The following is a 922,746-nucleotide window of genomic DNA, read 5'->3' as shown; positions in this document are numbered from 1 at the left end:
TACGGGTGTTGATGCGGATGCACTTGAGCGTGAGCGCACTGTTCTCATCGAGCAGGCTCGTGAGTCCGGTAAGCCAGAAGCCATTATCGAAAAGATGGTCGAAGGCCGTATTCGCAAGTTCTATGAAGAAGTCGTTCTTCTGGAGCAGGTCTGGGTTCATGATGGTGAAACCCGCGTGAGCAAGATCGTTGAAAAGGCTGGTGCCAAGCTTGTTGCTTTCGAGCGTTTTCACCTTGGTGAAGGCATCGAAAAGGAAGAAAGCGATTTCGCTGCAGAAGTGGCCAAGGCTGCTGGCGGCTGAATGTCTCTTTCAGAAAGTGCCTGAAGGTGCTTTTGGCAAGTCGTTCTGGAAAACCCCTGTCCGCATTCGTGGGCAGGGGTTTTCTGTTTCGGCGATCTGACTGCTCTGGAATTCCCCGTTGAAGGCGAGATGTTCATATGGAATGGGAAGCAGCTGTAATTGTTCTGTCAGTCCGTCCATATGGCGAGACCAGCGTGCTGGTGCATCTTTTTAGCGAAGAGCATGGTGTGTGCCACGGGGTTGTGCGTGGTGGTGCTTCCCGACGACAGGCTTCTTTGTGGCAGACGGGAAACCTTGTCATGGCTCACTGGCGTGCGAGACTGGCAGATCAGCTGGGTACAGTGAGTGCAGAACTGGTGCAGAGCCCCGCGGCGCGTGTATTGGATTTGCCAATCCCGCTTGGGATGATCAGTAGTGCATGTGCACTTACAGATGGTGCTCTGCCTGAGCGCGAATCACATCCTGAACTTTTCATGGAGTTGATCAGGCTGTTGACGCTGGTGGGTGTTGCCCCAGAACCACCACCTATGGCGCCGTATCTTCGGTGGGAATGTCTTATGCTGGAAGTTCTGGGCTATGGACTGGATCTTGAGCGCTGCGCTGTGACAGGCATGAAGGACAATCTTTGCTATGTTTCCCCTCGCACGGGGTGCTCGGTGAGTGATGAGGGAGCTGGCACCTGGAAGAATCGTCTTCTTCCGTTGCCACGGCTTTTCATTGACTCGGACGACGACGGCGACGCGCAGGGATGGAAGGACGGAATGCTGCTTACAGGCCACTTTTTGGCGCGGTCCGTTTTTGGCGTGCGTAATCTGCCGCTTCCCTCCGCACGGGAGCGGTTATATGAGCGCATAGTGCGCTTATGTCTGCCGATTGCGGAAGAGAGTGCCTTAGTAGACGGGCTGGAAGGAGCTGGGTCGGATGCCGCTGACGACATCGGGGTCGGCACTGTTATTCCAGACTGACCAGTCCCAACCGGGATGCTGATTGATCTCAGCGGTCATGTGGCGCTCATCCAGCAGATTGATCTTATGTGAGCCCATATAGGCGCGGTATGCAGCAGGTGACCCCATATATACACATCCGCAGGCGGTTGGATCTGCGTAGAGCATGACGGCCTGATTCTCTTTCATGCGGTATGTGAGGGTATTGGCAGGAAGAAGATTCATCATCTGCCATCTGGCGGTCGTATCTGCGGGATGGGCCTTGAAGCCAGCGAGCGCAAAATCATTTTCTGCACGCTGGATGGGCCTGTAGGGCGAGCATGCGACAACCATTGTGAGGAGGACGCTGGACAGAAGGGGTCGCCAGTGTCTAATCGGATGCAGGAAAAGGGGAGTTTCATGGGCGCGGATTTGGCTGGTCATATCGAAGATACCAAGCTCGCGGAGGCACTGAGCGAGCGATATATTGCGTATGCGATGTCGACCATCATGGCCCGGTCCCTGCCGGACGTCCGTGACGGCCTCAAGCCGGTACATCGGCGCCTCCTTTACGCGATGCAACAGCTACGCCTTGATCCCACATCAGGGTTTAAAAAGTGTGCACGTGTTGTGGGTGATGTGATTGGTAAGTTCCATCCTCATGGCGATTCATCAGTTTATGAAGCGCTCGTGCGTTTGGCACAGGATTTTGCGGTTCGTTACCCGCTGGTCGAGGGGCAGGGAAATTTTGGCTCCATCGACGGCGATGGTGCGGCCGCGATGCGGTACACGGAAAGTCGACTGACGGAAGTTGCAAAGGCGCTTCTGGAGGGCATCGAGGATGATGCGGTCGATTTTCGTGCAACATACGATAATGAAGATCAAGAGCCGATTGTGCTCCCCGGAGCATTTCCGAACCTGCTCGCCAATGGTGCTGCCGGTATCGCGGTCGGTATGGCGACGAGTATTCCGCCGCACAACGCTGGCGAGATATGTCTGGCAGCCAAGCTGCTGATTGAGAAGCCCGACGTCAGCGTTGCCGAGCTGGTTGAGTTGATGCCTGGCCCTGATTTCCCCACGGGTGGGATTCTGGTCGAGGAACGCGATGCGATCGTACGTGCTTATGAGACCGGTCGTGGAAGTTTCCGCACGCGTGCGAAATGGGAAGTGGAGCAGGGGCGCTTCGGCACCTGGGTCATTGTCGTCACTGAAATTCCCTATCAGGTACAGAAGTCACGCCTGATCGAGCAGATTGCGGAGCTGATGGATCAGCGCAAGCTGCCGCTTCTCGGGGATGTTCGTGATGAGAGCACGATGGATATGCGTCTCGTGCTCGAACCCAAGACCAAAGGCTGTGAGCCTGAAGTCCTGATGGAAACGTTGTATCGCAATACCGCTCTGGAAAATCGCTTCAGCCTGAACATGAATGTCCTTGGTGGAGATCGTGTTCCGGGTGTTCTGTCGTTGAAGCAGGTTCTCAGGGCTTGGCTTGATCATGTTCATGAGGTCTTGGTCCGGCGTTCGAACCACCGCCTCGCCGCAGTCATGCGTCGTTTAGAAATTCTTGATGGGTTTCTGGCGGTTTACCTCAATCTGGATGAGGTCATTCGCATTATCCGAGAGGAAGATGAGCCCAAGGCAAGTCTGATGCGGACTTTTGAATTGACGGATATTCAGGCCGAAGCCGTGCTGAATATGCGCCTGCGTTCATTGCGTCGCCTTGAGGAAATGGAGATCCGTAAGGAGCGCAATAAGCTGGAGGACGAGCGCAAGTCTCTGGAATTGCTGCTTGGCTCTGAAAAGAGGCGCTGGACGCGTATTGGCAAGGATCTGGATGCAACCATCAAGCGTTTCGGCAGTGGTGCGCTGGGTGATCGTCGTACTTTGATATCGGAGCCTCCCAAGCCCATCGACATTACGGCGGCCCTTGAAGTTGATCGTGAAGCGCTGACCATTCTGCTTTCCCGCGAAGGTTGGATACGGGCGATGAAGGGTCATGGGCTGGATCCACAGAGTCATCGTTTCAAAGAGGGAGACGAGGGCTGGCTTGCTGTTGAATGTCAGAGCACGGACCGGCTGTGTCTGTTAGCGAGTGGCGGTAAGGCATTTACGCTGCGGGCAGCCGACATGCCGCGTGGCCGTGGATTTGGACAGCCCGTCCGTACGCTTGCCGAAGTGTCTCAGGAAGAGCGGGTGGTCACGCTGTTCAATCTTGTTGAAGGTGGAAAGCGTCTGATTTCGTCCGAAAGTGGGCGCGGAATGATTGTTCTGGACGGCAATATCGCAGCCGAGAAGCGCACAGGAAAACAGATTTTCAACGTTAAGGACGGCGAGAGTGTGTTCGAGTGCATTCCGGCCGATGGCACGCATGTACTGACGCTTGGGCATAACAAGCGCGCACTCGTTTTCCCGATTGATCAGGTGCCTGAAATGGCTCGTGGCAGCGGCGTGGCACTGCAGAAGCTTGGAGACAGCACGCTGAGAAGTCTTCGTGTTTTCACGATGGCAGAAGGCCTTGTCTGGCAGGAAGGACAGCGCCCCCGGTCTGCTGCCGATATGACAGCGCTGGAATCCCGGCGCGGGGCGGTGGGTAAGCCGGCGCCACAATGGATGCTACGCAAGTAACGCTTTTGGTTGGTTAAGGCGCTTTCGAGAACGGGTACCAGTGCCCGTCATGGAGCGTTTCGGCTGGTTGATAGAGGGCTTTGTAGTCCATTTTTCTGCTGCCGGGCACGTAGTAGCCCATGTAGAGAAACCCTAGCCCCTGCCGTGCTGTTTCCTGGATAAGCCATAGGATCGAGCAGCTACCCCATGAAGCCGCGGGGTCGGCAGGGTCATAGAACGTATAAACAGCGGATAATCCGTCTCCGAGGCGGTCTACGAGGCTGACGCAGACCAGCGAGCCGTCTTCCGTGCGGAATTCGATGACGGATGTCTGTACAGGCGTGTTAGAGATCAATGCGTCATAATCGGCGCGTTTCATCAGTGCCATGTCGCCATTTGCGTGGCGTACGTGCTGGTAACGTTCGAAGAGCGCGAACTGCTCGTCGGTGGTTACTGGCGCAAGGATCTGGATATGAAGCTTTTGCAACCGCTTCTGGGCCTTGCGCTGTGTCCGTGTGGGCAGGAATGTGGCTACGGGAATGCGTAAAGGCACGCATGCACGGCATCCAACGCATACAGGCGCATAGGCCATGAAGTGGCTGCGTCTGAATCCGGCCTGTGACAGGCGGTCATGCAGTGCTGAAGCATTTTCACCGCTAAGATCCGTGAGGACCTTGCGCTCCAGGCGATTAGGCAGATAAGGGCAGGGAGCGGGCTCAGTCGTGTAGAAGAGCTGTGGACGGTGTTGCATCGGGTCGCTCCTCTCCTAGTTGAACCAATTACCATTTTGCAGCGTAGCCAATCCAGTGTCAGTACGCATCCAAGATGTTCTGATATGGAGTTTGGGAAGCTCTTTTCTGGATATCTATGACCTACACGACGCTTCTTGGAATTTTTCTGACGATTCTACGTTGGGGATTTCCTGTCCTGGTGACGGTTCACGCTCTTCTGAACAAGCGCAACACGGCGGCGTGTGCGGGCTGGATTGGCGTATGCTGGGTTATGCCGCTGCTTGGTACGGCGCTTTATCTGATGTTCGGGATCAACCGGGTGCATCGCCGGGCCAAAAAGATGATGAACCGGCATGTCTGGGAGGGAGGTGACCCGCTGGCGCAACTACGTCATGTCATGGACGGCAATCTGGGCCCGCTTGCCAGAATGCTGGGACGGCTGACGGAGCGGCCTTTGTTGCAGGGGAACGCCGTGACCTGCCTGCATGACGGGGACAATGCCTATCCGGTCATGCTTGAAGCGATCAATGCTGCAAGTCATTCCATCATGTTGTGCTCCTATATTTTTCGGGCAGATCAGGTTGGCAACGATTTTGCAGATGCGCTTGGAGCCGCGAAGAAACGCGGTGTGGAAGTCCGTGTTCTCGTGGATGGAATCGGGAGCGGCTATTTTTTCTGTGGAATTAAACGCAGGCTGGCACGCGACGGAATTCATTGTGCGCAGTTCATGCACTCCATATGGCCTTGGCGCATGCCGTTCATCAACCTGCGTAATCACCGCAAGATTCTGGTGGTGGATGGTCGGGTAGGCTTCATGGGGGGGCTCAATATTGGGGAGGAAAACCTTCTTCGTCTGAGAACCAAGCTGCCCGTTGCCGATACGCATTTCCGTCTGGAAGGCCCCGTCGTGCATCAGTTGGCTGAAGCATTCGCATGGGACTGGGCATTCACGACAGGTGAAGAGCTTGAAGGGCATCGCTATCTGCCCTCACCGGTACCGGTGGGTGATATCCCGATGCGCATCGTGACGTCTGGCCCGGATGCAGATCTTGAAAAGATAGAATTCGGGATGCTTCAGGCCATCACTCTGGCCAAGCGTCATGTCCGGTTCATGACGCCATACTTCATTCCTGATGATCGCTTTTCAACCGAACTGAATTTGGCGGCGCTGCGGGGCGTTACGATCGACGTGGTTGTTCCGCGCAGCAGCAATCATCCTCAGATCGATTATGCCCGTGATGCCAATTTGCGGCAGTTTCTTGATGCAGGGTGCAGAATCTGGATGGCCAAACCTCCGTTCAACCATTCCAAGCTTATGGTGGTTGATGAAGAGTGGAGCTTTGTGGGAAGCACCAATCTGGATGTTCGTTCGCTCAGACTGAATTTTGAGATCAATCTTGAAATCTACGATACCAAGGTCGCCGGTGATTTGGCTGCGTTCATGGACAAGCACCGCGGAACGCGACTCACGCATCACGATATCGATCGTAAATCCTTATTGGTGCAGCTTCGAAATTCTGCAGTCAGGCTTTTTCTCCCGTACCTCTGAGGATCAGTTTCCAAGGCGGAGCGTAATTGATATCGGGCGATGATCTGAGCCAAAGCGCGGTAGTGCATGGGTGTCCACACGTGTTAGGCCGCGCACCAGACAACGATCCAGACGCAGGGGCAGCTTGTCGAGCATCCGATGTGTTTTTTCGCGGGGACCAACGTCGTGAAAGCCACGGAGCATAACGGGGCCGACAAGGTTGAAGTCACCCACGATGACGGCGCGGTGGCGCATCAGGCCGCTAATTCTCAGAAGCTGGCGGCGGTTGAGGATCTGGCCGTGTGAAAGATGAACATTGGCAAGGGAAAACGACCCAAAGTCGATCATCTGTGCCGTCCGCCTGACCACGAGCCCACTTGGAAGCGTGCAGGATGCCGGTGGCTTCACAAACGGGATGCGGCTCCAGCAGGCTGTGCCATGCGGCCGGCCAGGGAGTGGAATACGCGCATAGTAGCCGCCAAGAACCTCAGGCAGCATATCAACGGGTTCCTGGGCCTCCTGCATCAAAACGATGTCTGCGTCTTCGGACCGGATAACGGTGAGGACGTCTTCAACGGATGCGCCATCCCAGCGCAGAAGGTTCCAGCTCAGAACCTTGAATGGTGCGCCCGACGACAGTAGGGGGGTCAATGCATGGACTCCGGAAGGGAAAGTGGGTGTTTGGGCTCAGGGCGATGTGGCCCGGCCGCGAATTCGCTTGTGAGCGTGTACCCGACTGCCAGCAATACGGGACCAAGGAAAATCCCGAGGCCACCAAACGCCACCACACCGCCCAGAACGCCCAGGACGGTCAGGAGATATGGCAGTTGTGCGCCTCGAGAGATGAACGCCGGGCGGATGAGGTGGTCTGCGCCTGATATGATGAGCACACCATAAGTGGCCAGGAAGAGGCCATAGCCCAGATGGTGCGTCATCGCGAGCCAGATGGCAGCAGGGATCCAGATCAATGGTGCGCCGATGGGGAAAACAGCAACGAATGCCGTGACGCCAGCCAGGAGGACCGGCGAGGGAACACCGGCAATCATGAGGCCAATGCCCGTCAGGACACCCTGGACGATCGCAGTTCCGAGAATACCATATACCGTACCGCGGATTGTCCGCCCGATCACGTTGATGAGTCTCGGAGCGGCGCGTGGGCCTGCGATTCTGCTGATCAGGGATGTGATCGTGTAGCCAAGGGAATCGCCGTTCAGCCACAGGAAGAATGCAATGAACAGAGCCATCGCAAGTTCGGCAATACCGCTGGCCAGTCGCACGAGAATGCTCAGCATGATGTGGGCAATCTGTCCCGCATAAGGGCGGATGACTTCTGTGAGCGCGCCGACATCGTGACTGAAATTATGCCAGATACTTATCAGATACGGTCCTGCCAGAGGTACGTGGTCCATCCAGTCCGGTGGCGTGCTGGCGGTGGTCGTGCGCAGCAGGAGTGCATCCATTTCGGAGATCAGTGCCGGGATGTCACTGATGCCAGCCGAAGTTAGAACGGCGAGTGGGACGATGATCGTCACGGCGCTCAGGATCATCATGGCGATGGCGGCCAGCACCGAACTGATACGCCGTCTCAGGCGACGGTATATCGGCCACGTGGCGAATGTGAGGATTGCAGCCCAGACAATTGCCGAAAGGAATGGCCAGAGAATAATGCCACATCCATAGGCGATTCCGACTAGCAGAAGTCCGAGGAGGATCCGTTCGGTCGTCATTGGGCGATGCTGCCTTGGAAATTCATTACGGGGCGGCAGACGAGGTGTTCATGATATGACACTCTTGCACGCTCTGGCGCCCTACGCACCCCTCGACCTATGTTGATCGAATGATATCTCCTCTTCTTGACGCTCAGGCGATCCTTTCGGAAGGCCTCCGCTACGTTCCCCTTGATGCCAGTGTGCTTTTGCCTGGTCAGAAAGGCGACCCGGACAAGGCTTTTGCTGAGGCACGCATGGTGGGTGCGCGCCGGTTTGATATTGATGTCTTCTCCGACCCTGAGAGCGCATATCCGCACACTGTGCCGGGGGTGGCGCGTTTCTGCGCACTCATGGGCGCACTGGGCCTTACTGAAGATACACCGATTCTTTTTTATGATCAGCGCGGTAGCGCGGGAGCATGCCGTGGCTGGTGGCTGGCCCGACTTTTTGGCCACCGCGACGTTCGTATTCTTGACGGTGGCCTGAAAGCATGGCGCGAAGTCGGTGGCGCTGTTGAAAGCGGCCCGGTTCATGAGCCTGTGCCAGCGCTTTATCGGGCACGTCTGGAGTATGGATTGCTTGCAGGTGCGGGAGATGTGCTGGCTGCTTTGAGTGATGATCATCGTATTGTCCTCGACGCGCGAAGTGCTCCGCGGTTTGCTGCGGAAGTTCCAGAACCGCGTCCGGGTGTACGGGGAGGGCATATGCCGGGGGCTCTCAATCTTGACTGGACGGGTCTTCTGGATGCCGAAGGCTTTTTTCTAAAGCCGGATGTTTTACGCACACGCTTCGCCCCGGTAGCGGGCCGAAAGGTCATTGCAAGCTGTGGCTCAGGGTTGACCGCTGCGACACTTCTGGCTGGACTGGAAATTGCAGGTTTGCCCTCAGGGGCAATGTTTGATGGGTCCTGGGCCGAATGGGGCAGTGACCCGCAGGCACCGATTGTGACAGGAAAAGTATGAGCACCAATTCTGACGGGACGCTGGATGATGTGAGCCAGGGCTGGGCGCGTCTGGCATCAACGCTTGTTCAGGGTGGGCGTTCCAAGCGTATCCCTGAGAGTGGCGAGTTCGTGAACCTGCCTGTTGCGCGCGGCTCGACCGTACTGTTTCCGACGCTTGAGGCGATGGCTGCGAATGGCCGCAACAGCCATGATCATGCGTTGGTTTATGGCGCCATGGGATCGCCTGTACAGCACGAGCTTGAGAAGCTGCTGTCCGATATCGAAGGTGGCACGCACACGCAGGTCGTTAATTCGGGGCTGAGTGCCTGTACAACGCCGTTGCTGGCGTTTCTGGGGAGTGGAGATCACCTGCTCCTGCCGGATTCAGTTTATGGCCCAACACGCCGTTTCGCGAACACGATGCTTGCCCGAATGGGTATCGCCACAACGTATTACGCGCCTCTTGCGACGCAGGACGAAATACGCGCGCTGATTCGCCCTGAAACAAAACTCCTCTTTGCCGAAAGTCCGGGTAGCCACACTTTTGAAGTGCAGGATATCCCGATGCTCTCCCGGACGGCACATGAAGCGGGTGCGCTTCTGGTGTTGGACAACACGTGGGGTATCGGCGTCTTCCAGCCGTTCGAGCATGGGGTGGATGTATCTGTTCAGGCGCTGACGAAATATCCGGTCGGTCACTCGGATGTCATTATCGGATCGATTACGGTTGCGGATGAGGGGCTATGGAAGAAGCTTCGTGATGCTGCGATCCAGTTGGGGCAATGCGCCGGGCCGGATGACTGTTGGCTTACGCTGAGGGGGCTGCGCACGATGGCTGTGCGCCTGGCACATCAGTCGCGTTCGGCTCTTGAGCTTGCGCAATGGCTCAAGGCGCGCTCTGAAGTATCACGGGTACTGCATCCGGCTCTGGAAGATTGTCCCGGACATGAAAACTGGAAGCGCGATTTTCGTGGTGCGAGTGGTTTGTTCGGTGTGCAGCTTCGTGCGGATATTTCCGTGGCTGCCATGGAGCGGATGGTGGATAGCCTGAAGATGTTTGGCATCGGTGCTTCGTGGGGGGGGTATGAGAGCCTTATTCTCCCCACAACGGGCCGAATCAACCGTACTGCGCAGGATGCACCCTCCGAGATTGCAGCGTTCAGGCTACAGATCGGTCTGGAAGCTGTTGATGATCTTAAGGCCGATCTTGCCAATGGTCTTGAAGGGCTTGAAATCGCTGTTTAGCGCTGCCTGAAACCCAGCGCCTCCGCAATATGGTGGCGCTGAATATCTTCGCTCTCATCAAGGTCTGCGATCGTGCGGGCAACGCGGAGCAAGCGCGTCAGGCCACGATTGGAGAGGCGCAGTTTTTCGGATGCCTGCTCTGCCATATCGCGTGCGTTTTCTTCCATGACAAAGGGTTCTGGAGACGTTCGGGCATTGCACTCTCCCTGTCTGGCAAGCTGTTTTGCACGGGCAATTTCTACCCGCTTTCTGACTGTCGCGCTGTCTTCGCCCTTGGGTGCGCGGCTGATTTCAATCGGCGATAGCGGTACGATTTCAACCCGAAGATCCATGCGATCCAGCATAGGACCGGATATTTTTGCGCTGTAATCTTCTCCACATCGGGGTGCCTTGCGGCAGGATCTTTCAAGATCTCCGAGATATCCGCAGCGACAGGGGTTCATGGCGGCTACGAACTGAAAACGCGCAGGAAATGTGATGTGTTGTGCTGCACGGGCGATGGAGATTGATCCTGTCTCGATTGGCTGACGCAGGGACTCGAGGCATGAGCGTGAAAATTCTGGCAGCTCGTCCAGGAAAAGCACGCCGTTATTGGCCAGGCTCACTTCTCCTGGTCGGATTTTCGTGCCACCGCCCACCATTGCAGGTAGGCTCGCACTGTGATGTGGCGCACGATATGGCGGTCTGGAGACCAGTCTTCCATCTTTCAGCATGCCAGAAACGCTATGGATCCTACTTGTTTCGAGCATTTCTTCTCGGGTTAGGTCTGGCAAAATTCCTGCTAGACGACTGGCGAGCATGGACTTTCCAGCGCCGGGCGGTCCGCTCATGAGAAGTGAATGTCCACCTGCGGCAGCTATTTCCAACGCACGGCGACCGATTGCCATGCCTTTGACGTCCGAAAGATCTGGTCCGTAATCAGGGGCATTAGCTTCGGCATCGGGAACTGGCGTCAAAACCTGATCACCACGAAAATGAGCAACAAGTTCTGCCAGAGTAGCCGGAGCCAAAATATCAGCCTCAGGTGCGCCCCACCGGGCCTCACGCCCCTGGGAGGCAGGGCATACTAGGCCAAGGTCAAGTTCTACGGAGCCCAGAGCAGCGGAGAGAACACCAGCCACCGGATTGATACGGCCATCAAGGGAAAGTTCACCAACAGCAGCATAGGCGCACGCAGACTCAAATGGAATAATTCCCATTGCGACCAGCAACGCAATAGCGATGGGCAGGTCGAAATGGGCACCTTCCTTGAGAAGGTCTGCCGGAACGAGATTTATGAGGATGCGCTTTGGCGGGAGAGCAAGGCCCATAGCGGTTAAAGCAGCGCGTACGCGCTCCCGGGCTTCGCCAACTGATTTGTCCGCAAGGCCGACCACCAGAAACGCCGGCAGGCCACTGGAAAGCTGAACTTCCACGGTCACGGGAACGGCTTCAATTCCGGAGAATGCAAAGCTCTGGATACGGGCAAGGCTTGGTGAAGTCTGGCTAGGGCTCGTCATGAAACGAACCCTAGCCATAAAATATTTCCAATTGGTTAAGATTGCACAATCAGGAGCGTTGATAAATCAGGCGGGCCCGAAGCGTTCCGTCCAGAGCGCGGAGACCTTCAAGAAGCTTCGTATCCAGTTCCGGATTGGATTCTGCTTCTACGACTACATATCCGAGCTCACCGTCCGTTTGCAGGAACTGAGCTGTAACGTTGCAGTTTTCAGCAGAAAACAGCTCGTTGATCTGGCGCATGATTCCGGGGCGGTTGGCGTGGACATGCATGAAGCGTGTGCCACGTGGGCGCTCTGGAAGCTGAACGCTCGGGAAATTCACGGCGCCAATCGTGGAACCAACGTCGGAATAATCCGCAAGTTTACGGGCTACTTCCACGCCAATCCGCTCCTGGGCTTCCATGGTGGAGCCACCGATATGCGGCGTGAGAAGGACGTTGTCGAGACCCTGAAGGGGCGTTGAGAAACGCTCTTGGGCGTTCTTTGGCTCAACGGGGAATACATCAATTGCGGCGCCCATGAGGTGGCCGTCTTTGAGTGCGGCCGCAAGTGCGTCCAGATCGACAACATTTCCACGGGCGTTGTTGAGGAGGATCGAATTGGGCTTCATTGCCCGGATTTCCGCTTCTCCGATCAGGTTATCGGTTTCCGGAGTCTGTGGCACGTGAAGTGTCACCACGTCAGACTGGCTTAGAAGTTCCTGCAGGGTGGCGACGGGTTCTGCGTTGCCGTGTGGAAGACGGGTCATGACGTCGTAATACAGGACGCGCATTCCGAAGGCTTCGGCCAGAACCGAGAGTTGCGATCCGATCGAACCGTAACCTACGATACCGATCGTCTTGCCTCGAACTTCCCAGGCATTGTTAGCGGACTTGTCCCACCCGCCATTATGGCATGCGACCGAGCGGGAAGGGATGCGGCGCATGAGCATGACAACTTCGCCCATGACCAGTTCTGCCACGGAGCGTGTGTTGCTGAAGGGGGCATTGAACACAGGGATCCCCGCCATGCGAGCCGCTTCGAGATCGACCTGGTTTGTGCCGATGCAGAAGCAGCCGATGGCCATAAGTCGATCTGCGGCTTCGATCATTTCGTGGCTGAGTTGGGTCCGGCTGCGAATGCCGACCATGTGCACGCCATGCAGGGCTTCTTTCAGGGCCTCTCCTTCGAGAGCGCCCTTGAGGCGCGTGACTTCATGATAGCCCTGTGCAGCGAGATGGGCGACTGCGCTTTCATGGATACCTTCAAGAAGAAGGATGCGAATCTTATTTTTGGGAAGTGAGAAATGCGTTTCCATGTTTCCGTCCCGGGTCTTGAACCGGAACGTTCCGGTTACATTTCAACCAGTTTCCGGCCCATCCCGACCGGGGCACCTGCCTAGCCGATCAGGGCCTTTCAGGAAAGGTGTCGCACGACCTCAGCGAGGAGGTTGCCATCTCCACACGCCAGGACGGTCCCGTCACTGTCGAGAGACAGCGGCGCACCATGCCAGTCAGTGATGCTGCCGCCTGCTCCTTCGATCACTGGCACCAGCGCTCCCCAGTCCCACGGATTCATTGTGCATTCGGCAATGATATCGATCTGCCCAAGGGCAAGCAGGCCATATGCATAGCAGTCTCCACCCCATGAGGTCCGGCGGGTCTGTTTCTGCAGGGCTGCGAAGCGGGGGGTATGTGCCGGTGTCATGATCTCGGGGGACGTGCAGGAAAGTTCGGCTTCTGAGAGCGTCAGGCCACTACGGGTTCCAATGACGCCGGGCATCAGCTCGGATGTATATGTGCTAGGGTGTCCCTTGATACCCGTCCACCGCTCCCGGGTTACGGGCTGATCGATCAGCCCGAGAACAGGTTTTCCTTTGTGAAAAAGCGAAATCAGCGTGCCGAAGGTTGGTCGGCCCGTGAGAAACGCCCTTGTTCCGTCGATGGGGTCCAGCACCCAGAGCCAGTCTCCCTGAGTACCACTCATTCCTGCTTCCTCACCAAGGATGGCATGGTGTGGAAGGCGCTTTTCTAGAATAGCGCGCATGGCCTTCTCGGCGGCCTTGTCTGCAATTGTGACTGGGCTGTCGTCTGATTTTGCGTCGGCACGGATGGACGTCCGAAAATAGGGCAGGACAGTTTCGCGGGCGATATCTGCACAGGCCTGCGCGACGTCCAGAGCCTCAAGCAGAAGGGAGTCGTCCATATTCTTTTCCTGATCCTCGCCATGAAAGCACTGCATGAGATTGACGCTGGACGGTCGCAGCGGCATCAACACCACCATGCGTCCGATCATCGTCATTCCCACCAGACTTGCCTCGACCCGCCTGCCGCGCAAGGCCCTTGCTGATATCGGCGGTGTTCCCATGATTTTGCGCGTGGTTCATCGAGCCCTTCAAAGTGGGCTGGGAACGGTTGTCGTCGCGGCTGGAGATCAGGAAATTCTGGATGCTGTTTCTGGAATTGAAAATGTGCGCGGTGTTCTAACCGAATCGGCCTTGGCAAGCGGCTCGGACAGGGTGCATGCGGCGCTTGAACAGATTGATCCACAGCGTGACCATGATGTGGTCATCAACCTGCAGGGCGACCTGCCGCTGATCGACCCGACGACACTCCATAATGTTCTGGAGCCGCTGAAACTGCCTGGCTTCGATATTGGGACGCTTGCCGCCCCGGTAATGAACATTGAAGAGCGGGATGCTGCTTCAGTTGTGAAGATTGCCTGCTCTTTTGAAAATTCCCATGTAGCGAGAGCTTTGTATTTTTCCCGGCAGGTGCTGCCGTGGGGAGAGGGAGAGCACTGGCATCATGTTGGCGTGTATGCGTGGCGGCGGGAAGCGTTGGCGCGTTTTGTCTCGCTACCACCATCGGCCCTCGAACGTCGCGAGAGCCTTGAACAGTTGCGGGCGCTGGAAGCCGGAATGACTATTGGATGCGCGCGGATTTCCCATGCGCCTCTGGGTGTGGACACGCCTTTTGATCTTGAACGCATAAGAGGACTGGTCTGATGCCGATCATTGCATTTCAGGGCCGTCCCGGGGCCTATTCGGACCTTCTGTGTCGCATGGTCAAGCCAGGATGGACGACACTCCCGTGCCGCACATTCGCCGAAGCTATTGAAGCTGTCCATGTAGGAAGTGCGGATGAGGCGATGCTGGCGTGTGAGAATACGCTCGCCGGGCGTGTTCCTGATATTCATTCGCTCCTCCCAGATGCCGATCTTTATATCGTGGGCGAGCATTTCCAGCGGGTTGAGCATTGCCTGCTTGCTGTCAAAGGTACCCGCATTTCGGATATTCGCAGGATTCATACGCATCCGGTCGCGCTGGGGCAGATCCGTAGTCTGATTTCTGAACTCGGCGCAGAGGCAGTGCCGGAGTTTGATACTGCAGGCGCGGCTGAACTGGTTGCGAAGTGGAACAACCCGGAAGATGCAGCGATTGCGTCCTCGCTTGCCGGCGAACTGAATGGTCTGGACCTCTTGCGCTGCAATGTTGAGGATGCCACGCACAACACCACGCGCTTTTATCGCGTGGCCAAAGAGCCCTGTCGGCCAGATCCTTCCCGGCATGATACGTTGACGACGCTGCTGATGCGCGTGAGGAACCGCTCGGGCGCGCTCTATGCAGCACTCGGCGGGTTTTCCAGGCACGGCATCAACATGACCCGTATCGAGAGTTACATGCTCAATGGTTCCTTCACGGCCACCCAGTTCCTCATGGACGTTGAGGGGCATCCTGAGCAGCCTGCGCTTTCAATGGCATTGAGCGAACTGGGAGAGGTCAGTGACAACTTGAGAATTCTGGGTGTCTACCCACGAAGTCTTTCCCGAGATGGTGCTTGACGCACTGACAGGGGAGCGTAAGGAAATGCCGCAAACGCAAGCAGGGGCAGAGACAATGGCGGACATGACAAGGTTTCGGGGATCGCTGACTGCTCTGGTCACGCCGATGAGTGCTGATGGCCAGATAGATTATGATGTCGCGGCGAAACTGATTGAGCGTCAGATCAATGGCGGTACGACCGGACTGATTCCAGCAGGGACAACAGGTGAAAGCCCGACCCTGACGCATCAGGAACATGGACGCGTTATCGAACATTGTGTGGAAGTTTCTGCCGGGCGTGTGCCTGTGATGGCGGGAGCAGGTTCCAACAGCACGGTTGAGGCTGTTGGTATGGCAAAGCATGCCCATACTGTTGGTGCTGATGCCCTGCTTGTCGTCGTCCCTTATTACAACAAACCGACGCAGGAAGGTCTGTACCGTCATTTTATGACGATTGCAGACGCGACTCCCCTGCCGATATGGCTCTATTGTATTCCGGGTCGGTCGGTAGTGGACGTGGCTCCTGCGACGATGCAACGCCTTGCCGCACATGCCAATATTGTCGGCACGAAAGACGCAACGGCGGATCTCGCGCGGCCAATCGTCATGCGTCGCGTTACAGGAAAGCCTTTCAATCAGCTTTCTGGTGATGACAACACTGTATTGTCCTTTCTCGGTGCAGGCGGAGACGGGTGCATCGGTGTTACGTCAAATGTTGCACCCCATTTTTGCGCCCAGATGCATACTGCCTGGCAGGAAGGTCGCTTGCAGGACGCAATCGCTATTCAGGACCGTTTAAGTCCGTTGCACGATGCTATGTTCCGGGAAAGCAACCCGGGACCTGTGAAATACGCTTTGTCCAGACTGGGGTTGTGCACACCAACGCTGCGCCTTCCTTTGGCAGAGCCTCTTGAGGCGACAAAGCAGATGGTTGATGCAGCCTTACGCTCCCTTGAACTTCTGGATTGATACGGGGATATGGCCGGAAAGAAGACAAAAAGCGGAATGATTTCACACGGAATCGCCGCGCAGAATCGGAAAGGCCGATTCAACTACACGATCCTTGAAACGACAGAGGCAGGCATTGTCCTGAAAGGGCCGGAGGTGAAAAGCCTGAGGCTCGGTCGTGCCACTATTACTGAAGCTTATGCAGCAGAACGGGATGGAGAGCTCTGGCTTTTTAACTCATACATTCCCGAGTATCAGGGAGGCGTGCTTTCCCGGTTTGATACGCGCGCCGCGCGCAAGCTTTTGCTTCATCGTAAGCAGATTGATCATTTTCTGGGCGCAGTCAGCCGATCAGGATCTTCGATTGTCCCTTTGGACATACACTTCAACGACCGTGGTGTAGCCAAGGTTACTTTAGGGTTGGGGCAGGGACGGAAGAAAGAAGACAAGCGCCACGCGATCGCAGAACGTGACTGGCAGCGCGACAAGGCGCGTCTGGTTCGGAGTAAAGGTAAGGATTACTAGCCAACCCTTCTGCTTTCGAAGAGGGGGCCTTTAAAGGTTAGCAGACTGCCTGAAGTTGTTTGATATTCATGCATAAAAAAGGGCCGCTGCAAAAGTGCAGCGGCCCTTTCTCAGGAGTAGATCCTAGGATCAGTCGACGCTGATTGCAGCGGCTTCTGGACCCTTCTGGCCCTGAACAACCTTCACGTTGGTCGCCTGACCTTCATTGAGGGAAGCAATGCCAGAACGCTCAAGAGCGGAAGCATGGATGAAAATGTCCTTGCCGCCGGATTCTGGCGTGATGAAGCCAAAGCCCTTCGTGGAGTTGTACCACTTAACGATGCCGCGAATTTCTTCAGACTGGGACATGTCAGGAGCCGGACGGCCCGGACGTGCTGCACCACCACCGAAACGGGGACCTGCGCCGCCACCGGCGAACGGTGCGCGGGGGCGGGGAGCTTCTGCAGTGCTTTCGTCAACGGAAATAACTTCCGCAACCTGACGACCCTTCGGGCCCTGACCAATGCGAACCGAGAGTGTTGCACCTGGGTTCACAGTGCTGAAGCCAGCTGTGGAAAGAGCGTTGGCGTGCAGGAAAACGTCGCCAGAACCGTCTGCCAGTTCAACGAAGCCGAAGCCCTTTTCGCCGTTGAACCACTTTACGGTTGCATTGATTTCCGGGCCTGATGCGAGGACGGAAGGGCCACCACGACGCGGAGCGCCGCCACCATAGCTGCTGCCACCGCCGCCGTAGCTGCTGCCACCGCCACCATAGCTGCCGCCGCCGTAGCTGTTACCGCGGTCGCCATAAGATGGCTGGGACATGAAGTCGTCGTCAAACCCGCCGCGGCGCGGTGAGTGTGAGCTGCGGTCGGTTCTGTTGTTTCTCAACGGTCTAATCCCGAGATCCTTGGGGCGCAGCGAAAGGTAATCCCCTCCCGCCACGTATTGAATAATTTCGAGGTGGCTGTTTAGCCTTTGCCTCAATGCAATCCCTAGCATGGTTCTTTTGCGACCTGCCAGATGAAACAGTCCTAAAAACGTAATCTCATGAGGAATTTAAAATGATCTCATGAAGGTGAAGTCATTTTTTGCTTTTGATCTGAGGAAATGACATAGAGATCATGTCGATGCCGGGGCGTGATTCCGGGTTAAAGAAGAGGCGTGCATGCAAACCAGAATTATACTTTCCTGTGGACTGCTGGCTCTGGCTGCAACGGCTCTCCCCGCTCAGGCAACACCCCTTCAGGATCCTTATGGTACCTGGACCATTCAGGGGGAAAATGACGCAGTTTCAACGCTTAAGGGTACTTCTGATCAGTACTACACGTCTGGTCTTCGCATTAACTGGACTTCGGGAACCGACAATCTTCCGGCTCCGATCGCAAACCTTAACCATTTTCTGATGGGCTCTGGTGTCCAGAGAATCAGTATTGGTTTGCAGCAGCTGATCTACACACCGCGTGCGACTCAGGATGCCAATCCACCTTCCAGCGACCGCCCTTATTCAGGTCTGCTGCTGGGAACAGTGAACCTGATTAATGATACGGATTTCTCCCGGACTGTCATGGGAATCCAGTTTGGCGCAATGGGGCCTGCAGGACTCGGACGTCAGGTTCAGAACGGATTTCATAATCTGATCAGTGATACGCCCAACAAGGGTTGGTCCCATCAGTTGGCAAACCAGCCAATTATGCAGATTCAGGCTGGCAGGATCTGGCGCTTCCCGGTCGCATCGCTTTATGGCGTTCACATGGATGTTCTGCCTGCTGCTTCAGGTGCTGCCGGCGATTATCGTACTTATGCTGATGTTGCGACAAATGTTCGCATTGGTCAGGGGCTGGATAGTGATTTCGGTAATGCGACCATTGGCCCGGGGCTTGATGGTACGGACGCATTCCGCGCAACCCGTCCGCTGGCTTGGTATTTCTACGGGGGTGTAGAAGGACAGGCTGTCGGTTACGACGCAACTCTTGAGGGCAGTACTTTTCGCCCCAATGCACCTCATGTTGGCAAAACGTGGGATGTGGGTGAGATCCATGCAGGTCTCGCTGTGATGTGGCATGGTATGCGCCTGTCCTACAGCCAGAACTGGCAGACTGCTCAGTTCAAGACGCAGAAGGCTGGCCTGTTTAATTACGGATCCGTCAAGCTTTCTGTAAAGTTCTGATGCCTGTGCAGCGCCAGTATTGGGTGGCGCTGCTTTCCCCTCAGTCAATCTGAGGGGGGATTTCCCGATCTCTTACCGGGGCGCCCAGCAGGTATCCCTGTACTTCTTCGCAACCATAAGTATCAAGAAAAGCCATCTGATATTCGGTTTCGATGCCTTTGGCGCAGCATGTGATATTCAGTGATCGTGTAAGTCGCAGGACGGCGCGCATAATATCGTCCACGCGCATATTTTCCCCCAGTCCCTGCATGAACGATCGGTCCAGCTTGATCTGGTCGAGTGGAAAATTACTCAGCCTTTCAAGCGAAGCATAGCCACGTCCGAAATCATCCAGTGCGATCCGTACGCCCATAGCACGTACACGAGCCATTTCTTTATGGGCAATGGCCGGTGGTCCGAAAGGGCTGCACTCTGAAAGTTCGATCTGGAGGCGCTCGGGCGCAAGGCCTGTTTCTTTCAGGACTTCCGCGACTAGGGAGGAAAGGCGCTCGTTGACCAGCCAGACGGGTGAAACATTCACGCAGACCCGGAGATCGTTTCTCCATCGCGTTGCTTCTTTACAGGCGGTTCTCAGGCTCCAGCCATCAAGCTGCTCAATGATGCCAGCTTCTTCTGCGCATTGGATAAAGAGCTCTGGGGCGACTTCGCCAAAGCCAGGCCTGTTCCACCTCAAGAGGGCTTCATGCCCGATAATATGCTGAGATGCAGTTTCTACGATAGGCATCCAAGTCAAGAACAGCGCATCATGTTTCACTGCGCGTGACAGATCTTGTTCCAGGCTGGAGAAGGTCTGAAAGCGCGTCGTGATTTCCTTCGTGGCACGATAGTCATGACCGCCGCCAAAGCGGTTTGATTCTGCCAACGCTGCACGTGCTTCCAGAAGAAGTTCTTCGGCATTCTGATTGTCAGCCGGAAACATTGCCCAGCCCACTGACAGCGTGAAAGGAAGCTGTCCTGCACCGATGGAAATGGGAGTGACTGTGAGCCTCAGAATGGAATTGACCAAGGACTTGGTATTGATGGCGCTATAGCCCAGTGGCGTCATGATCATGAAATGACTACCACCCAGATAACCGAGAAAGCTCTCATCGGGCAGCAGTTGCTTCAGTCTCTGCACAACTTCATCAAGAATAATGTCCGCATTTTCCCAGCCATGGCGCTCATTTATGAGGGTAAGATTGGAAAGGTTAAGTTTGATAAGTCCGAAATTTACTGGCTTTTCATTTTTCTTTGCTTGTGCGGTCATCGTTTCGAGCGCGCTATAGCTTTCGGTTCTTCCCGGGAGCGCTGCGCGATTAACTATATTGCTCACCAAAGAATTCGTCGGAGGCAGAATTTCTTGTGCACAAAGGACGATATCGTTGATGACTTCAGGTGTGCACGCGCTAACCGTGTTTCCCAGCGCACTGAAAGCGATAACAAAGCCATACGGAAGTTTGTCTTCGTCGCTTGAAAATGCGGCGCTCGTCAGAGGGAGGGCGAGTGAGGACCAGTCACTGCCAATCTGCGTTGTTTTGGGAGATGTGAGGTCTGTCAGCGCTTTCAGAAAACTGTCGGTAATGAGTTCCGGAGGAATTTTTCCTGTTCGCGACGTTTCCAGAAAATGACCCTCAGGGTTTTTCCTTAAAATAAAAGCAGCAGAATGGCCTGTGGTCTGAATGACAATTCTGAGGAAGGATTTTTCGATATTTTTCTGTTGTTCGGAGGTCAATGAATTGGTTTCCGCTAAAGAATTTTTCGCAGGAAAACTCATGTTAAATTACCCACAAAAATGCGGCCCATGAGCCTTTTGTTTATTAAGAAAAGTAGTATCAATTTCTTAGCACAATTCCTCTATCTATCCGGAAATGAGAAGTCTGTCTGGGTTTGAGCGATCAAACAGATCGAGAAGAATTTTAAGAGCTGATCCGCGTTCGCCTTTGAGATCAGGATCATTTGATAGTTCTCGTCGACTATCCTGACTCATCGCCGTTATTAAAAGGTTAAGCCTTGGCCCGGTAGCAAGGCGAAATCCTGGAAGGCCGGACTGTCTGCTGCCTGCCAGATCACCTCCTCCCCGAATACGGAAATCTTCGTCAGCGATCACGAAGCCATCTTCAGTATCACGTAGAAGTGACAGGCGGCGTATAGCGGTTGCGGTGCTCTCACTGTCGTGGAGGAGAAGGCAGAAAGACTGGATTGCGCCACGTCCAACGCGCCCCCGAAGCTGATGAAGCTGGGCCAGCCCGAAGCGTTCTGCGTGTTCGATCACCATTACGGAGGCGTTTGGGATATCGACGCCAACTTCAATGACTGTTGTGGCAACCAGTATGCGCGTCTCGCCAGAGCGGAAGGCTTCGAGGCTGGCCTGCCGAACGCTAATATCCTGCTTGCCATGTGCAAGCCCGATGATCGGACCGAAGCGCTTTGTAAGCTCTGCCCATCGGTCCTCCGCTGCGGCTGCTGCCTGTGTCTCACTGTTTTCAATCAGGGGGCAGACCCAGAAGATCTGGACGTTTTTTGAAAGTGCACGAGCGATTCCCCCCAGGACATCATCAAGAGCTGCCATGTCGTGGAGGGTGGTCTTGATGGGTTGGCGTCCTGCGGGCTTGGCATCCAGTCGGCTCACACTCATTTCGCCCCATTCGGTGAGCTGTACCGTCCGCGGGATGGGTGTTGCGGTCATGACGAGAATATCTGTCATGGTCCCTTTGGAGCCGAGTTTCATACGTTGCTCGACGCCAAAGCGATGCTGTTCGTCAATGACAGCAAGCCCAAGATCAGCGAATGCGACGCCCTCCTGAAACAGGGCATGTGTGCCAATGGCGATGCGCGCCGTGCCGTCCTCAATCTGGCGAAGGGCCTCGCGGCGTGCCACTCCTTTGACGTTGCCGCTCAGATAGATGCAGTTGGTTGGACATAACCTCGATAGCGTTTCGAAATGCTGTCGTGCCAGGATTTCTGTGGGCGCCATGAGTGCGGCCTGATATCCTGCCTCTACGGCCTGTAGCATCGAGACCATAGCCACCAGCGTTTTTCCGGCTCCCACATCGCCTTGAAGAAGGCGCATCATGGGCTCCGTAGATACAAGATCTTTCGAAATTTCGGTGATGGTTCGGGATTGTGCGGCCGTGGGCTTGTGACCAAAGCGCTCTAGTAATTCACGACGAAGGGACCCGTCTCCTTTGAGGCTTCGGCCAGGACGTTGGCGGGCTTTGAGGCGGGCTAGCCCTAGGCAGAGCTGGTCCGCGAGAAGTTCATCTGCTGCTAGACGCGTCTTGGCCCGCTCACAGATTGATTCCCACGCAGCCTCAACAGGAATGATTTCTGGCGAGTGGAGAAGCTTAAGCGCCTCTGAAAAGCCCGGCCAGCGGCGCTTTTTTACAAGCGGTTCGTCCTGCCATTCGGGGAAATCGGGTAGCAGGGCCAGAGCCGCCTTCATGGCTTTGCGGACGGTGTAGGGAAACAGGCCTGCAGTGAGTGGCCATACGGGCTCAAGGAATGGAAAATTCCCGCGCTTGCTCCATTCCATTACGTGGTCAGGCTGAGGCATCGTCATGGCCCCCTGAAACCAGCCGGTTTTACCGGAGACGATCAGTTCCGCGCCTTTGACTGGTGCGGGCATGTTGCGTGTCTGGAAGAAAACCAGGTCGAGAGTTCCAGTATCGTCTTCCGTACGGATGATGCTGGGCTGCCCCGGTCGCGTTGCACGCCTGATGGACAGGACACGCACGCGCGCCGTAAGAATTTCTCCAGGAGCAATTTTCTCCGCCTGCGAGATTGAACGCAGCGGTCTGCGGTCCACGATCCGCTCCGGGAGCGTGAACAGCAGATCCAGAACCCGCCGCCCACCGGAGATCTTCTCCAGAAGGGTTGCATGCCGCGGGCCGACACCCGGAAGGGACGTCAGAGGGGCAAGTAGTGGGGCGAGTTCGTGAGACGTAAGGCTGGACGACATTGCTCTTAAGGTGTTCCCCAAGGATCCTTCGGGCTGACAGGGCGTGGATCGGACGGTATAGGGTATCAGCACAATGGAACAAAACGAAACCACATCGCTCGCTGGCAATCAGACCTCCACCATGGATGCCCCTGATCGCCCGGTTCTTGGTCCTACTGTTTGGGGTGTTCCGGAGGGCAGTGTGGCGCTCCTCCTGCGGCAGCGTCTGGCTGAGCACGAGGGGATTTTGCTGCATGTCGCGCGTGACGACGCGGCTGTCGCCTCTGTCGCGGACATGCTGGCGTATCTTGCGCCGGAGGTTGATGTTCTGCGTCTGCCGGCCTGGGACTGCCTGCCCTATGATCGTGTTTCGCCCAATACAGCTCTCGTAGCCGAGAGAGTCGGTACGCTCACAAGGCTGCTGGAGCCAACGAAGGCACGGCGGATCGTACTCACCACTGTTCATAGCCTTGTGCAGCGCGTCCCGCCGCGAGCTGCTTTTCGTGGACAATCAATCAGTGTCTGCGTCGGAGAGGCGCTGGATCAGTCCATGCTGATCGAGATGCTTGTGGCCAATGGTTATAATCGCGTCGATACCGTGATGGAGGCAGGCGAATTCGCGACACGGGGTGGAATTTTCGATCTTTTCCCAGCCGGAGAAAGCGATCCGATCCGTCTGGATCTGTTCGGTGATGAAGTCGAAAATATCCGCGCATTTGATGTCACGACCCAGCGTTCGACTGAAAAACTGGCACGCTTTGAACTGCGGCCGGTATCCGAATTTGCGCTAGGTCCGCAGAGCATCAGTCGCTTTCGGACCGGGTGGCGTGACACCTTTGGACCGGCCGCAGCGTCAGACACGATTTACGAAAATGTATCGGATGGGCGGCGTTATCCGGGGCTCGAGCATTACCTTCCACTGTTTCATGACGGCGACGGCATGCAGATGGAAACGCTGCTGGACTACCTGCCAAACGCTGCAATCAGCTTTGACGCGCAGGTGCCCGATATCCTGAAGGCCCGCCTGGAGATGATCGCTGATCATTATCAGGCCCGGCGTGCACCCACCCGCGACGGCGAAATGCCCTACCGTGCGCTACCACCGCATCGGCTGTATCTGGATCGTCATAGCTGGGACGCCATGCTGGCCGATGTGCCATCTGTTGTGCTGAACACATTTGCCAAACCCGATACGTCAATCGGGATTGATGCGGGCAATAGGCCCGGGCCCTTGTTTGCCAGGGCGCGGGATGGCTCACGTGAAGGGATGTTCGAAGCCTTCGGCGTGCAGGTCAAGAACTGGGCACAGTCTGGGCGTCGTACGTATGTAACGGCGTGGAGTCGTGGGTCGCGTGAGCGCATTTCACATCTGCTGCAGGAACACGGTATCGCCGTCGAACTCTATGACGACTGGCCCTCTGCTGCAGGCATGGAACGGGGCGTTGTCGGGCTCCTTGTTCTGGGTCTTGAGCGGGGATTCGTCGCTGAGCGGCTGTCATTCGTGTCTGAGCAGGATCTGCTGGGGGAGCGCATTTCCAGGCCGCCCCGCCGCCGCAAGAAAGCCGAACACTTCATTTCTCAGGTGGGCGAAATTGCTGATGGCGATCTCGTTGTGCATGAGGATTATGGCATCGGGCGCTATGTGGGCCTTGAAACGGTTACAGAAGGCCGGGTCGTGCATGATTATCTCGCCATCCTCTACGATGGTGAACAGCGACTCCTTCTGCCAGTCGAAAACATTGAACTGCTCAGCCGCTTTGGCTCCGAGCAATCTGGTGTAGCACTCGACAAGCTTGGTGGAACGGCCTGGCAGGCGCGCAAAGCCAAGATGAAGTCTCGGATCCGCGTTATGGCGGGTGAATTGATCCGGACGGCTGCCGCACGTGCCATGAAAGAAGCGCCGTCTCTGGCTCCGGCTGAGGGGCTGTGGGACGAGTTTTGCGCACGTTTCCCGTTTGTGGAGACGGAAGATCAGTCCCGCGCGATTGCGGATGTGCTTGAAGACATGAGTGCCGGACGCCCAATGGACCGGCTGGTATGTGGTGATGTCGGTTTCGGAAAAACAGAAGTCGCGCTGAGGGCCGCTTTCGTTGCGGCTCTTTCTGGAACCCAGGTGGCTGTTGTTGTGCCCACGACATTGCTCGCGCGTCAGCATTTCCGTGGGTTTACGGCACGATTTGAGGGGCTGCCGGTCAAGGTGGCGCAGCTTTCACGCATGGTGACGCCGAAAGAGGCTACCAAAGTTCGTGAAGGGCTCGCTGATGGTACCATTGATATTATCGTTGGCACACATGCCCTGTTGGCGAAGACGATCGCCTTCGACAATCTGGGTCTTCTGATTATCGATGAAGAGCAGCATTTCGGCGTCGGGCATAAGGAAAAGCTGAAGGCACTGCGCGAGGATGTGCACGTTCTGACGCTTTCTGCCACGCCGTTGCCGCGCACGTTGCAGCTCTCGCTCTCTGGCGTGCGGGAGATGAGCCTTATTGCGACACCGCCGACGGATCGTCTGGCAGTGCGTACCTTCATCACTCCGTTTGACAGCGTGATGATTCGCGAGGCCATTCAGCGTGAGCGTTTCCGTGGAGGGCAGATTTTCTGTGTTGTGCCGCGTCTGGCGGATATGGATCGCATGGCCGAACGTCTGCGCGAGATTGTTCCAGACGCCAAGACGGTTCAGGCCCATGGCCGCCTGACACCAACTGAGCTGGAACGCGTGATGACGGAATTTGCGGACGGCAAATATGATGTGCTGCTGTCCACGAATATTGTGGAAAGTGGGCTGGATATGCCGAGTGTGAACACGCTCATTATCCATCGTGCGGATATGTTCGGTCTGGGGCAGCTTTACCAGCTTCGCGGGCGCGTGGGGCGTGGAAAGCAGCGCGGATACGCTTATCTGACCTGGCCGCAGACGCGTACGCTTTCCACAGCATCGGAAAAGCGCCTGGAAATCATGCAGACGCTTGATTCTCTGGGGGCTGGGTTCACGCTAGCTTCCCATGATCTGGATCTGCGCGGAGCAGGCAATCTGCTGGGCGATGAGCAGTCCGGTCATATCAAAGAAGTTGGTATCGAGCTTTACCAGCAGATGCTGGAAGATGCCGTGATTGAAATGCGCCGTGAACGTGGACGCAAAGCGGAAGAAGAAGATAGCTGGACACCCAACATTATTCTTGGTCTGCCTGTTCTCATTCCGGAAAAATATGTTCCTGATCTTCCAGTAAGGCTGGGTCTGTACCGCCGGATCGCAGGTCTCAACGGTGAGGCGGAAGTTGATGCCATGCGCGTTGAACTTGTGGATCGGTTCGGTGCAGTTCCGGGTGAAGTGGAAAATCTTCTTGATGTCGTGATTATCAAGCGGCTCTGCCGTGAAGCCGGAGTGGAGCGTCTGGAAGCTGGGCCGAAGGGGATGGTGATTCAGTTCCGCAAGAACCGCTTCGCCAATCCGGCTGGCCTAATTGACTGGACCACGCGGCACAAGGATTCAGGCGTCAAGATCCGTCCGGATCATAAGGTGGCGATCATCCGGGAAATGACGAACGCCACGCGTATCACGTTTGCGAAAAAAGCGGTTTCCGCGATGTGCAAGCTGGTTCGTAAGGTGAGCGAGCCTTCATGAGAAGTGACCTCCCGGAGTTATTCCGGGAGGGTTTTCAGTGGACGGGAATCGGGAGTGGTACGCGATTTACCGTCACTACGCCGCCCTGAAGCTGTACATCCCAGGTCGTTGAATTGCCGTTGTTATGTCCCATCAGACGGGCAATCGTCAGGGCTGTTGTCACCTTTGCGGGGGCAGTCTGCTGAACATTCTGGATCAGGCCGGCGATGTCGGTGATCGAGATATGGACGTCTGCTGTAGATGTTGCGGCGGATGTACCGGGCTGGATGATGCCGTGGCCATCAATCGTGCTCGTATCGACGACTGCATGCAGTGAATTAATCGAAATCTGCTGAGCCGCGCTCTCGCTCCCCTGAACTGTCAGGTCCGTTGTAAAGGTGCTCGGTGCGAGAGGCTGCTTTGATGCGTGGATACCCGTGCCAACAAGGCGTACGCGCAGATCGGGGTCTGTTTCGACAGTCTCGATATGCGCGCTGCGGATTGTGAGGTCATGGCCGTCCGCTTTCTGGAGGCGGACCGAGCTCCATGTTCCTTCAGGAGAGCTGCCCTGAATATCCGATGTTCCGACAATCGTGCTCTGGCCGTGGCAGGCCGGTGTCAGCCCCCCATGAAACGCCGTGAGTGCAGCAAACGCCGCAGCCGCGTTGAAGCGTTCCAGCGTGCCGGCATCGATCTTTGACTTGTTGTCGTTGAGAGACACGCTCTGCACGTCGAGAGAAACTTCTGTTCCCGGCAGTGTCGCATGCAGCTTCGTACCCGTGAGCCCATGTGCTGAGGGGTGACTGCTCCCAAAGCTGTAGGAAAAGCAGGAGGCAGGAAGGGGCGAGAGAGTAGACGCTCGCCCTGCCGAGACAGAGGGGAGCGCTACGGCCAACGAGACGAGGAGGAGGTTTTTGAGTGACATCATGCCTTCACACATGGCGCGCCGGGCTTTTCCCGACAATGGGGACAATTAAGGAGATGTCATGTCAAAGAGGCCAGAATGTGGTGGCAATCTCATCCTGAATGTTCGCAATTTCTTCGCGCATGCCACTGAGGAATTCGTGCAGTCCGCGCAGGATGATTGTCTCGATGTTCTGGCCTGAAATGATGTTCTGCATCTGCTCGACGTCTTCGACAATGATCGAGGCACCTCGCAGACCGTAATCCGCGCGCAGAAGCGAAAGTGCGTGGTGTGTATGGCGCAGACATGTTGTCAGTGATCGTGGGAAGCCATTGTTTTTCAAGAGAAAACCAACAACTGCAGCCGGTGAAATGGCGTTTGGCATCAAGCGTCTGTAAGCGTGATAACCTGCTGCGGATCTTAAGACGGCCGTCCATTGGCTTTCATCAATTTCGGAGCCTACATCCTTAAGGCCCGGCATGAGAGCATGGTACTTGATGTCGATCAGTCGAGTGGTCTGATCTGCGCGTTCCAGTTGCCTGCCAAGCTGGTTGAACAGCCATGCCTGATCGCGGAAAAGTGTGCCTTCCGTGATGCCAATATGGGTCTGGCAATCCTGCTTGATGCGTTTGCACAGCGCCGAAAGACGCGAGATGACGATATCGCGTGCAGAGAGACCTTTGATGAAATTGGTGAAGACATTGAGCTGTATCCACATTTCGGTGGAAATAAGTGGCCGCAATGTCCGGGCGTTCTCGCGCGCAGCGAGCGCCATGGACACGATCGAATTCGGATTGCGCGGATCGATGATATAAAACGCGATGACCTGTTCGTTCGTCACTTCACCATACGTATCGGCATAAAAATCACTATCGTCATTCATCTCGAGGATGGCTTCCCAGCCATTCGTGACGGTACGCAGGCGCATGAACGTCTCGTTGACGTCGATCAGACGTGCAAGATTTTCGATACGCTCCATGTAGCGTGCGAGCCAGAGCATGCTCTCGGCGTAGCGTGCCAGCAGGGGAAGCGGATCACGCAGGAATTCGCTGGAAGCAGTGCTGGTCCGGACGGTGTCTATGTGGGCCTGGAACTGGCTTTGGCTCATGATGCGAGCACCCATGTATCTTTGGAGCCGCCGCCCTGTGAGGAATTGACGACCAGTGAGCCTTTGCGAAGGGCTACACGGGAGAGCGCCCCCGGCAGCACCCATGTTTGTGCGCCGCTCAGGGTGAATGGACGCAGGTCTACGTGACGCGCCTCAATTTTTCCGTCGCATAGGGTCGGGGATGCAGAAAGGCTGATGACCGGTTGGCTGATGTAGTTTGCGGGATCGGCCTGAAGCTTTTCGCGAAACGCCGCACATTCCTCGGGCGTGGCGTGTGGACCGATGATCATGCCATATCCTCCTGACTCGCCCACAGGCTTCACGACCAGCTTTTCCAGGTTGTCGAGTGTGTACTGCAAGCCTTCCGGTTTGCCGCACAGATGGGTTTGCACGTTGTCGAGCAGGGGTTTTTCACCAAGATAATATTCGATCATCTGTGGCACGTAGATATACACGGCCTTGTCGTCTGCTACCCCGGTACCGATAGCATTTGCGAGCGTGACCGTTCCGGCCTTGTAGGCCCGCATGAGGCCCGGAACACCGAGCATGCTCTCAGGATTGAAAGCCTCCGGGTCCAGAAAAGCATCGTCGATGCGTCGATAGATGGAGTGGACACGTTTGAGGCCTGCAATCGTTTTCATGTAAACGCAATTGTCTTCCCGCACGACGAGGTCGCGCCCTTCGACAAGCGGCACACCCATTTCACGGGCCAGAAAGACGTGTTCAAAATACGCGGAATTGTATGTTCCAGGAGACAGGAGGACGACCTGAGGGTTCTCGATGCCCTCAGGGGCGACGTCACATAAAGTCTGGCGTAATCTGGAGCCATATTCGTCTACGGGGCGCAGATCGAGATTGGCTAGCAGATCGGGCATGCAACGGCGCATCATATGTCTGTTCTCGATGACATAGCTCACGCCTGATGGCGTGCGTGCATTGTCTTCAAGTACAATGAACCGTCCGCTTGGATCGCGGATGATGTCAGTGCCGCAGACGTGGATATAGACGCGGCCCGGTGGATCAAACCCTACCATTTCTGGCCTGTAACCAGGATTTTCCAGAATGAGGGCTGCTGGGATAATCCCTTCTTTCAGGATGTTCTGATCATGATAGATGTCCCAAAGAAAATGGTTGAGGGCTCTGACGCGCTGGATGATGCCAGCCTCTAGGAATTTCCATTCTGATTTTGTAATAATGCGAGGTATGAGGTCAAACGGCAGGATGCGGTCTATGGCCGTGCGTTCAGTATAGACGGTGAACGTAATGCCAAGGTTATAGAGCTCGACTTCTGCTGAGTCCGAGCGCTCCTGCAGAAGCGTGGGCGTCATGCTTGAGAGACGCTGCTTGAGGAGTTCGATGGATGCGTCCTGGCCGTCCCGGCGATTGGTGAGTTCGCAGAAGAAACCATTTGGATCATAGCCAGCAAACAGTCGGATATCTGGAGTGTCTGTTCCGCTCATGCGCGCTAATCCATTTACAAATCCCAACGAAACTGTGGGTCTCGAAGAGAGAGGCGTCAATGACAAAAAACGGCTTTGAAGCGCTTAACGTTGCATTAACGTTCGGGGGGTAAAAACAAAAAATATCAGGCTTCTGAGGAATCAGCGCATGTCATCAAGTATTTCCGCCATGCCAGCGATCCCCCAATATCTGACTGCCGTCAAAAACGAGACCAAAGCCGTCAGTAACTGGGAGAAAACCAGCACTGCAAGCCAGCAGGCTCTCAAGGCATTCAATAGCGAAGCGTCTTCCATCACAACGCCGGAGCAACTGTTGAAGAACTATAAAGTTCTTACAGTCGTTCTCGGCTCCTTCGGGATGTCCTCCGCGATCAATCAGACAGCTGTGTTGAAATCGCTCATGACAGAGGACCCTACATCATCGAAATCGTTGGCCCAGCGTTCAGGTAATACCGCGTGGAAAGCCTTCGCGACCGCGTTTTCGGACTGGTCAACGTCTCCGCTATCATCGCAGACAAAGCTGCAATCTATTTCGGATAACTATCTTACCAACTCTTACGAAACCGCGGTTCAGACAGAAACGCCGGGCTTGGGAGATGCGCTGTATTTTACGCGGACCGTGAAAGCCGGGGCCACGTTGGAAAGCATCATGGCTGATCCGAAGCTGCTGAAAGTCGCCGAAACTGTTTCGGGATTTGATCCCACGCAGTTTGGTGCTCTTGATTATGATCAACAGGTTCGCCTTCTTGAGCCGCGTCTGAAGCTCTCTAATTTCTCCACGACGGCAGGTGTGCAGCGTTATGCGGAGCAGTATCTTGCAATGTTGCAGATCAATCCGCAGACCACCACAACACCTGCCAGCACGCTAACCCTGTATGGTGCGGATTCGTCCAGTGATGGAATTCTTTCGCTCTTTACGGGTAGCTCCTCGTCCAGCTCGTCCTCGCTGTTTTCGGCTCTTTTATAGACGTGACATTCATGGAGTGCCTCTATATCGGCTGATGCCCGGAAGCGGCACAACTGAGGAGACAGATCATGGCGGGGCTCGATCCTGAAAACTGGACGAACATTCGCGCAGCAGGGCATCGGATGCTCGATGATCTGTTCGATGGAATGGAGGCGGTAGGCCAAGGACCTGTCTGGCAGCCCATGCCAGATGATATCCGTCAGTCTTTTAAGGAGGGGTTGCCCGATACAGGGACGTCTCTTGAGGATTTATACGCCCGTTTCAGGCGTACTATCGTCCCATATGGAAATGGAAACACTCATCCGGGCTTCATGGGGTGGGTACATGGAGCGGGCACGCCTGTGGGAATGCTCGCCGAGATGCTGGCAGGCGGTTTGAACGCAAACTGTGGCGGTCGTGATCATGCGGCAGTCGAAGTTGAGCGGGAGGTCATTCGCTGGGCACTTGAGATGGTCGGTATGCCGGTTGATGGTTCTGGCTGTCTGGTCACTGGTTCTTCCATGGCAAATTTCATCAGTGTCATTACCGCCAGCCGGGCGAAAATGCCGGAACTGCGCAATCGAGGTGTTTCCGGCCCCCGGATGGTGGGATATGCCGCGACAACGGCCCATGGCTGTCTTCCGCGTGCTTTCGATCTTGCGGGATTCGGGAGCGACTCACTGCGTCGCGTGCCTGTTACGGCAGAGCATCAGATGGATATCCGCGCTCTTCGGGAAATGATTGTCGCTGACATGGCGGCGGGGCATACGCCCTTCATGATCGCAGGCACCGCCGGGACGGTGGATTGTGGTGCTGTGGATGATCTGGAGGCTGTTTACGCTGTCGCGAGGGAGTTTGATCTCTGGTTTCATGTCGATGCAGCTTTTGGAGCATTGGCCTGCCTTTCGCCCACCTACGCCCCACTTCTTGCGGGGATAGGCAAGGCAGACAGTCTCGCCTTTGACTTCCACAAATGGGCTCAGGTTCCATACGACGCTGGCTGTGTTCTGGTTCGGGACCGAACATTGCATGCCGCAGCATTTACCCAGTCTTTGGATTACCTGAAACGCGAAGAGCGTGGTCTTGCCGGGAATGCGCCTTGGTTCTGTGATTTTGGCCCTGATCTTTCCAGGGGGTTCCGCGCGCTCAAGGTCTGGATGACGCTCGGTCATTACGGTGCCCATCGCATGGGGCAGATGGTAGATGACTGCTGTGCTGTTGCTCGGCACCTGCGTGACAGGATTGAGGCGACTGAAGGGTTGACGCTCCTCGCGCCCGTAACTCTGAATATTGTGTGTTTTGGGGTGGACGCATTATCGGATGCAGAGGTGTCGGAGCTGGTACAGGACCTGCATGAAAGCGGCATTGCGGCACCTTCCACAACCCGTATTCATGGCCGCCTTGCGATACGTGCGGCGATTGTTAATCACCGCACGACCAGCAGGGACGTCGACAGGATGCTGGATGGGGTTATTGCGCTTTGCGGCCAGCGCGTGGGCTGAACAGTTCGCTCAGCTGGGCCATCATTGTTCCACCCAGATCTTCTGCTGAACTGATCGTCACGCTGTTGCGGTAATACCGGGTGACGTCGTGGCCAATTCCAATAGCGACCAGTTCGGTGTTCCGGTCGCTCTCGATGCGTCCAATGACCTTGCGAAGGTGATCCTCGAGATAGCTCGGAGGATTTGCCGAGAACGTACTGTCGTCCACAGGTGCGCCGTCTGAAATCACCATAAGGATATGGCGATGCTCGGAGCGCCTGCTCAGCCGTTTCCAGGCCCAAAGCAGGGATTCGCCGTCGATATTTTCTTTCAGAACCCCATCACGCAGCATCAGGCCAAGGTTGCGCCGGGCACGTCTCCAGGGGGTGTCGGCGTCCTTGTAGACGATATGGCGTAGATCGTTCAGGCGGCCGGGATTTGCGGGGCGTTCCTGGCGGATCCACTGTTCGCGGCTTTGGCCGCCTTTCCATGCCCGCGTGGTAAAACCGAGCACCTCCACTTTTACGCCGCAGCGCTCAAGTGTGCGCGACAGGATATCACCACAGATCGCCGCAGTGCCGATCGGACGTCCGCGCATGGAACCCGAATTATCGATCAGCAGCGTGACGATTGTATCTCTGAACTCTGTTTCACGCTCGTGCTTGTACGAAAGAGAGAGGGTAGGGTTTGTGACAACGCGGGAGAGGCGCCCGGCGTCCAAAATACCTTCTTCCTGCTCGAAGTCCCATCGGCGCTGCTGCTGTGCCATCAGGCGGCGCTGAAGGCGATGCGCAAGGCGCGACACGATGCCCTGAAGATGAACGAGCTGCTGGTCAAGCTGCTGTCTCAGGCGATCAAGCTCTTCGGGGTCACAGAGATCGGTCGCGCTGATCTCTTCATCAAATTCTGTCGTGAAAGCTTTATATGGGGTTACGGCTCCGGGAATGTCGTCTCCGTCCGGAGACTGATCTGAGGGGCCTGCCGCTTCCTCTGATCCGGTTTCAGGTTCATCAAGAGAATCGGAGGCATCACTGTCGCCCGCATTTCCAGGCTCGCCACTTTCGGGTTGATACCCGTCTTGTTGATCATCACCGGCGGAGGGTGTCTCATCGTCTTCCTGTGGGGTGGGGACGTCTTCTTCCGTTTCCTCGTCGTCGCCGCTTTCCTGTGAAGGGGCCTGCTGTTCGACTTCCTCAGGCAGTTCTGTCAGCTGGCATGCACTGAGCAGATTCGTGCATGCACGGGCAAAGTCCTGTTGGCTGGACTGTGTACGAGCCATCTCCTCGAGTGCGGCTGTAGCCGATGGAGAGAGCGATTTGCGCCATTCCTCCAGCGCTGGGCCAGCCTGCGAAGGTGCGTGCTCACCCGACATTGCTTCGCGTGCCAGAAGTCCCAGCGCCATGGAAGCGGGCATGTCTTCTTTTGAAGCCATCTTGTTGCAGCCGGCATCTGCGCATTTCTGTACCAGTCGCTGGTCCAGATTGGCGCGGACGCCAGCCATGTGTCGCGATCCATAAACTTCGCAACGGGCCTGCTCGATCGCTTCGAAAGTTTGCCGGGCTACGGCTTCGGGCGGTGCTCGATGTTTCGTACCGTCGTGGTGCCGCAGGCGCAGGGCAGCGGCATCTGCTGCGCCGCGTATATTCTGTATTTCGCGGGTGGAGAGGCCCCGCGAAATATGAGGAAGCTGAACTGTATCCGCCGTTGATGGCTTTTTGGCGATGTTGCCACCCAGTACGGCGTCCTGAAAGGAGACGTCCTGTTCGGGACGGCCTCCCACGGCGCGAAGCGTGGCAATTGTTGCACGGCGGAAAATTTCCTGACGGTCTTCGTCAGAGGCAGGAAGCGGTGAAGAAGCCAAGACTGCTTACTCCAGCGGAGAAATATTGAAACAGCGCTGGTAGTATTCAGCGACGATGCTGCGTTCGGCTTCATCGCATTTGTTCAGGAATGTAAGGCGGAACGCGAAGGCGACGTCGTTGAAGATGCGGTTGTTTTCTGCCCAGGCGATTACAGAACGCGGAGACATCACAGTAGAGATATCGCCCGCCATGAAGCCCGCGCGTGTTAGATTGGCCAGTGCAACCATACGTTCGACCAGCTTGGTTTCTTCCGCGTTGTCTGTAGCGATCTTGAGCTTGGATGTGACGATTGAAACTTCCTGCTCAAGCGGGAGGTAATTCAGTGTGGCGACGATGTTCCAGCGGTCCATCTGCCCCTGATTGATCTGCTGGGTCCCGTGATACAGGCCTGTCGTGTCTCCCAGGCCCACGGTGTTGGCGGTAGCAAACAGGCGAAATGCCGGATTCGGGCGAATGACCCGGTTTTGATCAAGTAGGGTTAGATGGCCCTCGACTTCCAGAACGCGCTGGATGACGAACATCACATCCGGCCGTCCGGCGTCGTATTCATCAAAGATCAGCGCGCATGGGTGCTGAAGGCACCATGGCAGCAGGCCTTCGCGGAATTCAGTGACCTGCTTCCCGTCGCGTAAGACGATTGCGTCCTTCCCAATCAGATCGATACGCGAGATGTGGCTGTCGAGATTGATTCGCACGCAGGGCCAGTTCAGGCGTGCTGCGATCTGTTCAATATGGGAAGATTTTCCCGTTCCATGGAAGCCCTGAACCATGACCCGGCGGTTGTAAGCGAAGCCTGCAAGGATCGCGCGGGTCGTGTCTTCGTCGAATTTATAGGACGGATCAATTTCCGGCACGTGCTCGCTTCTGCGGGAGTAAGCCGGAACCTGCATTTCGGTTCGAATGCCAAAGACCTCTCGCGAAGAAACCACAAGGTCGGGCGCGCCGAGCATGCTGGTGGGCAGAGCCGCGTTTTCTGCGGTTTCCACTGCTTCCGGGGCGTCATCGATGGTCGCGAATTCACTCATGGTTCTGGCAGGCTCTTTTCGGATCTTGGACAGGTCGTTGCGGAAGATACAGGGATTTATCCCTATCTCTTCCAGTATTAAAAATCAGCAGACCAGATCATCCTGGCGTGTGAAATGTGTTCTCAGCACAGCATAGGCCGTACTGATGGTCTTGAAACGCTCTTCGGCACCCTGATCACCAATGTTGGTGTCTGGATGATGACGGCGGGCAAGGTTTCGATAGCGCGTCTTTACGTCATCGAACGACACTGGCCACGTAAGATCAAGTGTCGCGAGAGGCTGGCGAAGTGGCTCTGGCACCGTTCTGGCACGCTCGGCCTCTGCAGAAGCCTTGCGGTCACGGGCATTCCGGGCCTGCTGGGCTCTGCTGCGACGGGTCGCACCAAGGATATCCAGGGGGTCGAGAATGTCATCTTCGTTAAACTCTGCCTTACCGCCAGCGCTTGCCGTGCCCAGTTTCCATGATGGCCGTTGCCAGGATACGTCTGCACGAAGATGCGCTTCAATCTGTCCTGGCGTCATGCCGCGATAATAGTCCCAGCGGGAGTTGTATTCGCGGACGTGGTCCAGGCAGAACCAGAAGTAGTTGTTCAGTGAGTCGCGGCCTTTGGGCGCGCGATATCCTGCCGGTTCGCTGCAACCGGGGTGGTCACAGCATCTGTCGGGTGCATCAGGATCGGGGTCGAAGGCCCTATGTCTGGTGGATTTACGCTGCATGGTGTCTGATATGGGCAACGAGCCGCATGTGATGCAAGTATACTCTCTTCAGAGCGGAAGATTTTGACATGAACAACAACTCCACCCGCGCCGACCGTATCCGCGAGATTTTGGAGCGTGAACTCGCTCCGACGCATCTCGAAATTCACGATGACAGTGCGCGGCACGCCCATCACGCTTCAGCAAAAGCGCTGGGGCAGGGAGGCGAGACACATTTCAATGTTGCGGTAACAAGTGCTCGTTTCGATGGCCTTGGGCGCATTGCACGTCATCGACTGGTCAACACGCTGCTTGCTCCGGAGTTTGAAAGCGGACTTCATGCTCTTTCGCTGGTTTTGGAAGCTGAGGAGAGCGTATGAAGCGGACGCTGCTTGCTCTGCTGCTGCTTTCCGGCTGCGCGACAAGCGGTTATGGGAATCTTTCCCAGCCGCAGCAGGGCGATGTCCGTCGTGTTCAGGCTTATCTGAATACACTCAAGGGGCTGAAAGCTACCTTCGTGCAGAATGGTCCGGACGATGGGCAAAGTGCTGGGCATTTCGCTTACATCCCGGGTCACCTCCGGCTGGATTATGTCTCTCCGCATCCGATGCAGCTTGTTGCGGGGGAAGGGCACCTGGTGCTGACGGATCAAGGGAGCGGAGCTGTTACCCAGCTTTCACTGAAGCGAAACCCGCTGGGACTGCTATTGCGGTATCCTGTTCGCTTCGATGAAGGGGTGCAGGTGACGGATGTTCGCCATGGGCCGGATTCGGTGCAGGTTTCGGTAGCGCAGGCTGACAATCCCTCACAGGGGCTCCTGACATTACAGTTCTCTGATATCGAGGGGCGGCTGGAGTTGGTTGGGTTGCAGGGCGTTGATGCCCGCCAACACCACTTTGGAGTGAGCCTTTCCGAGATCAGCGAAAATTCTTCCACCGATCCGGATATTTTCAAATTTCCTTCGGAGTAGATCCGAAAAATTGTGACCAGCATTGAAGTAATGCCGAATCGAGGTCCTGCATTGTCAGGCTTGGGTTGAAGCGGCTGATGCTGGTCACACCGAACTCTCTGATGCCGCAGGGCACGATTCCATCGAAATCATCAAGGGCCGGGTCCACGTTTATGGATACGCCATGCCAGCTAACCCAGCGGCTAACGCGAATACCCAGAGCCCCTATCTTCGCTTCAAGGCCACTTTGGGGATCTACTGTCCAGACACCAATGCGGCCTTCTCGTGTGAAAGCCGTGATGCCGAGCTGGGCCAGAGAGGCGATGACCCAGTTTTCAAGAGATTTTACGAAAGCGCGGAGATCTCTTGGTGGGGTTGGGCCATTGGGGTGTGCGAGATCGAGCATGACATATGCGAGGCGCTGCCCTGGACCGTGATAGGTCCACTGTCCGCCACGGCCAGCGTCATATGTAGGATAGCCGTGTGGATTATAGAGATCGTCTGCTTTGGCGGAGGTTCCGGCTGTGAAAACAGGAGGGTGTTCAACCAGCCAGACGATCGGACTGGCGGAGCCTTCCCTGATTTTTCGTGATTTTTCGGCCATGAATTCAAGGGCATCGGGGTAGGGTGTCGGTCTTTCATTTGTTTTCCACAGAATTTCTTCACAAAAATCGCTCACAGCGATTGCCCTCGTTTCAACCATCAGCTATAGCCCCTCCCACCGGACGGTCATGCACTAAGCAGGGTCGTTTGTCACGGGGCGGCCGTGGCGGAATGGTAGACGCGCAAGCTTGAGGTGCTTGTGGGGGCAACCCCGTGGAAGTTCGAGTCTTCTCGGCCGCACCATCCCTCTTCAGAGGTGATGACAAAATCATAAAGAAAATACAGAAACACCCCTCTGGGGAAACATCCAAAAGATGATCTGTTTTTCTTATTTTGCCATTTTATTGCCAGATAGTGGCTTCATGGGTATCTCCTTTGTGTCATCGTTCTTCTGAGCGGACATCTGTCCGTGTCATCCGAGCGACACTCTGGTTGATATGTGAGGTTTCGTGATCAAGCCCCTGAAGAAAGCAGTTCTTCCAGTTGCTGGCCTGGGAACAAGGTTCCTGCCTGCTACCAAGGCTATGCCGAAGGAAATGCTTCCTGTCGTCGATAGACCTCTGATCCAGTATGCTATTGATGAGGCCCGTGAAGCTGGTATCGAAGAGTTCTGCCTCGTTACAGGGCGAGGCAAGGACAGCCTCATTGATTATTTCGATATTGCCTTCGAGCTCGAGACGACGCTGCGTGAGCGCGGAAAGGCGTCTGCACTGGAAGCTCTTCAGCAGAGCAGCATTCAGGCGGGTTCAATGGTTGCAGTCCGTCAGCAGGAACCGCTGGGTCTGGGGCATGCCATATGGTGCGCACGCTCATTCATCGGAAACGATCCTTTCGCAATTCTGCTTCCGGACGATATCGTAAAGAGCGGGCGGAGCTGCATCGCTCAGCTGGTCGATGCCTATAATACGACCGGTGGTAACGTCGTCGCTGTTACGGAAGTACCGCCTGAGCACACCAATCGCTATGGTATTCTGGATGTCGGCAAGGATGATGGAAAGATGGTCGAAGTGAAGGGGTTGGTTGAAAAGCCTGATCCCAAGGATGCTCCATCCAATCTCTCAATTATTGGCCGATACGTCCTCACTGCAGATGTCATGGAGCATCTTGCCAAGCTTGAGCGCGGCGCGGGCAACGAAGTCCAACTGACTGATGCGATGGCCAAGACGATTGGCACCGTTCCCTTCCATGGCCTTCGCTATGAAGGCACGCGTTTCGATTGTGGCGACAAGGCCGGCTTCCTTGAGGCGCAGATTGCTTTCTCCATCGACCGGCCCGATCTAGGGTCTGCTGTAAAAGCGTTCCTCAAGAAATATAACTGATTGGTTTTTATGTCTTTCGAGCATGGCTTTGAGCCAACAAGCCTTCGCGAGTATGATATTCGTGGAGTTGTCGGAAAAACCCTGAGCTCGAAAGACGCTTTTGCGATTGGCCGCACCTTCGCAAGTCTTGTGCTTCGGAGTGGTGGTCGACGCGTTGTGGTGGGCTACGACGGGCGACTGTCTTCTCCAGAACTTGAAGCGGCGCTTGTCAGTGGTGCTGTGCAATCCGGTGCGGAAGTTGTTCGTATTGGCTGTGGTCCAACGCCTATGCTGTACTTCGCGTCTATTGTGACCGCAGCAGATGGTGCGATCATGGTGACGGGTAGCCATAATCCTCCCGAATATAATGGCTTCAAAATGATGCTCGGTGGGAAGCCATTCTATGGCGACCAGATCCGGGAATTAGGCCGTCTTGCCGCTATCGGGGATGTTGTCCCCGAAGCAGTGGGCTCATCTGAGTTAATCGATATTTCAGGTGATTATGTTGATCGTCTGCTGCAGGATTATGATGGTAGCAGGCCTCTGCGCGTAGTGTGGGATAATGGGAATTCTGCAGCAGGGGATGTTTTGTCGCGTCTGGTTTGCAAATTGCCGGGGGAACATACCGTCCTCTTCGGTGAGGTAGATGGTAGTTTTCCGAATCATCATCCTGATCCGACGGTTCCTACAAATCTTGAGGCCCTTATTGCTGAAGTGAAAACCCAAGGGGCTGATCTTGGAATCGCTTTTGATGGCGATGCGGATCGTATCGGGATTGTAGATGACAAGGGACAGATTTTTTGGGGTGACCAGATTCTAATCCTGCTCGCACGGGATGTTCTAAAGTCGCGCCCTGGTGCAACGATTATTGCCGATGTCAAAACCAGCCAAATGGTCTTTGATGAGATCGGACGCGCCGGTGGTATGCCGCTTATGTGGCGTACGGGCCATTCGTTGATCAAAAGCAAAATGGTCGAGACGGGCGCGCCTTTGGCTGGAGAGATGTCAGGTCATATTTTTTTCGCGGACAAATGGTTCGGTTTTGACGATGCGCTTTATGCGGCGATCCGGGTTCTGGGGATTGTGAGCCGCTTGTCGGGCTCGTTATCACAGATGCGAGACGCGTTGCCGCAGATGGTCAATACGCCCGAACTTCGCTTCGATTGTGCAGATACACGCAAATTCGAAGTTATAGAGGAAGTGGCAGGTCGTCTGGAAAAGGTCCGGGCAGATGTTTCAAAGATTGACGGTGTGCGCGTGAACACAGTTGATGGCTGGTGGCTTCTCCGGGCGTCCAACACTCAGGCCGTACTGGTTGCGCGCGCAGAATCCCGGACAGAAGAGGGGCTTGAGCGTCTGAAGTTTGCGCTGGCGAGCCAGCTTCAGGAATCCGGCCTTGCAACGCCTGATTTCTCAGGGGAGAATGCAGGACACTGAACACTCCTCATGGGCGGATACTGGAATGCGTGGATCTTTCTGTTCGTTTCTTGAGCCGGGTCAGTTTGTCGTACATCCCGTTCATCCAGAATGGGGAACGGGGCAGGTCCAGTCCGCCATTGGTGTGCGGGTAACAGTCAATTTCGAGCATCAGGGCAAGGTGATGATTGATGCTTCTCGGGTTGAGCTTCAGATTTTCTCTGGCTGACGAGTGTATCTCCCGCGCCTCAGGCGTTTCTGTGGAAAAATCCTTGATATCGTCCTTCCTCCTGCCTGCGTGGCATGTGGGGCGGAAGTTGCCAGTAACGGAGCTTTCTGTTCCGCCTGCTTTGTAATGGCTCGGCCTGCATCCGGGCCGTCATGTCTTAAGTGCGCAGCAGTTTTTTCATCGGCGTCGATAGGTGGCGCGAATATGGTCTGTGTATCGTGTGAGGCGCGCCCCCCGGTATGGTCTCAGGCACGGGCCGCGTTTGAATATGACGAATGGTCTCGAAAGCTTATTTTGCCGTTGAAATATGCTGACCGTACTGAGAATGCTCGTGTTCTTGCAAAATTCATGATTACTGCGGGGCACGACATTCTTCAGGACGCTGATATCATTGTGCCTGTTCCGCTCCATCGGCGAAAACTATGGTCGCGGCGCTATAATCAGGCTGCGCTTCTTGGGCGCTTGATCGCGAAAAAAAGCGGGAAAGCTTTCGTTCCGGATGCTTTGCAAAGGACGCGCTCTACTCAGCCTTTGGCGCGCCTCTCTCCGAAGGAGCGTCTGGAGCAGGTTGAAGGTGTATTCTGTGTGCGCTCAAGATCTGCCCCGCATATGCGGGGGCGGAATATTGTTCTTGTGGACGATGTGCTGACTACTGGCGTTACAGCTACATACTGTGCAAAGGCTCTCCTTGAAATAGGGGCTTCATCGGTAAATATTCTTGTTGCTGCGAGGGCTGGTAATGCTGATGAAGACGACCATTCTTTCCTGAAGGAGTAAGGGAAACATGAAGAAAATTGAAATCTATACACAGCCCGGTTGCCCTTATTGTGTGCATGCTGTTGCCCTACTGCGTTCTAAAAACATCTCTTTCGAAGAGATCAACGCACCCCATGGGACGCCTGAAAGAACGACTTCCATTGAACGTTCAGGTAGCCGCACTGTCCCTCAGGTGTTCGTGGATGGCGTAGGGCTTGGTGGATGTGATGATATCGTTGCGCTGAACCGCGCCGGCAAGCTTGATGCGTTGCTGGGTGTGGTCTGAATGCGTGCGCGAAGTCTCTTACCTGGGTTGTTTCTGATATTCGTCGGGTTGTTCATGCATGCACCCGCATGGAGCGAGACACCGATGCAGGCATCGGCAGTCAACCCGGAGGAGGGGCTCTGGCTCACCGAAGACAAGGATGGGATTTTTCTGATCCAGCCTTGCGGCAATATGCTGTGTGGGCAGCTTGTTGGAATGAGCTATGATGGAGCCGTACCTGTGGATGTCTGGGGGCGCTCGCAGTGCCGCCTTCAGATGCTTACGGATTTCACGCCTGCGGAAGATCAAAAGTGGCACGGCCACATCCTTGATCCGCGCTCCGGCCGTGTTTATCAGGCGCGTATATGGTCACCGGAACCCGAAGTGTTGAAGCTCCGCGGTTTTGTTCTCGGGATGCCTCTGTTTGGGGAAACCCAGACCTGGCGCCGATACCACGGTGCACCGATAGGTGCGAACTGCAAGATGCCGCCTTCGCTGTGATGTGACCAGACGGGCAGCAAAGGTCCGTTGCCCGACGGGCTGTGCGTCTCTAAACATTGTCACAGCCTTGCGCTGTTCAAGAACCGAAAGAAAAGCAGAATTACCATGTCCCAGCCCGTCACTCGCCGAGATTTCACTTTCGGTCTCGCCGCAGGTGCAGCCATTGCAGGTGCGGGCAGCATCTCTGTTTCAGCCGCGTATGCTGATGATGTTTCCGTGCCGACACCTCCGCCACTGCCACAGCCTGTTTCCAAAACCATCTGTTTCGTGGGTGGCTATACGAAGCATGCGCCTCCGGGTGGTGCAGGAAACGGGCAAGGGATTTCTGTATTCGAAATGGAGCGTGATACCGGTACCCTGACGCCGATCACCACATTTACGGACATTGCCAGCCCCTCCTTTATCACGCTTTCAAAAGATCATCGTTTTCTATACGCCCTGAGCGAGATTGATGATTTCAACAAGGACGGTGATGGATCGGTTACGGCATTTGCGGTGGACCCAAAGACAGGTTCATTGCGCAAACTGAATGTCGTGAGTTCCGGCGGTGCGGTGCCAGCGCATCTGAGCGTCCATCATTCAGGGCGCTATGTTCTGGTGGCGAATTATATGGGTGGCTGCGTTGCCGTTCTTCCAATCCATGCGGATGGGTCGCTGGGAGAGGCAACAGACGTTGTCCATAATACGGGGCCTCGTCAGCCGGAGCGTGCGGCTGATAATCCCCAAGGTAATTTTGCCGTATCCGATCACTCCGGCTCTCACCCGCATATGATTCATTCGGACCCAAGTGGGCGGTATGTGCTGGCCGATGATGCAGGTCTGGATAGGGTCTATGTGTGGACGCTCAACCTGCAGACAGGGAAGCTGGTTCCTGCCAAAACGCCATATTACGATATGGAGCCGGGTTGTGCCCCGCGGCATTTTCAGTTCAATCACTCTGGTCGCATCTTGTATAATCTGTGCGAGCAGAACTCAAAGATTGTCGTATCGAACTTTGACCCGGACACGGGCGCGATCAATAATATTCAGACAGTCAGTACGGTTACTTCTCATTTCCGAGGCTCCACACTTGCTGCCGAAATCCTGATTTCCGCGAGTGGGAAGTTTGTCTACGCGTCCAATCGTCTTGGTGATTCTCTGGCCGTGTTCGCAATTGGATCGGATGGAACTCTGACACTTCAGGATGAAGTATGGATGCACGCTGATTACGGACGTGCCATGATGTTTGATCCTTCGGGCACCTTCCTGTTCTGTGCCAATCAACGTTCAGATGCCGTGACGTCCTTCAAGGTCAATAAATCTGACGGGCAGCTTGCTTTTACAAGCAATTTTACCCCTGTGGGGAGCCCTACGACTTTTGCGTTTATGAATACGGAAGTCTGATTTCAAATAAAAAAGGCGCTTCCTGAGGGGCGCCTTTTTTCATGTGTCTTAGTTAGTCCTTAATCGCGGGTGAAGATCGCGATATAGTTGATGCCGGTGTCGCGTGTTTCGCGCCATTTCGGCGGAATGAAGCTCATTCCTGCGATGTCCGTCATGCGCAGCCCAGCGTTTCTGCCCATCTGGGCGAGTTCGGCTGGCTTGATGAATTTTTTCCAGTCATGTGTGCCGACGGGAAGCATTCTCAAGATGTATTCCGCACCTAGCTTGGCCATGACGAAGGAGCGGGGTGTCCGGTTCATTGTAGAAACGGCGACCATTCCGCCGGGCCTTGTCAGTTCGGCCAGCATCTTCAGAAATGCCTGTGGGTCGTTAACGTGTTCAATCACTTCCAATGCATTGACGACGTCATAACGGGCGCCCTCATTGACCAGATCTTCCGCGCTGCCAGCGCGATAAGAAAGTGTGGCAGCCCCGACGGGTAGCGGGTGCTGCTCAAGATGAGCTTTTGCGGCCCTAATGGCTTCTACGCTCGCATCGATACCCTGCGTTTCAAATCCGAGCTTTGCATATGCCTCGCTCGCGAGACCCGCACCGCAACCAATATCGAGGAGGGAGAGTGGGCCCGGGTTGGCCTGGGCGAGAGGGAGAGTGTGGCGTTGTACCCATTCAGTCCGGAGCGGGTTCATGGCATGCAGCGGGCGCATGGCTCCCTTCGGATTCCACCAGTCTTTGGCCAGAGCACTGAAATGGGCGATCTCTGTTGCAGAGACCGATGAGTGGCCTTCAGAGGTGGTGGATGCGCTTTCCGGGGACATGGACACTTTCCTTAGCTTTGCATCCGCGCACTGCGCCTTGGCTGGACGCGAACGGACGAGACGAGTATGTGGACCGGGCAGGGACTGTTCCCATCATCCCTGACCTGGTCTGTATTCCGTGTCATGCCGGATGCCAGACCTGAGCGATTAACGCCAGACACGTACCGGAGCCCCGCCCGAGATGTCCATGCCTGATACACCCGGTCACGACCAGATCAGAGGTCATGAGAGCCTTTCCGCAGCCATAATGGCAGGAAAAACGGGCGGCAAAACCATTGTCATGAAATTTGGTGGAACGTCTGTAGGCGATCTGGAACGTATCCGCGCGGTTGCTAAGCGTGTGAAGGTTGAACATGATCGCGGGCGAAGAGTTGCCGTGGTCGTATCTGCAATGGCGGGTGTTACCAACAGAATGGTCGGTTACTGCCGTGACCTTGATCCTCTGGCGGATCCCCGTGAATACGATGCTGTTGTTGCTGCTGGTGAGCAGGTCACGAGTGGACTGGTGGCCATTGCGCTTCAGGCTCTGGGTGTGAAGGCACGCTCCTGGCAGGGATGGCAGATCCCGCTCGTAACTGATGATGCTCACGGCAAGGCAGCGATCGAGGGTATCGATGGCAGTACGCTGCTCGCGTGTCTGGACGAGGGTGTTATTCCTGTTATTGCCGGGTTTCAGGGTGTCGGCCCTGATGGTCGGATTGCAACGCTGGGGCGGGGTGGATCCGATACGTCTGCGGTGGCGATTGCTGCTTCGATCAACGCGGATCAGTGCGATATCTATACCGATGTCGATGGAATTTATACGACGGACCCGCGTATCGTAAAACGTGCCCGGCGGCTGGATCGCATTACCTATGAGGAAATGCTCGAACTGGCCTCTGTTGGTGCCAAGGTTTTGCAGACGCGAAGCGTCGGCCTTGCGATGCGTGAAAATGTACGGGTTCGTGTGTTGTCGTCGTTCTCCGATACCAATGACGAGAGCGGCACGATTGTAGTGGATGAGGACGAGATCGTGGAGAAGGAACTGGTTGCGGGTATCGCCAACTCGCATGACGAAGCGAAGATATCCGTACGTGCGATTCCAGACCGCCCGGGTATTGCTGCGGCGATCTTTGGTCCGCTTGCTGTGGCGAACATCAACGTGGACATGATTGTGCAGAGCACTGGCGCAGATCAGATGACGAACATGACGTTTACGGTTAGCAAGGGCGATGAGGCTGCGGCATGTGCTGTGCTGGAGAAAGCACGGGCGGACGTACAGTATGGCGAGCTCCAGACGTCGCATAATGTTGTCAAAATAAGTGTTGTTGGCATCGGTATGCGTTCGAACTCAGGATTGGCGGCCACCATGTTCCGCACACTTGCGGAGCGCGGTATCAACGTTCAGGTCATTTCCACGAGCGAAATCAAGATTTCCGTGCTTATTGATGCGGAATATACAGAACTGGCCATGCGCGCCCTGCACACGGCCTATAATCTCGATATCCAAGAGGAACAGCGCTCGTGAGCGATACGATGGACGCACGTGCAACGCTTGACCGGTTGTGGAAGCCTGGCTGCGATTTTCTGGGCAGCAAGGTTGCGATCCTTGGCGGTGCAATGTCGTGGGTCAGCGAGCGCAATCTCGTTTCTGCGATTTCCAATGCTGGCGGATTTGGTGTCATCGCGTGTGGTGCGATGTCCCCGGAGCGGCTGGAAGAGGAGATTGTAGCCACACAGGCACTGACCCAGTGCCCATTTGGCGTCAATCTCATCACGATGCACCCTCAGCTCGATGCGCTGGTGGATGTTTGTCTGGCGCATAATGTCACGCACATCGTGCTGGCAGGTGGCGTCCCGACGGGCGCCACGATCCGTAAAATCCGGGACGGCGGTGCGCGCGTTATCGGTTTTGCGCCTGCACTGGCGCTGGGTAAGCGTCTGGTGAAAATGGGCATTGAAGCGCTTGTCATCGAAGGTTCAGAAGCAGGTGGTCATGTCGGACCAGTGTCGCTGAATGTACTCGCGCAGGAAATCCTGCCTTTCATCCGTGATGTTCCCGTTTTTGTGGCGGGTGGTCTCGGGCGCGGGGATGCGATCCTGTCCTATCTTGAGCAGGGTGCAGCCGGTGCCCAGCTTGGGACGCTCTTTGCGGCCTCCACGGAGAGCATTGCTCACGAAAACTTCAAAAAGGCGTTCATGCGCGCCAATGCACGTGATGCTGTGACATCCGTGCAGCTTGACGAGCAGTTTCCCGTCATTCCGGTCCGTGGTCTGTCAAATGAGGGAAGCCGTCGCTTCCTCAAGCATCAGGCTGCAACATTGCAGAAGTTCCAGAACGGTGATCTTGACAAGGAGGCAGCCCAGCTCGAGATCGAACATTTCTGGGCTGGTGCGCTGCGCCGTGCAGTCATTGAAGGCAATGTCGATGATGGCTCTGTCATGGCGGGCCAGTCTGTAGGTATGGTCAAGGAAATCCGCCCTGTGGCGGAGATTATTTCCACTCTCGTCGATCAGGCTGTTGAGGCTCTTGAACGACGTGAAGCCCGCATCCACACTCCGGCCTGACAACGGATTGTTCATATGTCGCCAGTTTCCTCCGACCGCACGAAAGCCTACCGCCCGGATCAGCCCACTGTAGGGCAGACCCTTCGTGCGCGCCGTGAGGAACTGGGATGGCAGATCGATGCCGTCGCGGAGTGGCTTCGGATACGCCCGAGGCTACTGATCGCGCTGGAGGCTGATGACGTCAAAGCGCTTCCAGGGGTTGCTTACGCCGTGGGGTTTCTGCGGACATATGCACACTCCATGCAGCTTGATGCAGAGGAACTCGTTGCGCGTTTCAACCGGGAGACGCGTGGTGGGACAACCCGCAAGACCGATCTCGTATTTCCTCAGCCGGAAGATGATCGCAGCATCCCCGTAGGACTGCTGGTCGGTGCTGGTCTGATTGTGGTCGTGGCGGCGTATGCAGGCTGGTATCGGTTTGCAGCACATGATGTGCCGGCTGAACGCAAAGTACCTGCGGTATCGGAGTTGATGTCCGGAGCTGCGTCTCTCACGACTACCTCTCCGCAGGTGGCCTCAGTGATGCCTGGGCGGGCACCTGCTCCCCAGCACGATGTGGCTCCGGTACAAAACCCGGCTGCAGATACCCCGCCGGTTTCTTCAAACACTGCCGTGCCTGTGCAGGCTCAGGCTGGCACCACCGTTGTTCAGCCTGAAGTGCCGCAATCCCAGGCACTGCCTCACGCCGACGTTCCCGCCGTGGCCGATACGGATCATCCTAGCACGCCAAGCGAGTTGCCTGCTCCGGCTTCCGGTGTTCCGCCTTCTATCCCCGATGGTGCCGTGGTTGTCCGCGCTTTGTCCTCCGTCTGGACGCAGATCAAAGACCATGATGGCCACGTTCTCGTCGGGCGGACGCTCAATCCTGGCGAAAGCTGGCAGGGAGATGCGTCTGGTGCACCTTATGTCATGTCATTCGGGAATGCGGGCGGCGTCGTTCTGAGTGCGGGCGGCATCACAAGTGAGCCCTTGGGCAAGCAGGGTGCTGTTCGCCGGAATGTCACGGTTACGGCAGACGCTATCCGTAGTGGCGCATTTGGAACGGGCGTTCCGCTGCCTGTGCAGCCACAGCCTCAGCTTGCGTCAGACCCGGCATCTGGTCCGGCGCCGGATGGTTCGCCGCCTTCAGAGCAGGCGGTCACAGTGCCGTCGTTCCATCGAAGGCCTTCTGTAAAGCCGCCAGTTTTGCCAAAGCCAGAAGTGTCGGCAGACGATCTGAATGCACGGCAACTGGATCAATCGTCTCCTTCGCATTAAACAGGGGCCCATCAGCCCGTCACCCCCATGTCCCGCTTTCAACGGGCACGAAGAGGTACATCATGAGCAGCTACCGTCCCTATCAGCACATCGAGCGCCGTAAGTCGCGCCAGATCCATGTCGGCAAGGTCGCGGTCGGTGGCGATGCGCCGATTTCGGTGCAGACGATGACCAACACGCTCACGTCTGACGCACAGGCAACGATCGAGCAGATCCGTCGTGCCGAACTGGCTGGCGTAGACATCGTGCGCGTGTCCTGCCCTGATGAAGCCAGTACTGCAGCACTCGCAGAGATCGTACATGAAGTGAATGTGCCCATCGTGGCCGATATTCATTTTCACTATAAGCGCGCGATCGAAGCCGCCAAGGCTGGTGCAGCATGTCTGCGTATCAATCCTGGCAATATCGGTAGCCCGGAGCGCGTGCGTGAAGTTGTGAACGCTGCACGTGATTATGGATGTTCAATTCGTATCGGCGTGAATGCGGGCTCCCTTGAGCGTCATCTTCTTGAAAAATACGGCGAACCTAACCCGGAAGCGCTGGTCGAGAGTGCGCTCGAACATGCCAAGATTCTTCAGGATCATGATTTCCACGAATTCAAGATCAGTGTGAAGGCTTCTGACGTTTTCATGGCCGTTGCGGCTTACCAGCAGCTTGCAGATTGCTGTGACCACCCGCTCCATATCGGTATCACGGAAGCTGGCTCCAAGCGTGCGGGTACGGTGAAGTCTTCGATTGGTTTGGGTAATCTGCTTTGGGCGGGTGTGGGCGATACCATGCGGGTTTCGCTTTCGGCTGTTCCGGAAGAAGAAGTGCTTGTGGGGTGGGATATCCTCAAGTCACTGGGGCTACGTCATCGCGGTGTGAAGATCATTTCCTGCCCGTCTTGTGCTCGTCAGGGCTTCAACGTTGTTGAAACGGTCCAGACTCTTGAGGATCGTCTGCAGCACATCAAGACGCCGCTGACACTCTCAATCATTGGCTGCGTGGTGAATGGACCAGGCGAAGCGCTGATGACTGATCTCGGCGTAACCGGCGGTGGGCAGGGACGTCACATGGTTTATTCTGCGGGCAAGCAGGACCATACAATGCCAGATCGTGACATGATCGAGCACATTGTTGAATTGGTGGAAAACAAGGTTGCCGCCATTCAGGCAGGCGAGGTCGAGGCGACCACGGCTAAGCAGATGGACCCTGCAAGCTGATGGCAGGACTTCAACCCCCGCGTGGTACTCATGATCTGATTGCTGATACCATGCGCCGTCATCGCCATGTGGTGGAGACGGCTGCACGGGTGACCGGCACCTACGGATTCGAGGAATGGGCCACGCCCATTTTTGAGGACACGCGCGTTTTCTCCCGGACACTGGGAGAAACTTCTGATGTTGTGTCCAAAGAAATGTACACATTCGAGGACCGTGGCGGTGAAAGCATCACCCTGCGCCCTGAGGGTACTGCCGCGATCTGCCGTGCGCTTGTAACCAACGGCCTGACACAGACACTGCCCCAGAAGGTTTTTTATCAGGGGCCGATGTTCCGTTATGAGCGCCCGCAAAAAGGGCGTTTTCGTCAGTTCCATCAGATTGGTGCAGAGCTGATTGGTGCAGAAGGCCCGCTGCGGGATGCGGAAATCATTGCGATGGCACAGAATGTGCTTGAGGCTCTGGGTCTTGGCGATGATGTGGTCCTTGAACTGAACACGCTTGGCGATCTTGCGAGCCGTGCGGCATGGCGCGAGGCATTGGTTGCGTATTTCCGTGACCATGCGGAAGCTCTATCGGAAGAAAGTCGTGCGCGTCTGGAGAGCAATCCTTTGCGGATTCTGGATAGCAAGTCCGAACAGGATCGTAGACTGCTCGATGCTGCTCCAGAGTTCGGTAATTTTCTGAACGAAGATTCACGTCGTTTTTGGGATGAACTCCGCCATTACCTGACGGCATTTGGTGTAAAATTCGTAGAAAATCCACGGATCGTTCGCGGGTTGGACTATTATAGCCACACTGCTTTTGAGTTCGTTACAACGAAGCTTGGCGCGCAGGGTACTGTGCTCGCCGGGGGGCGTTATGAAGGTCTGATCGAGCAGATGGGTGGGCCTGCTATTCCAGCCATAGGGTGGGCTGGTGGCATTGAGCGTCTTGCTCTTCTGCTTGATGCTCCTCCAGAGCTACCTCCGGGGATTGCTGTTGTTCCGATGGGAGATAGTGCACTGCTTCAGGCAGCTCCGATTGTGCAGAGTCTGCGCGCTGCAGGTTTTCGAGCCGAGATCGAGACGCGTGGGAATGTCAAAAAGCGGATGGAGCGTGTAGTTAAATCAGGCGCGTCCCACGCCGTCGTTCTGGGCGATGACGAGCTTGCGCGGGGCGTTGTGCAGTTGCGTGATCTTTCTGCACGAGAGCAGCGTGAAGTAGCAATTCCGGAGCTTGTTCAGGCTTTGGGCGAGCGCTGATCTTTATGAAGTTTGATGACCGGCTCGAACGGATCGTTGCCCGTTCCGATGAGTTACAGGCGCTCATGTCTTCCGGAGAGGCTGCCGGGGACGAGTTCGTGCGTTTTTCGCGTGAGTATTCCGAACTGGAGCCAGTGGTTGCTTCCATCCGTGCGTGGAAGGAAGTTGCTGTCCAGAAAGAGGGCGCTCAGGCGCTCCTTCTGGACCCAGAAATGCGTGAACTTGCGCAACTTGAACTTCAGGAGATAAGCGAGCGCCTGCCTGTTCTGGAGCATGAACTTCGTTTGGCGTTGCTTCCCAAGGATGCAGCAGACGAGCGAAGCGCAATTCTTGAAATTCGTCCCGCGGCGGGTGGAGATGAGGCTGGCCTTTTCGCGGCCGAACTCTTTGACGCATACAGGCGCTTTTCGGAACAGAACGGATGGCGTTTCGAAATCATGGAATATGCCGAAAGTGAAGTTGCGGGCCTGAAGGACGGCATGGCAACAATTTCCGGTCGTTCTGTTTTCGCCCGGATGAAGTATGAATCCGGTGTCCATCGTGTCCAGCGCGTGCCCGCAACTGAAAGTCAGGGGCGAATTCACACCTCCACGGTTACTGTTGCGGTTCTGCCGGAAGCGCAGGAAGTTGACGTCACGATCAATGAAGACGACCTGCGGATCGACGTTTATCGTGCCTCTGGCGCAGGTGGGCAGCACGTCAACAAGACCGAGAGTGCGGTGCGTATCACGCATCTACCAACTGGTGTTGTTGTTGCCATGCAGGAGGAGCGGAGTCAGCACAAGAACCGTGCCAAGGCCATGACCATCCTGCGCGCGCGTCTTTATGAAGCGCAACGAATGGAAGCGCATAATTCGCGTGCGGCAGACCGGAAGTCTCAGGTGGGGACGGGTGATCGCTCAGAGCGTATCCGGACTTACAATTTCCCGCAGGGGCGTGTGACGGATCATCGGATCAATCTTACGCTTCACAAGATCGAGCGTGTTATGGGGGGTGAATTCGATGAAATCATCGACGCGCTGACCCGTGAAGAACAGACAGAGCTTCTGGCAGCCGAGGGTTTCTAGGCCCCCAAAAGCCGGTTGTTATGTGCTGGGTGCAGCACAGACGGCTGCACGGCCGTGACGGTGCGTTGCCACGGTTTCGTCGTTATAATCAACGAGGAAAAAATCCGTGAAGTTGTTGCTGCCGACAGCATCCAGAGCGTGTCCTTCGGGATGGTGAAGCTGACCTTCACTGCTCACCCGGTGTGTTTCCTGATGCCCGTCGTGAACGATCGTGATTTCTCCGCACAGGGCATAATCAACATCGAAACGGCCCGCGGGAAGCGGTACTGTTGTGGTCTCGTGGGATTTGCTTAATCCGAGATGAAAAGTCGCCACAAGATTTCCGTCAATGTAGAGGCGTGAAATCTCGGAAATTTCTTCTGGGGCGCGTTCGTCTGTCACAGTGAACGTGCCGGGTGCCTCGGTCTGGGCAAGTGCCGGCTGAAGGGCACAGCTGAAGAGCAGACTTGAGAAAAGGAGCGCGCGTTTGGACTTCATGACCCCAACCATAGCAGGTTTCGAAAGAAGATGATCCGCAAAGATGTTCTTCTGCGCAATGCAGCACAGGCACTGAATACAGCAGGTATCGAAGATCCACGCCGTGAGGCAAGACTTCTTCTGGGTTGGGCGAGCCGTCGGGACTTTTCTCAACTTCTTGGAATGGATGTTGTGGATGATGAAGCTGAAGCCCGTTTCGAAATAGCCCTCGCGCGCCGGGTCGCGCGGGAGCCAATGGCTTTCATTACAGGCGAAGCAGGATTCTGGACGCTCGATCTGGAAGTATCTGCGGACACATTAATTCCGCGTGGAGATAGCGAAGCCCTGATCGAGGCTTTGTTGGAGGTGAAACCAGATCGCAACAGTGTGACGTCAGTGCTGGATCTCGGGACGGGGACGGGGTGTCTGCTTCTTGCGGCTCTTTCCGAATATAAGGCGGCTTTTGGTCTCGGGGTTGATCTTGAGCCGGGAGCGGCAGCTCTGGCGGCCCGCAATGCTCACCGCAATGGCTTTGCAGGCCGGAGCAGTTTTTTTGCGGGCTCCTGGAACAGCGCGTTGAACGGTCGTTTCGATGTTGTGCTGTCCAATCCTCCGTATATCGAAACGGCGGATGTCGCGGCTTTGATGCCCGAAGTTGCAGTTTATGAGCCTGCGCGTGCGCTTGATGGCGGTCCTGATGGGTTGAACGCTTATCGTGTGATCTGTGCGGCTCTGCCAAATCTTCTTACGAAGGAGGGATGTGCCGTTCTGGAAATGGGCATTGGTCAGATCGATGATGTCGCGGCTATCGGGTTGGAGTTCGGCCTCGTGGAGGTGTTGCGACACAGGGATCTGGGTGGGATTCCGAGGGCACTTGTGCTGCGTAGTGCCCAAGGGGGCGGAAAATAGATTGGCTTGATGGAAAAGAGTTGATAGTGTCGCAGAAGTCGTAGCCGGGAATGTCTGCGCTCCTAGGAGTTTTTCATTTCCCCTGACGATCTTCCTCCCTTTGCCTGTGTCCATACAGACCGGTGACGGCAGGAACGACCGGGAAAACGTCTGGTCACACCGAGATAGACAAGACGTCTTTTCGATAACGACGGTTGGGTCCCTTCGTATGGGCGAAGTGGAAGACCGTCCTCAGGAAAATGCATCACGGGTCGATGAATATGAAGCGTATGAGAAGCCGGCATCATCGTGCGGGAAACGGTGGTGGATCGTCGCGTGGCAGCTCTGGCAGCAATAGCGGTGGCCAGACTCCTTTAAACCGCAACCATGTATTTGATAGCAACGGTCCCGATCTCCGCATCCGTGGTACGGCGCAGCAGCTTTTCGAAAAATATCTTCAGCTCGGGCGGGATGCAACGGGCACGGGTGATCGTATTCTTGCTGAAGCCTATTTTCAGCATGCCGAGCATTATTTTCGCATTCTGAATGCCATGAATCAGGCTGCTCAGCAGAGCCAGCAGGAGCGGATGGAGCGTCAGCAGCAACGTCAGCGTTCTTATGAGCAGCACCGCGAAGATCGTGAGTCGCGTGAGGGGGATCAGCCTCGTGAGGGGGGGGACGATAGTTACGACGCCCACTCCCAGCAGGACAGCGAGCCAGCAGGCGCAGAATAAGCCTACAGGTTATAAAAAAGCCCTCTCGAGAAATCGGCAGAGGGCTTTTTTATAAGCGCCCTATAAAGCGTTCCGGGAGATGGTAGAGTTCATCTCCGTTTATGTGAATATCCAGACGGTAGCGTTCATTTACGCGCTCTGAAACACTGTTCTGAACGCTTCTTCTGTACGCGCAGAAACGAGTGTCGCTTTCGTTCAACTCTCCTTCCGTCACCGAAAGGCCGGACATGCTGGAAAGCATGTCGCTCCAGTCGGTATCAGCAAGGCGCTGGTGCTGGCCCACCGTGTCGGAACACCAGGGCTGCACTCTGGTACGTGTAAGGCGTTGCAGGCCGCTGTCCAGATCCGCATAGCGCAGGTGGAAGAGGAAAAGATTGGGGCAGGGGTCTGGCAGGATCTCAGTGCAGCAGTGGAATCCTGGAGCCCATGTTACTGGCTGTCGGATCAGGACTGTTTTGCACATTGCGCTGGAGAAGCGGATATGGCGTCTCTGGAGTGAGATAAGCTGTGAGTAATCAAGCGCCATTTCTGTTCCAAGGCGATGGATGACATCAAACCCGGTTGCTGTGACGGCTGGCAGAAAAGAAGACTGGGCGAAGGAAATCAGGGAAGGAAAGCGTTCTGGGTCTGCGACGAGCAGTTCATCAACATCGACGTAAATGACGCTATCATACCATTCCAGCAGGCTTGCACAGAACTGACCTATGGCGCGAGCACGTCTTTCGTCGTCCTGCGGAGAGCGGGGTATTCGGACCCGATTAATATCGCCAAGATTTTCGGTGGAGCCATCTGTTGAGCCATGGTCAAGAACATAGCAGGCTTGTTCACCAACCTGACTTCCATAATGTCTTTTCCAAACCGTCAGGTGTTGTGGCTCATTATAAACCATCGTGACGATGGCCAAAGGCTTCTTGATCATGCCCCGCACTCTAGGGCGTGGTTAAACCAAGGCACAGAGGCTGATAAAATTTTTTAGAAAAAGGGTGGATGGTAGCGGCGGACGGATTTGAACCGCCGACCAAGGGATTATGATTCCCCTGCTCTACCACTGAGCTACGCCGCCATCCCGCCAGTATGTCCCGGCGTTGGAACGGGGATTTAAGGGAGGTCGGCGCGTCTGTCAACACGTTGTGTGACAGAACATACGATCTTTTCGTGTCACATTTTGTCTGGGGAGAGCATCTGTTATGTCACGTTCTGTTCTTTTTTCCCTGCACGCCATCTGGAGCTCTGCCCTGTGACGCAGCATTTTGTCAGCACGCTGTTTGCCATCCGCTCGTACTTTACCTGGTTGCCGGCGCCAGTCGTGTCCGTTCTCATGCTCGCGGTCGTAGGGTTTCTTGGGTTTTATTGCGGTAACGTCGTAACGTCTCTTGCCCTTCGAATGCCGGGTACGCGCAGTGCTGCATTGATTCGCACGATAGTTGCGGCGCTAAGACGCCCTACGCGGGCGATGGTCATGCTGATCGCAATGCGTGCCGCGCTTCCCGCAGCGACAGGTTTTTCGTTTGAGAGCGAAGAGAACATCAAGCTGTTTCTGATGTTCGTGTTGATCCTGACATTCGGATTTTCCGCAATTATTGTCTTCAGGATCATGACGGAGGCTTATCTCAACAAGCTTTCCACGCGCGAACAGTCTGATGACATCATGATCCGCACGCATCAGACCCAGATCCGTGTTCTTCGGCGCCTGATCGAAATTCTTGTGGGCATTGTCACAGTTGCGTCTGCGCTGATGCTGTTTCCCTCAGTGAAGCAATACGGAATTTCGTTGTTTGCGTCCGCAGGTGCGGCTTCGCTGGTGGTCGGTCTGTCCGCTAGAGGGCTTCTGACGAACCTGATTGCCGGTGTGCAGATCGCCATTACCCAGCCGATCCGGATGGAAGATCTCATCATCATCAATGGCGACTGGTGCTGGGTTGAGGAAATCAACGCGACCTATGTTGTGCTGCGTGTATGGGACTGGCGTCGTTATATCGTGCCCATCTCATATTTTCTGGAGAACAAGTTCGAGAACTGGACACACAACTCTGCTGCGATCATCGGTGTGGTGTTTCTATGGCTGGATTACGAAGCACCCATGGACAAAATCCGCGAAATGTTGGGTGAAATCATCAAGACCTGCCCGTTATGGGACGGAAAAGTTTTTGATGCGCAGGTTGCGGACTGTAATGGGCAGGTCATGTCCATTCGTATCATCGCGAGTGCGCGCAATGCTCTGCAAAGCTGGGATCTGCGTTGTGATATCCGTGAGAAAATTATTGCCCGTATGCGTGAGGAATGCCCTGAGGCTCTGCCGCGAACCCGCTTTGCAATGGTTCCGCCTGCTCCCGGGATGGACGCGTGGCCAAGTGCGGACATGATTTCACCGCCGATCCAGCGTCCTCCTCCAGGCAGTTACATGGGGCCGGGTTCACCAACGCCCCCATCGGCTGGTCCTTCGCTATGAGGGCACGTTATGTGGCTTTGGGTGCGGTGGTGATGCTCCTTAGTGGCTGTGTACGCTCGGAGAACCACACGGTGATGGTCGATCATGGGTTTCATGAGACGATCCGTCAGATCGTCGTTTATGGAAGCCCGGATCAGTCTCATATGCGCTGGATCAGGGGAGGCTATGATCAGGCGATGCGACAGGATTTCGCGCAATGTGGAATTTCGCTCACGCTCATGCGGCATGAAGATGGGGACGAGATTGATCGCCTCCAGCAAACAATTGAGATTGTACGTCCCGATGTGTTGCTCATGATGGCGCCCGTGAATGCCCCTCGGGACAATACGATGTTTGATGTTCATGGGGAGTACAAACTCACCCTGTTTTCCGTAAAAGAGCATCGGTTTGTCTGGCGAGGACGGCAGAAACTATCTGCCATCTATGAGCCCGGCGCGGATCTTGGTGCGCGATTTGCACGGACACTTTTCAACCGCCTTGCAGGGGATGGCCTGCTTGGAGCAGGGTGCCACCCATCCCCCTGAAAATCAGACGTCCTCGGACTGAGCCATAAGGGAGTGTCTGCGCCCGTATAATACGTATGTCAGGATGCCAAGGGACACGTAAACCACCAGCAGAACAAGCGGCACGGGGTTTCCTCCAGCAACCGAGTGTACCATGTCGATGACGAGCGGGAGCGTCATCAGCAGGCAGAACAAGATGCCGAGCACCGGTGCGATCCCGATCCATATGCCCTTGATCCGGAAGCCTCCCATGGGGACGCTGAACGGGCGGGCCATGTCAGGGCGGGTATTACGCTGCCAGATCACTGTGAAGCACACGATTCCAAAAGCTGCGGCTGTACCGATCGAAACGAGATCGCTGATGATGTCGATGGGGAGTGTGGCTGTGATGAGGGCCACGATGATGCCAAGCACGATTGTGCCGATCCAGGGCGTCTGCATCCGAGGGTGAACACGGCCGAAAAATTTCGGGATCAGGCCGTCGCGACTGATGGTTAGCAATACGCGGGATTGGGCATACATCAGGCCCATGAGAACGGAGCATAGGCCGATTGTTGCGCCGATATTGACCAGCAGAGAGAGCCACGGAGTGCCGATGATCTTGACCGCTATGGCGAGTGGGTCCGGAACGTCCAGCTTCTGGTAAGGTACGACGCCCAGAAGAACCGATGCCACCGCCATATAGACGATCGTACAGATAAGCAGGCTGCCAATGATCCCGATTGGAATATCACGTGTGGGATTGCGTGCTTCTGAAGACGCAGTCGAAACGGCCTCGAAGCCTACATAGGCAAAGAAGATAACGGAAGCGGCTCGGAAGACGCCTTTGACACCATAATGGAAGCCGCCCTGGCTTGGAGGAATGAATGGGTGCCAGTTGGCGGGACTGATCGCATGGAAGCCCATGGCGATGAAGACGAACAAGACGCCCACTTTCAGGAAGACGATCACAGTATTCACACGTGCTGATTCTTCCACTCCACGCACCAGCAGAGCCGTGACGACCATGACAGCAACGAATCCGATGAGGTCGACCCGGAATCCTCCACTGATTGCTGTCCCGCCCGATCCTGCAACCGGCTGCAGTGTGGCATGTGCGAGCGCCGATGGGACATGAATGCCGAACACACTCATCAAGGAGCTTGCGTACCCTGATAATCCGGCTGCAACCGCAGAACACGAAATGCCATATTCGAGAAGCAGCAGCCATCCCACGGTCCAGGCCGCTTTCTCGCCCATGGAAATATATGCGTAGGAATATGCGGAGCCTGAAACAGGGAGAGTCGAAGCCAGTTCGCCATACGAGAAGGCGGTAAACAGACAGGCAAGTGCTGCAATCACGAATGAGATCAGCACGGAAGGGCCTGCATATTCGGCCGCGGCCGTGCCGGTCATGACGTAAATGCCAGCCCCGATCGTGGCGCCAACCCCTAGAAGGATGAGCTGTGTGGCCGTTAGAGTCCGCTTGAGTCCGCTTTTTGCATTCTCGGCGGTGACCTGTTCCAGCGTTTTGCGACGTGGGGTTCGGGAAGCGGGCGGAGCGCTGGATTGTATCGGTTCTGGCATGATCCGTAATGTGCCGGGAAAGTGGCCGTCTGTGAAGTTTTTCAGAAAATGATTCCGACGCCCGCCAGCAACCCGGCCAGAAGGCAGTAAAGCCCGAAGGGCGTAAGTGCCCAGCCATCATGGTTGCGGAAGAAACGTAGCATCACGAGAGAACAGATCAGGGCAGTAACTCCTGCCACGGCTGCTCCGGCGACAGACTGCACCATGACCTCATGGGAAATGGTCATGTGTCTCATTTCCCAGGCCTCTTTCACCGTTGCTGCAAGAACGATCGGCTGCGCCATGAGGAGTGAGAAACGGGCTGCAGTTCCGTGGTCCAGCCCGCGGAGAAGACCACCATTCATTGTGGCGCCTGAGCGTGAAAGGCCCGGCAGAAGTGCGAGGCACTGCCAGATCCCGATGATGAAGGCGTCTTTGAGCTGAAGGGCGGCGATCGGCTTGTGCTGGTATCTTCCGCGTTGGCGGCGGAGCCATTCCGTTGCGATCAGCAGAAGGCCGTTGAGCATCAGGAAGCCCGCGACGGCGAAGGGATTTCCAAATACCGAGCGCAGGGCGTGCTCGAAAAGGGCTCCCATGATGACGGCCGGGATAGTGGCCACGACAAGCAGGAGGAATACACGTACCGATTCGAGCTGTCGGTGTCTGCCGTAGCGCCCCAAAATTCCTGAAAAGATGGCCAGCCAGTCCTGCCAGAAGACTGCCGTCAGGGCGAGGAGCGTCCCCACGTGCAGCATGGTGAGGAATGGCAGGAAGAGCGGCGAATGCTCATCCAGGTTCCAGTGCAGTACGGCTGGAATGAGGACGGCGTGGCCGAGGCTGCTGATGGGGAAGGGTTCGGTAATACCCTGCACGATAGCGAGTATGATGGCCTGAAAGAGCGTCATGGTGCCTGCGAACATGGGCTGAAAGGAACAGTCCTTGCCCCAAGCCGCCTTGGGGCGCAACCTTGACCCGGTTGTGAAGGGCAGACTAACTCGCACGTTCTTTCAGAAATTTCGGCAGAATTTGAGGCGCGCAATGCAGGCAGGAATGAGTGGTCGCGGTGGAGCGATCCTGGCAAGCGGCCTTGTTCTGGCCGTGGCGGGCGGTTTTCTTTTATACGGAGGTGTTCTGGAGCGTGGCCCGTTGACCCATGGCGTGACGATGCACGCGCATTTCAACTCCGCCAACGGACTGAGTGCAGGGGCGGATGTTGATCTCGGCGGTGTTCAGGTGGGGCGGGTGCAGTCCATCACACTTAATCCACAAACACAGATGGCTGATGTCGCCTTTACCGTGGATCAGAACCTGCATCTCCCCGAAGACACTGCTGTGGGCATCGGGGCGCCCAGCATGACCTCGGACAATGCATTGCAGATTGTTCCGGGCCATGGATCGAAAATTCTTTCGCCGGGCGGACTGATTACCGATACGCGTGATCAGCTTTCGCTTGAGCAGCAGGTTAGCAATTATATCTTTGGTGGCGGTCAGCTCGGGCAGTAAAGCGTTTGGTTCTGCTCAGTCATTGAGCGGATAGGACGCGAGCAGGCGGCGCTGTTTGCGCCATGCCCAGAGCATCGTGAAGGCGCCAGACGGTTTCCAGCCACGCGCGCGGTTTGCTGCACCGATCAGGAAAGTTTGGCGGTAATGCGAGAACTGTGCGCGGTAGGCTTCCCACAGGGTGGTACGGCGATCCCAGATATGTGTGGCTTCTGAACCGACCCCATTGATCTCAATGATCTGGAAGTCTTCGCCGCGTTTCAGGGCGTCGATGGAACTGACCTTCATGTCTACGCGCCCGAAATGGAAATCGGGGACGTCTTTCATGATGGCATCAAGGCGCTTCACGAGTTCAGGCGTGGCGTCAGCGCGGCCGTCGCGGAAGATGGAGCCTTTGCAGTGATTGCCTGCAAATACCAAAGGCATTTGCTCACCAGCCGCGAGGACGATGTTTTCCTTCCCGGCCAACCGCGGGAGATAGATTTGCGGAACCTGGCCCATGCGTGGATCGCGCATGACGAGTTCCTTGATCGTGGAAGCGCCATCGCCCAGAAGGACGGGGGCTTCCTTGTAGGTGATCGATGTGATGCGACCGCATTTCTCATCGGGGTGGCGAATATAAAACACACCAGCTTCCACAGGATATTCGATCAGCTTCTGGACCAGCAGCGCCACGTCATTTGGGAACTGGGGTAGTATTTCTTCGAGATGCGCCCGGTCACGGACGAGTTTTACGCCGGTGCCGTTGCAGCCGATGTCAGGCTTGACCACAACGGGAAACGAAAGTCCCCGCCGTTCCATGGCCTCGAGCGCGCGTTGGAAAGCGCCGGGCCCACTGCGAAAAACTGAATAGGGCGCAATGGCCTGTTCAGCCACTGGGCCCGCCATGTCGAGAATGGAGGATTTGCTCTCGCCGCACAGACCACCTGTTTCGATGCGGGGGTTCGCGGCGGTGGGGATACTGAAATCGCGGTATTTCAGGCCCATAACGATCCAGTAGAGGACGATGGGCGTGTAGAAAATTGAGTTCGGCCAGAATTCGAAAAGTGAAAGAGGGTTCTGGTCGGAGGTGGGCGCGTGCTCTGACATGCGGCTTACTGACTCACGGTCTGAATGCGGGCGATAAGACGGCCCATGAGAACGATGCAAAGGACGAACCCGGCCAGTCCTGCCCAGCGCCAGCCACCCTGATGGGCCAGAAGCCAGCCGCCAATACGCATGGCGAGCAGGAAAAGCATTGTTGTCCAGACAAGCGTAGCGAGAACGGCTGTGACGGCAAAGCGCGGGAAGGGAGCGCGGAAAAAGCCACATGCCGTATAAAGGGGAAGGCGCGCACCGGGAACAAAACGTGAAATTGCAACGATGCGGATCGTGTTTCTGGTGAACCAGTCCTGCGTTCGTTCCCGTTTTGGAAGCGTCAGGAAACGCCGGAGGTATGGCCACCGTGCCCCGGCTGCACCGAGCCAGTAGAGACCCATATCGCCAACAGCTACGCCGAAATAAAGCGCTCCAAGCGCCAGGAACATGTCTACCTGGCCGGCGCGTGCCGCAACGCCGGAAAGAACGGTCGCAACATCTTCGAGGATAAAGGTGCCAAGAACGATGCTGGCGGCCTTGAGCCACGTTGGCTGGGTGGCCAGGGCAGGGCCTATGGCGATCACGACGGGAAGTTTTCTGAGGGCATGGAGCGTCGGTTTCGCATGTCAGCGCGCTCACGACAATCTTGTCGGATTTTTCTTTGCATTCCGGAGCGTATTGATCGGGCTCCATGGCTGGTGGCGGATGGTAGAGATTGCTAGCGTGAGAATGTCATTCAACTGCGTCGGGACCAATCATAACGTGCTTCACAGACGTCACCTGCTTGCTTCCCTGTCATCTGCCGCTGCTCTGGCTGCATATGGCGTTCGTCCCGCGCAGGCGCAGGACTATTCGGAGTTTCTGGCCAATGTTCGCGCGCAGGCGCTGGCACAGGGTTTTTCGTCCAGCATCGTGTCCCGCGCACTCGCCCTGACCTCCCGTCCGAACGAAAAGGTTCTGAAGCTCGATCGCCACCAGCCGGAATTTACGCTGACCTGGGCGCAGTACCGGGATCGTGTGCTGCCGGAGTCGCGCTTCCAGAAAGGTCGCGCGGCATATGGCGAACAGAAGGCCCTGATGAGCCCTATCACAAGCCGGTTCGGCTGCGATGATCGTGGGGTCATGGGAATATGGGGGCTCGAATCGGGGTTTGGTGCTCACACAGGAACATTCTCGATTATCGACGCACTTGCGACACTGGGTTTTGATGGCCGTCGCTCGACTTATTTCCGCGGCGAACTGCTCAAGGCACTTCAGATCCTCAATGATGGTGATATCGCGCCGGAAGCCATGCTGGGCAGTTATGCGGGAGCGATGGGTCAGGCACAGTTCATGCCCAGCGCTTATCTTCGGTTCGCAGCAGACGGGGACGGAGACGGCAAACGCAATATCTGGACATCTGACGCCGATGTCTTTGCATCCATTGCCAACTACCTCGGGCGCTCAGGCTGGCGCCGCAATGAACCTTGGGGACAGGAAATCTCCCTGACCAAACCCATCGCCCAAACTGAAGTCGGACGCACCAAAACGCATACGTTGGGTGAATGGATGGAGATGGGCGTGCGGCGCACGGATGGAGGGCGCTTCTCGCGGACCGATGTGAAGGGGGCCATTGTGAGGCCTGATGGCGAGGGCACGCAGGCATTTATGACGTACCATAATTTCAACGTGATCCGTCGCTACAATCCGTCGGATTACTACGCGCTTGGCGTGGGCCTACTGGGGACTGGCATTGTTTCTGCGTAATTCCGGCTGTCTGCTTCTGACTGTATCGCTTCTTGCGGCGTGCCACAGAGACGAAACTCCGTCGTCCGCAACTGCGCATCCACACTACCAGCTCGGAAATGCGTGGCATGGAGCGCGCGGATGGTTCTATCCGCACGAACAGTTCACCTATCGCGCGACGGGCATCGCCACGCGCGAAGTGCGTATGACAGACCGGCTGACAGCGGACGGAGAAGCATGGTCAGCTAACAGCATGACAGGCGCTCATCAGACCCTTCAGCTGCCTGCCATCGTGACTGTTCGTAATCTGCAGAACGGGCGTATCGTAACGATCAGGCTCAATGCCCGCGGTCCGGATAGTCCGGGGCGGATCATTGCGATTTCTCCAAAGGCCGCTGACCTTCTGGGAATGACGTCAGACACACCTGTTGAGATTGTCGAGGACGAGGCTGCAAGCCACCAGCTTGCGGAGTCCCTCAATGGTGCGCCCGCAGGGGACGTACAGAAGGCACCCGTTGGCGAGGTTCAGGCAGAGTCGCTCAGTGATGGCTCGAAGCAGATTTTCGGAAATTCTCCGCTCCCTGCTCAGACAGTAACAGCTTCGCTCGCAGCTTTGCCTGTCACATGGCAGCAGAGCATGAGTGGTCCGTCGGGGCTCTACGTTCTTCTAGGGCTTTTCTCGGGTCATGCGGCTGCCCAGCAGGTGGCGCTTCGTTGTGGTGGACAGGTTGTAAGGGCTTATGATGGCGCCGGGCTGGACTGGAAAGTTCGGAGTGGCCCCTATGGCGACGTGGCTCAGGCCGATGCGGCACTGGACCAGACCCGTGCGTGCGGGGTAGATGGCGCGCGGATCATTGTTGAATGACGGCTTCCAAAATGCAGGCCAAACGACTGGGGACCAACGTGCGGACTAGACGCTCTCTTTTCGGTGGTGTGGCCGGGCTCGCTGCCTGTGCATCTCTCGGCAGGCCGCTTGCGGCCCTGGCGAAGCCCCACCACCATGCAGCCCATAGTAAGGCCGCCACTGCGACTGCTGCGGCAACAGACGCCTTGGCGCCTGTTGGTGGGCCGGCAAACACGCCGCTTGGTCCGTTTGATACGGTGGCCCGCTGGGCATATGTCGTTGATTACGACACAGGCGCCGTTCTGCTGGACAAGGCATCTGACGTACGTATGGCGCCTTCGTCGCTGACGAAGATGATGACTGCTTATATCGTGTTCGGCATGCTCGCTACCGGCCGCATCCATCTGGAGCAGGCACTGCCGGTGAGCGAAAAGGCCTGGCGTACTCAGGGCTCCAAGATGTTCGTGCCGCTGGGCGAGAGCGTTCTGGTTTCAGACCTTGTGCAGGGAATGCTCATTCAATCAGGTAACGATGCCTGCATCGTGCTGGCGGAAGGTATTGCCGGTTCGGAAGAGCGGTTTGTGGCCATGATGAACGAGGAAGCCCCTAAGATCGGGCTTGAGAACTCACATTTTATGAACGTGACCGGCCTGCCTGCGGAAGGTCACTACATGACTGCCCGCGACGTTGCGACTGTTGCGTCCCATCTGATCCGCGATTTCCCGCAGTATTACCATTATTTCGGTGAACTCGATTTTACCTACAACAAGATCCATCAGGGTAACCGTAACGTTCTGGTGGACAAGGGGCTCGCTGACGGCCTGAAGACCGGTCATACGGACGCTGGTGGTTATGGTCTGTGCGCCAGCTCCAAGCGTAACGGTAACCGCGTCATCGTCGTCATCAACGGGACTTCTTCAAGTAACGAGCGTGCGCATGAAGGCGAACGCCTGATGTCTTGGGCTTTTGCGAATTTTGATAATGCGACCCTCTTCCGCAAGGGGCAGGTTATCGATCACGCTCCGGTCTGGATGGGCGAGTCGAAAGAAGTTCCGTTGGTTGCAGGTGCAGATATCGTCATGACGCTCCCGGCAGGGTGGCAGCAGCGCTCTCATATCTCGGTCGATTATGCATCACCCGTGATTGCGCCTGTGCGTCTCGGGCAGGAATGTGGTGCGTTGGTTATCTCTGCGCCTAACATGGCTGATATCCGCGTTCCGCTTCAGGCGGGTGCATCTGTTGCAAAGCTTGGAGTTGTGGCCCGTGCCATGACGCGTCTTGGCCATGGCCCTGCACGTTAAAGGTGGCCTTTTCCTGACGCTGGAAGGTGGCGAGGGGGCTGGTAAGTCCACTCAGGCCCGTCTGCTGGCGGACGCACTGCGCGAGGAAGGGTATGAGGTTGTACTGACCCGCGAGCCTGGTGGCACGCCGGGCGCGGAAGAGATAAGGCACCTGCTTCTTTTCGGTGAGGCAGACCTTTCATGGCGCTCGGAAATCATGGCGCACATGTCTGCCCGCTGCGATCATCTGGACAATCTGATCGTTCCTGCGCTGGCTGCGGGGAAAATAGTGGTCTGTGATCGTTTCCACGATTCAACGCTGGCCTATCAGGGCTATGGCATCGGTATGGGGGACGCGGAGCGATTGGCATTTATCGCCGGGCTTCGGTCGCTCGTCGCCTGTGAGCCTGCGCTCACGCTTCTGCTTGATCTCCCGCGGGATCAGGCACTCGATCGTCTTCATGCGCGTGGTGGACGGACTGATCGCTATGAGGGACAGGCCGAAGCATTCCACCGTAGGGTTTTGGATGGATTTGACACGATCGCGGAAAAAAATCCTGATCGTGTCATGCGCCTTAATGCAGCCCGGACGCCCGATGCTTTAAGCCGCTCCATTCTTGAAATCGTGCAGAACCGTATTGCACAGGTATCGGATCAAGGAGACGCGTGAAGGACCCCAGGCAAAATTTTAATCTTCGTGGCCATGAGCAGGCAGAGCGCGTTTTTGGTGAAGCGCTTTCGTCTGGACGCCTGCATCATGCCTGGTTGATTGCAGGGCCGGCCGGTATCGGTAAAGCAACTTTGGCGTTTCATCTCGCCCGTGTGTTGCTTGGAGCGGAGACGCCGGATTCTCCTGCTGCGCGTCGGGTTACTGCCGGTACACATGGCGATCTACTCGAAATTGCCCGCGCCGTTGACGAAAAACGCGGGCGCCTTCGTAGTGAAATCACAGCAGCCGATGTGAGGCCGGTGCAGGCGTTTATGCGTCACACGGCGACTGAGGGTGGTTGGCGCGTTGTAATTGTCGATGGTGCGGAATTTCTGAATCGCTTTGCTGCCAATGCTCTCCTGAAAATTCTGGAAGAGCCACCTCCACGATCAATTATTTTTCTGACGACATCTTCTCCAGGCGCGCTTTTGCCAACAATTCGCAGCAGATGCCGACCATTGGTATTATCGCCACTATCTGATGCTGAGATGCGGTTTGTTCTGCCGGATGTCAGGGATGATGTTCTTGCCCGTGCGCATGGCTCACCGGGACGGGCAATGTTTCTTGCTCAGGACAAAGACGGGGCAATTGCGTCATTTGTGACGGAAATCCTGCGTGGAAAGCGCTTGGATGCTGATATGATGGCGTTGGTGGATCGTGTGGCACGAGAGACGGAAGGTTTCGCATTGCTGTGCGATTTGCTAGGCGAGGGACTGGCAGAACGTGCGCGCTCGGATGTCGGGCATGGCGATCTGTCTCATGCAGCCCTGGCGGCGCAGCAGCGTTCCGATCTGGAAACGCTGAGGCGCCAGACCGAGGGTTTTAATCTGGACAAGGCTCAGGCCATCCGACAGGCAGTGGAACTCGCTGCCCACGCGTGATGGCCTTCACTTCGGCGAAGACGAATGGACGATATGACGCGGCGTTTCACCATCACGACCCCGATTTTCTATGTGAACGGCGCACCGCATATCGGACACGCCTACACCTCGATCGCAGCGGATGTGCTGGCACGGTTTCATCGTCTTAACGGTGAGAATGTCCTCTTCATCAGCGGAACCGACGAACATGGTCAGAAGGTCGAGCAGACTGCTGCGGCCCAAGGTATCGAAACACAGGCCTATGCAGATAAAATCTCTGAAGATTTTCGGCAGATGCAGCGCGATATGGCCATTTCGACCGATGACTTCATTCGCACAACCGACGAACGCCACAAAAAGGCCGCCACGGCGCTTTGGAATAAGGTGACTGAAAACGGCCACATCTATCTTGGCGCCTATGAGGGCTGGTATTCGACGCGTGATGAAGCGTTTATCGGCGAAGACGAACTGGTTACGAAGCCCGACGGTACAAAGGTGGCACCTTCCGGCGCCCCGGTTGAGCGCGTTAAGGAGCCTTCATATTTCTTCCGGCTTTCTGATTTTCAGGACCGTCTGCTGAAGCTGTATGAAGAAAATCCGGACTTTATCGGCCCAGCAGGCCCTCGTCGTGAGATCGAGAGTTTTGTGAAGTCTGGTCTGCGAGACCTCTCGGTCAGCCGCACGAGCTTCAAATGGGGTATTCCGGTTCCCAATGACCCCGATCATGTCATGTATGTCTGGTTCGATGCGCTTACGAACTATCTGACCGCGGTTGGCTATCCCGATCTGAGCGATCCACGGGCGAAATTCTGGCCTGCAGATCTGCATATCGTCGGTAAGGAAATCGCACGCTTCCATTGTGTGTATTGGCCAGCATTCCTCATGGCGGCTGGTATTGAATTGCCCAAATGCGTTTTTGCTCATGGCTGGTGGACGGTCGAGGGCGAGAAAATGAGCAAATCCCTTGGGAATGCGCTGGATCCCAAGGCCCTTGCAGACGAATTCAGCCTCGATGCTCTGCGCTTTTTCCTGATGCGCGAAGTCCCGTTCGGCGGTGACTCCAATTTCAGCCGTCGCTCGATGATCACGCGTATGAACGTGGAGCTGGCAAATGATCTGGGTAATCTGGCACAGCGTTCCCTGAGTCAGATTGCCAAAAATCTTGGTGGTGTTCTGCCAGAGCGCGGTGTTCTTACGGAAGATGACCAGTCCATCCTGGCACTTGCCCAGATCCTGCCATCCATCATGGCCGAACAGATCGAGCGCAAGGCAATCACGGAAGCTCTTGAAGAAGCCTGGAAGCTTGTGCGCGCAGCTAATTCCTACATTGACCGTCAGGCACCCTGGGCGCTGAAAAAGACAAACATGGACCGTATGGCGGATGTCCTGCGTGTTTTGGTGGACCTGATTCGGACAATCGCCACAATGCTTCAGCCCTATATGCCCATTACCATGGACAAGATGCTCACACAGCTTGGTGTTGAGGAAGGGGAGCGCAGCTTCGCGGCGCTGGAAGTTCCGTTGCCGGGCGGCCGCGTTCTACCCAAGCCTGAGGGTCTGTTCCCGCGTTTTGTCGAGGAAACCGAATGACTGGACTGATCGACAGCCACTGCCACCTGGATCGTCTGGACGATCTCCCAGCGGCATTTCAGACAGCCCGCGAGCGTGGGCTGAGCGGAATGATCACGATTGGAACGCGCTGGTCAGAGGCTTCGACACAGATCAGCCTTACGCAGCATGACACGCCTGAGCTTCGGATATGGTGTGCTATTGGCACGCATCCGGATCATGCTCATGAAGAGCGCCTCCCGGACGTGGCGGAGATTGTTGCCCGGGCGGAAGCGCCTTGCGTGGTGGGGATTGGTGAGTCAGGTCTTGATTACTTCCATGGTACGGAAGACGTGAAGGCCGCGCAGCAGGCATCATTCCGCACGCATATTTCTGCTGCGCGTGAAACAGGACTTCCGCTGGTCATTCATGCCCGCCAGGCGGATGAAGACGTTATTGCCATTCTCCGGGATGAGCACGGGAAGGGCGCGTTTCCCTTCCTTTTGCATTGCTTTGCATCGGGCCCTGAACTCGCAGAGACCGCTATCGAACTCGGTGGCTATATCAGCTTTTCAGGGCTTCTGACGTTTCCGAAATGTGAGGAAATCAGAGCCGTTGCCCGTGTAGTACCCGAAGACAGGATACTGGTGGAGACGGACAGCCCATTTCTGGCGCCTGTACCAAAGCGTGGACGCCCTAACACTCCTAGTTATGTTGCTCACACCGCAGCGCGCCTTGCGCAGGAACGCGGTGTTACTCCAGAGCGTATCGCGGAACTGACGACAGCAAACGTTCATCGGCTTTTCACAAGGACGCGCCCGTGAAAGTTACGGTTCTTGGGTGCGGAGGCTCAGCTGGTGTTCCGATGATCGGAGGCGAGGAGGGGACGTATACCGGGATCTGGGGGGCGTGTGACCCAAAAGAGCCGCGCAACCGCCGTACACGCTCGTCCATTGTCATCGAAGGCGAGGACGGCTTTCGGTTGCTGGTGGATTCAGGGCCCGATTTCCGGACCCAGATGCTGGATTGTGGTGTCGGACGTGTGGATGCAGTTCTCTACACGCACCCGCATTCAGACCATATTGGCGGGCTGGACGAACTGAGGGCGATCAATCGCGTAATTGGCCGACCGTTACCGCTCCTTGCAACTCAGGATGTTCTCGAAGAACTGCGCCTCCGATACGCATATGCGTTTGCGCCCTGGCGGGGGCCGGAGTTCTATAGACCTGTATTTGACGAGCATCTTGTTGAATCAGGGCAACTCATTGAGTTCGGTGCGCTGTCCGGCCAGGTCTTTGATCAGCATCATGGTCGTATCATGTCTCTTGGGATGCGCTTTGGCAGCTTTGCGTATTGCACGGATGTCGACACGATGCCCGAAGAAGCCATAGAAATTCTCCAGGGTGTCGATACATGGCTGGTGGACTGCTTCCAGTACGATCCGCATCCAGCGCACGCATGGCTTGATCGTGTTCTGGAGTGGCGCAGCCTGATTGGTGCGCGCCGTACAATTCTGACTCATATGGGGGCAGAAATGGATTACGGAACGCTATGTCGGATGCTTCCGAGCGACGTTGAGCCGGCTTATGACGGAATGACTTTAGATCTGGCTTAAAGTAAAAAACCGGGCAGGGGACCTACCCGGTTTTTTTGTGTATTCAGAACGTCATCATGGCGCCAGCGGAAATCGTGCTGTCGTCTTCCTTGTTCGGGCCATGAGAATCGGATTTTGTGTGGGCGTATTCGCCAACAATCGTCATCCAGTCGGTTAGGTTGTAATATAATGCGCCGACTTCTGATTCATTACGACGAACCATCAGTGGATCATAAACTTCACCCGCTGCGGAATAGAGGTTGCTGACACCATAGCTGCCAACAATCTTCAGGCGCGGCAAAATTTTATAGGCACCTTGAACGTAATAACCTTCAGAATTACGCTTGCGGCCGTTTGTGGCTACACCATCGAAAAACAGCCCCGTGGTACCCAGGCCGCTGCCATAGTAATAATAGGCAACGCCCTCAAACGGACCTTTCGTCAGCTTCATACCGACGTCGCCAGCTTCAACCATCGCAGAGTGTTTGCTGTTGTCTGAAAGTGCGTTGCTCGTCAGGCTTTGTTGGTGCTGAATGAGAAAGCTGCTCCAAAATCTGGCCGTGAAGCCCTCAATGGTCGCATCATATGTGACTTTGCCTTGAACCATGGGGGAGCTGTGCTGGCTCGAAACAGCAGATCGGCCGCCGCCAGCGTAATTGAATTCGTCCAGCGGCGTCATCACGCCGATAGAACCCTGTAGGCCATGCCATTTTGGCGAGATATATGTGATTTGTGGTAGCCAGTCGGTATAGACATAGCCAACACCAATGCGCCCGAGTGATGTATTGGCAGGGTTGGCGTTGCTGCCTGTGCTGCCAACGCTCAGCAAGGTAGCGTCGTTCAGGATTGCGTCCGCTGCAAAAAGTGCGATATCGCGGCCGATCTTGATCGTGCCGAGATCTTTCGTTCCTGCAGTCATGTAAACCTGACGAAAATCGAGACCAGCAGTACCAAGTCCGACAGGGCTGCCGCCAGAATTGGCGTTGAACGTGCCGACGTCAGCATTGTTGATGCCAGGATACATGCCAAAGACAGCACCAAGGTCGATGCCGTCCTGCGTCGTGTTGAGTTTCAGAATGAGACCGCCAGGCAGAAGTCCGTTGCGGACTGCTGAAGAGTCAAACCCCGTGCTGCCAGTGGACACGCCGCCTGCGACAGGGGAGCCACCACCTGCGCCGTTAAAAGTGTAATAGCCGTTGATGAAACCGGAGAGATTGATGTCAATCTGGCCCGCCTGAATAGTGACGCCTTTGCCCGCGACATAGGGTTTTACGCGTACGATGCTCGCAGGATCGTAGTCATGCTGGGCACGAAAGAGCGTGGACTGAGCGGAGCGGGCGCTGGCTTCGGCATCTGCGGCAGCACGACGGGCAGCGCTTGCCGCAGCGATGGTCGTGACGTCAGGGGCATCAAGTGAACTATCGCCATAGTTTGCGTTACGTGATGAACGGCTGCGACCTGAAGGAGACTTCCGATAGGAACTTTGCTGCACATCAGGCGCTGTGTGCGTGCGATGAAGGTGATGGGCGAGCAGGCCGTTATATTCACCGCGTGTCAGGCTACCTTTGGCGCGAAGGATATCAAGGAGCTCGGTATAATCATCGGCCTGAGCCGATTGAGCCACGCCGACGGTCCCAAGGCATACAATGCTGCCTAAAAGACCCAGCCGGTGGCGTAACTTGAGAGACATGCGACAGCTGTTTCCAGTATGGAAAGCCGATCACGACAGCAACTGGGCGACCGGAAATTGAGACTTGTCCATCCTTAGCGGCAGAGCGGAAATCTTACGCAACAAAAGGTTGTGTCATCACGATAATGTCAGATTCTGGTACATTTTCATATATTAGTTGGCATAATATATCTTATACGACATTTATGTGTTGCTATTCCTACTTCGGACAATTCCCAGATTTGCGCCATTTTCCCAAAAATTCCGACCTAGCTCACCATGCGCGCATCGAGCTGAAAAAAATTATCACGTAGCCTGAATCTTGCGGACCTATTGGGAATCTCAGACTGTTTCAGCTCCAAAAATAGCAAAAATATGGCATTAAGCCATTGCGCCACAGCTTGTTGATTTGTGGCAAAATGCCATTTCCAATTACGGAATGGCGAAATGCCAAATGTTCGTGGCTTAATGGCATTATGCCATGGTTTTGTTTGCTCTTGCCCACTCTCCTCCTCTTGCGCTGATATGCAGTCTGCCTGGTCTGTTAGAGAGTGTCCCTTGACTGAAATTATTCCCAATGCCCCCCCGAGTGATGGTCATTTTCCGACCTCATCTCAGATGTTCGGACACCCAAAAGCGCTCTGGGTTATCGTGCTTACAGAAGCCTGGGTCGCATTTTCGCTTTATGGAATGCAGTCTCTTCTGGTCCTCTACATGAAGGACAGCCTGCTGCAGCCTGGGCATGTCGAAAACATCTGGGGCTTTGGTACGCTGCATAGCGCGATCGCATGGCTTTATTCGCCTGTGGGTATACCTGCTCTGGCGGGCGCGATCATGGGTCTCTTTCTGGCCTTGATCTACGCCACCCCTCTCCTTGGTGGTTTTATCGCAGACAGAATGCTCGGCCGGACGAGAACCATCCTTCTGGGCGCCGTTCTCATGACGGCTGGTCATGTCATGATGGCTTTCGAAAGCAGCTTTGTTCTGGCTTTTGTGTGTCTCGTTTTTGGTACCGGATGTGCTGGCAGCCTTCGCGCGCAGGTCGGTGCGCTTTATGCGCTCAACGACCGTAAACGATCCGATGCCTATCAGTTCTACACACTTGGAGTTCAGGTTGCAGTCATCGTATCGCCAGCACTCTGTGCGAGCCTTGGGCAGATAGCCTGGCATTGGGGTTTTCTAACCGCCGGCATCGGAATGGCGCTCGGTTTGGCGTGTTATCTGGCTGGGCGACATCTTCTTCCGGAGGAGCCTCCACGTGTCGAGCGTTCAAAGCGCCTTCCCCTCACCACGCGCGAGCGCAAGGCTGTAATACTGCTTCTATGCCTGATTGTTGTTCTCGCAGTTGGTGCTTTGCCCAACGAGGAAATTTTTGACGGATATCTTCTCTGGGGACAGCAGCATTATCGGCTTTCACTGTTCGGATATCCCTTCCCGGTTGGCGATCTTTTATCGTTCGATGGCCTGATCAGTTCCGTAACAGCGATTGGAGTGCTGACGTTCTGGCAGTTTTATGCCAAGAAAAGAGCTGACCTTAGCGAAATCACAAAGGTCGCGATCGGGATCGGAATCTCTGCATTCGCGCCACTCTGTCTTGCCGCAGGTTCGTGGATCAGCCCCGGCGCGCATCAGGTAAGTCTGCTATGGGGCGTTGCCTTTCACACGGTGAACGATATCGGGTTTGCGATGAGCTACTCTATCGGAATGGCCCTGTTTTCGCGGGCGGCCCCTGTCAGCCTTAACACCATCATGGTGGCTTGTTTCTCGCTGCACCTGTTTTTATCCAACCTTATGGTTGGCAAACTCGCGACGCTGATTTCCCATATGTCGAGTGTGTCGTTCTGGGTGATGCATTCTGTCGTGGCAGGCTGTGCCGCGATTGTTCTGGGAATTTTTGCTTGGAAATTCCGGGACCTTTTGGCCCCGGAAAAAGCCCCTCAGCCTCAGGAAGCCTGAGAAGACGAAAGCACGCTGGACGCATCATGGGCAGCGGAAGAGACCGTTGACCCATCGTCGGCGCGAACGGAAACGGCTGTCAGAAGACCGTCTTCCCGCTGGCGGGAGCGATCGATAATGCGACGCTCCACAATCGGATAATCCTTTAGCAGACGCTCAAAAACCGGGCGCGGTATGGCCAGCATATGGCTGAACTGAAGCGATCTGACGGTTCCGGACGTGTTCTGCTTGCGAATGACCGACGCTGCGCCAATCAGATCTCCCGAACCAAAAAGCAGGTCGCGTTCAGGCATGTGTATTTCTGCAAGACCTGCCACCTGTGCGTAAACAGTACGAATTTTGCGGCCCCTCCGGAAAATGACTTCCCCTGGAGATACAAAATGCATGGATACCTTGCGAGACAGTTCATGCAGAACGTTGTCCGGAACGCCATTGAACGCAGGAAAAGCACGCAGGCGCTGCTCTATGCCGCTTTTGAGGTTGAACCTCAGCGGAGTGTCCAGCCTTGCGCGATGGCGCTCGATATCACGGTGAAGCTCGCGATGAAGCTCTTCCGAAATCAGGTTATCGGATTGCAGGGCATCGTATTCCTCATCTTCAAGTCGCAGTGCGATCTGGCGCAGGATGCGGCTTTCGAGGGCCTCGGAATAACCCGAATAATGCAGGCGCAAAGTCTCAAGGGCATCGTCCAGAAGCTTGCGCTGCCTGCCAAGCACTTCAGACACGATTTCAGTGATCCGAGGCCCTAACGTGGGTTCCATCCGTTGACGGACGAAGCGCATCAGCGAGAGTGAAACGAGATGCGCGATGATGAGCATCTCGAAGCGCTCCATCATGCAATACATCAATGGCTCGTCGATATGCAGGCGGCTGTGCAATTCCTGCGCAATACGAAAGCGCCATGTCGGCTGGAGGCGCTTTTTGAGCGCACGGACGTAACCGTAGCGCCCTTCAAGGCGGGCCCCGTCTGCCATGGCTTCCGCTGTCCGCAGGAGTGTTTCCATCACGCGGCGCGACAGACCCTGAATGCGGAACAGGTCCAGCAGGAGTGAGCGTTCCTGGTTGGCAATCGTGATCAGGGCGATGGTGACGCGGTTTCTGTCACCAAGGGCGGCCTCGAAATCATTAGCCTCCCTCTCCTTCTCTGCGCGCTTTTCGAGACGATTGATCACGCCTGCTCGGGTCTGTTCGCTAAAGCCCAGTTCGTTGGAAAGCTCACGGGTACGCTCGGCCACTTCCGTCAGGCCAATGGCAAGAACCTGATGGCGCATGGCTTCGTCGATCGGGGACAGGCGGTCCAGCTTCAGGAATAGCACCAAAGACCGTAATGTCGTGCCATTGACGAGCAGGGTAATCAGGACGAAGCCTGTCGCGATGATTCCGATAAAATGAGCAACCGGGCTCGACACTCGTTGGTTTTCGGTGACGGCGAGAGCCAGCGCCAGCGTGATGGCGCCGCGCAGTCCACCCCAGACCATGGTCGCCTTGAAAGGGTTCGGTACAGGTGGCGAAAGCTTCGTGAACGCCAGAATTGGCAACAACCCGAACACCACTGCCCCGCGAGCGATAAGTCCGGCGGCTGTAGCAATCAGGATCAGGACGCAGTCCCAGCGTGTCATTCCGATCAGCAGCCTTGGCACGAGCATGGCTGCGAGGATAAACACGAGCGAACCAGCCCAGAAAACAAGCTGTTCCCACATTTCATTGACTGAGCGCCAGACCTGGGGCCGGAAAGTGGACGGTCCGTAAGCAGAAACTGTCAGACCCGCAGCCGCTGTCGCAACAACGCCTGAGAAGCCCAGCATTTCATCGCACAGAATGTAGACCGCATAGGGCAGTGCGAGGGTCAGGCTCATTTCGGCAGCAGGCGCTCCGCCTAGTCCTGCAATCATGAGCAAAGTCAGGCGTCCAAGAGCCACACCGACCACAATTGCGCCCCCGAAAGCGGTCGCAAAGTCGATGACAGCATCACCGAGATGGATCTGGTGATGGGATGTGACAGCCGCGAGCAGGATGGAGAAGATCGCAATAGCAGCGGCGTCGTTAAGTAGCGCCTCACCTTCAACAAGGCGCGTCAGTCGGGAAGCTGCGCCAATTTCGCGGAAGATTCCAGCCACGGCGGAAGGATCAGTCGTGGCCACAATGGAGCCAAGAAGAAGGCACGCAACCATGCTTTGTTGCGCAAATGGATATAGTGCCAGCCCGATGGTTGCAGTCGATACCACAACGGCGACGACGGCGAGCAGCAGCACGGTGGCCGTCTCGTGAGCCAGACGACGTACGTCGATCGCCATGGCGCCTTGAAAAACCAGGATAGGCAGGAAGATTAACAGGAAGCCTTCACTGTTAATCGGAAAATAGATGAGAGCTTCCGCCGCACCATCTAGAAGATCTGTGGCGGAAGACCGCACGATCAGAGACGCTGCGCCACCCAGAACGATGCCAACGATCGCAATCAGGACCGTCTCGGAAATTTCCAGGCGTTTCGCGAGTGGCTGTATGAGGCTGACGAGCGTGAGCAGGAACGCCAGCGCGAGAATAACGGCTGCAAGCCCTGTCACCATCATCGTTTTCCGTACCCTGTCAGTCCAGGAAGTATCCTAGAGTCGATGCGGCGTTCCGGCTAGGGAGTATTAACCGAAAGCCTGTTTCCCAATAACTTAAGTCTCAGCACAGGCCAGCCAGCGGCGTACCTGTCCCTCCGGGTCGTCATGCCGGATGAAATCCCCCACAGCTGAGACGCTGTCTGCGCCTGCCTTCAGGCACGAAGGCAGGCGTTCGAGTGTGATGCCGCCAATTGCGACGACAGGGATGTCTCCGCACAGCTCACGCCATTCGGTAATCCGTTCCACGCCCTGTGGTCCAAACGCCATCTTCTTGAGTTTGGTTTCCCAGATGGGGCCGATTGCAATATAATCGGGCTTTATGAGCAGGGCGCGATCGAGTTCTTCGTGGCAATGCGTTGAGACACCCAGGCGTATTCCTGTGCTGCGGATCAGTTCGAGATCTGCTGTATCAAGATCTTCCTGTCCCAGATGCAACCACTCGATACCAAGTTCGACGGCAAGTTCCCAGTAATCGTTCAGGACCAGTGATACGTTGAAGCGTGCTGCGAGTTCCTGTGCGGTTGTGATTTGTGCGCGCAGTTCTTCTACAGGAAGATCCTTGATACGGAGCTGGATAAAGCGCGCACCTGCCGCGCCCAGCCGTTCGACCCAGCGTGGGTGATCGACGACAGGATAGATTTTTGAAGGCAGGCGCGACATCAGATCATTTCTCCACCAAGGCCACGTGCCAGCCCCAGTGTAGGCGTTGAGGGCACAGCCATGTCTCGTTCTTCCATAGGGTCGGCGTCCCTGCCCGCCAGGCCGGCTTCACAGGCAAGCCGGAATGCTTTTGCCATCAGCACAGGATCGCCCGCTTTTGCTACGGCTGTGTTGATGAGGACGGCGTCAAAACCAAGTTCGAAAGCTGCTGATGCATGGGAGGGCCGCCCTATTCCTGCGTCTATGACCATCGGAATATCGGGGTAATGTGCCCTTAATGCGCGCAGCCCGAAAATATTGTTCAGGCCTCGGCCAGAGCCTATGGGTGCCCCCCAGGGCATAAGCACTTCAGCGCCCGCTCGCAGCAGGCGTTCGGCAACAACGAGGTCTTCGGTCGTATAGGGAAAGACCTTGAATCCGTCGTCGGTCAGGATGCGGGTTGCTTCAACAAGTCCGAACACGTCCGGTTGGAGGAGGTCTCCCTGCCCGATGACTTCGAGTTTGATCCAGTCTGTCCCGAATACCTCCCGCGCCATCTGCGCCGTTGTGACGGCTTCACGCACGCCATGACAACCCGCAGTGTTTGGCAGTACGGGAACCCCCAGATCGCGGATTAGAGACCAGAAGGCCTGTCCGGCCTGCGCGCCCGCTGCTTCGCGGCGCAGCGAAACCGTGACCACGCCAGCATTGGCTGCCCTGACTGCATCAGCGAGAATGGCTGGGCTGTCATATTGCGCGGTGCCCAGCATCAGGCGGGACGAAAGTTCGGTACCATAAAAACGCATGTTTCAGCCGCCCTGCATTGGTGCGAGGATTTCCAGCTCGGCGCCTTCGCGAAGGTTTTGGCTGGAGCGCAGGCCTGCTGGGACAAAATTACCATTCAGAGCGGTCGCAACGCGCGCGCCCCCATAACCCAGCTCTTCCAGCACAGCCGCGAGCGTCTGGGCACGGACTTCGTGCGGCTCACCATTGACGTTGATATTCATGGGGTCTCCCTCTCAGGAAACAGAATGGGTGCAAACGCTCCGGGTTTCAAATCTCATTCCCGGGAAAAATGATTGAGGCAACTTCTTGTGCCCTTTTGGGCGACAGAAGAAAGCCGTGGCGGTACATCCCGTTGAGATAAATTGTTTTTCCATCCTGATGAACCCGCGGGATATTATCTGGAAATGCGGGTCTGAGGCCTGCATTGGCTTCGAGAATTTCTGCTTCTGCGAAAGCTGGATGCAGCGTGTAGGCTGCATTCAGAAGCTCCATTGTGGCGCGTACCGTGATGGCGCGAGTATCATCGCTTTCAACCATGGTCGCCCCCACCATGAACACATTGTCCGTACGAGGCACAATATAAACCGGGATGCGTGGGTGCAGCATGCGAACCGGTCTGTGAAGTTTTACGTCCGAGCAGCGCAGAAGTAGCATTTCACCACGCATACCGCGCAGATCAGCAAGCTGTTCTCGGGCAGCGATTCCGGTGCAATCAACAACCCAGTCAAAATCCTCTGCGTTGAGAGGAGCGCCGGAAAAGACTGTTTCACCGGCAAGGTTTTTCAGGCGGCGTTCGAGAGCAAGGAGCGCCTTGCGCGGATCAACGTGCCCTTCTTCGGCGAAGAACAATGCTTTTTCAAAGCGACCTTCAAGATCCGGTTCCAGAGATGTAATCTGGTGAGCGTTCAGAGTTTCAAAATGGCTTGTACGCCGCCCGAACCTTGCCAGCTCGGGTGTGTCTCGTGCAGGGGCCACAACCAGGCTACCAGCCTCGATCACATCTGAAACATGCGACTTCCACCATCGTAGAGACGTCAGACTATCCTGCGTCACTTCGTCAGGAGCAGACTCTGCCTCACACCATGGAGCAAGCATCCCGCCTGCAAACCAGGAAGCACCAGAACCAATCCTGCCGCCTGTGTCCTGAACTGTTACGGCTGCTCCATTTTCAGCAAGCGTGACAGCACTTGTCATGCCTGCGACGCCAGCGCCGCGGACAAGTATTCTGGGTCCGGTCATTGAGGGGCCTCCCTCTCTCAGTGAGGCCCGCTCTGTATCATATTGTGAAGCTGTGGTCAGGCCCGCGCAGGACGATCAATAGCTTGTGCAAGGATTTCGACAGGGTGAGAGGGACGATATCCTGCCATGCGCTCTGTCTGGCATCGGCATGAAAAACCGGTTGCGAGGATGGGTTTCTCGGCCTTTTCCGCCCAGTTCTGGTGGAAAATTTGCTTTGAAAGGTCTGCCTGCTCGCGTTGATGTCCAAACATGCCAGCCATGCCACAGCATCCAGCCTTGCCTGCTGAAACATTCAGGCCGAAACTCTTCAGGATGAAGGCCCAGTCGCCAGCGCTCTCGGGTCTTACTGCCTGCTCGGTGCAATGTGAAAGGATCGTGGCTGCGTCCCCTCCCGTCGCAACACTCCGTGGCGCTATATGCCCATTTTCGATTTCGGAGCGCAGAAAGCGTTCCAGTGCCCACACGGCTGGAGGCTTCCTTTGTCCAAGTTCGCAATATTCCTGCTCAAACATGAGGCCAGTTGCGGCGTCCAGCGCTATAACTGGGATGTTGTGCCGCTCAATGGCACGGACCTTGCGCAAAATATGGCGCCCTGCCTTCGCAAAGCCATTGTAGAATCCTAACACATATCTTGCTTTGCCATTGCTCCATGCTGGCGTGACGCGGACGTCATAACCAAGCCCTGACAGGAGAGCATGTGTGCGAATTATAAGGGCTCCATCAAAGCTGCCCGTGAAGCTGTCCTGAAGCAGAACGATTTTTTTTTCATGGCGCGATGTCAGCCAGCGGCGGGTTAGTTTTTGACGTGAAGAAAGTGCTGCAGGAATAAACGTTGGGAGATCTACGAGCCCGATAGAACTCAAGAGGTATCGCGATAGTGGATTATGCATCAGCAGGTTGGAAATGGCCGGGACTGCACGGCCCGCTGCAAGAAGAGGTTCCAGCCAAAAGACAAGGTAATCTCTGAGCGGCCGTTTTTGCTCCTCAAAATATTCGCTCAGAAATCTTGAGCGCATTGAGGGGATATCGACCTTGATCGGGCATTGGGTCGCACAGGCCTTGCACGAGAGACAGCTATCGAGCGCGTCCTTCAGTTCGTAGCTTAACTGCGGGAGGTTCTGGCGTTCTGTATTCTCTTGTGGAAGCGAGCGCAGGCGGAGCCAGCTTCTGATCAGCGTTGCACGCCCTTTAGGAGACTGACGCCTGTCTTTGGTGGCCTTATAAGACGGGCACATGGCCATCTCGGGTTCACGATTAAAGCATGCGCCATTGCCATTACAGGTGACAGACAGGGCATATTCTTCGCGAAGGGGCGCCGCGATCTGGGCATCATAAATGCCTTTGAATGGCACCGTGTCGATCCTGTCCACAGCGTACTTGCCTACGGGGGCGAGCTTTCCGCGATTGAAAATATCTTTAGGATCAAATGCTTCTTTGATTTTGCAAAGTTCAAGGAAGAGCTTTTCACCAAAAAACAGGGGGGAAAATTCTCCTCTAAACCCCCGACCATGTTCGCCCCACAGGAGGCCCCCATGCCTTTTGGTCAATTGAGCTACAGCATCGGAGATCGCGCGGATGAGGCTCTGATCCTCACTTTGCAGCATATCCAGAAACGGGCGGACATGAAGGCAGCCAACATCCGCGTGGCCAAACATGCCGTATGTGAGGCCATGTCCGTCGAGGATATCGCGAAATTCCTGTACGTATTCTGGCAGGCTCTCAGGCGGTACGGCAGTATCTTCTACAAAAGCGACGCCCTGCTTATTGCCTTGCGGGCGTCCTAGGAGGCCAACGGATTTTTCTCTGAGAGTCCATAGTTGGGAAATTATTTCATCATCTAAAATTGCTTTATAATCAATAAGATGATTTGAAGATTGATCGAGAATTTCGCTGGCAGAAGATATGTGTTCGTGAAGGGTATCCAGGTCATCTCCCACAAACTCTACAAAGCTTAGCCCCAGGACTGGAAAATTCGAGCCACTCCCAAGGACTCTTTCAAGCGCCGTCCAGGTTACGTCCTGCTTTGCAACCGCGAGAACCCTGTCATCAAGCACTTCGACAGCTGACGGTTGTGCTGACAACAACTCCTGTACATCGCGCAATGCACCATCAAAGCTTGCATAACGAGCAACCAACAGGCGCCTGTGTTGAGGAATCTTTTTAAGGCGTAATACGATTTTTCCCGTCAGTGCCAGTGTGCCTTCAGAACCCGCAAGAAGGCGTGTCATGTCGAAGCTGCCATCTTCGGAATGAACATTCTGAAGATTGTAGCCCGTCAGGCCCCGGTTCATTTGTGGGAAAACGCGCGTTATTTCATCTGCATATTCCGTGACTGCGCGGTGAACCTCCCGGTATACGGCGCCGCCCAGGTCATCTTTCGCCATCTGGGCTTCAAGTTCAGTTGCTGTCAGTTTCCTGACTGTCAGATCCGAGCCGTCCGAGAGTACGACGTCCAACTGTTCAATATAATCTGACGTCTTCCCGTAGATGCGTGAGCCTTTCCCGGACGCATCCGTCGCGATCATTCCGCCAATTGTAGCGCGGGTAGCGGTAGAGACTGTAGGTGGAAAAAAGAGGCCATGGGGCCGAAGAAAAGCATTCAGACGCGCCAGGATAACGCCGGGCTCGACGGTAACATTCTGGGATTGTGCATCAAAATGCAGGATGCGATCCATATGTCGCGAAACGTCCACGACAATTCCAGGCGTAAGGGACTGTCCGTTTGTTCCGGTACCGCCTCCACGTACTGCCAGCGTCAGTCTGCCATTGGCTGCGGCTCGAACTGCACGATTGAGATCGAGAGTGGTGCGTGGGAAAATGACAGCAAGTGGAACGCGCTGATAGATGCTGTTATCGGTTGAAAAAACGAGGCGGGAAGAAAGTTCCGCCTCGATGTCTCCTTCAAAACCGTCATCCCTCAAACGCTGGAGGAAAATTTCCCGGGCACTGATATCCATCGGGTTCGGCGTTAACTCGGAAAAGTCATTGTGCCGATCCATGATGATATCGCCGCCCATGAGTTCATACCCCGCCTGAATTTATCCGCCGTATCTTTAGCGAAATGATCAGCCAGATCAAAGTGGCGGTTGAATGAGTGACCTCATTCAACCGTTACAGATTTGGCGAGATTGCGTGGCTGATCCACATCCGTGCCCTTTAAAAGAGCCACTTCATAAGCAAGCATCTGCACAGGGATGGCGTAAAGGATTGGTACAACGAAAGCATCAACATCCGGCAGAACGACCACATGCTCAGCCACGCCCTTCAGGCGCTCGGCACCAGCAGCATCTGTGAATGCAAGGACCCGCCCACCACGAGCTTTTGCCTCCTGAAGATTGGAAAGCGTCTTCTCAAACAGGATGTTGGACGGCACGATGGCAACAACGGGCACTGTTCTGTCGATAAGGCTGATTGGCCCGTGCTTCAGTTCACCCGCAGCGTAAGCTTCTGCGTGTATGTAGCTGATTTCTTTTAATTTTAGAGCGCCTTCATAAGCAATTGGCGTACAAATTCCGCGCCCCAGATACAGAACATCTCGTGCCTCTGCGACCACGGCTGCCATGGCCTGAATTGCAGGAGTGCATGCGAAAACTTCTGCGGCTCTGGAGGGTAGATCGAGCAGGCTGGATGTTAGCGCTTCTTCTTTCGCCTGATCGATCTTGCCTCGTGCGCGAGCGAAATCGATGGAAAATGCTGCAAGAACAGAGAGTTGAGCGGTGAAAGCTTTCGTGGATGCGACAGAAATTTCTGGTCCCGCAACCATGCCCAGCACGAGATCACTTTCGCGGCCCATTGTGGAGTGCTCAACATTCAGCACAGACACAATGCTCTGACCTGCTTTTTTGAGGCTACGTAGGACGCCCAGAGTGTCGGCTGTTTCGCCTGATTGCGAAATCAGGAGGGCTACACCGCGATCCGGTTGCGGTGGGTCGCGGTAACGAAGCTCGGAAGCAACATCAATTTCGACAGGGATACGGGCCAGCGATTCAAGCCAGTATCTGCCAACCATGCCTGCATAAAATGCCGATCCGCAGGCAGTAATGGTGATCCGCGGTACTTTTGCGATATCAAAGGGCATGTCCGGCAACGCAATGCGCTTGGACGCAGGGTCGGTGATACGCTGCAGAGTCTGTCCGATGGCGACAGGATGTTCGTGCAGTTCCTTTTCCATGTAATGCCGGTAACCGTCTTTGCCGACCTGCCCGGCCATAAATGCAATGGTCTGGATCTGGCGCTGAACGGTATCGCCTTTTGCGTTGAAGATTGTTGCACCCTCACGGGTCAGCTCGCACCAGTCTCCATCTTCCAAGTAGGAAATACGATTGGCCAATGGCGCCAGCGCGAGGCTATCGGATCCGAGGAACATTTCCCCTTCGCCATATCCCACGGCTAGCGGTGCGCCATGACGTGCACCGATCAGCAGGCCATCATGGTTCTGGAAAATCATGGCAATGGCATAAGCACCTTCAAGGCGGCCTATGGTCGCGAAAGCAGCCTCGCGGGGAGCCATGCCCTGCTCGATATAATTATCGAGCAGATGGGCGACGGTCTCGGAATCCGTTTCCGTGACAAAGCGACGTCCCTTCGCCTCCAGCTCGGCCTTGAGCGCAGCAAAGTTTTCGATAATGCCGTTATGGACGATCGCAACCTGGCCTGCCGCATGTGGGTGGGCATTGGTTTCAGTTGGTGCGCCGTGTGTGGCCCAACGGGTATGTCCGATGCCGGTTGAGCCGCTGAGCGGAGACTGCTTCAGGACGGTCTCAAGATTGTCTAGCTTACCCGCCGCACGACGGCGATCAATGACGCCATTCTCGGAGAGGGTCGCAATGCCTGCTGAATCATAGCCACGATATTCGAGGCGACGTAGGGCTTCAAAAATGATTGGCGTGGCAGGACGGTGTCCAACGACACCACAAATTCCACACATCAGCCCTGTTCCTTCTTTGCTTTAAGCGCATGTTTGATGGCGAGCCCTCTACCGGGCTTTTCGCACTGGCGGGCGCGTCCGAGAGCGAGTGCTGTCGCCGAGACGTTTTCTGTGATGACACTTCCGGCTGCGACCAAAGCATCGTCACCGATTTCCACTGGCGCAACGAGAATAGAGTTGGAGCCAATGAAAGTTCGTTCTCCAATGACGGTGCGATGCTTGAACACGCCGTCGTAATTGCAGGTGATCGTACCTGCGCCAACATTGGTACCCGCGCCGATTGATGCATCTCCGAGATACGTAAGATGGTTGGCCTTTGCGCCCGTTCCCAGTTCCACGTTCTTGAGTTCTACAAAATTGCCGACATGGGAATTTGTAGCGCAGTGGGTACCGGGGCGGAGGCGAGCGTAAGGGCCGATCATTGCGCCCTCACCTACGGTGCAACCTTCTAGATGCGAAAAGGCTCGGATTACGCTTCCGGATGCAATCTTCACGCCCGGTCCAAAAAAGACGTTTGGTTCTATAACGACATCTTGCGAAATTTGTGTATCAGCGCTGAAGAAGACGGTCTCTGGTGCAACGAGAGTAACACCTCCATCCATCGCAGCCTGCCGCATCCGTTGCTGCAAGGTAGCCTCGGCGCGGGCAAGTTCTGCACGAGAATTGACGCCTGCGAGTTCTTCCTCTGGTGCTTCAACGCATAACACCTGCCCGGAGCGTGCTGCCATTTCGACGACATCCGTAAGGTAGTATTCGCCCTGGGCGTTGTTGTTTCCGAGTTCGCTCAGCCAGCGACGGAAATCATTTGCATCCGCACACATGACGCCTGCGTTGCAAAGGCCGATCTTACGCTCAGCTTCTGTAGCATCCTTATATTCTACAATCCGCAGCACATGGCCGTTTTCTTCGATAAGACGACCGTATTTTCCGGGATCGCTAGGGCGCATGCCGAGCAACGAGAGCGACGCACCTGATCTGCGAGCGTCCAGCAATCTGTGCATGGTCTGAGCGGTAATGAGGGGGTTGTCGGCATAAAGAATGGCGACGTCCCCATCCCCGAATAGGGATTCAGCCATCTTTGCCGCATGCCCCGTCCCCAGACGCTCAGACTGAACAACCGTGCGGTACGGCTGTGTTGCTCTTTCGAGTTCGGGCATATCTGGCCCCACAACCACCACGACGTCATCAAAAATCTGCTTTGCAGTCTCGATGAGGTGGGTAATCATCGGGCGATTGCCCAGACGATGCATCGCTTTTGGAAGACTTGATTTCATGCGCGTGCCGAGGCCCGCAGCAAGGATAACAGCAGTCGTATGAAGTTTTGCTTTAGTCATGGTAAGTCCGAGGTATCCAAAGCGCACGGGCACGTCAAATGATGTGCTGAGTCTGGACCATCACTTCCGATTGCCGATTGTTGCGATTGGCATGAAATAAGCTATTTTTAGTGTCTTGGTGCCTGTTGCATCACGACGGTTACATGCCCAAGCTTGGGATGTTCTATCTCGATCCGCACCGGAACGAGGCCGAAACCATCCACCTGTTTGAACCATACCGCGCCCGGCTTGGGCTGGCTCATTTTGTTTCGGTTCGGTGAATCTTTTACAAAACCGGCGACCTGCTGCCCGATGAAGTCACAACGCAAAGCTGGGCCGGAGTAAAGTTCTCCATGGTCCTGAGGAATAGCGTCGGTCACTGGGCCATGGATGGTCATATGTGTCAGACGAAGGCCGTCAAATACCATCTCTGTACCGTTGCACTTCCCTGTGGTTGTCAGGGTATGGAGCAGATGTGCCACGCCACTAAGAGTATCGACCGTGTGCGCCAACTGGTCCGAGGGAACCTGTTCACGGTCATTTTCGCGTGGCTCCAGAATATCTACCGAGGGGGTTCCGTCGTGATACACAAGCTTCACATGGCGTACGGTCCCTCGTGAAAAACCGCTGCTTTCATACGAAATGGGAGATATCCCATTTTCAGTGAAATGCCCTTGAGCCTGCGTTGTTATGCGCATTTTCAGAAACCAGCTTGCAAAGCCTGCGCTCTCAAGATGTGTTGTTGCCCCGTAACCCCACGGCTGAAGCTGATAGGATGCCGATACGTTCAGGACATGAAGCCCATGGACGTATACGGCATAATCAGATCCAGTAGGACCTTCCGAAGCTACAGTCGACGCATTGGCTTCCTGCCCGGAAGCCGGAAGGCTTCCAAGGCAGAGTGCCGCCGCGGAGAAGGCACCCAGAAGACGTTTAGACGTCAAGGTTAGCGACCTTCAGAGCATTGCCCACGATGAAATCGCGGCGCGGCTCAACAACATCGCCCATCAGCGTGGAGAACACCTGCCCTGCCTCCTCGACGTCCCCTACGCGTACCTGCAGCAATGTGCGTGTGGCGGGATCGAGAGTGGTGTGCCAAAGCTGCTCATCATTCATCTCGCCAAGGCCTTTGAAGCGATTGATGGTCAGGCCGCGACGACCTTGCGCAAGGATGCGGTCCATCACTGCTGCGGGGCCAAAAAGTTCGATCTCGTTCTGATCAAGCCGCAGGATGGCGGCGCTGTCGAAGTCGCGGGCAATCTGCTCGCCGTGTGTTGCAAGCCACCGTGCTTCAGCAGAACGCAGTGTGGCCGGGTCAAGGCGATAGATTTCACCTACACCGCGAACCGAACGGGCAAACTCCAGACCTGTGTCCGAAACGGAAACTTTCCATCCACGTTCGTTTTCAGCTGACGCTGCATCCAGACGACGTTGGAATTCCGGCGCACGTTCGCGGCCGAGCGCTGGATCTGTTTCCAGAACACGCGCAATCGCGGCTTGCTCAAGGATCCAGACTGGAATCTTGGAGGCAATACGCTGCAGGTTCTGGGCCGCGGCTGCAAGTATGTTGATTTCTGCCGACAAGGCGTCACCACTGAGCTCACGACCGTCGCAGTAACGCAGAGAAGCGTTGTTGAGCGCTTTGTCCAGCAGATACTGCTCAAGAGCTGCATCGTCTTTGAGGTAACGTTCTTCCTGACCACGTTTCGCACGATAGAGCGGCGGCTGGGCAATGTAGAGATATCCCTGCTCGATCAGTTCCGGCATCTGACGGAAGAAAAAAGTGAGCAGCAGGGTACGGATGTGGGAGCCGTCCACGTCAGCGTCAGTCATGATGACGATCTTGTGGTAGCGGAGTTTTTGAGCTGAGAAGCCGCCCTGATCCACTTCGCCCCGGCCAATGCCGGTACCAAGAGCTGTGATCAGTGTGCCGATTTCCGCTGATCCAAGCATACGGTCGAAGCGCGCGCGCTCAACATTGAGGATCTTGCCGCGAAGGGGAAGGATGGCCTGGAAGCGGCGATCACGACCCTGCTTGGCAGTGCCGCCTGCAGAGTCACCCTCAACAATAAAAATCTCAGCCTTGGAAGCGTCGCGTTCCTGACAATCCGCCAGTTTTCCTGGTAGCGAGGAAACATCCAGAACACCTTTGCGGCGTGTCAGATCACGAGCGCGACGTGCAGCCTCACGAGCGCTGGCTGCGTCAATGACCTTGGCAACAATGGCTTTGGCTTCTTTGGGGTGGGTCTCGAACCAGTGCGAAATCGCGTCTGCGGCTGTCGCGTGAACGACAGGCTGGACTTCGGAGGAGACGAGCTTGTCTTTGGTCTGGGACGAAAATTTTGGGTCCGGAACCTTGACGGACAGAACAGCCGTCATGCCTTCGCGCATGTCTTCGCCGGTCAGTGAACCAGCTTCTTTCTTCGCGACGCTTTCGGCATAGCGGCCGACAACGCGCGTCAGTGCCTGACGGAAACCGGCAAGATGAGCACCGCCGTCGCGCTGTGGAATGTTGTTGGTGAAGCACAGCATCGTTTCATGGAAACTGTCATTCCATGTCAGTGCGAACTCAACACGGATGCCACTCTCTGCGTGGTCAATCTCGCCCGTGATGGGAGGGTTGACGATCGATGTCTTCGATGAGTCCAGCCATTGTGCAAAGGCGCTTAAACCACCTTCATAATGGAAGCGGATTTCTTTGGGCTCAGCATGGCGCTCATCCCGGAGGATGATTTCCAAGCCAGAATTCAGAAACGCCAGTTCACGAACGCGACGCTCAAGAATCGTGAACTCGAAGTCGACTTTTGTGAAGGTACTTTTGCTTGGCTTGAACGTCACCAAAGTGCCGCGTGGCTCATCGGAAGCGCCGATAATCCTGAGCGCTTCGTCGCGCTCGCCATGCTGGAAGCGGATGAAATGCTCCACCCCGTTACGCCAGATGCGAACTTCCATCCACTCGGATAAGGCATTCACAACCGCAGCGCCCACGCCGTGCAATCCGCCGGAGACTTTGTAAGAATTCTGGTTGAACTTACCACCCGCATGAAGCTTGGTCAGAACCACTTCAGCCGCGCTGACGCCTTCTTCCTCATGCATGTCTGTGGGGATACCACGACCATCATCGCGAACAGATACGGAGCCGTCTCCGTTCAGTGTCAGAATACAATGTGTGGCGTGGCCCGCCTGCGCTTCATCCACTGCGTTGTCGATGATTTCGAAGACCATGTGATGAAGGCCTGATCCATCATCCGTGTCGCCGATATACATGCCAGGACGTTTGCGGACTGCATCCAGTCCCTTCAGTACCGAGATGGACGAGGCGCCGTATTCTTCACCGTCTGCGCCAGGAATCGCCGGCTGGTTCTGGGTCTCTGACATTCGGGCGGAAAACTCCATGGAACTCTGAAAATCTTTCATTCGAGTATAGCGTGTGCAGAGCCCGGAGGCCAGCGACTGCACGGATCAGTGTGGCTTCAGGGTGCCGCTTGCAACAGAAACGAACCCTGCATGGCCTCTCAGGCGCTCGAAGGGTTGCGGATCAGTTCCCGTTAGCAGGACGGGGCTTTCAACATGTGCAATGCTTTCCAGCAGCGCATCTCTCCGGCGTTCATCAAGGTGTACCAAGGGTTCATCCAGAAGAATGGCGGGCGCTGAACCCCGAGCTTCTTTTATGAGATGGGCATGAGAGAGGACCGTTCCAAGCAGCATCGCCTTTTGCTGGCCGCTGCTGGAAATTTCTGCACTCCGACCTGTTTCTGCATCCGATAGTGAAAAATCTGCCCGGTGTGCCCCTGCTGAAGTGCTCCCTTTCTGACGGTCCTGATCGCGGCTTCTCGCCAACTCGCCGCGGAGCCAGTCCTCTACGCTGAGTGCTGGGCTGTTCTGAAGCCGTGCGGCGATTGGGCAGTTTAAATGAATGAGTGTCCGAGGAAATTCTTTATTTTCAGATGGATGTCCGTTCATGCGCTCAATTAAGGTGAAGCGCGCGGCCGTTGCGGCCACAGAATGACGCGCTATTGAGTCTTCAAGAGACGCAATCCATCCACTTTCATTGGGTCGTTCGGACAACAGGCGATTGCGGCTGGAAACAGAACGGTCATGCGCTGCTATCTGCCTTGCGTGGTCTGGAGTAAGTGCCATGACCAGACGATCCAGAAACCGCCTTCTCCCGGATGCACCTTCCAGAAAAAGCCTATCCATCTGGGGAGTAAGCCAGACACAGGAAAAGATATTTCCTATTTCTGCCTGAGAGCGGATTTTTTCGCCGTCCAGCATGAAAACCCGCCGTGCATTGCCGGCAGGGTCAGACCCTGTACCAATACGATATTCGTCCAGCGCCTCAGAGAGTGTGGCAGCAATGCCCCAGCGTTCTGCGCCTTGACGCAGCAACATCTGGATTGAAACGCCACGTAGTCCCCGCCCTGGAGCCAAAAGTGAAACGGCCTCCAGAAGATTGGTTTTTCCAGATCCGTTTTCGCCAGTGAGGACGGTGATTGAAGCCGATGGTTCCCACACGCAGTGCCGGTAGTTTCGGAAATCCGTGAGGGCCAGCCTTTTAAGATGCAATGGGAGCCGATCAGACCCGCATCGGCATCAGGACGTATAGTGCAGAAGGTGATCCTGTGTCTCGGACCAGTGTTGGCGCTGAGCTGTCTGAAAACGCGAATTCAACTTCTACGTCGATCTGGTCGGTGATGTCGGTCAGGTAACGTGCCTGAAACCCGATCTCGATCGGCGGTGCATCATACGTGACGGTATTCTCGTCCAACTCTTCATGCGCAACGCCCTGATCGGGGCTGATAGCGGAAAGAGTCAGGAGATTCTGTGTTGCCGAAAGCTTTACCGGACGCGAACGCTCCTGGCTGATCGCTGCGACGCGGCCAACGGCTGCCGCGAAGTCGCGTTTTCCGACGCGAAGGATGCGGTCATTACCCTTGGGAATTACGCGCTCATATTCCGGGAAAGTTCCGTCAATAAGCTTGGACGTCAGCAGGACCGGGCCTGCCTGGAACTGGATGCGCGTGTCGGAAAGGGAAATTTCCAGATCAGCAGCGCCTTCATCTAGCAGCTTGCGCAGTTCAGCGACCGTTTTGCGGGGAATAATGACTCCGGGCATGCCCAGTGCACCTTCGGGGAGTTCTGTTTCAACGCGTGCAAGGCGATGACCATCCGTAGCCACAGCCCGCAGCATGGGACCCGCAGGGCCTTCTGAGACGTGCAGATATATGCCGTTCAGGTAGTACCGTGTTTCTTCAGTGGAGATTGCAAATTTGGTGCGGTCAATCAGACCCTTCAGCGTCCCGGCTGGCAGGTTGAAGCGGTGCGGCAGATCTCCTGCGACCATGGCAGGAAAATCGTCGACAGGAAGAACATTGAGGCTCGTCGCGTATCGGCCGGCTTTCAGCGCAAGCGGGGCATCGCTCTGCGGATGGTCGAATTCGATATGAACGCCATCTGGCAGCTTGCGTACGATTTCAAACAGTACGGCGGCGGGTACTGTCGTTGCGCCTGAGCGCTCTCCGGTCGCGGCGATTTCTTCAACAACCGCGATTTCCATGTCGGTCGCTGTCAGGCGCAGTGTGTCGCCTTCATAAGAAATCAGGACGTTGGCCAGAATGGGAATGGTATTCCGCTTTTCTGCCACGCCGTGAATGTGTGCGAGTGCCCGTTGCAGCAGGGTGCGGTCGGCCTTGAATTTCATCGTCTTATCCCATGCATAACGGTCTGAATTTCAAGCGCAGTTTCTTAGCAGAGCAAAGCGCGGCACGAAAGACGTACCGCGCTCAGAATGTGGCAATTGCTCAGCCTTCGAGCATTCGCCGCATCAGTTCCACGTCTTCTGCGAAGGACGGATCCTGTTCCATCAGTTCGGCAACGCGAGAGACAGCGTGCATGACCGTAGTGTGGTCACGATTGCCAAACTTGCGACCGATCTCGGGCAGGCTGCGGCTGGTAAGCTGCTTAGCAAGGAACATGGCTACCTGACGTGGCCGGGCCACTGCGCGAGCACGGCGTGCTGAGGACATATCTGTCAGGCGGATATTCCAGTGCTCGGCAACCTTGCGCTGGATCTCCTCAATCGTGACGCGGCGATCATGCGCCTTGAGCATGTCCTTGAGGACATCTTGCGTCGTATCGAGTGTCACCGGACGGCCAACGAGATCAGCATGTGCCACAAGGCGGTTCAGAGCGCCTTCGAGCTCACGAACGTTGGTCGTGATCTTGTGTGCCAGATACTCCAGCACCTTGGCTGGAACGACTGTGCCCGATGCCTTGGCTTTTGCCTCCAGGATCGAAATGCGCAGCTCGAACGTGGTTGCGTGGATATCAGCAACCATGCCGCAGCCCAGACGGGTCCGCAGACGATCTTCGAGGCCAGAGAGGTCGGACGGGCTTTTATCTGCGCTGACAACGATCTGACGGCCGGCATCAACAAGGGCATTGAACGTATGGAAGAATTCTTCCTGCGTATTGTCCTTGCCAATGAGGAACTGAAGATCGTCGATCATCAGGACATCTACCGAACGCAGCTGTTCCTTGAATTCCATCGTGGATTGCGAGCGGATGGCCGCGATGAAACGATACATGAACTTTTCGGCAGACATGTAGGCTACCGAGACGTTACCCGTCTTTGTCAGTTCGGAGCCGATGGCATGCATCAGATGCGTTTTGCCAAGGCCTACGCCACCATAAAGGAACAGCGGGTTGAAGCCTGGGCTGGAAGGCTTTTCTGCTACGCGGCGTGCGCAGGCGTAGGCAAATTCGTTTGGCTTGCCTACGACGAAGGAATCAAAGGAGAACCGCGGATCGAGCGGTACAGCAAGATCACTGCGAATTTCAGGTGCTGCCGGTGTGGCTGGTATTTCTTCGGTAAATTCAGTGGCTTCTTCCGGCGTCGGTGCTGATGGCGTGAGGCCACGCTTCACCTGCAGCTCAACACGCTGGACGACGTCATTTTCCGTGCGCCATAATGTCTGCAGACGTTCACCGTACTGACTGCGAACCCAGTCCCGCAGAAAGCGCGTCGGAAGGTAAAGGACGATTTCGTCTTCTTCGATCGGGCCGAGAACGATCTGCCGCAGCCATGTGCGGTACTCGACTTCGCCAACTTCGCTTTTCAGCTTGTCGCGAACCCGAAGCCACGCGGCTTCCAGTGGGTTCGCTGTGCCGGGGGCGGAGGCGCTGGCGTCCAGATACTGAGCGTTTTCCACCTTGATACCCCCTTTCAGTCTTACCCCTCAGGGGGCGTAGTTTATTTGCCTTGGCTTAGAAAAAGCCAGGAACATGCCGGAGACAGAAAACCCTTCCGCGCCTTTAACGGCACAGAAGGCTTAGCAGTTTGCGGGAAAAAGTGTCCGGCACATTGAGTGCATCCAGACACGATAAGCTTCCGCCTCTGCCGAAGCAAGCTGGAAGAAAGGTCAGGGCCTATTCTCCCGCGCTCGTGCTTTCTGGACCCTTGGCAAAAAAGAACGCGCTCCTTTTGGGAGCGCGTTCTTTTAGTCCAGACTCTGCAGTCGGGATCAGGCGGTTGCCAGACCCTTGATGCGAGCGGATAGACGGGACAGCTTGCGGCTGATCGTGTTCTTTGCGACCACGCCCTTGCCTGCAGCGCGCTGCATTTCAGGCTGTGCTGCCTTGAAAGCTTCGGAAGCTGCGGCTTTGTCACCGGACAGGATAGCCTGTTCGACCTTCTTTACGAAGGTGCGCATGCGGGACATGCGGGCAACGTTGCGCTCACGGCGACGTTCGTTCTGACGGATACGCTTACGGGCAGAAGCAGTGTTTGCCATGGATCTTTCGGTTCAGTCTTGTTGTGTGGTCGCGGAAATGATTGGCGCCGTCTACTCCGGTATCACGGGGGGCGTCAAGCGTTTTGCACATTTTATACACATCAGACGCAAAGAGTTTTACCCAGCCGGGGCTTTTTGGCAGCGCGCACAATAGAATGTTGATCGCCCTGACTGCGTGATCCTGAGGATATTCTCCGTGCGACCAGAGGAAGCGCAGGTCGGGCATGGCTCGCCTTCCCGCCCATACACTCTATGCAGCTCCTGGAAGCCACCTTTGCTGCCGTCTGTCTGCACGTAATCCCGCAACGATGATCCTCCGGACGCAATGGCTTCATTCAGTACATCGGGAATGATCCGGGCGATATCGCGCAGTTCTGCGTCTTTTATCGAACCTGTAGTTCGTTCTGGATGGATGCCTGCCCGGAACAGGATTTCACAAACGTAGATGTTACCAAGTCCCACGACGAGCTTCTGATCCAGGAGAGCCGTTTTAATGGGGGTTCGTCGTCCTGAGAACATGGCTTTCAGGGAGGTATGGGACAGAGCGTCAGATAATGGCTCGATGCCCAAAGCGGATAGGAGGCGATGATCGTCTTCGGCGTTGGTTGGGAAAAGATCCACGATTCCAAAGCGGCGCGGATCAACGAGCCCTGCCCTGAAGCCATTTGCCGTTTGTAGCACCATATGCTCGTGCAGGGGTGGAGTCGCGTTCGGGTTTGCGGGGCCGATGTTCATCCGACCTGACATGCCGAGATGGATGAGAAGTGTCTGGCCACCTTCAATGCGCATCAGAATGTATTTGGCGCGCCTGCGGAAAGACAGGACTTTCCGCCCTTCAAGGCGCTGCGGCAGATTGGCTGGAAATGGCCATCTGAGGTCCGCTCTGCGGACAATGACGTGGCTCAGGCTCTGGCCCTGAAAGGCCGCCTGCAGGCCACGCATAACGGTTTCGACTTCTGGTAGCTCTGGCATGTCTGGTCATGACGATATAACGATTGCGCCATGACCGATAGCGCTGATCCCATCAATCCGCCCTTCCCGTCTTCCCAGAGCCCGGAAGACACCACCGATTTCGGCTTTCGTCACGTTCCGCGTGATGAGAAGAAGCCAATGGTGCGCGCCGTATTCGAGAGCGTAGCCAGTAAATATGACGTCATGAACGATGTCATGTCGCTTGGTATCCATCGCGTCTGGAAGCGGATTTTTGTGGGGATGCTCGGTGCTCGCCCCAATATGAGGTTGCTTGATCTTGCTGGTGGTACGGGAGACATCACGTTTGGCTGGCTGCGTGCCGGTGGTGGTCCTGCGATCCTGTCAGACATCAACGCTGCGATGCTTTCAGTAGGGCGTGATCGCGCAATCAAGGCAGGCCTGATCGGGCAGATCGAAGTCTGCGTGGTGGATGCCGAGGCTATTCCGCTTCCTGACTGCTCAGTCGACCGCGTGACGATTGCATTTGGCCTACGCAACTGCACGGACAAGGATGCGGTCCTGCGAGAGGCGCGCCGTGTGCTCAAGCCCGGTGGCCGCTTCTTTTGTCTTGAATTTTCACGCGTCGAAATCGCGGCTCTGGCGCCGGTTTATGATGTCTGGTCGTTTCAGGTGCTTCCGAAAATGGGGCAGATCATCGCCAAGGATTCCGAGAGCTACAAATATCTCGCAGAAAGCATTCGCATGTTCCCCGATCAGGAGACGCTGGCGCAGATGATGCGCGATGCAGGCTTCGAGCGTGTGCAGTATCGCAACCTTTCGGGTGGTATTGCTGCCATTCACTCCGGTTGGCGTCTGTAACCTATGAGCCGCGTCCTGTTGATCGTTGGTGGTGGTATCGCGGCTTACAGGACGCTTGAACTCGTACGGCTTCTTCGTGCTGAAAACATTGCAGTTACGCCTGTAATGACGGCTTCTGCCCGGGAATTCATTACACCACTCAGTCTGGAAGCTCTTGCAGGCGAGCGTGTTCACGACACCTTGTTCTCCCCCACGCAGGAGAGCGAAATTGGCCATATCGCACTGGCCAGAAGCGCTGATCTGGTGGTGGTGTGTCCTGCTACGGCCAATCTGATGGCGCGTATGGCTCAGGGCATGGCTGATGATCTCGCCACGACTTTGCTGCTCGCTACGACCACGCCCATTCTGCTGGCACCGTCCATGAATGTACGGATGTGGGAACATCCCGCGACACAGGCTAATCTGAAATTGCTCCGGCAGCGTGGCGTCGGTTTTATTGGGCCTGATGAGGGCAGCATGGCTTGTGGCGAATTTGGCCCTGGGCGTCTTAGCCAGCCGGGGGCAATTCGTGATGCCGTTCTGGGGCAGCTTGCACGAGGCGGGTCGCTTGCGGGGCGGCGATTTCTGGTGACGGCGGGCCCAACCGTTGAGCCGCTTGATCCAGTCAGGTTTCTTTCCAATCATTCTTCAGGAAAACAAGGCTACGCGATTGCAGAAGCTCTTGCCTTTCGTGGGGCGGATGTTGCGCTGGTCAGTGGTCCGACGGCGTTAGCGGCTCCATCGGGTGTGAGGCGGATTCAGGTTTCGACGGCACGTGAAATGCTTGCAGCCTGCGAAGCGGAACTCCCTGTTGATGTCGCTGTCTGCACAGCTGCGGTCAGTGATTGGCGGGCGAAAGTTCAGGCTACGGGCAAGATCAAGAAGACCTCTGAGGGGCCACCAACTCTGGAGTTGATCGAGAATCCCGACATTTTAGCCGCTTTGTGTCGGCACGCGCAGAGGCCAAAGCTTGTTGTCGGGTTTGCGGCTGAAACGGATGATGTCCTTGTGAACGCAAAAGCCAAGCGGATACGCAAAGGATGCGACTGGCTTGTGGCCAATGACGTCCGGCAGGGTGTGTTTGGAGCGGACCGCAACACCGTTACCCTGATTGATGGAACAGAGGCTGTGAACTGGCCTGAAATGGATAAACGCAGTGTTGCAAACTTGCTTGTGGACAGGATTGAGGAATTTCTCATCGCGCACTGACTTCATCTGAAGCACGATCCGCGATATGACCCTGCGGATGAATACCACACCTGTTGATGTTCGCATTATTCGCCTTCCCCATTCCGAAGGTCTTCCACTCCCTGCATATACTACGGCGGGCGCTGCAGGATTTGATTTCCTGGCGGCGAATTCTGAAGCCATTACGCTTCCTCCCGGTGCGCGGGCTCTTGTTCCCACGGGGCTGTGTGTCGCCCTTCCCGCAGGATATGAGCTTCAGGTGCGCCCACGGTCCGGACTGGCGCTGAAACACGGCATTACGCTTCCAAACACGCCAGGCACGATCGACGAAGATTATCGTGGTGAGATTGGGATCATCGTAATGAATGCAGGGGTTGAGGCTTTCGTCATCGAACGTGGCATGCGCATCGCGCAGGGCGTTTTGGCGCCTGTCTCGCGCCTTAACTGGCAGGAAGTCGATACGCTGGACGAAACCGACCGTGGTGCTGGTGGTTTTGGTAGCACTGGGCACTGATTGTCGGAGCTGGTCTGCAGAACCGTGAAGAATTCCCTTGAGCCTCCCCCGGAGCCGCCTTTACTGTTGAACGGACAGTCTTCGTTGGGAGGAAACAAAACGCCATGACGGGCAGCCCTCTGGCCATGCCCATGCGGATCATGCATCGCTGGAAACAGCGCATGAACGGTTCGGAAATAGCGATTCTGTTTTTCGCGGCGGCAATGGCGCTCGTGTGGTCACGAACATGGCGGCCGGTTATCCCTTTATCGGCCTTTCCAGCAGTTCCAGGGTTTTCCTTCTGGGAAAATCTGACAATCACGTTCCTGGACATGCTGATGGTGCTTCTGGCCGTCGCTGTATGTTCGCTTTTCCTGATGGGCCTCGCCCGCCTTTCCAAAACATTTCGTGCCTTTCTGGTGCCGGCCCTCTCAGTCGGGCGTGCGACGCCTGGACTTGGCCTGATTGGGCTCTTGACTGGCCTGTTGCCCCCACTCGTTGCAATTATTCTTGTTGCGGCTTCGGGAATGGTCTGGCGTGTGGTTACGGCTGCGCTGGATGCCGAAGAAACTGTCCCTGCCGATCTGGAACGCGTCGCACACAGCTTACACCTGACGGAATGGCAGCGTTTCTGGCGCCTTCAGATGCCTCTCTCGCTCCCGATGATCGTGCATCGCTCTGCAAGCGCCATGTCTGGTGTCTGGTTCCGGCTTTTATGCGCGCAGGCGATCGTCGAACTGATGACGCATCATGATCATGGTGGTGCGGGCACACTTGCTTTGCTTGGAATGATGCAGCATCAGCCACTGTGGTTATTCGAAGCCATTGGCATCACATTTCTGCTGATCGTAATGGTGGATCAGTGCTTGACCAGGCCCCTGCTTGGATGGTCGCAGCGTTATCGCCTTGATGGTCCGCCAACCGGCCATGCGCGCAATGGTTCATGGATTTTGAAGATCTGGCGACATTCTTCTTTTCTAAGCCGTGCCAGCCTGCTCATGCGTAGTACTATCGGGGGTGTTGGGAACTGGCGCATCGGGCGTATCTGCACTCCGGATGTGTCGCATCTTCAGTCAGAGAGGCGTTCACCGCCCGCCATTCTGCCTGTTTTGGCAATCATGAGTTTCGTGGCCGCTCTCTGGTGGGGGCGTATCCTGAACGTGCTGCTCTATGATGTCCTAATCGGACTGCTGACGCTGTCCCATGTCTGTGGAGCGTTGATACTCTCGGTTGTTCTTTGGGTTCCTGTTGGGTTGCTGATGGGGAATGCGAGCAGCGCTTTGCGGCGCAGGGTCAGAACGCTGTCCGTTCTTTGTGCGCTGTTTCCGGCAGTTCTGCTCTATCCGGTCTTTCGTATTTTTGGTGGCCTGCCGCCTGCCGTCCTGTTGTTCCTCGGGACGCACTGGCTTGTGGGTGTCGCGGTTCTGGATGCAGCGCAGGGTGTTCCGCCTGAACTCAGGCAGGTCGTACAGGGGCTTCGCCTGCAAGGGCCGCTCCTGTGGCGACGTGTCCTGCTGCCTCTGATGGCGCCCAATCTGTGCGGAGGACTGCTGATCGCGGCTATGCCTTTGTGGAACACAGTAATGATTGCGGAAGCGTTTGCTCATTCAGGATCGGGTCTGGGCGAACAGCTTCTTTCTGATACGCTCCGGCAGGTTGTCAGTGCGCAGATCCCGGCCCTGACCTTGCTGGTCCTCCTTTCAATGCTTCTGGATCGTCTGGTGCTACAGCCCCTGGCCGTTCATGCCGCTCAGAAATATACACTCACATGAATGCTCTTCTCAGCCTGCATGACTGCCGTCAGACATATCTCAAGGAAAGCAGTGTTGATCTGGTCGTGCTCGATCAGGTCAGCTTTGATGTTCAGGAGGGTGAGATCCTTGGTCTTCTCGGGCGCTCCGGATCGGGAAAGTCGTCCTTGCTGCGGATTATGTCCGGGCTGACGCAACCTGTGTCCGGTTCGGTGCTGTGGGAAGGACAGAAAACATCGGGTGCCCTTGATGATGTCGCCACGGTGTTTCAGTCGGGTGCGCTGTTCCCCTGGCTGACACTTCGCCAGAATGTTGCACTGGGGCTGGAGGCGCGCCGTGTGCCTAGGGCTCAACGCGAGGAGATGGTTGATGATGCCATCGAGATCGTGGGGCTTGGAGGGTATGAAAACGCCTATCCCAAAGAGCTTTCTGAAGCTTTGGAGCAGCGCGTGGCTTTTGCCCGTGCACTTGCACTCCAGCCTTCATTGCTACTGATGGACGAGCCTTTTTCTGCACTGGATCTTCTTAGTGCGGAAAATCTCCGTACCGATTTGATTGAGCTTTGGGCAGAGCGACGGCTCACACTCAAGGCTATGGTTCTGGCGACACACGGGATCGAAGAAGCGGTTCTCATGTGCGACAGAATTCTTATTTTTTCGTCCAGCCCTGGGCGTGTTACTCACGAAATCTCGGTTCCCTTCCAGCATCCCCGTAATCGGGAGGATGCGGATTTTCGGCGGTTTGTTGATCAGATATACGCTCTGATGACCCGCCGTGCGCCGATTGTTTCCGAGGCGGAGCTTGGACCGAGTGTTGCGGCCCTAAATGGTAACGCTCCATTATCCGTCGTTCTGCCCGATCTGCCTGTTGAGGTTCTGGTAGGCCTGATGGAGGTTCTGGGGAGCGAGCCACTCTCAGGGCGCGCTGATCTGCCGGAGCTCGCGCAACGCCTTCAGATGACGCTGGATAATCTCCTGCCGCTGGGCGAATCCCTTGAGTTGTTGCAGTTCGCTGAACTGGAGGACGGAGATATTCTGCTTACGGCAGATGGCATGGAGTTTGTTGCGGGTGATGCGGATGCGCGCCGAGACATCATGCGGACAGCGCTGCTGCATTACATACCGCTTCTGCGCTCCATTCGTGGCGTTCTTGATGAGCGCTCCAGCCATCTGGTGGATGCATCGCGGTTCCGGCGTGAACTGGAAGAAAGTATGTCTCCCGATTACGCGCGCCAGACACTCACGACGGCCATTGGCTGGGCAAGATATGCAGAACTCTTTGATTACGATGAAGAGTCGGACCGCTTCAGCCTCGATGATGAGGAATAGGCGGCCCGAAGACGGGTAGCTTAGTCGGGCTGCTTGAGACGGTCGCGATAGAGTTTTCGTGCTTTCGCAACCTTGGGGGCTACAACGGCAGCACAATAGGCTGTTTCGGGATTGCGGGCGAAGTAATCGAGGTGTTTTTCCTCGGCCCGCCAGAAATGTGCTGGTCCTTCGATGGAAGTTACGATCGGAGCGGACCAGATCCCTTCTGAAGTGATCTCGGACACGACTTCGCGTGCGATCTGCTGTTGTGCATCGTCTCCAAAAATGACGGACCGGTATTGCGTGCCCACATCGTTTCCCTGACGGTTGAGCTGTGTGGGATCGTGGGTCGTGAAAAAGACGCGCAGAACGTCATGAAGAGATATTTCGGTCGCGTCAAAAACGACTTTCACCACCTCAGCATGTCCTGTCTTGCCGGTGCAGACTGCTTCATAGCTTGGATTATCGATGTGGCCGCCCGCGTAGCCCGGATCGGCTGAAATGATGCCGCGCAGGCCGGTGAAGACGGCTTCGACGCACCAGAAGCAGCCGCCGCCCAGCAGGATAGAAGAGTGTGTGCTCATGGAAAATGGGCTCCTGAAAGAGAGCCTCTCCATATGGGGAGGCACCTTCCTTATTTCACTACCGGCAGCCACACGGCACTGGCGTTGTTTCCACCGCGATAGATTGTCTGGGTTGCGATATGGAAATCCGAAGCCTTTGCGTTGAAGATATTGGGCACAAAGGTCTGCGGGTTGCGGTCATAGAGTGGGAACCAGGTGGACTGGATCTGCACCATGATGCGGTGGCCCTTCTGGAAGACATGGTTCATCGCCGGAAGCGTGAATTTGTATTCCTGTACCTGACCAGCTGGGATGGCTGATGGATGCGCAAAGTCAGAGCGGTAACGGCCACGGAAAATATCCATGGACATTGGAAGTTCATACCCACCCATTTCCGGGCGGTCAGCCGTTACCCCGGGCATTACATCAATGATCTTGACGACCCAGTCCGCATCCGTGCCGGTGGTAGAGGCAAACAGATCTGCGGTTGGCACGCCTGAAACGCGCACAGGCTGATCAAGGACAGGTGTTTCGTAGGTGAGCACGTCCGGACGGCTTTCGGCAAAGCGTTGATCCGCAACAAGCCATGGCTTCCAGCGCGCGCTGTCGCTCATGGAATATGGGCGCGGGAGGAACGGCACGGGATGCGCCGGATCGGAAACATAGCTGTCAGACCCTGGCAGTGTTCGCTTGAACGAAAGGCTGTTTCCCGGTTGCAGGTACAGGCGCTCGCCCGTCATGGCGCAGGTATCACCACATCCCTCAAGCCAGTTGCGGAAATGATCCCAGTGATTTTCGCCAGTATTATAAATGATGGCTTCATCGAAATGCGGGTCGGGTGCGTCCTTGAGGTAATGATCGAAGAATGGCCGCATCACGTTTGCCCGATACCACAGAGCGGTATCACCGTCGAAGTGCAGCGGTCCGAGCGTCGAACCGTCGTAATTCACGCCGCTATGCCGCCAGGGGCCCATGACCAGAATATTGGGTACCTGAGGATGGCGGTTACGCAGGGCCTGCCATGAATGAATGGCGCCCCACATGTCTTCCTGATCCCAAAGCCCCTGCTCCCAAATTGTCGGGACCTTCAGGGGGTGTTTGGTGATAAGGTGGTCGAGGGCCTGATCTTGCCAGAATGCGTCATATGCAGGGTGTGCCTTCATGCGGCGCCACCAGGGAAACTGGTCCAGCCCGGACTTTGTGGCGAAGTTCCCCGCCGATACGTCCTGAAGGAACGTGGTATAATCGTCTGCCTGATCACGCGGGATGCCATCACCTGAACCGGCTCCGCTCATCTGCGCCGTGAAATAGTCGAAACTGGTCTGGCGATATGCGCCGTAATGGAACCAGTCGTCTCCCATCCAGCCATCAACCATCGGGCTCTCAGGGGCGGCTACCTTAAGCGCGGGGTGCGGATCAAGGAGGGCCATGACGACCGTCCAGCCTTCATAGGATGATCCCGTCATGCCAACGCGGCCATTGCTTTCCGGAACGTTTTTCACGAGCCAGTCGATGGTGTCCCAGGCGTCGGTCGTGTCATCTGTCTTGCTTGTGTTCAGCGGGCCTATCGGAGGCCGCGTCATCACGTAATTGCCTTCAGAGCCGTATTTTCCACGAACGTCCTGAAAGACGCGGATATAGCCTTCCTCGATGAACACTCCGTCACCTTGGGGGCTGATCGAGCGGATTGAGGGCGCGTTTGGAATGCGGTTGAGGCGTTCGCTTGCGTGGTAAGGCGTACGCGTCAGAAGGATAGGAGCCTGATGGGCATTTTTCGGAATGGCGATGACCGTGTGAAGTTTGACACCATCACGCATGGGTATCATGACGTCGCGTTTGATATAGTCACGTGCATCCGTCGGCATGCTAACATGTGCAGGGATATCGCTGCCTGTCTGCAGGGTATCGGGGCCTGTGGACTGGGCATTTGCGGCATTCATACAGAATGCGGCTATGGCGGTGCTGAAACTGAGAAGAATACGGTTCACAACGGGCTCCTGAACTTTGAATGGAGTTTGGCCTTTCCTGACTGCCAGCGACAAGTCCTGACGTGTTTTCTTTTCATATCTTGCACAGACTGGCCTTTTGGAGAATTTTTCGCTATCTAACCTCCCCTCTGATTTTTATGAAAGTTTCTCTCATGCCTGCCTACCGTTCCCGCACCACTACTCATGGCCGTAATATGGCAGGTGCACGCGCCCTGTGGCGTGCGACCGGTATGCAGGACGGTGATTTCGGCAAGCCCATTATTGCAGTCGCCAATTCGTTCACTCAGTTCGTCCCAGGCCATGTCCACCTGAAGGACATGGGAGCGCTTGTGGCCTCTGCGATTGAGGAAGCAGGCGGTGTTGCCAAGGAATTCAATACGATCGCAGTCGATGATGGCATCGCTATGGGTCATGGTGGAATGCTTTATTCGCTGCCGTCCCGGGAGCTGATTGCAGATTCCATTGAATATATGGTGAATGCGCATTGTGCAGACGCGATCGTCTGCATTAGCAACTGCGACAAGATCACGCCGGGTATGCTCATGGCGTCCCTGCGTCTCAACATTCCCGTGGTGTTTGTTTCAGGTGGCCCGATGGAAGCGGGTAAGCTCAATGGGCCCGGAGTTGAGCGTAAGCTCGATCTGGTGGATTCTATGGTGGCTGCAGCAAATCCGAAGGTGACGGATGATGAATCTGAACAGATCGAGCGTTCTGCCTGCCCGACCTGTGGTTCCTGCTCGGGTATGTTCACAGCAAATTCCATGAACTGCCTGACCGAGGCACTAGGACTGGCGTTGCCAGGCAACGGGTCCCTTCTGGCAACGCACGCGGATCGTCGTGAACTGTTTCTTGAGGCTGGTCGTCGCTCCGTGGCGTTGGCGCGTCGCTGGTACGAGCAGGATGATGCCTCTGTTCTTCCTCGCAGCATCGCATCGCGTGCGGCGTTTGAAAATGCAATGACTCTCGACATCGCCATGGGCGGATCCACCAACACCGTGCTCCATCTGCTGGCTGCTGCGCGTGAGGGTGAAGTGGATTTCCATATGGGGGACATTGATCGGCTGTCACGTAAGGTTCCAAACCTCTGCAAGGTTGCGCCTGCAAAGGCGAATGTTCACATGGAAGACGTCCATCGTGCTGGCGGTATTCCTGCGATCATGGGTGAGCTGGACCGCGCAGGCCTGATCACCACGTCATTGCCAACGGTGCATGCGCCGACCATTGCCGATGCTCTTGCAAAATGGGACATCGTCAACGGAGACGCTGAGGCCTGTGAGCGCTTTCGTGCGGCGCCTGGTGGTGTTCGGACGGTGCATGCGTTCTCCCAATCGAGCCGTTATCATGAGCTGGATCTGGATCGTGCAGCTGGCGTTCTGCGTGACCGCGCTCATGCCTTTTCTCAGGATGGCGGTTTGGCTGTTCTGTACGGGAACCTTGCGGAAGACGGCGCTATCGTGAAGACGGCTGGCGTATCGGACAAGGTTCTGACGTTCACGGGGATCGCTCGCGTTTTTGAAAGTCAGGATGATGCAGTTTCTGGCATTCTGGGCGGCCGCATCACGGATGGAGACGTTGTGGTGATCCGCTATGAGGGGCCCAAGGGTGGTCCCGGTATGCAGGAGATGCTGTATCCAACCAGCTACCTCAAATCCAAGGGGCTCGCTGAGTCGTGTGCGCTGATCACTGACGGTCGCTTTTCTGGAGGAAGTTCGGGACTGTCCATCGGGCATATCTCACCTGAGGCTGCCGAAGGTGGCCTGATCGGGCTTGTCGAAGACGGGGATAGCATCGTTATCGATATTCCGAACCGCAGTATGCATCTTGATGTGACGGACGCAGAACTTGCCAACCGCCGCGAGCGTATGAACGCCCGTGGGGACAAGGCATGGCAGCCTGATCGTCATCGTGTTGTATCGCAGGCACTGAAAGCCTACGCGGCCATGACGACAAGCGCAGCGAATGGTGCAGTCCGCGATCTGTCGCAGATCATCGTGAAGAAGCGTGGGTAATGATTGTGTTGATGGTCTCTCTAAGTTGAGAAGAGGCCATCATTTTCCGGCCATTATGGCCGGTATCGGGCACTATTTGCAGGGACCAACCTAACGGAATATGCAGCAGAGAGGCTGTTTTCTGGCCTAGCTGAAATGTTCTCTGGCCGCGCTCCAGCCTGTTAGCGCCCTGCTGCATTGCCTCAGGTGTTTGCACCAGATGATGGGAAGTGTCGTCATCATCTGCGCCCAGCAAAAAATTGAGCTTTGTCTGTAGATACGGGCTTAGACATTTCTTTGCGTCTTCCACGCAGAAGTTCCGAAACCCGTAAGGCGCTGCGGTTTTCATGTCTGGAAGTACGTAGGTTGACGGGTTCATGATGACGATCGCTGATGTGTCCGTCTGGGTGTAAGCTGCCACTCTTCCCAGAAACTGGGCTCCTGCTGAATGACCAATGAGGATGATGGGAGCAGTGGTGTTGCCGGTCTCATGTCGTGCCCAGTTGATCAATGGCTCGACTAGCGAGATTGCTGCGGGCTCTCCCGGCCTCTGCGGAATACCGCCCCGTTGATATTGCCAGTTAGGGAAGCGATCGCGGTCGAAATGCGGTGCTATGACGATGCTACAGGTGGTCCGGGCCAGCGGAATGCTATCGTCTCTGTAGGTATCGCTATTGCGAGATTTTCCTGCAAAAACCAGCAGAATTGATCGTTCAGTGCAGTGCGTAGGACGAAAAATATCAACGCTTAAAGAAAGTGTTGGCAGCAGCGCATTCTGCTGACTTTTTCCAAGGGGAAAAGGTTCTGCGATTGCTGTTCTGGGCAGAAAGGCCAGAACAGCAATCAACAGGATCTTTGTATCAGGCCAGACGGGCAAGAGCAGCTTTGAAGCGACCGAGATCACGCTGGAACGTCTCCAGACGCGTGCGATTTTCTTCAACTACTTCTGGTTTTGCACGTGCGACGAAATCGGCATTTCCAAGCTTGCGCTCAACCTTGACGATTTCGCTTTCGTTCTTGTCAATTTCCTTCTGCAGGCGCATGCGCTCTGCATCCAGATCAATCAAACCTTCCAGAGGAATGAAAATCGTTGCCTCGTCGAGCACGATCTGCGCTGCATTGCGCGGTGCATCAGCCGTGAGGACCTCGACATCCGACACACGTGCCATGCGGCCAATTGCCTCAGCCCATGTTCTGGCGCGATCAAGATTCTTCGGGTCCGCGTCACGCAGGAGCAAAGGGGCTTTTTGGGACGGCGGTATGTTCATTTCCGAACGCACCGTGCGGATCTCGCCGATGAGGCGAATGACCCAGTCCAGCTCTGCTTCTGCTTCCCCAGCTTCTGATACAACCATGGCTTCCGGCCAGCGGACCGTTTCGAAAGAGCCTGCATAGCCAAGCTCTTTCCACAATGTAGCCGTCACGAAGGGCGTCACAGGCTGCATAAGGCGCAGGATCAGACCAAGGACATGAGCGCTGACAGCGCGGATCTCGATTGTCTCGTCATTTTCGGCAGCAAAGACCGGCTTTGCAAATTCCACGAACCAGTCGCAGAAGCGGCTCCACACAAAACGGTAGCAGCAATTTGCGTATTCGTCGAAGCGATATGCTGTCAGTGCGCGCTCAGCTTCTGCAATCGCATTATTGGTTTCCGAAAGAATCCAGCGTCCCAAACCGCTTTTAACCTTTGAGGGGTCAAAATCCTCGACTGGGTGCGCGCCATTCATCTCAAGGAAACGCGCAGCATTCCAGAGCTTCGTGACGAATGCGCGATGCTCCTCCACGCGTGTACGGCCGAGCTTGATATCGCGTCCGGGACCCGTGCCTGAGCAGATGGCAAGTCGGGTTGCGTCCGCACCAAATTCCGCGACGAGGTCCATCGGGTCCAGTCCATTCCCCTTGGACTTGGACATTTTCTGGCCCTTCTCATCACGGACAAGACCATGAATCAGAACGGTCTGGAACGGCACTTCATCCATGAAGTGCAATCCCATCATCATCATCCGGGCAACCCAGAAGAAAATGATGTCAAAGCCCGTGACCAGCACGCTCGTTGGATAATACTTTGCGAGCTCAGGTGTTTTGTCGGGCCAGCCAAGTGTGCTGAACGGCCATAGACCAGAGCTGAACCACGTATCGAGAACGTCTTCGTCCTGTGTCAGCTCCACGCCTGCTCCGGCTTGAGCTTTCGCATCTTCTTCATTTTCCGCGACGAACACGCTGCCATCAGGCGCATACCACGCAGGAATACGGTGTCCCCACCACAACTGCCGACTGATGCACCATGGCTGGATATCGCGCATCCATGCAAAGAACGTGTTTTGCCACTGGCGCGGTTCAAACACGACTTTTCCAGTTTCCACCGCTTCTACTGCGGGACCGGAAAGCTTTTTCGCGTCGCAATACCACTGGATGGTGAGACGTGGTTCGACAATCGCGCCGCCGCGTTCGGCGTATGGCACCTGAAGCTTGTGCGGTTCGATTTTTTCAAGCCAGCCGGTACGCTCAAGCTCTTCAACAACACGCTTGCGGCTATCTTCACGGCTTGCGCCTGCAAGGGCACGCACGAATTCAATCGATGCGAGCCCTTCTATGTCACGCAGTTCGTCCTCGACTTCTCCGATCCAGATTCTGGCGGTTTCATCCAGAACAGTCGGGGCTGGCAGGCTATGGCGCTTGCCCACTTCAAAGTCATTGAAATCGTGTGCAGGCGTGATCTTAACTGCACCGGTTCCCTTTTCAGGATCCGAGTAGCTGTCGCCAATGATAGGAATGCGGCGCCCGGTCAAAGGCAATGTGACGAACTGGCCGATCATATCGGTGTAGCGTTCATCTTCTGGATTCACGGCAACTGCAACGTCACCCAGCATCGTTTCCGGGCGTGTTGTTCCCACGGTGATCGTGCGACCATCCTCAAGCGGATAGCGCAGATACCACATTGAACCCTTGGTTTCGCGGTTCTCAACTTCGAGATCCGAGATTGCTGAACGGAACGCCGGGTCCCAGTTCACCAACCTGCGGTCGCGGTAGATGATGCCTTCCTGATGAAGCTGCACGAAGACCTTGCGGACCGCGCGTGACAGACCATCATCCATTGTGAAGCGCTCGCGCTCCCAGTCTGCCGAAGCTCCCAGCTTGCGCAGCTGCTGGACGATCGTTCCGCCGGATTCCTTTTTCCAGTCCCAGACGCGATCCAGAAATCCCTCGCGGCCAAGCGCGGTTCGGCTCTTCCCTTCTTTATCCAGGGCACGTTCGACAACCATCTGCGTGGCAATGCCTGCGTGATCTGTGCCGGGCTGCCACAGGACATTATAACCTGCCTGACGCTTCCAGCGGATCAGGATATCCTGCAGAACGAAATTCAGTGCATGCCCGAGATGGAGTGTTCCCGTGACGTTTGGCGGCGGAAACATGATGGAAAATGCTTCACCGGGCGCTTCGGGGTTCGCCGCAAACGATCCGCTGTTTTCCCACTGTGCATATAGTGTGGCTTCGTGATCGGCGGGAACAAAACTTTTTTCGAGCATGACAATCCAGAGAGAGAATAACAGGCGGTAAAACGGAAAACTTGTCTTGGAAGATTTAGTCCCGTGGGCGGAGTTTGGCTATTTCTGAGCGCACAAGAATTTCTACCATCGAGGGGAGATGAGCATCCAGCCACGTGCGTACCATCTCGCGCACTTCGGCTCGGACCATGTTTTCAATGGTCATGCCCCCTGCACTGCTGACAACAGTATCGCTGGAAATCTGCATCCCGTTACGTGCACGGCGTTCATTGAAAGCAGCATGGAGTGCGTCCAGAGAGCGTTCGGCAGCAGCCATTGTGCCTGCCCCCATCAGTTCATCCTGATGCGCTGTCTCCGGGTCCTTCTGAGGGCTTGGGGTAGCTGAAGTTGGTGGTGAGACCATCATCGAAGAGTCCAACGTCAGTTCCTCGTCATCATTTTTGTCGGCTGGTTTTTGAGAGGGATCTTCGTGCAGGATACGTCGTATCGAACTCAGGACGTCCTGGATTGTCTCATCGTTTTCATTGGTCGGATTCTGATTGAGACTGGGAGAAGTCATGACAGGTCGATTTTCCGTATCTGAGAGCGCCGGGCCTTAGCGGCCAGGCTGATTGCGGGCGTAATCACTGATGCCCCAAAGGCGGTTCTTGACCGCATTGTAATAGGCTTTCTCGTCATAAAGGGGGACACCGAGCTTCAGATCCGCGGCTGTAAGACGACCAATTGCGGCGGCAACGTTGTAGGAAGTGATCACAAGGCTGCCAAGGTTCTGAACAAGAGCCTGCTGAGCCTGTAGCAGTGTCTGCTGCTGCTGCAGCACAGCAAGGGTGGTACTTGTCCCTACGAGAGCCTGACGTTCCACACCATCAAGAGCAATAACGTTTGCTGAAATTGCTTCACGGTTACTGGCAATAGACTGTTTGTAGGAAACCATTTGCTGCCAGTTGGCTGCGGCAAGCTGAAGTGCAGTCCTGCGCTGGACGTCCACTTCGTGATGGGCGCTCTGGGATTCCTGCCTTGCTTCGCGCACGGCAGCGTATTCGGAACCACCCTGATAAATAGGAAGGTTGAACGAGACCATTCCATACTTGTTATCCATCGACGAGTGGCCATAGCCTTGGTTGATGGAGTGCTGATAATTCAATGAGGCAGAGACTTTCGGCATGATGGCCGAAATTTGCACCGATACATTGTCTTTGCTCTGTGCTTCCGTGAACAGGGCATTCACAACGCTTGGGTTATTCTCGACAGCTAGGGCAACGGCTTCCTGCTCGCTTTTAACTGGCAGGTTCAGGGGCTGTGGTGCAATCAGATTGGAAGGCGCTGCGATGCCCACGACTTGCAGGTAGGTTGCCTGTGCAGTCTGAAGCGTTCCTTCAGACTGCTGCCGCTGTGCCGTTGCGCTTGCGAGCGCGGCCTGTGCCTGAGCCACATCCGTGCGGGTAATTTCACCGACGTGAAAACGCTCCTCTGTCGCCTGTAGCTGCTGCTGCAAAACGCGCTCATTATTAATATTGAGCTGAAGCATCTGCTCGTCTTCGATAACGCCTACATATGCGCTTACGACGTTGGTGAACACTTCCTGTTCAGTAGAGATAAGGCGCGCGCGTTCTGCCATCACCTGGTTCATCGCGGCATGAATGCCAGCAACGGTTTTTCCGCCCTGATACAGTGGCTGCGTAATCTGTAGGCCCCCTGAATAACCAGGCGTCTGGTATGTGCGCGCACTTCCAAGATAACCGCCCGTAGCAGCGTAATCGGTGCTGCCGTTATAGTAGGTCAGGTTCATGCTGCCCTGAATCGTCGGGCGCCATCCTGCCTGTGCTGTAGGGACCTGCTCGTCGATCGCACGCAGCTTTGCGCGCTCCTCTCGGAGTTGAGGGTTGGTCAGGTACGCGGCTGAAAAAGCTTCCTGAATTGTGTGCGGAACAAAGGTGGGAGACCCGCTGCCATCGTATTTCTGTGCGAGAGCCGTGCCGCTAAGGAGAATCGACAGCAACCCGAAGCTGAAAGGCCGGGTAAGGTTCATCACACTGATACGTCCTGCGGTCATGAGATATCCTGCCACCTGCGTATTGTATCGCAGCATTCGTGAGTCAGAACTTAATAGCCTGACTGGCGGCATAAGAAAAATCCATTCTGCTCACGAATATTGCTCTTGACCAATCCGGCACGAAAGAGGATATAGCCCCTGCCCCCGAGGTCCGGTGGCAGAGTGGTGATGTAGCGGACTGCAAATCCGCGAATGTGGGTTCGATTCCCGCCCGGACCTCCACAGATAATTTTAACCCGCAGAAAATAGCCAATTTCTAGCCGGTTTTACAATTCTACGCATTTGGTTTTACAGCCTCTAGCAGTGCCATTGCCTGCTTTGCCAGTCTCCTCTGATCGACTGAGCGCGTGTATCTCTCCACTTCCGATAGTGTTTTATGGCCGGTAATCGCTGCGATCTGATGCGTGGTGCATCCCGCTTCGGCCAGCCTTTGAGCCGCAGTTTTTCGCAGGCCGTGTGCTGAAAGATCGGGCGGTAAGCCTGCCGCCAGCGTCCAATCCTTCATGAGATTGCCTAGCGAATCGGAAGATGGCTTTCGTCCGGGTGTGACCTCCAAATAGTAAGCTTTCACATCTGACGTTGCAGCCAAGGCTAATGCGAGATCTTTGAGAATGGGAACCATCAAGCTCGTCCCCGTTTTCTGCTGCGTGACCGCAATCATGCCTTCCTTGATGCAGGCTGGACCGATTTTCACCACGTCCGAACGCCTCTGTCCTGTGTAAAGCAGGAGTGCGAAGGCTGTCCGCGCTCGGGACCCAAGGGGCCAGTGGGCCTGAAACTGAGCTACCTCTACCTCAGTCCACGCCCTTGCCCCTTCTGCTTTCTCTTTGAGGCGCCGGACATCACGGGCGGGATCTGTCTGAATCAGATCCTGCTCTATCGCCAAGCGGAACAGAATGCTGAAGATCCTCAGCCAACGATTTCCGGAGGCAGGCCGGTCCGAGAACCGGTTGATGATAGCCCTGACATGCTTGGGCTCGAAGTCCGAAACATGGAATGTGGCAAAGTTCTTCCGCATCATCCGCAAGACGATGTTGCGATGCCCCACCTGCGTGGATGACTTGAGCGAGATGAAGGCGTTGCTCTTGAGCTAGTCCTCACATAATCGCGCGAACGTCCCGATGCCACGAATGGCTTTCGGTTCGACTTTCGGAATTTGGGCCATCGCGGCGTGATAGGCAGGCCAGAACGCTGGGTCATCAAAATCCGGTAATGCTTGGCGCGGAAGTTGCGGATGCCTGAAATACACACGGATCTTCCTGTCCCTGCCCCGATGACGTTGCAGGTACTTTACTCGTACAGAGACCATCAGGTGTTCAGCAACTCGTCCAGGGCGGTGCGGGGCTTTGCAATAAAAGCTGTTTCCTCGATACCCGATTGCCTATCCAGCCATCGATCTAGCATTTTTCTATCCCAAAGACGTCTGCTTCCGATCGAAAACGAGGCAATTTCCGGTGCCACGCGTTCACGAAATAGGCTCTCTTTGATCCCTAAATATTCCGCAGCGGCCCGGATGGGCAGGCAGCGCGGGGTCATTGCTTCACTCATCCTTGTTACCCCTGAGGCCAGAACTGATGGCGCTGTTCGTTCTTGGTCATCACCGGCTATCTCCTATCCCTGATCTCAGTGGACATCGCGCCCTCCCGGAAGCAGGTCTGTGCAGAAGCGTAGGAAGCTCGTGAGGCGAAGGCCGCGCCCTTGAGGTGCTGAGTGTTCGAGCAAGTCGTTCAGCGTCTGTGGGGCGGATGCGACAGGTGGTTCGGGAAATGGGACCGGATCGGCTGGCCGTGTTGCGTGCAGCAGAGCGACCAGTTCATTCTCTACTTCGTTCGCGGTCTGGGCATAAGCCTTTGCGATACCGCCGTTTGGCGCATCTTTTGCCCGTTCCCGCGCATAGATCAGGCAGACGCGTTTCTCACGCGCCTTGCTTTGAACGGCGACAGAGCGGCCAGACAGATATTTTGCGAACGTGCGATCCGTATGCCCTCGCAGCAGAGGGTGAAGCGGGCGCAGTAAGGGAACGGAAGCGACAGCACTGAGGCTGATGGTTGCGTGAGACGGGCGCGGCTCACCTGCGGGCAATGACATAATGATCTCCATCGCGTCGATACGATGGAGATAAATGTGAGTTAAGCGAACATATCAGTCAATAAAAAAGTGAGATTTGCTCACATGAAATAATTTCTTACTGATCTAATCTATCCTTGTTTGCGTGCTGCAGCATGAGTTTCAGGTGTGTCTCAGCCTCGTCAGGCGGTAAAGAGCGGAAGGCCATCAACAAGAGTGCCTCTTGCTCATTGACAGCTCTCGCTGGGACGGCATCTTCGGTACCAGATGTAAGCCAATCCAGCGAAACATTGAATTCTTGTGACATTCTGATGAGCAAATCCCTTCCTGGTTGCTCTTCACCTGTCTCAAGTTTCGATAAATATGACCTCGAAATATTCAGGCCGGCGACAAAATCAGCCTGCTTTAGCTTCAGCTTCTTTCGAAGGCTTTTAATTCTATCGCTAATTCTGGCCGTCTTTTCCATGTGAAAACTTTGCACAGCTTAGCGGCTCAATGTGTGCGCTTTACTCACGCACAAACTTGACATGTATATGTGAGTCATGCTCACATTAAGCTATGGATATTGAAGATGTGATACGGGCCGCAGGAGGTCCTAAGAAGGTGGGGGCGGCCATACAGCGATCTCATTCTGCTGTTTGTAAGTGGCGTCGAGTGCCACCAATTCACGTCATCACGGTCGCGCGGCTCGCTAATCTCGACCCGCACATAATCCGTCCAGATATATTCCCTCAGGCACGTCATAACTTGGGAACAGCGGCAGCATGAGCATCCTTCATATGCCCGAAGGTAAACAGCACTCATACAGCCGTCAGCAAGATGATGTCTTGCAGTCTTGCCCGTTCTCAACGGGACTTAGTGGACCTCGCCTGCGGGCTTTTGCAGAAGAATTTCCACGGCATCGAGCAGATCTCGTCCCAGTTCAGCAGCTGTTTGCGGGGACAGAGAAAACTGTTCGAGCTTATCGCCTTCCGGGAAGTGTTCTGCGGCGGTTGCAGCCTTTAGCTGCAACACAACGGCACCGTCCTGGATCACCACCGTGCGGAAGCCTGTCAGGCTCGAAATATCGAGGTTGCCGTCTTCTTTCAGTTTCCATTCATCAGCCATGTGCCGTCACTCCGTTCGCTATTGATGCGCGCAAGATGGCTGATCGTCGTGCGTGGGTGAAGCCATGAATCACGTCCCTGCCCTCAAAACGGCCACGCAAATGGCGGTTCGTGCGATTGGTGGCATTGATGCCGCGGCAGCCGTTACCCGCGTCGGTCGGGCCCGGATTTCGGAATATCAAAACCGGAACTCCACAACGACAGCGCCGGTGGATATCGCCATCGTGCTGGACGAATTTGCCCAAGAGCCTTTCATTCTCCAGACCATGGCGCACGAGCTTGGCTACAACCTGACGCCGATCCAGTTGGGTCATGGCGATGTGGCCGAGATCATGGAAGACGTTGCTGACAAGGCCAACGACACCATGAAGATGACGATCCGCGTTCTGGCGGATGGCATCGTGACGGTCGAGGAAGCCCACAGCCTTGGGCATGAGCTGACCAAGCTTCGCCGTGTTGTCGATCATGCCCTCAAGATCGTGCGCGGGATAGAAAAGACAGGGGCCTCGGCATGATGCTCCAGATCCCTGCCACGTTCGATCGGGCCAATGTTCCTGCGATGGCCTTCCTGAAGGTTCTCCCGGCAGAACAACGCGGTGTATTTCACTCTCTGATGGACGCTCTGAAATCCGCCCGTGACGTGGTGTTCCGCGTTGGTGGTCGCGCGTTGGATGACGCTCAGGTGGCGCAGATGGCGTGTGAGCATGTCGAGGTGTTGCGCCGTGTCCTGCCAGAACTTGAGTTCACGCGGTTCATCCTTCGGGACGAAGACGGGGCGCTCTACAGCCCCCACCTTGTGGAACGCCAGATCCGTCGTGAGGAGCGTGCTGCCGCCCGTGCAGAGCAGCAGCGCAGGCTGGAAGAGTTCAAGGTGCGTCAAGAAGCTGGAGAGTTCGCACCAGAAGCGGGCGTTAAGGCTAGGACCTCCCGGGCGAATGCCTCCAAGGGTGGGCGCCCGCGTAAAGGAGAGAAAGCGGAAGACGCTTATGTGCATCGGGAGCGCGAAGCCGTCGAACAACGTGAAATGCGCTTGCTGTCGTCTATCGACGGTGGGGCGATTTCGGAAACCGAAAACCAAAACCAGTTTTCAAAAGCGGTTTTGGTTTCCGGGGTTTCGGTTTCAAAACCGGTTTCAGGGTTTTCCGTAGATCTAGAATTAGAGAAAGATATATCCCCTTCTGATTCTACGAAACCGGCAGAAACCGACAAACCGGCCTTGGAGATTTCAGAAGCCCTGATCTCCCAGACTGTCGCCCGCGTCCTCAAGGTTGGATGTCTGCCAGACGGTCAGGCCGGGTTCGCCAAGAGCATCTGCGGGCGTTTTCTGCGGGACGGCGTTCCAGCCGATGTGCTGGTCGAGGCTGTAAAGCAGCACACCGAGAAAATGGACGTGTCGTGCAAGCTTGCCGGTGCTACGGCCTGGACGGATCTGACGGCATCCTCGGGGATCCGCAATGGCAACAATGTGCTGTTTGACCTCAACATTAAAGGAGTGGGAAGCGCCAGCGGCGCAGTACAGTTTTATATCAATGAAGCTCTGGTCTCCACCGCCGATGTAGACCTCTCGGGGTTCGGGGGGGGGCTGACCACGGTAGGGTTTGGGGTGGTCGACGATCTCTACGGTGAAAACTGCAGCCTGAATTACGGGATTGTGGCGGATTATCCGACGATCGGTGCATCCATCACGCGACTGTGGCCCAGTAAGGCGGGTGCGCATGCGGATTGGACGGGTGCTGGTGTTTCGGGGCTTGCGGCCAGCCCACCCTCGGGAAATGGATATTCCAGTACGCAGGCCGGACAGGCCATGAGTTTTACCAGCAATGGAATAACCCTCGACGAAAGTACCCATGAAATCGCGGGCCTGCGCCTGACGGCCTATGGCAGCGCCATGGAAAATGCGCCGCAGCATCTCACGGGGAAAATCACGTCTGCCAGCACGGACCAGCTGGGCGCGCAAAAGGCCATGTCCATCGTCAATACCGGCCTGGTCTGGGCATTCGATACCGATCCGGCCACGGGCAAGCCTTGGTCTGCGGCCGCATTGTCCGCGCTGGAATTTGGCCTGATCTCGGGGAGCTGATCCATGAGTGACCCAACCCTGACCACGACCCGCCTCTCTTTGCTGGCTGTTACGCGTCCGCAGGACGACGCCATTGGTGTGAAGCGCCTTTCAGTGCTGGCGGTTGTCCGGCCTGCGGACATCAAGGCCAACGTCTACCGCACATCCCTTCTGGCAGTGGTGCGCGCCAAACCCATCGTGACCACCGGGCGCCGGCATGGCTGGTTCGCCTGACACGCGCCCTTCTGTCCCTCCGCCGCCTCCGCGCGGCCCATTCTCTGGATATATGATGCCTGACACACAGCCTAAAGCTGATGCCAACCCCGACCAGGTGGAGCGGATCCGCTATCTCGAGGACCGGGTGCTGAAGCTCGAAACAATCGCAGCCGGACTGGGCGATGGCCAGTCCGACCTGCGGGCGGAAATGCGCACGGAAATCGCCTCCCTGCGCACCCAGATCACGGACCTCAAAGACGAGCTGGGCAGCGAGATCAAGACCGTAGGTTCCAAGGTCGACCGCGTCATGGGCGGCAAGGCCGTCGTCACCGCCCTGATCACCCTGGCAACCTCCATCCTCGGATCCGGCGCCGTCCATATCGCCCTGTCCGTTGGGCGGTAGAGTGGAAGAGTTTAAAGCTGGAATCCTTTCCCGGCCATGCAGGCTCTCCACGCGGCACCTTTATTCGAGCCATCTGCTGGAATAGACGCGGACGGTAACATGATCGTTTCCCATGTTCTGTCCGAAAGGTTACTGGATTTCGCTATGTGTTCTTTGATATTATAGGGCGTCTCAAACAAATTTGTTTGTCCAACTTGGGTGTGTCCAATAGCAAAGATTTGCTTAGCACACTGGTTAGCAGTGCTTTGAATGGGGAGTAACTGTGTATCTTTAGGTTTGGATTGCTCCTGCGAGCCACAAGCCGCAACCACTAACATTATAAATGATGGTAGGGCGAATTGGCGAATATTTGATGCGAATTTCATATTTGCTCCTGATCCTCCGCAATGGATTAGGCGAATCGATCATTCAGAGAATTAATTTATTTTTTTTGTAATGACTATGATTCTTCAAAATTTGTATTCATTGAGTTCTTATTTTTCGATTAAATTAAATTCGATTTTATGGGATTTAAAAAAGCGAAAATATATTGTATATACTCTTAAGAATTGAATGAAATTCCCTAACCTGCCCTTAAGGCAGTTCCAATCACCAGCCGCCCTTTGAGGCGGCTTTTTTTATGGAAAAACCGAATGAAAACGAACACTCTGGTTCTGGCGGCTGCACTTCTGCGCCGTCCGGACTTCGAGGGGTGCGGACTTGCGCCCTATCGCTGCCCTGCGGGTTACTGGACCATCGGGATTGGCAGTCGCTTTCTGGCCAGCGGCACGCCGGTTACAGCGACCACAAAGCCGATCACTCTGGCCGAGGCAGAAAGCCTGGTCATGCAGCGTCTTCAGACGCTCAATACAGATCTGCAGAATATGCTACGCGTTCCTGTAACGGACGCACAACGCGCGGCTTTGCTGTCCTGGCAATACAATGTTGGCACAGCCGCCGTCACGGGTCCACGCTGCTCCGCTTCCTCAATGTGGGATCCTTTGACCTTGCTGCCGACCAGTTCAGGCTATGGAATCATGCCACGGTGGACGGCCGCCTGGTCGTACTCGCGGGACTGACACGCAGACGCGCGATCGAGCGGGACGTGTTTCTCGGCCGCCTGTCTGCTCTTGCTGAAGCGGAGGTCTGAGCATGGACCTTAGTGGCTTCCTCAACGAAATCCCCGCCCGGTATGAGCTGTGGGTCGCCCTCTTCATCATCGCCTGCAAGCTGATCACGGTCTTTGTGCGTCCACCCAAAGACAGCTCATGCCTGGCAGCTGCTTTCCAGTTCGTCTCGCTGATCGGGCTGAATGTTGGATGGGCCGCCAACAGACTCGAAGCCGGTCGAACCAGAAGCGTGCCACCCGGGAAGATCCCGGCTCCGGTTTCCAGCCCAAAACCAAAAGCCTGACTGAGCTCGCCCCTGCTCGGGCCGGGATCAATCCTGCACATCATCGCCGAAGGAGGCAGCAATCCTGCTGTCAGACCGACGATCACACTGCCGCCCATCAAGGCGGCTTTTTTTATGGAAAATGACCTTATGTCGCTGTCTTCTGTTCCAGCACTCGAGGCCCTTGTGAACCAGTCCCTGGGTAAAGCCGATACGGCTGCCATCCAGCAGGGTGTGGCTGTCAGTGGCATGATCCTCCAGGGCGTCCTGGGGGCAATGGTCACGCGCCTGGCAGACCATGTGGACGTCAACGCGATTGATGCGGCGGCCGCGAAAATGCTTGAAGGTGCGCTCGATCTGGAAAAGGCGTTTCAGACAACACCTGCAGCCGCGCAGACGGCGCAGTGAATACTGCCAGCCTGGCAATTCTCGGCGTCATGCTCCTTGTGGGTGTGGCGTCGAGCGTTGGCCTCTATCGTGCTGGAGGGCGATCCCAAAAAGCGCAGACAGCTGATCAGGATGTCAGTGCTGTCCAGGACGAGCTGGCAGCAGAACAGGCAAGAGCGCAGCGTGCAGCGGAGGCGCCACAGACCACGGATGAGCTTCTGGCTGCATTGGATAAAGGGGAAGCATGATGCGCGCGATTGCATTGTGTCTGTGCCTGGCCGGCTGCGCTGGCACGCGGGTCAAAGTTATATGTCCTGCCCTGCATCCTTGGTCTGCCGAATTCCAGAAGGAAATGGCGATCGAGATCCGCGCACATCGGCAGGAATGTCCAGCGCTTGTGGAAAGCGCTGTGCAGATGTCGCAGATTCATAGCGAATGTTTGGTCAGGTGATTACAATGACGGCGATAACGGACTGTCAGGTTCGGATTGATATCACTCCAATACGGGGAATTTCCCCATAAATGTTTCTAAAAACGAAACCAGAATCAAAAATTTCCTTCACAAAGCGTATGGATATAATTTTTATCGTTATTTACTAAAAACTTATTCTATATTTTTTCTTGTTAATTTTTTCTATGTCTTTTTTTACTGAAATAAAGAAATCTGGATATTCTTTATTAATTTTATTTACTTCATCAATGCATTTATCTTTTGGGGGTTGATAATTGTTTCCAGTTGCTCTTTTCGTAAATGCAACCTCTTCTGGATTTTCGATTTCTTGAGCCTGAATTACCGTTGAGATTTGGTCTGCCGTACTTTGCAAGGTGCAACTGCGCAGTAATTTTTCCCATTGGTTCTGAGGTATAAGATTTGTGTTTATATTTTCCATTATTGCATGTGAAATATTATTTTCTGATTTTAATTTATCAATATCAAATGCGGGAGCATGAAGGAGCCACGAGCCTACTGCAAAAAACAGCGCAAAAATCCCTCCTAATTCCGTTGCAATAGGTAAGGATTCCCGACCAGGGGATATGCCTAACGCGAGAGCTGTGGACCCAAGAAAAACGGCTAAGGATGCAAAAATACCAGAATAGGAAATAAAGTCAGAAATAGCCCAACATGTTCCAACGATAAAAATCGTAGCGGCTATAAATGGACGTAATTTTTCCATAACCAACCTCTCAAAAGAATTTGTTTCTATGTGCGTGGATAATAACAAATTCCATCTGGTCAACGTTATCCTCATGTGGAAATGAGGCGAAAATGGTCATTACCAACTTCGGGCAATTGCAATTTCCTCTAGCCTTGTCGTGTAGCGCGGAGAGAGAATCGCCTGGCGCGGGCTCCATGTTCTTTCCTGCCCTGTCGACGCTGTTCGCAATGTCCCTGATCCGAACCTCGCATTAATTACGTCTAAGGCAAGCATCGCTGTCGCGGACTTCTCTGGCGGTCGGCCGCTAAACATGAGCCCCTGGGTTCCTGCGGGGCGGAGATCCGTCAGGATTACGCCTGCCTTAAAATACCGGTATCCTGAAAGCCAGATAGCTCGGCCCAGCTTCGTTGCGTGCTGGACCAGGTCACGGGTGTCTGACGTCGGCTCGATCGTAATTGCAATATTGCGAGCGTACCAGGGGTCACCATTGTGCGGGTTTGTCTGTATCAGGACGGACAGATGCGCAGCTTCGAGATTATCCTCTCGTAATTTCTCTGCAGCGCGACTTGCGTAGTGCGCTATCGCTTCACGGATTTCATGCCACTCCGTCAGCAGTCTGCCAAACGTGCGGGTAGAGGCGATCGACTTTCGCTGACCTGAGACATCCAATAGCGGAAGGCATGACTGCCCACGAAGCTCTGCCTGCACCCGGCCACCAACGACTGTCAGCATTTGTCGTACGCTCTTCGCATCCAGTGTAACAAAATCGGCAACTGCCCGGATGCCCATCTCCTGAAGTTTCTGGGTGGTCTGTCGTCCGATGCCCCATACCTCATCTATGCTTGTTCGAGCGTACCAGTGTTGACGAACGGCATTATCCGTGAGGTCGCATAGCCCGTTCAGCTCTGGATGAGCCTTGGCGAGCCCATTCGTCAGCTTTGCAATTGTCTTGGTTGGCCCCCATCCGACGCAGGTCGGGATTTTGGCATGCTTGAGAACGTCCTGACGCAGTCGCGAGCAGCGCTGATAAAGATCGCCAGGAGGATTGCTCAGGTCGAGGAACATCTCGCCAATGAAATAAGGCTCAACAGCCGGTACACGCTCACTGAGCACCTGATACATACGTCGAGACATATCGGCATAGAGCGCATAATTTGATGAGTACCAAGCGACATGAGCGCTTTCGGGCCTCTTCCGAGCAAGGTGCCAGGGGTCGCCCATCCTGATACCTGCAGCCTTCGCCTCATGAGTCCGGGCAATGGCACAGCCGTCATTATTACTCAGAACCACGACAGGTGCATGTTTCAGGCGCGGCTCAAATGCGCGCTGGCAGGAGCAATAGAAGGAATTGCCGTCGATAAGTCCAAAGACGTGCATCAGACGTCGGTTCGGACTAAGCCAGTGGCTACGGCCCAGATTGAGACGTCAGTGTCTTCCTGAACCTGTATTGCGGTGACATCGGCGCCAGAGGGCTTCAGCCATCACTCTCCTCGCGCTGGGTCAGTTTGCAAACGCGCATTTCAGACCCTACGGTAGCCACCACTACGATACCCGTATGTGGCGCTACAGCAGAGTCCACTACCAAGATGTCCCCGTGTTTGATCCCTCTCCCCATCAAGGCTTCACCCTCAACGCGAATCGGATAACGGCTTGGTTGGCGCAGATCCAGGGCAGCCGCCATCAAGTCGATAGGGTCCTCGATGTTATCTGCGGCTGGTGATGCAAAACCCGTCGTCCGGTCGCCACGATATGCCATGTTCGCCTCCTGTCTATTGGAACAAAAAGAGAACATGAAGGGCCGCGTCAAATGAATTTTGGAACGAAGATTTGTTTGCGAGGAATTTCAGGGGGTTAGTCAGATTGCTCACAGGAGGTAGGCAAATCGTTTTACAAAATGCGCAAAAAATGACAGTTTTGCGTAGGGCAATTACGCAGTTTTACATATCTAAGTTATTGATATTGCTAATCATGTCGTTCTCGCTCGGACCTCCAGAAGGCTTTCCTTCCGAAAATCAGAGCAAGATTTTTCCTTTTCAGGAATGTGCTTCAGCATATGCTGCTGCGGCGCCGTAAAGTCCGGGCTGTGGATGCATGATGATTTTGACTGGCATCTCGCTCATCATGTTCTCAAAGCGTCCTTTGGCCACGAAGCGTTCTGCAAAGCCGGAATGTGCAAGGCTATTGGCCAGGCGCAGACCGAGACCTCCGCCGATGACTACGCCGCGTGCGCCGTGAGCCAGTGCCAGATCGCCCGAAACTGCGCCGAGACTCAGGCAGAATCGTTCGAGAGCGGCAGATGCCATCGTATCAGAGCCCTCAAGTGCCTTCGTCCATAGCGCGCGATTGTCTGTCAGAGTAACGGGCAACCCCTGGATCTCTGCGATCACTTCGTAAAGATTGGTGAGTCCAGGACCGGAGACAATGCGTTCTGCTGACACGCGACGAAAACGGCGGCGCAGAACATGGAGAATACGGTCCTCGAGTTCGTCCAGCGGCGGAAAATCGAGGTGTCCGCCTTCGGTTTCCATAACAAAATACTTGTTACTTCTACGTAGCAGACAAGCCGCGCCGAGACCGGTTCCCGGCCCTACGATCGTGATCGCACCTTCAGTGGGAAGATCGATCTCGGGGCCACAAAGATGCTGCATCTGTGAGGCATCAAGTTGAGCCACGGCATGAGCGACCGCACCGAAGTCATTGACGAGATTGAAGTTGTCCAACCCCAGTCTGGAGGAAAGCTGCGTTGGTTGGATGATCCAGGGATTGTTGGTCATCTTGAGGATATCGCCGGTCACAGGACATGCAACCGCGATACCGGCTTCTCGTGGGAGTGCCCGTCCGATCTGGCGACTGAATGCCTCCCAGGCCAGTGCAAGACTGGCATGCTCGGAGCATTTCAACGTCGTTGCTTCGCCGAGTTCGATAACTCGGCCTTCATCAACCGTGGCGATCGCAAAACGTGCGTGTGTTCCACCTATGTCGACCGCGACGATTTCTCTCATGACAGGCAATCCTCTGGTATTCTAACGGTCCAACCTGACCGAATCCGCACCAAGTTGCCTACCCCGGGCGTGCCGTCAAGTTTCGTGACGTTTGGGTAATCCTTATAGTTGTGGACGCTGGACAACCTTGGCTGATCTTACAATCCGATGGACCAGTGCCCGAGGCATGATTGCTTCAAGCAAGCGTACCAGCTGGAATGGCCATGGAAAGAGCAGATGGGCGCGTCCCTTCTCCATTGCATTTGCGATCAGTCGGGCTGCTTTTTCTGCAGAAACAAGAAATGGTCTGGCGCCTTCCAGTCGTTGGCTCATGGCGGTGTCCACGTATCCGGGAGATATGAGCGTCACCTTCACATCATGAGGTGTCATGGCGGCGTGTAGAGCCGTGCTGAAGCGTGCGAGACCTGCTTTTGAGCCACTATATGCCGTGGCCACCGGAAGATCATGAAACGCTGCTACGGAACCGATAAGCCCAATCCAGCCTTTTTTGCGTGCGGCCATGCGCCCTGCAGCTTCGGATGCCAGGGTGACGGGGGTCGTGAAGTTTACGAGCGAAATTGCGAGAACATCCTCTGCTTTTTCCGCTAGAGCCCCTACCGGGCGAATATCTCCGAGTCCTGCCCCAAGGATAAGCATGTCTACTGCTCGGGCATCATCCGCTGCGATGAAAGCGCTTAGCGCTGCTTGCGTGTCACACAGATCAAGTGCGAGGATTGTGACAGCCGCTCCCTTCCTGCGTGCCTCCTGCGCGCATTTTTCGAGCCGTTCGGTGTTCCTTCCCCACAGAGTAAGGTGATTTCCCGGACGGGCATAATAGCGCGCCAACGCTGCTCCGATGCCGCTTGAGGCACCGGTTATGAGAATGTGTCGACCATTTTGTGTGGCAGAAATGCGAGGATCAGACGTCATAGTGTTTATTTCTCATGGCCGGATAATTGTTGAACGGGTATAGCCCTCACATGCAATGTGACGCGACCCCGTGCTTTTCGGGACCCATCTTCCGCTTTCCCGGCTTTGCATGCCGGCCAGAAGTCCAAGGTTCTTTTCTATGACGTCGACGGATAGTCTGCAGATGCCTCCATCGAAGGACACACTGATCATCCGTCCCGTCACGACGCGCCGGCAGCTCAGACAGTTCATTACGCTTCCCAGGCATCTCTACAAGGGTATGCCAGGTTTCGTTGCGCCGCTCGACATGGAGCAGAATGACCTTCTGAACCCGCGCCGTTCGGCAGTTTTTCGCCATGCCAGCATACGATATTTTCTGGCATGGCGCGGCGACCGTCCGGTTGGTCGCATCGCGGCGATCGTGGATCATCGAGCCGTCCAGTACTGGGGGGAGAACGTCGGCAGCTTTGGTGCACTGGATGCGCTTCCTGATGGCGACGTTGTTAGCGCGCTACTGGACGCAGCTTCAGCGTGGCTCCGTCTTCAGGGCATGGAGCGCATTCGTGGCCCGGTCACACTGAGCGGAAATGGTGAATCCGGACAGATGGTGCGTGGGCAGGACGAACCGCCGATGATTGCGATGCCCTGGCATCCGAAAGAACTCGGTGGCTTTATCGAGGCTGCCGGTTTCCCTATTTCCGAAGATCTTTTGAGCTACAGGCTTGAGTTGAACGCCGAAACGGAAGCACGTTTTCGTGTTCCGGGCGATCTCCAGATTGGCGAAGGACGATTGGGATCAATCTCGGTTAACCGGCTCTCCAAGAAGCAGATTGCGTCTCAGGGTGAAGTTCTGCGCCGCCTTTATAACGATGCCTGGAGTGGGAAATATAATTTCGTTCCGCTTCAGGACTACGAAATGCAGAGCATGATCAACCAGCTGAAGCCACTGCTTCGGCCCGAGCATTACGTACAGATCGATCAGGACGGCGAGCCGGTCGCGATGGCCCTGGTTGTCCCAAATCTTTATGATATCGCGGGCGACCTGAACGGTTTTCCGTCCTTATTGGGATGGGTCAAGCTTGGTACGCGCCTTCTGACGCACCGTTTTCATTCTGCCCGCGTCATCCTTCTGGGGGTAACACGGCGTCTTCGCGGAACGATGCTTGGTGCACTTCTGCCCTCTCTTGCAATTTCGGAGCTCATGCGTCGTCGCAGCGCGCTGCCCTATGAATGGGTTGAGCTGGGATGGATCCAGGCTTCTGACACTGGCATGAGAAGTCTGGCCGAATCACTGGTTCCTGAGCCGTATAAGATTCATCGCCTTTATGAAAAGGCTCTGACCGATCCCGCGTGATGGTAGGAGGCTGGCAGATCAAAAATGCTGCCAGCCGATCTTGTCCAAAATTATGTCATGGCCATGAGCGTCAATAACGCGAACCTGTGAGCCCGGGACAACCTCTCCGATTCTGCTGATCATAATGCCATGCAGCCGAAAGGCGTCCACGAGAGCGCTTTCGTTCTGTGGGGGGCATGTCATGAGAAGTTCGTAGTCATCACCACCGCTCATGCATAACGCCTGAACGCTCTCTCCAAGCTGCTGCGCTGCCGTGGAGAGTGGTATATTCGCGGCATTGATGTGAAGGCTCACGCCTGATTCTTGGGCAATATGGCCGCAATCCTGAATCAGGCCGTCGGAGATATCCATTGCCGTACTGACAAGGCCATAGAGTGGCACGTCCGTTCGGGGTTGTGGCAGGTGATACCGGTTTGCAAGGAAACCAGTTTCATCGTGAAGTTTGCCTTGCAGAACCTGAAGGCCAAGGGCGGCATCTCCAATGGTCCCTGTTACCCAGACGCCATCTCCCGGCTTCGCAGAGTTCCGATGGAGTGCTGTTCCGATCTTCAGGCGGCCATAAACGGTGGCGCTCAGTACCAGAGGGCCATCTATTGATGTCGTGTCGCCGCCGAGCAGGAAGATCCTGTATTGATCCTGATCTGCTGCAAGCCCCTGTGAAAATGCGTCAAACCAGCTCTTGGAATATCGGCCGTTACGGGGAATTGTAACGTTCAGCGTATAAGCGTGGGGTTTGGCCCCCATGGCAGCAAGGTCAGAAAGGTTGCAGCGCAAAAGTTTGCGGCCAATCGTGCCGGGTGGGTCATTGGGCAGGAAATGAACGCCTTCAACCATCGTATCGGTCGAGATTGCGAACTCTTCGCCGGGCAATGACGACAGGACAGCACCGTCATTGCGTAGTTCGAAGGCTCCCGGGCCAGCCAGCGGCCGAAAATTACGGGCGATAAAGTCGAATTCGCCCGCCATGTATCAGACCTGTGCGTCGTGGCGGCGAGCAAGAGTGTCCAGGATGCCGTTGACCATCTTGGGTTCGTCGCCAAAGAAGAAGCCGTGTGCGACGTCCATGTATTCATTGATGATGATACGTGAGGCCGTTTCTGTTCCGATCTCGAAGGTTGCCGCACGTAGCAGTGCGCGCAATACCGGGTCAAGGCGGCTGATAGGCCACTGCTCGGGCAGAACGTCGCTTAACGTAGCGTCAATGGTGTCCTGTTTGAACGTGACGCCACGCACCACTTCGGCAAACAGTTTGAGGTCGGCATCAGGAATATGGCCGTCCTCGAAAGAAGCCGACGGCGTGACGCGACGATGCCGTTCGAACTGGTCGATTACGGTTTCAGCCGTATCGCCGGACTGTTCGCACTGAAACAGCCCCTGCACGGCTGCAACGCGAGCGATGGTACGGCTGCGACGCGGCGTGCGGATTGGGGGCGCGCTGGTGGCGGTCATGATGTCTCCTGAGGCCCGGTCTCCCGGGCGGTGGTTGAGCTTTCAAGTGCGGTAAGAGGCTTCATGTCGTCAAGGATCTTGGAGAAGGCCTCAACTTCACGAAAGTCGCGATACACGCTGGCGAACCGGACATAGGCCACCCCATCCACTTCGCGCAATGCGTCCATCGCCAGTTCCCCGATATGATGGGATGCGATTTCCTGCTCACCGGATGCTTCAAGCTGGCGGACAAGCCCGTTTACCAGCCGTTCCTGACGAATTTCTTCAACAGGACGCTTGCGGAGTGCAACACGAATGGAGCGGGCAAGTTTGTCTCTGTCAAAAGGAAGCCGCCGCCCATCTGCCTTGATGACAGTGAGTTCCCTAAGCTGGATGCGCTCGATCGTCGTGAAGCGCTGGGTACACGCCGAACATACACGCCGCCTGCGGATAGCGGTTCCGTCTTCGCTGGAGCGGCTATCCTTGACCTGTGTGTCTTCATTTCCGCAGAAGGGGCAACGCATGCACTGTCCTGAACTATTGCCGTTGGAGCACGGGAGGATGGAAGCAGTTTACCGAATCATGCGTTTGGACCCAAATAGAGCATCCACATGAGCGGGAGACTTTCGTTGAAACGCCTTTTTACCCTTCTTGCTGCTGTTACCTGCATGACAATTCCGCAGGCTTTCGCCCAAACTCAGGTTGCGGCCCCTGATCATGCATCAAATCAGCAGCATATCGTGGTCCTGCATGGCACATTGCGGCAGTCTCTCCATTTCCCAGAGCGTGCCTCAGGATATTTCACGATCCGTAATGATGATGGAGCTGACCATCTGCTTCAGGGCATAACCTCGCCGGTCTGTCATGAAATTGCTGCTCGTCACAGTAATCAGGAAACAACTCAGGCAACCGAAAATCTCTTTTCCCATCTTGCGCTCCCACATGATTCCAAGATGATTTTCCCGCCCTCGGGTTATCATCTTTTGTGCAGTGGGATCACTCAGATGCCAGCAGTTGGCAGCCGGGTGCCGTTTACATTCAGCTTTATGGGTGGAGACAGTGTGACCGTGTCCTTCGAAGTGACTTCTCCTGACGCCCCACCGCGTAGCGAGCCTAACCCTCAGTAACTCCTGAGGTCTCGGTTCAGGCCGTCACAGTACTGGTCAGTTCGCGCAGCGTGGCGAGAACGGAATCGCCATAGCGCTCAAGCTTGGAACCGCCCACGCCGCGTATGCTGCCGAGTTCTGCCTTGCTCGCAGGATGTTCGCGCGCGATATCGCGCAGCACCGAGTCATGGAAAATGACGTAAGGTGGAATTTCCTGCTCACGGGCCTCCGTTAATCGCCAAGACCGCAGAGCATCAAAGACGATGCGTTCCATCGGGTCGAGAGCATCGTTTTCGGCCTGGCTGGCCTTCACTGTGGTTACAAGCGTGCGGGCAGGATCCTGACGCAGTGCAATGCGTTCTTCCCCGCGCAGGATGGGTCTGGCCACTTCAATCTGTAGGCCCAGGCTTCCATGCTCGCCATGCATTCTGATTGCGCCGCGGGCAATAAGCTGGCGGATCACCGCACGCCACCAGGCTTCAGTCTGATCCTTGCCGACACCGAATACCGAAAGATGCTGGTAAGCATGCCTTTCCAGTGTTGGATTGAGCTTGCCTCTCAGCACGGATGTCAGATGAACAGCGCCCAGCCGCTGACCTGTTCTATAGATCGCTGAAAGAACTTTCTGTGCAGCCTCCGTGCCATCGAATGTCGAGACCGGATTGATGCAGTTGTCACAATGGCCACATGGTTCTGGCAATGTCTCTTCGAAACAGGCCAGAAGAGCCTGTGTCCGGCATCCCGTGGTTTCGGTCAGCGCAATCATGCTCTCCAGACGAGACTGCATGACACGTTTTTCGCTGTCAGGCGCATTGGACTGTTCAAGCCAGTGTCGCGCGCGGGCCATGTCTTCGCCGCCATAGAGAAGTAAGGTGTCCGAACGCTCCCCATCGCGGCCAGCTCGGCCGATCTGCTGGTAGTATGCTTCCGGCGAGGAGGGCATGTCCAGATGGACGACGCAGCGCACATCAGGGCGGTCAATGCCCATGCCAAATGCAATTGTGGCGACAATCACCATGTCTTCACCGGAGCGAAAACGCATGAGAGCGGCGCGTTTTTCTATTGGTGAAAGGCCTGCATGGAAGGCAAGCGCGGTTATGCCTTTGCCCCGAAGCATTGTCGCAACCCGCTCTGTCTTGTTGCGGCTTCCACAATAGACGATCGACGCACCCTGACGATGGTTTTCCAGCGTATCGAGAAGCTGTTTGCTTTCGCCACCCTTGGGGCGCGCCTCAACGAAAAGATTGGCGCGATGGAAGCTCGCCATCAGGACCCGTGCATCGGGCATTCCAAGAACCGAGAGGATATCGTTCTGCGTTCTCGGGTCTGCAGTCGCTGTCAGGGCAATGCGTGGAACATTGGGAAATAGCTCAGGCAAAGAGGCCAATGCGCGATATTCGGGACGGAATTCATGCCCCCAGGCCGACACACAGTGAGCCTCGTCGATCGCGATAACCGAAATCTTCTGCCGTGCAAGTGCAGCGCTTGTTGCTGGCTGAAGAAGTCTTTCCGGCGATATGTAGAGAATGTCGATCCGGCCTGACTTGAGGTCATCGCGCAGGGTGCCGCGCTCATCCGGTTCGAGTTCTGAATGAAGAGCAGCAGCGCGGATGCCCAGCTGCCGGAGGCCAGCCACCTGATCGTCCATCAGGGCGATCAGGGGAGAGACAACAAGGCCCATACCGTCCCTGCACAGTGCGGGGACCTGATAGCAGAGGCTCTTTCCCCCGCCAGTCGGCATGAGGACAAGAACATCCTCACCACGCATAACGGTTTCGACGGCCTCAGACTGAAGGCCGCGAAATGCCGGAAAGCCGAATACCCCTGCCAGAACATGTTCTGGAGAGGATCCGGGCTCAATGTTCAGGGAAGCGGGGCTGTCACCTTTCACCGGGCTCAGGAATTACTTGGGGTTGATCGTGATTGAAACACGACGAAGTGCGACGTGAGATGAGTCGATATCAGTGTCGGGAGTGGTTGTCTGAGAGACTTCTGCCCCTTCAATCCCCTCTTCCTGCAGACGCATGGCGACTGCCTTCGCGCGTGCAGTGGCCAGTTCTTTCAGAACATCCGGGTCACCATTAGCACCAGCTGACCCTGCAACCTGAATATGGGTGGCATGTTCTGCACGAGCAGCGACGGCGGCCTTGTGGATAACGGCTTGTGCGATCGGGTTCAGCGTTACGGAGTCACGATCGAAAAAGACAACATAGCTGTCGCGCGATGTGTCTTGTGCACAACCAGCCAGTGCAGCGGACAGGACAAAAACGGGAGCCGCGAGACGAAGTGAAACGGGAAGGCGAAACATGTCTGTCATCCTGTCGTAGTAAGGTTATCTGCGTCTAGGTGCCCTGAGCGGCAGGGCGGGTCAACTGGAACGGGAGACCGCCTGGCCATTATCAAGGCACCACACATGATCCAGCCGCTCTACGCCGGTGAGGCGATGAGCTATCAGCAGAACAGAACGCCCATCCCCCACCTCATTGAGGGTCTGAAGAAAAGCTCGCTCGGTATCCGCATCCAAGCCTGTTGCGGGCTCGTCAAGTATCAGGATAGGGGCCTTGGAGAGCAGCACACGCGCCAGTGCGACCCGTCGTCCCTGCCCGCCCGAAAGTTTCGAGCCGCTTTCACCAATCCAGGTATCCAGGCCTTCCGGCAGTTCTCGGACGACATCTGCGATTCGTGCTTTATCCAGTGCATCCCACAGATCCGCGTCCGTGATGTCCGTGCGTCCAAGCAGCAGGTTGCCACGGATCGTATCGTCGAACAGGTGGCTGGACTGGGACAACCAGGCAACCTGAGATCGCAGCGCATCATCCGAAAGGTGTGAAATATCAGTGCCGCCCAGCAGGATACGGCCCTGCTGTGGCGCGGCGACTTTCAGAATAAGAGCTGCAATGCTCGATTTTCCTGCGCCTGACGGGCCGATGAGAGCTGCACGCTCTCCCTGACGTAGGGTCAGGGAAAGGTTACGCAGGACAGGATCACGCCCTTCGGACCAGCCAAAAGTTACGTTCTCAAGCCTGATTTCACGGGATGTTGGCAGGGGATCAGTCCCTTGTGCCACTGCGGGTATGCGGTCCGCGATATCCACAATTCTTTCGGCTGCATGGGTGACCTGACCCGTCAGCAGTCCAGCACGCGAAAGGCCTGTGACACTGTCCAGAGCCGTGATGGCTACGAAAAGCGCTGTGACGCCAATGATGGGGGGCGTCTGATGAAAGACGATACCCGCCAGGGCGCACAGAACAGCCGCGACCCCGGCCTTCGCTGTCAGGCCTGCAAGTCCTTGCATCAGCGCCATTCTGACAGCCTGACGCTTCTGTGCTTCGAACAACGCTTCCTGACGGGCGGTCACTGCGTTCGCCAGCACATCTTCTGCACCGAATGCCCGCGCCTCACGTAAACCACCTGCAAGGTCCAGGGATGCCACGCGGAGATCAGCCTCGGCACGAAGAATGTCTGGACCAAAGCGCTCGGAGAGTTTCGATCCCAGAAATGTGAAGACGAATGCCAGAACGACGAAAAGCGCGGCGACTGTCAGGCCAACACCGATGCCAGCTTTGAGGCAGATGAAAGTAACGACCGGCAGGGTCAGGATGGCTGCGGCCATGGGAACGATGATCCGCAGATACAGATTGTCCAGTGTCTGGACATCGGAAACCAGCCGCGACAGGAGGTCTCCTGATCGCTGGAAGCCCAAACCCGCGGCCGCCCCGCGTGCCAGCTTGCGGTAAAACCAGACACGCAGGTCCGCGAGCGCACGAAACATCGCATCGTGCGTGTACAGGCGTTCGAAGTAACGCAATACGATCTGGGAGGCACCTGCCACGCGCAAAAGCATGTATCCGGCGCCAACCCCAATGACCGCACCTGTTAGGCGTCCACCCGCCTGCCCCATGAGCGTCAGGCCTGCACATACGGCCAGTTCTGCTATGACGATTCCCGTGATCAGGCGACCGTATTGCGGCTTCCAGACCTGCAGTATCCGGGCAAGAGCTTTGGGTGCATCCGTGCTCGACGGGGAATGCTTAGGAAGAAACGAGCCGCTCATGCTGCTTCTCCTGTAAAGGCAGCAACCTGACCCTGTTTCAGAAGCAGGTGACGGCCATGAAACTGTCTGGCCTGTGCGGAGTGACTGCACAGAATAACGGTCCGACCTTCGGAGAGCGCATGCAGGCTGGAGAGAATTTCAGCTTCAGTAGCGGGGTCCAGATGCGCGGTTGGTTCGTCCAGAAGGAGCAGAGGGGCATTCTTGAGATAGGCACGCGCAATGGCAATACGCTGCGCCTGCCCACCTGACAGGCCAAAGCCCCCTTCTCCGATGCGTGTGTCCAGGCCATCAGGCAGCGTTGAAAGGAAACCATCAACTGCTGCTGATTTTACTGCTGCCAGGATCTGCTCTTCGGAAGCATCAGGCCGGGCGAACAGGATATTTTCACGGATGGTTCCAGCGAAAATAACAGGTTTTTGGCCAATCCAACTGATGCAGGACGAAACCTGGTGTGGAGTGAGGGTGTTCATATCTGCCTCACCAAGAAGAACTCGCCCGCTTTCAGGGTTTATGAAGCCAAGGAGCATCTCGATCAGTGTGGACTTTCCTGCACCTGACTCGCCTTCGAGGATCAGTGTTTCACCCGCAGACAGCCGGAAATTGATATTCTGGATGGCGGGTCCACGCGTCGGATCCCAAGTATACGACACGTGTTCGGCGCTAAGGGCTACTCCCTTCGCAGTTCTGGTTGGCAGGGTGTGCGCTGAAGGATTTTTTTCGTGTGCGGGCATCGGAGCAAGATCATGCATTGCTTCAGCTGATGCTGTAGCGTGCGCGCGGTCCTGATATGCAGCAGATAATGCGCGAAAGGAGGCGAAAGCTTCTGGCACCATCAGTACTGCAAAGAGTGCCTTGGCTGTCATTGATTCGGACGTGGCAGACAGAAGGTCATGGCTCTGCGTTACGACAATCAAAACCAGCGCGATCACCATCGCAACATCGGTAGTTGCCGAAGCAATAAATGCAATACGAAGCACTTTCATCGTGCGTTTGCGTAAATCATCAGCGCTTGTTGCCAGAGCCTGCGCCTCACGCTCTGTTCCACCGGAAAGGACGATTGTTGCAATACCTTTGACGCGATCCAGAAAACGAGTTTGCAGACGTGTCATTGCCAGAAACTGGCGGCGGGAAGCCACGGCGGTAGCGATACCGAACACAGCTTGAAAAAACGGCAGTGAGGCGCAGCAGATCGCAAGGATAATGCCCGCCTGCCTGTTCTGCCAGAACACGAAAGCAACGACGATCCATTGCGATACCAGCCACAGGCTTGATGCTGGCAGCCATCGCGCGAAATAACCTTCGAGTGCCTCAACGCGATCGACAATTGTTGCCGCAATCGCTGAGCTGTGGCGCCGCCGCAGAAGTGCGGGACCTTCAGCCAGGATGCGCTCGAGAATTTCGTGGCGGAGGCGCCTTCTGGCAGCGACACTTGCAGAGCTCGCGAAGATCTCCTGCAGGACGCCAAGCCCGGTCCGGAGCGCGCAGGCCAGCAGGAATACGCAGATCGCAGGGGCGACGTGGTCTGGATCATGCAACAGGATGGCGGCCAGTGTTCTGGCAAGAGCCCAGCCCTGAAGGATGCCCAGGAATGTGGAGAAAAGCCCCACGACGGTTATGACGGATGTGCGCGAACGGCTTGCCCGTCCCTGTGCTTTCACCCACGCTTTCGCGATTGTCTTGTCCGCTTTCATGGCCTCTGCATATAGGTTGCAAAACGGCGCATAGACAGGGGCTAAGGCAATTCTTGCGCCTTATTTATACAGAATGTGGCTCGTCATGTGTCTTCCCGGTCGCGTATCTGGCTGTTTGTCGCCTGTTTCTGGTGACTGGCAATGGCTTCACGGGCCATGGAAACCGCCGTCCGGCCGGGTGGCGCGGGTACGAATTTCAGTGTGTAGAGCGTTCCGCCGTTGTTTTCGATATCAAGGCTTGCGTCGAGCTGTCGGGCAAAGCCGCGGATGAGCTGAAGGCCGATTCCCTCACGCCTTCCTGCTTCCGCCCGTGCCCTGCTCGCTGCCATGCCGATACCATCGTCCCGCAGTTGCAGCACAACACGTCGCGCCGGTTCGCTCTCGGTGCTCTCTGGTTTTTTAAGGGTGATGCTTATTGTGCCGCTCATCTCGTCTGGAAAAGCAAAGCGAAGCGCATTGCTAACGGCCTCTGTTACCACAAGTGCCAGAGGCACGGCCTGATCAGGGGAAATCATCACGTGATCAATATCGAGCTCAAGGCGGACGCGTGTCTGTGCGCCCATTCCGTTGGCTGAAAAAAGAATACTACACAGCTCTTCGAGAAAGCTTTTTACGTCCAGCGCGGAGAAACCGTTCTCGGAGTAGAGATAGCGATGAAGGGTAGCGAGCGCCCTCACCCGGTCTCGTACCAGGCGGAACTCTTCGCGTGCTTCCGTAGATCGAATACGGCTTGCCTGAAGATTCAAAAGAGATGCGATGACCTGAAGATTATTCTTCACGCGATGATGTATTTCGCGAATCAACATGTCCTGATTGTGCGCGGAACGCTCCAGGTTGCGTTCGTGTCGTGTAAGCCGACGTGTTGCACGCAGGAAGGCGCGTTCAAGATGTCTGATCTCGAAGGGAATGGCGCGATTGATGCGCGTATCGAAGGGAGCCCCTCGCCGCCAGTCAGCGACAGCACTTGCGAGCCTCTCCAGCGGATCAACCAGAAAGAATCTGGCTCCCAGCGCAACGCCCACAAGTTCGAGGGTCAGCAAACCAACGATAAGGGCAACACGTAGTATGAATAGGTGGAGCGCGTATGTTTCTGCAGCTGTTCTCTCTGTCGCCACCACAAGGCTGACAGAGCTGTAAGCGGTTTGAACCGCATATGTGGTATTGTCGCTAATAAAAACATCATGCAACGCACCTATTGTTGCGTCATGCTGAAGCCTGAGCGCGGCTTCCTGCGGTAATGGTGATGGTGCGACCAGATCGGGGAAAAGTGAAAATATGGATCCGTCACTCATCATGAGCATATGGCGGGCATTATCACTTGCGCCCAGAAGGAGGCGTCGGTCTCCACCTTGAAGATGGGTGCGCTGCCAGCCGAGAGTCCGAATAGCAATAACGTATCCCGTGACCGTGTGGCCCTTGAATATGGGTACGACAAAACGAACAAGCGGACCGCGTTCTCCCCGGAGAATGTCAATGCCGGATGTGGCATGTGCTTCCAACGGAGAAATAGCGGTAATAATTGGTTGGTTGCTTGTGCAGATAGCCCGTTCTTGAGTGGATGGAGGGGGCAATGTAACTGAAGGCTTGCCCGCAGCATCTGCAAGGATCAGAGCGCAGAAATGATTTTGTGAGACTGACTGAACCAGCCCGAATTCCTGAAAAGCATTTTCGCTGGAGAGGTTGCCTGTGGCGAGCATTTCCAGAACGGTGTGGGTCCTGTCCATGTCGCGTGAGATTTCGGAGGCAGCTAGGCTGGCGTCTCCTTCTGTGCGAAGCCTGCCATTGCCAACATTTTGTTCATAACTGTGCCACGCTAGGATACCGGCAATCGTGGCCAGCGGGACCGTGGTGGCGACAATCAGCGCCATAACGCGCGAGCCAACAGTGTCCAGAACGCCGAGGCTCCGGAAAATCAGCCTGTTATAAAGCGCACGCGGGGTGCGAATGCGACGGTAAATCTGATTGGGCGACGGGTCTGATGGACCTGGCCCTGGAAAATTCACTTGTTACGATCTTCCTCGATGAGCCGCAGAAGTTCCTCGGGAATAGGCTCGTTTGCGACGTCGTCGAAGAGCTGGTGCAGGCCTCTGCTAAGCCAGATATCAAACGGAGAACTCTGCTCCTCATCAGGTTTTCTGGATGAGCGAGAGGGTTTGTCTGCATGTCCTCCGATCATCTTTCGTCCTTGAACTTGAAAAAACAGAAATGTGCCGCTGGGTTCAGGGCCCGAGAGTAAACGACGTGATGCACCCGAGGTTCCCCGGTAACCGTGATTATGGCCAGAGAGTGGCGAAAACGGTTACGAAAAAACAAGCAACAAAGCAATCAGGTCAGGAAATAATTTCCCAACCCGATTGCTCTAGCAACTAAGCCGCTCTTTTGGCTTTCCTTCTCAGGAGAGAAGCAATTCCGTGTCATTCTGGCCATTACGGCGGTGTGTATCCATGGCGTTACGCAGGGCGCGGACTTTCTGATGGAGCTTGTCGTTGGCAGGTACGTCTCCGGTCATCCATGTTTCAAGCTGGCGACGTGCACGGAATACGCGGCTTTTAGCGGTGCCGACGGCGCAATTTGTTGCTAGAGCCAGATCTTCATAGCTCATGCCCTGAATGACAACCATGACAAGTGCTTCGCGTTGATCTGCAGGCAGACGTGAAAGCGCCATGGAGAGATCTTTCAGCGCAAGGCTGTCTTCATGGGTGGGAGCGCTGGCGAAGGACGATGCAGGCACATCGTCGATATCCGTCGTGTCCCGACGTTTGCGCAGATCGGAAATGAAGCGGTTTCGAAGAATACGGTGCATCCACGCAGAAAAATTTGTGCCGGGAATGAAGCTGTCCTGCGCGGCAAGAGCATTGCAGACGGCATCCTGCACCAGATCTTCTGCCGCCGCGCGGTTGCGTGTCAGGGAAAGAGCCTGGATGCGCAGCTTTGGCAGGATAGTGATGACCTGATCATGGAACGTCATGGATAATACTCCTGGTTTCGTTCGGTTCTTGCATGATCAATGAACGGCCTTTGAAGATCGTTGCATCGTTTCGAAAAAAAAGATGAAATTTTTCGAATATTTTTGAAAAACGTTGGATTTCAGCCAGAATTAATTAAGCTTTTTCCATGCTGGCCTGATGCCCGGCCAACATTGCAAGCTGAGAACGGGCTCTGGAAACCCGGGCTTTCATAGTGCCCGCGGGCACATCACAGACAACGGCTGCATCCTCGTATGACAGTTCCTGAGCTCCCACGAGGATTAACGCTTCACGAAGAAGTTCGGGGAGCTGCCACAGAAGCGCTCCCAGATCCTGGACGGCGTCACGCGCACTCTGCTGGGACGGTGCTTCAATGGATGGTGGTATATCCAATTCAATATCGAGCAGTATTTCCTGCTCCCGGGAATGCCTGCGTTTTTGCTCATAAAACGCGTTTCGCTGAATTGTAAAAAGCCACGCTTTTAGGACAGTTCCTTCTTCGAACTGGCTCTGTGCTGCTAGAGCGCGCACGATGGTATCCTGCACGAGATCATCTGCTGATGCCGGGTCACGCGTGAGAAAGCGCGCAAAACCACGCAGGTCAGGTAGAACCCTCAATAATCCTGCGCGGAACGTTGCGGTCGTGCCGGATTTTTCTGAGGAGGCGTTGTCGTGGCGCTGGTTTGGCAGATTGGCCTCCTTGGATCCGTTTGCAGTATTGCAGAGCCGGATGGATGACATCCGGTGACACTAGGCTAATATTGCTCGCCATGCCATGTTCCCACTCCAAGCGTGAAGGCATCCTTTGCCAGGACAGCTGCGACGCCCAGATTTTGCAAGAGGCCAGCTCTAAATGATTGATCGTGCACATCAGGATCTCGTGCGGGCCCTCCCTTATGCACGCCGTTTTGCACGGGCACTTTCCGGTAATCAGCGGACTGGGGATGGTCTCGTAGCGTCCGCTCTCAAGAAGTTGATGTCAGGGAATGCAGTTGCAGAGGACCTTCCCGCGCGCGCTGCTCTGTATCAGGTGCTCGTCCATGAATTTCAGGGCACAACAACTGATGGCGATGTTGGTATACCCTTGAAGCAAAGGGTTCTGCTGCTTCTGACCTCGCTTGAGGAATTGCCGCTCACTGCTGCAGCGGCTGTCCTCGACATTACGGAGGACGATGCTGCTGTTGCTCTGACCGCCGCACGAGAAGGTTTGAAAAGCATCGCGCAGACGAGTGTTCTCATTATTGAAGATGAGCCCATCATAGCGATGGATATTCAGGATCTGGTGGAGAGATGTGGTCATCGGATTGTAGGTGTAGCTCATACGGAGGCAGATGCGGTCCGGTTGGCAACTGAGACAAAGCCTGGCCTTATTCTGGCAGACATTAATCTTGGTGCAGGTGGGGATGGAATGCAGGCCGTCGTGCGCATTCTACGGCATCATGATGCTCCGGTTATTTTTGTAACGGCCTACCCCGAGCGCCTGCTGACTGGAGAGACTCATGAGCCGTCTTTCGTCATTACGAAACCCTTTGAGCCGATGATGCTTGCGGTAGCGACGTATCAGGCCGTTACTGGTGGCATGCAGAATATCTGATCGCTGACGAATTTCGCTGAGTGCGTCTCTTGCGGCCTTGCGCTGCCTGCGACACATAGGGTGCATGTCTGCACCCATCCTGCTTCTTCAGAATATCACTTATACTCTGGGCGGCCGCCCGCTTCTTGATGGAGCGGAGCTTGGCGTTCGCCCGGGAGAGCGCATTTGCCTCGTCGGGAGAAATGGCTCCGGAAAATCGACGCTTCTTAAAATAGCATCCGGTGACCTTGTGGCCGATGGCGGGACGCGTTTTGTGCAGCCTGGCGTGAAAGTTCATTATCTCGCACAAGAGCCTGATCTTTCATCATATTCCACCACTTTCGATTATGCTTCCGAAGGGCTGGATGAAAGCGAAAGCTATCGTGCCCGCTCGATGCTCGCAGAGCTTGGCATGACGGGTGAGGAATCCTGCAAAAGCCTTTCAGGCGGAGAAGTGCGACGTTGCGCACTTGCTCAGGCCTTGGCAGCGGAGCCGGATCTCCTGTTGCTGGATGAGCCGACGAACCATCTGGATCTTCCAAGTATTTCATGGCTTGAGCGTGAACTGGCGTCCTCGCGATGTGCGGTGATTGTGATCAGCCATGACAGGCGTCTTCTGGAAACACTATCTCGCTCGGTCGTGTGGCTTGAACAAGGCATTACGCGTCGACTGGATCAGGGGTTTGCGCGCTATGAAACATGGCGTGAAGAGGTTCTTGAGCAGGAAGAACGCGACGCACACAAGCTGGATCGTCAGATTGCGCGTGAAGAAGACTGGATGCGTTATGGCGTAACAGGGCGTCGTAAGCGCAATGTCCGGCGCGTTGCAGAACTTGCGGAATTGCGTGCGGAGCGTCGTGAAATTTCATCGCGTGCAACGGGTAGTCTGAAGATGTCTGCGACAGAAGCAGAGGGAACGGGCAAGATCACGATTGCTGCGGAAAACCTTGGCTGGGCTTTCGATGATCGCGAAATCGTCAAGGATCTGGATCTTAGAATTTTGCGCGGTGACCGTCTCGGCGTTGTTGGAGCCAACGGTGCAGGTAAGACCACGCTTCTACGTTTGCTGACGGGCCGCCTTGAGCCTCAAGTCGGAACGGTCCAGATGGGTCCGTCCGTTCAGATGGTAACCCTTGATCAGCAGCGCGAAAGCCTGGATCCGAATAAGACGCTCTCTGAAACTCTCACGGGTGGTAGTGGCGATATGGTGCAGGTTGGTGACGAAAAGCGCCATGTCATTGGGTATATGAAGGACTTTCTGTTCCGCCCGGAGCAAGCTCGCACACAGGTTGGGAAGCTTTCGGGTGGTGAGCGAGGGCGCCTGACACTTGCCTGTGCGCTCGCTCGCCCCTCAAGCCTTATGGTTCTTGATGAACCTACCAATGATCTGGATTTGGAAACGCTTGATCTGCTCCAGGACATGCTCGCTGACTATGCGGGTACGGTCCTGCTTGTCAGTCATGATCGTGATTTTCTTGATAGGGTTGCAGGGTCGGTTTTGGTAGCTGAGGGGGATGGTGCCTGGGTGGAATATGCCGGGGGCTATTCGGACATGCTTGCGCAGCGCGGCGGGAGTGCGCCTGCTGAGCGTCAGGTTTCTTCCGAAAAAATCGAACCTCCAAAAGCTGCAGTAAAATCAGACAGAAAAGCCCAGAAGCTTTCTTACAAGGATCAGAGGGTTCTGGATCTGCTGCCACAGCAGATGGCAAAATTGGAAAAGGCTATTATCGCCTACCGCGAAATATTGTCAGACCCTGGCCTGTATGCTCGTGATGCTGGAAAATTTCAGAAAGTTTCCGATGATTTGGAGAAAGCCGAGGCCGAACTCGTATCATCGGAAGAACAGTGGCTCGAACTTGAGGCCAAGAAGGAAGCGCTCGAAGCTCAATAATTTCTGGTTTAGGGGTGGAGTGTCGGGATTAAACCTGACATTTCCATGATCTCTCTTGAATGATTAATGCTCTCCGTCACACGCAGAGCTGCGTCGAGTGCGCGGATGCCTGCCTGTGCATCAACAAGGATTGTTGCCCCGTGCAGACATGATGCTGCGAAAGCATCATGTTCGGCAGTCAGGTTGTCGTGGTCCTGCCAGCTCACGGCCTCACGTCGGAATCCACCCGTACCCGGCAGAGGTATCCCCCTTTCTTTGCTGATGAAGCTGAGTTTACGCTCCATGAAGTCGGCGGAAAGGTATCCGTCTTGTGAGAAAACTCGCATACGGCGTTCAGTTTTAAGTGAAATTCTGCTTGCGGTTATGGCTGCAACACATCCGTTTTCAAAGCGTACGCGCGCATTTGCGATATCTTCATGCTGACTTGAAACAGCTGCACCCAGAGCGTCTATCGACACAATCGGGCTATCGACGATGGCGAGTACAAGATCCAGATCGTGAATCATAAGATCCAGAATGACCGAAACATCCGTACCCCGTGGCTTGAACGGAGCAATGCGCGTTGCTTCAATATAGAGAGGACGCTTGATCCGTTCAGTGATTGCGTGATGTTCGGCGGAATACCGTAACAGGTGGCCAACTTGCAGCACGCAGCCCGAATCGTATGCAAGTCTTGCTAGCGCGTGTGCTTCTTCCAGCGTGGCGGCGATAGGTTTTTCGACCAGAACGTGGCGTTTGTGTTCGAGTGCCTGACTGGCCAGTCTGAAATGATGCTCCGCCGGTGCTGCGATAATGACAGCATCAACCTGCTCCAGAAGGGCCTCATAGCTCTCCATGAAGGCGCAGCCGGCTTCTTTCGCAACAGTCGCAGCGCGGGCGGGGTCTGGGTCATAGAGACCAATCAGCATCTCGGCCGGGTTGGCCTTCGCCTTGAGAGTATGGAATCGTCCAAAATGGCCGGCACCGACGATGCCGACCCGCAACTGTCGCCGGTCATTCATGGAGTACAGGCTTATCAGGCATGCGTCGCACTGCAAACGGCGCGATCGTACTTCCTGCGAAAGGTTGCATCTGTAAGGTGGAAACGGCATGGTCCCGACCATATTTCCGACCTGTCCCAACCCGCCGAGGACGTCTCGACACGTTATGATGTATTACAGTCGGCTCAGATTGCTGGGCGTCGCAGGCATCTGCCTGATTGGCGTTCTGCTTTGTCTGCCCAATTTCCTGAATGCCCCTTCATCCTCCCTGCCCTGGCGGCAGGTGCATCTGGGGCTCGATCTGCGTGGCGGTTCGTACCTCCTCCTCCAGCTTGATATCCAGTCTCTGGAGCATGATCGTTTGCAGTCCCTGCAGGATCAGGCGCGTCAGGCATTGCTTGATAAGTCTCTGGGATACCGAGACTTTCAGCACGACGATAAGTCTGCGTCCCTGAGCTTCGCAGCCCGCTCCGATGCCGAACTGGCTTCTGATCTTGAGGCAATGAAGGCCCTTCCTGCTGCTGTTCCAGGTGAATTTACGGTTGCCCAAAAGGATGGTCGTATTGTTCTGGCCCTACAACACGATGCCATGCTGGCGCGTGCCAGGGAGGCCGTTGCGCAGTCCATCGAAATCGTTCGCCGCCGTATCGACGCTACGGGTGCCATCGATCCAAGCATCGCCCGGGAAGGTGATGACCGGATCGTTGTGGAACTCCCGGGCGTTAGTGATCCTGAGCGAATCAAGACCCTTCTGGGAACTACAGCCAAGCTGACATTCCGTCTGCTGGCTGCCAATCCGAATGAGGCCGGTCCGGGCGCTACAATGCTCGATGATGAGGAAACGCACGGTAAACTCGCGGTTCAGGATCATGTGGACGTCGATGGTACTGCCCTGACCAATGCGGGTGCGGTCATTGACGAACAGACTGGCGGCTGGGCGGTAACGTTCAAGCTCAACTCTGCGGGTGCCCAGTCCTTTGCAAACGTGACGCGCACCAATGTTGGTAAGCGTTTTGCGATCGTACTGGATAACAAAGTTATCGAAGCTCCGAACATCATCAGCCCGATCACGGCTGGCAGCGGGCAGATTACGGGTGGATTTGATGCGCGCAGCGCCTCGGATCTGGCTCTTCTGCTTCGTGCGGGTGCCTTGCCCGCGCCGCTCTCTGTAATTGAGCAGCGCACGATCGGTCCGAGCCTTGGAGCCGCCTCCATTCATGCTGGTGTTATCAGCCTGGGTGTCGGTTTCCTGCTCGTTGTCGTGTTCATGGTACTGTTTTACGGGCGGTTTGGCCTGTATGCGGATGTCGCGCTTTTCGCAAACCTAATCCTGATGCTTGCGATCCTGTCTCTTTTTCAGGCAACGCTAACGTTGCCAGGTATGGCCGGTATGCTGCTGACGCTGGGTATGGCGGTTGATGCTAATATCCTAATCAACGAGCGCATCCGAGAAGAGGTGAAACGTGGACGTGCACCGCTTCAGGCTCTGCAGGCAGGTTTCGAGCGTGCGACCAGCACCATCATTGACAGTAACGCTACCGCTTTTCTGGCGCACGTAATGCTGTTTGTGTTTGGTACAGGCCCTGTCCGCAATTTTGCCCTGACGATCACCATCGGTATCATTACAACCCTCTTCACGACGCTTGTGCTCTCCCGGGTGCTTGTTGTGCGGTGGTATGCCCTCGCCCGTCCCAAAGAACTTCCGGTCTGAACGCCATGCTGTCCCGTCCCTTGTTCCGTTTCGTCCGTGATGACCGACGCATCAACTTTATGCGTGGCCGTCATATGGGGCTCATCGTTTCGGCGGTTCTCTCCATTGCTTCCGTCATCCTCTTTTTTGAACCTGGCCTGAAGCTTGGGCTGGATTTCCGTGGCGGTGTCGTCGTGGAGGCTCAGACCCCGGCTGTTGCTGATTTCGGTCAGTTACGAACGGCGCTGGAGCATGCTGGTATCCACCCTGACACCGTTCAGGCTTTCGGCTCCCCGCGTGACGTGCGTATTTCCATAAGCGCCCCGCAGGGTGCGGACCGTGAAGCGCAGACCCAGAAGCTTGTAGATGGTGTGAAGAACGCCATCACGCAGGCTGTCCCCGGAACGCAGGTTCTGCGTGCTGATGCTGTTGGTGCGTCCGTCTCGTCTGAACTTTTCCGTGACGGTCTTCTCGCGCTGGGTTTCAGTCTTGCGATGATCCTGATTTACATCTGGTTCCGTTTCGAGCGGGAATTTGCGATCAGTGCTGTGGTCACGCTTATCCTGGATCTAACCAAGACGATCGGCTTTCTGGCCATCACGCGCTTCGAGTTTGATCTGGTGATGGTTGCGGCGCTGCTGACCATTTTGGGATATTCCACCAACGACAAAGTGGTGGTTTATGATCGTATCCGTGAAAACCTTCGTAAATATCGCACAATGCCTCTGCGCGAGTTGCTTGATCTCTCAATCAACGAGACGCTGAACCGTACGCTTGGTACGTCCATGACGGTCTTCCTTGCTGCTCTGCCGCTCGCATTGTTTGGCGGAAGCACCCTGACCGGCTTTGCGACTGTCATGCTGTTTGGCATTGTTGTGGGAACGTCATCATCGATTTTCATCGCTGCGCCCCTTCTGCTTCTAATGGGAGAGAAAAGGTTGCGCCGTGAAGTTCCGATGACTTCTCAGGACTGAATAATCCTGTCTCTCAGTTCATAAAAAAGGGCCCGATGCTTAATGCACGGGCCCTTTTTTGTTATGGATCAGGTAGGATGGTCAGCGCGGCAGGGCATCTAGAAAATCTGTCAGGGCCGTATCGGCCTTGATGTTATCCCGCGATGTCTGTCGTTCTAGAGCCGTAAAAACGGCCTTCTGTGCACTCAGGTCCACCGCTGCAATCTGCTGGATGTTCTGCGGTTTGATCTGGCCGGACATAACCGCACCGCGCGCCATGCCATGAGCAACCAGATAGGCATAAAGCCGCGCATTGGGTGACGGCGGAACGCCGTGGTGAGGCGGAGTTCCGGCGCATGCAGAAAGAAAGCCTCCCATGACGAGTATGAGGCAGATCTTGCGAGCTGCGATTCTCGAATGGGAAGCTTTCAGCAACATCAGGAAGAAGCCTTGCCGGCGAGCAGGTCGCGAATTTCGGTCAGCAGAATTTCTTCCTTTGTTGGTGCAGGAGGGGCTGCAGGAACTGCATCTTCCTTGCGGTGCAGCTTGCTGAGGATGCGTGTCAGCCAGAAAATGAAGAAGGCCACGATCAGGAACTGGAACACGGCATTCAGGAAGACGCCGATATTCAGTGTAACTGCACCAGCCTTCTGTGCTTCAGCCAGAGTATCCTTAACCGGTCCTTTAAGGGTTATGAAGATATTGGAGAAATCAACACCGCCGGTTAGCAGGCCGATGAACGGCGTGAGGATGTCCTTGACTGCACTGCTGACGATGGCACTGAAGGCCGCACCGATGACAACACCGATTGCGAGGTCAAGAACGTTGCCGCGCATAATGAATTTCTGAAAGTCGGAGAGCCATCCGGGTGTGTGGATGGTGCGTTTTGTTTCGCTCATTTTGAACCTTTCTCGAGTTTGCCACTAAGCGCGGCAGCGGGTCGGAAGTTCTTACCCGCATCTTAATAAGGCATACCGGGAGAAAATCAGTCCGAAAAGCCTCCTTTCATCCTGCGTGCGTTTCGGTTATACGCCCCAGATGATTCGCTCCGGTCGGTATCGGAGTTTTCTTTATGGAGTAGAGCCTCATGAAGTCCGGCATTCATCCCGACTACCACGAAATCAACGTCATCATGACCGATGGCACTGAATATAAGACGCGTTCGTGCTACGGCGCACCTGGCGCGACCCTGCGTCTGGACGTTGATCCGAAGTCCCATCCGGCATGGACCGGTGTGCAGCGTATGATGGATACGGGCGGACAGGTTGCCAAGTTCAACAAGCGTTTTGCTGGTATCGGCACCCGCAAGTAAGAACAGGCTCTCCCTTCTCCGGCGCATAGTACCTCTTGCAATGCGCCGTGCAGAGCCCATCTGGAATAGTGTCCACGATGCCTTTCGGGTCGTGGACATTAAACCTATCGCAGTTCGCCGTTCAGGGAGCTGTTGACCAGATGAATCCTGCCTAGGAGGAGGTTTCTATGACATACGACTTTACGCCGCTTTTTCGCAGCGCAATTGGTTTTGACCGTCTTGCCCGTATGGCTGGCAATGCCGCCAATGCACAGGCAATTCCGAGTTATCCCCCTTATAATATCGAAAAAACGGGTGATACAGACTACGCTCTGACCATGGCTCTTGCTGGATTTGGTCCTGAGAATGTCGAAGTTACACTTGAAGACAATACGCTCGTAATCCGTGGCAGCGTACCAGAAAACTGCAAGAATCGTGACTGGCTTCACCGCGGCATCGCGACCCGAGCATTTGAACGTCGTTTTGCACTGGCCGAGCACATCGAAATCGAGCGTGCTGATCTGATGAACGGTATGCTGTCAATTTCGGTGAAGCATCTTGTGCCGGAGGTTGCGAAGCCTCGTCGGATTGCGATTGGTACGGGAACTGTCAGTAGCGGTCAGAATATAACGTCCTCCACAGCAGAGCCTTCTTCACAGGCGGCTTGATGGTATTTTGAAGGGGCGTCGCATGGGCGTCCCTTTTTTATGAATGTGTTTTCGATCTTGACCCGATGGGTCGCCCTGCCCCATACCCGTCCTATTATTGCTGTGCATCCTGCAGGTGCCGCGATCATATCCTGAGCAAGGATTTCCTTCTCTGGGTCAGCCAATCGGTGCCTGCGCGTCTGCCGGCACCTCTGCGCCCCGAAGGAAAGCATTGACATGACCCTGCCGCTGATGCCCAAGGCTACGGCCGTCTGGCTGATTGAAAAAACCGGCCTGACTTTCACGCAGATTGCCGAGTTTTGCGGGATGCATCCGCTTGAGGTTCAGGCTATTGCTGATGGTGAAGTCGCTGGCGGAATCAACGGCTATGATCCTGTAAAAAATCATCAGCTTGCCCAGAGCGAAATTACCCGCTGCGAAGCAAACTCTGATGCACGCCTCAAGATGCTCGCTTCTGCAAGCCCAGTTGCACGTCGTGCGAAGGGCGCGCGTTATACCCCGGTGGCCAAGCGTAATGACCGCCCCGATGCAATAGCGTTCGTTCTTCGCCAGTTTCCCCAACTTTCTGAAATTCAGATCGTCAAGCTGCTGGGTACGACCAAGGACACCATTATCAAGGTCCGTGATCGCCAGCATTGGAACAGTGCGAACATCAAGCCGCGCGACCCGGTTATCCTTGGCTTGTGCACGCAGACCGATCTGAACGCTGCTGTTACTGCTGCAAACGAACGCCTTGCACGTGAGGGCCATGCCCTTCCGGTTGTGGCGGATTTTGATCTGCACGAGAACGACCCGTCCTGAGGTTCATAGTGGCGCAGTAGATAAACTGCTGTGCCACTCTGGCGTTCGGCGCATCGATCATGATACTCCTCACAGTGTAGCCGACCATGCTGCGAGACAGTTTTTGTCCGGATTTCGGGACCGATTGCGATGCTGATCGAGAACAACACAATGTTGAGACGTCTTCACGAGCTCCGCAGTGAACACCGCGATCTTGATACGGTCATCGAACGGCTTGTGAACCACCCTTTCAATCAGCTTCAGCTCCAGCGTCTTAAAAAGCGCAAGTTGCAGCTCAAAGATGAGATATCCTGGATTGAGACCCGTCTCATCCCGGATGACATTGCCTGAATGAGCGACATCCTTTCCGAGACCGATAACCTTCAGGACACATCGCCTCTGCGCGTTGGCGTCATCATGGGAAGCCAGTCTGACTGGGAGACCATGAGACACGCCTGCGATGTCCTGGATGAGCTGGGCATAGCGCATGAACGTCGCATTGTTTCGGCGCACCGCACGCCTGATCGCCTTGTCGAATATTCAAAAACCGCCAAGAAACGTGGTCTTCATGTGATCATCGCTGGTGCTGGTGGTGCGGCCCATCTTCCGGGAATGTGCGCTGCCTGGACGACGCTGCCTGTGCTTGGAGTTCCTGTGGAGAGCCGTGCTCTTAGTGGTCAGGACAGTCTGTTGTCCATCGTTCAGATGCCGGGGGGTGTTCCTGTCGGCACGTTAGCTATCGGTAAAGCTGGCGCAACGAATGCAGGCCTGTTGGCAGCTTCTATCCTTGCGCTTTCCGATTCAAGTCTGGGCGCGCGTCTGGAAGCTTGGCGGGCCACTCGCACGGCCGCCGTTGCGGACGCTCCTTCGGAATGACACAGCAGGTTTTTCTGCCCGGTTGCACGATTGGCATCGTTGGTGGTGGTCAGCTTGGGCGAATGTCTGCCATGGCTGCAGCCAGACTTGGATATCGCGTTCATATTCTCAACCCTGCGGAAACGGGTCCAGCCTCTGAGGTTTCGGCTTCGGTAACCGTGGGGGCTTATGATGACCCGGAAGCGCTGCGGGATTTCGCATCGCGCTGCGATGTCGTGACGTTCGAGTTCGAGAATATCAGCGCAGAAGGGCTGGCGTTGCTGGCTGAGCACCGCCCCGTTCGGCCAGCCGGTAGTATTCTGAGCATCAGTCAGGACCGGATCGTCGAGAAAACCCGTCTTTCGAAGATTGGCATTCGACTTGCGCCGTGGATGGCAGTTTCCGGACCTGATGATCTCACAAGACTAACGGAGATCGGTTTTCCGCTCATCCTGAAAACCACCCGTTTTGGATACGACGGCAAGGGTCAGTTCCGGGTGGCAGATGAGGCTGCTCTGGCAGGCCTGCAGGATCTGCCTTACCCGCTGGTTGCCGAGCGCATGGTCGATTTTGAGCGTGAACTGAGTGTCATGGTTGTGCGTGGCATGGATGGCACTGTGCGTTGCTTTGATACGGTCGAGAACCGTCATCGGGATGGTATTCTTGATATCACTTTAGCGCCTGCCCCGGTGATGCCGGATCTTGCTGTTGAAGCGCAACAGATCGCTAGCAAAATCGCTACGGAACTGGGGCTTGTTGGCATCATGGGCGTCGAGATGTTCCATGCTGCTGATGGCAGTTTGCTTGTGAACGAAATTGCCCCTCGTCCGCATAATTCAGGTCACTGGACGATGGATGCTTGCCTGATCGACCAGTTTGAAATGCATATCCGTGCGGTGGCGGGTCTTCCTCTGCCACATGCACGCCGCCATTCGGACGCTGTCATGCACAATCTGATTGGCCCGCAGGATATGGAACGCGTTCCGGCCATTCTTGCGGCAGATGGTATGGCTTTGCATTTATACGGCAAGAACGAAGCGCGGCCAGGACGAAAGATGGGGCATGTGAATACCCTGTTTCCGCGTGGCGCCTTGCCGGGAGAGCTGGCGCTCGAAAGCCTTCTGCCAGCCTGATTGGTCCAAGGCTGCCTTACAGAAAGCCGTTGCGGCGGAAACTTGTATGGCAGCCGTTTCCGATAATCAGATGATCGATAACTTCTATCCCCACGACTTCAAGCGCAGCCCTCACCTGCTGCGTCATCTGTAAGTCAGCTTCGGATGGTGTTGGATCTCCACTCGGATGATTGTGCACCAGAACCAGGCCGGACGCACCGATCTCCACGGCACGTCTGGCCACTTCGCGTGGATAGACAGGGGTGTGATTGACGGTTCCGCGGGCTTGAGCTTCGTCCGCGATCAGGCTTTTTTTCTCATCGAGGAAAAGAATGCGGAATTGCTCTATGTTCTCGCGTGACAGGCGTGCCGTAAGATAATCCAGCAACTGCCGTTCGCTTCCCAGAATATCTTCAGGCGGGAGGCGCGCATGATTGTAGCGCAATGCGCTCTCCTGAAGAACGCGAAGCATGGGCAGCATATGAGCACCCATATTTTTTATCCCGCCCAGTTCCCTGTCCGTAGCGGTGAGGGTTCCGGCCAGTGAACCAAAGCGGGTGTGCAGCACTCTGGAAAGGTCTTCTGCTTCTTTGATCCGCCCGGTGAAGAGGGCTGTCATAAGGTTCAGGAGGATGGAATCTTCGAGATAACGTCCTCGTCCGGTCAAAAGGGCATTCTGGGGGGAGAGGCTTTGTGTCTCAGAGCTAGCGGGTGTTTCTGGTTGAGGATGGATAATCAGCATCCCGTCCTCAAATCCATCATTTATCTGTTCAGTGCTCACAGGAGATGCTCCTGCCTAAGGCTTACAGGGGGGCCCTCACCTACGATCATGACGTCGTGCAGGGTTACAGAAAGTGGGCGCATGGCAAAATCCAGCAGCCTTGCATCCTGTGAAAATGTTTTTGCTGCTTTTCCCGGGCGCACGTGAAAGCCGATAAGAGCTGTAGCGTGTAGGGCAAGCGCCCTGATGGCGATTTGACGGTTCGTGGAGGTCTGCTCGGTTTGCTCCGGAGCAGCTTCATCTGCCAAAAGACGATTGCGATTATCGAGGTACAGAAGGCGGAACTGGCCATTTATTGCGCCTGTCATCGCCGCATCCAGATATGCCAGAAGCTGTTCCCAGTTTCCCAGAACCGGGCGTGTATGGAACTCGGCTGTGGCGAGGCGCTCGGCTGCAACTCCGGGCAGACGGAGGGCTCTGATCGTATCATCGTTGAGTCCTGCAGCGCGGAGGCTCTGTGTTGGGGCACGAAAAACCTCAATAAGACTTCCAAAATGTGAAATGAGTCCCTTCGCGAGAGGCTTGGTGTCCTTGCGAGGAATTCCCAGAAAAAGAAGCATTTCCAGAAGCTCATAATCTGCGAGGGAATTCGCACCATTTGTCAGAACGCGGTTACGCATTCGGGCACGATGCCCCTGCGGTCCGGTGCCGCGTGAAAGATCAATCTGGGGATACGTGTTGGCCATGAGCGCATCTCACTCTATATCGGGAGTGTGCCGCAAGACCCTCTGATCCCCACTCCCGACTATCTCGTCCGCCTCAACCCGGAACAGAGACGTGCCATCGAAATTACCGAGGGCCCTCTTCTGATTCTTGCCGGAGCCGGAACGGGAAAGACACGCGTCCTGACCACGCGATTTGCCCATCTTCTGCTGACGGGGCGCGCATACCCGAGCCAGATACTGGCGGTGACATTCACCAATAAAGCTGCGCGTGAAATGCGTGAGCGTGTCGGGGCTATTCTGGGGGAGCCTGCGGAAGGTCTGTGGCTTGGCACATTTCATGCCATCTGCGCGCGAATGCTGCGCCGGCATGCCGAATATGTAGGGCTCAATAGCGGATTCACCATTCTCGACACGGATGACCAGCTTCGCCTCCTCAAGCAGGTGATGGAGCCGTGGCGAATTGACACCAAGCGCTGGCCCCCCAATCAGTTGTTGGGTGTCATTCAGCGTTGGAAAGACCGGGGCCTTACGCCAGACCGGGTGACTTCTGCCGAAGACAGCGATTTTGCAAATGGGCACGCCCTTGCAATTTACCGAGCTTATCAGGAACGCCTTACAGCGCTGAATACCTGTGATTTCGGTGATCTGATGCTGCATGTGACCGAAATTTTACGGACACAGCCCAATGTACTCGCTCAGTACCACCGTATTTTTCGCTACATTCTGGTGGACGAATATCAGGATACGAACACCATCCAGTATCTCTGGCTGAGGCTTTTGGCAAAGCGGGAAAGTGGTCCATCCAACATCGCGTGCGTGGGAGACGACGATCAGTCGATTTATTCCTGGCGTGGTGCTGAGGTGGAAAATATTCTTCGCTTTGAGAAAGATTTTCCCGGCGCTCAGGTCGTACGCCTTGAGCGGAATTACCGCTCTACTGTTCAGATCCTCGCCGCTGCCGCAGGACTTATCGCGCATAACGATGGGCGTTTGGGCAAAACCCTTCGTCCCGGCCGCGATGATGCTGAGGGAGAGCGGGTCCAGATCATTGGCGTTCGCGATTCGGATGAGGAAGCTCGCGTTGTTGCCAGTGCGGTCGAACGTCTCCGTGGGAACGGGCATGCCCTTTCTGAAATCGCCATCCTTATGCGCGCCGGATTTCAGACGCGGCCGTTTGAAGAGCGCTTGATGATGATGGGCCTTCCTTACCGGATTGTCGGTGGGCAGAGGTTCTATGAGCGTTCTGAAATACGCGACTGTCTCGCGTATATGCGGGTCCTCGCGCAGGGATCGGATGATCTGGCGTTTGAGCGCATCGTCAATGTACCCAAGCGAGGCGTGGGCGCTGTGGCCGTGCAGAAACTCCATGTGCAGGCACGTTCTCTGAATGGGCCTCTGACAGCGGCTGTACGTTCGCAGCTTTCTGGTGGCGCTTTAAAGGGAAAGTCTCGGGAAGCACTCGCAGGCCTAATGGACGCATTTGACCGTGCTTTTGCGGTTGTGGAAACCGAGGGGCATGTCGTTGCGGTAGAGCAGTTGTTGGAAGACAGCGGCTATCTGCAGATGTGGCGCGATGACCGATCGGTTGAAGCACCGGGTCGTCTGGACAACATCCGTGAACTGCTGCGCGCGATTGGCGAATTTGGCACTTTGCCCGAGTTTCTGGAACATGTGGCACTTGTCATGGACATGGAAGGCGACACGTCCGAAGACAAAGTCAGCCTGATGACACTGCATGGCTCAAAGGGGCTGGAGTTTGACACCGTCTTCCTGCCGGGTTGGGAGGAAGGCGTTTTTCCCTCCCAGCGCTCACTGGACGAAGGAGGAAACCGCGCGCTTGAGGAAGAACGCAGGTTGGCATATGTCGGCCTTACACGCGCCCGTAAGCGCGCGATCGTCCTTCATGCTGCAAGCCGCCGCATCTACGCCAACTGGCAGGCCTCGATGCCGAGTAGGTTCATCGAAGAAATCCCCGCCGAATATGTGGAGGTCAGTGGGCAAACCAGCGAAAATCGCAGGCATGCCTCTGCTGCGCCTTCCATGTTCGCTACGGGGCCGCTGACCAGTAGCCGACCATCCGGTTTCCGCCCGCCTCGCCCAAAGGTCACGGCACTGAAATCCGGTCCTTCGATTGGTGTTGGTGCAACAGTCTTTCATCCGAAATTCGGTGAGGGTGTTGTGACGGGGGCTGAAGGCGATAGGCTTGAAGTCAATTTTGAAAATGGCGGCGTAAAGCGCGTCATGGCGAGTTTTGTGGAGATCAGATCGTGATGGCACCCCGCAGCATTGGCAGGCGCCATGCCAGTGCACTTGAAACCCTTTCCATCACGGTTGAAGAGCCGCTGGTCCCGCTGTTCGAGCAGGTCCTGATGGCTGTCTGTGAGACGGTTGGTATTTTCGAGGCTGATGATGAGCAGAAATACTGGCGTATCGAAGGCGTAAAGGACATCGGGCGTAAGGAAGAAGAGCTGGAGAATGCTCTCACTCTTGCGCGTCTGGTGACCGGTTGTGATGCCGAACTCCACCGTACTCCAACGGAGGCTGAGGGTTGGTTGGCGCGAACTTATGAAGCCTTTCCCCAGCAGGATGTCGGCAAGCGTTTCGCCATTCGTGGCACGCATCTTCATGGAGCGCCGGACAATTCGCGCCTGACCATTACGCTGGATGCAGGCATTGCCTTTGGGTCTGGCGAGCATGGCTCAACCCGTGGATGCCTGCGCGCGCTGGAGATGGTTGCGTACCGCAATCCGCAAAAAATTCTCGATATGGGTTGCGGATCCGGCATTCTGGCTATGGCGGCTGCCAAGCTTCTCCATCGGCCTGTTCTGGCGGTTGATATCGAACCCTGGTCGGTACGGGTGGCGAAATCCAATGCCCGGCTGAATGGTCAGGGCAATATGCTGGATTGTCGTTTTGGAAATGGTTGGAATACCACTACTGTGCGTGCCAAAGCGCCATATGATCTGGTATTTGCCAACATCCTCGCGCGGCCGCTGTGTCGGATGGCGCAGTCTTTGGCACTCAACCTTGCGCAGGATGGCACGGCTATCCTGGCAGGTTTGCTCTATAGTCAGGCACGCATGGTGATGGCGGCCCATCGCCGTCAGGGCCTTGTGCTGGAGCGAATGCTACGCGAAGGCGACTGGGCAACACTTATCATCCGTAAACGCGGCTGACATCATGGTCATTTCGATCCGTGACGCCAATCTGGGAGACCTGCCTTCCATTCTGGCAATCACTAATCACGCGATCGAAAATACCGACGCGATATGGCTCAACAGCCCCTTTACGCTGGAGGCGCGCAGGAACTGGTTTGAAAGTCGTCGGGCCGATGGCTTTCCGGTACTGGTGGCGTGCGATAGTGCCGGGTCCGTCTTGGGGTTTGGCTCTTACGGGCATTTTCGTGCCTATGAGGGCTATTCCAGAACGATCGAACATTCCGTGTACGTTGCGCCCGCGGCCCAAAGGCTCGGCATAGGTCAGAAGCTGCTCTCGGCTCTGATTGCACAGGCGCAATCTGGTGGATTTCAGGTGATGGTTGCGGCCATCACTGCTGGCAATGAGGCCTCGGTTGCCATGCATCGTAAAGCCGGTTTTCTGGATGGCGGCCTGTTGCCACGGGTTGGACGAAAATCCGGCCGCTGGCTTGATCTCAACCTCATGTATCTCCCTCTCGACCCGCAATCTGAAACGGCAAAGGACAATTCATGAAGCTCTCTTCCATTCCGCTGAATGAGCGCCCTGCTCTCGTTCGCAAGGCATGCGTCACACTCGGTGTTGCGGGCTTTATCATCCCGCGCGGCGATGAATATCTTGGTGAATATGTCGCCCCTTGTTCCGAGCGCCTTGCATGGCTTACGGGTTTCACGGGAAGTGCCGGGCTGGCGATCATTCTGCCCGCTGTGGCCTGCGTTTTCTCCGATGGACGTTACACGGTTCAGATGGAAGAACAGGTTCCGGCAGATCTGTGGGAGCGACGGCACGTTGTTCTGGAGCCTGCATCAGACTGGCTCTCCGCGCATGCTCAGGGCCAGAAAGTCGGTTACGATCCCCGCCTTGTCAGTCAGTCCATGCTTAATGCCTGGAAAGCTCCAAATGTTGAGCTTGTTCCCATGGCGATCAATCCGATCGACAGCGCCTGGAGTGATCGTCCTGCCGCCCCTGCGGGACCTGTGCAGGTTCAGCCAGATGATCTGGCTGGAGAGAGCAGCGCGAGCAAACGGGCGCGTCTGGCTTCTGCCTTGAAGCAGGCAGCTCAGGACGCGATGATCATTGCTGATTGCACCTCCCTTGCCTGGCTGCTCAACATCCGTGGCAGTGATGTGCCCATGACGCCACTCGTGCATGGCTACGGTATTTTGCATGCAAGCGGAAAGGCTGAACTTTTCGTAGATCCGGTTCGCGTCCCAGTTCTTGTCTCGGGTGTCCTTGGCGAAGATGTCTCCATCCGGCACCCATCGGAGCTTGAAGCGCGTCTTGCGGCACTCTCCGGAAAATCCGTACGTGTTGACCCGACGACGACACCCGTCTGGTTTTCCACGACGCTTGAAAATGCTGGTGCACAGGTATCCTGTGGTGGCGATCTCTGCACATTGCCAAAAGCCATCAAAAACAGTGTCGAGCAGGACGGAGCCAGACGAGCCCACGCTCTCGATGGTGTTGCGCTTGCCCGCTTCCTGCAATCTGTAGAAAAATCCGGAACGGGACTGCATGAAACCGATCTTGTCAGCAGGCTCGATGGCGTTCGCGCTCTTGCCGCGGAGTATCGAGGGCAGAGTTTCGATGCGATTTCTGCAGTAGGACCGAACGGTGCCTATCCGCATTATCGTGCTGAAATTGGGCGTGACCGTATTCTGGAAGATGGAAGTGTCTATCTGATTGATAGTGGTGGTCAGTATCCATTTGGTACGACTGACATTACGCGGACGCTCTGGGTTGGTAGGAACCCGGCCCCTCAGCACGTCCGTGAGGCTTTTACACGAGTTCTTAAGGGTAACATTGCGCTTTCCCGCGTGCGGTTTCCTGTTGGTACCCCAGGCTACCGTCTGGACGCGCTTGCGCGCTCGGCTCTATGGGAAGCTGGGCTGGATTACGATCATGGTACAGGCCACGGAATTGGCAGTTATCTGTCCGTTCATGAAGGACCGCAGAATATTTCCCCGGCTCCCCGCCCGACGGCGCTTCAGCCCGGAATGATTGTCTCCAATGAGCCTGGGTACTACGAGCTCGGCCAATATGGCATCCGAATTGAAAACCTTCTGCTTGTGAAGGAGAGCACTATACACGGGTCGGCAAAGCCATTTCTTGAATTTGAAGTCCTGAGCTTTACTCCAATCGATAGAAATCTGATTGATGTAGAGCTGTTGGACGAGGTCGAACTCAAATGGCTTAACGACTACCACGCTGAAGTTCAGCGTCGTGTATCACCCCATGTGGATGCAGATGTTCAGAGCTGGCTTGAAAAAGCCTGTGCCCCCCTGAAACATTAAGATGGGTCGCGCATAAACTCTTTCTTTATCTTTCCCGGTCATACATTGCGTCATGACCGGGAAATTCTTCTTGATGATGCTTGTCGGGGCGTCTGTAACTTCTGTGGCAAGCGCTGTAGAGCCGGAAGCGTTATGTGAGCAGGCCGTTGCCCTTGCAGAGCAGCAGCGCGGAATTCCCGGGCGCCTTCTGGTCTCAATCAGTCATGTGGAAAGTGGTCGCAGAGATCCTCTAAGCGGGCATTTTGGTGCGTGGCCCTGGACGATCAATGCACAGGGACAAGGCTATTTTTATAATAGCAAGGAAGAAGCCATTATTGCTGCCCGTGCATTTCAGGCTCAGGGTATCACCTCGATTGATGTGGGGTGTATGCAAATTAACCTCCATCATCATCCAGACGCTTTTGCTTCCTTGGATGAAGCTTTTGATCCGATGAACAATGCCCGTTATGGGGCACAGTTTCTGACAAGCCTTTTCTCGCAGTCTCATGCGTGGCCAGCCGCTGTCGCAGCCTATCATTCTCTCACGCCTGGTCTGGGCGAGGACTATGCACGGCACGTTCTTGCTGTATGGAACGGCACCTCTGCGGCCACACCATACTCCCTGCCTGTTGTTCAGGTCCCGAGTGGGTTTGGCGGAGGGTATGCGAGCCGCCCATTTGCGCCAAACGCAGTCAGCTACGCAGCGCCCGCACGTATCATCAGACATAATTTTAGCAGCGGAAATTCTGGATTGCCCCACGTTATTTCGGGACGTGATCTGAACTCATACCGATCTGCTACCGTCAGGCTTGCATGGCAGAGGTAGAAGTTTTCTATGCTTGGTGTGATGATTGTCTGCTTAACGTTACGTATTTCTTTTTGATTTTCGTGAGAGGCGATTGAGGCGCAGTTGTTCACGGCGAGCTTCCCGTTGCATTGCAGGATCTCCCTTCTGCTGCTGCAAAGAGATTTCACGGGTCATCTTCACCCAGTTATTCCAACGTCGTTCATCGAGCCTGCCGTCCTCACAAGCGGCGCGGACAGCGCATCCAGGCTCCGATTCATGCTGGCAATTCCGGAAGCGACAATCCTGGGCGAGAGCCTCAACTTCAAGAGCAAAATCTCCGAAAGCCGCAGCAAGGCCCTCGCTGGCATTGACCATGCCCAGTTCCCGCATACCCGGCGTGTCAATGAGCAGACCGCCCGATGGAAGGCAGACGAGTTCTCGGTGCGTTGTAGTGTGACGCCCCTGCCCGCCATGAGCTGATACAGCACCGGTGGCAGCATGCTCCGTTTTAAGCAGGGCATTCAGTAAGGTGGACTTACCTGCACCAGAACTTCCCACCATGACACCAGTGCGGTGCCCGTCCAGATAAGAGGCTATTTCCTGAAGGCCAAGTCCTTTTGGAGAAGACACAATTTGCAGATCGATTGACGGAGCACAGTCTCTGACTGCGGACACGATAGGCGTAATATCATCGCACAGATCTGCTTTGGTCAGCACAATGACGGGTTTGGCACGGCTCTCTTTGGTGAGAGCCAGATAACGTTCAAGGCGCGAAAGATTGAAATCGCTTCCCATAGTCATAACAAGATATGCGACGTCTATATTAGCGGCGATAACCTGCAATTGTGTCCTCTTGCCCACTTCCTTTCGGACAAAGCAAGTTGCTCGAGGTAGCACTGCATGAATGGTTGCACGTTGCTCATCCAGACGCGGCAAGCAGACGACCCAGTCTCCTATCGCAGGCCTGTCTAGTGGATTTGACGTGTGGAGCAGTCGACCCGCGCTATCTGCCTGAAGGAGACCTGTCTCCGTGATGACACCCAGCAGGCCGCGTTGTTGCGCTACGACGCGACCGACAAGCATCTCACTCCCGGCATATTCCTGGAAAGCTGACGCTGTCTCTTCGTTCCAGCCATAAGAGGTCAGTAGGGTCAGAAAATTTTCCTTCAAGGCGAAATGATTTTTGTCTGCATGGCCAGAGATCTGACTTGGACCGGATCTCAGGTACATGAAGATATTAGCTTATTTTGTTCTCGTCGTTAATGAAGGGATTGATCTCCCAAAAAAAGAAAATTTCGAAAATGCGTTTTTTCTATGAATGAAAAACAAATATTTATAAATTGATATGCAGGTATATCTGGATTGAAGCTCTGATCCCTCTGGTAAAAGAGGGATCAGAGCTTCAATTAAAGTAATGCGAGAGATAAAGGTCTTAGTTTTTTAATCAGCCCCTTGTCTCATGATGCTCTGGCAGCAGCTTTGGCGGCTAAGATTTCCTCCTCAGTCCAGATTTTGCGCACGCGTACTTTCTGAGGTTTGATCTTTTTAGCTGGGCCGCCCCCCAGAACCGGGGCGCGCATGGTGGAGTTACGAGCGTCTTCGGAGTGCCACTGATGATCTGTGTGAACGGTCAGGCTACGGCCGATCTCTCGCTCGACGTCATGCAGCCATGCACGCTGTTCAGCGTCGCATAGCGTGACAGCAAAGCCACTGCGACCAGCTCGGCCAGTACGGCCAATGCGGTGGACATAACTTTCAGGAAGGCTTGGAAGATCGTGGTTGAAGACATGGGTGACGGTGTCCACGTCAATGCCACGTGCTGCGATATCCGTTGCGACAAGCACCTGAACGGTCCCATCGCGAAACGCATTAAGCGCCCTCTCCCGCTGTCCTTGCGACTTGTTGCCGTGTAGAGCCTCGGCTGTAATGCCTGCTTCAGTAATGAAGGCGCAAACTTTGTTGGCGATATTTTTCTGCAACGTGAAGACCACTGCCTGACCCATGCCCGGTGTTTCCAGCTGCGCCAGAAGTGCTGCTTTCTTATCGGCGGCATTCAGGAACATGACTGACTGTTCGATCCGGTCAACAGTGCTTGAAGGTGGTGCAATTTCGACTTTGGCCGGGTCACGAAGAAGACTGTCGACCAGAGCTGTAATGGATTTCGGCATTGTAGCCGAGAACAGGATTGTGTGGCGGTCTTTCGGGAGTGTCGCAACAATACGCTCGATGGGTTTGGCGAACCCCATATCGAGCATCTGATCGGCCTCATCAAGAACAAGGGCTTCAAGCTGCGATAGATCACAGAGGCCCTGCTCGATCAGGTCGAGAAGTCTTCCGGGTGCTGCAACGAGGATATCCACGCCGTCCTTGAGGGCATTGACCTGATGAAACTGGCTGACGCCTCCGAAGATAGTCGTCACATTGAGGTTAAGGTGACGACCAAAGCTTTGAAAACCATCTGCAATTTGCGAAACCAGCTCACGTGTCGGTGCCAGAACCAGAACGCGGGCTCCTCCCTTGGGCGCAGGGCGCGGAGTGGTAGTGAGGCGGTGTAGCAATGGGAGAGCAAAAGACGCCGTCTTGCCCGTCCCGGTCTGTGCCATTCCCAGAAGATCGCGGCCTTCAAGCAGGAAAGGTATCGATTGAGCCTGAATGGGGGTCGGCTGGACGTAACCCGCTTCAGTGAGTGCCTGTAAAAGCGAGGGTGCCAGAGAAAGATCAGCGAAAGTTGTTGTCATGGTCACAAGGCGCCTCCAGCGCTTACTAAAATTGCGCCTTGAAGGGCTCTGCAAAAATGGAAAGCGGACTTTTATGGAGGATGCCATACTGCGTCAACGCGAAAACGCTCAGCGTTTCAAGGTACGGGCGCTGTTCATGGTGTTCTCTACATTGGTGCTTACATCTTTATCAGGGGCTGAGCGCTCTTCAAGGTCGCTAACACCAATCCAAGCGACCTTGAGTGGACTGAGTGCCTTGTCAGGCCATCAGTGTGATGAAATAAAGACGGTCCTATCGCATGGATAAGGCGCTCTTCTTTGTCCCCTTGAGAATTCGATGGGCGATCTTCCGCGCTTTTCGACGTTCAAGACGCTCTTTCATGGCCATTTTTTCGTAGCGTATGCGCTGGCGGATCCAGTTAAGCAGGCCTGATGCCGTCAAAACTGCGATGCCAATGAAAGTCCATCGATCGATTGGCTGTTTGAACACTAGGTAGCTCAACGCTACGCCCCATGCCATCTGACTATATTGCGGCAATGCTACGCGGTTTGCTGGAGCCCGTGCTGTTGCGAGCATCATGCAGAGCTGGCCAAGAGCGGTCAGAAATCCATATCCAAACAGGAAAATCCAGATTTTTGGATGAGCGGGCCATTTGGCGTGAGCTATCATTAGTAGCCCGTTCCCCACCAGCACACCCATCAGGCTTGAACCGAACAGCGATAATCTCACGGTTTCCTTACTGGCGAGGCGATAGGCAATCACACTACCCGCATTCGCACAGGCCGCCAGAAATGCGCATAGATGGCCAAGATTGAGCGGTCGCATTCCGGGTCTCAAAACAATGAGGACGCCCGCAAAGCCAAGAGCCACAGCTAGCCAGGCCCAGATTGTTACTTTTTCCTTGAGGAGGATGACCGAAAGGATCGTGACGAAGAGCGGCATGAGAAATGTTATCGACAATGCTTCGGGCATCGAGAGCAACATGAATGCTTCAACACTCGCGGCCGTTGCGACAAAGACGCACATGGCCCGCAATAGCCACATTCCACGAAATTTTGGACGAACGATGTCCAAGTAGGATTCATGCCGCTTGCGAATGAAGGGAAGAATGAGGCAACCGAAAACTCCTCCGAAAAATGCTACCTCAAAAGGATCAAGACTTCCGTCGAGCAATTTGGAAAAGGCATCGCTGATCGCGAACGCTGCATAAGCTCCGAAAGCCAAGGCCATTCCGGAGAAGAGGGTTTTTGTGTCCATAAGACGCTGGGACTCTGATGGGAGGAGAGAAGAAGCTTGCTAAAGGATTACCGTTGGAAGCCTCTGGACGAAGAGAAAGTGCATAAATTTGAGTGAGGCATCGGTAATTTCGGTGAGGCTTCTTAAGGGGGCTTCTATAGAAATTCAAACCTATTTCAGGAGATTTGAGATTTTTATTTTAAAAATATCTGATAAAATGAATAATAACATAAAAATTTATCTAATTAACATTAGAATGGTTATATAAAAAAGATTAATACATATATCGTTATTAGAGTGATGTAGAGAATATTTCCATGGTGTCGATTTATTTGATATTTTTTTGGTAAAGTTTGTCGGTCAGGGGCCGACAATTCCCCAAATCTACTCTGACGTCTCAGGTTCGTCGAGTGGTAGTATTTCCGGCTTTATTTTAATATAATTACTTTCCAAATTTGTATTACGCATTGAATAAACTTAACAAATTTCACTCAGTGACTAGAATTGTCATAAGTGTTTGTTTTGCGGGTAAAGGCTGTGGTCTTTAATTATTTATCGAAGTTATCACGCCAGTTTCATAACTGACAAAAGCACGCAGTGCAGCAAAGACATTAACGGCGATGCCGTTGCATCAATAGATTATTTTTAATGCGTGCTGGCGGAGGGGATGGGATTCGAACCCACGATAGGGGTCAACCCCCTATAACGGTTTAGCAAACCGCCGCCTTCAGCCTCTCGGCCACCCCTCCGCATTTTAACGCAGTTTACACGGCGTTTGCAGGAGCGTTCTTAGGGGGGAACCGTGCGTTGGTCAAACCCCCTAAGCGCATTTTTTTAGTCTATCTTACTCAGCAAGCAGCTTTTTGAGCATTTCATTGACGAGCGCCGGATTGCCCTTACCCTTCATGGCCTTCATCGTCTGTCCCACGAAGAAGCCAAAGAGCTTGTCTTTTCCGGATTTGAATTCCGAAACTTTATCCGCGTTGTTCGCAAGGATCTCGCGGATCGCAGTTTCGATGGCTCCAGTGTCTGTAACCTGGCGCAGCCCTTTGCGCTCCACGATTGCCGCTGCCGAATCGCCAGTTTCGACCATATCTTCCAGAACTTCCTTCGCGATCTTTCCGTTGATCGTGGAATCGGAGATCAGTGCCAGAAGCTCACGGAGAGAGGATGCACTTACCGGGCTGTCTTCAATAGAACGACCCGTACGGTTGAGGGCGGCGAAGAAGTCACCCAGCATCCAGTTCGTTGCCAGGCGGGCATCTGCACCCTTGGCAACTGTTTCATAGAAATCCGCAATCGCCTGCTCGGCCACCAGAACGCCAGATTCGTAGCGGGTGACGCCATACTCACGCTCAAGGCGATCACGTTTGTCTTCCGGTAGTTCTGGAAGTGCGGCTTTGAGTTCATCGACCCATGACTGCTCAATGATCAGTGGTAGTAGATCAGGGTCAGGGAAATAGCGGTAGTCATGAGCGTCTTCCTTGCTACGGAGAGAGCGCGTCTCGCTGCGTACGTGATCAAACAGGCGTGTTTCCTGATCGACCTCGCCCCCCTCTTCCCAGATCTGAACCTGACGCTGTGCCTCGACCTCAATGCATTGCATCACGTAGCGGATCGAGTTGACGTTCTTGATTTCGCAGCGTGTACGGAACCCATCTTCTCCCGGTTTGCGGACGGATACGTTGACGTCTGCACGCATGGAACCTTCTTCCATGTTGCCGTCACATGTCCCGAGATAGCGTAGGATTTGGCGCAGCTTGCGCACATAAGCGCCCGCTTCTTCCGGTGATCGAATATCTGGTTCGCTGACGATCTCCATCAGGCAGACACCGGCACGGTTCAGGTCAATGAACGAGCGTGTAGGGTCCTGATCGTGGATCGACTTTCCGGCATCCTGCTCAAGGTGGAGGCGTGTCACTCCGATTTCACGGGTGCTGCCGTCGGCCAGATCAACGATAACCTTGCCAGTGCCGACAATAGGGTGCGCGAACTGGCTGATCTGATAGCCTGTAGGCAGATCAGCATAAAAATAGTTCTTACGATCAAAACGGCTGAACAGGTTGATCTGTGCGTTCAGGCCGAGACCTGTGCGCACTGCCTGTGCCACGCATTCCTGATTTAGAACCGGAAGCATGCCCGGGAAGCCCGCATCAATCGTACTGACATGCGTGTTCGGTTCACCGCCATACTCTGCGGATGCTCCGGAAAACAGCTTAGCCTTGCTGACGACCTGTGCGTGGACTTCAAGCCCAACAACGATTTCCCACTCGCCAGTGTTGCCGGTGATACGATAGCTCATGCCGACACTCCTGCGTGGATCGTAGGTCTATGGTTGAAGGATGCTGCCTGCTCAATCACGTGACCGGCTGCGAGAAGCGTCTCTTCGTCAAAGAACTTGCCGATCAGTTGCAGGCCAAGAGGTACGCCATGTGCGTCCAGCCCTGCCGGAACTGAAAGTGCCGGTACGCCAGCCATGCTTGCGGGAACTGTAAAGATGTCGTTGAGGTACATCTGCACGGGATCTGTAGGCTTTTCGTCCTGAGCAAAAGCACCTGATGGGGCCGTTGGTGTCAGGATAACGTCTACGTTCTCGTAGGCATTCAGGAAATCGCGCTGGATCAATGTGCGGACTTTCTGCGCGCGCAGATAATAGGCGTCATAATATCCGGATGAGAGGACATGCGTGCCAATCAGGATCCGGCGCTTCACTTCGTCGCCAAAGCCTGCAGCGCGTGTGGCTTCGTACAACTCGTCCAGCGATCCACCGTGATTGACGCGTTCGCCAAAGCGTACGCCATCATAACGCGCAAGGTTGGAAGAGGCCTCTGCGAGAGCTGCAATGTAGTAAGTTGGCAGACCATATTTGGTATGTGGCAGGGAAATATCGACAATCTCCGCCCCTGCTGCGCGCAGCCAGTCAATGCCCTGCTGCCAGAGTGCTTCGATTTCTGCAGGCATGCCATCAGCATGATATTCACGCGGAATACCAACCCGAAGGCCCTTCACGCCGCGGCTCAAGGCAGCTTCGTAATTGGGTACGGGTGTATCGACGCTTGTTGAATCACGCGCATCGAATCCTGCCATGGATTCCAGCATGATCGCGCAGTCCCGAAGGTTTCGGGCCATGGGGCCAGCCTGATCAAGGGAGCTTGCGAAAGCAATTGTTCCGAAGCGAGAGCAGCGGCCATAGGTCGGTTTCACGCCAGCAATGCCCGTGAAAGCAGCAGGCTGACGAATGGAGCCGCCAGTGTCCGTACCGGTCGCTCCCAGAACAAGTCCAGCCGCTACTGCCGCCGCAGATCCCCCGGAAGAGCCTCCGGGAACAAGCTTGGCGTCAGAGCCCTTACGCTTCCATGGGTTTTCGACTGGGCCGAAAGCCGATGTCAGGTTGGCCGAACCCATTGCAAATTCATCAAGGTTCAGTTTGCCGAGGAAAACCGCACCATCACGGAGCAGGTTCGAGGTCACCGTGCTTTCATATGGAGGGACGAAATTTCCGATAATCTTGCTGGCAGCCGTTGTACGGACACCCCTGGTGCAGAACAGGTCTTTGATACCGAGTGGAATACCACACAGCTTTCCCCCCTCACCCTTTGCAAGAGCTGCATCAGCAGCTTTGGCAGATTCGCGGGCAAGGTCTGGGGTGCGGGTAATGAAGCTGTTCAGGCGTCCATCAAGGCGTTCGATTGCATCAATATATGCATTCGTCAGCTCGACGGCTGAAATCTTGCGCGCTTTAAGGGCGTCCCGGGCGGAAGCAAGTGTAAAATCGTGAATCCCGGACATTATTCAACCACCTTGGGAACAGTGTAGAACGGACCCTCACGGTCCGGAGCATTGGAGAGGACATCGTCGCGGCGGTTGCCGTCTGTGACGCAGTCTTCCCGCAGGCGAGGCTTTGCCAGTCCGGTGCCAATCATCGGCGGGACATCGGTGACATCGACCTCGTTGAGTTGTTCAACCCAGTCGATGATTGATCCCATATCCTGACGGAGGGCATTAACCTCCTCCGGGGCCAGGCCAATTCTGGCCAGTCTGGCAATGCGCGTGACCGTCTTCGCGTCGAGCGACATGAACATTCCTGAGAAAAGAGCAAATATATGGTGGCCTTTCGGCCCTCAGTGGGATCATAACGCCGGGCTATGCCCCTGTTCAATCCACATGACCTTCGTAATGCTCTCAAGTCCGGTTATCGCGTGCTTGGCATTGACCCCGGCTCAAAGACAATCGGTGTTGCCCTGTCTGATGTTTCCCTCATGCTGGCATCGCCGCTGATCGGGCTTAAGCGTCGGAAACTAGGAGAAAATGTTGCGGATATCGCGCGCATCATGGGGCGTGAGCAGATTGGTGGCCTCGTTGTGGGGTTGCCATTATCGCTGGATGGGTCTTTCGGGCCTGCGGCCAGATCAGCTTCGGACTGGGCGGAAGCGTTGTCTGAACGTCTCGATCTGCCTGCGTGCATGTGGGACGAGCGCCTCTCCTCCAGTGCCGTCAACCGCTTTCTGATTCAGGATGCAGACATGACTCGGGGTCGCCGTGCGGAAGTGGTGGACAAGATGGCCGCCTCTTACATGCTTCAGGGCTGGCTGGACGCAACGAGAAATGAGAGCGCCACGAAGTTCTGATTGAGTGCTTTGGTTACAGAGTGCCTTGAATGTTTACAGTGTTGGTCTGTTTTCTTCGTATGTGAAGGTTCAGGGTGCAGGAGTCTTGAGCTTCAAAGGACCACCGTCATGAACCGTTATTTTATGATTGCGGCGTTCTTTGTTTTTGCAGGCGGATGTTCCCATCAGCCTGCGGATAACAGCCGCTCCGCGCTCCTGCGGCCTGTGAAGGGTGTCGATAATGATCAGTCGTCGTCGCGTCAGTCACCTAATCTTCACAAGATTCATGGCCAGATGTCCATGAGTGCGGGGATGGGTTCGGGTGGAAACCAGCTTGGCGGTATTTCTCCTGGGTTGATGCCTGAGGGCATGTAAAGGCTACGTTCTTTACGGATATTTTGTGCGAGATCACTATAACAATGAATTTTCCCCGCATCTCCATACGGTATTGCACCCAGTGCAACTGGCTTTTGCGTTCCGCCTGGCTGGCTCAGGAACTACTCTCGACTTTTGGTCAGTCTCTTGGAGAGGTTGCACTCGTTCCGGATACAGGTGGATGCTTTGAAATCCACGTTAATGATACTTTGATCTGGGAGCGTAAAGCGGATGGTGGTTTTCCCGGTGCCAAGGAACTGAAGCAGCGTGTTCGGGATATTATCGAACCGGAGCGCGATCTTGGGCACTCGGACCGATAGATCGCGATTGACACGCCCTCCAAATGCGCATCACCTCCGTGCAGAAGGAGTATGACCATGACAGACGAAGAAATCGCAGGCTATCTGATCCGTCGTGAGCTAGAGAATGGCGAAGACGAATTTTGGAATGTGACCGAAGAGTGGGTTGCTGATCCTGGTGACGCAGAACTCTACGAGCACGAAAAAGATGCGCAGGCGACCGCCGAGGGGCTGCGCAGTGATGACACCCTTCTGATCGTCGTTGAAGAAGTTATCTATGATGACGAAGAAGATGAAGATTTCGAAGACGTTGAGGAAGAAGATAAAGAATAATTTGTAATTTATTCTTTTCTCCATGCATCATCGTTTTGATGCATGGATTTTTTTTCGTATCCATTATTAATGATTTTTCATAACAATTCTTCTGACACAGTTCCTCATTAAGTGCGCTTAGATAGGTGGTTGCCTTCATTCAGAGGCCGTACGTGATAAAGCCATGCATAGGGCTCAACGTTATCGAGACATGCATGTGCAGTAGATATGCACCAGTGAGAAAATAACAAATCCGGCCATCCAAAAGATGTTTGCATGGACGTGACCTGCTGCATCCATCGTCGTGGTCATGCAGGCTGTCAGAAAGAAAAGCGTCATCAACGCGCCGGAAAGAACAATCCATATCAGGCGTTTCTTGTTCATCTCATTAACTTTCTAAATTTATGTATCTCCGTAAATGTAAATTTGAACCTAAAAAATGTATGGCGCAAGTCTCAGGCGATTCTTGCGCGGTCGATAAAGTTTCCTGATATTTTTTTTGGAAGCTCTCAGGGTGCGAAAATTCGCCCTGATTCCACCTGTCATATCAGACTGACAACAGCTGCTGCGTCTTCAGTGGAGCCTGTGCTTCCATCGTGTTGCCGCCTGAATAGGCAAGTGCCTTTTCCAGATCGGGGCGGAAGATTTAGAAAACCGCACCCTGAGAAAAGGCTTCGAGTTGGTCGCCAAGCTCTATCGATCAGAAAAGTCGTTTTTTAACATCAACGAAACCTTGCCGCTTCATACCATTCCCTCATTACAAGGTGAGAGATGGAATCACACAGAAGCAACCAAAACCAGTAGGGTTTTGGATCTGGCATGTTCGCCTCTATGGAAGCTCATACAGAGTTTAGGTGAGGCTTAAATTCAGGAGGCTTGAAAAAAGATTTATCCGGGCCACTGAGGCCAGTGCATTAAAGATTGAGCGTGAATTATGAACAATCTTCTGGTTATGAGAAAAAGATCTTTCTTAAAAAGACGTATCTAAAATTTTGATTTTAAGGAATTTTTCTCCGGACCGAATGGTGGGCGCAACAGGGATTGAACCTGTGACCCCTACCATGTCAAAACCGGCTGACCCCAACGAAATCAGAGACTTACAGAGTCAAACACGTTCAAAAACGGCACGCACGATCAAGGAAAAATCGTGCAATGCGTGCGAGCAGCGTACTAGAAACTGACTCTGTTGTCACGGATCTCCGGACCTTTCAGGCAAGTTTTTTTCACAGTGTTCTGGTTTCGAACGGGAGTGCGGAGCGATGAGTCGCCATGCTTCCGTCAAGACGGCTTTCCGCAAGCAGGTTCTGAGCCTCTATTTTGAGCACAAGCTGAAGCCATCCGAAAAGTCAGTGCTCATGACGCTCGCCACCTTCCTGGGGGCGGATGGGCTCTATCCGAGCCACGATGCAATCGCTCGGGCTTGCCGGTATTCCGTGCGAACGGTCATCCGGGCGCTTGAAAGAGGCTATGAACTGGGACTGATCGAGCGAACTCACCGGCGCAAGCGGGTTGAGGGGCGATGGGTAAGAACCAGCAATACCTACAGGCTACTTATCAAGGTCGCTGAGCAGGTTCGCGCAGCAGGAAAACATATGGCCCGCGCCATTTTCCGTGGTGTGAGGGTTCTAAGTGACAGAATGGCGCAGAAGGCGTCTATAGATATACATATTAAAGAGAAACGACTGCTTTCAGGGCCTCGATATCCGGAACCGCACGGTCCAAGCCAGCTTTCACCCAGCGAGTGGGTGGAAATCATCAAAAGTTGGGAAACTACCTGACCCGCAATTCTGTCTGAGCAGCACTGCTAAAGGGCTTTTGGGGCTTGTCACCTTTGACGTAGCCCTGCTCCGTATTACGTAACGTAATACGGAGCTAAGCTCATGGAAACCGTCGTCGTTCGCAAACAGGGTAATTCTGTTGGTGTTACCCTTCCGGCGGAAACACGTATCCGTCTTGGTCTGGAAGTCGGGCAGGAACTCACGCTGGTCGAAATGGACGATGGCATCAAGCTCGTGAAGCGCAATCTCAAACTTGATCGTCAGATGCAGATGGCGCGTGAGATACTGCGTGAGCAGGCAGACGTTTTGCAGGAACTGGCTAAGCGCTGATGGACGATGCGCCTGAGTTTCTGGAGCTTGATGTAGTGCTGTTCATGCATGAGCAGGCTCTGAGGGAATACGGCGGAACCCACGGCCTCTCAAAAGCGAAGATTTGCTGCATAGCGCGTTGGGCCGCGCAGAAAACCGTTGGCACTATGTCGAAGCGCCGAAGCCGGACATCGCGACTCTGGCGGTTGCCTACGCTTGTGGCATTGCGCGTAATCATCCCTTCAATGATGCCAACAAGCAGACAACCTGGAGTTGCTGCGTTCTTTCCCTTCGGCTGAATGGAACGCGTGTGCAGGTCAGCGCCCCGGACGCGGTCGAGGCCATGGTGGCACTTGCCTCTGGCAGAATACAATGCAGGAAGAGGCGTTTGCGATATGGCTCCGGCGGCGTTCCCTGAACGAGTAGATAGAGAGTTCTTACGATTACAGGAGGCCGATTAGGAACTATGAATAGAATTCATCATTCCCACTCCATTATAGACATTGATAAAATTCAATTTTAAATCAATCACTTAAGGTCACAACCATCACAAATACCAAGAAAAATACCAATCTACCCTTCGTATGGAGGATGCAATTTCTGCTTAGCTGAATATATGGTCTCGCCGTCACCTAAGCATAGCTTTGGTTTTTCGTCGCTGAATTCGGATACCTCTAGAGCGTTGATCATAAAGGGAACAAGAGAGCCTAAGTCCCCGGCGCCCCAACAGATCGGGGGAACAAAATTTGAGTTACAGCGTCGGTTCAGGCGACGCTCCTCCAGAACGGTAAGTTGCATCGAATACCATGCCAGCAAGCCAGCGTTTGAAATTTGCGTTGTCGCTGAACTGCTTGAACAGTTCAGTGTGGTCGTCAAGCAATTCCAACACCACGCGATTGAGCGCCTTGTCGTGCTCCAACCGCGCGTTCTGCTTGCCGGAGTTGGCCTGTGCGTTTTGGTAGGCCTTGTCACGTGCCACGCGCACCGGGATTTCCTCGGTGATAACCTGCTTGATCTTGTCGGCGTCGTGCCATTCGATGTTGCCGAACAGATCATTGAACTGCTTCACAATGTTCGAGAGCCTGTCCAGTTCCGGCTCGCCCGTGCCACCGCCATCACTAGGCGGCAGCGGTTCGACAAAGGCATCCGCGTCGTCCATCGACATCTTCATCGCCGCCTGTTCCTGCGCACGGTAGCTGTCCATATCGATGGCGTCCAACACGCCCCTAGAGAGGTCTTCTTCCTTGGGTGCGGGCAGCTTCGGGATCAAGAAGTTCAGAAAAATCGAGAGCTTCTCCCACCCAGGATGGCCGTAAGGTAGAATCGCTGCCAGGAAACTATAGTTGCGTACGAACGCCTTAGCTTTACCCTTGAACTTGACCTGATCGTCTTCGCCGAGCTCGTCATTGTATTCGGCCACGCAGGCATCGAGAATGGGATCGAGCTTGTCGCGGTCTGCTCCACCGAGAAACAGCGCCACCAGATCGTCCACCTGCTGCGAGCTGTAAACCTGCTGCCCGTCCAATTCTGCCTTTAGGTCATGCAGTTTATTGGGGTCGGTTTCGCCTTCCTGAATCGTGGCGCGGTAATACTCCTGAAACGCCACCTTCACGGCTTCGGCGTTGTCGGCGAAGTCAAGCACAAAGGTATCCGCCTTCTGTGGATGTGCCCGGTTCAAACGCGAAAGCGTCTGCACGGCCAACACGCCCGCCAGCGGTTTGTCCACGTACATGGTGTGCAGGAGCGGCTCGTCAAAGCCGGTGACGAACTTGTTCGCAACTATCAGGAAACGATAGGGGTCTTGCTTGAGCTTGTCGGGAATGTCTTTGCTCTGAAAGCCGTTCAGATCGGCCTCCGTCTTCTTCGCGCCGCCGACTTCGGATTCGCCCGAATACGCGATGATGGCCTTGTACGGGCTTTTGATTTCCTTGAGGTAGTCCGACACCTCTCGCCAATAGTCGATGGCTCTCATAATGCCGTTGCAGACGATCATAGCCCTCGCTTTCCCACCGATTTTTTTGGCGCCGATCACCTGCATGGTGAAGTGATCGACCATGATCTCGGCCTTGCGGCGGATGGCCTTGTCGTGGGATTCGACATAGCGCCTGATTTTCTTCAACGCCTTCAGCTTGTCCACCTGCGGATCGTCCTCGATGGTCTTGGCCACGTGGTAAAAGCTGGAAACCGGTGTGTAGTTAGCGATCACATCGAGAATGAAGCCCTCCTGTATCGCCTGCTTGGTGGTATAGGTGAGTTCCTCAGGAGAGCGGTAATGCACCTTGTCGCCCAACGTCTGCCGTTCGCCGAATAATTCCAACGTGCGGGTTTTTGGCGTGGCGGTGAAAGCGTAGTAGCTGGCGTTAGCCAGCATCTTACGCGATTCGATCAGCTTGTTGACCTTGTCCTCAGCAGTTTCTTCTTCATCGTCCGCGTCAGCTGCACCACCGGAAAGCGCCAGGTGCATCTTGGCCGTGGTCTTGCCGCCTTGGCTGGAATGCGCCTCGTCGATCAACAGTGCGAACTTCTTGTCGCCGAGGTCGCCCAGTTCGTCGAGGATGAACGGGAACTTCTGCACCGTGGTGACGATGATCTTCTTGCCTCGGCGCAGGAAGGTCCGCAACTCGTCCGCACTGTCCGAATGGCCGAAGATGTTCGCCACATGATCATAGCCTTTAATGGTGCGCGCGATCTGTGTATCCAGTGCCCGCCGGTCGGTGATGACGACGACTGAATCGAACTGCGCCTGCGTTTCGTCCGCCGCCGTCTTCAGCTCCACCAACTGATGCGCAAGCCAAGCAATAGTGTTGCTCTTACCGCTGCCTGCCGAATGCTGGATGAGGTAGCGTTTGCCCACACCGTCGGCGCGAGAACGCTTCAAGAGGGCACGCACCGTGCGCAATTGGTGGAAGCGCGGGAATACCGGCTTGCGGGTCTTGCGCCTTCTGCCCTTCGCGTCTTCCGTTTCTTCCTCTACTACCTGTGCGTAGTTTTCGATGATGTTAGCCAGCGTGTCCTTCACCAGCACCTGCTTCCACAGGTAGTCGGTTTTTAGGCCATCGGAGTTGAGCGGATTGCCCGCGCCGCTGTTCCAGCCCTGATTGAACGGCAGGAACCACGACGCCTTACCCTTCAACTCGGTGCAGAAGCGCACCTCGGCATCATCCACCGCCATGTGCGCCACACAGCGGCCCGACTGGAATAGTAATTCCTGCGGACTTCGCGTGGTCTGGTACTGGACGATGGCATCCGCTACCGTTTGTTTGGTCAGGGAGTTCTTCAACTCGAAGGTCAACACCGGCAGGCCATTGATGAAAATCACCAAATCCAGCTCGTTGCCGGAATCGTTGCTGTAGCGCAACTGTCGGGTGACGCTGAAGATGTTCTTGTCAAAGGCTTCGGCAGCGGAAGCATTACCCGGCGTCGGCAGCAGCCGGTACAGATCGACATGAACCGGCCCATGGCTTACCCCCTTGCGCAATACGTCCACCACCCCGCGCTTGGTGATCTCGCCTTGCAGCCGGTGCAGGAATTGAGTGCGCTGAATACCATCGGCAGCAAGATTTAGCGTTTCCACTGCCGTAGACTGGGTGGCTTGCAGGAAAGCCAGCAGCTTCGGCACGTCCAGCGCCACATCGCGGTTGTAGTCCTGCGCTTGCCCCTGCACATAACCGCAGGAACGGGCGACGAAGGCAGAATTCTTGGTTTCATGGCTGTATTCAGGTTGGGGAATGCCGGTCAGGCCGCGCACGATGCGCGCCTCGAACCAGCGTTCGCTGGTGTCAGTCTTCGCCATTACCTTCCTCCTCGTCGAATTCGTTGCTGTCATCGTCGCCAAGTGCGGCGAGCATATCGTCGCTGACGGCATCGTCCGGGCCGGGCTGCCAGCCGCGTAGATCAACCTGGCCGGTGACGGCATCCGCGATCAGGCGATCGCGGTATTCGCCGATAAGTTTGATTTCATCTTTGGTGCGGGAGATGGCGTCGTTGACTGGTGCAGTTTCGGTCTCAACATGAGCAACGATCTGCAATTGCTCGGTTTTGCTGGGAATGGGAAAACGAAGTCGCTTCACGACACCGGAGGAAAGATGTTTCACTGTCGTAGATGGCGTGAGTTCATTGATGAACTTAAGCGCTTTCGTGACGACGAGCGCCAAATACTCCGTGGTGATTTTCTTGTGTGGGCGTAGGCAGCATATTCTCTGGTTAAGCAAAGCTCGCCCGCCAAGCCAACGTGCTGCATTAAAATCGCCGTCCATTCCGACGACGAGATCTCCGGTGTTGATTACGGCTTCAAGGACTTCCGGGCCATTGAACTGGACTTCGGTGCGTGTTCGATATAGGTCGCGAATACGCACTAGTGGATGCCCAACAGCAGCATCAAAGAGGCCACTGTCGAACGGATAACCGTTTACGACTTGAACTGCTGAGCCGATGTGTACGACTTCCCAATGCTCCGGCACCTCGCCCAGCCATTGGGTGCCAGAAGGCTTGAGGCTCACACTCGAGTCGAGCCCGCGTGTGACGGCGTGATCGATGATACGCAGCTTCTGTTCGATGAGCAGGTCGATGAGATCACGCTTGGCCTTGATGAAGCGGGCGATGTGCGCATCCTGCGCTCGCAGATAGGAGACGATCTGGTCTTGCTCCGCGCGCGGGGGAACCAGCGACGGCATCTGCTTGAAGGATTCCCAATACAGCCGGTTGCGGTCAGCCACGATGCCTCGCGAGAACTTATTGACCTCGCGCATATATGCAGTAGTGCGGAACAAGTAGCTGAAATAGGCGCTATTGGTTTCGGAGAATGGCTTGACCACGACATAGGCCGGGCTGACCAAACCATCGACCGGCGCGGGACCAAGCGCGCCTTGCCACATGCGCATCATGTTGTAGGCAATGTCGCCTTTGACGGCGCGCTTGTAATTCTCCTTGCGATTCATCACCTGCTTACGTTTCAAGTTCTCCATGTCTCGCACGCGCACACCTGTGCGTAGCGACACTTCCAGAATGGGCAGGTCGGGATAGCCAGTCTCCACACGGTGGCCGAACAGCCGTCCGTTGCGAAGCACCTGCCATCCCTCCGGCACCTTCGCCGCCCATGGTAGACCGGAATCGCGGTAGGCCGGATACTCTACCATCACGCCATCCCCATGACTTTGTCCAGCAAGCCTTCAGTCTGCTGTTCCAGCTTCAGGATGTCGGCGCGGATTTCAGCCAAAGAGCGCAGCGGCGCAGGCTTGTAGAAGTAGCGGGCGAAGGAGATTTCGTAGCCGATCTGGGTCTTCTCGGCATCGATCCAGGCATCGACCGCATGCGGCAACACCTCCCGCTGAAAGAATGCCTCGATGCCGCCCGGTTCCTTAAGCGGCACCTGCTCGGTGTCACGCAGATCGCTGTCGGGTTCGTACTTGACAATGAAGCGATCTTTGCCCGCGGTTTCCAGATACGCGCCATCGAAGCCTAGCTCGAAGTAATCACCCTTCTTCAACTTCGTGCGCTTGGCGATCACCGGCGGCGCGGCCTCGTCGCGCCAGCTCACGGCCTTGAAGAGAGCCTTCTTGTCTGCGGCGGAGAGCTTCTTGTCATGCTCCTTCATCGCTGCGTCGAACTGAGCACGGAAGACGTTATGATCGTCGAACACGACGTCTCCAAGATCCTTCTGCATCAGCAGTGCCATATCGAGCAGCGCCTTGTCGCGCTTCCACGTCGCGGCATCGAGTAGCTTCTTGCGACGTTTTTCCGGCACGGCTTTCTTGGCCGGCGCACTATCCTCGCCACCCTCGTCTCCGCTATCGGCGTCCTCCTTCGCCTCCTCGCTGTCGCCTTTCAGCCATGCTTCAATCTCCGGCTTCAACTTGGCGAAATCAGTGTAGAGCTTACCACCGTACCTAGCCCATAATTCGGTGCGCAGGGCCTCATCGCCCGACACAAAGCGCAGCGTTTCGATGGCGGTGGACTTCAACTGACTTTTTAGGCGCAGCGGGCGTTCGACAGTGATTTTCCAGTAGCCGAAGTCCTCGGTGTCGAACCACTTGGACTGTGCAGTTTCCTGCACTTCGCTCAAGTAGAGGTCGAGAATGCGCTGGATGTCGGCTTCGGCCAGTTCGCAGTTCTTCTTGCCTAGGTTGCGGCGCAGCGGCGCAAACCATTGACTGGCATCAATCAACTGCACCTTACCCTTACGATGCGCAGCCTTGCGATTGGACAACACCCAGATGTAGGTGGCGATGCCGGTGTTGTAGAAGATGTTGAGCGGTAGGGCGATGATGGCTTCGAGCCAGTCATTTTCCAGCACCCAGCGGCGGATGTTACTTTCGCCCTGACCTGCGTCGCCGGTGAAGAGTGCCGAGCCGTTGTGGACAAGGGCAATGCGACTACCCACGCCGTCGGCAGGCACGTTGTGCTTCATCTTGGACAGCTTGTTCACGAGGAACATGAGTTGGCCGTCGCTGGAACGGGTGATGAGTTTCAACTCCGGATTGTCGCCGTGCTGGACGACGAAGCGCGGATCGTTGAAGCCTGCCTTACCGCCCATGCGCTCCAGATCAGTCTTCCAGCTCTTACCGTAGGGCGGGTTGGAGATCATGAAGTCGAATTCGCGCGAGCGGAACTGGTCAGCGGAAAGCGTGGATTTGTCCACGCCGCCAACGATGTATTCGGCTTCGTCGCCTTCGCCTTTCAACAACATATCCGCCTTGCAGATGGCGTAAGTTTCGGGATTGATCTCCTGCCCGAACAGGTGGATCGAGACTTCCTTGCCGTGTTCGTCAGCCAGCTCCTGCAAAGCTTCTTCAGCCACGGTGAGCATGCCGCCGGTGCCGCAGGAACCGTCATACAGCAGATAGGTGCCCGACTTGATGCGCTCGGCTACGGGCAAGAACAGCAGCTTGGCCATAAACTTGACCACATCGCGCGGGGTAAAATGCTCGCCTGCTTCCTCGTTGTTTTCTTCGTTGAAGCGGCGGATCAGTTCTTCGAACACGGTACCCATACCGTGGTTGTCCAGTGGCGGCAGCTTAACGCGCCCGTCGGCATCCTTCACCGGCAGGGGCGAAAGATTGATTTCCGGATCAAGGAAGTCCTCAATCAGATAACCGAGGACATGGGCGTCCACCAGCGTTTGAATCTGGTCGCGGAATTTGAACTTGGCGAGGATTTCCTGCACGTTTGGCGAAAAGCCGTCTAGATAAGCAATGAAGTCTTCGCGCAAGCGTTGTCCCTGGCTGCTGGATTTGAGCTTTGCGAGCGTGAATTCAGAAGTGTTGTAGAACGCCTGCCCCGCCGTCATGCGCAACGCGCCGTCCTGTTCAGCAATACCCTTCGCATCGAGAAACTTCTTGCGCTCCAACACTGCCTGTTTGGTGGGTTCAAGCACAGCATCCAGCCGTCGCAGCACGATAAACGGCAAAATCACGTCGCGGTACTTACCGCGCACGTACACATCACGCAGCCGATCGTCCGCAATGTTCCAGATAAAATCGGATAGCCATTTAATTTGACTTTGATCTTGGTGTCTTTTCATAATTACAATAGCCTACCGTCTTTACTTCTTTTTTGCGCACTCAATCGCACCGTGTGTAGTTGGCAGTGCTAGAGGAACGATTTTCAATATTTGCTGCGGGTTTGTAGCGTTGCTGTTTCCGTTGACGCGCTGAAAGCTTTGCACAGTCATGGATGTCGTGGTTTTACGACGCCAACATGCTTGTACAGCGTTGTCCTGGAAACCCCATAGCGACGCGCCACGTCGGCCACCTGAATTTCTGGGTCACGCAGGAGAGCCCTAATTTCTTTAACCTGCGCCTCCCCCAGCTTGGGTTTGCGCCCACCTCTGCGTCCTCGAGCACGCGCTGCCGCGAGCCCGGCACGGGTTCGTTCGCGGATCAGGTTGCGTTCAAATTCAGCTAGGGCGGCAAAGACGTGGAAAACTAGCTTTCCAGCGGCGCTCCCCGTTTCTATTTTCTCAGCGAGACTTTCAAAACTGATACCGCCGCGTTCAAGATCGGCCACGATCTGCACCAAGTCGGACAAGCTACGGCCGAGCCTATCCAAGCGCCAGACCACCAGAGTGTCACCGCTACGCAGAGCCTTCCGGCATTGCTTCAGCTCCGGCCGCACGGTGCTCTTGCCGCTTGCAGCCTCCTCATAGATGAGACTGCACCCAGCCTGCTGAAGCGCATCCCGCTGGAGGTGCAGATGCTGGTCTTCCGTTGAGACCCGTGCATATCCGATACGCTGATTCATTGACAAAACCGGAACATTGAAAACTTAACGGCAATATTAACTCAGCAAGTAGTGTTCCGCTAGTCGGAAATAGTTGTTGTTGCGGTGTCCGGAAAATGACCGTTTTATGAACAGTGATAATCATAAGGTTCGATAATGCTTGATCTTATGCCGTTTCTAAAGACGCTGCGCTCGCATACTCAAGCCATACCTTTTTCACATGGCTCGGGCTGCAGTCTATCAAACGCGCTGTTTCCAAGATGCTGTTTCCTGCTTCGCGCAAAGTGATAATGCGCTCGTGCACTTCATGGTTTGGTTTTCGCCCGCGATAGCGCCCCGAGGCTTTCGCCTGCTCAATACCCTGTTTTTGACGCGCCCTCATTTCTTCGTAGTTTTCCCGCGCGGTTTGTAGGGCAAGTCGTAGAAGCATCTCTTGTTTGACTTCTAAGTCACCGTATATCACGGCATCAGTTTCGGATGGAACTTCAGATAGATCTACCAATCCGGGAATGACAAGCCGAACTCGATACTGCCGGATAGCCTGAACCAGCCTATCTGCTTCTCCCAATGGAAGGTGACTAAGACGGTTCATTTTTTCTGCGACTACTAGTTCTCCTGCTTGGAGATCAGAGATCATTCTTCCCAATTCAGGTCGATCGGGAGATGGGCCAGATGGCTTTTCTCTGTATATAGCAGCAATATAATATCCTGACATTCTAATATTCTCTATTATTTTATCCTGCCTTATTTGATCATGCTTGTTGTTACTAATTCGAAGATAAAATCGCGCTATATTTGGATAAATATTACTAATTTTATTTTGCTTTATTTTTTCTGGGGTCATCGGGGAAGGTTCAATTTTACTACTCGGAGCTTTTTTAGATTTCAAACGAAAATCTCACTCTAAAAAATATTCTCATCTACAATGCTTTAAGAAGCATAGGGCTATGGAATGCTGCTGTAACTCCTCTCCTCGCTCGTCCACAAAGCACTTACGATCATCGTGTAAATGGTGAGGTTCAGAGAGTTGGAGGCCTCCCTGAACCTCGTCGTGCAACCGTGTAGGAGGCATAAATAGCTTGGAGGAAAAATTGGAAGTTATGCAAGCCAAGCTTGGAGAGGGAGAAGCAAATTAATGCTTCTCCCTCGGACCTGTTGACCGGTCAGCCGTTCCCAACGGGACAGCCGAAGGACTACCTGTGCAACGCCCAGGCCCCAGGAAAGGGGCGTCCTCTTTTACCGCAGGTTTTGCCGGTTACCCGGCGTACAGAACTCGACATCCTCATAAGATTATCTCCTTATTGCTGCATGTGCATTGATTGCTGATTGTTGAAAAACTGCCAGTTTTAAGGGGAATGCGACCAACATTCCCTTTTCCCCCGGTCGATCGTGGTACCACCCACGAGGACCAGGAACATCGTCACCGGGTGCCGCCAGGCACCCTCTGTATTGCTTCTCTGTCGCATGGACCTTTCGAGACTTTGACAGGACGAGGAACCACCCTCGAAATCCCTGCCTCTCCCCAACGCTTCGGATAAACCGCGAAGGGGATTTTCACTCTACTAAGCCCGCTCCCGGTCATAGGCTGTCGCTCAGGAACCACCCCGAGCAGCCCTTAGACCTTCCCGCGTTATTCAGACGGATTTTAACGAGCAGTACGCGAGCATCTCACCATGATTGCTAGGCTCTCGGAGCCTTTCGACCGTGCCGGGGCACGGCCAATTTGGGGGGACCGAACATCCAAAGCGCCTCCCTTACTCACATCATGGTTTCCAATTTTACCCACCGGGACACTATAGGCCCCGGCACTCGCACTTTCTCTCCGCGCAGCGTCCTACTGAACGCCGTTACAGGCTTGAGCTATCCAACGATCCAAGTGGCTTGCGCCCCCTGGTACCGCCTCATCCAGGTTTCCCCTCTGAGGCCCATGACGGTTTCCCGCCATGCCGTCGCCCACCTGCGCGGCACACGTTCGACAATCCCTTGCCGCCCGTAGAACGGACTGGATACCGTTTCTCCCATCTGACAGGCTCACCCCTTGCCGAAACCGGCAGGGGTGGCCGTGTCCGCGTCGCCCATCTTCATCTTGAAATGTCAAAGATCGGATTGGATCGAACGGGGGAGTTTCACCCCCGAGCGTCCGTTGCAACCGGACGAGCCCGATTAAAGGCATCCGGCTACAGCAACAGATCGGGTGGGGCTGGTTAGGCCGCACCCTGCTTGCCGATGGTTAGACGGCAGGCGTGCCCCGACTGGGGCGGCAATACGAAGTGACGTGCTGAGGTGGTGGTTTGTAGCCTGGCCCTCTCCTTTCATGGGGCCGGATTGGTGGGGTGCTGTTGGTGCAGCACCGGAAGGATGGCGAGGGTCGGTCCTGATGCTTGGCGGACATCGAAGATCGACCACGAGGGATACGATTTCGACGACCAGAATCAGGAACCGGAACGCCGGTTCTTTCGGTGTGCCAGCGACCGGCACGCATTACGGCTTTCTATGTGAGGATCGGGTGTCGGCATCCAGCCGCCCCGCGTATGTCAATCAACGCGCATGCAGGACGTGGAGGTCCTGCCAGGGCAGGATGCCTCACCCTGATTCCGCCCATCAAGTAATTTTTTATAGGATGTTCAAGTTATAAAGTATTCGAACGGCTTTCCGTTCGTATTCCGCTTATTTTATATGAAGTATACAACCCACCTCGCGATAGGTGAGTTTCCTTGAAAAATACCATTATAAATCAACAATATATATAAAATTCGAACGTTTTCGACGGTTATCGACGGAATCCGAACGAAATCGACGGTTATCGAACGTATTTGAACGAAAACGAACGTTTCTGAACGCCTGTCACGTCCTGGCCGCGCACTCACGTCGGGGTGTTGCGCGAATTAAGTATAGGATTATTAATGTATCGCGATACATTAATGGTGGGTGTTGAAAAAATGTATCTGTATTTTGACGCTACCTTATTTTTTAATTTCTGTGTTACGGTTCGTGCGCGGTTTTCTCAAAGTTAAAGTGTATTTAAGTGAGTATTTTATTGCCGCTTAAATATGCCGGTTGAACATAGAAAACGCGCCATGAACATGACTGAGGATATGCGCGGGAGTGCAAAAAATATGACCGTAAATATGTTCAAAAGTGCTTTGGCAGTCACGATTTTTGCGCTGTGCAGCATATCCGTTGATGCAAAAGCGCAGGTCATAGTGACCGATCCAAAGACCGAAGTTAGTACCGACCTGGGCTATCTCGAAGCTGCCAAGTCCTACCTGCAACAAGGTCAGCAGTACTACATGCAGGGAGAGCAGTATTACGCGCAGCTAGAGCAGGCGGCGCAAGAAATACAGAATGCTAAAGGTCTGGCTAATATCGCTTCATTGGGGGGTGGATCACTGGATTCTGATATTTCCCGCCTTGAGAGCGTCACGGATGACCTGAGTGATCTTTATTCACTGAACGGGTTTGGTGGGAATTTCTCTCAGGCAGCGAGAGAGGTTCTTTCCAGAACCTACAATCTACCGGGAAGCACCAGCTCCCAGGCAGGTGCGGCCAGCCTGATGGGCCTAGCCCGACAGATGCCGGATACGATCGGGCGGCCCGTGATACCAACCAGTCCATGCGGGAGGCTGCATCTCTGGCGTCAGTGAACGAGTATCGTCAGGCATCGACCCAGGTGATGCAGCGACAGGACGAGGCTCTGGCCGACTTGGGAGATGATGATGTGGGGGCGTCCACGCAGCTCATCGCGGCCGAGCAGTCCACTGCGTTGCATCAGAACGACGCCAGCTTGCAGTTACAGCAGACCACGGCGGACATGGCTTTCCAACAGCATATTCGACAACTGGAAATCGAGAACGACATTGCTGAAAAGAACCTCAAGCATCTGCAAAAGGTGCAGGCTTTTGAAGCATCGAGTGACTGACATGAGACAGGTTCTATTGTTGGCTACAGTGGTGGCCGGGTTGGGTGTGGGCGAGCCCCACACGGCTCATGCACAAATCATAGACCCCGAATGGCGGGCGACGCAGGCCGCCATAAAAGCCGATGAGCAGAAGCAATGCCGGCACATGACGCTAACACGCAAGTTTCAGTGCCAAGAGCAGCTCCAGGAAACCTACACGGCAAAGGGGCTTGTGTCAGGCACGATGCCCTATGTGCGTCGGCGATTTGGTGGAGAGAGCGTTCAGGAGCTTGACCAAGAGATACGATCTATCAACCGGACGTACAGCCAGGCACGCCGTTTGAACGGTTATGAGTATCCTCTGTCTGGTGAACTTACCGCAGACATGCAGCAAGGTAATGTCAGCTATCTGAGCAGGCTGATAGAGGAAAAGGGCGGGATGTCGCCGCTTCTGCCATTCGGGAACAGATAGCGGTAGAAAAGAAGATAATTGTCTATCGCTACCTTTCGCAAGGAAGCGAATTTTTCAAGAAGGTAAGTGTTCGAGGATTGCATAATTGACGGCTGCTTCCGCCCTCAATGTTGCCGTTCTGGTGAGTTTGCGATTTCCCTAAAGTAGACATAGAAGGGTAATCATGACGCTTGATAAGCTTGGACCACGCATTTGCATTATGGGGCCGTCCAACAGCGGGAAGTCCACGTTGGCGGACGCGATATCACGGGCACGCGGCCTAAAAACCGTAAATCTCGATCAATTGAGCCACCTTCCTCACACCGACTGGCTCTCTAGAAGCTCAGAAGAGTTCAAGGCGCTTCATGACGCGGAAATTTTAGGTTCATTTTGGGTTATTGAGGGTAATTATTCTTCTCTGCTCCCACAACGATTGGAACGAGCAACTGGATTTATCCTTCTTGATGTTCCCACTGCTGTCAGTCTTTATCGCTATCTAAGGCGCTGTTGGATTAAGGGGGTTCGGCTAGGTGGGCTAGAGGGTAGCCGCGACAGCGTGAAATGGGGCATGATCCGTCACATTATCGGAGTCACTCGGTCCAATCGTGACCGGAACAAGCGTCTGTTTGGCGGTATCAGTCTGCCAAAGTTAGAACTCACTTCTACCAAAGCATTGGACGATTTTTACCGTGTTAATGGTTTGAAACGCTCACGCCCATACCGTCTTTATTCGGACGTCTGATAGCGCAAACCGAGTACAAACCGGAACATAAGCTGTTCTTCATTTGCTCGCAGTTTGCCTGGCAAATAACCGTGACTGTGCTGCCTGTTCCACTTGCAGTAACAAGTGGAACAGGCAGCTCCCGCCCTCATACCAGATGCTTACAACAAAGTTACCTCATGCAAAACTAGTATAGATCTTTCCTCATTCATCCCGGTAGCCAGCCAGAATCCTCGTGTTTGATGGTACCGTCTGGCCTGATAGTATTGATGCGGCGCATGGTGATAGTCTCCCACCCCTCAGCTTCGCCGGTCCCTTTGCCTCTCGGGCCGCTAATTATCATAGCAATAGCGAACCATCTTTGCAGGCCGTTGTGGGTTCCGTGCGATAATACAGGTCCTCCGGAGCAGCCGGACATATTGTAACCTAATGGTTTTTTCCACGGGGCCCAGGGAGCCTCTTCGTCTCTGGCAGGGTCATAAGTGACTTTCAAATCCATTTCACTTTCCGCATCGACGATCGCAAAGCCGCCGCATGAGAACAAAGTTACGGCTCCGGGCTCGGCCGCCGTACGTTCGGCTTCTGGGAAACCACAAAAGGTCACAGTCCGACCTTCCAACGATCCCAGCGGCGGCCAACCACCTCTGCAATCCAAGACTGTGGCACCAATTTCTTCGACCAGTTCATCGGAAACTCGGAAAGTCGCAATGTCTTGCTTAGAGCAGGAGGCAATAACGAGACTTGCCAAGTCAATTGGTTTTGACGTCCGAATTTGGCAGATAATGTTACAGTTTAGGGCTGTCTCGTGTTGCAGGGATTCGACCACATGGCTGGCGGTCACCCCGATAATGCCGTCTGCAAAGCGCAGAAAAAAGCAAGTGCCACCGTAGATACGTCTAGGCCAACCTGCCTTACTGTCATGCCAGATTATTGGATTGGCGACCTTCAGAGTGAAGCTTGTGAGTTCTTCAGCCAACGCCAGTTCGTTAGGGTCACCCTTCAAATCAGCCTCCTGTTAAAGCTGCCAATCCTCATGGACTTTTGGACAACAGTCAAAATCCCAAGGAGCAATTGGGATCGTCAAGAAGTAATCCCGCTGCCGGAGACTAGCACAGAAGTTGGCAAACAGACATCATTGACTCAAGTATATGGAAACTCTACTTACCTCAATGTCTCCTCCTTGGATTGTGTTGTCAGGTCAATAATGACTGCGTAGGGCGCGTAACTCTCATGAATGACGGGTACGGGAAGGCAGCTCTCCTAATTATCGTCTTCCGAGAGCAGACGTTCTGCTCTCCCCCCTGATCAGCCGCTGGAGCTGAAACCATGGCTGCTGCAGAAAGCCGCTTGCGTTAGCATGCTTTTGGCAAACAAGACGAGTAGCCTTTGCTAAACCTCTTTCCGGCGAATCATGACCCCCGATATCCATAATGGAAGCACGATTAAGTCATCTCCCAGGCAGGATCGCAGCGTATTATCTCCTGACGATGAGGGAAGAAGGGAAGTATTCTTTAAGTAAAGAAATAATATATACTTTACACGATTAAAAACTAACTATAACGTATTATCTCGTTATGCGGATTACATCTTATAAGAAATAGAAACGAGATGTGTGTTCTTAAGAAAAATCCAGATCTACCTATTCCGAAAGGTGCACGTGCTTCCCGATCGCTTCTTGTGCGTCACGCCAATGAATTACGACGCTTGCGTGAAGAAGAATGGTCTTATGAGTCCATCCATGAGGCATTCTTGGAATGCTATGGTGAAGTCTTCTCTATGTCGCTGCAAGTTTTTCGCGAACGAGCAAGGCGCGTTCTTCAAAAAGAGCTGGGCAAAGAAGCAAAGCTTTTAGAGGCGGCGTTACGAGTAAACCTCGAATGATGCCGAGTTATATTTTGTTTACAGAAAGTGAGGCAGCATCTCGTCTAGGCGTCTCTACCATTACTCTGCGACGTGAGAGGCATGAAGGCCGGATCGGCTATCTAAAAATTCGCGCCCGTGTACGTTATTCTGAAGTTCATCTAACGGATTATCTTGCAAGGAATGAAAGATGCCCGAGGCCGATACCGTCTTCCGAATTGGGCAATTCTTTCTCGGAAAACGCCCTAACTCAAAGGCATGGTGTGCCTGCTGGTATGATTCGAAAACCAGACAAACAAAACGAGCATCTCTTGGCACAGATGTTTTTCAAGAAGCGCAGCTAAAGCTTGCAGAATATGTGACAGGAAACGCGAAGAGGAAGAATGAACCAACATCTGAGGTGAGTTTAGCTTCGGTTTTTATGCGTTATTTCAAAAATCATAGTGAGAAAACGCGAAGTGCAGGCCCCAATAGACGGGCATTGGAGCTTATGCTCGACCATGTGGATCCAGGCGCGTCTGTTGCTAGCTATACCGTGGCTGAGCAGCGTAGGATTGCGACATGTTTGCGCAGAAAAGGGTATTCTGCTGGCTACACGCGACGTGTCATGGGTATCGCTGCTGCGGGGGTGAATTGGGCTTGGAAGAATGGCGAAATTGACCGTCAAATTCCGATTGTGTTGCCCCCCGAAGGTAGTGGACGCGAACGAATAATGACGATTGAAGAGATGGCTCGTCTTTGGGAGGTAGATATGCCACCGCATCTCCGCATGTTTCTCGCGCTTCTTATTGGAACTGCGTCTCGTCCGGAGGCTCTCTTACAGCTCACGCGTGAGCAGTGTGATTTGCGTCATGGTGTCATAGACCTCAATCCTACAGGACGTATGCGAACCAAAAAGAGACGCCCGCGCATTCCAATCCCTAATTTTTTGAAGTCATGGATTGAAGATGTGCCGATTGGTCATCTCGTAACATATAAGAGCAAACCGATACTTAAGATTAATGGCGCATGGCGAGCTGCGCGCGAAGCCGCATGCCTTTCACAAGAGATTGTACCTTACACGGTTCGTCATACGATGGCGACCGAGCTTATCACCCGTGGTGTCCCTGAAATTGAGGTTGCTTCCCTAATGGGGCACGCCATGCCGAATCTTAGGACGACGGGTCGTTACGTACACGTACGTCCAGACTTTCTCGCGAATGCCAAACAGGCTATTGACGAGGTCGCAAGCACCATTGACCGGGTGGCAGCCCGATCAATGGTAAAATCTCAATTTGCGTGCTAGTAGCGTGTTAGACTCAACAGCAAAGGATGGCAGTCCAATGCATAAGTCTCAGAAAACCGTTGGTTTTCTGCCGGACCGAGTGGTGGGCGCAACAGGGATTGAACCTGTGACCCCTACCATGTCAAGGTAGTGCTCTACCGCTGAGCTATGCGCCCATCCGGTCCGGTGAGGCGCTGTTTACCGACGTTCGATGGGGCTGACAACCCATAAAAATGAAAAAAATGCATTCAGGTGATGTCTTTTCAATCTTCCAACCCCCCGTATCTACTATCTTTTCCTGAGAAAACGGCTGTTCCTCTTATAGTTTCCTCTCCACATTCGGGGCAGGATTATCCCACAGATTTTCTTCAAGCGGCTCGCTTGTCGATTCACGATCTTCAGAAAGCAGAAGATCGCTTTGTTGATAAGTTGTTCGATGCAGCCCCTGAAATTGGCGCTACGTTTCTGCGTGCCGCTTTTCCCCGGGTCTGGTGTGACGTCAATCGTGACAGGCGAGAACTGGACGCGAGGATGTTTAAGCCGCCCCTGCCCTCAACTGCTCTGCTTCGTACGCCGAAAGTTCGTGCCGGGTTCGGTGTTATCCCGCGATGTGCGTCTCAGGGGCGTGCGATCTATTCGCATTGTCTTGCTCCAGAAGAAGTGGAACGTCGCATTTCTTCATGCTGGCTTCCCTATCACCAAGCCCTGTCAGAATTAATCTTTGATGTGAAAACAAAGTTCGGCTATGCGCTACTTGTTGACGTGCATTCAATGCCGCGTCTGGAACAATACAGAGAGTGTAATGTAGTCTTTGGAGATGCGCACGGACACTCCTGCTCATCCAAAATTATTGGATTTCTTGAAGAAAATTTCCATTCGCGGGGATATAGCACGCAGAGAAACGTACCTTATGCGGGTGGATACATCACACGTAACTATGGACGCCCACTGCAAGGCGTGCATGCCATCCAGATTGAGCTGTGTCGCTCCCTATATATGAACACAGCTACGCTTGAACCGAGCCGCATGTTTATAAAAGTACGAGAAGATCTGACGCACATTATGGGAGATCTTGCATTCGCTTTTTCGGAGAAAATCTGAGAAGTCGAAAAATCTCCTGTCAACATCACGTTAGTCTCCGTAGGGTAATCAGAGACGTTGTTTCAGGGATTTTTTCATGTTGGTGCGGTATCTGTCACTTTCGCTACTCGTTTTGTGTTCTGCTTGTGCGGGGTATCAGACATCCCTACGCCCGGGTGGCGGAGTTTATCGGGTGGTTGACTGTAAAAACACGGATACCATCCATCAATGTGCTGAGAAGGCGCGTAAGTTCTGTCCGGCAGGGTACACCCCGATTGCGATTGATGACGGTAAAAACAGGATGAAACTCACGGTGGATTGTGGGGGAAAGTAAGCTGCTCTGTGGTTCATTTTTTTGTTCGCAGTCAGTGACACGATATTGATTTTGCTTCCGAAAAAGGGAGATGCAAATTGGGGAGGCCTACCTCCGGAGATGATTACAATGTCTGCTCAGATGCCGCTCTTTGACGATGCAGAGGTCTCTCCTCTGGTACTCTCCAGAAGAGCCGCGATTGCTACTGGTTTTGGTTTCGCCTGTCTGATGCGCCGGAATGCTTCTGCGGCTGCAACTGCGACACCGTCTGGCAGTGTTTCGCCAGCGAGTGTCGTGAGTCAGCCCGCGCGACAGTGGGGCGCTGGGGCGCCTCCGGCTTATCTTCCGGACCCGGACGTCATTGTTCTTGATCCGTCATTTCATGATCTAACATATTTTGCGGCGCCAATTCGTCGTTTGTGGGACCAGGGAGGTTGGCTGGAGGGGCCAGCATGGAGCAGTGAAGGCCGTTTTTTGGTTTTGAGCGACGTTATTCAGTCCAAGGCACTTCGCTACATCTGGGAAACAGGGGAAATCACCCAGTTTCGCCCTGAGGGGTATGCAGCCAACGGTAACTGCTTTGATTTTGACGGCCGACTGGTCGTTTGCGAAGATTTTTTCCGGCGGGTTGTACGCTGGGAACACGATGGCAGCGTGAAGGTTCTTGCGGACAGTTTTGATGGGAAAGGTTTGAACTCACCAAACGATATCGTCCCTCACCCGGACGGAAGTCTGTGGTTTACCGACCCAGGATATGGCGACAACATTACCGAGGGCCATGCAGATGCGCCTGGAGGGCCTGCGAACCGTGACGGTCGTCTGCGCTGGAACATAGGGCGTGAACTGATCGGAGAAATCGGGGGAACAAAACGTCAATCTGACCATGTTTTTCGGATTGATCCTGATGGAAGCGTCAAGGCTGTATTGCAGGAGGTGGACCTTCATGATCCGAATGGCCTCTGCTTTTCTCCTGATTACAAAAAACTCTATATTGTCTCGACGCCCAAAGGTCCGGGTCAGAGCATTGGGGGAGATCAGGCGATTCATGTATATGACGTGAATGGTTCGACACTTGGGCCGGGGCAGGTTTTTGCAGATATGCGGCTGAATGGCGTGCAGATGAACCCTGACGGCATTCGTGTGGACGTATTTGGAAATCTTTGGTGCGGCGCGTCAGGTCCGCTCGGCCTGTGTGGTGTGTTTGTCTTTAATCCGGCTGGGAAGCTGATCGGTAGGCTGCGCCTTCCTCAAGGATGCTCAAATCTGACATTTGGCGGTCCAAAGCGGGATCACCTTTTCATGTGCGCTGCGAATTCCCTCTTCGTTCTTCAGGTTGGTACACAAGGGTTTGCTCCGTCCTGATACGCCCATCAAGTGAGGCATCTCCTATGCATTGCGTCTGGCGGCGCCTGGTTTTGTTGGCCCTAAAGGAATCATGGTAATCTTATTGTCTCCAGTCTGGGCCTTATAGTTTGTGATATAGAGGTCAGGTAATCAGTGCAGGTTACCTGACCTTGTTTTTTCGGGAAGCACTATCTTCCGTGGGTGAAAAATACAGAGCAATACAGCCGATGATAGCGGTAAAGGCGACGTAAATCGCTGGTGCGACAGGTGTCTGGGGAGTCAGGGTTGATATTATGGCCGGGGTCAGGCCACCGAATACGGCATATGAGATATTATAAGACAGAGAAACGCCTGAAAAACGTACCATTGCAGGAAAAGCACGGAGCATTCCGATAGGTACCAACCCTACAAACCCACAACACAACCCACTGAAGGCCGCCCAGAATACTAGTGTATGTGGAAATAGCGGTGAAACGCTGTAAAGACCCATTGCGCCAATGGCCAGCCCTACCCCACATATGGCGCTGAGTGTTTTCAGTGACACAGTATCAGTCAAGGCACTGGCAGCCACGACCGAAAGTGTCAGGCACAACGTTGCGGCGAGGCTGGCCAGCATCGTTTCAGAAGACGAAATATTGTGGAGTGTCTGCATCATCGGGGGCATCATTAGAATAAGGACCACGATTGCAGCGGTAAGCGTCCATGTCATCATCATCGAGCACAGAATGCTACGCCGATGATCCCTAATAAGGATTTTGGCCGGCAGGGTAGATGCAGTTTTAGCCTTTTCCTGCATTTCACGAAAAATGGGGGTTTCATCGAGCCAGCGGCGCAGAAACATAGCCGCAAAGCCAAAAATACCTCCCAAAATAAAGGGAATACGCCATCCCCAGGCGGCAACGTCGTCCGGCTTCATAATTGAATGCATTGTCAGAATGACGACGGACCCGAGAAAGATGCCTCCTGTTAGGCCTCCGGTGAGCAGGCCCGTTGCAAGACCTATACGTCCTCGTGGTGCGTGTTCAGAAACAAATACCCATCCTCCCGGAGCTTCCCCCCCGATTGCTGCGCCTTGCATGATGCGCAGGAGAAGCAGGATCAGGGGCGCGCTTACTCCAAGTGTTTGATAGCTTGGAAGCAGGCCCATCATTAGTGTGGGAACTGCCATGAGCAGCACGCTGAGCGTAAAAATTTTTTTTCGGCCGGACGTATCACCAAAATGTGCCATCACGATACCGCCCAGAGGGCGCGCGAGGTATCCAGCGCCAAACAGGCCAAATGCTTCGGCCTGACGGAGCCACTCTGCCTGACTGGCTGGAAAGAAATGAGCAGCAATAAGCTTGGCCAGAAAAGCAAAAATGACAAAATCGTAAAATTCCAGCGCTCCCCCAAGAGAGGCGAGAGCCAGAATGCGAAGTTGCGAAAGGCTCAGGGAAGCACGAGAAACTTCCAGACAGGATGACATGAAAAAAACGATCCCTACGCATAGGTGAAGGGTCCGGTTGATAATCCGGAGCACGGCAACGGGTCTTATAAGGTCATTTATTTCTATTTGTCTATTTATTTGGTAATTATATTTCTAAAATGATGGTTAAAATCAGGAAAAAGATCTCTTTTTGAGAGAGATCACGCTATTGGGTTAACTCTGGAAATTTTGTGAAAGAATATTTTCTGCAAGCGAAAATTCGTCGTTATTACCTTCGATTCAATCTAAATATATAAAGGGGTTGGAGTAATATTCATTGAACCAACCTCTTTATAGAAACTAATTAGCTTCGAAATTTATGGTCTGATAGGTGCTATCAATTGTCTTGTTGTGGGGATTGTTTTCGGGAAGCATTATATGTATGGACTCGCTATATAATTCGTCTGACGCAGTAGTAAGATCTACAATTTCACATATTCCGCCTCCGAAAATAATATTCCCAAATATCCATTCATTAAAATGACGCTCGTCCATCCCAGTTACTGGAGAATAATGCGGTTTTTGACATCTTACTACGAGATTATTATGGCTTTTCCGACTGTAAAAGTGCCCGGTGTGTAGAAATTAGCCATCAACCTACCTGCGCGATGCATATCACAAAGTGCGCCTGCAGGTTCGCTGTTGATCTCGATGGTCTGCTTTGTTCCCTCCAAAATTGTGGCGCAGCCATCCAGTTGAACAAGTGCACAACATAGTAATAGAGTATGAATAATCTTCATAATATGTAACCTTTAGAAAAAACAGGTTTCATATGCGATTCGATTATTAAAAAATAAGTATCGGGAGAATATTCCGAATGATAATTTATTTTTTAATATTAGATCAATAAGGAGTTATTTTACAATATTATCAATTCCACCTCATCAATTTTCAGAAATGATGAGGTGGAATTTTCATTAGAAATTGGCGCTTACTGATCCAAAGAACATACGGGGTGCTCCAATCAGGAATGACTGATACGCTAGAGCGCCCTGCCCTATACTGACCGGATTTCCATTTTCACCCATTGTGGAAATGTAATGAGTGTTTTGAAGATTTGTTACACTAAACGAGAGCGTAATGTCTTTAACGCCTCCGGTGTGTTTTTTCACGTAAGTAAGCTTGCTCAGGTTGTACTGCAAGCCAAGGTTCGCCAACCAGTATGATGGAACCTTTACATCTCCGACGTAACTATAATTACGGTGGCTGTTAAAATTCGCATCTATATAGGCAGTCATGCCTTTCCAAGCATATGAAAGCCGGGTTTTGTACATAAACCGCGGGTAATTGACGATCTGTGCACCCTTTGTGTGATAGACGGTGCCTGCTTCTGTAAGGTTCTGATCGTATGTTGCGTGATCGTAGCTGAAGCTATTGGTAAATGTCAGATTACGGATTGGCATAACGGTCAGAGCCGCATCCACGCCGTTCATAGTGACACCGCCAACGTTTGCGACAGTTGAGATCGGATTGACAGCCGAACCTGATGTGATCTGCTGGAGCCGGTTATTAAAGTTTGTGCGATATCCGTAGACTGAAACGCCTGCGAACTGGCTTGAGTAGCGGTAGCCTGCAGCGTAGGTCCAGTCTGTTTCAGGACGGAAAGAGGAACGTCCCTGATCAAATGCAGTCTGTGTTACGGCAAATGGAGAGGCACAAAGTTTGTACCCGCGCTGGGCATAGGTGTGAACATTCTCCGAAATATCGAAGAACAGTTCGTGCTGTAATCCTGATTGTATATCTTGGCGAAAGGGTTGGTCCAATAGTTCAGGGGGTTCGGTAGAGGTTCTGTCAGCTTCCCATTGACGATGTTAGGCATCTGAAAATCGTATTCGGGAGACTGATAGCTGTTGTTCTCATACCATACACCTGCTCCGAGCTGGTTATGGGCAATGTCATAGTGCACCTGAGACAGGACACCGAAGCGTCGAATACCGGGAGCCTTACGAAGCTCAGAGAGTGGAGAAACATTGGGGGACGGGTAATATGGCGTTGTCCATGTTGACTGGGTGGTTTCGCCATGTCCGTAAGCGCTGGTATCCCATGTCAGGCGATCGCTTAGGACGATATGGGCCTTGAGCCCACCCAGATAATCTGCGAAAAGCGCTGGCAGGCGACGGCGCGCTGTCGTGGAAAAACTACTGAACGCACCGTCATCACTCATGCTGCCTCGAAGGTAGGAAGCGTCAGGGTTTCGGATACTGCATCCGTCAGTAAGCCTGCTGCAATGAGCGCATCTGCGGCCTCGATATCCGGCGTGAACAGTCTGTCCTGCTCGAAAAATGGTACCTTTGCGCGCAGGACTTGTGCAACCTGAGCCAGAGGCTCCGAAGATGCGAGAGGGGCTAGGAAATCCAGCCCCTGAACGGCCGCCAGGTACTCAATCCCGATAATTACCCGAACATTGGCATTGATGTCCCCCACCCGACGTGCCGCAAAGGTGGCCATCGATACATGATCTTCCTGATTTGCCGATGTGGGAAGACTGTCCACGGATGCTGGATGGGCAAGTGTCTTGTTTTCTGAAGCTAGTGCTGCCGCCGTTACCTGAGCTATCATGAAGCCGGAATTGACACCACTGTCATTGACGAGAAATGGAGGAAGCCCACTCATACTCGGGTCCACCAACAGGGCCAGCCGACGCTCTGCAATCGCTCCAACTTCAGAAATTGCGATTGCCATAAGATCCGCAGCGATCGCCACGGGTTCGGCGTGGAAATTGCCACCAGAAATCATTTCGTCGGTATCGGGGAAATGAATTGGATTGTCGGAGACGGCATTTGCTTCAATCAGCAGCACTTTTGCTGCATGTCGAAGGCTGTCGAGTGCGGCGCCCATGACCTGAGGCTGACAGCGCAGGCAGTATGGATCCTGAACGCGTTCATCGTCGATCCGATGAGATGCGCGGATGGCTGAGCCTTCCATCAGCTTGCGATAGACAGCGGCACATTCGATCTGCCCCACCTGTCCACGTAGTGCATGCAGCCGGGGATCGAAGGGGGCGTCTGTTCCACGCGCGGCATCCAGCGTGAGGGAGCCTGTGATGAGGGCTGCCTGAAACAGACGCTCGGCATCAAACAGCGCAACAAGAGCAAGTGCTGTGGAGGCCTGGGTACCATTCAATAAAGCCAGGCCTTCTTTTGGCCCCAGTACTACCGGTGCCAGGCCTGCGGCTTCCAGTGCGGCGGCCCCGGACATGCGTTGACCCTCAAAGAATGCCTCACCCTCTCCGATAACGACCGCAGACATATGGGCGAGTGGCGCAAGATCACCTGAGGCGCCGACAGAGCCCTTTTCTGGAATGACCGGGATCACGCCGCGATCAAGCATATCGATCAGAAGTTGTACTACTCTTGGGTGAACGCCCGAAAATCCTCGGCTAAGGCCATTTGCCTTTAGAAGCAAGATCAGTCGCACGACCCGGTCTGGCATTGGCTGGCCGATCCCCGCTGCATGACTAAGCACGAGGTTTCGCTGAAGATCGCGCAGCCTGTCATCGGGGATGCGTGTCTTGGCCAGCTTTCCAAAGCCCGTATTCACGCCATAGACCGCTGCTCCGCTGGCAACGATGCGATCAACCGATCGGGCAGCGTCAGCAAGCACGTTTTTAGCGTCCTGGCTGAGGCTCACACGGGGGCTGTCAAATACAAAACGACGAAGAGCAGGAAGATCAAGCTTGCCTGGGTCGAGGATGAAATTACCAGACATGTGCATCAGGCCTTTTTAACCATTGGAAGATCTAGACCCTTCTCGTGGGCACAATCTATTGCGATATCGTATCCAGCGTCAGCATGGCGCATCACGCCCGTTGCCGGATCGTTCCACAGAACACGCTTAAGTCTGTTGGTAGCATCCTCGGTGCCATCGGCAACGATCACCATCCCGGAATGCTGGGAGAACCCCATGCCTACGCCGCCGCCATGATGGAGTGACACCCAGGTCGCGCCGGATGCTGTGTTAAGCAATGCATTAAGCAGCGGCCAGTCGGAAACGGCGTCGGAGCCGTCACGCATCGCCTCGGTCTCTCGATTTGGGCTCGCGACCGAGCCACTGTCGAGATGATCGCGCCCGATCACGATGGGTGCTTTCAGTTCTCCGCTGGCAACCATCTCGTTGAACGCAAGCCCCAAGCGGTGCCGGTCGCCCAGGCCAACCCAGCAGATGCGTGAAGGCAGGCCCTGAAAATGGATTTTCTCACGTGCCATATCGAGCCAGTTATGAAGGTGCTTATCGTCAGGCAGCAGTTCCTTGACTTTGGCATCTGTCTTGAAAATATCCTCAGGATCACCTGAAAGCGCAGCCCAACGGAATGGTCCTATTCCCTTGCAGAAAAGTGGGCGGATATAGGCTGGCACGAAGCCTGGAAACGCAAAGGCTTCCTCACAGCCGACTTCCAAGGCCATCTGACGGATGTTGTTGCCGTAATCAAAGGTTGGAATTCCCATGCGATGGAATGCAACCATGGCTTCAACATGCAGCTTCATGGACTCTTTTGCTGCTTTTTCCACTGTGGCCGGGTCTGTGATGCGCATCTTCTCGGCATGATCGAGTGACCAGCCAGCGGGCAGATACCCGTTTAGTGGATCATGTGCAGAAGTCTGGTCGGTTACGCCATCCGGGCGGATACCGCGGCGTACAAGCTCGGGAAAGACTTCTGCCGCATTGCCAAGCAGTCCGACGGAGACAGGTTTGCCGCTTTTACATGCGGCATCAATGATTTCCAAAGCCTCGTCCAGCGTATTTGCGCGGCGATCAAGATAACCCGTTTGCAGGCGTTTCTCGATACGGCCCGGCTCACATTCCACTGCAAGCATCGAGGCGCCCGCCATGACTGCCGCCAAGGGCTGCGCACCACTCATGCCACCTAGACCGCCTGTCAGGATCCAGCGTCCGGTCAGGTCGCCTCCATAATACTGACGCCCCATTTCAACGAACGTCTCATAGGTCCCCTGAACAATTCCCTGGCTACCGATATAGATCCATGATCCAGCCGTCATCTGGCCGTACATCATCAGGCCAGCACGATCGAGTTCATTGAATTTGTCCCAGTTAGCCCAGTGCGGAACAAGGTTGGAATTCGCTATCAGCACACGGGGAGCGTTCTCGTGCGTGCGGAACACACCTACCGGCTTCCCGGACTGCACCAGAAGTGTCTGATCCGATTCAAGATCAAGAAGGCTCTGAACGATCTGGTCGTAGCATTCCCAATTGCGGGCAGCACGACCGATGCCTCCATAAACAACCAGTTCGGATGGCTTTTCAGCGACATCTGGGTCGAGGTTGTTCATCAGCATGCGCATGGCGGCTTCTGCCTGCCAGTTCTTTGCCGTGATTTCTGGACCATGTGCCGCACGGATGATACGGTCATTGGAAAGGCGGGACGAAGTCGGATTGCTCATGACGTCACCTTGACTGTACTTGTATATACATTCATGTGGCGCACCGAAAGCATCTCTGTCAACGTGAAATCGTAATGACCCTCATGGCTATATTCCTATGATGGATTTCAGGGGCGGTAACGACCAACAAAACTGTATCGACTGCCCGAATACGTGAAGACACCTTTCATGACGACTCGCCCATCAACCCATGTGCGGCGCATGAGTTGGAGGCATGCTTCTGGCTCGTCCAGATCGAGAAGCGTGCAGATATCCACGCTCGGAGTTACGGCGAAAACAACGTGTTCGATTTCTTCCGGCCTGGCGATGGAGGAGAGGTGGCGATGGGGGTGTGTCGCCGAAAAATCCTGCTCCATGTAGTCGGGTGCAAAATGAGGAGAGACGAAACGTTCTTCTGACTGAAGGGGTGTATCATCCTCAAAATGAACGATAATAGAATGAAACAGGCGCGCACCCGGGCGTTGCTCAAATGCTGTAGCGAGGTTGCTGTCTGCACGGATCACATCCAGCGAAATAATTTTCGTTGTGTGGATATGGCCATTGGAAACGATGTCATCTGCAATATCGCACAATTCCAGTAGTTCAACACGTTGAGCAGGTTCTGCCACGAATGTTCCCACGCCCTGTGCCCGCGTGACGACACCCTCGCTCGTCAGTTCTCGCAATGCGCGGTGGACGGTCATGCGCGATACGCTGAGAAGTTCTACAAGTTCACTTTCAGATGGCAGGCGATGCCTGATGCCCCACTTTCTATGCACTCGGTGATGTACGCTTTGACCTGCTCTTAACGCGCGGTGGGTTTGTCTTTTCCTAAGACGAGTGACACGTGCTTTCACCTTATCCGGATCTGATTGGTCTATACTGGCATAAGCGAGTATGCCTGTTCCACCTTCGGAAATGCTTTTTAATCCGGATTTCCGCCAAAAATACGGGATGAAGGTTTCACTCCGCCAATCCAATACGACAGCTCATGCGGTCCTTCGATGTCCCAGAGAACCATATCTGCGGCCATCCCAACCTCAAGGCGACCAATAGTTTTCTCGAGCCCGAGTGCTTTGGCTGCGATGTGAGTGTGACCGGCAAGCGCCTCCCCCGGCGTTAGCCTGAACAGCGTACAGGCCATATTCATAACAGCTGTGGGCGAGAGGACTGGCGAAGTTCCAGGGTTACAATCCGTTGCGAGCCCCATGGAAACGCCATGTTTTCGAAACAGTGCTATCGGGGGTAATTTTTCTTCACGTACGAAATAAAATGCACCTGGAAGCAGTATTGCAACGGTTCCTGCGGCTGCCATGGCGCGCACGCTTTGTTCATTGGCATACTCGACATGGTCAGCGGAAAGCGCGTTCCAGTTTGCGGCCAACAGGCTGCCCCCAAGATCTGACATCTGGTCAGCGTGAAGGCGTACTGGCAGCCCGTAGCGGTTGGCTGCATCGAAGATACGTTCAACTTCAGCCGGTTGAAAAGCGATGCCCTCACAAAAGGCATCGACACTATCCGCGAGATTAGCCTCAGCCACGGCCGGAAGCATCTCTTCACAAATATGCCTAACGTACTCCGACTGCTTTCCACGATATTCGGGGGCAAGTGCGTGCGCTCCCAGAAAGGTTGTATGCACGCGCAGCGGGAGCGCATGCCCTACGGCGCGTGCCACACGGAGCTGCTTGAGTTCGTCGTGCAGGGTCAGCCCATAGCCAGATTTTATTTCAACTGTCGTGACGCCATTCTCAACGAGACGTCGGGCACGCTTGAGCGTTATTTCCAGAAGTTCCTCTTCGCTTGCCTCGCGTGTTGCGCGAACGGTAGAAAGAATCCCTCCCCCGCGTTGTGCGATCTCGGCATAGGAAACACCCTGCAGACGCTCTGCAAATTCTGCACTCCGGTCTCCTGCGAAAACAAGATGTGTATGGGGGTCGACAAGCCCGGCTGTCAGCCACTGTCCCCCGCAGGATATGACTTCGTGGGCGAGTTTATGTGGCGCGTCTGGAAGGTCAGCCTGTTTTCCGGTCCAGACAATCAGACCATTTTTAGCTGCGATCGCAGCATTACGTATTTCGCCAAAGGTATCGCCCCTAGGTTGACCCGTGCCGCTTGCGTCCGTTGCCAGATGAACGTCGATCCATAAACGATCCCACATGGGCACTCTCCAAACCTCGGCTTGACCTTAAACATCTATACATGTCTAGTTCACGTATTTTCGTAATACAACGACAATCAGGGTGACGGTTCCATGGGGCTTCCTGTGCATTCCAGTAGCATTTTTGCCAAGCAGGCTCTCCTACCGGATGGCTGGAGGAAAAATGTAAGATTGGAATTTGATGCCAATGGCTGTTTTACGGCCGTCCTGCCAGATAGTGTACCTGTGGCAGGCAGTGAGCATGTTGACGTTCTGATGCCACCACTTCCGAGCCTCCATTCGCATGCTTTTCAGCGGGCCATGGCTGGATTGACGGAAAAGCGTTTGGATCCTGCGGATTCTTTCTGGACGTGGCGCGATCAGATGTACCGGCTGGCAGCTCGTGTCGACCCTGAAGCACTTCAGGCGATTTCAGCGCAATTATATATGGAAATGCTGAAATCCGGTTTCACGCAGGTGGCTGAATTTCATTATCTCCACCATGCCCCCGATGGCACGCAATACGAAAATCCTGCCGAGATGTCCCAAAGCGTCGTGGAAGGAGCGTTGCAGGCAGGGATCGGAATGACGATCCTCCCTACCCTTTATTGCCATGCAGGTTTTGGGCAGAAGCTTGCAGAGGGGCAGAAACGCTTTGGAAGCACACCTGAGTTTATAGCTCAGGTAATTTCGAATATTGGCAGCAAATACAGCGGAAACCTTCTGGTGACTGCGGGTATGGCGATCCATTCCCTGCGGGCGGCCAGCGGCGATGATATCCATAAGATGCTCGCTCTCGTGTCGGACAAAGTGCCCGTCCATATTCATATTGCGGAGCAGGTACGCGAGGTGGAGGATTGCCTGTCTGCACTTGGGCGCAGGCCAGTGCAGTGGCTGCTGGATGAGTTTCCCGTCGACCACCGATGGTGCCTTGTGCACGCTACACATCTGGACGACAGGGAAACGGTCCGATTGGCCCGTTCAGGTGCGGTTGCTGGGCTTTGTCCGATTACCGAGGCAAATCTGGGAGATGGCATTTTCCCACTTTCCAAATACATCGACGAAGGTGGAAAATTCGGTATCGGCACCGACAGCAATGTTCTTTTGAGTGCGATGGAAGAGTTACGAACGCTTGAATACGGGCAACGCCTGTTTTCTCGCAAACGGTGCCGCTCCCTTCCTTCTGAAGCGACAGGCTCTGTGGGAGACTGGCTTTATCAGCAGGCCTTACATGGTGGCTCACAGGCATGCGCGCATGGGGGGGGACGGCTGGCAGTCGGTCAGCGTGCGGACGCATTGAGTATCAGGCGCCAGGACCTCTCTTTCCCTGATCTTGAGATCATGGACATGCTGGATAGTCTGATTTTCGCCTGTCCGTCGTTGCCGGTTCATCATGTGTTGTGTGCAGGAAAATGGGTGATCCGCGATGGGCGCCATATTCATGAAGCTGCAATCAGCCGGGCATATCAAAAAGCAATAACCACCCTGAGATCTTAAGTGATCAGGAGAAACTGATGACGATCCCTATTTTTAGTTTTGCGGCTGGCAACGCCCCTGTTCTGGTAACTATTCCGCATGCTGGCACAGCGCTTGCGCCGGGCATGGTAAGCCGGATGACCGAACTGGGTGTTACACTGCCCGATACCGACTGGTATATGGAGAAGCTCTACAGCAGCTGCGTGGACCTCGATATCGGGATGATCCGCGCGAATTATTCCCGTTATGTCGTCGATCTGAACAGAGGCGCCGATGATGCAACCCTGTATCCAGGCAGACCCAAAACCGGGCTGGTACCAGACCTGACATTCGATGGTAAGGCAATTTACAATGAAGGTCATGCGCCAGATGAAGAAGAAATTGCCGAGCGTCGGCGTCTTTACTGGCAGCCATACCATGACGCTGTTCAGGAAGAACTTGATCGCCTGAAAAAACGATGGGGCTGGGCCATTCTGTGGGATGGGCATTCCATCAAGACCGAGGTTCCGCGGCTTTTTGAAGGAAAGCTCCCGGATCTGAACTTCGGCACCAATGATGGGGTCTCCTGCGCGGGTACTCTAATCAAATCCGTGATGGACGTACCCGAGCTTGGGAACAGTTATTCCACAATCCTGAATGGCCGTTTCAAAGGCGGTTATACAACCCGACATTATGGACAACCTCAGCATGGCATCCACGCAATACAGTTAGAGAAAGCCCAAAGTGTCTATCTTGAGAGTGAGGACGCGCCATGGCCGATAGATGAAAGAAAAACAAAGAAAATCAGGGAGACAATTGGAGCCTTATTACGACAGGCTGTTCTGTGGAGGCCAGAAGGCTGAGTAGCAGGCGCACAGTCGCATGATATAAATCTGGAGTGTGGCGGCGGCGGGCGTATGCTTGCCCTGCTCCGCTCATACTCGCACGCGATTTCGTTCCGGATGATCATCCCACACCTGTTTCGCAGGGACTTACTGGAGTCCATTTTCAGCTCGTGCCAGTCTGTCATATTCAAAGGGCTTTCTGCCTGCTGAATTTTGGACAAGGATCTCGCCTCTGTGCGCCTGATTTTCGTGCTGCCATGCCTGCTGGTCGTTTTGAACTGGCTCTGGCCTTTGCCGCTCTCCCCTGTCACAAAAATTCTGGCCACTGGCTTCCTTTTCATTGGATCGCAGTATCATTACTGGGCACGCCTTTCTTCTGGCTCACCACTCCTTCCGGAGTTTCCACGCCCTCTGATCATTCTGTTTAACTGGGCTTTCAGTGCGATTGCATTCCTCGCTCTGTTCCAACTTGCTCTTGATCTGGGAGTGTTACTGGTCGCAGTTGTGCAGTGGCGGTGGGTGTCTATTCCAGTCATTGCCCGCGTAATAATCGGGGCTTGCTCTACCTTGTTGGCGGCAATCGGGGTTGCCAATGCAATCAAGCTTCCCACGATAAGGGAGGTGACCGTCACCATCTCCAACCTTTCCGCATCGTTTGATGGTTATCGGGTGTTACAATTGACGGATCTGCATCTAACCCGTCTTTTTCCTGAAGCCTGGGCACGATCCGTCGTGACGAGAGCCAATGCGGCTGATGCTGACCTGATCGTCGTTACAGGCGATTTCATTGACGGTTCAGTGGACATGCGGCGCCGAGATATTGCGCCCTTGAAGGAACTGCACGCGCCAGATGGCATCTTCGCTGTACCCGGCAATCATGAATATTATTTCGATTATGAAAGCTGGATCGAGCACCTTGAAAGTCTGGGTATCACGATGCTCCTGAATACCCATAATGTGCTAACGCGTGGGAGCGATCATCTCGTTGTGGCAGGTGTGACAGACCTTTCTGCGGCCCGTCATGGTCAGGTTGGACCTGATCTTGGAGCTGCACTTGCGGGTATTCCCGCTTCCGCACCTGTTATCCTGCTGGATCATCAGCCCCGGAACGCCCGAACAGCTGCGGAGCGCAGCGTTGCTCTTCAGCTTTCGGGCCATACCCATGGTGGCATGATCCTAGGTCTTGATCGCTTGGTTGCCCGAGGTAATGAAGGCTTTGTCTCTGGGCGGTACGACCTGGGCAACATGACCCTCTATGTGAGCAACGGCACGGGACTTTGGCCGGGATTTGCCCTTCGTCTGGGCAAACCATCCGAAATTACGCGCTTTCATCTGCGGGCTGGATGAAGGCTGATTGCGGGTCGATGCATAATGACCCGCTTTCCAGTTCACACTTGTCTTCCGCTCTTTAGGGGAGTGTTTCATCAGGTGATATATCAAGCCGTTTGAGATCTGTGAGCAGCTCTGGCCCAACGGGTTGCCAACCCAGACGTTCGCGTGTGAGCGCGCTGGATGCGGTTAGATCCAGGCCAATGAACATTCCCAGCCATCCAAAATGCTCAGTCGCCTTTTCACGTGGCAACGAAATGACGGGTAAGGAGAGCCTCGCCCCCAAGGTCTCAGCTATTTTGCGAACTGGCACCCCTTCTTCAGCAACAGCATGATAGCATGCTCCAGTTTCTGCTTTGCTTAGTGCAAGGCGATACAGTGCTGCCACATCCAGAACATGTGCAGCTGCAACGCGGTTCATGCCGTCATCGAGATATGCCAATGCGCCTTTCTGCCGAGCAAGCGCGATATAAGGTGTTAAAAGACCCTGACGCATGGTGTCATGTACCTGCGGCAGACGGACGACCGAGACATTGACGCCTTGCTCCAGGAGTTTTCTGCCCGCAAGTTCGGAGGCTACGCGCGGGTTGGGGCTATGTTCGTTAAATACATTCTCTATTGCTTTCTCACCCGGAAGCGCGCTCCCCATCCCTGTGCCCGAGGTGATGATTAATGGCCGGTTAGAGCCACTTAGTTGTGACCCGAGCGCTTCGATTACCCGTCGATCCTTTTCGCAATTTTCGACAAAACGCGAAAAATCATGATCGAAGGCTGTGTGTATTACTGCATCCACTTCTGCTGCGCCCGCACTCAGGCTTTCGGGCTCTTCGAGGGTGCCACGATGGACTTCAGCACCTTTCGCCCTAAGCCATTGCGCGCCTGAGTCCGAGCGCGTCAGGCCCAGCACTTCATGTCCGGAAGACAGAAGTTCGTCCAGGATACGTGCGCCAATAAATCCGGTTGCGCCTGTTAGAAATATCCGCATGGAAATGTCTCTCTGGATTGTCGGAGACGATACCGTGCCCTAAAATCTGTCCTGTTAAAGTAGTGATTTTATCATGGTATAATCTTCAACAGGATCAATATGAGCTCTGATGGTGGCAATGCTCTGGGCGATTTTCTGAGAGAGCGCCGGACACGCCTTGATCCTGTGGTGTTCGGTCTAAAAACAGAACGTAGACGCACACCCGGGCTTCGTCGTGAAGAAGTTGCGCAGCGCTCAAACATATCCCCAACTTGGTATACGTGGCTCGAACAGGGGCGCGGGGGTGCGCCCTCGAAAGATGTGCTCGAGCGCTTGGCGACAGGTCTTATGTTGACTGAGGTCGAGCGTGAACATCTTTTCATTCTTGCGCTTGGGCACCCGCCGGAAACCCGATACAAGGAACATCGTGGCATCACGGCGCGCCTGCAGCATGTTCTGGATGCAATGCCGTTCACGCCCGCTACAGTGAGAACGGCAACATGGGATGTTATCGCCTGGAACAGGGCTGCAACCATATTGCTGACTGACTACGGCAAGCTTCCACCCGAGCAGCGTAATATTCTGCGACTGATTTTCTGTGAAGCACGTGTTCGGTCCGCACAGGAAGACTGGATGGCTGTTGCACGTTATGTGGTGGCGTCGTTTCGTGCAGATGCAATTCGTGCCGGTGCCTCTCGTGAAATCACGCGGTTGGTTGCAGAACTTTCAGCGGAAAGTCCGGAGTTTGAGAAGCTCTGGCGTGATAATGACGTCGTGGGCCAAGGGGATGGGATCAAACGACTTCATCATCCTGCTCTGGGAACTCTGGAGCTGGAATTTTCCCATTTTGGCATTGAAGGTCGCTCAGACCTGACAATGACGACGTATCATCCAGCAACACGCCAGCAAGCCCTCCGGGTACAATCTTTCATCGAAGCCCGCATAACTGCGGAAGAAGTATCTCTTTGATTTTGGAGAGAAGGCCTCATTGCCTCTTTACAGACAAATCCTTTTGGATGCTGTTCAACAGCAGAAAGCTGGAGGCTAAGGCTCAGACGCGCTGCGTTAAACCATGAACAAGACGGTTATTTCTATGATGAAAGCCACAACAGGAAGAGCGACACCCACAAACAGTAATCGCGAGCGATCCTGACAAAGCGCAATGCCTATGAGCGCTCCTGCGATAACGCCAGATCCCATAGGGACAGAAAGCATGATTTCATACCCTGTAGAGCTTCCCCACAGGCTGTTTGGAAAGTCATCTCCCAGCGCCAAGGAGATCCCCATAAGGAACATGCCCCATATAGGATACGTACCAATTACGGCGATAATTGTAACCGCTAACCCGCCCCAGAACCTTAAATCACGCAAGCATCCAACTAACGTTTTGGGAGGTGGCGAAGCTGGCTGTTGCGCGTTCATCGTGCGAGCGTAGAGCAGAAATAGAGCGGCGCTCAAGCGACTATTTTCGTTGTTAAAGACGCCTTCCCTTGTACTGAACTCAGGCTTTATAGCCAGAATATTACGCTTGCAGCGAGGCAGATGGCTGAGAAGAGAACGGTGCCGCCAGTCTGTGGGGCGGGCAAATATGATCTCGATGCGGTTGCGTCTTTTGTATTTTCGCTAGTGGCATTTTACTGTTTTTTTACGAGATCTTTTTTTCGGAATGCAGGGGCTGTCTCTTTTTTTCTTTAGGGCACCCTTGAACCAGTTAGTATCATAACACCCGTCCGCCAGCATTCACTGTGTCTTGCTTGAGGCTGTTTTACTTTCGAATAAACTAAATTAATTGAGCGCATTAGCTTGATAATATTTGATAAAAACTGTGGGAATATGGCAAAAAAAAGCCATTTCAGATGGTGGGCGCGACAGGGATTGAACCTGTGACCCCTGCCGTGTGAAGGCAGTGCTCTACCGCTGAGCTACGCGCCCATCTGATCTTCGGCGGCTTCTATCAGGGGGATTTTGATATGACAAGTCGCTTTTTCGACATGCACAGGCCTTTCTTCAAACTCATTCTGAGGGCAGATCGTAATTTATAACTTTGAGGTCAGTTATAATGCGTAATCCCGGGTTGGACTGTCTGAGAGGATTGGCAATCCTTCTGGTGATTGGGAATCATCTTGGTATCCGTATTGGCCTTGCTGATACTGCTCTGGCCAATGTTCTTCCTCATTAGTTGTTGATGGCGCTGAATTATAATGGTGGTGAAGGCGTCACGATTTTCTTTGTGCTGTCTGGCTTCCTTATTGCAACGCGCGTCATGCAGTGCTGGCGGATCACTGGATAATATTCAGGCAGTACCTTTTATTCTTCATCGTGGCGCACGTATCTTGCCCTGCCTTCTGGGGCTTTTGGCCGTAATCGGTATTTTGGACTGGATGGGTTTCAAGGATTACTCCTTCACCAAGCCCGGACAGAGTTTTCTTGGGGCTGCTACTGCAGCTTTGGGGCTATATTTTAACGTCTGGCAGGCTAATCACGGATGGAGTGTGGCAGGGATAACAGTTCTCTGGTCTCTCTCGATTGAAGAACTGTTTTACTTGGGCTTTCCTTCGCTATGCCGTGTGCCAAAGCGTATTTTAGTTGCCATTCTAGCGTTACTTTCAGTCATTGATCCACTGTATCACTCACAGCTTCATGGCAATGAAATCTGGCGAGAGCAGGCCACACTGACGGGCTTTGGGACCATCGCAATGGGTGTTCTCGCAGCAATCATCGCTCCAACCCTCCAGATCTGTTTCGATCATGATCGGTACTGGAGGTGCATGCCTGATGCTCGCTGAAATATTAGCTCCAGCGGCGTGGTGGCACGCCGTGGGTGATACGATGTTCGCCATGCTGATCATGGGCACAGCTATGCTGGTTATGGCATGTCATTGGCTACCGATGGTTGGCGGTGTCAGATCGTGGTGGCTGCGAAGGATGGGGCAGCTTTCCTATGAAATATACCTGACCCATATGTTTGTTGTTATGGCAGCAGTCCGACTGTTCAGGGCCCATGACTTGCCCTTGGCTCAGGGATGGATGGTTTATCCAATCTGCCTTGTCTTGATCTGGTTACTGGGCGAAGCAATTTTCCGCCTGTTTTCACGCCCTGTGGCAGCATTTTTGGACCAGCATTTCGTTCGTCTTCGTAAATCTGATGCTGGTCCAGTTTCTGTTTAAAAACCAAACATGTGGTCCAGCGAAAATCCTCCATGCCCGTTGTCCAGCCCATGATAACCAAACAGGCGGCAGGTAAGGTCACGGATCAGCACGTATCCACCCTCTCCTGCCCGTTTTAGATGGGCACCATCAAAGAGTTCGTGAGGTCGCACCGTAAACGAACCGGACGGAGCGATATGGATTGTGGTCTCAGCGATCAGGCTGCCATCTGCCCCATGCAGGAGAAGAACTGTTTCGGATTTTGAAGTTCCCTCAATGGAGGCAGGGTGAATCAGGCAGCAGAAGCTGCGTAGTTCTGAATGGCCGAGCTTGAGGAACAGGCGCGTTGTCAGTCCCGGCGGTGGGCCTGAATATGACTGTGGCTCCGAACGCCATGTCATGAGTGTATTGAAGATGTGTGCCCCGAAGCTTGTTTCTGCTGCATGATCACTTTCACGGTTGCGATACCGCATGAGGGCATGCAACCAGCCGTCGCCTTCTCCGCCATCGCGAAAGTCATAAACAAGATCGGCATGGCCCGGACGGTCTGTCAGATCATGAAGAGCAATCGCAGTCGAATGATCTCTCGGAAGGTTTCCCAGAAAGTGTGATGCCGTCTGCATGCCGTTTTCATCGAAGATGTCCAGACGGACTGGAAGTGTCTCCAGAGATTCAGACATGGGGTTAGGCTGTATAAAGCTTTCGAAATGCTTCGGATCCAGGATTGGGAAAGGCAGCAGAAAACCACGGCCTAGAGATGGTGGAAAAGCTTTTATCGCTGGATCTGGACGCAGATTATCCCGCTCAACATTCAGATGCGCGATGCGTGTCCGCCCACGCTGCTCGATTTCATAACGTGGTCGCACAAGGTGGCGTCCTGAGCGCATCTCAAGCTGAGCTGGCCATGTCAGGTCCGGAAACAGGGCGTTAACGTCTACGGCATAGGTTTCAAAGGGGCCTATTTCGCGATCTACCCCGCGATGATCTTCGTGGCCCATTGGGTTGAACGTGATGGCGCCTTTGGGAATTACAGTCGCGTGGCTGTTCTGTATCCACACACGCAGTTTCTCATCCCCTTCAGGAGCGGGGAGCGTTGCGTACCGCACGGATGGCCACGCATTCGCGTCATGCGTGACTGATAGGCTCTGGTCGCCGTTCTTTCCCCAGGTATCCAGAGCATATTTTACCACGTCATGCCCGCGTGCACCGAGGACATGAATGAAAAGCTGTCCCGTGAAAGCTGGGAGGTCGAAGCGGGTACGTACCTCGGAGCTGTCCACAATGATACCAGATGCCGGATCTTCGACTTTCTGTTCCCAGTTCGCGATGATCTGGCCAGTGTGATCGTAGAGCTGCATCCAGTAACGGAGATTTTCAGCTCCATAGCTGGACCAGTAATTGGCCGTCACCAGACGCGTGGCGAAGCGGTCATCATCGCGGAAAAAAGAGAAGTTCGTCGCGAAGTTGAGACGATCAAGGTACGGACGACCTGTAACAATCATACTATCCGGCAGTCGTGCCGGTGCAAGAGTATGAAGCGTTCTGCTTCTCAGTAGCCCGTCAAGACGTGTGCGCATTTTTTCGTCTTCAAACGAAAGCGCAAGCACCAGATCCGCTTCAGTGTGTGGAAGATCCACCAGTGCGCGTTTTGTTCCGCCAAATCCGTCCGGAAGTCCAACCTGCTCGGTATCATGCACGTAGATGCATGCCGGGCGTAGCCCGGGATACAGGGCCGCGAGCGTTCGGGCAGTGTCATCGGGATCATATACCGCGAGAGTTTGCCCCGCGAATGCCTGCTCCATCGCAACCAGCGCGTTTGCCGCAACCGGATGTGCCAGCGCCTTGTAGAGCACATTTCCACCCTGAGGGCCGAAAGTACGGATATCGAGCATGTATGGCCCCCTTCAGAGCTTCAGACGTTGGCGCATTTCTCTCGCCGCAGATGGTGTGTCGTCAAGCGGCTGCGCAGACCAGGGTTCCACATCGGAGCTGAACGGGCGGATACGCCCAGCTTTCTCAAGGGTATCGATGAAGCGTCCGATCCGTGCAGAACGCCCCGGCAAAGGCAGGATCAGCACCGGTGCAGTCGTGGCCGCGGCTTCAGAGATCATGGAAACGCTATCTGTCGTGACGGCGATCATGTCCGCACAGGCCAGCATACCCATGTAAGGATTTTCGGCCCCTGCCCCCGTCAGGATGCGAACTCCCGCAGGTATGAGTTTCCTGTGTAGAACGTCGAGGGCTTCAACCCCGGTGCGCCTTGATGGAGTCAGGACAACCTGATGGTCATGCCGTTGCATAAATTCGAGCAACAATGTTGCGATCTGCTCCGCATCGGCAGGATCAAATGAAAAGCGCCCATTAGCCCCTCCCGTCAGGACACTCAGTAATGGGCGCTGATCGAGCTTGAGGCGCGAATTCCATTCACTGCGCGCTAATGCAAGCTTCTCTGGCGTTACGGGATGAAGGGCATTGCGTGACACCAGCACGTTGGAGCCAGAAATGCCGTCATGCGTATTGGCGACAACGATATCGAAGCGGGAGAGAGAGGCTCTCGGGTTCTGGATCTGCACCACAGGAATGTTATGTTTTCTGCTAAGTGCGGCTCCTATGATGCCTCCTGTCCCGCCAATGCTGATCAACACGTCAGTATCATCGGGGCAATCGATATGATCGATGCGCCTTAACGGAGATGGCCAGAAGCGAGCAGGCATGTGATTCCATGGAGAGTGAATGCGGACTGCCCTGAATTCCCAGTCAAATCCCGCTTTTTCCGCAAGTCCCGCGCCCTGTGCACGCATCCCGGCAAAGTCCTCGGCGATGATGAGTGCTTTCATGACGGAGCTCCGAAAAATGACTGATGAAGGAAGGTATTTCCCGAACTGCCGGAAATTTGGCAAGAAGCGCAAATGACAACGCCCGATATGCCAGCAGACCTGCCTCCCGCGAATCCTGAAAGCTTCGATGCGCTCGGGCTTATTTCGCCCCTGCTCGCCGCGCTTCAGCAAGCCGGCCACAAACGACCCAGCGCCATCCAGCAACAGGCTATCCCGCCTCTGCTTGAAGGACGTGATGTTCTTGTCGCCTCTCAGACAGGAAGCGGAAAGACGGCTGCGTTCGCTTTGCCTATCCTGCAAAAACTCTCCCAGACAAAGCGCGCCCATGGGCCACGTGCATTGATTCTCGAGCCAACCCGTGAGCTTGCCGCACAGACTGCGGCCGTCTGCCGGATGCTGGGGCGTCAGCTTTCACTACGTACCCGAGTGGTCTGTGGTGGAACATCGCGTGAACAGCAGCTTAAATCCCTCGCAGATGGCGTAGATATCGTCGTTGCAACGCACGGGCGTCTGCTGGATCTCGTCATGCAGGGTGATCTGGTTCTCGAATATATCAGCTTCCTTGTGCTGGATGAGGCTGATCGCCTTCTGGATGAAGATTTCTCGGAGAGCATGAACGCGCTCGTCCCCTATCTCCCGGAACACCCGCAGACAGTTTTCTGTTCCGCGACGCTACCTGAGCCTGTTATGGCGCTCGCAAAGCGCGTTACCCGCGATCCTGTGCGTGTTGAGGTTTCGGAAGAGACCTTTACCCCCAAGCGTATCCGTCAGCGCGCTCTGTTCGTGGACAGGACAGACAAGCCCGGTGTGGTGCTGAAGATGCTCAATGCCGTCGAAGGACGCTGTATCGTTTTCGCTCGTACGAAGAATAATGTAGATGCGCTTGGCAAGCTCCTCCGTCAGAGCGACGTGAAATGCGAGACGCTGCATGGCGATCGGTCCCAGGGGGCGCGTAACAAGGCTTTGGACAACTTTCGCCGCGGTCGTGTGCGGGTTCTTGTGACCACTGATATCGCGTCCCGTGGACTTGATATTCAGGATGTCGAACTCATCATCAATCTGGACATGCCAGACACTCCCGAAGCCTACGTGCATCGTATCGGCCGTACTGCGCGTGCTGGAAAAAAGGGGGTGGCGTTCTCTCTGATTGATGCTGACGAGCGTCTGCGCCTGCGCGAAATCGAGCAGCATATCGGCTACCGCGTTCGTATCACGACTGATGACATTCTGGACCGTTGATCTGCGTCGTGGGTTGCTCGCGATGTGAAGACTTTGGCGACATCCCGGAACGTGATTAGAGTGGGGGTATGACAGACCCCCGCTCCATTCCCGCCGATAGTGTGGCGATTCTCTCCGCGCTTGTGTCTTTTGATACGACGAGCCGAAATTCCAATCTACCACTGGTGGAATGGATAGAAGAATATCTTGAGCATCACGGAGTGCGCTTTACGCGTTATCCTGGTGGTGACGATGGAAAGTGGAATCTGCATGCATCTATCGGGCCGGATGAAGCAGGCGGAATTGCCTTCTCAGGCCATCTGGATACCGTCCCTGTAGACGGTCAGGACTGGACGTCCGATCCCTTTATCCTAAGGGAAGAAAATGGCCGTCTGTATGGGCGTGGCGCTGCAGACATGAAGGGTTACGTTGCCTGCATGCTCGCCGCAATACCGGATATTCAGGCGATGGAGCTGTCGCGACCCGTTCACCTGCTCTTCACATGCGATGAAGAAATTACGTGTAATGGCGCACGTGAGCTGATTGCAGATCTGCAAAAGGCTGGTCAGGTCCCGGCCCTGTGTGTCGTTGGCGAACCCAGCCTCATGACCCCGATCATTGCTCATAAAGGCCGTTTTGCCGTCCGTGTGAAATTGACCGGGAAGTCGGGTCATTCGTCGGGTCCACAGCATGGGCGCAATGCCCTTCACGCGATGGGCCGCGCGATTGCTATTTGTGCGGATCAGGCAGAATGGTTCGCAACGCAAGGCCGGCGTGTGGAGGGATTTGACCCGCCATATACGTCAATGCAGGTTGGGCTTGCGGCTGGTGGCGCCATTTTGAACATCATTCCCGAGCATGCATGGTTTGATGTGGAATGGCGTAACGTGCCCGGTGATGAAGGGCCGCAGGCACTGGAGCATTTGCAAAGCGCACTAGCCCCTCTGGATGCCGTTCTGCGCAACGATAATCCTCAAGGCGGCATCACATATGAAATGCTGGTGGATCTTCCTCCGCTGTCCCTCTCTGAGGAGCATCTCCTGACGGACGTGACCCGACAGATCACCGGGAGCAACACAACCGGGTATGTTTCTTACGGAACAGAGGCCGGTATCTATCAGCGTGGCGGTATGGAGAGCATCGTCTGCGGGCCGGGTGATATTGCTCAGGCCCATCGTCCGGACGAGTTCATTGCCATTGAACAGTTGCAACGATGCGACCGCGCCATTCGCACTTTCGCACGACGTATCAGCGCTACGCCATGAGTTGTAAGGCAGGGTTGCGTCACCATCCGATCCGTATCCGTCAGCCGCAGTTGACGGAACAGCTTCCGGGTACAGGGCGTCCTGCCGAAATTTTCAAAATCGATCTGCCGCTTCCGGACCTGTCTGCATGGCAGGGAGGAGCACATGATATTCCGGGCGTGTGTATTTTCGATTCAGGGACCGCTGGTCCGGAGATCGTGGTCTCGGCTCTTGTCCACGGAAATGAGTACGCCGGAGCATGTGCTCTGGAACGATTGCGACAGACCAATCCTGTTCCCAGATCAGGCCGACTGACCCTCATTCTTGCGAATCTTTCTGCCTTCAACGCTTTCGATCGTACACGCCCTCTACATTCCCGATACTGCGATGAAGACCTGAACCGAGTCTGGCATCCGGGCAGATTGTCTGGTCATGAGCATTCGCTGGAGCTTGATCGTGCAAGGCGGATTAGACCCTTCATCCAGCGCGCGGATCTTTTGCTGGATATTCACTCCACGCTCTGGCCATCTGAGCCATTGTTCATTGTCCCGCCCCGTCCGCGGTCAGTGGAACTAGCCTGCGCTTTGGCCTCGGGCAAGGAACTTCCTGCGCTTGTACTGACCGATCTCGGACATAATGGTGGCCCCCGTCTGATCGAGGAAGGACACTTCATGTCCGCAGGCGGAACCGGGAGAAGCTGTCTTCTGGAGGCAGGTCAGCATTGGGAGAAAAACACGGTTACAGTGGCTGAGGCTGCAATCCTGCGCCTTCTTGAGCAGGCCGAAAATATTCACTTAGCCGGAAAATCGTCAGAACTAGATCATCCTGCAGTGACGGCGATCGTCACAGACAACGTTCTGGCGCGCAGTAGTGACTTTACGTTTGTGGAGCCTTGGGTGGGAGGAAAAAATATCCCCCACGCAGGGAGTGTCATTGCGCGTGACGGTGATGATCTGATCTGCACGCCGTATGACAACTGCCTCCTGATCATGCCCAATCATCGCCCCAGACGTGGGCAACTGGCGGTGCGCCTCGCGAGGATATGCACCGCCAGCCAGTCCTGATTACTCAGGCGGAAGCGCGGTCATAAATCGGGAAGCGGCGGCAGAGAGCCTTCACTTCTTCATGCACGCGCTGTGCAACAGCTTCGGCATTTTCGTCTTCGAGCGCTGCAGTCAGAACTTCATCGATCATACGACCGACTTCGCGGAACTCAGCCTCACCAAACCCGCGTGCAGTTGCTGCAGGGCTGCCCAGACGGATGCCAGACGTTACGAAAGGCTTCTCTGGGTCGAACGGAATTGCGTTCTTGTTGGCCGTGATGCCTGCCTTTTCAAGGATGGCTTCGGCAAGCTTGCCTGTGACCTTCTTTGGGCGAAGATCAACAAGGATCAGATGGCTGTCTGTGCCGCCTGTGACGATGTTGAAGCCACGATTCTGAAGTTCATCAGCAAGTGCTGCTGCATTAGCTTTCACTCGCTGCTGATACTCACGGAACTCGTCTTTCAGAGCCTCGCCGAATGCTACGGCCTTGCCTGCGATCACGTGCATCAGCGGGCCGCCCTGCAGTCCAGGGAAAACCGCAGAATTGATCTTCTTGGCAATGTCGGGGTTGTTGGTCAGCACAATACCGCCACGTGGCCCACGGAGTGTCTTGTGGGTTGTGGACGTTGTGATGTCTGCAAATGGCACCGGGCTTGGATAGAGACCTGCTGCAACCAGACCGGCAAAATGCGCCATATCCACCATCAGAGAGGCGCCAACTTCGTCCGCAATCTTCCGAAAGCGTGCGAAATCAATGACACGCGGATAGGCAGAGCCACCAGCAACAATGATGCGCGGCTTATGCTCGCGTGCCAGACGCTCCATCTCTTCGTAGTCGAGAATGCCGTCTTCGCCACGCACACCGTACTGAACAGCGTTAAACCACTTGCCGGAGTAATTCGGTGCAGCGCCGTGGGTCAGGTGTCCACCGGCAGCAAGGCTCATGCCCAGAACGGTATCGCCAGGCTTACCCAACGCCATGAAAGCAGCCTGGTTCGCGTTGGCGCCAGAATGCGGCTGGACATTGGCGAATTCTGCACCAAAGAGCTTCTTGAGGCGCTCGATGGCAAGCGTTTCGACGCGATCCACATCTGCGCAACCGCCATAATAACGCTTGCCCGGAAGGCCCTCGGCATATTTGTTGGTCAGAACAGAGCCCTGAGCTTCCATCACGGCGAAGGAGGCCATGTTTTCGGAAGCAATCAGCTCGATGCCGTCCTGCTGGCGTGTCAGTTCGTCATTGAGAATGGCCGAAACTTCGGAATCGACTTCTGCGAGAGGGGCATGAAAAAAACGCTTCAGTTCGGACTGGCTGGCGTGTTCTGACATCGTGGTCCATTCTCCAAAATGAATTCGGGGTCGTCACTATCGCAGAACGCCCGTATCAGCAAAAACAATCCGCTCTTTTCCAGCCTTAATTTCCCAGCAAGGAACTTTCATGATCACTTCGCTCTGGCGGACCAAACCCGTGTCCCCGGAAGCCGATACCAAGGGTGGGCTCAGGCGTGTGCTTGGGCCGTGGCAACTCATTGCCCTTGGCGTCGGCGTGACCATCGGTGCAGGCCTGTTCTCGCTTACAGGGGTCGCGGCCGGTCAGAACGCAGGACCCGCTGTCGCGATCTCATTCATGGTCGCTGCCATAGCATGTGGTTTTGCTGGCCTCTGCTATTCCGAACTCGCAGGCATGATACCCTCCGGTGGCTCAGCCTATTCCTATGCATATGCCTCAATGGGCGAGCTGGTGGCATGGATCATCGGTTGGGATCTGGTGCTGGAATACACAGTGGGTGCCGCAACTGTTGCGGCAAGCTGGTCGGGGTATGTCGCGTCTCTGCTGGCGGGCTGGGGGATCAATATTGATCCCAGACTTCTTGCAACGCCCATGACCCCCGTGACGCTGCCCGATGGATCAGTGGTCAACGCATGGTTTAATGCCCCGGCCGTTTTCGGAATCTGGATCGTTTCTGCCCTTCTGATGCGGGGTATGAGCGAATCGGCGCGTGTGAATGCTGTGATCGTGGCGATCAAAGTCACCGTCGTGGCGCTCGTGATTGTACTGTGTGCGCCTCATATACGCTTGGAAAGGTATCACCCGTTCCTTCCGGCTAATACGGGTGAGTTCGGCCATTTCGGTGTCAGCGGTGTGATGCGTGCTGCGGGAATGGCGTTTTTTGCCTATTTAGGGTTCGACATCATCTCGACGGCGGCTCAGGACAGCCGGAACCCGCGACGTGACATCCCGTTGGGTATCATCGGCACGCTCATCATCTGTTCGCTGACATACGTGACTTTCTCTCTCGTCCTGACGGGTGTGGTCGATTACCGCTCGATGGCAAACGATCCGAGCCCCGTGGCGACAGCTATCGACGTTGCACATATTTCCTGGCTTAGCAGTTTTGTGAAACTCGGCATTACCGCTGGATACATCTCGGTCCTGTTCGGGTTGCTGCTCGGTCAGGCGCGCGTGTTCATGGCCATGTCACAGGACGGGCTGCTTCCAGGGGCGTTTGCAAAGCTCAACCAACGGACACGAACTCCGTGGACGTCCCATGTCATTTCAGCCTTGACCAGCAGCCTGCTGGCAGCAGTTTTGCCAATTGCCGAGCTTGGGAACATGACCTCCATTGGCACCCTGCTGGCGTTCGTGATCGTTTGTGTGGGCGTCATGTTCCTGCGTCATCGCGCACCCGAACTGCCAAGACGGTTCCGTGTTCCGGGAGGCGCTATAATACCGGTCCTTGGAATACTGTCCTGCGGCGCAGTCATGGTGTCTCTCGACATTCTCACATGGCTCCGGCTCGTAGTATGGCTCGCGGTCGGACTGGTTGTTTATTTCTTCTACGGCATTCGCCACAGCCGTCTGGCCATGTCGAAAAGATAGGAGCATGATCCGGGGAATGACGAACTCTGCATTCCCCCTCTCCCGTCCGCGGCGCAATCGCCACGATGATTTCACCCGCCGTATGGTTACCGAGCATCGCCTGCATGTCGATGATCTGATCTGGCCCATCTTCGTCTGCGAAGGTGAGAAGCAGTGCCAGAAGGTGACCTCCATGCCGGGCGTTGAGCGCGTTAGCCTCGATATGCTGGTTGAGCACGTCCGTCCCGCCGTCGAGCTCGGAATCCCGGCAGTTGCCATTTTTCCCATTACGCCCGTTGAACTACGTGACGCAGAGGGCAACGAGGCGGTTAATCCCGACAACTTGATGTGTCGTGCTGCGAGGGTGCTCAAGGCCGCATTCCCCAAGCTAGGGCTGATTGGTGACGTCGCGCTTGATCCATATACGGATCATGGGCATGACGGCCTCATTCAGGATGGTTATGTCATGAATGATGAGTCAGTTGAGCTCTTGCGTCTTCTGGCTCTGAATCAGGCCAATGCGGGCATCGACATCATCGCCCCCTCAGACATGATGGACGGCCGCGTAAAAGCCATTCGTGAAACGCTTGATGCCAATGGCAAAGTGACAACGCGCATCATGGCCTACACTGCAAAATACGCATCAGCGTTTTATGGGCCCTTCCGTGATGCGCTTGGATCGGGTGGACTGCTGACAGGCGACAAAAAGACCTATCAGATGGATCCTGCGAACACCGATGAAGCTATGCGTGAAGTTGAGCAGGATCTGCGCGAAGGCGCGGACATGATCATGGTGAAACCTGGGATGCCCTATCTGGACATTATCCGTCGTGTTCGGGAACGCTTCGAGGTCCCAACATTCGCGTATCAAGTCTCAGGCGAATACGCGATGATGATGGCCGCCATTCAGAATGGTTGGCTTGAGCGTGATCGCACAATCATGGAAAGCTTGATTGCCTTCAAGCGTGCTGGTTGTAACGGCATTCTGACATATTTTGCACTTGATGCAGCCCGCCTGATACGTGGCTCAAACTGAACACGCGTCAGCTTAGAGGTGTTCAGGCCCATGCCAGTGGTCTGAACGCCGAGACACAGGCTGCAAAGATCTTGGAGGGAGTGGGTCTTAAGGTGCTTGCGCGTCGCCTCAGGACACCCTTCGGCGAAATAGATCTGATCGTCGCAGATGCGGAATGGGTCATCGCTGTTGAAGTCAAGCAGCGGAAGACACTCAAAGAAAGCGCCGAGGCCCTGAGCCAAAAGCAGTCACAACGACTACTGGCGGCTTTCGATTATGTCCTGAGCGTGCGGCCGGAATGGGGCAGACCCAACACGCGATTTGATCTTGTGGTTGTGGACCAGAAAGGCAGAACGCGACGCATACAGGATGCGCTACGAGCGTTCTAGAAGATCAGGTATGATGGCGGGTGTGGTGATGCGCGGCCGTAACGCCAGCATGCGCATGGTAGCGATAGGCAACGGTACGAACGGCTGCAGTATGATGGGTGTTATAGGCTATACGGGAGTGGCTGGTGTGGCTGCTAGCGAAATGTCGCATCGCTGGGTGGTGATAAACCGGTGTTGCGGTCAGAGCATCCAGAGTTAGTTTGCTGGCTTCCCAGTCGGTGATGACGCGTGCCTGTGCCTTACCGCTCATGCAGAGCCCAAGACCCAGAACTCCAAGAAACATTTTTCCGACCAGATTTCGCGCCATCGACTTTGCCCCATTCCCAATGAATGCAGGCATCGTATGCCGTAAAATCATACCTCGACAAGCGCCAATGATCATCAAAATGAAAAAATCAAGGTATTGCCATTTTTGAGATGTTTATGGCGGCAATGTGGCAGGTTGACGGAGATATATCGCACTCCCCGGCCCTCAAAGGACCGGGGATTTGACAGAAATCAGGCGCTTGCTGTTGCGATGCCTTTTTCGGCCATCAGCGTTTCAAGCTCACCGCTCTGATACATGTCGCTCACGATATCGCAGCCACCGACAAATTCACCCTTGATATAGAGCTGTGGAACGGTCGGCCACTGGGAGAAATCCTTGATGCCCTGGCGCAGTTCTGCGCTTTCAAGAATGTTGCAGGTCTCGAAGGGTACGCCCAGATGATTGAGGATCTGCACAACGCGTGCTGAGAAGCCGCACTGCGGAAAGAGCTTGTCGCCCTTCATAAACAGCATGACCGGATTAGCGTCGATCAGAGTCTGGAGGTGCTGGAAGACGGGTTCGGACATCGGAGTTTCCTTTTGTCGCTCCCGGCGAGGGGTATGAAATTGATCTCGCCGGAAGAGCAGGTAGTGCAGAAGGGGATGGATGCCCCAGGTTTCAAGGGGTCAGTGTTTTCAGTGCCATGGCATGAAGCTCGGTTCCCATGCGGGTTCCAAATGCTTCGTAAACCAGCTTGTGCTGGGCAACCCGAGTGCGCCCGCGAAAAACTTCGCTGACAACGGTGCAGGCGTAATGATCACCATCTCCAGCCAGATCTTCAACGGTAATCTGAGCATCGGGGATAGCTGCAAGAATCGTACGTTCGATTTCAGAAGCGGTCATGGGCATGAATTCAGGCTCCCTCACCCATGAATTTAGGAAAAAACGCCTCATTGATTTCGCGCAGTCTGCTTGCAGAAACAGACATGCCATCGGCCATCTTCAGGCTGGTGCCCTTGGAATGACCGAGCTTGCGCGCAGGAACATGAGCTTTTTCGGCTGCTGACAGCATAGCCTTCGCATTCTTGGTCGCGATGACATAGCAGGCCTGATCCTCGCCATACCAGAAAGCGTGTATCGGCAGACCGTGCGGGGGCGCCAGAAGTTCACAGCCCACACCGCTCGCCATCACCATTTCCGCGATGGTGATCATCAGCCCGCCATCGGCAATATCATGACAGGCAGCGACATGCCCTGCTTCAATCTGAGCGCGCACGAAGTCGCCGTTATGGCGTTCCGCAACCAAATCAATGCGCGGCGGCGCACCTTCTTCCTTATGGCAGATTTCACGCAGCCAGAGCGACTGCCCGAGTTCACCACGAATTTCACCAACCAGCACCAGGTCATGGTTATCCGGCATCGCAAGACCGATGGATTTCGAGGCATCGGCAATGACACCCAGAGCTCCGATAGCAGGCGTTGGCAGGATTGCCTGTGCAAGCCCTGTTGGGGAGCGTGTCTCATTGTAAAGCGAGACATTACCGCTCACGACCGGGAAATCGAGTGCCCGGCATGCATCGCCCATGCCCTTAATTGCATCGGCGAACTGCCCCATAATTTCCGGGCGCTCAGGATTTCCGAAGTTCAGATTGTCGGTTACGGCCAGTGGCTTCGCACCGGTGGCCGTTATGTTACGCCATGCTTCGGCAACAGCCTGGGCGCCGCCAGCTTTTGGATCGGCCTGACAATAACGCGGTGTGCAGTCTGTGGTCAGCGCCAGACCCAGCCGTGTGCCATCAACGCGCACGATGGCAGCATCCGCAGCGCCGGGGCGACGCGCGGTGTTACCACCGACCGAGCCATCATACTGATTCCAGATCCATGAACGCGATGCCAGATCAGGGCAACCGATTAGCGTAAGAAGAGCATGCTCAATACCGACGGGATCAGCAGGTGGGCTGATGTGACGTGGAGGCTCAGCATGAACCATCGGGCGATTATAAATCGGGGCTTCGTCAGCCAGCGGAGCAAGCGGAATATTTGCCTCTGTCACTCCGTTATGGATAACCGTGATGTGACCGCTATCCGTCAGCTTTCCGACAATCGCGAAATCCAGCTCCCACTTCTCGAAGATCCGGCGTGCTTCTTCTGTGCGCTCCGGCTTGAGAACCATGAGCATACGCTCCTGGCTTTCGGATAGCATCATTTCGTACGCTGTCATGTTCGGTTCGCGCTGAGGAACAGCATCGAGATTCAGCTCAATGCCCACGCCGCCCTTGCCTGCCATTTCAACGGCAGAAGATGTCAGACCAGCAGCACCCATGTCCTGAATGGCCACGATTGCGTCTGTTGCCATCAGTTCAAGGCATGCCTCGATCAGCAGCTTCTCGATGAACGGATCTCCAACCTGCACAGTCGGGCGCTTTGAGGCTGCCTTGTCGTCAAACTCCGCCGAGGACATTGTGGCGCCGTGAATGCCGTCGCGTCCGGTCTTGGAGCCAACATAGACAACCGGATTGCCGATACCTGCCGCAGCCGACAGGAAGATCTTGTCCTTGCGGGCAATACCGACCGTCATCGCATTCACGAGCGGGTTGCCGTCATATGCCTTGTGGAAATTGACTTCGCCGCCCACGGTCGGAACGCCAACGCAGTTACCGTAACCGCCAATTCCTCGGACGACACCATCAACAACACGGCGGGTGCCAGAGTGTTTCGCGTCACCAAAGCGAAGCGCGTTCAGGTTCGCAACAGGACGTGCCCCCATAGTGAACACATCACGCAGGATACCACCCACACCGGTTGCAGCGCCCTGGTAAGGCTCGATGAATGACGGGTGGTTGTGGCTCTCCATCTTGAAGATGGCAGCCAGCCCCTCGCCAATATCAACAACACCAGCGTTTTCGCCCGGACCATGGATAACCCATGGGGCTTTTGTCGGTAGCGTCTTGAGATGAACGCGGGAGGATTTGTAAGAGCAGTGCTCAGACCACATGACCGAGAAGATACCCAGCTCGGCAAAGCTGGGTGTGCGGCCCATAATCGTGAGAAGCTTGTCGTATTCGCCGCCGGTCAGACCAAAGGACTGGGCGAGCTTGGCGTCAATGGTGACTGTCATGCAACCAGAGCCTCCACAAGCCCTTTGAAGAGAGGCACGCCATCTGTCGCGCCGATTTCAGGATCAACCAGGTTTTCAGGATGTGGCATCAGCCCACAGACGCGGCCGTTCTCGCTGAGAATTCCCGCGATCGACAATGCACTTCCATTTGGATTGGCATGCCGGTCATCGTGTGACACATGCCCGGAAGCAGTGCTGTAGCGGAATGCCACGCGCCCTTCGCCTTCAAGGCGCTGAAGAGTCTCGGGGGACGCTGTATAATTTCCATCACCATGAGCCAGCGGCGCGCGGAAGACATCTCCGCTTTTCCAGCCGCGGGTATAGGGTGTGGTCGCGTTCTCAACCTTCAGATGGCAATCCTGGGACAGGAAGCGCAAACCGGCATTGCGCAAAAGCGCGCCGGGAAGAAGGTGTGATTCTGTCAGAACCTGAAAACCGTTACAAACGCCGAGGATGTGTCCACCCTTTTCGGCAAAGCGACGGATTTCAGCCATGATCGGAGAATGTGCGGCCATGGCGCCACTCCGCAGATAGTCGCCAAAGCTGAAACCGCCTGGAAGAACGACCAGATCGAGATCACCAAGGGACGTCTCGTGATGCCAGATCATGCGTGGAGCATGACCTGTAATCAACTTGAGGGCGTGAGCCATGTCGCGTTCCCGATTGGTCCCGGGAAATACGACGATACCTGCCTTCATTTTTTCTCCTCCACGCTGGCGTGGCAGGCGTAGTTTTCGTGGAGGGCACGATATACGGCCTTTCCGGCAGGCTGCGTCATGGCGTCCGTGTTGGCATGAAGCCATGCGACAATGACACCACGAACCTGCTGTGTGCTCTGGGTTTCAGGAACACAGAAAGCTACAGGCGCAGAGCTGTCCTTGGCGTAAGTGTCATATTCCTTGGACCAGACAGCGCTGTCCATGATGCCTGCAATGTAGGCGTCACAACCGATAACGCCGTTTTTGCTCGAACACATTGCACCCAGTGCCTTGCCACTCAGCTTGGACACGCGTTGTGCATGCGCTGTTCCCGTTAATGCCGGCGTAGCGATCAGAGTTGTAAGCGCGAGTGCGGCGGCGAAGCGGATCATGCCACCACCTCTACGCTGTAATCTTCAATGACTTCGTTGGCGAGCAGTGCGCGTGCCATGGCTTCACCCTTGGCAATCGCTGCCGAGGAGTCGTCCGCAGGTACGTCAAGGTCGACCACACGATTGACACGAACTTCACCAAGACCCTGAAAACCAAGGGAGTTCAGGGCGTGGCCGATAGCCTTGCCCTGTGGGTCAAGAACGCCTTCCTTGAGTGAAACATAAACGCGAATTTTCATTGCACTGCCTCCGGGCCCTTCTGATCGCCGTTGCCGGATTCTGGCAAAATTCCCAGACGCCGCGCGACTTCCTGATATGCTTCCTCAACACGGCCCATGTCCCTGCGGAACCGGTCCTTGTCCATTTTTTCGCTGGTTTTGGAATCCCACAGACGGCAGTTGTCCGGTGAGATCTCATCCGCGAGAATGATGCGCATCTCCTCGCCTTCCCACACGCGACCAAACTCCAGTTTGAAGTCCACCAACGAAATACCCACGCCCATGAAAATACCCATGAGGAAATCGTTCGCCCGCAGTGCAAGCGTGTTCATGTCGTCCAGATCGTGCGGCGTGGCCCAGCCAAATGCCGAAATGTGCTCCTCAGAGACCATCGGATCATTGAGCGCATCGTTTTTGTAATAATACTCGACAATGGTACGCGGCAGTCTGGTTCCTTCGGGGATACCAAGCCGCTTTGCCAGCGAGCCTGCAGCCACATTGCGGACCACAACTTCCAGGGGGATGATTTCCACTTCCCGGATCAGCTGTTCGCGCATGTTGAGGCGGCGGATGAAATGAGTGGGGATGTTGATGTCATGAAGCTTTAGCATCAGGTATTCGCTAATGCGGTTGTTCAGAACACCCTTTCCCGTGATGATGCCGCTCTTCGCGCCGTTTCCAGCGGTGGCATCATCTTTGAAATACTGAACGAGGGTACCGGGTTCGGGTCCTTCGAAGAGAACCTTTGCTTTGCCCTCATAGAGCTGGCGGCGGCGGGCCATGAGCAATCCTTGTCGCGTTGTGCCGGAACACTTTGCCTGGGGGATAGGTGCGGCAGTCCGGCAGCGGAGATCGGCCTTTTATAGCATTCCACTGTCCGAACGGCGAGAGCGGACGGGCAGTAATAATCTGCCCGCCCCTTCTCTCAGCCGAAGATGCGCGTAAAGACGCGGTCAACAGCCTGAAGATGCAGGGAAGCATCGAAGGCGCGATCCAGAAGATCCGCATCAATACGTCCTGAAACTTCTGGGTCTTCCGCAAGATTCTCTCGGAAGCTTTTGCCATCGGGCTTGTTGAGCTTGGTCCATGTTGCCATGGCGTTGCGCTGGACGATGCGATAGGCGTCCTCGCGCGTGATACCGGCGCGGGCCAGTGCCAGAAGCACCTCTCCCGAATGGACCACGCCGCCGAGGCTTTCCATGTTTGCGATCATCTGCTCAGGATAGACGACCAGCTTCTCCATCATTCCTGCAAGACGCATCAGAGCAAAATCCAGCCCGATCGTTGCATCCGGGCAGATATTACGCTCGACAGCCGAATGGCTAATGTCGCGCTCATGCCACAGAGCAACGTTCTCAAGAGCCGGTGTCACATGAGAGCGGATCAGACGTGCAAGGCCCGTAAGGTTTTCCGAGAGAACCGGATTGCGCTTGTGAGGCATCGCGGAGCTGCCCTTCTGCCCCGGATGGAAAAATTCTTCCGCTTCCCGGACTTCGGAGCGCTGGAGGTGACGAACCTCTACAGCCAGACGCTCGATCCCGCTTGCGATGACGCCGAGCGTACAGAAGAACGCGGCGTGGCGATCACGCGGGATGACCTGCGTGGAGACGTCTTCTGCAGCCAGACCTAGTTTGTCTGCGACATATGCCTCAACTTCCGGGTCAATATGCGCATAGGTGCCAACCGCACCCGAAATTGCACAGACCGCAATTTCCTCACGGGCTGTCAGGAGGCGCTTGCGGTTACGCGCGAATTCGGCGTAGTGGCCCGCAATTTTCAGGCCGAAGCTGGTCGGCTCCGCATGAATGGCGTGACTGCGACCAATCGTGACAGTGTTTTTATGCTCGTAAGCCCGCGCCTTGAGCGCTGCCAGAACCTTGTCCAGATCTTCCAGCAGAAGATCACACGCTTGCGTCATCTGAACCGAGAGGCACGTGTCCAGAACGTCCGAAGAGGTCATGCCCAGATGAACAAAACGGCTCTCTGGTCCGATTTTTTCTGCAAGCCATGTAAGGAACGCGATGACATCATGGCGCGTTTCTGCTTCGATCTCATCGATCCGTGCGAGGTCGGCGTCGGAGAACGCGGCCATTGCGGCATCGCCCTTCGTACGGATGATCCGGGCGGCTTCGGCGGGGATTGCACCGCGCTCTGCCATGGCTTCACATGCGAGTGCTTCGATCTCGAACCAGATGCGGTAACGGTTGGCTGAAGACCAAATCGCGGTCATCTGGGGACGGCTATAGCGCGGGACCATAGGAACTCCGGAGCAGGGTGGGTCTTTACGGAGGCTGCTTAGACCAAATACGAAGATATTGCACAGACCTCTTTTGGAAGAACATTGCATTGTCGTCCCATTTTCTACTCCATTCCCTGATTGCGCTGGTTCAGGTCATCCTCATTGACGTAACACTCGCGGGCGACAACGCGATCGTGATCGGAATGGCCGTCCGTTCCCTTCAGGGACGTCAGCGCCGTCTGGCCATCCTGATCGGCACGGCATTTGCAGCGGTTCTCCGCATCGGCCTGGCACTTCTGGCCTCTCGCCTTCTGGGTATCGTGGGCCTGACATTTGCGGGTGGCCTGCTGTTGCTCTGGGTCTGCTGGAAGATGTTCCGTGAACTCCGGCAAGACATGGCCAACGAAGAAAACGTTGAGGCATCCCCTCGTCTCGGACCAGCCGTTCTCAAGATAGTCGTTGCCGATCTGTCCATGAGCCTGGACAATGTTCTCGCAGTTGCGGGCGCCTCAATCGGGCACCCGGGCATTCTCATGGCGGGACTGGCGTTCTCTGTCCTTCTCATGGGGGTTGCCGCCAATTTCATCGCGGATCTCCTCACCCGCCACAAATGGATCGCATGGGTCGGGTTGCTGGTCGTCCTCGGCGTTGCCCTCGAACTTATCATCCGTGGCGGCGGAGAGCTTCTGCAGTATGTTCCGCACGAGTAAGATCCTTTTGATTGCTGCACCCTTCTTGCTGGGGGCAGCGCCTGCTCCATCACCGGTCCATGACCGCCTGATGGAATGGCTTGAGCTGGCGGGACCAGCAGGCGTCAACCTGCCCGCCGAGCGATATCATTCCTTTCTTGTGCAGACGCCCCAATGGCCATCACGGGCCCGAATAATGTGGCGATATCAGAATGCTCTCGCCAAAACGACGGACGACGCGGAGTTATCAGAGCTTTGCCCGTCCCTGCCCCTTTCAAATGTTCAGGCGTTCCTCGTTTGTGCATCTCATCTCAAAGACCCGGGCGAACAGGCACGCAGGATTTGGATTTCCAGTGCAAACAGCCCTGCGGACGAACAAGATCTGCTCTCGCTTTTCGGGCAAAGCTTCACTCCCGCTGACCAATGGACACGCTATGAACGTCAGGAGGCTACAGGCCAGTATGCGGCTGCCCGACGCCAGATCCTGCGCCTTCAGCCAGATCAGCAGCCTGTTGCCAATGCACGTCTGAGTCAGAAAACGTCTTCGCCGGATGCCGATACACTCTTCGATGATCTTTCTACGGAGCAGCAGACAGACGCAAAACTGATACAGTATCGCATCCATGCCCTGCGCCGCGCTGGTCGTTTGGACGATGCGCTTGCTTTGTGGGATGGGGCTGGGCAGCCTTTTCAGGCCAGAACGCCATCACATGCCTGGGCTTTGGAACGAAACGCGCTCGCACGCGCCCTTCTGCTGGCAGGCAGAGGGGCAGACGCATACACAATTGCGGATGACCAGACATCTCCCGCCAGTAGCCCGGACCGTCAGAATGCCGCTTTCCTGAGTGGCTTCATAGCACTGCGCATTCAGAATGATCCTGCCAAAGCACTTCCAGCCTTCCAGCAGCTCACAGACGCCACGTCTCTTACGGTTCGTGCCCGAGGCTTTTATTGGTCCGGGCGTGCGCATGAAGCTCTGGGTCACGGGGAGAATGCCCATATCGCTTATGAGGCAGCTGCAGGGTTTCCCACCACATTCTACGGCCAACTGGCGCTGGCTGCTTTGTCTCAGACGCAGGACCTCTTGACGCGCCACTCCTCAATCCCTGAGTTTACACAGGCGCTGCAGAGAAATTTGAGCACAATGCCTGTCCCCACTGCGGGGAAAATAGCGCGTCAGGATCTCGTGGACGCCGCCATTGAACTCGCAGGTATGGGCGATATCAGAAACGCACGCCTTTTCCTGATGGCGCTTCAAATGGCCTCAGCAATGCCTTCGGAGCAGCGCGCCGTAGCCGATCTATCAGTACAATTGGGTGTTGCAGAACCTGATGTTTTCGCCGCGCGCGCCCTAGCTCGTAAAGGGGTGGCTCTTTATCCTGAGGGCTTCCCGCTCACCTATGTCGGCAACCAGAACCCGAACCTGCCTGAAGGGCTTGTCCTTGCTGTGGTTCGGCAGGAAAGTAGCTTCGATCCTTATGCGCTCAGCCCTGCAAATGCGGTGGGTCTTTTGCAATTGCTGCCAGGAGCTGCGCGGGATGTTGTCCGGCATGCTGGCCTGAAAAAACTTAATGTCACACCATCTGGTCTGGAAAATCCGGAGACGAACATCACTGTCGGGAGCGCCTATCTCTCCCAGCTTCTGACACGTTTTGACGGTGTTCTTCCCTACGCGCTTGCCGCATATAACGCCGGACCACATCGTGTTGATCAGTGGATACTGGCCAACCCACCTGCTTCCCTTGCGCAAGACGATCTTATCGACTGGATAGAGCGTGTCCCTTATCTGGAAACGCGCATCTACATCCAGAATATTCTAGCCAACATGCAAATCTACAGGACACTTGAGCAACATGACCAATCAGGATGATAGCGATCTCGTTCACAGGGTTCTTTCGCATCTTGCTCAGAGCCATGGCCGCCTTGTAACTGTAGAAAGCTGCACGGGCGGTATGATCTGTGCAGCCCTGACGGCCATATCTGGTGCATCAGAAGTGGTTGAGGGCGGCTTTGTCACTTATTCGAACGCTCTTAAAGCCTCAGCCGTTGGTGTGCCTGAGCCGCTCATCGAGGCCTTCGGAGCAGTAAGTATCGAGGTGGCCGAAGCCATGGCACAAGGTGGCCTCATGCGCGCTACGGATGCGACAATAGCCGTTTCCGTGACCGGCATCGCTGGCCCTGGGGGCGGTTCTGAGGAAAAACCTGTAGGGACAGTCTGTTTCGGTATTGCTGCAAATGGCAGGATTTCATCGGAGCGTTTGCACTTCACTGGCGATCGTGATGCCATTCGGCTTGCGACATTGAGGCACGCCCTTGAAATGGTGCTTGCTACCTAAACATTGAGCCGTTTTTCAGTGTGAATTTCTTGTGCGGAAAACCACCAATAGACTTCTGCTCACCCGCAAGGCACTTAGAAAACGATTGGCCATAAAAAAAGCCCTCACCTTGCGGGAGGGCTTTTCCAAGATTAGCGACTTTGCGAGTTTTTAGTTCGGTGTAGGCGCGTTTGCGGGCATCGTGGATTCAGTTGACGGAGCAACTGGCGTGGTCGTGCCAGGTACCGCGGCAGGAGCTGCGGGAACCGGAGTCTGTGCCTGCTGGAGCGAGCGTGCATTCAGATCCGCAGTTTCCGGCGAACCTTCACCCGGAGCAACCTTTTTCGTTTCGCTCGTGTCACCCTTTTTGTGATGGGTGCCATGCTTCCCATGATGGTGCTCTGCCATTGCTGGCGAGGCTGCTGCCACGAGTGTTGCAAGAGCTAGGGTGCCAAAAGTGATTTTCTTCACGGTAAAAACTCCTTGTCGCAAATCGTGCATCGATATCTGACAAACGCGGCGCTTCCAGAAAAGTTCACTTTCAGCCAGTCATTACGCTTTTGTAAGGTCTGGCTGAGCTCTCGGCGTAACGTGCGGGGTCCCGTATGTGTCCCGTGCGCGTTTGATGAAGGCAGACACCATTAGGCGTACTCCTTCATTGAATACAACCCCAATCGCGTTCTGCAGCAGGCGAGAACGGAATTCAAAATCAACGAAGAAATCGACCAGACATCCGCGAGGATCGGGGGTAAATGTCCAGACATTGTTTAAGTATCTAAACGGCCCTTTCTCGTAGCTTACGCGTATGCGGGAAGGACGCTCCAGCGTCACTCTGCTTGTGAATGTCTCCCGGAACGGACCAAAGCCAATCGTCAGATCTGCAACGAGCTCTGTTTCCGTGCGGGATTTAACAATAGCTTTTACACACCAAGGCAGAAACTGCGGATATTTTCCCACATCCGCCACCAGATCGAAAAGCTGCTCCGGTGTGTATGCAATCAGCCGCTGTTCGGCATGGGTCGGCATCAGACACTTTCTTTCAGTCGGCGGGCCCGCGCATCGCGCAGCTCCGCAAAATCACTGTCCGCATGATAGGAAGACCTTGTCAGTGGGCTTGCGCTCACCTGAAGGAACCCTTTTGCGCGGGCTGTTGCAGCATAACCATCAAACTCTTCCGGGGTAATGAAGTTTTTGACAGATGCGTGTTTGACTGTCGGCTGAAGATACTGGCCAAGGGTCAGAAAATCGACATCAGCAACGCGGAAATCATCCATCACCTGCCCGACCTCGGGCTTCTCCTCCCCTAGGCCAAGCATGAGGCCTGACTTGGTGAAAATGGACGGATCAAGTTTCTTCACCCCATCCAGGAGGCGGACAGATTGATAGTAACGCGCTCCGGGTCGGATGGTAGGATACAGGCGTGGCACAGTCTCGATATTGTGATTGAACACATCCGGCCTAGCCGCAACGACGATCTCAAGAGCGCCGTCTTTCCGAAGGAAATCAGGCGTCAGGATCTCGATGGTCGTCCCGGGAGATGCATTCCGCACAGAGGAAATGACCTCCGCGAAGTGACGTGCGCCGCCATCCTCAAGATCATCGCGGTCAACAGATGTGATCACGACGTGACGCAGCCCAAGCTTTGCAACTGCTTCAGCGACACGGCGAGGCTCGTCATTGTCGAGCCGGTTTGGCATCCCAGTGGTCACATTGCAAAAAGAGCAGGCACGTGTGCAGATCTCGCCCATGATCATCATGGTCGCATGACGCTGTGACCAGCACTCACCAATGTTCGGGCAGGCAGCTTCCTCACAGACTGTCGTCAGCCTGTTTTCCCGCATGAGAGCTTTCGTCTCATGATAGATGGGATGATTGGGCGCACGGACCCTGATCCAGTCCGGCTTACGCTGGATCGGGTTGTCAGGGCGATGCGCCTTTTCCGGATGCCTCAGGGCACTGGAAGGGACTGTGCGATGGTCTATCGTGATGCGCTGGGACATGGGCTTCAAATATGGAGCGCGCCGTCGAAAGCCGCCAGTGTCGATTCATGCATCGTCTCCGAAATCGTCGGATGCGGGAACACGGTTTCGATAAGCTCGGCCTCTGTCAGCTCGCTCGTACGTGCAATGACATAACCCTGGATCATCTCGGTGACTTCCGCACCGATCATGTGCGCGCCCAGCAATTCACCAGTTGAGGCATCAAAAACGGTTTTCACCATTCCGTCCGTCTCGCCCATCGCTACAGCTTTGCCATTCGCAATGAAGGGAAAACGACCAACCTTGATCTTGTGACCTGCGGCCAGTGCTTTCTCCTCGCTCATGCCAACAGAAGCAATCTGTGGACGTGAATAGGTGCATCCTGGAATGTTCAGAGGGTGCAACTGATGCGGAGAGCGGCCAGCAATCTTTTCAACACAGATGACAGCCTCATGGCTGGCTTTGTGTGCCAGCCAAGGCGCACCGGCTACGTCACCGATGGCATAAAGGCCGGGCTCTGCTGTGCGGCAGAAACCATCAACCACAATATGCGTACGATCTACTTTGACACTGGTGTTTTCGAGGCCAAGATCCTCGACATTTCCCACAATACCAACCGCGCAGATCACACGGTCCACAGTCAGTTCAATGCTGCCTGCCGCGCTCTCGATTGTCGTGGAAACCTCGTTCTCGCTCTTATTCAGCGGGCCTACTTTTGCGCCGGTGATGATCTTCATCCCCTGCTTTTCAAAAGACTTACGAGCCATGGCGCTGATTTCCGGATCTTCAGCAATCAGAATACGATCCGCCACTTCGGCAATCGTCACTTCACTGCCCATATTCCGGTAGAAAGAGGCAAATTCGATGCCGATAGCGCCTGAACCGATCACCAGAAGACGCTTGGGAAGCTCTGTCGGGGTCATGGCTTCCCGCGCTCCCCAGATGAGCTTGCCGTCTGTTTCCAGTCCTGGAAGCTGACGTCCGCGCGCACCGGTTGCAAGAATGACGTGGGGTGCAAGAATGGTGGCGATCTCCGCTCCATCCTTGGAAATGCTTACCTTGTGTGCTTCGCCTGCACGTCCCGCAAGTTTCGCGCGACCGTCAAAGGTTGTGACTTTGGCTTTTTTGAGCAGATGCGCAATTCCGCCACCCATACGCCTTGCGATGCTGCGAGAGCGACCCACGATCTTGCTCAGATCAAATCCAACATTCTCGGCAGAAAAACCGAAATTGCCTAGTTCGTGGAGCATGTGGTGAATTTCGGATGAACGCAGGAGCGCCTTGGTCGGAATGCAGCCCCAGTTCAGGCACACCCCACCCATATGTGTGCTTTCAACAAGCGCCACATTCATGCCGAGTTGACTTGCGCGCAGTGCGGCAACATAGCCGCCCGGGCCACCACCAACGACGATCAGATCGAAAGTATCGGACATGGTTCAGACCACCAGAGAGTAAGGATTCTGCACGATGTCGCGCAGTGCATTCAGCCATTGCGCGCCAAGAGCGCCATCGACTGCACGATGATCAACAGAAAGTGTCGCTGTCATGACCGTTGCAATCGCAATTTGGCCATCCTTGACGACGGCACGTTTTTCACCAGACGCGATGGCCAGAATGCCAGCCTGCGGCGGGTTGATAATCGCTGCGAAATCACGGACTCCGAACATACCCATGTTCGAGATCGAAAATGTACCGCCCTGAAATTCATCAGGCTTGAGCTTCCCTGCCCGCGCCCGCTTGGCCAGGTCCTTTGCTTCGCGGCTGATCTCACGCAGAGACTTGCTGTCTGCACCGCGAATGATCGGAGTGATAAGGCCATCAGGAATAGACACAGCCATCGAAATATCGATGTTCTCGAAATGAAGCGTTTCAGCATCCGTAAACTGAACATTAAGGCCGGGCAGCTTGCGTAGGGCAAGTGCCACGGCTTTGATCATCATGTCATTGACGGAAATTTTGTAAGCGTTGTCCTGAGATGTCGCGTTGAGTTTTGCGCGCAGTGCAAGCAACTCGTCCAGCTCGATATCCACCGAGACATAAAAATGTGGAACCTGCGTTTTCGACTCTGTCAGGCGACGAGCAATCACCTTGCGCATCGTAGAGTTCGCAACGCGGGTCACGTTATCCACGGAGGCTGTTGTAGCAGCAGGTGTGCTCTTTGGTGCCGGCGCTTCAACAGGCGCAGCCTTTGGACGATTTTCAACATCGCGGCGCAGAATGCGACCGTTCGGTCCAGAGCCCTTGAGCGCTGTCAACGCAATCCCCAGTTCCTTTGCGATCCGCTTGGCCAAAGGAGACACAAAAATTCGTGCTCCTTTCTCCGCTGTTGAGGAAGGCTGTTTCGTGGATGGAGCATGGTCAGGCTGGGGCTGCGATGGCGCAGATGGTGGCTGATTTGCCGGGACCGAAGCTTCCGGAACAGCTTCCCCATCTTCAACAAGCACAGCAATCGGTGTGTTGACCGGAATTCCCTCGTTGCCCTCCGCAATCAGGATGCGCCCGAGGATACCCTCGTCCACAGCTTCCACTTCCATGGTCGCCTTGTCAGTCTCAATTTCGGCGATAACGTCACCAGCAGCAACGGCATCCCCTTCCTTCTTGAGCCAGCGTGCCAGCTTGCCCTCGGTCATGGTCGGCGACAGAGCCGGCATCAAAATATCGGTAGCCATTGTCGGTCAGTCCCGGAACTGCTTGCGGACAGCATCCACTACCCATTCGGGCTTTGGAAGTGCCAGTTTTTCAAGGTTGGCGGCATAAGGAAGCGGAACATCTAGGCCACAGACACGTGCAGGTGGCGCATCGAGCCAGTCAAAGGCGTGCTCCGTTGCAATCATGCATATTTCTGCGCCTATACCAGCGACAGGCCAGCCTTCCTCGACTGAAACAAGTCGGCTGGTCTTTTTGACGCTGTTGACGATCGTTTCGGTGTCTAGCGGCCGGATGCTGCGAAGATTGATGACTTCTGCATCAATACCCTCTTCTGCCAGCTTCTCTGCAGCTTCAAGTGCTACGCCGACCATGATGGAGAATGCGACCAGCGTCACATCCTTGCCTTCACGTTCGATCTTTGCGCGACCGATCGGCAGTATGAAGTCCTCGTCGACCGGGCATGGAAATTTTTGTCCGTAAAGGATCTCGTTTTCCAGCACGATGACTGGGTTAGGATCACGGATCGCAGCGCGCAGCAGTCCCTTTGCATCGGCAGACGACCAGGGCGCCACAACCTTCAGGCCTGGAATATGTGCATACCAGCTTGCAAAGCATTGTGAGTGCTGCGCGCCGACACGCGCAGCCGCGCCGTTAGGGCCACGGAACACGATGGGGCACCCCATCTGTCCGCCAGACATGTAAAGCGTTTTTGCTGCGGAATTAATAATATGATCAACAGCTTGAAGCGCAAAATTCATTGTCATGAATTCAACGATTGGCTTCAGTCCCGTTAGGGCCGCACCAACTGCCATACCCGTGAAACCATGCTCGGTTATCGGAGTATCGATGACACGCTTTTCACCAAACTCGTCCAGAAGGCCTTGGCTTATCTTGTAGGCACCCTGATATTGCGCAACTTCTTCGCCGATCAGGAATACATCCTCATCCCTACGGAGTTCCGCTGCCATTGCGTCACGAAGTGCCTCACGCACAGTGATTTCAGATGTCTCGCCCCAGTCGCGATCTTCCGCAACAGCGATTGAGGGCGGTGCTGTGGCCACAGCACTAGCGTTTGCAACAGGGCTCGTAGCTGGGCTCTCATTTGCAGGAGCGGAAGAGCGCGCGAAATCGCCCGCAGACGCAGCGTCTTCACCCTCGTCAAGCAAAACAGCGATTGGCGTGTTTACAGCGATGTTCTGCGTTCCCTCAGGAACCAGTATCTGGCCGAGAATACCGTCATCAACGGCTTCCACTTCCATGGTCGCCTTGTCGGTCTCGATTTCGGCAATCACGTCACCAGACTGAACCCGCTCACCGACCTTACGCAGCCAACGGGCTATCGTCCCTTCGGTCATGGTGGGCGAAAGAGCTGGCATCAGAATTGGAGAAGCCATGGGTTATGCCTCCACCAAAATGTCGGTCCACAGTTCAGACGGGTCCGGCTCCGGGCTGACCTGAGCGAATTCCACTGCGTCAGCAACCGTTGCTTTCACTTCTGTCTCGATATCTTTGAGTACGTCTTCGGTAATGCCAGCGCGCAGCATTTCAGCTTTTAGATTTTCGATAGGATCGCGTGTCCGGCGCATTTCTTCCACTTCTGTTCGCTGACGATATTTCGCTGGATCAGACATGGAGTGCCCGCGATAGCGATATGTTTCCATTTCCAACAGGAATGGCCCCTTGCCCGCACGGCAATGCTCCATCGCTTCCTGAGCGGCCTGTTCGACAGCAAACACATCCATGCCATCGACTTTCCGGCTCGGAATGCCCCAAGGCTCGCCGTTGCGCGACAGGTCCTTGGAAGCTGTTGCACGCTCGATTGAGGTGCCCATGCCGTAACGATTGTTCTCAATCACGTAGATACAGGGGAGCTTGTGAAGGGCCGCTAGATTGAAACTCTCGTAAACCTGACCCTGTGCAGAAGCACCTTCGCCGAAATAGACGATCGAGACCTCATCTGAGCCACGGTATTTGTTGGCAAAAGCAAGGCCGGTCCCCAGGGAAACCTGTGCGCCAACAATGCCGTGACCTCCGTAGAACTCTTTCTCCCGGGAGAACATGTGCATGGAGCCGCCCTTCCCGCGGGAATAGCCTCCTGCCCGTCCTGTGAGTTCAGCCATCACGCCGCGGGCAGTCATGCCGGCAACCAGCATCTGTCCATGATCGCGATAGGACGTGATAGACTTGTCGCCCTGCTTCATGTGCAGGCCAATGCCTACAACAACCGCTTCCTGGCCGATATAAAGGTGACAGAAACCACCAATCAGACCCATGCCATAAAGCTGGCCGGCTTTTTCTTCGAAACGGCGGATAAGGACCATGTCCTTGTATGCGCGTTTCATTGTTTCCGGCGAAAGGGCCGGACCGTTGCTCCGGTCCGGAACGGAAGGCATCCCGTCCATGGCGGTCTCCTGGTGGAAAGTCTTGATTTTGAAATGCTCCTTACTGGCATGAACGGGAAATGGCCAGTCCATGCACGGGCCCGGAACCGTAAAGTTCCCGTAAAGCTTTATAAGGAGTAGAAAGCTAAGCGGTTGTCCGATCAGAAACCGAGAAGCTTGCGGGCCGCTGCTCCCGGATCGTCCTGCCGGAGCAGGCTTTCACCAACGAGGACTGCACTTGCCCCAATGTCTCCAACTCGCATCAGGTCGCTCTGGGTTCGGATGCCGCTTTCAGAAATAACGAGACGGTCTGGAGGAACCATAGGAGCAAGATCGATAGTCGTTTGAATATCGGTCTTTAACGTCTTGAGATTGCGGTTGTTTATGCCAATCATAAACGTATCGAGCGCGAGGGCGCGTGTAAGTTCATCTTCATCATGCACCTCTACCAGGACATCCATGTCGAGGCCGCGTGCAATGGCGATAAGCTCTGACGCCTGACTCTCTGAGAGCGCTGCCATGATAAGAAGAATGCAATCAGCACCGATCAAGCGGCTTTCATGAACCTGCCACGGATCAAGAATGAAATCCTTTCTCAGGATCGGGAGGCTGCAAGCTTCCCGCACTAGACGGATATCATCAGTCTTTCCATGAAAGCATGACCCTTCCGTCAGAACGGACAGGCACGTCGCTCCCGCAGCCTGATATGCTCTTGCGATACCGACGGGATCATATTCCGGCCGAAGAATTCCAGCAGACGGTGATGCTTTCTTGATTTCCGCAATCAGTCCGACCTGACGATCTGCCGTCAGGTGCTGTAGAGCCTGACCAAAACCGCGTGTCGGGGTGCTGACTTCACGTGCCCTTGTCGTAATCTCTTTAAGGGACATGATCTGTGAGCGCTGTTCCACGTCAACCCGTGTACGTGCACAGATACGAGCCAGAACATCTCCGCGATCAACCTCCGCTTCGGCGGCGGGATCTTCTACTGGAGGTGTTGTGGTCTCCGGAATTTCCGGATCCGGGAACTGACCATCCGCCTCAGAGGACGCATAGGCAATAGCCGGTCGCTGTGGCATGAAGCTCATGATAATCCTGTGTTTTTGCTGGCAGTGTATAGAGTTGGAGACATGCTCGCGTTCTGTAGCGCTCTGAGTGCGTGTCCGTCGTCCAGAGAACGCGCAGCCAAGGCGACGTTCTTCTTCAATGAATTGGGGCAAATCTTCCCCGTTTCAAGAATATTCCCGCGGCCCGCAACATGAAGTGCCGCAGCGGCATTCAATAAAACGGTATCACGGTAACTTCCTTTTTCGCCTTCGAGCAGAGCACGAAGTTTATGCGAATTATGCTCGGCGTCGCCTCCGCGAATAGAGGAAATCGGAGAAACTGGAAAACCTGCCATTTCGGGGCTTACAGTAAAATGAAGGGTTTTCCCATATTCCCACGCAACGACCGTGGCGGAACCGGCAAGTGTCAGCTCGTCACTGCCACCTTCATCTGTCTCTCCATGGACTGCCCATGCACACTCTGCGCCCAGACGGCCCAAAGTTTGTGACACTGGCTCACACCAACTTTGATCAAAAACGCCGACAAGCTGTCGCTTAACCTGAGCTGGATTACACAGAGGGCCGAGCAAATTAAAAATTGTTCGAAAACCCAATGCCTTGCGCACCGGACCTGCATGGCGCATGGCAGGATGATGTAGCGGAGCAGCAAGGAAGGCTAACGCGTTTGATTGCAAACTATTGGCTTGCTTTTGAAGATCTTCGATTGGCAGAATACCGAGCTTTTCCAGCACGTCTGTCGCACCGGATTGCGAAGAAAGAGCACGATTGCCGTGTTTCGCAACGGGTACACCTAGGCCAGCAAGCACAAATGCAACGGCGGTGGACACATTGAGTGTCCCTAGGCCGTCTCCACCTGTTCCGCAGACATCAATGCTTTCAGAAGGGGCTGCAGGGAGGACTGTCATATGGGCCCTAACGGCCCTTACAGCACCTTCAAGCTCATCCGGTGTTTCACCACGCATGTGAAGGGCTGTGAGAAATGCGGCCAGAGGTACAGGCTCGGCGCCACCCTCCATAATGATATTGAAAGCGTTTTCAGCTTCCATGCTGCTCAAGGACTGTCCTGAGGCAGCTTTTTTCAGAATATCGGAAAAAGCAGGCTCCTGGGTAAAGACACTCATCAGGCAGCCTGAACCGTCTTCGTCGTTATGCCTGCAATATCCAGGAAGTTCGAAAGAAGCTCCCGCCCCGCAACGGACGCAATGCTCTCAGGGTGAAACTGCACACCATGGATCGGGTAATCACGATGACGCACACCCATAATAACGCCATCTGCCGAGCGGGCGTTGACCAGAAGCTCAGCAGGAATGGTCTCAGGTGCAAGCGTAAGGCTGTGATATCGTACAACGTCCACAGGCATCGGAAGATTTGTAAAAACGCCTGTCCCATCATGTTCGACCGCACTGATCTTGCCGTGCATGGGAACTGGCGCACGCACCACTTTGGCGCCGAAAACCTGCCCAATAGCCTGATGTCCTAGGCACACACCCAGCACAGGCACCTTCCCCGCTGCGGCGCTGATCAGATCAAGGCAGACGCCTGCATCATCTGGTGCGCAGGGCCCTGGTGAAATCACGATTGCGGAAGGTTTAAGCGCAAGAGCTTCTTCAGCGGTTAAGGCATCATTGCGACGGACTTCACAAGTCACACCCAGCGCACCGAAATGGTGCACCAGGTTGAAGGTGAAGCTGTCATAATTATCGATGAGCAGGATCATGGCAGCAAGATGGCCTGCACATTCGTCTGCGTCAAATACATCCTGAGCTCAACCCCTTGCCGCCGCCGAAACCGCAGCCTCTGCCGCACGGAACAATGCCCGGGCTTTCGCGCGTGTTTCCTGATATTCCGCTTCCGGATTGCTGTCAGCGACGACGCCACATCCAGCCTGAACATACATCGTGCCATCCTTTACGACAGCCATGCGTAAACCGATGCATGTGTCCATCTCGCCATCAGCACCGAAATAGCCGACACAACCCGAATACGGCCCGCGGCGGGTTGGCTCGAGTTCGTCAATGATTTCCATGGCCCGGATCTTCGGGGCGCCAGTAAGGGTTCCTGCCGGGAATGCTGCCACAAGAGCGTCCATGGCCCCGCATTCCGGACGGATTTCTCCGGTAACGGTCGAGGAAATATGCATGACGTGGCTGTAACGCTCGACCATGAACTGTTCCGGAACTTTCACGCTCCCAAGCTTCGCAACGCGCCCTACATCATTGCGGCCGAGGTCGATCAGCATGAGGTGCTCAGCCAGTTCCTTCTGATCAGCCAGAAGTTCCTTCTCAAGCGCAAGATCCTGTGCCACATCCTTCCCTCTGGGGCGCGTGCCAGCCAACGGACGAACGGTCACTTCTCCCTGCCGCAGACGTACAAGAATTTCGGGCGAGGAACCCACGAGTGCGTAGTCCTCCAGCTCCATCAGAAACAGAAACGGTGCCGGATTTATGCGGCGGAGACTGCGATAGAGAGCAAGCGGAGACAGGGGGAATTCGGTTTTAAAGCGCTGGCTGGGAACAATCTGGAATGCATCTCCAGCAGCGATATAGTCCTGCGCAGTTCTGACATTGGCCAGAAACTGCTCATGAGACATGTTTGATTCAGGCAGCGTCAACTCGCTACCCGCAGGTAGTGTCTCCGTCACATTGCCGAGAGGAGCTGCAAGAGCCTCCCTCGCCTGCTTCAGGAGCGTTCGAGCTTCTTCTTCCCCCATTGACCCTCTTACGGGTACAGCGAGCGTCAATTCGTCACGCACGGAATCGAATACGGCAAAAAGGCGTGGCCGGATCATGACACCCTCAGGGAGGGCCAAATCATTGACCGGCCCTACCGGAAGGCGTTCCATCTGGCGGACCATGTCGTATCCCAGGACACCAAAAACACCCCCGATCATGGGGGGCATTCCTTCTGGAAGGTCCATCTGGCTCTCGTCCACGAGAGTCTTCAAAGACTCGAGTGGCTTCCCGGGAACTGCCACGCCGTCTCGGGTTGCCTTGCCATCCCGGCACTTCCAGACAACATCCGGAAGAAGTGCAATGACCGAATAACGCCCCCTTGCGGCGCCTCCTTCCACGCTTTCGAACAGAAGCCGGTATGGATCCGTCGATATTCGAGAAAGGCGGATAAAGGCCGAGACAGGTGTTAGAAGGTCAGCCGCCTCGATTGTGTGGAGGATGGTCACTGCTGCGCTCCGGTTGCCGCCACAACCTGATTGAAGAGGCTCATGTTGATGTGCGTCGGGGGGACTTCTTTCTCAAACGCCGCATTCAACGCCACAGGGATATCGCTTTGCAGAGACTGCAGATACTGGCTCTGCAACTGCGATGTTAGTTGGTGAATATCTTTCGGATCCGGAGCTTTCTCGGAGGTCACGTTTACAAGCCAGTAGCCCTCTGGCGTTTCCAGCATCGCGGTTTTGCCGACAGCATTTCCGAATGCGGCACGCGTCACAGCTTCCGGCAAGCTCTGATCTGGATGGATGCGTGAAAGCGTTACATTACGGCGCATGCCACCTTCCTCAGGCTGGCCTGCAACCGCTTTCGCAAGCGTTGTGGATTTTGCAGCCGTAAAGAGAGTGGTGGTGCGTTCGTTGGCGATCCGACGGTTCTGCTCTGCGGTCCATTTCTGAACGACCTGCGCACGCACGCTCTCGAACGGTTTCAGTGTTCCGGGCTGAACATCATCAACAAAAATTGCGAAAGCACTTCCATCAGGGCCATTCACAACGCTCGGCTGTGCGCCCTTGTTCTGAGAAAATACACGGGCGACCACAGCTTTGCGCAGAGCTTCATTCCCTGGGATGGGCGCTGGCATGCCATCTTTGGTCATACCCTGCGCATCCATTGTGCCCGCAACAGGGGCGGCCCCGAGATCAGCCGGAATGCGATCAAGCGTTGTGGAGCCTGCAACGGCATCCTGAAACTGTTTCATGCGGGCCTGGACGGCCTGCGGTGCTTCCTGCTTCTGCACCTGTGCAGTCATGTCCGCTTTTGCAGCGTCAAAGCTTGTCGTGTGAGGTGCTTTGATCGTGGTAATTTCGAACACGACCCAGCCTACGGATGTCTTTACAGGGCCTGTCACCTGATTAAGCGGAGCAGAAAATGCAGCTTTCGCGAGTTCTGGATTAGGAATGTCGCTCTCACGAGCATCCGGAAGGGAGACACTTGCGGCATCAGAATACTGCTTTTGCAGATCTGTCCACGGAAGGCCCTTACGCCACGTCACAGCAGCACTGTCCGCGCGTGCTTCGTCTGCGAAGGTGATAACCTGAAGGGTCCGGGTTTCGGGAACGTTATATGTGCGTTCCTGTGCTTCATACAGGCGCTTCAGCACGTCATCCGGAACCTCAATAGAGCGTGCCACGGTATCCTGTGTCAGCAGGACCATCTTTGCATGACGATATTCCGGTGTACGGAAATCCCATGGATGGTTGTCATAAAAACGATGAAGCTGTGCGTCTGTAGGCGTTGTTACGAGCGGCGCGGTTGGCAGCGGAATAAAGAGCACGTCCAGAACACGCTGGCGGGCATCGAAGCTCAGAAGACGCTCTGTCAGGCTCGTCGGAATCTGTACGGACTGCCCCATGCCCTGAAGAACAGCACGTGTGATGATATCTTCGCGCATCATGCGGATCAGGTTTGCTTCCGTCATGCCAATACGGGTCAGGCGCTCGTTCAGGATAGAACGGTCAAACTGGCCTGCAGCATTGTGGAAGAACGGAATTGCAAAAATTTCCTGACGGACAACGTCGTCAGGAACGTCCATCCCCGCCCGTGCTGCAGCAGCCTGGACCTCATTCTGGGTGATCAGATTCTGCAGCACCTGGCGCGCAGCCTGTTCACGGGCTGCTTGTGGCAGGTGAGAAGCATCAGCCAGGCCCATCTGTTGCGCGACCTGAGGAAGCTGGGCGTTCAGGCCGCGTGAGAGGTCGTCCGGCGTGATGCTGCGATCCCCCACTTTCATGATGGCGTTGGAACCTGAAGTCCCCATATTGGAATACACGTCTCCAACGCCCCAGCCGATGAAGGCAAGGAAGATCAGAAGCGCAGCAGCGCGCCCGGCCCAGGAGTCAACTAAGAGATGACGCAGTGTTGTTATCATAGTGTCAGGACGTATCCGGATGGCGGGATGGTGCGAGCGCTGAAAGCCCGCTAGAACTGGCGGCACCATAATGTCGCAAGGACGGCTTGACCAGCAATGGCTTGCAGGCTGACAGGGGAAGACGCAAAAAGCGCCGCTTTCCGGGCCTGAGCTACCGCTGGTTCCTCCTGAAAGGAAATCAGTAATGACTGCGCTGCCAAAGCTCGTTGTCGGTAACTGGAAGATGCATGGCCTTCGTGAACACGCATCGCACCTCGCCCGTGCGATCGCGGAAGGTGTGCGTTCGATTGAGGGGAATGTGCAGACAATCATCTGTCCACCCTTCACCCAGCTGGCTGGCGTGCATGACATCATTGATGCCAGCGGCCCTACCGGTCAGTTTTTTCTCGGCGCCCAGGATTGCCATACGACGGCATCCGGCCCGTTCACAGGCGATATCTCAGCGACGATGCTCGCAGATCTCGGCACGAAATACGTCATCCTTGGTCATTCCGAGCGACGTCAGGCTCATGGCGAAACCAGCCAGATCGTGTGCAAAAAGGTTCAGGCCGCAGAAGCTGCCGGGCTTATCCCTATCGTTTGTGTTGGTGAAACACTAGCCGAGCGTCGCGAAGGACGTACTGCAAGCGTTCTGGCAGCTCAGATTGAAAGCTCACTGACAGACCGCTTTACCGGCGTTCTGGCATACGAGCCTGTCTGGGCGATCGGAAGCGGAATCATCCCCCCGCGTGAAGAACTGGAGAGAACGGCAGCGCTTATCGTTGGGCTGTTGCAATCACACCTGAAGGCGGATGACATTCGCGTCCCGATCCTGTATGGCGGCTCAGTTACGGCGTCGCAGGCGCCTTCAATCCTTTCGATCGGGGCGCTGGACGGCGTACTGGTAGGGAGCGCCAGTCTGGAAGCCGAAGGTTTCCTGGACATCATCCGCGTCGCCGCCAGCTTTTCGTCTCCGCCCCTCATACAGACCGGATCCTTTCGTTCATGACCACTTTTCTGCTCGTCATCAACCTGCTTGTCGCTCTCGCGCTGATTGGCACGATTCTGATCCAGCGTAGTGAAGGTGGCGGTCTCGGTATCGGCAGCAGTCAGGGCATGGGTTCGTTCATGACAGGCCGTGGCACGGCAACACTCCTCACCCGTGCAACATCAGTGCTGGCAGGTATTTTCATGCTGCTGTGCCTCGTTCTGGCCGTGATGAACCGTGGTGCATCCTCGGGTATTGGCGGCCATGACATCCTTGCCCAGCCTGCGGCTACAACCCAGTCTGCTTCGGTTCCTGCCGCTCCGGCTCCCGCTGCGCCAGCTCCGAAGACGATTCCTTCTCACTGAACTGATGCGGAGACGCAGTCTCCGCTTCCCCTACCCCGTCCGTTCAGTGTATGAGGACCGCCCATGACGCGGTTCGTATTCATCACCGGCGGTGTGGTATCTTCTCTTGGCAAGGGCATCGCTTCTGCGGCGCTCGCTGCTCTCCTCCAGGCGCGCGGATATAAGGTCCGCATGCGCAAGCTGGACCCTTATCTTAACGTGGATCCGGGCACCATGAGCCCGTATCAGCACGGTGAGGTGTTCATAACCGATGACGGGGCGGAAACAGACCTCGACCTCGGCCATTATGAGCGTTTCACGGGCGTGCACGCCCGTCGTGCTGACAATGCCACAACAGGCCGAATCTATTCGGAGGTCATCGCGCGTGAACGGCGCGGAGATTATCTGGGTGCGACGGTTCAGGTCATTCCTCACATTACGGATGCCATCAAGGAAGCTGTGGTTTCCGGCACGGACGAATACGATTTCGTTCTGGTGGAAATTGGCGGCACAGTCGGCGACATTGAGAGTCTGCCGTTCCTTGAGGCTATTCGTCAGCTTCGCAATGACCTTGGTCATGACCACACCATGTGTGTTCACCTGACGCTCCTGCCCTACATCCCAGCGGCAGGCGAGCTCAAGACCAAGCCAACGCAGCATTCCGTCAAGGAACTTCAGAACGTCGGTATCCAGCCACAGATGCTGCTGTGCCGCTCTGATCGTCCGATCCCTGACAACGAGCGCCGCAAGATTGCGAATTTCTGTAATGTACGCCCGCAGGCTGTCATTGCAGCGCTTGACGTCGATACGATCTACGCCTGCCCCATTTCCTACAACCGCGAGGGGATGGACAGCGAAGTCCTGCGTTATTTCGGCTTGCCACATGACGGCACGCCGGATCTGTCACGCTGGGAAAAGATCGTTCACACGATTCGCGAACCAGAGGGCGAAGTCCGTGTTGCTGTGGTCGGAAAATACACAGCGTTGCTCGATAGCTACAAGTCTCTGGCGGAAGCGTTGCTGCATGGCGGCATTGCAAACAATGTCCGTGTGAAGCTCGAGTGGATCGAATCGGAAGAATTCGAAAAATCAGCTGACCGCCTCGAGCGCCTGCGTGATGTGGATGCCATTCTGGTTCCAGGTGGATTTGGTGAGCGTGGTGCGGAAGGCAAGATTGATGCCGTTCGCTTCGCCCGCGAAAACAACATCCCCTTCCTTGGCATTTGCTTCGGCATGCAAATGGCTGTGATCGAATGCGCGCGTTCCCTCGCAGGGCTGCCAAATGCCTCGTCAACCGAGTTCGGCCCAACAGACGAACCATTGGTTGGCCTGATGACCGAGTGGGCACGTGGCAGCGAGATGCTTCGCCGCCGTGAAGGTGGAGAGTTGGGCGGGACAATGCGTGTCGGTGCATACCCTGCAAAGCTGGCTACTGGCTCGCGTGTTGCAGAGGTTTACGGCAAGACGGATATTCGTGAGCGTCATCGCCATCGCTGGGAAGTGAACGTTCACTATCGTGATGTTCTGGAAAAGACAGGCCTGCGTTTCTCGGGCATGTCACCGGACGGCATTCTTCCTGAGGTCGTGGAATACCCCGATCACCCCTGGTTTATTGGCGTGCAGTATCATCCTGAACTGCTCTCCAAGCCTTTCGATCCGCATCCCCTGTTCTCTGGCTTCATCAAGGCCGCAGTTGAGAAAGCACGCTCCTAATGAGCTTCTCCATTGGAACGCTGGATATCGGTCAGAACCGGCCCTTTACGCTTATTGCAGGGCCGTGCCAGATCGAATCCGAAGGACATGCCGTGGAAATGGCGGATGCTTTGTCCGCCCTTACCCGTGAGCTTGGCATCGGGCTGATTTATAAAAGTAGCTTCGACAAGGCGAATCGCAGCTCCGCTACCGCTGCGCGCGGTATCGGCATGAGCAAGGGACTCGAAATTCTGTCCGGGATCCGGGAGCGCTTTGGTGTTCCTGTCCTGACGGATGTTCACGGTGCCGAGCAATGTGCAATCGCCGCAGAAGCTGTGGATGTTCTTCAGATCCCGGCGTTCCTGTGCCGCCAGACTGATCTTCTTTTGGCAGCAGGTAAAACTGGTCGCGCCATCAACGTGAAGAAGGGTCAGTTTCTTGCGCCTTGGGACATGAAGAATGTTGCCGAAAAAATTGCCTCAACGGGCAATGAGCGAATCATGCTTTGCGATCGCGGCACGAGCTTTGGCTATAACACTCTTGTGAGCGATATGCGCGGTCTGCCGATCATGGCCGAAACCGGCTACCCGGTCGTGTTTGACGCGACTCACTCCGTTCAGCAGCCGGGTGGTCTGGGAACAGCCACGGGTGGCCAGCGCGAATTCGTGGAGCCGCTGGCGCGTGCGGCACTCTCCATTGGTGTTGCTGTGGTGTTTATCGAAACACACCAGGACCCTGATCACGCTCCCAGCGATGGCCCGACGATGGTGCCATTAAAAGAAATGAAAGGCCTTCTGACACGTCTGAAGGCCTTTGACGCACTGGCAAAGTCTTACAGCGCGTAATGATTTTGCGGGGCGAGTGACGCCATCAGCAGACTGATGATCACGACCGCTGTCAGTACGGCGCGAAGAGGCAGATAGCCTGGCGGGAGCGCTCCCTGCCGCCAGGCTGCCCGCTCAATCATGAATGTCGCGGCAAAGCCGATGATTTCTAAAAAGTATCCAGCGCGCATATTTGCCAGAACGCCGATGCACAGGCACAGCCATGCCCAGAGCGATGGACAGACTCCGAGCAGAAGCCGTTGTCTGTCACGCGTCGATGGTCCGCTGATTGTGATGATATCTGGCCTTTCCATGGCCAAACCCCAGTGCACGGCGCCCAGAAACGAGAGTATACAAGCGCCGTAAGCCAGAAGAATCAGTGTCAGATGAGGCAATGGTGTGAAAAGGCCGGCGAGAAAAATCCAGCCTCCGAGTGTGACGAAGGGCAGAAGCCCCGCTAGTCCGAGCAGGACAGCTAGGAAAGGAAGACGGTTCACGTCGATTGACCTCGTGGCATGATTTTGAGACTTGAAAGCACTGTTCCATTTAGAACGGTTCCGAGCCACCCCCGGTTCATGAATATCCAGGAGAGCTTCCTTGAGCGCCATCGTTGATATCACCGCCCGCGAAATCCTGGACAGCCGTGGCAATCCGACTGTTGAAGTCGAAGTCGAGCTGTCTTCCGGTGCGAAAGGCCGTGCTGCTGTTCCATCAGGTGCCTCCACGGGCGCTCATGAGGCCGTTGAACTCCGTGACGGTGATGCATCGCGTTATAACGGCAAGGGTGTCCTGAAGGCCTGTGGCTTCGTTGAAGATGAAATTCTCGACGTTTTGCAGGGTGCGGAGTCCGAAGATCAGATCGCCATCGACAATGCGATGATCGATCTTGATGGTACGCCAAACAAGGCGCGTATCGGTGCGAACGCAATTCTTGGCGTTTCCCTTGCCGTTGCTAAGGCAACAGCAGAAGAGCTTGAGCTTCCGCTCTACCGTTATGTTGGCGGCGTATTTGCCCATACGCTCCCGGTTCCTATGATGAACATCGTCAATGGCGGCCAGCATGCCGATAATCCCATCGACATTCAGGAGTTCATGATCCAGCCAGTCGGCGCACCAACGATCGCTGAAGCCGTTCGTATGGGCTCTGAAATTTTTGCCTGCCTCAAGAAAGGCCTCGCAGCAGCGGGACATAACACCAATGTTGGCGATGAGGGTGGCTTCGCTCCCAATCTGAAGTCTGCTGATGAAGCTCTTGGATTTATTGCAAAATCTGTGGAGTCTGCTGGCTACCGTTTGGGTGAGGATGTTACGTTCGCACTGGATTGCGCAGCAACTGAGTTCTACCGTGACGGCCGCTACAAGCTCGATGGTGAAGGACGCGACCTGGATTCAGAAGGTATGATTTCATATCTCGAAGACCTCGCGAACCGCTATCCAATCGTGTCAATTGAAGACGGGCTGGACGAAGACGACTGGGCTGGCTGGGCAGAGCTGACCAAGCGCGTTGGCCATAAGCTTCAGCTGGTTGGTGACGATCTTTTCGTAACGAACCCTGAGCGTCTGCGTCGCGGCATCAAAGCCGGTACAGCGAATGCCCTTCTGGTGAAGGTCAATCAGATTGGAACCCTGACAGAGACGCTTGAAGCCGTTGAGGCCGCTCACAAGGCAGGTTACTCCTGCGTTATGAGCCATCGTTCGGGTGAGACGGAAGATGCTGTCATTGCAGATCTAGCGGTTGCTACCAATTGCGGTCAGATCAAGACGGGCTCCCTGTCCCGTTCAGACCGTACAGCAAAGTACAACCAGCTTATCCGCATTGAGCAGCAGCTTGGTAGCGCAGCTCGCTATGCTGGTCGCGGTATCCTTAAAAATTCCTGAGTGACTTGTGGGTGGGCCGTTTATCCGGTCCACCTTCTTTTTTAGCTTCGGACAAACCAAAACCTTCACTAAGGTCATTGTTCAGCCATCTTACCGTGCGGTAAGGTTGCTCAGAAACATCGACAGGGAGGCTGAAGTCGACGTGAGACCCGTCCGATTTATCAAGCGTGTATTTCGCGCTGTCGCGCCTCCTGCCCTGTTCATCTCCCTCACAGCATATTTTGGCTGGAACGCTCTGCATGGAGCGCATGGGATACGCGCCTATCAGGAGCAGTTAAAGCTAAAGGATCAGGCCCTTCAGTCTCAGCAGGATTCAAAGGACGAACAGATCGTATGGCGCCGACGTGTGGCGGCACTCAAGGAGCAGGCGCTGGACGCCGATATGCTTGATGAGCGTGCACGTGCCATGCTGAACCTGACGCGCGCAGGCGACATTGTCATTCCCTACGGGCCTCACGACAAACTGTTCTGATCAGGCTGGTGCCAGCAGGTGCAGAGCATCAGACATAAAAAAAGCGGCCCTTAAGGCCGCTTTTTCCTTGGTCGGAAGGAAAATTACTTGATCTTCGCTTCACGGAACGCAACGTGCTTGCGAGCAACCGGGTCGTACTTGCGAACTTCCATCTTGCCAGTTGCGGAACGTGCGTTCTTCTTCGTGACGTAGAAGTAGCCGGTGTCCGCGGACGAGACGAGACGGATCTGGATGACGTTTGACTTGGCCATGGTACCCTCGGGCTTGCGCCTAACTAGATGCCGCTCGCAGGTTCCGAAGCAGCAAGTTGATCTATGTGCGGCGCAACATGCTAATTTGTGGGGCGCAGGTCAAGTGTTTCTCACGGGTTTCCTGCTTTCATCCACAGAAGAATGCCATTCATGCGTCTGTATGTACCTGTTTTACCTGACGGTTTGGCTTGTGATCGAACATAAGAGAACTTATAATGAACAAAGAGAGACACCGCCCCGGCGGCCATCAGCCCATCTTCATCTAAGAGATCCTGTTTCATGCTGACCCGCAAGCAGCACCAGCTTCTGCTCTATATAGACGACCATCTCCGTCGGACGGGATTTTCGCCCTCCTTTGACGAGATGAAGGATGCTCTTGGGCTGCGTTCCAAGTCGGGCATACATCGTCTTATTTCAGCGCTGGAAGAGCGTGAGTTCCTACGCCGCCATCACCACCGTGCCCGTGCCCTGGAGGTTCTGAGGCTGCCTCATATGGGAACCGGTGCGGAGACATCGACAGCCGAATTTTCTCCCGCGGTTCTGTCGGGCAAAGACATGGCATTCGAAGGAAAATTTGCGGAGGCAGAGAATGAAAATGAAGCTGCTCCCCGTAGTATTTCCCTGCCACTATACGGGCGTATCGCCGCAGGCCTCCCGATAGAAGCCCTTCGTGAGCAGGGTTCCCAGATTGACGTTCCTGTTTCATTGCTCACGAACGGTGAGCACTATGCTCTTACCGTCACGGGAGATTCAATGATCGAGGCAGGTATTTTGGACGGAGATACTGCCATCATCAGGCAGGGTGAGTTGGCCGAAAATGGACAGATCGTTGTTGCTTTGATCGATAATCAGGAAGTCACTCTGAAGCGACTGCGGCGCAAAGGAGCAATGGTAGCTCTTGAAGCAGCCAATCCGGAATACGAGACACGTATCCTCCCTGCGGATCGCGTCCGGATTCAGGGGCGTCTCGTGGGGCTTTACAGGCACTATTAAGTTTGTATGAGCCGACACAGTATTTCTGTCGGCTCGACGCTTATCCTGCCCGCTCTTCAATTTATTTGGGCGTGGGAGTGCCTTTGACAACGCGCACGCTGCCGTCCGGAGAGATCAACGTGCTCGTTCCGTCCCCATTGGGGATGACAATAACTTTGTTCCCCGGTTTGCTGAGGTAACGGGACGCATTATCGGAAATACCTGCAGGAAATGATGGGATCGGGACATTTTTCTCGTGCCCAACACCGTTTTTGATATCATTGGTCTCACCGACGGAGATCGACTGTCCCTGTTTCATCTGGGCACCACTAGCGCCAAGTGCGCCGCTGCCCGCAATGCCCCCCATGAATGTCTTGTCGAGGGCTGCACCGCCGAAATACGTCGCGGGATCGCCCAATGCGCGGTTAAAGGTGCTGTTTGGGTTTTCGACGTCTCTTAAAGTGGGAAGTGGTTGAGGGGAGCCTGGCCACATATTGCCATGTTCAGGAAGGATGGGTTCAGCTGTAACCACCTCTCCGCGGGAACGGCGCATATTTTCGCTGTCACCCAGAGGTGAGTTCGGGTTGCTTCCAGGCCAGAAAAGCGTGTCGTGGAAATATTTTCCAATTCCCGAACAGCCGCTCACAGCGAGTGGCAATGCCAGCAGAGCGGCCTTCCGCATTTCTTACTCCCAGACAAGTATGGGTTTGAACACTAGCGTCTGTTTGATTGCAGCACCAGCCAAGGGATTGGCGTAAAATATAGGGGTTGGTCGATATCAGGGAGTTGCTTTGGTGGCCTTGCCTTCATGTCTCGTCATTCTTGCAAAACCCGCAGTCAAATAGCCCCATCCGCTCAGCACGGTTGGGATGACAGAGATCCACAACATGCAGGCTCCGATCTTGGCTGCGGGCAGGAATGGAATATGCAGAAATATAGCCGTGTCGTCGCCTGCGATGAGAAATCCTATCGCGACCATCTGGATGCCTGTCTTCCACTTCGCCAGTCTCGTGGATGGAAGTGTTTCGCGCTGGGAAGCCATATATTCACGCAGCCCGCTCACGAGTATCTCACGGAGCATGATGATGATCGCAGCATATAGCGAATACAGGGGAAGGTGATCAAAGCCCGCCAGAGCAAGTAAAAGAGCGCCAACCAGAAGCTTGTCGGCAATCGGGTCCATCATGCGGCCAAGCTCAGAAAACTGATGCCACCGGCGTGCCAGCGCACCATCGAGGTAGTCTGTAATGCACGCAGCCGCATAAAGGACGCACGCGATCGTATCCGTCAGGGGTGAGTGAAACGCCATGAGTCCGACCAGCACCGGAATGGATCCAATGCGGAGCAAAGTCAGGATGTTGGGCAGATCAGTAAGCATCACAAACAGTCTAAACAGATTCCGTCCCGCACGTATGCGACAATTCCATGATCAGGTGTTGAATTTTTCGGGCCACATCATGGATTTAATGCAGTTCTGGATTCTTCTCGCACCCATTCCGGGTGAAAACGGCCATATATCGAGACAGCAGTCTCTGAACTGATGCCTGCCACGGCTTTAAGTTCCTCAAGACTCGCCTGCTTCACACTTTTGGCAGAGCCAAAATGGTTCAGAAGCGCTTTTTTTCGGGCTGCTCCGATTCCCGGCACATCATCGAGTTCCGATTTTGTAAGTGCTTTGGAGCGACCTGCGCGATGCGTCGTGATTGCAAAGCGATGCGCTTCATCACGCAGCCGTTGCAGATAATACAGAACCGGATCTCTTGGCGGGAGCTGGAATGGCGCGCGGCCTTCCATGAAAAACCATTCGCGCCCAGCATCGCGATCGGGGCCCTTCGCAATGGCGACCATCACAATGTCGGTTACGCCCAATTCATCCAAAATACCTTTGACGGCATTATATTGGCCCAGACCCCCGTCGATCAGGAGCAGATCTGGCCAGTCTTCAGGGCGACTCTCCCCCGTCACGCTTGCGCCCTTCGCAAAACGCCGCCGCATGACTTCACGCATCATGCCAAAATCATCACCCGGCGCGACTGGCCCTTTTATGGAGTATTTTCTGTAAGCGCGTTTGTTGAAGCCTTCGGGCCCACCCACGACCATCACGCCATAAGGCGCCTGCCCCATAATATGTGAGTTGTCGTAGGTTTCGATCCGCTGAGGCGTTTCGGAGAGGCCGAAAACTTTGGCCACACCTTCAAGGAGCTTTCTCTGGCCGGTATTTTCAGCCAGTTTCCGCTCCAGTGCTTCCCGTGCGTTCAGCGTGGCATGCTCAATGACATCTTTTCTCTCCCCCCGCTGCGGACGGTTGATTTCCACTTTTTGGCCGAGTCGTATTGAGAGTGCATCCTGAAGCAGTTTCTGCTCGCTGAGATCACAGTTTACCAGAATGGATGGCGGTGGTGGCTTGTTGTCGTAAAACTGTATCAGGAACGCTGAGAGTACGTCTGCCGGAGTCTCGTCTTCTGCGTGGACCGGGTAGAATGCACGATTGCCATTATTGCGGCTGGCACGGATAAAGAACACCTGAATGCAGGTCTCGCCAGCGGTCTGCCATATGGCCACGACATCAGCATTATCAATCGAAGACGGATTTACCGTTCCAGAGTTCTGCATGTTGGCGAACCCGCGAATACGATCACGGATCGCAGCTGCGCGTTCGTATTCCATGGCCTCTGATGCCCGCTCCATTTCTGTCGCCAGTTGTTGCTGGAGTTCGGTGTTTTTTCCAGACAGGAACTGACGCGCCTGCATAACCAGTTCGCTGTAATCGTCCTTGGAAATACGATCCACGCAGGGGGCCGAGCAGCGCTTGATTTGATAGAGCAGGCAGGGCCGCGTCCGGGAATTGAAGATCGCGTCCGAACACGAGCGTAGCAGAAACGTCCGCTGGACGAGGTTAAGGGTCTGGTTAACAGCCCAGGCATTGGCGAATGGGCCCCAGTAGGTAGCCCCTTTTACGGGCTTTCCGCGCTGTTTCGTAATCTGCGCATAGTCATGGTTTTCCGTGAGCATCAGCCAGGGATAGCTCTTGTCGTCGCGCAGCAGGATGTTGAAGCGAGGCTTCATGCGCTTGATGTAATTGGCCTCAAGCAGCAACGCATCGGCTTCCGTACGCGTGATGACGATCTCCATGGAGACCGTGAGTGAGACCATACGCCGCAAGCGCTCGGGAAGCTGGTTTGTGCGTGTGTATGACGAGACGCGCTTTTTCAGGCTCAGCGCCTTGCCCACATAAAGCACCTCCCCTTTCGCTCCCAGCATACGGTAGACGCCGGGGCTGAAGGGAATGGTTTTCAGTGCTTCACGAATGGCATCCGGTCCGCAAAGTGCCTTTTGTGCCGGAACCGCAACCTCAAAGGCTGCGTCCTGAACGTGTGCTCCAGCATTGAGAAGGTCGGTCATAAAACACCTTGCAGGACGTGTTCAGTCATCCACTGATCCTGTGGAAAAGTCTGTGGGCTGAAGCATGACAGAATCATGAAAGGCAGGGTTTCTCTGTCCTGCTGTCAGATTGCACAATTTTTAAGCACCTTTTGCAACTCATTGAAATCGTTAGATTATGGGTTGCGAAGAGCATTTAGACTGGTGGAGCAACGTGCAAATCTTTGGAAAGAAACAATGTCAATGCCCGATTGCCACCATGGTGGACAATTTTTTGACTCTCTTTCTTCTCTGGGCCTGATTTGTTCCCTTGCGCATCGCTCCCGAGCCTGCAGTTCAACCTCTGCTGGAAGCCTGTTCTGCGTTTTCCAGGAGGCGGAGCATGTTGCCTCCCCAGATGGCCGCTATCTGCTTCTCATCAAATCCTTCAGCGAGGAGGGCACGGGTCACCGCTGGTGTCTCAGACGCGTCCTGCCAGCCTTCGATGCCACCGCCACCGTCGAAATCGGAGGAGACACCAACATGCTCGATGCCAATCCGTTTCGCCACATATGAGACATGGCGCGCAAGATCCGTGAGTGTACCCCCACCGCCCTTCTTCAGGAATGAGCCCATGGCTGTAATCTGAATAAGGCCCCCCGTTGCCTTGAGAAGATCAAGCTGTTCGTCATCAAGGTTGCGAGGATGATCACACAGCGCCCGCGCACATGAATGACTCGCAACAACCGGAGTCGAGGATTGGGCTACGGCCTGCATCATGGTCGCTTTGGATGTGTGTGAGACATCCACAAGAATTCCATGGCGGTTCATCTCACCGATGGCTTCGCGCCCAAGCGCCGAGAGGCCACCATGGAGGGTTGGGTCATCACCAAGGTCTGCGCGAGGAATAGCCGCATCTGCAAGGGCATTGTGCCCGTTATGGGTAAGCGTCATGTAGCGCACACCATAATCACGCGCGAGGAGAGCAATTCTGCTGGGGTCCCCCCCTATGGCGTGCCCATTTTCGACCGCGGGCATAATGGCCAGAGTACCCGGCGTGTTTGCAGCTTTTCGTATGTCACTTGCTGTACGACAAACTTTTGCCGAGAGCGCATCATGTCTTCCGCCAAGGCCATTGATCACCTTCAGCATCGCCTGGACCCGGTCCCACGCTGCATCGTGGCCTTCTGCGTCGCGCGATGTCTGGGGGATGTAAGCTGCAAGGCATACTGCCCGCAGACCACCTTTTGCAGCCTTATGCACATCCACCTGTCGCGGCGAGGAACTCGCCCAGGCGTCGTTCCGATCAGGCCAGGGAATGTCGATATGTGTGTCGAGGGTCAGGAGTGTGTCGTGCAGGTCAGTCATGATGCTTCCAAGATCGGGATCGCGCGCCAGAAACACAAGAGGGACTTGTCATCAGCGCCAATCCGGACAATCCAGAAATCATGCGTCTGATTACCTGGAACATCAATTCACTCCGCCTGCGAATGCCGCTTTTGGCGCGCCTGGTGGAAGAAGAGCAGCCGGACATTGTCTGCCTGCAGGAAACAAAAGTCCCCGATCCTCTCTTTCCGGCGGAAGATGTGGCGGCCCTGGGCCTGCCGTATCACGTCTATAAAGGGATGAAGGGCTATAACGGGGTCGCGATCCTGTCGCGTCATCCCATAGAAACTGTGCAGAACATTCCCGACTGGTGCGGTCGCGATGATTGCCGGCACGTTGCAGCCAGCGTGCAGACCCCCAGTGGACCGGTTCTGCTGCATGATTTCTACGTGCCTGCGGGCGGGGATATCCCCGATCCTGATCTGAACGACAAGTTCGCTCACAAGCTTTCATTCGTGGATGAAGCCACCAATTGGTTCAGGGAAATCCCCCCTGCCCGCAGCATCCTTGTCGGCGACCTGAACATTGCGCCGCTGGAAAATGACGTTTGGAGTCATCGTCAGCTTTTGGGCGTCGTAAGCCATACTCCGCCGGAAACCACCCGAATGAGCGCGTGGATCGCTACAGGCTTTACGGATGCCATGCGACACATCGTTCCGGAGCCCGAAAAACTTTATACATGGTGGTCATATCGTAACCGGGACTGGAGAAAGTCCAATCGCGGTCGCAGGCTGGATCATGTTTGGTTGACGCCTGATCTGATGCCGTCCCTGCGAGACATCCGTGTTCTGAAGGATGTAAGGGATTGGTCCAGCCCGTCTGACCATGTGCCAGTCGTTCTGGACCTCGATCTCTGAAGATCGCGACGTGATTAACGGGGAGGCTCAGGCCGTGTGCTGGCCTGTTGCTTCCCGTGCGCTCCAGCCTTCTGGATCAAGACGGTAGCCACCGCCTTCTGTGATGAGCAGGGATGTCTTGGTTGGATCCGGCTCGATCTTCTGGCGCAGGCGATAGATATGCGTCTCAAGCGTGTGCGTGGTTACGGCAGCATTATAGCCCCATACCTCGTTGAGTAGCACCTGCCTTGCAACCGGTCGCTGACCTGCACGGTAAAGATACTTGAGAATCGCGGCTTCTTTTTCCGTCAAACGGATACGGCGATTCTTTGCATGTTCCACAAGCTGCTTGGCAGAAGGGCGGAATGCATAGGGGCCGATCTCAAAAACGGCATCTTCGCTGTTTTCGAAAATGCGAAGCTGTGCCCGTAGGCGCGCCAGAAGCTCGCCAATGCGAAAAGGTTTAGCGACATAATCATTTGCGCCAGCATCGAGGCCGCGCACAACATCCCCTTCCTCATCAGAGCCGGTCAGCATGATGATGGGAAGGCGCAGGCCCTGCCTACGAAGCTGCGCACAGAAATCGCGCCCGTCACCATCTGGGAGGGTGATATCGAGCAGCATAGCATCGTAGCGAGCGCCTTGGCGGCTTAGAAGTTCTCGAGCAGTTTCAACGGAAGTCGCTTCGACAGCTTCAAGCTCTCCTCCCTGCTGGAGCTGCTCGACGAGAAGTTGGCGGAGTGTGTCATCGTCATCGACAACAAGAATTGGACGTGGACCAGCCATAGTTGTTTTTCTCGTCTCGTCTTCTGCAGGAAGGCCTGCATATCCGTATGTTTCCGCATGTGTTGCCATGCGACCGATACCGCCATTGAAACCTTATGACAGCAAGCTAGTGTCTGAAATATGACAAGTGCATCTCCAAAAGGAAACAGGCTTAATGTGTAAAGCTGTTTTAAGATCGGTTGGACAACAGCGCGTTTTGCTTTTCGAGAACAGGAGTTTCCGCGCATTTATTGGTGAATCAGGGGTCTCATCACATAAAACTGAAGGCGATCATGCAACGCCTGTGGGAACCCTTCCGTTCCGTCGAATTCTCTATCGCGCGGATCGTGTGGCGAGGCCCGTCTCTTCGGCAGGCCTTCCTGTAGAGCCGATTGCCCCGAACGATGGATGGTGTGATGACCCGTCACACCCCGAATACAACAGGGCGGTTACTCTCCCCCATCCCGCCTCGTGTGAGCGCATGTGGCGGGATGATGATGCTTATGATCTTTGCGTCGTTCTCGGCTGGAATGACATGCCACCAGTCCCTTCGGCAGGGTCGGCAATTTTTTTCCATCTTCCACCCAGGCGGGGCGTGACCGAGGGATGCATCGCCGTTGACGAGTCAGATCTGAGATATCTGCTTGAAAACGGCGTGACTGAGATTGTGGTCGAGCACCCCTGATAACATCTCAGGAGGCCGGGCTGTTGTGCTCGGGTGGCGGTGTCATGGAGACTATAATGTCCCCTGGTGAGGGGTGGGTGCGGTCATTGTCCTCCGCCGAGCGGATCAAAATGGCCGTTCCGCGTCGTACGACAAGAATGTCGAGCTTGTTGTCATCCTGCCCGAACTTCGCCGCATCTTCTTCTGTCGCAACAGTTGCGATGAATCGCCATCCCCGGTCAAACAGGGTTTCAAACAGCGTGTAATTCCACGCGGGTTCGCCAAGGACCTTGCCGCGGGCATCACGGGATAGTCCATGGTAGAAATCAAGTCGTGCCACGCCGGGGCTGATTTGGAAGACTCTCTGCCGTCCCATGCTCGGAGCCAGATGACCACAGACCATGCCATTGTAAATACCGTCCGCAGTGGTTGCGATCAGATAATCGGCTGGTCTCTCTTCCAGCGATTCCTGCCCATGTTGGGACAGGAGTTCCGTGCGCAATACGGGAATCGACAGGCGTGCGGCAGGCATGAGCGCGCTTGAACGGTTGTCTACCAGCAGCACAGGGATGCCTTCGCCGTGTAAGCAGGCCGCAAAATCAATCGACCATGGACTCGCACCGAGGATCGCCATCGCGGGCTCATTTGAAAGAGTGAGCTTCAGCCGACGAGCCAGTGGGCTTAACGAAAAGCCATGCAGGATCATGGTCACGGCGATGACTGCAAAGACAGCAGGCATGATCAGGTCTGCGGAGCTGTATCCGGCTTCACTCAACCGGATACCCGCAGCACCCGCTACTGCGGCGGCAACGATACCACGCGGGGCAATCCATCCCACGAAAAGCTTTTCCTGCCAGCTCATTTTAGTACCAAGCGTGGACAGGAAAATACCAGCAGGCCGCACGACAAACAGGACAACGAGCGTTAGCGCAAGGATGGGAATAGAGAGGCGCGCGAGGACCATTCGCTGAAGGTCGGCTGTCAGCATGATGAACAGTACCGACACCACTAGAACGACAAGGGACTCCTTCATCCGTCGCAGTTCACTCAGGCCTGGAATGTGAAGGTTCGTTAGTGCCATGCCGAAGATCGTCACGGCGATCAGACCAGCGCCTTCCATCTCCAGATTACAGACGCAGAAAACGACAAGTGCCAGTGTCAGCAGTACTGGTGTCTTGAGGATCTCCGGCATCATGTCACGCGTGAAAAGGTATCGCATGAGATAGGCTGGCAGAATGCCCGCTGCGATGGACTCTGCCGCAGCCGCCAGAAGATCAGGAAGTGTGTGCGTGAAGAACACACCTGTGTGCACATCCACATGCAGCAGCATGAGCTGTAGCACGACGGCCGCGAGGATCGCTCCGAGTGGATCGTTGACGATGGCTTCCCATCTCAGGAACGCTGCAGGGCGCGCCTGTAGTTTTGCGCTTCTAAGCAATGGCAGAACAACGGTTGGCCCTGTGACGACGATTATCGCCCCGAACAGCAGAGACGTGCCCCATTCCAGATGCGCCACGAACCGTGCTGCCAGAGATCCGAGCACCCAGTTTATGGGCAGAGCCAGCATAGTCAGGCGCGCAACGCCCTCGCCTGCTTCACGGAGCTGGCGGATATCAAGTGCCATGCCTCCTTCGAACACCACGATTGCGACCAGAAGAGACACCAGCGGCCTGAAAGCCCATCCCATCGTCACGGAGGGGTGCAGGATGCCCAGCCATGGCCCGAGGATCAGTCCCAGCGCGAACAAAAGCACGATTGCGGGGAGCCGGAAGCGCCAGGCAACCCACTGAGCCAGCATGCCTGCGCCAAAGGTACAAAGAATTCCTATTAGGATATCGTATTGCATGTTCTAGACGACAGCATCCGTTCTGGTCTCGGGAGCTGAGCATCATACTGTTTCTTTCCCGACTCGCCTAACGACAGTCTTGCCATATATTCAAAGGCTGGAGAGAGTTCGGAATTATGGAAAAATCAGCCCTGCACATTCGCCCAGCGCAGTCTCTCGACCGGGAGGGAATCTGGCGCATCATAGGCCCCGTGATTCGCAAAGGTGAGACCTATGCCCTGCCCCGACAATGGGGGCGCCGTCAGGCTCTGGCTTACTGGATGGACGTCTCTCACCGGGTATACGTTGCCGTCGCTTCTGACGAACAAATTGTCGGAACGTATTATCTGCATTCGAATCAGATGGGCGGCGGCCAGCATATCGCCAATGCGGGATTTGTTGCTGTGTCAGGTCATGGTGCCGGGAGGTCTATGGGAGAGCATGCAATTGAAGAGGCCGGACGCCTTGGCTTCAGGGCCATGCAGTTCAACTGTGTGGTCAGTACTAATCTACGCGCTATCGAACTGTGGAAAGATCTTGGCTTCCGCATTCTGACAGCGCTGCCGGGTGCGTTCGAGCACCCGACGCATGGTTATGTAGACGCTTTGATTATGTGGCAGGATCTGCCTCAGCGATAGGCTCTTCTGCCTTTGGCGCTTCTACTTTTGGTTCGACAATACGCTCCATGACGCAGGCAAAGAAGCCATCAGTTTCGTCACGAAGAGGTGTCAGGGAGAACTGGGCTTTCTCTCTGAGTTCGGCCGGAAGAAGATCGGACATTTCTTCCTTGGGAACGCGCCGAAAATCGGCGCGACGCTTGAGGAATGCATCAATCTGCTGCCCGTTTTCGCAGGCCAGAAGCGAGCAAGTGGCATAAATCATACGTCCGCCGGGCTTCACCAGAGACGCGGCACGATCAAGAATCTCGGACTGCTTCACGACCAGTTCTTCGATATCCTGAGGGGTCAGGCGCATGCGGGCATCGGGATTGCGGCGCCACGTGCCTGTGCCGGAGCAAGGCGCATCAACCAGAACGCGATCGAAGCTGGCGCTATGACGCTTGGCCCATTTGTCACCCGTTACAAGCAGATGGGCTTCCGCATTATGGACCCCTGCACGGCGAAGACGCTTTTCAGCGCCAGCCAATCGCTTGTCGTGCACATCACATGCGGTGATGCGGCCACGGTTGTTCATCGTCATCGCCAGAGCGAGCGTCTTTCCGCCTGCTCCCGCGCAATAATCAACAACTTTGTGCTGGGGTGTCGCGCCAACCGCTGCGACGACCAGCTGGCTGCCTTCATCCTGAATTTCGATAAGGCCATCGCGGAAAGCCTGGGTGGCAGTCACGGGCTGACGACCGTCAAGGCGCAGGCCCCAGGGTGAAAGCTTCGTTGGAACAGCCTTAAGCGATTCGCGGCGCAACGCGTCGAGAGCCTTATCGCGGTCGGCCTTAAGAAGATTGACGCGCAGATCAAGTGTTGGTGTGCCGAGCATGGCCGCCATCTCGTCTTCGAGGCGTGGGCCAAACGTCTCCTTAAGTGTCTTTTCGATCCAGTCCGGATATTCAAGGCGGACGGCGAGAGTCTGCTGACGTGAGGAAAGTTGCTTGCCTTCCAGATCCTTGAGAGCGATGTCTTCACGGGATGTCAGCGGGCTCTGTGCATAGCGCTCACCGCTGAAAAGCTGGCGAACAACGTCCATGTTCATGCCAGAAAGCAATGCAGATGCGGCGCACAGAAGGCGCGGCGAAATTTCACCGTGTGTTTCGCGCAGATGCCAGTGCAGGCGGCGCCAGCCACGCAGCACATCCCACACCATCGCCGAAACCGCCCTGCGGTCTCCGCCGCCGATATACCGCCGGTCACGGAAAAAAGCGTTGGCGGTAGCGTCGGCTGGACGGCGGGGCGCACTCTGGATCGCACAGAGCAGATCGATTGCGGCGGAAAGGCGTGCTGCGGGGGTCATGCGCACCCGTAGCCGTTTTGGCCTCTCAATGCGAGAGGCCATATGCAGGTTAAGGTCAGTCCTGACGGTAATTCGGCGCTTCACGCGTGATCGTCACGTCATGAACGTGGCTTTCGCGCAGGCCCGCATTGGTAATGCGGCGGAACATTGTCTTGACCTGAAGCTGATCGATTGTGGCAGACCCCGTATAGCCCATGCCTGCACGCAGGCCGCCCACGAGCTGATGAACGACGGCAGCCATGGAGCCCTTGTAAGGGACCTGCCCCTCAATGCCCTCAGGTACGAGCTTCAGGGTGTCGCGAACCTCTGCCTGGAAATAACGGTCAGCCGAGCCGCGTGCCATTGCGCCGAGCGAGCCCATTCCACGGTATGCTTTGTAGGAGCGCCCCTGATACAGAAACGTCTCACCCGGGCTTTCCTCACATCCAGCAAGAAGTGAGCCAACCATGACGACATCCGCGCCCGCGCCAATCGCTTTGACGATATCGCCGGATGTGCGGACGCCACCATCTGCAATTGCAGGAATGTTAAGTTCGTGACAGGCTTCAGCCGTTTCCATCACTGCTGAGAACTGCGGAACACCAACGCCTGCGACCACGCGTGTGGTGCAGATCGATCCTGGTCCGATGCCGATCTTTACGCAGTCAGCACCTGCTTCGATAAGCGCACGTGCAGCCTGCGGCGTGGCAACGTTACCGGCAATGATCTGCAAATCCGGGTGGTTGGCTTTCAGGGTCGAGACGGTTGTCAGGACACCGCGTGAGTGACCGTGAGCCGTATCGACAACGACGACATCAACGCCAGCGTCCACAAGAGCTGCCGCACGCTTCAGGCCATCTTCGCCAACACCCACTGCCGCTGCACACCGCAGACGACCCTGACTGTCCTTGATGGCAAGTGGATGGGCAATTGCCTTGTCCATGTCTTTGACGGTGATAAGGCCGGTGCAGCGACCTGCTTCATCAATGACCAGCAGCTTTTCGATACGGTGTTTGTGCAGGAGATTGCGTGCTTCGTCAGGCGCAGCTCCATCACGAACCGTGACAAGGCCCTCACGCGTCATCATGTCGCGGACAAGAACGGTTGGGTCCGTGGTGAAGCGCATGTCGCGGTTTGTCAGGATGCCGACCAGAATGCCCGTACCCTCTTCCACCACTGGAAGGCCGGATACGCCATGGCGCGCCATGATTGCATGTACTTCAGCGAGGGTCTGATCGGGTCCTACAGTGACCGGGTTTACCACCATGCCTGATTCGAAGCGCTTTACGCGACGGACCTGTTCGGCCTGTTCTTCAATGGTGAGGTTTTTGTGGATCACGCCCATGCCGCCCTGCTGGGCCATGGCAATTGCCATCGAGTACTCGGTGACGGTGTCCATTGCGGAAGACATCAGCGGAATGTTGAGTTCGATGGCGCGTGTCAGGCGCGTGCGCGTGGATGTCTGGGCAGGAAGGACGGAAGATTCAGCTGGTTCGACGAGAACGTCATCAAAGGCCAGAGCCTCGCGAATACGCTCGTGTGCGATCGTGCTGTTATAGGAAGATGATGTCATGGCCCGCATGCCCCCGTTAACGCGCCACAAGGGCACGAAATGTCTGAGCCGGAGACCAAGAGGCCGTCCGGCCGTTGGCGGGTCCTCATAAAGCACAAAGCCCCCGGAGGGGAAGTGTGTTTTGCGGTATTTTTTAAAGAAGTTTTTGGCTGGGAGACCTGGATTCGAACCAGGGCTGACCGGGTCAGAGCCGGTAGTTCTACCGCTAAACTATCTCCCAAGCGGTGAGGTGGTATCTACCCAAGACCCTCTGGGGGCGCAAGGGGGGTAAATCACTTTCTTTCAAAAAAAATGACTTTTTTCTTGCGGGGGTTAAGGAGTGGCCGCATGCTGTTTTTCAAGGTCCCCATGAGGGCGGGTCGGGAGCCTAAACAGATGAGGCATGAAGCAGAAGATACTGGAATGACGGGGCGAGAGTCTCTTCGCTCTTCTGCGACCCATGCCCGCGCGGGGACCTTTTTTGGTGCCATCGACCTCGGCACCAATAATTGTCGTCTTATGATTGCCGCCCGTACGACCAATGGCTTCCGAGTTGTAGACAGCTTCAACCGCTCTGTACGACTGGGTGAAGGACTGCGTGCCAGCGGACGTCTTGCTGAAGAATCAATGAAGCGCGCACTTGATGCACTGAGCATTTGTGCCGAGCGCATGCAGCAATGGCCCCTCGCCCATGTCCGTGCGGTTGCAACTGAAGCCTGCAGACGAGCAATCAACGGTCAGGAGTTTCTGGCACGTGTCCGTCGTGAGACGGGGCTTGTCATTGACATCATCACAGCGCGCGAAGAAGCAGAGCTTGCCTTGGAGAGTTGCTCCCCTCTTCTTCAGGCCGGACTGCAACGGCATGTTGAGCCTGAGCGCGGCGTTCTGTTCGATATTGGCGGCGGTTCCACGGAGGTTGCCTGGATACGGGTGGACCGTCGTAACCAGCGCCAGACGCTTATTGGTATGACGAGCATGCCGGTGGGTGTTATCAATCTGCAGGAGATGTTTGGTCAGGGCCATGATGAGGGTGCTTACCCGGAAATGGTCGAGTACGTTCGTTCCCAGCTCATGGATTTTGAAGGCGTGCACCGGATCCGCCGTGAAGTGGGTCAGGGAAATGTGCGACTGATCGGCACTTCAGGCACTGTAACGACGCTTGCAGGCGTTGCGCTCTCCCTTCCCCGTTATAACCGTGCAGCTATTGATGGGCTGACTTTGCCCGGAAACATCATGCTTGATGCGATCGGCACACTTCGGGGCCTGGGCGCGGAAGGTTTGCTTGCGCATCCATGCGTCGGGCATGACAGGGCAAAATTCGTGCTTCCGGGGTGTGCAATTTTCGAAGCCATGCAGTCATTATGGCCTGTTGATGACGTAACGATTGCAGACCGGGGGTTGCGTGATGGCATGCTGCTGCGTATGGCCCGAGATCATAGCCAGCGCCCCAATCGGGGACAGAGCCCTGCAACCCGTCATGTTTCGCCCCGCCAACCAAGGGGCCCTCTTGGGAATTACGCCACGATATGAAGCCGCCCAAATCCCGCTCCGGTTCTGGCAAGAAGGACACGGGAATAAAGCGCGTCCCCGGTAAAGCTCTTAAAAGTGCTGCTGCACCTGGTGCCTCCGATGCTGGTCACGATTCAGCAACATCCCGGACCTCTCGCGATAAATATGTTGCTCTTCGGACTGCAAGAGGCCGGACACCGGCCCAGCAGCGCTGGCTGAACCGCCAACTCAATGATCCTTACGTCGTTGCGGCGCGCAAGCAGGGTTGGCGTTCGCGCGCGGCCTTCAAGCTGATCGAAATCGACGATCGTTTTAAACTGATCCACCCCGGCACCCGCATCATTGATCTGGGTGCCGCACCCGGTGGCTGGACGCAGGTCGCGGTGAAACGTGGTGCAAAGCATGTGGCGGGCGTTGACCTGCTCCCTGTTGATCCGGTCGCAGGTGCGGAAATCGTCGAAGGCGATTTTACGGATCCGGAAATGCCCGATCGTCTCAAGGAAATCCTGGGTGGCCCTGCTGACCTTGTGATGTCCGACATGGCCCCGAACACCACAGGACACGCTGCGACCGACCATATTCGCATTATGGGTCTTGCTGAGGGTGCTCTCGATTTTGCAATGCAGGTGCTTGCTGAGGGCGGCAGCTTCGTCGCGAAGGTTTTTCAAGGGGGCTCTGAAAAGCAGATGCTCATTCCGATGAAAAAGGCCTTCACCAGCGTCAAGCACGTAAAGCCGCCAGCATCTCGTAAGGATTCAAGTGAGCTTTATGTTGTCGCGACAGGCTTTCGCCCTGATCGCCTGAATGGCGGAACCTAGTTCTCTATACGACTGCTTTCCAGATGCCCAATTTATATGGGTATCTGGAATTTATTTTATAATCATTGAGTTACGGTTCTTATCGGTGTTTTTTGAGTTTGTTTACTCTGGGCCTATAGTTATGAAGGTCGCTCTTTAAGCCTTCCCGCTCCTGAAAAACACTCCTAGTCATCTTGACCAGATATCTATTTCGTCCCCACAACGGATAGGTATGATTGCAAGCCTCATTGTTCTTTTTGTGTACCTCGCAGCGTTGCCTACGCTCTCTCTCGTTCTGGCACGGCGACCGCACAAAGACCTGCCACCTTGGGCCATCTGCCTCTCGCTGGTCGCTACCGAGACCTCCACACTCACCGTCGTGAGCGTGCCCGGTGTTGCTTACCATCAGGGATACGTCTTTGTAGGGCTTGCCGTGGGCTATTTGCTCGGTCGCATCGCGGTGGCAATTTGGTTTTTGCCGCTGCACGAACGCGGTGCTTCGTCGATCTATCGTTACCTAGGTCAAAGATTTGGCGCCAGACTTCAAAAAATCGTCTCGGGCACCTTTTTGTTGACCCGTCTTCTGGCGGAGGGCGTCAGGCTTTACGCGGGCATGCTCCCGGTCGCGCTTCTTTGCTCAGCCATTGGGCTGCATCTCTCCCCCCTTGCCTTGCTGTCCCTGATCGTCGTTTTGACGTTGGCTTATACGTTGGCAGGTGGATTAAGGGCTGTCATCTGGTCTGACAGCCTTCAGCTCATGCTCTATCTTGGGGGCAGCGTTGCCTGTGTAGTCGTTTTGTATGGCCGCGCAGGATCTGCGGTGTTTGACGCTGCACCTCTCTTTACGTCAGGTCTGCCGCCTTTCACGAACCCATTTTCCTTGGCAGGCGCTGTTGTCGGCGGAGCCATTCTTTCGCTCGCGTCCCACGGCACCGATCAGCTGATGCTTCAGAGATGCCTGACTGCACGTACCCTGAACGGGGCAAGAGCAGCGCTTGTTTCCAGCGCTTTTGTAATTGCCGGTCTGTTCGCTCTGCTTTCCTGTGTTGGAGTGGGATTGCATGCTTTATTCCCCCATACTTCTGTGGCGCCCGATGCACTGTTTCCACAGTTCATCATGACGTTGCCTCCTATCCTGCGCGGTCTTCTGATTGCAGGAATACTGGCAGCGACAATGGGGTCTCTTTCAAGCGCAATGAACGCCATGGCCGCAGCGACGCGTAGCGATTTTCTGTCAAAAACTGGTATTTCACTGCGGAGCATTACCGCAGTATGGGCGGCTTTGTTGGTGGGAACAGCGCTGGTATTTTCTCACCCAGGCGGTTCAGCCGTCGTGTTCGGGCTGTCCATCGCTTCGTACAGCTATGGCGCGACATTAGGCGTCTTTCTGCTCGCAATGCTCTGGCATTCACGTGACGAAAAAACTGCAATCGCAGGATTTATCACTGCAGTATTGTGTCTGGCCTGTGTTTCGATGGTCCGCATTGGTGGCCACGCTATCGCGTTCCCGTGGCTCGTACCCGTAGGGGTAATCGGGGCGTTTACGGGAGCTACAATTTTCTCAGGCTTGAGGTGGATGCACTTCCAGAAATAGCGATATCGCTTTCTGAGCTTTAGCAGCATCTGCGCCGAGTGTAATCAGCGCGCCAATCTGTCGTGGGTGCCGGACCAGGGAGCGGGTCAATGCAGTGACCTGCACGGACCCGTTGCTGAGCGCGACGCGTGCCGCAGGCGGAAGATCCTTTGCAAAGTCGTCACACACGACACGTAGAACGGCAAATGGTAGGCCTGTGCGGGCAAGCACGCCGCTTTCCATATCGACGGCAACGCAGCGGGTTTCGCGATAGAGCTGCTGTTTTTCTTCAGCTTCCGCGATCATGATGTCGCTGTGAAGAATGCCACCTTGCCGAGCACGATGAGCGCCAAAACGCGCGCTTAGTATCTGATCTGTTGGCACATTTTTGCCATCAACATGGATATGGTCGGCTACGATCACTGTGCCTGGCTGCACGCTGGAAGACAGGCCCCCAGCACATCCGAAGGAAAGAAGTTTTGTGGCTCCAAGCCGGAGCAGTGCTGCGGCGCCACGCGTCGCTCCCTCAGCATTTGCATTGCTTATTGCAATGGGAGCGTCCGGCAGGAAGCGGCGGATGATGCGTGCTTCCTGTTTAAGGCCAACCAAAACACCAAGCATCAGAAACCGTACTCCACGCGACCCGTGTTGCTGGCACTGAGATTGCGATAACGGGACAGCGCCGTGAGCGGAAAGAACTGCTTGTAGCCATGGTAACGCAGATAAAAGACTTTGGGGAACCCTACGGCGTTATAAGGCTCTTCGTGCCACTCGCCTTTCTCGTCTTGCTGGGAAACGAGATATGACATGCCGCGCTTCACTGCGTCACTTTCTCTTTGCCCAACGGCCATGAGTGCGAGGACCGCCCAGGCCGTCTGGGTGGGAAGGCTTTCTTTGTAGACGCCAGGGGCGCCACCTTCATAGCTGGCGCAGTCTTCTCCCCATCCGCCATCCGGACGCTGGACGTCTTCCAGCCACGCCACTGCACGCTTGATCATCGCGTCGTCATGCGAAACCCCAGCAATGTTCAATGCGCACAGCACGGACCAGGTGCCGTAGATATAATTCGTACCCCAGCGACCGAACCAGCAGCCTTCTCGCTCCTGTTCTGCTCGTAGATATTCCAGTGCCTTGTCGATGACAGGCCGATCCTCCGCGTGTCCCAACTGACACAGGAAAGAGACGCAGCGTGCAGAGACGTCAGCCGTTGGAGGGTCCAGCAGTGCGCCGTGATCTGAGAATGGAATGTGGTTTAGCAGTTCCAGATCGTTGTTGATATCAAATGCACCCCAGCCTCCGTTGGTGCTTTGCATACCAATGATCCATTCCCGAGCGCGTTCGATAGCCTCGCGATTTTCTTCGGGATCAAGGCGATGCAGCAGCATGCCGACAACTGCCGTGTCATCAACATCCGGGTAATAATCGTTTTCGTACTGGAAGGCCCATCCGCCAGGGCGGAGATCCGGAGCATTGATGGCCCAGTCTCCTTTGACGTCCAGAATCTGACGATCACGAAGCCATGCAGCGCTCTTTTTGAGAGCGGCAACGGTTTCGTCACGTTTTGTCGCATGGGGACCTGATGCCGCTTCCAGCATGGCCAGCCCGGAAAGTGCTGTATCCCAGACCGGAGAAACGCATGGCTGACAGTAGATTTCGTTGTCTTTTTTGACGAGCAGATCCTGAATGCCCTGCCAGGCAGTTGCAGCTCTGGGGTCTTCGTCTGGCACACCAAGCGCGCGGTACATCATCACGACGTTGGCCATCGCAGGATAGATTGCCCCCAGTCCGCCCAGACTCAGGCGCTCTTCGACGAATGCAATGGCAACCTTGATCGCTTTTTGATGCATCTTGCGCGGCAGCATCGGTACGATAGGGCGCAGTACTGTATCAAGATGCTTGAACACCCGTCCCCAGACAGAGCGGTAAGGGCCGCGGATCCAGTCGCGTACTTCTTCAGGGGGGCGAACAAAGAGTTCCTGGACATGTATTCCGCGAGGGTTGACGGCCAGTGGCTTTAAAGACCCTAGAACCAGCATCGGCGCGATAACCGCACGCGACCAGTAGGCCATGTTCCAGACTGAAAAGAATGCGGTGCGCGGAAGAAGCATCAGCTCAACCGGCATGACGGGAGTGGCACGCCATGGCACTTCACCGAAAAGGGCAAGCTGAATACGGGTGAAAACGTTCGCGCGCGCCGCGCCACCGCGGTCAAGAATTGCCTCTCGCGCCTGCTTCATGTGTGGAGCGTCGATATTGTCGCCAATGGCTTTCAAAGCGAAATAGGCTTTGACGGTGGCCGAGAGATCAAATTTTCCGCCTTCGTAGAGCGGCCAGCCACCGTGATCGCACTGGGTACGTCGGAGGTATACCCCGATGCGATCCTGTTTCTCCTGATCGATCCGGTCTAGGTAATGTTCGAGAAGGACGTATTCTGAAGGTATCGTCGCATCGGCTTCGAGTTCGAAGACCCAGTGCCCGTCATCTTTCTGGCGCCCTCCCAGTGCAGCATGGGCACCGGTAATGGCGTCGTTGATATCACCTGCATCAACAGGCTTGCGGGACAGGGTCTCGCTCACGCGGGCCTCCTTTTCCAATACGTCAGAATAGATCAGCATTTTTTCGAACGATCCGTGCCGGAAAGCCCTCTTTTTTCGGGCGTTGTTAATGACGAAAATATCAATTTCATCATCACGATTTTGTGTTTTCTGTAGCCGACCGAAAACCAAGTGCAGAGACGGCGACCAGTCCGGACTGGATGGCACCTTCGATTGTGGAAGGAAGTCCTGTGTCCGTCCAGTCACCTGCCAGTGTCAAATTGAGCAGATCAGTGCCGGAGGCCTTCGGCCTGCGGCGGTTCTGCTCTGGCGTTGCCGCAAATGTAGCCCGCTTCTCGCGCAGAAGTCTGGCAGGGGGCATCGCAACGGGTAGAGGCTGAGGCAATACCGGGTCGAGCGCATGTCGGATTTCAGACCAGATGGTTGCAAGCATCTCGTTGCTATCGGTCTCCATGTAGCGGTTTGCAGCGCTGACAGTGACCGAAAGCACATCGTTTTTCAGGAAGACCCATTCTGAAATCCCGCCAACGAGCCCGACAAATCCCGCTTGTGCGACCACGCCACGCGCGGATACACGATATGGAAGCCGGAAGTGAGCGTTTGCGATGCTTTCGAATGAATCAGGTACTGTGAGTTCGGGAAGCAGGCCTTTGGCTACGGGCGCCGTCGTCGCGACGATCACATGATCTTCGGCGCCGAGTACGACGTCTCCGTCCGTGGTTTCCAGCCCCACGACACGCCCGCTTTCGCGTTTGATGGCGCCGACACGCACGCCTGTGCGGATACTGGTGTTGTATCGCGCCAGATACTCAAGAGCGGGATCAACCAGTGTTTCTGACAGGCCGATCTCCGGGAACCACGGACAGCAGGCCATTCCCCCCTGTGCAAGGGACTGACGTACGACGTTGCCAAGCAGCTTCGCGCTGCCGGTCTGAAGGTCCGTATTGAGGACCGAGATCGCGAACGGCTCCAGCAGGCGGCGGCTTAGCTGTCCGGGTCGCAGGCAGTCTTGTACGACCGCATTGTCTCCGGCACGTAAAAGTCGTCCAAGCGCGGATAGCTCTGAAATGCGCATTCCCGGTACGCGACGGCCACCGGGGAGCGCCCAGAAAGGTAGTTTTCCCCGGGAAAGTTTGAGTGTCCAGGCCAGATCATCGGCAAGGTCATAATAGGGGAAAATCGGTATACCCGGCCCTGTCAGGGTATGGCGTGATCCAATCAGATCCAGATATCGAAACGTGAGGGCGTTTGCGGACAGGAGCAGATGGTTGCCGTTATCGATGCGTGTATCGAGTGTCCGATCATGGAAGGAGCGCGCTCGTCCTCCGCATGCAGGGCCAGCTTCGTAGAGTGTTACTTGTGCCTGGGCAACAAGCTCGACCGCCGCGGAAAGGCCCGCAAGACCACCACCAATGATGTGAACATGGCTCATGGGGATTACCTCGCGCAGGCTGCTAGAGTCCGAAGACCGCGCCATACTTTGCTAACCTTTGGTTTTACATCCGGATTGCGCCAGCCGCGACGCTCCAAAGCGTTCAGTATGGGCTCGTATGATGCAGCCATCATTCTTGCAGGGCGCATCGCCGAGGACGGACACTTGGCCATTGCCCGGCGTGCCAGACTGAAATGATCCCGGGCACGTTTTGCAAGAATTTTACCCACGCCGTCCAGGCCATGCGCATAGAGGGCCTCTTGCGCGTCGAGAGGGACACTGAAACGCTCGAGAAGTTCTTTGGGCAGGTACAGGCGTCCGCGAGAGGCATCTTCGGATATGTCACGCAGGATATTTGTGAGCTGCAGTGCGCGCCCCAGATGAAAGGCAACCTTTTCGCCATCGGGTGTGGGGGCACCAAAAGCTCTTACAGAAAGGCGGCCCACAGCGGAAGCGACGCGATCACAGTAAAGATCAAGAGTCTTTTCATCGGGCGCGACAATCGGTGCACCGGTATCCATCGCCATTCCATCGATCACGGCGTGAAAATCAGCGGTTTTAAGGTCAAATGCGTTGATGGCGGCAATGAGTACGCGATCAAGAGCATCCCTTGCTTCGCCTGTGAAGATACGATCAACGCGGGTGTGCCAGTCTTCCAGTGCCGCCGCAGGATCTTCAACGACCGTATCACCGTCAGCGATATCATCTACTTCGCGGCAGAACGCGTAGATCGCGAACATGGCCTGTCGGCGTTTTGCCGGGAGGATGCGCATTCCCTTGCTGAAGGATGTGCCTGAGGCCGTAACGATCTGCTCCACATGGTCCAGATCGGCCTGCGCGCAAGCAAGTCCGGAATGAGCGCGCAACCTGCTGAAAGCCATGTCTGTTCCCCGTTTCTTTTCAGAAGAAAAGGGTTCTAACCCTCAAATGCGGAGATGACAAAGATGTGGTGAACGTCTGTCCTTGCCGGGCGTTACGATGATGCTGAAACGCAACACCTTCGTGAAAGATTCTACAATGAAGTTGCCACGTCTTCTTTTGGTCTGCCCCTTGCTGGCCCTCGCCTTCACTGCGCGTGCTGAGCCGACAGTGGCCACAGCACATGCCGATCACCTTCTTGCCGCTACGCAATCTTGGAACGGCAAGCCTTACACTCATTACGCCACCACTCAGCCAATGCTGAGCATGATCAAGCTGACGCTGGCGCCAAACAGCGCGCTGCCATGGCATGTTCATCCGTTTCCCAACGCAGGATATGTATTGAAAGGCAGTCTGACCATTGAGGATAAGGCAACGGGGAAAAAGCAGACCTTCCATGAAGGGCAGGCTTTCGCCGAGTCGGTGGAAGACGCGCATCGTGGTGTCTCTGGAAGCGAAGAGACAGTCATATTGCTAACCTATGCCGGAACCCGCGGAGAGCCCACGTCGGTGCCCCTGCCAGGGCAAAAGGCTGAATATTGATCGAAAAAATCTTCTTTATCGTTTTGACAGCAATATAGTTTCGTTCCTAGGATGGTTTCAGTCCCAGATCCTAGGAGCCTGAACCGTATGACCGACGCTCTTTCGCCGGAAGCCCGTGATGATCTTCTTGCGCGGGGATATTCCCGCCGCAGCTTCGGCCGTATCGCCGCCTTGCTGGGAGGCGGCGCCATTGCAAACTCCATCATCGGTCATGCAAATGCCCGTTCCCTGACGGCAATGCCGAATGTGGATGTGACCAAGCTGGTCCGTATCGGCAGTAACGAATGCTGGACCGGTCCCTTCCCGGCTGCTGCAAAGATCGGGGCTGAGGTCGTTTTTCACGGCAACCGATACGACCCGACAGGTCATATGCACTCCAATCTTCTCTCGACGGTCAGTGCAGTCGAGAATATTCCTGAAGATCACGTCATTGCCTGGGCCGGTTCATCCGATCCGCTCATGCGTAGTGTCGTGACGTTCTGCTCCCCCACACGGGGTCTCGTGACGGCCAATCCGTCCTATGAGGCGGCATGGGGTGTGGCAGACTGGCTTAAGGTGCCCCTGACCCGAATCCCGCTGAAGGCGGAAAACGGATATAAGACAGACGTTCGCGCCATGCTTAAGGCTGACCCGAACGCAGGTGTGTACTATATTTGTACACCCAACAATCCGACCGGCACCGTCACGCCACTCGAAGACATTGCATGGCTCGTCGAGAACAAGCCTAAGGGCTCTATTGTTCTTGTAGATGAGGCATATATCCATTTCTCGAACACAAAGAGCGCACTTTCTCTCGTTGGTCAGGGCAAGGAAGTTATCGTTCTGCGCACTTTCTCCAAAATCTTTGGTATGGCCGGTCTGCGCCTTGGACTAAGCTTCGCCCATCCTGACGTTCATGCTCGCATGATGCGTTATGATGGCGAAAACGAGACGTCCATGCTGCCAATGCCGGCTGTGGCCTGTGGTACCAAGAGCCTGACGATGGCTGCGGATATCGCAGCACGCCGGAGCGAAATGATCGCTGCCCGGACGATGACATTTGATCACCTGACAAAGCGTGGTGTCAGCTTTATCCCGTCTGATGCGAACATGTTTGTTCTGGACTGGAAAAAGCCTGCTGGCCCAATCAAAGACGCATTCCTGCGCCAGAACGTGTTGATTGGACGTTCGTGGGAAATCTGGCCGAACGCTTCGCGCATCACAGTGGGATCGATGGCTGAGATGGAAGCGTTCTGTGCAGCTCTTGACCATGTAATGGCCTGACGCACATTGCGGGTGGAAGTCCTTGTGACTTCCACCACAGGCTTATCGGGCGTTGAAGTGCCTCAAGGCGAGGATCAGGGCCTTAGCACCGTCTGCTTTGGTAAGGGCGACCCGCTCGAACAGGGGATCCTGATGTCGCAGGCGTCGTGCCAGAATGTGACACAGTTCCACAATCACCGCTGACTCCAAACGCATCCGTCGGTCCTTGACGAGCATGGGCAGAGCGCGGGCCTGGGTGTTGAGTGCATCCACACCATCCAGCAATCTGTTTAGAACTCGCCGTATTCCAGGTTTGCTTCTGGCAAGGCGGAGGTCATCAATTTTGACGCCCTCCTCTTCCAGCCATGGCAGGGGAATATAGCAGCGGTTGAGCGTCTTCAGATCGTCGGCAACGTCTTGAAGATGATTGACAACCTGAAGTGCGGAACAAAGTGCATCGGAGGGCGCGATCGTGTCGGCGCTTTCTCCATGTAGAAGCAACAGAAAGCGCCCTACAGGGTTTGCAGAGTAGCGGCAGTAATGCAGCAGCTCCTCCCAGCTCTGATAGCGATTTTTGTCTGCATCCATGCAGAACGCTTCGATCAGATCTGTCGCGGTGTCGAGGGGGACGCCTGTTTTCAGGAGCGTTTCGCGGAGCTTCACCGCTGTCTGTGCATCGGCGCGCTGGGGGGCTTTGATTTCCCCTCGAATAACCGCTGCCATGCCTTTGAGACGCAAAGTTTTCTGAGCATCCGTCAGGCCAGTATTGTCGACCATATCGTCTGCCACGCGGGCAAAATTATAGTAGTCGTATACATAGGGGCGAAGCCTGCCGGAGATCAGAAACGATCCAACCGGAAAATTTTCGTCTGATTTACCTTTTGAGGATGTAACGTCCTCTTTTCCCCAGATATCGTCGGTCACGATGCCTCGTCTGTATATGAGCGGTCTTTCCAGCGCACGCCAACACCGCGGTGATGATCAATTGCCGAACCCACTGTTGCGGCCATGTAGAAACCTGCAATGAGGGGCAGCGGCAAAGCGCGCCATAAAGGAAGCTGGAAACGACGCAGTGTTGGAATGAAGGTGATGCAGGAGACTGCGTATGTCAGAAAGCCGATTTTCCTTGCACGGCCGGTACCAAACAAGGTCAATCCCACTGGTAAAAGCCAGATCAGGCCCATTCCCAGTAGCGTTCCGAGCAGGGCCAGCGGAGAATGATGCAACTGCACATATGCGGTTCGTGCAATCATGCGCCAGATGTCAGAAGCCCCACGATATGGACGCACTGACCATGCCAGCGTGCTGTGGCCGAGATACAGCTTTCCCCCTGATTTTTTGACGTGAGCAGCAAGCGTGCAGTCGTCAATCAGGGCGCCACGAAGGGATTCAATTCCACCGATTTCGATGAGTTTATTGCGGCGCAGGAGTATCGTTCCTCCAGCAGCGCCAGCCACTTTGGAATACTCATCCGCTACCTTACGGAACGGGTAAAGCATTGCGAAAAAATACACAAATGCGGGAACCAGTGAGCGTTCAGCGGAGCTTTCACAGTTCAGGGCAACCATCTCGGACACCATGTCCAGATTGTCTGCCTGAGCCTTGGCAACGAGTGTTGTCAGGTGCGTTGGTGCATGAATGATGTCGCCGTCAGTCAGTAATACGTACCCGTCTGACGCGATGCGTTCGTGAGCTTCCTGTTCACCCTGATGAACAGCCCAGAGCTTGCCGCTCCAGCCTTCCACGCGTTTTTTGCCCGTTAATACGGTCAGACGTCCATGTGGATCAGGAAGTGCGCGCGCGAGATCCCCGGTTCCGTCTTCACTTTCGTCATCCACAAGGATGATGGAGAGCTTACCCTCATAATCCTGTTCAAGTAGCGATGTCAGGCAGGGTTGAATGGCTTCGGCTTCGTCCCGTGCAGGAACGATAATGGCCACATCCGGCCATACGGGAGGCCTTGGGCCGGTCTTCAGGAGTGGGCCGTCACGCCAGAAACTTCCATGGAAGAAAACTAGATAAAGCCAGGTCAGGAGGGAAAGGATAGCGGCCGGAAAGAGCATTTCAGTCGATCCGCCCGTGCATTCGAAACCACGATACTGCATCCGATATCGCATCACGCGCAGGACGCGGAGCGTATCCCAGATGTTCCTGGGCTTTAAGGGAGGAGAAGAACATAAGCTTTTTTGACATTTCCAGCGTTTCCCGGGTTACGCGCGGTTCGATCCCGAAACCACGGGCCAGCCATTCTGAGACAAGTGCCACAGGGTAAAGCCAGGACTGTTTGAGTTTGATCCTCGGCGGTTTGACGCATGCGATTTCGCTCACGAGCGAAAACAGCTCACCGAGCATCATGTTCTCACCACCCAGAATATATTTTTCGCCAATCTTGCCGCGTTCGAACGCCAGCACGTGACCTTCTGCAACATCATCGACATGGACGATATTCAGGCCGGTTTCCACGTAAGCCGGCATGCGTCCGGCTGCGCAATCCAGGATCATCTGCCCGGTTGGCGTGGGTTTGATGTCGCGCGGGCCAACAGGCGTGGATGGATTGACGATGACGGCAGGAAGAGCGTTTTCCTTAATGAGGCGCAGAACTTCCTGTTCAGCCCGGAACTTGGAAAGCTTGTACACCCCCACCACGTCACGCTCCTTGTTGGGAGTGTTTTCGTCAGCAGACGTGCCATCCTTGTGAAGTCCCAGTGCGGCGACTGATGAGCAATACACAATACGCTCAACGCCTGCTTCCTGCGCCGCTAGCATCAGCTCTCGCGTTCCCGCAACATTCGCTTTCATCATGGCTTCTGGATCGGGAACCCATAATCTGTAATCCGCGGCCACATGGAAAAGATACTTTACCCCTTGAAGCGCCTCTTTCAGAGTCGCAGGGTCTGACAAATCCCCTATGGCGAGCTCGGCATCGAGTTCGGCGATGTTCGATCTGTCGGACGTCGGCCGGACGAGAAGACGCAATTTATGGCCTCTTTCCAGAAGCACACGGGCAACGGCCGAGCCAACGAACCCGGTAGCCCCTGTAACGAGTGTAACATCGTTCATGGTGGCGAATTCTCCTTGGTCCGTCTGCAAAAAGCGGCAGCATAGTCTTCCCGGCCTTCGGGGGAAAGCGTTTGTAAATTGGACGTCATGATTGCGATGCTATAGAGCAGTGCCAAACGGCATGTGACGAAAACGTTGAAAAAAACACTCCCCATTCTTCTGTCCCTGCTGGGCGTGGCCCTGTTTACTTTCATTGCGGCCAGAGCCGGCATTCAGCCGGTTGTGGAAGCGCTGGGGAAAGTAGGGATTGGGGGTTTTATCCTCCTGGTCATCTTCCAGCTTATTGTTGATCTTGGTCTCGGCGTTGCCTGGAAAGGCGCTGTGCCGCAGCTTGGCCTTCGCCGGCTGACATCAGCACGCCTTGTGCGTGATGCTGCGGGCGCCTGCCTGCCATTCTCCCAATTGGGGGGAATTGTCATTGGTGTGCGGGCAACGCTGTCGGGGAAAGATCCACGATCTCTCAATGGAGAAGAGCTGCACTGGCCCGAGGGTGTTGCAGCTAATCTCGTCGATATAACCACTGAAGTTCTTGGTCAGATTGCATTTGTTCTTCTGGCGCTGGCATGCCTCGCCGGACATCAGGGTGCTGCACGTTTCATCTGGCCCCTTATGGGCGGGATGGCGGTTCTGGCGATCGGTATCGCTGGTTTTATCTGGACCCAGCATCGTGGTGGTCCGATGGTCAAGAAGGCTGCCCAGTTTTTTGGTCGGCACATCGCGTCGGAATGGCGTGACGCCCTCATTGATAATACCGATGCCTTTCAGGTCAGCCTTGAGGCGCTGTGGAGCAGGCCAGATCGCATCATGCGCGGGGCTTTCAGCCATTTCTGCTGCTGGCTCGCAGGGGGATTTATGACTTGGTGTGCCCTGCATATGCTGGGTGCGAAAGCTGATCTTCTCTCCGCTATTGCAATCGAAGGTGTGGTCTGCGGCATAATGTCCGCTGGTTTCCTGGTTCCTGGTGCGCTTGGCGTGCAAGAGGCGGCTTATGTGGCCTTGGGTATGATATTCGGGATTGATTCCGAAATTTCCCTAAGCCTCTCTCTTCTTCGTCGCGGTCGTGATCTTCTGATCGGTATTCCGGTTCTTCTGTTCTGGCAGATCGTTGAAATGCGTCGCCTGCGTTTGGCAGGTAAGGGCAAGCCGGAGATATCAGTCGGGCCGGTGCCTAAATCTGTCAAAGGCGAGCTGCCCAGAGTGCAACCCAAAGACAAGCCGGTTTTTTCAACCTCTACAAGCCGCGCGTCGTGAAATGACCCTTTTTAAAAGTCTTGCTGTTGTTGGTCCCGGACTGATTGGCTCATCCATACTCCGTCGCGCACGCGAAGACAGAGGCATCGCTCAGACTCTTATCGCGGCCGATAGCAATGCTGCAGTGTTGGACCGTGTCAGAGAACTCGGCCTGGCAGATATCGTGACGGCCGATTTGGCCGAAGCGGCGAAAGCTGATTGTGTGGTTCTCTGTGTGCCGGTTGGTGCTGTGGAGGCAGTTGCTCTCGAAATGCTGCCGTATATGAAACAGGGGGCGATACTTACGGATGTCGCTTCTGTCCGTGGGCAGCTTGGTCCCAGGATATCGACCGCCCTTCCAACTGGTGTTTCATACGTCCCTGCACACCCTATGGCTGGTACGGAGCATTCAGGCCCCGACGCAGGTTTTGCGACGCTGTTCGAGGATCGCTGGTGCCTTCTTATTCCACCTGCAAATACTGATACGAGCGCTATTCACAAGATCGAGCAGCTCTGGAAGCAGTGCGGTGCCCGCACCCGTGTACTCGAAGATGCATATCACGATCAGGTATGCGCGATCGTAAGCCACCTGCCCCACCTTCTGGCCTTCACGATCTGTGATACTGCGGACAACCTCTCAGATGAACTGCGTGCGGATGTGTTGGAATATGCAGCATCTGGTTTCAGGGATTTCACGCGCATCGCAGCTTCCGACCCTGTGATGTGGCGGGACATCTTTCTTGCCAACCGTGAAATATTGCTCGAAACGCTCGACCGTTTCACCGCCGACACCAAGGGCATGGCAGACGCCATCAGAGCGGGTGATGTAGAGTCTATTACTGACAGGATTGCGCGCGGTCGTCAGATCCGTCGGACTCTGATTGCCAATCGTCAAGCCTGAAAAAAGACTGCCCGTAATCAGCAGAAAGTTTGTTCTGTAGTTGTGCTTATGAACGCCTCCCTCAAACAAGGGAGGCGTTTTTTATGAATCAAGCTGTTACGATGCGTAGTGTGTTTGTGCTGCCCGCGTGCCCGTAAGGACGGCCAGCGAGAACCAGAACCCGGTCATTTTTGACGCAAAAGTGTAGTGTTTTCGCCAGCTCTGCTGCAGGAGCGGCCAGCTCTTCGATACCATAAGCTGTGCGCTCGTGTTCCGTCACATGAGGGAAAGTCCCCCAGACAACACACAGCCGACGTGCGACGTTGATATCGGGTGTCAAGGCCAGGATAGGGCAATGTGGACGTTCGCGAGCCATAAGCAGCGCTCCGCGTCCACCCTTGGTGTGAGCAGCAATCGCTTTGGCTTGCAATGTACAGCTCACCTGCCATGCAGCCTGCGCGATTGCGTCCTGAATGGTGTCTTCTGGCGTGAAACGGACTTTGTCCATACGCGCCCGCCATTCGTCATCCTGTTCCACACGTGCCGCAATACGGGCCATGATTTCAACGGATTCAAGCGGGTAGCGGCCAGCCGCACTCTCTGCTGAAAGCATGACAGCATCAGCGCCATCATAAACAGCATTCGATACGTCGGAGACTTCTGCGCGTGTCGGCGTGGGGCTCTCGATCATGCTTTCAAGCATCTGTGTCGCCACGATTACCGGTTTGCACTGACGGCGAGCCTCGGCAATCGCCCGCTTCTGTGCCACTGGAACTTCCTCGGGAGGAAGTTCAACACCAAGATCCCCTCGGGCTACCATGATCGCATCAGACAGACGAACGATGGGCTCAAGAGCCTCCATAGCCTGTGGTTTTTCAAGCTTGGTTACGATCCAGGCACGACCATCAGCGATGTCGCGTGCTTCCTGCACATCCTCGGGGCGCTGAACGAAAGACAGCGCCACAAAATCGACGCCCAGGGAGAGCGCGAAATCAAAATCGCGACGATCTTTCTCGGTCAGTGCGGGAATAGGCAGCGTCACGTCAGGGACGTTGACACCTTTTCTCTCTGATAGCTTGCCACCCACGACCACCTTGGTATCGAGGACACCTTCGCTGACTGCAACGACACGCAGCTTCATCTTGCCGTCGTCGAGAAGCAGGTGGCTGCCGGGCTGCGCGGCTGAAATGATTTCAGGGTGTGGCAGGCACACGCGGGTTTCGTTGCCCGGTGTGCGGTCGAGATCCATGCGGAAGGACTGGCCTTCCTTCAGAAACACCGGACCATTTTCGAAAACGCCAACGCGAAGTTTCGGGCCCTGCAGATCCGCCAGAATGCCCAGTGGGCGCCCGACGCGCGCCTCAGCCTCGCGGATGGCAGCATGGCGGTCTGCATGATCTTCGTGAGAACCGTGGGAAAAGTTCAAGCGAAAGACATTCACGCCTGCTTCAGCAAGCGACAGGATGACTTCACGGGAAGAGGAGGCAGGCCCGAGGGTGGCGACAATCCGGGTGCGGCGATGATGAAGGCTGGATGTCATGAATGTCCTCGGATCAGTTGGGTTGAATGGTCTCGCCTGGAAGCAGGCCCCAGAAGAGACGTCGTGGTAGCCACCCGTCATAGCCCTTCACGACCACATGACACCACTGCGAAGCCTGCGGGCACAACTTGATGTTACCAACCGTACCAGGTTCAAGCACCGCAACAACGCTGCTGTCGTCTTCCGGATGGCTCATCAGAAGGACCATATTTTTTTTTGCGCGCGCTTCGTCCTGTGTCGCCACGGTGCCGAGAACCCGTGCATCTGCACGGCCAATGTGGTCTCCGGCCTGCGCGGAGGCTTCGCCATTCTGGGCGGTAGCTCCCTCTGGTGGGAGGCCCGGAATCACGAATGTGCGACTACCATACAGTGTTGCCTGATGGACCCAGCCTTTCTGGCCATCAGAGTCTTCCACAAGGCGCCAGACATCAAATTCCCGCTCAATTTCTACAGGCAGGCCACGGCGATGATAGACCCAGTCGATCGGATAACGATCTCCCGGTCCGCGCCGCATGTAGACCTTGTCAGCGCGCAGGGCTGCATATCGTGGCAGAGGCAGGCCCGTATTCGTCCCTTTATCGGTGGGAGCCGCTTCAGGGGGTAATGCAGGTGTTGCAGGCACATCCGATGTTGCTGGAGCGGCCGCTGCACCTGCCGCCGCTGCTCCAGCAACAGCCGCGCCTGCAACCGCCGCGTGGCGCCCGCTGACTGCATGATGGTGCGGGGATGCGTGATGTGGTTTAGGGGCCCCGTGTGCGGGCTGTTTCTCTTTTCCATGCGGTGATGGGTGCGTAGCCTTTTTGGCTGCACCGGCAATCGCTGCATCGTGATGGGTGTGCTTGTGATGAGGGGTTGCCTTAGCGGGAGATGCAGCCAGTAGGGAACCGGCTGCTATCGGGAGCACCAGACCGCAACATAGGATACGGGAAAAGGACACAGACGTTTTCATGGCAGCATCCCTGCCAAGTGGCGGAGGTTTCGGCAAGTGATCAAATCGCAAATTCCACTTAATCCTTCTGGGTCGCTTAGATCGCAACGATCTTTTCCTGTCCGACCAACTCGAGAAAAGAGACGATCCCACGGATTTCTACACCATCAATGAGATTGTCTGGGGCAAGTCTCGCCATTTTCATGCCCGCTTCACATGCAAAAAATCTGCACCCAAGCTCCTGTAACGCCCTACGGAGGTCATCGAAACCGGCAATACCACGTTCGGAAAGCTCAATATCGGACGTGATGTCGTTGAGTGCAGACCAATCTTTCGCAAGAGCATGCACACTTCGCCCTCCTGCAAAGAGAACAACGTCCCGGCCCAGCGAAAGTGCCCCTGCCGCAATGACCAGTGCATAATGTGCCCGTTGCCAGGAATCGTCCGCCAGGGTGAGATACATCGGTGCTCCAGACATTTCAGTGACCTTCGGGCAGGTGAGCCGTGCAGGCTGGGTCTCTGGTGACGACAAACGAGCGCGTGGTGCCAGAAAGCGCATCCCAGATCATGAGTTTTGTCTGATCGCGCCCTTCAAGCTCCATGATTTCCCTCATGACTTCCACAGCCATCAAACTCCCAATGACACCTGTTGCAGCACCGAGCACACCTGCATTTCCGCAGGTTGGGGCCTCAGTGGTTTCTGCCTCTGGGAACAGGCACCGATAGCATGGGCCGCCCCTCTGAGGCCTGAAGACAGCGAGTTGGCCAGAGAAGCCCTGTACTGCGCCAGACACCAGGGTTTTGTCGTGCTTCACACTCGCATCGGAAATAAGAACCCGCGTTTGGAAATTGTCTGTGCCGTCACAGATGAGGTCATAGCCGGGGAGAAGGCGATCCAGCAGCGCCTGCCCGGCCCGTTCTGTCCACGCCTCAATATTCAGTAGCGGGTTGAGCCTGCGCAAATGTTCGGCGGCGACATCGGCCTTGTACCGGCCGATATCGACTGTATCGTACAGGACCTGCCTTTGAAGGTTGCTGGCTTCGAGGACATCATGATCGATAATACCGATGCGCCCGATTCCGGAAGCTGCAAGCTGCTGCAGAAGCGGCGCTCCGAGTCCGCCTGCTCCTATTACGAGAACCGAGGCAGATCGCAGCTTTCCCTGCCCTGTCGCCCCCACTTCTGGCAGAAGAATATGCCGCGAATATCGCTCCAGTTCGTGGTCTGTAAAATCTAGCATCATCTGATGAAGATAATTGCTGACTTTGCCCCCGCATAGACGTTAGATTCGCATAATCCACCCCTTCCCCGTGTGGGACCGAGCGGAGCACTCAGGATAATGCAGTACGGGTTTCGAAAAATCAGCCCAAAGGTGCGTAACGGTTTTGGCGTTAGCGTGGGTGCAGCCATCGCGGCTTATGCGGTTTCGCCCTATCTTGCCCTCTGGGATATTGACCGTGCCCTGAATGGCAATAATCCGGGAATGCTCGCACCTCATGTGGACTGGAGCTCTCTGACGCATTCCCTAAAGGAAGAAATTCTTCCGCCGGCCCCTGTGGCTGATGATGATCTTCCAGGATTCGGAAGCTCATTTGCTGGGGCGGCAGTGTCTCATGCGATTGATGTGCAACTGTCTCCGGCGACGCTTCTCTCGACAGCCCGCCAGATGATTCCCCAAGGTGGAGCAACTGGGGCTGTGCTACCGGATCTTGGTAGCATTCATGCTCATTTTGTCAGTCTAGGGAAATTTGAAGCCCAGGTTGATCAGCCTGGCCGGACCCCTTTCGTCCTGCACATGAAGTTCGAGCACTGGAGCTGGAAAATCACGCGCTTTGAAATGCCGGGGTCCGTTCAGCACAGCTGATCAATCAGGCAGCGGGAAGGTCTTCTTCCAGAACCGTGATGTGGACTGCGTAGGAGACTTCGCCTTCGTCTTCATCACGGTGCACCGTGCCAATAAGCTCGCCCGCTACTGCGATTTCAACGCTCATGCCCTTACGGGTCGGAGCGGTGACAGTGAGCTTGGGTGAACCCAGCAGGCGCTGCAGGGTTGTCTGGAGACGCTTGACCTCGGAAGGGGTAATATCGGCCATGGAATGGCACTCCTGTATGAAAATCAGTACCGCCGTGTAACCTATCGCTTACAACTGCGAAACCCGTTTACCCTACCCCAGACGTTCTTTCTCCTGTAGGGAAAGGTAATCCGTTCCACCTTTCCATGCCGTTTCATAACAAGTCAGTTCACTGGCAGCATAGACGGTGCCTCTCTCACAGGAGACATGATGCGTCCCTTTTTTCTGCGTGCTGTTGCAGCAATCTCTGCCTCAGCAGCCCTGAGCGGGTGTGGGTATTTCGAATCCCGGAGCGCCCACAGGGCACAGTTCGAGATGGTCGGAATGACCGGATATGACCTTCAGGCATGTGCCGGTACTCCCGGCTCCACGAAGAAACTCAACGATACGACCGAGATCTGGCAGTATGACGGCAGCATGCCGCTTCCTGCCGTGCCAGACTCAACCCTGATTCCCGTTCAGTCGTTCGTCAGTATCTATCAGTCTGCGATTGGGGGTGGTGGTACTGCCTGCCGCATGATCGTGCGTATGGATCATGATCGCGTTTCTGAAGTGCATTACAGCGGTAATGATGACGAATACGTCGGTGAAGATGGCATTTGCTCCATCATCACACGTGGCTGTGCACGTCAGCGCGAAGCGACGATGCACTCTGCGGGCGGCATATTCGGCCCGGTGTCCGCCTTCCATCCGCCTGCAACCCCTGCCCAGAGTACCAGTGCAACGTATTCTACGCAGTCGGGACAGTATGTTCCTGATTTCAGTGGTGATCCGAAGAAATCAGTCATTCAGCCTGCGGGGAAGTAACAGGGCTGAGCGGAGGGAATTTCCCTCCGCTCATGTTACGCAAACTCTATTTCTGTGAAATCAGACTCTTCATTTTGCTGACTACGGGTCCGAGCCCATCGAAAATGGCCTGACCAATCAGGAAGTGGCCAATATTCAGCTCTGCCAGACCTTGCAGTTTCGCTATGGGGCCAACGTTTTCATAATTCAGGCCATGACCTGCATGAAGTTCCAGTCCGCAATCCGCGGCAACTAGCGCTGCCTTCTGAAGGCGCTCAAGTTCCCCTGCTCCGCCATGCGCGTAAGCTCCAGTGTGCAGTTCGATAACGGGCGCCCCAAGTGAAGCTGCGGTTTCAATCTGTTTGCGGTCGGGGTCGATGAAGAGCGACACCCGAATTCCGGCCGCTTTCAGAAGGCTGATTTTTGCAGCGAGCGTACCCTTCTGCCCTGCTACATCCAAGCCACCCTCTGTTGTCACTTCTTCCCGACGCTCTGGGACCAAACAACAGGCATGAGGTCCAAGCGCACATGCAATGCGGATCATCTCGTCCGTTGCGGCCATCTCGAAATTAAGAGGCGCATCCAGTGCTTTCAGGCGGGGCATATCTGCGTCGCGGATGTGTCGCCTGTCTTCACGCAGATGAGCCGTTATGCCGTCTGCACCTGATGTCAGCGCCAGTCTGGCCGCTGCCACGGGGTCAGGGGCAGAACCACCGCGAGCGTTCCTAAGAGTGGCCACATGGTCAATGTTCACACCAAGGCGGATCATTTTTTTGCTCCCAGTCTATGCTGCGACATTTCGATTGCAATCCGGATTGCGGCGAGGAGGCTGCTTGCACTCGCTCTTCCGGCAGTACTTGTCACCGAGGAAGCAATGTCAAAAGCAGTACCATGATCAGGCGAGGTGCGGACGATCGGAAGACCAAGCGTGATGTTGACGCCCTGCGCCATATCGAGAGTCTTGAGCGGTATCAGAGCCTGGTCATGATACATGCAGATGGCGGCATCATAATGAGGGCGAGCCGTTGCGCTGAACATCGTATCGGGTGGCATGGGGTCTGATACATTCACTCCCAGACTTCGGAGCCGTTCAACGGCAGGCATAATGATTGTCTGTTCTTCCGTGCCCATCATGCCATGCTCTCCAGCATGAGGATTGAGTCCGGCCATTGCCAGTCTCGGACTGGCAATGCCAAAATCGCGTTTCAATGCCGCGTTTGTGAGTCGGGTAACTGTCTCGATCCGTTCGCTTGTCAGGCTGTCCAGTGCGTGTCGCAGGGAAACATGGATCGTGACGGGCACAACCTTGAGTTCGGGTGATGCTAGCATCATGACTTCCCTGCCCGGCACCCTGCAAAGGGCCGCAAGGAACTCTGTGTGCCCTGGATATGGAAAACCCGCCTGAGCCAGAACATGTTTGGCAATAGGGTTGGTGACCACACCCCCCGCTTCACCACTTAATGCAAACTGCACGGCGAGTTCGATACTGGCGACGGTCGTTACGGCATTTAGCGGATCTGGTTTTCCTGGGACGACAGGAGCATGGCATGGCATGTCGATGACGGGCAGCGCATGGGCAAAGACAGAATCTGCTTCTGCTGGTGCGCTGATCCGATTTACAGGGACCCCGCCTTCAATCAGCGATGCCGGGCCAATCCAGAAGAAGATCTGGTTTGTGGAGCGGAGTTCACGCCATGCAGCGGCAGCCAGCTCTGGCCCGATACCAGCAGGATCTCCGAGCGTTAGAGCAATGGGCAGCCGGTTGATCATCTTACTTCACGTCCGCCAGAGCAGCGAGGATGCGCGCCCATGAGCGTGTGCCCTTGTGGAATGAATCCAGACCATACTGTTCGTTAGGAGAGTGGATCCGATCATCTGCCTGAGCAAAACCAACCATAAGAGCATCAAGTCCCAGTGCTTCGCGGACCTCCCCAGCCACGGGAATGGATCCACCGCATCCCATTGTTACGGCTGGTACACCCCACTCATCTCCCAATGCATTGAGTGCTGGAGAAAGATAGGCGCTGCCATTGGAAACTTCGAAGCCCGGTGAGCCACCATGTGGTGTGAAAGTGACAGTGGCATCAGCTGGAAGGAGGGCTCGTACATGGGCGCGGAATGCCTCACGTATGAGGTCAGGATTTTGCCCGGGGACCAGGCGGAACGAGACCTTCGCCATGGCTTTAGCAGGAAGAACGGTCTTGAAGCCTTCGCCTTCATAACCACCCGAAATACCGTTTATTTCACAGCTCGGACGGCACCAGGTCTGTTCTACCGCCGTGAAGCCCTTTTCGCCGGCAGCGATGGAAAGACCAGCTTCCTCAAGCAAAGCGCTATCATCGGGGAAGAGTTCACGCCACTGGGCACGTGTTGCATCGTCTGGGACTTTTACGCCATCATAAAACCCCGGCAGCGTCACGCGACCATCGGAATCACGCAGTGTCGCGAGAACATTGCATAGCACCGCAATGGGATTAGCCGCCGCGTTGCCGTAAACCCCGGAATGCAGATCATGGGATGCGCATTCAATGAGAACCTCATCGGCCATCATCCCTCGCAGGGATGTCGTGATCCCGGGTGTTCTGCGATCTGCCATAGCCGTGTCACAGACAAGAACAACATCGGCTTTCAGTTCTGCCGCATTTTCCTTAAGGAACGGCAGAAGGTTGGAGCCCCCACATTCCTCTTCACCTTCAAGGAGCACACTGACGCGGACTGGAAGGCTGCCATGGACCTCTTTCCATGCACGACAGGCTTCCAGGAAGGTCATTACCTGCCCTTTGTCGTCACTCGCGCCACGTGCAACGATGACTTTGCGTCCCGACGCATCGGTAACAAGCTGAGGCTCAAAAGCCGGAGCCCGCCAGAGGTTTTCCGGATCGGTCGGCTGGACGTCGTAATGACCATAGAACAGGACATGCGTTCCCTCGCCCTCTCCATGCGCTACGACCATTGGATGCCCTGGCGCCGCCCATTTCACTTCACGTGTGGATGAGGAGAAACCGAGGCTTGCAAGGTCTTTGCGGAACCACTCGGCTGCTGCGCGACAATCTGCGGCATGTGCGGGTTGTGTCGAAATGCTTGGAATGCGCAGGAGCTCGAAGAGGCGCCCAACCGCATTCTCACTATCCGCATCAATATGGTTCAGAACAGCATCAAGTGCCGAGGGTGCTGGTGCGGTCATAAAAAATCTCTGTAGCTCAGGTAAAGGAGATACCCAGACGGGGTGAAAACGTTTGTGTGTCCGGGCTTTCGTCTGATTCAGGTATCTCTGTATCAGGCTCCGGACGCTTCTGTGGTTCCAGATTTAGCGGAGCTGGGTTCAGGATGTAAGGGATTTGGGCGGCTTCTTTTTTCGCAAAAACATAGCCCTGCACGGCGTTTTCCTGCATTGCATCTGCCATGATGCTGCAGATCTTTAAACGGAACCCCTCTGCTGAAGCATCAGTCGTAGCCTGAATTCGCGCATGTGCACTGAGGCGCGTCCACAGTTCTTTATCAGCATACAGGCTTGCTACCGACTGCGCGAAACGATCTGCATCGCTCGTGCCACCATTCAGCGCAGATTCGCCTTCAGCCCAGTTCAACTGCTGAAAAATATTATTGCCTAGTACCCCCGGCAGTCCTGCCGATGCAGCGGCCAACACTTCATAGGGTTTGCCACCGGTAACCCGGGTTGGGGCAATGAGAACCCGCCGATCACGATAGGCATCTTTGAGATGTGAGGGGTCTTCAAGAGCCTCAATACGTCTGAAGCGTCCATACGGAGTGAAATCAACCCTTTCCCCTCGATAGCCGGCAATCAACATCGTAGCGTCAGGCGGTAAAAGCCGATCAAGCTTGCGCATGACGTTTTGCATGAACCAGTCGAGCCCATCGTGCACAGCGTCCCCGGAATTCAAAACGGGAAAGGCAAATAGAAGACCTTTCCGCCGATCGAAGTCCGGAATTTCTATAGTGGCTTCTGGCAAAGAGTGACCGAGTACATGTACATGAGTGTAGCCCAGTCTCCGCAGAACATCCGCTTCTTCATCGTTGCTGGCGACGATAGACTGGCATATCCATGCGGCAGAGAGCTCGCCTGCCGTATCGGCCAGCAGTTTGACTTCGTCATTATTGCAGCCGACCAATCTGCGGTGATGCTCTTCGAGCGAATGAAGCTGGTTTGTATCTAGGATGATGCCACGCTCAGGGAGGCATGCGGCGTACTGCTCCAGCAGGGGAGATGAGCGCTGAAGTGTGCGGGTGCCGAGGATCCAGACCGACGAGAAACAGCTGGGTCGATCTTCCAGAAAGCTTCCCAGCGTACCGAGATTAGAGTGCGACATGATTTCAACTGTTGGCGGAAAATCCAACGCGTTGAGTATTCGGTCCCCGTCCCCGCCATTCAAGGGGAATACCGTGACCTGGTAGCCATCAGAGTCCAGTGCCGTGATAAGAGAAAGCGCACGCTGTGCCTGCCCACCACGTTCTAAACGTGGGATATCCTCACAAAGGATCAGGACGGTTGGTCGTCCTGAGACATCCCGGGCTTTCATGAGTGGCGTGTTTGTCAAAGGCTGACGTGAGAGCGACCCAGCGAACATCTGGCGAATAACCGCACGATCCTCACTTTTCTTGAACTCGTCAGATGCCGATTGGACGGGAGATCGCGCTAGAACGGATGGATCGTATACGATGCGCCCTTCATTTCCCGCCATCATCAGACACAGGGCAGCGTACCTCGCATCTGATGTGCGGAATTTATCCGCATTGGGCGCGCATTCTGCCAGTCGGCTCGCATCGCAAAAAATCATTCCAGACGTGAAAGTGCTCACGTCCCTGCGGAATGCAATTTCTGGGGCGCCAGCTTTCATCCCTTGGCCATAACGGGTCAGGTTTCCATTCCTCCACAGAATAGCGCCCGCTTCGGCTACAGATCCATCAAGATTGAGGATCTGCCCCCCAAGAACGGAGATATCTGTATCTTGCAAAGCTAAGCGCGCAGCAGAGATGGCACCTGGGAACGGCTGAACTCCAGCTTCCATCAATAGAATATTTTTTGAAGATGTCTCTTCAAGAGCTAATGCAAGTAATTGGGAATGCTTCATTCTATCTTGAGGGCGTAGTATGACAAGACCGCGTGCAAAGCGCTCAAGATTACGGGTCTGATCTGTAGAGCCCGTATCAATAACAATAACCTGGAGATCGCTGTGAGTGTTGCTTTGCAGAGCGCCTAATGAGGCCATAAGTGCGTGAAAAGCATTCTTTACACAGATAATGATACTCGTTTTTGGACTATGCAAGCATCGGAAATCCATCGGTGCACGGACTGCGCCCGGCAGAAGGCTATCAGCACGCATAAAATCCAAAGCCCGATACTGACCTGGAGTTGCAGTTTCAGTCTCAAGTGCTGTCTCGGTACTTATCTGCCCAGATATCCATAGTGCAAATGCGTCTGCTGCTTTCCCTTCAAGCAGTGCTCTTGTCGTTTCGGGCTTGCGTGAGAAAGCAGCAAGATCAAGGTCTGGGTGTGGAGAGCGCAGTTCTTTCGCGCCGAAAGCAACGAAATGTGCATAGCCATTGCGGAAACCACCATTCGCGACAATTGCCGCCACATCAGCCGATGTGGCGCGATAATGTGCTTCACTGAAACATGGATTGGGATCAAAATCTCCGGGTGAAGTATTAGTTAGGTAGTGATGGAGTGGCCCCGAGAATTGACCGGTTTCAATAGATTTTCTGACTTCAGGATACTTCTCAAGATACCACTGAGGATCAAAGTACCACGAGCAACGAAGAGAGGAACGTTGTTCGTCTTCTAGAAACTGGCCAAATGCGCTTCTGGTAAAATCAAAAACAATATTGGATTTGAAACACTCAGCCTGAAAAACGGCAGGATCAAAAAAAATGTGAGAAATGCGTTTCTCGAGGTCTCCGACCCTTAAATAATGGTCGTAGCCATTGCAATATCCCTGCGAAATCAGTGCATGTGGACTGAGATCCGGGTTTTCACGAAAATAGTTATCTTCCGAAAAGAGCCAGTGTGGTGTTCGGCCACGAAAGCCGCTTTCACAATAATGTAGAAATCCGGCGTCAAAAATCCCGTCGCGTTTTACTCCATTGCGAACATCAATATTCTCACGAAGATACCACCCCTCGTCGAAGAAACGGTTAGGTGAAAAGCCTTCAGCGGCCCCGGTATTGCTCCAGTGCTGCTCAAGCCACAAATCATTTAGTTCTAATATTTCAGGATCGGCCTCTCCTCTCTCATTGATCTCCTGCTGCAGTCGGCGTCCATAATGTTCGCGGTACCATCCGGGATCGAATATCCCCCAAAGAGGGGGATTGGGGCCCGAGAATGCAGGAGACGTGAGGATATAGTCTTTCATCAGAGCAAAACCCCGATCCTGTAAAAATTGCGGGTTTTCAGGCCTGTTGCGCCCGACGTGTATGCCATAGCGCCTCAAAGTCGACGGGCTGAATATTGGACGTCGGAAATCCTGCTTCTCTTATTGTATTCAAGAGCGCCCCACGAAGGGCTGGGAAAATATATGTTGGAGCTTCAACGAGAAGAAGTGGTTCAACCTGATCCTGAGCAGTAATGTCCTTGAGGGCAAAAAGACCAGCATACGAGACATTGAGATCGTAAAGGACGCGTGGGTTGGGTTCTTCTTGTGTCGGAGCTGCCGCGAGACCATGTGCCCGCACGACAACGCACACTTCAAAGCTCATCTGTCCGTCTGCAAGCTGTCTTCCCGTTACGTCGAGTGCCATTGCAAGATGGGGCTGAGATGGGATGTCGCGGAAAACGTCCGGAGTATTTTGCACGTCCATCGAGATGGAACGAAGGTACTGAGAGCCGATGACAAGCGAGGGTGTGCCATTGGCAGGTTTGACAGCATTATTGGAGCTGGAAGCTCCTCCAAGCGTATCAGCGTGATCGTGCTCGTTCATTCTACCCTTCAGACACTGTATGAGTGACCGCCCCTTCTCAGGCCGGACGGACGATATCCTGTGTTGCTTTTCTCACGCTGCCAGCAATTTGGCCAGACATGCTATTTCGTGGCGGGAAATATAATAAAGACCTCAAATTTTTCTCCCATGACGACGTCTAACTTAGCGTTTCATGAATTATTCAGGGCTATAGACGTTCTAGTCAGTGAGAAAAATTTCTTATTATTCAGTAAATGATAAAAAGTTTGGAAAGCATACAATTTTTTTCGCGAATGCTGTGTGAGGCACAAGATAATCGTTTGGATATTGATAACAAAATCCTGCACCAAGAGCCTTTCTCAATTCCTTCATAAGATGGGGAAAGGGCATCTTGGAGCGCCGTCGGCTACAATCGGCCCCTTTGCTTATTTTCAGATTGTTAACCGGCCCTGCAGAAAGGCCTGAAACGACCCTACGCTTTAACTGTTATATTCTGCCAGCGTACTTTGTGTTGATACCTGGCTTGCCAGGCTTCATTTCGTTTCTGCTGACCTACGAATCTTGCCGCGATCCATCTGGCGCTATAGGACAGGACCCATGCTGCGACTTTTGATCATTGTTATATTCCTTGCGGTTCTTATTGTTTTTGCTCTTAGCAATACTGACCTGGAACCAATCTGGCTGATTTCCTTCGGCTGGCACCTCTCAATTGGAACCCTCGCACTCGGCGTGGGCGTTGCCGGGCTCCTTTTCGGAACGGTCACGGGCTGGATTGGAGAACTACGTCAGCGTAGTAGAGCTCGTCGTGCAGAGAGCCATATCCGCACGCTAGAGACCCAGATGGTCGACCTGCATCAGCGTCTGGACCGCCTGCAAAACACCCCTGCCGCCCCAACGGCAAATATCCCCGAAAAACGGATCTGATTGTTCGATGACTAGACGTACCCGCTTGATAGCTGCCCTTGATACTCAGAGCCGTGATCAGGCAGAGGCATGGGTATCAGCTTTTGGATCTGATGTGGATGCTATCAAGCTAGGGCTTGAGTTTACATATTCATGCGGTTTTGACGCGGTTAAAACGGTGTCTGCAGGGCGCACACTTTTCCTCGACCTGAAGCTGCATGACATTCCCAACACTGTTGCTCATGGATTGAAATCCTTGGCACACGTGCAGCCTGCCTTAACCACTATTCATGCTGCAGGCGGTACCGAGATGATTTCCCGGGCCAAGGAAGCTCTCCAGGAGGCTTTTCCAGATGCCCTGCGTCGACCAAAGCTTTTGGCCGTAACAGTTCTGACCAGCATGGATGCTGCGGGCCTTTCTGAAATCGGCGTATCGGCGTCTCCTCAAGAGCAGGTTCTGCGTCTTGGAAAGTTGGCAATTCGGGCTGGTGCAGATGGCCTTGTTTGCTCAGCCAAAGAAATCGCTCCGTTGCGCGATGCATTGGGGGACGCCCCCGAACTCGTTGTCCCAGGCATTCGCCCCGCTGGAAGTGCTTCAGACGATCAGAAGCGTATAATGACGCCCACAGAAGCAGCTCAAGCCGGAGCTGATTGGATTGTCGTGGGGCGGCCCATTACGCGCGCTGCGAACCCTGTCCATGCCGCCAGAGCAATCATGGAAGAACTGGCCACCGCGTGACGGATGTAAAGATCTGTGGGTTGCGCGACGCAGACACCATGCGTTTATGTTCGCGCCTCGGTGTTAAGTGGGTCGGGTTCGTATTCTACCCGCCCTCACCTCGATTTATTACTGCTCTGGAGGCCGCCCGCATTAATGAAGTTGTGCCTTCAGCTGCCTCAGGGGGGCCAGAAAGAGTAGGTTTGTTTGTAAAACCGAATCTGGAGCTTATTGCTAAGACACTGCAAATCGTCCCTCTCGACGCACTTCAGGTGTACTGCAGTGAGGAAGAAGGCCAGCACATAAGCCAGAATTTCGATGTTCCAGTGTGGATAGCTAAGGGAATTCGTTCGCAAAAAGATTTACCCGTGAAAGCAAATGCCAACCGATATGTGATTGAGGCCCCGCATGACAAAGAAGATACGCGTCCCGGTGGTTTGGGTAAGATATTTGACTGGACATTGACGTCAGATTGGACTGCTCCCACCCCCTGGCTTCTGGCTGGAGGGCTGACTCCTAGCAACGTGTTGCAAGCGATTGATATGAGTAATGCTTCTGCAGTGGATGTTTCCTCAGGCGTTGAAGAAGATCGCGGCGTAAAATCACATAGCCTGATCGAAAAATTTGTAGAAAAAGCCTTCCAAAGGGGTTGATTCTCCAAGAAACACTGATATGTTCCGCCTCGCTCGACAGGAGAGATGGCCGAGCGGCTTAAGGCGCACGCTTGGAAAGCGTGTGTACGTTAATAGCGTACCGTGGGTTCGAATCCCACTCTCTCCGCCAGCGATACCCCCACCATTAGTGACTGTTATTGACCAAGAGCAGCCATTTCTGCCCTTTTCGTCCATCTGGTTTGTGTCCATTGATGACGAGAACAAACCATGAACCTCAATGCGAATGGGGGTATCGTTTTTGATCTGGGGGTATCGGTGCTGACAGACGTAGCTGTGCGCAAAGCCGCACCCAAGGAATCGCCGTATAAGCTCAGTGACTCGCAGGGTCTCTACCTGCTGGTGAAGCCGAATGGGACGAAGCTGTGGCGCCTAAAATATCGCTTCGGTGGCAAGGAAAAGGCTCTGTCCTTTGGTGCCTACCCTGAGGTCAGTCTCATCAATGCCAGGCGCGCGCGTGAAAGCGCTCGCGAAGAACTACGTAATGGGCAGGACCCGTCCCTCACCCGCCAACAAAAACGCGCCGAGGCTGTCCGGACAGACAACCAGTTCCGCACAGTGGCGCTTGCGTGGATCGCAGCACACGGCAAACAGTGGACCCCTCAACATCGGTCCGAGGTCCAAAGCACATTGGAACGCTTTGCATTCCCAAAGATCGGAGGTTTGTCCCTCGATGCCATCACGCCTCCTATAGCACTGGACGTGGTCCATTCCATCGAGAAGAGGCAGGCTGGTGAGACCGCACGGCGTGTCCGTCTGATAAACCGGGCCGGGTATGCGGGTCAGCATGTTCCGCATGGGTTCCGGGCTTCATTCTCGTCCATAATGAACGAAAGGCGACCTGAGAACAGGGCGATCATCGATTTGATGTTGGCCCATGTGCCCAAGGACGCGGTTGAGGCTGCATACAACCGGGCGCAGCATATGGAGCGCAGAAAGCAGATCAGTCAGGATTGGGCCGATCTGCTCCTGAAGGACGCTATGCCGTCTCAAGGTCTGCTTCAGACGGTGCGGAGGTCGGCAAGCTATTGAGCCAACGGACCACGTCGCTTTCGCGCCATCGCACGCATCGGACGCTCAGCTGGATCGGGGCCGGGAAACGCCCTGCCTTGATCTTGCGGTAGAGGTTGCTCTGCGTGGTCCGTAGCTTGCCGGCCACCTCTTGCGCTGTAAGAAGTTGATCCAGCGTTTCACTCATCTCAAACACTCCCCGGCTCAGTGCCGGACACAATAATCAGCAGGATTACGAGGCACAGCGCCTCGCAGATTGTTGGAAGGTCAGTCACCGGCGCCACCTCCAGCCATGCCCGCTGATTCCATCGTGGAACCACACGGACAGAGAGCGTAGTGCGTGATTGACCAAGGTTAGGATCGGGTGCGGGGTCACGTCTCACCCCCGATAAAGCGCCCTTGGAGCCGCATCATGCGCACATCGTCAGTCGCGAGCGCCCTACCCCAGCGTTTGTCTCGGTTCTCCCGCGCCAGCTCGCGCAGGGTCTCGGCCATATGCTGCACCCAGATCGCGGCGCTCATGTTCTGGTCCAGGTCGCGGGTCATGCTGGAACCCCTTCAATCTCGACGTTCTGCTCATCGGTACGGCGTGCTTCAGCTTGTTCGTGCAGCACCTGATAGCGGTCCGCGATCAGTTCCATGACAGCGTCCAGCACTTCGTCGCTGATTGGGCGCCCGACGCTTTGCGCTTTCTCGACTGTTTCGCCCCATTTCTTCTGAAGGGCGATCACGCAATCCGTGTCAGAGCAATTTGCGAGACGTGATCGGAACCATTCAGCGTGATTTACCGGGGGTTCTTCTCTGATCTGCGTGGGTTTGGGTGTCACGTCGACGGGTTCGGCAAAAGTCTTGCCTTCCATTTCGTCATTCGTGTTCGTACCGCCGGTGAGTTCTGGAAATGCCATTCGCAGAGCTTGCGCCTCTGCGCATTTCGCAAGCTGCCCAAACGCCCGCTTGGCCCACATGGCATTGGGCGCATCTGTATCTTTTTTGGCTGTCGCGTAATTCTCAAGCCAAAATTCCATTGCTGGAAATTCGCAGAGATGTCCGGAAACAAGACGCTTCACGACAACTTTGCACCACTCAGGAAACCTGACGTCTCTACCGCCCAGCTTCATTGTTCTTACCGGGCCGAACTCGGGCTCACTCTTTCCTAAATATTGATCTGTCCGCGATGCTTCGATGCGATACAGCGCAATCCCTGGCATGACTGTATCGATCATGCCACCGGCCGCTTTATTCCAGATCGGGACGATGTGGACGGGCTTCTTCATGACGTCGAGGCCAGCCGCGCGGCAGTACGCGATAACCATATGCACCGCTGCGTCAGATGCGCCGGGATAGAGGCTGTTCTTCAACGTATCCATGAGGTCGCGTTCGGTAACGGACGCCATCTGCTGGCTCGTTTTTGCTACTGCGTTCATGTTCAGATCCTCCGGATTGCCAGCGTCGGAGCGCCGGTTGTGAGCTCCGCGCCGGGGACGGTCATTCCGGCCTTGAGCATTTTTGTAAGGCAGGCAGCGTCCACCTTGCCGGGCTGTGGCACGAACAGTTCCGGCATTGCGGCCTGAAGCACCTTCGCGTCAGTCACGGCTCCACGCGTGGCTCCAGCGCGAAGTTCGGCCACAACACCATCGCCTTCGACCTGAAATTGACCCGTACTCTGCATTTCGCTGAATAGTGTCGCCCGCATTTTTCCGCTGAAGGCTTTGAGTTGACGCTCAAGTTCTTCAGAAGCGCACAGCAGGTTAAGGCCCGCGCTGTCTGGATCATTTGCAGCGCGGATTGCCGTAAACGCTGCATTGAAGCCAACCATCGCGCCCTTCAGGAACTGGGCATATTCTGCGTTCGCCACGTCCCGCAGGTCACGGGTTTCGCGTGTGAGTGCCTCACTCATGAGAACAACTCCCGCACCCAGCCAGAACGAACAGGAGGGTTCCAGCATCCATGGGCGTAGGTAACGCCCCGGTTGTGGTCCTGCATTTCCAGAATGAGCTGATCCCGGTTCATGCGGGCATCTGAGGCGCGAGCTGCATAAACCTGTGCTGACGTGAACTCTCCGCGCGTCGTCATTTCGTCTGAGAGACGCAGGAATTCCGTCACGAGGTCTGTCAGTTCGTTGATGACAGCCTGCTGTCGTGCATCCGTTCTGGACACACCTCTCCCGTTTGCTGTTTCACGCATTTTCATAATTCCCGTTGTTTATTTGACGGAGATCAGGCCGCTGCCAGGTCTCTCATGTAATCCGCGCGCTCAGCGGTAATGTTAGATGGTCGATATTTGTCAGCCAGTGCTTCGATTTCTTTGACGATTTTTTCGCCCTCTTCCTCGAAGGCCTGAATCAGTCCAAGCACTTCCCCCGAGAGACTTCCCGCGATCCGGCTGTCTTGGCGTAGCTCCTGCAGGCTCTTCGCATTCTTTTCGTAGAACTCGTACAAGCCGTTCAGGGCCTCATACTCACCCACGTCGGATCGGCTCATAACGTCTGCAATCGGATTGATCGCGTCGTCTATGCGTTCGGACTGGCTCGGCATTAGTGCATCTCCATTTCGCGGGAGGCTGATGCCTGCGTTGCAGCACGGATGTTGGCGATAATCTGCGCCAGTCGATTGATGCCCTTGCGCGTAACCTTGAAATCATCGCGCACCTTGGTTTCGCCCGTGATGCCGCATTTGTACGAACTCGCACGCAGACAGACGTAATCGTGCTCAAGGCCATAATGTGCGGGACGAAGCTTTCCACCCTGTTTGCAGGCCCACTTTCGAGCAAGCAGCGTTTCCGTCACCCACGCCTGCCCCAACTTCACTTCGCGCCCGACATCGCGGACGCCAAGCTCTCCCTCTGCCTCACCTATGATCTGGAATGCCTCGGCCTGTGGTCGGAGAGTGGAAATCTCTGCCGTCAGCTCCGCGACCTGTCGGGTGGTAATCTGGAGTGCCTGCGCCACGATTTCGCGTTCAGTCAGGACGACTGGAGCTTGAACCGAATAGGCCCCTGTTTTGCGGATGGCTGGAAGGATTTCTCCAACGACCTTTTCTTCGAATGCTTCGGTTGAAGGTTTCTTGGAGCGAAGAACCAAGCGATAAACGTCCCGTTCTGGGATCATCTTCACGTTGCGAACCTGACCCGTCATTTCGACGGGGTAGGTTTTTGCGGCCTTGCAGTGCTTGCGAACTGCCTGATCGGTGTCGGCATACCCCAGCGCTGCGGCAACCTGCGATGCGGCGAACTGCGGCTCGCCGTCGAGGATCGCAGCCAGCACATCGAAATCTTCAAATCGGAAAAGTGTGATCTCTGTCACGAGCGTTTCTCCCTCGCCGTTCTGGCGTGGGGCTATATGTGCGACACTTTCACACAAATATCAAGCGATAAAATCGCACATGTATGATTTTATCGATTTCATCGCACAAAAAGAAACCCAGCCGAAGCTGGGTCCCAATCTTACATTCCGCTGCCTGGGCCGCCACCGCCACCGCCACCCATGTCGCCCATATTGCCGCCGCCTCCGCCGCCCGGTCCCTCTTGGCTATAGCCGCCACCGGGACCGCCTTGACCTCCTCCACCGGGGCCACCGCCATTTCCAGGACCCCCCATACCATCTGGTCCGGGCCCCCAGCATGCGGAGAGCGCGAGAGCCAAGCCAATGGCCGTACCGATCTTTGCAATCTTGTTCATAGGAACCTCCTGCGCCTCATAACGCAGGGTTTCTTGTGCAAGATCATGGCGAGTATGAAACAAAAAGAAACCCGGCCTGAGCCGGGTGTCGTTAGTTCTTCAAAATGTCGTCGTATTCGCCTAGCGCCACCCCTTCAGGGTCATATGTGAGGCCGGCCCCCTCAATTTTTAGGCGCACGCGATAGTTTTTTAATTCTGCAACAGCGTGATCTATCGCCACGTCTTTCAAGTAGTCTTTGTACCCTTCAAAAACTGGATAATTGTTAAGGGTAAGTAATCGATCTAGCTGATCTCCGAGGCTAGCCATGGACATTTTTTGGCCGCGAAGCGCAGTGCTCTCAGCAAACAACAGGAACTGCTCCGAGAGAAGGTGTAGCTGATATAATTCCTCGGGACGTAGATAATTCTTACCAATCTTCACTTCGCGTGCGGTTGGTACCGAGCCGTCAAAAGAAACCATTCCCATATTCTCGGCCGTATGATCCGCCCGGTCCAAGATTAATTTCGATCCGGTCATCTGCGTGACGGCGTGGTGGAATTTATCTTGGAGGAGAGCGTAGAATCTGCGAACTTCTGGCGCAGACGGCTCGTAATCCGATGCACTAACCTTGAAGCACTCTCTGACTTTCTCATAGACGCTACGCTCCTCTGAGCGTAGGGCTCTTACCCTCGCTGCGAGTGCATTTAGCTTTTCTGGAGATGCCCGAAGAACTGTTTCATTGAGAACATAACCTTGCTGAACGAAGGCTGACAAAGTGCGATTAGCCCACTGACGAAATTTTGTCGCCTTCGCACTACTTACCCGGTAGCCAACACTTAAAATCGCATCCAGATTATAATGTAACGTGTTGTAGTTCTTACCGTCCTTAGCAGTTATTAGATATTTTCTAATAACTGCTTTCTCATCAAGCTCACCCTCTTCAAACACATTTTTCAGATGGTGATTGATAGTGGCGGTGGTGACGTCAAATGCCTCTGCGATTTGTGCCTGGGTGGCCCAGATCGTCTCACCGTCGCCCGAGAGACCAAAATTTATCTCACATTCGGGTGTCTTATACTGAGCTAGCACAAGTTCGTTTTGGAACTTGTCTTCAACGCGCCCTGATTGCTTACTCATTCTACCCTCACTTCCAAGTCCACTTCCCAACGACGCGGCCGTTGATCTCGATATCCGAAAGCAGAACCGTGTCTGTGTCGTATGTCTTATTCACGCTGATGATACGGACGCGCGGCGGTTCACTCATTGCGACGAGTTGAAGCTGCTTGATAACCACACCGTGGCCATTCCAAAGCACATACATACCATCATGGCTCAGGATCTTGTGGTGCGTGTCCACAAGAACCCGGTCACCCGGCATGAAGTCAGGCTCCATCGAATTGCCAATTACGCGCACTACAGCAAGGCCGGAACTATCTGGGACGTAGTTCTCAAGGAATGCCTTCGGCAGCGTCCATGTGGCGAGTGAGACGTGCATATCTCCATCCCCGCCATTCTCGGGAACGAGTGCGCCACCACCAGCCTGTGGCGAGACATCAAATTCATTGATGACTACTTCGCCGTGGTTTGGCTTCTTGGCTCTTTCTGCGCGCTCCGCTCGCTGGATGCTATCCGCAATTCCTTCTGAGCCTGGCGCTACGCCAGCCAAATTCCACACCTCTGATGGCGTAATTGGCGGATCGCCTCGGTCAATGAGTAAGGGGAGCATTCCCTTGACCAGGTCGACAGGCAAGAAGGGCTTTTTATATTTCCCTTCGTAAGAGGCATACGTCGAATAACGCTCTTCATATCCAAGAGCCTGCGCAAACTCTCTGACCGTATATCCGGCTCGCGAGCGTAGGGATTTCAGGCGTTCTCTTACCGGCAAATCTGTCATTCCGTTACTATGTGCGAAAAGCACGCACATGTATGTGCGAAATAGTCGTTGTTTTTTGTGTGAATACGTCGCACATATCGCACATGACCAAAGCGCTCGTCCTCATCGAGGAGCATGGGGGCACACGCCCACTCGCTCGCAAGCTCGGCCTTTCGCCCTCCACTGTTCAATCGTGGAAGCGCAAGGGAAGCATCCCGGCAAGCCGGGTTCCTGCAATCGCAGATGTCACAGGCATCTCTCTTGATGAGCTGCTGAAGGCCTGCCTTCCGCCCCTCCCCACCCGCACCAAGCGGAAGGAGGCGGCTCATGTCTGAGGAAACTCGCCGCTACGCACTATCTACTGCCATGGAGCTTTCTGGCCGGCTGACCGGTTTCACGGCCGCATCTGAAGTCATCTCCATGGCGAAAGAGATTGAAGACTACTTAGTGGGTCGGGGCGCTTCCCCTCTCTTTGAGAGCCAAGACGGACTTGAGAGCATTGATCAGGTTTCTCGCAGCGGTCGGAGTGAGCCGGAGGTGGGCGGCAGCCTTTCCTATGTGCCGAGCAGTATTCCCGTCGGCGGGAAGATATACCGACTGGCCCACAGTCACATTCACAATGCCGTCTGCTCCCTGACCTTGACCTATAACGAGGTCAGCGAAGATGACCGGGGCTTCGCTGGCTCTGATCTCGTCAATGCCTGCAGCGATATCTCTCAGGGCTCTGTCGGGGCTAATTTCGCTCATTCCAGTTCATCCTCTGTAGTGGCAGATGGTGAAAGCGGGGACTCGGTTGCCGCCGACCCCCGCAATGACGATAGCGCCGATACTTCCGTGAAGGGAGGAAGCGGCGATGCCTAACCTCCCCAAAACATGGACAACAATTGCACTGTATTCGGACGCAGAGGGCAAATACGTCCCTGCTCCGGGTGCGAGGATCTCGCTTACACGCGCTGCACTTTCTGATGACTTGCAGACGCGCGAGATGTCCATTTCAGGCCGTAAGGTCATGCAAGTGAGGGCCAAGTGATGGGTGGAGTTCTCTGGACATCCGAACGCCAAGCCAAACTCAAAATGCTTGTCCGTTCCGGCGTTCCCCGCTCAGATCTATCGGTAAAGCTGGGGCTGCCTGCTGATACGGCCCTGACCGTCATTCAGAGCGCAATTGCACGCTACACCCTGAAATCCGACCGGGATCAGGGCGCGCGCATTCGCGGGGCGCAAAACAGTCATACGACCATATCTGCTCGTCAGAAATCTCAACTTTCTGCGGAGGTGAAGCCGGTCGGTCATTCCGTGACGTGGGGCGCATTCATGGGAAGCACCCCGTTCCCGGCGCATCTTCGGTAGTCACCCGATGCTCGCCCCCAGTTCCTCAGCAACGCGAAGCGCGATGTGGTCCCTCACCTCCTGGCACATGCCACGATGCAGAGTTGCCCATATCCGCGCCTGCAGGATCAGGCCGCGGGCCAGTACCGGGTCGTCCAGGTCTTGTTCAAGCTGTGGTGTCTGGGGCGACATATCCTCCATCGCTGTTCTCCGTTCTTCGCTCAGTGACATGACGAAGAATGGAGTCAGCCGTGTCCAAAATTTTTGGAAAGAATTCCGCCAGATTGGAAAAGTGCATGATGCCCTCACCTGAGAGTGTGACGCATAGCGCCCAGTCTATGGCCCGAACCATCTCTGAGACGTTCGGCCAAGGCCTTGGCGTCAAAGAGACAACTCATCGCCTTGCGCGCCTTCTTAAGCTCACTGAACGTCAGGCGAAGAGCCTGTTTTACGGCGAGTGGGAGCGTATTCCGGCCTACGTATATCTGCGGCTGGTCGAGGCATATCGAAGCAATCTGGAGCGCGCAGCGAGACAGGCAGAGCACAAAGCCGCCGTCTATCGCGCCCTAAGCCATGAATGGGATGAATTATGCGCACAGGATACCTGCGCCTGCGCATCCACTGCCTCCGATGGAGAGCAGAATATGCGATCCGTGCCGCCATTGCCCTTAAGCGCCTTGCCGACCGGTTCACAGCCGTCGCGGACCGGCTCGAACGCCGCATAGCGGAAATGGGAGACGGGCGATGAGCGACCTGCCGATTACAGAAGCGAAATCAATCGTTGCAGATGCGGTCGAGATGGCGGGGGGTCAGCATGCCCTCGCCCGTAATCTCCGCATCAACCAGTCTGACATTTCCCAGGCCGTAAATAATGGCCGCACAGATTCACGCAATCGGGTGCTGAATGCCCTCGGATATGCGGTGATTGAAACGATCCGCCCGATGAAGGGACAGAACCGATGACGCGGAAACTCAGTGTCCTGGTTGCCTGTGAATACAGTGGCGTTGTCAGGGATGCATTTCTCGAGCGCGGACATGACGCGATGTCCTGTGACCTGCTCCCTACCGAGAAGCCTGGACCTCATTACAAGGGCGATGTGCGGGACGTTCTGGATTACCCGTGGGATCTGTTGATCGCGCATCCGCCTTGCACCGATCTGTCTGTCAGTGGGGCACGACACTTTGCTGCGAAGCGTCTTGATGGGCGGCAGCAGGCTTCGGTGTCATTCTTCATGATGCTGGCGCGATGCTCCATTCCAAAAAAGGTCATCGAAAATCCGGTGAGCATCATGTCCACTATGTGGCGCAAGCCCGACCAGATCATTCAGCCGTGGATGTTCGGCCACGGCGAGACGAAGGCAACATGCCTCTGGCTGGAAAATGTTGCTCCGCTGGTTCCGACTGACGTCGTGGAAGGGCGTGTAGCGCGGGTGCATCTCCTGCCCCCATCGGAAGACCGCTGGAAACTCAGAAGTACGACGTATCAGGGCATCGCTGATGCTCTCGCTGAACAGATCGGCGGCCGTGTTCATGCCCCTGCAACCTGCATTTCGGAGATGGCGCTATGACCCAAGACATGACAGGCCACAACAGCGCCGCAACGGGCGGCATCGCGGCGGATCGTCTACGTTCCATCATCGAGCGGGTTGAGCGCCTGGAGGAAGAGCGCAAGGCCCTCTCAGGGGACATCAAGGACATTTTCTCAGAAGCAAAATCTGCGGGTTTCGACGTGAAAGTCATCAAGCAGATCATCCACCTTCGCAAGCAGGAAACGCTGCTTGATATCTACCGCCGTGCGTTGGGGATGTGAGATGACCCGGACAATCTCCTTCACCCTTCCCGCGCCGTTCCCGCTCGTGAACCGCACAACCGGCTACAGTCATTTCACGGCAGCTCGTCAGAAGAACCAGATGCAGAGACAGGTGGCTGCAGCAGCGTACCATCTGCGCCCGTCTTTGCCCTTTGAGCGGGCGCATGTCCTGATCGAACGACACTCGGTCGGCACGCCAGACACGGACAATCTGTGGGGTTCTGCCAAGCGTCTGCTGGATTGCCTGACGACGCCCGCACTGCTCAATGTCCGCAAGGAAGGTGCTCGCCAGCGCACGAAGAACAAGCGCGGTCTGGGATTCATCGTGGACGATGCACCCAGGCATCTCACGCTCGAAGTGCGGGGCGTGAAGTGCCGTCTGTGTGAGCAAAAGACGGTCGTGACGATCACTGAAATTATGAGTGCAGAGGTGGCGGCATGAGTGCGCGCAGATGGGCAAAATTTTGGTGGCAGGACTGGCAACGCGATCCGGCGCTGCGGATGTGCTCGCTCGCAGTACGCGGCGCATGGATCGAAATGCTGTGCCTGATGGCAGACGCTGATCCGGTCGGGCACCTGCTGGTGAATGGACGTTCGCCGAACATGCGGCATCTCTCCGCTGTGCTCGGATGCTCTGAACGAGAGGCATCGAAGCTCGTCTCCGAACTCGAAGAAAACGGAGTTTTCAGCCGCTCAGACGATGGTACGATCTATAGTCGCCGCATGGTCAGGGATAAGGCCATCAGCGATGAAGCTGCTGCCAACGGTAAGAAAGGGGGTAATCCCAACATTACCGGAAAGGTAAAGCGCAAGGTTAAGGGTGAAGACGCAGAGGGGTTAACCCCCTCCCTTAACGCAAACGCAACCCCTCCCCTTAAACACCAAGAAACAGAAGCAGAAGCAGATACAGAAAGAACACTCTCACTTCGTTCGAGTGAGCGCGCGCAAAATCCGAAATCGGAAAAATCAAAACGGGCCTGTCGCCTCCCCGCTGACTGGCGACCATCGCCGGAGATGGCTGAGTTTGCCCGGTCCAACGGCGTCGATCCTGAGCGAACGGCGGCAGTTTTCCGGGATTATTGGGTTGGTGTTCCTGACCCTAAGGGCCGCAAAGCTGACTGGAACGCGACCTGGCGGAACTGGGTTCGGCGTGAGGACGGCATGCAGCCAATCCCGCAGCGGACTGCGCATTCTGACCGCCGAATTGCCGTCAACGCCGCATGGGCTGGTGTGCCCGACATCGAGGGAGTTTGAGCCATGAGCATCGCAACCCAACGCCCCTCAGCCGTCGTCATCGCCCCAACTTTCTCGCCAGCTTCCGGGGATCTCAAAGTCCTGATCGAGGCCAAGCGCGAGGGGTATCTCTGGCGGTCCGATCTGACGCCGGATCGTGTTCAGGCCGTTCGCAAGCAGCTCGCCGATGCGGAGCGGGCTTGCCTGCCCCCGAACCTGGTTGTTGTGGCCTCGTGGCTGATGAAACTCACGAAGCTGGTCACGAATGCCCCGGCTGACCTGTCCCGAGAACTCACCGAGGCGATTTTCGAGGTCTGCGGTGACATTCCGGCCGGAGCATGGAACCCGGAGAGCCGTTTGGACACGTCAGTCGGACCGGAATGGCTACCCGGTTGGATCACGTTGGCCAGCGCCGGGAGAGCTGTACACCCACCTGCGTCCCTTTGCCGAGCGGATCAGGGACGAAGTTTCCGCGCTCAAGGCCATGCTCGCGATGATCGAAGCGCCCCCTGAGCAGCGCGAGCGCACCAAGCCGACCGATGCCGAAATCGCCGCTGTTGTTCGCTCTGCACGGATGGCCAGACAGGCGCTGTCGAACGGGGCGGAGGAACTCGGTTGAAGCCCGTGGGAAATTGCTATTTTGGCGATGAACCCATGACCCACTCGCTCTTGAACCCTTGAGCGGACGTGCAGCGGTTGCGGGTTCGAGCGCGCAGCGAAGCGACACCCGCAGAGGAAACACACCGTTGCCATTTCTTACTGGCAATTCAAGAGAGTGCATTTCAAGAGTGAGGCATCATACCTTGGGAAGATGTCTATGAGCCACCGCATTGTAGCTTTAACCATTTTGGCTGTCAGTTTCACGCCTTTGCCACTCTTGGCTCAGAGCACGACCGTTTATAACGGCCAGACTTATACAACCCTTAGTAACGCAAGCCCCGCATACACCGATACAGACAAAAATGAGCGTCGTGGAGGCGACAAGGCCCACCACAGATGCGGGCCGCCTCCAGGTGGATTTGGTCACAAGCCACCACAAGGAATGGGTAATGATCGGGACCGGCCACCGCCGCCGCCTATGGATAGCAATGGTAGACTGCTACCTCCGCCAGATGGATGCCGCCCACCGCCACCGCCGGAAAGCTCTTCAGGAAAATTCGAGGGACCGAGCCAGTATCCAAACTGACGGAGACTACAAAAGCCGCCCTAGGGGGCGGCTCCATAGTCAGGCGGCTTCGACCTGCCGCGTTTTCTTCTTCCGGAGTGCATCGGCCATCTGGTGCAGTCCGCCCGCTAAATTCCGCGCCGGACTCGGCGATACGATCCGCAGACTTTCCACGCCATAATCGGCTTCAAAACCGCCCTTCATCGTTGCTTGAGCGGAGGATAATTCTCCAACACCGGTACGGCTGGCGAAGGGAGTTTTGAGGTATCATGTTACCGGTTTCCGCTTGTACTGATCGGGGTCTGATGATAGGTTGGGCCTATGAAAGAACCCCCTGCCAACAGCGGTAAGCAGCGGAAGAAAATGCCGGTTGGTCGGCCGTTTCAGAAAGGCCAAAGCGGCAATCCTTCAGGCCTTCCAAAAGATATTCGAGAAGTCATAGCCCTCGCCCGCTCGCACACGGTCACAGCTATTACAGCCCTTGCGGAAATTGCTGGCAGTCCGGTCTCTCCTGAAAGCGCTCGCGTTTCCGCAGCGAATGCACTGCTCGATCGTGCATGGGGTAAAGCCAAAGAGACTGTGGAGATCAGCGGACAGGATGGCGCCCCGCTCGGCCTTGTCGTGACCGTGGTTCGTCCGAGTGAGTGAGGTTCAGTTTCCTGAGAGCCTCGCCTTCTTGTTTGAGCCTGCACGCTACAAGGTTGCGTATGGTGGACGAGGATCGGGCAAGTCCTGGGGAATGGCGCTTGCTCTGCTGATACAGGGCGCCGAGAAGCCGATCCGCGTTTTGTGCGCGCGTGAATTTCAGAAGTCCATTTCTGACTCTGTTCACTCACTTCTGGCAGACCATATTGCGCGAAACCCTGCTCTGGCCAGTTTCTACACGGTCCAAAACACGACGATCCTTGGTCGCAACGGGACCGAGTTCATCTTTGCGGGTCTGCGGCACAACATTGCGTCGATCAAATCGATTGAAGGCATAGACCGCTGCTGGATCGAAGAGGCGCAGACGATCACCAAGGGCAGTCTCGACGTGCTCATTCCGACGATCCGTAAGGAAGGGTCGGAGATCTGGCTTGGCTTTAATCCGGAGCTTGCTGAGGATGAGGTCTATCGTCGGTTCGTTTTGAGGCCGCCGCGCAATGCGATTGTTCGAAAGGTGAACTGGGATCAGAACCCGTTCTTTCCTGTTGTCCTGCGCGAGGAAATGGAGCAACTCAAAGCCACGGATTACGACGCGTGGCTGAACGTCTGGCAGGGCAACCCAAAGCAGGTTCTTGAGGGCGCGATCTACGCGAACGAGATACGGCAGGCCACAGACGAGCAGCGCATCTGCCATGTGGAATATGATCCGTCTGCGCCTGTGTTTACGGCTTGGGATCTGGGTTGGTCAGACATGACCAGCATCTGGTTCTGGCAGAAGATCGGCTTCGATATCCGTGTGATCGATTTTTATCAGAACCGCATGGAGGGCCTTGATCATTACGTTGGCCTTCTGGAGCGGCGCGGCTATCGGTACGAGCGCCATTTCCTTCCGCATGATGCCAATCAGGGCCAGTTATCAGCGGGCGGCAAAACGATTGCTGCACAGTTGCGGGCACGGTCGATGCCAATCTCGGTCCTGCCTCAGTTACCCATTGTGGCGGGGATCAGTGCGGCTCGTACCCTGTTTCCTCGGGTGTGGTTTGATGAGCAGGCGACGGCGGACGGCATGAACGCGCTGCGACGGTATCGCTACGATGTGGACCAGCAGACGGGACAGTTCAGCAAGAAGCCGCTGCACGATGATGCCTCACATGGTGCGGATGCTTTCCGGATGCTGGCAGTAGCGATTAATGATCCGAAGTCGAAGGCTGAGAGCGCCAAACGCCCTCGCGTTTCGCTAACAGGCTCAACCTCTGGGTGGATGGGTTTGTAATCGGTCCTGATTGTCGTTTTCGCTTGTACTGACAAGTTTCAGTGTGGTATTTAAATACCTCATGAGCGAGAGTGCTTCCGACACAGCCGATATCATCTCCGAGGTCCAGAAACGCTATGAAGAAGCGTCTGGCCATACGAGCCAGTGGCGCGGTCGCGCACGCGATGATCTGCAGTTTTTCCATGCTGACGCGTACAATCATGCGCAATGGGATGATGCGGTCTATCAGGCACGTGCCGGAACGTTCGGCGGCTCCCCTCGCCCTTGCCTGACGATCAACAAAACTGCGCAGCACGTCTTCCAGGTGGAGAACGAGGCGCGGCAGTCGCAAATGGGCGTAAAGGTCAATGCGACTGGCTTTGGTTCCATGGCTGAGGCTGCGGATGCCATTGAAGGCATTATCCGCCATATCGAGTATCAGTCGAACGCTCAGCAGAACGCCTATGCCTGTGCCATTCAGGGGCAGGTTCGCACCGGTCTGGGCTGGTTCCATGTCGTGACGGATTATGTTCCAGGTGTGGACACGTTCGATCAGGACTTCTTCATCAAGTCCGTTCCAAATGGCCTCTCTGTCTATTTCGATCCAGCGGCCCGTGAGCCCGATCATTCGGATCAGAACTGGGCAATGATCGTTGAGGAAATGGACCGGGTCGAGTTCGACAAGCTCTATCCGGGTCACGCAGACGTATCACGTGACCCGATTTAAGGTCTGCAATCAGACAGTGACTGGGTGAGCGACAGCACGGTTCGCGTGGCGACGTATTATCGCCGCAGCGAAAAGAAAGACACGCTTTGGGCCACGCCTACGGGGTCGATGCGTCAGAGTGAAATGCCTCCCGAGATGGTTGAGGTCTTTCGCACGATGAAAGCCTCGTCGCGGCCGATCACATCGCACATGGTCGATAAGTACGTCATCGCGGGTAATACTGTTGTGGCTCAGGGCGAGACCGTGTTCTCGCTTATTCCGCTGATCCCAATGGTTGGCATTGAGACGCGTGCGACTGACGGCAACGACGCGGATTATGCGGGGCTTGTGCGGGCTCTAATCGATCCGCAGCGCATGTTTAACTACACGGCCAGCGCTTATGTCGAGAGCGTTGCCCTCCAAACTAAAGCGCCCTGGCTCGCCTCAGCTGAGGCGATCGAGGGCTATACGAACGAGTGGTCGCAGGCCAACACCAGCAATGCTGCTGTGCTGCCTTACAATGCCATTAGCGATGATGGGCAGCCAATTCCGATCCCAACCCGTATTGAGCCGCCATCCGGCTCGACTGGCCACATGCAGGGCATGCAGTCCGCCGATCAGTGGATGCAGATGGTCACCGGCCAATATCAGGCTGAGATGGGCGCGCCCGGTAACGAGAAGTCCGGTGTTGCGATCCAGCAGCGTCAGCGCCAGTCAGACACGGCGAACTATCACTACACTGACAATCAGGGCATGGCGCTTCGTTATCTCGGGCGCTTGCTGATTGATGCCATTCCCCGCGTGTACGATACGCAACGCGCCGTGCAGTCGCTTGGGATGGATGGCACACAGACGGGTGTTGTCGTTGATCCGAACATGCAGACGTCGGCACAGGTGGCTTTTCCTCCTGGTCCCGATGGGCAGCCGCAGCAGCCACCGCAAGGGATCTCGCTTGAGAAACAGCGCCAGATCGATGGCGCAATTCTCGCGATCAACCCGACGATTGGCCGCTTCGATGTTGAGGCTGATGTGGGCCCTGCTTTTGCGACGCGGAAACAGGATGCGTTCAACGCGCTGACGCAGGTTATTCAGGCCGCCCCTAATCTCATGGGGCAGATCGGAGATCTCGTATTTCAGAGCGCGGACTTCCCGCTTGCTGACGAGATTGCCGATCGGCTCAAGCCCGCGTCCGATGATCCTCGCCTCGAACAGGCTCAACAGACGATCCAGCAGCTACAGGCGCAGCTTCAGCAGGCTATGCAGCAGCTCAAGGATAAGCAGGCCGAGCAGCAGCACACCGTCGTCAAAGACGCGATGGCTGCGGACACGAACCAGTACAAGGCCGAAACCGACCGCATGGCTGCGATTGGCTCGACCGATCCAGAGGCATTTCGTGTGCTGGTCCACCAGCTTGTTTCCGAGGCGCTGCGGAATGGGTCCCCTCCCTCAAGTGGGGCAACGCCTGCCATGCAGGATGGCCCGCCCGGACCACTTCCGCGTCTTCCTTCTTCTAATCCCCCAGGCGGCAAAATTCATGCTGCCAATCCAGTGACAGGAGCCGTTGAGGCATGAGCGAGACACTCGAAACCCCTATCCTCGACGGCGCGCTGACAACGCCAGACGCTGCGAACACGCCAGCAATCGAGACGCAGACCGAGGGTGCACCAGAGGGCCAGGCACAACCTGATCCGGCCCCGCAGCCCGAGAAGACGCCCGCATGGCTTCAGCGTAAGATCGATAAGCTGACGTTTGAGCGTCGTGAAGCTGAGCGGCGGGAGCAGGCCAATCAGGAAGAGCTGGAGAACATGCGCCGCGCGCTGGCTGCTTCTCGTGGTGAAGAGCAGCAGGAAGAGAGCCTGACGCCAGACCAGATCCGGCAGCAGGAGCGTCAGCGGATTGAGAGCCAGCAGGCAGAGCAGCAGTCGATCCAGAAGTTCTCATCCCAGACCGAAGCTATCGCCAAAGCTGTTGCTGGTACTCATGGGGATGCAGCGGTCAGTCAGGCCACGCAGCTCCTGTCCGAGCGTGCAGGACTGGATTTCTCTAACAAGTCACACCGTGAGTTGATCTCCGACATATCGGAGTTGCCGAACAGTGGCGACGTGTATTATGCTCTCGCTCACGACCCGGATGCAGCAAGCGACATCCTCGACGCCTCACCGCGTCGCCAGTATGCGCTTCTGACACAGTTCGCGGCGAAGGTAGGTCAGAAAGCTCCGGCAGCGCAGGCAGAAACGCCCGCAGCGCCAGCAGTTTCGAAGGCCCCGCCTCCCGTCTCGGCTCCATCCGGTGCGGCACCTGCGGGAAAGAAGTCGATCTACGACCCAAATGTTTCCGCTGTTGAATTTGACCGCCTCTGGAAGGCTGGCGTTCGGTCGTAACCTGTCGCGGAGCAGTCTCTCCGCATAAGCCACGGGGGCTTTAACCCGGCTGTTTTCGGTTCCCTAACCGGCACACGTTCTGCCTTTGGCGAGAGCGGCACGATAGGCGCAGTGGCGCCATGTATTGTGAGCCGAACCCGTGGCTACGAATAATCTGATTAACGACATGATCATCACGAAGCGCGCGCTGCCGCTGTTTCGTGACACTAACGGCTTCATCAAGAACATCGACCGTTCTTATGACAGCTACTTTGGTAAGTCCGGCGCTAAGATCGGCGCTTCCGTGAATGTTCGCCTGCCAAACGACCCGGTTGTTGGTGACGGCCCGGTTGTCAGCCCGCAGTCCATTGCAGAGCGCTCCGTCCCTCTGACGGTGGCTTATCGCAAGCACGTCTCTCTTGGCTTCGATACGCAGGAACGTACCCTGAATGTTGATGACTTCAGCGGTCGTTACATCGAGCCATCCGTCAACAACCTGACCGGTTCTGTTGCCGATATCGCCATGACGCTTGCTCTTGGTGCCGCGAACATGGTGCGCAACGTGGATGGCAACGGCAATACGATCGCCCCAACATCCGAGACATGGCTTCAGGCCAAGGCCAAGTTGACGAAGCAGCACGCCCCGACGGCTGACCGTTTCGCTGTTCTCGATCCGGATACGGATGCCAGCACAGTTTCCGGTCTCATGGGGCTGTTCAATCCCTCCGCACAGATCGGTCAGCAGACCAAGACGGGCGCGATGGAAGCACCTCTCCTTGGTGTCCGCGAGTGGATCAACGACCAGACCTGTCTCGTTACCACGACCGGCTCTTACGATAGCGCTGCCACGGCGACCGGATCAGTCACGACGCTCAGCAATGCGGGCAATGCGATTCCGGGCCAGATTAGTTCCACGGCGTACCCGCAGAACTCGGTCATTGCCACGTCTGCCCTGAATGGTGGCATTAACGCAGGTGATGTCATCACCATCGCAGGCGTCAATCAGGTCAATCGCGTGACCAAGCGGTCCTACGGCACACCGATGCAGTTCGTGGTCACGCAGGCTGTTGCGAGCGGCGCCACGTCCATCGTGGTCTCGCCTGCCCTTGTCGGCCCTGCTGCTGATGGATCGCAGAACCAGTATCAGACCGTCGATGCGCTGCCCGTTGCTGATGCCAAGATCACTCTTGTGGGCAAGCAGGGCGAGACGATCCGCCGCAACCTTCTGTTCAACAAGAAGGCCATGACCCTCGTCACTGTCGATCTGATGGAGGTCAACAAAGGCGTTGTAGATTGCGGCATGGCGAACCTCGACGGCATCTCCATGCGTACCCTCACCTACTACAACGGCACTGACGATACGCTTGGCACGCGTCTCGACGTGTTGTTCGGCATCGGTGTACTTCGCCCTGAATGGCTCTGCATCGTGCCGGATATCGTTGACGCTGGCTGATGCTGGTGAAGGGGTATCCCAAAACGCTGCACCACCCGAATGGCTACGAAACCGTAACCGTTCGGGATGAGGTAGAAGAAGAGCGGGTGCGAGCCCGTATGTCTGGCCGTCCTGAGCCTTCGGGCCGGGACACGCCGCTCAAGCCTGTTATGAGGCGCAAGGGGCGCACCCCAAATGTCCGAAACCAATAACGGCGGCACTCCAAACGTCACGACAGGGTACCTTGTCTCCGATCTCGTCGGCTTGGCGCTCGAGCAGCTTGGCGTCGGTGTCGGTGGTCAGAATACAGATCCGCAAGGCTTGGCCTCGGGCGTCATGCATCTGAACATGATGCTGGCCCAGTGGCAGCGCCGTGAATGGCTCGTTCCGAATCTCACCGATGTATTCTGTATGGCGACTGGGAAGTCGGTCTACTATGTCGGTCCCGGTGGAGATATCGACATTTCTGTGCGTCCTGCTCAGGTAATGGGGGCCTATGCCCGGCTTCTGTTCAACGGAGGGGCAGCGGTCGAGGGAGATTTCTCTGCGAACGATTTCGATCCAAGTGATTTCGTCGATAATGATGACGGGCTTTCTTCCGCCAATCCCATTGATTATCACCTGGCTGAAATTCCCTCCTATCAGGACTATGCCGCTCTTGGCCTCAAGGGACTGAAGACATGGCCCAGCTTCTACTTTTACAATCCCGCCTTCCCTCTGGGTGAGTTCAGGCCATGGCCGATCCCAGCAGGCGGTAACACGTGGCAGTTACATCTGCTCATAGCTCAGCCCCTTCAGGGCAATCTTAAGGCGGATACACCTCTGAACCTGCCCCCGGAATATTGGGATGCTGTGATGTGGTGTCTGGCCGCTCGTCTTGCCCCGTCCTATGGACAGGAAGTCTCAGCAACCGTGGCGACGTTTGCACGTGCGTCCTTGTCTACAATCCGTACAGTCAGTTTCCGCGCACCTACCCTTGCCATGCCCGCCATCCTTACTCCCATCAGCAACCCGTTCTATTGGCCGGGTCTGGAGATCCAGAAGCTATGAAGCGCCTCATCCTCGCCCTTGCGTTCATGTTGCCCGTTATGTCGTGGGCGCAATCCATCCCTCAGATGGATCGGCGTGTCACACTCAGTGGTCCAACCGGGCTGAACTGGGCGCTTTCCACAAAGGCGGATGTAAGCAATGGCAAGCTATCGAATGCGACACTTACCACACCAAATATCTCCGGAGCATCCATAAATGGGGGCTCTGTATCCAATGCGGATTTAACCGGGGTCAGCCTCTCCACTACTTCGTTCACCTGCCAGAACGCAGCGGCATGCGTCGTCTCGTCTTTGATCCAGTACAGCCCCGGATGGGCACAGTCTGTCGAGCGGACGCTTTTGCTGCGCCTTGAGGACACTGTATCTGCCAAAGATTTCGGGGCGGTCAGTGATTACAATTCCGCGTCCGGATCGGGAACGGACAACATCCCTGCGCTTCAGCTTGCAGTAACATCTGTGTGCGCCAACGGCGGGGGAAGCATTTTTGTCCCCGCTGGATCATATGCGATTTCAGCCACAAACAGCGTGTCGATGGCATGTCCGGGTCTGCACCTTTATGGCGCTGGCGTGGAAGGCACAAAGTTCTATCTCACCGGCGCGGGCTCTGCCGCAGTTTTCAATTTTAATGCCGCCCCGACCGATAGCGGGATGTATTTCTACGGTGGCGAAATTGATCACCTGTCAGTCTATGGCGCGAATAACGGCAAGCAGACTGGAGTCGCCTTCCGATTTGCGCATTGCCGTGGATGCAGTGCGCATGATGTGCGGACGTTTTTTGTCTTCCAGGGGGTTCAGAATTACGCTGGCAATAGCAATTCTGTTTATAACTCTCAGTTTCACCAGATGCTTCTGGGTGGCATTGGGCTGGAGACATATGGATCAGACACAGGATGCACGGGGAGCACCAGCGCGCTACAGAACTGCGCAACTCGATCCGATGTTTTTAAAATCATAAATACTGATGTCACAGCGTCTCTCAATTCAAGCATCAACACGCCGCCCGCCATCGGGGTCTATATCCATGACTTCATGGCAACTGTCTGGATGGATGGCGTTGTGCTTGAGCAGGTTAGCACCGGCGTTAAGATCAACTGCCCGAACTCCTCGACGATCGGTACATGTCCCGGATTTATCTATGGGAACCGGGTCGAGGTCGAAAGTAACGCAACCAACCAGAACGGAGTTCCACCTGGCGCGCTGGATGCTGACAATTTCTCCGAGTTGGAATTCGTCAGTCCACAGTTTTATGGATCAGTACCGACAAACAACCTGGTCGTGCTCAACCAGACACGCTTTCAAAGCGGCATGGTCAAGTTCTTCGGTGGAAAGATGCAAGGAGCCAATCAGGCTTGCATAGTCAGCTACATCAGTGATCTGACTTATGTCGGGGGCACCATTGCTGGATGTGGATTGACGGCAGCAGACAGCGCAGATGCAATCCAGCTTCTCAATCCTGGCAATAGCTCTCTGGACGGTAACGGCGCACAGATTTCCAATATGTCATTCTGTACAGTGGGAGCCGGAGATACGGCCGGGAATCCCAACGCTATGACCGGGCTGCGTCTTGATACGAAAACAGATTGGGTGACGCTCAGCGGGAGCAACGGGCGTGGATGCGGGCAGCTTTATTCAATCGCAACCGGCAATACGTCGGCGCATCTAAACCTGTCTGGCGGCAATAATGCGCCGTCATAAGGATTTCACCCATGCGCGTTAATCTCTCGGGAGGCTCATATGATGCCAGGTGTGCTTCTGTTGCCGCTCAACGCGTCCTGAACCTGTACCCTGAGCCGATACCTCAGGAAGAAGGTGAACCGATACAGTTCGCTTATTACCCCACTCCGGGATTGCGCACAGCTTCGCAGCCCGGTGGCAAAGGGCGATGCGCATATCAGACTACACAGGGTGATGCGATCTTTGTCATGGGGAACGCTGTACTCCGCTTGAACAGCGAGGGGGCAGTTACGAAGATAGGAGAGATCAACACTGGCAATGGCCCGGTCCGTATGGCGGATAATGGGACCACGCTATTCATTGTGGATGGGACAGCGGCGGCCGGATGGTATTGTTCCATGCCGTCAAAGGCTGGCCAAGGCTCCTTCGGGGCACTCACCCAAATCGTTGATGACGCTTTCTATGGCAGTCCCACGATTGCGATCCTCGATACTTTTTTTCTTTTCGTGAACCCAGATACGACCAACTGGTACACGTCGCCGGCGCAATTCTCTGACGAAGCCACGATGCCATTCGACAGCCTCTATGTTGCAAGCGACGAAACCAGTCTCGCCACGATCATCGGCATTGAGGTCATTGGCCAGTACATCTGGCTGTTCAGCAGATGGCAGGTTGAGTTCTGGTATGACAGTGGCGCCTCTGATTTTCCATTCCAGCGCGTTCAAGGCGTAACTGTTGAAGCGGGCTGCATCGCGCCCTACACAATCGCTCGCATCCCCACGACCGCGAACACTCCGAATGGTGCCATAATGTGGCTTGGCCAGGACCGGAGCGGGTTGGCTCGTGTCTATCTTGGCCAGCAGACATCTGCGGTGCCTGTATCCACATTCCCGGTGGATGGGGCGCTGCAGGCCATGGGCGATCTCTCCGCTTCCGTTGCCTCAGTGTACCAGCAGGACGGGCATGTCTTCTACGTCCTGACGGTTCCGGGGCAATCTTCATCCTGGGTGTTCGACGTGTCTACTGAACTCTGGCATGAGCGATGCGCTTTGGATGCTGTTGGCAATGAAGCTCAGGTGCGTCCGCTGTTCTGGACGCAGGCTTATGGCAAGACATGGGCGTGTGACCGTGAGAATGGCGCCATCTATCAGGTGACGATGAACGCTCTGGATGACGCAGGGACGCCGATCAAGCGCCAGCGCGCTTTCCCTCACCTGCTAACGGCTGGAACGCGCGGCATCCATCGTAGATTCATGCTGGATATGCAGCAGTCCTCAAGGGTGACCATCAATGTGGACTGGTCTGATGACCGGGGCGCCACTTTTGGCGCGATACGCCCGCTCGCCTTAGGAGAAACGGGCAACTTCTGGCCTACTCTCTGGCGGCTTGGAATGGCCCGCGACCGAGTCTAGCGCCTGACATGGACGGATCCCGGCGCCACGGCGCTCATGGGGGCATTTATCGATATCGATGCGGTGCAGTCATGAGCGTTCCCGGCAATGCCCTGAACGCACCATATTTTTCGGGTCGCTGGTGCGATGCCACGGGCAATCTTACCCCGCTTGCCAGCGCAGTTATTCGTGCCCTCATGAACCGGACTGGATATGCTCCTGGGGTTTCGATATCGGATGTCGCGGACAGCATTGCCGATGTTCGGAAAACTGCCGAAGATGCCCAGATGACAGCCAATGCCGCTGACTCCGAGGTACTGATTGCTCTTCTGGATGGGGCTTCGGAAAACCGTTGCGCTCTTACTATAGCACGGGCAGCTCTTGAGGCGGCAAACATAGCCTTGCTGCAAGCTCGTGCGTGCGAACAGCGAGCGTTAAAAACCTTGGAAACGGCGCAGGAATTGACTATACTTCTCACCACGGCGAGCTGTGAGGCACAGGCGGCACAATCTCGAAATGAGAGCATGACGTTTTCAGTCATGAACCGCCCTTGGCCGTCGTCGCACAATCCCTCGTAAAAGGCATCACACTCACTGGTGACAGCTCTTCCGTTTACACTGCTGGCGCTGGCACGACTGTTGTCAGTGGCGCGGTGATCGCCAATCCGACAAATGCTGCCGTTGCTCTAACCGTCTCAATTCAGCGCGCTGGCGGGACTGCATTTGAAATCATCCCTGCCCACGCAATCGCGGCCGGTGGAACAGATCTGGCCCCTGAGCTTGGACGAGTTCTCACTGCTGGGGATGTGATCATTGCGTCCGGCAATGGCCTGAACCTGATCGTTGATGGATACATGCTGTCGTGATTTTCGCAGCACCATCAATCTCTGGGGCGGCCGTCAACGACATCAACGCCATCAATGCCGTCATCACACATCCGGGTGTCTATGGCGAAGAGGCCCAGATCGTGGATGTGCCAGGTATTGTTGTCGGTTTCCGCGCCGTTCGGGAGCGTGTGCATGAATGCCATCAGGCTGTCATTCCCGAAATGCGCGGCAAACAAGCCATCGCGGCAATGCGCCAAATCCGGGACTGGTGGTGGACGACACAGCCGTCTGACCTGATGATCGCCGCCATTCCAGACGACAAGAAGTCTGCCCGATTCACAATGCATGCCCTCGGCTTTGTCCGTTGGGGCGAAATCGACGCGCCCTGCCCTGATGGGATTGTGCGTCATCACGTCACCTACAAAATGGAGCGTCCAAAGTGAGCGATACGTTTGGCGTTGGACAAGCTACACAGGCTGCTACGACCGCGGCGACGACTGCGGCTCAGATGGCGCTCGAAAAGAGCGCCATGGACAAGGCCGCCAAGACTGGGGCAGGCCAAGCGCAGGCCATTTCTGCATCAGGAACTGCCGCTCAGGACTATCTGAATCCTTACGTATCGGTCGGTAATAAGCTGATCGGCAGCATGTACGACAACAATGCGTACAACTCGACCGATGACAGCTATATCAACAATGCGACCAACGCACTGAACCAGACGACGCTTGAGCAGACGCCCGGCTATGAGTGGAACCTGTCACAGGGAGAGCAGGCCGCGACGAATAGCGCGGCGGCGCGTGGACTGGCGAACAGTGGCGCAGCGCTTAAGGGCGCGTCCACCTATGCCTCTGGTTTGGCTGACAGCACTTATCAGAACCAGTTCAATGACCAGCTCTCTGCGAATAGTGCTGCTCAGAGCAACCTAACCAACACGTTCAACCGCCAGAATGCACTACTTGGTTACGGATCAAACGCCGCTTCGGCCAGCGCCAACAACGCCACGAACACCGCCAGCCTTTCCGCTCAGGCGGCGCTCGCGGGCGTGGGTGCAAATATGGCAGGTACTGCTTCTATGGCGAATAGCCTGACCAACGGATTGACCAATTTGGGAAATCAGGCGTCCAGCTATGGCAGTAACTATCTGACCTACAAAAACCTCCTCAACGGAGGCGCAAGCTAATGGCGGGGTTTGATACAGGCGCCAATGCGTTGCTCGGTATTGGCCAAAATACTATTCGGCCAACAAATCCATCGGATCACCTCGCACAAGCACTAAACATCCGAAATGCGCTGTTGGGAAATAAGATCCAGCAAGCTGAGTATGATGCCCGGATGGCCGGTGGCAACGCTTTGCTTGGCGCCACCGACGATACCGGACGCACTGACTACGCCAAAGCGCGCGCAACAATGGCTCGTGATCCGAAAGCTGCCTATGGGGCAGCGCAGGCCGTGCGCGAACAGAACGCGGCGCGTGCGGATGATCTTGCCAACACGCAAGCTGGGAAAAACGCCGTCGGGGCCATTCTGTCCTACGTGGGATCGAACCCGGATCAGGCGCACCTCTTTGCAGCGAAGCGCATGGCGAAAGCGATTTTCCCCGGCCAGCCCGTTGACGCGATCGTTAATCAGATTGCGCAGCATCCTGACGGCATTGCGGGCGGAGTAGCGCAACTGACGAACTCCATGCAGGCTCCGGGCCAGCAGGAAGCCAACGTGTATGGCACACCGGGCGCGACCGTAAATAACGGGCAGCAGACCATCATTGGAACGCAGCAGAGCGCTATGAATGGCGGGCAGTTTCAGCCGACAACCACGGTTCAGCAGCAGACCTCCCCGGATACCAATTCTACCCCGATGGAGGTCATCAACCCAGACGGTTCCCGTAGCTATGTCAGGCGCGATCAGGTGGTTGGTGGCGCAAAGCCGACCGTTCCGCCCGAGGCGATGGGCTCAGGCCGCTATCCGACGCAGCAGCCCGCCAATCCGGGATATCAGTCGGCTCCCGCAGCATGACAAACAGCAGCTCTGACCGAAACGGCACAAGCTGGAGCGCAGGGGGCGAACGCTCTGATGCAAGCCTCTGCAAACCGCAATGACCGGATGGCAGCACTCGGCAATATGTCTTCCGATCTGGAAGGGTTCACGTCCGGCCCCGGCAGTGAGCGCATCCGACATTTTGCCTCGGTCTTCGACAATTGGACGGGAGGCAATTGGAAAAGCAGCGAAATCGAAAGCGCCCAGTCCTTCAACAAGTGGGCTCAGAACCTCGCCAATGCGCAGTGCCAGGCCCTCGGGACTGGCACTGACAGCAAACTTGCGGCCGCCGTGCATGCGAGCCCGAACAGCGCGCTTCAGGGTTCCACGAACCGCCTGATGATCCATCAGCTCATGGGTAATGAGGACGCCATCAATGCAAAGGCACAGGCCTGGCAGAAGGCCGGATTGCAGCCTGCGCAGTTCCAGCAGTGGAACCAGCAGTTCAGCCAGAGCTTCGACCCGCGCGCCTATCAGCTTCTTCGGATGACGCCAGACGAGCGCAAGACGGTCTTTCAGGGCATGAAGAAGTCAGGCCAGATCGAAGAATTCAAGAAGAACTACAACGCGATGGCTGCTGCCGGGCTGGTGCCAAGTGGCGAGCGTTGATCAGACCTATGAGGATGCCGGGAAATACTGGAACGTAGACCCGAACGTCCTTCGTGCCGTGCATCAGGTGGAAGATCCGAAGAACGATCCGAAGGCCCGGTCGCGGGCTGGCGCCATAGGCCACATGCAGTTCATGCCGGAAACGGCCCGCAGCCTCGGCATCGACCCGACCGATCCAGTCCAGTCGATCTATGGCGCGGCCCGGTTACTGGACGAGAACCTGAAGCGATACGGCAATCTCCCGGACGCGCTCCGGGCCTACAATGGCGGGACTGACCGCACCAAATGGGGAAACTCCGAAACCATGGCATATCCCGGCAAGGTCGCGGCTAGCTATCAGCCACCCCAGAAGCAGCAGAACGCGCCAGATGCCCCGGACGCCTTTGCCTCAACGTTCGAGGGCAGCCTTGGGGACAGCTCTCCCGCACCGGACAAGCCGAGTTCAGGGAATTCCTTCGACGCCATGTTCGGGCATGAGGACGGCGAAAGCACGGCACCAAAAAAACCGGCACTTTCTCGCGCCGAAAAGGCCTGGACCCTCGTCAATGACACAGTGAACTCGGCAGGCCGGGAAATCGACCGGACGTTCGGTGTTGGCGTCCCTCACCTTGTGAGCTGGGCTACCTCTCTCGGACATCACGTAGACAATCCAGTTTCCGAGGCTGCTCAGAAGGCCGGTGATTGGGTCGCCTCGAAAGAAGATGCAGACGAGGCATCGCGTAAGGATGACTATGGCGCGCTCTATACTGACGCAGCGGGAACGATGCTCGGCGCCGGACTGGCAACCGGTCTGGGCGGTCGGATTGTTCGTCCTGCAGCTGCGGCGCTTGATGGGTCGCGGGCCGGTCGCATTGCGGCCAACGTCCTGACCGGTGAAGGGCCGGGCGCGACCCGTTGGGCCAACAACGCGCTGGCGGCAGGAACGCAGACCGGCTTGGCAGGTGGGGATGTCAAGGATGCCGCAGCACTCGCTCTGGGCCTTGGCGCGGCCGGGAAGCTCGGCGGGAAAGTCCTGTCACCAGTAACCGACCGGCTTTCGGCAGGCATGCGACGCGCCGTCGATTATCTGGACCCAGAAGGCGCGACCACGCGGGACGCTTCGGAGGCAGCGCCAGAGGTGCGGGCGCCGGCTGGACCGGCCCCGATCAGTACGTCTGCCCAGAAGGCCAAAGAGAAAGCCCAGATCAAGGCCATCTCGAAAGTCGGTGCGTTTAGTGATCCGGAGAAGGCCGCTCAGTCGATCGTGAAGGCATTTACCAGTAAAGATGGAACGCGCCTGTATGAAGCCCAGACACCAGGCGTTTTCCATACGACCGCTGTCCGGACGCAGGACCCGAAGATGGCCGGACTTGAGAACAACCTGCGGGATCTCTATCCGGATGCCTTCCGCACGCTCGATAGTGCGAATGACCACGCCTACACGCAGCACCTGCGGGAGACGATTGGCACGCCGGAACAGATCTACAATCTTGAGGCAGAGCGCTCCGCGTTCGAAGAGGCGCAGCGGACCAATGCGTTCGAGAATGAGCAGCCTATTTCAACGGAAGAACTTCACCACACTCTAGATCAGCACATTGAGGCCAATTGCGGGAACGCCTCTGTCAAACAGGCGATCCAGAAGGCGAAGGATGCGATCGCAGACGTCACGGACGAAGATGGAACGGCGCTTCCCTCAAACCTCTGGAACGTCCGCAAGGCCATCGGATATGGCCTGAAGCAGGCAGCAGCCAGTGAGAACGGCTATATGCGTGCAGCCAGCGCCCGTCTTACGCCATTCATGGATGATCTCGCCAACCACATCGACCAGGGCGCTCCCGGATTTCACGATTACCTCGGGGGATATTCGCGTCGATCCGGCAATATCGACAGCCTGCGCTTTCTCCAGTCGCGAGGCCTGACCCAGCCGTCCACGAACGCCCCGACAGGCGAGAGCGTGAATTACACGGCGCTGAAAAACCTGATCAAGCAGATCGACAAGAATGAGGTTTCGGTCCCCACCAAGGGGACAGATGCAGTCACACCAGAGCAGGAAGCGCGCCTTCGAACTGTCTACCGCGACATGATGGCAGAACGGACAATGCGCGATGCCGCCCGGTCCAACGGGTCGAATACGTTCAAGAACGCGATGCAGCAGCGTCAGAAGGAAATCCGGGGCGGCCATTTCGGTGGCGTGGCCAGCACTCTCGGCGGCCTACTTGGAGCGCAGGAGGGCGGCTTGATGACGGGCGGTGTCACTGGCGCGGCGCTTCATGCGGGCAATGCGCTGATCGGGCATGCCCTTGCTAATCGACGCCTGACCAAGATGGAGCAGACGGACCAGGCTGTTATCAATCACCTGCTGGGTCAGTCGCGGTAATTGAACCGGACACCATTCAGAAGCCGGTCCACTTTCTCCGCGCGGTATCGGCGGATGGCGTAAGGGGCGAATGATAGGCCAATCAACACAAGGGCCAGTGTGTAATCGTATTCTGGCTGATTGGTGATTGGTCCCGGCTCATTGAGTGAAGAAAGCACCATCACTGCAAAGAAGGCCGGCACCGGAAGCGCCGCCCAAAGCCTCCCCTTCACCCAGAAGAAGCACCAGGCCGCAGCCACGACGAGATAGAGGAGGATCATGGCAGAAATTATCTCAGTTTGCTGCGGTTTGAGCAACGTTTTTTGCTTGTACTGACGCGCGGAACAAAACTAGAATCGGGAGTATGGAAAAAGTTATGAAAAACACTGAAGAACGGCATATTATCCGTCACTGCATCGCGCAGACCCATCATTGGCTAGTCGAACAGATACGGGGCGAAGATATTGAAAGCGCCACGTTCCATGGACCCGATGCTGAGCAACGGGCAAAGGAATACGCCGCGTGGCGATATGACGGCCCCCCAGCCTAATTTTCTTTATTTATCACACGGTATTCAATTGTTTTGACGCAATGCTGAGTATTCCCTTTTGTGGGGGCGTACTGCCATTCGTCATTGGTCTCAATTTTGATATTAGTAATAAGAGCGACTTCAAAGCATTTCCATTGTGGCACTGCCCCTCGAGAGCTGGTTCCTCCGTACTGGTATGCTAGAACCATTTCCCCTCGCGGAGAATTCCCGATTACATGAGGGGACCACTTTCGAAAGTGGTCCCCGTAATCAAAGCTTACGCAGACTTTCTCTTTCGCGGCCTGAAGTAGAATCTGATAAATCACGATACTCTCCGTCATTTGGAGGGTTACTATTCGTTTATTGTATCGATTCGAGTCAAACTCCTCCATCACCTTCCCCGACAGAGAGTATTCGGGTCAATGATTGTTCCTGTAGTCTGGATCAACAAGGCGAAGCTCGCTGTCTAATTTGCTCCGCTCTTGTTCCAACTCGCTCAAGCGGCGAATGATTGTTCCCTTCATCACATCAGAGAGGCCGCTAAGGCCATCTGAAAGAGCAGTCCACTCTTTCATCACGATATCCATACGCTGGTGTAATCGCTTAACACGCTCTGAATGAGGAACAGGAGGCTCGCGCGTCAGTTTGCCATCCTCAATCCAGTACCTTTCACTCCTTTTGGGAAAAGCATCTTGATTGAGACTGATCACTAGACGCGCAGATATCTCTGCATTCATTGAGCGCGAATTTTCGGCGGCAGCTTCCCGCACAGCTTGGAATATCTCGGCATCAAGTCGAATAGTGATGGAGCGTGTTGGTGAATCTGACATTCCTGAAAATTAGCGCGAGTGCGAAAAAAAGTCTTGCACTCATAAATATGCACTCATAAGGTTTATTTGCACTCGTGAGTGCAAAAGGAGTCTTTATGAAACAAACATCATCCCTAACTTTGAGAATAGACAGCGATCTGCTGCGAGCGCTCAAAATTAGAGCGATAATGAATGATCGCTCTGCCAATGGCGAACTTTCGGCAATTTTGAAGGAAGTTCTGAAAACAAAAAAGACGGAAGAGGCCATGCTTGCAGGCCAAACCTCTTCCGTCTCCGAGTGAACCAAGAAGGAACACGAAAGTGACGAATAACACACAAGCCATCACAATTTCCACCGCTCTCTCAAGCGGCGCTCCGACCATGTCTAGCCGTGAGATCGCGGAACTGACTGGAAAGCGTCACGACAATGTCGTTCGTGACAATGTCGTTCGTGACATCGAAAAGATGCTGAAAGACGTTGGAGAGGGTCTCCTCAATTTTGAGGACACCTACCGAAACGAGCAGAATGGTCAGGAATACCGCTGCTACAATCTGACCCAAGACCTGACCTATAATCTCATTCTCGGCTACGACGCTGCGCGCCGCCTCAAGGTCGTCCGCCGCTGGATGGAGCTTGAGAAGGGTATGGTGAAAATCACCACTCCTTCCCGTAAGCGCAAACCGGCCTTCGACGTGGCTTATCGCCGCCTTCTCTCCGTGGCGTCCACTCTTCCCAATGTTGATGAGAACCAGCGTTGCCTGATGGCAGCTCGTGGAACCCATGAACTGACGGGTATCAATCCACTCGAACTACTGGGCGCAACGTCCATCGCGGCACCTGATGCGGAGAACTATCTGACCCCGACGCAAATCGGCGAGCAGATCGGGATGAGTGCCAGGGCAGTGAACGTGACGCTGATCCAGCAGGGCTATCAGGTGAAGGTGCCAAGCTCGGCGGTTGGCAGCGATTACGAGCCGACTGAGAAGGGTAAGGAAGTCAGTCGCTTTTTCGATACGACCCGCCGTCATGGCAAAGGCTCTCAGCAGCAACTCAAATGGTCGCCTCGCATGGTGGCGATCCTGCGCCCTTTCGCCAGGAAGCCGGAATTGGCGTCATGACGTACATCCCGCTGGATACGGCGGAACGCCAGCGCCAGCGGGAGAACACGGGAGAGCGGTTTATCACGTCAGACGAAATTCTGATCAGTGAGATGAACCGTTGGGAGGCGTTGCGCTGGAATGGCGTTCCTGCCGACCAGATTGCGGCAGATCGCTGGTACGAGATCGAGGCCTATGCGCCTCGGTCTTCCATCGGACGAGAGAGAAAAACCCTGTTTATGAGCCTGTTCCCATACGTCGCGCTCAAGTGGAGCGTTATTGCTGCTTGACTATGGAGCCGCCCTTCGGGGTGGCTTCGTCCTTGGTTTTTTCGCTTTCTATATATAAACCTTTACCGACTTTCCTTTTGACCAATAGAAGTAGAAAGTTTTTATCCTCACTACCCTCAGGAACTGCAATAAGACCCGTCAAATACCCTGAAATCATTAATAAAATCATACCAATTATGAGTATAAAAACACCAAATATCAAACTCAGATTAAGCCTTTCATCGTTGGATATAATAAGTACTATTGTTGCTGACAATGCAGTTAGTAGTGGAGCTATAACTTCATCTGGTCCAGGTGTGAATAACATGTAAGCAAGATCAATTCCGGCTGACAGTGCCAGTCCATCGCCAATAATAGATAATGTGTTCTGAGATAAAAACCACTCAACGTTATATTTAAATAGATCAAATGATCCCATTTTTTCATAAAACCTTTCTCTTATTTGACTTGTACTTGGTCCATTATAAAAGCTAAATCTAATGAATACCCTAAGAATTAATGAAATAAATATCATTATCGCTATAAGGTATTGTGAATAGTCTCTGAAATGCTCTGCAATTGATTCGATGTATTTTTTATTTTCTTCAATTTTGAATTTTTTTCTATTGAAACTGCACAATTCTTCTGTCTCTTTTTGATATTCTGTTGTATTTTTCATTTTTCTCTCACTTACTTTCAAGACTCTCCAATTTTATTATTGAGGAGCCGCCGAAACGCTATTAAGGTAAATATATATTTCAAAATTTTAGGGAAACTAAGAGAAAAATTTTACTGAGATTAAGCAAGGTAACGGCGCAATATATCTTATTCTCAAATTGCCGCATTACGGTCTTTTATAGCGTTGATTTCTAGGCTCGTTTTGTCCTAGAATCTCGTCACGGCATGCTTCGCGCTGGCGGCACAATTCGTATCCCGAAATGTTGCCCATGCGCTGCTTATTGCTTGTCGTTCCCCTTCTGATTCCGATTTGCGCCCAAGCGCAGACAACTGCCGCTAATCCGGTTGAGCCATTCTCGTATGGCGTTCGCGTTGGCACGGCTAAGAACCCGCTTGTCGCGGTGCTGTCTTCTGTCGTCCCGTCTGCTCAGGCCGGGCCCACTCAGGCCGCTATGCCGGTTGAGATGTTCAGCTACGGACGCCGTGTCGGTACGCAGTCGAACCCGATTTACGTCAATCTGGGAAATGCCCTGGACGCCTACGTTACCCAGATCAGCCTGACCTCGACGCTCTCCGCTTATCTGACCACCTCTGAGGCACAGAGCGCGTATCTGTCGCGGAGCGGTGGGACAATGTCAGGAGCAATTTCTGCCGGTAACCTCCAGGGCAGCCAAGCGGGGTACTATCTCTCGCCGTATGTCTTTGAGGGTCAGTTCAATGCGCCTGATACAAATCTGGTTCAGGGGTCTGCGATGGCGTGGAATAGCCTTACAGGCGTAGGAGGGTCAGGTTCATTCGGAGAAACGGATTTTTATAATCTTCAAGGTTTGGGAAGCGGAGGGTTTAGCTTCTGCACCGGCACTACGGCTGCTGGATGCAAAAACAACGTACTCATGACGATCAGCGGCGCTGGAGTGTCGTTTTCCAGAGGTGCCAATATCAACGGCGACGTCTCGATATCTGGGGAGGCTATTTTATCTGGCGCAACAGGCAGCGGCAATGCTTTCGCCTGTTTCAATAGCAACGGTCAGGTCTATCGCAGCTCGACGGCTTGCCAGTGATGGGGGATGCGGCGCCCATCCTCGCCCCCGATGCTGGCGAATTCATCACCCGTGGCGAGTTCTCTGATCGCATCGGCGGCGTTCAGCAGGACGTCAAGCTCCTTCAGCGCGAAATGGTAGAAACCCAGACTGTTCTGAGCACTCAGGGCGGACAGCTCACGCAGATCCTCGCCAATCAGGATGCGCAGGACAAGAAGCTTGATAACCTTCAGTCGGTTCGTCAGTGGATCGGTTGGGTTCTGGTGATCGTGACAAGCACTGGCGTTGTGCAAATCACGTCGCATCTTGTTGGTGTGCGATGATCGGCCTCGATACGCGTCAGCTCAAAACGCTGATCGTCACCCCGACGCTCCAGGCGCTCCACCTTGCCAGTCCTGCCGCCATCAATCTGGTGACAGGAACGGCGCTGGCAGAGACGCGTGCTGCCTATGTCCGGCAAATTGGCGGTGGTCCGGCACTTGGCCTCTGGCAGATGGAGCCAGCAACACATGACGACTGCTGGACGAACTTCCTCAACTTCCCGGCGCAATCTCACCTTGCGACAGTATGCACGCGTATGCGCGCTCCTGATCTTGCTGCGACAGCACAGCTGGTCACGAACTTCCGCTACGCCTGTGCAATGGCGCGGATCCGGTTCTACCGCGTGCGTGAGGCTCTTCCGGCCTCCACCGATGCAGCCGGACTGAGCGCCTATCACAAGGTTCATTACAACACAGCACAGGGCGCGGCTGATCCAGCTGCGAATGTCGCCTTCTTTGCGGAGGCTATCGCAGCATGAGCAAGTTCCTCGACTGGGCCCGCGAACCAACGACCTTGCAGGGACTGGGCCTTCTGTCCGGCGCGATGATGGCTGCTTGGCTGGGCGTTAATGGCGGCGTGCCGTCCGTCATGGCCTCAACCGCCATCTTTCTGCTGATCCCCGAAAAATCTCCGCTGCAAAAGGCTGCATCCATCGCAGCCGGAGCAGCGATCACTGAGATCGGAAAGCACCCGCTTCTGGGTACGCCTTCCGCCACTGCATCCACTGACGAGCCTAAAGCGCCGACGTGACTGCGGGACACCCCGAGCAACAAAGGAAACGCTCATATGACCGACTCTGTAATTCAGGAAGCTGGCGCACTCGGCCAGGAACTGCTGCCAGTTCTCGGCGGCTTTATCATTGAGAAGCTGGATCCGAACTGCGACACGGTAGCGGCTAAGGCAGCTCTTGCTGGTTTGGCGGGTAATATCGCTTCCCTCGTCACGGCGCTGGAAACGAAAACGACCACGACTGAAGCGGCTGCGGCTGCTTGAGCCAGTACGTTTACATCGGCGGGGGCGTGATTGCCCTCGCCTTTGTCGCCTGGCTGATCTGGTTCTCGTACCGGGCCGGAAAGAACAACGCATCTGTCACGACGGCTCAAGCCGCGACCGATAGCGCAACAGCAATCACGACCAAAGCCGAAGCGATGGCACAGGCTCAGGCTGATAAGCCCGAGACTGAAAGCGCGGTACTGGCTCGGCTTGATGAGGGTTCGGCGTGAGGTGGCTCGTCCTGGCGCTCGCCCTCACGGGCTGCACCTAGGTACGCTATGTGCCCTGCCCTACTCTGGTGACTTACTCGGCTGCTGATCAGAAAGCTCTGGCCACGGAGATCAGAGCGCGGCCACAATCTCAGACCATACGCTGGCTCGGGGATTACATCGGCCTGCGTGATCAGGTCCGGGCGTGTTCTAAGAAGTAACCAGACCTCGCTTCATAACGCCCATGACTCTGCTCGATGTCTGTGTTGCGGCGTAAAAAATTAGGCGGGCCGTGTTTTCAGGAGAAGAGCTGCGAACCCAACGAAAATTGCTCCTGTAACGCGGTTGAAGATGCGTTTGACGGAAGGGCGGATCAAATAATGGGACAACGAACGACCGCCTGCCGCATAGATCACGTACCAAAAACATTCGACGGCAGCGAAGCTCGCAACAAGAATCACAAACTGAGGGGTCTGTGCAGCGGCGGGACTCACGAATTGAGGGAGAAAAGCAGCAGCAAATAGAATAAGCTTAGGATTACTAATGCCGATTAGAAAGCCACCACGATATAAAGCGCCCGATGAGAGTGAAGCAGAAAGATGGTCTTCACCGACGTCCAAAGGGGCAACTTCACTCCGCCACGCCTTGATGCCGAGATAAAGCAGATAGGCGACGCCGACATATCTTAGAATTTCAAATACACCCGGCAGCGCTGTGAGCACCGCGGTTAATCCTGCCGCAGACGCTGTCAAAACGGTTACAAGTGCCGTGAGGCATCCAGCCATTGCAGCGATGCTTCGCTTCATCCCAAAATCGACGCTACGCGGCAGAATATGCAGCATGTTGGGTCCGGGCGTCCCTGAAAGCAGGAAAACGGCGACTACAAAAAGCCACCACGTATGAAGTGTCATAATAACATTTCTCCCTATTCAAGAATGCCGAGCAAAACCTTCTTGATTATCAGCATATCCATATTCATACCTGAAACACAGTGCACAAAATTCAGTCGTTCTTTTGAAATTTCAGACTGGCGTGGTCAGACGCATGCATGCTCAGAGAAATGACCTTGCTATCTCTGAATTCGCTGGATGAGCGCGGAAACAAACCGAAGCAATTTATTTTGGGGGTACCGTTGGGGGCGCTTTCTCAAGCACGGAGCGAAATATCCGTTTTATAATAGACAGATAGATGGCCAGATCGACCGCCACTCTCCCCGGTGAGAAGGCTGTGCATGGATATGGCCAATCTTACTCTTCGCAACGGCGCGTATTTCGTGCGTTCCTTGTTCCCAAGGACCGCTGACAAGAAGTAGACGCGGCGCTGGGGTGCGACCTATGTCCTATTGCACGGGTGCGGTGTTCCCGATTGAATGAATCCTGAAAAGCTGATTGCAGAAGCATTGGAGCGACATGGGCATTTTGATGCGGATGATGGATGGCCTGTCTGCTACGAAAGTCGAGCCATCCATCATGATTGACGCGCCCCATCTCAAAGCACACCTTACGACTTCAAGTTTACGGTTAAAAAAGGGGGTCCAGGGCGTCTGATTGGTCGCATCAGAGGCGGTATGAACACGCAGCTGCAATACGAACACCAATCAAAATAGACGACCGCTGAGCTTCTTCATGACAGCCGGACGGATCAGTGATTACACCGGGGCCGCTACCCTGCTTGACCGTCTTCCTGCTTCACAATGATTGCTGGGAGATCGTGGGTATGGCGCGGACTGGTTCAGAGGCGGCGCCCCGAAGGAAAAAGGGATCAGGCCCTGCATTCCGGCGAGAAGATCCTGTGGAAAACCAGTCGCGTACGACAAGAGAAAATATAAACGCCGCAACCGTATCGAGATCATGCTTGGTTGCCTCAAGGATTGGCAGTGGGTTGCAGCACGCTATGGTAGATGTCTGAACGTCATCTTCTGGCTACGCAGCCTGAGCCCAGAGGGGATGTGGGTCAATCCAAATGTGCATCATATCAATGACGCAAGTCCATCAATTTTATCGGCCAAAACTGCCACCATATGTTTGATTTCAATGGCGGTTCCTGACTTATCGACCGTAATATTCAACCGCTCAGCGTCATGCTGGAGTTCGGAGACTAATTGACGGATCTCTGATTTAATACCGTCTTCGTCGTAGTTTACACGGTATGACATATTAGCCTCCAAGGGAAACCAAACACTGCGCCCTAATAGGGTTTAATGTCCAGAGCAGTTTTCTTGCCCCTTATGTCGACCACTGCACTTCCACCCACAGATCATGGCGTTTGCCGCGTGCATTTTCCTACGTGGCAGGTTCTGCTGACTCGCTCTTCTTGGCCAAAAGCCTCACGATATGGATCTCTCTTAGTCATAATTGAGCTTCTTTCCTCAATCGTGGTTTGGATAATCATATTTCGAGAGCTCGTGTTGCAGCATCCACCGGGCTTGCAGCGCGCATCATCATTTTCCGCCAATGCTTTCGAGCGTTAAAAGTGAGCGCATCGGCGTAAAGCTCGGCGCCTAACAGAGAAGTCGCCCTACGGGATGGTTTTTTGATAAAAAGTTTTTTCAATATCTTTTCGTAGGCCTGAGCTGACAAAGCATGTGATTATTCTCTGAGGCAAGTGCTGCCATTGTACCTTTATTGGAGGGTCTCAATATGAAAAAAGCTTTTCTAGCATCTCTCATTTGCGTCACCGCTCTGTCTGCTTGTGAAACGCCCCAGCAGATGGTCGCTCAGAAAGAAGATCATCTTGCTGCTGCAGGCTTTCAGCTGAAGCCCGCCTCCACCCCACAGCGGATTGCCATGCTTAAGAAGCTGCCTGCACATCATTTTGTCCGCCGTATCCATGGTGACACAGTGAGCTACATTTACGCTGATCCAACGGTCTGTGGCTGCCTGTATGTTGGCGACCAGACCGCATATGGACGATATCGGGCCTATCAGCAGCAACAGAATATCGCTGACGAACAGCAAATGGCTGCACAGGATTATCAGGACGCTCAGTGGAACTGGGGAGAGTGGGGTCCCTGGGGCGGTGGCTTCGGCCCGGGCTACGGATTTGGTCCAGGTTGGGGCTGGTAAGCCCCTCTCGCGTTATCGCCTTGAGACCGCACATTTTTTTTGAAGTTGCTTCATCGCGTCTGGCGGCATCGGTGCGGTCATCATGGATCTGTAATTCATACAAGCTGCCGTTTCATCCTTTGGTGGCTTGTATGAACCGTTGGCACAGGCACTCAGAATAAAAACGAGTGGAACCATAGCAGCTAGGCGCATAAACACTTCTCAAACCTGATAAAGTTCTAGAGGAAGGTCATCTGGATCTGAGAAAAAAGTGAAGAGTCGGCCTGTATACGGATCTATTCGAACGGGTTCTGATTCTACTCCATAGCCCTTAAGATGCTCTATCGTTGCGGATATGTCCTTAACGCAAAACGCCAAGTGCCGTAGGCCGCAAGCTTCTGGACGTGATACCCGAGGTGGAGCTTCCGGAAAGGAAAAAAGTTCGATTTGCGCCTCCCCGATCTTTAGATCGCACTTCCAAGAGTTACGCTCGGCACGAAAATTTTCAGCGATGACAACAAAACCCAGTACATCAACGTAAAAATGCCGAGAGCGCTGATAATTGGACGCTATTATGGCGACATGGTGGAACCCTAAGATATTGCCTGAAGCCTGATCCATTTGCTCTACCTTTTTCACAATATGATCCGATCAGCGGCAATGCCACTACGACCCAGATAAACCGTTCTGAAATTGACGCAGAATTGCAAGTGCGAGAGGGGGCGGCATCATAAAACAGCACTTACCAATTGGACTTGTCGCGGTTTAGTTCCAGACGTGTGGCAAGGGAATTAACGATTCTGGTGGAACGCTGTGTCAAATTGCTGGTGATTGTCAGCGACAACGGGTTTGCCGAAAGTTTCTACAAGCGTCTCGGGAGCATGGCACCGCGACGCTTGTCATCCCACTAGTATACCAAATCTGTTTTTAATATTATGAATTATAATTCATTAATTTCATAAACATTAATCAAGGCGAATTGATGGTCTGATAAAAGTATCTACCCAATCCGAAAAACAAGACATCAACCCTCTATAAAATCCATACAGTTCCATTTGATGCTGACGATATAGAAGTAAATGCGCGATACGGGCGGAAAGACCATGAGAGAAACCGCCCCCCCAAACTGTTCCTCCAGGCAGAGCTGCCCAGCCATTATATTTTCCCAAGGCTACGATTGCTCCTTTGTTGTGGAAAACACATGGAGGGATTTTTTGGCCCTTTTCAATCCAGGCAGGAAGATAGCGCGCAAGATGACGGGCCTGTTGTTGTGCAACCTGAGCTGTTGCGGGCATGGGATCACCATCAATATAGGAGCAATCACCAAGGGCAAAAATATGCTCATCACCTATCGCTGAAAGATTGGCCTTCACGAGGATTTGCCCCGTGTTGTTGAGAGCCAACCCTCCATAAGTTGTCGTAACCTCTGGCGCTTTCACCCCCGCAGCCCAGACGCGAAGTTTGGCTGAAACGCGAGTGCCGTCTTTTAGCGTAAACCCGGTAGCATTCGCTCCTGCAACTCTGGCAGACGTGCGAACTGTAACGCCAATGCGCTCCAGTTCCGTTTGCGCGGCCGCAGAAACCGACTCAGGAAAAGCTGGCAGTATCCTTGGACCAGACTGAAGCAAGGTAACGCGGAGCTTCGGTGGCGGCTTACCGAATGCATGCAGGTTAAAGGGCCCCACTATTTCAAGAGCTTTATGAAGCTCTGCTGCAAGTTGCGTCCCTGTCGCCCCTCCCCCAACAATCGCGATGTCGAGTTCCGAGTTGTTGGCAAAAGCGCGCAGAAGCTCCATTCGGAATTTTTCGTTAAATGCGTTTGCTTCTACTAGATTATCAATTGAAAGACAGTTCTCTCTAACTCCTGGTGTGCCAAAATCGTTTGCGCAACTTCCAATCGCTATAACAATCGTATCATATTTTATTGTTCGGCTTTCTAAGACTACGGTACCATCAGCAGCACAAAGCGGGCTTAGAACAACTTCTTGTCTCACACGGTCTATTGAAACAACTTCCCCCGGCCAGAACTCAAAATTATGACCGCTTGCCTGTGAAATGAAGTTGATGCGATCATTTTCGTTTTGCATGGTCCCTGATGCAAAACAATGTAGCATCGGTTTCCAAACATGAGAAAAGCTCTTGTCGATAAGTGTGATGCGGGCTTTTCCGTGTTTGCCCATGGATTTTCCAAGACGTGTGGCGAGCGACAACCCAGCCACCCCTCCGCCAACAATAAGTATTTCGGGTTTGGATATCATAGGTCTTTAAGCCCCCCTTTACATGAGTGGGTCAGTCAGGAAATACCCGGGATATCCGAATATTTGTTTAAAACATGACATTGTTGTGATTGAACATCTGAATAAAGTTTAGGAGTGTAGATAAGTATAAGAAAGTAATATTCTGGTGATATGATTATTTAAAATATAATTTGTAAATACATATTTTGTTAAAATAATAAAATAAAAAAATAAATCAAATATGTTGGTTTGTGATTAATTTATTAAATATAGTTATCTATTATTTTTTATTTTTATAATATCTATGAAAAATTAGTTCTTCATGATATTTTCTAATGCAGATTTATCTCCAAATAAATTATGGAATATCGCAAATTGGGATCAAGGAGAGATTTTGATTTCACTGTTATCCGCTTTCCGACATGCATTTTTCATTGAAAGTAAGATGATCATAGACTTTTGCTAACGATAGAGTTTCACTCCCTCCAACGATTAGCGGCCAAACTCCCCTTCAAGTCATCAATATGTGATTTCATCTAAGCGTTTTTTGGAAAAATGAATTTGTAAGGGCCATATAGTTAAGGAATAATGCGGCATCGAAACGAGGCGCACTGTCTCTTAAAAACGCATGCTGGCCATCAACTTCGTGCCATTCCACCCGTGCTCCAGCCTCTTCCAGTGCATCTCGTATCTTTCGACGTCCAGCATAAGGGACGTGTGGGTCTGATCTGCCCCAGACCATCATGAGTTCTCCTTTGAGATCAGATGCTCTCTCCAAAGAGTTATCATTTTTTCCAAATCCTAATGTCGCCGAATGAATGTCTGTGGCGTAGAAACACACAGCAGATTTAACCTTGGAAAACAATGCGGCCCTATAAGATAAGTGCCCTCCGAGACAAACTCCAAAGGAACCAATACTGCCTGAACAGTTTGGATTGTTGTCCAGCCATTCAAGAAGAGATTCCGTATCATCGTCGAAGCTCTGAATTGTTTTTGTATATTTTAATTCGTTGCCTCTATCAGTCCCATCCTTGTCATAAGGCAAAACACGGCCAGCAGGTTCGTATTCGTGATAGATTTCGGGAGTTACCACCATGTATCCCTGCCCTGCAATCATGGCAGCAAGCCTCTGGATCGGTGCAGTCACCTGGTAGATTTCAGAGTAAAGAATAATCGCGGGGTACGTTCCCTCATTTAAAGGGATGGAAACATGAACCCGCATGGGACCAGACGGTGTTTCCAGGTCCACTACCTCATCTGTGCGTATCAACATAATCGATCCAGCCCGTTTAAAAAAACATTCATCAGCTCGGTGTAGGCTGGATCGTTACATGAAGAGCTTAAGTGTCAAGTAGGGAACGTATTCACATGAAAGCGAAGCCGAGTGTTAATGGCGCGATGTTTGGTACAACCAACAACACCCGACGCGGTGGGATACGATTAGGCCCTATAAAAACTGTCAGCCGCCCACATCGAACTTTACGCCTTGGGCGAGTGGTAACGTGCGCCCGTAATTAACTGCATTTGTCTGGCGTCGCATGTAGGCTTTCCACGCGTCTGATCCAGATTCCCGGCCGCCGCCAGTTTCTTTTTCGCCACCAAATGCTCCCCCGATCTCGGCGCCTGATGGCCCCATGTTCACATTGGCAATGCCGCAATCAGAGCCCTGAGCCGAAAGAAACAGCTCTACTTCTCGAATATCTGTTGCAAAAATGGACGACGAAAGTCCCTGCACCACGCTATTTTGAAGTGAAATTGCTTCATCAAGAGTTTCATACTTCATGACGTAGAGAATTGGCGCAAAGGTCTCCTCAAGAACCGGACCAGTCTGTGATGGCATTTCGACGAGTGCCGGACGAACGTAGAATGAAGCATCGCCATTTATGTTGACGCGCTGACCACCATGAACTGTTCCCCCAGCTTCTCTGGCCGCCTTGAGGCTTGACTGCATTGCCTCAAAAGACAGTTGATCAATCAGTGGGCCTACAAGCGCGTCACTTTCAACGGGATTGCCTACTTTGATCGCGTTATAAACGCCTACAAGTTTTGGAATGAGAGTTTCATACACACTGCTATGCACAATAAGGCGACGGAGCGTAGTGCAGCGCTGCCCAGCCGTCCCCATGGCTCCAAAAGCTACCGCGCGTAGCGTGAGATCCAGATCAGCTGATGGTGTTACGATAGATGCATTGTTCCCACCCAACTCAAGAATAGAGCGCCCAAACCTGCGGGCCACGCGTTCACCCACATCACGACCCATCCGGGTGGATCCCGTAGCAGAAACTACTGGTACGCGCTGATCTTCCACTAGCAGTGCTCCGATCTCCCGCCCGCCCACAAGGAGAGTGCTAAGAGCTTTTGGTGCCTCTGCGCCAAAGCGAGCTGCGGCTTTGAGGAACAGAGCCTGTGTCGCTATAGCGGTCAACGGGGTTTTTTCTGATGGCTTCCAGATGACTGTGTTGCCACAAACCAAAGCCAGCGCCGCATTCCATGCCCAGACAGCAACAGGAAAGTTAAATGCCGAGATGATGCCGACGACGCCTGCAGGATGCCATTGTTCGGTCAATCGGTGATCAGGACGCTCTGACTGAATGGTGAGACCATAAAGCTGCCGGGATAGACCTACAGCAAAATCACAGATATCGATCATTTCCTGCACCTCTCCGAGGCCTTCGGAGGGTACCTTGCCCACTTCAAGAGTAACAAGCCGCCCTAGAGCTTCCTTGTTGGCGCGGAGTTCTTCACCCAGCAGCCGAACGAGTTCCCCACGACGTGGAGCGGGAATCTTACGCCATTCATTGAAAGCTTCAGAAGATGAGGAAATTGCCGCAATGGCTTTTTCAGAGGAAATTTCTGGAACCTTGGCAAGGACATCCCCCGTAAGTGGAGAGCGTACAATGAGAGTTCCGCCAGAAAACTCGCTTTCTGCTACGCCCATGCCTTGAAGTAGAGCTTTGATTTCGACGTCGAGGTGAAAAGACATTTTTAATTCCTAACAAGGGTAACAGAAAACGCGGAACAACCCATCCGTATCTTCTTCTAAAACCGACTTCTGGCATTCATCTATGACAATGTTGACGCCAGAAATTTCAACTTTCAACATCGGGCAGCTTTGTTGTGGGGGGTATATCTATCAAACGCCTACCCAATAATTTTTCAATACTTTCAATAGAATTATTCTGTATTTTCTCATAAAGAACCATTTCGTCCAGCACTCCACACCCTAGGGCTTTCTCGAAAGCATCACGAGCCGAGCCAGTTGAGTAAGTTTGTGCAGGCTGATCATTGAGATTAGAATGAAAAATTCCAGCCGCACTAATGGGTAAAAAATCTTCATATGTAATGGGTATTGCTTCCACGGCCCCTGTATCAATTAATTCCTGCAGACTATCAGTGAATTTTTTTATTTTTTTATTATCAATAATTTTATATTGGGAAAAAGATAATCCTTCACGCCTCAAAATTACTTCGTCATCGGGAAATTTTTTGAATAAATCTTTTAGAATTGACGAATATTCGTCTCCCTTCCCACTTTTTGCTTTTTCTATGAGGCTATCATACAAATCTCGTCCTTTGGGTGTTAGTGCTACTCCACGCTGCTCGATTTCTCCAAAGCGGGCGGTGTGAGTTCCTACTGTACCCTCGCCTCCTCCCATGAATGTAATTTCTTCGTTTAAGGCTACGAAACTGGTTTGCCTTAAAAGTATAGGTACCTTTCGTTTTGGCGGCCCTTCAATGATCGCCTTGGGGGTGATCCCGTGCTGTTGCATTACATTTTGAACTCGATCGATATCTAAAGTTCTTGGTGTTAAATGATTTATGTGAGGACCACGGAAACATACAACGTCAGCGATCAGTGGATGCTCTCTATGAAGCTCCTCGTACATATCTCGGCTAACAGGTGTATCTTGATGCCAACGAAAAGCATTAATAGATTCTTCAACGAATAAATCAGCCTCATCGGAGGTTAATTTATTAAATTTTTCGAATGAATCTATCATGTTTATTAATTTTTTACTAAAAATACTTCTTAAATTTAAAATTTTCTCTACCTTTAGCCTTAAAGATGGGTCTTCGATAAGTTCAATGCGCAACAAAGATGTGAATATACGGAAAGGGTTGCGTTCCAATGCCACTGCATTGGTGGGTCGAAAGGCAGTGGAGTGAACTGGAACCCCTGCTACAGACAAATCGTAGTACCCAACGGGCCTCATGCCCATAATGGCGAAAAGGCGCCTACAATTATTCAATTCCGATGGACTTCCCAGCCTTATTGCACCGTGCCTTTCGACATTAAGACGGTTTATACTTCCATCATTTTGTAATTTTTCTTTTATTTCTGTATTGTTATTTAAAATATCGCTATTTACATCTTCTACAATACCGAGTAGCGTGTCGTATTGAGGCACCTCGTGGCGATACATTTTCGACATAGCGGACGAAAAGCGAGACCTGATCTCGTCGGAAGATACGTGGCCACTCACCATAATAACAAAAGACCTCACCCTGAGTGCTGCCGTGCATCACAACTTGCGTTCAAGCAGCCGATCGCTGCCGACTTGAAGATTTTAGCGGGAACATACCAAGCTTCAAACGATAATGGTGTCTGACATCAGTCCATTTTGGAATGACCTATAACGAATGATCAGTCATAAGAGCATCTTCCGTTATAGGTTTAACGAAAGTTTCCATGGCCATCGCGCGACGTTTCCTCCCATCCACCACATTGCTCTGTTCTTTCGAGGCATCTGCTCGTCACAAGAGTTTTACAGCCGCCGCAAATGAGCTTTGCCTAACGCAAAGTGCTGTAAGTCGTCATATTCGTGCTTTGGAAGTACATTTAGGAGCCGAACTATTCGTTAGAGATCGGCAGGCAGTATTTTTAACGAAGGCAGGAGAGGCTTACGCGCGAGAAATTTGCGAAGCGCTGCATCATATTTCAGCGGCGACACTTGCGTTTCGAGCTAATCCAATTGGAGGTACCGTTAATTTAGGGGTCCTGCCAACTCTGAGCACCCAATGGCTTATCCCTAAACTTGGAGGCTTCAAAACACTGCACCCTAATATCACAGTAAACCTTTATACGAGACTGCAACCGTTCGAGTTTTCGGGCGAAAATCTTGATGCAGCCATTCACTTCGGAGAGGCTGAATGGCCTGGTGCAGAAATCTCATTTTTGATGGAAGATCGCGTGATTCCAGTATGTTCACCTTCCCTTTTCGAAAAAATAAAATCATCTAAATGCAATGACCTAGCTACCGTACCGCTACTACATCTTGTTTCAAGGCCGGATGCTTGGGAACGATGGTTTGAAGCTCAGAAAATCTATCGTCCGTCACTTCATGGCCCATTGTTTGATCAGTTCAGCTTTGTTGTAAGCGCGGCTCTTTATGGAGATGGGGTGGCTTTAATACCGCAAATTCTTATAGAGCGTGAATTAAGAAATGGTCAACTATTTGAATTACCTGCGAATCCTCTGGAAAGCGAAGGTAGCTATTATTTAGTTAATCCAACTTCACGAGGATTAACCAACTCTTTTATGATATTTAAAAAATGGCTATTAGCAAATTAGTTCTATTAATTATGAAAGTGATATTTTAAATATATTTCCGAGTATTGAGAGGTATGGAAATTTCGTGCATCATAACGAATAAATATGATTGATCGGATGAAATTTATAATTTCCATTTGTCATATTCTATACCTTTATAAGGATGATCAGTGAATACACCAACCTCTCCTCTTAAGTCACGGCACATTACAATGATCGGGCTAGGGGGCGCTATTGGCGCAGGCCTTTTCGTCGGAAGTAGTTCTTCTATTTCTCAGGCCGGTCCGGCAGTTATTTTTTCTTTTTTGGCAACAAGTATTCTCGTATTTCTTGTTATGCGCATGTTGGGGGAAATGGTTATTGCGAAACCTGGTCGTGGATCTTTTGTTGAATATATCCGCGCTGGGAATGGAGACAAAGCTGCGTTCGTATCGGGGTGGCTCTACTGGTTTTTCTGGGTTTCCGTGGTAGGAAGTGAAGCAATTTCTGGTGCAGTAATTATGGATGCATGGGTTCCAATTCCCATTTGGATTCTTGCGATCTTGATTGTTTCTTTTCTATTTATTATTAATATGGGAGCGGTACATATTTTTGGTGAAGTTGAATTTTGGCTTTCTTCGATAAAAGTGTTATCTATAATTCTTTTTATTATTGTTTGCTCTGGGTATCTTTTGGTAAAATTATTCTATCACTCAACCTCAAATTTAACGGTATCAGCGAATTTTGAAATATTCCCAATGGGATTTTCTGCTGCCATAGCTGCCATACCATCTGCGCTTTTTACCATGCTAGGTGCAGAGCTGGGAACGGTAGCTGCCGGAGAATCCGATGCGCCACAACAAGAAATAGCGCGCGTGACTCGTGGAATTGGGATAAGAATTTCAATTTTCTACCTAGCTTCTCTCTTACTTATTCTTCTCATTGTTCCTTGGCAATCAATAAAGTCGGGATATTCACCGTTTGTCTCTACCTTGGAAATTATTGGAATCCCCGGCACCTCATTCATAATGAACTGCGTTGTGCTTGCAGCGATACTTTCATGTCTGAATTCATCAATGTATATTACTTCACGTGTCCTGCATGAACTGTCATCAAAAGGAGACGCGCCGCAAATTCTTATGGCTCAATCCCGTTATGGAACCCCCACTGCAGCCTTGGTATTTAGTGCAATATTTGGAATAATAATTGCATTCTCTTCAATTATTTCTCCAAATATCATGTTTTCGTTTATTATTAATTGCAGCGGAGGGGTTGTACTCATTGTTTATGGTATGATCGCGATTGCTCATTTTTATCTACGAAACGAACGGAAGAAACCTAAAAATAATTATTTTTTGATAAATTTTGGTGTGGTTATTGCTATATTCTTTGTATTTTTGGTTATGATGTTTAGTGATGAGCAAAGATTAATCGCCATTTCAAGTATTGGAACTGCAATATTATTTCTTTTAATTGCCATGGCGCGCAAAATAATATGGTGTAAAAATTAGTTTTTTAGTCCCGTGGTTTGATGATGTGATATTTTCACGTGAGTAGAAAGAAGTCTTATGGAAAAAAGGCGTCATGGGAGTGCCACCATCACGCAGGCTGCGCTAGCCAGCAATACAACAATCGCAAGCTTCGCTCTCGGGGCTGAGCGATAAGTTCGGGATCAACCCGAAAACAGTGGCTGAAGCGTCAGGCGGTTGAGGATCAGTAAGCTAGCCCTAAAGAGTCACGACCAATGCTCTTTTGCAGAACGAACGAAGCAGTTCGACGCCATACGTTGCTGCCGCTGGGTATTGTCTTGATGCATTGCAGATTGGAATTTCTCATCCGAGATGCTCGGCTCTGTATCGTTGCTTTCAACACAACGAGATCTCACGGCTTCCGGACATGGAGGAAGACAAGCCCAAACAACAGCGTTTCAAACGTTACCCTATTGGGTTCTTTTATCTCGATATCGCGGGGATTCAGACCTCTGAAGGCCAGCCTTACCTCTTCGTTGGCGTCGACCGGACAGGCACATTCGCTGTCATACAATCGGTCGAAAAAGCCGACCTCATACGACCTAGTCGCGTTCCATGCGCTTCAACCAGATCTTCGAATCCCGCGGGATCGAACACTGCCTGACAAAGACCAATCATCCGTGGACGAACGGTCAGGTCGAGCGGATAAACCAGAGGATAAAGCAAGAAACCGCTAAATGCTTCTGAAGCAAATGACAAAGCCAAGTCGCTTGATGTTCGCAGGCTGCAAAAGGTGCACCTCAGTTTGTTATCATGCTACTGAAACAAAACTGCAGCGCTCATTCAAATATCTCGTTCATATGATGAGCAAAGCATCCGAAATGTGATGAAACCCGTCAGCACCTTTCCGAGTGTTCAACCGTTAGTTCGAACTTGAGAACGGCTAAGGATATGATCATCATGTCGAATACGAAAATGGCGCAGCAGATGTCTCAGGCGCCTGGATTTATTGCTGCTCTAGACCAAAGTGGTGGCTCTACCCCAAAAGCTCTGGGCCATTATGGCATCGAACCAGGCGCGTATTCCAGTGAACAGGATATGTTCGCATTAATGCACGAAATGCGCGTTCGTATCATCAAGTCTCCAGCCTTCAGTGATCATAAAGTTATCGCTGCGATCCTTTTTGAAAAGACGATGGATGGGCTTGTAGATACTATGCCAGTTCCCTCTTACCTTTGGGATAAATGTGGAATAGTTCCGTTTCTGAAGATTGATAAAGGTTTGGAGGCGGAGGAACACGGCGTTCAACTCATGAAGCCCATTCCTGATCTGAATTCTCTTTTATCACGAGCAGCAAAACTTGGGATATATGGCACCAAGGAACGTTCCGTTATACGGCTTGCAGATAAAAATGGCATTTCAGAAATTATTCATCAGCAATATCAAGTAGCTGAAACCGTTTTGTCTCATCAGCTTGTTCCAATCATTGAGCCTGAAGTCCTCGTTCAAAGTCCTGAAAAAGCCGAGGCAGAAAATATTCTTTTAGAAGAACTTACGCAGGGACTTCAGAAGCTTCCCGGGCAAGGGAAAGTTATTCTCAAAGTCACCATCCCCGAAAAAGCCGACCTCTACGCCGAATTCGCGAAACATCCAAGAGTTCAACGTGTTGTAGCTCTCTCTGGTGGCTACTCTCTTGATGAAGCCTGCATTAAGCTCAAGAAAAATCATAACATGATTGCAAGTTTTTCCAGAGCTTTGATGGAAGATCTGCGGGCAAGTCAGTCCAATACAGTATTTGATGGCATTTTAAAGAAAGTCGTCAATGAGATTTATGATGCCTCCGTGAATAAAGTAGAATAAAATACGAAATCAAGCGTTTACAAATGTAAATTTGTTGACGCTTGATCTATGAAAACTATTTATAGTTTGAATAATATTCACTCATAAAATCAAAGATATTTCGATGAATATAAATAATTTCAGAATTATTTTCTTTCAACGAATTTAATTTATGAAGAATTATTGCATACGTCAGTTATGCGAGGTTATGTTGAAGCCATGATAGGAGGGTTCCGAACAGAGACTGTGTATCCCATTCCACCGATTGATGTCTTCGATCTTACACCACAAAAGATAAAATTACAGAACAGCTGTAGTCTGCGGTAGAATCCATTTAATTCAATCATTAGATCAAGCCCTTCTGGGTTAATTATCCACCTTAAATAAAAAAGGAAATAGGAATATTCTCACTTATATTTTTTAATACTTTTCAGTACCCCGAATTTCCAAAATCCGGTTCACTTCGAGTGCCGTCTAAACTAATTAGTGCGACTGACCAATGCATGTGAAGATACTGTTGAAAGCTGGATGGGCCTTGAGTGAGTTTGTCGGCATCCATGCTCGTACGGACACGGCAGAACAGGGTGCATATGATATGACGGCCGCAGAGCCTACTTTAAGAGCAAATCAAGCTAAGGATTATGAGGTCTTGCATAAGAGCGTGTTCGAGATGCTACGACCAACTGTCTAGTTAAAGGAAATCCAAGAAAACTCTACGCGAAAGCTTGACCAGTCTAAAAATACGGAGCAGTCCGGGGCGAAATTCTATTTATCCGGACTCTTGTCGATGACTGCCTCGCCGCCTTCCTGTGATTCCGAACAGGGATATTCGCCGTCTCCTACAGTAAGATCGACTCATGCGCTGCGGCGAAAAGACCGCATTTTGCACCTCCGGCGCTCTGCAAAAGTTACCACCTCTCAATGGCGGAAAGCCGTAGTGTACTGGATTGGGGCCGTGCTGATCGGTGTCATTTCTGTAGTATTCGCAAAAATTGGAGACTGGGCGGCGGATTCACGTAGCGAAATTATAGGCTGGAACCCTTGGGTCATGCTTATCGTGACACCGGTGGGGCTGGCATTCATCACTTGGATGACACGTACCATTTTCAAAGGGGCTCAGGGTTCCGGGATCCCGCAAACAATAGCTACTCTACACATAGATAATTATTCGATGGTAGATCGTGTCTTATCATTAAGAATTTCCCTTGGGAAAATTCTTCTTACCTCTCTCGGGTTGATCTGCGGTGCTTCTATCGGTCGTGAGGGCCCGAGTGTACAAATTGGTGCATCAATCATGCACGCCTTTTCAAGATTCTTAGGGCAATCAAACATCGCAGCCAGGCGCAGCATGATTCTGGCTGGTGGGGCTGCCGGTATGGCTGCAGCATTCAATACTCCTTTGGCAGGCATCGTTTTTGCCATTGAGGAGCTTTCGCACTCTTTCGAACAAAAAGCCTCAGGTCGAACACTGACAGTCGTTGTTTTGTCCGGTGTTACTGCAATCGCCCTTTTGGGAAATTACACCTATTTCGGCCATGCAGACGTTACGATACCAATTGGAACCGCCTGGATTGCAGTATTAACCTGCGGAATTCTTGGCGGTCTGGCTGGTGGTGGCTTTTCAGCAATTCTGATACGGATTTCCAAAGGTATCCCAGGTTGGATTGGACGTTTTGGAGCTCAGAGACCGATCGCCTTTGCGGCAGCATGTGGACTCATTCTTGCAATAATTGGTATCGGCTCCAATGGTTCAACATATGGAACAGGCTATGCGCAGGCCCATGCTATTTTCAATGGAACCGAACATTATCCAGCGTCTTTCTTTATTTTGAAGTACCTTGCGATGATTGTCTCGTATTGCTCCGGCATACCGGGCGGCATGTTCGCACCGTCTCTTGCAATCGGGGCTGGGATTGGGGGATGGATTGAGCAGTTTCTTCCACATACTGCACCTGGAGCAGTGGTACTTCTGGGAACAGTCGCTTATTTTTGTGGCGTTGCGCAGTCTCCATTGACGGCAACAATCATCGTCATGGAAATCTGCGACAATCAGCAGGTCACGCTTGCTTTGCTAGCGACTTCCTTTTTGGCTTTTGGTGTCTCCAAGATGGTTTGTCCTCGCCCTCTTTATACAACATTAGCGGATCGCTTTATGGAGGCGACAGAGAGAGCTGCGAAAGCAGCTGCTAATGTTTCTCAAATATCCGATCCTCATAAAAAATGATATATCAATACAACTTTATGACTTCCCCCTGAATTGGAACGATAAAGCGAACATGTTGTATGTTCCCGGATGACAATTCGCGCATGATTCTTGTTTCGGAGGCTTCTGCGGACGTCAATGAGGGTTTGATATGGCTGACAATAACAGGAAGCCCCTTCAGAGATACGCCTGCTTCGTTACGTAGAGCAGTCAACTCCTGAAGTAAAAGCTCCGATTTGAGATGACCGAAAAGAAGATGAATGGGTCGAGAGTTATCGTAAGAACACTCGATAATAATTCCTTTAAGCTTTCTGGCTCGAAGATAAGGCGCCACAGCCTGCCAAAGCTGAAGCAATTTATGACTTTTTTCCACCGCATCTGCTCCCGTATCTCCAAGGTAAAGTATTGCACTTCCCTTACTTTCCAGAAGAAATGCGCTTGATTCCACACCGCCATGACTCAATGGATATGCCGTCACATGAAAACTTGTATTTGGAATGTCCGTCGCTATGTTTGGTTTTAGATCGTGATATTCATAAACGCCAATCCGAGGATTTTTTCCTCTATTGCCCATATTCGGCCAGACTTCGCCATTGAACAAGTCACGTGACATCACGTCATTCACTGATTTCAATGCAAATATCGGTTTATGATTATCATCGGGTGAAATATCAACTAAACCGCCAACATGATCAAGGTGAGAATGACTGATTAGATATGCACGAATAACGTTATGGAGAACATATTCAACATGATTTTCAGTTTTTTTATTGCTTTTGTCCAGGAATTGGAAAGCATTTTTTTGTTCAGATACTTCTAATCCATTTAGGACTGTGCCTGCGTCACATAATACACCCGTATCTTCATTCAAGGGGCGAACAAGATATGCGCTCAGATTACCATCTTCCAGTCCTCCACGAGCGCCAAGAACCGTAACGGAAAAGCCTTGAGAGAAAGCGGGGAGCGGCAACGCCAAAAGCACGAGAGCGAAGAATTTTTGCCACATAAAGGATTTCTTCCAGCTTAAGGGTGTCAGCGTATGAGTTTTACTGAACGAGCGCTTTGACAAGAGCCCTAATAGCTTTCTGCGTCGCCCTTGAACTCCAGGCTTTGAAAAGTTTCTTACCGTTAGGACGTTTGGATAAGGCATAGGGGCTTTCCCTAATTGGAGGCATTCCGACCACATGCTCTTTCAAAGTCGCAGGCAGCCCTGGGAACGGATCAATATTCACGAGCTGGATCAGAAGGGCCACAGTTGTAACCTTACAGGTGGGATGACCTGTATTCAGGCATACATATGCCCCGGTGCCATTTGATGCTGGATCATAAATCGCTTTCCAGGTCACGGTCGGAACAGGAAGTCGGCCCTTTCCCATCGCGACCTGATGCTCCGGATCATATCCTGGCCCCGTTACGACGAAAATTTCTCCCTCCTGTCGGGCCCAGCCACGAACAGCGCTCTCAACACCCTCCCATGGTCCGCGATTGAGTTCTGCGGTCTGGGGGACAATGTTCGATAATAGAAAAGATTGCCGTTGGGATTTCAGTCCAGGCTCATCGCCACTTGGCGTCATGTGCCCGCGATCATATCCTGTGGAGCGGTAATCACTTAAACTTGCCCGCATCGCTGCTGGCAGGCGCATATCGGCGTAAAAACTACTGCGCCTCGGGGTCTTGTCTGCGATTTCCAAGGATTCTTCCGTGAGATCCTCAGCAGACCAAAGTGGCCCTTTGGTTCGTTCCGACACAAGGACGGCGTAGTTGGCATTGCAAAGCTGAACAGTGCCAATCCTGCTTGTTTCAGAAAGAATGGCAGGGGCTTCGTTCTTGGCAAAAATACCTGGGCACTGCGCCGCATAGGCACGTGCGCCAAACATAAGAAACACGATCGAGATATGAGTGAAATTTTTCAAAGACTAGTCATCTGCCGCAGTTCAGAACATCTGGATCTGACAGGTGATGAAAACAGATCAATCTGGTACGGGCAGAGGGACTTGAACCCCCACAGCTTGCGCCACCAGAACCTAAATCTGGCGTGTCTACCAATTCCACCATGCCCGCAGACTGTAGGGCTGATCTAAACGGTTCTGCGCAACAATGCAACTCCCTGAGTTCAAAAGTTTTTCAGGATGAGCCGCGTATACTATATGGCCTCCATGGCTGGAGGCATATTCATGATGGAGTTTAGACACAGATAGGCTTTGTTGCGCTAATACGCGGGAGGGCTTCCCTGTTTGGATTCTGTGTTAGCTGGTTTTCGTGAGCGACCCGCAAACCACGCGCTACCAAACACCGAAGAAGCGTAGATTTCTGACGGTATGGTTTCACCCATCCATATTAGGATGGCCTTCCGGCGGGATGTCGTCGCCTCAGTCGGGTTGCAGCGATGCTGCGATCCATACTTGTCTGACACTAAAGGTTCCGTTCGGTTTTGTTCTGCTACAGACGATGAATTATGTCGATGCTTCTGGGGCAAACTCCCGATGAAAAGACTATCGCCAATGTCACGGCTGATGGCGCGTATGATACAAGGAAATCCCATGAAGTCATTGCCGGACGTAATGCTCGGGCTTTCATACTTCCTCTAAAAAAACGCAAAGCCATGGAGCCCCTATAGCCTTCAGCCTGCGAACAATCTTTTTCATAAGACCTGATTGGTCAAAAAAGCAGATCTGACTTCCACTCTATCTCAGTAGAAGTCAGATAGTCGTCGTTTACCAGCTATACCCTACGCTCGCCTGGGCTGAACGACGCTCACCGTACCAGCACCACTCATCATATGGTGCATAGCCATAACAACTTGCCACATACCTTTTGTTGAAAAGGTTGCGAACGCTGGCCTGAACTTTCCAGCCTTTGTAGATCTGCCCGAGATTGGCAAGATCATAGCTCGCTGAGCCATCGAACAGGGTGTATGCCGGGACACGTACATCACCGTATGAAGCAGTTCCACCAAAGGAACTATCGACGTGACGTAGCCCTCCTCCGAAGCCTAATCCCTTCAGTGGACCAGACTGCATTGTGTAAAATGCGAAAACAGATTCTCCGCCATTCCCGACCTGAACAGGTGGCTTGCCAGTAGAAAGATCCTTGACCCGCTGTGCGCTCACCGCCGCGACAACAGTCAGCCCCTTATATACGCTCACATGTGCTTCGAACTCGAAGCCGTTGGAGCGCACTTTTCCATTTTCAACACTGTAATTGCCGTTCGGAACAGCCGTCAGGACGTTCGTCTGCTCGATATGAAATCCAGTTGCAGTCAGAAGTACAGGCAGGCCGGGGATCTGATATTTCAATCCCCCTTCAAGCTGCTTGCCCTGTGTAGGGTCAGCCTGCCGTGTCGAACGGCCGCCATCATCGGACACGACACCCGACTGGGGTTGAAATGACGTGGAGTAGCTGATGTATGGCGCCAGTCCAAAATTGAAATGATAGAGCCCTGAAGCACGCCATGTAATTTTATCAGGCGTCTGGCGACTACCGTTACCAGAATTAAGAAAATCCTGCTGATTGCCACGATACCAGTCATTTCTCAGGCTGCCTGCAAGATGAAGATTCCCGATATCCACCTGATCCTGCACGTACACACCAATCTGATGTTGTTTGGTCAGATAATTGTTCGAAATAGCGGGTGGTGTGATGGTCTGATTATAGACTGGATGCAGGACGTTCATGCTCGGCGCTGATCCAAACCCCGCCAGTTCAGTGGCGCGGCTCTGTTGATAGTCAAATCCAGCCATGACGGAGTGATTGAGGAAAGCTGTTTTAAAATGGCCCGTAAGCTGACTATCGAATGCAAGATTTTTCAGGTGCTCATTGGCATAGGCAGTTCCACGGCTGAAATTTCCGAGTGCCTCCTGCTGGAAATCACGGATAGAGGTCTCGGGGTCGAGAAAGGTCCCGTAACTATATACGCTTTCATAAATGGACTTTACGTCATCATATCGTCCTCGCGTGGAGAACGCCCAGTCATTATTGAATTTATGATTGAAGATATATGTCGTAGACCAGTGTCGTCTCTTGTATTCTTCGAAATTTCTATCCCCATCATAGAAATTTCGTTTGATCCGGCCGAATGCAGCTGTACGCAATGACCCCTCCAGAGGCACCGAACCATAAGCACCGTTTTTGGGATCATCTTGGTAATTGCCAAACAGGGTGAGCGTAGTGTTGCTGTCTCCGCCTATCGTAATAGCAGGAGTAATGCTGTATCGGCGGCTTTTGGTTTGGCTCAGCTGGCTGTGTGACCCATTGACCGTTCCATAGAGCCGATAGCGTACAAAGCCGTCTTTCGTAAGAAAGCCTCCAACATCACCATCAACGCGATACATATCAAAGCTACCACCCATCGCATTCAGTCCTCCATAGGAGCGAACAGAGGTCGGCAGCTTGCTTGACATCGCTACAAGCCCTCCTGGGCTCGACTGTCCATACAGCGCGGAAGCTGGCCCCTTCAGAATCTCAATTCGATCGAGCCGCGAGGTGTCTATCTGGGCTGTAGCGTACCCGGTAGGGCTATCCTGTAACTTGAGGCCATCAAGAAAATTGGGAACAGTGAAGCCCCGAAGTGCAAACATGTCATAACGTGAAGCCGTTGAGCCGCGTTGATCTGGTGATACGCCAGCAGTGTAGCGCACGGCCTGACTCAGATTCAAAACACCCCGAATATCCATTTCATGACGATCAATAACCGTCACGGATTGAGCTGTTTCAACAAGTGGCTTATCGGATTTCGTTCCCGCAGAGGCCACGGTAGACGTCTTTTTTCCTTTTACGAGAATATTTTCCGCCCTGCCCTTGCTTCCCATTTTTTTTGCATGCTTCTCAAGGTGTTTTGCGCTGTCATCGGCTGCCAATGCAGTACTCAGGCTGAGGATCAAACTGAGCGCTATAGTACCGGCACAACGGCATGACGTTCTGGATTTCATTCAACAGTTCCCTTTTGGAAGCGGGAGAATGTTGAACATAAGAATGATTCGCAATACGTATTTTTAGTTACAAATGATTTGAGAGAAATTTAAAAACAAAATGCAGGGAATCATGACAAATTATGAATAAAGAAAAAGTATTTAATTAATTGAATTTTATTGAAAAACTCTCATTTTTAAGGATCGCTCTAACCGAGCATTTTTCTATGAAAAGAGAAACAGCGCCATATTGCTTTGAGTGAATGTTGCAAAATTATCACATCAAGATGAGTTTATTTTTTGCTCTCCACCCGCAGTTCCAGTTCGGCGAAACTGGATGATGTGTAGATGCTAACGCAGTGGCGTTCCAAAAAAGCCGATGAAAGTCCCTTCGTAGGTGAAGGTGCTCCCACATGGAGGGGTATCATTCGTCATAAAGGCGAACTGGCAATTGTGCTTTTATGCCAGATTTAGCGCAATTTGCGCCCCACTCACCTAAAGCGCTTCAACATCTCCACCTGATTTTTCATAGACTTCACTAAGGCCATCGAGCACTGCTCCGCCACTTTTGCCGTTTGCAATTTCTGCAGGAGGCCCAGGAATGGGAAAGGCTTGCCAAGATTTGAGAGCAGAACGCTATAACCCTGCCTTCATTGTGCCAGCGTTGCAGGCATATGTGGGTCTCTAATTCAGATACTTACAGCCAAGCCGCCGTGTAAATCAGCATCGAGAAACTGTTCGATTTATTCAGCCATCAATACAACTGTCATACATATCACCTTACCGGGATTGAGTAACAACATTTGGTTGTAGCACTTCTTTACGGCTGTGATATCCGGCGAGGCGACGCGGTGCATGTCGCCGACTTCGATCGTCATCACATATAGATTTACAATGTTAATATCCAGTCGTACACGCTCAGCGATGAGCTCATTCAGGCGGTCCTCATCCCTACAACGGACTGAGCTACACTGCTTCACTGCCATCGAGAAGAATTCAAAATGAATCATCAGTTCACCGGAAAATAGGACGTGTATTTCTGCAACCTTCTCCAGTGTATGCTCTGCTGGATACTAGCACTGCACATATTTATATCCGCGATCCTTTTTCGAGACCTGCAAAGTCGTGTGGTTTCAGGTAGACTCATAAAGAGGTCCTGCGTCCGATGGCTCTTCCATCTCGAACGTGTCTACTTTCCAGTAGACAACGTCTCCAGCCACAGGCGCCAGATTGTGAACGAACTCAGCAGCAGACGGTGTAATCATGAGCAGTACGGCTGCTGAAACAACAGGCACCTGATTACCAAATGACAAAAAGCGGGGAGGCAGGGAGGCGGCCGATCATGATTTCGACGCGATTGCGTCTTTTGTATTTTCGGGCGTCGTATTCGACTGGTTTTCTGCGGGATTTTCTACCTGGTATGCGGGGCCTGATCTCTTTTTTCTCCAAGGCATCTCAGAACCAGACAACATCACAACTCCGGTTCGTCAGCATCCCTTGCGCCATGCAAAGGCTGTCCAGCAGAGCAGAGGCTCCGGTGTAATCACTGATATCCATCGGGCTGTCGCAGAGACGCTCTTTGTTCGTTCGTCAGCTAAAACAGACCGCTTATTTTCAGTCTTTTTGTAGAGCCTGAATTAGATTTCCGTAATCGAATCAATGGGTCCTGAGCCCAAGCTTTTTGAAAGCAGGAGTAGTTTTTCGAACAGAAAACCCCCTACCTGAAAAGACGGGGGGTTATTATTTGTTGATAAAGGAAAAGGTTTCGGATCAGAAGGACGTCGAGATCGTTCCGGTCATGCTGAAACGCGGTTCTACATAAAATTGTGCAGAACTGGCGGTCTTCGTCATATTGCCGTTTAATAGTCGAACAGCATAGGCATTGTTACCTACGCCATTTGAACCGGTCCGAACGATCGAGCCCGTGAGGTTCGTGAAGTTCAGACGGATTGTCGGGGACTTGGCGTAGTAAAATGGCTTGAAATGATACCCAAGTGATAGCGTATCGGTGACATAACCAGGAATTCTCTGGTCGCCTGCAAGGGTGACAGACTGCGGCCCAGTGTAATGGACTGTGCCATTCGCGAAGAAGCCCTTGTTGGTATATGTCAGGCCGAAATTCGCCAGAACATGCGGAGACTGCGGTGCCTGAGTGCCCTTTGTCGGCATGTAGGACATGACGCCATAAACATCTTGAGCTGCCAGGTTAGAGTCCATACGAGCATTCAGATATTCGAATGAAACATATGGGCTGAAGCCATAAAGCGGCTGCGCAGAAAGCATGACATCAAAACCACGGGCCGTCTGATTGCCTGCGTTAACAACGCCAGACTGACCGTTTCCGATATACGTCGTGAGAAGACGATTTGTAATATTGTAGTTAAACAGTGCGAGATCAGCGACGATATAGTTGTCGTGATAGCGATAACCCAGTTCTTCCTTGATAGAATACTGGTTCTTGGGAAGGGTTCCCGTGATTGAAGAGTTCGCAATGCCCGACGGAGAGGGCTGCCGGAAGTCACCCTCGGCGTTCACATAAACCTGATGATGATCGTTGATGATGTAGCTTGCCGAGAAATGTGGCAGCGGTGCGGTTAGGTTCTGACCGACCTGGCTGTTTGCCGGGTAACGATCATACCACATATTTGACATGACATACTTGAAGCCAGCATTCAGGATCAGCTTGTTTTTGAGGTACTTCGCTGTTTCCTCAAGAAAGAGCGAATGAATTTCGAAGCCGGTTCTGTTTCCGGAAAAGGAACGTTTGCCTCCGGAATAAATCTGTGATCCGAGCGCGTTTGGGCTCGGATTTGAACCATCCGCATTTGTAATGCTTACGGGGAAATGCTGCAGATAGTTCTGGTTCTGGTACCAGTAGCCCACTTCGAAGTGGTTGTGGCTATCAATGTCGTAACCGAGAATGGCCGTAGCACCGACCTGACGGGCATAGTTTTGAAGGTAATAACCTGTCAGAGGAGTACCGGCAGCAATCGGTGTCCCCAGATAGTTAGTGGTTGTATTACCAACAGCAGCAAACCCGCTAGATGAGCCATCCCATCCTTTACCAATGTTGTAGTAAGGGCGAAGATCAAAGCTCAGTTTTCGTGTCAAAACAAAGTGCATTGGAGCAGTCAGAAAAATCTGGTTCCAATGATCAATGTTATTCTTCCAGTAATCATTCCCCGCAGCATCGAATCCGGCCTTACGGCCATACCCCTGCCCCGTATGCTTGTAATTATAGAATTGGGCAGCAGTTGGAAAACGATCAATTGTAAAGTCTTCACTATTCCATGACATGAAGAGCTTCGCAAAAGAGCCGTTCTGCCAGTCCTTGCGAATTCCGAAATCGAGATGGCGACGCTCATTAATCCCAGCTCCCATCCACGAACGCGCATGCGTGTTCGAGAACGAAATATACGAGCGAAGACCTGTCTTTCCGATATCGCCAGATTCTAGGCGAATGAACTCACGCGACAGGTTATTGGTGCCATAGGAGAAATCCATCATGCCGCCGTGCTTGTGCTGTGCATCATGGGTAGTCTCCTGCATCACCCCAGCAGCAGCGGACGTAGCAGGAAGGTCAATTGGAGAGGATCCCGGAAGAATGCTGACGCTATCAAGGTTTTCGGAGTCAACGTTCTCAGCCATATATGCGGCGCTTGCAGCAGGGGCCCCGTCCATCATCAGCGCCATGTCGGCATCTGTCAGACTTCGGCTCTGAATCGAACCGCCTTGCATACCTGATGTGTCTGGTGTGGAAACGTTTACACTCGGCAGGTTCTTGATGAGGTCAAGAGCTGTGCTCGTGGGGCTACGGGCTTCAATGAACTGCTTGCTGATGGTCTGAATGCCATAAGGAGCAGTCTCGACACGCATCATTCCGCCGCCACGACTATTCGCATGACGCGTCGTGGATACGCTGACCACCTCATCCTTGGAGGATGTTACATCCTTCGGGGACAGACGGCGATGCGGTGCTGCAACCGGCTTCGCGGCAAATGCTGTGCTGGATTTAGGGGCGTGCTTGGCCGTGTGTTTAACGGACGTCCTACCCAAGGCTTTGTCCGGGTAAAGAAGGAGCATTGCTGAGCCCACGCCCGCCAGACACGAGACCAACATCAACGCTTTCTTGGATGATAGCGATCCAGATCGGAATGGGCGCATGGTTAAGGGGCTCTCCTGCAGCGGGAACTTATAGGCAAAGAACAAAGGCATTTAACAAAACGGCAGAATGATTCCGTACCGATACCGTAACAGTCTATGGCATCAATACAAAAGACGAATTATTGCATCATCCCTGTGCCGAAAAGAGCGCACTCATTGCCGCCCTGATCACCTCAATAGAATTCATGCGCCAGATGACTTTGACAGGCGGAACAATCACGTTTCCCACGGATCTCAATATCATCACCGATCAGCGCGAGAAAAAAACTTCAATTGCTGTCTTTTAAAGAAGCTGGTCTCTGGCCGCAGCATATTTCGATCGTGGATAATATTCGCAACACCAACCCGCTCGTTCCGCTCTTTATGGAGCGTCTGGAGGCCCTTCTTCAGGGCTGCGCATAATAATCCGAGAGTAGAATCTCTATGCGTGACTTATGCCACGCGTATTTACAAGAAATACCATGTCCGTGGCGCGGGTGATGGCTACATAGCAGAGCTGCTGTGTCTCTAACGGATTTTCGCTTGCTCGCCTGCCTATATCGGAGAGGTCGATAAACGCATTCGTAAACGTGCTGCCCTGCGATGTGTGTACGGTCATCGCGTAGATTGGCTGTAACTTGAGGAGTGAATTTAAAAAGGAGAACCGCTGATTCCAGCGCTTGTGCTGAGATTTCGCTTCGCGAACGAGACGTCTGTCCGCAGCATCGACATCCCGCTGGTCCTTAGGCATATGCGCGGTTACTTCCTCACCAGATGAGCTCAGAAGAGTAATTTCCCAGGATGGAATGTTTGTGGACCAACCGGGCAAATCGCCACAGGTTTTAAAGGCATAACCAAGCCTGCTTTCACGAATAGCCAGAACCATGACTTCTTCATTCGTAACAATGCATAAACGTGGGCCCTCCTCACTCTGGCGAGAAACGGGAGACCGAGAAACAACACGCTCTCCCGGCATAAAGGGAGTGGGGGTGTCGTCTCCATATCGCCAGCGACGGATCATCTGGTTGACCTGACTGGCACGCTCGTTTGTCCAGCACAGATAACGGCACCAGTCATTATCCGCGTCGAACGCCTCCGAGAGGAACGCTTTACGCAGCCAACTTTCTGTATCTTTTGGCACGAACAGGCCAAGCTGCCCGTGCTTTGCGGCCTTGACCCAACCCCAGTCTGGTGCATTTCCCTGATTTTTACGGATAGCTGTTGCAGCTGCAAGAATGGGATTATCAGCAGCCTGGCGTACGACTGTATCAAGGTGAGATCTGGATGGAACGGAGAAGGACGGGGACGCACCTTCCCCCACAGGTGGAAGCTGAGCAGGGTCGCCTACAAAAAGCACAAAGCAATATTTCAGAAGCTCGCGGATCCAGTTCATCAACTCAGCGGAGAGCATCGAGCACTCGTCCACGATCACCACGCCATCAGCGATAGTTTGAGGGCGCTTGGAGCGGACCAGTGAGGTTTTGGCTCCCTGAGCAGAGGGCTGAAGGCTGAGAATACTCTGGATCGTCCGGCAATCCATCTCCTTATCCACTTTGGAACGAAGAACCGCCGTTGCCTTATGGGTTGGCGCAGTAATGACCACCACAAGGTTCTGGGCTTGGAAGTGACGCGCAACAGCCTGCATCAACGTGGTTTTTCCGCTCCCTGCATACCCCGTCAGTAGATGCGTGGGGCGCGCAGAAGCCTGTGCCGCAATAATTTCCTCAAGTGCCCGCGTCTGGGAGGTCGTAAGTGCCACCATGATCTGTCTTTCGCCCCCTTCCCCAGATATTGCATGCATTAATGCGTCTTCGGGGCTCTTTTGGCAGACTTCAGGCTTTTTTACACCCTCCCAAAAGTCAGTTAGGGGAGGAAACACTCTGGTTTTGATGCGCTTTCTACGATGCCATTCCTCATGCCGTTATCGGGTATGACATATGATGCAGCTGGAGATCAGCTTGAAGCCTTTTACCGGGCCGTGAATTTCGAATTCTTCCGTCATGTCTGCCTGAACTCTCCGGAAACTGGAAGACAGTCCCATCAGCACTTCAACCGCTGGTGTCATGGTGACGCGCGGGAGTGGGTATCCACCGTACTGACCGCCGATGTCGACAAATCATATCTGCGGCTCTTTAGTCCTTCCAAGTTTATCAGAGCGCCTGAAATTCAGGATAAAGTCATGGATTTTGACTTCATCCTGAAAATCATAAGATCAGGAAGCAAAAACTTTCGATATTGCTTCCTGCGCTTCTGCCTGTATCGCCTTCAAATGCTCAGGACTTTTGAAACTCTCAGCATAGATCTTGTAAACATCCTCTGTGCCGGACGGACGCGCAGCAAACCAGCCATTAGCGGTGACAACTTTCAGGCCACCGATTGGTGCGTCATTGCCAGGCGCGCGCGTAAGTTTACTGATGATTTGGTCTCCAGCCAGCACTTCCAGCGGAAACTGTTCAGGTGCCAGTTTGCTGAGTTTTGCTTTCTGCTCAGGGCTCGCGGCGGCATCTATCCGGGCGTAATACGGTGTGCCAAGACGGGCCGTAATTTCATGATAATGCTCGCTTGGGTTCTTCCCGGTTTTTGCAGTAATTTCAGCTGCAAGTAGCCCCAGAATCAGACCGTCTTTATCAGTCGTCCAGACTGTGCCATCACGTCGAAGAAAGGTTGCGCCGGCACTTTCTTCTCCCCCAAAGCCTAAAGACCCGTCAATAAGGCCCGGAACAAACCACTTCAGCCCCACAGGAACTTCCACGAGTTCGCGGCCCATATCTTTCGCAACGCGGTCAATCAGCCCACTGCTGACCAGCGTTTTACCAACCCCAAGATCTGACTTCCATTCCGGCCGGTTCTGAAACAGGTATGCGACGGCGACAGCCAAATAATGATTTGGGTTCATCAGCCCGTCTGGCATAGCCACAATACCATGACGGTCTGCATCCGTATCGTTGGCAAACGCCACATTAAAGCGGCTTCCCATATCGATTAAACGCGCCATAGCGTATGGCGAAGAGCAGTCCATGCGGATTTGCCCATCCCAGTCGGCGGTCATGAAAGAGAAAGTGGGATCAACAACATCGCTCACGATGGTGGCGTTCAAGCCGTAGCGATCAATAATCGGCTGCCAGTAACCCACGGCAGCACCACCAAGCGGGTCAATTCCAATTTTGACACCAGCTTCGCGGATCGCTTCCATGTCGATCACGGAGCCCAGATCTTCTACATACGGGGTTACGAAATCGTAGCCCTCAACGCATGTGGCCTTACGTGCGTCATCGTAGGGCAGCCGTTTCACATCCTTAAGGCCATCTGCCAGAAAACCGTTGGCCATATCCTGGACAGCTTTGGTAACTGCTGTATCCGCAGGGCCGCCATTGGGTGGGTTGTACTTGAAGCCGCCATCCGCAGGAGGGTTGTGGGATGGCGTTATGACCACGCCATCCGCGAGGCCTGTTGTGCGGCCTTTGTTATAGCTCAGAATAGCATGGGAGATGACTGGGGTCGGCGTATAGCCGTCATTGCGATCTATCCGCACAGCAACGCCATGAGCCGCAAAAACCTCCAGCGCAGAACGTTGTGCCGGGCCTGAGAGGGCGTGAGTGTCGATCCCGATGAACAGAGGTCCGTCTATCCCTTCTGCCTTGCGATGGCGGCAGATCGCTTCACAGATCGCAAGGATATGACCTTCGTTGAAACTGGTATGAAGCGATGATCCGCGATGCCCTGACGTCCCAAACGATACGCGCTGGGCTGCGATCGAAACGTCTGGCTTGCGGTCATAATACGCAGCAATCAACGCCGGAATATCTGTTAATTGCGAGCGGTCAAGCGTTTTGCCTGCCAGAGGGCTTAAATTGGCCATCGCTTTAAAATTCCTTGCAGTTCCGTTGACTAACGGCTGTAACGCATCACTGATGCTTTGGCTCAGAAAAACCTTTGTACGCGCGAATGTCCAGAGAGGTACCCTGAATACTTCACCTTTGACCGCAAAAAATTACCAAATATTAAAAATTAAATATTCCATTTAGTGTAAGCCGCAGAGAAGGGCACGATGCAATGACCCCCCTGCCCGAATACCTTCTGCACAAGCGTCCGTGGCATTACGGGAAGTGCCCGTGATATCCCCAACTGCGTACACGCCCGCGACACTCGTCAGATGGAATTCATCAACTTTCACAATAGGCCCACACAGGCCGTCCTCAATTTCGCAACCGAGCATTTCCGCGGCAGTGCTGTTCAGTTTCGTTTGAGGCGATACGTAAAGCGCATCCAGTTCCACTTCGCGCTCATTCATGAAAACAATAGTCGACAACTCCGTCCCCCTGCCTTCCAGTTTTCCAATCATTGAGGGATCAACCTTGACGCCGCGCTGAGCCAGAATATCCAGACAATCCGGGCTGGGTGCGACACCACCATTCAGGAAAAGGGTGACCTGCCCCCATTCAGCAACGATCAGGGCTTTTTGCACAGATGATGGCGATGTCTGAAGGACACCCAACCGCCGATCATAAAACTCACATCCTTGCTGATGTGAATAGTGCAAAACACTTTTACCCCAACGTTCATATAGTCCGGGAAGATTGGGCAAAACATCCGACACTCCAAATGCCAATATCATCTTACGTGAATGCACAACCTGCCCTGTTTTGAGTATGGTTGAGAAATTGCCATCACGCCCTTCTGTATTCACCACGGAATCATCCATGAAAGTGACGTTAGGGTATTCGAGAAGCTGTGCCCGAGCTCGGCCTATGACACCGTGCGGAGTATCCCCATCGAACCCGAAAATACCGTGCAGACGAGATGAAAAGCGGCTTCTGGAAAGGCCCGCATCAATTACGCAGACTGTATGGTTCGCACGCGCAATCTGAAGTGCCGCAGACATGCCGGCAAAGCCTGCTCCCACGATAACTGCATCGAATGACTTCATAAAAAACGCTTTCAGGCTCCAAAACAGGTTCCAGCTCTTGGCACAGCATCAATCCTTGTGTGCCTGACACAATCGCGCATATTCGCTGGGGCTATGACCAGTAAACCTGCGAAATGTGCTGGCAAAGGCCCCCATGCTCTCGTAACCCACATTAAGCGCTACGCTGGTCACACCCAACCCACGGGCGAGCTGCTCCTGCGCATGCACCATTCTTAAACGCTGACGCCATACGGAAAAATTCAGCCCTGTCTCGCTTGCAAAGTGGCGTACGAAAGTCCGGACAGACATTCCCGCAAGAGACGCCCATTCCTCCTGCATCCGGCTATCAGCAGGATCTTCCTCCAACGTGGCGGTCACCCGGATAAGGCCTGGAGATAAAGGGCGAGGCAAGGAAAGGGCTAGAGATGGGAGAGAAAGAAACTCTTCCCAGAATGTGTCGGCAATGCGTGAAAGCGTCGTTGTCCAGTTTCGCTCATTGGTATCGCGGACGATCCTCACGGCAAGCTCTTTCAGTAGTGGCGTGGCTTTGAAAATCACCGGGCCAGACGGTAACGGCTGTGCGTATTTTTCATCGACATAAAGGCTCCACGTCGAGACGGCGCCGTGGGAATGTGCCGTGTGTACCACCCTTGGAGGCAGCCAGAGCACCTGATCAGGCCCAACCAACAGATATTCGCGATCGGTACGCACCGCCATTACGCCCGAGATCACACCGAGGATCTGCCCTCGAGCATGGCTGTGTTTGCCAGTAATCCGCCTTGATTGCTGCGCCGCTCGTCCGCCCACAAGCCAAGGATGCTCTTTCGAGTGATCGTCGAGGCAGAGCGGAGTCATCATCGTTATGGCGTCCATGAGTCGAATTATGACCGATTCACGTAGGCACGCCAAACAGGAGATATCTTATGCTCGCCCAGTCATTCACTCAAGCAATCCATGCGTTATGGATTCAGATGTATCCGTCAGGAGTTGTATCATCATGAAAATTGGGTTTGTTGGTCTGGGCGCCATGGGCCACGCGATGGCCGAACGGCTACTTGATGCTGGACATGAACTCACCGTTCATAACCGCACACCAGCGAAAGCTGATGATCTCGTTGCAAGGGGTGCCGTTTTCGCGCAAACGCCGGCGCAAGTTGCGGCAGGAGCTGATGTTGTTTTTTCCATGCTCTTCGATGACGCCACCACCGAATTCGCGGTATTTGGCCCCGAAGGTATTGCACAGTCTCTCCCTGCGGGTGCCATACACGCCTGTTGCAGCACTATTTCTCTTGATCAGGCAAAACGACTGCGCGATGGGCATGCCAAGCGGGGGCAATCCTACGCCAGCGCCAACGTACTCGGTCGCCCGCCGGCTGCGATTGCGGGGGAACTTTTTGTCATTCTTGGTGGACAAGACGAGACTTTGAGTCGTCTTAAATCTGTCGTGACAGCTTTTGGTCCCAAGATTTTCGTCGCGGGAAATGATCCAGTTCAGGCCAATCTGGCCAAACTCTCCCTGAACTTCATGATCATGTCCACAATCGAACAGATGGCAGAAGTCTTCGCCCTTAACGAAAAAGCAGGCACATTACCCAGCACAATGTTCGAGATCATGACGGGCAGTTTCTATAATGCCCCCGTTCATAAAAACTATGGCAAGCTGATGGTAGAAGGCACCTACGACACGCCTGGCGCACCGGTAACGCTTGGCCTCAAGGACACAGAAATGTTTCTGGATGCAGGGCACACCTATCAAGTTCCGCTGCCATACGCTTCCATAGCGAGGGATCGCTTCCTTGCGGCGATGGCCGCGGGAGATTCAGAGCGGGACTTTGTGGTTCTGCTTGAGCGCGTTCGGCAGGACGCAGGCCTCAGATAACGGAAAGCATAAAAGGGCTTTCTGTTAAAAAGATCCTCATACGCTGCTGATGCAGGCCGTAAAGGCCCCGCATCAGCAGCTGGAAATTACGCCAGAAAATAGAACATTGCTGCTGCGACCGTGATGGTAACAGGCAGCGTAAACAGCCAGGCTAGGCCGATCTTGGCCAATGTCTGCATGTTAATGCCTGAACCGGAGGCAACCATGGTCCCCGCGACACCCGATGTAATGATATGCGTGGTAGAAACTGGCAGACCCGTATAACCCGCTGTCATGATGAGCCCTGCTCCCACGACTTCGGATGCCGCACCCTGCGCGGGGGTCAGGTGCGTTTTACCAATCCCCTCGCCCAGCGTCTGCACGATCCGTCGATAACCGATCATTGTGCCGATGCCCAAGCAAAGTGCGCTGAGCACACGAACCCAGATGGGCGCATATTCAACACTCGGACGAAGCTTGGCCGCAAGAGCTGATGCCTGCTTGTGTTCCTGCTGTGATGCCGCAGGGTTGCTTGCAACAGAGCGCAGGCCTGAGAGAACCTGATAAATGGCGCCGCGAAGCTCAGCCGGAGCCAGATGCGTATCTTCGGCTTTTTCAAGTTCGTTGATCGCTGCGAGCGCGTCACTCTTGAACGAATAGCGATCATACGTTGCAACCAGTGGTCGTGCTGCCTGCACTTCCATCCGCAGTTCAGAAAACTGGGTCGGGGCGGCAGGATTCAGCGCGAACGTCGCAGGCATGAGGCCTATGATCGTCAGCATGATCAGGCCAATGCTCTTCTGGCCATCGTTGTTGCCGTGAGAAAAGCTGACCAATGTGCAGGTCGTGATCAGAAGGCCACGAACAATCGGGTTTGGACGGTGATGTGGCTCCGGTGCTTCGTAAAGAGCCGGCATCCGAACGAACGCACGAATGAGCAGATAAAGGATCAGCGCACCAACAAAGCCCAGAAGCGGGGAGATCGCGAGCGCGCGCAGGACTTTCCAGATCTGCTCCCAGTCAACGCTGTGACCCAGATCACGTGCATGGAGAAAGGAATCTCCGATCGCGATACCGACCAGCGCACCAATAACGCAGTGCGAGGAAGAGTTGGGAATGCCGAACCACCACGTAAAGAGGTTCCAGGCCAGCGCGGTCCCGAAAAGGGAAACCAGCATCGGAACGGCAGGGTTGCCGTTTGGTGGCGAAAGGACGTCAGGAGGCAGCAGTTCCACCAGCGCATAAGCAACGGCAATGCCGCCAGCTAGAACGCCGGTAAGATTCATCAGGCCAGACCAGATGACAGCCACTCTGGGCTTAAGGGAATTCGTATAAATAACCGTTGCTACGGCATTTGCCGTATCATGAAATCCGTTTGCAAACTCGAAGACACAGACGAGTAAAAAACACATTCCAAGTGCCACGATCGACCAGAGCGACGAAGGGGCGAAGTCAAGCATACCTGATGCTACCTCATAGAGAAGGGTGACCTCTCCCCTAGCTGCTTTGGAATGCCGACCAAAGAGAACTTGTCCCTATTTCATAAAATGTTCATGACAACCTGCCGTTAGCGGCAAGTTTTAACTAAAACGACACAATTTTCGGGTGTATTCCTGCGTCAGATAAGAGTGTGATACAGCGATAGATACTCAATGCCTCCCACTGTGGAATGCCTGTCCGTGAATGCACCGCCGCCCAAGGACATCGACCCGGAAGACCCAAGCCCGGTCGTTGGAACAAGTCGGCCTTATCTTTTGCGTGTTCTTGGGCCGGGCCTGATCACAGGCGCATCTGACGATGACCCGAGTGGGATCGCCACCTATTCGCAAATAGGCGCCCAATATGGCTATGCGCTCAGCTGGACGATGCTGTTTTCGTATCCATTAATGGTTGCAATCCAGATCATCAGCGGGCGTATCGGCCGCACGACAGGGCATGGTATCGCGGGAGTTCTGCAGCGCTACTATCCATCATGGCTTCTGACATTCATTGTCCTGACCTTACTTGTGGCCAACATCATCAATCTCGGGGCCGACCTTGGTGCCATGGCGGATGCATTGACCCTTCTGGCTCCCGCGCCGCGCTACCTCTATGTCGTCCTGATGGCTGCGACATGCATCTCGATGCAGCTTTTCCTCGTCTACACGCGCTACGTCGCGGTTCTGAAATGGTTGACCCTCGCCCTTCTCACTTATTTCGGCGTATTTGCCATCGTTCCGATAGACTGGTCAGATCTTCTCAGGCACCTTGTATGGCCTGGATGGCATTGGAACCATGACAGCTTCCTCGCGATCGTCGCCATCTTCGGAACGACAATCAGCCCATATCTGTTTTTCTGGCAGGCCTCGGAAGAAGTTGAAGATCTTCATGCACATCCGACGCGCAAAAATCTCCTGAATGCCCCGACACAGGGAAAGCGTGCCTTTCATCGCATCAATATTGATACATTCGTGGGTATGGGTTTTTCCAATCTGGTGGCACTCGCCATTATCGTAACCACGGCCTCGACGCTGCACGTCCATGGCCTCAAGAATATCGAGACATCTGCGCAGGCCGCAGAAGCATTAAGGCCTTTTGCGGGCCGGTTTGCGGAGATCGTTTTTACAGTGGGGATCATCGGTACGGGCTTGTTGGCCGTGCCAGTTCTCACCGGGTCTGCCGCTTATGCGGTGGGAGAAATGAGACGCTGGCCTATGGGTCTCGACCGACGCCCCAAAGAAGCACAGGCATTTTATGCTGTACTTGTGATTTCGACCCTGATCGGAATGATCATGAACTTCACCCCGATCAATCCAATCCGTGCCCTTTACTGGAGCGCTGTCATCAACGGTATTACAGCCGTGCCGGTCATGGTCGTCATGATGCTGCTGTCTGCGCGCGCTGACATCATGGGGAATTTTGCAATCAAAGGTGTGCTGCGCTTTTTCGGCTGGTTAGCCACAGCAGTCATGGCCGTTGTTGTCTGCGCCACCCTTATTTCGGCATTTTGAAGCACCCGCATCAGGCCAGCGCACCCTCAGCCATCATCTGCTGAAGGTCGAGGTCATGTTCAAGCTGATGCAGCACTGTGTCATGAACCAGCCCCTCACGGTGAAGGCGCAGGAGTTCGGTCCTTCCGGCTGCAATCGTCGTTAGAAGAGCCTGATAATGGGCATTTCTGTCATTCTTAAGCGTCTTCTGCTCACGACTGAAGCGATCTGCCACATCAGCGCGATACGTGTATTGCTCGAGAAGACGTCCATGAATCAGCCGTCCATCCTCTGAATAGGCGACTTTCTCTATCGCCTTCTGCTGGACACGCGCGATAAGGGCTCTGGCCATCGCAATCGAAAGATGAGGATCCTGCTCCTCGCTCTGACGCCCAATGCCACTCAACCGGATAACAGCACCAAGGGTTGTCCCCTGGCCGAGCACCGTCACAAGAATAATAGCGAATGTGGCGATCTGCAGAATGTCGCGCTGTGGCATTTCCTCCGGTATCGCAAGGACGATTGCGAGACTGACAACCCCTCGCATGCCACACCACCCCATGACACTCACAAAGCTGAAAAATGATCCCAACGAAGGTCTGTGGGCACGTGGCGCCCAGAGAACAGCAACGCCCTCCGCACAGAAAATCCATATAAACCGGGAAACAAGAACAGCAAGAATAATGCCACCTACAGGCCTGAGGACAGCGCCATTGATCCACGCAGTTCCTCCATGACGCTGCAGGATCTCATTCAGCGATGCACCAATCAACACGAACACCAATGATTCCAGCACGAACACCAGAACTTCCCACACAGCCGTGCTGCGAAGACGCTCGTCTGCGGTGAAAACCTCATGCTGGCGCCATCCCAGCATAAGCCCGGCCACTACAGTCGTGATAACACCCGACACACCCAGCCGCTCGCCGCCAATATATGCAGCCCAGGGAAGCAGGAGGGTAAGCGTAATGCTCAGAACACGATCACGAACCTTGCGCAGGATTGCAATCCATGCCCACCCAATAACGGCACCAAGCGCCAGTCCTCCAAAAGCCAGCACGCCGAAAGCAACTGTCGCCTGAAAAAGACTGAATGTACCTGTTAGCGCCGCAGCGGCTGCAAAACGATAAAGCACAAGGCTTGAAGCGTCATTAAGCAGGCTTTCGCCCTCGAGCAGGGTTGTGATCCTCTCCGGCAATTGAACGCGCTTGAGAACTGCCTTTGCAGCTACGGCATCCGGCGGTGCAACAATAGCCCCCAATGCGAAGCAGATTGCCCATGGCATCGCTGGCAAAAACCAGTGCGTTGTTACTGCAACAGCAAGTGTCGTGAAGAGCACACCACCCACAGCGAGTTGCAATATACCCGCAAGATTTGCGCGAAATGCCTTCCAGACGGAGAAGTAGGCTCCAGTCAGAAGAAGCGGAGGAAGGAAAATGATCAGAACCAGATCAGGATCAATCCCGATAACCGGCACGCCAGGAAGCAGCGCAATTGCAATACCGCCCAGAACCAGCGCAGCTGCAGGAGGAAGCCGAAGCTTCCGGGCCCCCAGCTCCAGGCCAATAATCAGCACGATCAGGAGAAGTATGAACTCGAACTGGCCTACGTTGGTCATGCACCCTACCACCGACAGTGAGGGAGCATTCTCCCACTCCTGCCTTAACGTTTAAAATGAAAATGCGATCAGTTCGGGCATAAAAAACTGCCCAACAGAAAGCGCTTGGATATTAGTGCAGAATTACTGCGCTCTGGACAGATGCACTACCTACACGCCAGAACAGATGAACGCGGCATGACATAATTTTTCATGATATCCGCAGTAAACTCGGCAAATGCGCGTGCTTTCGCCGTGGTCATCTTGCCTCCGGGGAATAAAGCCCAGAGATCAACAGGCTCCAGTTCCCATTCAGGAAGGCAACGTACCGCCCTGCCATCATCAAGTTCCGGTCCGAACATCCAGTCAGCCGCAACCGTTAGCCCCAGATCAGCAAGAACTGCTGAGCGTATACCTTCGGCAGCACTCAAACATAGACGCGATTTTAGCATTATTGTTTCTGCCTCCTCACCACGCCTCAAAGCAAACCTCGCGCTGCTACTTTGCGAGTAAAATATACCTGTATGATGTGCAAAATCTTCTGGCGCCCGAAGTGCTGGGGCTTTTTCAAGATATCGCGGGGTCGCAATGATGGATCTTCGGCCGGTCGCCAGTTTGCGGGCGATGACTGAGCTGTCCGTCAATGCTCCTACCCGCAGGCAAATATCAATACCCTCAGACACAAGGTCAATCCGCCGGTCATCAAGCTGAATGTCGATATCCAGCCTGGGGTTGTTTTCAAGAAAAGCCCCCAGTCTTGGAATAATCTGAATACGCCCAAAGGTGGTAGGGGCCGCAACTCGTAATCTTCCCTCCAGCCCCCGACCAATCCCACGCGCCTGGCTTTCAGCTTCTTCCGTATCTTCCAGAACCCTGGCAACCCGCTCGTAATAACGCTGACCAGCGTCGGTAGGATTCAGGCCATGAGTAGAACGCGTAAGCAGTGACACTCCAAGATACTGCTCCAGCTGCGCAACCGTCTTTGAAATCGCGGGCTGCCCTACATTCAGCAGCTTTGCAGCTTTCGAGAACGAACCCGCTTGAATAACCTTTGCAAACACATTCATGGCCTGAAGACGGTCCATGTTACTTCCCACTCAGAATAACGGATACGAAAACCCAAGAAATGCCGTTTTTACTCCGCAATGTCCAACGTGCCCCCTCCCCACAGAAACCTGAGAGAGGGGAACAGTTTTGGGGCAGTTATGCCTTCAGAAAAGCATGAAGATCCTGAAACAGTTCTTCCTGATGCGTCACGATAAATCCGTGCGGTGCACCCGGATAAATTTTCAGGGTCGCATTTGAAATCATCTTGGCAGCCAGAGCCCCTGTCGCTTCGAAGGGAACAACCTGATCATCGTCACCATGAATGATCAAAGTCGGAACATTGATCTTGCCCATATCCGGACGGAAATCCGTTTCGGAAAAAGCGGTAACGCAGTCGATGGTGGCTTTCAGAGATGCCTGAAGCGCGATCTGCAGTGTCTGATTCAGAACGCCGTCAGACACTTTTGCACCATGATTGATGCCGTAAAAAGCGGGCCAGAAATCCTTGAAAAACTGAGGGCGATCCTGAACAAGAGCGTTGCGGATGCCCTCGAATACCGCATCATCCGGGCCGATCGGGTGATCTTCTGTTTTTCTGAAAATCGGCGTTACCGCGCCAAGCAAAGCCAACTTCGCCACTCGGTCGTTGCCATGTCGTGCGATATAACGCGAAACATCTCCACCCCCCATTGAGAAGCCTACCAAAGTGACCTCATGCAGATCGAGCTTTTCGATCAGTTCGGCGATATCATCTGCAAAGCGATCATAGTTGTAGCCGTCCCAAGGTTGGTCGGAGCGCCCAAAGCCACGACGATCAAACGCAATGACGCGGTACCCATTCTGCGCGAAAAACAGCATCTGCGCATCCCACATATCCGCACTCAATGGCCATCCATGACTGAACAGGACTGGCTTACCGATACCCCAGTCTTTATAATAGATATCAACGCCGTCAGAAGTTGTGAATGTGGTCATGATAGGTTCTTTCGTTGGACTTTTTAGCCGGTAGCCCCTTTAAGACGCCCCGCCTTGAGACAAAACCTAGAACCGCCGATAAATGAAATATATGGAAACTATAGAAAATTATAGTTTCATTTTTTTATCAATCACTATCTCAGAACACCATAACGCTATCTTCACGAATCTCTGATCTGGTCAGCAACCGCAGCTCACGTAAGATAAACTCGTACTGCTCCTTCGACCGTGACACAGAAAGATGGCTCTGATGATCTTTTCAAAATTCAAATTAACTGCCGCTCTCGCATTCGGCGTCATGGCGCTTCCAGCTATTGCCATCGCCGCAGACATCGCAAACGGCAACCTCATCGGAACGGATGGTTCCACGCGCGGTACAGTACAGGTTACAGATGCACCGGGCGGAGTTTTACTGCGCATTGAGGCACAGGGACTAACTCCAGGCTGGCACGGCATTCATTTTCATGAAAAAGGAAATTGTGGCGTACCTAAATTTACGGACGCTGGAGCACACGTTCACACTGTAAAGCCCGTCTTGCATGGTCTTATGAACGCTGGAGCAAATGACGCAGGCGATCTCCCCAATATTTATGTTGGTGAAAATGGAAAAGCGACCGTCGAGCTGTACTCCACACTCGTATCGTTGAACCCAAAGGGCGGCCGCCCACCCCTTCTGGATGCAGATGGCGCCGCAGTCGTTATTCATACCAAGCCAGATGACTACCGTACCCAGCCAATTGGTGGCTCCGGAGATCGGGTCGCCTGCGCCATACTCCATTAATCGCCAAAGAGCGTTTTCACAACTCTAATGAATAAACCCGAATGCAAATATTACAATGCATTCGGGCTCCATAGCCCCGCCTCAAAGATCCACCCTTGCGCACTTCGTAATTTTTCAGAGATATTAGCGCATGATCATTGCGTTTCAATGATTTATAATAAATTGCGCAGGAAATATAATGTCAAGAAACCGTATAGTCATGATGGGCGCATCAGCATTCCTGATGACTGTATTCCTTCTCGCTGCCAGCATCACAACAACAATGGATGCCAGCGGCAGTATCCACCTGAATTATTTCTGGCTTGTAGCGGCCTTGGTATCGTCTTTGGTATTCATGTACACGTTCGGAAAATCCTGATTTCACGAGCAGCTTCCCGTAACCTCAAAAATTCCTTAGCCTACCCCAGTCCTTGGATCCAGGAGTTCTACCGGTGCCCGTAACCATCCATACCGATGATATCGGCACACACCCACAAGAACCTTCAGACATTTTTGCAAACCCACATTATCCCACCCTGCTCCGCCAAAATTTAATCCTGACCAGCCTGACGCTGCTTTATTTTTTTCTCATGGCCAATACGTTCAATGTTCTGGGCGTGGTCCTGCCGTCCATGGTCACTGCCCTTCATCTCAGCTGGAATGATGCAGGCTTTGGCTTCATGCTGCTCGGCCTTGCCTGCGGCCTGACAAGTCCCATGCCCGCGTGGTCGATCCGACAACTCGGAATTGCGGCAACACTCGCATTTTCAGCCATTATTCTGGCAGGCGGCTTTGCATGTTTCGCACTCGCCGAGAACAGTATCGGATATGATGCCGGAGCTTTTCTTCTTGGCGTCGGCTTTACGATGGGCGGAACAGTCTCAGGGACATATGTTCTGGCCCGTATTTCAGAGCGATCAGACAAACTGATAGCAATTTACTTTACGGGAGGTGGGCTGGGTGCAATTGCCGGACCACTCTTATTCCTGGGCAATCAGCATCTCTTCAGCGGATGGCGCCCGTTCTGGTGGCTCTGTGCAACTATTACGGGGCTTTGCGGACTGTTCGCAGCAGCCACAGTTCACGGCGTTGCGCGTCTGAATGGATCAAAAGACGAAAGCCTCCGTATTCCCGGATGGCCAACCCGCGCCGCACTGCTTCAGCCTGCGTTCTGGGCAATTGTAGCGTCATATACCGGCTGTCTCGCCATTAACACGACCATGCACAGCTTTGCGGTGCAACACCTTACAGAGCATGGATTGTCAGCAACTCATGCTGCGGAAATGATGTCCGCAATAGCCTTTCTTGGTGCAATCGGATCCGCCACGGCAGGCGCAATGGCTGGGAAACTGGGCGCCAGAATTCTAGCATTGGTGGCAACAGTCGCAATGAGCATGGCCGCCTTTTCGCTAGCCCTGCCGCAGAACATCGGGACACTGGCTATCTTCATTCTATCTCTGGGGCTTGGTATCGGCATAATATACGTGGCCAGTGCCATGCTCCTTCTGGAATACTTCGGAAAGCGCCACAACCTCGAGCTTTATGCAACAATGTGCCTCCTTTCCACTGCGGCCGCGCTGGGCCCGTGGCTTGGAGGACACCTGCATGACAGCATGGGCGGCTTCAGAAGCATCTTCCTCATTCTTGGCGCATGCGGGGCAGCTCTGTCTGTCGTTCTCATGGCAATGAAAGCGCCTCAAACTACAGATCTGAAGAACTGACTGCCCTGCCCGCATATCCTCATGACGGATAGCCGTCACTGTGAGATAGTGGACACTCCATGTCGCGCATAACGCACGGCGGAGTATTTCTGTGAGATCAATGAACGACACCCTTTCTGCGTCGCCTACGGGCGCACAACAGGAAATGGCGGCCGTGCCTGCCATTGCCATCAGAGATATCAGAAAAAAATATGCATCAGGCTTCGAGGCCCTTGCAGGCATAGACCTTGATGTCGCCCCCGGTGAGATCTTTGCGCTACTCGGCCCAAACGGTGCCGGAAAAACCACACTGATCAGCATCATCTGCGGCATCGTGACAGCATCAAGCGGCAGTGTTTCTGCCAATGGATACGACACGATCCGTGACTACCGGATGGCTCGAAAGCAGATCGGCCTTGTTCCCCAGGAACTGAACATCGATTCCTTCGAAACCGTCTGGAACACCACCTGCTTCAGCCGCGGCCTATTCGGAAAATCACCCGATCCCGTATACATCGAACAACTCCTTAGGGACCTGTCGCTTTGGGAAAAACGTGACAACAAGCTCATCACGCTGTCAGGCGGTATGAAGCGCCGTGTGATGATTGCAAAAGCACTCTCGCATCAACCTCGCATTCTTTTCCTTGACGAACCAACAGCTGGTGTGGACGTCGAATTGCGGCGCGATATGTGGCGCATGGTCAGGAAACTGCAATCGACAGGCGTTACAATCATTCTGACTACGCACTACATCGAAGAAGCCGAAGAAATGGCCGACAGGATCGGCGTTATCAATAACGGCCGTATTATTTTGGTGGAAGACAAATCCAAGCTCATGCAAAAGCTTGGGAAAACGCAGTTATTATTGAAAATTCAACACCCCCTTTCAATCTTGCCAGCCGAGCTTTCAGCATGGGACCTGACCCTCTCCGACGATGGGACAGAACTGACATACACTTACGACTCTCAGGCAGACGGCACCGGCATTCCAACACTCATTCGTGAGCTGGATTCAATCGGGGTCGAAGTGCGGGGGCTGCAGACAAAACAGAGCTCTCTCGAAGACATCTTTGTGAACTTGGTACGGAGCTCATCATGAATTTTTTCGCGATCCGTGCGATCTATAAGTCAGAAATGAACCGTACATGGCGGACTCTCCTTCAGAGTGTTGTCTCGCCCGTCATTTCGACAGCGCTCTATTTTATCGTGTTCGGTGCGGCAATGGGCTCACATATGGGCCCCGTCAACGGCGTCAGCTATGGAGCGTTTATCGTGCCTGGGCTGATCATGCTCTCGCTTCTAACGCAGAGCATCACCAATGCTTCGTTCGGTATCTATTTTCCCAAGTTTCTGGGTACAATCTATGAAGTCCTTTCGGCCCCGATTTCAGCTTTTGAAACAGTACTGGCCTATGTCGGTGCTGCGGCCACAAAGGCCGTTTTTCTGGGAAGCATTATCCTTATAACGGCTAGATGCTTTGTACCGTTCAGCATCATGCACCCGTTCTGGATGGTGGCGTTTCTGGTACTAACCGCTGTGACATTCAGCCTGTTCGGATTTATCGTGGGCGTCTGGGCAAACAGCTTCGAGAAACTCAATCTCGTTCCAATGTTGATTATCACCCCCCTGACCTTTCTGGGTGGGAGCTTTTACTCCATCAGAATGTTGCCGCCGTTCTGGCAACACATCACACTCTTCAATCCGGTCGTTTATCTCATCAGTGGCTTTCGCTGGAGCTTTTATGGTGAATCAGAAATAGCCGTAAAGACCAGCCTCGCCATGACAACACTCTTTATGGGGCTATGCATGGCGATTATTTTCTGGATATTCCGAACAGGATATCGACTGAAGCGCTAATCACACAAGTGGCAGGGTCCTTCTGAAAGGCCCTGTCAGACCGCTATGATTCTTCGAACAAATGGCATTTTGAGCATCATTCTAATAAAGAAAAAAGGAGGAATTGGAAATTTTTCAATCAATAAAAATAATACTCTCAATTTCAACTTATAAATATAAGATACTGAACGATTTTCTATTACTAATTTCACATATTTCCTAAGTATTTCGATAAGTTCATCTTTGTTATTTTTATTTATACGTGATTTTACGGCATCTACAATGAAGAAACGCCCAAACCTGGGCATTAAACAATCCCTGAAATAAAATCTCGACCTCTCGCGATCGTCTGGGAAAAGCCCAGCAAGTTTTTTAAAATAGAGAAATCTACTTCTTAGCATTCTGATAGAATATGAAGTACTATCTGAGTGTATACACCACACATAAACAGATTTATTTATGAAATAATTTGTATAACCTTTTCGAAAAATCCTCATAAACAAGTCGTCGTCTTCATATCCATTGAATTGCTCGTCAAAGCCCCCTACATCGTCATATGCTTTACGTGATATAATTGAAGCCGATGGCAGAACGAACATATCATTTTTTAACAAATCTGTGATATTTCGTTTTGGATGGGATGCGTGCTCTGTAATCATACTAGAGCGAACTATATTCCCGAAACCATCCGCTTCGACTGCATCTCCGTAAACAAATCCAAGACGCAGATCCTTCTTTGGTATTGCCATAACCAGGTTATAGATATGGTCGTCGAGATAAAAATCATCCTGATCAAGGAAACAGATAAACTCGGACGTCGAATGCGATACACCCGCATTGCGCGCCGAACCCTGTCCCCCATTCTTCTTGTCAATGATAGTAAATGGATACTCCTTGGCAATGAGATCAAGCATGTCCCTTTCTTCATTTTTTGAGCCATCATTTACTACTATTACTTCATTGGCTGCGATTGTTTGCCTATAAATGCTTTCAATCGCACGCTTTATCCATTTTGATCCATTATAGTAGGGGACGACTACACAGACGGAAGGGGCTGATTTCATTTTATTTTCCAAAAAGTTTTAAATATTAATATTAAAAATTACGAAACCTAGTGAAAAATAATGCAATTATATATTTCTAAATAGGAATTCTCACTGAATTATTTCCTTACAAAAGAAAAATACATTCAATTTTGAATTATTTGTGTGTATAAATATTTTATATCAAGTTAATAAGAAACATATCGGAATATTTTTCTTATTCGGTAACAGCCATAGATTCCAATGTAACAAAAAACATTATTCTTCCAATAAAAAGGGAAGAGGCATTTGAAATATAATGTTTCCATTTTTTGTATTTCATAATAATTTCAATCAAATTTATTAAAATAATGTAATTAAATTATATTTCTTATTATTGATCTTGATCAATGAAGAATTCCTAAAATCAAAATAGAAATTCTCAGTGTGACTGATGATTTTTCTTGCGAAAAGGTAGAGATGGCACGCAGGTATATATACCGGTCGAAAGGATGTCTTCCTGTGGCAGGAGGCGTTCTCTTTTGGACTGTCTTTTATCTGGCAATCCCTGGAAATGCTCGTGCTCAAACCACGGATGAACAGGAACTTTTCGCAATCAAGGCGGAGATGCGCAGGCTCGAAGCGCAGGTTGAAGCCATAGAGCGGCGACATAGAAAAAATACTCCACTTCGACGTCAAGCGGCACTCCCAGCCCACAATCCACAAACTGCCTCTGTAGAGCCGGCTGTGGCAAAAGCCTCAACAATTACTGTAAAGACGCCTCGCAGACTGACACCGGATATACTTCCCCTTCTGGCAAGGCCTGATTCACCTGCCCAGTTTTCTTCAGGTGCATCTCGACAGGACACTAGAACTGCGGAAGCACCTTTTCTTCAGTGGACGGGGCACGTGCGCGATGAACCGCATCGGACGGCAATCGATCTCAGTTCTTCCAGTCCTCTTGCAATCACACAGACCGCGGTCGATCAGCTTCCTCCCATTTTCCGCATCGGCAATATTTCCGTTCGGTTGGGCGGATTTGTCGACATGTCAAACATATGGCGCAGTTCAAACCTGACAAGCGGCCCAGCCACAGCATGGAATAATTTTCCCTATGCCAACAGCCCCAATCATGGCCTGCCTGAGGAGCGTCTTTCCGCTCAGTTGACGCGATTTTCCACGTTACTGGAGGCAAATCCAACGCCTTCGGTCAGACTTCAGTCCTATATCGAAGCTGATTTTGGTGGCTCTGCGGCTACGACCAACAGCGTCCAGATCAGCGGCTACACACCGCGCCTCCGGCAAGGGTATTTCACATTCACTCAGAAAAAATGGGGGCTTCATGTATTGATGGGCCAAGCTTGGAGCCTCACCACCAACTACGCCAAAGGCGTCATTCCCCGTCAGGAGCAACTGCCTGCGGTCACGGACAACAACCAGATCCCCGGAATAACTTTCACGCGCGTCCCACAGATCCGCATAGGCAAGGACTGGTCCCAGAAATACTGGCTGGCGCTTTCAATTGAAGACCCACAAGCCACATTTGCGTTTTCAAAGCCTTTCGCCTCAGGTGACTATCTGCCCGCGGCCTACGGGCAAACCGCCGGGGCCCGATCATTTTACGCCAACTCCGGCGGGGTACTTCTTAATCCAAACTCATCCTACACATACAACCCTGCCCCGGATATTGTCCTCAAAGGTGCTGTAGACACTTCTTTCGGGCATTATGAAGTCTTCGGATTAGCACGCTGGTTCCGCGCTCTTGTTGAAGCTCCTGGCGCAACACAGACCCATAAAAGCACGAGTTTCGGCGGTGGCGTAGGCGCTGGCATGACCATGCCACTCGGCACACGGGCTCTGCAATTGACGGGCAATGTTCTGGCTGGTCAGGGTGTAGGTCGCTACGGCCCCTCACTTATCCCCGATACAACGCTCAATGGACAGGGCAGCCTCTCTCCTGTCCCTGAGATGATGGGGTCGCTTGGCCTGATCGGCCATCCTGCCTCATCTGTGCTGCTTTATACTTATGGGGGTGTAGAGGCTGCAGGCCGCAGTCGTTACATCGGCGCAGACGGCCACCAGTATGGCTATGGCGTCACGGACACGAACCTCGCGGGATGCTCGGTCGAGTTCGGTACGTGTGATGCGCAAACGCGCACACTTGCCTCATTCACCGCAGGTGGATGGTGGCATTTCCTTGAGGGCCATTACGGTAGCCTGATGGGTGGCCTTCAATACACATACATCCGAAAGTTTGCCTTTAAAGGTAATGATGGCGCTGGACACGCAGTTGATCCAACAACATTTGGACACACTGTCTACGTGACTTTCAGATACTTCCCCTTCCAGCAATAAAAATTCGATAAGGAGAAAATTATGTCTTATACCGTTGGAACCTATCTTGCAGAACGCTTGGCCCAGATTGGCCTCAAGCATCATTTTGCTGTCGCTGGTGACTATAACCTCGTCCTGCTCGACCAACTATTGACCAATAAAAACTGTGAGCAGGTTTATTGCTGCAATGAGCTGAATTGTGGATTTTCAGCTGAGGGGTATGCGCGCGCCAACGGAGCTGCTGCTGCTGTGGTTACATTCAGTGTGGGCGCAATTTCTGCTTTGAACGGGATCGGTGGGGCTTATGCCGAAAACCTGCCAGTTATTCTGATATCAGGCGCACCAAACTCCAATGATCACGGCAGTGGTCACATCCTTCACCACACCATTGGTACACCAGATTATTCCTATCAGCTTCAGATTGCTGAAAAGCTGACATGTGCGGCTGTTTCCATCATTTCACCCGACGATGCGCCTGAGAAAATCGATCGCGCCATCCGCACGGCATTGCGTGAAAAAAAACCGGCCTATATCGAAATTGCATGCAATGTTTCTGGCATGCCCTGCGCTGCTCCAGGACCGATCAGTGCGGTTATTGATGTACCACCGAGCAATCATGCGGCGCTTCAGGCCGCTATAAAAGCTGTCAGTACTTTCGTTGAAAAGCATGAGAAGCCTATCATTCTCGTGGGCAGCAAGGTCCGCGCCGCCGGTGCAGAACAGGCAATTGTCAGGCTTGCGGATGCGCTTGGATGTGCCGTTGGCACCATGGCGGCCGCAAAGAGCTTCTTTCCTGAAGATCATCCTTCCTATGTCGGCACTTACTGGGGCAGCGCCAGCACGGCTCACGTAAACGAAATTTTTAACTGGGCTGACAGTACGCTGGCTCTGGGATGTGTCTTTAACGACTACTCCACCGAAGGGTGGACTGCATGGCCCAAGGGCGCCAGCGTCGTTAATGCAGATAAGGAAGTCACGAAACTTGATGGTCAAAGCTTCGACAGCATCCATCTGCGCGATCTGATCGACGGCGTTGCAGAACATTTCAAGGGCAAACCCAAAAAAGACGCAACGATGGTTCAGTTCCATCGCATCGCGACCAAACAGCTTGACGAAGCTGGCAGCACATCAGGCACCACGAAGCTCGCACGCGCAGATATCCAGAAAGCTGTTCAGGGCCTGGTCACCCCAGAGACCACCATTTTTGGTGAAACCGGAGATTCCTGGTTCAACGTACTGCGCCTGAATCTGCCTCGTGGCGCGCGCGTCGAGTATGAAATGCAGTGGGGTCACATCGGCTGGTCCGTGCCATCGATGTTTGGCTACGCCGTAGGTACACCGGAGCGCCGCCATATCCTTATGGTCGGTGATGGATCATTCCAGCTCACCGCTCAGGAAGTCGCTCAGATGACGCGCCGCAAGCTGCCGGTCATCATCTTTCTGATCAATAACGCGGGCTACACGATCGAAGTCGAGATCCATGACGGCCCATATAACAATATCAAAAACTGGAACTACGCAGCCCTTATCGAGGCGTTTAATGCCGAAGACGGACACGGTAAAGGCCTGCGCGCAACAACCCCGGATGAACTGAGTGCTGCGATCAAAACTGCCTTGGCCAACCATGATGGCCCAACGCTAATCGAGTGCGTAATTCCAAGAGATGACTGCACAGGAGAGCTGATTTCCTGGGGCCGCCACGTTGCAATGGCCAACGCAAGACCACCTGCAAAGTAAGGGAACCCAGAGGGCATGCCGGAAATATCCGACATGCCCTTTGAGTTTTGGTCTGATTATTGGAGTATTCCATGTCTGAAACGAATACGCAGCCCGCACCAAAGCCGCAAAATATATCCTCGCCACAACCGCAAACCCTTCAACCGCTGTATGTCCTTTCCTGGTTGCTGTGCGCGCTCTTTTATTTCTACCAATATGCCATCCGCTCTGCTCCCGGCATCATGCAGGATGAACTAACCCAGGCCTGGGGCAACAGCCATCTAGGTCTGATGATTGCGTCCTATTACATTGTCTACGCCCTGATGGCGCTGGCTGTTGGCGTCTTGCTGGACCGCTATGGCGCGCATGCCGTGATGCCCGTGTTCATAGCCATAACTGGCGCTGGATGCCTCATTTTCAGTCAGGGCAGTGTTGCTGCAGGTCTGGGTGGATATGTCATTCAGGGAATAGGCGCGATCTGCGCTTTCGTTGGGGCGTCCTATGTCGCAGCACGCTATCTGCCTGCTCGCACGCTCGCCCTTTTTGTTGGGCTGACGCAGTGCCTTGGTATGGCTGGAGCGGCTTTTGGCTCAAAACCCACACGTATTCTGATTGATCCGCATGGCTCGTTCCACCTTCCGTGGCAGACCGTCTGGATGGGCTTTGGTGTCATCGGTATCGTTCTGGCCGTTGCCGTGTGGTTTGTGATGCCTCGCGACAGTGGTGATAGCGACCATCATCATGGTCACGTATCGATGGCCAACCTCATCAAACCTTTCAAGATCATCTTCAGCAATCCCCAAAGCTGGTTCGCGGGCCTGATCGGTGGCCTCCTGTTCGTCCCCACCACAATTGGCGCACTGGGCTGGGGCGCTCTCATGCTGAGCCAAGGTGAACACACAACAATGGCTTTCGCCGCTTCGGACGTATCGATGGTCCCTATCGGCTGGGTGATCGGATGCCCGCTTCTGGGATGGATCTCCGACAAGATAGGCCGCCGCAAACCAGTCCTGATCGGAGGAGCACTTGTTCTGCTGTCTGCAGCACTATGCGCCCTGTTCGTGCCGGTTGGTGTATTGCCTCGTTACTCTGTGGCGCTCGTCATGGGGATTGCTTCCGGTGCGGCGATGCTCCCCTTCTCATCGATGAAGGAAGTTAATCCGCCGGAGGTCAAAGGGACAGCAGCAGGCGTCATGAACTTCCTCGTTTTTGGAACGACAGGCATCATGTCGCCCCTCGTCTCGGCACTGATGGGTAGCGGAGCCACCACGATGGCGCAGTTCCATCGCGCATTCATACCGTTGGTTATCGGCATCGTGATTGCTATCGGTATCTCATTCATGCTGCGTGAAACCGGCTGGAAAACGCGTCAGGCGAAATAACACGCAAATTCCCTACCTTGTGGAATGCCCACAAGGTAGGGATCACATGAATTGAATATGGCTTTTAAATCCAAGAAGTGCTGCATTCCTGAGATTATTCTGTGCATTAGGATGAATGTAGTACTCAAATAAAGGCGTAAAAATCACGCCCGGAATAACCCGGATCGCATAGTTTGCTTCCATTACCATAGTGTTACGCTGAACACCCGTGGCATGATTGGGAAGAGCGCCGCCAGTCAACAGACTGTCCTGCTCCATCATCGTCACACCCTTCGCAATCTTCGTGTACGTGAATGCGAAGCCCATAGTGTCATAGGGGCGAGAAGGAAACAGACCTCGATTGATCAGCGCACCATAAATCAGATATTTCCGAAGTGCTGTATGAGGGTCATTGTAAATGGCGCCAGCAAGAGCAGTCAGGCCGGAATTCTTGTCCCGATAGTGCAAAAGCCGTTGATCAAGCATCATCCATGTGGACCATGAGGCACTATGCTTTTTCGGCGTCAGTCGTGTCAGCGCATATGATCCACCATACAGATCATAAAAATTATCATTCTGAGGCGTACTAAACACCTGGGCCCCAAATTTATAATGCCCTGGCAGCGTTCCCTTTCTGAAAACCGGCTCCCAGGCAGTTTCGAGCGGTGCAGCATACCCTATGATGTTGGCGCCGTTGAACTTAAATCCCGTGCGATGCTGATACACCTGATAGATGCCGTTTTCGATCGGATAAACGCCCGTCTGAACATAGACTGAATTCACGGGGCGTCCTCGAACGCGAAACCCCCACGTTGCCGCTGGGTAACCGGCGTCGAAGTTTGTATCGGTAATGCCTTTAGGTCGACCGCAGAAGCTTCCATTCTGAAAATTACAAAACAGTGGGCTGGCAGCAAAATCGGAAATTTCAGACATGCGTCCAGCAGCAATCGCAAGACGCCCACCATACAGCGTCTCTTCGCCATACATATACACCAAATGCACCACGACATTTCCACCACCACCGTAATCTTCCGAGGCATGGTTCAGCCAGTCACCAAACATACGATTGGCAGTCGTTCCGTATCGACCGACAGTGATCATATGGGTTGCAAATCCACGAACTCCCGCAACCTTTTCCCAATCAATATCAAGCTGCATCGCATATTGTCCTGCGTTGCTCGCACCCTGCTTGTAATTGATGAACCCTGGCGTTGAGCCGCGCGTGGGGGGAGTGATTGCACCTGCAAATTCGTTGGTATTATCAACAAGAAAATTAAAACCCCTTGCCCGCAGCCATTTTGACAGTGGGTTGGAGATAATAGCTTCCGGATGAGAAAAATCCGGAACGCTTGTCTGTGTCGAAGAATTCGAGGCGATGGGTGTCGCCACAAGCACACTCGGAGCCGATCCAATATCCTTGTCCATAACCTGCGCTCTTGCGGGCAACCCATAGACAGCAAATGCCACGCAGATGGCGCCCAGTATCCATGTCGGGCGGGATATTGTTCGGGTAGGCAATTTAAGACCCTCGTTTACTACGTCCTGGGATAATCAATATGCATACAGATGCGATATCAAATCTACAAAATAAAATACTTACCTTCGAACGTAGTGGAGAGGGCAATTACAATCATTACACATGGAAGTGAGTGGCGCAAAAAGTTATTTATCACCACTCAATAGTCATTCAATCAATGCACAAAAATAGATGCAATGAGGCAGAAAACAAGCCCACAGACTGCAATCAATGTCTCAAGAGCAGACCATGTTTTTATAGTCTGCGGGACTGTAAGACCCAGATATTCCTTGATTTGCCAGAATCCTGCGTCGTTCATCGGGCCAAAGGCAACCGACCCTGCCCCCGTGACCAACACCATGAGCTCGGGTGAAACCCCGGTTGAGCTTGCCAGAATTGGCGCCACAATTCCCGATGCCGTCGCCATTGCAACAGTTGCTGAACCGCAGGCAATACGCACAATCGCAGCTAACATCCAAGCCAAAATCAAAAGTGGCATATGCGCGCCAAGGGCCGCGTCCGTTATGGATTTGGAAACACCACTGTCCACCAGAACGCGACCAAAGCCTCCGCCAGCGCCGATCAGCAGCATGATGAGAGCCGTGGGCCCAAGGCACTCATTTGTAAAGCGCAGGATTGTCTCTCGCGAGAAACCCCTTGCCTGCCCCAGCACATAAAACGACAGGATTGTTGCCAGAAGCAGGGCAATATCCGTGTTCCCGATAAAATGCAGAACAGTGCTGGGGCCACTATGAGGCGTGGTGATGCGATCTGCGACAGACCCGATGAGCATAAGCATAACGGGGGAGAGAATGGTAAAAACCGTGATACCGAAACCAGGAAGGCTGGTAGGTGGCTTGCTGCTGACAAACTGCTTTGCAAGCGGATTGACGCCCACAGGAATGACCCGCGCAGAGGCGAAGCGCCCAAAAAGCGGGCCTGCAATGATGGCAATCGGTGTGCCGATCACAATTCCCAGGAGAATGGTACGCCCGATATTCGCGTGATAGGCACTGACAGCCAGCAGCGCTGCAGGATGCGGCGGAATGAGAGCATGTGTAACGGAAAGCGCGGCCCCCATAGGCAATGCCACACGGAGCAGAGGTGTGTCTGTGCGCTCAGCAAGAACGAATGCGAGCGGAATCAGCAGTACAAACCCGACTTCAAAGAAAACCGGCAACCCGATCAGCAATCCGATCAACATCATCGCCCAATCGACCCGACGCCTGCCCGCAACATTCGAAATCGTCAGGGCAATGCGATCCGCGCCCCCAGATTCAGCGAGCATTTTGCCCAGCATCGTTCCCAAAGCGATGACCGTGCCGACATGCCCCAGAACATGGCCTGCTCCGGCCTCAAAGGAACCCACAACCTTGTCGGCGGGCATTCCAGCAATCAAGGCTAGCAGGATAGAGACCGTAAAAAGGACGATAAACGGGTTGAGCCGGAAGCGCGCGATAAGAATCACGACGGCCCCAATCGCGGCCGTCGCAAGAGAGATGGCAAAAATAGAGCTCATCCCGTGTTAACTCCCTTGTTATGACATGTGCTGTATTCCGCCTTTAGGGGGCTCCGACATGTCACAATATAAATGTTATAATATCCCTTAACACATTTTCATTAAGAGACCATGTTCCACGAAGCGCTATTACAAAGAAGCCGTAATACCGCCATCAATCATCAGCATGTGTCCGTTTACAAAACTTGAGGCATCGGAAGAAAGAAAAACAGCAGCGCCAACAAGCTCTTCGACCTGCCCCCATCGTGCGGCCGGTGTGCGCTTGCACAGCCAGTCCGTGAAAGCTTCGTCCGCAACGAGCTTACTGTTCATCTCCGTGGCAAAATACCCAGGTGCCAGACCATTGATCTGCAAGCCGTGCCTTGCCCAGTCGGTAGCCATCCCTTTTGTAAGGTTTTTGACTGCCCCTTTGGTCGCCGTGTAGGGCGCAATCCCCGGGCGGGCCAATTCACTCTGAACGGAACAGATATTAACGATCTTACCCTTCCCGCGTGGGATCATATGTCGGGCAACAGCCTGACCCACAAAAAACACGGCGTTAAGATTGGTAGAGATCAAATCGTCCCAGTCTTTGCGAGCAAACTGGTCCAAAGGCGCCCGCCTTTGGATTCCGGCGTTATTGATCAGAATGTCGATCGGCCCCTGCTGCGCGATTACCTCAACACCAGCAATCACTGCGTCCTGATCGGTCACATCGAACACTGCTATGCTGGCCCGATGGCCAGCCTTTTCCAGCTCTGCCTGAGCCGCCTTCAGGCTATCGGCATCGCGGCCATTGAGAACGACCTCGGCACCATAGCGCGCCAGCCCCTTTGCAAGAGTGAGACCGATTCCTCGAGACGCACCCGTGATAAGGGCTCGGCGTCCAGCGAGCGAAAAAAGATCGGGTTCGGGCATGTCCATCACCTTGGCAGTTAACCTTTCACGCTCTTAACAGCGTTCAGGTTCCTACGCAGGACACGTCCCCGTGTAGACGCAACACGTCCGTAGGATCATACCGCCCCCTACTCAGGACGATATTTTCCCCCTCAGTTGGCTCATAATCTCAAGGGAACGCAGCCGCTTGTCATGGTCATGCAGCGGAACTGCAACCATTAACTCATCAGGCGCATGTTCCTCCACGAACTGTTTAAGGCGTGAAAACACCGACTGAGCGGAGCCAACAAACGTGCAGGACAGCGTATGGTCTAGCATTGCCTGCTCATCGGGGGTCATCAATGCGCTTATATCATCCACCGGCGGCGGAAACGGGATCGGTCGCCCACGCCTTAAGGCAATAAAATACTGATAAAGTGACGTGGAAAGCTGCTGCGCCTCAGCATCCTCAGGTGCGAGGATCGCATTCACCGTAAGCATGATATGGGGCCGCGCGCACCTTTCGGATGGCTCGAAGCGTGCACGATAAAGCTCGATGGCCTGCTTCATCTGCGCAGGAGCAAAATGGGAGGCGAAGGCATAGGGGAGCCCAAGTTGTGCCGCGAGAACTGCGGAAAACAGGGACGATCCCAGTATCCACACAGGCACCCGCAACCCAGCACCGGGAATGGCACGGATCAAATGGGTATCGTGTTCACTGCTTGGTTCGAAATAATGAAGAAGTTCAACTACATCTTCCGGAAAACGGTCGGGCGCCTGCGCATCTCGACGCAAGGCCCGTGCGGTCCGTTGATCTGCCCCGGGAGCACGTCCCAGCCCGAGATCAATACGACCAGGAAAAAGAGTCTCCAAAGTTCCGAACTGCTCCGCCACCACCAAGGGAGAATGATTGGGAAGCATGATACCGCCCGACCCCACACGGATCCGCTGGGTCCCCGCAGCGACATGACCCATCAGAACTGGCGTCGCAGCCGAAGCAATGCCGGGCATTGAATGATGCTCTGCCAACCAGAAACGATTAAAACTCAACTCTTCAGCCTTTTGTGCAAGGGAGAGAGAATTTCGGAATGCCTCTGCTGGGCCAGACCCGCGCTTGATGAGGGAGAGGTCAAGGACGGAAAACGGAATCACTTTTGGCTCCTTTGATGCAGATTACGGTAGGCATCGACAGTCCTGAACTCCATATGGGGTGGATCGCCCATGATTTCACAGTTACGTCCAATTCGAGGGGAAAAAACTGACTAGCGGGTGTGCAATATATAACTTATGGAAATAGTTATTATAACTTATCCCTCATAAAGTCGTTGAATTTTTTCCCAACGCGTATATCAACCTGTCACCTGCCTGATATCTTGCGTTCGAAGGTTGTCTGATGCCTGCTCTATCCTTGTCCCGCCGTGCTGCGTTGGGTGCGTTTGCCGCCGCCATGCTGATAAAAAATGCCAATGCCCAGAGTAATACCACTCTGAGAATTGGCATCATGTCCGGAGAGGACGAAGACATCTGGCGCATCGTCAGCACGAACGCCTCCAAATCAGGTCTCACTCTGAAAATCGTCACTTTCTCGGACTACAGCACACCAAATCAGGCCCTCTCCGAAGGTGACCTGGATGCAAACGCATTCCAGCACGGGCCATTTCTCAAAGCCCAGTCCGAAGCCAACGGCTTCAAGATAACCCCGGTTGGAAACACGTATTTCGCTCCCATGGGCCTTTACTCGCATCGCTGGAAATCACTGCAAGACCTTCCGCCCAACGCCTCGATTGGCGTTCCCAATGACCCGAGTAACGAAGGTCGCGCCCTGCTCCTCCTGCAGACACTTGGCATTTTGAAAATATCGTCTTCCGCGGGCCTGCTGCCAACGGCGCTTGATATTACGGATAATCCCCGGAATATCAGCATCCGTGAGTTGGATGCCGGGGTCGTTGGGCGCGCGCTAACAGACCTTGATGCTGCCGTCGTCAACACGGAATGGGCTCAAAAAGCTGGAATTGATACAATCAAAGAGCGTATTGGCGAAGAAACCCTTCAAAACAACCCATATGTCTGCTTCATTGCGACCAACGCCAAAGACGCGAGCGCTGCCTGGGTCAAGCCATTGGTCAGCGCATACCAACAGCCCAACACCCGTCAGGCGCTTCTGGACGTTTATCACGGCGCAATCGTCCCTGCCTGGACATGACACCACTCCTCGAAATCAGGAATGTAAGCCATCAGTTTGGCGATCATTCAGCACTGACAAATGTCTCTTTCAGCGTCGAACAGGGTGATATCCTAGGGATTATCGGCCGTTCAGGTGCTGGGAAGTCCACGCTTCTGCGGTGCCTATGCGCACTACAGAAGCCTACAGAAGGGGAAATCCTTCTCAATGGAGCAGACCTCGTTTCCCTCCCTGAACGCGCGCTCGTTCTTGAGCGCAGACGCATCGGGCTTGTCTTTCAACATTTCAACCTGCTGAACTCCCGCACAGTCGCTGCCAATATCGCACTTCCCCTTGAAATTTCCGGCATTCCCTCTTCCCGGCGCCGTGCCCGGGTAAAGGAACTGATCGAGATCGTTGGGCTTGAAGGCCACGAGAACAAACGTCCGTCGCAGTTGTCCGGCGGCCAAAAGCAGCGTGTCGGTATCGCACGTGCTTTGGCTACTGAGCCTGTTCTACTGCTTTGTGATGAAGCGACGTCTGCTCTCGATCCGGAAACGACTGCCTCGGTTCTTGATCTGCTGGCCGAAATCAACCGCAGACTTGGCCTCACCATCATTCTTATTACGCATGAAATGGACGTTGTCAGACGCTTTGCACGCAGGGTTGTGGTGCTGGAGCATGGCAAAGTCGTTGAGAACAGCCCCGTCGTAACGCTGCTCAGCGATCCATCACGCAATGAAAATATCGCCCATCTATTCCCTGACACACTTATTCAGATCCCCTCTGATCAGAAAGCTTATCTGCAGACCGATCCCTTTCCAGCATCCGAAGTTCTACTTCGGCTCGGCGACACCGCAGCAAGTCTTCCTTCAGCACTCTTATCCGAGCTTGGTCGAAATTTTGGTGCGGATATTCGTCTCCTGAATGGAGGAATCACACAAGTTGGAGGGCGCAACATCATGGATATGATCATACGCCTGCCAGTTTTTTCGCCAGAAATTCAGATGTTTCTAAAAAATCGCTGCCAGACAGTGGAGGTGCTTGGTTATGTCCCATCTGATCGCTGAGCTGGTTTTCCGCGCAACGCTGGAAACTCTGGAAATGGTCTTCGCGTCCGGTGCTATCGCTGTTCTGGGAGGGCTTCCCCTTGCAGTACTGATGCTCGTCACAAGCCGCCGGGATCTGTTTGATATGGTCTGGCTTTCCCGGCTGCTGGGCACTGTGATCGATGCCCTCCGGGCAGTACCATTCATTATCCTTCTCGTACTACTGATCCCCGTGACGCGCCTGATCGCAGGCACGGCCCTTGGAACGGCCGCCGCGATAGTGCCACTTTCGATAGCCGCGATCCCATATTACGCACGCATCGCCGAGGTCTCACTCAAGGAAGTGGATGCAGGCCTTGTGGACGCAGTACGTGCAATGGGCGGTACGCGGTGGATGGTTATCCGCTATGCACTCATTCCCGAGGCCCTTCCGGGGCTTATCGCAGGTCTAACGGTCACACTTGTAACGCTGGTTGGTGCGTCCGCCATGGCGGGCGCCATCGGAGCTGGCGGCCTTGGAGATCTGGCGATCAGATATGGCTATCAGCGCTTCAACACGACGGTAATGCTGAGTGTTGTAGCAGTTCTGGTGGTCGTTGTTATGAGCATTCAGGCAGCGGGCAACATGGTGGCACGCCGCCTGAGGTAGGCTGTGCCCCCATTCAGGCAATGCTGAACGGGGGCGCTCCCGTTAAGGGGCCGGGTTTGAATGGACCTGATGAATATCGTTGATCTTGGCTTCCAGCTCCGGAGTAATGATCAAATCCGTTGAGCCCAGAACAGTTTCAAGCTGCTCCAAGCTTGTCGCACCAATGATGTTGGACGTGACAAATGGGCGCGATGTGACGAACGCCACTGCGAGCTGTACCGGGTCAAGCCCCTCGTCTTTTGCAAGATCCATGTAAGCCTCGATCGCAACGTCTACACCCGGCTTCTCGTAGCGCTGACCACGATTGAAAAGCGTCGTCCGCGCACCCTCAGGACGCGCGCCATTCAGATACTTTCCGGTGAGGTACCCCTGAGCAAGCGGCGAATAGGCCAGCAATCCAACCTGCTCACGCAGCGCCATTTCAGCCAAACCAATCTCGAACGTACGATTGATCAGGTTATACGCATTCTGAATTGAGACGACCCGGGGGCCGCTCTGCGCGGAGGCGGAAAGAAATTTCGATACACCCCATGCCGTTTCGTTGGATAGACCAACATGGCGGATCTTACCTTCGGCAACGAGTTCTCCAAGTACGGCTAGCGTCTCTTCAATGGGAATTTCGTTATCTGTGGACAGATCGCGGAATGTGGTGCCACCGCTCCCGAAAATACCGATTTTCCGATCCGGCCAATGAAGCTGGTAAAGATCAATGTAGTCCGTTCCAAGTCTGCGTAGGGAGCCCTCAACAGCATAGCGGATCTGCTTTGCGTCCAGTCGAGTTTCCTCGCCTTCCGGACGAAACCAAGGTGAATTACCACGACCGACGACCTTGCTTGCGATAACAAGCTTGTCCCGACCTCCCTTTGCCTTCAGCCAGCTTCCGATGATGGTTTCGGTTGCACCATAGGTTTCCGCACGCGGAGGAATGGAGTACAGCTCGGCAGTATCAATGAAGTTGATACCGTGATCGAGTGCCATATCGAGCTGAGAATGGCCTTCAGCTTCCGTGTTCTGCTGGCCGAACGTCATCGTTCCAAGACAGATTTCACTGACCATGACGCCAGTACGGCCGAGTTCACGCTGCTTCATGTTTAATCGCCTGATGATATGGGTAAAAAACCGAACCCGAAAACAGATGCCTGAAGCCTGCACCCTCGCGAGTTCGAGAGGCGCGATTGTTGCTGCAAGATGCAAGCGACGCAACCCTGCAAAGGACGTGTTTTGCAAGCGCGCCCAATCCCCCTTATCTAGCCGACACACATGCGGCTACAGCAACAGGGACGAGGAAAACTGATGGCAGTCGAAATCGTGCCAGGTGTGATACTGGCGGACAGCGAGCTGGAAGTGACGTATATTCTGGCGTCGGGCCCCGGAGGGCAGAACGTCAACAAGGTTGCAACAGCCGCCCAGCTCAGGTTTGACGCAGCAAACTCCCCCGCCCTACCCGAGCGTATCCGCCGACGCCTCATTGAACTGGCGGGTAGCCGTGCGACACGTGACGGAACGATCGTCATGACCGGGCGTCGGTTCAGAACACAGATCCGTAACCGAGAGGACGTAATCGAAAGACTTGCTGCACTCATCCGGGAAGCATCTGAGCGACGGGCTTTTCGTGTGGCAACACGCCCAGGGAGAGCCGCAAAGCAACGCCGTCTTGACGGCAAGGCGCACCGCTCCACAACGAAACGCAACCGTCGGGTGCGCGCAGACGACTGATCCGACAGAGCGTATACCCCGCCGGATCAGCCAGCTCTTACTTGGCGGCGGTCAAGCCGCGATGTGCAAGCATAGGACCGATGTCCGGGTCCTTGCCATAGAATGCGCGGAACATGGGGCCGTAATCCATCGTGTTACCCTTGGACAGGATCATGTCACGGAACCGCTGACCATTTTCACGCGTGAGTCCACCATGATTCTGAAACCAGGAGAACGCATCCTGATCCAGCATCTCGGTCCACAGATAAGCATAGTATCCGGCCGAATAGCCATTGGACCAGATATGCAGGAAATATGTTGAGCGATAACGAGGCGGAACATCGGCTACGTCCAGCCCCATGCTGTTCAGCGCATCTGCTTCGAATTTGTCTACATCCTGCAGGGGTGCACTGGCAGGCAAGCCATGCCACTTCATGTCCAACTCAGCGGCGGCTACGATTTCACCTAGAGCATAACCCTGGTTGAAGTGAGCAGCTTTCTTGATTTTGGCAACCAGTTCGGCTGGCATCGGAGCGCCGGTTTTGTAGTGACGCGCATAATGGGCGAACACCTTGGGATCCATGGCCCAATTTTCATTGAACTGAGACGGGAACTCAACAAAGTCCCGCGCCACACTCGTGCCCGAGAGCATCGGATATGTCTGGCTCGCGAACAGTCCATGCAGCGCATGGCCAAACTCATGGAACATCGTGGTGACGTCATCAGACGTAATAAGCTGCGGTTGACCCGGCGCGGCTTTCGTGAAGTTCGCTACGTTATAGATAACGGGACGCGTACCCAGCAGAGTGGACTGGCCAACAAAGTTGGACATCCATGCGCCGCCAGATTTGTTGTCGCGCTTGAAGTAATCAAAATACATCAGGCCGAGGGGAGAGCCATCCTTGTCTGAAACTTCATAGACCATAACATCCGGGTTATAAGTCGGGATATCCGAGCGCGGCTTGAAGCTGATGCCGTAGAGCTGTTCCGCAGCAAAGAACACGCCGTCCTGAAGGACTGTTTTGAGTTCGAAATACGGCTTGATATCGTCCTGGTTCAGCGCATATTTCTCGCGACGTACCTGCTCTGAATAGTGCGTCCAATCCCATGGCTGAAGCGTGAATTTCTGACCATCTTTCCTGATGGCTTCCTGAAGTTCCGCGGCCTCACGCTTCTGCTCCGCTGCAGTGGCAGGGACGAGCTGCTGCATGAAATTTTCAGCTGCTTCGGGCGTTTTCGCCATTTGATCATATAAAGTATAGGCCGCGTAGTTCGGGTAGTTGAACAGCGCGGCTTTCTGGGCGCGAAGTTTGGCAAGCGCGGCGATGGTTGCGCGCGTATCGTTGCCGTCTCCCTTCTCCGCCCGGGTCCAGCTATTATCGAACAGAGCCTTGCGTGTGTCGCGGTTCGTGAGTGAGGAAAGTGCAGGTTGCTGCGTCGTATTCTGCAAAGCTAGAACCCACTTGCCTGCGAGTTTCCGCCCCTCTGCATCTTTCTGAGCCGCAGCGATGCTTCCCTCGTCCAGACCTGCCAGTGCTTCGCGGCGATCAACAACCAGTGCACCAGCCTTGGCGCTTGCGATGAGCTTCTGCTCGTAGACCGTTTCAAGCTTGGAAAGCTGTGTGTTGATCGCACGTAACTTCACCTTGTCCGCAGCAGAAAGCTGGGCGCCGGCATGCACAAACTGCTGGTAATAAACATCCAGAAGCTTTGCCTGCTCTGGTGTCAAAGACAACTTCGCACGAGCGTCATAGAGCGTCTTGATACGGCCAAAGAGACGGGCGTTAAGATAGATTGCGTCTTCATGCTGCGAAAGGCGGGGAGCTTCGGCACTCTGTACCTTATCGAGAGCATCGTCCGTGTTTGCCTGATAAACGCCGTAGAATGTCTCCTGAACACGCCCAAGAAGCTGGCCAGCACGCTCCATGGCGACGATTGTATTATCAAATGTCGGCTTGGCGCGGTTATTCGCGATTGCAGTGACTTCACGAAGGTGATCCGCCATTCCGCGCTCAAAAGCGGGCGCGTAATCGCTATCTTTTATCAAGTCGAAACGTGGGGCCTGATAAGGCAGCGTACTTGCACTGAAAAACGGATTTGTTGGCGCGGCCTGCGCAACCCCGGCCAATAATGGCGCGAGAGTGAGTGCAAGGGCGGTTTTCGTCCACAGTCCGGAAGTCATCAAATCATCCTGCTCATTACAATGTTGCGGCTGAGCGTAGGTGATTCAAATCCGAGCGTCAAACCGGCCATCACTCCGAAATATAAAATAATTTGTTTTATATCATATACTTACGTGTTTTTTATTTCCCGTACGAACATAAAATGCGGCGCACATATGTATCGCCATCACCTAACAAACGTCACAAAATATAAAATATCACATAAAAATTGAGACAAATAACATTTTATTTGGTACGAAAAATTCATCATACACGATTCAAGCCTAGACCATCATCATGAAAGGCACTCATAAATTGTCAGCAAATTCGTCAAAAATTGAATTATTCTTCATTCTGGAAGACCATATTTTCGTGAGCGGCACAAACTGACGGACCTGAAAAACGCTTAACGTTAGATATGTGATTTATACCCTTTAAATGTTTATTCGGTGTTTGGTATGGCGCTTATGGATCTGTTTCTCGGAATTGATGTAGGCACAGGGAGTGCACGCGCTGGCCTTTTTACACTTTCGGGTGAGAAAAAGGCTTCTGCGATTGTTCAGACGCAGACATGGCGCCCTCTCCCGGAATATGCCCAGCAATCTTCTACAGACATCTGGGCCGCAATCTGCCTGAGCGTTAAAACCGCCCTCTCTCAGATCAGTGAGCCCTTCCAGGTTTGCGGTATAGGCTTTGATGCGACGTGCTCTCTCGTTGTTCTGGATAAGGATGGCAACAGCCTGTCCGTTGATCCTGCCGGAGCAGCAGAACAGAACATCATCCTCTGGGCCGATCATCGTGCTATCAACGAAGCCCGCGAGATCAACGAAGGCGGCTACGACGTACTGCGTTATGTCGGGGGCAGCATTTCCCCTGAAATGGAGACGCCAAAGCTTCTCTGGTTGAAACGCAATCTTCCCGAAATATTTGCAGACGCTGGATATTTCTTTGATCTTCCGGATTTTCTGACTTGGCGTGCAACGGGCGCGGACTCACGCTCCACCTGCTCCACAGCCTGTAAGTGGACGTATCTTGCCCATGAATCACGGTGGGATGACAGTTACTTCAGCGCAATCGGGCTCGAAGAGCTCACACGGGATGGACACCGTAAAATCGGCAGTGACATCCGCGCACTTGGTGGCAAAGTTGGCAATGGCCTGAGCGCCAGCGCTGCCCGCGAACTTGGCCTGCAGGAAGGCATTCCTGTTGGGGTATCTGCCATAGATGCGCATGCTGGCGGGATCGGGCTACTGGGTATCGCGGGTGATCATACACTCGCAGATGATCTCCTGAACCGCTCGATAGCACTTATCTGCGGAACGTCCAGCTGTCATATGGCCGTATCCAAAGAACCCCGTTTTGTTGCCGGGGTATGGGGTCCCTATTCCGAGGCGATGGTACCCGGAATGTGGCTCAATGAAGCTGGCCAGTCTGCTACGGGTGCGTTGATTGACTTCATTATTTCCAGTCACGCTGCAGGACCCGGACTGAAGGCTGAGGCGAACCTCGCCAAAGGCAATCTATACGGGATGCTTAATGCGCTTGTGCTCGAACATGAAAGCGAGACCCTTCCCGGAGCGATAACGTCCAGGCTGCATGTTCTCCCCGATTTCCACGGCAATCGCTCGCCCCATGCTGACCCGGATCTTCGGGGCGCGATCGACGGATTGAGGCTCGCGGCGTCTCGCGAAGATCTGGCCCTGCTTTATCTCGCGACATTGCAAGGACTGGCGTATGGCACGCAGGACATCATTGAGGCTCTAAACGCTCGCGGGTACGGGATAGACACCATCCTTGCGACTGGCGGCAGCACCAAGAACCCGATCTTCCTACGGGAGCATGCAAACGCCACGAACTGCAGGATCCTACTGCCAAAGGAGCCCGATTCAGTGCTTCTTGGGGCAGCCATCCTTGGCGCCGTGGCGGCTGGTTCCTACTCCGATCTTCGCAGTGCGATGGCGCATATGAGCCATGCTGGCGACGAAATCCTGCCTGATCCCCGGACTGCACGGTTCCACAGCATCAAGCACGAAATAGCCCGCGACATGCTTGCAAGGCAACGCGACTACAGAGCCCGCATGCAGAGCGTCTGTGGATAGGAGGCCTGAGCACCAAAGCCAAGCGCGTTTTCCCTTTTCATCCATACCGGAAAAACCCCACGGCCTCCTCGCATTCAGGACACGCCGTTCAAAAAGGTCATTAACCATGTCCCGTCTTACCCAAGCTCTCTGCCTTGCCGGCCTGACCGCCCTCTCATGCGGTTCGGCCCTCTCAACCGCGCACGCTGCTGGAACGCTGACGATCGCAACCGTCAATAACGGCGATATGATTATCATGCGTCAGCTTTCGAGCGCGTTTGAGAAAGCTCATCCAGACATTCACCTGAACTGGGTAACCCTTGAGGAAAACGTGCTGCGTCAGCGCGTGACCACCGATATTGCGACCGGAGCTGGACAGTTTGATGTCATGACCATCGGAAATTACGAGGTTCCGATCTGGGCCAAACAGAAATGGCTCGCGGAAGTAACGCCTGATGCTGCATATGACATGTCCGACATTCTCCCTTCCGTCCGCGAAGGTCTGATGAATGACGGTAAGATCTACGCCCTGCCGTTTTATGCAGAAAGCGTGATGACCTACTACCGCAAGGACCTATTCCAGAAAGCAGGTCTGAGCATGCCAGAATCACCTACATACGATCAGATCAGGCAGTTCGCGGACAAGATCACAGATAAGGAAAATCAGGTTTACGGCATTTGCCTTCGTGGAAAGCCCGGCTGGGGTGAAAACATGGCCTATGTCACATCCCTTGCGAACACGTTCGGTGCGCAATGGTTCGATATGTCCTGGAAGCCCGCCCTGAATTCGGACGCATGGAAGAATGCACTGAACTGGTATGTCTCTGCCATGAAGGCAGATGGCCCTCCGGGTGCCACATCAAACGGCTTCAACGAAAACCTTGCCCTCTTCGCGAGCGGACATTGCGGAATGTGGATTGATTCCACGGTGGCGGGTGGTCTGCTGTTTGACCCAAAACAGTCTCAGGTCGCAGATAAGGTCGGCTTCACCGCCGTTCCAAAAGGAACTTATGGCAAGGGCCCAACCTGGCTGTGGAGCTGGAACCTCGCCATCCCCGCAAGTTCCAAGCACCGCGCTGATGCAGAGACATTCATTACATGGGCTACGTCCAAGGAATATGTGAAACTTGTCGCGGAGAAAAAGAGGTGGGTTGCCGTACCAGCGGGAACGCGCGCGTCAACCTATGCAAACCCGGACTATCAGAAAGCAGCGCCTTTTGCCTCTTTCGTTCTGAACGCCATCAAGACGGCTGATCCAAGCGGCCCCACCGCACAGCCACGCCCTTATATCGGCGCGCAGTTCGTTGGAATTCCGCAGTTTCAGGGGATCGGCACTCAGGTCGGACAAACCGTCGCTGCAACGCTGTCAGGTCAGATGAGTGTGGAGCAGGCTCTCACATCGGCACAGGCTTCCGTCGGGCGTACAATGCGCCAGTCCGGTCACGGCCAGTAAGGCGACATTCCGATGCAAGCCGTACTTAACACAAGCGCAGCGCCCTCGGCGCCGGCCAGAAAAGGAAAAGGGGCAGGTTTTCTGCTCCTTTCTCCGGCAGTGTTCATCCTGCTGGTATGGTCCATTGTGCCATTGGTCATGACACTGTGGTATTCACTGCAGAACTACAACCTTGTTGATCCCACACTTCATGGCTTCGCCGGAATCAACAACTACTGGTACCTTCTCACCGATCCGGACTTCCTCCAGTCCTTGCTGAACACCCTGCTTCTGGTGGCCGGAGTTCTGGTGATCAGTGTTGGCGGCGGGACACTCCTGGCAGTTCTGTATGATCAGGATTTCTTTGGTCGTGGCATAGCGCGCGTACTGGTCATATCACCATTTTTCGTCATGCCGACGGTTTCCGCGCTTTTGTGGAAAAACCTGATGCTTCATCCGATCTATGGCGTATATTCCGCCATGATGCGTGCGGTAGGCCTCACGCCCATCGACTGGCTTTCGCAGTACCCGTTGGCAACGGTCATGATGATCGTTTCGTGGGAATGGCTGCCATTCGCCGTTCTTATTCTCCTCACGGCTGTGCAGTCGCTCGATGGAGAGCAGAAAGAGGCTGCCCGCATGGACGGCGCTGGCCCGATTGCGCGCTTTCGCTATATCATCCTGCCCCATCTCAGCCGCGCCATCAGCGTCGTGGTTATGATCGAGACGATCTACCTGCTCACAATCTTCGCGGAAATCTCGGTGACGACGGCAGGTGGGCCTGGAGTTGCCTCCAGCAATCTCGCGTTTCTCATCTATTCCCGCGCCCTGCTCCAATTCGACGTTGGGGGAGCCTCAGCCGGCGGCGTCATTGCCATTGTGATTGCCAATATTGTGGCGGCCTTCCTCGTGCGCGCTGTTGCACGTAACCTAGAGGTGTGACATGGCTTTCAAAGTCAATTGCGGCAAACAGATCGCTGTTACCCTGCTGGGTTGGGGCGTTGCGCTCTGGGTATTCTTCCCGATCTTCTGGATGTTCCTAACAGGATTCAAAAGTGAGGTTCAGGCTGTCTCGACCCCACCACAGCTCTTCTTCAAGCCTACTCTGAGCAGCTACGCAGAGGTGTTCGAGCGCGCCAATTACTGGCACTTTACGATCAACACCGTTCTGGTGTCTGTCATAGCGACCGGCGTTGCGCTCGCACTTGCTGTTCCTGCGGCCTATTCAATGGCGTTCATGCCTTCAAAGCGGACACGCAGCACGCTGCTGTGGATGCTGTCCACACGGATGCTGCCTTCCGTGGGCGTCCTCGTCCCGATCTATTTGCTGGCTCGTAATGCCCATCTGCTGGATACGGTTCTGGGTCTGGCGATCGTGGACATGCTGACCAACTTGCCAATCGTGATCTGGATGCTTTTCACGTTCTTCCGGGAAGTGCCCGCTCCGATCCTGGAAGCAGGCAGAATGGACGGTGCATCACGTTGGCAGGAAATGACGATGGTCCTGCTTCCTTTAGCATTGCCCGGCATTGCATCGACCGCCCTGCTCTCTTTGATCCTTTGCTGGAACGAGGCTTTCTGGTCTTTGAACCTCACATCGTCCAACGCAGCTCCGCTAACAGCTTTCATCGCGTCATTCTCATCTCCTGAAGGCCTGTTTTTCGGCAAGCTTTCGGCCGCTTCCACGCTGGCCGTGGCACCGATCCTCGTTTTTGGCTGGTTCAGCCAGAAGCAACTCGTACGCGGCCTGACCTTCGGAGCAGTGAAGTGATCCTACTCCTCCTCCATAGATCCAACCTGCGCCAATGCGCACACACCTGCAGAAACCGGAGCGTCTGATGGCGACCCTAGAACTGAAAAACCTCCGCAAGACTTACCTCACCGAGGAAATCATCAAAGGAGTCTCCCTTTCGATCGAGGACAGGGAGTTCGTTGTCTTCGTTGGTCCGTCCGGTTGTGGCAAATCCACGCTCCTGCGTATGATCGCCGGGCTCGAAGACATCTCCAATGGAGACCTGCTGATCGACGGACAGCGCGTCAATGACATAGAGCCGGGCCATCGCGGACTGGCCATGGTCTTCCAGTCCTACGCGCTCTATCCCCATATGAACGTCTACAAAAACATGGAATTCGGCCTGAAACTGGCCGGCATGCCTGAAGCTGAGCGGCGCGAGAAAATTACGGCTGTCGCCAAGACGCTACAACTCGAAACCTACCTGCACCACAAACCAGGCCAGCTTTCGGGGGGGCAGCGCCAGCGTGTGGCTATCGGGCGTGCGATCGTTCGCAACCCGAAAGTCTTCCTTTTCGATGAGCCACTCTCCAACCTCGATGCGGCTCTCAGAGGCCAGATGCGCGTCGAACTCGCTTCACTACACCGCAAACTGGGAGCCACGACCATCTATGTGACACACGATCAGGTCGAAGCCATGACGATGGCTGACAAGATCGTCGTTCTGCAAAAGGGTGTGGTGGAACAGGTAGGCTCCCCACTTGAGCTTTATCACCACCCCCGGAACATGTTCGTCGCAAAGTTCATCGGCTCTCCGCCCATGAACTTCCTGCCCGCAACACTTATCGGTCGGGAGCACAGCAGTTCGATCATAGAATTCGCAAGCGGCTCCAGCATGCACGTTCCCGTGTATTCCAGCGCGGTTGCCGAAGGATCAAAGGTGACCGTTGGCATCCGCCCCGAGCACATCGAAGTCGTGGAAGCCGGTGAAGGATCGGGGAAAGTCGAAGTTGTGGAACGCCTTGGCGCACTCACGCTCCTGCATATCCGCCTCGCGAACGGTCAGCTGATCGTTGTGCAGACCGATGGCAGCGACACTTCGGAAATCGACAGCCGCGTCGGCCTTCATCTCCCATCAGAGCATTGTCACATCTTTGCCGAAGATGGTCTCGCATTCGAAGCCCTCAACCGCCACCCACTTGCTGCCTGATTTCAGCACAAGACAAGGACACTCCACTATGTACATGGAAAAACTCCGCCTCGACGGTCGCACGGCAATCGTCACGGGTGGCGCTCAGAATATCGGCCTTGCCTGCGTAACAGCACTCGCGGAAGCTGGCGCACGCGTCATTATTGCCGATCTTGACGAAGCACTTGCCAACAACTCGGCTGAAGAGCTACGCGCTCTGAGCCTAGATGTCGGCAGCATCAAGCTCGATGTTACGAGCACGGAAAATGTAAAGACTGTGGTGGATGCCTTGCACGCTCAGGAAGGACATCTGGATATTCTCGTAGCCTGCGCGGGAATATGCATTTCCGAGGTCAAGGCCGAGGACATGACAGACAGTCAGTGGCTCAAGCAGATCGACATCAATCTCAATGGAATGTTCCGCTGCTGTCAGGCTGTGGGGCGTGTGATGCTGGAGCAGAAAAAGGGCTCAATCGTTGCGATCGGTTCGATGTCCGGTCTGATCGTCAACCGTCCCCAGCAACAGGCTGCATACAACGCTTCCAAGGCCGGTGTGCATCAGTATATCCGCTCTCTGGCTGCGGAGTGGGCGCCACACGGTATTCGCGCCAATGCCGTTGCACCAACATATATCGAAACGACCCTGACGCGCTTCGGCATGGAGAAGCCGGAACTTTATGACGCGTGGATTGCAGGCACCCCAATGGGGCGTGTGGGTCAGCCTGACGAAGTTGCATCCGTGGTCCACTTCCTTGCTTCAGACGCAGCAAGCCTGATGACGGGCTCAATCGTAAATGTCGATGCAGGCTTCACCGTCTGGTAAACGCCACTCAGAAAATGCAGCCCATCAGACTTCAATGGACATGATGGTGCTGCTTTTTCCAATATTCTTCAATCACATCACGCTCATACCGTAAGTGCTGACGGATCCAGTTGATCATGCCAGACGCCGTTACCACGACTATTCCGGCAAAAGTCCATCCATCAAGAGGCTGATGGAACAGGAAATAGCTAAACACCACAGCCCACAGCATCTGGCTGTATTGAGGTAGCGCTACCCTGTTTGCGGGTGCCAATGCCGTCGCCATCATCATAAGCAACTGCCCGAGTGCGGCCAGAAATCCATAGCCGAACAGACAGAACCAGATTGAAAATCCGTGTGGCCAGGTTGCATGTGTGAACATCAGTGCACCATCACCGATAAGTGGCCCAAAGAGGCTTGATCCAAAAAGTGACAGGCGTGCGCTGTCAGGTCCTGCCAGACGATATGCAATGACGCCCACCGCATTCGCCAAAGCTGCCACTAATGCACAGAGATGCCCGAAATGCAGTTCACGCGCCCCCGGACGCAAAACGATCAGCACGCCCAAAAATCCCAACACAACCGAGACCCAGGCCCAGCCGTTAACCCTCTCTTTCAGCAAACCAACCGAGAGAATGGTTACGAAAAGCGGCATTAAAAACATCAGAGACAATGCCTCAGGCATCGGAAGAAGCATGAATGCCTTGACGCTTGCGGCTGTCGCTACAAATGTTGCAACGGCACGCAAAATCCACATCCCCGGCTGCCCGGTGGAAAAAATATCCATATATGTTTCGTGCTTTTTGCGGATAAACGGCAAAAGTAGGAAACCAAACACACCTCCGGAGAACGCAACTTCGAATGGATCTAGCTTTCCCCCGAGAAGCTTTGAGCAGGCATCACTTACAGAAAAAGCCGCAAACGATGAAAATGCCAGCGTCATACCTAAAGACAGGGGAATCGATTTCATTCATCTCGTCCAAATTGAAACGTGCAACCAGAGATGGCTACATGAAAAATTCTGACACGAGACTATCATGACTAATCAATATATTACAAATATCCCCCTTGGATACACGTATACGAAATGATATTGATATATTATTACCAATAATTAGATTAGGATATTAATTTCTTTTATTGGGATTAGTATCGCTATTTAAGTTGTCCGGAAAAGAATTCAGTCATCCAGAGATACGCGCTTTCCCAGTCCTGATTACGCAGGAAGGTATGTCGTTCATTTGGGAATGAATGCTCCTGAAAAGCGACTCCCTGCTCCGAAAGAAGCCCGGACAGTATGACTGACTGCGAAAAGTCAACATTCCAATCATCATCTCCATGAACCAGCAACACAGGCGAGCGCCAGTTCTGGATTGACGCAGCAGGAGACGAGCGCCACGCAGTTTCTAACCTGGCCTGATTTTCATCCGGAGAAAGACCCATTCGTGACGGATCAGTCAGATCATGCACACCATGAAAATCAGCACCTGCTGCGAAAATATCGCTGTTCCGGGCCAGTGAAAGTGCTGTCAGGTACCCGCCCCAACTACCGCCCCACACGCCGATCTTGTGCGGGTTTACATCAGGCCGATGTTGCAGATAGGAAGCTGCGGCCAGAACATCCTGATATTCACTCGCCCCTCTGTCGCCTGTGTGTAGTGCGTTTCGGAAGCCTTCACCATATCCCGTGCCGCTACGGTAATTGACGGTCATGACGACATAACCATCTGACGCAAGTGTCTGGTTCATCAGATAGGCGTTGGAGTAGTAATCCATAGGATTGAACGCGGGCAGCATTTGCCGCTTTGGCCCCCCGTGAAGGAACAAGAGCGCGGGCTTACGCGCATCACTCCCCGACGGCGGAAGAAATACCTGTCCATGAAGATCGGTCCCATCCGCACTTCTGAAATGGACATTCTGCGGCGTAACAAATTTTATACCCGCTGGAAGAACAGGCTCAACAGGCGTCTCAAGATCGCTTTTTCCATTCAACACGACCGGATGGGCAGTCTGCTCAACGCCGGTTTCCATAAAGGCTATGGAATGCCCGGCTGGCACAACAGAAAACTGCATCTGATTGCCATGCCCAAGCCGAACGGGCGCGCCACCCAGCAGAGACTGCGACCATCCATATGACGCGTCCAGATCACCCGCGTTGGACGTATAGATCAACGACTGTTCATCGCTATCCATACAATACGAAGAGACTTCGGCATTGTCAGGCGTGAGGGCTCTGGGGGTAGCGGCGTGTGCAAGGTCAAGTTCGTACACCCGCATCCAGCCGCTGCCTTCCCATGGGAAAAGCAGATGAGTATCGTCAGCCCAGATGAGCGACATCCCTTCAGAAGCAGCAAAGCGCCCACCCTGCCCAGAAGGAGCCTTCCACACCTCAGAGCCCGTTTGCGTCTTCAGATCATAGACATGAATCGACCAGAAGCTTCCCTTCTCCACTTGATCATCGTGCAAAGGCGCCCGTGAGCGGACAAAAGCTATCTTCGATCCGTCTGGAGAGAATTCGGGCAAGACATCATGGGCAAAGGCCGGATCGATAAACTCCAGCTTCCCATTGCCCGCACCGGAAAGTGTGAAGAGCCCGATAAGACTATGTGTTCCACGCCGGAGCGAGAAAAGCAGCCTTGTCCCATCCGCTGACCATTTGAGGGCCTCTATGCTGCCCACTGTTTTTAGAACAGCCGCAGCTTTTACAGCCACGCGGCCCTGAAAAAGAGTCCCCCCCTCACTGAATGCCAGCATCTTGCCATCTGGCGAGAATGCCGGGCTATGGCCCTGCCCCGCGATCACATTCTGACCTGAAGGAAGGACTACATGGACATTCTGTTTCGGCAGGTTGTTCTGAAGGCCCGCATTTGGAGGGGCGCCGTCTGGATATTCAGGATCACCATTCTCAACGTAAGCCGCGATGCGTCCGTTCCGGCTCAATGCCAGATCCCATAAAAGAATACCGTCATCCCGCGTGTAATGGGTCAGCAATTTGGGGGATTTTCCATTCTGTGAGACGAGCACATTCCTTGCTCCACCACGATTTTCGACCCACGCAATGACCGGGACGTCTTTTGCTCCCACCATGTCATTGGCAAAAGGCATTGCAAGAAGCCGGGAAAGATCCTGCTTCAGCACCTCTGGAGAACGAGGTGACGCCCCATAGGCAGGATGGGCTACGGCTATAACGGCAAGGCAGATTCCCGCCATAACTGAGCTTCGGAAACTCTGGGGAAAAAGTGTTGTCATGTTTACGATTACCCTCAGCGCTTGATATGCGAAAGCGTTGTCAGGATCTCTTCTTCGACCCGGCTAAAAGACGAATACACACCGCTTTTCGGGCTTGTATCGTTGGGGAAACCATCCGCCACAAAAATGTAGGCATTACCGCCTTCAGGTTCATACCAAAGCCCGGAATGCAGACCATAGGCATCACCAAGATGACCCTTCATGGCACCATGATATCCAGCATATGGAATCGCCGGACGACCAGAAGGATCGACTGCTCCGTTCAACAGGATCACGCCAAGTCCATAGCTCGATATAGGGTAAGCTCCTTCGCCATTATGACCATCAAACTGCCAAACGGGGGTTTCCATGAGTTTAATGCTAGAAGGAGAGAGCAATCTCACATTGCCCAGAGCGCCCCGCCCCTGCATGAAACGCGCCAGCCTTCCCAGACCATTAACCGAAATTCTCAAGCCTCCCTGCGGCGAGAACAACGTACCATTGTCACCAGGCCGATAGTCCCGCAACACCGCGTTTGACCATCCGCGCAATGGAGACATGTCCACCTGCGCCTCGTAGCCCTTTGGACCATATGCATAGAGTGTCGCCAGCTTTTCAGACGATGGAATGTCCAGAACATTATATCCACCTGCAATACCCAGCGGCTTCAGGACATGCTCTTTCTGATAAAGATCAAATCGCTGGCCGGTAACATGCTCCACCATCGTGCCGATCAGGCCAAAGCACAGATTGCAATACGCAAAATATGCTCCAGGACCGCGGCCTGCCTCGTGCGCGAAGTGATAATTTACAGCGCCCAGCTTATGTGTCTGGTCAAAGAAGCTCGAAATCTTCTGGCCGGGTGGCAAGTTGTAAACATCCGCATCGCGAATGCTGGACGTGTGACTCAGCAGCATTCTGGCCGTGATCGGTATAGAAAGATAATTCGGATTTCTGAGCTTGAATCCCAGATAGTCCGATACATCCTGATCAAGCGATATTTTCCCTTGTTCCACCAGCTCCATAAAGCCGATTGTTGTTACCATCTTTGAAATGGATGCGACCCGGAACAGCGTATCGGCGCCTACGGCAACAGTTCTCCCCTGATCACTACGGGCAAACCCTGAAAAGTAAGCATACTCAGGACGACCATTATGTAATTTGAGTACCGCCATGGCAGCTAGCGGGGTGGCCTCACCAGAAGCCATGATGTCGTTCATGCGAACGTCTATCGACGATGCAGAAGCAGTACCGGAGGTGAGCATAACTGCAGCAGACACAGCAAGGGACATCAATGAGAATCTGAATAACTTCAGATCCTCAAATGTTCTGCGCCCATGGATTGCCGTCACTGCTGTTAGATCCCTCTGATCATGGCGAATTTTGACCTGACACTATGCTCCCATGAGCAAGCAGACCATTAGGTACACGACACCAGGGTATAACCATGGGCTAACCATACCGCGAACAGAGTGCTTAAGATCCCTCGAAACTTTCCGAACCAATTACGCCTTATTACAGCCATGCTCGAAGCGTTTCTATTAATCGAACACGGCATCCTGTGGCTCCCACAGTTTGGACATTACGAGGCTTAATTATGCAGAATAAGTCATTTGCCATACTCCTACTGGGAGCCTCCCTGGCACTGGTATCAACTGCATATGCAGATCCACACGGACCCGATAACCGTGGAAATCAGGGCCGCGATTTCAGAAACAATCCTGGTGGCCCGTCTCAGTATAATCGCGGAGGTCCACCATCATTTGATCGCAACCGAGTATGGCATCGTGGCGATCGCTATGACGGCCCACACTACAAGCCATGGATGGTCAACAACTGGCGCCAGCAGCGCGGCCTCTGGGCACCTCCTCGTGGTTATTACTGGATGCAGTATGGAAACCAGTTCCTGCTGACAGCCGTTGCTACCGGCGTGATAGCAGGCGTCGTCAACGGAGGCGGGATGGTGCAGCCAGTTTCTCCCGGTTATCAGCCAGCCCCCCCTCCGCCTCCCGGCTATCGTCCGTACTGAAAAATACCTTCCCCGAAGGTCTGAGCACTCCACTTTCGGGGACGTTTTACACTTTTACAAAATACGCTTTACTCTACCTATTTTTCCCGTAGCCTTTCGGTCCATGCTTCCACTTGGCGCGTATATTCCTTAACCTCCGCTAGGTGCGGAAGGACCCGCAGCGAGACGACGCCAAAACCGACAAAAATTCTCGCGTTTCCAGACAGACAGCCATTCTGGCGAGAATAATTGTTGCCGTGTTGGGCGCTCAGACTGACGTCTTTCCGTTGTCATCGTCATCTCCAAAAATGGCGTGTTGCGATGACAAGTTGAATCCGCTCAATACCGTCCTCATGATTTCCAGAAGACATTCATAGAATACAGAATGACCCCGTTCATGTCCGGCTATTGCAATTATTGTGGTCATGCGGTCCTCGAGACCTTCTTTAGTGCCTGCCTATAGCATCAAATTAAAGGGTTCCGACTTGTCATTGATAGCCAATCCTCCTCCAAACTCGCTCCGAGCACAGTATGCAACCCGTTTAGCGTTCCTAATTGCGGGTTTTTCTGGGGCGGCATGGGCGCCGATCATTCCCTATGTCAAACTACGATGCGGACTCACAGACGCTCATCTTGGCCTCTTTCTTTTGTGTCTGGGGATGGGTTCGATCGTGGCTATGCCTATTGCAGGAAGTCTAGCCGGACGCTTTGGGTGTCGATGGATCATCGCAGTCGCCACCCTGGCAGTTTGCTGTAGTCTGCCGGTTCTTTCGTCTTCAAATATTATACCGCTTCTCGCCGGTGCTCTGATCATTTTTGGGGCGGGTGTTGGATCGATAGACTGCGTCGTCAATGTTCAAGCTGTTATTGTTGAACGAGCGTGCCAGAATACCATGATGTCGGGTTTTCATGGCCTTTTCAGCGTAGGGGGTCTCCTGGGAGCGATTGGCGTGAGCACGTTACTCAGCCTTGGCTTTTCCCCGTTTCAGGCATCTTTGGCTGTTGTTGTACTGTTAATGCTGAGCGCTTTCCTGGCACTTCCCGGCTTACTGACTGGACGAACCCATTCAGAATCTGGACCTGCCTTTGCATTTCCTCATGGGATCGTTCTCATCATCGGGGTCATGTGCTTTATCGTCTTTCTCGCAGAGGGGGCTGCTATAGACTGGAGCGCGGTTTTCCTGACGACAGTGCGGCATGTTGATATGCGCTACACGGGGCTGGGATACGTTGCATTTGCCTCTACAATGACCATTGGCAGATTGTTGGGAGATCGACTGGTTCGCCATGTCTCAGGTCGTGTGCTGGTGACAGGCGGAAGTCTGCTGGCTGCTCTGGGAATGTTACTGGTGACGATAATCCCGGTCTGGCAGATGACCCTCTTGGGTTACGCACTGGTGGGCGCAGGGTGTGCGAACGTGGTTCCAGTGCTCTATTCAGCCGTTGGGCGACAGACCTTCATGCCAGAACATCTTGCAGTGTCTGCCATAACAACACTTGGATATTCAGGAATTCTGGTTGGACCTGCGGCCTTGGGATTTGTCGCCCAGATTGTAAATCTCCCCTTCGCGCTCGGAAGCATCGGGGTCTTGCTTGTCTTTGTCACGATGATGGGACTGATGCTACCTCAGGCTCTCATCAATGGTAAAACGCCGAAATGAGAAACGCTGAATTTGAGAGGAGGACACTCAATCCAGCATTTCGCAAAAAACGATCAGGATAGCCCTGAAACAAGAGCTAGATAATAGTTAGTCAGCTGAAGCATATGTTGCTTTCCGCAGTGCCGGCAGCATGTCTTCCGGTTCCGGGCGGCGGGTATAGTCAGGATTGACCTCAGCATAGAGGATTACGCCGTCCTGCCCGATGATGAAACGGCCGGGCATCGGCAGCGTCCAGCTGTCATCACCATTGAAAGACGGAAGATCGTTCTTCAAATTGGTGTAGAGGTCCACGAGATAGTCCGGCAATGCGAACCGCAGACCAAATGCTGCTGCAACGTCGTTATGGACATCCGACAGGATGGGGAAATCAAGGTGGTTCTGACGCACCGACTTACGGCTGTTCACTGCCGTCTGTGGTGAGATGGCAATCAGACTTGCACCAAGTTCGCGGAAGGATGGCAACGCCGCCTCAAGAGCCTGGAGTTCCATATTGCAGTATGGGCACCACACACCGCGGTAAAAGCTGATGACCAACGGGCCTTTTGCAAGCAGTTCGGTGGAAGACACCGGATTGCCATCAGGATCGTTCAGCGTGAAAGACGGAGCCTTATCGCCGGCTTTGAGCGCCTTTTCTGCTGCACCTGCGGCGATCAGTTCAGCTGTGGCACGATGCATGACTTCAATCACCGAAGCAGGAACATTATAAGGTGGCTTGCCCGCTTCAAAGTCAGCTTTGAACACATCAAGTTTTGCCTGAAGAGACATGGGTATTTCCTCTAAAATAAAGCAACGCCTGACGTTAGAGGTGTTGGTTTTTTCAGGGATGATGGCATGTAGGACTATTAGTCATTCCATGTCGGAATAACCGTTAATCGGAGTATTGGGCACGTGGATCATGTGCTCCTGAAGGCAATTTACCTACCTGAACTTGCGGAGTGGAGAGAAGGAAACAGTCTTCGAACGACCCATTCCATCGTGAGTCCTTGGACAATAATTGTGAAGACCACCACGCCGTAACAGATAGGCAGAAGCAGATCGCGTAAGTCACCATCTGGCAACCCAAGTGCTAGCGAAATCGAGATGCCACCACGCAGCCCACCCCATGTCAGAATACCCAGGACGCGACCTCGCTCCCATTGCCTGATGTGAACCGGGAGCGTTGAAAAGAGCACGCTCATTGTCCGTACGGCGATGGATAGCGGGATTACGGCAAATGTTGCCAGCACAGCAAACAGATGAGGCGTGATCTCAAGGATTTCAAAGCCGATAAGCATGAACAACAGAACGTTCAGCACTTCGTCGATGAGTGTCCATGCAACGTCGAGTTCTTTGCGAGACGCTTCATCGAACACGGAATGGCTGTAACTTGTTCCGAAGCACAGACCGGCCACGACAACGGCAATCGCTCCGGACATTCCAAGCTGATTGGCGATGCCGAAGGTTCCGGTGGCCAATGCCAGTGATGTCAGCAGGTCGATATGAGTATCCCGCTGAGCCTTGAGTACCCGCAAAGCCATCCATCCGGTCAATGCACCCAACAAGCCACCACCAATTGCCTCCCGGCAGAAACTCAGCGCAATCTCGGAACTGGTCACTTCCTGACCTCCTCCGGTTGCTAATCCGATCGTGACACCGAAAATGACAACGCCCACGCCATCGTTGAACAGACTTTCACCTGCAAATACAGCCTGAAGCGGTCCCGGTAGCCCTAGACGCTTCAGCATCCCCACAACTGAAACCGGGTCCGTAGGCGCAAGAATGGCACCGAGCACGATGCACCATGTAAAGGGAACCGAATGGCCTAACAGGGGAAAAACGTACCATGCTGCGACCGCCAAAAACGTTACAGCAAGAACGGTTCCCAGAATGGAGAGGGCTGTCACAGACATCAGTTTCGCCCTTAGATGTCCGACATTGACCTGCATGGCCCCGGCAAACAGAAGAAGCGATAACGCGCCATTCAGAAGTGCCGCAGGGAGATTGATGGCGCCAAGCACCGATCGTGGAAAAGCCTGGAAATCGTAGGCCGGCAGCAGTGAACTTAGGATCATGATCACAAGTGACGTCAGCAACGAGAAAATCAGAACACCAATTGTGACAGGAATACGCAGTGTGTGACGATTGAGAATGCTGAAGCCGGCCGAGAGGGTCAGAAGTAAAGCAAGAAGGCTGATGGTATCCATACCTTCATCGCTGGACACTTGCGGCCCATACGTCAAGGAAAACCAGTAATGTCCGCTATCAGGAAATCTTGACAAATCTTAGAGCGACAGAGAGGACTTAGGTTACCGGATCATGCGACAAAGCGGTCCGTACATATTCATTTATCGCACTTGCTGCCTGATCCAAGCTTTGTCTGGCCCAGGTCGTCATGAGTGATCCTTAAACCCAGGTTAGAGATCTGTGCTCTGAACACGAGATTAGCCGCCAAACGTTGTATCGACATCTCACTCTTGAGGGTAAAATCAGGTAGGACGAGGGAAATTTTGTTACAAAAACACGAAAAATCTCTCAAAATTGAGACCTACGGCTTACGTTTGACCTGACCAGCATGAGCATCGATGGATACCAGCAAAAATGGCTGGTGACTGCGGGATTGCCCCTGATGAAACATCGGAAGACGGTCCAGTTGCGCGACGGGCAGCCAGAGACGACCGTCAGGGGCAAGGCAAGGTGCATCCGCCCAGTGCAGACGTGGGTCCGAGATCAGTCTCGTGACCTTTCCGGAAACGTCCCTTCGATAGACACCGTTATCCTTCAAATTGGTGAAGTAAAGGTTTCCGGCAGTATCCATGGAACTGCCCCCGATGGGAGGTAAATCTGCCCAGGGTTTCACAGCCGCAGACAGATCGGTTGACGACACATTGGGATCATCGAGCAGAGTTGTCGGAACTTGAGACCACGGCCCTTCAAGCGGCCCGAAATACAGCGACTTCCCGTCCGGACTCACTTCTAGCGGATCGACATTCACCAGAAGCGCTTGATGCGGATGGCTCTCTACGACATGCCCATCCATGACAATCGGTCGATCTGTCCGTGCGCGTGTGGACGCGTCATTGTCCAGAACACGACATGCCTGACCTGTTTTGATATCAAGAACGATCAGCGCTGCCTTGCCCCCATCCGTGAGATAGGCGTGCGTCCCGTTGAAACGAATATCATCGATATAACTGCCTGCCTTCGCGATTTCTGGGCCCAGAGGATAGATCCTCAGCACATGACCTGTTGCCGGATCAATGCGGACCAGTTTGGCGCCTTCAGGTATGGGAGCACCTCCAAAAGACGGAGTTCCCGTATCAACAACCCAGAGCGTGCCGTCAGGAGCGACATGGAGGGCATTGACGCTGACAAACCGATGCGTCGCATCCCGTCCGGGTTTCCAGCCATTCCAGTCAGCATCCGGAAACGGCTCTATCTCTTTGCTCTTCGTCAGAAGACCCACGGCAGGCCCGGAAAATCCGGTCCAGCGAGGGCCTGCGACAAACACATGACCACCAGCAAGCGCCACGGCGTTCCAGTCCATTGACTTAGTGGTCGCTTCGATCCTGATGGTCTGGGCATGCGACGGGACGGAATACGTGCAGGCCGCAACGAAACCCATGCAAACGGCAATAGCGATCCTGCGCAGGCCTTTTTCTAGGAAAGCCTGCCGTGGATGCTGTTTCATGAATCCCATGATGTCAGATTCCTGCAATAAAGCCGGACGGCGTACCGTCGGCAGGATCGACAAACACCACGTCGTCTGGCGCCCGTCGCGGCGTGTCGATGGCCAGAAAAATAACTGGATGGCTTAGAATGCGGGGTACGGCATGCACCGCCCGACGGAGGAACACCAGAAGATGGCCGGGGGCAAACGGCGCCTCTTCCTTGGGATCATCTATCCAGAATGTGCCTGTCCCGGAGAGAACATGGAGCACTTCATCGCACTGGGTATGATAATGCGGCGGCACCTCCCGATAAATCCGGAAGACCCGGATACTGGCTTCCGGCTTGTCCGTCAGATAGGTGTCCAGCAGCATTGTGTCCGCCGTTTCGGGGAACGCCGCCGCAATTTTATTGAGATCGAAGCGACCTCCCGGCCTGTTCAGGGTCATCAGATGTTCTTCGTCATTCATGAGGTCTGCTCCTCTCAAGCGCTTTGACTGTTTTCGCCATGATCGTCTCCGTTCAGGCAGGAAAACCTTCGAGCACGATTTTGCCTTTGGCCTGACCACTCTCGATCAGAGCGTGAGCCTCTCGCAGATTGGCGGCGGTGATCGCGCCAAGATTTTTGCCGAGCGTTGTACGAAGACGACCTTCATCCACGAGCCGCGACACGTCGTTCAGGATTTTCCCCTGAGCGCTGATATCTGCCGTTCCGAACAGTGAACGCGTGAACATCAGTTCCCAGTGCAGGGACAGGCTTTTGCGCTTGAGGGGGACAGCATTGAGTTCAGCCGGATCATCAATCAGGCCGAAATGTCCCTGAGGGGCAAGAAGTTCGACGATCTCTGCCAGGTGTTGATCCGTCTGTGTCGTGGAAAAAACAAAACCGGGGGCGTCCGTAAGAAGGGCAGCAACCTGTGCGGCCAGAGACTTGCTGTGATCGATCACGAAATCTGCCCCGAGAGATGTAACCCAGTCCTGCGTTTCGGGGCGCGAAGCCGTGGCAATGACCGTAATATCAGTCAGAACCTTGGCCAGTTGGATTGCCATGGAACTGACCCCGCCTGCACCTCCGATGATCAATATGGATGGGGTCGTTCCCGGGACAGACCGACGAATGTCCAGGCGATCGAAAAGCATCTCCCAGGCGGTGATTGCTGTCAGCGGTAAGGCCGCGGCTTCGGCCCAGTTCAGGGAGCGGGGTTTGCGACCGACAATCAGTTCATCGACCAGATGAAACTCGGCGTTGGTCCCTGGGCGATTGATTGCGCCTGCATAAAAGACCTCATCGCCGACAGAGAAATCCGTGACGTCCGGTCCGGTGCCGACGACAACGCCTGCGGCATCCCAGCCCAGGACACGCCACTGACCCGCCTCCGGTGTTGCGCTATGGCGGACTTTTGTATCAACCGGATTGACCGACACGGCCCTGATCTCCACCAGAAGATCCCGGCCCGAAGGTACGGGTTTCGGCAGTTCAATGTCCTGAAGGGATGCCGGAGTTTCGATGGGAAGCGGCGTCTGATAACCGATGGCCCGCATGATGTCTCTGCTCCTCTGTTGAATGAGGAGAAGAGTGAGCATTATGCTGTTTACAGACAAGAACGCACTTTTAACGCCCATAGTGTCGGAAATGATACCGTTATGACCCGCATTCGCCATCAGTCGCTCGATTGCAGCCCCGGCTGCGCTGTTGAAGCAACGCTTCAGCTCATCGACGGAAAATGGAAAGGCGTGATCCTCTATCATCTGCTTCAGGGGACCCTGCGCTTCAACGCCATCCGTAAGCGCCTGCCCAACATCACGCAGAGAATGCTGACGACCCAGCTTCGCGAGCTGGAGCGTGACGGGTTCGTATTACGAACGGTCTACCCGGAAGTTCCGCCAAAGGTGGAGTACAGCCTCACTCCACGCGGACGAACCCTCGAGCCTGTCATCATGGCTCTCAAGGCCTGGGGCGATGAGCACACAGAGTTCAGGCATGGCCCTGAGATCTGCGCAGATATGAAAAGCCCCCCAACAAATTCTTAGCGTGAGTCTTCGAACAACCTCTAACCGCTCCTCCCCATATCCGGCTGGCTCGCGATAGCAGAGATCGTGCACATGATAATTATAGGGTTCTTGTGGAGCATTGTTATTGTGGGAGGAGCCCATGAAGCCGTATGGCTCTTTGATATTGACGACATATATTTCTTCAAAATTTGAGAATGGGTTTTTATATATTGGTAAATATTTATACAAACTGCAAACTACAAATAAACCAATCATATTGATTAAAAAATAAATAACGATATAACGCTAACTATTAGAAATAAATATAGCGTCTTTTCAATTTAATCTGCTGGATCCGATCCGCCTCATTGAAATTTGATAACGACTGAAATGTGGGCGTAAGCAGTACGTTCGCCTACGCCTCCCATCTCGGACATACAGAAAATTCGCAGTATTTCCTGGAAAGCGGTCATCTGTTGCCGATCATGACATTTTATTCAACGACAAATACTCCCATTACGGAAAGCCCTACAAAGCAGCAGCGACCACAATCTCGAAAAGCATTTGCTCAACCGGTTACCCGTTTATGACATAAGTCCTCATACTTGCGGCTCGAACTCAGATAGTCTGGCCGCCGGAGACCTCGATCCGTTGTGCATTGACCCAACGATTATCCTCGGACAGCAGCGAGGCAATCATTGGGCCGATATCATCCGGCAATCCTGGACGTCCAAGCGCGGTCACTTCTGCAATGTGCCGAGCCACGTCTGGATTGTCCCGCACTACACCGCCTGAAAAATCCGTCTGGATGGCTCCGGGTGCAACTGTATTGACGGCAATACCGCGAGGGCCAAGTTCTTTGGCCATGTAACGTGTCATGACTTCCACTGCCCCTTTCATGGAAGCATAGGCGATCCGGCCAGGGTAGGAGAAACGGGTGAGTCCGGAAGAGATGTTCACGATCCGACCGCCATCCGCAATCAATGGTAGTAGCTCTTGCGTTAGGAAAAACGGGCCTTTCACATGAATACGATAAGCGGCGTCAAGATCTTCCTCCGTCACCTCGCCGAACAGACCACTATGCGACGTACCTGCCATGTTGATGAGGTAGTCGAAACGCTCGGCACCCCACTCGCTCAGCACGCGTTGAATTTGATTGGCAAAGAACGAAAACGTATGAGCATCGCCAGTGTCGAGCTGTAAGCCCTCGGCGCGGGCTCCGATCCGTTCGACGCTCGCGACAACCGCGTCAGCAGCAGCCTCGTTGGCGTGATAGGTGAAAATCGATGAAACGCCGCGTCGTGCAAGCGCCTCGACTGTCGAGCGCCCTAGGCCTCGGCTTCCGCCGGTGACGAGGGCAATTTTTTTGACTTCAGGCATGGGACTCTCCGTTTGGTGGGAGCCTCATATTGCTCCCTCCATCGCCTGTTCGATAAGATCATGCTTCCCGAAAGCATTGTTTTGCGTCATGGAACAATCCCATGGACAGACTTGCCACGCTCGATCTTTTTATCCGCATTGTTGATCGTGGCAGTTTCAGTGCCGCGGCAGTCGCCTGTGGTGTTTCAAGGCCTGTCGCGACCGCTGCGATCAAGGCACTGGAGATCAGGCTTGGTACCCGATTGTTGCAACGCTCGACCCGGCACGTCCGGCCCACGGTGGAAGGAACCGCCTATTATCGGCGCTGTATCGCGATTCTGGCCGATCTCGAGGATGCGGATCGTGGGGCAGCTGGCACTATTTCTGGCATTTTACGTGTGGACGCCGTCGGATACCTCGCACGCACCATTCTACTGCCGGCGCTGCCCGAATTCCTTGCACGACATCCTGCTCTAACCGTTCATCTCGGAGAGGGCGAACGGTTTGTCGATCTCGTCCGGGAGGGTGTTGATTGCGTCGTGCGGGCCGGCGTTCTTGCCGACAGCGACATGGTGGCCCGGCCTCTGGGCGCGATGGAAGAAGTCACCGTGGCCAGTCCGGACTATCTGGCGCGACATGGAATCCCCGCAACACCTGAGGATCTTGAAGGCCATCAGATGATCGGTTTCATATCATCGCGCACTGGCCAGCCCCTGCCGCTGGAGTTCACGCGCGGAGACGAGGTGATCGAGGTGATGCTACCCACGCGACTGTTGGTCAGTGGTGCTGAAACCAGTGCCGCCGGCGTACTGCAAGGCTTTGGCCTCGTACAGGCGCCACGTTACCGCTTCATTGATGATCTCGCGAATGGCAACTTGATTGAGGTGCTAACCGATTTTCCACCGACACCAACGCCGCTTTCGGTGCTCTATCCGAGCAATAGGCAGCTTTCTCCGCGTGTGCGTGTCTTCGTCGACTGGCTGGTGGAAATTATTGGCTCGGGACTTCTTCCGAGCCGTGAAGTCTGAAGCGCAAAGCCTTATCAGACTGCTGCTTCGAAGTCGCCAAGACTTTGATTGGTCGCTTTCTATCCCACAAGGCTGACGCCAGTCCCAGCGCAACGCCCGCCACATCCAAATCCGCACAATAGACCGGCGGTCCTGACTGCTGGCGTCAGGATTTCGCCAGAGGCCCGGCATCGACAGAATCAAAGCCGATGTTGTCGACCCATGTCATGATGGTTTGCTTCGCGGACACATCCACCACCGCTCTCCGGAAAGATCAGCCGTCTGTTGAATGGGTTAATTCTTCCCAATCTGCAATTTCCTTTTCCAGACGAGAAAGACGTGCGCGAACCAGTTGCAGAGCATCGCTCCCCAAAAGAAGTTGAGGTGGAGGCGTATCCGACGCAACGAGTTGAAGCACTGCTGCCGCGAGTTTCGCCGGATCGCCCAATTGTCTGCCATTCTTTTCGTGTCGAGCGGCCCGGATCGGATCAAACAGAGTATCGTAGTCCCCGATTGAGCGCTCAGTCCTCACCATTGAACGCCCGGCCCAGTCTGTGCGGAATGAGCCAGGGCACAGTGCAGTGACATGAACGCCAAAAGGCGCCATTTCCGCGCGCATGACGTCCGAAATCCCCTGCAAAGCGAATTTGCTGCCACAGTAATACGCGATACCAGGCATCGTGATCAGACCACCCATCGATGTCACGTTCACGATGAATCCGCAGCGGCGTTCGCGAAAGCGAGGTAGAAATGCTTTGGCGACCGCAACAGCACCGAAGACATTCACGTCGAACTGGTGACGCATTTCATCTAAAGGAGATTCTTCCAGAATACCTTCATGGCCATACCCGGCATTATTGATGAGTACGTCAACCGGACCGTGATCGTCTTCTGCTTGGGCGACAATGGCGGGAATACGATCAAACTCGGTGACGTCACACAGGATTGCGTGAACATCCGGCAGCTGCTCCAATAACGACGCTTTTGCGGTTTGCGTCCGGACTGTACCAATCACTCGATGACCCGCTTCAAGGGCACTTTGTGCGATGGCAAACCCAAAGCCTGAATTCGCACCAGTGATGAAAAAACTCTGCTTTGGCATGGCTCTGCTCTGTTTGATTGCATCTAGACCTTGACCAATAATATTGTACTGGTGCGATATCTATTGTGATTCCTATAATATTATTGCTTGATTCTATGATCTCTCATTCCACATCCTCTGCTCTCCTTGTGCTGGCCGCCACACTCGCACCGCGAACTGGTTACAACGCCACGCTTGTGCCCGGTATCCGCATCCTGCGTTCCGAGACCATCCTTGAAAATGTGCCGGTCCTATATCGTCCTGGAGCAGTCTTTGTATTGCAAGGAGCCAAACAAGGTTTCCTCAATAGCGAGGTCCACCGATATGACGCCGATCATTATCTTGCAGTTTCGGTCCCTGTACCTTTTCGGATGGCATCGCAGGCCAGTTCTGAGCAACCTTTGCTGGCCATCTACTTTGATTTTGACTTGCATCTGGCTGCTGAAATTGTGACAGCCCTAGAGGGACAGGTTGCTCATGACGAGAAAGTGCGCGCAAAAAGCTTGGTTTCAAGTCGTATGACGTCTTCCATTGTAGATGTGCTCCAGCGTCTGCTTCATGCTCTCCATCATCCGCAGGAGCTTGCCATTCTGGGGCCGGGGCTACTTCGGGAAGTGCATTATCGTATCCTGATCGGCCCGCAGGGGGAGGCACTGATGGCGGCGTTACGTGGCAACGACACGACAGACAGGATAGTACATAGCCTGACGCTGATCCGCGAACGCTATAATGCTAGACTTGCGGTACCCAAGCTGGCAGCCGAGGCCGGTATGAGCGTTCCTTCCTATCATGCCGACTTCAAGTCTCTCACTGGAACAACCCCGATCCAATACATTAAGGCTTTGCGACTACACGAAGCTCGGTTGATGGTTGCGAGGCGCAAGGGTTCGATGGCCATGATTGCGGCCGCAGTCGGTTATGCCAGCCCTGCCCAGTTCAGCCGGGACTTCAAGCGCCACTTTCATCGTACTCCAGGCGAAGAGGCTAAATGGATGCAAGAACATCTGGGGGAGCCGACACAGGATTGACGCGAAACTCTCGCACCCGAGATTGACTGATTGTATACTGGTGTTTAACAGGCAGGCGCTTGTGGATCGCATTGAAGATCATCTGCCCTCCTGCGCTATCTGAAATGTCTGCTGGCGTCAGTCCAACCAGAAGCAACCGGCCATCTGAATCAACCGAGATATGTCGCTTACGCCCAGTAATTTTTTTGCCGGCGGCATAACCGCGGCCCCTTGCATGAGGAGCCTTGATACTCTGGCAATGAATTATGCGAGAAGCGCCTCCGACCGACAGGCTGTTCGATATCACCCAATCCGGAGAGAGCATTCCCCATTCAAATATTTACAGCAAATTCCTTGTCTTCTCCTTGTCGTTAAAGAGCTACGAAAGGGGAAAAGTCTCCAATTCTTGCACTAGTGGATCGAGTATGCCGATAAATGCTCGCATAGCGGCGGAGCGGTAAGCACCCTCTCTTTGTAATAATACTACCTGCCGTTCTTGCATCGTCGGCAAGAGTTTCCGGGATAGTAAACCCTGTCGCTCTATGGCGACCGCATCGGGAAGAATTGTAACCAGAGAACTAGATTTAATAAGCTCAATAATCGTTGTCATGGAACTGGTTTCAATAACTATATTCGGCTTTATACCATATTTATCAAAATGACTATTAATAGTCTGACGCGTAACGAATGTGTTATTTAAAAGTATCAATTCTTCTTTTTCAATGCACCTAACATCAATGAATTTATTATTCATCACCGGGTGGTCGCATCGGCCCACCAATGACAATCGTTCCGTGTGAAGGGGATACGAAGTGATGCCGCTTGCCCTCGCCGCATAAAATGCAAGAGCACAATCCAGTTTGTCGTCTATAAGGTCTGCTTCGATTTCGTCTTGAGACAAAGCATTTAGCTCAAGGGTAATTCGTGGATATTTTTCACGAAACCGTCTTGCTAGCGGTGCCGTCAAGTAAGCGCTGAAACTCGGCGTAAATCCAAGTCGGAGCACTCCAGAGCTTAAATCGTTAACATCGCGCGCAGCGCGGCCTGCCGCGTCAATTTCGCGAAAAGCGCGACGCACATACTCCAAATATTTCGCGCCTGCGTCAGTCGCACGAACTGCTTTCCCAGTGCGGTCAAGCAATTGCACGCCAAGCCGTTCCTCTAGCTGGCGTATCTGCTGCGATAATGCTGGTTGGGACACGTGCAACGCCTGAGCGGCGCGTGTGAAGCTCCCATGCTCCACGACCGATGAAAGATAACGAAGGTGACGGAGAAGCATATGTATAACGCCTGCTTATAGCACTTATCTGAAACCAGTCTTGGACACTTATAGTCAGAAAGTCGATACCTGCCTGACCGAGCAGGGAGGTCAATAGATGAAGAGGGTTATCGGAGGTTTCAGGTTCTCACCTACCATTCCAATGGCATCGCCTGAATTCCAAAATAATAGAAAGGTAAATTAATGATTCAGGTCCAAGTTACCCAATCAGCACGCAGGACACTCACCGAAGCCGTGATTCAGCGGAAGGCTGAAAAGCAGCTTAGCTGGGCCGGGATTGCTGAATCCGGTGGCCTCTCCCGCGAGTTTGTGACCGCTGCATTGCTCGGGCAGCATCCGCTTCCAAAAAGCGCGGCTGTGGCGGTCGGTAAAACGCTCGATCTTACTGAGGGCGATGTCAAACTGCTTCAGGCGATACCCGTCCGTGGCAGTTTTCTGGAAGGCGTGCCGACCGACCCCACCATGTACCGCTTTTACGAAATGATCCAAGTCTATGCCACAACCCTGAAGGCTCTCATCCACGAGGATTTCGGTGACGGCATCATCAGCGCCATCAATTTCAAGCTCAAACTTGAGAAACGGGACGACCCAGAAGGCGGGCATCGCTGTGTCATCACACTAGACGGCAAATATCTCCCGACGAAGCCCTTCTGACAGTCCGATGTCCATCGCGATTGAGAAAGTCTTAGCCGTGCCACTGCCGCCTCAGCCCACAAACTCTTGATGGTTCTAACTCTCGTCAACACTACTTCAACCTCAAAGGAACAAAGCTATGTCTCGTCCGCCCCTGCCCCCATTCACTCACGATACCGCCGTCCAGAAGGTTCGCCTCGCCGAGGATGGCTGGAACACCCGCGATGCTGAGAAAGTCGCTCTAGCTTATTCGCTCAATACACGTTGGCGTAACCGGGTCGAATTTGCGACAAACCGGAGCGAAGCACAGGCCTTTCTGACGCGCAAATGGAACAAGGAGCACGAATACCGGCTCATCAAGGAGCTCTGGGCTTTCACCGGCAACCGTATTGCGGTTCGCTATGCGTACGAGTATCGCGATGACGCTGGCCAGTGGTACCGCGCCTACGGAAACGAGAACTGGCTATTTGCTGAAGACGGGTTGATGTCCGATCGTCACGCCAGCATCAATGAAATGCCTATCGCCGAAGCAGACCGGAAGTTTCATTGGCCTTTGGGGCGCCGGCCGGATGACTACCCTTCGCTGAGCGAATTCGGCATGTGATGTTCAGGAAGTACCCTCGTTGGCGGGAGAAGCGCTATTGCGGCGTTGGCAGAGGCCCTGCGCTTGCTTGTGTGCTTCAGCGAGGCGTACTGTCTTCCCTCTGATCGTCCCTGGCGCCTTGGCTATTCTTAAGGTGCTTTGATGCTTCAAATATAGCAATTTCCATGGGGCAATATCATGGCTTACGTAACCACCACTGACGGCGTTGAGATTTTTTACAAGGATTGGGGGCCGAAGGGCGCTCAACCCATCGTATTCCATCACGGCTGGCCCCTGTCGTCTGATGACTGGGACGCGCAGATGATGTTCTTCCTCTCCGAAGGCTTCCGTGTCGTCGCCCATGATCGCCGTGGCCACGGCCGGTCCGCTCAGGTGAGTGAAGGTCATGACATGGACCACTACGCCGCTGATGCCGCCGCCGTTATGGAGCATCTGGACCTGCGCAACGCTGTTCACATTGGTCATTCAACCGGCGGGGGGGAAGTAGCAGCATACGTCGCCCGCTATGGCATCCCTCGCGACCGTGTCGCCAAAGCGGTTCTGGTCAGTGCGGTTCCTCCAATCATACTGAAGACAGAAGCTTATCCGGGCGGACTCCCGATCGAAGTATTCGACGGCTTCCGTTCTGCCCTCGCTGCCAACCGTGCACAGTTCTTTCGCGATGTAGCCGCAGGCCCGTTCTATGGCTTCAATCGCGAAGGCGCAGACGTCAAAGAGGCGGTTGTCGACAATTGGTGGCGCCAGGGCATGATGGGCAGCGCCAAAGCCCATTATGAGGGCATAAAGGCCTTCTCTGAGACTGACCAGACCGCCGATTTAAAGGCGATTACAGTCCCTGCCCTCGTATTACATGGTGATGACGATCAGGTCGTCCCTTATAAGAACGCCGGTGTGCTTCAGGCCGAAATTCTGCCGAACGCAGCCCTCAAGCTCTACAAAGGCTATCCACACGGCATGCTGACCGTTCACGCCGACGTCATCAACCTCGACCTGCTCGCCTTTGTGCGAAGCTAATTGAATGCCACCGGGAGGTCTAAAATGTAGCCCTCTCGGTGCACTCTATGTCCTGCACGTCGGTACAAACGCGCAGAATATTCTCGATGAATGGCCATTTTTCCGTCGTGACCGTTCAATCCGTTCAGGGAACTATTCCTGAACTGACCCGGTGTTCACCAGACGGGGCGGCTCTGTGCCATACATTAAAGCGTCCGGTTCTGCCCTGCCATTAGATCCCGCGCCTGATTGGCAAGACCATGCAGACCCGAAATTGACGCGTCCGATATCATGCTGACACCCAGCCCATCCTGCGCCCAGATATAACCGGGTATATGCTGCATCGGTCGCATAGGAGCGGTCATGTCTCGGCCCAGCATCGGGCGAATGAAAAGAGATATGAGTGTATCGCGATCATCTTTATAAAAAAATACACATGCAGGTCCGTGATCTGTCGTGACCAGTTGCCCTCTGAGAAAGTGGTAACCTGCGACAGAAAGATCTGGTGGGCGCACTGTCCGGCCAGAAAACCGCCCGCCCCAGGCTGCCAACTGAGCGACATTTCCGTCTGTAATTACGCTGCCCGCTCCAGAAACATGCACGATTGTAGCTTCCTGTTCGACTGACGCGAGCCCCAAAGGAACTTGCCGGTCCCGGAGGAACCACCCTCCCCCAAGTCCGATGAATAGTGCCAATGCGATGGACGCAGCCATTTGCGGCGCATTGAAATAGCGTAACTTCGATTGCTGCCGCCGAGGATTATTGAAACGTGGCGCCACGGGAGGCTGAACGTCTGCGTCCAGTGCAGATCGCAACAGATTTCGCTCCCTCCGCCACGTCATCACACGTTGTCGCTCTTCAGGGTTTGCATCCAGCCAGTTTTCTACAATCCGCAATCGCTCCGGCGAAAGCAGTTCATCGACCCAGGCATGAAGATCATCCTCAGTCACCGGGCGGTCAGACCGTGTCATTTTATCCTCCTGATCTTTGGTCGGTGGTCCTGATCAACGAGCCGGTGTAGCGCATCTCTGGCTCTGGACAGCCGGGACATTACAGTACCGATCGGTATTCCCAGTATGTCTGAAACAGTTCCATATCCCAGACCTTCGACCCCGGCGAGTAGCAGCACCTGCCGGTGCTCATCAGACAAACGCTCAAATGCATTGATGACTTCCTTCCATTCAAGGTGTGGGATCTGATTGGCATGCTGAATTGGGTCAGGAGACGTTTCCGCTGGAATGACCAGAGATTTAAGGCGGCGCCACTGACTGATATTGAGGCGGTAGGCGATGGTGAACAGCCATGGCCGAAGATCCGACAAGTCGCGCACCTGATGCATTCGCGTAAGTGCTCGCTCCAAACAGTCCTGCACAAGGTCATCTGCTCTATGCTGGTCACGCGTCAGGACCCGAGAATACCTTCTCAGGGCGGGTATCGCTCTTTGTAACCTGATGTCAGTATTCTCGTTCAACCTGGCCTCTGTTCCATGGAATTCTAATCCTCCTGAATATGGACGCTTAGGTGCGCCAGTTTATTCCTCGCCAAATGGCAAGACAGAAATGTTTTCGCTAAATAGTTTCACTCGGAGGGAATAGATGCGCCCGCTCGATCGTCTTTACCCCCAGACGATGTGAGAGGACCGAAAAAATGAAGACGAACGCTCATGCCACGCTTGCTTCCATTTTGCGCTGGCTCGGTGTGGTCGCGCTCCCAGCTGTTCTCATGCTTTCCTTTCTCTGGGCTGGCGGGTGGCTGACACCTTCTCGTCTGACGCAGGCCGCCATGCTGGATGCGTTGCAGAAAGGGGGTGGCATGCAGTCTGGCTTCCGCCGCAACCACGCGAAAGGCATCTGCGTGACAGGATGGTTTGACGGAAACGGTAACGCCTCCATCCTCTCAACAGCCACAGTTCTGCAGAAGGCACGCGTTCCAGTAATTGGGCGTTTCGCACTTGCCGGGGGCTTGCCATATCAGGCTGACGCTCCTGGAAAGGTCCGCAGCATGGCCTTGCGTCTGAGCCCATCCGACGGACAGGAATGGCGTATGGGAATCAACGATATTCCCGTCTTCCCAGTCGGAACACCGCAGGAATTCCACGACCTTCAGCTTGCAGCACGCCCAGATCCGACAACGGGAAAGCCCGATCCCGCACGCATGCGGGCATTCCTTACAGGCCACCCTTGGTTGCAACCTGCGATGGTACAGATCGGCCAACGAACTGTTTCGTCGGGCTTTGGCGACGATACCTATTACAGTCTCGACAGTTTCCTGCTTGTCGCGGAAGGCGGAACGAAGACAGCCATACGTTGGGCCATGGTCCCGGTGCAACCCGCCGTGCCTGACGGTAGTCATGCGAACGATCACGATTATCTCTTCCATCAGATCATTGATGATATTCACGCCCATCCGCTTCAGTGGCGCTTGATGGTGACTCTAGCGAGCAAAGATGACGCAATCGACAACCCGAGCAAGGAATGGTCACAGGATGATCGACAAATTGATGCCGGAACGTTGACCCTGACAGGTATCGAGAGCGAGGAAAACGGTGCATGCACCGGCATAACGTTCGATCCGCTTGTTCTGCCCAAGGGCATAATGCCGTCTGCCGATCCGATCCTACCTGCACGATCCGCGGTCTATATGCGCTCGTTTTATCTGCGTTCCGGCGAGCACCCGACCGCCCCTGCCATTTCACATGAAATGACGATCCCGTCGGCCAACGCGAAAGACAAAAAGTCATGAAAACCGTGGCATCCTTCGCCCTACCGTCGCGCGTACTGCACTGGGTCATGGCCGTGATGATCCTCGCCATGCTCCTTATCGGCGTGTCTATGGCCTCGACTGTTGGAGCTGATTATGACCGGCTGGTGGCTCTGCATCGCCCATTAGGGAGCGCAATTTTGGTCCTTGCCATATTGCGTCTAGGAAACCGGTTGCACACGCCTCCCCCTCCGTTGCCACGGGATTTGCCGCCGGTGATGAAACTTGGAGCCCACGCATCGCATGTTCTACTTTATGCATTGATGATCGCTTTGCCGCTTGTCGGATGGGGGATGCTGTCGGCCGGTGCCTATCCCATTCCGCTATTGGGGCAGTCCGTGCTTCTACCACCGATCCTGCCGCACGACCCGATGCTCTGGGCGTGGCTCAGATGGACACATACCGTGCTGGCTTTCCTACTATTTGGTGTTGTTCTGGCACATATCGCCGCAGCCTTGTTTCATGGCTTGATCCGGCGCGATGGCGTACTACGCAGCATGCTATGGCGGGAAAAACCGTAATCACATCTCACAAGCAGAACCACGGCAACGAAGCCATGGTTCTGCTTGTGACGTCAGCTTTCAACAAACGCGAGGAGGTCCGCATTTAGTACCTCCGCATTGACTGTCAGCATCCCGTGCGAAAAGCCGGGATAGGTTTTAAGAGTGCCGTGGGCGAGTAATTCAACCGACTTTAATGCCGAATCAGCGATCGGGACGATCTGGTCGTCTTCCCCATGCAGCACGAGCGTTGGTATCGTGATACTCTTAAGGTCTTCAGTCTGGTCCGTTTCGGAAAAGGCCTTAATGCCCTCATAGTGAGCCTTGGCGCTCCCCATCATTCCCTGACGCCACCAGTTTTGAATGACGGCCTCCTGCTGGTTAACACCATCACGATTGAATCCGTAGAACGGACCGCCCGGAACATCACGGAAGAACTGCGCCCTGTTGGTAGTAAGGGCGGTGCGGAAGCCATCGAACACCTCCATCGGTAGTCCCTCAGGATTTGCTTCAGTGCGCAGCATCAACGGCGGCACGGCGCCGACCAGAACGGCTTTGGCGGCACGGCTAGACGGCTGACCGTACTTAGCAACATAACGCGCAACTTCGCCGCCTCCAGTAGAATGCCCGATATGCACGACATTCCGAAGGTCCAGTGCTTCGACGACCGCGAATGCGTCTGATGCATAGTGATCCATGTCGTGCCCTTCCGAGACCTGCCCGGAGCGCCCGTGACCGCGACGATCATGAGCTACCACGCGAAACCCGCGCTGCAAAAAGAACAGCATCTGGGCATCCCAATCATCAGACGAGAGGGGCCAGCCATGATGAAACATTATAGGACGGGCGTCTTTAGGGCCCCAGTCCTTGTAGAAAATCTCGACATCATCTTTGGTGGTAACGAACGCCATGATTATCTCTCCAAAATTTAGATAGTCGCGATTGGCACTGGACCGCCCCGGGGACACACCCGGGAGCGGTTTCGATGGTGATCAGATCTGCTTCTGACCACCGTCGACGTAGAGTTCGACACCATTTATGAAACTGGCTTCGTCAGATGCCAGAAACAGAACAGAGCGGGCGATTTCTTGCGGCTGAGCAACACGACCTGACGGGATCAGACCTGCGAGATAAGCCTTGGTCCCTTCGGCCTGCTCACCACCGCCAAACAATTGATTCAATCCTGCCGTATCGGTTACACCCGGACTGATCGCATTGACTCGAATATGGCGATCCTTGAGGTCGAGGATCCAGTTTCGGGCAAAACTACGCACCGCCGCCTTCGTCGCTGCATACACACTCAGAGCAGGCGTGCCTGCTGCACTGACATTCGACGCATTCAGTACGATCGAAGCCCCATCACGAAGCAGAGGAAGCGCCTTCTGTACTGTAAAGAGTACGCCCTTGACGTTACTGTCGAAAGTGGACTGGTAATGTTCTTCAGAAATAGCGCCAAGTGGTGCAAATTCTCCACCGCCAGCATTGGCGAAGATAACATCGATCTGGCTGTGTGCCTGCTGGACGGCATCATATAGACGGTCAATGTCGTCCAGACGGCCCATATCGCCGCGTACGCCCGTCACCTTACCGCCGATCTCAGTAACAGCGGCATCGAGTGCCTCCTGTCGTCTACCAGTGATGAAGACAAACGCGCTTTCATCCGCAAAAGCTTTGGCGGTAGCCAGACCAATACCACTGGTGCCGCCTGTTACGATAACGACCTTGCCATCAAATCCGTAAGCCATTGTTCTATCCTTCATTCTCAGCGCTCCGTTTGCGCCGGTAGGAAATAGATGACATTGGAACGATCATTGCTGTAGATGGCAATATTGACACACAGCGTTCAGAAAGAGGAACGATGGAGCGGCGGGATCTCAACGATTATGCGTATTTCGTAGCGGTGGTCGCGCATGGCGGCTTTTCAGCTGCATCGCGCGCGTTGCACGAGCCGAAGTCAAAACTCAGCCGTCGCATTGCCGAGCTGGAAAACCGCCTCGGTACACGACTAATCGAGCGATCCAGCAGGCGTTTTCGCGTCACGGATCTTGGTCGGGCATTTTATGAGCGCTGCCGGACTATGCTGGATGAAGCAGAAGCAGCAGAGGCAGTCATCAGCGCGGCTCAGGCTGAGCCAGCGGGCGTCGTTCGGTTTAGCTGTCCGACAGGTATGGTCGCCGTAATCAGCCATTTGATGACAGAATTTCTGGATCGCCATCCAAAGGTGCGCTTGCAACTTCTGGCGGTGGATCGACCAGTGGATCTGATAGAGGAGCGCATCGACCTCGCATTGCGGGTTCGCCTGACACTGACCTCAGATGCAGCTTTGACCATGCGTACGCTAGGGCGATCCGTACGTATTTTAGTCGCGCATCCACGCGTAGCGGCGAATATCAGAAGCCTGCATGATCTAGAGACGACATCGCTATTAACAACAAGCGACGAGATAACAGAGTGCGTCTGGCCCTTAATGAATGCGCATGGCGAGACCCACGAAATACGCCGGATACCCCGGTTCGGCTCTCAGGATATGAATATGGTAAAGGATGTGGCGATTGCGGGACTCGGAATTGCCTGGCTTCCGGATCATTTTGTTCGGGAGCCACTGGAGAGCGGTCAGTTGGTCCATATACTGCCAGACTGGACGGGGCCAGAAGGAATTGTCCATCTCGTATTTACGACGCGGCGGGGGCTACCGTCCGCAGTGCGTGCGTTCATCGATTACCTCGCCTCTGGATTTCCCAAGCGTCTGTAAGTGCTGTGCGCTTGCGGTAAAAAGGCTTTTTTTAATCACAGGGATAATATCATCTATGTAGACGACTACTGCCTGTCTAATCCCACAGCGTAGAATAAACAGTTAGTTCCGGAGAAAGAAAGTAGCAAACCACTCTGCTGTTCCCTTCTTCATGCACTCTTGCGGGAGCAGTATTTTCTAGAGCGCAGGAGGATCTGCCATAGAACACGGCGCCCCCAGAGCGAAAAGCGGTTTGATGGCACGAACAACTGGGAGCGCAGGGCGATGAATCTCTGATGCTTGCGGATAAATGGACGCATCCGGGCCTCGAACATTTTCAGCGCACTATCAACATCCTGCGGGCAAGCCGCGAAAGCGTCACCGAGGACCTGTCCACCAAGCATCCCGGCTAAAGCGCCCAGAAGCAGGACACGACCTCTCGACCAACGGGGCATTTTGACCATCTGAACGGAATCAAAAAGGAAGTCGTCCATTGTTCCCAGATCCTCAAGAGCTTTGGGAATAAGCCCGCCCACGTCCAGGTCGGAAAATATCTGACGCAGCGTAGAAAGCGGGTCTTTTCTCGAAGCTCTTTCCGGATTTCTGGTTCGGTATGAGAAAAGTGCAGTTGAGGGGCGTCCTTCCAGCGGAAACACGGTCAGAGTACGCTTTACGTCTGCGACCATAAGACCATCGCCAGCTTCGAAGCCCTCAACGGGTCGCGCCAGCGGAAAAGCACACAGCATCGTGCCAATCGAGTGGAAAAATGCTTCATCCGGTCCAAAAACCAGCTTGCGGACGGTCGAGCGAACCCCGTCAGCACCGATTACAAGATCATAGGTTTCCGTCGTTTCACCACCACCTTCTGTTTGGAGTTTAACCTGAGCCTGCATGGCACCATTCACGATCGCCACGGAGACAGTGCTGAACCGAACGTCCACCTTTCCTTCAACTCCGGACCAGAGAGCTTCTTCGATATCCCCTCGCAGCACGGCAATCGGCGCGTTTGTCTCTTGCGTCAGATCGGCAATGCGCCTGCGGGTGCCATCCTTACGCACATCCCAGAAACGAATGTTTTCCGGGGTTCTTTTTTCCATGACATCCAGCACGCCTAAAGCCGAGGCGGCATTTTTGCCTTCATCGCGCAGACCGATGAAATAGCCACCTTTTCGCCGCTCCGGAGCACGTTCAATAATCACTGGCATCCAACCCTGACGCTTCAAAGCGATAGCGGCAGACATACCGCCAATACCGAGGCCTACGATCAGTGCGCGCTGTGTCATATAACGTATTCCGATGGAGTGGCTTGCTTCATTTGAACATTGCATAGATAACAGTAATCATCAATCTGAACGATGTTTATATCACCAACGAGGAGACGGAATGAGCACGGCAACACGGAGCAGCTACCATCATGGGGATCTGAAAGCAGCGCTTATTGAGGCGTCGGAGGAGATCATCCGGGCCGAAGGCGTCGAAGGATTTACATTAAGGAAGGCCGCCAAGTCTGCTGGCGTCTCTCCCGGAGCTCCATCGCACCATTTCAGTGGCACCAAGGGGCTTTTGACAGCTATTGCCATCCGGACTTTCGAAAAGCTTGGAGCCGAACTGAATACTCTCCCGTCATCTGGTATACCCGCTCAGGACCTTCGAACACAGGGTTTGGGTTATGTAAAATTTGCGGCGCTTCATCCTGGATTGTTCCGCCTGATCTGCCGCGTTGACCTGATCGACTTCAAAGATCCTAATTTGATGCAAGCTGCCTTTGAGGCGATGGCATCATATGAACATGCCGCTGCTGCCTACTTCGGGTACGAACCACCAGATCCGCAGAAACGGATCTTTCGTCCGTACATGGCCAGTGCGATGGCGACCGCCCACGGGCTAGCGCATATGGTCATAGAAGGCCGGCCTGCGCTCTTGTTCGAGACACCAGACCCGATCGGCACCTTTATCGAGACGGCGCTTCCCTCAATTCTGCTAGCGACATGGCCAGATTAATGTCTTCAACATGTATAAGCTGTCCGTCCACGGCAACTGAGTTTGTCGCTCAAGGCGCTAGGCTGCCAACGGCAATGTAGCGTTCGCTAGGAAACTGGCAAAGATCTGAGTGTACGTCATCAATATGCCGTCGGATGAGTCGGCCGCTCCTATGATCATCCCAACGGCTATGGGCATCAGGTGTCCGATACGGCACGCGTCGGGCATGACGCTGATATCTTAACTATTGGCCGCAAATCCTCGTCCAATCCGGACTTACGGCATCAGCCGTCCTACACGGCGATGTCACGCAGAAAATCCACGAGCCCTGAGCTCTTCTGTGATATGGAGATGTCCATAACGTCGCCTGTTCTGAGCGTGAATGGCGCCGATATGGACCATCAGAATGTCATCCTGTCTTTTTTGCAGGCACATACCGGACGCCGTTACCAGGCCTTCAACCCTAGGTCGCTTACACCAAACAACAGATAGACCCGTTCACAGGAAAATAGACCGCAATATCGCGCAATGAACGCAAACCTCACGATCTTTGGTTCGCGACGAACTGTGTCGCTTTTTTTAGCTGCTCCCTCTCCTCCTTCAGCAAAAGATTCTCGAGGCATAACTTCTCATTATTCCACATCTCCTTCATGACCATCTTCGGTCTTAAAGGTCCGGAGGTAAACCGGGACACGTCCACTTCGGGGAAAGACGGCTCTCGTCACCGGCGCCAGCCAAGGCCTCGGCCGCGCGATCGCAGCAACTCTGGCGGGGGAAGGCGTGGCCGTCTTCGCCGCCGCCCGTAACATAACGCTGCTTGAAAGCCTTAAGAGCGAGGTCATGGCCGTCGGCGACACCGCACCGACCCTGCTCGTGCAGGACTTCATGGCCGTGGACGGTCCACAGAGGGTCGCCGATGCGACGCTCGCTGCGCTTGGTCACGTCGACATCCTGATCAACAACGCTGGCGGCAGCCGCCCGATGGAAATCGATGCTCCGGAAGCGCATTGGGTCGAGGGCATGACGCTCAATTTCGATCGCCACCGCCAACTCACTCAGGCGTTGCTCCCGAATTTCCTCGAGCGGAAGTCGGGCGCGATCGTCAGTGTGACGGGTAACTTGGAACCCGAGGTCGTCAATACCGCGATGGTCGCAAAGGCCGGCCTCGTTATCTGATCGAAGGGCCTGTCCGAACAGATCGGAAAGCACGGCATCACCGTGAACTGCGTCCAACCTGGGTTGATCGATACCGCTCAGATCCGCCGTCTCTATCCCGGTGACGAGCGCCGTACGTTCGCCGAGCGAGAGATCGTACTGCGCGATTTTGGCGAGCCGCAGGACGTCGCCAACATGGTCTCGTTCCTGGCATCGCCGCGTACCCATTACATCACCGGCGCCGTCATCCCTGCTTTCATGTTTGACGAATATGCAATGTTCGCGGATCAAGCGATCGCTCCAGCCCGCGCAGTCGTGAAGCTACCCGATGGCGTGCGCTGAGAGAATGTCGCAACGACCCGGATGCCCTTCACGACAGCCTGGGGCGCGTTGATCGACATCGCAAACCTCGGGGCGGGTGACTTCGTCGTGCTGGGAGCTGCGTCAAGCAGCGTCGGCCTTGCCGCGATGCAGATTGCCAAGCATGTCGGCGCCACTCCGATCGCGATCACCCGCAAGGGTGGGAAAATCGATGAATTGAAGAGGGCCGGTTTTGTGCATGTATTACAGACTGGCGCGGGTGACATCGAGCGTGAGATCCTCCGGCTTACCGATGGTCAGGGGATACGAATTCATCGAAGTCACCGGCGACGACGTCAAGCTGGAGCGTGCCAAGGCCTTCATCAACGAAGGCTTGAGTGCCGGACATTTCCAGGCTCAGATCGCCCGCACCTTCGCCTTCGAGGAAGTCGTAGAAGCTTATCGCTACCTCGAGGCGAACAGCCAGTTCGGTAAGATCGTACTCACGCTGGATTGAAGCATCTCAGTGAGATCGAACTCCTGCACTGGCATAGTGATATAAGGCGCATGCGCCAATACTCGTTCCAGGCTTTATAATTTTGGCCAGTAAACTACCGCTTGCGATGTGAGCGGTAGTTTACCGTAGGCTTCATGAAGGCCCAAACTGGCCGAAAGCTGTCGCACTACTGATCCGGGGACGAAAGTGTCGGGTAGTAGCAGGGCCTGATCTGCCTGTCTTCTCAGTGATAGATGAATGTCCGTCTTCCGACAGAAGGGACGCTTCACCCACAAGGCAGGCCTTGCCACAAAAAACCGTAAAAGTCTTTTCGAGGCATTGTCCACAGACACTCAACCAAGAATAAATTTTGATGCCGGAAAGCAAATCTGATCGTCTCTAACCATTTCTACGAGGTACATTTCAACCCACGCTGTATTGGAATCATTTATCGGAGTTACGACTGACTTGGGGGGGGTAATAAGCATATCCGGTGATGAGCGAAATTGCCGATACTCGAACATCCTCTTTAGTTGGCATTGTTGAAAAAATATCTTCTCTATTTCTCTAGAGTACGCAGCAATCTGAATGCAGGCGAGGCGGACAACTCTGAAAAGAAACCTTTCACCCTAACTTTCTCGTCCCCAGCCAGCGGACTTTCTCCGGATCGCGGTGATCGAAGAAACTACTGACTTTCTGATCAAGCGTGGCAATTGCCTCAACATCAGCATCGTCCAACGCAAAGTCGAAAATAGCGAAGTTTTCGGCAATACGCTCTTTTTTAACTGACTTCGGGATTGCGACAATTCCACGCTGGTTCAACCAACGGAGCACGACCTGAGCGATAGTTTTGGTATGCTTCTGTGCAATGGACTGAAGCACGTCATTCGAGAACAGCCCATTTCGCCCTTCTGCAAACGGTCCCCATGCTTCTGCCTGAACATCATATTGCTTTAGGATTTCCAGTGCATCGTGTTGCTGATGAAAAGGATGCAGTTCAATCTGATTGATCGCAGGTGTGATTTCGTTGTGCAGCACGAAATCCACCAGTCGATCAGGATAGAAGTTGCTGACGCCGATCGCCCGGATACGGCCCGCACGATACAGTTCTTCCATTGCGCGCCATGCCCCATAGACGTCCCCGTATGGTTGATGGATCAACCAGAGATCGAGATAGTCCGTCTGAAGTTTGTTCAACGAGCGCTCAAAAGCAGCCTTGGCTCCCTCATAGCTAGCATCTTCAATCCAGAGTTTGGTAGTGACGAATAAATCGCTGCGGTCGATCCCATGGTTGCGGATCGCATGACCAACTGCTTCCTCATTTCCATAGGAGGTTGCTGTATCGAGCAGCCGATAGCCGACATCAATGGCGTCCCGAACGCTGCGTTCACACTCGGCCGGGTCAGGAACCTGAAATACACCGAAGCCAAGAGACGGCATCTGGATACCATTATTCAATATCACGGCAGGCGTGGTGATAGTCATGATTATTCTCTTTGCAACAGTAGCTTAGCGGTTAATTAGGTTCTGATATGAGGCAGGATAACGCTCGCCTTGAAGCGGGATGTTGTTAAGGGACTGCTCAATGCGTGCCAGATCATTCTGTGTCAGAATGACACCAGTTCCTCCTAGATTTTCTTCAAGGCGGTGAAGCTTGGTTGTACCGGGAATGGGAACAATCCAAGTTTTTTGAGCCAAAAGCCACGCCAAAGCGATCTGTGCAGGCGTGCATGATTTTTCAGATGCGATGACTTTGACAAGATCAACAAGAGCTTGGTTCGCGGCCAGTGCATCTCCCTGAAAACGAGGAACAGAGCTGCGAAAGTCATCTTTGGCGAACACGACCTTTGGATCGAGTTTTCCAGTCAAAAAACCTTTGCCAAGAGGCGCAAATGGCACGAAGCCGATACCCAGTTCTTCAAGGAGCGGCATGATTTCCAATTCAGGTTCGCGCCAGAACATTGAATATTCACTCTGGAGTGCCGCAACCGGCTGTACGGCATGTGCACGACGGATTGAATCCGTCCCGGCTTCAGACATGCCAAAATGCTTAACCTTCCCCGCTGCGATAAGATCTTTCACCGTTCCCGCAACATCTTCGACCGGCACGTTCGGGTCGACACGATGCTGATAAAAGAGGTCAATTCTGTCAGTCCGCAGGCGCTTCAGGGCGTCATCCGCAACCTGTCGAATACGCTCCGGCCGACTATTCAATCCCTGTGCTGGCACGCCGTTTACGAAACCAAACTTGGTGGCGATCACAACCTGATCACGAACCGGCTCAAGCGCCTCCCCAACGACTTCCTCATTAATGCCGGGTCCGTAAGCTTCGGCAGTATCAAAGAAAGTGACCCCACGCTCATAAGCTGCTCGGATAAGAGTAATAGCATCATTGCGGTCGATGGCAGGGCCATAGCCATAGCTCAGGCCCATGCAGCCCAACCCAAGCGCTGATACTTCCAGACCACTTTGGCCCAACAGACGTTTCTGCATGTTTCTTGATCCTGCGTGTTAATCCTTGTGCCTCTGCCAAGGCTCTGAACAAGCAGATCATAAGCTCAGACTCATCAATCTATTAGACAAGGTAAATTTCTTAGGTTTATGATTTTTAGTCATGAAACCAGTGAGAAGGCCTGAGCACAATGCGGCGTGAAGAGCTTGGAAGTCTGGCCATGTTCATGGCAGTTGCTGATGAGGGCAGTTTTACCAAGGCCGCAGGAAAGCTTGGTATTTCACAATCTGCGCTCAGCCACTCTCTTCGGCGGCTCGAAGCCAGACTTGGCCTACGGCTCCTTACGCGTACAACCCGGAGTGTCGCGCCTACACTGGCTGGTGAACGCCTTATAGAAACACTGCGTCCTGCTCTTCAGGATATTGATCAGAAGCTTGTCGCACTGACCGAATTGCGGGACCGCCCTGCTGGCACTGTTCGGATCACGACAAGTTCTCACGCGGCGAACACATTGCTCTGGCCAGCTATTAATCGTCTCACAGCCGAAAATCCTGACATCAACGTGGAAATCAATATCGAAAGCGGCCTCGTCGATATCGTGGCTGAGCGATATGACGCCGGGATAAGACTGGGAGAAAGACTGGAGCAGGACATGATTGCGATCCCAATCAGTCCACGCCTTCGGATGGCTGCTGTGGCCTCGCCATCGTACCTAAGCGGAAAGACCATTCCGGAGACACCGTACGATCTTGCACAGCACAGCTGCATTAATCTGCGCCTGTCGACTTCCGGTGGACTATATGCTTGGGAGTTTGAGCGCGATGGAAAAGAAATCCGGGTTAAAACGCAAGGACAACTGGTGTTCAACGATATCAATCTGATTGTAGAAGCTGCACTCACCGGCCACGGCATTGCTTTTATGCTCGAAGATCATGTGAAAGATCACCTTTTTTCAGGAAACCTAGTGCGAGTTCTTGAAGAATGGTGCGAGCCATTCGACGGCTATTATTTATATTACCCAAGCAGGCGTCAGCCTTCGCCAGCATTCAACCTTGTGCTGGATGCTTTGCGTTATAAGAGATGAATGAGATTTGTTCCGGGCAAAACTCCTAAGTGGAAGGATCAAAGAAGCGTTGATCGATGATTGCCGTGATGGCATTCGATCTATGTTTCGAGCAGAGTGAGGCTTCCCACGCTGAATTACTACGCGCTCGCGTTCATCCTCTTCGGGCAGAAAATGCAGCGTACATTGTAGACGATATTGGTAAGGCCAATCCTCATTGTGGCCAAGGTGATGCCAACGGTTCGGACAATCAGCCCAGTCTGTGACTTCTGATCAGCAAACATATTCTCGACACGTGAATAGATCACTGACTTTCCAGCATTCGATTTTTATACATGTCAGAGCATCGGTGTGAGGTGCGGCTTTTTCCTATAGACTTTTGAGACAAAGCCCTGCTGTCCATGAAATCTTCATTTGCTTTTGAACGACAGGCCGTGTTCGCCCACACCGCTGAGGCTGTATTGGTTGTATCCAGCAAGCCCTCACTTGATCGCACACAGTCACTGGCAGCGGCATTCGTCGTCCTACATTTCTGAATCAGCCGAAATTTTTGTTCGATAGGAACATGCAATTTGTAGCCAAAGAACAAAATGGCAAGATCCATTGTGGGGGGGCGTTCCGTCATCACACCAAGGATGCAATTACGAAGAACGCCCCTAAAGCCAAGAGGTTTTCGCCCCTCACCTCCGCCCGGAGAACATGCAATATGCCTTTACCGAAACGGCGTCGTAGAAAAGCTCAGCAATTTAGGGCGTGATGAAAGAAATTCTTTCAAGCAAGGCGCAGCGCTTTATCCGATACGATAAAGAAATGATTTATATTACTTCGGTTCGACATGGCCGCCAAAACCAAAACGCTGAGCGGAAAGGATTTTTTCGCCAAAGCTATTTCCTGAACGTGAACGGAACCGGGTAAACAGAGCTGCGGTCATGACCGGTGCAGGAACGTCTTCTTCAATAGCCGCTTCGATCGTCCATCGGCCTTCTCCCGAGTCAGAGACTTCGCCTGAAAACTCGGTGAGTTCTCCTGATTTAGCCAGCGCCTCAGCTGTCAGATCCAGAAGCCACGAGGAGACGACGCTACCACGGCGCCAGACTTCCGCGATATTAGCGACGTTCAGGTCAAAGCGATCGGATTGCGCCAGAAGGGGTGAATTCTTACTCTTCATGATGTCGAAGCCTTCAGCGAAAGCCTGCATCATCCCGTATTCGATACCGTTATGGACCATCTTCACAAAGTGTCCTGACCCAGGCGGCCCGCAATGCAGATAGCCTTGTTCAGCACGTGGATCGAGATCTGTGACGTTACGATTTGGTGTTAACGGAATATCGCCTTTTCCGGGCGCCAGAGCGGCAAGAATTGGATCGATATATTCTGTAGCGTTTTTCGGACCGCCATACATCATGCAGTAACCACGCTCGAGCCCCCATATACCTCCGGATGTTCCCACATCAATGTACGATATGCCTTTTAGGGCTAGTGCTTCAGCACGGCGGATATCATCCTTGTAGTAGGTATTTCCGCCATCGATAATGATATCGCCGCAGCTCAGAAGGTTTCCAAGTTCTTTGATACAGGCCTCGGTAATAGCTCCCGCAGGCAGCATAACCCAGATAACGCGATGTGTCTCACCTTCAAGGTTTTTTACAAGTGCCTCAAGACTGCTCACACCGGTGGCATGTTCTGCTTCGGCACGCGCTACGACAGCGTGCGTAACCGTCTCAGTGCGGTCATGCACGACGACATTATGACCATGACGTGTGAGGCGCACGGCGATATTGCCCCCCATGCGTCCCAAACCAACAATTCCAATACGCATCAATGATAAACCTACCTGCGCTCAGAGATTGCTTGCAATGGATTGCACAACGCCAGCGAACTGGGAAAGGTGATCAATTCGGATCACGTCACCAAATTTTGGATCAGGTTTTTCTGCATCACGCAGCAGAACACAGGTCATACCTGCTCGCACAGCAGCTTCCACGCCCGCATCCGAATCCTCGAGAACAATGCAGGCCTCTGGAGGAACGCCTTCTTCTTGAGCAGCATGAAGATAAATATCAGGGTTTGGTTTGGGAATATTCAGGTCGCGAGCAGAATGAATTCGATCTTTTTGAATAATCTGATCAAGGCCTGTTTTTGAAAATTTTGCATCCATTTCGCATGTGGAAGAATTGGAACCCACGCGAATGGGCAGATCCAGCGCAATGATGTCCTGCAGCATATCTTCGGCACCATCGACCGTAACGGCTTGAGTACGCATCATTTCTGCAATTTTACGTTCCATCATGACGGCCCAATCGTCAGGAATTTTTGAACCACTTTTCTCGGCAATTAACTCGCCAATCTTCTTCAGCTCTCCGCCGGAAAAAATCTTATCCGCTTGGGCGTTTGTAATATTCCATCCATATTTTCGAGCTTCGTTTGCCATTAATTCTGTAGAAAGAGATTCTCCCCCAACTAATACTCCGTCACAGTCAAATATAACTAGATCTATATTTTTATTGTTCATGACAATATCTCCAAATTCTGTAATTTTTGATTTTTTTAATATTAATAATAAAAAAATTGTTGTTCAATATTGAAAATTTATATTCTTTTGTCTATCATGATAGTATCGTGTTTTAGGAGCGTGTTCGTCTATGCGTCTTTTGCTGTAGGGCTTTCAGATCGGGCATCGGATGCTAAACGGTCTGGCTGCTTTACGAGAGCCTGGCGCAGACAAGTGCGATCAATGGTCTATTCAATCGCTTTGATGTAACCCTGCGCAGCGCAGCCTATCTGCCGATGTCGGGCTAGATCCACACTGAAGAACTGAAGACATTTGAACTGTGAGCGTACTTCCATGAGTATGTCCACTAACATGACTAAACTGAAGCCCCTTCCGAGCCGATAGTCGAACATTCCTCAAGGTCAAGCGCTCAATCGGTGCCTCGGGCAAACCCAACACAACACCCGCAATCTCCGCATTTGTCGCTCTCAAATCCGCAATAGTGACATCGTGAATATGCGGGGTCGTTGACGTTAACGGGGCGGCAGGATCGGTCATCGAGACAGTCTGCTGTGTTCCCCCGGGCTGCCCTGCATAATAATCACTGATCGACAGCGGAACCCGGACATGATCCATCGTTAGGTGTTCCGCACTAATCCAGCCAATATCTCCCCCACGATCCCGCCCAGACTTAATCCGCAGTCCGGACAGTGTGTTCTGAAACGAGACATCAGAAATTCTAATATGATGAGCCCCATTGGCCAGTTCGCTGCCAATAGACAGACCGTGCCCTTCACCGAAGCGAGAGTGTGTGATGTTGATATCGCTCGTCGTTCGGCCCGGCTGCGTCAAGCCGGACTTGATGGCAATATTGTCATCCCCTGTCGCGATATCGAGATTGCTCATCGTGACATGATCTGAGGAGACAAGATCAATGCCATCAGTATTCCGAGACGAGGCAGGGTTGCGGATCGTAAGATGGTCAATCCTGATCTGGCTGGACTCCCTTACAACGACCGTCCACATCGGAGAATTGGTCGCCGTAACGCCTGAGATCCTTCCATGCTGCACATGCGAAAACTCAATCAGCCAGGGCCGCGGCAGACCATTAGCAGCAGGAACTCCCGGATAGTCTGGACCATAAGGTAAAGGACCTGTGGTCTGCGTCTTATGGGCTCGCACGGCTTGGGGCCACCAGACAGCGGCGCCATTTCCATCAATATGGCCCTGACCGGTTATGGCCACATCCTGAACATCAATCGCAGAGATGAGGGCTTCACCGGGCTGCGCAGCTTTCCCCAGAAAGGCCCAGTAGAAAAGATGAGTGTCCGAACTCCCCAGAAGGGTACTTTCCTGCTCCAAATTCAGCGTGACGTGATTTTTGAGAGACAACGGTCCGCTCAACCATATTCCTGACACCAACGACACCACGCCACCGCCAGCCTCGCTACAGGCAGTGATAGCACGTTGAATGGATGGTCCGTCATTTGTGCGGCCGTCATGCCGTGCACCATATGTGACAGGATCACAGCGAGAAGAATTTGCGTGACAAAGCACTGGGAAACTTAAGAAAGCTCCTACCGAGAACATCCGTAAGCAATTAGAATAAGATCTCATAAATTGCATCCAATTAACACAATAAAGTACAGAATGTCATGCTCCTGCATGAAACCGACGAATATAATCAATCATAAGTCTTAACGGCTTAGGCACATAATGTTAGCGAGGAAAACAAATATGCCACCCGGGATATAGCGAACAATAAGAAGGAGATAATTCCACCAGTCCACCGCTATTTAGATAAGGCTGTGCATCGGGAGAACTGACCATGCAGAGCCCAAAACCTGCGAGCGTCAGTTTAAGGCCCAGTTGCCGGTCTGATACGGCGTTGAACACCCTGACGTCGAGTACAACCGCATTTTCATTCGGAAGCTGGATGGTGCTGCCAGGGACCGTAATCGGGGAATTTCTAGTACGCTCTCGCAGGCCTCCCACTACAGCATTTCGTCATGATGACCCAAGCCTCTGAAAATTTCACTCATTTAAAATGGTCTATCTTTCTCCAAGACTACTAGGCAATGATTGCATATCCTCACGTTACGCTGAATAATGGCGTAAAATGCCTCTCCTATGGTTTAGCGTTTACCAAGTGACCAATGATTCTCAATCCGAAGTCTCAGTGCTTTAGGCACTCAATATGGGCTATTGTCTGATTGATACAGTGACAGAATATGAGAACGAAGCTGCTGTCGGTCGAGCTATTACAACAAATATCACTCCCGTAATGAAATTTTTTTCACCACCAAATTATGGGTCCAACGCGACCTTGAGCGCATCAAATGGATCGCAGACAAGCATTTCAGAACGCAAGATCCCATTCATGCATCCTATTCATGAATTTTATGAGTAAAATATATATAGTGATTTGGGTTCCGAACAGATATCGTTCTTTTCAAAAAGTCTGTTCTTGAGAGTGAAAGTCGAAAAGATGGATCTAACCATAAACGGCGTACCTCACCAGCTTGAGATCGAGCCAGAAACTCCCCTGTTGTGGGCTCTGCGTGATGACCTTGCCATGACGGGTACGAAGTATGGTTGCGGCCTCGCGCAATGCGGGGCCTGCACGGTCCTCGTGAATGGTCAGGCTGTCCGGTCTTGTGTCACGCCCATTGAAAGGGTGGCAGGCGCTTCTGTCTTAACCATTGAGGCAATAGAACAAGACGACCTCGGCAAACGCGTCGTCTCGGCATGGGTCAAACATCAGGTCCCTCAATGCGGCTACTGTCAGTCAGGTCAGGTGATGGCAGCCGTTTCTCTCCTCAAGCAGGTCCCTCACCCAACAGACGACGATATTAACGCCGCCATGCTCAATCTTTGCCGGTGTGGAACCTATAATGCCATCCGCGCCGCAATCCATGACCTGGCGTCCTCTCCTGAAAACAAAGGGGCATGAGCATGAGCAGAGGCCCGTTCGAAAATATCGCAGAAACCGTGCAAGAGCCCGTCAATTTGTCCCGTCGTGGCTTCATGCGAGCATCAAGCGGCGCTGCAGCGGGCGCATTTATTCTCGGATTTGGGTTGCCGACACGACGAGCTCGCGCCGACGATACGAAGTCTCCGAAATTTCGTGGGACACAAGTGCCTGCCTTCCTTGAAATCCGTCCAGATAACACGGTCCTTCTGCAAAGCCCTTTCATCGAAGGAGGCCAGGGGACTTTCACCGCAATGGCACAAATCGTCGGTGAAGAGCTCGATGCTGACCCGGAAACATTTATCGTTGAGAATGCGCCTGCAGGTGACGAATACACCGTTATGGATAGCGGCATGCGCATTACGGGCGGAAGCATGTCTGTGCGGGATGGCTATGCTCCCATGCGTCGTCTTGGTGCTCTGGCGCGGGCAATGCTCTTACAGGCTGGCGCCCAGCAGATGGGCGTTTCTGTGACTGAACTGACAACGCAGCCCGGCTATGTCGTACATACAGGATCTGGACGTACCGTCCGCTATGGAGACCTCGCTCACGTCGCTATGGATCTTCCGATCCCGGATCCTGCCATTGTGACGCTCAAAGACCCCTCACAATTTCGGTGGATAGGACAGCCCGTACAGAGGCTTGATATTTACGAAAAATCAACCGGAAAAGCGGAATATACGATTGATATGCGTGTGGAGGGTATGCTCCATGCAGCTGTCCAGCATGCCCCCCGACTGGGAATGACCATCGCGTCCATTCGGAATGAAGAGCAGGTCCTCAACATGCGGGGCATCCACTCCGTTCACCACCTTCCGGGCGCCGTCGCTGTCGTCGCAGAACGCTGGTGGCATGCCAAACAGGGAGCTGAAGCCCTTCTCGTCAACTGGGCCGAGGCCACTCTTGGTACCGCAGAAACCATGCGCGTGATGCCATCTGATTTTTCTTCAGAGTCATACAAAACACATCTTGCAACGGCGTCCGGAAAGATAGACGACGCTGAGACTAAAGGAGATACAGAACAGGCTCTCCAAAAAGCTCACACCGTTCTCGAAGCAACATATTCCAGCCAATATGTAAATCACGCCCAGCTCGAGCCGCCTTCTGCTCTTGCCCGCTACAACGCTGACGGAACACTGGATATCTGGCTACCCAATCAGGCCCCCGATATGTTCCGGGCCGATATGGCCAAGCGTACAGGCCTTGATGTCGAAAAAATCACCATTCATTCGCCACTTTTGGGTGGATTTTTCGGTCGTCATTTCCTTTACGATCAGGCTAATCCCTATCCGCAAGCCATTCTTCTGGCCAAAGCGACAGGACGCCCCATCAAATTGATCTGGAGCCGCGAAGAAGAGTTCCTGCGCGATGCTCTGCGTCCGCTCGCGGTGGTCAAGTTCCGTGGTGGCCTTGATACAAACGGCTATCCTGTGGCGCTTGAAGCGATCAGCGCGACGGAAGGGCCAACTGAAGGGTTAGGTCCCAAACGGGGTAAGGATCTGGATCCATCAGCACTCGAAGGTTTAACAGGCAAGGCCTACGACATTCCCAATCGTCGTATTTCCCAACGATACATCCAAAGCCCGACTGCGCTTGGATACTGGCGCTCGGTCGGCAATTCCATGAATGATTTTCTATACGAAACTTTTCTGGATGAACTGGCGGACAAAGGTGGCAAGGATCCGTATGAACTTCGTCGCCATCTATTACGAGGCAATAAACGTCTTACTACCCTGCTTCAGGCCGTAGTGGACCTCTCCGGCGGCTGGAAGCGCGGTCCCTTTACTGCTGCAGATGGCTCCCGGCGCGCCCGGGGGATCGGTATGGCATCTCCGTTTGGTTCTGAAGCCGCTGCGATAGCGGAAGTATCGATTGAACAGGGGCAGGTTCGTGTACACGAGATCTGGGAAGCTCTGGATCCAGGTTCCATCGTCAACCCGGCTATTGTAGAGGCTCAGATCAACGGAGCGGTTGCTTTGGGCCTGTCCCAGGTACTCCTGGAAGAAGCTGTATATGAGAACGGTATGCCACGGGCCCGGAACTATGATGGCTATCCCATTCTCACTTTGGATCATATGCCGCGCGTTCATGTAAAAATCGTGGAAAGTGGTGAGAAAATGGGAGGTGTTGGTGAGCCTCCCTTACCCGCTATCCCCCCAGCCGTTGCCAATGCCGTGTCGACACTCGTCGGGCGCCGTATCCGCAGCATGCCGCTGTCACGTCATAATTTTCAAAGCTGATACGCTAGCGGTTACCGAGCGCCTCCCATGCGAGCCCATAACGATGCGGATTAACACATGAATAACCGTTTGAAAAAAGCTCTCACAGTCCTCGCACCGACTGCTGTTGTTCTAACGGCTGGCGTTACCTGGTTTGTATCCCGCACGCCCGCGTCTCATTTTGATTCCGTGATTTCTCCCGATCTTTCGCCTGCGCTTGTATCTCGTGGTGAGTATATCTCACGTCTTTCAGACTGCGTGGCGTGTCATAGTGTACCAGATGGCGCAGCATATACTGGTGGTTTGAAGATGGTCACTCCAATGGGTGCCATCTTCGCGACCAATATTACGCCAGATCAGACAACCGGGATCGGCACCTATACGCTTGCTGACTTTGATCGTGCCATTCGGGCCGGCGTCGCCAAGGATGGACGGCGCCTGTATCCTGCAATGCCCTATCCATCATATGCAAAACTGTCCAATGAGGATGTCCGGGCTTTATATGCCTATTTCATGAAGGGCGTGCCTGCCGTTCATCGTGAAAACAAAAAGAGTACAATTCCCTGGCCATTAAATATGCGCTGGCCGCTGTCTTTCTGGAATGAACTTTTCGTACCTGCTGGCCAATATGTTCAGGATGCAGCTCGCGATAAACAATGGAACCGTGGCGCTTATCTCGTGGAAACGGCAGGCCACTGTGGCGCCTGCCATACGCCACGCAGTCTGGCGTTCAATGAAAAAGGCATGAACAGTCACAACTCGCAGTTTCTCTCCGGAGCACTTATTGATCACTGGTTCGCACCCAGTTTGCGCAATGACCCGAACACTGGGTTAGGACGATGGAACGAGCAGGATATTTTTGATTTCCTAAAGACGGGTCGGAATTCCCATGCCGTTGTCTTTGGATCCATGACAGAAGCCTTCAATAACTCAACACAATTTTTCTCTGACGCTGATTTAAAGGCCGTGGCACACTATCTGAAGTCTTTGCAGAGAAACGCATCTCATACTGTCCAACCCTGGCAGTATGTCCCAACAACCGCAGAAGCTCTAGAGCCAAATCAGCGCAAAACCCCTTCAGGAGCTCAGACATACATGGCAAAATGCAGCTTCTGTCATGGGACTGATGGACGCGGACAAAGCGTCTGGATTCCTCCTCTTGCAGGGGCCGCCTCTTCTCTAACCGCAGACACGTCATCACAGATCAACATAACGCTCAACGGATCTGGACGTGTCGTTGCAAACGGTATGCCTGATGCCTATCGAATGCCGTCTTATCGTTCCCAACTGTCAGATCAGCAGGCTGCAGATGTTCTGACGTTTATTCGATCGTCCTGGGGAAACCGTAAAACGGTTATTTCACCCAATGACGTCAAAAATATCAGAAAGAGAACAACCCCGGCGCAAATATTCCCAGTAATTTTAAAAACGGAGTAAGATGTTCTCCTCCGAAGATAGTTCATCATCAACTATAGAAAAGAAAATATGCCTAACGACCTTCCTATCATCACCGAAATGCCCTGGAGTCCACCAGAAACTGCGTTGGAGGTGATGAGATCAAAACCGTGGGCGGCATTTCTTGACAGTGGTGGTCCGGCTACAGACAGCAGATCAAGGTGGACGTTTTTGTGCCTCGACCCGATTGAAACTTTTGAATGGAAATTTCCCTATCTTAAAAAAAACGATATATATATAATTGGCGACGCTTGGGGAGAATTAAAAAGATTATTTTCGAAGTACAAAATAGATCCCGGGACGTATCAAAATAATATTTTCATCCCATTTTTAGGTGGTATAGTAGGAATTATTTCTTACGAAGAAGGCCTAAGAAAAGAAAATATTCTTTCTAAACATAGTTCAAATGCTCCTGGGATGGTGTTTGCGGCATATCAGGATGTCTATGCATTTGATCGTCTGGAAAAGCGTTGCTGGTGGGTAAGCCGATCGGGGAAAGAAGCGCCACATTTAACACCTCGAGCTTCCTCTTGCATGATAAAAATACCATTAAAGGCAGAACAGTCACGCGAGGATTGGACCAAGAATGCAGAAAAAATTATTTCCTATATTGGAAAGGGGGATATCTTCCAGGCTAATTTGACAATGCGCTGGCGGGCAGAAAATCTAGAAGATTTTGACGAGTTAAGTGCATATTGTTCACTACGTAACACTTCTCCTTCACCGTTCGGAGCTTATTTCAAATCTCCACATTGTTCTTTATTGAGTGCTTCAGTTGAACGATTTCTTTCGCTATCCACAACAAGGAAAATAGAAACACGCCCCATTAAAGGAACAGCGCCTCTCGGAAAAAGTATTGAAGAAAAAATTAAAAACAAAAACAACCTACTGAAAAATGAAAAAGAATTAGCAGAAAATTTAATGATTACTGACCTTATGAGAAATGATATTGGAAAAGTAAGTACGATAGCGTCTGTAACAGTGCCTGAGTTATTTGAGATAGAAGAATTTAAACACATTTTACATCTTGTATCTCAAATAAATGGTAAACTGAAAGAAGGATTAACCCCTGTAGATTTGCTTGAAGCGACAATCCCTTCAGGTTCGGTTACAGGTGCTCCAAAGAAACGTGCACTTGAAATTATAGATGACACGGAGATCTCTCCCAGGGGGCTGTATTGTGGAAATTTATTTTGGATTAGTTATGATGGAGCAATGGATAGCTCCGTTTTGATACGCAGTTTGTCTAGAATAAAAACTCAAATTTCGATTGGTGCTGGTGGGGGCATTACTTGGCTATCAGATCCAGAAAAAGAATACAATGAAATGATTTTAAAAGCTACGCCCATACTTAAGGCATTTCAATAATGAAAAATTTTACATGGATTAATGGAGAAATTCTTTCTTACCTGGATGCGAAAATTAACGTAAATGATCGCGGCTTTCTTCTTGGTGACGGTCTTTTTGAGACAATGAGGGTAGTTAACAAGAAAATCCCCCATTTAAGATTACATCTTTCCAGACTGGAAAAAGGTTGCAGCACTCTCTTTTTTCCTTTCCCTGAAAAAATATTATTAAAAAAAGGCATAGAAGAAATATTAAAAATCAATGTGATAAATAATGGATCCTTAAGGCTAACTATCACGCGAGGAGACGGGCCGCGTGGTATAATTCCTTCCGGAGATACCAATCTTACAATTATCCTGCAAGTTTTTGATGAAACCAAAACAATACTATCTCCTATAAAACTTGTTATTTCAAGATATTTTCGAGACGGAAGAAGTCCTCTTTCTGTAGTTAAAACTACTAATTATTTACCGTCCATTCTAAGTCGCATAGAAGCAAAAAATAAAAACTATGACGATGCTCTTCTACTGGGGCACACAGGCTCTATTGCAGAAGCAACCGCAGCAAATATTGTTTTTTTGAAAAATAATATACTTGTAACTCCTCCGCTGTTAGACGGTCCTTTACCTGGAACATCCAGAGGTCGCCTATTGAAGGCCGGTTTATGTAAAGAAATTTCGGTGAAACCAGAAGAGTTACCCTCCATCCAGGGAGCATGGCTTATTAATGCACTTTCTATTGCACCCGTCACTGCAATCAACAACTTATCAATAAGACAGTCACCCCACAAAGGGGAAATTATAAAAGACTATCTATTCTCCGATATAAAATAAATAATTTCATTTAACTTAAATATTATTTACAGAGTATAAAAACTATTTTTGGAAATTCGAATTAAAGGATTTCCATATGCCCTTCTGCTTGATTCAAGCCCTGAATATGACCGCGAGAGCAAAGAGACCGGATGACCGACGTCATCTGAAGTACGAAGCGTTAGTTGTTTGGCCTGACCGATGAAAAATGGGAGCACAAAGCCCCTCCCCTGATGCCGCCTGCGAACCAGCGTAGCCTGAAACGCGCAACCAATTTTCGCGAGATCATCAATGCGCTGCGCTATCTTGTCCACTCCGATTGTAGCTGGCAGATGCTGCTGACTCATTGTAAGCATGTGGCCGACCATTTACTGGTAGTACCGCAGACGGAGTCACCGTTTTTTATTCTGTACTCTCCATCATGTCTGCATGATTCTGGATCGTGAACCTGCGCCTGCGGGATACGAAGCAGCCTATCCAGTCTGGTGTCATCGATAGTTAGAGTATCAGCCCCCCCCTCACGCAAAGGTCCCCGCTTATGACGCCAGCGAAAAGCTCGTTGATCGTAAGCGACATATAGATAAAGCTACTTTTATCAGCTTCATGGGTGAGGTTATCCTGCGCAAATGCTGGCAAAGATCTTCGATCTTACGACCAGTTCGCCTCCTGTAGCACTAACAGATGTCAGGATCGATATGATCTGGCATAGATCCTATGGAGACGATCAGGCGCACTGCTGGATACGCGACACATTATGGAAAGTGGCGCAAATTCGTTAAAAAATTTATGCCCAGTGGTGACAGCATTATTCCCGAGCAATAGGGATATGATATCTCATGGCTTCTACCAACGCTGCAAAAGCTGGTGAGTGTAGTCGCCTGCTGGGGTAATATAGATAAGGGCCTTCACACTCCAGACTCCACTCCAAAAGCACCTCAACCAGACTCCCCGTTTCAATATAGGGCTTTGCCAGATCGTAAGGAATGTAGCCTAATCCAATCCCATCGATGGCAGCATTGAGGACCAACATGGAGTTGCTAAACGTTGTTTGCCCCGTAAAACGAAATGAAATTTCGCGACCTGTCGGTTCACGAAACTCCCACTTCAGGTTTCCTCCAGCAGTCGTCATCCGCATATTAATACAGTTATGACGGCGCAAATCATGTGGCGTTGCAGGGGGCAGATGACGGCGAAAATAATCCGGTGATCCTACGACGCAAAAACGCCAGTCTGGGCCCACACGCGTCGCGACCATGTCTTTCTCGACGGCTTCCCCGATACGGACCCCTGCATCAAAGCGTTCTGCAACAATATCAACAAAAGCGTAATCCATACTGAATTCGATGTTGATATCGGGGTACTGCCGAAGAAATGCGAGAAGTTTAGGTCGAAATACCAGTTCTATGGCCGCATCGGTGCATGTGATACGAATTGATCCGGCAGGCTTGCTCCCCAGAGAAGCAACTGAATCGAGTTCCGCAGAGACCTGTTCAAGAAGTGGCCCCACACGCTTTTGAAGCTGCTCTCCGGCATCGGTTGTTGCGACATTTCTAGTTGTTCTAGACAGAAGACGAACCCCAAGCCTCTCCTCAAGCCCCCTCACCGTATGGCTCAAGGCTGAGGGTGTGACACCGAGTTCAGCAGCAGCCCGCGTAAAGCTTCGTTCTTTGGCAACCGCGAGAAAAGCTGTCAATTCGTTGATATGATCGCGCGGCATTACTGAGCTTATTTCAAAGGTTCATGCACGTTATATGCTCTAATCGAGTGCTGCAAGATCTCTTATCGTGTTGAGAACAAGGCCTCTTCTGGCCTCATAGCGAAGCACAGGAAATTTTTATGGAAATCTTCCGCGCAGGTCACAAGCCGTCTTTCAAAGGGCCCGGAGACTGGTTCACTGGCACGGTCAGGGTTGATATGCTTTTCAACCCTGCTGCTCCCGATCGGGTTCAGGGTGCAAATGTGACATTTGAACCGGGTGCACGGACAGCCTGGCATACTCATCCACTGGGCCAGACCATTATTGTGACATCAGGCGTTGGTCGCGTGCAGCGATGGGACGGTCCTATCGAAGAAATCCGCCCTGGCGACGTGGTTTTCTTCGAACCGGGTGAAAAGCATTGGCATGGCGCCGCGCCAGACACGGGCATGACCCATATCGCCATTCAGGAAGTTGAGAATGGCAAAGTCGTAGACTGGCTCGAACATGTCTCTGACGACCAGTATGGGCAATAATTCAAATATTTATACAGGTAAAACATCATGATTAAAGATAAAATTGTTCTTATCACTGGTGCATCTTCGGGCATTGGCGAAGCAACCGCACGGCTTCTCGCACGGCAAGGTGCGAAAGTTGTTCTGGGTGCGCGTAGAGAAGAACGCCTTCAACAAATTGTCAGTGCTATTGAAAGCGAGGGCGGAACAGCGACCTACCTCGTGACGGATGTAACGAAGCCGAGCGATAATGAAGCTTTGGTCAACATCGCCAAAGAAAAATACGGTCGTCTTGACGTTATTTTCCTCAACGCAGGTCTGATGCCGACAGCCCCCGTATCCGCCTTGAAGACGGAGGAATGGAATGCAGCCGTCGACATTAACATCAAAGGCGTTCTGAATGGCGTTGCTGCCGCCATGCCTCATTTTCTGGCACAGAAATACGGTCAGATCATTGCCGTTTCGTCAGTGGCCGGTCTTAAAGCATACCCTGGCAGCGCGATCTACGGCGGCACCAAGTGGTTCGTTCGCGATTTCATGGAGGTGCTTCGCATGGAGTCAGCCATGGAGGGTACCAATATTCGCGCCTCCACGATTTATCCTGCAGCGGTGAAAACTGAATTGCTCGGCGGCATTTCTGATCCCGGGGCGGCTGCAGCCATGCAAAAGCTATACGATCAGCATGCTATCCCACCCGAACGTATTGCCGACGTAGTCTCGTTTGCGATTTCTGCCCCAGCAGACACAACGATCAACGAGTTTACAGTTGGGCCAGCCAATCAGGCCTGGTGAGGAATCCTCAATGCCGCATATCATCGTTAAGCTATGGCCAGGTAAATCCGAGCAGCAGAAACAGCGTCTGGCGGATGCGATCACCCAGCAGGTTACCACTATTCTGGGTTATACGGACGATGCGGTCTCGGTTGGTTTCGACGAGGTTGCATCATCAGACTGGCGTGATCAGGTTTATAGACCTGATATTCAGGACAAAGAAGCATCACTCTACAAAAGTCCTAAATATTGTAGGTAAGAATTTTTTCGAATATTTCACGTGGGTATTCTTATTATTTATGTAAAATATTTGAAATATCCTGTCACGACGACGATATGCCCCTAGAACACCATCAAACGATGAAAACCTGAAGATCTCGAAGAAGCCAATTATTTTAATTGCTTCTGTGTGGTTTCATTCCTTTTGCATTGATTGGGGCATAGATCATGAAGCAATCTGGCTTTTTTGATGTGGATAAGCGGCTTGCTCCCCTGAGCGAGCTCAAGTATCAGCGCCGCCGCTTAATAAGTCAGAACATGGAAATCTCACACTACTCAAAACGTAGAGCGAATGCCATCACGGCAACCGTCAATCAGTACGCCGCAGCCGTAAAATCAAAAGACACGCCCATCAATCAACGGTTCTTTTATCCTTCCACCCTCCTCTCAGGTGAATAGGTCTCCGCCAATCCTGGAACGGCTCAAATAGAGGTCATCAGCTGAATCCCGCAATAGCTCTGGCCTTGTATGGTTCTTCAAGTGCTACGATTTCATCAGTCGTTAGCTCTACGCTCAGCGCGCTGATTGCATCGTCAACCTGAGCGATTGTGGACGCTCCTACAATTGGAGCGGAAACTTCAGGTTTATTCAACACCCATGCCAACGCAATCTGTGCCATAGGACTTCCACGACGCTCAGCTATTTTCTGAACTACTGAAATGATCGCCTCGTCAGCTTCGCCTTCCAGCGTCTTTCCAAAATTATCGGCCTTCGATCGCGCAGTCTGTATGTTAAAGGGTCGCGTTAAGCGACCGCGTGCCAAAGGACTCCAAGGGAGGATGCCAACCCCCTGATCGCGACACAGCGGTAGCATTTCGCGCTCTTCTTCTCGGTAAAGAAGATTAACCAAATTCTGCATTGTCGAAAAAGTTGTCCAACCGTTTGAACGCGCAACTTCTTGTGCTTTCGCAAACTGCCATGCGTACATCGAAGACGCTCCGATATAACGCGCCTTACCTGCACGGACGATATCATGGAGCGCTTCCATTGTTTCTTCGATCGCGGTTGTATAATCCCACCGATGAACTTGGTACAGATCAACATAATCAGTTCCAAGGCGGGAAAGACTTGCGTCAATTTCAGCGATGATTGCTTTGCGCGACAACCCTTGCTTATTCGGTCGCATCGCGGAACCGAGTCCCTCAATGGGATAATAAACTTTGGTTGCCAATACCATTTCATCGCGTGAAAGAAATTCTCTGAGAATTTTTCCAACAATTTGTTCTGACGTTCCTGCAGAATAGCTGTTAGCAGTATCAAAAAAATTTATACCACACTCAACAGCTTTCCTAACGATAGGGCGCGCAGCACTCTCGTCCAAAGTCCAAGGGGGAATACCCGCGTGGGGTTGTCCAAACGTCATGCATCCGAGGCATAGACGAGATATGTCCATCCCGGTGGAACCGAGTTTTCCGTACTCCAACTGGATCTCCTTTCTTTTGTGAGCGCCGCACATCTACTATCTTACAAGGCACTGGCATCGGTAAAAACGGTCAGAGCCAATTCAAGAGCGATATCGAAAGAGTTAGGTGCTTTAGACCCGTGTTTTGATAAGTCGGATTGATGATAAATATTTCTGGATCTGAATCCATATTTTGCAGATAGGTAGCAGTTGCCCTCATACTGGACCTAGGCAGAGCCCCTTTGGCTTCCGGACGGCCGACATCGTCAGCTAATATGGAGCGCTCAAAAAATTGGAACTCGGTGCGTCACAATCCAAACTGTCAAAAAAATATATTTCCATCTAGCGCAGCGCGGCAAGCCCCTTTAAATGCAGAAGAATGATGCAAAGCGCGTGGCAGAGTAAAGGAGTGCTGGTCTTTTGGCCGCTGGTTCTGCTCGCCATCATTATTCGCCTCAGCGTTGGAAGTCTGCCTTTACCGCAGTTCCTCCTCGATGATCCGTTTAAGCAGCTGGCCAGCCTCTCGACCCTGTGCGACAGTCAGGATCTTGGCAAGCATAGTCCCGATCATCATCATGCAGCAGACATCGGTGATGGTATTGCTGTAATTGACGATCTGCTAACGATCCTGGCGATCGGATGCGCCGTTGCTGTTCTTCTCGTCTTTTCTGGAACAAGTCGGCGTGTTGTCTGGTGCTTTCCGCCAGTACGGGCCCCTCCCTTATGGCGGCTGTCGGGCATTTATGCTCAGGGTCCTCCCCACCTGATCTGACACAAACCTAGCACCTTTATCGCACCTGCGATGAAAGGCTTTCTGCGTTTTTCAGATCAGAACGAACACATGAACACTTCTTTTGAATCAAGCCGTCCTCTCGGCTCGCTAGTGCTTGGCTGCGTTTTTCTTGGTGCTTTTCCAGCCCACGCCCAACCTTTCCAGGCACGTTCTCGCAAAACAGTAACAGTTGCTTCCTCTGTAAATCAGAAGCAGAATGTTGAAAGCATTTTGGTTCGAGGCGCCGCGCGTGGTTCGGCACTGCTTCGCCCCGTCGGTGAAACCACTTATAGTTCGGACCACATAGATTTTGCGCACAGGGCAGCACAGTCGGTCGCCGATATGGTTGCAACCCTCCCAGGAGTAACTGTTCTGCAAGGTAATGGCCCACGCGATAATGTCGTTTCTGTCCGTGGGTCAGGTGCACGTCAGTCTTGGGGCCTGAAGAACCTTCAGATTACGGAAGACGGGTTTCCCATGACGCAACCTGATGGCACGGCGCGGGCAGATTTGATCGATCCGCACGCCTATGAAGGCGTGGATGTCTCTCAGGGACCGGCCTCTACGCTATACGGTAATTACGCGATTAATGGGGCAATCAACTTCCGCACACGAAATGGAGCCGACATTCACGGCCTGGAACTGGGCTCAGACTTTGGCAGTTTTGGTCTTTTCAATAATTACGCGACGATTGGAGCAGGCAATAAACGCTACGACTTTATGCTGTTTGGCAGCGATGTGCGAGGCAAGGGCTTTATCGCGAACAGTCAGTATAATACCTCCACCGAGAATATGCGGCTGCGGGTCAATCTGACCTCATCAGATCGCCTCGTCCTGAAATTCGTCAATAATGTTACGGACACATCTCTACCGTTACGCCTCTCTCTCAACCAATTCCGCAGTAATCCCTACCAAAATGGTTGCGCAAATGCGGCATCGGCCGTTGCTGGATGCGCCTCGGTCAATCTTCTGGTGAATGGTGCGTATGGAGCCCACCAGGCGACGAGTCCACAACAGGCAGGGCTAGGGCGTTTTGACCGACGCACCATTGTAGGCCTGCGATGGGAGCATGATTTCGATCCAAGAACAACCTGGCATACCCAGTTTACTTACGATCAACGTCATACCGATCAGCCAACATCGACAACGGCTTTTGTGGGGCCGTTTAATTCCTACAATGTGCAGACGGATTGGACGAACCGTGGCCGTATCGGGAAAACGCCTCTGACCAGCTTTGTCGGTGCCAGCTTCGACTACATGGATTATGGCTATCAGGTCTATAATCTGACCCCGCAAGGCGGCGCGACGCGCGGTGCTTTGAATTCCACGTCATACGGTCACCAGTGGAACATCGGTCTTCGCTTCCAGGAAGACTGGCAGTTTTCTCCGCTTTGGCATGCTGTGGTTGGACTGGGTGGTACGCAATCTGATGTCGGAGCAGTTCAGACGCTCTACAATAGATCAGCACGTTCAACCGCGCTGCAAAATATCACGGCTAATCGACGCTTCTTCAATCTCGCACCTGAAGCCTCGCTGGTTTATACCCCAACCAAAGACTGGACTCTCCATACCCGCGTTGGAACAGCCTACGCCACGCCTGGCTATTCCAGTTTTTTTGTGACCCCTCAAGGAAACTACGGAAACAACACGCAGCTCAAGAGCGAAACAAGTCTCGGTTTTGATCTTGGTGTCGAATGGCATCCGTCACCCAGCATCAATATTCAGGCCACTGGCTTTTATGAGTTCTACAGAAACGAACTTGTCAGTCAGTCAGCGGGCGTCAATACACCCGCAGGAAGCTATACCTTCAACGCCCCGGCCTCAGAGCATCGTGGCATTGAACTCGGTGCGACATGGCAGCCATTGCGTGCCTCTCTGCCGGGTGCACGACTGAAGCTGTCTTACACCTATGGCAACCAGATCTACACAAAATACACTGAAACCCTGTCCAACAGTACGCTGGCGCAGAGCTTTGCACGAAAAGGCAACCTTATCCCCGGTGTCATCCCTCACTTCCTGGATGCGCGTGTCCTCTATAATCAGCCAGACGGATGGCTGCAGGGGCTGGGAGGCTTTGCAGAAGTGACGTGGAGAAGTACCTTTTTTCTCGACAATGCCAATATTCTGAAAGCTCCCTCATACGCATTGTTGAATCTGGAAATCCATTACGATCCACCTCCACGTATGGGCTGGGTTCATCGTCTGCACAGCTACTTCGAAGTGCAGAACGTGACCAATCAAGTTTATGCCGCCGGCGCAACTGACATTAGCGATACACTCCTCCCGACCGGACAGCAGGCTGGGCGGAGTGTTTTGGCCAATAAAACCGGATCCATCTACGCGGGTTCGCCACGAGCATTTTTCGGTGGCGTTCGGATCAAGTTCTGAAAGTGTTTACGACGATGAAGTATTTCAGAACGCCTCTATGGCCGGACTATCGCACCGTATGGCGATGGCATTTTTTTGCGGGACTCTTCTGCCTGCCCTTTATAATACTTCTGTGCTTCACGGGGTCCATTTACCTGTTCAAACCGCAGGTGGATCGTTGGATCGACTGGCGTTACGACCACCTAGCAAGCAGTGCGACACATTCAACGCCGAAACAGGAAGCCATGGCAGCACTCAATGCTGTCCCTGGCAGCCATTTTCTAGCCTATGAGCTTCCAGAGACGGCTTTTAGTGCTGCCCGGGTGATCGTCGATCGCCAGGGCACGGCCATTCGCGTGTATGTTGACCCGACATCGTGTAAGGTGCTCAAGCAGGTTCCTGAAGAAGAACGTTTTGAGCGCATCATCTTCAAACTGCACGGCCAGCTGTTATTGGGGAATACTGGCTCCATCATCATGGAAATGGTGGCCTCCTGGACAATCGTTCTGATTGCCACAGGCCTGTATCTCTGGTGGCCGCGCCATATACAGAATTTGGCGGGTATTCTTTATCCACGGATCACCCGGGAAGGTCGAGTTCGATGGCGAGATCTCCATGCCGTAACAGGGCTGTGGGTCTCCTCGTTTCTGGTTCTTTTTCTGCTTTCCGGCTTGCCATGGTCTTTTGTTTGGGGGCACGCCCTGTCTCGGGTGGAGACACAGTTCAGCCACCTGACCTCAGTTCCCGACTGGGAAATCGGAGCTGTTTCTGAACGAAATCGGATTGCAGGGCGCTCGGTCTCGCCTCAACAGACCGATACGATGCCAGGTATGGATATGGGCTCCATGGCTGTGTCGGACAACTCTATATCAGAAAGCCTGAACCAAGTGGTCACGACGGCTTCCCAACTCGGATTTACAGCCCCGGTTCTCATAACGCCACCGTCAGCAGGAGGCACGGCATGGAGTGTTCGTTCAGATACGCAAAATCGCCCAAACCGCATCAGCGCAGTTGTGGATTCATCCGGGTCGGTAAGATCAGTCCAGCGTTTTGAAGAGAAAGCCCTGACTGATCGCGTTATTGGATATGGAGTTGCAGCGCATGAGGGGCACTTATTCGGGAGAGCCAATCAATTTTTGAATCTTCTTGTAGCGGTTGGATTACTGACGATGAGCATCGCTGCACTTGCCTTATGGTTCAGACGCAAACCGCCAGGACAGTTGGGAATACCGTCTGTCGATCCCAACAAGAAGATTGGTGTGGGAGCGCTGGTTGCACTAATTGTATTAGGGCTACTCCTGCCAGAACTTGGAGCCTCGCTTTTGCTTCTCTGTCTTGCGAGCGTGCTTTCAAAAGCCATTCACCATCGTTACCATTAACTGGCAGGAACGAGATGACTGAGTCGTGTGGCGATTTCCTGTGGGTTGGTGTCGACCGGCAGAACGGAGACAAGCCGGTTATCGCCATCCATTAAATAGAGAACGGAACTATGATCCATGAGGTAGTCTGAGGACATATGTCCCACTGGAACGTCGCGACGTCGTGCCATAACGTGGAAACTTTCAATAACTGCGTGAATCTGAGATTCCGTTCCCGTAAGCCCAACGATACTAGGAGAGAAATGGCTGACGTAATCAGCCACAACATCAGGGGTATCACGCGATGGATCAACCGTGATGAAAAGCGGCACAATTTGGTGTGCCTTTTTTCCCATAAGATCGAGAGCCTGTGTGACCGTCGCGAGAGTTAACGGGCAGACATCTATGCAGTGCGTGTATCCAAAATAAATCAGCGTATAGCGCCCTTGGAATTGACGCTCCGTAAGAGGATGACCGTGCATATCGATGAGCGTATAAGGGCCGCCTAACGTCGGCGCCGCCCGATTGAGCAACATCCCGCGTATTCCGGTTGCCCCGAGAAAGAGAGCCGCGATGATTAACGCCGGAGCAAATAGTTTCTTCGCTTCATTGAGACGAGCAGGTTGCTTCTGAACAGGCTGCTTTAGTTTTTTACGTCCCCTACCACGGTTTGGCATAGCATCCTCCCTTAAGCATACTTTCTTAGCACACGAAGTATGCCACACGTATAACTGCCTCTAGAGCTACAGAAAGGGCAACCACAGTGTCAGTTATGCAGATTAATTTTACGCAAGTCCGACGGTAGGCTGAGGACTCATAGCGAGAAGATGATGATTGCGGCGTTTATATTTTTGCTTACCATATTGACTGTTTCTCTACGAGATATCCTTCCTGGAATGCAGGGCTTTATGTCTTTCCCTTGCAGGGCCTCCCTGAACCAGTCAGCATCATAGCCGCGATCTCCCACCAAGAAGACTATCCAGAAGAGCAGCGACACCGTTATAATCGCTGATCTGTGCCGCAGTCATAACCAAGCTCAGCGGTCGTCAGTTCTGATCCGTGATCGCATGCAGCTTCGGGTTCATGCCACCTTTTGTCCGTCCGATCGGGCGGCCCGGATTCCCTTTTCTAGCCGCAGGCTCGAAGCCGTGCGGGCGCCTTGAGATACGCCGCATCAATCATAATTGTCTGAGGCTCGGCTTTCGCGGCAGACAGGCCATCCATCATCCGCATGAAAATGCCCATGCCCCTCTAACGCTTCCAGCGGTTGTAGAGCGTCTTGTGCGGAACATATTCCCGGGGCGCATCACACCAGCGCAGGCCATTACGGTTCACAAAAATAATGCCGCTCAGCACATGGCGGTCATCGACGCGAGGTTTGCCGCGGCTCTTGGGGAAAGAACAAGCGCAGACGCACTATTTGTTCGTTTGTCAGCCCAAACAGGCCGCTCATCTCCAGTTTTTTGCAGAGCCTGAATCACATTCTGCCACCCATATCAATGGGTCCTAAGCCTAACAAGCGTGCTCAAGCAATCAGCGCCATAAGCTAATGGCTACAAAAGCTTCGGGAAGAAGATATAATGTAGTTCCGACTGGTTAAAACGCTGATCATTTTTTAGGAAATTAAATTATCTTTCATGGTCAAAGCCTTAATTTCCAGACCATCATAAAAATAAGTTTTGTCGTCGCAGGAGTGCTGGTCATGAACTTCCTCTCAACGTCAGCGGGTCACTGACCTCAACGTATTCCCTCTTTTGGAGCTTTCTATGATCAATCCTTTGGCCGCATTTCCTGTCCTGTGCGCCCTTCTCTTTCCAGTCAACGCTTTTGCGCAAAGCTCCCACGACTGGTTGCCGGAATCTGGTGTCAAATCTCCTTACAGTCCACTTGCTGTCCCAACGACACTTCGTCCACTCAAGGTTTCTCTGAGTATTTTGCTAAAAACAGGATTCCGAATAACCACGACCACCAGCTACGCTGAATCTGGAGCGCTTTTCACGCTTGAGAAGCACGGTCAGACCATTCTCTGCGTACTCACCCCTCCTAATCCGCAAACGGACCAAAATGTACCAACATCACGCTGCTGGTCTTTGTAAAGGCTGTTATCCTGTGAGGGTATAGGCGTCGCCAGAGCCACTTTCCCCTGCAGAATCTGAAGCCAAACGACCAGATGAGGCCTAATATACTGGTCTTGAGCTAAGTGGTCAGGCTTACAGAGGGGCTTGAGTTAATCGCGGTCAGAGACGAATGAAAGAGGTTCGGCCGTCCGTGTTGAAAATCTCCGGCGCACCGTAGCAGATCAGAGACTCCCGCAACGCCTCGACACAGAACTCGACATCCATCGTGTTTGACAGTTGCCACGACAGCACCTTGCGGCTCGACCAGTACCATGATGGCAACCAGATAAAGAAAGCCCTTACGCATCGGGATGTAGGTGATATCGGAGCACCAGACCTAATTGAAACGATCAATCACCAGCTTCCTTAGCAAATATGGGTATTTCTAATGTGCCGGATGCGGCACGGTCATCTGCCATCCGCGGTTTCTGATAGATCATCCGCAAGCCAATGATCGCCATGTGCCGACGGGCGCGCTTATGCCCTGCCCAAAAACGCGGGCCAACTCTCTTTCAATGATACACACTTTGTCAGACATCGCGCGTTAAGGAAACGTGGTGAAGTATCGTTTGCAACAGAGCAACCTACCTCGATCCATGCACAATATTTATGTTTTCATGAAATCAAATCATTTCTGTTCACGGGTTCGTTCAGGCATAAAGCTGGTCTGACGATGACCACCGTCGCCTAAAAAACTCAGATGACAAACTTGGGGACGCCATGCGCCTCATGCTCTCATTTTGGTTTGAGGTGGAGATAGGGATGCAGAAGCATAATGATTCAGGACACGACATTCAGTATCCATCGGCTTCGCTTCGATGAGAACTACCATCCCTCCGACAAGACGCGCCTTACAACCAATTTTGCCAATCTGGCGAGAGGGGAAAGCCGTCAGGAAAATCTGCGCAGCGTCCTGCGGATGATAGACAATCGGTTCAATGATCTGGCGCACTGGGATAATACCAAAAGAGATCGCTACACTCTTGAACTTGAAATCGTTTCTGTCGAGATGGATCTTGCCTTTTCTGGCCAAAGTGGCAGCTTCCCTCTGATCGAAATCCTCTACACAACAATTGTTGATAAAAACGCCAACAAGCGGATATCGGGCCTCGCCGGGAACAGTTTTTCCTCGTACGTGCGGGATTACGACTTCAGCGTATTGTTACCGGCTTACAATAAAAAGAAAGCCAAATTCAGTGTCCCCCATAACTATGGGAACCTGCATGGAAATCTCTTTAAAAGCGTTATGAACTCGACGGCTTACAAGCAGAATTTTAAAAAACTGCCGGTCATCTGCCTCAGTGTCTCGACCAATCGCACCTATCATCGGACGGAAAATCAGCATCCTGTTCTCGGTGTTGAATATGAGCAGCGTGAATTTTCCCTGACAGATCAGTATTTCAAAAAAATGGGAATGCAGGTTCGTTATTTCATGCCGCGTAATAGTGCTGCGCCACTGGCCTTCTATTTTTTTGGCGATCTGCTGTCTGACTATTCTACCCTTGAGCTAATCAGCACCATCAGCGTGATGGAATCTTTTCAGAAGGTCTACCGTCCTGAAATTTACAATGCCAATTCCGCTGCGGCTGACTGTTGTCAGCCGAGCCTGAAACATCAGGACTATTCCAACACCCGTATTGTCTACGACCGTGAGGAGCGTACACAACTGGCGATCTCGCAGGGGCACTATACGGACGAGCATTTCATCAAACCGTATCACGATATTCTCGAAAAATGGTCCGCCGACTACACCGCTTAAGCTCTCAGAAATACAAGGTCATTTTCCATGAAAACACTACTCCCTACCTCAACGGCTGGTAGCCTGCCCAAACCCTCATGGCTTGCACAGCCTGAAACACTCTGGTCCCCCTGGAAATTGCAGGGAGAAGAACTTCTCGAGGGCAAACAGGACGCACTTCGCCTGACGCTGGACGATCAGGACCGTGCTGGCATTGATATTGTCAGTGACGGTGAACAGACGCGTCAGCATTTCGTCACGACGTTTATTGAACATCTCAGTGGTGTCGATTTCGAGAACCGTCAGACGGTTAAAATTCGCAACCGCTACGATGCGAGCGTGCCGTCCGTTGTGGGGGCCGTAGCACGTGAAAAACCGGTTTTCGTCGAGGACGCGAAGTTTTTACGCACGCTGACAAAGAAACCCATCAAATGGGCGCTCCCTGGGCCTATGACGATGATCGACACGCTGCATGATGGCCACTACAAAAGCCGCGAAAAGCTCGCTTGGGAATTTGCTAAAATTCTTAATCAGGAAGCGAAAGAGCTGGAAGCGGCAGGTGTCGACATCATTCAGTTCGATGAGCCTGCCTTCAATGTGTTCTTTGATGAGGTCAATGACTGGGGCATTGCCACGCTGGAGCGGGCCATTGAAGGCCTGAAATGCGAAACCGCCGTCCATATCTGTTATGGCTACGGCATCAAAGCCAATATCGACTGGAAAAATGCTCTTGGGGAAGAGTGGCGTCAGTATGAAGAGATCTTTCCCAAACTTCAGAAATCTAATATCGATCTGATTTCACTGGAATGTCAGAACTCCCGCGTCCCAATGGATCTGATCGAACTCATTCGTGGGAAAAAAGTCATGGTAGGCGCCATTGACGTGGCTACCACAACCATTGAGACCCCTGGAAAAGTCGCAGATATTCTGCGAAAAGCGCTTCAGTTCGTGGATGCGGACAAGCTTTATCCTTGCACCAATTGCGGTATGGCGCCTTTGCCGCGTGATGTAGCACGTGGCAAGTTGAATGCTTTGGGCGCGGGTGCGGAAATTGTTCGAAAAGAACTCTCGGCCTGACAGTCGACTCGACAATTTTCTATCATGGAGGGCAGAACACTGGTCTTGCCCTCCATGACACCAGAATTTCCAAAGATATCAGCAGTTTCGCCACGTCTTCTGTGCTGTATAAAGTTAGCGAGAAATGCCCTCGATCCTTTTATCCTTTTATCCTTTTCGTTCTAATCGGCCTGAGCTTGCCGTCACGCGTCCATCTGATGCGCTCCCAACTGAAAATTCCCAGTGCATCCTGAACAGTGGCTGGCGTGAAAGGACGCTTGCAGATTTCTTCTGCCGTCGTTATCAATTTTTCAATATCACGCGTCTCGTTTAGCGTGGGGTAAACCATGTCTAGCACCTATTCGAACCGGCGCAGCCGTTTCAGACATTCTTGCTTTCGGCATCCTATAATCCTGTGGCGTTCTGAAAAAAAATCCACAAATCGCTTCAGACCTTTACCCTTCGAAAGGGCCAGACGTTCAGGTGTCTGAAGATAAGACAGAATATCTCTGACAAGGGAAGGCCTGCCACATTACGAGATGCGTTCGTCTTCGTCGGACGCCCCCCCCCCCAAGGATATGGGCAATCGCGTAAGTCAGGTCAGAGCGGCTCAACGTGGAGACATGAAACTCGTTAAGTCCATAGGTCGGCAAGGTACGAATCTGTTCCACCGCCACCATACAAGCGATGATACGACGCAGACCGGCAACAAGATCACTGGCATAGGCATATGCCAACCCGGCCGCGGACTATAGTCAGCAACACCTGCGGGGAGATCACCACGTAGGGCCACGATATAATTAACACCGGCATCCCGATAGCAACGGGCTAGGTCATTTACGTCCGCGCGGGTTACCCCGACACAGGTCAGGTGGGCGGCGGGAATGAGATCTGTATCCCGCTTCAGACGCAACACCGTGGAGAGGGTGCCGGCCTGCGTGGTCCCGCCCGCGCCATAGGTGACCGAGACAAAGCGGGGTGCAAGCGGTGCCAGATGCCGGATGTAGTGCCAGAGCCGCAGTTCCATTGCGTCAGTGCGGAGTGGAATAAACTCGAAGGACAGGATTGGAACAGCAGAATTACGAGATAACAATCCGTCGATACGCGTTTCCGACAACCAGTTGCTCAGAATGTCAGTCACAAACGCTCACAGCGTCAGATTTTTCCTTGAAAATTTCGGGAGAAAAATTGAAGCCATATTTCAATCCACAGTGAAAACGGTCGTGAATGTCATTGGAGACCATAGGCAGCGTCCGCATGAATGATTAGTCCCCCATAATAGAAGTTTATAAAAATGAACTGAAATGATATAGTTTTATAGTTATATGAATTTCGTGCATTTATCGGACAAACATGGGCATTCTGGAACGCAGTCATCTGACAATCATTCGGGAAGTCGCACGGGAAGGTTCGTTAACGGCTGCCGGGGTGCGTCTGAACCTGACCCAACCAGCGCTCAGCCATTCTATCCGCAAGATTGAACAGCAGCTTGGTGTCAGGATATGGCGGCGGGAGGGGCGGTCCCTTGTTCTTACTCAGGCCGGTGAATGGCTTTTGTTCCTGGCGAACCGTCTGCTCCCGCAGTTTGAACTGGCGGAAAGCCGCCTTGAACAATTTGCAAATGGTGGGCGCGGGACATTGCGCATCGGAATGGAATGCCATCCCTGTTATCAGTGGCTTCTGAAGGTCGTTTCACCTTACCTGGAAAGATGGCCCAAGGTCGATGTTGATGTACGACAGAAATTCCAGTTTGGCGGGATCGGCGCGCTGTTCAGCAATGAAATCGATATTCTGGTGACCCCTGATCCACTGTATAAACCAGGCCTGAAATTCACGCCGGTATTTGACTATGAACTGGTGCTGGCTGTTGGTCCGGAACATCCTCTTCGGAAGGCCAAATTTGTCCTGCCACAGCAACTCGCAGACGAAACATTGATTACCTACCCGGTTCCATCTGAACGACTAGATATTTACACGCAGTTCCTGCAACCGGCAGGGATTGGGCCACGACAGCAGAAGCAGATTGAGACGACGGACATCATGCTTGTGATGGTCACCCATGGAAGAGGCGTTGCGGCGCTTCCTCGCTGGCTTGTGGAAGAATATGCCACACGCTTTGAACTTTATCCCGTAAAACTTGGCAAACAAGGCATTGCCAAACAGATCTTCCTTGGCCATCGGGAAACTGACGAGGAAATTCAATATCTGCAGGATTTTATTGAATTCGCTGCTTCACCTCATTCAGATAATTAAGAATTGTTTCCGAAATTCATATTGATAATGTTTGCGCGTCTCGTTTTTTTACAATGTTAATTTTCTCTCTTTTCCACCCAAGACCGGACCTTGTACTCCCCCCCTTTGAACGACCTGTCTGTTCTACGAAGTGAGATCAGACAGGCGGCACTCGTCCTCATGTCGGACATTAAGACGATCGTTCTGCCCTCTACAAAGAAGACATGATCGATCAAGTGCGTACGAGCGTTTTGTAGTCAGTTGCTGCGATGCCCGTTGCCATGTAGGCACGCCTGGCCTGGGCTTCCCTGATCGTGTCCAGCGACAGCCCGTTTGAGAGCATGTCCTCGATCAGGTCGATATGCAGGGCCGCCAGAAGGGTATGGGCGGTATAGAGGGTCGCACCTTCCGTCGGCGAGCCCGTCCCTTCCTCGATAAACCTCTCGGTCACCCCAAGCATCCAGCGATAATGCGGGGATTGCAGAATGCCTGGGCCGAATTCGAGTGCTCGGATCAGGTGGCGGTTGTCCAGTTTGAACGTCAGGATCAGGTCAAGAAACGCCGCAAGACGCTGTTGCGGCAAGGTATCTTGCCGGAAAGGCGGCGCACCGCTCTCCACGCTTTCCCGCAGGGCGTCGATCTTTGTTGTCCAAAGAGCGTCAAGCAATCCCGCGCGACTACCGAACGCCCGGAACAGTGTTCCCTTCCCGACACTGCATGCCGCCGCAATGGCATCCATGGTCACACGTTCCGGCCCGTCAGCCTGTGCAAAAAGGGTATCGGCGGCCTCGAGCATGCGGATCGTGGCGGTCGGCGGCCGTCCGCGACGAACCACTTGATTTTCGGACTTATGGTCCGATATATAATGTGAATCTGGACTCATGGTCCGGAAATCATATCAAGGAAGCACCATGTCACCAACATCCGACCTGCCAGACTGGCTCGAAAATGCACTGGACGCACTTCGCGCGGGGGACATCGCGGGCTGGATGGCGATCTACGCAGACGACGCATGCCATGAATTTCCGTTCGCGCCCGAAGGCGCACCGCGTGAACTAATAGGACGGGACGCCATTGCGGCCTACATGGCCCATCTGCCGACGATCATCCGGTTCGGCACGCTGACCGACATTCGCGTTCGTAGCACAGGCGACGAACTGATCGTCGAGGCGACAGGCCATCATGAGCGCGTCGTCGACAACAGCACGAAGATCCTGTCCTACGTCTGGTTTATCGAGAGGCGTGACGCGAAGGTCACTCGGATACGAGACTATATGAATCCACTTCAGCTTGCAGCGATTGTCTCGGGCTGAATGGCACAGGCTGGCAGCCCCCTCTCCTCCCCGGAAGACGGCCTATCGGAACGAACGGCTTAAATAGGACTACTCCCGCCTACATAACAGGCATCCCGTAACCAACAGGCACACCTCAAAAGCAGCTACGACGTTAATATTGGGAAACAATGCTGATGCGCTTCACCACACTCAACGTGCCACCTTCGTAGTTATAGCTTAGAACCGCCGTCGACCCGGATGATGTCTCCCGTAACCCAGCGGGCATCATCTCCTGCAAGGAACACGATCACTCCGGCGATATCCCCTGGTATCGCTACACGCTTGAGCGCTTGGATACCCAAGGTAAATTCCCGACCTTCTTTCGTTTCGACAAAACTTGACATGTCAGTAGCGACGATACCCGGTGCGATCGCGTTGACACGGATGCCACGCGCACCCAGTTCCGCTGCAAAATGAGTTACCAATGTCGAGATTGCTCCCTTCGAGGCAGCATAGGCTGACAGTTTGCCAACAGTTGTGCGGGTCGCCAGCGACGAGGTAAAAATAATGCTGCTGCCAGCGCTCATGATGGGCGATAACTGCTGGACCAGAAAAAACGGCGCCTTGACGTTGATGGCAAACATATCGTCGAAGTCTGCAACTGTTGTATCCTCGAGACGGGCGGGACGCGCAATTCCCGCATTGGCAACGAGAATATCGAGTTTTCCGGAACAGACCTCTCTGACGCGCTCGGATAAGTCAAATATCTCTTGGATATCGCGCAAGTCAGCTGGGAGAGCATATGCCTGCCCACCTTTGCCTGTGATCTCCTCGACTACTGCCTTAGCAGCGTGCTCGTTGGAGCTGTAATGAACCAGCACTTCGGCGCCGGCAGCTGCCAGAGCGAGTGCCGTGGCGCGGCCCATGCCACGAGAAGCGCCTGTGACCAAAGCTTTCTTGCCATGCAGTTGAGCCATGGTGTTTATTCCTCTCATTATTTTTTACTCTGAGATCGTGCCGGACAGGACGTAAAAGTTGCCGTTCATCATCGTGTAGAAGGACCGGGAGGCTCTTGCTTCGAAATTGTCGCAGTGGACAACAGTGGATTGATCTTCTTCCTGCCATGAGAGCAGATAGAATCCTCCCTCCAGAGCGGTCCATTTGAAGGGCACCGTCATCTTGGTTCCCGTCTGGGGACCCGTCAGGAATTCGGCGGTAACGGTCATACCATCGTCGGCATAGGTATTCCGAAAGACAAGGTTTTCGCCATAGTTCACGACGAACGAGCGGCCAGCATAGGGAAATAAGTCCGTGTGGGTCATGCTATTCCTGCGAAGGTTTTAGTGGCTATCATATGAGGCACGCATCATATCGATCCCGCCTACCTCCGTAGGATAGGCGCTGTCTCAGGACGGAAAAATAGGCTCTGGTTCCGAACAGATCGGACGTTTACGTCCGTAATTGACTATTCTAAGTTCGAAAGATGGATCATCTCGCTGGTATTTCCGCCTTCGTCTCCGCAGCAGAATCATTGAGTTTCGTGGAGGCTGGCCGTCTGCATGGCGTTTCCTCGTCCGCAATCGGTAAAACCATCGCCCGTCTTGAAGCACGATTGGGCGTACGTTTGTTCCATCGCAACACCCGGAGCATGAAGCTGACGGCGGAAGGCGCGTTATTTCTTCAACGATGTCATCGCATTCTGGGAGAACTTAATGCCGCCGAGCAAGAGCTGAGTGATATACAGGCTGCGCCGAGAGGAAAATTACGCGTGAGCCTTCCGGCGATAGGCACAATACTTTTGCCTGTGCTTTCGGAGTTCATAGAGCGCTTCCCCGAAGTTGAACTCGATATCGACTTTACGGATCGGAAAGTGGATCTGATTGACGAAGGCTTCGATGCAGCCGTACGTATCGGCGAAACAAACGACACTCGACTGCTCAGCAGGAAAATTGGTATTTTCCATCGCCACCTCTTCGCCTCGCCTGCTTATCTGACGCAGGTGGGGCGGCCGGAGAGCGCAGCAGCACTATTGCACCATACCTGCCTGCTTTACCGGTTTCCCACGACCGGAAAAATCGAACCATGGCCCGTGCCAGAATGGGAGAGCATCTTGAGCAGCGGGAGGCTAACGACCGTCAGTTGTAATTCGATCGAGACGCTCACCTATCTTGCCCTTCAGGGACGAGGCATCGCCTGCCTACCCGACTTCGAAACGAAGTCGGCCTTGATCGATAAAAAACTGGAACAACTTCTGCTTACAGAGGTTTCGTCACCTCGTGACATGACAATTTTATGGCCGACAAGCAAGCAGCTCGTGCCTAAACTGCGTGCATTTATCGATCTCCTGATCTCACGACTGTTATTGAAACAGCAGCGACATGAACCTGATCGCCTCTCCTGACCAGATCTTTCGCAATCATAATGTCTGCTCGTTAACTTCGCAGGCGATAAGCAAGCCTTCCGCATCCACCCCATAGCTGCTCATTTTCTAGGGTCTGCGAAGCGAGCAAGCAGCAGTCGTTTCTTAGTCGATTTTATAATGATGACACGTTGAAGTTTCAGTACGACGTAATGAATACTAAAATGCTGTCAGTTTAAAGTTTTCCATGCCTGCCCTCTCCTTGCCCAGTCGTACATGAGTTGCTGCCCAGAATTCCCTCGGATCTAAATATCCAGATTGTTTCTGTTGAAAGTCAACCTATGTCCGTAAAGCAACTGTATCGGACATAGTGCCAGATGCATAAAAAAAACCGAAAAGGCCTCTCCGATATGCTGACTGAGAGTATCGATCCACGGACGGAGGCTGCCCCTGAGATGACAGTCCTATCGTTTCTAGTACGTTTTGCGACTCACGCAGGCTTATATCTATTTTGTATGTGTCGCGGTGGCTATTGGTGACAAGACAGGCAGAACAGCTCTCTACATATTATTGTGCCGCCTGCTGAATCCAACCTCGGCCTGCCGCCAAATCAAGAGTAATAAGCCAATGACGCAACACCTCACGTCCCAGATCACCATCCAAAATTAGATCACGTACCAAAGCGCTCCCGGAAGATTCGAGGCCTGGCTTTGGCGTCACACGCAACTCCTGACGGGCTTTCCTGTCCGCTTCGAGGCCAACAAGCGACGCTGCCTTCCTGTTAATCAGCGTAGGTCCGTAGTTACCTGTGTCAATCTCCATCCAGAGCATGCCCTCCCGTGTAGGAATTCCGAGGTCGACCGTTAGTGCCGCCCCTTCTGCGGCCCTGACCAACCTTATTGGTACCTCGGTCGCAGAGAGTCTGATCCGTGACAGGCTGCGATAATCTTCGAGAACAACCCGGTTCTTGGCGACATCAAGACTCACGATCTGTCCTGCAAAGAGATCAAGGCCTAGAATACCACTAAACTTTTGGGCCGGCGGCCCCATAAGCTTTTCGAGATCGATAACAGCCACTTGCGGCATCGTTACACGAAACATGCCTATGGCTACGTGTGTCGTGTTACATCGGGAAAGATCCAGTCTCTCACCAATCGCCCTGAAACCTGTGACTTGGCCCCAGGGAACGCATCCGATTTTTTGGGCCGTACCAGGCGTGATGCCAGACGTACCGATACCGCTATCGAACATGAATAGACCGTTCTGACCGTCAATCATGGCCTTGGTCGCAGCGATACCCTGATCGCCCTCCTCAAGTTGGATGAGGCCCCGCGCATGCACGGGCTGGATGTATAGGTAGAAAATCATGAGAATTACATAAGACAGGCATGTTGTTCTTATGGGCATGCGTTTCTCATTATTTTGAAAATCATCGTCTTTTTTATCTCAATGTTATCTGTCATGCGAAAAATAAATAGTGAAGATTCTTTTTTAAATCAGGACGATACACGCCAAATAGACTGAATATTTTGCTAGGAATTTACGCCTCTAAATGATTGCGCGTTCTCAAAAAGAGCAGAATTTCTTCAATTACCTGCCATCGATTCTTCTCCATAATCACCATATGCGTTCCTTCCCCAATCTCCGTCCAGCGACGATACGGGGCGTTGAGAAAACGTGGAAACAGGTTTCCCATCTGCTGAGTAGTTACATCCAGATCCCACTCAGCATGCAGCAGTAGAACCGGGACTTTGATCTCTTCGGGATTATAAAATGATTTTCCAACGGACCAGTAATCACGCACATCCTGAATCACACCCGCAGGTGCCCGGATCACTCCATCCTGCTCTGCTGGATCGCTCGCAAGAATAACTGAGACCCACTGTTCAAACCACCCTGCCGGAAGGATCTCTGTACGTTTCTGCTCCGGTGCGCCTTCCAGCCAGCGCTGACGAAATGCCTGAACATTGAAGCGCCGATAAGCGTGTATAGAGCCGCCAGGATCTAGACGTGAAACCCCATTATTAATCCATTGCGGGGCAATCAGAGCCAATCTCTCCACCTTGTCATTGTGAGCCGCCGTATACGCACCGGTAACCGTGCCCCCCCAGGACATTCCGATCAGGCAAAGACGTGGGAGGGCAAGCGCCGCGAGAAGATAATCAACAGCGGTACTCAGATCGCGTACTGCAGTTTCGGTCCTGACTTGAGGCAGGGCATCTTCAGGCGCACCTTCCATTCCAGAAGGCCGAGTTGACCCTCCGAAGCCCCGCACGTTGAGCGCATAAACGTCAAATCCTTCCCGAGCGAGGACATCCATGAATGCCCCCTCCCCAACAGGAACATCGAAAAGACTTTCTACCGGCAACGTTGCACCATGCATCAGTAGGATGGTGCGTTGTGGATCAAACGTCTTGATGTCTGAACGTCGTTTATGGCGGAGATGAAGCGAGATATCGGCCGTATCACTCGGAATGGATAAGTTTTCCATAAGCAGATTTGTCATTTGATGTCTCCTACATTTGGCTGTGCAAACTCCCACCCAAACCCTCCTGGACGACTCCTGACATAACCGGCACCTGTTTCCGCGAAATGACTGGTAAAGCAAAGGCTTCCACTTACAGCTGCTTCTTCAAGAAACCACCGTCGTGAGCGCTCGGCGGGCTGAACGAACTCACAGTAAACGGACCGTAAATCCGGCCTATAAACCTGCAGAGGGTGATGCATGACATCTCCTGTAAACCACGCCTGCACACCGTCTGACCGCAACCGGATCGACGCATGATCAATGCTGTGGCCGGGGGTAGGATGAAAGGAGAAGCCCGCAAGAACCTCTTGACCGTCGATTATAATCGCTTCTCCAAGCCCAGCTTCGATGACGGGGAGCATGCTGTCTGCATAGACGCGCGGTAGCGGATGATGATCTGGGCGCCCCAATATCTCCGGAGGCAAATCCGGTGCAGGGTCAATACGGTCATTGCTTGCACCGTATCGCGCCTCGATTGCTGAGAAAACGTGACGCGCGTTCGGAAAGGTCGGCACCCATTTTCCATTATGCAGGCGTGTATTCCAGCCGACATGATCGGCATGAATGTGCGTATGTAGGACGGCATCGACCCGCTCTGGCTGTACGCCTGCTGCTGCGAGACGTTTGAGGAACGGCGTATGCAGATGATCCAGTGCCGGTGCGGCGGGTAACGGCTTATCGTTACCCGTGGCGGTATCAACCAAAATATTGAGGCCAGAAACCTGAATAAGCCACGCATGAGTTCCCTGCGCAAGCCTGCCTGTCCCGGGGTTAAATGATCCTGGCGTCAAATACGGGCCGAATATTGCAAGTGCCTCGGCCTCGATATCCGGATACAGTTTTTTGGGGAGTGCATTATCCCAGTGAAGTTCCGGAATGCGCGTGACACGGGCGTCACCCACCTGAAAAGCCGCTGCCATAATTGATCCAATGCGATTGTTTTACATCACATCGGAAGTTAAGGTGCGCTTAGGTATCACACAAATCGATTTGATAAATGAAACCCATCGATCATTTCAATCTTAAATCTTTCGACCTCAACCTTCTAATCGCTTTCGACGTCCTCGTTTCCGAGCGGAGCGTCACAAAAGCGGCGCGCCGCCTTCGTATCCAGCAGCCAGCAATGAGCCATGCGCTTGCCACTCTCCGAATGTTGCTGGGAGATGAGGTGCTCGTAAGAACCGGTACTGTTATGCAGCCAACCGCTAAAGCATCTGCCATGGCCTCTCATGTTGGGGAGCTATTGAGGCAGGCTCAGAACATCCTGATGTCCGAGGAACAGTTTGATCCTGCGACGGAACAGCGGATCTTCCGTTTTGGCTTTTCGTCCGAACTTGAAGTCTTTCTGATGCCGAAACTGGCGGCCTATTTGCAACAGAATGCACCCGGAATACGACTGCTGTCACGTGGATCCCCTCGAAGTGAGGTCTATACGCTGCTGGATACGGGGGCGTTGGATATCGCAGTTGGGTGTTTTGATTTCGGATTGGAACGCTATTGTGGTGTATCGTTATATCAGCAGTCTCTAGCCTGCTGCTTCAACCCGAAACTGATCGATCCGGATGCTCCAATCACGGTTGAGCGTTATCTTGCGTTGCCCCATGTTCTCATGACGCTGAAAGATGACATCCAGGGGTGCCTGTCCGAGGCACTGATGCAGATTGGTCAGGAACTCAACGTGGTTCTCGCTGCATCAGATTTTCTGACGGCACTTGCGGCTGCCGCAGCAGCACCCGTTTTGGCTACGATTCCCAGTCGAATTGCTCAGCAGCATGCCGCGGATTTTGGTTTGGTGGTCCGTCCCGTTCCGCTGGATTTGCGTATCCCGGCAGTATCGATGATCTGGTCGGCCCGCAGTGATCGTGATCCCGCCGCAATGTGGTTGCGTGATGTAGTAGTGTCCGTATTGGAGAATACTGCAAGATTAGAGTTATTAATTGGAATTGAAAACTAGCAATAATGCTAAATATTTAAGGAAATAATACAATAAATATAAATTAATTACGAATGTTGATTTTAATATGAAGTGAATTTTCTGTATTTATATTATAAATTAATTTCTTATTTGGATTAATTTTTATCTAAATGCAATCTGGGGCTTTGGCGGCAGAAGAGGGTGCGGCTTCCTGCTGCGTAAGCCGACAATACACAGGATCTGCCGAAAAGCTGAACTGATACACCGAAATAACTGGCAGCGACGCATGTGCCCGACGATATCCGCTTTGCCACCAAGCCATCCCTGTCAAGCGCTATGATCGAGTAGGCGCTGGCGGTAGAGGTGCCGTTTGCCTGCGTCGAGCAGGCAGAGGTTTTGTAATATGCGTAAACGCCAACTACTGGTTTCACTACGCAAAACAAACTCATCCAATGAATCCGCAGCCTCGCCTTGAAAATCACCCAGGACTAAATCCCAATCCCGCATATGCTCCGTTGGCCCGTCTTTCGACGAGCGCATCAGGCACGGGCATATCTCGCCTACACTACAATAAAAACGGAATTGTCATGATAGGCAGGATTGGTATTCTCCTGACATAATCCTGTTCTGAAAGCTATTGCCAGACACATAAAATAGCTGGATATACCATGTGTACTAGCGATCGCTGCTATAGCACGGGGTCTCCATACCCCCTTCAAACCAGATCTGCTGTATTAGCTCCAGCGCTCAAACACACTTTCTAAGGTAAGAAACACATTCTTATTTTAACATCTTGCATGTATTTTCCGTTGCACAAAGTCTAGTCTATCCTGCCCCCAGAACAGTTCGTCTCCGACCACGTAGGTGGGAGTACCGAAGATACCAAGCTGTTCTGCGTCAAACAGGTTTTTTTCCCATACAGCGTACACCTCTGACGTTTGGGAAAAGGCTAATAGCTCTTTGGCGTCACCATGAAGTACGCTTCCAACAATATTCTCAAGCGTGTTCGTATCTGCAATATCCTGATCGTGGGCCCATAATGCGGATTGAATAGCCCACGATAGAGCGACATCGTCATGTCCCCTGAGGCCCGCGGCAATAACAAGACAAGCAGCATATTCTATAGTTCTGCAGGGGTAGTATTTTGGCTTCAGATTAAGCGGAATGTCTAGAAATTTTCGCCAACGTGTCAGTTCAACCACATGATAATTCTGCCGAGCTAAAGGACGCTCACGCAGAGGGATGCCACCATTATTCTGGATTATCCTGATGGGCCGTAGAGTGAGTGACACGCCTTCAGAACGCGCAATTTCACGTAGCTTTGGCATTCCAAGATATGCCCACGGAGATGAAATTCCGTAGAAAACCTCGATTGTTCCTACGTTCAACGGCTGTTCGTCGGTCATATTGTTCCTCGCTGCGCCAAAAACGATATAAAAATCGTGAATTGAAATGAGTTTAGCTCATTAACATCATTGCGTCATGCATTAATATAATATACGGATCAATAAGTATCTCAATTATATCCACCAATAATAATAGTTATTAGTGGATTGGCCAAATACGAATGGGCCTGTTCCCCCAACCTTTTCGTCCGGATTCCTCCATGTCCGCATCTCGTGAATTTCCAGCACTTATGACCCTCCTGCTGCTGGCATTGGGAGGCACTGCTCAGGCTACAGATGAGCAATCGTCTGATCATGACGTCATGCATAGACAGCCACCCCCTTCCCGCGCTCCGCAAAAAGCGACCGTAACGCGCGCACCTGTACCGGCTAGAAAAGCTGAAGAAATTCATGTCAGAACAGAGACGCTCTCTGGAGGTGTGACCAATACGACATCTGGCGGAGGTTTGATGCCGGTTCAGACAGTTCCACGCATGCAGAGCGGGGTTACGCGAGACTATATTGCGAAGCAATCCCCAACCACGAATACACTCAATCTGCTTCAAATGTCGCCAGGCGCGGTTGTAGCCAATTCTGATCCTTTGGGTCTCGCAGACCATACGAGCATTACCGTTCGTGGTCTGGACCAGACGGAGATCGGTCTGGTGTTTGAGGGAATGCCCGCGGGCGATCCCATTTATGGGATCGCCGATACATCAGAGTGGGCAGATACAGAAAATATTGGTCGTGTCGATCTGGCACAGGGAAGTAGCGACATAGCCGCGCCGGTTTATAACGCAGGAGGCGGCCAGATTACCGAAACGTTGCTGGATCCCAATCACAAAGCAGGCGCACTGTTATCGCTTTCGGGAGGAACACACGCAACGAACAAAGATTTTTTACGCCTGGATAGTGGAGAAATCGGTCACTCAGGTGTCCGGGCATTCATATCTGGCTCGTATACCCGAAACAATAACTGGCGCGGGCCAGGCACAAACCGTCGCTACCATGTCGATTCCAAAGTAATAAAACAGTGGGGCGCGGACAATCGAGCCTCAGCAGTCTTTACGTGGAACACGATTAACGAATCCCCAACGCGATATCTGTCACTTACTCAATGGAGACAGTACGGAAAATCATACAACTATTCTGGTGAATACACCCCGGGCAGCACGACTTATTATCGACTCTATCAATACAAACGCTCTTCAATGATGATGAGCGCTCCAAGTCACTTTACGCTTGCAAAAGGTCTAACGGCGGATATCGCTCCCTACTACCAGTGGATGAGCGGGTCGGTCCCAAGTGGAACGACCCTGACGCCTGGCAGCCTGTATCTTGGCAACCAGTCTGCGGGAACCGTCAGCTTCCCTACCCTCTATAACGGGAAAGCTGTAGCCGCCGCGATTGCTGGTTCCAACAGTTTTAATACGGGCTTCTCAGGTCATTTCACGCTGAAGACCGGCATAAATACTCTCAAGGTTGGTTACTGGTACAGCAATCTGACCAAAAACTCTCTCTACGATTACTCTCCTGTCAGTGCGGCGGGTGACATCATCAATAATAATATCCGCACTCAAAACGGCTCCATCCTGGCGACCAAGAATTTCCACATGATGCAGCAGGTCAATGGCTTTTTCATTGAGGACGGGTTGTCGCTACTGAATCATCGGCTTGATCTGACCTCAGGGTTCAAAGCTGTTCTTCTGGCACGATCCGGAACAAACAACATTCCGGGTGCGACCTATCGTTGGGGAACAAATAGCGCAGTTCCGCTGCCGCGTTTCGAGGCCAGCTACAAGATTGACAAAAACAATCAGATTTTCATCGACGCGGTAACCAATTTCCACGCGCCGATGTCAGACGTTCCGTATTATGACGCTTTCAGCGTCTCGACTGGAAAGATCTCGACGGCTGGAAAAACTGATCTCAAGAATGAGTACTCCATTTCCGAAGAAATTGGGTATCGTCATACCGGTCTTATCAATGCCTCTATTGGCTTCTTCAACTACAATTTTACAAATCGGCAGATTTCGACATCCGTTTATGTTGATGGTGCACTGACGACAAACCTCATCAATGCAGGTGGCCAGACGACGCGCGGAGCGCAGGTCGAGATTTCCCTTCGTCCCTGGCATCACTTGAGCCCATACGTTTCAGGGCAGTATCTCCATGCAACGATAGACAACAACCTTGCTGTTGGAAACGATCTTCTTCCAACCAAAGGGAAAAATGCAGTCCTGACGCCGAAATTTTCAGCATCTGCAGGAATATCTTATGATGACGGTCAATTTTTCGGTAATGTATTCTTCAATTACGTTGATTCACAATATTCAACGTTCATGAATGATGAGAGCATCCCCGCCTACAAAACTGCCAATATGACGCTAGGTTACCGAATGAAGACTTATCACTTCATTCATCATCCTACGATACAGCTGAATTTTGTGAACCTCGGTGACAGCAACTACCTGTCCAGCGCTTATACAGTTCGGACAAATGCCAAGACCACAAAGGGTATTTATGGAACGTCCATTACAGGCAGTACACCCAGCTATTATCTCGGGGGCGGGTTTGCGGCGGTAACATCGATCACCCTTGGATTTTGAAACCATGATTACAGGACGTCAGATAGAAGCCTTTCATGCTGTCTTTTCGGTTGGCAGCATGACAGGCGCGGCACGTCATCTCGGGCGCACGCAATCTGCAGTCAGCCGTCTCATGATGGAACTGGAAAAAGCACTTGGCTTTACCCTTTTCGAACGGAACGGGACGCGGCTGCATGCCACGCAGGAGGCACATCTCCTTTACGATGAAGTCAAGCGCTCCTTTATCGGACTGAAAAACATTGAAGAAAAAGCCAGACAGATCGCTGCAGGTGGAAACTATCGCCGGATTACATGCGGCGCCACATCTGCACTCTCTGGTGGCCTTGTCCCCCAGGCCATTTCCGGTCTGATGCAATGCAGTTCAGATATTTTCATGTCCTTTAAAGGTATGCCAGCCGATGATGTCGTCCGTTCCGTGACGGATGGCAGTGTTGATATCGGTCTAGCAACCCTTCCCATCGACAATGCCAATCTGCACATTCACTGGATTGGAGAAGCATCCTGTGTGGCCGTTCTGCATGAGGATCACCCTCTTGCCCAATCCGACAGCCTTTCCCTTCGTCAACTGCATACCCAGCAAGTTCTGACCGTCGGCAATCCCTTCCGGCTGCGACGCACAATTGACGCAGCTCTTCAGGCGTCCGGAAACAGCTCATTCACCAGGATAGAAACCAATACATCCCTCAATGCTGTCATGAGTGCCCGTGAGGAACTGGGAATAGCCATTGTAGAGCCCGTAACAGCCTACGGCATTCCTATTAAGGGCACGGTCGTACGGCCTATTGTGGAACGTATTCCCTGGGCATGGAGTGTATTGACACCGGCGTTTTCGGCAGCTGACAGCGGCATTCTCCGCTTTATCGAACAGATCGAAATCACAGCGCGTGCCCTTTTGCCAGATTTTATCCGGCACCCACCCGAAGCGCTCGAAAAACTTCACACACGCCTTTTTCAGACCGAGCCAGGAGCACCAGATGCCAAAAGCAATTGAGGCTATCATAACGGGGATAGCACTCGATCTTCAGGGCCTTGAAGATCGTATTCACCGCGATCTGGATTATCTGAATCTTCCGGCAAAGCCATGGGTTCTACCACTCCGTGATGCGCCTGAACCAACATATGACGTGGTGGTCATCGGCGCAGGCATGATCGGGCTCGCAGCGACTGCGGCTCTGCGGCTTCGTGGCATCAGTTCAGTCATCTGCCTTGATCGCGCTCCTGAAGGCGCAGAAGGACCATGGGTCACCTACGGCCGTATGGTTACACTCCGTACAGCGAAGTCTGCCTGTGGCCCGGCTTTAGGAATTCCCAGCCTGACATTTCGCGCTTGGTTTGAAGCGCAGTTCGGTAACGCAGCGTGGCAACGCTTAAACAAAATTCCACGTGCACAGTGGATGGATTACCTCACCTGGTATCGACGCATTCTGGACCTGCCAGTGCGTAACAGAATGGACGTTACAGATATTGCCCCGCAGGGCGATGGTCTCATCAGGCTTACAGTGCGAGGAGAAAGCACTCCAGTTTTGGCCCGACGCGTTATCCTGGCAACGGGGATCGACGGACTGGGGTCGCCCTCCCTCCCTTCTGTTGCCAGTGAGATTTCTTCCCGGCTCTACGCCCACTCCGCCGATATGATCGACTTCACAGCGCTAGCGGGAAAGCGTGTTGGGGTCGTAGGAGCAGGCGCCTCCGCAATGGACAATGCCGCGAGCGCTCTAGAAGCTGGTGCGGCTGGCGTTGACCTCTTCGTCCGTCGCGAAGCACTCCCAAGTGTGGACAAGTTCACCGGGATCAGCAGTGACGGGCTGGTCATGGGATATGTTGGCCTGCCAGACGCGGTAAAGTGGGAAATGATGCGGCTTGGACTTGATGCTCCGGTCCCTCCCCCACGGGATAGTACTCGCCGGGTTTTTAAACATAAGAATGCAAAACTGCATGTTAACGCCCCCCTGCTTTCGGTCGTCGAAACAGCATCTGCGTTAACCGTCACAACGCCCCATGGTGAAACGGAGCTGGATTTTCTGATTTTTGCGACTGGCTTTTCCTGTGATGTCACATGTCGCCCAGAACTGTCCTCTTTTGCTTCAAAGATTAGTCTCTGGGATGATCATTATACGCCGCCAGCCGGGGAAGAGAGTAAATCTCTAGGCCAATCTCCGTATCTGGCACCGGATTTTTCGTTTATTGGACGCGAAGACGGTGACAAGGAGCCGTTATCCCGGATTTATTGCCTGTGCTTTGCCTCTGTACTGAGCCATGGCAAACTCACGAGCGGCGCACCAGCAATGGATGAGGCTGTTCAAAGACTGATCCATGGTGTCGCGGCATCTTTCCTGCGCGAAAACAGCCAGGACTGTCTGAATATTTTCCGTGAATTCGACCGACCAGAACTTCTTGGGGATGAATGGTCCCCCGAACAGATCGTCAACGGCACATCCACAAAGGTGAAGAGTAACGCATGACCGAAGATTCCTTTCAACTGCACCAACGCAGCATCGTGATTGATGGCCTTCAGACCTGTGCCTGGAGCCGTGAAATCTTCGAGCAAATGCGTGCCGGCGGTCTGACCGTCGTCAATGCAGCGTCCCTGCTGTGGGAGAACTTCAGTGAGGGCATGGCTTATATCCGGACCTGGGAGCGGCACTTCGCTGAAAATGCGGATTTGATCATGCCAATCCGCTCCGTCGCGGATATCGAGACCGCCAAACGCACCAATCGCACGGGAATCAGCATCGGCTGGCAGAACACATCCCCATTGGAAGACCGTCTGGATTACGTACGGCTTTTCAAGCTGCTGGGCGTCAATACCATGCAGTTGACCTACAACACCCAGAACTATTCAGGGGCTGGTTATCTTGAGGAGCGTGACAGTGGCCTGACGGGCTTCGGACGCGAGGTTCTTCATGAAATGAACCGCCACGGCGTGTTGTGCGATCTCAGTCACGTCGGCGACCTGACGTCCGCCGACGTGATTGAGCATTCCCGACGCCCCGTCTGTATTTCACATGTGCTGCCACGCGCGCTTCGGGATGTGAAACGCAACAAGCCAGATTATCTATTCCGAGCCTGCGCCGAAAAAGGCGGCATCGTGGGTGTTAGTCTGTTCTCTCCCGGATTACGTGCGGGGAATGACGCAACGATCGATGATTATCTAGATGCCATGACGCATGTCCTGAACATCGTAGGTGAAGAGCACATTGCGATGGGTACCGATTTCAGCACAGGGCATCCCCGCCCCGGCCCGTGGCTGCTTTGGGCGAACCGGGACAAGGGATATGGACGCCAGCTTACAGAATTTGGCCGTACCACGATCCGCAAGCCAGCAGGCTTTGCCAGCATCCCAGAAACACCCAACCTGACAGCCGCCATGATGCGTCGTGGATGGCCCACAGGGCTGATCGAGAAAATTCTCGGACAGAACTGGCTGCGCCTGTATCACGACACGTGGACACCAGAGGTCTGAGCCGTTCATGCTAATCGCTCCCCACTTCACGACGCGACGCAAAGTTCTTGGCGGTCTGGCGACACTGCCCGCATGGCGACATGCATGGGCAGCGAATGGCAATCTGGAATTGTCGGTAGCCGGTTTTCACGGACCATTCCAGAAAGCGTTTCAGGCTATCGTGATCAACAGTTTCGAACGCGCCATGCCTGGCGTCCGCGTGACGTACCGTCCCACCATCAACTCTGCACAGCTTCTTGCAGCACTACGGCTGGAACGGGAAGCACCGCAGATTGATGTCGCCATTGCGGATGTATCGGTCGCTATTCTTGCCAAACAGGAAGGACTGACTTCCATTTTACGGGAAGAAGAGATTCCGAGCCTGCGCGACATTCCAGGCTGGGGGCGCTTCGATGCCATGAATGGCGTCGCATTCTCACGGGATAATCTGTCGCTCATTTATGACAGTCGCGTTCTGACACGTCCCCCGGAAAGCTGGCATGACCTTGGACGTCCCGATTTAACGGACCAAATCGCCCTGCCTGTCGAGGACACACGTGGCGTTGTACTCCTTCCCATTCTGACCCGCATGGCCGGAGAGGACTACAGGCAGAACATCGAGCCGGGGCTGGCCCTCATGCGGCAGTTTGCCCCATATGTCGCGACCTGGAACGCACAGCCCGACATTTATACTCTGACGCTGGCCCAGACGATTGCCTTGGGAGTTGGATGGAACGGCCGCGGTCAGATGCTCGCACGGGACAACCCGGATACGCTACGCGCTGTCGTTCCGTCTGAAGGCAGCGTTGCACAGATCAATACGCTCAACCTGACGGCCCCTCCGCAACGCACCAGACTGGCGCAGGCCTTCATTGAACATGCACTATCCCCGGAAGTGCAGACAGCCTTTGCAAAGGTCGCGTTTTATGGGCCTGTAAACCGCCAGGTTGTACTGTCAGCCGAGACATCCGAAGCAATTTTCGGGCGACCAGAGACAGCACGCCGTGAAATGCATCTCGACTGGGGCTTCGTTAGCCAGCACTACAATAGCTGGATCCGCCGTATTCAACGTGAGGTTATCAGTGGCTGAAACAAACTTAACACCAGCCTATCTCTCCGTCAGCGGCTTCACGAGGCAATTTCCGGGCTCAGACAGGCGTTCCGTCGATGACGTCAGCTTTACGCTGAAACGCGGGCAGATGTTGACCTTGCTGGGCCCTTCCGGATGCGGAAAAACCACCCTGCTACGCATGATTGCAGGCCTGACCCCGGTCGATTCAGGTCAGTTGCATGTTGCGGGGCGTCAAATGACGGAAACCCCTCTTCACGCACGTAACATGGGAATGGTGTTTCAATCCTATGCCCTGTTTCCTCATCTCTCCGTCGCCCGCAATATCAGCTTTGGCCTGGATGTTCGAAGGATCAAAGGGGAAGATAGCCAACGGCGTGTAGCAGAACTGGTCTCTCTCATGCACCTGACCGGACTGGAGAACAGGCGCATCACTGAACTCTCCGGCGGGCAACGGCAACGAGTGGCACTCGCGCGGGCACTTGCCATTGAGCCTGACATTCTCATGCTGGATGAGCCGTTGGCCAATCTTGATATCCGGTTGCGCGATACAGTGCGCACGGAAATTCGTGCGCTCCAGAAACGCCTTGGAATCACCGCCATCTTTGTGACGCATGATCAGGACGAAGCTCTGTCCATTGCAGATCAGGTCGCCGTCATGTCGGAAGGACGCCTTCAGCAGTTTGGCACACCGGCAGATTTGTATACTCGTCCCGCAAACCGGTTCGTGGCCTCTTTCGTGGGACGCAGCAACTTCATCGAGGCTGTGTGGGTCGATAGTAAAAGTATCCATGCGGAAGGCATCGGTACACTTTTCATTGGCTTTTCCGAAAGCTGGAAAGGCCGCAGAACCCTCTTGATCCGCCCCCATCGCATCAGACTGGGCAACAGTCTCGAATCATGCTGTCAAGGTGTGGTCGAAAACGTTGTTTATACGGGTGAACGCCGAACTTATCTGGTTCGTGTCGGATATGTAACACTCACCGTTGAACAGCAGGAAGATCAGGGCCAGCCAGCCCATATGGGAGACATGATTGATCTGTACTGGCAGGCCAGCGACATGTCAGTCCTCCAAGAGCCTATCTCCGATGCTTTCACTTCAGGCCATCCGAGTTCATGAAAGTGTCTGTCAGAAAACAGCCGCCCTGGCTGCAGGCCCTACTCATCCTTCCGGGTGTTGCGGCCCTTGTCGTGACATTCGTCTTTCCGCTCCTCTGGCTGGCTAGGACGTCGCTCGAGCCCACGACCGGACATACACTTTCCCTCCATGCTTATGTTCGGCTTTTCGAGGATAGTTTTTACTGGTGGGTCATTGGACGCACGATTGTCATTGGACTGCTCTGTGTTGTCATTACCGTCCCAATGGCTTTTCCCGTCGCGCTTTTTCTTGCCCGGTCGCAAAGCCGCTGGCGAGGCACCCTGACAGCGCTGGCCATTGCTCCCCTACTGACATCCACAGTCATCCGGACCTACGGCTGGATGGTCATCCTCGGGCGACATGGCCTCATTAACACAACCCTCTTGTGGGCTCACATTCTGGCGCAGCCCACACGATTGGATAACGGCCCCTTTGCCACGGTTGTCGCGCTAGTGGAGATCCTACTGCCCTATGGCATTATTTCCATCCTCAGCCACCTGAGCCGTCTGGATGCCGAGCTTGAACAAGCGGCCTCTCTCCTCGGGGCAAGTCGCCTCCAGGTTTTTTGGCGCATCTTGCTGCCTCTCTCCGTGCCAGGGCTGATGACAGCCTCGCTCCTTGTCTTCGTTCTTGCAATCAGTTCACTCGTGACACCTCAGTTGATGGGTGGAGGGCGCGTGTTTGTCTTGGCAACAGAAATCTTCAACCAGACGACCATAGCTCTGGACTGGTCATTCGCCGGTGCCCTGTCCATTACCCTCTTGGGCTTTTTCGGAATATTCGTGGCGCTCTACCAGAGAATTATTCAGCGCGTGGAGAGCCAGTCATGAAACATGACCGAACCGTCAGAATAGCGTGGCATCTTCTGATTGGCCTGATTTACCTCTTCTTGCTCGCACCGCTGATTATCGTGCTGATCGTGTCGTTCGATACACGTCCCTATCTCAGCTTTCCACCCGCGAGCTTTTCCCTGATGTCATATGCTAGGGTGCTGCATAACCCCCTTTTCCTTCAGGCTGGGAAAACCAGTCTGGTAATCGGAGGATGCTCTGCGGGGCTCTCCTTGGTTGTGGGGACTAGCGCTGCTTTTGCTCTGGTGAGAGGACACTTCCCGGGAAGGCAAAACCTGCAGTGGTTCTTTCTTTCTCCAATGCTGATGCCCCATATTGTGCTGGCAGTGGGGCTTATGATGACCCTGCAACCGCTTGGCCTCCTGGACACACTAACAGGATTGATTCTGGCCCATATCAGCATCACGCTGCCCTATACGACCCGCATTGTGTCTTCCGGGATTGCACAACTGGACCAAACACTGGAAGAAGCCGCTCGTATTCACGGCGCTTCACCCTGGCAGAGTTTCCGTCGTGTCATTCTACCCGCGCTCAGGCCACACCTCATCACCGGATTTCTGATCGCATTCCTGTTTTCCTTCGACGAAGCCGTTATCGCTCTGTTCATTGCAGGCCATAGAGCCGTCACACTGCCGCTCGCCATTTATCAGTACATCCAGTTCCGAACGGACCCGCAGGTCGCGTCGCTCTCAGTTCTCGTGGTACTTCTTAGCCTGGTACCCATCATCATCATTGAACGTCTGATCAATCTTCGCCGAGCCGTTGGCGGGTAAGGAAATGAAGGGCCCTCTCATGACGCAGATCATAACCGAAAGTGGTGCGGTAGAAGGCTTCACGGAAAACGGAATTCTGACATTCCTGAGTGTTCCCTACGCCGCCCCCATCGTTCCTGGAAATCGGTTCGCAGCACCTCAGGATGTTACACCCTGGATCGGTGTGAGATCCGCTCACCGGCTTGGTGCAGTCTGCCCACAAATCCCAACCTATGGGCCTGTCGGAAAAGGAGCCACATCAACGCTGGGGGCCGGTGAGGATTTTCTAACTCTCAATATCCGTAGTCCAGCCCGGGAGGGAAAAGCTCCTGTTCTTGTATGGCTGCACGGAGGCGGATACGCCGTCGGTTCCGGAAACGAACCACTCCTCCAGACGGGTGCCTTCGCTGCTAGCGGAATCGTTGAAGTAACTCTTAATTACAGACTGGGAGCACTGGGTTTTTTAAGTCTGGAAGGCGCGCCCGAAAACCGCGGGCTACTTGATATCATCAAGGCTTTGGAGTGGGTTCAAAAGCACATAGCCCTTTTTGGAGGAGATCCGGAGCGCGTCACTCTCGCCGGGCGTTCCGCAGGTGGATTTGCCGTCTCCACTCTTATGGCCATGCCTGCATCAAAAGGGTTGTTCTCCAGGGCAATGATCCAGTCTGGAGCTACGCCAGCCATACTACCATACAAGGACGCACACCTGACGACACAACGCTTTCTGAAACGTCTCGGTCAGCTATCACTTCAAGGCCTCGAAGAAATACCCATTCATCATCTTCTCGCTGCTCAACAATATATCTGCAATGAATCCTACGAACAGCATGATTTTATTCGGGACGGCCGAGTGACGATCGTAGGAATTCCCTTCCAGCCAGTCATTGACGCTGCGTCCTTGCCCCTTGATCCAGAAACCGCTGCTATCCGAGGGCTGGTAACGCAGGTTCCAGTTATGATCGGTACGACCTCAGCGGAATATCTGTCCCATTCGAGCGTGCATTCTCATCTCACATTCGCAGATACAGCGCGCTTAGTAGATCCAAGAGTACAGCCTCTTGGTCTGAATGGAATCGATATCGTGAACCGCTATCGCGATGCCCTACCCCACCATGATCCTCTGGGAATATGGCGAGCGGTCGCAGGAGATCTTGTCTTTCAAAACCCAACAACCCGTTATGCCCTTGCACTGAGCAACTCCCAGCCTGTCTATAAATATGTTTTTGGCGGCATCGGCCCCAATGAAACGGGGGCCGCCCATGGTGACGAGCTGGCGAATGTCTGGTGGAGGGAAGGCTATGACAGAACGCTCTTACCCGCGCGATATCAAAATGTTGATCCAGGTATTTCGCGTACCGTACAAAATATTTGGCGTAATTTTATTTATCGGGTAGATAATTTCGACAAAAAATCGGGTCTATTTTCAGAAAAAAATAAAAATACTCTATTAATTACTCAAAAAGTACAGTCGATCGTAATAGATCCATTTTTTCCAAGATGCAGTCTATGGGACTGATAACTACTGGCTAGGCTCAGGACTCATAATCAGAATATGATGGTTGGGGAGAGGTCGATGGCTGAGAAGAAGATTCAGTATGTTTGTCGTAGCATACTGCAATCCATAGCCAATGATTGGGCCCTCCCAATATGATCTCAACGCAACTGCGGAATCCATACTTTCCATATCATATTTGACCGGCCTTTCGCGAGATTTTCGCCCTCCAACACACGGCTTGATATCTTTCTCTTTCAAGGCGTCAATCGTCAACAATGGCTGTACCGTGGCTCTTTAAGGAGAGAGTCACTATCGGTCTGTCCGTTTCTCTCTCAGGACTTTTGAGAAAATCCATAATAATACATGCTTGCGCTCAACAGACCCACCATACCCGCCAGAAGAAAAGAAGGTCCAAACGACCCAAAACGCGCAGCCAAAACACCTGTCAACAAAGGCGCAAGAACACCTCCGAACGACGCACCTGTATTTTGGATAGCTTCCAGTGTAGCCACACGGTTCTCCGTCGTAATTAACGTTCCAAGCGCCCAGCCACAGCTTACCGCCACACCGTTCGCAAGCAGGGCCAACGCCAGAATGGCCAGTGCCAGCCCCTGTCCTGGCTGTGCCGCCAGTGCCGCCGTAGACACAGCGCAAAACACCATCGAGATTGCAACCATACGCTGACAGGACGTCAGGGGAGAGACGCCGCTGCGACTGATCATATCCACCAGCTTTCCACCACCCAGACATCCGACAAAGCTGAAAACCTGAGGGAGAGCCGACAGCAAGCCGGCCTGCACAGCGGACAGGTCTTCAGTTTTCTGCAACCAGGCGGGCAGCCACGTCACGAATAATGAGCTTAGATAAACAACACCCGTATATCCCAACATGGCCACCCACGTCTCCCGACGGCCAAGAAGATAGCCCAGATCTTTCCACACCGCTGATCCTTCACCGGCTTTTTCAGCCGTTGTGCAAGTCGCCTCACCTCGTTCTCCCGGATACGGATCGCGATAATAGAGCACCCATCCGATTGCCAGAAACAAATTGAATATTCCCACCACAACCGACATCTCCCGCCAGCCCCACCAAGCCATGACGGCCAGAAGGAGTGGGGGCGCTAATGCCGGTCCAAGCGATGCAGAACCATTGAACAGACCGATGGCTCCGCCTCGTTCTTCTGGCGCAAACCAGTGAACCAAAACACGGGTACCAGCAAGAAAAAGCGGCGCCTCTCCGAACCCAAGAACCGCGCGCGACCAGAAAATGCTTGTCGCACTATCCACAAGCCCAAATGCGATCTCAGCGCAGGAACACAGGATCAACGCTCCCCCAAGAAATACCCGTCCTCCCAAACGATCAGCAAGCAGTCCCATCGGAATCTGGCTCAGCATGTAAGTCCAGGCAAGCGCCGACAGTAACCAGCCCATCGTGGCATAAGACAGATGCATATCCGCCATAATCGCCGTATTGCCTATAGAAAGTGTTGCGCGATCGACATAATTTATGCAGCCGGCACCAACCAGCAGAAAAAGCGTGTTACGCTGGCGTCTGCGCCAATCGGATTTTAGCATAGGAAAAGCCATATCCTCATGAATATTCAATGGTTTTCCATCGTTAACACCAGTTGACGTAACCAACATGCAACGTCGTGAGACTGCTTTACGGAATGCCGGATCAGATCATCAAAATGACGCTGCATCTGTAAAATGGTCACCTGATCATTGACCACGATATACTGACTGCCTGCGTATATTGCCATGCGTTGCGTTCCGAAGATCGTATAGGGCACGGTGTGATGTCTGCGACCGTCAAACAGAAAAACCCGTAATGACGGATACAGCGCCTCCACATGCTCAATCATATGCTCAAGCTGAGCACGACGGGTAGAAACCGGTAATCCATCCCACGGAAACGTTCCTTCAACCAGACCGGTCACAACCTGGATGGACAGGCAGATCTCCATGTCAGTGCCCGGCTCCCGGCTATAATCCAGACTACGGGCTATTGCCGCAATCGCCTCATCGTCGTGTTCGGGCCCTAGTTCCCACGCCACCACTTCGGGCAGGCGCAGAATATCCGGCAGATGATAGGGAACATAACGGATCTTCGTGCCTCTGGCCTCGGCATGCCACCGGGTCAGCAACGGAATATTGTAATATTCCGGATTGTCGGCCAGCTCCGTCGTGCGAACACTCATGGCACTGGCTGCCTCCGTCAGCCCCAGTAACCAATCAACAGAAACATTGTGGCGCTGCGCAATCCGGATCAATGTATCAGCCCGGGGCAGGCGCACAGCCTCTTCAGCTAGAAGCTGACTCAAAGCCGAGCGGTCAATCCCGATTTCAGCTGCAAACTGCGACCGACTTCCAGACGACGCCTGAATTAGGGACAAGACACGTTTCTGGAAAATGCGCGATATCAGCTGCTTGGTCATGATCTTTCGTTCACACTTGCTCCCTATCAGGTGGTGACAAGAGTCAACGTATTTTACAACTAACTCATTGAAAAGGTCTTTTATTAAATTACTCATATAAAAATGATAAATTTTATAAAAACTAAAATGAAAAGTTATTATTCGGTTTGGACCAGATCTGAATGGCCGACATGGATTGCCCTCATGTTTTGTTACGCTGGCTGGATCCTTGCAGGCAGGCTGATCTACCCCGTCTCTCCCTTTCTGGCGTTAGGTATCATGGCTTTTCTGGTTGCTTTCCACTCATCCCTTCAGCACGAAGCCATTCATGGCCATCCCACGCCTTCGGCTCTTTATAACGAGATCCTCGTAGGTATTCCGCTTGGTCTGGCCTATCCTTATCGTCGCTACAGAACGACCCATCTGCTCCACCATCACGATGAAACGCTAACAGATCCGCACGATGATCCGGAAAGCTATTACTGGGACTACGCGCATTGGTCCCGGTTGGGGCATGTCAAACGTCTTCTGCTGACCATCAACAACACGGTACTAGGCCGCCTCTTGCTCGGTCCACTGATAGGGAGTGTTCGCTTTTTCCTAAGTGATCTGCACCAGATCCGTGCCGGAAACCGCACAATACGATGCGCCTGGATCATTCACATTCTGTCTGGTGTGCCTGTCGCCATCATCGTTACCAGAGGGTTCCATATCCCATTCTGGTTATATGCCATCGGCCCAGCTTACGCTGGTAACGCCCTGATCGGCCTCCGCTCGTATTGCGAGCATCAGTGGCATGAAAAACCTGATGGTAGAACCATCATTGTCGAACAGTCACTCCTCTCGATCCTGTTTCTCTATAATAACCTGCATGTTGTGCATCACGCCCGTCCCGGCGAGCCTTGGTTTCGTATGGCGCGCCTATACGCGCAGGACCGCAAAGGCTGGCAAACCCGCAACCGTGGCTACGTCTACCGTGGATATCGCCACATCATCTGGCGATATCTCGTTCGTCCAAAGGAGCCTCTTCTGCACCCACAAGAACATCCAAAAACTGATTATTAATCATGAGTTTAATCGCTTCCCTCCCCATGTACGACCTGCCCGAGCAGCGGGCTTCCGTTGATGCGCTCTGGCGCAGCCTTCGCGGTGTCCTACGCCGAACTGGCATCGATGCCCCTGCTAAACTCGCGCGCTGCAATGCGGACCTTCCTGCTGTCCCGAGTGGAATCCGCGACGCTTCCGGCGTCCTCGTTGCAGCCGACCCCGCAACACTTCCCCCGGATGAATTCGACTTGCACACCCTTTGGCATCACCCCGCACTGCTCTTCGCACAAACCTGCTGGGGCCCCCTTCAGCAAGGCCTGGAACCTTTCGTGGATGTTCTGGCGCAGGACAGCTACAACGGTATCTATGGTGGTACAGGGCCGTTTTACCGGAGCGCCCTCATTCAGAGACGCCGGGACAACACGTCAGATTCCATTCCGGCTGACACGGCAGTTCTGCCTCGCCTGAGCGGCCAGCGCTTTGCTTTCAACTCCAAGGATTCTCGTTCTGGCTATCTGGCACTGGAACGCGATCTACGAATAGCGGGTGCGTCCATGACAATCTTCGCTCATAAAATTCGCACAGGCAGTCATCTGGCCTCTCTGTACATGGTCGCCTCCAAGCAAGCCGACGTCGCAGCAATTGATTGCCGGACTTGGGCACTTGTAAAGAAATACCATCCCTCCCTGACGAAAAAACTGCAGGTTTCTGGTTGGACCACTCCCGCCATAGGCCTTCCATTCATCTGCTCGGTTCATCTCCCATCCGACATACGGACTGGCATCGCAACGGTCAGTCAACAGTTCTTCCTGCACCCGAAACGATGTTGACCTCCACCCCACGCACCGCATTGGCCCACCATCGTTCGCAATGCGGACATTCATATTATTCCACTTAGGTACCAATCCATGACGACACGCCAGAGGCTCGCACGTTCCACGATTTTGGGCAGCATTCTCGTGCTTCCCATTCTTACCCCACCTTTCTTGACCAAGGCAGCCCGAGGGGCAGATACACCAAATGTCATCAAACCAACCGGACACACTAACCGGACTACTGTTACGCCCAAGCACATCTTTCTCAAGCACGTCCCCGAAGAAATTGCCGTCTTCGGTCATGGATCGACACGCCAGATGACCAGCATCACCCACGCCATGATGCAGCAGAGCGTGCCGGGAACATCTCCCCTGAAAGTCCTCAGCCAGCTTCCGGGTGTTCTCTATCAATCCGCAGATCCTCTTGGCGTTTATGAGTACTCCAGTCAGATCTTCATGCGCGGCTTCAGCCAATCCCAACTCGGCTTTACGCTGGACGACATTCCGCTGGGGGACCAGCAGTTCAACAACTATAACGGCCTTAGCGTGACCCGCTCCATCATTTCTGACAATGTGGGAGGTGTCGATGTCTCCCAAGGTGCGGGCGCAATCGACGTCGCATCGACCAGTAATCTCGGCGGAGCAATCCAGATCCATTCCCTGGACCCGTCCCACCAACGTGGCGGCACCATCAGTCAGACCTTTGGTAGCAATTCGGCGATGCGGACCTATATACGGCTGGAGAGCGGCGACCTCAACAAAACGGGCACCCGCTTTTACGTCTCCTATGCCCGCACAAACATGAATCTGTGGAAAGGTGGTGGCTATGACTATTCCGATCAGGTGAACGCTAAATTAATCCAACCTCTGTCCCACAATTCATCGCTCAAACTTTTTTTCGACTGGAGCTCAGTCCAGCAGTTCGATTATCAGGACATGACGATGAATTACTTGCATACCATCGGGCCCAGACTAGCAAATTATTATCCGGATTACACCGCAGCCTACAAAGCGGCTCAAGGCACCTATCCCGCACCGCTATTGAAAACCAATGATCCATTCGATGCAGCCTATTACGCAGGCACTGCTAATCGTGTCGACTATCTAGGCGGCCTGACACTCAACGAAAATCTTACAAACATCCTCAACTGGAAAACAACACTCTACGCTCATGCTGATAACGGCTACAGCACTTGGACCACACCCTACATGCCATCGCCCAACGGCGCGCCCCTTTCTCAACGTATTCAGACCCCACAGGTCGCACGCGGCGGCTTCCAGACAGCCCTAAGCTATAAAATTGCACGCCATACCATTAACGCAGGCGTCTGGTATGAATACGGGAATTTCAATGAGGGCCGTTATTTCACGCAAGCTCCCCTGCTTGGTCAGGGAACCCTCGGCAACCCCACCACAGGCTTCCCTGCCAGCAAAGTATTTGCCCATCCCTGGCAGGAAGCGTTTTCATCCAATACCTTTGTTTTTCACCTCCAAGACACTTATCGTGTTACAGATACCCTCACGATCAATGCCGGTTTCAAATCCATGATCGTCAATTCAGGCAACAATGTTGCCACACAGAATCTGTCCATCAACGGCGCACTAATCGCACAAGGGCGTCTAGAAGCGTCCAATGCCTTCCTGCCCCAGATTTCCGCTAACTGGCGCTTTCTGCCACATCATGAACTGTTCTTTGATGTGTCGCATAATATGCGCACTTTTCCCGAAGACGGATACGGCACGAATATCTCCGCCACCCCCTGGACGGCATCCCAGACAGCTTTTCAAAGTACGAAACAGAACCTGCGACCGGAAACGGATTGGGTTTATGAAGGTGGATATCGCTTCACAACATCCAAGATCAGCGCCCTAGCTTCCCTGTACCGCATCAATTTTTCCAATCGCCTGCAGCTGATTACCAGTCAAGCTGGCATCAACCCCGTTACAGCCGTACAGAATGTTGGTGGCGTTACCACAAACGGCGCGGAAGCAAGCCTGACGATCCGCCCAATCAACGGACTGTCAATCTACAACTCTTTCTCGTACTCGCATTCAACATATGACCAGAATGTTGAAACTGGCGGCGCGCTTCAGGCGATCCGAGGTAAACTTGTGCCGAATTATCCCAAGTTTATGTACAAAGGAAATATCAGCTACACCATTGGCAGCTTCACTGTACATGTAGATGGCAGCTACCTGTCTTCCCGACAGTTAACCTACACCAATGATCTTCATGTTCCTGGGTATTTCCTCACCAACTTCGGCGCCCGGTATAATTTTGGCTCCTTAGGTTTTCTCAAAGGCGTAACAACCAGCTTCAATATTTATAACATTACCAACAAGAACTACGTCTCCACCACCAACGAACTGGGTAACAACTTCGTCAATACTGGCTACAACTATTTCCTTATGGGTGCCCCACGTCAGTTTTTCGGAACAGTTAGCGCAAATTTCTGATCTCTATCCTGACGTGTCCTACCACAGCCTAACCGAGCGCGGCACATTCCGGCTCGGAGGCCTGCAGTCCTGATTAGAAGCAGACTCGAACGGCTCCCAAAACCCACTGGTTTTGGTTGCTTCTGTATGCTTCCATTTCTCCTGCGCTGTATTGGGGATGGTCGAAGATTGGCCTGCGGCTGCTTCGTGGACAGCAGGTCAAACCAGCATAGAGCGGACCTCGAACTCCTTTAGGTTCCTGTATCCCAATTTTGAATGCTGCCTGCACGGTCTATAGGAGCTTTCTATCTTATAGACTTTGGGACCGCACCAAAAGAAGATCTACTCCTTCTTCTTGCATTACATTCTGATATTTATCGAATAAACGATGGAAAATGACGGATTTTATCTTCAGCATTATAAATTATGTCGCCAAATCAGCAATATAATTTACTGCTTTATATATTTAACATTTGAAGCCGGGGGGGCGCCAAACATACGACGGTACTCTCGGCTAAACTGCGATGGGCTCTCGTAACCAACGCAAAATCCTGCTTCTGCTGCATCCATATTTGTATTGAGCATTAGGCGACGAGCCTCTTGCAGCCTAATGCGATTTCGATATTGCAATGGACTCATCATGGTCGCGGCTCGAAAATGTCTGTGAAAAGATGGCGTACTCATTCCTGCGACCTGGGCCAGAGATGCAATGTCAAAAGCTTCACGATAATGATCTCGGATCCAGTCAATGGCCCGGTTGAGGTGTGACAGGTTAGATCCAACTGTGGCAATTTGTCTCAGCACATACCCTTGAGGCCCCTGAAGAAGTCTGTACAATATTTCCCTCATAATTGACTCATATAATACAGGTATATCTTGAGGGTTATCCAACATAGAAAGAAGACGAAACACAGGATCAAAAATATCGTTCGTCAAGTCACTTGTTGTTATACAAGAAGGACATATGGACTTCAAATCAGATTCGTGACTTCCAATATCATTTATCAAGTCTTTTATTTTTTCTGGACTCAAAGAAATACATAAAGAAAGATAGGGATGCTCTTTACTTGCCTGTGTAACGCATCCTTTAACAGGTAGGTCTACCGCTGTTATTAAATATTTTTGGGAGTTATACTCAAAGACTTTGTCACACAGGGTAACCGTTTTACTGCCTTGTACGATAATGCAAAATCGAGGCTCGTACACAACATCCATAGGAGTAGTGGGTTCATCTGCACGAAATAGAAGAAGCCCTGGTATGATTGTGCGTGTTGTTGGTTCAACGCAGTGCCGATCGATAATGCTACGAAGCGTAGTCAAATTGGCTTTCACAGTGCCAAACCTATTTTTACGAGATGATTGGGGCGGCTATCGTTAGAGCTAATAACAATGATGACTTCATACAAGATTTATTTTCAAAATTGGCCTTCATATCTCTCGCATTTTTGCGATCTCTGCCAACTGATGGATCTGTTGTTCGCACTGATAATACGCTGATTATTGAAGGTATTATTCTTCAAAAAGAGTTAGATAAACTAAAATCATCTCATTCTACTTTTCTTTTAATCTCCTTAAAATTTTGATGATCTTAAAGCCTCGTTCAATATGACAAGGTTTGTCATATTTCTATGAAATATCGATTTCTTACGAAGTATGATCGTATCGTATAATTTTTTGAGAGAATCATTCTACCGCCGCTGTCGGTTTTTATTGCATGATCTGATCATATCTCATGTGTGAAAGCAGCGCGTCATACCTATCGGGCATGATCTCTGTTGTGCTGTTCACGCTGCATCATGGTGAAAGCTTGCCAGCTTGTTTGACTCATCAGGTTAAATAAGTGGGACGCAAAACATGCGTTCCAAAGCCCTTAGAATTGAGTTTTTGATGGGAATCGTTGCCCTAGCGCTTCGACGGCCATACACATTCCTTGTCGCGGGGTTATTGATCCTGCTACTTGGTATCACGGCTGTCTTTGAAACACCGACCGATGTCTTTCCGAACATCGATATCCCCGTTGTTACTGTAGTATGGTACTATGACGGTCTTGATGCCGCAGAAACTGAGAAACGAATTAGTACCTATACTGAATTCGCAAACAGTTTTTTCGTCAACAACCTGAGGACCATTGAGAGCCAGACGACACCCGGTCTCGTTGTTGAGAAACTATATTTTCAGCCTGGGGTTAACGTCGACCTTGCCATGGCGCAAACCGTCTCGGCGACCAACTCCATTCGCGCCTTTCTCCCTCCAGGGATCCAGCCTCCAATTATCATGCAGTATAGCGCATCAAGCGTTCCGGTGCTGCAACTATCATTGTCATCCGACAAGCTAACCGAGAGTGAACTGTATGATTACGGTATTTACCGTATTCGTCAGCAGCTTGCTCCAATTCCAGGAACACTTCTGCCACCACCATTTGGTGGAAAGATTCGCCAGGTCATGGTGGATATTGACGCTACGAAGCTGGCCGGAGTGGGGTTGACGCCGTTAGATGTTTCTAACGCCATGAATGTTCAAAATCTTACGCTTCCTGGCGGTACGGTAAAGTTTGGGCCAACGCAATATGACGTTCGTATGAACGGAATGCCCGACGTTGTTGCGCGTCTTAATAACGTTCCCCTGAAACGTGACCCTAAAACTGGCGCGATTATCCGGGTCTCAGATGTGGCACAAGTCCGGGATGGAACGGCGGTACAGCAGAACGTCGTGCGTCGTGAAGGGCACCGATCCGTCCTCCTGTCGATTATGAAAGCCGGAAACGCATCAACACTCGATGTGGTTAACGCTATACGGAATCAGGTTCTACCCGTTACTCGAGCTGCGGCCCCTGCTGGCATGAAGATCGAAGAGCTATTCGATCAGTCGCTGTTCGTAAAATCGGCAATTACAGGAGTTGCATCGGAGGCGGTTATCGCTGGCCTACTCACAGCAGCCATGATTCTCGCCTTTCTTGCAAGTTGGCGCTCAACCATCATCGTTGCAATTTCTATTCCGCTAGCCATCCTGTCTTCAATCGCCATCCTGTCCTGGACAGGTCAGACATTGAACTTGATGACATTGGGTGGGTTGGCTCTTGCTGTCGGTATCCTGGTGGATGACGCAACCGTCACCATTGAGAACATTCATCGCGTACGCCACGAGGGGGCGACTTTACGTGAGGCTGTGCTGAATGGTGCTTCAGAAATTGCACTTCCAACGCTCGTCTCGACTCTTGCGATTTCCAGCGTGTTCGTATCGGTCGAGTTTCTGGTCGGTCCTTCCCGCTTCCTTTTCACGCCGATGGCTCTCGCGGTGGTTTACGCGATGCTTGCGTCTTACGCGATCAGCCGAACATTAGTCCCTATTTTTGCTGCTATTCTCTTACGTGCTGAAGAGCGGCAGGTAGAGCGTAGGCAGGCGGTTGGTCTGGGGCCAGATATGATTGCCCGTTTCGGCATTCGTTTCGATTATCGCTTCAACCGCATCAAAGATGCTTATGTTCACACTCTAACGCGGCTCATTGAAAGCAAATGGAAGGCACCTGCCATTGGTGGCGTTGCAATCCTTGCTGCAGCACTTATTGCTACTCAGGTCGGCCAGGATTTCTTTCCGACAATTGATGCCGGTGAGTTCAAACTGCATGTCCGCGCTCCAGAAGGCACTCGTCTAGAAAGTACAGAACAGACTTTCGATAAAATCGAAGACGTTATTCGTACTATCGTTCCTGAAAACGAACGAGCACTTGTGCTTGATAATATCGGAATTCCTTTCCGCTACTCCATGCCTTTTGATGATGGCTCCACTGTCGGGCCAAATGACGGCCAGATCATGGTGGCCCTCAAGGAGGGCCATCATCCGACGGCTGATTATATCCGCAAACTTCGGACAGAGCTGGCCCGTCGTTTTCCAGAGTGTATTTTTTATTTCCAGCCGGCAGATATCGTAACCCAGATTCTGAATTTCGGTCTGCCTGCACAGATTGATATCCGCATCGCGGGTTACGATGCAGCCACTAACCGCAAAGTCATGCAAGAAGTCCGTCAGGAAGTCTCACATATTCCTGGCCTCGTGGACGTCCATCTCCACCAGCAGATTGCAGCTCCAGAACTCTCCGTTGCGATTGATCGGGAGCGGGCCCTTGACCTTGGACTGACGCTTAATGATGTCGCACGTAATGTGATGGTATCACTTGCTTCGTCCAACACAGTCACACCCAACTTCTGGGTCGATCCAGCATCAGGTATTCAGTACCCTCTGGCCGTTCAAACCCCACAATACCGCATCAATACACTGAATGATCTTCAAGACACGGTCATCGCATCCGCGACTGGATCACAACATTCATCAGTTCTTCTAAGCAATGTCGCGACTATTAAACGCGGTACGGCACAAAACGTCATATCGCACAGCAACATTCAACCAACACTCGATATCTACGCGAGCGCTGAAAGCCGCGATCTCGGTAGTATTGCCCGCGATATCGACAGGGTCATCGCACGTCATCGCGGTGAACTGTCTGCAGGGAATACCATCACAGTTCAGGGTCAGATCGATAGCATGCATTCCGCTTTTGCCCGATTGGGAATTGGTCTGATGGTTGCAGCCATTGCTGTCTACCTCCTGATGGCAGTGAACTTTCAGTCCTTCATGGATCCGTTTGTCGTCGTTCTGGGACTGCCAGGCGCCATGTGCGGGATTGTATTCATGCTGTTCATCACGGGAACAACATTCTCCGTGCCATCTTTGATGGGAGCAATCATGAGTGTCGGTGTCGCTAGCGCCAACTCAATTCTGCTCGTGACATTTGCCAAGGAAAGACGTGCTGAAGGTCTCAGCGCCGTTGAAGCTGCAATCGCTGCCGGACAAGCCCGCCTTCGTCCCATTCTAATGACATCTCTCGCAATGATCATCGGTATGTTGCCCATGTCTCTGGGGCTTGGCGACGGCGGCGAGCAAAATGCTCCGCTCGGACGTGCCGTGATTGGCGGTCTGATGATGGGAACTTGCGCCACCCTGTTCATTGTCCCCTGGCTCTACACACGCCTGAGAAAAAGAGAAAGCCGCATTCTTGAGGAATACAATAATGTCTAATTCCCCCCATTCGTCTGCTGCTGTTCACGATGCACGGCGTCGCGGGCCTGTCGCCCCGTTGCTCGGCGTCGGTGCGCTCATCCTTCTTGGCTACGGATTATACGCACATAGCGAACGAGGCATTGCCGTTCGTGCGTTGGCGGATACGCGCCAAAATCAGATTCCTGACGTGAATTTCGTAAGTGCTCATAGAGAAACGAAACCGGTTTCTCTCGATCTGCCAGGCGAAACCTTACCGCAGGAAACGGCATTTATTGGCGCACGCGCGTCCGGCTACATTTCTGAGCGCCATGTTGATATTGGAACAGTTGTAAAAGCTGGGGACGTTCTGGCCATTATCCATGCGCCCGAGTTAGACCGCCAGGTATCGCAGGCCAAAGCTACACTCGAGCAGGCACGTGCCAATCTGGAGCTTGCTCGAATTACAGCCAGGCGATCAGGCGGACTTGTTGGCGGGGGGGCGGTCAGCAAGCAGAACTTTGATGCTGACCGCATCACCCAGCAGGCACAGAATGCCGCTCAGGCTGCGGCAGATGCCGCTTTGGCAGAGGTCGCCCAACGTCGCGCCTATACGACCGTTACGGCTCCATTTGATGGTGTGGTGACTGTTCGTAATGTCGAAGTAGGTGATCTTGTCAGTGCAGACAGTGCACAGGCTAAGCCTTTATTTGTGGTTGCACGCACAGACCGTCTTCGCGTACGCGTGCATGTTCCTCAGGAAGAAGCGAGCACTGTTAAAGTAGGTACACCCGCTATTCTGCACGTGCCTGACCATCCGGGTGAAAGCTTCCCCGGAACCGTAACACGTACGGGTCATGCTCTGGAGCAAGACAGCCGCATGCTTCCTGTAGAAATTGAGCTCGATAATCGTGACGGCAGACTTTCTGCTGGCGTTTATGGTTCGATCCATTTTGATCTCCCTCGTCCCGCGCCGACTTTCATTATTCCATCTGACTCTTTGATCTACAATGCTGATGGATTGTCAGTCGCAACTGTGGATCCGAATAATCATATCCGCTTGCATAACGTTATTGTCGGGAGGGACTACGGGGCAACCATAGAAGTTCAAAAAGGGCTTTCAGAAGATAATCGCCTTGTTCTGCACCCAGCATCGGCTCTTACAGAAGGGCGGCAGGTCGTGGCGCATGATGTGAATGACACAAAGGAACACGGATAATGCGTCCTTCTGTCACAATATCAACGGTCAGTATGGTACTGGCCCTTACTGGTTGCACCATGATACCAACCTATCACAGGCCGCCTTCGCCTATCGCAAAGTCATGGCCGTCCAGTGTGTTAGGATCAAACAATACAGAGGCCGTATCACTCACTAACTGGCGTGATTTCTATCGTGATCCAGTACTTCAAGATTTGATAGAGATGGCACTGGTTAACAATCGCGACCTTCAGATTGCTCAGCATCAAGTCGAAGCAGCCAGTGCGCAATTCGACATTGAAAACGCGGCTCTTTTTCCGACGCTTAACGGCACTGCGGGTGCCAACGTTCAAAAAATGAATTCCCATATCTGGAGCCTGTCACAAAGTGACAGCCCATTCTATATGCGTCAGTATGCGGTAGGGTTTGGTATCTCAGCATATGAAGTCGATTTGTGGGGGCGTATCCGTTCGGCATCACGCGCATCATTTGATCGGTATCTCGCAGATCAATTAGGTCGTGAAAGTATGCAGCTGAGCATTATTGCAGGTGTTTCGACTGCAATGTTAAACTGGGTTGCCAATAATCAGGCTTTGGCAATCACGCAGCACGTGCTTGAGAACCGTCAGCATACATATGCTTTGGTCAAACAGACCGCTAGTGTCGGCACAGGAACTCAGCTTGATGTTGCCGAAGCAGAAGCTGCTTTGCATGATGCTGAGACGAATTTACAAATATATACTCGCCAACGTGAGCAGACACTGAACCAGCTGGAGCTTCTGGTCGGCACTCCGTTGACGTCCAAAATGCGCGATGAACTGGATCACAAGGCGTCTCTGGAAGACGTTGTCCCCTTTCCTGATGTTCCAGAAGGTTTACCGTCTGATATAATCGCTCGTCGCCCTGATATTCTCTCGGCCGAACAGGCTTTAAAATCGTCTAACGATGATATCGGAGCAGCACGCGCAGAATTTTTTCCTAAAATTCAGATTACGGCCGCAAACGGCACGGCTAGTAACAACATTACCCGCCTGTTTCAGAGCGGAATGGGTGCATGGAATGTTGCGCCCCAAATTACTCTACCTCTCTTTGACGCGGGACGTCTGACGGCGCAGTTGCATCAGGCAAAAGCCCATAAGCGAGAAGAAATCGCCCGATATGAAAAAACGGTGCAAACAGCATTTAGGGAGGTCGCGGATGCTTTGTCGGGCCGTTCTACATATTTAGCGCAGTTACATGCCCAGACAGCTCTCGTAAATGCTGGGCAAAAGCAATACCAATTGGCTTTAGCTCGGTTTGAAGGAGGGTATGATCCCTACCTGGCGACCCTTGTGGCTCAGCGCACTCTATACACTGCCCAACTTGGCGCCATAACAACGAAATTGCAGCAAATGTCTAATACAATTACTTTGTATAAGACCTTAGGTGGCGGCTGGAAGGATATTGCAGCTACACCCAAAATGTCTATTGCTAACAAAATACTTTAATTTATCATAGTAAATGGACTCTGCTACAAAATTAATAACAGAGTCCTAATTTTTCCTTTAACCTCCATTGCATATTGATAAGATAGATACTTAAGGATAATTTCTTAAAGGTTTTTCTATCTATTTTGTGCTTTGGTCGTTCTAATTTTTACTCGATGCGGCAGAATTTTTTCTGCGTTTTAAGCAGTTTGGTCACTATCATTCGCTAGATTGCCACGCGTAGACGTTAATTCTCTTCGAGAACAGGAAGCGACCCAGACATCAGACGCCGGAATGCCTTGATCAAGTCTCCCTCCCCCACACGCAGCCTGGAACTATCAATGGAGATGGCATAGGTCGGCTTTCACTCGCAGATCAGCCGAAAATTTTGATCGATGAAAACATACAATTTATAGCTAAAAAACAGAACAGTGAGATCCGTAACTGGGCTCATCCTGCAGCCAGGTGGGATACTTTTTTCCCGAAGGTCTGCCTTCTCCGTGTTTGTATTGAACTGCTTTGGAGCAGCGACAACCAGCACCACATCCATGCCCGTGATGGAAACCGCCCACCCAAAGCGATGTTTTTAGCTCACCAAAACAACGATGCGATCACACAAATTGTGATGAAACTTCGGATAGTCACACAAGAGTGACGTGTAAATAACATTATTAATGTGACTTTTTTTCTAAAATTAGCGTTCTTTGTACGAACTACGATCTTTTGGATCGCTCAAATTCTTAGTTCTGTTTTGTCACCATGGATGAAACTCAAGGAGGGCTTATGACAACACCCATGAAGTGGGCTTTGATTGGGGCCAGTAACGTAGCGCAGGAATGGATGATCGACGCCATTCGCTCCCAGCAGGAAAATGTCATCAACACTGTTTTCAGTCACAGTGCTGATAGAGGAAAAAGCTATGCGCAAGCCAATGGTATTCCCTGTAGCACAACCGTCCTTGAAAGTATTCTGAAAGACCCGGAAATTCAGGCAGTTTATATCAGCTCTCGGAACGAGTTCCATAAAGATCAGGCCCTTGCTGCCGCGCGCGCTGGCAAGCACGTTCTCTGCGAAAAACCACTGGCTTTATCGCTAAACGATGCTGAAGAGATTGTCCGCGTCTGTCATGAGATGGGTGTTGTTCTTGGGACTAACCATCATTTACGTTGTTCCGCCGTGCATATCGCTCTCAGAAAGCAATTACATACTGGAGCAATCGGAAAATTGAATGCCGCTCGAGTTTTCCATGCCAATTGTCTGGCCAAGGCGATGGATGGATGGCGTCTGAATGATAGCGGGGGTGGGCTGATCCTCGATAGCACTATTCATGACATTGATACGCTACGCTTCTTACTTGGCTCCGACCCTCTGTCGGTATTTGTCATGACGCAGAGCGGACGGAAAAGTATCTCAGGCATAGAAGATGGCCTTATGGCCATCATGCGCTTCCCGGGAGATGTTCTCGTGCAGATCCACGGTTCTTATGCTGTTCCTTATGCTCCGGGGGGCGTCGAGTTTTATGGAGACGAAGCAGCTCTTATTGCGCGGGATTGCATGTCCCAGAAACCAATAGGCAGTCTCTCTCTGCGAAACGCAGAGGGTGAGCATTCAATACCTCTCATACACCATAATCTGTATCGCTACAGCGTCGCTCGTTTCCTTGCCGCTATCGATGGCAAAGGAGAACCTGCCGCAACAGGCGAAGATGGGGTGGCATCTCTCAGGATTGCGCTTGCCCTTAAAGAATCTGCTCGGACGGGGCGAGAAATAAAGGTTACCCCATCATGAGCGCAACCACGATGACGACGTCTCTTCCCCTAGATCAGGAGCGGCCTCTGGCTATGACTGAAGCATTGTCGCAGCGCCCTGAAATGGCGCCTGAAGAATTACGCCGCGCTGCCTGGACATGCTCTGTCGGAAGCGCAATGGAGTATTACGATTTCGCGCTCTACAGTCTGGCGTCCGCTCTGGTGTTTGGGCCTCTTTTCTTCCCAAGCAGCATTCCGGGCATGGGACTGGTTGGAAGTTTCGCAACCTATTTCATTGGGTTTGCTGTCCGTCCAATCGGCGGCATATTTTTCGGTCGTCTGGGGGACCGTCATGGACGCAAAAAAGTCCTACTCCTGACCGTAACGCTCATGGGATTGTCGAGCGCTGCTATCGGCCTCATTCCCTCTTATGCGACAATTGGCATTGCAGCACCTCTTCTGCTCGTCTTAATGCGCATTTTACAAGGCTTTGGCGCAGGTGCCGAACAAGCCGGCGCGGCCGTCATGATGACGGAATCTGCTCCGAAAGAGCGCCGTGGATACTTTGCTGCCCTTCCCTTTCTCGGGATCCAGATGGGAACGGTCGCAGCTGGCTTGATCTATTTTGGCATGCTTACTGGCGTACCAAATATTGCAGAAACCTGGATATGGCGTGCACCATTTCTCGGAAGTGCATTTCTTCTCGTCATCGCTCTCTATATGCGGCTGAATCTGAAGGAATCCCCAGCTTTTGCAAAGCTAAAAGAAGAGGAAGAGCATGAAGAGGTCATGCCAATCCGGGAAGTCCTGACGACATCATGGCGCCCCATAACGGCCGGTCTTGGCCTACGTATGGCCGAAAATGGCGGTTCGTCCATCTATCAAGTGCTGTCGATTAGCTATCTGGTTCATACGGTTGGCATGAGTAGCCAATGGGGTACCCTCGCCTTGATCGGCGCAGCGTTCGTCGGGGCCGTTACCATTCCGGGAGCTGGATGGCTAAGTGATCGCTACGGACGTGTCCGAGTATATCGTGCATTTGCCATCCTGCAGGCTGTCACCGCCATTCCTGTCTGGTATGTTTTTAGTCAGGGAAATCCGGTTCTTTCGATGATTGCGCTCTCTCTGGCTCTAGGCGTGGCAACCTGGGGAATGTTTGGTACGCAAGGCGCTTTCCTGCCCGAGATGTTCGGGGTACGGCATCGTTACACTGCCGTTTCGTTCACACGTGAGTTTTCGTCCGTAATTGCAGGCGGCGTCTCCCCCATGGTCGGCCAGTTCCTGATCGCGATGTTTGCTCGCTTCAATATTGGGGGGGTGACAAGTGGGAAGTTCGCATGGATACCACTAGCAACCTATGTGATCTTTCTCGCTGGATTGGCTGTACTGGCAACGTTCTTCATTCCAGAAACAAAAGGAAGAGACCTCATGTCTCAGAACGACGTATTCTAAAAATTCCCTTATTTCTACATTATTTCTGGCCATTTCCTTTTGATATTCGCCCAAAATGCAACGGAATTTCCCGACGCATCATCATTTATTTATGTCTGAGGTTAAGATGGAAACTGACTTTTCTTCCCCATTATCAGATACTTTGGTGGAGTATTCAGAACTCCTTTTGGGTGCACGCAAAAACGGACATTGCCTGCAACAGCTCCAAGCATCCCGCGCCCCCCAAAATGTAGAAGACGCGTACGCGGTACAGGATCGGGTAGCAAATGCTTTGATTTCATCTTTAGGATCAATCCAAGGATGGAAGGTTGGCGCCCCCACGCCGGACAGCGAGCCGTTCTGTGCCCCTTTACACCAGAAAACAATCTTCTCGGGAAATACTAAACTCCCCGCGGGTTTGTGCCGTTTCTATGGTATTGAAGCTGAGATTGTTTATATTTTTGGTGCATCTCTGCCGCTGCGCTCCACACCTTGGACAGAACAAGATATTCGTAAATCCATTATAAGCGCACACGCAGCAATTGAGATTTTCGATACCCGTTTCTGTAAACCCGGATCCCAGTCGGGCCTGACCCATCTGGCAGATCAGGGAAACCACGGGGCTCTTATTTACGGAGCGCCCCTGACAGACTGGCAACGCCTGGTACCCGTTGATGAACCGGTCCGTCTTATTTTGAATGGTAAAACGGTCATTGATCACGTGGGGGGAAATTCCGCTGGTGATCCGATGCGTCTTCTTGTCTGGCTTGCCAATCATGCTGCCAAGAGAGGTTTCCCCATACAGGCAGGGACTGTCGTAACCACAGGCTCCATGACTGGAACTGAATTCGTTTCTGCAGGCACGGTCGCAGAAGTCCAGATTGGCCCATTAGCACAAGTATCCGTCACACTTCCTTGAAATGAACTGATGAAAGGTTTTTGCGGTCATGAAACCGGAATTGCTTCTTGTAGAACCCATGATGCCTGAAATAGAAAATTTTCTCGATACGGCTTATATCGTTCATCGTTATGATGGATCAGTTCTGCCCGCTAATGTTGCCTCGCGTATTCGAGGGGTTGCTACAGGCGGCGGTACCGGTGTTCCAGCAACGCTCATGAAGGCTTTGACGAACCTTGAAATTATTGCCATCAATGGTGTGGGAACAGATGCCGTTGATCTGAAAGAAGCAGCACGACGCGGCATCTCCGTAACGACAACCTTGAACGTCCTGACGGATGACGTCGCAGATCTCGCCATGGCACTCATGTTGGCGGGAATGCGCGATCTGGTTCCAGGAGACCAGTTCGTCCGGAACCACCAATGGGGCGTGGGTCAGCTTCCGCTTGCACATAAGGTCACAGGACAGAAACTGGGAATTGTCGGCATGGGGCAGGTTGGACAAGCTATTGCCAAGCGTGCGCGTGGCTTTGACATGCCCGTTTCCTATTATTCCCGCCGCGATCTGACGTTGCCAGGCATCCCTTTTGTTCCCGAGCTCCGCGCGCTCGCTGCACAGAGCGATATTCTGGTGATTTCAGCTTCTGGTGGTGCACAGTCCCGACATCTCATTAACCGTGATATCATGGAAGCCCTCGGTCCATCCGGTCTGCTCGTAAATGTTTCCCGAGGGAGTGTTGTGGATGAGCAGGCTTTGGTCGAGTTACTCACACAAGGAAAACTGGGGAAGGCTGCGCTTGACGTTTTCGAAAGCGAGCCGGCAGTTCCAGAAGCCCTTCTCACGATGAAAAACGTGGTTCTACAGCCTCACCGCGCCAGCGCTACAGTGGAAACACGTCTTCAGATGGGACAGTTAGTTGTCGACAATCTGAAGGCTCATTTTGCGGGTACGCCTCTCCTGACGCCTGTGCAGTAACCTGATTGGAGGTCAAGAGCAGGCGCTGTTTCGCTCAGAACAATGCTTCGCTCCAAGGTAATACCATGATGTATTCCCTATTTTTTCGTCGGTGGCTTATTGCCCTCGGTGTTCTCTCGACGGGCTGGCTGTGCACCCACACAGCCCACGCTCAGTATCGTGGTCCTATTTCCGAAACAGCCCCTCTCTTCGCGCTGGATACTCCAACGTCCTACGCCAATACGCCTTTTACGCCGCCAGTAGAAAACATGCTCAATCCGTGGAGCAGACTGGTTAAACGCCTTAACAAAAAGGGGATTGGAATCGTTGTAGATTATACGAGCGAAAGTGCCATCGCTCTGAATGCCGGTCATGGGGGTGATGCCGGGTACGCCCATCAAATCGGGGTCGAACTGGATCTGGACTGGGAAAAGCTCATTGGTTGGAAAGGCTTCAAAACACATGCTGTGTTGGTCAACCGCGCGGGCCATAATTTAGCATCGGATATGGGGGAAAGATCCCTTAATGGCTTTCAGGAAATTTATGGTGGCGGCGGCAATGTCGGCGTTCATCTGGTATACGTTTATGGAACGCAGGACCTGTACAAGAACCGGGTTCAGATTGCCTTAGGCAAGATGCCAGTCAATATCGATTTTGCCAATTCGCCCTTGTTCTGCACATTTATGAATAAATCAAACTGCGGGATTCCAAAGTCCCTCACCCGCGGAGCGTCCGGATATGCGACGTACCCAGGATCCACATGGGGAACAAGAGTGCGTTACTGGCCTTTACATGGCGTTTATACCCAAGCCGGTTTATATGGTGTCAATCCGTATCTGAATACCAACAAATACGACCGTACCGGTTTCAGGATGGGTACGGAGCTTTATACCGGCATCTATATTCCCGTTGAAATTGGCCTCATTCCATCTTTCGGGAAGAACAATCTGGTGGGGCATTACAAGTTTGGCGTTGCGTATGATTCTTCGAATTACAGAGACGTCTATTACGATATGGCATCACAGCCAGCTGCGAGAACAGGCATGCCCTATCGTTGGACCAACGGGAAAACACAAATATGGCTTCAGGCAGACCAAATGCTGATCCGCAATGGGAATGGTCCTCTGCAGGGCCTTTACGCAATTGCCGGTTTCACAAAAAGCCAAGGCAATAACAGCCCCTACACGTATCAGGTTTATGCCGGGTTTGTAGATAGAGGCCTGATCGCCAGCCGACCGCAGGATACAATAGGCGTGGAGTGGTCAGAAACGTTTGCGAGCTCGCAATTGGTAGCATCACAGTGGATCCGGTATCGGCAAGGTTTATCTCTGCCCGGAAATGCAGATTATCCACAGAGCCACCTCATGACGTTCGAAGCAACTTACAATTTTCATGTTTTCCGTGGGATTTCGATCCAGCCGGACTATCAACATATTTGGAGAACCAATCTCCAGAAAAACAAGCCAGAAGTTGATGCTCTTGGCCTCAAGATCCATGCTGTTCTTTAGCTATTGAGCCCCGTGTTTTGATCATGTGATATCTGCACGAAAGTGGAAGGAAGCTAACGACAAGCGCTTCCATTACGACGGCCATGAGCACTTAAAAAGCAACTCAGCGACTTCATGGCAGCCGGGCAGATCAGTGATGACGCCTGGGCCTAAGGGCGTTGTGCGTTTTAGCGTTCAACGATCGTCCTTCGTTTTTCCCTATTTTATTCCTGCAAGACGTCAGCATTCAGCTTACCTCTCGTAATCAAGATTGAGGATGAAGCAAAAAATCTCTTAAATTATCGAGAAAAGTTCTAACGCGTAGGGGCACGTTGCGTCGGCTAGGCATCGTGGCAAACAATCCGATCGCCTCACCCTGATACTCGGGCAAAAGACGTACTAGCCTGCCTTGCTGCAAATCGTCGCCGACGTCCCACAAGACCTTGAACACGATGCCTTTACCTTTGAGGGCCCAGTCATGCACCACTTCGCCGCTCGTCGTCGATAAATGAGGGGCTACCTCTACGATCTGATCTTCTTCCGCACGAGATAGTCTCCAGCGATCGAGCATCCCCAGTTCATGCCCGCGCATCAGGCAAATACAACGGTGCCGATGTAACTCGGCAGGAGTTGTAGGCATGCCAAACCTCTCAAGATAGGCCGGAGAAGCACAGATCACCCGTTCGCTACTCATGATTTTCGTCGCAACAACCCCCGTTTCATTCGGCATTCCAATCCGAATGGCCAAGTCAAGGCGACTGTTAACGACATCCAGTCCTTCGTCTGACAAAAGAAGATGCACACGCAGCTTAGGAAAACGATCAGCAAATTCGCTGACAAAATCAGCCAAACGGCGGCGCCCCAGCTCAAGTGGCGCCCCGATCCGCAGGACACCACGAAGCTCCTTCTGAGTTGCAGAAATCTCTGCTTCGGCTGCCTCGATATCAATCATGATATCTACGGCGCGCTCATAAAACGTCCGTCCTTCATCCGTCAGGTCGAAACGCCTCGATGTCCTTGTGACGAGACGTACGCCCAGCCGCTCCTCCATCCGAGCCAGTCTTCGACTAGAAGCTCCTGCCGAAACGTTGAGTTGACGTGCGACTGCGGTCAGATTTCCCGCTTCCACGAGGAGTACGAAAAATCTCAGGTCACCGGCGTCATCGTGCATGAAGGGGCCATCTTTGCATTTTAGACACAGATACAATGCCTTTTATGCGACTACCAGCGCGTTAAACGCACATTCATTGTATGTTTAACAATAAATGGAGACAGACATGACGTCCGAACGCACTGTATCTTCACTCCCTCCCCTTCTGGATGCGGTTCACAACCGCGAAACCGCCTTCACGAATGAGGAGCGACGCAGAAATGGTACGCTCGGCCTCTTGCCCGACGCCGTTGAAACTCTTGATCGGCAAATGGAGCGCGTCCTGTGGCAACTTGACAGCAAGAGCAACGACCTCGAACGCTTTCTGCATCTGAACGGATTGTCACAGCGTAACGAGACACTGTTTTTCAAAGTTGTGATGTCAGATCCAAAACGCTTTCTTCCCATTGTTTACGACCCGACAATTGCTGATGCCTGCCTTCAGTACAGCCGTCTCTTCGAGAGACCACAAGGCATGTACCTTTCGTTGCGTCACAAAGGTCACGTGAAAGAAGTGCTCGCCAATTGGCCGGAAAAAGATGTGCGCTTCATTTGTGTCAGTTCCGGCGGCCGTATTCTGGGGCTCGGAGATATCGGGGCCAATGGCATGGGCATTCCGGTGGGAAAACTGCAACTCTATACGGCCTGCGCCGCCATCCCTCCTCAGGGCCTGATGCCAATGTTGCTGGATATCGGTACAACCAACCAGGAGTTGATTGACGATCCGCTCTATCTCGGCTTGCGTCAGGCACCACCATCCTCAGACGAACTCGACTCATTCGTCGATGAACTCGTCTCAGCTGTGCAAGAGCTTTATCCCCGTTGCTGCCTACATTTCGAGGATTGGAAAGGGGACGATGCCATCCGGCTACTGGCGCGATATCGCGACAAAATCCTCTGCTATAATGACGACATTCAAGGGACTGCGGCCATTACGATCGCAGGCCTCGACACCGCCCTATCGATCAAGGGTGAGGCGCTACAAGAACAGCGCATCCTGTTCTACGGCGCAGGCTCTGCCGGGGTCGGTATCGCGAATATGATCGTGAGTGCACTACAAGACGAAGGCCTTTCTGAAACTGATGCCCGCGCCCGCATCTCCATGATGGATATCAATGGCCTGATCGAACCCTCGCGGCAGGATCTTAATCCATCGCAAAAAGTGTTCGCCCACTCCCATGCAGCGACGAAAGACCTTGCGGAAGCTGTCAGAACAATCAAGCCCACTGTCCTGATCGGCGTGAGTACCCACGCGGGGGGCTTCACCGAAGAAGTCGTTCGCACCATGGCGAGCATCAACGATAAACCCGTTATTTTCGCGCTATCCAATCCTACCGACAAAGCGGAATGCACCGCCGAGCAGGCCTATCTCTGGACGGACGGCCGTGCTCTTTTCGCCGCCGGTGTCCAGTTCGATGATGTCACGCTGAATGGCAAAACGCTTACCCCCGGGCAGGCCAATAATTTTTACATCTTCCCCGCCGTGGCACTGGCTGTTTGGGCAACACAGGCACGACGCATCACCGACGAGGTTTTCCTCGAAGCTGCCAAGGCGACCGCTGAGCAAGTCACAATGGAGCAACGTGCCCACGGCCTGCTTTTTCCACCACAAAAAGATGTCCTACGCGTGGAGATCAACACAGCCATCAAAGTCGCGCGTCAAATCTTCAAATCGGGCCTGGCGCAGGTCCCTGAACCCGTGGACATCGTGGACTGGATTGAAGCTAAGCTCTACCGTCCCGAATACTCCACGTTAGAGAAGAGCTGATCCATGGCTCTCCCACTTCATCTGCATGACATCCCGATCGGTCTCAACGTTTCCGGAACACGTATCGAAACAGACTCCATGGGGCAGATCGGCGTCCCAGCCGACCGCTACTGGGGCGCCCAGACGCAGCGCAGTCTTGAGCATTTTTCTATTGGTGACGACCGGATGCCAAAGGAAGTGTATCATGCCTATGGGATTGTCAAAAAAGCTGCAGCACAGGTCAACGCGACAGGTGGTCGCCTGACCGCTCTCAAAGCATGTGCAATTATTCAAGCATGTGATGAGGTCATTGTTGGCAAACTGGATGCTCATTTCCCGCTCTTTGTCTGGCAGACTGGATCGGGGACGCAGAGCAACATGAACATCAACGAAGTGGTTTCCAACCGCGCGATTCAGCTTCTAGGGGGTACACTCGGTAGCAAAAATCCCGTTCACCCAAACGACGATGTCAACATGGGCATGTCGAGCAACGACAGTTTCCCGACAGCAATGCATATTGCGACGCTGACACTCCTTGATGACCGGCTGCTTCCGGAGCTTGATGCTCTGGCCACCACCATCGAGAGGAAAGCAGAGCTCTGGATGGATGTTGTCAAGATCGGGCGCACGCATCTCGAAGACGCCGTACCTCTAACGGTTGGGCAGGAGTGGTCCGGCTATGCTCACCAGATCCGAGAGACCATCGCAAATCTGAAACTGGTACGCACAGGGCTATTCGAGCTAGCGATTGGTGGAACAGCCGTGGGAACCGGCCTGAATGCACCTAAAGGTTTCAGTGTGGATATGGCAAATGCCATAGCTCAACTAACGGGCAAGCCATATGTTACCGCACCGAACAAATTTGCCGCCCAAGGTACTTTAGATGCCATGGTTCGCATGAGCGCAGCCTTACGAGGAGTGGCCGTAGCGCTCATGAAGATCGCCAACGACATGCGCTGGCTGGCTTCCGGGCCACGATGCGGGTTTGGTGAATTGCACCTGCCAGAAAATGAACCTGGGTCATCGATCATGCCGGGTAAGGTCAATCCAACCCAATGCGAGGCACTCGTCATGATCGCGATCCAGGTCATCGGTGACGATACCGCTGTCGCATTCGCCGGCAGTCAGGGCAATTTCGAACTCAACGCCATGCGGCCGATCGTTATCAATAACGTACTGCATGCAATCCGTATTTTATCTGATGGTTGTCAGAAATTCCATCAGTATTCTGTCGAAGGTACAGAACTTAATCGGAAACGTATCCGTGAAATGGTCTCGCGATCAGTCATGTTAGTGACAGCACTTAGTCCTGACATCGGATACGACAAAGCTTCTGCCATTGCCCATATGGCGATGGAGCATGATCTAACACTTAGAGACGCTGCTCTGAAGAGCGGTTACATTGATGATCAGACCTTTGATCGGCTTGCCGATCCCATGACAATGGTCGGTCACGGCGTCGGTGGGGCTTGATTGGGGAAGCGCTCCAAGACCATAGGACTGCTGCCCGTAAAAGATTTGGAGCGCATCTCCGAGACTTTTTATTTTTGATCTAACAGATGCATTGAGATGTGAACTTAGAACGCTCAGTCGAGCGGAACCAAACCGGAGCAAGCCCAGATTTCCTGTACGCTTTCCCATTCTGGCGCAGCATCCGCTGCACCTTTTCGGGTGGTTGCCAGCGCACCGCAGGCGGCAGCCACCCGTGTTGCCTGCTCAAGCGTTTCACCTTGTGCCAAAGACACAGCAAGACCCGCATTGAAGCAATCTCCTGCTGCAACCGTATCAATCGGCGTCACTTTGAACGGCGGGCAGAAGCCATCCCGTTTACCGTCGTTCCAGTAAACACCGCGAGCACCCATCTTTATCAATACGGCCTTTGCCCCTTTTGCCATGAGCACGGAAGCCGCCTGCGATGCTTCCTCAACATTGTGCGGCTTGATACCCGTAAGAAGTGCCGTCTCGTTCTCATTAGGCGTTAAAACGTCTGTTTCCTGCCACAGTGCATCAAGCAAACCTGTCTCGGGCACAGGGGCCGGATCAAGAATGACAACAGCACCTGACTGGCGGGCAAGACGCGCCGCAGCGAGGACAGCGGGCTGGGGAATTTCAAGCTGTAACAGCAGAACACTTGCACGTGTCAGCCATGGGGTAGCAGCCACCACATCAGTCTCGTCAACAGCCATATTTGCGCCACCGGCAACAGTGATGCAGTTCTCCCCTGCCGCATCGATACCAATCAGTGCAACTCCCGTTGGGTTGGCTGGATCGTCCAGCAGCGGGGAAAGGTCTACCCCAAAAGTTTTGAGAGCCGTTCTCGCTTCAGTCCCAAAAGTATCATTTCCAACACGCCCGGCGAGCGCGACTTCAAGCCCAAGCGCCTTTGCGAGCCTTGCCGCAGCAGCGGCCTGATTGCTGCCTTTCCCGCCCAGTCCCACGGTATAGCTTTCTGCATGAACGGTCTCACCTGGCTTCGGCAGACGTAGCGTCCGTGCCGTAAGATCAATGTTGATGCTACCAAAAGAGAGAATGAGCGGCGGAGAGACAGGCATAGTGTTCGCTTTGCTGGCTTAAATGACTTGTTCCACACTTTATAGAAATTTGTCCGCAGGAGGAGATAGGTATTTCCCGATCCAAGGAACACCTTCGCGACTGAATCGTTAGGGCACAATTGTATTAATGCTATGCATTTAAAACCGTCCTGAGGCGGATGGAGGAGATTTTGGTATGAAGCTTTTTCCCGCAATACATCAGGCGTCATCTGCCTTTTTCGGAGGTTCCATCCGAGCCGGCTCCGTAATGCTAGCTCTTGCCTTGTGCGCCTCCACAGGGCTGACGGCCCGCGCGTCTGAAGCATTTCTTCCGCTGGTAGAACCAGCAACGCAAAATTTTACCCCCGGTAAAATCACGTATGCCCAGCTTACAACACCAGACCTTGAGCAGTCCAAAAAATTCTATGGTCAGCTTTTCGGATGGACATTCAAAGACATGAACGTCTCGCACGGACGTTATGCCCAAGTCATGGTCGCAGGCCAGAACATTGCGAGTGTTGTTGAACGTCCCCTTCCTCACAGCTCCGCACACCTTCAGCCTATCTGGTTGCCATTCATTTCTACGGCTGATGCAACGCTTCTGGCAGGTCAGGCCAAGACCTGGGGGGGTAAGATACTGTTCAAGCCTCATGATATTCCTGGGCTGGGAAAAGAGACGATCATTCAGGACCCTCAGGGCGGATTATTCGCAGCCCTGCAATCAAGCAGCGGAGATCCCGTTGATACGGAGGGTCCGGTGACGTCCGGTGCATGGATCTGGAATTCCCTCCTGACACCCTCTCCCGGAAATTCAGCCGGTTTTTACCAGAAGCTCTTTTCTTACAGGATCGAGAAAGACGCCGAAACCAAAAGCAAAGACGGTTACTTGCTCGAATCACAATCTTTCGCTCGCGCAACAATAAATCCGCTACCGCCTCATTTGCCGTCTGATACGCAAGCCAGATGGATAAACTTTATTCAGGTGGACAATGTGGCGCAGAGCGCAGAGCAGGCGCGCAAGCTCGGCGGGAAGGTTCTTGTTGAACCTCATATGGATCACAATAACAGCATGATTGCCATCATCGCAGATCCAGCAGGTGCGGTTCTGGGCATCATGGAATGGCGAGACGCGACAACGGCAGGAGAAGCAAAATGATCAAACAGCTTCCCGGAAAATTTGCACTGCTCGCAATTGCTGGTCTTAGTGGTCTGCTGTCAGGCTGCGTTGGTTATGACGGATACGGCGGCGGTAGCTACGGCGTAGGATACTACAACAATTATAGTCCAGGCTGGAACAGCGGCTGGGGTGGCTGGGGTAACGGCTATGGCGTTGGCCCATACAATAATTATGGACCACGTTGGCGCGGACGCCCCCCACGCGGAGGATTTAACGGTGGCGGTCGACCAGGAGGCCCCGGCGGCGGTGGGTTCCATGGAGGACGCCCCGGAGGTGGAGGCCCAGGTGGTGGTGGTGGCCGTCCGGGTGGACCCGGTGGCGGAGGTGGTCATGGAGGCGGCGGTGGCCACGGTGGTGGCGGTCGGCGTTAGGATCTACAGTGGCTGATTTTAAACCATGAACACACCCGCAAACAGATCTGATGTTTGACTGGACTGGCGTTTAGGGTATTGCCATAGCCTTCGATGGTTCCTCTCCGGAGGATGAAAAGGGAACGCAGTGTAATGCTGCGGCTGCCCCCGCAACTGTATATGGTGAGACAGACGATACCGGATCGTACGGATCCAGCCACTGAAGCGGAAGCTTTGGGAAGGTCAATCGTCGGTTGCTGAGCCATGAGCCAGGAGACCTGCCATCAAAAATGGTCACGGACGAGGCCGCCGGGCGGGGTGCACCGGAGGCGGCAAAGCGTAAGCCACGCCCATCGTAGTGACGCATTGTTGAAGAAGCTTGCGTTACCCATGCGGAATTTCCGTCTCATAGGGTCATTACCCTTTGCCGCCTTCTCTCTTGTCAGCCCTGCCCTCGCGACACCTCAGACAGAAGAATACGTGACCGCTCACGGCAAGGCACAGTCTCTTAAAAATTCACCGGTTATTGGCGGCAGGCTGGGCCTGTCGGTTCAGCACAATCCGGCGACCATCAACATCATTCAGCGTTCCCTGATGGAACAGCGCGGATATGCTCATGCTGAAGAAGCGGCAGACAGCGCTCCCGGTGTATCCTCCGGGGGGTCTCCCGGATCGCCAGCGCAATTCATGATGCGCGGCTTTAGCGGAAGCCAGATCCTGATCCTGCGCGACGGGATTTACTACGGCCCAACAACGATGGTGAACCGCCCCCTGAATACATTCAATCTGGAAAGCGTTCAGGTTCTCAAGGGCCCTTCATCTGTACTTTATGGACAGGGTGCCGTGGGCGGAACCGTCGACATGCGAACGCGCGATCCGGTTTTTGATGCGCCCCATGCCAATGCACTCGTTTCCTATGGCAGCTTCAACACATGGAACGCAGGTGTGGGTGGGTCTATTCCCATCACCAAAACGTTGGCAATACGAAGCGACTTCAGCCGTACATCCTCAGATGGCTACGTCAAAGGTGCAGATCCACACAGCAATGACTTTACGACAACACTTCTGTGGCATCCTAACCGGTCATTCTCCGCGCGCCTGAGTGTTGATTACCTCACAGACCAGCTATCGACATATTACGGCACCCCCTTGGTCAATCTAGGCCAGACTGGTGATGCGGCAGGCGGCCTGCTCCACTCCTCAACGGGTCTGGGTGTTACGAAATCGTCGCTTTGGAAATATTACAACGTCCGGGATCCAAAAGCAGGCTCAGTCAACGCAACGCCCACCCTGCACCTCTCCTGGACGCTGTCACCGCATGTCACGCTCCATAACAAAAGCTATTTTATCTACGCCAAGCGACGCTGGAACAATGCCGAGGCGTACAGCTATATCTCGCAAGCCGGTTCAACCGATGCGGCAGGAAACCCAATCACACAGGGCAGCATCGGCCGGGACCGGTTTTACGTCTATCAGAACCAACACCAAGTGGGAGATACGATAGACGGCCAGTTTGATTTTCACATTCTGGGCTTTAAAAACCGCGTCGTGGTCGGAGGGGACGCATATTACCTGCGCTTCATCCGAAATCGCGGCTTTCCCGATGCGACCTATGCGGACAGCGTCTCCCTCACCTCGCCGGATGGCGGCTCTACTGGAGATTTTGCGGGCGAGTTTCCTTATCGCAAATCACCAACAACGATGCTGGATGCTGGCATCTTCATGGAGGACGTCCTGACCCTGCGCAAAGATCTACGGTTGGTGGGAGGCTTTCGCTATGACTGGCTTTCTCTGAACCGTCAGAACTTTAACCAGAATGACTCGTTCAGCGCCGCCAGTAGCTTCAAGGGGCATTATAACCCGTCCAACTTCCGCATAGGTCCTGTCTATGATCTGACAGACAATATCAGCCTCTATGGCGTTTATACGACCGCGGAAGACCCACCGGGCTCAAATCTCTTCACGGCAAATCGTGGCCAGTTCACACGTCTCAGCACGTCCAGACAGGGCGAAATCGGCCTAAAAGCTACCGCTCTTGGCGGACGGGCAACAACAACCCTGTCACTTTTCGATATCCGCCGCGCGCATGTCCTTGTCTCAACCGGCCCTGACACCGTTGCGACGGCGGGAAGTCAGAAATCACGCGGTGTGGAATGGCAGGGCGATATTACGTTCAACAAACACTGGAGCTTGTCTGGAAATGTTGCCTATACCTATTCCCGGTATGGTAACTTCCAGCCAAGCGCTACGATCAATGCTTCAGGCAATAAAGTCCCGGATGTGCCCGCAGTGACTGCAAATCTCTGGGCTGTCTGGTCGCGCGCCGCCAACCTCCCGCTCGATCTGGGTGCGGGCATGAGATATGTGTCCGAACGGAAGGGCAACTATGCAAACACCCTTTCCCTGAATGACTATGCATTAGTGAATGTCTTCGCGGGCTGGCATGCCTATCACGGGGTCACGGTCTATGGCCGAATAGACAATCTGGCGAACAAACACTTCATCCAATGGGCTGATACCAGCTACCCGAGCGAAGTTATGCTTGGTGCGCCGCGTTCGTTTTCGATCAGCCTGCAGGCAGGTTTTTAAGCATGAATGTGCCTGTCTTTCAGATTGATCAGGCAACACGTATTCCGATACTGAGCCAGATCAGCCTGTCAGTACAAAAAGGTGAGCATCTTGCGCTCATCGGCCCAAATGGAGCGGGCAAAAGCAGCCTGCTCCGCATGCTGGCTGGCCTGGATCAACCCGGATCAGGGTCTTTGTCCCTCAACGGCATTAACCTCTCGGAGTTCTCCCGCCGCGATATTGCGCGTGAAATTGCCTATCTTTCTCAGACCGATGAAATCGATCCGGCTTTCATCGTGGAGGATTACATCGCTCTGAGCCGCCTGCCATTCAGAGGCGACGCGAACCCATATGAAGACAGTCTTGCAATCCGAAATGCCGCCCAGCATTGCGAAGTCGTTCCTTTTTTACAAAGACGGATCGAACATCTGTCTGGTGGGGAGCGGCAGCGCGTCATGCTTGCGCGCTGCCTTGCCCAGACCCCGCAGGTTCTGCTTCTGGACGAACCAACCAATCATCTTGATCTCACCGCCCGCTCAAGGCTTCTACAGCTTTTGCGTCAACTTCCACTGACGATCATTGCCGTTCTGCATGATCTTTCTCTCGTGCCGGAATTCGCAAGCAGAGCACTCCTGCTCAATGAGGGAAAGCTCGTGCGGGATGGTTCGCCCACCGAAGTCCTTTCCTCCGAAGCGCTAGCGGAATCCTTTGGGATTGAAGCCATTCAGGTCTGTCTTCCAGACGGCGCATCAACCTTTGTTTTCCGGCCGCTCTGCTCATGAACAAAAGCCTCGTCGCGCTCCTCACCATGCTCTCGGCCATAACACCCGCATTGGCCGAAACATATCCACTCACGGTGCAGAGTTGCGGACAGCCCGTGACGATCACGCAGCACCCAACACATGCCGTCATTCAGGACGTGAATATGGCAGAAATGGCGTTCGCACTCCATTTACAGCCCTTTATAGCCGGCCTCAGCGGGATTTCAGGCTGGAGCAAAAAGACCCCAGAATTTTCCAGAATGCAGGGGAATATTCCCGAAATTGCAACCCATTATCCGTCTTTGGAACAGTTACTGGCCGCACGCGCCGACCTGTTCATTGCAGGCTGGAATTACGGCATGCATGTCGGTGGAGACGTCACCCCCGAAACACTTCAAGCTCAGGGGATACCGACGCTTGTCTTGTCTGAAAGCTGTATCCGCACGCAGACCCACCCAAAACTCCCAACGCTCTCCCTGCTTTATGATGACGAATACCGCATGGGCCGCGTTTTTGATCGCACGGCTGAGGCGACCGCACTTATCAACAGCTGGAAGCAAAGAGTAAGCGCGGTTGAAGGCCGGATTGCCAACACCAAGCCTAAGAGCGTGTTCATATACGATAGCGGCGAAGACCGTCCGTTTACTGCGGGCGCTTATGCTCTCGCCTCAGAGATTGTACGTCTTGGGGGTGGCGTAAATATTTTCAATGATCTCCAGACAAACTGGGGCCCGGCTTCGTGGGAAAGTGCTGCATTGCGCGATGCAGATGCGATTATCATCGTCGATTATGGAGCGGGCACGCAGAAATCACGTACTTTTCTGGGGCATCATCCGCTCATGTCAGACGCCCGAGCCATTCGAACCAACAATGTTTTGGCGCTCCGATATGACGAGCTTACCCCTGGTCCCGAAAATATTGGTGCTGTGGAGAAAATTGCGCATTTTCTGCATCCGGACATCAATCCATGAAGCGTGGAGCACTCGTCTTCGCAGCTATCCTCGTTGTTATGGGACTGGCTACTCTGGAAATCGTGGTCGGCAGCGCTCATATTCCCCTACCCGGCATTATGCGCGCACTACGATCTGGGCCGACAGGGCATGACTTCATAACGAAGATTGTCTGGTCAATCCGCGTTCCGCGCTGCCTGCTTGCATTCCTCACCGGCGCAACATTGGCGAGCGCCGGAGCCCTGCTTCAGGCAAGCACTCGCAATCCTCTCGCCGATCCTTTCCTCTTCGGCCTTTCATCCGGCGCAGCAACCGGGGCGGTGGCCATGCTTGTTTTTGCGGGCGATATTCTGGGCGTCTGGACATCTGCCATTGGCGCGGCAGCCGGTGCACTGCTCGCCACGATCGGTCTTCTGCTGCTGATCAGTGCAACAGCAACTGGCCGCTCACGGATCCAGAACGAGCGTGTCCTGCTCTCGGGTCTGGCCATTTCCTTTATTTTCTCGACCCTTACAAATCTCATGATTTTCTGGGGCGACCGCAACACAGCGCAGTCCATCCTTTTCTGGACGATGGGAAGTTTTGCTTCTGCTCGATGGTTATCCCTGCCAGTGGCGCTTGCTGGCCTCCTGCTCGTACTGACCTATGGCTGGCACGCCCGTCGCGGGCTGGATGCACTCATGGCCGGAGAGGAGACGGCGCGTTCACTCGGGATCGATACGCGTAGAATGCGCATGACGGTTCTCAGCGTGTGCGCTTTCAGTACAGCCATGACCGTATCCCTTTGCGGGCCCGTGGCATTTATAGGCCTCATCGTGCCTCACATGGCACGCCAGATGTGCGGGGCCTCTTTATACAGATCCTATGGATGGACCCCTGCACTCGGCGGAATACTCGCGATGCTTGCTGATCTGGTCAGCAAGTGCCTTTTACCGTCTCAGGAAATACCGGTTGGAATTGTTATTTCAGCCTTGGGTGCCGGTTTCCTCATCGCACTCATGGTACGAAAAACAGCATAATCACTCGCTGCGAGCTTTCCAGTCAAACAACGCCTGTTCAAGCCTGCCCCATGCACTTTCATTGGCAGGAAAGCCAAACCGTAAATCTGAAGGTCTCTCAGGAAAAGCCCGTGTCACGATCCCCCGGACGCAAAGCCATTTCCATAGCGCGTGAGCCACAGAACTCCGTACAAGCAGGAAAAGCGGCCCCGTTCCCGCAACATTCAGGCCCGCTTTTTCCATGATTTTGGCCAGTCGTGCCCTGTCACGTCGCAACTGTATCCGCCGCTCCGCAAGCCATTTACCGTCTGCCAGAGCCTGACACCCGGCCTCTATGGCCTGCGTTCCAACAGCCCATGAACCCATGATCTTCCGTACCCGATCCGCAAGCCCGGAGTTGGTCAGCAGAAAACCAAGTCGCACACCCGGCAACCCATAACTTTTGCCAAAGGAACGCAGAACCATCAGTGCAGGATGCGGAAGAAGGGATGGAGCACTCTGCTCTTCGAAATCCGCAAATGCTTCGTCCACAATCAGATATCCTGCTGATTTACTGGAATTTTCAGCCAATTGAAGCAGCTTTGACAGACTCAGCGTGCGTCCGTCAGGGTTGTTGGGGTTACAGATAATGCAAACCATGCGCTCAACACGCGTGGCCGCTTCAAATTCCGCTTCACTAACGACAACCTGTACCTCAGCCCCGGCCAGCCGCCACGCGGTTTCATGCCCTGAATATGTCGGCCCCCAGATTGTCACCCGCCGATAGTCGAGAATGAGTGGCAGCAGACCAATCAGCATTTGGGTTCCGGGTGCGGCAACGACCATTTCAGGGCACCAGACCCCATATGCCGTGGCTGCCGCGCGCAAAAGAGCCTCCTCATCGGAAACTTCCGGCAGACGGGACAATGCACTGATTTCCGGGGAGGCAAACGGATATGCATACGGGCTGATACCGGTTGAAAGATCCACAAAGGGCGTCGGTGCATCCGGAAATGCCCGCATCACCTGCCGCACCTGCCCACCATGAAGCGGCATCTTTCCCAACGATGTCCCTGACATGCTAGAACTGTGCTTCCAGAAAAAGTCTGCGGATCAATGTCTCTCTCCTACCTGCCATCCGTACTTCCCATCGCCTGTCTGGCCAGTGCCGTCGAGGCAATCGTTGGATATCCCGAGTTTCTTATCCGCGCCATCGGTCATCCTGTCATGTGGATTGGTGGGCTGATCTCCGCGCTGGACCGCAAGCTGAACAGACCGGACTGGAGCTTTCGCCAGAGAGAAGCCGCTGGAATGCTGGCCTTGCTTGTAATCGTTCTGGTGCCTGCCTTGATCGCAGCTTGTGCACTCCGTCTGGCGGAGAGTATTTTTCCAACCCCGCTCGTGTTCGTGCTGGAAGTGCTGGTCACGACATCCATGATTGCCCAGCGTTCACTCTGGACACATGTGCGCGCTGTCCACGATGCGCTTGAAACCGGAGGGCTTGCGGAAGGACGCAAGGCTGTTTCGATGATCGTAGGGCGGGACCCATCCACCCTCGACAAGCCCGCAGTCATTCGCGCCGCGATTGAAAGTCTGGCCGAAAACTTCTCGGATGGTGTTATTGCTCCGATATTCTGGACCGCAATTGGAGGGCTCACCGGAGCCACGGCTTACAAAGCCATAAACACCGCAGACAGCATGATCGGCCATCTCACACCGCGCCATTCCGCGTTTGGGCGTGCATCCGCCAAATGCGATGATGCCGTGAACATTCCCGCCTCGCGCCTTGCCGCGCTATGGATCATTCTGGCCGCCCTGACCTACCGGCAAACAAATGCCAGAGCTGCGATAGACGTAGTCTTCAGAGACGCCAAACGCCACCGCTCTCCCAATGCGGGCTGGCCGGAAGCCGCCATGGCGGGCGCACTGGGCCTGAGGCTCGCAGGGCCACGTGTTTATGGCGGTGTGCGTGTGGACGACCCCTGGATGGGGAATGGCCGAACAAATGCCAAACTGACCGATCTGGCGATGGCGCTGCGTCTGTACCGACGCGCCTGCGTATTGCAGGGCATCGCTCTCGCTATACCAACAATCCTGATGATGGATTATTGGCTCTCATAACAGGGGTCTTCACACCTCCCTTGCCATCTCCAGCAGGGCGTCGATATCCAGATTTTGCTCCAGATGAGCGGCCCATGCGTCGAGTGCGGCCTCGACCCTGTCCGTATGATCAATAGCGGTCCCGATCTGGTGCCCTATACGCTTCAGAAGTGTCGCGCGGGCAGCGCCTTCGTCAAATACGCCATGCAGATACGTGCCCCACACACGCCCATCGGCTGAGACTGCACCATCATTTTCCGAGTTGATCTTTGCGAAAGGCTCAACCCTTCCCAAGACTCTGGTGCGGCCAGAGTGGATCTCGTAGCCCTTCACGGCAACGCCCTCGGGAAAAAGTTCTCCAGATACTTCAGAGAGCTGCTTTTTCCGCGTCATGGACGTTTCAACGTTCAATAGGCCCAATCCCGCCACTCGAGAGGGATTTCCTTCAATCCCTTCCAGATCAAGGATCTCATGGCCCAGCATCTGATAGCCACCACAAATCCCCATTACCTGACCGCCTTTGCGGGTATGGGCCAGAATATCGATGTCCCACCCCTGCCCGCGCAAAAAAGCCAGATCCGAAATTGTGGATTTGGAGCCAGGAAGAATAATCAGATCACAATCTGGCAGAGGCTTTCCGGGAGGGACGATTTCAATCGAAACACCGGGTTCAGATCGCAACGGATCCAAATCATCGAAATTTGCAATCATGGGCATATGCGGCACCACGATCCTGATCATGCCCTTCTCTCGAGATGCGACTTCTATGTCAGTTGCATCTTCCGCGGGCAGATCTCGCAGCAAATCAAGATGAGGCACCAGACCAACCCCCTGCCAGCCCGTAAAGGCGGCAATCGCCGTCATGCCCTCCGAAAACAGTGAAGGATCTCCCCGCATTCTGTTGACGACAAACCCTTTGATACGGCTCCTGTCAGCGCTGTCCAGCACTGTATGCGTGCCAACAAGGCTGGCAATCACGCCCCCCCGGTCAATATCTCCAACAAGCACAACATCAATATTGGCGGCCTGCGCGAAACCCATGTTCGCGATGTCGTTTGCCCTGAGATTAATCTCGGAAGCAGACCCTGCCCCCTCCACGAGAATAATATCAGCCTCCTGCGCCAAAGCACTAAACGCTTCCAGAACATCCCCCATCAATTCGCGCTTTACGGACTGGTACTCACGCGCTTTGACGTTTCCCCTGACCTGCCCTCGCACGACGAGTTGCGCTCCAGTTTCACTCTGAGGCTTCAGCAGCACAGGATTCATATCCACTGTTGGACTGACACCACAGGCACGCGCCTGCAATGCCTGTGCCCGCCCGATTTCACCGCCGTCCTGTGTTACAGCTGCGTTGTTGGACATATTCTGAGGTTTAAAAGGACGGACGTTAAGTCCCCGCCGCGTAAGGGCACGGGCGATCCCCGCGACCAGAACAGATTTCCCGACGCTGGAGCCCGTTCCCTGAAACATCAGAGCCCATGCCATCAGAATTCGAACCCGGGCTGTGCCTTCACACCTGCCTTGAAATGGTGCTTAACGAGTGTCATCTCGGTCACCAGATCCGCAGCGTCAATCAGTTCTGGCTTGGCATTCCTGCCAGTAATGACGACATGCTGCATGAAAGGGCGTGCCTGCAAATCCGCAAGTACGCGTTGCAACGGCAGATAATCATAGCGCAGCGCAATGTTTAGCTCATCCAGAACCACGAGCCCGACATCCTCGCGTTGCAAAGCCGCCACCGCAACGTCCCATGCACGTTCACATGCTGCTACATCGCGAGCACGGTCCTGCGTTTCCCAAGTAAAGCCCTCTCCCATGGAATGCCATTCCACGAGATCTCCAAAACGCTCCAGAGCCGGGCGCTCGCCTGTAGACCACGCCCCTTTGATAAACTGCACAATCACAACACGTCGCCCATGCCCCAGCATTCTCAAGGCAAGTCCAAACGCTGCAGTGGACTTGCCTTTTCCCGGGCCCGTGTGAACAGCCAGAACGCCTTTTTCGATGGTCTTCTCCGAGACTTCCCGATCCTGTACATCCTTGCGCTTTTGCATCTTCTCCCGATGCCTGCGTTCGTCTTCACTGCTCATTGAAAGATCCTTCATGTCTGGCTGCCATGACGTGGAAAAATGATCCTGACACATGCCCCCGCCACGCACCGGCTGGCCCTAGATCTTTTCCATTTCCGTCACGAAGCATGGCGAGAGGCTCGTCTGAGCCAGCCTCGGAAATCCGCGCATAGTGAAATTCGTGCCCACGGAGGATATCCCCCTTCGCGCCAAGCGCACAGTCGTGCATCAGCGTGGCTTCGCGGTACCCCAGATTCATCTTGCGCCTGGCAAACGTTGTGACGTGATCCAATAATCCCGTCATCCGATGAACGACGCCCTGCGCATCTTCAATTGCACGCCCAAGCACCATGAACCCACCGCACTCGCCATGGACAGGATGTGACTGCGCAAAACGCCGCAGACCGTCATGAAAATGACTGGCGGAGGCGAGCTGTGGCCCATGCAGTTCGGGATATCCACCGGGAAGCCAGCATGCATCGCATGATGGATCAGGTGCTTCATCAACCATGGGTGAAAAGGGAACAATCACTGCTCCTGCAAGCCGCCAGCTCCGGGCCAAATGACTGTAGAAAAAAGAGAAAGCCTGATCATCCGCCACAGCGATGCGCTGCCCAGGTGGGGGGATTGTCTGCACATCATGCCGCACGGGAGTTATTTCCTGAGCGCCTGCGATAATCGCGTCGATGTCCAACGAGGCCTCAGCGCGAGTTCCTAGCGTGCTCAGCAAAGCATTCAGTTCAGACTGTTCCCGCGCCTGCACCAGTCCAAGATGACGCTCCGGAAGTTGCAGAGTCGGATCACGCATGAAAGCCCCCAGCACTTTCAGCCCTGCCGAGCGGATTGCTTCAGAAGCCATCGTCAAATGGCGCTCCGACCCCACCTGATTAAGCACCACCCCGACCACGTTGACGTCAGGATTTAGCGTTGCAAACCCATGGGCCGTGGCCGCAGCAGACTGCCCCTGCCCCGACACATCCAGCACCAGCAGCACCGGAATTCTAAATCTTTGTGCGATGTCTGAAGGTGCGCCGCGTGCGCCCTGCGGCTCCATCAAGCCGTCGAAAAGGCCCATGGCAGACTCAATCAGCAATATATCGGCGCCTTGAGCCGCATCTGCCAGCATCGTCTCGAGCATCTCCCCGGACATCGTCCAGCTATCCAGATTGAGGCTAGGACGACCTGTCGCAACTTCATGAAAAGCGGGATCGATATAATCCGGGCCAGTCTTGGCCGCCTGAACCTGCAGACCTTTTTTGCGCAATGCCGTCAGAAGCCCGAGTGTCGTTGTTGTCTTGCCACCACCAGAACGTGGCGCCGCGATCATAAGGGCACGCGTATTCATAAAGCTGCTCCGGACATCGCTGTCTCGATTTTGGGCGGAAATAGCGTATCCTGCGCAGGATGAATGCCGAGGCAACACCGCTTAGACGTGGCTGGACGACTGGAAGCTGTGCGACGGCGGCCGCCAAAGCTGCGTGGATGGCGCTTGAGCACGGTATTTTCTCCGACCCGATACGCATTTCCCTGCCCAGCGGCCAGCAGGTCGATTTCGTGCTCGCTGGGCATGGTTTTAATCATGATGGAGCTTGGGCAAGCGTCATCAAGGACGCAGGAGATGACCCTGACGTTACGCACGGCGCGCTGATCCGCGCTGACATACGAAAACTCGGGGCTGAACAAGGCATTGTTTTCAAGGCGGGTGAAGGCGTGGGCCATATTACGCGCCCCGGTCTGCCTCTGCCTCCGGGAGAACCGGCCATCAACCCGGTTCCCAGAAACATGATGCGAACCGCCCTTCAGGAGGTCAGCGGGAGCAATACCAACGCGGAAATCACGATCTCGGTCCCCGGTGGGATCGGCCTTGCCGAAAAGACCCTTAATAGCCGTCTTGGGATTGTTGGGGGCCTGTCGATACTCGGCACGACAGGCATTGTCATTCCATTTTCCTGCTCGGCCTGGATTGACAGCATCCATCGTGGCATCGATGTCGCGCGTGCGCTTGGCCTGCCGCATCTGGCGGCATCGACTGGGAATGTCTCCGAAACAGCTATTCAGAAATTTTACGGACTTCCCGAAACTGCCCTGATCGAAATGGGCGATTTTGCAGGAGGGGTTTTGAAATATGTGCGAAAGCACCCCGTCCCTCGCCTGACGATTGCAGGCGGTATCGCGAAAATGACAAAGCTCGCGCAGGGGCGCCTTGACCTGCATTCGGGACGAAGCCGGGCCGACATGGCGGAATTTGCCACCCTGACACGAACCGTCAGTGCGAATGCCACACTCGCGGACGATATCGCCCAGACCCAGACGATTGCAGAAGCGTTTCTCAAAGCCCGTGTAGCAGGTGTGGAGCTGGGAAATCATATCGCTTGTCAGGCTCTGAACGTAGCACTGGACGTTCTGGATGACAGCGCGACCATTGTAGATGTCGTTTTGTTCGACCGCATGGGGGTTTGCGTGGGGCGCAGCGAACTGCTCTCCGCTCACGAGCGAAAGCGCCTTCGGTAATCGGGATCATATAACGCGCTTTCCCTGAAATCCCGCGCGCCCAGAGCAGGCCCTACAAGCACAAGAGCTGTACGTTCAACCGGGTTTTCCTCGGCCTTGCCAAGCAGCGTTCCCAACGTAGCCCGGACCACGATTTCATCAGGCCAGCTTGCCCGCGCAACCACAGCCGCAGGGCAGTTCTCCCCATAGAACGGGATAAGGTCGCTTACGATCCGATCCAGCGCATGAACAGCCAAATGGATCGCAAGGGTCGCGCCCGTTGCGGCATATACCGCCAATTTTTCGCCCTCAGGCATGGATGAGGCCCGTCCGCTCACCCGCGTTAGCACCACTGTCTGTGCGACTTCTGGGACAGTCAGTTCCTGCCCCAGAATGGACGCAACTGCGGCAAATGCCGGGACACCGGGGGTCATTGTCCAGGGAATGCCCAGCCGGTCCAGCCTGCGGGTCTGCTCGGCCACCGCGCTATAGATGGAAAGGTCTCCCGAATGAAGGCGTGCGATATCCTCACCCGCAGCATGCGCACGCGCATACTCATCCTCAATTTCATCAAGCGATAACGGCGCCGTATCCACCAGCCGTGCACCTTGAGGGCAGTGCTCCAGCATGGCTTTCGGGACAATCGAGCCCGCATACAAACATACGGGGCACGATGCCAGAATATCCCGCCCGCGCAGTGTCAGGAGATCAGCCGCGCCGGGACCTGCCCCGATGAAATGAACGGTCAAGATTTCTTTCCTTCGTCTGTCGCACATTTTGCAAGCGCACAGGTCACGCCATCACCGTCCTGCCGATGCAGAACGAGCACACTATTCGTGCCTGCCCCCGCAAGTGCGCACCCTTCTGCTACGGACGCGTAGCCCGTCTTTCGCAAAGCAAGCTCTGATCGTGTTGGACACTCCGCCTGTCGAGCGGCAAGGGCATTCGCTGAGATGCATATAATTTCCACACCCAGTTGCTTCGAGGCTAATGCCAGCATGGCATTCGGGTATCTGAAATATGGAACGGCAATGGCATCCAGCTTTTGCCCTGCCACACCCGTAGATAGCCTCACGAGCCGCACCACGGCCTCCGCAGCCGCATCAGGGCGGCAGCCTATTCCTGCTATGATCACGCTTCTGCGCCTTTACGGGCCACAAGCTGCATCACGCGCATCGCCGGACGGAAGGCATGCAGACGCCCCACATTGTCCAGCCGTTCCACTCCTATGCGGGTCAGGCTCGCATTATAACGCTCAAACCGCGACATCATCACGGCTTCGCCCTCAAGCGTTACGGCATTGGCCACAAGACGGCCTCCCGCAGGTAAGGCGCTCCAGGCTCGATCAAATATTTCAACGTCAGACAGGCCTCCGCCAATAAAGATCGCATCAGGCTGTTCGAGAACTTCAAGAACCTGTGGAGCCCTTCCAACCACAATCTTCAGCCCCGGAACTCCGAGCGACAACGCATTCCGGGCAATACGCGCTGCGCGTTCAGGGTCGCGTTCAACCGCAATAGCCCTATTGGACGGATGACGAAGCATCCACTCTATTGCAATGGAACCAGCCCCTGCCCCGACATCCCACAGCATCTGCCCGACCGTTGGAGAAAGTGATGAGAGTGTGACAGCCCGAATTTCACGCTTCGTCAGTTGGCCATCATGCTCAAACAGATCATCATCAAGGCCGCTACAAAGCGGTATGATGCGCGCATTCAAGGAAGCCTGAAGTTCAATGCAGAGCAGGTTTAGAGCTTTAAATTCCGGCAGTGCTTCATCTGCATGAAACGCGCGGATTTCTTCATCAACGCCATCAAGAGATTCCAGAACATGTAGTCTTGAGGCCCCAAAACCATATCCGCACAGATATTCAGCAACTAACGCCGGGGTTGTTGCATCGGCGGACAAAACGATCAGACGCGTATCAGGCTGAAGAACAGGCGCCAGTGTCTCCAGCGGACGACCACACAGAGACACAACACGCACGTCCTGCCAGCCCCATCCAAGACGAGAACACGCGAGAGATATGGAGGACGGAAGCGGAATGCAGATCATCTCATCCGGGCGTATGTGCTTGGCAAGAGCACTTCCGGCGCCGAAACAGAAAGGGTCCCCTGAAGCAAGAACTGCTACAGGGCTTCCCCGCCATTCCAAAACCTGTTCGATCCCTTTCGAGAACGGGACGGGCCATTGATGAGCTTCACCACGCACCAGTTCTTTGGCCAAACTCAGATGCCGTGCTCCGCCGATGACGTAATGTGCATTGCGAACAAGTGTCTGTGCGGCAGAGGAAAGACCCTCGACACCGTCCTCACCAATTCCGATAATATTGAGCCAGGGCGCACTCATTGTCCGGCTCCGGCGGAGAAATGGAAAACATGCGGGTTCTGATCCTTGGTGGCACGAGTGAAGCCAGTGCACTCGGACGTATGCTGACCTCTGCCCCCGAACTCGCCCCTACCTTCTGTTTGGCTGGCGTCACGCAGGCGCCTGTTTTGCCGGAGGTTAAAGTCCGGATTGGGGGCTTCGGCGGCGTCGATGGTCTTCGGGCCTATCTTCGCCATAACGCCATACGCGCCGTTGTGGATGCGACTCACCCTTTCGCTGCGCGTATGAGCCACAATGCTGCGATGGCTTGCGAAATGCAGAACGTACCCCTGTTGCGGATCGAACGTCCCGAATGGAAGCCGGAACCCGGCGATCAATGGGTAACTGTTTCCGACATCAAAACTGCCGCACATGCGATCGGCAGAAAGCCGCGGAATGTTTTCCTGACCACGGGGCGGAAGGACCTTGAGCCGTTTCGAGAGGTCACGCACCATCATTATATTCTGCGAAGTATAGACAGGCCGGACCCGACCCTCCTGCCCCAGCACGTGACTCTCGTTCTCGCGCGTCCCCCGTTCGAGGTTGAGGACGAGATCGCCCTGATGCAACATCATGCGATCGATATCGTCGTTACCAAAAATGCCGGGGCGGATGCGACGTGCGCCAAGCTTTTTGCGGCCCGCGCTCTTGGGCTGCCCGTGATCATGATCCAGCGTCCTCTCCTGCCACCGTCTCTGCATGCCGAAACCGCGCGTGAAGCCCTGGACTGGCTTCAGGCCGTGCGTCACGCCTCGACCTTGCGGGACGTATAGAGCCACTGCCCCCCATCTGCCCGCGCTATGGTCCGTGTCAAACGGCAGCCGATCAGAACGAGCGTGCTCATATCCACCAGTTCAGGGTCCGCGCTTTCCAGATCCGTCAGAATAATGCGTTCGTCGGGCCTGCCCACCGCACGCGCGAAGGCCACCGGTACATTTCCAGAAACGTTTTGACGAAGCAGATCGAAAGCTTCCCCTAATTGCCACGGTCGGGCTTTGGAACGCGCATTATACAGCGCAATGACAAATCCTGCCTCGGCTGCAAGCCTCAGCCGACGACACACCGTCTCCCACGGCTTGAGATTATCAGAAAGCGAAATCACGCAGAAATCGCCCCCCAAAGGCGCCCCGAGACGTGCCGCAGCAGCGAGGACCGCCGTCACACCTGGTATGACCGTCACCTCAATGGAACGCCATGCAGGAGGGCCGTTCTCGATGGCCTCAAATACCGCGCTGGCCATACCGAAAACACCTGAATCGCCGCCAGAAACCACAACGACCTGGCGTCCTTCGAGCGTCATTTTCAGCGCATGGCGTGCACGGTCAATCTCAACGCGATTATCTGTTCCATGCCGACGAACATGTGGTGCTACACGCACCCGCTCGACATATGGGCCATAGCCAACCAAATCAGTCGCACCCTCCAGAGCACTTTGTGCCTCTGGCGTTAGCTGGGACTGACTTCCGGGCCCAAGCCCTACGACAAAAAGACGACTCATCGAACCCCGCGACGGCCGGGCAGAAGAGCCAGCGAGAAATACGGTGCAGGGCCGTCCATGTCTTCCAGCCGAGTAACACGGGAATCCTGCTGCGTCCCCCGCTCCACGTAAACAGCCTCGGCGCTTCGCCCGGCACGTTCCAGCGCAGATCGCAGTTTGGGCAAATTGCGCCCCAGCTTCATGACGACAGCCGCGTCAGTTTTTATAAGCCAGCTCGCCAGCTCGTCTTCGGGCATTGTTGCTGGAAGAACGCACAGAACATCATCTCCATGCGTCATGGGAACAGCGGCCTCAGACCAGCATCCGCCCATCCCCGTGATTCCGGGCACGATGCGACACTCCACCGTCTCTCTCAGACGATCAAACAGATACATCGCAGAGCCGTAAAGGAACGGATCGCCTTCGCACAGGAGCGCCACATCGCGCCCTGCCGCAGTTACCGCTGCAATCTTATCCGCACACTCGTCGTAAAAGGTGCCCATTCCGTCATGATAGGATGGATCACTGACTGCGCGTTCGATTGTGAAGGGATATGCAAAGCGCAACTCCTCCGTACCTTCGCTAATATGTGCGTCAGCGATACGGCGAGCGTGCCCCATACGGTCATGGCGACAGAAATACGCCACAACACCAGACTGACCGATCACCCGTGCAGCTTTCAATGTCAGCAGTTCAGGATCGCCCGGTCCCACCCCGACAATATGGACAGTACCGCTGGTCATTCGGTTTCACTCGCGAGGGCATTGATCGTTGCCGCAGCCATGGCGCTTCCCCCGAGCCGTCCCCGGACGATGATATGTTCAAGGTCATCCCGTTCTGCCAGAGCGTCCTTTGATTCTACGGCCCCAACAAACCCGACCGGCATGCCAATGATGACCGCTGGGCGCGGTGCACCTGCATCTATCATTTCCAGCAAATGGAAAAGAGCCGTCGGCGCGTTGCCGATTGCGACGACGGCTCCATCCAGCAGCGGCCCCCACAGATCCAGTGCGGCAGCGGACCGGGTGTTCCCGATTTTCTGTGCCAGATCTGGCACCCGTGGGTCGCGTAGCGTGCACAGAACCTGATTATCGGCGGGAAGACGCGCACGCGTGACGCCATGTGCAACCATCTCGGAGTCACACAGAACAGGGCATCCAGCTCTCAGCGCTGCTCGAGCCGATGAAACCAGATCGCTGGACATGTGCACGAACGGCGCAACATCCACCATTCCGCACGCATGAATGATCCGCACGGCGATCTGCGCCTGTTCGGAGGTAAAGCGTGAGAGGTCTGCCTCGGCACGGATGGTCGCGAAGGAGCGAGCATAGATCGCAGCTCCCTCGCGGATATAGTCATATCGAGATGTCCGGCCGCTCACGCATCCGTCTCCTTAAATTCAGTGCGCAACAGCGCAGAAACCTGCTGGATGTTCAGTCCTCGCCACCGTATCGCGTCGGAAGCTGTCGCATTACGGGCCGCGTCATATACTCCATCCCGCGCCACAAGCGTCATATCCGCAGGTGATGGATGTGCACACCCCTTAGAACATCCTGAGACATGCAATGTACGACCAGTCGGAACATCAAGAGCGAGATACAGGGCATCTGCCCCCACTTTTGCAGCCCCTCGTGCGCACCCGGTTTTGCCGACACAGGCCTGCACCCTGAGACGGGCGTCCGTCGCTTCCGTCACGAAACCCTGTACTGTGGATACTGCGCCCGAAACTACCAGACTGCGCCACGGCGTTGTCCTGACGATACCATCACCAGAAGAGCGTGCAATTTGTGCGCCAACCCGTAACGCACACGCATCCATTCGCCCCAACGGGACACCAAGCCCTGAGGCGTTTCCAGCGAGTAGGCCTACAACGCTGGGAATGCCCCCCCCAGAGCTGCACGCTCGTGACTGGGCACCGGCTTTCTGCAGATAGACCTGTCCCATCTGCACATGCGTTGAAGGACGCAGCGCATCAGCATTTTCCAAAAACGCATGAATGACTTTGACTGCCATCATGATTGCCGCCTCAAGGCTTGTCTCTTCACTGCGCGCCTGCCCACAGGCAACGTGCCATCTGCCATTTTCTGCACGAAGCATGATGTCAGCCGAAAGGGAGCCTGAGGGAAAATATCCGCCACCATCAACGACAAAACTGAACTTGTCAGGCAGGGATGCAAACGCCGTCTCCTGCACAAGAGAGGATCTGAGCGCGGCTGCACATTCAAGCGTAGAACGATCACAGGCAGGATCAAGCCCGGCGAGAGGCGACACAAGAAGGCCGCGCCTCTTTTCCTCAACCGGGTCAGCGGCAATCAATCCATATGCAATCGCTTTCCGGGCGACCTCAGGAATCTGATTGAATACAAAGCCCCGAAGTTGCAGATTGCCCCGGTTTGTCAGCTCAATGATGCCGTTTCCGTAAGTCTCTGCAATATCCGCAATTTGCAGAAGGGCTTCAGAAGAGAAACGCCCCAAATCCGGGCGAAACCGCACAAGCCAGCCATCGGCAGCCTGCATAGGTGCAAACATGTCTGGGCACCATCCCTTCACCAGAGACATCTCGCGCATCATGCCTCGCCATCCAGCTGCGCCATGGTGCTGTTCAGCCTCGGGTGCCAGAGCCCACGCTCTACCATTTGCACAAAGCGTAGGCGCATTGCCTCTCTGGCTTGTGGATTCATCGCCTTGAGGAAATCATCACATGCCGGATCTCCGAGGGTTGCAGCAAAAACAAGATCAAACTGCCGATCAAAGCGTGTGGGAAGCGTCGCGGCGAACCCACATAGAGCGTCTAGTCCTCGGGATATTTCTGCGGCGCCTCGGTAATCGTGTTGGCGCATTCCTTCGATCCAGCGCGGATTTGCGAGCCGCCCACGCACGACCCGCGCAATTTCGGCCTGCATGCCCCTCAGTTTTGGTGCGTCTGGCCGGGAGGTATCTCCGTGCCACAGTGTCGGAGTGGCCCCCATAGCCTGTGCCGCTGCGGCCAGCCCCCCCTCGTGAGCCGCAATATCCGGGCTCTCCAGAATATCCATTTCGGCATGATCCTGCACATGCACGATTGCGTCTGCCTGCTGCATCCTCAATGCGAACGCATCATCCATACGCTGTCCTTCGCGACCACCCCCGTAAGCCCACCCGCTCCCAGCGATGAACGAACGGCCAAGGGCATCGCTGTCCTGCCAGGAATTATCTGCAAGAGCGGCCTCAATACCTGTTCCATAAGCGCCGGGAGCAGCACCGAAGATCCGCGCTGAGGCATCGGCGCGCGCCTGCCCCTCAAGCCCATAAACCGTACCTGCGAGGGGATTCCACTCAGCGTCTTCCTCCCTTGCAGCGACGGCCTGAACAGCTTGGTCAAACAATGCAATCTGGGCGGGGAAAGCGTCTCGGAAAAGCCCTGAAATACGCAGCGTTACGTCCACTCTCGGGCGATCAAGAACGGCAAGTGGAATAATTTCAATGCCCGAAACACGCCCGCTGCCATCATCCCAAACAGGCACCACACCCATCAGCAGCAATGCGAGCGCAAGGTCTTCTCCACCGGTCCGCAGACTGGCGGAGCCCCAGATATCCATAACAATCCGCTGAAGTGGCTCCCCCTCTTCCTGCAGATGGCGAAGAAGCATCTGCCGCTCCTGCAATCGTGCCAGTTCGACGGCCGCGGCGGTGGGTATGGCACGTGGATCTACAGTAAACAGGTTACGACCCGTCGGCAGGACGTCCATTCGGCCACGTGTAGGCGCGCTTGCAGGTCCCGGCTCGATGAAACGTCCATCCAGTGCATCCAAAAGCGCATGGGCTTCCGCCTGTGCGCTGGCCCTCACACGGATAGCTACTTCCTCCGCACTTCCTCCGCCCGCAGATGATATTGATTCAACCAGAGTATCAATGCGGGGGGCTACCTTCCCGAAGACATGCAGGCCATCGCGGATCTGAAGGTCCTTGACGTCACACAAATAGGCATCAAGGCGAGCAAGCGCCTCGGTTTCGTCCCCGTCGCCGGGGCGAACACCACTTTCCGCCAGAACGCCCATTCCTGTTGCGCGCTCAAGAATCTGACGCCTCAGGATCGCACCACGACGACGGTCCAACCCATCAGCCTCAGCAAACTCATCAATCAGCCGCTCCAACTCCGCCATGTGCTCATCAAGGTCCGCTTTCATCACGGGGGGCGTCATGTGCCCTATCGTCACGGCACCAAGGCGTCTTTTGGCTGCTGCTGCCTCTCCGGGATTATTAACGATGAAAGGATAAATGACAGGCATTCCGCCACTCAGCACGTCCGGCGCACAGGAATCAGAGAGCGCTACGGCCTTCCCGGGCAGCCATTCCAGCGTACCGTGCGTCCCCAGGTGAACCATGGCATCTACCGCCATTTTCCGTCTTAGCCACAGATAAAAAGCAACATAAGCATGTCGTGGTGGCCGATCAGGGTCGTGATACTGCGCCTTGCGGTCCTGCTCGCTGCCGCGATCTGGCTGAACAGCAACGATGATTTTTCCAAAAGCGATATATCGCAAACAGAACATGCTATCCCTTAGGGAAGCATCTTCTTCGGGTTCGCCCCACGCATCGATTATGCTTTCACGAAACCCTTCCGGCAGTGTTTCGAAAGCCTCGGTGTACTCATCAAGGGTCAGGATGACGTTGCCTTCCCCCTCACAAAGTTTCCCAATCAACGATGACGGGGAGGAAAAAGGTGCAGGATCGCAGTCATATCCCGCATCTTTTAAAAGTGAGAAAATCGAGCACAGACTTGCAAACGCATCCAGTCCAACTGCATGTGCCATTTGCCCCGAGGCACCGGGATAATCAGAGAGGACGATTGCGATCCGTCGTTCCGAAGGTGTCAGAACCGCCAGCCGTACCCATCCTTTGGCCTGCATAGCCGCAGAGAGAATACCCGGCTCATAGGGAGTATGGCGCGCAGGTAGACCGGGCGCACTCTCACCCTTGAACGAAATTGGCGCGGAGGAGAGGCGTCCATCAAGTTCGGGAAGAACGACCTGCATGGCCAGATCAGTCTGAGACAGTCCACGCGCGCTCTCGTTCCATGCCGCAAATGTCGATCCGGGCTGTAGCACCTGAAGCACAGGCACGCCTGCCTCATCCAGAGGAGACGAAGCCCCAGCCTCTCCACGCGCAGCAAAGAACGTTGCGTTCAGCACGACATGAGGATTGCTCGCGCAGAGCTGTGCCCGCAGGAATGTTGCTGCCTCTGCACTCTTGAGTGACGATACATATACGGCGTCTGCGGCAATCCCCTGTTTTTCGAGGGCTTTTGCAAGTTCGTCTATTGCAGAGACGTCGTTTGCCAACAGATGCGCGCGATAAAACACGATAACCGCGCGGTATGGCTGTCCAGAAGAGGTACTCAGATATATCCCTGCGGCAGGAAGAGGGGCGGGTGAAGAGCCATCATCATCGCCCTGCCCCGCAAGGCTCGCCATCAGCGTCAACGCGCCTCGCACGTTCTCCGGGCCGCCAAACTTCAGAAAACCATCAAGGCGAGCGTAGGTATTACCGTCTACACCCGACCATTGTGAAAGACGCTCATCGTCTCGCGCATCGCCAGGAAGGAGTACAAGTTTGATGCCAAGCCGCTTGCAGCAGTTACGAACTTCCTCCACGCCGTAACGCCAGTAATCCACCCCGCCCAGCAAACGCACCACAACACAGCGCGATAAGGCGATGGTCTGCTCAACATACAGATCCACTGACATCGGGTGTCGCAAACGCGCCAGATTGGCGAGACGAAACGAGAATTTCGGCTCGCTCAAGCGGAAATAAGCCTGCTCCAAAGCCAGAAGATCGCTGTCCGAAAAAGACAGGAAAACGACATCAGCTGGCTCATGGCCCAGATCCTCGGCCACGTCCTGTGCGTCTATTCCGTGTCTTTCCCGAACTAGCAGATGCATTGCCCGACCTCAGAGCCGCATCAGATCAGCTTCAATTGCGGCACGATCAAATCCGTGCTGCCCTATGACCACAATACGCCCTTCCCGGTGCTCTCCTGACAATGGAACATCGAATTCATGGCGAAAGCGCGTTCCCACGCCCTGCACCGCCAGACGCATTTTCTTGCCCGTGACTGCTGCAAATCCCTTCATCCTCAGAATGTCATATTTGCTAGCGACTTCTGCCAGATGGATCAGAAAATCATCTGCAGATTTCTGCTCAGGGACGGTCACGACGAAACTTTCGAAATCATCGTGCTCGTGATCGTCTGCACCATCATGGTTCGAAGGGCGCTTTTCAAGATCGTCTTCGGCCGCTGCACCAATTCCGAGCAGGATGGCCGGGTCCAGCCGCCCCTCGACCGCACGAAGCGTCACGAGTTTGCGGGAGACGACATCGGCAATATTGCGCTCGACCAGTGCCAAAGCAGCCTCGTCCAGCAGGTCTGTCTTGTTGAGTACGACCAGATCCGCTGCATTAAGCTGATCCTCGTAAACTTCAGCAAGCGGGTTATCGTGATCCAGAGATGGATCTTCCTGACGTTGCAGGGCCACTGCCTCCGGATCATCCGCAAATCGGCCGCTGGCAACCGCAGGCGCGTCCACAAGTGTAATGACGCCATCGACCGTCATGCGGGTACGAATTCCGGGCCAGCTGAATGCCTTCAGAAGCGGCTTGGGGAGCGCCAGTCCAGACGTTTCAATAACGATGTGTTCTGGGGGATTTGGTCTGTCGATAAGGGATTCCATGGTTGGGATGAAATCATCTGCAACGGTGCAGCACAGACAGCCATTGGTGAGTTCGACGATATCATCGTCTGCACACCCCTCGATACCGCAGGAACGGAGGATTTCTCCGTCAATCCCCAACGACCCAAATTCGTTGACGACAATCGCAATGCGCCGACCGTTTGAACGCGAGAGCAGGTTACGCAGGAGGGTGGTTTTTCCTGCCCCAAGAAAGCCCGTAATAATTGTGACAGGGATTTTCTTTGCTGTGGTCGCAGCGATGTTCTGGTTCATGATGGCTCCTGTAAAGCGATAAGCGCGGCGGGAATACGACCAAGAACCATATCTGACAGGGAGGCCGGGCGTTTGGATGGCATTACGGTGCCTGTTCGGGACGCTTCATAGAGCTTCAGATATTCAAGAATATCATCAGATTTTTCAGGCGTCAGACGTCCGAGAAGCCATGCCCATTTTCCAGGCATCGAAACCACGGCTGTGCACCCGCTGGAACACGCGGACAGACATTCGACTTTCCGTACATCAATGTTGCGTCCCTCCGCGCTGGCCAGAAGGGCATCGTGCAGGTTGGCACCCATCGGGCCATCGATGCCATCCGCCTTGCGGCACGTTACGCACACATGAATGCAGGGACGGGATGCCTGGGCGGCGTCACGATCAGAATATTTCAGCGGCTCTGCCATGAATGGCCTCTCGGAACGGTCCCCGCGGACCTCGCAGCAAAACAGGGTGCGACGAAAGGCCCCCGGCATGGAGGGGACGCGCAGATACGCGACCTCACGTTCCGGGCACCCCGCCAGATCGTGACACTTGGCTCAGGAAGCCACGCGGCTTCCATAATGGCAGGTCTCCTGACTTATGGCCGGGATGCCCAAGAGCACCCCATAATTCACCTACCTTCCCGGACCTGAACCCAGTGGCGTTGTCCCGTTAGGGACGCGGCGAATTGATGAACCATCTACAGTTGCGGGGGCAGTGACGGATTTGGCCAGATGGCCTTACCGGCTTCCCTTTTCATCCTCTCCCGAGGAACCATTGCCATATCCCTATCGCCGCCGTTTCAGCGTGTCAAAGCAAACCCGTAGGGGCTATTGAGGGATCATTTCAGCACGAGCGGCAAACCTGCGGCTACAAAGACGACGCGCCCGGCCTCCGCAGCAATGCGTTGATGCAAAATCCCGGCCTCGTCCCGAAAGCGGCGTGACAGGACGTTATCGGGAACTATTCCAAGTCCCACTTCATTGCCCACCAGTACTGTGCGGCCTTTGCGGCAACGAAGAGCCTCCAGCAATCGCTCACTGGCGGCAAAAACGTCTCGCTCCTCCAGAATAAGATTTGTGAGCCACAGCGTCAGGCAATCCAGAAGAACGAAGGATTTTCCGGCCTCATCGAGTACCTTCTCAACAAAAACAGGTTCCTCGCACGTGGTCCATCCGGGTACGCGTTTCTGTTGGTGCTGCGCGATACGAAGACGCATTTCATCATCAAACGCCCTGCCCGTGGCGAGGTACGTCCATGGCTTGGGCGCGGCCGTGACCAAAGCTTCGGCATAACGGCTTTTTCCCGAGCGTGCCCCCCCGAGGACGAGAGTTACACCGCCCATGCCTGTCAAATTCGAAGGCACATTCTCCAGGTCCGGATTTTGTTCAGCTTGCATGGAGGCAGATAACAGCACAGAAAAGCCCATATGACAGCGCCTGATTTTCCCCGAGCACCGTTCCAAACCATGCACGCCCTGCGTGAAGCATGCATCAATCTTCGTGGCCCGGCGCGTGCAGCGGGCCAGCAGATTGCCGATCGCGAGGCGACGCTGACCAAGCCTGCCGGAAGTCTGGGTCGACTGGAGGAGCTTACACGCTGGATGGGCGAATGGCAGAACCGGGTAATGCCATCGCTGGAGCGCATTCAGGTTATTGTATTTGCTGGAAACCATGGGGTTGTGGCGCAGGGGGTCTCTCCCTGGCCGTCTGATGTTACCGCGCAGATGGTTGCCAATTTCGAACATGGCGGAGCGGCGATCAATCAACTCGCTCGCATTGGAGGGGCGCGGCTTGATGTGATTTGTCTTGAAAAGCTGCGATCCACACGGGATTTCACACAGGGCGCGGCCATGGACGAAGCCGGTTTCCTGTCAGCTGTAAATACCGGTTATGTCTCTGTCTCGCCTGACACGGATCTGCTGTGCCCCGGCGAAATGGGTATCGGCAACACTACGGCGGCATCAACACTCAGCGCAGCACTATTTGGTGGGCAAGGCTCAGACTGGGCCGGTCGTGGGACGGGGCTGGATGATGCAGGTGTCACCCGCAAGGCACATGTCATAGACCGCGCGCTTTCATTCCACGGTGAAAGCCTGAGAGACCCACTGGAAGCCGCAAGGCGCGTCGGGGGGTTTGAACTGGCAGCAATCATGGGCGCAGTTCTCGCCGCACGTCATCATGGTATTCCGGTGCTGCTGGATGGATTTGTCTGCACTGCTGCAGCCGCCCCTCTTTTCGCGCTGTCTCTAGACGGGCTGGACCATACACGCCTCTCGCATCGCTCGGCAGAAGCAGCGCATATGCGTTTGGCCGGATTGCTCGGGCTTGATCCCCTTCTGAATATGGCACTCAGACTTGGCGAAGCTTCGGGGGGCGCTCTTGCGATCCCTTTACTCAAAGCTGCTCTGGCGTGCCATGAAGGAATGGCAACATTTGCCGATGCTGCGATTTCGCAGGCGGACAGCGACGCTACGTGAATTTCTGGCGTCAAATACGCGAGGACATTGCCTGCGGGATGGGGCTACTGACCCGTATTCCCACAGGGTGGCTGTGCGTTGATGGAATGACGTGGTCCTTGACGCGATCAGTTTGGTGTTGGCCAGTGGTGGGCGCGTTGATCGGTGCGGCTGGGGGCGCAGTATTCCAAGGGCTTTCTGTCCTACATGTTCCTTCGTTTCTGTCGGCACTCTGGGCGGTCGCTTTTCAGGTTCTCCTGACGGGGGGTCTTCATGAAGACGGAATGGCTGATATGGCCGATGGGTGCGGCGGAGGGTACGATCGTGAACGCAAGCTTGCGATCATGCGCGACAGCCGTATCGGCAGCTATGGCGTGCTTTCCCTCACCCTTACCGTGATGGCGAGAGTGAGTGCGATTGCAGTTTTCCCACCGTCGCTGGCAATCCCGCTCTTGGCTGCAACCGGAGCCATCTCGCGGATGGTACTCGCCGCCGTTCCCCTTTTCCTTTCCCCTGCAAGACCCGACGGTCTGGCTTCGAAGCTCATGCAGTTTTCCAAACCTGCATTATGGGTCTGCATGTTGGCGGGGCTTGGTGTGGCCGTAGCCTGTACTGGTGCTGCTCTCGGCTTTGAAGCCGTTCTGATCGCAGGTTTGGTGGTGACGAGTGTTGTATGGTTCGCGCGGAGGCAACTGGGCGGCTTTACAGGAGACGTTCTGGGAGCCACTGCCACACTGGTGGAATGTGCGTCTCTGACGTTCTTCGCGGCAATCGTCAGCCACTGACGACGATCCTGTTTTACGCGTCCGTGATCTTGCCCTAATACCAACAGGAATGAACGCCCCGCCTTTCTCTGCATCTTTTCAGTCTGAACTGGAGACACTTTTCAGATGGAGACGAGATGTTCGCCACTTCCGGACTGATCCTCTGCCGCGCGCACTACTGGATAACCTTCTGCAGGCATCCTGTCTGGCGCCATCCGTTGGGCTAAGCGAACCTTGGAGGTTTGTTCTCGTCAATGACGCTGATCGCAGGAGTGCCATCCGTTCAAATTTCGAGCGATGCAATGCGGAAGCGCTCAAGGGGTATGAGGGAGACAGAGCAGCGCGTTATGCGGCCCTGAAACTCGCGGGCCTCAATGATGCCCCTCATCACGTTGCGGTATTCTGTGAAAAAGACCCAGCTCAGGGGCGCGGCCTCGGGCGATCGACCATGCCCGAAACAACCATCTGGTCTGCGGTTATGGCGATTCACACTTTCTGGCTTGCAGCAGTTGCAGCCGAAGTAGGCCTGGGGTGGGTCTCAATTCTTGACCCGGATGCAGTTCACCATGCTCTGGACGCTGAAGAAGGTTGGGAATTTGTGGCCTATCTCTGCGTGGGATATCCGCTTGAACCCTCCATGACACCGGAGCTCGAACGGACTGGCTGGGAGCAACGCAATCCGGAGCGCCGCGTGTGGATTACGCGCTGAGCGAAATATTAAAAAGCTCTGCCTTACCCTGAGGCATGGATGGCGCCAGCAGATCTGGCGTCTGGCCGCACGCAAGCCCCTTGAGAAGCCGCAATGGGCCTCCGTGAGACACAACGCATGTGCCTATTTTCTTGCACATAAGGTCATCCCAGTATGACTGGACCCTTGCTATTAATGCCCGCCCGCTCTCACCTTCTGGGGGAGCAAATCCCTTTGGATCAGCCCCCCATCGATCCAGCGCATCTCTGGGCACCTCATCCCACAACATTCCTTCCCAAAGACCGAAATCAAGCTCGGCAAGACGCGGATCAACCACAACCTCCCTGTGAGTCCGTGCGGCAAGATAGCGGGAAATGCTTAAACAACGCGATGATGGCGAAGAATGGATGACTTCGCAGCCCACATTGAGAAGACGTTCTGCAAGCAGGGTCGCGCCCTCTTCCCAGCCTGCAGCGAGAGGTATGTCGAGCCTGCCATAGCACCGCCCTGCAACCCCGTTGAGCGCAGGATGTCGGGCGAGCAGCACAGGAAATGTATGTCCAGTCATTAGGCTGTGTTCATCTATCGGAAAATCTCGTCCGGAAACATGCATGAGACGACAGCATGTCATGCGGATGGTGAAGTATACAAAAACAGTCCCGCTCTGAAAATTCGGAGCTTTTGCATAGATTATTGCAAGAAACACCATCATGGACATTAGTGAGAAAATACGTTTTCCCTATCATAGCGTTCCAAAAACCTTTGCGCTATGTTTCCCAACCCTTTTTGGCCCAGTGTCTGCGAGCCGTATATTTGATGTCTGTTTCTTTTCGTTCCGAACGCCCTAACCGCCTCTCTCCTGAAGCGCATCGCAGTCTCACCGAAGCCGCACAGCGTGATCCGGAGAGATACTGGCTTGATGAGGCTGCACGCCTGTCATGGGTCAACGCACCCACGCGCGCCATCGACAGCGAGCACGGCTGGTTTGCTGACGGGACACTCAATGCCAGCGTAAACTGCCTCGATCGGCATCTTGAAACCCGCGGGGAGCAGGTGGCGCTTATCTGGCAGGCCGAAGACGCCAGCCATGTCGTGCACATGACATATCGCGATCTTCATGCGCAGGTCTGCCGGATGGCGAACGTTCTGAAGGCGCAGGGTGTAGGCCGCGGAGATCGCGTTGCCATTCATCTGCCGTCCGTCATCGAAGGCATCGTGAGCATGCTGGCTTGTGCCCGTCTGGGCGCCATCCATGTTGTGCTGTTCGGCGGGTTCTCGGCAGAAGCCATTGCAGACAGGCTTGCGGATAGTGGTGCGATTGTCGTCATCACCGCGAATGTCGGACGTCGCGGCCCCAAACGTATCCCGTTCAAGGCCACGATGGATGCAGCCCTCGCACTGCGTCCCGACTCTCTGAAGGTGACGCGCGTTTTTGTTGTAAGCGTTACGGACGATCAGGTTCCTATGCAGGAAGATCGCGACAGTTTTCTGTCAGGCCTGATGGACGCGAGTTCCACGGAATGCGCAGCCGAAACAATGGCGTCCAACGACCCACTATTTCTGCTCTACACATCCGGAAGCACTGGCAAACCCAAGGGCGTGGTCCACGGTACCGGCGGGTATCTGAGCTGGGCGTCCTACACCCATGAAATTGTTTTTGACCATCAGGAAAATGATGTTTTCTGGTGCACGGCCGACATTGGCTGGATTACAGGCCACAGCTATGTTGTTTATGGCCCCCTCTCAAACGGAGCCACAATCCTGCTGTTTGAGGGTATGCCCTCCTCCCCGGCACCTGGTCGCTGGTGGGAAGTGCTTCAAACCCACAAGGTCACGACGTTCTACACATCCCCCACTGCGATCCGCGCTCTGATGCGCGAGGGGGACGACATTCCCGCGCGCTATGATCTCTCCACGCTGCGAGTGCTTGGCACAGTCGGAGAGCCCATCAATCACGAAGCCTGGGCATGGTTTAATGATGTCATTGGTCAGAAACGCTGCGCGCTGGTAGATACATGGTGGCAGACCGAGAGCGGAGGAATCCTGATTTCCCCAGTGCCCGGTGCCGTATTGGAAAAACCCAGTTCGGCAACGCTCCCACTCCCCGGCATCCAGCCCGTGCTTCTGGATGAAAAGGGCGCGCCGCTCGAAGGCCCGGCAGAGGGCGTACTGTGCATTGATGGTGCATGGCCTGGCCGCGCACTCACGATCTGGAACGACGATGCACTGTTCCAAACAACATATCTGAAGCCCTATCCGGGACATTATTTCACGGGTGACGGTGCACGGCGCGACGAAGACGGCTATTATTGGATTACCGGACGCGTTGATGATGTAATCAATGTCTCGGGCCATCGCATTGGCTCCGCAGAAATCGAGGATGCCCTTTCATGCGAGCATGCTATTGCCGAGAGCGCTGCGATTGGCATTCCGCATGACCTCAAGGGTCAGGGTCTGGTCGTCTACGTCGTTGCAAACGAAACGGCTGACCCGGATGTACAGAAACTCGCTGTCAGCGTGATTGCTTCCAAGGTCGGGCGTTATGCTGTTCCCGAAAAAGTCTACGTCGTCCCGGATCTGCCCAAGACGCGCTCGGGTAAAACTGTCCGACGCCTGCTGCGCAAGATCGCCTGCGGTGAAACCAATGGATTTGGAGACCTTTCGACGCTGGCAGACCCTGAAATCGTGCCGGTACTGATCAAAATCGTTCAAGGACATGGAGTATGACCTCCACGCGCCCCGCGATCTATCTTGCAGGTGATCTCGTTTTTCGCCCAGACGCACTGGCGCTGTTCGAACGCCTGAAAAACATCTGTGCGGAATACGGACTAGATGGCGTTGCGCCTTTTGACGGGCAGAAAGAAGCCCATGCAATGGCGCCTGGACGCGAGACAATTCTGGCCATCGTAAAGGCTGACCGGGACCTGATGGATCGTTGTGACGCGGGGCTGTTCTGCATTGACCCATTCCGTCGCACGCCGGAGATGGACCCCGGAACGGCAGTCGAAATTGGATACATGCATGGGCTTCGCAAGCCGATGGAAGGCTACACCGTAGATGGCCGGGCATATGCGCAAAAGGTCGAGACCTACTGGCAGGATGCCTGGGGGACCACGCTCTCCAGACGGATCGGAGACGGAGCACCCGCATCGGGAAGCAATGAAGATCCCGATGGCATGCTCGTTCATTCGGATGGCCTTCTGCAGAACGGCATGGTGGAAGGTTTCATAGGCTTTTCAGGAGGAAGCATCGCGATCGACAAGGATTTCTTTGCTGCCTTCAGGCTAGCCGCCCAGCGGCTTTCTGAGCGTCTTCTGCCCAAAAGCCCGTTTTAAAGCCAGCGTTCGGGCCATCCATCCCGAAATCGAACCTCCCCTTGTGGTACCGTCAAAACAGTGAGACAAAAAACGCATCTCACGACATTGATGGATAAACCAATGCTCCCGCGTTCCAGAAGTTTTGTGGCTGCAGCCATAGCAGCCGCAGCCATCTCCGCCGCACCGGAGGCCCATGCGTGGGGACCGTACGGGCATGCAATCGTTGCGGATATCGCGCAGGAGCGCCTGACCCCACAGGCACAGAAAACTGCGACCGCGCTCCTTGCTCAGGAAGGACATCAAACCCTCGATCAGGTCGCGTCGTGGCCGGATACCATCGGCCATGTTCCAAAGAGCAAAGGCGGCCTGCCGGAGACCCTTGTCTGGCACTATGTCGATATCGATGTGTCCAGCCGCGGCTACGATCAGGAACGCGACTGCGCAGACCACAACTGCGTTGCTGAAAAAATTCCTGAACTTGAAAAAATTCTGGCAGACACCCATGCTCCAGCACAGCAGCGCCTTGATGCTCTGAAATGGGTCGTCCATCTGATCGGCGATGTTCACCAGCCTCTACATGCCGCCGAACGCGACCATGACAAGGGTGGAAATGCTGTGCGCCTTTCCTATTATGGTGAAACTCTCAACGGGCACATGAACCTTCATTCCCTATGGGATGAAGGTGTTATGGACCGTGAAGCAAACCTTCAGGTTGGGCCGCATTACAGCATCGATTTTGCCAAGGCTAAGTCTGAAGCCTCGGTTCTGGCGCAGCATATCACGCCTGACGAAGCAAAATACTGGACTGCAGGTTTTTCTGCGGACCACGTTCGCGACGCTACGATTGACTGGGTGGACGAAAGCCACGCATTCGCTCGCAGCATCTCATATGGCGCCCTGCCCCAAAACAAAAATGCCGAACTCGGGACAGAATATACGACGATTGCCTGGCCCATCATCCAACTCCGTCTGGAGCAGGCGGGCGTTCGCCTCGCTGCCGTGCTAAACACAGCACTCAGCGGCGGCTGATAAAAGATGCGGGAGGGCGCGCATTCCTCCCGCTTAAACCTCCTCTGTGCTTCTGGCCCACGATGCCGAAGCAAAACACTCAGAGAGGTAGTCAAGCAGAACCGTCACCCGCGCAGGGCGCAGCGGGCTTGGCGGCGTCACCAGATGAAGAGCAATCGGATTGACGGACCATTCTGGCAGAACCTGCTCGATTTTCCCCTGTTGCAACGCCTCCCAGATCATAAACTCGGGAAAAAGCCCGATACCTAGTCCCTGCATAAGTGCTGGCAGGAACGCTTCTGCGTTATTCGCGTACAGACGCCCTGCATGGGACACGACATATTCCCCGTTTTTCTCGTGCGCAAACCGGAGCGTGCCGGGCGAAGACGTATTTGTATATACAAACGTCCGATGTGCCTCGATGTCACGGGGGTGGGCGGGCCTTCCAGCAGTGTTCAGATATTCCCGGCTGGCGACCAGAAGAAGCCGAACTGTGCATATGCGCCTCGCTCTGAGGGAGGAATCAGTAAGGGAGGCAATCCGCAAGGCAACGTCAAATCCACCAGCGACGAGATCAACCTGCACGTCGCTGAAATCAACTGCGACATCCACCTCGGGATAGCGCGCCAGAAAATCAGGCAGGACGGGCGCAAGATGCCGCACCCCAAACGTCATGGGCGCTGCTACACGCACGAGCCCTCTCGGCTGGGCAGTATCATCTCGCGCCTCTGCTTCCGCGGCCTCACCTTCCGCAAGAATGCGATTTGCACGCCCCAGCAGCGCACGCCCTGCTTCTGTAAGGGCAAGTTGCCGTGATGTGCGGCTAAGGAGAGACACCCCGATCTGTAGCTCCAGACGTGTCACCGCCTTGGACACAGTCGGCTTGGAAAGATTGAGAACTTCCGCAGCCCGGGAGAAGGACCCAAGCTCCGCAACTTTTGCAAAAATCGCCCAGGCTTCAAAATCAGGAAGTCTCATTGATAAATTTCCAGAACCAATACGTTTCTTTTATTTCCATATATCGCATTTAACGGAGGGTCTATCTTCAATTTCAGAGACCAACCTTTTTAGATCTGGAGTTTTCCAATGATCGAACTGAGAAAATTTTCCGGCCTTGGCCACGCAAACCATGGCTGGCTCAATGCAACCCATCATTTCTCCTTTGGTGGATACCATGACCCTGACCGCATGGGCTGGGGCAACCTCAGAGTTTGGAATGATGACATCATCACGGCGAAGAACGGCTTTCCTGCCCATCCTCATCGTGACATGGAAATCATCACATACGTTCATGAAGGTGCCATCACCCATCAGGACAGCCTAGGCAATCATGGCCGCACGGAAGCAGGCGATGTGCAGGTGATGTCAGCAGGGACCGGTATCACGCACAGCGAATTCAATCTGGAAACCGAAACCACACGGCTCTTTCAGATCTGGATCCTGCCGGACCGCCGCGGACATGCGCCTTCCTGGGGAGCACGCCCCTTTCCGCGCGCAGAACGTGATGGCAAATTTGTGGTGCTGGCATCTGGTTACGACGAGGATAAAGATACTCTGCGCATTCATGCTGCCGCCCGGGTTCTCGGGACCACACTGACGAAAGGGCAGACTGCGGAGTATGTGCTTGGAAAAGAACGTTACGCTTATCTCGTCGCCTCGAAAGGGGAACTGGAAGTCAACGGAGTAAAAGCCAGCGCACGAGATGGAATTGCTATTCGCGATGAAGATATCGTCCGCGTGACAGCGCTGGAAGATGCTGAAATCGTTCTGGTTGACGGTGTGGCATAATTATTCGGCAAGTGTACCAGCCCGTACAGTTTCGTAAGAGCTGGTACACACGCATTGAATATTTTCAAAGACTACGACGCCCCGATTCTGGAGCGGGAGTTTTTATTATTATCTGCCGTAATTGCCGTCTGGAGTGCGTATTCCGCTGCCCATGCCTGCATATGGGCCAGAGGAACCACGTCCGTGTCCATGCCAATGATTGTTCCCGTGATCATAACGGTGGCCGCCGTCATAACAACCAGCCAGAGCAATCAGCGAAATACCGGCCAGAAAGCAGTGAAAGTATCTCATTTCAGGTCTCCATTGACGCTTGTGTCAGACGTCTGACTACGGGCGCAGTTTCATTTCAAAATGTTCCTTTCCCTCCCGCGATAACTTCGTAAATATTCACTTAGAGTGCCTGAACAGACACTCTGAATTTTGAGTGGTGCGTTTCAAACAGCAAGTATAACTTCAAGACGATGCTCAAGGCCGTCTTCAACAAGCTGGACAGTGTTGTTCGATGAAATTTCGTGTTCATCAAGACGCATGCTTTGGGTCCCCATCCCGACATTCGAAGAACGTTTGACGCTGATCAGATAATGGTTGGAACGCCAGCGCAGCCGCGCCTCAAAGCCTGGCCAGCCACCCGGAAGGCACGGAGCAACAATCAACTGGTCATTCTCAACGCGGATCCCAAGTATGGCCTCGGTGCCAACACGCTGCATCCAGCCTGCTGAACCGGTGTACCAGGACCATCCGCCGCGTCCGACATGGGGTTCTGTAGAGTAGACATCCGCGACCACAACATAAGGTTCCACCTTATAGCGCTGCGCCATGGTGCTTGTGGCTGCATGATTGATAGGATTGAGGATCGAGAACATCTGATGGGCCTCGTCTCCCTGACCCAGGAGAGCCGTGGCCATAACAGTCCACATTGCGGCATGCGTATATTGCCCCCCATTTTCGCGAATGCCCGGCGGGTATCCACGAATATAACCCGGATCCGGCTCTGACCTGTTGAACGGGGGCGTGAGGACGAGGATGACGCCATCTTCCGCACGCACAAGATAGTCTTTCACCGACTGCATGGCCTGCCTTGCTCTTGCAGGGTCCCCCGCTGCGGAAATGACACTCCAGGACTGTGCGATCGCATCGATGCGCGCTTCGGCATTTTCATGAGATCCCAGCGGACTGCCATCATCAAAATACGCACGCCTGTACCAAGCACCATCCCACGCATTTTCAAGTGCAACCACAAGAGCTGCCGCAGCTGCTTTCCATTCTCTGACGTGCTGCAAATCCTGCCGTGCTTCAGCAAGGGGAATGAAGGCCATCAATGCAGAATGTATGAACCAGCCGAGCCAAACACTCTCCCCTCGCCCGGCCTCACCAACACGGTTCATACCGTCATTCCAGTCACCCGTACCCATGAGCGGCAGCCCATGTGCTCCCAGCCTGAGGCAGTAATCCAGAGCAAGAGCACAGTGGTCGTATAGCGGGCTTTCATGATCGGAAATTTCCGGGAAGAAGAACCGTTCATGTTCACCTGCGGCGAGAACAGCGCCCTTCAGGAAACTTACAGGCTCATCCAGTACAGCCGCATCGCCAGTGGCTTTTACATAATGAGCCACTGTGTACGCCATCCAGGCGCAATCATCGGAAATCAGCGTACGAACACCGTTGCCCCGCTGCGGCAGCCACCAATGTTGGAAATCACCTTCCAAAAACTGCCTGGAAGCCGCACGAAGCAGGTGTTCACGCACGAGTTCAGGCGCTGACAATGTTAGGGACATTCCGTCCTGAAGCTGGTCTCGGAAGCCATATGCGCCACTGGCCTGATAAAATCCTGCTCGTGCCCAGATCCGGCTCGACAATGACTGGTAGAGCAGCCAGCCATTAAGCATGATATCCATGGAACGATCAGGCGTCCTCACCTGCACAGCCCCGGTGATACGATCCCAATGTTCGCTCACGCTTTTCAAAACAGCATCGAGATCTGCCGTACGATATCTGCCGATCAACGTACGAGCCTGTTCAGGGCTGTCCCCCTGTCCCAGCAGGAACACGAGTTCCACGGTTCCGTTCGGCGGGATCGTGACTGTAGTTTTCAGAGCACCACACGGGTCCATACCGGCACCAGTCAGACCCGGCAAAGCACCGCCCTGACTGAGCGCACTTGGCATGGAAAGATTACCGTGACGCCCGACAAAGCCGGTGCGGTCATCCATCCACGACGTCTGCTTCCCGCTGATGTCTGCGAAGGCAACCCGTGATCCGAAAGTCTGTGTCCACCTGTTTCGGGCAAACATGGCGTTTGTCTCGGCATCGATTTCCGTGGTCAGGAACGATGCCGTGGCCGTGCGGGACGGACCAAGCACCCACTCCACATATGCTGTGAATGAAAGCGTGCGCGGCCTGCTGGACCTGTTATGCAGAGTCAGGCGTGAGATTTTGACGGTATCATCTGTAGGAACATATTGAACAAGCGTGCTCTCGATCTCCGAGACAATTCTCTCAAAACTGCTGAATCCCCGTCCGTGACGGGCAATATAAATTCCCGCAGGATCATGACATACAGACGCTACTGGCGACCAGATTTCGCGTGTTTCGTCATCCTGAAGATAAAACGCCTCGCCAGTAGGGTTGGAGACAGGATCGTTAGACCACGGAGTGAGCTGGTTTTCCCGGCTGTTCTCTGACCATGTGTACCCTGCTCCATCGCTCGAAGCCTGAAACCCGAAGACGGGATTTGCGACCACATTGATCCAAGGAAGTGGCGTCAGACGTCCATTTTCATGGACAACTACATATTCCTTCCCATCATTCGCAAATCCGCCATAGCCGTTCCAGAATTCAAGTGCGGGAACTGTAGGTCGCACATTTCCTTTTGCGAGACTGTAAGGATCGCGGACTGTATGGGCGGGGGAACGAGCAAGAAGTTTGCCTTCTGCACGGTTCAGTTGATCCACAAGACGACCACCCTTCCCCGTCAAGACGACGCGGGCAATCGAAAAGAGCAGTTCTCGAACCGGGTCTGACATCAGCCCGGCACGAAGAAGATGAACCGCACCACGCCCGTCATTCCCAGCGCTGGAGGATGAGCGGACGATGGCCTCAAGCGAGTGCTGAAGCTCCTGCACGTAAGAGGTCGCGTGTTCGTTAATAATGATAAGATCGACGGGTAACAGTTTGAGGCGGAAATATTCGTGTGCCCTCAGAACCAGTCTGGCCAGTTCGAAGTCCTCAGTCTCGCCGATCACCAGGAGCAGAACAGGCAGATCACCCGAAATACCCTGCCCCCAGAGTTCCTGCTGTGCAGCTATGCCACGCTGGATCCTGTCTGGAGCCGCGCGAAGGGTCGGGCTTGCATAAAGGAGATATGCGGCCAGACGCTGGAACAGATCTGCATCTGTCGGGCGGATATTGAGGTGTCTGAGCTGAACCTGAGCCTGCGTCCACGCCAGAGTGACTGCACGATCCAAAGCGGCTGCGTCTCTGTGACGTTCAATCGCGTCCATCAGGGCTTCGCGTGTAGACGCAACCATGGTCCAGAACGAGACGCGCTCGGTTGAACCCGGATTTACGACAAGGCGGCACCGTGCCGAAAAAACGGGATCCAGCACTGTCCCGGTTGATGAAGTAAGAGGTGTCGTTCTGCGTATGGCATCGGCATTGCGCACATCACCACCACGCCCAAGGAAATGGGCGCGATTGGTCTCGATCTCAAGAGTACCCGGCGTGACAACCAGATGTGCAGCCCAGATCTCGGCATCTGTCGGATTACGGCGGCGACGCGTTGCAATGATCGCCTGTAGTTCAGGCACATATTCCGTTTGAACAAAAAGCTTCGAGAATGCGGGGTGCGCAAGATCGGCGGTCTGTGGGAACAGAGCCAGTTCCGCATAGGATGTTACGTCGATTTCCGTAGTCTGGCTTCCCGTATTGCTGACGGCAAGCTGCCGAAGCTCCGCATCATCCTCGGCAGAGACCAGCACCACCATACTCGTGACGATCTTGCCGTCGCGCCTTGAAAACTCGGCGCGATCTTCCTTGAAGATAACGTCATAGCTCTCAGCCTCCTCACCGCAAGGCTGTTGTCCTGCGGACCAGATGCGGCCGGTTTTTACGTCCTTCAGATAGAGATACGAGCCCCAGTTATCGAGAGTGGTATCCTCCCTCCAGCGTGTGACGGCCTGATCATTCCACCGGCTATAACCCGATCCGGCTGAAGTCAGCATCACCGTATAGCGACCATTAGAGAGCAGATGCGTAACGGGAGACGGATCGTGAGCTACGCGCACATGCCGCCCTCCCGGCAGGAATTGTACAGGTGCCACGGTACGTTTCTTTTCTTCGCCGGGAAGCGGTTGGGCTACGGCGCCTGCGGTTGGCGCGCGTTCCTGAAGCAGAAGTTCGGCAGCACCGATTATTGGTTCAGCATGGAAGCGCGCGCGCATGATCCCATCCATGACCGTATCGGCGATTGCCAGAATGGACATGCCCTGATGATGCGCCATATGAGCCCGGATAACCGCAACAGCCTGATGCTCTGGCAGGCGCTCTGGCGTGTAATCCAGCGCTTCATAGAAGCCATAACGTCCCTGCCCGCCCTCAAGCGAGAGTTGCCGCAGATTGGCCACGGCCATTTGCGGGTCAATCATGGCAGCAAGCATTGTCGCATAAGGCGCGACAACCACCTCATGACCTAGTCCACGCTTCAAACCAAGGCCTGGAACCCCAAAATTGGAATACTGGTAACTATACTCCATATCTCGGGCATTATACGCCGACTCAGAGACACCCCATGGTGTACCCCTGCCTACTCCGAACTCAATCTGGCGCTGCACGATCAGGCGGCCTGTCTCTTCGAGAAGGCTCCCGAATGGTGCACGCATGACCAGTGATGGCATCAGGTATTCGAACATAGAGCCGGACCATGAAACCAGCGCTTCACCATTACTGACAGAAGTAATGGGCCGACCAAGCCTGAACCACTCGCGTGCGGGAATGTCCCCTTTTGCAATTGCAAAAAACACGGCGAGGCGCGCCTCTGACGCCAGAAGATCGTAGCAGTTGTCGTCTAGCGTGCCTTCGTCAACCACGAAGCCGATGGACAGAAGTTTTCGCTCAGAGTTACGGAGGAATCCAAATTCCATGGCCATGGCCATGCTGCGTGATGTTTTTTCCAGATCAGAAAGACGTGAATCAATAGCCGCGCTGGCTCTGGGCGCCAGATCGCGCTCATGGCTCTCACCACTGTGAATAGCTGCGTTGACCCAGAACAGAAGATCCGAAAGAACGCCTTCCTGAGAAGCTGGAATTTCAGAAGGTAGCGTCAACGTGACGGAAAGAGCCTCAAGATGCTGGCGCAAAACGCCCAACCTGCTCCTAAGCTCTGCCTGCGAAAAATCAGTGTTACGCGTGTTGTCCAGCAGCATTCTGAAAGATTCAGACAATGCCCTTGCATTGAACTTTTCGGGCAACTGCAACCGACCCAGAATCTGGACTTCTTCCAGCGCCAGGTTGAGGCAGTCCTCGACGCCGTCTCGCCATCCCTGAGCATCGCGGGCTTTGGTGCGCCAGTACTGGCATGCACTTGCAAGCGCAATCAGGTGGCCAGCAAGATTGCCACTATCCACAGTTGAAACATAAACAGGATGCAGAGAGCTAAGATCTGCTGTGCTGTACCAGTTATGGAAATGCCCGCGATATTTCGGAAGTGCCTCCATTGTTTTCATAGTGGCTTCGATTTTCGTTACGGCATCCTGAAGACCGATCCACCCAAAATCATAAGCAGAAACCACAGACAACAGATAAAGCCCCATATTCGTAGGAGATGTTCTGCGTGCGACCAGTGGCTTAGGGTCTTCCTGAAAGTTGTCGGGAGGAAGATCGTGTTCTTCTGCGGTTACGAATGTCTCGAAATAACGCCATGTCCGCCGTGCTTCCATGCGAAGCACACGCACATCATCTTTTGTTGCTTCAAATCGACGCGACGTTACTGAATACTGACTGGCCCTCCAAGCAACGAGTCCTGCCGCGATCCACATCGCAGCAAAAGGAAGAACAACCATCCAGACGTGATAAGGCGCTAAAAAAAGCCAGAGCAGAGCAACCGCGCCAATGACGGTCGTGCCAACCATCTGCCTGTAATAACCCTCAATCTCGGGACGTGATGCCTCGCTGGCCTGTGCCGCTGTTGTCCATTGCAGGAGATTGCGGCGTGTGATGAACACACGACCCAGCGTCCGGATAATTGCATCTCCCATCAGGCAGGCCTGATCTGCGAGGAACACCAGGCAGAGAAGCGTCGTAACGACGGTTCTCCTCAGATCATCAAGCAGAATTGCCGCGTAGCTGTGAAAATTCACCCATTGGCGCCGCGGAATAATGTCTCCCAGCAGCGGCAATAATGAAGGCAACGCGATAGTGCTGACGATGAACAGGCTCCAGACAGTGGCATCGTGGAAATTCAGGAACCATCCTGCGAAGAGCGCCAGTACGGCCATTGGCGCGGACAAACTGCGGCGCAAATTGTCCATCATTTTCCAGCGCGCAATGCCGGTCATCGGACTGCCAGACATCGCAACGCCACGAATGCGGCAGACCCATGGAAAAATCCAGGGCAACAACTGCCAGTCACCACGGACCCAGCGATGCTGGCGCGAAGCTGCTACCAGATAATCTGTTGGAAATTCTTCAATGACTTCGATGTCCGTCACCAGACCTGCGCGAGCGAAAACACCTTCGAAAAGATCATGACTGAGCAGCGTTGATTCCGGCACTCGTCCAGCCAGCGCGGCTTCAAACGCATCGATTTCATAAATACCCTTCCCCGCGAAGGAGCCTTCCGCAAACATATCCTGATACAGATCAGACACAGCTGCAGTGTAGGGATCGATCCCATTCGGGCTGGAGAATACTCTCTGGAAAATGGTACTCCGGCGCCCGGCAGGGAGCGAAGGCGTAACTCGGGGTTGCAAAATGGCATACCCCCCCACTACCCGACCAACTGCGGGATCAAATTTTGGCTGGTTCAGAGGATGCGCCAACTTTCCGACAAGGCGCCTTACGGCTTCATGGGGAAGGCGTGTGTCTGAATCCAGTGTGACAACATACCGCACATTCATAGGCAGATGTTGGCCTTGCAGAGCGATGAAGCTTGTGTCTGTCGCACCTCTCAGAATGCGGTTAAGCTCATGCAGTTTGCCGCGTTTGCGCTCCCAGCCGATCCATTTCCCCTCGCTTTCGTTCCACATCCGCCGACGGTGAAAGAGTGTGAAACGGTTACCACCAGCAGCAGGGCCGTGTGTACGGTTCAGCCGCGCGATGCCTTCCAGAGCCACATCAAGAAGCTCTGCGTCTCCGTCTCGGGATTCCGCAGCAGCGTCCGTCCAGTCCGTAAGGAGAGCGAAATAAACATCCCCGTCACGGCTGGCGAGATAATGCATTTCAAGGCGCGAAACGAGCTCTTCGATACTTGCGGGAGATGTCAGCAGCGTTGGGATGACGACAAGCGTCCGGAGTTCTTCAGGGATGCCCGTTTTGAGCTCTATGGCGGGCAAAGCCGAGACATTCACCGCCCACATTGCAAACCTGTTGACGCACGCAACAGCAGCATCCGTCGCGGGAATAAACCCCAATAGGGCAAGACCTATAATGGCGCGGCCGCTTAGGCTATCACTCGTCGTTGACAGGAAAAAAGCCAGCATTGCGAGGGCAAGCACTGTTACGGTTGTGCTGTAGCCGGTAATTCCTGCTCTGCGGCAAAAGCGGCCTATAGATGCGCGGGCCGAAGGCGCGTATCCGAGCTCCTTTTCAAGAAGAGAGCGCCCTTCTCCCACCAGATAATAGCCAGGATCCGCACGTCGGATATCCTTCTCGTCCAACGAAAGCGCCGACGATGCCATCTCCATTGCTTTTTGGACTATGGAAATTTCCGTCTGGTTTGAGCCGCGCGCGAGATTTTCTACTGAAGATGCGTAAAGATTTCGGGTAATAAAATCCATTGACGAAAAAGGTTTGTATTCGAAAAGTATGCGACTTACAGGGCTGATGCGCTCGACCAGCTCACTCCAATCGAGTGCTGCAGCGAGCCGCAGACTGGTAACGATATTGCGGATTGTTGCATTCAATGTGCCCTGTTCATGCAGTTCGTCCTGAACGACATCATCCATCTGGCGACCACGCTCACGAAGCAATGTCTCCAGCCAGAGAAAGGCCGGGTCTTTCTGTGGGTCCTGTCCACGCAAGCGGTGTGCAAACTGCACCACGAAAGCCTTGCTCAGGGTTGCCACATTGATCTGCGCAAGCAACTTCATGCTGCTGGAGCCTGAATTGCTCCCCAGCGCCAGAAGCCTGTCCGCTAATTTGTCTGCTGCCTGCCGGTCTTCCTGATCGCGAACGATACTTTCGGCAACCCGCCTCAGATTTTCGATCAGCACAATTCGGAGCGTAATCGGTACAGCCCAGACTTCCCTGATCATCAAGGGCTGCTCCTGCTGGTACGCCAACAGAAACCGACGCAGACTTTCAGATTCGAAATGGCTGTCTGTGTGGGAGACAAAAGCCCAGGCAATATCAAAAACCCTAGGCAGCCTTGCAAACATTCCTTCTGAAAGCTTTGGTAGTTCGCGGTAATAGCCTGCCGGAAGATCGACCCCTATTTCCTGTATCTGCATGTCTACAAGATAATAATTGTCGATCAGCCATTCTGCAGCCGGCGTCAGTTGCACACCCGTCTCGGCATCCTGGGCGAGCACAATATTGGCGTTTCGCAGGAATTCCGCATTACGTTTCAGGCGCGTGGCGAGCGGGTTTCCAGGGTAGCCCTTCTCCGACACCCGATGAGCGCGCGCCAGACTACGGGCATGTTGTTCCAGACGCTCAGGGCCGAAGAGTTCGGATCGGACTGGAACCGTATTGTTCCAGCACCCCAGTTCCGTCGTCCCCTTGCGCAGAAGGCGATCAAGCCAAGTATTGCGCGGTTCGGTTTTTTCCGAGACAGGGGCACGACTTTCCATAGACATCTCACAAATGCCTTCCATTTTGGGGTGAACCGAAAAATACGTCCTAAAAAGAGAGCAGACGAAAGTTACCGATCCCGCCACCGGAACACGGAGAAACCTTTATTGCGTCTTTTTATTTCATTTTTACGGAAAACAACTTGAATTCTTCAGCCGCTATTCTGGCTTGGATCTAAACACCCGGAGCCTGCTTTCCATATCGATAGTTGGCAGGTTCCGTACGTTCCTGAACGGATTACAGGGTGGAAAGTTTCACGTAATATGCAGAACATCTTTAATTAAGTGTACGTGAATATCGTTTTTTCTTCATGACCACGAAAAAGGTTGGCCGCTTTTATTTGCCTGAACTGTATTCATCGCTTTCAGAAGTGCGTGAAAGGCCCAGCCATCGGGGATGGCGTCGCTCAACCCACGCAAGCATCCGGTCTGTCAGTCTTCGGAAAAGCGCAATATCATCAGAGAGTAGAAGCATGCCTACGGGTAGCATCCAGATCCCGAAAACGGGTAGGAAAGAGAGCACGCTTCCGATGAGCATGAGCAAACCGCAAGGAATACGGACCCATTTCTGCTCTGGCCTTCGCAACCACCGAATTACATTCTGAAGACGTTGCGGTAACATTTTGACGAGGAGTTCAATCCGCCTTTCATAGTCAGCACGCTGCGTGTCGTCTGGCGGTAATTCGCTACTGGAACTGCTGCCTAACTGGATGTCATTCATCGGATTTTATCCTGTCTTATATCTTCTCTCATCGCATACCTCTTTTAAATGCATAAATATGAGGGCGGTTTTCTTGACAGGCAGAGGAGTTTCAGGCTTCTGAAGCTTTAGGCAATGGACTCTGCCTGACCATTCTGGTCGAACCGCACCCTTCGGGCTGCTGATGACTCCTACCCAACCCGCCTCGCTTTATGGGCGTTTAAAGGGAGGAGTGCGTTCGCCATGATCAATTCCACTTTCCGCATTTATGGTACTCAAACCGCTCTTGCCGTTGCAAAATGGACCGCAATTCTTGTCCCGACAGCTATGTGTATCGGGACTCTCTGTGCACTGTTTCTATGGCTTCTGGATACCGTAACAAACATTCGTACAGCTTCTCCGTGGTTGCTTTTCCTGCTGCCATTTGCCGGTGTCGCTGTGGGACTAGTCTATTTCTGGCTTGGTAAAAGTGCGGAAGGCGGCAACAATCTCATCATTGATGAAATTCATGAGCCAGGCGGCGGTATCCCCTTACGGATGGCCCCCCTTGTTCTGATATCGACTGTGATCAGCCATCTTTTTGGCGCTTCTGTGGGCCGTGAAGGCACCGCCATCCAGATAGGAGGTAGTATTGCAAGCGGGATCGGACGGCTCGTCCATCTTGATGCCAGATCAACGCGCATACTCCTCATGTCGGGCATCTCGGCCGGGTTTGGCGCAGTATTCGGCACACCATTGGCAGGCGCGATCTTTGGTCTAGAGGTCGTTACGATCGGCCGACTGGATTATGCAGCACTTCTTCCGGTCGCTTTCGCTTCTATTCTCGCAGATTGGACATGCCATCACTGGGGTGTCCATCACGTTATCTACCACATTGATTATACGGGCCTCTCAGTAGATCATGGAGTTCATTTCCATGTCAGTCTTATCCTGTTGGCGAAAGTCGCAGTCGGGAGCGTCCTTTTAGGTCTTTGCAGCCGGATATTTGCAGAAAGCGTACATGCGCTATCAACAGTATTTAAGCAAATATGCCCCTATGGCTGGCTAAGACCTGCGCTAGGTGGCGTGCTGACGATAGCGCTTGTCTGGATCGCAGGCACAAACGCGTATCTCGGCCTTGGCGTCACTGCCCCAGATGCGAACACACCATCAATCATCAGCTTCCTCGGTACCAATCATTTTGGATGGAGTTGGTTATGGAAGATGATTTTCACGGTCGCCGTTCTTGGATCGGGCTACAAAGGTGGCGAAGTCACACCACTTTTCTTTATTGGAGCAGGACTGGGAAATGCACTTGCACCGTTTCTGGGTGTGCCTGTGGATCTTCTGTCGGCGGTCGGGTTTGTTGCAGTATTTGCTGGCGCGGCCAATACACCTTTGGCCTGTACTCTCATGGCGATCGAATTATTCGGTAGCGTAAACGCGGTATATTTCGCGGTAGGGTGTTTTGTTGCTTATCTGTGTTCCGGTCACACAGGAATTTACCTAGCCCAGAGGATTGGCGTGCCCAAAACGCGCCAACCTGATCTGGCTCAGGGTATCGCACTGCGCGATACCCGCACTCTGAACAAGAGTTCGTTTTTAACGTGGCGACGCTGACAGGTCAGACTGCACGCAACGTCTCTTCTGTGTTCGCAAGTGTATTTTCATGGCTGTCAGGATCAAACCTGCACCAAGAAAAAACGCAGTACCATCAAGCGATAATGCGCCGGACCGCAGGAAAACGGCCGGACGGGCGAGGATGTCAACTACTGGAACCGCAATCGTAAACACTCCCGCGATTGCGAGCAGAAGCTGCTTGTGAGACTGCACCCCGACCACGAATGCCAAAAAAATCATGAACAGAAATACAGCATAGTAGACGGACTCAATAGCCGCGTAACTGCCGCCACCCGGAAGAAACGAGTTAGCAGCAAAACTGGCCGAAATGCCTGCCACGCACCCGAGCGTACAACCGATTGTAAGGGATGCAAGTATGGTGGTGGCACGTGTATCGTGCAGTAGGCCCGTTTTGCGCTCTCTCCTGCGCCGGGATTCAACCCAAAGCAAATTGCCAGTGTAAAACAGGAATGCTCCGGCAAGGCCCAGTATAAAATAAAGCCAGCGAACAGGGGTGCCCCCAAAACTTCCGAAATGCAGCGAGAAAAACCAGGTTGTAACCGCAAATGCAGGCGTTTGATGTCCAGGCAGATAGTCGGTCGAAACAATCTTACCAGTATAAGGATCGACACCAGCAAATCCGCTATCGGGACCCCGAAGAGCATATCTGGGATCATGGCCCGCAACGCGCAATGCGAGTTTTCCACCTCTCCCTTGTGCATAATTCAGCGTATCTGGCTCAAATTCAGGGACCTGCACCTTTAGGGACTGAAGAATAGCCTCAGGCGTCAGAAGAACAGTGTGTGATTGCTGCGTGCCACCATGACGTACCTGTGGAGGGTGTAGTGCGGAGGACTTTCCGAGCATCCAGTGCTCAACAGCAAAAATGGGCTCGTGAAACGCAAAGACTACCGAGGATATCGCCATGACGATGTGAAACGGCAATGAAAAGAAGCCGAGAACATTATGCACATCCAGCCAGAGCCTCTTTACGTTATGGCTTATACGCAGGGCGAAGAGGTCTTTCGCAAGACTGGGAAGGAGGATGAGTGTTCCTGAAATCAGCGCAAGCCCATAGAGAAGCGCAATAATTCCCATAATTGGCCGGGAAATGGCACGCGGAAATGGCAGGCCGACTCTTTGATGTAAGACATTGATGAAGTTCGCTATTTCCGGAGGATCCTGATGAACGATCTCAAGATTTCCATCTGCGTCCATCCCGGCATAGACCTTGTGTCGCGACACGCGCTCCTGGCCAGAAAGAGCCGCCCACATAACGCGTGCGGGTTGCTCGGGCGTAGGGTGGACGATCACGGAATAGGACTTCATCGCCTGTGGCTGGGCTGCAAAAATTTTTGCCAGAAGCTCAGGTGTTTTTTCCAGCGCCACGGAGGAAACAGGCACAGGCCTTGTTGCCCAGTTTTGCAGCGGGCTTTCGAACATCGTGATGGCACCTGCGTAAAATGCCACGAAAAGCGCCAGTCCGGCAGTAATACCGACCCAGCTATGGATATCCTTGTACATTCGAAGAATGTCGGCGCGTATCTTCATGAAAATGTCGCCCGCATCGTAAAAAATACGCCCCAGAGAACGATGTTGAGTGCACCCAGAACCGCCCATGCCCTCAGCCCTGACCGAAACATGAAACATGCTCCGAGAATGGCTATCCAGAGTGTGGGAATGAGCCACATCAGCAGTTGCCCGGAGGCAGACATGGGCATCGCATCCGAATGAATGAGAAGGCCAATAATCCCGGCTATCGCAAAGGTGAGCCCTAGTCCGAAGACGCTTCCTGCCGAAGCCTTGGAGAACCAGTTGCGACTGCTTAGCGGCTTTGCAGAAGAAACACTCATGGATGCGTCCTCTGGTAGCGTATGAGGGCCACAAATATGGGCGCGATAGACCACAAAGCCATCAGAAGAGTCAGAACCGCAAAGAAAGCTGTCCCTGCCCCAACAATCCGCACCAGCAGCAATCCTGCCCCGATAAGGGACAGGATGCTGAGAGCCCGGAGAGGGCGCCGGGGCACCGCTACGGCAAGCAGCTTCTGGTGCGGAGACGCCAGATAGAACATCACCGCCCCGACGCTGGCAAAAACAATGCCAAGAATGACTGTCAGCATAGTGGCACTTACCATTTATACTGAAGGCGCGCCGTCAGGTTGCGACCCTGACCATAATAGCAGGCGGACGTTGCCGTGCAGGTGGCCACGTATCGCTTGTCAGCTATATTACGCGCATTAAGCGATAGTGAGAGGCCTTTGTATCGCGGGTGTGCCACTGCAAAGTCATACCGCAGGAAAAGGTCGAAGAGTGTGTAGTCAGGGATAGCCAGCGTATTTGCTGTATCGCCATAGCTCTGACCTGTGTAACGGACACCACCGCCGAGCCCCACACCGGCAAATACACCATGGCGAATGCGTTGATCGACGAACAGGGACGCCATCCATTTCGGAGCCTGCGGCAAATAGTTTCCGACCTGAGATGCTGTATTGGATTTTGTGGTCTTCGCATCACTGCGGGTTCCTGTAAAAATGATCGCCATGTCCCAGGGCAGAGATGCCTTGCCCTCAAGCTCCAACCCACGAACGCGCCCCTCGCCCGTCTGCGTCAGGCAGGTGGCGGTGCCGCACATACGGCCAAGCGGATCGGGGGTCGTTATATTCTGCTGGGTGATCTGATAGCCACCAAACGTGATATAAATACTGTTGCCATACTGATAGCGGAGTCCAGCTTCGTACTGATCGCCCGTTGTGGGCTTGAAAGGATTTCCGTCCACAGATGTTGATGGATCGGAGACCTGAGGCTGAAACGATTGCGCATAACTGAAATACGGCGCCAGACCATTATCAAACAGGTAAACGCCACCTGCGCGCCACGTAAATGCGTTTGAGCGGGTAATGTAGCGCCTTTTGGTGAGTACGTTCAGGGTGTTGTCATAAGCCCAGTCCTGGCGCCCACCGATTGTTATGCGGAGGCGATCGAACTTGAGCTGGTCCTGAAAATAGATGCCGTTCTGGTGGCTGATTGTCGAGGTATAAACCTGCGGCGCAAGACCCTGTGAATAACCATTGGATCCTCTCGACACCGGATCGAAAATATTAAGTATCGGAAGTACAAGAGCAAAATTCACAAGATCGCGGTCGTGGTACCAGTCGGTGTAAAAATAGTCCGTTCCGACAAGCAGGAGGTGGCGGATCAGTCCGGTTTTTACGTGGCCTTCAAACTGCGTGTCCGTCGTAACGCCCTGTGATTGCCCGCGCCCCTCAACGGCACGACGCCCTACGGTTTCGCCCGCCACGCAACCTGCAATCGCAGCCGTGCATTTGGTAACCGTATTCCCTGACAGAACCGTTGCGCGATAAAGCGTTTCGATGCGCGTGTATCGAGTGTTGTTCCGAACCGTCAGATACTGGTTGAACCGATGCTCAAAGAAAGAACCTGCCAGATACTGGTTGCGGTTGAATGTATCCCAGTTCGGCTCACCAATATTGGCATGGTTGGAAATGTATTTTCCATTGGACGAATATAGCGTCCCGGCAGCGGGCAGGAACTGGAATGTGGATCCACCCTGATCACGCTGATACTGACCGAGGAATGTCCAGCTTGTGTGCGGAGCAATATTCCAGGTAAGACTAGGAGAAATGTAATACCGTCCAAGACGAACATTATCGACCTGCGTGTCACCATAACGCGCAAGCCCCACGATACGTCCCTGCAATGTCCCGCCTTTGGTTATGCGTCCGGACACATCCGCAGATGCCTGCCCTTGCCAGTTTCTGAGGTCCGTAAACCCCGCCCCCTGAAGCATCAGTTCGCCATGCCCTTTATCCGTCGGTCTTTTCGTAACGAGATTGACGACACCGCCTGGTGCCGTTTGCCCGTAAAGTGCTCCTGACGGCCCTTTGAGAACTTCAATCTGCTGAAGCGCAAAAGGATCAAACGACGTACGCGTCCATTGCCCACCGGTGGGCAATCGCAGACCATCTACGAAATTGTTGTTGGATGAAAATCCGCCTGCCCCGAAACCGCGCACCGAAACCTCATCAACGCGACTATCGATGCCAGAAGGCTCTGCCTGAACACCTGCAGTGTAGGAAAGAGCGTCGGCGATGGTTGGAGAGGCGCGAAGGTCAATTTCTTCCCGGCTGATGATGGAGATGCTCTGCGGGGATTCAATGATGGGAGTTCGTGTCTTGGTGGCCGACGATGCACGGGACATGCCTGTGGCCGTCACGACAATGTTTTCCACTCCCGATTGTGGTTTTACCTTGCTCGGTCTGGCGGTATTTTTTTTCTCCGCACGCTCCTGCCCCTGAGCTAGCTCTGGCTCTACAGCTGCGGCGAGAGCATCGGAATATCCTGCGCTGAGCGCAACTATAGCGGGCAGAAGACCGCGCATCATTGATGAAGTGTTCATGGCAACTCGAAGCACGAAGGAAAGAGGTCCCGCTTCTATTTGCAATTAAGAATTAATGTCAACAACTAGCCGAACATATTCATATTTCAAAAAATATGAAACGTTCCGTCGCCGCAAACCCTTCGAACAGACCTCCGGAAATTCGTACCAAAACGCACCCTTTTTCCTCCAGTGCTAAGGCGGAGATTGACTTTGTGTGCGTCCCCAACCTACCAAGTTTCATGAGGCGAGATAGCAGACTGTCCGGCGTGCTCCACGTTCTGGTCCATATGGCTCAGGCCAGTGAACCTGTGACATCCGAAACCCTGGCTGGGTTGATCAAAACCAATCCTGTGGTGATCAGGCGTATCATGGGTGGACTGCGAAATAAGGGATATGTCCGTTCTGACAAGGGCCATGGCGGTGGCTGGACCATCGCTCAGGACCTGAGCACGGTCACACTTCTGGATGTGTATCTTGCACTTGGATCTCCGGATCTTTTTGCTCTGGGCAACAGGACCGAGGCACCACGGTGCTTCGTGGAGCAGGCCGTAAATGCCGCTCTCAATGATACATTCCAAGAAGCCGAGGCGCTTCTCCTGAACCGCCTCGGTACCATCACCCTTGCCGCCCTGAGTGAGGATTTTCACAGTCGCGCACGATCAGCAGACAGGCGCTGCAGGGCAGAATCCCACGCTGCCCACGCCTTGCCTACACGGACCTGCTAAATCGCTCAAAACAGGATTTCCCATGCCCATAGACGAAACCCGCAGGTTCATTCCTGTGCGCATTGCGGCTCTTACGGTCTCAGACACACGATCTCTGGCTGACGATCCATCCGGGGACGTTCTGCAAAGCCGGATCGAGAGCAGTGGGCATACCCTCGCAGACCGTGCGCTCGTCCGCGACGATGTGACGAGCATTACGTCACATCTGCGGAAATGGATTAGCGCGGCAGACGTCGACGTTGTGATCAGCACGGGCGGCACTGGCGTAACGGGCCGTGACATTACTCCAGAGGCGTTTGAGGCCGTGATCGAAAAGCCTATACCGGGCTTTGGAGAGCTGTTTCGAATGCTTTCCTATCAAAAAATTGGCACCTCCACGATACAGTCCCGTGCATTGGCAGGACTGGCAGGCGGCACCTACCTGTTCGCTCTCCCTGGCTCCAGAACAGCTGTCACTGATGGGTGGGATGATATCCTCCGCTTCCAGTTGGACAGCCGGCACGTGCCCTGCAATTTCGTTGAGCTGATGCCCCGCCTCATGGAAAAATGAGGTATTTTGCTATTGGTGGCTTTTGCAGCCGACCTTGCAACCAGAACAGCTCCCACATCCCCCGCTTTTATTGATCACAGCCGGGGATGTTTTGAGCCCCATGCCCGCCCGTACTTTCTGCCATCCCTGAGGGAAAAGGCGCGCATACCAATATAAAGCGGCGCAGAGAACGATAAGCGAAGCAACAACGAATTCAATCATGTCAGCCTCCGGTAAATGCGCGGGTGATGTGATATGTGAGGAGCGACGCTGCGTAAGCAAGCCCGAACAGATAGGCAGCAGCGCCCAGAACAACTTTCATGGAGCGCGTCTCGCGCCGCATGACGGCGAGCGTTGAAATGCACTGCGGGGCATAAACATACCATGCCAGCAGCGAGAATGCTGTAGCCATGCTCCAATGTGCAGACAGCAGAGGCATCAGCTTTTCAGCAGCACTGTCTTCGGATGCGCCAAGAGCATAGACAGTGGCCAATGCGCTAACTGCAACCTCACGCGCCGCCAGACCCGGAATAAGCGATACACAGATCTGCCAGTTGAACCCTATGGGCGCAAAAATCGGAAGCATAAGATGCCCGATCCTGCCAGCCAGACTGTAATCGATAGCAGCGCCCGTTGCATTGGCAGGCGGTAGGGGAAAACTGGAAAGCGCCCAAAGCAACACGTTTAGTGTTACGATGATCGTACCCACACGTGACAGGAACATGGTTGCCCGTTGCCACAAGCCCAGCGCCAGACTGCGCGGATTTGGAAGGCGGTAGGGCGGAAGTTCCAGCAGAAGTGGATGTTCTTCGGATTTCACACCGCGCGTCATAATGCGGGCTGCGGCCACACCACTAATGATCGCCACAGCATAAAGCGCGAAAAGCACAAGACCCTGTAGGCCCAGAACACCCAAAACGGTCCGGTGCGGAACAAAAGCTGCGATCAAAAGTGTGTAGACAGGAAGACGTGCCGAGCATGTCATGAGTGGCGCGATGAGGATCGTCACCAGACGGTCTCGCGGGTTTTGAATGGTCCGGGCTGCCATGATGCCCGGAATAGCGCAGGCAAAACTCGATAGAAGCGGGATGAACGAGCGCCCGCTCAGGCCTGCCGTCGCCATGACGCGATCAAGGAGAAACGCAGCGCGCGGTAGATATCCAGATTCCTCAAGGGCCAGGATCCACAAAAACAGCAGCAGAATCTGCGGCAGGAAAACGACAACCGTCCCCGCCCCAGCAATCACGCCATCAGCCAGCAGACTTCGCAATATCCCATCAGGAAGTGGTTTCAGAATGATCTGGCCCAGAAGACCGATCCCGGAATCCAGCCCATCCATAAGAGGCTGCGCCCAGGCGAATACCGTCTGGAACATGACAAAAAGGACGACGAGCAAAATGGCAGGCCCCCAGACAGGGTGTAGAAGCCACCTGTCCAGCCTGTCTACCAGAACGTCCGTGCCGAGAGTTTCTTCATTCGTATAGGTTTTGAGGAGTGTCCGAACCTTCGCATGAAGATCCGTCCCGTCCTCCAGAGGAGGTGGCGGTGTCGGCACTTCCATGTCCAGAACCTGCAACAGCCGCGCAACGCCGTCCTTGCGTAGGCTGATGACAGGCACAACTGGCATACCAAGCTCAGCCTGAAGGCCCGTGATATCGATCTGCAGACCGCGCTTCTTCGCCTCATCCATCATGCTCAGGGCAACAATGACGGGAAGGCCTAGCTGTTTGATTTCCAGAAGGAAGCGCAGATGCAAGCGCAGATTACTGGCTGAAACAACACAGATTATCAGTTCTGGCCGCTGTTCGGTCGCGTGACGACCCAGACACACATCGCGGGTAACGTCTTCGTCAGGGCTTGTGGAACTGAGGCTATAGGCGCCCGGGAGATCCAGAAGGCGAACCTCGCGTCCCTGTGGGGTCGTGAAGCGCCCTTCCTTTCGCTCAACCGTTACGCCTGCATAGTTGGCAACCTTTTGATGGCTGCCCGTAAGCTGATTGAAAAGAGAGGTTTTGCCACTGTTTGGGTTTCCGACGAGCGCCGCACGCAAGGTGCTCCTCTGCGGAAGATGCGCATCGCTCATGACAGTCAGATCGGCGAGCGAAGAAGAATGCGAGCCGCCTCTCCCCTTCTGAGAGCAAATCGTGATGCCCCTAGACGAACAGCAATCGGATCTCCACCCATGGGGCCAACGGCAATGATCTGGACAGCCTCTCCCGGCACAAAGCCCAGCTCATCAAGCCGGGCTGCGATCGGGTCGATGGCAGCTCTGTATTCGATGCGGTCGATTACAGCAGAGTTACCCTTGGGAAGTGCGTCCAGATTCATCTTCAGTTCCGTATCCAAACTTATGCAATCCGTTCTGAGAACGCTTCGCATTTACTTAGATAAGAGTTTGAAGCTCATCAGGAAAGGCCTGAATGCGAGAAAGGTGCCTGACCGAGCAGAGATGAACTAATTTTCAGACTTCCAAACGCAGCTTTAGATAAAATATATCGTTTATTTTTAGATAGTTAATACCAAAAAACCTAGGGCATCTGAAAACGCCCCTTCCGGTGGAACCACCCTTTCTTAGGCTCGCCTGTGGCGCCTCGACATGATTGCGCGGCAAAAGACGCTCCCTATCTTCGATCCCAGACGCATCAGCGCCATCAAGCGTTCTTCAAAAATGGTCATGAAACTCTCCTTCATGGAGCACAACGCACAGATCATGACGAAGGAGTGGCACGAGCGTAGCAAAATATGACGAGAACTTCATCGAGAGTAAAATTTTCTCATAAGCTCAACTCAATACGCATCGGTGGGAACTGGACGGTGGTCTTGCGCTCAAAACGGAATGCTGAGCACGAGTGCCCTAAATACAATCGTCATGATCATTTCAGCCAAACATTTAGCGGCTTTGCGTTTGTTCTACTGAAAAATCGATCATTCTCTGGAACGTTCCTGCTTTCTGGGTAACTTTCATACCGAAATTCAGCACTTTCGATGTGCTAACCATCTCAAAACGCGCTGCGCAGGTTTCAATTTTTCCCAAGTTTCCAAAACCTTAGCTACCTCATAACTTTTAGCTAACTGACACGAATTGTTTTGAATTTTCATTCCGAAATCGTCTTGAATAAGATTGGAAAATTCATACAGGGTTCGTATCGAATGTTATCCCATCGACGTACAGGAAAGGTTCTCGCCGATGCAGAATATGCGCAGCCTACTAGGCTCAGTAGCGTGCATTGCGCTCATGACCGCACCGGCTTACGGGCAGAACGCGGCAGCATCTGATAGTAAACCTGATGCTACGAAGCATCCGGCCCATACTGCTGCCCATCGTGCTCGTACAAAGTCCTCTCACAGCGCATCCGCTCCCGCACGCGACGAAAACATGATCGTCACCGGAACGCGCTCATCACATGTCTCGGCCCGGAGCAGTACAAGCCCGGTTGATGTCATTACTGCGGCAGACCTGAAGCGGACCGGTCAGGTCGATCTGCGCGATGCACTGGCCCGTACGGTACCATCCATCAGCGTACAGTCTATGGGATATGATACTGGCGCGCTAACGGATTCAATTCGTATGCGCGGCCTGAACCCGAACTATACCCTTGTGCTGGTTGACGGAAAGCGTCGTCATACGACGGCCAACCTTTATGCCAGTGCCGGACTTCAGCAAGGCTCGACGCCTGTTGATATCGACATGATCCCCGCTGCGGCCATCGATCATATCGAAGTCCTTCGTGATGGCGCCGCCGCGCAATATGGCTCAGATGCCATTGCGGGTGTGGTCAATATCATCCTCAAGAAAACACCACACGGTCTGAACATCAGTGGTCAGACGGGGGCATACGCCTACAAAGGTGATGGCTGGCAGAGCAATCTCAATCTGGATGGCGGATTTTCATTTCTGGGTGACGGCTATATTCACCTGAGTGGCCAGTACATCCACTCTGACATGACAAACCGCTCCTCCACGGATGACAGAACAGGCATGGTCAGCACCAAGCTGATTGGCCGTCCGGAGCAAACCCGTGGCACCATGGGTCTTGAGTTTGGCAAGAAACTGACGGCCGGGATCGAACTCTACGGCAACGCAACCTATGCGCACCGTCATGCCCAGTCCTTCCAGTATTATCGTCTTCCATCGGTCCTGCCGACCCTTTACCCCAACGGCTTCTCTCCTGTTGAGCAGAATGACGAAGATGATTATGCCGCGACCCTTGGCCTCAAAGGCAATAATTTCCTAGGCTTTATCTGGGATTTGAGCAGCACATACGGCGTGGACAAAGACAATATCTCGAACGTCAGCTCAGCAAATGTCGGCCTCTTCGAAGCGACCGGCTCAACACCCACGACCTTCCACGCCGCCAGTTATTCGAATGTGCAGTGGACGAACAATCTTGATTTCCATCGTCTCGTCCATCTTGCCAAGATGCCGATCAACCTCGCGCTTGGTGCGGAACATCGCTACGAGGAATACAATATCGGCGCCGGCGATGAGGCATCTTATATTGATGGTGGCGCAGCAGGTTTTGCCGGCCTGCAACCCATAAATGCAAGCTCGTCGCATCGTAATGTTTATGGCGGATACCTTGATGTAGATGTCCATCCCGTCAAGAAGCTCGATGTTGATCTTGCGGGCCGCTACGAAACCTATTCGGATTTCGGGCACACCTTTAACGGCAAAATTGCCTCGCGTTATGATTTTACAGATCGTATCGCGATCCGCGGTGCTATCAGCAACGGTTTCCGTGCGCCGTCTCTCGCACAGGAAAACTATAGTAGCATGGCGGTCGCTCCGACCAGCGCCAGTGGCCAGCTTGCAGTCAACAGCGTTGCAGCACGGGCATTGGGTGCCAGCCCGCTCAAGCCTGAGCGTTCTACGAACGCGAGTGGCGGCATTGTACTCACGCCCCTCAAGAACTGGCACCTTGCAGCAGATGTCTATCAGATCAACATCCGCGACCAGATCATTGCGGGCGGCAACTATACCGGACAAACAGCACTCGATGCCATTGAATCGCAGGGTATTTCACTCCCTGCCGGTATCATCACCAAGAGCGTGAGCGCGCGTTACTTCTCCAACGGCGCTTCGACACGCACGCAGGGTATCGACATCACAAGCGATTACCGTTCGAACTTCCATCGGTTCGGAAACGTGATGTGGACTGCAGCCATCAACCTCAACCGCATCCGCATGCATCACCTTGGCACCGACACCTTGGGCAACCCGCTCCTGAGCACAAGTGGTGTCTCGACACTGACGACCGGTGCGCCGCGCAGCAAGATCATACTGAACGCAAACTGGACCCGTGGAAACTGGGACGCGAATATCCGCCAGACCCGCTGGGGTTCAACGAAAGTGCTCCTCGGTTACTCCAACGAGGCCCCCCCGGCACTCGCGTATTCCAACACCATTTTCTATGAATTCACCAATGCTCCTCGCTGGACCACCGATCTCGAAGTCGGATACCGGCCGGACAGTCACTGGCACATTTCCATTGGCGCGAACAACATCTTCAATGTCCGCCCCAGCAAAGTACCTGCCCAGAACACTCTTTACGGCATCTCCCGTTATTACCTTTCATCTTCGCAGATGGACTTCAACGGCGCCTATTATTACCTTCAGGCATCAGCTTCCTTCTGAAGTCGTCTGCCGGGCCTCCTTATCAGGAGGCCCACCTTTCTGTCTGATACAGAAAACCTTTCTCCTCGTTTCAATATCTTTTTCCGAGGCTCGGTCTTATGACCCATTCCTTCTCCCGTCGCCGTGCTCTTACGGGGGGCGCGTCCGTCGCTGGCCTGTCCATGCTCTCAGCATGCGGGACCACAATGCCCGGCAATCTGCGCGATCTTGATGCTGATATCCGCAATCTGCCGATTATCCGCGCCAGAACGGACCGGATTGACCGCATCACCGTCTGTCTGAGGCCATTCCGGGCAGTGGGTCCAAGGCTCGAAGTAGAGCAGGTTGGGCACAAGGCCGTTGTACACAATTATGGACACGGTGGCAGCGGGTGGTCCCTTTCCTGGGGCGCAGGACAGATGGCCGTTGAGCGGGCCGTGACATTCAGCAAACAGCATATTGGCGTGATCGGCTGCGGTGCCATCGGACTGACCACTGCCATTCTCGCTCAGCAGGCGGGCGCACAGGTCACAATCTACGCCGAGAGCCTGCCACCGTTTGTGCGCTCCGCACGCGCGTCCGGCAGTTGGACGCCCTCTTCCCGCATTGCCCAGACAAGCGCAATGACGCCTGAATTCGAAGCACGATGGGAGAAAATGGCGCGATTTACCTTCTCCTGCTACCAGAACCTTCAGGGCCTTCCGGGCAACCCGATCGAATGGGATAATTTTTACGGGCTAACGTCTCGCACCCCACAGCCGGAGCACAAGGACCCGATCGGCTTCGCAAAACTGGACAACCGCATTCAGGATATTGAGCCTCAGGGCAACAGAATTGCGATTGACGATCCCCGCCTGCCCTACTCAAGCGTTCATAAAAAACCCAACCTGATCTTTAACGTCGCCTCCTATTCGGACTACCTGCTCAAGCAGTTTCTGGAGCGTGGGGGCCGCATCAAAATCATGACGCTTCGTCATCCAAGTGAACTGACGGCGCTGCCCGAACCGGTCTTCATCAACTGCACGGGCTACGGAGCGAGAGCTCTCTGGCAGGATGAAAGCGTCATCCCCGTCCGCGGCCAGATTGCGTGGCTCATTCCGCAGCCTGAGGCTCTCTGCAGCCTGAGCTACGAAAATGTATATGTCGTCTCGCGCCGCGATGGCATCGTGGTGCAATGGATGGGAGACGACATGAGTTTCGGGTTCGGAAGCACAAATGAAACGCCAGATATTGCTGAAGCCCATCGGGGCGTTTCAATCCTCAACAGCCTGTACACGAAAATGGGTTATAATGTCTGACGCAAGGATACTTTTAAGACTTGCGGGATTACTATGCCTGGCCCCCACTCTGGCATGGGCACAGCCGCAGGTTCTGCCAGGTATGACCGGATCCGATATTGATACTCTGGTAAGCGGTACCCGGTCAGCTTTCAATGTCCCAGGCGTCGCGGTTGGCATCGTAAAAGACGGGAAAGTGATCTTCTCGCGCGGATATGGTCAGCGACGGGCAGGCGAAAGTGCGACAGTTGATGAGATGACGCGGTTTGCCATCGGCTCAAACACAAAAGCATTCACGACCGCAGCACTCAGCATCCTTGTGCACCAGAACAAACTGCAATGGTCTGACCCCGTCTGGCAGCATATGCCGGAATTCGCGCTTTCCGACCCTTATCTGACACGCGCTTTCATTGTGACGGATCTTTTGACCCATCACAGCGGCATGGGACAGGGAGCAGGCGATCTGATGCTGTTCTCGCGCTCCCGTTTCACGCGCAGTGAAGTCGTTGATCGACTACAATACATGCCATTCACGGGAGGGTTTCGAGAAAAATACGCCTATAATAATCTCCTCTATGTAACAGCCGGAAAACTGGTTGAAGACATCTCGCATGTTTCATGGGAGCATTTCGTCCAGCGCAATATTCTTGATGCCGCAGGCATGAAGGCCTGCACCACCTCCCCAGCTAAACCAAAATCGGGAGAAAACCGGGCAACTGGCCATAGTCTGGATAACGGAAAAGCAGTCCCTGTCGCTTGGGAATTCCTTCCCGCAGTCGCGCCAGCAGGCGGGATAGAATGCAGCCTTTCCGGCATGGAAAGCTGGGTACAGATGCTGCTGGCGCACGGAGTATCAAATGGACACTCCGTACTCGCTGCCGATCAGATCGATGAGATGTGGGCGCCACATGCGCTGTTACCGCTGGCAGACAGTGCCCACCTGACGAACACTCATTTCCGCGCTTACGGTCTCGGCTGGTTCACGGAGGATTTTTACGGTGCCCGGCGCGTTTGGCACACGGGAACAATCCAGAACATGGTCAGCTACGTGTCTTTTCTGCCGGAAAAGAACGTGGGTATCGTAATTTTGACCAATCAGGACGACCACCACGCAACATACACTCTGGCCACGGCGCTGAGTGCCGCTGCCATGGGGCATAATGAAACCGACTGGCTGGCTTATTTCCGCAAGGAAGCTCAGGACAACCAAAAAGCGGCAGCAGCCAGAGATAAAGCAGACGGACCAGGCTCAAAAGCCCGACCCTTCATTGCCCTGCCAGCATCCGAAATGACGGAGTACACAGGCACATATCATGACCGCTGGAGGGGAGATGCCGTCATCACTCAGGACAGCAAGGGATTGCGGTTCGTCTTTGGGCAGGCCGATGATCTCGGTGGTACTCTTCGAGCGCTGCCGCACGATCTTTTCGTTGTGCAGTGGGATAATCGTTCACGCGATGGGGGCGATGATTCCTACGCCCAGTTCCATCGCGACATGAGTGGTCATATCGCCTCAATCAGCATGGCTGTTGTGACGTCCGACTTCAGTTTTGATGTTCAGGATCTCAATCTCAAGCGCGTAAGCCATTGATCCACTTAGCCGCCCGTCATTTGCGGGCGGCTGTTCTATTTCAAGGCAGCATCACTATCCGACGGACAGCGCTTGTCTCTACTGCCTCAGCCGAAAAGAGGAAGGGCTGCATGTTCCCTGCGATCCAAGGCTTCAGAAAATCCTGATAATGTGCGCTCTGCGCCGATCCCGACTGGCCCGGGAAATTCAGGAATAAAGACCGGTCCCACGCACCGACATCACAAACCATGAGATAACTCGCGCCACCTGTGGTTGCGTAGGGATTGTCTATGGAGTGATGTGGATCATACCAGCGTGCCATGACGGTATAATGATCACCGCCATTTCCATATGACGCCCCTCCAACAACCGGGAATGCTGCTGCAATGCGCTTGTCATGCTCAAGCGAGTGCCGGAGTGTAAGCGTATGGAGTGTCCCCCATTTCCAGGCGGCAGGCAGCGGTCCCAAACGCTCACGCAGTTCCACAACGGCCGCCTCAAGGCAGTCGAGCAGCATGGCGTCTCTTTTTTGTTCAGAAGCGTCTCCCAGATGTCCAACGGGGGATTGCAGCAACGCAAGCTGCACAGTCGCACTCAGAGGGCCGGGAAGAAGATCGTGCAGAGCGCTTGGAATAACAACTCCATGCAACGCGCGCTCAAGGCGCGTCCACCAGACCTCGTAAAGAGCCGCGGCTGAACTTGAGGCGTCTATGCGGCCATTCCATTCCCGAAGCATCTGGATGTAGCGCTGCAAATTGGCCGGCGCACTCTGCGGGAGCAGGCTGACCACCTGAAGAGCAAGGGTTGAAAACGTATCATGCTGGAGTGCCACGCTGTCCTCAAGCGACGCATGGGCATTGCTATCAAGCACCTGCGCAACGCGCTCATAGCGGAAGGCATCGTTCCATTCGTAACTCACGCGCCGCTCATCCTGCGGATAATCAGCAGGAAGATTTTTTTGATTGGACGTTCCGAACCACCCCCGTTCCGGGTTAAAGCTGGATGGGAGATTTTCGAGTGGCTGCAGCCCCTTCCAGTCATACTGTCCGTCACCGGGCGCAGGCATCAGACCGTCATGCCCATTGGCACGCAGGGGAAGGCCACCAGCAGCCTGCCACCCAATATTTCCCCGAATATCAGCATAGGTGAAATTTGTGGGGCTCGTATGAACACGCAAAGCGGCGCGAAAACTCTCCCAGTCATGGGCCAGATTGATGCCTATATTAGCCAAAAGCCCGTTCGCACCAGGATAAAGCCAGCTTGCGGCAACCGAGACAGCACGGTTTTTGCCTGAATCAGCGGAGACTACCGGCCCCTGAGCGGCAAAGCGCAGCTTGACGCTTCGTGGAGTATTTTCTCCCCGCACGCTGATCAGAGTTTCTTTCTCCTCCATCCGTATCCATTCGCCATGATGAAAATATTGGGATGGGTCGTGTGGGTGAATTTTCAGAATAAAGAGGTCTTCCTGATCAATATAAAAATTTGTGCGGGCAAACGCGATGTCCGCGTTATGACCCTGCATCACGCCCGGCATCCCCGGAGAGCCGCCCCCGATAACATCCAGTCCCGGTGCCGTCATGTGAATGACGTGACGCGGGCCGGGTACTCCAAAACCGAGATGCGGATCGTTTGCGAGAATTGGCCTGCCTGTCACTGTTCTTTGGGGGGCAACGACCCACGCATTACTGCCCTCATTCAGACGCCGGTGATCGGGATCTCCATGCAGTGTTGCCGCGCTGATATTCCCGAGCGGGAGGCGTGCTTGTAATACGCCGAATAAGCCCAGATCAGCATCGCTTACTGCTGCAACATCCAGTCCAGGCAAAGGCACCAGAGGCCTCGGCGGATCAAGCGGAGTGATGAACTGGTCGTATTGTTCCGCACCACGGGCCGCGAGGCGCGCACGACGAATTTCAAGCTTGGTATTCCCCCGTGCTTCGGAACGGATGCGGACAAGATCTTCAAGCTCCCATTCCAAAGGCTCATAATCAAATATCCTAAATTCTTCAGGGAGCATCTCCTGACTGTTTCTGCTCTGCCGGATGAACGCGTTTATCCCAGCCACATACGAGCGCGCGCACCCCTGCACCTTTGAGCTGTAACGGGCAATTTCAGCCTCTGCATTGCCTTGGAAAAGGAAAAGTCGGTTTGCGGTGTCGCTGGGCACAAAATCAGCACCGAAAACTTCTGCGAGCTTTCCAAGCGCTTGCCGATGGCCGAAATCAAGCTGCCAGAGACGATCCCGCGCCACGAGATACCCGTTGGCAAAAAAGGCGTCTTCAGCCGTTTCAGCGCGTACATGCGAAATACCCCACTGGTCTTCCAGAATTTCAGCTTTCGCGGAGAGACCTGGCAAATCTGAAATACGCGTTGCCTTTTGGCGAGCAGGTGCGGCAACGGCACGCGAGGAGAGTATGGCGGCTCCACCCAGCAGAAGGGCGCGCCTTCCCAGGGAGAGGGAGTGAAAGGATTTGTCCATGAAGGGTGCTTTCACTGTTCGGTCTGAATGAGCTCAACAACCCGTCTGGCGGAGCCTGGGGACAGGGTAAAGCCCAGCGCTCCATGACCGACATTGAGCAGAAGATTTTTCCATCTGGTGCGACCAATGATGGGAACACTGCTTGGCGTAGCGGGGCGTGCACCGATCCATGGCGTTGCAGTATCGTAGGGCCCCGCTGCTGGGAGGGTCTGTGCCGCAAGAGTTCTGAGCTGTGAAAGTCGGGTTTCCTGCTGTCTGGTGCTAGAAAGCCCGATATCGACCATAGCCGCAATGCGAAGTTTATCGCCAAGGCGCGCGTAAACAACGCGATTATCATAATCCGTCACACTAACGGACGGAGTAGCGTGCTCTATCGCAGGTAACGTCAGGCTGTACCCTCGCAAAGCATAGAGGGGAAGATCAATTCCCAATGGCTTTGTGACTGCGCGGGATGCAAGCCCTGCCGCGAGCACGATATGCCGAGTATCGATACGCCTGCCGTTGACCAAGACTTCACACTGGTCGGTATTGTTGGCAGATGGCCTCAGGGCTGCAGTGGCCTGCATATACCGGAATGTTTTGCTGTTCTGCATTTTTCCGAGCAAGGCCTGACAGTAAAGATGGCAATCTGCTACCTCTTCATCCTCGGTGAAAATACCACCAGCAAGGCTTGATTTTAGACCTGAAAAAGCGGGCTCAACAGCAATGCAGCCTTCTGCGCCCAAAACATGTTGGGTTCGAGAATCAGTAAGTGCGCAGGATGCTTTCCTGAATTTTTCGATATTCCGATAAATGATCAGTTTTCCGGGACGACGCCAGAGAAAACCATCCAGTCCTTCTTCCCGCCATTGAGCCAGTTGCTTCTGGCTTGCAAGCGCAAGTTTCAGAAGTTCAGAGGCATGACGGTCACTCTGCGAACGCGTGCAGGCCGATAGAAACGAAAACAGCCACCGCCACTGATTCAGGTCCATCTTGAGGTTCAGGGAGATGGGTGATCCAGCTTTCCCCAGCCATGACAACGCCTCCAGCGGTACACCTGGCCCTGCCAGCGGGCTGACATAGCGGTAGCTGAGCTGACCGCCATTGCTGAAACTGGCAACACGTCCAACTTCCGCCTGTTCCTCGATCAGGGTGACATCATAGCCTTCGCGCCAAAGAGCGTAAGCTGTGCTGAGCCCGACCGTGCCCCCACCAATGACGGCAACTGAACGTGAACCGGATATCATGAATAGGCTCCCAGAGGGTGTTCACTCCCGGCCGGGAAGAGATACTCCTCTTTTCCTAAGAGCAGGAGACAAAGGAAACCATTTGAAATTGGCCATGCAGGAATAACCAGAGGTTATCGGACTACCCGAATAATCAGCATGTTATACTCAGTCGGACCCATTTCTGATGCCTGTCTACTGCTTAGAAAAAGCTCAGGAAGATGAAAAGCATGACACCACACACAAGACCGATCAAAATCAGGGGCATCAGGATTGTACCCATAAGGGACTTCGCCCCTTCTGAGCCGGGATCTATTTCCTGATCCTCGACTTCCTCCTCAGAAATGTCTGCGATCACTCCAGCCAGATCATTGACGTCTTCGCTGCTCATGCCACCCACTCCTTGCTGTCTATCCAGAATATTAATGAACAGTTATTATGGAACCGGATAGACTAGAATTTAGTCTGGGAAATTACGGCGCAAGAAAAGCCATATCCTTGGCAAACTCATCCTTGAGAATTGCCACCAAACTTTTAGCCACTCTTGAAAGCGCGTGATCTTCGCGGAAAATGGCCGTGCAGGTAATGTACATCGGAGGATCTAACCGCAGCGGAGTTGGCAACGTGCGGTCATGAAGCGCAGTAAAAGCATCTACGATGGTCCACCCCGCCCCCAGACGCGCCAGTTCCGCCGCCATATAATGCGTGCGAACCCGAATACCTGGAGCAATTTCCCAGCCCGCCTTTTTCCATGCGGAACTCAGCGCCCATGCTGTCGGATCGTTATCGGAAAGGCCAATCCAGCCAGCGGGATCTATATCCTGCAAACGAACGGGGCTTTCCTGGCGGGTTGAATCCAGCAAAACCAGTGGCACGTCTGCGATGCGGACAGATTTTAGCCCCGACTCTTCATGCGCCCCGAATACAATCCCGAAATCCAGATCACGCTTGAGGAGCCGACTGACGATTTCTCCACCGTGAAGCGTATCCACGGTAAGCATATTATCAGCGGAAATTTCACGATAACGGCCAATGACGCGTGGAACGATACTCAGCCCCAGACTTGGAACACAGCCAATCGATAGCTCATGTCCTCCCTGACCCTTCCGCAAGTTGTCTGTAAGCCTTGTTAACGCGCCAAGCTGCTCAAAAATGCCATTCACACGCGGAATCATAATCTGGGCTTCCCGCGTAGGGACCAGCCTCCCGCCCGTACGTTCGAAAAGCGCAAAACCCAGAGACTGCTCGGCATAGCGCAATGCTTTGCTGGCTGCAGGCTGAGAAACGTTCAGTGCCTCAGCGGCCTGCCTTAGCGAGCCAGTCATCATTATGTAATAGAAAAGTTCGATGTGGCGCAGGCGCATATCGGGCCTCAGACCGGTGCCGAAAGGCCAAGAGCCTTTGCTGCTGCCGTTGCAATATCGTGGCGCAGCTTGACCACACTATGACCACCCGAGGGATGCACGCGGTTTGTTAGGATCAGAACGTAGCTGTCCGTATCCGGATCGATCCACAAGGATGTCCCGGTAAAACCCGTATGGCCAAAAGAGTGGTGGGAGAAAATATCGCCACGTGGGGTCGAATAATGCGTGTCGATATCCCACCCCAAACCACGCAGTTCCGTTTTTCCCTTCGGCTGCTGCGGTGTTGTCATCTGCACAAGCGTTTCCCGGCCAAGTGGGAATTTGCTCGATCGCCCTGCCAGGCGGTCAAGCAACGCCTGCGCATAAAGGGTCATGTCCTGTGCGTCTGAAAACAGGCCCGCATGCCCTGCCAGGCCGCCCATTCTGCGCGCAGTCGGATCATGAACGACACCGCGTAGCATTGTGCCGTCCGCATCGAACTGGGTGGGTGCAATCATCGGGCGCAACGCGGGATCTGGTAGAAAGCCAGACTGCGTCATACCCAGCGGGTCAAGAATATTGCGCCGTGCATACTGATCCAGCGTCAGCCCGCTTGTCTTTTCAACAATCAGTCCGAGCGTAATGAAGTTGATGTCGCTATAAACGAATTTAGCACCCGGAGGATTGATCAGCGGGGAATTCATCGCGCGTCGCACACCCTCTGCCTTCCCACTCCAGGCATCACCCAAGGGCACATCGGGGGGAAGTCCCGAATAATGCGTCAGGAGCAAACGCAGCGTTATCGCCGCTTTGCCATTCACGGCGAAATCCGGCAGGTATTTTGATACCGGATCATCAATGTTCAGACGCCCCGCTTCAGCAAGTTGCATGACTGCAAGCGCCGTCATTGTGGGCTTTGTCAGAGACGCCATATCGAAATGCGTGTCCCACGTCAGGGCTTCACGCTCAGGCACCAACGCGCGATTGCCATAGACATACCGATGAACAACATGGCCACCGTGCCCGATAACAACGACAGCACCCGGTGTCTGGTCTTCTTTCACCGCCGATCGGACCAGACGATCCACATCCGCGAAAGGGTCGGCGGGGACGGAACGCGCGCATCCTGAGAGGGAGATGGCAGCGGCAACCGTACCACCCAAAATGAATTGGCGGCGCCCCTGAATACCTGCCTGGAAAATGCTTTTCATATTGGGTCTACCGTCTCCTGCCACATGCATTTTTTCCTTGGACGGAAAAGGAGCGGCAGCTTAAAGCCGGATAGAGGATATGCGCAACTCGTTGCGAGAGTGTTTCGTGCCGGTTCCGCTAAAATTCGAATTTAGCCGAACCGGTACCCGGACAAGGTCTTTCCAAGTATTACGTCCCGATAATCATGTACCCCCCGATCATCACCTGCCGCCCCCGCAGCAACCATCAGAGGCAACAAATGCTCTTCGCGAGGGTGGCACAAACGCGCAGCAGGTGCGGTTTCCCAATTTGAAAGTCTGGAATTGCGCCGCACGGCCGTGTCTTCAATAACCTCCGTAAGCCAGTCATCGAATTGAACCGAAGCCTCAGCCGCCCTCGGATCATGCGTCATGAAGGAGCGAAGATTATGGTACGTCATGCCGGTAGCCACGATCAGGATATTCCGACTTCGCAACTCGGACAAAGCCTCACCCACCTTGAGGTGGAAAACAGGATCAAGATCCTTTTGCAGTGATAATTCCACCACTGGAATGTCCGCCTCAGGAAACGCCACAAGGAACGGTACGAAAACACCGTGGTCAAAGCCCCGCTCGGCATCCGAAGCAGACGCTATGCCAGCCTGCTGCAAAAGGCGGCAGACATCCTCAGCCAATTGTGGTGCGCCCGGCGCCGGGTATTTCAGACGATAAGTATGCTCCGGAAAGCCATAATAATCATATATCAGCGCAGGGTTTGGACTGCTGGTTACCGTAGGGACAGTGTTTTCCCAATGCCCTGAAATAACCAGAATGGCCGAAGGCTTGCGGGGAAGCGATCGACGCACACCACTCAGATACGCCTCCATACGAGACCACCGTTCCGCCCCATCCATAAAGAAACACGGGCCGCCGCCATGCGGAAGAAACAATACCGGCTGCATTCCTGAATGGGTCTCTAGCTGCTCGGTCATTTATTACCTCAATCCTAACGAAAACGCTTGTGGAAAGCATTGCCCTCAGACTCTCACTTCGATAATCCCCATATAAAGTATTTCAGTTCACACCCCCAGAGTGAGGCAGGCAATGCTTGATCGTATTACCGGTATGCAGGTTTTCGTCCGGGTAGCAGCTTTGGGCAGTTTCTCCGCTGCGGGTCGTGATCTGTCCTTGTCCCAAACGATGATCACAAAGCATATCGTGGCGCTTGAAACCCGGATGGGGTCCACCCTTTTTCATCGCAGCACGCGCAAGCTTTCACTGACAGAATCTGGTCGGCTGTTTCTGGATGGTTGCCAGAAAATTCTGGCCGATATCAGCGAAGTCGAACACACTGTCGGGCGCCAGAAGCTGGAGCCTCATGGCAAACTGCGCCTTAATGCCCCTGTCTCTTTTGCCATTCGCCATCTCGGCCCACTCATGCCGGAATTCAGCCGGCGCTATCCATTCGTAACGGTAGAGCTTGGCCTCAATGACCGATCTGTGGACCTGATCGAAGAAGGCTGGGATCTTACCCTGCGTATCCGTCAGATGGCATCCAGCACCCTTCGGACACGCAAGCTCGCGGATGTCCGCTTCGCCATATGTGCTTCTCCGGCCTATCTTGAGCGTGCGGGAACCCCAAAAAGAATTGCAGAACTGAGCGAACATACATGCCTTGGCTATACGCTAAGCCCCAATGTCGGCCCTTCTCGGTGGAGTTTTGGTCCTAACGGCGAGAAATCCATTTCTGTAAAATGCGCGCTGACGGCCAATAATGGAGATGTCCTCCGGGAGGCTGCTGTTGCGGGACAGGGTATCATCTATCAGCCAAGCTTCATCGTGAATGAGGAGCTCCATGATGGTCGCCTGAAACGCCTTGAACTCGACTACCCAACAATCGAAGGGCCATCGTTGCACGCCGTCTATCCACCATCTGATCACGTGCCACTGAAGGTCCGGGCCATGATTGATTATCTGGTTGAATGCTATGGCCCCGTCCCCCCATGGGACCGTGTACCCAGTTAAACATGCATACCCTCTAGGCATATAACGCAAGGAGGTTCAGAATGAATTGCAATTGATTATCACTCTGACCTTCAGGCTTATCTTTTCACTATGCCCTTCCCTTTCTTTTTTCGGAAAAGCGGTAAACGGACTGCCACAGACGGGCCCGCCCCGCTCCCTGAGCAAATCGAAGCCATTCGTGTACGTGCCATGAATGGGCATCATCTCGAAATCGTTCAATGGGGACAGGTACTGCTCGATAGCGTCTACATGGAGCGCGACGAGAAGAGCGCTTTTGAATGGTTTTCCATTGCCGCAAATGCAGGTTTTGGCCCCGGGCACAACATGGTGGGCCGCTGCCATCAATTTGGTTGGGGTTGTCCTCAAGATTATAAAAAAGCCGCCAAGGCTTATGCTGCTTCTGCGGGCGCAGGCGACGAGTGGGGCCGTTATAATCTTGGCATCATGACCATGCGTGGCATTGGAATGCAAAGAGATCTGAAAACAGCGCTGGATCTATTTCGTCACGCAGCCATGAATAACCACGCAAAATCCATGAACCTCTACGCACGTTTTCTGGAAGAAGGCTGGGAAACACCGCAAAATCAGGCTGAAGCCTTGGAATGGTATCGTCGCTCAGCAGAAGGCGGGGATTACCGCGGCCAACACAATTATGCGACGGCACTTGTCAGTGCAGGCAATCTGCAAGAAGCCCTGACCTGGTGGCGGCGGGCTGTCGTGGACGCGACATCCGATATTCTTCTGGCGATGGATCGAGCTCTCAGCGCACTTGGAGAGCATACAGATCCAGTTCTTCAGGCCCGCGTGAAACAACGCCTTCAGGAAATGCGAATATCTGCACCCCAAATCCCTGATTGATCTTTTGAATCCCCATGCAGAGGCTCTGTCCAGCATGTCATCAGACAGCTTCATGCATGGGCTGAACGACAGAGCACCGATTTCGAACATCCGGCCTGCACTTGATGACCTGCTGGTATTAGTTCCGAACTCTCAAAATAGGAATTGGGGGAGACACTCTGACAGATACTTCGTGAGTGACACAATTTTTTTTAGCACGGTGAAACTATAACAATTTTTCACGAAACAGAGGGTCCCCTACACAAGGTTCCTCTGCTTAGTCTGTTCTTCATGAGCATGAAAAATAGATCCAGAGCGACCTTATCCGGAACTCCGCACGTCATAAACCGAAAGACACGTCCGTGGCTTTGTGGAGTATTGGCTGCGGGGATTTTTGGACTGACATTGGGGCATGCCTCCGCGGCAACCGTTCAGGATACTGGCTCTGCGGCCATAAGCCCGGACGAAATGTCCTTTGTGAAAGACCTCGAAAAACGGACCTTCAACTGGTTCTGGGATTCTGCCAATCCCAAAACCGGCCTCATCCCTGATCGCTTTCCATCTCCTGCCAAAGCTGCGAGCATCGCCAGCGTCGGATTTGGGCTGACCGCCTATGGAATCGGTGCAGAGCGCGGATATATCACGCGCGCACAGGCTGTTGATCGTACACTTCTCACCCTTCGCTTTCTGGCAAAAACACCCCAGAACGATGAGTCTACAGGATCATCCGGGTATCATGGCTTTTATTACCACTTTCTAAACGCCGAAACCGGACTGCGATTTGCAGACTGGTCTGAACTCTCAAGCGTCGATACGGCGCTCCTAATGAGTGGCGTGCTTTTTTCACAGTCCTACTTCACTCGCGACGATGCCAAAGAACGTGAAATCCGCCATCTGGCCGACGTTCTTTACAAGCGCGTTGACTGGCCCTGGATGCAGGCACACAAACAGTGGCTAAGCATGGGGTGGACACCTTCGGGGCAGTTCATCACGAGCGAATGGAAGGGATACAACGAGGGGATGATCATCTATCTCCTCGCCCTTGGGTCGCCAAGCCACCCACTTCCGGCAGATACATGGCGCAAGTGGACGGCAACATACAATTCCCAGTGGGGTGATTTCGAAGGCCACAAGCTATTGAACTTCGCGCCCCTTTTTGGTCATCAATACAGCGAATCATGGATTGATTTCCGTGGCATTCACGATGACTGGAGCCGCGCGCACAATGTTGATTATTTTCAGAATAGTCGACAGGCCGTCTATGCGCAGCGTGATTATGCGCAGGCAAATCCGGGGGACTGGAAGGATTATGGGAAGGATATCTGGGGGCTGACGGCGTGTGATGGTCCCGGTGATGCCCAGATGACGGTCAACGGAAAGCCTCGTCATTTTCTGGCTTACAGCGCGCGCGGGGCTGGACGGGACTATATCCTCGACGACGGCACCATCGCTCCGACTGCTGCTGGCGGATCAATTGCTTTCGCGCCTGAAATTGCCCTTCCCGCCCTTACCGCCATGCATGCGCGCTACGGAGACCGTATCTATACGCGCTATGGATTTGTAGACGCATTCAACCCATCTTTCACATCCAATGGCAAATTCTGGGCCGATAATGAACAGCTCGGGATTGATCAGGGCCCGATCCTGCTGATGACCGAGAACTGGCGCAGTGGCTTTGTATGGAATGTCATGAAACGCAACCACTACATCCAGGACGGCCTTGAAGATGCTGGTTTCAAGGGGGGATGGCTAACCGGCATCAAGCAGAACGGCTGAGTAGTCATAATTTTTTGGCTGGACAGGCTTGTGTACTTGCTGCGCTCGTAAACATGGGAATACTCCCATACTGTCTGGCGATCTGATGAGCATTCTCTGACCTGCTCGTTTATCAATATCAGCCCGACGCTGAAGCAGTTCGCTCGGATAGCTTTTTTGATTTTCCGAAATTTTATCAAGCCGCCCTTCGGGGCGGTTTTTTTTATGTCTGGAGCATTTAAATGCGTTTTCACACGCGCGCCATTTCTTCCTTTTCAGCCCTCGCCCTTCTTGCATCTGTTTCAGCCTGCACGACGACCGGAGACACGACGACGTTCAGCACCGCTGCCCTTGGCAATGATGCAAGTGCCATTGCTTACGCAGTCCAGGCGATTGGCGATATGCCTGAGGTCACGACGCATCTTTCGCCCGAAGACAAGACAAAATTTGATGGTCTTGTGGCACAAATTCAGAGCGTTACCGCTGAAATCACCGCCAACTCGAATGGTAGCGTCGCGGTCAATACAGGCAAAGACTGGGCAAAACATCTCGGCGAAGACCTGCAAAGCCTTCTGACAATCGCGACGCCCATCGTGAAAGTCTATTACCCGTCTGCCGCAACATATATGAGCACGGTCAGCGCGATGATCCCGCTGATTGAATCGTTGGCCGGTGTTTCTGCTGTAAGCGTCCGTGCGATGCCAGAAAACGATGCGATGATCAGAGCCCGCATCTATCAGGGCGTCTGACAAAAATTAAAGGGCAGCAATTCAGGATTACTGCCCTTTAAAAATTTAAATCCCAAATATGGTTATATCTGCCCCATAAGCACCAATATTACTACAATAATAACCACAAAACCTAGTCCACCGGATGGGTAGTATCCCCACTTCGAACTATAGGGCCAGGATGGCAATGCACCAACCAACATCAATACCAGAATAACGAGCAGAATTGTTCCCATTGGACATCTCTTTCTGGTGGTTGAGATAACAATACGCATTTCAGCCGAGAAAGTTCTTCAGCCGTTACAGAAATGAAAGAACCCGCATGAACCGCAAGCTCGGTAAGCTTCCCCCACGCCACGATCCCCGAACTTTTCGTCTCGAATCTTCTCTGGGCACCCGGCTCATCACGCCACCACCTGCCATAAACTGGGCCACAGATGTTACGTGGCCAGTCTGGTGCAACGACACTCTTGGCTGCTGTACACAGGTGTCCGTCGCGAGTGCCATCCGCTGCTGGACGCTGGCTGCCCAAGCTCAGACCCTGCTCTCTGACGAACAGGTCATCCGCAATTACAGCGCCGCAAGCGGCTATATCCCCGGCAATCCGGCAACGGATCAAGGCGGTATCGAGCTTGATGTCCTGAACCGATGGGTGCGTGAGGGGTATGAGCGTCCCGGCCAGCCGGGACATGACTACCTAACGGCATTCGGCAGCGTCCCTCCCACCGATCCCTCCGCCGTCCGAAGGGCGATTGCAGCGCTCGGAGGTCTCTATATCGGCGTGCAGATCCCGAACTATATCATGCAGACTTCTGGGGACTGGATCTGCCAACCCATAGCCAACCAGACGATCGCTGGTGGACATGCCGTCTGGATTCACGGGTATGATCCAGACTGGCTGCATTTCAATACATGGGGCGAATGCCGCCGCATGTCGTGGGGTTGGTTCGAGCAATTCTGTGACGAGGCCTATGGTCTTCTGTCGCGTCAGAACTGGCTGACAATCCGTGGTATGTCGCCGCAGAACGAAGATATGGATGCACTTATCGCTGAAATGAGGGCAGCATGAAGCCATTATTCAGCACCCTCATAGTGCTTCTACTATCGGGCTGCGCCTCAGGGACACAACCACCCACAACGATCAGCGCCGCCATTCATGGCATACACGCGGATCTTGTTCAGGCAGGAGTTGTGAGCACCTCCCACTTCCAGAACTGGAACGGCGAACAGACTGAAAGTTTTGATGCCAATATTCGTGCGCTCCAATGCACGCAGACAACATCTGATCCTGTAGTGGCCATTATTTCCGGCCCGGTAACGATGGCACTGAGTGGATCTTTCACGCAATCTGGCTCATTCTCGGTTAGCACTTCGGGAGCAATTCCGGTTTTTGGCCTGAATGCTAATGCATCCCGGATACATGCACAGCAACTAACACTACCTGTGCAGTTCATTCCTTTGTCTGCACTTCCCGATACAGAACTGGCGCGGGAAGTAGAATATGCGGGAGAACTACTGGCCCAGAATGATGACGTCCGACATGCAACGGCTGCCCGACTTATGACAGAGCGGGATGCCCTCGATTTACATATATCCCAACAGGTCCACGGCTTTCATGTAACCCAATGCAGGGTGCCTCAACACGCTTTTCCTTTTGTGAGTACGAAACGCCTATAAACACACCAATTCATACAAAAGTCATACATAACCAGGCACTGATCGCTTATCAGTGGAGGGCCGGATGACGGCATCTTTCCGACTGGAGCGAAGACCATGAAACTTCAGCCTTCAAAGCCTTCCCGTCCCTCCCGTCACGACGAATGGCGTCAGACCCTTCTTGCGGCATGGCAGGAAAGACGCGCTGTCCCAACTTTCGACTGGAATAGCGATCACTCCAGGAGCTTCTTTCAGGAAATCGAAAGCTACGAGGAAGAAGCACTCTGAAATTTCGGCCTCCCTGCATACTATTTCAGGAGCTACCCCTGTTCGGGAAAGTCTGTTCCTGAAATAGTATCAAATTCTCATTGCTCAGATCAAAGCAGACATGACATCTTTTTCGCAGCGCCTCCTTCTCGCATCTTCCCTTCTGACGGTGAGTGTAACAGCACTCCCTGCCTGCGCGACCCCCACAAAGACAGCCACTCCCGTGCGCCATCTTGTGGTGCTGTATAATGAGAACGTGTCCTTTGATCATTACTTCGGCACATATCCAAAGGCCGCCAATCCTGTTGGTGAGCCCGCATTCAATGCCAAACCAGACACCCCAGCCGCCAACACGCTTGCATCTGCGGGTATGCTGACGAGCAATCCGAACACAAACCCTCAAAACGGCCTCAACGCAGCCCTTCCCTTCCGCCTTGACCGCACGCAGGCCGCTACAGCCGACCAGAACCACGCCTACACAGCCGAACAACTCGCCTACCACCACGGCAAAGCGGATCTCTTTCCGCGTTATACCGGCCGTGGATCTCCGGGGGGCGTTGGCTCTTTCAGTACCCATGGGCAGGTCATGGGATATTTTGACGGCAACACTGTCACCGCATTGTGGAATTACGCCCAGCATTTTGCTTTGAGTGACGCATTTTATACAGATGCCTACGGTCCTTCCACGCCGGGGGCGCTGGAAGTTGTGTCCGGGCAAACCAACGGCATGCGCATCAAGACAACCACCCAGCCACCTGCGACACGCAAAATCGCGTCCCCTTATGTTGGCGACGGACAGGGCGGCTGGACGATGATCAATGATATAGATCCTGCCGACGATGTCTGCTCCACACCCAAAAATCAGGTCTGGATGACGGGGAAAAACATCGGCGATCTTCTGACGCAAGCAGAAGTTACATGGGGCGGCTTCATGGGTGGCTTCAACCTTCAGGCCACCAATTCAAACGGCACAACTGCTTGCCAGCGCTCCATTTATTCGCAGGTCGTAGCGCAGAATATTCCTGATTATATTCCGCATCATAACTGGTTTCAGTATTATCAGAGCACGGCCAACCCCACGCACGCGCGCCCCTCGTCTATCGAAGCCATCGGCCAGACGAACACGGCAGACGGCAAAGGCAAGGATCCCGCCAATCATGAATATGATCTGGAAGATTTCTATGCAGTCACGCAGGCTGGCCACATGCCTGCTGTTTCTTTCCTGAAGCTTCCAGCAGCTCAGGACGCCCACGCAGGATACTCGGACCCCCTTGATGAACAGGAGGGAATTGTTCGCCTCCTGAACTTCATCCAGAGCCGGCCGGAATGGAAAGATACTGCCGTCATTATCGCATACGACGATTCAGATGGATGGTACGATCACGCTTTCATCCGTCCTCTGCATTCTTCAATGGACCCCGAAGTCGATCAGCTTGATGGACCTGGCCGTTGTGGAAACGGCGTGCAGCCCGAGGGTGTTTCAGGGCGTCCGGTTAACGGTCGCTGTGGGCCCGGAACGCGCCTTCCGCTGGTGCTTATCTCGCCTTGGGCAAAGACCAATCATGTCGGTCATACCCAGATTACCCAGAGTTCCATCACACGCTTCATCGAAGACAACTGGCTTGGCGGTAAGCGCCTTGGGGGCGGATCCTTCGATGCTGGCGCGCATGATTTGAATGACCTGTTTGACTTCAATCAGCCCCCCCGCCTCACGCCGCTGCTTCTGGATCCCAAAACTGGCACTCCAATTTCCACACTCCCTGCTGTGGCCAGCCATTAAGGAGTGATGAAACGCGTCTTTGGCCTGCTATCCACGCTTTGCCTGGCCTCATTGCTCGCATTACCCGTTTCCGGGTCTGCCCAGTCCTGCGATCCGGATAAGGACGGTCGCAATCCATGTCCCACACAGCTTGTGAGGCCACCGGATAGCGGCCTGTCAGCAATGGGCCGTATAGGTCGGAAGCTTTTTCACGACCCTCTGCTTTCTGGATCAGGACGCCTCTCCTGCGCGTCATGCCACGACCCTGCCGCGCATTACGGCCCGTCGGCTAGCACTATTTTCGCTCTGGGAGGTTTGGATCTTAGGCACTCTGGCCGACGGACCGTCCCAACATTAACCTATCTTGAACGCACTCCACCGTTCAGTATTGGCCCTGATAATGCTGTTAGCGAAGCGGCACCTTCCGTAGCTCCACCAACCGGAATGACCCATACTCAAAAAAGCGCCAGCAACACAGCAGGTTCCGCAGCAGCGATCGTGCCACAAGGTGGCCTGTTCTGGGATGCACGGGCAGACACTCTGCAAGAACAGGCAACAGGACCACTTTACGACCTGAATGAAATGGCCTCAACGCCTGAAATTGTGGCCAAACGCCTGCGCACAGGTCCAGCAGCCAAGGCGCTATTGCAAATTGCCGGACCCGCTGCCGAGAAATCAGATACACTTCTCGTCTCGGAAGCCATGTTTGCACTGGCGCGCTATCAGATGGAAGATTCTGCTTTCCATCCGTATTCAAGCCGTTACGATAAATGGCTCGAAGGAAAATCTGCTTTTTCGCCCCAGGAAAGCCGCGGATATCGACTTTTCAATGATCCGGCTAAAGGCAATTGTGCGGCCTGCCACGTGGATACAGTGGGTCCAGACCGTCTGCCGCCTCTTTTCACCGATCACCAATATGAAGCGCTTGGCGTACCTGCGAACTTACAGCATGCAGGCAAATCACATCCTGATCTTGGCCTGTGTGAAGCGAGACGGGTAGAGACGCAGAGCCAAAAAGCATATTGCGGGTTCTTCAGCACTCCAACTCTACGCAATGCGTCAACACGCGGTCATTTTTTCCATAATGGCGTTTATTCAACGCTTAGACAGGTTATCGATTTCTACGTCCTCCGCGACACACAACCAGAGCGCATTTATCCATTAGGCAAAGACGGCCAACCTCAGAAATACAATGATCTTCCTAAAGAATATCACGCCAATGTCGATATCATGGATGCACCCTTCGACAGACATGCAGGAGACAAGCCAGCTTTGAGCGTGAGTGAGCGCGAAGATATCATCGCGTTTCTCAAGACACTTGAAGATGCACCTTATTCAAGCAGATAGCGGAGATACTCAGCAGAAATGCTGTTAGTAAATTCATTAGCCATGACCAAAACTGCCACTCACTCTGCGCATTCTTCAGCAACAGTCACCCAATCCATCATATTTATGGATTTTTCAGAGACAGATCAGGATTTCCCAACGCTAAGACAATGTGGCGACCGACCTTTTCTGGCTTGGCTAGTGCGTGAGCAACAGAGGTTCGGGGTGCGTAAATTCATTTTGATCGCTGCAGCAACACTCCCGGAAAACACCTTTGAAATTCTGCAATCGCACCTGCCTTGCCAAGCAGATTTTCAGTGCCACCTTGCCGCCAATACGCCACGCGCACTTCTAACTGTTTGCGAGCAACTGCAGCCTCGTTTCCTCGTCTCTCACCAGGCTGTGCTTTTCAGTGGAAATATGGCGAGACTTCTGTCCGAGGCCAGCAAAAAACCTGAACAAACCTGGCAATTGCGAAGCGAAGATTCAAACTGCCTGTTACTTGTAAATCGTGATGCCATTCCTCAGGCAGGAGCATCTTCACTCACTTGGCAGGAGTGGAAAGAATATCTGCTGGGAGCGGGAAAGCTCAGTCAGATATCTCTGCCTGGCAAGCTATGGTTTCCACCTCAGCAAAGCGAAAGCAACGACTCTTTCAAACAGCTAGAGCGTCCAGCTATTTTTCTGGATCGGGATGGCGTGATCAACGAAGACCATGGCTGGGTTGGCACACGTGAACGCTTCCATTGGACTTCAAATCTTTTTGGAGCGCTGCGGCGCCTGACAGATCTTGGCTACCACGTTTTCATTGTCACAAATCAATCTGGAATTGCCCGGGCCTTTTATACCGAAACTGACCTTCACGACCTCATGACATGGGTTATCGATGAAATTCGTAAACACGGAGGGACAATTGACGACTGGCGCTTTTGCCCCTTCCACCCGAATGCATCAATCGAACAATATCGAAAGACTTCCAACTGGCGGAAGCCAGCACCGGGGATGATTCTGGATCTCGCCGGCAAATGGAAACCTGATCTCTCACGCTCAGTGCTGTATGGAGATCAGGAAACGGACCTCCAAGCCGCAATAAACTCAGGAATTCCAGCCGTGAAAGTTGGACCAGAGACTCTGGCCTCTTTTGTGGACAGTAGTTTTCCAAAACCCTCGGTCTAAATGCTCTCGGCTAATACCTTTTCCATTTTGTATACCCGATGAAAACGGCTGCCGAGCGACGTCAGAATTTCATAGCCAATCGTACCACCAGTGCGCGCCAAAGCGTCTACATCCTGCTTCGGCCCCACAACCGACAGGATATCGCCCGGCTTAAGGGTGCTGTCGGGTAATGCACTAATATCAATCGAGATACTGTCCATAGAAACCCTCCCCACGAGTGGAAGGCGGACATCCTGATACCAGACAGCGGCCTGCCCCGCCTGAGCCCTGAAAAAACCGTCAGCGTAGCCAATACCCAATGTTGCAAGGCGCGTGGGTTCTTTAGCGGTCCATGTCAGACCATAGCCAACACGATCTCCAGCCTTGATCGAGCGGACTTGCACCACACGGGCGTCCAACGAAATTACTGCAGAAAGGGGATTGGGGCCGCCATCTGGCGCGATTCCATAAAGAGCAGCCCCCGGACGGACGAGTTCAAAATGATAATCGGGGCCAAGAAAGATACCCGAAGATGCGGAAAGCGAGCGTGGAACTCCCGGAAAACGCGATGCCATCTGAAGAAAACGCTCGCGCTGTGTGGCACTGAAAATGCTGTCAGGCATATCAGCACAGGCCAGATGACTCATGACCAGAACCGGTTTCAAAGTCTCATCAAGAAGCCCCGGAATATCCAGATCAGCTTCCGACAGACCAAAACGCGACATGCCACTGTCAAACTGGATCGCAGCGGGCAAAGCATGGCCAATTTTTACGCTAAGCGTCTTCCAGGCTCTCACCTGACTGACATCATTCAGAACAGGTAGAAGATTATTCGTCAGCATTTCCTCGGCACATCCAGGCATAAAACCATGGAGGACGAAAATCCGGACATTGGGGAGAATTTTGCGTAACGCGACTCCCTCCTCCATGTGCGCCACGAAGAACGTACGCGCTCCGGCACGCTCAAGCACTGGCCCCACATGCGTCAGGCCGAGGCCGTAAGCATCTGCCTTAACAACCGCCGCACATTCTGCAGGCCCAACTTTTTTTGACAGGAACAGATAGTTTCGTGTCAGCGCATCAAGGTCCACACTAAGCCACGCGCCAGCGCGATCTGAAGTTGTACCATCAAAAACATGCTGCATTCTCAAGGCCTGTTCTGCCGTAAATTCAGAATTCTATACGCAGCACGTTCCAAACGCGCAATCAATCCAGCGTACAAAAAACGGCAGATTATAAACCTTCAGAGCCATTCAACGCAGCAACTCTGCTGAGTTTGAACACTCCGATCCAAAGATATGCTGCAAATATTTGACACAAAACGTGAGTTTCGCTTTCCGTCCGAAACCCTATCTCTGTCATCAACTGGGCCTAACGGCACAACCAGACAAAGGTTCCTAGCATCTGATGCCTGACGAAAATTCGTCTGCAAAACACGTCAAACCGGGCGGTGTCCGGCGGGTCATGAGTAATCTGGGTGTGCTCTTGGGCGGCCGAGCGATCAATGCGCCCCTGAGCCTCCTGCATATCTGGCTTGCTACCCGCCTTCTTGGAAGCGTGAATTTCGGCCTTGTTGCCATGATGTACGCGTTCGCACGCACCATCGGGGACATCGTGGATTTCCAGTCGTGGCAGACTGTCCTTCAATATGGTCTTCGACCTCTGACTGATGGCAAGCGCCAGGAATTTCAGAAAATAGTCGGATTCAGCCTTCTTCTGGATTGCTGTGGCGGTCTTTTAGGATTTTTTGGCGGTACGGCAATCAGCCTGTTGTGCATGAACATGCTTGGCTGGCCCCCTCAGATACATGTCATCGGCGTTATATACTGCGTTTCGATCCTGTTCATGGCATCGGCAACGCCAATGGGCCTGCTCCGAGTCTTCAACCGCTACGATCTTCTGGCGGTACAGGGAACCGTAGCCACAATCGTGCGCGTTATTGGCACTGCGTCCATGGCACTGGGATGGGCGTCGCTTCCGGCTCTCGCAGGGGTCTGGATTGCTGCGGAAATCGCGGCATGGGGAACGATTTTCTTTATGGCTGCCCGTGAAATGAAAAACCGGGATCTGGTCCGGGGCCTATTCCACGAGACGTGCGCGCTGATTCCAGATCTCAAAAGCGGCCGCTTTTTCAAGGCTCATCCAGGCATCTGGCGCTTCGCCTTGACCACCAATCTCAACTCGACACTCGCCCTCGCCTTCGGCCATATCGGGACATTGGTTGTAGGAGCATTCGTGGGCCCCGCAAGCGCTGGTTATTACCGGATTGCAAGCCAGATCGCGGCAGGAATTGCCAAACCGGCAACGCTGATCCAGACAACGGTCTACCCAGAAATGGCACGCCTCTGGCGAGACAGGGCAACCAAACGCCTCTATCGTCTGACCATTCAGATAGCGCTGATGGCTGGTGCGATCGGTACGGCACTTCTGGTTCTGACCCTCGTTGCGGGCAAACCCCTGCTGCAAATATATATCGGTCAAACGGGCGCACTTCAGACGTTGCCAGTCGTTCTCTGGCTACTCGCTGCCGAAGTGGTGACTGTATGGGGCCTGCCGCTTGAGCCCCTGCTTTTCACCATAAACCGCTCTGAAGCTGCCATATGGGCTCGCTGTCTGGAATGTGCATTTTTCCTGCCGGGCCTAGTCTTCATGGTCAGGAAATACGGCCTTGAAGGCGTGGGCCCAGCAACGCTCTGTGGCGTGACATTGCTGATCGGAATCCAGCTTGTCTTTGTTCTCCGTACGCCAGGCCTGAAGACCTCTGCGTGACATGAGAGTCGTGTTTCCCCTTATCGCCCAGCGACATCAGACACTTCACGCGTTACCTATTGCTCTGGAAATGGCAATCCGTCACGCGGATGTCGAAGTCCACGTTGCCTGCCTGACCCAAAGTCACATGCAACTGGCAAAATCGCTTGCATCGCTCTATCCCGATTCACCCGTCATCTTCGACCTGCTGCACCTGCCGGACAGGTTAAGAGCCCGCATAGAGCGTCATGGCCTGCGCGTCGTAGACCGGCTGGTGGGCCTTTTCCTGTCGCGCCATTATTTCAAGAAATTCACAGCTATCGTCGTGCCTGAATCAACGTCCCTCTATCTCCGGAAAATGGGCGTCAAAAAGCCTCTGATGGTCTGGACGGGGCACGGGGCCGGAGATCGAGCAATCGGTTTTGCCAACCATCTGCGTCGCTTCGATTTCCTGACTATTCCCGGCCGAAAGGTGGAGAAGCGAATGCTCCAGAAAGGTCTCATCAGACCAGGAGCTTATCACCGCGGTACATATGCAAAGTTTGATGTCGTCCAGCGGCTTGCCGCACGAGGACAAAAGCTTTTCGACAATGATCGCCCCACGGTTTTGTACAACCCGCATTTTGTGAAGCGCCTGTCATCCTGGACCTGCATGGGGCAGGACGTACTCGATTATTTCGCTCAGCAGGACCGGTATAACCTGATCTTTGCCCCGCATTTCCGTCTTTTCGATAATGACAGAACGTCTGGAGAGGCCCTGAAGCAGCGTTACGGCCATCACCGTCACATGCTTCTGGACCCTGGAAGCCAGCAAAGTATTGACATGACCTACACCATGGCGGCAGACCTCTACCTTGGCGATGTGAGTAGCCAGGTCGCGGAATTCATGATCCGACCCCGCCCCTGTCTCTTTCTCAACGCTCACCAGGCTGAATGGAGGGGAAACCCCAATTATCAGTTCTGGACACTCGGGCCGATCATCGAAACGACCGAAAATCTTGGAGCGTCCGTAGAGGAAGCTTTCAGGAGTCACCCTCGTTTCCTTGAGCGACAGAGACAATATGTATTAGAGACGTTCGAAAATACGGGTGATAAGCCCACCGCGCCCGCTGCTGCGGACGCAATTATTGATTTCCTGCGCAGGACCGCCTGATGTCCGGCGATCCAAACGGAGCTCGTCAAGGTTTGACCGAAGCCATTCACACACCCACCGCCCCTCTCGTTCCGACGCCAAGCCGCTCCGGTCTGGTCCGGCGATATGGAGATTTTCCAAGCTTCGCAGCTGCCCTTGATTATGCGGCGCAGGGCGAGAGTGGCTTCAATATCTATTCAGGCCGGGGGCAGCTGCTGGAAGCCCTGCCATACCGTGTTCTGCGCGAGCAGGCGCAGGGCATGGCGCGCCGCCTTCTCGGGCTGGGGCTGGCGCAGGGTGACCGCGTTGCAATCGTGGCGGAAAGCGACGGAGATTTCGCGCGCATTTTCTTCGGCTGCCAGTACGCAGGCCTGGTGCCAGCACCACTTCCTCTGCCTGTCGCTTTCGGCGGCCGCGAAGGTTATGTCGCAACACTCCGTGGCATGATCAGCAGCGCCGGCGCACGTGCAGTCGTCGTGCCAGACGTCATTGGCAGCTGGACTGCCGATATCGTCGATGGCCTTGACCTGGTATTTGGCGGCTCTCCAGCTGACCTGTCCCGCCATGCCGAAGCCGACGTCCAGCTACCGGAAATTCACGCCGAAGACCTTTCCTATCTTCAGTTTTCTTCAGGCAGCACGCGCTTCCCGATGGGTGTATCCGTTACACAGGCAGCAGGCATGGCCAATGCCCGCGCCATTGCCCGTGACGGCCTGAAAGTGCACCCTGCCAGTGACTCCCGCGATGACCGCTGCGTCTCCTGGCTGCCGCTCTACCATGACATGGGTCTTGTCGGCTTCTTCCTGACGCCGCTAACCTGCCAGCTCTCGGTTGATCTGCTCCCGACACGCGAATTTGCACGCCGTCCCCATGTCTGGTTGGATCTGATCTCCCGTAATCGCGGCACGATCGCTTACAGCCCGTCATTCGGCTACGAATTGTGTTCGCGTCGTGGAGCACAGTCTGACATCGATCTCTCCTGCTGGCGCATCGCAGGCATTGGTGGCGACATGATCCGCCATCATATCCTCGAAGGCTTCGCAGAGCGCCTCGCAGCCAATGGTTTTGACAGTCGTGCATTTGTGGCCAGCTACGGCATGGCAGAAGCCACTCTGGCAATCAGTTTCGCTCCGCTGGATACCGGTATCGAAACCGACACCATTGATCTGCGACACCTTGAAAAGAATGGCTTTGCCGAACCAAGCAACGATCCGTCCCACTCGCTGAGGACGTTCGTACTGTGCGGCGCCGCCCTCCCCGAACATCAGATCGAGGTCCGCGACCCGGACGGCAATGTCCTGTCGGATCGTCACGTCGGTACGGTATTTGTCCGTGGCCCCAGCCTGATGGTTGGCTATTTCGGTCGCCCGGAGGAAACAGCTGCAGTTCTGGACAATGACGGCTGGCTGAATACCGGCGACCTTGGCTACATTCTTCGTGGGCAGGTTGTTGTCACGGGGCGCGCCAAGGACCTCATCATCATCAACGGCCGCAACATTTGGCCTCAGGACCTTGAGTGGTCGGCTGAAAGTGAAGTCAGTACGCTCCGCTCACGCGATGTCGCCGTTTTTTCCGTTGAAAACGAGACAGGTGAGAATATCGTAGCTCTGGTTCAGTGCCGCGCGACAGAAGAAGACGGGCGGCAGAAGCTGCGCGACGATGTCACAAGCCTCTTCCGTCGCCTTCATGGTGTGGAAGTGTCCGTGGTACTCGTTCCACCGCGCACGCTTCCCCAGACATCATCGGGAAAACTGACCCGCGCACGAGCAAAAGCAATGCTGCTTTCCGGCCAGTTTGACCAGCAGGAAACTACTCCCGCAGCCTGATCAGACATTCCCTCCACACCCCCTTCAATCCTCTGCTGACGGAGGGGGTGGCGGAAGAACGATGTTTGGCCCATAAGGCTGGCCACCTGATACTTAAAGATACCGAGAGTCCAGATCCCATGACTGAGAGCGTCTCCGGCATTTCCGGAATGATTATCCAGAAGCTGCTTGCCAACCCTAAAGTGCCTCGTGATATCGATGGCAACAGCAAGATCGTGGAAGATCTGGCATTCGACAGCCTGGCCGTCATGAATTTCGTCATGGAAATTGAAGACGAGCTTGACGTTTCCGTACCGCTCGACAAGCTTGCTGATATCCGCACGATCAACGATCTGGCGGCTTGCCTTCACACACTGAAAGCTGGAAACGCGTGACAGACATCTTCGCAAAGCATGCCGGATTGCGCGCTGCTTACGAAGGACTGACGGCCTCTTCGCCGCGCAATCCCTTCGAGGTCGTGATCGAGCGTCCCCTCTCCGCTACGGTTGGAATCATCGAAGGACGCGAGACACTTCTTTTCGGCACGAACAATTATCTCGGCCTGAGCCAGTCTCACCGGGCGGCCGAAGCCGCGATTGACACTGCCCGCACAATGGGCGTCGGCACGACAGGCTCGCGTATTGCCAATGGCACGTTCGGACTGCACCGCGCGCTAGAGGAAAAACTCGCGCGCTTTTTCGGCAAGAAGCACTGCATGGTGTTCTCAACCGGATACCAAGCCAATCTGGGCACGATCTCCGCGCTCGTAAACAAAGACGACGTGCTTCTTCTGGACGCAGACAGCCACGCCAGCATCTATGACGGCGCAAAGCTGTCCGGTGCACAGGTCATCCGTTTCCGTCACAACGACCCGGTTGATCTTGAACGCCGCCTGGGCCGCCTTAAAGACCACACGGGCGCCAAGCTGATCATCGCAGAAGGCATTTACTCGATGACGGGTAATGTCGCTCCACTGACGGAATTCACAGCAATCGCGAAACGCCACGGCGCATATATTCTGGCCGATGAAGCCCATTCGTTTGGCGTCCTTGGCGCTACAGGGCGTGGCGTCGCTGAAATGCAGGGCTGCGAGTCTGAAATAGACTTCATCGTTGGTACGTTCTCGAAGTCTCTGGGCACCGTTGGCGGCTACTGCGTAACAGACCACGACGGCGTAGACCTGATGCGTCTGTGCTCCCGCCCATACATGTTCACGGCATCCCTTCCTCCTGAAATCATCGCCGCTACAATGGCGGCGCTGGAAGAAATGGAGGAGCGCCCAGAGCTTCGCATCAAGCTTCAGGAAAACGCTGAGCGCCTACACTCCGGGCTTAAAGCAGCGGGGCTTGCAACAGGCGAACATGTATCACCCGTTGTTGCAGTCACGCTCGAGACGGTTGAAGAAGCCATTATTTTCTGGAACGCGCTTTTGGAAAACGGTGTCTATGTAAACCTTTCCCTACCCCCGGCAACCCCAGACAACAGGCCCCTTCTGCGCTGCTCCGTCATGGCAGCACATTCGTCGGAAGAAATTGACAAAGCTGTCGCCGTATTTGGGGCGATTGCCAAGCAACTGGGTCACTAAGGCACAGACTGCCAGGAGGCGCTTCAGAATTTCCTGCTAAAAGGATTCCTGAAGTGCCTCCTGCCGACCCATCAGCCCCTTTTTATCTGACGGGCACGCCACAGAAGCAGTGGCAACATCAAAATCGGATGCCGGGATTCAAAAGGCGACAATTGCATATCATGACCCGTGTGGCGGCGGATTTTCCACGCTAGGTATGATGCGCCATTTTGAAACGTGAACGCGGCTTTCAGCAGACGCGCAACATTTCTGGGGCGACCGGAACGATGAACGATTGCCCATCTTCGCGCAGCTTTCTTTCGTAACCCCGAAGACACTGCAGGCTCGAGAAGTTTACCCTGCGCTGAAAACTGTAGTCGCGCCCTAGCCCAGCCCAGCGTCAAAAGAGCGGAAAAACGCTCTTCCTTGCCTTCAATCAGACTGCGCCCACGCCCTTTGCGTTCGACGCGCAGTTCTGCTGCATAAGTCCGCAGGAACAGCGCATTCCAGTAGTCAATTGCCGTCGCCTTCGCAGGCCCAAGGAGAGCGGCCCAGCAGGCCGCCGTTGTAACAGACTGGGAAATAAGGTTCAGAATGATGTCTGCCGCAGAAGCATCGCGCACCCAGACAAGTCGTACAGGCTGACAGAAACGCGCCCATAAAGTTGTGTCTCGCGCACCCATCGACGTACGTGCGCCAAATTGAGCCCGTGAAAGAGTCGCAATCTTGGCACGCCAAATACGCCCATTAACCTCATGTTCCGCGTAGCGCACATTTGGCGGCAGGACGATATTACCTAGCCTGATCAGCGCATTACCCGTAAACCCACGCGCACTTTCAGTAATAATATAGAAATCAAGCACGCCATCCGGATCAAGCTGCCTGAGCGTTGATCCATAAAAAACAATGCCCAAGGGAGCTTCGGGAAGCGACTGTGCCAGAGCCTCTGCAAACGAAACAACGTCCGGATCCACTGACGTTGTCAGTTCCTCGATCAGACGCTTTTCAAGAATGTCAGGCATGCAGAAATCTGAAAGCATGCGCCTGCTGAACATGAATACGGCCGCTGGCCGATGGTTCAAACACTTCACCGTCCAGTACAAAGTCGCTTTGCGTTTCCAGTGTCATATCTCCGGTGCGCCCACTCAGATAGTCTGGGTGCCGACGAAGCCATCGCGGTGCACGCCCCCTGAGAAGGGCCATGGTTGCCCGCGTCAGATTGCCGGGATTTGCACTAACGTCCAGATATCGCAGACCCACAATATTCGGCTCCGCGTCCCAGAATGGCCAGATTCCATTCGACAGACAATCCAGCCCCGTCAGCAGAAACATGAAGCTCTGCCCGTCATAAACATGATCTTTGGTTTCGATACGCAGCCGGTCTCCATCAAGCCAGCTTGCCCGGCTAGATCGAAACAAAAGCTTTGCACATGTCGAAATGAGGGTTGTGGCCAGAGCAAGGTCATGCGGCGCAAAGCGAATAACATTTGGCGAGTGAGCAATACGAACAGCACGCGCAAAACCTGTACAGCCACCAAACAGACCAAGTACAGATTCCCGGTCTGTATCAGGCCATGAAAGCCGGATAGGTGTCCGCATACTTGAGCGCATGGCGCCCTTGTTCAGCCGGTCCAGTGCCTCGATCCCCCGCAGGCCAAAGCCCACATCACCCGCAATCAGATTGCTATTCCCGGATGGAAGCACCGCGATGTCCGGGAGTTTATCTGCTGGATAGGCACGGGCGATTGCCGTCAGGGCCGTGCTGACGGTTCCATCACCGCCATCAATAGCGATCGTTGTAATGCCGCGCTCATAGAGCTGACGAACATGGGATGTCGTTTCAGTGCGACTATCGGAGGGGATGAAGTTCTCCCCAAGCATACGTTGGGCTGCCTGGGCAAACCTAGACCCGCTACGGAGATTTTTCCGGCTACGGGCATTATGAATGAGGGCAAAGCGCACTATATGGGGGTTCTTCGCAGTTTAATGGTCGGTGCTATGCGGCGTGCTCTAGCACGGCTATGGTGCCGCGGCCAGAACTGAGGGCCAGAACGCCCTTTCGACTTCCTGACATCAACCCCGTGGAGCGCCATGTCACCCGAACCGTCCGACACCGCCAATTCCCCCCGGTGCGACACTACCGTGACGCTGGCCCACCTCTCTGATCCTCACCTTCCACCACCTCCTGTGAGCTGGAAAGAGGCTCTGAACAAACGTGCGATCAGCCTTGCTTCCTGGAAGTATCATCGCAGATACGTGCACCTCGCCCAGACATGCGCGGCACTTGTGCACGACATCTCCCGCAGCAACGTAGACGCGATCCTCGTCAGCGGCGATCTGACGAATTTCGGCACTCCGGACGAGTTTGCCGCGGCGGCAGAGTGGCTCGATGCCCTTCCCCGGCCCGCTCTTGTCATTCCCGGCAACCATGATTGTCTCGTGCCACAATCAAGAAAGGTCGGGCTCGCGCTTTGGGAAAAATGGTCGGCACGGTCTTATCCATATGTCCGTATCCATAATGGTGTTGCTGTCGTGGGCATCAATTCAGGGATACCCACCCCGCCTTTCATGGCATGCGGATATGTAAGCCTGCGCCAAAGAAAGCGCCTGAAAACCCTCCTGACAAATCTCGGAAAAAGAGGCTTTTGCCGCGTCGTGATGATCCATCATCCGCCCCGGCGTGGACTGGTGCGCTGGGGGAAATCTCTGCTCGGCATGAACAAGGTTGCCGAGATACTCCGGTCCGCGGGTGCGGAAATCGTTCTTCACGGTCATTCCCATGATGCAACGCTCACATCTGTTCCTCTAAGCGATATTCCCCTGCTCGGCGTTGCATCTGCGTCTCTTGATGATGATCGCCCCCTGCGCAGGGCCTGCTGGAATCATTTGGCCATATCTCCGCACGAGAATGGGTGGCATATAGGCCTCGAACGCCACCGTGATGATGGCGTCATTACAGAACGGGTTTACTGGGTTCGCCCCAAAACAGGTCCGTCATGAAAAACCGCCTCCCCCTACTGGATCACTATCTGCTGAAGCAGATGTTACCGCCGTTCGTGGTGGCGCTGGCCGCAACCTTGGTGGCACTGCTGCTTGAGCGCCTACTGATGCTGCTCGACCACCTTGCATCGGCTGGCAGTTCGCTGACGACGTTCATAGGCCTGCTGACGGATCTGCTCCCCCATTACATGGGACTGGCGCTGCCGGCAGCTCTGTGCATCGCAGTTTTCCTCACTGTTCAGGGAATGAGCGACAACAACGAGATCGACGCATTACTCGCCGGTCGCGTTTCCTTACTACGTATCAGCCGCCCGTTCATGCAGGTGGGTTTGGTTCTCGGCGTTCTAAGCGTCCTGCTCTATGGGTATATCCAGCCCGTTGCGCGTTACGATTATCGCGCGGGTTTCTATTTTGCCGCACATACCGGATGGGCACCTCACCTACAGGCTGGAATGTTTGCCTCAACCTCAGGACGCGCGGTCATGACGGCAGATGACGTCAGCCATGGCGGGACGAGGCTTAAGCGCATCTTCATCCGGGAACTGAACGACAAGGGCATCGCACATATTATCACGGCCAAGACCGGTCTGCTGACGATTTCAAACGCAACCCAAAGTACACAGCTTGATCTGTGGAACGGCGAAATCATTGATGATCCTTTCCCGGCCGCTCCGCAGCATCATCCATCCATCACGCATTTCGATCACGTCGTACGCGTGATTGATCGCCCTTCGCATCAGGAAGCATTTCGCTCCCGAGGTGCGGATGAACGTGAACTAACGATGTTTGAGCTTATGACGGCACTCCGTCACGGATATCCGGGGATCACCTACCGTGCGCTTCGAGCTGAGCTGGATTTCCGTTTGGCACGCGCTCTGGCCATACCGTTTATCCCTCTACTTGCAGCCGCATTTGCTATGGGTATCAAACGCCGCCGGCCGGTGTATGGATTAATCGCCGTTGCTGCGATCCTCGTAGGATTCGACCAGATTCAGTTGTTCGGACATAGCTTTGCTGCCGCAGGCTCTGCCCCTGTCTGGCTTGCCATCTGGGTACCTGAAGTTCTGTTCTGCGTAGGATGTATGGCTGCCCTGCTCCGCCGCTCCCGAGGATCATGGATCCGCCGTAAGCTGGTGCGCCCCTCATGAGCACAACCTCAATGCCACGCCACGTTCTCCTGAAAGCGATGAGCTTCACGCAGTTCGGCCGTATCATCATATGCTCCGGTGTACTGGTGGCTCTGCTCGAAATTCTGTCCATGCTTGACCAGGCAACGCCTATTCTGAGCCGGCATCTGGGCATCCGTGGCATACTGACATACGCCATTCTTCACCTTCCGGCACTCGCCGTGGAAACCATGCCACTGGCCGTGCTGATCGGTACGCTCTTCATGTTGACGCGCATGTCGCTTTCAAGCGAGATGTCGGCACTGCGCGCCGCAGGACTCTCCACATTCGGTCTATACAAAATGCTGCTCCCGGCCACTCTAGCTGCCGGTATGCTGGCTATGATCGGGCAATACTGGATTGTTCCCAAGAGCGAATTAGCACTTGCCACCTGGTGGAACCGAACTGACCCTACGGCAGATTCACCAGACTCTCCCGAAACCAATATCCTCTGGTTCCGGGCCGGCCCCAAGCTCGTCCGGATCGGACACATAGCTCAAGGTGGCGCCAGTCTGCGCGACGTCACAATTTATCACCGTGATACGGATGGCCTCCTGACCGGCACCGAACACACGGACACGCTACACTACAGTGACGGCATCTGGCATCCGACAGGCCCCAAGGATCTAACACTCTCCAGTGACAAATCCTTCATCCGCGTCAGTGACGGAGACAGCAATTTCCCGCTGCCTGCCACCCCGCGGCAAGTAATTGCCCTGATGTTTCCTCAGGCTTTTTTCACTCCCGGTCAAATTGGCAGAATTTTGCATCATGGCGCGCCGGCAAGCCTTGCACGTGCAACATACCGGATGGCACTTTTTGCAGGACTGTTTTTACCACTACAGATGGCGGTGGTGGTTCTACTCGCGCTGCCAGTGATCTATATCCCTCCCAGAGCAGGAATGCGTAACCCGCTGCCGGTCTATGCACTGTCGGCCGGGTTATGTTACATAATACTGCAAGGAATGATATCAGCGCTGGGAAACGCCGGAACGATTTCGGCGCTTGTCGCCACCAGCATTGGCCCGCTACTGGGATGCCTGCTTGGGCTCTCCTGGGTGTTGCGGATGGAAGAAAGATGAGCGCTATAAAAATGCCGTGGAAAAACACGTCCTCCCTTCGAACAGGGCGGAGCTTTGACCTTGGAAAGATGACCCTTCCACAGCTCTGGATGGCGTATCTCACATACCCAACCATCCTCCTGTATTTTGGCCTCATCGTTGCCTCGGCCCTTGCCGCCCTTCATTTTGCGAATGGCGTATGGGGCGTAATACTGCCCATCCCTGTCGTGATCGCGATCTATCCCCTCGCGTGGTACATGATCCATCGCTTCATCCTTCATGGGCGCTGGCTGTATCGCAATCCAATAACAGCCACGCTCTGGAAGCGGATCCATTTCGACCACCATCAGGATCCCCACCTGCTGGACGTTCTTTTCGGATCGCCAGCGAACACGGTTCCCACGATGGCACTGATCACAATGCCTGTCGGATACCTGATCAGTGGCTGGGCTGGTTCTTTCGCAGCGCTTTCGACGGCCCTCGTGATGACGTGCATCTACGAATTTTTTCACTGCATCCAGCATCTGGCTTACAAGCCAAAATGGCAGTGGGTCGCAAAGATCAAACAGTTGCACGTCCTGCACCACTTCCATGACGAAAATGGAAACTACGGCATCACGAACTATGTCCCAGATCGTATTTTCGGCAGTTTTTACCGGGAAGCGCGGGACCGTATCCGCAGCCGACATGTGTTCAATCTCGGATATGACCTCGAAGAAGCGCGCCGCTTTCCCTGGGTCATGAAAATTACGGGCTCACCCCCACGTGATAAGCCTGCTGGGGCGCGCCCCGAACGTTCAACCCAGACAACGCCGAACTGACATATGACCCTACCCGTTCTCGTTCTGGCTGGCTCCCGCGACGGAGAGAATGACGTTCTGGCACGCCTCGGCCGCGTTTCGCACAAGGCACTTCTGCCTGTCGCAGGGCGACCAATGCTTTCACGCGTGCTTCGAACGCTCGTCCGCACTCCAGGGCTTGGGCGGGTGACAGTCAGCATTGAGCAGCCGGGTTGCATCAGCGGTATTCTGGGAACTGCACACACCATAACAGCCGCGTCTTCACCCAGCGAAAGTGTGGCAGAGGCAATTGAACGCATTGGCACGCCCTGCCTGGTTACTACCGCAGACCACGCCCTTCTGCGCCCTGAATGGATTACCGAGTTCCTGTCGCAAACGAACGGATGCGACCTCGCTGTGGGCGTAGCACTCAGATCAACAGTTGAACGAGACGTCCCGACCACAAAACGGACTTATATTCGCCTGTCGGACATGCAGTTCTCGGGCTGTAACCTTTTCTGGCTTGGCACGTCTGAATCCAAAGCTGTCGTGGAGCTATGGCAGCGCCTTCAGCAGAACCGGAAGCGCCCACTGAAAATGGCGCTTACCCTCGGCGTCGGTACACTCCTGAAGGCGCTTTTCGGCAAGCTTGACTCTAAAGGTCTCTGCGACCGGATCGAATATCTCACGGGCGCACGGGTCAGGCTTGTCCCCCTTTCGGATGGTCGCGCCGCCGTAGATGTCGATAAGCCGTCCGATCTGAAACTCGCGGAAAAACTGCTCGCCGCTGATCCCGTATGAAAATTGCCTACATCATCAACTCGATCGAATGTGGAGGAGCGCAGCTCCCCATTCCCGATATCGTGGATGTCATGCGCAAAAAAGGCGCAGCAGTCACGGTTTTCGGATTGGCTGCAAAAGATGCTCTGGCCGCACCGTGCATGGAAAAGGCCGGAATTGCTGTCCGTGTAAGGAAAGGCAGCACGAAAGACCACGTCGCCGCATGGCGCTGGCTGAAGCGTGAACTTGCTGAATTTCAGCCAGACCTCATCTGGACATCCCTCACGCGGGCCAGCCTCATGGGACATCTTGTTGCCCGCCACCTCGGCGTGCCAACCGTCCACTGGCAGCACTCCGCAAAACTCAAATACGGAAATTCCTTCCTGCTTCGCATCTGCCGTAGCAGCGCGGTACTCTGGGTTGCGGACTCGCCTTCAGTTGCGGAATTCGCTGCAAAAACACTTGGTGTTCAGGAACAACTCGAATGCTGGCCTATCTTCCGCGCAAACCCACTCTCACCTGAAGCTCGCCGCTGGCATTCCGGCGAACCCGTCCAGATTGGTACATTAGGAAGACTGCACGCTGTCAAAGGCTATGACGTCCTCTGCGAAGCGATACGCCTGCTGAAAGACCATCCCGATCTCCCGCCCTTTCAGGTGACGATTGCAGGCGATGGCCCTGAACGCTCTCACCTTGAACACCTCATAGCAAAAGACAACCTGCCCATCCGCCTGCTCGGCCATTGCACCGAGCCTATGGACTTCCTCAAGACGCTGCATCTGTATGTGCAGCCCTCACATTGGGAAGGCATGTGTGTCGCGGCACATGAGGCGATGTCCTGCGCGCTCCCCGTCATCACAACGCCTGCGGGTGAACTTCCTTCAAGCGTTCTGGATGACGAAACAGGGAAAATCGTTCCCTTTAACAACGCCCCCGCTCTCGCTGCTGCGATTGCATCCATGATCAGCAATCCAGAACACCTTGCCGTCATGGGCGCCAGATCCCGGGAGCGTGTACTGGAGCGTTTCGGCCCTGATGCATTTTTCGGCCGCGGCAGCGCGATCATGGACAGGATCAAGGCCGCACTGCCGGGGCCAGCTTCACAAAGGCGATAAACGGCGCCTGATATTCATCAGATGTCGGCGAGGCCCCACCCCGACCCGTTTGACATCCAGAAGCGTTACCTGTCCAGCTTTGGACAACGTGTGCATCCCATCACCAAAAGAACGACGTAAAACAGCCGGAATATCCAGTGTGATCCCCGGTGTCACTTTCGGAAATCCACGCTCTAGCCCTTCGATCTGCAAAAGACGAATGCCTTTGCCATACGTTCCCCGGCAATCTTGCGTCGGAAGAAACAGCTGATCGTCCACAATCACAGGCGTTCCTCCCGGGCGGGCACCTGCACGATCGTGGAGAAAGAGCCCCATATGTTCCCATGGACCACACAGCGTATCTGCGACCGACATATGCAGAGTACTCTGTCGCTCGTCCTTGCTGCCGGGAGGTGTCCAGAACATCCACCAGCGCCCCGCATGATACAAGGGCGTGGCGTCAATCGCAGCAGCGGGGAAGTCAAACGCGTCCACACGTTCCCACACATCCGGGAAATTTCTGGCGCGATAGAGCGATAACCTGCCTGAGGCTGTGGCTTCAGGAAGGAGATACGTCTCCCCTTCATGCTCGAAAACAAACGGGTAGGACAGGTGCCAGCTTTCCTGAAGCACCTGCTTCTGCTCGATCATTTTTCCTGTGCGATCATAAACCAGAACATCGATCGTGCCTTTAGGGCTTCGATAGTCATATGCCTCCGCAAAGACATACAGTCTCTCATTACGCCAGAGCCCAAATGGGTCCGCAAGAAACCTGTGATCTCCCGGGTCAGGAAGCAGGGTCACGGGAAACCCGTTCAGACTACCGTTGCGGATAAGTTCTTCAAGAGGTGCATGGATGATCGCACTGCGCCAATGATCGGTTCGCAGAAACGGCATGGCATGATCTCCTGTAAAATGAATGCATGGGGCAGACGCCACGCAAGGTTCAGGGCAATATGACACCATGAGTGCGGCCCTGCCAGAACTGCCCCCCGGACTTCCGGAAAACCAGCTTGCCATCAGGCGTGCCGTTCTGGGCCTATGCCGCACAATGCAATGGGCCGCCATAAACGAATTCTCGCTACCCAATGCGGGACGGCGCGCAGATATCATGGCACTTTTACCCGATCATTCCCTCACCTGCATCGAAATCAAGTCCGGAATCCGAGACTTTCAGACAGACCAGAAATGGACAGACTACCGAAGCTGGTCAGACCGTCTTTTCTTCGCTGTGGATGACAATTTTCCACTTTCGCTCCTTCCAGTTGATGTCGGAGTGATTGTGGTCAGTCTGAATATGCTGCCAGAAAGCCTTCGCAATACCGTGGTTGCGGAATGTGCAATCGTGCGGGAACCCGAAGCGCATAAGCTCGCTCCAGCAAGGCGACGGACACTGCTCCATCTTTTTGCTACCGTGGCCGCCAATCGTCTCATGTCTTTAGAGGATCCGGCAATCACCGCATCCCTACGCGCCGCAAGGCGCACTGAATAGGAGCCTTCATGACTTTTGATCCCATCGCCGTACGACTGGAAGCCGCACGCAGCGTCGTTCGTGATGCCGCCACACTGGCATTGGCAATGCGCCCGCCACCGGGCGGCCCATCCGGAACGCTAAAAGGCATGCAGGACTACCTCACGGAAGCAGACGGTGCTGTTGAAACACTTATCAGCGAACGGATTCAGGCCCTTTTTCCTGAAGACGGCTTTCAGGGAGAAGAAGGAGGCACGCGCCGTCAGGGAAAATACCGCTGGGTTGTTGATCCGATAGACGGCACATCGAATTTTTCCCGAGGCCGTGACCGCTGGTGTGTTTCCCTTGGCCTTCTGGAAGGTGACACCCCCGTTGCGGGCATCATCGACGCCCCTGCCCTCCATGAGATCTTCATTGCCCGCCGGGGCCATGGAGCGACCTTAAACGGCAAACCGATCAAAGCTTCTCCCATTTCAAGCACAAACGAAGCAATGATCGAAATGGGATGGTCGCCCCGCGTTCCCGTTGGAGTGTTCGATCAGAAAATTGCATCCATCATGGCACTGGGCGCCATGCCACGTTCCGGCGGATCTGGGGCCATGGCCTTAGCAGACGTCGCATGCGGACGGCTGGATGGCTATCTGGAAATCGTGATCAATCTCTGGGATGTTGCGGCAGCTTTAGTCCTGCTGGAGGAGGCTGGTGCACGCGTTTCAGCCTTCCTGGAAACCGGCGGCCTTACGGGCGGGGCAACAATTCTTGCTGCAGCACCCGGTGTAGCCGAAGCTCTGTCGAAAGCGGTTGACGTCGAAATCTGAACTGCTGCTCCGGGCTCGTGATTTGGCCGCATTTGTCGCATAATCCGGAGCACACATCGTTTTGTCCATATAGGGATTGATAACATGACCCTCCACGGTTTTCTGCGCTCCAGCGCACTTGCAGCCCTTGGCTGCACCGCGATGGGGGCCTGCTCCTCAACGACCCAGACCAACGCCTCCGAGCAGCAGATCATCGTGGACCGCGCGACCCTCGCCGTTCAGGACCTGTTTTCTGGAACAACCCCCACCTCCCGCTCCCAGAAGCTGTTGGCACAGGCCAAGGCAGTCATGGTGTGTCCATCAATCTTCAACATGTCGATTGGTCTTGGGGGCGCAGGTGGTCGATGCGTTCTAATGACCCGGGACGCCCGCGGATCATGGTCCGACCCCGCATTCTACCGTCTCAGTTCCGGTTCTCTTGGCCTGCAGCTCGGAATGCAGGACTCCGAAATGATCTTCTTCATCATGTCCCAGCATGGAATTCAGGCCCTGCTGGATAGCCAGTTCAAGTTTGACGCAAATGCCTCCGCATCTTTCGCGACCATTGGCACGGGCGTTGAAAACAGCACCGCAGGCGCAAGCAATACCGACATCTATGCGGCACAGAAAGCGCATGGCCTGTATGCTGGCGTGGCGCTCGGTGGCTCAAAGCTGACCGTGGATAGCGGGGCTAACCGCACATATTATAACCAGACAGTCGGCCCCGAGGACATCATTGTCACGATGCGCGTCAACAATCCCAGCGCTGATCCACTTCGCCGCATCATGAGCAGCGTGGCTCAGGTGACACCTGCAGCGACTGCCAGCGCATCGTCGACAGTAACCAAAGCTGCGACGAACGCCGCAAACGACGAAGTCGGCAACAACCCCTATGCGAATTACAGCGCACCAAAAGGCGTTGTGAAAAGTCAGCCACTGCCCTCCTCAGGTTACTGAGGAAGATCAAATATCCTGTGCAGCCTCCTTTGCTGCACAGGATATTTTAATGTGGCGCTGAGCGAACCTCGCGATAACTGCGGACATTCTGGTTCTGCTCACCAAGGGTCTCGGCAAAATTATGCCCACCATGCCCGGTCGCTACAAAGTACAACATTTTACCTGCAGCTGGATGGGCCGCAGCCTCCAGAGATGACAACCCCGGAGAACAGATGGGGCCGGGCGGCAAACCGGACTGAAGATAAGTATTATAAGGCCCTGCCACGAGAAGGTCATCGTGTGTGAGCGGCTGGTCGAGTGTTCCCAGACCATTACTGAGACCATAAATGACGCTGGGATCAGTCTGTAGGCGCATTCCAAGCCCAAGGCGGTTTAGAAATACGCGTGCAACCTGTGGCCGCTCTGACGCAACAGAGGTTTCTCTCTCGATCAACGATGCAAGTGTTAGCAGTTCTTCAGGAGAGTTGATCAGGCCATCCAATGCTTCCTGATCACGTCCATCCCACACTGCCTGCAGGTGAGACTTCATCAAGTCCTGTAGTCGCCCGACAAGCGAAGCACGCGTTGTGCCCCAGACATAGGATATCGTCTGCGGAAACACGCTACCCTCGGGTAAATCAGGAGTGTCCCCATGCAGAACGGGCGCTTTTTGAAAGATTACCGCTATTCGCTTAGCTGTCAGGCCCTCGGGAACTGTAAGCGAATGTGAGACAGGCTGGGCATGTCGCAGAATATCCAACAGATGCGCCATAGACACATGCGCCGGAAATGCCAGTTCAGCTGCATGAATCTGACCTTGTCGATGCGTCAGATAGGCTGCCATTCTGAAAAAAACGCCCGAACTCCATGTCTGGGAAAGAATGCCATCTTCCTGAAGCGCGTTCGTCACACGCGCAGCATTGCCGTGTGGGATAACAAAGATCTCTGATTTCGGGAGCGGGCCCGGATCGGTATAGTGGCCGTAGCCCGCCGCAACGCCCGCGAGCGCTAGAAGAGGTAGGAGAAAAAAAGCCCTACCCCCTTTTAGGAGTGCCAGAAATGAAAGTGGTTTCCGCCCGTCTTCGGGCGGAGCGACAACCATTACCTAGGACCCGATCAGATCAGGCTTCAAAGCGCTTGAGAATGATGCTCGCATTCGTGCCGCCAAAGCCAAAGCTGTTGGACAGAGCTACGTTGATCTTGCGCTGCTGTGCTTCGTGGGCCACGCGGTCAATCACGCTTTCACGCGCAGGGTTATCGAGGTTCAGCGTCGGAGGAGCAATGCCATCGCGAATGGCAAGCAGGCAGAAGATCGCTTCGACCGCACCGGCAGCACCAAGCAGATGGCCAATCGCAGACTTCGTGGACGACATCGCAATCCGCTTGCCTTCGGCCCCGAACATCCGTTCGACTGCATCAAGCTCCAGATCATCCGCCATTGTGGATGTCCCATGTGCATTGACGTAATCAATATCCGCAGGCGTCACACCACTGTTGCGCATAGCCGCCTTCATGGCACGGAAAGCGCCTTCGTGACCTTCTGCTGGAGCAGTAATATGATGGGCGTCACCGGAAAGGCCATACCCACCGATTTCACCATAAATTTTCGCACCACGGCGCTTGGCGTGCTCATACTCTTCAAGCACGACAACGCCAGCACCTTCGCCCATGACAAAGCCGTCACGATCTCGATCCCAAGGACGTGAAGCCTTCGTGGGATCATCGTTGAAGCTAGTGGAAAGTGCACGGGCAGAACAGAATCCCGCAATACCCAGAGCGCAGATCGCAGCCTCGGCGCCACCTGCAATCATGACGTCAGCATCGCCGTACTGAATCAGACGTGCTGCATCGCCGATAGCGTGCACGCCTGTGGCGCACGCCGTAACAGCAGCGTGGTTGGGTCCCTTGAAGCCGTAACGGATCGAAAGGTGACCAGAAATCAGATTGATCAGCGCGGAAGGAATAAAGAAGGGAGACAGGCGACGCGCCCGTCCGCTCGCAACTGTCAGCGAGCCTTCATAAATGGTCTGGAGCCCACCGATACCGGAACCGATCATCACGCCAGTGGCGCAGCGGTCTTCCTCATTCTCGGGCTTCCAGCCGGAATCCTCAACAGCCTGAATTGCCGCGACGAGACCAAGATGAATAAAACGATCCATCTTCTTCTGGTCTTTGATAGGTACCCAGTCCGAAAGCGTGAGACCACCTTCAGCTGTTGATCCCTCTGGAACTTCACCAGCGACCTGCGCGGGAAGCTCGGATGGATCAAAATGTGTGATGCGACCAATACCGGACTGCGCCTCAATCAGACGTTTCCAGGTCAGCTCTGCACCCACTGCAAGAGGGCTGACAACACCGATACCGGTGACGACCACGCGTCTTCCGTTCGTTCCTGTCCCGCTCATCGATGCCTCATCTCTTACGTTGTGATCCGTCATGACAGAACGCCCGTCACCCCGGGCGAACCGTAACATCCGGCCATTGAGAGGCCGGGATGGAGCCGGGCAAGCCGGCTCCGCAGCGACTCAGGCCGCTTTCTGCTTCTCGATGTAGTCGATGGCATCCTTAACGGTTGCGATCTTCTCAGCAGCGTCTTCAGGGATTTCGACGGAGAATGCTTCCTCGAAAGCCATGACCAGTTCAACGGTGTCGAGGCTGTCTGCGCCCAGATCGTCGATGAAGGACGCATCGGGGGTTACCTTGCTTTCCTCGACGCCGAGGTGCTCGACAACGATCTTCTTCACCTTGTCAGCAATGTCGCTCATCTGTCTTCGTTCCTTATGCCCTGTTCGGGGCGTTTCAAAAAAATCGTTCTGCCTTCTGCCAGTCTGAGGCCCGAGAGGTCCTCCAGCACAGAACCGCTCTTCCCTGAGGAAAAGCGTTGCCGCCGGACGAACCGGACATCGGCCTTCATCAAGCCGGGCAAAGCAGCGCGCGATTAGCACGCTTTACCTCAAAAGGCCAAGCGTTCTCAGACCATCGCCATGCCGCCATTGACATGCAGCGTCGTACCCGTAACCCAACCAGCCTCTTCAGACGCCAGATAAGTCACTGCGGAAGCAACATCATTCGGGCTTCCCATACGCCCAAGCGGTATCGAACCAACAAGTTTCTCACGGATACCATCAGACAGTACATCCGTCATCGGTGTCTCGATGAAACCAGGCGCCACGACATTGACCGTTACCCCGCGAGGACCGGCCTCCTGGGCCAGAGACTTGCTCATGCCTACAATGCCAGCCTTGGCCGCCGCATAGTTTGCCTGACCTGCATTGCCTGTAGTCCCGACAACGGAGGCAATCGAGATGATACGTCCCGAACGACGACGAAGCATGCCCTTAAGGGCCGCACGCGCCAGACGGAAAGGGCTTTCCAAGTCAACCGTCATGACCTGCGACCAATCAGCATCCTTCATGCGGATTGCAAGCGTATCCCGCGTGAGGCCCGCGTTATTGACCAGGATGTCGAGTGTCTGGCCAGCAATTTCTTCAGCCTTGGCAACCAGGCCATCAGCCTCGGCAGCATCGGACAGATTTGCGACGGCAATGAGTGCGCGCTCGCCAAGGCTATCTGCGAGTTCCTGCAAAGCAGGTTCACGCGTGCCACTCAGGACGACTGTGGCACCCTGCACATGCAGCTGACGTGCAATCGCAGCGCCGATACCACCAGATGCACCCGTAACGAGAGCAAGCTTGCCGGAAAGAGAAAACATGATCCGTTATCCTTACAGGGTCTTGAGCAGAGCTTCGATTTCGGCAGGCGTTCCCGCGTTGTCCGCTGCCAGATCCGGGGCAATGCGGCGTGCAAGACCACAGAGTACCTTGCCCGAACCGAGTTCATGCATGTTGGTCACACCCATTGCCGCCATTGCCTGAACGCTCTCACGCCAGCGAACAGTACCCGTGACCTGACGCACCAGCAGATCACGAATGACTGCGGGATCAGTAGCTTTTGCAGCTGTTACGTTAGCAATGACGGGAATTGCCGGGGCAGAAATTTTTGCAACCCCGAGCGCTTCTTCCATTTCACGTGCAGCAGGTGCCATGAGGGAAGAATGGAACGGTGCCGACACTGGAAGCTTTACCGCACGCTTGATGCCACGCTCTTTGGCGAGCGCAATAGCGCGGTCAATCGCTCCGATATGCCCGGAGATCACGATCTGACCACCACCGTTATCGTTGGCGATCTCAAGCGTTTCACCCTGAGCAGCGTCCGTGCAGATTGAAGCAGCCTGCTCCTCATCCACACCCAGCAGAGCAGCCATACCGCCTTCACCCGCGGGCACAGCACGTTGCATCGCCTGACCACGTAGACGCAGGAGGCGTGCGCCTTCTGCAATACCAAGCGTGCCCGCAGCCGCGAGAGCCGAGTATTCTCCAAGCGAGTGCCCGGCTACCAGCGCTGCCTTGTCGGACAGGCGGAACGCGCCTTCTGCTTCCAACGCACGGACCGTAGCCATGGAAACAGCAAACAGAGCAGGCTGGGCGTTTTCTGTCCGTGTCAGTTCTTCGGCATCGCCAGCAAACATGAGCTTGGACAGATGGGTCTCCAGCGCATCGTCCACTTCCTGAAAGACGGCGCGAGCAGAAGCAAAAGCCTCGTGCAGGGCCTGGCCCATTCCGACAGACTGGCTGCCCTGACCTGGAAAGACGAACGCGTGAACCGACATGCAAACCCCTGCTGGCGTTAAATCAGGCTCAGGGTGATGCTGCCTCCGGCGCCTGCTGTCAAATCCTGCGTCTATTTGTCAGGCGTGAAAGCAAAACTCGGATCCCCCGGAATTTTGACACTTACTCTAACAAATGGCTTGCTCGACCTGAAAACAGTGCCCTCTGGATAGTCCTGAACCCTAAGCAGGAATATGCGGCTTTCAACATCACGATTATCGAGCAAAAGGCACACATTTCCGCCGGATACAGCCTCAAGCGTTGCACCCGGGGCAACCTCCACTCTCAGGCGATGCGCATCGGGCATCAGGAAAGAAAAGATAACACCCACAATATCTTCGATGCAGGCGTCGATCTGCTTCAGCCAGTGCTGCGCTTCGGACTTCGAAAAAGATGATGCTTGCGGAAGGGAAACCTCAATCGACATCGTCGCTTTTACGATCCTACCCACAGGTAAACGCTGAATGATCGGCGGGTTTTCTGCCCACAGGACATCATTGACCGGAAAATGCATGTCATGATCGGTACCAGCAAAAAGTGGAATTTCTCCAGATTTTGCCCGTATCATGAGATGAGATTCGGACGGCAGCTCATGGCCGGGATCCACCCAGCCAATCAAATGCAACGACAACCCTTGCCTCGCTGCGGCGGGAAAACGATCAAAGCGCCTGAATATATGCGCGACGTCCCGATAATCGGCGACTTTCTGGCTTCTCTCGGCCGTGACGCTAATATTTTCATCTGCGGCAAAAGCAGTTTTTAGCGGAGTAAAAGCAACCACAGCCAGAAAACTGAACGCCAATCCACGAGAAAACATTGTTACCTCGAAAAGCCAGTCTGGGACGTACTATTCCTACCACCTCTTCTAAAATAACAATGCTTTTCAGATTATATTTTCTGCAAAACGACTAGAACCTGCGGCAGTCGGGCCGGGTTATCCATGTATTCGACCAGCCGAAACAGATGCCCCCAAACTTTGATAATATAGTTTCGCGGAATAATCGCCTCGCCGTAATGCGCCTGAGGATGGGGCGGTTTTGCCGAGGAGGCATAAAGAAATTGTCCTTTCTCGTAGCGCGAAAATTCCAACGCTTCATCCAGAAAACTGTCCGCACAGGCATCATGCCATGGATGCTCAAGCCTCATTCCAGATGCGCGGCGCAATCTTTGCTCCGCACAAAAAGCAATGAAGCGCCTGCTCTGCGTCGTAAATACGAACATTCCACCGGGCCTGAGCAATCGGTGAAACTCCCGAACCCAGTGCCCCGCGAGGAATTCATCAAAATGCGAAAACACTGACCAGGAGACCACCGTATCCAGTGCCTCTGCCTGCATAGGCAGAGGTGGCGTCAATTCGCTTTCCAGAAATGCCAGACAGGGATTTGCCCGACGGGCAGCCATCAAAAAGCGGGAAGTCGTTTCCACTCCAAACAATTGGCTGGGAGGAATATCTTTCATGAAAAGCCGAGCCATCCTGCCCCAGCCACATCCGAAATCCATCAGAGCGGTGGCTGACGTTATCGGGCTCCCAGCATACGCGCAGTAAGCTTTGATCTCACGGTAAAAGACATGAGCTTCATGAATGGAAACTTCTCCATCATGACCATGAATCTCCCTTTGAAGCGGTATTGACGGAAATCCCGGCATCTCCACACCGTCAATTTCCCGCTGCTGAACCGACGCGACAAGAACCGCAAGCCACGCATCATCGTCCAGTCGTCTGAAAGCATCAAAAACAGCAGAGGTGCTTTCAGAGCTACTCATGAGACATCAAATCCACATCACAATAACTATAATTTAACGAATTATCCTTTCCCCGGCCACCCTGAACTTTTTCAGGCTACGCATTATAAAAATCACTCATTACGAGAACATCCATTTTAGTTAGGTGGCCTCCTCTAAACGTAATTTTTAAAAAAATTCGAATGACAAAGATTACGGGCGCGGAGATTGGCGCAGCGTATAAAATATGTAGACGGGATTGTGATAGGCCGGGTCGAAACGCCGAAAGATATGGCAGTTTTTGTGGCCTATCCCTCTGGCAATGACTCAAATTACAGGACAGTCCGTCCTGATCGATGATGGCCTTATTTTTCGTTAAATCAGCATACAGCAAGTAACCCGGACCAAGGTGATCCTTGGTCCGGGTTTAATGGATCAGCGCGGGAGTAGTCGGCCGCGCTGCCAAGCTTCAGCGGCATCGTCAGGATCCTGCCCTTCAACCCCAATTGCATAATCAAGTGCGCTCATAACCTTGTTGCCAAGCATCATTTCTGAAAGCTCATCAAGAAGATCCTGGTCTGCATTCCTTGCGGCATCGTCGCGGATAATCATTCGCGCAGACATTTCCTTACCGAGAAGTGAGGCAGTATCCTCGATTACATGCAGCAGCGGGAGGTGAAAAATGGCATGCGGCTGCGTTGCCACCACCAGTGGTCTGCTGCCCATAGCCTGAGCCTTTTCAAGCTGCTCGACCAACGCGCCCTCACCCACGATTTCCACCGGCAGTTCCGACAGGGCCGGAAGACGTGCCGATGCGGAGTCGAAAGCCTCCCGGCTGTCGTCTGCAACGATCACACGATCAAAATCGGAAGCAAGCAGGGTTTCAATCGGGCCTAAAGGCTCGAAAGCCGCGAAGGATGTGACCGGCTGGTAGAGGTCACCAATAATCCGCAAACCGGGGCCCATGAATTTTTCGTCGCGCGGAAACCAGGAAGAAACCAGGAGATCAATTTCTCCCGATTCCAGAACTTCGGCAATGTCATCGGCGTCAAGGTCTGAAAACTCAACCTCAACACCGTTTGCCTCAAGGACGCGAGCCACCGCGCTGGCGCACCCTGCATGGAGCGAGGTGTACAGATGGCCGATCGTCATTTGCGTCATGAGGCAGGTCCGTCAAAGTGTGAAACGTGACGCAGTGGATAGGCGTCACGCTTCGTTTTGTCACGCCTTACCAGATCTTAACGCGCTGATCCGGTGCAAGGTACAGCTTGTCACCGGGCTTCACACCAAACGCATCATACCAGGCATCAATGTTATGAGCAGGCATATTGACGCGCGTGACAGCAGGTGCGTGCTCATTTGAGAGCATCTGCTGACGCAGGGCATCCGGGCGATCCTTCTCGCGCCAGACCTGAGCCCAACCCAGGAATACGCGCTGATCACCAGTCAAACCGTGTTCAGTTGTGGCAGGCTTGCCGTGCAGCGAGTCGTGATAAGCCTGAAGGCCAAGGTTCATGCCGCCAAGATCGGCAATATTCTCACCCATAGTCATCTTGCCGTTCACGTGCGTGCCCGGAAGTGGCTCCTGCGCATCATACTGCGCACCCAGACGGTCAGCGAGTTTCTGGAACGCATCTGTGGAAGACTTCGACCACCAATCATGCAGACGTCCGTGCTCGTCATAATGACGGCCCTGATCATCAAATCCGTGGCTCATCTCATGCCCGATGACGCCACCAATAGCACCGTAATTAACGGCTGTATCACCCTTCGGATCAAAGAATGGCGCCTGCAGGATTGCTGCAGGGAAGACAATCTCGTTCATCGTCGGGTCATTGTAAGCATTGACCGTCTGCGGCGTCATACCCCATTCGTCGCGATCCACCTTCTTATCAAGGTGGGACAGGTCATGTTTCCAGTTAAATGCAGAAGCGCGAACGGCGTTTCCGTACACGTCGCCCTTGCGGATATCGAGCGTGCTGTAGTCCCACCATTTGTGGGGGTAACCAACCTGCATTGCAAAATGATCGAGCTTATTAAGCGCGGCTTTGCGGGTCGGGGCGTCCATCCAGCTGTTATGTGCCAGACGCTCACGGAAAGAAGCCTTCACCTCGTGAACGAGGCTCGTGATCTGCTGCATTGCAGAAGGCGGGAAATAGCGGGCGACATAAATCTTGCCGAGCGCCCAACCCATCGCACTGTTCGTCACGCGAACGCCACGCTTCCAGCGGTCAGACTGCTGGGCAATTCCGGACAGTGTTTTGCTGTTGAAATCGAAAGATGCGTCTGAGAAGTCATGCGACAGGTATGATGCCGCGTTATCACCCAGATGGAATGCAAGCCATGCGCGCAGCGTGGCATAGTCAGCGTCATGCAGAACCTTCGCCATCGCAGCGATCGGCTGCGGTTCGCGCACATTGATTTTGCGCTCGGAGAGTCCCTTTGCCGGGATCCCCATTTTGAGCAGGAGCGTAGACCAGTCCACGCCCGGCGCAAGCTTTTGCAGATCGGCAACCGTCGTTGGGTTGTACATCTTCAGCGGATCACGGGTTGCGTCACGCGGAGCTTCGACCTTGGCCAGCGCCGTCTCGAGTGCCACGACAGCTTCGGCGCTTTTCTCGGCGTCTGGCCAGCTTTCGAGCGTCAGAATCTTGGCGATATATGCCTGGTATGCCTTTTTCTTATCGGCCAGCTTGGGATCCGTGTAGTAGCTGATGTCTGGAAGGCCAAGCCCACCGGACATGCCGATGCTCATGCCCTGATCAAGCACCAGCATGTAATGTTCAGGATCTTTCTCGTCCTGCTCAACGCCCATTGCAAAGGTGTTGAACATCATAGAACCGGCACCGGAGCCAAATACGGCTGCAAGCGTTTCCGGATCGTGTACAGCCTTGATGGTCTCAAGATCCGCCGCCAAAGGCTTTGCGCCCAGACGATCTACCGCAGCCTGATCCAGATAGCTGAAATAATATGTGCCAATTTTGCCCATATCATCGGTTGGATGATCCGCAACATGGCTCTGCGCTTCTTCCAGAATCGTCTTCTGGCGTGAAAGCGAAAGCTCATACAGAATGCGGAACGGGCCGTAGCTTCCCATGTCACCGGGAATCTGGAGGTTCTTCAGATATGTGCCATTGGCAAATTCGAAGAAATTATCGCCTGGCTTGATGGCGCGGTCCATCCCGGCTTCATCAAAGCCCCAGCCCGAATTGTATGGCTGCGCAGCAGGGATAGCCGCAGCGTGAGCGGACAGGCCGGTGAGACCCGCTACAAGCGCCAGGGCACTGGTACCCTGGCGGAGACGGCGGCGCGAAGAAAAGAAAGAAACTGTCACTGTGTGCCTCGTTTTATGGCGATAACCATACTCTGAGGCATGTAACATCGTTTCGTCAAAGGGACGGCTTTAAATTCTTCTTTTTCTCAATGATGTGAATGCTTTGCAGCAATCTTTTTCGCTGATCCGGCAGGCTCTGACACAACGGTCACGTCGTAATCAAACGTCACGACTTTCTCCAGATATGGCTTCGCAAACTCCTTGAAAGCTTCATGAGCGGGATCAAAAAATGCCGGATCGGTGATGACAGGCTTGCCGACATAATAATTCCGGTCACCTTCGGAACGGAATGTTACCAAAAATGCCTGCTGCAGACCTTCATCAGTGCCCTCGCCGCTTATCTGCAGCCCTGTCTCGATGCTGGTAACGACAGACTTTCCATCGGGGCGACGGCTATCCTGTGCAAGATGCAGGAAGCGGGCCGTTACCTCTGCACGCTGTGCGCCTGTGCTGTTCTTTTTATATTGAAACATCACCATGTGGCGGACCGTGCCAACATGCCAGTCGGGCGATGTGAACGTCGCATATCCTACCTGCTGTGCCAGTTGCTGCAGGGCCACCGTCGCCGGAGCCGGAGCTGCAACAGACTGCACCGGACCAGAAGACGCAATTGGGAGCTGATATGGATCAGCCTTTGCCGTCCGCGCCTGGGAAAGACCTAAGAGCACCAACGCACCAGCGGCTACATAAACGACTGGGCGACGCAGAAAAACGTTCATCTCTGAAAAATCCTCTCACACAGGACTACGACACGATACAGCACTGTTATGCCATATCGCCGTCAACTGTCCCGAAAACTTTCGGCAACAGAAGCTCTCAGGCCGCCATATGCTTTACAAAGCTCCGGCGACGCCACTGAATGAGACGATACACGCCTTTTGAGGCAAGCTTTTGCAGCGCTGAATGAGGCGTAAAACCAATCGTCTTGAAGATCATCGCCGTCACACGATCAATGTGTCTGGGCTGATAATAGCCCATTGCCTTGGACATGTAGGCCGCAATGCAGCGCTTGTGATCGTAAGGCATGCCCAGAGGCTCGTTCGTCGTGTGATACGCGGATGCAAGCTCATCATCCTCGCTTTCGGTCACGCGCCCCAGCGCAATGCGCGTTCTCGCCCAGACGCTCAGCTTCTCGCGGGCAAGATAGCGGTGCATGTGGTCATAGAACAGCTTGAAATGACGATATTCATCGGCAGCGATCTGCTTGCAGATGGCCTTGAGCAGAGGCTCTTCGGTAGCATCAGCCAAGGCCGTGTAAAACGAGGATGTCCCCGTCTCCACCATGCAGCGCGCAATCAGTTCGCCCGTCCGCGATCCACGGATAGACGCGTCCACGTCTGCTTCGATCTTGTAGGTCGACCGATACCGCGAGAACGCATCTTCATAGTTCCATCCCGGATCGGCAAGCATGGCCCAGCGCCCAAGAGCGTCTCCATGCTGGACTTCCTCAACAGCCCAGTTCTCTGCAGCCTTGCTAAAATCCGGATCTCCGACGAAGACGTGCCGCAGGTATTCCGCATAGTCCAGGCCATTGCGTTCCACCACGGACGCTGCCTTCACAAGAGGAATTATATCCGGGTCAACATGGGCGGGATCAAAGGAATCCCAATCCATCTGCTCGATACGCCAGTGTTTCATCTGCTATGCCTTGTCCGTTTTCCGGCTTCTGATCGTGACGATGAGATGACACGATGGGACAGTTTTGGGTAGGTGTGACGCAACAACGTTGGAGATTGCCCCATGACGGCACAAACAGATATTCGCCATGACTGGACCCGCGACGAAGTTGCGGCGCTGATTGATCTGCCTTTTCCGGAGCTGATGTTCCGTGCACAGGAAGCTCATCGTCGGCATTTTGACCCTACAAAAGTGCAGATTTCCACGCTTCTTTCCATCAAGACCGGTGGCTGCCCCGAAGACTGCGCGTATTGCCCGCAAAGCGCGCTTCACGAAAAAAGCGTCAAGGCAGAACGCCTGATGGCGCTCGAAGCCGTCATGAAAGAAGCCCGCGCGGCAAAGGCTGCTGGTGCGGGCCGATTCTGTATGGGTGCTGCGTGGCGTTCCCCGAAGGATCACGATCTCGACGCCGTCTGCGAGATGGTCGAGGGCGTGAAGTCACTGGGTCTGGAAACATGCGTGACGCTGGGCATGCTGGATTCAGGGCAGTCCCAGCGCCTGAAGGATGCCGGGCTGGACTATTACAACCACAATCTCGACACGTCAGAAGAATTCTACGGCTCTGTCATCACCACCCGCACGTATCAGCAGCGGCTCGATACTCTTTCCAATGTGCGTGATGCTGGAATCAATGTGTGCTGCGGCGGTATCGTGGGTATGGGCGAGGACGTCTCTGATCGCGCCGGTCTGATTGCGACACTGGCCAATCTCCCCAAGCACCCGGAGAGCGTTCCCATCAACCTTCTGGTCCGCGTTGAGGGTACACCCCTGGGCGAAGCCGAAGCCGTGGACCCCATCACTTTTGTTCGGATCATTGCTGCAGCCCGTATCACCATGCCAGCAAGCCATGTTCGCCTTGCAGCAGGGCGTGAGAACATGTCGGACGAAGCACACGCTCTGTGTTTCCTCGCGGGCGCCAACTCCATTTTCTGTGGTGAAAAGCTCCTCACGACACCAAATCCGGCCGAACACCGGGACCGCCAGCTTCTGAGCGCGCTGGGCATGAGCCCGATGGTTCAGACGGAAGAGCAGATGTCTTCCCTGCGCCCGGCAGTGCCCTCAGACGAGAGCCTCAAGCTCGAAACCGCTACGGCATAAAAATCTGTGGCCCCGCATCCAATGGGGCCACAGACCTCTTCATTTTTCTGGTTTGTCTGAAGCCGAGCCATCGATCAATGGCTCGCTGCTGCTGATCGGCGCCTGAAGGCTTGATCTGCTATCGGCCTCCTGCTTTCTGAGTGCTACCGCTTGTTTGGGTTCGCCGCTCGCATCAGCGGCCTGTGCCTCCAGAAGGAGCGCACGACGCATTCCGCCATAATCCAGCCCTGCCCGCCTTTTCTGCACAACTAAGGCCGCAGATGCCATCGCATGGGCTGGGTCATGCCGCAGTAACGCCAGATGAGCGTCAAGCTCCTGATAGTCGGTCTGGGTAGCAGTATCCTTCGATGCTCCCAGCTTCGAAGCCATACTGGCGAGTACCCCTGCATTCCCTGTCTCGGCGGCACTCAGTCCATTGAGATAGACTGCGCGTTCCCGGAGCGCCACATCGCCTGAGCTGAGAGGTGCCTGCACCGCCTGCATGGCCCCAGCATAATCGTGCATCCTGTACAGATCAGCCGCCTGCACGAGGGAGAGATCTTGCGTATGCGGATAATTCCGGATCTCTAGAGCTTCCCTTGTGGATTTCAGACTTTCCAGCGATTCCTGCGGTTTGTCCTGATCCAGCAATACGGTCGCAAGATTAAATCCCGAATCATGTATGGCAGAGGCATCATCGCGAAGCAGCGCGCGCTTCAGGGCATCACGATACTGCCCCTCTGCCTGATCGGAATGACCCAGATCGAAAACGCTGCGCCCGGTATCCATGGCGTTGTTATAAGGTTCATCCGGCCTGCTGGTATTCACGGCATGTGAACCACATCCGGCAAGCAGAACAAGCAGAAAAACGGAGCGCTTCATGGCCGCACCGCCTGCGCAGGAAGCCTGCGTTCAGGTTTCTGCGCACCCCCACCTCCCAGAAGCCATAGGCCCTTGAGCTGATCCGTCAACTGACGGAGACTGCTCGCACTGGCCTCCGCCTGAGTAATCAGTGCCGGAAGTTGCGCCGTTGCGGTGTTCGCATGGATCACGGTCTGCTGAACCTGCGGCATCGTTTTGCGGAGCGTGGCTGTGGCGGAGCGTGCATTGTCCAGCGCCCCATCGGCCTTGGTCATTGCACCGCTCAACTGCTGCTCAATGGGCTGGATACGGGCTATCGTCGCATTCAGGGTTTCAAGAGCCTGATTTGCCTGCCGGATCACATCATCCTTCGTCAGCAATGCGCCAACTGTGCCTTTGCCTGCCCGCATGTCCGTAACCATGGCATTGACCTGCCCTGTAATGGCCGTAACATTCTGCATCGCAGGAACGAGCTGCTTGCGCAGATCTGTCACGGTCTGGGTAATGACATCAGCCGGGTTTGGCTCCACGGAGGCGTTCAAAACCGCATATTTCCAGTCCAGCGTCTCGGCACGTCCACGACCCAGCTCGATATAGCTCGCCCCAGCAACGACGAAGCGATGGCGGATGATGGCTGTGCTGTCTGTACGCACGAATGGCTTGAACTGCGGCTCGATCGACCCCTCAGCATACATCCGGCCTTCTGCGTTCAGATCCAGATGGCGTATTTCACCTGCATGGACGCCCATAACCTCGATGTCGTCACCAATGGCGAGGCCAGCAACACCACTCTGAGGCAGAACGAAATGGATCTTCGCCTCTGGGGTGAGCCATTTCTTCAGAAAGCCCGCCTCGATAATGGCGCCGACGAAAAGAACCAGCGCGATCAGCACCACAATACCGACCCATTCATCAGCATAGCGATTGCGGAAAAGCGGCTTGGCCGCATCGGTTTGGCGCATGCGGAACATCAGGAACCTCGCATCGAAAACAGTCCATCATCATAAAGCCGCAGGTGAAGACTTGCGCCCTGCCCGTAGCCACGCCAGGCACTGTCATCTGGAGCAAGCCAGATGACCGCACATCCCCTGTCCCGGGCCTCGGTAAGCGCAGAGAGAAATGCCGCGTACAGATCGGATGGAAACATCTCGACCGGATTTTCCAACAGTAACAGCGATGGCTCCCCCAGAAACGCGCGAACGCAATCAGCCCGCCTTCTGTCCAAAGCGGAAAGACGCCCCGGTGGCAGCACCGGAAGCCCCGGAAGGCCGAAACGGATGCCGAGCCGCGTTGCCTTCTCCACTAATGTGCCAAGTGGCGTCCGAGTGTGGTGCATCTGTGGCCATAAAATATTCAGATGGGTCCCATACAGATCAATCCAGCCCCCATCCGTCACCATTCGGCCGATACGCCCACGTAAAGCCCAGGCACGGCGGTCTTCCAGTGCATCCCAGTCCAGCCCCATGCAACGCACACTGCCCTCGCTCAGGGGGATCAAGCCGGTACAGAGATCTGCAAACAGGGACGCCTGTCTTGGATCACGGCACTCGATCAACGCGCACTCACCCGGATTGAGATGCAGGTTATAGCGCGTGGAAAAGAGGCCGCTTGCGTCAAAGCGCGGGCGCGCATCCAGCAATTCCAGCACTGGATCAAGTGCGCTGCGCCCCAGATCATCTTCAGCCATCTCAGTCAAACCCTACGCTGAATACGACATTGATGATCATCACGGAGAGGATACCGCGTGCGAACCCCCTTGGCAGAAGGGTCGCCAGGTCGTCTTCGCTGGTTGCATCCATTCCTGACAGACACGAACAGAGCCCCACGATGAAACCACTAAGCGTGAATTTTGCCGGTATGCTGAAGTAGTCGATCGGTCGCATACTGCTGGTCACCTGATCCAGAAATGCCCAGACCGGCATGGTGATGATCCCTTCGACCCAGCACACCAGATACCCCATCACCAGAGCTGTCAGGCTGAAGATCATGCCCAGAGTGAAACCGCTGATCGTCATGGCGAGCGTTCGCGGCATGACGAAGGCAAGAAACGGATCAATGCCCATCCCCGCCATAACGCGCATCTGGCCGCCGGTTGTAAGTGTTCCGAGCTCAGTAAGCATGAGCATCCCGGAGCGCCCGAGTAGAATGACACCCACCAGAACCGGCGCGATCTCACGCACCAGGACAGTCGAGAGGATCGAGCCGGTCATCTGCGCCATACCTGCAAACCCGAGCCAATACACTGCCTGCGCAACGATCCCGAACCCCGTCAACGCGGCAGTCACAAGCACACTCAGAAGACCACCACCTGTGGCCTGTCTCAACGTCTGCCAGAACTCGATCCTCACCGTGCGCCGCCACGAACTGAAATGACGGGCTTCCTGCACGACCCCCCATCCCCCGCCAATAACCATCAGCGTGAAGCGCAGTTGCGTTCGGGAAAAACGCCCCAGCCCGACGAGGGCTTCACGAAGACGGCTTTCCTTGTGCTGGGGGCTCATCGTCTGCCTGCCAGAATAAAGCTGCGCGTGATGCCACTGCTTGGGATGTAGAACATGCCGCGGGGCCGGAAGAGGAAATATTCGCGCAAACTCAGATAAGCCTGCTCTGATACCTGAATGGTTCCACCATCGGGCGTACTGTCTGCCAACAGATCCGCAACGTTAATCGCCTCTCCCCATACATTGAACACACTCGGTTCAGCACCGAGCAGAGAGGCCATGACAGGTCCCACATCCATCCCAATCCGGAAAACCGGATCAATATCCGCACGCGCCAGAGACGTAAGGCACGCCTCACGGATCGACACGGCGGCGTCCGCCAGACGCAGTGCCGCGCCCGGATCAGGCTCCTGCGAACAGCCCCCCAGGAACACCAGCCTGTTGCTGATGACCTGCATCGAAAACAGTCCCGCATCCCGCGCAATTTTCTGGATCTGCACACTGAGGGACGTAATCAGTTCCAGAGATTGCAGAACATCTCCCCGAGCCATCGAATGAGGATCAGAAAATACCACGACCATGACAGGTACCTGCGCATACAGGCCCGCAGGAACGACCTCGTCGTCCGGGCTCTGACCCGGATTGATCAGAAAACCCTCGTCGAAGCGCGTAGCCTGCTCATGGTAAGGAATGGCCGCAGGCGCGCTCTCCGGAGTGTCATGGTCATGCGAATGCGCGAAGCGGAGCACCACAACAGACGACACGATGGCAATGATATGCTCCATCGCATCGGCCTGTGTCGGGTCTTCCAGAATAATAACCCCGATTGGCTTGTGATTACTCATGAGCGGATGAAATACGAGCCCATGCGCGTCCACTGTTCTCATCACGAGTTGCTGGAACGATTTCGAACGCTCATCAGCACTTGCATCGGGTACGTCGAGCGTATGTCCCTCTCTCATGAGATCGAACAGTGCAGCGTGTTCGCGTTCGGTAATTTCCATGCCGGTGCTGTGCGCATCCCGCCCCATTTCGAACGAATCTTCGCAGAGCAGCCGTTTTCCGTCCGGTAACAAACGCCATATGCTCGCCCGGCGCGCGCCAGTCCGCTCTGCCAGAGATTCCGTCAGGATCGGAACATCATGTGCGGGATCAAGCAGATCAGGCGTTCCAGCGAGACGCAGCAGTGATGCATTTTCTGCACGGACACTCTCGCGCATAAGCCCGATGCGCTTGCGAAGCCGCTCCATCCGGCGGCCCTGTATGACGAGCCCGAGCGCCAGAAGAGACGCCAGCCCGACAACCAGCAACGAAAAAAGAACATTCTGCTTGCGGGCTACCGATGCAAAATCTGCAAAATCGCTCTCGGGCGCATTCAAAAGTAAAACCCAGTGCCGATGCGCGAATGGAAGCCCGGACGCGATCGTTACGTAATTTCGGTTTTTTGATTGTACCAGCCCGGCTCCAGCGCCTTTCACGCGAAACACGTTGAGGGCGCGTGTGAAAACAGGCTGTGTCTGGGGATCAAGATGAACATTGCCCGGATCAAATCCAGGCTTGTTCATATCCACCATATTACGACCCGCAATCACGCGCCCATGCATGTCTACGATTACGGCCCTGCCGCTCTTGCCAACCTGTAGACTGTCCAGAAATTCCGTGAGCCTGTTCAGGGAAATGCTAATGGCAAAGACAGCACGATGACCGTCATTCGTTGTCAGAGCTACGGATGCGGTGATGATGAATTGGTGCGTTGAGATATAGGGGTATGGGTCTGTCCAGTAGAGGTCGTTCCCACCCTGTTTGGCGCGTTTGACAGCGCCCATATACCACGGCCGCACGCGGGGATCGTAATCTGTGGCATGATCCGCATCTGTGAAAAGCAATTTCCCATCACGATCCACGATCATGTGCTGGTAGCTCTGTGCTCCAGCAGGATCTTTGTGCAGATGGGTTTCCTCGTAGTGATCGCCACGTCGCGTCACCATCCAGAACTGACCCTGATCATTAGCAAGATAGAAACTGTCCACCTGCGGCACATGCGCAAGCATTGAGCGGCCATAAAGCATGAATGTTTCAGGCGTTGCGTCGCTAACAGGACTGCGCAACATGTCCTGAGCAATCACAGCACTCCCGGAAGCAGGAGCCAGATATTCATTGACCTCCTGCGTTACATAGCGCTGCTGGCTTGTGAGAAGATCATTGGAGAGCGATATCGCCCCCTGCCGGGTGATCCGGTAATTATGAATGCTGACCAGCGAGATCGTGGCTATGACGAGCAAGACACCAATGATGGGCCCCAGAATCTGAAACAGCTGTCTCCTGCTATTTTCAGGGCTGGATGCAGGGTCAACAATTTCGACAGATGGCAAGGCGTACTCACTCCGGCAAATGCGGCCTCAGGATCATCGGCTTGAAACAGTCCGTATCATAACTATATCCCCGGACCGGAGACTGACCGCAACCCATACTGAAAAAACACCTTCCAAGGTGCGTCTTATTCATCACCATAAATGGAAAAAATACTTTCTCAGGCGTTGATTGCTGCCCTAATGCAAGCAGTTGTAACGTCCGCCATCGCTGCCCTCCGCGGCAAGATGAAGGGTTGAAACAGGACGCCGCATTGTGCTCAGTCAACGTGTCCCGTTCCGGACGGTTCCCCCTCCTCAGCCTGCGCTTCCGGTGTTTACCTCATGACAGTTTTTCTTCCCCGTCGTGCCGTTCTTGCTTTCACAGGTGCGGACCGCGTCTCTTTTCTACAGGGGCTCGTTACGAATGACCTCCAGACCCTGACACAGGATCAAGCTGTATGGAGTGCATTGCTGACACCTCAGGGCCGATGGCTAAGCGAGTTTTTCCTTTTTGCACAAGGTGATCACATCCTGATGGATTGTGCGGCCGAGCATGCAGACTTCCTTGCAAAGAAGCTCTCACGGTTCCGCCTGCGATCGGACGTCCAGATCAACCGGACGGACCTGCATGTCGTCGTGGGCAGCGGCACTGAGGATCTCCCCGCGGATGCAGTGATAGCGGCGGCCGACCCACGCTGCGAAGGCGCTGGTTGGCGCGCTATCGTTTCAGCCCTTCCCGAGCACAGCGCTTCAGAGCGGGATTATCTGGAACGCCGCCTCGCATTGGGACTGCCGGACAATGAGGACTTCGTAAGCGAACAGACGTTGGCACTCGAAGCCAATATGGATCTTCTGAACGGCGTGTCCTGGAAAAAGGGCTGCTACATGGGGCAGGAACTGACCGCGAGGACGCACTATCGGGGCCTTCTCAAAAAGAGGATGCTCCCCGTAACGCTGATGGGCGCCAGTTTCCCAGAGAGCGGGGGCATCGTCATGATGGAGGACCGTGAAGTTGGCGAGATCCGATCAAGGTCCGGGCATCATGCTATTGCCGTCCTGCGCCGTGAAGCATGGTCATCCAGCGCATTGACCTGTAATGGCCACAGTCTCTTGATCAACTGGCCCCTGTGGTTCCCTGTGGAGATGCGTTCATGACCTGGACAGCCCCTTCCCCTGCCATCATTGATGATATCCTCAGCCAAACCCGCTTTGACGCAAACGGCCTGATCTCTGCCATCGCCCAAGACCCGGACGGCACAATCCTGATGCTGGCATGGATGAACGCCGATGCCCTCCGCGAGACACTGGAAACAGGGCGCGTCTGCTACTGGTCTCGCAGCAGGGAGAAACTGTGGCGCAAGGGGGAAACCTCAGGCCAGCAGCAGCAGCTTCTGGAAGCGAGGCTGGACTGCGACATGGATGCAGCCCTTTTCATCATTCGCCAGACCGGCGTTGCCTGCCACACCGGCAGGCGCAGCTGTTTCTATCACGGTGTTACGCCGGACGGGCTGCAAGATACGATGCAGCCCGAAATCGACCCTGCGGTTCTTTACGGGCGCTGAACGGCTGCGGAACCGGAAGAAACCTGATCCCAGCCCGGCACAAGAAAGACCGCCGGGCAACCATTCTGATCATGCGGAGACGGCAAATAGGATTCCTTCGCTGGGAAGGCGGACAGTTTTTTCGGATCCAGCGTGAACCAAAGCTGTGACAGCACGGTCTGCCCATTCGCCGAAGTCTCGCAGCGGAGCTGAAGAGCCCTTGGCGCATCAGCACCAGTCATCGTAGCAAAAGTTGACAGGAACTGGTCTTTCCGGACCTGAAAACCTTCCTGTCGGGTCAGCCAGATACCAAAGCCAGAAGACGCAAAACGATCCCGCAAGGCCATAGACGTCACGAAAAAGCTGTCTGCGTCATATCCGAAGCAGCGGGCATGCTTGGTATATTCATGGACGTATAACGGCTTTTTCAGATGGGGAACGACCCCAGCAAGAGCGTCCCGGGTGGCCTGCCGCAGAACTGGCGGGGTATCATTGAGTTCGTAGAGATCACACCCTTTGGACCACCACTGCACGACCGGAACATTCTGTGCTTCGAGCGTGTGTGGTTCAGAAGCCCATAGGCCATGCAACCCTATGGAAAAATGACGGGGCTGATCTGCAAGACACCCTCCGCCAGAGGAACAGAAACCGGGCTGCCATGTCAGCGCCAGCGTATCATGCGTAAAATCAGTATGCTCGAGCGGCGTGATGGAAGGGCCCGTGGGGGCCTGTGTCGCGCAGCCTGCAATCATGAGAAAGGCTGCGATAAGATACTGCTTCATGCACGGAGGCCTTTGGCGTGATGGCGAATGTGATCCGCGATGAATGTCTGCACAAACCAATAGGAATGATCATAGCCCTGATGGTGGCGCATCTCGATAGACTGCTTCGCTTCCCGCGCACCTTCTTCAAGCGCATCAGGTCGCAGATCTGCCAGATACTGATCCTGCGTACCCTGATCGATCAGGATCGTGGATGGGTGCCTGCAGCCTGAACGCAGCAGCATTGTGGGATCACACTTCATCCAGTGCGCGGGATCTCCACCAAAATACGCATCAAATGCTTTCTGCCCCCAGGCGATGCTGCTGGGGAAACAGATTGGAGCAAAAGCAGATACGGTTTTCCATCTGTGTGGAAAGCGCAGAGCCTGAATGAGCGCGCCCATGCCACCCATCGAATGCCCGACAATTCCACGGCGTTCAGCGTCGAGGTGAAAGAGGCTTTCGGTCAGGGCTGGTAGTTCTTCCCCGACGTAACTCTCCATCCGGTAGTGCTTGGCCCAGGGCTCTGCCGTTGCATCGACGTAAAAACCCGCACCGGAGCCGAGGTCGTAGACATCGTCTTCTCCCTTGATTCCGGTATGGCGCGGGGACGTGTCAGGGGCGACAAGAGCTATGCCGTGATCCGCCGCAAAACGGATAGCATTTGCCTTGATGAGGAACGTCTCCTGAGTTCCTGTCAGACCAGACAGCAGATGGATGACGGGGACTTTCTCACCCTTCAAAGCCTGCTCAGGCAAAAAGACGCCAAATGTTGCGGGAACCCCAAGGCTTTCAGAATGATGACGAATGAACCGGACAGAACCCCCGAAACATTCATGCCGGGCAAGGATCTCCGTGCTCACTTTCCATACTCCACGACGCTACGAATACTCTCGCCGCGGGACATAAGATCAAATCCGTAATTGATCTCCGAAAGCTTCAGCTTTTGTGTGATCAGGTCATCGATGTTGATTTTGCCTTCCATGTACCAGTCCACGATCTTTGGTACATCGGTACGACCGCGGGCTCCACCGAACGCTGAACCAATCCACTTTCGACCCGTCACAAGCTGGAAAGGCCGGGTGCTGATTTCCTGTCCGGCACCGGCTACCCCGATCACACACGAGACACCCCAGCCGCGATGCGCGCTCTCAAGCGCCTGCCGCATAAGCTTGACGTTGCCCACGCATTCGAAGGTGTAATCCGCACCTCCACCCGTCAGCTCGATCAGATGCCCAACGAGGTCTCCGTCCGGCCCCAGATCCTTTGGATTCACAAAATCCGTCATTCCGAATTTGCGTGCGATTTCGGCACGTTCCGGATTGAGATCTATACCAATGATGCGGCCCGCGCCGACCATCTTCGCACCCTGCACGACATTGAGGCCAATACCGCCAAGGCCAAATACCGCGACAGTCGCCCCCGCCTCGACCTGTGCTGTAAACATGACAGCGCCAATGCCCGTGGTCACGCCACATCCGATATAGCAAACCTTATCGAACGGCGCGTCCTCACGGATTTTTGCGAGGGATATCTCAGGCAGGACCGTGAAATTCGCAAAGGTAGAGCAGCCCATATAATGATGGACGGGCTGGCCTTTATAGGAAAACCGCGACGTACCATCGGGCATGACACCCTTGCCCTGCGTACTGCGGATCGAAGTACACAGATTGGTCTTGCGGGAAAGGCAGGAAGGACATTCCCGGCACTCGGGTGTGTAGAGCGGGATAACGTGATCACCCACTTTTAGGTGCCTTACGCCCGGGCCAACCTCACGCACGATCCCCGCGCCTTCATGCCCCAGAATGGCGGGGAAGAGGCCTTCAGGGTCTTGGCCAGACATCGTGTACTTGTCGGTGTGACACAGGCCGGTCGCCATAATCTCGACCAGAACTTCGCCCTCTCTGGGACCTGAAAGTTGCACTGTATCGATTTCGAGCGGTTTACCGGCTTCAAATGCAATGGCGGCGAGGACATCCATGATGGCAATTCCCTTGTCAGACAGTTTTCAAACTGTGGCACCGCATTCTTTGCCTGCAAAGGTCCGTACGTTTTTTTCCAGTACGAAAAGGCAAATCGAAGATGCTCCCATCCCCATCAGACTGCCCACAATCAGCACGGAACTGCCCCACGAGAGCAGCCAGCCGCCGATCGCCGGACCAAGGGAAAGCCCCGCCCCGGCAAGAAATGAAAACTCCGCACTGATCTCGCCCTGCCGATCAAGCTTTCCAAGAAGCAGGAGCACAAACGGCAATAAAAACGGCCATGCAAGTTTAAAGAAAATGACTCCCAACACAAAAGGAATGGCCATTTTCAGTCCAAGCAGCGCGATGGCCAGTGCCAGAGTGCCGTAGCCAATCAGAATTCCTGTACGGAGCGGCAGCTTGCGTCCGCTCAAACCGGCAAGAGCCGAGCCCGCCATTCCCATAATCGACGCAACTGAAAACGCCTCCCCGGCAGCGATGGTGCCAATACCAATGCGGGTCGCCAACAGACCTGCAAACGTCCAGACCGCACTCAGGGCAATGTAGAAAAAGACAACCGCCGGCCAGCGCAGCAACGCCCACGGTGCCCAACGAACAGACGGCAACACCGAAACGTCATCCCCGGCACTTTGCCCGCAATCCGGCAGAAACCGGATAAGCAGAACAGCCAGAATATCCAGTGCCGCAATACCTTCGAAAACATGAGCTATCCCCACTGCTGCAAAGAGAGGCGCGGCCGCCAGAAGCGCCGCACTCCCAAGCGCACATTGCCCGAACAGAAATGCACTGAACGCATGTGAGCGCTGAGGATGCACATTCGCAGATGCCATACACAATACGCTCACAAGCGTTCCAGCTGTTGCTGCAAACAGCCGCACAGGAAGAAGAAGCCCGGCGTAAGGCAGCACAAAAGCCGTGAGACAGTTTCCAGCCCCTGCAAGCAGCAGCGCACCCCTGGCCAGTCTGCGCCAGTGCCCCCGTGGTACCAGAATGCGACCGATCAGACCGGAGAGGCAGTATCCGGCAAACTCGGCTGAAAACATCCAGCCCACGAAGCGGGTAGAAAGATGCTGCCCCGTCACAAATTCGTGAGCCAATGCCGGAGCGCAAAGCAACACAACATTCACTAGCCCTGTGAGAACCGCGATGGTCCATAATGCGTTGCGGCTGGAAAAGAACGGTAAGGATACAGACATTCTTTGCTGTTAGCGGGACACGCGTTGCCTCGATAGAGTTTCTTCGAACGTTTCAACAAAGGAATACCGGATTGATCGTCAACCGCCGGCATGGACTGACCATACTTCTGCGGGAAACACTCCCGCCACTTCTGATCCTGGCACTCTGGGACCTGGTGGTCGTCATTCTTTTTCAGGTTTATCATCAGGAATGGATGGAGCAGCCGTCTCTTCCAATTTCACTGATGGGCTCAGCCCTCGCGCTGTTTCTGGGTATGCGCAATAACGCGGCCTATGCCCGGTGGTGGGAAGGCCGCTCCCTGTGGGGAACAATCACTAACAACTGCCGCTCGTTCGGGCGTGAAGCTGCTTCATTGCTCGGCGGCCGCCCTGATCTGGCGCGGGCGATGGCTGCATATCCGCACGTTCTTCGTGCGGCACTGGGGAATTATCCAACCGGTGAAGAAGTAAACCGCCTTCTGACGCCTGAAATGCGCGAGAAGGTTTTTGCATGCTCCAATACAGCCAATGCAGTGCTCTATCAGATAGGCCTCGGCGTAGCCGAAGAGGTGGAACTCAAAAAAATAGATGGCGCGGTCCATGGAACGGTAGATCGTATCCTTTCGGACCTCGCAAACGCACAGGGTGGCCTTGAGCGCATCCGCAACACACCATTACCCGTGCAGTATTCGATACTGCCAAATATGGTGACGCATCTTTTCTGCATCGTCCTGCCACTTTCAGCCGTGCAGACACTTGGCTGGATCACGCCGTTGGGCTCCAGCGTCATCGGGCTTCTGTTTCAGGCACTCGATCGCAGTGGGCGCGATCTACAGGAACCCTTCACAACCAGCCCCCACGCACTTCCAATGCACACGATGGCCCGCACGATCGAGCGCGACCTTCTCCAGCCGATTGGCGATACGCCCCCTCCTGCAATCGTTGCGACCCATGGCGTGCAGCCCTGAGTGGGAGTGAAAGGTTCGCACAAGACAGGAGGCAGTTTTTCTGCTATGTCTCTTGTCCATGAGCAACACCTTCAAGACCCCTCCGAAGGGCGGCATGACGGATGCGATGGCCCGCACCGCAGCCGAAAATACCGCTAAACAGACTGATACAGTCCACCACGAGGATCCCTTCACTGAAGGTGACTCCATCGTATACGCCGCCCACGGCGTAGGCCGGGTGGACCGTATCGGCACCGACGAGATCGCTGGCACTATGATCGAGATCATCCAGATCTCCTTCCCTGGCAACCAGATGACGCTCCGTATCCCTCTTGCAAAAGCCCGCAAGGCGGGTCTGCGTAAGATTGTCACACGTGACATTGTCGACAAGGCCATGACGGTCATCAAGGGCAAGCCACACGTGAGCAAGGGCATGTGGGCCCGTCGTGCTGTTGCATATCAGGAAAAAATCAACTCTGGTGACCTGATCCAGATCGCAGAAGTCCTGCGTGATCTGCGTCGCAACGTCGACAGCCTTGATGGCAGCTTCTCCGAGCGAAAACTTTTCGAAGCCGCTCAGGAGCGCTTTGTTGCCGAAGTGGCCGTTCTGGAAAACACAGATCCTGCGACCGTTCTGGAAAACCTTACAAAAACCATGAAAGCGGCCTAACCGTCCGTTTCCAGACCTGTGCGCCCTGCTTTGAGGCGTGTAATGGTTTTTCTGCATTCCGATCCTCCCAGTATGCTTCATACAGCTGGCCCTGGATCGGGATGCGTGCATCCTACCCCGCTTTTTAATTAAGGAGAGGCCGTGATGCCCAGCCCTTACAAGGACCGTTTTGCAGGCAAGAAGGTGCTCGTCACCGGTGCCTCGCAAGGCATTGGCGAAGCCACTGCCCTGCGTTTTGCACAGGAAGGCGCACAGGTTGCCCTGAATGGCCGCAAGGAAGACAAGCTGATCGCCGTTCGCGACGCGATGCCAAAGGTATCGGGTGGCGAGCATGTGATCGCTGCAGGTGATATTTCCAAGGAAGCCGACGTCGAGCGTTTGATGCGTGAAAGCATCGAGGCCATGGGCGGTCTGGATATTCTCGTCTGCAATGCAGGCTACCAGATCCCGTCTCCTTCCGAAGATATCAAGCTCGAAGACTTCGAAGGCGTGATGGCTGTGAACGTGACAGGCGTCATGCTGCCGTGTCGTGCCGCACTCAAGTACTGGCTTGAAAACAACATTCACGGCGTGATCATCGTGAACTCTTCCGTTCACCAGATCATTCCCAAACCTCACTACCTTGGTTACTCGGCGTCCAAGGGTGCCGTTGGCAATATCGTGCGCTCACTCGCGCTCGAATACGCCAGCCGTGGCATTCGTGTGAACGCAGTTGCACCAGGTGCGATTGTCACGCCGATCAACATGTCCTGGATCAACGATCCGGAGCAGTACAAGGCCGTTTCAAGCCATATTCCGATGAAGCGCCCCGGCGAAAGTCGCGAAATCGCAGATACGGTTGCGTTTCTGGCATCAGAAGAAAGCACCTACATCACTGGCCAGACGCTCTACGTCGATGGCGGTCTGACGCTGTATGGTGATTTCGAAAAGAACTGGTCCTCGTAACCATATGAATGCTTCCCTTGCCGTTCTCGTTGTTGAAGACGATTTTCTGATCCGCACCTGTCTCATGGAATTCCTGCAGGATAGCGGAATGGCGGTGCGGGAAGCTGAAAACTGCGCCGAAGCTGCTGAGGCCGTCAGGTCCGAACCAGTGCTGCATGCACTCGTCGCGGATCTGACCCTGCCTGATGGCGACGGAATGGCCATCACCCACCTTGCGCGGGACAAGTGGCCAGACCTGCCCGTGATCTATATCAGCGGGCATGGTGCACTTCGGCGGGATGAGACGTCCGGTGATCCTGCACGAGACCGCTTCATTTCAAAGCCTTATACGCTGGCCAGTATTCTGGAAGCCATTGAAGACATGACCGGATCGTCGACCTCCTGAAGGTTTTCCGATGCAGACCCAAGCCGACCTTGCGCCTCCTCCTCATGCTGAGCATGCCGTGTTCCGTGATCGGGCCGTAAAGGCGCTTGAGGGAAACAGACCTCAAGAAGCTCTGAACCTGCTTCGGGATCTTCCTGAAAATCCACAAAATACGATTCTGCTCGCGCGAGCCTGGTTTCTTCTGGGAAATTATGAGCGCTCCGCCGAAGCATTGAGTACGGTTTCAGAACCCATCGGCCCCCATCCCGCGATAGCATTCTTTGATCAGGCGGCAGTGTTGGGCCGCCGCGCTGATTTGCTAAAGCTGCTGAAAGCCTGTGTCGCCAGAAATCCCGCTGATTACCGGCTTCCGGAGTTGCAGGGCACCATCCTGATGCAATTAGGCTATTTCACGGAAGCCGAGCGTTACATTCGCGACAGCATCAGCCGCCAACCTGAGGCCAACAGTCCCAGAAACACACTTTCCATGGTCCTTTACGAACAGGGAAAATTCGACGAAGCCCTCGTCGTTCTGGAGGATATCCGCAAAGCCTCTCCCGAAAACTGGGGGCCGCTATGCAATCTTGCCTGTATCCTCAGCAGTATCGGGCGGATGGATGAAGCGAACAATCTCTATCGCCACGCCATAGCGATCGCTCCAAACGAACCCAGCCTCAGACTTAATCATTCTATCGCCATGCTAAAAAGCGGACGGCTCGCACAAGGCTGGACCGAACATGAATGGCGCCTGTCCCTCCCCGGTCATACCAGCCTTCCCTATGGCGACCTGCTACCCACGATCTCACCAAATCTCGACCTGAGGGGTAAACGCGTTCTGGTTACGCAGGAGGAGGGTCTGGGCGATACGTTGATGTATCTGCGCTATTTGCCTGCCCTCGCAAGAACCGGCGCCAGCATTACTGTCTGGGGTGCCTCAACGCTTGCCGCCATCACGCGCCGGATCGAGGGCACGCACAGCGTCCAGACTGGCGGCGAACAACCACAATATGATTACCATTGCCCGTTCATAAGCTTGCCGCGCGCTTTTTCTGGCACGCCAGACGCAATGGGCGCTCCGGTGCCTTACATCACGCCAGCCCCCATAAAAGCCGAAAACTGGAAGAAGATCCTTCATCGGGATCGTAACCTACGCGTGGGGCTTGTCTGGGCCGGAGGTGCACGACCGGAAAACACGGCAGCCTACATGGTAGACCGGCACCGCTCCCTTCCTCTCTCCGCACTGTCTCCGCTGGCAGATCTGGATGGGATCAGTTTCTATTCCCTTCAGAAAGACGCAGCATCCAGCCAGATTGCAGACTTCCCCGGGAAACTCATCGATTTCATGCCGCAGTGTCTGGATATGGATGACACAGCTGCGCTGATAGCGAATCTGGACATCGTCGTGTCAGTTGATACGTCGATCGTGCATCTTGGCGGCGGCATGGGAAAGAAGGTCCTGATGATGGACCGCTATAATAATTGCTGGCGCTGGATGCATGATCGCACGGACAGCCCGTGGTACCCAACGCTGGAAATCATCCGCCAGACCCGTTTCGGAGACTGGACGGATGTGGTGCTGCGCGTCCGGAAAGCCCTCCAGAACGCGCTGATGTTACGTCAGTAGTTAAATCCGTATGACAGGCCAACGCTTGATCCTGGATCATTTTCAGGTGTCGTAAAGCCCGTCACCTGCCCACCCGTTCCAACGGTCGTGTTAATCTTGAGCCGCTTGGTCAGGTCGATCTGAACCTGCGCCTGTGTGCCCGCACCGGATGTGGCCTGCTTGGCACCCACATATACCCCTCGCATGACGTATTTTCCTGCTTCAAGGCTGGCTCCACCATTTCCAACGCCACTGCCACCACCCACGCTCAGGCGGTCCAGACCAAGTGCGTTGCGCACCGTTCCCAACGGATCAAACGACCCACCGCCCGCAAGCTGCGCCACGGCAGCCCCCAGTTCGGCCAGCTGGGTCGTGGACAGTGAATGACTGTCCGTGCCGAACAGAAGGATCGCCAGAACCTGATCGCGGGGCAGACTAGGAACAGACGTGAAATCCAGCTTGGGCGCACTGGCATATCCACCCACTACGAGGCTGGCCAGTGTGCCACTTGCATTACGATCCGCACGGAAATCCAGAGTTGGATCAAGCTTGTGGTTCACACCCGCCCCATTGAACCCGACACGACCATTGGTGAAATTCAGGTTGATACCCGCAAGATTGAAGTTACCACGCCGCAGATCAAATCCACCAGTAACGACCGGAGCTGTGCTGAGACCACCCACGTGCAGGCGCCCTTGCATTTCCGCAAAAATACCGTGCCCACGGACGAACAACTGGCCCGGTGACACCACATCGATCCCAAGACCGATCACCAGACTGCTCGTGCTGGTCGGTGCCTGCTGACCGGGGCGAATGACATCCAGCTGGGGCACTGAAGCAGGCATTGAATCAGGAATATTGATGGCGGCGTTTGGAATACCAATCTGACCATCCACATCCAGACGCGTCGTGGCCTGCCCATGAATATGCAGATCCGTATTGATCGTGGCAGTCAGCAGATCACTCGCGACGGGACGTGCCTTCTGCGAAACCACTCTCAGGTCAACCGGCATTCCCGGCCTAAAAACCCCAACGCTTCCATCCACAGCAATTGTGCCTGGTCCGGCATGCGCCAGAACATGCTCCAGCGTGATCGTGTCGCCAGTGGCAACAACCGCCCCACTCATATCCGTCAGGTGCACGCCCTGCGCGTAGTGGTTGAATGCTGCGTTCTGCAACGTCACACGGCCGCTGGCACGTGGATCCGCAGCGCTTCCTGAAACGTTGAGATTAATTCCAACCTGCCCCGCAAGGCTCATCCCGTTTGCACCGAGAACGCCATTCGCTACAGCAAGATTAACGTGACCATTCGTCGTCAGGGCTATCAGCCCCGTCTTTGACAATGGCGCAGTCCCACGAACCGCGAGCGCAATGGAAGGTCCCGCAGCGAGCGTGGCATCGACACGCGCCGCTTGTCCTGTAAGCCCGATATTGGCGAGAATTTCCGCCGCAGGGAGTGATGCCGCAGGGCCGGTCTGCATCTGCAGACCCCGGGCAGAAAGCGAGATGGTGCCCGTTGGGGCCTGAAGGGTTCCCCCCAACTTGGCATTCGCAGAAATAACACCGTTGGCAGCGAGAGTTGGTGCGAACGGTTTGGCAATAGCAGGCGTCAGATGATCAAGTTTCACCGCCAGAGCCAGAGACGGTTTGAGAGTGCCTGAAACATCAACCGTCGCGGGTGCAACGCCGCTCGGCGCCAGCGTGGCGAGAAGTCGATCTACACCCATATGATCGCCAAACGTTACCGTCGCAGGTTTACCAAGACGAACCTGCTCCCCTTTGACGAGCGCCATGAGGCGATCAACACGGACAGTTTTTTTGGGGAGATCAAGCAGGATTGCCGCATCTGCGTTCGCAGGAGCATCCATCACATTCTGGAACGCCCCCTTGAGTGCAATCGCCAGTGCAGACTGCGTTCCCTTTGCCGTCGCATGGGCCTGACCTGTAATGCCCTGCGCCTGCAAACCGGACAGATCCAGCGCCAGATTAAGATCTGGATCAACAAGGGGATTATTAATGGTTCCAGCAAGCTTCAGTGCCTTGATGGAGGCCGGAGCCATGGCCAGACTGCCATCAAGTCCCAGCCGAACCTGCGGCGGAGCGTTATCGGTCTCTGTCGTATGAAGGGCAAGCGTGAGATGGCCCGCTATGGCCTGTCCGACCAACCTGCGGAACGTGGAAAGATCCCGCACGGAAACATCCAGATCTCCCAGCGGCACCTTTGCTCCCGAAGGCAGGCGCAGGCTTCCCTGACCTTTTAGGCTGCTCCAGTCCAGCTTATGCAGATCTAGGTGGAACGTGCCATTCTCATCGCGCGACAGAGCGGTATCCAACGCCAATGGCGCATTGTCGAGCGTTCCGTTTGCAAGAAGCGTACCCTGTGGTTTGGAAGGCAGGTGTGCGAAGTCCGCATCAAGGGATAAAGGCCCCTTCACAACCTGTGTGGTCCCGAAGTCGCCGCCGATATGCGCTTTCACAGCAAGATCATCTGTTGGGCCATCGGCTGTGGCATTTAAGTCCATATTTCCCAGAAGGGACGGACTGACCTTTTTAAGGTCCGGCAACGAGACGGTTGCCTTTGTCTGCATCCGGTTGCCATGGGCGAGGTCAACCACAGCTTGAACCAGAAGATGAACTGCCTGCCCGTCCAGACCAAAACCCTTGAGCGTCAGGATATTGGATGGCGACTTTGCGAGGTGGGCTGAAAACTGCCCATCCTTGCCAATAAGGTTCAAGGCCTGAGCCTGCCCCCCTGTGATGGAAAGGCTACCCTTCGCATCAACCGTGAGGTCTGCCTTAGGTGTGGCGGGCATTGCAAAATCGGCTGAAAGTGCAGCGCTGCCCTGAATATCCGTTTTACCAATTGCTGCGAGAGGCCTCAGATCAGGCAGCGCCAGATCCAGATGTCCGTGGGCCGCAGGTTTAAGATTGGCAGAACTTGTGGCGTGAAGCAGGGGATGGTCGATTTTTGCTGTAATCGGCATCGTGTCTGCAAGTGGATGCGCAGAGACATCGACCGTCAGGGGAGCACTCGCCAGCAGTGTTGGCTCAGAGCCGGGGATTCTCAAACCATCCAGTGTAGCGACAAGATGAGCAAGCGTATCAGCGGGCCTGGCCCCCTCGGCACCATCAAAGCGTGCGTGAAGATGCCCGATACCCGCCCCGGCTGCCGTGAGGGCATCAATGTCCAGTACGCCAGCCCCGGCAGGAGCCTTGAACGGGCCTCGGAGAGAGGTATCGAGTGTGATCGCGTTCCAGCCAATACCCGGCCTCAGAACCATGGCAGGAGCATTTGCCCGGACGCGCAGATTTCCTGAATTATCGTACAGATTGATCGGACCCGTTGCGGACGCTGTAACCGGGCCAGCGCTCAGCCCGAAATCAAGTGCCGCATTCGTGCGTAGGCCATTCAGGTTAAGATGAAGATCGAGCGGATCAATCTGCGGCAGTTGCCCCAGTGTCGTGGCAAAACCACCAGCCCCTTCCTTGAAAGATGCAGCAAGGGCAATATGATCGGATGGCGTCTGAAGCGTAACATCCAAAGCAGATGCAACATCTAGTCGACCCAGATGGAGCCCTACATCCATATTCGGCAGCGTGCGCGCACTCACACCATTCAGGAAAGGCGCTACAGAGCCAATCCGTGCATGCCCATCAAGTGTGAAAAGGGTCGGTCGCCCCGTGAAATCTGCACCGACCTCTATCCTGTCAACGTGCAAACGCTCCAGATCCACACGCATGTGCAGACTGGATCTGGACGTGGTCGATTTCTGGGGCGCCGAGGCACCTGAATCCGAAACAGGCGCGCGGATGAGCGACAGTCGCCTTGCTGTCAGGGAGTTAACACGTGCGTCCATGTGCAAGAGCGACAGCGGCGACCAGCGAAGATCAAAATCATCCAGCTCAAGCCAGATGCCTTTCGTGTCGCGTATCCGTAGACTGCTCAGTGCAAGGTGTTGGGGGAGCATTCCGGAAAGCCCGGAAATTTCGACCATACCTCCCGTAAGCGGGCCGACCTTACGCTCGATCAGGCGCTGTCCCGGGCTGATGTTCACGCCAACCAAAACCACGGAAATTGCCAGCACCGAAAGTGCAACAGGCACACCGACAATAATCGCTGCGGACCAGAGAATGATTCTGCGTGCGCGCATCAGAAAGTCTCTCCGAGGCCGATATAAAGCTCCCATTTATCTCCATGGGGCGGTCGGTTTACAGGCAGTGCAACATCAACACGGATGGGCCCAATGGGGGTGTAATACCTTACGCCTCCACCATAGCCGACGCGCAACGCACCATGTCCCGGCGTTGAATTGTCTCCAACCTGGCCTGCATCGGCAAAGGCCGCCATTCCAAAACTCTTGAGAATGCGCTGGCGAAACTCGACACTGCCCGCATCAAGGGACGTGCCGCCGATCGCGTATTTTGTGTTGCCATATTGAGGGCCTACGCCCTGATAACGGAAACCACGGATCGTGGCTGGACCACCGGCATACAGACGCTGATCTGGCGGAATCTGATACGTGGATGCACCTTGTACCGACCCGACTATTCCACGGACGGCGAATACGCTACGCCCCGGCTTCGTAAGCCCCAGTCTTGCCAGGTCAAAATAAGTCGAAATCTGTGCACTCAAAAGCGTGAAAAAGGACGTCTGGCTCTCCAGAGATACCGATGGCGTAACGGACACAGATGCACGAATTCCATGTGTAGCGGGATCAATCGGATTGGAGAGTTCCGTGCTATCATATGTCCCGTTCAGGGGCGCCGAGACGATGAAATAGTTCCGTCCAACGCCAAACTGGCGAATATGCTCCTGTTCCGCCGAGAGGCTTCCAGACACTGTCCAGAAACGCGCGACATGCTGCGTGATGCCAACACGCGCCAACAGAGCAGTCTGGGTGTACGAATAAAGATCCTGACGGACACCCTCCACACGGACACTGAGATTTCTGCCCCGCCCCATGAAATCAGGCTTCATGAGATCTGCATAAACATCATATCCAAGCCCCTGCTGCGCTGAACCACCCAGACCGGTGACAAGCGCCGTCAGTTTCAGCCGCTCGGCGTTGCCGAAAAGATTATGATGCGTCCAGGTGGCACCAGCACGACCACCCAAATCAGTCGAATATCCAAGTTGGGCTGCAACGGTACGGCGCTTGGATTCCTTGAATCCAAAATCTATCGGCATCGCCTGAAATACACCCGGAACCAGACTCTTGCCCGGCGTCAGAGTGATAATAGGCGGCGCATTTCTCACCTGCACGGAAGAAAAAACACCCACGCTGGCCAGATCCTGTCGTGCAGCCTCGATCGTTGAAGGTTGATAAAGCTGCCCTTCTTTCACCATCAGTCTGCGCCGCAGGAACGCCTGCTTTACCTTGGCAAGCCCGCTCATATTAATTGGGCCGATTACGACCACAGGCCCTTTCGCGACACGAAAAACCAAATCCAGGGTCTTCGTTTCAGGGCGAAGATAAGCGAGCGGTGCGGACACATCTGCGACTGCGTGTCCTTCTTCCTGCAAGAGATCCTGAAGGTGCCCCTGCGCAGCAAGAACATCCGAGGCCACTGCAGGCTGCCCCGAGGAGAGGCCAAACACCTTCTGTTCCGCTTTATTCAACGTGACGGGCATTCCCTGTGCGGCAGCCTCGGCGGAAGTCGACGCGCGGCTGGCATCTGCGGGTGCAGATGCTTTTGCCTTGGATGGTGGAAGGTTGCGCTTTGAAGATGCGCTTTGCTCCGCGTTCCCCTCAGCACCTTCGGGCGGGGTGGTCAGAGTGATGGAGCCTATGTGAAACTGTGCCCCACGATTGGCAGCAATATCGATTTTCACCTTCGCCCCTGCCGGAAGGTTGTTAAGCGCCTCCGGAAGGATCGGATCACGGCCGTCTAGCGTGCGTCCACCGACAATAACGCTAATCTTTACCGAGCCCGCATAATACCCCTGAGACTGAAGCGCACCATCAATCCGGTCGTAATCACCACGGATCCGACCAGCGAGAGCATATGCACCTACAGCCTGCGTTTTCTGCAACGACTGGAGCATGGAAGATGCTGCAATACCAGTATCAACACTGACATCTTTGGTTGGCTCTATATTCGTCGTATAGGCGAGCGTCTTCTCACCAGCCTCCGGAGCCGGAGTGCGGGGAGCGGCCCATGAGGAAGACGAACAGACTGTCGCCCCCGCCAGAGCAAGGGACATGTGCCTGATGGCGAGGCTGCGGCCTGACTTCACCGTTATTCCTGAAACTGGGTTGCGGGAATTCCGGTCTCTGCCCGGAGAAGAAAACGACATTGATCAATCTGTACCCTGAGGAGCCTGCCACGACGGGCACTGTCAAGACTTTAACCGCGCATTTACCGCTTCGTTGCAATGCGTTTTCAGACCAGAGCCTGATGAAGATTGTCTCAACGCATCGAAACCCCTATCACTCACTACCCATGCCTCATCCTTCCGTTCCGTCTTCTTCCGGCCGAAGCCGTCACAGCCGCCCGGTCATTGATGCCAACGCCGCATTCCCGCGACACTACCAGACCACCCCGTCTTCTGCTGGACGGGCCTTCAGGTGCGCGCGTCGTCTGGCAACGATCCTAATCTGGGCATTCTGGTCGTGTGCTATCCAGGCCGTGCTCGTGCGCCTTCCGGGCCAGAGTAAAATCTATTTTGCCCGATTCTTCTGGCGCATAATATGTGTGTTTCTAGGCATAACCGTGCGTCGGGTTGGTGAAGTCGCGGCCAGTGTAAACAGCGCCGTAGATATCAAAAACGGCAAGCGCCCTGTCATTTTTGTTGGCAACCATTCCTCCTGGCTTGATATCGCAACCGTCGGAAGCATTCTTCCCACTGTGTTCGTATCCAAAAGCGAGGTCGGAAAATGGCCCGCTATCGGTACGATCGCACGCCTGGGCCGGACCATTTTCGTGAGCCGCAACCGGCAGGAAACTGCACGTGAACTACGGGAAATGGCAGAACGACTGCAGGGGGGAGACAACATTATTCTCTTTCCGGAAGGCACATCCTCGGACGGCTCGCGTGTTCTTCCGTTCCTGTCTTCTTTCTTTGCAATCGCGAAGCCCGGACGCCTGGAGCAGGCTGGCGCACCCAAGGCCCCTCCAGTGCTGATACAACCCATATCGATCGTCTATGACCGCCTTGAGGGCCTGCCGGTGACACGCAACCGCCGCAGCGTCTTTTCATGGTATGGCGACATGAACCTCGCCCCCCACCTCTGGTCCTTCGGCCAGTGGCGCTCAATGCGCGCAACGATCATTCTGCACCCTCCCCTTGCACCGGAAGATTTCAGCTCCCGCAAGGAACTCGCAAATGCAACGTTCGAGGCGGTAAGCCGTGGGGCGGAGCAACTGCGCCAGGAGCGTCATCCTGACGCGAAGACCAAGGTGTAGAACCATACAGGTTTCCCTTGACTCGCTGCCGTTTCCCACATCAGTCTCCAGAACAGGAACAGGTATGTTCCTGAACCATGAACTGGAGATGGAAACGCCTATTTCCACGTGTTCAGCACAGCTTCTGGCTGCTCTTACACACCGTCAATGCGCCATATCGGGCTTGACCCGACGCGCCACTGAGCCGATGTGTGCGCAGATGCCTGCCCTTCCTGGATCAAAATCGTGACCGCCCAGCCTTCATCTCCTGCTGTTCCTGCCCGCCATGGCCTCCATGTCATTACATGGGGGTGCCAGATGAACGTGTATGACAGCGCCCGCATGGCTGATGTTCTGCGCCCTCTGGGTTATGGACCCGTGGAGCGCCCTGAAGATGCGGACATGATCATCCTCAATACGTGCCACATCCGCGAACGCGCCGCCGAAAAGGTCTTTTCGGAGCTTGGACGTCTGAGAAAAATCCGCGAGGCACGCGAGATTGATGGACGCAGCACCATCATAGCCGTTGCCGGATGTGTTGCGCAGGCGGAGGGCGAGGTCATTCTCGCCCGCGCACCTTATGTGGACCTCGTACTCGGCCCGCAGACCTATCACCGACTGCCAGAAATGGTCGCACGCGCGGCGCGTGCAGGTGGCGCAGTCATCGACACGGATTTCCCGGTAGAGCAGAAATTCGATTTCCTGCCGGAAGCAGCCGCACCACAGACCGCCGGAAACCTGACGGCTTTCCTGACCATTCAGGAAGGCTGTGACAAGTTCTGCTCGTTCTGTGTAGTCCCATACACACGCGGCGCAGAAACAAGTCGCCCCGTTGCGTCGGTTTTGGCCGAAGCCCGCCGGATGGTGGCAAGTGGCGTGCGCGAGATCACGCTTCTTGGCCAGAACGTCAACGCGTATCATGGTGATGACGGCAATGGTGGCAGTGCTACGCTTGCAGGCCTTGCTGCTGATCTGGCCGCCATCCCAGGACTGGACCGCATCCGCTACATGACGTCTCACCCCCGAGATGTAGATCAGTCCCTTATCGACGCTCATCAGGATAACGCAGCACTGATGCCGTTTCTGCACCTTCCCGTGCAGAGCGGATCAGACAAGATCCTGAAAGCCATGAACCGCGGGCATACGTCAGATGAATACCGTGAGACCGTTCGCCGTCTTCGCGAGGTTCGCCCGGATCTGGCCCTGTCTTCGGATTTCATCGTCGGGCACCCCGGCGAAAGCGAAGAAGATTTCGAAGCAACGATGCAGTTGATCCGCGATATCGGGTTTGCAATGGCTTACAGCTTCAAATACTCCCCCCGCCCTGGTACACCGGCAGCAGGTCAGCCGCTACAGGTTGCGGAAGATATCAAGGACCGTCGTCTTGCAGAAATGCAGGCACTCCTGCGTGAGCAGCAGGATGCGTTCAATGCCGACATGGTCGGCACAACGCAGGATATCCTGATCACCGGAAAAGGTCGTAAACCCGGCCAGCTTTCCGGGCGTTCTCCTTACCTCCAGCCTGTTCACTTCGAAGGACCCGAAACACTTATCGGGTCGATCGTGAAGGTGGCAATCACCGAACGCCTCACGAATTCTCTTGGTGGAACCCTGATCCGGGAGACAGCCCCCGCTTGCTGACAACGCCCCCCACCCGTCCCGTCGCCACGAATAGTGGCCCCGAAGGTGCACGCACCACCGTGCTGCGCTTCAGCGATAACATTCTTCTGCAAAGGCTGCTGGGTGACCATGACCGGCACCTTTCCCGGCTTGAGCAGGGCTTTGACGTCAAGCTCTCATGTCGTGGCAACAAGATCGCGATTGCTGGTGAATCCGAGGCCGTATCGCGTGCGCAGGCAGCAATCATTGCCCTGTACAACCAGATCGAACAGGGCGGTAATATTGACAGCTCACAGATCGACGGCGTCATCCGCCTGACGGCCCTGCCAGCGAGGCGCCCTCGCCCGCCCGCAGAAAACCAACTTCCAGCGGATATGTTCGAGCCGCGGAAATCACCAGAACGCCAACCGGGCTCCCCAAAACCGGACGCTGTTGCCGGTCGTGGGCTGAACGGGCTTCCTGAGATCCGCACCAAACGCGGCGTTATTGCCCCCCGTTCCCACGGTCAGGCTGCATATATGGAAATGCTGGCCAAGACGGAGATGGTCTTCGGGATTGGACCGGCCGGGACGGGCAAGACCTATCTCGCTGTGGCACAGGCCGTGTCCATGCTTCTCGCAGGACAGGTGGACCGTATCGTCCTCTCGCGTCCCGCCGTTGAAGCGGGTGAGCGTCTGGGATTCCTGCCGGGTGACATGCGCGAGAAAATCGATCCTTACCTGCGCCCGCTCTATGATGCCCTGCATGACATGATGCCTGGCGATCAGGTGGTCAGGCGCATGGGAACGGGTGAGATAGAAGTCGCGCCGCTTGCCTTCATGCGTGGACGCACACTGGCACATGCCTATGTCATTCTGGACGAAGCCCAGAACACCACACAGGCCCAGATGAAAATGTTCCTAACCCGCATGGGACAGGGGACACGCATGGCCATTACAGGGGATCTAAGCCAGGTCGATCTTCCTCGTGGGGTCACTTCTGGCCTGCGTGAAGCCGTCGAGACACTGGACGGAATCAAGGGAATCGGTATCACAAGATTTGCATCAGAAGATGTCGTGCGTCATCCACTTGTGGGGCGCATCGTTGATGCATACGAACAGAAAGCGCCTGCCGGCAGGGACTTCTCCCGCGACCGGCCGCGCCGGGAAGACAATGGAACCGCCAAGTCGACACGCCGGTACTGACATTATCATCGAGGACGCCCGATGGCGCGCCTCGGTTTCGGACCTCGAGCGCACGATCCGGCGTGCGCTCACCGCATCTACCCGACAGGGTGGGCCGGATTTCTCGCAGGTCCCTGCCCCCTCGATCGTGCTGTCGGCAGATCGGGTGGTAAAGCGGCTGAATGCCCGCTTTCGTGGCCGTAACAAGCCAACCAACGTGCTTACTTTCGAACCGCTTTCGCCCCTGCACGGGGGAGATATCGTGCTGGGTTTTGAAACCGTTACCCGTGAAGCACAGACAGCCGGACGATCTGTACGCGCGCACCTGTCTCATCTGGTTGTCCACGGTGCCCTTCATCTGGCTGGCTATGACCATCATCACCCCGGAGAAGCCCGAGAAATGGAAAGCGTCGAGACGCGGACAATGAGGTCCCTCGGCTTTGCAGATCCCTGGCGTCAGGGCGGGAGTGTCCGGATATGAGCGATTCAAATGAACGCTCTGATGATCAGGGCAAGAGCAAAAATCGCGGTCTGTTCAACATCTTCGGCAAACGCGGGCGTGATCAGGGCCTTCGCGATTCGATTGCAGCCCTTGTTCATGAAGCATCCCAGCCTGGTGATGAGCCAGGCGACGAGCCTGAACTGGATCGTCAGGAGCGTGCGCTCATCACCAATGTCCTGCGCCTGCGCGAGATCACAGCCGACGATGTAATGGTACCTCGGGCGGACATCATCGCCATGCCGGGAAGCATCTCGTTTGAAGATGCGCTCGCTATGATGCGCCGGGAAAATCACTCCCGCCTGCCCGTTTATCGAGAGCAACTCGATGACATCGCAGGCATGATCCATGTGAAGGATCTGGTGGCCTATGTCGGCGATCCGGAAGCCTTTGACCTGAGGACACTCCTACGCCAGCCTCTGATGATCGCCCCGACCATCCCGGTTCTGGATCTGCTGCTGCAGATGCGCCAGCGACGGATGCACATGGCGCTCGTCATCGACGAATACGGCGGGATCGATGGTCTCGTTACGATCGAAGACCTTATCGAGACCATCGTGGGCGATATTTCGGATGAGCATGACGATCCGGTTACCATCCCCTGGATCGAGCGACCTGACGGCTCGTTTGATATCGATGCCCGCCTTCCCGTTCGTCAGCTTGAAGAACGCCTCGGCGCCGTTCTGACCGATGCAGAGCGCGAAGCCGAGATCGAGACGGTTGGTGGCCTTGTTTTCCGTCTGGCAGAGCATGTCCCTGCACGGGACGAGGTTCTGACCCATGAGACAGGCCTCGAATTCCGCGTTCTCGATGCTGATGCACGCCATATCCGCTCTCTGCGGATGCGCGTTCCTCATGACTGGGAAAAGCGACCCATTCCCACACTCAACGGACAGGATGAAGACCACGGGTCTTGACGACTGCGCCCGTTCGTCGTTCTGACTACTTCACCCTGTTTGCATCGGAGCCCTGCCAATGACTATCGGACGTCGTGCTTTTCTTGCTGCCGGACCGCTGCTCGTGGCGTCTGCTTCGATCCCTCGGGCATGGTCTGAAGGCGCAGATGGCACGGCAGGAGATCTGCGCATGACGCCACGCGTCATTGGCAGTCCCGATGCGAAGATCACGGTACATGAGTGGTTTTCCCTCACCTGCACCCATTGTGCCCACTTCTCGGAGACCATCTTTCCCGAAGTGAAGACAAAACTGATCGATACCGGAAAAATCCGCTACCGGTTCCATGATTTTCCGCTCGATCAGCTTGCGCTTCTGGCAGCCATGGTTGCGCGCTCTCTTCCTGTAGAACGTTACGAATCCTTCGTGTCGTCCCTTTTTTCCAGCCAGATGCAATGGGCTTTTTCGCAGGGCGTTGATCCTGTCGCAGAGTTACGCAAACACGCAGCACTCGCGGGCATCAATTCTGCAGAATTTGATCGCATCAACGCTGACGATGCCTTCCGGGAGGCCATCGTCAACAAGCAGGACCGGGATGGCGCATTTCTTCAGATCAACAGCACCCCGCATTTTCGTATCAATGAGACGCCCGCTCCGGATGCGTCTCTCAGCTACGACGACTTCGCCAAAGCAGTAGCAAAGGCTTCCTGAATGACCCGTATTCTCAAGATTTCACGCCGAGCCGTTCTCACGAGCGCTCCTGCACTCGCCATCGCAGGCACCGCTCATGCAGCGGATACAGCTCCGACCGATCCGCGAATGTCTCCCCGCATCATTGGCAACCCGGATGCCAAGATTCTGGTTCAAGAATGGTTCTCTCTGACATGCACGCACTGCGCACATTTCAGCACAAGTGAATTTCCCGAGGTCAAGGCCAAGCTCATCGACACAGGCAAGATCCGCTATCAGTTCCACGATTTCTGCGGCGATCAGGTGGGCCTGACGGCAGCTATGGTTGCACGTTCGCTGCCTGAAGAACGTTACGTTCCTTATATCGAGGCCCTGTTTTCCAGCCAGATGCAGTGGGCTTTCGCGGCCGGTGGAGATCCGATGCAGCGTCTGCAGCAGATGTCAGCTCTCGCAGGCGTATCTGCCGCACAGTTTGAGACGATCCGCAACGACAAGGCATTTGCCGAGGCCATGTTCAATCAGGTCCAGAAAGACGCGGACACGTACAAGATTGAAGGCACGCCTTACTTCCGCTTCAACGACACCCATTACGATCAGGACCCCGAGACCTATCAGAAGTTCGCAGATCTCGTTTCCAAGGCTTCCTGAGCCTTAATCCGGACTGCGTTCACTCTGATATGTCGAGCCGTAAAACGACGATCAGTCGCCTTTCCATAGGCGGCTTCAAAAGCTTCGCCGATGAGGTGCGTCTCGACATTCTCCCTGGCCTTACAGGTATCATCGGGCCAAATGGCTGCGGCAAATCCAATGTCGTGGAAGCCCTCCGCTGGGCAATGGGCGAGACGTCAGCGCGCGCCCTGCGTGGTGGCGAGCTAGACGACCTGATTTTTGCCGGAACCAACGCCCGCCCCGCCCGCAATCTGGCTCAGGTAACACTACACCTGACCGATGCGGCCGGGCTTGCTCCTGCTCCTTTTCAGGATTCAGAAGAACTTGAAGTGTCACGCCGGGCAGAGCGTGGGTCCGGAAGTGACTATCGCATCAACGGCCGCTCCACCCGAGCGCGCGACGTTCAAACCCTGTTCGCAGACCTCGCTTCCGGCGCACGGAGTTCGGCAATTGTCAGTCAGAACCGTGTCGGCCAGCTCATCAATGCCAAACCTGAAGAGCGCCGCCTCCTCCTGGAAGAAGCGGCTGGTATCACCGGTCTGCATGCACGCCGCCATGATGCGGAACTCAAGCTCAGACAGACCGAAAACAACCTTGCCCGCGCAGAGGACCTTAGGCTTCAACTGGAAGAACGACTGGTTAGCCTGGAATCCCAGAGTGTGCAGGCCAGAGCTTACCGGGAACTTTCAAACCGCCTTCGCGAAGCGGAAACACAGCTTCATTCTCTTCTACACGCCCGGGCAAATGCTGCCGTCAATCAGGGAATCACGGACCTCGCCAAGGCACGGCAACGCCTTAAAGAGGCAGAAGCTGCCGCCGAGAAGGCGACCATCGCCGATTTCGAGGCCAGACAGGCCACCCCAAAGGCTCGCGAAGAAGCCGACCGCCTCCGCATGGCTCTTGAGAGGCTGACAGTCCAGACAGAGACTGCGAAGACAGATCTGGATCGCGCGCGGCAGGGTCATGCAGATGCACAGGCGCGTCTTCAGCAGGTGCAGGAGGATTTCCAGCGCAGTTCATCCACATTAGAGCATCTGCGCGCCACGCAGGCTGAAACAGCGACAGAGCTTGAAAACGCCACGACAGAACAGGTCGCTCTCCCCGATAGCCTCAACCAGCTCCGGGAGAGCATCTCGGACCTTACCCAACGCCTGAAACTCGCCAGTGCAACGCTGGAACAGGCAACACGCGAACGCGATGCAGAGGCGGTCCGACGCGACGGCCTAACCAGCGCCTTCGATACATTGTCCATCCGGCTTTCCACGGAATTTTCTGCTGTTTCGGCCTTACGGGCGGAACTGGACACGCTCGAACGTAACTGCCCGGATGAAAAGACCCTTCATCAAGCCGAAACAGAAGCAGACCTCGCAAACATCCACCTGGACAAGGCTCGCAGCGCACTTTCCCAGGTCGAGACTGACCTTCAGAATTCGCGCCTCTCAATGGAACTTGAAGTGCGCGCCCTTGCTGAAGGGGAAAGCCGGCTCGTCGAAATTCAGGCGCAGGAAAACGATCTGAAGGCGCGGCTGGAAAACCTTCAGGAGCGCTTCAGACAGAGCAACGAAGCAAGACAACAAACTGCCTCAGCGCTCTTGCCCATCGAGAAAAGACGGGCTCTCGAAAATGATCTTTTGCGCCTGAAGGAAAGTCTTGCACACGCAGCGGCCGAGGAAAGTAGGCTCCGTGATGAGCAAGACGCCTTGGGCAATGCGTGGCTCGAAGCACGCGCGGCGGCCGAAGAAAGTGCGCAACGTCAACAGGCATTCGCCCGCGAGCACCAATCTGCCCTCCAGCTCGTTCAAAGCCTGAAACTGCAACTGGCTCAGGCTAAACAGGCTCTTGAGACCGCCCGCGCAGCCCTGATCCCAACCATTGAGTTTCAGAAGGCAGGCGACGAGGCAGAGCAGCTTGAACAAGAGTTGTCTGCCATACAGAACACGTTGACTGATACTGAAACGGCACTGAGTGCTGCAAATCAGAAAGCCGATGCCACTCGAGCAGCCCTTTCTGATCTAGAGAGCCGTCACATCAGGGCCACAGGGGAATGCGAAGGACTTGAACAGAGCCTTGCCGCTGCAAAAACGCAACCTGATGCTTTGGAAGATCATCTGTCATTTCCAGATGATCTGGCCCGCGCAGTTGCGAGTGCTCTGGCAGATGGTCTGGACGCCTCACTCGCCCCGGATGCAATTCCGGCTGACCGACGCTGGAAACACCTCGCAGACCTACCGGAGACGGCCTTCAGCGGAGGGATATCGCTTGCAACCCTGATAGATGCTCCGCCTGCTCTCAGGCGTTGCCTCGGGTCTATTTTTTTACTGGAAGACGAATCAGACGGCCCGTCTCTTCAGAAAAATCTGACGAAGGGTCAGGCTCTGGTCGGCAAGAGTGGCGCGCTCTGGCGTTGGGATGGCTTTATCCGTAGCCCGAATGCACCCGACGCCGGCGCTGCGAGGCTGGAACAGAGGCGAAAGCTCGCCGCGGCAAAAGCAGTACTCCTTGAGAGCGAGACATTGCTGCCAGCCGCGCGTCAGGCTGCCCTCTCCGCTCTGAGTGAGCGCACGGCCTGTGAAAATCTTCTCAAGGAACAGCGCGCAAAACGCGGGCAGACAGAGCCTCAACTGGCGAACGCACGCAGCCGGGTTGCAGATATCGAACGCCGGGCAGCCCTCTCCCGTGGAATTTTTGAACAAGCCGAGAGGCGCGTAACAGAAAGCGAAAATGCTCTTCAAGAAGCTGACACACGCCTGAATACAGCACAGCAGGCACTCTCCTCACTGCCCGACCCTGCGACCTTCACCCAGGAAGCAGAGACACGCGCGAAAGCCGCACAGGATGCGCGCAGCGCAGTTTCAAAGGCATCGGAGCATCATCAGAACGTTCATGCCCAGCATGACGAAAGCGCCCGACATCTGGATCAAGCAGTGGTTCGCCATGAAAGCGCAGCGATACGCCTTTCTGAACTTGATGCCGCGCTAGCCAGGACAAAAGAAGAAACCGAAGAACTTTCGGGCCGCCTGCTGGACATTCTGCACTCCACGAGCCGTCCGGACATTCTTGCCCTTATGGAAAAATCAAAGGCAGCTCAGGAGCGATATGAGGTATTCGGCAACGATACACAGCGCGCTTCAGATTGCCTTTCCAAGGCGATAACGCAGGCAGATGGGCGCCGGGAAGCATTACAGGCGCTGAACCATTTGATCGCAACGTCTCAGGCACGTCGTGAAACGCTGCTTCCACGTCTGGCCACCCATGAGGACCTTCTGCGACAACTCCAGCATCAGCACACTCAGGCTGAAGCCAATATCCTCGCTCGACCTGATGCCGCCCTGCTGGAACAATCCGTTCTCAGCGCCACGGAAACGGTGGAAAACCTCCGTGAGACACTTGAAAAAAATCAGTCCGAAGCGTCTGAAATGGCGTTGGGTGAAGTGCGCATTGCTGGGCAAGTATCTGCATTGACAGCGCGTCTGGCAGATTTAGAGCAACAGATCAGTGCCGCAAACCTGACCCACACAGAACTCACGGCACGACGCGGAATTCTCCAGCATGAACATGAAAAGGCCAGTACGGAGCCCGAACATTTTGAGGAAATACTCGCCCAGCGGGAAAAAGCGCTGACTGATCTCCGTGATGAGTATGTTATAGCCCGCGAACAGGATGAAGCCGCCGCAAAAGCTGGAGCGGAGACCCAAAAGATATGTCGGGAGGCCGAGCAGGCCCTTGCAACTGCTCGTGAAGCCATTGCCACACTGACAGAGCGCGCCGACCAGGCCAAAGCCGCGCGTGACCGTCTTCTCAGCGAAAGTGAACCACCCCGGGGCGGAGAGATTCCTTCAGATCTTTCCGATCAGGCGGAAAGCAGCCTCCGACGTCGCATTTCAAAAATGACGCGCGAACGCGATGATCTGGGCGCGGTAAACCTGCGCGCAGACATTGAATATCAGGAAGCGCGTGAAACAGCAGAAACGATTGCACGTGAACACGCAGAACTGACCGCCGCCATCAGCAGGTTGCGCGGCGCGATCGGTAGCATCAACAAAGAAGGCCGAGAGCGTCTTGTTGCTGTCTTTACCGAAGTGGACAGGCACTTTCAGTCTCTATTTTCCCGAATGTTCGGGGGCGGTCGTGCACATCTTGGCATGGTGGGAAGCGACGATCCGCTCGAAGCCGGTCTGGAAATATTCGCCCAGCCCCCCGGCAAGAAACTCTCCACCCTTTCCCTGCTCTCGGGCGGAGAGCAGGCGCTGACCGCCCTATCCCTGATTTTCGCGACTTTCCGCTGCAATCCTGCCCCGATATGTGTTCTGGACGAAGTAGACGCACCACTGGACGACGCGAATGTCGAGCGCTTCTGTTCGTTACTTGCAGACATGACAAAAGAGGCCGGAACACGCTTTCTTGTTGTAACGCATCACCAGCTTACCATGGCCCATATGGACAGACTGTTCGGCGTTACGATGCAGGAACGGGGTGTCAGCCGAATTCTTTCCGTGGACCTTGGACGTGCGGCACAGATGACAGGCGGTTGACGTTCTGTTGCGAAAATCCGACATTATCGTTCCACCAGTCCCGACGTCTGTCAGACGGAGCAGTGAGAGATCGTACCATCTTTGCGGAACCCGCCTTCTCCGAACCCATTCTGACCCGTATCCGCGAACGCGGCATACGTGTAGTGGGAGACGTGCACGGCGATCTGAATGCTTTCCGTCATGCAACAGCCACTGAGCGTTTTGTAATCCAGCTTGGTGATCTGGTCGATCATGGACCGGATAGCGCCGGCGTTCTGGAACTGATGATCGACCTGATCGACACACGGCGCGGCCTTTTTATTCTTGGAAATCATGACCGCAAGCTGGGCCGCGCCCTCGAAGGCCGACGCCTCAGGCGAGACCCTCCGCTCGAAGAAACCCTACGCCAGCTCTCAGACCCGGAATATGACACCCTGCGCCAGCGGGCTTATGAAGAAATTGCCGGTGCTCCGGTCTGGGTGAGGCTTGGCAACTCTCTTTTCGTACATGGCGGTTTTCACACCGCGATGCTTTCCCTTCCGCCCATGACCGGGCTTGGAGATATGTCGGCCCCACTCTCCCGAGCCCTTTTTGGCGAGACAACCGGACGCATGCAGCCGGATGGTTATCCCGAGCGTCGACTGAGCTGGATCAACCGCATCCCCGAAGGCATGACTGTCTATGTCGGGCATGATCGTCGCTCAACGGACGGTCGCCCCTGGCGCCGTACCGGCCGACTGGGCGGGACAGCCGTCTTCACGGATCTGGGCGCCGGGAAAGGTGGACACCTTGCATGGATAGACATTAATGACCCCTGAGACCAACACACCTCTTGCTGAACTTGAACGCCTGCGCGCCAGTATCGACAATATTGATGCGGCACTCATTTACATGCTGGCAGAGCGCTTCCGTTGCACCAAGGATGTGGGAAATCTCAAAGCCCACGCAGATTTGCCTGCAGCAGATCCTGCACGCGAACAGCGCCAGATCGAGCGTCTGCGCAATCTGGCAAACGATGCCCACCTTGATCCGGATTTTGCAGAGAAATTTCTCTCGTTCATTATCCGTGAAGTCATTCGTCATCATGAAGCCATTGCCGCCAAGGCAAGTGAAAACAACGCTTCCTGATGACAGAGCGGCGCCTTGTCCTGTTGCGGCATGCTGAAGCTGGACCGCACCTGCGCTCAGATGCGGGAGACAGGGCGCGCCCTCTTACCGAGAAAGGCTTTCAGCAGGCCACGACTGTCGGACGTCAACTGGCGCTTCTTGCTCCAGATACGCCCATGGAAATATTGTGCAGCCCGGCTCTGCGAACGCAGCAGACAGCTGCGGCTGTTCTGGAAATCCTTCCTGCAGCCACAGATCCTGTTTTCGAAGACCTGATCTATGGCGCCACAGTGGATGATCTCTATGGCCTGATCCATGCTGTCTCCGAGGACATTCAGACCGTCATTGTGATCGGACACAACCCCACCATAGGGGCGCTGGCCTATGAGCTTCTGGGCCCAGCAATACACATCCCTGCCTTCAGCAATCTGAGAAACGGCTACACTCCTGCGAGCATGACCATTTTCAGAACCGAGGCGCTCTGGCACGATATCCGCCCGTCGACCGTTCAGGCCGAATTCCTCATTACCCCCTAAAGCTGCCCGATACCTGAATTTCCAACGTTCAAGCTGGAACAGTCTCTGGGAAAAAACAAAGCTTGCAGATAAGCTGTCCTCATCATCTGCCGCTCAGGGACTGGTCACTTTTCTGATGGAAAACAACAAAAACACGTCCGCATCGCTGCATGTTGAATCTGCAACTGGTGCTGCAGGTGCAACCCTGCCAGTGCTTGACGGGTCCATGGGACCATCTGTCATTGATGTGAGAACCCTCTCGCAACAGACGGGCATGTTCTCTTTCGATCCAGGATTTGGTGGAACAGCAGCCTGCACCAGTAGCATTACATTCATTGACGGCGATGAAGGCGTCCTGCTGCACCGGGGATATCCCATTGAAGAACTGGCTCTGAACGCCAGTTTTACCGAGACTGCCTATCTTCTTCTTTACGGTGCGCTTCCAACCTCCGCGCAGTACCATGATTTCTGCACGGATATGTACACGCACCGCATGCTCAACGAGCAGATCCGGAACTTCTTCAACGGCTTTCGCCGTGATGCCCATCCGATGGCCATTCTGTGTGGGACCGTTGCAGCACTTTCCGCGTTCTACAACGATGGGCTTGATGTCTCCCGCGCCGAAGCCAGAGATCTCTCAGCGCGCCGCCTGATCGCAAAAATTCCAACCATTGCCGCTTGGGCATATAAATACACTATCGGAGAGCCGTTCATCTATCCGGATGAAGCGATGCCCTTCTCCGAAAACTTCCTGCACATGCTGTTTGCCCGCCCCGGAAACCACTACAAGGTGAACCCGGTTCTCGCGCGGGCCATGGACAGGATCCTAATTCTGCATGCCGATCATGAACAGAATGCCTCAACCACGACTGTGCGTCTGGTTGGCTCTACAGGGGCAAACCCGTTCGCCTGCATTTCAGCGGGTATAGCCGCGCTGTGGGGCCCCGCTCATGGGGGCGCAAACGAAGCCGCGCTCGCAATGCTGGAATCGATTGGAACGCGCGAAGGCATTCCGGCTTTCATGGAAAAGGTGAAAGACCGCAATTCCGGCATACGCCTCATGGGGTTTGGCCATCGCGTCTATAAGAACTTCGATCCACGCGCCAAAATTCTTCAGGCAACCTGCCATGAAGTTATTGAAGAACTGGGGCTGGATCGTGATCCGCTTCTGGATCTTGCCATGGAACTCGAACGTATTGCGACCGAGGACGAATATTTCGTCAGCCGTGGCCTTTATCCGAATGTGGATTTCTACTCCGGCCTGATCCTCAAGGCACTGGGAATACCGACCTCCATGTTCACCGTGCTGTTCGCGGTCGCGAGAACAGTCGGATGGGTCAGTCAGTGGAAAGAGATGAGCGAAGATCCGGCTGGGCGCATCAATCGCCCGCGGCAGCTCTATGTTGGAGAAAAAAAGAGGTCCTTCACACCGATGAAGGACCGGGACTGAAAGTCAGCAGTCGCAGCCGCGGGTACGCCCGCGGTCCTGGCGGACGACATGATGATCAATCCACTCCGCAACCAGGCGGCGTGCTTCAGTCAGTGACGATTCAGGGTGGTGAATGCGATACAGCGTCGTGCAGGCAGCAAATGCCTGCATATCCGGCTGTCCCACATCACGCAGTTCCTGATAGGCCGTAATGACGGCGCGTTCGCATTTCCGTCCGATCCGGCTTGTCTCGATGCTCACTTTGGGGTCCTGACACGTAAGAGACGTTGTTATGAGAATCACTCTCATAAAAGGGTCTGCCATCAGGTGCAAGAAGACAATGAGAGATCGCTTTTCCCCCCTACCCTTCTGCGGCCCGGACCGGTAAATCTCTGGGAGAAATTCTTTGGAGAACGTGATGACTGAAACCGGCGATACCCCCCAGTCCAGCCGCCATACGCAGTGGGATCGGGATGCAGCCCTGACCACGGCCCGTATCCTTCTTGAGATCAAGGCGATCAATTTTCGCCCGGAAGATCCCTACACGCTGACCTCCGGCTGGAAGTCGCCTGTTTATATCGATTGCCGCAAGATCATCTTCTTCCCCCGCGCCCGCGTGAAGATCATGGAACTGGCAGTTGAGAAGATCGGCCGCCATATCGGCTACGAGAGCATTGACGCCGTTGTGGGCGGTGAGACCGCTGGCATCCCGTTCGCGGCCTGGATTGCAGACCGTATGATGACGCCCATGGCTTATGTCCGCAAAAAGCCCAAAGGCTTTGGCCGTAATGCCCAGATCGAAGGCGACGTTCCCGATGGCATGCGCACCCTTCTTGTGGAAGATCTGACCACGGATGGCGCATCTAAAATCCGCTTTGCCAACGCCCTGCGTGATGCTGGCGCCATCGTTGATCACACTTTTGTGGTCTTTTTCTATGGCGTCTTCCCGGGGGCACACAAAACCCTTTCCGACATGAACATCTCCCTGCACTCTCTGTGCACTTGGTGGGATGTTCTGGAGGCATGTGCTGGCGGCAACTATTTCTCTGACCGCGACAGCGCAGAAGTGCGCCGTTTCCTTGAAGACCCCTGCGGCTGGTCCAAAAAGCATGGCGGTGTTGGCAGCGCAGAAGAAGCACTGGCACTCAAGGCGAAAGCCGAAGGCTGATGCCGCAGGGCCACTCAGCCCCTGCCATGCGGGTTCTGATATTCGATTCCGGAATCGGCGGTATGGGTGTCGTGCAATCACTGCGCGACACCCATCCAACCCTACATATTGACTACCTGGCAGACACGGCGCTCTTTCCTTACGGTGAACAACCCGATGCGCCACTTACGCTCAGAATCGTCTCACTGCTCAAATCTGCCTGTGACAGGCTGCTGCCTGATATTCTGGTCGTTGCATGCAACACAGCCAGCACCATTGCGCTTCCCGCACTGCGTGAATGCCTGAAGATTCCAGTGGTCGGATGTGTGCCACCCATTCGCTGGGCCGGACGCGTCTCCCAAACCCGTACAATAGGTCTGCTATCAACATCAGCTACTGCACGCAGACCCTACATCATAGATCTGCATCAACGCTTCGCCGCAGATTGTCGCTTGCTGACACACGGCGCGCGCGGCCTTGCAGACCTGGCGGAGCGAGCCTTTCTGGGGGAGCCGATTGCCGATGATGATGTCCGGCGCGAGCTACGGCAGCTTTTCCAGCAGCCTTTCGGAACCGAAATCGATACGATTGGTCTGGGCTGCACGCATTACACATTTTTGATGCCCGCATTCACCCGACTGGCGGACCAGCCAGTTACATGGCTCGACCCGGCTCCTGCAGTGGCACGTCAAGTTGGCATGGTGATGAGTCAAATCGCGCAGGAAGATCGCAATGCCCGATCCGCACGCCTGCTCATGACCAAGGCTCCGTCGGATTGCATAAGGCTCGAACGGGCTGTCGAGAGGCTGGGATTTACGTCCTGGGAGGTCTTCTCCCCAGTCAGTATCCCAGCCTAAGCGTATCGGATCAGCGTGCCCGGTTAACGGTGTATTGCACTGTCCGCTCCAGAAGCCCACGCAGTTCGCTTTCTGGGAAAATGGACAGCGCTTCAACAGCAGCATCAGCATATGTCTGAGCACGTGCAATCGTGACGCCAATCGCGTCCGTTTTTGCAATCAGCTCCAGAGCGCGCGGAAGGTCGGCATCCGTCTGCTCGCCCTGCTCGATAACACGCTCCCAGAACACTTTTTCTTCCGGCGTGGCCGCATCATACGCGGCAAGAACTGGCAGCGTGATCTTGCCCTCACGCATGTCGTCTCCAACTGTCTTCCCGAGGGTCTGCTGATCTGCGGCATAATCCAGAGCATCGTCGACAAGCTGGAAGGCCATTCCCAGATTCGTGCCGAACGCGTCCAGCGCCTCTTCTTCCGCAATCGGGCGATCGGTCAGAACAGCACCCACGCGACATGCTGCGGCGAACAGGGCCGCAGTCTTGCCATGAATAACTTCGAGATAGCGGTCGATTGGCGTGGAAAGATCGTTCTGCGTGGCCATCTGCAAGACTTCTCCCTCTGCGATCGTCGCAGAAGCAGCCGACAGAATTGCCATGACCCGGAGCGAACCATCCGCAGTCATAAGCTGGAACGAACGTGCGAACAGGAAGTCCCCCACAAGCACGGAAGCCTTGTTGCCGAATACGGCATTTGCCGAGGCCAGCCCGCGACGCAGCGTGCTTTCGTCAACAACGTCGTCATGCAGCAGAGTAGCTGTGTGGATGAACTCTACGCAGGCGGCGAGGCCAACATGCCGCTGACGATCAGGAGCAGGCTCATATCCGCACAGACGCGCAGAGGCGAGTGTCAGCAACGGGCGCAGGCGCTTTCCACCAGCGGCAACAAGATGCGCTCCCAGCTGCGGAATGAGCGGTACGGGGCTTTGCATCCGCTGAACAATGGCACGGTTACAGGCGTGCATGTCTTCTTCAAGGAAAGCAGACAACGCAGACAGTGCGCTCTCGCCTCCGGCGTCCTTGAGCACGCGCTTCTCCTGGGTTTCGGCGGCTACGGCGTCCGGTGCGGAAGAATCCAAGGGTCACTACTCCACTTCCCGCACTGGCACTGTACCGTGCGGCCACGATATGATCCGATACGCCCTGCTACCTTTCCAGAAACCGGAAGGCAGGCACACAGTGTAACGCCGGACAAAAGGTTGGAAGACCATATGAGCGGCAGCAGGAAGACGGTCAACCCGTTGGACGACAACGATAGCGATACAAAGCGGTTATATCCCGTTTCAGGCCCCGAAGAACGCGATGGCACCCTTCTTGGGGGGCGCCTTCGCTACAGGCAGTTTTCTGCAGGATACAGAACCGGACTGGAGCCCGTCCTCATGGCTGCGGCTGTTCCGGCTCTGGCCGGTGAGAGCGTTCTGGAGGCTGGATGTGGTGCCGGGGCGGCCCTGTTATGCCTCAGCCATCGCATTGAAGACCTAAAAGGCATCGGGCTGGAGCACGACTCTGAGACTGTGGGGCTGGCCAACCGGAATTTCAGTCTCAATCACGGCACTGCCACTCTGGAGGCGATCAAGGCTCGTTTGCCTGACATCCCCCGTAGTCTGCGCAGTTCCGCCCCCAATGCCAACGGTCGTTTTCATCACGTCATGGCCAATCCGCCCTGGCACAACCCGAACGGAACACCCTCTCCAGACAGTCGCCGACGCCTTGCGCTGCACGCTGAGGAGGCAGACCCGAACAGCTGGATCAGCACCCTGACGCGATGGGTTTTACCGGGCGGAAGTCTGACATTTGCGCTACCGGCAGCTGCTGTGGATACAGCCTGCGCAACACTGCTCTCTCATGGGTGTGGTTCGCTACAGCTTTATCCGCTCTGGCCAAAAGCCGGACGCGAAGCAAAGCTGGTCATCCTGCGCGCCATTCATGGCGGGCGGAGTATTTTCCGCCTGAGAGCGGGCATGATCCTGCATCAGGATGATGGACAGTTCACGGCCGTGGCGGAAAACGTGCTCCGGCAAGGACAAGCCCTGCCGGAGCTTTAAAATGGTCAGTCGAAAACGTTACCTTCGAACGCTTCTTCCCATGTCCCCGATGTAGAGGCGCGGGAATATTCCGTTGAACGGCTCTCGAAGAAGTTGGCATGCTCGACTGCGTTGAGCATGTCATCAATCCACGGCAGCGGGTTTTCATCGTTGTGATAGATCGGATCCAGACCAAGCTGGGTCAGGCGACGATCTGCAATGAAACGGATATAGCGCTTGACGTCCTCTGAAGAGAGCCCCTCGACCGCACCCATTTCGAAGGCCAGGTCGATAAATGCATCTTCATGTTCCACCGTCGTCCGGCAGATCTGAGTCAGCTCTTCACGGAAATCCTCAGTCCAGATTTCTGGGTTTTCACGGATGAAGGTTCTGAACAGCCGGATCATGGACAGGCAGTGCAGTGTCTCATCACGAACGGACCAGGAAACGATCTGGCCCATGCCCTTAAGCTTGTTGAAGCGCGGGAAGTTCAGCAGGATCGCGAACGAAGCAAATAGCTGCAATCCTTCCATGAAGGCACCAAACGCGGCCATAGTCTTCGCAATTTCACGCTTGCTGTCGATGTTAAACGACTGCATGAAATCGTATTTGTCTTTCATCTCCTTGTACTTCAGGAACGCAGAATACTCAGTTTCTGGCATACCGATGGTATCAAGAAGATGCGAATACGCTGCGATATGAATCGTCTCGATATTGGAGAACGATGAAAGCATCATCAGCACTTCAGTCGGCTTGAAAACCTGGCTGTAATACTTCATGTACGCGGAATTCACTTCCACGTCCGCCTGTGTAAAGAAACGGAAAATCTGGGTCACAAGATGCTGCTCAGACTCGGTCAGCGTCTTGTGCCAGTCCTTCACATCGTCGGCCAGCGGAACCTCTTCCGGCAGCCAGTGAACACGCTGCTGGGTCAACCATGCATCATAGGCCCATGGGTAACGGAAAGGCTTATAGACCGGATTTGCGGTCATCAGATCGAAATGCTGCTCGGTCGGAGCAGCCTCGGGCGTCTTGTTTGTGTCGCTCATCGCTTCATCCTCTCGCAAGCTGCCAGCCATTACTGGCAGCTCAGGCATTCCTCGTAATCACCAGTGCTCATCTCGCCACGCGGGGCAGCGGTGAGCGGGACCACATATTCTTCTTCATTTAGAATATCGCTCTTCAGCGCGACCGTAGACACGGCATCAGCGCGCTGGATGGAGAGCGAACGGCAGTAATAAAGGGACTTCAGACCCTTCTTCCATGCCTGATAATGGATCTGATGTAGGTCACGCTTATGCACATCCGCCGGCAGGAACAGGTTAACCGACTGTGCCTGACAGATGAACTGCGCACGATCTGCGGCGTGTTCCACAATCCAGCGCTGATCCAGTTCGAACGCCGTTTTATAGACGTCTTTCTCGTCCTGTGTCAGGAAATCGAGATGCTGAACGGACCCCTTGTTCAGGGTAATTGAGCTCCAGACCTTGTCATTATCCTGTCCGCGCTCTTGCAGAAGCTTCTGAAGATGACGGTTACGGACAGTGAAAGAGCCTGACAGCGTTTTTTGCAAAAAGACATTCGCGCTAATCGGCTCGATGCCAGGGCTTGCGTTTCCGGTAATGATCGAAATGGAAGCCGTCGGAGCAATCGCAAGTTTATGCGAAAAACGCTCCATGATGCCGTATTCCTCGGCATCCGGGCATGGGCCGCGCAGTTCTGCCAGATGCTTCGAAGCAGCGTCAGCCTGCTCACGGATATGGCTGAATATCTTGCGATTCCAGACCTTCGCCATCACGCTTTCAAACGGGATCGAGCGCGCCTGAAGGAAGGAATGGAAACCCATCACTCCCAACCCGACCGAACGCTCACGGGCCGCAGCATATTTTGCGCGCTCCATATCGTCCGGGGCACGGTCGATAAAGTCCTGCAGCACGTTGTCGAGGAACAGCATGACATCCTCGATGAACTGAGGATCATCCTTCCACTCGTCCCAGGTTTCCAGGTTCAGCGAAGACAGGCAGCAGACTGCCGTGCGATTCTTACCGTGATGATCAATGCCGGTGGGCAGCGTAATTTCGGCGCAGAGATTGGATGTCTTGACCTCAAGGCCTGCAAGCTTGTGGTGCTGGGGACGGGCGTTGTTCACGTGATCGGAATAGATCACGTAAGGCTCGCCCTGCTCCATGCGGGCCGTCAGGATACGGATCCAGAGCGAACGCGCTGAAACCTTGCGGATGATGCTGTGATCCTTGGGAGACAGCAGCGCCCACTCTTCGTCCTTTTCAACCGCGCGCATGAACGCATCCGTCACCAGCACGCCGTGATGAAGGTTCAGCGCCTTACGGTTCGGATCGCCACCTGTGGGGCGGCGCATTTCAGTGAACTCTTCAATTTCAGGGTGCCAGACCGGCAGATAAACCGCCGCCGATCCACGACGCAGACTTCCCTGAGAAATCGCAAGCGTCAGGCTGTCCATCACGCGGATGAACGGGATGACGCCGGATGTCTTGCCGTTGCGGCCGATATTCTCGCCGATGGAACGCAGATTGCCCCAATAGGAACCGATACCGCCACCCTTGGACGCCAGCCAGACGTTCTCATTCCAGAGCCCGACGATCCCTTCCAGACTGTCTTCCGCTTCGTTCAGAAAGCAGGAAATGGGCAGGCCGCGCGATGTGCCGCCATTGGACAGGATCGGCGTCGCCGGCATGAACCAGTGCTTGGAAATATAATCGTAAATACGCTGTGCATGGCCTGCATCCGCGCCATAATATGAAGCAACACGCCCGAACAGGTCCTGATAATGCTCACCCTCGAGCAGATATCGGTTGTCCAGAGTGGCCTTGCCGAAATCTGTCAGCAACGAATCACGAGAGCGGTCAACGCGAACTGCGTGATGCCCCGGAAGCTGCACGACATCATCGAACATGTCCGGTGTTTCTTCAATGCCCGTTACTGGCTCAGCGCAGGGTGGGTGGTCGGAAACGGGACGAACATCATGAGGGCGGTCAGCCGGATGGGATGTGTCCATCGTCACGTCATGAAGTGTCATTCGCTGTCTCCGGCGTATAGAATTTTGCTTGGTTGATCACTCCAATTCCACGACTGGAGAGCCATCGCAAGCAATCAATTCTCTTGAAAAATCTGTTCTGCTGTGAACCAGCAACATCGCACATCTATGGCACGGAATCTGTCCACACCCCTAGATATAGTGTTTGGCGCAGAAAACCGCCACAAGCCCGCATCTATCCTCATGCGGTTGGCGCGATATGGCATTCCAGCCACAAACGACACGATAATGCGATCCGATATTCCCGCCGTGGAAGCAGGCAACATTGCCTACCCTGCCACGTTGAAGACTGGAGCCACTCAACATCTGGAGAGCGTCACCCATGAGTATCGACAAATCTGCATCCGCCCATTGGAGCGGCGGCCTGAAAGACGGCAAAGGCACGATTTCGACACAGAGCGGCGCGCTGGAGGCCCAGCCTTATGGCTTCAACACGCGCTTCGAAGATAAACCCGGCACGAACCCCGAGGAGCTCCTCGGCGCAGCACATGCGGGTTGTTACACGATGGCCCTGTCCATGATTCTGGGCGAGGCAGGCTTTACTGCTACGTCACTGGATACAAAGGCAATCGTATCTCTGGACAAATCAGGGGACGGCTTTTCCATTACCAAGGTCCATCTCATTCTGCGCGGCGTCGTGCCCGGCGCAGACGATGCCCGGTTCGACGAATGCGCGAACAAAGCGAAGGTGGGATGTCCGGTGTCGAAACTGTTCAACACCGAAATCACGCTGGATGCGCGGCTGGAAAACTGAGCGCCCCAGGGAGCGACGGTCAGCGCCGCTCCCACCCACACTGCGCATGATGGCGTAGAAGATGGTCTGCCAACACACAGGCCATCATTGCCTCAGCCACAGGCACCGCACGGATTCCGATACAGGGATCGTGCCGCCCCTTGGTGCTCACATCAACGGCCTCACCCTTGCGGTTGATGCTAGGGACAGGCGTCAGGATCGAGCTGGTTGGCTTGATCGCAAAGCGGGCAACAATGGGCTGACCCGTTGAAATTCCACCCAGAATTCCCCCAGCATGGTTTGATGCAAACACAGGACCAGGCGCAATCGGGTCCGCGTTCTGCTCACCGCGAAGGGCTGCGACTGCAAAACCATCGCCAATCTCGACCCCCTTCACACCATTAATGCCCATGAGCGCCGATGCGAGATCCGCATCAAGCTTCCCATAGACAGGCGCTCCGAGTCCGGCTGGTAACCCTTCAGCGACAACATCAACAGTCGCGCCGATCGAGGATCCGGATTTGCGGACCGAGTCCAGCAGTTCCTGCCAGGACGAGACCGAATCTGCGTCCGGGCACCAAAGCGGATTTCGCTCCACTTCGTCCCAGTCCCAACGGGCAGGATCGACCTGATGGCCACCGATACCCGTCAGCGCCGCACGAATCTGAACCCCCTCGCCCACAAGCGTTTTCAGAAGCACGCGCGCAACCGCACCGGCTGCAACGCGCATTGCGGTTTCACGGGCGGAGGAACGGCCACCACCGCGATAGTCCCGAATCCCGTACTTCATGTCATACGCAATATCGGCGTGACCGGGACGATACCGCTCGGCAATTTCCCCATAATCACGGGAGCGCTGGTCCGTATTCTCGATCATGAGCGAAATCGGCGTACCGGTTGTCATGCCCTCAAATACGCCGGAAAGGATTTTCACCTCGTCCGGTTCCCGGCGCTGGGTTGTGAAACGGGATTGCCCGGGCCTGCGACGATCCAGCCATGGCTGGATATCCGCTTCGGACAGCTTCAGGCGTGGCGGGCAGCCATCAATGACACAACCGATCGCTGGTCCATGGCTTTCCCCCCATGTTGTAACGCGGAACAGATGCCCGAAGCTGTTGTCCGACATATCAATCTCCGGAAGAGACCACGGCGATATCGGGGGCTTCCGGGTTCTTCATGCCAACGACATGATAACCGCAATCCACATGATGGACTTCGCCCGTAACACCACTGGACAGGTCGGACAGGAAATACATCCCGGAACCGCCGACATCCTTAAGAGAGACGTTGCGCTCCATCGGTGCGTTAAGCTGGTTCCAGCGCAGGATATAACGGAAATCGCTGATACCATTGGCCGCCAGCGTCATGATCGGGCCTGCGGAGATACCGTTCACGCGGATATCATCACGGCCAAGGTCCGCTGCCATGTAGCGTACGGAAGCCTCAAGAGCCGCCTTCGCAACACCCATGACATTATAATGGGGCATCACGCGCTCCGCACCCAGATAGGTCAGGGTAAGGAGCGAACCACCCTTGTTCATCATCGCGGCGGCGCGGCGGGCAACGGCCGTGAAGGAATAACACGAAATGTCCATGGCCTGCAGGAATGCTTCGCGCGGGGTATCAACATACCGTCCACGCAGATACTGCTTGTCTGCCCAACCGATGGCGTGCACGAGGAAGTCGATCTTACCCCAAACCTTTTCGATTTCGGCAAAGGTTTCGTCGATCGCGGCATCATCGCTCACGTCACAAGGCAAAACGAGAGTGGAGCCTACGCTTTCAGCAAGCGGGCGAACGCGCTTACCAAGAGCCTCACCCTGATAGGTGAATGCAAGTTCAGCACCCTGTGCAGCACAGGCACTGGCAATTGCCCAGGCAATAGAATGTTTGTTTGCAACGCCCATGACGATGCCGCGTTTACCCTTCATGAGGGTACCGGTCACCGGCGCCGGGATGTTGTCTTCGGTTTCTGACATGTTTTCAGCTTCCTGAATCGCGTTTGCGGATTAGGGTCGTGGTCGCACAAGCGCAGGCCACGGACAAGTGCGCTTAGTGCGTGGCTGCTCACAATTTACGACGCAACGGAAATGCAACACACGGGCCTTGATGCTCCGGAAAACCCTTGGCAAGCCGCTGGCATATTACATTTCAGCTTCTTGAACGCTGCCAGTTTGAGCCGCTGGCGAGACCGATTATGATGCGTGGACCAGAGGGAGATGCAGAACCATGAACCATACCCCAGCCCAGCAGACCGGTAACCCGCTGCTTGATTTGACTGCGAACCCCTTCACGCTTTTCGCGGCATGGATGTCGGATGCTGAAAAATCCGAACCGAATGATCCCAACGCCATGGCCGTTGCAACCTCCACGCCCGATGGCCACCCTTCAGTGCGAATGCTGCTACTCAAAGGCGCGGATGAGCGTGGGTTTGTCTTTTATACAAACATGGAAAGCCGCAAAGGCGGAGAGCTGTTAGCGAACCCGCATGCTGCCTTGCTGTTTCACTGGAAATCACTGCGCCGCCAGATCCGCATTGAAGGGGCAGTCGTGCCTGTCAGCCCACAGGAAGCAGATGCATATTTTGCGAGCCGCTCTCCAAAATCACGCCTTGGTGCCATCGCATCAGATCAGTCCAGACCACTGGCCAGCCGCGAACTCTTTGAAGAGCGCCTGAGAGAGACCGAAGAGCGCTATGGCGAAGAAAACATCCCTCGCCCCGCAAACTGGTCCGGCTTCCGCGTTGTGCCTGACGCCATGGAGTTCTGGCAGGACAGGCCTTTCCGCCTTCATGACCGCGCAGTCTGGAAACGCTCGGGCACGGAATGGAACGTCACGCGTCTTTATCCGTAATAGATAAGAAAATTTTTGCTTTCAGGACCCGGGGGAAACCGCCCATGCTCAACAACATCAAGAACATCCTCCTCCCCCTTAACGGCTCCGGCGATCTGGAATCGGTCATGGGGATCGCTCTGGAATTTGCCAAACGCTTCGAGGCACACCTTTCTGCAGTCGTAGTTGGCAGTGACCCATCCGAGGTTGCCACTCTCGCAGGAGAAGGTCTGTCTGCAGGCATGGTCAGTGAAATGATTGATGCTGCCGCAAACGAAGCCCAGCGCCGCGCCATAGAGGTCCGGGCCTATTTCGATGCGTTGATGCGCCAGAATGCCATCGAACGTTACAGCCCATCCTCCGCAAGCAGCCCACCGGGCGAGCATGTGAGCGCAAGTCTCGATGTTCTGGACGGATCGGAGCATGACGCCATCACCTGGCGCGCCCGTCTGGCCGACATGACGCTCGTTCCTTTCCTGGCGACGGATGCTGATCCACGTGCCTCCGAGACGCTGCATGCCATCCTTTTTGACAGCGGACGCCCGCTTGTCATCGCACCTCCGAAGCCCCCGAAAAGCGTCGGCAAGCGTATTGCGATCGCCTGGAACGGTACGCCTGAATCATCTCTGGCGCTCCGTTGCACTCTCCCTTGGGCAAAGACCGCAGAGGCCGTCCAGATCCTGACCAGCCCAACGTATCAGCGTCGCGGTCCCGAGGCGGAAGACGTTCTGGCGTATCTGCGCCTTCATGGAATTTCCGCCACGGCGCGCACTTTCGAGCCTATAGACCGGAGTGTCGGTTCAGGCCTTCTGACAGCAGCGCAGGAATTCGAAGCCGATATGCTGAGCATGGGTGCATATTCTCATTCCCGTCTGCGCCAAATGATCCTCGGCGGTGTTACGCGTCACATTCTGGAGAACGCAAACCTCACCGTGCTCATGAGCCGCTAAGCGATTTCCCTCAGCTGGAGTTGCCTCCCTCCGGGCAGTTCCAGCGTTGGGAAACCGACAGTTTTTTCGACGCACTGCATGAAGGATTTTTACCGTGCTGCTTTCCCGCCTTATGTCCGGCGCCTGCGTCGCTATTTTCCTGGCTGCTCCTGCATCTGCCATGGACCTGAAAGCAGTGCAGACCGGTCAAACCCAGCCGTTGGCATTGCAACAGCCTGCCAACCGCGTAAGCGTTGAAACCGTGCCGTCTACACGCCTCAGGCAGGGCTACCACAGCATTTTTTACACACGAGATCCGGCTTCGGGCGCAGTTACGCTAACCACAACGAGCCGTCAGCCATATGCGGGGCATGATACGGCGCCAGTTACGGTTTTGCGGGAAGAAAACGCTTGGTCCATGCAGCAGGGAACATCTCATATGCAGGCAGCCATGCAGGTTGATCACCTGCCATGGAATGGCCGTATGCTGATCGGCCGCCTTAGGAATGCCGAGGGGCCGGTTGCGACCCTGGAAACGGACGGCAATCACGTAACGTCTTCTGTAAATGCTGGTCACGGGCCGCAGAGCGTTGTGTCAGGCGCGGTCTATCCACAAAACCGGATCGATTACAGCATCAGTACCGCCCCTGAAGGAGTGATAACCATTACGGTTAACGGGACGAAAAACATGTTTCCCGTGGCACCTGCTGTTGCAGCACACCCTGTATGGTTTGAAGCCGTTGTCGGTGAAACGGACGCTTTGCCTGCTCGCAAGCCAGACTTCGCCCGCGCAACTTTTTTCAGCATAAAAGCAGATCATCAACTCCGTTAACTTTTCCGGCTCCCGCTTCCTAAGAACAGGATTTTGCTCCCACTTCCGGCGCGTGCTACCGGAAGACCCATGATAGCGCCCACCCGTCTGATCCGTATCTGGCTGGGGATCTGCCTGCGAACGTCACGCTGGCAGGTCTCCGGCCCTGCTCAGACCCGCAGGATCGTGACGACCGCAGGCGCAGGAACACTCGTCGCATTCTGGCACCGATCGCTGACTCTGAGTCCCGCGCTATGCTTCTGGGCACGATCAATCGAGCCAAAACTCTCCTTCCGCATGATGGTGTCCAAGAACAGGGATGGCCGCCTGATTGCCGATATCGTGCGTCCCTGGGGCTTCATCGGCATACATGGATCGTCTTCCAAACGCGGCAAAGACAAGGGAGGCGCCGCAGTTCTGCGTAAGGCCCTGCGTGAGTTGAATGATGGCGCGATCGTCGCGATAACGCCCGACGGACCACGCGGCCCGGCCGAACAGCTTCATCCCGGTGCCATCGCACTTTCCCGCCTTGCAAAATGCCCGATAGTGCCAATTGGGATGGCCTCGAATAATCCACGCCTGCCCTCATGGGACGGGTTGGCATTTCCCCTCCCTTTCAGGCAGGGCAATTTCGTTCTGGGAAAACCCCTCTTCCAGCCCGACGCCGAAACACTACGTACAGCCCTGATAGATGTATCCCGCAGGGCAGATGATCTTCTTGCAGCCCAGAAGCAAACGCCCACTGATCGCGTGTGGCGCCTTATGGGAACGGTGATTGCCCCCGCCCTGACCATGATGCTGCGGGTACGTCTGGCACGAGGCAGGGAACTTCCAGACCGCCTGCGTGAACGCATGGGTCTGGGCGGAGGCAAACGGCCCGAGGGACAACTTCTGTGGCTTCATGCTGCGAGCGTAGGGGAAACACTTTCTGCGCTTCCCCTGCTGGATGCGCTGCTGAAAGAACGCAGCGATTTATCCGTCCTGTTCACAACGGCCACAGTTACCGGCAGCGAAATCGTTTCTCGCTATCCAGAGTTTGGCAAACGTGTGATCCATCGTTTCATCCCTCATGATGTTTCACGCTGGATCAGCCGTTTTCTGGATCGCTGGCGTCCGGATGGCGCTGCGTTCATAGAGAGTGAACTCTGGCCCGGCGTCATTGCTGCCTGTGGCCGCAGAGCCATTCCCGTCATGCTGATCAACGGGCGCCTTTCAGATCGTAGCGCCCGCAGATGGAAACATGTGCCCGGCATTGCCAGAAAAATGTTTTCCCGCCTTGACTGGATTGCAGCCCGCGGCCCCGAAGATGCCGGACGCTTCAAGGCGTTGGGCGCCTCTCCGGTTTACGAATACGGTGATCTGAAGCAGGATGCTCCAGCGCTACCCTTTGACTCTGAAGAACTCACAACCCTCCGCTCCCATATCGGAAAACGGCCTGTCTTCGTTGCCGCGTCAACCCATCCAGGCGAAGAAACCATCATTGCTGAAGCCGCCCGTATTGCCCGCAAAACGTACCCAGATCTTCTGACTGTTATCGTGCCGCGCCACCCATCTCGGGGCCAGGAAATCGCGGAGCAGCTTCACGCCCCCAGACGCAGTCAGAAAAAACTACCGGACTGGGATACACCTGTTTGGATTGCGGATACCCTTGGTGAACTCGGCCTTTTCTACCGGCTCGCGGATCATGCTTTTATTGGGAACTCGTTGTCCGGAAAGGGCGGCGGTCACAATCCGTTCGAGCCCCTGCGTTTGAACGTCCCCACGGCCACTGGCCCTCTGATGCAAAACTGGCGGGAGGCATCCACGATGCTGGCTGGAACCCTTCAGACCGTATACGATCCATTAACACTCGCCGAATGGCTGATTTCCGCCCCATCTGAACTCCCGTCAGGAACGAATTTCGGACACTCCGTCATTCCCCCGCTCTGCAAACGGATTCTGGACACGCTCGACCAATGAGGCTGCACCCTCCCCGCTTCTGGTCCCGTCCGGGAATGTCTCTCCTGACTGCGGCCTTCGTACCTTTTTCTTCCATCACGACCCGTCTGGGCCGCCGACGCAGGCGTCGCACACCCTTTCAGGCAAATGTCCCTGTTTTGTGCTGCGGCAATGTAACCGTAGGCGGCACCGGCAAGACACCACTCACACTGGATCTGGTCAAACGCCTTCAGGAGCGGGGTATGAGCCCGCATATCCTAAGTCGCGGCCATGGCGGGAGTGAAAAGGGGCCGATCCTCGTAGATCTGCGCGTGCATCAGCCGCGCGACGTCGGGGACGAACCTCTCCTGCTCGCGGCCGCCGCCCCGACATGGATTGGCGCTGATCGCTCTGAAACCGCGCTTTGTGCCGTTGGCCATGGCGCGGATTGTCTCGTCATGGATGATGGTTTTCAGAATCCGACACTGCATCAGGATGTCTCCATCCTTGTCGTGGACGGGCCGAGCGCCTTTGGAAATGGTCGCGTGCTCCCAGCCGGGCCATTACGCGAGCCACTGGCCGATGCGCTGGATCGTGCATCTGCACTTGTCGTAATTGGTGATGACACTCACAAGCTGATCGCACATCTTCCACAGCCGTCACATCGCACGCAGGCCAGACTGATCCCCGGCCCCGAAATCCGTAATCTTCAGGGCAGACGGGTGGTGGCCTTTGCAGGCATCGGCCGACCGGAAAAATTCTTCGATATGCTCCGCGACGCTGGCATCAATCCTGTCAGAACAATCTTTTTCCCGGACCACCATCAATACGGTGCGCGTGATATCCGGCGCCTCGAAGCGTTGAATCGGGAGCCCGGGACAACACTTGTCACAACCACAAAGGATGCCGTGAAGCTTCCAGCCACGTTCCGGAGCCAGATCCAGGTGATTACGGTCGAACTGCGATGGATGGACTCAGCCTTCCCTGATCGCCTGCTGGACCTCCTGATCCCTACTCCATGAAAAAAATACTGCACAAAACCGAAGCAACTGTGGCGCGCCTCCTGCTTCATGCCCTCAGAACGCTCCCCCCCGCAGCAGCGTCAACACTGGGCGGCATGACGGCCCGGTTCATTGGTCCGCGACTTCCAGTTTCGCGCATTGCCAATACGAACCTTAAACTCGCACTCCCTTATCTAAATGCCCGCGCACGTAAACGCATCGTCCGGGAATGTTGGGAAAATCTGGGCCGTACCATCGGAGAATTTCCCCACATCGCAGCCCTGCCTCATAACAGCCCTTCCGGCCCCGGCTGGCGCGTCGAGGGAGCGGAGCACCTTGAGACGGCCAGACAATCGGGCAAGCCCGTTATTTTCTTTTCCGGGCATATCGGAAACTGGGAACTGATGCCGCCAGTCGTCGCACGGCACGGTCTTCCATTTGCATCGTTCTACAGAGCAGCAAGCAACGAAGGCGTAAACAGCCTGATCCATGATCTTCGCCGGAATGCGATGGGTCAGGATGTCCCAATGTTTCCAAAGGGCTCAAAAGGCGCACGTTCGGCACTACGCTATCTGGGTCAGGGTGGTCATTTAGGTGTTTTGGGCGATCAGAAAATGAATGACGGAATCGAGGCGTCCCTCTTTGGACGTCCCGCCATGACGGCATCAGCAGCCGCTGTATTTGCTCTGCGACATCAGGCCCTGATCATTACAGGGCATGTCTATCGTGAAGGGCCAGCCAGACTTGTTCTGCAGGTCGATGCACCCATCCATCCGGTTGCAACAGGCGACAGGCAGGCGGATGTCCTTGCTTTGACACAAAAACTTAACAATCGACTTCAGGAATGGATCGAAAAACGCCCAGGCCTATGGCTCTGGCTCCATCGTCGCTGGGACAAATCTCTTTATCGGAAGCCATAGGCATCTTTCGAGCCATGCATTAAACGCATGGCAGATTTGCCACAGTGGGGAAACTTTGTGTCTTGAGAACCGCAATCTGTGACATTTGCGATTGTGAAAAGCGCATTTGACGAACTAGCCTGACCTTATCGCTTCCAACCGGGGCTTTTCGTTCTGGTTTTTTTGATGAGGACCTTCCTGATGGCGCAGGTAACTTCGCTTCTCGAACTCTCTCACCGCAGCGTGAGCAGCAATGTCGTTCTTCTGCGACAGGGTCTGCTTCCACGCCACCGGGAATATCTTTCGCGCTGGCTGGATGCCGGTCTGCGAATGGGTCTTTTTGATGCTGAAGTCACCACGTCAGAGCGCGTGGTCGACATGGACGGCAACGCACCTGTCGATCACGTTCTGGTATGGGTCCGCGAGAACCCCGATCCAGCCTATATGCTTCGCCCGCAGGGTATGCGCTGGATCCTGATCGATCAGCTGCGCAATCATGAGCTTGGCAGCTACGCCAGCTTCGAACTGGCGCTTCACACGATCCGCCCTGTTCTTCCGCTGGCTGAAATCGCCGTCGCCTGAGCCTCAGCTCGGGCGAACAGCAATCTCCCGAGACGCTGGAACAACGATCCTTGCCCCGCCACCTGGCTGAATCTGAAAAATCGCCAGGGCACGTGTCACATGACCATCCGGCAGAAGACGGAACAGACCGTCCACTCCCATAAATCCATCAGCACGTGTCAGGCCCTGCGCCGTCACACCCCCCTGCTTGATCAGAGCGCCTGAAAGAGCCGCCGCATCATACGAAAGATCCGTCACAGGCGATGGCGGCTGATGATAGACGGCGCGATACTGCGCAACATATCCATTGCGATCACGCGCATCCGGAGCGGCATACCAGGCGCCATGCAGAGCACCGAGCTTGCCGTCGAAAGCCTTCCACAATGCTGGCCCCATAATCTGGACATTGCTGGCGTCGATATGATCGGCCTTCAGCTCGGCAATAACCTGCGCGAGCGCCAAACCCGTATCTGCGAGAACAAGACCATCAAATGGCGGCGGCGGAACAGCCACCGCAGGAGCTGGTGCGGCCGGAGCAGCAGACACGGGAGCGGCAGGAGGCGCCTCGGCTACAGGATCAATAGCTGACGGACCATCGGCAACAGGTGGCGCCACGACCGGGGCAGTAGCGGGCATGCGCGTGTCGATCGCAGAAAGAGTTTTTAACCCGCTGACAATGCTCTGCGGATCAGCAGAGTGATAGACAATTTGGGGGACCGCAAGACCTGCATCCTGGCAAGCCCGCACCAATCCGTCTCCCGTGGCATGACCGAGAGCATTATCAGGCAGGAAGGCTGCGAAGGTTTTGCGGCCGGTAGCACGTGCAGCATCAATCATGCGGCGCACCTGTTGCTCTGGCGTCAGACCCAATACCCAGACACCGGGCCGCGCATTGCCGGAATCACTGGTAAAAGCCAGTTCCGGCAGGCCAGCATTCAGCGCAACTGGAGATACCATTGCCGTGTCAGTGGCGGTCAATGGCCCCAGAAGTATTGCGTCTCCATGCGCTACAGCATCATTGACAGCCTGCAACGAACCACCAGGACCATTGCTGTCATGGATATCCAGTTTTGGAGAGCCGTGGCTCGATAGGGCAAGCACTGCTGCATCCCGCATCCGGGCGCCAATCACAGCGTTCCGACCCGTTAGCGGAAGGATAAGCCCCACATCATGTGAGGCATTTGCGCTATTGATACTTCCGGGAACACCGTTCACACCCGGTCCTGGCGGCGTGTTGCCCCCAGCACAGGCGGCAAGTGTCGCCAGTGCCCCAGCCGCCACACTGATACGCGCGCCCTTGCGCAGACGAGCCATCGGGCCAGAATAGGTACCGACGAAGGCCACCGAGGATGCAGATGTCCGAGAAACCATGTTCCGCTGAAACTCCCTTGAGCACTACGCCTGAAATCCCGCTGGACCGTGATCCGGCAGGAGGAGGGCGTCTGATATTGGTTGCAACGCCAATCGGCAACCTTTCCGACATCAGCGAACGCGCCATTGAAAGCCTGCTTTCCGCAGATGCCATCCTTTGCGAGGACACCCGCGTTACAGCAAAGCTCCTGATGGCGCGAAATATTAGCACACCTACCAGAACGCTGCACGATCACAACGAACAGGAGCGCATACCGTTCCTGATCCAGCAACTCGAAAATGGAAGCAGGTTTGCGCTGGTTTCCGACGCCGGAACGCCGCTCGTGTCAGACCCTGGCTACAGGCTTGTCAGAGCGGCGATTGCAGCAGGCATCGAGATCACCTCAATCCCCGGACCAAACGCCGTCGTCACCGCTCTCACACTTTCGGGTCTGCCTCCCCTGCCGTTCATGTTTCTGGGCTTTCCACCCAAGATGGAAGCACGCGTTCGGGCATTCGAAGCTCTTCGGGCAGGCGAGCAGGCTGGGATTCGTTCCACGCTGATCTGGTATGAAGCCCCCCATCGACTGGTCGACACATTAAAAGACCTGATTGAGGTGTTCGGGCCAGCTCGTGAAGCCGCAGTTGGACGTGAACTCACGAAGCGTTTTGAGGAAATGGTGCGCGGAACGCTTGCGGAGGTTCTGTCGCATTTCGAGCAGACAGCTCCGCGTGGCGAAATCACCCTTCTGATCGGGCCGCCGGCCGAAGACGACAGTGGCGCGGATGATCTGGACCGTCATCTGGAGGAGGCATTGGAAACACATTCCGTAAAGGATGCCGCAGCCCTTGTTGCCGGGTTCATCAAGCTTCCCAAACGGACCGTTTATGCCCGCGCTCTGGAACTCTCCAGAAAGCGATGAAGAAAACTGGTGGTGCGGTATTTTTCCGTCCCACCAGAAAAAGATCAGTTTTCAGCTTTTGGCAAAACAAACAGGGACTGCGCGACTGCACCTCCGAGATGCACGTCGGAAAGCGCGATCGTCGTGGAACGACCTTGCGCATCCTGCACAATCCAGCCGAGCAGTGCCAAGGGAGAATCGGACAGAAGCAACGTCAGATTGCCCTCCCCCGGATTATCCGAACGCTCCAGCGTAACGTGTAACTGGCCTGAGGTATGCTCGAATCCGGTCACCGTAACATCGCCGGAGAGATGCAGGTCAGGGCGCAGGAGCAGCCCCAGCGGCGTGCGGTCCAGCGGGATCGTCGTTACCTGCCCCACGCTACGGTCCTGAAATACAACACGCCCGTTATTCGCGACGAGCAAAAGCGGACTCGGGCTATCATAATCGAAGCGCATCTGCCCCGGCCGACTGAGCGTCGCTGTGCCAGACGTCGTTTTTCCATCCGGTGCCGTTTGTAAAAAACGAGCCTGTAGCGTCGTGATCGACGCAAGCGTGTCCTGAACGCGGGCTACCCTACCCTGATCAGCAGGACGGAGCTGTGCGGGTACCGCCTGAGCGAAAGCCGCAGACGGAAGTGCCATCATGGGCGAAAGAGCCAGAGCAAATAAGCTGGCGCGTAAAATAGAACGGTTCATCATGGTCTCAGGAACTTCCAATCAGCACGCCGGTTGCAAAAACCAAAGCTCCACCCAGTAAGACCTGAGCGAAAGCAGACGCAAATGGAGTGTCCTGATAACGCCATCGAATCCACGAAATCAGGCTCAGTTCAGCGGCAACCGCGAAAATGGCAACGCCGAAAGCGGCATGAAATTCAGGAACAAGAAACGGCAGCGTATGCCCTATCCCACCGCCGAAAGTCATCGCACCACAAATCAACCCGCGCAGCAGCGGTGCGCCACGGCCTGAAAGCTTGCCGTCATCGGCCAAACCCTCAGCCAACCCCATGGAAATGCCCGCGCCTACAGACGCAGCAACACCCACGAGAAAAGCCGCATGAGTGCTGTGCGTTGCGAATGCCGCTGCAAAAACAGGGGCAAGGGTCGAGACCGAGCCATCCATGAGGCCAACAAGACCAGGCTGCACGATCCGCAGCACGAAATCGCGCCGACTGCCCTCATTCTCATTATCCCGCTGATCATCACTCAGGCGGCGATCAGCGATTTTCCTAGCTTCGATCTGATGCCGTTCTTCCTCGGACGCCAGATCCCCCAGCAATTTGCGCACTTCCGCATCTGTGGTCTGAGATGCAGCCTGACGATAAAAGAGCGCTGCTTCCCGCTCCATTTCGGCGGCCTGTGCACGAATGGCTTCAATACCGCGATTTTGCATCTGCCAGGCAGATTTTCGCACGGGAAAACCACGCACGTCCTGTCGGCGCACAAGGGGGATATGATTTCCAAAACGCTGAACGTAGAGATCGATCAGCTGCCGGCGATGCGTATCCTCTTCCAGAACCATATCCTGAAATATGGCCGCACTGCCAGGGTAATCCGTCTGAAGCATCTGGGCAAAATCTGCGTAGATATGCCCGTCCTCTTCTTCGCTCGCGATGGCAAGCGCGAGTATTTCGCGCTCCGTAAGATCAGAAAGCTTCGGCACGTTATACGGCTGACTCTGTAAAGATCGGCTTCACGTTTCCGCCCCACGCACCCTCATAAAGAGCAAGCCAGTATTCCGCCTGATTCGGGCCGCCTTCTGCGATCAGATGCAGGGGATCAAGATAATGCGCCTCATTGCGAACACGCGCGCGAAGCCCCTGCTCGGCCAGTGCGATCACCCGCTTTGCAAGCGCCTTCAGACCACCCGGGAACGGAGCATTCATTCCGAACTGCGGTACCTGCGCCCGCAATTGCGTATAAGCCTCCCAAGGCTGCTCCTGCACAAGCTTTTCAGCTTCCAGCAATGTTGCCGGATCATAAAGCAACCCAACCCAGAGCGCAGATTGCGCAACCATCAGTTCGGGCTTTCCAGCATCGGCTCCACGCATTTCAAGAAACTGCTTGAGGCGAACATCCGGGAAAACAGTTGTCAGATGGTCTTCGAAATCGCCGATCGTGGGCGTAAGACCTTCAAGGCCGGGCTGCGCCTCACCTGCGAGCCAGCGCCGGAACGAGCATCCTGAAACGTCAATATTTCTGCCATCCCGCGCCACGAAATACATCGGAACGTCCAGCACCCAGTCGATATACTGCTCAAAGCCAAATCCTTGCTCGAAGAAAATTGGCGGCTGGCCAGCACGCTGATTGTCGGTGTCCGTCCATATCCGGGCACGGTTGGACATGTAGCCGTTTGCTTTACCATCAATGAAGGGAGAATTCGCAAACAGCGCAGTTGCCAGAGGTTGAAGCGCCAGCGAGACGCGCATCTTGCGCGCCATGTCTGCTTCGTCCCCAAAATCCAGATTGACCTGAACCGTACAGGTGCGAGCCATCATATCCAGACCAAGAGAACCAACCTTGGGCATGTAATTGCGCATGATCCCATAACGGCTCTTGGGCATCCACGGCATCGCCTCACGCGTCCATAGCGGCTGGAATCCCAGTGGCGAAAAGCCCAGTCCCAGTTCAGACGCAGGTCCGCGGATCAGGTCAAAATGTTCCTGCATCTCGGCCTGTGTTTCCTGCAGGGTCTGAACGGGAGCGCCCGACAGCTCGAATTGACCTGCTGGCTCCAGCGAAATCGAACGACCTCCCTGAGCCCCCTCTCCCTTGAGGCCAATCAGGTGCTCACCATCATGGATGGGAGCCCAGTCAGGGCCTTTCAGGGCATGCAGAAGCGCACTGATACCTTGTGGTTCATAGGGCGGCGGGGAAAGAGGCTCACGTCCATCAGCGCGGGATGGCAGAACGAAGCCGAACTTCTCGTGTTCTGTGCCGATCTTCCATTCAGCCCGCGGCTTGCAGCCTCGCGCCAGGGTCTCGACAAGCTGGTCCCGATTCTCGATCGGAGCCGAATTGGACTGGCCGGGATTTGACATGGCGTTAGGCCTCGTCTTTCAAATCGTTGTTCGATAATGATTGAACTTGTAGCAGGTCAGGACGTCCTGTCACCTCCTGCAACATGTTAAAACCCCCTAGCCACAGCAAGCCTTACAAGGCCTGCACAGACAGCGGTCTCAGCCTTCAGGATCAGGGACCCGAGCGATATGCTCCTCACAGCGGGATGACGCTTCAACAGCGCAACCTCTGCCTCTGAAAATCCCCCTTCAGGGCCGATCAGAAGCGCCTCTCCGCTCACTGTTCTCGTTTCTTCCTGCTGGCGTTCCAAAGCAACACAGAGTGCCCTGCCTTCGGGCCACTCCGCGAGCACCTGCCGCAGAGGCGAAAGAGGCTGAATATGTGGCACATCCAGCCGCTCGCACTGCTCTGCCGCTTCTTCGGCGATCAGAAGAAGGCGGTCTGCGTTAAGCCTGTGGGTATTCGTCCGTTCCGTGACGACCGGCCGGAAAGACGTCACCCCAAGCTCGGTCCCCATCCGGATAACGAGTTCAGTCGCATCACGTTTCAGGGGAGCAAACAGAAGTTCCACGCCTTGTGTCGCGCACTGCGGCCGTTCGAGGTTTCGCAGCACCACACTCCCTCGGTCTTTACGCAGCGTATGAATACGCGCGCTCCACTCTCCATCGCGCCCGTTGAATACCCGGACCGCGTCGCCCACAGAGTGGCGCATGACGTTTCCCAGGTAGTGGGCCTGCCCCGGAGCAAGCGAAATTTCACATCCCTGCGTAAAGGTCTCACCCTCCGCAGAAAGATACAAACGTGGATCAGATCGGCTCATCCTTTCTCGATACCGCGCATGGGCCATTGACGGAAGGCGCCTCCGCATCCCATCACATCCAACCATGACCAACAGTAGCGTTCATACCGATATCCACCTGGCAGGCCGCATCGCCAGATTGCCCGAGCCATGGCGCTCATATGCCCTGCTTGCACGGCTCGACAGACCCGTCGGAACGTGGCTGCTGCTCCTGCCCGGTATCTGGGGAATCTTCCTCGCGACTGGCGCTTCTCTCCAGACACGCCTGATTGATACGCTTCTCTTCGCGATCGGCTCCCTCGTGATGCGCTCCGCAGGGTGCGTCGTAAATGATATCTGGGATCGCGATATTGATGCACGGGTCGCCCGGACTGCTGGCCGCCCTTTGGCAAGCGGCGCGCTATCGCTTCGTCAGGGATTTTACCTGCTCGCAATCCTGCTGGCATGCGGGCTCGGCATACTCCTTTGCCTGCCTCCGATCTGCTGGGCTTTGGCTCCACTAGCACTGTTTCTCGTGGCACTGTATCCCGCAGCAAAACGCGTTACGTGGTGGCCACAACTCGTCATGGGATTCACGTTCGGTTTCGGTGCTCCGATGGGGTACGCGGCCTGCGCCAATGGCCTCGATGGCAATGGCATCCTGCTATATGGCGGTGTTATTCTCTGGCAGCTTGGCTTTGATACAATCTATGGCTTTCAGGATATGGAAGATGATGCGCGGATTGGCGTGCGATCCACATCCCGTTTGATGGAAACACAGGCCCGCCCCTTCATCGCTGCATGCTATTCATTAATGCTTCTCGCACTTGGCCTGACAGCCATTCATGCGCATCTGGGCTGGCTGTTCTGGCCATTTTTCAGCATCGCGTCCGTGCTGCTGCTCAATCAGGCACGGATCGTCAATCCATATAATGCCCCGGCCTGTCTTAAGGAGTTTCGACGCAACGTCCCCATCGGAATGCTGCTGGCCGCAGCTTTCATAGCGGGTCGTATCTTCGGATGACCCCACAGGAATTCATCGCCCAAAGCACTATTGTTGAAAAAGCCCCCCTCGTCCCTGAATTGTCGCTGCATCTGGCCACTGAAATCACGCCCATCTGGCTGGCCAGTGAGAGCTACCTGGAACAACTGGGAATAGAACCTCCATTCTGGGCTTTCGCTTGGCCGGGAAGCCAGCTCATTGCCAGATTCATCATCGACAACCCTGAACGCGTAAGAAATTTGCGCGTGCTGGACGTTGCCTGCGGCTGCGGTCTTGCAGCTATAGCGGCAGCCTATGCAGGTGCGAAAACCGTCGAGGCCAATGATATCGACCCTATGGCTCTTGAAGCCACAAGCCTGAACGCATCGCTTAACAGCACGCCTGTTCATATTCGCGCCGGAGACATGATCGGCACCATTCCGGACTGTGACCTGATGGTCGTGGGAGATGTCTGTTACAACGAAGCCATGGCAGCACGGATCGTGCCATGGCTGCTGGCATGCGCCAAAAGTTGTGAGGTCTGGCTGTGTGATCCCGGACGCCACTACGCCCCAAAGCTCTCGCTGAAAGTTCTGGCCCGCTACGACGTGCCGACCGCTCAGGAGTTGGAGAGCGCGACGTCACGCTCAACCACACTCTTCAGTCTACGAGATATTTCCGGCTAGCGCTCAAAGCACAGCCGACGATCGAGACAACCATCGCACATCCCAGGCAGATAAAAGCCGGATGCGGGAAAACCGTAAATAATCCGGCCACAAGCAACGCACCTAATGTCTGCCCAGCCAGACGCGCGACGGATAACATGCCACTCGCGCCCCCTTCCCGACCTGCCGGTGCTGCAACCATAATTGCGCGATTATTGGGAGGCTGAAAAAGCCCAAATCCCATGCCAGCCAAAAGCGTACGCCACGCAATATCGAGATTGCTGGCGTCCATGTTGAGCATAAACAGAAGCATAAAACCAAACGCGGTGATGCCCATACCTATGGAGGAAAGGACCGCAGCCGGAAAGCGGTCAGCAAAGCGCCCCACGACAAAAGACATCGTCGCGACACCCACTGCCCACGGGGCAATCAGCAGCCCGATCATGGATGGGCCTCGGTGAAACGCACTCGCCAAAGTAAAAGGCATTGCTACGATGTAGAGGTTCGATGAAACGAACCCCATAAATCCTACCATACAAGCAAGCAGAAAGGGACGACGGGCCAGAAGGTCAACAGGCACAGTGGGCTCACGCCGACCACGCTGATATCGGAGCAGCAACACCCAGGAAATTATCCCGCCGCCAGTCAACCCAATGCCCGGGATCATATCTGCATGCATGAGACTGTCGAGACCAACCCCACACAGAGAGAACGAAGCAACGGTAAGTAACGAACCAATCGTATCAATCGCCACATTATTGCGCGGGGTCTCTGGTAACGCGAGATGCGCCAATATCATGGCAGCAACGGCAAGCGGAAGGTTAATCCAGAAAATCCAAGGCCAATCCGCAACCGAGAGCACCAGTGACCCAAGCGAAGGACCAAGAGCAACACCAATGCCAATAAACAGGCCATTGAGTGCAATACCCCGCCCGAGTTCCTCATGCGGATAAATGAAACGGACCAATGCAATATTCACACTCATGATGCATGCACCACCTACCCCCTGAAGCGCTCGGGCAAGTGTCAGTTCAAGCAGTGTGTGGGACAGGGCGCAGGCGACTGAGGCAATCAGAAAAAGCAGAATGCCAAACTGGCTCATCCGCGCGAAACCAAATCTCGCCCCCATAGCGGCGAGCGGAAGAAGACAGGAAAGATTGGCCAACTGATAGGCGTTGACCACCCAGATCGCCCGAGACGATGGAGCGTGAAGGTCCTGCGCTATGGAAGGCAGAGCCACATTGGCGATGGCATAATCAAGGATAGACAGCATCAGCGAAAGCAGCACTGCCGACATTGCCTTCACACGCCGGGCCCCATAGAGGCCCGCATGTCGCTGCGGATCGTATTCGCCGCGCAGGCTGTTTACGGTCGCAGCTTTCATGATGTTCTATCGCCCCAGATCACGCAGGCGTTTGCCTGCAAAAAGATTGGCTTCAATCGTTTCGAGGGAAACCCCTTTCGTCTCAGGCACCATGAAAAGTGTCATGAGAATGAAGAGACCATTGAAGACCGCAAAAAGAATAAATGTGGATGACGCACCCATAGCGACCATCAGAAGCGGGAAAGTTTTGGAAATAGCCCAGTTCGCAGACCAATTTGTAACGGTAGAGCATCCAATCCCAAAATCACGTCCGCGCGTTGGCTGAACTTCGGAACACAGCGTCCAGACCAGAGGCCCCTCGCCGATGGCGAACCCTGCCACAAAAACCAGAACCAACCCACAGAGAACCAACTGCATGGCGAAAGTTGTAGCGCCCACACCCAAAAGAACGCCAACACCGAGCAAAGATGCTGCGGCAATGGTGCAGCTCAGAATCAGAAGCGGACGACGCCCCCAGCGATCGACAAACGCGATAGCAACAGCCGTGAAAGCCATGTTCGTCAAACCCACGAGCGTAGTCGCCCATATGGCAGCGCTGGTGCCAAAATGTGCTGCCTGAAAGACGCGTGGTGCGTAGTAAAGCAGTGCGTTGATACCCGTGAGCTGCTGCATGACCTGAAGAAGCATGCCCAAAAATACTGAACGACGGAAATGTTTGTTTTTGCGGAAAAGGCCAAAACCCGCATCGGAGCTATGCTTGATACGGGCCTGAATGTCCTGGAGTTCAGCTTCAGCCACCTCTTCGTCGGAGCGCAGATTCTGAAGAACCTTGCGCGCGCTTTCCGTGCGTCCCTTCATCATAAGCCAACGGGGGCTATGAGGCAGAATCAGAACAATCCCGAGGAAAATGGACGCTGGAACAGCCATAATGCCCAGCATCCAGCGCCAGTGGCCACCGTCGGCCAGAATGCTGTCTGACACGAAGGCCAGAAAAATCCCGAGGGAAACCATGAGTTGGTAGAAAGAAATCATGGAACCACGAGCAGATTCCACAGTGATTTCCGAAATATACAACGGTGCAGCAAAGGCCGCGATACCCACCGCCAGCCCCAGGAACACCCGCCCCAGAATAAGAACCGCAGCAGATGGCGCCAACGCGCACAAAAGCGTTCCGGAAAGAAATAGAACTGCGGCACCAAGCATGGCACCCGTTCGCCCAAAACGTACAGAAATGCGCCCGGCGAACAGCGAGCCAAATGCAGCGCCCGCCATCATAGACGAGACGATCCAGCCCTGAAGGGCATCAGTCGCATGGAAATCTGTGGATATAAAAGGCAACGCACCCGCTACGACACCGGTATCAAGACCGAACATCAAGCCTGCTAGTGCTGCCAGAATACCGAGCGCCGTAGCCCGTTTGGTGCTCCGCTGTGCCTGCCCTGCGGCGACATCATTGCGGACCGCGGCGATCCCAACCATAACTTATCAATCCTCGCTCCTAGCCCGAGCAGGGCCTATGAAAAGAGGACCCTTCTAAGGACGAACGAATACGTTAACCAGATACAATCGAGGAAAAAAACCCAAGCTTTGCGTTACCGTATTGAAATATGATTCTGCCATGCGGGTTTCGCATGGCAGAATAGGCATCTTATTTGTCTGCGTACGGATTTTTTGTTCCACGCAGCTGCAAGCGGATCGGCGTCCCTGGGAGATGGAAGGTCTCTCGCAGGCCGTTCACCAAATAACGCTTGTAAGCTTCCGGCAGAAGCTCGGCACGCGTACCAAAGAGGATGAACGTTGGAGGGCGCGACTTGGCTTGCGTCATGTAGCGCAGCTTTAGACGACGGCCATCCACGAGAGGTGGCTGATGACGATCCAGCGCATCCTCGAACCACCGATTTAGCTCACCCGTTGTCACACGGGAATTCCAGACCTCATGAGCACGACGCACTGCCGGAAGCAGCTGATTGACGCCCGCACCCGTTAGCGCAGAAAACGCAACAACTGGAATACCGCGCATCTGGGCAAGCGACGTCTCAATGCGATCGGAAATTGCCTGTCGCGTAGCGCCACGATCCACGACTGCATCCCATTTGTTCAACGCCAGAACACAGGCACGTCCCTCGCGCTCAATGAGACGTGCGATCTGCAGATCCTGCTCATGAACCCCGAGTGTTGCGTCGATTGTCAGCACGACCACTTCAGCCATTTTCAGGGCTTCGATGGAGGCTGAAACGGACATCCGCTCAAGGGCTTCCTCAACACGGGCACGCTTGCGCATCCCAGCCGTGTCTACAAGCTTGATTGGGCCGACTTCGTCGAACAGATCTACGGAAATAGAATCCCGCGTCAGGCCTGCTTCAGGGCCGGTGATCATGCGTTCTTCGCCCAGAAGGCAGTTGAGCAGCGTGGACTTACCCGCATTAGGACGACCGATAATCGCAAGACGAAGCGGCCCTGCAGGTCTCTCATCCCCTTCTCCGGGACGGCCGCCACGCTCTGCACGCGGCGCATCCGGGAGGCGATCTGCGATCTCGCCCATGAGATCAGCAATACCCTCACCATGCTCCGCAGAAAGCGCGAGCGGTGTGCCCAGCCCCAGCGAGTATGCTTCAAGAGCCGCGTTTGTGCCTGCCTGACCTTCAGCCTTGTTCGCAATCAGCAGAACAGGCCGGTCCTGACGACGCAGCCAGTTCGCGAAATGCGCATCAGCCGGCGTAATGCCTGCACGGGCATCAATGCAGAACAGAACCAGATCTGCCTGCGCCACCGCAGATTCAGAGGAAGCGCGCATCCGCCCAAACAAAGTGTCTGGTGCAGATTCTTCCAGACCGGCTGTATCGATCAGCCGGACCATCCGGCCACGCAACTGGGCGTCACCTTCCTTACGGTCACGGGTCACGCCCGGCATGTCAGAGACCAGCGCCCTGCGCTGACCGACAAGCCGGTTAAATAAAGTGGATTTCCCGACATTCGGGCGCCCGGCGATTACTACGACGGGCAGTTTTTCTTCAGTCATCTATCAGCCATAAGCCCGCAGGTGGCCGTCCTGGGTCAATGTGAGCACAACACCGTCACAGACGATGGGCTGCACCTGACAGGGGGCCGCAGTTTTGCGGGTCAGTTCCAGTTTGCCGCTGACGGCGTCCACAATGGCCATACCCTCTTCAGGCAGGGTGGAGAAACAGAGCAGCTTTCCATTTACCAACAGCGGTCCGACCCACTGCAGCGCATCTTTCTGTACATTTTCGCGGCGGAAGCGACGCAGCTGCGAAATCCAGCGCACATGACCTGAAAGACGATCAATGCACGCAATCTGCTGATCAGTGGACAGGACATAGAGCCAGTCGCCACAGATCGTCAGAGGGTTTTGACCGCTGACTTCGCGCTCCCACAGTCTCCGGCCCGATCGCATGTCGATTGCTACAAGCACCTGAGACATGGAAACGGCATAAGCTGTCCCCCCAACGATGACGGGGGCACCCCTTACGCATGAGAAATCAAGCATACCGCCACGGCCATTGGAGCCGCCAAGGCTGTCACTCCAGACCATTTCGCCCGAGGCAGCACGAAGTGCGACCAGATCGCCGCTGCCAAAACCAGCGAGGATGACACCATCAACAAACGCCGGTGCGGCCTGACCGAAAATAACGGTGTCCGCTGCTGTCGCTTGATAGGACCAAACCTGACGACCCGTTGTCGCTTCCAGTGCAATCAGACGCTCATCAATCGTGCCGAACACGACCAGTCCGCCAGCAATGGTAGGAGCGGAACGACCAGGTGTTCCAAGATCAACCGCCCATTTGATTTTTCCGGTTGCGGCATCGAGCGCAACCGTCTGCGCAACACCATCAACGACGTAAAGCGTATCGCCATCAATGGCGCTACCACCACCAATATTGGTGGAGCGGGACTTCTTTGGTGCAGTCTGGCGTGACCAGATCTGCTTCATTCCCGGCCAAGTCCATGCACGAACGACACCCTGGGCGTCGGTCGTGAAGATGCGGCCATTCCCCACAACTGGCGGGGACTGAATCGCGCCCCGATTGGTGGGCATGATCGCAATCATCGACAGGAAGCTTGTCGGATTGACTTCGGCACCGATCGAGCGGTTCCACAGCGCGTGATCACCATTCCACACCGCATTCACTGCAATATGGCTCGGGATACGACCGACCTGCAGGCATTCCGTAACCGGCTGCGGCGCAGGCAGGGTGATAGGCGTGTGATCTTCCTTGTCGATCGTCAGCCCGGCACCAGTCGAAAGAATGTCGATGCGATGTCCCATGACGATGGGCTTGGCATCATCATCAAACAGGCCGCAACCACCCAGCGCAGCAAGAGCACTGCCGGAGCATGCGGCCTTCAGAATACCACGACGACTGAGAGACATACGCCCTCCTGCATTGGAAGAACGGCGAATCATCCTGCGTCTCCGAAAGTCTCAAGCAGGGCCTGCGCACGTGCGCGGCTACCGGCAGTTGCCGTGTCACTGTTTGCAAGCTGTGTCAGAAGACGGCGTGCTTCCTGATGGTTGGCATCCGTAGAGCCAGGACGCAAATCAAGCGCTACAAGACCTTCCTGCGCAAGCGAAGCCCATGGACCGCCATTTTCCTGTGCAAGGGCTTCATATCCGGCACGAAGAGTTTTGGGGTCTGCGGTATTCGTCTGGGCATTCAGCAACATGTAACGTGCCATGCCGCGAAGGCCCTGATCTGCCTTGGTGTCGTCGGCAACGCTTTGCCAGGACTGAACTGCACCAGCCGTATCGTGAGCCTGCATTTTCATGTCAGCCACGCGCATTGCCGCGAACGCACGAACACCAACCGGCCCATGAACAGCCAGATCCGCAAATGCAGCTTCTGCGCGGTCGGTCGCAGCCTTGTCGTGTTTGGGATCTGCAAGGGTCTGAAGCGTTTGGAAATAGCGGGCCGAAGCCACACGCTGCGCCTCATGCCTGGAGTGAGAACTCCATGCCCAGGCACCGCCGCCAATTGCTGCTACAACCAGCACTCCGCCAGCCAGGGCGCCAAAACGGCGCGCCATGGCCCGCAGACGCTGAGCCCGCATTTCCTCGTTCACCTGCGTGATGAAATCGTCAGCCACCTGGTCCCCTGTTGGATCGGTATGTCACTTGAGAGCGGAACCATACAGGTCAAGGGCGTTTGCGGCAAACGCTTCACGCACACACCCGTCATGTGAAGTGCATCTTTACGAATAAGTTCAGTTCCAGAGCGGACTTCCGCCCTCGCATTCTGAAGCAAAATTCAGGCGGCGAAATATGGACCCGACGAAAATATTTCCTGACATTGAAGCTTTGTTAAGGTCTCGAAACGCATAAAAACCGCATGAAAAAACTGTTCATGCTCCTGTGTCTTGCCAGCACCTTCAGCAGCCTTGAAGGGTGCGCACCGGATCGTATCGCCTCTGCTGTTACCGGCAGACAGTGCAACACAGCTTTTCTGTATGATGACGAAGATTTCTGCTCCCGCCCTGTAGGGCCGCCACCGCCTCAGCCTTACTGCACTACAGGGTTTGAGGGAACGAACTGTTATGCCCGTCCGGATCTGATTCCCAATGTGGCTCATCAGACCTATGAAGGCCCCACTACCCTGACCCCTACTCAGAATCAGGAGCGCATGGGCCAGTAGTCTTTAGCAGCGTTCAGTGATTTCCAAGCTTTTTGCCCACAACGGCCAGTTGGGTAGAAAGCTTCTGAAATGATGAGGCAATGCGCTGCTGAACAGCAGCACTGCCTGCATGGATATGTGAAATGCGCGCGCTGGCATCCTGGCTTATCGCCGTCTCTTCACGATTGGCCTGACCTGATACGCAAGCGTTATAGACACGGGCCGCTTTTTCATAAGCCGTCACCTTGTCAACGCTATCGTTATACTGTGCCACCGACCCCGCTTTGACGGGAGGGGCCTGCGGCTCCGCTCCACATTTCGGCGCGCTCCACCCTGTATCCGCGTAAGCAGAGCCAGCCGGGCAAGCAATAAAAAGAGACAGGCCGCACAGGGCGACGACGGGACGAATCATGATGCTCCCTTTCGTGATCGAAGCAGTCGGCGCCCTACGCCCAGATCAAGGCGCAAATTTGGCGTAACGCCCGGTTGGCGCCCCAGAAACTTCATCATCCTGCATCACGATCACCCCACGCACGATGGTTACGATCGGCCAGCCTTTGACACGCTTGCCATCAAATGGGGTCCACCCTGCTGGCGACACGATCCAGTCATTCGTGATTTCCCGCTCGGCGTTCATGTCAACAAGCGTAAAGTCTGCATCGAAGCCAACTGCCATCCGTCCCTTGGTCTGCAGACCATAAACCCGCGCCGGACCAGCCGCCATCAGATCAACCAGACGCGCAAGCGACAGCCGCCCCGCATTCACGTGATCCAGCATGACTGGCACAATGGTCTGAACGCCCGTCAGGCCCGCAGGGCATTCTGGCCAGGGTTTGCGCTTGGCTTCCAGCGGGTGTGGTGCGTGATCCGAGGAGACAACATCCACGCGGCCATCACGGATCGCCTTCCAGCTCGCATCGTAATGGTATGCGTCGCGGAGCGGAGGGTTCATGACCGCAAGGCCGCCTAGCTCTTCATAACAGTCAGGAGCCACCTGCGAGAGATGATTGACCAGCACTTCTACCGTTGAAACATCCCGGAACCCCGCCAGATATTCCAGTTCCTCTGCCGTTGAAACATGCAGAATATGCGCAGGCCTGCCCGTCCTGCGAGCGATGGACATGATCCTGCGTGTCCCTAGGAACGCACATTCGACATCGCGCCAGACACTATGCATTTCATATGGCTGACCCGTGTGGAACTGCGACTTGCGCTCCTGAAGGCGGTATTCGTCTTCAGAATGAAATGCGACGCGACGGTGCCCGGACCGCATGACCGCTTCGATCCCTGCATCGTCTTCAATCATCAGGTTGCCGGTTGAAGAACCGGCAAAAACCTTGATCGCACAGACACCCGGTTCCTGTTCAAGCATAGCCAGATCAGGCGTGTTGTCGCGGGTTGCGCCGATATACATACCGACGTCCACATGCGCGACTTTTGCAATTTGCTCGCGCTTCCAGTTCAGCATGTCCTTGTTGGTGACAGCCGGTGAGGTGTTTGGCATGTCGAATACCGTCGTGACGCCACCGAGCGCGGCAGCACGCGTTCCGGTTTCCAGCGTTTCAACAGCCGCATTTCCCGGATCACGCAGATGGACATGACTGTCGATCAGGCCCGGCAGGACATAAAGACCTCTGGCGTCCACAACACGATCTGCCTCGTCATGGATGCCCACCGAGAGCGAAGCAATCCGGCCGTTGCTTACACCGATATCCGCATCCGCCTCTCCCCAAGGAAATACGCAGCGCCCGCCGCGGATAATCAGATCGTATTGCATTTTATTCTCGCTATTTTTCGTTGTCAGGGAACGCGCTCAGGCAGCGCGGGACAGGGTATCGAAAACATCACCGTCTGCCGGAATGCCCTCGATGTGATGTCGGTGCCAAAGGGCATAGAACAGGAGCGTCCAACTCTGGCGCGCATGTCTCCTTTGAGCAGCACTCTCAAACAGCTTCTGGACCTTCTTCGCAGGCATAATCTCGCGAATACATGGCTGCTGGCTGACGAGAAGCCCAAGCTCCTTGCCCCGCCCTTCGATCCAGTTTCCTATCGGCACTGTGAAACCCTGCTTAGGGGCAAATGGGCGTGACTCCGGCAGGGCATCCTGCAGCCATCGACGTAAAATCCATTTACCGTAACCATCACGCAGCTTGAAGCGATCCGGCATGGACCAGACTGCCTTCGCCACCACAGGATCAAGCAGAGGTGTTCGACCCTCTGCGGAATGCGCCATCAGGCAGCGGTCCAGTTTGATCAGCAGATCATTGGGCAGCCACTCGCAGACATCCAAAGCCTGTGCGGCCTGAAGACCGGAAAGGCCCTGTGCCATTTCCGTAGTGGCCATCCCATCGCGCCAGTGCCTCCCGCGCCCCGGAAGACGCCGACCAAACGTGCCGGAACGATAAGTGGATCGACCACCCTTCCACCACGGCTTCAGAGCACGCCGATAACGCCCGTAGCCTGCGAAAAGCTCGTCCCCGCCCTCCCCACTCAGGATGACGGTAACGTCCTTGCGCGCTTCACGGGCCAGAAACCATGTGGGGATGATGGCATAATCCGCCACAGGGTCATCCATACACGCCACAATGGCGGGAAGATCGCGCCAGACCATCTCTTCGGAAACTGTCAATACGTGGTGCTCAGCCCCCACGGATGCGGCCAGATGCGCTGCGGCTGCCGTCTCGTCCGCACTGCCCTGATCAAAGCGAGCGGTCCATGTTTTCGGGTGCTTCAACCCAAGTCGATGCACGGCCGCCAGAATAGCCGAGCTGTCTATGCCGCCGGAAAGAAACAGGCCAAGCGGCACATCCGAGCGCAGATGCGCCCCCACACTGTCCATGAGCGCCGCATCCACACATGCAAGAGCCTGCGCGTCTGTCATGCTCTCGAAAGGCGTTAGAGAATCGCAAGCCTCGGAGAGGACATGGCGGCGGTGCGTCGCCATGACACGTCCATCCACGATCCGCAGTGATTCGCCGGGAAGCACACGCCGAATACCCGGGAAGATCGTCTTGCGGCCGGTTGTAAACTGAAGCTGCAACAGCTCGTCACGAGCGGCTGGGCGCACTGTTCTCGACCCAAACCCCGCAGCCAGCAGCGCCTGTGCTTCGGATGCGAAGGCGATCCCTTCCTCATATTCGGCAACATAGAGCGGCTTGATACCAAACGGGTCACGCGAAAGCACCATTTCCTGCTGGCCCTGCCCACACTCCAGTGCAGCGATGGCATACATGCCCCGCAGCTCTTTTGTGTATCCCGAGCCATCACGAAGCCAGAGATACAGCGGCGGCTCGCAATCGCTGTGTGTTTTGAAGGTCGCAGAGGCAAATGTGCTGCGGATTTCCCGGTCATTGTAGATTTCGCCATTTGCGATCAGACCCGCATTCCCATGAAGAATCGGCTGCGCACCCCCTTCAAGGTCTACGATGGAAAGACGCCTGTGCTGGAGGGCCGCACTCCCCTGCACGAAACGACCCGCACCGTCCGGGCCACGATGAGTAATGGCTTTGGCCAGACGATCCAGAATTTCAGGGTCTGGCGTTGTTCCCGGGCGCCCGAAAAGACCCGCAATACCGCACATCAGAGGCGCCCTCCGTCCAAAAACGCAGACCACCGCGCCATCACGACATCTTCGGAAAATTCACGCTCGAACCTTTCCCGACCGTTGCGTCTCAAGATCGACGCAAGCGCAGTATCCTCAAGAATGCTCCCGATCTGCTGGGCAAACGCAGAAGCATCCTCAACAGGAGCAAGAAGGCCATCCTGCGTGTTTTCCAGAATTTCCTGTGGGCCCTGAATTGCACTTCCCACTACTGGTACACCCGCAGACATAGCCTCGATCACGACATTGCCCAGTGGCTCGATCCGTGATGGACACACCAGAACATCACAGGCTTTAAGCCAAGGGGCACTCTGCGCGATCCATCCCGGCATATGCACCCGCGAACTCACATTTTCAGATCGTGCCAGTGCTTCCAGCGCCTCACGCTCAGGCCCCTCGCCCGCGATCACAAGGTGGACACCCGGAAGCTCAACCATCGCCCGGATCAGAACGTCGAAAGCCTTGTTTACGTGCAGGCGCCCAAGCGCAAGAACAAACGGGACATCAGGCGGCAGGAAAGATGGTCTCTCTGCTGCCACATCGGCAAAGTCAGTCGCAAAATTCGGGACGTAATGCACCTTATCCGCGGGCCAACCCTGCTCTTTCATCCACTGGGCAAGCCCACGGGTATTACCAATCAGATGCTCACAGCGACGATAATTCGAAAGATCATAATACCCCCCCAGACGCCCGGCCGTCACCCATGCTCCCTTGGGCATCATGCGTGCCGCGCGGCTCATCCAGGCCACCGCGATATCAGGCTGAAACAGCTTGAACGAGCGCCTAAGCATCGGAGTGGTCAGAACATCCAATGCCCCCCCGAAGCGGAATGTTTCAACATCCACACCCCGCTCGCGCAGACGCTGCTCGCGGTCTGGATTGCGGCGAATTAGCGCTTTAACGGCCCGTCCACTCTGGCTCTGACGGCTGGAAAGTCTTTCAAAAAATAGCTCGGCGCCTCCATGAGCGGAACCCGCCATGACATGGGCCACGCGCGCCGGACGCTGCATTGAGGCAGAGGAAGCGCCGCATTCCGGCTTGGAAATACCTGTCATCCTTCCTCTATCGGGCATGGGACTGCTGTCTTCAAGTCATGCAACTTCGCCATGAAGGTTTTTGGCAATCACCGCCTTCGCGGCGTCCAAAACCACCTGCACACTCAGTCCATCAATTGGCGCTCCTCCCTCAACGCCCGGTGCCGCGACAAAATCCGCACACACACCCGCAGGGGCATATTCAGAAGCTTTGGAAGGGCCAAAGAGCCCGAGTGTTGGTGTGCCCGCTGCGGCAGCCAGATGCATAAGGCCGGAGTCATTCCCAACGAAAAGCGCACACCTCCCCAATAGTGCAGCCACTTCACCCAAGGTGCGATCTCCCCCCAGATCCACAGCCTCTGGCACTGCCTGCAGCACAGGCTCGGCGCGGAGCTTCTCAGCCTCGCCCGGCCCGTAAAGGACGATGACGCGAAAACCCTCTGCCTGCAGGGCGCGCGCCACCTCGACAAAGCGTTCTGCGGGCCAGATTTTTCCATCCCAGTTGGCCGTGGGACCGAGTGCACACCACTGGTGCTCGCTGGGAAGAAGAGCTTCAGCCGTCTCGCTCTGAACCTTAGAGATCCAGACGCGCGGCATCGGAGCAGGCAGGTACCCCAAAGCAGAACCAAGCTGCTCAACCCGACGCCCTGGCCTGCGACCACCACGGACAATCACACGGTGCTTTGTTCGCAATCCATAACTCAGCAATGACCCACGCAGGTCGACCACCATAAACCAGCGACGGCGGACACATTCGCACCACAGATCCAGCCAGTGACGATCATGGCGCTTCTTTTCCATTACAATAATCCGCTCGCAGCGCGGATCAGCCGAGAAAAGACCTGCCGCCACGGGGCCGCATACGATCGTAAACATGGCGGAAGGAAAACGCTGTTGAAGCCTGTCGAGAACGCCCGTCGAAATAACGGCGTCGCCCAGCCTATTCGACGTAATAAAAAGAATACGCATTACGGCCGACGCCACACCGGGTCCTTGAGTGTGTCGACAAATTCCTCGTGAATCCTAAGTTCCTCAGCCGATGGGAGCGCCATGGGACGCGGCGTACGGTTCGCCAGCGCTTCCAAGCCCCCATTGCGGCTGCGGTTACGGGCTGGTCCCGCCAGACCAAGGCCGCGCTGTCGCCCGCCCATCAGCTCGACATAAACCTCCGCCAGCAGGCGGCAATCCAGCAGCGCGTTATGGGTGCCACGCTGCGAAAGGTCTATTCCAAAGCGACGGCACAGCGCATCAAGACTCGCAGGCAGGCCAGGATATTTTTTCCTCGCCATTTCCACGGTATCAATTGCGCGACTTGCATAATCGAGCGGCTCTCGGCCTGCCTTCTGCAGTTCAGCATTCACGAACTTGAAATCGAAGCGCGCGTTATGCGCGATCATCGGGCTGTCCTTGATGAATTCCAGAAAGCCATCTGCGATCTCAGGGAATTTTGGCTTCCCTTCCAGATCCTCGATTGTAAATCCATGGACCCGCGTTGCTTCGGCCGGGATATCCCGTTCTGGGTGGATCAGCACATGATAGAATTCGCCGGTGGGTAGATCATCAATCAGCTCCAGAGCCGCAATCTCGATGATCCGGTCTCCCTCGTCCGGGTCAAATCCGGTGGTCTCCGTGTCGAACAGGATCGAGCGTTTCATGCACCCTCACGCAACTGGTTCAGCAAAGCGTGGACCTGCCGGGCAGCATATCCACGAGAAAGGCCGGTGCGTATCACGATGTCCGCCCGGCGTCTGCGCTCATGATCGGGCATCTGGCGTGCAAGCAGCTTTTCCGCCTGTTCAACGCTCATCTTCCCTACCCCCTGACCACGCTGCCGGATACGGGAGAGGCGCGTACTGCGAGGTGCCGTAGCAACAACAACCACATCGCATGCACGATCTTCACCGATCTCCATGAGCAGCGGAATATCCAACACGCAAAACGCCTCCCCCCGCGCACGGCAGGTGCGGAGGAAGCGCTGGCGTTCAGAACGCACAAGCGGATGCATGATCTGTTCAAGCACTCTGAGTCGCTCCGGCTGACCAATAACGACGGCACGCAACGCTGCCCGGTTCAGGTTTCCGCCATGAACCGTTCCGGGAAACGCATTTTCAATTGCGGGCAACGCTTTGCCGTTTTTTTCCTGCAACGTCCGGACGGCAGCATCGGCGTCAAATACCGGCACACCTGCCTTGCGAAACAACGCCGCAACCGTACTTTTGCCTGCTGCCATTCCGCCTGTCAGGCCGATAATGCGCATCCGATCAGCGCAAACTATCCGCCAGAAGCTCGAACGTAGCGTCATCGGCCTGCGGATCATACCCGAACCACGCCCTGAAGCCCGCTCGCGCCTGATGGATCAACATTCCAAGACCATCCACCGTTATCAGCCCACGCCTGCGTGCAGCGAGCAGCAATGGTGTTTCCCGTGGGGTATAAACAATATCAGTCACACACAGATTTGGCCCGGACTGTATGAGCGCTGCATCCCAGTCCATGTCCTGACGTCCATGCATCCCAAGTGAAGTGGCGTTCACGAGCAGCGAACAACCCGGCAGAAGCGAGGGCCAGTCAAACCATTCCACGGCCTCCCCTTCTCCAAGAGCGGAAATCATGGCTTCCGCACGCTCCATTGTCCGGTTCGCGATGATGACCTCACACCCGCGATCAAGCAGCGCCGCAACGACTGCACGCGCAGCACCACCAGCACCCAGCACCAGTGCACGCCCGGAAATCTGAACGCCATGCGCCGTCAGGTTGTCGCAAAAGCCAGTACCGTCCGTACAGTCTCCAATGATCTGGCCGTTTTCAAAGACAATCGTATTAACCGCACCTGCACGCTTCGCCGTATCTGTCAGCTGGTCACAGGCACGCATGGCTGCTTCCTTGTGCGGAATGGTTACGTTCACGCCCCTGAAACCTGCAGCACCAAGCCCGCGCAGCGCAGGCTCGAACAGTTCGGGCTTGGTCGAAAGCGGTACGTAGGCCCCATTAACTCCGTGCACCTTACACCAGTAATTATGCATCATCGGAGAGCGTGAATGTTCAACCGGCCAGCCCATGACACCAGCCAGCTTCGTCTTTCCGTCAATCACGATTCAATTCTTTCCCACACCTGCGGCAAAAGACGCGCGAGGCGTTCAGCCCACGCTTTCTGACCGTCCTGCCTCGCAATCAGGTCCTGACGGATTTCCAGTTCCAAGTAAGGAAGCGCGTTACCTTCAGCATGACGCGGCACGGTATAGTCGGACGTAGCCGTAAGAACATAGGGCTCGTTATCGCCCACGCAGAGATCTCCCTCCTGATTCAACAGATCGAGCATAATCCGAGCAGTTTTTGTGTCCTTGTGATGAAGAATCCCGACATGCCAGGGACGCTTCTTTCCATCCATTTCCGGCGTAAAACTGTGAAGAGAGACCAGCAGGGTTGGTCTCGTCGCCCGCTCCTTCAGAATGCCGGAAATCGCATCATGATAAGGGTGTAGAATTTCCAGCTCCCGCCTCAGACGACAGCTTTCTTCCGCAGCGCGGTTCACCGGTACGGGCGTATAATCACTAACATGTGGAATGGACGTTGGGTGACCGGGGGCTCGGTTGCAGTCAATTACCAGGCGTGAATATGCCTGCTCCACGAGCGCACAACCGAGGCTGTCCCTCAGAAAACGACCGACACCCAGAATCCCGATATCATATGCGATATGCCGCTCCCAATCGTGATCGGGCACACCCATATCTCCGAATATCGTGGGCACGGCACGACCGGCATGATCGCTTACGAGAACAAATGGAGAGGGCCTGCCCTCAGGAAAGAGTATGACCGGCGCCGGATCTGCGGCGCCGAGCAAAGAGACAGTCATCAGAAGCTTCCGTTATCCGGCCAGAGCCTCAAGAGTATGCCGGACGCCATCTGCAGACCAGTCCAGATTACCAATGGATTCCGCAACGACCTGCCCCTTTGCATTCAGCAGCAGAGAACGCGGCACACCATGCAGGGACATCGAATCTCCTTTTTGCGTGGTGACTTCTTCAGGATTCGTCTGCTTCAAAGAAGCCATCATGGCTGTGTTATCCGCAGTTTCCATCATGACAGACGACATCGGATCGACAAACAGAGGCAGCGTGTCGATGCCATGTGCATTATAAAATGCACGGACCTTCGCAACCGTGCTGCCGCGAACAGCAACCGTGACAATCTGCGGCCCGGCCTGCCCAAGAGCCTTCGCTGTCGCATTTACCGATGGCAGTTCCTTAATGCAGGGCGGGCACCATGTTGCCCAGAAATGCAACACGAAAGGCTTTCCGTAAAACCGTGACAAAGGAACATCATTTCCCTGTTCGTCTTTGACTGAAAGCGGCGGCAGTGACTTGGGGACGGACAACACACCAAAGGAGTGAGGCGCAAAAGGTGTGCCCTCTGCAACGACTTCCGGCGTAGCCGCACGCGCAATGCCACCCGCAACGAAGAGACCTGCAGCACCGCTGAGAACATGGCGACGTGAAAGAGAGAAAGACATTTCCTGAAAGCCCTGCTGCTGATTGAAATTCAATGATATTTAGAGTTTAAAAAATCAGTTTCCCGCACTCGCCAGAATGGCCTGATACTGAGCCATCGCGTCCGGCGCTGCCCAATCAATCCCACCTTCAGAAGTTGCCCGAACCAGACCTTTGGCATCGATCAGAAATGTGACCGGGATCGCAAATTGCGGGGTACCCAGCCATTCCTTGAATTTGTGCTTGTCGATGGTCCAAGCGGGAAGATGAGACAGCCCGGCTTTCTTGAGAAAGGCGTCCACTTTTTCAGGCGCACCACTATCTACAGCAACAGGGATGATCGCAGGGCTCTGGAGCTTCGCATAAAAGGCATCAAGCTGCGGGAGTTCGCGCTTGCACGGCCCGCACCATGTCGCCCACACATGAAGCAGGAACGGCTTTCCACGCTGCGCTGTCAGACTTCCGATGTTACCATCTGGCCCGCTCAACTGCAGATCAACAGGCGACAGGCGAGGCTTCCCCGCTTTCAAGGTCTGGAGTTTTGCAACATCCTCCGCTTGAGCGGAATTGCACAGGAAACCGCCCGCGGTTAGGGTTGCGGCTCCTAAGAGAAGGGTTCGACGGTCGATCTGCTTCTGACTCATAGTTATATGGCTAACATGAAAAACGTTCCTGTCGAGAAAGAAACAGAAGCTGCGGCAGCTTTTGAAGGCACCGCCGCAAACCCCCAGTGGGGCGGCCGTTTTGCTTCAGGCCCCGCCGCAATTATGAGCGAAATCAACGCGTCCATCGGTTTTGATCGCATTCTGTGGCGTCAGGATATCCGCGGCTCACTCGCGCACGCGGCCATGCTCCAGAAAGTCGGCCTGCTGACACAAACCGAAGAAAACGAAATCCGTCAGGGCCTTGGAGACATCGCAGGCGAGATTGCAGAAGGCCGTTTTGAATTCTCCACTGCCCTCGAAGACATTCACATGAACATCGAGGCCCGTCTTTCGGATCGCATCGGTGAAGCCGGAAAACGCCTGCACACCGCGCGCTCGCGCAATGATCAGGTTGCCACGGATTTCCGCCTCTGGGTGCGCGATGCCATTGACGGCATTCAGGGCCAGACCCAATCGCTCATGCGTACCCTCGCGAAACGCGCGCTTGAATTTTATTCCACGCCAATGCCTGGCTTCACACATCTTCAGGTCGCACAGCCTGTCACGTTCGGGCACCACCTGCTTGCGTATGTTGAGATGCTTGCACGTGACAGCGGCCGTCTCGCAGATGCACGCACACGCATGAATGAGTGCCCGCTTGGCTCGGCAGCACTAGCAGGAACGTCGTTCCCGATTGACCGCCGCATGACCGCAGGCGCTCTGGATTTCGACCGCCCAACAGCCAATTCGCTCGATGCAGTCTCAGACCGCGACTTTGCACTGGAATATTTGTCAGCGCTTTCCATTCAGGCCATGCACCTTTCCCGCCTTGCGGAAGAAATCGTGCAATGGGCTTCTGCGCCATTCGGGTTCGTGCGTCTCTCTGACGCATTTACGACCGGCTCCTCCATCATGCCGCAGAAACGCAATCCGGACGCCGCAGAACTGGTCCGTGCCAAGATCGGCCGGATCATGGGTAATCTGGTCGGCCTGCTGACGGTCATGAAAGGCCTTCCTCTCGCCTATGCGAAAGACACCCAGGAAGACAAAGAGCCTGTATTTGACGCCACGGAAGCCATGACACTTTGCCTGGCGGCCATGGACGGCATGATCCGTGACCTTCAGCCCAACGCAGACCGTATGCGCGAAGTGGCAGGCATGGGGTTCTCAACAGCCACCGATCTGGCAGATTGGCTGGTGCGCGAACTCCGCGTCCCCTTCCGCACCGCGCATCACGTCACCGGGCGACTGGTAGGCCTGGCCGAGGAAAAAGGATGCGATCTTTCTGATCTGTCTCTCGCAGAAATGCAGGCCGTAGAAAAAGATATCAATGCATCCGTCTTTGATGTTCTGACCGTGGAGGCTTCTTTGGCCTCGCGCACCAGCGAAGGTGGCACGGCACCAGCAAACGTCCGCCAGCAGGCAGAAAGCTGGCTTGCTCGCCTTGGAGAGTCTGCATGAAAAATATTCTTCTGATAGGCGCAATGGCGCTCGCCTTGGCTGCATGCGGGAAAAAGGGCTCTCCTCACCCCCCCGGCCCAGCAGAGGACATCACCTATCCACAGACCTATCCGCCCGAATAATTGTTGTGAGGGAACCTTTAGTGCTCCCTCATTCCCCAAAAGCCTTAAGCACGAGTGGATGGCGCAGGACCTCGTCGGCACTCCACCCATTTGTACGCAGATGCGAAACCCCTTCCGCATTCTCCCGCTTTGAGAGCTTCTTGCCGTTCTCGTCCATGACGAGCGGATGATGGGCATAGTGTGGCTCTGACCAGCCCATCAATTCCTGCAGAACGCGATGGACAGACGTCGCCTCATAAAGGTCCCTACCGCGCGTAACGCAAGTAATATCCTGTAGGGCATCATCGTGTGTAACACACAGATGATAGGATACGCCGTTATCCCTTCGCCCCAGAACAATATCTCCGAACTCATGCGCACGCCCGGCGATGCGCCCCTGCCCGACCTCATGCCAGTCAGGGACCTCCTGCAAGACATCAAGCGCACGTGCCATGTTCAACCGCCATACAGGTGTTCTGTCCCGCCCTTCCGGCCCTGCGCACCGACATCGCCCAGAATAAACAGTACTACCATCTGGCGCATCCAGCACTGAATCACGCTCAATATCTGAACGTGTGCAAAAACATGGATACAAAAGATTTCTTTCTTTCAGATTTTCCAGAACCTTTTGATACTCTGAAAAATGCTGTGACTGCTGACGAATACATTCGCTAGATTGAAATCCCAACCAGTCCAGATCCGCATGCAGTGCGTCTATATGAGGCTGAATACATCGGGTGCCATCAATATCCTCGATACGAATCAGAAACTCTCCACCTGTACCCGCCATTTTCCGAGCATGAAGCGCCGAAACGACATGCCCCAGGTGAAGCAACCCGGTTGGGCTGGGAGCGAAACGTGTTCTCCTTTTTCTTGTCATAACACCGTCATTATCGGCTGCTTGCTAAAGGTCAAGTTTACTGGAATAGTCTCGTTGAAGAAGCCGACGACGCATGTTCCCAGGCGTTTCTACAGTTACTTTTGCTGACGCTGGTTCCCCGCATGTGTCGTCCTTTGAAGAAAGGATGCGTGTGGTGTCGGTTGGTTCCCAGCATTTCCCGGCTCTGGTGCTGAATGCAGATTTTCGGCCTTTATCTTATTTTCCACTATCACTCTGGTCGTGGCAGGAAGCGATGAAGGCTGTTTTTCTTGAACGTGTGTCGGTCATCTCCGAATACGACAATTTTGTTCACTCCCCGAGCCAAACTTTTCGCCTTCCAAGCGTCATTGCCCTCAAAGACTATATTCCCGCGGCGCGGAAACCTGCATTCACCCGCTTCAACGTATTCCTGCGGGATAACTTTTCATGCCAGTACTGCCACGACAGACTGCCCACACATGAACTGACTTTTGATCATGTTATTCCCCGCGCTCGAGGTGGGAAAACAACGTGGGAAAACGTAGTGACAGCATGCAGTCCCTGCAATCTCCTAAAGGGCTCCAAGTTACCGTCCGAACTTGGCATGCACCCTCACAGACGGCCCGTGCAGCCAAGTAGCAGGCGCCTTCAGGAAAACGGCCGGACTTTCCCTCCAAATTATCTACACGAAAGCTGGCGCGATTATCTTTACTGGAATACCGAACTGGAAACCTGACCGTGGCGTTAGCTGGGCTCTCCATCCAGGGAACCAGAACCATGCGTAAGAGAACATCCACACTGTTCCTGTCCACGGTCTTCACAGCCGGCCTCATGAGCACCTCAGCTTTCGCTGATACAGTCCATTTGCAGGGGAAGTTTCAGCCCGAGCATGGAGCAGATAGTCCGATCACGGGCCAGGTCTCCGCAGAGCTCGACACGACAGAGCGCACGCTTTCCTTCCATCTCGATAATGACCATCTGAGCGGCCCGATCACCGCAGCACATCTTCATGGCCCGGCGACACCCGACAAGGAAGCAGGCGTTCTTGTGCCAATTCTCAAGCCTTACGGCATAGAAATGCATGGTCTTCTTCACCTTTCCGCCGAACAGGTCAGCGAAGTGAAAAGCGGAAAAACATACATTAACCTCCACACCGCCAAATATCCTGCAGGCGAGGCACGGGCCCAGTTGACGACAAACTGACTAAAAACCGCTGTCATCTAACTAAAGAAAAAGCCTGCATCCGGGTGGATGCAGGCTTTTGAAATCAGATCAGAAACGATTTCCCGAACGCGGAATCATTCCCACTCGATCGTGCCCGGAGGCTTGGACGTAATATCGTAGGTTACGCGATTGACGCCGCGCACTTCATTGACAATACGGCCCGCAACCCGATTAAGGAACGCGAAGTCGAACGGATAGACTTCCGCCGTCATGCCATCCGTGCTGGTCACTGCACGCAGAGCACATGCCTGATCGTAGGTACGGCTGTCTCCCATAACGCCCACCGTGCGGACTGGAAGCAGAACCGCAAATGCCTGCCAGATTGCATCATAAAGGCCAGCACGCCGGATCTCTTCGAGGTAGATCGTGTCGACCTTCCGCAGCAGATCCAGCTTCTCACGCGTGATGTCACCCGGAATACGAATCGCAAGCCCCGGGCCCGGGAAGGGATGGCGGCCAACGATATGCTCGGGGATACCAAGCTCACGGCCAAGCTCACGGACCTCATCCTTGAACAGCTCACGAAGCGGCTCGACGAGCTTCATGTTCATACGGTCAGGCAGGCCGCCAACGTTATGGTGCGACTTGATAGTTACGGACGGCCCGCCGGAGAAACTCACGCTCTCAATAACATCCGGGTACAGCGTACCCTGAGCCAGGAACTGTGCACCACCAAGCTTTGCAGCTTCCTGTTCAAAGACTTCGATAAACAGGCGGCCGATCGTCTTGCGCTTGATCTCGGGGTCCTTGACGCCAGCAAGAGCGTCGAGAAACAGATCCGATGCATCGCGATGAACCAGACGTATATTGAATCGGCCACGGAATGTGGACACGACTTCTTCCGCCTCCCCCGCACGCAGGATACCTGGATCGACGAAAATGCAGGTAAGCTGGTCGCCAATTGCGTCATGGATCAGCTTGGCAGCAACAGAACTGTCAACGCCGCCTGACAGCCCACAGATCACTCGACCCGTACCAACCTGCTGGCGGATGCGGGCAATTTCGAGATCCCGGAAACCGGCCATCGTCCACTTGCCATCACAACCCGCAACGCCGTGAGTGAAATTGCGGATCAGTGCAGCACCGTGCGGTGTGTGGACCACTTCGGGGTGGAACTGCACGCCGTAGAGACGTCGGCCCTCATCCGCGATGATTGCGAAAGGTGCGCCTTCCGAATGAGCTACCGCCCGGAAGCCGGGCGGTAGTTTCGTCACGCGATCGCCATGGCTCATCCAGACCTGCTCACGGTGACCGCGTGCCCAGACGCCCCGGAACAGGGAGCAGTCTTCTGCGATCTCGATATGAGCGCGCCCAAACTCGCGATGCTCGTGCGTTTCAACAAGGCCGCCAAGCTTCTGGCACATGGCCTGCTGGCCGTAGCAGATTCCCAGCACGGGAAGGTTCAACGCGAATACAACATCCGGAATCGGGGGCGCATTCTCATCATGAACGCTGGCCGGGCTACCGGAGAGGATAATGCCACGCGCCTTGAAGGCACGGATTTTCTCTTCAGTCGCCGTAAACGGCCAGATTTCACAATACACACCACTTTCGCGCACACGACGTGCGATGAGCTGTGTGACCTGACTGCCGAAATCCAGAATAAGGATGCGGTCTTCGTGTAGTGTTTCGTCCAGTTTCTCGACGGTGCTGGCGTCTTGCTGCGTCAACGTCTTGGCCTCGCGTTCCGGTTCATGGTGCCTTTTGTGGCTCTCCTATAAGGTAGTGCATCGTCTGCGTCATCCATTCTCCATCACAGGACAGGGACAACATGCGCCCGATTGCACTTTTTGCCTTTTCACTGACCGCTTTTCTCTCTGCCTGCGCCACCCAGGACCCAGGGCAGGACCCGACAGGCACATGGGTTGGAAGCCTGATCGCCGATCAGGGCACCTGCCCCACGTCCCTGACATCCACTCTCAGGATTCGCGGTAAAGAAATCATGTTTACCCCCGGAGACAGCTCGAAGGTCCTTCGCGGAACCTATGTCCATGGCTCGAACCATTATCATGCCGAGCTTATCGAGCAGGATATGAACCACCATGCGACGCCGCTTGTCTTTAACGGATATCCGGTCGGGCAAGCCATCGGCGGCATTTATGGTTCGAATGCGTGCAGGGCACACATCACGATGACGCGTCGGTAAAAAAGATAAAAGAAAATGCATTGAGGGGGTTGCGGGGTCCGGAAAGAACTTCTAAAAGCCCCCTCAACAAGCACCCGTAGCTCAACTGGATAGAGCACCAGACTACGAATCTGGGGGTTAGAGGTTCAAGTCCTTTCGGGTGCACCATCATCTCACAATAAAGCTGAGATGATTACAATGTGAATATGCACCCGTAGCTCAACTGGATAGAGCACCAGACTACGAATCTGGGGGTTAGAGGTTCAAGTCCTTTCGGGTGCACCACATTTCATTTTCCTAAAATTTAGTGCGCGACCTGTTCCAGGCAGCTATATACGTCGTCCCAGCGATATGGCTTGGAAAGAAATCTGCTATGTGATGGCAGCGCGCTTTTGTCGGCGATCATTGTACCCGATGTCAGCACAACACCCACCGGGGGCCAGCGCCCCTCGATTATCTGTGCCAAAGCAAGGCCATTTATTCTGCCGGGCATATTGATATCGGAAAATACCAGACGGATTTCGGGATTATGCTCCAGAATTTCCATCGCCTCATCTGCACTGCCAGCAAGACACGTGCCATACCCCGCTTCTCCCAGCATATCTGCAGCCAGAAAACGAAGAAGCGGCTGATCTTCAACCACCAGAACTATATTCGAAGGTTTGTTGGAAAGAACCCCAGCATGCCCGCCTTGCAAGCGTACAGCAGGTGAGTACTCCTTTCCGGTAATGGCACGCATCGAACATATCTCCAGAATTTGAAATTGCGGAGACACAGCAATGTCTCGTTCGCAACCAACGCTCAATTTATGAATATGTTCGAAAGCAGCTTGAATATTCTTTTGTCAGCAGAAGCCATATAGCGGAGGCGCTGGCTCTCTACTGCGGAAGCGAAACCGCCAGCCCGCCGGCGCCAGAGCCCGCTAAAATAGCTATTCCACCAATTCCCCAAACATTCCTGTTTCGCACGAGTAAGGGAGCACCACTTACGCCGTGCGTGCCTTCGCAATTATGACGGATCAGCCCTCCCTGCGCCGGTGCGAGAACATGGCAATGCGTATCTGCGAATACGACTTCCGCCCTGTCCTGCTGATAGCCTGCCAACATCGACGCCTCCCCTTTTTTCGCTTGAAAAGTGGGCAGGAGACGAGATGCCTCAATTACGGGGCGATCCAAAATGAGAGTTGCCCGATCAAGAGAGGCACTGGCTGCTTCTTGAAACGGATCATACCCCGCACTGATAATGACGCGCACGGCCTGTGCATGGACCGAATAGGACCCACGCTGATATTCGGCCAGAAAATGAACATCTTGCGGCTGAATGAAGCGACCGGTTGCGGGTAGCCAGAGACAGTGAGCTGCAGTCATGACGACGGAAGGAGCGACTGCAAACCCAGTGCAGCGGCTTCCGAGCGAGGTCTGTACACGACCCAAAATCCACCAGGGAGCGTGATGTACATCCACCACCTCCCTACGCGGCGCATCTCCTAGCCCAGGACGAACAGCACAATATCCTGCATTCAAAGGTGCACCCAGCGTTAGAATAAATAACGCCAGATACAGGGGGATCTTCACCCCAGATGGTCCGGCCCGAATGCATCAGGCAACAATTGTGCAAGTGTCCGGGTCATGAGCAGAGCTCCCTGCCTGTTGATCATGTGAATTTTCAGATCAGGCAGACCGAACTCACGCAGCTTCTGTCGGCATCCACCGCATGGCGTGCAGGGCTGATCACCGTCACCGACGATCACGATTTCCTCGATCCGACGCCCACCGGACGCAACCATGAGTGAGATAGCACCACCCTCGGCACATGTTCCAAGCGGATAAGCTGCATTTTCGACATTGCAACCAGCATAGACAACCCCCTCACATCGGAGGGCCGCCCCCACATGAAAGTTCGAATAAGGCGCATAAGCCCGGCTCTGGACTTCAAGCGCAGCGCGCACGAGATCATTATTCATAATTACAAACCCTATCGGGAGACGCGACGTCTTGGAAGCAGGCTCATGGAGAGATACGGTGTCAGGATGAACGCGCAGTCCCCCGACCCGGCTCTGGCCGACCTCCTCGCCTCCCGTCCCTCTCTTCAGACGGATGTGCGCGACGGCCTCATGTTCGAAGGCGTGCCTCTGCATGTCATCGCGGCAGCCGTTGGAACTCCATGCTGGATCACGGGAGCAGGAACGCTGCGCCGCCGTGCAGACAGCCTGAGGGCTGCGTTCGAAGCACGGCACCTGCCTGTCAGCTTTCATTTCGCCGTAAAATCACAGGATCATCAGGCAACACTCACCATGCTCCACCAATGCGGTTATGGTGCGGATATCGTCAGTGGTGGCGAGATGAAGCGGGCGCTTGCCGCGGGAATACCAGCAGCGAACATCGTGTTTTCAGGCGTTGGAAAAACCGATGCTGAACTGCGTATGGCCGTCGAACAGGATATCGCGCAGGTCAATGTCGAGAGCGTTGAAGAATTATACCGGCTTGATCAGATTGCCGGATCCATGGGCCGGGTTGCCCGGGCCGCACTGAGGGTCAACCCGGATGTTGACGCCAACACGCATGATAAAATCAGCACCGGGCGCGCGGGAGACAAGTTCGGGATCGAACATGCCCGTGCTGTCTCACTCTACAGCGAAGCGAGCGGATTGCGCTCCATAAAGCTCGTCGGACTGGCGGTACATCTTGGCAGCCAGATGCTCACTGCACAGCCTTTCCGTCTGGGCTACCAGCGTCTGGCGGACATGGTCCGTGAAATTCGCTCTTTCGGCGGTATTGTCGAATCGATTGATTGTGGCGGAGGCCTTGGCATCCGCTACCGCGACGAGACTGCCCCTGCACCGGAAATGCTGGCAGGCGTGATCGCCGAGACCCTCGGTGACCTTGATGTACGCCTGAGCGTGGAGCCAGGCCGATGGCTTTCCGCCCCTACGGGAATTTTGCTTTCACGTGTCATTGAAACGAAAGCCGGAAATCCGGAATTCGTAGTGATTGACGCAGCAATGAACGATTTGATGCGTCCTGCGCTTTATGATTCCTGGCATGGCATCCTGCCTGTCGCTCCACAGCATTTCACGGCACCTGTTTCGCCGCGTGATGTGGTAGGACCTGTCTGTGAAAGCAGCGATATCTTCGCCCGTGACCGCGCATTACCCGACCTCGAACGCGGAGACCTTGTCGCGTTGCTCGATACCGGCGCGTATGGTGCTGTGATGAGCTCGACATATAACAGTCGACCTTTCGCAACACAGGTTATGGTAGATGACCACCGCTGGCAGATCATCCGTGAGCGTCAGACTGTTGAAGAACTGATTGCCGCGGAGAGCGTGCCCGACTGGATTAAGCCTCGAAATGCCTGAGACGCACACAGCCACGTTCCGCCTCGCAGCCCTGCGTCAACGCGCACGACGCGTTCTGTGGATTGAACGCGCGTGGATTCCGATGCGTTGGCCGCTTCTGCTTCTGGCGCTTTACATTCTGGCCGCACTTGCGCGCCTGCCGCAGTCCCTGCCGGACTGGTTGCATCTTGTTGTTGAGGCTGGCTTTATCGGAAGTGCTGGCTGGCTGGCAGTCCGTGGGCTGAGAAAAATTCCTTCGGCTTCTGATGCTCTCGCAGACCGCCGGATCGAGCGTGACTCGCATCTAGCCTATCAGCCTCTCATGACCCTCACCGATCGCCCTGCCTACGCAGGATCGGGCGAACAATCGGCGGTATGGTCGCGCCACGTAGAGCGCGTTACCGCGGCTCTTCCGCCCCTCCGCGTTGCTCTGCCGCGTCCACCCATGACGCCTTCTGAAAGGGCCGCCACTTATATCGTGCCAGTGGCCATTGCTATGGCCGCCCTGCTTGCTGGTCATCACACGCCATCCCGACTGCACGCCGGGTTCATTCCGGGCGTGGACGATGACAGCGTCCCCCTGCCCCAGATCCAGGCCTGGATAGACCGCCCATCCTATGCCGCGGGTGCGCCAGTGTTTTTGTCATCTGGCGTGCAGACGGGGACGATCAAAGTTCCTGAAGGCGCCACGCTCAATGCTACGATAACGGCATCTCACGGGCGTCCGGCACTTCACGGCGTCAGCTCCGTGATCCGGAGCCGTCTCGATCAGCAGAGCTGGAACGAACATGGCACACTGGAAAAAAGCGGCACCATCACCCTGACGGCACGTGGCCGGACATTAGGCTCGTGGCGCGTCACGGTCGAACCAGACCTACCCCCCGTCGTAACGTGGGATGGCAAGCCAGGCCCTCAAAAAGATGACTGGCGCACAGGTCTGCCATGGCAGGTTCGCCAGGCTTATGGTGTGGCATCGCTCGAAGTCGAAATAACCATTCCTGGATCTCTGCGGGTACTCCGCGTGCCGATCCAGCTCGACGGTCAGCCCAAAGATGCCAAGGGCCTCGCCAGACCTGACCTTTCATCAGATGCTTTTGCTGGCATGATGGTTGAAGGCCGCCTGCATGCGAAAAGCATTTCAGGGCGAGAGAGCTATAGCGACAAGGTGAAATTCCGGATCGGTGAGCGCAAGTTTTCCGACCCACTGGCACGCGCACTGATTGCGCTGCGGCGACGGTTGATACTCTCTCACGAACACACGTCACAAGCATCGGAAGAATTGAAACTTCTTACCCAAACCACCAACGTACATGGCGTCTGGGCAACGATGGGGCTGGCAATCGCTTCTCTACAGCCGGACGCACCAGACGGTTCAGCACTCGAGGTTCCGGGAATTCTATGGTCCCTCTCCCTGTATCTGGACGATCTTAAGCGCGACGGTCCTGAGATCGCAGAGGCCGCTGCAGAAGTCCGTTCCGCTCAGGCAGGCGTACAGCAGCAACTCGACCACATGCAGTCAATGGGCGAAAAAGGCCATTCCCTTGCGGAGCAGGAAGAGCTCCAACGCAGAACCCAGGCACTGAAAGATGCGCTCAATCATCGCATGCAGCTTCTATTCCAGCGGGCAGCACAAAGCGGGATCATGATGCCGCAATCAGGGCAAAATTCTGCAGACCCTTGGTCTGATGAAATGCGGAGGCTCCAGTCCGATGCTTCACAGGGCCATGGTGACGAAGCCCTGAGACGCCTTCAGCAGATGGAAGACATGGCCGAGCACATGCGTCAGGCCACCCCACAGGACCTCAAGGCTCTGGCGGCGCAGATGAAGGCGCAGGCAGAAGCACGGGCGCAACGTGCGACGCTGCATGACATTATTCATCGCGAGACTGGCCTTCTGGACCACACGCAGGCTCGCCTGAACGCTGCACGCAAAGCTGCGGCCCCTCCAGCAGATCAGCAGGATAGCGGCAGAGACATCAGCCAGATGTCCACGGCAGACCTGCTCCGTCAGTTGGGAATGCAGCCCCCACCCGGGATGCCTGATACTTCTGCATCCAAGCCTCCTGCTCCTACCGATCCGGCAACAGTGGCAGCACAAGGCACGGAACGCCGCGAAGACCACGCGATCCAGCGCGCACTCGGTCAGGTTGATGATATTCTGGATCGACACGTGAAAGATCTGACTGGCAAGGAAGCAAAATCACTTTCCAAAGCGCGTGACGATATGAGAACGGCACGTAAAGCTCTTGCAGATCGCCATGATGATCAGGCGCAGACGGCCGAGCAGAAAGTCCTCGCTGACCTGGCGGATGCAGGTAAGGAGATGCGCCAGAGTCAGCAATCCAAATCCTCAAGCGGAGGCGGTGGTGGCCTGAGCTTTATCCCATCTATGGGATCTGGTTCGGGGAGTGGCCAGCAAAAGGGTGCCGCAGGAAAAAGTGGCGATGATGGCGATCAACCTCAGGCTGGGGATGATGACGGCAGCGACGATGACCAGAAGGATCAGGACCCTCTGGGCCGGAAGCTTGGAGAAGGAAGCAAGGGCAAGGACTCAGACGCCCACATTCCTGACAAGAACGCACGCGACAGGGCGCGCGATATCGAGCGTGAATTGCGCCGCCGCGCCTCTGATCGCACGCGCCCCCAGAGCGAACTGGATTATCTCGAACGACTTCTGAAGTCTTTCTAAGCACAAAAAAGCCCCGGAAATCCGGGGCTTTTTTATTAGCTATGCCGTTTAGGCAGCTTCAGGGAACACGATAAAACGGGTTGGGCAGAAGAAATGTATGCTCGGCATGTCCACCAGTCAGATCAGATGGCTGATCTCCGAGGCTCTCTACGATCGTATAGCCTTTGGCCTCGATACTTGCGCGGGTGGGAGTCTTGTAGGCTCCTGCACGCACATGGGAATCATCCGGGCGAAGATAGAGACCATCCCACCGCGGGATACCGGCAGCACGTAGATTGCGCTCTGTGGCAGCACGCTCGTTCTCATGACGTCCCGTAACGAAAAATACCGCTACATGCTGGTTGTAGGCGTCTTCGATCAGGGCTCGGGTTGAAACGAAAGCAGGCGCGCGACCGCTCTGCTCCCAGGCAACTGCCCCGCATGGCCCCTTTGGGAGGCTGTCACATGGACCATTGGGAATGTAGCCAAAATCATCAGCCCGGATTTCATCCCAGTTGGAGAGTGTTGTCTCGTCAATATCGAGCACAATCGCAGGTTTGCGAGTATGCGCAGCATCACGGGCGAGCGTCTGACGCGCCTGCAATATCACAGCATCGAAATCCCGCTGATAGTCTCCGCTGTCATGATACGCTCGTGCGGTCATAATGGCATCGCCAACGTTGGACGGCTGTTCAGCATAAGCTGTGACCGGCGTCAGGACTGACAGGGCCAGCACTCCGATGGGAAATAGAGAAGATCGGATCATGGGGGTGCCACCTTTCTTGAAATAAGGACAAGCGCAACGCCCAGAAAAGCGAGGGCAGTTCCGATAATGGAAACACCTGCATATCCCAGTCCCTCAGAAAGCGCGATGCCGCCAAGTGCAGCGCCAAGCGCATTGCCCATATTAAACGCGCCAATATTTACCGAGGACGCAAGTCCAGGCGCTTCATGGGCAGCCTGCATCACGCGCATCTGCAATGCGGGCATCAAAGCAAACGTGGCCGCGCCAAAAAGCAGCGTTCCGATCAGGGCACCGGGGACAGTCTGCGCCATCCATGGAAATGCCAGCATAACAATCGCAAGGATGGGGAAAAACAGCAGCAGACTTCCGTCGAGAGAGCGATCCGCAGACCGGCCGCCTATGGCATTTCCGATCGAGAAACCAACCCCGGTCAGCATCAGTGCCACCGTGATGACAGCCGCGCTAGCGTGGGTGATGTGCTGGAGGATGGGTGCAATATAGGTGTAGAGCACGAACATTGCCCCTGCACCGATAGCTGTTGTCAGAAGCGCAAGAACCACATTTCCACGGACGAGAACCTTCAGCTCGCTCATCGCATCCGGAGGGGTTCCCGCTTCACGGTTCGGGATAGCCGTCTGGACCGCGATTATCGTCAACAGGCCGAGCGCAACCGTGGCCAGAAACGCCATATGCCAGCCAAGCTGCGTACCAAGCCACGTTGCCAACGGTACACCAAAAATATTGGCGACGGTGAGGCCCATGAACATGCTCGCAACAGCACTCGCGCGCTTTTCGGCAGGAACCGAAAGAGAGGCTTCAATTGCACCAAGCCCGAAGAAAGCACCATGCGCAAGACTGGTCAGAACCCGAGACACGAGCAGGAGATCATAGGTGTTTGCAACAGCCGAAAGCAGGTTGCCTGCAACGTATAATCCCATAAGAAAAATAAGGGCATGTTTGCGTCGCACACGGCCGAGAGCGAGTGTAATGATCGGAGCACCGACCATGACCCCCACGGCATAGGCTGTAACGAGCCCACCCGCTGTAGGAACTGAAACCTGAAGACCATGGGCAATAACGGGCAAAAGTCCCATTGGCATGAACTCGGTCGTACCAATGGCAAACGCGCCAACAGCCAGCGCAAAAAGAGGCCAGTTCACATGGTTTCTCCGGAGGTTATTTAGTTCGACTTTTATCGAATATCTCACCTCCGGAAGATCATGACAATCCTTTGCAGGACTTACATAGTCCCCATTCCTGAGGAGTGTTCCATGTTATCCATATCCATCTGACCCATATGTGCAGGGTCGGCAATCAGGCACTTGTGGTCCTGAAGTTCCTCACCTGATGCTCGGTCCAGACCATGGGCAACATCGTCCAGAAGGATGAATCCGCCCTTGGGGGCCGGGGTCACAAACAGCGTATGCACGGACATGTCATCTGCATGCAGTACTTTGAAAGGCGATGGCTCCAGAGACTGCACAATGCGTGCCCGATAAAGATGTCCCATGAGGGAAACAGTGGACCAGTCTTGGCCAAACCAGTTCTTGGCCAGTTCCGTTTTAACGTACGGCTTCATGCAATCAATGTGGATATGCAACTGGTCCTGAGACCTGCCCCACCGCGAGTTGATGGCAAGAGACATATCCGCATCTGGAACATCATAGCCATATGCTTTGGATACACGACCGCGCTCAGCCCAAGCCTCAGCAAAATAATTAGGACTGTCAGCCTGCAAGAGCGCTGGGCTTTCAACACCGGGAATACGCTTCGTAGGGATCAAAAGATACTGGCCGTGCCCGTACAGATCCTTGAGCAGCGCATAGCCATCCTGCGGATCATAGACAGCACAGGGCTTGTGATCGGAATCCTTGGCGCAACGCGTACCAACAATTTCCCAGAGCTTGTTTCTGTCGTGATGGCCGAACTTCGAACATGCCGAAACTCCAAACCCCAGCATGAGCTCCACAGCCAACAATCCACCGATGCGAAATGCCCGCTTTGTTCGGATATTAATCTTGATGGTCATTCCTCCCTGACCTGCCACTCCAGCTTCATCGCAGCTGCCAGGCGCTCAAAGCGGCGACGCACCGCACTTCCTGCGGCACGAACGCTTCGCGCACCCAGCGTCAGGACAAGTTTATTATCTTCCACAAACAGACGGCACTCTTCCAGAAGTTCTACCGTTCCGCCGCACAGCGTATAGGCCAGACGCAGTGCAAGCCCCAGACGGACCGCACGTTCGATCTCAACCTTCGTCAACAAACGTCTAGATGGTTCAATCAGCGGGGCATCCATCTGCACTTCATAACGCACAGCAAGCGTCAACCCGATGAAGGCACGCGCTGGATGATCAAAACCAACGCCATGACTGCGCAGGATACGCTGGTAAGTCTGCTCCGTTCTGTATTCCGGGTGATCATAGGAGCCAATATCCGAGAGCGTACATGTCAGAGTGCGCAGACGCTTCTGCTGGGGAGTTTCGTCCTCGAAAAGTGCAGCAGTCCAGCCCACCAACGCATGGGAAAGAGACATACTCCGCGCCAAACGCCCTGCGGTTTCCTCTGCCAAAGCGGTCATCGGGTCCTGTTGCGCGACTGATTCTGCGACGTGGCGCATGTACCACCCTTCCCGCAGGCCATCGACACTGAACACGACTTTGGAAGGACGTACTTTTTCCATCAAACGGCGAAGTACCGTCGCCGCAAACGGCGCATCCGCCAGACGCTTGCGTGGAGCACCCGGCAGTTTTTCGAGTGTTCGTCTGGGGGCGGCAATGATCCAGTCCGCCATTTCGCGCGCTTCGCCCTCAGACATCGAAAAGAGGTGAACGAGGCTGAGCGGATATTGTGTTCGGGCAATCTGAAGCCGGGCCAGAGCGCGGAACGCACCACCGACAAGATATAGCGGGCGCCCCGTCATGCCTTGCAGCCATTTTACGTCACCAAGCTGCTCATCAGCGATCAGTGCTGCGCTCTCGATGCTTCCCTCTGCGCGATCATGCAGGCGGATAACGCCAAGCTTGGTGCTGACGGCTTCAAAATACTGACCGTCAGCGACATGGATAAGCTCCATGGAGCCACCACCGATATCAGCGACAAGCCCATTGGCCTCCGGCAGACCACACAGCACTCCTCGCGCGGCATAATCTGCTTCTTCTTCTCCATTCAGAACACGAATGGGAACACCGGGCATGCGGGCCCGGATGGCCGCCACGAAATCCGGGCCATTTGTGGCGTCCCGGACGGCTGCGGTGGCGAGAACTTCAAAAGGCTCGGCGCGCATCGCACGAGCCACTGTATGAAAGCGCCCCAGCACATCCATTGCCAGCGCAACGCCTGCCTCGTTCAGTCGGCCCGATGCATCGAGTCCCCTGCCCAGCTTGAGCGTGACCTTCTCGTTGAAGATCGGAACAGGGTTACGTGTGATTCCCTCGAAGACAACAAGCCGAACAGAGTTTGAGCCAAGGTCAACAATGGCGGACCGCTGTGCAGGTGTGGACATAGAAACTCAGTCTTCCAAAATCCGGTCGGGCCGTTCGCGGGGGCGATGAGCCTCAGGGAGGGCCTTCTCCCGCGCAGCCGAACCCCGACCCGAGAGAGAAGGATTGTTCATGAAATAATCATGAGCTGAGAACGGGTGTGCCCCAGGTGAGACGCGATGCCAACGCCCATCTCGCGACAGCGTCCAGCTCTGCATGTTGTCCTTGATGTCCATCGTCATGATCTGCCCGAGAATCTGGGCATGAACCGTGGCGTTTGTGATCGGCACCATGGACTCCACACGCCAGTCCATGTTGCGAAGCATCCAGTCGGCAGAGGAAATGAAAACCTTCGCCTTGTGCGATGGCATCCGGTGTCCATTTCCAAAAGCGAATACCCGTGCATGCTCAAGGAAACGGCCTACAATCGACTTGATTTCAATGTTGTCGGACAGGCCGGGAACACCCGGTCGCAGGCAGCAGATGCCGCGAATGATGCCAATCACCTTCACACCGGCGCGGGAGGCCTCGTACAGAAGATCGATCAGTTCAGCATCAACGAGGCTGTTCATTTTCAGCCAGATTTTCGCAGGCTTGCCTGCCTTCGCAAACGCAATCTCTTCACGAATCAATGATTCGAGAGTCGAACGAATAGTGATGGGCGAGAAGGACAGCGCGTCCATTTTAGCGGGCGTTGCATATCCGGTCATGTAATTGAACAGACGTGCCGAATCTGAAGCCAGCTTTGGGTCGCAGGTGAAAAAGGATAGATCCGTATAAACGCGTGCCGTGATCGGGTGGTAATTGCCTGTTCCGAAATGGGCGTAGGACCTCAGCACCTGACCCTCCCGACGAACAACAAGGCTGAGCTTTGCATGCGTTTTCAGATGCGCGAACCCAAAGACAACCTGCACGCCTGCCGATTCAAGCGCACGTGCAAGGCGAATATTGGCCTCCTCATCAAAGCGCGCGCGCAGTTCAACCATGGCCGTAACGGATTTCCCTGACTCCGCTGCCTCGATGAGCGCCCGGACGATCGGGCTGTCGCGTGAAGTGCGATAAAGCGTCTGCTTGATGGCCAGAACATTCGGATCAAGAGCTGCCTGATGAAGGAACTGCACGACCACATCAAAGCTCTCGAACGGATGATGGACAACAATGTCCTTCGCCCGGATCGCGGCAAAGCAATCGCCATCATAATCGAGAACGCGTTCCGGAAAGCGCGGCGTGTATGGAGGAAACACCAGATCTGGCCGGTCATCAACGATGAGCTGCTTTAGATCTACCACACCCACGATATCCGGCAGCACCGCGACGTCTTCATCCGCCACGCCAAGCTCTTCGCCCATTTCACGACCAAGCGTTTCAGGCAGTTTGCTGTCGAGCGCCAGATGAATGCCAACCCCCCGACGACGCTGCTTGAGCGCCGTCTCGTAGGAGCGGACGAGATCTTCCGCCTCATCCTCAAACTCGACATCCGTATCACGGATGATTCGCAGAACACCCGCGGCACCGATTGCCAGCCCCGGAAAAAGACGGTCTGCAAACAGGATGATCAGATCTTCAAGCAGAACAAAGCGCGCCTGATCCGGTGTCTCATCCCCTTCCCGCACCCGCGAAGGCAGCCGCATGAAACGCGGTACCTGCGCTGGCATGAGAATCAGGCCGTCCATCACATGCGTGCCAGTCCCGGGATCTTTCAGGCGCATGACGAGCGCCAGACCCATGTTCGGAATAAATGGCAACGGATGTGAGGGATCGACAGCAAGCGGTGTCAGGACTGGAAAGATGCGCTCATCAAAAAGAGTGGCAAGCTGTGTACGATCCACCTCATCCAGCGAATCGGGCGGCAGGATAACGATGCCGGCCGTCTGAAGCTCTGCACGCAGACCCCGCCAGACGCGCTGCTGTTCCTGCAGAAGATACCGCGCCTTGCCGCGAACCGCAGTCAGCTGTTGTGCGGGCGTTGCACCGTCTGGGCTACGAATGACCGTGCCTTCGCGGACCTGCCCCACAAGACCCGCAACACGAACCGAGTAGAATTCGTCAAGGTTGCTGGCGCTGATGGATAGGAAGCGAACGCGCTCAAGCAGCGGATTACGAGGGCTTTCCGCTTCCTCGATGACACGCTGATTAAAATCCAGCCAGGACAGCTCCCGATTGATAAAACGTGCCGGAGAGGTTGGCATGTCTGCATAATCGGCAGCATTGCTGACAGAGGTCCGGCGCCGTCTGGCCCGCGTGGCCCCTGCGCTGATTGTCCCTTCGCTCGGCTTGCGGACCGTGCGGCGCCGTGAAACGCGAGCGATGGGTTTATCGTCTTCAGTAGCCACGGAAACCTTACCCAAGTTATCATTTATCGAAACAGGATCATGTGCCCTGTGTGGCGTGTCAAACGTCTGTTTTGTGTCACAACATCAGATATCTGACGTCAGGAGGTCTGCCAGGACCTCTTGTGCAAGCGCGCGCGTGATTGGAACGCCACGAGCCAACGCTGCCTGATCAAGTTGCTCCACCGCGCAGACAAGCGCTTTTCCGGTGCGAGGCAGGTGCCGCCAGAGCCAGTCTGTCACAGGCTGGGATACAACGAGTTGACGGTCCGCCAGAAGAGAAAGCAGCAACGTCGCGCGCAGGGCGTCTTCGGGCTCACCAGTTGCGGTCGTGGCCGTGGCACGCAGGCGACTGGCCAGATCGGGCAGCATGAAATGCGTGCGTGATGGCGGCAGACGTCCCACCATCAGAACACGCTCTGCATGGGAATGTGCATCATTGAGCAAATGAAGCATCGTGACCTCATCTGCTGGCGAATCGGCGTTGTCGATGGCGAGATTACCCTGAACCTGCAGGCGCGCGCCCGGAGAACGGACAAAAAGGCGCGCATCAACCACCGTCGCATTGTGTTTTGTTGCCCACATTGAAAGCAGGTGTGTTTTCCCCGTCCCAGAAGGCCCCCACAGCCATAATCTCTGATCTGGCCAATGTGGACGCGCTATCCAGGCCCGCGCCGCCGCATTGGACGGACCGGGAATAAAGCGCTCAACCGTCAGGGCACTGCTGCGCTGCAACCCAAGCACCAACTGCTCCGCCGGGATGGTCTTTCCGATCTCCTGTTCAACCATTGCAGACCCTTCCCTGCCGTTACGCCTTCAAACAGGCGTTCCGCCCGCGCGCAGGATGCTCTAGAACGGCGACACGTCAACCAGCCGAGAGTTTCCGACCATGACCGACCAGCCCAATCTCCCGCAAGGTGCCAGCTATGCACAGGCCGGCGTCGATATTGAAGCCGGAGATGCACTGGTCGATGCGATCAAGCCTGCTGCCAAGGCAACGAACCGTCCGGGAACAATGGGTGGCCTTGGTGGCTTCGGTGCATTGTTCGATCTGAAGGCCGCAGGATTTACCGATCCCGTACTCGTCAGTTGCACCGATGGTGTGGGCACAAAGCTCATGGTCGCGATTGAAGCAGGCAAGCATGACGAAGTCGGTGTCGATCTCGTGGCAATGTGCGTCAACGATCTCGTCGTGCAGGGCGCAACACCGCTGTTCTTTCTGGATTATCTCGCCACGGGGAAGCTCTCCATTCAGGATGCCGCAACCGTCGTTCAGGGCATCGCACGCGCATGCTCGGAGTCAGGTTGTGCGCTCGTTGGCGGGGAAACAGCCGAGATGCCAGGCATGTATGCGCCGGGCCACTACGATCTCGCAGGTTTCAGTGTTGGTGCGGCAGAACGTGGCAGCCTTCTTCCCGCAGGGATCCGTGAAGGTGACACTCTGATCGGCCTTGCCTCTTCCGGAGTGCATTCCAACGGATTCTCACTGGTTCGGGAAGTCGTGCGGCGCTCGGGTCTGAGTTGGAGCGATGCTGCGCCGTTTGAAAGCGGCAAAACACTCGGAGAAGCCCTCCTGACGCCCACAAAGCTTTATGTAACCACCGTCCTCAACCTGCACGCCAAAGGCCTTCTGCATGGCTGTGCACACATTACGGGTGGCGGCCTTCCCGGCAATCTCCCACGCGTGTTGCCGGAAGGGCTGGGTGTACGCATCGACGGCGCTTCATGGGACATTCCCGCCGTATTCAAATGGCTGGCAGCGACCGGTCAGGTTGCAGCCGACGAAATGCTGCGCGTTTTCAACTGTGGTATCGGCATGGTTCTCGTAACTTCCGAGCCGGAAAAGGTTCTTGAGGAACTGGCAGCCAACGGCGAAAGCGGCGTGCGTATGGGCGAAATCGTTCGTTCCGAAAACACCTACGAGCTCACGGCACCCGTCTCTTTCGCATGATCCACAAAACTCCCATCGCCGTACTCATCAGTGGGCGCGGCAGCAATATGCGTGCGCTCATTGAAGCATGCGCCCGCCCGGATTACCCGGCCCGGATTGTTCTCGTTCTGAGCAATCGGCCGGACGCAGGCGGGCTGGAAGTCGCACGTGAAGCAGGCCTTCCAACGATTGCCATTGATCACAAGGCATTCGGAAAGGACCGTGAGGCACACGAGATCAAAGTTGATGAGGCCATCAAGGCTTCAGGAGCAGAAATCGTCTGCCTTGCGGGATATATGCGCGTTCTCACGCCATATCTGGTGAATGCCTGGCATGGAAAAATGCTGAATATTCACCCAAGCCTGCTACCGGCATTCCCCGGCTTACACACGCATGAAGCGGCCATTGCGGCGGGCGCCAACGAACACGGCTGCACGATCCACTTCGTCACGAGTGGCGTGGATGAAGGCCCCGTTCTGGCTCAGGCGCGCGTGCCCGTATTACCAAGCGACACGCCAGAAACGCTTGCAGCCCGCGTGCTGGAGCAGGAGCACCAGCTTTATCCGCGCGTACTGGCGGATGTCATTTCGCGCCTTCATCCGGGTGTATGACACTCTGGAAATAAAAAAAGGCGCGGTATGAACCGCGCCTTTCCAGAAACCCAGTCGAAAGTTCCGTAGAACTTACGGCAGGATTTCGGTCTCAGCGAAGAAGAATGCAATTTCGTTCTTCGCGTTCTCGAGGCTATCGGAACCATGAACCGAGTTTGCTTCGATGCTTTCTGCATAAAGCTTGCGAACGGTGCCTTCAGCAGCGTCGGCAGGGTTCGTGGCGCCCATCACTTCGCGATGCTTGGCAACTGCGTTCTCACCCTGCAGAACCTGAACAACAACCGGTTCAGCAAGCATGGAAGACACGAGGCTACCGTAGAACGGGCGTTCTGCGTGAACCGCGTAGAAAGCACCAGCCTGCTTCTCGGTCAGCTGAATGCGCTTCTGTGCAACAATGCGCAGGCCAGCGTCTTCGAACACGGCATTGATCTTGCCGGTCAGGTTGCGCTTGGTTGCGTCGGGCTTGATAATGGAGAGCGTGCGCTCGAGAGCCATGTCTCATCTCCTGTCAGGGGTGAACGGTCAAATACCGCCGCTCCCCTAGAGCAAATTTCGCGTTCCTGATAGGTCTGTCGCCGTTTTTTAACTTTCCCCGACCGATCGAGGCGCCCGTGAGCCTGCTCACCATTACCGACCTGACCCTCCGCATCGCCGGCCGCACCCTGCTGGACAATGCTTCCCTCAGCGTGGACCCCGGCCGCAAGATTGGTCTGATCGGGCGCAACGGCGCAGGAAAATCCACACTTCTTGCGGCAATAGCTGGCGACATTGCTCTCGACGGCGGGTCCATAACGCTCTCTGCCCGAGCCACGATGGGCCGCGTAAAACAGGAGACCCCGTCCGGCGAAGCCTCTCTCATAGATACGGTTCTGGAAGGAGACCTGGAACGTACGAGACTGCTTCAGGAATCCGAAACCGCCACAGATCCGGCCCGTATCGCAGATGTGCACGAGCGCTTGATCGCCATTGACGCATACACCGCTCCCGCACGAGCCGGCTCCATTCTGGCTGGGTTGGGTTTCGATCAGGACGCTCAGCTCCGCCCGGTATCGAGCTTTTCGGGCGGCTGGCGCATGCGCGTGGGCCTTGCGACTGCCCTGTTTCTCAATCCAGATCTGCTGCTTCTGGACGAGCCGACCAACCATCTCGATATCGAAGCCACCCTCTGGCTGGAAAGCTGGCTGTCAAAATTCTCCGGTGCAGCGGTAATTGTCAGTCATGACCGATCACTGCTCGATAATACGGTCAACGCGATTGCTCATCTGGACAAAGGCAAATTGAGCCTGACACCCGGCGGTTACGATAATTTCGTACGTATCCGCACAGAACAGGCCCTGCAGCAGAACCGCGCAGCAGAACGCATGGCGGCACAACGCGCACATATGCAGTCATTCGTGGACCGGTTCCGTGCAAAGGCAACAAAGGCTCGTCAGGCGCAGGCACGCCTCAAGGCCCTGGAGCGCCTTCCACAGATCGATTCAGTGGTGGAAGACACCCCGACACGCTTTTCATTCCCGGAACCGCAGCCGCTTCCGCCGCCGATGCTCAGCCTGAACAAGGTCAGCATCGGATATGGCGATCACGTCGTTCTGAAAAATCTGACCCTTCGTATGGATCTGGATGACCGGATTGCACTCCTTGGCCAGAACGGGCGTGGCAAATCGACATTTGCGAAATTACTGGCTGGCCGCCTTGAAGCCATGGCCGGCACTTACACGCACTCACCAAAGCTTAAGATCGGCTATTTCGCCCAGCATCAGGCAGACGAACTTGTTCTGAGCGACACACCGATCGACCACATGAGCCGCGCAATGCCCGACGCGGTTCCGGCGGTCATCCGCGCGCAGCTCGCCCGCTTCGGCCTTGACGCCGATCGCGCAGAGACACGGGTTTCGGAACTTTCTGGCGGCGAAAAAGCGCGTCTTCTGCTCTCCTTGTCCACACGCGAAGCCCCGCATCTTCTGATCCTTGACGAGCCCACCAACCATCTGGATCTCGATGCGCGCGACGCACTGATCAGGGCTCTCTCGGAATTTGAAGGTGCAGTCATTCTCATCAGCCATGACAGCCATCTTGTAGAATCCGTAGCGGACAGGTTCTGGCTCGTGGAAGATGGAACCATCTCGTCATTTGATGGTGACATGGCAGAGTATCGTGCATGGCTGCTCGAACGTGCCCGGCGTGCCCGCGCCGAGAATAACGAACGCAGCAAGGGCGGTGATGGCAGCCGCGAGTCACAATCGCCGCGCCCCTCATCCGCTCAGGCCCGTGCGGACCGCAAGGAACAGACGCGAGCACTTGCTCCCCTGCGCCGCAAGATCAGGGACGCCGAAGACAAGCTGGCCAAGATAGAAAAGGAAAAGCAGAAAATTGAAGCCAAACTCGCGGATCCGAACCTGTATCATTCAGGCGATCCCGGCGAGATCACGTCTTTGAATGTTCATCTGGCTGCATTGAATGCAACACAGGGCACAATCGAGGAAGCATGGCTCGAGGCACAGGCTGAACTGGAGGATGCGTCCCAGTAATACGGGACTGCCTGGGAGAATAATGCCCAAACGCATGCCAACCAATATCGGTGCATGACGTTGTGCTTTCTTCTTACCGATCTTCCAGGGATCACATGACAGAAACCGTCATTGACCCCTCCTCTCATCCCCCATAAGCCGTCTGCACCAGACCATCCGAGGTTGCACACACCCCATGCCCATTTCCTTTACCGATCCGGCCGAGCAAGACGAGCAGGATCCACGCGCACGAGAAATCGCCCGGATCGTGGCACTCCTGCGGATCGTCATCACCGTTACACTGGTTCTGCTGGCAATCTGGCTGATCGGAGATGTGCTGGCCGTCATCTTTGCGTCCGCACTCATGGCTGTGGTTCTGCACGGTCTGGCAAGGCTGCTACGCCGACACCTCAAATTTGTTCCCTATGCCGCCGCAGTTTCGATTGTTGCCGTAGTTATTTTTGCTGCAATCGTGGCTCTCGTCTGGAGCAGTGGACCAGCCATCGGCGATCAGTTTATTCGTCTGAAGGCAGCCCTGATCGCACAGTCCGGTGACATTCGCGGACGCCTTTCCCAGTCAACCGTAGGCCAGATGGTTCTTGATCATTTGCCAAGCACACTGGGTGGAAACGCAAACAGCAATGCCCTGGGATCATTTGGCTCCGGCCTCGCCGGATCTGTCACAGGCCTGCTGAGCGGCGCCTTTGGCCTGCTGGGCACGATTCTCGTAATCCTGATTGCAGGACTCTATTTCGCACTGTCTCCAGCCCTCTATATTGATGGCGTTCTGCGTATTGTTCCCCCGAAGCATCGTGGTGCGGCTCGTGAACTCCTACTAACCGCAGGCTCTACTCTCTGGGCGTGGACAGCAGGTCAGGCTCTGGACATGCTCGTTGTGGGCATTCTTTCCGGTCTGGGTCTGTACATGATTGGCGTGCCCCTTGCCCTGGCACTGGGCGTTGTTGCAGGCCTGATGAACTTCATTCCCTATATTGGTGCTATCATGGGCGCCGTTCCGGCAGTCCTACTTGGCTTGTCACTGGGAACTCATGAAGCGCTGTTCGTCGCGATCCTCTACGTGACCATCCAGTTCTTTGAGGGCAATGTACTCGCACCCTTCATCCAGCGCCGTGCGGTCCATATGCCGCCCGCACTCGCCATTCTTTCACAGACGGTGTTCGGCTCCATACTCGGCATCCCGGGCCTGATCCTCGCTTCTCCGATCACGGCAGCGCTGCTTGCAATGGGAGACAAAGCAACAGCTCCGCTTGAAGACGCAGGTCGCACACAGATCGATGTCGGTGAACTGAGTGAAGAAGAAGTCAAGGAAGCCCGCAAGCGGAAAGAGGACTGATTTTCTATGCCGCCCCGGCTCTATCAACGTAGAGGAGACAGGAGCGGGATCAGTTATCCGGATTTAGTCGACCAGGCTCTTCACGCATGAAGAGCCGCCTCCCCCCCCCCCCCAAAAAAAAGGCGCCCAAACGAAAGGCGCCTTTCAATATCAAAATTACCGGCGTCTCAGCGGACGCGCACGTCCTCAGGCAATAGGTCCGTAACATCTGCTTCCTTATAGGATTGCATACGGAACGGGCCGTTCACCATAGTCTGTATTCCCATCACGTCTGATCCATGATCAAACCGCCAGAGAGAGACGATCAGGGGCTCTTTCTCTGCGCTTTTCATAACCAGCACCACATTTGGGGTGATCTTATGCGGAGGCTTTCCCATTGCGGGCGGTCGCTCCCCAACGGGGCCCCAGCCTGTCGTATGGGACTGAAGCCAGAGATTGGCATTTTTTGCTTCAGAATCTGTCAGCACACGCTCGCCAGGCTCAGTCATTTCACCCGCGACAACGACGGGCAGATGCCAGGCATGAATAAGCGGCCAAGCCACAAACCAGACAATGCTGACCGGAATGAGAACAATCGCCGCAAAGGCCAAAAGGAGTTTTTGTTCGCGTCTCATGATGCCTGCTGCTCCGCCCACTGCACAACAGCATCCGTGACGCGCTTCACTTCCTGATCCGTCAGCTCCGGATGGATAGGAAGAGCCAGAACACGCTCTCCCAGACCTTCTGAAACGGGAAGGGATGCACCGTCATGATGCTCGGCATATGCGGGCTGATGATGAAGGGGTTTAGGGTAATAGACAGCCGTAGGTATTCCTGCGTTTTTCAGGAAAACCTGAAGGCTGTCGCGTTCATGTCTGTCGCGGAGCAGGATAGCATAAATGGCCCAGGCGCTCTCGCTGTTTGGAACACGCACCGGGGACTGCACCCCATCTGGCATGGCCGCATCATAAGCATCCGCAATATCAGCACGGCGTGTCAGCTCGTCGTCAAATGCATCCAGTTTTGCGAGAAGAACTGCAGCCTGAATGGTATCCAGACGGCCATTGATGCCGATACGCTCCACTTCGTAACGCGTTTTGCCCTCTCCATGCGTGCGCAGGGAACGATAGAGAGCAGCGCGTTCGTCGTCATCCGTCAGGATTGCGCCGCCGTCGCCATATCCGCCCAGTGGTTTGGAAGGGAAGAAGGAAAGTGTCGTGGCTATGGCTTCATGACCAAGCTTATGACCATGATACGAACCACCAAATGACTGCGCACAATCGGCAATTAATACCAGATCATGAAGCTTCGCCATGGCACGCAGTTCATCCCACGGTGCTGGCTGCCCAAAGAGGTCCACACCAATAATGGCGCGTGGTTCCAGTTCCTCTGCCTCAATCACGGCGGCAATACGTGCGCTGAGCGAGGAAATGCTGATCTGGAATGTTGCGGGGTCCACATCCACGAAAACCGGCGTGGCCCCTAAAAGAAGAACAACTTCAGCCGTGGCGGTATAGGTAAATGCCGGCAGAAACACAGCATCCCCCGGCCCGATCTCCTCAGCCATCAGCACCATCAGCAATGCATCGGTCCCGGAAGAGACACCAATCGCATGCTTTGCACCGCCATAGAGCGCAAGGCGATGCTCAAGTTCTTCAACCTCTGGCCCAAGTACGAAGCGGCAATGATCGAACACCGCGTCTACCCGGCGACGGATCGAGTCTTTCAAACGTGCCTGTTGTCTGGGCAGGTCAAGAAAGGCGATCGGATCGTTCATGATGCAGGAACCTCCTGTTGGGGCTGTCTGGAAGAGGATTGCATCACCGCGAGGCTGCCATCCCGGTTATGAATGAATTCAGGTACAAGCTGCTGCAAAATAAGCGTCGCAGCCCTCAGATCGCCCTCACGACACGCCCGTTCCATGTGATTCAGTGCAGCGGTCGCATCAACGATATCGACTGTTCTGGGCGTCGCGATCTTCAGCCCCGGAGCATCTGAGGGTACCGGAGCCTCACGCCCGTGAAAAAGCTCCTCAAACAGCTTTTCTCCGGGACGGAGGCCTGTGAAACGGATCTCGATGTCAATCTCGGGTTTCAAGCCCGCCAGACGGATCATCTGATAGGCAAGGTCGATGATCCGAACAGGGTCACCCATATCCAGAACGAATATGCCACCCTGACGCAGATACTGATCTGTCTGATCTTCTTCTAGGCTCGACATTGCCTGCGTACCCCGAACTGCCGCCTGCAGAACAAGCCCCACGGCCTCGGGAATCGTCATGAAATAACGGGTCATGTCGGGGTGCGTGACCGTCAGAGGCCCCCCTTGTTCAAGCTGCCTACGGAATAACGGGACAACAGAACCTGTGGAGCCAAGGACATTTCCGAATCGCACAGTGACACAGCGCATACCCTCGCCGGCCGCCCGTGCACGGACATCCAACGCCTGCCCATAGATCTCGGCACAGCGCTTGCTTGCTCCCATCAGGCTCGAAGGATTAACCGCCTTGTCCGTCGAAATCATCACCATCGCCCGAACACCGGCATCACTTGCCGCATCGGCGACGATGCGCGTTCCGACGATATTGGTCAGCAAACCTTCCAACGGATTGTCTTCAACGAGAGGCACGTGCTTGAGCGCCGCCGCATGAAAAACAAGCGCAGGTCTGTATGTAGCGAATACTTCCGTCATGCGACGGCGATCGCGAACATCCGCCAGAACTTCATGGTATTCCAGATTTGGGAAGCGCTCGGATATATCGACACTGATCTGCCACAGGGCATACTCGCTGCTCTCAAGCAAAATCAGCGCGGCTGGCTGGAATGCTGCAATCTGCCTTGCAAGCTCCGAGCCGATACTCCCGCCTGCCCCCGTGACAAAAACGACCTGCCCTCTGATCATTCGGCCCATACCATCGGCATCGAGCGTTACCGGCGGTCGATTTAGCAATTCCTCAATTGCGATTGGACGCAGTTCCATCTTCGCTGCCGGCTGCAGATCCGTCAGTTTCGGCGCGCGCTGTACCTTGATCCCATATCGTTGAGCAGAGGCAATCAGGAATGAAAGCCCGGCTCCGCGTAAATCCGGGGCCGTTACAACCAGCGCATCGGGCAAACGCTTTGCTTTTGAAAGGCGCTCCAGAATACGATCCGCTTCATTGATCTGTCCCAGAATTGGGCTGTCATGAATACGACGCCCCGCCTGCTGGGCGCCATCCGTCAACAGTCCCACAACCCGCTGGCCGCCCGGCCCGCGCTCAAGGGCGCGCATGAACAGATCAGCATCATGGTCTGCCCCCAGCAACAGAATACGCTCACTGCTTGCCGCCGCAATCCGGCGGCGCATTGCCAGGCGCCATGCCATACGCACCGCACCCAGCATTACGAGCAGCACCATGGCATGAATGATAGGGAAGGTTGGTGTCGGTATTGCGAAGCCGGAAAAATGCAACAGAAGCGAAAACAGGCAGGCACTGACGACAGAAGCACAGGCAATCTTGAAAAGATCAGCCAACCCTGAAAAACGCCAGTACTGCTGGGACATCCTGAATGGTACGCCGCTTACCAAAAGCGTGATGCCACCTCCCGCGACAAACCAGAGCGGATGGAGCAGGCCTCCATCGGGTGCAGCGAGCCAACGCGCAATTGGCGCGGCAGCTGCGGAGACAACGCCATCAAGCACAACATTAAGCGCAATCCGCCGGGTACTGGCGGTAGAGCCGGAAGTTGAAGACGAGTGCGCCTGCGAAAACAGGCCAAGCGGGAAAGACAGTTTCACATTCTCCTTATAGCGCCAAAAGCCCTGACCCCATAAAGTCCTTCCATGCCGCTATTTTTCCAGAACCTGTATTCAGGCATCAGCTTTGTCTGTTTGGGCGCGATCCTACTCTCCGCACTTCTGATTGAAATCATGATCCGTGCAGGTATCATGGATCATCCGGTTGCACGGAGTTCGCACCTTCGCCCCACTCCCAAGGGCGGAGGGATCGGGATCATCAGCGCCTTCCTGCTGTGCCTGCCACTTCAGCGCGCTGCGTACCATCTCCCGTTGCTGGACAGAAGTTCGGCCCTCCTGCTCATCGGTACGGGAACACTTGCTCTGATATCATGGCTGGACGATGTCCGCTCTTTCCCGGCGCGCTACAAACTCGGCGCACAGTTCGCGGCGGCGGCGATCGTCGTCGCTGGAACAGACAACACAGCTGTTTGGGATATCCTGTTTGTCCTGGGCGCGGTGTTTCTTACCAATGCGCTCAATTTCATGGATGGCCTCAACGGATTGGCCTCAGGCGTCATGTTGCTTGCAGCTTTCGTGCTCGCAGGCATGGGAATTGAAAGCGCAACGTTCATGCTCCTCGCAAGCAGCATTCTGGCGTTTATCCCGAGTAACTTTCCCAAGGCGCGAATCTTCATGGGTGATGTTGGGAGCCAGGCGGGCGCTCTGGTCATCGCATGGGGAGGTATGCAGGCTCACGGCGCCAGCTTCTGGCTTCTGCCTGCACTGATGAACGGCATTATCTGGGATGTCAGTTTTACCTTGATACGCCGCGCAATCGCAGGAGACAGACTTGCGGAAGCCCATCGCGGCCACTTGTATCAGCTCGCGGTCAGATCAGGCATATCGATGCCAATCGCAACATTGATGCAATGGGTATTTGTACTTTGCGGAGCAGCCGCGTTTCTCGGGGGAAAAGCGGTACCCGCTACCATAATGATCTTAGCAATCCAGGCATCCTGGACAGTTTTTATCTGCACCCGAGCCAGAGCCCGGGTGCAGGGTCGTTGGTAGTTCAGCCAGCGCGGCGTGTACGGAAACGCTCTACAGAAGCTGAAGCCGTCTCGTCCACGTTGGTCTTGGCGCCAGATGCCTCGGTCATGACCGCACGCATTTCACGCAGGAAAGTCGAACCCTTCAGGGTGCGCTGAACCAGAACCGAGCGGCGATCCAGGGGATCGACCTTGCGGCGAGCGAGATCCAGCTCGCCCAGACGGTCGAGTGCGCGGGTGATAGCAGGCTTCGAAACCTTCAGCTCAGATGCAAGGCCACGAACGGTGTGCGCTCCGTCGTGCAGGTAGCACGTCAGAAACACGCCGAGCTGGCGTGCGGACAGATCGGGACCATCCTTACGAACGAGTGCTACGATGGTGTCGCAAAGCAGATTGAGCATCTGGTCATTCTTGTTCTGTGCCATGACGTCTCTCCTCAAACAGACTGGCATGATCATGTTATTCTATCAGACAACATGATCTGCGGTGGTGCTGGCACTCAGGCCAGCGGATTTCCGTGCCCCCAAACGGGCTTCCGAAGGCAGCTTCGAACGTGACGTCCATGTGGTCTTTTTGAAACGCATACGCAAGTATGTGAGTTTCAAAACGAAATGGACTGCTCTCGGCTCCCTATCGAAACGATGAGGGGCATATGCCTGATCTAACCGCCATTTACACCCTTAGTTTTTACAACATTCGCTGCCTTGCAGGTTAATAACGCAACAAAAATGTAATAAAGATCACGGATTACTATAGTTCCGTGAAAGCATTTCGAAAACCGCACGAAGAGCGAGGGTCTCTCCACCCGCTGGACGGCCGTCACTATCGGCGTCATTCCAGGCGTAAGTGTCTATATGTGCCCACTTTTGTCCGTTTGGGACAAACCGTTGCAAATAGAGAGCTGCTGTAATTGCACCAGCAAATGGTTTTGATGAAATATTATTAAGGTCTGCAATTTGACTATCGAGCCATGCATCATAACCATGCCAGAGTGGCATTCTCCACAATGCATCGCCTGCACTGATACCCGATTCGAGCATCTGCGTGGCCAGATGACCGTCATTACTGAACAGTGCAGGAAGATCAGGCCCGAGTGCAACACGGGCTGCCCCAGTCAGGGTCGCTGCATCAAGGATATAATCGGGCTGGCTCTCCGCTGCCTCCGTTAGCAAATCGCATAACACCAGGCGCCCCTCGGCGTCCGTGTTGCCGATTTCCACATTCATACCACTTCGTGTCTGCAAAACATCACCGGGGCGCATCGCATGTCCGGACACGCTGTTCTCAACACAACCAAGCCTCAGCTCAAGATCCACATCCAAATGGGCGTCAATGGCAGCGCACATCACAGCCAACATAAGCGCCGCGCCACCCATATCCTTTTTCATCCGCAGCATTCCGGCAGCAGGCTTGAGATCATAGCCCCCCGTATCGAAACAGACCCCCTTCCCTACCAGCGAGATTCGGGGCGCGCCTTCTCTCGCCTTCCAGCGCGCGACAACCACAACCGGAGGCCGCTCGGACCCGTTCCCGACAGCAGCCAGACACGGATAGGCCGCATCGAGCTCTGCGCCACGAATCAGGCGAACGTCTGCACCGCGGCTCTCAAGCTGTTCTCGCGCTACTTCTGACAATTCGCTCGGCCCCATCAGGTTCGCAGGCGCATTGATCAGATCACGACCAAGCCTGTTTGCCGTCGCAAGGGCCACAACCCGCGGCGATACGTTTTCAGGAACAACAAGCCGAGCCTTGGGCGGCGTCGGCTTTCCAACGCGATATCTGTATTCACCCATCGAAAACCCCAGCAGGGCATTTTCCAGATACCGCACATCCAGATCATGAAGTTCTGGCAGCCAGTTGCCCTCGGGCAGCTTTTTCCCCAGTCCTCCAAAAACGGCCGGATCACGCTCTCCTTCATTCCCGACACAGAATACAGCAGCACCTGCTCCGCCGTTTTCGGGCAAAAGGGTGAAGTTCCCGGCTTTGCCCTGAAAGCCCTGTGCCTGCAGAAACCCTGCGTTCTGCCCAAGAAGTCGTTCCAGCGTCGTGCTGTCTCCAGCCCGGACAAGATGCAGGACGGAAGGCGTTCCCGCGTCTGATTGGGAAATGAAGGGAAGCTCGATCGAAGCAGTCATGAATGCTCTTTCCTGAAAAGAGCACCCGGAATGTTATCCAGGTGCTTGCTTTTGGTCCGCAGTAACCCGACCATTCAGAGATGAAGGGTGCATTCCGCGGAACCGGCTCCGGCCATCATACCATGCCTGCCCGCGTCCGTGCGGCGCTCGGCCCCACTAACACTGGCAAGACCCATTATGCCCTGACGCGCATGATGGCTCACTCGTCCGGCATCATAGGTTTTCCGTTGCGCCTCCTTGCACGGGAAAACTACGAACGACTCGTCGCAGCCAAAGGTGCAAAATCCGTCGCCCTCATCACGGGCGAGGAAAAGATCATCCCGCCCAACGCGCGCTGGTTCGCATGTACGGTCGAGGCCATGCCACTGGACCGAAAGGCCGAGTTTGTAGCGATCGACGAAATCCAGCTCGCGTCGGACCCGGACCGTGGACATGTCTTCACAGACCGCCTCCTGCATGCACGTGGAACCGTCGAAACACTCTTCCTTGGGGCGGAGACAATCAGGCCCCTGCTCCAGCGTCTTGTACCGGGAATAGAGATCGATATCCGCGAACGTCTCTCCAGTCTGGTCGGGGTCGGCGCAACCAAACTCTCTCGACTCCCGCCCCGCTCGGCAATCGTCGCTTTCTCCGCAGCCGAAGTTTATGCGCTCGCCGAAGTCATTCGCAGGCGCCGTGGAGGCTGTGCGGTCATCATGGGGCAACTCAGCCCCAGAACGCGCAATGCACAGGTCGAGCTCTATCAGAACCGGGAAGTTGACTATCTCGTCGCTACGGACGCCATCGGGATGGGCCTGAACATGGACGTCGACCATGTTGCACTGGCAGCACTGGGGAAGTTTGACGGCACGATACCCCGCCCGCTTCATCCTCAGGAAGTTGCACAAATCGCCGGACGTGCCGGACGCGGTATGAAGGATGGGACCTTCGGAACGACGGCGGACTGCCCGCCCATGTCTGCTTCCCTTGTAGAAGCAGTCGAGCAGCATCGTTTTGATCCGATCGAACGGATTTACTGGCGCAACCATGAACTGGATTTTGCCAACCCGCAGGCCCTTCTCGGGAGCCTGATGAAACCACCTCCACTACGGGGCCTCACAGCAGGGCGCGTTGCATCCGATGTAACAACGCTGGAATCCCTCATTCTCGATCCAGACATCCGGGAAGCTGCCCGAGGCAAGCGCGCGACGGCCCTTCTGTGGGAAGTCTGCCAGATCCCGGACTTCCGTAAGCTCGGTGACGATAGCCATACCCGCCTGTGCGCCCGCTTGTTTCTGCATATTCTCCGCGAGGGTGCAGTCCCTGCCAACTGGATGGACGGACACATCCGTGGGTTTGCCCGCATCGATGGAGACATAGACACACTGATGCACCGCCTCACAGGCGTACGTGTCTGCTCCTACGTGGCCGCCAGAACGGAATGGAGCCGCAATTCGACGGAGTGGCAGGCGAAAGCCCGCGAAGTTGAGGATATGCTCTCAGACGCACTCCACGAGCGTCTCACCGCCCGCTTCGTTGATCGCCGTGCCACCACGCTTCTTCGCCGCCTGGATTCGGATGGAGAGCGTGGCCTGCTGTCCGCGGTCACGCAGGATGGAGAAGTCGTGGTTGAGGGACATGCCATTGGCCGCGTTGAAGGCTTCACGCTCTGCCCGGACATCGACTCAGGCGCGGACAAACGCCTCATTCTGAAAGCAGGAAGACGCGCGCTTCTTCAGGAAATCCCACGCCGAATTCAGAATCTCCAGAGCGCCCCCGACACTGCACTGGATCTTTCAGACGACGGCATCATCACATGGGATGGTGTAAAAATTGCACGCCTGATCCCGGGGATTACATTCTTCAACCCACAACTCAGGCTGCTTCAAGGTGAGTTTACGGACACGGCACAGCGTGATCGGGTCATTGAACGCCTGGACCAGTTTGTTCAGGCTAAAATCCGTCAGCACTTCAAACCACTGTTCGATGCCCAAGCCGCAATCTCGGACCATGCACCACTAAGAGGCATTTTGCACCGCCTTCACGAAGACGGAGGACTGACTCAGCCTCTTCACGCTGACCATACTCTTCCGCGCAAGCTCAAGAGCATTTTGCAGCGTAGCGGTATTCAGATTGGCCGCTTTGCTGTTTTCTGCCCATCCATTCTCAAACCGGCGCCAATAAAGCTGCTTACACTGCTGACGTCGCTACGGTCAGGAAAAGCCATGACCGCGGCGGAACCAGGACGCGTCTCGATCCCACGGGATCAGGGCGCAAACTTACCCGGATGGATTTCGGCAGGCAGCGTGTGCATCAGGATTGATGTCGCTGAGAAGCTTGTTTCGGAGATCGAAACGCTCGTGAAAAGCTCTGACCGACCCGCCCCTCAATGGATAACGTCCAGATGTGGCGTACGATCGGATATTCTTCCAGAAATCCTTCGTGGGCTACGCGTCCCCCATAAGGTCGCAGGGAAAATAGATCGCAAATATTTCGGCCCACCCGCTCCCCTTATGCTCCTGAAGCCGCAGGCAGCCCATCAACGCAAAGCACGACAGAAAACAACACCCATTCTCACCCGATACGACAACAGCCCGTTTGCTGCCCTGGCAGAGTGGAAGGAGAAAGTCTTCTGATGAGCGATTACCAGCGACTGGATCAATGGCTTTATTATGCAAGAGTCGCGAAAACCCGCTCTCTATGCGCGGCAATCGTGTCCAAGGGGCGCATCCGTATCAACCGCCAGGTAACGGACAAACCCCATGCCAAACTACGTGTGGGAGACGTTCTGACACTCCCTCTGCGCCCCCAGGAACCCATCCGGGTATGGCGTATTGCGGAGCTGGGTTGCAGGCGCGGCCCAGCGGCAGAAGCGTCTCAGCTATACGAGATAATTCAAGAAGAGTGATAAGCCGCTTGCCAGAGCGCCGAAAGGTCCGCATATCATCCCGGCATCGTATGAAATAGGCCGTAGTGGCGGGCCTGAGAGAGGATCGGAGACAGCAATGACCTATGTAGTCACGGAAAACTGCATTCGCTGCAAGTTCATGGATTGTGTAGAAGTTTGCCCTGTCGACTGCTTCTACGCTGGTGAAAATTTCCTCGTCATCAACCCGGACGAATGTATCGACTGCGGTGTGTGCGAACCGGAATGCCCAGCTGAAGCCATTTTCCCGGACAGTGACAACCGCGCAACTGCATGGCTGGAAATCAATTCCAAGTATGCAGCACAGTGGCCGAATATCACCCGCAAGGGCGATGCTCCGGCAGATGCAGAAGAATGGAAAGACAAGCCAGGCAAGGCAGCGATGCTCTCCGAGGCCCCTCACAAAGACTGATACGCGAAGGGCTGTTACAACAGCCCCGTCGCCGGTCTCTATAAATTCCAAAAAAGGCGCACCCAATTGGTGCGCTTTTTTTATGCCTGATTAATCAGGCCATTTGCCAGCACTATGCGCGAAGGAAGCACAAATAAAAAAGGGCCGACAGAATTTCTTCTGCCGACCCTTCTCACAAGATTTCCGAAGAAACCTTAGCGGGACATCATATTGATGGCCGTGTCATGCATGATGAACATCGTGCCACCGATCAGGATAACGACGGAACCAGCGGCAAAAAGGAATGCCATGAGGTTCCAGCCCTGCTCGGAGCGGCTGTTCAGATGCAGGAAGAACACGAGATGCACGACAATCTGTACGATTGCGAGAACCGCGAGCGCTCCCAGTGTCGCTCCGGGTGGCAGCAGGTGCATCATGACTGCAGCGAAAGACGCAACAGTCAGGATTACTGCCAGCACGAAGCCGATGAAGTAAGCGGAGTATGAGCCGTGGCTCTCTCCGGCAGCGCTTGTGTGACCCTGGGACATTACATCACCCCTGCGAGATAAACGAAGGAGAACACGCAGATCCAGACGATGTCGAGAAAATGCCAGAACAGGCTGAGGCAGGTCAGCTTGCTGATCATTCTCTGGGACAAGCCCTGCGGACCCAGCACCTGAACCATCAGCACAACCATCCAGATCAGACCGCAGGTGACATGCAGACCGTGCGTGCCGACCAGCGTGAAGAATGCGGAAAGGAAGGCAGACCGATCAGGACCGTTACCTTCTGCGATCATGTGAGAGAATTCGCTCACCTCAAGACCGACGAAGGAAAGGCCGAGAACGAAAGTTACTGCCAGCCAGACCAGCAGCATCGTCTTGTTCTTCGCCGCAGCACTGAGCGACGCAAAACCGTACGTGATCGACGAGAACAGCAGGATGGCCGTCTCAATCCCGACATTCGTTAGGTCAAAGAGCTCCTTGCCTGACGGGCCACCAGCAAACTGGTTCCGGAGAACAGCGAATGCAGCGAATATGGATCCAAAAAGGATACAATCCGTCATCAGGTAGAGCCAGAACCCGAACACTACCGGTGATTCATGGTGATGTTCACCATGATCAGCGGCATGTCCGTGAGGCGACATGGTTGCTTCGTGAGCCATAGGTCTATTGCCCCTCTTATTCAGCCGCCTGGGCGGCAGCGATACGACGGGAATAAGCCTCCTCGTCATGGCTGATTTCGCTAACCGGGACATAGTAATCGATGTCACGGTTTGCACTGCGCAGGATCACGGTTGCGGCAATGCCGACCAGACCCAGAGCAGCCAGCCACCAGATGTACCAGATGGAACCAAATCCAAGCAGGAAGCTGAACACACCGACGAAGAAACCAGCAGAGGTGTTCTTCGGCATATGGATCGGCTCAAGCGGCTTGTTGTAACCACGACGGCCAAGCTGCTTTTCTGTGTGGAAGCTGTCGATGCCGTGCACATCCGGGATCACCGCAAAGTTGTAGTGCGGCGGCGGGGAAGAGACGGCCCATTCCAGCGTACGGCCATTCCATGGGTCACCTGTGAGATCAAGGTTCTCAGGCAGGTTACGGTCACGGATAGAAACGTAGAGCTGGGTAAGCTGGCAGACGATACCAAGAGCGATAACGATCGCACCTGCTTCGGCCACAAGCAGCCAAGGATACCAGTCAGGATTGTCATAGTGGTTCATACGACGCGTCATACCCTCGAGGCCGAGAATATAAAGCGGAACGAACGCAAGATAGAAACCAATGAACCAGCACCAGAAAGCGCGCTTGCCCCATGCTTCATTAAGCTTGAAGCCGAATGACTTCGGGAACCAGAAACCCATGCCCGCGATGTAACCGAAATACACGCCGCCGATGATGACGTTGTGGAAATGGGCAATCAGGAACAGGGAGTTATGCAGGATCCAGTCAGCGGCAGGCATAGCCATCATGACGCCCGTCATGCCACCGATGGAGAAGGTGATCATGAAGCCGATCGTCCAGTACATTGGTGCCGTGAATTCCACGCGGCCCTTATACATGGTGAACAGCCAGTTAAAGATCTTCACACCCGTTGGCACTGCGATGACCATCGTCATGATGCCAAAGAAGGTGTTGACGTTTGCGCCTGCACCCATCGTGAAGAAGTGATGGACCCAGACCACGAAGGACAGGACCATGATGGAGCATGTTGCGTAGACCATCGTGTTGTAGCCGAAAAGGGGCTTACGCGAGAAGGTCGACGTGACTTCGGAGAAAACACCGAAAGCAGGAAGGATGAGAATGTAGACTTCCGGATGACCCCACGTCCAGATCATGCTCAGATAAAGCATGACGTTTCCGCCGCCGTCATTCGTGAAGAAGTGCATTCCAAGATAACGGTCAAGGCTGAGCATACCCAGCGTAACAGTCAGAACCGGGAAGGACACCAGGATCAGAACCGTGGTGCAGAATGCCGTCCAGGTAAAGATCGGCATATGCATCCAGCCCATGCCAGGTGCACGCATCTTCACGATGGTCGTGAAGAAGTTCACGCCCGTCAGAAGCGTACCGACACCGGAAAGCTGAACCGCCCAGATATAGTAGTCAACGCCGACGCCGGGGCTGAACTGCATTTCTGAAAGCGGAGGATACACGAGCCAGCCAGCCTGAGCGAATTCACCGATGAACAGCGAAATATTGATCAGGACCGCTGAAACGAGCGTCATGTAGAAGCTCAGCGAGTTCAGGAACGGGAACGCGACGTCGCGTGCGCCGATCTGAAGCGGAACCACCACGTTCATCAGACCAGTCATGAACGCCATGGCCATGAAGAAGATCATGATGGTGCCATGAGCAGAGAAGATCTGGTCGTAATGATGAGGAGGCAGGTAACCGGGATTGCCTGCATAAGCTAGCGCAAGCTGGGTACGCATCATGATGGCATCCGCGAAACCGCGGAAGAGCATAACAATGGCGAGGATGATGTACATCACGCCCAGCTTCTTGTGGTCAACCGAGGTCAGCCACTCACGCCAGAGGTAGCCCCATTTACCAAAATAGGTAACGAGCCCCAGCACGGCGATGCCGATGACAGCCACACCAATAAACGTGCCGACAAGAATCGGCACATCAAATGGTATGGCTGAAAGGGAGAGTTTTCCGAGCATCTGTCGGTTATTCCTTCATGCCAGTGTCGGACGGTGCAGCGTTTGAAGCAGACTGCATGTGCATGACCTTGCCCGTCGTCTTATCCACCATCATGCCGTTGTTATACTTGGCAACGATGCCGTCGAAGAGTTCCGGCTGGACATGCGCGAAATACTGAACCGGTGCAGCTTCCTGCGGTGCGGCGTATTTCGGGTAGGTCGTGTTGTCGAGGCTTTCTTCGCCGCCCTTAACCTTCTCAACCCAGCTGTTGAACTGGTCCGAAGACATGGCAAGGGTACGGAAGTTCATGTCAGAGAAACCGCGGCCACTGAAGTGAGATGCTTCACCCAGGTAGTCACCCGGCGCGCTGGCCAGGAGATGAAGCTGGGTCTGCTGTCCCGGCATGGCATAGACCATCGAACCCAGACGGGGCACGAAAAACGATGTCATGACGGTATCGGAAGTGATCTGGAAATTCAGCGGTGTGTTCGTCGGCACGTCGAGCTGGTTGATCGTAGCGATCCCCAGATCCGGGTAGATGAACATCCACTTCCAGTCCAGTGCAACAACCTGAACGTTCAGAGGCTTGACATTATCCGCCGTCTGCAGGGGACGGTAAGGATCGAATGCGTGTGTGGACCACCAGCTAATTGCACCAAGAAGTACGATCAGAACAGTTGGGACACCCCAAACGACATATTCAATCTTGGTCGAGTGATCCCACGTCGGGAGATACTCGGCCTCGGTGTTGGAAGCGCGATACTTCCAAGCGAAGTAGAGGGTTGCGATGCAAGTCGGAACCACGATGCACATCATGATGGCAAATTCTGCCAACATTACATCACGGTTCATTTCTGCGATCGGACCACGCGGCTGAAGCAGATCAACCGTGCAACCCGACAGCATCAGTGCAGGCAACGCTGGGAGGAGTCGCCAGAGTTTTTTCATGGGTCCTGCTTTCATCAATCGTTCCGGCATTTTTCGATCGCCGGGAAACGGTTTGACACGATCAGGGTCGCATCAGAGCTGCCGAACGCTGCCATAATCTGCTGCCTTTCTCGTTCGTATCCTGACGTCAGGAACCGGACCAGAAGATCCGCCCCTGAAATTCATTCAGCACGGGACACGGTTGTCCCGGTTCCTTGGGTTTTATTCCGCCTGAATCGCCCGGAAGACAAGGCTTATCACGGGTTCCGTGAGGCACACCCCGAACCCCTGCATACTCTAGAAAATGGCTGTTTTTCGCCACATTTCAGGCAATTAATGTTTTCATTAACCGAGAAAGTTACAACTTTTTAATGTGAACATTCTCAGATGTGGCCAAATTAATTCAAGACCTTTTTGGTCCTGAAAACAGAAAGAGAGCCAACATTGACTGTTAGCTCTCTTTTTCGTGATTGACGAAGACCAAGTAATTTCAATCGTTGTTACTGGACCGTACGCCGGTGAACTGCAGGAGAAACTGAAAAAGATTAACGAAATTCAGATACATCGAAAGAGCATCATAAATGCTGCGCTTTCCAAGCTCGTCAGGAGCCGCATAACCGGCTGACTGCTGATACGTTATCTTGATACGCTGCGTATCGTAAGCTGCGAGGACAGTGAAGATACCCACGCCCAATAGTGAAACCAGCATCCCGAGCGCATTACTGTGCAGGAAGATGTTCACGACAGACGCAATGATGATCCCGATCAGACCCATAAACAGAAAAGATCCGAGTCGGCTCAAATTGCTACCCGTCACATATCCCCATAGCGACATCGCGCCGAACATTGAGGCCGTAATGAAGAACGTACGAGCGACCGAAACGCCCGTATACGCCATCAGGAGGGACGACATGCTCGCGCCCATCGCAACGCTGAAGAGTACAAAAATACCCTGCACGGCAGGACGGGAAAGACGGTTGATGCCAAATGAAAGCACCATCACGAACGCCAGCGGCGTGAACATGCTGATAAGACCAAGCAAGGTCGGTCGCTGCGCTAGGGCGCCATTAGGCATTTCCACAACGTGGAAGAAGAGAGCGCGCAGACTGGTCTCGGCCACACCGTATGCAACCACACCCGTTGTAACGAGCCCGATTGCCATCCAGTTGAAGACACGAAGCATGTATGCACGCAGACCTGCGTCCATGCTGCCGACCCCGGCCTGCCCACGGGCTGCGCTGAAGTTCGAATTGAAAGCCATGACACCTTTTTCCAAAGATGGCCTCTTGCGAGGCACTTGACGAACCGTAATGGTCCACATTCCACTCAGATGTGGTGTTTTTCCACCGCGGGTCAAGAATATCCCGCGTCTTTAAGCGTTCTGGAAGGAGCGACCCGTCTTATGAGACTATTTGTCGCGCTTCACCTCCCCCCTGCCCTGCGTGAAGCTCTTAGCCTGCTCAGAGGTTCAATGCCCGGAGTTGAATGGGTTCCGGCACCTAACTATCACATAAGCCTTCGGTTCATTGGAGAAATTACGGATCGACACGTGATGCAGGAAATCGATCTGGCACTCGGGCGGCTCTCTTGGAAACCTTTTGAAGCGACCCTCACAGGTGCTCTTCTTAAAGAAGGGTCAACAATGGACAGCCTGGCCCTTGGCGTGGAGCGTTCTTCGGAGCTTGATACGCTGCAATCCCAGATCGAGAGTCTTTTGAGACGCGCCGGGCTTTCTCCCGCAAAACGCCGCTTTCAGCCACATGTTACCCTTGGGCACCTGCGGACAACAGAACGACCGGCAGCCATTCGGTGGGTTCAATCCCATAACCTTTTCCGGGGCAAACCCATGCAGATCGAGCACGTTACGCTCTTTGAATCACTGCGCGGTTACGAGGAACAGATCTACGTACCTCGGGCGGAATATGCCTGGAATCCTGCCTTACAGCTATCAGTCGAGGACGAATGACAGAGAGATCGACCCGTGCCTTACAACTGAATGCATTGGTCGATGAAGTTCGAAAATGCCGGGTATGCGAAGCTTTTCTGCCGCTTGGGGCACGCCCGCTCATTCATGTTTCGGCTAAATCCCGAATACTGATTGCGAGTCAGGCTCCTGGAACCAAAGCACACTTAAGCGGAAAGTCATTTTTCGATCCATCTGGGGATCGACTTCGCAGTTGGCTCCAGATGCTTCCCGAACAGTTTTATGACACGGGGCAAATTGCGATCCTACCCATGGGCCTATGCTACCCCGGACGCCTGCCACAAGGTGGAGACAGACCGCCAAGGCCAGAATGTGCACCGCTATGGCGCGATAAAATCCTGTCGCTAATGCCCGACATCCAACTTACTCTTCTGGTTGGAAGCTACTCCCAGCATCACGTTCTGGGACGAGGATCTGTTACAGATCGGGTAAAGAATTTTCGGGATTACCTGCCACGTTATTTTCCCCTGCCCCATCCATCCTGGCGGACGGGTATTTGGGAAAAACGCAATCTTTGGTTTCAGGAGGATGTAATTCCTGAACTACGTCGGCGCACCCATGACATTCTGAAAAATTCGGAGGTCAGTGCTTCGGACGAGCAGCTTCTGCACTCACGGAATGCACAAAATCCCACATAAAGCCCTGAAGGCCAGATGCCATAATCTGGATACCAATCGCCAACAGAATAAGAGCGGCCAGACGACTGACAATTCGTGCACCCGTCACACCCAGCATGGCCACCACGCGCTCTGAATATGTATAAACCGCAAGAACAACAACCGAAATGGCAACTGCGGCAACAGACACTCCGATATAGTAATGCCAGGCCGATATCTGCGGCGGGCACGAAGAACTCAACGCAATCGCTACTGATATACTGCCTGGGCCAACAGTAAACGGCATTGCGAGCGGGAAAAATGCCCGTTCGCGCAGATCAGGAGCTGCAACAGTACGTCCGCCTTGTAGTGCTTGCTTTTCTTTTCTGGCTTCACTGGCTTCCGGAGCCTGAAGCATCACCCAGGCGCGCGAAGCCACCACCAGGCCACCACTGACTCTCAGGGCATTCATGCTTATGCCGAAAAAAACAAGTATCCAGCTTCCAAACCAGATTGAAACAAGAAGGATCACCAGCGAATAAAATGCGACGATCTTAGCAAGTGCACGGATTTCGCTCGGTTCACGACCTTCCGTTGCCTGAGCAAAGATGAGCGAGGCACCAAGTGGGTTCACGATTGAAAACAAAGCCGGAAAAGCAATCAGAAGGCTATTGAAAACCCCACTCACGCCACCAACCAGAGGGCCACCCATTGCACTCATGAGCGTGGAGCGCTGGATGCCGGATTCGAAACCTGCATGGATGCCCTTTTCCGGGCGCGACGCTCCTCACCACTCAGAAATGCGCGCAACGCCCTATAATCCTCTGAAAAGCAGCAGATCGTTCCTGCTGGTCCACTTGGGCACACAGTCAGTCCAAGGTCATTGTAAACGGCAATAAGAGATTGTCCGACGCTCACGAAAGCAAGGCGCTTGCCCTCTTGCAGCGCAAAATCCCTTAGGCGCCAGATTGCCGCAATGCTGTTGCGTTCTGCGCCTGCAGGATCTCCCAGCCCAATGATGAACTGGCCTGTGCGAAGAAACGGAATGGCTGCACGGCCCGCTTCATCATGCAACAATCCGTTAGGGCGGCGACAACCAAATTCCTGCAACGCGTGCGCGAGGCTTCGATATTCGCGTTCGTTTTCACTGTTCCAGAGTTCGAAACGAATGCGCGCCCTGCCCATTCCACGCCACAGAGCGAACAGGCCACAAAGTGCGGAAATGGCCAAAAACCAACGCCCGACTGCGGTGTGGGCATCATAGATCATGGAGCGCCACCAGATCGGCCCGAGATGACGCTGCACCGCAACCCATCCAACGCCCGCCAGACCCAGCAACCAAAGTGAAATCGGGGCGAGCATCGAGGGAGACAGTGGCGCCACAAGCAGATGTGCTCGGCGATAATAGCAGTTACGGAAAGGCGCCAGAAGCAGCATGACCAGAGCCAGCACTACAGACGCCTCCCAGAGCGCGTGGCGCAGCGTCATCAGAACGATACCTGCCGTTAGCACACCAAGTGACACTTTCCACGCCAGTGCCACACGTTGCGACAGGCCAACAGCCAACCCGACCAGCGAGACACCCACTACACTGAGAAGCAGATCGGCAATCTGTGCAATACCTATGGCGAGCGCACTTCCAATATGCGGCAAAGGTGCAGCCAGAGCATAAATCAGCAAAAGAACACCAACGACCGCCTGCACACCCGTCGCAACGGCTACAGAGAAATCTGCTTCGGATTCCCGAATAACCTGACTGGGCCGGACGCGCGGCGGGTATTTGTCTTTCTCTATCAGCGCCTGCTCACCGCGCAGGAATATCTCATGCCCGGCGAACATCAACCCAGCCATTACAAGCGGGATAATGTAATAAAACAGACGAAATACCAGTATGGCGCCCATGATCCGCGGCACCGGCAGATAAGGCTGTAGTGCAAGCAGCATGGCACTATCAAAGACGCCAAGCCCACCAGGTACACTCGCAACCAGCCCTGCCGTATAAGACGCGATATAGATGGCGAGAAACGTACCAAATCCAAAATGTGCTTCAGGCGGCAGCGTCGGCAGAACGCAATAGGCTATAAGTGCTGTTGCAGACATATCTGCGGCACTGACAATGATCTGCGAGAGTGCGAGCCCCATGCCGGGCAATTCAATGATGTGCCCACGGAAATTGAGCTCACGCTTGCGCCGTGACACCGCCACATACGCGATTAACGAGCCTAGGCACCCTGCACCGATAAGGCGCAGAACAAATGCAGGCAGGCATGACAGCACAGGGATGACATGCGGCTCAAAGAGCAGAATTGACCCGACGAGCGCCAGCGTGCCCAGGAGATATGTTGCCGAGCAGAATGCGATGATCTGCGCGATGGCCCCCGGCGCGACACCCCAACTTCGGTACAGCCGAAATCTTACCGCTGCACCGGAAATCGCGGCGCAACCAAGATTGTGGGACAGGACATAAGAGCAAAAAGCCGCAAATGCCGAGCGTCGATAGGAAATATCCGCCTTAACATGGAGGCAAGCCAGACGATCGTAGAACGACAAAATGACATAGGAGAGAACTGTTGCGCCAAGCCCCGCCAGCAAAGAACTGGACGAAATACCGCGAACACTCTCTTCCACATCATGGAAAGAGAGGTGCCGCAGTTCTCTCCAGATCACGAAAACAGCAGCGACCAGAAGCACCAGTCCCACCATAGCCGGCGCACGCGATAATATCCTGCGCAGACGGCTTACAGTGGCGACGTCCTCTTCCTCCATGCACCCTTCCGAGGGGCGAAGAAGGTCTTTATCCTGCCATTCTTCTTGCATGTTGGCCATCATGCCTCAGTTCTGCGGGGTCTCTGCCGTCACTTCGAGAGCCGGACGTGCGAGAGCTTCTTCAATCAGCTTTACTGTTTCGGGCAACCCGAACAGAGACGCAAAAATTCCGAAACGCGGGCCTTCACTCTGGCCAAGCAGGACTTCGTAGAGGCAGCCGAACCAGGAACGTAGCTCCGATTTCGCAAAATAACGCTTCCCAACCTCAAAAACCACATCCTGCACTTCGCCGGGAGTGGAGCTTACGGGAACATCTGCAAGTGCTGCGGCGAGATCAACCAAACCTTTGCGCTCTGTCTCTGTGGGTGCACGGTAGACCTTCGTTGGACGCACGCGCTCCTGAAAATAGGTCAGCGCATGATTAACGAGCTTATCAACATATGGATGGGATTCCGGTGAAAGTGTCGGATCATACCGACGCAGGAATTTCCAGAGCGTATCCGGCGTCTCGGCATTGGCGACGTCTGCAAGATTCAACAAAGCTGTAAAGGAAACCGGGCTTGTATCCTGCGGCCTGATCGTACCGCCATGGATGAACCAGACCGGGTTGGCCTTAAGATCATTGCCTTCCTGCGTCTCAGCCTTCTGGACGAGTGTCAGATAATCGTCCGTCGCACGCGGGATAACGTCAAAAAACAGGCGTTTGGCACGTGCAGGCTGCTGGAACATATATTGAGAAAGACTCTCGGGCGTTCCGTAACGCAGCCACTCTTCAACAGACAGCCCATTGCCCTTGGACTTGCTGATCTTCTGTCCCTGTGCGTCAAGGAACAGCTCGTATGTCAGACCGGCAGGCGGCTTCTTGCCCAGAATGCGGCATATCTTGGAAGACAGTTTCACACTGTCGATCAGATCTTTGCCTGACATTTCATAGTCCACACCCAGTGCAAACCAGCGCATCGCCCAGTCGGCTTTCCACTGCATCTTTGCATGGCCACCATAGACAGATGTCTCGAATGTCTTGCCAGCATCGTCCTTCCACGTGACCGTACCAGCGTCCGCATCAAACGCGATCAATGGCACCTGCATGACCTGCCCGGTCTCAGGGTGGATCGGAAGAACTGGAGAATAGGTCGCGCGCCGCTCGGCGCCCAGTGTCGGCAGAATGACGGAGACAACTTCGTCATGAACTTCAAGCATCCGCTTGAGAGCAGCGTCAAAAGTGCCATTCGCATAATATTCAGTAGAAGATGCGAACTCGTACTCGAAGCCAAAGCTGTCCAGAAACTGGCGAAGACGGGCATTGTTGTGCGCAGAAAAGCTCTCGTACTCACCAAATGGATCAGGAATACGAGAGAGCGGAAGGCCGATATGCTTCGTCAGCATTTCCTGCTGCGGGACATTTGTCGGAACCTTGCGCAACGCATCCATGTCGTCGGAAAAAGCAAGGAGGCGCGTTGAACGCCCGGTGAGAGCTTCATATGCCTGTCGCACCCAGGTTGTACGCGCAACCTCTCCAAACGTCCCGATATGCGGGAGGCCAGACGGACCATAGCCGGTCTCGAGGAGCACAGGTTTGCTGGCATCGCGCGCACCAACGTGCTCGACGATTTTTCGGGCTTCCTCAAATGGCCAGGCTTTAGGCAGCTGGGCATCAGGAGAGAGTAAGGGTGCGGCGGTGTCTGGAAAAGTCTGCATAATTACCGGAAAATTTAGGGAGCGCGAGAAGTTTGGTCAAGCAAGCCCTTTGACGGAACTGCTCAATCCCGAAATTCCGGCCCTTTACCGCATCTGCCAACATTATGATCGATTTTTCATTTACTGAGAAGCATCATAGACAAGGCTCCTGAGTTTGCGGTGTTTCTGCTGCCAACCTCGCTCTTGGAGTAACGCGATCATTCACTTTATGTTCTGGAATTTCCTCGGCAGGCCGCCTGAATGGCGCTACACTATTTCCGATGCCCCCTGCCCAACCTTCCTCATTCCGCTCTCCATTTGATGCGCCCGCGCTGATTGCACGGCGTGGACTGTCATCCCTCCTCACGCCGGACGGGGAACTGCTTGATCTCAACCCGGAAGACACCAGAGCAATACTGGGGCAGCTTCCGCCGCCACTTCTGGTTCACGGCCCCGCGGCATTACGCACACTTGAACTTTCTCCACTCTCCCAGCCCGTCCCATGGTTCGACCTACTTGATCTTTTCCTATTTACGCATCCTGCAAAACCCGTTGCGCCGACGCCGCGCGGTCTAGCCATCGCACTGGGAGTGAGGGTTGCGGAAACAGTCGAGGCCGACCTTCTCCCGTTGCTCTGCGAAACAATGCTCGCTCATCTTCGCAACGTTGCGGACACAAATGAAGGCACAAAACTGCGCGCCCTGCTCGTTCCTCTTGGTAAAGCGGGCTGGGCATGGACAGGGGAAGTTGCCGAGGCCATTGGCACACCAGCCGATACTGTGGGCGCCCATCCATATGAAGCCGTTCGTGTCTGGAAACGCCTGGCCCGATGGGAAGAGACGGCACCCCGACCGGCTCCGGGCAGCCATCCGGTTTCCCAACGTGATGCACGCGAACGCCTGCGCAAAATTCTGGGACCAGATGCCGAGATCCGCGCTGGACAGGCCGATTTCGCTTCGGTAGCAACGGCCGCGTTTGAGCCACGCGAAACACTGGGCGCACCAAACATCGTTCTCGCGGAAGCCGGAACCGGAACCGGCAAGACACTGGGCTATATTGCACCCGCGAGCCTCTGGGCAGAGCAGAATGATGGTGCCGTCTGGATCAGCACCTACACCCGACATCTTCAACGCCAGATCGAGCAGGAGCTGACGCGCCTTTATCCGGGTGAAAAGGAACTGCGCTCAAGAGTCGTCGTGCGCAAGGGTCGCGAAAATTATCTTTGTCTTCTGAACATGGAAGACCTTCTGAACACGGCATCATCACGGGGAATGGAAGGCGCAGCCGCACTCCTGCCTCTAGCCCTGCTCGCACGATGGGCGGAAGCCACCCGCGATGGAGACATCATGGGCGGAGACCTGCCCGGATGGTTTGGCGAACTTTTCGGACATGGGACTTTGTCGGGCGTGGCGGACAGACGTGGCGAATGTATCCACGCCGCCTGCCCACATTATCAGAGCTGCTTTGTTGAACATGGCATCCGCCGTGCGCGGCAGGCAGATCTGGTAATCGCCAACCACGCACTCGTCATGGCTCAGGCCTCATGGGCAGCTCTGGCCCCTGCCAACCTCCCTGACGAAGACACAGCTCCCACGCGTTACGTTTTTGACGAGGGACACCATGTCCCCGATGCAGCAGACAGCGCATTCGCTACAGCCTTCTCTGGACTTGAAGCTGCTGAGCTTCGGCGCTGGCTACTCGGCGCGGAGGGCAGCCGCTCCCGTGCACGGGGCCTGCAGCGACGCCTTGATGATCTGGTGGAGCGCATACCATCCATTGATACGCCTGTTGCCGCGGTGTTGCAGGCTGCGCGCGCGCTTCCCGCACCCGGCTGGAGCACGCGCTTGCGGGAAGCCCTTACCCCAAAAGAAGATCACCACGATCAGAGCGACAAAACACCGGATATTGCGACGGACGCAGCACTCATCGAGAATCCTTCAGAGACATTTCTTCAGGCAATCGACCAGCAGCTGCGCGCACGGCAAGCCAAGAACACGCGGGCAGATGGCTATGTATCTGCCGAATGCGATCTCCATCCCCTGAACGGGCCAGTCGCGACAGCCGCGGATCAACTCGCCCGATCACTGAAAAGGCTTTCCGAACCACTCGGCCTTCTGTGCCGCAGACTGGAATCACAGGTCGAAGACGATCCGGAAATGGATGCCCCCCTGCGCCAACGGATTGAAGCCCTCGTCCGCACACTCCATCGTCGAGCCCTGACACGGGTCACAGGATGGACGATTATGCTGACGGCACTCCAGACGCCACCTGAGGCGGGAGTGATACCCACACATATCGATTTCATTCGAAGTGACCGACTGCCCCGCATCCGCGGCACGCAAGGAGATCATGATGTGGGCTTGTATCGGCACTGGCTCGACCCAACGATCCCGTTCGCTGCCACGATCCAAACACCTGCTCACGGATTACTGCTGACGTCTGCGACACTCCGTGACCGTACAGGCAATGGCGACGATGAAGATAGCTGGCGCGCAGCAGAGCTTCGTCTTGGCACGAACCATTTCATGAATCCTGCAATCCGCGCAGCCTTGATGAGCCCATTTGATTACGCCAGCCAGACACGAGCCTATGTCATTACCGACGTATCAGCCGAAATACCGTCGATGGCACATGCCTTTCGGGCGCTCTTTGAAGCATCGGGCGGCGGCGGATTAGGTCTTTTCACAGCCATCAAACGCCTGCGCGAAGTTCATAAGCGCATCCATGAGCCGCTCGAGGTTGCGGGATTCCCCCTCTATGCCCAGCATGTCGACGCGATGGACAACGCAACACTTGTGGATGTTTTTCGAACCGAAACCCATAGCTGCCTTTTGGGAACAGACGCGATGCGCGATGGCGTGGACGTCCCGGGAGAGGCGCTTCGGATGGTGGTTTTCGAACGCACGCCCTGGCCACGACCCGACATCCTTCACCGCGAGCGTCGCCGCCTCCTCTCTGAGGGACGTCCTAGCGAATATGATGACCGCATCACGCGGATGCGCCTCCGGCAGGCATTTGGCCGGCTGATCCGCAGGGGCGATGACCGTGGAGTTTTTGTTATGCTGGATCGACGCATGCCATCCCGCCTGCTCTCGGCGTTTCCCGATGGTGTGGAAGTCCGACGTGTCAGTCTGGCGCAGGCTATTGATGAAATCGGAGCATTTCTGACTCCGATCGACACCACTCCCGAAAACTAAACCAACGCTTCATCCAAAAACAAAAAACCCCGCCTCACGGAGGCGGGGTTTTTTGTTTGCGCAACCAGCCATTCTGAATGGCTGGCCTAGCAAAAGCGTACTTTGCTGACGGGCCTTAGAAGTTCAGACCAGCCTGCAGGAAGAAGTAACGCCCCTGATAGAAGCTGCCATACGTAGCGCCAGCGCTGTTATCAACGCCACTGACTACGAAAGGAGGGTTCTTGTTGGTGATGTTGTTGATACCACCTTCAAAGTTCCACTTCTTCCAACGGTAGTTCATCGTCAGATCCTGCTGGATCATCATCGGTGTCTTGATGCGTCCATTAGATGCAGAGTCCAGATATTCGGTCGAATCATTCCAGTGCATGCCACCAATAAATTGAAGCATGTACGAAACGCTAAATGCACCATGAGTCCAGCCGAGGGTCGTGTAATCACGAACCTTGGGCATTCCATAAGATGCGTTCGCGTTATTTGGGCCGCCTTGGTAGAGCAGAGCGCCCGTGTAGTTGGAGAACGCACCACCCGGAACAAGCTGCTGGCTGTAGTTCAGCAGATACTGGAAGTTGTTCGAAACGGTCAGCAGGTCCAGACGAGAGACGCGCAAGCGATAATCGAAATCGAAGTCGACGCCGCTTGTGTGCATTGCACCTGTGTTCTGGTCGTTCGCCGTAACCGTATTGATCTGACCATTCGCCAGGCGATTGATCTGGCTGCACAGACCTGGGCTTTTGCCATTATAGCAGTTGTTCAGGATGTACTGCGTCGGCAGAGCGCCAATCGTGTGATTGACGGAGTAGTGCCAGAACTCACCGGAAATGGAGAGGTTCGGGATCCAGTGCGGTGTGATAACCGTACCGAAGGTGTAGGTGCGTCCGATTTCCGGTGCAAGATGCGTGTTACCACCACCAAGCGTCGGAATCTGCCCTGTACCGGACTGCTGGAACGTCTTGGTGTTGATGCCCTGCTTTGCGCATGTTGCAGCAACAGTCCCCGCAGCAGCACCATAAGTGCCAACCTGTGTCATGTCGCAGGGATCGTTGGCAAGGTTGTAGCTGATGGACTGACCGCCATAGAGCTCATAAACGCTCGGCTGGCGATAAGATGTACCAATGGTTCCGCGGAAACGGATATCACGGACAGGTGCCCAGTCGATGGACGCTTTCCAGTTCTTCGCGGTTCCAAACGTGTTATAACCGGAAGCGCGCCCCTGTGCGTCGATCGTAAGATCCTTCGCAAGGAATGCATCACGCAGCAGCGTTGCCTGGCCTTCAAGATAACCTTCCGTCACGTTGAAGCCACCGCTGGTCGGCAGAACCGTGTTCGTAAGGCTCTGACCGCTCGAAATCAGTGGATCAGGCGTGTTGGTCAGCTGCTCACCACGGTGCTCCATGCCCATGGCAATACCAAGATTTCCACCGTTTTTCCACGGCATCGTCGCCACATGATTGTTGTGGATACGAAGGTTCCAGTCACGCAGCTGATACTGGGAATGCGTGTTGGTCGTAGCATTTGCGTAAGCGGCATTCTGCGGAGACAGCATAGCAAAGGGGCTGCTGCAACCGGATGCCGGGCATACGCTCGGGTTGTAAACAAGCGCGCTTGTAGCGCTCGAAGGATTAACCTGCTGAAGACCATACGCATTCAGAAGCCTGGGATAAGATCCAACGCCCTGAAGGTGATCGGTCGCCATGCTTGAACCATAGGTATAGGAAACATCGTAGTCCCACCCATGGGTAATCGTACCGTTGAAGCCAACCTTGGACGTCACGGTGTCCGTGGCGTTCTCATCACGGCGATCACCGAATTCTGTGAGACGCTTCGTGATATCGACATCCTGCCCAAACGGGTTGCCCGGATAATTGGCCGGAACAGTCAGGATGGACGGCATCGTGCTGGGCTGGACGGATCCGTCAAACGGCTCTGCTGCCATGTATGTCGAACTGGTCCGATGTGAATACATCACATTGGAATACAGGTTTACATGCTCGTTGAACTGATAATGGAAATCACCAGAAAGATTGGAATCCTGAAGCTGGTTCAGGAGGCTCTGATGCTGATTATACGGATAGCGGGCGTTGCTACCCCATGGCGCAACGGTCTTGCCGTCCGGAGAAACGGAGGAGTTGATCGTGCCAGCCGCGTTGGTGACGTGGGTATAGTTGGAGTAGCTTGAACCAAACGTCTGAGAACCAGATGTAGCGTTCGACAGCTGGACAGGGTTGGCCCAGCTACGATCACGCTGCAAGACACCGCCCTGCGTCATGTATGACCCAAAAAGGGTCAGGTTGCCCTTGCCGTGATCAAAGTTCCAGCCCTTGTAGCCGGAAATCATGCCTGTCTGGTTGTCACCACGACCGGTGATACCACCACGAACCGTGATGTTTCCGTCAGACAGATCATGACGCATCTTGATGTTGATAACACCGGAAACAGCGTCAGCACCGTAGAGCTCAGAGCCGCCATCCTTCAGAATTTCGACGCTGGCAATCTGCTGTACGGGAATGGCATTGAGATCGACGCAGTTGCTCTGACCATTAAGGGTCGTCCGCTTGCCATCGATCAGAACCAGAACGCGGTTTGACCCAAGGTTACGGATATCCGTGCAAGCTGCACCACCCGTTCCGTTGGTTTCAGCGTTGTTCGAACCTGTTCCGCCGATTGACGGCATACGAGCAAAAAAGTCGGACAGCGTGGTAGCGCCAGTCTGGTTAATCTGCTTTGCCGTGATGATCTGAACCGGATTGGCGCTCGTGTTGTTCGATGAGCTCAGAGCCGACCCCGTAACCGTGACACGCTCTTCACGTGCGGGCACAGACTCAAACGCCGCGGAAGGAGAAACATATGCAGCACGTGTTGCATGTGTCGCAGCAATCGGGCTGGCCATCGTGCCTGCGCCAACAGCAGCAGCAGCAGCAGCAGCCGGGGCCGCAGCCTTACGAGCGGCAACCTTATGCTTCTTCACATGCGTGTGGGAAACAGCATCCCCGGCGGCTGCATGGGCAACCACAGGCATGGAAGCCAGCATGGTTGCACCCAGAAGCGCAACACAACGCGGGTTGTTGCGTAAGTTTACCATTAGTGACTTTCGCGATCGATATGTTGACGGATTTGCATCCGGAATGGTTCGGAAAGTGACAGTGGAAATCTTACGTTGCAATACCGGGATGAAACTTAGGTCGGCATTGCTGTGCTATTAAAGACATTCTGTTGCATCAAAAACACAAAAAATTATTTTGAATTGATATCACAATGAAAATTAACGCGTAATTATTTGTATCGAATTCGATTCGAATTGATTATTACTTTTCACATGCCAATCAAAATTTATACATTGATACACAAGACCTAAATTCATCTTCGAAATTCAAAAATACACCCTGAAAATGACGGAATTCTACAGATCAATCTGATCTATTTCAGAAATTTCGAAATGAAAAAGCCGCCTTCCCAACTGCGGGGAAAGCGGCTTTTTAAGTTCCCTGTAACAGGAAGCTCCCCTACCCATGCTTTCGCAGAGGCAGGGAAGGCGATGAACTTCCTTAGAAGTCCATATCGCCCATGCCACCCATTCCGCCTGCACCACCGCCGGCCGGAGCCTTTTTCTCGGGGCGCTCAGCAACCATGGCTTCCGTCGTGATCAGCAGGCCTGCAACAGAAGCTGCATCCTGAAGTGCCGTACGGACAACCTTTGTCGGGTCGATAATGCCAGCAGAAACAAGATCCTTGTACTCTGCGTTCTGCGCATCGAAACCGAACTTGTAGTCTTCGATCTCAAGAACCTTGCCAGCAATCACTGCACCGTCTTCACCAGCATTGAAGGCGATCTGACGCAGAGGAGCCTGAAGGGCCTTGCGAATGATTTCTGCGCCGACGCGCTGATCATCGTTCTGGAACTCCAGGTGACCGAAGGTGCGGGAAGCGCGGGCAAGAGCCGTACCACCGCCCGGAACGATACCTTCCTCGACAGCAGCGCGTGTTGCATGCAGCGCATCGTCAACGCGATCCTTGCGCTCCTTCACCTCAACCTCGGTGCTGCCACCAACGCGGATGACTGCAACGCCACCGGCCAGCTTTGCAAGGCGCTCCTGCAGCTTCTCACGGTCGTAGTCCGAAGTGGTCTCTTCGATCTGCGCACGGATCTGGCCACAACGACCCTTGATGTCGTCGCCGTTACCAGCGCCTTCAACGATCGTGGTGTTTTCCTTCTCGATGTGAACCTTCTTCGCACGGCCGAGCATCTCAAGGGTCACGGACTCAAGCTTGATTCCGATATCTTCGGAAATCACCTGACCGCCCGTAAGGATTGCGATGTCTTCCAGCATGGCCTTACGACGGTCACCGAAGCCAGGAGCCTTGACGGCTGCAATCTTCAGGCCACCACGAAGCTTGTTCACAACGAGCGTTGCAAGAGCTTCACCGTCCACGTCCTCGGCAAGGATCATGAGCGGACGACCGGACTGAACGATGCTCTCAAGAAGCGGCAGCATCGGCTGAAGCGAGGAGAGCTTCTTTTCGTGGATCAGGATGTAAGGGTTATCCAGATCAGCCGTCATCTTCTCCGGGTTCGTCACGAAGTACGGGGAGATATAACCACGGTCGAACTGCATGCCCTCAACGACGTCAAGCTCGGTATGCAGGCCCTTGGCCTCTTCCACCGTGATGACACCCTCGGAACCAACCTTTTCCATGGCGCGCGCGATCATTTCACCGATCTCGTGCTCACCATTGGCGGAGATCGTACCAACCTGGGCAATTTCTTCCTGGGAAGTGATCTTCTTGGTGTTCTTCTTCAGCTCTTCAACGACAACGCCGACTGCCTTGTCGATACCGCGCTTCAGATCCATCGGATTCATGCCAGCAGCAACAGCCTTGGCGCCCTCACGGATGATGGCCTGTGCCAGCACGGTTGCGGTCGTCGTGCCGTCACCAGCAACGTCGTTAGTCTTCGAGGCCACTTCGCGCACCATCTGGGCGCCCATGTTCTCGAACTTGTCAGCCAGTTCGATTTCCTTGGCGACAGATACGCCGTCCTTGGTGATGCGCGGTGCGCCGAAGGACTTGTCGAGAACGACATTACGACCCTTCGGGCCGAGCGTTACCTTGACAGCGTCTGCAAGGATATCAACGCCACGCAGCATGCGGGCACGTGCATCAGCACCGAATTTTACGTCTTTGGCAGCCATGTTGATTGCTCCTGTAGAGGTTCAGTAGAGACGAATGGGGGCGGCTGAAATCAGCCGATCACGCCCATAATGTCGCTCTCTTTCATGATCAGCAGTTCTTCACCGTTGATCTTCACCTCGGTGCCGGACCATTTGCCGAACAGCACCTTGTCACCAGCCTTAACGTCCAGTGCCACGATCTGGCCCTGCTCGTTGCGTGCGCCGGGGCCTACGGAGACGATTTCGCCTTCCATTGGCTTTTCCTTGGCGGTGTCCGGAATGATGATCCCGCCTGCGGTCTTCTCTTCGCCGGTCAGACGACGGACCACAACACGGTCATGTAGGGGACGAAAATTCGTCATGGATCGCTCCATTTTAGGTCATGTCCTTGTTCAAAGCGACACAACCGGGTTTCCGCGCTCAGGACTGCAGCGCGTTGATTGGCACTCTCATAACGAGAGTGCTAACGAGGTAGTGCTCCAGTCGCACTCCGTCAAGAACTCTCGCCTTGCCCAAGAGAGATTTTTTTATCGTCCAACTTCTTGCCATCCAGCAGGCCGGATACACGAGATTTTTCCGCTTCCTCAGAAAGCCTTTGTGCTTTCGTTCTGCCGAAAAGAACGCGATTGGTCTCAGCCTTTTTCGCATCCTCATCCGCTTTGCGACGTTTACGTTCCCTACGGAGATTTATGACGTCGTTCATAAGTCATGCCTTTCCGGCATCTTTTGAGTAACGGGCAACAGCAATGAACCAGAAAAGCGACAAAGACCACCCCGCAGACGGGCGCAAAATAACGCTAACCGCACGCGATGGTCATTCATTTGAAGCATGGGAAGTCGGCTCGCGTGACGCACCACACTCGGTCGTCGTGGTGCAGGAAATATTCGGCCTTACTGATCATATTCTTACAGTCTGTGCAGAGCTTGCCGCGAAAGGATATCATGTCCTCGCCCCTGCCCTGTTCGACCGCGTCAAGCCGCATGCCGTGCTCGCTTATAATGAAACAGGACTAAAAGAGGGCCTCGACCTCAGAAGCCGAATTTACCCGGAATCCTTACAGGAAGATATTGCTGCCTGCGCCGAGGAACTTCGAAAAGGCAATCCACACCGTGTGGTGGGCATTATCGGTTTTTGCTGGGGTGGCCTTATCGCTTGGTTGGCAGCAGTTCGGCATCACAACTTTGATGCAGCAGTGGGCTGGTATGGTGGAGGGATCGCCAATCATTGCGATACAGCCCCACACTGCCCGGTTCAGTTGCACTTTGGCGGTGAAGACGAATCCATCCCACATTCGGATGTTCAGGCGATACGCCAGCGCAGACCTGAAATAGAAGTCTTCGTTTATGACGATGCCGGACATGGTTTCGGATGCCCGCAGCGACCAAGTTTCAATCAGGACGCCCGTGATCTCGCATGGTCACGCAGTCTGAACTTTTTGAAAGAACACCTCTCCCACAAAGCGACATCTGCATAGCCGGACAGCCGTGCCAGACCCTATTCTTCCACAAACGATCATACAGGATCTCCAGACATGTCAGACAATCCATTAGCCCCGAATGCTAAACGTGACGCTGCCATCAAAGCTGAAGCAAAACTGCTATGGGAATCCGAAGGGCGGCCAGAGGGTGGCCCTGAAGCATATATGGAACGCGCTGAGGATCTTATCTCCATCAAGGGCGTGCCACGTGGCGTGAATGTGAAAGATCTTCCAGATCCGGAGCTTGCGGATGTGCAGATCGAAAACGCCCGCCTTCAGGAAAATCTTGGCGAATTTCCAGAGCGTTCAACGGATCAAGGCGATCAGCGCCACTTCCCGGTCGCGGACCGCAAGGAAGAAGCTGAACTGATGAAAGACGAAAGCGCGCAACACGGACAACCCGGCTACGCACAAATCGATGAAAAGCAGGAAGGGCCCTGACCAGCCCCTCCCCAAGGCCCCATCTCTCTTGAGTGGGGCCTTTTTATTCAGCCGTTCAGCACACGTCCCGCAACGGCGTCCAGCTTCGCGACGAGTGCTGGGTCACGCGCTTCCGGCGCCGTGATGATGGCATAATCCAGAGCACGCTCTGCACCAGACGGACAAAGCGCACGACGCTGTCCAAGAACAGGAATTGCAGCCTTGACGAGGCGACGCGCATTGTCGGCGTTCCCTTTCATGACCTTCACGACGCCCTCAACCGTCACGCTGTCATGCTCGGTGTGCCAGCAGTCATAATCCGTCACCATGGCGACAGTCGCGTAATTCATCTCAGCTTCACGCGCGAGCTTGGCCTCGGGCATGTTTGTCATACCCACGACAGAACAGCCCCATGAACGGTAAAGTTCGCTTTCAGCACGCGTCGAGAACTGCGGGCCTTCCATAACGATATACGTTCCGCCACGCGTGACAGGAATACCCAGCTTCTCTGCTTCGGTGCCGAGAATATCCAGCAACCGGCCTGAAACGGGATCTGCCATACCGACATGAGCCACGCAGCCCGTATCAAAAAAGCTCTTTTCACGAGCAAAACTGCGGTCGATGAACTGATCAACCAGCACGAAGCGTCCCGGGGGAAGTTCTTCCTTAAGAGAACCCACAGCGGAGAGTGACAGAATGTCTGTCACACCCGAACGCTTGAGAGCATCAATATTCGCGCGATAGTTCAGGCGTGATGGCGGGATCGGATGGCCCCTTCCATGACGCGGAAGAAATACGCACTGAACGCCATCAAGTGTTCCGAACAGCAGCTCGTCGGAGGCATCGCCCCACGGCGTCTCCACCCGACGCCACTGCTTGTTTTCCAGGCCGTCAATATCATAGAGCCCAGAGCCACCGATCACGCCAATGACCGGCTGGATTTCATTTTCAGAAGACACGTGCATTCTCCCCGATCATATGGGTCCGCAGAAAAGACGTTCAGGAACATGCGCAGCAGAAATCTGCAAGCCCGTCACAGGAAAACCATCAAATTGAAATCCATTCACGAAATGGGAAGAATTGATGGCCATGATCACGCCGCAAACCGGCGTCAGATATGTGACACAGCCAACTGTTCGAAAGTGGCGTAATTTGTTAAGCCTCACCGGCTAATTGATTTCGTCCTGAATGGCGGGGAACAGAGAAAAATGGATCAAATCAGTCCAAGTTTTGCCGAGCTTATCCGCCCCGAGGTCCCGCATGATGCACTCAAGCTACAGGCACAGGCCTGGTTTGAGTCTCTGCGTGACCGTATCTGCGCATCATACGAAAAACTCGAAGATGAAGCCGTTGAAGGCAATTCGCAGGTTCTGAACAATCGGACACAAGCCGGTCGTTTCGAGCGCACGCCCTGGGATCGCTCCGAAGGCGGGAGTGGTGTCATGTCCGTTATGCGCGGGCGTGTATTCGAAAAAGTCGGTGTAAACGTCTCAACCGTTTTCGGAGAATTCTCTCCGGAATTCCGTAAGCAGATCGGCGGAACTGACGACGACCCCCGCTTCTTTGCAACAGGCATTTCGCTTGTCGCACACCCCTGCAATCCACATGTATCCGCCGCGCATTTTAATACGCGTATGATCATTACGTCCAAGGGCTGGTTTGGCGGTGGTGGAGACATCACACCGATGTTCCCGGAGAGCGCGGAAGCCATCAGCGATGCCGCTCTTTTCCACTCTGCATTCGAAAACGCCTGTGCGCGCCACGATCCGGAGCATTATCCACGCTTTAAAGAGTGGTGTGACAACTACTTCCATCTGCACCATCGCAACGAGCCCCGTGGCCTTGGGGGCATATTCTATGATCGCCTCTTTACAGGAGATGCAAACCTCGACTTCACGTTCACGCGTGATGTCGGACTTGCGTTTCACGATTCATATCCTGCCGTCGTGCGTCGACGCATGTTCGCGCCGTGGACGGAAGAAGATCGCAACGCGCAGCTTATCCGCCGCGGACGTTATGTGGAGTTCAACCTCCTGCATGATCGTGGGACCCTGTTTGGCCTGAAAACCGGCGGCAACACGGAGGCTATTCTCATGAGCATGCCTCCGGAAGTCCGCTGGCCGTGACATTCAGACGCCTTCCCCTCGCAACGCGCCGCCAGTGTCTTCAGTCTTTTGGAGCACTGACCGTTGCATCGGCTCTGGGAAAAACGGCAAACGCCAGCACACTACCAGAAGCAAAACTGCTGCTCGGTGGAACACTTGCCTCCATCCCGGGACAGTTTGGTGAACTGGCAGAAGGTCCGATCTCCAAAGGACTCGGCCTCGATACACCTATCCAGCTTCAGCCAGACCTCGGGCAGGACGGCGTTACAGCAGCCAATCTCTTTGATGCCAATGAAGCACCTGATGGCAGAACAGCCATTGTGGTTCCCGGCGCAACACTTTTGGCATCCCTGACAGGCGATTCTCGCGTCCATTATGATTTCGGGCGCTGGATCCCCCTCATGCTCGCCCGGACGGCCACTGTGGTCGTTGGCCGTATCGAGATGCGTCGGAGCTTCCGGATGCGGATCGAAGGTTTTTTCCATAACCATTCGGTTCGCCTGGCTGTGTCGCGCGCAAGCGGCCCCGAGCTCTCTGCGATGCTCGGCCTGACCCTGCTTGGCATGCGCCCCATTCCCGTCCCAGGCTTTGTCAGTGCGGAACAGGCACTCGCAGCGCTTCGGGATGGCACGGTCGATGCTGTCCAGATCTCGCCATGCACGATGAATATCCCGCTGGCAGAAGTGCTGAAATCTCTTCCCGCTGGCACAGCTCCGCTATACCAGACCGGAGACATCTCGGATATCCAAGCTGAGCAGATCCCGAATTTTCTGGAAGCATACCAGCAGGTTCGCAGAAAACCGCCTGAAGGCCTTCTCTATCAGGCATGGCAGGGTGTTTCTTCCAGCACGGACACCGCAGTCACTGTCGCCCTTCCCATGCTCACGCCCCCGGATGTGGTGATGCAATGGCGCAAAGCCTGCGCGCTCGCGGTCGCGGATAGTGGCATGCGGCACTGGGCTGAATTACGCCATTTCTCGCTGGCTGACGGGGCCAATGCAGCCCCCCTTCTTTCGCGAGCAACACCGCCGCTCAACGCAACGCTCGCTCTCAGGCGATGGATCGCCATCAATACGCCGCGCTGGCGATCCGGACAGGAAACCCGCCCTCTCTGACAAAATCAGGAACGGCGGCGGTTTTTCAGCAGGATCCGCACGGAGCCATGATTTGCGGAATGTGGGTGGACGACCGCCAGAACCATCGGGCGCAGGTCATCCCGCTGGAGCCATAACGGCAGTTCCCGGCGGATCATGCCGCTGGTCTGCCCACTCCCCAGCCCGGTTACAACCTCCACGCAACGCCAGTTAAGTGCGCGTGCCCTCAACAGAAATGAGTGAAGACGCTCGAACGCCTCCTGCACGATGTATCCATGCAGATCGAGGCGGGCATCAATTTTCATGCTCCCCCGTGAGAGCCGTTTCCAGCTTGTGTCATCAAGGCCCGGCGCTCGCACACCCACCCGAAGCTCCTGCTGGCGTGCAGGTTTCTGAAGGCGCGCACCTGACATAACAGCCGCAAATGACAATGCGGGCTCGGAAACGGCTGCTGTTGGTGCAGGCATCGGAACCTTGAGCTGTAGCTTTTCAGGCTCTGCGGCCGGGCGCTCTGGACGCAGAGGTACAATATCGCGCACAAAGCTGCGCCACATCTGTGCCTCCTCTTCCCTCAGAACCCTTTTTGCCACGCCCGCCCCTTTTGTGCTGACCACCCGGGCCATGCTCATGACCACAAGACGATACAGCCTTTAACGGCTCGGCCCACATACGAACAGGTCTCGTGACAGTATCATTTTTTGGAACACTCGGATCGAATATTAAAAAGGCCCCGGAAACTGTCCCGGAGCCTCGTTCATAACAACAGTCAAAGCACTCAGTTCGACTGAACCGGACGCAACGGGGCGTCTGCCGGTACATCCTTCAGAGGAATGCCGTCGTATTTGCCTGTCAGTGTTTTCAGGAATGCCGTGATATCCTGAACATCCTGATTGGAAATATCCCGATCCGGCGTCTGATAACGTGCCATCTCACGAACGGCCTGTTCGAGTGACGTCACAGAGCCATCGTGAAACCACGGACCGGTCAGTTCGACATTGCGCAGGTTCGGAACCTTGAAACGCTGTCTATCGGCGGGATTGCTCGTGAAGGCCTCACGCCCCTGATCCGCTGCGGTCAGCTTGGAATGACGATCATCGAAATACGGTCCTTCAAGACCCATGATCTCGTATGCGTCGCCGCCAATCGCGACACCGCTGTGACAACCCGAGCAGCCAATCTGCTTGAAACGCTCATAGCCACGCTTTTCCTGATCAGTAATCGCGCTCGCATTTCCCTTCAGATACAGGTCGAAGCGACTGTCAGGGGTGATCAGGGTCTTTTCATACTCGGCAATCGCGTTCGTTACGGTGTCCTGATTGATGGCATCCGAACCAAACACTGCACTAAACTTGTCTGCATATCCCGGTTCATTGCGCACACGTTCAGCAACGGACTCCCAGTCATGCGAACCCATTTCAAGTGGATTCGTCACCGGGCCTGCTGCCTGCGCGGCGAGATCCTTGGCACGACCATTCCAGAACTGAGCGATGCTGAAGACGGAATTATAAACGCTAGGCGTATTGATCGGCCCCTTGTGACCCGAAATACCTGTGGCCGTCACAAGATTATCGACACCGCCAGTGTTCAGCCCGTGGCAGCTTGCGCAGTTCAGCTTTCCATCCCCGGAGAGCGTATTGTCGAAGAAGAGTTCACGACCCAGAGCAGCCTTGTTCCAATCAACAGGAACGCTTTCCGGAATGGGCTGGATCGGCTCACCGCGGAATGCAGCCGCCACACCTGGCGTCGCATAGTAACGCTCGCGCTGGTCACGCACCCATTTCAGGATATCTGCGCGCTGCTTTTCATCCAGATGTGCATGCGGATGCATCAGCAGATAAGCGGCTGGAGGCATCCGGTTCTGAACGATAACTTCCTCGATCCGCGAAAGCTGCTCAACAGAAGGCGGTTTGCCTTGCTGGAACGCGGCAACGATCGGTGCGAAGGAAAAATGACGCTGCCCCTCTGCAAGATCCCGGCCCATAATCTGGTTAGCCAGCGGCAACTTGAAATAAAATGGAAGATCAGTGCCCTTGGTATGGCAGTAATCACAGCGGACTTCCTGAAATGCTGCAAAAGCCGCCATCGCGGTTGGATCATGGCGCGTCGGACTATCAGCGGGAAGCTGAAAAGCACCAGCATGATCGAAATGCTCAAGATAGGTGACTGTACCACCCCAGGCGACAACACCCAGTGCCACCAACCCGGCAATTCCCTTGGTAATCGTGCTGCGACGCACCGCATTTCTCCTCATAATCACAGGACCGTGAAAGTGAGGATCCAGACACACAAAGTCAAAACGATTGAGCCTGTCAGAAAGATCGGCCTAGCCGATCAGTTCTCGTCCAGCCCTGCTTTCTGTGCATCCAGATAGGCACGCAACCGATCCCGCGCGACCCGTACATAAGACGTATCAGCCTCAATCCCAATGCCTCTGACACCTACTTTTTCCGCAGCGATCACACTCGTACCAGAACCCATAAACGGATCAAGCAGCACTGTTTCCGAGTGAACTCCATGCAGCCTGAGGCATGCTTCGGGGAGTGCTACCGGAAATGTTCCAGGGTGACTGAATTTCTCACGTCGGCTGCGCACAGTTTCGTAGGGAATGAACCATGTGTCGCCACGGCAGCGCCTGTCGATATTGTGGCTACGGCGCGTGATATTGGATTTGTCCGTAAACGGGACACCCGCCTCAAGCCGTGCAACCGGCACGTCTCCCGTCTTTGTCAGATGAAAGACGTGCTCGTGGTTACGATTGACAAAACGGCTGGAATTAACTGGCTTGAAATGCCCGTGCGTAACCTCCCCAACCGAGATCGATTTGACCCAGGTGATGTGGTTTTGAAGCACGAACAATCCGCGCAGGCGGACCATAAGTTCAAACGGGAGCCAGGGCTGTGCAGATGATCCGGCAATATTAAGGAAAAATGACCCGTCATCCCGCATGACCTCTCTCAGGCTGGAACATACACCTTCCATCCAGTCGAGGTAATCCTCCTCAGCCATCTTGTCGCTGTAACTGCGATACGCGAGTCCCAGATTATAGGGAGGAGACGTAACAACCACATCCACGCTCCGGGGGGCGATCCGCTTCAGTACACGTGCGCAGTCTCCCCGGATCAGCGTATGTACACCGAGATTTTCCCGGCGGGCACGGATCATTGAGCGTCCGGAACGGCAGGCGGTCTGGGCAGAAGGATGGTCATCTGACCTTTTTCATGGAGATTCCCAGCCACGTACTGCGCAAAAACGCCCCAGCCCGTAAATAGGTCTGCACGGCCCGCACCCTTGATATCCGTTCCGATATCCTGAGCAAAAGCCAGATGCTTCCAGTCTCCAACCACACCCTTGGCATCCGGAAGCCGTGTTTCGACCCAGACCGGTGTCGCAAAGGGAATCAGCGAGCGGTCGACCGCCAATGAGCGACCCGCAGTAAGGGGAATGCCGAATGCACCAGAAGGCCCCTGTGCCAGACTGGTCGAAACAGTGCGAAAAAAAACATAGTTCGGATTGCGCTCAAGAATATCGCGGATCCGGTCTGGATGGGCGGTAAGCCAATTCCTGATGCTGTCCATGCTGACCGCATTAGACGCAAGCTCGTTTTCCTGAACAAGAACGCGTCCGATCGGCACATAGGGCTGCCCGTTGCGGCCATCATAACCAACACGGATCTGCCTTCCATCCGGCAACGTCAAACGGCCAGATCCCTGAATCTGGAGAAAAAACAGGTCCACCGGGTTCTTTACCCAGGCAATTTCCAGACCGCGCCCCGCAAGAGCGCCTCCATCTATCGCTGCACGATCATAATAGGGCTGGAATTGGCCATTGACCCAGCGTCCGGTGACCATCTCTCCATTGGTCGCTTTCGCTCGCACCAGATCGTCCGGACGGCGATAGAGGGGCGTCTGATAAGCGCCGCCCTGCGTCAGGGATGCATCGATCTGCGGCTCGAAATAGCCCGTGTAGAACGCGGACGTTTCCACGAGATATGGCTGGAACCATGTCTGGAGGAACGTACGTGCATCCGTTGCAGTTTCCAGTGCGGAACACGCGCCAGACCAGTCACTCGCCAGACGGCCATAAGGAAGAGATACAGCGCCGCCCAGAGAGGTTTCAGGCGGGAGCTGCGCCAGTCGGTGACATTCCTGCCGCAGAACAGGCATTACTTCCTGCGTCTGTTCTGCGCTCCAGCCTGCCAGCGCATCGAAACCAACTGGCGAGACTGAAAATTCGGAAGATGACTGCTGGGAGGAACACGCACCAAGAATCGACAACGACACAACGGCCAGCAGGGAACGCTTCATGTGTAAACCGGTAAATCCTATTTTAAGCGGGGCGAGACGCTGCCAGACGCCAGGAAGCGCCAGCAATGCCAAGGATGCGTTCAAAAAGCCAGAGGTCATGAAACTCGGTGACGGCATCCGTGCCCTGAACTGGTTCCCCATTGCGGTCTGTCAGGATATTGACCTGCCGGGACACAATGGACACCTCGATCGCCGCAGTTTCAGCGCCGCGATCATCGACAGTCACAGAAGCATCCAAGATCGACAGGCGTTCAATAGCGCGAAGGTCGCTTCTCTGGCTTTCACCGGCCTCGGTGCGCGCGGCTATGGCCGCCATGAACGCAGCTTCCGTTTCTGCAGTCAGAAGGCCGGCAAGCGCGGGCTGATCGCCGGCTGCGAAAGCAGGGACAATCCTGCGAAACGCAATATCGACCTGATCCAGAAACTGGGAGGGCGTGAAACCATTTTCGTGTTCAGCGATGCGAGACAGAATGCCCCCCACGCGAGTAGCCGGTGCCGGGATTTCGCGCTCCGTCACCGTAGCCGGGGCATCCTGCGCCTCCCCCGCAGCACCAGGCAGCGGAGGCGGCTGCAGACGCTTCTGTGCGGCATTAGGTGAGGACGGACGCCCGGAAACACCTTGGAAGCCTTGCGGCCTCTCCTCACGAACGGCCTGAGCGCCAACCCGGCGCCCCAGCACACGGTAGAGGCATATCCCCAGACCGACAGCGAGCCCAGCGAGAACCACGATGTCCCAGGGGAACTGGTCACTCACCCGCTCAATCAGGTTGGAGGGAAGATGGATGCTGTCAGAAGCCATGAAGTTTTTGTTTCGCGCCAGTCGTGGAGATTTCTGCCCTTAGAGATAGGGTGCCGCGACCATAACCTCAACCTCCACCATTCAAGCGGGTGTCTTGGCGGCTGATAAACATCATGCTACCGCCGAGTCATCACAACCGTTCCATCGACGTTCGCAAGTTCCTGCGGACACGGAGACCGTCATGTCTGAAAACAACGCTCCCGCCAACGATACAGCAGGCCTCGAAGGCAATCCGCCGCCAATGCCCCTGTCCGTTAACCTGCAGTACACGAAGGATCTTTCCTTCGAGGTTCCAGCTGGAGCAGCAATTTTTGCATCCCTGCGCACCGCTCCGCAGATTTCCGTCAACATCGACGTTCAGGCAAATCGCCTCGAAGAACAGGCTCCTGTTTTCGAAGTCGCTCTTGCTGTCCGCGCAGAAGCTGTTGAGCCGCCAGAACAGGAAGGTGGCCAGGCTGGCCGCACGGTATTCATTGCCGAGCTGACCTATGCTGCCATCGTCACACTCGGCGACGCACCTCAGGAGCTAGTCGAGCCGATCCTGCTTGTTGAAGTCCCGCGCCTCATCTTCCCATATGTCCGCGCGATCGTCAGCGACGTCACACGTGATGGCGGCTTCCCGCCAGTCGTTCTGCAGCCGATCGACTTCGTGGCACTGTGGCAGGCCAAGCGCGCGCAGCAGTTCCCGGAACCAGCTGGCGAAGCCTGATCTTCTTACAGTTCGAAATGCCCGAGCCGCTCAAGCGGATCGGGCCACTCAACTGCGCGCCACTCCTTTTTGCTGAGGCGCGCAGCAATGGCCTCCGAGAGACACAGTGCCCGGACCGCCGCAAGCCTGATGCCCGGAGCGCCCTCACAGGCAGCCATGAAGGCAGCAGCCGTCTCACCTGAATAAAACAATACGGCTTCCACGTTTTGGTGGATCAATGCGTCCAGAGCCTGCTTACTTAAAGCCCCTGCTTTCTCCACGCGATACACCTCATCGCGCGAAGCCCGGAGATCACGGGCCCATTCGCGCCCATAGCCGTGTCCGCAAGCAAGAAAAAGACGTGGTCCTGTAACCCCACGCGCGCGACACAACTCCGCCAGAGACACAGCGTTTCCATCCGCCGTCTCTACATGCAGAAACCCGGCATCACGTGCTGCATCTGCGGTAACAGAACCAACAGCGAATATCCGACGCTCACGGGGCTGAACGGAAAGGGCAGGAATGGCATTTGCGCTGGTAATTGCGATGGCATCCACATCCAGCACAGGCAGTGGTGCAAAAAGCTCGATACGCAACATCGGGCAGGCAATCGCCTGCCAACCCTGTGCCTCAACAGCATCAGCCGTTCTGGTCAGCCCAGGCAAGGGCCGGGTGACAAGAACGGATCGCTTCATTTTCAGGGACGTCTGATCTCAGCAAAAATTGCCTCTGGCGTATCCCGGCGCAGTTCTACTGCAAGTTCATACCCCATTCGTGCGGCATCCAACGGCGCACCGCGGATTTCACGACGCAGCAGGAATTTTCCATCCTCACTGGCAACAAGGCCGCTCAGATGAAGTTCACTGCCATCCATACGCGCATACCCACCGATCGGAGTGCGGCATGAACCATCAAGTTCCGCCAGAAGAGCGCGCTCGGCTGTTGCAACAGCACGGGCTTCGGGATCTTCAATCGCAGAAAGGAGTTCTCGCAGGTCGATATCACTCTCACGAACCGTCACGCCCACAATGCCCTGCCCCGAAGCTGGCAGCATCTGGGACGGGTCGATCACCACGTCCACACGATCTTCCATGCCAAGACGTCTCAGACCTGCAAGCGCCAGAAGTGTTGCATCGCATGCTCCTGCACGCAGCTTGTCCAGACGGGTCTGGACGTTTCCGCGCAACAAGCAGAATCTGAGATCAGGGCGACGATTGAGCATCTGTGCCTGACGGCGCACGGATGCGCATCCAACCAGTGCCCCCTCAGGCAGACAGGCATAAGGATCAGCCGGATCAAGCTTTACCGTCCGGTCCCGCAGAATCAGCGCATCGCGGGCATCTTCGCGCTTCAGGGTGCAGGCCAGAACCAGACCGGGCGGTAGATTCGTCTCAAGATCCTTGAGGCTGTGAACCGCAAAATCGATTCTGCCAGCACTGAGTGCCTCGTGGATTTCCTTGGAAAAAAGGCCTTTTCCGCCGATCTCTGCCAGACGCTGAACGAGATTACGATCTCCTTCGGTGCTGATCTGGTGCTCCTGGAAAGCACCCATATCGCGCAGGACAGGGCAAAAGCGCGTCAGGCGCGTAAGAAAATTACGCGTCTGTACGAGAGCCAGCGGAGAGGCTCTTGTGCCGACACGAAGCGGAAGCTTGCGGCGGGGGGACTGCTCGGCGGCATGGGAGCGCCGAACTGCCTCAGCGGCGGCCTTCTGGAGAGCATCCGAAGACATGACGGAAACGTTCATGAGCGGTAGTCCTACTCCATTCCCACGGGGCTGTCATGATACGACAGACTCGGCCATAATGGCGGCATGTCTGACACGCCCACCCTCCGCCCGCTTCTCGCTATCGAAACCTCCTGCGACGATACGGCCTGCGCCATTCTCGCCTATGATGGACGGATTTTGGCGGAAGAGGTCCTTTCCCAGAAAGACCATGCAAAACTGGGCGGCGTCGTCCCGGAAATAGCAGCCCGCGCGCATCTGGATGCACTCCCGGCCATCGTATCTTCGGTTCTGCAAAAGGCTGACCTTACGCTCTCGGACATCGATATTTTTGCAGCCACAACAGGACCGGGCCTGATCGGTGGCCTGATTGTGGGAAGCTCCTACGCAAAGGGCCTTGCGATCGCGATGGGCCGCCCCTTCATGGCGATCAATCACATCGAGGCCCACACCCTGACCCCTCGCCTGCCAGAGCTTGAAGGGGATCTACAGTTTCCTTATCTGACAATGCTGGTTTCAGGTGGCCATTGTCAGTGCGTCTCAGTGAAAGATGCGGGCCAATACGTCCGCTTGGGCGGAACCATAGATGACGCGGCAGGCGAGGCCTTTGATAAGGTTGCCAAGATGCTTGGTCTCGGCTGGCCCGGTGGCCCGGCTCTGGAAAAGCTAGCGAAAGACGGCCGGGATGACTCATACGATCTTCCCCGCCCTCTGAAGGGACGTGCGGGTTGTGATTTTTCTTTTTCAGGGCTGAAAACGGCAGTATCGCGGTTGATCGAACCTTTCGGATCAGGCGCCCTTCCCCGCAATATCGCCGCCGACATAGCAGCATCTTTTCAGCGCGCAGTGGCGGACGTCATGAAAGATCGTGCGGAACATGCATTGGAGATGGCCCCCGCATCCACAGCGCTCGTGGTCGCGGGTGGCGTAGCAGCGAACGCTACACTACGTTCATGCCTCGAGGGTGTGGCCCATGCTCACGGAATTCCATTCCTCGCTCCACCTCTACGGCTTTGCACCGACAATGCCGTCATGGTCGGCTGGGCAGCGCTTGAGCGCCTTCATCAGGGCGATCATCCAGACGACATACCCACGGCACCGCGCCCACGCTGGCCACTTTCCGAACGCACAGCATTCCGCGCTTCCGTCAGCGATCCGGCCTGATAACACCTCCCTTTTCCCCGCCAGACAGACTAACGAGGCCCCGCCAGAGTGAACTATCGCCACGCCTATCACGCCGGAAATTTTGCCGACTGCGTCAAACACGCGCTTCTTCTGAGTCTCATCCGTATTCTTTCCCGTAAAGACGCGGGTTTTTGTGTGCTCGACACGCATGCGGGATGCGGCAGGTATGATCTTTCCGGGGAAGAGGCCCTCAAGACGGGTGAATGGCATGATGGCATCGGGCGCCTGCTCGATCAGGTAGAACTGTCGCCAGCATTGAGTGACTATCTTTCTACGGTCCGAGCACTTGGGCTCTACCCCGGATCACCTCTGATTACCCGCCATGCGCTTAGGCCGCAGGATCGCCTTGTAGCGTGTGAACTTCACCCGGAGGATGTGCGCCCCCTGCGTCGGCTGTTCAGGGCCGATCCGCAGGTCGCAATTCATCATCGTGATGGATACGAAGCTCTGCGGGCGCTTCTGCCCCCAAAGGATCTGAAGCGCGGCCTGGTCCTGATCGATCCGCCCTTTGAAAAGCGCGATGATTTCGAACGCTGTGCAGAAGCTGTTTCGTTAATCCGCTCCCGCTTTCGTGCTGCCACGATCGCCATATGGTACCCGATAAAACATCGTGCGCCGGTACGTACTTTCCACGATACCCTGATCAACGCGGGCATCCGCGATATCACGACATATGAATTCCTGCTTCGCCCTCCCCTTGATGCCACACGCCTGAATGGCTGTGGCGTGCTTGTGGTCAATGCGCCCTGGGGGTTTGACGAAGATGCCCGGGCAATCCTGACAGGATTACGTGACGGCCTGGATGGCACCCATGAAGAGTTGGACATCAGGATAGAGCGCCTTGCAGAGGAATGACATGAAAAGCCCCTCCATTGCCGTTATCGGAGCCGGCGCTTGGGGCACGGCCCTTGCCTGCTGCTGCGCCGGTGTCGCTGCTGAAGTCCTGCTCTGGATGCGTACGCCCGTCGCAGAGGGTGTGCGCATCCTACCGCGCCTTCCAGATGTCACCTTGCCAGACAATATTCACATTACGGGCGCCATGCCCGCGAATGCTGACATAGCGCTGATCGTAGTACCCACACAGACGCTGCGGAACGTCTCTACAAGGCTGGAAGCAGCGCTTGCGACCGGCATTCCAGTGATTGTTTGCTGTAAGGGACTGGAGAGCAAAACCAGCCTCCTTCCACTGGAAATTCTTGCCCAGACAATGCCCGGTCGGCCGACGGCGGTTCTGTCAGGGCCTAATTTCGCAATTGAAGTTGCGCATGGTCTCCCCGCCGCTGCGACATTGGCTGCACGGGATCTGGAACTGGCTCGCACGCTCGCAGCGAAGCTCAATACGACTTCGCTAAGACTATACGCAAGTGGCGACCCTACTGGCGTGCAACTCGCAGGTGCGGCGAAAAATGTCATCGCGATTGGCACCGGTATCGCCATTGGCGCGGGCCTTGGAGAAAATGCCCGCGCGGCCCTGATTACCCGTGCGGTCGTGGAGATCGGCCGCCTCGCAGAAGCAATCGGTGGAAAGGCTTCAACTATTGCAGGATTGTCTGGTGTTGGAGATCTGATCCTGACCTGCACAGGCGCCAGCTCACGAAATTACAGCTTGGGGCTTGAGCTGGGTGCGGGCAGAAAGCTCGCCAATATTCTAGCAGAACGCAGCACCGTTGCAGAAGGCGTGACGACAGCACCGGCGATTCTGGCGCTGGCTCGCAATCACAATGTGGACACCCCCATCATCGAAACCGTAGCCCGCCTGCTCGCCGGAGAGTTCAGCCCAGCCGAAGCGCGAAATCTCCTTCTGGACCGCCCCCCAACTCTCGAGTAATGCTTCGTCATGTGGATGAGAAACGAGCGAATGCGAAGGTTTATTGGCAGTAATCGCATTGCCAGAAAACTCACATTCGGCGTTCAGAACGCCATCCAGCTTGCCCTTCTGGCAGGGCACAAGCAGCCAGAGTCCGTACGTAGGGTCCGTGACTGCGCCAGACGGGGCCATTCGCTCCTGAGTTCTGACGAAGCCTTTACGCTCCACGAGATTGCACACGCACAATCCGTTCTGTGCGGATCGTTTGCAGAGTTTGGCGTCTATAGGGGCGCATCTGCCGCCCTCATCTGCGCAGTGAAAGGCACCAGAGAGTTACACCTTTTCGATACATTCGAAGGATTACCCTCCGGGTGCGAAAGTCAGGATGGGCGCGTGTTTCAGAAAGGCCAGTTTTCTGGAACGCTAAAATATGTTCGCGAGGTTCTCAATGGCGAGACAGGTGTTTTCTATCACAAGGGCTTTTTCCCAGACACGACAGCTGGCCTAGAAGATCTTAGGTTTTCATTCGTCCACCTCGATGTGGATCTGCATGATGCCACCCTGGCGGGGCTTGAATTTTTCTACCCACGCATGGTCTCTGGCGGGATCATTCTGACGCATGATTACTCGATAATTCCGGGTGTAAAGCGTGCGTTTGAGACGTTCTTCTCGCAACGTCCAGAGCGGATTATCGAGCTTCCAACCACACAGGCCATGATCATACGCGCCTGCCTGGAAGAAGACACAGCCCAGGCAGCCTGATTTCAGGCCGCGAGGAACAATCCTGCAATCACGGCACTCATGGCATTGGAGAGCGTCCCTGCCAGAACAGCGCGCGAGGCGAGACGCGCGATATCTCCACGGCGCGCTGGTGCAGTACTGCCAAATGCGCCGATCAGAATTCCGATGGTCGAAATATTCGCAAAGCCGCAAAGAGCAAACGACATGATCGTTATGGTCCGAGGGGAGAGCGTATGCGCATGGATCATGGGCGATAAGCTCACATATGCCACGAATTCGTTGAACGCGATTTTCTGACCCAGCAACCCTCCTGCCGTAATGCATTCTGCCCAGGGCACACCCAGCAGCCACGCAAAAGGCGCCATCGCAAATCCGAGTAATTGCGGAACGGAAAGCCCGGCAAGACCCAGAAGCCCATTGCCAAGCGCGATCAGGCCGACAAAAGCGATAAGCACCGCACCAACTGCAACAGCGATGCGAACGCCATTCAGCGCGCCAGCCGAAATGGCTTCGAACATGCTGTGATGTTCCTTGTCGGCTGGTGCAATCTGCGTTTCAGCCGGGCGATCTCCCGGAAAAAGAATTCGAGCAAACAGCAGACCACCCGGAATGGCCATGGCAGACGCCGCAAGAAGATTCTCCATTGGCACACCCAGCGATGCATACCCCGCCAGCACAGATCCTGCGATGGACGAGGTGCCGCTACACAGAACAGTAAACAGTTCCGCATCCGTGAGGCCTGCAAGGCAGCTCTGCAGCGCAATCGGCATCTCGCTCTGGCCCAGAAAAATCGTCAGGACCGCAGAGAATGATTCGATGCGGCTTGTGCCCAGAACCTTCGCCACCGCACCGCCAATGATCCGTGAAAGGGCATGCATTACACCCCAGTATTGCAAGAGCGCGAGCAGAGCAGAAACATAGACGATCTGGGGTAGGACTTTCAGGGCGAAGACAAATGCTCCGCCCCCGAACAGCGTATCCATTCTGGGTCCGACGAGGCCACCGAACAGAAATGAAATGCCCGCATCGCCATATGAAAGAATATGCGTCACACCATCGGAAATCGCATGCAGACCGCGCGCACCCGCTGGCACCCAGAGCACAAGTCCCGCGATCAGGACCTGCACCAAAAGTGCACGACCAGCCATTCCCCATTGGATGCGACGGCGATCCTGTGAAAACAGCGCGCCAACCAACAGAAGACCGACCATGCCGATCACGACGCGCAGGATCACCGCGTAAACTCCTCACCAAATGAAACGATCAGGGTGTCTGTGCGAAAGCGACATGTCCAGTAGGAGAAGAAATTTCTTGAGCAAAGAGGCAGCACGCCCCTCGCCCGCTGCGTTACAATTTCCTAGAGTGTGCCAAGCGTGAAGGGAGACCCCGATGACCTGTGCCTATGATTTCAGCCTTCCCGGACTTGAAGGTGGAACGCTCGATTTTTCCGCCTGGCGTGGTCGTCCGCTCCTGATCGTGAATACCGCTTCAAAATGCGGCTTCACACCACAATACGAAGGTCTGCAGCACCTATGGGCAACATTCGGGCGCAATGACCCGGATGGGCTGGTGGTTATCGGCATTCCCAGCAACGACTTCGGCAAGCAGGAACCCGGCTCCGCTAAGGAAATCGGCACGTTCTGCAGTCGCAATTACGGCGTGGGCTTTCCCATGACCGCCAAAGAAACAGTCAAGGGCGGCGATGCCATCCCCCTGTTCCGCTGGCTGGCTCATGAGGGCGGCTTTCTCTCCCGCCCACGCTGGAATTTCTACAAATATCTGATCGACAGGGAGGGAAAGCTGGTGCGCTGGTTCACACCCCTTGCGCGCCCGGACTCAGCAGGCGTCGTCGAAGCTGTCCATCGCGTTATTCTGGATAGGTAGTCCGCCGTGGAGCACGGCGCTGAATTGCCTGCTCCATCAGGGCGATGTTGCGCAGGTCAGCCTTGAACACCGTGTCGAAAATGTCTCCCAGAACCGGCACAATGCCAACCGCGCACTCCACGCCAACATTTACAAGCATTTTCAGAACAGTCGCCCGGTCCACGCCCAGTCTGTGCCCTTCCCAGACAATATAGAGCGACAGCCCCGCGCCAACGAGGTCTCCGCCACCGGGCACCAGGCCCAGGAGTGTATCAAGGCCGATCCGTGTACGGATACCAGGCAGCTTCGCCGCTGAATTAAGCCACCAGGCCAGCCTGTGCAGGCGCTCCAGCCTGCGGTGCAGCTCTGCGATTTCGTGGGACGTCGAGGCAGCTTTCATAGAGACATCATACAAAGTTGTGTCGCGCCCGTTGTATGAAGTTCGTTTTTTTCTTGACGCACCACCCTTTTACATTCCAGCCTCAAAACAGATACCGTGACAGTGACAGGAGACCACGTCATGAAAAACTCACTAACCAGCGTAATGATCCCACTGCTTACCGTCGCGGCACTTGGTGTCTTGACGCCTTGGGTTGCGCATCACGTCTCCTTTTTCCTCGGCCTTCCTGGCGCATTCTGGGCCAGCGCCATGCTAACGCTTGAAATCGTTTTGCTCTGCGTAGGGCTTGCTGCAGTTCGTCCAACCATGCTTGCCAGCACAAAAGTGGACCGGCGCCAGAGCGCGGAAACCATTCTGCACTAAAATCTGCGCGTTCCACGTCTGAGGATATGTTTCTGGAGCATGTCCTGCGCTAGGATCAGGGGATGCTGCGTAATCTCCTGACTGTTGGTGGCTGGACCATGCTTTCGCGTGTTCTGGGCCTTATTCGTGACCAGCTTCTGGCTGCTTTTCTCGGCGCAGGCGCCGTACAGGACGCGTATCAGGTCGCCTTCCGCCTGCCCAACATGTTTCGCCGTCTTTTTGGCGAAGGCGCGTTCAACGCGGCATTTGTGCCGATGTTTACGGCCAAATACGAAACAGAAGGCAAAGCATCAGCATTGCGATTCGCCGGTCAGGCGCTCTCCAGCCTGATCGCATGGCTCGTCATCCTGACGGTACTGGGCGAAATCTTCATGCCCTTTGTCATCCGGATTATCGGCTCAGGTTTCACCCACAAGGCGAACGACACGTTCGAGATTGCCGTAAGCCTCACCAGAATAACCTTCCCATACATGGTGCTGATCTGTGCAGCGGCCCTTGTCTCCGGAATGCTTAACGGCCTGCATCGTTTCAGCGCAGCCGCTGCGGCCTACGTCACATTCAATATCGTGGGCATCATCGCGGTTCTGTGCGGCGCATTGATTTGGCATCAGACGGCCGTTGCAAGTGCCTGGGGCATTACCATCTCCGGCTTCGTTCAGCTGGGCGCTCTTCTCTGGGCCGCCAAACGTGCAGGCATTGCACCGCATTTCGTCCGCCCGACCTTCTCAAAAGACATGCACCGTCTGCTGCGCCGGATGGGGCCCGGGCTTGTTGGCTCTGGCGTGACGCAGCTCAACCTTACGGTTGATACTGTCATTTCGACATACCTCCCGCAGGGCTCGGTTTCGTGGCTCTATTTTGCAGATCGCGTAAACCAGCTTCCTCTGGGCGTTCTCGGCGCCGCAGCAGGAACGACGCTACTTCCGCTTCTCACACGTCATGCTGCCAATAATGACCGCGACAACATGCAGGCCAGCCTGAACAGAGCCACCAATTACGCGCTTCTGCTCACGCTACCAGCAGCTCTTGGCCTTTTGGCACTCGCTCCTGCCATCATGTCCGCTCTTTTCGGGTATGGCCATTTCACGCCCATGGATGTCTGGCACTCATCACAGTCATTGCGGGCCTATGCCGTCGGATTACCAGCTTTCGTTCTGATCAAAGTGCTATCTCCCGGTTTCTTTGCAGAAGGCGACACTGCCACGCCCGTGAAGATCGGGTTCGTGACTCTTGCCCTCAACCTTGGGCTGAACCTACTTCTATACCGGCAACTTGCCCATGTCGGACCGCCTCTGGCGAGTGCGATTGCCGCTATCGTCAACGTGCTAATTCTGGCTGCCATCCTTTATCGCAGAGGCGTATTCCTCCCGGATCCAGCCATGCTCGGACGGGCGCTGCGGATCACTGCCGCCTCCATCATGATGGCCCTCTGGGTCGCAGCGGCACAGCATCTCGTAGCTCCTGACATCATTTTCTGGCGCGCCCTGTGGCGCGTCCTGATGCTAGGCGGGCTCATCACGTTTGGGGCGCTGGTTTATGGCATTACGCTTGATGCGTTGGGTGTGGTGCGCATTCGCGATGTGGCAAGCGCATTTCAGGCACGCCTGAACCGCCGACGCAAAAACATCTGATCGAGCAAATTCCTAAGAAGGTTCACAGCAGGGCGCCAACAGGTTAGGTTTCGCGCCCTCATTAATATATTCGGAGATCTGACCCATCGGCTCGTTCATGCCCCTGCCCTCAGCCGCCAATGCCACACCATCAATGGCGCAGTGGTTTGACCTCAAAAATCAGGAGCCCGAAGCGCTTCTGTTCTTCCGCATGGGCGATTTCTACGAGTTGTTCTTCGGCGATGCCCAGGCCGCGGCCATGGCACTGGATATCGCCCTGACCGCACGCGGCAACCATAATGGCGAGCCCATCCCCATGTGCGGTGTGCCGGTCGCCGCAGCCCCTGCCTATCTTTCGCGCCTGATCCGGCGGGGCTTTCGCGTGGCCGTTGCCGAGCAGACACAGACCCCGCAGAAAGGCCAGAAAGGCCCGCTTTCACGCGCGATCGTCCGGGTCGTATCTCCCGGCACATTGACTGAAGACGAACTACTCGAAGCCGGACGCGCCAACCTTTTGCTCGCCATAGCGCATAACGGCCAGAAACGTTCGACCATGATCGGTGCTGCTTGGATCGATATCTCCACAGGCGCATTCGAAACCACATCCGTACAGGCGACAGCGCTTGAAGAACTTTTGGCGCGTCTGGATGCAGCCGAAATTCTCGCAGACCCAGATCTGATTCCCCCTGATCACGCAGCACGCCTCGCCCCCGTACCATCGTCACCAACCGCCGAAACAGCCCGATCGCTGGTCGCACGCGCATATGGCGTCGCACAGGTGGACGCACTGGGTGACTTCCCGGATGAGCAGGCCATCGCCTGTGCAATGGCGCTTTCATACGTGCAACGCAGTCAGGCTGGCGCCCTTCCCCGTCTGAGCCGTCCCGTTCCGCAGGGTATCAGTGGCGTTCTCGGCATTGATCCGGCCACACGTGCCAGCCTCGATGTTTTGCGGACACGCGACGGCGAGACAAAATACAGCCTGTTTGGTGCCGTTTCGCGCACCGTCACGGCAGCAGGATCGCGCCTTCTTTCACAGTGGCTGGCTTCCCCGAGCACAGACGCCTCTGAAATCGTAGAACGTCAGGCGGCCTGGGTCTGGCTTCTGGACGTTCCGGGGCTGTGCGGCTCAGTGTCCGACATTCTCAAACGCACGCCAGATCCGGCACGCGCACTCGGGCGCATTTCAAGCGGGCGCGGCCAGCCACGTGACCTCGCGTCCATCCGCGATACGCTAATCGCAGCGAATGATTTCACAGCCCTGCTTCAGCCAGTCTGTGATACGAAAACACCACCCCTTATCCGGGCTTTGGTTGCAGGTCTGTATGGCCGTGCGGACTCGCTGCTGGATCGCCTCAAGGCTGCTCTTGCGCCTGACCTTCCGCCGAAGATCGAAGATGGCGGCGTCATCGCTCCGGGATTTGACCCTGAGCTCGACCATTTCCGCAATCTCCGAGACGAAAGCCGGCGTATCGTCGCAGCTCTTCAGGTACGCCTGTCCGAGCAATACGGGATTTCCAACCTCAAGATTCGCCATCACGCCCAACTGGGATATGTCATTGAGGTGCCATCGGCGGCAGGCACCAAACTGCGCGACAAACCCGAACTGGCATTCCGTCAGGGCACGGCCAGTCTGGCGCGTTTTTCAAACGACGAACTGGCCGACCTTGATCGCGCCATTCTCGAGGCTGCCGACAAGGCTTCCACACTCGAAAAACGCATTTTCTCCGAGCTATGCAGCCATATCCTTTCCACGCCGGCACTTGACGAAGTTGCGGAATATCTTGCGCTCGCAGACGTGCTGCTGGGGTGCGCACGACTGGCCGAGGGTGGCGAGTGGTGTCGGCCGGAAGTAACGGATGGCACCGAATTCGAGCTGATATCCTGCCGACATCCGGTCGTTGAAGCAGCCATTGCGGAAGCAGGAAATCCCGAAGCGCGTTTCATTCCCAATGACTGCGCTCTCCCGCCTGAACATCGTGCGATGCTACTGACCGGGCCCAACATGGCCGGTAAATCCACCTTTCTGCGACAGACAGCGCTTGCGGTTATTCTGGCGCAGGCGGGCCTGCCCGTCCCTGCAAAAAAAGCCCGCATCGGGATTGTGGACCGTCTGTTCTCCCGCGTCGGCGGGGCAGATGATCTCGCCCGGGGTAGGTCAACCTTCATGGTCGAGATGACCGAAACCGCCGCAATCCTCAATCAGGCTGGCCCGAGATCGCTGGTCGTTGTTGATGAAATCGGCCGTGGCACAGCAACGCTGGATGGTCTGTCGATAGCCTGGGCAACGCTGGAAGCTCTGCATACACAGCTTGGCTCCCGCACGATCTTTGCAACCCACTTTCACGAGTTAGGCGCGCTTGTGGAATTTCTACCGCGTCTGGCGGCCTACACCATGGCTGTGAAGGAATGGCGTGGGGAAGTCATCTTCCAGCACGAGGTGCGTCCGGGGGCCGCTCGCAAAAGCTGGGGCCTGCATGTAGCAAAACTTGCGGGAATCCCGACTTCCGTCGTCAATCGTGCCTCAAAGCTGCTAACAAGTTTTGAAAAAGAACAGGCGCATGCGCGCGCCTCCTTGCCGCTTTTTGATGCTATTGTAGACGGATCAGACGTAACGGAATCAGCTCTTTCCGAGAACGCATCGTCCATGGATCTGGTCAACGCAGTGAGCGCCCTCAAGCCCGACGAACTCTCTCCACGTGAGGCATTGGCAGCACTATACGAACTGAAACGCATTCTTCCCGAAAGTAGCACTTGAACAGAACGTGCATCCGGAGCGAAGATCATTTCCCCATCCACGAAGCCGATAACGGATAAGCCCCTGTCCAATCAAATTGCCATGGCCCCGTCACTGCAATCGGCCATTGACGCCGTCTCAGCCAAGGGCGCGCCTGCCCGCGAGACAGCACTCACGATTCTGCGCCGCCATCTTGGCGCGGGCCATGCCGAAATCCGCCATGGGTTTGAACGCCGCAAATTGCCAGGAGTTGCAGCCGCACGCGCACTGGCGGCTGTAGCGGATGAAATCGTATCGGCGCTGTTCAGTCTCTCCGCCAGCCAGGAGGACGCAACAGAGGAACCCCTCTGTCTGTGCGCAACGGGCGGCTATGGTGCGGGGCTTCTGGCGCCGTTCAGTGATATCGACATTCTCTTCCTGATCCCGGAAGCTCCGTCTACCGCCATGACGGCCAGGATCGAATACATTCTCTATGCGCTATGGGATCTGGGGTTGCGCGTTGGCCACGCCACACGTTCCATCACGACATGCCTCAAGGACGCAGCGTCCGACATTACCATCCGCACGGCGCTGCTGGATCTGCGCCCCATAAGCGGAGACCTCTCCCTCGCACGTGAACTGCGCACTATTCTGGGCAACGATCTCCAGAACGATACGCTTTGCCAGTTCATCAAAGGGAAAATTGACGAAAGACAGCGCCGTCATGGCCGCTTTGGCGACAATCCCTATATGGTTGAGCCGAACATCAAGGAAGGGCGCGGTGCAATCCGTGACCTCCAGACGCTGAACTGGATGGGACGTGCGGCCCTCGGATGTGCGGTTTCCGGCACGGCAAGCCCGCCGCCCACGCCATCCTTTGCATCATTCGGGCTCCTGACTGAGCGTGAAACCAACCGTGCCCGCCGTGCGTGGGAATTTCTCTGGACCGTACGCCTTCACCTTCACTACATCACCGGTCGCGCCGAGGAACGACTGACGTTCGACGTTCAGCCCGTGATTGGCGGCAGGATGGGGTATGCCTCTCACGGCAGACAACGCGGCGTAGAGCGCTTCATGCGCCACTATTTTCTCACGGCGCGAGACGTCATGCGCCTGACGCACGTCCTTCAGCCCGTGGTGCTGCTACACCTTCAGGATCAGGCAACGGGCACACAGCCTCCTGCTATTCCGGGCCCGGAAAATTTCGAACGTCAGGCCGGGCGCCTGCGTCCCGTGGAGCCCGTAAATTTCGCGACTAACCCTCGTGCGATGTTTCAGCTTCTCGATTGCGCACGACGGATGGATATTGAGCTGCACCCCTTTGCGGTCCAGCAAATCATCCGCAATGAACGGCACGCCATCAGCCTGCGAAACGATCCGGAAACAGCAAGAATTTTTCTGGATCTACTGTGCGAACCCAGCGCAGATCCAAACCGCGTCGTCCCGTTCTGGCTCCCCATTCTCAACGAGACAGGCCTGATCGGCCGACTTTTGCCAGACTGGTCACGTGTCGTGGGCCAGATGCAGTTCGACAGCTATCATATCTATACAGTCGATGAGCACATCATCGAAGCTGTGAGGATGATGGGGCAAATCGAGGCCGGGCAAATGGCGGACGAAATTCCGCTGGCTTACAATCTCGCCCGCGATCTCAGGTCACGTCGCGCTCTATATGTCGCGGTACTCCTGCATGATATTGGCAAGGGGCGTGGTGGCGATCATTCAGAAATCGGTGCTGATCTGGCCCTCGAAATCTGTCCCCAACTTGGTCTCGACAACGAGGAAACAGACACCGTTTCTTGGCTGGTGCTGCATCACCTGCTCCTGTCACACACAGCTTTCACCCGCGATATTGACGATCCCAGAACGATCCTTGATCTCGCAGACACCATTCAGTCCCCCGAGCGCCTTCGCCTTCTGCTTCTGCTCACAATCGCGGATATGCGCGCCGTCAGCCCCAAGGTTTGGAATGCGTGGAAAGCCACGCTGCTTCGTGAGCTTTTTTCCCGCGTTGCAGAAGTTCTTGAAGGCGGACTTGCCGCTACGGAGCGCGATGTTCGCGTCAATCATGCCCGCGAACTTGCCCGCGACGGCCTGAGTTCCGTTCTTCCCTCCACGAGCATTTCTCATTTTCTGGAGCTGGGATATCCAAGCTACTGGCTGGGTTTCGACACCGACACCCACATGCGCCATGCGCGCCTCGTGCATGATTCAGATCGCTACCTCTCCCCCGTAACCGTAGAAGCACTCCCTCTGCCAGACCGGGGCGTGACAGAAATTACGGTTCTCTGCGCCGATCATCCGGGGCTTTTTTCCCAGATCGCGGGCGCACTTGCGGTTGCCGGAGCCTCGATCGTTGATGCCCGCATTCATACGCTCAGCGACGGAATGGCACTCGATACTTTCTGGGTGCAGGATTCTGACGGTTGTTCGTTTGAAGAACCCCATCAGCTCAGCCGCCTGAACCGCCTGGTCGAACAAGCGCTGTCGGGTCGTCTGGATCTGGAAAAAGGCATAGCAGAGGCGTCTCACCACAGCGCATCACGGCGGATGCGCGCCATTCACGTCCCGCCGCGTGTGGTGATTGATAACGCAGCTTCGGAGCGCCACACCGTCATTGAAGTGAATGGGCGTGACCGCCCCGGCCTTCTGCATGACGTGACGTCCGCCCTCAACCGTCAGTCCCTGCAAATATCATCCGCACACATCACCACATACGGAATGCGCGCTGTTGACGTGTTCTACGTGCGCGATCTTCTGGGCATGAAAATTACAGACCCCAATCGTCTGAGCCAGATTCGCTCCGCGCTTCTGACATCCCTGATCACAGACCCGAACCAGACCCCTGCTCAGACCACCGCCTAAGCGCCACGGCCAGTTCTTCAATCACGTCGGGCCAGCTTTCTGCCGGTGGTGATGGGGCCTGCGGCCTGAACTGAAGGACGTTTTCGTACCAGGAGACGTCCTTCCAACGCCAATCTCCACCAAACCGGTTCAGCAGCCACAGGGGACGCCCAACCGCTCCGGCAAGGTGTGCAACAAGCGTATCCACACTAATCACAAGCGCACATCGCCCGACGGCATCAGCAAGACCGCCCACCGTTTCAATGTCCGACGGTTTCTCCATCCAGTCTGGAATGTCGCCGCGCTGTAGCCCGAGAAAACGCAAGCCGGGAATATCCTTCAGAATCTTCAAAAGCTTCACGTCTACAGACCGCCGCCTGTCAAAACGGTAGGTCGGGTTTCCAGACCACGTCAGCCCAACCAAATCCGGCTCCGGAAGCGTGCTGACCCGCAGATATGGAGCTTTCGCCGGAGCCTCATTCAGCCCCATGACGAACGGTAGGCTGAGCAGGCTGATTTCTGCATCTGCGCTTCCGTTCGAAGGTTGCAGGCACGACTCGTCCAGCCCAATAACTCTCGAAACCAGATCCTGTGTACCCTCTGGAAAACGAATCCTCAGAGGTTGCCTTTGTGCTGCCAAGGGCAGGAAGCGCAGAAACTGGACCATGTCGCCCAGCCCCTGCTCTGCAACAATTGTGATAGGCGAATTCCCTGCACTTCCATCCCAAATGGCACTCGCAGAACGGCCCGGCGCTAAAAGATTTCTCCGTGCCTCAAAGGCCTTCCATCCCTCGTAAAACTGCCCTCGTCCGAGCATAATGGTGCTGCGGTTAAATACAGCCATCGCGCCCTCGGCACTTTCAGGTGATGCGATCGCGATCCGCTCGAAAATGCTGGAGGCAGCCTCAGTTTCTCCAAGTTCACTCAGGACAGTCCCCAGATTTCCAGCGATTCGCAAATCATCTGATGCATCATCATGGGCGCGCTCCAGCGAGGCACGAGCGCTCGGAAGATCCCCGAGAGCCATCTGAACAAGACCAAGATTATTGAATGTCTGAGGCGAAACCGCGCCACATGCGACGGCCTGAAGAAGAACATCGCGCGCTTCATCAAGTGCGTTTGCCGTAAAAAGTACGGCCCCCAGATTTGCATGCGCTGGGCCATCAAACGGAAGTTTCGCCACGACATGGCGGAACTCGGCAGCCGCGTCATCAAGCTTTCCACGCTCAAACGCCATCTGGCCCAACCGTGTCCGTATCAGAGCATCATCTAAAGCGACTCGCTTGGCAGCATGCAGCGCAAACACCGCATCATCCCTACGTCCGAGTGCAATCAGTGCATCTGCGAGCGCAACATGAGCGCTGGGGTCCTCTGGTTGAAGCGCCCGCGCTACCGAAAGCGCTGCACGGGCAGGTTCTGCATGGCCTTCCCCAAGCAAGGCGAGTCCGAGCGTAATATGCATCCGCGCTCTTCGTGCGAAGGGAACACCCTGATTCTGAAGGGCTTTTCCAACCAGCCCTATGGCAAGTCCGTTCTGCCCTCTCATACGAGCCAGACATCCCAACCCATGCAGAGCGTCCGGCTGATATGCCTCCGTCGCAAGGATCTTGCGGAATATTTCCTCAGCCTGCTGCACCTCCCCTTTTTCCATCAGGGAGAAAGCAGCCGGAGTCGGATCAGGAAGGACGCTCTGGATCATTCTTCCTGTCGTGCCGCGATGGACGCCCAAAAGCCAGCAAGCACTTTCAACACAAATATCGAGATGGGAATTTTCTACCTCTCGTTCACGAGGCGTTCACAATTCCACCTTAAGATTGCACCTCCTCTCAAGCTCGAAAAAGTGCCTGAACATGCATCTTGAACAGAAAACAGGCCCAATTCCCGGGCGTGTATTTGCGACCTTTCGTCGCGGTATGACCACAAGAACGTTTCAAATCGAAGTGCGGCAGACCGACGCGGGCTACTACATCGCGCGCATGCCAGATCAGAAATGGTCAGTTGAGTGCCAGACCGCTGAAGCAGCCCTGCTCATGCACGCGGAGGTCCTGTTTCCAACGCAGTATTCAGAGCTCCCGTGGCTTGATAACCCACAGCCTGCTCCGTCTCATTACCAGAGACATACGGAAGAGCTGGCGCGGAAATCAGAAGCCGCACGCAGTTCAAGACAGAAGAAAATTCTCACACCGCTCTAAAATCCGCACTGGAAACTTGCCAAAATCCGTGGGGAAGCCGATGTGATGGAAGCATGATGAAGCAGCTTTCCTTCCGGCTTACCTGCACTCTCATGCTGACGGGCGCGCTCATGTTTGCCGCACCCTCAGCATTCGCAGACCGCCCCTGGCAGAACGCCCCTTCCCCGGCGAGTATCATTTCAGACACCCCGATATCAGGTGCCATACAAGGCAGTCTGACAACGAATTCTTCCGGGAAAATCTTTCTCCTCAACACTCAGGGCGCCCTGATGTCTGTGGGCAGTGATGGAAAAGTGTCGCCGCTCAAAGACTCTTTACCAGCACTCGCCCTGTTAACGTCGGAGCAGGACTCCTTGTGGGGCATTACAAATGCACCGACGCCTGAACTCCTTCAGATCTCGGATAGCGGCGAAATTCTTCAGCATCTCCCGCTCAAAACGCTTCTGGATGTAAAGAGCCACCTCTCCGCACTACAGGTACACGCCGGTCACGCGTTCATCGCTGACGAGGGCGCACCTGCTCTGAGCGTGCTTGATCTCAAAACCGGAATTGGCCATCGCTTTCTTGGCTATGACCCCTCGGTGACCGGAAGAAGACCCTTCATCCGGGCTGGGGCCCCGATTCTCGGGCCAGATCACCTTCCGAAAACCGGCGGTAACGTCCAGATGCTGGTTCTCGATTCCAAGGGACAGTGGCTATTTTATCAGCCTCCTGCAGGCCCGCTCTATCGTATCGATACATCCCTGCTCACAGACCCCGATTTTTCGCCAGTAGAACAGCTCGACGGGATCGTGGAGTGGCGTGACACCCCTTCCCTCGGTGGGCTGGTTTTGTCCTCCGACAATCATTTTTTCATGCTTGATGTGGCCAACGAAGCCCTTCTGTCCTTTGGCAGTGACCGCATTCCTCTCAAGCTCCTGACGGACCCGCGATTTGCTGGTTCGGTCGGTATTACGATCGCAGATGCAAAAACATTGGTCGCAGCGGCAAATGAGAGCGACGGTATGCACATTCTGCGCATCGCCTTGCCGTGAAATGTCGTGATATGCTCTTCGGATGCGCTACCGATCTACTCGCGGTGAACTGACCGCCAACGCACCCAACTTCTCCGACATTCTTCTCGCTGGCCTCGCCGGAGATGGCGGCCTTTACATGCCGGAGACATGGCCGAAAATCAGCGCCCAGACGCTTCGCGAGTGGCGCTCGCTCTCTTATCCGGATTTGGCTGCGGAGGTCATGGCGCCTTTCACTGCAGGGGCCATAGATCGCGATACGCTACGTGGAATGTGCCGCGATGCCTATGCGGGCTTCGATCACGCAGCCGTCGCTCCGCTCTGTGAAGTGGAAGAAGGGCTTTTTGCGCTTGAGCTGTTTCACGGCCCGACGCTTGCCTTCAAAGACATGGCCATGCAGCTTCTAGGTCGTCTGTTCGACCATGTGCTGACCGAGCGGAATCGGCACGTCACGATCGTAGGCGCAACGTCAGGTGATACCGGTTCTGCTGCTATCGAAGCCTGTCGTGGGCGAGACCGCCTCTCAGTCGTAATCCTGCATCCCAAAGGGCGCACTTCAGACGTACAGCGCCGCCAGATGACGACTATTCTGGATGAGAACATCCTCAATATTGCAGTCGAAGGCGATTTCGATACCTGTCAGGACCTTGTCAAAGGCATGTTCGCCGACAAGGAATTCCGCGACGAAGTCTCACTTTCTGCCGTAAATTCCATCAACTGGGCGCGCATCGCCGCACAGATCCCATACTATGTCCGGGCAGCCCTTGCGCTTGGCGCCCCCGACCGCGAAGTTTCTTTTGCCGTACCAACAGGCAATTTCGGCAATGTTCTGGCGGCATGGGCCGCGCGCCAGATGGGCCTCCCCATCAAGCGCCTTTGCGTCGGTTCGAACCGGAACGACATCCTGACGCGCTTCCTGCTCGACAACGACATGAGCATGCGTGCGGTTGAGCCGAGCCTCTCACCGTCGATGGATATTCAGGTATCCTCCAACTTCGAACGCCTCCTGTTCGAAATGCTCGATCGCAACCCGACACGCTGCGCGGCGATCATGCGTGAATTTCGCGAAACAGGCCGCATGGCAGTGCCTCATGACGCCTGGACGCGCATGAAGGAAGTCTTTGACGGAATGACGCTGGATGACACCCAGACGAGTGTCGCCATGCGCGAATTCTATAGTGAGAGCCTGTATCTCGCAGATCCGCATACAGCCATCGGCCTCGCCGCAGGGAAGCGTTTCAAGGAAGCGGGTATACCCATGGTCGCTGCCGCGACCGCACATCCGGCCAAATTCCCGGATGCGGTTTTCGCTGCGACCGGGATTCGTGCGGAACTTCCTCCGCATCTTGCTGATCTTTTCGAGCGCGAAGAGCGTTATACCACAATGAGCAGCGAAATTTCCGGCCTTCAGGCTGCAGTCCGCGCTCACATCCGACGCAACTAAAAACTTGCGTTCTGTGTCAGGCCCCCAATCTCAAGGGGCCTGACTTTTCTCGACCATACGGGATCCCATGACCGAAACCATCGAACTCACCAAGCTCGAAAACGGGCTCACCATCGTGACCGAACGCATGGAGCGCGTGGAGACTGTATCATTCGGTGCCTATGTCTCGACAGGCACACGCGATGAACGTGCAGAAGACAACGGCGTCTCCCACTTTCTGGAGCACATGGCGTTCAAAGGGACGGCACGCCGGTCAGCCGCCCGTATTGCTGAAGAAATCGAGAATGTAGGCGGCTATATCAACGCCTATACGGCACGCGAAACGACCGCATATTACGTCAAGCTTCTCAAGGAAGATCTTGCGCTTGGCGTTGATATCATTGGCGACATCCTGACGCACAGCACGTTTCTTGATGCAGAAATCGAGCGCGAACGCGGCGTGATCCTACAGGAAATCGGTCAGGCGAATGACACGCCAGACGATATCATCTTCGATCATTTTCAGGAACGGGCATACCCCGATCAGCCCATGGGACGCCCGACACTCGGGACCGAAGCATTAGTCTCGGGCATGACGCGTGACACGCTCATGAATTACATGCGTGAGCACTATACAACGCGCAACATCGTTATTGCTGCGGCAGGAAATCTGGACCACGCAACGGTTGTCGCACTGGTCAAAGAGCACTTCGCAGACCTCCCCACACATGACACACCCCGCACACGTGAAGCGGTATACTCAGGCGGAGATCTGCGCATCACCCGAGAGCTGGATCAGGCGCATGTCGTCATGGGCTTTCCGTCCGCAAGCTACCGCTCTGCGGATCATTATCCCGTCATGGTCCTTTCGACCCTTCTTGGCGGCGGAATGTCTTCACGTCTTTTCCAGGAAATCCGTGAACGCCGCGGGCTGGTCTATAGCGTCTATTCGTTTGCCTCCCCCTTTGGAGACAGTGGTGTGTTCGGCCTGTATGCGGGCACTGGAGGCGAACAGACGGCAGAGCTTGTTCCCGCTATGATCGACGAGCTTCGTCGCTTGCAAGATGGCCTCACGTCTGAAGAGATGGCTCGTGCCCGTGCTCAGCTAAAATCTTCTCTGCTGATGTCGATGGAAAGCACAGGCAGCCGTTGCGAGCAGCTCTCTCGCCAGATTCAGGTTCATGGGCGTCCGATTCCGACGGCGGAAACAGTGGCTCGCATCGACGCCGTTACCGAAGCAGACATCCTGCGCGTTGCACGTGACATCTTTTCCGGCACCCCAACATTCACGGCGATTGGCCCTGTCGAGAACCTACCATCCATAGAGGACATCACAGCAAGGCTTGCCGCATGACTGTAACAGCCCACGTTGAAGCTCTTTTGGCAGCAGCACGCCGCCATGGTGCGGATCATGCTGACGCTATTCTGGTTCGCAACGAATCAGAATCCGCTCTTGTGCGGCAGGGTGTTCCAGAAGGAATCGAACGCTCAGAGAGCGTCGCTCTGGGTTTGAGAGTTTTTCGTGGGCTAAGGGCCGCCACTGTTTCGACCAGCGTCATGGATGAACGTGAGTTCGACCGCTTGGCCGAACAGGCATGTGCCATGGCGCAGGTTGTGCCCGAAGACCGCTTCGGCGGCCTTTCTCCCGATGCCCAGTCCGGGGTGTTTGATGCTTCAGGTCTGGAGCTTGAAGACACTCAGGCCCCGAACATGGATGCGCTTCTGGCACGTGCTCGTGAAGCCGAAGAAACGGCTCTTGGTTTTGACGGCATTACAAACAGCAGTGGCGCTTCTGCCGGGTTTGGCCGAACAGTTATCGCGCTCGGCACATCAGCCGGCTTTCTGGGAAGTTATGCACGCACGAGCTATTCGAATGCCGTCAGCGTACTGGCCGGTGAAGGCGCAAACATGCAGCGCGACTATGCAGGTCGCAGCACGGTTTTCCTGAGCGATCTCATCAGTCCGGCCGAGATTGGGCGTGAAGCGGCAACGCGTGCGCTCAGGCGTCTGAACCCGGTGAAGCCCCGGACCGGTACGTATCCCGTAATATTTGATCCACGGGTTTCGACCTCCCTTCTAGGGCATCTGACCTCAGCGATCAGCGGTGCAGCAATCGCACGGGGCACATCCTTTCTGAAAGATTCGCTCGGGGACAAAATTTTTTCGAGCGAAATCAACGTTATCGATGATCCTCGTCGGCTTCGTGGAACAGGGTCCCGCCCTTTCGACGCTGAAGGGGGCAGCGCGCTCAGGATGAACCTCATCGAAGAGGGCGTCCTGCAGACATGGCTTCTGGACTCGCGCAGTGCGCGCCAGCTCGGCATGCGCTCGAACGGACGGGCTTCCCGTGGCGTTTCGTCTCCACCTTCGCCCGGTATTACAAACCTTCACCTGGCTCCCGGCTCTCTTGCACCGGATGATCTGCGTTCCGATATCCGTGAAGGTATCCTTGTTACTGAACTTATGGGCTCATCCGTCAACATGCTGACAGGCGATTACAGCCGGGGCGCATCGGGCTTCATGATCCGAGACGGCCAGATTGCCGAACCGGTCGCTGAACTGACGATCGCTGGAAACCTCAAGGACATGTTCGCGCGGATGATTGCGGGAAATGATCTTGAGTTTTGTCAGGGCGTTAACGCGCCGAGCGTTCGCATTGACGACATGAGCATTGCAGGAATCTGATGCGCAAAACCCGCTTTTTCCCTCTGGCTCTGGCCATTCTGTGCACTCTGGGCACAGCTGACGCGCGCCCGGGTCAGGGAATGTCCATGGGTAGCCGTGGCTCCCACACATGGAGCGCCCCTCCCCGGACGTCCATGACGCCAAGCTGGGCGAGACCAATGGACCGCACGGCAACACCCAATACTGGCTTCGGCGCAGCACAGCCCAGGCCTGCAGTACCCCCAATGTATGGGCGCCCTGCCTCACGCTACGGCACATCATTCCCGAGCCGACATCCGTTCATGACGGGCTTTATGGGCGGCATGCTGGGTGCCGGATTGTTTGGTATTCTGAGCGGACATGGAATGTTCGGTGGCATGAGCGGGGGAACATCGTTTCTGGGCTTCCTGTTCCAGGTGCTCATCATCGGCGGTCTGATCGTATTCCTGATCCGTGCCTTTGGCAGACGTGGCAACGCGGGTGGGCCAGTGGGAAGTGGCTTTGCACGGGCTGGAGCAGGTCCAGTCTCGCTCACCACGCAGGACTACAAGGAGTTCGAAATGCTCCTCCAGAATGTTCAGGCGGCATGGAGCGCACGTGACATGCGTGCGCTGTCAAACATGGCAACGCCAGAAATGGCTGGCTATTTCAATGAACAGCTTTCGGATCTGGCCAGCCGAGGCGCCCGCAATGTTGTCTCGGGCGTTCAATTCATGGGCGGTGATCTCTCGGAAGCATGGCGTGAAGGATCGTTCACCTATGCAACCGTCGCGATGCGTTATTCGATGTTTGACGTCACAACCGACATGATGGGTCAGGTTATCGACGGCAGCACCACAGAGCGCACCACAGTCACGGAGCTCTGGACCTTCCTGAAGGCTGACGGGCGCGGTAACTGGGTGCTTTCAGCAATCCAGCAGGGCGGTTAAAGCCTGTACAAAGCAACAACATAAAGAATTGCAGTGAGGGCTATGACCCCTCCTGCAATTCCAACCAGACGGCTCTGCCGCCGACGTGCAGTCAGATCAATGTCGGTCATGCGAGCAGCACCCGGTCTACAAGAAGTCCACAGAACAGTAAGAAGAGATAAGCCAGCGAATAGCGGAATGCGAAACGCGCGGGCTTGTCTGCTGTAAGGCTCACGCCCCCCTCATCCTGCTTGTCCATCAGAACACGCACAGCACACAGAATGAAGCCCAGATCGAGAAGGCTGGTAACGACCGTATAAGTCCAGCCACACTCTTTCATGAAGCTCGGAAGCAGGGAAACCGCCGTCAGAATAAAAGTATAGATCAGGATCTGCCAGCGTGTATGCCGTGCACCTTTCACCACCGGAAGCATCGGAATGCCTGCTTTTCCGTAGTCCTTGCAGGCATACAGCGACAAGGACCAGAAATGTGGAGGCGTCCACAAAAAGACGATTGCGAACATGGCAATCGGCAGCACACTGAGGGAATTCATGGATGCAGCCCAGCCAATCATTGGCGGAAATGCGCCCGCAGCACCACCAATCACGATGTTCTGCGGCGTGCTGCGCTTGAGCCACATCGTGTAGATGACGCTGTAGAAGAAAATTGAAAACGCCAGAATCCCGGCAGCGAGAACGTTAGTTGCCAGCCACAGCACAATAACGGACAGCACCGAGAGCACGACGCCGTATACCAGCACTCCCTGCTCGCGAATGCGCCCATCTGGAATGGGACGAATACTAGTACGTCGCATGATCGCGTCGATATCGCGGTCATACCACATGTTGATCGCACCGGCGGCGCCCGCACCAAAACAGATGCAGAGGATCGTTACCAGACCAACGGGAATTGATGGCCAGCGCGGAGCCACGGCCATCCCGGCAGCGCCCGTAAACACGACCAGCGAAATAACCCGAGGCTTCAGCAGCGACAGCCAATCTTTGATGCCAGCATCTCCATTCTGCCCTTCAATGGAGAAGATACCCGTAGGAGACAGAGGAGCTGTATCGCTCATGACGACACCCGCACGCGGCCAGCTTCTTTCATCAACGTCACGCCGAGTACAGCGAAACCGATCAGGCTCAGACCCATGATAAGGCCGCCGACTTCAGCGAGTGCTGGCACTACAGAGCAGATGCTTCCAGCCAGCGTCAGAAGCGCATGAAGCTTCCCAACACGAGGCAACGACACGCTCGGCAATTGATAAGAAAGCCAGGCATAGAAGCCTCCACAGAGCGCCATGATGCTTCCAAAGGCAGCGGCTGAGTGAGCGATATCCTGCCCTGGAAACAGCATTGAGGCCCAACCCGAGGCAAAAAGCGCGAGAGCACCAAAGGCCCAGGGCGTAACGCCATCAAGCTCAACGCGCTCCACCCACATATCCCGGCAGAGCGCCGCAAGAAGCATGGCACATGGCAGGGCCTGGCTCAGCAGGGCAATCGCGGGGAGCATGGAATTGGGGGTCCCACCAAAAAGGCTATCTGCCCAAAAAAGTGGCCCAACAAGACCAATCGTCCCAAAAACATAGGGTGCTACCCGCCAGGTCAAGCTCCCTGCGACAGGACGGCGGAGGAGAATAGCCGCGACGAGCCCCAAAGCTGGGGTGAGCATCAACGCCGTTTCCGGGAGATGCAGCAGCGTCACCAGACGGTCATTCAGGCCAACCACATCATCCCGATACAAGCCCTTCGTCACCAGAGCCGCCAGAACGGCTGCGGTAACGACTGCACCAGATGCAGTTGCAAGGAACGACCATACCAAAGGGGAAGCATCACGGAAGGAAATTCGGCGCTCTTCGAGGATGGTTGCAACGATATCAACTGCAACCGAGAGCACGCCCAACGCCCACATCAAAAGCCCTACGGCCGGGAAGATGGGCAGCAGCACGACTCCGCAAGCAAGGAAGCCAAAGCCCGCAAGCGATGCGGCAGGCAAAGAGGTCTTATTGGTTCCCAGTGCCTTAGGTAAAAGCCACTGTCCAAAACCGCCAAGCGCTGCCGGACAAATTACAAAGAAGGTCATCAACACACCGTGGCAGAGCGACTGCCCTGCCGTCGGGTGGATGTGAAAGACTGGAAGGGCCATCGATCCGCCCAGAACCCCGGCGAAAAGTGCCAGAAGAATGAACGAAGTTCCAAGACGCCGACTGGTCGTATTGGGGAAAGTATCGAAAGCCTGAAAAGTCATGATCGCTATGTCGGGTCCGTTGAGGATTACCGCAGCGAGCGTCGGAATACTCGGCGCCGGTCAAACCGGAACCATACGCCGATCAGGCGACCAGGGCTGCTTCCTCATCCTTACTCTCGCATTGCGGTAATGTCACCAGTGTAAAAAGCCCTGCGGGAGGAACTGGTGTCAGTGATGCGCGGCACAGATCTTCAGGAGGGAGTAGCGACTCGATAGCAAAATCGGGATGCCATCCCAGTGAACGGGATGCACGTGCCATTCCGCGCTCCACTGTCAGGCGCACACCACCCGTAGCCAGAAAATGGTTCACGAAGAGAATGTGTCCACCTGGGCGCACAACGCGCTTGAGTTCGGCCAAAAGCCGATCAGGATGCGGCACCACAGACGCAACAAACATCGCAACAGCAATATCGAAGCTATTGTCTTCGAAAGTTGTCGCTTCAGCATCCATTTCAAGAAGATCATCGACATTCGTGAGGCGCTCTTGCAGCACGCGCTGACGGGCGCGTTCCAGCATGTCCTCGGAGAGATCGATCCCGGTAATCCGCTTCTGCGTTGTGTAGGCTGGCAGGGCCAGACCTGTTCCAACACCAACTTCCAGTACGCGCTCGCCTGGCAGCGCGTTGACAGCGGCAACAGCCCGTTTTCGACCATAACCGGAGATGCCGCCAAAAACGGTATCATAAACGCGGGCCCATCGGCGGTATGCAGCCTTGACGGCGTCAGCGTCTAGAGCCGAGCGGGGCGAGAGGGTGGAGGACATAGTATATGCGACCTTCTGCATCCGACCCAGTCAGAGGGCCTTTGCGAAACTTCGTTCAGTTGGGTCCTTCTTGCCCTCCCGGAACCGCTTCTGGCAAGACACTGCATGCAGACTGAGTGTTAATGGGCGCTCAATCTTGTCGTCAGGAGAGTTTTCTTGCTGAATTTGTTTCTGATTCTTTTGGTCATCATCATATGGCCAAGCATTTTTTATCTGCACTACCAAGAGGCCATAAACAGATGGTTCATGAACCGTTTCGGCCGTGATTCAATGCCCTTATCACATAAAAGTGTACCGGGCGCGCCCCTTCCCTTCTCCTATGACCCACCCAAGGAAGAAGAGAAGACACCGGAAACCTGATCCTTTCAGGATTTCAGGCGTTTCTCGATTGAATCCCAGATCAGACCTGCACTGTTGATCCCATCAAAACGGTCAAGTTCCTGAAGGCCAGTTGGAGAGGTTACGTTTATTTCCGTCAACCAGTCTCCGATCACGTCGATTCCGGTGAAAATCAGGCCATTTTCCTGAAGGTACGGGCCGATAGCCTCGCAGATCTCCTTATCGCGCGACGTCAGTTCAACACTTTCCGCCCGACCACCGACATGCATGTTAGAGCGTGCTTCTCCCGTTGCCGGGACACGGTTGATTGCACCGATCGGCTTTCCGTCAACAAGAATGATCCGTTTGTCACCCTTGCGTACAGCAGGCTCATAGCGCTGAATCATCAATGGCTCTCTGGACCTTGAGAAATGCATCTCAAGCAAAGAAGCCAGATTTTCATCATCGGCCTTTACGCGAAAAATACCCGCGCCGCCGTTGCCGTAAAGCGGCTTGAGAATGATGTCCTGATGCTTTTTACGAAAAGCCGCAATCGCCTCGATATCCCACGTGATCAGTGTCGGCGGCATTAGCTGCGGGAAATGCGTGACAAGCAGCTTCTCCGGCGCGTTCCGCACTGCCACCGGGTCATTGACGACCAGAGAGCGCCCCTCACCCACGCCGTGGATATGCTCAAGCATATGTGTCGCGGTGATGTAGCCCATATCGAAAGGCGGATCCTGACGCATCAGAATGACGTCCGTTTCACCCAGATCAATGATCTGTTCGTCTCCGAATTCAGCGTGGTCATTCTTCTGACGGCGCACCGTCACAGGCCGCGCACGGGCGCGAACACGCCCCGAAATGCCATCACCCTCGACGAGGCTCAGGGCGGTTACGGGATATACCCACAACTCGTACCCACGGCTTTGGGCTTCGAGCATCATGGCAAACGTCGAATCGGCGTCTATGTTGACCCGTTCCAGAGGGTCCATCTGAACGGCGATCCGAAGTGGGCGTGACATGGCGAGGGCTCCGGCTGGGGAGGAGAAAAGAGAACAACTTCTGTAGCCGTGACACGCAGGATTTCAAAGCCATGCCCCATCGGGGTTCATCGAGGGGTGTAAGTCCGAAGAGAAATTTGTTCTGCTGGGCAGCGAAAAACCATGCCACGCTCGCTATTCCAGATTTTTCTTCTTCCCTTCTGCAGGAAGGCCGACACAATCGAATAAGCATTTTTGCGGCGGAGAGACGCAGGTTACTGGCGGGTTTGACCTCAAAGAGCCAGCCAAAGGAACGACCTCCGACTGTTACGGCGCTTCTTCTGGTGGGTAGGTGATCTTAGTGATCTCGATCTCTACCGGACCACCGGGTGTCTGAAGAATTACTTCATCTCCCACCCGTGTTCGCATGAGCGCACGGGCAATTGGTGACACCAGACTGACTTCGCCGCGAATCAGATCGGACTCGTCTACACCGAGGATCGTAACGGTCTGCTCATCGTCATGCTCATCCAGATAACTGACGGTCGCTCCGAAAAATACGCGATCACGGACGGTCTGGCGGCTGGGGTCCACAATGATTGCATTCTCCAGCCGCTTCCCCAGAAAACGCATGCGGCGGTCGATTTCCCGAAGCCGTCGCTTACCATACTGGTAATCCGCGTTTTCCGAACGATCGCCATTACTTGCAGCCCAGGAAACAATTTCCACAATCTTGGGGCGCTCTTTCTGGGCCAGTTCAAGCAGTTCGGCGCGCATCACAGCTGCACCGCGCGGAGAGAGGTAATGCGAGAGGGGCGTATCAACCATTGAGGCTGGAAACCCTGAACCGCATTCCACCACCAATGCGCGTTCCGGGCTTCAGAATGTGAAGTCCGCGATCTGCGATTTCGGGATGATTGATGGCATCCGTCATGTTGGTCACAGGCTCAACAGCAACAAACTGCTCTCCAGGCGCCGTATAGACCACCACATGCTGGAAAATCCTGTCGGCGTCGATATCAATACCCAAGCCCGCCGCTACATGGCGAAAAGCGACGCTCCCTGCAAAACCTGCAAAGCAGTTATCAATGACGCGCGCATGGGCATCCACAGGCTTTTCAAACGCCCACTCTCCTTCGCACGGCTCCCTGCGAAGAGGCAGGTTATCAGGCGTCGTACGCCATACACTGGAGGCATCAAAAGCAAGCGTCGCTTCTCCCGAAGCAGCCAAAAAGGGATGGAAACCAAACCCGACCGGCTGATCGCACTGATCACGGTTCTCAACCGCGATCTGAACTTCCAGCACGTCATTGCGCAACACGTACGAGATCACCGCACGATAGGCGAACGGCCATTCACGGTCATTCTCAACAGGTGTGTGGTCGAATGTCAGGATCGCGTAGTCCGGCCCCTGATGCGCGACAGTCCACTCATGCTCCCACGCATTGCCATGAATCGCATGAGGCTCACCGGTCAGATTATCAGCGAGTTGATACTCCTGCCCCTCAAACGAAAAACGACCGTCTGCAATCCGATTCGAATAGGGAATCAGCGGATAAGCCGCCACAGCCACCCCGTTCTGTGCACGCAGTGAAGGATTGGAAACGGGCAGGAAGACGTCCTTGCCGTCATGCTGCCAGCTTCCAATAGAAGCGCCGGTCTGGGGCAGCAGCGTCAGCCGGTTCTTGCCTCGGATAAGTTCAATCATGGCAGCGGAATTCCTCGCTCGGGGCAGATCAGATGGGGCTCATATGAACCAGATCAGCGCGCTCTTCCACGCCCCTTCTTCCTGGCAGGGTCATAACCACCACCGCCTGGACCAAGAGGCACCGGGCCTTTGGGTTTCTTTCCACCACCAGCGCGACCTGCCGTCGAGGTTGCAACAGGCGGTGGCTCAAGGCCCATATCGATCGCCTCAAGTCTGCGCACTTCATCACGCAGGCGCGCTGCCTGCTCGAAGTCCAGATTAGCCGCAGCCTCGCGCATCCGCTTTTCAAGCTCCTGAATGGAAGCACCAAGCGATTTCCCGACGAATTCCTGCGTATCTCCACCGGAATCGGGCGTGACAGTCACATAATCCTGCTCAAATACGGAAGAGAGCGCATCGCCGATCTTGGTGCGGACTGTGGTCGGCGTAATGCCATGCGCTTCGTTCCATTGTGTCTGAAGTGCGCGGCGACGTGCCGTTTCATCAATCGCGAACTGCAGACTGTCCGTCATTTTGTCTGCGTAGAGCAGAACATGCCCGTCTACATTTCGGGCGGCTCTGCCGATTGTCTGAATCAAAGACGTACGCGAACGCAGAAAGCCTTCCTTATCCGCATCCAGAATCGCGACAAGAGCACACTCCGGAATATCCAGTCCTTCCCGAAGCAAGTTGATGCCCACAAGAACATCAAACGCTCCAAGGCGGAGATCCCGAATAATTTCGATGCGCTCAAGCGTATCCACGTCAGAATGCAGATAGCGCACCTTGATCCCCGCCTCGCCGAGATAGTCTGTTAAATCCTCGGACATGCGCTTTGTGAGTGTCGTAACAAGAACGCGCCCGCCCTTTCCGATCGTGTCCCGGCACTCATGAAGAAGATCATCAACCTGCCCTTCGACCGGACGAACAATCGTAATCGGATCAATCAGGCCAGTCGGGCGGATGATCTGTTCCGCGAACACACCACCCGTGCGTTCCATTTCCCATTTTCCCGGCGTGGCAGACACAAACACGCTCTGCGGTCGGAATGCCTCCCACTCGTCAAACGAGAGCGGGCGGTTATCGAGGCATGAAGGCAAACGGAAACCATATTCCGAAAGGACGTTTTTCCGTGCCCTGTCTCCACGCTCCATGCCCCCAATCTGCGGCACGGTTACGTGGCTCTCATCCACAATCAGCAGCGCATCTTCGGGAAGATATTCAAATAGCGTTGGTGGCGGATCGCCCGGCCCGCGCCCTGAGAGATAGCGGGAATAGTTTTCGATGCCCTTGCACGCGCCAGTCGTCTCGATCATTTCCAGATCAAACGTCGTGCGCTGCTGAAGTCGCTCTGCCTCCAGCAGTTTCCCTTCTTCAGTAAACTGCGCCAGTCGTTTGCGAAGCTCATCCTTAATGCTGATCATCGCCTGATTAAGCGTTGGGCGCGGCGTCACATAGTGGGAGTTTGCGTAGACGCTGATCTCGGCCAGATCCGCCGTCTTGTTGCCCGTCAGCGGATCAAACTCGGTAATCTGGTCAATTTCGTCGCCAAAGAGAGACACGCGCCAGGCACGGTCCTCATTCTGGACCGGGAAAATATCAATCTGCTCACCACGCACTCGAAACGTACCGCGCTCGAAGGCGGCGTCGTTACGGCGATACTGGAGTTCGACGAGCGCCTTTATCAGCATGTCTCGATCAATACTCCCGCCCGTCTCGAGTCGGACCACCATCCGGGAATACGTCTCAACCGAACCGATACCGTAGATGCATGAGACCGAGGCCACGATAATGACATCGTTGCGTTCCAGAAGTGCCTGCGTGGCAGCATGGCGCATCCGGTCGATCTGTTCGTTTATCTGGCTATCTTTTTCGATATACGTGTCAGATCGGGCAACATATGCCTCCGGCTGATAATAATCATAGTACGAAACAAAATACTCGACCGCATTATCAGGAAAAAACTGCTTCATCTCACCGTAAAGCTGCGCTGCAAGCGTCTTGTTTGGTGCCAGAATGAGCGTTGGCTTCTGGGTCTGCTCGATGACTTTTGCCATCGTGAATGTTTTACCTGAGCCGGTTACGCCCAGCAGAACCTGATCGCGCTCTTCTGCATCTATCCCCTGCACCAGCTCTCTGATCGCGTTAGGCTGATCTCCCGCTGGCTCATAATCGGATTTGACGACGAATTTGCGCGTCTTTGCCTTTGCAGGTTGCCGCTCCGGCTGAAAGCCTGTGAGGCGGGTTTCAGGGATATTCTCAAGGGTCGAGCGTGCGTTGGCCATGCCCTATCAGGTGGGACGTCCCGGCACCTGACGCAAGGCATTTTCGCAGTGGAAAATCCGGGGTGTCGCGGCTGGGTAAAGCAAGACACATCATGTTCCCGTGTCAGAACAGCTTATGCTGACATGGTGTCTTTGTGTGTCTATTTTGAGACAGTGTGTTTCCATAACATCTGTCAGGAGTTTGCCCAGCACGATAAAATGACCTGCATCCGTCATCACAGGAACACCAGATCCATGGATATCCAAACAATCGAACAGACTTACAACCAGCTTCAGAGCCAGTCCCAGCAGACAGCTCAGGCTTTGCAGGCGCTTGGCTCCAAAATGCAGAACGCAGCCCAGAGCGGAGATATGCAGGCTCGTGAATGGTCATTGGATCTCAGGGAGCTGGCACTCGCCATTCAGGCTGAACAGCAGCAGGTCGCAACGCTGCTTCAGCAGATTCACGGTGCCATGATGAACGCCGATCAGGGCCAGCAGCAGAACTACGCTCCCCAGCAGAATTACGTGCAGGAAGCGCCTCCGCCGGTTCAGGTTCAGTCTTCCAGCGGCGGCTTTCTCTCAAGCGTCCTGAATTCCGGCTTCGCGCACTCAGTCGCAGCAGGTGCGGGCTTCGGTATTGGCGACGACCTCATCAAGGAAATCTTCTGATTTCCGGGAGGGGCGCTCCATCACGAAGCGCCCCTCCTCTTTTCGTCACAGCGTAGAAAGCGGTGGCGGCACTTTGGCGCGGGTCAGGGCATCTTTCTGCCGTTGCGCCAGAACATCCACATCGAACCCGTCAATCAGTTCCTCGAACATGCGATGCCAGTTCAGGCGCGCACCCAGACGCAGGAACGCACTTCCCAGACCAATCGCCGAGCGGTCCATCAGCACGAACTCACGCGGCAGCTTGATGCCTCCCGTCCGTTTGAGGCCTGTGTAGACACGGTCCAGAACTTCGCGTGCTTCTGCCGGATCATTGCTCTCCTGCATCGTGCATTCACGATCCGTCATGAGGGGGCGATAGAAGAACCGCGCCCATTCATTAAGGATCTGAGCCGTCTCACGCGAAACATCGGTGAAGCCCCAAGAGCTATAGGCATGAAATGCGAGCTCTTCGTTGTTTTCACGCAATGCCGTGAATAAGTCGATCACACCCTGTACAAACCGGGGCGTAAAGACGCGAATAGCACCAAAATCCAGCACGTTCAGGCCAAAATCAGGGCGGACCGTGAAATTGCCCATATGCGGATCACCATGGATAACGCCGTACTGATAGACCGGCGTATACCATGCACGAAACAGCGCCCGTGCCATGGCATTGCGCTCTTCCTGTGACGGATTTTCCGCCAGAACGCTCTTCATGCCCCGACCCGAAACCCAGTCCATCGTCAACAGGCGCCCTGTCGAGACTTCCTCTATTGGCGCAGGGATCGTGACGTCAGGCGTGTTGGACAGGATATCTCCGTAAAGCCGCAGATGCGTGGCCTCGCGACGATAATCCAGTTCCTCCCGCAGGCGTTCTGCAAGCTCGGTATAAACGTCATCCTGACGGATGGCCGTTTCGAAATGCTTGTAGAGGCCGAGTGCCGCCCGGAACTGCCTCAGATCCGACTCCACAGCGCCCTGCATGTCAGGATATTGCAACTTGCAGGCCACCTCACGCCCATCAACCAACCGTGCACGGTGAACCTGCCCGAGCGATGCGGCAGCTACAGCCTCATGGCTGAATGAACGAAAATGCTTTTCCCAGCCACTCCCCAGCTCAGCCGTCATGCGGCGCCGCACGAAGCTCCACCCCATGGCAGGCGCGTTGGACTGAAGATGCGCCAGCTCCTCGGCATACTCATCGGGGAGCGCACCCGGAATGGTGGACAGGAGCTGGGCCCCCTTCATGAGTGGTCCTTTGAGATTGCCCAGCGCAGATTTCAGACCTTCGGCATGGATAACCTTGTCCGTCTTGATCCCGATACGGTTCCCCGCCAGCCGGGCAGCAATGCCGCCCACAGCCCCGGAGGTGCGAGCCATCCGCTTTAGCTCGCCCATGAAACCCGTGTTGTCGATGTCCCGCGCCATGACGTTCTCAGCCCTCCTGCTCGAGCTGATCAATCAGACCCGAGATAACATCCAGTCCTTTACGCCAGAAACCCGGATCCGTCGCATCAAGGCCGAATGGCGCGAGAAGCTCCTGATGACGGAGCGTACCGCCCGCCTCAAGCATTGCGCGGTATCTGTCCGCAAAACCTTCCGGTTCCTCCTGATAAACGCCGTAAAGCGCATTCACCAGACAATCCCCAAAGGCATATGCGTAAACATAGAATGGCGAATGCACAAAATGCGGAATATAGGACCAGTAAGCATCATAATCCGGGCTAAAGCTGAATGCCGGCCCCAAACTGTGAACCTGCACTTCACGCCAGATTTCACCAATGCGCTCTGCTGAAACTTCGCCATTACGGCGCTCATCATGCAGACGCACCTCAAACTGGTAGAACGCAACCTGACGCACCACCGTGTTCAGCATATCCTCAACTTTGGCAGCCAGCATGTGACGACGGCGTTTTGGGTCCGTCTCAGCATCCAGAAGAGACTGGAAGGTCAGCATTTCCCCAAACACTGATGCTGTTTCCGCCAGCGTCAACGGCGTGCCTGAATTGAGATATCCCTGCTTCTGCCCAGCGAGAATCTGATGAGCGCCATGACCCAGCTCATGGGCCAGCGTCATCACATCCCTCGGGCGACCATGGTAATTCATGAGAATATACGGATGGACGTCAGGAACCGTGGGGTGCGCAAAGGCACCCGAGGATTTTCCCGGAACCGCCGCCGCGTCGATCCACGGATTAACCATGAACCGCTGCACCAGCGCACCAAGTTCGGGATCAAAATCCGCATAAGCCTTGCGAACGATTTCCTTGCCATCTTCCCAACTGATGAGCGCATCAGGAACACCGGATAGCGGTGCATTCCGGTCCCAGTGCTCAAGCTTTTCCAACCCGAGCCACTTTGCCTTCATGGCGTAATACCGATGAGACAGACGCGGATATGCCTCATCGACTGCACTCACCAGCGCATCAACAACCTCGTCCTCAACCATGTTCGCCCGGTTCCGGCTGCTGGCGGGACGTGGATAGCCACGCAGGCCGTCGGAGATGGATTTATCCTTGGCGAGGGTATTCGTGATCATCACCAGAAGACGCGAATTTTCCGCCAGCACGGCACTGACCTGTTTCGCTGCTTCTTCACGCCTGGTGCGATCCGCGTCCGTCAGGCGGTTGAAAGCATCCCCCAGCGGCTTGATTTCTCCATCAAGCGTGACGGTCAAAGAGGCCATGGTCTCGTCGAAAAGGCGGTTCCATGCATTGCGAGACGTGACGGATTTCTCCATCAGCACCTGCTCGACCTCATCTGAAAGCTGATAGGGCCGGAAGACCCGCAGGTCGCGTAGGTATGGCCGCCACTTTTCCATGGCCGGATCTGCGGTCAAAGCATCAAGCGTCTGGTCTTCGATGCGATTGATCTCAAGCGAGAAAAACAGCAGGTAGGCGGAAATATCGGTCAGGCGTTCCTGCACACTCTGTGCAAAACGACCACATTCCGCATCTGTGGTGTGCGCTGCGAAAAGAAGCTGGGAGAAGGATCCGATCCTCCCAAGTCCCTGTTCAATGCTTTCATATTCATCAAACACACCAGCGAGTTCAGCAGGTGACAGGCTTGCAAGCCTGCCCTTCCATTTCTCGCAAAATGCCTTGGATTGACCTTCAAGCGCCGCAAAATCCGCCTGGACGGCCGGATCGCTGACAGAGGCATAGAGATCCGACAGGTCCCAGCGCGGCGGTTTCGTTGCAGCACTGGAACCTGCAGTATCAGGATTGAAGCGGATGGAGGCGGGAGAAGGCATGCTGTTCATGCCTTCAAGATTAGAACGACACCGCCCCGGTTCAAACCTGATGTTGATGACAATTCCGTAGTCTTACGGAACCTTCACATTTCTTAAGCAGAAAGCTGCGACAGATCCTCATACGCATAACCGATGATCCGGGCATAATCCTTGGGGACGACATGCCAGAACTGTCCCAGCGTCCGCTCCCAGCGATGGAGCAGCTCTTCCGCATACGTGCTGCCCGTTTCCGCTACGTGTTGCTCCACAAGGGCACGAAGCTCATCACCCCACTGCCCTGCCGGAACACGGCTCATCATGACCGTATCCTTGTTGACGCGCGCTTCGAACCGCCCGTCCAGATCCAGCACATAAGCCGTACCGCCCGTGAACCCTGCGCCGAAGTTGTCGCCTGTCTCACCGAGTATCACGACGGTACCACCCGTCATGTACTCGCATGCGTTCGAACCACATCCCTCGATCACAGCCGTAGCACCTGAATTTCGGACGGCGAAACGCTCCCCCGCCTGCCCGGCGGCAAACAGCTTGCCGGACGTCGCACCATACAGAACCGTGTTTCCGATAATCGCGTTCGTCTCAGAGGCCCATTGTGCAGAAGGCGCCTTACGCACGACGATCGTCGCCCCTGAAAGGCCCTTACCGACGTAATCGTTAGCGTCGCCCACCACTTCCAGCTTCACGCCCTGCACAGCAAACGCGCCCAGAGACTGGCCCGCAGACCCGCGCAGAGAGAGCGTCAGATGGCCTTCCGGCAATTCGTGCATACCGAATTTGCGCGTGATGAGCGACGACACGCGCGTACCGATCGCACGATGTGTGTTCTGGACCGTGTAATGCAGGTGCAGCTTTTCGCGGCGCTCAAACAACGGATTGGCGTCTGCAATGATCTGCGCATCAAGTGTTTCAGGGACTTCGTTGCGTCCCTCGCGGGTGCAGTAACGCGCATGTTCGCCCGGATCGGCCTGAACCAGCAGGGAATTGAGATCCAGATCGTCCAGATAATCCGCACCGCGCGATACCTGACGGAGCATATCCGTCCGGCCAATCACTTCAGCCAGCGACTTCACGCCAAGCTCTGCGAGAATGTTGCGAACGTCTTCAGCGATCAGCGTGAAAAGATTGATGACCTTTTCCGGCGTCCCCTCAAACTTCTCGCGCAGTTTCTCATCCTGCACACACACACCCACCGGACATGTGTTGGAATGGCACTGGCGCACCATGATGCAGCCCATCGCAACCAGAGCAGCGGTTCCGATACCGAACTCCTCGGCACCCAGCATCGCAGCCATCACGACATCACGCCCGGTCTTGATGCCACCATCTGTCCGCAGCGTCAGGCGATGACGCAGACGGTTGAGCATCAGTACCTGATGCGCCTCGCTCAGCCCCATTTCCCAAGGCAGGCCAGCGTAATGAATGGAGGATTGCGGACTTGCCCCGGTTCCACCCGAATGGCCGGAAATCAGGATCGCATCTGCCTTGGCCTTGGCGACACCTGCCGCAATCGTGCCGATACCAGTGCGGGCCACAAGCTTAACCGTGACGGTAGCCGTCGGATTGATCTGTTTCAGGTCATAGATGAGCTGAGCCAGATCCTCGATGGAATAGATATCATGATGAGGCGGTGGCGAAATCAGCGTCACGCCCGGCGTCGCATGCCTCAGGCGGCCGATCAGTTCCGTGACCTTGAAGCCCGGTAGCTGACCACCCTCACCGGGCTTTGCACCCTGCGCCATCTTGATTTCAATTTCGCGGCAATCATTCAGATACTGCGCCGTTACGCCAAACCTGCCGGACGCAACCTGCTTGATTGCGGATGATGCATTATCACCATTCGGACGGGGCTTTGAACGCTCGGCATCCTCACCACCTTCACCGGAATCAGACTTTGCGCCGATACGGTTCATGGCGATTGCCAGCGTCTCATGCGCCTCCGGGCTCAACGCACCAAGCGAAATGCCCGGAGCCACCAGACGACGACGGATCTGCGTGATGCTCTCGACTTCATCCACCGCAATCGGCTGAGATACAGGCCGGAAATCCAGCAGATCGCGCAGCGCCACGGGAGGCATACGGCGCACGGCGTCGGCATAACGGCGATAGAGCGTAAAGCTGTTGGAGGTGACGGCCGTCTGAAGCATGTGCACAAGCTGCCCGGAGAACGCATGCGTTTCGCCGGTGCGCCGAAGCTTGTAACGCCCGCCAATCGGCAGTGCTTCGACGTTACTGTTCCAGGCTGCGGCGTGTGCGCCCAGAATATTGCGCGCGATACCAGGCAGGCCGATCCCCGAAATGCGCGACGGCATCCCCGGAAAGAACTCCGCTACGAGCGCGCGCGACAAGCCGATCGCTTCGAAATTATACCCGCCACGATACGCCGAAATGATCGAAATGCCCGATTTGGACATGATCTTCAGCAGCCCCTTATCCACGGCCTTACGATAACGCTCCACCGCTTCACGCAATGTCATGTTGCTGAACAACCCACGACGCAGGCGATCAGCGATGCAATGCTGCGCAAGGAACGGATTTACCGTGGTGGCGCCCACGCCGATGGTCACAGCGATGGCGTGCACATCAATGGCGCCCGATGTCCGGACATTCAGAGACGTAAATGTTCGCAGGGAATTACGCACCAGATGGACGTGCACCGCAGCGGTAGCCAGGATCATGGGGATCGCGGCACGCTCGGCATTGCTGTGTTCGTCCGTTAGGAACAGATGGGTGCATCCGCCACGAACGAAATCCTCAGCCTGCGTGCGGATCGAGACAATAGCCGCACGAAGCGCCTCTTCCCCGCCTTCGGCCACAAACGTGCAGTCGATCACGCCTGCACTCTCTCCGCAGACCTTACGCAGTGCGTCAAATTCGCCACTGGTCAGTACGGGGCTTGGAAGCTGGAGCAGATCGCACTGTTCAGCGGACTGATCGAGGATGTTGCCCAGATTGCCAAGACGCGTGATCAGGCTCATCGCCCGAGTTTCACGCAGACTGTCGATCGGCGGGTTGGTAACCTGACTGAAACCCTGCCGGAAATAATGGGCCAGACCACGATAGTTCGTGGACAACACCTGAAGCGGCGTATCATCCCCCATCGACCCCAGCGCTTCGGCGCCGGTCTCGACCATCGGATGCAGAATCGTCTCCAGCTCCTCGTAGGTCAGGCTGACAGCAAGCTGGCGACGGCGCAGGTTTTCCGCATCGATCGCATCCGGTTCCGTCACATCGCGCACGATCGGCTCGATATTGCGGATATGCTTTGTCCAGCTTTTGAAATCCCGCCGGGAAGCTAGCATTTCCAGAAGCTCATCAGACTGGTAGAGGCGCCCCTCCTTGAGGTCGAGGGCCAGGGTCTGCCCCGGCCCGAGGCGCCCGCGGCTGAGGATGCGCGCATCCGGCACCCGCACCATACCCGTTTCGGACCCGACGATCAGAAGACCGTCCTGCGTGATCGTGTAACGCAGCGGGCGAAGACCTGCACGGTCCAGACCCGCAACAATCCATCGACCATCGGTGGCACAAAGAGCCGCGGGGCCATCCCATGGCTCCATTACGGCATTGCAGTAGCTGAACAATGCCCTTGCCGCGTCCGACATCGTCGAGTTCGCACCTGCTGATGCCGGGACAAGCAGCGTCTTCGCCATAGGCGCATCGCGACCGGCAAAGGTCAGCAGTTCAAAGACGTTATCGAGAGCGGCCGTATCGGAGCCAGCAGCCTGCACAACCGGCTTGATGTCTTCCATGTATTGGTTAAGCGCCGGGTGCGACAGGCGCGTCTCATGGGAACGCATCCAGTTCGTGTTGCCGGAAATCGTGTTGATTTCGCCGTTATGGGCGACCTTGCGGAAAGGCTGGGCCAACTTCCATGTCGGGAACGTGTTCGTCGAATAGCGCTGATGATAGATCGCAAAACGCGAAACAAAGCGCTCGTCCAGCAGATCCGGATAAAAATCTGTCAGGTTCTCGGCAAGGAACATGCCCTTGTAGATGACGGAGCGGCACGACATCGAACAGACATACAGATCGACATGCGCCGCATCCGAAGCCTTTTCGATACGACGACGCAGCACATACAGATCACGCTCGAAATCATCCTCACTCCGCCCAAGGCGGTTGCGGATCATGATCTGTTCGATCTCAGGGCGCGTCTGGTTTGCCTTTTCACCGATGCAGGCCGTATCGATCGGCACCTGACGCCAGCCATAGATGCCGTAACCAAAATTCAGGATCTCGGTTTCGATGATCTGGCGGCCACGCTCCTGCGATGCGAGGTCTGTCTTTGGCAGGAACACCATGCCAACAGCGATGCGACCGTCGATTTCGTCGTCGCCTGCGCTATGGATGGCGTCCGCAAAGAAATCCTGCGGAATCTCAACATGAATTCCAGCGCCATCGCCTGTCTTACCGTCGGCATCAACAGCGCCACGGTGCCAGATGTTTCCCAATGCCTCGATACCGGCACGCACAACATCACGGCTCGCCTTGCCATCAAGAGACGCAACGAGACCTACGCCGCAGGAATCGCGTTCCTGAGAAGAATCATAAAGGCCCTTGAGGCGCTCGACGTTCTCTGCGTACTCGCGGATGAAGTCATTTTGCTGGGTCATTCCGCGGCCTCCGCTGCTGCCGTTTGTGTCATGTAATGATGGATTGATTCGGCGGCATCCCGGCCATCCCGGATCGCCCAGACGACGAGACTTGCGCCACGAACAATATCGCCACCGGCAAAAACGCCTTCTAGGCTGGTCTCAAAACCACCTGGTGCAACCTTCAGCGTACCCCAACGCGTCACCGCGAGATCCGGCTGCTGCCAGAGAGCGGGCAGGTCTTCAGGGTCAAACCCGAGTGCACGGATGACAAGATCACCCTCAACAACCGAATGCTGGCCCGTAGCTTCAATTGAACGACGGCCCGTTGCATCCGGAGCACCAAGACGCATCTTCTGGACACGTACGCCGCCGACTTTCTGATCTCCCACGAAGGCTTCAGGTGCGGCGAGCCACTCAAATTTCACGCCTTCTTCCTCAGCGTTTCCAACCTCCTGGCGCGATCCGGGCATATTCTCGCGATCACGTCGGTAAACGCAGACCACATTTTCTGCTCCCTGCCGGATGGACGTGCGAACGCAGTCCATCGCAGTGTCACCACCGCCAATCACCACAACCCGGCGCCCCTTCGCGTGAAGCGCGAGATCCTCGCCGGGATCTTCATCATAACCCCGACGGTTGGACGCTGTGAGGAAGTCGATTGCATCGACCACACCATTCAACCCTGCTCCGGGCACCTGTACTTCGCGCGAGCGATAGACGCCGGTTCCCAGAAAGACTGCTTCATGGCGATTGCGCAGTTCATCGAGCGATGTTTCGCCATCAGCCGCACCAATCGGCGTTGAAAGATGAAAAACAATTCCCTGCTGCTCAAGAAGGGCATGACGCCGGGCAATGACGGTCTTCTCAAGCTTGAAGCTTGGAATTCCGTAAACCATAAGGCCGCCAACGCGATCATGACGGTCATAAACATGAACTTCATAGCCAAGCGCGCGCAGCCGTTCCGCACAGGCGAGCCCCGCAGGCCCGGCGCCCACAATACCCACACTGCGCCCAAGCTCACGCTCTGGCATTGAGGGCTTCACCCAACCCTGTTCGAATGCGTTCTCAGTAATAAAGCGTTCAACCGCACCAATCGTAACGCTTTCAAAGCCCTTCTCGATGACGCAATTGCCTTCACACAGACGGTCCTGAGGGCAGATACGCCCACAGATTTCGGGGAAGGTGTTGGTCGCAGAAGACATTTCATAGGCTTCCTGCAAACGGTCTTCTGCCGTGAGCTTCAGCCAGTCCGGGATATTATTCCCAAGCGGACAATGGACCGAGCAGAACGGAATGCCGCACTGTGAGCAGCGTGATGCCTGCTCTTCAGCCCGCGTCCGGACGAACCCCTTGTAAATCTCACCGAAATCGTGACGTCGTTCGTCAGCCCCGCGCTTCTCGGGTTGCACCTGTGGTTGGGTAACGAACTGCAACATCCGTTCGGCCATTCGTGGGGTTCTCCTGAAAGACGCGCAAAAAGCGCAAAAATCCTGTGAACCCCAGCTATTCCGTCATTCAAACGGATAATAGTCAGCATTGCTGACCAATATGAAATTGATAGCCATGCATTTAATGCAAAACTGAAATTTTACCCAATAAAAAGGGTCCGTTTCGGACCATTCATGAGAAAAAGCGTCGCCAGCTCTTGAATACACTCCCCCCAAGATATGATGGCCCCACCAGTTTCAGCGAGACAGGATCAATCCCAAGACTTGCCAGCGTATCCACACCCGAGTGAACCACGTTATCGACACCCATCATCGCAACCTGATCACTTGTTAGGATATGACCGGGCAATTTCTCGAATATTTTTCCTTCTAACCGCGCCACGAAACCCGGAACCGAAATAAGCAGCCGCTTCCTGTTCGTTGCGTCGAGCACGAATTCCATCAGCTCACGCATCGTAAAAACATCCGGGCCACCCGCCTCTACGGTTCGCGCACCCTCAGAAGCTCCAAGCAACCTCACGATCGCTTCCGCTACATCCCCAACATACACAGGCTGAAAGCGTGTCTTTGATGCAAAAACCGGAAGAATGGGGGAGAGTTTTGCAATCAGCGCAAACATATTCATGAAGCTGTCGCGCGGACCGAACACAACGGAAGGGCGAATCAGCGAGGCACCCGGAAACGCAGTACGCACAACGCGTTCTGCCTCACCCTTACTCCTCCCGTAGGCACTCGGCGAATTGAGGGACGCGCCGATGGCCGAGACGTGAATATATCGCGCCACTCCACACTCATGGGCGACCCGCGCCGCACGCTGCGCACCGTAAACATTGATCTCGCGCATTTTCTGGACATCCGGGTCCATGATCGAAACCAGATTAACGACGGCATCCGCACGATCAAATGCTGCTGCAAGAGAATTCCCCTCAACAACAGATGCCTTGATCAGTTCAACGCGCCCCTCTCCGGGCGCGCGGGTCAGGGCTTCAAGTTTCGCCGGGTTTCTGACCGCCACCCGAACCACATGTCCAGCAGCGACAAGCCGTGCGACCAGCGCCCGACCTATAAAACCGCCCCCACCAATCACCGTCACAACACGCCCGGAGTTCTCCCTTTCTGGTGCATTCATATTTTTTCTCATTTCTTCCGTTTGTATGTTGACGGGTATCATGCCTCAGGCTAAACGCTCCTCACCAACTCGGGATGCCTCAGGCAACTGAACTTTCCCGGGAGCTTCTGAGCCCAGATGGCGGAATTGGTAGACGCGCAGGTTTCAGGTACCTGTGTCCGAAAGGACGTGGAAGTTCGAGTCTTCTTCTGGGCACCAGTCGGTTCAGGCATTCCCTGCCTTTTCCCTCTGAAAAATTCGGTGACAAAAAATGAGCCAGCAGAACGCCATCCATTTTTATGACGGCGATCTGCCAGACGATTTCGATATTGGTCCGCTTGTCGCCGTTGATACAGAGACCATGGGTCTCAACCCCCACCGAGATCGCCTTTGCCTTGTCCAGCTTTCAAGCGGTGACGGCGAGGCACATCTTGTTCAGATCAAACCCGTCTCCATGGGTGGGCGCGGATATGATTGCCCCAATTTGCGCGCCTTTATGGCTGATGACAGCATAACAAAGCTGATGCATTTTGCGCGCTTTGACGTAGCCGTCCTACAACGGGCACTTGACGTGACAGTCAGCTCCGTAATCTGCACGAAAATCGCCGCGCGCCTCGTCTATACATTCACGGATCGACACGGCTTGGCTTACTTGTGCCGAGATCTTCTGGGTGTCGATTTACCAAAACACCAGCAAAGCTCTGACTGGGGCGCTGACACACTAACGCCTGAGCAATGCAAATATGCCGCATCAGATGTACTGCATCTGCATGCGCTCTGGGAAAAGCTGGAAGCCATGCTCATTCGTGAGAACCGGCGCGAGCTTGCCCAGGCATGTTACGATTTCCTCCCGGCGAGAGCACGCCTGGATCTACTCGGCTACGAAGAGCCGGACATTTTTTCTCACCGCGCCTGAAGCTATAGCTGATTCCCATGACACAGATGCTGCGTTCTCCCCTGAGTTCGGCACTTTCCACCCTCGCCACGGAACGGGTGGGACTTCAGACACTTGAAGCCGAGATGGGTGGTTGCCTTGGCGAAACATTCAGCCGGGCCGTAGAGCGTATTTTTATCTCCCCTGGCCGCGTCGTCGTTACGGGCATGGGGAAATCCGGACATATTGGCCGCAAAATCCAGTCCACACTCGCCTCAACTGGCACCCCTTCGCTGTTTATGCACCCTGCGGAGGCAGCACACGGGGACCTTGGGATGGTGGGGCCGGAAGATATCATTCTGGCACTTTCAAACTCTGGCGAAACTGCAGAACTTGCTGCCGTCCTAAGCCATGCATCCCGCCAGAAACTGTGCGTGATAGCAATGACGGCAGCCCCCTCTTCCGCCTTGGCCAAAGCCGCGGAGATCGTCCTTGCTCTGCCGTCCGCCAAAGAAGCGTGTCCGATGGGGCTCGCTCCCACCACCTCCACACTTCTTCAACTCGCCTTGGGAGATGCTTTAGCGCTTGCCCTTCTGGAACGGCGTAATTTCACTGCAAATGATTTCAGCGTTTTTCATCCCGGCGGACGTCTAGGTGCAAGATTACGCCCTGTGCACGACCTTATGCATACCGGTGACGCCGTTCCTTTAGGCACCATGGACCTTCCGTTGCGAGCAGTCATTCTGGAGATGACTCGCAAAACATTCGGATGCATGGGCGTAGTTGATTCGGAAGGCGTTCTAAAGGGCTTGATTGCCGACGGTGACCTTCGTCGTGTACTCGACAGGGACCTCGATAATACGAAAGCTGCAGAAGTCATGAATACTGCTCCGATCACGACTTCTGCCCATACGCTTGCACAGGATGCACTCGTGCTCATGAACGAGCGCCCCAAGCCCATCACAAGCCTTTTTGTGCTGGATGACGATCATCGCCCCCTTGGCATCATTCATCTTCATGACCTGCTGAGGGCTGGAATTGTATGACCGATTCCCCGTCAAATGACCCGAAGCCTCGCAGAGAAGATTTCGCCAGCAACCGCTCCGAGAGCCTTGCAAAACTCGACTCCCTGCGCCGCCTTGCTTTTCAGAAAAAACGTGTTGCCCCCAGCGCCGAACTGATCGCACGTCGGCGCTCGCTGCTTGCACTTGCCAAATGGGCGCTTCCCTCTCTGGCGCTTGTGCTGCTCGCGTCGATCGCCGCATGGCCTGAAATCTCCCACCTGATCAATCAGAACCGAGCTGCCCTGCGCGAAATGGCGCGTCTCCGGGTGGAAAGCGGCAACATGGAAAACGCCGTCTATCGCGGCCTTGATGCCCATAATCATCTTTACATGATCACGGCACGCACCACTCACCAGGAGGGTCCGGACCGGGTCAATCTGGTAGATCCAGTGGCCGATATTCAGCTTTCCGGAAACTCCTGGGCGCACATCAAGGCAGATCGTGGTGTTTACATGCAGCACGAACAGACGCTTGATCTCGATGACCACGTTGTTCTGTACCGTGACGATGGAACACTGATGAATGGTCCGTCCGCCGATCTTGATCTGAAGCAGGGTGTCGTCGCCTCACGTGACTGGGTCCACGCGGAAGGTCCATTCGGCACCGAGGATGCGCAGGGCTACTTTATGGATCAGCATGCAGGCCTGCTCGAATTCACCGGACCGGGTCAGACCGTCCGCAATGACGATTTCGGTCCGGCTGCCTCTTCTGTGGCAGCGCAGAAAAGGCCATAACAGACACATGACAAGCCGCCTCGCCCTGCTTCCTGCCGTTATTCCCCTCTTGCTGCCGCTCGCCGCACATGCGGACGGTCTGGACATGTCGCACGGCGAGGCCGTCCGTTTGTTCTGGAAGCAGGAGGAAATCTATGACCGCAATGCTCAGACAGTCACCCTGACCGGCGGCGCGCGGGCGATCCGTGGCGATGTGACGGTCGATGCGGATGAGTTGATCGGCTATCTGCGCAAAAAGGCCGTTCCTGCCGGACAAACGCCTCCTCCCAAGACTGATGGCGCCAACGGTGACCCCATGAGTGGTTCGCTTGAGCTATATCGGATCGAGGCGCGAGGGAACGTCCACATTTACAACCAGACCGATCAGGGCTGGGGTGATCATGCCATCTATGACATGGATCAGGCCGTCATGGTCATGACGGGTCATGCACTGAAGCTCACAACACCACAGGACGTCCTGACAGCACGCGATGTCATGGAGTACCATTCCCAGACACGCATGTCCGTTGGCCGCGGTGACGCAACCGTCACGACAAATGACGGCAAACGCATCAAGGCAGACGTCCTGGTGTCCTTCAGCGCCCCCGCCGATCCCGCTCCTGCAGGCACGAATGCGAAGCCACCCTCAGGCGACGGTTCCCCAATGGGCGGATCTTCGAAACTGGATCGTGCTTATGGCTGGGGACATGTCGTTCTGCGAACGCCAACACAGACCGCTACCGGCGATCGGGGCGTGTATGTTTTCGCCACACAGATTGCCCGCCTGATCGGTCATGTTCATGTCACGCAGGGCCAGAACCAAAACAACGGATCGCAGGCCATCGTGAACATGAAAACCGGTATCGCCACAATGCTGCCGGGTTCGGACTCCCCTATTCAGGGCCTTGTCGTACCGAATGAAGCCTCCCCTAGCCAGGCGCCCAAAAAGTGAGTGAAACCTCGAACCCCAATTTTACGCCGGGCCCCGGCCTGATTGCCCATGGCATCGGCAAAACCTACAAGAAGCGCGCAGTTGTCAAAAACGTCTCGCTTCAAGTTCAACGCGGAGAAGCAGTTGGCCTCCTGGGACCCAACGGTGCGGGAAAAACCACCAGCTTCTACATGATCGTTGGCCTGGTGCAGCCCGATACGGGTTCCATCACACTGGATGGTGCGGATATCACGCAACTGCCGATGTATCGTCGCGCCCGTCTGGGGGTGGGATATCTTCCGCAGGAGGCCAGCATTTTCCGCGGCCTCAATGTCGAGCAAAACATTATGGCAGCCCTTGAAGTGATCGAATCCGATCCCGACAAGCGCGACACGATGCTGAATGGCCTTCTGGCTGAATTCGGCATCACCCATCTGAGACGCTCTCCGTCCCTCGCACTTTCGGGTGGTGAACGCCGCCGTCTCGAAATCGCGCGCGCGCTGGCAAGCCAGCCAAACTACATTCTTCTCGATGAACCACTAGCCGGTATTGACCCCATTGCCGTAGGTGAAATTCGCGATCTGGTCTCCCACCTCAAGGATCGAGGCATTGGCGTTCTGATCACGGATCATAATGTCCGTGAAACGCTTGAAGTGATTGACCGAGCCTACATCATGCATAGCGGTCAGGTGCTAATGGAAGGCACACCAGAGGCGATCGTTGCGAACGAAGATGTTCGCAGGGTCTATCTTGGAGAGAATTTCTCACTGTAATCTTCCGGAATGCTTTCACCCGGGCTGATACAGAGACAAACGCAGTCCATCGCCATGACGCCTCAGCTGCGTCAGGCGATCGAAATGCTGCAATATACCCAGCAGGATCTGGCACAATACCTACGCCAGCAGGCGGAGCAAAACCCACTCCTCATACTTGAGGAACGGGAAAGCTCTGCACCAGACCAACCACCAGCCGAGCCGTTTGATGACGATGACCCGGGCTATTTCACTTCTGACGCTGAGAAGCCGGAAGCTGCTGCTGACGGCCCCAATCTTCGCGAAGAAATCGCTCAGCAGATCAGACTCTCCTTCCCAGACCCCACTGAGCAGACTATCGGACTATTTCTGCTGCAAAATCTCGATGAAACCGGAAGACTGACCGAAGCGCCGGATTTTCTTGCAAAAACATTAGGTATCCAGACAGATACTCTAGAGACAATCCGTCAGAAGCTCATGCATTTTGACCCTGCAGGTTTATTTGCGGTTTCTCTGGAAGAATGCCTCTCAGCGCAGTTACGGGTTCGCAACAGACTAGATCCCGCCATGGCCATACTCCTTCGGAACCTGGATCTTCTTGCGGCCAGGGAGTGGCGAAAGCTCAGGGAATTATGCTGCCTGGAGCAGGATGATCTTCTGGATATGCTCGCCGAGATCCGCGCACTCGACCCTAAACCCGGATTTGAGCCTGAAACACGTCGGGTTGCCATTGAACCTGACGTTATCGTTCGCAGAAACGGGAGTGGCTACCGCATCTCCGTAAATACGCGCCTTCTCCCCAAAGTGAAGCTTGATACAGGCCTTCAGGAACATTTCTCCAGAACACAGGATTCCAAACATGCTGCGACGCGTTATGGAGCAGAGGCATCCTTCCTCCTGCGCGCACTTGAAAGCCGCAAGCAGTCCCTGCTGAAGATAGCCACGGGCATTGTCGAAAGGCAGCATGGGTTTCTGGAGCAGGGCCTGTCAGCGATGCGCCCGTTCACGCTCCGTGAACTCGCGAGCATTACAGGGCTACATGAAAGCACCGTCAGCCGCATCGTAAATGCCAAATACATGGACACGCCTAGAGGTGTTTTTCCCTTGCGGCTGTTTTTTCCATCTGCGCTCTCACAAACAGATGATAACAGCCTGAGTGCAACCGCAATCCAACAGCGCATCCGCCACTTTATTGCGAACGAGGGCGAGAACATCCTGTCCGACGATGCGCTGACCGCAATGCTTCAGGCCGAAGGAACTGCCATTCAACGCCGCACGGTCGCGAAATATCGTGAGGCGCTTGGCATTCCCAACTCAAGCCGCCGACGCCGCCTTGGGCGAACGGATTAGCGCAGTGCGGCAATCGCCGTGATTTCAACACGCCAGTCAGGATTGGCAAGTTGTGCTTCGACTGTAGCGCGTGCAGGCTTGTGCGCAGGGTCCAGCCAGACATCCCAGGCACGGTTCATCGCACCGATATCATTAATGTCCGTCAGGAATATCTGGACTGACAGAATCCGTGTCTTGTCCGTGCCCAGAGAAGCCAGCAGAGCATCAATCTGAGCCAGAATATCGGCCGTCTGCCCTTCAACATCGAGCGTCGCATCATCCGCAACCTGGCCCGCAAGATAGGCCAGCCCCCCATGGGTTACGACACCACTCAGGCGCTGCTCTTCCAGATGCCGTCCAATATCGGAATGTGTGCTCACAATTACTGCCTTACTGAAGAAGCGTTGGAATCATTTCGTGTTCGAGGATCGCATCAAGCGCACTTTCCTCGTCATCAGCAACAGCCATGGGCGTGCCGTCTGCGGCATGAATGGCCACAAGCTGCTCACCGTCATGCATCACCGACTTCATGTAGGCGATCTGAGACATGCCGAGAGCGAGGAACTCAGCCCCCGTGATCCGGCGAATATCGACCGGAACCACCTCGGCTGACCCGCTCCCGTTTTCAAACGGATTTTTCATTGCAGATACCTTTTTCTGGCCCTGCCCGGGCCACAGTATTTTCAGGGAGGACAACAAAAACCTATTCGTCGTCCAGATCTCTTACGGCCCTGGGCCGTCGCGGCTTGGGAGCAGGTGGCACAACCTCATGCTCAACAGGCTGACGCTGCGGTGTACGACGACCTTGCGAAATCGCAATCCGCTTCACGCGCACTTCAGGCTCAGGGCGCAGAAGGTCTATGTGCAGCAGACCATTATCAAGCCATGCCCCGCCAATCTCGATACCCTCAGCAAGCACAAACGCCTTGTGGAACTGCCGGGCAGCTATACCACGATGCAAAAATACGCGTCCCTGGCTGTCATCCGTCTGGCGACCACGAATGACAAGCTGGTTGTCCTCCTGCGTGATCTGCAGGTCGTCCATCACAAAGCCAGCCACAGCGAGAGTAATGCGTAGTGCCGTCTGGCTGAGCTGTTCAATATTATAGGGAGGGTAACCATCAGAAGTCGACTTCGATGCGCGTTCAAGCATCTGTTCGAGATGGTCAAAACCAAGGAACATTGGTGACGTAAACAGTCGTCCAGACATGGGCGCGAGCCTCCTCCGTGAGCGAGACATTGAATTCCGGACCCGCATATGGGCATCCGATTGAACAACAAGATATGGGGCACACGCCCTCTTATGCAAGTTTTCCCAACGAAAACGCCTCACAGACTGGCGTTTAACGCTCGCGCTCGCTACATCGCAGAGCATGAGCGAATTCGATTTCCTGAACGGCATCGACGAGGTGGCACCCACCCCGATCCTGATCGCCCCCCAGCCCGTCCTGCGTCAGGTGGCCCGTGAAGTGCGCCCTGAGGACATGGCCCTCCTGCGTGACCAGCTGCCTGGCATGTTCTCTGCAATGTATAAAGCACCCGGCATCGGTCTGGCTGCGCCTCAGGTGGGCCTCGGACTGCGTTTCGCGCTCGTGGACGTTACCGATGAGGACAAGGAGCGCGCTCCAATGGTTCTCATCAATCCGGAGATCATCGAGGAATCGGAGCAGTTAGCCGCCCGTGAAGAGGGATGCTTGTCCCTCCCGAACCAGTACGCCGAAGTCGTCCGGCCCGAATCTGTGCGCGTGCGCTACCGAAACCTTCTCGGTGATACCTGCGAACGTGAGGTTTCGGATCTTCTGGCAACCTGCATCCAGCACGAGATGGACCATCTGGATGGCATTCTGTTCGTTGACCATCTCTCCGCAATCAAGCGCAACATGATCATGCGCCGACTGGCCAAAGAGCAGAAAAGGCGCTGATCACACGATGCGGCTGATTTTCATGGGCTCGCCGGATTTTTCCGTTCCGGCACTCCACGCCCTTATCAACGCGGGCCATGAAATCGTGGCAGTCTATACGCAACCCCCTCGCCCCGCAGGTCGAGGCAAAGCGATGCGTCGCCAGCCCGTGCACGAAGCCGCCGAAACGCTGGGCATCGAAGTCCGAACTCCGGCGCGCGTCCGCCGCGACAAGGCAGAACATGCAGCCTTCGCAGCGCTCAATGCCGACGCTGCGGTCGTCGCAGCCTATGGCCTGATCCTGCCCAAAGAAATGCTGGACGCCCCAAGACTTGGTTGCCTGAACATTCATGCAAGCCTTCTGCCGCGCTGGCGTGGTGCCTCCCCCATACAGTCAGCCATTGTCGCGGGTGACCGCAAGAGCGGCGTATCCATCATGCAGATGGACGAAGGCCTTGATACAGGTGCGGTCCTGCTTGAAGAAGCTACCGAGATTACCGACACCGACACAGGCAGCACTCTGCACGACAGACTGTCCGAAATCGGTGGTCGCCTGATCGTACGCGCCCTTGCCGAGCAACCCACCCCGGTTCCACAACCAGCCGATGGCGTAACCTATGCCGAGCGCCTCACCCGTGATCACGGGCGCATCGAATGGACACGCACGAGCACTGAGATTGATTGCCAGATACGCGGCTTCACCCCGTGGCCCGGCGCTTTTACATCACTCAATGGCACTGTCCTGAAAATTGGCGCCGCTACTCCAGTTCATGGTCTTTCCGGGACGCCAGGGCAGACGATCGACGACAGCCTGACTGTTGCCTGCGGAACCGGCGCACTGCGCATCGAGCGGCTCCAGAAGCCTGGTCGCAGCATGATGAGTGCGGCTGAGTTTCTACGTGGTCAACCACTGCCGAAAGGCACGACACTTGGCTGATATCGCACGTTGGGCCATTCGTGTTGAATATGATGGTTCAGGTTTCATCGGATGGCAGAAACAGACAGAGGGCCTGTCCGTCCAGAGCGTCATTGAAGCTGCAGCAGCGCGTATCGTTGGGGATCGCCCTGTCGCTTCCGTCACAGCAGGCCGGACAGACACGGGCGTTCATGCCGCAGGTATTGTCGTGCACCTCGATTTCCCGGCAGATGCACGACTGGATATTCGCCAGATCCGTGACGGTATGAGCTACTTCCTCAAGCCGCATCGTGTCGTTGTTCTGGAAGCGGCTCCTGTCGATCTGGAGTGGAGCGCACGTTTCTCAGCAGTCTGGCGGCGGTATCGCTACACCATCATCAACAGGGCAAGCCGCCCCGTGCTTCAGATAAATCAGGCGTGGCATGTAAAGCGCCCGATTGACATTGAGATCATGCAACGGGGCGCTGATCACCTGCTTGGACGACACGATTTCACATCATTCCGCGCGACCGCATGTCAGGCCAAGAGCCCTGTACGCACCCTTGAGCTTCTGAGTATCCGGCGTGAGGGTGAACTCGTTATCATAGATACACAGGCCCGCTCGTTCCTGCATCATCAGGTCCGCAACATGGTTGGGTCACTGGCACTTGTAGGGACGAAACAATGGCATCACGAGCGCATGGCAGAGGCACTTGCCGCTCGCGATCGCCGTGCGGCAGGGCCCACCGCACCACCTGATGGTCTATGTTTGATGGAAGTTGGCTACCCGGAAGACCCATTCCGGAAGGAGTAAATGTCCTGTCGGGGCCGCCCGATCAAAAGCCGGGACCGAACATATCCACGAGCGCGTTGTAATGTGGCGGCAGTATCCAGAGCAGGACCAACACGCCAGACGCCACCACAGTCTGCAATACGGTCATGATCACAGCCTGCAGGGACGTCACTGCAAGCCCGACGCGAGTCACATACCAGGTCAGCCACAGGCTGTAGCACTGAATACCCAGAGCAACCCCGGAGAGGGACGCAGCGCTGTCTGCCAGCCCCGGAAAGACCAGCTTCAGCACGCCCTGCACCACGATCATCAGCATGAGAGGCAACCAGCCACACCAGAGTGACGCCGTGGCATAGCGCGTCCATAAGCCCTGACGCCCCAGATGCTGGGCATAAACCTCCGACACAACCAGTTGTATCAAAGTGCACACCAAGGGAACGAGCGCACGCGTAAAGCCCATCTTGTGCTGCCCTGAAGGCAGCAGGAAAGCCATGATGAGACCAATCAGGGACACCGCGAGAGTAGGTGCCAAGGCCGACAGGACTGCCTGAGAGCCTGTCCCGAAACAGTTCATGCCTTGCCCGCGACCGCGACCAAGGAGCCAGACTCCCAAAGGAATGCTCATGCCGGCAGAAGGTGGCCTGACGTCCGGGGTTCCAGGTCTCACAAGCCAAAATTCTCCATAAATGTCATATAAATCTGTGTCAGGTCTTCCAGGGTCGAAACTTCAACATGCTCATCACGCTTATGCATCGTCGCACCCACAAGACCAAATTCAGCAACGGGGCAATAACGCGAAATGAAACGCGCGTCAGACGTACCACCGCCAGTATCAAGGCACGGCTCCCGCCCGGTGACAGCTGTAATAGCCGCAGAAAGATGCTGCACCGCTGTGCCCGGCTCCGTCAGAAAAGCTTCACCACTGATGGCAATCTTCACTTCGGCACCCGGAGCATGACGTGCCGTCACCTCACGCAACCAGTCGGACAATACAGCGCCGGTATGTAAATCGTTGAACCGGATATTGAGCCTGGCAGAAGCTGTGCCCGGAATGACATTGGTGGCTGCATTCCCAACATCAACACTCGTCACCTGAAGAGAAGATGCTGCAAACCACTCTGTTCCTGTGTCCAGAGTTCTGTTTGTGAGCTCAGCCAGTAACGCAAGCAGACGATGGACCGGGTTATCGGCCAGATGAGGATATGCGACATGCCCCTGCACGCCGGTCACGACAATTTCGGCGTTCATGCTACCCCGACGGCCGATCTTTATCGTCTCACCCAAAACAGCAGGGTTGGTTGGCTCCCCCACCAGACAGAAATCCGGCAACTCATTGCGCTGGGAAAGCCACTCAATGACAGGCCGGGTCCCAAAATGGCCAGGCCCTTCTTCGTCGCCTGTAATCAGGAGTGAAACGGAGCCTTTCAAAGGCCGTTCCTGCAGAATTCTGGCGACCGCTGCGATAAAGCACGCGACGCCACCTTTCATGTCTGCAATGCCACGCCCGAACAAAAGACCGTCCGAGATCTCTGCGGAAAATGGAGCATGTGACCACCCTTCTCCGGGTGGCACAACGTCCGTATGTCCGGCAAAGCATAGCGATGGTGAGCCCGAGCCGATCCTTGCGAACAGGTTTGGTGTCGGTGCATCCTCGGGACCGAAGGGCAGAGAAAAAATTTCGAATCCCATCTTTTCCAGCATGCCAGCTATCAGCGCCTGCGCACCATCATCAGCAGGTGTTACGGAGCAACAGCGCAGCAGATCCTGAGACAACGTCACAGGATCCACCGGAAAAGATGAAGTAGTCATGATGTCAGTCGCGCAGCAGGTCGTTGATTGATGTCTTGGAGCGTGTCCGCTCATCCACACGCTTGACGATTACGGCACAGGCAAGTGACGGCAGGCCCGGGGCCTTGGGCGGAAGTGTACCAGGCACGACCACCGAATAGGCAGGCACACGTCCCATGAAAATCTCGCCCGTCACTCGGTCTACGATTTTCGTGGAAGCGCTGATAAAGACACCCATAGACAGAACCGATCCACGTTCAACGATCACGCCCTCTGCCACTTCGGAGCGCGCGCCGATGAAACAGTTATCCTCAATGATCACCGGCGCGGCCTGCAAGGGTTCAAGCACGCCGCCAATACCGGCGCCACCACTGATATGGCAGTTCTTTCCGATCTGGGCACAGGAGCCCACCGTGGCCCACGTATCGACCATTGTGCCGCTATCAACGCGTGCACCAACATTCACAAAGCTCGGCATCAGAACGACGCCCGGAGCAATATAGGCAGAGCGTCGAACGATTGCGCCCGGAACCGCTCTGAAACCTGCTTCGGCAAAGCGGAACTGGTCCCAGCCACTGAACTTCAAGGGAACCTTATCAAAGGCTGCCTCACCACCACAACCACGCTCCATCACACGGCTGTCGTGAAGACGGAAGGACAGCAGAACCGCTTTCTTCAGCCACTCATGCACGATCCATCCATCAGCACCGGGCTCTGCAACGCGAAGCGTGCCGGAATCCAGTCCTTTCAGGACCGTCTCAATGGCTTCGCGATCAGCCCCTTCGGTTTGTGAACTTAGTGTATCACGACGTTCCCAGAGGGCTTCGACAGTCGAACGGAGAGCATCATGCGGCATCGGCGGGTTATCCGGAAAAAGAAGCAGAAAACTGCCGGACCATGCGGATCACGGCTCTGCGTGTCAACGGTTGTTCTGCCACCTCTGCAACACAGACATATTTAACCAATCGTTTACCATAACCCCGATATAAAGCTGCCAATCTATCGTTTCGCCAGTTATCTTGCGGGGTACAGTACAGCATGACCGAAGCCTTTCAGCTGTTTCCGTCTCCTAAAAATATCCCCTCAAAGCCCGGACTGCCGAATAGCAGCGATCCCATGGCAGTTCTTTCCTCAACATTACAAAGCCGAGCCCGATGGAGAAATCTCGCACGGCAGGCTGTTGATCTGATCTTTGAGACAGACAGTTCCGGTCACATTGTGATGCTGGAACCCAAAAGCTGGCTTGATCACAACACATCTGATCTGGTCGGACAGCATATTACCGCTCTGTGGGATAACAACTGGCGCTTCCAATGCGCATCCTCCTATACCCGCCATGTCGTCCAGACAGAGGCCGCATCGGGTGATGTTTTTCAGGCACTCCTATCCTGTGAGCCCAACTGGAACGCGCAGGGGCAATTCAGTGGCACCCTTGGAACGCTTGTCATCATTCCCGATGGCGTCTTGCCGTCCACATCGGAAGAGGCCGCCACAGATGCATGGCACCCTCCCCTTTTACCGGGCGAAACACACTTTCTGGACAGTGTCATCGATGCTCTGAGGCAGACGATTCTGCCGCATATTGCTCTGGTTTCAGCCGCAACAAACCTTTTCGAACTGCTTGACTGTGAAGGTGCGCTCCTCGGCGATCTGGACCTTCAAAATGTTATGGTTCCCACGGCAGTCGAAAGGCTCAAAGTGCTCCATGGTCCGGCAGCCTTTCCCCGAGAAATCTCAACCTTACTGGAAAGCGACGGCCCTTCTGGAGAAACCGGAACAGCACGCATTCTGCGGAAACCGTATGATATCCTGCTGACCCGCGAAAACATCCGAAGCCGTGGGCGCATTGCTCTCATGCTCTGGCGCACGCGCCCCTGGACCACAGCAGACGCACAGGCGGCGACAACAATCTGCAAGATGTTTGCGGCCTACGTGGAACTTGACGGCGTCCATCGACACCTGCTCCAGACCTCTCCGTTCGACGTTACGACCGGCCTGCTGACCTGGCAAGGCTTTACAGAAAGCGTTGTACGACGCATGCCCCGCCTCGATCGGGAGCATCTCGCAGCAACCATGATGGTTGTGCGTGTTGAGGGTCTCTCAAGCATTTCGGAGACCCGCGGATTTGAGATTGAAGAAGAAGCCCTCTCGCAATCTGTAGCCCTTTTGAGCAATGCCGTTCGTCCGTCCGATGTCATGGCACGGTTAAGCAGCAACGTTTTCGTATTCTGGCTAGATGGCGGAGACCGTTTTGCTGCGGCTGAACGAGCTGAAAGAATTACTGCACACGGCGTGCCCATAATCGTCGACCCGCCGATCCATCTTGCAGCGCATATCGGGTTGGTCTGCCGGGAGCCCGGAATGACAGACACACCGGAGATGTTCCTCGAGCGGGCGCTTCAGGCTCTTAACGACGTTCCGGGACAGGATAGATTATGGTGCTTCTCTCATGAAGCACCATAATTATCACATCAAGCTGTAATCAGGGTTCCGGGTCCTGCCCGGGTGAAGAGTTCCAGCAGACAGGTATGCGGCACACGACCGTCGAGAATAACGGCAGCCTTGGCCCCTGCACGTACCGCCTGAAGGCACGTCTCAACTTTCGGGATCATACCGCCAGTGATCTGTCCCTCACGTATCAAACGATACGCCTCCTCGGCGGTAAGTTCCTCAATGACCTGTCCATGCTCATCGAGAACGCCAGGGACATCCGTAAGCATTAGCAGGCGCGTAGCATGCACCGCACCAGCTATGGCACCGGCAGCAGTATCCGCATTGATGTTATAGGTCTCGCCGTCGGCACCAACACCTACAGGAGCAATCACAGGAATCAGTCCAGAGCCGAGCAAGGCATATAGAACACGCGGGTCGATTTTCTCAGGCTCACCAACAAACCCAAGATCGATCACTTTCTCGATCTCGCTATCCGGGTCCCGGCGCGTCCGTACAAGTTTGCGAGCCATGATCAGGCCCCCATCCTTACCAGAAATACCAACAGCCAGAGCACCAGCACGGTTGATGAGTTCCGCGACCTGCTTGTTGACGCTACCTGACAGGACCATCTCGATAACATCAACCATGGACTGATCAGTGACGCGCAATCCATCAATGAATTCCGAGCGCAACTTCAGTCGCTCAAGCATGGAGCTGATCTGTGGACCACCACCATGCACAACAATCGGATTGACACCCACCAGCTTCAGAAGCGCAATGTCATGCCCGAAAGCATCTGCAAGACGCCCCTCACCCATGGCATGACCGCCATATTTCACAACGATGGTGTCACCAGCATATCGGCGAAGATAGGGAAGCGCCCCGGCAAGGATGGCAGCCTGCTGCTGCGCATCCGTCATGTCTGCAGCTATTGGAGGCTCACCGGCATTGCGGGGCTGAGTGCCATGAATGGTCTTGGTCATCGACAGAACAGTCCTTATGCGCGGAGCGGAGCAGGTTCCGCAAACTTGGCAATTTCTGCACGCAGATCAGGGATACCCTCACCTGTCTCGCTGCTTGTTGGGATAATGCGGGGAAAAGCTGCCGCATGCTTGGCAGCAAGCGCCTCAACCTCGGCAATTTTAGCAGTAAGCGCCTTAGGGCGGACCTGATCGCATTTTGTCAGAACAATCTGGAAAACCACTGCCGCACGATCCAGAAGCTTTATCACATCGAGATCAGACGACTTGATCTCGATACGGGCATCTAGCAACAAAATAACCCGGGCCAACGTAGTGCGCCCACGGAGATAGGCGAACATTGTGTTCTGCCAGTCTTCCTTTACGGCCTTCGATGCCTTCGCAAATCCGTAGCCAGGCATATCCACAAGCGTCAAACGTTCTGCCAGTGCGAAGAAATTGAGCTGCTTTGTCCGGCCCGGCTCAGAAGAAGCTCGAGCCAGGGCCTTACGACCGGTCAGAGCATTGATGATGCTCGATTTCCCGACATTCGAACGCCCTGCAAAAGCAATTTCAGGCCTCCCAGCATCAGGGAGCTGCTCGATTTTTTGAGACCCGAAGAAAAAGTCACATTCACCTGCAAACAGGATGCGTCCTTCTTCAATCTGCTCTTCGGTCGGAGGACTTGGAACCTCTTTCATGAAACTATCCTTCAACGGGTGACCGGAACAGGAAGCTTCGTACGACGCTGGATATAGCTCTGCTGGGCGAACGTCAGCAGATTGTTCCAAGTGTAATAAACGAGCAGGCCCGACGGAAAACTGGACATGAAGAACACATACACCAATGGCATAAACTGCATGATCTTGGCCTGCGCCGGATCCATCGTCACCATCGTCTGGCGCTGGAGCAGCCAGAAAGTAATACCCAGCGCCGTGCCCCAGATACTGATGTGCAAATAGGGTGCAATACTGGTCGGATCAAAAGGCAGCAGACCAAACAGATTCAGCAGATTTGTTGGATCAGGAACAGAAAGATCACGGATCCAGCCAAAGAACGGTGCATGACGCTCATCAATGCTGATATTCAGAATTTTGTAGAGACAGAAGATGATCGGAGCCTGAATCAGGATCGGAAGGCAGCCGCCAGCGGGGTTCACACCCTCCTGACGATATAGCGCCATAATCTTCTGGTTCATTGCCAGAGGATCATCCTTGCCCTTCTCCCGGATCTCCTGAACCTTCGGAGAGAGCAGACGCATTCTTGCGGAAGATGCAGCAGCCTTAGAAGCGAGCGGAAACAGAATAATCTTTACAATTAGCGTCAATGCCATCAGCGCGAGGCCGAAATTCCCGAGATAGGAATAAAGCCAGTGAAGCAGATGCAGCATCGGGCGCGTCAGGAAGCTGAACCAGCCGAAATCAATTGCCTTGTCAAAGTCAGGAATACGCAGCGTATGCGCATATCCTTCAAGCAGGCTGTCGACTTTCGCACCAGCAAAAACATGGCTGGCCTGCGCCAGCGAAGCACCAGGCATAATCTGCTGGGAGTTCTGCGACACGAAACCGATGCGATAAGATCCCTTCTCGCCGGGAACATATCCAAATGTAGCCGTTACCGGCGCATCAGGGTCCGCAGCAATAGCCGTCAGCCAGTACTTATCGCTGATACCACCCCAGCCACCATTACCAGACTGCGCCCAGTAGGTGTGATCGGGATGGTCTCCCCCCTTATGCAGGTTCTTGTAACTTTCATCCTGCAGGCGGCCATTCATGACCGCAATCGGTCCTTCATGAGCCGTGAAGGAACCAGTCTCGGACGGAAGGTAATTTCGCTCAACGCGCTGGAATGGCAGCAACGCAACAGGCTGACCAGAACTGTTGGCGACTTCCTGCTTAACCGAGAACATATAGTGCTGATCAAGGGCAACATGGATAGTGAAAAGTAATCCTGCACCGTTATCCCAGTGCAGTGTCACTGGATGATCGGGGGTAAGCTTCTGGTCACTGCTTTCCCATACCGTATTCACATCGGGAACGCGTGCGTTGGAACCGGCAGCATTATTCCAACCAATGACAACAAAATTCGGCTGAGAACTGCCATCATGGTCTAGCAGACGAACCAGCGGACTGTCTTTCGCAAGCGTCTCGCGATACTTCGTCAGAACCAGATCATCGAGCAAGGCGCCACGAAGATTGATCGAGCCTTCGACGTCAGTTCCCTGAACAGGAATACGCCGAGCCTCCGGAGCGGATACCGGCTCCTCTCCTGATACAGAAGGCGCAGACGATGATAGCTGCGCAGGCGCAGAGATCTTGGTGGCGTCTGGATGAGCATCCTCATGGGGCTTCGGCATGAAATAGTCGAAACCGATAAGGATAAGGGCCGAGAGAATTGTGGCCGCAATAATGCGCTTGATGTCCATCGGGCGTATGCCGGTCTTTCGTCTCACTGGGAAGTGCTGTGCTCAGTTGGCCGAAAAGCGCGACTAAAACAATAGGCAGTATGCGTTTTAGTACCGATGGCGCACAGGAGGATGATCGATCCCCCCCTTGGAAAAGGGGTGACATCGCAACAATCGACGCGCCGTAAGCCACGCTCCCACTATCGGACCATGGGTTCGGATGACCTGTGATGCATAAACGCTGCACACGGGATCAAAACGACAGTTTTTTCCGAGAAGCGGGCTAATGAACAGCCGATAAACGTCAATGAGCGTCAGCAGCAGAAAAGAAATCCCTTTCCCAGCCAGACGCATCATTTTTCGGTGCCCTTTCGAAGAGCCTTTCGAAGATCTTCCACCAGAAGCGGAAATTTCCGCTTGCGGGTCCCGTCACGTCCGATGAGGACGAAATCGCCGGAGGGAAGACCATCTTCACGCGCAACAAGACGGAGCGCCTCCCGAAGACGACGCCTTGTGCGATTGCGGATGACAGAATTTCCAACTTTTTTCGTGACGGTAAACCCGACGCGAGCTTCGTTGGCTCCATCTTCCTGCAGAACCTGCGTAACCATACCTGGAGTAGCGACCTTGCGCCCCTTCCCAGCAACACGCAGAAACTGCGGCCGCTTTTTCAGGCGACCTGGTGTGTAGTGCGGGTTCAGGCGGAAAGCTTCTTACGGCCCTTGGTGCGGCGGTTAGCCAGCACGCGACGTCCACCGACCGTCGCAGAACGCGTACGGAAACCGTGACGACGCTTACGGACCAGCTTAGATGGTTGATACGTGCGCTTCATGACATCGATCCTTAAAATCCATGCACCCGCCCCACTGGACACGTGCGTCGATCGGGCGCACGAAACGCCCGTTGATGAGAACCGGGCTTTTAAGCACCACGTTCTTGCATGTCAATGCTGTTAAGGAACATCCAATGCCGGAATCTGGCCATCCACAACCAGTTCACCCATCAGGCGATCAGGAAATCCTGCGTAGTCTGCGTCACGACCTGCGAAATGCACTGGCCCCGGCCATGATGACTGCAGATCTTCTCTCATCCCATCCGGACCCGCAGATCCGCCAGCGCGCGGACACCATCCTGAACTCACTGGACAGTGTCCTAAAAATTCTAAAAAAAACTACTTCTTCTCAATAAGCTCTGTCTTGTAGCCGTCAGGGTCTTCCACAAACGCAATGATGGTGGTGCCGAACTTTAGCGGCCCTGCCTCGCGCGTGACCTTACCGCCACCCTGACGGACCAGCTCCACCGTGGCAGCGACGTCCGGAACACCAATAGCGAAATGACCAAACCCAGTGCCAACTTCATAATTCTCGTCCTGATCCCAATTATGGGTCAGTTCGATTTCAGCCTGCCCATGATCGTTATCAGCGAATCCGATAAAGACAAGCGTATAGCGTCCTTCGCGCACTTCCTTACGACGCAGTTCATGCATCCCAAGCAGCTTGTAAAAGGCCAGACTGCGATCAATGTCGCGAATACGCACCATGGTATGCAGAAATGTGCTCATGATATTTCCTTCATTTCTTTTTCGCTCAGGCCGTACAGAAACAGACCTAAACGATCTGCCTCCATAATACAGGCGGCAGGATCTGTAAGGATTGTTCCATCAGCCTGAAACGCCACCCCCCTTAGCCCGCTTCTCGCTGCATTAGTGATCGTTACCGGACCTATTGTCGGCATGTCAGCGCGAAGCTCCTGACCGGTCTTTGGCATCTTGACCAGAACGCCCCCGACGGAATCCACCTGCTTCAGTTGAGCACAGCGCTCAAGCATGACATCAGTTCCCTCGAGAGCTTCTACCGCAAGAACCAGTCCGTTCTGGACAACACATCCTTGCCCGATATCCAGACAACTCATCACCGACAAAATTTTCAGGCCACGCCGAATGTCGGAGAAGCCTGTTTCATCCGGCACTTTTTTCCCCAAAGCTCCTTCAAGCCGGGTTTGCTGCTTCAGGAATTCATGCGCACCACGCACACGAAAACCTTCATTCTCCAGCACACGAACAATCGCTCCAAGCAGACCATCGTCGCCGGAAAATATCGCGCGCCCCAGCTTTGCGAGAATACGGGCGCCCTCTGCATCCGGACGAATATCACGCCATGCAGGCCTGCGAACTGGCCCAATCAGGACCAGCTCCGTGCACCCATGAAGATGCAGAGTGCCGAGAATATCTCCCGCGGCAGCAAGACGAATTATTTTATGCGGATATGGGGCCAGAAGCTCAGGATCAGCGAACCCCTGAAAGCCAACAATAAAAACCTGCCGCCCCTCTGCCAGCACACGCTCGGCGACCTGAGAAGGTAGAGGGCCACCACCGGCGAGAATGCCAACAACGCCCTCCGCAGCGACAATCATGCGCCTTCGGTGTCGGCAGAACCTTCACCGCGCGCAACGCGTGTCAGGCCGCGATGACTGGGAGCTTCCATAAAATCAAGCATCTCCGCAATACGTGGAAGATGACCGTATTCTGTACGCACGGCTGCAATCCGGGCCTCCAGAACCGTCTCGCTGCCGCCATGACGCGGGTATAGCTCACGAAAAGCACGTCGCATTGCCTGCATCTCGTCTGGAGCGACACCGGAGCGCTTGAGGCCAATCCAGTTTAGTCCAACGAGGCGAGCACGGTTTCCCAGGACGCTTCCATAAGGAATGACATCCATCTCCACCCCGCAGACCCCACCGACAACCGCACCACGTCCGACACGAACAAACTGGTGCAAAGCCGCTGACCCCATGACCTTTGCATCGTCGGCAATCTCAACATGACCGCCCATGACGACATTGTTGACGATAATGACACGGTCCCCAATCAGGCAGTCATGCGCGATGTGAGCATTCGCCATCACCAGACAGTTCGAGCCAACACGAGTCAGCGCCTCTCCCTGAGCGGTGCCACGATGGATCGTCACGTTCTCACGAAGGACAGTCCCGGCACCAATTTCGCAGAAAGTCGGCTCGCCAGCATATTTCAGGTCCTGAGGTGCCAGACCGATCGTCACGAAAGGATAAACCTCGACGCCTTCGCGAAGAGTCGTATGTCCGTCAACGATTACAGATGCATGCAGGTGAACCCCATCAGCAAGCGTGACATGCGGCCCCACCATACACCATGGGCCAATACGGACATTTTCTCCGATACGCGCACGTTCATCAACGATTGCAGACGAATGGATATCTGCGGTCTCAGGCCTTTTTACCGGCGTCTGCATCTATCAACCCATAATCATAGCGCTGAAGGTGGCTTCAGCCACGGAAACGTCATCAACCTTGGCAATACCCTTGAAGCGCCAGACATTCGCCCGTGAGCGTTCCTTGACAACATGAATGCGCAGCTGATCGCCAGGCCCAACGGGGCGACGAAACTTCGCACCTTCGATCGTCATGAAATAGACGAGCTTGCCTTCAAATGCCTTTCCAAGCGTCAGAACAACCAGCGTAGCCGCCGTCTGCGCCATTGCTTCAACGATCAGAACACCCGGCATGACAGGACGGGCCGGAAAATGCCCTTGGAAAAAAGGCTCGTTAACCGTGACATTTTTGACGCCGATCGCAGACTCCCCGGCCTTGATCTCAACCATTTTGTCGATCAGGAGGAACGGGTAGCGATGCGGAATGGCCTGCATAATCTGGAGGACATCAATGCTCTCGGGAACCTGATGCGCCTGCTCTGCCGGGGCCTCTACTTGATCCATCTTCTTACCATACCCTTTAGTGGCCGTTATTCAGTCGTTGCAACCGGGGCAACGGAAAGCGTCCTTCTAACAAAGCTGCCTTCAAGACGCTATCCACTGCCGAAACAGAGCTCAGGAGGCGTCTTTTTTCGACATCTTGCGCAGGGTCGCGACGTTTCGGAAAAACTCACGGAAGGGCATTGCCGGGCTGCCAATCACATCAGCGCCTGCATCCACATCAGACATAACACCACACTGCGCGCCGACGCGCGCCTTGTCGCCAATCTTTATGTGCCCAATAAGACCTGCCTGAGCTGCGATGGTGACAAAATCACCCAGCTCGGTAGAGCCCGAAATACCCGCTTGAGACACCACAATGCAGCAACGCCCCAGTCGGGCATTATGACCAATCTGCACAAGGTTATCGATGCGCGTTCCAGCCCCGATCAGCGTATCCTTCATCGAACCGCGATCGATTGTAGAATTGGCTCCAACCTCAACGTCATCTTCAATGATAACGAGACCAAGCTGCGGAACAGTTTCAAAGCCAGCAGGCCCCACAGCAAAGCCGAAGCCATCCTGCCCGATACGCACCCCGGGATACAGCGTCACGCGATTGCCAATCAGCGAATGCGACACAGCAACATGCGCCCCGATGCGGCAATTTTCTCCGATCTGGACATTCTCGCCAATAACAGCATGCGCTGAAATAACGCTCCCGGCGCCAATCCGCGCGCCATCTCCGATAACCGCCAGAGGACCGATTTCGACATTCTCACCGATCTGTACGTTGTCACCGACAATGGCAGAAGGATGCCGCACGCTGCGGGAAGACGGAACGGGGTGGAAATGCGAGGCCACACGAGCCCATGCCAGATAAGGCGCCTTACTGATCAGCCCTGCTGTGTGAGCTGGAAGTTTTTCGGAGAAGGCTGGCCCAAGGATTACCGCGCCTGCCTTCGTCTCCTCAAGGAGAGGCAGATAACGACGATTATCCAGAAAGCTGACTTCATCAGGGCTTGCCACGTGCAGCGGCGCAACCCCGGTGAACACCTGCCCGTGCCTTCCGTCTGCCGCCTCCCTGATATCGGCACCTGAGACCGCTGCAAGGTCAGCAAGACTAAAAGGCCCAACCCTATGAAAGAAGCGGCGGTCTCCCGGAAGACTATCCGGGAGAGTGGAAGAAACTGCCATGGATCGCTGACCTCAGGGATGTTGGCGCAGAACTGAATCCGGCTGAGCAGAAGGCTGCGAAGCTGCAGCTTCCTGTGGAGCAGGCGCTTGATGCATCAGGCGCTCTTCATCTGCGGTCGTGGGCATCTTTCCAGACTTGGCAAGTTGCTCCGGATCAACCCCGTCATCGGGAATGAACACATGCGGCAGAACCTTGTTCAGACGCATCGCCACTTCTTCAGTGATGTCCTGACCACCGACATGCAGAACAACCTGCTCACCATGCATGATGAGATTCATGCTATGAGACGCTGCGACCTGAGCAATAATTCCATTCCCCTCTTCAAGCTCGCGCTCGATCTGGTGGAATGCAACCTGCGCGGCTTCCTGAATGATACGGGCCTGATTGCCGAAATCGCGCTGGTCTTTTGCGCGACGCTCCTGCAGATGACGCTCCCGAAGCTGAATCTGGTCCGATGTGAGAGTGCGGGCCTGCGCCTGAAGCTTCTGCTGCTCCCCCCTCCATGCAGCTTCTTCCCGCTGAACTGCCTGAGCAAGCCGGTCACGGCGCGCACCGAGGGTCTGCTGGATCTCCTGATTGGCCGAGGAGAGCTGCATAACCCCCTGCACGTTGATAATACCAATAACAGCAGCCGGCGGTGGGGCAGCTTTCGGGATAGACGGAGGTGTTGGAATGGGGGGCAGCGGCAGAACAGGAGGGGTCTGTGGCTGCGTAGGCTGTGCCTGATCGTCACCACCCTGCTCATCAGCAGGAGCCTCGACCGGCACGCGACGCGTAACAGGGTGCGCCGGAGCCGAAACATCAGGATGTGCCGTCTTGGGCACAAACCAGCCACCATTCCCAGCGGACTGGGCATGAGCAACAGGGGCAAGAGCAAGCGTCGTTGCGGCCATCAGCGCACAGACAGATGTCGCGCGCGACAGGGACGTCAGAAACATGACAACCTCTTGAAAAGGGGCTGGAGAAAAAAAGGTCGGAACAGCAATCCTGTTAGAACTGCTGACCAAAACCAAAACGGATCGGGTAGAGGCGGTCACCATGTTCTTTACGAATGGGGATCGCGCCATCGATATTGACGAGGCCGAACGGGCTCTTCCACGAAATACCGATACCCGTTGAAACACGCGGAATCAGAGTATCACCAGTAATGGGCGTGTAGAGCGACGTGTTTCCATATTTCTGATAATTGTCATAACGATGTTTCACGCGCACACCAGCGAGACCACCGGCATCAACAAAATAACGACCGGAAATACCCAGATCGTCTCCCATGGGCAGTGGGAAATTGACCTGCGCAGACGCCGTATACATCAGACGGCCACCAAGAAGATCTTCTTGACCAGCCAGCGGGCGATAATTCGAGCACTTACCGTCAGAATCGTAGCTTAGGCAGATATGACCGGAACGCGGTCCAGCACCACCCTGGAGGAAGCCACGCAGGTTTTGACCACCAAGATAGAAGTTATCAATGATGTTCTTGTTGCTGTTGGAACTCCAGTCTCCCATGTAACCAGCACCACCCTTAAACTGAACGGTCCAGTCATGGTTGCCGGTCAGATCATCAAGAGGGATATAGTATGCGCCGTCAATTTTAGCGCGTCCGTATTTCACGTTACCACCGAGGCCCGCGAAATCACCGGCAATTTTCAGCATGTAGCCGCTATGAGGCTTCATCCGATTGTCACGGCGATCATATGTCAGCGCTGTGCTCAGCTGCGACAGCAAGGACCAGCCACCTGAATCCTGAACATACTGGGACGGGACGTAAGCATAACCATATGCTGCCAACTCATCGGCATCGCCAGAGAAGAAATTACCGACGTCACGATCAACGAGCGTGTAGCTGAACGACTGCGAAAGATATCGGTTATAAGAATAACCCATACGCAGCGTCATACCGTACTGCGCTTCACGATAGCTCTGATACGTCTGGTAATTGTTCTGAATGAAATAGAAGTCAGCACCCGCAACAAGATTACGGTTTAGGAAGTATGGGTCCGTAATCGAGATATTGGCCTGCTTTTCATAGTACGCAACCGTACCCGAAACGCCTGCATCAATACCCGTGCCCAGAAGGTTGTGCTGCTTGATAGAAGCGTTACCCAGAATACCAACATCAGTAGAATAACCGCCACCCAGCGAAAATTCGCCCGTTGGCTTCTCTACAACATTCGCAGACACGTTCACCCGATCAGGCGCAGAACCCTGCGTCTGATCAACGGAAACGGTGCTGAAATAGCCAAGGTCCTGAAGGGCAAGCTTGGTATATTTGCGGTCAAACGGGGTGTACGGGTCACCCTCAGCCATCGGAAGATTGCGGCGGATCACACTGTCCCGGGTGATCGTATTGCCGTTGATGTCAATACGATCGACGTAAACATGCGGACCTTCTGTGATATCAAACAGCAGATCAACAACGTGCTTTTCTGGATTTCTCGCAATCTCGGACCGCACCATTGCAAACGGATGACCCGTTGCCTGCAACCACTCCTGCATGTTTGTGGAGTTATGCTGAATGGCGGTACCATCATACCACTGATGCTTGAATAGCTCGATATGGCTATGCATCATCTCCGGCGTCACATGACGGACGTTAGAACGGACTTCGGTCTTGCCCAGACGGTAACGTTCACCCTCGTTCAGTGTGAACGTAATGTAAAATGTCTTGTGGTCAGGAGACAGTTCGCCCGTCGCATCGATCATACGGAAATCGACGAAACCGTTATGGAGATAGAAACGACGCAGTAGCTCGGCGTCATACTTTACGCGCTCAGGGTTATATTCATCCGACGACGAAAAGAAGCGATACCAGGTCGTCTCCTTGGATGACACAACTTGCGCAAGACGCGCTTCGCTGAATGCGTGATTACCAACAAAGACAATCTTGTTAATGAGAGTCTGCTGCGCTTCGTTGATCTTGAAAACGACGTCCACCCGATTGTGGGACAGTTTCACGATCTGTGGCGTCACCGTAGCGCCAAAGCGAGCCTTGCTGGCGTACTGGTTAAGAATCTTCTGTCGATCGGAAGCTGTCGTCTGCGCGGAAAAAACGGCCCGGGGACGCAAGCTGATTTCCTTGCGGAGATCCTCGTCCTTCAATGCGTGATTTCCCTCGAAGGAAATACGGTTCACGATTGGATTTTCGACAAGGTCAACCTGAAGCGTGCCACCATCGCGGTGCAGCGTCACGTCCTTGAACAGGCCCGTCGCATAAAGGGTCTTGAGCGAACGATCCAGATCATCCTGATTGAACGTGTCACCAGGCTGGGCAACCATGTACGACAGGACTGTGCTGGTCTCGATGCGACTGTTTCCAGACACCGTGATGGCCTGGATCACATTACCACTCGAAGCCGCACGCACGACAGGATGATGGCCTGTGCCGCGAGCCTCGGCCACTCCCAAGGCTGTCGGCAGCAGACACGCTGATGCGAGCAACATCAGACGCATGTTCGAAGGCCGGAAACCTCTTGAGCGTGATCCTGACAAACCGGTGTTCCTTGTAACAGATTTCCGCAGACGCTCTTCGCGCCATGTCATTGGCGGAGGTATCCGAAAAGCCCCCTGCCATGCAAGACGTCCCTGCGTAACGGATGATTATCAGCGGTATCTTTGTTCTTTTTAAGCCACGCTCAGGTCACTTAGCCACCCATATGTGCAAGCCAGTGAAAGAGACCGATATTCGTAAGGTCGTTCAGGGTCGAAAAAAGGAATAGAGCGCCAATGAGCGCCATTCCCACCTGCATACTCACTTCCTGAACACGCCTTGAAACAGGGCGCCCCTTGATAGCCTCGATAGCGTAGAACAACAGTCTTCCACCATCCAGAACCGGGATTGGAAAGAGGTTTATCAGGCCAAGATTAATCGACAGCAGCGCCATGAACGATACGACACTGGCAATTCCGTACTGGGCCACCTGCCCGGACATCTGCGCGATTCGGATGGTACCACCCAGTTCGCGTGCACTTCTTTGTCCGCTGACAATCTGCCAGACGCCCTCAAGAACCTGACCGCACATGGACCAGGTTGCCTCGACACCGGAGACAAAGGCTGTGGGTATCGGCATACGCTTGCCCGGCACGGCAGAGAAGCCGATACCCAGACGACCAAACACTTTGTTGCCCTGTTTGAACGTGTCAAACGTCACGGGAAGCGATAGGTCCTGCCCTGCACGGCGAATTGCGAGAATTGTATTCTCACCGGGGTGCGCAGCGACATTGGACTGAATGTCTTCTGCGCTCATGACCTTGAGATCACCGATACGCGTTATGATGTCGCCGGTCTTTACACCTGCATGCTCAGCCGCACTGTTGCTGACAACGACGCTGATTTCGGGCTTTACCTCAGGCTTACCAACCACTGCGAAGAGAATGGTGAAAGCGAGAATGGCAAAAATAAAATTGAAAACCGGCCCCATGATAATGACGATAGCCCGCGACCCCACAGACTTGTCATGAAAAGTCTTACCAGGGATCCAGGCGGCCTTCTGCTCGTCGGTGGCATCGTCCGGCCCCTCAAAACCGTGAGGCTTCACAAACCCCCCGAGCGGGATAGCACTCAGGCGCCATTCAGTGCCCGAACGATCATACCAACTCCGGATGGCCGGACCGAAACCGATCGAAAACGTCTCAACCTTAACGCCACGCCAGCGTGCTGCCAGATAATGACCAAGTTCGTGGATGAACACGAGAACACCCAGAATCAGCACATAGGCAACAACCGTGCGGATCAAATCATGCATGCAGAGCAGCCTCGGTTATTCCATCAATCGGGGACGATGCGTTGGCAATATAAGTCTCTGCCAGCCTTCTGCCTTCCGCATCCCAGTGCAGAACCTCGTCAATGCTTTGCAGTTCAGGATTTGACTTCATACCCTGCAGAGCACTGTCAATCGTATCGCCAATCCCGAGAAAGCCGATACGCTTGTTAAGAAATGCGTCGACAGCCACTTCATTTGCTGCCGAGAATACTGCCGGAGCAGCTCCCCCTGCCCGCAGAACCTGACGCGCAAGACGCAGCGGAACAAAGCGCGCCTCATCAGGCTTTTCAAAATCCAGCCGCCCGAATGCCGCCAGATCCAGCCTGCCGCAGGATGTATCCATCCGTGTCGGCCATGCAAGTGTGTGCGCTATGGGGATGCGCATATCTGCCGATCCCATCTGCGCCACCAGACTTCCATCCCGGAACTGCACAAGCCCATGCACCACTGACTGCGGATGAACGAGTACGTCGATGCGGTCCTCGGTCAGACCAAAGAGGCGCGCGGCCTCAATCACTTCCAATCCCTTGTTCGCCATGGAAGCGGAATCAATCGTGATCTTCGCACCCATTGTCCATGTAGGATGCTTGAGCGCCTTTTCTGGTGTCGCGATCCGCATCTCTTCCAGGCTTGAACAGCGAAACGGACCGCCAGATGCCGTCAGCACGATCTTCTCGACAGTGGACATGTCGCAACCGCCGAGAGCCTGCGCAATCGCATTATGCTCGGAATCCACTGGAAGCAGAGTTGCTCCAGCAGCGGCAACAGTTTTGAGCATGACGTCACCTGCACAAACAAGAGCTTCCTTGTTTGCCAGGGCAATCGCATGGCCATTTCTAGCCGCGGCAAGCGTAGGCTCAAGCCCCGCGGCACCCGTAATGGCCGCCATCGTCCAGTCCGCCTCAAGCCCCCCCGCCTCAATGACCGCCTGCCGACCAGCGGCAACACGGATACCTGTATCCGCAAGAAGGGATTTTAGTTCACCGTAGAGGCGCTCATCGTGGATAACCGCGACTTCCGCCCGAAGTTCTCTCGCCTGTTCAGCCAAAAGCTGCACGTTACGGCCACCAACAAGTGCCCGCACCTCAATCTGGTCAGTGATTTGACGAAGAAGATCAACAGTGGAGGTTCCGATGCTGCCCGTGCTGCCCAGAACGCTGATACGACGCCGCTTCATGCCATCAGAACAGTCAGCCATGAGGGATACTCCCGTGTGAAAAACCCTGAGCCACAGCGCCTGCGACCAGAGCATCAGGTGTTGCAGACCAGAATGGCTGCCCCAGAACGGCGAGCGAGATCAGCGCCGCCACAGGGGCCGCAGCGAGCAGCCCATCGAAACGATCCAGAAGACCGCCATGACCGGGGATCAACCGGCCTGAATCCTTGACACCAAGGCGTCGTTTCACAGCGCTTTCCAGAAGATCACCGCTCTGCGAACAGACCCCAAGAACCGCACCCCAGACAAACGCAGACCCCACGGCTCCGTAGCCTGAAAAAAATGCGACCAGCCCACCGGCAACGGACGCTCCTACCAGCCCGCCCAGAGCGCCCGAACGGGTTTTTCCAGGGGAGATGGACGGTGCAAGCTTGGGGCCGCCAAAAATGCGCCCCGCAACATATGCCATGCTATCGCTCGCGACCACGACAGCAATGACAAACATGACAGACGCCGCACCAGACGGAAGATGACGCAGCCAGAGCAACGATAGGCCGCCAACAATCGCAACAGCGACGGGCACACAGAAACGAGCACCGAAAACAATTGCCATGACAGCCATGCCCAAGGCGGCAGTCCATTCCCCCTTCAACGCAGCGATACCGGAAATCACTGGCCACAGCAGTAACAACGCCCCGCGCCATGTCCTGAGATTTTGGCCGGCAAGCGTCTCACCTTCCCAAGCCAGCCCAAACATCGCCAACAGGATGAGCACGTCATAAACCGGCCCGCCGAGCCAGATGCACACGCCTGCGACAGGAACGATTACAGCTGCAGACGCCAAGCGCAAACCGAGGTCAGACCAGCGTGAAGATGTGGTGACGCTCATTGGGGACGCCCACCAAAACGGCGCTTGCGAACAGCATAACGCGCCATCACATCACCGAATTCTGCCTCACCGAAATCGGGCCACAGAACATCCAGAAACACAAGTTCAGCATACGCCGATTGCCAGAGCAGGAAATTTGAAAGCCGACACTCACCACTCGTCCGCACGACCAGATCCGGATCAGGGATGTCCGCAGTCTGGAGTACATCATCGATCATTGCTTCATCGATGCTGGATGTCGATATGTCGCCATTCGCCACACGCACAGCAAGTTTTCGGGCAGCCTGCACGATATCAGCACGCCCCCCATAGGACAGTGCGAGCGTCAATGTCAGCGTCGTGTTGTTAAGGGTCTTGGCTTCCGCACGCGTGAGTTCATCTCGCAATGCACTATCAAAGCGCTCAGGTTCACCTATGACACGCAGGCGAACACCCTGCTCATGTAACTCGTTGAGCTTATGGCGCAAATAAAAGCGTAAAAGGGATGTCAGATCCCCGATTTCCTCGGAAGAACGCCGCCAGTTCTCAGAGGAAAAAGCATAAAGCGTCAGATACCGAACGCCATGCTGGACCGCCGAACGAACGCATTGCTGCACAGCCTCCGCGCCCTGACGATGACCGGCAGCAACGGGCAGTCCGCGCGCGCGCGCCCACCGGCCATTCCCATCCATGATGAGAGCCACATGGCACGGAACCGAATTCCCCCCCCCCTCCTTTTGAGGCAAGGGTATATGGGAAAAGCGGCTTGAAAGGGGGCCAGCAGACAATGAAAATCAGACCTGCTTGATTTCGCGCTCTTTCTCAGCGAGCGTATCGTCAATGCGCTTGATGTAACTGTCTGTCAGCTTCTGGATCGCTTCGCTCCAGACCTTGAGATCATCCTGGCTGATCTCGCCTTTTTTCTCAAAGCCCTTTGACTGATCCATACCGTCACGACGGACGCCACGAACAGCAATTTTGGCATTTTCCGCATAACGACCTGCCGCTTTCGCAAGCTCGATACGACGCTCTTCCGTCAAAGCGGGGATCGGAACGCGAATAGTCTGCCCGTCAGAAGACGGATTCAGGCCCAGGCCACTATCACGAATTGCCCGTTCAACGGCACCGACAACAGTGCGATCCCATACGGAAACCGTCAGCATGCGTGCTTCTGGAACAGCAATGGAGCCAACCTGGGAAAGAGGCACCTCGGATCCGTATGCTTCGACGCGAACCGGCTCAAGCAGGTTCGGGCTGGCGCGACCGGAGCGCAGACCAGACAGATCACGACGCAGACTTTCCATTGCACCGTCCATACGGCGCGTGAGATCGTCTACCAGGGCATTCAGGTCAGCGGACATGAGCTGTTCCTTTCAGTTCGACTTTGACGTCAGGATCAGGAGGGTTCCTGAAATTCAGATGATATTGAGACTCAGGAAGCCTCAACGATACGTGTGAAGAGGCCCTCGCCACGCATGACAGCACTAAACGCGCCAGGAGCATGAATGTTGAAGACCACAATCGGAAGCTTGTTTTCGCGGGCAAGACTGATCGCAGCGGCGTCCATGACATTCAGGTCACGAGCAAGCACTTCGAGATAGGTCAGCTGCGAGTAGCGCTCTGCATCCGGATTACGACGTGGATCAGCGGAATACACACCGTCAACCTGCGTTCCCTTGAGTAGAGCATCACACTCCATCTCGTTGGCCCGCAGCGCCGCTGCAGTATCCGTCGTGAAGAACGGGTTGCCAGTACCAGCCGCGAAGATGACAACGCGACCTTTCTCCATATGACGCACCGCACGACGACGAATATATGGCTCGGCAATCGATGCCATCTGTATCGCCGTCATGACACGGGTCTCAACGCTGCGACGCTCAAGCGCATTCTGGAGCATCAGTGCATTGATGACCGTGGCCAGCATGCCGGCATAGTCGCCCTGAGCACGATCCATACCTTTGGCTGCGGCTGCAATTCCACGGAAGATGTTGCCACCTCCCACGACAAGACAAACCTGCACGCCAGTCGCAGCGACGGCCGAAATATCGGCGGCAACGGCATCCACCATTTCCGGGTCGATCCCAGAAGGACCGCTACCCATCAGCGCTTCGCCTGACACTTTAAGCAGGACGCGCTTATACGAAAGGCTCTGTTCTCGATTTTCGGTCATAGTGCCCGTCTCTGATTGGATTGTGGAACGTGCGCCTGTCATACAGAGGCAAGGGGTAAGGAACAAGCGAGGCAGTATGAAAGAACTGTCTTCGCTGCACTGGTCTGCGGATCAGGTGTTGTCGTCCAGTCCGATTGCACGCAGCCGGGCCTTTTCCTCATCCCACCCTGCACGCTCCTTGACGTTCAGGAAGAGATGACAGGGCCGGTCAAGCAGATCCTGAAGTTCAGCGCGGGCACGGGCACCGATGGACTTGATCTTTTGGCCACCCTCACCGATCAGGATCGCCTTGTGTCCGGGGCGGGAAACGTAAATCGTCACTTCGATACGCACAGATCCATCCGGGCGCTCCTTGAAGCTCTCCGTTTCCACAGTTGCCTGATATGGAATCTCCTCATGCGTCTGCATGAAAATCTGTTCACGCACCAGTTCAGCCGCAAGAAGACGATCAGGCAGATCTGTCAGATCGTCTTCCGGGTAGAGGAACGGACCCTCCTCAAGCGCACCGGCAACATGATCCATCAGATCCTCAACACCGTCACCAGACCGGGCACTTACCATGAATACGTGCTCAACCTTGATCAGTCCGCTGATTTCCTGCGTCAACGGAAGAAGGCGCGCTGGCCCAACAAGATCGGTTTTGTTCAGTACAAGCCAGACCTTCTTGCTGCTCTGAGAAAGCTTCTCGACAATCTCGCGAACATCATCGCGTAGACCTGCCTTGGCATCAATCATAAGAAGCGTGAGATCAGCGTCCTGGGAACCGTTCCATGCCGCATTGACCATCGCACGATCCAGACGGCGACGCGGCTTGAAAATGCCCGGGAGATCAACGAAGATCATCTGCGCCTGATCGCGCATGACAATCCCAAGCGTCCGAAAACGGGTAGTCTGCGCCTTGGGACTGACGATCGAAAGCTTTGCTCCCGAAACCCGGTTAAGCAACGTCGATTTACCCGCGTTGGGCGCACCCACAAGAGCAACGAAGCCACAGCGTGTGGTCATGTTCTGATCCTTGTTCCCGGCGGAAACGGCAGGAATATTCACGAATCGCCTCCCTGCCCGAGTTTATTAAGAAGGTCTGTGGCAGCAGCACTTTCTGCAAGCCGTTTGCTGCCTGCCTCCCCATTTCCCGTCATTCCGCGGGCACTGACCGAGACCCGGAACACCGGAGCGTGTGACGGGCCTTCGGTTGAGAGAAGTTCATATTTCGGAAGCGTCTGCCCTTTGGACAGCAGAAACTCCTGCAAGAGCGTCTTGGGCTCTTTGTGAGGGCGTGCATGGCTGTCGATGCGCGAGCCCCACTGCCGCCGTACAACCTGACGCGCCGGCTCCAGCCCTGCATCCAGATAAAGCGCACCAAGCAATGCTTCCATCGCATCAGCGCGGATACTTGTCAGTTTCCGGATGCCAGCGGCTTCCTCATGAGGCGAAATCTGAAGAGCGCTTGACAGACCAATGCCATCAGCGATGTCTGCCAGAACAGTGCGCGACACCAGATGCGCATGGCGCGGGCCGAGAGCACCCTCCTGTTCCTGCGGATAACGCTCCAGCAACCATTCCGCCATCAACAGGCCCAGCACACGATCACCAATGAACTCCAGACGTTCATTGGAGCCGCTTCCCTTGGGAGGCAGATTACGCTTGGCCTTTCGAGGGTCCCGCCCTGATACGGCAGAACGGTGCGTCAAAGCTTCCTGTAACAGTTCAGGCTTCGAAAAAACGTGCCCCAGCAGATCCTGCATGGTGGCCAGGGCATCTTCAGGAGAAAGCTTCATTTGACGATATGCAGAAAACGGTTCCAGCGCACTTCCACAGGCCAGTACCAGAACTGCCAGATCGGATGACGCTCATCGATGGAAAACAGAACAATAGGAGCGCGCCCAACAAGATTTTGCATTGGCACGAACCCAAGATCATCCGGTCCATCACCCTGAAAACGGCTGTCTGCACTGTCGTCGCGGTCATCACCCATCGCAAAGAAATGCCCTTCTGGCACAACATATTCGGGCGTGTCGTTAGCAAAGCCATCATCAGTCAGCTTCAGAATATCGTGCACCACGGGTGCTCGACCGCCACTACCCGGAAGCGTTTCACGATAGAGCTGGCCACTTAACAGGCGATTGCTCTCGTCCAATATCTCATAATGACCCAACGGGTCACGCTGAAGCTCGATGCCATTGATGAAGAGCTTACCACCCGTGACCTGAATATGATCTCCCGGAAGCCCCACAATACGCTTGATATAATCAATCGACGTATCGCGGGTAAAGCGGAACACAGCCACATCTCCACGATGCGGCTCGGAACCAAAAATACGCCCCTGAAACAGATTGAGCGAGAACGGGAACGAAAAGCGCGAATAGCCATAGCTGGACTTTGAGACCAGTACGAAGTCGCCAATCTGCAGCGTCGGGATCATGGAGCCAGACGGGATATTGAACGGCTCCACAACCAGCGAGCGCACGGCAAAAACAGCCAGAACAAGCAGAATGAAAAAGCGGAGGCTCTCGCCCCACGTTTCTTCACGCTTTGCTGGGCGTGATCCGTTTTCCGGAGACTGTCCGGGACTATTTTCCTGAATCATGGGACGCTCTTAACCCAGCTTCCTGTTATTGGCGAGACTTCACGCTGCCACAGCCTGAATGATCACCTGCGCCAGTGCAAATGGAGGATCATCCGTCAGACTAACAAGCACTTCCGCACGATGTCCCGCCGGAGCCAGACTGTCGCACACATCCTTGGCCCGACCAGACAAAATAAGCACAGGCGCGCCACTTTCACTGTTGATGACACCCACATCCTGAAGCTGGACGCCGTTGGCAAAGCCGGTTCCCAAAGCCTTGGCACAGGCCTCCTTGGCGGCCCATCGCTTAGCATAGCTTCCCATACGTGCTGCACCCGACAGGCGGTCGGCATGCTCACGTTCAGCAGCCGTGAAAACACGGTCAAGAAAACGGTCCCCGAAGCGCTCGATGCTGCTCTCAATACGGGGGATCATGCACAGATCCGTGCCCATGCCGAGAATCAAACGCTCATCCCTTCGCTCGCTCTACCTGCATTACACCAACTGCTGTCCGGAACGCGGCAATCAACGACGAGAGATGACGCAGATCCCGCACCTCAAGATCAACCAGAACCTCCATGAAATCGAGCTGACGGTTCACGATCTTCAGGTTGATGACACTGCCATTATGCTTGGATGCCACATTTGTAAGGGTCGCGAGAACCGTGGGTTCGTTCGCCGCCACAACAGAAAGGCGCGCAGTATATGGCGTAGCCTCACGTGAACGGCCCAGCGCCTCATAATCCCAGTCTATTTCAAGGAAACGCTCAGGCGTATCTGCAAAGCTCGACAGATTCTGACAGCCACGGCGGTGAATGGTTACCCCCTTCCCTTGCGCGATAATCCCAACAATCGGATCACCCGGCAGCGGACGACAGCATCCAGCAAAATGTGTGGCTATTCCGCTACCGACACCTTTGAGAATGGCACCCGAATTATCGGTATTCGCGCGCCCAGCAGGCATACCCAAACTGAGCGACTGGCCCATTCTCGGCGACAGGCCAGGAACCATTCGCGGCGCACGGACTGTCTGTCGCAAATCCGGGTACGCAGTGTTGACGACATCTTTCGGGCCGATCTGGCCATTGCCCACAGCGACATACAAATCTTCGACGGAAGCCTGCCGCAATTCCTTGAGAACGCCGTCCAGCACCTTTTCGGAACCGTCCACACCTTCCTGACGGAACGCCTTGGCAATGCTGGCACGACCATTGTCGATATTCACCTGACGCTGCTGGGCGGCCATGAAACGGCGAATGCGGGCACGTGCCTTGCCGGTTGCAACAAACCGCTCCCAGGACGGAGACGGCGTACCGCCACGCGCGGTCATGATCTCTACCTGATCGCCATTCTGAAGCTCGTGCCGCAGAGGCATCAGCCGACCATTTACTTTGGCGCCCACACAAGTGTCGCCTACCTGACTGTGCACAGCATATGCAAAATCAACAGGCGTCGCACCACGCGGCAGCGATATCAGCTGCCCCTTTGGCGTGAAGCAGAAAACCTGATCCTGATAGAGCTCGAGTTTCGTATTTTCCAGAAACTCATCTGGCGCCTGACTGTCTTCCAGAATTTCCAGAAGATCCTGAACCCAGCGCAATTTCCGCGTCTGGGCACCAAACGCGGAAGACAGCGCCGCAGTCTCGCGCTCTGTAGGCGTGGCATCTTCCTTATATGCCCAGTGCGAGGCTACGCCGTTTTCCGCAAGGTCATGCATTCCCGCTGTACGGATCTGCACTTCGATCTTCTGGTTTCTGGGATGCCGGAGAGTCACACCCGTATGCAGGCTCTGATAACCATTGGCCTTTGGGGTGGAAATGTAATCCTTGAAACGCCCGGCGATCATTGGATACGCGCCATGGATCGCACCCAGCGCCATATAACAGGCATCACGGCTCGGAACGATGAGACGGAATGCCATCAGATCGGAAAGCTGCTCGAACGCAACATTGCGCCGCTGCATTTTCTCCCAGATGGAGAATGGGGATTTTTCACGCCCCGTAACTTCGACGGTCTCAAGGCCAGCCTCTCCACAAAGAGCAATCAACTCCTTGCGAATATGCTCAATAACATCAGCGCCCTGTCCGCGAAGAAAATTTAGCCGCGCACGGATCGTCGCATCTGCTTCGGGCTCAAGCTGTTCGAATGACAGATTCTGCAGCTCGGTCTTGACCCGATCCATACCAATACGCTCAGCAAGCGGGGCATAGATATCCATCGTCTCGCGCGCGATACGCTGGCGACGATCGAGGCGCTGAACGTAATGTAGCGTCCGCATATTGTGCAAACGGTCTGCCAACTTGACGATGAGCACACGAATATCGCGAGACATCGCCAGAACAAGCTTACGAAAATTTTCTGCCTGCTTAGTACGGTCAGACTGTAGCTCAAGCCGTGTAAGCTTGGTTACACCATCAACGAGAGAGGCAACGTCCTCACCGAAATCTGTCTTGAGAGCACCACAGGAAACACCCGTGTCTTCCACAGTGTCATGCAAAAGCCCGACCATGATGGACGTAACATCCATGCGCATTCCCGCAAGGATGTTGGCAACAGCTATAGGGTGGGTGATGTAAGCATCGCCATTATCGCGACGCTGACCGTTATGCGCGTTTGCGGCAACGTCATATGCTGCCTCGACACGGGCGAGGTCAGCAGTCGGATCATAGCTCGAAATCCGACGTAAGAGGCCGCTGATGGGAGGCTTGAAGTCCCCCGTTGCAGCCTCTTGCTGCTTAACGACGGCGGGACGTGCTTCGGACATGACGCACCCCCTCCGTCAGAAATCAGAACAGTGAATCAGCGACGACCACGCCCGCCAAGCTCGGCTTCAATGGCTGCAGCATCATCGGCAGACATGTTATCCGCCATGTGAGCATGTTCTTCTTCAGCAGATACATCCTGAAGACCGAAGATGTTCTGATCGGTCGGGATGAGGTCGAGAACCTCCTCATCTACGGGCTCTGGTTCCGGAGCACGGGCCAGAGAACGAACAATCCCGTCGCGGAGGCCATTGAGGCTGATTTTGTCTTCTGCAATCTCACGCAGAGCAACAACTGGATTCTTGTCGTTATCGCGGTCCAGGGTCATCTCTTCACCGCGCGAAAGGCCACGAGCACGCTGTGCGGCAAGCAGAACCAGTTCAAAACGGTTCGGAACCTTCTGGATGCAATCTTCGACGGTTACGCGCGCCATGCGACTGGCCCCCTTCGGGTAAATTCGATAACAAGATCGGGTAATGAGAAACTTCCCACTACCATGCAGGTTATGTGATTGCAATCTTGTGTGCCATATCCGTCATACCCCTGCCCTATTTGAGCTCTAGCTCATTTCATAAAAGGCGGTGACGGCTGTTTTTGTACACCCATTAAGATATATTATCACCTTCCAGGATACATAATGCTCCTTCGCCCCAACGAACGTACTGCTCTCTTCATTGATGGTGCCAGCCTTCATCACGCGGCACGAAACCTCGGTTTTGAGGTCGATTTCCGTAGTCTGCGCGGACTTTTTGAACGCGAAACCCTTTTCCAACGGGCGTTCTACTACGCAGCCATGCCCGAAACGGACGACTACTCCCCCCTCAAGCCTCTGACTGATTGGCTGGCCTATAATGGCTACCATCTGGTCATAAAAAGTGCGCGCGAGTTTACGGATCCTTCAGGAAGACGCCGTATGAAGGGGAACATGGATGTCGAATTGACCGTGGATCTTCTGGAGCAGGCTGGCCGTCTTGATCACGCTGTCATCATCAGCGGCGACTCAGACCTGCGACGTGCCGTCGAAGCCGCACAGTCTCGCGGGACACGAGTGACCGTGATCTCGTCTATCCGGACAACGCCACCAATGATCGGAGATGACCTGCGCCGTCAGGCAGACCAGTTCGTTGACCTGTCCGAGATTGCGCCAAGATTTACACGTCGCCCGTCAGAAGCGCGTCCACGGCAGCAGCAGGCTCCGGTCAGACATCCAGCAGACCTGAACAGCGATGAAATGAACGATTGATGACTTTCGCCTCCCCGCCTGAAACAATAGTTACGACAGATGATGATGCAAACGGGGAGGCCAGTTTTATCAGTCCCGGTTCTGTCTTAGAAAAAAAAATACCTGTGCTCGGCACAGAGCCCGTCGTAACTGAATCTCTAGGGCCTCTTTCTGCAGAGCTGCTCGTGGTGGGGCTCGACAGCACCTTTGCCACGCACTTTACAGAAATGGATATAATCCAGGACGCAGGCATCACATTCGATGCCGCTCCCGACGAAGCTCTCATCAGCGCACGCCTGACTTATGCGCTGACGTCCGATGCCCCAGACACGATTCTCCTGCCTGAAGACTTCGAAATCCGCGCTACGAAACTCAGTGCCGAAGTCCGGAACATGCACAATCTCAAGCTTGTTCTGGTTCTGGGGGTCAGCGCGCACGTTGCGGTTCTGGAGGCTTGTGGGATTCCATTAACACGCATGGATTACCGTCCCGGCAACATCACCCGGCTACCCGATGGACTACTCATTGCAGACGGAAGTCACCTGTCCAGCACCAACATCGAGAACACGCTGGGCAAAGAGCGCCTCGCCGCTCTTGCCGCACTTATTGTAAACGTCCGTAACGCGCTGCGCCCTAACGGGTAATCGCAGCACTTCTGCGCCTGCCAAACCATTTCGGCAGGCGCAGCACCAGAACAACCGCCATCACAGACAGATAAAAAGCCGAGAGAGCATTGAGCGTCTTGAAGGCCAGAAAAAAATGCACGCCGGCAAGAGCTGCAGCCGGAAATATCGCTAGATGCAATTTTTTCCACCCACGCCCGAGTTTTCGCAGCGAGACAAGGTTTGATGTCAATGCCAGAGGCAGAAGCATCATAAAGGCCAGCATCCCAAGAATGACAAATGGCCTGTGCGTTATGTCTCGCCACAGGACACGCCAGTCAAATCGGTGGTCAAGCCCGACATATGTCAGCACATGGAGTGCAGCATAAAAAAAGGCCAGCAATCCCGTCAGGCGTCTGTAACGCAAAAAATTCAAACCTGTAAGCCAGCGCAGCGGTGCCAGCATGAGACAGACGATCAGAAAGCGGAATGCCCACAGCCCCAGAGCACGCTCAAATGCATTTATCGGATCAGCTCCCAACTGTCCGTTCTGCCCCTGCCAGAGCAGCCAGATCGCAGGAAACATCCCGAGTGGATAGAAAATTATCCTCCAGTATTTTCGGAACGCCTTGCCAGACCCACCGCGCTTTTCAGTAGCTGGCATGCAGATCCATCCGCTTATACAGATCAGCCACCTGTTCGCCGTATCCGTTGAACATCAGGGTTGGTTGACGTTTTTCACCAAAAAGACTTCTGGATCCGATGACACGCTCGGAAGCCTGACTCCAGCGTGGATGATCAACTTCCGGATTTACGTTTGCATAAAAGCCATATTCGCTGGGTGCCAGACGGTTCCATGTTGTCGGCGGCATTTCTTCGACAAGCCTGATCCGCTGAATGGATTTGATGCCTTTGAAACCATATTTCCACGGCACGACAAGACGCACAGGGGCGCCGTTCTGGTTCGGAAGCGTCTCCCCATAAATGCCCATTGCCAGAAGAGTAAGCGGATTCATGGCCTCGTCCAGGCGGAGGCCTTCGACATAGGGCCACTCTATCCCGGAAATATTGTTGCGTTGTCCTGGCATTTCCGACGGGCGTTCAACACTTTCAAACGCAACAAATTTAGCTTTAGGATCTGGATCTGCGGCCTTCAGTAATGTTGCAAGCGGAATTCCGTCCCATGGAATAACCATGGACCAGGCTTCAACGCATCGCATGCGGTAAATGCGCTCCTCCATATCGGACGACTGTAGCATCTGTCCGACATCCAGACGCTGAGGGTTACGCACCAAACCGCCGATCTCAAGCGTCCATGGAAGTGGCTTGAAATCTCCTGAAGAGGCGGCAGGATCTGACTTGTCCATGCCAAATTCGTAGAAATTATTATACCCCGTCACATCCGAGCGGGACGTTGGCTCAAGCGTGGCGGAATATGGGCCTGGATGCGTATGCAGCTTTTCTCCGGCTTGCGCAGGATCAGTGCCAAGTGCGGCGACACCGAGCCCGGCGCTCAGCCCAGCGATTACCTTGCGCCTTGAAAAATAGAGGTCTTTCGGTGTGATCTCCGAAGGACGGGGTTGCGGATATCGAAAAAGAGCCATGTTCTGTATTCCCGTTCGCGCAACTCTCGAGCCATTGAGGCGTGAGGGTGAAGAACGCAGTTGTAGAAGGCGATTTCCATGTCAAAAAGCAAAATCGGTTTTATCGGATACGGTGCGATGGCCATGCGAATGGGCTCGAACCTGCGCAAGGCAGGTTATCCGGTTGTGGCCTTTGCTCCTTCAGGTGGCAAAGACGAGACGGAAATGCTGCCTTCTCCCCGCGCCATCGCTGAGGCCGCAGACATCATCATTCTCTGCGTCCCCAACGATGCCGCCGAAAACCAGTCCCTTCACGGGGATGACGGAATGCTGGCAGGAATCTCCAAAGATAAACTCGTACTCGACACCTCCACCGTATCGCCGGGTCAGGCTGATATGCTTGCAGGCCTCTCCAGAGAGCATGGTTTCGCACTTCTGGATGCCCCCATGTCCGGCAGCACCCCGGAAGCCGAGACAGGTGATCTGGTCATGCTCGTAGGGGGAGACGATGCAACCGTAGAGCGCGCTGCTCCGGTACTGGACGTCATTGGAAAACTCACGATCCACGCTGGCCCTGCAGGGGCTGCCGCACGCCTCAAGCTTGTGGTCAACGGCGTCATGGGTGCCACGCTCAACGTTATTGCTGAAGGCGTATCCTACGGACTGGCGGCAGGTATTGATCGCGATATCGTGTTCGAGACATTGCAGCAGGTTGCAGTGGTGAGTCCGCACCATAAACGCAAGCTGAAGATGGCCCAGGACCGGGATTTTCCCTCCCAGTTCCCCACGCGCCTGATGTCCAAGGACATGGGGCTGCTGCTTGATGCGGGGCGGAAAGTCGGGGCTTTCATGCCCGCGATGGCCGTCGCCGATCAGGCGCTTTCACTCTCAAACCGGCTGCATGCACACGAAGATTACTCTGCACTGATTGGCGCGATGGAACGCAGCGTTGCCAATGTGCCTCATAAATGAGAACAGGTTGACGGAAGTGGTCGCCGTTCATAGCTCACAGGACGGCCCTTTCGCCTTATTTTGCCAAGGAGTGACATCATGGCCTTCGAACTGCCTTCCCTTCCATACGCTGCAAACGCCCTCGCTGGCGAAGGTATGTGCCAGGAAACCCTGGAACTGCATCACGGCAAGCATCATCAGGCTTATGTCACGGCTCTGAATGGCTTCGTTGAAAGCAAGCCTGAGCTGGCCGGAAAGTCTCTGGAAGAAATCATTGCTTTTTCACATGGCAATGCGGCTCTGGCGCCTGTGTTCAACAATGCTGGCCAGCATTGGAACCACATCCTGTTCTGGAAGAACCTGTCTCCGACCGGTGGCAAGCTGCCGACCTCCCTTGAAAAGAAGATCACGGAAGATTTCGGCTCCGTCGATGCTTTCAAGACGGCATTCAAGACCGCTGCCACGACACAGTTCGGCTCAGGCTGGGCATGGCTGGTGCTGGACAAGACCGGCAAGCTTGCGGTGACCAAGACAGCCAACGGTTCCAACCCACTTGCTGAAGGTCAGGGCCGGGCTCTTCTGGGCCTGGACGTGTGGGAACACGCTTACTACCTCGACTTCCGTAACCGTCGTCCGGATTACGTGACCAACTACCTCGACAAGCTTGCAAACTACGAGTTCGCAGAAGCCGAGCTGAAGTCAGCCTGAGACCAGATCCTACTGGCCTCATAAAAGAAACGCCCCGCTTTCAGGCGGGGCGTTTTTTGTATCCAGACCGTGAAGGCCGATCAGGAATCGTTGGCAGGCTTGTCGCGTGGCGTGATGTTATTGATCGTGCTGCGCAGGATCTTGACGCGTACGCCCTGCGCGATTTCGACCTCAACTTCCGGTGCATCATCCCGTGTGGCCTGAACCACACCGACAATTCCGCCAGCCGTCACAATGCGATCTCCGCGACGCAAGCTGCTCTGCTGCTCGCGCAGAGCCCGGGCACGGACCTGCTGAGGGCGGATCAGCAGGAAATAGAACACGACCATGATGACAAGCATCGGCGCGAACTGAAGCACCGTCGAGTTGGTCAGGAGACCACCGCCATCGGCGGCCTGTGCGGAAGAAATAAACAGACTGCTCATAAGGGCAAGGGTCCAGTCTTGAGTGAAACTTGGCGGGACCATATCGTTCGCAGGCCTCCCGTCAAGCACGACGACCCGCTACCCTGCCCTTTCAACGGACGAGAAAGCCCATCCCATGACCGAGCCTGCCCTGCTTCAGGTACTTGAACGCATCGCCGACAGCCTCGAGCGCATGAGCCCCAAACCGCCCAGCGCCGAAATCCTTCACCACCATGACGCCTTCATCTGGCAGGCTGCCCTCGGCATGCTGACACCCGTTGAGAAAGTTTCTGGTGTGGCGCTTTCCTTGATGCGTGGCGTGGAACGTCAGACGAAGCAGGTCATGACCAACACACGCCATTTCGCACAGGGACTGGAAGCCAATAACGTCATGCTGTGGGGGGCACGGGGGATGGGCAAATCTTCGCTCGTCAAAGCTGCTGTCGCCTCCATCAACTCAGAACAGCGCGACCATGGAAAACCCACGCTCGCACTAATAGAGATCCAACGAGATGAACTCGCCTCGCTGCCCAAACTCCTTGCAGTCCTGCGCACAACAACGCGTCGATGCATCCTGTTCTGCGATGACCTGTCCTTCGAAAGTCAGGACGCGGACTACAAATCACTCAAATCGGTGCTCGATGGAGGAATTGGAGGACGGCCGGACAACGTCCTGATCTACGCAACATCTAACCGACGGCATCTGATGCCCCGCGAGATGATCGAAAACGAGTCTGGAAGCGCGATTAACCCAGGCGAAGCCATTGAGGAAAAAGTCTCGCTGTCAGACAGGTTTGGCCTCTGGATCGGACTATATGGCGCAACTCAGGAAGATTATCTCGCAATCGTGCAGGCCTACGCCGAAGACCGGAAATTGCCTGTCAGCACCGAAGTGCTCAGACAAAAGGCCCTTCAATGGTCCATGGCGCGTGGCAGCCGTTCCGGGCGCGTTGCTGCTCAGTTTATCAGCGATCTGAGCGCGGAGCTCGGCATTCATAGCCGGTAACAAAAGCCCGGCGAAGTCCTCCCTTCGCCGGGACCTAATTTTCAGAATGAAGCGCTGAGCGTCCCGAAATACTGACGTACTGCGCCGCGTTCCATGGACTGATAATCACCCGTTGCAGGGTTATCATTCTCACCCATCATCGAAATATATTTGGTGTTGAACAGATTATAAACGTTGAAGCTCGCCGTAAGGTTCTTAAGAACGCTGACCTTACCGAAGCTGTAACGCATGCCTGCGTTGGCAAGCCAGTACCCACCGATGGACGTATCATTCATAAAGCTGAAATAACGCCGACCGTAGTAATTGGCTTCGAAATGTGCCGTCGCACCGCCCCATGTATATGAGACAGAGGTCTTGTACATCCATGCCGGGTAATTGACGATATTCTTTCCTGCCAGAGCGTAATAGCCCCCGGTAGTGTCGACATTCCTGTCGTACGTGCCTTTATTGTAGCTGACATTGTTATCAAAACTCAGGCCATTAATCGGCATGATATTGATGTCACCGCTCGCGCCCGTCATCGAAATGTGGCCGAAATCAATAACCTGAGAAACAGGATTCGTCAGACTGCCCACAGCGGCGGCAAGGATCGGATGAATGAGGCTTGCGTGATAAACCGTCGCATTCGCTTGCAGCCATGTATTCGTGTAGCGGTAACCACCCAGATACACCCAGGCCTTGGATGGCTTCAGGTCCTTGCGCTGCGCCAGAAATGTTGCCTGATCCTGCACCGAATAAACCGAGTTTGCCACGCCATAGGCAGAAACCTCATAAGCACGCATGTTCTCGGCAACATCGACGTAAATCTCGTGATGTCGGTTGATGTGCCAGTCGAGATTGAGATGTGGCAGAAAGGCCTGTGATGCCGTCAGGGTGCCGTTCGGCAGCGCATCCGCACCCGTCCAGTCAGAATTATTGGCTGTGGCGCCACCGGCAGTTGTCGCAACCATGGACTTAAATCCCGCATGAAGCGTCAGGCCGCGCGCAAGCTGAATGCTGTCCTGCAGATGAAACTGCATGACGTTCGTCGTCCACTGGAAATTGTAACCCTGCATGAAGGCTGGTCCATAGACATCGTATGGCCCGACGGTCTTGAGGGGAGCACCCTGCCCTAGCAGAGGTTCCTGATAATTGTAGATACCGGCCTGCTGGTTGTTGTTTTCATACCAGACACCACCTTCGATGGTGTGACGCCCGAGGTGATAGCGAAGGCTCGTATCAAGCCCGTAGCGCTCCTGCCGGTTCTGCCAGACCTCCTCCGAAAACGGCGCGCCATTTGGCGAGGGATCTTCAGTGTCCGTGTAGCTGTAATAGCCGGTCTGGCTATGCCCGTAGAGGGTCGTATGCCACGTCAAATTATCCGTTAGGGCGAAGTCCATGTTCAGACCGCCCATGTAATTGATCTCGTGCTGGCCGCCATCATAGAGGCTGATGGTCGAGCCATCGATCCCTGGAACGCTGCCGTATCCAGTGGCTGATCCCTCTGCAATACGATAGGCGAGCCCGTAATTCGGATACAGATGCGGGGTGCGCCAGCCGAGATTTTTCAGGATGCCAATCGATGTGTCCGGATAGCCCCACTGTGCCAGATCCGACCAGTTAAAAAACGCCGAGATACGGGAGCGCTCGCCCACAGGCTGCACGATCTTGGCATCCACCTGCTGCATGAACTGGTCGCCGCTGCCCATCCACATACCCTCATCTGTACGGGCGTAGGATGTAAAGAGCTTCGTGCCGCTCTGGTTCAACTTACCAGAATCGAGGCGAACATAAGTCCGATAGGAACCATAACTTCCGAAAGTCTGGCTAACCTTACCCCCGCGCTTGTCTTCAGGGTCCGTTGAACCAATCTGGATCGTACCACCAAGCGTATTGGTCGAAGGCAGCTCCACCGAACCTGCGCCCTGCGACATGCGAACCGACTGAACATCATCAGGAATAATTGCAGAGGCAAGATTCATGCCCCCTACAGCCTGATATGTCTGATCATTCAGCGGAACCCCGTCCACCGTCACGCCGAGCTGATTCATAAAAAATCCGCGGACGTAAAGATTAGTGCCGAAACTGTCGATACCCAAAGGATCGGTGGAGCTGAAGCTCACGCCGGGCATCCGGTCCAGCATACGATATGGGCTTGTACCCGGCACGTACTGACGCATGACGGCCTTGGAAACAGCCTGCTCGGCATCACGGCCAGTCAACGGGCGCCCCGTTACAGCAACACTTTCGCTCGCATGCGCCTCGACGGCTTTATGTGCCGTCCGATGCGCAGCAGCAGTGGTCTGATGCGTCGGAGTTACAGCAACCGAAGCTGCCGCTACATGCCTGTGAGCCCTCGTTTCCTTGGAGGACGCGGCGTGAGCTGGAGCCTCAACGGCCAGCAGTGCGATAGAAGAGAAAAGAAATTGTCTGGTCCGCACCGCGTCCGGCACTCCTTGATGATATGAACAGGAAGGGGTCTCCTAACGATCCGGCATCGGGAGGCAAAGGAATTCTAGCCTCTGCGGGTGCCCAGGTATCGTGAAGATCTCGTTTCAACATTGCATGTTGCAGAAAAGCCGCGGAAACTCCTGCGCGCGCCTGCTCTTCCTGTTGAATGCTTTTGCCTGTTAGGCTGCATTCACAGCTTCCACCTCATGATCGATCAGGATGCCCATGTCGCAGAGTACCTCCGCCGCTGCCACTGCCGCCGAAACCTGCAGCAGCCCCGATCCATCCGATATGCAGACACCTCAGCCCACCGCAGTGGACATTCGTCGCGTCCACGCGGACCCGGATAACTGGTACCCTGTCGCATGGTCTCATGAGCTTGCACGCGGCAAGACAATCGGCACCCGCTATGCCGGACAGCCCATTGCGCTCGTACGCCCGATGGAAGGGTCTGTTTTTGCCCTTGAAGACCGCTGTGCGCATCGACAGGTTCCGCTCAGCCTCGGGACAGTCGAGGGAGAAGCAGTTCAGTGCTGTTATCACGGCTGGGCATATGGACGCTCAGGACGATGCATCGACGTGCCGTATCTGGGAAAAGGCAAGCTGCCAAACGGCGTGCGGACTTATCCCTGCCGTGAAGCCGCGGGACTGATCTTCATTTTCCCGGGCGCCCCGGAGAAGGCGGAAAGCGTCCCATTTCCCACACTGGGGTCAGTGGAAGACCCGGCTTACAAGACCCGCCGGTTCGGACGGCAGGTCGCCTGCCACTACAGTTTCATGCATGAAAACCTGATGGATATGAACCATCAGTTCATGCACATGAAGCAAATGGGCAAGATGAAACCGCGTTTCCTGGGAGGTAAGGACGAGCCCCGCCTTGTAGAGGCCCGCTATACGTTCGCCCGGACCAGCGGAAAGCAGCCATGGGGTGAGGCTATTATTTTTGGCGAAAAGCGCGACAACAGCGAGCGCTATGCACATCGCGACGTCATGACGATCCGCACCGAATATCCATACCAGACGCTGCGCATCGCGTCTGAAGGTGAGCCCCCGGTGATGGACCTTTGGATCGTTTACGTTCCTCAGGACAAGGACGAGTTAACCTGTCGCGTTTTCGGCCTCCTTTCCATCCGCCGCCCGAAACTACGCTTTGCACTGGACATGGCCTGGCCATTTCTCATTGCCTTCACCGAGCGGATTTTCCGCGAAGACCGCGATATCGTAGAGCTGGAACAGGCAGCGTGGAACGCTCAGGGCGGCGACCGCAATCAGGAAGTTTTCCCAGTCATCAACAGCCTTCGCCGACTGCTCCTTCGCTGCGGCATTCAGCCTGACCAACCGAAGACAGACGCAGCCGCCTGACATGACACCAGAACTTAAGGCAGGGGACCTCACACTTCGTCCCCTTATTGCCGAAGACGCTCCAGTTATTCATCGCCTGATCAATGACTGGAGCGTCGTACGAATGCTGAGCAGCCTCCCCTTTCCGTATCCGAAAGAACTCGCGGAAGAGTGGATTGCCTCGACACGCCGCCAGAGTCAGGAAGGGACCGCCTTTCATTTTGCCATCACGCAGAATGACGAAATGAAAGGTGCAATCGGCGTCATTCTCTCCGAAGATCGCCGTTCCGCCACACTTGGATACTGGCTTGCCCGCCCGAGCTGGGGTCAGGGCATCATTACCGCCGCCGCCACACGTGTTGTGGACTGGACATTCACTGTCCTACGGCCTGATCGCATGACAGCAGCCGTCGCACTCGACAATCCAGCCTCAAGTGCCGTCCTGCGCAAACTTGGATTTCAGGAAACAGGAACAGCCGCGCGAAGCTTTGTCTCACGCCGCAACGAATGCATTGTCGGGCTCTATGAACTCGCGCGGCCACGCCTCTCAGATCTGGCCAAAGATGCGACAAGCACTCCGGCCGCCTCCACAGAACCCTGTACGGAGCAAAATCCAGCTCCTGCTCCTGTACAGAAAGCACGCACGCTCCTTGTTGTGGCGGCCGCAATTCTGGACACAGAAAACCGCATCCTGCTGGCCAGGCGTCCCGAAGGAAAACGTCTTGCAGGATTATGGGAATTTCCCGGAGGCAAGGTTGAACTCAACGAGACCCCGGAACAGGCTTTGGTCCGGGAAATACAGGAAGAACTTGGCCTGGACCTGAAAGGCTCCTGCATGGCGCCATTCACGTTCGTAAGCGAGAACTGCGGGGCATTCCATCTGCTGATGCCGCTCTACATTGTTCGTCGCTGGCGCGGCACGCCTACACCGCGTGAAGGCCAGAAGCTGGAATGGGTGCAAGCCGACGCGCTGCACAATTACCCCATGCCGGAGCCGGATGTACCCCTCATTCCACTGCTTCAGGAACTTCTATCCTGAAAATACCCGGTGGGAAAAATACCACCGGGCTATACTGGAACCCTAGCCGTTGAGACGAAAAGTATTCTGCGGGGAACCAGCAACATCAGTGCGGAACGCGAAGAGCGAACCAGCCTGAGGCTCCTTTTTCAGAATATCCTCATCCAGCCCCTTACGGGCCGTGGTGACGAACACCGTCTTCAAATCATCGCCCCCAAAAGCAACTTTCGTCACGTTCGATACCGGCATCGGAATGGGCGGCAACTCGCTGCCATCTGGCCGGAAGCGTGACACGCGCGCCCCACCCCATGTTCCGCACCAAACCGTGCCTTCACTATCCGTCACAACACCATCAGGGTAGCCGTTGCTGATTTTTGCGAAAACACGCTCTCCAGACAAATTGCCCGCAGCATCGATATCGAACGCGAAGATCGTCTGTTCCGGGCTGTCACAGACATACAGGATCTTTCCACACGGCGAGACAGCCGGTCCGTTGGAAACCGTGTAGCCCTCATCATGATGCGTGATGCTTAACCCCTCTGGCGTATGCACCACACGATAGATGGAGCCTGTATCATTTTCCTCACCATCATCCATCGTACCAAACCAGATCCGTCCTTCCGGATCCACGCATCCATCATTCAGACGATTGCCGGGTTTCTCAGGCTCTACTTCTGTATGTGCTGAAAATTCCCCGATTTTCGGATCAAAGCGATGCAGACCGTCGACCAACCCCGCGAGGAACGTGCCATCATTTACAGGCAACAGAAAACCCAGCCGCTTTGGTGCGGTCCAGCTTTTGACTGCGCCAGTTTCTGGCGTGAAGCGATGAACGCGCGCCTCCACGATATCCACGAAATAAAGCGACTTCTCGGCCTCGATCCAGACCGGACCTTCGCCGAGCGAGGCCCGGAGATCCAGAATGCATTCAGGCTGATGGTGCTTGAGTGTCATGAAATTTCCCTTGTCTGACCTGCGCCTTCTGCAACGCTTGTCTCTCGACAACGCAGGCATGGCAGTTACGTTCTTCGGATCAGAGTAACAGGACAAAAGACATGCACCAAAAAAACGCCTGCTTCCTTGTGATCGGAAATGAAATTCTTTCCGGCCGCACACAGGATGCAAACATTCAGGTGCTGGCCTGCGCCCTCAATGAACAGGGAATACGCCTCACTGAAGTACGCATCATTCCTGATATTGCGGAACGCATCATCAGTACGGTCGGAGAATGCCGGGCACGATTCGATATGGTGTTCACAAGCGGCGGCATTGGCCCCACTCATGATGACATCACAGCCCTATGCGTTGCCGAAGCCGTGGGAGTACGCCTTATTCGCCACGAAGAAAGCTTTCGTAGGCTAGAAACCCATTTCGCATCCAAAAATTTCAACGAAGCGCGTCAGCGGATGGCATGGCTCCCGGAAGGCGCTACCACAATCGAAAATTCAGTCTCGGTCGCTCCAGGATTTTCGATCGGCAATGTCCATGTCATGGCAGGCGTGCCAAAAATTTTCGCAGCCATGGTCAAATGGCTCGTGCCGCAGCTAGAGGGGGGTACGCCACTCGTCTCCGCAAGCTGGCACTCGCCAACGCTCTATGAAGGGGATCTGGCGCAAGGGCTTGAAGCGATCCAGAGTGATTTCCCGCATCTGGATATCGGATCATACCCCTATGAACGCAAAAACGGCCGCGGCGTAGCCCTTGTCGCCAAGGGGTACGATCCTGCGGCCGTTCAGAGTGCTGCTGGGCGCATTCATGCCCTGATCAGCTCTCTTGGCGCCAACCCAATCGAAGGCGAACCCGCCCCCGATCAGACCTGAACATTCAGTTCAATGCGCCGCGTGTCATTGCCAGAAACTTGTCCCGGCGTTTCTGGACGATGGCTGCGGCCGTCAGGGCACGCAGCGGAACCAGTTCCTCAGCAATGGCATTACCAACAGCCGCCACAGCCTCTTCAGGAGCACGCTGTGCACCACCGATGGGCTCCGCAACGACACGGTCGATCAGACCGAGCCCCTGCAGATCCTGAGCCGTAAGCTTCAGGGCTTCGGCGGCGGCAGGAGCCAGCTTGGGGTCGCGCCAAAGAATGGAAGCTGCGGCCTCGGGGGAAATGACCGAATAAATCGAGTGTTCAAGCATCAGAATACGGTCACCCGCACCGATGGCAATCGCGCCACCAGATCCGCCCTCTCCAATCACGGTCGCCACGACAGGCACGGGGGCCTGAAGGCAAACGTCAATTGAACGGGCAATGGCCTCAGCCTGCCCACGAGCTTCCGCATCGATTCCAGGCCAAGCACCGGCCGTATCGATGAACGTCAGAACTGGCAGGCCAAACCGTCCAGCCATTTCGACCAGACGCTGTGCCTTGCGATAGCCTTCCGGGCGAGCCATGCCAAAATTATGGCGTAGGCGGGTCTCGGTATCGAAACCACGCTCGGTCCCGATCACCACCACTGGCTCGCCGCGAAAGCGTGCAAGACCACCGACCATGGCCTGATCCTCGCCAAACGCGCGATCACCCGCCAATGGCGTGTATTCGGTCGTCAGCTGATGGATGTAATCCATTGCCTTCGGGCGCTGGGCATGACGGGCCACCTGCACTTTCTGCAGCGGCGTCAGCTTGGCGTATGTTGTGCGAAGCTGCTTGTCGGCCTTCTCGGACAGACGGGCAATTTCGTCATCGATATTGATGCCGCTGGTGCCGGGGTCTGTACCCTGGCTACCCATCTGGCGGAGTTCGTCGATCTTGGTCTCGAGTTCGGCGACCGACTTCTCAAAATCTAGGAATTGGCGCATGGCCGCCCGATAGCACGCCCACGCGGCGGGAAACAGCCCCCCGAAGCCTCACCCTGTCGGAATGATCTTCCCAGCCTGTGCAAGAGGGTGATGTTCGCTCACCAACTGGCGCAAACGCTCTGCCATCACCTGCGTGTAAATCTGCGTGGTTGCAATATCCGCATGCCCCAACAGCATCTGAAGAGCGCGCAGATCAGCGCCATGCGCCAGAAGATGGCTTGCGAAAGAGTGCCTCAGCACATGTGGGCTGACCCGCTCAGGATCAACACCGGCCTTAAGCGCGCAGGCCAGAAGGATTTTATCGAATCCCTGCCGTGTCAAAGGTTTGTCAGGGTTTCGGCCGGGAAAAAGATACAGGCTCCCGCGGTCTCGATCATAATGAGCCAAAGCCTCAGCAGCCGCACGCGCGGACTGCGAGAGCGGCACCAGCCTCTCTCGCCCTCCCTTACCCCGAACCATCAACATGGGCCCCCTGACCTGAACACAGGTTACGGGCAGAGACAGCAGTTCCGATATGCGCAGCCCGGTTGTGTAAAGAAGCTCCAGCGCAGCACGAGACAGAATATCCCGGCGCTCATCTTCATGACCGCGCGTTCCCTCCTCCAGAAGGCTACGGATTTCCGCCTCATCAAGAGGGCGCGGCAATGAGGATGGTATGGCAGGGGAAGATTGCCGCTCTGTCGGATCATCTGCCCGAATCGATTCGAGCATTAGAAAGCGGTAAAACTGGCGCAGACAAGACAATCTGCGAGCGGCTGTCCGGGCTGAAAGTCCAGCCTGCGAAAGCATCGTGAAATAAGCCCGCACCTGCCCGGAAGTGACATCCTTCAGGGCAACAGGAGCGCACACCAGAGCAAAATCAGCGAGATCCGCCGTGTAGGCCATCCGCGTCCGAAGCGCTGCACCACGTTCAGCAGCGAGCATCTCCAGAAACGCTTCAACATGCCTGTCCATCAGACGGGATCTCGAAGGCGTGGATCAATGCGCAGGCGTGGAAGCAGGCAACTGCGTGGGGGCGGCGCGCGGTGCAGGCATTGTCGGAAGCGGCGTGGCGCTCTGGGGAACAGGTGTCGCCGCAGGTGCAGCAGCCGGAGTAGCAACAGTTCCCGGTGCAGGCATCGTCGGCACGGGCGGCATTGCAGGCAGAGGCGCTGATGCGGCTGTGCTGCTCGGGGGAGCCGAAGCAAATGCGGAAGCCGGAAGCACCTTATGAACATTGGTCTGTTCAGGGGGCACGGCATTCATGCCAAGACGCAGGAAACCACCCCCCAGCGCCAGAACCAGCAACAGGATGACGATCCCCGCAATCAGGGGAAGACGAGGCAGGGAACGGTCAGATCTGGACATTGCGAATGGATCTCGAAGTGTGAGCAGGACGCAACTGCTCTCCTATGATACGTAGCGGTGTATGTCACGCCTACCATCCAACCCCACTTCTGTTTCCATGCCTGCAGCCGCCCTGCCCTCAGGTGTAGGACCTTCGGGAATCCTTGTGCTGATCGGCATGATGGGCGTGGGGAAAACCACCGTCGGCCGAAGACTGGCGCAGATTTACGGCATCCCCTTCGTTGATGCGGATGCAGAGATTGAACGTGCCGCCGGGTGCACGATATCGGAGATCTTCGCACGCCACGGCGAAAATGCCTTCCGGGCGGGTGAACGCAGGGTCATCAAGAGACTCCTGCAGGGGCCACCATGTATTCTGGCGACAGGCGGCGGCGCATGGATGGATGCTGAAACACGCAGGTTGGTGCGCATGCATGCATGCTCCCTCTGGTTAAGGGCGCCGGTTCATGTCCTGCTCAAGCGCGTCCATGGCAGAGGTGGGCGACCATTGCTCGCACAAGGTGACCCGAAGGAAATCATGAGTCGGCTGGTGGGACTTCGCTACCCCGTCTATGCCGAGGCAGACGTCATTATCGATTGTGGAGATGAAACCGTGGAACAGGGCGTGCGTCGCGTACAGGAAGCACTCAGTGAACTACAAAAGCCACTGACAGTCCCCGTGACGCTCGCGTCACATCACTACGATGTTCTGATCGGACCTGATCTCATTTCCCGTGCTGGCGCCTGGCTTGCACCGCACCTGCCACAAAAACGCGTCGTCGTCGTAACAGACAATATCGTTGCGGAACTTCATCTCCCGCGCCTTCTGAATTCCTTTGCCGAGACAGGTATCCAGGCCGATGTGATCGCAGTCGCAGGTGGCGAGGAGAGCAAATCCCTCACCTGCTATGCGCAGGTCATGACGCAGCTTCTCGAACTGGGCATCGAGCGAGGAACCACGATTGTGGCACTTGGTGGTGGCGTGGTTGGTGATCTGGCCGGTTTCGTCGCCGCAACTGCGTTACGTGGGTTGCCGTTCGTGCAGATCCCAACAACGCTCCTGTCGCAGGTGGATAGTTCCGTAGGCGGCAAGACGGGAATCAATGCACCCAGCGGCAAGAATCTGATTGGCGCGTTCCACCAACCTATTGCGGTACTTGCAGACAGTTCAGCACTTGCAACCCTGCCCCGACGCCAGCGCATTGCTGGTTATGCAGAAATCGTCAAATCGGGAATGATCTCGGACCCGGAACTCTTTGCATGGTGCGAAGCACATGGCGCGGACGTTCTTGATGGAGATCCCGCCGCACTTGTTGATGCAGTGCAGAAAGCTTGTGTTTTCAAGGCAGCCGTCGTTGCCGCAGACGAACGCGAACAGGCAAAACAGGGTGGCCGGGCACTTCTGAACTTAGGCCATACGTTCGCCCACGCGCTGGAAGCGGAACTGGGCTACGATGGAAGACTCCTGCACGGAGAAGCAGTTTCCATCGGGTTGCACCTCGCAACGGCGCTTTCTGTAAGGCTTGGACTGGCTCCGGTTGCAGATCTTGAGCGCGTGGACGCACATTTGCGGAAACTCGCGATGCCGGCAGGGTTTGACTGGTTCGAAACACCGTTCTCAGCTGCAGCACTACTGGCCCATATGAGCCACGACAAGAAAATGCGTGATGGACTCATCAGTTTTGTGTTGTTGCGCGGCATCGGACAGGCCTTCACAAGCCGTAACGTACCAATGGATACTGTTCGTGAGCTTTTGTTAGACGAAGGATGTAGCGGCTGATTTGTCACACTATTTGATATATCACTGCTGATTACCGTATATTTAATACCCGCACCCTATGGCGTCCGGTCTTCCATTCCGCTAATGCAGCGGAGACGCGAGGCGTAGATCGTGAATCGAACGGAACGGATTGTGATATTTTTATCACTCTTATCCCTCCGAATAGATTGCGGAGCCCCTAACTACCTTTGTGGAGGGGAACTCAGCGATCTATATGCGCTTATGCATCGCGCTGGGTCCGTTGGTCAGAGCATTCTTTCCTTCGGCTCGAACGTTAGTCACTAAGAGGACGAAAACATGCGTCTCCGCACGGCACTCCTTGCCATGACATCGATGGTCGCCGCACCGTCGCTCGCCATGGCCAGCACAATCACTGGCCCTTACATCGATCTGGGTGGTGGTTATAACCTGGTTCAGCAGCAGCACGGTCGCTTCTCCCCGACCTCGCAGGCCGATGGCACCACAAGCAACAACGCGAGCAGCTCACGCTACCGTCATAAGGACGGTTTCACGGGCTTCGGTTCGTTCGGTTGGGGCTTCGGCAACGGCTTCCGCGCTGAGATCGAGGGCGTATATAACTACTCCCAGATCAACCACCGCACGCCTACCGCTGCGCCGGGCTCCACAAAGGGTTCCGACCAGGCATACGGTGGCTTCATCAACGGCCTGTATGACATCGATCTCGCCAATTTCGGCCTGAACGTTCCTGTCACGCCGTTCGTTGGTATCGGTGCAGGTTACCTGTGGCAGCACTACAACCCGATCACGACGACCTACTCCAACAATGCGGTTAACCGCCTTGGTGGCACCCAGGGTAGCTTCGCTTACCAGGGCATCGTCGGTGCAGCCTATGACATCCCGAATGTCCCTGGCCTTGCAATCACGACCGAATACCGCTTCATCGGCCAGACGTTCAGCAACGGCGCATACCGTTCCACGTCCTGGAACGGAAACGGTTCGGGCCTGCACAAGGGCAACGTGAACTTTGATCAGCGCTTCTCGCACCAGTTCATCCTGAGCCTGCGTTATGCGTTCGACACAGCTCCGCCGCCGCCGCCGCCGGCTCCGGTCATCGTGCCGCCAGCACCGACCCCTGCTCGCACGTACCTCGTGTTCTTCGACTGGGACAAGTCCAACCTGACCGGTCGCGCTCGCGAGATCGTTGCACAGGCTGCACAGGCTTCCACGCACGTCCAGACGACGCGCATCGAAGTCAACGGTTATGCTGATAACTCCGCAGCACACCCGGGCGCACGTGGCCAGGCATACAACATGAACCTGTCCATCCGTCGCGCTAACAGCGTGAAGGCCGAACTGATCCGTGATGGTGTCCCGGCTGCTGCCATCGACATCCATGGTTACGGCGAACAGCACCCGCTGGTCCCGACCGGCCCGAACACCCGCGAGCCGCAGAACCGTCGCGTCGAGATCATCCTGAAGTAATTCAGTCTGATCAGACGCCGGAATCTTCGGATTTACGGTTTCAGGAAAGGGCGTCCTTCGGGGCGCCCTTTTTCTTTGTGAGTGCCATCAGGCCGGTTTCGTTCTACGAACATCCCCTCCGGGCCAGAAATTCCCCAAGTTCCGAGGCCATCGTGCAACGCAGCCGCATCTTTTATCCACGCTCCCGCCCCCAAATCATCGACCAGTTTATTCGTTTTGGAATAGTCGGCGCCTCTGGCCTACTGGTTGACTGGGGCTCTCTGGAACTCCTTAGGCCATCGCTGGGCCTTATCGCGGCAACGCTTGGTGCATATTTTATCGCGGCAACCAGCAACTGGGCGCTCAACCGCCTCTGGACCTTCAGGCTGACAGCATCTTCCAATCAGCACCTTGTCCTGCAATGGCTCCGGTTCCTGCTCGCAAATGCTTTTGGCTTTTTTCTTAATCGCGGCACCGTGTTCGTGCTCTACGCAATCCTTTCTTTTACCAGAGCCTATCCGGTCACGGCGCTGATAGCGGGGGCGATCTGCGGCATGGTGGCAAACTTCAATCTTTCCCGTCGACTGGTTTTCAAGGAAAAAACACCAGAAACCCCACTGGAACTCATGCAGATGGCTGTCGAAATACCCGGATCACCAAACGAGCTGCTCCCGCCTGAGCCAGATGTCGTGGAACTGCAAAAGCACACGAGAGTACCGTTCGACCACGAGCCTTGAAGGCCTGCATTTCCAAGCGTCGAACAATGTTCTAGGGAGAGGAGCAACTTCCCCTGTTCATTCGTTCGGAACCAGACGCGCACCGCCATGACCAGCACAAACGATATCCGTTCGGCCTTCCTCGAATATTTCGGATCCAAAGGCCATCGTATTGTTCCCTCGGCCTCACTGGTGCCGCAGAACGACCCAACACTGCTGTTCACGAACGCGGGCATGGTTCCGTTCAAGAACGTCTTCACCGGCCAGGAAACCCGCCCCTATACACGCGCAACAACTGCGCAGAAGGTTGTCCGGGCCGGAGGCAAACACAACGACCTCGATAACGTCGGCTATACGGCACGCCATCATACGTTCTTCGAAATGATGGGCAATTTCAGTTTCGGGGACTACTTCAAGCCTGATGCGATCGAATTTGCCTGGACACTCCTGACAAAGAATTTCGCTCTACCAAAAGAGAAACTCCTCGCGACGGTCTATGCCGACGATGAAGAAGCTGCCGAATTGTGGCGCAAGATTGCGGGCCTGTCGGACGACCGGATCATCCGCATCCCCACCTCCGACAATTTCTGGCGCATGGGCGACACCGGCCCCTGCGGCCCGTGCTCGGAAATATTCTACGACCACGGCGATAGCGTATTTGGCGGCCCCCCTGGCAGTCCCGATGAAGACGGAGACCGCTTCGTCGAGATCTGGAACCTCGTGTTCATGCAGTTCCTCGACCAGCCAGATGGTTCCCGCGATCTGCTGCCCCGCCCCTCGATCGATACCGGAATGGGCCTGGAGCGCTTCGCTGCCATCATGCAGGGTAAGCGAGACAACTATGACACGGACACGATGCGCGCACTGATCGAGGCATCTGCTGATGCACTCAATCAGGATCCCGACGGCCCGTTCAAATCCAGCCATCGCGTTGTTGCCGATCACCTGCGTTCGGCAGCATTCCTGATTGCAGACGGCGTTCTCCCTGCCAAGGACGGACGCGGATACGTGCTGCGCCGCATCATGCGCCGTGCCATGCGCCATCTACACATCATGGGTGCCAAGGAGCCAGTGTTCTATCGCCTCCTTCCTGCCCTGATCCGCCAGATGGGCGCTGCATATCCAGAGCTCGTCCAGCACCAGCCCCTGATCGCGGGCACCATGAAAGGCGAGGAAGAGCGCTTCACCGCGCTTCTGGAAAGAGGCCTCTCCCTGCTCGGCGAGGAAGTTTCACGCCTTGGCGACAAGGAGGCTCTCCCCGGCGATGTAGCATTCAAGCTTTACGACACATTTGGCTTCCCTCTTGATCTGACCCAGGATGCCCTACGCGAACAGGGACGTACGGTAGACGAAACCGGATTCGAAACCGCAATGTCGGAGCAGCGCAAGCGCGCCCGCGCGGCATGGGTGGGCTCAGGTGATACCGCAGCCGAGACCGTATGGTTTGATGCCCGTGACCGCCATGGCCCAACCGAGTTTCTGGGGTATGTCTCAGAACAGGCGGACGCCGAAGTTCAGGCCATCTTCCGTGGAAACGATGAACTGGCCGAAGCCCCGGCTGGTGAGCAAGTCGCCATCCTGCTGAACCAGACACCTTTTTATGGTGAAAGCGGTGGACAGGTTGGTGATCACGGTACATTGGCGGCACCCGGAGTGCGCGTCGAAATTACCGATACCCAGAAGCGCAACGGCGACCTAATCGTGCATTACGGGCGGGTCGTGGAGGGCATACTGAAGCCCGGCATGGCCGTTCATGCAGAGATCGATCACGAACGCCGCACGGCAATCCGTGGACACCACTCAGCCACGCATCTGCTCCATGAGGCGCTGCGCCGTCAGATTGGCACGCATGTGACACAGAAGGGCAGCCTGAACGCCCCAGAACGCCTGCGCTTTGACATCAGCCAGCCACGCCCCCTTACAGACGCAGAACTGGCTTCCGTAGAAGCGGAGGTCAATGCGCGGATCCGCGAGAACAGCTCCGTCGAAACCCGCCTTTTGACGCAGGAAGAAGCCATCGCCGAGGGTGCCATGGCACTGTTCGGCGAGAAATATGGCGATGAAGTCCGTGTCGTTTCGATGGGTACCGGAACCGAAGGGCGCATGGCTTATTCGATTGAACTGTGCGGCGGCACCCATGTGACCCGCCTTGGTGAGATCGGGCCCTTCCGGATCGTTTCCGAAAGCGGTGTTTCTGCGGGCGTGCGGCGCATTGAAGCTGTCTGCGGCCTTGCCGCAGATGCACTGGCTCTAGATACGGAAGCACGTCTCCGGCAGATCGCGGACCTGTTGAAGGTCCCTGCTTCGGATGCCCTGGCCCGCGTTTCTGCCCTACTCGAAGAGCGTAAGTCCTTAACCTCACAGGTCTCAGACCTGCAACGTAAGCTCGCTACGGGCGAAGGCACCGGGACCACCGAAACCGTCAACGGCATCACACTGTCAGCACGGGATCTGGGCGATGTCAGCCCACGTGAACTGAAGGGTCTTGCAGAGAGTATCGGCCAGCAGATCGGATCCGGGGTGGTTGCTCTGGTGTCCAATGCAGACGGCCGTGGCAGCATCGTCATTTCCGTGACCAAGGACCTGACGGCTCGAATTGACGCAGTTCCGCTCGTTCGGGCTGCAGCTGAAATCATGGGAGGAAAAGGCGGTGGTGGACGCCCGGATATGGCTCAGGCCGGCGGCCCGGACGCCAATACCGACGCAGTGTTTGTGATGCTGAGAGAGCGTCTCGCTAATCTTTGAAGAGTGCGTCAACACTTGTCAGGCAGGTAACAAAGAATGATACTGTAAGAATCATTCTTTACCTGCCCTAACAAAACACATCTAACTGCCCGGTAAGTCTAGAAAAGGAGAACGACATGGCCTGTGGTCGTGATACTCTGGCGAAACTTCTGGGCGGTGTCCGTAAATTTGAAACGGACGTCTATCCAGAAAACGCTGAACTTTTTGAAAGCCTGGCCAATAGCCAGTCTCCTTCCACTCTGTTCATCACCTGTGCGGACAGCCGCATCAGTCCAAGCCTTGTTACCCAGACGGAGCCTGGTGAGCTTTTCATCGTCCGTAACGTGGGCAACATCGTCCCTGCTTATGGTGAAATGCTTGGTGGGGTTTCCTCTGCAATCGAGTATGCCGTGGCCGTTCTCAAGGTGAAGAACGTTGTCATCTGCGGCCACTCGAACTGCGGTGCGATGTCCGCACTCATGGACCTCAACTCTCCTAAGCTGGCCAATCTGCCGACAGTTCGCAGTTGGATGCGGAACGCTGAAGCTGCCCGCGCAGCGTTCAGCAATCTGAAGGCCGAAGACGCCGGCCCGGCGGATATCCGCTCGCTGGCAGAAGCAAACGTGCTCCTGCAACTGGCACACCTGCGGACGCATCCGGCCGTTGTCAGCGCTCTTGCCCAAAACCAGCTCAATATTCAGGGTTGGTTCTATGACATCCCCAAGGGCGAAATTTTTGTCCTGGATGAGACCACCCGTAAAACCCACACTGTGGATGAAGCCCTGTCAAAGCTGAGCGAAGGCCAGGAAGCAGTCGCCTGAGATTTCCAGCAGCTTTCTTTGTCCTGATGGCCATTGCAGCCATCAGGACTACTACCGCCAGCGCAGAATCTCTTAAGCTGGCAACCTGGAACATGGACTGGCTCACGCTGCGCCATGACGGGGACCCGGAACTTCCGAATAACGTTCACCCCCGCAAACCGGAAGATTTCGAGCGCCTCAGATCTTACGCAAAGCATCTGAACGCCGACATTATCGGATTTCAGGAAGTAGACGGAACACCCGCAGCCGAACGTGTTTTCGATACGGCCCAATACCAGCTCGTGCTCTCAACCGACCCCGTTATTCAGAAAGTCGGGCTAGCTGTCAGACGCGGGTTGCATATTCAGATCAACGAGCCCCTCTCCGCGCTGAATGTGGCAAGCCCAACGGCCGCACACCAGCTTCGTGGAGGTCTGGATGTCACGATCAAAGATGGTTCTGCCTCTCTCAGGCTACTGGTCGTGCATCTCAAAACAGGATGCTGGGACCAGCCGCTGAAGCAGCGCCAACATTCCTGCCCCACTTTATACGAGCAGTTTGCCATCCTTGAGAACTGGATGCTCGAACGTCAGGATGATGGTGAGGCCTACGCGGTACTGGGAGACTTCAACCGGCGCCTGACCCTCCATGACCCGCTCATGGAGCAGATCGAGGCTGATGAACCGGTTACACTCACCACCGCCGGAATGGCCAGTCCATGCTGGGGCGGTGAGTATTTCATCGACCACATCATTCTTGGCAACGCTGCCCGCTCATGGCTCGTTCCAGACAGCCTTCGGGTCATGACATACCGCAACGACACAAACACGCCGCAGGGTCTGTCAGATCACTGCCCGGTCTCGGTAACGCTGGCACCTCCCTGATCCCCTTCGTCTGGAAGCGCACGCCCGTGCACCAGCCGATGAATAAACGACATTTTGCGCAATACCGGCGGCGTCAGCTTGAACGGATAAAAATCTGCAAGCCCCATGCCTCTGTTGAGGCTATTCATCAGGGACGTCAGAGGAAACCAGGTGTCAGCCAACCTAGAAAACGGACCATCCTGCGTTGGATCGTATGCTGCATCTGTACTCAGGACATTACCTTCCACAACATGTGGATGCGTACTGATCCCATAGCTCCAGCCTGTCTCGATTGTATCGACAATATGCAGGTAATGCGCCCAGGTTTCTGCAAAATCTTCCCACGGATGCATCGTCGCGTAGGAAGTCACAAAGTTTTCCGTCCAATCAGTCGGTGGGCCGTTTTGGTAATGTCGCTCCAGCGCATCGCCATAATCTTCGCGATCATCCCCAAAGCGTTCGCGGCACTCCTCGAGATACCCTCCATCACGAACCATCACGTTCCAGACGTAGTGGCCGATTTCGTGGCGGAAATGCCCTAAGACCGTCCGATAATACTCCCCCATTTCAACGCGCATACGCTCACGCTCGACATCATCTGCCTCACGCAGCGCAATCGTAACGAGGCCAGCCGCATGTCCTGTCATGACGCGTGTTCCAGCAGGATCGTCCGCCAGAAAATCAAATGCGAGCCCCTCCAGGGGATTTTCCCGACGCGTGCTCATTGGAATTTTCAGACGTAGCATCGAATACACAAGACGGTGCTTGGCGCGCTCTAGCGTGCGCCATTTCTCCAGGTTTTCTGGAACTGAGAGATCCGGAACCATCCGGTTATGACGACACGCTACACAAAATACATCGTCACTATGCGCAGGCAGGAGCCAGTTGCAGACCTCGTATTCTGCATTTGCACAAAAACGAAAAGCAGCCCGATCCACGCCCTGGACAATATCTTCGGCAACAGACCTGACGGCACGCATACGCCCCTCCCCCGGATCATAACCGAGTTGGGAGCCACAACGCTCACAATGGCTGTTTTCAAAAAAGACGGTGTTGCCGCATGATGGGCAAGAGAAAATCTGCATGGCGTTCAGTCTAGCGCAAAATCTGTGTGCCAGTTGCTTTCGCATCTCAGATCACCATCGCCGGAGCGATTTATGACAGCACTCAATTCTGCAGAATGGTCAGTAACCGCGTTAGCGCCTCAGGTGCAGGTGATTGCCAGCAGACAGATGCCAATTCTCGCGCAAGACATTGAGAAAAATATACAGAAACATTGGGATAATGCACTCAAACAATATCCTGAACTCTATAACGGGCGTGTTTTCTGCGTTGACCATATCCAGGCAGACCTGATCAGCGGGCACTGGTCCGAATTCCGCAGAGTTTTGGCTCAAATGAAAGAACCTCATATTTTCGGTGCAAACATTCTTCGGCCACTTGCTGTCGTCGGGCTGATGAAAACGCCAGATGGTGTAGTGATCGGACAACGCTCACAAAAGGCCCTCTATCTTCCGTCATTCTGGCAAGGCGTACCGGCCGGGAATGTGGAAAGCCGCGCTGGAGAAACAGAGATAGATCTGGCAGCCCAGCTTGCAGCGGAATGCGAAGAAGAACTGGGCCTCAAGAGTTCCGAATGCCGGATTGGTGCATGCCTTCTCGCCTGCGAACATCCAGACTCCCATATCGTTGATATCGGAATCGAAATCAGTGTTTCGATTGGTTTTCCCGACCTGCAAAAACGTTGCCTCAACGAGGGCAATGCGGAATATGGCGCACTCTTTCTGATGCAGACAGGACGAACTCCAGACGGAAACATCGTCCCGACCCTGAGAGCCATGCTAGACACTGTGGAGTACCCTTCATGAGTCTTTACCGTACCTTCGACAGTGCAGATCTTCGGATCTGGCTCTCCACCCAGATCACGCTAAGCACGCAACTGGGCGGCAAACCCGAGGAATGGTCCATCAAAGAAGTCAGCGATGGAAACCTGAACAGCGTCTTCCTCGTGCATGGCTTGGATAGCAGCCTGTGCTGCAAGCAGGCCCTGCCTCATGTGCGTGTAGCCCCAGACTGGCCAATGCCGCTTGAACGTGCGCTCTACGAGGCACGCTACATGCGCGCCACGGAGGCCGCAGTCACCGGTCTGGCACCAAAGCTTTTCCATTACGACGCAGACCTCTTCCTGCTCGTCATGGAATGCCTGAGCCCTCATACAGTTCTGCGTTCGGCACTGATCGCGGATCAGGTGACACCGGGATTTTCAGAGACAATCGGCCAATACGTGGCACAGACGGTTCACACCACAGGCTGGACCACACGACCATTCGAGGAAGGCTCTCGCCTGCTCGCCGATTTCGCAGGTAACACCGCGCTAACACGCATTACCGTCGATCTGATTCTGAACGACCCGTATCGTGTCTGCACCCGCAATCCTGAGCCAGAGCCAGCCCTGCTCTCTGCCGTCGAGGCTCTGCGCACAGACAGACCTCTCCACGCTGCCATCTCCCGCCTTCAGAACATCTTCCTCACATGCCGACAGGCCCTGCTGCACGGGGACCTCCACACCGGCTCCATCATGCTGCACGAGAGAGACGTGCGCGTCATTGACGGTGAATTCGCAACCATGGGGCCGATCGGTTTCGATTGCGGCCTCTATCTGGGCAACCTCGCGCTGCATGCATGTGCTGCGCCGCAGAAAATGCCCGCTATGGAACACGAAATGCGTGTGTTCTGGGCCGCTTTTGCAGAGCAGTTTCAGACACTTGTATCGCAGGGCGGTGGAGACGTCGGCGGCTTGCTCGAAGACGATGCAGCGCGCCTGACGATGGTACAGGATATGCTTCTGGGAATACTGCGCGATACCGCAGGTTTCGCAGGACTTGAGATAATTCGCCGGACCATAGGCTTTGCACAGGTCGCAGATTATAGCCTCTGCCCCGATGATGCTGCCCGCACCACGGCCCGAAAACGTGCCCTCGAAATCGGACGCACCCTCATCATGAGCGCGGAAGCAATAGAGAGCCCCGACGCGCTTTTTGCCCTCTTGTGCCCATCCCCGGCTACAGGCGCACCGAGCCTGACATGACCATACGTCAAATCGTGAAATATCCCGACCAGGTGCTCCGCGAAAAAGCTGCACCAGTGGCAAATTTCGATGCGCCTCTAAGAGCGCTTGCTACCGATCTGCTGGATACACTTCGTTCGGTAAAGGGACTTGGAATCACAGCGCCACATATTGGCGTCCTGCAACGCGTCGTTGTTCTGGAACTGCCCGATGCGCCAGAGCCACAGACATACATCAATCCAGAAATTATCTGGATCTCGGACAACACTGCCCGACACGAAGAAGGCAGCATATCGATGTCTGGGGTGAGTGAGCAGGTCGAACGTCCTGCGCAACTCCATGTCCGCTATCAGGATCTGGACGGAGAAACGCATATCGAAGCAGCAGACGGCTTCCGAGCAGCGTGCCATCAACACGAGCTTGATCAGTTGAACGGCACTTTCTGGATCCAGAAACTATCCAACCTCCGACGCAATCGCCTGATTGCGCGCTACGAGAAACTCCAGCGCAACCGGAACTGATCGTAAAAAAGGCCGTCCGTCTGCAAGTGTGAGAAAGCGCGATTCTAACGGACGATTCAGCTTGCTTCCGATATAGTGATATAGTTATGTATAACACCATATCGGAGGATCGAGACATGCAGAACGAAATCCGGATGGTGATACGACGCAGGAGCACGATATGGATGGTGCATGGAATGACACCCAGCCAATCTATCAACAGATCCGCGACAGGGTGGTCGGTATGATGCTGGATGGCGTCATAAGCGAAGGGGACCCTATTCCCTCCGTCAGGCAGACTGCTGCCGAATGTCAGGTCAACCCACTGACGGTGATGAAAGCCTATCAGCAGCTTTCAGATGACGGACTGGTCGAAAAGCGTCGAGGCCTGGGAATGTTTGTAGCCCCCGGCGCCCTGAAGCGCCTTGCAGGAACTGAGCGGCAGAAATTTCTCGATGAGCAATGGCCCGAAACACTGCGAACCATCCGTCGACTAGGGCTCAGCCTGGAAGAACTTCTGAATCAGGAGAACGGGCAATGATCTGCATTGAAGCCAAAAACCTGCGCAAAGTTCATCGTGGCGGCAAGGGCGTACATGGTATCGACCTATCAATTCCATCCGGGCGGATCGTCGGACTGATCGGACCAAATGGTGCAGGCAAAACCACCGCCCTGAACGCCATCCTCGGTCTCGTTCCCTATGAAGGCTCCCTCAAGGTGCTCGGCCGCGATCCATGGCATGAGCGTCATGCAATGATGCAGGATGTCTGCTTCATTGCAGATGTGGCACTCCTCCCCCGCTGGATGAAAGTCTGGCAGGTGCTGGACTATGTCGAGGGTGTCCATCCCCGCTTCGACCGCGCCAAGGCAGAAACCTTCCTCTCCCGCACAGACATCCAGCGTCGCTCGCGTATCCGGGACCTCTCAAAAGGCATGACCGCGCAGTTGCATCTGGCTCTCGTGATGGCGATTGATGCAAAGCTGCTGGTCCTTGATGAACCGACCCTCGGGCTGGATCTCCTGTATCGGCGGGAGTTCTACATCACACTTTTGAACGATTATTTCGATCATGACCGCACCATCCTCGTCACGACGCATCAGATCGAGGAAATCGAAGACATCCTGACAGACGTCATCCTCATTGGAGATGGCCGAATCACCCTTCAGGACAGCATGGCCAACCTTGAAACGCGGTTCACGGAACTCAAACCCCGACCAGACACGACAGAAACAGCCCGTGCGCTGAACCCTCTGAATGAGCGGCTCGTGCTCGGACAATCGATCATGCTGTTTGATGGCGTTCCGAAAGACGAACTGAAACAACTCGGCGAAACCCGGCAGCCCAAACTGGCCGACCTGTTTCTGGTTCTCATGGCTCAGGGACGCCCTAGGAAAGAAGGACACGCAGCATGAACGGGCGTTCGGTAAACCGTAATACACTCGCATGGAACCAGTTTATCTGGACGGTGAGAAGGGAATTATGGGGAAATCGCTTCCTCGTCGTCGTACCTACGGCACTGACGCTCCTCTCCCTACTCCTTACATGCATGGGCCTGAGCAAGGCATCCCTGCATAGCCTCGACAACATGGACCCTGCAGACGTGTTCCGAGGCGCAACCGATGCCATTACCCATGTTGCTGCACTGTCCGGCATGGCGGTCAGCTGCATTTATGCGTTGGGAACATTCTACAACGAGCGTAAGGACCTCTCGATCCTCTTCTGGAAATCCATGCCCGTTTCCGATTTTATGAGCGTCCTCGCAAAAGCAAGCATCGTACTTTTTGCTGTGCCCGCTCTCGTCCTTGTCCTGAACTGGATCAGCGTCATAACGCTCTCCATCGCCGGCAGGATTGATTTTGGCTTAACACTCGCTGCCCTGACGTCCTCTCAGGGCGTCACCGTGATGATGAGCAATTACATCTTATATGCCCTGATCAACGCGCTTTGGTGGTTCCCGGTTTACGGGGTTCTGTTCGTTGTCTCAGTCCTGGTGCGTTCCATTCCAGCCGGATGGGTACTAGGCGTGCTGGCAGCTCTCGGAATTGCAGAATTTTTCCTGCTCAACACCAGCCGCATCACCAGTACCGTATGGGACAGACTGTTTGATTCCCCTGGGCGCGGTAGTCAAAACAGACTTTTCCAAGGCTCATACTCACGCGGAGACGGCTTGAATATTCATCAATTCACCCTGCAACACGGCGCACCCACCACGCATCATACGCTAGACCTCAATGGCCTGCTGATAGGAATTGTTGTCGGCATTGTCTGCCTGGCCCTGACAATCTGGCTGCGCCGTCGCGCAGAGCCCATCTGATAGCAAAAAGAAACCCCGGAACCTTTCGGAACCGGGGCTTTCTCAGACGGAAGCCATGCCGATCTGCTTGATGTCATGAAATGCAAGATCGGGATTGGTCTCCACGGCCCGACGCATCATGAAGGATGAGCTGGCCAGAAACACTGGATCTCCATCCAGATCATCACACATTGCAGAGCGGTTGAGCATGGCGAAATCTTCCATCTTCGCCCTCTCTCCGGTCACCCATCTTGCCAGTGTATAGGGCGTGCTCTCAAAGCCGATACCCACACCATATTCACCCTTCAGACGTGATTGCAGAACATCGAGCTGGAGCGTCCCAACCACACCAACGATCGGCGGCAACCCGTCTTGTGGACGGAAAAGCTGAACAACGCCCTCCTCCGCGAGTTCAACAAGCGCCTGACGCAGCTTCTTAGCCTTCATGGCATCATCGAGTCGGACACGACGTAGAATTTCTGGCGCAAAGTGCGGCACACCCGTGAAGCGCAGATCTTCCGATTCCGTCAGCGTGTCGCCAATGCGCAACGTCCCATGGTTGGGAATACCAACCACATCACCACCAAAGGCTTCCTCGGCAAGCTGACGGTCACGGGCAAAGAAGAACTGAGGCGTATGCAGCGCAAACTGCTTTCCAGTCCGCACATGCTTCAGGCGCATGCCACGCATCAGCTTGCCTGAGCACACACGCGCGAAAGCCATACGATCGCGGTGGTTGGGATCCATGTTGGCCTGGATCTTGAAAACGAGCGCCGTCACCTGCTCTTCATTTGCCCGCACTTCGCGAGATTCAGTCTGCTGGGCTCTGGGCGCAGGACCATAGGCCACCAATGCATCAAGAAGATCAGTCACACCGATCTCCTTCATGGCCGAGCCAAAGAATACCGGCGAAAGATGTCCTGCATCGAAGGATTCACGATCGAATTCCGGAAGAGCAGCCTCAACCAGTTCCAGTTCTTCGTGCAACTGCACCATGCGCTCGTCGGTTTCGGCAATCGGTTCTTTGGTATGAACCTGGCGCGTGCGGCGGTCATACGTACCCGCAAACTTGGCGGCACGACCAATAGGCCAGGTGGCTGGGGACGTATCCAAAGCCAGCGTGCTGCCAATTTCATCGAGCAGTGCAAAGCTGTCCTGCGCTTCGCGATCCATCTTGTTGATGAACGTAACGATGGGAATATCGCGCAGACGGCAAATTTCGAACAGCTTGAGGGTTCTGGCCTCAATGCCCTTCGCAGCGTCAATCACCATGACGGCGCAATCAACGGCCGTCAGGGTACGATAAGTATCCTCGGAGAAGTCTTCATGGCCCGGCGTATCCAGCAGGTTGAAGACGCAGCCACCATATTCAAACGTCATGACAGACGTCACGACAGAAATGCCGCGGTCGCGCTCAATGCCCATCCAGTCGGATTTGGTGCGCCGACGCTCACCCTTAGCGCGCACATTACCCGCGAGCTGGATCGCGCCACCCGCACGCAGGATGCGCTCGGTGAGGGTCGTCTTACCGGCATCAGGATGGGAAATGATGGCGAAGGTACGCCGGCGGGCGATTTCGCGGTTGATATCGGCGCTGAGGGCTTCGGACATGAAGGCTCCGAGGTCTTGAAATGAAAAACGCCGGACGGGAGGTCCCGCCCGGCGTTCCGGTCGTCCGCAGAACCCGGGCACGAAGCCCGGAGTTCAGAATTAGCGGGAGTAGAACTCGACGACCAGGTTCGGTTCCATCTGCACCGGATACGGCACATCCGTGAGAACCGGGGTGCGAATGAAGCGACCCTTCATCTGGCGGTGATCGACTTCAACATACTCAGGAGCATCGCGCTCACCGGTCTGTGCTGCATCGAGAACGATTGCGAGGTGCTTGGACTTCTCGCGAACTTCGATGACGTCGCCTTCCTTCACGAGGTAGGACGGAATGTTCACCTTCTTGCCGTTAACCGTGATGTGGCCATGGCTGATGAACTGACGTGCAGCGAAAGGCGTGATGGCGAACTTGAGGCGGTAGATAACCGCATCCAGACGACGCTCCAGCAGACCGATCAGGTTCTCGGAGGTATCACCCTTACGGCGAACAGCCTCATCGTAGTACTTGCGGAACTGCTTCTCGCTGATGTTGCCGTAGTAGCCCTTGAGCTTCTGCTTGGCCATCAGCTGAATGGAGAAGTCAGAAGGCTTCTGCTTGCGACGCTGGCCGTGCTGGCCGGGGCCGTACTCGCGCTTGTTAACCGGGGACTTGGCACGGCCCCACAGGTTGACGCCGAGACGGCGATTGATCTTGTACTTGCTCTCTAAACGCTTTGACATGGGTTGACCCGTGTTCTCTCGTCAGGCCTGCCCCATGCTGCATGGCAGGCCGTTTTGTTGCACCGGTAGGCCCCTTCCCGAATTGGAAAGGACGGGCGCGCACCTTAAGAGCCGGGACCGGCGGGCTACAGAAACCCGCGCATGATGGAACCGACCGGCACGTCCACGTTTCCGGCTGTGGTGCCGCGCCTACAGCACTGTAGACCACGATGTCAATCCTTGGCCTTTGCAGGTGCTCCAATCTTCAGGGCATCAGAATGCAAAAAACACGTATCTTTTTGCCAGGTCATTGCGTTATCGCTCTGCTGCCCCTCGGTGGGCACCATTTTTTTGAGCGATTGTTCCTATGAAGATTTACAACTTCAATCCCAAAGTCGGCCACATCACAGAGGGTTCGCTCGAGGGCCTGATCCAGTCTCTGGATTCCCCAGCGCCACCGAAGCCCGGTGAGAGTGCCATCAAACGCGCCTTCAAAAAATTCGGCCTCGCGCAGATGCACATGTCTCATCTGGTGATCGATGACCGCACTGTTCTTCTGCGCGGCAAGGCTGACAGCGCCAAGGCCCGAGATCAGATGATCCTCACAGCAGGCAATGTTGCAGGCGTATCGACTGTGGAAGCGGATATTCAGGTTCCGCCAGGTACACCTGATCCGAAATTCCTGCAGATCAAGACCAGCACCACTCTGGACGAAGTTGCAGACAAAATTCCGGAAGACTTTACAGGAGACGAACTCCTCGCAGCCAATGAACCGCTTGTCACATCCAAGGATGACATTTATCCCGGTCTGACGATCCGCCTGCCAACCGAGCCTGCAAAAAACGACTGATAATCCGCTTTTCAGGATTTTCTGGTCCTTAGTTGTAGTCCGGAATGGCAGGTTGGACACCTTCTGCCATTCCGGATTTTTTTATGGATAACATCGAGCCTCCCGACGTCGAGCGTGTGCGCCCGCCGCATGGTGTAGAGCCCGCGATGCTCTCCCTTATGCTGGCAACATTCACCATCGGTACCGGCGAATTCGCCATGATGGGCCTGCTACCAGAATTTTCGCAGTCCCTGAGCATCACCATTCCTCGCGCAGGATCAGTCATCGCATCCTACGCGCTGGGCGTGGTGGTGGGTGCTCCGCTCATTGCGGTAGCCGGTGCAAAGCTGCCTCGACGGACACTGCTTATGCTCATGATGTGCCTGTTCATCGCAGGAAACATCGGCAGTGTGATGATGCCGAATCTCTTCGCTATCGAAGTGATGCGTTTCATCACCGGCCTGCCTCATGGTGCTTTCTTCGGGGTCTCCGCGCTGATCGGCGCCTCAATGGTGGAGCGTGCCCATCGCGGACGTGCCATCGGTCGCGTGTTGTCTGGCATCATGATTTCGACCGTCATCGGATCTCCCCTGTCCACTTATGCTGCAAACCATCTTGGATGGCGCGTTGCATATGGCACCATCGCCGGACTGGGCATCATCTGCCTGCTGGGAATCTGGTATTTTATTCCCACGGACCGACCCAAACCCGGCGTCTCTGCCCTTTCCGAACTCGGCGCCCTCAAACGCCCACAGGTTCTGCTGACACTCCTGACTGGCGCCGTGGGATTTGGCGGTATGTTCGGGGTCTACACGTTCCTCACATCTGCCCTGTCCCACGTAACACACCTCCCCGACTGGGGCGTTGCGCTTTACCAGATCGTCTGGGGGCTCGGCATGGTCGCAGGCAATGCGCTCGGCTCCAACATGATTGACCGCAATCTGGACCGCACTGCTATCTGTGCGCTTATGGCAAGCGTCCTGTTCATGCTGGGATTCTGGCTCCTGCTGCCCTCTCCCTGGGCCATGCTGCCAATCACCTTCCTCCTGCCCGCTGCCACGATCATCCTCTCGCCGGCCATGCAGTCCCGGCTCATGGAAGTTGCCGGGGATGCACAGACACTGGCGGCATCGCTCAATCATTCTGCCTTTAATATCGCAAATGCCATTGGCGCCTGGCAGGGAGCATTTCTGGTCGGAGCAGGCTATGGGCTGGCTTCGGTTGGCTGGGGCGGCGCCCTGCTATCCGGCGGAGGTCTGGTGATCTACCTCATCACCATCAGGTTGGCGCGCACCGCCACATGACACGATACATCCTGTAGCCCGTCGCGACACAGGTAACCGCAAGCCCCGCAGCCAGACCGAACCAAAGGCCTTCCACGCCATAATGCGCCTGGAAGGCCAGCCAGCCACCAAACCCAAGCCCCACCATGGTGTAGCTGCAAATACCAATTACCATCGGCCAGACAGTATCACCACAACCACGAAGTGCCCCGGTAAAAGTAGTCTGGAGCCCATCGACCAGCTGAAAAATCCCTGCGATTTTCAGAAGCAGCACAGTCGTAGCCATGGTCGTTGCATCTGGTGGCGCGCCACTGAAGTAAAGTGCAGCAACCCGGTCTGGCCAGATCAACAAAGCACTTGCCGTCAGGACGCTCCAGCTCAGAACCAGCCCCACAGCCGTAATGGCCGCACGGCGTGCCTGCACCATCTGCTGCGCTCCACGCCAGTATGACACCCGCACATTTACTGCCTGCCCGATCGCAAGGCAGACCATAAATGTCAGGGATGCCGTATTTTGTGCAATCTGATGAGCTGCCAGACTCTGCGTACCGAACTCACCTGCACGTAGCCCGGTAATCTGAAACATCAGGATCTCTGCCGCAGCCCCCGCCATGATCGGCAGACCCAGCTTCAGAAGCTCCTTGAAAATGGGCCACTGCACAGCCGCCGGACGCAAAACGGCCCGAATATTGGGGCGCGCCAGACAAAGCACGATCAGCGCCAGCGATATGGCCCACCCCGTCAGACTCGTCGCAGTGGCGGAACCGTAAAGCCCTAACGCAGGCAACCCGAACCATCCATGAATCAACGTTGCATTGGTCAACCCATTGCAAAGCGCCATCGCCGGCATGATCCACAAAAGCAGCGTTTCCGCTCCCAGAGCAGGCAGAATCACCCGGAACAGGCCAATGATCACCAGATCCGGCAAGAGCGCGATCAGCAGGATGTGAATGAAGCGGCTGCCATGTTCGATCACTGCCGACGGTTCACCCATCATGCTGAAAAGTTCACGTGCAGGCAGCAGCAGAAGCAGGCACGGAACAAACACACACAGAGCAAGTGCTACCGCGGCGCTGACAATCGAACGTCCGTCATGACTAACACCGCCACTGTCCACCACACCCCGACCATGGGAGAGCATGATACCCGCGCCGCCAAGGATTGTCTGGAAAGTCACCATTGTGGTGAAGAAAACGCTATTGGAAATACCGCCAATGGCAAGCTCGGTCACACCGAGGCTGCCAAGCAGCACAGTATCCGTCACACCCATCGCCATTTCGGACAACTGCGAGAGGGCGAGCGGCAATGCAACACGGGCAAGAGTGAGGACATGCCCCGAAGGCGATGTCGGATCGGGGACTTTTCTTGTCATATCCCCCCTATACAGGGGCATTTGAGTGAAACAAGACCTACAAACCCTGTTGCACCCGGACGATGGCTGACGCATTGATCAGCACATGGTCGATCCTGCATATCCGGCGCTGCGACTGCATGACAGCCACGCACGCGAAAAACGCCCTTTCTCCCCGCTCGATCCGCAGAACGTGCGGATCTATTTCTGCGGCCCGACCGTCTATGACCGGGCGCATCTCGGCAACCTGCGTGCCATGCTGTGCGCAGATGTTCTGGTGCGTCTGCTCCGCACGCTTTATCCCTGCGTGACCTATGTCCGCAACGTGACGGACGTGGACGACAAGATTACAGCCCGCGCACTGGAAAACGGCGAAGATATTTCCGCCCTTACCGAGCGCACAACCGAAGCATTCCACGAAGATCTTCGTGCGCTCGATATCCTTCCTCCGGATATCGAACCGCGCGCAACCCATCATATCGGGGACATGCTGGACCTGATTGCCCGCCTGATCGCCAATGGCCACGCCTATGAGGCCGAGGGCCATGTATTATTTGCCGTCCGGAATTTTCCGACTTACGGCGCGCTTTCCGGCCGCTCGCTGGACGACATGATCGCAGGTGCCCGCGTCGAAGTCGCTCCATACAAGCGCGATCCGGGCGATTTCGTTTTGTGGAAGCCTTCCACTCCGGAACAGCCGGGATGGGAAAGTCCCTATGGTCGTGGCCGTCCGGGCTGGCATATCGAATGCTCTGCCATGTCACACCGTTATCTGGGTGAGAGCTTTGATATCCACGGCGGCGGGGATGATCTCCTGTTTCCTCACCACGAAAACGAGCGCGCGCAGTCCCTGTGCTGCTTCCCCGGCAGCAAATTTGCAACGCACTGGCTGCATGTGGGCATGCTGCTCTCGAATGGTGAGAAAATGTCCAAATCCCTGGGCAATTTCCATACCATCCGCGAAGCGCTGGAGCGCTCACCTGCCGAGCCCCTCCGGCTGCTCTATCTGGGCGCACATTACCGCTCAACGCTCGATTTTTCGTGGGAAAAACTTGAAGAGGCACGCCGCACCCTGGACCGTCTCTATCGCGCGCTTGAACGCGGCAATCCCCAGCCGGACGCCGCAATACCGGCTTCCGTCATGGACGCCCTGTGCGATGACCTGAACACCCCACTGGCCATATCAACACTCCACCCACTGGCGGATGCTGCCATGCAGGGGGATCAGGATGCAGCGTCCGGCCTGCTTGCGGCAGGGAAGCTCCTGGGCCTCTTTACCGTCTCTCCCGCTGACTGGTTTCAGTCTGGCGTGGATGCATCCGCAATCGAAACCCTTATTGAAGAACGTCTGGCTGCCCGCAAATCCCGCGATTTCGCCCGTGCCGACGCAATCCGTGCAGAATTGTCTGCTTCCGGCATTACGCTGGAAGACGGTCCTTCCGGCACAACATGGCGAAAGGCCTGACCCCATGACAGGACGTGAAGGCGGCGCCGATCTCGCCCCGCCCGGCCCCTATGACCCGGTTGTCATCCTTGTACGCCCGCAGCTTGCCGAGAATATCGGTACAACCGCGCGCGCAATGGCCAATGGCGGCCTTTTCCACCTGCGTATCGTAGCGCCACGTGATGGCTGGCCACAGGAACGCGCGTGGTACGCTTCATCCGGCGCGCATCGCATTCTTGATGCAGCAGAAGTTTTCGACACGGTCGATGATGCCATTGCAGACCTGCACCGTGTATTCGCCACCTGTCCCCGCCCACGACATGTCGTCAAACCCGTCATGACGGCCCGTGGCGCCGCAGCAGAACTTCGCGCCGTATCAGATCGCAAGCTTCGTTCGGGCATCCTTTTCGGGCCCGAACGCGCGGGACTGGACAACGAGGACATGGCGCGCGCAGATGTTTTAATCCGCTACCCGCTCAACCCGCGCTTCATGTCCCTGAATCTCGCGCAGGCCGTGCTGGTGATGGCCTATGAATGGTTCCTGACCGAAGACACCACCCCCGAGCGCGAACTCATGACCAACGAGACGCATGTCGCGACGAAGGGCGAGCTCGAAAACTTCATGTCGCACCTGATCCGCGACCTTGATGACAGCGGGTTCCTCAGGAACGAACAGAAACGCCCGGGAATGGTGCGCAACCTGCGTCATTTCTTCACGCGGGGCGAAGTGACCGAACAGGAACTTCGCACCCTGCATGGCGTGGTTAGTGAGCTAACCACTGGCCGCAAAGCACGGAGCTGAGAACATGATGCAGTGGCGGCGACGGGACAGAAGAACACCTCCCCCCGACCCGCTTCTCGCAGAATCGGCAAACCGTATCCGGGCACATGTCCTGGAGGAGAACGGGCGTCGGGACATCATTCGCACCGGGCTGCAACGCGGCACCCTCAACGATCTCTATCACCACCTTCTGACGATGAGCTGGCCCACATTTTTCTGGGCATCCCTGCTGCTCTATCTGGTCATCAATCTCGGTTTCGGGATGCTGTATTTCCTGATCCCCGGCAGCGTCACAAATATTGCGCCGGGAGATTTCCTGAGCGACGTCTTCTTCAGCGTCCAGACCATTTCAACCGTCGGTTATGGGATCTGGGCCCCCGCCGGACGTCTTACAAACACCATCGTGTCATTCGAGGTGCTCGCGGGCATGATGCTCAACGCACTTGCAACCGGCCTTGTGTTTGCCCGTTTTTCGAGGCCTCGTGCGCGCATCCTCTTCAGCCGCACAGCCGTCGTCTCCTATGACGACATGCTTCCCACGCTGACCGTCCGTCTCGCCAACATGCGCCGCACGCTGATCCTGTCTGCGAATGTGGAGATGACACTTGCGCGCCTGATGCCTAACGATCACGGACGCCTGATCCGGCGTTTTGATCGGCTGAACCTTGTCCAGTCACACGCGCCAATTTTCCGCATCAGCCTCAACGCAACACATATGATTGACGAGACCAGCCCCCTGTATGGTCTTTCCGCCGAGACCCTGCTGGAACAGAATGCCGAAATCATCGTGACGATGGATGGAACGGACGAGATTTCGTCCCAGACAATCTTCGCACGGCACGCTTACGAAATCGGGCACGTCAAACATGGTTTCCGCTTCGTGGAAATGATCATCAACCGCCCCGATGGCAGAGTCGAAGTAGACTTCAATCACTTCCACAACACGGAGCCTGGAGAAAGCCCGCCCTTTATCTGAAGCCCGCCCATGATTGGGAAAAACTCTTGGGAGATCAGACATCATGACAACAGAAAAATATGTGTTCGGAACAGACCTGCTGACGGCAACCGTCACGGCTCATGGAGCGGAATTAATTTCCCTACGTGATCCGACAGGCCGTGAACTGATGTGGAATGGTGGACCGCCCTGGCCCAGACACTCCCCTGTCCTGTTTCCCATCGTAGGACGATTGCCTGCTCACGAGATTACTCTCAACGACCAACCACTTCACCTGCCTCAACATGGTTTCGCGCGGGACTGCACTTTTCACTGGCTCGATCGAACCGCGCAAGGCTGTACGCTGGAGCTTACAGAAAACGCGGCAACACTGACCGGCTTTCCAGAGCGCTTCCGCCTGCGCATGACATATCGGGTCGAAGAAAATCGCCTTACGGTATCTTACGAGCTTCACAACCCGGATTCATCAGCTGTGCTGCACGCATCTCTGGGCGCACATCCGGCCTTCATCTGGCCCCTGCGTGAAGACGTCCCCAAAACTGCCCATCAACTGATATTTTCAGAAAACGAACCTGCACCCATCCGACGGATTGATGATAAGGGCGTTCTACCCGAAGCATTCCCAACGCCGGTACAGGGCAAAAATCTGCCTCTCACAGAAGAGCTGTTCGTCGCAGATGCAATCATCATGCCCGAACTCAACAGCCATTCAGTGTCTTACATCACCCCCCAAAAGGATGGACTACATATCACCTGGAACGGCTTCCGGGATCTTGGGCTTTGGATGAAGCCGGGCGCGGATTTTCTATGTATCGAGCCTTGGCACGGCTACGCAGCGCCCGGCGATTTTTCTGGTGATTTCTCCCGCAAACCCGGCCTTCTACATCTTGAAGCCGGGGAAAGCTGGAACGCAAACTGGTCAGTCGAAACTATTTAAAAACGCCCCCTGCTGCGCGCGTAACACAGCAGGGGAACTTCAAACTCAGGCGCGGATAGCGTCTTCCAGACGGGACACTACACGGGCGCGGCCCATCAGGCCGAGCAGAACATGCAATTCCGGTCCGGCATCCTCACCTGTCAATGCCAGACGCAGCGGCATAAACAACGTCCGCCCCTTACGATCAGACTGCGCCTTCAGGGCGTTGGTCCAGTTCTTCCATGTGTCATCGCCCCATGGCTCAACAGGCAGAAGCTCCAGAGCCAGCCTCAGGAAGTCACGGTCTTCAGGCTGGGACGGCGGCACGACATCGCCATGCGTCACCTCCCACCAATGCGGGATTTCAGCGGAAAGATCGACATTTCCACGCACCGCATTCCAGAAGGCTTCATCGGCTTCTGGCGGTAGACGATCGCGTGCATCTTCGAACGACAGCTCATGCAAAGCACGGCGGTTGAGCGCCAGAAGCTGCGTCATGTCGAAACGCGCGGCCGATTTCGAAACATGCGCCAGATCGTAGCTGGAAATCGCCTCTCCCATCGTCATGACCCGCGGATCCTGAGACGACCCCACGCATGAGAGATAAGCGACGAGCGACATCGGCTCCATGCCGTCATGGCGCAGGGATTTAAGCGACAGGGAATCAAAGCGCTTGGAAAGCTTTCCTCCCCCCGAATCCAGCAGAAGCGGGAGATGTGCAAACGTGAAGCGCTTCGCCTTTGCGCCAAGAGCCTCGGCAATATCAAGCTGTACACCAGTGTTGGTGACATGATCCTCGCCACGCACAACATGCGTCACACCCAGATCAAGATCATCAATGATAGATGCCAGTGTATAGAGAATGGTTCCATCCGCACGCACCAGGACCGGATCGGAGATTGCGGTCAGCTTGACGGAGCAATCCCCCATCACGAGATCTTCCCAGCGCTTGCTGCCATCGCTCAACCTGAAGCGCCAGTGTGGCGTCTTGCCGTTGGCTTCCGCACGCTCCCGCTGCTCGGCGGTAAGCTTGAGCATGGCGCGGTCATAAATCGGAGCGCGTCCCTCACGGATACGGGCTTCCCGCTTTGCGGCCAGTTCATGTTCGCTCTCAAAGCACGGATAAAGACGACCCGAAGCCTTCAGGGTTTCAATGCCTGCCTCATAGCGCTCAAGACGGGCAGACTGATGCTTCTCCTCGTCCCATTCGATGCCGAGCCAGGTCAGATCCTTGCGGATCGCCTCTTCATATTCCGGCTTTCCGCGAGACGTATCGGTATCGTCAATCCGCAGGAGGAATTTGCCGCCATGGCGGCGGGCGAACAGGAAATTGGCAACGGCAAGACGCGCATTGCCAACATGAAGGTAGCCGGTCGGAGACGGAGCGAAGCGCAGTTTCATCGCGCCTTAATGCCGTATCTCCGCCTTACGCGCCAGACAGCATCCGTCGAAGAATACATGCCCCGCGCACTTAAACGACAAAGACTAAATCAACTCTGCCCGGACACAACGCCCCAAACCCTGCTTTATTCCGTGTCCACAGGGTCGATCCTTGAACTCTGGTGCCGGTTGATCCACTCCACAACCACACGCAAAAGCGTATTCGCGACCAGAATAAACCCCGTCAGCAATGCACCTTCCGCGATCATGTCACTGCCCGCACAAGCACCAATCGCGGCTGAACACCACAATGTCGCGGCCGTATTGAGCCCGCGTATATTGGGCCCATCCTTCATGATAACCCCGGCCCCCAGAAAACCCACGCCAGACACCACATAAGCAATAACGCGCACCGCCGAAGCATCACCATCAATGCGCTCCGCCAGATCAACGAATGCTGCAGCACCAAGAGCAACCAGCGCATTGGTCCTCAGCCCTGCCGTGCGCTGCCGAAACTGCCGCTCCGCACCGATCAGGGCGCCAAAAACAAAGGCCGATGAGTAACTGAAAAACGTATCCAGAAAAGCGTGAGGATCAAACGTCTGTGTAAAATGAATGGTCATCCTGATCCCCCGAGATCACAAATGGCGGGTCATTGTCGCCTGACAGCCAGCCCCGCCTTGTATCAAAAGGGATCCCGATTGCAGATGACATTTCTGCGTTATACGCCGTACAGGATCAGCCCATTACTCAAGAAAAAAGGCTGCCCGCATTGCGAGGCAGCCTTTTTGGATCCTAGTGACGGATGACCTCATGGCGGTCATCATCATCGTCTTCATCCACATCATCATCCGGCGGCCCGGCAATTTCCTCATCATCAACCAGACGACGCGGATCAATAGCGCGCCAGTCACGCTCCATTGGCGTTGCGGGAGAGGCCGCGAAATCATCAAGTTCATTTGCAGATTTCCAACCATCATCATCTGCATCAATGACTTCAGCATTCTCCCCAAAAGCAAACCAGCTCTCGAGAACTTCCTTGGTCGTCGCACCCGGTACACGGCAACGCTCAATGCTGTCGCGCACATAGGCACGGGCAAAAGCGTTTGCATGCATCAGATCAACAAAGTCACTGACCTCTTCAACAGTATCGCCTTCAGACGCACCGGAGAGATCAATGATCCGAACGCTCCAGACCTTGTCCGTACCCTTGGGGTCGTGCGTTTCAGAAGTATCGTTCATGGAACCTCACGTTTATCCTTGGCTTTCTTCAGCAGGAACTCGCGGCCAACCTTGACCCGGGCCTTGCCGTCATAAGCCACTATATCAGCAGTGGCATACGTCTCGGACCAACGATCCGGAATGAATGATCCACTACCAACAATATCAATCGGCGCATGCGCATCATGCATGGCCGTACATTTGGCAACATTGAAACCCGAAGACACAACAATCTTCACGTTCGCAAAACCAGCCTCGTTCAGAGCCTCACGCATCCGCCAGATCGCAGCTGCAGAAACGCCCGTCCCCACCAGATCGCGCAACTCGCTATCAGAGCGGTAACGGCGGATCGTGCCCGGCGTATGCCGCTCCAGAACAGCATATGAAGACTGCGGATCCAGACCTTCAAGGAACCGGCCACCATGCGTATCCAGACGCACACTGAGCCGCCCTTCAGCAGCACGCTCCGGAAAGCGCTCGCAAACCTCAAGCGCATCCGTAATTTCCTGGCCAAAATAATCAACCAGAACCGTCAGAGGCTCCTTGGGATAGACTTCATCATACATCTCAGCCGCACGAAGCGTAGAGCCCGCATAGCCGATCAATGCATGCGGCATGGTACCAAGGCCGCGCTCCAGCCCGAAGAAACCCGCCGTCGCATCATTGGCATTTCCAATGAAGCCACGTGCGCCCTCCTTACGTGCGGCACGTGATCCCACGCCCGCGGCATAAGACATCTGCTCCTGCATTTCGAAGCCCGCACAATGGCGTGCTTCCATAGCAAGAAACGGAACATTCGGTAACGCCATCGCCATCTGGTAGGCGTTGTGAGCCGCGACACAGGATGCACCAAGACGCTGGAGCAACAGCGTCTCCAACGGTGCAAGCTTCGTGAACGGACCGCTCATATAAATCAGGGGTTCACCCGCACCGACCCACTCCCCTTCCGCATAAACCTCGTGGCATTCCACCTCGAAGCCCTGCGCACGGGCCACGTTCTTCACCCATCGGATCGCCAGAGAGCACGCTGCAATAACGGGCCTGCGGATGAAGATCGCGTACGTGACCCGACAATCCCCAAAGCGCTTCACGATCTCGCAGGTACGCCCGAAATAGGCATCCGTGCGAGCGGCGATCTCTCTTTCCTCAACCGGTCCAAGCGGACCATGAGCAAGATCGAGCGCGCGCTCTGGGGTCATGGGGTTCATTCTGGCTTACCTGCCCTGCTGGTGAGTTCCTGTGCAAGTAGAAACGCCATTTCAAGCGATTGTTCCGCATTAAGTCGCGGATCACAGAAGGTTTCATACCGGTCGCCAAGGTCTGCCTCGGTCAGGCACTGCGCGCCACCAATGCACTCCGTCACATCCTGGCCGGTCATCTCGAGATGTACCCCGCCCGGACGCAGCCCGGCATCTGCAAAGACGTCAAAGAAGCCCAGAACCTCACCAAGCACGTTCTCAAAGGAACGCGTCTTGATCTTGTTGGACGTCGTCGTCGTGTTGCCGTGCATTGGATCACACATCCACGTCACGGTCCGGCCCGTCTTGCGAACCGCATCCAGCAATGGTGGCAGATGAATCCGAACCTTGTCTTTCCCCATACGCGAAATCAGCGTGATACGGCCGGGTTCGTCATTCGGGTTCAGAATTTCAAGCAGCTTCTCAAGATCCTCGACCGTTGTCGTAGGACCAACCTTGATACCAATCGGATTGTTCACACCACGCAGGAACTCGACATGCGCGCCATCAGGCTGACGCGTACGATCCCCAATCCACAGGAAATGTGCGGAACAGTCATAATACTCGTCACTGGTGCTATCGACGCGCGTCAGAGCCTGTTCGTAGGGCAGAAGCAGAGCCTCATGAGACGTGTAGAATTCCGTCTCATCAATCTGGGCCGCAGCACTATCCAGCCCACAAGCCCGCATGAACGACAGGGTTTCGTCAATGCGATGGGCAAGATCACGGTAGCGCGCCGCCAGCGGCGAGCGCTCAACGAAACCAAGGTTCCAGCGATGCACTTCATGCAGGTTTGCATAACCGCCATGCGCGAATGCACGCAGCAGGTTCATCACACCAGCAGACTGGAAATAGCCGGTCTCCATACGTTGCGGATCAGCCCGACGCGCATCCGCCGTGAATTCCGGGCCATTGATGATGTCGCCGCGATAACAGGGCAACGTCACGCCATCAATGGTCTCCGTGTTCGATGAACGCGGCTTGGCATACTGGCCCGCCATGCGCCCGATCTTCACCACGGGAACCTTGGCTGCGAACGTCAGAACAACAGCCATCTGGAGCAACACGCGGAACGTGTCGCGCACGATGTCTGCTGTGAATTCATCAAAACTCTCAGCGCATGCGCCGCCTTGAAGAACAAAGGCTTCTCCGCGCGATGCAGCCGCCAGACGTGCCTTGAGGCGACGGGCCTCACCTGCAAAAACCAACGGGGGATATCGATGCAGCCGCTCTTCAACGGCGGCAAGCGCTGCTTCGTCTTCGTAGGCAGGAGCCTGGACGATAGGGCGCGAACGCCAGCTGGAAGGAGACCAGGATTTCTGGGTCTGGCTTGAGGGATGCATCAAAATGCCCTCCGAGGTCGTGCAATAAGCAGGATAAAGAGTTGCGGGGTCGCCGGTTATGACTGAAAACGCGAAATGTTGATAGCGCGAAACGTCAGATTATATCTCAGCGCTTTCGTGCTCGGATGGAAAGTTTCACGCAACGGCGACACGCCATGCCACGCAAAGCGTGACGCACCACCCCAGACCACCACATCTCCATGAAGCAGTTCGATGCGTCGGGCATGGTTTTCTCTATTTGGGCCGCCAAAAGAAAAGCGCGCCGGAACCCCTAAAGATACTGATACGATTGGCGCCTGAGGCGCATCCTCGTCACGGTCCTGATGCAACCCCATTCCCGCGCCTGGCTCGTAGCGATTGATCAGACATGAAGACGGCGTAAAATCCGGATACCCCGCACGCTCCGCAGCACGCCGCGCAAGCTGGCGAAATATCTCAGGCATTTCAGGCCATGGCATCCCGCTCAGTGGGTCATGCGTCAGGTAGCGATATCCCTGCGCGTCCGAATACCAACCGCATGTGCCACACGACGTCGTGGCGACAGACATGCTCCGACCTCCGGGCGTCCGCATTTTGCGGAAAGGTGCACATGCAGAGATAATCTCGATCTGCTGAAGAAATTCCCCTGCTTCCTCCCGCGCAAAGCCCGGAAGCCATACCGCACCCTCTGCCAAGCTCATGACAGGCCGGAACGACTCAAAAAGATCATCCATGCAAAATCCTTTCAGGACCAAAGAACTCTTGAACCTCTGCCGCTCCGGGCCGATTATGCTAAGAGGATGACTTCATGGCCTTGATCCCCTGCAACAGGGACTGGCCTTCCTCAACGCTCGGCCAGGGAAACACTGACCATGACACGCTTTTTCCGTTACGCCCTGATGGCCTCAGCCCTGCTGGGTGGCGCCGCACAGGCCCAGACCGTTTCAACACCGTCCACGACCTCCTCGCCTTTCGGGCAGGTCTATTCACCGGGAACGACAACCGCCCAGCAAGGGGCTCAGGCACCTTCCGCAGACCAGCAGCAGCATGGCGGCGAGCACTTCCGGGCACGCGGAAAGCGCTCCCTGCCCCCCGGATATCAAGACGCCCCATCCAACGATTTTCAGCACGGCCCTGATCCGGATCATCTGGCTGGCATTCAGCGTGATGCCTCCACAGGTGCCAATATCGGCAAGTTCGGTTCGTCATACCAGAACAGCAATCCCACCCAGTCCGGCCAGCTTGGCGATTCCACCGGCAATGGCTGGGTCGCACCGCGCGGAAACGGCTGGTAACAGGCAACCAACAGCTTCGGCATCGGTTGTTCTCCCACGCGTCTGGTCCTCAGCGTGACCCGTATCGCAAAAGGAGAACACCATGCCGTACATTGCAGCCAAAGACGGTACCAGCCTTCACGTCAAGGACATGGGCAAAGGGCGCCCCGTCGTTCTGATCCATGGCTGGCCTCTGACAGGTGACATGTGGGAATTCCAGACTCTCGCCCTTGTTGAGGCTGGATATCGCGTCATCACATATGATCGCCGGGGCTTTGGCCAGTCAGGCCACCCGATTAACTGCTACGATTACAACACCCTGGCAGACGATCTCTCCGCCATTCTCGAAGAACTCGATCTATGGGACGCCACACTCGTGGGCTTCTCAATGGGTGGCGGTGAAGTTGCGCGTTACCTGTCTCGATATGGACGTGCACGCATTTCCAAGGCTGTGCTGCTGGCATCGGTAGTGCCCTTCCTGCTCAAGACAGCTGATAACCCCGATGGCGTAGATATTTCCGTATTTGATGGCATCAAACAGGAAATACGCCAGGACCGTTTCGGCTTTCTGCAGGGCTTTATCTCGTCATTCTACGGTGTCAGCATGCTCCATCACCCTGTCAGCCAGGGCGTTCTTGACTGGAGCTTTACACTGGCATCAATGGCAAGCCCGATGGCAACACTGGATTGCGTCGACGCCTGGGGAACCACGGATTTCCGCCCCGATCTCCAGAGCTTCACACTTCCCACGCTCATCATTCACGGCTCGGCCGACACCGCTGTGCCCGCGGCCCTCACCGGACGGAAAGCCGCAGCCCAGATACCGGGCTCGACTTATATCGAATACGAGGGCGCTCCCCACGGCCTGTTCGCAACACACCCCGAACGCGTGAACGAAGACCTGCTCCGCTTTCTCGCACACTGACCAACCCAGAACCTATTCCTGACCACCTTTGACACCAGTAGCGCTCAGGTCAGGACTGGTCAGACTGCTTCCTGCGTCGTGTATCCTTTGAGGAAGGCACGGCTTGCAGGAAGCTCCGAGCGGACAATCAGTACAGACCCTATAGCCAGCACCAGATCGTGACGGATTGATGTATCCTGCGCCTCGCGCTCCAGTGCATAGAGCTGATCCAGCGTTGGCTGAATCGTAGGGGCAGTGTGGCTCAGCGCATTACGCTGACGGGTGAGATTTCCCACCATCGCATCGACTGCTGCAACAGCAGCATCGGGCAGACTGCCTGCTTTCGCCAGCTTACGCAGCATCAACACGTTTCGCCCCACCGTCATGACAGACAATGTGCCACGCAGTATGGCCTCCGCGCGATCGCTGGACAGAGAGCCTGCAAACCGCACGGCACGCTCCATGCTCTGCGTACCCTCGTTGATCCAGACTTCCTCGTCCATCATCACACCGGGCAAGGCAAGACGCCGCAGGCTTCTGCGCAACTGTGACCGCAGGAGTTTGGCAGCCCTGCCGGACGTGAATGGTAGCACGGCGCGGAAAATCATCACCCCGCTCCACAGACCAAGCAACAAGGCAAGCGTTGTATTGAGCCATCCAAGATCGCTCACGCGACCCTGATTATCGAGCCCCAGCAGAAACGGAAAAAAAGTCTCGAACGACGCCGCCATGACCGCTGTCGCCGGATTGCGAAATGCAAGCCCGCCCAACAGCATGAAAAAGCCAACCGTAAACGAGAAAAGCGCATAGCTGGACGTAACAGGCATAACGCCAAAAACCGGCACCGTGCTCGCAATCGCCGCCCAGACCGCGCCATAGAAAAAGGCGCTGCTGAGAATTACCGTATTTTCAAACGTCGCAAAGCGCGCACAGACGACAGCAATAAATGTCAGGAACACGCTTCCCTGCGGCCACGCCGTCACTTCCCAGACATATGCTCCGAACATGAGTGCCGCCATCGTCCGGACGCCATTGCGCGTTGCGGCCCGCCAGTCCGCGTTTCGATGGAGCCTGTGCTTCTGTGGCACATGCGCCCCGTCCACACTGGCGCGATATGAACGCAGCGTCTCACACAAATCCGCCAGCATGACTTCAACGCCCGTCAGGACAATACCTTCAATCAGGGAGTCATCATCGTCGCGCGGAAGGATGCCTGCCATCCTTGCCCTGCATTCGGACAACAGGGCATCAGCCTGCGCCAGCGCTGCAATGCCGCGTACATCGCTGCCAAGTCTTGCGGGCAATCCCTCCAGAGCGTCGGCCATTTCTTCCATGAACGGCAAAAGCGCTTCCGGGACATGGGATACGGAAGCAAGCCTGGACTTCAAACCAAGACCACGCGACAGCACACGCGCCACCAGACCAAGTGTGGCGTAAGCGTGCTCGACCTCGTTTCCGCTACTGCGGATCTCGATGCGGCTGAATTCGATCTGGTCGCTGGAAGCCTGAAGCGAGCCAAGAAGCGTGCAGAGTTCATCCTCCGCATTTTCCTTCTGGCGCATCACATCCGTGAGGACCTTCACCGAACGGGAAAGCACACCCGACAGGCGGACACGAAGCTCTTCCTTGGCTTTCAGGGCAACATTGGGGATGAACACCATGCCCATCAGCGTTTCGCAAATCACTCCAAGAATGATGTACGTGCCGCGCGCCATGGCCACATTAAAGATATGGTCAGGCTGGCTTGCCGCACCGAGCGCAATGATCGTGCACGTATAGCCTGCGAGAACGAGCGCATATCCGCGAAAATTATGTGTGAGTGTCGCCAAACCTGCACAAAGCCCGACCCAGACCGCAAGGGTCGGCAGAAACAGCCAGGGCGCCTGAGGAAACGCCGCAATCAGGCCAATCGCGGTCACCATCCCAACAACAGTGCCTATGACGCGCCAGCGACCTTTGGAAATACTCTCACCACGCGAATTCTGCGCAACAATCCAGACGGTCATGGCTGCCCATTGAGGCTCACCCAGTTCCATCCAGAATGCGATCCCCAACGCAAGAAGGGCCGCTACCGTCGTTCGCAACGCAAACATGAGAGACGTAATGGAGGGGGCAAAAAGCCAACCGAAGTTCACGCCCGCACCTGCCCCGGATCCTGTTTGTTAATGACCGGTCCGAAATGGAACCTGTTCGATGACCGGACTTTCATATTTTCTCAGACTGTCCCGCTGGCCGAAGGGACGTATCGGGTCCGGGAACGCATCGTGACGAACTCTTCGGCACTGGTGGGATGCAGACCGATCGTCCGATCAAAATCGCGCTTTTTCAGGCCCGCCGTCACGGCAATCGCAAGCCCCTGAATGATTTCGGGTGAATCTGGCCCGATCATATGCGCGCCCAGAACCACATTGCTGTGCGCATCAACGACCAGCTTCATCAGAACCTTGCCCTTGCGGTCTGAAAGCGTCTGACGCATCGGCGTAAAGGTTGAGGTAAAAATTTCCAGATCATGATCTCTGGTGGCCTCTTCCTCCGTCAACCCCACAGATGCCAGAGGCTGGGTGAAGAAAACAGCCTTAGGGGTCGTGTCGAAAGACCATTCCCGACCGGGCTCTCCAAAAAGGCGCTCGGCAAGAATATGTCCCTCGGCAATCGCTGTAGGCGTAAGGTTGTAAGTATCGATGACATCACCGATTGCATACACATTCGGAATATTCGTTTCAGACTTCGCATTAACCGCGATTCTGCCATCAACGGTTTTCAGTCCAATCCGATCCAGCCCAAGCGACGCAATATTCGGACGTCGACCTGTCGCCATGAACACGCAGTCCGTTTCAAGAACCACACCATCATCAAGATGCAGGCGATAGCCATCTTCCACTTTCTCGATCCGCTCGGGAGAGGTGGAATGACGAGCCCGGATACCATTGATCGGAAGCAGTTCTGCCAGATGGGCACGTAGTTCGTGATCGAAACCACGAAGTGGAAGATTCTGCCGATAGACCAGGTCCACACTGGAGCCCAGCCCTGCAAAAATCCCTGCAAATTCAACGCCGATATACCCGCTGCCAATAACGGCAACACGCTCCGGCCGGTCTTCAAGATGGAAGGCATCGTCAGAGACAATCGCGTGCTCGGCACCCTCAATATCAAGCCTGTGAGGGGTGGAGCCGGTGGCAATTACAATATTTTTGGCACGAACCGTCTGCGTCTGGACTTCAGGCGCAAGATCAGAGGGAGCAATCTCGATGGTGTCAGAATCCACGAGCCGCGCATCGCCAGTAAAGAGCGTGACACCTGCCTTCTGGAGCATTGAAATATAGATGCCATTCAGGCGCTCAATTTCGCGGTCCTTGGCATCGATCAGCTTGGCCCAATCATGAAAACCGCGTGTCACGTCCCAACCATAGGAGCGGGCATCGTCGATTTCGCGGCCATAATCAGCCGCGTAGACCATGAGCTTTTTCGGCACGCAGCCAAGATTAACGCAGGTTCCACCCCAATGCCGACGCTCGGCAATCGCCACGCGTGCGCCGTTTTGGGCAGCAATACGCGCGCAGCGCACCCCGCCTGAACCGGCGCCTATGACAAAAAGGTCGAATTCCTGCATCTCTTTATCTCCGTGCCGTCTGGCTCAGCGGGCGACGAACGCCTTCTCGACAACATATGAACCCTGAGTGTTCATGTTACCTTCCGTGAAGCCACGGCGCTCAAGTAGCGCTTCCGTGTCCGCCAGCATCTCGGGCGAACCACAGATCATGACGCGGTCATGCTCCGGGTCCAGTTCGTCGATGTTCAGGTCACGGTAGATCTTGCCATTTTCAAGCAACGTGGTGATCCGGTCCGTCACGGCAAATTCTTCACGCGTCACGGCAGGGTAATAACGCAGCTTCGCAGCCACATCCTCACCCAGGAATTCATGCTGCGGCAGCTCATGGCGGATGTGGTTGGCATAAGCCAGTTCACCCGAAACACGAACAGTATGACTCAGAATGACGTTCTCATAGCGATCATAAGCCTCAGGATCTTTGATCAGGCTCATGAATGGTGCAAGGCCCGTACCTGTCGACAGGAAATAAAGGTTGCGGCCTGGCTTGAGATTGTCGAGCAGCAATGTCCCAACCGGCTTACGACCGATCAGAACAGTGTCCCCCACCTTCACATGGCGCAGACGCGACGTCAGCGGACCACTCTCGACGGCAATCGAGAGGAACTCAAGATGATCCTCATAATTCGCGGATGCGATCGAATAGGCGCGAAGCAACGGCTTACCGTCTACTTCAATCCCGATCATCGTGAACTGGCCGTTCTCAAAACGCAGCGCAGGATCACGCGTTGTCGTGAAACTGAAAAGGCGGTCTGTCCAGTGATGAACGGACAGAACCTCAGCCGCATAAAGATGACTATATTCTTTGCTCGGAGAGCCCAGACGATACTGATTGGGATGTCCGTCAAACGGAACAAGCCCGCTCAGCGGTGCATCAAGGGTCGGGGTCGGGGCAGCGGGAAGCGCGGTGGACATGTCTGTTTCTGTCTCCGGAACGGAACGGATACAGGTCTCGGACCTGAATTGGTCGGGTCTTTTAGCTTATTCCTGTGCTCCGGGGAAACCCATGTGCGTTGAAGCCTGAGCCGGAATGAAGCACAAGACTCTCATGACCGAACATTCCGCCCCAGCAGATGCCCTTTCTCCCGCTGAACGCGCGTTAATCCACGCGGAAGAGGAGTTCGGCACCCCGCTCGACATCACCCCTCGAGAACGCCCGACAATGCTCCGTCAGGTCGCCCGCCGCCTCGAAGGCCCGGACGCCACGCTGTCGCGTGAAAACCTGCTCGAGGCGCTATGTGCAGTGCGCCGCAAAAACTGGGCAGCCCAGCTCATGAACGTGGCCCGTCGCGCAGGCGAAGTGTGGATCAGCAAGCTCGATACCCAAGAAGCTGCGGCCCGCATCCACGATCCCAAGGCCGACATGCCTGCCCTGCGTCACGCGCTGGACGAAGTCCTCCTGCAACGCTGGCAGGAGATGGGTGACTCTCCACGCAACGTGCTTGAAGACGTTCGGGCAGATCTCGCTGATACAGGGCTGATGCTCTCTGGAGGTCAGCTTGAGAAACTCTCACGCGGGATCGCCGCCGCTTTCGGCAGCGAAGACCTCGGCTTCGAAGACGAGCTGCGCCTCGCTGAGGAACGCCGCGCCCGCGAACAGGCTGATATTCAGGCCCGCGCCGAACGTAAACGCACCCGCGAACTTGAGCGTTTGCGCGAATGGGAATCGCGACTGATCGGCTTTGAAGCCGTTCCGGACGTTCTCGGTTGCACGCGACGTGAGGCACTGAGATGGATCGCAGAAAATCGCCTACCCATCGCGCGCCGCGAAACCCGACACGACGGAATTGAGCTTTTCTTCTTCGACCCGGCCGAACTGCAGAAAATCCGCCCCCAACTTTCCACATGGCGTGGATCGTCCAAGGGAGATCGGCCCGAGAAGCTGAACCGTGGGACGATTGCGGGCAACGCTGCCATCGCACGCGTCGCCGCACTTGATCGCTTTGCAGCACATTTCCGGACCGCGCGATCCCTGAAGCGCCGCATCACGCTCGTGACAGGCCCAACCAATTCCGGGAAATCTCACACTGCACTCAACGCTCTTGCAGCAGCAGAAAGCGGGCTGGCACTCGCGCCGTTACGGCTGCTCGCGCATGAGTTCCGCGAAGCAATGCTCTCGCGCGGTGTGCCCGCTTCTCTCTCAACCGGCGAAGAACGCATCATCATGCCGGGTGCCCGCCATCTGGCCGCTACCGTCGAGATGTGTCCGTTCAACAACCCGGTCGATGTTGCCATTATCGACGAAGCCCAGATGCTTGCAGACCCAGACCGCGGTGCTGCATGGACAGCGGCCATCATGGGCGTTCCCGCACGGCACATCTTCGTCCTTGGCGCGGCAGACTGTATTCCGCTCGTCAAACGCATTGCCGAGTTGTGCAATGATCCAGTGGACGAGATCCACCTTGAACGTAAGAGCCCTTTGAAAGCGAGTGGGACTTTGCGTCTGGACGACCTCAGACCCAATGACGCCGTCATCGCTTTCTCTCGCCGCGAAGTACTAGATCTGCGTGCAGATCTGATGTCCAGAAACCGACGTGTTGCGGTCGTATACGGCGCACTCAGCCCGGAAGTTCGCCGCGCAGAAGCTGCGCGCTTTAATAATGGCGAAGCCGATATTCTCGTGGCAACGGATGCCATCGGCATGGGACTTAACCTTTCAATACGCCGCGTAGTCTTCAGCGCACTGAAAAAATTTGATGGTCGCCAGACCCGTGATCTTACCTCCCAGGAAGTAAAGCAAATCGGTGGCCGTGCAGGCCGTTACGGGAAGCACGAGGAGGGTCTGGTATGTGTTCTGGCAGAAGCTGGAAGCCCGACTTTCGTTCGCAGAATGCTGGAGGCTCCCCCCGAGCCAATCGTTGAACTTCGTCCCCTCGTTCAACCCGATTCAGACATCGTGCGTGCCGTCGCAGAAGAAATCGGCAGCGACAGCCTGTACGGCGTCCTGACCCGAATCAAGCGTGCGGTCCTGCGCCCGGACGATCCCAATTATCGTTTGGCCGACATGGATCAGGCACTCGAAATTGCAGCGGCTCTCGAAGGTGTGGAAGGTTTGGATCTTTCCACACGCTGGACATACGCGATGTGCCCGATCGACGAGCGCGATAACGGAATACAGCGGCTAGTACAATGGGCTGCAGACCACGCAGCAGGCAGGAGGGTGCCACCACCAGGCACGGGCCGTCTTCCCCACGCAGAACAGGCGGGTCGTGAGGAGCTTGAACGCGCCGAAAAGCGCCATAAGCGCCTGGTTGCATGGCGTTGGCTGGCCCTGCGTTTCCCGGAAGCCTACCCCGCCCAAGAAGATGCAGAGAGCAACACCACAGCCCTCAATGACTGGATCGAACAGGTTCTGCGCACACAGAGCCGGGCGCGCGAAACACAGCGACAGCACAGGGGCGGCTTTGCAGGGCGCGGAAAGCCGCCGGGCGCGAAGCCTGCAACCAAATCCTATCCGTCCTCCCCGAAACGGCCATCCGGCAAGAAAGATGATCGCACCCGGGGCCGTAAAAAGCGTTAGGCAGGAAGGCGGTTTTCCGGGAAAGGAAACAAAAACCTTTCCCGGAAAACAGTCATCCTTCGGCTTCGTCTGCCTGACGCACTCGACGTTCAATCCACTTCTGAGCCTGAATTTTTATCAAAGGGTCCAAAGCGCGATACATCGTTACCATCACGCTTTCATCGGGCGTCAGCGTCGCTTGGATCTCTTTATAGGCCATGCCTGTAAGCAACACTTCGGGCTCTACACCAAGAACCCCTGCAAGCGTCCCAAGGTGCTTGCCAACATGACCTGAACGGCCCGTCTCCCAGAAAGCTACAGCGGATCGTGAAATTCCGGCGGCATCAGCAAGCTGCTGCTGAGACATACCCGCCATTTCGCGCAAGAGCCGTATACGATGGCCAAGCTCCAGACCAGGATGAAAACGGGATGCTTCCGGTCCAGCAATAACGACGGATGCATTTTCCTTCACCCAGTTTTCAAATTCCGCAACCGAGCATGACTGAATCTGATCATGCCCTTCCTGCGAAAAGCGGACCTCGCCGCACTCGACATCGATGATAAGCCTTGGTGCGTTCTCGGAACCACTGGAATTCCATCGCTGCTCGGCTGCCAAATGCAGTGTTTTATGCACGATTATGTCCCTTTTCTGCGCCTCAATCAAAAAGAATGAAAGACACAAGCTTGGTTTTACTGCCCCTTCCTACCTTATGGAGCAATATTGAGAAAAGACACATTAAGAGAAAAATGATTTTTTAAGAAAAAACAAACAGTAAATATTATAATTTGAAAAATCCCTGTTTCAATATTTTATGAAACAATTCCAGAATTTCCGCATACATACTCATGCCGACATTATACTAACCAAGAAAAAACTACCGATGTATGCCTCTGGCAGTTTTCTACAAACATGCATGATGTTCAGTGATCAAAAAAACAAAACATCCCGCTTCAACATGATACTTTAAACAACACTCGCACCATTTACAGAAATGCAATCGACAACATCATGTCGGAATTTTTAAACTCAAATTTTTGCAGTCATGCACCGCTGATCAACAATTTTTGAACAGCACCCTAAGGCCGCCAGAATCTGACACTTACCGCAGCCATATGCACGATTGGCGAACACTCACTCAAACTCGCCTTCACAGCCCACTCATGCATGAGGCTCACGCAGCTTGCCTGCATGAGCCTCATTTCTACGCCGCTGGATGGCAATTCATCCGATACGGGTGATGCCACCCATATAGGGGTGCAAAACGTCTGGCACCGTGATGCTGCCGTCCTCGTTCTGATATGTTTCCATAACAGCAATCATCGTCCGGCCAACGGCAAGACCGGAGCCGTTCAGCGTATTCACAAATGCAGGGCCTTCTTCGGTACGATACCGTGCGGCCATGCGCCGAGCCTGAAAAGCACGCGTGTTGGAGCATGAGGAAATCTCCCGCCACGCCCCCTGCCCTGGTAGCCACGCCTCAAGATCATAGGTCTTGGCAGCACCAAAGCCCGTATCGCCCGCGCAAAGCAGCAACCGCCGGAACGCAATACCAAGACGCTCCAGAATTGCCTCTGCGGCCTGCGTCATGCGTTCGTGCTCCGCATCACTGTCTTCAGGCTTTACGACGGATACCAGTTCACACTTCGTGAACTGGTGCTGGCGCAACATTCCACGCACATCACGACCAGCAGAGCCCGCCTCCGAACGGAAACACTGAGACAACGCAACCATCCGGATCGGCAGCGCATCAGCAGGGAGAATATCGCCCATCACCGATGCCGTCAGCGGAACTTCAGCAGTCGGGATTAACCAGCGACCATCTTCAGTCCGAAAAGAATCTTCAGCGAATTTCGGCAGCTTGTCTGTGCCATACATGGCTTCGTCATTTACGAGCAGCGGCACACTGGTTTCGCTATACCCGAATTCGCTCGTATGCGTGTCCAACATGAACTGACCCAGAGCACGCTCCAGACGTGCAAGCGCGCCTCGCAGAACAACAAACCGCGTTCCGGAAAGCTTGCCCGCAGTCGGGAAATCCATCTGCCCCAGCGCTTCGCCAAGCTCAAAATGCTGCTTCGGCTCAAAGCTGAACTCGCGGATCTCACCGCGCGTGTGCACCACGACATTATCATCTTCGGTCCTGCCGTCTGGAACCGATACATCAAGCTGGTTCGGCAGGGACTTCAGAACGTCATCGATCCCACGCTGGATGCTCTCAGAGCGCTCTTCCAACACCCCGATCTCGTCACGCAGTTCAACAGCCTTAGCTTCGAGCGCGGAGGTATCTTCCTTGTTGCGCTTGCCCAGCCCGATTTCCTTGGCCAGATTTTTTCGTGTCGCCTGCGCATTCTGCAAGGCCACCAGAGCGGCACGGCGCTGCTCGTCCTCAGCAACGAGCTTCTGCCCCACTGGCGACAGGCCCCGACGCGCGAGAGCAGCGTCAAAAGCGGCCGGATCGGCGCGCAGGGCTTTGAGGTCATGCATTGGTTCAGGCTCCGTCAGTCTTCGTCGTCAATGCGGCGCGGCTCTACCCACCGTGCCGTCAGAATGGAAACTTCGTACAGCCCAACCAGAGGAATGGCGAGGCTGAGCATCGTGATTGCATCAGGGGGCGCAATAACGGCGGCTACAGCAAACGCACAAACAACCGCATAGCGTCGGAATTTGCGGAGTTGCGCCGTATTCACGATCCCAACCTTAACGAGCAACGTCAAAATCACAGGCAGCTCGAAACAAATCCCGAAAGCCAGGATCATTTTCGTTACCAGCGTCAAATATTCCGAAACCTTGGCCTGCAGCTCAATGCCCATGCCGCCAGAATCTGACGTCTGAAACGACAGGAAAAAGCTCCATGCAAACGGGAACACGACGTAATAGGCCAGAGCCGCGCCTACTAAGAACAGAACCGGCGTCGCAATCAGGAAAGGCGCAAAAGCCCGCTTTTCACTTCGGTAAAGGCCAGGCGCTATGAAAATCCATGCCTGAATGGCGATCATCGGGAACGACAGGAATGTCGCGCCAAATACAGCCACGCGAATATACGTGAAGAATGCTTCGTACAGTGCTGTGTAAATCAGATGTGGCTGCTCGCCCTTCTGACGCATGATCTCGCCAAGCGGCGCTGCCAGAAACCGGTAGATCGCTCCCGAGAAATGATAGCAGATGGCGAAGGCGATCACGAACGTGACGATGGACCAGATCAACCGGCGGCGGAGCTCCATCAGGTGCTCCAACAACGGCATCGGTGTGTCCTGAATGTTTTCGTCGCTCAAGTGCCTTCCCCTTCGGTCGAAATCACGACACGGGCTCCGCGATGAATGGCCCGCACAGGCGGAAGAATATCGGGCGCACGCCACCGGGGGCGTTCGTTCAACAGGCGCCGCGCCGTAGCGGGCGGCAGGATCGAGGGCGCACCCGCAAGCTCACGTTCTGCCTCCTGCATCCGCGCGTTATAGGGCTGCGCGTCCATGCCGAATGTGTAGGGAGGCGGCGGTGGCGGAGGTGGCGGAGGTGCCGGAACGCGCGGCAGATCAGACACGCCCGACGCAATGGCAGTCCCAGCGGTAGCACCTACAGGCGCCTCGATTTCCAGACTGCGACGGATCGAATTATCCCCGTCGATCGCTTTTGTCATCCGCTCCCGGAAGTCGAAGCGCTTGAGGTCACGAAACTGATCCCGCGCCTCCGACAGATCCGCATCACGCACCATGTCATCGACATGCGTCTGAAATTCCGATGCCATTTTGCGCATGGCCTTGAGGCCGCGCGAAAGCGTACGGATCGCAACCGGAAGGTCTTTGGGGCCGATAAAAATCAGCGCCACAACAACCAGCAGGGCGATTTCTGACCAACTGAAATCAAACATCCAGCAACCTTAGCCCTTATGCTCTGTCTGGCCCACAGGCGATGGAACCTCAACCGGCACTTCCGTGGGAGCATTCTCCAGCAACAGGTCTTCCTTTCGCGGAAGAGCCCCCAGATCGGCAAGCCCGAAACTTTTCAAAAAAGCAACCGTCGTCGCCCAGAGAACAGGACGGCCCGGCACTTCCTTGCGTCCTTTGGGCGTGATCAAGCTGTCTTCCAGCAGTGCATCCAAAATACCCTGCCCAAGCGAAACACCGCGTATTGCTTCAATTTCTGCGCGTGTGCATGGCTGGTGATAGGCGATGATGGCAAGCGTCTCCATAGCACCACGGCTCAGTCTGCGCGGCTTTTCAACCACGCGCGTGAGGGCAGAAGAAAATTCCGGACGCGTCCGAAACTGCCAGCCACCAGCCACCTCCACCAACTCTACAGCGTGCCCGTCATAGCGGGCAGCTACATGTGCCAGAACGGCTTCGATCCGAAGATTTTCGTCCACCAGATCCTGCGCACGCATGAGTTCGGCAATCGCAGCCTTTTTCACAGGCTCAGGGCTTGCGAAAATCAATGCCTCAACCAGCAGAACCGCACGGTCTGGCGCGCCCGACGCAGCATCGCTCACGAAAGCGCCCGCCATTCAATCACACCAAATGCTTCGGGCTGCCGCAATTCAACGGCTCCACCTTTGGCCATCTCCAGCCCCGCCAAAAGTGTACCGGCAAGGGCTGCACTCCGGGCATGAGGCGCATCGTCCAGTTCGTCTGGCAGGAGAGATACCAGAGTGTGCCATCCGGCAACATGCTCCGCGCCCAACATCCGCCTCAGACGCGCCAGCGCATCCTGAATGCTCCAGTATCTCAGGACGCGCGGCGCATAGACGCGCTTTCGAGCCGTACGACGCCCGGCCGACAGATAGGCAGCAACGAGAGCGGACAAATCAACGCGCAGGCCGGTTCGATCAATTTCCGTGTGGTCCTCGCCTTCTCCCCGCTCAAACACGTCTTCGCCCAGACGTGGCCTTTTGCCAAGCCAACGCGCACCTTCGCGCATCTGTTCAAGCTCGATCAGACGTTCCTGAAGCAGACCAGCTGCTTCTTCAACATCTTCAGAGTCACTCTCGGCGGGCAAAAGCAGTTTGGATTTGAGCCAAGCCAACCACGCCGCCATCACAAGCCAGTCCGCAGCAAGCTCCAAGCGCAGGGAACGCGCTTCCTTCTGCGCGGTCTCCACAACGGAAAGATACTGCTCAACAAGCTGGAGAATGGAAATCCCGGCAAGGTCCACCTTCTGCGCCCTGGCAAGGTCGAGGAGCAGATCCAGTGGCCCCTCAAACCCGTCCAGCGTCAGATGAAGGACCTCTGTCATCCGTCTTCGCTCAGAATTGCGCTGGCGTGCAGGCGACGGACTGTGCATGCAGCTTTACGCAGAATGCACGTGCTGCCTTGAAGTCAGGAAAGCCACCAATCCGCAGACGGACAAATGTGTGATCGCCGCGCATTGTCTTCTGGAAGGTCGGGCTATGCCCAGCGAACACGGCAGGTGCCTGCGCCCTAAGCTTCTCCCACTCAACCTTGGCCGACGCCTCGCTATCAAGTGCCGCAAGCTGCACTTCGCGGTTGCCCGGAACACTCATGGCTGGCGTCGTTTCTGCGGCAGATGCAGATGGCTTGACGACATCAGGGCTGGGCTGTGGCGGCGCAAGCGGCTTCTGAATGACGGGCTTGGGCGCAGCAGGAGCCGCATGATGCACGACGGGAGGTGCGGGCTTAGGCTCAGGAGCCTTGGGAACGTCCTTTTCAACTGCCGCAGGCGCTTCCGGTGCTGAAGGTGGAACCTCAGGTGCGGTCGCGGCCTTTTCGTCCTGCTTGGCGGTAGCAGTGGAACTGTCCGGCACTGTAGGCGAACCTGCCTTGGCATCCGGGTTGCCTGGCGATGCAGAAGTGGCCTGTTCTTCGGATGTTTTCGATGCAGTCACAGGCGCTGCTGGCTTGTCGTCCTGAGGTGCTACGCTTCCAGGCGGAACGCCATACTGGCGCGCCAGGGCCGTAGCATCCGGCTGCTCGGGGGCAGGCGCAAGATGGGCATCACCCTTGCCGGTAATGTCCCCTTCCGAGCCTTCACCCCCCATAATTTGCATTCCACCTGGATCAGTCGGACGGTCCTTCACCGGCCCCGGTGGCGGGCCAATAATGGGAATGCCACCATGATGCCCGCCCATCAGTGACCAGCCGCCAACAGCCGCCACAAGAATGGCACCAATTCCAAGTGCCCCCATGACCAGCTTGCGGGTTGCCGGGTCCTGACCCAGCATTGATGACATGCCGCCAGACTGTGTCCCGCGCGCAGCCGGAGCCGGGCGGCGACGTGCGGGAGCATCGTCGTCATAATCAGCGCTCAGACGCTCACGCTCCATACGACCGCCCGCAGCGCCAGGAGCGCCAGCATTATCAGGGCGACCGGTATTGGGGGAATCGCTGTAGCCCGGTCCGTCTTCTTTTTCGGGTGTCATCGCATTTCCTCTACAGGCACAACGCCCAGAATGCTGAGAGCCGAACGCAGGGCACCGGCAATCGCGGAAACCAGGGCAAGCTTCGAAAGGCTCGTGTCACGATCATTCTCATGAAGAAAACGCAGTGTCGTATCTTCACGCCCGCGATTCCAGAGCGAATGAAAATCGGAAGCCAAATCAATACAGTATGTCGCAATACGATGCGGCTCCCGCGCAGACGCAGCAGCCTCGACGGAGCGTGGGAACGATGCAAGACGCCGCAAAACTGCAAGCTCGACGTCTGATGTAAGCCCCGAAAGGTCAGTCTTCAGCAGGGATTCAGTCGTCACGGCATCCGCGCCGAACATGGCCTCGGCGGAGCGCAGAACAGAGCGGCAGCGGGCATGGGCGTACTGAACGTAAAATACCGGATTGTCGCGCGTCTGGGCCACGACAGCGTCAAGATCGAACTCCATCTGCGCATCGGCCTTGCGGGTGAGCATAGTGAAACGCACTGCATCACGGCCCACCTCATCCAGCAGGTCACGCAGAGTCACGAACGTGCCAGCGCGCTTGGACATGCGGACCGGCTCGCCGTTCTTCACAACGCGCACAATCTGGCACATCACCACTTCAAAGCCTGTCTTGCCATCAGTCAAAGCCGATATTGCGGCCTTCATGCGCGAGACATAACCGCCGTGATCCGCGCCCAGAACGTCAATCAACACGTCTGACTTCTCAGCCTTCTGGGCATGATAGCCGATATCATTGGCAAAATAAGTGTTGGTGCCATCAGATTTACGGAGCGCGCGGTCCTGATCATCGCCAAATTCGGTGGAGCGGAACAGCGTCTGGGGGCGGGCTTCCCAGTCTTCCGGCATCTTGCCCTTGGGGGGCTCCAGGACGCCTTCGTAGAGCAGCCCTTTGGCATCAAGGCTGGCGATAGCGGCATCCACACGTCCGCTCGCAAGGGTTGCGGCTTCACTGGCAAAAATCTCGTGCTGAATTCCCAGACCTTCGAGATCCTCACGGATGGCAGCCATCATTTTCACGAGGGTTTCAGCGCGAATAATATCAAACCAGACCGATGGATCAGCAGGTCCACCGTTCTCATCTGCCAGCGCACGGCCATGAAGCTGCGCAATCGCTTCAGCGACTGGAACCAGATAGTCTCCCTGATACTGCAAGCCATTCGGCGTGAGCTTACCAAACGTTTCGGCATCAATATCCGTGCCTATGGCCTGAAGATAGCGCCAGTATGTGGCCCAGGTGAGTGCCACGACCTGCGTCCCGGCGTCGTTGATGTAGTATTCGCGTGTCACCCCAAAGCCCGCTGCCTCCAGCAGGTTTGCAAGCGCATCACCCACCACCGCACCGCGGCAGTGCCCGACATGCATGGGGCCGGTTGGGTTGGCAGAGACATATTCAATGTTGATACGCCTGCCCTGCCCCATAGTGGAGCGACCGAAACCCTCTCCGGCACTCAGCACGGAGCGCGCCACGTTTTGCAGGATTTCTGGCTTGAGCGTTAGATTGACGAAGCCTGGCCCCGCAACTTCGGCTTTTTCCACACCCTGCAGTTCGAGCAGCTTTTCTGTCAGGCCAGCCGCGATATCCGCGGGCTTGCGCCGCGCAGGCTTGGCAGCAAGCATGGCTGCATTCGTCGCCATGTCACCATGAGCGGGATCACGCGTCGGTGTTACGTCAACGCGATCTGCAACCTCATCCGGCAAACCCGGCACAACAGCGCGAAGGGCTTCGCGCACCTGATCGCGCATCTGTGCGAAAAGGCAGTCAGTCGTGTGGGCAGTCTGTGGTGCGGCAGCCATTTCAGCTCGATTCCTAAGTCAACGCGTCAAAAAGAGGCTCTATCAGCCCAGCACGGAGAGGTCCGTCAACCGTCGATGTTCTTCCATCGCAAAACGGTCAGTCATTCCAGCAATATAATCCGCAACAAGGCGACGCTGTCCTACATCATCCGTAGCCTTTGCACGATCACGCCATGGCGGCGGCAAAAGCGTAGGTTCTTCTGATAGGATACTAAAAATTTCGCCCAGAGCGATCCGCGCCTTGCGGGTCATGCGACTCACGCGCCAGTGCCGGTACATCCGCGCATACAGGAATTTGCGAATAGCCGCATTCTGTCTCCGCATCTCAGGAGAAAACGCAACCACCGGCGCATCGGCGTAGCGGATGTCGTCAGCAGAAGCGGGCTTCAGCACCTCAAGGTTCCGGCGCGTCTGTTCCGTCAGGTCTGTCGCGAGAGCGTTAATAACCACGCGGATCGTCTCATGCCGAACACGCTGCTCCTGATCGAGCACCGCACGTCCTGTCTCGCGCTCTTTGGCACGCGAGTCCCGGAGTGCTTCTCCCACGAGCGGCACATCCTCAATATCTTCGAACGTCAGAAGACCCGCCCGAAGGCCATCATCCAGATCATGACCATGATAGGCGATATCATCTGCAAGCGCTGCGACCTGCGCCTCTGCAGACGCATAGCTCCCCAGTTCCAGATGATGTTTTGCGTCATATTCGAGCATATACGGCGTAGGGCGTTTGACGGGGCCGTTATGCTTGGCCAGCCCTTCCAGCGTTTCCCAGGTCAGGTTAAGGCCGTCGAAAGCATGATAGCGCATCTCCAGAGCCGTCACGAGACGCAGGGACTGCGTGTTGTGGTCAAACCCACCCCAGTCTTTCATCGCCGCGGAAAGCGCATCCTCGCCAGCATGCCCGAAAGGCGTGTGACCAAGGTCATGGGCGAGAGCCAGTGCCTCCGTCAGGTCCTCGTTCAGATCCAGACTGCGGGCAATAGAACGGGCAATCTGGGCAACTTCGAGCGAATGCGTCAGCCTCGTGCGGAAAAAATCACCCTCATGGTTAATGAAAACCTGCGTCTTGTATTGAAGGGTGCGGAAACCAGCAGAGTGCAACACACGATCCCGATCGCGCTGCCAGGGTGAGCGGACAGGGCTTTCCTTTTCGGGATACAGCCGCCCGCGAGAACCAGCTTCCTGTACCGCATAGATCGCAACCATCCAAGGCTCCTCAACCGTATTCGTCGGGCCAGGCGGCACCGTTTTCCCAAACCGGAAACCCATCCTACCGCCCGTTCTCAGGACGCGCAAAACGCCCCTCGTGCCAATGCACCTTTGCGGAAGGCAACCCGATGGCCATATAACCGGAACACGAACCGTCCTGCCGCCGCAGGCTTCCAGAAATCCGGGATTGTCCGATGTCAGACACCGCTGCCTTTTCCCTGTCCGCCTCTGCCGCTGCACGCATTGCCGAGATCGTCTCCGCACAACCCGATCAGACCGGCCTTGCCCTTCGCGTCTCCGTGCTCGCGGGTGGCTGCAACGGCTTTCAATACCAGTTCAAACTCGACAGCACCGTAGAACCGGACGACGTCCATATCGAACGCGACGGCGCCCGGGTCGTGGTGGACCCCACGAGCCTCGAACTGCTGGAGGGCGCCGAACTGGACTTCATCGACAAGCTGATGGGCGCGCATTTTGCCGTCACAAATCCGAATGCCGCATCTTCCTGCGGCTGCGGCACCAGCTTTTCGCTGGCCTGAGACGATGGCATTTACTTTCGCAAGCTGGAACATCAATTCCATCCGTGCCCGCGCTCACCTCGTTCAGGAATGGCTTGAGCGTAATCCCTCCTGTGATCTGCTGTGCCTTCAGGAGATCAAATGCGAAGACCATCAGTTCCCGGCGGTTTTCGCTGAAGCCGGACTGCATGTCGCCACATCAGGCCAAAAAGCCTATAACGGCGTGGCATTGATAGGTCGCCGCCCCTTCGAAGTGACCACCCATAATCTCCCGGGATTCGAACACCCATCCGCACGCTACATCGAAGCGAAGATGGACGACGTGACGATTGGCAATCTTTATTTGCCAAATGGGAATTCAGGTGGCGAAGAAGGATATGCGACTAAACTCGCTTTTTTTGACGCCCTGACACTCCGGGCAAGACAGTTTCTCGCCGAAGAGCGCGAATTTGCGTTCATCGGCGACTATAACGTCTGCCCAACGGACGAAGACCTCGCCCCCAACGCCCTTTCCGCAACCGACGCGCTTGTGCGCCCGCAAACACGGGCTGCTTTTCGCCGCCTTCTCTGGACAGGACTGACAGATGGGCTCCGCGCGCTTCGCCCTGAAGGACGTCACTACACGTTCTGGGATTATCAGGCAGCGGCCTTCCAGCGTAATTCCGGACTGCGCATCGACCACGCCCTACTTTCACCACGCCTTGCCCAGCGCCTAACCGACATCCAGATTGATCGTGATGAGCGTGCACGCGAGAAAGCATCGGACCATGTTCCACTGATCGTCACAGTCTGAACACGAGGAAACGCCACTATGCGCTACGGCATCCTGCTTGCAATGTCTGTCACGGTCCTGAGTTCAGCGGCTTACGCAGCCCCAACTCAGCCAACTGTGCCTCAGGACGCATTCCAGCACCCCGTACAGCCCACTCTGGTCCCGCAATTCGTGGGCATTCTGGGTCTGCGGGATAATGCGCCACAGCCGGTTCGCCTGACGCTTGGCACCACCTCCCTGCCCGACAGCCAATTCCCCCAAGGCTGCGCGGACCTCGCCGTTGCCGGTGGCATTGCCCGCATCCATGTTTCCGGCAACCCGGCAGTTAATTCGCCACTTCAATCCGTGACGGTAGAAGACAGCCCGGGCTCTGCGAGTGGTGAGCGGTGCCCAAGGACGTTCAACCGGAGCGGAAATCTGATCGCACTGCCCAACGGAATCAATTTCGGAGATCTCAGATCAACGATCGAACACAAACTTGGCGTTCCATCAGCGCACACGACTGAAAGCATGATCTATCTTGCGCATGATCAGGTACCGCGCGTGCTGGCCATTTCGTTCGATGGAGATCGTATGCGCCGGTTTGACCTGTTTCTTCTTCCAGCGAAATAGGCTCAGCTTCTGAGCAGATGAGAACGGTCAGGTAAAACGCCACCTGGCCGGACAGCACTTCTTCCAGCCTGCACTCTGTGTCCCGCAGACCAGCGGTAACCGTTTCCCACCCACTGCCATCGGCCGGGAACCCATTTCATGGTGGCCGATCGGGTAGGAATTTCCTCTGGAATCAGATGAGGCGGTGGCGGCGGCGTTCTATAAGGGCCACTATAGGGGATAAACTGTGCATGAGCCGTACTGCTCACATCCCCCAATGCCATGGCCCCGACAAACAGGCCCGAGGCGACCAGCAGGCCTGCAAAATGTTTCAGCATGTCTTCGCTCCTCTCCCCGAATTGTCGGACAGAGAAACAATGACGTCCCCTCAAGGCAGGGTTGCGGCACGGTTATGGCAAAAAAAAGGGCGCGTGTTTCGCCCATGATGCAAATGCATAGGCGCCACGCAGCCTGAAATTATAAAAAAACGGCACCTGATGTCTCAGATGCCGCAAGTTGAAAGTTACTTGGAAGCCGCGGGCTTTGGCTTGGGAAGGTCCAGAGCCAAAGAGAGTTCCTTGAGACGGGAAGCTTCGACCGGAGCCGGAGCTTCCATCATCAGATCCTCACCACTCTGATTGAGAGGGAACAGAATAACCTCACGGATATTCGGCTCGTCTGCCAGTAGCATCACAATACGATCCACGCCCGGCGCGGCACCACCATGCGGAGGTGCACCATAACGGAAGGCATTGAGCATGCCGCCAAAGCGCTCTTCCACAACCTCGGGGCCATACCCTGCGATCTCGAAGGCACGCAGCATGACTTCCGGAAGATGGTTACGGATGGCTCCAGAGGACAGCTCCACACCGTTGCAGACAATATCATACTGATATGCGTTGATCGTCAGCGGGTCCTGCGTATTCAGCGCCTCAAGGCCACCCTGCGGCATCGAGAACGGGTTGTGTGAGAAGTCGACCTTACCGGTCTCCTCGTTCACTTCATACATCGGGAAGTCCACGACCCAGCAGAAGCGGAACGCGTTCTTCTCAATAAGGTCCAACTCAGTGGCAACCTTCGTACGAACGACGCCTGAGAACTTTGCAACTTCGTCACCCTTACCAGCAGCGAAGAACACAGCGTCCCCGGCCTTCAGGCCACAGGTCTTGCGAATGCTCTCAACGCGATCGGCCTCAAGGTTCTTTGCAATCGGGCCTTTGCCTCCCTCTTCCTCGAAGATGATGTAGCCTAGGCCGCCTGCACCGCTCTCGCGTGCCCAAGTGTTGAGCTTGTCAAAGAAACCGCGTGGACGATCACCCGCACCAGGAGCCGGGATCGCACGGATCTGGCCACCGGATGCCGCAATCTTGGAAAACAGACCAAAACCCGATTCAGCAAATGCTTCCGTAACATCGCTGATGAGAAGCGGGTTGCGAAGATCCGGCTTGTCAGAGCCATAGTCGCGCATGGCATCTGCATATGGGATACGCGGAAAAGCACCATCCGTAATTTTCCAGCCTTCAGGCGTGAATTCGCTGAAAACGCCAGAAAGAACAGGCTCCAGAATTCCAAAAACGTCTTCCTGCGTCACGAAGGACATCTCGAAATCGAGCTGATAAAACTCGCCCGGGCTCCGGTCCGCACGGGATGCTTCATCACGGAAGCATGGTGCAATCTGGAAATAGCGGTCAAAACCCGCAACCATCGCAAGCTGCTTGAACTGCTGCGGTGCCTGCGGCAGCGCGTAGAACTTGCCCGGATGCAGACGCGCAGGAACAAGGAAGTCGCGCGCGCCCTCAGGGGAAGATGCCGTCAGAATCGGGGTCTGGAATTCGGTAAAGCCCTGCTCAATCATGCGACGACGCAGGCTCGCAATCACCTTGCTGCGCAGCATGATGTTCTGGTGCATCTTTTCACGGCGCAGATCAATGTAACGATACTTGAGGCGCATGTCCTCAGGGTAGTTCTCATGACCTGCGACCTGAAACGGCAGCACGGCAGCATTCGAACGCACCTCGATCTCCGCCGCGCGCACCTCGATGGCACCTGTCGGAAGCTGATCATTGCGCTGGCCAGCCTCCCGCACCACAACTTCACCCGTCACAGTGATGACACTCTCGACGCGAAGGCGCTCGGCCCTCTCAAGAAGGTCGGCGCCCGACGGCACAACGATCTGCGTCAGGCCATAATGATCGCGCAGGTCAATGAACAGCAGGCCGCCATGATCGCGCTTGCTATGCACCCAGCCAGAGAGGCGAACGGTCTGTCCTGCGTTCTGTTCGCGCAAGGCGCTACAGTCGTGGGTGCGATAGAGATGCATGTTTGGCCTCGTCACTGCCTGGCGGTTCAATAATTGGGCGCAGGAAGCCGGGCAGCTACCCTCATGTCAAGTTCTGCGCGTATTTCAGCCGCGCTCAGCAAGAAAACCGTCAAAATCCATAGCGGCCCGCGCCAGCTCATAGGCATGCCCCGCACCGGCAAGCGCAACCGGACGGCCATCCGCTGCAACGTATGTCGCCAGAAAGCTGAAGCCTTTCAGATCGCCCTCAAGATGCACTGTTTCAAACGCTTCATCCCAGCCAAGCCGCTCGATCTTCTTGCCGAACTGCTGCGTCCAGAACCATGGCGTCGGGATGCTTGATGGCGCTTCCCCCAGAATGGACAGGGCTGCGATCCGCCCCTGTACCTGCGCATGACGCCAATGCTCGATTCGGTGCAGGCCCCCATTATGGCGAAGGGCCGAAGAATCACCCGCAGCATAAACTCCGGGAGCAGCCTTCATCGTCTCATCCACGACAATGGCACCGTCTTCATCACGCTCCAGCCCGCGCACGTAACCGGTCTCGGGCTTGACCCCCACACCCACCAGGACGAAAGCCGAAGGCAGGCGCATGCCGTCTTCGAGTTCCACACCCTGCGCATGCTGGTCTCCGTAGATCTTGGCAACCATCGAATCACAAATGAACGCCACCCCATTCTCTTCGTGCAACTGAAGAAGGCGCAAACCCACTTCGCGCCCAAACTGCTTTTCCATGGGTACCGCAGAACGCGATACGATCGTCACTCCAACGCCACGCTGTCGCAGGGAAGACGCAACCTCAAGCCCAATGAAGCCACCGCCGATAATGGTGACGGCATGCTCAGGCTTAAGAATTGCAGCAATCTTTTCAGCATCCTCTTCGCGATGCAGCGTGAACACATTTTTCATATCGACACCCGGAATATCCGGACGCTGTATGCGCGCACCTGTCGCGATAAGAACATGATCCCCGCGTAATTCCTGCCCTCCCTCAAGAGACGCAATTTTGCTCACCGGATCAAACGAGACGACGTGACCAGTAACGCGGGTGATCCTGTTGTTCTCGTAGAATTCTTTATTCCGCAAAGGCGGAGCGTGGGCCTTGTCCGGGTCACTCACCAGAACGGTCTTGCTCAGCGCCGTACGATCATAAGGCAGCTCCGTCTCCTCACTCACGAGCGTGATGCTGCCCGCAAATCCGTGCAGACGAAGCGTCGTTGCCGCAGTCACGCCCGCAGCCCCCGCTCCCAGAATCAGAACACTTTCCTGAGCCTGCCGCGCAGGCGGATCAACGCGGGAAACAGGCTCTGTCCCGACCAGAACACGCCCTTCAATGATGTTGACTGGGTAACGCGGCAGGTTGTCCAGCGCGACAGGCTCCTGCAGCGCCCCGTCCACCACATCAAAGACCGCCTTGTGCCAAGGACATACCAAAACACCCCTGCCGCCCTCATTGCGACAGAAAGCCCCCTGATCGAGCGGCGCTTCCTTATGAGGGCATTTCCCCCCCAGAGCATGAACCTGCTCTCCATCACGGATCAGGACGATGGGAGTGCCCTTGATGTTGAACGACGAAATCTGCCCGTCTTCCAGCACATCCAGAGCGACGACATCACGAAATTCACTGGCAGTCATCACGGCACTTTCCGGCAGGTTTCAGGGGTTTGCTGGTCCAACGCAGAACGATAGCGGGGGTTGAGCAAAAAACACAAAGCCCGCCCGGACACATCATCCGGGCGGGCCTTGCTCAGTCAACGTCAGATCAATGTCGGACTGACAACGAACGATCAGAACATGTCGTCGAAGCCACCACCGCCATCTCCGCCACCGAAGTCTCCACCGCCGCCAAAATCGCTGTCAGAGAAACCACTGCCGGCGTCCATTCCTGAACCTGCGAACGGATCAGAAGCACTGTCGCCATAGTTGTTCACGATGGTCTCGCCACCTGCACCACCGCCACCATGCTCGCTGAACAGGCCTTCCAGCGCATTGGCAGCCATCATGCCGCCTGCCACACCGGCAGCCGTCGTCAGTGCAGAGCCCAGAAATCCGGTACCGGAACGCTGGAACATACCTGGCTGATAGCCCGGCGGATAACCGTACTGCTGCTGGGGATTATAGTTCGGCGGAGCCTGCTGCCCCCAACCCGGAGGCGGAGCAGACTGCTGCTGAGGGCGGGCGCCACCACCGAACAGCCCACCAAACAGGCCGCCAGATGAACGGCCCTGCTGCTGAGCCTGTGCCAGCTGGGACTGTGCCTGCTGAAGCTGGAACTCAAGCTGGCGGATGCGGTTCTGAGCCTGCGCAAGGGCAGCCTCCTGCACCACGGCAAGCTGTGTTACGCGATAACGCGCCTGCGGATATTGCTGAAAGTTATCGGCGATGAAGCGGTCTGCCTCCGGGTCGATGGGGGGCAGTGCGGGCTGCTGCTGTCCGAGCGAGCCGAATGCACCACCCTGCGTGCCAGACTGACCACCGCCAACACGGGCAATGAAGCGGCTGATGACGTCACGTTCTTCGTTGTTCATCGTCTTCATCCTTCCAGATGAGGAAATTACAAGACCTCAATCATATGATGCACGCAAAGGCCCACCGCAAGATCATGCGCATTGACCCTGCAAATTGTGCTATCTACGCAGTGCAGGACCTGAACATATTCTGGAACCACATTAAGCCATGCGATGCACTTCCCCCGATCACAAGCCACAGCCGCGGAAGCGGAATCGTGCAGCCTGTGAACGGGCCCTGACCGACGCTGCACTTTCTCTTTTTTCGGAACAGGGGTTCGAAACAACCACCACCCGCGAAATCGGTGCCCGTGCCGGATGCTCCGAAGCTCTGATCCAGCGCTATTTTGGCAGCAAAGCCGGATTGCTGATCGCAGTGATCCGCAACGAGGAATGTGACCGGGCTTTCACCGATTTTCGGGATGGCCCGATTGCGCAAGACCTGACACACGAACTCCGGAACAGCTTCTCATTCCTCATGCGCCACATGGACTCTATCACGCCGCGACTGCGCGTATTGATGGCCCGGGCACTTGTGGACACCGACTTCCGCAAAGAATTCGCAGAGCTTCCAAAGCGTGGCCTCCTGCTCGCCTATCTGACGATGCGTCTGGAAGCCTGCGAGAAAAAAGGCTGGATCGAGCCTGGTACGGATATCAGCGCTGCAGCTTTCATGATGATCACCCTGTGCCTCCAGACATCGTTCATCATGCGCGAGGCATTCGATATTCCGTGTGAAGAGCGTACCCGCACGGCCATGGACATGCTCACCCTGTGTCAACGTGGCATCGAAAGACGCTGAAAGGCTTTTTGAACACCAGCTTCCGGTAAGAGGCCGCGTTCTGTAAGGTGCGGCAAATTTCTGCCAACCGGAGCCTATCGAATTGTCTGCGAACCGGCCGCTGTGCTTTCAGGACCTGATCCTGCGCCTCCATCAGTTCTGGTCCGAGAAGGGTTGCGCCATCCTGCAACCCTACGACACAGAGCTTGGTGCGGGCACCCTCTCTCCGCACACCACATTACGTGCGCTTGGAAACAAGCCCTGGGCTGCGGCCTACGTACAGCCATGCCGTCGCCCGTCCGACGGTCGTTACGGTGAAAACCCGAACCGCCTGCAGCATTATTACCAGTATCAGGTACTACTGAAACCCACCCCGGCAGACAGCCAGCAACTCCTGCTGGACAGCTATCGCGCCATCGGGATCGATCCGGAAAAGCACGATATACGATTCGTCGAGGACGACTGGGAAAACCCGACCATCGGCGCATGGGGCCTCGGCTGGGAAGTCTGGTGTGATGGGATGGAAGTGTCCCAGTTCACATATTTCCAGCAGGTTGGCGGTATCCCAACTGTCATGCCCTCCACCGAACTCACATACGGCCTTGAGCGGCTGGCAATGTATGTTCAGGGCGTTGAGAACGTCTATGACCTGGATTTCAACGGGAAGGGTCTGAAATATGGCGATATCTTCCTGCGTGCCGAAAGAGACTATTCGCGCCATAATTTCGAGTTGGCCGACACCGGAATGCTCCTAACGCATTTCAACGATGCCGAGCGTGAATCCATTCGCCTGGCCGAGGCAGGCATCGCACAGCCAGCCTACGATCAGTGCCTTAAGGCTTCACATCTGTTCAACCTGCTGGACGCACGCGGCGTGATCTCAGTATCAGAACGCGCCTCCTATATCGGCAGAGTCCGCACTCTCGCGAAAGCTTCATGCGAAGCCTGGCTTGCTGGCGAAGAGGAGAATTCCTGATGGCTGAAATGCTTCTCGAACTGTTCAGCGAGGAAATTCCTGCTGGCATGCAGTCCCGTGCGGCCGAAGATCTGGCGTCGGCGCTGACGAAGGCGTTTGACGGCCTTGCACCGCGCGACATACAGACTTTTTTCGGCGCCCGTCGCATTGCTGCATCCATCACACTGGATCACGAGATCCCGGCCAGAACCGTTTCCGAACGCGGCCCTCGTGAGAGCGCCCCGGAAAAAGCCCTCGCCGGCTTCACCCGCAAACATGGCGTTACGCCCGCTGATCTGACGCTGGAGGACGGGTTCTGGGTCCTTAACCAGAACCTCGACCCCGTAAGCGCCGAAACGCGCATTGCAGATGTCGTTCCCGAAATCCTTTGGAAATTCCCATGGCCCAAATCAATGCGCTGGGGCGCTGGGTCCAATTTTACATGGGTACGCCCCCTCCGTCGCATCACCTGCATCCTTGATGGCCGGGTCGTCCCCTTCTCGCTCGCCCGCGACGGAGATGATGCCCACGGCCTGCGTTCGTCCAACCTTTCCGAAGGTCACCGCTTCGTCGCGCCCGGCGCCTTTGAAGTCACATCCACCTCACAGTGGAAAGACGAACTGGAAACGCGCTCCGTCATCGTGGACGTGGATACCCGCCGTGACATGATTCGCACAGGTATTGCGCGCCTTGCCGCTCAGCAGAACATTTCCGTTGTTGAAGATGCGGGCCTGGTGGACGAAGTTGCTGGCCTCGTTGAATATCCGGTGCCCCTGCTCGGGCACATCGGAGCGGCCTTTATGGATCTCCCGGCCGAGGTCATGCAGGTCTCCATGCGCATCAACCAGCGCTACTTCGCGCTGCGCACACCGGAGGGTAAGGCGGCCCCGTTTTTTGCATTCGTGGCCAACCTTCCCTTCAAGGATGGCGGCGCCCTGACCACAGCAGGCAATGAGCGGGTTCTCAGTGCGCGTTTTGCAGATGCAAGGCACTTCTGGGATCTGGATCGCAAAACGCCACTTGCAGACCGCGTCCCGGCCCTTGATGCCGTCACGTTCCATGCCAAACTCGGCACCCAGGGCGCCCGTGCGCAGCGAATTTCTACGCTGGCACGCCATGTGGCAGAGGCCATGGGCCTGACCTCGCAGCAGGCCGATCAGGCTTACCGCGCTGGCCTACTCGCAAAGGCTGACCTGACAACCGGCATGGTTGGAGAGTTCCCTGAACTACAGGGTGTCATGGGCGGCTACTACGCAGCTCATGACGGTGAAGACAGCGCCACCGCACAAGCCGTCGCAGAGCATTACATGCCCCGTGGCCTCGGCGATGACACAGCAACGGCCCCGGTCTCCGTCGCTGTCGCACTTGCAGACCGTCTGGATCTTCTGGCTGGGTTCTTTGCAATTAGCGAAACCCCTACCGGTTCCGGCGATCCATATGGCCTACGCAGGGCTGCACTCGGCGTGATCCGCAGCATCCGTGACAACGCCCTTCGCCTTAACCTGACAGACCTGTTCAGCAAGGCTGCTGGAGAGCGCACGGGCGGAGAACTGCCTCGCCTTCCAGACTTTATTGCAGAACGCCTCCGCGTACAGCTTCGCAGCGAAGGCAAACGCCACGATGTTCTGGCCGCAACCCTTGCGGGCGGCCTGGACGGAGATCTGGTACGTCTGCTGGCCCGTACGGACGCATTGTCCGACATGATCCAGACCGAAAACGGCCGCAACCTGCTTGCCGCCGCCAAACGCGCTGCCAACATTTTGCGCATCGAAGACAAAAAGGACGGCCCTCATACCGGCCAGCCGGACTCAACACTCTACGCTCAGGACGAAGAACGTGCCCTTGCAAAGGCGCTGGATGAGGCAATCGTTCAGACCCAGCAGACCTTGAAAGAAGAGCGCTTCACAGATGCCATGCAGGCCATGGCAGCTCTTCGCCCGGTACTGGACCAGTTCTTCGAAGCCGTCATCGTCAACGCGCCAGAGCCTGAAATTCGCGCCAACCGGTTGCGGCTGTTGACCAAATTCCGCCAGACAACCGCATTGATCGCTGATTTTGGTCAAATCGAAGGCTGAACCAATGGGAGCGTGGAACCTGATGCGGCCGCCACGCTCCCATGAAGCCAACACGACACGCCTCTACGAAAACTCGCTCACCGCTCCACGCAGAGATGCTTCACCACTGAGCCGAAGCCTCTGAAACGATTGTCGACGGCAATGCAGGCCTCTGTAAGCCGTCTGAATTCAGCGTGAACGCACCAAGACGTCATGACCCCGGCCGCAGACAGCAGGAGTAAGGTGGAACAGCAATGTTCCTCCAGTCAGAGAGTGAGCCTGACAATGTCGTCCACCAACACAACCGAAGCCCTTGTCATTCATCACAAGGGAGACCTGCGCCTCGACAAGATCCCTCTCCCCGCACTCGAAGCCGGAACCGTCCGCATCCGGCCAGCATGGGGTGGCATATGCGGCTCTGACATGCACTATTTCCTTCATGGCGGCGTAGGAGCTTCTGTCCTGCGGGAGCCCATGGTCCTCGGGCATGAAGTTTCAGGCGTAGTGGAAGCCGTGGCGCCCGACGTGACCCGGTTCCATGCTGGTGAGGCAGTTGCCATTCATCCCGCCAAACCCTGCGGAACCTGCCCAGAATGTCTCCGCGGTGCCAGACACCTGTGCCGGAACATGCGCTTTTTCGGCAGCGCCGCACTCCTCCCCCACACAGGAGGCGGCTTCCGGCGGGAAATGATCGTGGATGCTTCGCAGCTTTATGCGCTGCCCCCCGGCCTTGACGTCCGCCGAGCCAGCATGGCGGAACCTTTCTCAGTCGCACTCCATGCCATCAGCCGTGCGGGCAATGTAGAAGGCCGGAAAATTCTGGTGCAGGGCGCAGGCCCCATCGGCGCACTGATAGTGGCGGGGCTTAAAATTGCCGGGGCCTCGGAAATCGTTGTAACGGACCTCCATGATTTCCCGCTCGAAATCGCACGAAAGCTCGGCGCTACGGCTACCTTCAATACCTCTCAGGCAGCGCATGAAGATGAATATGAAGTCGTCTTCGAAGCCACGGGAGTGATCTCAGCCCTACCAACAGCCATCGCCAGAACCCGCAAGGGCGGCATCCTTGTGCAGGTGGGAATATTCCCACCGGGCGATATCCCTGCGCCACTCGCTCAGATCATCTCCCGCGAACTGGATTACCGCGGCACATTCCGCTTTGATCTGGAATTTGGAGAAGCCCTTAATCTTCTTGCGAAAAACCACTGGATCGCAGATGGCCTGATCACCCACAGCTTTCCACTGGAACATTATCAGGACGCCTTCACAGCCTCGCTGGATCGAAAAACATCCTCCAAGGTCCTGCTGGAACTCTGAGGTTCAGCTGTCCTCATCCTCAAATCCTGGGTCCCGATCGTTTCGATGGACCCAGGATGAGAGCAGCAATCCAAACCCAAACATCATCGTCAACATCGCTGAGCCGCCATATGATATCAGCGGAAGCGGCACGCCCCCCACTGGGATCGCGCCCATAACCATTGAGAGATTGACAGCACAATACAGGAAAAAATCCATCGCAATCCCCAGTCCGAGCAATCGCCCGAACTGGTTTCGGCTACGGAGCGCAATGAGCATGCCACCAAGCGTGATAAGGCACAGCAGGCCTATGACTGCGATCCCACCGGCATAACCCCATTCTTCCCCGATCATGGTGAAAATGAAGTCCGTCTGCTTTTCAGGAAGAAAATTCAGCTGACCCTGACTGCCATGCAGATAGCCCTCGCCCCACATACCACCAGACCCGAGCGCAATTTTGGACTGGATAATATTATATCCAGCGCCGAGCGGATCATGCTCCGGATGAAGGAACGTATCGATCCGGGCCTTCTGATAATCATGAAGATGCGCGTAAACAAATTTACCCAAAAACGGGATTGGCGCGACCAAAATTAAAATTTGCCAAAGCCGCATTCCTGCTGCGAAAAACAGGGTCGCGCCAATCACACCAATGATGGTGGCGGTACCCAGATTAGGTTCTTTTAATACCAGCACGACCGGCAGAAGCGTCAGGATTGCAGGCGGGATCAGGCGCAACGGATTGCCCATGCGTTCATTGCCAATGCGGTGAAACCACGTTGCCAAAGCAAGAACGAGCGCAATCTTTGCAAATTCGGAAGGCTGAAACTGCATTCCAGCCAGATTGATCCATCGCTCAGCCCCCTTGCCCACATGCCCCATGCGCAACACCAGCGCGAGCAAGGTGATGGACATCAGGTACACAGGCACAGACAACAATCGCAGAATACGCGGACTGACGAGCGCGACCGCGATCATCATCACAAGCCCAAAGCCAAAACGCACCATCTGCGGCGCAGCAAACGGCTTGGCTGAACCGCCACCCGCAGAATACAGCGCAATATAGCCAACCCCGGCCAGTGCGCAGATCAGCAACACATAAAGCCAGTTGATCTGTAAAAGCCGTGCCAATGGACGAAAATCAGGTTCCGCCCGCAGCAGCCGCTTTTCAGATTTCAGAAGACCGAAATCATTCATCCTGTGCCTTTCAACCGGGCTCGGGTCCAGCCTGCGCCACGGTCTGACCCGGCGGACGAGACTGGTTTGACGGATCACGCATGAGCGTATCGGTCATTATGAGTTTGGCCAGAGGCGCCGCTTCGTCGGCACCGGCATTTCCATGCTCCACCACAATAGAGACTGCATATCGTGGCTCATCATACGGGGCAAAACAGATGAACAATGCATGGGGCCGGTACTCCCATGGAAGGTCCATGGAATTAAAATGACCGGACTCACGAAGCGCACGCGATACACGACGAACCTGCGCCGAGCCCGTCTTTCCCGCCATCTGAACATTGGGCAAGTCCAGCCTGGCCTTCGGCGCCGAACCATGCTGTTCATTAACCACAGCGAACATGCCGCCCCGAACAACATCCAGATGCTCGGACGGAATATCCAGTGGTGGAGCAACATCCAGGCTGGCCTGCGATGAAAGCGTGTCGTTTATAGCGCGCAGCAGGTGTGGCTGGACGTTCCGACCCGAGGCAATACGCGAAACATAAGTGGCAAGTTCAAGTGGCGTCACCTGAACGAAGCCCTGCCCTATACCCGCATTCACGGTATCACCACCGTTCCAGTGAAAACCATGCTCGCGCCGCCAGTCAGGCGTGGGGATCAACCCTGCCCGTACATGAGGCAGTTCAACACCCAGCTTTACACCCAACCCCATAGTGTTGCCGACCGCCTTGATAGGGTCCATGCCGCAGCGGCGTGCAGTCTCATAAAAAAAGACGTCACAGGAATATTTCAGAGCCTCGCGCATATTGATCATGCCGTGCCCCCAGCGGTTCCAGCAATGGAAACGCACGCCGCCCATATCAAAGTAACCAGGGCAGTTAAAACGGTCCTGCGCCGTAACTGCACCCGATTGTAAAGCAGCCATTGCAACAGCCGGCTTGAAAGTCGAACCCGGCGGATAAACCCCCGAAACGGCCTTATCTACCAAGGGTGTGCGTGGATCCTTGTTCCACTCGTCCCACTGCGCATGGCTCACGCCGGAATCAAAGAGTGATGGATCAAACGAGGGTGTACTGACCATCGCCAGAATTTCGCCGTTGCGACAGTCCATCACAACCGAACTCGCAACCCGGTCTCCAAGACGCTCCAGAACCTGCTGCTGCAGCACGGCATCAAGCGTCAGATGAACATTATCGCCCTGCTCCCCCTCCTCGCGATCGATCTCACCGATGACACGCCCAACCGCATTAACCTCCATCTCCACAGAGCCAGGTTGTCCCCGCAGCACAGCCTCCTGCGTCTGCTCAATCCCGGCGCGCCCGACGCGCATACCAGGCAGAGAGAGTGTGGTGTCCTTTGCGACGTCATCCTCATTGGGAGGCGCTACATATCCGACGATATGCGCCATCAGTTCCTTCATAGGATAAAGGCGCGTTGAGCCGACATCCACCAGCACACCCGGCAAGGAAGGCGCATTCAGCTCAATGCGCGCCATGTCGTCCCAGGACAAAAACTCATGGAGCGTAACGGGCACATATTTGTGCAGATGCCGAAGATCGCGCTCAATCCGCGCACGATCATGCTCATCCAGCGGCACGATCTGGGAAAAGCGCTCAATGACGGCTGGAATATCAGTCGTTTCTTCAGGCATGAGCAACGCACGCCAACTGACCTTGTTATCCGCGAGCGGAATGCCGAAGCGGTCATGAACCGGCCCACGCGCAGGGGCAAGAAGGCGTTTGCTGGTACGATTACGTTCAGCAAGCTGACGGAGATGCCCGCCGTCTACCACCTGCAAATTGTAAAGACGTCGTCCCAGCGTTCCCAGAACACCAGCCTGCACCGCCATGACAAGCAGCGCACGGCGCGTAAAAACGCCCCGCCCTGAACGTACAGGTTCGGCCGGGCGCCCGAGACGCGACACTTTGCGGGAAGATCGACGCTTGAAAAACATCGTTTGAGGCGTTCAGGGTCCGAAATACGTGGCGTGGATTCGCGCGGATGCCTTAGTGGAACGAACCGTCAGGCCTGATCCGGGTTGGCAAAGGTGCGACGACCCCAGACGAACAGCGCGCTCAGCGAGGGATAGATACCCACTGTCAGCGCAGCCTGAAAGAGGCTTGGCACCGGAGACAATAGCGCAAATGCATGCAGACATACGAGTGCCCATTCAAAAAATGAGCCCGTCAATGCAAGTGCCGCGAATATTAACCACCCCGCAACAAACCCGATCTGGGACAGGCCATAACGCCAATTACTGGCAACTCCATACGTCACCAAAAGCCAGAAAAGGACTGCACCCGGCGGCCCTGAACTGAAAATTTCGAGCACCAACCCACAGAAAAATACAGCAATCGCAGGCATTGATCGGGGTCGATTGGCTGCCCAGAACCAGACGGTACTGACGGCGAGACCGAACTGCAATTCTTCCTGTCCTGGAAGACCGAAAGGCGCCGAGAGCAGAACAGTGCAGATAATAATGAACAGCGACGGCATCGCTGCGCGGACGAGAGCATCCAGACGCCGCTTCAGTGTCGGATTCGGCTCAACGGCGGAGTGTAGGTGTGGCGTTGATTTTTCAGCGACCATTGCCTCTACTCTTGCCCTGATCCTAAAGCCGGAACCGTACCTGCGCCACTTCCAAGCAATTCAGGCAAATGCAATCCAGACGGCACCGCGATATCAGGCAACTTCTTGACGCGAACACGCCCGGGCGCATCAGGCGCAGTAGCACCCTCATCGCCATAATCAAAGACACGCACGATATCCAGCCGCCCCAGATCTGCATCAGGCAAGACCACAGGCCGCCCAGGCGCAAGATAATGCACCGTGCCAACCGGCAGACCACCAGGCATTTCGTTCTGCCCGCGCGTCTCCACGCGCTCTCCCTCCACGGGATGATGATCCTGCGGATAGAATAGCAGCCTTGGATTGACTGTATCGTCGCCTGCCATGATCGCATCCGCGTGCGATACCGCGAGCGTCACCGGTATACGGCTGGCATCATCGCTGATGAGAAGCACACGCACCGTATGCGGCCCGATCTCCGTCACTCGCCCGAGCAGACCCGCAGCATCCAGTGCTACATCCCCTGCCCGGACCTGATGTCCACTGCCGACATCCAGCAGAACAGCCCGCGAGTAGGGGCCACCGTCATCACGTGTCACACGCCCGGTCACATATTGCGGCACCGCTTCTGGAATCCAGTGCAGGCTGTTCTTAAGGCGGCCATTCTCGGCAGCCAGCGCCACGGCAACATCATACCAATGCCGTAATCCACGGTTTTCATCACGAAGCCGGGCGTTTTCCCGCGCAAGATCCGTCGCACCGCGCAGATCCGTCATCCATGCAATCACATGCTCCTGCGGCACCACCAGTGCATGATAGGCAGGCGCGAGCATATCCGCAGCCACAAGGCGCACGCTCTCAACTACCGGACGACGGACCTGCCCAAGAAGAACAAGCCCCACCGCCAGCAGGATCAGGACCGGCAGAATAGCTCTTGAAAGCACCTGCCTGGCATGAATTGAAAACATCCCGCCTTGGAATTTCCGATCAGTACATGCTGCTCAGGACACTGCGCAGACGACGCATTTCCTCAAGAGCACGCCCCGTGCCCAGAGCAACACAGGAAAGCGCATTCTCGGCCACAGTAACCGGCAGGCCCGTCGCATTGCGCAACACATCATCCAGACGATAGAGCAACGCGCCACCACCTGAGAGCACAATCCCCTTGTCCACGATATCCGCCGCAAGTTCAGGGGGGGTGTTTTCAAGCGCCGTCGTAACGGCATCAACAATATGACTAACGGGCTCGGCCAGACTTTCAGCAATCTGCGCCTGACTGACCAACACTTCGCGCGGCACGCCGTTAATCAGATCGCGTCCCTTGATTTCCTTGATCGGGCCAGGATCATTGGGATCATCAGGCATCATTGCAGCACCAAGCTCGATCTTGATGCGCTCGGCCGAACTCTCGCCAACCAGCAGATTATAGGTACGGCGAATATAGGCGATAATCGCATCGTCCATCTTATCGCCACCCACTCGGGCCGAACGGGCATACACGATGCCACCAAGGGAAATGACTGCCACTTCCGTCGTACCACCACCGATATCGACGATCATGCTGCCTGAAGGTTCCGTCACCGGAAGACCCGCACCAATTGCAGCGGCCATCGGTTCTTCGATCAGAAGGACCTTGCGCGCGCCGGCGCTCTCCGCACTCTCCTGAATCGCACGGCGCTCAACGGCGGTGGAACCCGACGGAACACAGATAATGATTTGAGGGCTGGCAAACATGCGCCGGTTATGAACCTTGCGAATGAAATGCTTGATCATCTCTTCCGCAACTTCAAAATCCGCAATGACGCCATCACGCAGCGGGCGGATCGCTGTGATGTTGCCAGGGGTACGGCCAACCATCTGCTTGGCTTCGTTGCCAACGGCAAGGACCTGCTTTTTGCCACGCACATCGGCGATCGCAACAACGGACGGTTCATCAAGCACGATGCCCCGGCCCTTGACGTAAACCAGCGTGTTGGCAGTGCCGAGGTCGATCGCCATGTCGGCAGACATGAGACCCAGCAGACGAGAAAACATCCAAAACTCCTGGCACGGCTTCCGCACTAGCGGAACTGACATTACAATATAACTTGGTTACGGCACATAGTGATGGACCGACGCATGCGCCGAGGGATTAAAGGGGCACGGCCCGTTCAGCAAGGGCGGAAGCGCATCAACGATATGCAATTTCGTGCCATTTTTCTTTATGACACAGAAAAAAATTGCACCAAGCCGCAATCCCGCCACCGTTCGGTCACGTTCTACGCGTTCCACTGCTTTGTTTTCCGCTCCGATGACGGATGTCGCAGGAGCCGGAAAGCAGATCATTTTCTTCAGGACCTTTTACGATGACCAGAACACAGACTCCCCGCATCATCGCAGCCCTCTCTCTTTGCGGCGCACTTCTCGCAGGTTGCGGAAGCCCGTATGACAGCGGCGCGCGTGCTGGTTCCGGCGCATTGATCGGCGCTGGCGGCGGCGCAGCCATCGGCGCCCTCGCTGGCGGTGGACGCGGCGCCCTTATCGGTGCACTTGCAGGTGGCGGCACGGGTGCAGCCGTTGGCGCTGCAACTACGCCAAACCGACCCAATAACGGCTACTGATACGCAATGCGCATCTGAAGCCTCATGCTTTGCTCAAGGACCTCTGACATGACCCGCCTCTTTTCGGCCCCTCTTCTTCGTGGAACCGCCATGATCGGCGCTCTCGCAACCGCCCTCACCCTTGGTGGTTGTGAAGGCAATTACGATCCAGGTTCACGCGCACTGGGTGGCGGTCTGCTTGGTGGCGGGACAGGCGCAGCAATCGGCGCACTTGCTGGTGGCGGGCGCGGTGCTGCCATAGGTGCGCTTGCTGGTGGCGTGCTTGGTGCAGGCGCAGGTGCCGTCACAACCCCCAACCGCCCTGGAAATCAGGGCGGCTATTACAACGGGAACGGCGGCTACAATCAGCAACAATACCCGCAGGGACAGCAATACCCCCAGCAGGGCTATGCCACACCAAGCTATCCGCAGGGCCAGCAGCCATATCCATGCCAGCAGGCACCAAACGGTGCCTATCCGGCAAACTGCTACCCGCCACAGCAACAGAGAGGCTACCCTCAACAGGGTTATCCTCAGGGCAATTACCCAGGTCAGGGCGGCTACTAAGACACGCCCCTCCGGATGGTCACATCAGATCATCCGGAGACCAATGATCGCGAGCAGAATACCCAGAAACCAGCGCTGGATATCCTCCCGAACTACCCCTGCACACCAGGTCCCCAGCAGAATGCCTGGTATTGATCCTGCGAGCAGCCGCACCAGAACACCAAAATCAGTCGTCCCCTCAACCCAGTGCCCGCCTCCGGCAATGAGGGTCAGCGGCACCGCATGTGCGATATCTGTCGCAACAAGAACACGCGTTGAGACCATCGGATACAAAATGACGAGCGCTGCCATCCCAACAGCCCCCGCACCCACCGATGACATGGTCACCATAATACCGAGCACGAGCCCCATCAGGACCGTGAGCATATTGACGGTTGCCGGTTTAAGCGGCTCGCGGCGACTGGCCCAGAGCTGAAGTTTCGGGCGGAACAGCACGGCAGGAGCTGTCATCAGCAGGCACACACCCAGCGATTCCTGCACCAGACGTCCTGAAATCGGCGAGGTTCCCAGATGGTGAAGGAGCATCAGGCAGAATACTGCGCCAGGCACACTGCCCGCCATCAGCCACCCCACGATACTCCACTGCACCGTCCCAAGACGCCCGTTGAGAGACGTCCCGACAATTTTGGTAACAGCTGCATAAATCAGATCCGTGCCGACTGCGGACTGCGGCTTGACCCCAAAAAGCAGAATAAGCAGCGGCGTCATGAGCGAACCGCCGCCGACCCCGGTCATACCAACGAGAAAACCGACAAGAAGGCCGGAAATGGAATAAAGCCATGAATGCGGCATAGATCTGCCCTTTGATTTCGAACAGAAACCATAGCCACGAGACAGGCTTTGTCCAGAAGAACGGGAACGCCAGACAGCGTTCCCGGGTCAATGAATTATGCTTCAGGAAACAAGCGCTTCAGGCTCTGTTCGCTCGCGCTTCGTCAGAAGCTTGTTCAGAGCATGAATATAAGCCCGAACAGCCGAAACAACCGTATCAGAATCAGCTCCCTGACCGTCAACGAGCTTACCGTTTTCCAGCAGACGCACCGTCGTACGCGCCTGCGCATCCGTTCCTTCCGTAACGTTCGCTACGGAAAACAGTGCCAGCGTAGCGGTATGCGGGAACGCTTCGCCAATCGCACGGAATGCAGCATCAACAGGCCCATTCCCACTAACGGCAGCATACTGGATCGCACCATCGACGCTGATTTCCAGCTTCACGCGTGCTGACTCTTTCGTGCCAGCAGTCAGTTCCAGCGATACCAGATGGATACGGTCATGATCGCGGCTTTCATCATCCACCAGTTCCCGGATGTCGTCGTCGAACACCACCTTCTTGCGATCAGCAAGATCCTTGAAACGCGCGAACGCCGCGTTCAGGGCTTCTTCCTCCAGAACGGGATATCCCATGGATGCCAGCTTGTCGCGGAAAGCCGCACGGCCCGAATGCTTGCCCATCACAAGCGATGTCTTGTTCCAGCCTACGCTCTCAGGCGTCATGATTTCATAGGTCGCAGCGTTCTTCAGGATACCATCCTGATGGATGCCACTCTCATGTGCGAATGCATTACGCCCGACGATCGCCTTGTTTGGCTGGACGTCAAAGCCAGTAATCGTGGCCAGCATGCGCGACATGCTCAGCAGCTTTGTCGTCTCAATGCCCGTCACACGGTTATACTGATCGTGGCGGGTCCGCAAAGCCATGACGATTTCTTCAAGAGCCGCATTGCCGGCGCGCTCACCAATGCCATTGATCGTACATTCGATCTGACGCGCCCCCCCCTCGACGGACGCCAGGGTATTCGCAACGCCCAACCCCAGATCATTATGATTATGCGCTGAAAAAATAACCTTATCCGCACCTGGAACACGCTCCATCAGCATCTTGAAGATGGCGCGCATTTCTTCTGGCGTCGCAAACCCTACTGTATCGGGAATATTGATGGTGTTCGCACCATTGCGGATCGCAACTTCCACACAGCGGCACAGAAAATCAGGATCGGTGCGGGAGCCATCTTCAGCAGACCACTCGACATCGTCCGTATACTGGCGTGCCTTCTGATTACCCGACGCAATGATCTCCAGAACCGTCTCCGGCTCCATCCGCAGCTTGTATTTCATATGCAGCGGAGAGGTAGAGATAAAGTTATGGATCCGGGAGCGCTCAGCTTTTTTCAGGGCATCACCAGCGGCCTCGATATCGCGACGGCCACCACTGCGCGCCAGACCACAGATCACAGAACCGCGGACTTCTTCCGCAATACGGCGCACACTCTCGAAATCACCCTCTGAGGCGACCGGGAAGCCAGCCTCGATAACATCAACACCAAGACCGCTCAGCGCATGCGCCATCCGCAGCTTCTCTTCGATATTCATTGAGAAGCCGGGAGACTGCTCGCCGTCACGCAGGGTGGTATCGAAGATGATGACGCGATCGTCGGCCATATTGCCGAAAGAAGGATGCTGAAAAGTCATGTCGTGGTCGTCTCGCTGTTCAGGGTAAATGTTAGTCTGTCATCCCCTGAACGCAACGGAGCGCTGCCCGCCAATAAGGAGGCGTTCAGGGGCTAATAAGTCGAAGCGAGAGGACCTGAAAGAACGTCATAGGGCGGGAAAATGTCTGATTCTTGCGCACAAAGCAACCCGCGCATTCCATAAATATGGATGCAAAAAACGCTGGTCAGCCCGTCATTGTTGCTGGTTGAGTGGCAAAGTAACGGTCAACTGCGGATTTCATCGCACTGGCCACCTGCGTTCGATGCACTGCCTGCCGAAGCGCGGCCTCATCCAGACGGTTGGACATAAAACCCATTTCAACCAATACGGACGGAATTTCGGAAGATTTCAGTACGACGAAAGCCGCATGCCGTGACGGATGCGTCAACAGACCGATACGACTGCGGAATGCACCCACCACACTCGATGCCATATGTGCAGAGCCCCGACGCGTTTCTTCGGAAACAAGACTTGAGAGTATCTGCTGCACATCCGGTGACATGCCATGAAACGCGGGGCCGGCGAACCTGTCCGCGCTATTTTCCCGTCGCGCCAGTGACTCGGTCTGCGCATCAGAAGCACCGCTTGAAAGGGTGTAGACACTCGCACCACGCACATCCCGGTCATGCAAGGCATCAGCGTGCATGGATATAAAAAGATGTGCCTGATGATTCTGTGCCATCTCAACCCGCCCCTCAAGCGGAATGAAACGGTCTTCAGAACGCGTAAGAGCAACGCGATACCGACCTGAAGCAAGAAGCTGACGCTGAAGCTCACTCGCCGCAGCTTCCGCTATATGCTTCTCATAAGTTCCTGAAACACCGATTGCACCTGGGTCTTTTCCCCCATGCCCCGGATCAAGCATGACCAATGGCTTGAGTGGCGCTGCACCTCTATGGACTACAGGTGCAGAGAGCTTTTTTCGGGCAGGCGATATTGTATGGGAATGTGGCGCAAGCCTATGGGCCAGCGCCTCTGCCGGGAGCAGCGCCGAAAGGCCGGAAACTCCACCAACCACACTGCGTCGCGTCAGCATTGACCCTGCGTCCCCACATTAATCAGACACGGCTATTATGCCAGCTGTTATGCATAGGATGGAACCGTGTCTTAAACATGGCAACCCGCAGGCTGGCATCCGCAGAAAACCACTGCTTGCCATGACCTGATATTTCCGCCATCCTTGTGTTCAAGGGACCTGAGAGTGCGACCCGATCTGTGTGCAGCCAATCCTTCGCACACATCCTTCCCGCCTCCACTTTCCGAGCCGTGACGACCCATCGTTTGACGCGTGTGCGACGTAAATATCGCAGCGGGTCCTGATCGGGATGCTCCGGCACAGTCCGACTTGCCCGGCCGCGTTCCAACGCTGTGCTGGCCATGTTTTTCAATCCGGCCCCTCGCAAGGTCCGGATCACATAACTCAGGGGCCGAATGTCATTAGACATGATTGCAGTCTGGAGCCGCAGAAACACGGGACAGAACATGTCTCGCCGCTGCGCATTCCGCCTGCACGGTCCTCTGCTCCCTATAAAATTTCGCGCCCCGTCCCGCAGAAAATGCCGCACGGATGCGCCGTGGAGTTCATTATTTCATGACCAAGCGTATGCTCATCGACACCACACATGCGGAAGAAACCCGCGTAGTGGTCATGGATGGTGACCGCGTCGAAGATTACGACGTCGAGACATCTTCCAAGAAGCAACTCAAAGGCAACATTTACCTTGCCAAAGTCATTCGCGTAGAGCCGAGTCTTCAGGCCGCCTTCGTCGAATATGGCGGCAACCGTCACGGCTTTCTTGCCTTCAGCGAAATTCATCCGGATTACTTCCAGATCCCGGTTGCAGACCGCGAAAAGCTGATTGCCCTGCAGGAAGAAGAACTGGCGATAGACCATCGCAACGAATCTTCCGAAGACAACAGCCACCACGAGCATCAGCCTTCGGACGAAACTGAGGAATCAGACAACGAAGACCGCCGCAGCCCGGAAACCGTCGGTGGCGAGCATGACACAGGCGAAGAAGGTGCAGCCTCGCGCCGCACAGCCCGCTTCCTGCGCAACTACAAAATCCAGGAAGTCATCCGTCGCCGTCAGGTGATTCTGGTGCAGGTCGTCAAGGAAGAACGCGGCAACAAGGGCGCTGCCCTCACCACATACATCTCCCTGGCCGGTCGTTATTGCGTCCTGATGCCCAATGCCCTTCGTGGTGGTGGCGTCTCCCGCAAGATTACTTCCGACTCAGACCGTCGCCGTCTACGTGACATCATTTCCGAGCTGGACCTTCCGCGCTCGATGGCAATGATCGTTCGTACAGCCGGCGCAGGTCGCCCGGGCCCGGAAGTCGTTCGTGATTGCGAATATCTTCTGCAGCTCTGGGACGACATCCGCAGCCACGCGCTATCTTCCGTAGCGCCTGCGCTCGTTTATGAAGAAGCAAGCCTCATCAAGCGCGCAATCCGCGATCTGTTCTCCAAGGACATTGAAGACATCACCATTGATGGTGAGTCGGCATGGAAGAGCGCGCGTGAATTCATGCGCCTGCTCATGCCGCACAACGCCAACAAGGTTAAGCTCTGGCAGAACCGCGGACAGGGCCTGTTCTCACGCTATAATGTCGAAGGCCATCTGGACGCGATGTTCTCGCCGACAGCACAGCTCAGATCTGGTGGCTATCTGGTCATCAACCAGACCGAAGCTCTGGTTGCCATTGATGTAAACTCCGGCAAGTCCACCGCGCAGCGCAACATCGAAGAGACGGCCCTGCGCACAAACCTCGAAGCTGCCGAAGAAGTCGCACGCCAGCTGCGTCTGCGTGACCTCGCAGGTCTTGTCGTGATCGATTTCATCGACATGGAAAGCCGCCGTCACAACGCACAGGTTGAAAAGCGCCTCAAGGACGCGCTGCGCTCGGATCGTGCGCGTATCCAGGTTGGCCACATCTCGCATTTCGGCCTTCTCGAAATGTCGCGCCAGCGCCTGCGTCCATCAATCTCCGAAGCAGTTCTTACACCTTGCCCACACTGTCAGGGCACTGGCTTTGTCCGCGGAACCGAGAGCACTGCACTGCACGTTCTGCGCGCCGTCGATGAAGAAGGTGCAAAACAGCGTGCCGCCGAGATCGAGGTGCATGTCGCTTCAGGAATCGCGCTTTACATTCTCAACAACAAGCGTTCCTGGCTTGCCGAGATTGAACAACGTCATCGCATGCAGGTCATCTTCCGTGCTGACGACAACCTGCCGCACTCCGAACTCCGCATCGAGCGCCTGAGCCCACAGACGCCAGCGCCGGTTCGCACACCAGAAAACGTCCGAGCCATCGAGATCATCGAAGACGTGGCCCCACTCGCCGCGCCAGTTGAGATCATGGAGCAGGACGTCGCCGAGCCCGCCGCTAACCAGTTCACATCGGAGCAGACAGCTACCGAGGAAGAAAATGGGAATGGCCGTCGCCGTCGTCGTCGTCGTCGTCGCGGTGGTCGTCGTGATCATGAGCAGAACGATACGGCAGTGTCTGGTGAGCATGAGATCGCTTCGGAACAACCAGAAGTTTCCAGCAACGCTACGGCACCGGAAGCTGATGGTGAAACCTCCGAAACCGGCCTCATCCCAGGACGTCGCCGGACACGTTTCAAGCGTGCACAACGCGACACGGATGCCGAGGAAGGCGTAACTGTCGAAAACGAAGTCGTGGCAGCCACTCCGGAACCTGCATCTGCCCCCGTAGAGCAGAACCGCAACCGTCGTCCGGATCGCTACAATAATAGCAACCGTCCGGCACAGCCCCCTCGCCAGGAACGTCGTGAGGCACCGCAGCGTGCTTATAACGGTCCGACACCAGCAGATCCGTTCGGCGGTAGCTTCGACATCTTTGATGTCATTGAGCAGGCTGAACTGAATCAGGTTCCGGCGCCGCTCAAGGCTGCAGCAAAGGCGGTAAAAGCCGAGCAGTCGCTGATCACCTCAGCGCCTGTCGTGGACGAGGCCATCGAAGCAGTTGTCGAAGCCATGGTCTCCGAAGAAGCCCCTCCGAAGCCAAAGCGTGGTCGCCCCCGCAAGGTACGTCCGGCAGAGCCCGAGATCGCCAAGGCCGTTGAAGCCCCGGTTTCTGAGCCAGCCACGGTCGAGACGCCTGTCGAGGACGCTCCAGCAAAGCCGGCGCGTCGTCCACGCCGCAGCACAAAGGCTGCTGCGCCTGCAACGACGGAAGAAACTGCGCCAGTCGAAGCTGTTGCTGAGCCAGTTGTAGCCGAAGCTACAGAGGAAAAGCCGGTCAAGAAAACGCGTGGGCGCCGCCCGCGTGCTGCTGACAAGGCTAAGGCAACAGATGCCGCTGATGATGGTAATGTCATCCAGCCCATCAATGTTGATGAAGCTGCTCCCGCAAAGCGTCGCGTAGGTTGGTGGAACCGCTAACCTTCGCTGCCATATCGGGCACCAAAAAGCCGGCCGGATCATTCCGGTCGGCTTTTTTTATCAATTCAGTTTATTCTAAATTCAGCCCACGGTGCATCAGACTTGGACATCATCCAGCAAGAACGCTGAAGGCACGAAGAACAGCAACCCGTTACAGCACGACTAATAATTCAACAGACGATCAGCGACAGACGCTGCGATTGCCGTTTGCCGCAATGAAAGTGCCCGTTAACGGGTCAAAGCAGGCGTTCCGAGGGCAGGTTCCAGACGTGGCCAGACTTTGGGTGTAAACCACGGCGCCCGTCTGCATTGCTTCACGAAGCGCACTTCCACAGAGCGGTGTGTTTGCCGGAGCTGAAGGATCATTCAGGAGCTTTTTTTCTTCCGGCGCCGCAGTATCTTCCGCAAGACCAGGCGCGAAATCCTGTGGCGGGATTTTAGGATGCGCTCCCTGGGCCTGCTGCGGCGGTGCAGCAGGCTGGTCGGAACACGCCGCAAGAAGCGGAAGGATAGCAAGGCTCAGCCAGATCGGACGCATGCAGACTCCGGTAGACAGATCGAAAAGACGAAAAGATTTCATAACCCAAGATCGCCCTGAGACGTGAGGGGATCGAGTCTTGCACCTCGCTCTCCATCGGCAAAGGACAGCACAACGCGTCCATTTGGCGGCCTTGCATCAGCACGGGTTACGGGGCGACCATTCGCATCCTGCACCAGCGCATAGCCGCGCCTGAGTACGGCCTGCGGCGAGACGGCCTCCAGATGGGCGCCCAGCCCCTCTACCCGCGCTTTCTGCAAACGGATCGCAGAATATAGTGTTTCAGGTGTAAGACGCTGCCGCTCCACTCGTAGTGCCTGCTGCTGAACAGTCTGGTTCACCGCACCATCGAGCCCGCGGGCTGCGGTAATCAGGAAGGCGCGCTTGCGTTCGATCTGCAATTCAGGAGACGGGATTACCAAGGCACTCAGGCGTGCCTTTCGCCGTCCAATGATAAGATCGGGTCCCGGCAGATATCGCCCAGGAGCATCCAGCATCGCCCTGAGCCGCAAAACATACCCCGGCAAAGCAAGCTCCAGACGCTGCCCCCGATCATCCAGGCGCATCCTCGCCGTATCAAGCAACCCCGGCAGGTCCGGAAGCCTAGACGCCGCCTGATCAAGTCTGGCTTTCGCGGTCTGCATAATGCGTGACAAACCGCCCGTCAGACGAGCGGTACGGTGCGCGAGATCGGCAACCAGTTCGGATCGAAGTGGTACGGCCATCTCAGCAGCAGCAGTAGGAGTCGGGGCACGACGATCAGAGACAAGATCGATCAGTGTCGTGTCAGTCTCATGCCCAACAGCCGAGATCAACGGGATCGGACATGCAGCTACGGCGCGCAGCACGCGCTCATCATTGAAGGCCATGAGGTCTTCAAGGGAGCCGCCACCACGTGCCACGATCAACACATCCGGGCGGCGCGGCCCCCGAACAGACATTCCTTCAATAGCTGCCGCAATCTGGGCTGCCGCTCCCTCGCCTTGCACAGCAACAGGCCACAAAAGGACATCACGCGGAAAGCGTCGCTCTATGGTCGTGCGAATATCATGTAAAACTGCGCCTGAACGCGATGTGATGACACCCACAAGCGTAGGAAGAAACGGAATATCCTTCTTGCGGTCGCCATCGAACAATCCCTCTTCAAGAAGCCGCTTACGGAGGCGTTCGATATTCGCGAGGAGCGCCCCCTCGCCGGCAAACTCCATGCGTTCGATGACAAGCTGATAGCTCGACCGCTCGCCATAGGCAGAAACGCGACCTGTCGCGATGACTTCGTTGCCATTCTCCGGTGCCAGACCCAGCCGCGAAACGCTCCCGCGCCAGATCACCCCCGCAATCTTGCCGCCCTCATCCTTGAGAGACAGATATACGTGTCCTGACGGGTAACGCTTGAGCTCCGTAATCTCCCCCCGAACACGGACACGCCCGAATCCACTCTCCAGAGTGCGTTTGATCGCCCCAGAGATCTCGGAAACCGAATATTGCGGCACATTCCCGCGTGCAGATGCGGCATCACTCTCCATCATGCGCCCAGTCTATGCTACGCACGCGCTCAAACGAAGCCCGGACACGAAAATGGAGAGCGGTATGCGCGTTTTGCTGGTCGGTTCAGGAGGGCGCGAACATGCGCTTGCAACATGTCTGGCGCGCTCGCCCCAGCTGACGGCGCTCTATGCAGCGCCGGGAAACCCGGGGATCGCCTCTGTCGGAACACTTGTCGACATCAAAGCCGATGACGTTCCGGCTCTCATTACATTTGCAAAAGCCAAGAAGATCGACCTGATCGTTCCCGGCCCCGAAGCACCCCTTGTCGTGGGCCTTGCGGATGCCTGCGCCGAGGCTGGCATTCCCTGTGCGGGCCCATCACAAGCCGCAGCAGCTCTTGAAGGCAGTAAGGCTTTCACCAAGGAAGTAGCTGACGCGGCCGGCATCCCGACAGCCAGATGGGAACGCTTCGAAGACGAAGACGCGGCAATTGCGTTCGTTCGCCTTCGGGGAGCGCCGATCGTCGTTAAAGCTGACGGGCTTGCAGGCGGAAAAGGCGTGGTCGTGGCGCAGAGCATTCCCGAAGCAGAGGACGCAATCCGCAGATTGGGTATGCCGCTCGTTATCGAGGAATGCCTCGTCGGAAGCGAAGTGTCTCTTTTCGCCTTCTGCTCGGGCGAAAAAGCGGTCCTTATCGGCGCGGCCCGTGACCACAAAAGACTTGGTGATGGTGATACCGGCCCAAATACTGGCGGAATGGGAGCCATCTCCCCTCCCCCTGACTTCGATGCCGATGCACAGGAAAAAGCTCTGGACATTTCCGTGCGGCCCATGCTCGCCGAAATGGTGCGTCGTGGAACCCCTTTCCGTGGTGTCATCTTTGCTGGCCTGATGCTGACGGATCAAGGGCCCAAGCTCATCGAATACAATGTCCGCTTTGGAGACCCGGAGGCGCAGGCATTGCTGATCCGTCTGGACAGCGACCTGCTCCCGATCCTGGCAGCGCTTGCTAGAGGCGAACTGGACAACGCCAGCGCCACCTTCACAAATGATGCATCCATATCGCTCGTGCTGGCAGCAAAGGGCTACCCGGACGCCCCAAAAGCAGGCGGACGGATCACAGGCATTGATCGCGCAGAGGCCGTACCGGGGGTCTCAGTTTTCCACGCAGGGACCAAGCTGACCAACAACGTTCTTGTTGCCGCCGGCGGACGAGTTCTGACGGTATGCGCCAAAGCACAAACACCAGAAGAAGCTCGCCACAGAGCCTACGAAGGCGCCAAAGCCATTCAGTGGGAAGACAAAATTTTCCGAAACGATATCGGAAAATAGAACACGTGATTTACACGGGGCACTCGCTGGGGACTGTAACCATACAGGCTTCAGAGAGTGCCTCTAGTTTTATTCAAGTGCAGCACTGCAGAGATGAAGGCCGACTTGTCTGTAGAAATCCCTCACAAAATGTGTCGATGAAACAGCATCTTCGGGGCGCGACATAAATTCATCTACATTGACGAGCACGACATTTGGAAATTCCTGTGCAATCTCAGCCTGCCATTCATTTAATTGATAATGCCTGGCTCTAGTCCACTCAAAATCCTTAGGAACCTGCTGCAACGCATTCATTAAAAAAATACGTGCATCAGGCCGGAAATATCCCAATATTGTACGGACATTATCCTGGAATTCTTCCTTATCGATGACACTTAGGTATTTTAAATTCGCTTTAGCAAATCGAAATATTTCAATATTCTCCGGAACAGCCCCCCTATTCCACAAATCTATTTCATAAATATCTTCAATATTTGTGTGTCCACACCCCAATAGGGGCGCGTACGGCATACGGTATCCCCTCCGCACGACTTCATAGAGCGGATAGAACATGTCAGCCCAGAAGCTTAGAACAGCAACATCCACATCACTCGGTAGGATGCCTAGGGCAGAATCCTCAGTGGAATATCCCAACTGGCGCAGAAAGAGGCCGTCGTCGTCATGAAGCCCTTCAAATGCGCGCCTAAGCATTGAGGAATGATCGCGCCGGATTTCAGCGCCCAGCCGCATAGTGTTTGCAAAAAGAGCAGTGCGGCTAAAAGTTGCTTTCACATAATGTGAAACTGCATCCAGATCACAGCCACCACAGAGTAAAATTGTCCCGCCCGTACCTTTAAGGGCTTCGACCTCTGAAAGGTCAGGTTGATATATCGAAATCCAATCTGGAATAATTGTTGCGTCAGAAAGATCCGTCAAAACGTCTCCGATAACATTTACGTCCGGATCACCAAGATAATCATAAATCCATTTTTCAATATACATACCCAATGTTCGGCATGAAAAACAGAAATGCTTTAAATTATTGTATCCAGCGCCACGAGCCTGAAGAAAAAATCCGACATATCCGTAATCACCAAAACGGTCTCGAACACGCACAAGCGCAGCATGGCGATCATAATGTGAAATCTCTTCCCGTATTTGTTTTTCCGCTTCATGAGTATCGTCAGATAATCTATTTTTAGTAAAATTTAGTTGATTTGTTCTATTAATAATCTCAATTACCCGTGGAAGATTATTCTCGATATCATAATCCAACTCAACTGTTATACCACTATCGCGCAAAAAAGCATGACTATCTCCTCCACGCGATTCAAGAACCTCGTTTTTTGCCTCCAAAATCTTGTAATCAGCGAGACGTTTTAGCTGATTGTCATTTTTTCCCACGAACCGCGGATCACTTAACAAACGTGGAATAAATTTCTCATTTTCAATTTGAATATTAGGAACTACACTTAAAACTTCTCGTAAGTTCATTGGGTTATCATCAATAAACATAATCGTTTCTGGACGTAATTTAACCCCATCAACTATCCCTTGAACCCGCTCACCTTTAGAACTCCAGTTGATACTTGGAAAAATAAAAAAATCCCAAACCCCTAACCGTTCTAAAATTTCACGTGCGGACGAAAAATCATTTTTTGAGCATATGGAATTCATAATTCCACGCTTGCTCAACTCTTTTACAGTCTCTGCGTAATGAATATTTTCATTTAAGCCGCCTTCGACCAGCGTCCCAGACCAAAACGTTTCGTCAAGATCCCAGATAACGAGTCTTACAGCTTCAAGCATACTGATAAATTCCTCGATATTACGCTAAATCGAACAATAAAAAACATAAAGAAATTTAGTAATTTCCAATACCCTAGAAAATACTTACATTCCTTATTTAGAAAGACGAGATGCACTCACTATGTCACTATAATCAAAAAATTCCAACATAAACAAATTATGAAATTAAAATAAATTGTCCGTTTACATTTTATTATCGACATTGAAAAACAAAAATACATTGAACCGCCATCATGTATTCTCCTCTAGTCAATGCCATATTCATCCTCAATAAGCATAGATAAGGCATACACTACAACAACACTGCTGTGTGATGTGTCTGTCCTACTATCTTTTGGGTGTAAATGATCGAGTAAGCTGATCCGAATGCCTAAGGTTAATAAGCTTTGGAACTCATGAAAAAAATAACAGAAAACAAATTTCTGACCTCTATCGATCATAAATCACTATGAGAGCGAGGTCGTAAACGGCGATAACAGCAGTCCGTCTAGCGATACAACATACTCACGAGGACCTGAGAACGTCGGCGGGACGCTCCACAAAATTGTCTTTATTAATTAATCACAAATCAAAAATTTTAAAGTAAGCTCACTCAAATGCGAGGCGCGATGAGCATCTTATACTATTTTTTCAGCATATGCATGTATGCTAAAAGTTTGCTATTTATTTTTAATAATATATAAAATCCTCCTTCAACAATGGATTTTAAGATGAAAAAAATCGCAGTCTTTTACCATGTGTGGGCCCCGGAGCATTCAAGTGCATGGTGTCTCTTGGTGGATGAGCAAATCAAAAATTTAATACAATCAAACCTAAGATATAACGCGAAAATTTTTTGCTGCATAAACAGCAAACAAGCAAATATAATTAAAAATTACATTGAACAATATGATTTTATAGAAGTATTAGAGTGCTCAGAAGATGAACGTCAATATGAAGCATTCACCTTGAAGCATCTATATAATTTTTGTAAAATAAATGAAAATTATGACCATGTTCTTTATTTCCACACAAAAGGAATAAGACATTTTTCTCATACAGCAGAATTGAATGTCATAAAAAACGTGAATAGCTGGAGAAGATTTTTAGAATATGGGACAATAACAAAATGGCGTGAGTGCATAGCTATGCTACAAGCTCATGATGTGGCAGGCATCAATTTTCATCTTCACCCTAGAAAGCATTTTCAAGGTAATTTTTGGTGGGCTACATCTGAATACATAAAAACCTTAGAATCTCCTCTCTCAAATAAATTTGCTGATGAAAGCTTTTGCCACCCGAACGCGATAGATAGAGTCAGCTGTGAAATGTGGATTGGAAGTGGAAATCCAAAATGGTTCAGTATATACAATTATCCATTTGGAACAGGAAACGATTCTGATAATTTTGATTTATATAATAATGATATATTCCCATACTTTCTTAACAATTCTTACTAAAAGATGCCATAATGAAATGCCTTGTTCCGTCCCTATAAGGCGTTTCATTATTGAATGAATATCAATATTCTTATAAATTTCTATTTTAATATTTTATATTACAATTCGCTACTTAATATTTAAGTAACAAACTTCTATTACTTTTGAAGTATTAAATAATAGAGCAAGAAGCGTGATCTGCAGGAAGATAAAGAGGGGCGTTATTCGCCCATCAGGCTCTATCTGTTTTCCTGATCACATAAGCAATATTAAGCCTTATTCTGCTCTATTTACATTAAAAAGAATCAATAAAATATTATTGGACCCACACATGAGAAAATAACATGTGGTTCAACATCGTAGAAAAATAATTCCCTGTTCTTTTGGACACAAAATCAATCGTTCGCATCTGTATCATCGGGGCTCCCGGCATCTGTTTCATGATGCCACGCCCCGCCTCCTGCCATATAGGAGCGGCCTTCGCGGGATCGCTTTCAGCCATCGCCTGATCAAACAAGGACTGAATGTGCTGATCACAAAAGCCGGTAAAATTTGGTGAGACAGGTGAATTCGGGTGGTAATTATCGCAACCAAACAAATCATCGAGAAAAGTCGAGGCCGAAGGATAATCTGCAAACCAGTATGATAACGCGATCTGAACGTGGTTTGCAGTATTCTGCTCGTAAGAGGTCGCAAGCCCTGCCGTAATCGGCCGAAGCTGAGCCTTGAGGCCTATCTGCTGAAGTACATTCCGCAGATACGTTCCCATACCAGCCTCAACTGCCCGGTTTGGCACCACGAGCGTTACAGCCGCGCCCTCCGCGCCACTCTCCTGAATTAGCCGCCTAGCTTCTTGGAGGTCCTGAGGACAATCAAGCCCTATATCTGCTCCGGAAATTCCATGCGGCACCATCTGGCATAGCGGCTCCGCAATCGCCCCCCCACCGAACAGAATGGTCATAGCATGCCGGCTCACTGCCTTACTGACTGCCTGACGCACGCGCAGATCCGTAAATGGCTTTTCGTGGACGTTCATGGCCAGATAATAGAGACCCAGGAGCGGTTCTATATGGACCTGCGAAGCATAACGTGCACCAAGCTCTCCCAGACGGTCGGACGGCTTTGCGTCTAACATCCAGTCATACCGCCCCTGCTCGACCGCTGTGATCTGAGCCTCATCCGACAGTCCGAAATCATATTCGATCCGATCCACAAATCCATCAGTCTGTGCCTGCGGATTCCAGACGTGAAAGAACGGATTACGCTCCAGAATCATCTGATGTTCAGGGTTGTAAGACGTGATCCTGTATGGCCCTGTTCCGGGGACAGTCGTATTTCCCGTATCATGCAGTGGCGTGTCAGAAGGCACGATAACAGCATGCGCGAACGCGAGTTTATAGAGAAACTCACCATCGCGATGGGTTAGGTGGAAAACAATGTCTCCGGTGGCAGGGTCACCTTGCACGCCTGGCAAGCTGCAATGCGCAGGGTCGTCCAGACATTCTTTCGCACCGACGATACCACCATAAAATGACGCCGCCGTGGGGCTACCTGCCTGATAAATGCGCTTGAACGAGGACACAACATCCTCAACGCGAACAGGCGCCCCACTGGAAAAACGTAGCCCCGGCCTCAGATGAAGTCGCCACACCAGACCGTCTGCACTGATCTGTGGGAGAGCGTCCGCAAGGTCAGGCACAACGTCCTGACCCGAAAGTCCACGCGCCTGACGAAATGTCAGCAGACCGTCGTACATGTTCACGAAAACCTGCATGTACTGCGTATTGTAGTTGA

Annotated in this window: 859 protein-coding genes, 12 tRNA genes, 16 pseudogenes and 2 riboswitches (2 of these 889 only partly in view); of the genes and pseudogenes, 434 read left to right on the top strand and 453 right to left on the bottom strand. The window is 54.9% G+C overall.

The features are described 5' to 3' along the window. Both tsf and recO read left to right on the top strand, forming a co-directional pair. On the top strand, nt 1-301 hold the end of the coding sequence (gene tsf, locus GWA01_RS06200; protein ID WP_146795002.1) for a translation elongation factor Ts. Its footprint begins 605 nt before the window's first position; the window shows 301 of its 906 coding nt (coding positions 606-906); its start codon lies beyond the left edge, outside the window; its stop codon occupies nt 299-301. A 137-nt stretch (nt 302-438) separates the two neighbouring features. Beyond that, nucleotides 439-1,266, top strand: coding sequence for a DNA repair protein RecO (recO, locus tag GWA01_RS06195; RefSeq protein WP_146795000.1), 828 nt, complete (start codon nt 439-441; stop codon nt 1,264-1,266). Here the strand turns inward: recO and GWA01_RS06190 are convergent. Further along, the gene (locus GWA01_RS06190; protein WP_146794997.1) at nt 1,192-1,668 is read right to left on the bottom strand and encodes a serine protease family protein; all 477 of its coding nucleotides are present in this window, start codon (nt 1,666-1,668) and stop codon (nt 1,192-1,194) included. The genes recO and GWA01_RS06190 overlap by 75 nt on opposite strands. Here GWA01_RS06190 and parC point away from each other — a divergent pair. After that, nucleotides 1,645-3,849 (top strand): DNA topoisomerase IV subunit A, encoded by a 2,205-nt coding sequence (parC, locus tag GWA01_RS06185; protein ID WP_146794995.1) that lies wholly within the window; start codon nt 1,645-1,647, stop codon nt 3,847-3,849. The two genes, GWA01_RS06190 and parC, sit on opposite strands and share 24 nt — an antisense overlap. A gap of 13 nt (nt 3,850-3,862) precedes the next feature. Here parC and GWA01_RS06180 read toward each other — a convergent pair whose 3' ends face one another. Beyond that, the gene (locus GWA01_RS06180; protein WP_146794992.1) at nt 3,863-4,579 is read right to left on the bottom strand and encodes an arginyltransferase; all 717 of its coding nucleotides are present in this window, start codon (nt 4,577-4,579) and stop codon (nt 3,863-3,865) included. A 116-nt stretch (nt 4,580-4,695) separates the two neighbouring features. On the opposite strand from GWA01_RS06180, the gene cls reads away from it, so the two are divergent. Beyond that, nucleotides 4,696-6,108 carry a cardiolipin synthase gene (gene cls, locus GWA01_RS06175; protein ID WP_146794990.1) on the top strand — a complete coding sequence of 471 codons (1,413 nt, stop codon included), beginning with the start codon at nt 4,696-4,698 and terminating at the stop codon, nt 6,106-6,108. A gap of 3 nt (nt 6,109-6,111) precedes the next feature. Here cls and GWA01_RS06170 read toward each other — a convergent pair whose 3' ends face one another. Together GWA01_RS06170 and GWA01_RS06165 are read right to left on the bottom strand one after the other, a co-directional pair. Beyond that, the gene (locus GWA01_RS06170; protein ID WP_146794988.1) at nt 6,112-6,738 is read right to left on the bottom strand and encodes an endonuclease/exonuclease/phosphatase family protein; all 627 of its coding nucleotides are present in this window, start codon (nt 6,736-6,738) and stop codon (nt 6,112-6,114) included. Then, a complete protein-coding gene (locus GWA01_RS06165) occupies nt 6,735-7,814 on the bottom strand; it encodes an AI-2E family transporter (protein ID WP_146794986.1) in 1,080 nt (359 codons plus the stop codon). The genes GWA01_RS06170 and GWA01_RS06165 overlap by 4 nt, the downstream gene beginning before the upstream one ends. A 110-nt stretch (nt 7,815-7,924) precedes the next feature. On the opposite strand from GWA01_RS06165, the gene GWA01_RS06160 reads away from it, so the two are divergent. Both GWA01_RS06160 and metC read left to right on the top strand, forming a co-directional pair. Beyond that, on the top strand, nt 7,925-8,758 hold the full coding sequence (locus GWA01_RS06160; protein ID WP_146794984.1) for a sulfurtransferase: 834 nt from the start codon (nt 7,925-7,927) through the stop codon (nt 8,756-8,758). Further along, on the top strand, nt 8,755-9,984 hold the full coding sequence (gene metC, locus GWA01_RS06155) for a cystathionine beta-lyase (protein WP_146794981.1): 1,230 nt from the start codon (nt 8,755-8,757) through the stop codon (nt 9,982-9,984). Before GWA01_RS06160 ends, metC begins: the two co-directional genes overlap by 4 nt. Here the strand turns inward: metC and GWA01_RS06150 are convergent. The 3 genes from GWA01_RS06150 to GWA01_RS06140 all read right to left on the bottom strand — a co-directional run bounded on the left by GWA01_RS06150 (nt 9,981) and on the right by GWA01_RS06140 (nt 13,667). Beyond that, the gene (locus GWA01_RS06150; RefSeq protein WP_146794979.1) at nt 9,981-11,483 is read right to left on the bottom strand and encodes a YifB family Mg chelatase-like AAA ATPase; all 1,503 of its coding nucleotides are present in this window, start codon (nt 11,481-11,483) and stop codon (nt 9,981-9,983) included. The two genes, metC and GWA01_RS06150, sit on opposite strands and share 4 nt — an antisense overlap. Nucleotides 11,484-11,532: 49 nt before the next feature. Further along, entirely contained in the window at nt 11,533-12,780 is a 1,248-nt protein-coding gene (serA, locus tag GWA01_RS06145) for a phosphoglycerate dehydrogenase (protein ID WP_146794977.1), read from the bottom strand. 98 nt (nt 12,781-12,878) lie between these two features. Beyond that, nucleotides 12,879-13,667, bottom strand: coding sequence for an inositol monophosphatase family protein (locus GWA01_RS06140; RefSeq protein ID WP_146794975.1), 789 nt, complete (start codon nt 13,665-13,667; stop codon nt 12,879-12,881). Between the two features lie 76 nt (nt 13,668-13,743). On the opposite strand from GWA01_RS06140, the gene GWA01_RS06135 reads away from it, so the two are divergent. From GWA01_RS06135 to smpB, 4 genes are read left to right on the top strand one after another with little or no spacing between them, the layout of a single operon-like run. After that, nucleotides 13,744-14,469, top strand: coding sequence for a 3-deoxy-manno-octulosonate cytidylyltransferase (locus tag GWA01_RS06135; protein ID WP_146795603.1), 726 nt, complete (start codon nt 13,744-13,746; stop codon nt 14,467-14,469). Then, on the top strand, nt 14,469-15,305 hold the full coding sequence (locus GWA01_RS06130) for a prephenate dehydratase (protein WP_146794973.1): 837 nt from the start codon (nt 14,469-14,471) through the stop codon (nt 15,303-15,305). The genes GWA01_RS06135 and GWA01_RS06130 overlap by 1 nt, the downstream gene beginning before the upstream one ends. 55 nt (nt 15,306-15,360) lie before the next feature. Next, complete coding sequence (gene dapA, locus GWA01_RS06125) at nt 15,361-16,254, top strand: 4-hydroxy-tetrahydrodipicolinate synthase (protein ID WP_146795601.1); 894 nt, start codon at nt 15,361-15,363, stop codon at nt 16,252-16,254. Between the two features lie 9 nt (nt 16,255-16,263). Next, the gene (gene smpB, locus GWA01_RS06120; RefSeq protein WP_146794970.1) at nt 16,264-16,758 is read left to right on the top strand and encodes an SsrA-binding protein SmpB; all 495 of its coding nucleotides are present in this window, start codon (nt 16,264-16,266) and stop codon (nt 16,756-16,758) included. Nucleotides 16,759-16,887: 129 nt separating this feature from the next. On the opposite strand, the gene GWA01_RS13310 is transcribed toward smpB, so the two are convergent. Beyond that, nucleotides 16,888-17,628 carry a cold-shock protein gene (locus GWA01_RS13310; RefSeq protein WP_276508677.1) on the bottom strand — a complete coding sequence of 247 codons (741 nt, stop codon included), beginning with the start codon at nt 17,626-17,628 and terminating at the stop codon, nt 16,888-16,890. Between the two features lie 277 nt (nt 17,629-17,905). Between GWA01_RS13310 and GWA01_RS06110 the strand changes: the two genes are divergently transcribed. Next, entirely contained in the window at nt 17,906-18,907 is a 1,002-nt protein-coding gene (locus tag GWA01_RS06110; RefSeq protein WP_146794966.1) for a lipid A deacylase LpxR family protein, read from the top strand. A gap of 40 nt (nt 18,908-18,947) precedes the next feature. Here the strand turns inward: GWA01_RS06110 and GWA01_RS06105 are convergent, their stop codons facing one another. Further along, nucleotides 18,948-20,618 (bottom strand): GGDEF domain-containing phosphodiesterase, encoded by a 1,671-nt coding sequence (locus tag GWA01_RS06105; protein WP_228118381.1) that lies wholly within the window; start codon nt 20,616-20,618, stop codon nt 18,948-18,950. 126 nt (nt 20,619-20,744) lie between these two features. Continuing rightward, the gene (gene recG / locus GWA01_RS06100) at nt 20,745-22,844 is read right to left on the bottom strand and encodes an ATP-dependent DNA helicase RecG (protein ID WP_146794962.1); all 2,100 of its coding nucleotides are present in this window, start codon (nt 22,842-22,844) and stop codon (nt 20,745-20,747) included. 73 nt (nt 22,845-22,917) lie between these two features. Here recG and mfd point away from each other — a divergent pair, with 73 nt between their 5' ends. Continuing rightward, nucleotides 22,918-26,445 carry a transcription-repair coupling factor gene (gene mfd, locus GWA01_RS06095; RefSeq protein WP_186819474.1) on the top strand — a complete coding sequence of 1,176 codons (3,528 nt, stop codon included), beginning with the start codon at nt 22,918-22,920 and terminating at the stop codon, nt 26,443-26,445. A gap of 34 nt (nt 26,446-26,479) precedes the next feature. On the opposite strand, the gene GWA01_RS06090 is transcribed toward mfd, so the two are convergent. The 3 genes from GWA01_RS06090 to GWA01_RS06080 all read right to left on the bottom strand — a co-directional run bounded on the left by GWA01_RS06090 (nt 26,480) and on the right by GWA01_RS06080 (nt 29,896). Next, nucleotides 26,480-27,352 (bottom strand): DUF2125 domain-containing protein, encoded by an 873-nt coding sequence (locus tag GWA01_RS06090; RefSeq protein WP_146794960.1) that lies wholly within the window; start codon nt 27,350-27,352, stop codon nt 26,480-26,482. 61 nt (nt 27,353-27,413) lie between these two features. After that, the gene (locus GWA01_RS06085) at nt 27,414-28,436 is read right to left on the bottom strand and encodes an alpha-E domain-containing protein (protein ID WP_228118380.1); all 1,023 of its coding nucleotides are present in this window, start codon (nt 28,434-28,436) and stop codon (nt 27,414-27,416) included. After that, on the bottom strand, nt 28,433-29,896 hold the full coding sequence (locus GWA01_RS06080; RefSeq protein ID WP_146794956.1) for a circularly permuted type 2 ATP-grasp protein: 1,464 nt from the start codon (nt 29,894-29,896) through the stop codon (nt 28,433-28,435). Before GWA01_RS06080 ends, GWA01_RS06085 begins: the two co-directional genes overlap by 4 nt. 148 nt (nt 29,897-30,044) lie before the next feature. Between GWA01_RS06080 and GWA01_RS06075 the strand changes: the two genes are divergently transcribed. Then, complete coding sequence (locus GWA01_RS06075) at nt 30,045-30,863, top strand: DUF1217 domain-containing protein (RefSeq protein WP_146794954.1); 819 nt, start codon at nt 30,045-30,047, stop codon at nt 30,861-30,863. Between the two features lie 68 nt (nt 30,864-30,931). Next, on the top strand, nt 30,932-32,344 hold the full coding sequence (locus tag GWA01_RS06070) for a pyridoxal phosphate-dependent decarboxylase family protein (protein WP_146794951.1): 1,413 nt from the start codon (nt 30,932-30,934) through the stop codon (nt 32,342-32,344). On the opposite strand, the gene GWA01_RS06065 is transcribed toward GWA01_RS06070, so the two are convergent. The 3 genes from GWA01_RS06065 to GWA01_RS06055 form a co-directional block, all read right to left on the bottom strand. Beyond that, on the bottom strand, nt 32,313-34,184 hold the full coding sequence (locus GWA01_RS06065) for a cobaltochelatase CobT-related protein (RefSeq protein WP_146794948.1): 1,872 nt from the start codon (nt 34,182-34,184) through the stop codon (nt 32,313-32,315). The genes GWA01_RS06070 and GWA01_RS06065 overlap by 32 nt on opposite strands. Nucleotides 34,185-34,190: 6 nt before the next feature. Next, nucleotides 34,191-35,210, bottom strand: a complete 1,020-nt coding sequence (gene cobS, locus GWA01_RS06060; protein WP_146794946.1) for a cobaltochelatase subunit CobS — start codon at nt 35,208-35,210, stop codon at nt 34,191-34,193. Nucleotides 35,211-35,294: 84 nt separating this feature from the next. After that, a complete protein-coding gene (locus tag GWA01_RS06055; RefSeq protein WP_146794943.1) occupies nt 35,295-35,927 on the bottom strand; it encodes a J domain-containing protein in 633 nt (210 codons plus the stop codon). Between the two features lie 68 nt (nt 35,928-35,995). On the opposite strand from GWA01_RS06055, the gene GWA01_RS06050 reads away from it, so the two are divergent. Continuing rightward, nucleotides 35,996-36,286 carry a BolA family protein gene (locus GWA01_RS06050; protein ID WP_146794940.1) on the top strand — a complete coding sequence of 97 codons (291 nt, stop codon included), beginning with the start codon at nt 35,996-35,998 and terminating at the stop codon, nt 36,284-36,286. Continuing rightward, nucleotides 36,283-36,876 carry a LolA family protein gene (locus GWA01_RS06045; protein WP_146794937.1) on the top strand — a complete coding sequence of 198 codons (594 nt, stop codon included), beginning with the start codon at nt 36,283-36,285 and terminating at the stop codon, nt 36,874-36,876. The genes GWA01_RS06050 and GWA01_RS06045 overlap by 4 nt, the downstream gene beginning before the upstream one ends. On the opposite strand, the gene lipB is transcribed toward GWA01_RS06045, so the two are convergent. Beyond that, nucleotides 36,857-37,558 (bottom strand): lipoyl(octanoyl) transferase LipB, encoded by a 702-nt coding sequence (gene lipB, locus GWA01_RS06040; protein WP_186819473.1) that lies wholly within the window; start codon nt 37,556-37,558, stop codon nt 36,857-36,859. The two genes, GWA01_RS06045 and lipB, sit on opposite strands and share 20 nt — an antisense overlap. Before the next feature lie 57 nt (nt 37,559-37,615). Between lipB and GWA01_RS06035 the strand changes: the two genes are divergently transcribed. From GWA01_RS06035 to GWA01_RS06000, 8 genes are all read left to right on the top strand, one after another. Then, nucleotides 37,616-37,701 (top strand) — tRNA-Leu (locus GWA01_RS06035). A 206-nt stretch (nt 37,702-37,907) separates the two neighbouring features. Then, a complete protein-coding gene (gene galU, locus GWA01_RS06030) occupies nt 37,908-38,777 on the top strand; it encodes a UTP--glucose-1-phosphate uridylyltransferase GalU (RefSeq protein ID WP_146794934.1) in 870 nt (289 codons plus the stop codon). 9 nt (nt 38,778-38,786) lie between these two features. Then, the gene (gene pgmG / locus GWA01_RS06025; RefSeq protein WP_146794931.1) at nt 38,787-40,193 is read left to right on the top strand and encodes a phosphoglucomutase/phosphomannomutase PgmG; all 1,407 of its coding nucleotides are present in this window, start codon (nt 38,787-38,789) and stop codon (nt 40,191-40,193) included. Nucleotides 40,194-40,218: 25 nt separating this feature from the next. Then, nucleotides 40,219-40,401 (top strand): DUF3553 domain-containing protein, encoded by a 183-nt coding sequence (locus GWA01_RS06020; protein ID WP_146794928.1) that lies wholly within the window; start codon nt 40,219-40,221, stop codon nt 40,399-40,401. Between the two features lie 3 nt (nt 40,402-40,404). After that, nucleotides 40,405-41,178 carry a ComF family protein gene (locus GWA01_RS06015; protein ID WP_264818590.1) on the top strand — a complete coding sequence of 258 codons (774 nt, stop codon included), beginning with the start codon at nt 40,405-40,407 and terminating at the stop codon, nt 41,176-41,178. A gap of 7 nt (nt 41,179-41,185) precedes the next feature. Next, nucleotides 41,186-41,443 carry a glutaredoxin 3 gene (gene grxC, locus GWA01_RS06010; RefSeq protein WP_146794925.1) on the top strand — a complete coding sequence of 86 codons (258 nt, stop codon included), beginning with the start codon at nt 41,186-41,188 and terminating at the stop codon, nt 41,441-41,443. 54 nt (nt 41,444-41,497) lie between these two features. Beyond that, nucleotides 41,498-41,923, top strand: coding sequence for a DUF2147 domain-containing protein (locus GWA01_RS06005; RefSeq protein ID WP_228118379.1), 426 nt, complete (start codon nt 41,498-41,500; stop codon nt 41,921-41,923). Nucleotides 41,924-42,028: 105 nt separating this feature from the next. Then, nucleotides 42,029-43,306 (top strand): lactonase family protein, encoded by a 1,278-nt coding sequence (locus tag GWA01_RS06000; RefSeq protein ID WP_146794921.1) that lies wholly within the window; start codon nt 42,029-42,031, stop codon nt 43,304-43,306. A 59-nt stretch (nt 43,307-43,365) separates the two neighbouring features. Here the strand turns inward: GWA01_RS06000 and ubiG are convergent, their stop codons facing one another. After that, nucleotides 43,366-44,121: a bifunctional 2-polyprenyl-6-hydroxyphenol methylase/3-demethylubiquinol 3-O-methyltransferase UbiG gene (gene ubiG / locus GWA01_RS05995; protein WP_146794919.1), complete on the bottom strand. Its 756-nt coding sequence runs from the start codon at nt 44,119-44,121 to the stop codon at nt 43,366-43,368. A 181-nt stretch (nt 44,122-44,302) separates the two neighbouring features. On the opposite strand from ubiG, the gene GWA01_RS05990 reads away from it, so the two are divergent. The 6 genes from GWA01_RS05990 (at nt 44,303) to prfA (ending at nt 51,438) form a co-directional block, all read left to right on the top strand. Continuing rightward, complete coding sequence (locus GWA01_RS05990; protein ID WP_146794917.1) at nt 44,303-45,628, top strand: aspartate kinase; 1,326 nt, start codon at nt 44,303-44,305, stop codon at nt 45,626-45,628. Between the two features lie 8 nt (nt 45,629-45,636). Beyond that, the gene (locus tag GWA01_RS05985; RefSeq protein WP_146795593.1) at nt 45,637-46,668 is read left to right on the top strand and encodes an NAD(P)H-dependent flavin oxidoreductase; all 1,032 of its coding nucleotides are present in this window, start codon (nt 45,637-45,639) and stop codon (nt 46,666-46,668) included. Nucleotides 46,669-46,683: 15 nt separating this feature from the next. Next, nucleotides 46,684-47,925, top strand: a complete 1,242-nt coding sequence (locus GWA01_RS05980) for a helix-turn-helix domain-containing protein (protein ID WP_146794915.1) — start codon at nt 46,684-46,686, stop codon at nt 47,923-47,925. 62 nt (nt 47,926-47,987) lie between these two features. Next, a complete protein-coding gene (gene ispG / locus GWA01_RS05975) occupies nt 47,988-49,130 on the top strand; it encodes a flavodoxin-dependent (E)-4-hydroxy-3-methylbut-2-enyl-diphosphate synthase (protein ID WP_146794913.1) in 1,143 nt (380 codons plus the stop codon). After that, the gene (gene hisS, locus GWA01_RS05970) at nt 49,130-50,371 is read left to right on the top strand and encodes a histidine--tRNA ligase (protein ID WP_146794912.1); all 1,242 of its coding nucleotides are present in this window, start codon (nt 49,130-49,132) and stop codon (nt 50,369-50,371) included. Before ispG ends, hisS begins: the two co-directional genes overlap by 1 nt. Nucleotides 50,372-50,376: 5 nt before the next feature. Next, a complete protein-coding gene (gene prfA, locus GWA01_RS05965; RefSeq protein ID WP_146794910.1) occupies nt 50,377-51,438 on the top strand; it encodes a peptide chain release factor 1 in 1,062 nt (353 codons plus the stop codon). A gap of 18 nt (nt 51,439-51,456) precedes the next feature. On the opposite strand, the gene GWA01_RS05960 is transcribed toward prfA, so the two are convergent. Beyond that, nucleotides 51,457-51,915, bottom strand: coding sequence for a hypothetical protein (locus GWA01_RS05960; RefSeq protein ID WP_146794908.1), 459 nt, complete (start codon nt 51,913-51,915; stop codon nt 51,457-51,459). 30 nt (nt 51,916-51,945) lie between these two features. Here GWA01_RS05960 and prmC point away from each other — a divergent pair, with 30 nt between their 5' ends. Continuing rightward, nucleotides 51,946-52,803, top strand: coding sequence for a peptide chain release factor N(5)-glutamine methyltransferase (prmC, locus tag GWA01_RS05955; protein WP_146794906.1), 858 nt, complete (start codon nt 51,946-51,948; stop codon nt 52,801-52,803). Nucleotides 52,804-53,057: 254 nt separating this feature from the next. Continuing rightward, nucleotides 53,058-53,516 carry a DUF4167 domain-containing protein gene (locus GWA01_RS05950; protein WP_146794904.1) on the top strand — a complete coding sequence of 153 codons (459 nt, stop codon included), beginning with the start codon at nt 53,058-53,060 and terminating at the stop codon, nt 53,514-53,516. A 49-nt stretch (nt 53,517-53,565) separates the two neighbouring features. Here the strand turns inward: GWA01_RS05950 and GWA01_RS05945 are convergent, their stop codons facing one another. After that, nucleotides 53,566-54,435 (bottom strand): glycosyltransferase family 2 protein, encoded by an 870-nt coding sequence (locus tag GWA01_RS05945; protein ID WP_146794903.1) that lies wholly within the window; start codon nt 54,433-54,435, stop codon nt 53,566-53,568. A gap of 69 nt (nt 54,436-54,504) precedes the next feature. Continuing rightward, nucleotides 54,505-54,579, bottom strand: a tRNA-Met gene (locus tag GWA01_RS05940). A 174-nt stretch (nt 54,580-54,753) separates the two neighbouring features. Here GWA01_RS05940 and GWA01_RS05935 point away from each other — a divergent pair. Further along, nucleotides 54,754-55,965, top strand: a complete 1,212-nt coding sequence (locus tag GWA01_RS05935; protein WP_146794902.1) for a mechanosensitive ion channel family protein — start codon at nt 54,754-54,756, stop codon at nt 55,963-55,965. Then, nucleotides 55,962-56,489: a hypothetical protein gene (locus GWA01_RS05930; protein WP_146794901.1), complete on the top strand. Its 528-nt coding sequence runs from the start codon at nt 55,962-55,964 to the stop codon at nt 56,487-56,489. The genes GWA01_RS05935 and GWA01_RS05930 overlap by 4 nt, the downstream gene beginning before the upstream one ends. Before the next feature lie 3 nt (nt 56,490-56,492). Here the strand turns inward: GWA01_RS05930 and GWA01_RS05925 are convergent, their stop codons facing one another. Both GWA01_RS05925 and GWA01_RS05920 read right to left on the bottom strand, forming a co-directional pair. Next, nucleotides 56,493-58,034 (bottom strand): amino acid permease, encoded by a 1,542-nt coding sequence (locus tag GWA01_RS05925; protein ID WP_146794900.1) that lies wholly within the window; start codon nt 58,032-58,034, stop codon nt 56,493-56,495. A 41-nt stretch (nt 58,035-58,075) separates the two neighbouring features. Continuing rightward, the gene (locus tag GWA01_RS05920; RefSeq protein WP_146794899.1) at nt 58,076-58,918 is read right to left on the bottom strand and encodes an undecaprenyl-diphosphate phosphatase; all 843 of its coding nucleotides are present in this window, start codon (nt 58,916-58,918) and stop codon (nt 58,076-58,078) included. 133 nt (nt 58,919-59,051) lie between these two features. Here GWA01_RS05920 and GWA01_RS05915 point away from each other — a divergent pair, with 133 nt between their 5' ends. Next, entirely contained in the window at nt 59,052-59,516 is a 465-nt protein-coding gene (locus GWA01_RS05915) for an MlaD family protein (RefSeq protein WP_146795590.1), read from the top strand. 15 nt (nt 59,517-59,531) lie between these two features. Here the strand turns inward: GWA01_RS05915 and GWA01_RS05910 are convergent, their stop codons facing one another. Together GWA01_RS05910 and GWA01_RS05905 are read right to left on the bottom strand one after the other, a co-directional pair. Next, the gene (locus GWA01_RS05910; RefSeq protein WP_146794898.1) at nt 59,532-60,602 is read right to left on the bottom strand and encodes an ATP-grasp domain-containing protein; all 1,071 of its coding nucleotides are present in this window, start codon (nt 60,600-60,602) and stop codon (nt 59,532-59,534) included. A 5-nt stretch (nt 60,603-60,607) separates the two neighbouring features. Beyond that, entirely contained in the window at nt 60,608-61,174 is a 567-nt protein-coding gene (locus GWA01_RS05905) for a DedA family protein (protein ID WP_146794897.1), read from the bottom strand. A gap of 178 nt (nt 61,175-61,352) precedes the next feature. Here GWA01_RS05905 and GWA01_RS05900 point away from each other — a divergent pair, with 178 nt between their 5' ends. Genes GWA01_RS05900 through GWA01_RS05865 form a run of 8 tightly spaced genes read left to right on the top strand, consistent with a single transcriptional unit; the run spans nt 61,353 to nt 69,171 of the window. Further along, on the top strand, nt 61,353-62,336 hold the full coding sequence (locus tag GWA01_RS05900) for a lytic murein transglycosylase (RefSeq protein WP_146795586.1): 984 nt from the start codon (nt 61,353-61,355) through the stop codon (nt 62,334-62,336). Continuing rightward, a complete protein-coding gene (locus GWA01_RS05895) occupies nt 62,296-63,180 on the top strand; it encodes a septal ring lytic transglycosylase RlpA family protein (RefSeq protein ID WP_244945711.1) in 885 nt (294 codons plus the stop codon). The genes GWA01_RS05900 and GWA01_RS05895 overlap by 41 nt, the downstream gene beginning before the upstream one ends. Next, a complete protein-coding gene (locus tag GWA01_RS05890; RefSeq protein ID WP_146794896.1) occupies nt 63,177-64,460 on the top strand; it encodes a D-alanyl-D-alanine carboxypeptidase family protein in 1,284 nt (427 codons plus the stop codon). Before GWA01_RS05895 ends, GWA01_RS05890 begins: the two co-directional genes overlap by 4 nt. Continuing rightward, nucleotides 64,444-65,109: a dTMP kinase gene (gene tmk / locus GWA01_RS05885; protein ID WP_146794895.1), complete on the top strand. Its 666-nt coding sequence runs from the start codon at nt 64,444-64,446 to the stop codon at nt 65,107-65,109. Before GWA01_RS05890 ends, tmk begins: the two co-directional genes overlap by 17 nt. Continuing rightward, nucleotides 65,106-66,029 carry a DNA polymerase III subunit delta' gene (locus GWA01_RS05880; protein WP_146794894.1) on the top strand — a complete coding sequence of 308 codons (924 nt, stop codon included), beginning with the start codon at nt 65,106-65,108 and terminating at the stop codon, nt 66,027-66,029. The genes tmk and GWA01_RS05880 overlap by 4 nt, the downstream gene beginning before the upstream one ends. A gap of 33 nt (nt 66,030-66,062) precedes the next feature. Then, a complete protein-coding gene (metG, locus tag GWA01_RS05875) occupies nt 66,063-67,598 on the top strand; it encodes a methionine--tRNA ligase (RefSeq protein ID WP_146795584.1) in 1,536 nt (511 codons plus the stop codon). After that, on the top strand, nt 67,595-68,380 hold the full coding sequence (locus GWA01_RS05870; protein WP_146794893.1) for a TatD family hydrolase: 786 nt from the start codon (nt 67,595-67,597) through the stop codon (nt 68,378-68,380). The genes metG and GWA01_RS05870 overlap by 4 nt, the downstream gene beginning before the upstream one ends. Continuing rightward, nucleotides 68,377-69,171, top strand: a complete 795-nt coding sequence (locus GWA01_RS05865) for an MBL fold metallo-hydrolase (RefSeq protein ID WP_146794892.1) — start codon at nt 68,377-68,379, stop codon at nt 69,169-69,171. Before GWA01_RS05870 ends, GWA01_RS05865 begins: the two co-directional genes overlap by 4 nt. Before the next feature lie 43 nt (nt 69,172-69,214). Here the strand turns inward: GWA01_RS05865 and GWA01_RS05860 are convergent, their stop codons facing one another. Beyond that, complete coding sequence (locus tag GWA01_RS05860; RefSeq protein ID WP_146794890.1) at nt 69,215-70,840, bottom strand: porin family protein; 1,626 nt, start codon at nt 70,838-70,840, stop codon at nt 69,215-69,217. Nucleotides 70,841-71,377: 537 nt separating this feature from the next. Here GWA01_RS05860 and GWA01_RS05855 point away from each other — a divergent pair. Next, nucleotides 71,378-72,775 (top strand): peptide MFS transporter, encoded by a 1,398-nt coding sequence (locus tag GWA01_RS05855; protein ID WP_228118378.1) that lies wholly within the window; start codon nt 71,378-71,380, stop codon nt 72,773-72,775. On the opposite strand, the gene GWA01_RS05850 is transcribed toward GWA01_RS05855, so the two are convergent. The 15 genes from GWA01_RS05850 to mutM all read right to left on the bottom strand — a co-directional run bounded on the left by GWA01_RS05850 (nt 72,763) and on the right by mutM (nt 93,050). Continuing rightward, complete coding sequence (locus GWA01_RS05850; protein WP_146794887.1) at nt 72,763-75,342, bottom strand: cation:proton antiporter; 2,580 nt, start codon at nt 75,340-75,342, stop codon at nt 72,763-72,765. The genes GWA01_RS05855 and GWA01_RS05850 overlap by 13 nt on opposite strands. Nucleotides 75,343-75,435: 93 nt before the next feature. Further along, a complete protein-coding gene (locus GWA01_RS05845; RefSeq protein WP_146794885.1) occupies nt 75,436-76,041 on the bottom strand; it encodes a thiamine phosphate synthase in 606 nt (201 codons plus the stop codon). Continuing rightward, a complete protein-coding gene (locus tag GWA01_RS05840; RefSeq protein WP_146794883.1) occupies nt 76,041-76,826 on the bottom strand; it encodes a thiazole synthase in 786 nt (261 codons plus the stop codon). Before GWA01_RS05840 ends, GWA01_RS05845 begins: the two co-directional genes overlap by 1 nt. Nucleotides 76,827-76,829: 3 nt before the next feature. Next, nucleotides 76,830-77,027 carry a sulfur carrier protein ThiS gene (gene thiS / locus GWA01_RS05835; RefSeq protein WP_146794880.1) on the bottom strand — a complete coding sequence of 66 codons (198 nt, stop codon included), beginning with the start codon at nt 77,025-77,027 and terminating at the stop codon, nt 76,830-76,832. A 46-nt stretch (nt 77,028-77,073) separates the two neighbouring features. Beyond that, nucleotides 77,074-78,045 (bottom strand): glycine oxidase ThiO, encoded by a 972-nt coding sequence (thiO, locus tag GWA01_RS05830; protein WP_146794878.1) that lies wholly within the window; start codon nt 78,043-78,045, stop codon nt 77,074-77,076. Nucleotides 78,046-78,101: 56 nt separating this feature from the next. After that, nucleotides 78,102-81,062, bottom strand: a complete 2,961-nt coding sequence (locus GWA01_RS05825; protein WP_146794876.1) for an FAD-binding and (Fe-S)-binding domain-containing protein — start codon at nt 81,060-81,062, stop codon at nt 78,102-78,104. A gap of 83 nt (nt 81,063-81,145) precedes the next feature. Beyond that, nucleotides 81,146-82,972 carry a glutamine--fructose-6-phosphate transaminase (isomerizing) gene (glmS, locus tag GWA01_RS05820; RefSeq protein WP_146794874.1) on the bottom strand — a complete coding sequence of 609 codons (1,827 nt, stop codon included), beginning with the start codon at nt 82,970-82,972 and terminating at the stop codon, nt 81,146-81,148. Continuing rightward, entirely contained in the window at nt 82,972-84,306 is a 1,335-nt protein-coding gene (gene glmU, locus GWA01_RS05815; RefSeq protein WP_146794872.1) for a bifunctional UDP-N-acetylglucosamine diphosphorylase/glucosamine-1-phosphate N-acetyltransferase GlmU, read from the bottom strand. Before glmU ends, glmS begins: the two co-directional genes overlap by 1 nt. A gap of 107 nt (nt 84,307-84,413) precedes the next feature. After that, nucleotides 84,414-85,229, bottom strand: coding sequence for a DUF3108 domain-containing protein (locus GWA01_RS05810; protein ID WP_228118377.1), 816 nt, complete (start codon nt 85,227-85,229; stop codon nt 84,414-84,416). Then, nucleotides 85,219-87,663, bottom strand: a complete 2,445-nt coding sequence (gene gyrB, locus GWA01_RS05805; protein ID WP_146794870.1) for a DNA topoisomerase (ATP-hydrolyzing) subunit B — start codon at nt 87,661-87,663, stop codon at nt 85,219-85,221. The genes GWA01_RS05810 and gyrB overlap by 11 nt, the downstream gene beginning before the upstream one ends. Before the next feature lie 84 nt (nt 87,664-87,747). Further along, nucleotides 87,748-88,851, bottom strand: coding sequence for a DNA replication/repair protein RecF (gene recF, locus GWA01_RS05800; protein WP_146794868.1), 1,104 nt, complete (start codon nt 88,849-88,851; stop codon nt 87,748-87,750). A 10-nt stretch (nt 88,852-88,861) separates the two neighbouring features. Beyond that, nucleotides 88,862-89,986, bottom strand: coding sequence for a DNA polymerase III subunit beta (gene dnaN / locus GWA01_RS05795; RefSeq protein WP_146794867.1), 1,125 nt, complete (start codon nt 89,984-89,986; stop codon nt 88,862-88,864). A 100-nt stretch (nt 89,987-90,086) separates the two neighbouring features. Further along, a complete protein-coding gene (gene dnaA / locus GWA01_RS05790) occupies nt 90,087-91,496 on the bottom strand; it encodes a chromosomal replication initiator protein DnaA (protein ID WP_146794865.1) in 1,410 nt (469 codons plus the stop codon). A 312-nt stretch (nt 91,497-91,808) separates the two neighbouring features. Then, nucleotides 91,809-92,078 (bottom strand): 30S ribosomal protein S20, encoded by a 270-nt coding sequence (gene rpsT / locus GWA01_RS05785; RefSeq protein ID WP_146794863.1) that lies wholly within the window; start codon nt 92,076-92,078, stop codon nt 91,809-91,811. 117 nt (nt 92,079-92,195) lie between these two features. Beyond that, complete coding sequence (gene mutM / locus GWA01_RS05780; protein WP_146794861.1) at nt 92,196-93,050, bottom strand: bifunctional DNA-formamidopyrimidine glycosylase/DNA-(apurinic or apyrimidinic site) lyase; 855 nt, start codon at nt 93,048-93,050, stop codon at nt 92,196-92,198. 30 nt (nt 93,051-93,080) lie between these two features. Here mutM and GWA01_RS05775 point away from each other — a divergent pair, with 30 nt between their 5' ends. From GWA01_RS05775 to GWA01_RS05755, 5 genes are all read left to right on the top strand, one after another. Further along, on the top strand, nt 93,081-93,869 hold the full coding sequence (locus GWA01_RS05775) for a class I SAM-dependent methyltransferase (protein ID WP_146794858.1): 789 nt from the start codon (nt 93,081-93,083) through the stop codon (nt 93,867-93,869). A gap of 3 nt (nt 93,870-93,872) precedes the next feature. Next, nucleotides 93,873-95,057: a bifunctional phosphopantothenoylcysteine decarboxylase/phosphopantothenate--cysteine ligase CoaBC gene (coaBC, locus tag GWA01_RS05770; protein ID WP_146794856.1), complete on the top strand. Its 1,185-nt coding sequence runs from the start codon at nt 93,873-93,875 to the stop codon at nt 95,055-95,057. 37 nt (nt 95,058-95,094) lie between these two features. Next, nucleotides 95,095-95,550 (top strand): dUTP diphosphatase, encoded by a 456-nt coding sequence (gene dut, locus GWA01_RS05765; RefSeq protein ID WP_146794854.1) that lies wholly within the window; start codon nt 95,095-95,097, stop codon nt 95,548-95,550. Between the two features lie 104 nt (nt 95,551-95,654). Next, nucleotides 95,655-97,301 (top strand): ABC transporter permease subunit, encoded by a 1,647-nt coding sequence (locus tag GWA01_RS05760; RefSeq protein WP_146794852.1) that lies wholly within the window; start codon nt 95,655-95,657, stop codon nt 97,299-97,301. Next, nucleotides 97,298-98,608, top strand: a complete 1,311-nt coding sequence (locus tag GWA01_RS05755; RefSeq protein ID WP_146794850.1) for an ABC transporter ATP-binding protein — start codon at nt 97,298-97,300, stop codon at nt 98,606-98,608. The genes GWA01_RS05760 and GWA01_RS05755 overlap by 4 nt, the downstream gene beginning before the upstream one ends. A gap of 20 nt (nt 98,609-98,628) precedes the next feature. On the opposite strand, the gene msrA is transcribed toward GWA01_RS05755, so the two are convergent. Both msrA and GWA01_RS05745 read right to left on the bottom strand, forming a co-directional pair. Continuing rightward, nucleotides 98,629-99,171: a peptide-methionine (S)-S-oxide reductase MsrA gene (gene msrA / locus GWA01_RS05750; protein WP_146794848.1), complete on the bottom strand. Its 543-nt coding sequence runs from the start codon at nt 99,169-99,171 to the stop codon at nt 98,629-98,631. A gap of 50 nt (nt 99,172-99,221) precedes the next feature. After that, on the bottom strand, nt 99,222-101,138 hold the full coding sequence (locus GWA01_RS05745; RefSeq protein ID WP_146794846.1) for a CocE/NonD family hydrolase: 1,917 nt from the start codon (nt 101,136-101,138) through the stop codon (nt 99,222-99,224). A gap of 152 nt (nt 101,139-101,290) precedes the next feature. Here GWA01_RS05745 and ilvD point away from each other — a divergent pair, with 152 nt between their 5' ends. Then, a complete protein-coding gene (ilvD, locus tag GWA01_RS05740; RefSeq protein ID WP_146794844.1) occupies nt 101,291-103,147 on the top strand; it encodes a dihydroxy-acid dehydratase in 1,857 nt (618 codons plus the stop codon). Here the strand turns inward: ilvD and GWA01_RS05735 are convergent. From GWA01_RS05735 to GWA01_RS05720, 4 genes are read right to left on the bottom strand one after another with little or no spacing between them, the layout of a single operon-like run. Beyond that, nucleotides 103,125-104,030 carry an alpha/beta fold hydrolase gene (locus GWA01_RS05735; RefSeq protein ID WP_146794842.1) on the bottom strand — a complete coding sequence of 302 codons (906 nt, stop codon included), beginning with the start codon at nt 104,028-104,030 and terminating at the stop codon, nt 103,125-103,127. The two genes, ilvD and GWA01_RS05735, sit on opposite strands and share 23 nt — an antisense overlap. Further along, entirely contained in the window at nt 103,987-106,653 is a 2,667-nt protein-coding gene (locus tag GWA01_RS05730) for a valine--tRNA ligase (protein ID WP_146794840.1), read from the bottom strand. Before GWA01_RS05730 ends, GWA01_RS05735 begins: the two co-directional genes overlap by 44 nt. Nucleotides 106,654-106,708: 55 nt before the next feature. After that, nucleotides 106,709-107,191, bottom strand: a complete 483-nt coding sequence (locus GWA01_RS05725) for a DUF2497 domain-containing protein (protein ID WP_146794838.1) — start codon at nt 107,189-107,191, stop codon at nt 106,709-106,711. 36 nt (nt 107,192-107,227) lie between these two features. After that, a complete protein-coding gene (locus tag GWA01_RS05720) occupies nt 107,228-108,685 on the bottom strand; it encodes a TolC family outer membrane protein (RefSeq protein ID WP_228118376.1) in 1,458 nt (485 codons plus the stop codon). Nucleotides 108,686-108,833: 148 nt separating this feature from the next. Here GWA01_RS05720 and GWA01_RS05715 point away from each other — a divergent pair. Then, a tRNA-Cys gene (locus tag GWA01_RS05715) sits at nt 108,834-108,907 on the top strand. A 52-nt stretch (nt 108,908-108,959) separates the two neighbouring features. Here GWA01_RS05715 and GWA01_RS05710 read toward each other — a convergent pair. The 5 genes from GWA01_RS05710 to GWA01_RS05685 all read right to left on the bottom strand — a co-directional run bounded on the left by GWA01_RS05710 (nt 108,960) and on the right by GWA01_RS05685 (nt 111,859). Beyond that, a complete protein-coding gene (locus GWA01_RS05710) occupies nt 108,960-109,706 on the bottom strand; it encodes a tyrosine-type recombinase/integrase (protein ID WP_146794835.1) in 747 nt (248 codons plus the stop codon). 287 nt (nt 109,707-109,993) lie between these two features. Beyond that, nucleotides 109,994-110,233 (bottom strand): hypothetical protein, encoded by a 240-nt coding sequence (locus GWA01_RS05705; RefSeq protein ID WP_146794833.1) that lies wholly within the window; start codon nt 110,231-110,233, stop codon nt 109,994-109,996. Nucleotides 110,234-110,308: 75 nt separating this feature from the next. Next, nucleotides 110,309-110,773, bottom strand: coding sequence for a hypothetical protein (locus GWA01_RS05700; RefSeq protein ID WP_228118375.1), 465 nt, complete (start codon nt 110,771-110,773; stop codon nt 110,309-110,311). A gap of 97 nt (nt 110,774-110,870) precedes the next feature. Continuing rightward, nucleotides 110,871-111,218 (bottom strand): helix-turn-helix domain-containing protein, encoded by a 348-nt coding sequence (locus GWA01_RS05695; RefSeq protein WP_146794829.1) that lies wholly within the window; start codon nt 111,216-111,218, stop codon nt 110,871-110,873. Nucleotides 111,219-111,607: 389 nt separating this feature from the next. Further along, complete coding sequence (locus GWA01_RS05685) at nt 111,608-111,859, bottom strand: hypothetical protein (RefSeq protein WP_146794825.1); 252 nt, start codon at nt 111,857-111,859, stop codon at nt 111,608-111,610. A gap of 64 nt (nt 111,860-111,923) precedes the next feature. On the opposite strand from GWA01_RS05685, the gene GWA01_RS05680 reads away from it, so the two are divergent. From GWA01_RS05680 to GWA01_RS05665, 4 genes are read left to right on the top strand one after another with little or no spacing between them, the layout of a single operon-like run. Then, nucleotides 111,924-112,373 (top strand): hypothetical protein, encoded by a 450-nt coding sequence (locus tag GWA01_RS05680; RefSeq protein WP_228118374.1) that lies wholly within the window; start codon nt 111,924-111,926, stop codon nt 112,371-112,373. Next, nucleotides 112,370-113,938 (top strand): hypothetical protein, encoded by a 1,569-nt coding sequence (locus tag GWA01_RS13215; protein ID WP_228118373.1) that lies wholly within the window; start codon nt 112,370-112,372, stop codon nt 113,936-113,938. Before GWA01_RS05680 ends, GWA01_RS13215 begins: the two co-directional genes overlap by 4 nt. Nucleotides 113,939-113,941: 3 nt before the next feature. After that, nucleotides 113,942-114,151 carry a hypothetical protein gene (locus GWA01_RS05670; RefSeq protein WP_146794823.1) on the top strand — a complete coding sequence of 70 codons (210 nt, stop codon included), beginning with the start codon at nt 113,942-113,944 and terminating at the stop codon, nt 114,149-114,151. 55 nt (nt 114,152-114,206) lie between these two features. Further along, entirely contained in the window at nt 114,207-114,536 is a 330-nt protein-coding gene (locus GWA01_RS05665; protein WP_228118372.1) for a hypothetical protein, read from the top strand. 11 nt (nt 114,537-114,547) lie between these two features. Here GWA01_RS05665 and GWA01_RS05660 read toward each other — a convergent pair whose 3' ends face one another. Next, nucleotides 114,548-114,901, bottom strand: a complete 354-nt coding sequence (locus tag GWA01_RS05660) for a hypothetical protein (protein ID WP_146794819.1) — start codon at nt 114,899-114,901, stop codon at nt 114,548-114,550. Between the two features lie 267 nt (nt 114,902-115,168). Here GWA01_RS05660 and GWA01_RS05655 point away from each other — a divergent pair. The 4 genes and pseudogenes from GWA01_RS05655 (at nt 115,169) to GWA01_RS05640 (ending at nt 116,542) form a co-directional block, all read left to right on the top strand. Then, nucleotides 115,169-115,665, top strand: a pseudogene (locus GWA01_RS05655) (lysozyme). Between the two features lie 2 nt (nt 115,666-115,667). Next, a complete protein-coding gene (locus tag GWA01_RS05650; protein WP_146794817.1) occupies nt 115,668-115,928 on the top strand; it encodes a hypothetical protein in 261 nt (86 codons plus the stop codon). A gap of 129 nt (nt 115,929-116,057) precedes the next feature. After that, nucleotides 116,058-116,315, top strand: a complete 258-nt coding sequence (locus GWA01_RS05645) for a hypothetical protein (RefSeq protein WP_146794815.1) — start codon at nt 116,058-116,060, stop codon at nt 116,313-116,315. Further along, entirely contained in the window at nt 116,312-116,542 is a 231-nt protein-coding gene (locus tag GWA01_RS05640; protein ID WP_146794813.1) for a hypothetical protein, read from the top strand. The genes GWA01_RS05645 and GWA01_RS05640 overlap by 4 nt, the downstream gene beginning before the upstream one ends. 348 nt (nt 116,543-116,890) lie before the next feature. Here GWA01_RS05640 and GWA01_RS05635 read toward each other — a convergent pair whose 3' ends face one another. From GWA01_RS05635 to GWA01_RS05615, 5 genes are all read right to left on the bottom strand, one after another. Continuing rightward, nucleotides 116,891-117,469, bottom strand: coding sequence for a hypothetical protein (locus GWA01_RS05635; RefSeq protein ID WP_146794811.1), 579 nt, complete (start codon nt 117,467-117,469; stop codon nt 116,891-116,893). 99 nt (nt 117,470-117,568) lie between these two features. After that, nucleotides 117,569-118,828 carry a Y-family DNA polymerase gene (locus GWA01_RS05630; RefSeq protein WP_146794809.1) on the bottom strand — a complete coding sequence of 420 codons (1,260 nt, stop codon included), beginning with the start codon at nt 118,826-118,828 and terminating at the stop codon, nt 117,569-117,571. A gap of 97 nt (nt 118,829-118,925) precedes the next feature. Continuing rightward, entirely contained in the window at nt 118,926-119,207 is a 282-nt protein-coding gene (locus GWA01_RS05625; protein ID WP_228118370.1) for a S24 family peptidase, read from the bottom strand. A gap of 277 nt (nt 119,208-119,484) precedes the next feature. Further along, complete coding sequence (glk, locus tag GWA01_RS05620) at nt 119,485-120,462, bottom strand: glucokinase (protein WP_211581028.1); 978 nt, start codon at nt 120,460-120,462, stop codon at nt 119,485-119,487. Nucleotides 120,463-120,555: 93 nt separating this feature from the next. Further along, nucleotides 120,556-121,362, bottom strand: a complete 807-nt coding sequence (locus GWA01_RS05615) for an SDR family NAD(P)-dependent oxidoreductase (protein WP_146794805.1) — start codon at nt 121,360-121,362, stop codon at nt 120,556-120,558. A gap of 163 nt (nt 121,363-121,525) precedes the next feature. Between GWA01_RS05615 and GWA01_RS05610 the strand changes: the two genes are divergently transcribed. After that, a complete protein-coding gene (locus GWA01_RS05610; protein WP_146795578.1) occupies nt 121,526-122,695 on the top strand; it encodes a hypothetical protein in 1,170 nt (389 codons plus the stop codon). 18 nt (nt 122,696-122,713) lie between these two features. On the opposite strand, the gene thiL is transcribed toward GWA01_RS05610, so the two are convergent. The 3 genes from thiL to nrdR are packed head-to-tail and all read right to left on the bottom strand — an operon-like array spanning nt 122,714 to nt 124,647. Next, a complete protein-coding gene (gene thiL / locus GWA01_RS05605) occupies nt 122,714-123,661 on the bottom strand; it encodes a thiamine-phosphate kinase (RefSeq protein WP_146794803.1) in 948 nt (315 codons plus the stop codon). 3 nt (nt 123,662-123,664) lie between these two features. Next, entirely contained in the window at nt 123,665-124,144 is a 480-nt protein-coding gene (nusB, locus tag GWA01_RS05600; protein WP_146794801.1) for a transcription antitermination factor NusB, read from the bottom strand. After that, nucleotides 124,141-124,647: a transcriptional regulator NrdR gene (nrdR, locus tag GWA01_RS05595; RefSeq protein WP_146794799.1), complete on the bottom strand. Its 507-nt coding sequence runs from the start codon at nt 124,645-124,647 to the stop codon at nt 124,141-124,143. Before nrdR ends, nusB begins: the two co-directional genes overlap by 4 nt. Before the next feature lie 87 nt (nt 124,648-124,734). Here nrdR and GWA01_RS05590 point away from each other — a divergent pair, with 87 nt between their 5' ends. Continuing rightward, nucleotides 124,735-125,250 (top strand): copper chaperone PCu(A)C, encoded by a 516-nt coding sequence (locus tag GWA01_RS05590; protein ID WP_228118369.1) that lies wholly within the window; start codon nt 124,735-124,737, stop codon nt 125,248-125,250. Nucleotides 125,251-125,266: 16 nt separating this feature from the next. Here GWA01_RS05590 and recQ read toward each other — a convergent pair whose 3' ends face one another. From recQ to GWA01_RS05555, 8 genes are all read right to left on the bottom strand, one after another. After that, nucleotides 125,267-127,120, bottom strand: a complete 1,854-nt coding sequence (recQ, locus tag GWA01_RS05585; protein WP_186819472.1) for a DNA helicase RecQ — start codon at nt 127,118-127,120, stop codon at nt 125,267-125,269. 12 nt (nt 127,121-127,132) lie between these two features. After that, nucleotides 127,133-127,537, bottom strand: a complete 405-nt coding sequence (locus tag GWA01_RS05580) for an OmpA family protein (RefSeq protein ID WP_146794797.1) — start codon at nt 127,535-127,537, stop codon at nt 127,133-127,135. A 60-nt stretch (nt 127,538-127,597) separates the two neighbouring features. Further along, the gene (cydC, locus tag GWA01_RS05575; RefSeq protein WP_146794795.1) at nt 127,598-129,283 is read right to left on the bottom strand and encodes a thiol reductant ABC exporter subunit CydC; all 1,686 of its coding nucleotides are present in this window, start codon (nt 129,281-129,283) and stop codon (nt 127,598-127,600) included. Further along, nucleotides 129,280-130,974 carry a thiol reductant ABC exporter subunit CydD gene (gene cydD, locus GWA01_RS05570; protein ID WP_146794793.1) on the bottom strand — a complete coding sequence of 565 codons (1,695 nt, stop codon included), beginning with the start codon at nt 130,972-130,974 and terminating at the stop codon, nt 129,280-129,282. The genes cydC and cydD overlap by 4 nt, the downstream gene beginning before the upstream one ends. Before the next feature lie 83 nt (nt 130,975-131,057). Continuing rightward, nucleotides 131,058-132,977, bottom strand: a complete 1,920-nt coding sequence (locus GWA01_RS05565) for a sensor histidine kinase (protein WP_229315978.1) — start codon at nt 132,975-132,977, stop codon at nt 131,058-131,060. After that, nucleotides 132,974-133,150, bottom strand: a complete 177-nt coding sequence (locus GWA01_RS12995) for a NepR family anti-sigma factor (protein WP_186819471.1) — start codon at nt 133,148-133,150, stop codon at nt 132,974-132,976. Before GWA01_RS12995 ends, GWA01_RS05565 begins: the two co-directional genes overlap by 4 nt. A gap of 216 nt (nt 133,151-133,366) precedes the next feature. After that, the gene (locus GWA01_RS05560; protein ID WP_146794791.1) at nt 133,367-133,942 is read right to left on the bottom strand and encodes a sigma-70 family RNA polymerase sigma factor; all 576 of its coding nucleotides are present in this window, start codon (nt 133,940-133,942) and stop codon (nt 133,367-133,369) included. Between the two features lie 133 nt (nt 133,943-134,075). Beyond that, on the bottom strand, nt 134,076-134,558 hold the full coding sequence (locus GWA01_RS05555; RefSeq protein ID WP_228118462.1) for a sigma-70 family RNA polymerase sigma factor: 483 nt from the start codon (nt 134,556-134,558) through the stop codon (nt 134,076-134,078). Nucleotides 134,559-134,793: 235 nt separating this feature from the next. Here GWA01_RS05555 and GWA01_RS05550 point away from each other — a divergent pair, with 235 nt between their 5' ends. After that, nucleotides 134,794-135,534, top strand: a complete 741-nt coding sequence (locus GWA01_RS05550) for a PhyR family response regulator anti-anti-sigma factor (RefSeq protein WP_146794787.1) — start codon at nt 134,794-134,796, stop codon at nt 135,532-135,534. Between the two features lie 64 nt (nt 135,535-135,598). Beyond that, nucleotides 135,599-137,404, top strand: coding sequence for an ABC-F family ATP-binding cassette domain-containing protein (locus tag GWA01_RS05545; protein ID WP_146794785.1), 1,806 nt, complete (start codon nt 135,599-135,601; stop codon nt 137,402-137,404). An 8-nt stretch (nt 137,405-137,412) separates the two neighbouring features. Here the strand turns inward: GWA01_RS05545 and GWA01_RS05540 are convergent, their stop codons facing one another. Beyond that, a complete protein-coding gene (locus GWA01_RS05540; protein ID WP_146794783.1) occupies nt 137,413-138,405 on the bottom strand; it encodes a Gfo/Idh/MocA family protein in 993 nt (330 codons plus the stop codon). Between the two features lie 148 nt (nt 138,406-138,553). Between GWA01_RS05540 and secD the strand changes: the two genes are divergently transcribed. Beyond that, on the top strand, nt 138,554-140,095 hold the full coding sequence (gene secD, locus GWA01_RS05535; protein ID WP_146795570.1) for a protein translocase subunit SecD: 1,542 nt from the start codon (nt 138,554-138,556) through the stop codon (nt 140,093-140,095). 5 nt (nt 140,096-140,100) lie between these two features. Next, the gene (gene secF / locus GWA01_RS05530; RefSeq protein ID WP_146794782.1) at nt 140,101-141,048 is read left to right on the top strand and encodes a protein translocase subunit SecF; all 948 of its coding nucleotides are present in this window, start codon (nt 140,101-140,103) and stop codon (nt 141,046-141,048) included. A gap of 81 nt (nt 141,049-141,129) precedes the next feature. Here the strand turns inward: secF and GWA01_RS05525 are convergent, their stop codons facing one another. Together GWA01_RS05525 and mscL are read right to left on the bottom strand one after the other, a co-directional pair. Continuing rightward, nucleotides 141,130-141,465, bottom strand: a complete 336-nt coding sequence (locus GWA01_RS05525) for a hypothetical protein (protein WP_146794780.1) — start codon at nt 141,463-141,465, stop codon at nt 141,130-141,132. Continuing rightward, the gene (gene mscL / locus GWA01_RS05520) at nt 141,465-141,926 is read right to left on the bottom strand and encodes a large-conductance mechanosensitive channel protein MscL (RefSeq protein ID WP_146794778.1); all 462 of its coding nucleotides are present in this window, start codon (nt 141,924-141,926) and stop codon (nt 141,465-141,467) included. Before mscL ends, GWA01_RS05525 begins: the two co-directional genes overlap by 1 nt. Nucleotides 141,927-142,114: 188 nt before the next feature. Here mscL and rpmE point away from each other — a divergent pair, with 188 nt between their 5' ends. The 6 genes from rpmE (at nt 142,115) to GWA01_RS05490 (ending at nt 145,754) form a co-directional block, all read left to right on the top strand. Beyond that, nucleotides 142,115-142,339, top strand: a complete 225-nt coding sequence (gene rpmE / locus GWA01_RS05515; protein WP_146794776.1) for a 50S ribosomal protein L31 — start codon at nt 142,115-142,117, stop codon at nt 142,337-142,339. A 167-nt stretch (nt 142,340-142,506) separates the two neighbouring features. Continuing rightward, complete coding sequence (locus GWA01_RS05510; protein ID WP_186819470.1) at nt 142,507-142,986, top strand: Hsp20 family protein; 480 nt, start codon at nt 142,507-142,509, stop codon at nt 142,984-142,986. A gap of 216 nt (nt 142,987-143,202) precedes the next feature. Beyond that, nucleotides 143,203-143,787: a DUF1013 domain-containing protein gene (locus GWA01_RS05505; RefSeq protein ID WP_146794774.1), complete on the top strand. Its 585-nt coding sequence runs from the start codon at nt 143,203-143,205 to the stop codon at nt 143,785-143,787. Nucleotides 143,788-143,916: 129 nt separating this feature from the next. Continuing rightward, nucleotides 143,917-144,117 carry a YdcH family protein gene (locus GWA01_RS05500; RefSeq protein ID WP_146794772.1) on the top strand — a complete coding sequence of 67 codons (201 nt, stop codon included), beginning with the start codon at nt 143,917-143,919 and terminating at the stop codon, nt 144,115-144,117. Continuing rightward, complete coding sequence (gene purE / locus GWA01_RS05495) at nt 144,118-144,642, top strand: 5-(carboxyamino)imidazole ribonucleotide mutase (protein WP_146794770.1); 525 nt, start codon at nt 144,118-144,120, stop codon at nt 144,640-144,642. It begins immediately after the preceding gene. After that, nucleotides 144,639-145,754, top strand: a complete 1,116-nt coding sequence (locus GWA01_RS05490; RefSeq protein ID WP_146794768.1) for a 5-(carboxyamino)imidazole ribonucleotide synthase — start codon at nt 144,639-144,641, stop codon at nt 145,752-145,754. Before purE ends, GWA01_RS05490 begins: the two co-directional genes overlap by 4 nt. Before the next feature lie 16 nt (nt 145,755-145,770). Here the strand turns inward: GWA01_RS05490 and GWA01_RS05485 are convergent, their stop codons facing one another. Both GWA01_RS05485 and GWA01_RS05480 read right to left on the bottom strand, forming a co-directional pair. Beyond that, nucleotides 145,771-146,514, bottom strand: coding sequence for a JAB domain-containing protein (locus GWA01_RS05485; RefSeq protein ID WP_229315979.1), 744 nt, complete (start codon nt 146,512-146,514; stop codon nt 145,771-145,773). Next, entirely contained in the window at nt 146,511-147,200 is a 690-nt protein-coding gene (locus GWA01_RS05480) for a JAB domain-containing protein (RefSeq protein WP_146794767.1), read from the bottom strand. Before GWA01_RS05480 ends, GWA01_RS05485 begins: the two co-directional genes overlap by 4 nt. A 27-nt stretch (nt 147,201-147,227) precedes the next feature. On the opposite strand from GWA01_RS05480, the gene GWA01_RS05475 reads away from it, so the two are divergent. From GWA01_RS05475 to GWA01_RS05455, 5 genes are all read left to right on the top strand, one after another. After that, nucleotides 147,228-149,450, top strand: a complete 2,223-nt coding sequence (locus tag GWA01_RS05475) for an ATP-dependent helicase (RefSeq protein ID WP_146794766.1) — start codon at nt 147,228-147,230, stop codon at nt 149,448-149,450. Continuing rightward, nucleotides 149,450-150,355: a 50S ribosomal protein L11 methyltransferase gene (locus GWA01_RS05470; protein ID WP_146795565.1), complete on the top strand. Its 906-nt coding sequence runs from the start codon at nt 149,450-149,452 to the stop codon at nt 150,353-150,355. Before GWA01_RS05475 ends, GWA01_RS05470 begins: the two co-directional genes overlap by 1 nt. A 4-nt stretch (nt 150,356-150,359) precedes the next feature. Then, nucleotides 150,360-150,890 (top strand): GNAT family N-acetyltransferase, encoded by a 531-nt coding sequence (locus GWA01_RS05465; protein WP_146794765.1) that lies wholly within the window; start codon nt 150,360-150,362, stop codon nt 150,888-150,890. Continuing rightward, on the top strand, nt 150,887-152,668 hold the full coding sequence (locus GWA01_RS05460) for an aminopeptidase P family protein (RefSeq protein ID WP_146794764.1): 1,782 nt from the start codon (nt 150,887-150,889) through the stop codon (nt 152,666-152,668). Before GWA01_RS05465 ends, GWA01_RS05460 begins: the two co-directional genes overlap by 4 nt. A gap of 73 nt (nt 152,669-152,741) precedes the next feature. Beyond that, a complete protein-coding gene (locus GWA01_RS05455; protein ID WP_228118368.1) occupies nt 152,742-153,473 on the top strand; it encodes a transglycosylase SLT domain-containing protein in 732 nt (243 codons plus the stop codon). Between the two features lie 39 nt (nt 153,474-153,512). Here GWA01_RS05455 and rsgA read toward each other — a convergent pair whose 3' ends face one another. From rsgA to gatC, 7 genes are all read right to left on the bottom strand, one after another. Continuing rightward, nucleotides 153,513-154,664 carry a ribosome small subunit-dependent GTPase A gene (gene rsgA, locus GWA01_RS05450; protein ID WP_146794761.1) on the bottom strand — a complete coding sequence of 384 codons (1,152 nt, stop codon included), beginning with the start codon at nt 154,662-154,664 and terminating at the stop codon, nt 153,513-153,515. Nucleotides 154,665-154,891: 227 nt separating this feature from the next. Continuing rightward, the gene (locus GWA01_RS05445) at nt 154,892-156,172 is read right to left on the bottom strand and encodes a DEAD/DEAH box helicase (protein ID WP_146794759.1); all 1,281 of its coding nucleotides are present in this window, start codon (nt 156,170-156,172) and stop codon (nt 154,892-154,894) included. Nucleotides 156,173-156,443: 271 nt separating this feature from the next. Further along, complete coding sequence (locus GWA01_RS05440) at nt 156,444-157,409, bottom strand: DMT family transporter (protein WP_228118367.1); 966 nt, start codon at nt 157,407-157,409, stop codon at nt 156,444-156,446. Between the two features lie 635 nt (nt 157,410-158,044). Further along, nucleotides 158,045-158,137: transfer RNA gene (locus tag GWA01_RS05435), tRNA-Ser, on the bottom strand. A gap of 95 nt (nt 158,138-158,232) precedes the next feature. Continuing rightward, a complete protein-coding gene (gene gatB / locus GWA01_RS05430) occupies nt 158,233-159,690 on the bottom strand; it encodes an Asp-tRNA(Asn)/Glu-tRNA(Gln) amidotransferase subunit GatB (RefSeq protein WP_146794756.1) in 1,458 nt (485 codons plus the stop codon). Continuing rightward, the gene (gene gatA / locus GWA01_RS05425) at nt 159,687-161,177 is read right to left on the bottom strand and encodes an Asp-tRNA(Asn)/Glu-tRNA(Gln) amidotransferase subunit GatA (RefSeq protein ID WP_146794754.1); all 1,491 of its coding nucleotides are present in this window, start codon (nt 161,175-161,177) and stop codon (nt 159,687-159,689) included. The genes gatB and gatA overlap by 4 nt, the downstream gene beginning before the upstream one ends. Next, on the bottom strand, nt 161,177-161,464 hold the full coding sequence (gene gatC, locus GWA01_RS05420; RefSeq protein WP_146794752.1) for an Asp-tRNA(Asn)/Glu-tRNA(Gln) amidotransferase subunit GatC: 288 nt from the start codon (nt 161,462-161,464) through the stop codon (nt 161,177-161,179). Before gatC ends, gatA begins: the two co-directional genes overlap by 1 nt. Before the next feature lie 69 nt (nt 161,465-161,533). Between gatC and ruvX the strand changes: the two genes are divergently transcribed. The 4 genes from ruvX (at nt 161,534) to GWA01_RS05400 (ending at nt 163,002) form a co-directional block, all read left to right on the top strand. Then, nucleotides 161,534-162,016: a Holliday junction resolvase RuvX gene (gene ruvX / locus GWA01_RS05415; RefSeq protein WP_146794750.1), complete on the top strand. Its 483-nt coding sequence runs from the start codon at nt 161,534-161,536 to the stop codon at nt 162,014-162,016. Between the two features lie 108 nt (nt 162,017-162,124). Further along, nucleotides 162,125-162,370 (top strand): hypothetical protein, encoded by a 246-nt coding sequence (locus GWA01_RS05410; RefSeq protein WP_146794748.1) that lies wholly within the window; start codon nt 162,125-162,127, stop codon nt 162,368-162,370. A gap of 44 nt (nt 162,371-162,414) precedes the next feature. Beyond that, the gene (locus tag GWA01_RS05405; protein WP_146794746.1) at nt 162,415-162,690 is read left to right on the top strand and encodes a SelT/SelW/SelH family protein; all 276 of its coding nucleotides are present in this window, start codon (nt 162,415-162,417) and stop codon (nt 162,688-162,690) included. 57 nt (nt 162,691-162,747) lie between these two features. Continuing rightward, nucleotides 162,748-163,002 carry a hypothetical protein gene (locus GWA01_RS05400; protein WP_146794744.1) on the top strand — a complete coding sequence of 85 codons (255 nt, stop codon included), beginning with the start codon at nt 162,748-162,750 and terminating at the stop codon, nt 163,000-163,002. A 180-nt stretch (nt 163,003-163,182) separates the two neighbouring features. Here the strand turns inward: GWA01_RS05400 and GWA01_RS05395 are convergent, their stop codons facing one another. Beyond that, nucleotides 163,183-163,365 (bottom strand): hypothetical protein, encoded by a 183-nt coding sequence (locus tag GWA01_RS05395; protein ID WP_146794742.1) that lies wholly within the window; start codon nt 163,363-163,365, stop codon nt 163,183-163,185. Between the two features lie 875 nt (nt 163,366-164,240). Here GWA01_RS05395 and GWA01_RS05390 point away from each other — a divergent pair. The 3 genes from GWA01_RS05390 (at nt 164,241) to GWA01_RS05380 (ending at nt 165,486) form a co-directional block, all read left to right on the top strand. Continuing rightward, the gene (locus GWA01_RS05390; protein WP_146794740.1) at nt 164,241-164,759 is read left to right on the top strand and encodes a helix-turn-helix domain-containing protein; all 519 of its coding nucleotides are present in this window, start codon (nt 164,241-164,243) and stop codon (nt 164,757-164,759) included. Nucleotides 164,760-164,861: 102 nt separating this feature from the next. Then, entirely contained in the window at nt 164,862-165,089 is a 228-nt protein-coding gene (locus tag GWA01_RS05385) for an AbrB/MazE/SpoVT family DNA-binding domain-containing protein (RefSeq protein ID WP_146794739.1), read from the top strand. A 103-nt stretch (nt 165,090-165,192) separates the two neighbouring features. Continuing rightward, complete coding sequence (locus GWA01_RS05380) at nt 165,193-165,486, top strand: type II toxin-antitoxin system death-on-curing family toxin (RefSeq protein ID WP_306416090.1); 294 nt, start codon at nt 165,193-165,195, stop codon at nt 165,484-165,486. 333 nt (nt 165,487-165,819) lie between these two features. Here GWA01_RS05380 and GWA01_RS05375 read toward each other — a convergent pair whose 3' ends face one another. The 5 genes from GWA01_RS05375 to GWA01_RS05355 all read right to left on the bottom strand — a co-directional run bounded on the left by GWA01_RS05375 (nt 165,820) and on the right by GWA01_RS05355 (nt 174,129). Then, nucleotides 165,820-168,861, bottom strand: a complete 3,042-nt coding sequence (locus GWA01_RS05375) for a type I restriction endonuclease subunit R (protein WP_146794737.1) — start codon at nt 168,859-168,861, stop codon at nt 165,820-165,822. Next, nucleotides 168,848-170,203: a restriction endonuclease subunit S gene (locus tag GWA01_RS05370; protein WP_186819469.1), complete on the bottom strand. Its 1,356-nt coding sequence runs from the start codon at nt 170,201-170,203 to the stop codon at nt 168,848-168,850. The genes GWA01_RS05375 and GWA01_RS05370 overlap by 14 nt, the downstream gene beginning before the upstream one ends. Next, the gene (locus GWA01_RS05365; RefSeq protein ID WP_222592691.1) at nt 170,203-172,587 is read right to left on the bottom strand and encodes a type I restriction-modification system subunit M; all 2,385 of its coding nucleotides are present in this window, start codon (nt 172,585-172,587) and stop codon (nt 170,203-170,205) included. Before GWA01_RS05365 ends, GWA01_RS05370 begins: the two co-directional genes overlap by 1 nt. Before the next feature lie 146 nt (nt 172,588-172,733). Beyond that, entirely contained in the window at nt 172,734-173,306 is a 573-nt protein-coding gene (locus tag GWA01_RS05360) for a recombinase family protein (protein WP_146794733.1), read from the bottom strand. Between the two features lie 145 nt (nt 173,307-173,451). After that, nucleotides 173,452-174,129: a recombinase family protein gene (locus GWA01_RS05355; RefSeq protein WP_146794731.1), complete on the bottom strand. Its 678-nt coding sequence runs from the start codon at nt 174,127-174,129 to the stop codon at nt 173,452-173,454. A 2,272-nt stretch (nt 174,130-176,401) separates the two neighbouring features. On the opposite strand from GWA01_RS05355, the gene GWA01_RS05350 reads away from it, so the two are divergent. The 4 genes from GWA01_RS05350 to GWA01_RS05335 all read left to right on the top strand — a co-directional run bounded on the left by GWA01_RS05350 (nt 176,402) and on the right by GWA01_RS05335 (nt 178,376). Then, on the top strand, nt 176,402-176,929 hold the full coding sequence (locus tag GWA01_RS05350) for a hypothetical protein (RefSeq protein WP_146794729.1): 528 nt from the start codon (nt 176,402-176,404) through the stop codon (nt 176,927-176,929). Beyond that, nucleotides 176,926-177,204, top strand: a complete 279-nt coding sequence (locus tag GWA01_RS05345; protein ID WP_186819468.1) for a hypothetical protein — start codon at nt 176,926-176,928, stop codon at nt 177,202-177,204. Before GWA01_RS05350 ends, GWA01_RS05345 begins: the two co-directional genes overlap by 4 nt. 1 nt (nt 177,205) lies before the next feature. Next, on the top strand, nt 177,206-177,655 hold the full coding sequence (locus GWA01_RS05340) for a hypothetical protein (RefSeq protein WP_146794725.1): 450 nt from the start codon (nt 177,206-177,208) through the stop codon (nt 177,653-177,655). 163 nt (nt 177,656-177,818) lie between these two features. Then, on the top strand, nt 177,819-178,376 hold the full coding sequence (locus GWA01_RS05335; RefSeq protein WP_146794723.1) for a P-loop NTPase family protein: 558 nt from the start codon (nt 177,819-177,821) through the stop codon (nt 178,374-178,376). 187 nt (nt 178,377-178,563) lie between these two features. On the opposite strand, the gene GWA01_RS05330 is transcribed toward GWA01_RS05335, so the two are convergent. Beyond that, nucleotides 178,564-179,358: a hypothetical protein gene (locus tag GWA01_RS05330; protein WP_146794721.1), complete on the bottom strand. Its 795-nt coding sequence runs from the start codon at nt 179,356-179,358 to the stop codon at nt 178,564-178,566. A 605-nt stretch (nt 179,359-179,963) separates the two neighbouring features. Between GWA01_RS05330 and GWA01_RS05325 the strand changes: the two genes are divergently transcribed. From GWA01_RS05325 to GWA01_RS05320, 3 genes and pseudogenes are all read left to right on the top strand, one after another. Further along, a complete protein-coding gene (locus GWA01_RS05325; RefSeq protein WP_146794719.1) occupies nt 179,964-180,236 on the top strand; it encodes a hypothetical protein in 273 nt (90 codons plus the stop codon). Beyond that, nucleotides 180,233-180,388: pseudogene (locus tag GWA01_RS13365) on the top strand (helix-turn-helix domain-containing protein); the annotation flags it as partial. The gene GWA01_RS05325 and the pseudogene GWA01_RS13365, both read left to right, overlap by 4 nt. 17 nt (nt 180,389-180,405) lie before the next feature. Next, nucleotides 180,406-181,500, top strand: a complete 1,095-nt coding sequence (locus GWA01_RS05320) for a tyrosine-type recombinase/integrase (RefSeq protein ID WP_023942373.1) — start codon at nt 180,406-180,408, stop codon at nt 181,498-181,500. An 80-nt stretch (nt 181,501-181,580) separates the two neighbouring features. Here GWA01_RS05320 and GWA01_RS05315 read toward each other — a convergent pair. Next, nucleotides 181,581-181,655: transfer RNA gene (locus GWA01_RS05315), tRNA-Val, on the bottom strand. 79 nt (nt 181,656-181,734) lie between these two features. On the opposite strand from GWA01_RS05315, the gene GWA01_RS05310 reads away from it, so the two are divergent. Further along, entirely contained in the window at nt 181,735-182,580 is an 846-nt protein-coding gene (locus tag GWA01_RS05310) for an N-formylglutamate amidohydrolase (protein WP_146794717.1), read from the top strand. Between the two features lie 520 nt (nt 182,581-183,100). Beyond that, entirely contained in the window at nt 183,101-184,234 is a 1,134-nt protein-coding gene (locus GWA01_RS05305) for an SMP-30/gluconolactonase/LRE family protein (RefSeq protein WP_228118460.1), read from the top strand. 142 nt (nt 184,235-184,376) lie between these two features. On the opposite strand, the gene GWA01_RS05300 is transcribed toward GWA01_RS05305, so the two are convergent. From GWA01_RS05300 to hutI, 7 genes are all read right to left on the bottom strand, one after another. After that, nucleotides 184,377-185,681 (bottom strand): MFS transporter, encoded by a 1,305-nt coding sequence (locus tag GWA01_RS05300; protein WP_146794715.1) that lies wholly within the window; start codon nt 185,679-185,681, stop codon nt 184,377-184,379. 917 nt (nt 185,682-186,598) lie between these two features. Continuing rightward, entirely contained in the window at nt 186,599-187,384 is a 786-nt protein-coding gene (locus GWA01_RS05295) for a TonB-dependent receptor (RefSeq protein WP_244945715.1), read from the bottom strand. Next, nucleotides 187,318-187,845 (bottom strand): hypothetical protein, encoded by a 528-nt coding sequence (locus GWA01_RS13210; protein ID WP_228118364.1) that lies wholly within the window; start codon nt 187,843-187,845, stop codon nt 187,318-187,320. The genes GWA01_RS05295 and GWA01_RS13210 overlap by 67 nt, the downstream gene beginning before the upstream one ends. Continuing rightward, on the bottom strand, nt 187,842-189,389 hold the full coding sequence (gene hutH / locus GWA01_RS05290) for a histidine ammonia-lyase (RefSeq protein ID WP_146794711.1): 1,548 nt from the start codon (nt 189,387-189,389) through the stop codon (nt 187,842-187,844). The genes GWA01_RS13210 and hutH overlap by 4 nt, the downstream gene beginning before the upstream one ends. A 5-nt stretch (nt 189,390-189,394) precedes the next feature. Next, nucleotides 189,395-191,080 carry a urocanate hydratase gene (gene hutU, locus GWA01_RS05285; protein WP_146794709.1) on the bottom strand — a complete coding sequence of 562 codons (1,686 nt, stop codon included), beginning with the start codon at nt 191,078-191,080 and terminating at the stop codon, nt 189,395-189,397. A gap of 107 nt (nt 191,081-191,187) precedes the next feature. Continuing rightward, on the bottom strand, nt 191,188-191,763 hold the full coding sequence (locus GWA01_RS05280) for a UTRA domain-containing protein (protein WP_229315981.1): 576 nt from the start codon (nt 191,761-191,763) through the stop codon (nt 191,188-191,190). Between the two features lie 221 nt (nt 191,764-191,984). Beyond that, entirely contained in the window at nt 191,985-193,217 is a 1,233-nt protein-coding gene (hutI, locus tag GWA01_RS05275) for an imidazolonepropionase (RefSeq protein WP_146794707.1), read from the bottom strand. Nucleotides 193,218-193,310: 93 nt separating this feature from the next. Here hutI and GWA01_RS05270 point away from each other — a divergent pair, with 93 nt between their 5' ends. From GWA01_RS05270 to GWA01_RS05260, 3 genes are all read left to right on the top strand, one after another. Then, nucleotides 193,311-194,693: a formimidoylglutamate deiminase gene (locus GWA01_RS05270; RefSeq protein WP_146794705.1), complete on the top strand. Its 1,383-nt coding sequence runs from the start codon at nt 193,311-193,313 to the stop codon at nt 194,691-194,693. 17 nt (nt 194,694-194,710) lie between these two features. Further along, on the top strand, nt 194,711-195,514 hold the full coding sequence (gene hutG / locus GWA01_RS05265; RefSeq protein WP_146794703.1) for an N-formylglutamate deformylase: 804 nt from the start codon (nt 194,711-194,713) through the stop codon (nt 195,512-195,514). A gap of 216 nt (nt 195,515-195,730) precedes the next feature. Beyond that, a complete protein-coding gene (locus tag GWA01_RS05260; protein ID WP_146794701.1) occupies nt 195,731-196,843 on the top strand; it encodes a metallophosphoesterase in 1,113 nt (370 codons plus the stop codon). Between the two features lie 61 nt (nt 196,844-196,904). Here the strand turns inward: GWA01_RS05260 and GWA01_RS05255 are convergent, their stop codons facing one another. Further along, nucleotides 196,905-197,810 (bottom strand): SDR family oxidoreductase, encoded by a 906-nt coding sequence (locus tag GWA01_RS05255; protein ID WP_146794699.1) that lies wholly within the window; start codon nt 197,808-197,810, stop codon nt 196,905-196,907. Between the two features lie 99 nt (nt 197,811-197,909). Between GWA01_RS05255 and GWA01_RS05250 the strand changes: the two genes are divergently transcribed. Beyond that, complete coding sequence (locus tag GWA01_RS05250; protein WP_146794697.1) at nt 197,910-198,758, top strand: helix-turn-helix transcriptional regulator; 849 nt, start codon at nt 197,910-197,912, stop codon at nt 198,756-198,758. Nucleotides 198,759-198,854: 96 nt separating this feature from the next. On the opposite strand, the gene GWA01_RS12990 is transcribed toward GWA01_RS05250, so the two are convergent. From GWA01_RS12990 to GWA01_RS05245, 3 genes and pseudogenes are all read right to left on the bottom strand, one after another. Beyond that, nucleotides 198,855-199,004, bottom strand: coding sequence for a hypothetical protein (locus tag GWA01_RS12990; protein WP_186819466.1), 150 nt, complete (start codon nt 199,002-199,004; stop codon nt 198,855-198,857). A gap of 293 nt (nt 199,005-199,297) precedes the next feature. Then, nucleotides 199,298-199,529 (bottom strand): annotated as a pseudogene (locus tag GWA01_RS13205) (IS5/IS1182 family transposase); the annotation flags it as partial. A 117-nt stretch (nt 199,530-199,646) separates the two neighbouring features. Then, nucleotides 199,647-199,721 (bottom strand) — tRNA-Val (locus tag GWA01_RS05245). A gap of 401 nt (nt 199,722-200,122) precedes the next feature. Between GWA01_RS05245 and GWA01_RS13200 the strand changes: the two genes are divergently transcribed. Together GWA01_RS13200 and GWA01_RS13195 are read left to right on the top strand one after the other, a co-directional pair. Next, the gene (locus GWA01_RS13200) at nt 200,123-200,575 is read left to right on the top strand and encodes an acyltransferase family protein (RefSeq protein ID WP_228118362.1); all 453 of its coding nucleotides are present in this window, start codon (nt 200,123-200,125) and stop codon (nt 200,573-200,575) included. Then, nucleotides 200,538-200,957: an acyltransferase family protein gene (locus GWA01_RS13195; RefSeq protein ID WP_229315982.1), complete on the top strand. Its 420-nt coding sequence runs from the start codon at nt 200,538-200,540 to the stop codon at nt 200,955-200,957. Before GWA01_RS13200 ends, GWA01_RS13195 begins: the two co-directional genes overlap by 38 nt. Here the strand turns inward: GWA01_RS13195 and GWA01_RS05235 are convergent. Further along, nucleotides 200,954-202,828 carry a hypothetical protein gene (locus GWA01_RS05235; RefSeq protein WP_146794695.1) on the bottom strand — a complete coding sequence of 625 codons (1,875 nt, stop codon included), beginning with the start codon at nt 202,826-202,828 and terminating at the stop codon, nt 200,954-200,956. The two genes, GWA01_RS13195 and GWA01_RS05235, sit on opposite strands and share 4 nt — an antisense overlap. 12 nt (nt 202,829-202,840) lie before the next feature. Next, nucleotides 202,841-203,773: a mitochondrial fission ELM1 family protein gene (locus GWA01_RS05230; RefSeq protein WP_146794693.1), complete on the bottom strand. Its 933-nt coding sequence runs from the start codon at nt 203,771-203,773 to the stop codon at nt 202,841-202,843. 72 nt (nt 203,774-203,845) lie between these two features. Here GWA01_RS05230 and GWA01_RS05225 point away from each other — a divergent pair, with 72 nt between their 5' ends. From GWA01_RS05225 to GWA01_RS05215, 3 genes are all read left to right on the top strand, one after another. Next, nucleotides 203,846-205,012: a DEAD/DEAH box helicase gene (locus tag GWA01_RS05225; RefSeq protein WP_146794691.1), complete on the top strand. Its 1,167-nt coding sequence runs from the start codon at nt 203,846-203,848 to the stop codon at nt 205,010-205,012. A 68-nt stretch (nt 205,013-205,080) separates the two neighbouring features. Continuing rightward, nucleotides 205,081-206,256, top strand: coding sequence for an acetylornithine deacetylase (gene argE / locus GWA01_RS05220; protein ID WP_146794689.1), 1,176 nt, complete (start codon nt 205,081-205,083; stop codon nt 206,254-206,256). Further along, on the top strand, nt 206,253-207,299 hold the full coding sequence (locus tag GWA01_RS05215) for a M14 family metallopeptidase (RefSeq protein ID WP_146794687.1): 1,047 nt from the start codon (nt 206,253-206,255) through the stop codon (nt 207,297-207,299). The genes argE and GWA01_RS05215 overlap by 4 nt, the downstream gene beginning before the upstream one ends. A gap of 4 nt (nt 207,300-207,303) precedes the next feature. Here the strand turns inward: GWA01_RS05215 and glyA are convergent, their stop codons facing one another. Beyond that, entirely contained in the window at nt 207,304-208,608 is a 1,305-nt protein-coding gene (gene glyA / locus GWA01_RS05210) for a serine hydroxymethyltransferase (protein WP_146794685.1), read from the bottom strand. A 109-nt stretch (nt 208,609-208,717) separates the two neighbouring features. On the opposite strand from glyA, the gene GWA01_RS05205 reads away from it, so the two are divergent. From GWA01_RS05205 to GWA01_RS05195, 3 genes are read left to right on the top strand one after another with little or no spacing between them, the layout of a single operon-like run. Beyond that, the gene (locus GWA01_RS05205) at nt 208,718-210,160 is read left to right on the top strand and encodes an APC family permease (RefSeq protein ID WP_146794683.1); all 1,443 of its coding nucleotides are present in this window, start codon (nt 208,718-208,720) and stop codon (nt 210,158-210,160) included. Nucleotides 210,161-210,176: 16 nt separating this feature from the next. Continuing rightward, nucleotides 210,177-211,175 carry a porphobilinogen synthase gene (gene hemB / locus GWA01_RS05200; RefSeq protein ID WP_146794681.1) on the top strand — a complete coding sequence of 333 codons (999 nt, stop codon included), beginning with the start codon at nt 210,177-210,179 and terminating at the stop codon, nt 211,173-211,175. Next, the gene (locus GWA01_RS05195) at nt 211,172-211,543 is read left to right on the top strand and encodes a YraN family protein (RefSeq protein WP_306416092.1); all 372 of its coding nucleotides are present in this window, start codon (nt 211,172-211,174) and stop codon (nt 211,541-211,543) included. Before hemB ends, GWA01_RS05195 begins: the two co-directional genes overlap by 4 nt. 4 nt (nt 211,544-211,547) lie before the next feature. Here the strand turns inward: GWA01_RS05195 and GWA01_RS05190 are convergent, their stop codons facing one another. The 9 genes from GWA01_RS05190 to purB form a co-directional block, all read right to left on the bottom strand. Next, complete coding sequence (locus GWA01_RS05190; RefSeq protein WP_228118360.1) at nt 211,548-211,883, bottom strand: hypothetical protein; 336 nt, start codon at nt 211,881-211,883, stop codon at nt 211,548-211,550. 158 nt (nt 211,884-212,041) lie between these two features. Next, complete coding sequence (gene grxD, locus GWA01_RS05185; protein WP_146794677.1) at nt 212,042-212,377, bottom strand: Grx4 family monothiol glutaredoxin; 336 nt, start codon at nt 212,375-212,377, stop codon at nt 212,042-212,044. A gap of 91 nt (nt 212,378-212,468) precedes the next feature. Then, nucleotides 212,469-212,699, bottom strand: coding sequence for a BolA family protein (locus GWA01_RS05180; RefSeq protein WP_146794675.1), 231 nt, complete (start codon nt 212,697-212,699; stop codon nt 212,469-212,471). A gap of 4 nt (nt 212,700-212,703) precedes the next feature. Continuing rightward, nucleotides 212,704-214,908, bottom strand: coding sequence for a phosphoribosylformylglycinamidine synthase subunit PurL (purL, locus tag GWA01_RS05175; protein ID WP_146794673.1), 2,205 nt, complete (start codon nt 214,906-214,908; stop codon nt 212,704-212,706). Further along, nucleotides 214,905-215,606, bottom strand: coding sequence for a phosphoribosylformylglycinamidine synthase subunit PurQ (gene purQ / locus GWA01_RS05170; protein WP_146794671.1), 702 nt, complete (start codon nt 215,604-215,606; stop codon nt 214,905-214,907). The genes purL and purQ overlap by 4 nt, the downstream gene beginning before the upstream one ends. Further along, the gene (locus GWA01_RS05165; RefSeq protein WP_146794669.1) at nt 215,603-215,998 is read right to left on the bottom strand and encodes a Rap1a/Tai family immunity protein; all 396 of its coding nucleotides are present in this window, start codon (nt 215,996-215,998) and stop codon (nt 215,603-215,605) included. Before GWA01_RS05165 ends, purQ begins: the two co-directional genes overlap by 4 nt. Further along, nucleotides 215,995-216,237 carry a phosphoribosylformylglycinamidine synthase subunit PurS gene (gene purS, locus GWA01_RS05160; RefSeq protein WP_146794667.1) on the bottom strand — a complete coding sequence of 81 codons (243 nt, stop codon included), beginning with the start codon at nt 216,235-216,237 and terminating at the stop codon, nt 215,995-215,997. The genes GWA01_RS05165 and purS overlap by 4 nt, the downstream gene beginning before the upstream one ends. Beyond that, nucleotides 216,234-216,998: a phosphoribosylaminoimidazolesuccinocarboxamide synthase gene (purC, locus tag GWA01_RS05155; RefSeq protein ID WP_146794665.1), complete on the bottom strand. Its 765-nt coding sequence runs from the start codon at nt 216,996-216,998 to the stop codon at nt 216,234-216,236. Before purC ends, purS begins: the two co-directional genes overlap by 4 nt. A 143-nt stretch (nt 216,999-217,141) precedes the next feature. Then, entirely contained in the window at nt 217,142-218,473 is a 1,332-nt protein-coding gene (purB, locus tag GWA01_RS05150) for an adenylosuccinate lyase (RefSeq protein WP_146794663.1), read from the bottom strand. 89 nt (nt 218,474-218,562) lie between these two features. Between purB and GWA01_RS05145 the strand changes: the two genes are divergently transcribed. The 3 genes from GWA01_RS05145 to GWA01_RS05135 are packed head-to-tail and all read left to right on the top strand — an operon-like array spanning nt 218,563 to nt 221,480. Further along, a complete protein-coding gene (locus GWA01_RS05145; RefSeq protein ID WP_146794661.1) occupies nt 218,563-219,165 on the top strand; it encodes a TerC family protein in 603 nt (200 codons plus the stop codon). Then, complete coding sequence (locus GWA01_RS05140) at nt 219,149-221,014, top strand: lytic transglycosylase domain-containing protein (protein WP_146794659.1); 1,866 nt, start codon at nt 219,149-219,151, stop codon at nt 221,012-221,014. Before GWA01_RS05145 ends, GWA01_RS05140 begins: the two co-directional genes overlap by 17 nt. Continuing rightward, complete coding sequence (locus GWA01_RS05135) at nt 220,998-221,480, top strand: CinA family protein (protein ID WP_146794657.1); 483 nt, start codon at nt 220,998-221,000, stop codon at nt 221,478-221,480. The genes GWA01_RS05140 and GWA01_RS05135 overlap by 17 nt, the downstream gene beginning before the upstream one ends. Before the next feature lie 150 nt (nt 221,481-221,630). On the opposite strand, the gene GWA01_RS05130 is transcribed toward GWA01_RS05135, so the two are convergent. From GWA01_RS05130 to GWA01_RS05075, 12 genes are all read right to left on the bottom strand, one after another. Next, entirely contained in the window at nt 221,631-221,930 is a 300-nt protein-coding gene (locus GWA01_RS05130) for a hypothetical protein (protein ID WP_146794655.1), read from the bottom strand. 81 nt (nt 221,931-222,011) lie between these two features. Further along, nucleotides 222,012-222,485 carry a type II toxin-antitoxin system RatA family toxin gene (locus GWA01_RS05125; protein ID WP_146794653.1) on the bottom strand — a complete coding sequence of 158 codons (474 nt, stop codon included), beginning with the start codon at nt 222,483-222,485 and terminating at the stop codon, nt 222,012-222,014. Then, nucleotides 222,485-223,459: a lipoyl synthase gene (lipA, locus tag GWA01_RS05120; RefSeq protein ID WP_146794651.1), complete on the bottom strand. Its 975-nt coding sequence runs from the start codon at nt 223,457-223,459 to the stop codon at nt 222,485-222,487. Before lipA ends, GWA01_RS05125 begins: the two co-directional genes overlap by 1 nt. Nucleotides 223,460-223,464: 5 nt before the next feature. Continuing rightward, nucleotides 223,465-224,871 (bottom strand): dihydrolipoyl dehydrogenase, encoded by a 1,407-nt coding sequence (lpdA, locus tag GWA01_RS05115; protein ID WP_146794649.1) that lies wholly within the window; start codon nt 224,869-224,871, stop codon nt 223,465-223,467. Nucleotides 224,872-224,874: 3 nt separating this feature from the next. Beyond that, a complete protein-coding gene (locus GWA01_RS05110) occupies nt 224,875-226,107 on the bottom strand; it encodes a pyruvate dehydrogenase complex dihydrolipoamide acetyltransferase (protein ID WP_146794647.1) in 1,233 nt (410 codons plus the stop codon). Nucleotides 226,108-226,113: 6 nt separating this feature from the next. Beyond that, complete coding sequence (locus tag GWA01_RS05105; protein WP_146794645.1) at nt 226,114-227,481, bottom strand: pyruvate dehydrogenase complex E1 component subunit beta; 1,368 nt, start codon at nt 227,479-227,481, stop codon at nt 226,114-226,116. 3 nt (nt 227,482-227,484) lie between these two features. After that, nucleotides 227,485-228,480, bottom strand: a complete 996-nt coding sequence (gene pdhA / locus GWA01_RS05100) for a pyruvate dehydrogenase (acetyl-transferring) E1 component subunit alpha (RefSeq protein ID WP_371858427.1) — start codon at nt 228,478-228,480, stop codon at nt 227,485-227,487. Nucleotides 228,481-228,629: 149 nt separating this feature from the next. After that, nucleotides 228,630-229,556: an indole-3-glycerol phosphate synthase TrpC gene (gene trpC, locus GWA01_RS05095; protein WP_146794641.1), complete on the bottom strand. Its 927-nt coding sequence runs from the start codon at nt 229,554-229,556 to the stop codon at nt 228,630-228,632. Next, entirely contained in the window at nt 229,553-230,656 is a 1,104-nt protein-coding gene (gene trpD, locus GWA01_RS05090; protein ID WP_146794639.1) for an anthranilate phosphoribosyltransferase, read from the bottom strand. Before trpD ends, trpC begins: the two co-directional genes overlap by 4 nt. Beyond that, nucleotides 230,656-231,252, bottom strand: coding sequence for an anthranilate synthase component II (locus GWA01_RS05085; protein ID WP_146794637.1), 597 nt, complete (start codon nt 231,250-231,252; stop codon nt 230,656-230,658). The genes trpD and GWA01_RS05085 overlap by 1 nt, the downstream gene beginning before the upstream one ends. A 48-nt stretch (nt 231,253-231,300) precedes the next feature. Beyond that, nucleotides 231,301-232,713 (bottom strand): anthranilate synthase component I, encoded by a 1,413-nt coding sequence (gene trpE, locus GWA01_RS05080; protein ID WP_146794635.1) that lies wholly within the window; start codon nt 232,711-232,713, stop codon nt 231,301-231,303. Further along, nucleotides 232,710-234,632: a peptidyl-prolyl cis-trans isomerase gene (locus GWA01_RS05075; protein WP_146794633.1), complete on the bottom strand. Its 1,923-nt coding sequence runs from the start codon at nt 234,630-234,632 to the stop codon at nt 232,710-232,712. Before GWA01_RS05075 ends, trpE begins: the two co-directional genes overlap by 4 nt. Nucleotides 234,633-234,825: 193 nt before the next feature. On the opposite strand from GWA01_RS05075, the gene tpiA reads away from it, so the two are divergent. From tpiA to kdsA, 4 genes are all read left to right on the top strand, one after another. After that, on the top strand, nt 234,826-235,620 hold the full coding sequence (gene tpiA, locus GWA01_RS05070; RefSeq protein WP_186819492.1) for a triose-phosphate isomerase: 795 nt from the start codon (nt 234,826-234,828) through the stop codon (nt 235,618-235,620). Next, nucleotides 235,617-235,964 carry a preprotein translocase subunit SecG gene (gene secG / locus GWA01_RS05065; protein ID WP_146794629.1) on the top strand — a complete coding sequence of 116 codons (348 nt, stop codon included), beginning with the start codon at nt 235,617-235,619 and terminating at the stop codon, nt 235,962-235,964. The genes tpiA and secG overlap by 4 nt, the downstream gene beginning before the upstream one ends. 63 nt (nt 235,965-236,027) lie before the next feature. Continuing rightward, nucleotides 236,028-237,656 (top strand): CTP synthase, encoded by a 1,629-nt coding sequence (locus tag GWA01_RS05060; protein ID WP_146794627.1) that lies wholly within the window; start codon nt 236,028-236,030, stop codon nt 237,654-237,656. Then, on the top strand, nt 237,656-238,480 hold the full coding sequence (gene kdsA / locus GWA01_RS05055) for a 3-deoxy-8-phosphooctulonate synthase (protein ID WP_146794625.1): 825 nt from the start codon (nt 237,656-237,658) through the stop codon (nt 238,478-238,480). The genes GWA01_RS05060 and kdsA overlap by 1 nt, the downstream gene beginning before the upstream one ends. On the opposite strand, the gene GWA01_RS05050 is transcribed toward kdsA, so the two are convergent. Next, entirely contained in the window at nt 238,468-238,956 is a 489-nt protein-coding gene (locus tag GWA01_RS05050; RefSeq protein ID WP_229315984.1) for a DUF3429 domain-containing protein, read from the bottom strand. The two genes, kdsA and GWA01_RS05050, sit on opposite strands and share 13 nt — an antisense overlap. A 100-nt stretch (nt 238,957-239,056) precedes the next feature. Between GWA01_RS05050 and eno the strand changes: the two genes are divergently transcribed. Further along, nucleotides 239,057-240,337 (top strand): phosphopyruvate hydratase, encoded by a 1,281-nt coding sequence (eno, locus tag GWA01_RS05045; protein ID WP_146794623.1) that lies wholly within the window; start codon nt 239,057-239,059, stop codon nt 240,335-240,337. Nucleotides 240,338-240,479: 142 nt separating this feature from the next. Continuing rightward, the gene (locus tag GWA01_RS05040; protein WP_146794621.1) at nt 240,480-240,809 is read left to right on the top strand and encodes an FtsB family cell division protein; all 330 of its coding nucleotides are present in this window, start codon (nt 240,480-240,482) and stop codon (nt 240,807-240,809) included. 83 nt (nt 240,810-240,892) lie between these two features. On the opposite strand, the gene rpmG is transcribed toward GWA01_RS05040, so the two are convergent. Then, complete coding sequence (gene rpmG / locus GWA01_RS05035) at nt 240,893-241,060, bottom strand: 50S ribosomal protein L33 (RefSeq protein WP_146794619.1); 168 nt, start codon at nt 241,058-241,060, stop codon at nt 240,893-240,895. Between the two features lie 110 nt (nt 241,061-241,170). Continuing rightward, complete coding sequence (locus tag GWA01_RS12985; RefSeq protein ID WP_186819464.1) at nt 241,171-241,341, bottom strand: hypothetical protein; 171 nt, start codon at nt 241,339-241,341, stop codon at nt 241,171-241,173. Here GWA01_RS12985 and lexA point away from each other — a divergent pair. After that, nucleotides 241,340-242,053, top strand: coding sequence for a transcriptional repressor LexA (gene lexA / locus GWA01_RS05030; protein ID WP_146794617.1), 714 nt, complete (start codon nt 241,340-241,342; stop codon nt 242,051-242,053). The two genes, GWA01_RS12985 and lexA, sit on opposite strands and share 2 nt — an antisense overlap. Nucleotides 242,054-242,114: 61 nt before the next feature. Here the strand turns inward: lexA and GWA01_RS05025 are convergent, their stop codons facing one another. The 4 genes from GWA01_RS05025 to GWA01_RS05010 form a co-directional block, all read right to left on the bottom strand. Continuing rightward, nucleotides 242,115-242,714: a hypothetical protein gene (locus GWA01_RS05025; protein WP_146794615.1), complete on the bottom strand. Its 600-nt coding sequence runs from the start codon at nt 242,712-242,714 to the stop codon at nt 242,115-242,117. Between the two features lie 96 nt (nt 242,715-242,810). Beyond that, complete coding sequence (gene pgsA, locus GWA01_RS05020) at nt 242,811-243,410, bottom strand: CDP-diacylglycerol--glycerol-3-phosphate 3-phosphatidyltransferase (RefSeq protein ID WP_146794613.1); 600 nt, start codon at nt 243,408-243,410, stop codon at nt 242,811-242,813. A gap of 77 nt (nt 243,411-243,487) precedes the next feature. Beyond that, nucleotides 243,488-245,434, bottom strand: coding sequence for an excinuclease ABC subunit UvrC (gene uvrC, locus GWA01_RS05015; protein WP_146794611.1), 1,947 nt, complete (start codon nt 245,432-245,434; stop codon nt 243,488-243,490). 315 nt (nt 245,435-245,749) lie between these two features. Next, nucleotides 245,750-246,760 carry a dipeptidase gene (locus tag GWA01_RS05010; protein WP_146794609.1) on the bottom strand — a complete coding sequence of 337 codons (1,011 nt, stop codon included), beginning with the start codon at nt 246,758-246,760 and terminating at the stop codon, nt 245,750-245,752. 80 nt (nt 246,761-246,840) lie between these two features. On the opposite strand from GWA01_RS05010, the gene GWA01_RS05005 reads away from it, so the two are divergent. Beyond that, complete coding sequence (locus GWA01_RS05005; protein ID WP_146794607.1) at nt 246,841-247,635, top strand: exodeoxyribonuclease III; 795 nt, start codon at nt 246,841-246,843, stop codon at nt 247,633-247,635. A 27-nt stretch (nt 247,636-247,662) separates the two neighbouring features. Here the strand turns inward: GWA01_RS05005 and GWA01_RS05000 are convergent, their stop codons facing one another. Continuing rightward, complete coding sequence (locus GWA01_RS05000) at nt 247,663-248,400, bottom strand: response regulator transcription factor (protein ID WP_146795551.1); 738 nt, start codon at nt 248,398-248,400, stop codon at nt 247,663-247,665. 154 nt (nt 248,401-248,554) lie between these two features. On the opposite strand from GWA01_RS05000, the gene GWA01_RS04995 reads away from it, so the two are divergent. Further along, nucleotides 248,555-249,064, top strand: a complete 510-nt coding sequence (locus GWA01_RS04995; protein WP_146794605.1) for a L,D-transpeptidase family protein — start codon at nt 248,555-248,557, stop codon at nt 249,062-249,064. 7 nt (nt 249,065-249,071) lie between these two features. Here GWA01_RS04995 and GWA01_RS04990 read toward each other — a convergent pair whose 3' ends face one another. After that, the gene (locus tag GWA01_RS04990) at nt 249,072-250,889 is read right to left on the bottom strand and encodes a cation:proton antiporter (protein WP_146794603.1); all 1,818 of its coding nucleotides are present in this window, start codon (nt 250,887-250,889) and stop codon (nt 249,072-249,074) included. Between the two features lie 116 nt (nt 250,890-251,005). Between GWA01_RS04990 and GWA01_RS04985 the strand changes: the two genes are divergently transcribed. Then, nucleotides 251,006-251,506 carry a GNAT family N-acetyltransferase gene (locus GWA01_RS04985; protein ID WP_222592690.1) on the top strand — a complete coding sequence of 167 codons (501 nt, stop codon included), beginning with the start codon at nt 251,006-251,008 and terminating at the stop codon, nt 251,504-251,506. Here the strand turns inward: GWA01_RS04985 and GWA01_RS04980 are convergent. From GWA01_RS04980 to GWA01_RS04970, 3 genes are all read right to left on the bottom strand, one after another. After that, the gene (locus GWA01_RS04980; RefSeq protein ID WP_146794601.1) at nt 251,478-252,833 is read right to left on the bottom strand and encodes an RsmB/NOP family class I SAM-dependent RNA methyltransferase; all 1,356 of its coding nucleotides are present in this window, start codon (nt 252,831-252,833) and stop codon (nt 251,478-251,480) included. The two genes, GWA01_RS04985 and GWA01_RS04980, sit on opposite strands and share 29 nt — an antisense overlap. A gap of 55 nt (nt 252,834-252,888) precedes the next feature. Then, nucleotides 252,889-254,385, bottom strand: coding sequence for an IMP dehydrogenase (guaB, locus tag GWA01_RS04975; protein ID WP_146794599.1), 1,497 nt, complete (start codon nt 254,383-254,385; stop codon nt 252,889-252,891). Nucleotides 254,386-254,531: 146 nt separating this feature from the next. Further along, nucleotides 254,532-254,605: transfer RNA gene (locus GWA01_RS04970), tRNA-Gln, on the bottom strand. A gap of 155 nt (nt 254,606-254,760) precedes the next feature. Between GWA01_RS04970 and GWA01_RS04965 the strand changes: the two genes are divergently transcribed. From GWA01_RS04965 to GWA01_RS04955, 3 genes are all read left to right on the top strand, one after another. Further along, nucleotides 254,761-255,894, top strand: a complete 1,134-nt coding sequence (locus GWA01_RS04965) for a Ppx/GppA phosphatase family protein (RefSeq protein ID WP_146794597.1) — start codon at nt 254,761-254,763, stop codon at nt 255,892-255,894. Further along, a complete protein-coding gene (locus GWA01_RS04960) occupies nt 255,891-256,691 on the top strand; it encodes an RlmE family RNA methyltransferase (protein WP_146794595.1) in 801 nt (266 codons plus the stop codon). The genes GWA01_RS04965 and GWA01_RS04960 overlap by 4 nt, the downstream gene beginning before the upstream one ends. 211 nt (nt 256,692-256,902) lie before the next feature. Then, nucleotides 256,903-258,264: a sodium:solute symporter family transporter gene (locus GWA01_RS04955; protein WP_146794593.1), complete on the top strand. Its 1,362-nt coding sequence runs from the start codon at nt 256,903-256,905 to the stop codon at nt 258,262-258,264. Here the strand turns inward: GWA01_RS04955 and GWA01_RS04950 are convergent. The 4 genes from GWA01_RS04950 to hpnD all read right to left on the bottom strand — a co-directional run bounded on the left by GWA01_RS04950 (nt 258,232) and on the right by hpnD (nt 263,111). After that, nucleotides 258,232-258,864, bottom strand: a complete 633-nt coding sequence (locus tag GWA01_RS04950) for a phosphorylase family protein (RefSeq protein ID WP_146794591.1) — start codon at nt 258,862-258,864, stop codon at nt 258,232-258,234. The genes GWA01_RS04955 and GWA01_RS04950 overlap by 33 nt on opposite strands. After that, complete coding sequence (gene shc / locus GWA01_RS04945) at nt 258,864-260,858, bottom strand: squalene--hopene cyclase (RefSeq protein WP_146794589.1); 1,995 nt, start codon at nt 260,856-260,858, stop codon at nt 258,864-258,866. The genes GWA01_RS04950 and shc overlap by 1 nt, the downstream gene beginning before the upstream one ends. 73 nt (nt 260,859-260,931) lie before the next feature. After that, complete coding sequence (gene hpnE, locus GWA01_RS04940) at nt 260,932-262,230, bottom strand: hydroxysqualene dehydroxylase HpnE (protein ID WP_146794587.1); 1,299 nt, start codon at nt 262,228-262,230, stop codon at nt 260,932-260,934. Nucleotides 262,231-262,235: 5 nt separating this feature from the next. Continuing rightward, a complete protein-coding gene (gene hpnD / locus GWA01_RS04935; RefSeq protein ID WP_146794585.1) occupies nt 262,236-263,111 on the bottom strand; it encodes a presqualene diphosphate synthase HpnD in 876 nt (291 codons plus the stop codon). Between the two features lie 136 nt (nt 263,112-263,247). Here hpnD and GWA01_RS04930 point away from each other — a divergent pair, with 136 nt between their 5' ends. Beyond that, nucleotides 263,248-263,691: a cupin domain-containing protein gene (locus GWA01_RS04930; RefSeq protein ID WP_146794583.1), complete on the top strand. Its 444-nt coding sequence runs from the start codon at nt 263,248-263,250 to the stop codon at nt 263,689-263,691. An 87-nt stretch (nt 263,692-263,778) separates the two neighbouring features. Further along, entirely contained in the window at nt 263,779-264,954 is a 1,176-nt protein-coding gene (locus tag GWA01_RS04925) for a pyridoxal phosphate-dependent aminotransferase (RefSeq protein WP_146794581.1), read from the top strand. A gap of 42 nt (nt 264,955-264,996) precedes the next feature. Here GWA01_RS04925 and hpnC read toward each other — a convergent pair whose 3' ends face one another. The 3 genes from hpnC to hpnA are packed head-to-tail and all read right to left on the bottom strand — an operon-like array spanning nt 264,997 to nt 267,993. Next, nucleotides 264,997-265,857 (bottom strand): squalene synthase HpnC, encoded by an 861-nt coding sequence (gene hpnC / locus GWA01_RS04920; protein WP_146794579.1) that lies wholly within the window; start codon nt 265,855-265,857, stop codon nt 264,997-264,999. Further along, nucleotides 265,854-266,996 (bottom strand): glycosyltransferase, encoded by a 1,143-nt coding sequence (locus tag GWA01_RS04915; RefSeq protein ID WP_146795547.1) that lies wholly within the window; start codon nt 266,994-266,996, stop codon nt 265,854-265,856. The genes hpnC and GWA01_RS04915 overlap by 4 nt, the downstream gene beginning before the upstream one ends. Before the next feature lies 1 nt (nt 266,997). Beyond that, a complete protein-coding gene (gene hpnA / locus GWA01_RS04910) occupies nt 266,998-267,993 on the bottom strand; it encodes a hopanoid-associated sugar epimerase (RefSeq protein ID WP_146794576.1) in 996 nt (331 codons plus the stop codon). Nucleotides 267,994-268,116: 123 nt separating this feature from the next. On the opposite strand from hpnA, the gene GWA01_RS04905 reads away from it, so the two are divergent. Both GWA01_RS04905 and GWA01_RS04900 read left to right on the top strand, forming a co-directional pair. Then, nucleotides 268,117-269,244 (top strand): lysylphosphatidylglycerol synthase domain-containing protein, encoded by a 1,128-nt coding sequence (locus GWA01_RS04905; RefSeq protein WP_146794574.1) that lies wholly within the window; start codon nt 268,117-268,119, stop codon nt 269,242-269,244. 1 nt (nt 269,245) lies between these two features. Continuing rightward, nucleotides 269,246-270,124, top strand: a complete 879-nt coding sequence (locus tag GWA01_RS04900) for a prephenate dehydrogenase/arogenate dehydrogenase family protein (RefSeq protein WP_146794572.1) — start codon at nt 269,246-269,248, stop codon at nt 270,122-270,124. An 88-nt stretch (nt 270,125-270,212) separates the two neighbouring features. Here GWA01_RS04900 and pyk read toward each other — a convergent pair whose 3' ends face one another. The 4 genes from pyk to GWA01_RS04880 form a co-directional block, all read right to left on the bottom strand. Beyond that, nucleotides 270,213-271,643, bottom strand: a complete 1,431-nt coding sequence (gene pyk / locus GWA01_RS04895; protein ID WP_146794570.1) for a pyruvate kinase — start codon at nt 271,641-271,643, stop codon at nt 270,213-270,215. A 13-nt stretch (nt 271,644-271,656) separates the two neighbouring features. Then, nucleotides 271,657-272,592 (bottom strand): SH3 domain-containing protein, encoded by a 936-nt coding sequence (locus tag GWA01_RS04890; RefSeq protein ID WP_186819463.1) that lies wholly within the window; start codon nt 272,590-272,592, stop codon nt 271,657-271,659. Between the two features lie 76 nt (nt 272,593-272,668). Beyond that, on the bottom strand, nt 272,669-273,034 hold the full coding sequence (locus tag GWA01_RS04885; RefSeq protein ID WP_228118358.1) for a DsrE family protein: 366 nt from the start codon (nt 273,032-273,034) through the stop codon (nt 272,669-272,671). Between the two features lie 16 nt (nt 273,035-273,050). Then, on the bottom strand, nt 273,051-273,815 hold the full coding sequence (locus GWA01_RS04880) for a HesA/MoeB/ThiF family protein (RefSeq protein ID WP_146794566.1): 765 nt from the start codon (nt 273,813-273,815) through the stop codon (nt 273,051-273,053). Nucleotides 273,816-273,911: 96 nt separating this feature from the next. On the opposite strand from GWA01_RS04880, the gene GWA01_RS04875 reads away from it, so the two are divergent. After that, entirely contained in the window at nt 273,912-274,436 is a 525-nt protein-coding gene (locus tag GWA01_RS04875) for a DUF2939 domain-containing protein (RefSeq protein ID WP_146794564.1), read from the top strand. Between the two features lie 4 nt (nt 274,437-274,440). Here the strand turns inward: GWA01_RS04875 and GWA01_RS04870 are convergent, their stop codons facing one another. Continuing rightward, nucleotides 274,441-274,665, bottom strand: coding sequence for a DUF3126 family protein (locus tag GWA01_RS04870; protein ID WP_146794562.1), 225 nt, complete (start codon nt 274,663-274,665; stop codon nt 274,441-274,443). Between the two features lie 189 nt (nt 274,666-274,854). Here GWA01_RS04870 and GWA01_RS04865 point away from each other — a divergent pair, with 189 nt between their 5' ends. Next, nucleotides 274,855-275,451: a hypothetical protein gene (locus GWA01_RS04865; protein WP_146795543.1), complete on the top strand. Its 597-nt coding sequence runs from the start codon at nt 274,855-274,857 to the stop codon at nt 275,449-275,451. Nucleotides 275,452-275,497: 46 nt separating this feature from the next. Here the strand turns inward: GWA01_RS04865 and GWA01_RS04860 are convergent, their stop codons facing one another. The 5 genes from GWA01_RS04860 to GWA01_RS04840 are packed head-to-tail and all read right to left on the bottom strand — an operon-like array spanning nt 275,498 to nt 282,366. After that, entirely contained in the window at nt 275,498-276,199 is a 702-nt protein-coding gene (locus GWA01_RS04860; protein ID WP_146794560.1) for a pyridoxine 5'-phosphate synthase, read from the bottom strand. Beyond that, nucleotides 276,196-277,200 carry a 4-hydroxythreonine-4-phosphate dehydrogenase PdxA gene (gene pdxA, locus GWA01_RS04855; RefSeq protein WP_146794558.1) on the bottom strand — a complete coding sequence of 335 codons (1,005 nt, stop codon included), beginning with the start codon at nt 277,198-277,200 and terminating at the stop codon, nt 276,196-276,198. Before pdxA ends, GWA01_RS04860 begins: the two co-directional genes overlap by 4 nt. A 1-nt stretch (nt 277,201) precedes the next feature. After that, on the bottom strand, nt 277,202-278,614 hold the full coding sequence (locus tag GWA01_RS04850) for a M20/M25/M40 family metallo-hydrolase (RefSeq protein WP_146794556.1): 1,413 nt from the start codon (nt 278,612-278,614) through the stop codon (nt 277,202-277,204). A gap of 16 nt (nt 278,615-278,630) precedes the next feature. Further along, nucleotides 278,631-281,801 carry a glycosyltransferase gene (locus GWA01_RS04845; protein WP_146794554.1) on the bottom strand — a complete coding sequence of 1,057 codons (3,171 nt, stop codon included), beginning with the start codon at nt 281,799-281,801 and terminating at the stop codon, nt 278,631-278,633. 37 nt (nt 281,802-281,838) lie between these two features. Further along, nucleotides 281,839-282,366 (bottom strand): protein-export chaperone SecB, encoded by a 528-nt coding sequence (locus GWA01_RS04840; protein ID WP_146794552.1) that lies wholly within the window; start codon nt 282,364-282,366, stop codon nt 281,839-281,841. 576 nt (nt 282,367-282,942) lie between these two features. On the opposite strand from GWA01_RS04840, the gene GWA01_RS04835 reads away from it, so the two are divergent. From GWA01_RS04835 to GWA01_RS04815, 5 genes are all read left to right on the top strand, one after another. Continuing rightward, the gene (locus tag GWA01_RS04835; RefSeq protein WP_146794550.1) at nt 282,943-283,269 is read left to right on the top strand and encodes a LapA family protein; all 327 of its coding nucleotides are present in this window, start codon (nt 282,943-282,945) and stop codon (nt 283,267-283,269) included. A 7-nt stretch (nt 283,270-283,276) separates the two neighbouring features. After that, entirely contained in the window at nt 283,277-283,987 is a 711-nt protein-coding gene (pyrF, locus tag GWA01_RS04830; protein WP_146794548.1) for an orotidine-5'-phosphate decarboxylase, read from the top strand. After that, nucleotides 283,984-284,619, top strand: coding sequence for a phosphoribosylanthranilate isomerase (locus GWA01_RS04825; protein ID WP_146794546.1), 636 nt, complete (start codon nt 283,984-283,986; stop codon nt 284,617-284,619). The genes pyrF and GWA01_RS04825 overlap by 4 nt, the downstream gene beginning before the upstream one ends. A 39-nt stretch (nt 284,620-284,658) precedes the next feature. Then, nucleotides 284,659-284,749 (top strand) — tRNA-Ser (locus GWA01_RS04820). A gap of 98 nt (nt 284,750-284,847) precedes the next feature. After that, nucleotides 284,848-285,669 (top strand): tyrosine-type recombinase/integrase, encoded by an 822-nt coding sequence (locus tag GWA01_RS04815; RefSeq protein ID WP_146794544.1) that lies wholly within the window; start codon nt 284,848-284,850, stop codon nt 285,667-285,669. On the opposite strand, the gene GWA01_RS04810 is transcribed toward GWA01_RS04815, so the two are convergent. From GWA01_RS04810 to GWA01_RS04765, 11 genes are all read right to left on the bottom strand, one after another. Further along, entirely contained in the window at nt 285,617-285,835 is a 219-nt protein-coding gene (locus GWA01_RS04810) for a helix-turn-helix transcriptional regulator (protein WP_146794542.1), read from the bottom strand. The two genes, GWA01_RS04815 and GWA01_RS04810, sit on opposite strands and share 53 nt — an antisense overlap. Nucleotide 285,836: 1 nt before the next feature. Beyond that, nucleotides 285,837-286,031, bottom strand: coding sequence for a hypothetical protein (locus tag GWA01_RS04805; RefSeq protein ID WP_146794540.1), 195 nt, complete (start codon nt 286,029-286,031; stop codon nt 285,837-285,839). Further along, the gene (locus GWA01_RS12980) at nt 286,021-286,194 is read right to left on the bottom strand and encodes a hypothetical protein (protein ID WP_186819462.1); all 174 of its coding nucleotides are present in this window, start codon (nt 286,192-286,194) and stop codon (nt 286,021-286,023) included. The genes GWA01_RS04805 and GWA01_RS12980 overlap by 11 nt, the downstream gene beginning before the upstream one ends. Further along, nucleotides 286,191-287,072: a phage recombination protein Bet gene (gene bet, locus GWA01_RS04800; RefSeq protein WP_146794538.1), complete on the bottom strand. Its 882-nt coding sequence runs from the start codon at nt 287,070-287,072 to the stop codon at nt 286,191-286,193. Before bet ends, GWA01_RS12980 begins: the two co-directional genes overlap by 4 nt. A gap of 2 nt (nt 287,073-287,074) precedes the next feature. Then, on the bottom strand, nt 287,075-287,545 hold the full coding sequence (locus GWA01_RS04795) for a siphovirus Gp157 family protein (protein ID WP_186819461.1): 471 nt from the start codon (nt 287,543-287,545) through the stop codon (nt 287,075-287,077). Then, complete coding sequence (locus GWA01_RS04790; protein WP_146794532.1) at nt 287,542-287,832, bottom strand: hypothetical protein; 291 nt, start codon at nt 287,830-287,832, stop codon at nt 287,542-287,544. The genes GWA01_RS04795 and GWA01_RS04790 overlap by 4 nt, the downstream gene beginning before the upstream one ends. A gap of 32 nt (nt 287,833-287,864) precedes the next feature. Then, on the bottom strand, nt 287,865-288,182 hold the full coding sequence (locus GWA01_RS04785; protein WP_146794529.1) for a hypothetical protein: 318 nt from the start codon (nt 288,180-288,182) through the stop codon (nt 287,865-287,867). Then, on the bottom strand, nt 288,182-288,949 hold the full coding sequence (locus tag GWA01_RS04780) for a BRO family protein (RefSeq protein ID WP_186819460.1): 768 nt from the start codon (nt 288,947-288,949) through the stop codon (nt 288,182-288,184). Before GWA01_RS04780 ends, GWA01_RS04785 begins: the two co-directional genes overlap by 1 nt. A gap of 140 nt (nt 288,950-289,089) precedes the next feature. Beyond that, nucleotides 289,090-289,323, bottom strand: coding sequence for a hypothetical protein (locus GWA01_RS04775; RefSeq protein WP_228118357.1), 234 nt, complete (start codon nt 289,321-289,323; stop codon nt 289,090-289,092). 91 nt (nt 289,324-289,414) lie between these two features. Next, nucleotides 289,415-290,440, bottom strand: a complete 1,026-nt coding sequence (rhuM, locus tag GWA01_RS04770; RefSeq protein ID WP_146794523.1) for a RhuM family protein — start codon at nt 290,438-290,440, stop codon at nt 289,415-289,417. 7 nt (nt 290,441-290,447) lie between these two features. Further along, entirely contained in the window at nt 290,448-291,197 is a 750-nt protein-coding gene (locus tag GWA01_RS04765) for a S24 family peptidase (RefSeq protein WP_146794521.1), read from the bottom strand. Nucleotides 291,198-291,280: 83 nt separating this feature from the next. Between GWA01_RS04765 and GWA01_RS04760 the strand changes: the two genes are divergently transcribed. From GWA01_RS04760 to GWA01_RS04750, 4 genes are read left to right on the top strand one after another with little or no spacing between them, the layout of a single operon-like run. Next, nucleotides 291,281-291,511: a carph-isopro domain-containing protein gene (locus GWA01_RS04760; RefSeq protein ID WP_186819459.1), complete on the top strand. Its 231-nt coding sequence runs from the start codon at nt 291,281-291,283 to the stop codon at nt 291,509-291,511. Next, nucleotides 291,504-292,037 carry a hypothetical protein gene (locus GWA01_RS04755; RefSeq protein ID WP_146794517.1) on the top strand — a complete coding sequence of 178 codons (534 nt, stop codon included), beginning with the start codon at nt 291,504-291,506 and terminating at the stop codon, nt 292,035-292,037. The genes GWA01_RS04760 and GWA01_RS04755 overlap by 8 nt, the downstream gene beginning before the upstream one ends. Beyond that, nucleotides 292,030-292,206 (top strand): hypothetical protein, encoded by a 177-nt coding sequence (locus tag GWA01_RS12975; RefSeq protein ID WP_186819458.1) that lies wholly within the window; start codon nt 292,030-292,032, stop codon nt 292,204-292,206. Before GWA01_RS04755 ends, GWA01_RS12975 begins: the two co-directional genes overlap by 8 nt. After that, nucleotides 292,206-292,526 carry a hypothetical protein gene (locus GWA01_RS04750; RefSeq protein ID WP_146794515.1) on the top strand — a complete coding sequence of 107 codons (321 nt, stop codon included), beginning with the start codon at nt 292,206-292,208 and terminating at the stop codon, nt 292,524-292,526. The genes GWA01_RS12975 and GWA01_RS04750 overlap by 1 nt, the downstream gene beginning before the upstream one ends. On the opposite strand, the gene GWA01_RS04745 is transcribed toward GWA01_RS04750, so the two are convergent. Continuing rightward, nucleotides 292,527-292,706 carry a hypothetical protein gene (locus GWA01_RS04745; RefSeq protein WP_146794513.1) on the bottom strand — a complete coding sequence of 60 codons (180 nt, stop codon included), beginning with the start codon at nt 292,704-292,706 and terminating at the stop codon, nt 292,527-292,529. It lies immediately after the preceding gene. Nucleotides 292,707-292,801: 95 nt separating this feature from the next. Here GWA01_RS04745 and GWA01_RS04740 point away from each other — a divergent pair, with 95 nt between their 5' ends. The 25 genes and pseudogenes from GWA01_RS04740 (at nt 292,802) to GWA01_RS04625 (ending at nt 313,047) form a co-directional block, all read left to right on the top strand. Continuing rightward, nucleotides 292,802-293,230 (top strand): hypothetical protein, encoded by a 429-nt coding sequence (locus GWA01_RS04740; RefSeq protein WP_146794511.1) that lies wholly within the window; start codon nt 292,802-292,804, stop codon nt 293,228-293,230. 19 nt (nt 293,231-293,249) lie between these two features. Further along, entirely contained in the window at nt 293,250-293,468 is a 219-nt protein-coding gene (locus GWA01_RS04735; protein WP_146794509.1) for a helix-turn-helix domain-containing protein, read from the top strand. Next, the gene (locus GWA01_RS04730) at nt 293,465-294,073 is read left to right on the top strand and encodes a DNA cytosine methyltransferase (protein WP_146794507.1); all 609 of its coding nucleotides are present in this window, start codon (nt 293,465-293,467) and stop codon (nt 294,071-294,073) included. Before GWA01_RS04735 ends, GWA01_RS04730 begins: the two co-directional genes overlap by 4 nt. Further along, a complete protein-coding gene (locus GWA01_RS04725; RefSeq protein WP_146794505.1) occupies nt 294,070-294,315 on the top strand; it encodes a DUF2312 domain-containing protein in 246 nt (81 codons plus the stop codon). Before GWA01_RS04730 ends, GWA01_RS04725 begins: the two co-directional genes overlap by 4 nt. Nucleotide 294,316: 1 nt before the next feature. Beyond that, nucleotides 294,317-294,757 (top strand): hypothetical protein, encoded by a 441-nt coding sequence (locus GWA01_RS04720; RefSeq protein ID WP_146794503.1) that lies wholly within the window; start codon nt 294,317-294,319, stop codon nt 294,755-294,757. Next, nucleotides 294,754-295,569 carry a hypothetical protein gene (locus GWA01_RS04715; RefSeq protein WP_146794501.1) on the top strand — a complete coding sequence of 272 codons (816 nt, stop codon included), beginning with the start codon at nt 294,754-294,756 and terminating at the stop codon, nt 295,567-295,569. Before GWA01_RS04720 ends, GWA01_RS04715 begins: the two co-directional genes overlap by 4 nt. 3 nt (nt 295,570-295,572) lie before the next feature. Continuing rightward, nucleotides 295,573-296,061 carry a hypothetical protein gene (locus GWA01_RS04710; RefSeq protein ID WP_146794499.1) on the top strand — a complete coding sequence of 163 codons (489 nt, stop codon included), beginning with the start codon at nt 295,573-295,575 and terminating at the stop codon, nt 296,059-296,061. Then, entirely contained in the window at nt 296,042-296,167 is a 126-nt protein-coding gene (locus tag GWA01_RS13305; protein ID WP_264818586.1) for a hypothetical protein, read from the top strand. Before GWA01_RS04710 ends, GWA01_RS13305 begins: the two co-directional genes overlap by 20 nt. Nucleotides 296,168-296,365: 198 nt before the next feature. Then, nucleotides 296,366-296,734: a hypothetical protein gene (locus tag GWA01_RS04705; RefSeq protein WP_146794497.1), complete on the top strand. Its 369-nt coding sequence runs from the start codon at nt 296,366-296,368 to the stop codon at nt 296,732-296,734. 300 nt (nt 296,735-297,034) lie between these two features. Beyond that, entirely contained in the window at nt 297,035-297,361 is a 327-nt protein-coding gene (locus GWA01_RS04700) for a DUF5681 domain-containing protein (RefSeq protein WP_211574612.1), read from the top strand. Beyond that, nucleotides 297,354-298,631: a PBSX family phage terminase large subunit gene (locus GWA01_RS04695; RefSeq protein ID WP_146794495.1), complete on the top strand. Its 1,278-nt coding sequence runs from the start codon at nt 297,354-297,356 to the stop codon at nt 298,629-298,631. Before GWA01_RS04700 ends, GWA01_RS04695 begins: the two co-directional genes overlap by 8 nt. Before the next feature lie 61 nt (nt 298,632-298,692). Continuing rightward, a pseudogene (locus GWA01_RS04685) lies at nt 298,693-300,888 on the top strand (portal protein). Beyond that, complete coding sequence (locus tag GWA01_RS04680) at nt 300,885-301,697, top strand: hypothetical protein (protein WP_146794489.1); 813 nt, start codon at nt 300,885-300,887, stop codon at nt 301,695-301,697. Before GWA01_RS04685 ends, GWA01_RS04680 begins: the two are co-directional and overlap by 4 nt. A gap of 139 nt (nt 301,698-301,836) precedes the next feature. Beyond that, the gene (locus tag GWA01_RS04675; protein ID WP_146794487.1) at nt 301,837-303,129 is read left to right on the top strand and encodes a P22 phage major capsid protein family protein; all 1,293 of its coding nucleotides are present in this window, start codon (nt 301,837-301,839) and stop codon (nt 303,127-303,129) included. A 5-nt stretch (nt 303,130-303,134) separates the two neighbouring features. After that, on the top strand, nt 303,135-303,320 hold the full coding sequence (locus tag GWA01_RS12970; RefSeq protein WP_186819456.1) for a hypothetical protein: 186 nt from the start codon (nt 303,135-303,137) through the stop codon (nt 303,318-303,320). Next, nucleotides 303,304-304,158, top strand: coding sequence for a hypothetical protein (locus tag GWA01_RS04670; RefSeq protein WP_146794485.1), 855 nt, complete (start codon nt 303,304-303,306; stop codon nt 304,156-304,158). Before GWA01_RS12970 ends, GWA01_RS04670 begins: the two co-directional genes overlap by 17 nt. Continuing rightward, the gene (locus tag GWA01_RS04665) at nt 304,155-305,852 is read left to right on the top strand and encodes a hypothetical protein (protein WP_146794482.1); all 1,698 of its coding nucleotides are present in this window, start codon (nt 304,155-304,157) and stop codon (nt 305,850-305,852) included. The genes GWA01_RS04670 and GWA01_RS04665 overlap by 4 nt, the downstream gene beginning before the upstream one ends. An 11-nt stretch (nt 305,853-305,863) precedes the next feature. After that, complete coding sequence (locus GWA01_RS04660) at nt 305,864-307,243, top strand: hypothetical protein (RefSeq protein ID WP_146794480.1); 1,380 nt, start codon at nt 305,864-305,866, stop codon at nt 307,241-307,243. Nucleotides 307,244-307,251: 8 nt separating this feature from the next. Continuing rightward, a complete protein-coding gene (locus GWA01_RS04655; RefSeq protein WP_146794477.1) occupies nt 307,252-307,800 on the top strand; it encodes a hypothetical protein in 549 nt (182 codons plus the stop codon). Further along, nucleotides 307,773-308,087 (top strand): hypothetical protein, encoded by a 315-nt coding sequence (locus tag GWA01_RS04650; RefSeq protein ID WP_146794475.1) that lies wholly within the window; start codon nt 307,773-307,775, stop codon nt 308,085-308,087. Before GWA01_RS04655 ends, GWA01_RS04650 begins: the two co-directional genes overlap by 28 nt. Continuing rightward, nucleotides 308,084-308,491, top strand: coding sequence for a DUF2824 family protein (locus GWA01_RS04645; protein ID WP_186819455.1), 408 nt, complete (start codon nt 308,084-308,086; stop codon nt 308,489-308,491). Before GWA01_RS04650 ends, GWA01_RS04645 begins: the two co-directional genes overlap by 4 nt. Next, complete coding sequence (locus GWA01_RS04640) at nt 308,488-309,228, top strand: hypothetical protein (protein WP_146794469.1); 741 nt, start codon at nt 308,488-308,490, stop codon at nt 309,226-309,228. The genes GWA01_RS04645 and GWA01_RS04640 overlap by 4 nt, the downstream gene beginning before the upstream one ends. Next, a complete protein-coding gene (locus tag GWA01_RS04635) occupies nt 309,228-310,061 on the top strand; it encodes a hypothetical protein (protein ID WP_146794466.1) in 834 nt (277 codons plus the stop codon). The genes GWA01_RS04640 and GWA01_RS04635 overlap by 1 nt, the downstream gene beginning before the upstream one ends. A 57-nt stretch (nt 310,062-310,118) precedes the next feature. Further along, the gene (locus GWA01_RS04630) at nt 310,119-310,691 is read left to right on the top strand and encodes a hypothetical protein (RefSeq protein WP_146794463.1); all 573 of its coding nucleotides are present in this window, start codon (nt 310,119-310,121) and stop codon (nt 310,689-310,691) included. Continuing rightward, nucleotides 310,678-313,047: a lytic transglycosylase domain-containing protein gene (locus GWA01_RS04625; RefSeq protein ID WP_186819454.1), complete on the top strand. Its 2,370-nt coding sequence runs from the start codon at nt 310,678-310,680 to the stop codon at nt 313,045-313,047. Before GWA01_RS04630 ends, GWA01_RS04625 begins: the two co-directional genes overlap by 14 nt. Here GWA01_RS04625 and GWA01_RS04620 read toward each other — a convergent pair. Continuing rightward, nucleotides 313,035-313,307, bottom strand: a complete 273-nt coding sequence (locus tag GWA01_RS04620; RefSeq protein WP_146794457.1) for a hypothetical protein — start codon at nt 313,305-313,307, stop codon at nt 313,035-313,037. The genes GWA01_RS04625 and GWA01_RS04620 overlap by 13 nt on opposite strands. A 95-nt stretch (nt 313,308-313,402) precedes the next feature. On the opposite strand from GWA01_RS04620, the gene GWA01_RS12965 reads away from it, so the two are divergent. After that, nucleotides 313,403-313,576, top strand: coding sequence for a hypothetical protein (locus tag GWA01_RS12965; protein WP_186819453.1), 174 nt, complete (start codon nt 313,403-313,405; stop codon nt 313,574-313,576). Between the two features lie 398 nt (nt 313,577-313,974). Here GWA01_RS12965 and GWA01_RS04615 read toward each other — a convergent pair whose 3' ends face one another. After that, nucleotides 313,975-314,385 carry an Arc family DNA-binding protein gene (locus GWA01_RS04615; RefSeq protein ID WP_146794455.1) on the bottom strand — a complete coding sequence of 137 codons (411 nt, stop codon included), beginning with the start codon at nt 314,383-314,385 and terminating at the stop codon, nt 313,975-313,977. 95 nt (nt 314,386-314,480) lie between these two features. On the opposite strand from GWA01_RS04615, the gene GWA01_RS04610 reads away from it, so the two are divergent. Genes GWA01_RS04610 through GWA01_RS04600 form a run of 3 tightly spaced genes read left to right on the top strand, consistent with a single transcriptional unit; the run spans nt 314,481 to nt 315,752 of the window. Further along, nucleotides 314,481-314,666 (top strand): Arc family DNA binding domain-containing protein, encoded by a 186-nt coding sequence (locus GWA01_RS04610; RefSeq protein WP_146794453.1) that lies wholly within the window; start codon nt 314,481-314,483, stop codon nt 314,664-314,666. A gap of 19 nt (nt 314,667-314,685) precedes the next feature. Next, the gene (locus GWA01_RS04605) at nt 314,686-315,483 is read left to right on the top strand and encodes a Rha family transcriptional regulator (RefSeq protein ID WP_229315986.1); all 798 of its coding nucleotides are present in this window, start codon (nt 314,686-314,688) and stop codon (nt 315,481-315,483) included. Then, on the top strand, nt 315,480-315,752 hold the full coding sequence (locus GWA01_RS04600; RefSeq protein WP_146794451.1) for a hypothetical protein: 273 nt from the start codon (nt 315,480-315,482) through the stop codon (nt 315,750-315,752). Before GWA01_RS04605 ends, GWA01_RS04600 begins: the two co-directional genes overlap by 4 nt. Here GWA01_RS04600 and GWA01_RS04595 read toward each other — a convergent pair. After that, nucleotides 315,739-316,410, bottom strand: coding sequence for a hypothetical protein (locus GWA01_RS04595; protein WP_146794449.1), 672 nt, complete (start codon nt 316,408-316,410; stop codon nt 315,739-315,741). The genes GWA01_RS04600 and GWA01_RS04595 overlap by 14 nt on opposite strands. Before the next feature lie 268 nt (nt 316,411-316,678). Between GWA01_RS04595 and GWA01_RS04590 the strand changes: the two genes are divergently transcribed. From GWA01_RS04590 to GWA01_RS04565, 6 genes are read left to right on the top strand one after another with little or no spacing between them, the layout of a single operon-like run. Next, on the top strand, nt 316,679-317,470 hold the full coding sequence (locus GWA01_RS04590; protein WP_146794447.1) for a hypothetical protein: 792 nt from the start codon (nt 316,679-316,681) through the stop codon (nt 317,468-317,470). Further along, nucleotides 317,461-317,772 carry a hypothetical protein gene (locus GWA01_RS04585; protein ID WP_146794445.1) on the top strand — a complete coding sequence of 104 codons (312 nt, stop codon included), beginning with the start codon at nt 317,461-317,463 and terminating at the stop codon, nt 317,770-317,772. The genes GWA01_RS04590 and GWA01_RS04585 overlap by 10 nt, the downstream gene beginning before the upstream one ends. Beyond that, nucleotides 317,769-318,248, top strand: coding sequence for a hypothetical protein (locus GWA01_RS04580; protein ID WP_146794443.1), 480 nt, complete (start codon nt 317,769-317,771; stop codon nt 318,246-318,248). Before GWA01_RS04585 ends, GWA01_RS04580 begins: the two co-directional genes overlap by 4 nt. Further along, nucleotides 318,245-318,520 carry a hypothetical protein gene (locus GWA01_RS04575; protein WP_146794441.1) on the top strand — a complete coding sequence of 92 codons (276 nt, stop codon included), beginning with the start codon at nt 318,245-318,247 and terminating at the stop codon, nt 318,518-318,520. The genes GWA01_RS04580 and GWA01_RS04575 overlap by 4 nt, the downstream gene beginning before the upstream one ends. Nucleotides 318,521-318,556: 36 nt before the next feature. Continuing rightward, nucleotides 318,557-318,763 (top strand): hypothetical protein, encoded by a 207-nt coding sequence (locus GWA01_RS04570; RefSeq protein ID WP_146794438.1) that lies wholly within the window; start codon nt 318,557-318,559, stop codon nt 318,761-318,763. After that, the gene (locus tag GWA01_RS04565; protein WP_146794436.1) at nt 318,760-318,993 is read left to right on the top strand and encodes a hypothetical protein; all 234 of its coding nucleotides are present in this window, start codon (nt 318,760-318,762) and stop codon (nt 318,991-318,993) included. The genes GWA01_RS04570 and GWA01_RS04565 overlap by 4 nt, the downstream gene beginning before the upstream one ends. A 260-nt stretch (nt 318,994-319,253) precedes the next feature. Here the strand turns inward: GWA01_RS04565 and GWA01_RS04560 are convergent, their stop codons facing one another. Beyond that, nucleotides 319,254-319,883, bottom strand: coding sequence for a LysE family translocator (locus tag GWA01_RS04560; protein ID WP_146794434.1), 630 nt, complete (start codon nt 319,881-319,883; stop codon nt 319,254-319,256). Nucleotides 319,884-320,366: 483 nt separating this feature from the next. On the opposite strand from GWA01_RS04560, the pseudogene GWA01_RS13190 reads away from it, so the two are divergent. Next, nucleotides 320,367-320,897, top strand: a pseudogene (locus tag GWA01_RS13190) (IS5 family transposase); the annotation flags it as partial. 44 nt (nt 320,898-320,941) lie between these two features. Here the strand turns inward: GWA01_RS13190 and GWA01_RS04550 are convergent. Next, nucleotides 320,942-321,127, bottom strand: a complete 186-nt coding sequence (locus GWA01_RS04550; RefSeq protein ID WP_146794432.1) for a hypothetical protein — start codon at nt 321,125-321,127, stop codon at nt 320,942-320,944. A 484-nt stretch (nt 321,128-321,611) separates the two neighbouring features. On the opposite strand from GWA01_RS04550, the gene GWA01_RS04545 reads away from it, so the two are divergent. After that, the gene (locus tag GWA01_RS04545; RefSeq protein WP_146794430.1) at nt 321,612-322,037 is read left to right on the top strand and encodes a hypothetical protein; all 426 of its coding nucleotides are present in this window, start codon (nt 321,612-321,614) and stop codon (nt 322,035-322,037) included. 201 nt (nt 322,038-322,238) lie between these two features. Here the strand turns inward: GWA01_RS04545 and gloA2 are convergent, their stop codons facing one another. From gloA2 to hglS, 5 genes are all read right to left on the bottom strand, one after another. Further along, entirely contained in the window at nt 322,239-322,637 is a 399-nt protein-coding gene (gene gloA2, locus GWA01_RS04535; protein WP_146795537.1) for an SMU1112c/YaeR family gloxylase I-like metalloprotein, read from the bottom strand. Nucleotides 322,638-322,981: 344 nt separating this feature from the next. Next, on the bottom strand, nt 322,982-324,274 hold the full coding sequence (locus GWA01_RS04530; protein WP_146794426.1) for an NAD(P)/FAD-dependent oxidoreductase: 1,293 nt from the start codon (nt 324,272-324,274) through the stop codon (nt 322,982-322,984). Nucleotides 324,275-324,785: 511 nt separating this feature from the next. Beyond that, nucleotides 324,786-325,526 carry a dienelactone hydrolase family protein gene (locus GWA01_RS04525; protein WP_146794424.1) on the bottom strand — a complete coding sequence of 247 codons (741 nt, stop codon included), beginning with the start codon at nt 325,524-325,526 and terminating at the stop codon, nt 324,786-324,788. 186 nt (nt 325,527-325,712) lie between these two features. Further along, nucleotides 325,713-327,236: an L-piperidine-6-carboxylate dehydrogenase gene (amaB, locus tag GWA01_RS04520; protein WP_146794422.1), complete on the bottom strand. Its 1,524-nt coding sequence runs from the start codon at nt 327,234-327,236 to the stop codon at nt 325,713-325,715. A gap of 106 nt (nt 327,237-327,342) precedes the next feature. After that, nucleotides 327,343-328,740 (bottom strand): 2-oxoadipate dioxygenase/decarboxylase HglS, encoded by a 1,398-nt coding sequence (gene hglS / locus GWA01_RS04515; protein WP_222592698.1) that lies wholly within the window; start codon nt 328,738-328,740, stop codon nt 327,343-327,345. A gap of 203 nt (nt 328,741-328,943) precedes the next feature. On the opposite strand from hglS, the gene GWA01_RS04510 reads away from it, so the two are divergent. The 5 genes and pseudogenes from GWA01_RS04510 (at nt 328,944) to GWA01_RS04490 (ending at nt 335,315) form a co-directional block, all read left to right on the top strand. Further along, on the top strand, nt 328,944-329,825 hold the full coding sequence (locus GWA01_RS04510; protein ID WP_146794420.1) for a LysR substrate-binding domain-containing protein: 882 nt from the start codon (nt 328,944-328,946) through the stop codon (nt 329,823-329,825). A gap of 149 nt (nt 329,826-329,974) precedes the next feature. Then, a complete protein-coding gene (locus tag GWA01_RS04505; RefSeq protein ID WP_229315989.1) occupies nt 329,975-331,294 on the top strand; it encodes an amino acid permease in 1,320 nt (439 codons plus the stop codon). 57 nt (nt 331,295-331,351) lie between these two features. Further along, nucleotides 331,352-331,996 (top strand): annotated as a pseudogene (locus tag GWA01_RS13400) (IS481 family transposase); the annotation flags it as partial. Between the two features lie 216 nt (nt 331,997-332,212). Next, nucleotides 332,213-333,112, top strand: coding sequence for a fructose bisphosphate aldolase (locus GWA01_RS04495; RefSeq protein ID WP_146794416.1), 900 nt, complete (start codon nt 332,213-332,215; stop codon nt 333,110-333,112). Between the two features lie 766 nt (nt 333,113-333,878). Continuing rightward, the gene (locus tag GWA01_RS04490) at nt 333,879-335,315 is read left to right on the top strand and encodes a chloride channel protein (protein ID WP_146794414.1); all 1,437 of its coding nucleotides are present in this window, start codon (nt 333,879-333,881) and stop codon (nt 335,313-335,315) included. A gap of 4 nt (nt 335,316-335,319) precedes the next feature. Here GWA01_RS04490 and GWA01_RS04485 read toward each other — a convergent pair whose 3' ends face one another. The 3 genes from GWA01_RS04485 to GWA01_RS04475 all read right to left on the bottom strand — a co-directional run bounded on the left by GWA01_RS04485 (nt 335,320) and on the right by GWA01_RS04475 (nt 337,355). Next, complete coding sequence (locus GWA01_RS04485; protein ID WP_146794412.1) at nt 335,320-336,300, bottom strand: MBL fold metallo-hydrolase; 981 nt, start codon at nt 336,298-336,300, stop codon at nt 335,320-335,322. A gap of 40 nt (nt 336,301-336,340) precedes the next feature. Further along, nucleotides 336,341-337,207: a DNA/RNA non-specific endonuclease gene (locus tag GWA01_RS04480; protein ID WP_228118355.1), complete on the bottom strand. Its 867-nt coding sequence runs from the start codon at nt 337,205-337,207 to the stop codon at nt 336,341-336,343. Nucleotides 337,208-337,270: 63 nt separating this feature from the next. After that, nucleotides 337,271-337,355: transfer RNA gene (locus GWA01_RS04475), tRNA-Leu, on the bottom strand. Nucleotides 337,356-337,758: 403 nt separating this feature from the next. Between GWA01_RS04475 and GWA01_RS13360 the strand changes: the two are divergent. Beyond that, nucleotides 337,759-337,906, top strand: a pseudogene (locus GWA01_RS13360) (IS5/IS1182 family transposase); the annotation flags it as partial. Between the two features lie 102 nt (nt 337,907-338,008). Here the strand turns inward: GWA01_RS13360 and GWA01_RS04470 are convergent. The 4 genes and pseudogenes from GWA01_RS04470 to GWA01_RS04460 form a co-directional block, all read right to left on the bottom strand. Then, nucleotides 338,009-340,222 carry a TonB-dependent siderophore receptor gene (locus GWA01_RS04470; RefSeq protein ID WP_146794410.1) on the bottom strand — a complete coding sequence of 738 codons (2,214 nt, stop codon included), beginning with the start codon at nt 340,220-340,222 and terminating at the stop codon, nt 338,009-338,011. Nucleotides 340,223-341,334: 1,112 nt separating this feature from the next. Then, nucleotides 341,335-341,496 carry a hypothetical protein gene (locus GWA01_RS12960; RefSeq protein ID WP_186819452.1) on the bottom strand — a complete coding sequence of 54 codons (162 nt, stop codon included), beginning with the start codon at nt 341,494-341,496 and terminating at the stop codon, nt 341,335-341,337. A gap of 34 nt (nt 341,497-341,530) precedes the next feature. Beyond that, nucleotides 341,531-341,752: pseudogene (locus GWA01_RS13175) on the bottom strand (IS5/IS1182 family transposase); the annotation flags it as partial. 219 nt (nt 341,753-341,971) lie between these two features. Beyond that, complete coding sequence (locus GWA01_RS04460; RefSeq protein ID WP_146794408.1) at nt 341,972-344,365, bottom strand: TonB-dependent receptor; 2,394 nt, start codon at nt 344,363-344,365, stop codon at nt 341,972-341,974. Nucleotides 344,366-344,638: 273 nt separating this feature from the next. On the opposite strand from GWA01_RS04460, the gene GWA01_RS13300 reads away from it, so the two are divergent. Next, a complete protein-coding gene (locus GWA01_RS13300; RefSeq protein WP_264818484.1) occupies nt 344,639-344,767 on the top strand; it encodes a hypothetical protein in 129 nt (42 codons plus the stop codon). A gap of 19 nt (nt 344,768-344,786) precedes the next feature. Here the strand turns inward: GWA01_RS13300 and GWA01_RS04455 are convergent, their stop codons facing one another. The 4 genes from GWA01_RS04455 to GWA01_RS04440 form a co-directional block, all read right to left on the bottom strand. Further along, nucleotides 344,787-346,106, bottom strand: coding sequence for an ATP-dependent DNA helicase (locus GWA01_RS04455; protein WP_146794406.1), 1,320 nt, complete (start codon nt 346,104-346,106; stop codon nt 344,787-344,789). Between the two features lie 450 nt (nt 346,107-346,556). Continuing rightward, complete coding sequence (gene pgm / locus GWA01_RS04450; protein WP_146794404.1) at nt 346,557-348,203, bottom strand: phosphoglucomutase (alpha-D-glucose-1,6-bisphosphate-dependent); 1,647 nt, start codon at nt 348,201-348,203, stop codon at nt 346,557-346,559. A gap of 162 nt (nt 348,204-348,365) precedes the next feature. Further along, a complete protein-coding gene (locus GWA01_RS04445) occupies nt 348,366-349,271 on the bottom strand; it encodes an NAD(P)/FAD-dependent oxidoreductase (RefSeq protein ID WP_146794402.1) in 906 nt (301 codons plus the stop codon). A gap of 48 nt (nt 349,272-349,319) precedes the next feature. Beyond that, nucleotides 349,320-350,108: an AraC family transcriptional regulator gene (locus GWA01_RS04440; RefSeq protein WP_228118353.1), complete on the bottom strand. Its 789-nt coding sequence runs from the start codon at nt 350,106-350,108 to the stop codon at nt 349,320-349,322. 139 nt (nt 350,109-350,247) lie between these two features. Between GWA01_RS04440 and GWA01_RS04435 the strand changes: the two genes are divergently transcribed. Beyond that, a complete protein-coding gene (locus GWA01_RS04435; protein ID WP_146794400.1) occupies nt 350,248-351,129 on the top strand; it encodes an NAD(P)-dependent oxidoreductase in 882 nt (293 codons plus the stop codon). Nucleotides 351,130-351,215: 86 nt separating this feature from the next. Here the strand turns inward: GWA01_RS04435 and GWA01_RS04430 are convergent, their stop codons facing one another. Then, a complete protein-coding gene (locus GWA01_RS04430; RefSeq protein ID WP_146794398.1) occupies nt 351,216-352,568 on the bottom strand; it encodes an inorganic phosphate transporter in 1,353 nt (450 codons plus the stop codon). A gap of 219 nt (nt 352,569-352,787) precedes the next feature. Between GWA01_RS04430 and GWA01_RS04425 the strand changes: the two genes are divergently transcribed. After that, nucleotides 352,788-354,098, top strand: a complete 1,311-nt coding sequence (locus tag GWA01_RS04425) for an Nramp family divalent metal transporter (protein WP_229315991.1) — start codon at nt 352,788-352,790, stop codon at nt 354,096-354,098. Between the two features lie 10 nt (nt 354,099-354,108). Here GWA01_RS04425 and GWA01_RS04420 read toward each other — a convergent pair whose 3' ends face one another. From GWA01_RS04420 to GWA01_RS04410, 3 genes are all read right to left on the bottom strand, one after another. Then, the gene (locus tag GWA01_RS04420; protein WP_146794396.1) at nt 354,109-355,695 is read right to left on the bottom strand and encodes a cation:proton antiporter; all 1,587 of its coding nucleotides are present in this window, start codon (nt 355,693-355,695) and stop codon (nt 354,109-354,111) included. Between the two features lie 146 nt (nt 355,696-355,841). Beyond that, nucleotides 355,842-356,759 (bottom strand): LysR family transcriptional regulator, encoded by a 918-nt coding sequence (locus GWA01_RS04415; RefSeq protein WP_146794394.1) that lies wholly within the window; start codon nt 356,757-356,759, stop codon nt 355,842-355,844. 118 nt (nt 356,760-356,877) lie between these two features. Then, nucleotides 356,878-357,696: an alpha/beta fold hydrolase gene (locus GWA01_RS04410; protein WP_146794392.1), complete on the bottom strand. Its 819-nt coding sequence runs from the start codon at nt 357,694-357,696 to the stop codon at nt 356,878-356,880. A gap of 250 nt (nt 357,697-357,946) precedes the next feature. On the opposite strand from GWA01_RS04410, the gene sodC reads away from it, so the two are divergent. From sodC to GWA01_RS04385, 5 genes are all read left to right on the top strand, one after another. Further along, on the top strand, nt 357,947-358,477 hold the full coding sequence (sodC, locus tag GWA01_RS04405) for a superoxide dismutase[Cu-Zn] (RefSeq protein ID WP_146794390.1): 531 nt from the start codon (nt 357,947-357,949) through the stop codon (nt 358,475-358,477). Nucleotides 358,478-358,655: 178 nt separating this feature from the next. After that, nucleotides 358,656-358,835 (top strand): hypothetical protein, encoded by a 180-nt coding sequence (locus GWA01_RS04400; protein ID WP_146794387.1) that lies wholly within the window; start codon nt 358,656-358,658, stop codon nt 358,833-358,835. A 73-nt stretch (nt 358,836-358,908) separates the two neighbouring features. Next, a complete protein-coding gene (locus GWA01_RS04395) occupies nt 358,909-360,177 on the top strand; it encodes an MFS transporter (protein ID WP_146794385.1) in 1,269 nt (422 codons plus the stop codon). A 100-nt stretch (nt 360,178-360,277) separates the two neighbouring features. Next, nucleotides 360,278-361,255 carry an ABC transporter ATP-binding protein gene (locus GWA01_RS04390; RefSeq protein WP_228118341.1) on the top strand — a complete coding sequence of 326 codons (978 nt, stop codon included), beginning with the start codon at nt 360,278-360,280 and terminating at the stop codon, nt 361,253-361,255. Beyond that, the gene (locus GWA01_RS04385) at nt 361,252-362,013 is read left to right on the top strand and encodes an ABC transporter permease (RefSeq protein WP_146794383.1); all 762 of its coding nucleotides are present in this window, start codon (nt 361,252-361,254) and stop codon (nt 362,011-362,013) included. Before GWA01_RS04390 ends, GWA01_RS04385 begins: the two co-directional genes overlap by 4 nt. A 35-nt stretch (nt 362,014-362,048) precedes the next feature. On the opposite strand, the gene GWA01_RS04380 is transcribed toward GWA01_RS04385, so the two are convergent. Continuing rightward, entirely contained in the window at nt 362,049-363,056 is a 1,008-nt protein-coding gene (locus tag GWA01_RS04380; protein ID WP_146794381.1) for a glycosyltransferase family 2 protein, read from the bottom strand. Between the two features lie 438 nt (nt 363,057-363,494). On the opposite strand from GWA01_RS04380, the gene GWA01_RS04375 reads away from it, so the two are divergent. The 3 genes from GWA01_RS04375 to GWA01_RS04365 all read left to right on the top strand — a co-directional run bounded on the left by GWA01_RS04375 (nt 363,495) and on the right by GWA01_RS04365 (nt 368,446). After that, entirely contained in the window at nt 363,495-365,369 is a 1,875-nt protein-coding gene (locus tag GWA01_RS04375; RefSeq protein WP_146794379.1) for a hypothetical protein, read from the top strand. A gap of 21 nt (nt 365,370-365,390) precedes the next feature. After that, the gene (locus GWA01_RS04370) at nt 365,391-367,085 is read left to right on the top strand and encodes an alpha-keto acid decarboxylase family protein (RefSeq protein WP_146794377.1); all 1,695 of its coding nucleotides are present in this window, start codon (nt 365,391-365,393) and stop codon (nt 367,083-367,085) included. A 71-nt stretch (nt 367,086-367,156) separates the two neighbouring features. Next, nucleotides 367,157-368,446, top strand: a complete 1,290-nt coding sequence (locus tag GWA01_RS04365; RefSeq protein WP_146794375.1) for an MFS transporter — start codon at nt 367,157-367,159, stop codon at nt 368,444-368,446. 42 nt (nt 368,447-368,488) lie between these two features. Here the strand turns inward: GWA01_RS04365 and GWA01_RS04360 are convergent, their stop codons facing one another. From GWA01_RS04360 to GWA01_RS04345, 4 genes are all read right to left on the bottom strand, one after another. Further along, nucleotides 368,489-369,850: a carbohydrate porin gene (locus GWA01_RS04360; protein ID WP_146795522.1), complete on the bottom strand. Its 1,362-nt coding sequence runs from the start codon at nt 369,848-369,850 to the stop codon at nt 368,489-368,491. Nucleotides 369,851-370,116: 266 nt separating this feature from the next. Next, the gene (locus GWA01_RS04355) at nt 370,117-371,460 is read right to left on the bottom strand and encodes a GntT/GntP/DsdX family permease (protein WP_146794373.1); all 1,344 of its coding nucleotides are present in this window, start codon (nt 371,458-371,460) and stop codon (nt 370,117-370,119) included. 129 nt (nt 371,461-371,589) lie between these two features. Further along, nucleotides 371,590-372,357, bottom strand: coding sequence for an SDR family oxidoreductase (locus GWA01_RS04350; RefSeq protein ID WP_146794371.1), 768 nt, complete (start codon nt 372,355-372,357; stop codon nt 371,590-371,592). 111 nt (nt 372,358-372,468) lie between these two features. Beyond that, nucleotides 372,469-373,467 carry an LLM class flavin-dependent oxidoreductase gene (locus GWA01_RS04345; RefSeq protein WP_146794369.1) on the bottom strand — a complete coding sequence of 333 codons (999 nt, stop codon included), beginning with the start codon at nt 373,465-373,467 and terminating at the stop codon, nt 372,469-372,471. Between the two features lie 241 nt (nt 373,468-373,708). On the opposite strand from GWA01_RS04345, the gene GWA01_RS04340 reads away from it, so the two are divergent. Genes GWA01_RS04340 through GWA01_RS04330 form a run of 3 tightly spaced genes read left to right on the top strand, consistent with a single transcriptional unit; the run spans nt 373,709 to nt 376,174 of the window. Further along, nucleotides 373,709-374,518 carry a MetQ/NlpA family ABC transporter substrate-binding protein gene (locus GWA01_RS04340; protein WP_146794367.1) on the top strand — a complete coding sequence of 270 codons (810 nt, stop codon included), beginning with the start codon at nt 373,709-373,711 and terminating at the stop codon, nt 374,516-374,518. Continuing rightward, nucleotides 374,515-375,546 carry a methionine ABC transporter ATP-binding protein gene (locus GWA01_RS04335; protein WP_146794365.1) on the top strand — a complete coding sequence of 344 codons (1,032 nt, stop codon included), beginning with the start codon at nt 374,515-374,517 and terminating at the stop codon, nt 375,544-375,546. The genes GWA01_RS04340 and GWA01_RS04335 overlap by 4 nt, the downstream gene beginning before the upstream one ends. After that, the gene (locus tag GWA01_RS04330; RefSeq protein WP_146794363.1) at nt 375,527-376,174 is read left to right on the top strand and encodes a methionine ABC transporter permease; all 648 of its coding nucleotides are present in this window, start codon (nt 375,527-375,529) and stop codon (nt 376,172-376,174) included. Before GWA01_RS04335 ends, GWA01_RS04330 begins: the two co-directional genes overlap by 20 nt. Nucleotides 376,175-376,216: 42 nt before the next feature. On the opposite strand, the gene GWA01_RS04325 is transcribed toward GWA01_RS04330, so the two are convergent. Next, entirely contained in the window at nt 376,217-377,263 is a 1,047-nt protein-coding gene (locus GWA01_RS04325) for an aldo/keto reductase (RefSeq protein WP_146794360.1), read from the bottom strand. A gap of 204 nt (nt 377,264-377,467) precedes the next feature. On the opposite strand from GWA01_RS04325, the gene arfB reads away from it, so the two are divergent. Continuing rightward, a complete protein-coding gene (gene arfB, locus GWA01_RS04320; protein WP_146794358.1) occupies nt 377,468-377,890 on the top strand; it encodes an alternative ribosome rescue aminoacyl-tRNA hydrolase ArfB in 423 nt (140 codons plus the stop codon). A 37-nt stretch (nt 377,891-377,927) separates the two neighbouring features. Here arfB and GWA01_RS04315 read toward each other — a convergent pair whose 3' ends face one another. Further along, the gene (locus tag GWA01_RS04315; RefSeq protein WP_146794355.1) at nt 377,928-380,051 is read right to left on the bottom strand and encodes a M3 family metallopeptidase; all 2,124 of its coding nucleotides are present in this window, start codon (nt 380,049-380,051) and stop codon (nt 377,928-377,930) included. 447 nt (nt 380,052-380,498) lie between these two features. On the opposite strand from GWA01_RS04315, the gene GWA01_RS04310 reads away from it, so the two are divergent. The 6 genes from GWA01_RS04310 (at nt 380,499) to GWA01_RS04285 (ending at nt 387,285) form a co-directional block, all read left to right on the top strand. Next, nucleotides 380,499-382,130 carry an FGGY-family carbohydrate kinase gene (locus GWA01_RS04310; RefSeq protein ID WP_146795518.1) on the top strand — a complete coding sequence of 544 codons (1,632 nt, stop codon included), beginning with the start codon at nt 380,499-380,501 and terminating at the stop codon, nt 382,128-382,130. A gap of 106 nt (nt 382,131-382,236) precedes the next feature. After that, the gene (locus GWA01_RS04305) at nt 382,237-383,562 is read left to right on the top strand and encodes an ABC transporter substrate-binding protein (RefSeq protein WP_146794353.1); all 1,326 of its coding nucleotides are present in this window, start codon (nt 382,237-382,239) and stop codon (nt 383,560-383,562) included. 12 nt (nt 383,563-383,574) lie between these two features. Further along, nucleotides 383,575-384,483, top strand: a complete 909-nt coding sequence (locus GWA01_RS04300; RefSeq protein WP_146794351.1) for a carbohydrate ABC transporter permease — start codon at nt 383,575-383,577, stop codon at nt 384,481-384,483. A gap of 1 nt (nt 384,484) precedes the next feature. Beyond that, nucleotides 384,485-385,312 (top strand): carbohydrate ABC transporter permease, encoded by an 828-nt coding sequence (locus tag GWA01_RS04295; RefSeq protein WP_146794349.1) that lies wholly within the window; start codon nt 384,485-384,487, stop codon nt 385,310-385,312. 67 nt (nt 385,313-385,379) lie between these two features. Further along, complete coding sequence (locus tag GWA01_RS04290) at nt 385,380-386,483, top strand: ABC transporter ATP-binding protein (RefSeq protein ID WP_146794347.1); 1,104 nt, start codon at nt 385,380-385,382, stop codon at nt 386,481-386,483. A 28-nt stretch (nt 386,484-386,511) separates the two neighbouring features. Continuing rightward, a complete protein-coding gene (locus tag GWA01_RS04285) occupies nt 386,512-387,285 on the top strand; it encodes an SDR family NAD(P)-dependent oxidoreductase (RefSeq protein ID WP_146794345.1) in 774 nt (257 codons plus the stop codon). 31 nt (nt 387,286-387,316) lie between these two features. On the opposite strand, the gene GWA01_RS04280 is transcribed toward GWA01_RS04285, so the two are convergent. The 3 genes from GWA01_RS04280 to GWA01_RS04270 all read right to left on the bottom strand — a co-directional run bounded on the left by GWA01_RS04280 (nt 387,317) and on the right by GWA01_RS04270 (nt 391,784). After that, the gene (locus tag GWA01_RS04280) at nt 387,317-388,234 is read right to left on the bottom strand and encodes a DMT family transporter (protein ID WP_146794343.1); all 918 of its coding nucleotides are present in this window, start codon (nt 388,232-388,234) and stop codon (nt 387,317-387,319) included. Nucleotides 388,235-388,419: 185 nt separating this feature from the next. Next, entirely contained in the window at nt 388,420-390,513 is a 2,094-nt protein-coding gene (locus GWA01_RS04275) for a S9 family peptidase (protein WP_146794341.1), read from the bottom strand. Nucleotides 390,514-390,527: 14 nt separating this feature from the next. Continuing rightward, nucleotides 390,528-391,784, bottom strand: a complete 1,257-nt coding sequence (locus GWA01_RS04270) for a serine hydrolase domain-containing protein (protein WP_146794339.1) — start codon at nt 391,782-391,784, stop codon at nt 390,528-390,530. Nucleotides 391,785-392,089: 305 nt separating this feature from the next. Between GWA01_RS04270 and GWA01_RS04265 the strand changes: the two genes are divergently transcribed. Then, nucleotides 392,090-392,521 (top strand): RcnB family protein, encoded by a 432-nt coding sequence (locus tag GWA01_RS04265; protein WP_146794337.1) that lies wholly within the window; start codon nt 392,090-392,092, stop codon nt 392,519-392,521. Between the two features lie 404 nt (nt 392,522-392,925). Then, nucleotides 392,926-394,161: an MFS transporter gene (locus tag GWA01_RS04260; protein ID WP_222592688.1), complete on the top strand. Its 1,236-nt coding sequence runs from the start codon at nt 392,926-392,928 to the stop codon at nt 394,159-394,161. Between the two features lie 87 nt (nt 394,162-394,248). Here GWA01_RS04260 and GWA01_RS04255 read toward each other — a convergent pair whose 3' ends face one another. The 5 genes from GWA01_RS04255 to GWA01_RS04235 form a co-directional block, all read right to left on the bottom strand. Beyond that, nucleotides 394,249-394,926, bottom strand: a complete 678-nt coding sequence (locus GWA01_RS04255; RefSeq protein WP_146794333.1) for a peroxiredoxin-like family protein — start codon at nt 394,924-394,926, stop codon at nt 394,249-394,251. 149 nt (nt 394,927-395,075) lie between these two features. Next, nucleotides 395,076-396,344 (bottom strand): cation:proton antiporter, encoded by a 1,269-nt coding sequence (locus GWA01_RS04250; protein WP_146794331.1) that lies wholly within the window; start codon nt 396,342-396,344, stop codon nt 395,076-395,078. A gap of 341 nt (nt 396,345-396,685) precedes the next feature. Next, on the bottom strand, nt 396,686-397,828 hold the full coding sequence (locus GWA01_RS04245; protein WP_229315992.1) for a major royal jelly family protein: 1,143 nt from the start codon (nt 397,826-397,828) through the stop codon (nt 396,686-396,688). Between the two features lie 13 nt (nt 397,829-397,841). Further along, nucleotides 397,842-398,276, bottom strand: coding sequence for a cupin domain-containing protein (locus tag GWA01_RS04240; protein WP_146794328.1), 435 nt, complete (start codon nt 398,274-398,276; stop codon nt 397,842-397,844). A 52-nt stretch (nt 398,277-398,328) separates the two neighbouring features. Beyond that, nucleotides 398,329-399,348, bottom strand: coding sequence for a zinc-binding alcohol dehydrogenase family protein (locus GWA01_RS04235; RefSeq protein WP_146794326.1), 1,020 nt, complete (start codon nt 399,346-399,348; stop codon nt 398,329-398,331). 102 nt (nt 399,349-399,450) lie between these two features. On the opposite strand from GWA01_RS04235, the gene GWA01_RS04230 reads away from it, so the two are divergent. Then, a complete protein-coding gene (locus GWA01_RS04230) occupies nt 399,451-399,837 on the top strand; it encodes a winged helix-turn-helix transcriptional regulator (protein WP_186819450.1) in 387 nt (128 codons plus the stop codon). 579 nt (nt 399,838-400,416) lie between these two features. On the opposite strand, the gene GWA01_RS04225 is transcribed toward GWA01_RS04230, so the two are convergent. Beyond that, nucleotides 400,417-401,178 (bottom strand): SDR family NAD(P)-dependent oxidoreductase, encoded by a 762-nt coding sequence (locus GWA01_RS04225; protein ID WP_146794325.1) that lies wholly within the window; start codon nt 401,176-401,178, stop codon nt 400,417-400,419. A 101-nt stretch (nt 401,179-401,279) separates the two neighbouring features. On the opposite strand from GWA01_RS04225, the gene GWA01_RS04220 reads away from it, so the two are divergent. Then, on the top strand, nt 401,280-402,185 hold the full coding sequence (locus GWA01_RS04220) for a LysR family transcriptional regulator (protein WP_146794323.1): 906 nt from the start codon (nt 401,280-401,282) through the stop codon (nt 402,183-402,185). Nucleotides 402,186-402,438: 253 nt separating this feature from the next. On the opposite strand, the gene GWA01_RS04215 is transcribed toward GWA01_RS04220, so the two are convergent. Further along, nucleotides 402,439-403,266: an oxidoreductase gene (locus tag GWA01_RS04215; protein ID WP_146794322.1), complete on the bottom strand. Its 828-nt coding sequence runs from the start codon at nt 403,264-403,266 to the stop codon at nt 402,439-402,441. A 95-nt stretch (nt 403,267-403,361) separates the two neighbouring features. Between GWA01_RS04215 and GWA01_RS04210 the strand changes: the two genes are divergently transcribed. Next, complete coding sequence (locus tag GWA01_RS04210) at nt 403,362-404,273, top strand: AraC family transcriptional regulator (RefSeq protein ID WP_146794320.1); 912 nt, start codon at nt 403,362-403,364, stop codon at nt 404,271-404,273. Between the two features lie 34 nt (nt 404,274-404,307). Here GWA01_RS04210 and GWA01_RS04205 read toward each other — a convergent pair. After that, a pseudogene (locus tag GWA01_RS04205) lies at nt 404,308-404,520 on the bottom strand (transposase); the annotation flags it as partial. Nucleotides 404,521-404,631: 111 nt separating this feature from the next. Beyond that, entirely contained in the window at nt 404,632-405,531 is a 900-nt protein-coding gene (gene cynR, locus GWA01_RS04200; protein WP_146794318.1) for a transcriptional regulator CynR, read from the bottom strand. Between the two features lie 183 nt (nt 405,532-405,714). Between cynR and cynS the strand changes: the two genes are divergently transcribed. The 3 genes from cynS (at nt 405,715) to GWA01_RS04185 (ending at nt 407,782) form a co-directional block, all read left to right on the top strand. Next, nucleotides 405,715-406,185 (top strand): cyanase, encoded by a 471-nt coding sequence (gene cynS, locus GWA01_RS04195; RefSeq protein ID WP_146794315.1) that lies wholly within the window; start codon nt 405,715-405,717, stop codon nt 406,183-406,185. Nucleotides 406,186-406,303: 118 nt separating this feature from the next. Next, complete coding sequence (locus GWA01_RS04190; protein WP_146794313.1) at nt 406,304-406,768, top strand: nuclear transport factor 2 family protein; 465 nt, start codon at nt 406,304-406,306, stop codon at nt 406,766-406,768. Between the two features lie 177 nt (nt 406,769-406,945). Next, nucleotides 406,946-407,782 carry an alpha/beta fold hydrolase gene (locus GWA01_RS04185; RefSeq protein ID WP_146794311.1) on the top strand — a complete coding sequence of 279 codons (837 nt, stop codon included), beginning with the start codon at nt 406,946-406,948 and terminating at the stop codon, nt 407,780-407,782. 185 nt (nt 407,783-407,967) lie between these two features. Here the strand turns inward: GWA01_RS04185 and GWA01_RS04180 are convergent, their stop codons facing one another. Then, on the bottom strand, nt 407,968-408,732 hold the full coding sequence (locus tag GWA01_RS04180; protein ID WP_146794309.1) for an anti-sigma factor family protein: 765 nt from the start codon (nt 408,730-408,732) through the stop codon (nt 407,968-407,970). Further along, complete coding sequence (locus tag GWA01_RS04175) at nt 408,729-409,232, bottom strand: sigma-70 family RNA polymerase sigma factor (RefSeq protein WP_146794307.1); 504 nt, start codon at nt 409,230-409,232, stop codon at nt 408,729-408,731. The genes GWA01_RS04180 and GWA01_RS04175 overlap by 4 nt, the downstream gene beginning before the upstream one ends. A 176-nt stretch (nt 409,233-409,408) precedes the next feature. On the opposite strand from GWA01_RS04175, the gene GWA01_RS04170 reads away from it, so the two are divergent. Both GWA01_RS04170 and GWA01_RS04165 read left to right on the top strand, forming a co-directional pair. Beyond that, nucleotides 409,409-410,503: a catalase family peroxidase gene (locus tag GWA01_RS04170; protein ID WP_146794305.1), complete on the top strand. Its 1,095-nt coding sequence runs from the start codon at nt 409,409-409,411 to the stop codon at nt 410,501-410,503. Continuing rightward, a complete protein-coding gene (locus GWA01_RS04165) occupies nt 410,500-411,042 on the top strand; it encodes a cytochrome b (RefSeq protein ID WP_146794303.1) in 543 nt (180 codons plus the stop codon). Before GWA01_RS04170 ends, GWA01_RS04165 begins: the two co-directional genes overlap by 4 nt. A 53-nt stretch (nt 411,043-411,095) precedes the next feature. On the opposite strand, the gene GWA01_RS04160 is transcribed toward GWA01_RS04165, so the two are convergent. Then, nucleotides 411,096-411,932 (bottom strand): alpha/beta fold hydrolase, encoded by an 837-nt coding sequence (locus GWA01_RS04160; RefSeq protein WP_146794301.1) that lies wholly within the window; start codon nt 411,930-411,932, stop codon nt 411,096-411,098. An 81-nt stretch (nt 411,933-412,013) separates the two neighbouring features. Next, the gene (locus tag GWA01_RS04155) at nt 412,014-412,781 is read right to left on the bottom strand and encodes an SDR family NAD(P)-dependent oxidoreductase (protein WP_228118333.1); all 768 of its coding nucleotides are present in this window, start codon (nt 412,779-412,781) and stop codon (nt 412,014-412,016) included. Nucleotides 412,782-412,879: 98 nt separating this feature from the next. Here GWA01_RS04155 and GWA01_RS04150 point away from each other — a divergent pair, with 98 nt between their 5' ends. Next, nucleotides 412,880-413,773, top strand: coding sequence for a LysR substrate-binding domain-containing protein (locus tag GWA01_RS04150; RefSeq protein ID WP_146794299.1), 894 nt, complete (start codon nt 412,880-412,882; stop codon nt 413,771-413,773). Between the two features lie 149 nt (nt 413,774-413,922). Here the strand turns inward: GWA01_RS04150 and GWA01_RS04145 are convergent, their stop codons facing one another. Further along, entirely contained in the window at nt 413,923-415,035 is a 1,113-nt protein-coding gene (locus GWA01_RS04145) for an FAD-dependent monooxygenase (protein WP_186819449.1), read from the bottom strand. Nucleotides 415,036-415,135: 100 nt separating this feature from the next. Between GWA01_RS04145 and GWA01_RS04140 the strand changes: the two genes are divergently transcribed. The 4 genes and pseudogenes from GWA01_RS04140 to GWA01_RS13165 all read left to right on the top strand — a co-directional run bounded on the left by GWA01_RS04140 (nt 415,136) and on the right by GWA01_RS13165 (nt 417,704). Further along, a complete protein-coding gene (locus GWA01_RS04140) occupies nt 415,136-415,753 on the top strand; it encodes a TetR/AcrR family transcriptional regulator (protein WP_186819448.1) in 618 nt (205 codons plus the stop codon). A 699-nt stretch (nt 415,754-416,452) separates the two neighbouring features. Further along, a pseudogene (locus GWA01_RS13170) lies at nt 416,453-417,229 on the top strand (SDR family oxidoreductase); the annotation flags it as partial. A 21-nt stretch (nt 417,230-417,250) separates the two neighbouring features. Next, nucleotides 417,251-417,457, top strand: a pseudogene (locus GWA01_RS13355) (hypothetical protein); the annotation flags it as partial. Further along, complete coding sequence (locus tag GWA01_RS13165) at nt 417,447-417,704, top strand: zinc-binding dehydrogenase (protein ID WP_228118332.1); 258 nt, start codon at nt 417,447-417,449, stop codon at nt 417,702-417,704. The pseudogene GWA01_RS13355 and the gene GWA01_RS13165, both read left to right, overlap by 11 nt. A 603-nt stretch (nt 417,705-418,307) precedes the next feature. On the opposite strand, the gene GWA01_RS04125 is transcribed toward GWA01_RS13165, so the two are convergent. After that, on the bottom strand, nt 418,308-419,168 hold the full coding sequence (locus tag GWA01_RS04125) for an aldo/keto reductase (RefSeq protein ID WP_146794290.1): 861 nt from the start codon (nt 419,166-419,168) through the stop codon (nt 418,308-418,310). 24 nt (nt 419,169-419,192) lie between these two features. Further along, entirely contained in the window at nt 419,193-420,176 is a 984-nt protein-coding gene (locus GWA01_RS04120) for an aldo/keto reductase (RefSeq protein ID WP_146794288.1), read from the bottom strand. A 149-nt stretch (nt 420,177-420,325) separates the two neighbouring features. Between GWA01_RS04120 and GWA01_RS04115 the strand changes: the two genes are divergently transcribed. Further along, entirely contained in the window at nt 420,326-421,219 is an 894-nt protein-coding gene (locus GWA01_RS04115) for a LysR family transcriptional regulator (protein ID WP_146794286.1), read from the top strand. A gap of 119 nt (nt 421,220-421,338) precedes the next feature. On the opposite strand, the pseudogene GWA01_RS04110 reads toward GWA01_RS04115, so the two are convergent. The 3 genes and pseudogenes from GWA01_RS04110 to GWA01_RS04100 all read right to left on the bottom strand — a co-directional run. Further along, nucleotides 421,339-421,808 (bottom strand): annotated as a pseudogene (locus GWA01_RS04110) (IS5/IS1182 family transposase); the annotation flags it as partial. Nucleotides 421,809-422,018: 210 nt separating this feature from the next. Then, nucleotides 422,019-423,017, bottom strand: coding sequence for a phosphogluconate dehydrogenase (NAD(+)-dependent, decarboxylating) (gene gnd / locus GWA01_RS04105; RefSeq protein WP_146794284.1), 999 nt, complete (start codon nt 423,015-423,017; stop codon nt 422,019-422,021). 21 nt (nt 423,018-423,038) lie between these two features. Then, nucleotides 423,039-423,710 carry an HAD family hydrolase gene (locus tag GWA01_RS04100; protein WP_146794282.1) on the bottom strand — a complete coding sequence of 224 codons (672 nt, stop codon included), beginning with the start codon at nt 423,708-423,710 and terminating at the stop codon, nt 423,039-423,041. 144 nt (nt 423,711-423,854) lie between these two features. Here GWA01_RS04100 and GWA01_RS13160 point away from each other — a divergent pair. Then, a pseudogene (locus tag GWA01_RS13160) lies at nt 423,855-423,994 on the top strand (IS5/IS1182 family transposase); the annotation flags it as partial. Here GWA01_RS13160 and GWA01_RS04090 read toward each other — a convergent pair. Beyond that, complete coding sequence (locus GWA01_RS04090) at nt 423,942-425,093, bottom strand: glycoside hydrolase family 28 protein (RefSeq protein WP_228118331.1); 1,152 nt, start codon at nt 425,091-425,093, stop codon at nt 423,942-423,944. The pseudogene GWA01_RS13160 and the gene GWA01_RS04090 overlap by 53 nt on opposite strands. 1,084 nt (nt 425,094-426,177) lie before the next feature. Here GWA01_RS04090 and GWA01_RS04085 point away from each other — a divergent pair. From GWA01_RS04085 to GWA01_RS04065, 5 genes are read left to right on the top strand one after another with little or no spacing between them, the layout of a single operon-like run. Further along, nucleotides 426,178-426,642: a (2Fe-2S)-binding protein gene (locus tag GWA01_RS04085; RefSeq protein WP_146794280.1), complete on the top strand. Its 465-nt coding sequence runs from the start codon at nt 426,178-426,180 to the stop codon at nt 426,640-426,642. Further along, entirely contained in the window at nt 426,639-428,900 is a 2,262-nt protein-coding gene (locus tag GWA01_RS04080; protein WP_228118330.1) for a xanthine dehydrogenase family protein molybdopterin-binding subunit, read from the top strand. Before GWA01_RS04085 ends, GWA01_RS04080 begins: the two co-directional genes overlap by 4 nt. A gap of 57 nt (nt 428,901-428,957) precedes the next feature. Further along, nucleotides 428,958-430,316 (top strand): c-type cytochrome, encoded by a 1,359-nt coding sequence (locus GWA01_RS04075; RefSeq protein WP_146794278.1) that lies wholly within the window; start codon nt 428,958-428,960, stop codon nt 430,314-430,316. A 48-nt stretch (nt 430,317-430,364) separates the two neighbouring features. Further along, nucleotides 430,365-431,702, top strand: coding sequence for an anthranilate synthase component I family protein (locus tag GWA01_RS04070; protein WP_146794276.1), 1,338 nt, complete (start codon nt 430,365-430,367; stop codon nt 431,700-431,702). Then, nucleotides 431,702-432,514, top strand: coding sequence for an aminotransferase class IV (locus GWA01_RS04065; protein ID WP_146794274.1), 813 nt, complete (start codon nt 431,702-431,704; stop codon nt 432,512-432,514). Before GWA01_RS04070 ends, GWA01_RS04065 begins: the two co-directional genes overlap by 1 nt. 784 nt (nt 432,515-433,298) lie before the next feature. On the opposite strand, the gene GWA01_RS04050 is transcribed toward GWA01_RS04065, so the two are convergent. Next, nucleotides 433,299-434,210 (bottom strand): LysR family transcriptional regulator, encoded by a 912-nt coding sequence (locus GWA01_RS04050; protein WP_146794270.1) that lies wholly within the window; start codon nt 434,208-434,210, stop codon nt 433,299-433,301. 119 nt (nt 434,211-434,329) lie between these two features. Between GWA01_RS04050 and GWA01_RS04045 the strand changes: the two genes are divergently transcribed. From GWA01_RS04045 to GWA01_RS04030, 4 genes are all read left to right on the top strand, one after another. Further along, nucleotides 434,330-434,725, top strand: a complete 396-nt coding sequence (locus GWA01_RS04045) for a (R)-mandelonitrile lyase (RefSeq protein ID WP_146794268.1) — start codon at nt 434,330-434,332, stop codon at nt 434,723-434,725. Between the two features lie 27 nt (nt 434,726-434,752). Beyond that, on the top strand, nt 434,753-435,496 hold the full coding sequence (locus tag GWA01_RS04040; RefSeq protein WP_146794266.1) for an SDR family oxidoreductase: 744 nt from the start codon (nt 434,753-434,755) through the stop codon (nt 435,494-435,496). Nucleotides 435,497-435,506: 10 nt separating this feature from the next. Beyond that, on the top strand, nt 435,507-435,734 hold the full coding sequence (locus GWA01_RS04035; protein ID WP_146794264.1) for a tautomerase family protein: 228 nt from the start codon (nt 435,507-435,509) through the stop codon (nt 435,732-435,734). Nucleotides 435,735-435,922: 188 nt separating this feature from the next. Continuing rightward, nucleotides 435,923-436,153 (top strand): hypothetical protein, encoded by a 231-nt coding sequence (locus tag GWA01_RS04030; RefSeq protein ID WP_146794262.1) that lies wholly within the window; start codon nt 435,923-435,925, stop codon nt 436,151-436,153. Between the two features lie 37 nt (nt 436,154-436,190). Here the strand turns inward: GWA01_RS04030 and GWA01_RS04025 are convergent, their stop codons facing one another. Then, nucleotides 436,191-437,147, bottom strand: coding sequence for an aldo/keto reductase (locus tag GWA01_RS04025; RefSeq protein WP_276508684.1), 957 nt, complete (start codon nt 437,145-437,147; stop codon nt 436,191-436,193). A 418-nt stretch (nt 437,148-437,565) separates the two neighbouring features. Between GWA01_RS04025 and GWA01_RS04020 the strand changes: the two genes are divergently transcribed. From GWA01_RS04020 to GWA01_RS04010, 3 genes are all read left to right on the top strand, one after another. Continuing rightward, on the top strand, nt 437,566-437,928 hold the full coding sequence (locus GWA01_RS04020; protein WP_229315994.1) for a hypothetical protein: 363 nt from the start codon (nt 437,566-437,568) through the stop codon (nt 437,926-437,928). Nucleotides 437,929-437,997: 69 nt separating this feature from the next. Next, the gene (locus tag GWA01_RS04015; protein ID WP_228118329.1) at nt 437,998-440,316 is read left to right on the top strand and encodes a TonB-dependent receptor family protein; all 2,319 of its coding nucleotides are present in this window, start codon (nt 437,998-438,000) and stop codon (nt 440,314-440,316) included. A gap of 14 nt (nt 440,317-440,330) precedes the next feature. Further along, nucleotides 440,331-441,674 (top strand): PepSY-associated TM helix domain-containing protein, encoded by a 1,344-nt coding sequence (locus GWA01_RS04010; protein WP_146794252.1) that lies wholly within the window; start codon nt 440,331-440,333, stop codon nt 441,672-441,674. Here GWA01_RS04010 and GWA01_RS04005 read toward each other — a convergent pair. The 3 genes and pseudogenes from GWA01_RS04005 to GWA01_RS03990 form a co-directional block, all read right to left on the bottom strand. Then, complete coding sequence (locus tag GWA01_RS04005) at nt 441,671-442,330, bottom strand: SCO family protein (RefSeq protein WP_146794249.1); 660 nt, start codon at nt 442,328-442,330, stop codon at nt 441,671-441,673. The two genes, GWA01_RS04010 and GWA01_RS04005, sit on opposite strands and share 4 nt — an antisense overlap. Before the next feature lie 156 nt (nt 442,331-442,486). After that, nucleotides 442,487-443,106 (bottom strand): annotated as a pseudogene (locus tag GWA01_RS13155) (IS5 family transposase); the annotation flags it as partial. Nucleotides 443,107-443,902: 796 nt separating this feature from the next. Next, a pseudogene (locus tag GWA01_RS03990) lies at nt 443,903-444,249 on the bottom strand (transposase); the annotation flags it as partial. Nucleotides 444,250-444,545: 296 nt separating this feature from the next. On the opposite strand from GWA01_RS03990, the gene GWA01_RS03985 reads away from it, so the two are divergent. Together GWA01_RS03985 and GWA01_RS03980 are read left to right on the top strand one after the other, a co-directional pair. Then, a complete protein-coding gene (locus tag GWA01_RS03985) occupies nt 444,546-445,529 on the top strand; it encodes a DUF1852 domain-containing protein (RefSeq protein WP_146794244.1) in 984 nt (327 codons plus the stop codon). 27 nt (nt 445,530-445,556) lie between these two features. Continuing rightward, nucleotides 445,557-446,585: a methionine synthase gene (locus tag GWA01_RS03980; protein ID WP_146794242.1), complete on the top strand. Its 1,029-nt coding sequence runs from the start codon at nt 445,557-445,559 to the stop codon at nt 446,583-446,585. Nucleotides 446,586-447,174: 589 nt separating this feature from the next. Here GWA01_RS03980 and GWA01_RS03975 read toward each other — a convergent pair. Continuing rightward, on the bottom strand, nt 447,175-447,705 hold the full coding sequence (locus GWA01_RS03975; protein ID WP_306416071.1) for a methylenetetrahydrofolate reductase: 531 nt from the start codon (nt 447,703-447,705) through the stop codon (nt 447,175-447,177). Nucleotides 447,706-447,917: 212 nt separating this feature from the next. Between GWA01_RS03975 and GWA01_RS03970 the strand changes: the two genes are divergently transcribed. After that, complete coding sequence (locus GWA01_RS03970) at nt 447,918-448,817, top strand: LysR family transcriptional regulator (protein ID WP_146794239.1); 900 nt, start codon at nt 447,918-447,920, stop codon at nt 448,815-448,817. 211 nt (nt 448,818-449,028) lie between these two features. Here GWA01_RS03970 and GWA01_RS03965 read toward each other — a convergent pair whose 3' ends face one another. Beyond that, a complete protein-coding gene (locus GWA01_RS03965) occupies nt 449,029-449,679 on the bottom strand; it encodes a TetR/AcrR family transcriptional regulator (RefSeq protein ID WP_228118328.1) in 651 nt (216 codons plus the stop codon). Between the two features lie 28 nt (nt 449,680-449,707). Here GWA01_RS03965 and GWA01_RS03960 point away from each other — a divergent pair, with 28 nt between their 5' ends. After that, nucleotides 449,708-450,109, top strand: a complete 402-nt coding sequence (locus tag GWA01_RS03960; RefSeq protein WP_146794236.1) for a nuclear transport factor 2 family protein — start codon at nt 449,708-449,710, stop codon at nt 450,107-450,109. A 191-nt stretch (nt 450,110-450,300) separates the two neighbouring features. Here the strand turns inward: GWA01_RS03960 and GWA01_RS03955 are convergent, their stop codons facing one another. Beyond that, entirely contained in the window at nt 450,301-451,047 is a 747-nt protein-coding gene (locus GWA01_RS03955; protein ID WP_146794234.1) for an SDR family NAD(P)-dependent oxidoreductase, read from the bottom strand. 24 nt (nt 451,048-451,071) lie between these two features. Then, nucleotides 451,072-451,392, bottom strand: a complete 321-nt coding sequence (locus tag GWA01_RS03950) for a MoaF-related domain-containing protein (RefSeq protein ID WP_146794231.1) — start codon at nt 451,390-451,392, stop codon at nt 451,072-451,074. A 161-nt stretch (nt 451,393-451,553) separates the two neighbouring features. Between GWA01_RS03950 and GWA01_RS03945 the strand changes: the two genes are divergently transcribed. Beyond that, nucleotides 451,554-452,471 carry a LysR family transcriptional regulator gene (locus GWA01_RS03945; RefSeq protein ID WP_146794228.1) on the top strand — a complete coding sequence of 306 codons (918 nt, stop codon included), beginning with the start codon at nt 451,554-451,556 and terminating at the stop codon, nt 452,469-452,471. Between the two features lie 525 nt (nt 452,472-452,996). Here GWA01_RS03945 and GWA01_RS03940 read toward each other — a convergent pair. The 3 genes from GWA01_RS03940 to GWA01_RS03930 all read right to left on the bottom strand — a co-directional run bounded on the left by GWA01_RS03940 (nt 452,997) and on the right by GWA01_RS03930 (nt 455,876). After that, nucleotides 452,997-453,836 carry a retropepsin-like aspartic protease gene (locus GWA01_RS03940; RefSeq protein WP_146794225.1) on the bottom strand — a complete coding sequence of 280 codons (840 nt, stop codon included), beginning with the start codon at nt 453,834-453,836 and terminating at the stop codon, nt 452,997-452,999. 133 nt (nt 453,837-453,969) lie between these two features. Continuing rightward, nucleotides 453,970-454,935, bottom strand: coding sequence for an alpha/beta hydrolase (locus tag GWA01_RS03935; RefSeq protein WP_146794223.1), 966 nt, complete (start codon nt 454,933-454,935; stop codon nt 453,970-453,972). Then, nucleotides 454,932-455,876, bottom strand: a complete 945-nt coding sequence (locus tag GWA01_RS03930; protein ID WP_146794221.1) for an MBL fold metallo-hydrolase — start codon at nt 455,874-455,876, stop codon at nt 454,932-454,934. The genes GWA01_RS03935 and GWA01_RS03930 overlap by 4 nt, the downstream gene beginning before the upstream one ends. Nucleotides 455,877-455,953: 77 nt before the next feature. Here GWA01_RS03930 and GWA01_RS03925 point away from each other — a divergent pair, with 77 nt between their 5' ends. Both GWA01_RS03925 and GWA01_RS13150 read left to right on the top strand, forming a co-directional pair. Further along, on the top strand, nt 455,954-456,910 hold the full coding sequence (locus GWA01_RS03925; RefSeq protein ID WP_146794219.1) for a LysR family transcriptional regulator: 957 nt from the start codon (nt 455,954-455,956) through the stop codon (nt 456,908-456,910). A 234-nt stretch (nt 456,911-457,144) separates the two neighbouring features. Next, a pseudogene (locus tag GWA01_RS13150) lies at nt 457,145-457,302 on the top strand (IS701 family transposase); the annotation flags it as partial. 354 nt (nt 457,303-457,656) lie between these two features. Here the strand turns inward: GWA01_RS13150 and GWA01_RS03920 are convergent. After that, on the bottom strand, nt 457,657-458,277 hold the full coding sequence (locus GWA01_RS03920; protein WP_146794218.1) for a 2-hydroxychromene-2-carboxylate isomerase: 621 nt from the start codon (nt 458,275-458,277) through the stop codon (nt 457,657-457,659). Between the two features lie 200 nt (nt 458,278-458,477). Between GWA01_RS03920 and GWA01_RS03915 the strand changes: the two genes are divergently transcribed. From GWA01_RS03915 to GWA01_RS03875, 9 genes are read left to right on the top strand one after another with little or no spacing between them, the layout of a single operon-like run. Further along, a complete protein-coding gene (locus GWA01_RS03915; protein WP_146794215.1) occupies nt 458,478-460,865 on the top strand; it encodes a TonB-dependent receptor in 2,388 nt (795 codons plus the stop codon). A 4-nt stretch (nt 460,866-460,869) separates the two neighbouring features. Continuing rightward, a complete protein-coding gene (locus tag GWA01_RS03910) occupies nt 460,870-461,856 on the top strand; it encodes a LysR family transcriptional regulator (RefSeq protein ID WP_146794213.1) in 987 nt (328 codons plus the stop codon). Next, nucleotides 461,840-463,327, top strand: coding sequence for an NAD(P)-binding domain-containing protein (locus GWA01_RS03905; RefSeq protein ID WP_146794211.1), 1,488 nt, complete (start codon nt 461,840-461,842; stop codon nt 463,325-463,327). The genes GWA01_RS03910 and GWA01_RS03905 overlap by 17 nt, the downstream gene beginning before the upstream one ends. Then, nucleotides 463,324-464,328, top strand: coding sequence for a membrane dipeptidase (locus tag GWA01_RS03900; RefSeq protein ID WP_146794209.1), 1,005 nt, complete (start codon nt 463,324-463,326; stop codon nt 464,326-464,328). Before GWA01_RS03905 ends, GWA01_RS03900 begins: the two co-directional genes overlap by 4 nt. A 7-nt stretch (nt 464,329-464,335) precedes the next feature. Next, complete coding sequence (locus GWA01_RS03895) at nt 464,336-465,397, top strand: extracellular solute-binding protein (protein WP_146794207.1); 1,062 nt, start codon at nt 464,336-464,338, stop codon at nt 465,395-465,397. Beyond that, a complete protein-coding gene (locus GWA01_RS03890; protein ID WP_146794205.1) occupies nt 465,390-466,496 on the top strand; it encodes an ABC transporter ATP-binding protein in 1,107 nt (368 codons plus the stop codon). The genes GWA01_RS03895 and GWA01_RS03890 overlap by 8 nt, the downstream gene beginning before the upstream one ends. Beyond that, nucleotides 466,493-467,344, top strand: a complete 852-nt coding sequence (locus GWA01_RS03885) for an ABC transporter permease (protein ID WP_146794203.1) — start codon at nt 466,493-466,495, stop codon at nt 467,342-467,344. Before GWA01_RS03890 ends, GWA01_RS03885 begins: the two co-directional genes overlap by 4 nt. Beyond that, the gene (locus GWA01_RS03880; protein WP_186819447.1) at nt 467,341-468,138 is read left to right on the top strand and encodes an ABC transporter permease; all 798 of its coding nucleotides are present in this window, start codon (nt 467,341-467,343) and stop codon (nt 468,136-468,138) included. The genes GWA01_RS03885 and GWA01_RS03880 overlap by 4 nt, the downstream gene beginning before the upstream one ends. A 19-nt stretch (nt 468,139-468,157) precedes the next feature. After that, on the top strand, nt 468,158-469,633 hold the full coding sequence (locus GWA01_RS03875) for a carboxylesterase/lipase family protein (RefSeq protein WP_228118325.1): 1,476 nt from the start codon (nt 468,158-468,160) through the stop codon (nt 469,631-469,633). A 311-nt stretch (nt 469,634-469,944) separates the two neighbouring features. Here GWA01_RS03875 and GWA01_RS03870 read toward each other — a convergent pair whose 3' ends face one another. After that, nucleotides 469,945-471,186, bottom strand: coding sequence for an MFS transporter (locus GWA01_RS03870; protein WP_186819446.1), 1,242 nt, complete (start codon nt 471,184-471,186; stop codon nt 469,945-469,947). A 26-nt stretch (nt 471,187-471,212) separates the two neighbouring features. Then, nucleotides 471,213-472,049 (bottom strand): helix-turn-helix domain-containing protein, encoded by an 837-nt coding sequence (locus GWA01_RS03865; protein WP_146794197.1) that lies wholly within the window; start codon nt 472,047-472,049, stop codon nt 471,213-471,215. 183 nt (nt 472,050-472,232) lie between these two features. On the opposite strand from GWA01_RS03865, the gene GWA01_RS03860 reads away from it, so the two are divergent. The 3 genes from GWA01_RS03860 (at nt 472,233) to GWA01_RS03850 (ending at nt 476,347) form a co-directional block, all read left to right on the top strand. Beyond that, nucleotides 472,233-473,093, top strand: coding sequence for a fatty acid desaturase (locus tag GWA01_RS03860; RefSeq protein ID WP_228118318.1), 861 nt, complete (start codon nt 472,233-472,235; stop codon nt 473,091-473,093). A gap of 2 nt (nt 473,094-473,095) precedes the next feature. Further along, entirely contained in the window at nt 473,096-473,905 is an 810-nt protein-coding gene (locus GWA01_RS03855; protein WP_146794193.1) for a phosphate/phosphite/phosphonate ABC transporter substrate-binding protein, read from the top strand. Nucleotides 473,906-473,983: 78 nt separating this feature from the next. After that, nucleotides 473,984-476,347, top strand: coding sequence for a TonB-dependent receptor (locus tag GWA01_RS03850; RefSeq protein WP_146794191.1), 2,364 nt, complete (start codon nt 473,984-473,986; stop codon nt 476,345-476,347). Nucleotides 476,348-476,776: 429 nt separating this feature from the next. Here GWA01_RS03850 and GWA01_RS03845 read toward each other — a convergent pair whose 3' ends face one another. Continuing rightward, nucleotides 476,777-477,658 (bottom strand): AraC family transcriptional regulator, encoded by an 882-nt coding sequence (locus tag GWA01_RS03845; protein ID WP_146794189.1) that lies wholly within the window; start codon nt 477,656-477,658, stop codon nt 476,777-476,779. 522 nt (nt 477,659-478,180) lie between these two features. On the opposite strand from GWA01_RS03845, the gene GWA01_RS03840 reads away from it, so the two are divergent. The 9 genes from GWA01_RS03840 (at nt 478,181) to GWA01_RS03800 (ending at nt 490,561) form a co-directional block, all read left to right on the top strand. Further along, complete coding sequence (locus tag GWA01_RS03840) at nt 478,181-481,399, top strand: efflux RND transporter permease subunit (RefSeq protein ID WP_228118316.1); 3,219 nt, start codon at nt 478,181-478,183, stop codon at nt 481,397-481,399. After that, nucleotides 481,392-482,576, top strand: a complete 1,185-nt coding sequence (locus tag GWA01_RS03835) for an efflux RND transporter periplasmic adaptor subunit (protein WP_146794187.1) — start codon at nt 481,392-481,394, stop codon at nt 482,574-482,576. Before GWA01_RS03840 ends, GWA01_RS03835 begins: the two co-directional genes overlap by 8 nt. Next, nucleotides 482,576-484,042 (top strand): efflux transporter outer membrane subunit, encoded by a 1,467-nt coding sequence (locus tag GWA01_RS03830; protein WP_228118314.1) that lies wholly within the window; start codon nt 482,576-482,578, stop codon nt 484,040-484,042. Before GWA01_RS03835 ends, GWA01_RS03830 begins: the two co-directional genes overlap by 1 nt. Before the next feature lie 367 nt (nt 484,043-484,409). Next, nucleotides 484,410-484,676, top strand: a complete 267-nt coding sequence (locus tag GWA01_RS03825) for a hypothetical protein (protein ID WP_146794183.1) — start codon at nt 484,410-484,412, stop codon at nt 484,674-484,676. A 128-nt stretch (nt 484,677-484,804) separates the two neighbouring features. After that, nucleotides 484,805-485,809, top strand: a complete 1,005-nt coding sequence (locus GWA01_RS03820; protein WP_146794181.1) for a Gfo/Idh/MocA family protein — start codon at nt 484,805-484,807, stop codon at nt 485,807-485,809. Then, the gene (locus GWA01_RS03815) at nt 485,806-487,221 is read left to right on the top strand and encodes an MFS transporter (protein WP_146794179.1); all 1,416 of its coding nucleotides are present in this window, start codon (nt 485,806-485,808) and stop codon (nt 487,219-487,221) included. Before GWA01_RS03820 ends, GWA01_RS03815 begins: the two co-directional genes overlap by 4 nt. Before the next feature lie 55 nt (nt 487,222-487,276). Then, a complete protein-coding gene (locus GWA01_RS03810) occupies nt 487,277-488,119 on the top strand; it encodes a 2-keto-4-pentenoate hydratase (protein WP_228118312.1) in 843 nt (280 codons plus the stop codon). Between the two features lie 28 nt (nt 488,120-488,147). Further along, nucleotides 488,148-489,074 (top strand): 2-hydroxyacid dehydrogenase, encoded by a 927-nt coding sequence (locus tag GWA01_RS03805; RefSeq protein ID WP_146794177.1) that lies wholly within the window; start codon nt 488,148-488,150, stop codon nt 489,072-489,074. Between the two features lie 65 nt (nt 489,075-489,139). Beyond that, nucleotides 489,140-490,561, top strand: a complete 1,422-nt coding sequence (locus GWA01_RS03800) for a carbohydrate porin (RefSeq protein ID WP_228118310.1) — start codon at nt 489,140-489,142, stop codon at nt 490,559-490,561. Between the two features lie 244 nt (nt 490,562-490,805). On the opposite strand, the gene GWA01_RS03795 is transcribed toward GWA01_RS03800, so the two are convergent. Continuing rightward, nucleotides 490,806-491,711, bottom strand: a complete 906-nt coding sequence (locus GWA01_RS03795; RefSeq protein ID WP_146794175.1) for a LysR family transcriptional regulator — start codon at nt 491,709-491,711, stop codon at nt 490,806-490,808. Nucleotides 491,712-491,817: 106 nt separating this feature from the next. On the opposite strand from GWA01_RS03795, the gene GWA01_RS03790 reads away from it, so the two are divergent. Both GWA01_RS03790 and fumC read left to right on the top strand, forming a co-directional pair. Continuing rightward, on the top strand, nt 491,818-493,458 hold the full coding sequence (locus GWA01_RS03790; RefSeq protein ID WP_146794172.1) for an NAD-dependent malic enzyme: 1,641 nt from the start codon (nt 491,818-491,820) through the stop codon (nt 493,456-493,458). Between the two features lie 3 nt (nt 493,459-493,461). Continuing rightward, nucleotides 493,462-494,910, top strand: a complete 1,449-nt coding sequence (gene fumC, locus GWA01_RS03785; RefSeq protein ID WP_146794170.1) for a class II fumarate hydratase — start codon at nt 493,462-493,464, stop codon at nt 494,908-494,910. A 113-nt stretch (nt 494,911-495,023) separates the two neighbouring features. On the opposite strand, the gene rbsK is transcribed toward fumC, so the two are convergent. Continuing rightward, a complete protein-coding gene (gene rbsK, locus GWA01_RS03780; RefSeq protein ID WP_146794168.1) occupies nt 495,024-495,989 on the bottom strand; it encodes a ribokinase in 966 nt (321 codons plus the stop codon). 175 nt (nt 495,990-496,164) lie between these two features. Here rbsK and GWA01_RS03775 point away from each other — a divergent pair, with 175 nt between their 5' ends. The 6 genes from GWA01_RS03775 to GWA01_RS03750 all read left to right on the top strand — a co-directional run bounded on the left by GWA01_RS03775 (nt 496,165) and on the right by GWA01_RS03750 (nt 502,793). Next, a complete protein-coding gene (locus GWA01_RS03775) occupies nt 496,165-497,124 on the top strand; it encodes a VOC family protein (protein WP_146794166.1) in 960 nt (319 codons plus the stop codon). Further along, nucleotides 497,121-497,516 carry a hypothetical protein gene (locus GWA01_RS03770; protein ID WP_146794164.1) on the top strand — a complete coding sequence of 132 codons (396 nt, stop codon included), beginning with the start codon at nt 497,121-497,123 and terminating at the stop codon, nt 497,514-497,516. The genes GWA01_RS03775 and GWA01_RS03770 overlap by 4 nt, the downstream gene beginning before the upstream one ends. 77 nt (nt 497,517-497,593) lie before the next feature. After that, nucleotides 497,594-497,795, top strand: a riboswitch (cobalamin riboswitch). A gap of 90 nt (nt 497,796-497,885) precedes the next feature. Continuing rightward, nucleotides 497,886-500,084 carry a TonB-dependent receptor gene (locus GWA01_RS03765; RefSeq protein WP_146794162.1) on the top strand — a complete coding sequence of 733 codons (2,199 nt, stop codon included), beginning with the start codon at nt 497,886-497,888 and terminating at the stop codon, nt 500,082-500,084. A gap of 2 nt (nt 500,085-500,086) precedes the next feature. Continuing rightward, nucleotides 500,087-500,845, top strand: coding sequence for an ABC transporter ATP-binding protein (locus tag GWA01_RS03760; RefSeq protein ID WP_146794160.1), 759 nt, complete (start codon nt 500,087-500,089; stop codon nt 500,843-500,845). After that, on the top strand, nt 500,842-501,795 hold the full coding sequence (locus GWA01_RS03755; RefSeq protein ID WP_146794158.1) for an ABC transporter substrate-binding protein: 954 nt from the start codon (nt 500,842-500,844) through the stop codon (nt 501,793-501,795). The genes GWA01_RS03760 and GWA01_RS03755 overlap by 4 nt, the downstream gene beginning before the upstream one ends. Then, the gene (locus GWA01_RS03750; RefSeq protein ID WP_146794156.1) at nt 501,792-502,793 is read left to right on the top strand and encodes a FecCD family ABC transporter permease; all 1,002 of its coding nucleotides are present in this window, start codon (nt 501,792-501,794) and stop codon (nt 502,791-502,793) included. The genes GWA01_RS03755 and GWA01_RS03750 overlap by 4 nt, the downstream gene beginning before the upstream one ends. On the opposite strand, the gene GWA01_RS03745 is transcribed toward GWA01_RS03750, so the two are convergent. Next, nucleotides 502,794-503,831 (bottom strand): threonine-phosphate decarboxylase, encoded by a 1,038-nt coding sequence (locus GWA01_RS03745; RefSeq protein WP_146794154.1) that lies wholly within the window; start codon nt 503,829-503,831, stop codon nt 502,794-502,796. A gap of 36 nt (nt 503,832-503,867) precedes the next feature. Here GWA01_RS03745 and cbiB point away from each other — a divergent pair, with 36 nt between their 5' ends. Next, nucleotides 503,868-504,872: an adenosylcobinamide-phosphate synthase CbiB gene (gene cbiB / locus GWA01_RS03740; RefSeq protein WP_146794152.1), complete on the top strand. Its 1,005-nt coding sequence runs from the start codon at nt 503,868-503,870 to the stop codon at nt 504,870-504,872. Nucleotides 504,873-504,881: 9 nt separating this feature from the next. On the opposite strand, the gene GWA01_RS03735 is transcribed toward cbiB, so the two are convergent. From GWA01_RS03735 to GWA01_RS03725, 3 genes are read right to left on the bottom strand one after another with little or no spacing between them, the layout of a single operon-like run. Beyond that, entirely contained in the window at nt 504,882-506,339 is a 1,458-nt protein-coding gene (locus tag GWA01_RS03735) for a cobyric acid synthase (RefSeq protein ID WP_146794150.1), read from the bottom strand. After that, nucleotides 506,339-506,944 carry a cob(I)yrinic acid a,c-diamide adenosyltransferase gene (gene cobO / locus GWA01_RS03730; protein WP_146794148.1) on the bottom strand — a complete coding sequence of 202 codons (606 nt, stop codon included), beginning with the start codon at nt 506,942-506,944 and terminating at the stop codon, nt 506,339-506,341. The genes GWA01_RS03735 and cobO overlap by 1 nt, the downstream gene beginning before the upstream one ends. Beyond that, on the bottom strand, nt 506,934-508,268 hold the full coding sequence (locus tag GWA01_RS03725; protein WP_228118309.1) for a cobyrinate a,c-diamide synthase: 1,335 nt from the start codon (nt 508,266-508,268) through the stop codon (nt 506,934-506,936). The genes cobO and GWA01_RS03725 overlap by 11 nt, the downstream gene beginning before the upstream one ends. A 59-nt stretch (nt 508,269-508,327) precedes the next feature. Between GWA01_RS03725 and GWA01_RS03720 the strand changes: the two genes are divergently transcribed. Continuing rightward, complete coding sequence (locus tag GWA01_RS03720; protein WP_146794146.1) at nt 508,328-509,434, top strand: cobalt-precorrin-5B (C(1))-methyltransferase; 1,107 nt, start codon at nt 508,328-508,330, stop codon at nt 509,432-509,434. Here the strand turns inward: GWA01_RS03720 and cobM are convergent. From cobM to cbiE, 3 genes are read right to left on the bottom strand one after another with little or no spacing between them, the layout of a single operon-like run. Next, nucleotides 509,410-510,162 carry a precorrin-4 C(11)-methyltransferase gene (cobM, locus tag GWA01_RS03715; RefSeq protein ID WP_146794144.1) on the bottom strand — a complete coding sequence of 251 codons (753 nt, stop codon included), beginning with the start codon at nt 510,160-510,162 and terminating at the stop codon, nt 509,410-509,412. The genes GWA01_RS03720 and cobM overlap by 25 nt on opposite strands. Beyond that, nucleotides 510,159-510,548, bottom strand: coding sequence for a cobalamin biosynthesis protein (locus GWA01_RS03710; RefSeq protein ID WP_146794142.1), 390 nt, complete (start codon nt 510,546-510,548; stop codon nt 510,159-510,161). The genes cobM and GWA01_RS03710 overlap by 4 nt, the downstream gene beginning before the upstream one ends. Continuing rightward, a complete protein-coding gene (gene cbiE / locus GWA01_RS03705; protein WP_146794140.1) occupies nt 510,545-511,762 on the bottom strand; it encodes a precorrin-6y C5,15-methyltransferase (decarboxylating) subunit CbiE in 1,218 nt (405 codons plus the stop codon). The genes GWA01_RS03710 and cbiE overlap by 4 nt, the downstream gene beginning before the upstream one ends. 29 nt (nt 511,763-511,791) lie before the next feature. On the opposite strand from cbiE, the gene GWA01_RS03700 reads away from it, so the two are divergent. Continuing rightward, the gene (locus tag GWA01_RS03700; protein WP_146794138.1) at nt 511,792-512,553 is read left to right on the top strand and encodes a cobalt-precorrin-6A reductase; all 762 of its coding nucleotides are present in this window, start codon (nt 511,792-511,794) and stop codon (nt 512,551-512,553) included. Here the strand turns inward: GWA01_RS03700 and cobJ are convergent. The 8 genes from cobJ to cobU all read right to left on the bottom strand — a co-directional run bounded on the left by cobJ (nt 512,526) and on the right by cobU (nt 521,621). Further along, nucleotides 512,526-513,278 carry a precorrin-3B C(17)-methyltransferase gene (cobJ, locus tag GWA01_RS03695; RefSeq protein WP_146794136.1) on the bottom strand — a complete coding sequence of 251 codons (753 nt, stop codon included), beginning with the start codon at nt 513,276-513,278 and terminating at the stop codon, nt 512,526-512,528. The two genes, GWA01_RS03700 and cobJ, sit on opposite strands and share 28 nt — an antisense overlap. Beyond that, nucleotides 513,275-514,000, bottom strand: coding sequence for a precorrin-2 C(20)-methyltransferase (locus GWA01_RS03690; RefSeq protein WP_146794134.1), 726 nt, complete (start codon nt 513,998-514,000; stop codon nt 513,275-513,277). Before GWA01_RS03690 ends, cobJ begins: the two co-directional genes overlap by 4 nt. Then, nucleotides 513,997-514,638 (bottom strand): precorrin-8X methylmutase, encoded by a 642-nt coding sequence (locus tag GWA01_RS03685; RefSeq protein WP_146794132.1) that lies wholly within the window; start codon nt 514,636-514,638, stop codon nt 513,997-513,999. Before GWA01_RS03685 ends, GWA01_RS03690 begins: the two co-directional genes overlap by 4 nt. Then, nucleotides 514,635-515,828: a precorrin-3B synthase gene (gene cobG, locus GWA01_RS03680; RefSeq protein WP_146794130.1), complete on the bottom strand. Its 1,194-nt coding sequence runs from the start codon at nt 515,826-515,828 to the stop codon at nt 514,635-514,637. The genes GWA01_RS03685 and cobG overlap by 4 nt, the downstream gene beginning before the upstream one ends. Continuing rightward, nucleotides 515,825-519,178, bottom strand: coding sequence for a cobaltochelatase subunit CobN (gene cobN / locus GWA01_RS03675; RefSeq protein WP_146794128.1), 3,354 nt, complete (start codon nt 519,176-519,178; stop codon nt 515,825-515,827). Before cobN ends, cobG begins: the two co-directional genes overlap by 4 nt. Nucleotides 519,179-519,187: 9 nt before the next feature. Beyond that, complete coding sequence (cobW, locus tag GWA01_RS03670; protein WP_146794126.1) at nt 519,188-520,240, bottom strand: cobalamin biosynthesis protein CobW; 1,053 nt, start codon at nt 520,238-520,240, stop codon at nt 519,188-519,190. Beyond that, nucleotides 520,237-520,647, bottom strand: coding sequence for a DUF1636 family protein (locus GWA01_RS03665; protein ID WP_146794124.1), 411 nt, complete (start codon nt 520,645-520,647; stop codon nt 520,237-520,239). The genes cobW and GWA01_RS03665 overlap by 4 nt, the downstream gene beginning before the upstream one ends. Before the next feature lie 141 nt (nt 520,648-520,788). Beyond that, a riboswitch (cobalamin riboswitch) is annotated at nt 520,789-521,016 on the bottom strand. A gap of 47 nt (nt 521,017-521,063) precedes the next feature. Next, nucleotides 521,064-521,621 (bottom strand): bifunctional adenosylcobinamide kinase/adenosylcobinamide-phosphate guanylyltransferase, encoded by a 558-nt coding sequence (cobU, locus tag GWA01_RS03660; RefSeq protein WP_371858426.1) that lies wholly within the window; start codon nt 521,619-521,621, stop codon nt 521,064-521,066. A gap of 30 nt (nt 521,622-521,651) precedes the next feature. Between cobU and cobT the strand changes: the two genes are divergently transcribed. From cobT to bluB, 3 genes are read left to right on the top strand one after another with little or no spacing between them, the layout of a single operon-like run. Beyond that, on the top strand, nt 521,652-522,701 hold the full coding sequence (gene cobT, locus GWA01_RS03655) for a nicotinate-nucleotide--dimethylbenzimidazole phosphoribosyltransferase (protein WP_371858422.1): 1,050 nt from the start codon (nt 521,652-521,654) through the stop codon (nt 522,699-522,701). Next, on the top strand, nt 522,698-523,465 hold the full coding sequence (cobS, locus tag GWA01_RS03650) for an adenosylcobinamide-GDP ribazoletransferase (RefSeq protein WP_146794120.1): 768 nt from the start codon (nt 522,698-522,700) through the stop codon (nt 523,463-523,465). Before cobT ends, cobS (GWA01_RS03650) begins: the two co-directional genes overlap by 4 nt. A gap of 49 nt (nt 523,466-523,514) precedes the next feature. Next, nucleotides 523,515-524,153, top strand: a complete 639-nt coding sequence (bluB, locus tag GWA01_RS03645) for a 5,6-dimethylbenzimidazole synthase (RefSeq protein ID WP_146794118.1) — start codon at nt 523,515-523,517, stop codon at nt 524,151-524,153. Here the strand turns inward: bluB and GWA01_RS03640 are convergent. Beyond that, nucleotides 524,143-524,700: a histidine phosphatase family protein gene (locus GWA01_RS03640; protein WP_146794116.1), complete on the bottom strand. Its 558-nt coding sequence runs from the start codon at nt 524,698-524,700 to the stop codon at nt 524,143-524,145. The genes bluB and GWA01_RS03640 overlap by 11 nt on opposite strands. A gap of 248 nt (nt 524,701-524,948) precedes the next feature. On the opposite strand from GWA01_RS03640, the gene acs reads away from it, so the two are divergent. From acs to GWA01_RS03625, 3 genes are all read left to right on the top strand, one after another. Further along, the gene (gene acs, locus GWA01_RS03635) at nt 524,949-526,859 is read left to right on the top strand and encodes an acetate--CoA ligase (RefSeq protein ID WP_146794114.1); all 1,911 of its coding nucleotides are present in this window, start codon (nt 524,949-524,951) and stop codon (nt 526,857-526,859) included. After that, the gene (locus GWA01_RS03630) at nt 526,856-527,467 is read left to right on the top strand and encodes a nucleoside 2-deoxyribosyltransferase (protein ID WP_146794112.1); all 612 of its coding nucleotides are present in this window, start codon (nt 526,856-526,858) and stop codon (nt 527,465-527,467) included. Before acs ends, GWA01_RS03630 begins: the two co-directional genes overlap by 4 nt. A 102-nt stretch (nt 527,468-527,569) precedes the next feature. Then, nucleotides 527,570-528,478: a S1/P1 nuclease gene (locus GWA01_RS03625; protein ID WP_146794110.1), complete on the top strand. Its 909-nt coding sequence runs from the start codon at nt 527,570-527,572 to the stop codon at nt 528,476-528,478. 33 nt (nt 528,479-528,511) lie between these two features. Here GWA01_RS03625 and GWA01_RS03620 read toward each other — a convergent pair whose 3' ends face one another. Further along, nucleotides 528,512-529,435 carry a LysR family transcriptional regulator gene (locus GWA01_RS03620; protein WP_146794108.1) on the bottom strand — a complete coding sequence of 308 codons (924 nt, stop codon included), beginning with the start codon at nt 529,433-529,435 and terminating at the stop codon, nt 528,512-528,514. Between the two features lie 108 nt (nt 529,436-529,543). Here GWA01_RS03620 and GWA01_RS03615 point away from each other — a divergent pair, with 108 nt between their 5' ends. Continuing rightward, nucleotides 529,544-530,245 carry a pirin family protein gene (locus GWA01_RS03615; protein WP_146794106.1) on the top strand — a complete coding sequence of 234 codons (702 nt, stop codon included), beginning with the start codon at nt 529,544-529,546 and terminating at the stop codon, nt 530,243-530,245. Between the two features lie 108 nt (nt 530,246-530,353). On the opposite strand, the gene GWA01_RS03610 is transcribed toward GWA01_RS03615, so the two are convergent. The 3 genes from GWA01_RS03610 to GWA01_RS03600 all read right to left on the bottom strand — a co-directional run bounded on the left by GWA01_RS03610 (nt 530,354) and on the right by GWA01_RS03600 (nt 539,971). Next, nucleotides 530,354-530,536, bottom strand: coding sequence for a hypothetical protein (locus tag GWA01_RS03610; protein WP_146794104.1), 183 nt, complete (start codon nt 530,534-530,536; stop codon nt 530,354-530,356). A 143-nt stretch (nt 530,537-530,679) separates the two neighbouring features. Then, nucleotides 530,680-539,256, bottom strand: a complete 8,577-nt coding sequence (locus GWA01_RS03605) for a GH36-type glycosyl hydrolase domain-containing protein (RefSeq protein ID WP_408876093.1) — start codon at nt 539,254-539,256, stop codon at nt 530,680-530,682. 331 nt (nt 539,257-539,587) lie between these two features. Then, the gene (locus GWA01_RS03600) at nt 539,588-539,971 is read right to left on the bottom strand and encodes a hypothetical protein (protein ID WP_146794100.1); all 384 of its coding nucleotides are present in this window, start codon (nt 539,969-539,971) and stop codon (nt 539,588-539,590) included. 222 nt (nt 539,972-540,193) lie between these two features. On the opposite strand from GWA01_RS03600, the gene GWA01_RS03595 reads away from it, so the two are divergent. Continuing rightward, nucleotides 540,194-541,549, top strand: a complete 1,356-nt coding sequence (locus GWA01_RS03595) for a voltage-gated chloride channel family protein (protein ID WP_146794098.1) — start codon at nt 540,194-540,196, stop codon at nt 541,547-541,549. Here the strand turns inward: GWA01_RS03595 and GWA01_RS03590 are convergent. The 4 genes from GWA01_RS03590 to GWA01_RS03575 are packed head-to-tail and all read right to left on the bottom strand — an operon-like array spanning nt 541,532 to nt 545,968. Continuing rightward, a complete protein-coding gene (locus tag GWA01_RS03590; protein WP_146794096.1) occupies nt 541,532-543,100 on the bottom strand; it encodes a PepSY-associated TM helix domain-containing protein in 1,569 nt (522 codons plus the stop codon). The genes GWA01_RS03595 and GWA01_RS03590 overlap by 18 nt on opposite strands. After that, complete coding sequence (locus GWA01_RS03585) at nt 543,097-543,402, bottom strand: hypothetical protein (protein ID WP_146794094.1); 306 nt, start codon at nt 543,400-543,402, stop codon at nt 543,097-543,099. Before GWA01_RS03585 ends, GWA01_RS03590 begins: the two co-directional genes overlap by 4 nt. Further along, the gene (locus GWA01_RS03580; RefSeq protein WP_229315998.1) at nt 543,399-543,671 is read right to left on the bottom strand and encodes a hypothetical protein; all 273 of its coding nucleotides are present in this window, start codon (nt 543,669-543,671) and stop codon (nt 543,399-543,401) included. Before GWA01_RS03580 ends, GWA01_RS03585 begins: the two co-directional genes overlap by 4 nt. Before the next feature lie 8 nt (nt 543,672-543,679). Further along, nucleotides 543,680-545,968, bottom strand: coding sequence for a TonB-dependent siderophore receptor (locus tag GWA01_RS03575; RefSeq protein ID WP_146794090.1), 2,289 nt, complete (start codon nt 545,966-545,968; stop codon nt 543,680-543,682). Nucleotides 545,969-546,189: 221 nt separating this feature from the next. Here GWA01_RS03575 and GWA01_RS03570 point away from each other — a divergent pair, with 221 nt between their 5' ends. Next, nucleotides 546,190-546,675 (top strand): Rrf2 family transcriptional regulator, encoded by a 486-nt coding sequence (locus GWA01_RS03570; RefSeq protein WP_146795483.1) that lies wholly within the window; start codon nt 546,190-546,192, stop codon nt 546,673-546,675. Between the two features lie 22 nt (nt 546,676-546,697). Continuing rightward, the gene (gene moaB / locus GWA01_RS03565) at nt 546,698-547,225 is read left to right on the top strand and encodes a molybdenum cofactor biosynthesis protein B (RefSeq protein ID WP_146794088.1); all 528 of its coding nucleotides are present in this window, start codon (nt 546,698-546,700) and stop codon (nt 547,223-547,225) included. Nucleotides 547,226-547,427: 202 nt separating this feature from the next. Here the strand turns inward: moaB and feoB are convergent, their stop codons facing one another. After that, the gene (feoB, locus tag GWA01_RS03555) at nt 547,428-549,287 is read right to left on the bottom strand and encodes a ferrous iron transport protein B (protein WP_146794084.1); all 1,860 of its coding nucleotides are present in this window, start codon (nt 549,285-549,287) and stop codon (nt 547,428-547,430) included. Between the two features lie 5 nt (nt 549,288-549,292). Further along, entirely contained in the window at nt 549,293-549,532 is a 240-nt protein-coding gene (locus GWA01_RS03550; RefSeq protein WP_146794082.1) for a FeoA family protein, read from the bottom strand. 268 nt (nt 549,533-549,800) lie between these two features. On the opposite strand from GWA01_RS03550, the gene GWA01_RS12955 reads away from it, so the two are divergent. The 4 genes from GWA01_RS12955 to GWA01_RS03535 all read left to right on the top strand — a co-directional run bounded on the left by GWA01_RS12955 (nt 549,801) and on the right by GWA01_RS03535 (nt 555,686). Then, nucleotides 549,801-549,950: a hypothetical protein gene (locus GWA01_RS12955; RefSeq protein WP_186819445.1), complete on the top strand. Its 150-nt coding sequence runs from the start codon at nt 549,801-549,803 to the stop codon at nt 549,948-549,950. A gap of 441 nt (nt 549,951-550,391) precedes the next feature. Then, nucleotides 550,392-552,839, top strand: a complete 2,448-nt coding sequence (locus GWA01_RS03545; RefSeq protein ID WP_146794080.1) for a TonB-dependent receptor plug domain-containing protein — start codon at nt 550,392-550,394, stop codon at nt 552,837-552,839. 98 nt (nt 552,840-552,937) lie between these two features. Next, on the top strand, nt 552,938-554,116 hold the full coding sequence (locus tag GWA01_RS03540) for an FAD-dependent oxidoreductase (protein ID WP_146794078.1): 1,179 nt from the start codon (nt 552,938-552,940) through the stop codon (nt 554,114-554,116). An 82-nt stretch (nt 554,117-554,198) separates the two neighbouring features. After that, on the top strand, nt 554,199-555,686 hold the full coding sequence (locus GWA01_RS03535) for a serine hydrolase (RefSeq protein WP_186819444.1): 1,488 nt from the start codon (nt 554,199-554,201) through the stop codon (nt 555,684-555,686). A 40-nt stretch (nt 555,687-555,726) separates the two neighbouring features. On the opposite strand, the gene GWA01_RS03530 is transcribed toward GWA01_RS03535, so the two are convergent. The 6 genes from GWA01_RS03530 to GWA01_RS03505 form a co-directional block, all read right to left on the bottom strand. Then, nucleotides 555,727-558,144, bottom strand: a complete 2,418-nt coding sequence (locus GWA01_RS03530; protein WP_146794073.1) for a penicillin acylase family protein — start codon at nt 558,142-558,144, stop codon at nt 555,727-555,729. 11 nt (nt 558,145-558,155) lie between these two features. After that, complete coding sequence (locus GWA01_RS03525) at nt 558,156-559,370, bottom strand: FAD-dependent oxidoreductase (protein ID WP_146794071.1); 1,215 nt, start codon at nt 559,368-559,370, stop codon at nt 558,156-558,158. A 181-nt stretch (nt 559,371-559,551) separates the two neighbouring features. Then, the gene (locus GWA01_RS03520) at nt 559,552-559,740 is read right to left on the bottom strand and encodes a hypothetical protein (RefSeq protein WP_146794069.1); all 189 of its coding nucleotides are present in this window, start codon (nt 559,738-559,740) and stop codon (nt 559,552-559,554) included. A gap of 82 nt (nt 559,741-559,822) precedes the next feature. Continuing rightward, entirely contained in the window at nt 559,823-560,713 is an 891-nt protein-coding gene (locus GWA01_RS03515) for a LysR family transcriptional regulator (RefSeq protein WP_146794066.1), read from the bottom strand. Between the two features lie 8 nt (nt 560,714-560,721). Next, entirely contained in the window at nt 560,722-561,903 is a 1,182-nt protein-coding gene (locus tag GWA01_RS03510) for a serine hydrolase domain-containing protein (protein ID WP_146794064.1), read from the bottom strand. 131 nt (nt 561,904-562,034) lie between these two features. Further along, the gene (locus GWA01_RS03505; RefSeq protein WP_146794061.1) at nt 562,035-562,853 is read right to left on the bottom strand and encodes a DODA-type extradiol aromatic ring-opening family dioxygenase; all 819 of its coding nucleotides are present in this window, start codon (nt 562,851-562,853) and stop codon (nt 562,035-562,037) included. Nucleotides 562,854-562,965: 112 nt separating this feature from the next. Between GWA01_RS03505 and GWA01_RS03500 the strand changes: the two genes are divergently transcribed. The 4 genes from GWA01_RS03500 to GWA01_RS03485 all read left to right on the top strand — a co-directional run bounded on the left by GWA01_RS03500 (nt 562,966) and on the right by GWA01_RS03485 (nt 567,227). Beyond that, entirely contained in the window at nt 562,966-563,886 is a 921-nt protein-coding gene (locus GWA01_RS03500) for a LysR family transcriptional regulator (RefSeq protein WP_146794059.1), read from the top strand. Between the two features lie 90 nt (nt 563,887-563,976). Continuing rightward, nucleotides 563,977-564,744: a tetratricopeptide repeat protein gene (locus GWA01_RS03495; protein ID WP_146794057.1), complete on the top strand. Its 768-nt coding sequence runs from the start codon at nt 563,977-563,979 to the stop codon at nt 564,742-564,744. Between the two features lie 276 nt (nt 564,745-565,020). Then, complete coding sequence (locus GWA01_RS03490) at nt 565,021-566,499, top strand: glucoamylase family protein (protein ID WP_146794055.1); 1,479 nt, start codon at nt 565,021-565,023, stop codon at nt 566,497-566,499. Between the two features lie 221 nt (nt 566,500-566,720). Beyond that, the gene (locus GWA01_RS03485) at nt 566,721-567,227 is read left to right on the top strand and encodes a hypothetical protein (RefSeq protein WP_146794053.1); all 507 of its coding nucleotides are present in this window, start codon (nt 566,721-566,723) and stop codon (nt 567,225-567,227) included. Between the two features lie 62 nt (nt 567,228-567,289). On the opposite strand, the gene GWA01_RS03480 is transcribed toward GWA01_RS03485, so the two are convergent. Further along, complete coding sequence (locus tag GWA01_RS03480; protein ID WP_146794051.1) at nt 567,290-567,442, bottom strand: DUF3309 family protein; 153 nt, start codon at nt 567,440-567,442, stop codon at nt 567,290-567,292. A gap of 86 nt (nt 567,443-567,528) precedes the next feature. On the opposite strand from GWA01_RS03480, the gene GWA01_RS03475 reads away from it, so the two are divergent. The 6 genes from GWA01_RS03475 (at nt 567,529) to GWA01_RS03455 (ending at nt 573,390) form a co-directional block, all read left to right on the top strand. After that, entirely contained in the window at nt 567,529-568,275 is a 747-nt protein-coding gene (locus GWA01_RS03475; protein ID WP_146794049.1) for a C1 family peptidase, read from the top strand. Continuing rightward, a complete protein-coding gene (locus tag GWA01_RS03470) occupies nt 568,272-568,883 on the top strand; it encodes a hypothetical protein (protein ID WP_146794047.1) in 612 nt (203 codons plus the stop codon). The genes GWA01_RS03475 and GWA01_RS03470 overlap by 4 nt, the downstream gene beginning before the upstream one ends. Nucleotides 568,884-568,979: 96 nt before the next feature. Further along, entirely contained in the window at nt 568,980-569,150 is a 171-nt protein-coding gene (locus GWA01_RS12950; RefSeq protein WP_186819442.1) for a hypothetical protein, read from the top strand. A 100-nt stretch (nt 569,151-569,250) separates the two neighbouring features. Continuing rightward, the gene (locus GWA01_RS03465) at nt 569,251-570,909 is read left to right on the top strand and encodes a phospholipase C (RefSeq protein ID WP_146794045.1); all 1,659 of its coding nucleotides are present in this window, start codon (nt 569,251-569,253) and stop codon (nt 570,907-570,909) included. Between the two features lie 6 nt (nt 570,910-570,915). Continuing rightward, complete coding sequence (locus GWA01_RS03460) at nt 570,916-572,235, top strand: cytochrome-c peroxidase (protein ID WP_146794043.1); 1,320 nt, start codon at nt 570,916-570,918, stop codon at nt 572,233-572,235. A gap of 18 nt (nt 572,236-572,253) precedes the next feature. Next, a complete protein-coding gene (locus GWA01_RS03455) occupies nt 572,254-573,390 on the top strand; it encodes an HAD family hydrolase (RefSeq protein WP_228118308.1) in 1,137 nt (378 codons plus the stop codon). On the opposite strand, the gene alr is transcribed toward GWA01_RS03455, so the two are convergent. Next, nucleotides 573,387-574,514, bottom strand: a complete 1,128-nt coding sequence (gene alr / locus GWA01_RS03450; RefSeq protein WP_146794040.1) for an alanine racemase — start codon at nt 574,512-574,514, stop codon at nt 573,387-573,389. The two genes, GWA01_RS03455 and alr, sit on opposite strands and share 4 nt — an antisense overlap. A 262-nt stretch (nt 574,515-574,776) precedes the next feature. Here alr and GWA01_RS03445 point away from each other — a divergent pair, with 262 nt between their 5' ends. The 5 genes from GWA01_RS03445 (at nt 574,777) to spt (ending at nt 580,639) form a co-directional block, all read left to right on the top strand. Beyond that, a complete protein-coding gene (locus tag GWA01_RS03445; RefSeq protein ID WP_146794038.1) occupies nt 574,777-576,138 on the top strand; it encodes a lipopolysaccharide biosynthesis protein in 1,362 nt (453 codons plus the stop codon). A gap of 1 nt (nt 576,139) precedes the next feature. Further along, on the top strand, nt 576,140-577,270 hold the full coding sequence (locus GWA01_RS03440) for a sensor domain-containing protein (RefSeq protein ID WP_146794036.1): 1,131 nt from the start codon (nt 576,140-576,142) through the stop codon (nt 577,268-577,270). Further along, entirely contained in the window at nt 577,270-579,075 is a 1,806-nt protein-coding gene (locus GWA01_RS03435; RefSeq protein ID WP_146794033.1) for a fatty acyl-AMP ligase, read from the top strand. The genes GWA01_RS03440 and GWA01_RS03435 overlap by 1 nt, the downstream gene beginning before the upstream one ends. 119 nt (nt 579,076-579,194) lie before the next feature. After that, complete coding sequence (locus tag GWA01_RS03430; RefSeq protein ID WP_146794031.1) at nt 579,195-579,449, top strand: acyl carrier protein; 255 nt, start codon at nt 579,195-579,197, stop codon at nt 579,447-579,449. Continuing rightward, nucleotides 579,446-580,639, top strand: a complete 1,194-nt coding sequence (spt, locus tag GWA01_RS03425; protein WP_146794029.1) for a serine palmitoyltransferase — start codon at nt 579,446-579,448, stop codon at nt 580,637-580,639. Before GWA01_RS03430 ends, spt begins: the two co-directional genes overlap by 4 nt. Before the next feature lie 71 nt (nt 580,640-580,710). Here spt and GWA01_RS03420 read toward each other — a convergent pair whose 3' ends face one another. Next, complete coding sequence (locus tag GWA01_RS03420) at nt 580,711-581,640, bottom strand: hypothetical protein (RefSeq protein WP_146794027.1); 930 nt, start codon at nt 581,638-581,640, stop codon at nt 580,711-580,713. Further along, nucleotides 581,633-582,580 carry a diacylglycerol/lipid kinase family protein gene (locus GWA01_RS03415; RefSeq protein ID WP_146794025.1) on the bottom strand — a complete coding sequence of 316 codons (948 nt, stop codon included), beginning with the start codon at nt 582,578-582,580 and terminating at the stop codon, nt 581,633-581,635. Before GWA01_RS03415 ends, GWA01_RS03420 begins: the two co-directional genes overlap by 8 nt. Before the next feature lie 129 nt (nt 582,581-582,709). On the opposite strand from GWA01_RS03415, the gene GWA01_RS03410 reads away from it, so the two are divergent. The 6 genes from GWA01_RS03410 to GWA01_RS03385 are packed head-to-tail and all read left to right on the top strand — an operon-like array spanning nt 582,710 to nt 588,519. Further along, nucleotides 582,710-583,618 (top strand): metallophosphoesterase family protein, encoded by a 909-nt coding sequence (locus GWA01_RS03410; RefSeq protein ID WP_146794023.1) that lies wholly within the window; start codon nt 582,710-582,712, stop codon nt 583,616-583,618. Further along, nucleotides 583,615-584,766, top strand: a complete 1,152-nt coding sequence (locus GWA01_RS03405) for an LptF/LptG family permease (protein WP_146794021.1) — start codon at nt 583,615-583,617, stop codon at nt 584,764-584,766. Before GWA01_RS03410 ends, GWA01_RS03405 begins: the two co-directional genes overlap by 4 nt. Next, nucleotides 584,763-585,866 (top strand): LptF/LptG family permease, encoded by a 1,104-nt coding sequence (locus GWA01_RS03400; protein ID WP_186819441.1) that lies wholly within the window; start codon nt 584,763-584,765, stop codon nt 585,864-585,866. Before GWA01_RS03405 ends, GWA01_RS03400 begins: the two co-directional genes overlap by 4 nt. Continuing rightward, entirely contained in the window at nt 585,863-586,666 is an 804-nt protein-coding gene (locus GWA01_RS03395) for a sterol desaturase family protein (RefSeq protein WP_146794019.1), read from the top strand. Before GWA01_RS03400 ends, GWA01_RS03395 begins: the two co-directional genes overlap by 4 nt. A gap of 3 nt (nt 586,667-586,669) precedes the next feature. Then, nucleotides 586,670-587,425 carry a nucleotidyltransferase family protein gene (locus tag GWA01_RS03390; protein ID WP_146794017.1) on the top strand — a complete coding sequence of 252 codons (756 nt, stop codon included), beginning with the start codon at nt 586,670-586,672 and terminating at the stop codon, nt 587,423-587,425. Beyond that, nucleotides 587,422-588,519: a glycosyltransferase family 4 protein gene (locus GWA01_RS03385; protein ID WP_146794015.1), complete on the top strand. Its 1,098-nt coding sequence runs from the start codon at nt 587,422-587,424 to the stop codon at nt 588,517-588,519. Before GWA01_RS03390 ends, GWA01_RS03385 begins: the two co-directional genes overlap by 4 nt. Here the strand turns inward: GWA01_RS03385 and GWA01_RS03380 are convergent. After that, the gene (locus GWA01_RS03380; protein ID WP_146794013.1) at nt 588,505-589,395 is read right to left on the bottom strand and encodes a glucosamine inositolphosphorylceramide transferase family protein; all 891 of its coding nucleotides are present in this window, start codon (nt 589,393-589,395) and stop codon (nt 588,505-588,507) included. The genes GWA01_RS03385 and GWA01_RS03380 overlap by 15 nt on opposite strands. 67 nt (nt 589,396-589,462) lie before the next feature. On the opposite strand from GWA01_RS03380, the gene GWA01_RS03375 reads away from it, so the two are divergent. The 3 genes from GWA01_RS03375 (at nt 589,463) to GWA01_RS03365 (ending at nt 591,723) form a co-directional block, all read left to right on the top strand. Continuing rightward, the gene (locus tag GWA01_RS03375) at nt 589,463-589,990 is read left to right on the top strand and encodes an MmcB family DNA repair protein (protein ID WP_146794011.1); all 528 of its coding nucleotides are present in this window, start codon (nt 589,463-589,465) and stop codon (nt 589,988-589,990) included. Nucleotides 589,991-589,998: 8 nt separating this feature from the next. Further along, complete coding sequence (locus GWA01_RS03370; RefSeq protein ID WP_146794009.1) at nt 589,999-590,787, top strand: inositol monophosphatase family protein; 789 nt, start codon at nt 589,999-590,001, stop codon at nt 590,785-590,787. Nucleotides 590,788-590,871: 84 nt separating this feature from the next. Continuing rightward, on the top strand, nt 590,872-591,723 hold the full coding sequence (locus GWA01_RS03365) for a lipid-binding SYLF domain-containing protein (protein WP_146794007.1): 852 nt from the start codon (nt 590,872-590,874) through the stop codon (nt 591,721-591,723). A gap of 46 nt (nt 591,724-591,769) precedes the next feature. Here GWA01_RS03365 and mltG read toward each other — a convergent pair whose 3' ends face one another. The 11 genes from mltG to GWA01_RS03310 form a co-directional block, all read right to left on the bottom strand. Then, nucleotides 591,770-592,804, bottom strand: a complete 1,035-nt coding sequence (gene mltG, locus GWA01_RS03360) for an endolytic transglycosylase MltG (protein ID WP_146794004.1) — start codon at nt 592,802-592,804, stop codon at nt 591,770-591,772. Nucleotides 592,805-592,823: 19 nt separating this feature from the next. After that, a complete protein-coding gene (gene fabF / locus GWA01_RS03355) occupies nt 592,824-594,107 on the bottom strand; it encodes a beta-ketoacyl-ACP synthase II (RefSeq protein ID WP_146795476.1) in 1,284 nt (427 codons plus the stop codon). A 120-nt stretch (nt 594,108-594,227) separates the two neighbouring features. Beyond that, on the bottom strand, nt 594,228-594,467 hold the full coding sequence (locus GWA01_RS03350) for an acyl carrier protein (RefSeq protein WP_010502512.1): 240 nt from the start codon (nt 594,465-594,467) through the stop codon (nt 594,228-594,230). A 206-nt stretch (nt 594,468-594,673) separates the two neighbouring features. Beyond that, on the bottom strand, nt 594,674-595,414 hold the full coding sequence (fabG, locus tag GWA01_RS03345; protein WP_146794001.1) for a 3-oxoacyl-[acyl-carrier-protein] reductase: 741 nt from the start codon (nt 595,412-595,414) through the stop codon (nt 594,674-594,676). Nucleotides 595,415-595,426: 12 nt separating this feature from the next. Then, on the bottom strand, nt 595,427-596,371 hold the full coding sequence (gene fabD, locus GWA01_RS03340) for an ACP S-malonyltransferase (RefSeq protein WP_146793998.1): 945 nt from the start codon (nt 596,369-596,371) through the stop codon (nt 595,427-595,429). Between the two features lie 71 nt (nt 596,372-596,442). Next, entirely contained in the window at nt 596,443-597,186 is a 744-nt protein-coding gene (locus GWA01_RS03335; protein ID WP_146793995.1) for a hypothetical protein, read from the bottom strand. A 71-nt stretch (nt 597,187-597,257) separates the two neighbouring features. Beyond that, nucleotides 597,258-598,133 (bottom strand): class I SAM-dependent methyltransferase, encoded by an 876-nt coding sequence (locus GWA01_RS03330; protein WP_146793993.1) that lies wholly within the window; start codon nt 598,131-598,133, stop codon nt 597,258-597,260. Between the two features lie 393 nt (nt 598,134-598,526). Continuing rightward, on the bottom strand, nt 598,527-599,252 hold the full coding sequence (locus tag GWA01_RS03325; RefSeq protein ID WP_146793990.1) for a glycine betaine ABC transporter substrate-binding protein: 726 nt from the start codon (nt 599,250-599,252) through the stop codon (nt 598,527-598,529). Nucleotides 599,253-599,319: 67 nt separating this feature from the next. Beyond that, complete coding sequence (locus GWA01_RS03320; RefSeq protein ID WP_146793988.1) at nt 599,320-601,473, bottom strand: M13 family metallopeptidase; 2,154 nt, start codon at nt 601,471-601,473, stop codon at nt 599,320-599,322. A gap of 38 nt (nt 601,474-601,511) precedes the next feature. Beyond that, nucleotides 601,512-602,144, bottom strand: coding sequence for a Dabb family protein (locus GWA01_RS03315; RefSeq protein ID WP_146793985.1), 633 nt, complete (start codon nt 602,142-602,144; stop codon nt 601,512-601,514). 97 nt (nt 602,145-602,241) lie between these two features. Next, nucleotides 602,242-603,063: an acyl-ACP desaturase gene (locus GWA01_RS03310; RefSeq protein WP_146793983.1), complete on the bottom strand. Its 822-nt coding sequence runs from the start codon at nt 603,061-603,063 to the stop codon at nt 602,242-602,244. A gap of 102 nt (nt 603,064-603,165) precedes the next feature. Here GWA01_RS03310 and bioB point away from each other — a divergent pair, with 102 nt between their 5' ends. Continuing rightward, on the top strand, nt 603,166-604,200 hold the full coding sequence (bioB, locus tag GWA01_RS03305; protein ID WP_146793980.1) for a biotin synthase BioB: 1,035 nt from the start codon (nt 603,166-603,168) through the stop codon (nt 604,198-604,200). 39 nt (nt 604,201-604,239) lie between these two features. Here bioB and GWA01_RS03300 read toward each other — a convergent pair whose 3' ends face one another. The 5 genes from GWA01_RS03300 to GWA01_RS03280 are packed head-to-tail and all read right to left on the bottom strand — an operon-like array spanning nt 604,240 to nt 609,853. Beyond that, on the bottom strand, nt 604,240-605,061 hold the full coding sequence (locus GWA01_RS03300) for a hypothetical protein (RefSeq protein WP_146793977.1): 822 nt from the start codon (nt 605,059-605,061) through the stop codon (nt 604,240-604,242). After that, nucleotides 605,058-606,011, bottom strand: coding sequence for an MlaD family protein (locus tag GWA01_RS03295; protein WP_146793974.1), 954 nt, complete (start codon nt 606,009-606,011; stop codon nt 605,058-605,060). Before GWA01_RS03295 ends, GWA01_RS03300 begins: the two co-directional genes overlap by 4 nt. Next, nucleotides 606,011-606,727, bottom strand: coding sequence for a P-loop NTPase family protein (locus GWA01_RS03290; protein ID WP_146793971.1), 717 nt, complete (start codon nt 606,725-606,727; stop codon nt 606,011-606,013). The genes GWA01_RS03295 and GWA01_RS03290 overlap by 1 nt, the downstream gene beginning before the upstream one ends. 1 nt (nt 606,728) lies before the next feature. Continuing rightward, nucleotides 606,729-607,541: an MlaE family ABC transporter permease gene (locus GWA01_RS03285; protein ID WP_146793969.1), complete on the bottom strand. Its 813-nt coding sequence runs from the start codon at nt 607,539-607,541 to the stop codon at nt 606,729-606,731. After that, on the bottom strand, nt 607,538-609,853 hold the full coding sequence (locus tag GWA01_RS03280) for a cache domain-containing protein (protein WP_146793967.1): 2,316 nt from the start codon (nt 609,851-609,853) through the stop codon (nt 607,538-607,540). Before GWA01_RS03280 ends, GWA01_RS03285 begins: the two co-directional genes overlap by 4 nt. 321 nt (nt 609,854-610,174) lie before the next feature. Between GWA01_RS03280 and ygfZ the strand changes: the two genes are divergently transcribed. Then, nucleotides 610,175-610,987: a CAF17-like 4Fe-4S cluster assembly/insertion protein YgfZ gene (gene ygfZ, locus GWA01_RS03275; RefSeq protein ID WP_146793965.1), complete on the top strand. Its 813-nt coding sequence runs from the start codon at nt 610,175-610,177 to the stop codon at nt 610,985-610,987. Beyond that, complete coding sequence (gene hisI, locus GWA01_RS03270) at nt 610,984-611,394, top strand: phosphoribosyl-AMP cyclohydrolase (RefSeq protein ID WP_146793963.1); 411 nt, start codon at nt 610,984-610,986, stop codon at nt 611,392-611,394. The genes ygfZ and hisI overlap by 4 nt, the downstream gene beginning before the upstream one ends. On the opposite strand, the gene GWA01_RS03265 is transcribed toward hisI, so the two are convergent. From GWA01_RS03265 to GWA01_RS03250, 4 genes are read right to left on the bottom strand one after another with little or no spacing between them, the layout of a single operon-like run. After that, nucleotides 611,382-612,155 carry a ribonuclease T2 family protein gene (locus GWA01_RS03265; RefSeq protein ID WP_146793961.1) on the bottom strand — a complete coding sequence of 258 codons (774 nt, stop codon included), beginning with the start codon at nt 612,153-612,155 and terminating at the stop codon, nt 611,382-611,384. The two genes, hisI and GWA01_RS03265, sit on opposite strands and share 13 nt — an antisense overlap. Continuing rightward, nucleotides 612,152-612,997: an S-formylglutathione hydrolase gene (gene fghA / locus GWA01_RS03260; protein ID WP_146793959.1), complete on the bottom strand. Its 846-nt coding sequence runs from the start codon at nt 612,995-612,997 to the stop codon at nt 612,152-612,154. The genes GWA01_RS03265 and fghA overlap by 4 nt, the downstream gene beginning before the upstream one ends. Continuing rightward, complete coding sequence (locus GWA01_RS03255; RefSeq protein ID WP_146793957.1) at nt 612,994-614,115, bottom strand: S-(hydroxymethyl)glutathione dehydrogenase/class III alcohol dehydrogenase; 1,122 nt, start codon at nt 614,113-614,115, stop codon at nt 612,994-612,996. Before GWA01_RS03255 ends, fghA begins: the two co-directional genes overlap by 4 nt. Before the next feature lie 27 nt (nt 614,116-614,142). Continuing rightward, nucleotides 614,143-615,315 (bottom strand): MFS transporter, encoded by a 1,173-nt coding sequence (locus tag GWA01_RS03250; RefSeq protein ID WP_146793955.1) that lies wholly within the window; start codon nt 615,313-615,315, stop codon nt 614,143-614,145. Nucleotides 615,316-615,386: 71 nt separating this feature from the next. Here GWA01_RS03250 and GWA01_RS03245 point away from each other — a divergent pair, with 71 nt between their 5' ends. The 5 genes from GWA01_RS03245 to GWA01_RS03225 all read left to right on the top strand — a co-directional run bounded on the left by GWA01_RS03245 (nt 615,387) and on the right by GWA01_RS03225 (nt 619,844). Next, nucleotides 615,387-616,262, top strand: a complete 876-nt coding sequence (locus GWA01_RS03245; RefSeq protein WP_146793953.1) for a bestrophin family protein — start codon at nt 615,387-615,389, stop codon at nt 616,260-616,262. A gap of 58 nt (nt 616,263-616,320) precedes the next feature. Next, nucleotides 616,321-616,911, top strand: coding sequence for a CarD family transcriptional regulator (locus tag GWA01_RS03240; protein ID WP_146793951.1), 591 nt, complete (start codon nt 616,321-616,323; stop codon nt 616,909-616,911). A 144-nt stretch (nt 616,912-617,055) separates the two neighbouring features. Then, a complete protein-coding gene (locus tag GWA01_RS03235) occupies nt 617,056-617,856 on the top strand; it encodes an SDR family NAD(P)-dependent oxidoreductase (RefSeq protein ID WP_146795474.1) in 801 nt (266 codons plus the stop codon). Nucleotides 617,857-617,860: 4 nt separating this feature from the next. Then, the gene (locus GWA01_RS03230; RefSeq protein ID WP_146793949.1) at nt 617,861-618,241 is read left to right on the top strand and encodes a response regulator; all 381 of its coding nucleotides are present in this window, start codon (nt 617,861-617,863) and stop codon (nt 618,239-618,241) included. A gap of 10 nt (nt 618,242-618,251) precedes the next feature. Beyond that, nucleotides 618,252-619,844: a tetratricopeptide repeat protein gene (locus tag GWA01_RS03225; protein WP_146793947.1), complete on the top strand. Its 1,593-nt coding sequence runs from the start codon at nt 618,252-618,254 to the stop codon at nt 619,842-619,844. On the opposite strand, the gene GWA01_RS03220 is transcribed toward GWA01_RS03225, so the two are convergent. Further along, nucleotides 619,838-623,974, bottom strand: coding sequence for a translocation/assembly module TamB domain-containing protein (locus GWA01_RS03220; RefSeq protein WP_146793944.1), 4,137 nt, complete (start codon nt 623,972-623,974; stop codon nt 619,838-619,840). The two genes, GWA01_RS03225 and GWA01_RS03220, sit on opposite strands and share 7 nt — an antisense overlap. Further along, nucleotides 623,974-626,061, bottom strand: coding sequence for an autotransporter assembly complex protein TamA (locus GWA01_RS03215; protein WP_229316000.1), 2,088 nt, complete (start codon nt 626,059-626,061; stop codon nt 623,974-623,976). Before GWA01_RS03215 ends, GWA01_RS03220 begins: the two co-directional genes overlap by 1 nt. Before the next feature lie 59 nt (nt 626,062-626,120). Here GWA01_RS03215 and GWA01_RS03210 point away from each other — a divergent pair, with 59 nt between their 5' ends. The 12 genes from GWA01_RS03210 (at nt 626,121) to GWA01_RS03155 (ending at nt 640,327) form a co-directional block, all read left to right on the top strand. Continuing rightward, nucleotides 626,121-627,230 (top strand): lysophospholipid acyltransferase family protein, encoded by a 1,110-nt coding sequence (locus GWA01_RS03210; protein WP_228118306.1) that lies wholly within the window; start codon nt 626,121-626,123, stop codon nt 627,228-627,230. Between the two features lie 225 nt (nt 627,231-627,455). After that, a complete protein-coding gene (gene miaB, locus GWA01_RS03205) occupies nt 627,456-628,850 on the top strand; it encodes a tRNA (N6-isopentenyl adenosine(37)-C2)-methylthiotransferase MiaB (RefSeq protein ID WP_146793942.1) in 1,395 nt (464 codons plus the stop codon). After that, nucleotides 628,844-630,013, top strand: a complete 1,170-nt coding sequence (locus GWA01_RS03200) for a PhoH family protein (RefSeq protein ID WP_146793940.1) — start codon at nt 628,844-628,846, stop codon at nt 630,011-630,013. The genes miaB and GWA01_RS03200 overlap by 7 nt, the downstream gene beginning before the upstream one ends. After that, nucleotides 629,982-630,473: an rRNA maturation RNase YbeY gene (ybeY, locus tag GWA01_RS03195; protein ID WP_146793938.1), complete on the top strand. Its 492-nt coding sequence runs from the start codon at nt 629,982-629,984 to the stop codon at nt 630,471-630,473. Before GWA01_RS03200 ends, ybeY begins: the two co-directional genes overlap by 32 nt. Then, entirely contained in the window at nt 630,470-631,408 is a 939-nt protein-coding gene (locus tag GWA01_RS03190) for a hemolysin family protein (protein WP_146793936.1), read from the top strand. The genes ybeY and GWA01_RS03190 overlap by 4 nt, the downstream gene beginning before the upstream one ends. A 58-nt stretch (nt 631,409-631,466) precedes the next feature. Further along, nucleotides 631,467-632,096 carry a thioredoxin domain-containing protein gene (locus GWA01_RS03185; protein WP_146793934.1) on the top strand — a complete coding sequence of 210 codons (630 nt, stop codon included), beginning with the start codon at nt 631,467-631,469 and terminating at the stop codon, nt 632,094-632,096. Then, a complete protein-coding gene (locus GWA01_RS03180; protein WP_146793932.1) occupies nt 632,097-632,723 on the top strand; it encodes a thioredoxin domain-containing protein in 627 nt (208 codons plus the stop codon). Nucleotides 632,724-632,752: 29 nt separating this feature from the next. Continuing rightward, nucleotides 632,753-637,276, top strand: coding sequence for an AAA family ATPase (locus tag GWA01_RS03175; RefSeq protein ID WP_146793930.1), 4,524 nt, complete (start codon nt 632,753-632,755; stop codon nt 637,274-637,276). A 110-nt stretch (nt 637,277-637,386) separates the two neighbouring features. After that, a complete protein-coding gene (locus GWA01_RS03170) occupies nt 637,387-638,073 on the top strand; it encodes a metallophosphoesterase (protein WP_146795468.1) in 687 nt (228 codons plus the stop codon). After that, complete coding sequence (locus GWA01_RS03165; RefSeq protein ID WP_146793928.1) at nt 638,063-638,383, top strand: chorismate mutase; 321 nt, start codon at nt 638,063-638,065, stop codon at nt 638,381-638,383. The genes GWA01_RS03170 and GWA01_RS03165 overlap by 11 nt, the downstream gene beginning before the upstream one ends. Beyond that, nucleotides 638,383-638,898, top strand: a complete 516-nt coding sequence (locus tag GWA01_RS03160) for a SixA phosphatase family protein (protein ID WP_146793926.1) — start codon at nt 638,383-638,385, stop codon at nt 638,896-638,898. The genes GWA01_RS03165 and GWA01_RS03160 overlap by 1 nt, the downstream gene beginning before the upstream one ends. A gap of 115 nt (nt 638,899-639,013) precedes the next feature. Next, nucleotides 639,014-640,327 carry a citrate synthase gene (locus GWA01_RS03155; RefSeq protein WP_146793924.1) on the top strand — a complete coding sequence of 438 codons (1,314 nt, stop codon included), beginning with the start codon at nt 639,014-639,016 and terminating at the stop codon, nt 640,325-640,327. A gap of 3 nt (nt 640,328-640,330) precedes the next feature. On the opposite strand, the gene GWA01_RS03150 is transcribed toward GWA01_RS03155, so the two are convergent. Then, the gene (locus tag GWA01_RS03150) at nt 640,331-640,615 is read right to left on the bottom strand and encodes a hypothetical protein (RefSeq protein ID WP_228118305.1); all 285 of its coding nucleotides are present in this window, start codon (nt 640,613-640,615) and stop codon (nt 640,331-640,333) included. Between the two features lie 109 nt (nt 640,616-640,724). Between GWA01_RS03150 and GWA01_RS03145 the strand changes: the two genes are divergently transcribed. Both GWA01_RS03145 and GWA01_RS03140 read left to right on the top strand, forming a co-directional pair. Beyond that, nucleotides 640,725-641,474, top strand: a complete 750-nt coding sequence (locus GWA01_RS03145; RefSeq protein ID WP_186819440.1) for an orotate phosphoribosyltransferase — start codon at nt 640,725-640,727, stop codon at nt 641,472-641,474. Nucleotides 641,475-641,536: 62 nt separating this feature from the next. Further along, nucleotides 641,537-642,310, top strand: a complete 774-nt coding sequence (locus GWA01_RS03140; protein ID WP_229316030.1) for a glutamate racemase — start codon at nt 641,537-641,539, stop codon at nt 642,308-642,310. A 10-nt stretch (nt 642,311-642,320) separates the two neighbouring features. On the opposite strand, the gene GWA01_RS03135 is transcribed toward GWA01_RS03140, so the two are convergent. Beyond that, on the bottom strand, nt 642,321-643,382 hold the full coding sequence (locus tag GWA01_RS03135; protein ID WP_228118303.1) for a polyprenyl synthetase family protein: 1,062 nt from the start codon (nt 643,380-643,382) through the stop codon (nt 642,321-642,323). Nucleotides 643,383-643,514: 132 nt separating this feature from the next. Between GWA01_RS03135 and GWA01_RS03130 the strand changes: the two genes are divergently transcribed. Beyond that, on the top strand, nt 643,515-644,348 hold the full coding sequence (locus tag GWA01_RS03130) for a tRNA1(Val) (adenine(37)-N6)-methyltransferase (RefSeq protein ID WP_146793915.1): 834 nt from the start codon (nt 643,515-643,517) through the stop codon (nt 644,346-644,348). 5 nt (nt 644,349-644,353) lie between these two features. Here GWA01_RS03130 and GWA01_RS03125 read toward each other — a convergent pair whose 3' ends face one another. Then, entirely contained in the window at nt 644,354-645,376 is a 1,023-nt protein-coding gene (locus GWA01_RS03125) for a ribonucleotide-diphosphate reductase subunit beta (RefSeq protein ID WP_146793913.1), read from the bottom strand. 29 nt (nt 645,377-645,405) lie between these two features. After that, nucleotides 645,406-647,259, bottom strand: a complete 1,854-nt coding sequence (locus GWA01_RS03120; RefSeq protein WP_228118443.1) for a ribonucleoside-diphosphate reductase subunit alpha — start codon at nt 647,257-647,259, stop codon at nt 645,406-645,408. A gap of 463 nt (nt 647,260-647,722) precedes the next feature. Between GWA01_RS03120 and GWA01_RS03115 the strand changes: the two genes are divergently transcribed. Then, nucleotides 647,723-648,154, top strand: coding sequence for an OsmC family protein (locus GWA01_RS03115; protein WP_146793909.1), 432 nt, complete (start codon nt 647,723-647,725; stop codon nt 648,152-648,154). A gap of 19 nt (nt 648,155-648,173) precedes the next feature. On the opposite strand, the gene aroC is transcribed toward GWA01_RS03115, so the two are convergent. Further along, the gene (aroC, locus tag GWA01_RS03110; RefSeq protein ID WP_146793907.1) at nt 648,174-649,259 is read right to left on the bottom strand and encodes a chorismate synthase; all 1,086 of its coding nucleotides are present in this window, start codon (nt 649,257-649,259) and stop codon (nt 648,174-648,176) included. 1 nt (nt 649,260) lies between these two features. Beyond that, the gene (gene fabI / locus GWA01_RS03105; RefSeq protein ID WP_146793905.1) at nt 649,261-650,112 is read right to left on the bottom strand and encodes an enoyl-ACP reductase FabI; all 852 of its coding nucleotides are present in this window, start codon (nt 650,110-650,112) and stop codon (nt 649,261-649,263) included. 250 nt (nt 650,113-650,362) lie between these two features. Between fabI and pdxH the strand changes: the two genes are divergently transcribed. The 7 genes from pdxH to GWA01_RS03070 all read left to right on the top strand — a co-directional run bounded on the left by pdxH (nt 650,363) and on the right by GWA01_RS03070 (nt 657,104). Next, nucleotides 650,363-650,986, top strand: a complete 624-nt coding sequence (pdxH, locus tag GWA01_RS03100) for a pyridoxamine 5'-phosphate oxidase (RefSeq protein WP_146793903.1) — start codon at nt 650,363-650,365, stop codon at nt 650,984-650,986. 44 nt (nt 650,987-651,030) lie between these two features. Further along, nucleotides 651,031-651,915 carry a universal stress protein gene (locus tag GWA01_RS03095; protein ID WP_146793901.1) on the top strand — a complete coding sequence of 295 codons (885 nt, stop codon included), beginning with the start codon at nt 651,031-651,033 and terminating at the stop codon, nt 651,913-651,915. Nucleotides 651,916-652,009: 94 nt separating this feature from the next. Next, nucleotides 652,010-652,726 (top strand): polysaccharide lyase family 7 protein, encoded by a 717-nt coding sequence (locus GWA01_RS03090; RefSeq protein WP_146793899.1) that lies wholly within the window; start codon nt 652,010-652,012, stop codon nt 652,724-652,726. A 69-nt stretch (nt 652,727-652,795) separates the two neighbouring features. After that, a complete protein-coding gene (locus tag GWA01_RS03085) occupies nt 652,796-654,664 on the top strand; it encodes a glycosyltransferase N-terminal domain-containing protein (protein WP_146793897.1) in 1,869 nt (622 codons plus the stop codon). Nucleotides 654,665-654,666: 2 nt separating this feature from the next. Continuing rightward, complete coding sequence (gene lpxK, locus GWA01_RS03080) at nt 654,667-655,644, top strand: tetraacyldisaccharide 4'-kinase (RefSeq protein ID WP_371858425.1); 978 nt, start codon at nt 654,667-654,669, stop codon at nt 655,642-655,644. Continuing rightward, nucleotides 655,641-656,543 (top strand): lysophospholipid acyltransferase family protein, encoded by a 903-nt coding sequence (locus GWA01_RS03075; RefSeq protein ID WP_146793893.1) that lies wholly within the window; start codon nt 655,641-655,643, stop codon nt 656,541-656,543. The genes lpxK and GWA01_RS03075 overlap by 4 nt, the downstream gene beginning before the upstream one ends. 180 nt (nt 656,544-656,723) lie before the next feature. Continuing rightward, entirely contained in the window at nt 656,724-657,104 is a 381-nt protein-coding gene (locus GWA01_RS03070; RefSeq protein ID WP_186819439.1) for a hypothetical protein, read from the top strand. Nucleotides 657,105-657,107: 3 nt separating this feature from the next. Here the strand turns inward: GWA01_RS03070 and GWA01_RS03065 are convergent, their stop codons facing one another. After that, nucleotides 657,108-658,397, bottom strand: a complete 1,290-nt coding sequence (locus tag GWA01_RS03065; protein WP_146795464.1) for a penicillin-binding protein activator — start codon at nt 658,395-658,397, stop codon at nt 657,108-657,110. A 134-nt stretch (nt 658,398-658,531) separates the two neighbouring features. On the opposite strand from GWA01_RS03065, the gene rsmI reads away from it, so the two are divergent. After that, the gene (gene rsmI, locus GWA01_RS03060; RefSeq protein ID WP_146795462.1) at nt 658,532-659,356 is read left to right on the top strand and encodes a 16S rRNA (cytidine(1402)-2'-O)-methyltransferase; all 825 of its coding nucleotides are present in this window, start codon (nt 658,532-658,534) and stop codon (nt 659,354-659,356) included. 44 nt (nt 659,357-659,400) lie between these two features. Here rsmI and GWA01_RS03055 read toward each other — a convergent pair whose 3' ends face one another. The 4 genes from GWA01_RS03055 to GWA01_RS03040 form a co-directional block, all read right to left on the bottom strand. Beyond that, nucleotides 659,401-660,036 (bottom strand): LolA family protein, encoded by a 636-nt coding sequence (locus tag GWA01_RS03055; RefSeq protein ID WP_146793889.1) that lies wholly within the window; start codon nt 660,034-660,036, stop codon nt 659,401-659,403. 4 nt (nt 660,037-660,040) lie between these two features. After that, on the bottom strand, nt 660,041-660,997 hold the full coding sequence (mbfA, locus tag GWA01_RS03050) for an iron exporter MbfA (RefSeq protein ID WP_146793887.1): 957 nt from the start codon (nt 660,995-660,997) through the stop codon (nt 660,041-660,043). A gap of 1 nt (nt 660,998) precedes the next feature. Further along, nucleotides 660,999-662,375 (bottom strand): glutamate--cysteine ligase, encoded by a 1,377-nt coding sequence (locus GWA01_RS03045; RefSeq protein ID WP_146793885.1) that lies wholly within the window; start codon nt 662,373-662,375, stop codon nt 660,999-661,001. 86 nt (nt 662,376-662,461) lie between these two features. Further along, the gene (locus tag GWA01_RS03040; protein ID WP_146793883.1) at nt 662,462-663,202 is read right to left on the bottom strand and encodes a 16S rRNA (uracil(1498)-N(3))-methyltransferase; all 741 of its coding nucleotides are present in this window, start codon (nt 663,200-663,202) and stop codon (nt 662,462-662,464) included. Nucleotides 663,203-663,239: 37 nt separating this feature from the next. On the opposite strand from GWA01_RS03040, the gene ubiA reads away from it, so the two are divergent. Continuing rightward, entirely contained in the window at nt 663,240-664,157 is a 918-nt protein-coding gene (ubiA, locus tag GWA01_RS03035) for a 4-hydroxybenzoate octaprenyltransferase (protein ID WP_146793881.1), read from the top strand. Continuing rightward, a complete protein-coding gene (locus GWA01_RS03030) occupies nt 664,154-664,801 on the top strand; it encodes a class I SAM-dependent methyltransferase (protein WP_146793879.1) in 648 nt (215 codons plus the stop codon). The genes ubiA and GWA01_RS03030 overlap by 4 nt, the downstream gene beginning before the upstream one ends. Here GWA01_RS03030 and GWA01_RS03025 read toward each other — a convergent pair. The 5 genes from GWA01_RS03025 to GWA01_RS03005 form a co-directional block, all read right to left on the bottom strand. After that, nucleotides 664,776-666,164: an MFS transporter gene (locus tag GWA01_RS03025; RefSeq protein ID WP_146793877.1), complete on the bottom strand. Its 1,389-nt coding sequence runs from the start codon at nt 666,162-666,164 to the stop codon at nt 664,776-664,778. The genes GWA01_RS03030 and GWA01_RS03025 overlap by 26 nt on opposite strands. Before the next feature lie 6 nt (nt 666,165-666,170). Continuing rightward, on the bottom strand, nt 666,171-667,583 hold the full coding sequence (locus GWA01_RS03020) for a sugar porter family MFS transporter (protein ID WP_146793875.1): 1,413 nt from the start codon (nt 667,581-667,583) through the stop codon (nt 666,171-666,173). Between the two features lie 169 nt (nt 667,584-667,752). Further along, nucleotides 667,753-669,123 (bottom strand): ribosome biogenesis GTPase Der, encoded by a 1,371-nt coding sequence (gene der / locus GWA01_RS03015; RefSeq protein WP_146793873.1) that lies wholly within the window; start codon nt 669,121-669,123, stop codon nt 667,753-667,755. A gap of 3 nt (nt 669,124-669,126) precedes the next feature. Then, nucleotides 669,127-670,530: a PQQ-binding-like beta-propeller repeat protein gene (locus tag GWA01_RS03010; protein WP_186819437.1), complete on the bottom strand. Its 1,404-nt coding sequence runs from the start codon at nt 670,528-670,530 to the stop codon at nt 669,127-669,129. After that, entirely contained in the window at nt 670,527-671,210 is a 684-nt protein-coding gene (locus GWA01_RS03005) for a tetratricopeptide repeat protein (protein ID WP_229316003.1), read from the bottom strand. The genes GWA01_RS03010 and GWA01_RS03005 overlap by 4 nt, the downstream gene beginning before the upstream one ends. A gap of 242 nt (nt 671,211-671,452) precedes the next feature. On the opposite strand from GWA01_RS03005, the gene GWA01_RS03000 reads away from it, so the two are divergent. Continuing rightward, entirely contained in the window at nt 671,453-671,755 is a 303-nt protein-coding gene (locus GWA01_RS03000) for a hypothetical protein (RefSeq protein WP_146793870.1), read from the top strand. Between the two features lie 13 nt (nt 671,756-671,768). On the opposite strand, the gene GWA01_RS02995 is transcribed toward GWA01_RS03000, so the two are convergent. The 11 genes from GWA01_RS02995 to GWA01_RS02945 are packed head-to-tail and all read right to left on the bottom strand — an operon-like array spanning nt 671,769 to nt 681,500. Continuing rightward, entirely contained in the window at nt 671,769-672,146 is a 378-nt protein-coding gene (locus GWA01_RS02995; RefSeq protein ID WP_146793868.1) for a hypothetical protein, read from the bottom strand. 45 nt (nt 672,147-672,191) lie between these two features. After that, entirely contained in the window at nt 672,192-673,511 is a 1,320-nt protein-coding gene (locus tag GWA01_RS02990; protein WP_146793866.1) for a dihydroorotase, read from the bottom strand. A gap of 36 nt (nt 673,512-673,547) precedes the next feature. Then, nucleotides 673,548-675,314, bottom strand: coding sequence for an asparagine synthase (glutamine-hydrolyzing) (asnB, locus tag GWA01_RS02985; protein WP_146793864.1), 1,767 nt, complete (start codon nt 675,312-675,314; stop codon nt 673,548-673,550). Then, complete coding sequence (locus tag GWA01_RS02980; RefSeq protein ID WP_228118299.1) at nt 675,314-676,390, bottom strand: glycosyltransferase; 1,077 nt, start codon at nt 676,388-676,390, stop codon at nt 675,314-675,316. Before GWA01_RS02980 ends, asnB begins: the two co-directional genes overlap by 1 nt. 36 nt (nt 676,391-676,426) lie before the next feature. Beyond that, on the bottom strand, nt 676,427-677,338 hold the full coding sequence (locus tag GWA01_RS02975) for a glycosyltransferase family 9 protein (RefSeq protein WP_146793860.1): 912 nt from the start codon (nt 677,336-677,338) through the stop codon (nt 676,427-676,429). Beyond that, on the bottom strand, nt 677,338-678,024 hold the full coding sequence (gene dnaQ / locus GWA01_RS02970) for a DNA polymerase III subunit epsilon (RefSeq protein ID WP_146793858.1): 687 nt from the start codon (nt 678,022-678,024) through the stop codon (nt 677,338-677,340). The genes GWA01_RS02975 and dnaQ overlap by 1 nt, the downstream gene beginning before the upstream one ends. Beyond that, nucleotides 678,021-678,626 carry a dephospho-CoA kinase gene (coaE, locus tag GWA01_RS02965; RefSeq protein WP_146795455.1) on the bottom strand — a complete coding sequence of 202 codons (606 nt, stop codon included), beginning with the start codon at nt 678,624-678,626 and terminating at the stop codon, nt 678,021-678,023. The genes dnaQ and coaE overlap by 4 nt, the downstream gene beginning before the upstream one ends. A 4-nt stretch (nt 678,627-678,630) precedes the next feature. Next, nucleotides 678,631-679,461, bottom strand: a complete 831-nt coding sequence (locus tag GWA01_RS02960; protein ID WP_146793856.1) for a shikimate dehydrogenase — start codon at nt 679,459-679,461, stop codon at nt 678,631-678,633. Then, complete coding sequence (locus GWA01_RS02955; RefSeq protein WP_146793854.1) at nt 679,458-680,222, bottom strand: N-formylglutamate amidohydrolase; 765 nt, start codon at nt 680,220-680,222, stop codon at nt 679,458-679,460. The genes GWA01_RS02960 and GWA01_RS02955 overlap by 4 nt, the downstream gene beginning before the upstream one ends. A gap of 12 nt (nt 680,223-680,234) precedes the next feature. Beyond that, nucleotides 680,235-680,879, bottom strand: a complete 645-nt coding sequence (locus tag GWA01_RS02950; RefSeq protein WP_146793852.1) for a TlpA disulfide reductase family protein — start codon at nt 680,877-680,879, stop codon at nt 680,235-680,237. Between the two features lie 54 nt (nt 680,880-680,933). Then, nucleotides 680,934-681,500 (bottom strand): TlpA disulfide reductase family protein, encoded by a 567-nt coding sequence (locus GWA01_RS02945; RefSeq protein ID WP_146793850.1) that lies wholly within the window; start codon nt 681,498-681,500, stop codon nt 680,934-680,936. Between the two features lie 15 nt (nt 681,501-681,515). Here GWA01_RS02945 and argH point away from each other — a divergent pair, with 15 nt between their 5' ends. Both argH and lptM read left to right on the top strand, forming a co-directional pair. Beyond that, complete coding sequence (gene argH, locus GWA01_RS02940) at nt 681,516-682,961, top strand: argininosuccinate lyase (RefSeq protein ID WP_146793848.1); 1,446 nt, start codon at nt 681,516-681,518, stop codon at nt 682,959-682,961. Further along, a complete protein-coding gene (gene lptM, locus GWA01_RS02935) occupies nt 682,958-683,083 on the top strand; it encodes an LPS translocon maturation chaperone LptM (RefSeq protein WP_146793846.1) in 126 nt (41 codons plus the stop codon). Before argH ends, lptM begins: the two co-directional genes overlap by 4 nt. A gap of 28 nt (nt 683,084-683,111) precedes the next feature. On the opposite strand, the gene gluQRS is transcribed toward lptM, so the two are convergent. Then, nucleotides 683,112-683,942 carry a tRNA glutamyl-Q(34) synthetase GluQRS gene (gluQRS, locus tag GWA01_RS02930; protein WP_146793843.1) on the bottom strand — a complete coding sequence of 277 codons (831 nt, stop codon included), beginning with the start codon at nt 683,940-683,942 and terminating at the stop codon, nt 683,112-683,114. Between the two features lie 145 nt (nt 683,943-684,087). Here gluQRS and GWA01_RS02925 point away from each other — a divergent pair, with 145 nt between their 5' ends. After that, nucleotides 684,088-684,657, top strand: a complete 570-nt coding sequence (locus tag GWA01_RS02925; RefSeq protein WP_186819488.1) for an HNH endonuclease — start codon at nt 684,088-684,090, stop codon at nt 684,655-684,657. A 41-nt stretch (nt 684,658-684,698) separates the two neighbouring features. Beyond that, nucleotides 684,699-685,124, top strand: coding sequence for a CHRD domain-containing protein (locus tag GWA01_RS02920; RefSeq protein ID WP_186819436.1), 426 nt, complete (start codon nt 684,699-684,701; stop codon nt 685,122-685,124). Nucleotides 685,125-685,219: 95 nt separating this feature from the next. Here the strand turns inward: GWA01_RS02920 and guaA are convergent, their stop codons facing one another. Continuing rightward, nucleotides 685,220-686,815 carry a glutamine-hydrolyzing GMP synthase gene (guaA, locus tag GWA01_RS02915; RefSeq protein WP_146793839.1) on the bottom strand — a complete coding sequence of 532 codons (1,596 nt, stop codon included), beginning with the start codon at nt 686,813-686,815 and terminating at the stop codon, nt 685,220-685,222. A gap of 101 nt (nt 686,816-686,916) precedes the next feature. Here guaA and GWA01_RS02910 point away from each other — a divergent pair, with 101 nt between their 5' ends. From GWA01_RS02910 to GWA01_RS02900, 3 genes are all read left to right on the top strand, one after another. Beyond that, nucleotides 686,917-687,291, top strand: a complete 375-nt coding sequence (locus GWA01_RS02910; RefSeq protein ID WP_146793837.1) for a hypothetical protein — start codon at nt 686,917-686,919, stop codon at nt 687,289-687,291. 70 nt (nt 687,292-687,361) lie between these two features. Next, nucleotides 687,362-687,438, top strand: a tRNA-Arg gene (locus GWA01_RS02905). A gap of 40 nt (nt 687,439-687,478) precedes the next feature. Beyond that, a tRNA-Arg gene (locus GWA01_RS02900) sits at nt 687,479-687,555 on the top strand. Nucleotides 687,556-687,574: 19 nt separating this feature from the next. Here the strand turns inward: GWA01_RS02900 and GWA01_RS02895 are convergent. The 3 genes from GWA01_RS02895 to GWA01_RS02885 form a co-directional block, all read right to left on the bottom strand. Continuing rightward, nucleotides 687,575-688,009: a response regulator gene (locus tag GWA01_RS02895; RefSeq protein ID WP_146793835.1), complete on the bottom strand. Its 435-nt coding sequence runs from the start codon at nt 688,007-688,009 to the stop codon at nt 687,575-687,577. 139 nt (nt 688,010-688,148) lie between these two features. Beyond that, nucleotides 688,149-688,844 (bottom strand): trypsin-like serine peptidase, encoded by a 696-nt coding sequence (locus tag GWA01_RS02890; protein ID WP_146793833.1) that lies wholly within the window; start codon nt 688,842-688,844, stop codon nt 688,149-688,151. Continuing rightward, nucleotides 688,841-689,233: a cytidine deaminase gene (locus tag GWA01_RS02885; protein ID WP_211583893.1), complete on the bottom strand. Its 393-nt coding sequence runs from the start codon at nt 689,231-689,233 to the stop codon at nt 688,841-688,843. The genes GWA01_RS02890 and GWA01_RS02885 overlap by 4 nt, the downstream gene beginning before the upstream one ends. 66 nt (nt 689,234-689,299) lie before the next feature. Here GWA01_RS02885 and lysA point away from each other — a divergent pair, with 66 nt between their 5' ends. Next, on the top strand, nt 689,300-690,628 hold the full coding sequence (gene lysA, locus GWA01_RS02880) for a diaminopimelate decarboxylase (RefSeq protein ID WP_146793829.1): 1,329 nt from the start codon (nt 689,300-689,302) through the stop codon (nt 690,626-690,628). Next, the gene (locus GWA01_RS02875) at nt 690,621-693,296 is read left to right on the top strand and encodes a DUF4175 domain-containing protein (RefSeq protein ID WP_146793827.1); all 2,676 of its coding nucleotides are present in this window, start codon (nt 690,621-690,623) and stop codon (nt 693,294-693,296) included. The genes lysA and GWA01_RS02875 overlap by 8 nt, the downstream gene beginning before the upstream one ends. 58 nt (nt 693,297-693,354) lie before the next feature. Here GWA01_RS02875 and GWA01_RS02870 read toward each other — a convergent pair whose 3' ends face one another. The 6 genes from GWA01_RS02870 to GWA01_RS02845 form a co-directional block, all read right to left on the bottom strand. Next, nucleotides 693,355-694,041, bottom strand: a complete 687-nt coding sequence (locus GWA01_RS02870; RefSeq protein WP_146793825.1) for an HAD family acid phosphatase — start codon at nt 694,039-694,041, stop codon at nt 693,355-693,357. Continuing rightward, nucleotides 694,038-695,180: an MFS transporter gene (locus tag GWA01_RS02865; protein WP_146793823.1), complete on the bottom strand. Its 1,143-nt coding sequence runs from the start codon at nt 695,178-695,180 to the stop codon at nt 694,038-694,040. The genes GWA01_RS02870 and GWA01_RS02865 overlap by 4 nt, the downstream gene beginning before the upstream one ends. Nucleotides 695,181-695,260: 80 nt before the next feature. Next, entirely contained in the window at nt 695,261-696,049 is a 789-nt protein-coding gene (locus tag GWA01_RS02860; protein ID WP_146793821.1) for a CDP-diacylglycerol diphosphatase, read from the bottom strand. Then, on the bottom strand, nt 696,046-697,524 hold the full coding sequence (locus GWA01_RS02855; protein ID WP_146793819.1) for a Ppx/GppA family phosphatase: 1,479 nt from the start codon (nt 697,522-697,524) through the stop codon (nt 696,046-696,048). Before GWA01_RS02855 ends, GWA01_RS02860 begins: the two co-directional genes overlap by 4 nt. 6 nt (nt 697,525-697,530) lie before the next feature. Next, nucleotides 697,531-699,834, bottom strand: coding sequence for an RNA degradosome polyphosphate kinase (locus GWA01_RS02850; protein ID WP_186819435.1), 2,304 nt, complete (start codon nt 699,832-699,834; stop codon nt 697,531-697,533). An 84-nt stretch (nt 699,835-699,918) separates the two neighbouring features. Continuing rightward, nucleotides 699,919-700,620, bottom strand: coding sequence for a DnaA/Hda family protein (locus tag GWA01_RS02845; RefSeq protein ID WP_146793815.1), 702 nt, complete (start codon nt 700,618-700,620; stop codon nt 699,919-699,921). Between the two features lie 100 nt (nt 700,621-700,720). Between GWA01_RS02845 and purM the strand changes: the two genes are divergently transcribed. Further along, a complete protein-coding gene (gene purM / locus GWA01_RS02840; RefSeq protein WP_146793813.1) occupies nt 700,721-701,782 on the top strand; it encodes a phosphoribosylformylglycinamidine cyclo-ligase in 1,062 nt (353 codons plus the stop codon). After that, complete coding sequence (purN, locus tag GWA01_RS02835; RefSeq protein WP_146793811.1) at nt 701,779-702,372, top strand: phosphoribosylglycinamide formyltransferase; 594 nt, start codon at nt 701,779-701,781, stop codon at nt 702,370-702,372. The genes purM and purN overlap by 4 nt, the downstream gene beginning before the upstream one ends. A gap of 72 nt (nt 702,373-702,444) precedes the next feature. On the opposite strand, the gene ndk is transcribed toward purN, so the two are convergent. Next, a complete protein-coding gene (gene ndk, locus GWA01_RS02830; protein WP_146793809.1) occupies nt 702,445-702,867 on the bottom strand; it encodes a nucleoside-diphosphate kinase in 423 nt (140 codons plus the stop codon). Nucleotides 702,868-702,983: 116 nt separating this feature from the next. On the opposite strand from ndk, the gene GWA01_RS02825 reads away from it, so the two are divergent. Together GWA01_RS02825 and GWA01_RS02820 are read left to right on the top strand one after the other, a co-directional pair. Continuing rightward, nucleotides 702,984-704,900: an ABC-F family ATP-binding cassette domain-containing protein gene (locus GWA01_RS02825; protein ID WP_146793807.1), complete on the top strand. Its 1,917-nt coding sequence runs from the start codon at nt 702,984-702,986 to the stop codon at nt 704,898-704,900. Nucleotides 704,901-705,075: 175 nt separating this feature from the next. Next, nucleotides 705,076-706,233, top strand: coding sequence for an AI-2E family transporter (locus GWA01_RS02820; RefSeq protein ID WP_146793805.1), 1,158 nt, complete (start codon nt 705,076-705,078; stop codon nt 706,231-706,233). Between the two features lie 167 nt (nt 706,234-706,400). Here GWA01_RS02820 and GWA01_RS02815 read toward each other — a convergent pair whose 3' ends face one another. The 3 genes from GWA01_RS02815 to GWA01_RS02805 are packed head-to-tail and all read right to left on the bottom strand — an operon-like array spanning nt 706,401 to nt 709,965. After that, complete coding sequence (locus GWA01_RS02815; RefSeq protein ID WP_146793803.1) at nt 706,401-706,847, bottom strand: hypothetical protein; 447 nt, start codon at nt 706,845-706,847, stop codon at nt 706,401-706,403. Beyond that, on the bottom strand, nt 706,844-707,989 hold the full coding sequence (locus GWA01_RS02810; protein ID WP_146793801.1) for a DegT/DnrJ/EryC1/StrS family aminotransferase: 1,146 nt from the start codon (nt 707,987-707,989) through the stop codon (nt 706,844-706,846). The genes GWA01_RS02815 and GWA01_RS02810 overlap by 4 nt, the downstream gene beginning before the upstream one ends. Beyond that, nucleotides 707,986-709,965, bottom strand: coding sequence for a polysaccharide biosynthesis protein (locus GWA01_RS02805; protein ID WP_146795451.1), 1,980 nt, complete (start codon nt 709,963-709,965; stop codon nt 707,986-707,988). Before GWA01_RS02805 ends, GWA01_RS02810 begins: the two co-directional genes overlap by 4 nt. Before the next feature lie 69 nt (nt 709,966-710,034). Here GWA01_RS02805 and GWA01_RS02800 point away from each other — a divergent pair, with 69 nt between their 5' ends. Beyond that, complete coding sequence (locus GWA01_RS02800; protein WP_146793799.1) at nt 710,035-711,000, top strand: MraY family glycosyltransferase; 966 nt, start codon at nt 710,035-710,037, stop codon at nt 710,998-711,000. 1 nt (nt 711,001) lies between these two features. Here GWA01_RS02800 and GWA01_RS02795 read toward each other — a convergent pair whose 3' ends face one another. Together GWA01_RS02795 and GWA01_RS02790 are read right to left on the bottom strand one after the other, a co-directional pair. Further along, nucleotides 711,002-711,403, bottom strand: a complete 402-nt coding sequence (locus GWA01_RS02795; protein ID WP_146793797.1) for a MarR family transcriptional regulator — start codon at nt 711,401-711,403, stop codon at nt 711,002-711,004. A 315-nt stretch (nt 711,404-711,718) separates the two neighbouring features. After that, a complete protein-coding gene (locus tag GWA01_RS02790; RefSeq protein WP_146793795.1) occupies nt 711,719-713,113 on the bottom strand; it encodes a leucyl aminopeptidase family protein in 1,395 nt (464 codons plus the stop codon). An 80-nt stretch (nt 713,114-713,193) separates the two neighbouring features. On the opposite strand from GWA01_RS02790, the gene GWA01_RS02785 reads away from it, so the two are divergent. The 3 genes from GWA01_RS02785 to fdxA all read left to right on the top strand — a co-directional run bounded on the left by GWA01_RS02785 (nt 713,194) and on the right by fdxA (nt 716,430). Then, on the top strand, nt 713,194-715,728 hold the full coding sequence (locus GWA01_RS02785; RefSeq protein WP_228118296.1) for a helicase-related protein: 2,535 nt from the start codon (nt 713,194-713,196) through the stop codon (nt 715,726-715,728). Further along, complete coding sequence (locus GWA01_RS02780) at nt 715,725-716,000, top strand: RNA-binding S4 domain-containing protein (protein ID WP_146795447.1); 276 nt, start codon at nt 715,725-715,727, stop codon at nt 715,998-716,000. Before GWA01_RS02785 ends, GWA01_RS02780 begins: the two co-directional genes overlap by 4 nt. A 97-nt stretch (nt 716,001-716,097) precedes the next feature. Next, nucleotides 716,098-716,430, top strand: coding sequence for a ferredoxin FdxA (fdxA, locus tag GWA01_RS02775; RefSeq protein WP_146793793.1), 333 nt, complete (start codon nt 716,098-716,100; stop codon nt 716,428-716,430). Nucleotides 716,431-716,624: 194 nt separating this feature from the next. On the opposite strand, the gene cyoD is transcribed toward fdxA, so the two are convergent. From cyoD to GWA01_RS02750, 5 genes are all read right to left on the bottom strand, one after another. After that, the gene (gene cyoD / locus GWA01_RS02770) at nt 716,625-716,957 is read right to left on the bottom strand and encodes a cytochrome o ubiquinol oxidase subunit IV (RefSeq protein ID WP_146793791.1); all 333 of its coding nucleotides are present in this window, start codon (nt 716,955-716,957) and stop codon (nt 716,625-716,627) included. Next, nucleotides 716,957-717,574 carry a cytochrome o ubiquinol oxidase subunit III gene (gene cyoC / locus GWA01_RS02765; protein ID WP_146793789.1) on the bottom strand — a complete coding sequence of 206 codons (618 nt, stop codon included), beginning with the start codon at nt 717,572-717,574 and terminating at the stop codon, nt 716,957-716,959. Before cyoC ends, cyoD begins: the two co-directional genes overlap by 1 nt. Before the next feature lie 16 nt (nt 717,575-717,590). Then, nucleotides 717,591-719,579, bottom strand: coding sequence for a cytochrome o ubiquinol oxidase subunit I (gene cyoB, locus GWA01_RS02760; protein WP_146793787.1), 1,989 nt, complete (start codon nt 719,577-719,579; stop codon nt 717,591-717,593). A gap of 7 nt (nt 719,580-719,586) precedes the next feature. Next, on the bottom strand, nt 719,587-720,537 hold the full coding sequence (gene cyoA / locus GWA01_RS02755; RefSeq protein ID WP_146793785.1) for a ubiquinol oxidase subunit II: 951 nt from the start codon (nt 720,535-720,537) through the stop codon (nt 719,587-719,589). A 439-nt stretch (nt 720,538-720,976) separates the two neighbouring features. Further along, nucleotides 720,977-721,747: a Bax inhibitor-1/YccA family protein gene (locus tag GWA01_RS02750; RefSeq protein WP_146793783.1), complete on the bottom strand. Its 771-nt coding sequence runs from the start codon at nt 721,745-721,747 to the stop codon at nt 720,977-720,979. Between the two features lie 141 nt (nt 721,748-721,888). On the opposite strand from GWA01_RS02750, the gene thpR reads away from it, so the two are divergent. Together thpR and GWA01_RS02740 are read left to right on the top strand one after the other, a co-directional pair. Then, the gene (thpR, locus tag GWA01_RS02745; RefSeq protein ID WP_146793781.1) at nt 721,889-722,452 is read left to right on the top strand and encodes an RNA 2',3'-cyclic phosphodiesterase; all 564 of its coding nucleotides are present in this window, start codon (nt 721,889-721,891) and stop codon (nt 722,450-722,452) included. Further along, nucleotides 722,449-723,108 (top strand): uracil-DNA glycosylase family protein, encoded by a 660-nt coding sequence (locus GWA01_RS02740; RefSeq protein ID WP_146793779.1) that lies wholly within the window; start codon nt 722,449-722,451, stop codon nt 723,106-723,108. The genes thpR and GWA01_RS02740 overlap by 4 nt, the downstream gene beginning before the upstream one ends. Here GWA01_RS02740 and GWA01_RS02735 read toward each other — a convergent pair. From GWA01_RS02735 to GWA01_RS02725, 3 genes are read right to left on the bottom strand one after another with little or no spacing between them, the layout of a single operon-like run. Further along, a complete protein-coding gene (locus tag GWA01_RS02735) occupies nt 723,053-723,787 on the bottom strand; it encodes a MarC family protein (RefSeq protein WP_186819434.1) in 735 nt (244 codons plus the stop codon). The two genes, GWA01_RS02740 and GWA01_RS02735, sit on opposite strands and share 56 nt — an antisense overlap. Then, nucleotides 723,784-725,895, bottom strand: coding sequence for a lysylphosphatidylglycerol synthase domain-containing protein (locus tag GWA01_RS02730; RefSeq protein WP_146793778.1), 2,112 nt, complete (start codon nt 725,893-725,895; stop codon nt 723,784-723,786). Before GWA01_RS02730 ends, GWA01_RS02735 begins: the two co-directional genes overlap by 4 nt. 3 nt (nt 725,896-725,898) lie before the next feature. Then, nucleotides 725,899-727,530 (bottom strand): lysine--tRNA ligase, encoded by a 1,632-nt coding sequence (locus GWA01_RS02725; protein ID WP_146793776.1) that lies wholly within the window; start codon nt 727,528-727,530, stop codon nt 725,899-725,901. 260 nt (nt 727,531-727,790) lie between these two features. Between GWA01_RS02725 and GWA01_RS02720 the strand changes: the two genes are divergently transcribed. Beyond that, nucleotides 727,791-730,706, top strand: a complete 2,916-nt coding sequence (locus GWA01_RS02720; RefSeq protein ID WP_146793774.1) for an ATP-dependent DNA helicase — start codon at nt 727,791-727,793, stop codon at nt 730,704-730,706. A gap of 115 nt (nt 730,707-730,821) precedes the next feature. Here the strand turns inward: GWA01_RS02720 and GWA01_RS02715 are convergent, their stop codons facing one another. From GWA01_RS02715 to GWA01_RS02700, 4 genes are all read right to left on the bottom strand, one after another. Beyond that, nucleotides 730,822-733,785 (bottom strand): TonB-dependent receptor domain-containing protein, encoded by a 2,964-nt coding sequence (locus GWA01_RS02715; RefSeq protein WP_228118294.1) that lies wholly within the window; start codon nt 733,783-733,785, stop codon nt 730,822-730,824. Between the two features lie 463 nt (nt 733,786-734,248). After that, a complete protein-coding gene (gene groL, locus GWA01_RS02710) occupies nt 734,249-735,892 on the bottom strand; it encodes a chaperonin GroEL (RefSeq protein WP_146793771.1) in 1,644 nt (547 codons plus the stop codon). Nucleotides 735,893-735,942: 50 nt separating this feature from the next. Next, nucleotides 735,943-736,233 carry a co-chaperone GroES gene (locus tag GWA01_RS02705; protein WP_146793769.1) on the bottom strand — a complete coding sequence of 97 codons (291 nt, stop codon included), beginning with the start codon at nt 736,231-736,233 and terminating at the stop codon, nt 735,943-735,945. Between the two features lie 131 nt (nt 736,234-736,364). Continuing rightward, entirely contained in the window at nt 736,365-736,574 is a 210-nt protein-coding gene (locus GWA01_RS02700; protein WP_146793767.1) for a DUF4169 family protein, read from the bottom strand. A 43-nt stretch (nt 736,575-736,617) separates the two neighbouring features. On the opposite strand from GWA01_RS02700, the gene GWA01_RS02695 reads away from it, so the two are divergent. Together GWA01_RS02695 and GWA01_RS02690 are read left to right on the top strand one after the other, a co-directional pair. Next, nucleotides 736,618-737,346, top strand: coding sequence for a dienelactone hydrolase family protein (locus GWA01_RS02695; RefSeq protein WP_146793766.1), 729 nt, complete (start codon nt 736,618-736,620; stop codon nt 737,344-737,346). Nucleotides 737,347-737,403: 57 nt separating this feature from the next. Continuing rightward, nucleotides 737,404-737,790 carry a DUF2934 domain-containing protein gene (locus tag GWA01_RS02690; protein WP_146793764.1) on the top strand — a complete coding sequence of 129 codons (387 nt, stop codon included), beginning with the start codon at nt 737,404-737,406 and terminating at the stop codon, nt 737,788-737,790. Between the two features lie 47 nt (nt 737,791-737,837). Here GWA01_RS02690 and GWA01_RS02685 read toward each other — a convergent pair whose 3' ends face one another. After that, nucleotides 737,838-738,728, bottom strand: coding sequence for an S-methyl-5'-thioadenosine phosphorylase (locus GWA01_RS02685; protein ID WP_229316004.1), 891 nt, complete (start codon nt 738,726-738,728; stop codon nt 737,838-737,840). 249 nt (nt 738,729-738,977) lie between these two features. Between GWA01_RS02685 and hemF the strand changes: the two genes are divergently transcribed. Both hemF and GWA01_RS02675 read left to right on the top strand, forming a co-directional pair. Next, nucleotides 738,978-739,895: an oxygen-dependent coproporphyrinogen oxidase gene (gene hemF, locus GWA01_RS02680; RefSeq protein ID WP_146793759.1), complete on the top strand. Its 918-nt coding sequence runs from the start codon at nt 738,978-738,980 to the stop codon at nt 739,893-739,895. Further along, a complete protein-coding gene (locus tag GWA01_RS02675) occupies nt 739,892-740,989 on the top strand; it encodes a hypothetical protein (RefSeq protein WP_229316005.1) in 1,098 nt (365 codons plus the stop codon). Before hemF ends, GWA01_RS02675 begins: the two co-directional genes overlap by 4 nt. Nucleotides 740,990-740,994: 5 nt before the next feature. On the opposite strand, the gene GWA01_RS02670 is transcribed toward GWA01_RS02675, so the two are convergent. The 5 genes from GWA01_RS02670 to GWA01_RS02650 all read right to left on the bottom strand — a co-directional run bounded on the left by GWA01_RS02670 (nt 740,995) and on the right by GWA01_RS02650 (nt 746,071). Further along, nucleotides 740,995-741,522: a Smr/MutS family protein gene (locus GWA01_RS02670; protein WP_228118292.1), complete on the bottom strand. Its 528-nt coding sequence runs from the start codon at nt 741,520-741,522 to the stop codon at nt 740,995-740,997. Nucleotides 741,523-741,743: 221 nt separating this feature from the next. Next, nucleotides 741,744-743,204 (bottom strand): cytochrome-c peroxidase, encoded by a 1,461-nt coding sequence (locus GWA01_RS02665; RefSeq protein WP_146793756.1) that lies wholly within the window; start codon nt 743,202-743,204, stop codon nt 741,744-741,746. A gap of 95 nt (nt 743,205-743,299) precedes the next feature. Next, on the bottom strand, nt 743,300-744,130 hold the full coding sequence (locus GWA01_RS02660) for a DNA-methyltransferase (protein WP_146793754.1): 831 nt from the start codon (nt 744,128-744,130) through the stop codon (nt 743,300-743,302). Then, the gene (mltA, locus tag GWA01_RS02655) at nt 744,127-745,272 is read right to left on the bottom strand and encodes a murein transglycosylase A (RefSeq protein WP_146793751.1); all 1,146 of its coding nucleotides are present in this window, start codon (nt 745,270-745,272) and stop codon (nt 744,127-744,129) included. Before mltA ends, GWA01_RS02660 begins: the two co-directional genes overlap by 4 nt. A 22-nt stretch (nt 745,273-745,294) precedes the next feature. Further along, the gene (locus GWA01_RS02650) at nt 745,295-746,071 is read right to left on the bottom strand and encodes a Tim44/TimA family putative adaptor protein (protein WP_146793748.1); all 777 of its coding nucleotides are present in this window, start codon (nt 746,069-746,071) and stop codon (nt 745,295-745,297) included. A gap of 181 nt (nt 746,072-746,252) precedes the next feature. On the opposite strand from GWA01_RS02650, the gene secB reads away from it, so the two are divergent. Beyond that, nucleotides 746,253-746,780, top strand: coding sequence for a protein-export chaperone SecB (secB, locus tag GWA01_RS02645; protein ID WP_146793745.1), 528 nt, complete (start codon nt 746,253-746,255; stop codon nt 746,778-746,780). A 5-nt stretch (nt 746,781-746,785) separates the two neighbouring features. On the opposite strand, the gene GWA01_RS02640 is transcribed toward secB, so the two are convergent. Beyond that, nucleotides 746,786-747,454, bottom strand: a complete 669-nt coding sequence (locus tag GWA01_RS02640) for a uroporphyrinogen-III synthase (protein WP_146793742.1) — start codon at nt 747,452-747,454, stop codon at nt 746,786-746,788. A 2-nt stretch (nt 747,455-747,456) separates the two neighbouring features. Next, complete coding sequence (gene hemC / locus GWA01_RS02635) at nt 747,457-748,506, bottom strand: hydroxymethylbilane synthase (RefSeq protein WP_146793739.1); 1,050 nt, start codon at nt 748,504-748,506, stop codon at nt 747,457-747,459. A gap of 66 nt (nt 748,507-748,572) precedes the next feature. Here hemC and tsaD point away from each other — a divergent pair, with 66 nt between their 5' ends. From tsaD to GWA01_RS02615, 4 genes are read left to right on the top strand one after another with little or no spacing between them, the layout of a single operon-like run. Continuing rightward, nucleotides 748,573-749,649, top strand: a complete 1,077-nt coding sequence (gene tsaD / locus GWA01_RS02630) for a tRNA (adenosine(37)-N6)-threonylcarbamoyltransferase complex transferase subunit TsaD (protein ID WP_146793737.1) — start codon at nt 748,573-748,575, stop codon at nt 749,647-749,649. Between the two features lie 48 nt (nt 749,650-749,697). After that, a complete protein-coding gene (locus tag GWA01_RS02625) occupies nt 749,698-750,525 on the top strand; it encodes a 23S rRNA (adenine(2030)-N(6))-methyltransferase RlmJ (RefSeq protein WP_146793735.1) in 828 nt (275 codons plus the stop codon). A 1-nt stretch (nt 750,526) separates the two neighbouring features. Continuing rightward, nucleotides 750,527-751,498 carry an NAD(P)H-dependent glycerol-3-phosphate dehydrogenase gene (locus GWA01_RS02620; protein WP_146793733.1) on the top strand — a complete coding sequence of 324 codons (972 nt, stop codon included), beginning with the start codon at nt 750,527-750,529 and terminating at the stop codon, nt 751,496-751,498. 30 nt (nt 751,499-751,528) lie between these two features. Beyond that, nucleotides 751,529-752,239, top strand: coding sequence for a TylF/MycF/NovP-related O-methyltransferase (locus tag GWA01_RS02615; RefSeq protein WP_186819432.1), 711 nt, complete (start codon nt 751,529-751,531; stop codon nt 752,237-752,239). A gap of 2 nt (nt 752,240-752,241) precedes the next feature. On the opposite strand, the gene GWA01_RS02610 is transcribed toward GWA01_RS02615, so the two are convergent. Next, nucleotides 752,242-753,453 (bottom strand): NupC/NupG family nucleoside CNT transporter, encoded by a 1,212-nt coding sequence (locus GWA01_RS02610; protein WP_229316006.1) that lies wholly within the window; start codon nt 753,451-753,453, stop codon nt 752,242-752,244. 154 nt (nt 753,454-753,607) lie between these two features. Here GWA01_RS02610 and GWA01_RS02605 point away from each other — a divergent pair, with 154 nt between their 5' ends. Beyond that, a complete protein-coding gene (locus tag GWA01_RS02605) occupies nt 753,608-754,102 on the top strand; it encodes a glutathione peroxidase (RefSeq protein WP_146793729.1) in 495 nt (164 codons plus the stop codon). Here GWA01_RS02605 and GWA01_RS02600 read toward each other — a convergent pair. Further along, nucleotides 754,086-754,481: a DUF4112 domain-containing protein gene (locus tag GWA01_RS02600; protein ID WP_146793727.1), complete on the bottom strand. Its 396-nt coding sequence runs from the start codon at nt 754,479-754,481 to the stop codon at nt 754,086-754,088. The genes GWA01_RS02605 and GWA01_RS02600 overlap by 17 nt on opposite strands. A gap of 120 nt (nt 754,482-754,601) precedes the next feature. Between GWA01_RS02600 and GWA01_RS02595 the strand changes: the two genes are divergently transcribed. From GWA01_RS02595 to GWA01_RS02580, 4 genes are all read left to right on the top strand, one after another. Next, the gene (locus tag GWA01_RS02595) at nt 754,602-754,844 is read left to right on the top strand and encodes a hypothetical protein (RefSeq protein WP_146793725.1); all 243 of its coding nucleotides are present in this window, start codon (nt 754,602-754,604) and stop codon (nt 754,842-754,844) included. 62 nt (nt 754,845-754,906) lie between these two features. Then, nucleotides 754,907-756,475, top strand: a complete 1,569-nt coding sequence (gene murJ, locus GWA01_RS02590) for a murein biosynthesis integral membrane protein MurJ (protein WP_146793723.1) — start codon at nt 754,907-754,909, stop codon at nt 756,473-756,475. Between the two features lie 97 nt (nt 756,476-756,572). Continuing rightward, nucleotides 756,573-759,212 (top strand): DNA mismatch repair protein MutS, encoded by a 2,640-nt coding sequence (gene mutS / locus GWA01_RS02585; RefSeq protein ID WP_146793721.1) that lies wholly within the window; start codon nt 756,573-756,575, stop codon nt 759,210-759,212. 81 nt (nt 759,213-759,293) lie between these two features. Continuing rightward, nucleotides 759,294-762,035, top strand: a complete 2,742-nt coding sequence (locus tag GWA01_RS02580; RefSeq protein WP_146793719.1) for a [protein-PII] uridylyltransferase — start codon at nt 759,294-759,296, stop codon at nt 762,033-762,035. Here GWA01_RS02580 and GWA01_RS02575 read toward each other — a convergent pair. Next, nucleotides 761,995-763,713 carry a tetratricopeptide repeat protein gene (locus tag GWA01_RS02575; RefSeq protein ID WP_228118291.1) on the bottom strand — a complete coding sequence of 573 codons (1,719 nt, stop codon included), beginning with the start codon at nt 763,711-763,713 and terminating at the stop codon, nt 761,995-761,997. The genes GWA01_RS02580 and GWA01_RS02575 overlap by 41 nt on opposite strands. 151 nt (nt 763,714-763,864) lie before the next feature. Here GWA01_RS02575 and GWA01_RS02570 point away from each other — a divergent pair, with 151 nt between their 5' ends. The 6 genes from GWA01_RS02570 (at nt 763,865) to GWA01_RS02545 (ending at nt 770,235) form a co-directional block, all read left to right on the top strand. Then, nucleotides 763,865-764,206 (top strand): hypothetical protein, encoded by a 342-nt coding sequence (locus GWA01_RS02570; protein ID WP_146793717.1) that lies wholly within the window; start codon nt 763,865-763,867, stop codon nt 764,204-764,206. A gap of 53 nt (nt 764,207-764,259) precedes the next feature. Next, on the top strand, nt 764,260-765,240 hold the full coding sequence (locus GWA01_RS02565) for an NHL repeat-containing protein (RefSeq protein WP_146793715.1): 981 nt from the start codon (nt 764,260-764,262) through the stop codon (nt 765,238-765,240). Between the two features lie 22 nt (nt 765,241-765,262). After that, a complete protein-coding gene (thrC, locus tag GWA01_RS02560; protein ID WP_146793713.1) occupies nt 765,263-766,663 on the top strand; it encodes a threonine synthase in 1,401 nt (466 codons plus the stop codon). 67 nt (nt 766,664-766,730) lie between these two features. Next, nucleotides 766,731-767,996: a M16 family metallopeptidase gene (locus GWA01_RS02555; RefSeq protein WP_146793711.1), complete on the top strand. Its 1,266-nt coding sequence runs from the start codon at nt 766,731-766,733 to the stop codon at nt 767,994-767,996. Further along, nucleotides 767,993-769,327, top strand: a complete 1,335-nt coding sequence (locus GWA01_RS02550) for a TldD/PmbA family protein (protein WP_146793709.1) — start codon at nt 767,993-767,995, stop codon at nt 769,325-769,327. Before GWA01_RS02555 ends, GWA01_RS02550 begins: the two co-directional genes overlap by 4 nt. Continuing rightward, on the top strand, nt 769,327-770,235 hold the full coding sequence (locus GWA01_RS02545; RefSeq protein WP_146793707.1) for a Tim44 domain-containing protein: 909 nt from the start codon (nt 769,327-769,329) through the stop codon (nt 770,233-770,235). The genes GWA01_RS02550 and GWA01_RS02545 overlap by 1 nt, the downstream gene beginning before the upstream one ends. A 106-nt stretch (nt 770,236-770,341) precedes the next feature. On the opposite strand, the gene GWA01_RS02540 is transcribed toward GWA01_RS02545, so the two are convergent. The 7 genes from GWA01_RS02540 to uvrB form a co-directional block, all read right to left on the bottom strand. Then, entirely contained in the window at nt 770,342-771,289 is a 948-nt protein-coding gene (locus GWA01_RS02540) for a heme o synthase (protein WP_146793705.1), read from the bottom strand. After that, nucleotides 771,286-772,461, bottom strand: a complete 1,176-nt coding sequence (locus tag GWA01_RS02535; RefSeq protein WP_146793703.1) for a cbb3-type cytochrome c oxidase subunit I — start codon at nt 772,459-772,461, stop codon at nt 771,286-771,288. Before GWA01_RS02535 ends, GWA01_RS02540 begins: the two co-directional genes overlap by 4 nt. Nucleotides 772,462-772,543: 82 nt before the next feature. Further along, nucleotides 772,544-773,224, bottom strand: a complete 681-nt coding sequence (locus tag GWA01_RS02530) for a class I SAM-dependent methyltransferase (protein WP_146793701.1) — start codon at nt 773,222-773,224, stop codon at nt 772,544-772,546. Between the two features lie 365 nt (nt 773,225-773,589). Beyond that, the gene (gene gshB / locus GWA01_RS02520; RefSeq protein ID WP_146793697.1) at nt 773,590-774,567 is read right to left on the bottom strand and encodes a glutathione synthase; all 978 of its coding nucleotides are present in this window, start codon (nt 774,565-774,567) and stop codon (nt 773,590-773,592) included. Nucleotides 774,568-774,852: 285 nt separating this feature from the next. Continuing rightward, nucleotides 774,853-775,353 (bottom strand): transcription elongation factor GreB, encoded by a 501-nt coding sequence (gene greB, locus GWA01_RS02515; RefSeq protein ID WP_146793695.1) that lies wholly within the window; start codon nt 775,351-775,353, stop codon nt 774,853-774,855. Next, entirely contained in the window at nt 775,346-776,233 is an 888-nt protein-coding gene (locus GWA01_RS02510) for an aldose 1-epimerase (RefSeq protein ID WP_146793693.1), read from the bottom strand. Before GWA01_RS02510 ends, greB begins: the two co-directional genes overlap by 8 nt. Before the next feature lie 53 nt (nt 776,234-776,286). Next, nucleotides 776,287-778,497: an excinuclease ABC subunit UvrB gene (uvrB, locus tag GWA01_RS02505; protein WP_146793691.1), complete on the bottom strand. Its 2,211-nt coding sequence runs from the start codon at nt 778,495-778,497 to the stop codon at nt 776,287-776,289. 234 nt (nt 778,498-778,731) lie between these two features. Between uvrB and GWA01_RS02500 the strand changes: the two genes are divergently transcribed. Beyond that, nucleotides 778,732-779,148, top strand: coding sequence for a hypothetical protein (locus GWA01_RS02500; RefSeq protein ID WP_146793689.1), 417 nt, complete (start codon nt 778,732-778,734; stop codon nt 779,146-779,148). Between the two features lie 45 nt (nt 779,149-779,193). On the opposite strand, the gene GWA01_RS02495 is transcribed toward GWA01_RS02500, so the two are convergent. The 5 genes from GWA01_RS02495 to GWA01_RS02475 all read right to left on the bottom strand — a co-directional run bounded on the left by GWA01_RS02495 (nt 779,194) and on the right by GWA01_RS02475 (nt 789,546). Beyond that, nucleotides 779,194-780,555 (bottom strand): ABC1 kinase family protein, encoded by a 1,362-nt coding sequence (locus GWA01_RS02495; RefSeq protein WP_146793687.1) that lies wholly within the window; start codon nt 780,553-780,555, stop codon nt 779,194-779,196. A gap of 7 nt (nt 780,556-780,562) precedes the next feature. Beyond that, a complete protein-coding gene (locus GWA01_RS02490) occupies nt 780,563-782,380 on the bottom strand; it encodes a M3 family oligoendopeptidase (protein ID WP_186819431.1) in 1,818 nt (605 codons plus the stop codon). Between the two features lie 92 nt (nt 782,381-782,472). Next, the gene (gene gltB, locus GWA01_RS02485; RefSeq protein ID WP_146793683.1) at nt 782,473-786,987 is read right to left on the bottom strand and encodes a glutamate synthase large subunit; all 4,515 of its coding nucleotides are present in this window, start codon (nt 786,985-786,987) and stop codon (nt 782,473-782,475) included. After that, a complete protein-coding gene (locus GWA01_RS02480; protein ID WP_146793681.1) occupies nt 786,984-788,417 on the bottom strand; it encodes an NAD(P)-dependent oxidoreductase in 1,434 nt (477 codons plus the stop codon). The genes gltB and GWA01_RS02480 overlap by 4 nt, the downstream gene beginning before the upstream one ends. A 172-nt stretch (nt 788,418-788,589) precedes the next feature. Further along, nucleotides 788,590-789,546 carry a complex I NDUFA9 subunit family protein gene (locus GWA01_RS02475; RefSeq protein WP_228118290.1) on the bottom strand — a complete coding sequence of 319 codons (957 nt, stop codon included), beginning with the start codon at nt 789,544-789,546 and terminating at the stop codon, nt 788,590-788,592. 111 nt (nt 789,547-789,657) lie between these two features. Here GWA01_RS02475 and GWA01_RS02470 point away from each other — a divergent pair. The 7 genes from GWA01_RS02470 (at nt 789,658) to rpoN (ending at nt 795,209) form a co-directional block, all read left to right on the top strand. Further along, nucleotides 789,658-789,744 (top strand) — tRNA-Leu (locus tag GWA01_RS02470). 52 nt (nt 789,745-789,796) lie between these two features. Continuing rightward, nucleotides 789,797-790,441 (top strand): ribonuclease D, encoded by a 645-nt coding sequence (locus GWA01_RS02465; protein WP_146793676.1) that lies wholly within the window; start codon nt 789,797-789,799, stop codon nt 790,439-790,441. Nucleotides 790,442-790,458: 17 nt separating this feature from the next. Beyond that, the gene (locus GWA01_RS02460) at nt 790,459-791,445 is read left to right on the top strand and encodes a KpsF/GutQ family sugar-phosphate isomerase (RefSeq protein ID WP_146793674.1); all 987 of its coding nucleotides are present in this window, start codon (nt 790,459-790,461) and stop codon (nt 791,443-791,445) included. Beyond that, nucleotides 791,442-792,197: an LPS export ABC transporter periplasmic protein LptC gene (gene lptC, locus GWA01_RS02455; RefSeq protein ID WP_146793672.1), complete on the top strand. Its 756-nt coding sequence runs from the start codon at nt 791,442-791,444 to the stop codon at nt 792,195-792,197. The genes GWA01_RS02460 and lptC overlap by 4 nt, the downstream gene beginning before the upstream one ends. Nucleotides 792,198-792,204: 7 nt before the next feature. Continuing rightward, nucleotides 792,205-793,128 (top strand): LptA/OstA family protein, encoded by a 924-nt coding sequence (locus GWA01_RS02450; RefSeq protein WP_146793670.1) that lies wholly within the window; start codon nt 792,205-792,207, stop codon nt 793,126-793,128. After that, a complete protein-coding gene (gene lptB / locus GWA01_RS02445; protein ID WP_146793668.1) occupies nt 793,125-793,880 on the top strand; it encodes an LPS export ABC transporter ATP-binding protein in 756 nt (251 codons plus the stop codon). The genes GWA01_RS02450 and lptB overlap by 4 nt, the downstream gene beginning before the upstream one ends. Before the next feature lie 9 nt (nt 793,881-793,889). Beyond that, a complete protein-coding gene (rpoN, locus tag GWA01_RS02440) occupies nt 793,890-795,209 on the top strand; it encodes an RNA polymerase factor sigma-54 (RefSeq protein ID WP_146793665.1) in 1,320 nt (439 codons plus the stop codon). Here rpoN and GWA01_RS02435 read toward each other — a convergent pair. The 3 genes from GWA01_RS02435 to GWA01_RS02425 all read right to left on the bottom strand — a co-directional run bounded on the left by GWA01_RS02435 (nt 795,206) and on the right by GWA01_RS02425 (nt 796,398). Next, a complete protein-coding gene (locus GWA01_RS02435; protein ID WP_146793663.1) occupies nt 795,206-795,568 on the bottom strand; it encodes a RidA family protein in 363 nt (120 codons plus the stop codon). The genes rpoN and GWA01_RS02435 overlap by 4 nt on opposite strands. Nucleotides 795,569-795,578: 10 nt before the next feature. After that, complete coding sequence (locus GWA01_RS02430; RefSeq protein WP_146793661.1) at nt 795,579-795,830, bottom strand: DUF1150 family protein; 252 nt, start codon at nt 795,828-795,830, stop codon at nt 795,579-795,581. Nucleotides 795,831-795,891: 61 nt separating this feature from the next. After that, a complete protein-coding gene (locus GWA01_RS02425; protein WP_146793659.1) occupies nt 795,892-796,398 on the bottom strand; it encodes an Hsp20 family protein in 507 nt (168 codons plus the stop codon). Nucleotides 796,399-796,561: 163 nt separating this feature from the next. Here GWA01_RS02425 and def point away from each other — a divergent pair, with 163 nt between their 5' ends. The 3 genes from def to truA are packed head-to-tail and all read left to right on the top strand — an operon-like array spanning nt 796,562 to nt 798,798. Continuing rightward, nucleotides 796,562-797,110, top strand: a complete 549-nt coding sequence (def, locus tag GWA01_RS02420; protein ID WP_146793657.1) for a peptide deformylase — start codon at nt 796,562-796,564, stop codon at nt 797,108-797,110. 7 nt (nt 797,111-797,117) lie between these two features. Next, nucleotides 797,118-798,026: a methionyl-tRNA formyltransferase gene (gene fmt, locus GWA01_RS02415; RefSeq protein ID WP_146793655.1), complete on the top strand. Its 909-nt coding sequence runs from the start codon at nt 797,118-797,120 to the stop codon at nt 798,024-798,026. Then, nucleotides 798,019-798,798 (top strand): tRNA pseudouridine(38-40) synthase TruA, encoded by a 780-nt coding sequence (truA, locus tag GWA01_RS02410; RefSeq protein WP_146793653.1) that lies wholly within the window; start codon nt 798,019-798,021, stop codon nt 798,796-798,798. Before fmt ends, truA begins: the two co-directional genes overlap by 8 nt. 22 nt (nt 798,799-798,820) lie before the next feature. Here the strand turns inward: truA and GWA01_RS02405 are convergent, their stop codons facing one another. Genes GWA01_RS02405 through dapD form a run of 3 tightly spaced genes read right to left on the bottom strand, consistent with a single transcriptional unit; the run spans nt 798,821 to nt 801,421 of the window. Beyond that, nucleotides 798,821-799,402 carry a hypothetical protein gene (locus tag GWA01_RS02405; protein ID WP_146793651.1) on the bottom strand — a complete coding sequence of 194 codons (582 nt, stop codon included), beginning with the start codon at nt 799,400-799,402 and terminating at the stop codon, nt 798,821-798,823. A 38-nt stretch (nt 799,403-799,440) separates the two neighbouring features. Further along, complete coding sequence (gene dapE / locus GWA01_RS02400) at nt 799,441-800,586, bottom strand: succinyl-diaminopimelate desuccinylase (RefSeq protein ID WP_146793649.1); 1,146 nt, start codon at nt 800,584-800,586, stop codon at nt 799,441-799,443. A gap of 4 nt (nt 800,587-800,590) precedes the next feature. Continuing rightward, entirely contained in the window at nt 800,591-801,421 is an 831-nt protein-coding gene (dapD, locus tag GWA01_RS02395; RefSeq protein WP_146793648.1) for a 2,3,4,5-tetrahydropyridine-2,6-dicarboxylate N-succinyltransferase, read from the bottom strand. A gap of 260 nt (nt 801,422-801,681) precedes the next feature. Here dapD and GWA01_RS02390 point away from each other — a divergent pair, with 260 nt between their 5' ends. Beyond that, nucleotides 801,682-803,028 (top strand): GGDEF domain-containing protein, encoded by a 1,347-nt coding sequence (locus GWA01_RS02390; protein ID WP_186819430.1) that lies wholly within the window; start codon nt 801,682-801,684, stop codon nt 803,026-803,028. A gap of 8 nt (nt 803,029-803,036) precedes the next feature. On the opposite strand, the gene argB is transcribed toward GWA01_RS02390, so the two are convergent. From argB to rpmH, 6 genes are all read right to left on the bottom strand, one after another. After that, the gene (gene argB, locus GWA01_RS02385; RefSeq protein ID WP_228118433.1) at nt 803,037-803,918 is read right to left on the bottom strand and encodes an acetylglutamate kinase; all 882 of its coding nucleotides are present in this window, start codon (nt 803,916-803,918) and stop codon (nt 803,037-803,039) included. A 77-nt stretch (nt 803,919-803,995) separates the two neighbouring features. After that, entirely contained in the window at nt 803,996-804,658 is a 663-nt protein-coding gene (gene yihA / locus GWA01_RS02380) for a ribosome biogenesis GTP-binding protein YihA/YsxC (RefSeq protein ID WP_146793643.1), read from the bottom strand. Nucleotides 804,659-804,669: 11 nt separating this feature from the next. Continuing rightward, nucleotides 804,670-806,382: a membrane protein insertase YidC gene (gene yidC, locus GWA01_RS02375; RefSeq protein ID WP_146795433.1), complete on the bottom strand. Its 1,713-nt coding sequence runs from the start codon at nt 806,380-806,382 to the stop codon at nt 804,670-804,672. Nucleotides 806,383-806,469: 87 nt separating this feature from the next. Beyond that, nucleotides 806,470-806,715 (bottom strand): membrane protein insertion efficiency factor YidD, encoded by a 246-nt coding sequence (gene yidD, locus GWA01_RS02370; RefSeq protein ID WP_186819486.1) that lies wholly within the window; start codon nt 806,713-806,715, stop codon nt 806,470-806,472. Beyond that, entirely contained in the window at nt 806,715-807,062 is a 348-nt protein-coding gene (gene rnpA, locus GWA01_RS02365; protein ID WP_228118432.1) for a ribonuclease P protein component, read from the bottom strand. The genes yidD and rnpA overlap by 1 nt, the downstream gene beginning before the upstream one ends. Then, complete coding sequence (rpmH, locus tag GWA01_RS02360; RefSeq protein ID WP_146793638.1) at nt 807,059-807,193, bottom strand: 50S ribosomal protein L34; 135 nt, start codon at nt 807,191-807,193, stop codon at nt 807,059-807,061. Before rpmH ends, rnpA begins: the two co-directional genes overlap by 4 nt. A gap of 20 nt (nt 807,194-807,213) precedes the next feature. Between rpmH and GWA01_RS13350 the strand changes: the two genes are divergently transcribed. Then, nucleotides 807,214-807,549, top strand: coding sequence for a histidine kinase dimerization/phospho-acceptor domain-containing protein (locus GWA01_RS13350; protein WP_371858421.1), 336 nt, complete (start codon nt 807,214-807,216; stop codon nt 807,547-807,549). Here the strand turns inward: GWA01_RS13350 and gloA are convergent. The 19 genes from gloA to rpoZ form a co-directional block, all read right to left on the bottom strand. Then, a complete protein-coding gene (gene gloA / locus GWA01_RS02350) occupies nt 807,533-807,922 on the bottom strand; it encodes a lactoylglutathione lyase (RefSeq protein ID WP_146793635.1) in 390 nt (129 codons plus the stop codon). The genes GWA01_RS13350 and gloA overlap by 17 nt on opposite strands. Continuing rightward, nucleotides 807,919-808,773, bottom strand: a complete 855-nt coding sequence (locus GWA01_RS02345) for an LpxI family protein (RefSeq protein WP_146793633.1) — start codon at nt 808,771-808,773, stop codon at nt 807,919-807,921. The genes gloA and GWA01_RS02345 overlap by 4 nt, the downstream gene beginning before the upstream one ends. Further along, on the bottom strand, nt 808,770-809,627 hold the full coding sequence (gene lpxA / locus GWA01_RS02340) for an acyl-ACP--UDP-N-acetylglucosamine O-acyltransferase (RefSeq protein WP_146793631.1): 858 nt from the start codon (nt 809,625-809,627) through the stop codon (nt 808,770-808,772). Before lpxA ends, GWA01_RS02345 begins: the two co-directional genes overlap by 4 nt. Before the next feature lie 3 nt (nt 809,628-809,630). Further along, on the bottom strand, nt 809,631-810,110 hold the full coding sequence (gene fabZ / locus GWA01_RS02335) for a 3-hydroxyacyl-ACP dehydratase FabZ (protein WP_146793629.1): 480 nt from the start codon (nt 810,108-810,110) through the stop codon (nt 809,631-809,633). 111 nt (nt 810,111-810,221) lie between these two features. After that, nucleotides 810,222-811,283: a UDP-3-O-(3-hydroxymyristoyl)glucosamine N-acyltransferase gene (lpxD, locus tag GWA01_RS02330; RefSeq protein WP_146793627.1), complete on the bottom strand. Its 1,062-nt coding sequence runs from the start codon at nt 811,281-811,283 to the stop codon at nt 810,222-810,224. Nucleotides 811,284-811,295: 12 nt separating this feature from the next. Continuing rightward, nucleotides 811,296-812,222 carry an OmpH family outer membrane protein gene (locus GWA01_RS02325; protein WP_146793625.1) on the bottom strand — a complete coding sequence of 309 codons (927 nt, stop codon included), beginning with the start codon at nt 812,220-812,222 and terminating at the stop codon, nt 811,296-811,298. A 52-nt stretch (nt 812,223-812,274) separates the two neighbouring features. After that, entirely contained in the window at nt 812,275-814,734 is a 2,460-nt protein-coding gene (bamA, locus tag GWA01_RS02320; RefSeq protein ID WP_146793623.1) for an outer membrane protein assembly factor BamA, read from the bottom strand. A gap of 191 nt (nt 814,735-814,925) precedes the next feature. Next, nucleotides 814,926-816,026 carry an RIP metalloprotease RseP gene (rseP, locus tag GWA01_RS02315; RefSeq protein WP_146793621.1) on the bottom strand — a complete coding sequence of 367 codons (1,101 nt, stop codon included), beginning with the start codon at nt 816,024-816,026 and terminating at the stop codon, nt 814,926-814,928. Continuing rightward, nucleotides 816,019-817,242 carry a 1-deoxy-D-xylulose-5-phosphate reductoisomerase gene (gene dxr / locus GWA01_RS02310; protein ID WP_146793619.1) on the bottom strand — a complete coding sequence of 408 codons (1,224 nt, stop codon included), beginning with the start codon at nt 817,240-817,242 and terminating at the stop codon, nt 816,019-816,021. Before dxr ends, rseP begins: the two co-directional genes overlap by 8 nt. After that, nucleotides 817,235-818,089 carry a phosphatidate cytidylyltransferase gene (locus GWA01_RS02305; RefSeq protein ID WP_146793617.1) on the bottom strand — a complete coding sequence of 285 codons (855 nt, stop codon included), beginning with the start codon at nt 818,087-818,089 and terminating at the stop codon, nt 817,235-817,237. Before GWA01_RS02305 ends, dxr begins: the two co-directional genes overlap by 8 nt. After that, nucleotides 818,086-818,814 (bottom strand): polyprenyl diphosphate synthase, encoded by a 729-nt coding sequence (gene uppS / locus GWA01_RS02300; protein ID WP_228118431.1) that lies wholly within the window; start codon nt 818,812-818,814, stop codon nt 818,086-818,088. Before uppS ends, GWA01_RS02305 begins: the two co-directional genes overlap by 4 nt. A gap of 48 nt (nt 818,815-818,862) precedes the next feature. Further along, a complete protein-coding gene (gene frr / locus GWA01_RS02295; protein WP_146793613.1) occupies nt 818,863-819,429 on the bottom strand; it encodes a ribosome recycling factor in 567 nt (188 codons plus the stop codon). A gap of 71 nt (nt 819,430-819,500) precedes the next feature. Continuing rightward, entirely contained in the window at nt 819,501-820,238 is a 738-nt protein-coding gene (pyrH, locus tag GWA01_RS02290) for a UMP kinase (protein ID WP_146793611.1), read from the bottom strand. A gap of 111 nt (nt 820,239-820,349) precedes the next feature. Next, nucleotides 820,350-821,243 (bottom strand): GTPase Era, encoded by an 894-nt coding sequence (gene era / locus GWA01_RS02285; RefSeq protein WP_146795431.1) that lies wholly within the window; start codon nt 821,241-821,243, stop codon nt 820,350-820,352. 38 nt (nt 821,244-821,281) lie between these two features. Next, nucleotides 821,282-822,016: a ribonuclease III gene (gene rnc / locus GWA01_RS02280; RefSeq protein WP_146793609.1), complete on the bottom strand. Its 735-nt coding sequence runs from the start codon at nt 822,014-822,016 to the stop codon at nt 821,282-821,284. Then, a complete protein-coding gene (gene lepB, locus GWA01_RS02275; RefSeq protein ID WP_146793607.1) occupies nt 822,013-822,825 on the bottom strand; it encodes a signal peptidase I in 813 nt (270 codons plus the stop codon). The genes rnc and lepB overlap by 4 nt, the downstream gene beginning before the upstream one ends. Nucleotides 822,826-822,864: 39 nt before the next feature. Beyond that, nucleotides 822,865-823,269: a holo-ACP synthase gene (acpS, locus tag GWA01_RS02270; RefSeq protein WP_146793605.1), complete on the bottom strand. Its 405-nt coding sequence runs from the start codon at nt 823,267-823,269 to the stop codon at nt 822,865-822,867. A 4-nt stretch (nt 823,270-823,273) separates the two neighbouring features. Then, on the bottom strand, nt 823,274-825,568 hold the full coding sequence (locus tag GWA01_RS02265) for a RelA/SpoT family protein (protein WP_146793603.1): 2,295 nt from the start codon (nt 825,566-825,568) through the stop codon (nt 823,274-823,276). 35 nt (nt 825,569-825,603) lie between these two features. Then, nucleotides 825,604-825,999 (bottom strand): DNA-directed RNA polymerase subunit omega, encoded by a 396-nt coding sequence (gene rpoZ / locus GWA01_RS02260; protein WP_146793601.1) that lies wholly within the window; start codon nt 825,997-825,999, stop codon nt 825,604-825,606. Between the two features lie 204 nt (nt 826,000-826,203). Here rpoZ and GWA01_RS02255 point away from each other — a divergent pair, with 204 nt between their 5' ends. Both GWA01_RS02255 and GWA01_RS02250 read left to right on the top strand, forming a co-directional pair. After that, nucleotides 826,204-826,809, top strand: coding sequence for a LabA-like NYN domain-containing protein (locus tag GWA01_RS02255; RefSeq protein WP_146793599.1), 606 nt, complete (start codon nt 826,204-826,206; stop codon nt 826,807-826,809). Continuing rightward, complete coding sequence (locus GWA01_RS02250) at nt 826,809-827,432, top strand: uracil-DNA glycosylase family protein (protein ID WP_146793597.1); 624 nt, start codon at nt 826,809-826,811, stop codon at nt 827,430-827,432. Before GWA01_RS02255 ends, GWA01_RS02250 begins: the two co-directional genes overlap by 1 nt. Here GWA01_RS02250 and msrQ read toward each other — a convergent pair. Both msrQ and msrP read right to left on the bottom strand, forming a co-directional pair. After that, entirely contained in the window at nt 827,422-828,054 is a 633-nt protein-coding gene (gene msrQ, locus GWA01_RS02245) for a protein-methionine-sulfoxide reductase heme-binding subunit MsrQ (protein ID WP_146793595.1), read from the bottom strand. The two genes, GWA01_RS02250 and msrQ, sit on opposite strands and share 11 nt — an antisense overlap. Further along, nucleotides 828,041-828,994: a protein-methionine-sulfoxide reductase catalytic subunit MsrP gene (gene msrP, locus GWA01_RS02240; protein WP_146793593.1), complete on the bottom strand. Its 954-nt coding sequence runs from the start codon at nt 828,992-828,994 to the stop codon at nt 828,041-828,043. Before msrP ends, msrQ begins: the two co-directional genes overlap by 14 nt. 78 nt (nt 828,995-829,072) lie before the next feature. Here msrP and GWA01_RS02235 point away from each other — a divergent pair, with 78 nt between their 5' ends. Beyond that, nucleotides 829,073-829,945, top strand: a complete 873-nt coding sequence (locus GWA01_RS02235; protein WP_146793591.1) for an NAD(P)-dependent oxidoreductase — start codon at nt 829,073-829,075, stop codon at nt 829,943-829,945. Nucleotides 829,946-830,023: 78 nt separating this feature from the next. Further along, on the top strand, nt 830,024-830,632 hold the full coding sequence (locus tag GWA01_RS02230) for a superoxide dismutase (RefSeq protein ID WP_146793589.1): 609 nt from the start codon (nt 830,024-830,026) through the stop codon (nt 830,630-830,632). Nucleotides 830,633-830,712: 80 nt separating this feature from the next. On the opposite strand, the gene yajC is transcribed toward GWA01_RS02230, so the two are convergent. Next, a complete protein-coding gene (gene yajC / locus GWA01_RS02225; protein WP_146793587.1) occupies nt 830,713-831,057 on the bottom strand; it encodes a preprotein translocase subunit YajC in 345 nt (114 codons plus the stop codon). Between the two features lie 115 nt (nt 831,058-831,172). Here yajC and GWA01_RS02220 point away from each other — a divergent pair, with 115 nt between their 5' ends. Beyond that, on the top strand, nt 831,173-832,042 hold the full coding sequence (locus GWA01_RS02220) for an ATP-binding protein (RefSeq protein ID WP_146793584.1): 870 nt from the start codon (nt 831,173-831,175) through the stop codon (nt 832,040-832,042). 41 nt (nt 832,043-832,083) lie between these two features. Here GWA01_RS02220 and GWA01_RS02215 read toward each other — a convergent pair whose 3' ends face one another. Beyond that, nucleotides 832,084-834,462: a TonB-dependent receptor gene (locus tag GWA01_RS02215; protein ID WP_146793582.1), complete on the bottom strand. Its 2,379-nt coding sequence runs from the start codon at nt 834,460-834,462 to the stop codon at nt 832,084-832,086. A 235-nt stretch (nt 834,463-834,697) separates the two neighbouring features. Here GWA01_RS02215 and GWA01_RS02210 point away from each other — a divergent pair, with 235 nt between their 5' ends. Continuing rightward, complete coding sequence (locus tag GWA01_RS02210; protein ID WP_371858420.1) at nt 834,698-835,834, top strand: aromatic ring-hydroxylating oxygenase subunit alpha; 1,137 nt, start codon at nt 834,698-834,700, stop codon at nt 835,832-835,834. 1 nt (nt 835,835) lies between these two features. Then, the gene (locus GWA01_RS13295) at nt 835,836-836,852 is read left to right on the top strand and encodes a bifunctional GNAT family N-acetyltransferase/(deoxy)nucleoside triphosphate pyrophosphohydrolase (RefSeq protein WP_146793580.1); all 1,017 of its coding nucleotides are present in this window, start codon (nt 835,836-835,838) and stop codon (nt 836,850-836,852) included. 42 nt (nt 836,853-836,894) lie between these two features. On the opposite strand, the gene GWA01_RS02200 is transcribed toward GWA01_RS13295, so the two are convergent. Further along, the gene (locus GWA01_RS02200; RefSeq protein ID WP_146793578.1) at nt 836,895-837,785 is read right to left on the bottom strand and encodes an SMP-30/gluconolactonase/LRE family protein; all 891 of its coding nucleotides are present in this window, start codon (nt 837,783-837,785) and stop codon (nt 836,895-836,897) included. A 101-nt stretch (nt 837,786-837,886) separates the two neighbouring features. Here GWA01_RS02200 and GWA01_RS02195 point away from each other — a divergent pair, with 101 nt between their 5' ends. Then, nucleotides 837,887-838,651, top strand: a complete 765-nt coding sequence (locus GWA01_RS02195; RefSeq protein WP_146793576.1) for a competence/damage-inducible protein A — start codon at nt 837,887-837,889, stop codon at nt 838,649-838,651. Between the two features lie 4 nt (nt 838,652-838,655). On the opposite strand, the gene GWA01_RS02190 is transcribed toward GWA01_RS02195, so the two are convergent. From GWA01_RS02190 to GWA01_RS02180, 3 genes are read right to left on the bottom strand one after another with little or no spacing between them, the layout of a single operon-like run. Continuing rightward, on the bottom strand, nt 838,656-839,630 hold the full coding sequence (locus GWA01_RS02190) for an acetyl-CoA carboxylase carboxyltransferase subunit alpha (RefSeq protein ID WP_146793574.1): 975 nt from the start codon (nt 839,628-839,630) through the stop codon (nt 838,656-838,658). 48 nt (nt 839,631-839,678) lie between these two features. Beyond that, entirely contained in the window at nt 839,679-840,584 is a 906-nt protein-coding gene (locus GWA01_RS02185) for a tyrosine recombinase (RefSeq protein ID WP_146793572.1), read from the bottom strand. 24 nt (nt 840,585-840,608) lie between these two features. Continuing rightward, complete coding sequence (locus tag GWA01_RS02180) at nt 840,609-840,977, bottom strand: hypothetical protein (protein WP_146793570.1); 369 nt, start codon at nt 840,975-840,977, stop codon at nt 840,609-840,611. Between the two features lie 61 nt (nt 840,978-841,038). Between GWA01_RS02180 and aroB the strand changes: the two genes are divergently transcribed. The 6 genes from aroB to GWA01_RS02150 all read left to right on the top strand — a co-directional run bounded on the left by aroB (nt 841,039) and on the right by GWA01_RS02150 (nt 849,282). Beyond that, on the top strand, nt 841,039-842,736 hold the full coding sequence (aroB, locus tag GWA01_RS02175) for a 3-dehydroquinate synthase (protein ID WP_146793568.1): 1,698 nt from the start codon (nt 841,039-841,041) through the stop codon (nt 842,734-842,736). 297 nt (nt 842,737-843,033) lie between these two features. Then, on the top strand, nt 843,034-844,179 hold the full coding sequence (locus GWA01_RS02170; protein WP_146793559.1) for an OmpA family protein: 1,146 nt from the start codon (nt 843,034-843,036) through the stop codon (nt 844,177-844,179). Nucleotides 844,180-844,331: 152 nt separating this feature from the next. Beyond that, nucleotides 844,332-844,895 (top strand): GtrA family protein, encoded by a 564-nt coding sequence (locus GWA01_RS02165; RefSeq protein ID WP_146795427.1) that lies wholly within the window; start codon nt 844,332-844,334, stop codon nt 844,893-844,895. Between the two features lie 87 nt (nt 844,896-844,982). Next, complete coding sequence (gene alaS / locus GWA01_RS02160; protein ID WP_146793557.1) at nt 844,983-847,619, top strand: alanine--tRNA ligase; 2,637 nt, start codon at nt 844,983-844,985, stop codon at nt 847,617-847,619. A gap of 116 nt (nt 847,620-847,735) precedes the next feature. Then, on the top strand, nt 847,736-848,419 hold the full coding sequence (locus tag GWA01_RS02155) for a carbonic anhydrase (RefSeq protein ID WP_146793555.1): 684 nt from the start codon (nt 847,736-847,738) through the stop codon (nt 848,417-848,419). A gap of 26 nt (nt 848,420-848,445) precedes the next feature. Next, on the top strand, nt 848,446-849,282 hold the full coding sequence (locus GWA01_RS02150; RefSeq protein ID WP_146793553.1) for an endonuclease/exonuclease/phosphatase family protein: 837 nt from the start codon (nt 848,446-848,448) through the stop codon (nt 849,280-849,282). On the opposite strand, the gene GWA01_RS02145 is transcribed toward GWA01_RS02150, so the two are convergent. Next, entirely contained in the window at nt 849,246-850,346 is a 1,101-nt protein-coding gene (locus GWA01_RS02145) for a zinc-binding metallopeptidase family protein (protein ID WP_146793551.1), read from the bottom strand. The two genes, GWA01_RS02150 and GWA01_RS02145, sit on opposite strands and share 37 nt — an antisense overlap. Before the next feature lie 72 nt (nt 850,347-850,418). Here GWA01_RS02145 and GWA01_RS02140 point away from each other — a divergent pair, with 72 nt between their 5' ends. The 6 genes from GWA01_RS02140 to GWA01_RS02115 all read left to right on the top strand — a co-directional run bounded on the left by GWA01_RS02140 (nt 850,419) and on the right by GWA01_RS02115 (nt 855,143). After that, nucleotides 850,419-851,129, top strand: a complete 711-nt coding sequence (locus GWA01_RS02140; RefSeq protein ID WP_146793549.1) for an NUDIX hydrolase — start codon at nt 850,419-850,421, stop codon at nt 851,127-851,129. After that, on the top strand, nt 851,126-852,349 hold the full coding sequence (gene mtnK, locus GWA01_RS02135; protein WP_146793547.1) for an S-methyl-5-thioribose kinase: 1,224 nt from the start codon (nt 851,126-851,128) through the stop codon (nt 852,347-852,349). Before GWA01_RS02140 ends, mtnK begins: the two co-directional genes overlap by 4 nt. Continuing rightward, nucleotides 852,346-852,849: a peptide deformylase gene (locus GWA01_RS02130; RefSeq protein WP_146793545.1), complete on the top strand. Its 504-nt coding sequence runs from the start codon at nt 852,346-852,348 to the stop codon at nt 852,847-852,849. Before mtnK ends, GWA01_RS02130 begins: the two co-directional genes overlap by 4 nt. A gap of 160 nt (nt 852,850-853,009) precedes the next feature. Further along, nucleotides 853,010-853,369, top strand: coding sequence for a GntR family transcriptional regulator (locus GWA01_RS02125; RefSeq protein ID WP_146793543.1), 360 nt, complete (start codon nt 853,010-853,012; stop codon nt 853,367-853,369). After that, nucleotides 853,366-854,241 (top strand): ABC transporter ATP-binding protein, encoded by an 876-nt coding sequence (locus GWA01_RS02120; protein ID WP_146793541.1) that lies wholly within the window; start codon nt 853,366-853,368, stop codon nt 854,239-854,241. Before GWA01_RS02125 ends, GWA01_RS02120 begins: the two co-directional genes overlap by 4 nt. Then, entirely contained in the window at nt 854,238-855,143 is a 906-nt protein-coding gene (locus GWA01_RS02115) for an ABC transporter permease (protein ID WP_146793539.1), read from the top strand. The genes GWA01_RS02120 and GWA01_RS02115 overlap by 4 nt, the downstream gene beginning before the upstream one ends. Nucleotides 855,144-855,185: 42 nt before the next feature. On the opposite strand, the gene GWA01_RS02110 is transcribed toward GWA01_RS02115, so the two are convergent. Together GWA01_RS02110 and rpsD are read right to left on the bottom strand one after the other, a co-directional pair. Continuing rightward, complete coding sequence (locus GWA01_RS02110) at nt 855,186-856,733, bottom strand: peptide chain release factor 3 (RefSeq protein ID WP_146793537.1); 1,548 nt, start codon at nt 856,731-856,733, stop codon at nt 855,186-855,188. A 99-nt stretch (nt 856,734-856,832) separates the two neighbouring features. Then, the gene (rpsD, locus tag GWA01_RS02105) at nt 856,833-857,450 is read right to left on the bottom strand and encodes a 30S ribosomal protein S4 (RefSeq protein WP_146793535.1); all 618 of its coding nucleotides are present in this window, start codon (nt 857,448-857,450) and stop codon (nt 856,833-856,835) included. A 346-nt stretch (nt 857,451-857,796) separates the two neighbouring features. Here rpsD and GWA01_RS02100 point away from each other — a divergent pair, with 346 nt between their 5' ends. Both GWA01_RS02100 and GWA01_RS02095 read left to right on the top strand, forming a co-directional pair. After that, nucleotides 857,797-858,279 (top strand): BON domain-containing protein, encoded by a 483-nt coding sequence (locus GWA01_RS02100; protein ID WP_146793534.1) that lies wholly within the window; start codon nt 857,797-857,799, stop codon nt 858,277-858,279. A gap of 83 nt (nt 858,280-858,362) precedes the next feature. Further along, complete coding sequence (locus GWA01_RS02095; protein WP_146793532.1) at nt 858,363-859,562, top strand: MFS transporter; 1,200 nt, start codon at nt 858,363-858,365, stop codon at nt 859,560-859,562. Here GWA01_RS02095 and GWA01_RS02090 read toward each other — a convergent pair. Next, a complete protein-coding gene (locus GWA01_RS02090; RefSeq protein WP_146793530.1) occupies nt 859,537-860,913 on the bottom strand; it encodes an MATE family efflux transporter in 1,377 nt (458 codons plus the stop codon). The two genes, GWA01_RS02095 and GWA01_RS02090, sit on opposite strands and share 26 nt — an antisense overlap. Nucleotides 860,914-860,998: 85 nt before the next feature. Between GWA01_RS02090 and cysS the strand changes: the two genes are divergently transcribed. From cysS to GWA01_RS02070, 4 genes are read left to right on the top strand one after another with little or no spacing between them, the layout of a single operon-like run. Continuing rightward, nucleotides 860,999-862,357 carry a cysteine--tRNA ligase gene (gene cysS / locus GWA01_RS02085; RefSeq protein WP_146793528.1) on the top strand — a complete coding sequence of 453 codons (1,359 nt, stop codon included), beginning with the start codon at nt 860,999-861,001 and terminating at the stop codon, nt 862,355-862,357. Between the two features lie 4 nt (nt 862,358-862,361). Next, a complete protein-coding gene (locus GWA01_RS02080) occupies nt 862,362-863,138 on the top strand; it encodes an RNA methyltransferase (protein WP_146793526.1) in 777 nt (258 codons plus the stop codon). 4 nt (nt 863,139-863,142) lie between these two features. After that, nucleotides 863,143-864,093 (top strand): ion channel, encoded by a 951-nt coding sequence (locus GWA01_RS02075; RefSeq protein WP_146793524.1) that lies wholly within the window; start codon nt 863,143-863,145, stop codon nt 864,091-864,093. A gap of 43 nt (nt 864,094-864,136) precedes the next feature. After that, the gene (locus GWA01_RS02070) at nt 864,137-865,009 is read left to right on the top strand and encodes an aldose 1-epimerase family protein (RefSeq protein ID WP_146793522.1); all 873 of its coding nucleotides are present in this window, start codon (nt 864,137-864,139) and stop codon (nt 865,007-865,009) included. A 45-nt stretch (nt 865,010-865,054) separates the two neighbouring features. Here GWA01_RS02070 and gltX read toward each other — a convergent pair whose 3' ends face one another. The 6 genes from gltX to alkB all read right to left on the bottom strand — a co-directional run bounded on the left by gltX (nt 865,055) and on the right by alkB (nt 870,883). Beyond that, entirely contained in the window at nt 865,055-866,389 is a 1,335-nt protein-coding gene (gene gltX, locus GWA01_RS02065) for a glutamate--tRNA ligase (RefSeq protein WP_146793520.1), read from the bottom strand. A gap of 125 nt (nt 866,390-866,514) precedes the next feature. Beyond that, nucleotides 866,515-866,991 (bottom strand): MgtC/SapB family protein, encoded by a 477-nt coding sequence (locus tag GWA01_RS02060; protein WP_146793518.1) that lies wholly within the window; start codon nt 866,989-866,991, stop codon nt 866,515-866,517. Between the two features lie 172 nt (nt 866,992-867,163). Continuing rightward, nucleotides 867,164-867,610 (bottom strand): hypothetical protein, encoded by a 447-nt coding sequence (locus GWA01_RS02055; RefSeq protein WP_146793516.1) that lies wholly within the window; start codon nt 867,608-867,610, stop codon nt 867,164-867,166. Then, nucleotides 867,607-868,797 (bottom strand): beta/alpha barrel domain-containing protein, encoded by a 1,191-nt coding sequence (locus GWA01_RS02050; protein WP_186819429.1) that lies wholly within the window; start codon nt 868,795-868,797, stop codon nt 867,607-867,609. Before GWA01_RS02050 ends, GWA01_RS02055 begins: the two co-directional genes overlap by 4 nt. After that, nucleotides 868,794-870,170: a class II 3-deoxy-7-phosphoheptulonate synthase gene (locus GWA01_RS02045; RefSeq protein WP_146795423.1), complete on the bottom strand. Its 1,377-nt coding sequence runs from the start codon at nt 870,168-870,170 to the stop codon at nt 868,794-868,796. Before GWA01_RS02045 ends, GWA01_RS02050 begins: the two co-directional genes overlap by 4 nt. Nucleotides 870,171-870,226: 56 nt before the next feature. Next, nucleotides 870,227-870,883 carry a DNA oxidative demethylase AlkB gene (gene alkB, locus GWA01_RS02040; protein ID WP_146793514.1) on the bottom strand — a complete coding sequence of 219 codons (657 nt, stop codon included), beginning with the start codon at nt 870,881-870,883 and terminating at the stop codon, nt 870,227-870,229. A 138-nt stretch (nt 870,884-871,021) separates the two neighbouring features. Between alkB and GWA01_RS02035 the strand changes: the two genes are divergently transcribed. Together GWA01_RS02035 and GWA01_RS02030 are read left to right on the top strand one after the other, a co-directional pair. After that, a complete protein-coding gene (locus GWA01_RS02035; protein ID WP_146793512.1) occupies nt 871,022-871,444 on the top strand; it encodes a hypothetical protein in 423 nt (140 codons plus the stop codon). An 82-nt stretch (nt 871,445-871,526) separates the two neighbouring features. Beyond that, entirely contained in the window at nt 871,527-872,348 is an 822-nt protein-coding gene (locus GWA01_RS02030; RefSeq protein WP_146793510.1) for an alpha/beta fold hydrolase, read from the top strand. Nucleotides 872,349-872,407: 59 nt separating this feature from the next. Here GWA01_RS02030 and GWA01_RS02025 read toward each other — a convergent pair whose 3' ends face one another. From GWA01_RS02025 to GWA01_RS02015, 3 genes are all read right to left on the bottom strand, one after another. Beyond that, nucleotides 872,408-874,462, bottom strand: a complete 2,055-nt coding sequence (locus GWA01_RS02025) for an FUSC family protein (protein ID WP_146793508.1) — start codon at nt 874,460-874,462, stop codon at nt 872,408-872,410. A gap of 80 nt (nt 874,463-874,542) precedes the next feature. Next, nucleotides 874,543-875,937, bottom strand: a complete 1,395-nt coding sequence (gene gorA, locus GWA01_RS02020; RefSeq protein WP_146793506.1) for a glutathione-disulfide reductase — start codon at nt 875,935-875,937, stop codon at nt 874,543-874,545. A 24-nt stretch (nt 875,938-875,961) separates the two neighbouring features. After that, nucleotides 875,962-876,849 (bottom strand): ferredoxin--NADP reductase, encoded by an 888-nt coding sequence (locus tag GWA01_RS02015; RefSeq protein ID WP_146793504.1) that lies wholly within the window; start codon nt 876,847-876,849, stop codon nt 875,962-875,964. A 133-nt stretch (nt 876,850-876,982) separates the two neighbouring features. Here GWA01_RS02015 and GWA01_RS02010 point away from each other — a divergent pair, with 133 nt between their 5' ends. Beyond that, on the top strand, nt 876,983-879,454 hold the full coding sequence (locus GWA01_RS02010; RefSeq protein WP_146793502.1) for a helicase-related protein: 2,472 nt from the start codon (nt 876,983-876,985) through the stop codon (nt 879,452-879,454). Nucleotides 879,455-879,506: 52 nt separating this feature from the next. Here GWA01_RS02010 and GWA01_RS02005 read toward each other — a convergent pair whose 3' ends face one another. The 9 genes from GWA01_RS02005 to GWA01_RS01965 all read right to left on the bottom strand — a co-directional run bounded on the left by GWA01_RS02005 (nt 879,507) and on the right by GWA01_RS01965 (nt 888,818). Continuing rightward, the gene (locus tag GWA01_RS02005) at nt 879,507-880,067 is read right to left on the bottom strand and encodes a helix-turn-helix domain-containing protein (RefSeq protein WP_146793500.1); all 561 of its coding nucleotides are present in this window, start codon (nt 880,065-880,067) and stop codon (nt 879,507-879,509) included. A 588-nt stretch (nt 880,068-880,655) separates the two neighbouring features. Beyond that, complete coding sequence (gene serS, locus GWA01_RS02000; RefSeq protein WP_146793498.1) at nt 880,656-881,918, bottom strand: serine--tRNA ligase; 1,263 nt, start codon at nt 881,916-881,918, stop codon at nt 880,656-880,658. 14 nt (nt 881,919-881,932) lie between these two features. Next, a complete protein-coding gene (gene tatC, locus GWA01_RS01995; RefSeq protein WP_186819484.1) occupies nt 881,933-882,676 on the bottom strand; it encodes a twin-arginine translocase subunit TatC in 744 nt (247 codons plus the stop codon). A gap of 26 nt (nt 882,677-882,702) precedes the next feature. Next, complete coding sequence (tatB, locus tag GWA01_RS01990; RefSeq protein ID WP_146793494.1) at nt 882,703-883,299, bottom strand: Sec-independent protein translocase protein TatB; 597 nt, start codon at nt 883,297-883,299, stop codon at nt 882,703-882,705. A 9-nt stretch (nt 883,300-883,308) separates the two neighbouring features. Beyond that, the gene (scpB, locus tag GWA01_RS01985; RefSeq protein ID WP_146793492.1) at nt 883,309-883,932 is read right to left on the bottom strand and encodes an SMC-Scp complex subunit ScpB; all 624 of its coding nucleotides are present in this window, start codon (nt 883,930-883,932) and stop codon (nt 883,309-883,311) included. Next, entirely contained in the window at nt 883,914-884,660 is a 747-nt protein-coding gene (locus GWA01_RS01980) for a segregation and condensation protein A (protein ID WP_146793490.1), read from the bottom strand. Before GWA01_RS01980 ends, scpB begins: the two co-directional genes overlap by 19 nt. A 10-nt stretch (nt 884,661-884,670) precedes the next feature. Next, nucleotides 884,671-885,804 (bottom strand): SPOR domain-containing protein, encoded by a 1,134-nt coding sequence (locus tag GWA01_RS01975; protein WP_186819428.1) that lies wholly within the window; start codon nt 885,802-885,804, stop codon nt 884,671-884,673. Continuing rightward, nucleotides 885,801-887,612 (bottom strand): arginine--tRNA ligase, encoded by a 1,812-nt coding sequence (argS, locus tag GWA01_RS01970; protein ID WP_146793488.1) that lies wholly within the window; start codon nt 887,610-887,612, stop codon nt 885,801-885,803. Before argS ends, GWA01_RS01975 begins: the two co-directional genes overlap by 4 nt. A gap of 42 nt (nt 887,613-887,654) precedes the next feature. Continuing rightward, entirely contained in the window at nt 887,655-888,818 is a 1,164-nt protein-coding gene (locus tag GWA01_RS01965; protein ID WP_146795418.1) for a deoxyguanosinetriphosphate triphosphohydrolase, read from the bottom strand. Nucleotides 888,819-889,015: 197 nt separating this feature from the next. Here GWA01_RS01965 and erpA point away from each other — a divergent pair, with 197 nt between their 5' ends. Genes erpA through GWA01_RS01950 form a run of 3 tightly spaced genes read left to right on the top strand, consistent with a single transcriptional unit; the run spans nt 889,016 to nt 890,723 of the window. Continuing rightward, nucleotides 889,016-889,360: an iron-sulfur cluster insertion protein ErpA gene (erpA, locus tag GWA01_RS01960; RefSeq protein WP_146793486.1), complete on the top strand. Its 345-nt coding sequence runs from the start codon at nt 889,016-889,018 to the stop codon at nt 889,358-889,360. Between the two features lie 4 nt (nt 889,361-889,364). Next, nucleotides 889,365-890,132, top strand: coding sequence for an exodeoxyribonuclease III (locus GWA01_RS01955; protein WP_146793484.1), 768 nt, complete (start codon nt 889,365-889,367; stop codon nt 890,130-890,132). Nucleotides 890,133-890,150: 18 nt separating this feature from the next. After that, entirely contained in the window at nt 890,151-890,723 is a 573-nt protein-coding gene (locus GWA01_RS01950; RefSeq protein WP_146793482.1) for a hypothetical protein, read from the top strand. Between the two features lie 2 nt (nt 890,724-890,725). Here GWA01_RS01950 and GWA01_RS01945 read toward each other — a convergent pair whose 3' ends face one another. The 4 genes from GWA01_RS01945 to GWA01_RS01930 all read right to left on the bottom strand — a co-directional run bounded on the left by GWA01_RS01945 (nt 890,726) and on the right by GWA01_RS01930 (nt 895,529). Then, nucleotides 890,726-891,040, bottom strand: a complete 315-nt coding sequence (locus GWA01_RS01945) for a YXWGXW repeat-containing protein (RefSeq protein WP_186819427.1) — start codon at nt 891,038-891,040, stop codon at nt 890,726-890,728. 185 nt (nt 891,041-891,225) lie between these two features. Next, nucleotides 891,226-893,022, bottom strand: a complete 1,797-nt coding sequence (gene aspS / locus GWA01_RS01940) for an aspartate--tRNA ligase (protein WP_146793481.1) — start codon at nt 893,020-893,022, stop codon at nt 891,226-891,228. 84 nt (nt 893,023-893,106) lie between these two features. Further along, a complete protein-coding gene (locus GWA01_RS01935; protein WP_146793479.1) occupies nt 893,107-894,636 on the bottom strand; it encodes an FAD-dependent oxidoreductase in 1,530 nt (509 codons plus the stop codon). Between the two features lie 152 nt (nt 894,637-894,788). Next, nucleotides 894,789-895,529 (bottom strand): DUF2076 domain-containing protein, encoded by a 741-nt coding sequence (locus GWA01_RS01930; protein ID WP_146793477.1) that lies wholly within the window; start codon nt 895,527-895,529, stop codon nt 894,789-894,791. A gap of 148 nt (nt 895,530-895,677) precedes the next feature. Between GWA01_RS01930 and GWA01_RS01925 the strand changes: the two genes are divergently transcribed. From GWA01_RS01925 to GWA01_RS01910, 4 genes are all read left to right on the top strand, one after another. Continuing rightward, nucleotides 895,678-896,310 (top strand): TetR/AcrR family transcriptional regulator, encoded by a 633-nt coding sequence (locus tag GWA01_RS01925; RefSeq protein WP_146793475.1) that lies wholly within the window; start codon nt 895,678-895,680, stop codon nt 896,308-896,310. An 82-nt stretch (nt 896,311-896,392) separates the two neighbouring features. Then, nucleotides 896,393-897,265, top strand: coding sequence for a glycine--tRNA ligase subunit alpha (locus GWA01_RS01920; RefSeq protein WP_146793473.1), 873 nt, complete (start codon nt 896,393-896,395; stop codon nt 897,263-897,265). Beyond that, nucleotides 897,265-899,319, top strand: coding sequence for a glycine--tRNA ligase subunit beta (gene glyS, locus GWA01_RS01915; protein ID WP_146793471.1), 2,055 nt, complete (start codon nt 897,265-897,267; stop codon nt 899,317-899,319). Before GWA01_RS01920 ends, glyS begins: the two co-directional genes overlap by 1 nt. 264 nt (nt 899,320-899,583) lie before the next feature. Continuing rightward, on the top strand, nt 899,584-900,615 hold the full coding sequence (locus GWA01_RS01910; RefSeq protein WP_146793469.1) for an L-idonate 5-dehydrogenase: 1,032 nt from the start codon (nt 899,584-899,586) through the stop codon (nt 900,613-900,615). Nucleotides 900,616-900,618: 3 nt separating this feature from the next. Here the strand turns inward: GWA01_RS01910 and rodA are convergent, their stop codons facing one another. The 5 genes from rodA to GWA01_RS01885 form a co-directional block, all read right to left on the bottom strand. After that, on the bottom strand, nt 900,619-901,791 hold the full coding sequence (gene rodA, locus GWA01_RS01905) for a rod shape-determining protein RodA (RefSeq protein WP_186819426.1): 1,173 nt from the start codon (nt 901,789-901,791) through the stop codon (nt 900,619-900,621). Between the two features lie 10 nt (nt 901,792-901,801). Further along, nucleotides 901,802-903,727, bottom strand: a complete 1,926-nt coding sequence (gene mrdA / locus GWA01_RS01900; protein ID WP_146793467.1) for a penicillin-binding protein 2 — start codon at nt 903,725-903,727, stop codon at nt 901,802-901,804. 68 nt (nt 903,728-903,795) lie between these two features. Beyond that, complete coding sequence (locus GWA01_RS01895) at nt 903,796-904,362, bottom strand: hypothetical protein (protein ID WP_146793465.1); 567 nt, start codon at nt 904,360-904,362, stop codon at nt 903,796-903,798. A 5-nt stretch (nt 904,363-904,367) separates the two neighbouring features. Beyond that, a complete protein-coding gene (mreC, locus tag GWA01_RS01890) occupies nt 904,368-905,309 on the bottom strand; it encodes a rod shape-determining protein MreC (protein ID WP_146793463.1) in 942 nt (313 codons plus the stop codon). Between the two features lie 19 nt (nt 905,310-905,328). Then, nucleotides 905,329-906,375 carry a rod shape-determining protein gene (locus tag GWA01_RS01885; RefSeq protein ID WP_146793461.1) on the bottom strand — a complete coding sequence of 349 codons (1,047 nt, stop codon included), beginning with the start codon at nt 906,373-906,375 and terminating at the stop codon, nt 905,329-905,331. Nucleotides 906,376-906,686: 311 nt separating this feature from the next. Between GWA01_RS01885 and GWA01_RS01880 the strand changes: the two genes are divergently transcribed. Continuing rightward, nucleotides 906,687-906,941, top strand: a complete 255-nt coding sequence (locus tag GWA01_RS01880; RefSeq protein ID WP_146793459.1) for a YMGG-like glycine zipper-containing protein — start codon at nt 906,687-906,689, stop codon at nt 906,939-906,941. A gap of 48 nt (nt 906,942-906,989) precedes the next feature. Beyond that, nucleotides 906,990-907,487 carry a hypothetical protein gene (locus tag GWA01_RS01875; RefSeq protein WP_146793457.1) on the top strand — a complete coding sequence of 166 codons (498 nt, stop codon included), beginning with the start codon at nt 906,990-906,992 and terminating at the stop codon, nt 907,485-907,487. Between the two features lie 24 nt (nt 907,488-907,511). Here GWA01_RS01875 and GWA01_RS01870 read toward each other — a convergent pair whose 3' ends face one another. The 3 genes from GWA01_RS01870 to GWA01_RS01860 form a co-directional block, all read right to left on the bottom strand. Further along, nucleotides 907,512-908,279, bottom strand: coding sequence for a sulfite exporter TauE/SafE family protein (locus tag GWA01_RS01870; protein ID WP_146793455.1), 768 nt, complete (start codon nt 908,277-908,279; stop codon nt 907,512-907,514). 102 nt (nt 908,280-908,381) lie between these two features. Further along, nucleotides 908,382-909,956 carry a 2-isopropylmalate synthase gene (locus tag GWA01_RS01865; protein WP_146793453.1) on the bottom strand — a complete coding sequence of 525 codons (1,575 nt, stop codon included), beginning with the start codon at nt 909,954-909,956 and terminating at the stop codon, nt 908,382-908,384. A 205-nt stretch (nt 909,957-910,161) separates the two neighbouring features. Next, nucleotides 910,162-911,013, bottom strand: coding sequence for an N-acetylmuramoyl-L-alanine amidase family protein (locus GWA01_RS01860; protein ID WP_146793452.1), 852 nt, complete (start codon nt 911,011-911,013; stop codon nt 910,162-910,164). A gap of 555 nt (nt 911,014-911,568) precedes the next feature. On the opposite strand from GWA01_RS01860, the gene GWA01_RS01855 reads away from it, so the two are divergent. Beyond that, nucleotides 911,569-914,388 carry an Rne/Rng family ribonuclease gene (locus GWA01_RS01855; RefSeq protein WP_146793450.1) on the top strand — a complete coding sequence of 940 codons (2,820 nt, stop codon included), beginning with the start codon at nt 911,569-911,571 and terminating at the stop codon, nt 914,386-914,388. A 181-nt stretch (nt 914,389-914,569) separates the two neighbouring features. Here GWA01_RS01855 and GWA01_RS01850 read toward each other — a convergent pair whose 3' ends face one another. Together GWA01_RS01850 and xseA are read right to left on the bottom strand one after the other, a co-directional pair. Then, nucleotides 914,570-914,926: a hypothetical protein gene (locus GWA01_RS01850; RefSeq protein WP_146793448.1), complete on the bottom strand. Its 357-nt coding sequence runs from the start codon at nt 914,924-914,926 to the stop codon at nt 914,570-914,572. Nucleotides 914,927-914,964: 38 nt separating this feature from the next. Continuing rightward, entirely contained in the window at nt 914,965-916,455 is a 1,491-nt protein-coding gene (gene xseA, locus GWA01_RS01845) for an exodeoxyribonuclease VII large subunit (RefSeq protein ID WP_146793445.1), read from the bottom strand. 61 nt (nt 916,456-916,516) lie between these two features. On the opposite strand from xseA, the gene purD reads away from it, so the two are divergent. Then, nucleotides 916,517-917,746, top strand: a complete 1,230-nt coding sequence (purD, locus tag GWA01_RS01840; RefSeq protein ID WP_146793443.1) for a phosphoribosylamine--glycine ligase — start codon at nt 916,517-916,519, stop codon at nt 917,744-917,746. Nucleotides 917,747-917,815: 69 nt separating this feature from the next. Here the strand turns inward: purD and GWA01_RS01835 are convergent, their stop codons facing one another. After that, the gene (locus GWA01_RS01835; RefSeq protein WP_146793441.1) at nt 917,816-919,534 is read right to left on the bottom strand and encodes an HAD-IIIC family phosphatase; all 1,719 of its coding nucleotides are present in this window, start codon (nt 919,532-919,534) and stop codon (nt 917,816-917,818) included. A gap of 710 nt (nt 919,535-920,244) precedes the next feature. Here GWA01_RS01835 and GWA01_RS01830 point away from each other — a divergent pair. Next, on the top strand, nt 920,245-920,973 hold the full coding sequence (locus GWA01_RS01830) for a hypothetical protein (RefSeq protein WP_146793439.1): 729 nt from the start codon (nt 920,245-920,247) through the stop codon (nt 920,971-920,973). A 295-nt stretch (nt 920,974-921,268) separates the two neighbouring features. On the opposite strand, the gene GWA01_RS01825 is transcribed toward GWA01_RS01830, so the two are convergent. Further along, nucleotides 921,269-922,746, bottom strand: partial view of an ABC transporter substrate-binding protein gene (locus tag GWA01_RS01825; RefSeq protein ID WP_146793437.1) — the 3' portion only. It continues 175 nt past the right edge of the window; 1,478 of the gene's 1,653 nt are visible here — the last part of the coding sequence; its start codon lies off the right edge, out of view — the gene reads right to left on this strand; it ends in the stop codon at nt 921,269-921,271.

The sequence above is a fragment of the Gluconobacter wancherniae NBRC 103581 genome, from assembly GCF_007988885.1.
GTDB classification, from domain to species: Bacteria; Pseudomonadota; Alphaproteobacteria; order Acetobacterales; family Acetobacteraceae; genus Gluconobacter; species Gluconobacter wancherniae.
Note: the sequence above shows the minus strand (reverse complement) of the source record. Positions and strands in the feature narration are given on the sequence as shown.

What these genes read in the sequence shown, in the direction of transcription:
- recO (WP_146795000.1), top strand. Translation starts at nt 439, where the DNA reads ATGGAATGGGAAGCAGCTGTAATTGTTCTGTCAGTCCGTCCATATGGC.
- parC (WP_146794995.1), top strand. Translation starts at nt 1,645, where the DNA reads ATGGGCGCGGATTTGGCTGGTCATATCGAAGATACCAAGCTCGCGGAG.
- GWA01_RS06190 (WP_146794997.1), bottom strand. Translation starts at nt 1,668, where the DNA reads ATGACCAGCCAAATCCGCGCCCATGAAACTCCCCTTTTCCTGCATCCG.
- GWA01_RS06180 (WP_146794992.1), bottom strand. Translation starts at nt 4,579, where the DNA reads ATGCAACACCGTCCACAGCTCTTCTACACGACTGAGCCCGCTCCCTGC.
- cls (WP_146794990.1), top strand. Translation starts at nt 4,696, where the DNA reads ATGACCTACACGACGCTTCTTGGAATTTTTCTGACGATTCTACGTTGG.
- GWA01_RS06165 (WP_146794986.1), bottom strand. Translation starts at nt 7,814, where the DNA reads ATGACGACCGAACGGATCCTCCTCGGACTTCTGCTAGTCGGAATCGCC.
- GWA01_RS06160 (WP_146794984.1), top strand. Translation starts at nt 7,925, where the DNA reads ATGATATCTCCTCTTCTTGACGCTCAGGCGATCCTTTCGGAAGGCCTC.
- metC (WP_146794981.1), top strand. Translation starts at nt 8,755, where the DNA reads ATGAGCACCAATTCTGACGGGACGCTGGATGATGTGAGCCAGGGCTGG.
- GWA01_RS06150 (WP_146794979.1), bottom strand. Translation starts at nt 11,483, where the DNA reads ATGACGAGCCCTAGCCAGACTTCACCAAGCCTTGCCCGTATCCAGAGC.
- serA (WP_146794977.1), bottom strand. Translation starts at nt 12,780, where the DNA reads ATGGAAACGCATTTCTCACTTCCCAAAAATAAGATTCGCATCCTTCTT.
- GWA01_RS06140 (WP_146794975.1), bottom strand. Translation starts at nt 13,667, where the DNA reads ATGGACGACTCCCTTCTGCTTGAGGCTCTGGACGTCGCGCAGGCCTGT.
- GWA01_RS06135 (WP_146795603.1), top strand. Translation starts at nt 13,744, where the DNA reads ATGCGTCCGATCATCGTCATTCCCACCAGACTTGCCTCGACCCGCCTG.
- GWA01_RS06130 (WP_146794973.1), top strand. Translation starts at nt 14,469, where the DNA reads ATGCCGATCATTGCATTTCAGGGCCGTCCCGGGGCCTATTCGGACCTT.
- dapA (WP_146795601.1), top strand. Translation starts at nt 15,361, where the DNA reads ATGGCGGACATGACAAGGTTTCGGGGATCGCTGACTGCTCTGGTCACG.
- smpB (WP_146794970.1), top strand. Translation starts at nt 16,264, where the DNA reads ATGGCCGGAAAGAAGACAAAAAGCGGAATGATTTCACACGGAATCGCC.
- GWA01_RS06110 (WP_146794966.1), top strand. Translation starts at nt 17,906, where the DNA reads ATGCAAACCAGAATTATACTTTCCTGTGGACTGCTGGCTCTGGCTGCA.
- recG (WP_146794962.1), bottom strand. Translation starts at nt 22,844, where the DNA reads ATGTCGTCCAGCCTTACGTCTCACGAACTCGCCCCACTACTTGCCCCT.
- mfd (WP_186819474.1), top strand. Translation starts at nt 22,918, where the DNA reads ATGGAACAAAACGAAACCACATCGCTCGCTGGCAATCAGACCTCCACC.
- GWA01_RS06090 (WP_146794960.1), bottom strand. Translation starts at nt 27,352, where the DNA reads ATGATGTCACTCAAAAACCTCCTCCTCGTCTCGTTGGCCGTAGCGCTC.
- GWA01_RS06085 (WP_228118380.1), bottom strand. Translation starts at nt 28,436, where the DNA reads ATGAGCCAAAGCCAGTTCCAGGCCCACATAGACACCGTCCGGACCAGC.
- GWA01_RS06080 (WP_146794956.1), bottom strand. Translation starts at nt 29,896, where the DNA reads ATGAGCGGAACAGACACTCCAGATATCCGACTGTTTGCTGGCTATGAT.
- GWA01_RS06075 (WP_146794954.1), top strand. Translation starts at nt 30,045, where the DNA reads ATGTCATCAAGTATTTCCGCCATGCCAGCGATCCCCCAATATCTGACT.
- GWA01_RS06070 (WP_146794951.1), top strand. Translation starts at nt 30,932, where the DNA reads ATGGCGGGGCTCGATCCTGAAAACTGGACGAACATTCGCGCAGCAGGG.
- cobS (WP_146794946.1), bottom strand. Translation starts at nt 35,210, where the DNA reads ATGAGTGAATTCGCGACCATCGATGACGCCCCGGAAGCAGTGGAAACC.
- GWA01_RS06055 (WP_146794943.1), bottom strand. Translation starts at nt 35,927, where the DNA reads ATGCAGCGTAAATCCACCAGACATAGGGCCTTCGACCCCGATCCTGAT.
- GWA01_RS06050 (WP_146794940.1), top strand. Translation starts at nt 35,996, where the DNA reads ATGAACAACAACTCCACCCGCGCCGACCGTATCCGCGAGATTTTGGAG.
- GWA01_RS06045 (WP_146794937.1), top strand. Translation starts at nt 36,283, where the DNA reads ATGAAGCGGACGCTGCTTGCTCTGCTGCTGCTTTCCGGCTGCGCGACA.
- lipB (WP_186819473.1), bottom strand. Translation starts at nt 37,558, where the DNA reads ATGGTTGAAACGAGGGCAATCGCTGTGAGCGATTTTTGTGAAGAAATT.
- pgmG (WP_146794931.1), top strand. Translation starts at nt 38,787, where the DNA reads ATGTCTTTCGAGCATGGCTTTGAGCCAACAAGCCTTCGCGAGTATGAT.
- GWA01_RS06020 (WP_146794928.1), top strand. Translation starts at nt 40,219, where the DNA reads ATGCGTGGATCTTTCTGTTCGTTTCTTGAGCCGGGTCAGTTTGTCGTA.
- grxC (WP_146794925.1), top strand. Translation starts at nt 41,186, where the DNA reads ATGAAGAAAATTGAAATCTATACACAGCCCGGTTGCCCTTATTGTGTG.
- GWA01_RS06005 (WP_228118379.1), top strand. Translation starts at nt 41,498, where the DNA reads ATGCATGCACCCGCATGGAGCGAGACACCGATGCAGGCATCGGCAGTC.
- GWA01_RS06000 (WP_146794921.1), top strand. Translation starts at nt 42,029, where the DNA reads ATGTCCCAGCCCGTCACTCGCCGAGATTTCACTTTCGGTCTCGCCGCA.
- ubiG (WP_146794919.1), bottom strand. Translation starts at nt 44,121, where the DNA reads ATGTCCCCGGAAAGCGCATCCACCACCTCTGAAGGCCACTCATCGGTC.
- GWA01_RS05990 (WP_146794917.1), top strand. Translation starts at nt 44,303, where the DNA reads ATGTCCATGCCTGATACACCCGGTCACGACCAGATCAGAGGTCATGAG.
- GWA01_RS05985 (WP_146795593.1), top strand. Translation starts at nt 45,637, where the DNA reads ATGGACGCACGTGCAACGCTTGACCGGTTGTGGAAGCCTGGCTGCGAT.
- GWA01_RS05980 (WP_146794915.1), top strand. Translation starts at nt 46,684, where the DNA reads ATGTCGCCAGTTTCCTCCGACCGCACGAAAGCCTACCGCCCGGATCAG.
- ispG (WP_146794913.1), top strand. Translation starts at nt 47,988, where the DNA reads ATGAGCAGCTACCGTCCCTATCAGCACATCGAGCGCCGTAAGTCGCGC.
- hisS (WP_146794912.1), top strand. Translation starts at nt 49,130, where the DNA reads ATGGCAGGACTTCAACCCCCGCGTGGTACTCATGATCTGATTGCTGAT.
- prfA (WP_146794910.1), top strand. Translation starts at nt 50,377, where the DNA reads ATGAAGTTTGATGACCGGCTCGAACGGATCGTTGCCCGTTCCGATGAG.
- GWA01_RS05960 (WP_146794908.1), bottom strand. Translation starts at nt 51,915, where the DNA reads ATGAAGTCCAAACGCGCGCTCCTTTTCTCAAGTCTGCTCTTCAGCTGT.
- prmC (WP_146794906.1), top strand. Translation starts at nt 51,946, where the DNA reads ATGATCCGCAAAGATGTTCTTCTGCGCAATGCAGCACAGGCACTGAAT.
- GWA01_RS05950 (WP_146794904.1), top strand. Translation starts at nt 53,058, where the DNA reads ATGAATATGAAGCGTATGAGAAGCCGGCATCATCGTGCGGGAAACGGT.
- GWA01_RS05945 (WP_146794903.1), bottom strand. Translation starts at nt 54,435, where the DNA reads ATGATCAAGAAGCCTTTGGCCATCGTCACGATGGTTTATAATGAGCCA.
- GWA01_RS05930 (WP_146794901.1), top strand. Translation starts at nt 55,962, where the DNA reads ATGAGGGCACGTTATGTGGCTTTGGGTGCGGTGGTGATGCTCCTTAGT.
- GWA01_RS05925 (WP_146794900.1), bottom strand. Translation starts at nt 58,034, where the DNA reads ATGCCAGAACCGATACAATCCAGCGCTCCGCCCGCTTCCCGAACCCCA.
- GWA01_RS05920 (WP_146794899.1), bottom strand. Translation starts at nt 58,918, where the DNA reads ATGACGCTCTTTCAGGCCATCATACTCGCTATCGTGCAGGGTATTACC.
- GWA01_RS05915 (WP_146795590.1), top strand. Translation starts at nt 59,052, where the DNA reads ATGCAGGCAGGAATGAGTGGTCGCGGTGGAGCGATCCTGGCAAGCGGC.
- GWA01_RS05910 (WP_146794898.1), bottom strand. Translation starts at nt 60,602, where the DNA reads ATGTCAGAGCACGCGCCCACCTCCGACCAGAACCCTCTTTCACTTTTC.
- GWA01_RS05890 (WP_146794896.1), top strand. Translation starts at nt 63,177, where the DNA reads ATGACGGCTTCCAAAATGCAGGCCAAACGACTGGGGACCAACGTGCGG.
- tmk (WP_146794895.1), top strand. Translation starts at nt 64,444, where the DNA reads ATGGCCCTGCACGTTAAAGGTGGCCTTTTCCTGACGCTGGAAGGTGGC.
- metG (WP_146795584.1), top strand. Translation starts at nt 66,063, where the DNA reads ATGACGCGGCGTTTCACCATCACGACCCCGATTTTCTATGTGAACGGC.
- GWA01_RS05870 (WP_146794893.1), top strand. Translation starts at nt 67,595, where the DNA reads ATGACTGGACTGATCGACAGCCACTGCCACCTGGATCGTCTGGACGAT.
- GWA01_RS05860 (WP_146794890.1), bottom strand. Translation starts at nt 70,840, where the DNA reads ATGTCTCTCAAGTTACGCCACCGGCTGGGTCTTTTAGGCAGCATTGTA.
- GWA01_RS05850 (WP_146794887.1), bottom strand. Translation starts at nt 75,342, where the DNA reads ATGATGGTGACAGGGCTTGCAGCCGTTATTCTCGCGCTGGCGTTCCTG.
- GWA01_RS05845 (WP_146794885.1), bottom strand. Translation starts at nt 76,041, where the DNA reads ATGTCGCGCCTGCCTTCAAAAATCTATCCTGTCGTCGATCACCCACGC.
- GWA01_RS05840 (WP_146794883.1), bottom strand. Translation starts at nt 76,826, where the DNA reads ATGCGTTTTTATGGTACCGAACTTTCGTCCCGCCTGATGCTGGGCACC.
- thiS (WP_146794880.1), bottom strand. Translation starts at nt 77,027, where the DNA reads ATGAATATCAACGTCAATGGTGAGCCGCACGAAGTCCGTGCCCAGACG.
- thiO (WP_146794878.1), bottom strand. Translation starts at nt 78,045, where the DNA reads ATGACCGGACCCAGAATACTTGTCCGCGGCGCTGGCGTCGCAGGCATG.
- GWA01_RS05825 (WP_146794876.1), bottom strand. Translation starts at nt 81,062, where the DNA reads ATGGGCGGCGATATCATCATGGATCGGCACAATGACTTTTCCGAGTTA.
- glmS (WP_146794874.1), bottom strand. Translation starts at nt 82,972, where the DNA reads ATGTGTGGAATTTGTGGTGTCGTTGGACACCGTCCTGCCACGCCAATC.
- glmU (WP_146794872.1), bottom strand. Translation starts at nt 84,306, where the DNA reads ATGACTAAAGCAAAACTTCATACGACTGCTGTTATCCTTGCTGCGGGC.
- gyrB (WP_146794870.1), bottom strand. Translation starts at nt 87,663, where the DNA reads ATGTCAGAGACCCAGAACCAGCCGGCGATTCCTGGCGCAGACGGTGAA.
- dnaN (WP_146794867.1), bottom strand. Translation starts at nt 89,986, where the DNA reads ATGAAATTCAAGGCCGACCGCACCCTGCTGCAACGGGCACTCGCACAC.
- rpsT (WP_146794863.1), bottom strand. Translation starts at nt 92,078, where the DNA reads ATGGCAAACACTGCTTCTGCCCGTAAGCGTATCCGTCAGAACGAACGT.
- mutM (WP_146794861.1), bottom strand. Translation starts at nt 93,050, where the DNA reads ATGCCAGAGCTACCAGAAGTCGAAACCGTTATGCGTGGCCTGCAGGCG.
- GWA01_RS05775 (WP_146794858.1), top strand. Translation starts at nt 93,081, where the DNA reads ATGACCGATAGCGCTGATCCCATCAATCCGCCCTTCCCGTCTTCCCAG.
- coaBC (WP_146794856.1), top strand. Translation starts at nt 93,873, where the DNA reads ATGAGCCGCGTCCTGTTGATCGTTGGTGGTGGTATCGCGGCTTACAGG.
- dut (WP_146794854.1), top strand. Translation starts at nt 95,095, where the DNA reads ATGAATACCACACCTGTTGATGTTCGCATTATTCGCCTTCCCCATTCC.
- GWA01_RS05760 (WP_146794852.1), top strand. Translation starts at nt 95,655, where the DNA reads ATGACGGGCAGCCCTCTGGCCATGCCCATGCGGATCATGCATCGCTGG.
- GWA01_RS05755 (WP_146794850.1), top strand. Translation starts at nt 97,298, where the DNA reads ATGAATGCTCTTCTCAGCCTGCATGACTGCCGTCAGACATATCTCAAG.
- msrA (WP_146794848.1), bottom strand. Translation starts at nt 99,171, where the DNA reads ATGAGCACACACTCTTCTATCCTGCTGGGCGGCGGCTGCTTCTGGTGC.
- ilvD (WP_146794844.1), top strand. Translation starts at nt 101,291, where the DNA reads ATGCCTGCCTACCGTTCCCGCACCACTACTCATGGCCGTAATATGGCA.
- GWA01_RS05730 (WP_146794840.1), bottom strand. Translation starts at nt 106,653, where the DNA reads ATGCTCGAAAAAAGTTTTGTTCCCGCCGATCACGAAGCCACACTATAT.
- GWA01_RS05725 (WP_146794838.1), bottom strand. Translation starts at nt 107,191, where the DNA reads ATGACTTCTCCCAGTCTCAATCAGAATCCGACCAATGAAAACGATGAG.
- GWA01_RS05720 (WP_228118376.1), bottom strand. Translation starts at nt 108,685, where the DNA reads ATGACCGCAGGACGTATCAGTGTGATGAACCTTACCCGGCCTTTCAGC.
- GWA01_RS05710 (WP_146794835.1), bottom strand. Translation starts at nt 109,706, where the DNA reads ATGATGCGGAAGAACTTTGCCACATTCCATGTTTCGGACTTCGAGCCC.
- GWA01_RS05705 (WP_146794833.1), bottom strand. Translation starts at nt 110,233, where the DNA reads ATGAGTGAAGCAATGACCCCGCGCTGCCTGCCCATCCGGGCCGCTGCG.
- GWA01_RS05700 (WP_228118375.1), bottom strand. Translation starts at nt 110,773, where the DNA reads ATGTCATTGCCCGCAGGTGAGCCGCGCCCGTCTCACGCAACCATCAGC.
- GWA01_RS05695 (WP_146794829.1), bottom strand. Translation starts at nt 111,218, where the DNA reads ATGGAAAAGACGGCCAGAATTAGCGATAGAATTAAAAGCCTTCGAAAG.
- GWA01_RS05685 (WP_146794825.1), bottom strand. Translation starts at nt 111,859, where the DNA reads ATGGCTGATGAATGGAAACTGAAAGAAGACGGCAACCTCGATATTTCG.
- GWA01_RS05680 (WP_228118374.1), top strand. Translation starts at nt 111,924, where the DNA reads ATGAATCACGTCCCTGCCCTCAAAACGGCCACGCAAATGGCGGTTCGT.
- GWA01_RS13215 (WP_228118373.1), top strand. Translation starts at nt 112,370, where the DNA reads ATGATGCTCCAGATCCCTGCCACGTTCGATCGGGCCAATGTTCCTGCG.
- GWA01_RS05670 (WP_146794823.1), top strand. Translation starts at nt 113,942, where the DNA reads ATGAGTGACCCAACCCTGACCACGACCCGCCTCTCTTTGCTGGCTGTT.
- GWA01_RS05665 (WP_228118372.1), top strand. Translation starts at nt 114,207, where the DNA reads ATGCCTGACACACAGCCTAAAGCTGATGCCAACCCCGACCAGGTGGAG.
- GWA01_RS05660 (WP_146794819.1), bottom strand. Translation starts at nt 114,901, where the DNA reads ATGAAATTCGCATCAAATATTCGCCAATTCGCCCTACCATCATTTATA.
- GWA01_RS05650 (WP_146794817.1), top strand. Translation starts at nt 115,668, where the DNA reads ATGGACCTTAGTGGCTTCCTCAACGAAATCCCCGCCCGGTATGAGCTG.
- GWA01_RS05645 (WP_146794815.1), top strand. Translation starts at nt 116,058, where the DNA reads ATGTCGCTGTCTTCTGTTCCAGCACTCGAGGCCCTTGTGAACCAGTCC.
- GWA01_RS05635 (WP_146794811.1), bottom strand. Translation starts at nt 117,469, where the DNA reads ATGGAAAAATTACGTCCATTTATAGCCGCTACGATTTTTATCGTTGGA.
- GWA01_RS05630 (WP_146794809.1), bottom strand. Translation starts at nt 118,828, where the DNA reads ATGCACGTCTTTGGACTTATCGACGGCAATTCCTTCTATTGCTCCTGC.
- GWA01_RS05625 (WP_228118370.1), bottom strand. Translation starts at nt 119,207, where the DNA reads ATGGCATATCGTGGCGACCGGACGACGGGTTTTGCATCACCAGCCGCA.
- GWA01_RS05615 (WP_146794805.1), bottom strand. Translation starts at nt 121,362, where the DNA reads ATGACGTCTGATCCTCGCATTTCTGCCACACAAAATGGTCGACACATT.
- GWA01_RS05610 (WP_146795578.1), top strand. Translation starts at nt 121,526, where the DNA reads ATGCCTCCATCGAAGGACACACTGATCATCCGTCCCGTCACGACGCGC.
- thiL (WP_146794803.1), bottom strand. Translation starts at nt 123,661, where the DNA reads ATGGCGGGCGAATTCGACTTTATCGCCCGTAATTTTCGGCCGCTGGCT.
- nusB (WP_146794801.1), bottom strand. Translation starts at nt 124,144, where the DNA reads ATGACCGCCACCAGCGCGCCCCCAATCCGCACGCCGCGTCGCAGCCGT.
- nrdR (WP_146794799.1), bottom strand. Translation starts at nt 124,647, where the DNA reads ATGCGTTGCCCCTTCTGCGGAAATGAAGACACACAGGTCAAGGATAGC.
- GWA01_RS05590 (WP_228118369.1), top strand. Translation starts at nt 124,735, where the DNA reads ATGAGCGGGAGACTTTCGTTGAAACGCCTTTTTACCCTTCTTGCTGCT.
- GWA01_RS05580 (WP_146794797.1), bottom strand. Translation starts at nt 127,537, where the DNA reads ATGTTTCGCCTTCCCGTTTCACTTCGTCTCGCGGCTCCCGTTTTTGTC.
- cydC (WP_146794795.1), bottom strand. Translation starts at nt 129,283, where the DNA reads ATGAGCGGCTCGTTTCTTCCTAAGCATTCCCCGTCGAGCACGGATGCA.
- cydD (WP_146794793.1), bottom strand. Translation starts at nt 130,974, where the DNA reads ATGAAAGCGGACAAGACAATCGCGAAAGCGTGGGTGAAAGCACAGGGA.
- GWA01_RS12995 (WP_186819471.1), bottom strand. Translation starts at nt 133,150, where the DNA reads ATGATCGGAGGACATGCAGACAAACCCTCTCGCTCATCCAGAAAACCT.
- GWA01_RS05560 (WP_146794791.1), bottom strand. Translation starts at nt 133,942, where the DNA reads ATGACGTTCCATGATCAGGTCATCACTATCCTGCCAAAGCTGCGCATC.
- GWA01_RS05550 (WP_146794787.1), top strand. Translation starts at nt 134,794, where the DNA reads ATGATTGATCGTGCACATCAGGATCTCGTGCGGGCCCTCCCTTATGCA.
- GWA01_RS05545 (WP_146794785.1), top strand. Translation starts at nt 135,599, where the DNA reads ATGTCTGCACCCATCCTGCTTCTTCAGAATATCACTTATACTCTGGGC.
- GWA01_RS05540 (WP_146794783.1), bottom strand. Translation starts at nt 138,405, where the DNA reads ATGAATGACCGGCGACAGTTGCGGGTCGGCATCGTCGGTGCCGGCCAT.
- secD (WP_146795570.1), top strand. Translation starts at nt 138,554, where the DNA reads ATGTATTACAGTCGGCTCAGATTGCTGGGCGTCGCAGGCATCTGCCTG.
- secF (WP_146794782.1), top strand. Translation starts at nt 140,101, where the DNA reads ATGCTGTCCCGTCCCTTGTTCCGTTTCGTCCGTGATGACCGACGCATC.
- GWA01_RS05525 (WP_146794780.1), bottom strand. Translation starts at nt 141,465, where the DNA reads ATGTTGCTGAAAGCTTCCCATTCGAGAATCGCAGCTCGCAAGATCTGC.
- mscL (WP_146794778.1), bottom strand. Translation starts at nt 141,926, where the DNA reads ATGAGCGAAACAAAACGCACCATCCACACACCCGGATGGCTCTCCGAC.
- rpmE (WP_146794776.1), top strand. Translation starts at nt 142,115, where the DNA reads ATGAAGTCCGGCATTCATCCCGACTACCACGAAATCAACGTCATCATG.
- GWA01_RS05510 (WP_186819470.1), top strand. Translation starts at nt 142,507, where the DNA reads ATGACATACGACTTTACGCCGCTTTTTCGCAGCGCAATTGGTTTTGAC.
- GWA01_RS05505 (WP_146794774.1), top strand. Translation starts at nt 143,203, where the DNA reads ATGACCCTGCCGCTGATGCCCAAGGCTACGGCCGTCTGGCTGATTGAA.
- GWA01_RS05500 (WP_146794772.1), top strand. Translation starts at nt 143,917, where the DNA reads ATGCTGATCGAGAACAACACAATGTTGAGACGTCTTCACGAGCTCCGC.
- purE (WP_146794770.1), top strand. Translation starts at nt 144,118, where the DNA reads ATGAGCGACATCCTTTCCGAGACCGATAACCTTCAGGACACATCGCCT.
- GWA01_RS05490 (WP_146794768.1), top strand. Translation starts at nt 144,639, where the DNA reads ATGACACAGCAGGTTTTTCTGCCCGGTTGCACGATTGGCATCGTTGGT.
- GWA01_RS05480 (WP_146794767.1), bottom strand. Translation starts at nt 147,200, where the DNA reads ATGGCCAACACGTATCCCCAGATTGATCTTTCACGCGGCACCGGACCG.
- GWA01_RS05470 (WP_146795565.1), top strand. Translation starts at nt 149,450, where the DNA reads ATGGCACCCCGCAGCATTGGCAGGCGCCATGCCAGTGCACTTGAAACC.
- GWA01_RS05465 (WP_146794765.1), top strand. Translation starts at nt 150,360, where the DNA reads ATGGTCATTTCGATCCGTGACGCCAATCTGGGAGACCTGCCTTCCATT.
- GWA01_RS05460 (WP_146794764.1), top strand. Translation starts at nt 150,887, where the DNA reads ATGAAGCTCTCTTCCATTCCGCTGAATGAGCGCCCTGCTCTCGTTCGC.
- GWA01_RS05455 (WP_228118368.1), top strand. Translation starts at nt 152,742, where the DNA reads ATGATGCTTGTCGGGGCGTCTGTAACTTCTGTGGCAAGCGCTGTAGAG.
- rsgA (WP_146794761.1), bottom strand. Translation starts at nt 154,664, where the DNA reads ATGTACCTGAGATCCGGTCCAAGTCAGATCTCTGGCCATGCAGACAAA.
- GWA01_RS05445 (WP_146794759.1), bottom strand. Translation starts at nt 156,172, where the DNA reads ATGACAACAACTTTCGCTGATCTTTCTCTGGCACCCTCGCTTTTACAG.
- GWA01_RS05440 (WP_228118367.1), bottom strand. Translation starts at nt 157,409, where the DNA reads ATGGACACAAAAACCCTCTTCTCCGGAATGGCCTTGGCTTTCGGAGCT.
- gatB (WP_146794756.1), bottom strand. Translation starts at nt 159,690, where the DNA reads ATGAGCTATCGTATCACCGGCAACACTGGCGAGTGGGAAATCGTTGTT.
- gatA (WP_146794754.1), bottom strand. Translation starts at nt 161,177, where the DNA reads ATGTCCGGGATTCACGATTTTACACTTGCTTCCGCCCGGGACGCCCTT.
- gatC (WP_146794752.1), bottom strand. Translation starts at nt 161,464, where the DNA reads ATGTCGCTCGACGCGAAGACGGTCACGCGCATTGCCAGACTGGCCAGA.
- ruvX (WP_146794750.1), top strand. Translation starts at nt 161,534, where the DNA reads ATGCCCCTGTTCAATCCACATGACCTTCGTAATGCTCTCAAGTCCGGT.
- GWA01_RS05410 (WP_146794748.1), top strand. Translation starts at nt 162,125, where the DNA reads ATGAACCGTTATTTTATGATTGCGGCGTTCTTTGTTTTTGCAGGCGGA.
- GWA01_RS05405 (WP_146794746.1), top strand. Translation starts at nt 162,415, where the DNA reads ATGAATTTTCCCCGCATCTCCATACGGTATTGCACCCAGTGCAACTGG.
- GWA01_RS05400 (WP_146794744.1), top strand. Translation starts at nt 162,748, where the DNA reads ATGACAGACGAAGAAATCGCAGGCTATCTGATCCGTCGTGAGCTAGAG.
- GWA01_RS05395 (WP_146794742.1), bottom strand. Translation starts at nt 163,365, where the DNA reads ATGAACAAGAAACGCCTGATATGGATTGTTCTTTCCGGCGCGTTGATG.
- GWA01_RS05390 (WP_146794740.1), top strand. Translation starts at nt 164,241, where the DNA reads ATGAGTCGCCATGCTTCCGTCAAGACGGCTTTCCGCAAGCAGGTTCTG.
- GWA01_RS05385 (WP_146794739.1), top strand. Translation starts at nt 164,862, where the DNA reads ATGGAAACCGTCGTCGTTCGCAAACAGGGTAATTCTGTTGGTGTTACC.
- GWA01_RS05375 (WP_146794737.1), bottom strand. Translation starts at nt 168,861, where the DNA reads ATGGCGAAGACTGACACCAGCGAACGCTGGTTCGAGGCGCGCATCGTG.
- GWA01_RS05370 (WP_186819469.1), bottom strand. Translation starts at nt 170,203, where the DNA reads ATGGTAGAGTATCCGGCCTACCGCGATTCCGGTCTACCATGGGCGGCG.
- GWA01_RS05365 (WP_222592691.1), bottom strand. Translation starts at nt 172,587, where the DNA reads ATGAAAAGACACCAAGATCAAAGTCAAATTAAATGGCTATCCGATTTT.
- GWA01_RS05360 (WP_146794733.1), bottom strand. Translation starts at nt 173,306, where the DNA reads ATGAATCAGCGTATCGGATATGCACGGGTCTCAACGGAAGACCAGCAT.
- GWA01_RS05355 (WP_146794731.1), bottom strand. Translation starts at nt 174,129, where the DNA reads ATGACCCCAGAAAAAATAAAGCAAAATAAAATTAGTAATATTTATCCA.
- GWA01_RS05350 (WP_146794729.1), top strand. Translation starts at nt 176,402, where the DNA reads ATGACCGTAAATATGTTCAAAAGTGCTTTGGCAGTCACGATTTTTGCG.
- GWA01_RS05340 (WP_146794725.1), top strand. Translation starts at nt 177,206, where the DNA reads ATGAGACAGGTTCTATTGTTGGCTACAGTGGTGGCCGGGTTGGGTGTG.
- GWA01_RS05335 (WP_146794723.1), top strand. Translation starts at nt 177,819, where the DNA reads ATGACGCTTGATAAGCTTGGACCACGCATTTGCATTATGGGGCCGTCC.
- GWA01_RS05325 (WP_146794719.1), top strand. Translation starts at nt 179,964, where the DNA reads ATGTGTGTTCTTAAGAAAAATCCAGATCTACCTATTCCGAAAGGTGCA.
- GWA01_RS05320 (WP_023942373.1), top strand. Translation starts at nt 180,406, where the DNA reads ATGCCCGAGGCCGATACCGTCTTCCGAATTGGGCAATTCTTTCTCGGA.
- GWA01_RS05310 (WP_146794717.1), top strand. Translation starts at nt 181,735, where the DNA reads ATGTCTTTTCAATCTTCCAACCCCCCGTATCTACTATCTTTTCCTGAG.
- GWA01_RS05305 (WP_228118460.1), top strand. Translation starts at nt 183,101, where the DNA reads ATGCGCCGGAATGCTTCTGCGGCTGCAACTGCGACACCGTCTGGCAGT.
- GWA01_RS05300 (WP_146794715.1), bottom strand. Translation starts at nt 185,681, where the DNA reads ATGTCATCCTGTCTGGAAGTTTCTCGTGCTTCCCTGAGCCTTTCGCAA.
- GWA01_RS13210 (WP_228118364.1), bottom strand. Translation starts at nt 187,845, where the DNA reads ATGAGTGATGACGGTGCGTTCAGTAGTTTTTCCACGACAGCGCGCCGT.
- hutH (WP_146794711.1), bottom strand. Translation starts at nt 189,389, where the DNA reads ATGTCTGGTAATTTCATCCTCGACCCAGGCAAGCTTGATCTTCCTGCT.
- hutU (WP_146794709.1), bottom strand. Translation starts at nt 191,080, where the DNA reads ATGAGCAATCCGACTTCGTCCCGCCTTTCCAATGACCGTATCATCCGT.
- GWA01_RS05280 (WP_229315981.1), bottom strand. Translation starts at nt 191,763, where the DNA reads ATGACCGTCCACCGCGCATTGCGAGAACTGACGAGCGAGGGTGTCGTC.
- hutI (WP_146794707.1), bottom strand. Translation starts at nt 193,217, where the DNA reads ATGTGGGATCGTTTATGGATCGACGTTCATCTGGCAACGGACGCAAGC.
- GWA01_RS05270 (WP_146794705.1), top strand. Translation starts at nt 193,311, where the DNA reads ATGGGGCTTCCTGTGCATTCCAGTAGCATTTTTGCCAAGCAGGCTCTC.
- hutG (WP_146794703.1), top strand. Translation starts at nt 194,711, where the DNA reads ATGACGATCCCTATTTTTAGTTTTGCGGCTGGCAACGCCCCTGTTCTG.
- GWA01_RS05255 (WP_146794699.1), bottom strand. Translation starts at nt 197,810, where the DNA reads ATGCGGATATTTCTAACAGGCGCAACCGGATTTATTGGCGCACGTATC.
- GWA01_RS05250 (WP_146794697.1), top strand. Translation starts at nt 197,910, where the DNA reads ATGAGCTCTGATGGTGGCAATGCTCTGGGCGATTTTCTGAGAGAGCGC.
- GWA01_RS12990 (WP_186819466.1), bottom strand. Translation starts at nt 199,004, where the DNA reads ATGCTTTCTGTCCCTATGGGATCTGGCGTTATCGCAGGAGCGCTCATA.
- GWA01_RS13195 (WP_229315982.1), top strand. Translation starts at nt 200,538, where the DNA reads ATGATCGGTACTGGAGGTGCATGCCTGATGCTCGCTGAAATATTAGCT.
- GWA01_RS05235 (WP_146794695.1), bottom strand. Translation starts at nt 202,828, where the DNA reads ATGCTCGATATCCGTACTTTCGGCCCTCAGGGTGGAAATGTGCTCTAC.
- GWA01_RS05230 (WP_146794693.1), bottom strand. Translation starts at nt 203,773, where the DNA reads ATGAAAGCACTCATCATCGCCGAGGACTTTGCCGGGATGCGTGCACAG.
- GWA01_RS05225 (WP_146794691.1), top strand. Translation starts at nt 203,846, where the DNA reads ATGACAACGCCCGATATGCCAGCAGACCTGCCTCCCGCGAATCCTGAA.
- argE (WP_146794689.1), top strand. Translation starts at nt 205,081, where the DNA reads ATGACAGACCCCCGCTCCATTCCCGCCGATAGTGTGGCGATTCTCTCC.
- GWA01_RS05215 (WP_146794687.1), top strand. Translation starts at nt 206,253, where the DNA reads ATGAGTTGTAAGGCAGGGTTGCGTCACCATCCGATCCGTATCCGTCAG.
- glyA (WP_146794685.1), bottom strand. Translation starts at nt 208,608, where the DNA reads ATGTCAGAACACGCCAGCCAGTCCGAACTGAAGCGTTTTTTTCATGCC.
- GWA01_RS05205 (WP_146794683.1), top strand. Translation starts at nt 208,718, where the DNA reads ATGATCACTTCGCTCTGGCGGACCAAACCCGTGTCCCCGGAAGCCGAT.
- hemB (WP_146794681.1), top strand. Translation starts at nt 210,177, where the DNA reads ATGACGAACTCTGCATTCCCCCTCTCCCGTCCGCGGCGCAATCGCCAC.
- GWA01_RS05190 (WP_228118360.1), bottom strand. Translation starts at nt 211,883, where the DNA reads ATGCCTGCATTCATTGGGAATGGGGCAAAGTCGATGGCGCGAAATCTG.
- grxD (WP_146794677.1), bottom strand. Translation starts at nt 212,377, where the DNA reads ATGTCCGAACCCGTCTTCCAGCACCTCCAGACTCTGATCGACGCTAAT.
- GWA01_RS05180 (WP_146794675.1), bottom strand. Translation starts at nt 212,699, where the DNA reads ATGCCCATGACCGCTTCTGAAATCGAACGTACGATTCTTGCAGCTATC.
- purL (WP_146794673.1), bottom strand. Translation starts at nt 214,908, where the DNA reads ATGACAGTCACCATTGACGCCAAGCTCGCCCAGTCCTTTGGTCTGACC.
- purQ (WP_146794671.1), bottom strand. Translation starts at nt 215,606, where the DNA reads ATGAAGGCAGGTATCGTCGTATTTCCCGGGACCAATCGGGAACGCGAC.
- GWA01_RS05165 (WP_146794669.1), bottom strand. Translation starts at nt 215,998, where the DNA reads ATGATCCGCTTCGCCGCCGCACTCGCGCTTACAACTCTGATCGCTACG.
- purS (WP_146794667.1), bottom strand. Translation starts at nt 216,237, where the DNA reads ATGAAAATTCGCGTTTATGTTTCACTCAAGGAAGGCGTTCTTGACCCA.
- purC (WP_146794665.1), bottom strand. Translation starts at nt 216,998, where the DNA reads ATGGCCCGCCGCCGCCAGCTCTATGAGGGCAAAGCAAAGGTTCTCTTC.
- purB (WP_146794663.1), bottom strand. Translation starts at nt 218,473, where the DNA reads ATGGTCCCGCGCTATAGCCGTCCCCAGATGACCGCGATTTGGTCTTCA.
- GWA01_RS05140 (WP_146794659.1), top strand. Translation starts at nt 219,149, where the DNA reads ATGTTCCGCACGAGTAAGATCCTTTTGATTGCTGCACCCTTCTTGCTG.
- GWA01_RS05135 (WP_146794657.1), top strand. Translation starts at nt 220,998, where the DNA reads ATGACCAATCAGGATGATAGCGATCTCGTTCACAGGGTTCTTTCGCAT.
- GWA01_RS05125 (WP_146794653.1), bottom strand. Translation starts at nt 222,485, where the DNA reads ATGCCGACCCATGCCGAACAGCGGCTGATTGCATACACACCGGAGCAG.
- lipA (WP_146794651.1), bottom strand. Translation starts at nt 223,459, where the DNA reads ATGTCCCAGCGCATCACGATAGACCATCGCACAGTCCCTTCCAGTGCC.
- lpdA (WP_146794649.1), bottom strand. Translation starts at nt 224,871, where the DNA reads ATGTCCGATACTTTCGATCTGATCGTCGTTGGTGGTGGCCCGGGCGGC.
- GWA01_RS05110 (WP_146794647.1), bottom strand. Translation starts at nt 226,107, where the DNA reads ATGGCTACCGATATTTTGATGCCGGCTCTGTCGCCGACCATGACCGAG.
- GWA01_RS05105 (WP_146794645.1), bottom strand. Translation starts at nt 227,481, where the DNA reads ATGGCTTCTCCAATTCTGATGCCAGCTCTTTCGCCCACCATGACCGAA.
- pdhA (WP_371858427.1), bottom strand. Translation starts at nt 228,480, where the DNA reads ATGCCTTCCGTTCCGGACCGGAGCAACGGTCCGGCCCTTTCGCCGGAA.
- trpC (WP_146794641.1), bottom strand. Translation starts at nt 229,556, where the DNA reads ATGAGCTTCATGCCACAGCGACCGGCTATTGCCTATGCGTCCTCTGAG.
- trpD (WP_146794639.1), bottom strand. Translation starts at nt 230,656, where the DNA reads ATGAGTGTCTTTACCCAGGAGCCTGCTTTTTCCGATATTCTGAAAAAA.
- GWA01_RS05085 (WP_146794637.1), bottom strand. Translation starts at nt 231,252, where the DNA reads ATGATCCTGCTCATCGATAATTATGACAGCTTCACCTTCAACCTGGTG.
- GWA01_RS05075 (WP_146794633.1), bottom strand. Translation starts at nt 234,632, where the DNA reads ATGATAACAACACTGCGTCATCTCTTAGTTGACTCCTGGGCCGGGCGC.
- secG (WP_146794629.1), top strand. Translation starts at nt 235,617, where the DNA reads ATGACCACTTTTCTGCTCGTCATCAACCTGCTTGTCGCTCTCGCGCTG.
- GWA01_RS05060 (WP_146794627.1), top strand. Translation starts at nt 236,028, where the DNA reads ATGACGCGGTTCGTATTCATCACCGGCGGTGTGGTATCTTCTCTTGGC.
- kdsA (WP_146794625.1), top strand. Translation starts at nt 237,656, where the DNA reads ATGAGCTTCTCCATTGGAACGCTGGATATCGGTCAGAACCGGCCCTTT.
- rpmG (WP_146794619.1), bottom strand. Translation starts at nt 241,060, where the DNA reads ATGGCCAAGTCAAACGTCATCCAGATCCGTCTCGTCTCGTCCGCGGAC.
- lexA (WP_146794617.1), top strand. Translation starts at nt 241,340, where the DNA reads ATGCTGACCCGCAAGCAGCACCAGCTTCTGCTCTATATAGACGACCAT.
- GWA01_RS12985 (WP_186819464.1), bottom strand. Translation starts at nt 241,341, where the DNA reads ATGAAACAGGATCTCTTAGATGAAGATGGGCTGATGGCCGCCGGGGCG.
- GWA01_RS05025 (WP_146794615.1), bottom strand. Translation starts at nt 242,714, where the DNA reads ATGCGGAAGGCCGCTCTGCTGGCATTGCCACTCGCTGTGAGCGGCTGT.
- pgsA (WP_146794613.1), bottom strand. Translation starts at nt 243,410, where the DNA reads ATGCTTACTGATCTGCCCAACATCCTGACTTTGCTCCGCATTGGATCC.
- uvrC (WP_146794611.1), bottom strand. Translation starts at nt 245,434, where the DNA reads ATGACCGACCTTCTCAATGCTGGAGCACACGTTCAGGACGCAGCCTTT.
- GWA01_RS05010 (WP_146794609.1), bottom strand. Translation starts at nt 246,760, where the DNA reads ATGACTGACCTGCACGACACACTCCTGACCCTCGACACACATATCGAC.
- GWA01_RS05005 (WP_146794607.1), top strand. Translation starts at nt 246,841, where the DNA reads ATGCGTCTGATTACCTGGAACATCAATTCACTCCGCCTGCGAATGCCG.
- GWA01_RS05000 (WP_146795551.1), bottom strand. Translation starts at nt 248,400, where the DNA reads ATGGCTGGTCCACGTCCAATTCTTGTTGTCGATGACGATGACACACTC.
- GWA01_RS04995 (WP_146794605.1), top strand. Translation starts at nt 248,555, where the DNA reads ATGTGTAAAGCTGTTTTAAGATCGGTTGGACAACAGCGCGTTTTGCTT.
- GWA01_RS04990 (WP_146794603.1), bottom strand. Translation starts at nt 250,889, where the DNA reads ATGCAATACGATATCCTAATAGGAATTCTTTGTACCTTTGGCGCAGGC.
- GWA01_RS04985 (WP_222592690.1), top strand. Translation starts at nt 251,006, where the DNA reads ATGGAAAAATCAGCCCTGCACATTCGCCCAGCGCAGTCTCTCGACCGG.
- GWA01_RS04980 (WP_146794601.1), bottom strand. Translation starts at nt 252,833, where the DNA reads ATGACCCCCGCAGCACGCCTTTCCGCCGCAATCGATCTGCTCTGTGCG.
- guaB (WP_146794599.1), bottom strand. Translation starts at nt 254,385, where the DNA reads ATGACATCATCTTCCTATAACAGCACGATCGCACACGAGCGTATTCGC.
- GWA01_RS04965 (WP_146794597.1), top strand. Translation starts at nt 254,761, where the DNA reads ATGAGGCATGAAGCAGAAGATACTGGAATGACGGGGCGAGAGTCTCTT.
- GWA01_RS04960 (WP_146794595.1), top strand. Translation starts at nt 255,891, where the DNA reads ATGAAGCCGCCCAAATCCCGCTCCGGTTCTGGCAAGAAGGACACGGGA.
- GWA01_RS04955 (WP_146794593.1), top strand. Translation starts at nt 256,903, where the DNA reads ATGATTGCAAGCCTCATTGTTCTTTTTGTGTACCTCGCAGCGTTGCCT.
- GWA01_RS04950 (WP_146794591.1), bottom strand. Translation starts at nt 258,864, where the DNA reads ATGCTTGGTGTTTTGGTTGGCCTTAAACAGGAAGCACGCATCATCCGC.
- shc (WP_146794589.1), bottom strand. Translation starts at nt 260,858, where the DNA reads ATGCTGATCTATTCTGACGTATTGGAAAAGGAGGCCCGCGTGAGCGAG.
- hpnE (WP_146794587.1), bottom strand. Translation starts at nt 262,230, where the DNA reads ATGAGCCATGTTCACATCATTGGTGGTGGTCTTGCGGGCCTTTCCGCG.
- hpnD (WP_146794585.1), bottom strand. Translation starts at nt 263,111, where the DNA reads ATGGCTTTCAGCAGGTTGCGCGCTCATTCCGGACTTGCTTGCGCGCAG.
- GWA01_RS04930 (WP_146794583.1), top strand. Translation starts at nt 263,248, where the DNA reads ATGAAGTTGCCACGTCTTCTTTTGGTCTGCCCCTTGCTGGCCCTCGCC.
- GWA01_RS04925 (WP_146794581.1), top strand. Translation starts at nt 263,779, where the DNA reads ATGACCGACGCTCTTTCGCCGGAAGCCCGTGATGATCTTCTTGCGCGG.
- GWA01_RS04915 (WP_146795547.1), bottom strand. Translation starts at nt 266,996, where the DNA reads ATGCTCTTTCCGGCCGCTATCCTTTCCCTCCTGACCTGGCTTTATCTA.
- hpnA (WP_146794576.1), bottom strand. Translation starts at nt 267,993, where the DNA reads ATGAACGATGTTACACTCGTTACAGGGGCTACCGGGTTCGTTGGCTCG.
- GWA01_RS04900 (WP_146794572.1), top strand. Translation starts at nt 269,246, where the DNA reads ATGACCCTTTTTAAAAGTCTTGCTGTTGTTGGTCCCGGACTGATTGGC.
- pyk (WP_146794570.1), bottom strand. Translation starts at nt 271,643, where the DNA reads ATGACATCCAGCCTTCATCATCGCCGCACCCGGATTGTCGCCACCCTC.
- GWA01_RS04890 (WP_186819463.1), bottom strand. Translation starts at nt 272,592, where the DNA reads ATGAAAACGTCTGTGTCCTTTTCCCGTATCCTATGTTGCGGTCTGGTG.
- GWA01_RS04885 (WP_228118358.1), bottom strand. Translation starts at nt 273,034, where the DNA reads ATGTATCTCACCCTGGCGGACGATTCCTGGCAACGGGCACATTATGCA.
- GWA01_RS04880 (WP_146794566.1), bottom strand. Translation starts at nt 273,815, where the DNA reads ATGATGCTAGATTTTACAGACCACGAACTGGAGCGATATTCGCGGCAT.
- GWA01_RS04875 (WP_146794564.1), top strand. Translation starts at nt 273,912, where the DNA reads ATGCAGTACGGGTTTCGAAAAATCAGCCCAAAGGTGCGTAACGGTTTT.
- GWA01_RS04870 (WP_146794562.1), bottom strand. Translation starts at nt 274,665, where the DNA reads ATGGCCGATATTACCCCTTCCGAGGTCAAGCGTCTCCAGACAACCCTG.
- GWA01_RS04865 (WP_146795543.1), top strand. Translation starts at nt 274,855, where the DNA reads ATGCGTCCCTTTTTTCTGCGTGCTGTTGCAGCAATCTCTGCCTCAGCA.
- GWA01_RS04860 (WP_146794560.1), bottom strand. Translation starts at nt 276,199, where the DNA reads ATGATCCGCCTTGGTGTGAACATTGACCATGTGGCCACTCTTAGGAAC.
- pdxA (WP_146794558.1), bottom strand. Translation starts at nt 277,200, where the DNA reads ATGATCAACCGGCTGCCCATTGCTCTAACGCTCGGAGATCCTGCTGGT.
- GWA01_RS04850 (WP_146794556.1), bottom strand. Translation starts at nt 278,614, where the DNA reads ATGACCGCACCAGCACCCTCGGCACTTGATGCTGTTCTGAACCATATT.
- GWA01_RS04845 (WP_146794554.1), bottom strand. Translation starts at nt 281,801, where the DNA reads ATGAAAGACTATATCCTCACGTCTCCTGCATTCTCGGGCCCCAATCCC.
- GWA01_RS04840 (WP_146794552.1), bottom strand. Translation starts at nt 282,366, where the DNA reads ATGAACGAGCACGATCACGCTGATACGCTTGGAGGAGCTTCCAGCTCC.
- GWA01_RS04835 (WP_146794550.1), top strand. Translation starts at nt 282,943, where the DNA reads ATGCTGCGACTTTTGATCATTGTTATATTCCTTGCGGTTCTTATTGTT.
- pyrF (WP_146794548.1), top strand. Translation starts at nt 283,277, where the DNA reads ATGACTAGACGTACCCGCTTGATAGCTGCCCTTGATACTCAGAGCCGT.
- GWA01_RS04815 (WP_146794544.1), top strand. Translation starts at nt 284,848, where the DNA reads ATGAACCTCAATGCGAATGGGGGTATCGTTTTTGATCTGGGGGTATCG.
- GWA01_RS04810 (WP_146794542.1), bottom strand. Translation starts at nt 285,835, where the DNA reads ATGAGTGAAACGCTGGATCAACTTCTTACAGCGCAAGAGGTGGCCGGC.
- GWA01_RS12980 (WP_186819462.1), bottom strand. Translation starts at nt 286,194, where the DNA reads ATGACCCGCGACCTGGACCAGAACATGAGCGCCGCGATCTGGGTGCAG.
- bet (WP_146794538.1), bottom strand. Translation starts at nt 287,072, where the DNA reads ATGAACGCAGTAGCAAAAACGAGCCAGCAGATGGCGTCCGTTACCGAA.
- GWA01_RS04795 (WP_186819461.1), bottom strand. Translation starts at nt 287,545, where the DNA reads ATGAGTGAGGCACTCACACGCGAAACCCGTGACCTGCGGGACGTGGCG.
- GWA01_RS04790 (WP_146794532.1), bottom strand. Translation starts at nt 287,832, where the DNA reads ATGCGTGAAACAGCAAACGGGAGAGGTGTGTCCAGAACGGATGCACGA.
- GWA01_RS04785 (WP_146794529.1), bottom strand. Translation starts at nt 288,182, where the DNA reads ATGCCGAGCCAGTCCGAACGCATAGACGACGCGATCAATCCGATTGCA.
- GWA01_RS04775 (WP_228118357.1), bottom strand. Translation starts at nt 289,323, where the DNA reads ATGAACAAGATTGCAAAGATCGGTACGGCCATTGGCTTGGCTCTCGCG.
- rhuM (WP_146794523.1), bottom strand. Translation starts at nt 290,440, where the DNA reads ATGAGTAAGCAATCAGGGCGCGTTGAAGACAAGTTCCAAAACGAACTT.
- GWA01_RS04765 (WP_146794521.1), bottom strand. Translation starts at nt 291,197, where the DNA reads ATGACAGATTTGCCGGTAAGAGAACGCCTGAAATCCCTACGCTCGCGA.
- GWA01_RS04760 (WP_186819459.1), top strand. Translation starts at nt 291,281, where the DNA reads ATGACCAAAGCGCTCGTCCTCATCGAGGAGCATGGGGGCACACGCCCA.
- GWA01_RS04755 (WP_146794517.1), top strand. Translation starts at nt 291,504, where the DNA reads ATGTCTGAGGAAACTCGCCGCTACGCACTATCTACTGCCATGGAGCTT.
- GWA01_RS12975 (WP_186819458.1), top strand. Translation starts at nt 292,030, where the DNA reads ATGCCTAACCTCCCCAAAACATGGACAACAATTGCACTGTATTCGGAC.
- GWA01_RS04750 (WP_146794515.1), top strand. Translation starts at nt 292,206, where the DNA reads ATGGGTGGAGTTCTCTGGACATCCGAACGCCAAGCCAAACTCAAAATG.
- GWA01_RS04745 (WP_146794513.1), bottom strand. Translation starts at nt 292,706, where the DNA reads ATGGAGGATATGTCGCCCCAGACACCACAGCTTGAACAAGACCTGGAC.
- GWA01_RS04740 (WP_146794511.1), top strand. Translation starts at nt 292,802, where the DNA reads ATGATGCCCTCACCTGAGAGTGTGACGCATAGCGCCCAGTCTATGGCC.
- GWA01_RS04735 (WP_146794509.1), top strand. Translation starts at nt 293,250, where the DNA reads ATGAGCGACCTGCCGATTACAGAAGCGAAATCAATCGTTGCAGATGCG.
- GWA01_RS04730 (WP_146794507.1), top strand. Translation starts at nt 293,465, where the DNA reads ATGACGCGGAAACTCAGTGTCCTGGTTGCCTGTGAATACAGTGGCGTT.
- GWA01_RS04725 (WP_146794505.1), top strand. Translation starts at nt 294,070, where the DNA reads ATGACCCAAGACATGACAGGCCACAACAGCGCCGCAACGGGCGGCATC.
- GWA01_RS04720 (WP_146794503.1), top strand. Translation starts at nt 294,317, where the DNA reads ATGACCCGGACAATCTCCTTCACCCTTCCCGCGCCGTTCCCGCTCGTG.
- GWA01_RS04715 (WP_146794501.1), top strand. Translation starts at nt 294,754, where the DNA reads ATGAGTGCGCGCAGATGGGCAAAATTTTGGTGGCAGGACTGGCAACGC.
- GWA01_RS04710 (WP_146794499.1), top strand. Translation starts at nt 295,573, where the DNA reads ATGAGCATCGCAACCCAACGCCCCTCAGCCGTCGTCATCGCCCCAACT.
- GWA01_RS13305 (WP_264818586.1), top strand. Translation starts at nt 296,042, where the DNA reads ATGATCGAAGCGCCCCCTGAGCAGCGCGAGCGCACCAAGCCGACCGAT.
- GWA01_RS04705 (WP_146794497.1), top strand. Translation starts at nt 296,366, where the DNA reads ATGAGCCACCGCATTGTAGCTTTAACCATTTTGGCTGTCAGTTTCACG.
- GWA01_RS04700 (WP_211574612.1), top strand. Translation starts at nt 297,035, where the DNA reads ATGAAAGAACCCCCTGCCAACAGCGGTAAGCAGCGGAAGAAAATGCCG.
- GWA01_RS04680 (WP_146794489.1), top strand. Translation starts at nt 300,885, where the DNA reads ATGAGCGAGACACTCGAAACCCCTATCCTCGACGGCGCGCTGACAACG.
- GWA01_RS04670 (WP_146794485.1), top strand. Translation starts at nt 303,304, where the DNA reads ATGTCCGAAACCAATAACGGCGGCACTCCAAACGTCACGACAGGGTAC.
- GWA01_RS04665 (WP_146794482.1), top strand. Translation starts at nt 304,155, where the DNA reads ATGAAGCGCCTCATCCTCGCCCTTGCGTTCATGTTGCCCGTTATGTCG.
- GWA01_RS04660 (WP_146794480.1), top strand. Translation starts at nt 305,864, where the DNA reads ATGCGCGTTAATCTCTCGGGAGGCTCATATGATGCCAGGTGTGCTTCT.
- GWA01_RS04655 (WP_146794477.1), top strand. Translation starts at nt 307,252, where the DNA reads ATGGACGGATCCCGGCGCCACGGCGCTCATGGGGGCATTTATCGATAT.
- GWA01_RS04635 (WP_146794466.1), top strand. Translation starts at nt 309,228, where the DNA reads ATGGCGGGGTTTGATACAGGCGCCAATGCGTTGCTCGGTATTGGCCAA.
- GWA01_RS04630 (WP_146794463.1), top strand. Translation starts at nt 310,119, where the DNA reads ATGCAAGCCTCTGCAAACCGCAATGACCGGATGGCAGCACTCGGCAAT.
- GWA01_RS04620 (WP_146794457.1), bottom strand. Translation starts at nt 313,307, where the DNA reads ATGATCCTCCTCTATCTCGTCGTGGCTGCGGCCTGGTGCTTCTTCTGG.
- GWA01_RS12965 (WP_186819453.1), top strand. Translation starts at nt 313,403, where the DNA reads ATGAAAAACACTGAAGAACGGCATATTATCCGTCACTGCATCGCGCAG.
- GWA01_RS04615 (WP_146794455.1), bottom strand. Translation starts at nt 314,385, where the DNA reads ATGTCAGATTCACCAACACGCTCCATCACTATTCGACTTGATGCCGAG.
- GWA01_RS04610 (WP_146794453.1), top strand. Translation starts at nt 314,481, where the DNA reads ATGAAACAAACATCATCCCTAACTTTGAGAATAGACAGCGATCTGCTG.
- GWA01_RS04600 (WP_146794451.1), top strand. Translation starts at nt 315,480, where the DNA reads ATGACGTACATCCCGCTGGATACGGCGGAACGCCAGCGCCAGCGGGAG.
- GWA01_RS04595 (WP_146794449.1), bottom strand. Translation starts at nt 316,410, where the DNA reads ATGAAAAATACAACAGAATATCAAAAAGAGACAGAAGAATTGTGCAGT.
- GWA01_RS04590 (WP_146794447.1), top strand. Translation starts at nt 316,679, where the DNA reads ATGCGCTGCTTATTGCTTGTCGTTCCCCTTCTGATTCCGATTTGCGCC.
- GWA01_RS04580 (WP_146794443.1), top strand. Translation starts at nt 317,769, where the DNA reads ATGATCGGCCTCGATACGCGTCAGCTCAAAACGCTGATCGTCACCCCG.
- GWA01_RS04575 (WP_146794441.1), top strand. Translation starts at nt 318,245, where the DNA reads ATGAGCAAGTTCCTCGACTGGGCCCGCGAACCAACGACCTTGCAGGGA.
- GWA01_RS04570 (WP_146794438.1), top strand. Translation starts at nt 318,557, where the DNA reads ATGACCGACTCTGTAATTCAGGAAGCTGGCGCACTCGGCCAGGAACTG.
- GWA01_RS04560 (WP_146794434.1), bottom strand. Translation starts at nt 319,883, where the DNA reads ATGACACTTCATACGTGGTGGCTTTTTGTAGTCGCCGTTTTCCTGCTT.
- GWA01_RS04550 (WP_146794432.1), bottom strand. Translation starts at nt 321,127, where the DNA reads ATGTCATACCGTGTAAACTACGACGAAGACGGTATTAAATCAGAGATC.
- GWA01_RS04545 (WP_146794430.1), top strand. Translation starts at nt 321,612, where the DNA reads ATGAAAAAAGCTTTTCTAGCATCTCTCATTTGCGTCACCGCTCTGTCT.
- gloA2 (WP_146795537.1), bottom strand. Translation starts at nt 322,637, where the DNA reads ATGGATCAGGCTTCAGGCAATATCTTAGGGTTCCACCATGTCGCCATA.
- GWA01_RS04530 (WP_146794426.1), bottom strand. Translation starts at nt 324,274, where the DNA reads ATGATATCCAAACCCGAAATACTTATTGTTGGCGGAGGGGTGGCTGGG.
- GWA01_RS04525 (WP_146794424.1), bottom strand. Translation starts at nt 325,526, where the DNA reads ATGTTGATACGCACAGATGAGGTAGTGGACCTGGAAACACCGTCTGGT.
- amaB (WP_146794422.1), bottom strand. Translation starts at nt 327,236, where the DNA reads ATGTCTTTTCACCTCGACGTCGAAATCAAAGCTCTACTTCAAGGCATG.
- hglS (WP_222592698.1), bottom strand. Translation starts at nt 328,740, where the DNA reads ATGGTGAGTGGCCACGTATCTTCCGACGAGATCAGGTCTCGCTTTTCG.
- GWA01_RS04510 (WP_146794420.1), top strand. Translation starts at nt 328,944, where the DNA reads ATGGCCATCGCGCGACGTTTCCTCCCATCCACCACATTGCTCTGTTCT.
- GWA01_RS04495 (WP_146794416.1), top strand. Translation starts at nt 332,213, where the DNA reads ATGTCGAATACGAAAATGGCGCAGCAGATGTCTCAGGCGCCTGGATTT.
- GWA01_RS04490 (WP_146794414.1), top strand. Translation starts at nt 333,879, where the DNA reads ATGACTGCCTCGCCGCCTTCCTGTGATTCCGAACAGGGATATTCGCCG.
- GWA01_RS04485 (WP_146794412.1), bottom strand. Translation starts at nt 336,300, where the DNA reads ATGTGGCAAAAATTCTTCGCTCTCGTGCTTTTGGCGTTGCCGCTCCCC.
- GWA01_RS04470 (WP_146794410.1), bottom strand. Translation starts at nt 340,222, where the DNA reads ATGAAATCCAGAACGTCATGCCGTTGTGCCGGTACTATAGCGCTCAGT.
- GWA01_RS04460 (WP_146794408.1), bottom strand. Translation starts at nt 344,365, where the DNA reads ATGCGCCCATTCCGATCTGGATCGCTATCATCCAAGAAAGCGTTGATG.
- GWA01_RS04455 (WP_146794406.1), bottom strand. Translation starts at nt 346,106, where the DNA reads ATGGTGGCACTTACGACCTCCCAGACGCGGGCACTTGAGGAAATTATT.
- pgm (WP_146794404.1), bottom strand. Translation starts at nt 348,203, where the DNA reads ATGGCCAATTTAAGCCCTCTGGCAGGCAAAACGCTTGACCGCTCGCAA.
- GWA01_RS04445 (WP_146794402.1), bottom strand. Translation starts at nt 349,271, where the DNA reads ATGAAGTCATTCGATGCAGTTATCGTGGGAGCAGGCTTTGCCGGCATG.
- GWA01_RS04440 (WP_228118353.1), bottom strand. Translation starts at nt 350,108, where the DNA reads ATGATGACTCCGCTCTGCCTCGACGATCACTCGAAAGAGCATCCTTGG.
- GWA01_RS04435 (WP_146794400.1), top strand. Translation starts at nt 350,248, where the DNA reads ATGAAAATTGGGTTTGTTGGTCTGGGCGCCATGGGCCACGCGATGGCC.
- GWA01_RS04430 (WP_146794398.1), bottom strand. Translation starts at nt 352,568, where the DNA reads ATGCTTGACTTCGCCCCTTCGTCGCTCTGGTCGATCGTGGCACTTGGA.
- GWA01_RS04420 (WP_146794396.1), bottom strand. Translation starts at nt 355,695, where the DNA reads ATGACCAACGTAGGCCAGTTCGAGTTCATACTTCTCCTGATCGTGCTG.
- GWA01_RS04415 (WP_146794394.1), bottom strand. Translation starts at nt 356,759, where the DNA reads ATGGACCGTCTTCAGGCCATGAATGTGTTTGCAAAGGTTATTCAAGCG.
- GWA01_RS04410 (WP_146794392.1), bottom strand. Translation starts at nt 357,696, where the DNA reads ATGACCACATTCACAACTTCTGACGGCGTTGATATCTATTATAAAGAC.
- sodC (WP_146794390.1), top strand. Translation starts at nt 357,947, where the DNA reads ATGATCTTTTCAAAATTCAAATTAACTGCCGCTCTCGCATTCGGCGTC.
- GWA01_RS04400 (WP_146794387.1), top strand. Translation starts at nt 358,656, where the DNA reads ATGTCAAGAAACCGTATAGTCATGATGGGCGCATCAGCATTCCTGATG.
- GWA01_RS04390 (WP_228118341.1), top strand. Translation starts at nt 360,278, where the DNA reads ATGAACGACACCCTTTCTGCGTCGCCTACGGGCGCACAACAGGAAATG.
- GWA01_RS04385 (WP_146794383.1), top strand. Translation starts at nt 361,252, where the DNA reads ATGAATTTTTTCGCGATCCGTGCGATCTATAAGTCAGAAATGAACCGT.
- GWA01_RS04380 (WP_146794381.1), bottom strand. Translation starts at nt 363,056, where the DNA reads ATGAAATCAGCCCCTTCCGTCTGTGTAGTCGTCCCCTACTATAATGGA.
- GWA01_RS04375 (WP_146794379.1), top strand. Translation starts at nt 363,495, where the DNA reads ATGGCACGCAGGTATATATACCGGTCGAAAGGATGTCTTCCTGTGGCA.
- GWA01_RS04370 (WP_146794377.1), top strand. Translation starts at nt 365,391, where the DNA reads ATGTCTTATACCGTTGGAACCTATCTTGCAGAACGCTTGGCCCAGATT.
- GWA01_RS04365 (WP_146794375.1), top strand. Translation starts at nt 367,157, where the DNA reads ATGTCTGAAACGAATACGCAGCCCGCACCAAAGCCGCAAAATATATCC.
- GWA01_RS04360 (WP_146795522.1), bottom strand. Translation starts at nt 369,850, where the DNA reads ATGGACAAGGATATTGGATCGGCTCCGAGTGTGCTTGTGGCGACACCC.
- GWA01_RS04355 (WP_146794373.1), bottom strand. Translation starts at nt 371,460, where the DNA reads ATGAGCTCTATTTTTGCCATCTCTCTTGCGACGGCCGCGATTGGGGCC.
- GWA01_RS04350 (WP_146794371.1), bottom strand. Translation starts at nt 372,357, where the DNA reads ATGCCCGAACCCGATCTTTTTTCGCTCGCTGGACGCCGAGCCCTTATC.
- GWA01_RS04340 (WP_146794367.1), top strand. Translation starts at nt 373,709, where the DNA reads ATGCCTGCTCTATCCTTGTCCCGCCGTGCTGCGTTGGGTGCGTTTGCC.
- GWA01_RS04335 (WP_146794365.1), top strand. Translation starts at nt 374,515, where the DNA reads ATGACACCACTCCTCGAAATCAGGAATGTAAGCCATCAGTTTGGCGAT.
- GWA01_RS04330 (WP_146794363.1), top strand. Translation starts at nt 375,527, where the DNA reads ATGTCCCATCTGATCGCTGAGCTGGTTTTCCGCGCAACGCTGGAAACT.
- GWA01_RS04325 (WP_146794360.1), bottom strand. Translation starts at nt 377,263, where the DNA reads ATGAAGCAGCGTGAACTCGGCCGTACTGGCGTCATGGTCAGTGAAATC.
- arfB (WP_146794358.1), top strand. Translation starts at nt 377,468, where the DNA reads ATGGCAGTCGAAATCGTGCCAGGTGTGATACTGGCGGACAGCGAGCTG.
- GWA01_RS04315 (WP_146794355.1), bottom strand. Translation starts at nt 380,051, where the DNA reads ATGACTTCCGGACTGTGGACGAAAACCGCCCTTGCACTCACTCTCGCG.
- GWA01_RS04310 (WP_146795518.1), top strand. Translation starts at nt 380,499, where the DNA reads ATGGATCTGTTTCTCGGAATTGATGTAGGCACAGGGAGTGCACGCGCT.
- GWA01_RS04305 (WP_146794353.1), top strand. Translation starts at nt 382,237, where the DNA reads ATGTCCCGTCTTACCCAAGCTCTCTGCCTTGCCGGCCTGACCGCCCTC.
- GWA01_RS04300 (WP_146794351.1), top strand. Translation starts at nt 383,575, where the DNA reads ATGCAAGCCGTACTTAACACAAGCGCAGCGCCCTCGGCGCCGGCCAGA.
- GWA01_RS04295 (WP_146794349.1), top strand. Translation starts at nt 384,485, where the DNA reads ATGGCTTTCAAAGTCAATTGCGGCAAACAGATCGCTGTTACCCTGCTG.
- GWA01_RS04290 (WP_146794347.1), top strand. Translation starts at nt 385,380, where the DNA reads ATGGCGACCCTAGAACTGAAAAACCTCCGCAAGACTTACCTCACCGAG.
- GWA01_RS04285 (WP_146794345.1), top strand. Translation starts at nt 386,512, where the DNA reads ATGTACATGGAAAAACTCCGCCTCGACGGTCGCACGGCAATCGTCACG.
- GWA01_RS04280 (WP_146794343.1), bottom strand. Translation starts at nt 388,234, where the DNA reads ATGAAATCGATTCCCCTGTCTTTAGGTATGACGCTGGCATTTTCATCG.
- GWA01_RS04275 (WP_146794341.1), bottom strand. Translation starts at nt 390,513, where the DNA reads ATGACAACACTTTTTCCCCAGAGTTTCCGAAGCTCAGTTATGGCGGGA.
- GWA01_RS04270 (WP_146794339.1), bottom strand. Translation starts at nt 391,784, where the DNA reads ATGTCCCTTGCTGTGTCTGCTGCAGTTATGCTCACCTCCGGTACTGCT.
- GWA01_RS04265 (WP_146794337.1), top strand. Translation starts at nt 392,090, where the DNA reads ATGCAGAATAAGTCATTTGCCATACTCCTACTGGGAGCCTCCCTGGCA.
- GWA01_RS04260 (WP_222592688.1), top strand. Translation starts at nt 392,926, where the DNA reads ATGCGGTCCTCGAGACCTTCTTTAGTGCCTGCCTATAGCATCAAATTA.
- GWA01_RS04255 (WP_146794333.1), bottom strand. Translation starts at nt 394,926, where the DNA reads ATGTCTCTTCAGGCAAAACTTGATGTGTTCAAAGCTGACTTTGAAGCG.
- GWA01_RS04250 (WP_146794331.1), bottom strand. Translation starts at nt 396,344, where the DNA reads ATGGATACCATCAGCCTTCTTGCTTTACTTCTGACCCTCTCGGCCGGC.
- GWA01_RS04245 (WP_229315992.1), bottom strand. Translation starts at nt 397,828, where the DNA reads ATGAAACAGCATCCACGGCAGGCTTTCCTAGAAAAAGGCCTGCGCAGG.
- GWA01_RS04240 (WP_146794328.1), bottom strand. Translation starts at nt 398,276, where the DNA reads ATGAATGACGAAGAACATCTGATGACCCTGAACAGGCCGGGAGGTCGC.
- GWA01_RS04235 (WP_146794326.1), bottom strand. Translation starts at nt 399,348, where the DNA reads ATGCGGGCCATCGGTTATCAGACGCCGCTTCCCATCGAAACTCCGGCA.
- GWA01_RS04230 (WP_186819450.1), top strand. Translation starts at nt 399,451, where the DNA reads ATGACCCGCATTCGCCATCAGTCGCTCGATTGCAGCCCCGGCTGCGCT.
- GWA01_RS04225 (WP_146794325.1), bottom strand. Translation starts at nt 401,178, where the DNA reads ATGCCTGAAGTCAAAAAAATTGCCCTCGTCACCGGCGGAAGCCGAGGC.
- GWA01_RS04220 (WP_146794323.1), top strand. Translation starts at nt 401,280, where the DNA reads ATGGACAGACTTGCCACGCTCGATCTTTTTATCCGCATTGTTGATCGT.
- GWA01_RS04215 (WP_146794322.1), bottom strand. Translation starts at nt 403,266, where the DNA reads ATGCCAAAGCAGAGTTTTTTCATCACTGGTGCGAATTCAGGCTTTGGG.
- GWA01_RS04210 (WP_146794320.1), top strand. Translation starts at nt 403,362, where the DNA reads ATGATCTCTCATTCCACATCCTCTGCTCTCCTTGTGCTGGCCGCCACA.
- cynR (WP_146794318.1), bottom strand. Translation starts at nt 405,531, where the DNA reads ATGCTTCTCCGTCACCTTCGTTATCTTTCATCGGTCGTGGAGCATGGG.
- cynS (WP_146794315.1), top strand. Translation starts at nt 405,715, where the DNA reads ATGATTCAGGTCCAAGTTACCCAATCAGCACGCAGGACACTCACCGAA.
- GWA01_RS04190 (WP_146794313.1), top strand. Translation starts at nt 406,304, where the DNA reads ATGTCTCGTCCGCCCCTGCCCCCATTCACTCACGATACCGCCGTCCAG.
- GWA01_RS04185 (WP_146794311.1), top strand. Translation starts at nt 406,946, where the DNA reads ATGGCTTACGTAACCACCACTGACGGCGTTGAGATTTTTTACAAGGAT.
- GWA01_RS04180 (WP_146794309.1), bottom strand. Translation starts at nt 408,732, where the DNA reads ATGACACGGTCTGACCGCCCGGTGACTGAGGATGATCTTCATGCCTGG.
- GWA01_RS04170 (WP_146794305.1), top strand. Translation starts at nt 409,409, where the DNA reads ATGAAGACGAACGCTCATGCCACGCTTGCTTCCATTTTGCGCTGGCTC.
- GWA01_RS04165 (WP_146794303.1), top strand. Translation starts at nt 410,500, where the DNA reads ATGAAAACCGTGGCATCCTTCGCCCTACCGTCGCGCGTACTGCACTGG.
- GWA01_RS04160 (WP_146794301.1), bottom strand. Translation starts at nt 411,932, where the DNA reads ATGGCGTTCGTTACCACCAAAGATGATGTCGAGATTTTCTACAAGGAC.
- GWA01_RS04155 (WP_228118333.1), bottom strand. Translation starts at nt 412,781, where the DNA reads ATGAAGGATAGAACAATGGCTTACGGATTTGATGGCAAGGTCGTTATC.
- GWA01_RS04150 (WP_146794299.1), top strand. Translation starts at nt 412,880, where the DNA reads ATGGAGCGGCGGGATCTCAACGATTATGCGTATTTCGTAGCGGTGGTC.
- GWA01_RS04145 (WP_186819449.1), bottom strand. Translation starts at nt 415,035, where the DNA reads ATGACACAGCGCGCACTGATCGTAGGCCTCGGTATTGGCGGTATGTCT.
- GWA01_RS04140 (WP_186819448.1), top strand. Translation starts at nt 415,136, where the DNA reads ATGAGCACGGCAACACGGAGCAGCTACCATCATGGGGATCTGAAAGCA.
- GWA01_RS13165 (WP_228118332.1), top strand. Translation starts at nt 417,447, where the DNA reads ATGTATTACAGACTGGCGCGGGTGACATCGAGCGTGAGATCCTCCGGC.
- GWA01_RS04125 (WP_146794290.1), bottom strand. Translation starts at nt 419,168, where the DNA reads ATGACTATCACCACGCCTGCCGTGATATTGAATAATGGTATCCAGATG.
- GWA01_RS04120 (WP_146794288.1), bottom strand. Translation starts at nt 420,176, where the DNA reads ATGCAGAAACGTCTGTTGGGCCAAAGTGGTCTGGAAGTATCAGCGCTT.
- GWA01_RS04115 (WP_146794286.1), top strand. Translation starts at nt 420,326, where the DNA reads ATGCGGCGTGAAGAGCTTGGAAGTCTGGCCATGTTCATGGCAGTTGCT.
- gnd (WP_146794284.1), bottom strand. Translation starts at nt 423,017, where the DNA reads ATGCGTATTGGAATTGTTGGTTTGGGACGCATGGGGGGCAATATCGCC.
- GWA01_RS04100 (WP_146794282.1), bottom strand. Translation starts at nt 423,710, where the DNA reads ATGAACAATAAAAATATAGATCTAGTTATATTTGACTGTGACGGAGTA.
- GWA01_RS04085 (WP_146794280.1), top strand. Translation starts at nt 426,178, where the DNA reads ATGGATCTAACCATAAACGGCGTACCTCACCAGCTTGAGATCGAGCCA.
- GWA01_RS04080 (WP_228118330.1), top strand. Translation starts at nt 426,639, where the DNA reads ATGAGCATGAGCAGAGGCCCGTTCGAAAATATCGCAGAAACCGTGCAA.
- GWA01_RS04075 (WP_146794278.1), top strand. Translation starts at nt 428,958, where the DNA reads ATGAATAACCGTTTGAAAAAAGCTCTCACAGTCCTCGCACCGACTGCT.
- GWA01_RS04070 (WP_146794276.1), top strand. Translation starts at nt 430,365, where the DNA reads ATGCCTAACGACCTTCCTATCATCACCGAAATGCCCTGGAGTCCACCA.
- GWA01_RS04065 (WP_146794274.1), top strand. Translation starts at nt 431,702, where the DNA reads ATGAAAAATTTTACATGGATTAATGGAGAAATTCTTTCTTACCTGGAT.
- GWA01_RS04050 (WP_146794270.1), bottom strand. Translation starts at nt 434,210, where the DNA reads ATGCCGCGCGATCATATCAACGAATTGACAGCTTTTCTCGCGGTTGCC.
- GWA01_RS04045 (WP_146794268.1), top strand. Translation starts at nt 434,330, where the DNA reads ATGGAAATCTTCCGCGCAGGTCACAAGCCGTCTTTCAAAGGGCCCGGA.
- GWA01_RS04040 (WP_146794266.1), top strand. Translation starts at nt 434,753, where the DNA reads ATGATTAAAGATAAAATTGTTCTTATCACTGGTGCATCTTCGGGCATT.
- GWA01_RS04035 (WP_146794264.1), top strand. Translation starts at nt 435,507, where the DNA reads ATGCCGCATATCATCGTTAAGCTATGGCCAGGTAAATCCGAGCAGCAG.
- GWA01_RS04030 (WP_146794262.1), top strand. Translation starts at nt 435,923, where the DNA reads ATGAAGCAATCTGGCTTTTTTGATGTGGATAAGCGGCTTGCTCCCCTG.
- GWA01_RS04025 (WP_276508684.1), bottom strand. Translation starts at nt 437,147, where the DNA reads ATGGACATATCTCGTCTATGCCTCGGATGCATGACGTTTGGACAACCC.
- GWA01_RS04015 (WP_228118329.1), top strand. Translation starts at nt 437,998, where the DNA reads ATGAACACTTCTTTTGAATCAAGCCGTCCTCTCGGCTCGCTAGTGCTT.
- GWA01_RS04010 (WP_146794252.1), top strand. Translation starts at nt 440,331, where the DNA reads ATGAAGTATTTCAGAACGCCTCTATGGCCGGACTATCGCACCGTATGG.
- GWA01_RS04005 (WP_146794249.1), bottom strand. Translation starts at nt 442,330, where the DNA reads ATGCCAAACCGTGGTAGGGGACGTAAAAAACTAAAGCAGCCTGTTCAG.
- GWA01_RS03985 (WP_146794244.1), top strand. Translation starts at nt 444,546, where the DNA reads ATGATTCAGGACACGACATTCAGTATCCATCGGCTTCGCTTCGATGAG.
- GWA01_RS03980 (WP_146794242.1), top strand. Translation starts at nt 445,557, where the DNA reads ATGAAAACACTACTCCCTACCTCAACGGCTGGTAGCCTGCCCAAACCC.
- GWA01_RS03970 (WP_146794239.1), top strand. Translation starts at nt 447,918, where the DNA reads ATGGGCATTCTGGAACGCAGTCATCTGACAATCATTCGGGAAGTCGCA.
- GWA01_RS03965 (WP_228118328.1), bottom strand. Translation starts at nt 449,679, where the DNA reads ATGAGTCCAGATTCACATTATATATCGGACCATAAGTCCGAAAATCAA.
- GWA01_RS03960 (WP_146794236.1), top strand. Translation starts at nt 449,708, where the DNA reads ATGTCACCAACATCCGACCTGCCAGACTGGCTCGAAAATGCACTGGAC.
- GWA01_RS03955 (WP_146794234.1), bottom strand. Translation starts at nt 451,047, where the DNA reads ATGGCTCAACTGCATGGCAAGAAAGCTTTGGTCACAGGCGCTTCTCGT.
- GWA01_RS03950 (WP_146794231.1), bottom strand. Translation starts at nt 451,392, where the DNA reads ATGACCCACACGGACTTATTTCCCTATGCTGGCCGCTCGTTCGTCGTG.
- GWA01_RS03945 (WP_146794228.1), top strand. Translation starts at nt 451,554, where the DNA reads ATGGATCATCTCGCTGGTATTTCCGCCTTCGTCTCCGCAGCAGAATCA.
- GWA01_RS03940 (WP_146794225.1), bottom strand. Translation starts at nt 453,836, where the DNA reads ATGCCCATAAGAACAACATGCCTGTCTTATGTAATTCTCATGATTTTC.
- GWA01_RS03935 (WP_146794223.1), bottom strand. Translation starts at nt 454,935, where the DNA reads ATGACAAATCTGCTTATGGAAAACTTATCCATTCCGAGTGATACGGCC.
- GWA01_RS03930 (WP_146794221.1), bottom strand. Translation starts at nt 455,876, where the DNA reads ATGGCAGCGGCTTTTCAGGTGGGTGACGCCCGTGTCACGCGCATTCCG.
- GWA01_RS03925 (WP_146794219.1), top strand. Translation starts at nt 455,954, where the DNA reads ATGAAACCCATCGATCATTTCAATCTTAAATCTTTCGACCTCAACCTT.
- GWA01_RS03920 (WP_146794218.1), bottom strand. Translation starts at nt 458,277, where the DNA reads ATGACCGACGAACAGCCGTTGAACGTAGGAACAATCGAGGTTTTCTAC.
- GWA01_RS03915 (WP_146794215.1), top strand. Translation starts at nt 458,478, where the DNA reads ATGTCCGCATCTCGTGAATTTCCAGCACTTATGACCCTCCTGCTGCTG.
- GWA01_RS03910 (WP_146794213.1), top strand. Translation starts at nt 460,870, where the DNA reads ATGATTACAGGACGTCAGATAGAAGCCTTTCATGCTGTCTTTTCGGTT.
- GWA01_RS03905 (WP_146794211.1), top strand. Translation starts at nt 461,840, where the DNA reads ATGCCAAAAGCAATTGAGGCTATCATAACGGGGATAGCACTCGATCTT.
- GWA01_RS03900 (WP_146794209.1), top strand. Translation starts at nt 463,324, where the DNA reads ATGACCGAAGATTCCTTTCAACTGCACCAACGCAGCATCGTGATTGAT.
- GWA01_RS03895 (WP_146794207.1), top strand. Translation starts at nt 464,336, where the DNA reads ATGCTAATCGCTCCCCACTTCACGACGCGACGCAAAGTTCTTGGCGGT.
- GWA01_RS03885 (WP_146794203.1), top strand. Translation starts at nt 466,493, where the DNA reads ATGAAAGTGTCTGTCAGAAAACAGCCGCCCTGGCTGCAGGCCCTACTC.
- GWA01_RS03880 (WP_186819447.1), top strand. Translation starts at nt 467,341, where the DNA reads ATGAAACATGACCGAACCGTCAGAATAGCGTGGCATCTTCTGATTGGC.
- GWA01_RS03875 (WP_228118325.1), top strand. Translation starts at nt 468,158, where the DNA reads ATGACGCAGATCATAACCGAAAGTGGTGCGGTAGAAGGCTTCACGGAA.
- GWA01_RS03870 (WP_186819446.1), bottom strand. Translation starts at nt 471,186, where the DNA reads ATGCTAAAATCCGATTGGCGCAGACGCCAGCGTAACACGCTTTTTCTG.
- GWA01_RS03865 (WP_146794197.1), bottom strand. Translation starts at nt 472,049, where the DNA reads ATGACCAAGCAGCTGATATCGCGCATTTTCCAGAAACGTGTCTTGTCC.
- GWA01_RS03860 (WP_228118318.1), top strand. Translation starts at nt 472,233, where the DNA reads ATGTTTTGTTACGCTGGCTGGATCCTTGCAGGCAGGCTGATCTACCCC.
- GWA01_RS03855 (WP_146794193.1), top strand. Translation starts at nt 473,096, where the DNA reads ATGAGTTTAATCGCTTCCCTCCCCATGTACGACCTGCCCGAGCAGCGG.
- GWA01_RS03850 (WP_146794191.1), top strand. Translation starts at nt 473,984, where the DNA reads ATGACGACACGCCAGAGGCTCGCACGTTCCACGATTTTGGGCAGCATT.
- GWA01_RS03840 (WP_228118316.1), top strand. Translation starts at nt 478,181, where the DNA reads ATGCGTTCCAAAGCCCTTAGAATTGAGTTTTTGATGGGAATCGTTGCC.
- GWA01_RS03835 (WP_146794187.1), top strand. Translation starts at nt 481,392, where the DNA reads ATGTCTAATTCCCCCCATTCGTCTGCTGCTGTTCACGATGCACGGCGT.
- GWA01_RS03830 (WP_228118314.1), top strand. Translation starts at nt 482,576, where the DNA reads ATGCGTCCTTCTGTCACAATATCAACGGTCAGTATGGTACTGGCCCTT.
- GWA01_RS03820 (WP_146794181.1), top strand. Translation starts at nt 484,805, where the DNA reads ATGACAACACCCATGAAGTGGGCTTTGATTGGGGCCAGTAACGTAGCG.
- GWA01_RS03815 (WP_146794179.1), top strand. Translation starts at nt 485,806, where the DNA reads ATGAGCGCAACCACGATGACGACGTCTCTTCCCCTAGATCAGGAGCGG.
- GWA01_RS03810 (WP_228118312.1), top strand. Translation starts at nt 487,277, where the DNA reads ATGCAACGGAATTTCCCGACGCATCATCATTTATTTATGTCTGAGGTT.
- GWA01_RS03805 (WP_146794177.1), top strand. Translation starts at nt 488,148, where the DNA reads ATGAAACCGGAATTGCTTCTTGTAGAACCCATGATGCCTGAAATAGAA.
- GWA01_RS03800 (WP_228118310.1), top strand. Translation starts at nt 489,140, where the DNA reads ATGATGTATTCCCTATTTTTTCGTCGGTGGCTTATTGCCCTCGGTGTT.
- GWA01_RS03795 (WP_146794175.1), bottom strand. Translation starts at nt 491,711, where the DNA reads ATGCACGATGACGCCGGTGACCTGAGATTTTTCGTACTCCTCGTGGAA.
- GWA01_RS03790 (WP_146794172.1), top strand. Translation starts at nt 491,818, where the DNA reads ATGACGTCCGAACGCACTGTATCTTCACTCCCTCCCCTTCTGGATGCG.
- fumC (WP_146794170.1), top strand. Translation starts at nt 493,462, where the DNA reads ATGGCTCTCCCACTTCATCTGCATGACATCCCGATCGGTCTCAACGTT.
- rbsK (WP_146794168.1), bottom strand. Translation starts at nt 495,989, where the DNA reads ATGCCTGTCTCTCCGCCGCTCATTCTCTCTTTTGGTAGCATCAACATT.
- GWA01_RS03775 (WP_146794166.1), top strand. Translation starts at nt 496,165, where the DNA reads ATGAAGCTTTTTCCCGCAATACATCAGGCGTCATCTGCCTTTTTCGGA.
- GWA01_RS03770 (WP_146794164.1), top strand. Translation starts at nt 497,121, where the DNA reads ATGATCAAACAGCTTCCCGGAAAATTTGCACTGCTCGCAATTGCTGGT.
- GWA01_RS03765 (WP_146794162.1), top strand. Translation starts at nt 497,886, where the DNA reads ATGCGGAATTTCCGTCTCATAGGGTCATTACCCTTTGCCGCCTTCTCT.
- GWA01_RS03760 (WP_146794160.1), top strand. Translation starts at nt 500,087, where the DNA reads ATGAATGTGCCTGTCTTTCAGATTGATCAGGCAACACGTATTCCGATA.
- GWA01_RS03755 (WP_146794158.1), top strand. Translation starts at nt 500,842, where the DNA reads ATGAACAAAAGCCTCGTCGCGCTCCTCACCATGCTCTCGGCCATAACA.
- GWA01_RS03750 (WP_146794156.1), top strand. Translation starts at nt 501,792, where the DNA reads ATGAAGCGTGGAGCACTCGTCTTCGCAGCTATCCTCGTTGTTATGGGA.
- GWA01_RS03745 (WP_146794154.1), bottom strand. Translation starts at nt 503,831, where the DNA reads ATGTCAGGGACATCGTTGGGAAAGATGCCGCTTCATGGTGGGCAGGTG.
- cbiB (WP_146794152.1), top strand. Translation starts at nt 503,868, where the DNA reads ATGTCTCTCTCCTACCTGCCATCCGTACTTCCCATCGCCTGTCTGGCC.
- GWA01_RS03735 (WP_146794150.1), bottom strand. Translation starts at nt 506,339, where the DNA reads ATGGCATGGGCTCTGATGTTTCAGGGAACGGGCTCCAGCGTCGGGAAA.
- cobO (WP_146794148.1), bottom strand. Translation starts at nt 506,944, where the DNA reads ATGAGCAGTGAAGACGAACGCAGGCATCGGGAGAAGATGCAAAAGCGC.
- GWA01_RS03725 (WP_228118309.1), bottom strand. Translation starts at nt 508,268, where the DNA reads ATGAATACGCGTGCCCTTATGATCGCGGCGCCACGTTCTGGTGGTGGC.
- GWA01_RS03720 (WP_146794146.1), top strand. Translation starts at nt 508,328, where the DNA reads ATGAATGCCGAGGCAACACCGCTTAGACGTGGCTGGACGACTGGAAGC.
- cbiE (WP_146794140.1), bottom strand. Translation starts at nt 511,762, where the DNA reads ATGAGTGCGCCCTGGCTCAATATTATCGGAATTGGTGAGGACGGTGTC.
- GWA01_RS03700 (WP_146794138.1), top strand. Translation starts at nt 511,792, where the DNA reads ATGCGGGTTCTGATCCTTGGTGGCACGAGTGAAGCCAGTGCACTCGGA.
- cobJ (WP_146794136.1), bottom strand. Translation starts at nt 513,278, where the DNA reads ATGAGTCGTCTTTTTGTCGTAGGGCTTGGGCCCGGAAGTCAGTCCCAG.
- GWA01_RS03690 (WP_146794134.1), bottom strand. Translation starts at nt 514,000, where the DNA reads ATGACCAGCGGTACTGTCCATATTGTCGGGGTGGGACCGGGCGATCCT.
- cobG (WP_146794130.1), bottom strand. Translation starts at nt 515,828, where the DNA reads ATGATGCGCGAGATGTCTCTGGTGAAGGGATGGTGCCCAGACATGTTT.
- cobN (WP_146794128.1), bottom strand. Translation starts at nt 519,178, where the DNA reads ATGCATCTGCTAGTTCGGGAAAGACACGGAATAGACGCACAGGACGTG.
- cobW (WP_146794126.1), bottom strand. Translation starts at nt 520,240, where the DNA reads ATGAACCAGAACATCGCTGCGACCACAGCAAAGAAAATCCCTGTCACA.
- GWA01_RS03665 (WP_146794124.1), bottom strand. Translation starts at nt 520,647, where the DNA reads ATGGCAGAGCCGCTGAAATATTCTGATCGTGACGCCGCCCAGGCATCC.
- cobU (WP_371858426.1), bottom strand. Translation starts at nt 521,621, where the DNA reads ATGCAAGCTGAACAAAATCCGGACCTGGAGAATGTGCCTTCGAATTTG.
- cobT (WP_371858422.1), top strand. Translation starts at nt 521,652, where the DNA reads ATGACAGCGCCTGATTTTCCCCGAGCACCGTTCCAAACCATGCACGCC.
- bluB (WP_146794118.1), top strand. Translation starts at nt 523,515, where the DNA reads ATGAACGCCCCGCCTTTCTCTGCATCTTTTCAGTCTGAACTGGAGACA.
- GWA01_RS03640 (WP_146794116.1), bottom strand. Translation starts at nt 524,700, where the DNA reads ATGACTGGACATACATTTCCTGTGCTGCTCGCCCGACATCCTGCGCTC.
- acs (WP_146794114.1), top strand. Translation starts at nt 524,949, where the DNA reads ATGTCTGTTTCTTTTCGTTCCGAACGCCCTAACCGCCTCTCTCCTGAA.
- GWA01_RS03630 (WP_146794112.1), top strand. Translation starts at nt 526,856, where the DNA reads ATGACCTCCACGCGCCCCGCGATCTATCTTGCAGGTGATCTCGTTTTT.
- GWA01_RS03625 (WP_146794110.1), top strand. Translation starts at nt 527,570, where the DNA reads ATGCTCCCGCGTTCCAGAAGTTTTGTGGCTGCAGCCATAGCAGCCGCA.
- GWA01_RS03620 (WP_146794108.1), bottom strand. Translation starts at nt 529,435, where the DNA reads ATGAGACTTCCTGATTTTGAAGCCTGGGCGATTTTTGCAAAAGTTGCG.
- GWA01_RS03615 (WP_146794106.1), top strand. Translation starts at nt 529,544, where the DNA reads ATGATCGAACTGAGAAAATTTTCCGGCCTTGGCCACGCAAACCATGGC.
- GWA01_RS03610 (WP_146794104.1), bottom strand. Translation starts at nt 530,536, where the DNA reads ATGAGATACTTTCACTGCTTTCTGGCCGGTATTTCGCTGATTGCTCTG.
- GWA01_RS03605 (WP_408876093.1), bottom strand. Translation starts at nt 539,256, where the DNA reads ATGTCTATGGAAAGTCGTGCCCCTGTCTCGGAAAAAACCGAACCGCGC.
- GWA01_RS03600 (WP_146794100.1), bottom strand. Translation starts at nt 539,971, where the DNA reads ATGAATGACATCCAGTTAGGCAGCAGTTCCAGTAGCGAATTACCGCCA.
- GWA01_RS03595 (WP_146794098.1), top strand. Translation starts at nt 540,194, where the DNA reads ATGATCAATTCCACTTTCCGCATTTATGGTACTCAAACCGCTCTTGCC.
- GWA01_RS03590 (WP_146794096.1), bottom strand. Translation starts at nt 543,100, where the DNA reads ATGAAGATACGCGCCGACATTCTTCGAATGTACAAGGATATCCATAGC.
- GWA01_RS03585 (WP_146794094.1), bottom strand. Translation starts at nt 543,402, where the DNA reads ATGAGTGTTTCTTCTGCAAAGCCGCTAAGCAGTCGCAACTGGTTCTCC.
- GWA01_RS03580 (WP_229315998.1), bottom strand. Translation starts at nt 543,671, where the DNA reads ATGCTGACAGTCATTCTTGGCATTGTTTTTGCCAGCGTCGGGGCGGTG.
- GWA01_RS03575 (WP_146794090.1), bottom strand. Translation starts at nt 545,968, where the DNA reads ATGAACACTTCATCAATGATGCGCGGTCTTCTGCCCGCTATAGTTGCG.
- GWA01_RS03570 (WP_146795483.1), top strand. Translation starts at nt 546,190, where the DNA reads ATGAGGCGAGATAGCAGACTGTCCGGCGTGCTCCACGTTCTGGTCCAT.
- moaB (WP_146794088.1), top strand. Translation starts at nt 546,698, where the DNA reads ATGCCCATAGACGAAACCCGCAGGTTCATTCCTGTGCGCATTGCGGCT.
- feoB (WP_146794084.1), bottom strand. Translation starts at nt 549,287, where the DNA reads ATGAGCGATGCGCATCTTCCGCAGAGGAGCACCTTGCGTGCGGCGCTC.
- GWA01_RS03550 (WP_146794082.1), bottom strand. Translation starts at nt 549,532, where the DNA reads ATGAATCTGGACGCACTTCCCAAGGGTAACTCTGCTGTAATCGACCGC.
- GWA01_RS12955 (WP_186819445.1), top strand. Translation starts at nt 549,801, where the DNA reads ATGATTGCGCGGCAAAAGACGCTCCCTATCTTCGATCCCAGACGCATC.
- GWA01_RS03545 (WP_146794080.1), top strand. Translation starts at nt 550,392, where the DNA reads ATGCAGAATATGCGCAGCCTACTAGGCTCAGTAGCGTGCATTGCGCTC.
- GWA01_RS03540 (WP_146794078.1), top strand. Translation starts at nt 552,938, where the DNA reads ATGACCCATTCCTTCTCCCGTCGCCGTGCTCTTACGGGGGGCGCGTCC.
- GWA01_RS03535 (WP_186819444.1), top strand. Translation starts at nt 554,199, where the DNA reads ATGACCGGATCCGATATTGATACTCTGGTAAGCGGTACCCGGTCAGCT.
- GWA01_RS03530 (WP_146794073.1), bottom strand. Translation starts at nt 558,144, where the DNA reads ATGGACAAATCCTTTCACTCCCTCTCCCTGGGAAGGCGCGCCCTTCTG.
- GWA01_RS03525 (WP_146794071.1), bottom strand. Translation starts at nt 559,370, where the DNA reads ATGATATCCGGTTCACGTTCAGTTGCCGTCATTGGTGGGGGCACGGTC.
- GWA01_RS03520 (WP_146794069.1), bottom strand. Translation starts at nt 559,740, where the DNA reads ATGAGCAGCGAAGACGTCAATGATCTGGCTGGAGTGATCGCAGACATT.
- GWA01_RS03515 (WP_146794066.1), bottom strand. Translation starts at nt 560,713, where the DNA reads ATGCGCCTGCGCCACATCGAACTTTTCTATTACATAATGATGACTGGC.
- GWA01_RS03510 (WP_146794064.1), bottom strand. Translation starts at nt 561,903, where the DNA reads ATGAAAAGCATTTTCCAGGCAGGTATTCAGGGGCGCCGCCAATTCATT.
- GWA01_RS03505 (WP_146794061.1), bottom strand. Translation starts at nt 562,853, where the DNA reads ATGACCGAGCAGCTAGAGACCCATTCAGGAATGCAGCCGGTATTGTTT.
- GWA01_RS03500 (WP_146794059.1), top strand. Translation starts at nt 562,966, where the DNA reads ATGCTTGATCGTATTACCGGTATGCAGGTTTTCGTCCGGGTAGCAGCT.
- GWA01_RS03495 (WP_146794057.1), top strand. Translation starts at nt 563,977, where the DNA reads ATGCCCTTCCCTTTCTTTTTTCGGAAAAGCGGTAAACGGACTGCCACA.
- GWA01_RS03490 (WP_146794055.1), top strand. Translation starts at nt 565,021, where the DNA reads ATGAAAAATAGATCCAGAGCGACCTTATCCGGAACTCCGCACGTCATA.
- GWA01_RS03485 (WP_146794053.1), top strand. Translation starts at nt 566,721, where the DNA reads ATGCGTTTTCACACGCGCGCCATTTCTTCCTTTTCAGCCCTCGCCCTT.
- GWA01_RS03480 (WP_146794051.1), bottom strand. Translation starts at nt 567,442, where the DNA reads ATGGGAACAATTCTGCTCGTTATTCTGGTATTGATGTTGGTTGGTGCA.
- GWA01_RS03475 (WP_146794049.1), top strand. Translation starts at nt 567,529, where the DNA reads ATGAACCGCAAGCTCGGTAAGCTTCCCCCACGCCACGATCCCCGAACT.
- GWA01_RS03470 (WP_146794047.1), top strand. Translation starts at nt 568,272, where the DNA reads ATGAAGCCATTATTCAGCACCCTCATAGTGCTTCTACTATCGGGCTGC.
- GWA01_RS12950 (WP_186819442.1), top strand. Translation starts at nt 568,980, where the DNA reads ATGAAACTTCAGCCTTCAAAGCCTTCCCGTCCCTCCCGTCACGACGAA.
- GWA01_RS03465 (WP_146794045.1), top strand. Translation starts at nt 569,251, where the DNA reads ATGACATCTTTTTCGCAGCGCCTCCTTCTCGCATCTTCCCTTCTGACG.
- GWA01_RS03460 (WP_146794043.1), top strand. Translation starts at nt 570,916, where the DNA reads ATGAAACGCGTCTTTGGCCTGCTATCCACGCTTTGCCTGGCCTCATTG.
- GWA01_RS03455 (WP_228118308.1), top strand. Translation starts at nt 572,254, where the DNA reads ATGCTGTTAGTAAATTCATTAGCCATGACCAAAACTGCCACTCACTCT.
- alr (WP_146794040.1), bottom strand. Translation starts at nt 574,514, where the DNA reads ATGCAGCATGTTTTTGATGGTACAACTTCAGATCGCGCTGGCGCGTGG.
- GWA01_RS03445 (WP_146794038.1), top strand. Translation starts at nt 574,777, where the DNA reads ATGCCTGACGAAAATTCGTCTGCAAAACACGTCAAACCGGGCGGTGTC.
- GWA01_RS03440 (WP_146794036.1), top strand. Translation starts at nt 576,140, where the DNA reads ATGAGAGTCGTGTTTCCCCTTATCGCCCAGCGACATCAGACACTTCAC.
- GWA01_RS03435 (WP_146794033.1), top strand. Translation starts at nt 577,270, where the DNA reads ATGTCCGGCGATCCAAACGGAGCTCGTCAAGGTTTGACCGAAGCCATT.
- GWA01_RS03430 (WP_146794031.1), top strand. Translation starts at nt 579,195, where the DNA reads ATGACTGAGAGCGTCTCCGGCATTTCCGGAATGATTATCCAGAAGCTG.
- GWA01_RS03420 (WP_146794027.1), bottom strand. Translation starts at nt 581,640, where the DNA reads ATGCCTGACATTCTTGAAAAGCGTCTGATCGAGGAACTGACAACGTCA.
- GWA01_RS03410 (WP_146794023.1), top strand. Translation starts at nt 582,710, where the DNA reads ATGTCACCCGAACCGTCCGACACCGCCAATTCCCCCCGGTGCGACACT.
- GWA01_RS03405 (WP_146794021.1), top strand. Translation starts at nt 583,615, where the DNA reads ATGAAAAACCGCCTCCCCCTACTGGATCACTATCTGCTGAAGCAGATG.
- GWA01_RS03400 (WP_186819441.1), top strand. Translation starts at nt 584,763, where the DNA reads ATGAGCACAACCTCAATGCCACGCCACGTTCTCCTGAAAGCGATGAGC.
- GWA01_RS03395 (WP_146794019.1), top strand. Translation starts at nt 585,863, where the DNA reads ATGAGCGCTATAAAAATGCCGTGGAAAAACACGTCCTCCCTTCGAACA.
- GWA01_RS03390 (WP_146794017.1), top strand. Translation starts at nt 586,670, where the DNA reads ATGACCCTACCCGTTCTCGTTCTGGCTGGCTCCCGCGACGGAGAGAAT.
- GWA01_RS03385 (WP_146794015.1), top strand. Translation starts at nt 587,422, where the DNA reads ATGAAAATTGCCTACATCATCAACTCGATCGAATGTGGAGGAGCGCAG.
- GWA01_RS03380 (WP_146794013.1), bottom strand. Translation starts at nt 589,395, where the DNA reads ATGCCGTTTCTGCGAACCGATCATTGGCGCAGTGCGATCATCCATGCA.
- GWA01_RS03375 (WP_146794011.1), top strand. Translation starts at nt 589,463, where the DNA reads ATGAGTGCGGCCCTGCCAGAACTGCCCCCCGGACTTCCGGAAAACCAG.
- GWA01_RS03370 (WP_146794009.1), top strand. Translation starts at nt 589,999, where the DNA reads ATGACTTTTGATCCCATCGCCGTACGACTGGAAGCCGCACGCAGCGTC.
- GWA01_RS03365 (WP_146794007.1), top strand. Translation starts at nt 590,872, where the DNA reads ATGACCCTCCACGGTTTTCTGCGCTCCAGCGCACTTGCAGCCCTTGGC.
- mltG (WP_146794004.1), bottom strand. Translation starts at nt 592,804, where the DNA reads ATGGTTGTCGCTCCGCCCGAAGACGGGCGGAAACCACTTTCATTTCTG.
- fabF (WP_146795476.1), bottom strand. Translation starts at nt 594,107, where the DNA reads ATGAGCGGGACAGGAACGAACGGAAGACGCGTGGTCGTCACCGGTATC.
- GWA01_RS03350 (WP_010502512.1), bottom strand. Translation starts at nt 594,467, where the DNA reads ATGAGCGACATTGCTGACAAGGTGAAGAAGATCGTTGTCGAGCACCTC.
- fabG (WP_146794001.1), bottom strand. Translation starts at nt 595,414, where the DNA reads ATGTTTTCTCTTTCCGGCAAGCTTGCTCTCGTTACGGGTGCATCTGGT.
- fabD (WP_146793998.1), bottom strand. Translation starts at nt 596,371, where the DNA reads ATGTCGGTTCACGCGTTCGTCTTTCCAGGTCAGGGCAGCCAGTCTGTC.
- GWA01_RS03335 (WP_146793995.1), bottom strand. Translation starts at nt 597,186, where the DNA reads ATGTTTTCTCGTGGATTGGCGTTCAGTTTTCTGGCTGTGGTTGCTTTT.
- GWA01_RS03330 (WP_146793993.1), bottom strand. Translation starts at nt 598,133, where the DNA reads ATGAGTAGCTCTGAAAGCACCTCTGCTGTTTTTGATGCTTTCAGACGA.
- GWA01_RS03325 (WP_146793990.1), bottom strand. Translation starts at nt 599,252, where the DNA reads ATGACGCAAATGACGATCGGCCATCTGTACACCTCGCTCCATGCAGGG.
- GWA01_RS03320 (WP_146793988.1), bottom strand. Translation starts at nt 601,473, where the DNA reads ATGTTACATGCCTCAGAGTATGGTTATCGCCATAAAACGAGGCACACA.
- GWA01_RS03315 (WP_146793985.1), bottom strand. Translation starts at nt 602,144, where the DNA reads ATGAACGTTTTTCTGCGTCGCCCAGTCGTTTATGTAGCCGCTGGTGCG.
- GWA01_RS03310 (WP_146793983.1), bottom strand. Translation starts at nt 603,063, where the DNA reads ATGAAACACTGGCGTATCGAGCAGATGGATTGGGATTCCTTTGATCCC.
- bioB (WP_146793980.1), top strand. Translation starts at nt 603,166, where the DNA reads ATGACGGCACAAACAGATATTCGCCATGACTGGACCCGCGACGAAGTT.
- GWA01_RS03300 (WP_146793977.1), bottom strand. Translation starts at nt 605,061, where the DNA reads ATGAAGCGCTCCGTTTTTCTGCTTGTTCTGCTTGCCGGATGTGGTTCA.
- GWA01_RS03295 (WP_146793974.1), bottom strand. Translation starts at nt 606,011, where the DNA reads ATGTTCCGCATGCGCCAAACCGATGCGGCCAAGCCGCTTTTCCGCAAT.
- GWA01_RS03290 (WP_146793971.1), bottom strand. Translation starts at nt 606,727, where the DNA reads ATGGCTGAAGATGATCTGGGGCGCAGCGCACTTGATCCAGTGCTGGAA.
- GWA01_RS03285 (WP_146793969.1), bottom strand. Translation starts at nt 607,541, where the DNA reads ATGAGCCCCCAGCACAAGGAAAGCCGTCTTCGTGAAGCCCTCGTCGGG.
- ygfZ (WP_146793965.1), top strand. Translation starts at nt 610,175, where the DNA reads ATGACAGTTTTTCTTCCCCGTCGTGCCGTTCTTGCTTTCACAGGTGCG.
- hisI (WP_146793963.1), top strand. Translation starts at nt 610,984, where the DNA reads ATGACCTGGACAGCCCCTTCCCCTGCCATCATTGATGATATCCTCAGC.
- GWA01_RS03265 (WP_146793961.1), bottom strand. Translation starts at nt 612,155, where the DNA reads ATGAAGCAGTATCTTATCGCAGCCTTTCTCATGATTGCAGGCTGCGCG.
- GWA01_RS03255 (WP_146793957.1), bottom strand. Translation starts at nt 614,115, where the DNA reads ATGGATGTCCTCGCCGCCATTGCATTTGAAGCCGGTAAACCGCTCGAA.
- GWA01_RS03250 (WP_146793955.1), bottom strand. Translation starts at nt 615,315, where the DNA reads ATGTCTGTATCCTTACCGTTCTTTTCCAGCCGCAACGCATTATGGACC.
- GWA01_RS03240 (WP_146793951.1), top strand. Translation starts at nt 616,321, where the DNA reads ATGAGCAACACCTTCAAGACCCCTCCGAAGGGCGGCATGACGGATGCG.
- GWA01_RS03235 (WP_146795474.1), top strand. Translation starts at nt 617,056, where the DNA reads ATGCCCAGCCCTTACAAGGACCGTTTTGCAGGCAAGAAGGTGCTCGTC.
- GWA01_RS03230 (WP_146793949.1), top strand. Translation starts at nt 617,861, where the DNA reads ATGAATGCTTCCCTTGCCGTTCTCGTTGTTGAAGACGATTTTCTGATC.
- GWA01_RS03225 (WP_146793947.1), top strand. Translation starts at nt 618,252, where the DNA reads ATGCAGACCCAAGCCGACCTTGCGCCTCCTCCTCATGCTGAGCATGCC.
- GWA01_RS03220 (WP_146793944.1), bottom strand. Translation starts at nt 623,974, where the DNA reads ATGCGCGCACGCAGAATCATTCTCTGGTCCGCAGCGATTATTGTCGGT.
- ybeY (WP_146793938.1), top strand. Translation starts at nt 629,982, where the DNA reads ATGGAACCGCCAAGTCGACACGCCGGTACTGACATTATCATCGAGGAC.
- GWA01_RS03190 (WP_146793936.1), top strand. Translation starts at nt 630,470, where the DNA reads ATGAGCGATTCAAATGAACGCTCTGATGATCAGGGCAAGAGCAAAAAT.
- GWA01_RS03185 (WP_146793934.1), top strand. Translation starts at nt 631,467, where the DNA reads ATGACTATCGGACGTCGTGCTTTTCTTGCTGCCGGACCGCTGCTCGTG.
- GWA01_RS03180 (WP_146793932.1), top strand. Translation starts at nt 632,097, where the DNA reads ATGACCCGTATTCTCAAGATTTCACGCCGAGCCGTTCTCACGAGCGCT.
- GWA01_RS03175 (WP_146793930.1), top strand. Translation starts at nt 632,753, where the DNA reads ATGTCGAGCCGTAAAACGACGATCAGTCGCCTTTCCATAGGCGGCTTC.
- GWA01_RS03165 (WP_146793928.1), top strand. Translation starts at nt 638,063, where the DNA reads ATGACCCCTGAGACCAACACACCTCTTGCTGAACTTGAACGCCTGCGC.
- GWA01_RS03160 (WP_146793926.1), top strand. Translation starts at nt 638,383, where the DNA reads ATGACAGAGCGGCGCCTTGTCCTGTTGCGGCATGCTGAAGCTGGACCG.
- GWA01_RS03155 (WP_146793924.1), top strand. Translation starts at nt 639,014, where the DNA reads ATGGAAAACAACAAAAACACGTCCGCATCGCTGCATGTTGAATCTGCA.
- GWA01_RS03150 (WP_228118305.1), bottom strand. Translation starts at nt 640,615, where the DNA reads ATGAGAGTGATTCTCATAACAACGTCTCTTACGTGTCAGGACCCCAAA.
- GWA01_RS03145 (WP_186819440.1), top strand. Translation starts at nt 640,725, where the DNA reads ATGACTGAAACCGGCGATACCCCCCAGTCCAGCCGCCATACGCAGTGG.
- GWA01_RS03140 (WP_229316030.1), top strand. Translation starts at nt 641,537, where the DNA reads ATGGGTGTCGTGCAATCACTGCGCGACACCCATCCAACCCTACATATT.
- GWA01_RS03130 (WP_146793915.1), top strand. Translation starts at nt 643,515, where the DNA reads ATGAGCGGCAGCAGGAAGACGGTCAACCCGTTGGACGACAACGATAGC.
- GWA01_RS03125 (WP_146793913.1), bottom strand. Translation starts at nt 645,376, where the DNA reads ATGAGCGACACAAACAAGACGCCCGAGGCTGCTCCGACCGAGCAGCAT.
- GWA01_RS03120 (WP_228118443.1), bottom strand. Translation starts at nt 647,259, where the DNA reads ATGTTCGATGATGTCGTGCAGCTTCCGGGGCATCACGCAGTTCGCGTT.
- GWA01_RS03115 (WP_146793909.1), top strand. Translation starts at nt 647,723, where the DNA reads ATGAGTATCGACAAATCTGCATCCGCCCATTGGAGCGGCGGCCTGAAA.
- aroC (WP_146793907.1), bottom strand. Translation starts at nt 649,259, where the DNA reads ATGTCGGACAACAGCTTCGGGCATCTGTTCCGCGTTACAACATGGGGG.
- fabI (WP_146793905.1), bottom strand. Translation starts at nt 650,112, where the DNA reads ATGTCAGAAACCGAAGACAACATCCCGGCGCCGGTGACCGGTACCCTC.
- pdxH (WP_146793903.1), top strand. Translation starts at nt 650,363, where the DNA reads ATGAACCATACCCCAGCCCAGCAGACCGGTAACCCGCTGCTTGATTTG.
- GWA01_RS03095 (WP_146793901.1), top strand. Translation starts at nt 651,031, where the DNA reads ATGCTCAACAACATCAAGAACATCCTCCTCCCCCTTAACGGCTCCGGC.
- GWA01_RS03085 (WP_146793897.1), top strand. Translation starts at nt 652,796, where the DNA reads ATGATAGCGCCCACCCGTCTGATCCGTATCTGGCTGGGGATCTGCCTG.
- GWA01_RS03075 (WP_146793893.1), top strand. Translation starts at nt 655,641, where the DNA reads ATGAAAAAAATACTGCACAAAACCGAAGCAACTGTGGCGCGCCTCCTG.
- GWA01_RS03070 (WP_186819439.1), top strand. Translation starts at nt 656,724, where the DNA reads ATGGCGCAGGTAACTTCGCTTCTCGAACTCTCTCACCGCAGCGTGAGC.
- GWA01_RS03065 (WP_146795464.1), bottom strand. Translation starts at nt 658,397, where the DNA reads ATGGCTCGTCTGCGCAAGGGCGCGCGTATCAGTGTGGCGGCTGGGGCA.
- GWA01_RS03055 (WP_146793889.1), bottom strand. Translation starts at nt 660,036, where the DNA reads ATGATGAACCGTTCTATTTTACGCGCCAGCTTATTTGCTCTGGCTCTT.
- GWA01_RS03045 (WP_146793885.1), bottom strand. Translation starts at nt 662,375, where the DNA reads ATGTCAAATCCCGGCCAGTCCAATTCGGCTCCGATCGAGAATCGGGAC.
- GWA01_RS03040 (WP_146793883.1), bottom strand. Translation starts at nt 663,202, where the DNA reads ATGGCCCATGCGCGGTATCGAGAAAGGATGAGCCGATCTGATCCACGT.
- ubiA (WP_146793881.1), top strand. Translation starts at nt 663,240, where the DNA reads ATGACCAACAGTAGCGTTCATACCGATATCCACCTGGCAGGCCGCATC.
- GWA01_RS03030 (WP_146793879.1), top strand. Translation starts at nt 664,154, where the DNA reads ATGACCCCACAGGAATTCATCGCCCAAAGCACTATTGTTGAAAAAGCC.
- GWA01_RS03025 (WP_146793877.1), bottom strand. Translation starts at nt 666,164, where the DNA reads ATGAAAGCTGCGACCGTAAACAGCCTGCGCGGCGAATACGATCCGCAG.
- GWA01_RS03020 (WP_146793875.1), bottom strand. Translation starts at nt 667,583, where the DNA reads ATGGTTGGGATCGCCGCGGTCCGCAATGATGTCGCCGCAGGGCAGGCA.
- der (WP_146793873.1), bottom strand. Translation starts at nt 669,123, where the DNA reads ATGACTGAAGAAAAACTGCCCGTCGTAGTAATCGCCGGGCGCCCGAAT.
- GWA01_RS03010 (WP_186819437.1), bottom strand. Translation starts at nt 670,530, where the DNA reads ATGATTCGCCGTTCTTCCAATGCAGGAGGGCGTATGTCTCTCAGTCGT.
- GWA01_RS03000 (WP_146793870.1), top strand. Translation starts at nt 671,453, where the DNA reads ATGAAAAAACTGTTCATGCTCCTGTGTCTTGCCAGCACCTTCAGCAGC.
- GWA01_RS02995 (WP_146793868.1), bottom strand. Translation starts at nt 672,146, where the DNA reads ATGATTCGTCCCGTCGTCGCCCTGTGCGGCCTGTCTCTTTTTATTGCT.
- GWA01_RS02990 (WP_146793866.1), bottom strand. Translation starts at nt 673,511, where the DNA reads ATGCAATACGATCTGATTATCCGCGGCGGGCGCTGCGTATTTCCTTGG.
- asnB (WP_146793864.1), bottom strand. Translation starts at nt 675,314, where the DNA reads ATGTGCGGTATTGCGGGTCTTTTCGGGCGCCCGGGAACAACGCCAGAC.
- GWA01_RS02980 (WP_228118299.1), bottom strand. Translation starts at nt 676,390, where the DNA reads ATGACAGGTATTTCCAAGCCGGAATGCGGCGCTTCCTCTGCCTCAATG.
- GWA01_RS02975 (WP_146793860.1), bottom strand. Translation starts at nt 677,338, where the DNA reads ATGCGTATTCTTTTTATTACGTCGAATAGGCTGGGCGACGCCGTTATT.
- dnaQ (WP_146793858.1), bottom strand. Translation starts at nt 678,024, where the DNA reads ATGAAACGCTCGATCCTGTTCGACACGGAGACCACCGGATTTGACCCG.
- coaE (WP_146795455.1), bottom strand. Translation starts at nt 678,626, where the DNA reads ATGCGCATTATCGGCCTGACAGGCGGAATGGCAGCAGGCAAAAGTACG.
- GWA01_RS02955 (WP_146793854.1), bottom strand. Translation starts at nt 680,222, where the DNA reads ATGACTGTCTCTTTGCTCGGCGCCGCAGATCCGGCGCCGGTCATACTC.
- GWA01_RS02950 (WP_146793852.1), bottom strand. Translation starts at nt 680,879, where the DNA reads ATGTCTTTCTCTCTTTCACGTCGCCATGTTCTCAGCGGTGCTGCAGGT.
- GWA01_RS02945 (WP_146793850.1), bottom strand. Translation starts at nt 681,500, where the DNA reads ATGAGTCAGAAGCAGATCGACCGTCGAACCCTTCTCTTAGGAGCCGCA.
- argH (WP_146793848.1), top strand. Translation starts at nt 681,516, where the DNA reads ATGAAAAACGTTCCTGTCGAGAAAGAAACAGAAGCTGCGGCAGCTTTT.
- lptM (WP_146793846.1), top strand. Translation starts at nt 682,958, where the DNA reads ATGAAAAATATTCTTCTGATAGGCGCAATGGCGCTCGCCTTGGCTGCA.
- gluQRS (WP_146793843.1), bottom strand. Translation starts at nt 683,942, where the DNA reads ATGACAAGAAAAAGGAGAACACGTTTCGCTCCCAGCCCAACCGGGTTG.
- GWA01_RS02925 (WP_186819488.1), top strand. Translation starts at nt 684,088, where the DNA reads ATGCGTGTGGTGTCGGTTGGTTCCCAGCATTTCCCGGCTCTGGTGCTG.
- GWA01_RS02920 (WP_186819436.1), top strand. Translation starts at nt 684,699, where the DNA reads ATGCGTAAGAGAACATCCACACTGTTCCTGTCCACGGTCTTCACAGCC.
- GWA01_RS02910 (WP_146793837.1), top strand. Translation starts at nt 686,917, where the DNA reads ATGCGCCCGATTGCACTTTTTGCCTTTTCACTGACCGCTTTTCTCTCT.
- GWA01_RS02895 (WP_146793835.1), bottom strand. Translation starts at nt 688,009, where the DNA reads ATGCGTGCCATTACCGGAAAGGAGTACTCACCTGCTGTACGCTTGCAA.
- GWA01_RS02885 (WP_211583893.1), bottom strand. Translation starts at nt 689,233, where the DNA reads ATGAATAATGATCTCGTGCGCGCTGCGCTTGAAGTCCAGAGCCGGGCT.
- lysA (WP_146793829.1), top strand. Translation starts at nt 689,300, where the DNA reads ATGAACGCGCAGTCCCCCGACCCGGCTCTGGCCGACCTCCTCGCCTCC.
- GWA01_RS02875 (WP_146793827.1), top strand. Translation starts at nt 690,621, where the DNA reads ATGCCTGAGACGCACACAGCCACGTTCCGCCTCGCAGCCCTGCGTCAA.
- GWA01_RS02870 (WP_146793825.1), bottom strand. Translation starts at nt 694,041, where the DNA reads ATGATCCGATCTTCTCTATTTCCCATCGGAGTGCTGGCCCTGTCAGTC.
- GWA01_RS02860 (WP_146793821.1), bottom strand. Translation starts at nt 696,049, where the DNA reads ATGACCATCAAGATTAATATCCGAACAAAGCGGGCATTTCGCATCGGT.
- GWA01_RS02855 (WP_146793819.1), bottom strand. Translation starts at nt 697,524, where the DNA reads ATGTCCACACCTGCACAGCGGTCCGCCATTGTTGACCTTGGCTCAAAC.
- GWA01_RS02845 (WP_146793815.1), bottom strand. Translation starts at nt 700,620, where the DNA reads ATGGTTGAACAGGAGATCGGAAAGACCATCCCGGCGGAGCAGTTGGTG.
- purM (WP_146793813.1), top strand. Translation starts at nt 700,721, where the DNA reads ATGACCGACCAGCCCAATCTCCCGCAAGGTGCCAGCTATGCACAGGCC.
- purN (WP_146793811.1), top strand. Translation starts at nt 701,779, where the DNA reads ATGATCCACAAAACTCCCATCGCCGTACTCATCAGTGGGCGCGGCAGC.
- ndk (WP_146793809.1), bottom strand. Translation starts at nt 702,867, where the DNA reads ATGGCTCTCGAGCGCACGCTCTCCATTATCAAGCCCGACGCAACCAAG.
- GWA01_RS02820 (WP_146793805.1), top strand. Translation starts at nt 705,076, where the DNA reads ATGCCCATTTCCTTTACCGATCCGGCCGAGCAAGACGAGCAGGATCCA.
- GWA01_RS02815 (WP_146793803.1), bottom strand. Translation starts at nt 706,847, where the DNA reads ATGAGACGCGAACAAAAACTCCTTTTGGCCTTTGCGGCGATTGTTCTC.
- GWA01_RS02810 (WP_146793801.1), bottom strand. Translation starts at nt 707,989, where the DNA reads ATGAACGATCCGATCGCCTTTCTTGACCTGCCCAGACAACAGGCACGT.
- GWA01_RS02800 (WP_146793799.1), top strand. Translation starts at nt 710,035, where the DNA reads ATGCCGCTATTTTTCCAGAACCTGTATTCAGGCATCAGCTTTGTCTGT.
- GWA01_RS02795 (WP_146793797.1), bottom strand. Translation starts at nt 711,403, where the DNA reads ATGGCACAGAACAAGAATGACCAGATGCTCAATCTGCTTTGCGACACC.
- GWA01_RS02790 (WP_146793795.1), bottom strand. Translation starts at nt 713,113, where the DNA reads ATGACTGCTTCGATCGAGCTTCCCTTCATTTCCCAATCAGACGCGGGA.
- GWA01_RS02785 (WP_228118296.1), top strand. Translation starts at nt 713,194, where the DNA reads ATGAAGGGTGCATTCCGCGGAACCGGCTCCGGCCATCATACCATGCCT.
- fdxA (WP_146793793.1), top strand. Translation starts at nt 716,098, where the DNA reads ATGACCTATGTAGTCACGGAAAACTGCATTCGCTGCAAGTTCATGGAT.
- cyoD (WP_146793791.1), bottom strand. Translation starts at nt 716,957, where the DNA reads ATGTCCCAGGGTCACACAAGCGCTGCCGGAGAGAGCCACGGCTCATAC.
- cyoC (WP_146793789.1), bottom strand. Translation starts at nt 717,574, where the DNA reads ATGGCTCACGAAGCAACCATGTCGCCTCACGGACATGCCGCTGATCAT.
- cyoB (WP_146793787.1), bottom strand. Translation starts at nt 719,579, where the DNA reads ATGCTCGGAAAACTCTCCCTTTCAGCCATACCATTTGATGTGCCGATT.
- cyoA (WP_146793785.1), bottom strand. Translation starts at nt 720,537, where the DNA reads ATGCCGGAACGATTGATGAAAGCAGGACCCATGAAAAAACTCTGGCGA.
- GWA01_RS02750 (WP_146793783.1), bottom strand. Translation starts at nt 721,747, where the DNA reads ATGGCTTTCAATTCGAACTTCAGCGCAGCCCGTGGGCAGGCCGGGGTC.
- thpR (WP_146793781.1), top strand. Translation starts at nt 721,889, where the DNA reads ATGAGACTATTTGTCGCGCTTCACCTCCCCCCTGCCCTGCGTGAAGCT.
- GWA01_RS02740 (WP_146793779.1), top strand. Translation starts at nt 722,449, where the DNA reads ATGACAGAGAGATCGACCCGTGCCTTACAACTGAATGCATTGGTCGAT.
- GWA01_RS02735 (WP_186819434.1), bottom strand. Translation starts at nt 723,787, where the DNA reads ATGAGTGCAATGGGTGGCCCTCTGGTTGGTGGCGTGAGTGGGGTTTTC.
- GWA01_RS02730 (WP_146793778.1), bottom strand. Translation starts at nt 725,895, where the DNA reads ATGATGGCCAACATGCAAGAAGAATGGCAGGATAAAGACCTTCTTCGC.
- GWA01_RS02725 (WP_146793776.1), bottom strand. Translation starts at nt 727,530, where the DNA reads ATGCAGACTTTTCCAGACACCGCCGCACCCTTACTCTCTCCTGATGCC.
- GWA01_RS02720 (WP_146793774.1), top strand. Translation starts at nt 727,791, where the DNA reads ATGCCCCCTGCCCAACCTTCCTCATTCCGCTCTCCATTTGATGCGCCC.
- GWA01_RS02715 (WP_228118294.1), bottom strand. Translation starts at nt 733,785, where the DNA reads ATGGTAAACTTACGCAACAACCCGCGTTGTGTTGCGCTTCTGGGTGCA.
- groL (WP_146793771.1), bottom strand. Translation starts at nt 735,892, where the DNA reads ATGGCTGCCAAAGACGTAAAATTCGGTGCTGATGCACGTGCCCGCATG.
- GWA01_RS02705 (WP_146793769.1), bottom strand. Translation starts at nt 736,233, where the DNA reads ATGACGAATTTTCGTCCCCTACATGACCGTGTTGTGGTCCGTCGTCTG.
- GWA01_RS02700 (WP_146793767.1), bottom strand. Translation starts at nt 736,574, where the DNA reads ATGAACGACGTCATAAATCTCCGTAGGGAACGTAAACGTCGCAAAGCG.
- GWA01_RS02695 (WP_146793766.1), top strand. Translation starts at nt 736,618, where the DNA reads ATGAACCAGAAAAGCGACAAAGACCACCCCGCAGACGGGCGCAAAATA.
- GWA01_RS02690 (WP_146793764.1), top strand. Translation starts at nt 737,404, where the DNA reads ATGTCAGACAATCCATTAGCCCCGAATGCTAAACGTGACGCTGCCATC.
- hemF (WP_146793759.1), top strand. Translation starts at nt 738,978, where the DNA reads ATGGATCAAATCAGTCCAAGTTTTGCCGAGCTTATCCGCCCCGAGGTC.
- GWA01_RS02670 (WP_228118292.1), bottom strand. Translation starts at nt 741,522, where the DNA reads ATGTGGCGCAGCTTTGTGCGCGATATTGTACCTCTGCGTCCAGAGCGC.
- GWA01_RS02660 (WP_146793754.1), bottom strand. Translation starts at nt 744,130, where the DNA reads ATGATCCGTGCCCGCCGGGAAAATCTCGGTGTACATACGCTGATCCGG.
- mltA (WP_146793751.1), bottom strand. Translation starts at nt 745,272, where the DNA reads ATGAAGCGTTCCCTGCTGGCCGTTGTGTCGTTGTCGATTCTTGGTGCG.
- GWA01_RS02650 (WP_146793748.1), bottom strand. Translation starts at nt 746,071, where the DNA reads ATGGCTTCTGACAGCATCCATCTTCCCTCCAACCTGATTGAGCGGGTG.
- secB (WP_146793745.1), top strand. Translation starts at nt 746,253, where the DNA reads ATGTCTGAAAACAACGCTCCCGCCAACGATACAGCAGGCCTCGAAGGC.
- GWA01_RS02640 (WP_146793742.1), bottom strand. Translation starts at nt 747,454, where the DNA reads ATGAAGCGATCCGTTCTTGTCACCCGGCCCTTGCCTGGGCTGACCAGA.
- hemC (WP_146793739.1), bottom strand. Translation starts at nt 748,506, where the DNA reads ATGAACGTTTCCGTCATGTCTTCGGATGCTCTCCAGAAGGCCGCCGCT.
- tsaD (WP_146793737.1), top strand. Translation starts at nt 748,573, where the DNA reads ATGTCTGACACGCCCACCCTCCGCCCGCTTCTCGCTATCGAAACCTCC.
- GWA01_RS02620 (WP_146793733.1), top strand. Translation starts at nt 750,527, where the DNA reads ATGAAAAGCCCCTCCATTGCCGTTATCGGAGCCGGCGCTTGGGGCACG.
- GWA01_RS02615 (WP_186819432.1), top strand. Translation starts at nt 751,529, where the DNA reads ATGCGAAGGTTTATTGGCAGTAATCGCATTGCCAGAAAACTCACATTC.
- GWA01_RS02605 (WP_146793729.1), top strand. Translation starts at nt 753,608, where the DNA reads ATGACCTGTGCCTATGATTTCAGCCTTCCCGGACTTGAAGGTGGAACG.
- GWA01_RS02600 (WP_146793727.1), bottom strand. Translation starts at nt 754,481, where the DNA reads ATGAAAGCTGCCTCGACGTCCCACGAAATCGCAGAGCTGCACCGCAGG.
- GWA01_RS02595 (WP_146793725.1), top strand. Translation starts at nt 754,602, where the DNA reads ATGAAAAACTCACTAACCAGCGTAATGATCCCACTGCTTACCGTCGCG.
- murJ (WP_146793723.1), top strand. Translation starts at nt 754,907, where the DNA reads ATGCTGCGTAATCTCCTGACTGTTGGTGGCTGGACCATGCTTTCGCGT.
- mutS (WP_146793721.1), top strand. Translation starts at nt 756,573, where the DNA reads ATGCCCCTGCCCTCAGCCGCCAATGCCACACCATCAATGGCGCAGTGG.
- GWA01_RS02580 (WP_146793719.1), top strand. Translation starts at nt 759,294, where the DNA reads ATGGCCCCGTCACTGCAATCGGCCATTGACGCCGTCTCAGCCAAGGGC.
- GWA01_RS02575 (WP_228118291.1), bottom strand. Translation starts at nt 763,713, where the DNA reads ATGATCCAGAGCGTCCTTCCTGATCCGACTCCGGCTGCTTTCTCCCTG.
- GWA01_RS02570 (WP_146793717.1), top strand. Translation starts at nt 763,865, where the DNA reads ATGCATCTTGAACAGAAAACAGGCCCAATTCCCGGGCGTGTATTTGCG.
- GWA01_RS02565 (WP_146793715.1), top strand. Translation starts at nt 764,260, where the DNA reads ATGATGAAGCAGCTTTCCTTCCGGCTTACCTGCACTCTCATGCTGACG.
- thrC (WP_146793713.1), top strand. Translation starts at nt 765,263, where the DNA reads ATGCGCTACCGATCTACTCGCGGTGAACTGACCGCCAACGCACCCAAC.
- GWA01_RS02555 (WP_146793711.1), top strand. Translation starts at nt 766,731, where the DNA reads ATGACCGAAACCATCGAACTCACCAAGCTCGAAAACGGGCTCACCATC.
- GWA01_RS02550 (WP_146793709.1), top strand. Translation starts at nt 767,993, where the DNA reads ATGACTGTAACAGCCCACGTTGAAGCTCTTTTGGCAGCAGCACGCCGC.
- GWA01_RS02545 (WP_146793707.1), top strand. Translation starts at nt 769,327, where the DNA reads ATGCGCAAAACCCGCTTTTTCCCTCTGGCTCTGGCCATTCTGTGCACT.
- GWA01_RS02540 (WP_146793705.1), bottom strand. Translation starts at nt 771,289, where the DNA reads ATGAGCGATACAGCTCCTCTGTCTCCTACGGGTATCTTCTCCATTGAA.
- GWA01_RS02535 (WP_146793703.1), bottom strand. Translation starts at nt 772,461, where the DNA reads ATGACTTTTCAGGCTTTCGATACTTTCCCCAATACGACCAGTCGGCGT.
- GWA01_RS02530 (WP_146793701.1), bottom strand. Translation starts at nt 773,224, where the DNA reads ATGTCCTCCACCCTCTCGCCCCGCTCGGCTCTAGACGCTGACGCCGTC.
- gshB (WP_146793697.1), bottom strand. Translation starts at nt 774,567, where the DNA reads ATGTCACGCCCACTTCGGATCGCCGTTCAGATGGACCCTCTGGAACGG.
- greB (WP_146793695.1), bottom strand. Translation starts at nt 775,353, where the DNA reads ATGGTTGATACGCCCCTCTCGCATTACCTCTCTCCGCGCGGTGCAGCT.
- GWA01_RS02510 (WP_146793693.1), bottom strand. Translation starts at nt 776,233, where the DNA reads ATGATTGAACTTATCCGAGGCAAGAACCGGCTGACGCTGCTGCCCCAG.
- uvrB (WP_146793691.1), bottom strand. Translation starts at nt 778,497, where the DNA reads ATGGCCAACGCACGCTCGACCCTTGAGAATATCCCTGAAACCCGCCTC.
- GWA01_RS02500 (WP_146793689.1), top strand. Translation starts at nt 778,732, where the DNA reads ATGGATATCCAAACAATCGAACAGACTTACAACCAGCTTCAGAGCCAG.
- GWA01_RS02495 (WP_146793687.1), bottom strand. Translation starts at nt 780,555, where the DNA reads ATGGCGCGGGACATCGACAACACGGGTTTCATGGGCGAGCTAAAGCGG.
- GWA01_RS02490 (WP_186819431.1), bottom strand. Translation starts at nt 782,380, where the DNA reads ATGCCTTCTCCCGCCTCCATCCGCTTCAATCCTGATACTGCAGGTTCC.
- gltB (WP_146793683.1), bottom strand. Translation starts at nt 786,987, where the DNA reads ATGACCCAGCAAAATGACTTCATCCGCGAGTACGCAGAGAACGTCGAG.
- GWA01_RS02480 (WP_146793681.1), bottom strand. Translation starts at nt 788,417, where the DNA reads ATGGCCGAACGGATGTTGCAGTTCGTTACCCAACCACAGGTGCAACCC.
- GWA01_RS02475 (WP_228118290.1), bottom strand. Translation starts at nt 789,546, where the DNA reads ATGAATGCACCAGAAAGGGAGAACTCCGGGCGTGTTGTGACGGTGATT.
- GWA01_RS02465 (WP_146793676.1), top strand. Translation starts at nt 789,797, where the DNA reads ATGAGCCAGCAGAACGCCATCCATTTTTATGACGGCGATCTGCCAGAC.
- GWA01_RS02460 (WP_146793674.1), top strand. Translation starts at nt 790,459, where the DNA reads ATGACACAGATGCTGCGTTCTCCCCTGAGTTCGGCACTTTCCACCCTC.
- lptC (WP_146793672.1), top strand. Translation starts at nt 791,442, where the DNA reads ATGACCGATTCCCCGTCAAATGACCCGAAGCCTCGCAGAGAAGATTTC.
- GWA01_RS02450 (WP_146793670.1), top strand. Translation starts at nt 792,205, where the DNA reads ATGACAAGCCGCCTCGCCCTGCTTCCTGCCGTTATTCCCCTCTTGCTG.
- rpoN (WP_146793665.1), top strand. Translation starts at nt 793,890, where the DNA reads ATGCTTTCACCCGGGCTGATACAGAGACAAACGCAGTCCATCGCCATG.
- GWA01_RS02430 (WP_146793661.1), bottom strand. Translation starts at nt 795,830, where the DNA reads ATGAAAAATCCGTTTGAAAACGGGAGCGGGTCAGCCGAGGTGGTTCCG.
- GWA01_RS02425 (WP_146793659.1), bottom strand. Translation starts at nt 796,398, where the DNA reads ATGTCTGGACGACTGTTTACGTCACCAATGTTCCTTGGTTTTGACCAT.
- def (WP_146793657.1), top strand. Translation starts at nt 796,562, where the DNA reads ATGAGCGAATTCGATTTCCTGAACGGCATCGACGAGGTGGCACCCACC.
- fmt (WP_146793655.1), top strand. Translation starts at nt 797,118, where the DNA reads ATGCGGCTGATTTTCATGGGCTCGCCGGATTTTTCCGTTCCGGCACTC.
- GWA01_RS02405 (WP_146793651.1), bottom strand. Translation starts at nt 799,402, where the DNA reads ATGAGCATTCCTTTGGGAGTCTGGCTCCTTGGTCGCGGTCGCGGGCAA.
- dapE (WP_146793649.1), bottom strand. Translation starts at nt 800,586, where the DNA reads ATGACTACTTCATCTTTTCCGGTGGATCCTGTGACGTTGTCTCAGGAT.
- dapD (WP_146793648.1), bottom strand. Translation starts at nt 801,421, where the DNA reads ATGCCGCATGATGCTCTCCGTTCGACTGTCGAAGCCCTCTGGGAACGT.
- GWA01_RS02390 (WP_186819430.1), top strand. Translation starts at nt 801,682, where the DNA reads ATGGCAGTTCTTTCCTCAACATTACAAAGCCGAGCCCGATGGAGAAAT.
- argB (WP_228118433.1), bottom strand. Translation starts at nt 803,918, where the DNA reads ATGACGGATGCGCAGCAGCAGGCTGCCATCCTTGCCGGGGCGCTTCCC.
- yihA (WP_146793643.1), bottom strand. Translation starts at nt 804,658, where the DNA reads ATGAAAGAGGTTCCAAGTCCTCCGACCGAAGAGCAGATTGAAGAAGGA.
- yidC (WP_146795433.1), bottom strand. Translation starts at nt 806,382, where the DNA reads ATGGACATCAAGCGCATTATTGCGGCCACAATTCTCTCGGCCCTTATC.
- yidD (WP_186819486.1), bottom strand. Translation starts at nt 806,715, where the DNA reads ATGCGTCTGGCTGGGAAAGGGATTTCTTTTCTGCTGCTGACGCTCATT.
- rpmH (WP_146793638.1), bottom strand. Translation starts at nt 807,193, where the DNA reads ATGAAGCGCACGTATCAACCATCTAAGCTGGTCCGTAAGCGTCGTCAC.
- GWA01_RS13350 (WP_371858421.1), top strand. Translation starts at nt 807,214, where the DNA reads ATGCACCCGCCCCACTGGACACGTGCGTCGATCGGGCGCACGAAACGC.
- gloA (WP_146793635.1), bottom strand. Translation starts at nt 807,922, where the DNA reads ATGAGCACATTTCTGCATACCATGGTGCGTATTCGCGACATTGATCGC.
- GWA01_RS02345 (WP_146793633.1), bottom strand. Translation starts at nt 808,773, where the DNA reads ATGATTGTCGCTGCGGAGGGCGTTGTTGGCATTCTCGCCGGTGGTGGC.
- lpxA (WP_146793631.1), bottom strand. Translation starts at nt 809,627, where the DNA reads ATGCAGACGCCGGTAAAAAGGCCTGAGACCGCAGATATCCATTCGTCT.
- fabZ (WP_146793629.1), bottom strand. Translation starts at nt 810,110, where the DNA reads ATGGATCAAGTAGAGGCCCCGGCAGAGCAGGCGCATCAGGTTCCCGAG.
- lpxD (WP_146793627.1), bottom strand. Translation starts at nt 811,283, where the DNA reads ATGGCAGTTTCTTCCACTCTCCCGGATAGTCTTCCGGGAGACCGCCGC.
- GWA01_RS02325 (WP_146793625.1), bottom strand. Translation starts at nt 812,222, where the DNA reads ATGTTTCTGACGTCCCTGTCGCGCGCGACATCTGTCTGTGCGCTGATG.
- bamA (WP_146793623.1), bottom strand. Translation starts at nt 814,734, where the DNA reads ATGCGTCTGATGTTGCTCGCATCAGCGTGTCTGCTGCCGACAGCCTTG.
- rseP (WP_146793621.1), bottom strand. Translation starts at nt 816,026, where the DNA reads ATGCATGATTTGATCCGCACGGTTGTTGCCTATGTGCTGATTCTGGGT.
- dxr (WP_146793619.1), bottom strand. Translation starts at nt 817,242, where the DNA reads ATGGCTGACTGTTCTGATGGCATGAAGCGGCGTCGTATCAGCGTTCTG.
- GWA01_RS02305 (WP_146793617.1), bottom strand. Translation starts at nt 818,089, where the DNA reads ATGAGCGTCACCACATCTTCACGCTGGTCTGACCTCGGTTTGCGCTTG.
- frr (WP_146793613.1), bottom strand. Translation starts at nt 819,429, where the DNA reads ATGTCCGCTGACCTGAATGCCCTGGTAGACGATCTCACGCGCCGTATG.
- pyrH (WP_146793611.1), bottom strand. Translation starts at nt 820,238, where the DNA reads ATGACCGAAAATCGAGAACAGAGCCTTTCGTATAAGCGCGTCCTGCTT.
- era (WP_146795431.1), bottom strand. Translation starts at nt 821,243, where the DNA reads ATGACCACACGCTGTGGCTTCGTTGCTCTTGTGGGTGCGCCCAACGCG.
- rnc (WP_146793609.1), bottom strand. Translation starts at nt 822,016, where the DNA reads ATGAAGCTTTCTCCTGAAGATGCCCTGGCCACCATGCAGGATCTGCTG.
- lepB (WP_146793607.1), bottom strand. Translation starts at nt 822,825, where the DNA reads ATGATTCAGGAAAATAGTCCCGGACAGTCTCCGGAAAACGGATCACGC.
- GWA01_RS02265 (WP_146793603.1), bottom strand. Translation starts at nt 825,568, where the DNA reads ATGTCCGAAGCACGTCCCGCCGTCGTTAAGCAGCAAGAGGCTGCAACG.
- rpoZ (WP_146793601.1), bottom strand. Translation starts at nt 825,999, where the DNA reads ATGGCGCGCGTAACCGTCGAAGATTGCATCCAGAAGGTTCCGAACCGT.
- GWA01_RS02255 (WP_146793599.1), top strand. Translation starts at nt 826,204, where the DNA reads ATGCTCCTTCGCCCCAACGAACGTACTGCTCTCTTCATTGATGGTGCC.
- GWA01_RS02250 (WP_146793597.1), top strand. Translation starts at nt 826,809, where the DNA reads ATGACTTTCGCCTCCCCGCCTGAAACAATAGTTACGACAGATGATGAT.
- msrQ (WP_146793595.1), bottom strand. Translation starts at nt 828,054, where the DNA reads ATGCCAGCTACTGAAAAGCGCGGTGGGTCTGGCAAGGCGTTCCGAAAA.
- msrP (WP_146793593.1), bottom strand. Translation starts at nt 828,994, where the DNA reads ATGGCTCTTTTTCGATATCCGCAACCCCGTCCTTCGGAGATCACACCG.
- GWA01_RS02235 (WP_146793591.1), top strand. Translation starts at nt 829,073, where the DNA reads ATGTCAAAAAGCAAAATCGGTTTTATCGGATACGGTGCGATGGCCATG.
- GWA01_RS02230 (WP_146793589.1), top strand. Translation starts at nt 830,024, where the DNA reads ATGGCCTTCGAACTGCCTTCCCTTCCATACGCTGCAAACGCCCTCGCT.
- yajC (WP_146793587.1), bottom strand. Translation starts at nt 831,057, where the DNA reads ATGAGCAGTCTGTTTATTTCTTCCGCACAGGCCGCCGATGGCGGTGGT.
- GWA01_RS02220 (WP_146793584.1), top strand. Translation starts at nt 831,173, where the DNA reads ATGACCGAGCCTGCCCTGCTTCAGGTACTTGAACGCATCGCCGACAGC.
- GWA01_RS02210 (WP_371858420.1), top strand. Translation starts at nt 834,698, where the DNA reads ATGTCGCAGAGTACCTCCGCCGCTGCCACTGCCGCCGAAACCTGCAGC.
- GWA01_RS13295 (WP_146793580.1), top strand. Translation starts at nt 835,836, where the DNA reads ATGACACCAGAACTTAAGGCAGGGGACCTCACACTTCGTCCCCTTATT.
- GWA01_RS02200 (WP_146793578.1), bottom strand. Translation starts at nt 837,785, where the DNA reads ATGACACTCAAGCACCATCAGCCTGAATGCATTCTGGATCTCCGGGCC.
- GWA01_RS02195 (WP_146793576.1), top strand. Translation starts at nt 837,887, where the DNA reads ATGCACCAAAAAAACGCCTGCTTCCTTGTGATCGGAAATGAAATTCTT.
- GWA01_RS02190 (WP_146793574.1), bottom strand. Translation starts at nt 839,630, where the DNA reads ATGCGCCAATTCCTAGATTTTGAGAAGTCGGTCGCCGAACTCGAGACC.
- GWA01_RS02185 (WP_146793572.1), bottom strand. Translation starts at nt 840,584, where the DNA reads ATGGACAGGCATGTTGAAGCGTTTCTGGAGATGCTCGCTGCTGAACGT.
- GWA01_RS02180 (WP_146793570.1), bottom strand. Translation starts at nt 840,977, where the DNA reads ATGTCCAGATCTGACCGTTCCCTGCCTCGTCTTCCCCTGATTGCGGGG.
- aroB (WP_146793568.1), top strand. Translation starts at nt 841,039, where the DNA reads ATGTCACGCCTACCATCCAACCCCACTTCTGTTTCCATGCCTGCAGCC.
- GWA01_RS02170 (WP_146793559.1), top strand. Translation starts at nt 843,034, where the DNA reads ATGCGTCTCCGCACGGCACTCCTTGCCATGACATCGATGGTCGCCGCA.
- alaS (WP_146793557.1), top strand. Translation starts at nt 844,983, where the DNA reads ATGACCAGCACAAACGATATCCGTTCGGCCTTCCTCGAATATTTCGGA.
- GWA01_RS02155 (WP_146793555.1), top strand. Translation starts at nt 847,736, where the DNA reads ATGGCCTGTGGTCGTGATACTCTGGCGAAACTTCTGGGCGGTGTCCGT.
- GWA01_RS02150 (WP_146793553.1), top strand. Translation starts at nt 848,446, where the DNA reads ATGGCCATTGCAGCCATCAGGACTACTACCGCCAGCGCAGAATCTCTT.
- GWA01_RS02145 (WP_146793551.1), bottom strand. Translation starts at nt 850,346, where the DNA reads ATGCAGATTTTCTCTTGCCCATCATGCGGCAACACCGTCTTTTTTGAA.
- GWA01_RS02140 (WP_146793549.1), top strand. Translation starts at nt 850,419, where the DNA reads ATGACAGCACTCAATTCTGCAGAATGGTCAGTAACCGCGTTAGCGCCT.
- mtnK (WP_146793547.1), top strand. Translation starts at nt 851,126, where the DNA reads ATGAGTCTTTACCGTACCTTCGACAGTGCAGATCTTCGGATCTGGCTC.
- GWA01_RS02130 (WP_146793545.1), top strand. Translation starts at nt 852,346, where the DNA reads ATGACCATACGTCAAATCGTGAAATATCCCGACCAGGTGCTCCGCGAA.
- GWA01_RS02125 (WP_146793543.1), top strand. Translation starts at nt 853,010, where the DNA reads ATGGATGGTGCATGGAATGACACCCAGCCAATCTATCAACAGATCCGC.
- GWA01_RS02120 (WP_146793541.1), top strand. Translation starts at nt 853,366, where the DNA reads ATGATCTGCATTGAAGCCAAAAACCTGCGCAAAGTTCATCGTGGCGGC.
- GWA01_RS02115 (WP_146793539.1), top strand. Translation starts at nt 854,238, where the DNA reads ATGAACGGGCGTTCGGTAAACCGTAATACACTCGCATGGAACCAGTTT.
- GWA01_RS02110 (WP_146793537.1), bottom strand. Translation starts at nt 856,733, where the DNA reads ATGTCCGAAGCCCTCAGCGCCGATATCAACCGCGAAATCGCCCGCCGG.
- rpsD (WP_146793535.1), bottom strand. Translation starts at nt 857,450, where the DNA reads ATGTCAAAGCGTTTAGAGAGCAAGTACAAGATCAATCGCCGTCTCGGC.
- GWA01_RS02100 (WP_146793534.1), top strand. Translation starts at nt 857,797, where the DNA reads ATGAAGATTTACAACTTCAATCCCAAAGTCGGCCACATCACAGAGGGT.
- GWA01_RS02095 (WP_146793532.1), top strand. Translation starts at nt 858,363, where the DNA reads ATGGATAACATCGAGCCTCCCGACGTCGAGCGTGTGCGCCCGCCGCAT.
- GWA01_RS02090 (WP_146793530.1), bottom strand. Translation starts at nt 860,913, where the DNA reads ATGACAAGAAAAGTCCCCGATCCGACATCGCCTTCGGGGCATGTCCTC.
- cysS (WP_146793528.1), top strand. Translation starts at nt 860,999, where the DNA reads ATGGTCGATCCTGCATATCCGGCGCTGCGACTGCATGACAGCCACGCA.
- GWA01_RS02080 (WP_146793526.1), top strand. Translation starts at nt 862,362, where the DNA reads ATGACAGGACGTGAAGGCGGCGCCGATCTCGCCCCGCCCGGCCCCTAT.
- GWA01_RS02075 (WP_146793524.1), top strand. Translation starts at nt 863,143, where the DNA reads ATGATGCAGTGGCGGCGACGGGACAGAAGAACACCTCCCCCCGACCCG.
- GWA01_RS02070 (WP_146793522.1), top strand. Translation starts at nt 864,137, where the DNA reads ATGACAACAGAAAAATATGTGTTCGGAACAGACCTGCTGACGGCAACC.
- gltX (WP_146793520.1), bottom strand. Translation starts at nt 866,389, where the DNA reads ATGAAACTGCGCTTCGCTCCGTCTCCGACCGGCTACCTTCATGTTGGC.
- GWA01_RS02060 (WP_146793518.1), bottom strand. Translation starts at nt 866,991, where the DNA reads ATGACCATTCATTTTACACAGACGTTTGATCCTCACGCTTTTCTGGAT.
- GWA01_RS02055 (WP_146793516.1), bottom strand. Translation starts at nt 867,610, where the DNA reads ATGAACGATACTTCTGAAACGCACGACCCCAAGGGTACGGACAAGGTC.
- GWA01_RS02050 (WP_186819429.1), bottom strand. Translation starts at nt 868,797, where the DNA reads ATGAACCCCATGACCCCAGAGCGCGCGCTCGATCTTGCTCATGGTCCG.
- GWA01_RS02045 (WP_146795423.1), bottom strand. Translation starts at nt 870,170, where the DNA reads ATGCATCCCTCAAGCCAGACCCAGAAATCCTGGTCTCCTTCCAGCTGG.
- alkB (WP_146793514.1), bottom strand. Translation starts at nt 870,883, where the DNA reads ATGGATGATCTTTTTGAGTCGTTCCGGCCTGTCATGAGCTTGGCAGAG.
- GWA01_RS02035 (WP_146793512.1), top strand. Translation starts at nt 871,022, where the DNA reads ATGACACGCTTTTTCCGTTACGCCCTGATGGCCTCAGCCCTGCTGGGT.
- GWA01_RS02030 (WP_146793510.1), top strand. Translation starts at nt 871,527, where the DNA reads ATGCCGTACATTGCAGCCAAAGACGGTACCAGCCTTCACGTCAAGGAC.
- gorA (WP_146793506.1), bottom strand. Translation starts at nt 875,937, where the DNA reads ATGCAGGAATTCGACCTTTTTGTCATAGGCGCCGGTTCAGGCGGGGTG.
- GWA01_RS02015 (WP_146793504.1), bottom strand. Translation starts at nt 876,849, where the DNA reads ATGTCCACCGCGCTTCCCGCTGCCCCGACCCCGACCCTTGATGCACCG.
- GWA01_RS02010 (WP_146793502.1), top strand. Translation starts at nt 876,983, where the DNA reads ATGACCGAACATTCCGCCCCAGCAGATGCCCTTTCTCCCGCTGAACGC.
- serS (WP_146793498.1), bottom strand. Translation starts at nt 881,918, where the DNA reads ATGCATGACCTCAAAGCCCTGCGCGCCGATCCGGCCGCTTTTGACGCT.
- tatC (WP_186819484.1), bottom strand. Translation starts at nt 882,676, where the DNA reads ATGCCGTTGTTGGAGCACCTGATGGAGCTCCGCCGCCGGTTGATCTGG.
- tatB (WP_146793494.1), bottom strand. Translation starts at nt 883,299, where the DNA reads ATGTTTGATTTCAGTTGGTCAGAAATCGCCCTGCTGGTTGTTGTGGCG.
- scpB (WP_146793492.1), bottom strand. Translation starts at nt 883,932, where the DNA reads ATGGCGGGCGCTTTCGTGAGCGATGCTGCGTCGGGCGCGCCAGACCGT.
- GWA01_RS01980 (WP_146793490.1), bottom strand. Translation starts at nt 884,660, where the DNA reads ATGACAGAGGTCCTTCATCTGACGCTGGACGGGTTTGAGGGGCCACTG.
- GWA01_RS01975 (WP_186819428.1), bottom strand. Translation starts at nt 885,804, where the DNA reads ATGACACCCGAAAAAGAAGACGGACCGGGCTACAGCGATTCCCCCAAT.
- argS (WP_146793488.1), bottom strand. Translation starts at nt 887,612, where the DNA reads ATGGCTGCCGCACCACAGACTGCCCACACGACTGACTGCCTTTTCGCA.
- GWA01_RS01965 (WP_146795418.1), bottom strand. Translation starts at nt 888,818, where the DNA reads ATGGTTGCGATCTATGCGGTACAGGAAGCTGGTTCTCGCGGGCGGCTG.
- erpA (WP_146793486.1), top strand. Translation starts at nt 889,016, where the DNA reads ATGTCAGACACCGCTGCCTTTTCCCTGTCCGCCTCTGCCGCTGCACGC.
- GWA01_RS01955 (WP_146793484.1), top strand. Translation starts at nt 889,365, where the DNA reads ATGGCATTTACTTTCGCAAGCTGGAACATCAATTCCATCCGTGCCCGC.
- GWA01_RS01950 (WP_146793482.1), top strand. Translation starts at nt 890,151, where the DNA reads ATGCGCTACGGCATCCTGCTTGCAATGTCTGTCACGGTCCTGAGTTCA.
- GWA01_RS01945 (WP_186819427.1), bottom strand. Translation starts at nt 891,040, where the DNA reads ATGCTGAAACATTTTGCAGGCCTGCTGGTCGCCTCGGGCCTGTTTGTC.
- aspS (WP_146793481.1), bottom strand. Translation starts at nt 893,022, where the DNA reads ATGCATCTCTATCGCACCCACGACTGTAGCGCCTTGCGCGAACAGAAC.
- GWA01_RS01935 (WP_146793479.1), bottom strand. Translation starts at nt 894,636, where the DNA reads ATGACTGCCAGTGAATTTCGTGATGTCGTCGCTCTGGATGTGCTGGAA.
- GWA01_RS01930 (WP_146793477.1), bottom strand. Translation starts at nt 895,529, where the DNA reads ATGAACAACGAAGAACGTGACGTCATCAGCCGCTTCATTGCCCGTGTT.
- GWA01_RS01925 (WP_146793475.1), top strand. Translation starts at nt 895,678, where the DNA reads ATGCGATGCACTTCCCCCGATCACAAGCCACAGCCGCGGAAGCGGAAT.
- glyS (WP_146793471.1), top strand. Translation starts at nt 897,265, where the DNA reads ATGGCTGAAATGCTTCTCGAACTGTTCAGCGAGGAAATTCCTGCTGGC.
- GWA01_RS01910 (WP_146793469.1), top strand. Translation starts at nt 899,584, where the DNA reads ATGTCGTCCACCAACACAACCGAAGCCCTTGTCATTCATCACAAGGGA.
- rodA (WP_186819426.1), bottom strand. Translation starts at nt 901,791, where the DNA reads ATGAATGATTTCGGTCTTCTGAAATCTGAAAAGCGGCTGCTGCGGGCG.
- mrdA (WP_146793467.1), bottom strand. Translation starts at nt 903,727, where the DNA reads ATGTTTTTCAAGCGTCGATCTTCCCGCAAAGTGTCGCGTCTCGGGCGC.
- GWA01_RS01895 (WP_146793465.1), bottom strand. Translation starts at nt 904,362, where the DNA reads ATGGTCGCTGAAAAATCAACGCCACACCTACACTCCGCCGTTGAGCCG.
- mreC (WP_146793463.1), bottom strand. Translation starts at nt 905,309, where the DNA reads ATGTTTTCAATTCATGCCAGGCAGGTGCTTTCAAGAGCTATTCTGCCG.
- GWA01_RS01885 (WP_146793461.1), bottom strand. Translation starts at nt 906,375, where the DNA reads ATGTTTTCTCGTCTGCTGGGTCTCATGTCTGCCGACATGGCGATCGAC.
- GWA01_RS01880 (WP_146793459.1), top strand. Translation starts at nt 906,687, where the DNA reads ATGACCAGAACACAGACTCCCCGCATCATCGCAGCCCTCTCTCTTTGC.
- GWA01_RS01875 (WP_146793457.1), top strand. Translation starts at nt 906,990, where the DNA reads ATGACCCGCCTCTTTTCGGCCCCTCTTCTTCGTGGAACCGCCATGATC.
- GWA01_RS01870 (WP_146793455.1), bottom strand. Translation starts at nt 908,279, where the DNA reads ATGCCGCATTCATGGCTTTATTCCATTTCCGGCCTTCTTGTCGGTTTT.
- GWA01_RS01865 (WP_146793453.1), bottom strand. Translation starts at nt 909,956, where the DNA reads ATGACTTTTCAGCATCCTTCTTTCGGCAATATGGCCGACGATCGCGTC.
- GWA01_RS01860 (WP_146793452.1), bottom strand. Translation starts at nt 911,013, where the DNA reads ATGCTGACGCGACGCAGTGTGGTTGGTGGAGTTTCCGGCCTTTCGGCG.
- GWA01_RS01855 (WP_146793450.1), top strand. Translation starts at nt 911,569, where the DNA reads ATGACCAAGCGTATGCTCATCGACACCACACATGCGGAAGAAACCCGC.
- GWA01_RS01850 (WP_146793448.1), bottom strand. Translation starts at nt 914,926, where the DNA reads ATGCGTCCGATCTGGCTGAGCCTTGCTATCCTTCCGCTTCTTGCGGCG.
- xseA (WP_146793445.1), bottom strand. Translation starts at nt 916,455, where the DNA reads ATGATGGAGAGTGATGCCGCATCTGCACGCGGGAATGTGCCGCAATAT.
- purD (WP_146793443.1), top strand. Translation starts at nt 916,517, where the DNA reads ATGCGCGTTTTGCTGGTCGGTTCAGGAGGGCGCGAACATGCGCTTGCA.
- GWA01_RS01835 (WP_146793441.1), bottom strand. Translation starts at nt 919,534, where the DNA reads ATGCTTGAAGCTGTAAGACTCGTTATCTGGGATCTTGACGAAACGTTT.
- GWA01_RS01830 (WP_146793439.1), top strand. Translation starts at nt 920,245, where the DNA reads ATGAAAAAAATCGCAGTCTTTTACCATGTGTGGGCCCCGGAGCATTCA.